At 63.7% G+C, this 922746-nt stretch carries 820 protein-coding genes, 17 tRNA genes, 7 pseudogenes and 1 riboswitch (2 of these 845 cut by a window edge); of the genes and pseudogenes, 494 read left to right on the top strand and 350 right to left on the bottom strand.

The features are described 5' to 3' along the window. A protein-coding gene (locus CR152_RS01590) for a Spy/CpxP family protein refolding chaperone (protein WP_099873181.1) crosses the window boundary here: on the bottom strand, positions 1-12 show its beginning. Its footprint begins 525 nt before the window's first position; the window shows 12 of its 537 coding nt (coding positions 1-12); its start codon is at positions 10-12; its stop codon lies beyond the left edge, outside the window. A 162-nt stretch (positions 13-174) separates the two neighbouring features. On the opposite strand from CR152_RS01590, the gene CR152_RS01595 reads away from it, so the two are divergent. The 4 genes from CR152_RS01595 to CR152_RS01610 all read left to right on the top strand — a co-directional run bounded on the left by CR152_RS01595 (position 175) and on the right by CR152_RS01610 (position 2038). Then, positions 175-495 (top strand): ArsR/SmtB family transcription factor, encoded by a 321-nt coding sequence (locus tag CR152_RS01595; RefSeq protein ID WP_099873183.1) that lies wholly within the window; start codon positions 175-177, stop codon positions 493-495. Beyond that, the gene (locus CR152_RS01600; RefSeq protein ID WP_099873185.1) at positions 492-1166 is read left to right on the top strand and encodes an aquaporin; all 675 of its coding nucleotides are present in this window, start codon (positions 492-494) and stop codon (positions 1164-1166) included. Before CR152_RS01595 ends, CR152_RS01600 begins: the two co-directional genes overlap by 4 nt. 25 nt (positions 1167-1191) lie before the next feature. After that, positions 1192-1674 carry an arsenate reductase ArsC gene (locus CR152_RS01605; RefSeq protein ID WP_099873188.1) on the top strand — a complete coding sequence of 161 codons (483 nt, stop codon included), beginning with the start codon at positions 1192-1194 and terminating at the stop codon, positions 1672-1674. A 139-nt stretch (positions 1675-1813) separates the two neighbouring features. Next, positions 1814-2038: a hypothetical protein gene (locus CR152_RS01610; protein WP_099873190.1), complete on the top strand. Its 225-nt coding sequence runs from the start codon at positions 1814-1816 to the stop codon at positions 2036-2038. A 16-nt stretch (positions 2039-2054) separates the two neighbouring features. Here CR152_RS01610 and bla (CR152_RS01615) read toward each other — a convergent pair whose 3' ends face one another. Beyond that, the gene (gene bla / locus CR152_RS01615; protein WP_099873192.1) at positions 2055-2951 is read right to left on the bottom strand and encodes a class A beta-lactamase; all 897 of its coding nucleotides are present in this window, start codon (positions 2949-2951) and stop codon (positions 2055-2057) included. A 176-nt stretch (positions 2952-3127) separates the two neighbouring features. Between bla (CR152_RS01615) and CR152_RS01620 the strand changes: the two genes are divergently transcribed. Then, on the top strand, positions 3128-4207 hold the full coding sequence (locus tag CR152_RS01620; RefSeq protein ID WP_167399862.1) for a cache domain-containing protein: 1080 nt from the start codon (positions 3128-3130) through the stop codon (positions 4205-4207). Positions 4208-4226: 19 nt separating this feature from the next. Further along, a complete protein-coding gene (locus CR152_RS01625) occupies positions 4227-4796 on the top strand; it encodes a DUF8082 domain-containing protein (RefSeq protein ID WP_099873196.1) in 570 nt (189 codons plus the stop codon). On the opposite strand, the gene CR152_RS01630 is transcribed toward CR152_RS01625, so the two are convergent. After that, entirely contained in the window at positions 4793-5173 is a 381-nt protein-coding gene (locus tag CR152_RS01630; protein WP_099873198.1) for a zinc finger Ran-binding domain-containing protein, read from the bottom strand. The two genes, CR152_RS01625 and CR152_RS01630, sit on opposite strands and share 4 nt — an antisense overlap. A 119-nt stretch (positions 5174-5292) precedes the next feature. Between CR152_RS01630 and CR152_RS01635 the strand changes: the two genes are divergently transcribed. From CR152_RS01635 to CR152_RS01645, 3 genes are all read left to right on the top strand, one after another. Further along, positions 5293-6039, top strand: a complete 747-nt coding sequence (locus CR152_RS01635; protein WP_099873200.1) for a hypothetical protein — start codon at positions 5293-5295, stop codon at positions 6037-6039. Positions 6040-6167: 128 nt separating this feature from the next. Further along, complete coding sequence (locus tag CR152_RS01640) at positions 6168-7013, top strand: hypothetical protein (RefSeq protein WP_099873202.1); 846 nt, start codon at positions 6168-6170, stop codon at positions 7011-7013. A gap of 105 nt (positions 7014-7118) precedes the next feature. Next, entirely contained in the window at positions 7119-9431 is a 2313-nt protein-coding gene (locus CR152_RS01645) for a vWA domain-containing protein (RefSeq protein ID WP_157778281.1), read from the top strand. 13 nt (positions 9432-9444) lie between these two features. Here the strand turns inward: CR152_RS01645 and CR152_RS01650 are convergent, their stop codons facing one another. The 3 genes from CR152_RS01650 to CR152_RS01660 are packed head-to-tail and all read right to left on the bottom strand — an operon-like array spanning position 9445 to position 13096. Beyond that, positions 9445-10563 (bottom strand): glycosyltransferase family 4 protein, encoded by a 1119-nt coding sequence (locus CR152_RS01650; protein ID WP_099873206.1) that lies wholly within the window; start codon positions 10561-10563, stop codon positions 9445-9447. Beyond that, positions 10560-12794, bottom strand: coding sequence for a glycosyltransferase (locus tag CR152_RS01655; RefSeq protein ID WP_099873208.1), 2235 nt, complete (start codon positions 12792-12794; stop codon positions 10560-10562). The genes CR152_RS01650 and CR152_RS01655 overlap by 4 nt, the downstream gene beginning before the upstream one ends. Next, a complete protein-coding gene (locus CR152_RS01660; protein WP_099873210.1) occupies positions 12791-13096 on the bottom strand; it encodes a hypothetical protein in 306 nt (101 codons plus the stop codon). The genes CR152_RS01655 and CR152_RS01660 overlap by 4 nt, the downstream gene beginning before the upstream one ends. 124 nt (positions 13097-13220) lie before the next feature. Here CR152_RS01660 and CR152_RS01665 point away from each other — a divergent pair, with 124 nt between their 5' ends. After that, positions 13221-13808, top strand: a complete 588-nt coding sequence (locus tag CR152_RS01665; RefSeq protein ID WP_099873212.1) for a TetR/AcrR family transcriptional regulator — start codon at positions 13221-13223, stop codon at positions 13806-13808. Between the two features lie 8 nt (positions 13809-13816). Then, entirely contained in the window at positions 13817-14611 is a 795-nt protein-coding gene (map, locus tag CR152_RS01670; RefSeq protein ID WP_099873214.1) for a type I methionyl aminopeptidase, read from the top strand. Here map and CR152_RS01675 read toward each other — a convergent pair. The 3 genes from CR152_RS01675 to CR152_RS01685 form a co-directional block, all read right to left on the bottom strand. Continuing rightward, positions 14608-15129, bottom strand: a complete 522-nt coding sequence (locus CR152_RS01675; RefSeq protein WP_099873216.1) for a Clp protease N-terminal domain-containing protein — start codon at positions 15127-15129, stop codon at positions 14608-14610. The genes map and CR152_RS01675 overlap by 4 nt on opposite strands. 14 nt (positions 15130-15143) lie before the next feature. Then, entirely contained in the window at positions 15144-15401 is a 258-nt protein-coding gene (locus CR152_RS01680) for a helix-turn-helix domain-containing protein (protein WP_229413245.1), read from the bottom strand. A 118-nt stretch (positions 15402-15519) separates the two neighbouring features. Next, positions 15520-16815, bottom strand: a complete 1296-nt coding sequence (locus CR152_RS01685; RefSeq protein WP_208640052.1) for an endo-1,4-beta-xylanase — start codon at positions 16813-16815, stop codon at positions 15520-15522. A gap of 371 nt (positions 16816-17186) precedes the next feature. On the opposite strand from CR152_RS01685, the gene gbpA reads away from it, so the two are divergent. Next, a complete protein-coding gene (gene gbpA, locus CR152_RS01690) occupies positions 17187-18602 on the top strand; it encodes an N-acetylglucosamine-binding protein GbpA (protein WP_099873220.1) in 1416 nt (471 codons plus the stop codon). Between the two features lie 14 nt (positions 18603-18616). On the opposite strand, the gene CR152_RS01695 is transcribed toward gbpA, so the two are convergent. The 3 genes from CR152_RS01695 to CR152_RS01705 all read right to left on the bottom strand — a co-directional run bounded on the left by CR152_RS01695 (position 18617) and on the right by CR152_RS01705 (position 21810). Continuing rightward, positions 18617-19177, bottom strand: a complete 561-nt coding sequence (locus tag CR152_RS01695; protein ID WP_229413246.1) for a DUF2939 domain-containing protein — start codon at positions 19175-19177, stop codon at positions 18617-18619. Positions 19178-19241: 64 nt separating this feature from the next. Further along, positions 19242-20477 carry a sensor histidine kinase gene (locus CR152_RS01700; RefSeq protein ID WP_099873224.1) on the bottom strand — a complete coding sequence of 412 codons (1236 nt, stop codon included), beginning with the start codon at positions 20475-20477 and terminating at the stop codon, positions 19242-19244. Beyond that, positions 20467-21810, bottom strand: a complete 1344-nt coding sequence (locus CR152_RS01705; RefSeq protein ID WP_099873226.1) for a sigma-54-dependent transcriptional regulator — start codon at positions 21808-21810, stop codon at positions 20467-20469. The genes CR152_RS01700 and CR152_RS01705 overlap by 11 nt, the downstream gene beginning before the upstream one ends. A gap of 227 nt (positions 21811-22037) precedes the next feature. Here CR152_RS01705 and CR152_RS01710 point away from each other — a divergent pair, with 227 nt between their 5' ends. The 4 genes from CR152_RS01710 to CR152_RS01725 all read left to right on the top strand — a co-directional run bounded on the left by CR152_RS01710 (position 22038) and on the right by CR152_RS01725 (position 27147). Next, positions 22038-23330 carry an efflux RND transporter periplasmic adaptor subunit gene (locus CR152_RS01710; protein ID WP_229413247.1) on the top strand — a complete coding sequence of 431 codons (1293 nt, stop codon included), beginning with the start codon at positions 22038-22040 and terminating at the stop codon, positions 23328-23330. Between the two features lie 78 nt (positions 23331-23408). After that, positions 23409-24089: an ABC transporter ATP-binding protein gene (locus CR152_RS01715; RefSeq protein ID WP_099873230.1), complete on the top strand. Its 681-nt coding sequence runs from the start codon at positions 23409-23411 to the stop codon at positions 24087-24089. A 10-nt stretch (positions 24090-24099) separates the two neighbouring features. Further along, positions 24100-26544, top strand: a complete 2445-nt coding sequence (locus CR152_RS01720; protein ID WP_099873232.1) for an FtsX-like permease family protein — start codon at positions 24100-24102, stop codon at positions 26542-26544. 105 nt (positions 26545-26649) lie between these two features. Continuing rightward, positions 26650-27147 carry a hypothetical protein gene (locus CR152_RS01725; protein ID WP_099873233.1) on the top strand — a complete coding sequence of 166 codons (498 nt, stop codon included), beginning with the start codon at positions 26650-26652 and terminating at the stop codon, positions 27145-27147. A 13-nt stretch (positions 27148-27160) separates the two neighbouring features. On the opposite strand, the gene CR152_RS01730 is transcribed toward CR152_RS01725, so the two are convergent. The 6 genes from CR152_RS01730 to CR152_RS32625 all read right to left on the bottom strand — a co-directional run bounded on the left by CR152_RS01730 (position 27161) and on the right by CR152_RS32625 (position 30559). Beyond that, positions 27161-27670 carry a GNAT family N-acetyltransferase gene (locus CR152_RS01730; protein WP_099873236.1) on the bottom strand — a complete coding sequence of 170 codons (510 nt, stop codon included), beginning with the start codon at positions 27668-27670 and terminating at the stop codon, positions 27161-27163. Positions 27671-27791: 121 nt separating this feature from the next. After that, positions 27792-28214 carry a hypothetical protein gene (locus CR152_RS01735; protein ID WP_157778282.1) on the bottom strand — a complete coding sequence of 141 codons (423 nt, stop codon included), beginning with the start codon at positions 28212-28214 and terminating at the stop codon, positions 27792-27794. 203 nt (positions 28215-28417) lie between these two features. After that, complete coding sequence (locus CR152_RS01740; protein ID WP_157778283.1) at positions 28418-28990, bottom strand: hypothetical protein; 573 nt, start codon at positions 28988-28990, stop codon at positions 28418-28420. A 133-nt stretch (positions 28991-29123) separates the two neighbouring features. After that, positions 29124-29537: a hypothetical protein gene (locus CR152_RS01745; protein WP_157778284.1), complete on the bottom strand. Its 414-nt coding sequence runs from the start codon at positions 29535-29537 to the stop codon at positions 29124-29126. Between the two features lie 2 nt (positions 29538-29539). Beyond that, complete coding sequence (locus CR152_RS32620; protein ID WP_229413249.1) at positions 29540-30316, bottom strand: PEP-CTERM sorting domain-containing protein; 777 nt, start codon at positions 30314-30316, stop codon at positions 29540-29542. A 48-nt stretch (positions 30317-30364) separates the two neighbouring features. Next, complete coding sequence (locus CR152_RS32625) at positions 30365-30559, bottom strand: hypothetical protein (RefSeq protein ID WP_157778286.1); 195 nt, start codon at positions 30557-30559, stop codon at positions 30365-30367. Positions 30560-30574: 15 nt separating this feature from the next. On the opposite strand from CR152_RS32625, the gene CR152_RS01755 reads away from it, so the two are divergent. Further along, entirely contained in the window at positions 30575-31213 is a 639-nt protein-coding gene (locus CR152_RS01755) for a DUF2238 domain-containing protein (protein ID WP_099873244.1), read from the top strand. Between the two features lie 334 nt (positions 31214-31547). Then, positions 31548-32285 (top strand): DNA-binding protein, encoded by a 738-nt coding sequence (locus CR152_RS01760; RefSeq protein WP_099873245.1) that lies wholly within the window; start codon positions 31548-31550, stop codon positions 32283-32285. A gap of 37 nt (positions 32286-32322) precedes the next feature. Here CR152_RS01760 and CR152_RS01765 read toward each other — a convergent pair whose 3' ends face one another. The 5 genes from CR152_RS01765 to CR152_RS01785 all read right to left on the bottom strand — a co-directional run bounded on the left by CR152_RS01765 (position 32323) and on the right by CR152_RS01785 (position 40355). After that, the gene (locus CR152_RS01765; RefSeq protein ID WP_099873246.1) at positions 32323-33087 is read right to left on the bottom strand and encodes an SDR family oxidoreductase; all 765 of its coding nucleotides are present in this window, start codon (positions 33085-33087) and stop codon (positions 32323-32325) included. Between the two features lie 567 nt (positions 33088-33654). Continuing rightward, on the bottom strand, positions 33655-34272 hold the full coding sequence (locus CR152_RS01770; protein WP_099873247.1) for an ATP-binding cassette domain-containing protein: 618 nt from the start codon (positions 34270-34272) through the stop codon (positions 33655-33657). Continuing rightward, on the bottom strand, positions 34259-35479 hold the full coding sequence (locus CR152_RS01775) for a DUF6136 family protein (protein WP_099873248.1): 1221 nt from the start codon (positions 35477-35479) through the stop codon (positions 34259-34261). Before CR152_RS01775 ends, CR152_RS01770 begins: the two co-directional genes overlap by 14 nt. A 155-nt stretch (positions 35480-35634) precedes the next feature. Further along, positions 35635-37605, bottom strand: coding sequence for a hypothetical protein (locus CR152_RS01780; RefSeq protein ID WP_099873249.1), 1971 nt, complete (start codon positions 37603-37605; stop codon positions 35635-35637). Beyond that, positions 37605-40355 (bottom strand): hypothetical protein, encoded by a 2751-nt coding sequence (locus CR152_RS01785; protein ID WP_157778287.1) that lies wholly within the window; start codon positions 40353-40355, stop codon positions 37605-37607. Before CR152_RS01785 ends, CR152_RS01780 begins: the two co-directional genes overlap by 1 nt. A 235-nt stretch (positions 40356-40590) precedes the next feature. Here CR152_RS01785 and CR152_RS01790 point away from each other — a divergent pair, with 235 nt between their 5' ends. Continuing rightward, entirely contained in the window at positions 40591-41943 is a 1353-nt protein-coding gene (locus tag CR152_RS01790; protein WP_099873251.1) for a tetratricopeptide repeat protein, read from the top strand. Positions 41944-42088: 145 nt separating this feature from the next. Here the strand turns inward: CR152_RS01790 and CR152_RS01795 are convergent, their stop codons facing one another. Together CR152_RS01795 and CR152_RS01800 are read right to left on the bottom strand one after the other, a co-directional pair. After that, on the bottom strand, positions 42089-42589 hold the full coding sequence (locus CR152_RS01795; RefSeq protein ID WP_099873254.1) for a hypothetical protein: 501 nt from the start codon (positions 42587-42589) through the stop codon (positions 42089-42091). Between the two features lie 297 nt (positions 42590-42886). Further along, on the bottom strand, positions 42887-44203 hold the full coding sequence (locus tag CR152_RS01800) for a carbohydrate-binding protein (RefSeq protein ID WP_208640054.1): 1317 nt from the start codon (positions 44201-44203) through the stop codon (positions 42887-42889). A 405-nt stretch (positions 44204-44608) separates the two neighbouring features. Here CR152_RS01800 and CR152_RS01805 point away from each other — a divergent pair, with 405 nt between their 5' ends. Both CR152_RS01805 and CR152_RS01810 read left to right on the top strand, forming a co-directional pair. Beyond that, complete coding sequence (locus tag CR152_RS01805; protein WP_099873256.1) at positions 44609-45490, top strand: amino acid ABC transporter substrate-binding protein; 882 nt, start codon at positions 44609-44611, stop codon at positions 45488-45490. A 182-nt stretch (positions 45491-45672) separates the two neighbouring features. Continuing rightward, on the top strand, positions 45673-46758 hold the full coding sequence (locus tag CR152_RS01810; RefSeq protein WP_099873258.1) for a type II asparaginase: 1086 nt from the start codon (positions 45673-45675) through the stop codon (positions 46756-46758). Between the two features lie 48 nt (positions 46759-46806). Here the strand turns inward: CR152_RS01810 and CR152_RS01815 are convergent, their stop codons facing one another. Further along, positions 46807-48168 carry a sigma-54-dependent transcriptional regulator gene (locus CR152_RS01815; protein WP_099873260.1) on the bottom strand — a complete coding sequence of 454 codons (1362 nt, stop codon included), beginning with the start codon at positions 48166-48168 and terminating at the stop codon, positions 46807-46809. After that, on the bottom strand, positions 48161-49918 hold the full coding sequence (locus tag CR152_RS01820) for a sensor histidine kinase (RefSeq protein ID WP_167399863.1): 1758 nt from the start codon (positions 49916-49918) through the stop codon (positions 48161-48163). Before CR152_RS01820 ends, CR152_RS01815 begins: the two co-directional genes overlap by 8 nt. Before the next feature lie 412 nt (positions 49919-50330). On the opposite strand from CR152_RS01820, the gene CR152_RS01825 reads away from it, so the two are divergent. The 7 genes from CR152_RS01825 (at position 50331) to CR152_RS01855 (ending at position 56289) form a co-directional block, all read left to right on the top strand. Continuing rightward, entirely contained in the window at positions 50331-50612 is a 282-nt protein-coding gene (locus tag CR152_RS01825; RefSeq protein ID WP_099873264.1) for a LysR family transcriptional regulator, read from the top strand. A 100-nt stretch (positions 50613-50712) separates the two neighbouring features. Continuing rightward, positions 50713-51705 (top strand): porin, encoded by a 993-nt coding sequence (locus tag CR152_RS01830; RefSeq protein WP_099873266.1) that lies wholly within the window; start codon positions 50713-50715, stop codon positions 51703-51705. 79 nt (positions 51706-51784) lie between these two features. Further along, on the top strand, positions 51785-52735 hold the full coding sequence (locus CR152_RS01835; protein ID WP_099873268.1) for a transporter substrate-binding domain-containing protein: 951 nt from the start codon (positions 51785-51787) through the stop codon (positions 52733-52735). 36 nt (positions 52736-52771) lie between these two features. Next, a complete protein-coding gene (locus tag CR152_RS01840; RefSeq protein WP_099873270.1) occupies positions 52772-53521 on the top strand; it encodes an amino acid ABC transporter permease in 750 nt (249 codons plus the stop codon). A gap of 1 nt (position 53522) precedes the next feature. Beyond that, complete coding sequence (locus CR152_RS01845; RefSeq protein WP_099873273.1) at positions 53523-54215, top strand: amino acid ABC transporter permease; 693 nt, start codon at positions 53523-53525, stop codon at positions 54213-54215. Positions 54216-54238: 23 nt separating this feature from the next. Next, positions 54239-54964: an amino acid ABC transporter ATP-binding protein gene (locus tag CR152_RS01850; RefSeq protein WP_099873275.1), complete on the top strand. Its 726-nt coding sequence runs from the start codon at positions 54239-54241 to the stop codon at positions 54962-54964. A gap of 38 nt (positions 54965-55002) precedes the next feature. Then, positions 55003-56289 (top strand): Glu/Leu/Phe/Val family dehydrogenase, encoded by a 1287-nt coding sequence (locus CR152_RS01855; RefSeq protein WP_099873277.1) that lies wholly within the window; start codon positions 55003-55005, stop codon positions 56287-56289. A 138-nt stretch (positions 56290-56427) separates the two neighbouring features. On the opposite strand, the gene CR152_RS01860 is transcribed toward CR152_RS01855, so the two are convergent. Then, on the bottom strand, positions 56428-59277 hold the full coding sequence (locus CR152_RS01860; protein ID WP_229413250.1) for a TonB-dependent receptor domain-containing protein: 2850 nt from the start codon (positions 59275-59277) through the stop codon (positions 56428-56430). Positions 59278-59680: 403 nt separating this feature from the next. On the opposite strand from CR152_RS01860, the gene tnpA (CR152_RS01865) reads away from it, so the two are divergent. Further along, the gene (tnpA, locus tag CR152_RS01865; RefSeq protein ID WP_099873279.1) at positions 59681-59962 is read left to right on the top strand and encodes an IS66 family insertion sequence element accessory protein TnpA; all 282 of its coding nucleotides are present in this window, start codon (positions 59681-59683) and stop codon (positions 59960-59962) included. Continuing rightward, a pseudogene (locus CR152_RS01870) lies at positions 59947-60513 on the top strand (Glu/Leu/Phe/Val family dehydrogenase); the annotation flags it as partial. The gene tnpA (CR152_RS01865) and the pseudogene CR152_RS01870, both read left to right, overlap by 16 nt. Positions 60514-60833: 320 nt before the next feature. Here the strand turns inward: CR152_RS01870 and CR152_RS01875 are convergent. The 3 genes from CR152_RS01875 to glmS form a co-directional block, all read right to left on the bottom strand. After that, on the bottom strand, positions 60834-61124 hold the full coding sequence (locus CR152_RS01875) for a hypothetical protein (RefSeq protein ID WP_099873283.1): 291 nt from the start codon (positions 61122-61124) through the stop codon (positions 60834-60836). Positions 61125-61179: 55 nt separating this feature from the next. Beyond that, positions 61180-61410, bottom strand: a complete 231-nt coding sequence (locus CR152_RS01880; protein WP_099873287.1) for a hypothetical protein — start codon at positions 61408-61410, stop codon at positions 61180-61182. Between the two features lie 369 nt (positions 61411-61779). Beyond that, positions 61780-63609, bottom strand: a complete 1830-nt coding sequence (gene glmS / locus CR152_RS01885) for a glutamine--fructose-6-phosphate transaminase (isomerizing) (protein WP_099873289.1) — start codon at positions 63607-63609, stop codon at positions 61780-61782. 162 nt (positions 63610-63771) lie between these two features. Here glmS and CR152_RS01890 point away from each other — a divergent pair, with 162 nt between their 5' ends. From CR152_RS01890 to CR152_RS01900, 3 genes are all read left to right on the top strand, one after another. Further along, positions 63772-64239 carry an Lrp/AsnC family transcriptional regulator gene (locus tag CR152_RS01890; RefSeq protein WP_099873292.1) on the top strand — a complete coding sequence of 156 codons (468 nt, stop codon included), beginning with the start codon at positions 63772-63774 and terminating at the stop codon, positions 64237-64239. A 107-nt stretch (positions 64240-64346) separates the two neighbouring features. Further along, complete coding sequence (locus tag CR152_RS01895) at positions 64347-65117, top strand: ABC transporter ATP-binding protein (protein WP_099873294.1); 771 nt, start codon at positions 64347-64349, stop codon at positions 65115-65117. Beyond that, the gene (locus tag CR152_RS01900; protein ID WP_099873296.1) at positions 65114-66310 is read left to right on the top strand and encodes an ABC transporter permease; all 1197 of its coding nucleotides are present in this window, start codon (positions 65114-65116) and stop codon (positions 66308-66310) included. Before CR152_RS01895 ends, CR152_RS01900 begins: the two co-directional genes overlap by 4 nt. Positions 66311-66457: 147 nt before the next feature. Here the strand turns inward: CR152_RS01900 and glmU are convergent, their stop codons facing one another. Continuing rightward, positions 66458-67834 carry a bifunctional UDP-N-acetylglucosamine diphosphorylase/glucosamine-1-phosphate N-acetyltransferase GlmU gene (gene glmU / locus CR152_RS01905; protein WP_099873298.1) on the bottom strand — a complete coding sequence of 459 codons (1377 nt, stop codon included), beginning with the start codon at positions 67832-67834 and terminating at the stop codon, positions 66458-66460. Positions 67835-67861: 27 nt separating this feature from the next. Between glmU and CR152_RS01910 the strand changes: the two genes are divergently transcribed. From CR152_RS01910 to CR152_RS01930, 5 genes are all read left to right on the top strand, one after another. After that, on the top strand, positions 67862-68752 hold the full coding sequence (locus tag CR152_RS01910; protein ID WP_099873300.1) for a DUF6279 family lipoprotein: 891 nt from the start codon (positions 67862-67864) through the stop codon (positions 68750-68752). A gap of 135 nt (positions 68753-68887) precedes the next feature. Next, entirely contained in the window at positions 68888-69532 is a 645-nt protein-coding gene (gene rsmD, locus CR152_RS01915; protein ID WP_099873302.1) for a 16S rRNA (guanine(966)-N(2))-methyltransferase RsmD, read from the top strand. Between the two features lie 120 nt (positions 69533-69652). Then, positions 69653-70150 (top strand): pantetheine-phosphate adenylyltransferase, encoded by a 498-nt coding sequence (gene coaD / locus CR152_RS01920; RefSeq protein WP_054265447.1) that lies wholly within the window; start codon positions 69653-69655, stop codon positions 70148-70150. Between the two features lie 14 nt (positions 70151-70164). Continuing rightward, the gene (locus tag CR152_RS01925) at positions 70165-70440 is read left to right on the top strand and encodes a YfhL family 4Fe-4S dicluster ferredoxin (protein ID WP_054265448.1); all 276 of its coding nucleotides are present in this window, start codon (positions 70165-70167) and stop codon (positions 70438-70440) included. A 444-nt stretch (positions 70441-70884) separates the two neighbouring features. Further along, complete coding sequence (locus CR152_RS01930; protein ID WP_099881911.1) at positions 70885-71472, top strand: chalcone isomerase family protein; 588 nt, start codon at positions 70885-70887, stop codon at positions 71470-71472. 85 nt (positions 71473-71557) lie between these two features. Here CR152_RS01930 and CR152_RS01935 read toward each other — a convergent pair whose 3' ends face one another. After that, complete coding sequence (locus CR152_RS01935) at positions 71558-71845, bottom strand: hypothetical protein (RefSeq protein WP_099881913.1); 288 nt, start codon at positions 71843-71845, stop codon at positions 71558-71560. Between the two features lie 144 nt (positions 71846-71989). Here CR152_RS01935 and CR152_RS01940 point away from each other — a divergent pair, with 144 nt between their 5' ends. Next, positions 71990-72940, top strand: a complete 951-nt coding sequence (locus tag CR152_RS01940) for a LysR family transcriptional regulator (RefSeq protein WP_099873304.1) — start codon at positions 71990-71992, stop codon at positions 72938-72940. Between the two features lie 226 nt (positions 72941-73166). Here the strand turns inward: CR152_RS01940 and CR152_RS01945 are convergent, their stop codons facing one another. After that, positions 73167-74729 (bottom strand): methyl-accepting chemotaxis protein, encoded by a 1563-nt coding sequence (locus tag CR152_RS01945; RefSeq protein WP_099873306.1) that lies wholly within the window; start codon positions 74727-74729, stop codon positions 73167-73169. A 140-nt stretch (positions 74730-74869) separates the two neighbouring features. Beyond that, positions 74870-75325, bottom strand: a complete 456-nt coding sequence (locus CR152_RS01950; protein WP_054265452.1) for an Lrp/AsnC ligand binding domain-containing protein — start codon at positions 75323-75325, stop codon at positions 74870-74872. 218 nt (positions 75326-75543) lie between these two features. Between CR152_RS01950 and putA the strand changes: the two genes are divergently transcribed. Then, on the top strand, positions 75544-79191 hold the full coding sequence (gene putA, locus CR152_RS01955) for a trifunctional transcriptional regulator/proline dehydrogenase/L-glutamate gamma-semialdehyde dehydrogenase (protein ID WP_099873308.1): 3648 nt from the start codon (positions 75544-75546) through the stop codon (positions 79189-79191). 33 nt (positions 79192-79224) lie between these two features. Continuing rightward, on the top strand, positions 79225-80340 hold the full coding sequence (ald, locus tag CR152_RS01960) for an alanine dehydrogenase (RefSeq protein ID WP_099873310.1): 1116 nt from the start codon (positions 79225-79227) through the stop codon (positions 80338-80340). Here the strand turns inward: ald and CR152_RS01965 are convergent. Continuing rightward, positions 80310-81122, bottom strand: coding sequence for a 5'-methylthioadenosine/adenosylhomocysteine nucleosidase (locus CR152_RS01965; RefSeq protein WP_099873312.1), 813 nt, complete (start codon positions 81120-81122; stop codon positions 80310-80312). The genes ald and CR152_RS01965 overlap by 31 nt on opposite strands. Positions 81123-82097: 975 nt before the next feature. Between CR152_RS01965 and CR152_RS01970 the strand changes: the two genes are divergently transcribed. The 10 genes from CR152_RS01970 to CR152_RS02015 all read left to right on the top strand — a co-directional run bounded on the left by CR152_RS01970 (position 82098) and on the right by CR152_RS02015 (position 91600). Then, on the top strand, positions 82098-83135 hold the full coding sequence (locus CR152_RS01970; protein ID WP_099873314.1) for an NAD(P)H-dependent flavin oxidoreductase: 1038 nt from the start codon (positions 82098-82100) through the stop codon (positions 83133-83135). Positions 83136-83156: 21 nt separating this feature from the next. Then, complete coding sequence (locus CR152_RS01975) at positions 83157-84788, top strand: GMC family oxidoreductase (RefSeq protein ID WP_099873316.1); 1632 nt, start codon at positions 83157-83159, stop codon at positions 84786-84788. Between the two features lie 171 nt (positions 84789-84959). Next, positions 84960-85730, top strand: coding sequence for an ABC transporter ATP-binding protein (locus CR152_RS01980; protein ID WP_099873318.1), 771 nt, complete (start codon positions 84960-84962; stop codon positions 85728-85730). Further along, positions 85730-86437 (top strand): ABC transporter ATP-binding protein, encoded by a 708-nt coding sequence (locus CR152_RS01985; protein ID WP_099873320.1) that lies wholly within the window; start codon positions 85730-85732, stop codon positions 86435-86437. The genes CR152_RS01980 and CR152_RS01985 overlap by 1 nt, the downstream gene beginning before the upstream one ends. Before the next feature lie 55 nt (positions 86438-86492). After that, the gene (locus CR152_RS01990) at positions 86493-87698 is read left to right on the top strand and encodes an ABC transporter substrate-binding protein (protein ID WP_099873322.1); all 1206 of its coding nucleotides are present in this window, start codon (positions 86493-86495) and stop codon (positions 87696-87698) included. A 190-nt stretch (positions 87699-87888) separates the two neighbouring features. Then, positions 87889-88773 carry a branched-chain amino acid ABC transporter permease gene (locus CR152_RS01995; RefSeq protein ID WP_099873324.1) on the top strand — a complete coding sequence of 295 codons (885 nt, stop codon included), beginning with the start codon at positions 87889-87891 and terminating at the stop codon, positions 88771-88773. 19 nt (positions 88774-88792) lie between these two features. Continuing rightward, positions 88793-89776 (top strand): branched-chain amino acid ABC transporter permease, encoded by a 984-nt coding sequence (locus CR152_RS02000; RefSeq protein ID WP_099873326.1) that lies wholly within the window; start codon positions 88793-88795, stop codon positions 89774-89776. A gap of 71 nt (positions 89777-89847) precedes the next feature. Then, a complete protein-coding gene (locus tag CR152_RS02005; RefSeq protein ID WP_099873328.1) occupies positions 89848-90660 on the top strand; it encodes an alpha/beta fold hydrolase in 813 nt (270 codons plus the stop codon). A gap of 79 nt (positions 90661-90739) precedes the next feature. Then, a complete protein-coding gene (locus CR152_RS02010; protein WP_099873330.1) occupies positions 90740-91156 on the top strand; it encodes a MarR family winged helix-turn-helix transcriptional regulator in 417 nt (138 codons plus the stop codon). A gap of 45 nt (positions 91157-91201) precedes the next feature. Then, complete coding sequence (locus tag CR152_RS02015; RefSeq protein WP_099873332.1) at positions 91202-91600, top strand: tautomerase family protein; 399 nt, start codon at positions 91202-91204, stop codon at positions 91598-91600. Positions 91601-91609: 9 nt separating this feature from the next. Here CR152_RS02015 and CR152_RS02020 read toward each other — a convergent pair whose 3' ends face one another. The 6 genes from CR152_RS02020 to CR152_RS02045 form a co-directional block, all read right to left on the bottom strand. Further along, a complete protein-coding gene (locus CR152_RS02020; protein WP_099873334.1) occupies positions 91610-92581 on the bottom strand; it encodes a helix-turn-helix domain-containing protein in 972 nt (323 codons plus the stop codon). A 39-nt stretch (positions 92582-92620) separates the two neighbouring features. Next, positions 92621-94105: a mannitol dehydrogenase family protein gene (locus CR152_RS02025; RefSeq protein ID WP_099873336.1), complete on the bottom strand. Its 1485-nt coding sequence runs from the start codon at positions 94103-94105 to the stop codon at positions 92621-92623. Continuing rightward, positions 94102-95148, bottom strand: a complete 1047-nt coding sequence (locus CR152_RS02030; RefSeq protein ID WP_099873338.1) for an ABC transporter ATP-binding protein — start codon at positions 95146-95148, stop codon at positions 94102-94104. The genes CR152_RS02025 and CR152_RS02030 overlap by 4 nt, the downstream gene beginning before the upstream one ends. Before the next feature lie 23 nt (positions 95149-95171). Next, complete coding sequence (locus CR152_RS02035) at positions 95172-95990, bottom strand: carbohydrate ABC transporter permease (RefSeq protein ID WP_099873340.1); 819 nt, start codon at positions 95988-95990, stop codon at positions 95172-95174. A 10-nt stretch (positions 95991-96000) separates the two neighbouring features. Then, positions 96001-96861, bottom strand: coding sequence for a carbohydrate ABC transporter permease (locus tag CR152_RS02040; RefSeq protein ID WP_099873342.1), 861 nt, complete (start codon positions 96859-96861; stop codon positions 96001-96003). Between the two features lie 77 nt (positions 96862-96938). After that, positions 96939-98249, bottom strand: coding sequence for an ABC transporter substrate-binding protein (locus tag CR152_RS02045; RefSeq protein ID WP_099873344.1), 1311 nt, complete (start codon positions 98247-98249; stop codon positions 96939-96941). A gap of 260 nt (positions 98250-98509) precedes the next feature. On the opposite strand from CR152_RS02045, the gene CR152_RS02050 reads away from it, so the two are divergent. Continuing rightward, positions 98510-99313: an L-iditol 2-dehydrogenase gene (locus CR152_RS02050; protein WP_307718558.1), complete on the top strand. Its 804-nt coding sequence runs from the start codon at positions 98510-98512 to the stop codon at positions 99311-99313. 3 nt (positions 99314-99316) lie between these two features. Here the strand turns inward: CR152_RS02050 and CR152_RS02055 are convergent, their stop codons facing one another. After that, positions 99317-100483, bottom strand: coding sequence for an iron-containing alcohol dehydrogenase (locus CR152_RS02055; protein WP_099873347.1), 1167 nt, complete (start codon positions 100481-100483; stop codon positions 99317-99319). A 143-nt stretch (positions 100484-100626) separates the two neighbouring features. On the opposite strand from CR152_RS02055, the gene CR152_RS02060 reads away from it, so the two are divergent. The 14 genes from CR152_RS02060 (at position 100627) to CR152_RS02125 (ending at position 113481) form a co-directional block, all read left to right on the top strand. After that, positions 100627-101391 carry a sulfite exporter TauE/SafE family protein gene (locus CR152_RS02060; RefSeq protein WP_099873349.1) on the top strand — a complete coding sequence of 255 codons (765 nt, stop codon included), beginning with the start codon at positions 100627-100629 and terminating at the stop codon, positions 101389-101391. Positions 101392-101578: 187 nt separating this feature from the next. Then, complete coding sequence (gene mnmG / locus CR152_RS02065) at positions 101579-103510, top strand: tRNA uridine-5-carboxymethylaminomethyl(34) synthesis enzyme MnmG (protein WP_099873351.1); 1932 nt, start codon at positions 101579-101581, stop codon at positions 103508-103510. Continuing rightward, positions 103507-104154 (top strand): 16S rRNA (guanine(527)-N(7))-methyltransferase RsmG, encoded by a 648-nt coding sequence (gene rsmG / locus CR152_RS02070; protein WP_099873353.1) that lies wholly within the window; start codon positions 103507-103509, stop codon positions 104152-104154. Before mnmG ends, rsmG begins: the two co-directional genes overlap by 4 nt. Before the next feature lie 114 nt (positions 104155-104268). Further along, positions 104269-105039: a ParA family protein gene (locus CR152_RS02075; protein WP_099873355.1), complete on the top strand. Its 771-nt coding sequence runs from the start codon at positions 104269-104271 to the stop codon at positions 105037-105039. Between the two features lie 19 nt (positions 105040-105058). Further along, positions 105059-105937, top strand: a complete 879-nt coding sequence (locus CR152_RS02080) for a ParB/RepB/Spo0J family partition protein (RefSeq protein WP_099873357.1) — start codon at positions 105059-105061, stop codon at positions 105935-105937. Positions 105938-106410: 473 nt separating this feature from the next. Then, positions 106411-106749, top strand: coding sequence for an ATP synthase subunit I (locus tag CR152_RS02085; protein WP_099873359.1), 339 nt, complete (start codon positions 106411-106413; stop codon positions 106747-106749). A gap of 1 nt (position 106750) precedes the next feature. Continuing rightward, positions 106751-107590, top strand: a complete 840-nt coding sequence (atpB, locus tag CR152_RS02090) for a F0F1 ATP synthase subunit A (RefSeq protein WP_099873361.1) — start codon at positions 106751-106753, stop codon at positions 107588-107590. A gap of 94 nt (positions 107591-107684) precedes the next feature. Continuing rightward, positions 107685-107930 (top strand): F0F1 ATP synthase subunit C, encoded by a 246-nt coding sequence (atpE, locus tag CR152_RS02095; protein ID WP_038494309.1) that lies wholly within the window; start codon positions 107685-107687, stop codon positions 107928-107930. 79 nt (positions 107931-108009) lie between these two features. Next, positions 108010-108480: a F0F1 ATP synthase subunit B gene (locus CR152_RS02100; RefSeq protein WP_099873363.1), complete on the top strand. Its 471-nt coding sequence runs from the start codon at positions 108010-108012 to the stop codon at positions 108478-108480. 2 nt (positions 108481-108482) lie between these two features. Beyond that, positions 108483-109016 carry a F0F1 ATP synthase subunit delta gene (locus CR152_RS02105; protein ID WP_099873365.1) on the top strand — a complete coding sequence of 178 codons (534 nt, stop codon included), beginning with the start codon at positions 108483-108485 and terminating at the stop codon, positions 109014-109016. 78 nt (positions 109017-109094) lie between these two features. Further along, positions 109095-110636: a F0F1 ATP synthase subunit alpha gene (gene atpA, locus CR152_RS02110; RefSeq protein ID WP_099873367.1), complete on the top strand. Its 1542-nt coding sequence runs from the start codon at positions 109095-109097 to the stop codon at positions 110634-110636. A 57-nt stretch (positions 110637-110693) separates the two neighbouring features. Continuing rightward, positions 110694-111569 carry a F0F1 ATP synthase subunit gamma gene (gene atpG / locus CR152_RS02115; RefSeq protein WP_099873369.1) on the top strand — a complete coding sequence of 292 codons (876 nt, stop codon included), beginning with the start codon at positions 110694-110696 and terminating at the stop codon, positions 111567-111569. A gap of 32 nt (positions 111570-111601) precedes the next feature. Further along, positions 111602-113002 (top strand): F0F1 ATP synthase subunit beta, encoded by a 1401-nt coding sequence (gene atpD, locus CR152_RS02120; RefSeq protein ID WP_099873371.1) that lies wholly within the window; start codon positions 111602-111604, stop codon positions 113000-113002. 56 nt (positions 113003-113058) lie between these two features. Beyond that, positions 113059-113481 (top strand): F0F1 ATP synthase subunit epsilon, encoded by a 423-nt coding sequence (locus CR152_RS02125; protein ID WP_099873373.1) that lies wholly within the window; start codon positions 113059-113061, stop codon positions 113479-113481. Between the two features lie 313 nt (positions 113482-113794). Here the strand turns inward: CR152_RS02125 and CR152_RS02130 are convergent, their stop codons facing one another. After that, entirely contained in the window at positions 113795-116050 is a 2256-nt protein-coding gene (locus CR152_RS02130) for a M9 family metallopeptidase (RefSeq protein WP_099873375.1), read from the bottom strand. 296 nt (positions 116051-116346) lie between these two features. Further along, complete coding sequence (locus CR152_RS02135; RefSeq protein ID WP_208640055.1) at positions 116347-118245, bottom strand: M6 family metalloprotease domain-containing protein; 1899 nt, start codon at positions 118243-118245, stop codon at positions 116347-116349. Between the two features lie 258 nt (positions 118246-118503). Between CR152_RS02135 and CR152_RS02140 the strand changes: the two genes are divergently transcribed. The 4 genes from CR152_RS02140 (at position 118504) to CR152_RS02155 (ending at position 122191) form a co-directional block, all read left to right on the top strand. Then, entirely contained in the window at positions 118504-119319 is an 816-nt protein-coding gene (locus tag CR152_RS02140) for a hypothetical protein (RefSeq protein ID WP_099873380.1), read from the top strand. A gap of 163 nt (positions 119320-119482) precedes the next feature. Next, positions 119483-120877 carry a serine hydrolase gene (locus tag CR152_RS02145; RefSeq protein WP_099873382.1) on the top strand — a complete coding sequence of 465 codons (1395 nt, stop codon included), beginning with the start codon at positions 119483-119485 and terminating at the stop codon, positions 120875-120877. A 61-nt stretch (positions 120878-120938) separates the two neighbouring features. Continuing rightward, the gene (locus CR152_RS02150) at positions 120939-121358 is read left to right on the top strand and encodes a CoA-binding protein (RefSeq protein ID WP_099873384.1); all 420 of its coding nucleotides are present in this window, start codon (positions 120939-120941) and stop codon (positions 121356-121358) included. Continuing rightward, positions 121355-122191, top strand: coding sequence for a PPK2 family polyphosphate kinase (locus CR152_RS02155; protein ID WP_099873386.1), 837 nt, complete (start codon positions 121355-121357; stop codon positions 122189-122191). The genes CR152_RS02150 and CR152_RS02155 overlap by 4 nt, the downstream gene beginning before the upstream one ends. Before the next feature lie 21 nt (positions 122192-122212). Here the strand turns inward: CR152_RS02155 and CR152_RS02160 are convergent, their stop codons facing one another. Next, positions 122213-123559: an HD-GYP domain-containing protein gene (locus CR152_RS02160; protein ID WP_157778288.1), complete on the bottom strand. Its 1347-nt coding sequence runs from the start codon at positions 123557-123559 to the stop codon at positions 122213-122215. 199 nt (positions 123560-123758) lie between these two features. Between CR152_RS02160 and CR152_RS02165 the strand changes: the two genes are divergently transcribed. After that, positions 123759-124346 carry a glutathione peroxidase gene (locus CR152_RS02165; RefSeq protein ID WP_099873390.1) on the top strand — a complete coding sequence of 196 codons (588 nt, stop codon included), beginning with the start codon at positions 123759-123761 and terminating at the stop codon, positions 124344-124346. Between the two features lie 35 nt (positions 124347-124381). Here CR152_RS02165 and CR152_RS02170 read toward each other — a convergent pair whose 3' ends face one another. Further along, positions 124382-124771: a rhodanese-like domain-containing protein gene (locus CR152_RS02170; RefSeq protein WP_099873393.1), complete on the bottom strand. Its 390-nt coding sequence runs from the start codon at positions 124769-124771 to the stop codon at positions 124382-124384. Between the two features lie 92 nt (positions 124772-124863). Between CR152_RS02170 and ftrA the strand changes: the two genes are divergently transcribed. Continuing rightward, positions 124864-125823 carry a transcriptional regulator FtrA gene (gene ftrA / locus CR152_RS02175; protein WP_099873396.1) on the top strand — a complete coding sequence of 320 codons (960 nt, stop codon included), beginning with the start codon at positions 124864-124866 and terminating at the stop codon, positions 125821-125823. Positions 125824-125868: 45 nt separating this feature from the next. Beyond that, a complete protein-coding gene (locus CR152_RS02180) occupies positions 125869-126207 on the top strand; it encodes a hypothetical protein (protein ID WP_099873399.1) in 339 nt (112 codons plus the stop codon). Positions 126208-126247: 40 nt separating this feature from the next. Here the strand turns inward: CR152_RS02180 and CR152_RS02185 are convergent, their stop codons facing one another. Next, a complete protein-coding gene (locus tag CR152_RS02185; RefSeq protein ID WP_099873401.1) occupies positions 126248-126886 on the bottom strand; it encodes a DUF6058 family natural product biosynthesis protein in 639 nt (212 codons plus the stop codon). A gap of 76 nt (positions 126887-126962) precedes the next feature. On the opposite strand from CR152_RS02185, the gene CR152_RS02190 reads away from it, so the two are divergent. Continuing rightward, on the top strand, positions 126963-127640 hold the full coding sequence (locus CR152_RS02190; protein WP_099873403.1) for an ArsR/SmtB family transcription factor: 678 nt from the start codon (positions 126963-126965) through the stop codon (positions 127638-127640). Here CR152_RS02190 and pabB read toward each other — a convergent pair. From pabB to CR152_RS02205, 3 genes are read right to left on the bottom strand one after another with little or no spacing between them, the layout of a single operon-like run. Further along, the gene (gene pabB, locus CR152_RS02195; RefSeq protein ID WP_099873404.1) at positions 127637-129445 is read right to left on the bottom strand and encodes an aminodeoxychorismate synthase component I; all 1809 of its coding nucleotides are present in this window, start codon (positions 129443-129445) and stop codon (positions 127637-127639) included. The genes CR152_RS02190 and pabB overlap by 4 nt on opposite strands. 14 nt (positions 129446-129459) lie before the next feature. Beyond that, entirely contained in the window at positions 129460-130038 is a 579-nt protein-coding gene (gene slmA, locus CR152_RS02200) for a nucleoid occlusion factor SlmA (RefSeq protein ID WP_099873406.1), read from the bottom strand. A 28-nt stretch (positions 130039-130066) separates the two neighbouring features. Further along, on the bottom strand, positions 130067-130795 hold the full coding sequence (locus CR152_RS02205; RefSeq protein WP_229413251.1) for an HAD-IA family hydrolase: 729 nt from the start codon (positions 130793-130795) through the stop codon (positions 130067-130069). 48 nt (positions 130796-130843) lie between these two features. Here CR152_RS02205 and CR152_RS02210 point away from each other — a divergent pair, with 48 nt between their 5' ends. Then, entirely contained in the window at positions 130844-131734 is an 891-nt protein-coding gene (locus CR152_RS02210) for a TraB/GumN family protein (RefSeq protein WP_099873408.1), read from the top strand. A 42-nt stretch (positions 131735-131776) separates the two neighbouring features. Here the strand turns inward: CR152_RS02210 and CR152_RS02215 are convergent. Further along, positions 131777-131851 (bottom strand) — tRNA-Thr (locus tag CR152_RS02215). Between the two features lie 34 nt (positions 131852-131885). Next, positions 131886-132812, bottom strand: a complete 927-nt coding sequence (gene argB, locus CR152_RS02220; protein ID WP_054265500.1) for an acetylglutamate kinase — start codon at positions 132810-132812, stop codon at positions 131886-131888. A 253-nt stretch (positions 132813-133065) separates the two neighbouring features. Here argB and CR152_RS02225 point away from each other — a divergent pair, with 253 nt between their 5' ends. Next, positions 133066-133266, top strand: coding sequence for a cysteine-rich CWC family protein (locus CR152_RS02225; RefSeq protein ID WP_099881921.1), 201 nt, complete (start codon positions 133066-133068; stop codon positions 133264-133266). Between the two features lie 77 nt (positions 133267-133343). On the opposite strand, the gene CR152_RS02230 is transcribed toward CR152_RS02225, so the two are convergent. Next, positions 133344-133922, bottom strand: a complete 579-nt coding sequence (locus tag CR152_RS02230; RefSeq protein WP_099873410.1) for a hypothetical protein — start codon at positions 133920-133922, stop codon at positions 133344-133346. A gap of 378 nt (positions 133923-134300) precedes the next feature. On the opposite strand from CR152_RS02230, the gene CR152_RS02240 reads away from it, so the two are divergent. The 3 genes from CR152_RS02240 (at position 134301) to CR152_RS02250 (ending at position 135960) form a co-directional block, all read left to right on the top strand. Beyond that, positions 134301-134735, top strand: a complete 435-nt coding sequence (locus CR152_RS02240) for a DUF29 domain-containing protein (protein ID WP_229413252.1) — start codon at positions 134301-134303, stop codon at positions 134733-134735. 176 nt (positions 134736-134911) lie between these two features. Continuing rightward, a complete protein-coding gene (locus tag CR152_RS02245) occupies positions 134912-135343 on the top strand; it encodes a DUF29 domain-containing protein (protein ID WP_099873417.1) in 432 nt (143 codons plus the stop codon). Positions 135344-135528: 185 nt separating this feature from the next. After that, positions 135529-135960, top strand: coding sequence for a DUF29 domain-containing protein (locus CR152_RS02250; protein WP_099873419.1), 432 nt, complete (start codon positions 135529-135531; stop codon positions 135958-135960). Positions 135961-136060: 100 nt separating this feature from the next. Here CR152_RS02250 and CR152_RS02255 read toward each other — a convergent pair whose 3' ends face one another. Together CR152_RS02255 and CR152_RS02260 are read right to left on the bottom strand one after the other, a co-directional pair. Further along, positions 136061-137380 (bottom strand): extracellular catalytic domain type 1 short-chain-length polyhydroxyalkanoate depolymerase, encoded by a 1320-nt coding sequence (locus CR152_RS02255; RefSeq protein ID WP_229413253.1) that lies wholly within the window; start codon positions 137378-137380, stop codon positions 136061-136063. A 22-nt stretch (positions 137381-137402) separates the two neighbouring features. Then, on the bottom strand, positions 137403-137816 hold the full coding sequence (locus tag CR152_RS02260; RefSeq protein WP_099873421.1) for a ribbon-helix-helix domain-containing protein: 414 nt from the start codon (positions 137814-137816) through the stop codon (positions 137403-137405). 142 nt (positions 137817-137958) lie between these two features. Here CR152_RS02260 and CR152_RS02265 point away from each other — a divergent pair, with 142 nt between their 5' ends. The 6 genes from CR152_RS02265 (at position 137959) to CR152_RS02290 (ending at position 141439) form a co-directional block, all read left to right on the top strand. Further along, positions 137959-138324 (top strand): VOC family protein, encoded by a 366-nt coding sequence (locus tag CR152_RS02265; RefSeq protein WP_099873423.1) that lies wholly within the window; start codon positions 137959-137961, stop codon positions 138322-138324. 19 nt (positions 138325-138343) lie between these two features. Then, positions 138344-138790, top strand: coding sequence for a thioesterase family protein (locus CR152_RS02270; RefSeq protein WP_099873424.1), 447 nt, complete (start codon positions 138344-138346; stop codon positions 138788-138790). Then, positions 138787-138993, top strand: coding sequence for a DUF1289 domain-containing protein (locus CR152_RS02275; RefSeq protein WP_099873426.1), 207 nt, complete (start codon positions 138787-138789; stop codon positions 138991-138993). The genes CR152_RS02270 and CR152_RS02275 overlap by 4 nt, the downstream gene beginning before the upstream one ends. Continuing rightward, positions 138994-139437, top strand: a complete 444-nt coding sequence (locus CR152_RS02280; protein WP_099873428.1) for a hypothetical protein — start codon at positions 138994-138996, stop codon at positions 139435-139437. It abuts the gene before it with no gap. A gap of 7 nt (positions 139438-139444) precedes the next feature. After that, positions 139445-140389: an MBL fold metallo-hydrolase gene (locus CR152_RS02285; protein ID WP_229413254.1), complete on the top strand. Its 945-nt coding sequence runs from the start codon at positions 139445-139447 to the stop codon at positions 140387-140389. Between the two features lie 96 nt (positions 140390-140485). After that, positions 140486-141439 (top strand): NAD(P)H-dependent flavin oxidoreductase, encoded by a 954-nt coding sequence (locus tag CR152_RS02290; RefSeq protein WP_099873430.1) that lies wholly within the window; start codon positions 140486-140488, stop codon positions 141437-141439. Between the two features lie 135 nt (positions 141440-141574). On the opposite strand, the gene CR152_RS02295 is transcribed toward CR152_RS02290, so the two are convergent. The 13 genes from CR152_RS02295 to CR152_RS02355 all read right to left on the bottom strand — a co-directional run bounded on the left by CR152_RS02295 (position 141575) and on the right by CR152_RS02355 (position 158191). Continuing rightward, complete coding sequence (locus CR152_RS02295) at positions 141575-143032, bottom strand: glycoside hydrolase family 19 protein (RefSeq protein WP_099873432.1); 1458 nt, start codon at positions 143030-143032, stop codon at positions 141575-141577. A gap of 93 nt (positions 143033-143125) precedes the next feature. After that, positions 143126-145510 (bottom strand): chitinase C-terminal domain-containing protein, encoded by a 2385-nt coding sequence (locus CR152_RS02300; protein ID WP_099873434.1) that lies wholly within the window; start codon positions 145508-145510, stop codon positions 143126-143128. A gap of 33 nt (positions 145511-145543) precedes the next feature. Further along, on the bottom strand, positions 145544-146569 hold the full coding sequence (locus CR152_RS02305; RefSeq protein ID WP_099873436.1) for a cupin-like domain-containing protein: 1026 nt from the start codon (positions 146567-146569) through the stop codon (positions 145544-145546). 75 nt (positions 146570-146644) lie between these two features. Further along, positions 146645-148312: a glycosyl hydrolase family 18 protein gene (locus CR152_RS02310; RefSeq protein ID WP_099873438.1), complete on the bottom strand. Its 1668-nt coding sequence runs from the start codon at positions 148310-148312 to the stop codon at positions 146645-146647. 375 nt (positions 148313-148687) lie between these two features. Next, positions 148688-149269, bottom strand: coding sequence for a hypoxanthine-guanine phosphoribosyltransferase (locus tag CR152_RS02315; protein ID WP_099873439.1), 582 nt, complete (start codon positions 149267-149269; stop codon positions 148688-148690). A gap of 160 nt (positions 149270-149429) precedes the next feature. Next, positions 149430-150707 carry a phenylacetate--CoA ligase family protein gene (locus CR152_RS02320; RefSeq protein WP_099873441.1) on the bottom strand — a complete coding sequence of 426 codons (1278 nt, stop codon included), beginning with the start codon at positions 150705-150707 and terminating at the stop codon, positions 149430-149432. Then, entirely contained in the window at positions 150704-151057 is a 354-nt protein-coding gene (locus CR152_RS02325; RefSeq protein ID WP_099873443.1) for an MmcQ/YjbR family DNA-binding protein, read from the bottom strand. The genes CR152_RS02320 and CR152_RS02325 overlap by 4 nt, the downstream gene beginning before the upstream one ends. Positions 151058-151066: 9 nt before the next feature. After that, the gene (locus CR152_RS02330) at positions 151067-151888 is read right to left on the bottom strand and encodes an ABC transporter ATP-binding protein (protein WP_099873445.1); all 822 of its coding nucleotides are present in this window, start codon (positions 151886-151888) and stop codon (positions 151067-151069) included. A 76-nt stretch (positions 151889-151964) separates the two neighbouring features. Further along, positions 151965-153257, bottom strand: a complete 1293-nt coding sequence (locus tag CR152_RS02335) for an ABC transporter substrate-binding protein (RefSeq protein ID WP_099873447.1) — start codon at positions 153255-153257, stop codon at positions 151965-151967. A gap of 42 nt (positions 153258-153299) precedes the next feature. After that, on the bottom strand, positions 153300-154358 hold the full coding sequence (locus CR152_RS02340; RefSeq protein WP_099873449.1) for a branched-chain amino acid ABC transporter permease: 1059 nt from the start codon (positions 154356-154358) through the stop codon (positions 153300-153302). Between the two features lies 1 nt (position 154359). After that, entirely contained in the window at positions 154360-155256 is an 897-nt protein-coding gene (locus CR152_RS02345; RefSeq protein WP_099873451.1) for a branched-chain amino acid ABC transporter permease, read from the bottom strand. 141 nt (positions 155257-155397) lie between these two features. Beyond that, on the bottom strand, positions 155398-156213 hold the full coding sequence (locus tag CR152_RS02350) for an ABC transporter ATP-binding protein (protein ID WP_229413255.1): 816 nt from the start codon (positions 156211-156213) through the stop codon (positions 155398-155400). A 19-nt stretch (positions 156214-156232) separates the two neighbouring features. Beyond that, a complete protein-coding gene (locus CR152_RS02355; RefSeq protein WP_370663844.1) occupies positions 156233-158191 on the bottom strand; it encodes an AMP-dependent synthetase/ligase in 1959 nt (652 codons plus the stop codon). A gap of 154 nt (positions 158192-158345) precedes the next feature. On the opposite strand from CR152_RS02355, the gene CR152_RS02360 reads away from it, so the two are divergent. The 7 genes from CR152_RS02360 to CR152_RS02390 all read left to right on the top strand — a co-directional run bounded on the left by CR152_RS02360 (position 158346) and on the right by CR152_RS02390 (position 163974). Further along, a complete protein-coding gene (locus tag CR152_RS02360) occupies positions 158346-159032 on the top strand; it encodes a Crp/Fnr family transcriptional regulator (protein ID WP_099873456.1) in 687 nt (228 codons plus the stop codon). 94 nt (positions 159033-159126) lie between these two features. After that, the gene (locus tag CR152_RS02365) at positions 159127-160935 is read left to right on the top strand and encodes an aminopeptidase P family protein (protein ID WP_229413256.1); all 1809 of its coding nucleotides are present in this window, start codon (positions 159127-159129) and stop codon (positions 160933-160935) included. After that, the gene (locus CR152_RS02370; protein WP_099873460.1) at positions 160935-161201 is read left to right on the top strand and encodes a hypothetical protein; all 267 of its coding nucleotides are present in this window, start codon (positions 160935-160937) and stop codon (positions 161199-161201) included. The genes CR152_RS02365 and CR152_RS02370 overlap by 1 nt, the downstream gene beginning before the upstream one ends. A 21-nt stretch (positions 161202-161222) precedes the next feature. Beyond that, positions 161223-161969: an MgtC/SapB family protein gene (locus tag CR152_RS02375; protein ID WP_099873462.1), complete on the top strand. Its 747-nt coding sequence runs from the start codon at positions 161223-161225 to the stop codon at positions 161967-161969. A gap of 37 nt (positions 161970-162006) precedes the next feature. After that, the gene (locus CR152_RS02380) at positions 162007-162585 is read left to right on the top strand and encodes a DUF924 family protein (protein WP_099873464.1); all 579 of its coding nucleotides are present in this window, start codon (positions 162007-162009) and stop codon (positions 162583-162585) included. Then, positions 162586-163413 (top strand): Rossmann-like and DUF2520 domain-containing protein, encoded by an 828-nt coding sequence (locus tag CR152_RS02385; RefSeq protein WP_099873466.1) that lies wholly within the window; start codon positions 162586-162588, stop codon positions 163411-163413. A 222-nt stretch (positions 163414-163635) separates the two neighbouring features. Continuing rightward, on the top strand, positions 163636-163974 hold the full coding sequence (locus tag CR152_RS02390; RefSeq protein WP_229413257.1) for a hypothetical protein: 339 nt from the start codon (positions 163636-163638) through the stop codon (positions 163972-163974). Positions 163975-163995: 21 nt separating this feature from the next. Here the strand turns inward: CR152_RS02390 and CR152_RS02395 are convergent, their stop codons facing one another. Then, a complete protein-coding gene (locus CR152_RS02395; RefSeq protein ID WP_099873469.1) occupies positions 163996-164577 on the bottom strand; it encodes a putative pterin-binding protein in 582 nt (193 codons plus the stop codon). 56 nt (positions 164578-164633) lie between these two features. Here CR152_RS02395 and CR152_RS02400 point away from each other — a divergent pair, with 56 nt between their 5' ends. Continuing rightward, entirely contained in the window at positions 164634-165227 is a 594-nt protein-coding gene (locus tag CR152_RS02400; RefSeq protein WP_099873471.1) for an alpha-ketoglutarate-dependent dioxygenase AlkB family protein, read from the top strand. A gap of 203 nt (positions 165228-165430) precedes the next feature. Then, on the top strand, positions 165431-165985 hold the full coding sequence (locus CR152_RS02405; protein WP_157778290.1) for a porin family protein: 555 nt from the start codon (positions 165431-165433) through the stop codon (positions 165983-165985). A 186-nt stretch (positions 165986-166171) separates the two neighbouring features. Here the strand turns inward: CR152_RS02405 and CR152_RS02410 are convergent, their stop codons facing one another. Then, positions 166172-166636: an REP-associated tyrosine transposase gene (locus CR152_RS02410; protein WP_157778291.1), complete on the bottom strand. Its 465-nt coding sequence runs from the start codon at positions 166634-166636 to the stop codon at positions 166172-166174. Between the two features lie 134 nt (positions 166637-166770). Further along, positions 166771-168438: an energy-dependent translational throttle protein EttA gene (gene ettA, locus CR152_RS02415; RefSeq protein WP_099873477.1), complete on the bottom strand. Its 1668-nt coding sequence runs from the start codon at positions 168436-168438 to the stop codon at positions 166771-166773. Between the two features lie 304 nt (positions 168439-168742). Between ettA and CR152_RS33985 the strand changes: the two genes are divergently transcribed. Beyond that, positions 168743-169516: a choice-of-anchor L family PEP-CTERM protein gene (locus CR152_RS33985; RefSeq protein ID WP_229413258.1), complete on the top strand. Its 774-nt coding sequence runs from the start codon at positions 168743-168745 to the stop codon at positions 169514-169516. Between the two features lie 63 nt (positions 169517-169579). Here CR152_RS33985 and rarD read toward each other — a convergent pair whose 3' ends face one another. Further along, positions 169580-170446 carry an EamA family transporter RarD gene (rarD, locus tag CR152_RS02425; protein WP_099873479.1) on the bottom strand — a complete coding sequence of 289 codons (867 nt, stop codon included), beginning with the start codon at positions 170444-170446 and terminating at the stop codon, positions 169580-169582. Positions 170447-170703: 257 nt separating this feature from the next. Between rarD and CR152_RS02430 the strand changes: the two genes are divergently transcribed. The 4 genes from CR152_RS02430 to CR152_RS02445 all read left to right on the top strand — a co-directional run bounded on the left by CR152_RS02430 (position 170704) and on the right by CR152_RS02445 (position 175536). Further along, on the top strand, positions 170704-172584 hold the full coding sequence (locus CR152_RS02430) for a potassium transporter Kup (protein ID WP_099873481.1): 1881 nt from the start codon (positions 170704-170706) through the stop codon (positions 172582-172584). A 123-nt stretch (positions 172585-172707) separates the two neighbouring features. Continuing rightward, positions 172708-173157, top strand: coding sequence for an FKBP-type peptidyl-prolyl cis-trans isomerase (locus CR152_RS02435; protein ID WP_099873483.1), 450 nt, complete (start codon positions 172708-172710; stop codon positions 173155-173157). Between the two features lie 115 nt (positions 173158-173272). Then, a complete protein-coding gene (locus tag CR152_RS02440) occupies positions 173273-174346 on the top strand; it encodes a DUF3466 family protein (RefSeq protein WP_099873485.1) in 1074 nt (357 codons plus the stop codon). A gap of 62 nt (positions 174347-174408) precedes the next feature. After that, positions 174409-175536, top strand: a complete 1128-nt coding sequence (locus tag CR152_RS02445) for an HAF repeat-containing PEP-CTERM protein (RefSeq protein WP_099873488.1) — start codon at positions 174409-174411, stop codon at positions 175534-175536. Here CR152_RS02445 and CR152_RS02450 read toward each other — a convergent pair. The 10 genes from CR152_RS02450 to CR152_RS02495 all read right to left on the bottom strand — a co-directional run bounded on the left by CR152_RS02450 (position 175511) and on the right by CR152_RS02495 (position 185834). Then, complete coding sequence (locus tag CR152_RS02450; protein WP_099873489.1) at positions 175511-175963, bottom strand: GNAT family N-acetyltransferase; 453 nt, start codon at positions 175961-175963, stop codon at positions 175511-175513. The two genes, CR152_RS02445 and CR152_RS02450, sit on opposite strands and share 26 nt — an antisense overlap. Before the next feature lie 14 nt (positions 175964-175977). After that, the gene (locus tag CR152_RS02455; protein ID WP_099873491.1) at positions 175978-176475 is read right to left on the bottom strand and encodes a DUF3291 domain-containing protein; all 498 of its coding nucleotides are present in this window, start codon (positions 176473-176475) and stop codon (positions 175978-175980) included. A gap of 21 nt (positions 176476-176496) precedes the next feature. Continuing rightward, entirely contained in the window at positions 176497-177540 is a 1044-nt protein-coding gene (locus CR152_RS02460; RefSeq protein WP_099873492.1) for a histone deacetylase family protein, read from the bottom strand. A 13-nt stretch (positions 177541-177553) separates the two neighbouring features. Continuing rightward, on the bottom strand, positions 177554-179146 hold the full coding sequence (gene gshA / locus CR152_RS02465) for a glutamate--cysteine ligase (protein ID WP_099873494.1): 1593 nt from the start codon (positions 179144-179146) through the stop codon (positions 177554-177556). Positions 179147-179321: 175 nt separating this feature from the next. Then, positions 179322-181097 (bottom strand): DUF885 domain-containing protein, encoded by a 1776-nt coding sequence (locus CR152_RS02470; protein WP_099873496.1) that lies wholly within the window; start codon positions 181095-181097, stop codon positions 179322-179324. 48 nt (positions 181098-181145) lie between these two features. Further along, positions 181146-181967 (bottom strand): peptide chain release factor N(5)-glutamine methyltransferase, encoded by an 822-nt coding sequence (gene prmC / locus CR152_RS02475; protein ID WP_099873497.1) that lies wholly within the window; start codon positions 181965-181967, stop codon positions 181146-181148. After that, on the bottom strand, positions 181967-182440 hold the full coding sequence (locus tag CR152_RS02480; RefSeq protein ID WP_099873499.1) for a disulfide bond formation protein B: 474 nt from the start codon (positions 182438-182440) through the stop codon (positions 181967-181969). The genes prmC and CR152_RS02480 overlap by 1 nt, the downstream gene beginning before the upstream one ends. A gap of 94 nt (positions 182441-182534) precedes the next feature. Next, complete coding sequence (gene prfA / locus CR152_RS02485) at positions 182535-183611, bottom strand: peptide chain release factor 1 (protein ID WP_099873501.1); 1077 nt, start codon at positions 183609-183611, stop codon at positions 182535-182537. A gap of 89 nt (positions 183612-183700) precedes the next feature. Further along, positions 183701-184975 (bottom strand): glutamyl-tRNA reductase, encoded by a 1275-nt coding sequence (gene hemA, locus CR152_RS02490; protein ID WP_099873503.1) that lies wholly within the window; start codon positions 184973-184975, stop codon positions 183701-183703. Between the two features lie 166 nt (positions 184976-185141). Further along, positions 185142-185834 (bottom strand): response regulator transcription factor, encoded by a 693-nt coding sequence (locus CR152_RS02495; protein WP_099873505.1) that lies wholly within the window; start codon positions 185832-185834, stop codon positions 185142-185144. Positions 185835-186077: 243 nt separating this feature from the next. Here CR152_RS02495 and CR152_RS02500 point away from each other — a divergent pair, with 243 nt between their 5' ends. Beyond that, complete coding sequence (locus CR152_RS02500; RefSeq protein ID WP_099873507.1) at positions 186078-186569, top strand: hypothetical protein; 492 nt, start codon at positions 186078-186080, stop codon at positions 186567-186569. 42 nt (positions 186570-186611) lie between these two features. Here CR152_RS02500 and minE read toward each other — a convergent pair whose 3' ends face one another. Genes minE through minC form a run of 3 tightly spaced genes read right to left on the bottom strand, consistent with a single transcriptional unit; the run spans position 186612 to position 188460 of the window. After that, entirely contained in the window at positions 186612-186863 is a 252-nt protein-coding gene (minE, locus tag CR152_RS02505) for a cell division topological specificity factor MinE (RefSeq protein WP_099873509.1), read from the bottom strand. 1 nt (position 186864) lies between these two features. Further along, positions 186865-187680: a septum site-determining protein MinD gene (gene minD, locus CR152_RS02510; RefSeq protein WP_099873512.1), complete on the bottom strand. Its 816-nt coding sequence runs from the start codon at positions 187678-187680 to the stop codon at positions 186865-186867. Between the two features lie 27 nt (positions 187681-187707). Further along, entirely contained in the window at positions 187708-188460 is a 753-nt protein-coding gene (gene minC / locus CR152_RS02515) for a septum site-determining protein MinC (protein ID WP_099873514.1), read from the bottom strand. 455 nt (positions 188461-188915) lie between these two features. Between minC and CR152_RS02520 the strand changes: the two genes are divergently transcribed. Genes CR152_RS02520 through CR152_RS02530 form a run of 3 tightly spaced genes read left to right on the top strand, consistent with a single transcriptional unit; the run spans position 188916 to position 194984 of the window. Beyond that, positions 188916-193184: an RHS repeat-associated core domain-containing protein gene (locus tag CR152_RS02520; RefSeq protein WP_099873516.1), complete on the top strand. Its 4269-nt coding sequence runs from the start codon at positions 188916-188918 to the stop codon at positions 193182-193184. Then, complete coding sequence (locus tag CR152_RS02525) at positions 193178-194062, top strand: hypothetical protein (RefSeq protein ID WP_099873519.1); 885 nt, start codon at positions 193178-193180, stop codon at positions 194060-194062. Before CR152_RS02520 ends, CR152_RS02525 begins: the two co-directional genes overlap by 7 nt. 43 nt (positions 194063-194105) lie before the next feature. After that, complete coding sequence (locus CR152_RS02530) at positions 194106-194984, top strand: hypothetical protein (protein WP_157778292.1); 879 nt, start codon at positions 194106-194108, stop codon at positions 194982-194984. A gap of 27 nt (positions 194985-195011) precedes the next feature. Here CR152_RS02530 and metE read toward each other — a convergent pair whose 3' ends face one another. Then, entirely contained in the window at positions 195012-197303 is a 2292-nt protein-coding gene (metE, locus tag CR152_RS02535; protein ID WP_099881929.1) for a 5-methyltetrahydropteroyltriglutamate--homocysteine S-methyltransferase, read from the bottom strand. Between the two features lie 109 nt (positions 197304-197412). On the opposite strand from metE, the gene CR152_RS02540 reads away from it, so the two are divergent. The 10 genes from CR152_RS02540 (at position 197413) to CR152_RS02585 (ending at position 205384) form a co-directional block, all read left to right on the top strand. Continuing rightward, positions 197413-198321: a LysR family transcriptional regulator gene (locus CR152_RS02540; RefSeq protein ID WP_099873523.1), complete on the top strand. Its 909-nt coding sequence runs from the start codon at positions 197413-197415 to the stop codon at positions 198319-198321. A gap of 165 nt (positions 198322-198486) precedes the next feature. Further along, on the top strand, positions 198487-198795 hold the full coding sequence (locus CR152_RS02545; protein WP_157778293.1) for a hypothetical protein: 309 nt from the start codon (positions 198487-198489) through the stop codon (positions 198793-198795). Between the two features lie 64 nt (positions 198796-198859). Further along, positions 198860-200038, top strand: coding sequence for an acetyl-CoA C-acetyltransferase (locus tag CR152_RS02550; RefSeq protein ID WP_099881931.1), 1179 nt, complete (start codon positions 198860-198862; stop codon positions 200036-200038). A gap of 150 nt (positions 200039-200188) precedes the next feature. Continuing rightward, positions 200189-200929 carry an acetoacetyl-CoA reductase gene (phbB, locus tag CR152_RS02555; protein WP_099873526.1) on the top strand — a complete coding sequence of 247 codons (741 nt, stop codon included), beginning with the start codon at positions 200189-200191 and terminating at the stop codon, positions 200927-200929. A 70-nt stretch (positions 200930-200999) separates the two neighbouring features. After that, on the top strand, positions 201000-201719 hold the full coding sequence (locus CR152_RS02560) for an AAA family ATPase (protein ID WP_099873529.1): 720 nt from the start codon (positions 201000-201002) through the stop codon (positions 201717-201719). Positions 201720-201738: 19 nt separating this feature from the next. Then, positions 201739-202731 carry a DUF1993 family protein gene (locus tag CR152_RS32630; protein ID WP_229413259.1) on the top strand — a complete coding sequence of 331 codons (993 nt, stop codon included), beginning with the start codon at positions 201739-201741 and terminating at the stop codon, positions 202729-202731. Further along, on the top strand, positions 202712-203338 hold the full coding sequence (locus tag CR152_RS02570; protein WP_157778295.1) for a hypothetical protein: 627 nt from the start codon (positions 202712-202714) through the stop codon (positions 203336-203338). Before CR152_RS32630 ends, CR152_RS02570 begins: the two co-directional genes overlap by 20 nt. A 96-nt stretch (positions 203339-203434) precedes the next feature. Next, positions 203435-204391 carry a prolyl aminopeptidase gene (gene pip / locus CR152_RS02575; protein WP_099873532.1) on the top strand — a complete coding sequence of 319 codons (957 nt, stop codon included), beginning with the start codon at positions 203435-203437 and terminating at the stop codon, positions 204389-204391. 62 nt (positions 204392-204453) lie between these two features. After that, the gene (locus tag CR152_RS02580; RefSeq protein ID WP_099873534.1) at positions 204454-204912 is read left to right on the top strand and encodes a DUF2721 domain-containing protein; all 459 of its coding nucleotides are present in this window, start codon (positions 204454-204456) and stop codon (positions 204910-204912) included. Between the two features lie 16 nt (positions 204913-204928). Then, complete coding sequence (locus CR152_RS02585; protein ID WP_099873536.1) at positions 204929-205384, top strand: hypothetical protein; 456 nt, start codon at positions 204929-204931, stop codon at positions 205382-205384. Between the two features lie 9 nt (positions 205385-205393). On the opposite strand, the gene CR152_RS02590 is transcribed toward CR152_RS02585, so the two are convergent. Beyond that, positions 205394-205849: an SRPBCC family protein gene (locus tag CR152_RS02590; protein WP_229413260.1), complete on the bottom strand. Its 456-nt coding sequence runs from the start codon at positions 205847-205849 to the stop codon at positions 205394-205396. Positions 205850-206133: 284 nt separating this feature from the next. Between CR152_RS02590 and CR152_RS02595 the strand changes: the two genes are divergently transcribed. Then, entirely contained in the window at positions 206134-208170 is a 2037-nt protein-coding gene (locus tag CR152_RS02595; RefSeq protein WP_099873540.1) for an NADPH-dependent 2,4-dienoyl-CoA reductase, read from the top strand. Positions 208171-208312: 142 nt separating this feature from the next. Here the strand turns inward: CR152_RS02595 and CR152_RS02600 are convergent, their stop codons facing one another. Together CR152_RS02600 and CR152_RS02605 are read right to left on the bottom strand one after the other, a co-directional pair. After that, positions 208313-209434 (bottom strand): beta-ketoacyl-ACP synthase III, encoded by a 1122-nt coding sequence (locus tag CR152_RS02600; RefSeq protein ID WP_099873542.1) that lies wholly within the window; start codon positions 209432-209434, stop codon positions 208313-208315. 112 nt (positions 209435-209546) lie between these two features. Continuing rightward, positions 209547-210995, bottom strand: coding sequence for a S41 family peptidase (locus tag CR152_RS02605; protein WP_099873544.1), 1449 nt, complete (start codon positions 210993-210995; stop codon positions 209547-209549). A gap of 244 nt (positions 210996-211239) precedes the next feature. Here CR152_RS02605 and CR152_RS02610 point away from each other — a divergent pair, with 244 nt between their 5' ends. Both CR152_RS02610 and CR152_RS02615 read left to right on the top strand, forming a co-directional pair. Continuing rightward, a complete protein-coding gene (locus CR152_RS02610; RefSeq protein WP_099873546.1) occupies positions 211240-213513 on the top strand; it encodes a TonB-dependent receptor plug domain-containing protein in 2274 nt (757 codons plus the stop codon). 54 nt (positions 213514-213567) lie between these two features. Beyond that, entirely contained in the window at positions 213568-215610 is a 2043-nt protein-coding gene (locus tag CR152_RS02615; protein ID WP_099873548.1) for a M13 family metallopeptidase, read from the top strand. 259 nt (positions 215611-215869) lie between these two features. Here CR152_RS02615 and CR152_RS02620 read toward each other — a convergent pair whose 3' ends face one another. After that, positions 215870-216757 (bottom strand): c-type cytochrome, encoded by an 888-nt coding sequence (locus CR152_RS02620; RefSeq protein ID WP_099873550.1) that lies wholly within the window; start codon positions 216755-216757, stop codon positions 215870-215872. Between the two features lie 197 nt (positions 216758-216954). Between CR152_RS02620 and CR152_RS02625 the strand changes: the two genes are divergently transcribed. Further along, positions 216955-217030, top strand: a tRNA-Arg gene (locus CR152_RS02625). 196 nt (positions 217031-217226) lie between these two features. On the opposite strand, the gene CR152_RS34785 is transcribed toward CR152_RS02625, so the two are convergent. The 15 genes from CR152_RS34785 to CR152_RS32635 all read right to left on the bottom strand — a co-directional run bounded on the left by CR152_RS34785 (position 217227) and on the right by CR152_RS32635 (position 222551). Further along, positions 217227-217391: a hypothetical protein gene (locus tag CR152_RS34785; protein WP_307718559.1), complete on the bottom strand. Its 165-nt coding sequence runs from the start codon at positions 217389-217391 to the stop codon at positions 217227-217229. A gap of 201 nt (positions 217392-217592) precedes the next feature. Next, positions 217593-217730, bottom strand: coding sequence for a MerR family DNA-binding transcriptional regulator (locus CR152_RS34790; RefSeq protein ID WP_307718560.1), 138 nt, complete (start codon positions 217728-217730; stop codon positions 217593-217595). A 136-nt stretch (positions 217731-217866) separates the two neighbouring features. Continuing rightward, on the bottom strand, positions 217867-218739 hold the full coding sequence (gene accD / locus CR152_RS02635) for an acetyl-CoA carboxylase, carboxyltransferase subunit beta (protein ID WP_099873552.1): 873 nt from the start codon (positions 218737-218739) through the stop codon (positions 217867-217869). A 158-nt stretch (positions 218740-218897) separates the two neighbouring features. Further along, positions 218898-219464 (bottom strand): HNH endonuclease, encoded by a 567-nt coding sequence (locus tag CR152_RS02640; protein WP_099873554.1) that lies wholly within the window; start codon positions 219462-219464, stop codon positions 218898-218900. A 204-nt stretch (positions 219465-219668) separates the two neighbouring features. Next, positions 219669-219758, bottom strand: a tRNA-OTHER gene (locus CR152_RS02645). A 7-nt stretch (positions 219759-219765) separates the two neighbouring features. After that, a tRNA-Trp gene (locus tag CR152_RS02650) sits at positions 219766-219841 on the bottom strand. Between the two features lie 42 nt (positions 219842-219883). Continuing rightward, a tRNA-His gene (locus CR152_RS02655) sits at positions 219884-219959 on the bottom strand. A gap of 127 nt (positions 219960-220086) precedes the next feature. After that, positions 220087-220827, bottom strand: coding sequence for a HEAT repeat domain-containing protein (locus CR152_RS02660; RefSeq protein WP_157778296.1), 741 nt, complete (start codon positions 220825-220827; stop codon positions 220087-220089). A 70-nt stretch (positions 220828-220897) separates the two neighbouring features. Next, positions 220898-220983 (bottom strand) — tRNA-Leu (locus tag CR152_RS02665). A gap of 163 nt (positions 220984-221146) precedes the next feature. Continuing rightward, positions 221147-221222, bottom strand: a tRNA-Arg gene (locus CR152_RS02670). Between the two features lie 5 nt (positions 221223-221227). Further along, a tRNA-His gene (locus CR152_RS02675) sits at positions 221228-221303 on the bottom strand. A gap of 120 nt (positions 221304-221423) precedes the next feature. After that, positions 221424-221514 (bottom strand) — tRNA-Asn (locus tag CR152_RS02685). Positions 221515-221553: 39 nt separating this feature from the next. Beyond that, a tRNA-Tyr gene (locus CR152_RS02690) sits at positions 221554-221638 on the bottom strand. 85 nt (positions 221639-221723) lie between these two features. Beyond that, positions 221724-221797, bottom strand: a tRNA-OTHER gene (locus tag CR152_RS02695). Between the two features lie 262 nt (positions 221798-222059). Beyond that, positions 222060-222551: a hypothetical protein gene (locus CR152_RS32635; RefSeq protein ID WP_157778297.1), complete on the bottom strand. Its 492-nt coding sequence runs from the start codon at positions 222549-222551 to the stop codon at positions 222060-222062. Positions 222552-222630: 79 nt separating this feature from the next. Here CR152_RS32635 and CR152_RS32640 point away from each other — a divergent pair, with 79 nt between their 5' ends. Next, positions 222631-222819, top strand: coding sequence for a helix-turn-helix domain-containing protein (locus CR152_RS32640; RefSeq protein WP_054265574.1), 189 nt, complete (start codon positions 222631-222633; stop codon positions 222817-222819). A gap of 31 nt (positions 222820-222850) precedes the next feature. On the opposite strand, the gene CR152_RS02710 is transcribed toward CR152_RS32640, so the two are convergent. Continuing rightward, positions 222851-224695, bottom strand: coding sequence for a pre-peptidase C-terminal domain-containing protein (locus CR152_RS02710; RefSeq protein WP_099873562.1), 1845 nt, complete (start codon positions 224693-224695; stop codon positions 222851-222853). 378 nt (positions 224696-225073) lie between these two features. Here CR152_RS02710 and CR152_RS02715 point away from each other — a divergent pair, with 378 nt between their 5' ends. The 3 genes from CR152_RS02715 (at position 225074) to prsT (CR152_RS02725) (ending at position 228849) form a co-directional block, all read left to right on the top strand. Next, the gene (locus CR152_RS02715; RefSeq protein ID WP_099873564.1) at positions 225074-225271 is read left to right on the top strand and encodes a hypothetical protein; all 198 of its coding nucleotides are present in this window, start codon (positions 225074-225076) and stop codon (positions 225269-225271) included. After that, on the top strand, positions 225265-225651 hold the full coding sequence (locus CR152_RS02720) for a PIN domain-containing protein (RefSeq protein ID WP_099873566.1): 387 nt from the start codon (positions 225265-225267) through the stop codon (positions 225649-225651). Before CR152_RS02715 ends, CR152_RS02720 begins: the two co-directional genes overlap by 7 nt. Positions 225652-226080: 429 nt before the next feature. Continuing rightward, positions 226081-228849 (top strand): XrtA/PEP-CTERM system TPR-repeat protein PrsT, encoded by a 2769-nt coding sequence (gene prsT / locus CR152_RS02725; RefSeq protein WP_099873567.1) that lies wholly within the window; start codon positions 226081-226083, stop codon positions 228847-228849. 112 nt (positions 228850-228961) lie between these two features. Here prsT (CR152_RS02725) and CR152_RS02730 read toward each other — a convergent pair. After that, positions 228962-230331 (bottom strand): IS3 family transposase gene (locus CR152_RS02730; RefSeq protein ID WP_099881933.1). Its coding sequence is split into 2 segments (ribosomal slippage): positions 228962-229810 and positions 229813-230331, totalling 1368 coding nucleotides; the frame shifts between segments, so codons are not numbered across the junction. A gap of 464 nt (positions 230332-230795) precedes the next feature. On the opposite strand from CR152_RS02730, the gene CR152_RS02735 reads away from it, so the two are divergent. The 3 genes from CR152_RS02735 (at position 230796) to CR152_RS02745 (ending at position 235097) form a co-directional block, all read left to right on the top strand. Continuing rightward, complete coding sequence (locus CR152_RS02735) at positions 230796-231374, top strand: N-acyl amino acid synthase FeeM domain-containing protein (RefSeq protein WP_229413261.1); 579 nt, start codon at positions 230796-230798, stop codon at positions 231372-231374. A gap of 108 nt (positions 231375-231482) precedes the next feature. Continuing rightward, complete coding sequence (gene prsT / locus CR152_RS02740) at positions 231483-234251, top strand: XrtA/PEP-CTERM system TPR-repeat protein PrsT (RefSeq protein ID WP_099873568.1); 2769 nt, start codon at positions 231483-231485, stop codon at positions 234249-234251. Positions 234252-234341: 90 nt separating this feature from the next. After that, on the top strand, positions 234342-235097 hold the full coding sequence (locus CR152_RS02745) for an N-acyl amino acid synthase FeeM domain-containing protein (RefSeq protein WP_229413262.1): 756 nt from the start codon (positions 234342-234344) through the stop codon (positions 235095-235097). On the opposite strand, the gene CR152_RS02750 is transcribed toward CR152_RS02745, so the two are convergent. The 8 genes from CR152_RS02750 to CR152_RS02785 form a co-directional block, all read right to left on the bottom strand. Then, positions 235084-236682 carry an FAD-binding oxidoreductase gene (locus CR152_RS02750; protein WP_099873569.1) on the bottom strand — a complete coding sequence of 533 codons (1599 nt, stop codon included), beginning with the start codon at positions 236680-236682 and terminating at the stop codon, positions 235084-235086. The two genes, CR152_RS02745 and CR152_RS02750, sit on opposite strands and share 14 nt — an antisense overlap. Positions 236683-236803: 121 nt before the next feature. Then, the gene (locus CR152_RS02755; RefSeq protein WP_099873570.1) at positions 236804-237748 is read right to left on the bottom strand and encodes an EDSAP-1 family PEP-CTERM protein; all 945 of its coding nucleotides are present in this window, start codon (positions 237746-237748) and stop codon (positions 236804-236806) included. Positions 237749-237905: 157 nt separating this feature from the next. Beyond that, positions 237906-239036, bottom strand: a complete 1131-nt coding sequence (locus CR152_RS02760; RefSeq protein ID WP_099873571.1) for a nucleotidyltransferase domain-containing protein — start codon at positions 239034-239036, stop codon at positions 237906-237908. Beyond that, positions 239036-239950, bottom strand: coding sequence for an HprK-related kinase A (locus CR152_RS02765; protein ID WP_099873572.1), 915 nt, complete (start codon positions 239948-239950; stop codon positions 239036-239038). Before CR152_RS02765 ends, CR152_RS02760 begins: the two co-directional genes overlap by 1 nt. Continuing rightward, complete coding sequence (locus tag CR152_RS02770; protein WP_157778298.1) at positions 239947-240216, bottom strand: HPr-rel-A system PqqD family peptide chaperone; 270 nt, start codon at positions 240214-240216, stop codon at positions 239947-239949. Before CR152_RS02770 ends, CR152_RS02765 begins: the two co-directional genes overlap by 4 nt. A gap of 43 nt (positions 240217-240259) precedes the next feature. Beyond that, positions 240260-240913, bottom strand: coding sequence for a hypothetical protein (locus tag CR152_RS02775; protein WP_099873574.1), 654 nt, complete (start codon positions 240911-240913; stop codon positions 240260-240262). Between the two features lie 267 nt (positions 240914-241180). Beyond that, complete coding sequence (locus CR152_RS02780; RefSeq protein ID WP_099881939.1) at positions 241181-241789, bottom strand: XrtA/PEP-CTERM system exopolysaccharide export protein; 609 nt, start codon at positions 241787-241789, stop codon at positions 241181-241183. 131 nt (positions 241790-241920) lie between these two features. Next, the gene (locus tag CR152_RS02785) at positions 241921-242721 is read right to left on the bottom strand and encodes a S1 family peptidase (protein WP_099873575.1); all 801 of its coding nucleotides are present in this window, start codon (positions 242719-242721) and stop codon (positions 241921-241923) included. A gap of 456 nt (positions 242722-243177) precedes the next feature. Here CR152_RS02785 and CR152_RS02790 point away from each other — a divergent pair, with 456 nt between their 5' ends. From CR152_RS02790 to CR152_RS02875, 18 genes are all read left to right on the top strand, one after another. Beyond that, complete coding sequence (locus CR152_RS02790; RefSeq protein ID WP_099873576.1) at positions 243178-244716, top strand: XrtA system polysaccharide chain length determinant; 1539 nt, start codon at positions 243178-243180, stop codon at positions 244714-244716. Positions 244717-244741: 25 nt separating this feature from the next. Beyond that, complete coding sequence (locus tag CR152_RS02795) at positions 244742-245650, top strand: XrtA-associated tyrosine autokinase (protein ID WP_099873577.1); 909 nt, start codon at positions 244742-244744, stop codon at positions 245648-245650. Continuing rightward, positions 245631-247190, top strand: a complete 1560-nt coding sequence (locus CR152_RS02800; RefSeq protein ID WP_099873578.1) for a TIGR03016 family PEP-CTERM system-associated outer membrane protein — start codon at positions 245631-245633, stop codon at positions 247188-247190. Before CR152_RS02795 ends, CR152_RS02800 begins: the two co-directional genes overlap by 20 nt. 16 nt (positions 247191-247206) lie before the next feature. After that, the gene (locus CR152_RS02805; protein WP_099873579.1) at positions 247207-248235 is read left to right on the top strand and encodes an XrtA/PEP-CTERM system-associated ATPase; all 1029 of its coding nucleotides are present in this window, start codon (positions 247207-247209) and stop codon (positions 248233-248235) included. Then, positions 248232-249116, top strand: a complete 885-nt coding sequence (locus CR152_RS02810) for an XrtA system polysaccharide deacetylase (protein ID WP_229413263.1) — start codon at positions 248232-248234, stop codon at positions 249114-249116. The genes CR152_RS02805 and CR152_RS02810 overlap by 4 nt, the downstream gene beginning before the upstream one ends. Further along, the gene (locus CR152_RS02815) at positions 249113-250210 is read left to right on the top strand and encodes a FemAB family XrtA/PEP-CTERM system-associated protein (protein WP_099873580.1); all 1098 of its coding nucleotides are present in this window, start codon (positions 249113-249115) and stop codon (positions 250208-250210) included. The genes CR152_RS02810 and CR152_RS02815 overlap by 4 nt, the downstream gene beginning before the upstream one ends. 2 nt (positions 250211-250212) lie before the next feature. Next, a complete protein-coding gene (locus CR152_RS02820; RefSeq protein WP_099873581.1) occupies positions 250213-251421 on the top strand; it encodes a TIGR03087 family PEP-CTERM/XrtA system glycosyltransferase in 1209 nt (402 codons plus the stop codon). After that, on the top strand, positions 251421-252968 hold the full coding sequence (gene xrtA / locus CR152_RS02825) for an exosortase A (protein ID WP_229413264.1): 1548 nt from the start codon (positions 251421-251423) through the stop codon (positions 252966-252968). Before CR152_RS02820 ends, xrtA begins: the two co-directional genes overlap by 1 nt. After that, positions 252965-254113 (top strand): TIGR03088 family PEP-CTERM/XrtA system glycosyltransferase, encoded by a 1149-nt coding sequence (locus tag CR152_RS02830; RefSeq protein WP_099873582.1) that lies wholly within the window; start codon positions 252965-252967, stop codon positions 254111-254113. Before xrtA ends, CR152_RS02830 begins: the two co-directional genes overlap by 4 nt. Further along, on the top strand, positions 254101-256005 hold the full coding sequence (locus CR152_RS02835) for an XrtA/PEP-CTERM system amidotransferase (RefSeq protein WP_099873583.1): 1905 nt from the start codon (positions 254101-254103) through the stop codon (positions 256003-256005). Before CR152_RS02830 ends, CR152_RS02835 begins: the two co-directional genes overlap by 13 nt. A 17-nt stretch (positions 256006-256022) precedes the next feature. After that, positions 256023-257237 (top strand): TIGR04063 family PEP-CTERM/XrtA system glycosyltransferase, encoded by a 1215-nt coding sequence (locus CR152_RS02840; protein ID WP_099881944.1) that lies wholly within the window; start codon positions 256023-256025, stop codon positions 257235-257237. Then, positions 257234-258403 (top strand): glycosyltransferase family 4 protein, encoded by a 1170-nt coding sequence (locus CR152_RS02845; protein ID WP_099873584.1) that lies wholly within the window; start codon positions 257234-257236, stop codon positions 258401-258403. Before CR152_RS02840 ends, CR152_RS02845 begins: the two co-directional genes overlap by 4 nt. A gap of 2 nt (positions 258404-258405) precedes the next feature. Continuing rightward, on the top strand, positions 258406-259365 hold the full coding sequence (locus CR152_RS02850; RefSeq protein ID WP_099873585.1) for a glycosyltransferase family 2 protein: 960 nt from the start codon (positions 258406-258408) through the stop codon (positions 259363-259365). Then, the gene (locus tag CR152_RS02855) at positions 259362-260468 is read left to right on the top strand and encodes a glycosyltransferase family 4 protein (protein WP_099873586.1); all 1107 of its coding nucleotides are present in this window, start codon (positions 259362-259364) and stop codon (positions 260466-260468) included. Before CR152_RS02850 ends, CR152_RS02855 begins: the two co-directional genes overlap by 4 nt. A 3-nt stretch (positions 260469-260471) precedes the next feature. Then, positions 260472-261752, top strand: a complete 1281-nt coding sequence (locus CR152_RS02860; RefSeq protein ID WP_099873587.1) for a glycosyltransferase — start codon at positions 260472-260474, stop codon at positions 261750-261752. Further along, entirely contained in the window at positions 261749-263206 is a 1458-nt protein-coding gene (locus tag CR152_RS02865; protein ID WP_099873588.1) for a lipopolysaccharide biosynthesis protein, read from the top strand. The genes CR152_RS02860 and CR152_RS02865 overlap by 4 nt, the downstream gene beginning before the upstream one ends. After that, positions 263203-264198: an acyltransferase family protein gene (locus CR152_RS02870; protein ID WP_157778299.1), complete on the top strand. Its 996-nt coding sequence runs from the start codon at positions 263203-263205 to the stop codon at positions 264196-264198. The genes CR152_RS02865 and CR152_RS02870 overlap by 4 nt, the downstream gene beginning before the upstream one ends. A 347-nt stretch (positions 264199-264545) precedes the next feature. After that, on the top strand, positions 264546-267794 hold the full coding sequence (locus CR152_RS02875) for a hypothetical protein (protein ID WP_157778300.1): 3249 nt from the start codon (positions 264546-264548) through the stop codon (positions 267792-267794). Between the two features lie 6 nt (positions 267795-267800). On the opposite strand, the gene CR152_RS02880 is transcribed toward CR152_RS02875, so the two are convergent. The 6 genes and pseudogenes from CR152_RS02880 to CR152_RS34795 all read right to left on the bottom strand — a co-directional run. Beyond that, positions 267801-269894, bottom strand: coding sequence for a GNAT family N-acetyltransferase (locus CR152_RS02880; protein WP_099873591.1), 2094 nt, complete (start codon positions 269892-269894; stop codon positions 267801-267803). Beyond that, entirely contained in the window at positions 269891-271060 is a 1170-nt protein-coding gene (locus CR152_RS02885; RefSeq protein ID WP_099873592.1) for a DegT/DnrJ/EryC1/StrS family aminotransferase, read from the bottom strand. Before CR152_RS02885 ends, CR152_RS02880 begins: the two co-directional genes overlap by 4 nt. Positions 271061-271065: 5 nt before the next feature. Continuing rightward, positions 271066-272916 carry an asparagine synthetase B family protein gene (locus CR152_RS02890; protein WP_099873593.1) on the bottom strand — a complete coding sequence of 617 codons (1851 nt, stop codon included), beginning with the start codon at positions 272914-272916 and terminating at the stop codon, positions 271066-271068. A 78-nt stretch (positions 272917-272994) separates the two neighbouring features. Next, entirely contained in the window at positions 272995-274230 is a 1236-nt protein-coding gene (locus tag CR152_RS02895; RefSeq protein WP_099873594.1) for a pyridoxal-dependent decarboxylase, exosortase A system-associated, read from the bottom strand. Next, positions 274227-275315 (bottom strand): acyl-CoA ligase (AMP-forming), exosortase A system-associated, encoded by a 1089-nt coding sequence (locus CR152_RS02900; RefSeq protein ID WP_307718561.1) that lies wholly within the window; start codon positions 275313-275315, stop codon positions 274227-274229. The genes CR152_RS02895 and CR152_RS02900 overlap by 4 nt, the downstream gene beginning before the upstream one ends. A 158-nt stretch (positions 275316-275473) precedes the next feature. After that, positions 275474-275812 (bottom strand): annotated as a pseudogene (locus tag CR152_RS34795) (AMP-binding protein); the annotation flags it as partial. Between the two features lie 246 nt (positions 275813-276058). On the opposite strand from CR152_RS34795, the gene CR152_RS02905 reads away from it, so the two are divergent. From CR152_RS02905 to CR152_RS32645, 10 genes are all read left to right on the top strand, one after another. Then, positions 276059-277387 (top strand): putative O-glycosylation ligase, exosortase A system-associated, encoded by a 1329-nt coding sequence (locus CR152_RS02905; RefSeq protein ID WP_099873595.1) that lies wholly within the window; start codon positions 276059-276061, stop codon positions 277385-277387. Then, positions 277384-278430: a polysaccharide deacetylase family protein gene (locus CR152_RS02910; protein WP_229413265.1), complete on the top strand. Its 1047-nt coding sequence runs from the start codon at positions 277384-277386 to the stop codon at positions 278428-278430. Before CR152_RS02905 ends, CR152_RS02910 begins: the two co-directional genes overlap by 4 nt. 119 nt (positions 278431-278549) lie before the next feature. Then, on the top strand, positions 278550-278795 hold the full coding sequence (locus tag CR152_RS02915; RefSeq protein ID WP_099873596.1) for an acyl carrier protein: 246 nt from the start codon (positions 278550-278552) through the stop codon (positions 278793-278795). After that, positions 278795-279670: a hydrolase 2, exosortase A system-associated gene (locus CR152_RS02920; protein ID WP_099873597.1), complete on the top strand. Its 876-nt coding sequence runs from the start codon at positions 278795-278797 to the stop codon at positions 279668-279670. The genes CR152_RS02915 and CR152_RS02920 overlap by 1 nt, the downstream gene beginning before the upstream one ends. Further along, positions 279657-280514 (top strand): hydrolase 1, exosortase A system-associated, encoded by an 858-nt coding sequence (locus CR152_RS02925; RefSeq protein WP_099873598.1) that lies wholly within the window; start codon positions 279657-279659, stop codon positions 280512-280514. The genes CR152_RS02920 and CR152_RS02925 overlap by 14 nt, the downstream gene beginning before the upstream one ends. 35 nt (positions 280515-280549) lie before the next feature. Next, on the top strand, positions 280550-281176 hold the full coding sequence (locus CR152_RS02930) for a tetratricopeptide repeat protein (RefSeq protein WP_099873599.1): 627 nt from the start codon (positions 280550-280552) through the stop codon (positions 281174-281176). Between the two features lie 54 nt (positions 281177-281230). Then, a complete protein-coding gene (locus CR152_RS02935; RefSeq protein WP_099873600.1) occupies positions 281231-282442 on the top strand; it encodes a VanZ family protein in 1212 nt (403 codons plus the stop codon). A 163-nt stretch (positions 282443-282605) separates the two neighbouring features. Continuing rightward, complete coding sequence (locus CR152_RS02940) at positions 282606-283301, top strand: tetratricopeptide repeat protein (RefSeq protein ID WP_099873601.1); 696 nt, start codon at positions 282606-282608, stop codon at positions 283299-283301. Positions 283302-283406: 105 nt separating this feature from the next. After that, entirely contained in the window at positions 283407-283787 is a 381-nt protein-coding gene (locus CR152_RS02945) for a hypothetical protein (protein ID WP_099873602.1), read from the top strand. 61 nt (positions 283788-283848) lie between these two features. Continuing rightward, positions 283849-284091, top strand: coding sequence for a hypothetical protein (locus tag CR152_RS32645; protein ID WP_157778301.1), 243 nt, complete (start codon positions 283849-283851; stop codon positions 284089-284091). Between the two features lie 119 nt (positions 284092-284210). Here CR152_RS32645 and CR152_RS02950 read toward each other — a convergent pair whose 3' ends face one another. Both CR152_RS02950 and CR152_RS32650 read right to left on the bottom strand, forming a co-directional pair. After that, entirely contained in the window at positions 284211-286100 is a 1890-nt protein-coding gene (locus tag CR152_RS02950; protein WP_157778302.1) for a KfrB domain-containing protein, read from the bottom strand. Between the two features lies 1 nt (position 286101). Beyond that, positions 286102-286695 (bottom strand): hypothetical protein, encoded by a 594-nt coding sequence (locus tag CR152_RS32650; protein ID WP_157778303.1) that lies wholly within the window; start codon positions 286693-286695, stop codon positions 286102-286104. 453 nt (positions 286696-287148) lie between these two features. Here CR152_RS32650 and CR152_RS02955 point away from each other — a divergent pair, with 453 nt between their 5' ends. Together CR152_RS02955 and CR152_RS02960 are read left to right on the top strand one after the other, a co-directional pair. Continuing rightward, complete coding sequence (locus CR152_RS02955; protein ID WP_157778304.1) at positions 287149-287409, top strand: hypothetical protein; 261 nt, start codon at positions 287149-287151, stop codon at positions 287407-287409. Positions 287410-287434: 25 nt separating this feature from the next. After that, the gene (locus CR152_RS02960) at positions 287435-287761 is read left to right on the top strand and encodes a hypothetical protein (protein WP_099873605.1); all 327 of its coding nucleotides are present in this window, start codon (positions 287435-287437) and stop codon (positions 287759-287761) included. A gap of 101 nt (positions 287762-287862) precedes the next feature. Here the strand turns inward: CR152_RS02960 and prsR are convergent, their stop codons facing one another. The 5 genes from prsR to CR152_RS02985 all read right to left on the bottom strand — a co-directional run bounded on the left by prsR (position 287863) and on the right by CR152_RS02985 (position 295278). Beyond that, positions 287863-289233: a PEP-CTERM-box response regulator transcription factor gene (prsR, locus tag CR152_RS02965; RefSeq protein ID WP_099873606.1), complete on the bottom strand. Its 1371-nt coding sequence runs from the start codon at positions 289231-289233 to the stop codon at positions 287863-287865. 16 nt (positions 289234-289249) lie between these two features. After that, the gene (gene prsK, locus CR152_RS02970; protein WP_099873607.1) at positions 289250-291325 is read right to left on the bottom strand and encodes an XrtA/PEP-CTERM system histidine kinase PrsK; all 2076 of its coding nucleotides are present in this window, start codon (positions 291323-291325) and stop codon (positions 289250-289252) included. Positions 291326-291407: 82 nt separating this feature from the next. Further along, positions 291408-292814, bottom strand: a complete 1407-nt coding sequence (locus CR152_RS02975; RefSeq protein WP_099873608.1) for a TIGR03013 family XrtA/PEP-CTERM system glycosyltransferase — start codon at positions 292812-292814, stop codon at positions 291408-291410. 67 nt (positions 292815-292881) lie between these two features. Next, complete coding sequence (locus tag CR152_RS02980; protein WP_099873609.1) at positions 292882-293943, bottom strand: SDR family oxidoreductase; 1062 nt, start codon at positions 293941-293943, stop codon at positions 292882-292884. Positions 293944-293985: 42 nt separating this feature from the next. Further along, on the bottom strand, positions 293986-295278 hold the full coding sequence (locus tag CR152_RS02985) for a nucleotide sugar dehydrogenase (RefSeq protein WP_099873610.1): 1293 nt from the start codon (positions 295276-295278) through the stop codon (positions 293986-293988). Positions 295279-295936: 658 nt separating this feature from the next. Between CR152_RS02985 and CR152_RS02990 the strand changes: the two genes are divergently transcribed. The 3 genes from CR152_RS02990 to CR152_RS03000 all read left to right on the top strand — a co-directional run bounded on the left by CR152_RS02990 (position 295937) and on the right by CR152_RS03000 (position 298795). After that, positions 295937-296974, top strand: a complete 1038-nt coding sequence (locus CR152_RS02990; RefSeq protein WP_099873611.1) for an SRPBCC family protein — start codon at positions 295937-295939, stop codon at positions 296972-296974. Beyond that, positions 296971-298146, top strand: a complete 1176-nt coding sequence (locus CR152_RS02995) for a zinc-dependent alcohol dehydrogenase (protein ID WP_099873612.1) — start codon at positions 296971-296973, stop codon at positions 298144-298146. Before CR152_RS02990 ends, CR152_RS02995 begins: the two co-directional genes overlap by 4 nt. Positions 298147-298339: 193 nt before the next feature. Beyond that, positions 298340-298795, top strand: coding sequence for a hypothetical protein (locus CR152_RS03000; protein WP_099873613.1), 456 nt, complete (start codon positions 298340-298342; stop codon positions 298793-298795). On the opposite strand, the gene CR152_RS32655 is transcribed toward CR152_RS03000, so the two are convergent. Then, entirely contained in the window at positions 298785-299033 is a 249-nt protein-coding gene (locus CR152_RS32655) for a hypothetical protein (RefSeq protein WP_157778305.1), read from the bottom strand. The two genes, CR152_RS03000 and CR152_RS32655, sit on opposite strands and share 11 nt — an antisense overlap. A gap of 391 nt (positions 299034-299424) precedes the next feature. On the opposite strand from CR152_RS32655, the gene CR152_RS03005 reads away from it, so the two are divergent. Further along, positions 299425-301449, top strand: coding sequence for a glycoside hydrolase family 9 protein (locus CR152_RS03005; protein ID WP_208640059.1), 2025 nt, complete (start codon positions 299425-299427; stop codon positions 301447-301449). Positions 301450-301582: 133 nt separating this feature from the next. On the opposite strand, the gene CR152_RS03010 is transcribed toward CR152_RS03005, so the two are convergent. Together CR152_RS03010 and CR152_RS03015 are read right to left on the bottom strand one after the other, a co-directional pair. Then, on the bottom strand, positions 301583-302074 hold the full coding sequence (locus CR152_RS03010; RefSeq protein WP_099873614.1) for a hypothetical protein: 492 nt from the start codon (positions 302072-302074) through the stop codon (positions 301583-301585). 225 nt (positions 302075-302299) lie between these two features. Next, positions 302300-302611 (bottom strand): hypothetical protein, encoded by a 312-nt coding sequence (locus CR152_RS03015; protein WP_099873615.1) that lies wholly within the window; start codon positions 302609-302611, stop codon positions 302300-302302. A gap of 119 nt (positions 302612-302730) precedes the next feature. Between CR152_RS03015 and CR152_RS03020 the strand changes: the two genes are divergently transcribed. Both CR152_RS03020 and CR152_RS03025 read left to right on the top strand, forming a co-directional pair. Beyond that, a complete protein-coding gene (locus CR152_RS03020) occupies positions 302731-303000 on the top strand; it encodes a MoaD/ThiS family protein (RefSeq protein WP_099873616.1) in 270 nt (89 codons plus the stop codon). Positions 303001-303002: 2 nt separating this feature from the next. Next, positions 303003-304091, top strand: coding sequence for a WD40/YVTN/BNR-like repeat-containing protein (locus CR152_RS03025; protein ID WP_099873617.1), 1089 nt, complete (start codon positions 303003-303005; stop codon positions 304089-304091). Here the strand turns inward: CR152_RS03025 and CR152_RS03030 are convergent. Next, the gene (locus tag CR152_RS03030) at positions 304070-304693 is read right to left on the bottom strand and encodes a TetR/AcrR family transcriptional regulator (protein WP_099873618.1); all 624 of its coding nucleotides are present in this window, start codon (positions 304691-304693) and stop codon (positions 304070-304072) included. The genes CR152_RS03025 and CR152_RS03030 overlap by 22 nt on opposite strands. Before the next feature lie 130 nt (positions 304694-304823). Between CR152_RS03030 and CR152_RS03035 the strand changes: the two genes are divergently transcribed. Next, complete coding sequence (locus CR152_RS03035; RefSeq protein WP_229413266.1) at positions 304824-305861, top strand: MBL fold metallo-hydrolase; 1038 nt, start codon at positions 304824-304826, stop codon at positions 305859-305861. A 324-nt stretch (positions 305862-306185) separates the two neighbouring features. After that, a complete protein-coding gene (locus CR152_RS03040; protein WP_099873619.1) occupies positions 306186-306539 on the top strand; it encodes an energy transducer TonB in 354 nt (117 codons plus the stop codon). Positions 306540-306604: 65 nt separating this feature from the next. On the opposite strand, the gene CR152_RS03045 is transcribed toward CR152_RS03040, so the two are convergent. Then, positions 306605-309061 carry a TonB-dependent receptor gene (locus CR152_RS03045; protein WP_099873620.1) on the bottom strand — a complete coding sequence of 819 codons (2457 nt, stop codon included), beginning with the start codon at positions 309059-309061 and terminating at the stop codon, positions 306605-306607. A 291-nt stretch (positions 309062-309352) separates the two neighbouring features. On the opposite strand from CR152_RS03045, the gene CR152_RS03050 reads away from it, so the two are divergent. The 10 genes from CR152_RS03050 to CR152_RS03095 all read left to right on the top strand — a co-directional run bounded on the left by CR152_RS03050 (position 309353) and on the right by CR152_RS03095 (position 319967). Then, complete coding sequence (locus CR152_RS03050) at positions 309353-310396, top strand: LacI family DNA-binding transcriptional regulator (protein ID WP_099873621.1); 1044 nt, start codon at positions 309353-309355, stop codon at positions 310394-310396. A 247-nt stretch (positions 310397-310643) separates the two neighbouring features. Next, entirely contained in the window at positions 310644-312989 is a 2346-nt protein-coding gene (locus CR152_RS03055) for a glycoside hydrolase family 65 protein (RefSeq protein ID WP_229413267.1), read from the top strand. Further along, the gene (gene pgmB, locus CR152_RS03060) at positions 312986-313630 is read left to right on the top strand and encodes a beta-phosphoglucomutase (RefSeq protein ID WP_099873622.1); all 645 of its coding nucleotides are present in this window, start codon (positions 312986-312988) and stop codon (positions 313628-313630) included. Before CR152_RS03055 ends, pgmB begins: the two co-directional genes overlap by 4 nt. A gap of 68 nt (positions 313631-313698) precedes the next feature. Then, entirely contained in the window at positions 313699-314910 is a 1212-nt protein-coding gene (locus CR152_RS03065) for an MFS transporter (protein WP_229413268.1), read from the top strand. A 51-nt stretch (positions 314911-314961) separates the two neighbouring features. Beyond that, positions 314962-315972, top strand: a complete 1011-nt coding sequence (locus CR152_RS03070; RefSeq protein WP_099873624.1) for a substrate-binding domain-containing protein — start codon at positions 314962-314964, stop codon at positions 315970-315972. Between the two features lie 248 nt (positions 315973-316220). Next, positions 316221-317564: a reverse transcriptase family protein gene (locus CR152_RS03075; RefSeq protein WP_099873625.1), complete on the top strand. Its 1344-nt coding sequence runs from the start codon at positions 316221-316223 to the stop codon at positions 317562-317564. Between the two features lie 77 nt (positions 317565-317641). After that, the gene (locus tag CR152_RS03080; protein ID WP_099873626.1) at positions 317642-318172 is read left to right on the top strand and encodes a hypothetical protein; all 531 of its coding nucleotides are present in this window, start codon (positions 317642-317644) and stop codon (positions 318170-318172) included. A gap of 37 nt (positions 318173-318209) precedes the next feature. Then, a complete protein-coding gene (locus CR152_RS03085) occupies positions 318210-318761 on the top strand; it encodes a hypothetical protein (RefSeq protein WP_157778306.1) in 552 nt (183 codons plus the stop codon). 17 nt (positions 318762-318778) lie between these two features. Continuing rightward, the gene (locus CR152_RS03090; RefSeq protein ID WP_099873628.1) at positions 318779-319222 is read left to right on the top strand and encodes an AAA family ATPase; all 444 of its coding nucleotides are present in this window, start codon (positions 318779-318781) and stop codon (positions 319220-319222) included. A 13-nt stretch (positions 319223-319235) separates the two neighbouring features. Continuing rightward, positions 319236-319967 (top strand): tRNA(His) guanylyltransferase Thg1 family protein, encoded by a 732-nt coding sequence (locus tag CR152_RS03095; protein WP_208640060.1) that lies wholly within the window; start codon positions 319236-319238, stop codon positions 319965-319967. Between the two features lie 41 nt (positions 319968-320008). Here CR152_RS03095 and icmF read toward each other — a convergent pair whose 3' ends face one another. The 3 genes from icmF to CR152_RS03110 form a co-directional block, all read right to left on the bottom strand. Beyond that, positions 320009-323308 carry a fused isobutyryl-CoA mutase/GTPase IcmF gene (gene icmF / locus CR152_RS03100; RefSeq protein ID WP_099873630.1) on the bottom strand — a complete coding sequence of 1100 codons (3300 nt, stop codon included), beginning with the start codon at positions 323306-323308 and terminating at the stop codon, positions 320009-320011. Between the two features lie 237 nt (positions 323309-323545). Then, complete coding sequence (locus CR152_RS03105) at positions 323546-327109, bottom strand: indolepyruvate ferredoxin oxidoreductase family protein (protein WP_099873631.1); 3564 nt, start codon at positions 327107-327109, stop codon at positions 323546-323548. 234 nt (positions 327110-327343) lie between these two features. Then, entirely contained in the window at positions 327344-328276 is a 933-nt protein-coding gene (locus tag CR152_RS03110; RefSeq protein ID WP_099873632.1) for a LysR substrate-binding domain-containing protein, read from the bottom strand. 126 nt (positions 328277-328402) lie between these two features. On the opposite strand from CR152_RS03110, the gene CR152_RS03115 reads away from it, so the two are divergent. Continuing rightward, positions 328403-329623 carry an HD-GYP domain-containing protein gene (locus CR152_RS03115; protein ID WP_099873633.1) on the top strand — a complete coding sequence of 407 codons (1221 nt, stop codon included), beginning with the start codon at positions 328403-328405 and terminating at the stop codon, positions 329621-329623. Between the two features lie 24 nt (positions 329624-329647). Here CR152_RS03115 and CR152_RS03120 read toward each other — a convergent pair whose 3' ends face one another. Continuing rightward, the gene (locus tag CR152_RS03120; protein ID WP_099881954.1) at positions 329648-330688 is read right to left on the bottom strand and encodes a GGDEF domain-containing protein; all 1041 of its coding nucleotides are present in this window, start codon (positions 330686-330688) and stop codon (positions 329648-329650) included. Between the two features lie 429 nt (positions 330689-331117). Here CR152_RS03120 and CR152_RS03125 point away from each other — a divergent pair, with 429 nt between their 5' ends. The 15 genes from CR152_RS03125 (at position 331118) to CR152_RS03195 (ending at position 344796) form a co-directional block, all read left to right on the top strand. Continuing rightward, positions 331118-331294, top strand: coding sequence for a Flp family type IVb pilin (locus CR152_RS03125; protein ID WP_099873634.1), 177 nt, complete (start codon positions 331118-331120; stop codon positions 331292-331294). Between the two features lie 92 nt (positions 331295-331386). Then, a complete protein-coding gene (locus tag CR152_RS03130; RefSeq protein ID WP_099873635.1) occupies positions 331387-331920 on the top strand; it encodes a prepilin peptidase in 534 nt (177 codons plus the stop codon). A gap of 107 nt (positions 331921-332027) precedes the next feature. Continuing rightward, complete coding sequence (locus tag CR152_RS03135) at positions 332028-333455, top strand: DUF8689 domain-containing protein (protein WP_099873636.1); 1428 nt, start codon at positions 332028-332030, stop codon at positions 333453-333455. Further along, the gene (gene cpaB, locus CR152_RS03140) at positions 333452-334342 is read left to right on the top strand and encodes a Flp pilus assembly protein CpaB (protein WP_099873637.1); all 891 of its coding nucleotides are present in this window, start codon (positions 333452-333454) and stop codon (positions 334340-334342) included. The genes CR152_RS03135 and cpaB (CR152_RS03140) overlap by 4 nt, the downstream gene beginning before the upstream one ends. A 44-nt stretch (positions 334343-334386) precedes the next feature. Further along, positions 334387-335928: a type II and III secretion system protein family protein gene (locus tag CR152_RS03145; protein WP_099873638.1), complete on the top strand. Its 1542-nt coding sequence runs from the start codon at positions 334387-334389 to the stop codon at positions 335926-335928. 9 nt (positions 335929-335937) lie between these two features. Further along, a complete protein-coding gene (locus tag CR152_RS03150) occupies positions 335938-336213 on the top strand; it encodes a hypothetical protein (protein WP_229413269.1) in 276 nt (91 codons plus the stop codon). Then, on the top strand, positions 336210-337688 hold the full coding sequence (locus CR152_RS03155) for a pilus assembly protein TadG-related protein (RefSeq protein WP_099873639.1): 1479 nt from the start codon (positions 336210-336212) through the stop codon (positions 337686-337688). The genes CR152_RS03150 and CR152_RS03155 overlap by 4 nt, the downstream gene beginning before the upstream one ends. A 14-nt stretch (positions 337689-337702) precedes the next feature. Beyond that, positions 337703-338164 (top strand): hypothetical protein, encoded by a 462-nt coding sequence (locus tag CR152_RS03160; RefSeq protein ID WP_157778307.1) that lies wholly within the window; start codon positions 337703-337705, stop codon positions 338162-338164. Between the two features lie 16 nt (positions 338165-338180). Then, positions 338181-338762, top strand: coding sequence for a TadE/TadG family type IV pilus assembly protein (locus CR152_RS03165; RefSeq protein WP_099873641.1), 582 nt, complete (start codon positions 338181-338183; stop codon positions 338760-338762). Positions 338763-338792: 30 nt separating this feature from the next. Continuing rightward, complete coding sequence (locus CR152_RS03170; RefSeq protein WP_099873642.1) at positions 338793-339968, top strand: CpaE/TadZ family protein; 1176 nt, start codon at positions 338793-338795, stop codon at positions 339966-339968. A 16-nt stretch (positions 339969-339984) separates the two neighbouring features. Continuing rightward, a complete protein-coding gene (locus CR152_RS03175; protein WP_099873643.1) occupies positions 339985-341331 on the top strand; it encodes a TadA family conjugal transfer-associated ATPase in 1347 nt (448 codons plus the stop codon). Between the two features lie 8 nt (positions 341332-341339). Further along, positions 341340-342317, top strand: coding sequence for a type II secretion system F family protein (locus tag CR152_RS03180; protein ID WP_099873644.1), 978 nt, complete (start codon positions 341340-341342; stop codon positions 342315-342317). Positions 342318-342326: 9 nt separating this feature from the next. Further along, positions 342327-343262: a type II secretion system F family protein gene (locus CR152_RS03185; protein ID WP_099873645.1), complete on the top strand. Its 936-nt coding sequence runs from the start codon at positions 342327-342329 to the stop codon at positions 343260-343262. Positions 343263-343295: 33 nt separating this feature from the next. Then, complete coding sequence (locus CR152_RS03190; RefSeq protein WP_099873646.1) at positions 343296-344390, top strand: LytR C-terminal domain-containing protein; 1095 nt, start codon at positions 343296-343298, stop codon at positions 344388-344390. Positions 344391-344484: 94 nt separating this feature from the next. Next, positions 344485-344796 (top strand): BON domain-containing protein, encoded by a 312-nt coding sequence (locus CR152_RS03195; RefSeq protein WP_099873647.1) that lies wholly within the window; start codon positions 344485-344487, stop codon positions 344794-344796. A gap of 66 nt (positions 344797-344862) precedes the next feature. Here the strand turns inward: CR152_RS03195 and CR152_RS03200 are convergent, their stop codons facing one another. The 6 genes from CR152_RS03200 to CR152_RS03225 all read right to left on the bottom strand — a co-directional run bounded on the left by CR152_RS03200 (position 344863) and on the right by CR152_RS03225 (position 349464). Then, the gene (locus CR152_RS03200) at positions 344863-345633 is read right to left on the bottom strand and encodes a GIN domain-containing protein (RefSeq protein ID WP_099873648.1); all 771 of its coding nucleotides are present in this window, start codon (positions 345631-345633) and stop codon (positions 344863-344865) included. Positions 345634-345671: 38 nt separating this feature from the next. Continuing rightward, entirely contained in the window at positions 345672-345875 is a 204-nt protein-coding gene (locus CR152_RS03205) for a hypothetical protein (RefSeq protein WP_099873649.1), read from the bottom strand. A gap of 168 nt (positions 345876-346043) precedes the next feature. Then, the gene (locus tag CR152_RS03210; RefSeq protein WP_099873650.1) at positions 346044-346631 is read right to left on the bottom strand and encodes a hypothetical protein; all 588 of its coding nucleotides are present in this window, start codon (positions 346629-346631) and stop codon (positions 346044-346046) included. 275 nt (positions 346632-346906) lie between these two features. Further along, complete coding sequence (locus tag CR152_RS03215; RefSeq protein WP_099873651.1) at positions 346907-347689, bottom strand: 3-hydroxybutyrate dehydrogenase; 783 nt, start codon at positions 347687-347689, stop codon at positions 346907-346909. Continuing rightward, positions 347673-348905, bottom strand: coding sequence for a patatin-like phospholipase family protein (locus tag CR152_RS03220; RefSeq protein ID WP_099873652.1), 1233 nt, complete (start codon positions 348903-348905; stop codon positions 347673-347675). Before CR152_RS03220 ends, CR152_RS03215 begins: the two co-directional genes overlap by 17 nt. Continuing rightward, a complete protein-coding gene (locus CR152_RS03225) occupies positions 348898-349464 on the bottom strand; it encodes a carboxymuconolactone decarboxylase family protein (protein WP_099873653.1) in 567 nt (188 codons plus the stop codon). Before CR152_RS03225 ends, CR152_RS03220 begins: the two co-directional genes overlap by 8 nt. 272 nt (positions 349465-349736) lie before the next feature. Between CR152_RS03225 and CR152_RS32660 the strand changes: the two genes are divergently transcribed. The 4 genes from CR152_RS32660 to CR152_RS03240 all read left to right on the top strand — a co-directional run bounded on the left by CR152_RS32660 (position 349737) and on the right by CR152_RS03240 (position 353072). Beyond that, complete coding sequence (locus CR152_RS32660) at positions 349737-350390, top strand: hypothetical protein (RefSeq protein WP_157778308.1); 654 nt, start codon at positions 349737-349739, stop codon at positions 350388-350390. Between the two features lie 96 nt (positions 350391-350486). Next, positions 350487-351667 (top strand): IS3 family transposase gene (locus CR152_RS03230; RefSeq protein ID WP_208640061.1). Its coding sequence is split into 2 segments (ribosomal slippage): positions 350487-350736 and positions 350736-351667, totalling 1182 coding nucleotides; the frame shifts between segments, so codons are not numbered across the junction. Next, positions 351664-352335, top strand: coding sequence for a hypothetical protein (locus CR152_RS03235; RefSeq protein WP_099873655.1), 672 nt, complete (start codon positions 351664-351666; stop codon positions 352333-352335). Before CR152_RS03230 ends, CR152_RS03235 begins: the two co-directional genes overlap by 4 nt. A gap of 8 nt (positions 352336-352343) precedes the next feature. Beyond that, positions 352344-353072, top strand: coding sequence for a PP2C family protein-serine/threonine phosphatase (locus CR152_RS03240; protein ID WP_099873656.1), 729 nt, complete (start codon positions 352344-352346; stop codon positions 353070-353072). Positions 353073-353170: 98 nt separating this feature from the next. Here the strand turns inward: CR152_RS03240 and CR152_RS03245 are convergent. The 6 genes from CR152_RS03245 to petA form a co-directional block, all read right to left on the bottom strand. Then, positions 353171-353246, bottom strand: a tRNA-Thr gene (locus tag CR152_RS03245). Positions 353247-353272: 26 nt separating this feature from the next. Beyond that, entirely contained in the window at positions 353273-353809 is a 537-nt protein-coding gene (locus tag CR152_RS03250; RefSeq protein WP_099873657.1) for a ClpXP protease specificity-enhancing factor, read from the bottom strand. Positions 353810-353913: 104 nt separating this feature from the next. Further along, positions 353914-354525 carry a glutathione S-transferase N-terminal domain-containing protein gene (locus CR152_RS03255; RefSeq protein ID WP_054265664.1) on the bottom strand — a complete coding sequence of 204 codons (612 nt, stop codon included), beginning with the start codon at positions 354523-354525 and terminating at the stop codon, positions 353914-353916. Between the two features lie 105 nt (positions 354526-354630). Next, positions 354631-355392: a cytochrome c1 gene (locus CR152_RS03260; protein WP_099873658.1), complete on the bottom strand. Its 762-nt coding sequence runs from the start codon at positions 355390-355392 to the stop codon at positions 354631-354633. A gap of 29 nt (positions 355393-355421) precedes the next feature. Further along, positions 355422-356834, bottom strand: coding sequence for a cytochrome b (locus CR152_RS03265; protein WP_099873659.1), 1413 nt, complete (start codon positions 356832-356834; stop codon positions 355422-355424). A 2-nt stretch (positions 356835-356836) separates the two neighbouring features. Beyond that, complete coding sequence (petA, locus tag CR152_RS03270; protein WP_099873660.1) at positions 356837-357445, bottom strand: ubiquinol-cytochrome c reductase iron-sulfur subunit; 609 nt, start codon at positions 357443-357445, stop codon at positions 356837-356839. A gap of 292 nt (positions 357446-357737) precedes the next feature. Between petA and mscL the strand changes: the two genes are divergently transcribed. The 4 genes from mscL to CR152_RS03290 are packed head-to-tail and all read left to right on the top strand — an operon-like array spanning position 357738 to position 360388. Further along, positions 357738-358157 carry a large conductance mechanosensitive channel protein MscL gene (mscL, locus tag CR152_RS03275; RefSeq protein WP_099873661.1) on the top strand — a complete coding sequence of 140 codons (420 nt, stop codon included), beginning with the start codon at positions 357738-357740 and terminating at the stop codon, positions 358155-358157. Positions 358158-358170: 13 nt separating this feature from the next. Continuing rightward, positions 358171-359325, top strand: a complete 1155-nt coding sequence (locus CR152_RS03280; protein ID WP_099873662.1) for a trypsin-like peptidase domain-containing protein — start codon at positions 358171-358173, stop codon at positions 359323-359325. A 32-nt stretch (positions 359326-359357) separates the two neighbouring features. After that, complete coding sequence (locus CR152_RS03285) at positions 359358-360047, top strand: DUF2461 domain-containing protein (protein WP_099873663.1); 690 nt, start codon at positions 359358-359360, stop codon at positions 360045-360047. An 11-nt stretch (positions 360048-360058) separates the two neighbouring features. Further along, positions 360059-360388, top strand: a complete 330-nt coding sequence (locus CR152_RS03290; RefSeq protein ID WP_099873664.1) for a cupin domain-containing protein — start codon at positions 360059-360061, stop codon at positions 360386-360388. A 155-nt stretch (positions 360389-360543) separates the two neighbouring features. Here the strand turns inward: CR152_RS03290 and CR152_RS03295 are convergent, their stop codons facing one another. The 5 genes from CR152_RS03295 to CR152_RS03315 all read right to left on the bottom strand — a co-directional run bounded on the left by CR152_RS03295 (position 360544) and on the right by CR152_RS03315 (position 363448). Beyond that, positions 360544-361584, bottom strand: a complete 1041-nt coding sequence (locus CR152_RS03295; protein WP_099873665.1) for an NAD(P)H-dependent glycerol-3-phosphate dehydrogenase — start codon at positions 361582-361584, stop codon at positions 360544-360546. A gap of 4 nt (positions 361585-361588) precedes the next feature. Beyond that, positions 361589-362032, bottom strand: coding sequence for an SH3 domain-containing protein (locus CR152_RS03300; protein ID WP_099873666.1), 444 nt, complete (start codon positions 362030-362032; stop codon positions 361589-361591). A 116-nt stretch (positions 362033-362148) separates the two neighbouring features. After that, entirely contained in the window at positions 362149-362622 is a 474-nt protein-coding gene (secB, locus tag CR152_RS03305) for a protein-export chaperone SecB (protein WP_099873667.1), read from the bottom strand. A 147-nt stretch (positions 362623-362769) separates the two neighbouring features. Continuing rightward, positions 362770-363033 (bottom strand): glutaredoxin 3, encoded by a 264-nt coding sequence (grxC, locus tag CR152_RS03310; RefSeq protein ID WP_099873668.1) that lies wholly within the window; start codon positions 363031-363033, stop codon positions 362770-362772. Positions 363034-363046: 13 nt separating this feature from the next. Then, positions 363047-363448, bottom strand: coding sequence for a rhodanese-like domain-containing protein (locus CR152_RS03315; protein ID WP_099873669.1), 402 nt, complete (start codon positions 363446-363448; stop codon positions 363047-363049). A gap of 149 nt (positions 363449-363597) precedes the next feature. Between CR152_RS03315 and gpmA the strand changes: the two genes are divergently transcribed. From gpmA to CR152_RS03405, 18 genes are all read left to right on the top strand, one after another. Then, positions 363598-364344, top strand: coding sequence for a 2,3-diphosphoglycerate-dependent phosphoglycerate mutase (gpmA, locus tag CR152_RS03320; RefSeq protein WP_099873670.1), 747 nt, complete (start codon positions 363598-363600; stop codon positions 364342-364344). Between the two features lie 15 nt (positions 364345-364359). Beyond that, a complete protein-coding gene (locus CR152_RS03325; RefSeq protein WP_370663801.1) occupies positions 364360-365862 on the top strand; it encodes a murein hydrolase activator EnvC family protein in 1503 nt (500 codons plus the stop codon). A 78-nt stretch (positions 365863-365940) separates the two neighbouring features. Then, positions 365941-367434, top strand: a complete 1494-nt coding sequence (locus tag CR152_RS03330; protein ID WP_370663802.1) for a S41 family peptidase — start codon at positions 365941-365943, stop codon at positions 367432-367434. Between the two features lie 25 nt (positions 367435-367459). Beyond that, positions 367460-368212, top strand: coding sequence for a HesA/MoeB/ThiF family protein (locus CR152_RS03335; RefSeq protein ID WP_099873672.1), 753 nt, complete (start codon positions 367460-367462; stop codon positions 368210-368212). A gap of 260 nt (positions 368213-368472) precedes the next feature. After that, positions 368473-370593 carry an amidohydrolase family protein gene (locus tag CR152_RS03340; protein WP_099873673.1) on the top strand — a complete coding sequence of 707 codons (2121 nt, stop codon included), beginning with the start codon at positions 368473-368475 and terminating at the stop codon, positions 370591-370593. Positions 370594-370878: 285 nt separating this feature from the next. Next, the gene (gene gspG, locus CR152_RS03345) at positions 370879-371331 is read left to right on the top strand and encodes a type II secretion system major pseudopilin GspG (RefSeq protein WP_099873674.1); all 453 of its coding nucleotides are present in this window, start codon (positions 370879-370881) and stop codon (positions 371329-371331) included. A gap of 26 nt (positions 371332-371357) precedes the next feature. After that, positions 371358-371828: a GspH/FimT family pseudopilin gene (locus CR152_RS03350; RefSeq protein ID WP_099873675.1), complete on the top strand. Its 471-nt coding sequence runs from the start codon at positions 371358-371360 to the stop codon at positions 371826-371828. A gap of 28 nt (positions 371829-371856) precedes the next feature. Continuing rightward, on the top strand, positions 371857-372234 hold the full coding sequence (gene gspI, locus CR152_RS03355; RefSeq protein WP_099873676.1) for a type II secretion system minor pseudopilin GspI: 378 nt from the start codon (positions 371857-371859) through the stop codon (positions 372232-372234). Further along, positions 372234-372914: a PulJ/GspJ family protein gene (locus CR152_RS03360; RefSeq protein ID WP_099873677.1), complete on the top strand. Its 681-nt coding sequence runs from the start codon at positions 372234-372236 to the stop codon at positions 372912-372914. The genes gspI and CR152_RS03360 overlap by 1 nt, the downstream gene beginning before the upstream one ends. Next, a complete protein-coding gene (gene gspK / locus CR152_RS03365) occupies positions 372914-373918 on the top strand; it encodes a type II secretion system minor pseudopilin GspK (RefSeq protein WP_099873678.1) in 1005 nt (334 codons plus the stop codon). The genes CR152_RS03360 and gspK overlap by 1 nt, the downstream gene beginning before the upstream one ends. Positions 373919-373936: 18 nt before the next feature. After that, a complete protein-coding gene (gspL, locus tag CR152_RS03370; RefSeq protein WP_099873679.1) occupies positions 373937-375154 on the top strand; it encodes a type II secretion system protein GspL in 1218 nt (405 codons plus the stop codon). Continuing rightward, positions 375151-375672, top strand: a complete 522-nt coding sequence (locus CR152_RS03375) for a type II secretion system protein M (RefSeq protein WP_099873680.1) — start codon at positions 375151-375153, stop codon at positions 375670-375672. Before gspL ends, CR152_RS03375 begins: the two co-directional genes overlap by 4 nt. Continuing rightward, entirely contained in the window at positions 375669-376448 is a 780-nt protein-coding gene (gene gspN / locus CR152_RS03380; RefSeq protein ID WP_099873681.1) for a type II secretion system protein N, read from the top strand. The genes CR152_RS03375 and gspN overlap by 4 nt, the downstream gene beginning before the upstream one ends. Next, a complete protein-coding gene (gene gspD / locus CR152_RS03385) occupies positions 376448-378703 on the top strand; it encodes a type II secretion system secretin GspD (RefSeq protein ID WP_099873682.1) in 2256 nt (751 codons plus the stop codon). The genes gspN and gspD overlap by 1 nt, the downstream gene beginning before the upstream one ends. A gap of 10 nt (positions 378704-378713) precedes the next feature. Beyond that, a complete protein-coding gene (gspE, locus tag CR152_RS03390; RefSeq protein WP_099873683.1) occupies positions 378714-380159 on the top strand; it encodes a type II secretion system ATPase GspE in 1446 nt (481 codons plus the stop codon). Positions 380160-380169: 10 nt separating this feature from the next. Beyond that, a complete protein-coding gene (gene gspF, locus CR152_RS03395; protein ID WP_099873684.1) occupies positions 380170-381390 on the top strand; it encodes a type II secretion system inner membrane protein GspF in 1221 nt (406 codons plus the stop codon). An 11-nt stretch (positions 381391-381401) separates the two neighbouring features. After that, a complete protein-coding gene (locus CR152_RS34620) occupies positions 381402-382016 on the top strand; it encodes a type II secretion system protein N (protein ID WP_157778309.1) in 615 nt (204 codons plus the stop codon). A 7-nt stretch (positions 382017-382023) separates the two neighbouring features. Continuing rightward, complete coding sequence (locus tag CR152_RS03405) at positions 382024-384258, top strand: patatin-like phospholipase family protein (protein ID WP_099873686.1); 2235 nt, start codon at positions 382024-382026, stop codon at positions 384256-384258. 6 nt (positions 384259-384264) lie between these two features. Here the strand turns inward: CR152_RS03405 and CR152_RS03410 are convergent, their stop codons facing one another. Next, a complete protein-coding gene (locus CR152_RS03410; RefSeq protein WP_099873687.1) occupies positions 384265-384999 on the bottom strand; it encodes a helix-turn-helix domain-containing protein in 735 nt (244 codons plus the stop codon). Positions 385000-385142: 143 nt separating this feature from the next. Here CR152_RS03410 and CR152_RS03415 point away from each other — a divergent pair, with 143 nt between their 5' ends. Both CR152_RS03415 and CR152_RS03420 read left to right on the top strand, forming a co-directional pair. Continuing rightward, a complete protein-coding gene (locus tag CR152_RS03415) occupies positions 385143-385715 on the top strand; it encodes an outer membrane beta-barrel protein (RefSeq protein WP_157778310.1) in 573 nt (190 codons plus the stop codon). Between the two features lie 220 nt (positions 385716-385935). Then, positions 385936-386421 carry a DUF695 domain-containing protein gene (locus tag CR152_RS03420; RefSeq protein WP_157778311.1) on the top strand — a complete coding sequence of 162 codons (486 nt, stop codon included), beginning with the start codon at positions 385936-385938 and terminating at the stop codon, positions 386419-386421. Between the two features lie 68 nt (positions 386422-386489). On the opposite strand, the gene CR152_RS03425 is transcribed toward CR152_RS03420, so the two are convergent. The 10 genes from CR152_RS03425 to CR152_RS03470 form a co-directional block, all read right to left on the bottom strand. Beyond that, positions 386490-386690, bottom strand: coding sequence for a hypothetical protein (locus CR152_RS03425; protein ID WP_054265693.1), 201 nt, complete (start codon positions 386688-386690; stop codon positions 386490-386492). Positions 386691-386702: 12 nt separating this feature from the next. After that, on the bottom strand, positions 386703-388043 hold the full coding sequence (gene hslU / locus CR152_RS03430; RefSeq protein WP_208640244.1) for an ATP-dependent protease ATPase subunit HslU: 1341 nt from the start codon (positions 388041-388043) through the stop codon (positions 386703-386705). Positions 388044-388066: 23 nt separating this feature from the next. Further along, positions 388067-388603 carry an ATP-dependent protease subunit HslV gene (gene hslV / locus CR152_RS03435; RefSeq protein WP_099873691.1) on the bottom strand — a complete coding sequence of 179 codons (537 nt, stop codon included), beginning with the start codon at positions 388601-388603 and terminating at the stop codon, positions 388067-388069. A 141-nt stretch (positions 388604-388744) separates the two neighbouring features. Further along, positions 388745-390076 (bottom strand): STAS domain-containing protein, encoded by a 1332-nt coding sequence (locus CR152_RS03440; RefSeq protein WP_099873692.1) that lies wholly within the window; start codon positions 390074-390076, stop codon positions 388745-388747. 293 nt (positions 390077-390369) lie between these two features. Next, entirely contained in the window at positions 390370-390822 is a 453-nt protein-coding gene (gene dksA, locus CR152_RS03445; protein WP_054265697.1) for an RNA polymerase-binding protein DksA, read from the bottom strand. 197 nt (positions 390823-391019) lie between these two features. Further along, entirely contained in the window at positions 391020-392081 is a 1062-nt protein-coding gene (locus CR152_RS03450) for a CobW family GTP-binding protein (protein WP_099873693.1), read from the bottom strand. A gap of 141 nt (positions 392082-392222) precedes the next feature. Beyond that, entirely contained in the window at positions 392223-393167 is a 945-nt protein-coding gene (locus tag CR152_RS03455; protein ID WP_099873694.1) for a tyrosine recombinase XerC, read from the bottom strand. Position 393168: 1 nt separating this feature from the next. Next, positions 393169-393831, bottom strand: coding sequence for a DUF484 family protein (locus CR152_RS03460; protein WP_099873695.1), 663 nt, complete (start codon positions 393829-393831; stop codon positions 393169-393171). A 135-nt stretch (positions 393832-393966) separates the two neighbouring features. Further along, complete coding sequence (locus CR152_RS03465) at positions 393967-395250, bottom strand: porin (protein WP_099873696.1); 1284 nt, start codon at positions 395248-395250, stop codon at positions 393967-393969. Positions 395251-395526: 276 nt separating this feature from the next. Next, positions 395527-396588: a porin gene (locus CR152_RS03470; protein ID WP_099873697.1), complete on the bottom strand. Its 1062-nt coding sequence runs from the start codon at positions 396586-396588 to the stop codon at positions 395527-395529. Positions 396589-397030: 442 nt separating this feature from the next. Between CR152_RS03470 and CR152_RS03475 the strand changes: the two genes are divergently transcribed. Then, positions 397031-398674, top strand: coding sequence for a tetratricopeptide repeat protein (locus tag CR152_RS03475; RefSeq protein ID WP_099873698.1), 1644 nt, complete (start codon positions 397031-397033; stop codon positions 398672-398674). A gap of 91 nt (positions 398675-398765) precedes the next feature. On the opposite strand, the gene dapF is transcribed toward CR152_RS03475, so the two are convergent. The 3 genes from dapF to CR152_RS03490 are packed head-to-tail and all read right to left on the bottom strand — an operon-like array spanning position 398766 to position 401371. After that, a complete protein-coding gene (gene dapF, locus CR152_RS03480; protein WP_099873699.1) occupies positions 398766-399626 on the bottom strand; it encodes a diaminopimelate epimerase in 861 nt (286 codons plus the stop codon). Between the two features lie 24 nt (positions 399627-399650). Next, positions 399651-400523 (bottom strand): LpxL/LpxP family acyltransferase, encoded by an 873-nt coding sequence (locus tag CR152_RS03485; protein ID WP_099873700.1) that lies wholly within the window; start codon positions 400521-400523, stop codon positions 399651-399653. Further along, on the bottom strand, positions 400520-401371 hold the full coding sequence (locus CR152_RS03490) for a lysophospholipid acyltransferase family protein (RefSeq protein ID WP_099873701.1): 852 nt from the start codon (positions 401369-401371) through the stop codon (positions 400520-400522). Before CR152_RS03490 ends, CR152_RS03485 begins: the two co-directional genes overlap by 4 nt. Positions 401372-401558: 187 nt before the next feature. Between CR152_RS03490 and metK the strand changes: the two genes are divergently transcribed. The 4 genes from metK (at position 401559) to metF (ending at position 405929) form a co-directional block, all read left to right on the top strand. Further along, on the top strand, positions 401559-402725 hold the full coding sequence (gene metK / locus CR152_RS03495) for a methionine adenosyltransferase (protein ID WP_099873702.1): 1167 nt from the start codon (positions 401559-401561) through the stop codon (positions 402723-402725). Positions 402726-403145: 420 nt separating this feature from the next. Further along, positions 403146-403219, top strand: a riboswitch (S-adenosyl-L-homocysteine riboswitch). Positions 403220-403245: 26 nt separating this feature from the next. Continuing rightward, on the top strand, positions 403246-404670 hold the full coding sequence (gene ahcY, locus CR152_RS03500; protein ID WP_099873703.1) for an adenosylhomocysteinase: 1425 nt from the start codon (positions 403246-403248) through the stop codon (positions 404668-404670). A gap of 85 nt (positions 404671-404755) precedes the next feature. Then, positions 404756-405109 (top strand): phage holin family protein, encoded by a 354-nt coding sequence (locus CR152_RS03505; protein WP_099873704.1) that lies wholly within the window; start codon positions 404756-404758, stop codon positions 405107-405109. Further along, positions 405096-405929: a methylenetetrahydrofolate reductase [NAD(P)H] gene (gene metF, locus CR152_RS03510; RefSeq protein ID WP_099873705.1), complete on the top strand. Its 834-nt coding sequence runs from the start codon at positions 405096-405098 to the stop codon at positions 405927-405929. Before CR152_RS03505 ends, metF begins: the two co-directional genes overlap by 14 nt. A 151-nt stretch (positions 405930-406080) precedes the next feature. Here metF and CR152_RS03515 read toward each other — a convergent pair whose 3' ends face one another. Next, entirely contained in the window at positions 406081-406722 is a 642-nt protein-coding gene (locus tag CR152_RS03515; protein WP_099873706.1) for a 5-formyltetrahydrofolate cyclo-ligase, read from the bottom strand. A gap of 36 nt (positions 406723-406758) precedes the next feature. Here CR152_RS03515 and CR152_RS03520 point away from each other — a divergent pair, with 36 nt between their 5' ends. From CR152_RS03520 to CR152_RS03550, 7 genes are all read left to right on the top strand, one after another. Further along, the gene (locus tag CR152_RS03520; RefSeq protein WP_099873707.1) at positions 406759-408702 is read left to right on the top strand and encodes a lytic transglycosylase domain-containing protein; all 1944 of its coding nucleotides are present in this window, start codon (positions 406759-406761) and stop codon (positions 408700-408702) included. Between the two features lie 37 nt (positions 408703-408739). Further along, positions 408740-409702, top strand: a complete 963-nt coding sequence (locus tag CR152_RS03525) for a complex I NDUFA9 subunit family protein (RefSeq protein WP_099873708.1) — start codon at positions 408740-408742, stop codon at positions 409700-409702. Between the two features lie 52 nt (positions 409703-409754). Further along, positions 409755-410477 carry a glutathione S-transferase family protein gene (locus CR152_RS03530; RefSeq protein WP_099873709.1) on the top strand — a complete coding sequence of 241 codons (723 nt, stop codon included), beginning with the start codon at positions 409755-409757 and terminating at the stop codon, positions 410475-410477. A 28-nt stretch (positions 410478-410505) separates the two neighbouring features. Then, positions 410506-411789 carry a multifunctional CCA addition/repair protein gene (locus CR152_RS03535; protein ID WP_099873710.1) on the top strand — a complete coding sequence of 428 codons (1284 nt, stop codon included), beginning with the start codon at positions 410506-410508 and terminating at the stop codon, positions 411787-411789. A 31-nt stretch (positions 411790-411820) separates the two neighbouring features. After that, a complete protein-coding gene (locus tag CR152_RS03540) occupies positions 411821-412804 on the top strand; it encodes a cytochrome-c peroxidase (protein WP_099873711.1) in 984 nt (327 codons plus the stop codon). Beyond that, positions 412801-414339, top strand: coding sequence for a DAHL domain-containing protein (locus CR152_RS03545; RefSeq protein WP_229413270.1), 1539 nt, complete (start codon positions 412801-412803; stop codon positions 414337-414339). Before CR152_RS03540 ends, CR152_RS03545 begins: the two co-directional genes overlap by 4 nt. A gap of 175 nt (positions 414340-414514) precedes the next feature. Continuing rightward, complete coding sequence (locus tag CR152_RS03550) at positions 414515-415177, top strand: GNAT family N-acetyltransferase (RefSeq protein WP_099873712.1); 663 nt, start codon at positions 414515-414517, stop codon at positions 415175-415177. A 471-nt stretch (positions 415178-415648) separates the two neighbouring features. On the opposite strand, the gene CR152_RS03555 is transcribed toward CR152_RS03550, so the two are convergent. The 3 genes from CR152_RS03555 to CR152_RS03565 form a co-directional block, all read right to left on the bottom strand. Next, positions 415649-415981, bottom strand: coding sequence for a PIN domain-containing protein (locus CR152_RS03555; protein WP_099873713.1), 333 nt, complete (start codon positions 415979-415981; stop codon positions 415649-415651). A gap of 99 nt (positions 415982-416080) precedes the next feature. Further along, positions 416081-416425: a hypothetical protein gene (locus CR152_RS03560; protein ID WP_099873714.1), complete on the bottom strand. Its 345-nt coding sequence runs from the start codon at positions 416423-416425 to the stop codon at positions 416081-416083. 334 nt (positions 416426-416759) lie between these two features. After that, on the bottom strand, positions 416760-417269 hold the full coding sequence (locus CR152_RS03565; protein WP_099873715.1) for an Lrp/AsnC family transcriptional regulator: 510 nt from the start codon (positions 417267-417269) through the stop codon (positions 416760-416762). Positions 417270-417394: 125 nt separating this feature from the next. Here CR152_RS03565 and hppD point away from each other — a divergent pair, with 125 nt between their 5' ends. The 3 genes from hppD (at position 417395) to CR152_RS03580 (ending at position 422628) form a co-directional block, all read left to right on the top strand. Next, entirely contained in the window at positions 417395-418516 is a 1122-nt protein-coding gene (gene hppD, locus CR152_RS03570) for a 4-hydroxyphenylpyruvate dioxygenase (RefSeq protein ID WP_099873716.1), read from the top strand. Between the two features lie 42 nt (positions 418517-418558). Then, a complete protein-coding gene (locus CR152_RS03575) occupies positions 418559-422131 on the top strand; it encodes an indolepyruvate ferredoxin oxidoreductase family protein (protein WP_099873717.1) in 3573 nt (1190 codons plus the stop codon). 95 nt (positions 422132-422226) lie between these two features. Beyond that, positions 422227-422628 carry a DUF3224 domain-containing protein gene (locus CR152_RS03580; protein WP_099873718.1) on the top strand — a complete coding sequence of 134 codons (402 nt, stop codon included), beginning with the start codon at positions 422227-422229 and terminating at the stop codon, positions 422626-422628. A 26-nt stretch (positions 422629-422654) separates the two neighbouring features. On the opposite strand, the gene CR152_RS03585 is transcribed toward CR152_RS03580, so the two are convergent. After that, positions 422655-423050 carry an MAPEG family protein gene (locus tag CR152_RS03585; RefSeq protein WP_099873719.1) on the bottom strand — a complete coding sequence of 132 codons (396 nt, stop codon included), beginning with the start codon at positions 423048-423050 and terminating at the stop codon, positions 422655-422657. Positions 423051-423211: 161 nt separating this feature from the next. Here CR152_RS03585 and CR152_RS03590 point away from each other — a divergent pair, with 161 nt between their 5' ends. Beyond that, the gene (locus tag CR152_RS03590) at positions 423212-427066 is read left to right on the top strand and encodes a M48 family metallopeptidase (protein ID WP_208640062.1); all 3855 of its coding nucleotides are present in this window, start codon (positions 423212-423214) and stop codon (positions 427064-427066) included. A gap of 104 nt (positions 427067-427170) precedes the next feature. Beyond that, on the top strand, positions 427171-428937 hold the full coding sequence (locus CR152_RS03595) for a M14 family zinc carboxypeptidase (RefSeq protein ID WP_099873720.1): 1767 nt from the start codon (positions 427171-427173) through the stop codon (positions 428935-428937). A 37-nt stretch (positions 428938-428974) separates the two neighbouring features. On the opposite strand, the gene CR152_RS03600 is transcribed toward CR152_RS03595, so the two are convergent. From CR152_RS03600 to CR152_RS03640, 9 genes are all read right to left on the bottom strand, one after another. Beyond that, entirely contained in the window at positions 428975-429229 is a 255-nt protein-coding gene (locus CR152_RS03600; protein WP_099873721.1) for a type II toxin-antitoxin system Phd/YefM family antitoxin, read from the bottom strand. Between the two features lie 310 nt (positions 429230-429539). Then, positions 429540-430442, bottom strand: coding sequence for a tRNA 2-thiocytidine(32) synthetase TtcA (ttcA, locus tag CR152_RS03605; RefSeq protein WP_099873722.1), 903 nt, complete (start codon positions 430440-430442; stop codon positions 429540-429542). Beyond that, positions 430439-430837, bottom strand: a complete 399-nt coding sequence (locus CR152_RS03610) for a dihydroneopterin aldolase (RefSeq protein WP_099873723.1) — start codon at positions 430835-430837, stop codon at positions 430439-430441. The genes ttcA and CR152_RS03610 overlap by 4 nt, the downstream gene beginning before the upstream one ends. A gap of 20 nt (positions 430838-430857) precedes the next feature. Then, positions 430858-431637 (bottom strand): SDR family oxidoreductase, encoded by a 780-nt coding sequence (locus tag CR152_RS03615; protein ID WP_099873724.1) that lies wholly within the window; start codon positions 431635-431637, stop codon positions 430858-430860. A gap of 115 nt (positions 431638-431752) precedes the next feature. After that, a complete protein-coding gene (locus CR152_RS03620) occupies positions 431753-432883 on the bottom strand; it encodes an ABC transporter ATP-binding protein (protein WP_099873725.1) in 1131 nt (376 codons plus the stop codon). A gap of 33 nt (positions 432884-432916) precedes the next feature. Further along, positions 432917-433783: a carbohydrate ABC transporter permease gene (locus CR152_RS03625; RefSeq protein ID WP_099873726.1), complete on the bottom strand. Its 867-nt coding sequence runs from the start codon at positions 433781-433783 to the stop codon at positions 432917-432919. Next, complete coding sequence (locus CR152_RS03630; RefSeq protein ID WP_229413767.1) at positions 433773-434627, bottom strand: carbohydrate ABC transporter permease; 855 nt, start codon at positions 434625-434627, stop codon at positions 433773-433775. The genes CR152_RS03625 and CR152_RS03630 overlap by 11 nt, the downstream gene beginning before the upstream one ends. A gap of 200 nt (positions 434628-434827) precedes the next feature. Next, on the bottom strand, positions 434828-436081 hold the full coding sequence (locus tag CR152_RS03635) for an ABC transporter substrate-binding protein (protein ID WP_099881964.1): 1254 nt from the start codon (positions 436079-436081) through the stop codon (positions 434828-434830). A gap of 102 nt (positions 436082-436183) precedes the next feature. Beyond that, positions 436184-437467: a maltoporin gene (locus CR152_RS03640; RefSeq protein WP_099873728.1), complete on the bottom strand. Its 1284-nt coding sequence runs from the start codon at positions 437465-437467 to the stop codon at positions 436184-436186. 436 nt (positions 437468-437903) lie between these two features. On the opposite strand from CR152_RS03640, the gene CR152_RS03645 reads away from it, so the two are divergent. From CR152_RS03645 to CR152_RS03670, 6 genes are all read left to right on the top strand, one after another. Beyond that, a complete protein-coding gene (locus tag CR152_RS03645; RefSeq protein WP_229413271.1) occupies positions 437904-439244 on the top strand; it encodes an ABC transporter substrate-binding protein in 1341 nt (446 codons plus the stop codon). Positions 439245-439251: 7 nt separating this feature from the next. After that, positions 439252-439965: a response regulator gene (locus CR152_RS03650; RefSeq protein ID WP_306625219.1), complete on the top strand. Its 714-nt coding sequence runs from the start codon at positions 439252-439254 to the stop codon at positions 439963-439965. Further along, a complete protein-coding gene (locus CR152_RS03655) occupies positions 439958-441430 on the top strand; it encodes an ATP-binding protein (protein ID WP_099873730.1) in 1473 nt (490 codons plus the stop codon). The genes CR152_RS03650 and CR152_RS03655 overlap by 8 nt, the downstream gene beginning before the upstream one ends. A gap of 52 nt (positions 441431-441482) precedes the next feature. Next, on the top strand, positions 441483-442631 hold the full coding sequence (locus CR152_RS03660) for a class I SAM-dependent methyltransferase (RefSeq protein ID WP_099873731.1): 1149 nt from the start codon (positions 441483-441485) through the stop codon (positions 442629-442631). Between the two features lie 119 nt (positions 442632-442750). Further along, positions 442751-443725 carry a J domain-containing protein gene (locus CR152_RS03665; protein ID WP_099873732.1) on the top strand — a complete coding sequence of 325 codons (975 nt, stop codon included), beginning with the start codon at positions 442751-442753 and terminating at the stop codon, positions 443723-443725. Positions 443726-443796: 71 nt separating this feature from the next. After that, a complete protein-coding gene (locus CR152_RS03670) occupies positions 443797-444192 on the top strand; it encodes a lysozyme inhibitor LprI family protein (protein WP_157778312.1) in 396 nt (131 codons plus the stop codon). 10 nt (positions 444193-444202) lie between these two features. On the opposite strand, the gene relB is transcribed toward CR152_RS03670, so the two are convergent. After that, entirely contained in the window at positions 444203-444388 is a 186-nt protein-coding gene (gene relB, locus CR152_RS03675) for a type II toxin-antitoxin system RelB family antitoxin (RefSeq protein ID WP_099873734.1), read from the bottom strand. 122 nt (positions 444389-444510) lie between these two features. Between relB and CR152_RS03680 the strand changes: the two genes are divergently transcribed. Both CR152_RS03680 and CR152_RS03685 read left to right on the top strand, forming a co-directional pair. Then, the gene (locus CR152_RS03680; protein WP_099873735.1) at positions 444511-444879 is read left to right on the top strand and encodes a UDP-N-acetylglucosamine-peptide N-acetylglucosaminyltransferase; all 369 of its coding nucleotides are present in this window, start codon (positions 444511-444513) and stop codon (positions 444877-444879) included. Next, the gene (locus CR152_RS03685; RefSeq protein ID WP_099873736.1) at positions 444869-445375 is read left to right on the top strand and encodes an HAD family hydrolase; all 507 of its coding nucleotides are present in this window, start codon (positions 444869-444871) and stop codon (positions 445373-445375) included. The genes CR152_RS03680 and CR152_RS03685 overlap by 11 nt, the downstream gene beginning before the upstream one ends. Positions 445376-445575: 200 nt before the next feature. Here CR152_RS03685 and CR152_RS03690 read toward each other — a convergent pair whose 3' ends face one another. Beyond that, positions 445576-446082 carry a chemotaxis protein CheW gene (locus CR152_RS03690; protein ID WP_099873737.1) on the bottom strand — a complete coding sequence of 169 codons (507 nt, stop codon included), beginning with the start codon at positions 446080-446082 and terminating at the stop codon, positions 445576-445578. Positions 446083-446362: 280 nt separating this feature from the next. Between CR152_RS03690 and CR152_RS03695 the strand changes: the two genes are divergently transcribed. From CR152_RS03695 to CR152_RS03790, 20 genes and pseudogenes are all read left to right on the top strand, one after another. After that, positions 446363-447952: a DUF3369 domain-containing protein gene (locus CR152_RS03695; protein WP_099873738.1), complete on the top strand. Its 1590-nt coding sequence runs from the start codon at positions 446363-446365 to the stop codon at positions 447950-447952. A gap of 163 nt (positions 447953-448115) precedes the next feature. Beyond that, positions 448116-449756 (top strand): response regulator, encoded by a 1641-nt coding sequence (locus CR152_RS03700; RefSeq protein WP_099873739.1) that lies wholly within the window; start codon positions 448116-448118, stop codon positions 449754-449756. Positions 449757-449781: 25 nt separating this feature from the next. Next, positions 449782-451338 (top strand): HDOD domain-containing protein, encoded by a 1557-nt coding sequence (locus CR152_RS03705; RefSeq protein WP_099873740.1) that lies wholly within the window; start codon positions 449782-449784, stop codon positions 451336-451338. A gap of 299 nt (positions 451339-451637) precedes the next feature. Further along, a tRNA-Tyr gene (locus CR152_RS03710) sits at positions 451638-451722 on the top strand. Positions 451723-451763: 41 nt separating this feature from the next. Further along, positions 451764-451837 (top strand) — tRNA-Gly (locus CR152_RS03715). Positions 451838-451895: 58 nt separating this feature from the next. Next, a tRNA-Thr gene (locus CR152_RS03720) sits at positions 451896-451970 on the top strand. A 93-nt stretch (positions 451971-452063) separates the two neighbouring features. Then, positions 452064-453269: an elongation factor Tu gene (tuf, locus tag CR152_RS03725; protein WP_099873741.1), complete on the top strand. Its 1206-nt coding sequence runs from the start codon at positions 452064-452066 to the stop codon at positions 453267-453269. A 108-nt stretch (positions 453270-453377) separates the two neighbouring features. Continuing rightward, positions 453378-453453: transfer RNA gene (locus tag CR152_RS03730), tRNA-Trp, on the top strand. A gap of 34 nt (positions 453454-453487) precedes the next feature. Then, on the top strand, positions 453488-453874 hold the full coding sequence (secE, locus tag CR152_RS03735; RefSeq protein ID WP_099873742.1) for a preprotein translocase subunit SecE: 387 nt from the start codon (positions 453488-453490) through the stop codon (positions 453872-453874). 1 nt (position 453875) lies between these two features. Further along, entirely contained in the window at positions 453876-454535 is a 660-nt protein-coding gene (gene nusG / locus CR152_RS03740) for a transcription termination/antitermination protein NusG (protein WP_099873743.1), read from the top strand. A 211-nt stretch (positions 454536-454746) separates the two neighbouring features. Next, entirely contained in the window at positions 454747-455178 is a 432-nt protein-coding gene (rplK, locus tag CR152_RS03745) for a 50S ribosomal protein L11 (protein WP_054265745.1), read from the top strand. Next, positions 455178-455873: a 50S ribosomal protein L1 gene (gene rplA, locus CR152_RS03750; protein WP_054265746.1), complete on the top strand. Its 696-nt coding sequence runs from the start codon at positions 455178-455180 to the stop codon at positions 455871-455873. Before rplK ends, rplA begins: the two co-directional genes overlap by 1 nt. Positions 455874-456140: 267 nt before the next feature. Next, positions 456141-456683 (top strand): 50S ribosomal protein L10, encoded by a 543-nt coding sequence (gene rplJ / locus CR152_RS03755; RefSeq protein WP_099881969.1) that lies wholly within the window; start codon positions 456141-456143, stop codon positions 456681-456683. Positions 456684-456792: 109 nt separating this feature from the next. Next, positions 456793-457167: a 50S ribosomal protein L7/L12 gene (rplL, locus tag CR152_RS03760; RefSeq protein WP_099873744.1), complete on the top strand. Its 375-nt coding sequence runs from the start codon at positions 456793-456795 to the stop codon at positions 457165-457167. A gap of 254 nt (positions 457168-457421) precedes the next feature. After that, a complete protein-coding gene (gene rpoB, locus CR152_RS03765; RefSeq protein ID WP_099873745.1) occupies positions 457422-461528 on the top strand; it encodes a DNA-directed RNA polymerase subunit beta in 4107 nt (1368 codons plus the stop codon). Between the two features lie 139 nt (positions 461529-461667). Next, on the top strand, positions 461668-465903 hold the full coding sequence (gene rpoC, locus CR152_RS03770) for a DNA-directed RNA polymerase subunit beta' (protein ID WP_099873746.1): 4236 nt from the start codon (positions 461668-461670) through the stop codon (positions 465901-465903). A 220-nt stretch (positions 465904-466123) separates the two neighbouring features. After that, the gene (gene tnpA, locus CR152_RS03775; RefSeq protein WP_099873747.1) at positions 466124-466417 is read left to right on the top strand and encodes an IS66 family insertion sequence element accessory protein TnpA; all 294 of its coding nucleotides are present in this window, start codon (positions 466124-466126) and stop codon (positions 466415-466417) included. Continuing rightward, positions 466387-466758: an IS66 family insertion sequence element accessory protein TnpB gene (tnpB, locus tag CR152_RS03780; RefSeq protein WP_208640063.1), complete on the top strand. Its 372-nt coding sequence runs from the start codon at positions 466387-466389 to the stop codon at positions 466756-466758. Before tnpA (CR152_RS03775) ends, tnpB begins: the two co-directional genes overlap by 31 nt. A gap of 55 nt (positions 466759-466813) precedes the next feature. Continuing rightward, positions 466814-468333 (top strand): annotated as a pseudogene (gene tnpC / locus CR152_RS03785) (IS66 family transposase). A 478-nt stretch (positions 468334-468811) separates the two neighbouring features. Further along, positions 468812-469648: an N-acyl homoserine lactonase family protein gene (locus CR152_RS03790; protein WP_157778313.1), complete on the top strand. Its 837-nt coding sequence runs from the start codon at positions 468812-468814 to the stop codon at positions 469646-469648. 523 nt (positions 469649-470171) lie between these two features. Here CR152_RS03790 and CR152_RS03795 read toward each other — a convergent pair. Beyond that, positions 470172-470969: a hypothetical protein gene (locus CR152_RS03795; RefSeq protein ID WP_099873750.1), complete on the bottom strand. Its 798-nt coding sequence runs from the start codon at positions 470967-470969 to the stop codon at positions 470172-470174. A gap of 417 nt (positions 470970-471386) precedes the next feature. Between CR152_RS03795 and CR152_RS03800 the strand changes: the two genes are divergently transcribed. The 5 genes from CR152_RS03800 to CR152_RS03820 all read left to right on the top strand — a co-directional run bounded on the left by CR152_RS03800 (position 471387) and on the right by CR152_RS03820 (position 476425). Beyond that, complete coding sequence (locus CR152_RS03800) at positions 471387-474170, top strand: exo-rhamnogalacturonan lyase family protein (protein WP_099873751.1); 2784 nt, start codon at positions 471387-471389, stop codon at positions 474168-474170. A gap of 123 nt (positions 474171-474293) precedes the next feature. After that, entirely contained in the window at positions 474294-474839 is a 546-nt protein-coding gene (locus tag CR152_RS03805; protein ID WP_099873752.1) for a hypothetical protein, read from the top strand. After that, positions 474836-475258: a hypothetical protein gene (locus tag CR152_RS03810; RefSeq protein ID WP_099873753.1), complete on the top strand. Its 423-nt coding sequence runs from the start codon at positions 474836-474838 to the stop codon at positions 475256-475258. Before CR152_RS03805 ends, CR152_RS03810 begins: the two co-directional genes overlap by 4 nt. A gap of 53 nt (positions 475259-475311) precedes the next feature. Continuing rightward, positions 475312-475707, top strand: a complete 396-nt coding sequence (locus CR152_RS03815) for a hypothetical protein (protein WP_099873754.1) — start codon at positions 475312-475314, stop codon at positions 475705-475707. Positions 475708-475750: 43 nt separating this feature from the next. Further along, entirely contained in the window at positions 475751-476425 is a 675-nt protein-coding gene (locus CR152_RS03820; protein ID WP_099873755.1) for an alpha/beta fold hydrolase, read from the top strand. Here the strand turns inward: CR152_RS03820 and CR152_RS03825 are convergent. From CR152_RS03825 to CR152_RS03860, 8 genes are all read right to left on the bottom strand, one after another. Next, on the bottom strand, positions 476382-476948 hold the full coding sequence (locus CR152_RS03825; protein WP_099873756.1) for a chalcone isomerase family protein: 567 nt from the start codon (positions 476946-476948) through the stop codon (positions 476382-476384). The genes CR152_RS03820 and CR152_RS03825 overlap by 44 nt on opposite strands. 2 nt (positions 476949-476950) lie before the next feature. After that, complete coding sequence (locus CR152_RS03830; RefSeq protein WP_099873757.1) at positions 476951-478135, bottom strand: alpha/beta hydrolase family protein; 1185 nt, start codon at positions 478133-478135, stop codon at positions 476951-476953. Beyond that, positions 478122-479345 carry an adenine nucleotide alpha hydrolase family protein gene (locus tag CR152_RS03835; RefSeq protein ID WP_099873758.1) on the bottom strand — a complete coding sequence of 408 codons (1224 nt, stop codon included), beginning with the start codon at positions 479343-479345 and terminating at the stop codon, positions 478122-478124. The genes CR152_RS03830 and CR152_RS03835 overlap by 14 nt, the downstream gene beginning before the upstream one ends. Before the next feature lie 64 nt (positions 479346-479409). Next, entirely contained in the window at positions 479410-480624 is a 1215-nt protein-coding gene (locus CR152_RS03840) for a hypothetical protein (RefSeq protein ID WP_157778314.1), read from the bottom strand. Positions 480625-480689: 65 nt separating this feature from the next. Beyond that, positions 480690-482408, bottom strand: coding sequence for a CocE/NonD family hydrolase (locus CR152_RS03845; protein WP_099873760.1), 1719 nt, complete (start codon positions 482406-482408; stop codon positions 480690-480692). 144 nt (positions 482409-482552) lie between these two features. Continuing rightward, entirely contained in the window at positions 482553-483716 is a 1164-nt protein-coding gene (locus CR152_RS03850) for an ABC transporter permease (protein WP_229413768.1), read from the bottom strand. Then, positions 483716-484639 (bottom strand): ABC transporter ATP-binding protein, encoded by a 924-nt coding sequence (locus tag CR152_RS03855; protein ID WP_099873761.1) that lies wholly within the window; start codon positions 484637-484639, stop codon positions 483716-483718. Before CR152_RS03855 ends, CR152_RS03850 begins: the two co-directional genes overlap by 1 nt. After that, positions 484636-485598, bottom strand: a complete 963-nt coding sequence (locus CR152_RS03860; protein WP_208640064.1) for an HlyD family secretion protein — start codon at positions 485596-485598, stop codon at positions 484636-484638. The genes CR152_RS03855 and CR152_RS03860 overlap by 4 nt, the downstream gene beginning before the upstream one ends. A 213-nt stretch (positions 485599-485811) precedes the next feature. On the opposite strand from CR152_RS03860, the gene CR152_RS03865 reads away from it, so the two are divergent. Then, on the top strand, positions 485812-486393 hold the full coding sequence (locus CR152_RS03865) for a L,D-transpeptidase family protein (protein ID WP_208640065.1): 582 nt from the start codon (positions 485812-485814) through the stop codon (positions 486391-486393). Here the strand turns inward: CR152_RS03865 and CR152_RS32665 are convergent. Beyond that, positions 486390-486560, bottom strand: coding sequence for a type 2 periplasmic-binding domain-containing protein (locus tag CR152_RS32665; protein WP_157778315.1), 171 nt, complete (start codon positions 486558-486560; stop codon positions 486390-486392). The two genes, CR152_RS03865 and CR152_RS32665, sit on opposite strands and share 4 nt — an antisense overlap. Positions 486561-486711: 151 nt before the next feature. Between CR152_RS32665 and CR152_RS33995 the strand changes: the two are divergent. Together CR152_RS33995 and CR152_RS03880 are read left to right on the top strand one after the other, a co-directional pair. After that, positions 486712-486831, top strand: a pseudogene (locus CR152_RS33995) (LysR family transcriptional regulator); the annotation flags it as partial. A gap of 108 nt (positions 486832-486939) precedes the next feature. Further along, positions 486940-487524, top strand: a complete 585-nt coding sequence (locus CR152_RS03880) for a hypothetical protein (RefSeq protein WP_099873763.1) — start codon at positions 486940-486942, stop codon at positions 487522-487524. Here CR152_RS03880 and CR152_RS03885 read toward each other — a convergent pair. From CR152_RS03885 to CR152_RS03910, 6 genes are read right to left on the bottom strand one after another with little or no spacing between them, the layout of a single operon-like run. Then, positions 487498-490590: an efflux RND transporter permease subunit gene (locus CR152_RS03885; protein WP_099873764.1), complete on the bottom strand. Its 3093-nt coding sequence runs from the start codon at positions 490588-490590 to the stop codon at positions 487498-487500. The two genes, CR152_RS03880 and CR152_RS03885, sit on opposite strands and share 27 nt — an antisense overlap. Continuing rightward, positions 490587-491672: an efflux RND transporter periplasmic adaptor subunit gene (locus CR152_RS03890; protein ID WP_099873765.1), complete on the bottom strand. Its 1086-nt coding sequence runs from the start codon at positions 491670-491672 to the stop codon at positions 490587-490589. The genes CR152_RS03885 and CR152_RS03890 overlap by 4 nt, the downstream gene beginning before the upstream one ends. Next, on the bottom strand, positions 491669-492859 hold the full coding sequence (locus tag CR152_RS03895) for an MFS transporter (protein ID WP_157778316.1): 1191 nt from the start codon (positions 492857-492859) through the stop codon (positions 491669-491671). The genes CR152_RS03890 and CR152_RS03895 overlap by 4 nt, the downstream gene beginning before the upstream one ends. Continuing rightward, the gene (locus CR152_RS33755) at positions 492856-494931 is read right to left on the bottom strand and encodes an ATP-grasp domain-containing protein (RefSeq protein WP_208640066.1); all 2076 of its coding nucleotides are present in this window, start codon (positions 494929-494931) and stop codon (positions 492856-492858) included. The genes CR152_RS03895 and CR152_RS33755 overlap by 4 nt, the downstream gene beginning before the upstream one ends. A gap of 18 nt (positions 494932-494949) precedes the next feature. Further along, positions 494950-495957 carry a pyridoxal-phosphate dependent enzyme gene (locus CR152_RS03905; RefSeq protein WP_099873767.1) on the bottom strand — a complete coding sequence of 336 codons (1008 nt, stop codon included), beginning with the start codon at positions 495955-495957 and terminating at the stop codon, positions 494950-494952. 2 nt (positions 495958-495959) lie between these two features. Beyond that, entirely contained in the window at positions 495960-496907 is a 948-nt protein-coding gene (locus tag CR152_RS03910) for a GHMP family kinase ATP-binding protein (protein ID WP_099873768.1), read from the bottom strand. Positions 496908-497044: 137 nt separating this feature from the next. Here CR152_RS03910 and CR152_RS03915 point away from each other — a divergent pair, with 137 nt between their 5' ends. Further along, complete coding sequence (locus tag CR152_RS03915; protein ID WP_099873769.1) at positions 497045-497479, top strand: Fur family transcriptional regulator; 435 nt, start codon at positions 497045-497047, stop codon at positions 497477-497479. Positions 497480-497594: 115 nt separating this feature from the next. Here the strand turns inward: CR152_RS03915 and CR152_RS03920 are convergent, their stop codons facing one another. From CR152_RS03920 to CR152_RS03930, 3 genes are read right to left on the bottom strand one after another with little or no spacing between them, the layout of a single operon-like run. Then, the gene (locus tag CR152_RS03920) at positions 497595-499058 is read right to left on the bottom strand and encodes an ABC transporter permease subunit (RefSeq protein ID WP_157778317.1); all 1464 of its coding nucleotides are present in this window, start codon (positions 499056-499058) and stop codon (positions 497595-497597) included. Beyond that, positions 499055-500440 carry an ABC transporter permease subunit gene (locus CR152_RS03925; RefSeq protein ID WP_099873771.1) on the bottom strand — a complete coding sequence of 462 codons (1386 nt, stop codon included), beginning with the start codon at positions 500438-500440 and terminating at the stop codon, positions 499055-499057. The genes CR152_RS03920 and CR152_RS03925 overlap by 4 nt, the downstream gene beginning before the upstream one ends. Next, positions 500437-501150 (bottom strand): ABC transporter ATP-binding protein, encoded by a 714-nt coding sequence (locus CR152_RS03930; protein WP_229413272.1) that lies wholly within the window; start codon positions 501148-501150, stop codon positions 500437-500439. Before CR152_RS03930 ends, CR152_RS03925 begins: the two co-directional genes overlap by 4 nt. 86 nt (positions 501151-501236) lie before the next feature. Between CR152_RS03930 and CR152_RS03935 the strand changes: the two genes are divergently transcribed. After that, positions 501237-503429, top strand: a complete 2193-nt coding sequence (locus CR152_RS03935; RefSeq protein ID WP_157778318.1) for a TonB-dependent receptor — start codon at positions 501237-501239, stop codon at positions 503427-503429. Between the two features lie 106 nt (positions 503430-503535). Next, positions 503536-503991 (top strand): tellurite resistance TerB family protein, encoded by a 456-nt coding sequence (locus CR152_RS03940; RefSeq protein ID WP_099873773.1) that lies wholly within the window; start codon positions 503536-503538, stop codon positions 503989-503991. 38 nt (positions 503992-504029) lie between these two features. On the opposite strand, the gene CR152_RS03945 is transcribed toward CR152_RS03940, so the two are convergent. From CR152_RS03945 to CR152_RS03955, 3 genes are all read right to left on the bottom strand, one after another. Next, a complete protein-coding gene (locus CR152_RS03945; RefSeq protein WP_099873774.1) occupies positions 504030-505661 on the bottom strand; it encodes a M28 family peptidase in 1632 nt (543 codons plus the stop codon). A gap of 105 nt (positions 505662-505766) precedes the next feature. Continuing rightward, the gene (locus tag CR152_RS03950; RefSeq protein WP_157778319.1) at positions 505767-507527 is read right to left on the bottom strand and encodes a M28 family peptidase; all 1761 of its coding nucleotides are present in this window, start codon (positions 507525-507527) and stop codon (positions 505767-505769) included. Positions 507528-507570: 43 nt separating this feature from the next. Next, positions 507571-508236, bottom strand: a complete 666-nt coding sequence (locus CR152_RS03955) for an energy transducer TonB (protein ID WP_099873776.1) — start codon at positions 508234-508236, stop codon at positions 507571-507573. 311 nt (positions 508237-508547) lie between these two features. Between CR152_RS03955 and CR152_RS03960 the strand changes: the two genes are divergently transcribed. From CR152_RS03960 to CR152_RS03975, 4 genes are read left to right on the top strand one after another with little or no spacing between them, the layout of a single operon-like run. After that, on the top strand, positions 508548-509204 hold the full coding sequence (locus tag CR152_RS03960; protein WP_099873777.1) for a response regulator: 657 nt from the start codon (positions 508548-508550) through the stop codon (positions 509202-509204). An 11-nt stretch (positions 509205-509215) separates the two neighbouring features. Further along, the gene (locus CR152_RS03965) at positions 509216-510205 is read left to right on the top strand and encodes a hypothetical protein (protein WP_229413273.1); all 990 of its coding nucleotides are present in this window, start codon (positions 509216-509218) and stop codon (positions 510203-510205) included. Next, a complete protein-coding gene (locus CR152_RS03970; protein ID WP_099873778.1) occupies positions 510202-511695 on the top strand; it encodes a sensor histidine kinase in 1494 nt (497 codons plus the stop codon). The genes CR152_RS03965 and CR152_RS03970 overlap by 4 nt, the downstream gene beginning before the upstream one ends. A 54-nt stretch (positions 511696-511749) precedes the next feature. Continuing rightward, positions 511750-513438: a M14 family zinc carboxypeptidase gene (locus tag CR152_RS03975; protein WP_099873779.1), complete on the top strand. Its 1689-nt coding sequence runs from the start codon at positions 511750-511752 to the stop codon at positions 513436-513438. Between the two features lie 90 nt (positions 513439-513528). Here CR152_RS03975 and CR152_RS03980 read toward each other — a convergent pair whose 3' ends face one another. The 4 genes from CR152_RS03980 to CR152_RS03995 all read right to left on the bottom strand — a co-directional run bounded on the left by CR152_RS03980 (position 513529) and on the right by CR152_RS03995 (position 517141). After that, positions 513529-513903, bottom strand: coding sequence for a hypothetical protein (locus CR152_RS03980; protein ID WP_099873780.1), 375 nt, complete (start codon positions 513901-513903; stop codon positions 513529-513531). A gap of 67 nt (positions 513904-513970) precedes the next feature. Then, positions 513971-515788, bottom strand: a complete 1818-nt coding sequence (locus CR152_RS03985) for a DUF885 domain-containing protein (protein WP_099873781.1) — start codon at positions 515786-515788, stop codon at positions 513971-513973. A gap of 299 nt (positions 515789-516087) precedes the next feature. After that, positions 516088-516420, bottom strand: a complete 333-nt coding sequence (locus tag CR152_RS03990; protein WP_099873782.1) for a DUF3817 domain-containing protein — start codon at positions 516418-516420, stop codon at positions 516088-516090. A gap of 64 nt (positions 516421-516484) precedes the next feature. Beyond that, entirely contained in the window at positions 516485-517141 is a 657-nt protein-coding gene (locus CR152_RS03995) for a helix-turn-helix transcriptional regulator (protein WP_099873783.1), read from the bottom strand. A 70-nt stretch (positions 517142-517211) separates the two neighbouring features. Between CR152_RS03995 and CR152_RS04000 the strand changes: the two genes are divergently transcribed. Together CR152_RS04000 and CR152_RS04005 are read left to right on the top strand one after the other, a co-directional pair. After that, on the top strand, positions 517212-518621 hold the full coding sequence (locus tag CR152_RS04000; protein ID WP_099873784.1) for an MFS transporter: 1410 nt from the start codon (positions 517212-517214) through the stop codon (positions 518619-518621). Positions 518622-518633: 12 nt separating this feature from the next. Next, positions 518634-518939 (top strand): tetratricopeptide repeat protein, encoded by a 306-nt coding sequence (locus CR152_RS04005; RefSeq protein ID WP_099873785.1) that lies wholly within the window; start codon positions 518634-518636, stop codon positions 518937-518939. A 3-nt stretch (positions 518940-518942) separates the two neighbouring features. Here the strand turns inward: CR152_RS04005 and CR152_RS04010 are convergent, their stop codons facing one another. The 3 genes from CR152_RS04010 to CR152_RS04020 form a co-directional block, all read right to left on the bottom strand. Continuing rightward, positions 518943-520700, bottom strand: a complete 1758-nt coding sequence (locus tag CR152_RS04010) for a DUF885 family protein (RefSeq protein ID WP_099873786.1) — start codon at positions 520698-520700, stop codon at positions 518943-518945. Beyond that, positions 520700-521833, bottom strand: coding sequence for a branched-chain amino acid ABC transporter substrate-binding protein (locus CR152_RS04015; protein ID WP_099873787.1), 1134 nt, complete (start codon positions 521831-521833; stop codon positions 520700-520702). The genes CR152_RS04010 and CR152_RS04015 overlap by 1 nt, the downstream gene beginning before the upstream one ends. 67 nt (positions 521834-521900) lie before the next feature. Further along, positions 521901-522386 (bottom strand): Lrp/AsnC family transcriptional regulator, encoded by a 486-nt coding sequence (locus CR152_RS04020; protein WP_099873788.1) that lies wholly within the window; start codon positions 522384-522386, stop codon positions 521901-521903. Positions 522387-522536: 150 nt separating this feature from the next. Between CR152_RS04020 and CR152_RS04025 the strand changes: the two genes are divergently transcribed. The 3 genes from CR152_RS04025 to CR152_RS04035 all read left to right on the top strand — a co-directional run bounded on the left by CR152_RS04025 (position 522537) and on the right by CR152_RS04035 (position 536736). Next, positions 522537-524639, top strand: coding sequence for an aminotransferase class V-fold PLP-dependent enzyme (locus CR152_RS04025; RefSeq protein WP_099873789.1), 2103 nt, complete (start codon positions 522537-522539; stop codon positions 524637-524639). Positions 524640-524923: 284 nt separating this feature from the next. After that, positions 524924-533671, top strand: a complete 8748-nt coding sequence (locus CR152_RS04030; RefSeq protein WP_307718562.1) for a glycoside hydrolase family 94 protein — start codon at positions 524924-524926, stop codon at positions 533669-533671. Between the two features lie 317 nt (positions 533672-533988). Then, positions 533989-536736 carry an Ig-like domain-containing protein gene (locus tag CR152_RS04035; protein ID WP_099873790.1) on the top strand — a complete coding sequence of 916 codons (2748 nt, stop codon included), beginning with the start codon at positions 533989-533991 and terminating at the stop codon, positions 536734-536736. 268 nt (positions 536737-537004) lie between these two features. On the opposite strand, the gene CR152_RS04040 is transcribed toward CR152_RS04035, so the two are convergent. Next, positions 537005-537583 carry a TMEM165/GDT1 family protein gene (locus CR152_RS04040; RefSeq protein ID WP_099873791.1) on the bottom strand — a complete coding sequence of 193 codons (579 nt, stop codon included), beginning with the start codon at positions 537581-537583 and terminating at the stop codon, positions 537005-537007. 159 nt (positions 537584-537742) lie between these two features. Here CR152_RS04040 and CR152_RS04045 point away from each other — a divergent pair, with 159 nt between their 5' ends. Both CR152_RS04045 and CR152_RS04050 read left to right on the top strand, forming a co-directional pair. Continuing rightward, positions 537743-539608: a M1 family metallopeptidase gene (locus CR152_RS04045; protein WP_099873792.1), complete on the top strand. Its 1866-nt coding sequence runs from the start codon at positions 537743-537745 to the stop codon at positions 539606-539608. A gap of 12 nt (positions 539609-539620) precedes the next feature. Next, positions 539621-541258 carry a serine hydrolase gene (locus CR152_RS04050; protein WP_099873793.1) on the top strand — a complete coding sequence of 546 codons (1638 nt, stop codon included), beginning with the start codon at positions 539621-539623 and terminating at the stop codon, positions 541256-541258. A 7-nt stretch (positions 541259-541265) separates the two neighbouring features. Here CR152_RS04050 and CR152_RS04055 read toward each other — a convergent pair whose 3' ends face one another. The 4 genes from CR152_RS04055 to CR152_RS04070 form a co-directional block, all read right to left on the bottom strand. After that, a complete protein-coding gene (locus tag CR152_RS04055; protein ID WP_099873794.1) occupies positions 541266-542426 on the bottom strand; it encodes a hemin-degrading factor in 1161 nt (386 codons plus the stop codon). A gap of 28 nt (positions 542427-542454) precedes the next feature. After that, the gene (locus CR152_RS04060; RefSeq protein ID WP_099873795.1) at positions 542455-544788 is read right to left on the bottom strand and encodes a TonB-dependent receptor domain-containing protein; all 2334 of its coding nucleotides are present in this window, start codon (positions 544786-544788) and stop codon (positions 542455-542457) included. Positions 544789-544936: 148 nt separating this feature from the next. Further along, a complete protein-coding gene (locus tag CR152_RS04065) occupies positions 544937-546475 on the bottom strand; it encodes a S1C family serine protease (protein ID WP_099873796.1) in 1539 nt (512 codons plus the stop codon). A 130-nt stretch (positions 546476-546605) separates the two neighbouring features. Next, a complete protein-coding gene (locus CR152_RS04070) occupies positions 546606-547403 on the bottom strand; it encodes a class I SAM-dependent methyltransferase (protein WP_099873797.1) in 798 nt (265 codons plus the stop codon). Positions 547404-547781: 378 nt separating this feature from the next. On the opposite strand from CR152_RS04070, the gene CR152_RS04075 reads away from it, so the two are divergent. The 11 genes from CR152_RS04075 to CR152_RS04125 all read left to right on the top strand — a co-directional run bounded on the left by CR152_RS04075 (position 547782) and on the right by CR152_RS04125 (position 561858). Further along, positions 547782-549419 carry a TldD/PmbA family protein gene (locus tag CR152_RS04075; protein WP_099873798.1) on the top strand — a complete coding sequence of 546 codons (1638 nt, stop codon included), beginning with the start codon at positions 547782-547784 and terminating at the stop codon, positions 549417-549419. A 15-nt stretch (positions 549420-549434) separates the two neighbouring features. After that, positions 549435-550772: a TldD/PmbA family protein gene (locus CR152_RS04080; RefSeq protein WP_099873799.1), complete on the top strand. Its 1338-nt coding sequence runs from the start codon at positions 549435-549437 to the stop codon at positions 550770-550772. Between the two features lie 144 nt (positions 550773-550916). Beyond that, complete coding sequence (locus tag CR152_RS04085; RefSeq protein WP_099873800.1) at positions 550917-552554, top strand: TldD/PmbA family protein; 1638 nt, start codon at positions 550917-550919, stop codon at positions 552552-552554. Between the two features lie 14 nt (positions 552555-552568). Next, entirely contained in the window at positions 552569-553906 is a 1338-nt protein-coding gene (locus CR152_RS04090) for a TldD/PmbA family protein (RefSeq protein ID WP_099873801.1), read from the top strand. A gap of 14 nt (positions 553907-553920) precedes the next feature. Then, positions 553921-554541, top strand: coding sequence for a DUF4159 domain-containing protein (locus CR152_RS04095; RefSeq protein ID WP_208640067.1), 621 nt, complete (start codon positions 553921-553923; stop codon positions 554539-554541). Positions 554542-554543: 2 nt separating this feature from the next. Then, positions 554544-555542 (top strand): AAA family ATPase, encoded by a 999-nt coding sequence (locus CR152_RS04100; RefSeq protein ID WP_370663803.1) that lies wholly within the window; start codon positions 554544-554546, stop codon positions 555540-555542. Between the two features lie 7 nt (positions 555543-555549). Next, positions 555550-556437 (top strand): DUF58 domain-containing protein, encoded by an 888-nt coding sequence (locus CR152_RS04105; protein WP_099873803.1) that lies wholly within the window; start codon positions 555550-555552, stop codon positions 556435-556437. Beyond that, the gene (locus CR152_RS04110) at positions 556434-557417 is read left to right on the top strand and encodes a BatA domain-containing protein (RefSeq protein ID WP_099873804.1); all 984 of its coding nucleotides are present in this window, start codon (positions 556434-556436) and stop codon (positions 557415-557417) included. The genes CR152_RS04105 and CR152_RS04110 overlap by 4 nt, the downstream gene beginning before the upstream one ends. Beyond that, the gene (locus tag CR152_RS04115; RefSeq protein ID WP_099873805.1) at positions 557401-559356 is read left to right on the top strand and encodes a DUF4175 family protein; all 1956 of its coding nucleotides are present in this window, start codon (positions 557401-557403) and stop codon (positions 559354-559356) included. The genes CR152_RS04110 and CR152_RS04115 overlap by 17 nt, the downstream gene beginning before the upstream one ends. Next, a complete protein-coding gene (locus CR152_RS04120; protein ID WP_099873806.1) occupies positions 559353-560882 on the top strand; it encodes a hypothetical protein in 1530 nt (509 codons plus the stop codon). The genes CR152_RS04115 and CR152_RS04120 overlap by 4 nt, the downstream gene beginning before the upstream one ends. A 112-nt stretch (positions 560883-560994) precedes the next feature. Next, positions 560995-561858 carry a DUF817 domain-containing protein gene (locus CR152_RS04125; RefSeq protein ID WP_099881984.1) on the top strand — a complete coding sequence of 288 codons (864 nt, stop codon included), beginning with the start codon at positions 560995-560997 and terminating at the stop codon, positions 561856-561858. A gap of 62 nt (positions 561859-561920) precedes the next feature. Here CR152_RS04125 and CR152_RS04130 read toward each other — a convergent pair whose 3' ends face one another. From CR152_RS04130 to CR152_RS04165, 8 genes are all read right to left on the bottom strand, one after another. Continuing rightward, positions 561921-564398: a TonB-dependent receptor plug domain-containing protein gene (locus CR152_RS04130; RefSeq protein ID WP_099873807.1), complete on the bottom strand. Its 2478-nt coding sequence runs from the start codon at positions 564396-564398 to the stop codon at positions 561921-561923. A gap of 231 nt (positions 564399-564629) precedes the next feature. After that, complete coding sequence (locus tag CR152_RS04135; protein ID WP_099873808.1) at positions 564630-565403, bottom strand: spermine/spermidine synthase domain-containing protein; 774 nt, start codon at positions 565401-565403, stop codon at positions 564630-564632. Positions 565404-565449: 46 nt separating this feature from the next. Beyond that, positions 565450-566766: a sensor histidine kinase gene (locus CR152_RS04140; protein ID WP_370663804.1), complete on the bottom strand. Its 1317-nt coding sequence runs from the start codon at positions 566764-566766 to the stop codon at positions 565450-565452. Between the two features lie 8 nt (positions 566767-566774). After that, complete coding sequence (locus tag CR152_RS04145) at positions 566775-568109, bottom strand: sigma-54-dependent transcriptional regulator (RefSeq protein WP_099873810.1); 1335 nt, start codon at positions 568107-568109, stop codon at positions 566775-566777. Between the two features lie 39 nt (positions 568110-568148). Further along, complete coding sequence (locus CR152_RS04150) at positions 568149-569387, bottom strand: ABC transporter permease (protein ID WP_099873811.1); 1239 nt, start codon at positions 569385-569387, stop codon at positions 568149-568151. A 10-nt stretch (positions 569388-569397) separates the two neighbouring features. Continuing rightward, positions 569398-570711: an ABC transporter permease gene (locus tag CR152_RS04155; protein WP_099873812.1), complete on the bottom strand. Its 1314-nt coding sequence runs from the start codon at positions 570709-570711 to the stop codon at positions 569398-569400. Between the two features lie 9 nt (positions 570712-570720). Next, positions 570721-571437, bottom strand: coding sequence for an ABC transporter ATP-binding protein (locus CR152_RS04160; RefSeq protein WP_099873813.1), 717 nt, complete (start codon positions 571435-571437; stop codon positions 570721-570723). A 31-nt stretch (positions 571438-571468) separates the two neighbouring features. After that, a complete protein-coding gene (locus CR152_RS04165) occupies positions 571469-572737 on the bottom strand; it encodes an efflux RND transporter periplasmic adaptor subunit (protein WP_099873814.1) in 1269 nt (422 codons plus the stop codon). 223 nt (positions 572738-572960) lie between these two features. On the opposite strand from CR152_RS04165, the gene CR152_RS04170 reads away from it, so the two are divergent. Next, complete coding sequence (locus tag CR152_RS04170) at positions 572961-574592, top strand: MutS-related protein (protein WP_099881986.1); 1632 nt, start codon at positions 572961-572963, stop codon at positions 574590-574592. Positions 574593-574650: 58 nt separating this feature from the next. On the opposite strand, the gene CR152_RS04175 is transcribed toward CR152_RS04170, so the two are convergent. Then, positions 574651-576471 (bottom strand): phosphoethanolamine transferase, encoded by a 1821-nt coding sequence (locus CR152_RS04175; RefSeq protein ID WP_099873815.1) that lies wholly within the window; start codon positions 576469-576471, stop codon positions 574651-574653. Positions 576472-576653: 182 nt separating this feature from the next. Here CR152_RS04175 and CR152_RS04180 point away from each other — a divergent pair, with 182 nt between their 5' ends. The 7 genes and pseudogenes from CR152_RS04180 (at position 576654) to CR152_RS34940 (ending at position 584991) form a co-directional block, all read left to right on the top strand. Further along, positions 576654-577397 carry a M48 family metalloprotease gene (locus CR152_RS04180; protein WP_099873816.1) on the top strand — a complete coding sequence of 248 codons (744 nt, stop codon included), beginning with the start codon at positions 576654-576656 and terminating at the stop codon, positions 577395-577397. A 478-nt stretch (positions 577398-577875) separates the two neighbouring features. Continuing rightward, positions 577876-578259 (top strand): 30S ribosomal protein S12, encoded by a 384-nt coding sequence (gene rpsL / locus CR152_RS04185; RefSeq protein WP_025603541.1) that lies wholly within the window; start codon positions 577876-577878, stop codon positions 578257-578259. A 127-nt stretch (positions 578260-578386) separates the two neighbouring features. Continuing rightward, on the top strand, positions 578387-578857 hold the full coding sequence (gene rpsG / locus CR152_RS04190; protein WP_054265804.1) for a 30S ribosomal protein S7: 471 nt from the start codon (positions 578387-578389) through the stop codon (positions 578855-578857). Positions 578858-578989: 132 nt separating this feature from the next. Continuing rightward, positions 578990-581095, top strand: a complete 2106-nt coding sequence (gene fusA / locus CR152_RS04195; protein WP_099873817.1) for an elongation factor G — start codon at positions 578990-578992, stop codon at positions 581093-581095. 89 nt (positions 581096-581184) lie between these two features. Next, complete coding sequence (gene tuf, locus CR152_RS04200) at positions 581185-582390, top strand: elongation factor Tu (RefSeq protein WP_099873741.1); 1206 nt, start codon at positions 581185-581187, stop codon at positions 582388-582390. Between the two features lie 112 nt (positions 582391-582502). Continuing rightward, positions 582503-582820 carry a 30S ribosomal protein S10 gene (gene rpsJ / locus CR152_RS04205; protein ID WP_005663509.1) on the top strand — a complete coding sequence of 106 codons (318 nt, stop codon included), beginning with the start codon at positions 582503-582505 and terminating at the stop codon, positions 582818-582820. Between the two features lie 776 nt (positions 582821-583596). Beyond that, a pseudogene (locus CR152_RS34940) lies at positions 583597-584991 on the top strand (alpha/beta hydrolase family protein). Between the two features lie 6 nt (positions 584992-584997). Here CR152_RS34940 and CR152_RS04220 read toward each other — a convergent pair. Next, positions 584998-585693 carry a PEP-CTERM sorting domain-containing protein gene (locus CR152_RS04220; protein WP_157778321.1) on the bottom strand — a complete coding sequence of 232 codons (696 nt, stop codon included), beginning with the start codon at positions 585691-585693 and terminating at the stop codon, positions 584998-585000. Between the two features lie 235 nt (positions 585694-585928). Here CR152_RS04220 and creB point away from each other — a divergent pair, with 235 nt between their 5' ends. Next, positions 585929-586612, top strand: a complete 684-nt coding sequence (gene creB, locus CR152_RS04225) for a two-component system response regulator CreB (RefSeq protein WP_099873821.1) — start codon at positions 585929-585931, stop codon at positions 586610-586612. Continuing rightward, complete coding sequence (gene creC, locus CR152_RS04230; protein WP_099873822.1) at positions 586609-588039, top strand: two-component system sensor histidine kinase CreC; 1431 nt, start codon at positions 586609-586611, stop codon at positions 588037-588039. Before creB ends, creC begins: the two co-directional genes overlap by 4 nt. A gap of 60 nt (positions 588040-588099) precedes the next feature. Here creC and CR152_RS04235 read toward each other — a convergent pair whose 3' ends face one another. Further along, positions 588100-589287 carry an IS4 family transposase gene (locus CR152_RS04235; RefSeq protein WP_099873823.1) on the bottom strand — a complete coding sequence of 396 codons (1188 nt, stop codon included), beginning with the start codon at positions 589285-589287 and terminating at the stop codon, positions 588100-588102. A gap of 418 nt (positions 589288-589705) precedes the next feature. Here CR152_RS04235 and creD point away from each other — a divergent pair, with 418 nt between their 5' ends. Further along, entirely contained in the window at positions 589706-591139 is a 1434-nt protein-coding gene (gene creD, locus CR152_RS04240; protein WP_099873824.1) for a cell envelope integrity protein CreD, read from the top strand. Positions 591140-591200: 61 nt separating this feature from the next. Here creD and CR152_RS04245 read toward each other — a convergent pair whose 3' ends face one another. The 9 genes from CR152_RS04245 to CR152_RS04285 all read right to left on the bottom strand — a co-directional run bounded on the left by CR152_RS04245 (position 591201) and on the right by CR152_RS04285 (position 602574). Then, a complete protein-coding gene (locus tag CR152_RS04245) occupies positions 591201-594089 on the bottom strand; it encodes a bifunctional diguanylate cyclase/phosphodiesterase (protein ID WP_167399865.1) in 2889 nt (962 codons plus the stop codon). A gap of 136 nt (positions 594090-594225) precedes the next feature. After that, positions 594226-595419: a TerD family protein gene (locus CR152_RS04250; protein WP_099881988.1), complete on the bottom strand. Its 1194-nt coding sequence runs from the start codon at positions 595417-595419 to the stop codon at positions 594226-594228. A 28-nt stretch (positions 595420-595447) separates the two neighbouring features. Then, entirely contained in the window at positions 595448-596362 is a 915-nt protein-coding gene (locus CR152_RS04255; protein ID WP_099873826.1) for an HpcH/HpaI aldolase/citrate lyase family protein, read from the bottom strand. Then, positions 596355-597446 (bottom strand): cysteine protease StiP family protein, encoded by a 1092-nt coding sequence (locus tag CR152_RS04260; RefSeq protein WP_099873827.1) that lies wholly within the window; start codon positions 597444-597446, stop codon positions 596355-596357. Before CR152_RS04260 ends, CR152_RS04255 begins: the two co-directional genes overlap by 8 nt. Further along, positions 597443-598210 carry an HAD family hydrolase gene (locus tag CR152_RS04265; protein ID WP_099873828.1) on the bottom strand — a complete coding sequence of 256 codons (768 nt, stop codon included), beginning with the start codon at positions 598208-598210 and terminating at the stop codon, positions 597443-597445. The genes CR152_RS04260 and CR152_RS04265 overlap by 4 nt, the downstream gene beginning before the upstream one ends. After that, positions 598191-599354 carry a phosphoribosyltransferase domain-containing protein gene (locus tag CR152_RS04270; RefSeq protein ID WP_099873829.1) on the bottom strand — a complete coding sequence of 388 codons (1164 nt, stop codon included), beginning with the start codon at positions 599352-599354 and terminating at the stop codon, positions 598191-598193. Before CR152_RS04270 ends, CR152_RS04265 begins: the two co-directional genes overlap by 20 nt. A 2-nt stretch (positions 599355-599356) precedes the next feature. Next, complete coding sequence (locus CR152_RS04275; protein WP_099873830.1) at positions 599357-600391, bottom strand: ATP-grasp domain-containing protein; 1035 nt, start codon at positions 600389-600391, stop codon at positions 599357-599359. 40 nt (positions 600392-600431) lie between these two features. After that, the gene (locus CR152_RS04280) at positions 600432-601772 is read right to left on the bottom strand and encodes a VWA domain-containing protein (protein ID WP_099873831.1); all 1341 of its coding nucleotides are present in this window, start codon (positions 601770-601772) and stop codon (positions 600432-600434) included. A gap of 226 nt (positions 601773-601998) precedes the next feature. Next, positions 601999-602574 (bottom strand): TerD family protein, encoded by a 576-nt coding sequence (locus tag CR152_RS04285; RefSeq protein ID WP_099873832.1) that lies wholly within the window; start codon positions 602572-602574, stop codon positions 601999-602001. Positions 602575-602829: 255 nt separating this feature from the next. On the opposite strand from CR152_RS04285, the gene CR152_RS04290 reads away from it, so the two are divergent. The 29 genes from CR152_RS04290 to rplQ all read left to right on the top strand — a co-directional run bounded on the left by CR152_RS04290 (position 602830) and on the right by rplQ (position 617981). Beyond that, positions 602830-603333, top strand: a complete 504-nt coding sequence (locus CR152_RS04290) for a hypothetical protein (RefSeq protein WP_099873833.1) — start codon at positions 602830-602832, stop codon at positions 603331-603333. Positions 603334-603646: 313 nt separating this feature from the next. Further along, positions 603647-604303 carry a 50S ribosomal protein L3 gene (rplC, locus tag CR152_RS04295; protein ID WP_099873834.1) on the top strand — a complete coding sequence of 219 codons (657 nt, stop codon included), beginning with the start codon at positions 603647-603649 and terminating at the stop codon, positions 604301-604303. A 2-nt stretch (positions 604304-604305) separates the two neighbouring features. Continuing rightward, the gene (gene rplD / locus CR152_RS04300; RefSeq protein WP_099873835.1) at positions 604306-604926 is read left to right on the top strand and encodes a 50S ribosomal protein L4; all 621 of its coding nucleotides are present in this window, start codon (positions 604306-604308) and stop codon (positions 604924-604926) included. Beyond that, positions 604923-605240: a 50S ribosomal protein L23 gene (gene rplW, locus CR152_RS04305; protein ID WP_054265822.1), complete on the top strand. Its 318-nt coding sequence runs from the start codon at positions 604923-604925 to the stop codon at positions 605238-605240. Before rplD ends, rplW begins: the two co-directional genes overlap by 4 nt. Next, a complete protein-coding gene (gene rplB, locus CR152_RS04310; protein WP_054265823.1) occupies positions 605240-606067 on the top strand; it encodes a 50S ribosomal protein L2 in 828 nt (275 codons plus the stop codon). The genes rplW and rplB overlap by 1 nt, the downstream gene beginning before the upstream one ends. Positions 606068-606076: 9 nt before the next feature. Then, positions 606077-606352 (top strand): 30S ribosomal protein S19, encoded by a 276-nt coding sequence (gene rpsS, locus CR152_RS04315; protein WP_054265824.1) that lies wholly within the window; start codon positions 606077-606079, stop codon positions 606350-606352. After that, positions 606349-606681, top strand: a complete 333-nt coding sequence (rplV, locus tag CR152_RS04320; RefSeq protein WP_181002795.1) for a 50S ribosomal protein L22 — start codon at positions 606349-606351, stop codon at positions 606679-606681. Before rpsS ends, rplV begins: the two co-directional genes overlap by 4 nt. A 9-nt stretch (positions 606682-606690) precedes the next feature. Then, entirely contained in the window at positions 606691-607539 is an 849-nt protein-coding gene (gene rpsC / locus CR152_RS04325) for a 30S ribosomal protein S3 (protein WP_054265826.1), read from the top strand. A gap of 2 nt (positions 607540-607541) precedes the next feature. After that, positions 607542-607961 (top strand): 50S ribosomal protein L16, encoded by a 420-nt coding sequence (gene rplP / locus CR152_RS04330; RefSeq protein WP_054265827.1) that lies wholly within the window; start codon positions 607542-607544, stop codon positions 607959-607961. 12 nt (positions 607962-607973) lie between these two features. Beyond that, entirely contained in the window at positions 607974-608165 is a 192-nt protein-coding gene (gene rpmC, locus CR152_RS04335) for a 50S ribosomal protein L29 (RefSeq protein WP_054265828.1), read from the top strand. Next, positions 608162-608434 (top strand): 30S ribosomal protein S17, encoded by a 273-nt coding sequence (gene rpsQ, locus CR152_RS04340; RefSeq protein WP_054265829.1) that lies wholly within the window; start codon positions 608162-608164, stop codon positions 608432-608434. The genes rpmC and rpsQ overlap by 4 nt, the downstream gene beginning before the upstream one ends. A gap of 332 nt (positions 608435-608766) precedes the next feature. Next, positions 608767-609135 (top strand): 50S ribosomal protein L14, encoded by a 369-nt coding sequence (rplN, locus tag CR152_RS04345; protein ID WP_008444317.1) that lies wholly within the window; start codon positions 608767-608769, stop codon positions 609133-609135. A 9-nt stretch (positions 609136-609144) separates the two neighbouring features. After that, positions 609145-609459 carry a 50S ribosomal protein L24 gene (gene rplX / locus CR152_RS04350; protein WP_099873836.1) on the top strand — a complete coding sequence of 105 codons (315 nt, stop codon included), beginning with the start codon at positions 609145-609147 and terminating at the stop codon, positions 609457-609459. A gap of 6 nt (positions 609460-609465) precedes the next feature. Further along, positions 609466-610005 carry a 50S ribosomal protein L5 gene (gene rplE / locus CR152_RS04355; RefSeq protein ID WP_054265831.1) on the top strand — a complete coding sequence of 180 codons (540 nt, stop codon included), beginning with the start codon at positions 609466-609468 and terminating at the stop codon, positions 610003-610005. A gap of 4 nt (positions 610006-610009) precedes the next feature. Next, positions 610010-610315 (top strand): 30S ribosomal protein S14, encoded by a 306-nt coding sequence (gene rpsN / locus CR152_RS04360; protein WP_054265832.1) that lies wholly within the window; start codon positions 610010-610012, stop codon positions 610313-610315. A gap of 14 nt (positions 610316-610329) precedes the next feature. Beyond that, positions 610330-610725, top strand: a complete 396-nt coding sequence (gene rpsH, locus CR152_RS04365; protein WP_054265833.1) for a 30S ribosomal protein S8 — start codon at positions 610330-610332, stop codon at positions 610723-610725. A gap of 12 nt (positions 610726-610737) precedes the next feature. Then, a complete protein-coding gene (gene rplF / locus CR152_RS04370) occupies positions 610738-611271 on the top strand; it encodes a 50S ribosomal protein L6 (RefSeq protein ID WP_099873837.1) in 534 nt (177 codons plus the stop codon). 11 nt (positions 611272-611282) lie between these two features. After that, positions 611283-611645: a 50S ribosomal protein L18 gene (gene rplR / locus CR152_RS04375; protein ID WP_054265835.1), complete on the top strand. Its 363-nt coding sequence runs from the start codon at positions 611283-611285 to the stop codon at positions 611643-611645. 12 nt (positions 611646-611657) lie between these two features. Then, the gene (rpsE, locus tag CR152_RS04380; RefSeq protein ID WP_054265836.1) at positions 611658-612176 is read left to right on the top strand and encodes a 30S ribosomal protein S5; all 519 of its coding nucleotides are present in this window, start codon (positions 611658-611660) and stop codon (positions 612174-612176) included. A gap of 10 nt (positions 612177-612186) precedes the next feature. Beyond that, positions 612187-612375 carry a 50S ribosomal protein L30 gene (gene rpmD / locus CR152_RS04385; RefSeq protein WP_054265837.1) on the top strand — a complete coding sequence of 63 codons (189 nt, stop codon included), beginning with the start codon at positions 612187-612189 and terminating at the stop codon, positions 612373-612375. 28 nt (positions 612376-612403) lie between these two features. Continuing rightward, positions 612404-612835 (top strand): 50S ribosomal protein L15, encoded by a 432-nt coding sequence (gene rplO, locus CR152_RS04390; RefSeq protein ID WP_054265838.1) that lies wholly within the window; start codon positions 612404-612406, stop codon positions 612833-612835. Between the two features lie 32 nt (positions 612836-612867). After that, a complete protein-coding gene (secY, locus tag CR152_RS04395; protein ID WP_099873838.1) occupies positions 612868-614202 on the top strand; it encodes a preprotein translocase subunit SecY in 1335 nt (444 codons plus the stop codon). A 36-nt stretch (positions 614203-614238) separates the two neighbouring features. Continuing rightward, positions 614239-614457 carry a translation initiation factor IF-1 gene (gene infA, locus CR152_RS04400; protein WP_005663428.1) on the top strand — a complete coding sequence of 73 codons (219 nt, stop codon included), beginning with the start codon at positions 614239-614241 and terminating at the stop codon, positions 614455-614457. A gap of 37 nt (positions 614458-614494) precedes the next feature. Beyond that, positions 614495-614608, top strand: a complete 114-nt coding sequence (rpmJ, locus tag CR152_RS04405) for a 50S ribosomal protein L36 (RefSeq protein WP_010394471.1) — start codon at positions 614495-614497, stop codon at positions 614606-614608. Between the two features lie 28 nt (positions 614609-614636). Beyond that, positions 614637-615002, top strand: coding sequence for a 30S ribosomal protein S13 (gene rpsM / locus CR152_RS04410; RefSeq protein ID WP_054265840.1), 366 nt, complete (start codon positions 614637-614639; stop codon positions 615000-615002). Between the two features lie 12 nt (positions 615003-615014). Further along, a complete protein-coding gene (gene rpsK, locus CR152_RS04415; protein ID WP_008444339.1) occupies positions 615015-615419 on the top strand; it encodes a 30S ribosomal protein S11 in 405 nt (134 codons plus the stop codon). A gap of 229 nt (positions 615420-615648) precedes the next feature. Then, positions 615649-616272, top strand: coding sequence for a 30S ribosomal protein S4 (gene rpsD, locus CR152_RS04420; protein WP_054265841.1), 624 nt, complete (start codon positions 615649-615651; stop codon positions 616270-616272). Positions 616273-616487: 215 nt separating this feature from the next. After that, positions 616488-617465 carry a DNA-directed RNA polymerase subunit alpha gene (locus CR152_RS04425; RefSeq protein WP_054265842.1) on the top strand — a complete coding sequence of 326 codons (978 nt, stop codon included), beginning with the start codon at positions 616488-616490 and terminating at the stop codon, positions 617463-617465. Positions 617466-617585: 120 nt separating this feature from the next. After that, the gene (rplQ, locus tag CR152_RS04430) at positions 617586-617981 is read left to right on the top strand and encodes a 50S ribosomal protein L17 (protein ID WP_099873839.1); all 396 of its coding nucleotides are present in this window, start codon (positions 617586-617588) and stop codon (positions 617979-617981) included. Between the two features lie 183 nt (positions 617982-618164). Here the strand turns inward: rplQ and CR152_RS04435 are convergent, their stop codons facing one another. The 3 genes from CR152_RS04435 to CR152_RS32670 all read right to left on the bottom strand — a co-directional run bounded on the left by CR152_RS04435 (position 618165) and on the right by CR152_RS32670 (position 619836). Next, positions 618165-618566, bottom strand: a complete 402-nt coding sequence (locus CR152_RS04435) for a hypothetical protein (protein ID WP_099873840.1) — start codon at positions 618564-618566, stop codon at positions 618165-618167. A 176-nt stretch (positions 618567-618742) separates the two neighbouring features. Next, positions 618743-619267: a hypothetical protein gene (locus CR152_RS04440; RefSeq protein WP_099873841.1), complete on the bottom strand. Its 525-nt coding sequence runs from the start codon at positions 619265-619267 to the stop codon at positions 618743-618745. 116 nt (positions 619268-619383) lie between these two features. Then, positions 619384-619836 (bottom strand): contact-dependent growth inhibition system immunity protein, encoded by a 453-nt coding sequence (locus tag CR152_RS32670; protein ID WP_157778322.1) that lies wholly within the window; start codon positions 619834-619836, stop codon positions 619384-619386. 511 nt (positions 619837-620347) lie between these two features. Here CR152_RS32670 and CR152_RS04445 point away from each other — a divergent pair. From CR152_RS04445 to CR152_RS04455, 3 genes are all read left to right on the top strand, one after another. Then, a protein-coding gene (locus tag CR152_RS04445) for an IS3 family transposase (RefSeq protein WP_208640061.1) occupies positions 620348-621528 on the top strand; the annotation gives its coding sequence in 2 pieces (ribosomal slippage) (positions 620348-620597 and positions 620597-621528; 1182 coding nt in all). Positions 621529-621653: 125 nt separating this feature from the next. After that, positions 621654-623525 carry a protein-disulfide reductase DsbD gene (gene dsbD, locus CR152_RS04450; protein ID WP_099873842.1) on the top strand — a complete coding sequence of 624 codons (1872 nt, stop codon included), beginning with the start codon at positions 621654-621656 and terminating at the stop codon, positions 623523-623525. A gap of 1029 nt (positions 623526-624554) precedes the next feature. Then, on the top strand, positions 624555-626777 hold the full coding sequence (locus CR152_RS04455; RefSeq protein ID WP_099873843.1) for a bifunctional SulP family inorganic anion transporter/carbonic anhydrase: 2223 nt from the start codon (positions 624555-624557) through the stop codon (positions 626775-626777). Positions 626778-626854: 77 nt separating this feature from the next. Here the strand turns inward: CR152_RS04455 and CR152_RS04460 are convergent, their stop codons facing one another. Both CR152_RS04460 and CR152_RS04465 read right to left on the bottom strand, forming a co-directional pair. Beyond that, entirely contained in the window at positions 626855-627514 is a 660-nt protein-coding gene (locus tag CR152_RS04460) for a hypothetical protein (RefSeq protein ID WP_099873844.1), read from the bottom strand. 246 nt (positions 627515-627760) lie between these two features. Next, positions 627761-628246 carry a Spy/CpxP family protein refolding chaperone gene (locus CR152_RS04465; protein WP_099873845.1) on the bottom strand — a complete coding sequence of 162 codons (486 nt, stop codon included), beginning with the start codon at positions 628244-628246 and terminating at the stop codon, positions 627761-627763. 174 nt (positions 628247-628420) lie between these two features. Here CR152_RS04465 and CR152_RS04470 point away from each other — a divergent pair, with 174 nt between their 5' ends. The 6 genes from CR152_RS04470 to CR152_RS04495 all read left to right on the top strand — a co-directional run bounded on the left by CR152_RS04470 (position 628421) and on the right by CR152_RS04495 (position 637939). Further along, positions 628421-629149: a response regulator gene (locus tag CR152_RS04470; RefSeq protein WP_099873846.1), complete on the top strand. Its 729-nt coding sequence runs from the start codon at positions 628421-628423 to the stop codon at positions 629147-629149. Then, entirely contained in the window at positions 629146-630510 is a 1365-nt protein-coding gene (locus CR152_RS04475) for an ATP-binding protein (protein WP_099873847.1), read from the top strand. Before CR152_RS04470 ends, CR152_RS04475 begins: the two co-directional genes overlap by 4 nt. A gap of 83 nt (positions 630511-630593) precedes the next feature. Beyond that, entirely contained in the window at positions 630594-631787 is a 1194-nt protein-coding gene (locus CR152_RS04480; RefSeq protein ID WP_099873848.1) for an efflux RND transporter periplasmic adaptor subunit, read from the top strand. Continuing rightward, entirely contained in the window at positions 631784-634876 is a 3093-nt protein-coding gene (locus CR152_RS04485; protein WP_099873849.1) for an efflux RND transporter permease subunit, read from the top strand. The genes CR152_RS04480 and CR152_RS04485 overlap by 4 nt, the downstream gene beginning before the upstream one ends. Before the next feature lie 92 nt (positions 634877-634968). Continuing rightward, positions 634969-636864 carry an FAD/NAD(P)-binding protein gene (locus tag CR152_RS04490; RefSeq protein WP_099873850.1) on the top strand — a complete coding sequence of 632 codons (1896 nt, stop codon included), beginning with the start codon at positions 634969-634971 and terminating at the stop codon, positions 636862-636864. Between the two features lie 175 nt (positions 636865-637039). Then, positions 637040-637939, top strand: a complete 900-nt coding sequence (locus CR152_RS04495) for a hypothetical protein (RefSeq protein WP_099873851.1) — start codon at positions 637040-637042, stop codon at positions 637937-637939. Positions 637940-638057: 118 nt separating this feature from the next. Here the strand turns inward: CR152_RS04495 and hemB are convergent, their stop codons facing one another. Both hemB and yihA read right to left on the bottom strand, forming a co-directional pair. Next, positions 638058-639068 carry a porphobilinogen synthase gene (gene hemB, locus CR152_RS04500; RefSeq protein ID WP_099873852.1) on the bottom strand — a complete coding sequence of 337 codons (1011 nt, stop codon included), beginning with the start codon at positions 639066-639068 and terminating at the stop codon, positions 638058-638060. A 42-nt stretch (positions 639069-639110) separates the two neighbouring features. Beyond that, the gene (gene yihA / locus CR152_RS04505; RefSeq protein ID WP_099873853.1) at positions 639111-639827 is read right to left on the bottom strand and encodes a ribosome biogenesis GTP-binding protein YihA/YsxC; all 717 of its coding nucleotides are present in this window, start codon (positions 639825-639827) and stop codon (positions 639111-639113) included. Positions 639828-640026: 199 nt separating this feature from the next. Here yihA and CR152_RS04510 point away from each other — a divergent pair, with 199 nt between their 5' ends. The 6 genes from CR152_RS04510 (at position 640027) to CR152_RS04535 (ending at position 646934) form a co-directional block, all read left to right on the top strand. After that, on the top strand, positions 640027-640704 hold the full coding sequence (locus tag CR152_RS04510; RefSeq protein WP_099873854.1) for a c-type cytochrome: 678 nt from the start codon (positions 640027-640029) through the stop codon (positions 640702-640704). A gap of 132 nt (positions 640705-640836) precedes the next feature. Next, positions 640837-642939, top strand: a complete 2103-nt coding sequence (locus tag CR152_RS04515) for a cytochrome c biogenesis protein ResB (protein WP_099873855.1) — start codon at positions 640837-640839, stop codon at positions 642937-642939. Positions 642940-642975: 36 nt separating this feature from the next. Beyond that, on the top strand, positions 642976-644154 hold the full coding sequence (ccsB, locus tag CR152_RS04520) for a c-type cytochrome biogenesis protein CcsB (RefSeq protein ID WP_099873856.1): 1179 nt from the start codon (positions 642976-642978) through the stop codon (positions 644152-644154). 87 nt (positions 644155-644241) lie between these two features. Then, positions 644242-645222: a protein-methionine-sulfoxide reductase catalytic subunit MsrP gene (msrP, locus tag CR152_RS04525; RefSeq protein ID WP_099873857.1), complete on the top strand. Its 981-nt coding sequence runs from the start codon at positions 644242-644244 to the stop codon at positions 645220-645222. A gap of 5 nt (positions 645223-645227) precedes the next feature. Continuing rightward, a complete protein-coding gene (msrQ, locus tag CR152_RS04530; protein WP_099873858.1) occupies positions 645228-645848 on the top strand; it encodes a protein-methionine-sulfoxide reductase heme-binding subunit MsrQ in 621 nt (206 codons plus the stop codon). A 42-nt stretch (positions 645849-645890) separates the two neighbouring features. Next, positions 645891-646934: an Rpn family recombination-promoting nuclease/putative transposase gene (locus CR152_RS04535; RefSeq protein ID WP_099873859.1), complete on the top strand. Its 1044-nt coding sequence runs from the start codon at positions 645891-645893 to the stop codon at positions 646932-646934. A gap of 17 nt (positions 646935-646951) precedes the next feature. Here the strand turns inward: CR152_RS04535 and lysA are convergent, their stop codons facing one another. Continuing rightward, on the bottom strand, positions 646952-648229 hold the full coding sequence (gene lysA / locus CR152_RS04540) for a diaminopimelate decarboxylase (protein ID WP_099873860.1): 1278 nt from the start codon (positions 648227-648229) through the stop codon (positions 646952-646954). Positions 648230-648232: 3 nt separating this feature from the next. Beyond that, on the bottom strand, positions 648233-648415 hold the full coding sequence (lptM, locus tag CR152_RS04545; protein WP_208640068.1) for an LPS translocon maturation chaperone LptM: 183 nt from the start codon (positions 648413-648415) through the stop codon (positions 648233-648235). 41 nt (positions 648416-648456) lie between these two features. Between lptM and cyaY the strand changes: the two genes are divergently transcribed. Beyond that, positions 648457-648783 (top strand): iron donor protein CyaY, encoded by a 327-nt coding sequence (cyaY, locus tag CR152_RS04550; protein ID WP_099873861.1) that lies wholly within the window; start codon positions 648457-648459, stop codon positions 648781-648783. Between the two features lie 21 nt (positions 648784-648804). On the opposite strand, the gene CR152_RS04555 is transcribed toward cyaY, so the two are convergent. Then, positions 648805-651156 carry a penicillin-binding protein 1A gene (locus CR152_RS04555; RefSeq protein WP_099873862.1) on the bottom strand — a complete coding sequence of 784 codons (2352 nt, stop codon included), beginning with the start codon at positions 651154-651156 and terminating at the stop codon, positions 648805-648807. A 351-nt stretch (positions 651157-651507) separates the two neighbouring features. Here CR152_RS04555 and CR152_RS04560 point away from each other — a divergent pair, with 351 nt between their 5' ends. Genes CR152_RS04560 through CR152_RS04595 form a run of 8 tightly spaced genes read left to right on the top strand, consistent with a single transcriptional unit; the run spans position 651508 to position 661738 of the window. Beyond that, positions 651508-652581 carry a pilus assembly protein PilM gene (locus CR152_RS04560; protein WP_099873863.1) on the top strand — a complete coding sequence of 358 codons (1074 nt, stop codon included), beginning with the start codon at positions 651508-651510 and terminating at the stop codon, positions 652579-652581. Beyond that, a complete protein-coding gene (locus tag CR152_RS04565; RefSeq protein WP_099873864.1) occupies positions 652581-653234 on the top strand; it encodes a PilN domain-containing protein in 654 nt (217 codons plus the stop codon). The genes CR152_RS04560 and CR152_RS04565 overlap by 1 nt, the downstream gene beginning before the upstream one ends. Before the next feature lie 18 nt (positions 653235-653252). Then, positions 653253-653930 (top strand): type IV pilus inner membrane component PilO, encoded by a 678-nt coding sequence (locus CR152_RS04570; protein ID WP_208640069.1) that lies wholly within the window; start codon positions 653253-653255, stop codon positions 653928-653930. Then, complete coding sequence (locus CR152_RS04575; RefSeq protein WP_099873866.1) at positions 653931-654473, top strand: pilus assembly protein PilP; 543 nt, start codon at positions 653931-653933, stop codon at positions 654471-654473. Continuing rightward, the gene (locus CR152_RS04580; protein ID WP_370663805.1) at positions 654470-656677 is read left to right on the top strand and encodes a type IV pilus secretin PilQ; all 2208 of its coding nucleotides are present in this window, start codon (positions 654470-654472) and stop codon (positions 656675-656677) included. Before CR152_RS04575 ends, CR152_RS04580 begins: the two co-directional genes overlap by 4 nt. Positions 656678-656706: 29 nt before the next feature. Continuing rightward, the gene (locus CR152_RS04585) at positions 656707-658914 is read left to right on the top strand and encodes an Ig-like domain-containing protein (RefSeq protein WP_099873868.1); all 2208 of its coding nucleotides are present in this window, start codon (positions 656707-656709) and stop codon (positions 658912-658914) included. 33 nt (positions 658915-658947) lie between these two features. Then, positions 658948-660588, top strand: a complete 1641-nt coding sequence (aroKB, locus tag CR152_RS04590; protein ID WP_099873869.1) for a bifunctional shikimate kinase/3-dehydroquinate synthase AroKB — start codon at positions 658948-658950, stop codon at positions 660586-660588. A 1-nt stretch (position 660589) separates the two neighbouring features. After that, entirely contained in the window at positions 660590-661738 is a 1149-nt protein-coding gene (locus CR152_RS04595) for a deoxyguanosinetriphosphate triphosphohydrolase (protein ID WP_099873870.1), read from the top strand. Here CR152_RS04595 and mutY read toward each other — a convergent pair whose 3' ends face one another. Genes mutY through mutM form a run of 3 tightly spaced genes read right to left on the bottom strand, consistent with a single transcriptional unit; the run spans position 661739 to position 665660 of the window. After that, positions 661739-662845, bottom strand: a complete 1107-nt coding sequence (gene mutY / locus CR152_RS04600) for an A/G-specific adenine glycosylase (RefSeq protein WP_099873871.1) — start codon at positions 662843-662845, stop codon at positions 661739-661741. It lies immediately after the preceding gene. Continuing rightward, on the bottom strand, positions 662842-664776 hold the full coding sequence (locus CR152_RS04605; protein ID WP_099873872.1) for a dynamin family protein: 1935 nt from the start codon (positions 664774-664776) through the stop codon (positions 662842-662844). The genes mutY and CR152_RS04605 overlap by 4 nt, the downstream gene beginning before the upstream one ends. Positions 664777-664826: 50 nt before the next feature. Further along, positions 664827-665660 (bottom strand): bifunctional DNA-formamidopyrimidine glycosylase/DNA-(apurinic or apyrimidinic site) lyase, encoded by an 834-nt coding sequence (mutM, locus tag CR152_RS04610; RefSeq protein ID WP_054265875.1) that lies wholly within the window; start codon positions 665658-665660, stop codon positions 664827-664829. Between the two features lie 99 nt (positions 665661-665759). On the opposite strand from mutM, the gene CR152_RS04615 reads away from it, so the two are divergent. From CR152_RS04615 to pth, 7 genes are all read left to right on the top strand, one after another. Beyond that, positions 665760-667601: a tetratricopeptide repeat protein gene (locus tag CR152_RS04615; protein ID WP_099873873.1), complete on the top strand. Its 1842-nt coding sequence runs from the start codon at positions 665760-665762 to the stop codon at positions 667599-667601. Positions 667602-667644: 43 nt separating this feature from the next. After that, positions 667645-668247, top strand: a complete 603-nt coding sequence (locus tag CR152_RS04620; RefSeq protein WP_307718563.1) for an outer membrane lipoprotein LolB — start codon at positions 667645-667647, stop codon at positions 668245-668247. A gap of 1 nt (position 668248) precedes the next feature. Then, positions 668249-669154: a 4-(cytidine 5'-diphospho)-2-C-methyl-D-erythritol kinase gene (gene ispE / locus CR152_RS04625; protein WP_099873874.1), complete on the top strand. Its 906-nt coding sequence runs from the start codon at positions 668249-668251 to the stop codon at positions 669152-669154. 64 nt (positions 669155-669218) lie between these two features. Further along, positions 669219-669295 (top strand) — tRNA-Gln (locus tag CR152_RS04630). A 151-nt stretch (positions 669296-669446) separates the two neighbouring features. Further along, positions 669447-670397, top strand: a complete 951-nt coding sequence (locus CR152_RS04635) for a ribose-phosphate pyrophosphokinase (RefSeq protein WP_054265879.1) — start codon at positions 669447-669449, stop codon at positions 670395-670397. Positions 670398-670598: 201 nt separating this feature from the next. After that, positions 670599-671231 carry a 50S ribosomal protein L25/general stress protein Ctc gene (locus CR152_RS04640; RefSeq protein ID WP_099873875.1) on the top strand — a complete coding sequence of 211 codons (633 nt, stop codon included), beginning with the start codon at positions 670599-670601 and terminating at the stop codon, positions 671229-671231. 113 nt (positions 671232-671344) lie between these two features. Next, on the top strand, positions 671345-671929 hold the full coding sequence (gene pth / locus CR152_RS04645; protein WP_099873876.1) for an aminoacyl-tRNA hydrolase: 585 nt from the start codon (positions 671345-671347) through the stop codon (positions 671927-671929). Positions 671930-671938: 9 nt separating this feature from the next. Here pth and CR152_RS04650 read toward each other — a convergent pair whose 3' ends face one another. Next, positions 671939-673801: a DUF3857 domain-containing transglutaminase family protein gene (locus CR152_RS04650; protein ID WP_099873877.1), complete on the bottom strand. Its 1863-nt coding sequence runs from the start codon at positions 673799-673801 to the stop codon at positions 671939-671941. A gap of 326 nt (positions 673802-674127) precedes the next feature. Here CR152_RS04650 and CR152_RS04655 point away from each other — a divergent pair, with 326 nt between their 5' ends. From CR152_RS04655 to CR152_RS04685, 7 genes are all read left to right on the top strand, one after another. Beyond that, positions 674128-674502, top strand: coding sequence for an antitoxin Xre/MbcA/ParS toxin-binding domain-containing protein (locus CR152_RS04655; RefSeq protein ID WP_307718603.1), 375 nt, complete (start codon positions 674128-674130; stop codon positions 674500-674502). A gap of 241 nt (positions 674503-674743) precedes the next feature. Further along, positions 674744-675829 (top strand): lysophospholipase, encoded by a 1086-nt coding sequence (locus CR152_RS04660; RefSeq protein WP_099873879.1) that lies wholly within the window; start codon positions 674744-674746, stop codon positions 675827-675829. Positions 675830-676067: 238 nt separating this feature from the next. Further along, on the top strand, positions 676068-676484 hold the full coding sequence (locus tag CR152_RS04665) for a type II toxin-antitoxin system RelE/ParE family toxin (protein ID WP_099881994.1): 417 nt from the start codon (positions 676068-676070) through the stop codon (positions 676482-676484). After that, complete coding sequence (locus CR152_RS04670; protein WP_229413275.1) at positions 676471-677001, top strand: helix-turn-helix domain-containing protein; 531 nt, start codon at positions 676471-676473, stop codon at positions 676999-677001. Before CR152_RS04665 ends, CR152_RS04670 begins: the two co-directional genes overlap by 14 nt. Positions 677002-677199: 198 nt before the next feature. After that, positions 677200-678291, top strand: a complete 1092-nt coding sequence (ychF, locus tag CR152_RS04675; RefSeq protein ID WP_099873880.1) for a redox-regulated ATPase YchF — start codon at positions 677200-677202, stop codon at positions 678289-678291. 276 nt (positions 678292-678567) lie between these two features. Then, entirely contained in the window at positions 678568-680244 is a 1677-nt protein-coding gene (locus CR152_RS04680; RefSeq protein WP_099873881.1) for a sensor histidine kinase, read from the top strand. Then, the gene (locus CR152_RS04685) at positions 680241-680978 is read left to right on the top strand and encodes a response regulator transcription factor (protein WP_229413276.1); all 738 of its coding nucleotides are present in this window, start codon (positions 680241-680243) and stop codon (positions 680976-680978) included. The genes CR152_RS04680 and CR152_RS04685 overlap by 4 nt, the downstream gene beginning before the upstream one ends. Here the strand turns inward: CR152_RS04685 and CR152_RS04690 are convergent. The 13 genes from CR152_RS04690 to CR152_RS04750 form a co-directional block, all read right to left on the bottom strand. After that, on the bottom strand, positions 680965-681873 hold the full coding sequence (locus CR152_RS04690) for a type II secretion system F family protein (protein WP_099873882.1): 909 nt from the start codon (positions 681871-681873) through the stop codon (positions 680965-680967). The two genes, CR152_RS04685 and CR152_RS04690, sit on opposite strands and share 14 nt — an antisense overlap. A gap of 13 nt (positions 681874-681886) precedes the next feature. Further along, positions 681887-682894 (bottom strand): type II secretion system F family protein, encoded by a 1008-nt coding sequence (locus tag CR152_RS04695; protein WP_099873883.1) that lies wholly within the window; start codon positions 682892-682894, stop codon positions 681887-681889. 9 nt (positions 682895-682903) lie between these two features. Further along, positions 682904-684250, bottom strand: coding sequence for a TadA family conjugal transfer-associated ATPase (locus tag CR152_RS04700; protein WP_099873884.1), 1347 nt, complete (start codon positions 684248-684250; stop codon positions 682904-682906). Then, positions 684237-685445, bottom strand: a complete 1209-nt coding sequence (locus CR152_RS04705; protein WP_099873885.1) for a CpaE/TadZ family protein — start codon at positions 685443-685445, stop codon at positions 684237-684239. The genes CR152_RS04700 and CR152_RS04705 overlap by 14 nt, the downstream gene beginning before the upstream one ends. Positions 685446-685466: 21 nt before the next feature. Then, positions 685467-685907 carry a TadE family protein gene (locus CR152_RS04710; RefSeq protein WP_099873886.1) on the bottom strand — a complete coding sequence of 147 codons (441 nt, stop codon included), beginning with the start codon at positions 685905-685907 and terminating at the stop codon, positions 685467-685469. After that, positions 685904-686332: a TadE/TadG family type IV pilus assembly protein gene (locus tag CR152_RS04715; protein WP_099882000.1), complete on the bottom strand. Its 429-nt coding sequence runs from the start codon at positions 686330-686332 to the stop codon at positions 685904-685906. Before CR152_RS04715 ends, CR152_RS04710 begins: the two co-directional genes overlap by 4 nt. Before the next feature lie 5 nt (positions 686333-686337). Further along, entirely contained in the window at positions 686338-687633 is a 1296-nt protein-coding gene (locus tag CR152_RS04720) for a pilus assembly protein TadG-related protein (RefSeq protein WP_099882002.1), read from the bottom strand. Positions 687634-687690: 57 nt separating this feature from the next. Next, complete coding sequence (locus CR152_RS04725) at positions 687691-687894, bottom strand: Flp family type IVb pilin (RefSeq protein WP_099873887.1); 204 nt, start codon at positions 687892-687894, stop codon at positions 687691-687693. Between the two features lie 53 nt (positions 687895-687947). Further along, on the bottom strand, positions 687948-688151 hold the full coding sequence (locus CR152_RS04730; protein WP_099873888.1) for a Flp family type IVb pilin: 204 nt from the start codon (positions 688149-688151) through the stop codon (positions 687948-687950). A gap of 115 nt (positions 688152-688266) precedes the next feature. After that, positions 688267-688539, bottom strand: coding sequence for a hypothetical protein (locus CR152_RS04735; RefSeq protein WP_099873889.1), 273 nt, complete (start codon positions 688537-688539; stop codon positions 688267-688269). A 10-nt stretch (positions 688540-688549) separates the two neighbouring features. Next, positions 688550-690058: a type II and III secretion system protein family protein gene (locus CR152_RS04740; protein ID WP_099873890.1), complete on the bottom strand. Its 1509-nt coding sequence runs from the start codon at positions 690056-690058 to the stop codon at positions 688550-688552. 21 nt (positions 690059-690079) lie between these two features. Beyond that, positions 690080-690922 (bottom strand): Flp pilus assembly protein CpaB, encoded by an 843-nt coding sequence (cpaB, locus tag CR152_RS04745; RefSeq protein ID WP_099873891.1) that lies wholly within the window; start codon positions 690920-690922, stop codon positions 690080-690082. An 18-nt stretch (positions 690923-690940) separates the two neighbouring features. Continuing rightward, a complete protein-coding gene (locus CR152_RS04750) occupies positions 690941-691525 on the bottom strand; it encodes an A24 family peptidase (RefSeq protein WP_099873892.1) in 585 nt (194 codons plus the stop codon). Between the two features lie 325 nt (positions 691526-691850). On the opposite strand from CR152_RS04750, the gene bla (CR152_RS04755) reads away from it, so the two are divergent. The 3 genes from bla (CR152_RS04755) (at position 691851) to CR152_RS04765 (ending at position 694424) form a co-directional block, all read left to right on the top strand. After that, the gene (gene bla, locus CR152_RS04755; RefSeq protein ID WP_099873893.1) at positions 691851-692741 is read left to right on the top strand and encodes a subclass B3 metallo-beta-lactamase; all 891 of its coding nucleotides are present in this window, start codon (positions 691851-691853) and stop codon (positions 692739-692741) included. Positions 692742-692751: 10 nt separating this feature from the next. Further along, positions 692752-693039: a hypothetical protein gene (locus CR152_RS04760; RefSeq protein WP_099873894.1), complete on the top strand. Its 288-nt coding sequence runs from the start codon at positions 692752-692754 to the stop codon at positions 693037-693039. Between the two features lie 182 nt (positions 693040-693221). Further along, the gene (locus CR152_RS04765; RefSeq protein ID WP_157778323.1) at positions 693222-694424 is read left to right on the top strand and encodes a CV39L family lectin; all 1203 of its coding nucleotides are present in this window, start codon (positions 693222-693224) and stop codon (positions 694422-694424) included. Between the two features lie 96 nt (positions 694425-694520). On the opposite strand, the gene CR152_RS04770 is transcribed toward CR152_RS04765, so the two are convergent. Beyond that, positions 694521-695456: a LysR family transcriptional regulator gene (locus tag CR152_RS04770; RefSeq protein ID WP_099873896.1), complete on the bottom strand. Its 936-nt coding sequence runs from the start codon at positions 695454-695456 to the stop codon at positions 694521-694523. 151 nt (positions 695457-695607) lie between these two features. Here CR152_RS04770 and gstA point away from each other — a divergent pair, with 151 nt between their 5' ends. Genes gstA through CR152_RS04800 form a run of 6 tightly spaced genes read left to right on the top strand, consistent with a single transcriptional unit; the run spans position 695608 to position 701084 of the window. After that, entirely contained in the window at positions 695608-696222 is a 615-nt protein-coding gene (gene gstA / locus CR152_RS04775; protein ID WP_099873897.1) for a glutathione transferase GstA, read from the top strand. A 38-nt stretch (positions 696223-696260) separates the two neighbouring features. Continuing rightward, on the top strand, positions 696261-697355 hold the full coding sequence (locus tag CR152_RS04780; protein WP_099873898.1) for an NAD(P)H-dependent flavin oxidoreductase: 1095 nt from the start codon (positions 696261-696263) through the stop codon (positions 697353-697355). A gap of 48 nt (positions 697356-697403) precedes the next feature. Further along, a complete protein-coding gene (locus CR152_RS04785) occupies positions 697404-698051 on the top strand; it encodes a TetR/AcrR family transcriptional regulator (RefSeq protein ID WP_099873899.1) in 648 nt (215 codons plus the stop codon). Beyond that, complete coding sequence (locus CR152_RS04790) at positions 698048-699016, top strand: HlyD family secretion protein (protein WP_099873900.1); 969 nt, start codon at positions 698048-698050, stop codon at positions 699014-699016. The genes CR152_RS04785 and CR152_RS04790 overlap by 4 nt, the downstream gene beginning before the upstream one ends. An 11-nt stretch (positions 699017-699027) precedes the next feature. Further along, positions 699028-699963 (top strand): ABC transporter ATP-binding protein, encoded by a 936-nt coding sequence (locus CR152_RS04795; protein WP_370663845.1) that lies wholly within the window; start codon positions 699028-699030, stop codon positions 699961-699963. Continuing rightward, positions 699960-701084, top strand: a complete 1125-nt coding sequence (locus CR152_RS04800) for an ABC transporter permease (protein ID WP_099873901.1) — start codon at positions 699960-699962, stop codon at positions 701082-701084. Before CR152_RS04795 ends, CR152_RS04800 begins: the two co-directional genes overlap by 4 nt. 21 nt (positions 701085-701105) lie before the next feature. On the opposite strand, the gene CR152_RS04805 is transcribed toward CR152_RS04800, so the two are convergent. Further along, positions 701106-702767, bottom strand: a complete 1662-nt coding sequence (locus CR152_RS04805) for a hypothetical protein (RefSeq protein WP_099873902.1) — start codon at positions 702765-702767, stop codon at positions 701106-701108. Positions 702768-702956: 189 nt separating this feature from the next. Between CR152_RS04805 and CR152_RS04810 the strand changes: the two genes are divergently transcribed. From CR152_RS04810 to CR152_RS04820, 3 genes are all read left to right on the top strand, one after another. After that, on the top strand, positions 702957-703106 hold the full coding sequence (locus CR152_RS04810; protein ID WP_370663806.1) for a hypothetical protein: 150 nt from the start codon (positions 702957-702959) through the stop codon (positions 703104-703106). A 38-nt stretch (positions 703107-703144) separates the two neighbouring features. Next, the gene (locus CR152_RS04815; RefSeq protein ID WP_099873903.1) at positions 703145-703996 is read left to right on the top strand and encodes an MOSC domain-containing protein; all 852 of its coding nucleotides are present in this window, start codon (positions 703145-703147) and stop codon (positions 703994-703996) included. 126 nt (positions 703997-704122) lie between these two features. After that, positions 704123-705253 carry a DUF484 family protein gene (locus tag CR152_RS04820; protein WP_099873904.1) on the top strand — a complete coding sequence of 377 codons (1131 nt, stop codon included), beginning with the start codon at positions 704123-704125 and terminating at the stop codon, positions 705251-705253. Between the two features lie 144 nt (positions 705254-705397). Here the strand turns inward: CR152_RS04820 and CR152_RS04825 are convergent, their stop codons facing one another. Then, positions 705398-707383: a monovalent cation:proton antiporter family protein gene (locus CR152_RS04825; protein ID WP_099873905.1), complete on the bottom strand. Its 1986-nt coding sequence runs from the start codon at positions 707381-707383 to the stop codon at positions 705398-705400. Positions 707384-707513: 130 nt separating this feature from the next. On the opposite strand from CR152_RS04825, the gene CR152_RS04830 reads away from it, so the two are divergent. Genes CR152_RS04830 through CR152_RS04855 form a run of 6 tightly spaced genes read left to right on the top strand, consistent with a single transcriptional unit; the run spans position 707514 to position 712537 of the window. Next, positions 707514-708512 (top strand): KpsF/GutQ family sugar-phosphate isomerase, encoded by a 999-nt coding sequence (locus CR152_RS04830; RefSeq protein WP_099873906.1) that lies wholly within the window; start codon positions 707514-707516, stop codon positions 708510-708512. Then, on the top strand, positions 708512-709066 hold the full coding sequence (locus tag CR152_RS04835; protein ID WP_099873907.1) for a KdsC family phosphatase: 555 nt from the start codon (positions 708512-708514) through the stop codon (positions 709064-709066). Before CR152_RS04830 ends, CR152_RS04835 begins: the two co-directional genes overlap by 1 nt. Before the next feature lie 21 nt (positions 709067-709087). Then, positions 709088-709711: an LPS export ABC transporter periplasmic protein LptC gene (gene lptC / locus CR152_RS04840; protein ID WP_099873908.1), complete on the top strand. Its 624-nt coding sequence runs from the start codon at positions 709088-709090 to the stop codon at positions 709709-709711. Next, a complete protein-coding gene (gene lptA, locus CR152_RS04845; protein ID WP_099873909.1) occupies positions 709708-710304 on the top strand; it encodes a lipopolysaccharide transport periplasmic protein LptA in 597 nt (198 codons plus the stop codon). Before lptC ends, lptA begins: the two co-directional genes overlap by 4 nt. Continuing rightward, on the top strand, positions 710304-711059 hold the full coding sequence (gene lptB, locus CR152_RS04850; RefSeq protein ID WP_099873910.1) for an LPS export ABC transporter ATP-binding protein: 756 nt from the start codon (positions 710304-710306) through the stop codon (positions 711057-711059). Before lptA ends, lptB begins: the two co-directional genes overlap by 1 nt. Positions 711060-711061: 2 nt before the next feature. Further along, positions 711062-712537 carry an RNA polymerase factor sigma-54 gene (locus CR152_RS04855; protein ID WP_099873911.1) on the top strand — a complete coding sequence of 492 codons (1476 nt, stop codon included), beginning with the start codon at positions 711062-711064 and terminating at the stop codon, positions 712535-712537. A 22-nt stretch (positions 712538-712559) separates the two neighbouring features. Here CR152_RS04855 and CR152_RS04860 read toward each other — a convergent pair whose 3' ends face one another. Further along, on the bottom strand, positions 712560-713900 hold the full coding sequence (locus tag CR152_RS04860; RefSeq protein ID WP_099873912.1) for a hypothetical protein: 1341 nt from the start codon (positions 713898-713900) through the stop codon (positions 712560-712562). A gap of 386 nt (positions 713901-714286) precedes the next feature. Here CR152_RS04860 and hpf point away from each other — a divergent pair, with 386 nt between their 5' ends. The 5 genes from hpf to CR152_RS04885 all read left to right on the top strand — a co-directional run bounded on the left by hpf (position 714287) and on the right by CR152_RS04885 (position 720026). After that, positions 714287-714652, top strand: a complete 366-nt coding sequence (hpf, locus tag CR152_RS04865; protein WP_099873913.1) for a ribosome hibernation-promoting factor, HPF/YfiA family — start codon at positions 714287-714289, stop codon at positions 714650-714652. Positions 714653-714750: 98 nt separating this feature from the next. Then, positions 714751-715836: an enoyl-CoA hydratase/isomerase family protein gene (locus tag CR152_RS04870; RefSeq protein WP_099873914.1), complete on the top strand. Its 1086-nt coding sequence runs from the start codon at positions 714751-714753 to the stop codon at positions 715834-715836. A gap of 86 nt (positions 715837-715922) precedes the next feature. Beyond that, entirely contained in the window at positions 715923-716300 is a 378-nt protein-coding gene (locus CR152_RS04875) for a BlaI/MecI/CopY family transcriptional regulator (protein ID WP_099882006.1), read from the top strand. 2 nt (positions 716301-716302) lie between these two features. Continuing rightward, positions 716303-717832: a M23/M56 family metallopeptidase gene (locus CR152_RS04880; RefSeq protein ID WP_099873915.1), complete on the top strand. Its 1530-nt coding sequence runs from the start codon at positions 716303-716305 to the stop codon at positions 717830-717832. Between the two features lie 88 nt (positions 717833-717920). Further along, entirely contained in the window at positions 717921-720026 is a 2106-nt protein-coding gene (locus tag CR152_RS04885) for a TonB-dependent receptor plug domain-containing protein (RefSeq protein ID WP_099873916.1), read from the top strand. A gap of 9 nt (positions 720027-720035) precedes the next feature. Here CR152_RS04885 and rapZ read toward each other — a convergent pair whose 3' ends face one another. The 5 genes from rapZ to ilvA all read right to left on the bottom strand — a co-directional run bounded on the left by rapZ (position 720036) and on the right by ilvA (position 725378). Next, positions 720036-720899 (bottom strand): RNase adapter RapZ, encoded by an 864-nt coding sequence (gene rapZ, locus CR152_RS04890; RefSeq protein ID WP_054265936.1) that lies wholly within the window; start codon positions 720897-720899, stop codon positions 720036-720038. 113 nt (positions 720900-721012) lie between these two features. Next, complete coding sequence (gene hprK / locus CR152_RS04895; protein ID WP_099873917.1) at positions 721013-721948, bottom strand: HPr(Ser) kinase/phosphatase; 936 nt, start codon at positions 721946-721948, stop codon at positions 721013-721015. A 51-nt stretch (positions 721949-721999) separates the two neighbouring features. Beyond that, the gene (locus tag CR152_RS04900) at positions 722000-722482 is read right to left on the bottom strand and encodes a PTS sugar transporter subunit IIA (protein ID WP_099873918.1); all 483 of its coding nucleotides are present in this window, start codon (positions 722480-722482) and stop codon (positions 722000-722002) included. Positions 722483-722920: 438 nt separating this feature from the next. Next, complete coding sequence (gene queF / locus CR152_RS04905) at positions 722921-723751, bottom strand: NADPH-dependent 7-cyano-7-deazaguanine reductase QueF (protein WP_099873919.1); 831 nt, start codon at positions 723749-723751, stop codon at positions 722921-722923. Between the two features lie 91 nt (positions 723752-723842). Beyond that, complete coding sequence (gene ilvA / locus CR152_RS04910) at positions 723843-725378, bottom strand: threonine ammonia-lyase, biosynthetic (RefSeq protein WP_099873920.1); 1536 nt, start codon at positions 725376-725378, stop codon at positions 723843-723845. Between the two features lie 193 nt (positions 725379-725571). Between ilvA and CR152_RS04915 the strand changes: the two genes are divergently transcribed. Then, complete coding sequence (locus CR152_RS04915) at positions 725572-726084, top strand: YqaA family protein (protein ID WP_099873921.1); 513 nt, start codon at positions 725572-725574, stop codon at positions 726082-726084. Between the two features lie 81 nt (positions 726085-726165). Then, a protein-coding gene (locus CR152_RS04920; protein WP_099882008.1) for an IS3 family transposase occupies positions 726166-727535 on the top strand; the annotation gives its coding sequence in 2 pieces (ribosomal slippage) (positions 726166-726684 and positions 726687-727535; 1368 coding nt in all). A 144-nt stretch (positions 727536-727679) separates the two neighbouring features. Here CR152_RS04920 and CR152_RS04925 read toward each other — a convergent pair. After that, complete coding sequence (locus tag CR152_RS04925) at positions 727680-729818, bottom strand: TonB-dependent receptor plug domain-containing protein (RefSeq protein ID WP_099873922.1); 2139 nt, start codon at positions 729816-729818, stop codon at positions 727680-727682. An 86-nt stretch (positions 729819-729904) separates the two neighbouring features. On the opposite strand from CR152_RS04925, the gene CR152_RS04930 reads away from it, so the two are divergent. The 7 genes from CR152_RS04930 to CR152_RS04960 all read left to right on the top strand — a co-directional run bounded on the left by CR152_RS04930 (position 729905) and on the right by CR152_RS04960 (position 739471). After that, the gene (locus tag CR152_RS04930) at positions 729905-731095 is read left to right on the top strand and encodes a sensor histidine kinase (RefSeq protein ID WP_229413277.1); all 1191 of its coding nucleotides are present in this window, start codon (positions 729905-729907) and stop codon (positions 731093-731095) included. Next, positions 731092-731871: a LytR/AlgR family response regulator transcription factor gene (locus CR152_RS04935; RefSeq protein WP_099873923.1), complete on the top strand. Its 780-nt coding sequence runs from the start codon at positions 731092-731094 to the stop codon at positions 731869-731871. Before CR152_RS04930 ends, CR152_RS04935 begins: the two co-directional genes overlap by 4 nt. Before the next feature lie 231 nt (positions 731872-732102). Then, the gene (locus CR152_RS04940; protein WP_099873924.1) at positions 732103-736131 is read left to right on the top strand and encodes a DUF3683 domain-containing protein; all 4029 of its coding nucleotides are present in this window, start codon (positions 732103-732105) and stop codon (positions 736129-736131) included. Further along, a complete protein-coding gene (locus CR152_RS04945; protein ID WP_099873925.1) occupies positions 736128-736550 on the top strand; it encodes an HIT family protein in 423 nt (140 codons plus the stop codon). Before CR152_RS04940 ends, CR152_RS04945 begins: the two co-directional genes overlap by 4 nt. Further along, a complete protein-coding gene (locus tag CR152_RS04950; protein ID WP_208640070.1) occupies positions 736547-736963 on the top strand; it encodes a gamma-butyrobetaine hydroxylase family protein in 417 nt (138 codons plus the stop codon). Before CR152_RS04945 ends, CR152_RS04950 begins: the two co-directional genes overlap by 4 nt. A 287-nt stretch (positions 736964-737250) precedes the next feature. Beyond that, a complete protein-coding gene (locus CR152_RS04955; RefSeq protein WP_157778324.1) occupies positions 737251-738159 on the top strand; it encodes a hypothetical protein in 909 nt (302 codons plus the stop codon). After that, positions 738152-739471 (top strand): hypothetical protein, encoded by a 1320-nt coding sequence (locus CR152_RS04960; RefSeq protein ID WP_157778325.1) that lies wholly within the window; start codon positions 738152-738154, stop codon positions 739469-739471. The genes CR152_RS04955 and CR152_RS04960 overlap by 8 nt, the downstream gene beginning before the upstream one ends. An 89-nt stretch (positions 739472-739560) precedes the next feature. Here CR152_RS04960 and CR152_RS04965 read toward each other — a convergent pair whose 3' ends face one another. Together CR152_RS04965 and CR152_RS04970 are read right to left on the bottom strand one after the other, a co-directional pair. Then, entirely contained in the window at positions 739561-740625 is a 1065-nt protein-coding gene (locus CR152_RS04965; RefSeq protein ID WP_099873928.1) for a hypothetical protein, read from the bottom strand. Between the two features lie 83 nt (positions 740626-740708). Beyond that, positions 740709-741470 carry a DeoR/GlpR family DNA-binding transcription regulator gene (locus CR152_RS04970; protein WP_099873929.1) on the bottom strand — a complete coding sequence of 254 codons (762 nt, stop codon included), beginning with the start codon at positions 741468-741470 and terminating at the stop codon, positions 740709-740711. Between the two features lie 146 nt (positions 741471-741616). On the opposite strand from CR152_RS04970, the gene glpD reads away from it, so the two are divergent. From glpD to CR152_RS05035, 13 genes are all read left to right on the top strand, one after another. Continuing rightward, entirely contained in the window at positions 741617-743143 is a 1527-nt protein-coding gene (glpD, locus tag CR152_RS04975) for a glycerol-3-phosphate dehydrogenase (protein ID WP_099873930.1), read from the top strand. Positions 743144-743201: 58 nt separating this feature from the next. Further along, positions 743202-744302 (top strand): ABC transporter ATP-binding protein, encoded by a 1101-nt coding sequence (locus CR152_RS04980; RefSeq protein ID WP_099882014.1) that lies wholly within the window; start codon positions 743202-743204, stop codon positions 744300-744302. A gap of 2 nt (positions 744303-744304) precedes the next feature. Then, positions 744305-745387, top strand: coding sequence for an ABC transporter ATP-binding protein (locus CR152_RS04985; protein ID WP_099873931.1), 1083 nt, complete (start codon positions 744305-744307; stop codon positions 745385-745387). A gap of 1 nt (position 745388) precedes the next feature. Then, positions 745389-746258, top strand: a complete 870-nt coding sequence (locus CR152_RS04990) for a carbohydrate ABC transporter permease (protein ID WP_099873932.1) — start codon at positions 745389-745391, stop codon at positions 746256-746258. Then, on the top strand, positions 746255-747055 hold the full coding sequence (locus CR152_RS04995) for a carbohydrate ABC transporter permease (RefSeq protein ID WP_054265957.1): 801 nt from the start codon (positions 746255-746257) through the stop codon (positions 747053-747055). The genes CR152_RS04990 and CR152_RS04995 overlap by 4 nt, the downstream gene beginning before the upstream one ends. Positions 747056-747065: 10 nt before the next feature. After that, a complete protein-coding gene (locus CR152_RS05000) occupies positions 747066-747341 on the top strand; it encodes a DUF2160 domain-containing protein (protein WP_099882016.1) in 276 nt (91 codons plus the stop codon). A gap of 61 nt (positions 747342-747402) precedes the next feature. Beyond that, complete coding sequence (locus CR152_RS05005) at positions 747403-749127, top strand: ABC transporter substrate-binding protein (RefSeq protein WP_099873933.1); 1725 nt, start codon at positions 747403-747405, stop codon at positions 749125-749127. A gap of 150 nt (positions 749128-749277) precedes the next feature. Then, positions 749278-750762 (top strand): glycerol kinase GlpK, encoded by a 1485-nt coding sequence (gene glpK / locus CR152_RS05010; protein WP_099873934.1) that lies wholly within the window; start codon positions 749278-749280, stop codon positions 750760-750762. Positions 750763-750868: 106 nt separating this feature from the next. After that, entirely contained in the window at positions 750869-751603 is a 735-nt protein-coding gene (gene ubiE, locus CR152_RS05015) for a bifunctional demethylmenaquinone methyltransferase/2-methoxy-6-polyprenyl-1,4-benzoquinol methylase UbiE (protein WP_099873935.1), read from the top strand. Between the two features lie 10 nt (positions 751604-751613). Then, complete coding sequence (locus CR152_RS05020; protein WP_099873936.1) at positions 751614-752234, top strand: Tim44 domain-containing protein; 621 nt, start codon at positions 751614-751616, stop codon at positions 752232-752234. Between the two features lie 105 nt (positions 752235-752339). Then, on the top strand, positions 752340-753017 hold the full coding sequence (locus CR152_RS05025; RefSeq protein ID WP_167399867.1) for a ubiquinone biosynthesis accessory factor UbiJ: 678 nt from the start codon (positions 752340-752342) through the stop codon (positions 753015-753017). Further along, complete coding sequence (ubiB, locus tag CR152_RS05030; protein ID WP_099873938.1) at positions 753017-754585, top strand: ubiquinone biosynthesis regulatory protein kinase UbiB; 1569 nt, start codon at positions 753017-753019, stop codon at positions 754583-754585. The genes CR152_RS05025 and ubiB overlap by 1 nt, the downstream gene beginning before the upstream one ends. Before the next feature lie 2 nt (positions 754586-754587). Further along, positions 754588-755184, top strand: a complete 597-nt coding sequence (locus CR152_RS05035; RefSeq protein ID WP_099873939.1) for a methyltransferase domain-containing protein — start codon at positions 754588-754590, stop codon at positions 755182-755184. Between the two features lie 69 nt (positions 755185-755253). On the opposite strand, the gene CR152_RS05040 is transcribed toward CR152_RS05035, so the two are convergent. Beyond that, the gene (locus CR152_RS05040) at positions 755254-756246 is read right to left on the bottom strand and encodes a foldase protein PrsA (protein ID WP_208640071.1); all 993 of its coding nucleotides are present in this window, start codon (positions 756244-756246) and stop codon (positions 755254-755256) included. A 143-nt stretch (positions 756247-756389) separates the two neighbouring features. Here CR152_RS05040 and CR152_RS05045 point away from each other — a divergent pair, with 143 nt between their 5' ends. From CR152_RS05045 to nudB, 4 genes are all read left to right on the top strand, one after another. Further along, complete coding sequence (locus CR152_RS05045; RefSeq protein ID WP_099873940.1) at positions 756390-756725, top strand: FmdB family zinc ribbon protein; 336 nt, start codon at positions 756390-756392, stop codon at positions 756723-756725. A gap of 42 nt (positions 756726-756767) precedes the next feature. Then, the gene (locus CR152_RS05050) at positions 756768-757373 is read left to right on the top strand and encodes a DUF502 domain-containing protein (protein WP_099873941.1); all 606 of its coding nucleotides are present in this window, start codon (positions 756768-756770) and stop codon (positions 757371-757373) included. A 65-nt stretch (positions 757374-757438) separates the two neighbouring features. Next, on the top strand, positions 757439-759235 hold the full coding sequence (gene aspS, locus CR152_RS05055) for an aspartate--tRNA ligase (protein ID WP_208640072.1): 1797 nt from the start codon (positions 757439-757441) through the stop codon (positions 759233-759235). Between the two features lie 68 nt (positions 759236-759303). Then, positions 759304-759762, top strand: coding sequence for a dihydroneopterin triphosphate diphosphatase (gene nudB / locus CR152_RS05060; protein ID WP_099873943.1), 459 nt, complete (start codon positions 759304-759306; stop codon positions 759760-759762). Between the two features lie 40 nt (positions 759763-759802). Here nudB and CR152_RS05065 read toward each other — a convergent pair whose 3' ends face one another. After that, positions 759803-763363 carry a calcium-binding protein gene (locus CR152_RS05065; RefSeq protein WP_157778326.1) on the bottom strand — a complete coding sequence of 1187 codons (3561 nt, stop codon included), beginning with the start codon at positions 763361-763363 and terminating at the stop codon, positions 759803-759805. Between the two features lie 259 nt (positions 763364-763622). Between CR152_RS05065 and epsC the strand changes: the two genes are divergently transcribed. Beyond that, positions 763623-764546, top strand: a complete 924-nt coding sequence (gene epsC / locus CR152_RS05070; RefSeq protein WP_099873945.1) for a serine O-acetyltransferase EpsC — start codon at positions 763623-763625, stop codon at positions 764544-764546. Here epsC and CR152_RS34945 read toward each other — a convergent pair. The 8 genes and pseudogenes from CR152_RS34945 to CR152_RS05110 form a co-directional block, all read right to left on the bottom strand. After that, a pseudogene (locus CR152_RS34945) lies at positions 764543-765278 on the bottom strand (ABC transporter ATP-binding protein). The gene epsC and the pseudogene CR152_RS34945 overlap by 4 nt on opposite strands. Then, positions 765275-766084, bottom strand: coding sequence for an ABC transporter permease (locus tag CR152_RS05080; protein ID WP_099873946.1), 810 nt, complete (start codon positions 766082-766084; stop codon positions 765275-765277). The pseudogene CR152_RS34945 and the gene CR152_RS05080 overlap by 4 nt, the downstream one beginning before the upstream one ends. Positions 766085-766087: 3 nt before the next feature. Then, a complete protein-coding gene (locus tag CR152_RS05085) occupies positions 766088-767059 on the bottom strand; it encodes an aliphatic sulfonate ABC transporter substrate-binding protein (RefSeq protein ID WP_099873947.1) in 972 nt (323 codons plus the stop codon). A gap of 21 nt (positions 767060-767080) precedes the next feature. Next, on the bottom strand, positions 767081-768466 hold the full coding sequence (locus CR152_RS05090; protein WP_099873948.1) for an LLM class flavin-dependent oxidoreductase: 1386 nt from the start codon (positions 768464-768466) through the stop codon (positions 767081-767083). A gap of 4 nt (positions 768467-768470) precedes the next feature. Continuing rightward, positions 768471-769298, bottom strand: a complete 828-nt coding sequence (locus CR152_RS05095; RefSeq protein ID WP_099873949.1) for a MetQ/NlpA family ABC transporter substrate-binding protein — start codon at positions 769296-769298, stop codon at positions 768471-768473. Positions 769299-769329: 31 nt separating this feature from the next. Further along, positions 769330-769992: a methionine ABC transporter permease gene (locus CR152_RS05100; protein ID WP_099873950.1), complete on the bottom strand. Its 663-nt coding sequence runs from the start codon at positions 769990-769992 to the stop codon at positions 769330-769332. Beyond that, positions 769985-770800, bottom strand: a complete 816-nt coding sequence (locus CR152_RS05105) for a methionine ABC transporter ATP-binding protein (protein WP_099873951.1) — start codon at positions 770798-770800, stop codon at positions 769985-769987. The genes CR152_RS05100 and CR152_RS05105 overlap by 8 nt, the downstream gene beginning before the upstream one ends. A gap of 4 nt (positions 770801-770804) precedes the next feature. After that, on the bottom strand, positions 770805-772004 hold the full coding sequence (locus CR152_RS05110; RefSeq protein WP_099873952.1) for an acyl-CoA dehydrogenase family protein: 1200 nt from the start codon (positions 772002-772004) through the stop codon (positions 770805-770807). Between the two features lie 209 nt (positions 772005-772213). On the opposite strand from CR152_RS05110, the gene ssuE reads away from it, so the two are divergent. The 5 genes from ssuE to CR152_RS05135 are packed head-to-tail and all read left to right on the top strand — an operon-like array spanning position 772214 to position 776503. Next, complete coding sequence (ssuE, locus tag CR152_RS05115) at positions 772214-772792, top strand: NADPH-dependent FMN reductase (protein ID WP_099873953.1); 579 nt, start codon at positions 772214-772216, stop codon at positions 772790-772792. A gap of 21 nt (positions 772793-772813) precedes the next feature. Further along, positions 772814-773785: a sulfonate ABC transporter substrate-binding protein gene (locus CR152_RS05120; protein ID WP_099873954.1), complete on the top strand. Its 972-nt coding sequence runs from the start codon at positions 772814-772816 to the stop codon at positions 773783-773785. Between the two features lie 16 nt (positions 773786-773801). Beyond that, complete coding sequence (gene ssuD / locus CR152_RS05125; RefSeq protein WP_099873955.1) at positions 773802-774950, top strand: FMNH2-dependent alkanesulfonate monooxygenase; 1149 nt, start codon at positions 773802-773804, stop codon at positions 774948-774950. Between the two features lie 2 nt (positions 774951-774952). Further along, a complete protein-coding gene (ssuC, locus tag CR152_RS05130; protein WP_099873956.1) occupies positions 774953-775726 on the top strand; it encodes an aliphatic sulfonate ABC transporter permease SsuC in 774 nt (257 codons plus the stop codon). Between the two features lie 18 nt (positions 775727-775744). Beyond that, positions 775745-776503: an ATP-binding cassette domain-containing protein gene (locus tag CR152_RS05135; RefSeq protein WP_099873957.1), complete on the top strand. Its 759-nt coding sequence runs from the start codon at positions 775745-775747 to the stop codon at positions 776501-776503. A 269-nt stretch (positions 776504-776772) separates the two neighbouring features. Here the strand turns inward: CR152_RS05135 and CR152_RS32675 are convergent, their stop codons facing one another. After that, a complete protein-coding gene (locus CR152_RS32675; RefSeq protein WP_157778327.1) occupies positions 776773-776979 on the bottom strand; it encodes a hypothetical protein in 207 nt (68 codons plus the stop codon). A 49-nt stretch (positions 776980-777028) separates the two neighbouring features. Between CR152_RS32675 and CR152_RS05140 the strand changes: the two genes are divergently transcribed. The 3 genes from CR152_RS05140 to CR152_RS05150 are packed head-to-tail and all read left to right on the top strand — an operon-like array spanning position 777029 to position 779402. Further along, the gene (locus CR152_RS05140) at positions 777029-777841 is read left to right on the top strand and encodes an endonuclease/exonuclease/phosphatase family protein (RefSeq protein WP_099873958.1); all 813 of its coding nucleotides are present in this window, start codon (positions 777029-777031) and stop codon (positions 777839-777841) included. 26 nt (positions 777842-777867) lie between these two features. Further along, positions 777868-779028: a cardiolipin synthase ClsB gene (clsB, locus tag CR152_RS05145; RefSeq protein ID WP_099873959.1), complete on the top strand. Its 1161-nt coding sequence runs from the start codon at positions 777868-777870 to the stop codon at positions 779026-779028. After that, on the top strand, positions 779028-779402 hold the full coding sequence (locus tag CR152_RS05150) for an RNA-binding S4 domain-containing protein (protein ID WP_099873960.1): 375 nt from the start codon (positions 779028-779030) through the stop codon (positions 779400-779402). The genes clsB and CR152_RS05150 overlap by 1 nt, the downstream gene beginning before the upstream one ends. An 87-nt stretch (positions 779403-779489) precedes the next feature. Here the strand turns inward: CR152_RS05150 and CR152_RS05155 are convergent, their stop codons facing one another. Further along, positions 779490-780134, bottom strand: coding sequence for a beta/gamma crystallin domain-containing protein (locus CR152_RS05155; RefSeq protein WP_099873961.1), 645 nt, complete (start codon positions 780132-780134; stop codon positions 779490-779492). A 598-nt stretch (positions 780135-780732) separates the two neighbouring features. Here CR152_RS05155 and CR152_RS05160 point away from each other — a divergent pair. The 8 genes from CR152_RS05160 to CR152_RS05195 all read left to right on the top strand — a co-directional run bounded on the left by CR152_RS05160 (position 780733) and on the right by CR152_RS05195 (position 789586). Next, complete coding sequence (locus CR152_RS05160) at positions 780733-781350, top strand: TetR/AcrR family transcriptional regulator (RefSeq protein ID WP_099873962.1); 618 nt, start codon at positions 780733-780735, stop codon at positions 781348-781350. Between the two features lie 100 nt (positions 781351-781450). Then, positions 781451-783241 (top strand): acyl-CoA dehydrogenase C-terminal domain-containing protein, encoded by a 1791-nt coding sequence (locus tag CR152_RS05165; protein WP_099873963.1) that lies wholly within the window; start codon positions 781451-781453, stop codon positions 783239-783241. Positions 783242-783396: 155 nt separating this feature from the next. Continuing rightward, positions 783397-785793, top strand: coding sequence for a 3-hydroxyacyl-CoA dehydrogenase/enoyl-CoA hydratase family protein (locus CR152_RS05170; RefSeq protein ID WP_099873964.1), 2397 nt, complete (start codon positions 783397-783399; stop codon positions 785791-785793). Positions 785794-785854: 61 nt separating this feature from the next. Beyond that, a complete protein-coding gene (locus tag CR152_RS05175; RefSeq protein WP_099873965.1) occupies positions 785855-786301 on the top strand; it encodes a PaaI family thioesterase in 447 nt (148 codons plus the stop codon). Positions 786302-786344: 43 nt separating this feature from the next. Then, the gene (locus CR152_RS05180; protein ID WP_099873966.1) at positions 786345-787541 is read left to right on the top strand and encodes an acetyl-CoA C-acyltransferase; all 1197 of its coding nucleotides are present in this window, start codon (positions 786345-786347) and stop codon (positions 787539-787541) included. Between the two features lie 73 nt (positions 787542-787614). Then, a complete protein-coding gene (locus tag CR152_RS05185) occupies positions 787615-788394 on the top strand; it encodes an enoyl-CoA hydratase (RefSeq protein WP_099873967.1) in 780 nt (259 codons plus the stop codon). Positions 788395-788598: 204 nt separating this feature from the next. Next, on the top strand, positions 788599-788781 hold the full coding sequence (locus CR152_RS32680; RefSeq protein ID WP_157778328.1) for a hypothetical protein: 183 nt from the start codon (positions 788599-788601) through the stop codon (positions 788779-788781). Positions 788782-789145: 364 nt separating this feature from the next. Then, positions 789146-789586: a hypothetical protein gene (locus tag CR152_RS05195; RefSeq protein WP_099873969.1), complete on the top strand. Its 441-nt coding sequence runs from the start codon at positions 789146-789148 to the stop codon at positions 789584-789586. A 63-nt stretch (positions 789587-789649) separates the two neighbouring features. Here the strand turns inward: CR152_RS05195 and CR152_RS05200 are convergent, their stop codons facing one another. From CR152_RS05200 to CR152_RS05250, 11 genes are all read right to left on the bottom strand, one after another. Then, entirely contained in the window at positions 789650-792271 is a 2622-nt protein-coding gene (locus tag CR152_RS05200; protein ID WP_099873970.1) for a hypothetical protein, read from the bottom strand. Between the two features lie 96 nt (positions 792272-792367). Beyond that, positions 792368-793309, bottom strand: a complete 942-nt coding sequence (locus CR152_RS05205) for a lipase secretion chaperone (RefSeq protein WP_099873971.1) — start codon at positions 793307-793309, stop codon at positions 792368-792370. Between the two features lie 5 nt (positions 793310-793314). Further along, positions 793315-794643 (bottom strand): sphingomyelin phosphodiesterase, encoded by a 1329-nt coding sequence (locus CR152_RS05210; protein ID WP_099873972.1) that lies wholly within the window; start codon positions 794641-794643, stop codon positions 793315-793317. 55 nt (positions 794644-794698) lie between these two features. Further along, positions 794699-796708, bottom strand: coding sequence for a neutral/alkaline ceramidase (locus tag CR152_RS05215; protein WP_099873973.1), 2010 nt, complete (start codon positions 796706-796708; stop codon positions 794699-794701). A 33-nt stretch (positions 796709-796741) separates the two neighbouring features. Further along, complete coding sequence (locus CR152_RS05220; protein ID WP_099873974.1) at positions 796742-797635, bottom strand: TorF family putative porin; 894 nt, start codon at positions 797633-797635, stop codon at positions 796742-796744. Beyond that, complete coding sequence (locus tag CR152_RS05225; RefSeq protein ID WP_099873975.1) at positions 797632-798051, bottom strand: DUF2147 domain-containing protein; 420 nt, start codon at positions 798049-798051, stop codon at positions 797632-797634. Before CR152_RS05225 ends, CR152_RS05220 begins: the two co-directional genes overlap by 4 nt. A gap of 30 nt (positions 798052-798081) precedes the next feature. Beyond that, positions 798082-799359 (bottom strand): alanine racemase, encoded by a 1278-nt coding sequence (locus CR152_RS05230; protein ID WP_099873976.1) that lies wholly within the window; start codon positions 799357-799359, stop codon positions 798082-798084. Then, positions 799356-800738, bottom strand: a complete 1383-nt coding sequence (locus CR152_RS05235) for a D-arabinono-1,4-lactone oxidase (RefSeq protein ID WP_099873977.1) — start codon at positions 800736-800738, stop codon at positions 799356-799358. The genes CR152_RS05230 and CR152_RS05235 overlap by 4 nt, the downstream gene beginning before the upstream one ends. Beyond that, the gene (locus tag CR152_RS05240; protein ID WP_157778329.1) at positions 800735-801094 is read right to left on the bottom strand and encodes a c-type cytochrome; all 360 of its coding nucleotides are present in this window, start codon (positions 801092-801094) and stop codon (positions 800735-800737) included. The genes CR152_RS05235 and CR152_RS05240 overlap by 4 nt, the downstream gene beginning before the upstream one ends. A gap of 101 nt (positions 801095-801195) precedes the next feature. Then, positions 801196-801846: a TetR/AcrR family transcriptional regulator gene (locus CR152_RS05245; RefSeq protein WP_099873979.1), complete on the bottom strand. Its 651-nt coding sequence runs from the start codon at positions 801844-801846 to the stop codon at positions 801196-801198. A gap of 133 nt (positions 801847-801979) precedes the next feature. Continuing rightward, entirely contained in the window at positions 801980-802357 is a 378-nt protein-coding gene (locus tag CR152_RS05250) for a hypothetical protein (RefSeq protein ID WP_099873980.1), read from the bottom strand. Between the two features lie 519 nt (positions 802358-802876). Here CR152_RS05250 and CR152_RS05255 point away from each other — a divergent pair. Next, entirely contained in the window at positions 802877-803782 is a 906-nt protein-coding gene (locus CR152_RS05255; protein ID WP_208640073.1) for a lipin/Ned1/Smp2 family protein, read from the top strand. A 234-nt stretch (positions 803783-804016) separates the two neighbouring features. Continuing rightward, the gene (locus CR152_RS05260) at positions 804017-804847 is read left to right on the top strand and encodes an AraC family transcriptional regulator (protein ID WP_099873981.1); all 831 of its coding nucleotides are present in this window, start codon (positions 804017-804019) and stop codon (positions 804845-804847) included. Between the two features lie 32 nt (positions 804848-804879). On the opposite strand, the gene CR152_RS05265 is transcribed toward CR152_RS05260, so the two are convergent. From CR152_RS05265 to ectB, 5 genes are all read right to left on the bottom strand, one after another. Beyond that, positions 804880-805194, bottom strand: coding sequence for a hypothetical protein (locus CR152_RS05265; protein ID WP_099873982.1), 315 nt, complete (start codon positions 805192-805194; stop codon positions 804880-804882). Further along, a complete protein-coding gene (locus CR152_RS05270; protein ID WP_099873983.1) occupies positions 805191-805829 on the bottom strand; it encodes a LysE family transporter in 639 nt (212 codons plus the stop codon). The genes CR152_RS05265 and CR152_RS05270 overlap by 4 nt, the downstream gene beginning before the upstream one ends. Before the next feature lie 82 nt (positions 805830-805911). Then, positions 805912-807255 carry a SidA/IucD/PvdA family monooxygenase gene (locus tag CR152_RS05275; RefSeq protein ID WP_099873984.1) on the bottom strand — a complete coding sequence of 448 codons (1344 nt, stop codon included), beginning with the start codon at positions 807253-807255 and terminating at the stop codon, positions 805912-805914. A 5-nt stretch (positions 807256-807260) separates the two neighbouring features. Continuing rightward, on the bottom strand, positions 807261-807773 hold the full coding sequence (locus CR152_RS05280; protein WP_099873985.1) for a GNAT family N-acetyltransferase: 513 nt from the start codon (positions 807771-807773) through the stop codon (positions 807261-807263). Next, positions 807770-809086, bottom strand: coding sequence for a diaminobutyrate--2-oxoglutarate transaminase (gene ectB, locus CR152_RS05285; RefSeq protein WP_099873986.1), 1317 nt, complete (start codon positions 809084-809086; stop codon positions 807770-807772). Before ectB ends, CR152_RS05280 begins: the two co-directional genes overlap by 4 nt. Before the next feature lie 389 nt (positions 809087-809475). Here ectB and CR152_RS05290 point away from each other — a divergent pair. After that, a pseudogene (locus CR152_RS05290) lies at positions 809476-809973 on the top strand (DinB family protein); the annotation flags it as partial. A 150-nt stretch (positions 809974-810123) separates the two neighbouring features. On the opposite strand, the gene CR152_RS05295 reads toward CR152_RS05290, so the two are convergent. The 9 genes from CR152_RS05295 to tssI form a co-directional block, all read right to left on the bottom strand. Then, complete coding sequence (locus tag CR152_RS05295; RefSeq protein WP_229413279.1) at positions 810124-810696, bottom strand: cytochrome b/b6 domain-containing protein; 573 nt, start codon at positions 810694-810696, stop codon at positions 810124-810126. Beyond that, positions 810683-810955: a PepSY domain-containing protein gene (locus CR152_RS05300; protein ID WP_099873988.1), complete on the bottom strand. Its 273-nt coding sequence runs from the start codon at positions 810953-810955 to the stop codon at positions 810683-810685. The genes CR152_RS05295 and CR152_RS05300 overlap by 14 nt, the downstream gene beginning before the upstream one ends. 24 nt (positions 810956-810979) lie before the next feature. Beyond that, entirely contained in the window at positions 810980-811663 is a 684-nt protein-coding gene (locus CR152_RS05305) for a Fe2+-dependent dioxygenase (RefSeq protein ID WP_099873989.1), read from the bottom strand. Beyond that, a complete protein-coding gene (locus CR152_RS05310; RefSeq protein WP_229413280.1) occupies positions 811657-812793 on the bottom strand; it encodes an alpha-hydroxy acid oxidase in 1137 nt (378 codons plus the stop codon). The genes CR152_RS05305 and CR152_RS05310 overlap by 7 nt, the downstream gene beginning before the upstream one ends. A 77-nt stretch (positions 812794-812870) precedes the next feature. Beyond that, positions 812871-815201, bottom strand: coding sequence for a TonB-dependent receptor (locus CR152_RS05315; RefSeq protein WP_229413281.1), 2331 nt, complete (start codon positions 815199-815201; stop codon positions 812871-812873). Between the two features lie 309 nt (positions 815202-815510). After that, entirely contained in the window at positions 815511-815987 is a 477-nt protein-coding gene (locus CR152_RS05320) for an SUKH-3 domain-containing protein (RefSeq protein ID WP_099873990.1), read from the bottom strand. A gap of 24 nt (positions 815988-816011) precedes the next feature. Beyond that, positions 816012-817217, bottom strand: coding sequence for a PAAR domain-containing protein (locus tag CR152_RS05325; protein WP_099873991.1), 1206 nt, complete (start codon positions 817215-817217; stop codon positions 816012-816014). A gap of 3 nt (positions 817218-817220) precedes the next feature. Beyond that, complete coding sequence (locus CR152_RS05330; protein ID WP_099873992.1) at positions 817221-818150, bottom strand: DcrB-related protein; 930 nt, start codon at positions 818148-818150, stop codon at positions 817221-817223. 6 nt (positions 818151-818156) lie between these two features. Then, a complete protein-coding gene (tssI, locus tag CR152_RS05335; protein WP_099873993.1) occupies positions 818157-820622 on the bottom strand; it encodes a type VI secretion system tip protein TssI/VgrG in 2466 nt (821 codons plus the stop codon). A 249-nt stretch (positions 820623-820871) separates the two neighbouring features. On the opposite strand from tssI, the gene CR152_RS05340 reads away from it, so the two are divergent. From CR152_RS05340 to CR152_RS05375, 8 genes are all read left to right on the top strand, one after another. Further along, positions 820872-825395, top strand: a complete 4524-nt coding sequence (locus CR152_RS05340; protein ID WP_099873994.1) for a DUF6861 domain-containing protein — start codon at positions 820872-820874, stop codon at positions 825393-825395. A gap of 64 nt (positions 825396-825459) precedes the next feature. Further along, positions 825460-825843 carry a VOC family protein gene (locus tag CR152_RS05345; RefSeq protein ID WP_099873995.1) on the top strand — a complete coding sequence of 128 codons (384 nt, stop codon included), beginning with the start codon at positions 825460-825462 and terminating at the stop codon, positions 825841-825843. An 83-nt stretch (positions 825844-825926) separates the two neighbouring features. Beyond that, positions 825927-826238 (top strand): hypothetical protein, encoded by a 312-nt coding sequence (locus CR152_RS05350; protein ID WP_099873996.1) that lies wholly within the window; start codon positions 825927-825929, stop codon positions 826236-826238. A 41-nt stretch (positions 826239-826279) separates the two neighbouring features. Continuing rightward, complete coding sequence (locus tag CR152_RS05355; protein WP_099873997.1) at positions 826280-826750, top strand: immunity protein RhsI2 family protein; 471 nt, start codon at positions 826280-826282, stop codon at positions 826748-826750. Positions 826751-826848: 98 nt separating this feature from the next. Continuing rightward, positions 826849-827883 carry an Rpn family recombination-promoting nuclease/putative transposase gene (locus CR152_RS05360; protein WP_099873998.1) on the top strand — a complete coding sequence of 345 codons (1035 nt, stop codon included), beginning with the start codon at positions 826849-826851 and terminating at the stop codon, positions 827881-827883. Positions 827884-828190: 307 nt separating this feature from the next. Further along, a complete protein-coding gene (locus CR152_RS05365) occupies positions 828191-829213 on the top strand; it encodes a phospholipase C/P1 nuclease family protein (RefSeq protein ID WP_099873999.1) in 1023 nt (340 codons plus the stop codon). Then, on the top strand, positions 829210-830559 hold the full coding sequence (locus tag CR152_RS05370; protein WP_099874000.1) for a peptidylprolyl isomerase: 1350 nt from the start codon (positions 829210-829212) through the stop codon (positions 830557-830559). Before CR152_RS05365 ends, CR152_RS05370 begins: the two co-directional genes overlap by 4 nt. Then, positions 830556-831104 (top strand): hypothetical protein, encoded by a 549-nt coding sequence (locus CR152_RS05375; RefSeq protein ID WP_099874001.1) that lies wholly within the window; start codon positions 830556-830558, stop codon positions 831102-831104. Before CR152_RS05370 ends, CR152_RS05375 begins: the two co-directional genes overlap by 4 nt. A gap of 3 nt (positions 831105-831107) precedes the next feature. Here the strand turns inward: CR152_RS05375 and CR152_RS05380 are convergent, their stop codons facing one another. From CR152_RS05380 to CR152_RS33765, 3 genes are all read right to left on the bottom strand, one after another. After that, complete coding sequence (locus CR152_RS05380; RefSeq protein WP_099874002.1) at positions 831108-831734, bottom strand: SAM-dependent methyltransferase; 627 nt, start codon at positions 831732-831734, stop codon at positions 831108-831110. A gap of 30 nt (positions 831735-831764) precedes the next feature. After that, positions 831765-832127 (bottom strand): amino acid permease, encoded by a 363-nt coding sequence (locus CR152_RS33760; protein WP_208640074.1) that lies wholly within the window; start codon positions 832125-832127, stop codon positions 831765-831767. 94 nt (positions 832128-832221) lie between these two features. Next, positions 832222-832533 (bottom strand): hypothetical protein, encoded by a 312-nt coding sequence (locus CR152_RS33765; protein WP_208640075.1) that lies wholly within the window; start codon positions 832531-832533, stop codon positions 832222-832224. A 278-nt stretch (positions 832534-832811) separates the two neighbouring features. Here CR152_RS33765 and CR152_RS05390 point away from each other — a divergent pair, with 278 nt between their 5' ends. Continuing rightward, positions 832812-833441, top strand: a complete 630-nt coding sequence (locus CR152_RS05390) for a GH25 family lysozyme (RefSeq protein ID WP_157778331.1) — start codon at positions 832812-832814, stop codon at positions 833439-833441. Positions 833442-833453: 12 nt separating this feature from the next. On the opposite strand, the gene CR152_RS05395 is transcribed toward CR152_RS05390, so the two are convergent. After that, entirely contained in the window at positions 833454-834602 is a 1149-nt protein-coding gene (locus tag CR152_RS05395; RefSeq protein WP_099874004.1) for an ABC transporter substrate-binding protein, read from the bottom strand. A 262-nt stretch (positions 834603-834864) separates the two neighbouring features. Between CR152_RS05395 and CR152_RS05400 the strand changes: the two genes are divergently transcribed. The 5 genes from CR152_RS05400 (at position 834865) to CR152_RS05420 (ending at position 840522) form a co-directional block, all read left to right on the top strand. Then, positions 834865-836166, top strand: a complete 1302-nt coding sequence (locus CR152_RS05400; RefSeq protein ID WP_099874005.1) for an NCS2 family permease — start codon at positions 834865-834867, stop codon at positions 836164-836166. A 148-nt stretch (positions 836167-836314) separates the two neighbouring features. Next, a complete protein-coding gene (locus CR152_RS05405; protein ID WP_099874006.1) occupies positions 836315-838357 on the top strand; it encodes a methyl-accepting chemotaxis protein in 2043 nt (680 codons plus the stop codon). Between the two features lie 41 nt (positions 838358-838398). Beyond that, positions 838399-839271 (top strand): outer envelope protein, encoded by an 873-nt coding sequence (locus tag CR152_RS05410; RefSeq protein ID WP_099882022.1) that lies wholly within the window; start codon positions 838399-838401, stop codon positions 839269-839271. A 78-nt stretch (positions 839272-839349) separates the two neighbouring features. Continuing rightward, positions 839350-839973 carry a glutathione transferase gene (gene yfcF / locus CR152_RS05415; RefSeq protein WP_099874007.1) on the top strand — a complete coding sequence of 208 codons (624 nt, stop codon included), beginning with the start codon at positions 839350-839352 and terminating at the stop codon, positions 839971-839973. A gap of 72 nt (positions 839974-840045) precedes the next feature. Beyond that, entirely contained in the window at positions 840046-840522 is a 477-nt protein-coding gene (locus tag CR152_RS05420; protein WP_157778332.1) for a hypothetical protein, read from the top strand. Here the strand turns inward: CR152_RS05420 and CR152_RS32685 are convergent. Then, positions 840519-840659, bottom strand: coding sequence for a hypothetical protein (locus tag CR152_RS32685; RefSeq protein WP_157778333.1), 141 nt, complete (start codon positions 840657-840659; stop codon positions 840519-840521). The two genes, CR152_RS05420 and CR152_RS32685, sit on opposite strands and share 4 nt — an antisense overlap. 149 nt (positions 840660-840808) lie before the next feature. On the opposite strand from CR152_RS32685, the gene CR152_RS05425 reads away from it, so the two are divergent. The 10 genes from CR152_RS05425 (at position 840809) to CR152_RS05465 (ending at position 853930) form a co-directional block, all read left to right on the top strand. Then, a complete protein-coding gene (locus CR152_RS05425; protein ID WP_099874009.1) occupies positions 840809-842056 on the top strand; it encodes an ABC transporter substrate-binding protein in 1248 nt (415 codons plus the stop codon). A gap of 3 nt (positions 842057-842059) precedes the next feature. After that, entirely contained in the window at positions 842060-842938 is an 879-nt protein-coding gene (locus CR152_RS05430) for a carbohydrate ABC transporter permease (protein WP_099874010.1), read from the top strand. Next, positions 842935-843798: a carbohydrate ABC transporter permease gene (locus CR152_RS05435; RefSeq protein WP_099874011.1), complete on the top strand. Its 864-nt coding sequence runs from the start codon at positions 842935-842937 to the stop codon at positions 843796-843798. Before CR152_RS05430 ends, CR152_RS05435 begins: the two co-directional genes overlap by 4 nt. 3 nt (positions 843799-843801) lie before the next feature. Next, positions 843802-844854 (top strand): ABC transporter ATP-binding protein, encoded by a 1053-nt coding sequence (locus CR152_RS05440; protein WP_099874012.1) that lies wholly within the window; start codon positions 843802-843804, stop codon positions 844852-844854. A gap of 107 nt (positions 844855-844961) precedes the next feature. Beyond that, a complete protein-coding gene (locus tag CR152_RS05445; protein WP_099874013.1) occupies positions 844962-845984 on the top strand; it encodes a LacI family DNA-binding transcriptional regulator in 1023 nt (340 codons plus the stop codon). Between the two features lie 387 nt (positions 845985-846371). Beyond that, positions 846372-848858: a glycoside hydrolase family 3 protein gene (locus tag CR152_RS05450; RefSeq protein ID WP_099874014.1), complete on the top strand. Its 2487-nt coding sequence runs from the start codon at positions 846372-846374 to the stop codon at positions 848856-848858. Next, a complete protein-coding gene (locus CR152_RS34625; protein WP_267876229.1) occupies positions 848855-848977 on the top strand; it encodes a hypothetical protein in 123 nt (40 codons plus the stop codon). Before CR152_RS05450 ends, CR152_RS34625 begins: the two co-directional genes overlap by 4 nt. A gap of 198 nt (positions 848978-849175) precedes the next feature. Further along, the gene (locus CR152_RS05455) at positions 849176-849937 is read left to right on the top strand and encodes a DUF4142 domain-containing protein (protein ID WP_157778334.1); all 762 of its coding nucleotides are present in this window, start codon (positions 849176-849178) and stop codon (positions 849935-849937) included. 100 nt (positions 849938-850037) lie between these two features. Beyond that, positions 850038-850988, top strand: a complete 951-nt coding sequence (locus tag CR152_RS05460) for an AEC family transporter (RefSeq protein WP_099874016.1) — start codon at positions 850038-850040, stop codon at positions 850986-850988. Positions 850989-851083: 95 nt separating this feature from the next. Next, positions 851084-853930 (top strand): sensor domain-containing diguanylate cyclase, encoded by a 2847-nt coding sequence (locus tag CR152_RS05465; RefSeq protein WP_099874017.1) that lies wholly within the window; start codon positions 851084-851086, stop codon positions 853928-853930. Here CR152_RS05465 and CR152_RS05470 read toward each other — a convergent pair. Together CR152_RS05470 and CR152_RS05475 are read right to left on the bottom strand one after the other, a co-directional pair. Beyond that, positions 853927-854538 (bottom strand): FMN-binding negative transcriptional regulator, encoded by a 612-nt coding sequence (locus CR152_RS05470; protein WP_099874018.1) that lies wholly within the window; start codon positions 854536-854538, stop codon positions 853927-853929. The genes CR152_RS05465 and CR152_RS05470 overlap by 4 nt on opposite strands. Continuing rightward, entirely contained in the window at positions 854538-855002 is a 465-nt protein-coding gene (locus CR152_RS05475; RefSeq protein ID WP_099874019.1) for an OsmC family protein, read from the bottom strand. The genes CR152_RS05470 and CR152_RS05475 overlap by 1 nt, the downstream gene beginning before the upstream one ends. Positions 855003-855098: 96 nt before the next feature. Between CR152_RS05475 and pdxR the strand changes: the two genes are divergently transcribed. The 6 genes from pdxR to CR152_RS05505 all read left to right on the top strand — a co-directional run bounded on the left by pdxR (position 855099) and on the right by CR152_RS05505 (position 861612). Next, positions 855099-856598 (top strand): MocR-like pyridoxine biosynthesis transcription factor PdxR, encoded by a 1500-nt coding sequence (gene pdxR, locus CR152_RS05480; RefSeq protein ID WP_229413282.1) that lies wholly within the window; start codon positions 855099-855101, stop codon positions 856596-856598. 14 nt (positions 856599-856612) lie between these two features. Further along, a complete protein-coding gene (locus CR152_RS05485) occupies positions 856613-857185 on the top strand; it encodes a DNA-3-methyladenine glycosylase I (RefSeq protein WP_099874020.1) in 573 nt (190 codons plus the stop codon). Continuing rightward, positions 857182-858822: an FAD-dependent 5-carboxymethylaminomethyl-2-thiouridine(34) oxidoreductase MnmC1 gene (mnmC1, locus tag CR152_RS05490; RefSeq protein ID WP_099874021.1), complete on the top strand. Its 1641-nt coding sequence runs from the start codon at positions 857182-857184 to the stop codon at positions 858820-858822. Before CR152_RS05485 ends, mnmC1 begins: the two co-directional genes overlap by 4 nt. Positions 858823-858974: 152 nt before the next feature. Next, positions 858975-859622 (top strand): sensor histidine kinase, encoded by a 648-nt coding sequence (locus CR152_RS05495; RefSeq protein WP_229413283.1) that lies wholly within the window; start codon positions 858975-858977, stop codon positions 859620-859622. Beyond that, positions 859619-861304 (top strand): tetratricopeptide repeat-containing response regulator, encoded by a 1686-nt coding sequence (locus tag CR152_RS05500; protein WP_099874023.1) that lies wholly within the window; start codon positions 859619-859621, stop codon positions 861302-861304. Before CR152_RS05495 ends, CR152_RS05500 begins: the two co-directional genes overlap by 4 nt. 92 nt (positions 861305-861396) lie before the next feature. Then, positions 861397-861612 (top strand): hypothetical protein, encoded by a 216-nt coding sequence (locus CR152_RS05505; protein ID WP_099874024.1) that lies wholly within the window; start codon positions 861397-861399, stop codon positions 861610-861612. A gap of 52 nt (positions 861613-861664) precedes the next feature. Here CR152_RS05505 and CR152_RS05510 read toward each other — a convergent pair whose 3' ends face one another. Then, complete coding sequence (locus CR152_RS05510; protein ID WP_099874025.1) at positions 861665-862327, bottom strand: PhaM family polyhydroxyalkanoate granule multifunctional regulatory protein; 663 nt, start codon at positions 862325-862327, stop codon at positions 861665-861667. A gap of 131 nt (positions 862328-862458) precedes the next feature. Here CR152_RS05510 and CR152_RS05515 point away from each other — a divergent pair, with 131 nt between their 5' ends. Further along, positions 862459-863574 (top strand): DUF3108 domain-containing protein, encoded by a 1116-nt coding sequence (locus CR152_RS05515; protein ID WP_099874026.1) that lies wholly within the window; start codon positions 862459-862461, stop codon positions 863572-863574. Between the two features lie 3 nt (positions 863575-863577). Continuing rightward, positions 863578-864333, top strand: coding sequence for a DUF3108 domain-containing protein (locus CR152_RS05520; RefSeq protein ID WP_099874027.1), 756 nt, complete (start codon positions 863578-863580; stop codon positions 864331-864333). Positions 864334-864363: 30 nt separating this feature from the next. On the opposite strand, the gene CR152_RS05525 is transcribed toward CR152_RS05520, so the two are convergent. Further along, complete coding sequence (locus tag CR152_RS05525; protein WP_099874028.1) at positions 864364-864768, bottom strand: hypothetical protein; 405 nt, start codon at positions 864766-864768, stop codon at positions 864364-864366. A gap of 209 nt (positions 864769-864977) precedes the next feature. Here CR152_RS05525 and CR152_RS05530 point away from each other — a divergent pair, with 209 nt between their 5' ends. From CR152_RS05530 to CR152_RS05540, 3 genes are read left to right on the top strand one after another with little or no spacing between them, the layout of a single operon-like run. Then, a complete protein-coding gene (locus CR152_RS05530) occupies positions 864978-866345 on the top strand; it encodes a hypothetical protein (RefSeq protein ID WP_099874029.1) in 1368 nt (455 codons plus the stop codon). Continuing rightward, complete coding sequence (locus tag CR152_RS05535; protein ID WP_229413773.1) at positions 866338-867144, top strand: hypothetical protein; 807 nt, start codon at positions 866338-866340, stop codon at positions 867142-867144. The genes CR152_RS05530 and CR152_RS05535 overlap by 8 nt, the downstream gene beginning before the upstream one ends. 9 nt (positions 867145-867153) lie before the next feature. After that, positions 867154-869979, top strand: coding sequence for an ATP-binding protein (locus tag CR152_RS05540; RefSeq protein ID WP_099874030.1), 2826 nt, complete (start codon positions 867154-867156; stop codon positions 869977-869979). Between the two features lie 185 nt (positions 869980-870164). On the opposite strand, the gene CR152_RS05545 is transcribed toward CR152_RS05540, so the two are convergent. Next, the gene (locus tag CR152_RS05545; RefSeq protein ID WP_229413284.1) at positions 870165-870671 is read right to left on the bottom strand and encodes a CcdC protein domain-containing protein; all 507 of its coding nucleotides are present in this window, start codon (positions 870669-870671) and stop codon (positions 870165-870167) included. Between the two features lie 167 nt (positions 870672-870838). On the opposite strand from CR152_RS05545, the gene CR152_RS05550 reads away from it, so the two are divergent. Together CR152_RS05550 and CR152_RS33565 are read left to right on the top strand one after the other, a co-directional pair. Further along, the gene (locus CR152_RS05550; RefSeq protein ID WP_229413285.1) at positions 870839-873286 is read left to right on the top strand and encodes a S9 family peptidase; all 2448 of its coding nucleotides are present in this window, start codon (positions 870839-870841) and stop codon (positions 873284-873286) included. Positions 873287-873392: 106 nt separating this feature from the next. Beyond that, entirely contained in the window at positions 873393-873560 is a 168-nt protein-coding gene (locus tag CR152_RS33565; RefSeq protein WP_167399868.1) for a hypothetical protein, read from the top strand. Between the two features lies 1 nt (position 873561). Here CR152_RS33565 and CR152_RS05555 read toward each other — a convergent pair whose 3' ends face one another. Continuing rightward, on the bottom strand, positions 873562-877983 hold the full coding sequence (locus CR152_RS05555) for a translocation/assembly module TamB domain-containing protein (protein ID WP_099874032.1): 4422 nt from the start codon (positions 877981-877983) through the stop codon (positions 873562-873564). Beyond that, on the bottom strand, positions 877983-879830 hold the full coding sequence (locus CR152_RS05560; RefSeq protein ID WP_307718564.1) for an autotransporter assembly complex protein TamA: 1848 nt from the start codon (positions 879828-879830) through the stop codon (positions 877983-877985). The genes CR152_RS05555 and CR152_RS05560 overlap by 1 nt, the downstream gene beginning before the upstream one ends. 142 nt (positions 879831-879972) lie before the next feature. On the opposite strand from CR152_RS05560, the gene queC reads away from it, so the two are divergent. The 7 genes from queC (at position 879973) to CR152_RS05590 (ending at position 888976) form a co-directional block, all read left to right on the top strand. Continuing rightward, on the top strand, positions 879973-880677 hold the full coding sequence (queC, locus tag CR152_RS05565; protein WP_099874034.1) for a 7-cyano-7-deazaguanine synthase QueC: 705 nt from the start codon (positions 879973-879975) through the stop codon (positions 880675-880677). Next, positions 880674-881159 (top strand): DUF805 domain-containing protein, encoded by a 486-nt coding sequence (locus CR152_RS05570; RefSeq protein ID WP_099874035.1) that lies wholly within the window; start codon positions 880674-880676, stop codon positions 881157-881159. The genes queC and CR152_RS05570 overlap by 4 nt, the downstream gene beginning before the upstream one ends. Positions 881160-881392: 233 nt before the next feature. Then, positions 881393-882598: a LodA/GoxA family CTQ-dependent oxidase gene (locus CR152_RS33770; RefSeq protein ID WP_208640076.1), complete on the top strand. Its 1206-nt coding sequence runs from the start codon at positions 881393-881395 to the stop codon at positions 882596-882598. Next, entirely contained in the window at positions 882571-883533 is a 963-nt protein-coding gene (locus tag CR152_RS33775; RefSeq protein WP_208640077.1) for a LodA/GoxA family CTQ-dependent oxidase, read from the top strand. The genes CR152_RS33770 and CR152_RS33775 overlap by 28 nt, the downstream gene beginning before the upstream one ends. Continuing rightward, on the top strand, positions 883511-884701 hold the full coding sequence (locus CR152_RS05580; RefSeq protein WP_157778336.1) for an FAD-dependent monooxygenase: 1191 nt from the start codon (positions 883511-883513) through the stop codon (positions 884699-884701). Before CR152_RS33775 ends, CR152_RS05580 begins: the two co-directional genes overlap by 23 nt. Before the next feature lie 394 nt (positions 884702-885095). Beyond that, positions 885096-885839, top strand: coding sequence for a metallophosphoesterase family protein (locus CR152_RS05585; RefSeq protein WP_099874037.1), 744 nt, complete (start codon positions 885096-885098; stop codon positions 885837-885839). Between the two features lie 86 nt (positions 885840-885925). Further along, complete coding sequence (locus tag CR152_RS05590; protein ID WP_229413286.1) at positions 885926-888976, top strand: CHASE domain-containing protein; 3051 nt, start codon at positions 885926-885928, stop codon at positions 888974-888976. On the opposite strand, the gene CR152_RS05595 is transcribed toward CR152_RS05590, so the two are convergent. Continuing rightward, the gene (locus CR152_RS05595) at positions 888963-889346 is read right to left on the bottom strand and encodes a hypothetical protein (RefSeq protein ID WP_099874038.1); all 384 of its coding nucleotides are present in this window, start codon (positions 889344-889346) and stop codon (positions 888963-888965) included. The genes CR152_RS05590 and CR152_RS05595 overlap by 14 nt on opposite strands. Before the next feature lie 248 nt (positions 889347-889594). On the opposite strand from CR152_RS05595, the gene CR152_RS05600 reads away from it, so the two are divergent. Further along, entirely contained in the window at positions 889595-889840 is a 246-nt protein-coding gene (locus CR152_RS05600) for a hypothetical protein (protein ID WP_099874039.1), read from the top strand. Positions 889841-889887: 47 nt separating this feature from the next. On the opposite strand, the gene CR152_RS05605 is transcribed toward CR152_RS05600, so the two are convergent. Then, positions 889888-890778, bottom strand: coding sequence for a choice-of-anchor A family protein (locus tag CR152_RS05605; RefSeq protein WP_229413287.1), 891 nt, complete (start codon positions 890776-890778; stop codon positions 889888-889890). Between the two features lie 364 nt (positions 890779-891142). Between CR152_RS05605 and CR152_RS05610 the strand changes: the two genes are divergently transcribed. Both CR152_RS05610 and CR152_RS05615 read left to right on the top strand, forming a co-directional pair. Beyond that, positions 891143-891643, top strand: coding sequence for a hypothetical protein (locus CR152_RS05610; protein ID WP_099874040.1), 501 nt, complete (start codon positions 891143-891145; stop codon positions 891641-891643). Between the two features lie 41 nt (positions 891644-891684). Continuing rightward, positions 891685-893646 (top strand): GAF domain-containing sensor histidine kinase, encoded by a 1962-nt coding sequence (locus CR152_RS05615; RefSeq protein WP_099874041.1) that lies wholly within the window; start codon positions 891685-891687, stop codon positions 893644-893646. A 27-nt stretch (positions 893647-893673) separates the two neighbouring features. Here the strand turns inward: CR152_RS05615 and CR152_RS05620 are convergent, their stop codons facing one another. The 4 genes from CR152_RS05620 to CR152_RS05635 all read right to left on the bottom strand — a co-directional run bounded on the left by CR152_RS05620 (position 893674) and on the right by CR152_RS05635 (position 897241). Next, positions 893674-894303, bottom strand: coding sequence for an RES family NAD+ phosphorylase (locus CR152_RS05620; RefSeq protein WP_157778337.1), 630 nt, complete (start codon positions 894301-894303; stop codon positions 893674-893676). Continuing rightward, entirely contained in the window at positions 894300-894743 is a 444-nt protein-coding gene (locus CR152_RS05625; protein ID WP_157778338.1) for a hypothetical protein, read from the bottom strand. Before CR152_RS05625 ends, CR152_RS05620 begins: the two co-directional genes overlap by 4 nt. A gap of 78 nt (positions 894744-894821) precedes the next feature. Next, positions 894822-896327: a response regulator gene (locus tag CR152_RS05630; RefSeq protein WP_099874044.1), complete on the bottom strand. Its 1506-nt coding sequence runs from the start codon at positions 896325-896327 to the stop codon at positions 894822-894824. A gap of 176 nt (positions 896328-896503) precedes the next feature. Further along, positions 896504-897241, bottom strand: a complete 738-nt coding sequence (locus tag CR152_RS05635) for a DNA-formamidopyrimidine glycosylase family protein (protein ID WP_099874045.1) — start codon at positions 897239-897241, stop codon at positions 896504-896506. A gap of 159 nt (positions 897242-897400) precedes the next feature. Between CR152_RS05635 and CR152_RS05640 the strand changes: the two genes are divergently transcribed. Next, positions 897401-897907, top strand: a complete 507-nt coding sequence (locus CR152_RS05640; RefSeq protein ID WP_099882030.1) for a DUF3016 domain-containing protein — start codon at positions 897401-897403, stop codon at positions 897905-897907. 33 nt (positions 897908-897940) lie between these two features. Here CR152_RS05640 and CR152_RS05645 read toward each other — a convergent pair whose 3' ends face one another. The 10 genes from CR152_RS05645 to mepK form a co-directional block, all read right to left on the bottom strand. After that, the gene (locus CR152_RS05645) at positions 897941-898867 is read right to left on the bottom strand and encodes a hypothetical protein (protein ID WP_099874046.1); all 927 of its coding nucleotides are present in this window, start codon (positions 898865-898867) and stop codon (positions 897941-897943) included. 26 nt (positions 898868-898893) lie between these two features. Next, positions 898894-899364, bottom strand: a complete 471-nt coding sequence (locus CR152_RS05650; RefSeq protein WP_099874047.1) for a hypothetical protein — start codon at positions 899362-899364, stop codon at positions 898894-898896. Between the two features lie 16 nt (positions 899365-899380). Then, positions 899381-899974, bottom strand: a complete 594-nt coding sequence (locus tag CR152_RS05655) for an RNA polymerase sigma factor (RefSeq protein ID WP_229413288.1) — start codon at positions 899972-899974, stop codon at positions 899381-899383. Between the two features lie 64 nt (positions 899975-900038). Beyond that, positions 900039-900482 carry a thioesterase family protein gene (locus CR152_RS05660; RefSeq protein ID WP_099874049.1) on the bottom strand — a complete coding sequence of 148 codons (444 nt, stop codon included), beginning with the start codon at positions 900480-900482 and terminating at the stop codon, positions 900039-900041. A 98-nt stretch (positions 900483-900580) separates the two neighbouring features. Further along, positions 900581-902014 carry a PQQ-dependent sugar dehydrogenase gene (locus CR152_RS05665; RefSeq protein ID WP_099874050.1) on the bottom strand — a complete coding sequence of 478 codons (1434 nt, stop codon included), beginning with the start codon at positions 902012-902014 and terminating at the stop codon, positions 900581-900583. Between the two features lie 76 nt (positions 902015-902090). Further along, positions 902091-903305: an MFS transporter gene (locus CR152_RS05670; protein WP_099874051.1), complete on the bottom strand. Its 1215-nt coding sequence runs from the start codon at positions 903303-903305 to the stop codon at positions 902091-902093. Positions 903306-903431: 126 nt separating this feature from the next. Further along, entirely contained in the window at positions 903432-905417 is a 1986-nt protein-coding gene (locus tag CR152_RS05675; RefSeq protein WP_099874052.1) for an EAL domain-containing protein, read from the bottom strand. Between the two features lie 42 nt (positions 905418-905459). Then, a complete protein-coding gene (locus CR152_RS05680; protein ID WP_099874053.1) occupies positions 905460-905792 on the bottom strand; it encodes a hypothetical protein in 333 nt (110 codons plus the stop codon). Continuing rightward, on the bottom strand, positions 905789-906607 hold the full coding sequence (locus CR152_RS05685; protein ID WP_229413289.1) for a hypothetical protein: 819 nt from the start codon (positions 906605-906607) through the stop codon (positions 905789-905791). Before CR152_RS05685 ends, CR152_RS05680 begins: the two co-directional genes overlap by 4 nt. Before the next feature lie 80 nt (positions 906608-906687). Continuing rightward, a complete protein-coding gene (mepK, locus tag CR152_RS05690) occupies positions 906688-907224 on the bottom strand; it encodes a peptidoglycan L,D-endopeptidase MepK (protein ID WP_099874055.1) in 537 nt (178 codons plus the stop codon). Positions 907225-907562: 338 nt separating this feature from the next. Here mepK and CR152_RS05695 point away from each other — a divergent pair, with 338 nt between their 5' ends. After that, complete coding sequence (locus tag CR152_RS05695; protein WP_099874056.1) at positions 907563-908351, top strand: NF038120 family PEP-CTERM protein; 789 nt, start codon at positions 907563-907565, stop codon at positions 908349-908351. Between the two features lie 19 nt (positions 908352-908370). Then, entirely contained in the window at positions 908371-911529 is a 3159-nt protein-coding gene (locus CR152_RS34800; protein ID WP_099874057.1) for a S8 family peptidase, read from the top strand. A 109-nt stretch (positions 911530-911638) separates the two neighbouring features. Here CR152_RS34800 and CR152_RS05705 read toward each other — a convergent pair whose 3' ends face one another. The 4 genes from CR152_RS05705 to CR152_RS05720 form a co-directional block, all read right to left on the bottom strand. Continuing rightward, on the bottom strand, positions 911639-912121 hold the full coding sequence (locus CR152_RS05705) for a hypothetical protein (RefSeq protein ID WP_099874058.1): 483 nt from the start codon (positions 912119-912121) through the stop codon (positions 911639-911641). 62 nt (positions 912122-912183) lie between these two features. After that, entirely contained in the window at positions 912184-912957 is a 774-nt protein-coding gene (locus CR152_RS05710) for an SDR family NAD(P)-dependent oxidoreductase (RefSeq protein ID WP_099874059.1), read from the bottom strand. An 82-nt stretch (positions 912958-913039) separates the two neighbouring features. Further along, positions 913040-913627, bottom strand: coding sequence for a TetR/AcrR family transcriptional regulator (locus CR152_RS05715; protein ID WP_229413290.1), 588 nt, complete (start codon positions 913625-913627; stop codon positions 913040-913042). Between the two features lie 60 nt (positions 913628-913687). Next, the gene (locus CR152_RS05720) at positions 913688-914614 is read right to left on the bottom strand and encodes a LysR family transcriptional regulator (protein ID WP_099874060.1); all 927 of its coding nucleotides are present in this window, start codon (positions 914612-914614) and stop codon (positions 913688-913690) included. A 117-nt stretch (positions 914615-914731) separates the two neighbouring features. Here CR152_RS05720 and CR152_RS05725 point away from each other — a divergent pair, with 117 nt between their 5' ends. The 3 genes from CR152_RS05725 (at position 914732) to CR152_RS05735 (ending at position 916826) form a co-directional block, all read left to right on the top strand. Next, positions 914732-915355: a glutathione S-transferase gene (locus CR152_RS05725; RefSeq protein WP_099874061.1), complete on the top strand. Its 624-nt coding sequence runs from the start codon at positions 914732-914734 to the stop codon at positions 915353-915355. Beyond that, entirely contained in the window at positions 915352-916185 is an 834-nt protein-coding gene (locus CR152_RS05730; protein WP_099874062.1) for a pyridoxamine 5'-phosphate oxidase family protein, read from the top strand. Before CR152_RS05725 ends, CR152_RS05730 begins: the two co-directional genes overlap by 4 nt. A gap of 239 nt (positions 916186-916424) precedes the next feature. Next, positions 916425-916826 (top strand): hypothetical protein, encoded by a 402-nt coding sequence (locus CR152_RS05735; protein WP_099874063.1) that lies wholly within the window; start codon positions 916425-916427, stop codon positions 916824-916826. A 19-nt stretch (positions 916827-916845) separates the two neighbouring features. On the opposite strand, the gene CR152_RS05740 is transcribed toward CR152_RS05735, so the two are convergent. The 3 genes from CR152_RS05740 to CR152_RS05755 form a co-directional block, all read right to left on the bottom strand. Further along, complete coding sequence (locus CR152_RS05740) at positions 916846-919797, bottom strand: TonB-dependent receptor (protein WP_208640078.1); 2952 nt, start codon at positions 919795-919797, stop codon at positions 916846-916848. A gap of 367 nt (positions 919798-920164) precedes the next feature. Further along, complete coding sequence (locus CR152_RS05750) at positions 920165-921388, bottom strand: DUF4861 domain-containing protein (protein WP_099874064.1); 1224 nt, start codon at positions 921386-921388, stop codon at positions 920165-920167. 7 nt (positions 921389-921395) lie between these two features. Further along, positions 921396-922746 carry the 3' portion of a glycoside hydrolase family 88/105 protein gene (locus tag CR152_RS05755; protein ID WP_229413291.1) on the bottom strand. Its footprint extends 56 nt past the window's final position, so the window shows 1351 of its 1407 coding nt (coding positions 57-1407); the start codon falls outside the window, past its right edge — the gene reads right to left on this strand; the stop codon is at positions 921396-921398.

Raw genomic sequence — 922746 nt, forward strand, 5'->3', positions numbered from 1 at the left:
ATGCGGATTCATGGGCTGCCTTTCGTAAGTGCAAGACCAGGGTGGGCTCGCAGGGTTCCACTGTAGGCGGCGCCCCTGTCTGCTTCGTGTGCGGCCGGTAAAGTTTTGTAAAGCGGATGCTTGTGCACATTCGACGTTTCCAATATTATGGAAACATCGAACATGGAGTCAAAGATGGAAAACAAAAACGCACTGGCGGCGCTGTCCGCGCTGGCCCAGGAATCGCGGCTGGCGGTGTTCCGGCTGCTGATCGAAGCGGGGCCGGGCGGCATGTCGCCGGGGCAGATCGGCGAGCGGCTCGGCATTGCGCCATCGTCGCTGTCGTTCCACCTTAAGGAACTGAGCCATGCCGGGCTGATCGCACCGACCCAGAGCGGGCGCTACCTGATCTACGCGGCCCATATGCCGACCATGCAGGCGCTGATTGATTTTCTCACCGAAAACTGCTGCGGCGGCAATCCCTGCGGGCCGGACAGCGGCCCCATGCTGGCATGACGCTGGCGCGCCGCCTGGTGGCGGAAGGGCTGGGCAGCGCCTTCCTGCTGGCGATCGTGGTCGGTTCGGGCATCATGGCCGAGCGCCTGGCGGGCGGCAACGTGGCGCTGGCGCTGCTGGCCAATGCCATCGCGACCGGGGCCGGGCTGGTGGCACTGATTCTCACCTTCGGCGCGGTGTCGGGCGCGCATTTCAATCCGCTGGTGAGCTTGTCGGCGGCTTGGCAAGGGCAGTTGCCGGCGGCCCAGCTCGTGCCCTACATCGCGGCGCAGCTGGCCGGCGCGCTGGCGGGCGTGATGGCCGCGCATGCGATGTTCGAGCTGCCGCTGCTGTCCGCATCGCTCCATGTGCGCACCGGTCCGTCCCAGTGGTGGAGCGAATTCGTGGCCAGTTTTGGCTTGCTGGGCGTCATTATCGGCTGTTCGCGCACCCGCCCCGGGGCCACGCCCTTCGCCGTGGCCGCCTACATCACGGCCGCTTACTGGTTCACCGCGTCGACCTCGTTCGCCAATCCGGCGGTGACCCTGGCGCGCGCGGCGAGCGACACCTTTGCCGGCATCCGGCCGTCGGACACGCCGGGCTTCATCCTCGCCCAGCTGGCAGGGGCGGGCGCGGCGACGCTGCTGTTCTGCTGGCTGTACCGGCCCGCGCCGGATACCCGTTCCGATTGACTTCATTCACTTCAAGAAAATGCCCATGAAAAACGTCCTGTTCCTCTGCACCGGCAACTCGTGCCGCTCGATACTGGCCGAAGCGACCTTCAACCATCTGGCCCCGGCCGGCTGGCATGCGGTCAGCGCCGGCAGCAAGCCGACCGGCGCGGTGCATCCGCGCTCGCTGGCCCTGCTGGCGCGCGAAGGCATTGCCAGCGAGGGCTATCACAGCAAGTCGTGGGGCACGCTGCCGGTCGTGCCCGACATCGTCATCACGGTCTGCGGCAGCGCGGCCGGGGAAACCTGTCCCGCCTATCTGGGACCGGTGCTGCGCGCGCACTGGGGCGTGGACGACCCGGCCCATGCCAGCGGCACCGACGCGCAGATCGACGCCAGCTTCATGCAGGCGTATGCCACCTTGCGCGCGCGCATCGAGGCGCTGTTTGCGCTGCCGGCGGCGACCCTGGATGGCGCGCCCGACGCCGTGAAACGCGAACTTGACCGGATCGGTACGTTGCACAAATAACCGGCAGTCGGGAACTCTACCGTAGTAACAAATTGTTACGTCTTGCCATTCAGTTAAAAAAGCTGGAGGTGCGATGGCGAACGGTGTTGCCTAATAAGTAGGCATACCCTGAAGACAAGTAAGTTAATACGGGCAGCAAATGAAATACCGGGGGAAGGAAGCACGCAAGGCCTACGGCATGTCGCGCATGGTCAAGGCGATCGACCGCGCCATCGACTCATCGTCCGATGAGGAGAAGGCACGGGCGGCGCGCTGGGCCTCGGCGTGGGGGGCGATCAGCGGGATTCACTCGCGCGGCATCCGGCTGCGCCGCACCGACCTGTTCAAGCAGCTGCCGCGCAGAAAGACGGCCTCCAACGCCTGACGCGCCGCCACGGCGGTTACACGCGCCCTAACTCCTCCATCACGATCCGCGTTGCCGCAGCCAGAATATCGCTGTTGGCCTTGGCGTCCGGCGCCGCCTGCGTGTAGTACAGCGCCAGCACCACCGGCGCGCCCTTGGGCGGGAACACGATGCCGATATCGTTGCTCGAACCATAAGCGCCAGTGCCCGTCTTGTCCGCCACCGCCCAGCCGGCCGGTACGCCCGCGCGGATGCGTGCCGCACCGGTCGTGTTGCCGCGCATCCATGCCTGCAACAGGTCGCGTTGCGCCGGCGGCAAGCCGTCATCGAGCGCCACGCGGCGCAGCAGGGTCGCCATCGCCTCCGGGGTGGTGGTGTCGCGCGGATCACCCGGGATCGCAGAGTTGAGCTCGGTTTCCCAGCGGTCCAGCCGGAACGTGGTATCGCCCACGCTGCGTGCAAACGCCGTCACGCCCGCCGGGCCGCCGATGAGTTTCATGAGCAGGTTGGCCGCCGCGTTGTCGCTGTACTGGATGGTGGCCTCGCACAGCTCGGCCACCGTCATGCCCTTGTCCAGCTCTTGCTCGGTAATCGGGGAATACGTCACCAGATCGGCCTTGGTATAGCGGATGCGCTGTTCCAGCAAGCCCGGCACGTTCCTGGCGTGCGCCAGGATGGCGGCCGAGGCGATGGCCTTGAAGGTACTGCACATCGGAAAGCGTTCGCTGGCGCGATGTCCCATCTGCCGGCCGTTGCCGGTATCGACCGCCGCCACGCCCAGACGTCCGCCAGCGGCCTTTTCCAGCGCGGCCAGGCGCGCTTGCGTGACGCCGACGGTGCCGGACGATAAAGCGCAGCCCGCAAGAAGAGGAGCGCAGGCGCCCGCGATCAGCAAGCCGCGGCGGCGTGGGGAAAAGGGGAGTGATGAGGTCATACGGGCTTTCGGTTGTGGGTGGATGGCAGAGTGTTGTAGAGCCGCCATTCTCCACGATGCCTTGTCCCATCTCAACCATTGCATTGTGGAAATATGGTCTTCTGTCGATATCCCCTCTCCGCTTGCGCACCGTGCGCAGGGCGCCGCCGGGCTGTCCACAGAAAAGGAAACTCCCGATGAAATCCGAATCGTTCCGTCTCACTATTTTTCACAAGCTGGTGATCACCTTGCTGGCGGTGTCGCTCGTTCCGCTGCTGGGCGTCTGGTACGCGGGCAGCAGCCAGGCGCGCTCCGACGCGACAGCGACCAGTTCGCAGCACCTGATGATGACCGCCAGCGGCATCGCCACCGGCATCAACGGCTGGGACGAAGCGAACGTGCGCGCGCTGCGCCAGACCGCCAAGCTCGACGACATCCGCAGCATGGAGCCGGCGCGCCAGACGCCCATCCTGCGCGCCATGGGCGAGAGCTACGAATGGGCCTTCGTGGTCTTCACGATCGAACCGACCGGCGAAAATATCGCGCGCAGCGACGACAAGCCGCTGACGCGCTTCGGCGAACGCAGCTATTTTCAGTCGGCCATGAAGGGCGACGTATCGAGCCGCCAGGTGCTGATCAGCAAGTCGACCGGCCGTCCGGCCCTGACCCTGGCCGTACCGATCCGCAATGCGATGGGCGGCACGGTCGGCGTGCTGGCGATGGCCATGAAGCTGGACGATATTTCGCGGGTCATCAAGGATACCCGCATCGGCGAGACCGGCTACGCGATCCTGCTCGACGCCGATAACAAGGTAATCGCCTCGGGCCGGCCCGACCAGGCCACCGACGCGGTGCAGGACATGAGCAATTATCCGGCCCTCAAGATCGATGGCATCGCCGAGCAGCCGACCGTGTATGCGTCGGGCGACAAGCGCGTGGTCGGCTACTCGCGCAAGTTGCCGCAGGGCTGGACCTTGCTGGTGGAACAGGACTACGCCGAAGCCTACGCCGCGCTGGAACGCATCGAAACCGGTGCGCGCGCACTGATCCTGCTGACCGCCGTGCTGGTGGTGGGCGTGGCCGCCTTCCTGGCCAAACAGTTGACGATGCCGATCAACCAGCTGATCGTCGTGGCGGAACAGTTGAGCAAGGGCGAGTTTACGGAGACTATTCCGGGCACCATGCGGGGTGATGAGATCGGCTCGCTGGCACGTGCCATCGAACGGCTGGGCATCAGCATCCAAATGGCCATCAGCCGGCTGAGCCGCAGAGCATGACGTACGCAAGGGGAATGCCATGACACACCAGGAGCTGATGCCGTTCGGCGGCATCGTGGAACAGTTGCGGCATTTCCGCGACCAGGGCCGCACCGGCACCGCGTTCATCGTCAGCGACGACAACCGCATGGCCCAGGTGCACATGAACAGCGGCAATATCGTCATGCTGCTGTGCCGAGGGCATCGCGGGGAAGCGGCGGTGGCCGCGATGCGCACCATGCTGCGCGCCAGCGTGCGCTTCGACGACAGTTATGTGGCGAAGCAGACGGGAACCGGGGCGGCCGGGATCAACCTGATGGACTTGCTCAACGATCCGGCGCCGCTGCGCGCACCGGCGCGGGTGGGGCCGCATCCGACGCGCCAGCGTCCGGCGCCGGCCGAGTTTGCGCGCGAGGATCTGCACAAGCTCGAACGCATGCTGGCCGGGCACATCGGGCCGATGGCGACCATCGTCTGCGCCGAACATGCCAGCGAGGCGAGCGACCTGCGCACGCTGGTGATGGCGCTGGCGGCCGATATTCCGGACAAGAAGCAGGCCGCCGATTTCCGGCTCGATGCCGGACGTGCCGTGGGGCTGGGGGCGGTTTAGGGTGGTGGGGAGGGTGCGGTCTTCCGACCGGCGGCCAGTCCGACCAGCAGCAGGCCGCCGGCCACCATCAGGAAAGCGCTCCCGTAGGATGGCATGGTCCAGGCAAATTTCCACCAAATGCCGCCAGCTCCGCTCACCATCAGGCCGACGTAGGCAAGTATCCTGCGCCAAAGGGGCAAGTAGGCAACGAGCTCGGTCAGGTTCACGCTGTCGGAAGAAGCGGGCGGCGCTGCTTCGGCGGCGTCGGCCTGGGCCGCGCGTTTCAGCAGAATATCTTTGCCGCGCGCCGCTGCGGCAAAGCCGCAGGCGCTACAGGTATCGCGTGCGGCGCTATTGCTGTGTCTGCAGACGTGGCATTGCCACTCGTAAGCTTGCATGGTCGGACATCCAGAAATGAATCCGAAGCAGTGTAGCATCGGCTTACTTCACATTCGGCACATACCCACCGCACAAGCGCTTGCTACGCTTGTGGTCTGACAAGTTTCCCTGGAACGCCATGATCGACCATTACGAGGCGGTGCGGCTGCCTTTCAAGCCCGCGCTGCCGTATCACATGCTCAGTGATTCCGTTCGCGCAGCGCTGTGGTTTGGCGGCGTGATCCTGCCGCTGATTTCGCTCGCGGTCGTGCACGTCGGCTATGTGGGGGGCAGCATGCCGCTACCGGGCACCATGCTGATCCACGCGTTCCTGATTACCAGCATCCCGCTCGCCAATGCGCTGCTGCTGCGCGCAATGATGAGCGAGCGGCCTTTGCTGCCGCGCCCGCTGGCATTGCTGCACGGTTTCGCAGCGACCGTCAGCATCGTCTACACCATCGTCTTCCTGCCGCTGATTCCGTTCACCATGGCCGTAATCCTGAGTTACGGCATCTTCTTGCTGCTGGTGCTCGCACCGCTGCTTTCGCTGATCGCGTTGCTGGCCGGGCGCCGCATGCTCGGCGAGATGGTGCGGGAGACCGGTAGGGCGCCGCTGCCGTCCGCGTTGCCCGGTGTGCTGCTGGCGATGGCCGTCGGTGCCGTCGTCGAGTTACCGGCCGCCGTGACGCTGATCGGCATGCGCATGGCGAACAGCAGCGTGCATGCCACCAGGGCCGACGGCGTGCGCCTGCTGCGCCACTTGGGCAACGAGAAAATGATAGCAAGCATGTGCAAACGACAGGAGACCAGCGTCACGGACCTGAGCGGCCTGTTACTAACGATAGGCAACCCGATCAAGCGGACGCAAGCGTGCCCCGTCTCGTAGGCTTGCATGGTTGGTTATCCTGTCATTGCTGCGCAGTGGCGTATTATCGGCCCACTTCACATTCAGCACATTCCCACCGCACACATGCTTGTTACGCTCGTGGTCTGTCAAGTTTCCATTGGAATGCCATGATCGATCTGTACGACTCCGCAAGCCCCGCCGTCGCGTCAGCGCCGCCCCACGCAGTGCGTTCTCATCTGCGCGCAGCGATCTGGTTCGCCGGCGTGATCCTGCCGGTCATCGCGCTCGCTGCCCTGTTCATCGGCCTGCGCTGGGAAGGCATTGTCCTGTCGCTCACCCTGACGGTCTACATCGTCTTCATTGCCAGCGTCCCGCTGGCCAATGCCTTGCTGATACACGCCGTCGATAGCGAGTGGCTCGAGCTGTCGCGTCCGCTGGCGCTGCTGCACGGATTTGCGACCGGGATCAGCGCCATCTTCGCCATCTTGTTTCTGCCGCTCACGCCGGTAGCGGTGCTGGGCCTCGTCGTCTTCGGCCTCGGCTTGCTGCTGCTCGCGCCGCTGCTGGCGCTGATCGCGACGCTGGCCGTGCGTCGCGTGCTCGCCGGCCGCCTTCTGCACAGCGGCGGCGCGGCGCTGCCCTCCGCGTGGCCTGGCGTACTGCTGGCGCTGGCCATCGTCGGCGCCATGGAACTGCCGTCCGTCGTCACGCGGGTCGGCATGCGCATGGCGTCCGACGAGGCACACGCCACCAGCACGAACGGCATACGCGTGCTGCGCTACCTCGGCAATGAAAAAATCATGCGGCGCATCTGCGCGGGAGAGGGCGGCTTCCCCCCCGACTTGACCAGCATCGTGCTGACCACGCGCGGCGCGACCAGCGCCGAGGAAGCGCGCGCCTCCTACTACCGCCTCACCGGCACCCAGTGCAGCGCCGTGCCGGCTCCCTCCGGGAGATCCGCGCACGCCAGTGATGGCGCTGGCCGGTATGCAGGACAAGAAACAGGCCGCTGATTTCCAGCTCCAGCAGCGCAATACCGGCCCACTTCACATTCAGCACATTCGCACTGCACACTCGCTTGTTACGCTCATGGTCTGTTAAGTTTCCTTTGGAACGCCATGATCGATCATCACGAGTCCGTAAGCCCCACTCCCGCGCCGCGCCAAGCAGTGCGCTTTTCCGTTCGCGCAGCGATCTGGTTCGCTGGCGTGATCCTGCCGGTGATTGCGGTTGCGGTCCTGCTCATCGGCGTGTTCTGGGCGCAGATGATCCATCTGCTCACCTTGTCCGCGCACCTGTTCCTGATTGCGAGCGTCCCGCTGGCCAACGCCCAGCTGATGATCGCCCTCAAGAGCGGGCAGCCTTCGCTGTCACGTCCACTGGCGCTGCTGCACGGCTTTGCGATCGGGATCAGCGCCTTCTTCACCGTTCTGTTCCTGCCGGTCACGCTGGGGGGCGTGGCCATGATCATCTACTTCGGCATCGGCTTGCTGCTGCTCGCACCGCTGCTGTCGCTGGTGGCGACACTGGCCGCGCGCCGCTTGCTCCGCCGCCGCCTGCTGGAGACGGGCGGCGCGCCGCTGCCTTCCGCCTGGCCCGGCGCACTGCTGGCGCTGGCCATCGTCGGCGCAATGGAACTGCCGACCGCCATCACGCGGCTCGGCATGCGCATGGCGGCCGACAAAGCACACGCCACCAGCGCGAACGGGATACGCCTGCTGCGCTACCTCGGCAACGAGGACATCATGCTGCGCCTGTGCCACGGAGATGGTAACGTCGGACTCGACCTGACCAGCAGCATGCTGATGAAGGGCCCCGGGACCAGTGCCGAAGAAGCGCGCGCCGTTTACTACCGCCTCACCGGCACCCCGTTCAGCGACGTGGCGAACCTGCGTCTGGCCAGTTCGCGCATCGATGGCACGCTCGATGCCCGAGCGGCACTCGGCTCGCTGGAATGGACCATGGTGCTTCGCAAGGAAAAATACCATTGGAAGGAAGCGCGCGCACAGGTCACGTTACAGGCCGGCGCCGTGGTCACGCGCGTCACACTGCGGGACGACAGCGGGGAGCACGAGGCGACAGTCAGCGGGGGCGCACAGGCGCGCGCGGAGCGGGAAAAAACAGGCTGGTCCAACCGTCCGCCCATCCTGGTGACCACGGCTGGCAAGGACCGCATCATGCTCGAGCTGCGTCCGGATCAGAAGGGAAGCGAGCTGACTTTGCGGATCGCGATGACCGCGCCGCTGGTGCTCAATGAAGCGCGCCTGGGCTATCTTCAGCTGCCCGCGTTCAGCGAACGCAATTTCGAGATCGCGCCGGCCTTGCGCCATGCAGTGTCTTTGGAATCGGCCAGCGCGCTGCAGGGCGCGCCCGGCATGCGTGAGGAAACCGGCGCCACGCTGCCATTCGCGGTGCGCGGCGACCTCGCCGAGCCACTGCCCGGCGTCGGCGCGGCGATCATCAGCGCATGGCGCGCGTCGGACGATGCGCAGGCATGGAGCCCCGACCCGACGGTGCAAAACGGGGCCATCGTGCAAACCATCAGCCAGAAAGCTGCCCGCATTCCGCGCCGCGTGGCGCTGGTCATCGACGGCTCGATGGCGCTGGCGGCGCAACGCGAGCAGCTGGCGCGCGCCGCGACCTCTTTCCCGGGCAACGTGGAACTGGGCGTGATCGTGGCCGGTAGCGAGGCGCCACAGGTGTTCCTGCACGATCATTCCGATTCGCTGGCCAGCGTGCGGCATCTGCAGGACATCACGTACGAAGAAGGTCACGACAACAGCGCGGCGCTGCTGATGGCGTGGGAATGGGCGGCGGCCAGCAGCGACGGCGCGGTGGTGTGGGTCCACGGGCCGCAACCCATCATGCCGCGCTCGGCGAACGCGCTGCTGCAGCACTACCGGCAGCGCCCGGACCAGGTGCGCATGTTTGCGCTGGAAGCGGTCACCGGTCCCAACGTTTTGTGGGAAAGGATGGAGGACGTCGCCGCCCTGTCACGCGTGCCGCGCATCGGATCGCTGCACGACGACCTGGTACGCCTGCTCAGTGGCTGGAAACCGGGGGCGCGGCAGATCGTGGCCGAACGCCGCGCCAGCACCGACCGGCAGCCGGCGCAGGAGCAAACCTCGCCGCACCTGACACGCCTGTGGGCGGGCGAACGCGCCGCGCTGCTGCGCGCGAAGAGCGCCCTGGCCACGCCGCAGGAAGAAGAGCAATTGCGGGGCCTTGAGCAACTGAAGATGGAGAAGACCGACACGCCGGTGCCTGGGGCGCAGCCGCGAGCGATCACCGGCCGGAAAGCGGCGCAAGCAGCCGGCATGAGCATCGTGCCCGAACCGGAAACCGTGTTGATCACGGTCGTCGCACTGGCCGTGCTGGGATGGCGCATGCGCTTCCATCTGCGCACGCCTTACCCGGCTTCGCCCGAGTGAGGCGCGAGCCTGGTCAGTTATCCAGGGCGCCGTTGAGCAGGTCCGCCACCAGGGTGGTCAGGCGGTGGCGCGCCCGCGCGGGAGCAAACGTCTGCGCATGGCCCCATGCGCCGGCCGCGAAGGTGGCAAAGCCGTCCGCCTGCCACGGCGGCGAGCGGACCAGCGCCAGCTCGTCGCCGATGGCCTGGGCCAGCGCCGCGATGTCGCCCGTCGGCACCAGGCGCGCGAACCCGCCGGCGATGGCCGGCGTGTTGGAATTGTCGTAGCAGACTACCCGGCATCCGGCCGACAGCGCTTCCACGATCGGCACGCAAAACCCTTCATGGTAGGTGGGCAGGACGAATACGTCGCCCTGCACCAGCAGGCGCTGTTTGAGTTCGTCCGGGGCGTCGCCGTGCAGGCGCAGCGTGACGCGCGGGCCGAAAACGAGCGGCCACTCAGCCGCCGCGCTGTGCACCGCATCGACCAGCACCGGATCGGAGAAGCCCAGGTTGGCCACCAGGTCGAGCGCAATCTGCGCGGTGGTGTCGGCCCGCAGGCAACGCGCAACGGCGTCCAGCAGGTCGGCCACGCCTTTCGACTGCACCAGACGGCCGATGAAGACGATGCGCACGACGCCATCGGCATGCCCCGGCTTGGCGGCGCAGGGCTGCGCCTGGCCATGCACCGCCAGCGGCAGCACGCTTGCCGGCGTGGTCACCGCCGCCGCGCGCAGCACTGCCAGGTTGCTGGCGCTGTCGCAGGCCACATGGTCGGCGAACATGACGTTTCCCATCTGCGCGAACGACTTGTCGATGGTGGCGTGATGTTCGGCGCCGACGAACTGCTTGGGCGTGATGTTATGGAACACCACCAGGCGCCGCGCATGCGCCGGCACCAGCATGATCAGGTCGAACAGCGGATAGAAAATCCCGAAATGGAAAATGACCGCATCGCTGGCCTGGAAATGCGGGTCGGGCAATATGTCGGTGACGTCGCGCACGAGACGGTGCGGCACGGCGGCATGCTCGCAGGCGTAGGCGAACAGCACCACCTCGTGGCCGGCCTCGATCAGCCAGCCGATGTTGTCGGCGATGGCGTTCGAGATGGCGTCGTTCCTGACGCAGATGCCGTGGACAACCGATATTTTCATTGACGCGCCTGTGCAAAACGGCCGACCGCGATGCCGTACAGCGGCGCGCTGTCCTGCGCCATGCGGCGCGAGATGAATTTGTCTTCAAACAGCACGCGCCCCGCACGGCCCATGGCGGCGCGCAGTTCGGGCAATGCGGCCAGCGTGCCGATGGCGCCGGCCAGCGCGGCACTGTCGCCCGGGGCTACCAGGATGCCGTTGATGCCATCACTGACCACTTCGGGCATGCCGCCGGCGGCGCAGCCGATCACCGGGCGCGCCTCGCGCATGGCTTCGACGAACACCAGGCCGAACGACTCGTAACGGCTGGGCGCCACGAACACGTCGCAATCGCGGTAGGCGGCGCGCAGGGTGGCGTCGTCGACGCGGCCTTCAAACGTCACGCGCTCGCCCCACGCGGCCAACTGGCCATTGCGGCGGCAGTGTTCCTTGTAGCTGATTGCCCCGCCCGACATGAGCAGCATATCGTCGCCGATGATGCGAAAGCGCACCCGCGGATGCTGCGCCAGCACCGGGTCGACCGCCGCGAGCAGCACGTCGATACCCTTGCGCGCTTCAAGGCGGCCGACGAACAGCACCGTGAGGCTCCCATCCGCGCGCGTGGCCGGCGCCACCGCATACGGCACGTCGGGCATCCCGAGCGGCACCAGGCGCAGGGTGGCGTCGTCGAAGCGAAAGCCGTAAGCCTGCTCGATGTCGCGCCGGATCGCGGCGCTGTTGGCGCGGACCGCCTGCGAACGCTGCATGAGTTCCTTTTCGAGCGCCAGCATGGGCGTGCCGAAGCGCGTCATCCACGCGGCATCGTCGCGCAATTCGGTGCGGCCCTGCAGCGAGAAATGCAAGGTCGTGTGCAGGCTGGTGACGAGCGGCCACTCGGCGGCCAGCAGAAAGGCCACGCCTTCGGCATCCCAGATGGGCGCTTCGACCAGGTCCAGCGGGCGCTGGCTGGCAATGCGGCGCGCTTCGGCCAGCGCGGTGGCGGACCAGTTCCAGATTTCTTGCGGGATGCTGCGCTCGATCGCTTCGCAGGTACGCGCGTACTCGCGCAGCGCGATCCGGTGCACCCACACGCCGCCCACCAGTTCAACGTGGCTGTGGGTGGCGCTTTCGGTAATCACGTACACCTGATGGCCTTCGGCGGCCAGCGCCTCGGCCAGGTCGCGGCTGAAGGTGGCGATGCCGCCACGGTGATTGGGCGGGTAGTCGCGCGACACCAGCACCAGCGTGCGAGCCTGCGCGTTGTCGACGGTGGCAAACGCCAGGAATGCGCCCTGCCAGCGCGCGCGTTTGGCGGCGTCGATGCCGCTGGCGACAGGCGCCAGGGCGTGCCGCACACCACGTCGTTGCCCCACCTCCCAGGCGCGCGCATGTTCGTCCTCGAACCCGGCGCGGCGCTCTTCGCCGGCGCTGCCGTTGGCGATCATGAATTCCAGGTGGCGCCGCTGCGACGCGGCCGTCTCGCCGTTGTGGGCGTCGATCTGGACACGCGTGGCGTACTCCAGGCCGTGCTTGAGCGAGAAGTAGATGGTGTTCTTGAGGATCGGGTAAATCGCGCGCGGCAGCCGGGCATGATCGCGCACTTCATTGGGCGCGGTCTTGTGGTGCACGTAGGCGTGCGGCAGCTGCTTGAGCAGGTAGCCGGCATCGACCAGCCGGCAGCAGACGTCGGTCTCGTCGAGGAAGTACTCGAACTCTTCGTCGAAACCGCCCACTTCCAGCAGCGCCGAACGCAGGAAGGAGGCGTTGGTCCCCTGCAGATAGGGAAATTCGCGCGAGCCGGGAAAGCACAGCTGCGGCGTGCTTTTGCGGTGGCTGATATCGACGTCGCCGAGCCGGTTGGCGGTGGCGTAGTGGTACTGGAAAGTGTAGCCGCTGCTGTCCAACACGCGCCCGCCGGCGCCGCCCACGCCCGGCTCCTGGTAGGCTGCGGCCAGTTCGGTGAGCCATTCCGGTTCGGGAATGGCGTCGTCGTCGATGAACGCCACCACGTCGCCGGCGGCCATGCAAATGCCGATATTGCGCGACACCGACAGGTTGGCGACGTCGCAGCGCGCGCTGCGGATGCGCGGCAGCCAGGATGCGATCACCTGCTCCGAATCGTCGGTGGAAGGGCCGTTGACGACGATCACCTCGAACCGGCCCGCGTAGCGCAGGCGGCACAGGCTCTCGAGCGTTTCCTGCAGCAGGGCGGCGCGGTTGAGGGTATTGATCACGATCGAAAAGGTGATCATGGGCGCTGCGCGGCCTCCAGCTGGTCCAGGCGCTCGCGCAGCGCTGCCAGATCGCGCCCGATCAGGCGCAGCGCAACCGGCGTGGACGCGACCAGGTTGTGCGGATCGCGCTCGGCCGCCAGTACGCGGGCGTTGAGCTCCGACATCGTCTTAAGCAGCATCGGCAACTGTTCCCGGGCAAGGGCATCGCGCCGCAGGTTATCGTCCGGCAGGCGCACGACGGCCACCACGGTCCGGATCAGGCGGCCCAGCAGCGGCCATCCCGCCATGCTGCGCACGGCACGTTTGATCAGCATTTTCATCGGACAGCACCTATTTTCTCTATAGCAAGACTGCCGGATTCTGGGGGGGCATTAAGTATCTGTCAATAGTGCTCAAGAGGAAAGCGGGCTTGACGGCCTCAAATAGAATCTATATTCTATTTGAATGGTCAGACTCGCAAAATACAACGCACATACATTCATCGACGGCGCCATCGGCATCGCCGCCGCCTGCGGCATCGGTTCGGTGTCGATGTCGGCGATCGCCATCCGGGCCGGCGCGCCGATCGGATCGGTGTATCACCGCTTCGATTCGCGCAGCACGCTGCTGGCGCATGCCTGGCTGACGGTGAAAGCCGATTTTCGCGAACAGGTGGCCCGGCACTGGGATGAAGACGACACGTGGATACCGGTGGCGGCGCTGCTCGACTGGTGCCGCAGCAACCCGGTGTACGCGCGCTTTTTGCTGCAGTACGAAGACTGCCCGGACCTGGGCGCGCCGCTCACGCCGGAACTGAGCGAGCTGCTCGAAGCGGAGCAGGCGCGCCTCGACGCCTGCTTCGAACGCTGCCTGCAACGCCGCGGCGCCGCAGGCGACGATGCGGCCCATACGCTGCGCTTCATGCTGATCGACGCCCCGATCGCTATCGTCAAACCCTACCTGGCCCAAAACAAGGCGATTCCCGCCACGCTCGACGCGATCCTGCGTGCCTCGCACGACGCCGTCGGCGCGCTGGCCGCCACACCTCACTGAGAAACCCCATGCGCTATTCCACCCAAACAGAACACGGCAAACCGATTCCCCTGTACGACGAAGCGGGCTTCGAAGCCATGCGCGCGGCCGGCCGCGTGGCCGCCGACACGCTCGACTTCATCGCTCCGCACGTGCGCGCCGGCGTGTCGACGGCAACGCTGGACGCCATGTGCGAAGAATTCATGCGCGCCGCCGGCAGCATTCCGGCCACCATCGATTACCACGGCTACAAGCACGCCAGCTGCATTTCGGTGAACCACGTGGTCACGCACGGTATTCCGTCGGACAAAAAGATCCTGCGCGAGGGCGACATCGTCAACATCGACGTCACGCCCAAACTCAATGGCTGGTTCGGCGACACCAGCCGCACCTTCGAAGTGGGTACGGTATCGATCCTGGCCAAGCGCCTGGTGAGTTCAGCCTACGAGGCGATGATGACGGGCGTGCGCACGGTGCGTCCGGGCGCCACCCTGGGCGACGTCGGCGCGGCGATCGAGACGTATATCAAGGCGCAGGGCTTTTCGTCGGTGCGCGATTTTTGCGGCCATGGCATCGGCCAGGTATTCCACGATACGCCGCAGGTGACGCACTACGGCCGCCCCGGCACCGGCATCGTTCTCGAACCGGGCATGATCTTCACGATCGAACCGATGGTCAACGTCGGCACCCACCAGGTGACGGTGTTGCCAGACAAATGGACGACGGTGACCAAGGACCGCAAGTGGTCGGCCCAGTTCGAGCACTCGGTGGCGGTGACGGAGAGCGGCGTCGAGATCTTTACGCTGTCGGCCGCCGAGCGCTAACGGTTCTGGTAAGCGCCGATTTCGGCTTGCGCCGCCGCGCGCAGCGCTGCCGCATCGACGCCCAGCGCCGCCAGCGAACGTGGCGCCACGCCCTGGCGCATTGCCGCCACCAGCGCCACCACGTGCGCACCCAGCAAGGGGCCGCGTTCGCCCGAACGCTGCCGCGCCAGGGTTTGCATCAGGTCCGCGCCCGACGGCGCCGCCTCGTACAGGCCCCGGCTTGGTTCGAGCGGCTCGGATGCATCGAGCGCGCTGGCCGCTGCATCGGCCGTGAGGCCAGCAAAACGCAGCGCGTCGCGGTACTGCTGGGCGATCGCCTGCGGCAGTTGCGCCGGATCGGCATGAACCTGTTCGAAGGCGCGCCGCGCCGTGCCGTCGTCCAGGTCGAGCGCGGAGAGCAGGAAATGCTCCACCGCCGGTTCGCGCTGCTGGTCGGCCAGCGCGTATTGTTCCGCCCCCTGGCACAGATGCTGAATCGTCTTCATGTCGCCCAGACGCTGGCGTATGCGTTGAAACATCGACTGCCTCCCGTTTAACTGTCTTCGTCCGTCACTGAACCGGCCAGGCGCTTGTGGGCGGCCTGTTTCGACACGCCCAGTGCCTGTGCAATGTCGCTCCACGACCAGCCCTGCTTCACCGCCGCGTTGACCGCCTTGCGTTCGAGCGCATCGGCGTAACGGCGCAGCGCCACGACCGCCGCCAGGGCTTCGGCGGGGTCGTCGGGGGAAGGCATCTGGCGCGGATCGATCATGGGAGTGAAGATAAGCCAGGCCGGCGATTCTGTCAACATATGTTGACGAATCACCTGGATAACGCGGCAGGGCCGTTAATACCACATTTTTGCGCTTGCCAAATTGGTATGCATAAAACATGGCAAGCGGCACCCGGCTGCGGGATGCCGCCTGGAATCAAGTATTGGTGCAGGCCTTGCCGGCCAAGCCATCGGCCACGCCGCGCAAGGCGGGCTTTTGCTGATAGGCGCCGTCGAACAGCAGCGGCCAGTCGGCGTGCGCGTTTTTAAACAGGTCGCTGATGAGCCAGCTGCTTGGATCGCTCACACCCCACACCGTCACGCCGCCGCGCAATTTGGCCGGTACCGTGTCCATATACGCTTTCACGACTTCGCAATAGCGCTTTTTCTGCGCCAGCGCCAGTGCCGGCGTCAATACCCGCTTGATATCGCCGGCTTGGTATGGCGGGCTGAATGGATTATTGATCGGGATATCGAGCTCGGTGATCTTGACCTTCAGATTGCGGTCCACGGCCCGTTTGAAGGCCGCTGAAATGGTGCTCACCGATGGATAATCCATATAAATATGCATCTGGAAGCCGACCCCGCTGATCGGCACCGAACGCGCCTTGAAACCGTCGAGCATCTCGGTCAGGGTTTGCAGCTTGGCGGCGTCGGCCTCGATGTTGTAATCGTTGTAGTACAGGTCGGCCTTCTTGTCGGCGGCGCGCGCATTGATGAACGCCTGTTCGATATAGTCGGTGCCCGTCTTCTGGTAAAAAATCGAATTGCGGTAGCCGCCGCCGTCGTTAATGGCTTCGTTCACCACATCCCAGCTCGCGACTTTGCCGGAGAAATGCCGGGTAATCGTTTGCACGTGCGTCTTGAGCATCGCCAGCCACGCCGCTTTGTCGCCCTGATAGTTTTTCATGAACGCCGGAACCTGATAGTCGGAGTGCCAGATCAGGGCGTGCGCGTGCAGGGTTTTGCCATTGTCCCTGGCGAACTTTAAAAAGTCGTCGGCCTGGGTGAAGTTGTAAGTATCCTGGGCTGGATGCAGATAGCTCATCTTCATGATATTACCGGCCGTGAGCTGGCTGAAATGCGTCTTGATGACCGCCTGCTGCGCCGGGCTGTTGGTGTAGCTGAAGGCTTCATTGCCGTAGGCGACCGAGACGCCGACCGGGAACTTGGCCAGCCTGCTTAATCTGCTTACGTCGGTGGCGCTGGTTTTTTCGGATGAGCCGGAGTCGAAGCCGGTCATGCTGTCGTCCGCCTCGCCAGCCAACGCAGATGGAGGCGCATCGTCGGCCTCCGGGATCGCATCGGCCGTGTCGACGGCCGCCGTGTCGACGGCCGCCGCGTCGGCGGCCAACGGTGGCGCTGGCGTGGCCGTGGGGCTGCCTGGGTCGGCGTCGCCGCCGCAGGCGGAAAGGAGCAGGCATAAACTGAACGTGGCAGTAGAAAGTCGCATCGGATCTCCAGAATGGTTTTGTGGGTTGCAACATTGAGTGCAGTGAATCATGAAAACGTTTTCATTAGCAAATAAATAACGTTTTGATTTTTGATTGTGCGGTAAACACATGCGCAAGTCAATCATTGAAACCCCGTCGCGACCACTTCACGGCCTGCGTTTGTCCGCCTCGACATCGTTATCTTTTTGCTTGCAACAGAACCTTCCATCCCGCACTGGTATTGCTCGCAGGGGTAATTTTGAAAACCAGTTGACTACCACTTTCACGGCGATCATCCTGACGCATTTTGAACTGCAAGCGAGCGCGCGATGTCGGCCGGACCGGCTGTATGCGTGCTTCCGACGTCGTCCTGCCCGAAAGGTAAATCAACATGAAAACACTCACCACCATCGCCGGCGCCTGCGCGCTGTTATGCAGCGCCAGTGCCATGGCACACGGCTACATCACCCAGCCCGAATCGCGCAATCTGCTGTGCAAGCAAGGCGGCAACAGCGCCTGCGGCGCCATTCAATGGGAACCGCAAAGTCTGGAGGCGCCATCCGGTTTTCCGGCCCAGGGACCGGCGGACGGCGTCATCGCCTCGGCCGCACTGGCGCAATTCGGCGAACTCAATGAACAGACCAGCAGCCGCTGGACCAAGCGCCCCATGCAGGCCGGCGCCAATGTCTTCAAGTGGCAGTTTACGGCCAACCACGCCACGCGCAACTGGCGCTATTACATCACCAAGTCGAACTGGAATCCGAACCAGAAGCTTACCCGCGCTTCGTTCGACCTGACCCCGTTCTGCGTGATCGACGGCGGCAACCGCCAGCCACCCGCGCAGGTCAGCCACAACTGCACGGTACCGCAGCGTACCGGCTACCAGGTGATTCTGGGCGTGTGGGAAATCGGCGATACGCCGAACAGTTTTTATAACATGGTCGATGTGCTGTTCAAGGATGGCGGAACGGTGCCGGTGCCGGAATGGACGCAGCGCGGCGCGATCTATCCGTCGGTCGACTTGGCCGCCGGCGACAGCGTGGCCACGCGCGTGTTCGACGCCGCGGGCGAAAAACCGGAACTGCAGACCAAGGTCACCATCGGCAGCGCCAGCGAAGGCTTGCGCAATAACTGGGCGCATCTGCTGGCCACCCGCATCAACGCCGAACAACCGCAGCTGCACGCGGGCCAGATGGGCCAGGACGGCAAGATCACGCCGGTGTACGGACAAAACACCGTGTATGCAAAAACGGCCAGCGCGCTGACCCGGGTGGAAGTGCAGATCAACAAGGACCAGACGCCACCGCCGGCCGACTTCAGCGTCAGCGATTTGCGCACCTCGTATGTGATCAAGGGCGGGCAACTGGCGATCAACTTCAGCGTCAGCGCGAATACCGACATGGACGTCAGCGCGTATGTGTACGACCAGGCGGGCGTGTCGAAGGGCTTTGCAACGGCGCCGCTGAACAACAACAGCGCGGCGCTGGCGCTGAACCTGAGCGCACCCAAGGCGGGCGCGCACCAGCTGGTGCTCAAGGCGGTGGTCAAGGACGGCGGCGCGGTGCTGCAGAAGACCTTCCCGCTGACGCTGACCGAAGAAGGCGGCAGCGCGGCCTACGATCATGTGTTCCCGGCGTCGCTGGCCACCTACAAGGCCGCCACCCGCGTGCTGCAGCAGAAGAACGGCAAGGTCTACACCTGCAAGCCGTTCCCGTACAGCGGCTGGTGCACGCAGTGGACCGCGGCATCGACGCATTATGAGCCGGGCGTGGGCGCCAACTGGCAGGACGCCTGGATCGCACCGTAAGCCGGCAGGCTTGCTTATCTGGTAGCGGCGGCGGGGGCGCTCATGCGCACCTCCGCCAGCTTCCACGTTGCCAGGCCGTGTCGCTCCATCACGAGCGACATGCGCCGGTCACCGGGTTTGTCGGGGTCGAGGTGCATGATGAACTGGCTCAAGCCGACGCGCTCGGACGTGTACTTCGGATCGGGCTTCTTGGCCGCATCCCCTTCTGCGCGCTGCGGGCGTGGAGTCAGCGTTCCCTGTTCCATCGCGCGCATGACGAATTCCGGCCGCACCATGGCGTCGACCATCTTGTCGGCCATCGCTATTCCCAACATCTTGCCGATTGCCGCACCGGCCTCACCGAGTCCGCTGGTGTCGTTGCGCTTGACTTCCTCGTTCATGGCGGCGCTGAGCTGCACCTTGACGCTTTCGCGCAGGCGCGGGTAGTCGACGCGCTCGTTGAAGCGCTCGGCGTTGTTCTCGCGGGCCGCCGCGCGCATCTGGTGCAGGGCGATCAGGGGGGAGTAGTACCAGTACGCTGCGCCGGCGGCGACGCAGAGCGTGGCGATACCGAGTTTGAGGTGAATTGCCTTCACGATGTCCTTCTGTAGGTTGACGGTGTGCCGATCGCACAGGGCGGATTCTACACGGCGCGCGCCGTCAAAATGTGATGATGAAGCGCGCCCCGGCGCCGACCGATTTGGCATAGCGCACGGCGCCGCCATTGCGGTGCACCAGCTGGCGCACCATGGCCAGGCCGATGCCGCCGCCTTTGCTTTTGGTGGAAAAGAAGGGTGTGAAGATATCGGCGATCACCTCGTCCGCCACGCCCGGCCCGTTGTCGCACACTTCGATCCGCAAGCGCCCGCCGCGCGCCAGCCTGGCGCTCACCGCAACGTGCGGCGCGGCGCGTTGCGCGCACGCCTGCGCCGCGTTCTGGAGCAGGTTCACCAGCGCCTGTTCCAGCTGGCCCGGATCGGCCATCAGTTCGAGCGATTCCGGTTCCACCCTGAAGTCGGCGCTGCCGCCGCGCGCCTGCCACGCCGGCGCGATCAGGGCCGACAGGCGCGCGAACATCTCCTGCACCACCACCCGCTGCGGCGCCGCTTCCGGCACGCTGGCCAAGGCCCGGTAGCCGCTGACGAAATGGGTCAGGCTGTCGGCGCGGCGGGCGATTGCGTCGAGCGCGATGGCGAGGTCGCCGGCGATATCGGGCGGCAGGCTGGCGCGCACGCCGTGCACCATGTCGCGCGCACTGTGCGAGAGCGACGCGACCGGCGTGAGCGAATTCATGATCTCGTGCGTCAGCACGTGCACCAGCTTTTGCCAGGCCTGCATGGCCTCCGCCGCCAGCTCGTTTTCCATCGGGGTCAGGGCCACCAGCCGCTGCGGCCGGCCTTCGATGCTCAATGCGCCGGCAGTCGCCAGGGCACGCTCGATGCCTTGTTCGGTGTCGACATCGATCATGCGGCGCTGGCCCGGCGCCAGGCCAGCCAGGGTACGGCGCAGGGCATCGAGGTCGGTGGCGCGGCCGGGCGCCAGCAGGCGGCGCGCGTTGGCGTTGACCGGCTCTACGGCGAGGGGCAGCTGTGCACTGTCGATACGGAACAGGGCGATGGGCGCATGTTCGACCTGCGATTCGAGCGCCAGCACGCGCGCGGCCAGTTGCGCCTGGTCGTGCGGCACGCCGACCGGTATTTCCAGCGGCGGCAGGGGCGCCACCACCGCCGACGCGGCCAGTCCGCGACGAATCAACCCCACGGCCACCAGCGCCGCCAGGGCACCGCCCGCCGTCGTCAGCGAGACAGCGCCATGCGCACCGACGCTCCACGCGGCGGCGCCGAGCAGCAGCGCCCCGGCCCAGATGGCGCGCCGTGGCGCGGCGTCAGAGGCCATGCTTGGCACGCTTGCGGTAAAGCGCGGCGCGGCTGATGCCCAGCAGGCCGGCGGCATGGGTGATGTTGCCGCGCACCTGAGCCATGGCGGCGGCCACGGCGTCGCGCTCGATGGCGTCGAGGGCCAGCATGTCGGTGCTGGCCGCGCGCGGCACCGGGGCTGGCTCGCCGCCGTGCAGGCCAAAATCGGCGAGGCCGTGGATGCCGGGCTGGCCGAGTATCACCGCGCGCTCGCAGGCGTGGCGCAACGCGCGCACATTGCCGGGCCAGGGGTGCGCGCACAGCGCGTCGAAGGCGTCCGGGGCGATGGCGGCGGGCGGCTTGCCGTACAACTGAGCGTAATGGGCCAGGTAATGTCGCAGCAATGCGGGAATATCGTCGCGCCGCTCGCGCAAGGGCGGCACGCGGATCACGATGGTATTGAGGCGGAACAGCAGGTCGGGCCGGAAGACCTGCGCGTCATACAGCCTGGCTTCATCGAGGTTGGTGGCGCTGACGATGCGCACGTCGATCGCTTGCGGGCGGTCGGCGCCGAGCGGCGTGACTTCGCGCCGTTCCAGTGCCGTCAACAGTTTCGATTGCGCGGCCAGCGGCAGGTTGCCTATCTCGTCCAAAAACAGCGTGCCGCCGGACGCCGCCTGGAAGCGGCCGGCGCGGTCGCTGCGCGCATCGGTAAACGAGCCTTTACGGTGGCCGAACAATTCACTCTCCAGCGTCGCTTCCGGCAGGCTGCCCATGTCCACGGCGAGAAACTGCCCGGCGGCGCGGCGCGAGGCCAGGTGCAGCGCGCGCGCGACCAGCTCCTTGCCCACACCATTCTCGCCCAGCACCATGACGTTGGCCTGCGTGGGCCCGACGCTGGCGATCAGTGCGCGCAACTGGCGCATCGGCAGCGATTCGCCCATCAGGGCATCGAGGGCGCCGCTGGCCGGTAATGCAGGCGCAGCGCGCCGCGCCAGCGCGCCTTCGACGATGGCGAGCAGGCGCGCGTTATCCCATGGCTTGGTCAGAAAATCGCTGGCGCCGCGCTTCATCGCCTCGACCGCCAGCGCCACATCGGCGTAGGCGGTCATGACGATGACCGCCGGTACATCCGGCAGCGCGCGCAGCTGGTCGAGCACCGCCAGGCCCTCGGCGCCGTCGGTGCGCCCGGGTGCGAAGTTAAAGTCGAGCAGCACCACGTCGGGCACGCCGCCCTCCAGGTGGCGTGCCAGCTGGCGCGGATCGGCTAGCGTGGCCACCTTGGCCGCGCAGCGACGCAGCACCAGTTGCGCCGCATAGGCGACGTCGGCGTCGTCGTCGAGGATCAGGATGCGGGCGGGAGTGTCGGCCATGGCGCGGAGGATGAAAACAGGTGCGCCGATTCTAGCAGCAGGGCACCGGCGCCACCAATCAAACCGTCCAATCGCGGCCAAGGTGTCCGGAAGCGCACACTTCGCACCGTCCGCTTTCGCACGGATGACGGGCAACGCGCCTGTGCGAACCGGCGCTTGCCCTTGGCGGGCGCATGGCACGGATGTTGCGATCCATCCCTGCATTACTTCACAGCCCGATCGTCGCCATGATTGTTCCGATAGCCCCACCAGCAGAGCGCAGCAGCGGCGCCGCCATGGATCAGCCGCTGCAGCGGCGCCGCGGCAGACGCGCCATGACCGCTGCGGCGCTCGCGCTGGCGCTGCTGGCCGGCGGCGCGGCCCTGTGGCAGCAGCTCCCGCGCGGCTTGCAGGTGGCACGGGCGGACGCGCGCATCGCCAGCGTGACGCGCGGCGTGTTCCGCGACGACGTGGCCTTGCGCGCCATCGCGGTGCCGCTGCACTCGGTGATGCTCGACGCGGTCGAATCGGGCCGCGTGGAAGAAGTCTTTGCGCGCGACGGCGCGCCTGTGAAACATGGCGAGGTGCTGTTCCGGCTGTCGAACCCGCAGCGCCGGCTGGACCTGCTGGCGCGCGAGGCGGAGCACGCGCAGCAGATTTCCAACCTGACCAACCTGCGCATCGCGCTCGAAGCGAGCCGCATGGAGCGCGAGCGGCGCGGCGCCGAGCTGGCGTTCGCCCTGACCCTGGCCGACAAGCAGCATGCGCGCAACGCAGCGCTGGCGCAGAAGGGCTTCGTGTCTTTGAGCGCGCTGGAAGACTCGGAAGACCGCGTGGCGCAGCAGCGCCGCCTGTACGAGAGCGAGAAGGCCGGCTACAGGACCGAGACGGCCACCCAGCGCGACGCCGTCAGGCAGATGGAGCAAGCCATCGGCCGGCTCGAAGCGGGCCTGCAACTGGTCAACGCCACCATCGATGCGCTGGCCGTGCGGGCCCCGGTGTCGGGCCGCCTGACCGATTTTCATTTGCAGGTCGGCGAAACCGTCAAGCCCGACCAGCACCTGGGCCGCATCGACGACGTGGACCAGTTCAAGCTGGCCGCCCAGGTCGACGAGTACTACCTGAACCGGGTGGCGGTGGGCCGCCAGGGAACGGCCACGATCAATGGCCGCGCGCATGCGCTGACGGTAAGCCGGATCTACCCGCAGATCAAGGAAGGCCGCTTTGCGCTGGAACTGGCGTTCGCCGACGGCCAGCCCAAGACCCTCAACCCCGGCCAGGGTACCGAAGCGCTGGTCACGCTCGGCGGCGCCAGCGAAGCGCTGCTGCTGCCGCATGACGCCTTCATCAACGACAGCGGCGGCGTGGCGGTGTATGTGCTGGACAAGGATGGAGAAACCGCCGAACGGCGCGCGATTCGCACGGGCCGGCGCAATAACACCCAGGTCGAGGTGCTCGATGGCCTGGCGCCGGGCGAACGGGTCATCGTCTCGTCGTATGCCGGCTACGGCAAGGCGCCACGGCTTCAGTTCCTGGAATAGATTTTTCAAGTTTGCTCACCCGGAGATGACACAATGAACCCCACATCAATCCACCCCGCACCACAACAGAAGGACGGCATGCTCAAGCTACTCAATGTCAGCAAAACGTTCCAGGGCGGCGAAGTGCGCACCACGGCACTGGACCGCATCACGCTCGATATCGATGCCGGCGAATACGTGGCCATCACCGGGCCGTCCGGGTGCGGCAAATCGACCCTGCTGTCGGTGCTGGGATTGCTCGATACGCCCGACAGCGGCGAATATTGGTTCGACGGACAGAACGTGGCCGGGTGGAGCGAAGCGCAGCTGAACCGGCTGCGGCGCGGGCGCATCGGCTTCATCTTCCAGAGCTTTAACCTGATCGAGGAATTGTCGGTGGCCGAGAATGTGGAACTGGCGCTGGAGTACATGAACGTGCCGGCCAAAGAGCGGCGCGAGCGCGTGGCGGCGATGCTCGACAAGCTGGGCGTGGCGCACCGCGCCAAACACCGCCCCTCGCAGCTGTCGGGCGGGCAGCAGCAGCGCGTGGCGATCGCGCGCGCGCTGGTGGCGAACCCCGCGATGCTGCTGGCCGATGAACCGACCGGCAACCTCGATAGCGCGCATGGCGATGACGTCATGCGCCTGCTGCGCCAGATTAACGCCGAAGGCACCACCATCATCATGGTGACGCACTCGCCGTCGCACGCGGCGCAGGCATCGCGCACCTTGCGCCTGCTCGACGGCCGCATCCTGGTCGATGCCTTGCAAGCGGCGTGAGGGAGCGATCATGAAACTTACGGATTTTCGTATCGGCTGGCGCACGCTGTTGCAGGAACCGGCGTATTCGCTGGTTGTCATCGCCGGCCTGGGCGTGGGCTTTGCGGCGGCCCTGCTGCTGTTTGGCTTCGTGCGTTTTTCATGGCAGTACAACGCCGAGGTGCCCGGCGCCGATCACGTCTACATCGTCAAGCAGCGCTACAACGTGGATCCGAAGGCGCCGTGGTTCGACCAGGCGCCGATGATGCTGCGCATGGCGGCCGCCAAGGCGCCCGGCGTGCTCGCCTCGACCGCCTACATTCCGACGCGCCCGCACATCAAGGGACTGACGACGACCATCAACGGCCAACTGCATGCGATGGACGGGCTGACGGTGATGCCGGAATTCGCCGGCATCCTCGGCTTGCAGGCAGTGCGCGGAAACCTCGAGGCCGCGCTGGAGCGGCCGGAAGGCTTTGCCATCACCGAAGCGGCGGCGATCCACCATTTCGGCACGGCCGATATCGTGGGGCGCACCATGCTGGTCGAGGGCAAGCTGCTGCGCGCCACGGCGGTGCTGCGCACGCCGGCCGCCAACACCACCATCCCGTTCGAGGTGCTGGTGGGCGTGCGTTCGGTGCTGGCCGAGGCGCACGTGCAGGAAGAGATGATGACGGGTAAATCGGGCTGGTGGGGCAAGGTGCTGGTTCGCGTCGATCCGGCGGCGTCGGTAACGGCGCTCACGGCATCGCTGCAGCAGGCCGTTGACGACGCGCCCGGGATCCAGAACGTTCCGCCGGAAACCAAACAGCGGCTGGGGCAACGGAAGGTGATGGATGTCGCGCTGTCGTCGCTGCGGGACGCCTATTTCGACCGCGACATGGGACAGACCGAGGTGATTGCGGCCGGGGAGCGCGGCAACCCGGTGGTGATTGCCGCACTGGCGGCGATGGCCGCACTGATCCTGGCGATGGCCGCCATCAATTACGTCAACCTGGCGGCGGTGCGCGTGCTGCGGCGCCAGCGCGAGGTGGCCATGCGCAAGGTGCTGGGCGCGGGCGTGCGCCAGATCGTGTTGCAGCTGCTCGCCGAATCGATGCTGGTGGCGCTGCTGGCGACGGGCCTGGGCCTGCTGCTGGCGTGGCTGGCGCTGCCCTTGTTCGCGCAGCTGGTCGACCGCAAGCTCGATGGCATGCTATCAAGCGCCAATATCGGCGCGGCGCTGGCCCTCGGCCTGGCGCTGGGCGCGCTGACGGCGGCGTATCCGGCGTGGATCGCCATGCGCGTGCGTCCCAGCCAGGTGCTGGCCGGGCGTGGCGACAGCGAGTCGGCGCGCGGCATGCAGCTGCGCCGCGTGATGACGGTGGTGCAGGTGGCCACCGCCATGGGCTTTGCCGCCATCACCCTGGCCATTGCGTGGCAAACCGTGTATGCCATGCGCGTCTCGCCCGGTTTCGATCCGGCGCCGCTGCTGATTGTCGACCTGCCGGAAACGCTGCGCGACAGCGCGCGGGTGCGCAGCTTCGTCGCGGCGCTGTCGGCCCAGCCGGGCGTGGCCGGCACCGCGATCTCGGAAGACGCGGTGGGACGCCATCAGGTGTCGTGGCTGCGCGACCTCAAACGTCCGGGCGGGATCAGCGCATCGATGGAAATGAAGTCGGTCAGCGCAGCGTTCTTCGAGCAGTACCGCATCGCGCCGCGCGCCGGGCGGCTGTTCGGCGCCGCCGTCGACAAGGAAAACGATCCGGTGCCGCTGGTGTTGAACGCGATCGCCACGCGCGATCTCGGCTTCGCCAGTCCCGAGGCCGCGCTGGGCCAGACGCTGTTGTTTACCGGCTTCGATAACAAGGTCCTTCAGAAGCGCGTGGTGGGCATCGCGCCGGAGCTGCGCTTCCAGTCGCTGCGCGAGCCGCCGCATGCGATGGCTTACGAGTTGTGGACCGCCGGGATGACGCTGAGCGTACGCGCAACGGGCTCGCTGGCGCCGGTCGAGGCAGCGGTGCGCAGTTTGTGGCCCCGGTATTTTCCCGACGCGATGATCAAGACGCACCGCGCCGATGCGATCCTGGCGCTCAATTATGCCGAGGATGCCCGGGTGGCCAAGCTGCTGGCGATTGCCACCGGCATCGCGCTGGCGATCGCGGCGTTCGGCACGTACGTGCTGTCGGCGCACACGGTGCAGCGGCGCTCGAAGGAAATCGTGCTGCGCAAGCTGCACGGGGCGCGCCGGCGGGCCATTGGCCTCCTGGTGGTGCGTGAAATCGGCACGCTGACCGCGATCGCGGCGCTGATCGCATTGCCGCTGGCGGCGGTGGCGATCAACAGTTATCTGGCGACCTATGTCGAGCATGCGCCGATCGGCTACTGGACCTTGCTGTTTGCGCTGGCGTCGACCGTGGCGGTGGCGCTGGTGGCCGTGGCGCGCCACGCGTGGCTGGCGATGCGCATGCTGCCGGCGGACGCGCTGCGGGTGTAGGGACTTAGAGCAGCTTCATGAATTGGTTGCACATGGGTCGTGCGGTAGAATCGGAACGGTCGGCCCGCACTTTTGCGGCAGCCAATGCTCATTTCAGGTATCCGCATGCAGACACTGATTCAGATCATCGAAACGTGGTGGACCGGCGCATCGCGCGGCGCGCCGGGATCGGTTTTGCGAAACGCCGTTCCGGAGCGCGTTTCGATTCCCGATTGCTCTCTGTCCGATCCGGTTCTGTTGCATCTTGTGCGGTCCTATGAAAGCCGCCAGTTCGCCATCGATCATGGTACGGAAGTGGTCCGTTTCGCCCAACAGCACAGCGAGGCCTTTCCGCTCACTATCGAGCACACGGCGGCAGGCGTCCATGTCGCTTTCCTTGGCTATCACGCCCGGCGCAGGCCGGCGAAAGCCGTTTCCGACGTGCTGCTGGAACCGAACTGCTGGGTGCGGATCATCGGGAATTATCGCGTGGCGCAAGAGTGCGGTTGGGTGTACCGCAAGGTCGTGTTCAATATCTTCCACGGGCCGGCGCTGCGGGCCAACGAACTGATGGCAAGCAAGCCGCCGGTCGCGCGCATCGATCATCAGCGCCACCTGTGGTGACGCGGTTGGCGAATCAGCCTGCGCCGACGTCGCGCAGCATGTAGACGTCGTCGTAAAACACACCGTCGACGCACAGGGCGCGCGGTTCGTGGCCGAACTGGCGAAATCCCATCGATTCATACAGCGCCAGCGCTGCCGCGTTGCCGGCGGTGAGGGTCAGCGTTACCTGGCGCAGACCATGCATGGCATCGGCGAAGGCGAGCGCGTGCGCGAGCAGCTGCCGGCCGACGCCCTTGTTGCGCCAGGCCGGCGCCACCACCATGCCACGCACGAAGCCCTTGTGGCGCAGCTTGGGCGCACTCTCGCGGCCCACGCCGACGATGCCGACGAGTTCCGCGCCATCGAAGGCGCCGAAGCGGTTGCGTCCCGAGTCCGGTGCCATGTGCGCTTCGATGGTGGACAGCGGCGTGTCGCACTCTTCCTCGTAGCTGGAGCTGAAGGCGGACGGGCATTCCTGCAGGGACGCCAGACGCAGCGACTGGAATGCGGAGGCATCGGAGGGAACAAGGCGGCGTATATGCATGAAAGGCCAGTGAACGAAGTCGGATGACGATGATAACCCAGTCCACTACGGAAGGTCCCGTCGCCGCCGCTACGCTGTTCGACAATGCCGGCGTACAGATTGGCTCCGGCTGCAACGATTATTATCGGCGTTGCGCCATCCAGGCCATGACGGCGTCACCGTCCTCGAAGACGAACGGGATACGCATAATGGCCCGTCTTTGCCGCGAAGAGTACAAGAACAAATTTGTATTACCTTGCAACGTCATCTTCCCGTAGTCCGCTATGTCGCTGCGCGCAATTGTCCGGGTTGTGAATGCGCGGCGCAGGGTGAGCGAGCGTGGCGTCAGGGTTAGCCGAAAGCGTACCGACGTTGTCATCAGCCCGATGCCGCAGCACAAGATCACAAGAACAAACAGCGAGTTGAAAACCGGCTCGCCCTGATTAAGCTCGGCGCGTTTGGCTAGCAAAGAAAAACCAAGGGCAATGCTACCAATCGTTATGAAGGCGCCGAAGACGAAATACAGCACCCGTCTGGGAAAAGGTTCACAGTAGTTCATCGCCAAGTACCGTTCGCTGAGGAGGCAGTGACGGAAAGCGGATTTGGCATCATTTTTGGAATGGGGCTGCGTTGGGGAATAGATGTTGTCATTTTATGCAATGCGGCATCGATCCGCCAACGGTAAAAGGCAATGACAAATACCATCCCGACCAGCTTATTGGCTCTCGCCACGCTGATGCGTGACGAGCACGTGGCGGCCGGCGGGACTTATTGACAGCCACCGAGCAGTTGGCGAACCTGCTGGACGAATTTCTGCGCCGCCTGCGGTCCCTGCACTGCACTTTTCATATAGCTCACACGCAGTTTGACGAAGTTGTTTTTCATGGTGGTCAGATAGGATGCCGAGGCCAGTGTGCCTTCCGGCAAGTCAATCTCGAACTCGCGCACGATGAACTGGGGGCCGCAGCCAGCGAACGTGGTGGTCCTTTCGGCTTTTCCGACGGCTTGCGTCATGCGCACCTTGCCCGTGCCTTCCCATGCTTTCAGGTCGGCGACGACTTGTTCAAAATGCTTGCGCACGACCGGTGCGTCGATATCGGCCGGCACGGAGGCCAGCCCTCCATTGTAGATATACAGCGCCCCGCGCATCCCCCTGTCACTACCGGTATATTCGATTGCCACGCCGAGTGCCTTTTGCGGAAACGCCGTGCGTCCCTGCAAGGTCATGCCGGCGATTTCAGAGGGAAACGATACACCGATCGACGGTTCATACGTGGTGGCTTGCGCCATGCTCGTGGTGGTGACGCAGCAAAGTGCGAGGGCGACTAGATAATTGCGCATGCTGGGGTTCCGGTGCGTGGGATCTGGGTTCAGACGGGGAAAGACGGGATTGTAGCCTGCCTGAACGCGGCGCTTTCTATTTGTCCGGCCAGTCCGAGGGAGCGGCGGCATGCATACTGCTGCGAACAGCATATCAGCCAGTTCCCGTACCAGCGGCATCGCTCCAGGGACGCAGCATGTCCGGCGAGGGCAGGAACGATGGCGCGGCACCGGTCAAACCGACAACCTCTATTCCGCTCAGCATACTCTGGCTTGAAAAGATGAATATGCCGGCCAGATCGTCACCGGTGCCGAAGACAACATCGCCAAGGATGTGAACGCCAGCAGGGGCGGGGGGACGGCCCCGTACCTGGAAGTCGATGCTGGAGCAGCCACATCCGCAGCGCCATGGCGTGACTTCCAGCAAGTCCAGCTGGCCGAGGTATTGCTGTGCGTCGGCGTTGCCGTTGCCTAGCATGTGGCGCACGAGTCCAACCTCGGCTTCGGTGAGGGCACGATTGGCGGCAGCCGGCGGCACGGGGCCGTGGGTGGCATGTGTGTCCGGCACACTCATCGGGCCGATACAGCCTGGCGCCGGCGGGCACAGGCACCGAGCAGCGTCAGGCCGGCGAACAGCATCGCGTAGGTCTGCGGTTCGGGGACCGGTGGCGGCGGATTGGCATCGACAGTGGCGTGGTTGGTCATCTTGAAATAGCCATCCAGGGCAATGGCGCCGCTGCGCAGCTCGCCGAGAAAATGGTCGGAGCGGGTGCCGTCCTCCACCGAGGCGGTGTAGCTGAAGACGGTGTAATCGACCACCTCGGGTGGGGTCCACACGAAAAGGCCCTGGACCGTCACGCCCGACAGCGCCTGTATCGCGCCGCCAGTGTCGTTCGCGCGCAGGGCAATATCGGCGGAAAACTCCAGCCTCGTCGATGGTGTCAGGCTGAACTTGAAGCGGTATTCGTTTTGGCCGCCGAAGGTCTGATAGCCCGGCGTTACTGCGGTGTACTGGGCCTGCGCCTGCATGAAGTCGCTACCCGTATGGGTGGAAGACGAGCCGAACGCTTCGCTGAGCGCGGTCGTGCCGATATCGCCGATGGTAAAGAAATGGGTCACCGCGCCGTTGCCGTACAGGCTGGACGAGCGGCGGATCACATTGCTCTGGTCCGCCGGGGTAATCGTGATGTAAGGCGTGATGCCGTCCGCGAGGTCGAGATCGACGAGGCGGTAGCTGAAGCCGGTAATGTCCGAGCTGGCCGACGCCAGCTGCGCCTGGGCCGGGAACGCGCACAAGGCGCTGGCGGCAAGCGCGACGTGGCACAGCCGGTGAATGGAATGCGGCATGGTAATCCTTTCGGGTCGAGCGGCCATCGCCCTCTGGACAGCCATCAGTCAAACGTCAAGCATAACAAAACGATACCACTTTCCCGAGCAGGCAGGGGCCTGCGGCAAGACATTTTCGTCTGCCGTCGGGTTGGCGATCCGCGGCGATGGTGAACAGGACATATTTTCATCAAGCAATGCTGATTCATCGCATACCATAGCGTCCCAAGCGGACTGCCGGAAACGGATCAGTTCTGGTTTCATTTTTACTTTACAGCCATGTACCCTTCCAAGCGCACGTCCACCGTCATCATGCTGCTCATCTTCGCCGTTACGTGGATCAATCCGCCATGGCCGGTGGAACAGGCGCTGCATAGTTCGCTCACGCTGGTCGGCTTTGCGCTGTTGTGGAAGTTTTCCCGGCGCGGTGGCCTGACCGACTTCGATTTCCTGCTCATCGCCGTGTTCCTGTCCGTGCACTCCATCGCCGCGCGCTGGCTGTATTCCAACGTGCCTTACGATGCGTGGGGACAGGCGCTGTTTCACATTTCCATCGACCAGTCGTTCGGATGGACCCGGAATAACTTCGACCGGCTCGTGCATTTCCTGTTCGGCCTGTGCTTCACGCCAGGAGCCATCTCGTACCTGACTTCACGGCGCGGATTGTCGGTGCGGCTGGGATTCTATATTGCCGTGTCGGCGGTGATGGTCACCAGCCTCTGGTACGAATGGTTCGAGTTCGCGGTGGCGATGATCTTGTCGTCGGAGGACGCCGAATCGTACAACGGGCAACAGGGCGATATGTGGGATGCGCACAAGGACATGCTGCTGGCCACCTTGGGCAGCCTCCTGTGGGCCTGGTCGGCGTTGCGCGCGCCATCCGGGGGGCGCGGTCCCCAGGCCGGCGTTGACCAATAAAGCGGGAAGGCTGGAAGCGTGCTTGACGCGACGAATCACGCTTTAGGTAATTCCCATCACGGCACACGTTACGGGTCCTCGTCTGCGAATCCCGGGCGTGCACCGATGCCAGTTTTTATACCTGGCGGTCATTTTTATGGCTTCATGAGCATCCTGCCCTGCTATCAGGCACAGAAAAGGTTGTTAAACGGATAGTAATTCGTCGGCCTCATCTTGAAGCAAATTTTGATAAAAGATACAGCACTAGCGAGCCGAGCAGAAGGGTGCGCGGCGGATTGTCGTCGCGGCGTATGATGTTAGCTATCCACAACGATACCCCTACTGGAGACGGCTTATGGCACGCCAGGAAGTCACATTCGACGAAGTTGCAGAGGCGGCCATCAGCCTGCGGGACGACGGCGCCCGGCTCAGCATCGACGCGGTGCGCGAGGCGCTCGGCACCGGTTCTCCCAACACCATTCACCAGCATCTGCTGGCCTGGCGCGCCAGCCAGGCCACACCGCCCGAGCCGCCCAGGGCGGATATTCCGGAGTCGGTCGCGACGGTCCTGAGCAACTGGGCGCAGCAGTTCGCGCACGAGGCCGGGGCCGGCGTGCGCGACGCGCTGGCGCAGTCCGACAGCGACATGGCGGACCTGCTCGCGGCAAGCCAGCAGCTCGAAGCCGAGCGCGACGACCTGCGCGCGCAGTTGACCGGCATGACGATCGCGCGCGACCAGGCTCTGGCGACGGTGAGTGAGCGGGATGAGGATATCCAGCGCCTGACGGTGGAGCTGCGCAACGCGCGCCTGGTTGCCACCGAGGCACTGGTGGGCAAGGCAAAAGACCAGCTGGCCATCGAAGGCAAGAATGAGCAGCTGGTGGACTTGCGCGCACAGATCGAGCGCAATGTGGCGTCGCAGGCAGCGGTATCGGATGCGCGCCTCACCGCCGAGATGGAGCTGATCGGCGCCGTGACCGCGCGCGACAATTTCGAGTCGGAGATCAAGGATCTGCGCGCGCGGCTCGATGCCTCGAACGCCGAACGCAGCGCCTTGCGGGCCGAGGCGGAAGCGCTGCGCGCGCAGCAGTAGCCGGGGCCTGCGCCGCGCTCTTCACCCGTATGGCGGTTCAGGTCCGGTTGATCGACACGCCGCCATCGGTGATCAGGCTCGATCCGGTCGTGAAACTCGATGCATCGGACGCCAGGTACAGCGCCGATTGTGCTATCTCCTGCGGCCGCGCCAGACGCTTTAATGCATACAGCCCTTCGACGAAGGCGCGCACTTCGGACGTGTTGGTGAAGGCCCGCCCCATCGGCGTATCGGTGCCGCCCGGCAGAAGCGCATTGGCGCGGATGCCCTGCGCACCATATTCGACTGCGATCACTTGCATCAGGCCGATCAGGCCGGCCTTGCTGGCCGCATAGGCGCCCATTCCCGGAAAGCCGACGGTGTGGCCGACAAAGGTCGACGTGAAAATGATCGAGCCGCCGCCGCGTTTGAGCATCGCCGGAATCTGATATTTCGCGCCGAGAAAGGCGCTGGTGAGGTTGGTGCCCAGGATAGCGTTCCAGGCCTCGGCCGACATGCCGGCAACGGGCATGCTGTCGCCTGTCGTGCCGGCGTTGTTGAAGGCGATATCAAGTCCGCCGAAGCTGCCGACGGCCACTTCCACCAGGGCGCGGGCAGTGTCCTCTTCCCTGATGTCGCCGGCGACGGCAATCGCTTCGCCGCCGCTGCGTTCGATCTCGGCAACGAGCACGTCCAGCTCGGCCTGCCGGCGCGCCGTGACCACCACTTTGGCTCCCTCGCGCGCGAACAGCCTGGCCGTCTCGTAGCCAATGCCTGAACTTGCGCCCGTCACAATCGCCACCTTGCCTGATAACTGGTTCATTTACCTATCCTTATGCTGGTTGTCTGTCGGGCTTTCAGCATAGGGGAGGCTTGATCGCCGAGCTATCCGTTTCTTGCTGCGACATGCGGCGGGCGCGGATTCATTGAACCGGGCACTCGTTCTTTTGCGGCCGCAGGCCGCCGGCGGCATGATTGCGGTACGATCGGCCCCGAGCTGCGCATGGCCGCTGTCGCCACGCCGTCGTACTTCGCCCCTGCTGGCCGGCAACGCCGCGCAAGCTCATTGCGCATTGCTGCATTCATCCGTTTTGCAGCCCGGAGCGGCGTGTACGTCCGGGAGTTCGAGCGCAAAGGCCAGCCCTTGAATGTGGGCGCGGAGGGCCAGGTGGTATTCAACACGACGCCGCATGTGGTGGCCGCGGCACTGGCCACGCCATTCACCGTGGACCGGGAGAGCAGGCGAATCAAAAGGCATGGGGCAACAACCATAAATTTGCCTATTGCACCGCTCTGTCCAAGATGTCCGGCGTCGACAAGGAACCAAAGTGCTTCAAATTCGACGGTACGGACGACTATGGCTGCGACCGAGTAGACGGCTGACGGGCTTTCAACCGTTCAATGTATCGAACTCGATGACGGTGGCGCCGATCGCGTGCGCGAATTCATGGTCGTGCGTGGATACAAGGATGACGTTGTTACCGCTGCGCGCCCGCAGCAGCTCGATCAGGACCAGGCGCGCGGCGGCGTCGAGCCCGTTCGACGGTTCATCGAACAGCATCACGCACGGCTCGCCGATCCACGCCGCGGCCAGCATCAACTTCTTCTGCGTGCCAAGCGACATATCGCCGCAGCGCGTGTCCAGATGGTTCCCCAGACCGAAACGCGCGCAGATGTCCAGCACCTCGGCGGCGAGCGTGCAGCGTTTGGCGAATGCCACGAACGCGAGCAGCTCGCGTCCGGTCATGAAGGGATAGACCGGGCACTCATCGGGCGCGTAGGCCAGGCGCGCCCTGGCGGCGATGGACGCGTCCCGCAGCGACTGCTTGTCTATCCAGACCGTGCCGCTGTCGGCTTCCACCGCACCTGCCAGCACGCCCAGCAGGGTCGACTTTCCGATGCCATTCGGGCCGCGCAGCGCAAATGCACCGCATGCGAAATGGTGGCTGACATTGCGCAGGACGCTTTTGGCGCCATATGACTTACAAACCTGTTCAAAGCGCAGCAAGGTAATCCTCCTGGTTGATCAACGCAATCGTGAACGCGCCCCACGTGCCCGCCACGATCGAACTGAGCACGACCGCATGCCGCTCATTGAACAGCTGCGGCACGCGCAGCACGCACAACAACGCGACACTCGATGCGGCGCTGGCAATGATGCTCACTGGCGAGGCTACGTGATGAACCAGCAGCGCGACGCCGGGAATCGCAAGAAAAGGCAGGGCGAGCGTTACCACAACCACGATGTCGAACATGCGCCACCACGCCCGCCGCAGAGGCAGCGCCGCGAAATAGCCGGCAGCATCAACATGCGCCATCTGCAAGCCGCGATACAGGCCGCTGATCGACAGCGCCATGAGCACCTGCGCGATGACCGCAGCCCCGACAGCGCGCCCGTCATGGTCGAATACCTTCATCAGCGCGAGTGCGGCCACCGCAATACAGCCGGCGCCCATGGCCTTGCCGATCACCTCGGAACGGCGCTGGCGGAACAGCACACCGGCCGAAATCAGGATGGCAGGATGCAGCCGGCGGCTCATCGCCACCAGCAGCGCGGCAAGCGGTGCGCCGGCACGCCCGAACGCGTCTTGCCAGCGTGGTGCCGCGCGCGGAAGGCGCATCGCCAGCAGCGCGCAGGCACCCAGCCCCACGAGCACGCACGCGCCAGCCTGAAAGGGGGTGTGGACGACGGCCGCCAGCAGCAGATTGCCCGCCGCGACCGCGATCCAGGCCAGGCGGCGCCGGTCCAGCGCGCCCAGTTGGGCTGCCAGCGCCAGCAGGCCGACAACGAGCATCAGCAGAAAGTTCGCTCCTTGCCCGTGGCCCACGCTAACCACGAGAAGCGCGCACACCAGCGGCACCAGCAGTGGGCTGTCGGCCAGCACCAGCACGATGGTATCGACCCGGCGCCGGTAGCGCTCGGTGAACGGGAGCGAGCGGGCATACGCCATGAATGCCCCGCCTGTGATCTGCTCGCGCTGCATCAGTGCCCACATGACCGCGATGGCATGGAGCACCATGAGATAGCCGAAGCGCCACGCAGCGCCATGCTCGGGCGAGAGCAGCACCAGCAGCGGCGTGGCCAGCGCATCGACATTCGAGAACAGCGACATGTTGGCCGATGCCAGGATGCCGCACAACAGCACCAGCGCCTGCCAGCGCCGCAGCAAGACGCGCGCCGTGCTGACGGCATACCAGCGCAAGCGAAAGCGCAACAGGGTGGCGGACGAGATGCTGTTCTCCAGATGGGTCGACTGGCGCCGAGTGTAGGGCAGGATGATTAGCGAAAGCTTAACAACCTCCGATCCTGGTCCTGCCCGTCACAAACCCCTGTCGCCACCTTCTCAGGTCCGCGCCATCAAGCGCACGCTCAAGGCCAGGTCAGCGAAAACATGCCTTCCCGGGCCGAGCCGATCAGCACCTCGCGCGAGCCGGGCAAATAAAGCAGCCGCCGGCTCGACGGCGGGATACCGGATCGCTCATCGAGCGTCGCAACATGGCGCCGCTCCGCATCGAGCAGCACCACTTGTCCTGCCGAGAACAGAATCCACCATCGGCCCGCATCGTCGATGACGAGATCGACCGGATGGCCCAGCGGGCGAGACGGCTTCGGTTCGATCGCAAACAGCACGGGAACCATGCGCTCGCCGTGCCAGTACTGCACGGTAGCACCGACCGCACCGACGATATTGCGTGACGCATTGCGGTACAGCGCTTCAACGCGCTCTGCCGATATGCGTCGTGGGCTTCCCCTGGCGTCGGCTTCAATGATGCCAATGCGCGTGCCGGCCCACACCCGGCCGTCAGGCCAGGCCATCAGCCGGCCGCTCGGCTGTGCCTGGCGGTCCGGCAGCGGCAAGAAGCGGGCGCTGCCTTCGTTGGGCAGGAAGTGCAGACCGGCGGAACCGCCGCCCAACGGCGTGCTGCCGGCCGCGATCCAGATGCCGCCGGGCGCTATCGCCACATCGAGCGGCGTCGCGCCTTGTTCAAGCTCCACCGCTTGCGTTCCTCCTGGCCGCAGACGCAGCAGGCCCTGCGACAACTGCACGGCAATGATCTGGTCCGGCTCGGCGTAGGCGGCGGCGCCGTACACACCAGCCGGCAGGTCGACACCAGCCCGCCACTGGCGCGCCACCTGCCAGCCGTCCGGGCTGCGTGACAGCTCCAGGAGGCCGGCAGTCGGCGAACTGAGAAGCGCAAGCGCACCCCTCGCTTTGTACTCCATCGGCAAGGCGTCGATGGGAATCTGGGGCCCGGGCGCAGGCGTCAGGGCCAGCGGCGTGCCGTCCTTCCCAAGTTGCCAGACGGCGGCGTCGGTGGCCACCAGCAGGCCGAGGCGGGCGTCATGGGCTAATGCGGTGGCGTTGCTCACACGCGGGTCGGTGGAAAGCGCCTTGAGCGGCCCGCAGCTCAAGGCATGCACGCCGGCGCCGGCGCGCGCGACGATCAGGTCCGGGCCCGATTGCACCAGCCCTGTCACCTGCTCCTTGAAGCTGGCCTTGGAGCAGTGGGGCCTGAGCCGGCCGTTCTTGTCCAGGCTCATCACGACATGGCGGCGCGAAGCGGGATTGGCCGCGGACTGGGTCACCATCACCAGAATGGTGGAGCGGCCATCGGCTGCTTTGGCGATGGCGGCAACGCCAATGGTGCCGGCGGGCGCGCCGTCGGCAAGGCGCCAGGTCCGCAGTTGCCCGCCGCACTGGCGCGCATACCAGGGCCGCTGCGCCGCGCCATCGACCTGGATGCCGGCGAGGTGAAAACAGCCATCCTTGCGGTCGGCCAGGCCTGCCGTGGCCACGACCCCGCCGCCGAGCCGCACATCCCAGGGTTGTACGCGCTCGCCATCCCAGTGCCATAGCGATGCTTCAGGCTGGCCCTCGGCGCCGTAGGAATCGCGTTGCGTGAGCTGAAAGATCACCGAGGTCCCTCGGGTGGAAGCCAGCACCAGGTCGGCCGCCAGGGTTTGCTGGCCAATTTCCGGTGGCGCGATCGGCGAGCTGCTGCGCTCGCGCGGGTCGACCAGAACCAGCCCGCCCTGGGTGCCCACCACCAGACGGCCGTCGGGCAGCGCTGCGAGTTCCTGCGCGACGGCCGAGGGCAAGCCCTGGCCGAGATCGAAGCGCATGGTGCGCACAGCGCGTTCATACCCGATCAAGCCGCCGCCGCGGCTGGCCACCCACAAGCGCCCGTCCACGACCGCCATCGCGGCGCCCGCCAGGGGCGGCTCCAGCACGCGCCGCGCCGGCGGCAAGCTGGCGGCGAACGCGTGTCCGATCGATGCGACGGCGAACAGGGCGGCGATCAGGCGCCCTGCGCTCTTGCTCTGGTGTGGGGCGCGCATCAGTAGTCCGATCCTCCCGAGGTGGTGATGACGGCATAGGGCGGCGGAACGGTCCACAGGCCGGCGGCCGGAGAGGTGGAGATGCGTTCGTTGCCGTCCAACGCGTCGCGCGTGCGGGTGCGGTAGTACAGGCGCGTGAGGTGGCCGCCGCTTTGCAGCGTGGTCCACTGCGCCGCATTCGGCGTCCAGGTGTCGGAGCATTCCGGCGACGCCGGCGTGGCGGTGTTCAGGTCGACCACGCGCCAGCCGCTGTTGATGGTCGATGCCGGCGAGAAGGCCGGATCGGTCGACGCTTCAACAATATACTTGGCATTGCAGATCGCCGCGCCGCTGACGGGGCGGGCGCTGGTGCCGGTGAAGCGGAAGCGCGGGCCGGTCCAGACCTGGAAGGTCGGTGCGGGGCCGCCCAGCTTGAGGAAATCCGTCTCGCGGTGCGAAATGCCGTCCACCACCAGATCGTCGGCGAGATCGTTATCGTTCATGTCGATCACCGCGTCGCCGCCGTTTTCGCCGGCGGGGCAGATGGCCGCATCGGAGGTAGTGTTGTCGCCGTCGATACAGGCCGATGGCAGGGCAAACACGCCGCCCTTCGCGAACCCGGCAAGCACTTTGTTGGTCGTGTGGTTGCCGTTGTGCGCGAACGCCGGCGGACCGCCCGGCAAGCCGGAGGTGGCCCATTGCTCGACCATTTCAAGTTCCAGATCGCGCAGCACGTTATAGATGCCGCGGTCGCCGCTTCCCGGCGCCCCGGACAGGCCGGCGTTCTTGAGCGCGCGCGTGAAGCGCACAAAATACTGCGGATGCCCGGACGGCCTGCACTTGCTGCGCATGCCCTCGCGCACTTGCCACAGGATCGCCGAACCGATCTGCATGTCGGCGTAGTCGATGGTCGAAAAGTCCCGGTGTTCCGGGAAATGGTCGCCCGGGATGGCGGGATTGAACGGCGTCGTTACTTCATGCAGGCGCGGCAACCTGCCAGCCTCATCGTGGCCGCGGCTGCCCTGGCAGTTGTTGCTGGCATTCACGCCGCCCAGGTTCTTGGCGACCCAGCCGGCGGTGCAGTTGGTGTTATCGAAATGGTCGGCCCAGGCGTCGGCCAGGTCGTGCAATTTGCTCATGCCCACCGGAATGGCACAAGGCGCCATGCCGCACCAGTTGCTGGGGCGGTCGTCGGTGAATCGTTGCACGGCATTGTGCGCCAGCTCGTGACTGACGACCGTGTTGTCGTGGGCAAAATTCATGTAGTTGGCGCCGGCCGTCGTGCCATCCGAATAGTTGGGACATGCCGCGTCGAAGTAGCCCTGGCAGGCGCCGAAGTCCATGCTGGACCAGGCATTGCAGCCGGCCGAGCCCGACTCGATGCGCGGGTTCCATGGGCTGGTCGGGAAGGGCGTGAAGATCCCGTGGGAGATCGACGTCTTCCAATTCATGTGGAACACGCCGAAGTAGTTCACCTGCTGGAACCTCGGATTGGCGCCGCTGGAACAGACGCCGCTCGCGCCATTGTTGATGGGCGCCTGGTTGAAGTTCGCCAGGGTGGCGCTGCTCCCGCCCAGCGTGCTCGATACCGACACGTCCTCGGCATCGAAACCGTCGCCCTGGTGGTCCACGCGCGAGACGACGCCGGCCAGCTTGAGCGTGTATTGTCCGCCGACCGCGGGATCGACCGCGAAGCTGCGCACCTGGGTCGCCCCGGTGCCGGGATCACGCCGCCACACATTGCCCACCGCGTTGACGTCGGAGACGAGCGGGCGCATCTTCAAAATGGTGCCTGTCGCGGCATCGGACCAGACCCGGAACGGCACCGGCCTGCCGAAGCTGATGCCGCGCACGACCATGCGCCATGCGTAGCGCAGGGAAACGCCGCCGGCGCTGTCGTTACCATAAGGCAGCAGTACCAGGAATGGACCGTCGAGCACGCGCTTGCCGTCGACGCTGTCGATGCCCTTGACCCTGCTCAGGGCGGCATACGCGCGCAGATCGGCGCCTTCAGGGCTTTGCGGGCGCGCGTTGGCGATCGAATAGCGGTGGATCAGCGAGCCGCGCACGCTGGTGACGGTCTGGCCTTCCCAGCGCGATGCCAGCAGCATGGTGTGCTCGATCGGCACGTCGCCTTCGACCTGCATGAAGGGATAGATAATCTCCTGGCGTTCGATGTCGGCCTTGAACTGCGAGTAGGTCAGGCCGCGCGCGATCATCAGGTTGCGCTCGACGTCGTCGGTGGGCGCGCGCTTGCCGAGGAAGGCGTCGACCATGTCCAGGGTGCGCGGGCGCGTGGCTTTTTCGTTGCCCTGGTACTCAAGGGAGAGCAGCTGGGCGACGCCGTCGAGCTGCGGGCGCGTTTGCGGCAGGCCGGCATCCGGGGCGCGGCGCAGACGCCGCATGCCGCCTTCGAAGCGCATCGCGGTCAGCAGCGGCGTGATCACTTTATCGGCGACATCGGCGGCAGAGAGCGTGGCCGCTTGTCCTGGCGGGATGCGCAGGAAAACGTGGCCCATGTCCTGGTTGGGCAAGGAGGCTTTCGCACCTTGCGGCAAGGCTCGCATATCCACCACCGGTGCGCGGCCGGGCTTGATGTCGGGGGTATCGATCGATGGGAAGGTGACTTCCGACGGGGCAGGGCCGTTGGCCAGCCGTCGCGGGTCCGGCGCCGTGGCAGCCAGGGCGGTGCAACTGCCCATCAGGAGTGCGATTGCACCGAGCAATGGGCGCAGCTGAAAGCGGCGCGGGAGCGAGCGTAGAGAGTCCATGTTGCATCCTTCCAGGGAACTAACGAACGATTGACCAAAATCAGTATAGGTACTGTATTTACAGACAATCTCACCGATTGTCACTGTGGTGAAAATGGTAAAAAAGAAGCGCGCCAGGGCAGCTGGGCGGGCAGGTTGGCAGGGGCAGTCATGGGCCTTGAGGGTATGATGTTCATTCCCCAAGATCAACATCAAGATACCGCAGCCGCCGGGTGGCGCGCCCGTGGTCCCGCCAATGACTTTTTTGAAGAACCCCATGCGACCACGCTCGACGAACATCCTGATGGCCGCCGCGGGCCTGCTCGTTTCCGCCGCGATTCAAGCCGCGCCCGGCAAAGTATGCGACGTCGACACTGGCAAGAAATACCAGGCGAGCCAGGATCATGCGCGCGCTGTCGCGTGTTATGAAATTGGTGTGGCCAACGGTATCGGCGAAGCTTTCTTGCTCCTCGGGAGCATGCGCCTGGATGGCCTGGGGGTGCCCCAGGACACGGCAAAGGCGAAGGAGCTGTTCCTGCAAGCTGCGGCGAAAGGCGTGGCGCCGGCCATGTACAACCTCGGCGTGATGCACGAGCGGGGAGTTTTGGGAGCGCCGGATATGCCGGCGGCGGCAAAATACTATCGCCAGGCCGCCGATCTCGGTATGGCCGAAGCACAGGGGAACCTCGGTCTCATGTACTTGAACGGCAACCTGGTGCCCAGCGATTACGATGAGGCTGAGCGGCTATTGAAACTGGCTGCGGCTGATGGCCAGGTCCAGGCACAGTTCAACCTGGGCTTGCTCTACATTAATGGCTTCAGGAAAGCGACTCACCTCGGCCAGGCTGCGATCTGGCTTGAGCGCGCAGCCCTGCGCGGCCATCCTGTTGCTCCGAAAGTCCTCGGTGACATGTATGCCGGCGGCCATGGCGTGACAGCGGACCGGAAGCAGGCTGCTACCTGGTTCTTCATCGCCGACCGGGCCGGCAATCCTGACGCTGTAAAATCGCTGGGCAAGCTCCCGGGCGGCTTGAGCGAAGCGGAACGCGAGGCTGCGCGCAAGGGTATGCGGGAATTCCTGGACAAGCAAAAAGTCGTCATCGCGCGCGTCGCATCGTCCTCGCCCAACGACACGACTCCCATCCGTTCGCGTTGTGCCGTGGCCGTCATCACGATGGCGCCGCCAGAGTCGAGCGGCGACGGGGCAGCCCAATTCAAGCGCTTGATGGCCCTCACCAATCAAAATACGAGCGAATTTCTTGTCGATCAACTGCGCGACTACCGCTTGCTGGTGTTGAAGATCGACGCTGCCGACGCCGCGCGCGCGGGTGAATCGATGACTACCGCGATGCGGGAAAATGACTGTTCCCAGGCGATCGAATTGACCCACGAATATGGCAAGGCGGCGGGCGGCGGCGGCTTCGTGCAATACACGCTGAACGTCTACAAGCGTCCCGCCAACGGCGCGCCACGGGGCGATATCGTCCACACCAAGGTCTACCGCACCGACATGGCCGAGGCCTTCGAAAGCCTCGATTTCAGGACCCTGGCCGGCGTGTTCGTGGAGGATCTGAAAGCAAGCCGCATCCTGGTCGAAGCTGCCAGATAAGTTCCGTGCGCGGTGGCCCCGGGCCCGAACATGTGGGGTCACAAGGCCGGATGCTAGCGGCGTGGTGCGGGCAGATGCCACCGCAATCGGGAACCCTGATTTGGCACCTAAGGTCAAATCCGTGGTGGTGCCGTGATCGTACTGCTTACCGGTTTGCTGAACTTGCCACCTGATCAGTGCCAGGGCCGAAGCGTTTCAACTCGTACTCGAGCGCCTCTAATGACGAGGCCAGCGCATCCTCATTCGCCGACCACCATCCTTGCTGCTTGCACTCGCGAAGGATACGATGCGATTGCAAAATAAATGAATCGATAAACGGCCTGGCCGCAGCTTCGCCTGTCGCCGTTTCAAAGCCGCTCCGTATTCCGTTCACGGCCCGGAACTCAAACGTCGCGGCGGATGTTTTCAGCACTTTCACCGCATAATCTCCTTCCATGAAAGGCACGGTCACGGTGCAACGATCGTTATCCGACAAGCGCAGCAGTGCCTGGGCCCACCAACCCAAGATGGTGACCACAAAATCGTCCCACCCCTCCGTCGGAAATGCAACGCCTCCGATGGTGAGGAAGAGGACCCCTGTAGCTGCCCCATTTGGCCGCGTCTTCACCGTCGATGGATCGGTAGTCAAAAAGGTGTCGCTGTTCATATTTCAGCTTGTCCTGACAGTTCTTTGTCTGACTTTATCGAGTGTGCACACGAGTGCGGTCGCTGAATAGAGCCAATAAAATTGGCCGTGTTTTTCTCGGCTAAGCTCTTGATTCTACAGGTAGCGAAGTTTTCGGCAAGTTGGTCGAGGAGGCAGCAGCCCGGTTCCAGAACCTTGCCGCGACGAGCGTGCGGCTGTCATTGCCGGAAGAGCTGTGCCCTGAAATAACAACGCCCCTGTTCGGGGCGCCGTGTGGGTGAACAGCTGGAGAGAAAATGCTTCCTCTCCAACGCTGGATTACCTGCGATAGACGCGGACGTAGTCAACCTGCATCCGGTTCGGGAATACCGTAGACCCATCCGGGCTACCGGGCCAGTTGCCGCCGACGGCCAGGTTAAACAGGAGGAAGTACGGCGCATGGAACTCCGACGTGCCGTTGATGCCCCCGGCGATATTGACTTCGTGGAACTTGTTACCGTCCACATACCAGCGGATCACCGAGGCATCCCACTCCACGGCATAGACGTGGAACTGCGAGAAGTCCACGTTGCCCGATGGGCCGCCATAATTGGCATACGCGTTGTTATGATCCGACCAGTGGATGGTGCCATGGGTAACCGCTTCGGAATTGACGTGCTCCATGATGTCAATTTCGCCGCTTGCGGGCCAGCCCACGCTGCTGATGGAGTTACCCAGCATCCAGAAAGCCGGCCACGTGCCCTTGCCGGTCGGGATCTTCATGCGCGCTTCCATCCGCCCGTACTGCCAGCTGGCCTTGTTCTGGGTGGTAATGCGGCCCGAGGTGTACTGCTTGCCCATATAGGCTTCCTTGCGCGCCTCGATCACCAGTTCGCCGCCGCTGACACGGATGTTCTCCGGACGTGCGGTGTAGTACTGCAGCTCGTTGTTGCCGCCGCCATTTCCGTTGACCTCGATGTTCCACTTCGAGGTGTCCAATGAGGTGCCGTTGAACTCGTCCGCCCAGGCCAGCGTCCAGCCGCCAGGTGGCGGAGGCGTTGTGCCGCAGCTGGCGCCGGCGATACTGATCCAGTTCAGGTTGAAGCCCGCACTGCTGACGAACGTGCCGAGGTTGTAGGTACCGGCATTCACGTTAATCGTGCGCTGCACGGTGGTCCAGTTCTGCCAGCCACCCGTTGCGGGAACCGAGGTGGTGCCCAGCGGGATCGTGCCTCCGTTGAGGTCGGCCGAAATCACGCCGCCGGCTGAAGGGGCCGCGACACGGTAGGCAATGGTATAGGCGCCGCTGCTAGGGAAGGTAATGTTGTTGTGTGCCAGCCATTCGCCGTTGGCAGTCCAGGCAACGTTATAACCTCCGCCGGCATCGTTAGTGGCTTCAATATCGACGTTGTCGGTGCGGTGCTGGTTACCTGTATTGCCGGCAGTGGTGTCGAACGCGTTGGCATAGTCTTCAGCCTGGAGCGTGCAGATGGGGGCGATGTTGGAGCTGGAACCTGCCGCACTACCTGTCTGCGCCAGGGCTGTGGGAGTTTTCCCACCATCGCCGCTGTTGCTCGCCGTGTTATCGCCACAGCCGGCCATAGTGCCGGCAGCCAATAATGATGCCAGCACGACGTTAATCGTCTTCATCTTCATGTCGAAAGTCTCCGAAGTTATCGTTGGGGTTTTACGTTCGGGCAACAACCACTTCCAAGCGGCGTTATCTGCAATAACGATGGCTATGGAAGCGTTTCCACTGCAATTGAGTATCCAGCACATTTGGCGTATTGTCAAAACCCGCACAAGTCTGATGGCACTTTCGGCCCGGTTCTGTCGGGTTTACGTCAAAGTTTCTTCGCGTTATTATGCGGTCCGCACGCCATCGACGACCACAGCAAGCGCAAGCAGCCCGGCAATGAAACGGGAGCTCCCGTTGTTCTGACTGCCGGAGCATCCTCCCCTGCCATGTGAATTTTGCATAAGCATTGTCGTTGCCACCCGTTCATGGGTATATTGCACCATGCGACGGTCGGAATTCCCGGGCCGTAAGGAAAAAACGACGTGAACACCAGACACCTGCTCTTCGCATTTGCCGCACTGCTCTCGCTCGCCCCCCATGGCGCGGCGCAGGAGTCGCCGACCTTGCGAAAAATCGCGGAAACGGGCGTCATCAGCATTGGCTTTCGCGACAAATCGATCCCGTTTTCCTATCTCGACAAGCAGCAGCGGCCGACCGGCTATTCGATCGAACTGTGCTATCGCATCGTCGACGCCATCCGCACCCGGCTCAAGGCGCCCGGCCTGGAAGTGATGCTGCGCCCGGTCACCTCCGCCAACCGCAGCGCGTTCATGGTCAACGGCATCGTCGACCTCGAATGCGGCTCGACCACCAACACGCTCGAGCGGCAAAAGGAGCTGGCGTTTTCGGTGACGACCTTCGTCGCGGCCACCAGCCTGGTAGCGAAAAAGACGGCCCACATCGATTCGCTGCAAGCGCTCAAGGGCTCGACCGTCGTGTCGACGGCCGGCACCACGGCCATCCACGCGCTGGGGGAAACCGCCCAGGCACAGGGGCTCGACCTGCACATCATTCCGGGCCGGGACCACGCCGAAGCGTTTTCGATGGTCGAGGCCGGCCGCGCGGTCGCGTTCGTGATGGACGATGTGCTTCTGCACGGGCTGGTCGCCGCCGCCAAGGACCGGAGCATCTATGCCATCGTCGCCACCGATTTGCCGGTGCAGCCGTACGGGATCGTCGTGCGCAAGAACGACCCCGAATTCAAGAAACTGGTGGACGAAGCCATCGTCGCGCTGTTCAAGTCCGGCGAAGTGCAGCAGATCTACCGCAAATGGTTCGCGCCACTGCAGCTACCGATGAGCCCGGCTCTGAAAAAGGCGATTGCCGCGCCCACCGATTCGGGCGACCCGGCCGCCTACCGGTGAAGCAGGGAATTGGCGCGGTCTACCGCGCCCCTGCGCAACGAGCCTGCCTTGCAAGGCAGGCTTCCTTCGCCCGTTATCATAGGGCTAATCCTAGAAAAGACTTTTCGCCGTCCCGCAGCAGTGAAAACGCGTCATGAAAATGGCGCCGCCTACAAAAAACCCTCGTCCCTTTAGGAGATCGCATGCTTCACAAAAATCCCGCGCAATCGATGATCGCGCTGTTCGGCCTCCTGTTCTGCATGGCCTCGGCCACGCAGGCGCAACAAGCCGCGCCCAAGCTGGCCAACGTGACCATCCTGGCCACCGGCGGCACCATCGCCGGCTCCGGCGCGACCAGCACCACCACGGTCGGCTACACCGCCGCCACGGTGGGCGTGCAAAACCTGATCAAGGCGGTGCCGGAACTGGCCAAAGTGGCCAATGTCACAGGCGAGCAGGTATTCCAGATCGCCAGCGAGAACATGACCAACGAGCACTGGCTCACGCTGGCCAAGCGCGTCAACGTGCTGCTGGCGCAGAACAACGTCGATGGCGTCGTCATCACCCATGGCACCGACACGCTGGAAGAAACGGCTTACTTCCTGAACCTGGTGGTCAAGAGCCGCAAGCCGGTGGTGCTGGTCGGCGCGATGCGGCCATCGACCGCGATCTCGGCCGACGGTCCGATCAACCTGTATAACTCGGTGATGCTGGCAGCGAGCCCGGAAGCGGTCGGCAAGGGCGTACTGGTGGCGATGAACGACCAGATCCAGTCGGGGCGCGATGTCACCAAGGTCAATACCTCGACCCTGGACAGCTTCCGCACCAGCGAACTGGGTTTGCTCGGCTACATCCAGGGCAGCAAGCCATTTTTCTATCGCCAGTCGCTGCGCAAGCACACGACCGAGAGCGAGTTCGATATCGGCACCTTGCAATCGCTGCCGCAGGTCGACATTGTGTACGGCTACGCGAACATGAATCCGCTGGCGCTCGACGCCTTCATGGCGGCCGGCGCGAAGGGCATCATCCACGCCGGCGTGGGCGATGGCAGCCTGGCCGCCAAGGTCAAGCCGGCGCTGGTTGCCGCACGCGCCAAGGGTGCGGTCATCGTGCGCGCCAGCCGCGTGGGCCAGGGCATTTTGGCGCGCAACGGCGAAGCCAATGACGACGAGCTGGACTTCGTCGCGGCCGATACGCTCAATCCGCAGAAGGCGCGCATCCTGCTGATGCTGGCGCTGACCAAGACCAGCAGCACCAAGGAAATTCAGCGGATGTTCTATACCTACTAAGTTCTGCCTGGGAGCCTGCCCTGCATGGCAGGCCCCCTACCCAGGCGGCTAGAGCGCGCCGCCCGGCGCCGGCCGGAAGTCGTCGATGACGATGCCGTGCCGGTGCAGCTTGTCGTACAAGGTCTTCTTGCCGATGCCGAGCGCATCGCAGATCGCTTGCGGACGTCCGCTGTGCTGCTTGAGCGCCTGTTCCACCAGGGTCTTTTCGACCATGTCCATCTGCTGCGCCAGCGTCATCGGGGCCGCAGCCGCATCGGCGGCGCCCAGGTGCATCCCCGGCAGTCCCAGCACGAAACGGTCGGCCGCGTTGCGCAGTTCGCGCACGTTGCCCGGCCAGTCGCCGGCCATCAGCTTGAGCATGTCCTGTCCGGCCAGGGCCGGTGCAGCGCGCCCGTAGCGCAGCGCCGCCTGCAGCGAAAAATGTTCGAACAGGATCGGAATATCCTCGCGCCGTTCGCGCAGCGGCGGCAGTTCGAGCACGGCGACGTTGAGCCGGTAATACAGGTCGCTGCGAAACTTCTGCTGCTCGCTCAGTTCCTTCAGGTCGCTCTTGGTGGCGGCGACGATCCTGAAGTCGACCGGCACGCCCTGGTTCGAGCCGAGCCGCTCGATCTTGCGCTCCTGGAGCGCGCGCAGCAGCTTGACCTGGAGCGCCATCGGCATGCTTTCAATTTCATCGAGCAGCAAGGTGCCGCCGTCGGCATGCTCGATCTTGCCCACGCGGCGCTTGCTGGCGCTGGTGAACGCGCCCGCTTCATGCCCGAAGATCTCGCTCTCGAACAGGCTTTCGGGCAGGCCGCCGCAATTGATCGCGACGAAGTTAGCCTTGCTGCGTTTGCTGTGCTCGTGCAGGCAACGCGCCACCACTTCCTTGCCGGTGCCGGTTTCGCCGAACACCAGCACGTCGGCCGGCGTATCGGCCAGGTTCAGTATCTGGCGCCGCAGTTCGCGTATCGCCGGCGAGTTGCCGAGCAAGGTCGCCTCGATCCCGCGCCGGTCCTGCAGCTGGCGCTGCAGCGTGTCCACTTCAAGGCGCAGCGCGCGTTTTTCCATGGCGCGCGACGCCACCTCGACCAGGCGCTCCATCGCGAACGGTTTCTCGATGAAATCGTAGGCGCCGCAGCGCATTGCCTCGACCGCCATCGAGACGTCGCCATGGCCGGTCACCATGATGACCGGGATGGTGGCGTCGAACGCGCACACGCGGCGCAGCAGTTCGAATCCGTCCATGCCGGGCAGGCGCACGTCGCTGATGACGATGCCGGCAAAGCCGCTGCGCAGTTGCCCTAGCGCGTCCTCGGCCGACTCGAACGGCGCCACGTGGAACCCGGCCAGCTCCAGCGTTTCGGTGACGCTGCTGCGCACGGCCAGGTCGTCTTCGACGAACACGATGGTGAAACCTTCATACATGACTTGTTTCCTCTACTAGTGGCAGGTCCAGTTCGAAGGCGGCACCGCCCGGAAGATTCGACGCGCGCAAGGTGCCGCCGAAGTCGCGCACGATGTCGGCCGAAATGGCAAGGCCGAGTCCCAGTCCCTGGCCCGGCAGCTTGGTGCTGAAAAACGGCTCGAACAGGCGCGCCATCACGGCTTGCGGAATGCCGGCGCCGCTGTCGCTGACCCGGATGTGCGCGCGTCCGCCCGCGCTCCACAGGCGGATGGCCAGGTTCTTGACCGGCGCGTCCAGCATGGCGTCGAGCGCGTTGGCGCACAGGTTGATCAGCACTTGTTCGAGCCGGTTGGCGTCGCACATGGCGCGCACCGACGGCGCCAGGTCCAGCTGCACGCAGGCGTGTTCGGTGCGGATCCGGTTCTCCAGCAGCTGCAAGGTATTGTCGACCGCCTTGGACAGGGTCAGTGGGGCCATGGCCAGGGGCGTCTTGCGCGAGAAGGATTTGAGCTGCTCGGTCAGGCGGCCCATGCGTTCAGTCAGGTCGCTGACCGAGCGCAGGTTCTTTTCCACGCGCGCCAGGTCGCCGCGCTTGAGCAGCAGCTGGGCATTGAAGGAAAGCGAGCGCAGCGCGGTGAGCGGCTGGCTGATTTCGTGCGTGATACCGGCCGACATCTGGCCGAGCAGAGCGAGTTTGCTGGCGTGCAGCAGGTCGTCCTGGGAAGCGCGCAGCACCTGTTCGGCGTGTTCGCGTTCGCCGATCTGGTGCAGCAGTTCGCGGTTCATCGCATGCAATGCGGCGGTGCGGTCGGCAACGCGCAGTTCCAATTCATCGTGCGCGCGCTGCAGCGCTTCGCGCGCCTGCAGGCGGCTCGCTATCGCGCGCCGGCGCATCGCCACGAACATCGCGAGCAAACCGAGGAACCCGGCCAACAGGCCGGCGGCCACGGCGTTTTGCCCGGCCTGCAGCTTGACCGGCGCGGCATTGGTGAGCGTGAGCAGGCGCCAGCCCTGGCGCGCCATCGGCCGGCTCTGGCTCGCGTAGCGGGTCGATGGCGCGGCCGGATTGAGCGCGCGCCACGCGACGACCGGCTTGCCCTGGTCGATGGCCTGGAGGTCGGCCTTGCGGTTGCGCCACTGGGGCGCGGACGAGAGAACGATCGTGCCGTCGGCGTCGAGCACCATGAAAAAATCGTTGTGCGACTGCGCGGCCGCCGCGACCCAAGTCGACTCGATCGGGTCGAGGCTGATCTTGACCACCACCACGCCGAGCACCTGGCCGCCTTGCAGCACTTGCTGGGCGAAATAATACTCGGGCGAGTTGCGCGCCGCCGCGCGCGAAAAATAGCGCGCAGGCCCGCCCTGCATGGCGCCGGAAAAATACGGCAGGGCTGCCAGATCCATGCCGACGCTGGTCTCCGGCTGGTACCAGTTGCTGGCCGCCCGCACCATGCCCGCCGTGTCGAGCACGAAGATGGCGAGCGAGCCGGCGCGCGCGTTCAGGCTGGTCAGGCGCTTGTTGGCGCGCTCGCGCAGGCCGGCGCCGGCCGGGTTCCTCAGCAGGGCATGGACATCATGATCGAGGGCGACGATGCCGGGCAGGTATTCATGCCGGCCCAGTTCGCTTTCGAGGGCCGCCGCGTACAGGTCGAGCTGCTGCGCCTGGACCTCGCCAAGCTGCGCATAGCCGCGCCGTTCGCTCCATGCATACACGAAGGCGACGGCGGCGCTCAGGCCGATGATCGCGGCCCATGCCGCGACTGTGCCCACGGAGCGGGAAACGGCAAATTGTCGGAACGCCTGCAATGCTCACCTCGGCGCGTGTGGTTAGTGTTGGCGCGGTCCGGCAAGGGGAGGCGACTGCGTTCTATCTTACCCCAGAACATTCTTCCGGATATCAATTTCGGCAATAGCCAACAGGGCGGGTTTCTAAATCCACACGCCGGGAAACGGGTTTGTGTGGAATACCGCACGCGCGCCGCTTATCGGCGTTTCCGGACGATTGAAAATATCCATTCCAATCAAGGCGGTGCGGCGCTTCTGGGAATATTTACATTGCTGGCATGCAAACTGCTATGCATAGGAGGTAGGGATGGAAACACATGCCGAATAATCGGCAGTGCAATGGGTGACGGTCAATCGCGCCGGCCCATAAAAAAATAAATATAAGCGGGAGACAGCAATGGACATGAAATGGGTCGAAGACTTTCTTTGCCTGGCCGATACGCGAAGCTTTTCGCGTTCCGCCAGCGAGCGGCACTCCAGCCAGCCGGCATTCAGCCGGCGCATTCGCTCGCTTGAAACCTGGCTCGGCGCCACGCTTGTGGACCGCAGCTGCAACCCTCCCTCGCTTACGCCGGCAGGCCACGTATTCCGCGGCCATGCACTCGGCATCATGCAACAGGTCCACAAGGCCAAGCATATCCTGCGACACGCTTCGGATTATCCCGGCGGCGCCATTTAGATTACTCCCCATCGCGGCAATTCACCTGTTCCATGCACGGCTTGGAATGGAGCGGTATTGCCGATCAAATATAAAAAACGTTAAATAACAGAGGAAACAAATGAATAAGATCATTATCGCCATCATGGCATCGAGCCTGGTTCCGGCGGCCGCCATGGCGCAGTCGGCAGTTACCGTGTATGGCGTGGCCGACGTCGGATTTGTGCGCGAAACGGGTGGCGCGGAGGGCAGTGTCAACACGATCAACAGCGGTGTCGGCTCCGGTTCGCGGCTGGGCTTCAAAGGCAATGAAGACCTCGGCGGCGGCGTCAACGCCTACTTCGTCCTGGAAAACGGCATGAAGATCGATACCGGCAGCGCGGCCCAGGGCGGCCTGCTGTTCGGACGCCAGGCCTACCTGGGCGTGTCCAGCAAGCTCGGTGCGGTCAGCTTCGGGCGCCAGTATTCGCCGTACTACCGCGCCATGCGCGATGTCGTCGATCCGTTCTGCGACGGTTTGGCCGGCCAGGCGGGCAACATCACGGTCTCGAACGCCCGCCTCGACAACATGGTCGGCTACGCGTCGCCGACACTGCATGGCTTTTCGGCGGAGCTGGCCGTGGGCGTCGGTGAAGTGCCGGACAATTCGGCCGCCAAGCGCGCCTACAGCACGGTGCTGTCGTATACGGCCAAGAGCCTGGCCGTCTCGCTGGGCTGGCATCAGCAGCAAAATGCGCTGGCCACCGACAGCAGCGCCAATACGCTGCTCGGCGCCAAATACAACTGGGGCGTGGCCGAGGGGCACCTGGGCTACGCGCGCAACAAGGGCCTGGGCGGGGCGCGCAGCGAAGACGCGATCGTCGGCGTGAGCGTGCCTTTCGGCGCGCACAAGGCGTACGCCTCGTATGTCCGGCATGACGACACGACCCACGCCAACCGCGACGCTTCCCAATGGGGGCTCGGCTACACCTATGCACTGTCCAAACGCACCGACGTGTACGCGGCCTATGCGCGTATCGGCAACCGTAATGGCGCCAGCTTCAAGGTCGGCAACGCCACCACGGACGGCACCGGCAACACCGGGGCCAACCTGGGCATCCGCCACACCTTCTGATCCTGTTGAGTTCCCCCCCGGCCGCCGGGCGGCCGGATTATCGCTTCGTGCTTTCTTCACCCCTTTGGAGTTATCCGACATGAATTATGCAAAATATCTCGTTGTACTGCTCAGTGCAAGCCTGTTCGGCGCCGCAGCGCAGGCGCAGGAACTGACCGGCACGCTGGCCAAGATCAAGAAAAGCGGCGTCATCACGCTGGGCGTGCGCGACGGTTCCATTCCCTTTTCCTACCTGGACGACAAGCAGCAGTACCAGGGCTATTCGATCGACCTGTGCATGAAGGTGGTCGCCGCCCTGCAAAAGCAGCCGGGCCTGGCCTCCTTGAAGGTGGCGATGAATCCGGTGACCTCGGCCAACCGCATCCCACTGATGGCCAACGGCACGATCGACCTCGAATGCGGCTCGACCACCAACAACCTGGAGCGCCAGCAGCAGGTCGCCTTCGCCCCGACCATGTTCGTGGTCGCCAACCGCCTGCTGGCCAAAAAAACGTCGAACATCCATACGCTGGCCGACATGAAGGGCAAGACGCTGGTGGCCACTGCCGGCACCTCGACCCTGAAGCAGATGACGATCCTCAACCGCGAGCAAAACCTGGGCATGAACATCGTCGTCGGCAAGGACCATCCCGAATCGTTCCTGATGGTCGAAACCGGGCGCGCCGCGGCCGAGGCAAACGACGACATCCTGCTGGCGTCGCAACGCGCCAACGCCAAGCGGCCGGACGACTACCAGATCACGGCCGACGCGCTGTCGGTCGAGCCGTACGCGATCATGCTGCGCAAGGACGACCCGGCCTTCAAGAAGGCGGTCGACGACGCCCTCATCGCCTATTACAAGTCGGGCGACGACGTGTATCGCCTGTACCAGAAGTGGTTCCTGTCGCCGATTCCGCCAAAGGGCATCAACCTGCGCTTCCCGATGCCGCCGGAGCTGATCAACGTGCTCGCCAGGCCGACCGATTCGCCCGACCCGGCCGCGTATGCGGTGGTGCCGGACGCGCAAAAAGCGGCCTCCAAAAAGCGTTAATTTTTCTGTAGCCCAGCCTGGAACAAACTAAATACTATGAACTATCACTGGAACTGGCGCATCTTCTGGGAGATTGCGCCCGATGGTGCCGGCACGTATCTCGACACCTTATTCTCGGGCTTGATGTGGACCTTGGCCACCGCGCTGACGGCCTGGATCATGGCGCTGGCGCTCGGCCTTGTGGTCGGCACCGTGCGCACCACACCGAACACATGGCTGGTACGCCTGGCCAACGGCTATATCGAACTTTTTCGCAACGTGCCGCTGCTGGTGCAGATGTTCCTGTGGTATTTCGTCGCTCCCGACGTGCTGCCGCAAGCCGTCGGCGACTGGATCAAGGCCCTGCCCAACGCGCCGTTCGTCACGGCGGTGCTGTGCCTGGGCACGTTTACCTCGGCGCGGGTGGCGGTACAGGTCTCGGCCGGCATCGCCGCTTTGCCGAGCGGGCAAAAAATGGCCGGCACCGCGCTCGGCCTGACGCTGGCGCAGACCTACCGCTACGTGCTGCTGCCGATGGCATCGCGCGTGATCCTGCCGCCGCTGACCAGCGAGTTCCTCAACATCATCAAGAACAGTTCGGTGGCGTTAACCATCGGCCTGATGGAACTGACTGCCAGCGCCCGCGCGATCCAGGAGTTTTCGTTCCAGGTATTCGAGGCCTTCAGCGCCGCGACGCTGGTCTACGTGCTGGTCAACGCCGTGGTCGTGTTCATCATGCACCGGATCGAGAAAAAAGTGGCGATTCCCGGCTTTATCGTCGCCGGCGGCGCGGCGGGGGGACACTGAGATGGCGCTCGACTTCGATTTCGACGTGATCGCCCGCTCGTGGGTCTATCTGTTCCAGACCGGGATGGTCTTCACGCTCAAGCTGACGGTGCTGGCCATGACCGGCGGGATCGTCCTCGGTACGCTGCTGGCGCTGATGCGCCTGTCCAGCATCCGCGCGGTGTCGCTGCTGGCGTCCGGCTACGTCAACCTGGTGCGCTCGATCCCCCTGGTGCTGGTGATCTTCTGGTTCTACTTCCTGGTGCCGTATATCGCCGCCTGGATCATCGGCGCCAACGAGCCGGTACAGGTGGGCGCTTTCACGTCCGCGCTGATCACTTTCATCATGTTCGAGGCGGCCTACTACTGCGAGATCATGCGCAGCGGGATCGGCTCGATCCCGCGCGGCCAGGTATGGGCGGGGCGGGCGCTGGGCATGACGTACTGGCAGACGATGAGCCACGTGGTGCTGCCGCAGGCGTTTCGCAACATGATTCCCCTGCTGCTGACGCAGACGATCGTCCTGTTCCAGGACGTGTCGCTGGTGTACGTGCTGTCGATTCCCGATTTTGTCGGCGCCGCCAGCAAGGTCGCCCAGCGCGACGGCCGCCTGGTCGAGATGTACAGCTTCGTGGCGCTGGTGTATCTGGTCCTGGGCCTGGGGCTGTCGTCCCTGGTGCGCCGCCTGCAGCAGCGCGTGGCGATCATCCGCTAGCGCTTTTCAATTGGAGAAGAAGAATGATTGAACTTAACAATATCAGCAAATGGTACGGCAAGTTCCAGGTGCTCACCGAGTGCACCACGCGGGTCGGCAAAGGCGATGTGGTGGTCATCTGCGGCCCGTCGGGTTCGGGCAAGTCGACCCTGATCAAGACCGTCAACGGCCTTGAGCCGTTCCAGAAGGGGGGCATCAGGGTGGACGGCGTGGAGGTGGGCGACCCGAAAACCAACTTGTCCAAGCTGCGCGCGCGGATCGGCATGGTGTTCCAGAATTTCGAGCTGTTCCCGCATTTGTCGATCCGGGAAAACCTGACCATCGGGCAGATCAAGGTGCTGGGGCGCAGCGCCGACGAGGCCAACGCCAAGGGCCTGAAGTACCTGGATCGGGTCGGCCTGCTGGCGCAGCAGGATAAGTTTCCGGGTCAGCTGTCGGGCGGCCAGCAGCAGCGCGTGGCCATTGCCAGGGCCTTGGCGATGGATCCGATCGCGATGCTGTTCGACGAGCCCACCTCCGCGCTCGACCCCGAAATGATCAACGAAGTGCTCGACGTGATGGTCGGCCTGGCGCAGGAGGGGATGACGATGATGGTCGTCACCCACGAAATGGGTTTCGCCAAACGGGTGGCCAACCGCATCGTCTTCATGGACCAGGGAAAGATCATCGAGGACTGCACCAAGGACGAGTTCTTCGGCACCCGGCGCTCGGACCGCGCGGCCGACTTCCTGGCCAAGATCATCCACTAAAAGACACCACCTTCAAACTACAACAACGGAGCCGCCGCATGACACGCCAGCACGACATTCCATCCTACCTCGTCCCCAAGGAAAACAACCCCTGGAGCGTTTATCTCGAACAGATCGACCGCGTGACACCGCACCTTGGCGCACTGGCGCGCTGGGTCGAGACGCTCAAGCGGCCCAAGCGCATCCTGATCGTCGACGTACCGATCGAGCGCGACGACGGCAGCATCGCCCACTTCGAGGGCTACCGCGTACAGCACAACATGTCGCGCGGCCCCGGCAAGGGCGGCGTGCGCTTCCACCAGGACGTGACGCTGTCGGAAGTGATGGCGCTGTCGGCATGGATGACGGTCAAGAACGCCGCCGTCAATGTGCCGTACGGCGGCGCCAAGGGCGGAATCCGGGTCGACCCGAGGACGCTGTCGCAGGGCGAACTGCAGCGCATGACGCGCCGCTATACCAGCGAGATCGGCATCATCATCGGACCGAACAAGGACATTCCGGCGCCGGACGTGAACACCAACGAGCAGACCATGGCGTGGATGATGGATACCTACTCGATGAACCAGGGCAGCACGGCGACCGGCGTCGTGACGGGCAAGCCGATTTCGCTGGGCGGCAGCCTGGGACGGCGCGACGCCACCGGGCGCGGCGTGTACGTCGCCGGCTGCGAGGCTGCCCTCAAGTGCGGCATGCAGATCGAGGGCGCCAGGGTCGCGGTACAGGGCTTCGGCAATGTGGGCGGGATCGCCGCCCGCCTGTTTTCGGAGGCCGGCGCGCTGGTGGTGGCGGTGCAGGACCACGGCGGCACGATCGTGCATGACGGCGGCCTGGACGTGGAAGCCTTGCTGGCGCACGTGGCGCAGACGGGCAGCGTGGTGGGCTTTGCCGGCGCCGAGGACAGCATTGCGCCGGAGCGCTTCTGGAACGTCGATTGCGACATCCTGATTCCGGCCGCGCTGGAGCAGCAGATCACCAGGGAGAACGCCGCCCAGATTCGCGCGCGCATCATCCTTGAGGGCGCCAACGGGCCGACGACGCCGGAGGCCGACGACATCCTGCGCGAGAACGGCGTGCTGGTGGTGCCGGACGTGATCGCCAACGCGGGCGGTGTCACGGTCAGCTACTTTGAATGGGTGCAGGACTTCTCGAGCTTTTTCTGGAGCGAGGAAGACATCAACGCCCGCCTGACGCGCATCATGCGCGATGCGTTCGCGGCCATCTGGCAGGTGGCGCAGGACAAGGACGTGTCGCTGAGGACGGCCGCGTTCGTCGTGGCGTGCACGCGCGTGCTGCAGGCGCGCGAGGTGCGCGGCTTGTATCCTTGATGGCCTGAGGGGACAGCCTGCGGCGGTGGCGGTCTGGATGGTGGAAATAAGGGGAACTGGCAAGCTCAGCTTGCCAAAACCGTGACGATCCAACACCTCACTGACGCGGGAAGTGCTCCAGCAGCACTTCCCTTTGTTTTAGAAGCTGACGCCGCCAGTGACGTAGAACTGACGCCCCAACGGACTCGCATAGCGCGCGTCGAATCCCGCTTGATTTCCGCCGCCCGCAGTACGAATACTGAGAGGCGGTTCTGCATCAAACACATTACGAATGCCCAGGGAAATGCCCAGGTTGGCGTATTGTTTCATCTGAATTCGCGTTTGCCAGTCAACGGTCGTAAACGCTTTGACGTCTCGTTTGAGACCGGTGAACCCGACCGGCAAGGTGCCGTCATCGTTGACCAGCTTTAACGCGTTGTCGTCCGCCGTCAACACCTGGTCGTGATAACCGGAGCGGAAATTGATCGCCAAGGTGTGGGTGTAGGTATCAAGACTAGCCCAGCTGGCCGACAGCCGCGACACAATGCGAGCGGTGACGTTGTTGTACGCATCAAACCGGCCAACGCTGCTTTCCGTGGGAGATCCAGGCACGTCGACCTCGGATTTCAACATGTAGGTGCCGTTCCACTTGAAGTCGAACTTGCCCACGCCGGTTTTCATCGAATACGAGTTGTCCCAGTCAATCCCGCGGTATCGCGCTGCCGCAAGGTTAAATGTCGGAAGAAGTGTGACCAGCTTGTTGGCGCCGATACCCTGGTCATAGACGACGGAGAAATTATTGTTGAATTTGACGGGATCTGCGAAGGGAAACTGTTCCGGAAGGGTAGTCAGCTGGTCCTTCATGTTCACCGACCACAAATCCAGACCCAGCGACAAGCTCTTGACCGGATCGAATCGAACACCAACTGCGAATTGCTCAGACGTCTCAGGCCGCAACCCACTTGGCCCGGAGAGGTTATTTCCACCATTGAGCAAGTACTGCTGCGTCGTTCCCGTACAGTACGCCGCGCGAGGATCCGGGGCTTTGACAGGGCAAGCATAAGCCCCGGAAGTATTGCCGGCCTGAACGGTCGGCGAAGCGATCGAATCCATGCTCGCCACCTTGAAGCCCGTCCCGTACGATCCCCTGAACAGCAAATTCTCGACGGGAGTGAAGCGGAAAGCGAGCTTGTAGGTCGCCTTCTTGTTGGCATTGCCCTGGTCCGCTGGAGATAGAAGCTTCCCGTCCGAGGGATCGAAGACCATGCTATTTTTCACTGCCGAATACGCATCGTAGCGGGCCGCGGCCGTCACTTCCAAGGTCTTATGCAGTGGCGTCATCCACTCGGCTGAAGCGCCCCAGTTGCTGCGCTTGGCCGCGACAGGCAGGTGATCCGCCGAGTCACCCAAAGGGGTGTCGGTAAAATTGGGCTGTTGCGCGTTCGCCCCCTGCGAGATTGGACTCGGCATGAAATTATAACGTTGCTGCGCATAGTCACCGCTGAGCGCCAACTGAGAAGTACCACCAGGTGCGTCGAACAATGCGTGGCTGAGCGTCCCGCTAATCCTGTCCAGTTTTACTTCGATCTTGTTTTCGTTGGTATGCAGAATTGCCGGCGCCAGAACAGCAGACGAACTACCCGATGGACCGAAGGGATTGAACTGACCGGAAGCGACAATGCCGTTATAGGCATTCTTGCTCAGGAAGCCGCCCACAAAATTTGATTCCTGACTATTCTCGGAGTGCGTAAACGATGCCGAGTAATCGAAGCCGTTCTTCATGCCTGAAGCGCCAAAGGCGAGATGCTTTGCCTCTGTAATATAGTCCCTGGTCCTGCCTCCGGCGTCCGTGAACCGGATATTCATCGAAGCGGATCCCACGTCGCCTGGCGACACACCAATGCTACCAAGATACGGCAACACTTCATTGGTGTAGAGAGCCCCGGTCAACGGCAGACTCAGGCGTTGAGCAGCGGGCGCATAGCGCGCCGTCTGCTTATATTTTGAGAGCACAAGCTCACCAAAAACATTCAGGTCAGGATTGAGCTTCATGTTGAAAGACGAGAAGAGACTGTCCCGCTCGGACTTCGGAACCAGCTGAACAGTCCCCGCATAGTCGAACCAGCACGACTTGTCCTCTGCCGTACCAACAAATGCGGTGTTGGGAGCGCAGGCGCCGGTTTTAAAGTAACTCGGCGAGAGTATCTTCACCGTGTTGTCCTTGAGGCTCAACGTGGCCGACGCCGGTGCGGTATTGGCCGCCAGAAGGTAAGTGGAATAGGTTTTTCCGTTTTCGGTAAAGCGCCTCAGCCCGGTTTTTGCGAAATCGCGGTCCTTCGCATTGAGTTCACGTTGAGCGTCATGAGCGTACGTGACCAGGAAGTTGTACCCATCCTTGTCGAGGTCCCCGAACCCTTTGGATATCGAGAAATTGGAGTTTCCTCCACCTTTTTTTCCTGGCCGATTCGCGCCAGCATCAAATCGGAAGTCCTGCTGGTTTTTCTTGAGAATGAAATTGATGACGCCTGCAATGGCATCGGACCCGTATAAGGTTGAAGCACCGTCAGTCAGGATTTCCACGCGCTCGACCGCGCTCATCGGAATGCTGGCAAGGTTGACGGCGCTGCCCGATCCGTAGGACGCGATCCGGCGGCCATTGAGCAATACCAGCGTATAAGCGGCTCCGATACTGTGGATCGAGGCGTTTTGAACACCGCCGCCTCCGCCGTTCACGGACTCCGATGCAGTGGTAAAGCCCTGCATCGATGAGAGCGACTGAACGAGTTCTTCAACGCTTTTAGCGCCAGTTTTTTGAATATCTGCCGCGCTCAGAAATTGAACTGGCAGCGCCCCTTCCTTGGCGATGCGTTTGATCGCCGAGCCAGTGATTTCCACTCGCTGTATTCCTGCCTCCTGAGCGTTGGCGCTCAGGGAAAATGCAGTACTGCCGCCGATCAGACCTGTCATACATAGAAGTCGTATCGCTGCACAAATCGATTTCTCTTTCACGCGTGTCTCCCCAACATTTGGTTAGTTGATTCCTGGGTTTGTCCGGCTATGTCCATCGGTATCTGGTGAACGGCATGCCGGGCTTATAGGTCTATGCAACACGCATAGACATGTCGATTCCAAGCCCTTGCTCCGCTTGTGCCAAGTAGCGTGGCGAAGTGCGTGCTCTAAGCCGACTGGAATGCGCCATATCTGATGCATGCAGAAGCCGTGGTGACGAAAATTGCTTCGGCGAATGTAGACTAACCAGTTTGACCATTTGTATCTATGCGTCTTTCGCCATGTGCAGGCGCATAACGTACATAACTTTCCGAGCCAGGAAGTAAGCGGTCTGTTTACCCACCTTCCATTGCTCATTTTCGGCATCCGGAATCGGGGTTCCATCGACTCAGGAGTCACGGACATGCACGAGCCAACGAAGCACGAACGCTGGCCAGCGCGCCTGCAGGCACAGGCCGAATCCGGGCAAACGATTCGCGCTTGGTGCTCCTTCAACGGCGTCACGGAAGCGAGCGTTCACTACTGGCGCAAACGCCTTGCCACTACCGGCGCGCCCGCGTCGCCATTCATCGCACTGCCTGATCCCACCCGGAGCGCCACCATCCTGGAAGTGGAGACGCCAGTACGCCTGGGCAGCCCGGCACACATGGAGTGGCTGGGCGCTGTCCTGGCGGTGCTGCGCTAATGTGGGGCGCGCCGCAAGGCATGGTTTACCTGGCGACGGGCCACCACGACATGCGCAAGTCGGTCAACTGCCTGGTGCACGTGGCGCAGACAGGCAGCGTGGTGGGCTTTGCCGGCGCCGAGGACCGCATTGCGCCGGAGCGCTTCTGGAGCGTCGATTGCGACATCCTGATTCCGGCCGCGCCGGAGCAGCAGATCATCAAGGATAACGCCGGCCAGATTCGCGCGCACATCATCCTTGAGGGCGCCAACGGACCGACGACGCCGGAGGCCGACGACATCCTGCGCGAGAACGGCGTGCTGGTGGTGCTGGACATGATCGCCAACGCGGGCGGTGTCACGGTCAGCTACTTTGAATGGGTGCAGGACTTCTCGAGCTTTTTCTCGAGCGAGGACGACATCAAAGCCCGCCTGACGGGCATCATGCGCGATACGTTCGCGGCCATCGGGCAGGTGGCTCAGGACAAGAACGTGTCGCTCAGAACGGCCGCGTTCGTCGTGGCGTGCACGCGCGTGCTGCAGGCGCGCGAGGTGCGCGGCTCGTATCCGTGATGAACTGAGCGGGGCAGTCTAGGTCGGCGGCGCCATGCATTTCGCATGCCGTGGCGCCGCGTGTGGTTCGTGGATGGGTTGCTCCGCAAAATGACATCTGTCCCGAACTCGAATGTGTTGTCCCGGACTCTATTGCCAAGGAACATCAAGCTGACTGAAAACAATAAAGTTAGTCGGAATCGCACGCGATAAGTCGTTGATTCTGCCGGACTCATCAAGTGATTGGCGCTGTCCAACCAACAGGCAGACACCAGAAAGCTCATGAACGAGGTCGGTGGGATAGGCTGGGACCGCTTTCGCCCGAAAGCGCACTCTAGGGTTCAATGTTGGAACACTGGTAGTTCACCGTCTTTAAACAACTCCAGTTTTCCGAACTTTGAAGTGAGCGCGTCAATGAGATGTCCAAAGAACAAGTGATATGCGCCTTTTCTGGTAGTGATGAGGCCGCCTGTGATGAGCTCACAGTCGACATCAAACTCTGGTTGCCCCGGAAGGTGAGAGTAGAAATAAAACGCTGAACCGTCACGAAAGGCCGCAATGGAAGACAAGCCACGAAGAAGGCCATCCAACTCATCTGCGTCGTTACAATTAAATAAAATTACTTGCCACATAAATTCCTAAACGACACGTTTATCGAAACACTGCTCTCGGCCGTTGTCGGCCTAGTCACTGGACCAGTTCCAACTCGACATCGCCAAGTCCAAAAGCCATTAACCACTGCGTAATTCCGCCACCGTCACTGCACTCCAGTTCGTAACCAGCAGGTTCTAAATAGATCTCCACGATGGTTGCCACGTCACCCACTCGTGGCTGTCGAAGATGACATTCATCAGCAAGTTCAGGCATCTGCACGTTGAAACCCTTCAGCCTGACTACCGCGTACTGCTTAGATTTCATTTATGATTTTCTGGTATTGAGTGGCGGCTGCGGGCCGGGTGCAGTCGATTGAATCCGCAGCCGAAGCCAGCCGGTCGCCCGTGCTCACTCTACATGAGCCTCGATGTCACTTCCAGGTGAAGATGAGATAGTTTGAGCGGCGCCCAATCAACCTTATTGTTATTCGACTGACTTTATTGTTCCCAGTCAGTGGGGTAGGCCAGCGAATTTCGGTGCTGAAGTCAGGGTGAAATAAAAAAGCCCATGTGGCCAGATCCAGGCACACATGAGCTTCTGCAAACGGCAAGTAGCCGGGAGGTACCTGTGTCAAACCTTATTGTTTTGTGTCTGACTTTATTGTTTGCCTACCCCCGGCACCAGCCAGCAGTCTTACTCCACCGTCACCGACTTGGCCAGATTACGCGGCTTGTCCACATCCGTACCCTTGGCCAGCGCGGTGTGATACGCCAGCAATTGCAGCGCCACAACGTGCAGGATCGGGGACAGCAGGCCGTAGTGTTCCGGCAGGCGGATCACATGCAGTCCATCGCCCGAAGTGATGCGCGAATCGACGTCGGCGAACACATACAGCTGGCCGCCGCGGGCCCGCACTTCCTGCATGTTCGATTTCAGTTTTTCCAGCAGCGCATCGTTCGGTGCGATCGTTACGACCGGCATTTCATCGGTCACCAGCGCCAGCGGACCATGCTTGAGTTCGCCCGCAGGATACGCTTCGGCGTGGATGTACGAAATTTCCTTGAGCTTCAAGGCACCTTCCAGAGCGATCGGATAATGCATGCCGCGGCCCAGGAACAGCGCATTGTCCTTGCGCGCAAAGTCGTCGGCCCAGGCGATGATCTGCGGTTCCAGCGCCAGCACTGCGGAAATGGCCACCGGCAGGTGACGCATTTCTTTCAGGTAGGTCGCTTCTTCTTCGTCGGAGAGGCGGCCATTGACTTGCGCCAGGGTCAAGGTCAGCAGGAACAGCGCGGCCAGCTGGGTGGTGAAGGCCTTGGTCGATGCCACGCCCACTTCCACGCCGGCGCGGGTGATGTACGACAGGGCGCATTCACGCACCATGGCGCTGGTGGCAACGTTGCAGATGGTCAGGGTGTGCACCATGCCCAGGCTGCGCGCATGCTTGAGCGCGGCCAGGGTGTCGGCCGTTTCGCCGCTTTGCGAAATCGTCACCACCAGGGTGTTCGGATGCGGCACGCTGTCGCGGTAGCGGTATTCGCTGGCGATCTCGACCTGGACCGGGACCTTGGCCACCGATTCCATCCAGTACTTGGCGGTCAGGCCCGAGTAGTAGCTGGTGCCGCAAGCCAAAATCAGCACGCGGTCGATCTGCTTGAAGACCTTGAAAGCGTTGTCGCCGAACAGTTCCGGCATGATGCCGGTGACGCCTTCGAGCGTGTCGCCGATGACGCGCGGCTGCTCGAAGATTTCTTTCTGCATGTAGTGGCGGTACGGACCCAGCTCGGCGGCGCCGGTGTGGGCGTGCACGGTCTTGACTTCGCGCTCGACCGGTTTGCCGTCGACGTCGACGATCCAGACCTTGGCCAGTTGCAGGTCGACCACGTCGCCTTCTTCCAGGTAGATGATCTGGTCGGTGGTGCCGGCCAGCGCCATGGCGTCGGAGGCGACGAAGTTCTCGCCCTGGCCGACGCCGACGATCAGCGGCGAACCCTGGCGCGCGGCAACCACGCGATGCGGCTCTTCGCGGCTGAACACGGCAATGGCGTAAGCGCCAGTCAGGCGCTTGACGGCCAGCTGGACGGTCTCGAACAGGTCGCCGCTATACATGTGGTCGACCAGGTGGGCGATGACTTCGGTATCGGTCTGGCTTTGGAACACATAACCGAGGGCGGTCAGTTCGGCGCGCAGCTCGTCGTGGTTTTCGATGATGCCGTTGTGAACCAGCGCGATGCGGGCATTCTCTTCGGTTGGCGAAAAGTGCGGGTGCGCATTGTGCGATGCCGGCGCGCCGTGCGTGGCCCAGCGGGTGTGGGCGATACCGGTGAAGCCTTGCAGGCCGGCGCCGGCGATCTGCGTTTCGAGGTCGGCCACGCGCGAGGTGCTGCGCGAACGCTGCAGCTTGCCATCGACGTGCAGCGCGACGCCGCACGAATCGTAGCCGCGGTACTCAAGCCGCTTCAAGCCCTCGACCAGGATGGGGGTGATGTTGCGTTGTGCTACTGCTCCGACGATACCGCACATGATGACCTCGATCTGAAAATTAATGAATGCGCAGATCGTAGTTGAGCTACCATGAAATATGCTTTCTAATTTGATCTCATAATGTGTGATTATTTCATCAGTCACACGGCATGAATTTATATTTCATTTATCGACCATATTCTTTGCTAATCGCTAATATCCATGAACGCCAATGATCTTGACGACGTCGACCGTCGCATTTTGAATATCCTTCAGCTTGACGCATCGCATACCAATGCGGAGCTCGCCGAGCTGGTCCACGTCTCGCCGCCGACCTGCCTGCGCCGGGTGAAATACATGACCGAGGGCGGCGTCATCGAGCGCCAGGTGGCGATCGTGGCGCCGGAAAAGGTGGGCGCGCGCCTGACCGCCATCGTCGAGATCACGCTCGATGTGCAGGCCGCCGAGCGCATGGACGAGTTCGAGCAGCATGTGGCGGCCGAAGCGGCCGTGCTGCAATGTTACCGGGTGGCCCCGGGGCCGGATTTCGTGCTCATCGTCCAGGTGGCCGACATGCCCGCCTACCACGCGCTGGCGCACCGCCTGTTTGCCACGCGCACCAATGTGCGTAACGTGAAAGCGTATTTCTCCACGTTCCGCAGCAAGTTCGAGACCCGTATCGCCGTCTGATTATTGCATTTGAGCAATCTCAACGGCGCCCCGCCGGAAACAGGTTCTACTCAAACCTGCTGCGCGTCCTGGTGGACGCCGGACGAGACGAGGCGGGAGGTGGAGCGATGAATGACATCCTGGAACACGCTGGGCCGGCGCCCAAGCCGCATGGCGACCTGGTGCGCCTGACGGGCGTGCACAAGTATTACGGCGGCGGTCTGTCCGCCGTGCATGCCCTCGATGGCATCAACCTGCAGGTGGGCATGGCGGAAATGGTGGCCATTTGCGGTCCCGCGGGCAGCGGCAAGACTACGCTGCTGAACCTGATCGGCATGCTCGAATACGCCAACGAAGGCAGCGTCGTGATCGCCAACCTGCTGATCGCGCGCCTGCCCGACCAGGCGCGCGCCGACTTGCGCAACGAAATGATGGGCTTCGTGTTCCAGGCGTTCACCCTGATTCCGGTGCTGACCGCGCGCGAAAACGTGCTGTTGCCGCTGATGTTGCGCGGCCGCCTGGAACACAAGGAGTTGCAGGCAGCCCATGCCCGCGCGGACGAGCTCCTGGGCCAGCTTGGCCTGGCGACCCACGCCAACACCTATCCGCCGCGGCTCGACGCCAGCCAGAGCCAGCGCGTGGCGATTGCGCGGGCACTGCTGGCCAAGCCGCGCCTGGTGCTGGCCGACGAGCCCACCTCGCGCCTGGACAGCGCCTGCATCCGCCTCGTGATGGATTTGTTCACCCAGCAGCAGCACGAATACGGCACCGCCTTCATCGTCTCGACCCGCGACCAGCGCCAGCTCAGCCGCGTCACACGCACGCTGCAGCTGCACGACGGGCGGCTGCACGCCGTGCTGGCCGATGCCGGCCGCGAGCCTTTCCGGGTCAAGCTATGAGCCCGTACCGCCTGGCCCTGCGCACCCTGATGCTGGGACGCACCCGCAGCGTGCTGGCGATCGTGCTGATCGGGGCCAGCCTGTGCGTGCTCGACTTATTTGCGGGCAATATCGCCAGCACCCGCGCCGGCATCGAGTACCAGGCCGTGATCGGCGAACGGATGGGCCACCTGACCGTTATTCCCGCCCCTTCCGCCGGCGAGCCACGCCTGTTCGGTCCGGAGGAAGCGGAGCGCGCGCGCTCTGTGCTGGCGCGCGTGAAGGGCATCGCGCTGGTGGTGCCGGAAATCAGCGTGGCCGGGATCGCCGCCACGGCCGAGCGCTCGGCCACATTTGGCGGGCAGGGCATGCGCATGCCCGATGAATCGGTGGTGCCGGGCCTGCAAGGCTCGCCGGGCAAGCTGCAGCCGGGCGTGAGCAATGGCATTGCCATCAGCCAGGCCAAGGCCCGTGCGCTCGCGTTGCGTGTCGGCAGCCCGCTGACGCTGACCGCGGCGGTGTCCGACGCGGCGCCCAGGCACGTCATGGCCCAGGTGGTCGATGTGTACGCGCTGCCCGGCCGCGACGACAACATCCGCTCGCTGCTGATGCCGCTGGAACTGGCGCAGGACTTGCTCAATACCGACCGCAGCGAGCGCTTCGTGGTGTTCCTGTCCGACCCGGACCAGCTGGAACAGCAGCGCACGGTGGTGATGGCCGCGCTGCGCAAGGCGGGGGTGGGCGCCGAGGTGCGCACCTGGCAGGAATTGTCGCAGGCCTACATGCGCGCGCGCAGTGCGTCCGACCTGGCGTTCGACAGCATCGCCGGCATGGTGTTCGCGGTCATTGCGGCGACCATTGCAGCCACCATGTCGATCAATGCGCTGGAACGGCGCCGGGAAGTGGCGACCTTGCGCGCGCTGGGCATGCGCAGCCATTCGGTGTTCCTGATGCTGGTCACCGAAGCGCTGGGCATTGCGGTGGCGGGCGTGGCTGTCAGCCTGGTGGCGAGCGGAGTCATTGCGTGGATCATCAACAGGGTGACTGTCCAGGAGGATACGCAGCGCGCCTTTGCGCTGCCGATGCCGGTGGAGCTCGATGTGAACCGCATGATGATGGCGGTGGTGACGGTGCTGGCGGTGGCCTTGATGGCGGCGCTGGTGCCGGCGTTCAAGGCGGCACGCGGGAATATCGCGTCGGCGCTGGCGGCGTGAGCACGCGATGCTGCGCGCGCACGTCGCACGAAGGACATAATCGCCCGCCCCGATCTCGTCTGCGCCGCGCCAGGAGGGCACACGGCGCGGCGCAGACGGTCTTAAAGCTCAGGCAGCAACGTTGCGTGATGCCTGGGCTACTTCACCTTACTTCTTGACCTTCACCGGACGTGTCCAGTTGTCGATGGTCACCTGCCTGGTGCGCGAGATGGTCAGCTTGCCGGCTGGCGCATCTTTGGACAGCGTGGTACCGGCGCCCAGGGTCGCACCCTTGCCGACGGTAACCGGCGCGATCAGCTGGCTGTCGCTGCCGATAAATGCATCATCTTCGATCACGGTGCGGAACTTGTTGGCGCCGTCGTAATTGCAGGTAATCGTTCCCGCGCCGATATTGACGCGCGAACCGACCGTGGCATCGCCCACATACGCCAGGTGGTTGGCCTTGCTGTGCGCCGCGATCTGGCTGTTCTTGATCTCGACAAAGTTACCGATGTGGACATCTTCAGCCAGCTCGGTACCCGGACGCAGGCGCGCGTACGGCCCGATGACCGACTTGGCGCCCACCACCGCATCTTCAATATGACAGAACGGTTTGATATTGGTTCCCGCCGCGATGCGCGCGTTGACCAGCACATTGTGCGCGCCCACGCTCACGCCGTCGCCCAGTTCCACGCGGCCTTCGAACACGCAGCCGACGTCGATGGTCACATCGCGTCCGCAAATCAGTTCGCCACGCACATCGATGCGGGCCGGGTCGAGCAGGGTCACGCCTTTTTCCAGCAGCGCGTTGGCAATATTGAGCTGGTGACGACGCTCCAGCTCAGCGAGCTGCACCTTGCTGTTGACGCCGGCGACTTCCCATTCGGCCGACGGGTTGGCCGACACGACCGGCACGCCATCCTCCACCGCCCGGGCCACGATATCGGTCAGGTAATACTCGCCCTGCGCATTGTTGTTCGACAGCGAACCGAGCCACTTTTTCAGGTGACGGGTCGGCGCGACCATGATGCCGCTGTTGATTTCGCAGATGGCGCGTTCGGCTTCGCTGGCATCCTTTTCTTCGACGATGCGGGTAATCGTGCCGCCTTCGCGCACGATGCGGCCCAGGCCGAACGGATTGGCCTGCACCACGGTCAGGATACCGAGCTTGTCGGTGCCGGCGGCGTCGACCAGGCGCTTGAGCGAGGCCACGGCGGTGAGCGGCACGTCGCCGTACAGGATCAGGGTCGGGACATCTTCATCGAGCTGGGGCACGGCCTGGCTGACCGCGTGACCGGTGCCGAGCTGCGGTTCTTGCAGGGCGGTATCGATGGCGGCATGGCCCGTGCTGTCCTGGCGTTTGAGCATCTCGGGCACCGCTGCGCCGCCATGCCCGTAAATAACGCATAATTTGCTCGGTGCAAGTGCCCTTGCCGTATCGATCACATGCTGCAGGAGGGGTTTGCCCGCCAGCGGGTGCAGCACTTTCGGCAGCGCAGATTGCATACGCTTTCCCATTCCAGCGGCAAGTATCACTACGTTCATAAGCGTTCGTTCAAAAAGAGTTAATAAATGAAAAAGTTTAACACGCAGGAACCATTTTCCCAGCGCTTTCGCGTTCTTTGCCTCGTGGCCATGGTGGCCGTACTGACCGCCTGCAGCGGCATCAAACTGGCCTACAACCAGGGCGACACCTTGCTGTACTGGTGGCTGGACGCCTATGTCGACCTCGATTCGGAGCAGGCGCCGGAGGTCAAGCAGGATATCAAGGAGCTGTTCAAATGGCATCGCCAGACCCAGTTGAAGGACTACATCCACATCCTCACTAATGCCCAGCGCCAACTCGCAGGCAACCTGAGCAAGGCTGACCTGGATGCCGATTACCGCGACATCATCGCGCGCACCGAATTGCTGGCGCAAAAGGCCTTGCCGGAATTGACCGACCTGGCGCTGTCGATCAAGCCGGAGCAGCTCGCTCACATTGAAAAGAAGTTCGAGAAGAACAACGAGACCTTCCGCAAGAAGTTCATCCGTGGCAGCGTCGAGGATTTGCAAGAGAAGCGTTTCAAGAAATCGATGGAACAGTTCGACCTGTGGTTCGGCGACTTCAGCAGGGATCAGGAAGCCATTCTGCGCAAGGCATCCGATGCGCGTCCGCTGAACAACCAGATCTGGCTTGACGACCGCATCCGGCGCCAGCAAAGGATCCTGACGGTGCTGCGCAAGATCGACAAGGAAAACCTGGGCAAGGAAGCCGCAGCGCCGCTGGTGCAAGGCTTGATCAAGGATATGCTGGCGCGCGGGGCGGAGAACAAGCAATTTTTCGATACCTCCACCGACGGCACGATGCAGATGATCCTGACCGCGGTGAAAATTGCCACGCCAGAGCAGAAGGCCCATGCGCAGAAACGCATGCAGGGATGGATCAGCGACTTCAACACCCTGGCTGCCGAAACCAAGTAAGCCAACCCGCCTTACCCTGGCATCCGCCCAAGCCGACACGGCCCCCGGCGGGTGCCGGTTCCCCCTTCGCCGCCCGGCAACGCATCACACCCCCCGTGATATAGTGCGCCGGATCAGCAATCCCCCCTCGTCGCCATGCAAAAGAAACCCGCCAAAGTCCCGGTGCACCGTCCGCCGCCTCCGAAACAAGTCCGCATCATCGGCGGCGCCTGGAAGCGCTCGACGCTGCCCGTGCTCGACGCGCTCGGCCTGCGGCCCACCCCGGACCGGGTGCGCGAAACGGTGTTTAACTGGATTAACCACCTGTGGGACGCCAACTGGGCCGGGGCCGACGTGCTCGACCTGTTCGCCGGCAGCGGCGCCCTCGGTTTCGAGGCAGCCAGCCGCGGCGCCCGCTCAGTGACCATGATCGACAGCCACACGCCGGTCGTGCGCCAGCTCGGCGACGTGAAGATCAAGCTCAAGGCCGACAACGTCCAGGTGGCCCGCGGCGACGCGCTGGCCGGCGCGCAAAACATGGCGCTGCGCGGCCAGCGCTTCCAGCTGGTGTTCCTCGATCCGCCCTACCAGCAAAACCTGCTCGAGCGCAGCCTGCCGCTGACCGCCGGCCTGCTCGCCGAAGACGGCCTGGTGTATGCCGAATCCGGCGCGCCGCTGCCGTTCGAACCGGAAGACGGCAGTGCCGTGCCCGACTGGCTTGCGCCGTGGGAAGCGGTGCGTAATGACAAGGCCGGCATCGTGTTCTATTACCTGCTCAAGCTGCGCAAAACGGCAGCGTAATCACGATCGGTCAGCGGTTTATTCGGTCGCGATCCTCCCCGCCGTATGGCGCCGCAGGGACCGCGCATAAATTTCAGGCATAATGCGCGTTCTATATTGGTGCATCTCTAGGGAGCCGCAATGGTTGTAGCCGTTTATCCAGGAACCTTTGACCCGCTCACGCGTGGCCATGAGGATTTGGTGCGCCGTGCGTCCGGGCTGTTCGACAGCCTGATCGTGGGCGTAGCCGACAGCAAGAACAAACGCCCGTTTTTCTCGCTGGACGAACGCCTGGAAATTGCCAACGAGGTGCTGGGCCATTATCCAAACGTGCGGGTCGAGAGTTTTTCGGGCCTGCTCAAGGATTTCGTGCGCAAGCATGACGCCCGCGTCATCGTGCGCGGCTTGCGCGCCGTGTCGGACTTCGAATACGAGTTCCAGATGGCGGGCATGAACCGCTACCTGCTGCCGGATGTCGAAACCCTGTTCCTGACACCGTCCGACCAGTATCAGTTCATCTCCGGCACCATCGTGCGCGAAATTGCGATGCTGGGCGGCGATGTCTCCAAGTTCGTGTTTCCATCGGTCGACCGCTGGCTGCAAAAGAAGATCGCCACCATGGCGCCGCCTTCCGAATAAAAAGCTGAGCAATCATGGCCTTACTGATTACCGACGACTGCATCAACTGCGACGTGTGCGAGCCCGAGTGCCCGAACGACGCCATCTACATGGGCGCCGAGATCTACGAGATCGACCCCAACAAGTGCACGGAATGCGTGGGCCACTTCGATGAACCGCAATGCCAGCAGGTGTGCCCGGTCAGTTGCATTCCCTTCAACCCGGCCTGGCGCGAAACGCCGGAACAGTTGCGCGCCAAGTACGAGCGCCTGACCGCGGGCAAGGATGCCCCGGCGTCGCCCCTCCCCTGAGCGACAGCGTCTGACGCAGCGGTGGGGCAGCAGCCCCGCCAAGCTCAATGCAGCCTTACCAAGATGTCTTATCAAGTTATAAATTCATGTGCCTTCTAAGCCACAGATTTGTTTTGAAATCATCATAAAACCTGCATAAAATGCCTCCACGGCAATTTTTTTGAGAAATACAATGGTATATTTACCTAGTCCATTAGCTCGCCTACATTAAATTTTCCTCGCAGCGCACATTCCGGCACCATCTCGACCGTACGTAAAGACTATAATACCCGCCGCGTAAATACGATGGCGCTATGGCCTTGTCCACCGTCGTGCCGGCTGCTGCGTTGAAGGAATATGCTGGCGTGCCGGTCGACTTACTTGATGCTGGCAAGCCGCAGGCCAGCATGAGCGTTTTTCATGCGGAACAAAAACAGATTAATCACTGGAGACACCATGATCGCAATGAACAGATTCACTTTCAAAGGCTTGCTGGCAGGTATTGTCCTCGCTTGCGCCTTCGGCCAGGGTGCCTCCGCGGCGGAGATCAGCGGCGTCAAGCTGGAAGACACCATCAAGGTCGCCGGCAAGGATCTCAAGCTCAATGGCTACGGGATGCGCCAGAAATTCGTGGCCAAGGTGTATGTCACCGCACTGTACCTGCCGGAAAAGAGCAAATCATTCCCTGAGATCATGAAGATGGATGGCCCGCGCCGCGTCAGCCTCGTGCTGATGCGCGACCTGACGTCGGACGATTTCGGCGACGCCTTCATGAACGGCCTGAATAACAACCTCAATAACGATGAGAAATCCAAGATCGTCTCGCAGATCAGCAAATTCGGCGAAATGTTCGGCCTGCTGCAAGGATTGAAGAAGGGCGATGTCCTGCACCTGGACTGGATCCCCGGCACCGGGACCCAATGCGAGTTCAACGGCAAGAAAATCGGTGAAGTCGTCCCCGACCTGTTGTTCTACAACGCGATCTTGCGCATCTGGATGGGCGAGCGCCCGGTTGATGCGGGCTTGAAGAATGCCTTGCTCTCGGCGAAATAAAATTCTCTGATCAATGAAAAAGCGGCGCCGGAATATTCCAGGCGCCGCTTTTTTTTGTGCAGCCGCTTGCGCGACTGGCCAACGATCAGGAACGGGCGGCCATGGCGCGCAGTTCGGCCGTCAGGCTGGCGTTGCCGGAAGAAGAATTCGTCATCCGTTGCAGCAATTTGGCGTTGCGCATGTTGCGGCGGGCGTCCAGCTGGTCCCTGCTCAGGCGCGGATTCACCACCAGCACCAGCGCGCGGAAGATGCCGATCAGCAAAGGCTTGAAGAACAGGGCGACTGCGGCGATCGCCAGCACCAGGCCGACGCTGCGCAGCAGCGGCAGCAGCGTCAAGGCGGTGTCGCCCATGGTTTGCAGCAAAATAGACATGATGTTGAAATCGCAGTAGCAGTTGTTATGTATCAACTATAGTGCAACGCAACATATAAATCCAATTCCAAAATCCCATATCAATTATATTAATGGTGAATGGATTGCGGTATGATACCTAATCGCCAACTTTTCTGAATCGCCATGAGCTTTCTGACGCTGGACCTGAACCTGCTGCGTGTGTTCGACGCGGTGATGACCGAGCAAAACCTGACGCGCGCGGCCGGCCATCTGGCCATGACGCAGCCGGCGGTATCGAACGCGATCAAGCGCTTGCGCGAGAGTCTGGGCGACGAATTGCTCATCCGCACAGCCTACGGCGTCAAGCCGACCCCGCGCGCCGAGTCGCTGTGGCCGGCCGTGCGCCAGGCCCTGGCCGGGCTGGAAGCGGCTGTTACCCCGGAAACCTTCGACGTCTCCAAGGCGCATGCGACCTTCCGCATGGCGATGGCGGACGCGACGGCGGCGTTCTGGCTGCCTTCGCTGATGCGTTCGATCGAGAGCGAAGCCCCGGGCGTGAATGTGCGCATGGTGCCGCTGACGACGCGCGAACCGCGGCCGATGCTGCTGCGCGGCGACATCGACCTGGCGGTGGGTTTTTTCCCTGGCGTGGCCGCGCAATTGTCGAGCGACACCAGTTCGCCGATCCGCCATGAGCGGCTGTACTCGGGGCATTACGTGTGCGTGATGCGCAAGAATCATCCGCTGGCCAAGGTGGAACTGGGGATGGAAAATTACTGCGCGGCGAATCACCTGCTGGTCAGTTTCTCGGGGCGCGCGCATGGATTGGTGGACGAAGCGCTGGCGCAGCTGGGCCGCGAGCGGCGCATTTTGCTGACGGTGAACCAGTTCTTCACGGCGGGGCGGGTGGTGGCCAATTCGGATCTGATAACCGTGCTGCCAAAGCACCTGATCGCCTCGACGGGGATGACCGATGCGCTGGTGTGGCGCGAGCTGCCGTTCAGTTTGCCGGCCGTGCACCTCGACATGCTCTGGCACGAACGCGACGCCCGCAGCCCCGCGCATAAATGGCTGCGCAAGCATTTGGAGGGGATGAATACGACGACCTTGAGGGGGGTGGCGAATAGCGATTGAGTAGAGTCGGCCCGTAAACCGTCATTCCCGCACAGGCGGGAATCCAAGTTCGTGCCGCAGCCAGGTAGCGGCTCGCTAAATTGGGTTCCCGCCGAGTGCCGCCTTGGCGCGGGAACGACGGTTTGGGGGTTAGCGGCGGATTTCGGGGTTAGCGACCGTTTTGTGGGATTAGCGACGGTTTTGGAGTGAGCGGCGTTTTAAGGCTTACCAAGTTCATGATCGGTACCTACTTGGCCGCCGACCGATAACCGACCCGAAACCCACCCCAATGCTTCCCATCCACATAAATCGGCACCGACAAGTCGTGCATGACTTCCCCCGTATCGCGCTTGTACGTCTGCAGCAAAAACGGCTTGGTATTCGATCCGCAGCGCGACCCGGTGCGGTCGTTGAAAATCCGCTTGGTGCGGTTGTTCACGATATCCACATCGTAATCGCCCGTGAGCGGCTGCGAGAACTTCTTGTTGTGGGTCGGGAAGTAGCCATTATTATCCACCGCCCCCGCATAGGCCAGCTGCGGCATGCTCGCCAATAACCCCTCCTGCAAGGCCGGCAGCACGCGGTCGGTAAACGCATCGAAGCGCGTATTGTGCTTGGGTGGATCGGTATTCGGAATCGGCTTGTAACGACGGTCGAACAGCGCCTCATGGGTGATCTGGCTCGCTTTGAGCGCCGCGCTGAACAACTGTCCTACCTCTGCCGCTGCCTGCTGCGCCGCCATACGGATCGCATCGTGCGATGTCGCCAGCATGGACTCCCCCATGGCCCCGGCAATCGATTCCGCCTTTTCGGCCAGCGCCATCGCCGAGCCGGTCGCGCGCGGCAACGCCGCATTGGTCGACAGCATGCTGTCGCGGATCTGCGTCAGCGCGCCGGAAATGCCGCGCGTCGTTTCCACGTGCGTGCGCGCCGCCCCCGCAATCTGCCCGATTTCCGATTCCGACACGCCTGAGGAGCGTTCGATATTGCCCAGGAAACCGTGAACCCGCTCAACATTGCCAGCCGCATCGTTCACCAACGTGGCCAGCGAGGCCATGCCGACGCTCGCCATTGCTGCCTGTTCATTAATCGCACGCACCATCATGCTGATTTCGCCGGCAGCCTCGCGGGTGCGGTGCGCCAGTTGCCGCACTTCACCAGCCACGACCGCAAACCCGCGCCCGTGTTCGCCGGCCCGCGCCGCTTCGATCGCGGCATTGAGCGCCAGCAGGTTGGTGCGTGCGGATATTTCGGTGATGACGTCGGTAAAACCGGTGATGGCTTTCGACTTTTCCTGCAGCGCGCTCATGGTGCTGGCCGCCTGCTGGGCGTCGACACGGGCGCCGCTGATACGCCTGAGTCCTTCGGCCACCTCGGCGCGCCCGGCCACGCTTTCGCTGCGCACTTCGGCGGCCACCTTGGCGGCGCGCTCGGCATTGACGGCAATCTGCTCGGTCGTGTGTGCCACGTCTTCGGCGCTGGCGACGATGCCGACCGCAGTCTGCACGTCTTTCTCGATCTTTTTCTTGACCGAATCAACAAAATACGAGGTTTCGGCGGCGCCGATCATGATGTCGTCGATCGAATGACCGACAACGGCGATAAACTGCTGGCTATGGTCGCCATCGCCGTTCTTTTGCAGAAGGAGGAAGAGTCCAAGGCTGACCACGCCCGAGATGGCAGCCGCGGGCACGGGCCCCAGCGCCGGACCGGCGGCGAGGCCGAGCAGGAAAACAGCAAGGACGCCGCCGGCGGCAGCGCCGCAGCAGCCGAGCGCGAGGCGTCCCGACTTCGATCGAAGTTGCTTCATGTGTTCCTCTGGCCGCCGCTGGCGTCCCTGGTACAGCTGAGTATCCCGGTAGTCGAGATACATAACGTACAGTATTACCAAAGGAAGCTCAACGCATTTGCAAGGCAATGTGTCCAAAGAAAAACATTTCCACCAAGTGCTTATTTGATCGGCAGTTTAGTGGTATTTTTCACTTCCTCCATGACGGCGTAGGTATGGGTTTCGCGCACGCCTTTCTGGAGCAAGGTTTTGCCGAGGAATTCGCGATACGCCGCCATGTCCTTGACCCGCGCCTTGACCAGATAGTCGAAGCCGCCGGCCACCATGTGGCATTCGAGCACCTCAGGGATGATTTGTACGCTATTCTTGAAGGCATCGAAGACTTCGGGCGTGGTGCGGTCGAGCACAACTTCGATGAAAACGAGCAAGGAAACATCGAGCAACTGGGGATTGAGCTGGGCCGTGTAGCCCATGATGTAGCCCGATTCGTGCAGTTTGCGCACCCGTTCCAGGCAAGCCGCCGGAGACAGGTTCACCCGCGCCGCGAGCTCCACGTTGCTGATCCGGCCGTCGCTTTGTAGTTCCGACAGAATTTTCTTGCTAATCTTGTCCAGCATTCGAGATCTCCGCAATAAATTTTATTTGGTGAAATTGTCTCACCAAAAACTATCTATTGCTAGTCTTCTGTAATACCAGAATTAATCCAGAAGATTTCACTCTACAATCGAATCATCTTTTCGCGCACCTCCAGCGTGGCTTGCCTTCACGGAAAAGCCGCGCCGGAGGTGCGCGGTATCGTCTTTCCGATTCGTTTAATCCTAGTAAAGAGTTCTCAATGCAAACTGCCGCTGCTTCGGCCACCCCCTTCGTTCCCTTCTCTGCGCTGCTGGCCGAAATCAAACCGGACCAGACGCCGCTGCGCGCCGCCATCACCGCCGCTTACCGGCGCGATGAAGCCGAGGCCGTCGCCTGGCTGCTGGGACAGGGCAATCAAGCCCATCCGGAAGCGCACGCGCTGGCGCACCGCCTGGTGTCTGCCGTGCGCGAAAAACGCACACGTTCGTCCGGCGTCGACGCGTTGATGCATGAATTCTCGCTGTCTTCCGAAGAAGGCGTCGCACTGATGTGTTTGGCTGAAGCACTGCTGCGCATTCCCGACAGCCAGACCGCCGACCGCCTCATTGCCGACAAGATCAGCAAGGGCGACTGGCGCAAGCACCTGGGCGAATCGCCTTCGCTGTTCGTCAACGCCGCCACCTGGGGTTTGCTCATTACCGGCAAGCTGGTCGGCACCAGCAGCGAAACCGGACTGGGTTCGGCGCTGACCAAACTGATCGGCAAAGGCGGCGAACCGCTGATCCGCAAGGGCGTGGATTTGGCGATGCGCATGCTGGGCAACCAGTTCGTGACCGGCCAGACCATCGGCGAAGCGATCAAGAACAGCCGCGAGAACGAGCAGCGCGGCTACCGCTATTCCTACGACATGCTGGGCGAAGCGGCCCTGACCGAAGCGGATGCGAAAAACTATTACGCCTCGTACGAAACGGCGATCCATGCGATCGGCAAGGCATCGAACGGGCGCGGCATCAAGGATGGTCCGGGCATTTCGGTCAAGCTGTCGGCCCTGCATCCGCGTTACAGCCGCGCACAGCACGCGCGCATGATGAGCGAACTGCTGCCGCGCGTGCGCAGCCTGGTATTGCTGGCCAAGCAGTACAACATCGGCATCAATATCGATGCGGAAGAAGCCGACCGCCTGGAAATTTCGCTCGACATGATGGAAGCGATGGCGTTCGATCCGGAACTGGCCGGTTTCGAGGGTATCGGCTTCGTGGTGCAGGCGTACCAGAAGCGCTGCCCGTTCGTGATCGATTACCTGATCGACCTGGCGCGCCGCAGCGGCCGCAAATTCATGGTGCGGCTGGTCAAAGGCGCATATTGGGATGCTGAAATCAAGCGCGCGCAAGTCGACGGCATGCCCGGTTATCCGGTCTATACGCGCAAGGTGTATACCGACGTGTCGTACCTGACCTGCGCCAAAAAACTGCTCGGCGCAAGCAGCCAGCTGTATCCGCAATTCGCGACCCATAATGCGCACAGTCTGTCCGTGATTTACACCTGGGCGCAGCAGGACGGCATCACCGACTACGAATTCCAGTGCCTGCACGGCATGGGCGAAACGCTGTACGACCAGGTCGTCGGCAAAGCCAATCTGGATAAACCATGCCGCATTTATGCGCCGGTCGGTTCGCACGAAACACTGCTCGCCTACCTGGTGCGCCGCCTGCTGGAAAACGGCGCCAATTCCTCGTTTGTGAACCAGATCGTCGATGAAAAAGTACAGATCGAATCGCTCATCGCCGATCCGTTCGAGGCATCGCGCGCGCAGGGCGGTGCGCCGCATCCCGGCATTGCCCTCCCGCTTGCCCTGTTCAATGCGGAACGCAAGAATTCGGCCGGCCTCGATCTGACGAATGAAGATGTGCTGCGCAATATCGGCACCGCACTGGCACAGCCGCGCAATTACCACGCCGCGCCATTGATCGACGGCCCCGTGGTGGCAGGCGCGCCCGCGTCGATTCGCAATCCGGCGCTGCATGCCGACGTGGTTGGCCGAGTGAGCGATGCCAGTGCGGCCGATGTGGAAACGGCGCTGCACAGCGCCAGCAACTACGCCATGGACTGGCAAACCACCGGGCCGACGGCGCGTGCAACGATGCTCTCGCGCGTAGCCGATCTGTTCGAAGAAAACTATCCGGAACTGATGGCGCTCGCCATTCGCGAAGCCGGAAAATCGCTGCCGAATGCGATTGCCGAAATCCGCGAAGCGGTCGATTTCCTGCGTTATTACGCGGCCCAGGTGCACGGCACGCAGCATGTGCTGGCGCTCGGTCCGGTCACATGTATCAGCCCATGGAATTTCCCGCTCGCGATCTTTACCGGCCAGGTGGCGGCGGCGCTTGCCGCTGGCAACGTGGTGCTGGCAAAACCGGCCGAACAAACGCCGCTGATCGCTTATCGCGCGGTGCAGCTGTTCCATGAAGCGGGTATTCCGGCAGCAGCCTTGCAATTCTTGCCGGGCCGCGGCGAAGTGGTTGGTGCCGGCCTGACCGCCGATTCGCGTGTGAAGGGCGTGATTTTTACCGGCTCCACCGAAGTGGCGCAGTTGATCAACCGCACCCTGGCGGCACGCTCGGTCAAGGAATCCTGCGATATTCCGCTGATCGCCGAAACGGGCGGCCAGAATGCGCTGATCGTCGATTCCTCAGCCTTGCCGGAACAGGTGGTGCAGGATGTGATGACGTCGGCTTTCGATAGCGCCGGACAGCGTTGCTCGGCCTTGCGCGTATTGTTCCTGCAACAGGAAATCGCCGATAAAACCATCAAGATGCTCAAGGGCGCGATGCAGGAATTGCGCGTCGGCGTGCCGGATCGCCTGGCGACCGATATCGGTCCGGTGATCGATGCGGAAGCACAGCAAAACCTGCTGCGCCATATCGAGCGCATGAAGCCGACCGCCAAGAACCATTTTGCGCTGGAATTGCCGGCGGCAGTGGCGGCGCAAGGCACCTTCGTCGCGCCAACGGTGCTCGAAATCGGCTCCTTGTCCGAGCTCAAGCACGAGGTATTCGGCCCGGTATTGCACATCATCCGTTATCGCCGCGCCGATTTGCCTAAGCTGATCGATTCGATCAATGCCACCGGTTTCGGCCTCACGCTCGGCGTGCATTCGCGCATCGACGAAACGATCGATTTCATTACCTCGCGCGCGCATGTCGGCAATATCTACGTGAACCGCAATATCGTCGGCGCCGTGGTCGGCGTGCAGCCGTTCGGCGGCGAAGGCCAATCGGGAACGGGCCCGAAAGCGGGCGGTCCGCTGTACCTCAAGCGCCTGCAGCGTGCCGCGCCGGCGCTGCTGCAGCATGAGCGCTTGGCCACGCCGGGCCTGGACGCCTTGCTGGTGTGGGCCAAAGCCCACGGCCATGGCCACGTGGTCACCCTGGCCGAAGAATACATGCGCACCACGCTCGCCGGTACCAGTCTGAGCCTTCCTGGTCCGACAGGCGAACGCAACGACTTGTCGTTTGCCCCGCGCGGCGCCATTCTGTGTGCGGCGGTAACGCCTGGCGTTTTGCTCAATCAATTGGCGGCTTGCCTGGCAACAGGAAATCAGGCGATTGTGCTGGCGCGCGCGAAGGAAGTCATTCCCGAAGGCTTGCCCCCGGAAGTGGCGGACCGCATTACCTTTGTGAGCGGGGCCGATACGGCGGACTGCCAGTTTCAAATTGCCTTGGTGGAAGCGTCGCTGGCGGCCGAATTGTGGCCGGTGCTGGCAAGCCGCCAGGGAGCGATTGTCGGCGTGATCGATACCTCGGAAGAAGGTGCGATTGCGCTGTGGCGCATGGTGGCCGAGCGCGCACTGTGCGTCAATACCACTGCGGCTGGCGGAAACGCAAGCCTGATGACTTTAGGTCTGTAATGATTCAAATATAACTACCCCTTGGAGGATGACATGATTGTAGGCGTTCCAAAAGAGATAAAGAATCACGAATACCGGGTCGGCCTGACACCGCCGAGCGTGCGCGAATTAAGCTCGCGCGGGCACCAGGTACTGGTTCAGAAAAATGCGGGCGCTGAGATCGGGTTATCCGATGAGCAGTACGTCGCCGCCGGTGCGAGCATTGTCGACGACGCGAAAGAGATTTTCGCGCGCGCCGACATGATCGTCAAAGTCAAGGAACCGCAGCCGGTCGAATGCGCGATGCTGCGCGACGGCCAGATTCTGTACACCTATCTGCACCTGGCGCCGGATCCGGACCAGACGGCGGCGCTGGTGAAATCGGGCGCCATTTGCATTGCGTACGAAACCATCACCGGCGCCGGCGGCGGTTTGCCGCTGCTCGCTCCCATGAGCGAGGTGGCGGGGCGCATGGCCATCCAGGCCGGCGCCGCCCATCTCGAAAAATCCAAAGGCGGCATGGGATTGCTGCTCGGCGGCGTACCGGGCGTGGCAGCCGGCCATGTGGTGATTATCGGGGCGGGCGTGGTGGGTACCAATGCGCTGCAAATGGCGGTGGGTACCGGCGCGCGGGTGACGGTGCTCGACAAAAGCATCGACCGCCTGCGCCAGCTCGACCTGGTATTCGGCAACCGGATTTCGACCCAGTATTCCAATGCCCAGTCGATCGAGGAAGCGGTGCTGTCGGCCGACCTGGTGATCGGCGGCGTGCTGGTGCCGGGCGCTGCGGCGCCCAAGCTGGTCACGCGCGCGATGATTTCGAAGATGAAGGCCGGCGCGGTGGTGGTCGATGTGGCGATCGACCAGGGCGGCTGTTTTGAAACTTCGCATGCGACCACGCACGCCGATCCGACCTATATCGTCGATGGCGTAGTGCATTACTGCGTGGCGAATATGCCGGGTGCGGTGGCGCGCACGTCGACCTTCGCATTGAATAACGCAACGATCGGCCATGCTGTGGCGCTGGCGGAAAAGGGCTGGAAAAAAGCCCTGGCCGACGACGCCCATCTGAAAAACGGCCTGAATGTCTGCAAAGGCAAAGTCACCTACGCGGCGATTGCCCAGGCGCTCGGTTACGACTACACCGCGGCCGACTCCCTGCTGGACTGAGGCGGACGGCTTTTCAGGTCGGCGCAGAAACGCGTGACGATATGAAAAGCATAACGGGAGGCGACTGATTTCACGAAGCGCATGAAATCGGTCGCCGCCTCTTCATTCGCGTTATCCGAAATCGTTCGGATAACCGCAAACGGAATGCCCAGCTCGAAACACACCTGGGCCACTGCCGCTCCTTCCATTTCCACCGCCAGCAAGCCTGGCAGCGACCCATTCAACTGCGCCAGGTGCGCGCGCTTGCTGATGAACTGATCGCCGCTGGCAATCAGGCCGCGGTGCACCCGTGGCCGCTCCAGGCGAAATTCGGCACGTTCCGCCTCGTCGATCACCGTGTCGAAGTCCTTATCCAGAAATTCAAGCGCGGCACTGGCGACCCGCTGGCTCATGTGCAAATCCGACTGGAAGTGCGACAAGCCGGTCAGCGGCACCTCAAAGCGGGGAAACAGGGGACTGGCATCCATGTCGTACTGGACCAGCGATTCGGCCACCACGATGTCGCCCACTTTCACGCCAGCATCCCCGGCGCCGCCAACGCCGGTGAACAGGATGTGGGTAACTCCGTACTTTTCCACAAGCGTGGTCGCGGTCATGGCAGCGGCAACCTTGCCAATCCGCGACAGGACGCACACAGCGTCGATTCCAGCGACTTGTCCTGATGCGTAGTTGCGCATGCCATGGATGAGCGTGGCGGGGCCTTGCATGGCTTCCACGAGCCCTTCCTGTTCTTCGTGCAAGGCACTAATGATGCCTAAACGTATGTTTTTGCCTGAATTCATGCTTTGCAGAACCTTTTTGGTGAACGTGCATGTGGGTAAGTCGCGAGTTTTCCACAAGGATAAACAGTTCTACGTGCACTGCAAGCTGCGGAAGACGCGCAGAAGGCCGCCAGCGTCGATTTCTGCAGACAGTCCCGGCTTGCGGTCCACCAGCGTCTCCATGCCCTTGGCGGTGCCTTCAGGAGCTTCTCAGTGCATTGACGCTGCTGCGGTTTTACCAGGATGTGCTCGTAAACGCTTGTTTTTCAAGGTTTTTTGGCTTTTGGACGATTTTGCTGTGGATGACTTCGAGGTTATGCACCGCTTTGCCGGGGTTTAGGGTTTTATATAAGTAGTATGTATACAAATTTAGTAGTGATAGTAAACGGCGGTTTTTGTGTGGATAAGTCTGGTTTTATCAACAGGATCAGTAGTTTACGTATCGAAAAAGTCGCTGGAAAAGACCTGTATCTTCGAAGGATGACTGTTGGACAAAAATTTGCCTGTGAACAAAGTCGATGGTTCTACACATCTCATCCTGTGGATATCCATCGACTTATCCACATGTGCTGCCAATCAGACGAGCCGTTCGCGGCTTTTTTTTCGTCTTCAGAAAAGTGACTGACACGCTTTTGTGGCCGATTCTTTTTTTTTGGAAACTTTCGCTTTTTGTTAAGCAAAGAAAAATTTTTTGGATTTCAGGGGTCCCGGGTTTTTGGTTTTCGTTTTTCAAAGGTCTTGATGGTTTACCTAAAAAGGTTAAATATAGATTTAGTAGTAGTTGTTAACAGGTGCGTTTTTCTGTGGATAATGGCAAAAACCCGTACGAAATCATGAACTTGCGAGAGGTATAAGTCGGTGATCAGCTCTGTATCCGGCTGGTACCAATCTGGGACAAATTTTGGCCTGTGAATAAAGTCGCGTTTATCCACAAACGGTGCCTGTGGATATCAATAGGCTTATCCACAGGTCCCTATCAACTTTGATGGAGGTGGTATGGAGCTGCATGCATTGTTTAAGTTTCCAATTTTGCAAGGCCCGATGGCTGGCGGCGCCAGCCGGGCCGAATTGGTGGCTGCGGTATCGAATTCCGGCGGCCTGGGTTGCATGGCGGGATCGTTGATGTCGCCCGCAGCCTTGCGCGATGAGGTGGGCCGGATCAGAGCGATGACCGATGAGCCGTTTTTGCTGAATTTGTTTGTTCTCCAGACACCAACACCCAGTACGGAAGAGGTGAACGCCGCCGTTGAACTGCTGCGCCCGGTTTGGGAAAGCCTCGGCTGGGATAAATTGCCGATACCATCGCGGTGGTGCCAGGATTTCGATACACAGTTCGATACCTTGATCGAACTGCGTCCGGCAGCCGCCAGTTTCACGTTCGGCATCCTGACCCCAATCCAGGTCGAGCGTCTGCACGATGCGGGGATCTACGTCATCGGCACGGTCACCACCGTGGATGAAGCATTGGCCTGGGAAAACGTGGGCGCCGACGCCGTGATTGCATCGGGAATCGAGTCGGGCGGCCATCGCGGGACTTTTCTTGGCCCGCAAGAAGACGCCACCCTGGGCGGAAAAGCACTCTGGCCCCAGGTTGCCGAGGCGGTCAAGATTCCAATGATTGCCGCCGGCGGCATCATGACGGGAGTCGATATCGCCGAAGCGCTGTCACTGGGCGCGCAGGCAGTGCAGATGGGCAGCGCGTTTCTTGTGACCGACGAATCCGGCATCCACCCCGCCTATAAACAGCGCCTGATCGAGGCGCGCGACACGCCCACCCGCCTGACCCGCGCCTTCAGCGGCCGCTACGCGCGCGGCCTGGAAAACACCTTCATGCGCAAAATGGAAAATGTTGAGAAGCAAGTTCCAGCGTATCCTGTCCAAAACGCATTGACCACGGGCATACGCGCAGCTGCTGCCGAACGCGGCGATACCGAACTGATGTCGCTCTGGGCGGGTGCCGAAATCCGCCGGGCGCGGCCGATGCCGGTAGCGAAACTGATGCAAATGCTGGTGGCCGAGATGCGCACATCCTAAAAACGAGACGAGGAGCAGCATTTGGAATCGGCAGGAGAATACGACTACATCATTGTCGGCGGCGGCACCGCCGGCTGCGTACTGGCCAACCGCCTGACCCGGCGCCGCGAGACCAACGTGCTGCTGATCGAAGCGGGCGGGCGCGACGACTATGTCTGGATCCACATTCCGGTCGGCTATCTGCACTGCATCGGCAACCCGCGCACAGACTGGCTGTACAAGACCGAACCCGATGCCGGCCTGAACGGCCGCTCGCTGATCTATCCGCGCGGCAAAGTCCTTGGCGGCAGTTCCTCGATCAACGGCATGATCTACATGCGCGGCCAGTCGCAGGATTACGATCAATGGGCCGAACTGACGGGCGACGCCGGCTGGAGCTGGGACAAGGTTTTACCGTTATTTAAGAAGAGCGAGGATTATCACGGCGGGGCCAGCGAACTGCATGGCGCCGGCGGCGAGTGGCGGGTCGAGAAGCAACGCCTGTCGTGGCAATTGCTCGACGCGTTTCGCGATGCTGCGGAACAAACCGGTATCCGTAAAATCGAGGATTTCAACGGCGGCGACAACGACGGTTGCAACTATTTCGATGTCAACCAGAAGCGAGGCATCCGCTGGAACACGGCCAAAGCCTTCCTCAAGCCGGCCGCCAAGCGCGCCAACCTGACCATCATGACGGGTTGTCATGTGGAACGTTTGATCATCGACGACACCGAGCACGGCAAGGTGTGCCGTGGAGTCGAATTCACTGGCGGCGGCACGGCGTTCACGGCAACCGCCGTCCGTGAAACTGTGCTGACCGCCGGCGCGGTCGGTTCACCGCAGATTTTGCAACTGTCGGGCATTGGGCCGGCGGCGCTGCTGCGCGATGCGGGCGTGGCGGTTCATGTCGATGCACCCGGGGTTGGGGATAACTTGCAGGATCATTTGCAGCTGCGCATGATCTACAAAGTCAGCAATGCGCGCACCCTGAACACCACGGCCGCGAGCTGGTTCGGCAAGATGAAGATCGGCATCGAATACGCGATGTTCCAGAGCGGACCGATGTCGATGGCGCCGTCGCAACTGGGCGCGTTTGCCAGGTCCGATCCGGGCCAAGCCACGCCGAACCTGCAATATCACGTGCAGCCTTTGTCGCTGGAAAAATTCGGCGATCCCTTGCATCCGTTTCCAGCGTTCACGGCAAGCGTGTGCAATCTGCGGCCGACATCGCGCGGGCATATGCGCATTGCTTCCGCCGACTCCTACGCCGCGCCGAAAATTACGCCGAATTACCTGAGTACCGAGCAAGACCGCAAAACCGCGGCGGCCGCGCTGACGCTGACGCGCAAGATTGTGGCCGCGCCGGCGCTGGCGCGCTATGCGCCGGAGGAATTCAAGCCGGGCATCGCATTCCGTACGGAGGAAGAACTGGCCGACGCAGCCAGCCAGATCGGCACGACGATTTTCCACCCGGTTGGCACTTGCAAGATGGGCAGGGCAGGGGACCCGACGGCCGTCGTCGACAGTGAATTGCGCGTGAACGGCGTGCAAAAGCTGCGCGTGGTCGACGCCTCGGTCATGCCGCTGATCATATCCGGCAATACCAACAGCCCCACCATCATGATTGCCGAACGCGCGGCGCAGCTCATCGCTGAAGCGGCCAAGGCCAAATAAGCGATCCAGGTAGACTGCAAAACTGCCGCAAAGTTGCACTTCCATGTCGCTTGCCTGATAGGCATCACAGCTTGCGGCATGGTAGTTATACTGTATTGTGACCAAAATCCATTGTGTGTATTATCGAACAAAAAAGTTTTCAAAGCGGTATGAAAATAAACCGGAGACACAATGACAGATGTCATATTGGAAACAAAGAACCTGACCAAAGAGTTCAAGGGCTTTACCGCGGTCAATGATGTCAACCTCACCGTCCAGCGGGGCCACATCCACGCGCTGATCGGTCCCAACGGCGCCGGAAAGACCACCTGCTTCAATCTGCTGACCAAATTCCTGGTGCCCACGTCGGGCCAGATCCTGTTCAACGGAAAAGATATCACCGCCGCGCACCCGGCCCAGATCGCGCGCATGGGAATCATCCGCTCGTTCCAGATTTCCGCCGTGTTCCCGCACCTGACCGTGCTGCAGAATGTGCGCATCGGCTTGCAGCGCGAGCTGGGTACCTCCTTCCATTTCTGGCGCAGCGAACGGTCGCTCTCGCTCCTGAACGAGCGCGCCATGGAGTTGCTGGCCGAAGTCGACCTGACCGAATTCGCCGATACCGTCACGGTCGACATGCCGTATGGACGCAAGCGCGCGCTTGAAATCGCCACCACCCTGGCAATGAAGCCCGAGCTGATGCTGCTCGACGAACCGACCCAGGGCATGGGCCACGAGGATGTGCACCGCGTCACCGAGCTGATCAAAAAAGTCTCGGCCGGCCGCACGATCCTGATGGTGGAACACAATATGAACGTGGTCTCCGGCATCTGCGACAAGATTACCGTGCTACAGCGCGGCGCCTTGCTGGCCGAAGGCAGTTACGCCGAAGTCTCGACCAATGCGCAGGTGATGGAAGCCTACATGGGCACGACCAGCACCGAACTCGAAGGAGCGCACTGATGACCGCGGCGCTTGAAATTTCGCATCTACAAGCCTGGTACGGCGAATCGCACATCCTCCACAACGTCAACTTGCTGGTCAACAAGGGTGAAGTCGTCACCCTGCTGGGCCGCAACGGCGCCGGGCGCACGACCACCTTGCGCGCGATCATGGGCTTGACCGGGGCGCGCACCGGGTCGATCAAGGTGAACGGGGTCGAAGCCATCGGCCTGCCGACGCACAAGATTGCCCATCTGGGCATCGGGTATTGCCCGGAAGAGCGCGGGATTTTTTCCTCGCTGTCGACCGAAGAAAACCTGATGCTGCCGCCGCAACTGGCCGGCGGCGACGCCGGCATGTCGGTGGCCGAGATCTACGAGATGTTCCCGAATTTACTGGAACGAAGACACAGCCCGGGCACGCGCCTGTCCGGCGGCGAGCAGCAGATGCTGGCAGTGGCGCGCATCTTGCGCACCGGTGCGCGCCTGTTGCTGCTCGATGAAATTTCCGAAGGCCTGGCGCCGGTGATCGTGCAAGGACTCGCGCGCATGATTACCACGCTCAAGGCCAAGGGCTACACCATCGTCATGGTGGAACAGAATTTCCGCTTCGCCGCACCGCTGGCGGACCGGTTTTACGTGGTGGAGCATGGTCAGATTGTCGAGACCTTTGCTTCGTCGGAACTGAGCGCCAAGATGCCGGTTCTCACCGAGCTGCTGGGCGTATAGCAGGATAGCGACAGCCCAATAGCAGGACCATACTTACATCCTCAATGGAGACAACATGAAACCTAACATCATTGCTTTAGCCACCAGCGCAGCATGCCTCGGATTCGCCCTGCCAGTCCAGGCCCAAGTGTCGAACGACACTATCAAGATCGGCATGCTGACCGACGTGTCCGGCGTGTACGCCGACGTTGACGGGGCCGGCGGCGCGGAAGCGGTCAAGATGGCGATCGCCGACCTCGGCGGCAATATCAACGGCAAGAAGATCGAATTCGTTTTCGCCGACCACCAGAACAAGGCCGATATCGCCGCCAGCAAGGCGCGCGAATGGTTCGACCAGCAGGGTGTCGACATGCTGATCGGCGGCACCAATTCGGGCGCCAATCTGGCCATGGCCAAGATTGCGGCCGAGAAGAAAAAAGTCTTCATTTCGATCGGCGCCGGCACGGCCCGCCTGACCAATGAAGAATGCTCGCCGTTCACCGTGCACTACGCCTACGACACGGTGGCGTTGGCACGTGGAACAGGTGGCGCGATTGTGAAGCAGGGCGGCAAGAACTGGTATTTCCTGACCGCCGATTATGCCTTCGGCCAGTCGCTTGAAAAAGATACGACCGAGGTGATCAAGGCGGCCGGCGGCACGGTCGCGGGCACGTCCAAGCACCCGCTGTCGGCGTCGGATTTCTCGTCCTTCCTGATCAAGGCGCAGGGCTCGAAGGCGCAGATTCTGGGCCTGGCCAATGCCGGCGGCGACATGATCAATGCGGTCAAGGCAGCCAACGAGTTTGGTGTTGGCAAGTCGATGAAGCTGGCTGGTTTGCTGGTGTTCATCAACGATATCCACACCTTGGGATTGAACATGACCCAAGGCATGTATCTGACCGATGGCTGGTACTGGGATCAGAGTCCTGAAAGCCGGGCCTGGTCGAAGCGCTATTTCGCCAAGATGAAGAAGTTCCCGTCGATGCTGCAAGCCGCCGATTACTCGGCCGCGACCAACTACCTGAATGCGGTCAAGGCGATCGGTACCGACGACAGCGAGAAGGTCATGGCGCAGTTGAAGAAGACCAAGATCAACGACATGTTCACCAAGGGCGGCGAGATCCGTCCGGATGGCCGCATGGTGCACGATATGTACCTGATGGAAGTGAAGAAGCAGGCGGAATCGAAGTATCCGTGGGATTACTACAAGGTCGTCGCGACGATTCCGGGCGCGCAGGCATACACGACCAAGGCGGAAACGAAGTGCGCGTTGTGGAAGTAAGTTAGGTCGCGTTCGAACACCCGCCGTCGTTCCCGCGCAGGCGGGAACCCAAGTTTGCGAGCGTCAGCACAACGCGACGAACTTGGGTTCCCGCCTGCGCGGGAACGACGGAGCAAAGGGTGTTTGTTTTTTTCGCGCGCGTTTCCTCCTCCACCGGCCCGCCCGGTCCCATTTTATGAACTGAGATGCCATGGAAATATTCGGCGTTCCCCTGCAGGCCATGGTCAGCCAGCTTTTGCTCGGCCTGGTCAACGGCTCCTTCTACGCCATGCTTTCGCTTGGCCTGGCCGTCATCTTCGGCCTGCTTAATGTCATCAACTTCTCCCACGGCGCCCTCTACATGATGGGCGCCTTCGCCGCCTACATCGGCGTGACCACATTCGGCCTGAGCTACTGGGCGATGCTGGCGCTGGCGCCCCTGCTGGTCGGCGTGTTCGGCATCATCGTCGAAAAATCGATGCTGCGCTGGCTCTACAAGCTCGACCACCTGTACGGCCTGCTGCTCACCTTCGGCATCACCTTGCTGCTCGAAGGCGTGTTCCGCTCGTTCTTCGGCAACTCCGGCCAGTCGGTCAGTGTTCCGGAACTGCTGCAGGGCCGCACCGACCTGGGCTTCATGGAACTGCCCAACTACCGCCTGTGGGTCGTGTTCGCCTCGCTCACCGTGTGCCTGCTGACCTGGTTCGTCATCGAAAAGACCAAGCTCGGCGCCTACCTGCGGGCCGGGACCGAGAATCCGAAACTGGTTGAAGCCTTCGGCATCAACGTGCCGCTGATGGTCACGCTGACCTACGGCTTCGGCGTCGCCCTGGCGGGCTTTGCCGGCGTGCTGGCGGCGCCGATCATCAACGTCACGCCACTGATGGGTTCCAACCTGATCATCGTCGTGTTCGCCGTTGTGGTGATCGGGGGCATGGGATCGATCATGGGTTCCATCATCACCGGGCTCGGCCTTGGCGTGATCGAGGGACTGACCCGCGTCTTCTATCCGGAAGGCTCGGAAGTGGTGGTGTTCGTGGTCATGGTCATCGTGCTGTTGCTCCGTCCCGCCGGTTTGTTCGGCAAAGAAAAGTAACCGAGAACTGGAGCCATTGATGAACAAGAACATCGCTTACGGCGTCGCGCTGCTGATTGCGCTGGCGGCGCCTTTTATCGGCTATCCCGTGTTCCTGATGAAGTTGCTGTGCTTCGGGCTGTTTGCCTGCGCCTTCAACTTGCTGATCGGTTACACCGGCCTGCTGTCCTTCGGCCACGCCGCGTTCTTCGGTTCGGCCGGTTACGTGACCGGGCACGCGCTGACGGCACTCGGCTTGCCGACCGAAGTCGGCATTCTGCTGGGCGTGGCTGCCAGCGCGCTGGTCGGCCTGGTGATGGGTGCGCTGGCGATTCGCCGGCAAGGCATTTACTTTTCCATGATCACGCTGGCGCTGGCGCAGATGGTGTATTTCGCGGCACTGCGCGCGCCTTTCACGCATGGCGAGGATGGCTTGCAGGGAGTTCCACGTGGGAAGCTGTTCGGCCTGATCGACCTCAGCAACGACCTGACCTTGTACTTCGTGGTGCTGGCCATTGCGGTGGCGGGCTTTGCGCTGATCGTGCGCACGGTGCACTCGCCGTTCGGCCAGGTGCTCAAGGCGATCAAGGAAAACGAGCCGCGCGCCATTTCGCTCGGCTACGACGTCGACAAGTACAAGCTGGTGGCCTTCGTGCTGTCAGCCTCGCTGGCGGGGCTGGCGGGCGCCACCAAGACGCTGGTGCTGGGCTTCGAGACGCTTACCGACGTGCACTGGGCCATGTCCGGCCTGGTGATCCTGATGACGCTCGTAGGCGGCATGGGGACGCTGTCGGGGCCGATCATTGGCGCCTTCATCATCATCACGCTGGAAAACAAGCTGGGCGATATCGGCACCTTCCTGGCGACCCACACCGGGGTCGAGTGGTTCAATACGCTGGGCGAATCGGTCGGCATGGTGACCGGGCTGATTTTCATCCTTTGCGTGCTGCTGTTCCGGCGTGGCATTGTGGGTGAAATCGGCGCTGCGCTGGCGGCCTCCGGAATTCGTAAGAAATCCGTATGATTGCTTAAAATGCACGGTGCGGGCCGGGTCGCAGACCCGGCTTTTTTTATCCAATTTTTTACGGAGGAACGATGGAACAGACACTGACCGTGAATGGCATTGCGATGCACGTCGTGACCGAAGGGGAAGGGCCGGCCTTACTCTTGCTGCATGGCTTTCCGGATACGTATGCTGTCTGGCGCTTGCAGATCGACGCACTGGCCGCCGCCGGCTATCGCGTCATCGCGCCGGACCTGCGCGGTTACGGCAAGACTGAAGCGCCCGCCAGCGAGGATGCGTACGCCATGGAAGTGCTGCGCGCCGACATGGTGGCCTTGCTCGATGCGCTCGGAGTCGAACGCGCGCTGCTGATCGGCCACGATTGGGGGTCGGTGGTCGGCTGGAACCTCTGCATGTACGCGCCAGAGCGCGTGGAACGCTTCGTGGCGCTGTCGGTAGGGCATCCGGCTGCGTACACCGACGGCGGGCCGCTGCAGCTGCTCAAAGGCTATTACGTGCTGGTATTCCAGCTGCGCGGTATCGCCGAGTCGCTCATCAAGGCGTTCGACTGGCATGCATTGCGCGGCCTGGCGAGCACGCCGCGTCAGTTCGAGGAATGGCGTAACCATCTCGACCGTCCCGGCCGTCTGACCGCCGCCCTGAACTATTACCGCGCCAATCTGAAAATGTTCAACGCGAGCACCTGGCCTACCGTAAAGATTCCAGTGCTGGGCATCTGGAGCGCGGGCGATGTTGCGCTGACTGAAGCGCAAATGCGCGGTTCCGAGAAGTATGTCGGCGATACTTTCCAGTACGAACGCGTCGAAAAAGCCGGTCACTGGCTTCAGCTCGAAGCAGCCACACAGGTCAATGCATCGATACTTAAATTTTTCACAGCAGAGTAGGCGGATGTCCAAATTGCTTCACGTGAAACAATTCCATAAACTGGTTGCATAGCGAACTATCATCGGCTACAGTGGATGCATGTTTGATCACTGCCTCTATTTCAATACGACTGCGCTGGCCCGGGTTCTGGAGCGTGAGTGGACGCGTGCGTTCAAGCCGTTCGGACTGACGCCATCGCAGGCGTTCATGCTGCGCGCGATCCTGGCGCGTCCGGGCTTGCTGCAAAGCGAACTGGCCAGGGAACTGGTGATCAGCCGCCCAACCGCCACGCGCTCGCTCGACGGTTTGCAAAAGCTGCACCTGATCGACCGCCGCGCCACCGGCGGGGATGGCCGTGAATGCGCGGTGTTTCCGGAACCCGGCGCGCTGGCCATGCATGACGATCTCAACGCGGCAAGCGGGGCCGTCACCGCCCGGCTGAAACAGCTTCTCGAACCGGAACAGTTTGCCGCCATCGTCGGTTCGCTCAAGCAGGCGCGCGCGGCAGTGGTTTGATTTTTTTTACCCAAGTAGTTGCATAGCTAACCAATGGAGACGTAAATGCCTATTATCAATGTCAAAATCAGTGCCGTGAAATCCCCCGACATGATCCGCCAGATTGCCGACCTGGTTCTCGACAATACCATCGGCATCCTGCGGAAGAAGAGGGAGCTCATTTCCATTGCCATCGATTTCGTCGACCCGGACTGCTGGATCGTCGGCGGCAAGTCCCTGAGCGAGCAACGCAAGCACAGCGTCTACGTCGACATCAAGGTCACCGACGAGACCAACACCAAGGATGAAAAGGCGGCCTACATCGCCGAGGTCTTCGCGGGCTTCGGCGCGCTGCTCGGCGAGCTGCACGAGGAGAGCTATATCTACGTCGACGACGTGCGTGCAAGCGCCTACGGCTATGGCGGCCGGACGCAGGAGTACCGCTACCAGCATCCGGCCGCATAGAAGCCGGACCTAGCCGGCGGAGTCGCCCGCCGCCACGGATGCGCCGGCAGTGCCGGCACTGCCGGCACTGCCAGCACCAAAACGCCCGCCCGCCTGGCGCCGGAACTCCTTCGGCGTTACGCCCTTGATCTGCAAGAAGCGCCGGTTGAAATTGGCCACATTCTGGAAACCGACGTCGTAACAGACATTGGTGACGTACTGGTCGGTGTTCATCAGCAGCTGGCATGCCTTGTTGACGCGCAGCCGGGTGACGAAGTCAGTGAAACTGTTTCCCGTGGTCTTGCGGAAGAAGCGCGAGAATTTGCTCAGCGACATGCCGAGCTGATCCGCCACTGCCTCGGCCGAGATCGGATCGCGGTAGTTGTCGGTGATGTAGCTCAGTACCGCGTTGACCTTGGCCAGGGTGCCCTCATCGTCATACGAGCGCATCGTCGCGCTCGACAGCAGGCGGTATTTGTTGTTGCGCGCGAGACGGCACATGAAGTTCACGAAGTGGCCGAAGCGCTCGGCGCCGCCGCTGCCGCGAATGCGCAGGAAATCCTGTTCGGCCTCGGCGCCGATGTCGAGAAACTCGATGCCGTAGATCGACCGTTCCAGCAGGGGCAGCAACTCGCGCAGTTCCGGGATCAGCCGGGAGGCCTGCTCCAGCGGCTCGTGGGCGAACTGCAGGATCATGTCGCGCAACAGCACGCCTTCTTCCGGCACGCTGCTCGATATCCAGTTATGCGGCAGGCGCGGCCCGGTCAGCACCAGGTGGCCGGGCGAGAATTCGCCGATGTAGTCGCCGACGAACAGCTTGCCGCTGGTGGATACGATCAGATGCAGCTCGTACTCGTCGTGGCAGTGCCAGCGCACGCGCGGGCTGGGATAGCCGTGCTCGATGTAGTGGACGATGCCGTCGTAGTTTTCGCGTTCGAGCTCGGGTGGCTTGGGCTGGAAGCGCTGCGGTTCCACGTGGCGCATCTGAGGCAAAATGGTCATCCTGTCGTCCCCGTCTTTTTATGGCTTACCCATGGTCGTTCACTTTGCCGTTGTCAGCAAGTGCAACAGTGCCGCGCGTGCGCCATCCCGGTACAGCCGCGCCAGCGCATCGGCGACAGCACCCACGAAGCGGGGCGCCTCGCTTAACTCGCCGAACAGCTCGCGCAGCGACAGCAGCGGGCCCGGGTCGGCCGCGCCGCGCAAGGCCAGCTCGCGCAACTGCGCGGCCAGCGGGTCGATCAAGATCAGCGGCCGGCCCTGTTCGTCGCTGCCGTTCAGGTAGCGGAACCAGCACGCCACGGTAAAGCTGAGGAAGTCGATCGGGCCGCCGCGTTCAAGCTGGTCGCGCACCGATGGCAGCACGAATTTGGGCATGCGCGCCGAACCGTCGGTACCGATGCGCAGAAGCTGGTCGCCGACGGCCGGATTGGCGAAGCGTTCGATCAAGGTGCGCTTGTAGTCGGTGAGGTCGATGCCGTCCACCGCGGGCAGCAGCGGCGTGACTTCGATGTCCATCATGGTCGAAAACAGCTGGCGGATGTCGGCGTCCGCCATCGCTTCGTGCGCGTATTCGTAGGCGAGCAACATGCCGATGTAGCACAGCGACTGGTGGCCGGCGTTGAGCAGGCGCAGCTTCATTTTTTCGTAGGGCAGCACATCGTCCGTCATGTGCGCGCCGACCAGTTCCCAGGCCGGGCGCCCGCCCGGAAAATGGTCTTCGATGACCCAGCTTTTGAATGGCTCCGCCATCACCGGCCAGGCGTCGACAAGCCCGAACTTCTGGCGCAGCAGCAGGCGGTGTTCGTCGGTCGTGGCCGGCGTGATGCGGTCGACCATGCTGTTCGGGAATGCGCAGTGCTCGGCCAGCCATGCGCTCAACGCGGGATCGCGCAGCTTTGTAAAGGCCAGCAGCATCGCGCGGGCGACGTCACCGTTGCTTTGCAGGTTATCGCAGGACATCACGGTGAACGGCGCCAGTCCACGCTCGCGGCGCCGTGCCAGCGCCTCGGCCAGATAGCCGAAGCAGCAGCGCGGCGTGTGCGGGTGGGCCAGGTCGTGCACGATGTCGGGATGGCCGGCGTCGAAGCTGCCGTCGCCCTGGTTGACGTAGTAGCCGCCTTCGGTGATCGTGAGCGACACGATGCGGGTGCCGGGATCGGCCAGCTTTTCCAGCACCGCCTGCGGATCGTCCGGCGCGTACATGAATTGCAGCAGCGAGCCGACCACGCGCGCCGAGTCGCCGTGGGCGCTGCGCTCTACCAGCGTGTACAGGCAGTCCTGGGCCAGCATGGCGTCGCGCATCGCGGCATCGTGCGCCAGCAATCCGACGCCGCAGTAACCCCACTGCGCGTGGCCGGGCAGGCGCAGCAGGTCGTCCAGATAGAGCGCCTGATGCGAGCGAAAAAAACCGCCCACGCCAATGTGCACGATGCTGGGCGCGTGCATGCCGCGGTCGTAGCCGGGACCGGGTATGTGCGGCGGCAGGTGGTCGAGCGCGGCGTTGTTCAATGCGATCGCCATCATTGCGCTCCCTGCGCGGGCGTGCCGCACGTGGAACCAAGCTTGTCGAAGTGGTGCACGAAGCCGTGCTCGAACGCCAGGTGGGTGCGTGCGCCAGGCTGCAGGGCAATGCGTTCGCTGCCGCGCGCGACCACCTGCACGTTATTCTCCAGGCGCGCGTAGACCAGCGTTTCGACGCCGAGCGATTCGACCATGTCGACCGTGGCGGGCAGGCTGTCCGGCTGCGCCGCGTCCAGCACATGAACATGCTCGGGACGGATGCCGACAAAGCCGTCGCTCGGGGTCACGCCTGCGGCCAGGCGCGGCAAGCCCGCCGCCGGTACCACGTTCATGCTCGGGGTGCCGATGAACTGCGCCACGAAGCGGTTGGCCGGGCGGTCGTACAGCGCCAGGGGCGAGCCGTGCTGCTCGATCCGGCCGTCGCGCAGCACCACCACGCGGTCGGCCAGGGTCATCGCCTCGACCTGGTCGTGCGTCACGTAGATGGTGGTGGCGCCCAGCTCGCGGTGCAGCTTGGCGATTTCGATGCGGGTCTGCACGCGCAGGGCCGCGTCCAGGTTCGACAGCGGTTCGTCGAACAGGAACACCTTGGGGTCGCGCACGATCGCGCGGCCGATGGCGACGCGCTGGCGCTGGCCGCCGGACAGCTCCTTGGGCTTGCGTTCGAGGTAATCGCCGAGATTGAGAATGGCGGCGGCCTTGTCGACCTTGGTGCGGATCGCAGTGGGCGGCACGCCGGCCAGTTTCAGCGCGAACGACATGTTCTGGAACACCGTCATATGCGGATACAGCGCGTACGACTGGAACACCATCGCCAGGTCGCGTTTGGACGAGGGCAGGGCGGTGATGTCGCGCCCGTCCAGGTGCAGGCTGCCCTTGTCGATGGGCTCCAGGCCCGCGATCAGCCGCAGCAAGGTCGACTTGCCGCAGCCCGACGGGCCGACGAAGACGACGAACTCGCCCTTTTCGATCTCCAGGTCGATGCCCTTGATGGCGTGGTGCTCGCCGAAGAATTTCTCGATGTTTTTCAGTTGGAGGTAAGCCATGATCTTGATGTCCTATGGTTGTCTTATTTGACCGCGCCGAATGTCATGCCTTGCACCAGCTGCTTCTGGCAGAACCAGCCCAGCGCCATGATCGGCGCGATCGCCATCAGGGAAGCGGCCGAGAGCTTGGCCCAGAACAGCCCCTCCGGGCTGGAGTAGGAGGCGATCAGCCAGGCCAAGGTGCCGGCATTCGAGGCGCCCAGGTTGAGCGACCAGAACGATTCGTTCCACGCCCACACCATGCACACCAGCGCGGTCGAGGCGATGCCGCCCACCGACAGCGGCAGCACGATGTAGCGGAACTCGTGGAAGACGGTGGCGCCATCCATGCGCGCCGCCTCCAGGATGTCGCGCGGCAGCTCGCGCAGGCTGGTGTAGAGCAGCCAGATCATGATCGGCAGGTTCATGAGCATGAACATGATGGTCAGGCCGACGCGGGTATCGAGCAGGCCGGCATACTGGAAGCAGACGTAGATCGGCATCAGCGCGCCCACGCCTGGCATGTAGCGCGAGCTGAGAATGAACTTGAGCAGGCCGACGGTGCCGCCGGTCGGAAAGAACGCCATCGAATACGCAGCCGGAATCGCAATCGCCAGCCCGAACGCGGTCGAGAGCACGCTGGTGATGAGCGAATTGAACGCGTAGCCGGCGTAGTGGTCGCGCGCCATCACTTCCTGGAAGCTTTGCAGGGTCGGCTCAAAGAACATCAGCGGCGGCGTGGCGATGGCCTGGGCCTCGGTCTTGAAGGCCATCAGGCCGAGCCAGAAGATCGGGAAGAACAGCAGCAGCGCGAAAAACCAGGCGGCGGCCGTGCGGGTGTGCAGTGCGAGTTTGTTGGTCATCGGTGTCTCCCTATTTCGCCAGGTTCTTGCCGATGACGCGCATCAGGAAGAAGGCCGCGATGTTCGCCAGCAGCACCGCGAACAGGGCGCCGGCCGACGCCGCGCCGATATCGTAGGACTGCAAGGCTTGCTGATAGATCATGAAGGTGATGGTGGTCGTCTCGAAGCCGGGGCCACCGCCGGTGGTGGTGAAGATCTCGGCGAACACCGACAGCAGGAAAATCATTTCGATCATCAGTACCACCGACACCGCGCGCCCCAGATGCGGGAGGTACAGGTAGCGCAGCTGCTGCAGGTAGTTGGCGCCGTCCATGCCGGCCGCCTCCAGCTGTTCCTTGTCCATCGATTGCAGCGCTGTCATGAAGATCAGGCAGGCGAATGGGAGCCACTGCCAGGACACCATCATCACGATCGACAGCAGCGGGTATTCGGACAGCCAGTCGATGGGCGTCGCGCCGAAGAAGATGCTGACGTGCGCGAACAGGCCGTAGATGGGATTGAGCAGCATGTTCTTCCACATCAGCGCGTTCACCGCCGGCATCACCAGGAATGGCGATATCAGCAGCACGCGCACGATGGCGCGGCCGGGGAAGGCGTCGTTGATCAGCAGGCCCAGCGCAATGCCCAGCACGACCGTGATTGCCATGACGGAAAACATCAGGACGAAGGTGTTTTTCAACGCCGGCAAGAAGGCGCCGTCGGTGAAGAAGAAGTGAAAGTTGGCCAGCCCGTGGAAGTCATGTTCGCCGGGGGCGAGCATGCTGTAGCGGACGAAGGAGTAGTACAGGGTGATCAACAGCGGGACGATGGAGATGATGGCGATGGCAAGCACCGCAGGGGTCAGCAAGGTCCGGGGCAGGAGTCGTGTCATAAAGTTCCCAGGTGCGACAAAGGAACGCCGCTTGCGCGCGGGCGCAGCGGCGACTGAAAACGCAAGCGTGGAATGAACTACTTGTAGTAGCCGCCCTTGCGCATTTCGCGCTCGGCCGCCTGCTGGGTGACCGCCAGTGCCTGGTCGACCGTGACCTTGCCCAGCAGGGCCGCGCTCATCTGCTGGCCCGCCGCCACGCCGATGGTCTGGAATTCCGGGATCGCGGCGTACTGCACGCCGACGTACGGCGACGGCGGCAGGGTGCTCTGGTTCGGACGGCTGGTGGCGATCGCCGTGCCCTCGGCGGCCGCGAATTTGGCGGCTTTCATGAACTCGGGCGAAGCGTAGGTCGACTTGCGGGTTCCGGTTGGCACGCTGGCCCAGCCGGCCTCCCTGGCGACCAGTTTGATGTAGTCCTTCGAGGTAGCCCAGTTGATGAACTTTTGCGCCGCCTCGGGCTGTTTCGAGCTTTTTGGGATGGCCAGCGACCAGGCCCACAGCCAGTTGGCGCCGCGCTCGGTCGTGGCAATGGGCGACTGCGCGAACGCGACCTTGTCGGCCACCTTGCTCTGTTTCGGATCGGTGACGAAGGAAGCGGCGATGGTGGCGTCGATCCAGATGCCGCACTTGCCTTCGTTGTACAGCGCCAGGATTTCATTGAAGCTGTTCGAGGACGAGCCCGGCGGACCGAAGTTCTTGAGCAGGTCGACGTAGGTGGTGACGGCGTCTTTCCACGGCTTGCTGGTGAATTGCGGTTGCCATTTCATGTCGAACAGTTGGCCGCCGAAGGAATTTGCCATGGTGGTGATCAGCGCCATGTTGTCGCCCCAGCCCGGTTTTCCGCGCAGGCAGATGCCGTATACGCCCTTGGCCGGGTCGTGGATCTTGGCGGCCACGGCGCGAATGTGGGCCCAGCTCGGGCGGTCTTCGATGCTCATGCCGGCTTTTTTGACCAGGTCGCTGCGGTACATGATCATCGAACTTTCGCCGTAGAACGGCGCGGCGTACAGCTTGCCGTTCAGCGACAAGCCATCGCGAATCGAAGGCAGCAGGTCGTCGATATCGTACGTTGCGTCCGGTTTGAGCGGCATCAGCCAGTCTTTTTTGGCCCAGATCGGCGTTTCGTACATGCCGATGGTCATCACGTCGAACTGGCCGCCCTTGGTGGCGATGTCGGTAGTCATGCGCTGGCGCAACACCCCTTCCTCCAGGGTGACCCATTTCAGTTTGATATCGGGATTGGCTTGTTCGAAGAACTTGCCCATCTTTTGCATCTCGATCATGTGGCCGTTGTTGACGGTGGCGATCACCAGATTGGTGGCTGCCAGGGATGCGCTGCTGACACAGAAGAGGGCCGTGCACAAGGCACTGCTTGCGATACGTTTCATGCTGTCGTCTCCAGATTTTTTAGTTTTATTCAATGCAAGGTTTGCACCGTGTACAGAATGTAGCATCGGGCTCCGATACTTTCTGATACTGCAACACCTAGTGTCGATACTTTTTTGCACCCAGCGCTGGCGTGCCCGACGCTGTACGGGCTGCCAATGCGGGCTGGATAAAAGTATCGACTATTGCGTACGCCGTATCAGGCCTGATGCGCGATCGTTGCTAGACTTTTCAGCACTTCCCACACCCAAGGAGATTGATAATGTCCAAGCAGCGCGCAAGCATGAACCGGCTCGCATCCAGGCATGCCTTGCTGACCGGGGCCGGCGGCGGCATCGGCCTGGCCGTGGCCGAGGCTTACCTGGCAGAGGGAGCGCGCTGCAGCGTGGTCGATCTGGCCGCCACGCCGCCGGCCGCACTGGCGCCACTGATGGCGCGCTACCCGGAACAGCTGCACTATTTTGGCGCCGACGTGCGCAACGCCGGCGCGGTGGGCGCCATGCTGGCGGCGGCGAATGAACGCTTCGGCCCCGTCGACATCCTGTTCAACAATGCGGCCGTGTTCGACATGGCGCCGTTGCTGGAGTCCGATCTGGCGATGTATGAGCGCATCTTCGACGTCAACGTCAAAGGCATGTTTCTCGTGATGCAGCAGGTGCTGCGGGCCATGGTGGATGCGGGCCGGACCGGTGCCATCATCAATCTGGCGTCCCAGGCGGGGCGGCGCGGCGAAGCGTTGGTGGCGCACTACTGCGCGAGCAAGGCGGCGGTGATCAGTTACACCCAGTCGGCCGCGCTGGCGATGGCGCCGCATGGCATCCGCGTGAACGCCATTTCGCCTGGGGTGGTCGATACGCCCATGTGGGACCACGTGGACGCCCTGTTCGCGCGTTACGAACATTTGCAGCCGGGTGAGAAGAAGAGGGCAGTCGGGCTGGCTGTGCCGCTTGGGCGCATGGGAACGCCGGGCGACCTGGCGGGCGCGGCGATTTTCCTGGCCAGCGACGAGTCGGCCTACATCACGGCGCAGACGCTCAACGTCGACGGCGGCGCCGTGATGAGCTAGCGCTCAGTAGGCCGCAGTGTAGATGCGGTGGATATCTTCGCGCGTGAGCTCGCGCGGGTTGTTGCCGAGCAGGCGAGTCTGCAGCATCGCATCGTCGGCCAGCTTGTCGATATCGGACTCGCTTACGCCAACCTGCCGTAGCGTTGTCTGGATGCCGGTGTTCGCGGCAATCTTTTCCATCGCATTGACCAGCGCATTGGCGCGTGCCTCTTCGCTGCCGCTCACGCCCGGATCGATGATCCCGGCCAGCTCGGCATAATGCGCGCTCGCATGCGACAGGTTAAAGCGCAGCACATGCGGCAGCACCAACGAGTTGGACAAACCATGTGGCACGTGAAATATGCCCCCAATTGGATAGGCGAGGGCGTGCACCGCCGCCACGGGCGCGTTGGAAAATGCCTGGCCGGCGAGGCAGGCGCCGAGCAGCATGGCCTGGCGCGCCTCCAGGTCGGCACCGTGTTCGCACGCGCGCAGCAGGTTGCGCGACAGTAGCGACAGCGCCTGGCGCGCCAGGTTATCCGACAGCGGATTCTTCTTGTGCTTGCTGGTGAAGGCTTCGATGGCATGCACTATCGCATCGATCCCAGTCGCGGCCGTCACCATGGGCGGCAGGCCCAGCGTCAATTGCGCGTCCAGGATCGCCAGGTCCGCGTACAGCTGCGGCGCGACCACGCCCATCTTGGTGGTCGCGCCGGTGGTGACGATGGCGATGTTCGTCACTTCCGATCCGGTGCCGGCCGTAGTCGGAATCTGTACCAGCGGCAGGCGCGTGCCGCGTACATTGCCGATGCCGTAGATCTGGCTGAGCGGCTGGTCGCTGCCGGCCAGCACCGCGATCAGCTTCGCTACATCCATCGAACTGCCACCACCCAGGCCGATGACGAGGTCGGCGCCGTGCTGGCGCGCCACGTCCACCGCCTGCAGTACCACCGACTCCGGCGGGTCGGCCACCACATCGGACCAGACGTGAACGGCAAGGCCCGCCTGCTCGAGCGAGCGGCACGGCGCGTCCACCAAGCCGGTGGAAAGAAAGCCCGGGTCGGTGACGATCAGCGCACGACGGGCGGAAGGGAAGTGAGCGGCGACCAGCGTACCGAGCCGGCTGCTGGCACCGGGAGCGGAAACAAGATGGGGGACGGTACTGAAACTGAACTCGGCGGACTGGGTCATTGTGCACCTGCAGGACGATGGGGGATGTCAAAAGCTTACACCATCATGGTCACCGGCAGGAAAATGGGCGAGGGAAACGTCGATCAGATTTCTTCCGTACAATATCTGACTGAGCTGTTCAGCCTACATGCCTTGGAAAATTCATGATCGATTTCGCCTTACTCGGATGCGCGGCCTTCCTCGCCGGCTTGGTAGATGCTGTTGTGGGTGGAGGCGGTTTGATCCAGCTACCTGTGCTGTTTTCGATGTTTCCACGTGAAGTCCCAGCGACCTTGCTGGGAACAAGCAAGTTAGCGGGCATCTTCGGTACCGGCGCGGCGGCTGTCAATTACGCGCGCAAGGTGAGGGTGGCGTGGAGCGCAGCCGCGCCGGCGGCGGTATCGGCCTTGCTGCTGTCATTCGCCGGCGCTTACACGGTGACCAAAGTTCCTGCCGATTTCGTCCGCACCCTGCTGCCGGTCGTGTTGGTCGCGGTGGCGGTCTACACTTTCCGCAAAAAGGATTTCGGCAGCGTCCACGCGCCGCTGCACAGCGGCTCGACCGAGCGCTGGGTTGCGGTCGGCATTGGTGCGGCGATCGGTTTCTACGATGGCTTTTTCGGTCCCGGTACCGGCAGCTTCCTGCTGTTTCTGTATGTGCGCTTTTTTGGCTTCGATTTCCTTAGCGCTTCGGCTGCCGCCAAGGTGGTCAATGTGGCGTGCAACTTGTCTGCGCTGATGTGGTTCGGCTACAGCGGTCACGTCCTGTGGCAGTTGGGCTTGCTCATGGCGGCGTGCCAGGTCGCAGGTTCCCTGGTCGGGACCAAGCTGGCGATCAAGCACGGCAGCGCATTTGTGCGCAAGCTGTTCCTGGTGGTGGTCAGCTTGCTGATCGTGAAGACGAGCTACGACGCCATCGTGAAGTGGTAGATGTTCCACGTGGAACAGCGTTGATGGCTTGACTGACGTTCCACGTGAAACAATGCACGTTCGTCAAATTCGACGTTCCACGTGAAACATTCCGTTGTGTAAAAAACGGTGATTCTGGGTGCAAAAGAGTCGAGGGTCCGAAAAGACTCTATAATCGGGCCTCATATCCCTCGCTCTACACTCCATCATGCTATTTCCAACTGAATTCGACGTCATCGTCGTCGGCGGCGGCCATGCCGGCACCGAGGCTGCGCTCGCTTCTGCCCGCATGGGCCAGAAGACTTTGCTGCTCACCCATAACATCGAAACCCTCGGCCAGATGTCCTGCAACCCGTCTATCGGCGGCATTGGCAAGGGGCACCTGGTCAAGGAAGTCGACGCCATGGGCGGCGCGATGGCGATCGCCACGGACGAATCCGGTATCCAGTTTCGTATCCTTAACTCGTCCAAGGGCCCGGCTGTACGCGCTACCCGCGCGCAAGCGGACCGCATCCTGTACAAGCAAGCCATCCGCTCGCGCCTGGAAAACCAGCCGAACCTGTGGCTGTTCCAGCAAGCGGTCGACGACCTGATGCTCGAAGGCGACCGCGTGGTCGGCGCCGTCACCCAGATCGGCATCAAGTTCCGCGCCCGCGCGGTGGTGCTGACGGCGGGCACCTTCCTCGATGGGAAGATCCACGTCGGCCTGCAAAATTACTCGGCCGGCCGCGCTGGCGATCCGCCGGCGATTTCGCTGTCGGCGCGCCTGAAGGAAATGAAGCTGCCGCAAGGGCGCCTGAAGACCGGCACGCCGCCGCGCATCGATGGCCGCAGCATCGACTTTTCGCAAATGTCCGAGCAGCCGGGCGACCTCGATCCGGTGCCGGTCTTTTCGGTCATGGGTAACACCGCGATGCACCCGCGCCAAGTGCCGTGCTGGGTTACGCACACGAATGCGCAGACGCACGACATCATCCGTGCCGGCCTGGACCGCAGCCCGATGTACACCGGCGTCATCGAAGGCGTCGGCCCGCGCTATTGCCCGTCGATCGAAGACAAGATTCATCGCTTCTCCGGCAAGGAATCGCACCAGATTTTCCTCGAGCCCGAAGGCTTGACGACCAACGAATTCTATCCAAACGGCATCTCGACCAGCCTGCCGTTCGACGTGCAAATCGCCCTGGTACGCTCGATGAAGGGCATGGAAAACGCCTTCATCCTGCGTCCGGGCTATGCCATCGAATACGATTATTTCGACCCGCGCGGCCTGAAAACCTCGCTCGAAACCAAGGCCGTACAGGGCTTGTTCTTCGCCGGCCAGATCAATGGCACCACCGGCTACGAGGAAGCGGCGGCGCAGGGCATGCTGGCCGGTATCAACGCGGCGCTGCTGACCAAGGGCAGCGAGGCCTGGGTTCCGGGCCGTTCCGAAGCCTACCTTGGCGTGCTGGTCGACGACCTCACCACCCAGGGCGTGGCCGAGCCGTACCGCATGTTCACGAGCCGCGCCGAGTTTCGCCTGAGCCTGCGTGAGGACAATGCCGACATGCGCCTGACCGAAATCGGCCGCAAACTCGGCTGCGTGGGCGACGCCCAGTGGGAGGCATTCGAGCGCAAACGCGAAGCTGTCGCCGTGGAACTGGAGCGCCTGCGCACGACGTGGGTGAACCCGCGCATCCTCGCCAGCGCCGAATCGGAACGCGTGATCGGCCAGGCCATCGAGCGCGAATACTCGCTGGCGGACCTGCTGCGCCGTCCCGGCGTGGACTACGAGAAGCTGATGGGCCTGTCCGGCGTGGACGGCCAGGTGCTGGCCGGTCCGGGTGTGGAAGACCCCGCGGTCAAGGAACAGGTCGAAATCCAGCTCAAATACGCCGGCTATATCGACCGCCAGGCCAAGGAAGTGGAGCGTCACGACCACTACGAAAACCTCAAGCTGCCGGCCGGATTCGACTACCTCGACATCACCGCGCTGTCGATCGAAGTGCGCCAGAAGCTCGACAAGCAGCGCCCTGAAACGCTGGGGCAGGCGTCGCGCATCTCGGGCGTGACGCCGGCGGCGATTTCGCTGCTGCTGGTGCATTTGAAAAAACGTGGCGCCAAAGGCTTTGCCACCCTCAACGAGGAGCTGGCAGGATGAAGTTTTTCGACCGTAACGCCATCGCGCCAGTGCTGGCCAATGGCATCAAGGAACTCAAGCTGGACCTGAATGAACAGCAGCACGGGCAACTGCTCGACTACCTGGCGCTGCTGGCCAAGTGGAACTCGGTGTACAACCTGACCTCGGTGCGCGATCCCATGCAGATGGTGACGCACCATGCGCTCGATTCGCTGGCCGCGGTATCGGCTTTCGAGGGCGCCGTCAGCGTGCTCGACGTGGGAGCAGGGGGCGGCTTGCCAGGCATCGTGCTCGCTATCGCCCGGCCCGACATGAAAGTGGCCCTGATCGACACCGTGCACAAGAAAACCGCGTTCCTCACGCAAGTGAAGGCCGAACTGGGCCTGGCCAACGTCACCGTGCACACGGCGCGCGTGGAGCAGCTGCAGGTGCCCCATAAATTTGACGTGATCACCTCGCGCGCTTTTGCCGACCTGTCCGACTTCGTCAACTGGTCGGGACACCTGTTGGCCGAGGGCGGCAAATTCATCGCCCTGAAAGGCACGGCGCCGGCGGACGAACAGGAACGGCTTCCGAGCGACTGGAAAGTGAGCGAATTGAGGGCTATCCAGGTTCCAGGGCTGCAGGCGGAGCGCCACCTGGTATTCATCGAAAAGAACCAATAAACAGTATAAATCAAATAAACGATTTATATCGTTAAAACCATATAAATCGAATAAACGGTTTATACGATTAAAACAGTATAAATCGTTTGCATCAAAACTATCATAAGAGCATACATGGCGAAAATATTTTGCGTTGCAAATCAAAAGGGCGGCGTAGGCAAGACCACCACCAGCGTTAACCTGTCAGCGGGCCTGGCCAAACTGGACCAGCGCGTGCTGCTTGTCGACCTGGACCCGCAGGGCAACGCGACCATGGGCGCCGGCATCAACAAGGCGGGCCTGAAGGCATCGACCTATGAAGTGCTGCTGGGCGAGGCCGAGGTGAGCGCGGCACGCACGCGTTCGGAAGCAGGGCGCTTCGACGTGCTGCCCTCGAACCGCGAACTGGCCGGCGCCGAAGTCGAAATGGTCGAACTGGAAAACCGCGAGCGGCGCCTGAAAGATGCGCTGGCGGCAGTCGACAAGGAATACGACTTCATCCTGATCGACTGCCCGCCGGCCCTGTCGATGCTGACCCTGAACGGCCTGTGCGCCGCGCACGGCGTGATCATCCCGATGCAGTGCGAGTACTACGCGCTGGAAGGCTTGTCGGATCTGGTCAACACCATCAAGAAGGTACACGCCAACCTGAACACCGATCTGAAGATCATCGGCCTGTTGCGCGTGATGTTCGATCCGCGCATGACCTTGTCGCAGCAAGTGTCGGCCCAGCTGGAGCAGCATTTCGGCGACAAGGTCTTCAACACCATCATCCCGCGCAACGTGCGCCTGGCCGAAGCGCCGTCGTACGGCGTGCCGGGCGTGGTGTTCGATCCGTCCTCGAAAGGGGCGCAGGCCTACATCGCCTTTGGCGCCGAGATGGTCGAACGCATCAAAACAATGTAAACGAAGGCATTCACGAATTATGGCAACCAAAAAACTCAAAGGGCTCGGTCGCGGGCTCGACGCGCTGCTGGGCGGCGATGGCGAGGGCGCCAAGCCCGACACGCCGTCCATCCTGGCGGTGCACCAGATGCAGGCCGGTAAATACCAGCCGCGCACGCGCATGGACGAAGGCGCGCTCAACGAACTGGCCGCGTCGATCAAAACCCAGGGCATCATGCAACCGGTGCTGGTGCGTCCGATCGGCCAGGACGCCCTGACCGGCGCGGTGCGCTACGAGATCATCGCCGGCGAACGCCGCTTCCGCGCGGCGCAGCTGGCCGGGCTGAACGAGATTCCGGTGCTGGTGCGCGATGTGGACGACCAGGCCGCCGCCGCGATGGCGCTGATCGAGAACATCCAGCGCGAGGATCTCAATCCGTTGGAAGAGGCGCAGGGTATTCACCGCCTGATCTCCGATTTCAATTTCACGCATGAACAGGCGGCCACGGCGGTAGGGCGCTCGCGCAGCGCGGTGTCCAATTTGCTGCGCCTGATGAATCTGGCGGCGCCCGTGCAAACCATGCTGATGGCGGGCGATGTCGACATGGGTCACGCGCGCGCGCTGCTGGCGGTCGACTCGGCCAGCCAGATCAGCCTGGCCAACCTGGTGGTGGCGAAACGCCTGTCGGTACGCGAGACGGAAAAGCTGGTCGCCAGGGAGCTGGAAGAGCAGAGCAACCCGACCAGCGCGCGCCAGAAGGAAAAATCGGGGGATATTACCCGGCTGGAAGAAGAGCTGTCCGACAAGCTGGCCACGCCGGTCTTGTTCAAGATGGGACCGAAGGGTCGCGGCCAGATGATCATCGATTTTGCCGATCTGGATATCTTGGACGGCGTACTGGCGCGTTTGCGGGCCTAAGTTACCCCAATATCGTTGTTCTGACCGCCACCCTCGTCGTTCCCGCGCAGGCGGGAACCCAAGTTTGTCGAACCGCCGGTTACGGTACGAAATTGGGTTCCCGCCTGCGCGGGAACGACGGTAGCGGACAGCCCGGACCATCGGCCATAACCTCCCAGGTAATTGCCCCCTCCCCACCACGCACCTACGATATAACTGTACCCCGCGTCAGCAGCCAGAAATCAGCCACACCGACCGCTTCCGCCACCATTATCACGCAAGACGTTTCTTCTAGTTAACTTTTAGCAAGGAGGACCAGTTCGCCCCCGTTTAGTGCAAATTGCTTAAAAATGCGTGGCTTTTGAACACATTCGCGTTCATTCACAGTGCAGCAACGTTTGACGCACGCAAGCATAAGCACTTATAATCCCGCTGATTCACATAATTCAGACACCGAAACACGGCACTTATATGGCTGGCGCAAGGAATACAACATGTTGCGCTTAGTCTCCCTGCAATTGATGGTAACAGTCGCTGCTGGCCTCATCGCCGCGCTTCTGGGGGGATGGGCTGCGATGTTGTCGGCGGTGTTCGGCGGATTGTGTTGTGTCTTGCCCAATGCCGTATTCGCGTTGCGCCTGTTCGCCAATACGAAGAAACCAGGTGGGGCCGACCCGATATCGTTTTTTATCTGGGAATTCATAAAGATTGCTTTGACGGTGGCGCTGATTGCCGCGACCTTCTCGCTGTACCGCGACTTGAATGTGTTCGCCATGATTGGCGGCTTCATCGTGGCGCTGAAAAGTTACATATTCTTAATATTTAGGCACTGACATGACGAGTCCAACACTTGAAGCCGGCGCTGCACACACGCAGACCGCATCAGAATACATCAAGCACCACCTGGGTCACTTTTCGACCAAGCATCAGGAAAATGTGGTCGATTTCTCCATTATCAATATGGACACCATGTTTTGGTCGATCGCCATGGGTATTCTTGGCTGCATGATCATGTGGATGGCGGCCCGCAAGGCCACCTCCGGCGTGCCGACCCGCTTCCAGGCGGCTGTCGAAATGGTCTTCGAGATGGTCGACAACCAGGCCAAGGGCATCGTGCACGGCGACCGCAGCTTCATCGCGCCGCTGGCACTGACCGTGTTCGTCTGGGTTGCACTGATGAATTCGCTGGACTTCTTGCCAGTCGATCTGTTCTCCGGCCTGTTCAAACTGCTGGGTATCGAACATATCTTCCCGTATCACCGCGTGGTTCCGACCGCCGACCTGAACGGCTCGCTGGGCATCGCCCTGGGCGTGTTCGCACTGATGATCTACTACAGCATCAAGATCAAGGGTTTCGGCGGCTGGATTCACGAACTGTTTTCCGCGCCATTCGGCATTGCCATGGCGCCGTTCAACCTGCTGTTGAACATCATCGAGTACGCAGCAAAAACCGTGTCGCTCGGCATGCGACTGTTCGGCAACATGTTTGCTGGCGAACTGCTGTTCCTGTTGATCGCTTTGTTGGGTGCGATGGCTACGACGTTTGGCTTTGTCGGCCACGTCATCGCCGGTTCGGTTTGGGCTATTTTCCACATCCTGATCGTGTTCCTGCAGGCGTTCATTTTCATGATGCTGACCCTGGTATACCTGGGCCAGGCGCATGAAGGTCACTGATCGGCACAGCTCGAACAGAATCGAAACATAGTAGTAGTTGGCAAAGTTTGTAATTTTTAATCTAGTTTTTAATTTACTTTTTGAAGGAACTCTCATGACTGACCTTTCTTTTGTTGCTCTGGCTTGCGGTTTGATCATCGGTCTGGGCGCTATCGGCGCTTGTATCGGTATCGCTATCATGGGCGGCAAATACCTCGAAGCTTCGGCTCGTCAGCCTGAACTGATGAACACCCTGCAAACCAAAATGTTCCTGCTGGCTGGTCTGATCGATGCAGCGTTCCTGATCGGTGTTGGTATCGCAATGCTGTTCGCATTCGCCAACCCATTCGTTCCGAAGTAATTTTCGTTCGGCACTTCGCTGGTTATGAATTGCCGAACCTTCCGGGTTCGGCATCCGTTTTTGTAAGAAGGAAAACACCGTGAACTTAAACGCAACCCTGTTTGCCCAGTTCGTGGTCTTCTTCATCCTGGCTGGTTTCACGATGAAATTCGTGTGGCCCCCACTGATGAAAGCGCTCGACGAGCGCATCCAGAGGATCTCGAACGGCCTGGCCGCAGCTGACCGCGGCAAGGAAGAAATGCAGAAAGCCCACGAGCAAGTCCAGAAAGACCTGGCCGCTGCCCGTGACGAAGGTCAAAAGCGCATCAGCGACGCCGACAAGCGCGCCGCCATGATCCTCGACGATGCCAAGAAAGCAGCTGCTGAAGAAGCGGCCCGCATCATCGCATCCGCCAAGGCAGATGCCGAGCAACAGGTTAACCGTGCACGCGAAGAACTGCGTGGCCAGGTCGCTGCCCTCGCCGTCAAAGGCGCCGAGCAGATCCTCAAGCGCGAAGTGAACGCAGCGGCCCACGCCGACCTGCTGACGCAGTTGTCGGTCGAGCTGTAATCATGGCCGAAATCGCAACCGTCGCCCGTCCTTACGCCGAAGCCCTGTACCGTGTTGCCCAGCAAGGCGACGTGGCGGCCTGGTCCGAAGTGTTGTCCGAGCTGGCCCAGCTCGGCGCTCACCACGATGTGCTGGCCTTCGCGGCCAACCCGAACGTGGTCGCCGCCGACGTTGCCGCGACCGTGGTGTCGCTGCTCAAGTCGCCGGTCACCGCGGAAGTGAACAACTTCGTTGCCATGCTGGTCGAAAACCACCGCGTGTCGCTGCTGCCGGAAATTTATGCCCAGTTCCAGGTGCTCAAGAACACGAATGCCGGTGCCGCAGACGCCAACATCACCAGCGCCTTCGAGATTGCCCAGCCGCAGGTTGCGCAACTGGTCGCGACGCTGGAAAAGAAATTTGGCCGCAAGCTCAACCCAACGGTGACAGTGGATCCTTCGCTGATCGGTGGTGTGCGCGTGGTCGTCGGTGATGAAGTGCTCGATACCTCGGTACGCGCCAAGCTGCAACAGATGCATGTTGCGCTGGCTTCGTAACCGCCGTCTCGTAGAGTCGCACAACGCGCCGGCGCAGACGCCCTTGCCTTACGCATCAAGAAACTATTAGGAGTTAGCATGCAACTTAATTCATCTGAAATCAGCGAACTGATCAAAAGCCGGATCCAAGGCCTCGAAGGTTCGGCTGATATTCGCAATCAGGGCACGGTAATCTCCGTAGCCGACGGTATCTGCCGTATCCATGGCCTGTCGGACGTGATGCAGGGCGAGATGCTGGAATTCCCGGGCAACACCTTCGGCCTGGCGATGAACCTCGAGCGCGACTCGGTCGGCGCCGTGATTCTGGGTGCTTACGAGCACATCTCCGAAGGCGACACGGTCAAGACCACCGGCCGCATCCTGGAAGTGCCGATCGGTCCTGAACTCAAGGGCCGCGTGGTTAACGCCCTGGGCCAGCCGATCGACGGCAAGGGTCCTGTCAACGCCAAGCTGACCGCACCAATCGAAAAAATCGCTCCGGGCGTGATCGCCCGTCAGTCGGTGTCGCAGCCTATGCAGACCGGCCTGAAGTCGATCGACTCGATGGTACCGATCGGCCGTGGCCAGCGCGAGCTGATCATTGGTGACCGCCAGACCGGTAAATCGGCTGTCGCGATCGATGCGATCATCAACCAGAAGGGCCAGAACATGACGTGTATCTACGTCGCGATCGGCCAGAAGGCATCGACCATCAAGAACATCGTGCGCTCGCTCGAGACGCACGGCGCGATGGAATACACCATCGTCGTCGCAGCATCGGCTTCCGAGTCGGCTGCCATGCAATACATTTCCGCGTACTCCGGTTGCGCCATGGGCGAATACTTCCGTGACCGCGGCGAAGACGCACTGATCGTCTACGATGACCTGTCCAAGCAAGCTGTTGCTTACCGTCAGATCTCGCTGCTGCTGCGCCGTCCACCAGGCCGCGAAGCCTACCCTGGCGACGTGTTCTACCTGCACAGCCGCCTGCTCGAGCGCGCAGCACGCGTGAACCCCGACTACGTCGAGAAGTTCACCAACGGCGAAGTCAAAGGCAAGACCGGTTCCCTGACCGCGCTGCCGATCATTGAAACCCAGGCTGGCGACGTTTCGGCGTTCGTTCCAACCAACGTGATTTCGATTACCGACGGCCAGATCTTCCTGGACACCTCGCTGTTCAACTCGGGTATCCGTCCTGCGATTAACGCCGGTATTTCGGTGTCGCGCGTCGGTGGCGCCGCTCAGACCAAGGTCATCAAAAACCTGTCCGGCGGTATCCGTACCGACTTGGCCCAGTACCGTGAACTGGCTGCGTTCGCGCAGTTCGCTTCGGACCTGGACGAATCGACCCGCAAGCAGCTCGACCGTGGCGCACGCGTCACCGAACTGCTCAAGCAGGCTCAGTATTCCCCACTGTCGATCTCGATGATGGCCGTGTCGCTGTTCGCAGTGAACAAAGGCTTCTTCGATGACGTCGAAGTGAAGAAAGTGCTGGCGTTCGAAGCCGGTCTGCACGGCTACATGAAGACCAAGCAAGCTGCTCTCCTGGCCAAGATCGAAGAAACCAAGCAACTGGACAAGGATGGCGAAGCCGCCATGTCCGCCGCTGTTGCTGACTTCAAGAAATCCGGCGCATATTAATTGTCTAGAGGGGCCGGCCGTACGCGGCCCCCGATAGCGCAAAAGGAGTAAGGACTCATGGCAGTAGGCAAAGAGATACGTAACAAGATCAAGAGCGTAGAGAATACGAAGAAGATCACGAAGGCGATGGAAATGGTCGCCGCGTCCAAAATGCGCAAGGCGCAGGACCGGATGCGGTCCGCCCGCCCTTACAGTGACAAGATTCGTAACATCACCTCGCATCTGGCTACGGCGAATCCGGAATACACGCATCCGTTCATGGCGCAAGGCAAGGACGTGAAAGCGAAGGCGGTTGGTTTCATCGTCATCACGACCGACAAAGGTCTGTGCGGCGGCATGAACACCAACATCCTGCGTCTGTTGACGCAGAAAACCCGCGAGCTGGAAACGGCTGGCAACAAGATTGAAGCGGTTGCCATTGGCAACAAGGGTTTGGGTTTTATGAACCGCGTTGGCGTGAAGGTCGTGTCGCATGCGATCCAGATCGGCGATACGGTCCACCTCGACAAGCTGATCGGGCCGATCAAGGTCATGCTCGATCGCTACGAGGAAGGTGAGCTCGACGCAGTCTATATCTGCTACACCAAGTTCGTAAACACGATGAAGCAAATTCCGATGGTCGAGCAGCTGCTGCCGCTGACCGCCGACAAGCTGGAAGGCGACAAGAGCAGTCACGCATGGGACTACATCTACGAGCCGGAAGCGCAGACCGTGATCGACGAACTGCTGGTGCGGTATGTGGAAGCGCTGGTGTATCAGTCAGTAGCCGAAAACCTCGCGTCCGAGCAATCGGCGCGGATGGTGGCGATGAAAGCGGCAAGCGACAACGCCGGCAGCGTCATCGGCGACCTGAAGCTGATCTATAACAAGACCCGCCAGGCTGCGATTACCAAAGAACTCTCCGAGATCGTCGCCGGTGCGGCCGCGGTCTAAACCCGAATTTAAATACTATTGAAGGAACGAACATGGCTGATGGCAAAATCGTTCAGTGTATCGGCGCTGTGGTGGACGTTGAGTTCCCACGCAATGCAATGCCGAAGGTTTTCGACGCACTGAAAATGGCAGGCTCCGAGCTGACCCTGGAAGTACAACAGCAGCTGGGCGACGGCATTGTCCGTACCATTGCATTGGGTACCTCCGACGGTCTGCGTCGCGGCATGGCAATCCAGAACACCGGCAAGCCAATCATGGTACCGGTCGGTAAAGCGACCCTGGGCCGTATTATGGACGTGCTGGGCAACCCGATCGACGAGTGCGGTCCTGTCTCGCACGAGCAAACCGCATCGATCCACCGCGTGGCTCCTGCGTACGACGAACTGTCGCCATCGCAAGACCTGCTGGAAACCGGCATCAAGGTGATCGACCTGGTGTGCCCGTTCGCCAAAGGCGGTAAAGTCGGTCTGTTCGGCGGTGCGGGTGTGGGCAAGACCGTGAACATGATGGAACTGATCAACAACATCGCAAAAGCACACTCGGGCGTGTCCGTGTTTGCCGGCGTGGGTGAGCGTACTCGCGAGGGTAACGACTTCTACCACGAGATGGCTGACGCCAAAGTGGTCGATCTGGAAAATCCAGAGAACTCCAAAGTGGCGATGGTCTACGGTCAGATGAATGAACCGCCAGGTAACCGTCTGCGCGTAGCGCTGACCGGCCTGACGATCGCTGAATCGTTCCGTGACGAAGGCAAAGACGTTCTGTTCTTCGTGGACAACATCTACCGCTTCACCCTGGCCGGTACCGAAGTATCCGCACTGCTGGGCCGTATGCCTTCCGCGGTGGGTTACCAGCCGACGCTGGCCGAAGAGATGGGCCGTCTGCAAGAGCGCATCACCTCGACCAAGACCGGTTCGATCACCTCGATCCAGGCCGTGTACGTCCCTGCGGATGATTACACCGATCCATCGCCAGCAACCACCTTTGCTCACTTGGATTCGACCGTTGCTCTGTCGCGTGACATCGCCTCGCTGGGTATCTACCCTGCGGTCGACCCGCTCGACTCGACCTCGCGCCAGCTGGACCCGCTCGTCGTCGGTCAGGAACACTACGACACCGCGCGCGCCGTTCAGGGCACCCTGCAGCGCTACAAGGAATTGCGCGACATTATCGCGATTCTGGGCATGGACGAGCTGGCACCGGAAGACAAACTGCTGGTCGCGCGTGCACGTAAGATGCAGCGTTTCCTGTCGCAGCCATTCCACGTTGCTGAAGTGTTTACCGGTTCCCCAGGCAAATACGTTTCGCTGAAAGACACGATCAAAGGCTTCAAGATGATCGCATCGGGCGAACTGGATCACCTGCCTGAGCAAGCGTTCTACATGGTTGGCACGATCGAAGAAGCAATCGAAAAAGCCAAGAAGCTCAACTAAGACAGGCCAGGGCGCCGCGCTGAACCAGCGTGGCGCCGGAACCCGATAGGACACACATGGCAAACACATTTCACGTTGACGTGGTATCGGCCGAAGCCAGCATTTTTTCGGGCGAAGCCGAGTTCGTCGCGTTGCCGGGTGAAGCAGGCGAGCTGGGGATTTATCCCAAGCACACCCCGCTGATCACGCGCATCAAGCCGGGTGCGGTACGGATCAAGGTGGCTGGCCAGGCCGAAGAAGAGTTCGTCTTCGTCGCTGGCGGCATCCTGGAAGTGCAGCCGAACGGCGTGACCGTGCTGGCAGACACCGCGATCCGCGGTGGCGACCTGGACGAAGCAAAAGCACTGGCCGCCAAAAAAGCGGCCGAAGAAGCAATGGTCAACAAAGTATCGAAGATCGACTACGCCAAGGCGCAAGCCGAAATGGCGGCGGCGATTGCCCAGTTGCAGGCAATCCAGCGCTTCCGTAACAAGCGCTAAGACGCCGGGGTCACACCCGCATCAGCAAAAAAGGCAGCTTAGGCTGCCTTTTTTACGTCTGGTGCCGTGCTCCGTCGTTCCCGCACCGAACACCGTCGTTCTCGCGCTGGCAATGGCGTGTCCTCGCACGCATGAACATGCCCTCAAGACCTCCTTGGCCGATGCTGACAAAGGTGTGTTGCAGCGCTCTTGCCGGTGCGGATCGGCACCGGGCATCCGCGGCGTCCCGGCCGTTTGACGACATCATGCAGCAAAAAAGGCAGCCGAAGCTGCCTTTTTTGCGTCCGGTGCTACTGCCCCGGCAGGTCTGTCATCAGTCGTACGTGGCGCTGATGGTCACGCCGCTATAGCTCTGTTTAGCCTTGAGCATGATGTAATACCACTGCCCGGTGACCGGCGCGCCGAAGGCGACGCTCTCGCGGTTGCCTGGCGTGGCCGATGCCGCGTCATACCAGGTTGTGGTCGGATAATGGGCACGGCCCACATACAGGTCGACGTCGCCGGTCCCGCCGCTGGTGAACAGGCGCAGGTTCTTGGCGCCGGCCGGCAACGAGATGTAGGCATAGCGCTCGGACGAGGAAGCGAAACCGCCGATCGAGCAGTTCTTGCCCAGCTGGGTGCTGTTGGCGCACGGCGGCAGGGTCACCGTCGGCAGCGGCGGCTCGCCGGCCGTGGTAGCCGTCTTGGCCCAGGCGGCAAACTCGGCGTCGTAGCGGGTGCCGATGTACGCCATGTAGTTCTGGTAGCCGTCGTAATCGCCGGCCCGGAACTTGCCCAGCACCGCATCGATGTCGTTACGGTGCTTTTCCATCATGAAGCGGGTTGCCATGTAGCCCCAGCGATACGCGCGGTCGGTGTAGTCGCCCATCTCGTAGGTATTGCCGAAAATCTGGCTCAGCTTGTAGGTGCCGGTGCGCGCCTTGTCGATCGATGGCTGGTTATTGTTGCGCAGCGACAGGTATTCGCCGATGCCTTCCACCCACCAGATGGTTGGCTTGGCCACGGAAGCGGTAAAGTCGCCCTTCATGTTGAAGCGGCCATCGAGGTAGTGCACGTATTCATGTTCCAGGTTCCACACCGCGAACGTCGGCAGCAGCCACGATGCTTCGTGCGCGATAAAGCGCGCCTGGTTAGTGCTCGACTCCGGGTTGCCTTCCAGGTACATGCCGCCGTTATTGGTCGGGATATCGTAGATAACCGACGCGTATTTACCGTAATTGGCGTAATCGTTGAAGATCACCAGTTCCAGCGAGGTGTTCTTGTCGCCAGCCACCGGCGTGCGCTTGGTAAGCAGCATGTCATGGAAGTAGCCTTCTTCTTTCTGCAAAATGGCGCAGGAAGACTGAAGTTGGGCGGTCGTCATTTCCTGGGCGCGGATGCGTAGGGTCGGGCTGCAGGTGTAGCTGACCTTGAGCACGGTGTCGGCCAGCTTTTGCTCGTAGCCGCAGGTACCGTACTGGGTGCAGTTAGCATTGTCATAGTATTTGACAGCCGAGGCAGCGGCCAGCCACAGCGCCATGTCGGCACCGGTCATGGTGCTGCTCGCCAGCATGGTTTGCACCATCGGCTTCACGGTAGCTTTTTGCGCCGGGTACTGCATGAAGCGGAACGCTTCGTTGGCGGCATCGGTCAGCATGTAGGCAGTCGGCGTGCCCAGCAGCGCCGCCTTGTTCTGCACCACGAAATTGTTCAGCGCGATCGGATAGCTGGTATCGCTTTGCAGCAGCGGCAGCGCATCCGGGCGCGAATGGGCGTAGAACAGCACCGTCAACGCCGAAGTCATGCCGCCGGCAGCGTCGTATTGCTTGAGGGTATCAACTGCATTCGGATTGCTTGGCGTATTGGTAAAGCGCTGCACCAGCTTCTTCATCGACGGCACGAAATACGCTTCGTCATGCGTGTTGGTGATCAGCTTGATGATTTCCGACGCCGTGCTGCCACCCACCGGGTTGGTCTTGTACAGCACGGTGCCTTCGACCAGGTTCTTGATCGGGGCCCGCAGCGACGCGGTAAATGCGGCCGATGGCGTGGCAATGACGCCGCTGCCGCCCAGGTAGTAACCGGCGCGCAGGTACAGCGCCAGGTTGACCAGCGCGCGGCTGCTGGCGTTGTAAGTACTCGCTTCGCGTGCGAAGCGGGTGGCGACCGCATTCAGGTTGGCGGCCGAATAGGCCTTGGCGGCTTGCGCCGGGGTCAGCGAAAACAGCGGGTAGGTGCACTCGTAATCGGGCAGGGCGACCAGGTAATCGGCCAGCGCGGCGCCGTTGTACGTGGTCAGGGTATCCATGTTCTTGCACTCGGGCGTGGCCGCGAGCAGATTCATGTTCATGCTCATGCGGCCGTTCTCGGACGCCTTCGGCATCAGGTCGGTGCGCGGCTTGACGGTCGGCGCCACGTTGAAGCGCTGCTGTTCCACCGTCGGCGGCAGCGTCTGGCGCGCATGCGGCATTTGCGCCTGGTTCAGGCGCTGGTGCGTATGGCCTTCATCGGCCTGTTTTGCATAGGTGACACTGCTGAAACAGGCGCTGACCAGCCCGGCCAGTAATACGATTTTGCGTTCTACAAACATTGTCTCGCTCCTTGTAATTATCATCGGTGATTGACGCCGCGCCGGTCAGGTTGTGTGCCGGCGCAGGCGTCATGGCGCGGGAAAGGGGTGTTCCCGCTATGCTGCAAAGCCATCAGGCGTGCTGATACTATCCCGGATGCATATAGGTAAATGCTGCTGAAAGGCTTTCAAAAACGGGTTTGTTCAATTTCCCCGCCGGCGCCGGCAATTCCAGCACAGCGGGCGGACGGGGGATGACGAAAAAGCCACACTTTTAGCCGGCGCAGCTTGCCGCGCCGGCCACAGTGAGCGCTCGCTTACTTGGTGACGGTCAGCTTGTACTTGCCTGCGCCGCTGTAGGAAGAGACGATGATGCGGTAGTAGCCGGCCGCCGCGGCGTAACTGATCGTTTCCTGCGATGCATCGCCGCTCGACTCGGCCACCTTGGCCCACACATTGTTTTCCCACTTCTCGATGCGCAGGTCGAAGTCGGTGCCGGCCGGGCCGCTCAGTACCGCGCCCAGCATGCCGCCCTTGTACTCGAACCACGGCGATGGATGGATCGCTTCGGCCTTGTCGGCCAGGGTGGCGTTGTAGACGTCCGCAGCCGGTCCGGTGGTGGCCACGCCGACATCGAACGACACGGTCTTGGCCGGGGCGCTGATATTGGACAGCGCAAAGCCCGACGCAAAGCCGTTCCACCAGAGCGAATTGGTGCCCTTGGTCGCCACCGCGTTCGGCACGCTGGCGTTGAAGGCGCGCGTGGCCACGCCGTCGAACAGGTCGCCGCCGTCGCCCTGGTTCACATTGTTTTCCGGATCGCGCTTGCCATCCGCATGTTCCATCTGGATGTACGGATGCCATTCGTCATTGTTGCTGCCGGCCGGGTCGATGTGAAACACCGCCAGTCCCTGGTCGGGCTGGTACAGGTTCTGGTCGCTCTTGTGGATCGCTTCCACATAAAACGCTTCGGCCGCGTTGGCCGGGTTGCTCCAGCGGTACAGCGAATGGCCGCCGGAAGTCTGGCTCAGGCGCCCGGTCGGCGCGCTGCGGTTGATCGCCGGATTGAGTTCGATCGCCGTATCCCACCCGGCCAGATAGCGCAGGAAGCCGACCGGCTGGGTCGGACGGAACTGGCTCTCGTGGCCCACGCCGCCGAAGCCCATCACGCAAAAGTTGGCGACCGAGCCCTGCGAGCTGCCGTCGTAGTCGTACAGGTCGGGCCAGCCCATGATCAGGTGGCCCGATTCATGCACGAAGGTGCCGATCGCCAGCTGCTTGCCCATGTCGCTGATCTGGTAGCTGCCGGTACAGGCGCCGTTGCTGCAGAACTGTTCGCCCAGCCAGCCCATGTGCGGCCACAAGCCTTTCGACCATGGGCTGTCCGCTTCGCCCGCATAGAAGAAATTCAGGCCCAGGATGTGGCCCGTGCTGTCGCGGCTGAGGGTGGAGAAATCGAAGCCTTCGCTGTTCTTGACCCAGTTCAGCGCTTCCAGGATCAGTTCCTGCGCGCGCGGGCCGACGTCCAGGCTGTTGTCGGTGTAGTAGGACTTCGGACGCGTGGCGCGGTAGTAGCGCGTGACGCTATTGCTGTAATCGAGCTTGTTGCCCGAGACGGCCAGGAAGTAGCCGCGCACCGATTGCGCATTGCCGAACCCGGTGTACGCGGCATCGTTCAGGAACGATTCGACCTGCGGCTTGGTGATGGTGCCGGGCGCGTCGGAAAAGTCGATGATCACGGTCAGGCCGCGCATCTGGCCGGTCACGGCGGCGGTGGCCGAGGCGCTCGGCGCCATCATCGCGGCGGTGCTGCGCTGCGCCGATTCCAGCGTGCGTCCGTGCATTTTCTGGTAGCGCTGCTGCGCCAGGCGCGCTTTGGCCGCCGTGCTCAGGCCCGGCTCGCGCTTGCCCGCCGCGGTGCTGAACGTGCGCAGTTTGGCATTGGTGGCCAGCACGCCGCTCGACACCAGCTTGTCGCCCGTGGCGTTCACGTGTGCGTAGCAAAAACCGCGTTTGGCATTATCATAAATGATCAGCGAACCATCTTCGGTGCGCTGCTCGGCGTAGTAATCGTTGCCGTCGAGGCGGATTTTCAGCTTTTCCCCGCCCGGTTGACGGAATTCGTAGGTATGGCCCTTGTACGGAATGGCCGCGTGGGATGTTAACGCCGCCAGCGACAGCACCATCCCGGCTGCTGCCGTAAGACTTGCACGCATCAAACTCATCTGCTTCTCCAGTGTTGTAAAAAATGCAAGTATGCATGTGCAAAAAGCGCCCGTCTTGGCCTATTTCGGCGTCATTCCGGTCGAAACCGGCGTAAACACGGCTTGGACAAACCCCACTGACGTAGCCCGCGAACTACGATATTTCCGCGCGGACAGGTTATATTTTCGGTTTAACCGCCTTTCTTCTTGTGCATTAGGATTATTAAATACACACTACTGACTTGAACCACGACCAGGGCCGTTGTCGCCATGTTGAACCGCCTGTTAAAGAAACCACCCGAGGCTGTCCCTTCGTTTACGAAGCGGCGCTTTTTCGGCACTGAGCAAAAAGCGTTTTACGGCCGCCTGCGCCGCGCCTTGCCCAAGTGCTACATTTTCCCCGATATCCCGCTGAGCAAATTGATGATCCCGAGCAATCCGGATCCCAAGATCAAGAGCAGCCACCAGCAACACCTGAGTGGACGCCGCGTCGACTACGCTGTCTTCGACGCCCGCCTGCACCTGCTGTTCGTGATCGAACTGACGGTGCCGCCGGCGCCCGGCGCCAATCCGGATATCATTCCCATCGCATCCCTGATGGCCAGCGCCGGCATCCGCCGCTTCAGCTGGCCCAAGGACAACCTGCCGTCGACCGACCAGACCCTGCGCGCGCTGGCCGACTATTCGGCCGAGAACATGGCCAAGGAAGAGGGCGGCAACGGTCCGTCCTCGCAGTTGGGTGAGCCCGAGCACACCGATGCGATTCCCGTCGTCGACACCATCATCCAGCCGCGCGCGGCCACCACCCTGACGCTCGAAGCGCTGGCCGGCATGGCCCCGCAGGGCGCCCTGAAAACCCTGTATCCGCATGTGTGGGAACGCATCTGCCTGTTCTGCACCGAACCGCGCCACCTGCACCAGTACCTGCACTCGCTGTCGATGCAGGACCGCGGCGTCAAGCGGGCCGGTTTTTCGGAAGAGGCGCTGAACGAAATCGCCCGCATCCAGGTCGCCAACGTCGGCTATCTGCAAACCCAGACGGCGCCCGAGCGGGCCAGCTGGAACGACGTGTTCACCGACCGTTAAGGCAAAAGCACCGGCGGCGCGTTGCAAAGCCGCCGGCTGTCGCGCGAATTGACCGTTTGACATTGTTAATCCGCACTTCATCGCAGCGGCGGCCCGACGCGGGCGCGCCGCCCCTATAGTCTGGTCTGCAATTGCCGATCAACCAGACTATAGGAACCCTCGCATGTTCAAGCTTTCCGCCCTTTGTTTTGCCTCCCTTGTTGCGCTGCACGCGCCCGCCGCCTTCGCGCAGGACGCCGCGCGTCCCGCCAGCGAGCAAGCGCTGGCCAGCCGCATCGACGCCGCCATCGCCCCCTACTACAAAGCCGATGCGCCGGGCGCGACCGTCATCCTCACCCAGGATGGCAAGACTGTGCTGCGCAAGGCCTACGGCATGGCCGACGTAGCCAAGGGCAAGGCCATGACGCCCGACACGGCCCTGCGGCTCGGTTCCATCACCAAGCAGTTCACCGCGGTTGCCATCCTGATGCTGGCCGATGAGGGCAAACTGGCGCTCGATGACGACATCACCAAGTTCCTGCCGGATTACCCCACGCGCGGCAAGCGCATCACCATCGAGCATTTGCTCACGCACACCTCGGGCATCGTCAGCTACACCAGCAGGGCCGGCTTCGAGCGCAACTCCACGAAAGACATGAGCGTGTCCGGCATGATCGACACCTTCAAGAACGATCCGCTCGATTTCGATCCCGGCACGCGCTTTTCCTACAATAATTCCGGCTACTTCCTGCTCGGCGCGCTGATCGAAAAAATCTCCGGCCAGAGTTACGCCACATTTATCGCCGAGCGCATCTTCACGCCGCTGGGCATGCAGCACACCGCCTACGAAGGCCACGAACGCACTCCGGGTCCGCGCGCGGCCGGACACACCAAGGGCTGGTTCGGCGTCGGCGCGTCCAAGCCGCTGAGCATGTCGCAGCCGTACGCGGCCGGCGCGCTGGTCTCGACCGTGGACGACCTGGCGCGCTGGGATGCTGCCATTAGCGCCGGCAAGCTGCTCAAGCCGGCCACCTGGCAAAAGGCGCACACCAGCGCCGTGCTGGCCGACGGCAAGCCGACCAACTATGGCTACGGCTGGCAGATCGGCAAGCTGCGCGGCGTGCCGATGGTGGCGCATGACGGCGGCATCAATGGCTTTTCCACCTCCGCGTTGCGGCTGCCGCAGCAGAAAGTGTATGTCGCGGTGCTGAGCAATTCCGATGCACCCACGGTCCAGCCCGACATGGTGGCCAGCCAGGCGGCTGCCATCGCCATCGGCAATCCCTTCCCCGACTTCAAGGCAGTGAAAATCGACAACGCCTTGCTGGACGCCTATGCCGGCACCTACCGTATCGACGCAAACGCCACCCGCGGCTTCAAGCGCGATGGTGACAAGCTGGTCATGCAACGCACCAACCGCGCCCCGGTCATCCTGACGCCGTACGCGAACGACGGTTTCTTCATGCCCGCTTCGCTGACCACCTTCGTGTTTGCGCGCAACGACAAGGGCGAGGTGAGCCATGTGGTTGTCCACAGCCAGGGTTCGGAGATGATCAACCAGCGCGTCGGCGCGCCCTAACGTACGCGGCGGGGCTTGGTAAATCTGCTACGCTGGCTTGACACTTAACTTGGCGAGCGCAATGAGATCCATCCCCGATATCCTGAAAGACAGCAAGACAATCGCCGTGGTCGGCCTGTCGAACCGGCCCGAGCGTGCCAGCCACGCCGTGGCCGCTTACCTGCAACAGCAGGGCTACCGCATCCTCGGCGTCAATCCCGCCTATGCCGGCCAGCAAATCCTGGGCCAGCCGGTCTACGCCACCCTGGCGCAGGCCGCCGCCGCCCTGGATGGCCCGATCGATATCGTCGACTGCTTCCGCACCGCCGACGCCATGGTCCCGCTCGCGCGCGAAGCCATCGACATCGGCGCGCGCTGCCTGTGGATGCAGCTCGGCGTGGTCAACCAGGAAGCGGCCGACCTGGCCGCCGCGGCCGGGCTCGACGTGGTGATGGACCGCTGCATGAAAATCGAACATGCGCACAGCGGCGGCAAGGCATGAAGGCGCGCACCCGTTTCCGCGCGCCGGCGGACTTGAAGCTGCGCGAGGAGGATGCCGGCGCCACGCCGCTGCGCGAGAACGGCGGCAAGCATCCCAAATCGAAGGACCAGATCAAGGCGCACGAGCGCGCACTGACCGCTGCGCTGACCGCGAAGATTGCGCTGCACCAGCAGATGCTGTTCTCGCAGCGCCAGCAAAAAGTGCTTCTGGTACTGCAGGGCATGGATACCTCGGGCAAGGATGGCACGGTGCGCGCGCTGTTCAGCAGCATCAACCCCATGGGTTTGAATGCAACCCAGTTCAAGGCGCCCAGCCTGCACGAGGCGGCGCACGACTTCTTGTGGCGCATTCATCCGCACGTGCCGGGCGCCGGCGAAATCGCCATCTTCAACCGCAGCCATTACGAAGACGTGCTGGTCACCCGCGTGCACAAGCTGATCGACGAGAAGGAATGCAAGCGCCGCTACGCCCACATCGCCGATTTCGAACGCATGCTGGCTGAAACCGGCACGGTGATCGTCAAGGTGTTCCTGCATATCTCGAAGGATGAGCAACGCGCGCGCTTGCAGGCGCGCCTGGACGATCCGGAAAAGCAATGGAAGTTTGACGTCAACGACATCGCCCAGCGCAAGCGCTGGGATGAGTATCACGATGCCTACGAAAGGGCGATCGGCGCCACCGATGCCGACCACGCTCCCTGGTACATCATTCCCGCCAATTCCAAGACCCACCGCAACCTGCTGATTGCCAACCTGCTGCTGGAAGTGATGGAGGACCTGAACCTCGCCTTTCCCAAACCCGATGCGCGCCTGTCGAAGCTGAAGATCGAGTAGCCTGGAGGCGGGCGGCGAAGCTCAGGCCGCCCGAGCTTGCGGCTGCGGCAGCGGCTGCACCTGCGGCGCGGCCGCCTCGGTCAGGCCGCCGTCGAGCAAGCCGATCAAGCCGGCGAGCATGTCGCGGTCGGTCGGCACGTCGGCCGTGTTCAACGCCAGATCGCGCGCGATGTCGCGCAGGCGCCAGGTGATTTCGCGCGTGGCCACGGCTTTTTCGAACTGCAGGGTGCCGTCGTCGTGATCGTGCAAGCCATGATTGTTTTTCAGATACGCATCGAGCCCGGTGCTGATGAAGGCGCGCTCGATGTTCCTGATGCGTGCCAGCGTACGTTCGATCAGGGCCCAGACGCGCGGCGAGCGCAAGGTATCTTCGCGCAGCATCTGTTGACCGGCCTGCAGGGAATCGGCAATGCGGCTCCACAGCCGCGCGATGGCCTCGTCGTCGTTCTCGTCGGGCCGGGAAGGGGCGATCGGCCGGTTGGCCGGCTGGTTGCGCAAGGCGCCCGAAATGGCCGACAGAAAATGGTGCGGATGCTCCCCCGGAATGATTTTCAAGGCCAGTTCGGCACGCTCGAGCGGATAATCCTTGTGCAGCACGCCGGCCAGCATTTCGGCCACCGACACGGCCAGCCCCGGCCCGCTGATCATCCCGCCGGCCGACTGGCGCGGATAGCCGGTGCCGTCGAGCCGTTCGTGGTGTTCCGACACCGCCCGCGCCACCGAGGCCGGATACGACTCCAGTTCCGTGATCAGCACCTGGCCGATGCGCGGATGGATCACCAGGTGCGCCCACTCGTGCGGCAGCAGGCGTTTGCCCGGCTTCAGGTAGGCCGGGTCGATGTACAGTTCCCCAACATCGTGCAACAGGCCGGCCAGGGCCGCCGCCATCTGGTCGTCGTTCGACAGTTGCAACTTTTTCGCCATGCCGATCGACAGCAGGCTGACGGTGACGCTGTGTTCGAGCGCGCGCGGATTCTCGCGGTCGGTCAGGGTGATCATCATGCGCATGGCGTGGCCGAAGTGCATGTTCGCCAGCAGCGTCTGCGGCGAAATACCGCGCCCGGCGTTGCGCCCCAGGATACGGTTGATCGGGACGCTGGTGTCGAGAATGCGCTTGGCCGTTTCGAGGATCAGGCGGTTGTCGGCGCCGCCCTCGGCGCTCAGCGACGATTCCAGGGCCTTTTTGAGCTTGTGCCCGCCCAAGGTGTCCTGCTGGGCGCGCGTCAGCCTGGCGCCCTTGGCCACCAGCTTCATGCCGCGTACATCGACAATGTCTTCGCTGGCGGCGACGTCCATCACCTCGGTGAGCTTCATCAATTTGTTCAGGTAGTGCTGGTTGACGCTGGTGCTCAGGCTGGCGCGGTGCATGGGGTTCTCCGTAACGGTGCACATATGATAGCAAGTATTGCCGCACAGCATTACATTGAGTATCAAATATTTGCTGCTTTATTTGGCAAACTGGCAGCTTTGGCCATACCTGCGTCCCTGCCGATGCTCCCGGCCGCGCGGACGGGCGGTGTCGAATTGGCATAGAATGAATGCCCATTCCCACTGCACGGAAACGACAATGTTCAAGATCTCGGCACTTCTCCTGTCCAGCCTGTCCGCTGTTGTATTGATGAGCGATCCGGCGCAGGCCCAGACGCCTGCGGCAGCGCCGGCGCCGGCCGCGAGTTGCCCGGCCTTGCTCAAACATAGCTTCAAGCGCCTGCAGGACGAGGCTCCGCAGGACCTGTGCCAGTACGCCGGCAAGGTCGTACTCGTCGTCAACACCGCCAGCTACTGCGGCTACACCACCCAGTACGAGGGCCTGGAAAAGCTGTACGCCAAATACGGCAGCAAGGGCCTGGTGGTGCTGGGCTTCCCGTCGAACGACTTCGGCAAGCAGGAGCCGGGCAACGCCAAGGAAATCGCCGATTTCTGCTACAACACCTACGGGGTCAAGTTCCCCATGTTCGCCAAGACCTCGGTGACGGGCGCGGCCGCCAACCCACTGCACGCGGGCTTGATCAAGGCCACCGGCAAGGAGCCGAAATGGAACTTCACCAAGTACCTGATCGACCGCAACGGCAAGGTCATCGAACACTATCCAAGCAAGGTCACGCCGGAAGACAAGCAGCTCGTCAGCAAGATCGAGCAGGCTCTGGGCAGCTGATCGGCTCACTGCAGGTGGCGGCGTACTTCTGACCGTCAGGCGCTCAGGGCGAAACCTTCGTCGAGCCAGCCCGCGATCCCGCCCGTCATGATCTTGACCGGGCGTCCCAGCCGCGCGAGACGGATCGCAGCCCGCGCGGCGCCGTTGCAATGCGGTCCGGCGCAGTAGACGACAAAGACCGTCGCGTCGGGATACCGGGCGATGGTCGATCCGATGATCTTGCGATGCGCCAGATCGAGCGCGCCCGGAACGTGGCCGCTGCCGTATTTGTCGCTGCCGCGCACATCGAGCAGCACGAAATCCGCTCTGCCGGCGGTCAGCGCCTCGTGTACATCCCAGCAATCGGTTTCGAACGCGAACTGCGCTTCAAAGTGCGCCAGCGCGGCGGGGGAAGAGGCGGGGGCGATATCGGTAACAGCGGACATGAGGACTCCTTGTTGTGAACGAGCGACCATTATCGGCGGCCGTTGGCGTCCTGCTAAGTGGCGCAAAAGCCATTCTGCGTTAAGATTGCGCCATGAAAAAGCATCTTGTCGTCGCCCTGGCCTATGACGGCCTGTGCACCTTCGAATTCGGCTGCACGGTCGAAGTGTTCGCGCTCGAGCGTCCGGAACTGGAGGTGGACTGGTACGAATTCGCGGTGTGCGCGGCCGAACCGGGGCCGATCCGCGCCGCCGGGGGCATCGTCATCAGCGCGCCCTACGCGCCGCAACTGCTGGAGCGGGCCGATACCATCGTCATCCCCGGCTGGCGCGATCCCGACGAAGCGCCGCCGGCCGCCTTGCTGGCGCTGCTGCGCGCCGCCCATGCGCGCGGCGCGCGTTTGTGTTCGATCTGTTCGGGCGTGTTCGTGCTGGCCGCGGCCGGCCTGCTCGACGGCTTGCGCGCCACCACGCACTGGCGCTATGCCGACCGCCTGGCACGCCGCTATCCCGCCATCGAGGTGCTGCCGGACGACCTGTATGCCGATGCCGGCCAGATCATCACCTCGGCCGGATCGGCGGCCGGCATCGACATGCTGCTCTATCTCGTGCGGCGCGATCACGGCGCCCGGGTCGGCAATCTGGTGGCCCAGCGCCTGGTGGTCGCCCCGCACCGCGAAGGCGGGCAGGCGCAGTATCTGCCGCGGCCCATGGCGCATGACGAGAAAGGACGCCTGACGCGCCTGATGGATTGGGTGCGCGTGCATCCGGCCGAGCCGCATACGGTGGCCAGCATGGCGCTGCGCGCGGCCATGAGCGAGCGTACCTTGCAGCGCCAGTTCCACGACGCCACCGGTTTCGGCGCGCACGAATGGTTGATCCGCGAACGCATCGCGATCGTCAAGGACTTGCTCGAAAACCCCGCATTGCCGCTGGCGCAGGTGGCCGAGCGCGCCGGTTTTGCCTCGGAAGCGTCGCTGCGGCATCATTTCCGCCGCCTGGCCGCCACCACGCCGGGCGCGTACCGGCGCCAGTTCGCGCGTGTCGCAGCCTGAACGGCCGCGCTATCAATGGCGGATGCGGAACCAACATCGCCGACCATGATCAAAAAGGTTAGACTGGCCGGCTGGCGGCTGTTTGCGGAAATCTTTAAGGAGAATGCAATGTGTGCGAGAGACTTTTTTATTGAAGAACAAGGCATGCGGGCAGAAGATATTGATGTTTCCTGGCTTGGGAAAGGCAGCAAGCCACCGGCTGGGTTCGCTACGCAGGAAACCGGGGAACCGGCATTCGCGGACCAGTTCGGCAAAGCTGAGACGTTGCGCCAGTTCATCCTCGGTCACCTTCCGCGCATCCTCGTCATCGGCATGGTTCTGGTAGCGACGGCAGCCGCAATGGCGTCCGGCGACAGCGGCATTCCCGCGCCTTGCCGGCTCTGATCCATAGCGGTCACCGGCCACGCCGCTTATAACCCATCGCTTATAACTGGTAATTCTTGCGCACCTCGTCAATCAGTAAATGCCGCGAGCTGCGCTCTTTTTCATGGGGCGCAAACTGGCCGCTGGCGGTGTCGAGCAGGTCGACAGCCAGAGTCAGGCATATCCGGTCGCGTGTCGACAGCGCCTGCTCAACGGGCTTGCCGATGATGTCGCGGATGATCAGCGTCGCCAGTTCCTTCGAGGCGATTTCCTCCGGCAACCCGGTTTTGGTGCATATCCCATAGGTGCCCTCGAGGAAGTGGCGCCACTCTTCGCGCAGGTGTTCGTCCAGGCCCGCGCCGAGCTTGGGGTTGTCGGTGCACAAGCCGGCCGCCTTCAACTGCGTCAGCCGGGCGCGGTAGCGCTCGGCGAACACGCGGAAGGCGGCGGCGTCGCCGTGCAGCGATTGCAGCAGCCCGATCCACGAAGCGTAGCCTCTGGCATAGTAGGCCATCTCCTTGTGCTCCTCGTGCTGGCCAAAAAAGGAGTCGCAGCTCACGTCCAGGCGCAGCCGGTAGGATGCGCGCGGCATCATCGAGCGCCGCTGCAGCGCCGCCAGCTCTTCCGCATCGATGCCGGACACCGCCAGCAGCTGTTGCTCCGTGAAGAAGCAATCGCTCAGGTATCGGATCAGTTCCATGGCCCCCTCTTTCGTTAGTCGATACGGCTAACTATACAAGCTTGTGCGGCCTGCACGGTTCGGCTACCATCGAACCATGAAAGACGGACCCAACATTATCGGCATTGCCGCCCTGATCGGCGATCACGCGCGCGCGGAAGTATTGACCGCCCTCATGTCGGGCATGGCCCTCACTGCCACCGAACTGGCCGACATCGCCGGCGTCACCAAGCAGACGATCAGCGCCCACCTCGCCAAGCTGGTCGATGCCGGCCTGCTCGCGGTGGAAGCGCAGGGCCGCCACCGCTATTTCCGCCTGGCCGACGACGACGTTGCGCAGCTGCTCGAATCGCTGATGAACGTCGCCTTTCGCACCGGCGCGGTGCGGCTGCGTTCCAGCCCCCGCGAGCCGGCCTTGCGCAAGGCGCGCGTGTGCTACGACCATCTGGCCGGCGAACTCGGTGTGCTGGTGTATGAGCGCCTGCTGGCGCATGGCGCTTTCATTCCCGATGCGGATGGCCTGCGCCTGACCGGCGCCGGCAGCGCCATGATCAAAGCAATCGGCGTCGACACGGCGGCGGCGGCCGGCACGCGGCGCGCCTTTTGCCGCACCTGTCTCGACTGGAGCGAGCGCCGCCACCACCTGGCCGGCGCGCTGGGCGACGCACTGCTGGCGCGCTTCGAGGAAATCGGCTGGGCCAAACGCTCGCTCGATTCGCGCGTGGTTGCGTTCAGCGACGCCGGCGAACAGGATTTGCGCCTCTGGCTGGCTTAGGCCAGCACCGCCATCATCGGTCCGCGCAGCGCATTGCAAACCATCAGGCCGGTGGCGCGCTCCAGCATCGCGCGCGTGACGATGCCTTCTTCCGCATCCCACCGGGCGTCGGCCAGCACCAGCGCGCGCATGATCCCGGGCAGCAGGCCGCACGCCAGGGCGGGAGTGCGCCAGCGCCCGTCGACCTGCACGAACACATTGCTGCGGCCTCCCTCGGTCAGTTCGCCGCGCTCGTTGAAGAACAGCATATCGAAAGCGCCTTGCGCCTCGGCCGCGCGCCAGGCGGCGTCGTAGCGCGTGCGCACGCTGGTTTTGTGGCGCAGGAACAGATCGTCGGCGCGCATCGCGTCCTCCGCCAGCAGCACGCGCACCGGCTGCGCCAGCGCGGCCAGTGCGCCGCTTTGCACGCTGAACGCGCCGGACGGGCCGAGCGCGAGCCGCATGCGCGAGGCCACCCCGGGCGCCAGCGCGGCGCAGGCGGCGTCCAGCGCCGCGTGGGCATCGGCTTGGTCGAACGGGAAGCCGAAGTAGCGCGCCGACCGCGCCATGCGCGCCAGGTGCAGCGCGCGGTGGCGGCAGCCATCGTCGCGCGTGGCGTGCAGGGTTTCGAAGACCTCGATCTCATTTTGCAGGCCGGTCAGGAAGCGCGCCTTGAGCTGGCACTCGGCATATTCGTCGGCGGCGTCGCTGTCGTACACGATGCCGGCGCCCACGCCCATCTCGCCGCGCCGCGTGCCGCCGTGCTGCGCCTGCAGCGTCAGGGTGCGGATCGGCACCGACAGGCAAAAGTCGCCGATCGCGTCAGGCGTGGAAGCTGGATCGAACCAGCCGATGGCGCCCGTGTAGACGCCGCGCGCGGCCGGTTCGAGCTCGCGGATGATTTCCATCGCGCGCCGCTTGGGTGCGCCGGTGATCGAGCCGCACGGGTACAGCGCGGCGAAGATGTCGGCCAAGGTAGCGTCCGGGCGCAGGCGGGCGCGCACGGTGGACGTCATCTGCAGCACGCTGGCAAAGCGCTGCACGTCGAACAGCGCCGGCACCTCGACGCTGCCGGTGACGGCGATGCGTCCGAGGTCGTTGCGCAGCAGGTCGACGATCATCAGGTTTTCGGCGCGGTTCTTGACGTCGGCCGCCAGCGCGCTGGCGCGGCGCGCATTCCCGGCCTCGTCGTCGCTGGCGGGGGCGGTGCCTTTCATGGGGCGCGCGACCAGCTCACCGCCTTGGTGGCGCACGAACAGTTCGGGCGAGAGCGACAGCACGGCGCCGCCGTCGGGCAGGGCGATCAGGGCGCCGTAGGGCACCGGCTGGCGCGCGCGCAGGCGGGCATACAGCGCGTGGGGCGAGCCGAAGGCGTCGAAGTGCAGGCGGTAGGTGTAGTTGACCTGGTAGGTGTCGCCGGCGGCGATGTAGTCGTGGATGCGCTTCAAGGCGTCGCTGAACGCGGCTTGGTCGACGTTGGCGCGCACGTTGCCGATACCGGCCGGGCCATCCTGCGCCGGCGCGTGCGCGGCCAGCCAGGCCGTCACCTCGTCGAATGACAAGCGGGTGCAGGTGTCGAACAGCAGCAGCTGCGCCAGCGGACCGGTGGCATGGTGCGTGCCGATGCCGAGCAGGTGCCCGCCCAGTTCATAACTGAGCACCGCCACCGCATGCAGGCCGCGTCCGAGCGCCGCCTGCAACTGCGCCAGCAAGTCCGGCCATGTGCCGGCGTCGTCGCAGCGCAAGGCACCCGCATGGCCCGTGTACAGGCGCGAACCGCCGCCGGTGGCGTCGTCGAGCAGGGCAAAGCAGTCCACGGGGTTCATCGGTGTACGCGCGGTCAGGCCGCCAGCAACAAGGAAAGCTGGAGGGCCGTGCCCTCGGTCGGGTTGTGGCGGAAGCCGCTCTTGGCGTAGCGGTGCCAGCGTCCGACCACGTAGCTCACCAGCAGGCTGGCGCGGGCGGCGACGTCGGCTTCCTGGCCGTGTCCCTGGGTGACGGCCAGGCGCAGCGACTGCTTGCACGCCAGTTCGATCTTGTCGTAGAACTGGTTCATGCGCAGCTGCAGGCGCTCATCTTCGTTGACCAGGGCGTCGCCGATCAGCACGCGCGTCATGCCGGGATTGTTGGCCGCGAAGCCGAGCAGCATCTGCAGCACGGCGTGCGCCTGGTCGACGCCGCCCTGTTCGTTTTCGGCGATCTGGTTAATCAGGCCGAAGACGCTCGATTCGATGAATTCGATCAAACCTTCGAACATTTGCGCCTTGCTGGCGAAGTGGCGGTACAGCGCCGCTTCGGATACGTCCAGCCGTGCTGCCAGTGCCGCCGTGGTGATTTTCTCGCCTTTGGGCTGCTCCAGCATGGTGGCCAGAGCCTGGAGGATTTGCAGCTTGCGCTGGCCCGGCTTGGTGCTTGCCATGTGTTCTCGATGAGGTGGGTTGACGATGTCAGCGCAGTCGATTCATGCATCTCGGCAACTGAAGCACGGATTTTACTTTGACATCGACATAAGCGGGGCGTTTTAACTTTTTTGGCAACGGCGCAACACCGATCGGATCGGCCATGCGCAGGTACTGGGTGACCCAGGCGGTGCGCATTCCCACCTGTTTGGCGGTGCGCAGGTTGGCCAGGGTGTCTTCGACCAGGATGCAGCGCTGCGCGGCAACGCCGTGCTTGCGCAGCAGGCGGCGCAGCATCAGCTTGGACGGCTTGGGCCGCAGCTGGCCGTGCACGTGCATGTTTTCGATGGCGATGTGGTGACTGAAGTGGCGCCGCAATCCCAGATGGCGCATCACGTCGGTCGAATAGCGGGTCGGCGCGTTGGTCAGCAGGATTTTTTGTCCCGGCAAGCGCTTGAGCAGGCGCGCCAGCCCGCGTTCGTAGCGGATCATGTCTTCCAGCCGCTCGATGTGGTGGGTTTCGTGCAGGAAGTCGGCGGCGCTGACCTGGTGGTGCTTGATCATCCCGAGCAGGGTGGCGCCGTAGCGTTGCCAGTAGTCGAGGCGGGCGGCGTTGACCACGTCCGCGCTGGCGGGCGTAACGCCGTCGCCCAGCACGCGCGCGATGAACACGTTCATGTTGGCGGTGATGGTGGGGAAAATCGCGTGCGAGGCGTTATGCAGGGTATTGTCGAGATCGAACAACCAGAGCGGGGCGGAGCGGGTAAGATTGGACACAGGGGACCTGATTAAAAACGCAATAACGAACCAACAAGGAAATAAGGCATGAGACGTCCGATTATAGTGGTGTTCCTCAGTTTGCTGATGCTGGCCCTGCCGGCGGCATGGGGCGCCGAGCGCGGCGCGCTGTTCAAGATCAGTGGCAGCGGCCATACGATGCATTTGTTCGGCACCATGCATGTGGGCTTGCCGGAGTTCTATCCGTTGGAGCCGCGCATTGCCACCGCCGTGAAGGATGCCTCGGCGCTGGCGCTGGAAGTGGACCTGCTGCAGGACCCGGCCAAGCTGGGTGCGGCGATGCAGGCGCACGCCTTGCTCGCGCCCGGCAAGCCGGGCTTCCAGGATCGCTCGCCAGCCTTTCGCAAGCGCGTGGAACAGGCCTTGAAAAAGGCGAAGATCGATCCGGCCGCGGTGGCGCGCTTCAAGCCGTGGCTGGTGGCGACCACCCTGACCCTGGCCGAGTACGCGGCTGAGGGTTACCAGGCCGAGCTGGCGGTCGACATCAAGCTGGCGCAGATGGCGCGCGCGAGCAAGGTGCCGGTAATCGAGCTCGAATCGATCAGTGCCCAGTTCGCGATGTTCGACCGCTTGGGCGCGGAGGAGCAGTGGAAGTTCCTGGAAGAGAGCGTGGACATGATGGAGTCCGGCAAGCAGCGCGCCGAAATGCGCCAGATCGTCGACGCCTGGGGCTCGGCGGACAAGGCCGGGCTCGATGCGGTGGCGGCCAAGGTCGAGAGCGACACCAGCGTATCCGGCAAATTCATGCAGAAAATTCTGTTGGACGAACGCAACGGCCCGCTGGCGGACAAGCTGGCCGCTTTGCTGGTCAAACAGGACAAGAGCGTGGCGGCGATCGGGGTATTGCATCTGATCGGTAAGAACAGCGTACCGGCATTGCTGCGCGCGCGCGGGCTGAAGGTCGAGCGGGTGTACTGATCTGGATAGTGCAGAGCTTGGGGGAGGGTGCCGCGGGAGGAATGGTGCCCTTTACGTGGATTGAACACGTGGCCTCTCCCTTACCAAGGGAGTGCTCTACCACTGAGCTAAAAGGGCGGTACTGTTGGCGGCTGATGCCGCCATAAAAATTTTAGTGCGACCGGATCATAGTGCCAAAAGCCTGTTCGGTCAAGACTTCGAGCAGCAAAGAGTGCTCAATTCGTCCGTCGATGATGTGAACCGTGTTCACGCCCGACTTGGCCGCATCGAGTGCCGATGAAATTTTAGGCAGCATGCCGCCCGAAATGGTGCCGTCGGCGAACATTTCGTCGATCTCGCGCGCCGACAGATCGGTCACGAGGTTGCCTTTTTTATCTTGCACGCCGGCGATGTTGGTCATCATGATCAGCTTTTCGGCTTTCAGGATTTCCGCGATCTTGCCTGCGACGACATCGGCATTGATGTTGTAGGCCTGGCCATCCTGTCCGAAGCCGATCGGCGAAATGATCGGAATGAAGGCGTCGTCCTGCAGCGCCTTGACCACGGCCGGGTTGATGGCATCGATTTCGCCGACAAAACCGATGTCGAGGAACTCGCCCGGGTTTTCCTTGTCGGGCATGGCCATTTTGCGTGCGCGGATCAGGCCGCCATCTTTGCCGGTCAGGCCGACAGCCTGGCCGCCGTAGTGGTTAATCAGCATCACGATATCTTGCTGGACTTCGCCGCCGAGCACCCATTCGACCACTTCCATGGTTTCTTCGTCGGTGATGCGCATGCCTTGCACGAAGCTGCCTTGCTTGCCGATTTTTTTCAGGGCGTTGTCGATTTGCGGACCGCCGCCGTGCACCACGACCGGGTTCATGCCGACCAGCTTGAGCAGGATGACGTCGCGCGCGAAGCCGTGCTTGAGGCGTTCGTCGGTCATCGCATTGCCGCCGTATTTGATGACAATGGTCTTGCCATGGAAATTGCGGATATACGGGAGTGCCTCGGCCAGGATCTGCGCCTTGATCTGCGGGGAAACCGCGGTCAGGTCGTCTTGATGGTCGGTCTTCAGTTTGGGCAAAGGAGCGGTCATGGCGGGTCCGAAAATGAAATTTTGCGAGATTTTACAGGCAACAGGGAGAAGCTTGTGGGCATTATAGGGCTATCTTGTTGTATTTTCATTTTTGATCCGTTAGGCTGAGCTTAAATGAATCTCCTCCGCGCTCCAGCTCCGTTTCGCGGCGCCCGAAGCAGCGCACCAATTGATCAGGAAACATGCCCATGAATGGCATCGCCCGCACGTGTCTTCTCCCATTGTGGCTGACCTCGCCGGAAAGCGGCGCGCCATGAGTACCTGCAGCCGCTGTGGGGCGCAGTTCGGCTGCGCCATGGCCGACGGCACAGCGGGGCCGTGCTGGTGCACGGAACTGCCGCCGGCGGTGGCGGTGCCGGTCGAGGGCGGCGCGGCTGCTTGCTGGTGTCCGGCGTGCCTGAAGGCGCATATCGAGGCGCAGCGAGCCAGTTTGGCCGAGCCGGCGCGTGAATGAGCTGGCTGCACTACCGGGAGATCAGGCTGGAACGCGGCGCAATCGTAGTTTCTCCGGATGTTTACCCCAAGGGGCGGTTAATCGCCTTCCTGGGGCGCTGAAGGCCTGGAAGCGGGTTCTCCGAACGCCGGTTTGAGTGTTGGGTTGGCACCAAGGCCGACTGCTTTCTCCGTGGTGGCCGTTAGTTTTGCCAGTCCTACATAGCCGGTTAGAATCGACCCGACAATTGCCACCAAGGCCAGACTGGAGACAAATGCCGTTCCGATATCCTTCATCCAACCTCCGATCGTTTTCTTTTCGTCCAGTTGCGTCTGGATTTCTTTCAAGGCTGACTGTACCCGTGCATCCAGCGTGGCAAATTTTCCTGACAACTCCGACTGGCAAACCTCAAAAGAGAGCTCAGCCAGCCTGTCTTTCAAGGCCTCTTTGATGTAGCGCGCGGCAATGCGGTTGCCATGCTGCCTCAAGTGTGTAATGTTCACATCCAGCATTTGTACCTGAACGAACGCCTCTTCTTCAGCCGCACAAGGCTGGCGCAGGTGAAAAGCATGGAACTGCTCGCGCCATTCAATCTTGCTGCGCTTATAGTCGGCGTAAGCTAATGCGCCAGATACGTCATCCACACCGGAAACCAGGGTTGAAAACACGTGGCCCATGTGCTACTCGCTTGCCATTGCTATCGCGGCGGCGGTCGCAGCTTTTTTAACGTCTTCCGGTGAAAACTCCACAGCGTCAATGATTTGCTGGGTCCGCGCGGAAAAGGGCGGCCTCGGAGCAACCCTCAGAGATAGGCGTTCCTCAAGACGTTGAACATCTTCTTCAGTGAACGTTGTTCTAAATATGAACATGGCAAACTCTCCTTGCGGTCAAATTAATTAATCTCCCCCGGCGGCTGAGCAGGGACCTATGCACAAAGCTACAAGGATAGACCTCACTGGCGTGTTCAAGTTCCCTGCTCGCGCCGGCGCACGATTGAGACGCGTCGAAGTCAGGTCGGTATGCATGCTTAATATGAGGGCAGTCACAAGGAGTTGATGATGGCTAGTCTGTACGACATGGACGTGCTTGCCTGGTCGATCGAACAGGCGGCGCTGTTGCGCGAACGCCGGTGGTTCGCGCTCGATATTGAGAACCTTGCCGAGGAGATCGAGGAAGTGGGCAATAACGTGCGGCGCGAACTGGGCAGCCGGATGGCCGTGCTGATTGCCCACCTGCTCAAGTGGCAGCTTCAGCCGCAATTGCGCAGCAAAAGCTGGCGCGCAACGATCGATGTGCAGCGCGAGAGCATTGCAATAAAGCTCGCTAAAGTGCCGAGCCTGAAGCACACGCTGGCTGATGACGCGTGGTTTGTAGAGATTTGGAACGACGCGCTGGTCATTGCCTTCAATGACACCGGGCTGCACCAGTTCCCGCGGACGCCTGTATGGACCACCGCGCAAGTGTTGGACTCGACGTTTTTCCCCGCATAGGGAACGCTCACGTTCGCCCTTTAGCTCGGCTCGCCGCCAAAAAGCGAACTTGCCGCTGTCCGCAATCTGCGTCGCGTGGCGAAGTTTCTCAGTGGCACTGGTGCACGGTGGAGGTCGGTCGAATGGAGAATCGATATATATATGCTTGAAATTGTGGCAGTAAAAAGGTGCTGACGATGGCGAATCTGTACGACGAGGATGTGCTTGCCTGGTCGATCAAACAGGCGGCGCTGTTGCGCGAACGCCGCTGGTCCGCGCTCGATATTGAGAACCTTGCCGAGGAGATCGAGGACGTGGGCAACAGCGTGCGGCGCGAACTCGGCAGCCGGATGGCCGTGCTGATTGCTCACCTGCTCAAGTGGCAGTTCCAGCCGCAATTGCGCAGTAAAAGCTGGCTCAAAACGATGCAGGTGCAGCGCGCCTCGATCGCCCGTAAGCTCGGCAAGGTCCCCAGTCTCAAGAGCGCACTTACCGATAATGACGGGCGGCAAGAGGTCTGGGACGACGCGCTGGTACTTGCCCTCAAGGAGACCGGGCTGCATGAGTTTCCGGACACGCCAATATGGACCAGTGCGCAGATACTGGACCCGGCATTTCTTCCTCGGTAGTGGCTGGCTCATGCCGCCCCTTCAACCGGGTTCAACGTCGATAAAAGACATCGCCGCCGGCGTTTTGCCGGCACATCATCGTCATTCGCGCCACGATCTTGCCGCCGCGCAGGCATTTTCAGTCGTGCCGGGCTCGCTTGGGCTTACCATACGGAGACCGGGTTGGCTTTGAACAGGAGCGGTCAATGGCAGATTTGTACGACACCGACGTGGTGGCCTGGGCATACCAACAGGCTGCCTTATTGCGCGCGCGGCAGTGGTCGGCGCTCGACTTTGACAATATCGCCGAAGAGATCGAAGGCGTGGCCAAGGCTGAAAAGCGCGAGCTGGGGCGGCGCATGTCGGCCTTGTTTGCGCAATTGCTGGAATGGAAGCTGCATCCTGAGCGGCGCGACAGTGGATTGCTAAGGAGTATCGGCGACCAGCGCGTCAGTATCGGGCGCGTCTTGCGCAAGATGCCCAGTTTGCAATCGGCCTTGATCGACATCGAATGGCTCGACGATGCCTGGAAGGATGCTCTGGGCATTGCCGGCGGAAACATGGAACTGGACGGACTTCCGCGAAGGTGCCCGTGGACGCTTGTCCAAGTGCTGGCTGAGCATTTTTTGCCGGATTAGCGCTTCCAGATTGAATTTGCCTCATCAATCAAGCGCGGCGCTGCACCGTTGACCAGGCCAGGAGCGCGGTCGACGGGAATGTCACCCGTCGACGGCAGCCTTAGCGCTTGGTCTGGAAAAAACGCATCATTTCCCGGCTGGCATCCGGACCCTTGCCATCGGTATAGCTGCCGCGCGCGCTGCCACCGGACCAGGCATGGCCGGCCCCGTGGATCAGCCACTGTTCCGCCTGCGGGGTCCCGTCGGCGCGCTGGTGCACGGTGCGCGTGTAGGCGTGCCCGTCCGGCACGCGGCCCGGCTCGGTGACGAAACCTTTCGACTCGTGATGCGCGCCGCGCTTGATCAGCTCGTCGCCATTGACCGGATGCACGGTCGTATCCTTGTCGCCATGGAACACGATGATGGGAATCGACTTGCCGCTGGCCTTTTGCGGTCCGAAATTGCCCTTCATCGCCGCCAGCGCCGACGGCAGATCGTGGGCCGACGCGAACGGCAGCCCCGAATGCACACCCACGGCCGCATACAGTTCCGGATACAAGGTGCCCATGATGGTTGCCATCGCGCCGCCGGCCGACAGCCCGGCGACATACACCTGGCTCTTGTCGACGGCATGGTTGTGCATCACCGCCTCGGTAATGCCGGCAATAATCGATGGTTCACCCTGGCCGCGTTGCTGGTCGACCGCATTGAACCAGTTCCAGCAGCGCGAGGAATTGGCTTGCATCGATTGCGCCGGATACACGACCAGGCACTGCATTTCTTCGGCCAGCGCGTTCATCTGCGTGCCCGTGGCGAAGTCGTCCGGGTCTTGGGTGCACCCGTGCAACATGACCACCAGCGGCATCGGCTGCCCGTTGTAGCTGCTCGGCTCGTACAACTTGTAAGTCCGGGTGCCGGCCGCATTCGTGAAGCTGCCATCCGTAAATTTGCCAGGAAGCGCCTCCGCCGGGGTCGACGACATGCCGCCGTGCATGCCGGGCAGGTCGAAATGCGGCATCTTGAACGCGGTATGGCCGCTCGTTCCCGCACGGTCGAGCTTGGCCAGCAGGTCGGGCATCAGGTTGTTGAATGCCGCGGTTGCTTCCTGCACCGCATTTTTGACGTATTGCTCCTGCGTGGGCGCGGCTGCGTCCTGCGGCTGGGACCCTGCTTGCGATCCCGCTTGCGCTTGGGTTGGCGGGACCGGCGGTACCACGCTGTCGCGCCCGGCCGTTCTGGCGTGCGCCGGCGGCGTGTTCAGGTCGCGCATCGTGGCGGCGCCTTCGCGCGCTGCCGCTGCCTGCTGGGCAGCCGCGGCTTTGTGGGGCGTCAGGACCTTGAGGGCCTCATGAATGGCGCTGGTAGCGGCCTTCGGTCCCTGGCCCATCAGGGTCTTGGTTGCGGCCCGCATATTCGCGAACAGTTTCTCATTGAGTTTCATTGGCTTTCCTTATATAAGCGCATCAAAGGATGCGGCCCGCCAGTGCTGTCTTGATCACGCTGCTCGCATGCAGGGCGCCAAGCACAAAGATGGATTCGATGGTTGCCAGCGCCAGTTCCACCGACACGTCGCTGGCAATGCTGGCCATGCCCAGTACCTGGATCTGCAGCCGTTCCCCCGCTTCCAGCGCCGCTTCGAGGTCGGCGCGGGAATAGTGATGCATTCCCAACACCAGGCTCTTGCGCGCCACCGTTTGCCGTACCACCTCGGCATGGGTGTTCAACTGGTTCCGGATCGCTGTGCGTATCAGGTCGGTCCGGTTCGAATAAAAGCCTTCACTGACCAACAGGTCGATCTGGCCCAGATCGATCAAGCCCAGATTGATGGTGATTTTTTCCGATTCAGCGGGTTTGAGTTTCAGGTCCCGGGCATTCATACGTCTCCATATCATCTGTGTGGCATCCGTATGCCATCTGTATGGATGGTAGTCTACCCCTCTGAGGTCCTCCGTCAAGCGCGATTCGTCTGAATGCGATAATGGCGTTTTTATGTATCAATCCCGTCACAGCGGAGGAACGATGGCAAGTATCACAGGAATCGACCATGTGCAGGTAGCCATGCCGGTCGGCGGCGAAGCGCAGGCGCGCGCCTTTTACAGTGGCGTGCTGGGCCTGGCCGAAGTGCCCAAGCCGGCCCATCTGGCCGTGCGCGGCGGAGCCTGGTTCCAGTGCGGCGCCGCCCAGCTGCACCTGGGGGCCGACAGCGCCTTCCAGAGCGCCAGAAAAGCGCATCCAGCCCTCATCGTCGACGGTTTCGATGAGTTCGTCGGTGCGTTGGCTGACGTTGGCGTCCAGGTCCAGCTGGAAGAGATGGTCGCCGGCTTGCGGCGCGCCACCGTGAACGATCCCTTCGGGAACAAGGTCGAGCTCATCGAGCAACGTTAAAAGAAGGCATAATCCGAGCATGAGTCCCGACCTGCAACCCGGCTACCGCTTCGAGTGGAGCTACACCGTCCCGGCGCGCGCCACCGTGCCGCAGCTGTACCACGACACCGATTTCTGCCGCGACATGCCCGACGTGCTCGCCACCGGCTACATGGTCGGCATGATGGAACTGGCCTGCGTGCACGGCATCATGCCGTTCACGGACTGGCCGCGCGAGCAAAGCGTGGGCACCATGGTGCATTTTTCGCATTTCGCGCCGACCCCGCCCGGCATGACGCTGGTAATCAAAGGCGAAGTGCTCGAAGTGGCGGGTCGGCGCGTGCTGTTCCGCGTCGAGGCCTGGGACGGTGTCGACCGCATCTGCGAAGGCACCCACGAGCGTCACGTGATCGATCCGGCCCGCTTCAATGCCAGGGTGGCCGCCAAGGTTGCCACCGGCGCCGGGACCGGGGGCGGAGCCGCATGAATCCCGAACTGCAGACGCCGGTGCCGTCCCCCTGCATCAGCCTGTGTGAAATGGCGCCCGATACCGCATCCGGTAAGGGCCTGTGCCGCGGCTGCCTGCGCACCCTCGATGAAATCGTCGCCTGGGGCAATGCCCCGGACGAGTACAAACGCGCGGTCTGGGCCGAGATCCGCCGCCGCGAAGCCGAACTGGACTTTGACTAAATGAACTTCTATACGCCGCAGCAAGCGGTCACCGGTCCCGCCTACGGGACCGGCTTCAAGGCCTTCGCCACCGTCGTCACCCTGGTGCTGCTGCTGTACGGTGCCAGCGTGGCGTGGCGCTTTCCGGTGATGTCGTTCGGCCTCGGCGTCAAGGCGTTGCTGCTGGGCGCCGGCCTGATGCTGGGCGTGAGCTATTACTGGTTCCTGCGCGCCACCACCACCATCGACGCCACCGGCATCCGCCAGACCTGGCTGTACGACAAGCAAGTCGAATGGCGCGATGTGCGCGGCGCCAAGATGATCGGCATCCCCTACGCTTCCTGGCTGTTCCCGCCGCGCATGGTTGTGCGAACCGGCAATTCCTTCACCACCTTCAATGGCGGCTCGCAAGCCGTCCTGATCGAGTTCGCCAAGATCTCGCTCGCGTTCCAGATGAAAAAATGAGTTACCCATGAGTGCAATGTTAAATCCCGACCCGGCGCGGCTGCCGGCGTCGATGCAGGTGTTCGAGCGCGGCTGGTTGTCTTCCAATAATGTGCTGTTTACCGGTTCCGGCGAAACCACCCTGATCGACAGCGGCTACAAAACCCACGTGCCGCAGACGCTGGCGCTGGTCGGCCACGCGCTTGGCGAACGGCCCCTGGGGCGCGTCATCAATACCCACCTGCATTCGGACCACTGCGGCGGCAATGCGGCGCTGAAGGCGCGCTACGGCTGCCGCATCGGCATTCCGGTGGCCGAGGCCGCCAACGTTGCCGCCTGGGACGAGGACGCGCTCAGCTTCAAGGCCACCGGCCAGCAGTGCGACCGGTTCGGGGGCGATTTCACCGTCTCGCCCGGCGACGAGCTGGAACTGGGCGGCAAGCTGTGGCAAGCGCTGGGCGCGCCCGGCCACCATCCGCATTCGCTGATCTTCTTTTGCCCCAGCGAAGGCATCGTGATTTCGGCCGACGCCTTGTGGCGCAACGGTTTCGGCGTGATCTTTCCCGAGCTCGACGGCGAATCAGGTTTTCTGGAAGCGCGCGCCACGCTCGACCTGATCGGCAGCCTCGACGCGCGGCTCGTCATTCCCGGCCACGGCGCCATGTTCACCGACGTCCAGCCGGCACTGAAAAGGGCGTTTACCCGCCTGAACTTCCTCGAAGCCGATCCGCTGCGCAATTCCGAAAACGCGGTCAAGGTCATCCTCAAGTTCCTGCTGCTCGAACGCCAGCGCATCAGCCTGGCTCAAGTGGCGGCCATGTTCGCCGCCATCCCCGTGCTCGAAGGTGCGCGTGGGCGGCATCTGCAGCGTTTCGAGACATCCTCGCAGATGGCCGACTGGGCCGTGCAATCGCTGGTGCGGGCCGGGGCGGCCAAGCGCGACGGCGAGGATCTGGTCAACAGCGACTTGTAAACACGCCGCAGCCGATTTTCAAGCACGATCGTTCTTTTTTCGCACTATAATGCTTGGGAATTGCTTCCATCCACTTTTTTCGATTGCGAGACCGACATGGCATTGCCCGCCGCGCTGCAAAACCTCACCCTTCCCGTCATTGGATCGCCGATGTTCATCGCCAGCGGGCCCGCGCTGGTGGCGGCGCAGTGCAAGGCGGGAATCGTCGGTTCCTTCCCCGCGCTCAATGCCCGTCCGGCCGAGCTGCTCGACACCTGGCTGACCGACCTCAAGAAAGAGTTGTCCGATTACCAAGCCGCCAATCCTGGCGCCAAGGTCGGGCCGATCGCCGTCAACCAGATCGTGCACCAGTCCAACGACCGTCTGGAACACGATGTGGCGATGTGCGTCAAGCATCAGGTACCGATCATCATTTCCTCGCTGCGCGCGCCGCCGAAAGAAATGCTGGATGCAATCCACAGCTACGGCGGCATCGTGATGCACGATGTGGTGTCGATCCGGCATGCCGAAAAGGCGCTGGAAGCCGGTGTCGACGGGCTGATTCTGGTGGCTGCCGGCGCTGGCGGGCATGCAGGTCCCTTGTCGCCGTTCGCGCTGGTGGGCGAGGTGCGTAAATTCTTCCATGGCCCGGTGGCTTTGTCGGGATCGATTGCCACGGGCGACGCCATTCTGGCGGCGCAGGCGATGGGCGCCGATTTTGCGTATATCGGCTCGCGCTGGCTGGCGACGAAGGAATCGAATGTAACGGATGAGTACCGCGACGCGATCGTGGAATCGGCGGCGGCGGATATTATTTACACCAACTTGTTCACCGGCGTGCACGGCAACTACCTGAAAAAATCGATTATCAATGCCGGACTCGATCCGGATGCCTTGCCGGAGTCGGACAAATCGAAGATGAGTTTCGGTTCGGGCAGCGCCAAGGCGTGGCGCGATATCTGGGGCGCGGGGCAGGGCGTGGGGATGATGAATGATGTGCCGACGGTGGCTGAGATGGTGGCGCGGTTGAAGCAGGAATACGATGCCGCGCGCGCGCGTTTGGCGCTTTAAATCGCAGAGCCGGCGCCCACAAAAATAACGATATTCTAAATTCCGTCGTTCCCGCGCAGGCGGGAACCCAAGTCTCGTTGATCCGCCATGAGCATCGGCACGCACTTGGGTTCCCGCCTGCGCGGGAACGACGTATCACTGAAGTTTGACCTTCCAGTTATCCTGCACGCACTTCACATAATTGTCCGCAATCAGCGCGCTGTAGGGCGTCTGATAACTCACCAGCTGACACTGGTTCTGCCCACCCTCATTCCAGTTCTTCTCCCAGTAAATGCTGTACGACGCCGAACTTGACGGCCCGAAGCGCTGCATCGTGGCGCACGATAACTGCTCCGTACCCACATTCCAGCCCAGTTCGCCCGCAAACTGCTTGTAGTAGTTGATGCGGTTCTGCGCCGCCGCCTTTTCCGTCCCCTGGCCGCACTCGGCGTTGATGATCATGATCGTCGTGGCGAAATTGTTCCCAGCCCCCGCCGCGCGGTCGGCCGCATTCGGTACCCACGTTCCATCGATCACATGCAGCATCGATGGCTTGGGCGGCTGCGGATAGACGAAGAAAAACGTCGCCGATGCCAGGTTGAGCCACGTCGACGCCACCCGGTCCGGATCGCGCAGCAGTACCGATTGGTCGCCCTTGAACATGATCTGCGAGAACGGCCCGTAGTTGTAGTTGTACGACAGCTGCTTGGCTCCGCGTCCGAAATACTTCTTGAAGCTGCCGTCCGCATTTTTCCCACAGGTCCAGACCGAATTGAACACGGGATCGGCGCACTCGGCGTTGTAGCCGCAGCCGGCGCCGGTTTCATCGCAGCCCAGCTCGCGCAGGTACTTCAAGCCCTGGCGCCACTCGGGAATCGTGCTGCTCGCGTTGTGCTCGCCCGTTTCTTGCGCGAAGTGCGCGAACATGGTGGACAGTACATGTCGGCAGATGCCGTCGGCATCGCGCCCGTCGCTGTAGTCGTCGCACAAGGCTGGAAACTTGGCCACCGCCTGCAGGAAACGCTGGTAGGTATAGCTCGGCTCGCGCACCGCGAAGAAATGATCCCACTTGGTTGCCGGCAGCAGGCGTTCGACACGCTTCACGTTGATCGGATTGGCGCTGCGTCCCGGCACCACCTGCTCGACACCGGCGTTGTCCAGCGTGCGGATCGATGCTTTGATGCTGCGGAAGAACGCATTGTCGGTCAGCTGCGCTTCGCGCGTCTCGGCCTGCGCCTTCGTCGGAACGCCACCCGGTGTCGGGGTAGGAGTTGGCGTAGGAGTCGGTGTAGGTGTCGGCGTAGGTGTCGGAGTCGGAGTCGGCGTCGGCGTCGGCGTCCCCGCACTCAATTCCCACGGCCCCCACTGTTCCGCTCCCGGCACATTACCTTGCGTCCACCATTTGGCCTTGTACACCTTGCCCTGATGACTCGCGCACATTCCCACGGTGAACACCGCGCTGGCGCTCCACACCGGACAGGTGGCGCTTGCCTTGACCATCGAACGCGTCGCGCTTTCCGACCCTGTGGATTCGCCGCCACCGCTGCTGCCGCCACACCCGGCCAGCATTCCCGCCAGCAGTCCTGCTGCCAGCATCGATAATTGTTGTTTCATATTCTTATTCCAGAAAAAGGATAAAAGGCAGAAAAAACCCGGCAACGCGCGCTGGCGTTCCCGGGTCCTTTGCCTTGAAAGATCAGGCGATGCTTACGGCAGCGCGACCGGCAGTTCCGGATACTCGTCGGCCAGCGCATAGCGCTTGCCGCCGACCGTGATCACGTATGCCGATGGTCCCGAAATCGGCAGCTGATAGTTGAGCGTCAGCGACACCGATGCGCCCGGCGCCAGCGCTTGCCATGCCGGAATCGTGAACTGCGCGCGGTTGAAGTTCGCCTTGAAGCCGCCGATATTGTTCGGCCCGTTGTACCCGGCCGCAATCACTTTCAGTCCATACCCCGACTGGTCGCTCATATTGGCCGGTGCCGCCACCGGATACGAGAACTCCACCACGCTGCCGCCCGGAATGGTGGTGGCCGACTTGTTGGTCACCGTCATCACCGGGTTGATCGGGAAGTTGCTGTCGCCCATCTTCCAGCCACCCAGCTCGATGCTCACCTTGGCGCTGCTGGCAGGCATGGCGGTCTCGGCGCGCTTGTTGCCGTACGGCCCCGCCGCCTTGAAGGTGTTGAAGGTGTTGGTGGTCAGGGTGTTGCCCATGACGTACTGGCCCTTGCCGCCGTTCTTGCTGGCATCCCACGCGTAATCGCCCGCCATCTCCCAGATCATGATGCCGCCGACGTTGTTGTCGACGATGTAGCGTGCCTTGGCATCCATCGATTGCGCCGTCTCGGTCGAGAGGAACACTTTCGTGGTCGGATTCCACAGCCACGGCGCCGCCATGGTCGCGCTGTAGTTCGGCTGGTAGGTGCCGCGCAGCGTCTTGTCGGTCACCTTGTAGGCGTCCAGGTAATCCGGCAGGATCGCTTTTTCCAGGTTCAGTGCGTGCCACAGCGGATTGCCGCCGCCGGGGATCGGCTTGCCGTTGACATCGAGGTCGTGCCACAGGTTGTCGATGCCGACCGCGCCTTCGCCGCAGGTTTTGACGCCGGCGCAGGTCACGGTCGAGCTGACCAGGGCGGTGGTGCCCCACAGGCCGTTGGTGCCGCCGTTCACGTTCTTCCAGCCACGCGTGTAGTACGGCACGCCCAGGTTGATGCGCCCGGCTTGCAGCGCGCCGCGGTAGTAGCGGTAGGACCAGTCGACGTTCAGGTAGCCGATGTTGGCGAACTGGTAGGCGTTGCCGGCGCGCAGTTCGGCGTCGTTGCCGTCATCGAACAGGGGCGCGTTGGGACCGACGTACTGGTTCCAGCCGCCGTGCAGGTCGTAGCTCATCAGGCTGGCATAGTCGAGATACTTCAGGCCCGACAGGTTTTCTTCGCCGCGCAGAACCCAAGCCGAAGCGGAGCCGGCGATGGTCAGCAGGTAGTACTTCTTGTCGGCCACCGCTGCCGTGTCGAGCTTGGTACGCACGCGTTCCAGCAGCACGTTGTAGCTCTTCATCAGCCCGGCGAGGCGTGGTTTCGACATGCCGAAATCGAGCGGGTTGCCGGCCTCGTTGTTGGTGGTCGGGTGCTCGTAGTCGATGTCGATGCCGTCGAAGAAACGGTACTGGCGCAGGAACGCCACCATCGAGTCGGCCAGGGTGTCGATGCCGGCGCTGTTGAGCGAGCCGTCGGCGTTGGTGGTGGCCGTGTAGAAGCCGCCGCTGCCCGCCCAGCCGCCAACCGACAGCATGATCTTCACGCCGTGATGCTTGCGCTTGTATTGCGCCAGCAGGTTGAAGTGGCCTTTGTAAGGTAGGGACGGGTCCATCGCGGCGGCCGGGTTGTCGGGCCAGGTCAGGCCGGTGTCCGGATTGGTCGGCCCGCTGCCGAGCAGCAGCTTGGACGTGGCGGGGTCGACCGCGGCGAAGGCGTAGTTCACATGGGTGATCTTGTCCCACGGGATGTTGTTGACAAGGTAGGAAGGTGTGCCATCCTTGCCCGTGCGCCAACTGGTGAAGTAGCCGACGATGCGCCGGTTCAGCCCGTGCGCGAGCACTTCGCGGCCATTGGCGTCGTACACGCCGCAGTACGGCACGTTCGTGACCTTGGAGGTCAGGCCGTCAGGGCGGCAGGCGACCGGGGTTGGCGTCGGTGTCGGTGTTGGCGTCGGAGTCGGAGTCGGAGTCGGAGTCGGAGTCGGAGTCGGAGTAGGCGTCGGTGTTGGTGTCGGCGTCGGCGTTGGAGTCGGAGTCGGCGTTGGTGTTGGGGTAGGCGTCGGTGTCGTCGACAGCGCCCACGGTCCCCATTCCTCGGCGCCGGGCACGTTGTTCTGTGTCCACCACTTCGCCGTGTAAGTTTTACCCAGGTGGCTGACGCAGGCGCCAGCCGTGTACACCTGGGTGGCGGACCATGCGCTGCACACCACCACTTGGGCCAGCTGGCGCTTCGATTCGTTGCCCTGGCCTTGAGCGGCGTCAGGACCGCTGGCGCCTCCGCAGGCTACCAGGGCGCTGCCGAGAAGGGCGCCCATCAAACGATTGATAGTCATTCTTATTATCTCCGTTATTCATTGTGTTCCCCCTCAGAAATCGTGATTGGGGGGATAGTTACTGTAGAAGTCGTTCGGCCATCGGAAATTGGTCGCCGACAGCGTCACCGAAATATCGAGCCCTTCCACGTAGTGCCACCAGCCGACCGGCAGGAACAGGATCTCGCCCGGTTCCAGCACGCATTCGAGGACCTGCACCTCGGCCATGGCGGGAAAGCGCGCCAGGTCGATATTGCGGGCGTCCACCTCGGTGAAGCAGTGCCGGTGGTTGTAAACCCTTGGCGTGTCGCACGGCGCCATCAGCTTGATCTTCTTGCGTCCGATGATCTGGGCCATGAAGTTATTGGTCAGGTCGTGGTGGAACGGGGTGACCGTGCCAGCCGGGCCGAACCAGAAGAAGCCGCGCCGCGCAGGATCGTCGGTCAGGTACTCGGGCAGGGTGCCTACGTCGTCGAACAATTCCTTCAACGCTTCGCGGTTGAGCGAATCGTTGTTGGCGGTCATGTAGAAGTCATTGGTGCGCCCGCTGGTGCGGACCATTTCCACATACTCGCCGAAAGGCATCTTGCGCTTGTGGGCAATGCTGTTGAGCTCATATTGCGGATCGGCTTCGCGTCCGAACTGCACCTCGACCACGCGCTCGCCGAAGCGCTGCGCAAAATACTCGAGATTCCATTTCTGGCGTGCCGGGAAATGCTCCAGCATGCCGGTGATGATCACCGGCCTGTTGGTGCGGTAATACTCTTGCACGAAGTCCTCGCCGGAGAGCCGCTCTCGTCGTTCAATCCCCTCGTCGTACAGCTGGTTCAATTGCGACTGGATGGCCAGCACCCAGTCGCGCTTGTTGACCCGATTGGCCAGCCTGCGCGCAGCCTGCAGATACGGGCTGCGCAGTGCCGCGTCGATTTCGGTCCGGGCATGCGCCGGGGACACGTTCGATTTGACCAGGATGGAGGCAATCGCCTCGGGCGAGGTGCCCAGCATCAGGTTTTCGCCGATCCAGCGGCGCCAGTCGTCGTTGACCTGCATGGTCGGCTGTACGTTCGATTGAATTTTCAAGAGGTTTCTCCAGGAGGTTGCGGGCATGGAGATACCGGCCGCCGTTGATGGCAGCCGGCACCTCCGCTTAGCCGCTTAGCGGCCCTTCCATACTGCGCTGGTCAGGGCACCGTTGGCATCGCCGTCGAGTTCCCAGGAGAACGCGCCACGCAGGCCCTGATCGCGCACATATTGCATCTTCACGCCGATGGTGGCCGGATCGTCATAGCTCCACCATTCGCTGTTGGTCGTCAGCAGGTACAACTGCTTGGTCACAGGATGAGTCCAGCGGGTGCCGGCCTTGTTCACGAGAACCTTGTAGTCGTCGATGCCGGCTTCGTACTGACCGGCTGCCGGACCGGTCGCTGCCTGGTACAAACCGTCGCCGCGCGGGCCGGGGCTCACGCCTTTCCAGCCACGGCCGTAGAACGGCACGCCCAGCAGGATTTTGTTTTTCGGCATGCCGGCTGCGATCAGCGTCTTGATCGCGTCGTCGGTGTTGTACTTGGTCAGATTGCCGGTCGCCGGGTCAGCGGGATCGCGGTACAGCGGCGCGTGGAAATTGGTGGTGTTTTCCCATCCGCCGTGGAAGTCGTACGTCATCACGTTGACCCAGTCCATGTATTGACTATACAGCGCAGGTTCAGTCTGGGCAATCTTCTCGCCGCCGGCGCCGATGGCGGCCGTCAGTGGATAGCGTTTGCCGTCGATCTTGCCTTGCGCGTCGAGCTGGGCCCGGAACTCGGCCATCAGCAAGGTAAAGTTGCGCTTGTCGTTGACCGTGTCGACCGTGTTGTACGACTGGCCGCCACCGCCCGGGTATTCCCAGTCGATATCGATACCGTCGAACACGCCCTTGGCCGCGCCCGGACCGCCGCGTCCATCCTGCACCGGCAAGTCACCCGCGATGAATTGCTTGATGCACGACCTGGCCAGCTGCTTGCGCAGCGCGTCGGTCTTGGCAGCGGCCGAGAAGTAGCGCGACCAGCTCCAGCCGCCCAGCGAAATGAATACTTTCAGGTTCGGATGGGCCTGTTTCAGCAATTTGAGCTGGGCGAAGTTGCCGGTCAGCTTGGCATCCCATGGGATGACCTTGCCGTCGACGGTGCGCGCAGGGGAACGCTGGTAATCGGCGTAGGCGTCGCCACCGGTGCCGGCGTCGGCTGGCGGCGGCGTGGTGTTGCCGGTTTCAGCCTTGGTCACCATGTCGCACTCGTAGCCGCCGTTTTTGGCATACACGTTGCCGAAGGCGTAGTTGATGAAGGTGAGCTGGTCGGCCACGCTGGTCGGCACGCCGTTCACTGGTGTCTTGGTGGTATGGATGTCGGCCACTTCGTAGCTGCGGCCGTACACGCCCCACTGCGCGAAGTAGGAACCGATTTCACGTCCGCCGACCGGGGTTGGTGTTGGCGTCGGTGGCGTTGGTGTCGGCGGCGTTGGCGTTGGCGGGGTCGGCGTCGGGGTCGGCGGGGTTGGCGTCGGCGTTGGGGTATCGGTCGTCAGTTCCCATGGGCCCCACTGTTCGGTGCCCGGGATATTGTTTTGCGTCCACCACTTGGCTTTGTACACCTTGCCTTGGTAGACCGCGCAATTACCGACGGTGTAGATCGTGGCTGCATTCCAGTCGGCGCAGGCGACGACGGCAGCTGCCGTTTTGGTCATGCTGCCCTGAATGTCGGATTTATCGCCGCCGCTACCGCCGCATGCGGCGAGCATGCCGCCCATGAGGGCGATCAGCAGGCCGCTCTTTGTGTTGTATTCCATGTTGTCTCCTTGGTCGATGTGGTGTCCGTTTTACGATCAGTTGCAATCGGAACTACGCCGATCAATCGGAAAAACGGTGAGCCAGAGTGAGCCTCGGAGAATTGGTAGTCAAGTGGTTTTATGCGGTTAACTAAAATGAAATACCAGTTAGATTTGCGAAATAATGTCTCATCTAAGCAAGGTATGCCTTTATCGAGCATGCATATACGGGAAACGAATTGTTAAATGGTGAGGCGGAGAAAGGCGGGATATCAGAGAGATATCAAATTGTACACGATGCTGGTAGTACCGCTTTAGTACCCGTTTGGATTGGTATTAACGGCGCCGCGAGCGGTCGCGGCGCTTTTCTGGTGAGCGTCACGGTTTTGTGGAAAATCACCGAGGCTTGAGGTCTTCCGGACGTATTGCCCACAGCCCAGGCAAGTTGCGCCAGTACCCATACACATCCATGCCAAAACCGACCACAAACTTGTCGGGAATGGAGAGGCCGACGATATCGGCTTTGATGGGTTTGCTGCGTTTCAGGGCCTTGTCGGCGAACACGGTGATGACGACCTCGGCCGCGCCCATGTCGAGCAGGCGCTGCTTTACCTGGGCCAGGGTTTCGCCCTCGTCGAGGATATCGTCGAGCACGATGATGATGCGTCCGGCAACGCTCGGTCGCGGGATAACTTTCCACACGACATTGCCGCCCTGATCGTCGTCGCCGTAGCGGCTGACGTGGATATAGTCGAATTCGAGGGGGAAGCGCAATTGCGGGAGGAGGCTGCCGGTAAACACCACCGCGCCGCCCATCACGCCGAGCACGAGGGGGAAGGCGGCGTTGTCGGGCTGGTCGAAGCGGCTGTTGAGCTTGTCGGCGACCTGGCGCACGGCGGCTTGTACGGCGGCGGCGTCGAAGATTTCCTCCGCATTGTCGAGAAGGGCGCGGGCACGGGCGGTATGAAATTCTTGCATGGCGATAGGCTCAAAAAGGACACCAGGCAATTATCCTGCAAAGTGCACTGCACAATGAGTCTAGTTGGATTTGTGCCACAGGAGGGGGGCCCGTATGCCTGCCCTAATCGTCGTTCCCCCGTTACCTCGTCGTTCCCGCGCCAAGGCGGCGCCACCAGCCTTAACTGTAATCCCGCAAATCCTCAATCACCTTCCCGTCATCAGCCAAGGTCCCGGGCGACTCGAACCTGACTTCCCCGCGCAGCTTGGTCACCTCGCGAATCGACTCCACAATCGCGGCCGCCTGCTGCGCGTCCGGCGCCGTGGCCACCTCGCAGTGCAAAGTCATCACATCATTGGCCATCCTGCCGGTCACCACCATCCGCGCCTTCAAGATTCCCGGGTGCCGCCGCACGATATTGTTCACCTGCGACGGATGCACGAACATCGCGCGCACCTTGGTGGTCTGGTCGGCCCGTCCCAGCCAGCCGCGAATCCGGCTGTTGGTGCGCCCGCAGCGCGACGGCTCCGCGTCCACCAGCAGCGCCGACATATCTCCCGTCGCAAAGCGGATCAGCGGATAGTCCGTATTAAACAAGGTCACCACGATCTCGCCGATATCGCCAGGCGTCACCGGTTCTCCGCTCCCTGGCCGCACGATCTCGAGCACCACATCCTCATCGAGCACCATGCCGGGATTGAGCACGCCGCCGGTGGCCGTCTCATACGCCATGCTGCCGATATCGGCCGACGCATACGTCTGGAACACATGCGGCACGCCATTCTCGCGAAACCACGTACGCAAGGATTCCGGCAGCGCCTCCGCGCCCATCAGCGCGCGCTGCATGCTGCTGATATCGGCCCCCATCTCGCGCGCTTTTTCGATGATGATGCGCAGGAACGACGGCGTGCCCACGTACGTGTCCGGACGCAGGTCGGCAATCGCCTGCACCTGCATCTCGGTCTGGCCGGCGCCGGCCGGAATCACCGCGCAGCCGATGCGCGCCGCGCCGCCTTCCACCATGAAGGCGGCGGGCGTGAAATGATACGAAAAGCAGTTCTGCAGCAGTCCGCCCGCGCGCACGCCGGCCGCGTACATCGGCCGCGCAAAGCGCCACCAGTCCTCGCCGCGCCCTTCCGGGTCGAAGATTGGCCCTGGCGACACGTACACCCGCGACAGCCCGCCCACCGGCGTTACAGCCAGCCCGCCGAACGGCATCGACGCCTTCTGCAGCGCCTTCAGATCGGCCTTGCGCGTGATCGGCAGCGATGCCAGCGCGGCGCGGCTGTTGATGGCCGCGCCGTCCACGCCCTCCAGGATGCGCGCCCAGCCCGGCGCGCTGCGGGCGCGCTCGATCAGTTGCGGCAGGCGCGCCATCAGATCGCGCTCGCGCTCCTGCGGGTCGCGCGTCTCCAGTGCGTCGAGCGTGTCGAGGATATTGGCGGTGTCCACCTTCATGCTTGTTCTCCGATCTGGCGTTGCAGCTTGCGGGTCAGTTTGGCGAAAATCAGTTCGTAGGCGCGCTGCAGCAGCGCCGCCGCTTCCGCGTCGCTGAGCGCCTTCGCGTTCTCCACATACACCCACTTCGCCCGTGCCAGGTAAGGGGCGGGAATGATGCCGGGGCGGTCGGTCAGTTCCAGGAAGCGCTCGTCGTCCACCTTGAAGCAGATACCCGTGGCCGGCACGGCGTGGTCCGACATCGCAAACATCTTCTCGCCCACCGAATACACCGCCCGCGTTTCCCACTTCAGGTCTTCGGTCGCGCCGGGGAAGGTGCGGCACAGCGCTTTTGCGGTTTCAAAATCCATCGTGATCTCTCAGGCCAGCCAGCGTTTGCGGCGGCGGTAAAATTTCATGTCTCGAAAACTCTTGCGCTCCGCGCCAGCCACGCCAAGGTAGAACTCCTTGACGTCTTCATTGCTGGCCAGTTCCTTGGCCTCGCCTTCCATCACCACACGCCCGTTCTCGAGGATGTAGCCGAAGTCGGCGTAGCGCAGCGCCACCGTGGTGTTTTGCTCGGCCAGCAGGAACGACACGCCTTCCTTCTGGTTCAGGTCCTTGACGATGTCGAAGATCTCTTCGACGATCTGCGGCGCGATGCCCATCGACGGTTCGTCGAGCAGGATCATCGACGGCTTGGCCATCAGCGCGCGCCCGATGGCGCACATCTGCTGCTCGCCGCCCGAGGTGTAGCCTGCCTGGCTGGAACGCCGCTCTTTCAGGCGCGGAAAATACGCGTACACCGCTTCCAGCGCCGCTTTTAGTTCAGCGCGCGAGATGTTGCGCGTGTAGGCGCCGGTCAGCAGGTTTTCTTCGATGGTCAGGTGGCCGAAACAGTGGCGCCCTTCCATCACCTGCGACAGGCCGCGCTTGACCAGCTCATTCGGGGTCAGATGGTCGACCCGTTCACCCTTGAACTGCACCTCGCCCTTGGTCACGTCGCCACGCTCGCCGCGCAGCAGGGTCGAAATGGTTTTCAGGGTGGTCGATTTGCCCGCCCCGTTGGCGCCCAGCAGGGCCACGATCTTGCCTTTCGGGACCTGCAGCGAGACGCCTTTCAAAACCAGGATCACGTGGTCGTAAATGACTTCGATGTTATTGACCGACAGGTAAGGCTGGCTGGCAGTGATGGTGGTCATAGGCTCTTCGCGCGATGTAAAAATCCCCCACGCCGCTGTTCTGGCGCGGGGGCAAGGGAACGATTACTTCATATGCTTACTTCATGCAGCTTGGCGTGATCTTCTTCTCGGCCGCGTAGGCGTTCGACGAATCCTCGACCAGCTTGCGCGTGAGGGCCTTGTCTCCCACCACCCAGTTCGGCGTGATGGCGATCCACTTCTTGCCATCCCACTGCTGGACCTTGACCGCGCCCGACCCTTCGTGGTCGTCGCAGCTGGTTTTCACGGTCGGGAACATGCCGAAGGCACCCAGCGCTTTCTGGCGTGCTTCATCCACGTTCAGGTTTTCCAGGCCCCAGCGCATCTGCTCGCCGGTCATGATTTTGCCCTTGCCGAATTTGTCCTGCGCCACGCGGATCGCTTCGACCCACAGGATGCCGGCGGTCAGGCCGCGCATGTGATACACCGAACCGATACGCGCCTGGTCGGCCAGGTTGCCCTTGCCGGATGCGTAGACCTTCTTGCGGATCTCGTCGATCAGCGGATAGTTACCCGGCGTGTTGAAGGTCATCGAGGTATAGCCCTTGGCCGCATCGCCCGACGGGATCGTGTCTTCTTCGGAACCGGCCCACCACACGCCCAGCATTTTCTCGCGCGGGAAGCCGTTACGCTGCGCGGTCTTGATCGCGACCGAATTCATCACGCCCCAGCCCCACAGGATCACGTGGTCCGGCTTGGCCTGGCGGATCTGCAGCCACTGCGACTGCTGCTCGCTGCCCGGCGGCGCCACCGCGATCTTGATCAATTCGAAGCCGTACTGCTTGGCCTGCGCTTCCAGCACCGGCAGCGGTTCCTTGCCGAAGGCCGAGTCGTGGTACAGGTGGACGATCTTTTTGCCTTTCAGTTTGTCGTAGCCGCCGTTTTTGTCGGCCAGGTACTTGATCATCGCCGCCGCCTGGTTCCAGTAGCTGGTAATAAGCGGGAACACGTAGGGGAAGACCTTGCCGTTGGCCGCGTCCGAGCGGCCGTAGCCGAGGGTCGTCATCGGGATCTTGTCCTGCACCAGGCGATCGAGCACGCCGTAGGCGATCCCGGTCGACAGCGGTTCGACCATGCTGGCCCCGCCGTTCTTGGTTTTCAGCCGTTCGTAGCACTCGATGCCGCGCGACGGGTTGTATTCGGTCTCGCATTCTTCCCACTGGATCTTGACGCCATTGACGCCGCCGTTGGCGTTGATCAGGTTGAAGTAATCGATCGCACCGCCGTAAAAGCCCGAACCGCCGGCCGCATACGGACCGACGCGGTAGGACGGCAGCGCGATGAACTGGTCGGCCGCCTGCACCTGGTTGAATGCGCCGATCAGGGTGGCGCACAGCATGATGCTCTTCATCTTATGTTTTACGTGATTCATTGTCGTCTCCGGAAGAATGCGTTAGTGCGGGAACGGCCAAAGCCGCAGTTTTTCTTTACCTACTTGCCACAGGCGCGCTAGGCCATGCGGCTCCACGATCAGAAAAAAGATAATCAGCGCGCCGAACACCATCAGTTCCAGGTTCGACGCCACCGAGGTTGGCAGCGACAGGCTGTGCGCCAGAATATTCAAAAAGACCGGCAGCAGCACGATGAAGGCCGCGCCGAGGAAGGAACCGAGCACCGAGCCGACCCCGCCGATGATGATCATGAACAGGATGCGGAACGACAGATCGAGGTTGTACGCCTCCGGTTCGACCGTGCCCAGATAGGCGTAGGCGTACAGCGCGCCGGCTACGCCGCAGTAGAACGAGCTGACCGCGAAGGCCAGCAGCTTGGTTCGCATCGGGCGAAAGCCGATGACTTCGGCCGCCACGTCCATGTCGCGCACCGCCATCCACGAGCGGCCCACGTTCGAGCGGATCATGTTCTTGGCCAGCAGCGCCATGAGCGCCACGATCGCCAGCACCAGCACGTACTTGCTGGCCGGCGTATCGAACTGGTAGCCGAAGATGACGATCTTCTGCGCCGTGATCACGCCCGAGCTGCTGTAGTTGGTCAGGTAGGGGATCTTGGTCAGGCACCAGACCACGAAGAACTGCGTGGCCAGGGTCGACGCGGCCAGGTAAAAGCCGCGGATGCGCAGCGACGGCAGGCCGAAGGCGATGCCCACCATGGCCGCGCACAGGCCGCCCAGCACGAAGGCGAGCAGCATCGGAATGCCGGGCAGGCGCGCGATGAAGTTAAACGACGCGAACGCGCCCACCGCCATGAAGGCGGCGGTGCCGAGCGAGAGCTGGCCGCAATAGCCGGTGAGGATGTTCAGGCCGAGCGCTGCCAGCGAAAAGATCAGGAACGGAATCAGGATCGCCGACAGCATGTAGGGCGAGGCGAACACCGGCACGATGGCGAGCGCCAGCAGCAGCAGGCCGCCCAGGGCGATGCGGTCCTGGCGGATCGGGAAGATCTGCCCGTCCGACTCGTAGGTGGTCTTGAATTGTCCGGCTTCGCGGTAAAACATATCAGATTCTCCGGATGATTTTTTCGCCGAACAGGCCTTCCGGCCGCACCAGCAGGAACAGCAGGGCCAGCACGTACGGGAACCAGCCTTCGATGCCGCCGCCGACCATCGGGCCGATATAGACCTCGGCCAGTTTTTCGGATGCGCCGATGATCAGGCCACCGACGATGGCCCCCGGGACCGAAGTAAAGCCGCCCAGGATCAGCACCGGCAGCGCCTTCAAGGCGATGAAGGTCAGCGCGAACTGCACGCCGTTGCGCGCGCCCCACAAGAGGCCCGCCACCAGCGCGACCAGCCCGGCCACGGCCCACACCACGGCCCAGATCTGCTGCAGCGGGATGCCGACGGCAAGTGCGGCCTGATGATCGTCGGCGACGGCGCGCAGGGCGCGGCCCACTTTGGTTTTCGAGAACAGCAGCGCGAGCGCGGTGACCAGCACCGCGCAGATGCCGGCGGCGGTCACGTCGAACTGGGAGACGATGATGTTGTAGTTATCGAGCAGGAAGGGGATCGGCACATCGTCGATCGGCAGGTCCAGCTTGTGCACCTGCGAGCCCCACAGCAGCTGGGCCAGGCCTTCGATGAAGAACGCCAGGCCGATGGTGGCCATGAAGAGGGTGATTTCGGGCTGGTTGACCAGCGGGCGCAGGACGATCCGTTCGATGGCCAGGCCGAGCGCGATCATCACCACGATGGTGAGCGGGATCGCGAGCCAGATCGAGACGCCGAATTTGTCGATGATGCCGACGCAGGTGAGGGCGGCGAAAAATACCATTGCGCCCTGCGCGAAGTTGAATACCCCGGAGGCTTTGTAGATCAGCACGAAACCGATCGCCACCAGCGCGTACATGACGCCGGAGAGCAGGCCGCCGATCAGGACTTCAAAGAAAAAATTCATGGTGTACCCTTAACGCTGACTCCGTCGTTCCCGCAAAGGCCCTCTTGGCCATCGACCTTAAAGCCGTCGTTCCCGCCGAGTGCCGCCTTGGCGCGGGAACGACGGTGTAGGATGGCGAACGTTGTAGTGCTGCGAGCGGCTTCAATGCGCCACCCCCAAATACGCGTTAATCACATTCTGATTACTGCGCACTTCATCCGGCGTCCCATCCCCGATCTTCTTGCCGTAATCGAGCACCACCACCCGGTCCGAAATATCCATCACCACACCCATGTCATGCTCGATCAGCACGATGGTGGTCCCGAACTGGTCGTTCACGTCGAGTATGAAGCGGCACATGTCCTGCTTCTCTTCCACGTTCATCCCGGCCATCGGTTCATCGAGCAGCAAAATATCCGGCTCCGCCGCCAGCGCCCGGCCCAGCTCCACGCGCTTTTGCAGCCCGTACGGCAGGCGCCCCACCGGCGTCTTGCGGATCGCCTGGATCTCCAGGAAATCGATGATCTCTTCCGCCTTTTCGCGGTGCGCCATTTCCTCGCGCCGCGCCGGGCCCCAGTACAGGGCCTGCATCAGGAAATTCGACTTCATCTTCAGGTTCCGGCCCGTCATGATGTTATCCAGTACCGTCATCCCCTTGAACAGCGCGATGTTCTGGAAGGTGCGCGCAATGCCCGCCTTGGCCGCGCTGTAGCAGTCCATGTTCTTGCGGTGCTCCCCGCGCAGCACGATCTCGCCCTGCTGCGGGCGGTACACGCCATTGATCACGTTGAGCATCGAACTTTTTCCCGCGCCATTGGGCCCGATGATCGCGCGGATCTCATGCTGCCGGACGTTGAAGGAGATATCGGTCAGCGCCTTGACCCCGCCGAACGACAGCGAGATGTTGTTCAGGTCAAGGATCACCGGTCCGATCTTGCGCGTCGATCCGCTCGCCGTTGGTTCATTAAGTTCATTCATGTTCATCGCAACGCGCTCCTCACGCAGCCTTTTCCATGGCGGGATAGGTGGTGGCCCCGCAGATGCGCAAATCGGCGCTCACCACCCCCACACGGCCATCTTCAAACTTGACCTGGGTACTGATGAACTGACTGGCCTTGTCGGTGTACAGCGCGTCAATCAGTACCGCGTATTTGTCGGCGATGAACTTGCGCCGCACCTTGCGCGTGCGCGTCAGCTCATCGTCGTCCGGATCGAGCTCCTTGTGCAAAATCAGGAAGCGGTGGATCTGGGTCGCCCCCATCAGCGCTTCGCCGGCCAGGTCGGCATTGACCTTTTCCACGCAGTCGCGTATCAGGTCGTAGGTGGTGCCGTGCGCGGCCAGGTCGGTGTAGCCGGCGTAGGCGATGTTGCGCCGCTCGGCCCAGTTGCCGACCGCTTCCATGTCGATATTGATGAAGGCGCATACCTGCTTGCGCGCGTTGCCGAAGGCGACCGCCTCCTTGATAAACGGGAAAAACTTGAGCTTGTTCTCGATGTAGTTGGGCGCAAAGATCGCGCCGCAGTCCATCTTGCCCACGTCGGCGGCGCGGTCGATGATCTTCAAGTGGCCTTCGCTGTCGAACATGCCGGCGTCGCCCGTGTGGAAGTAGCCGTCGGCGTCGATCACTTCGGCGGTCGCGTCCTCGCGCTTGAAGTAGCCCGCCATCGTCGCCGCCGACTTGACCAGCACCTCGCCGCTGGCGGCAATGCGCACCTCGACGCCGGGCGCGGGCAGGCCGACGCTGTCGAACTTGATGTTCCCGTCCGGCTGCAGGCACACGTAGGCGCAGGTTTCGGTGGAGCCGTACAGCTGCTTGAGATTGACGCCGATCGAGCGGTAGAAGCGGAACAGGTCCGGCCCGATCGCCGCGCCGGCGGTGTAGGCCACGCGCACGCGCGACAGTCCAAGCACATTCTTGAGCGGACCGTAGACCAGCAGGTGGCCGAGCGCATACGCCGCGCGATCAAGCGCCGGCACCGGTTTACCGTCCAGGATGTCGGCGCCGCAGCGTTTGGCCACGTCCATAAAGTGGTGGAACATATTGCGCTTGAGGGTGCTCGCGTCTTCCATCCGGATCATCACGGTGGTGAGCATGTTCTCGAACACGCGCGGCGGCGCGAAATAATAGGTCGGGCCGATCTCGCGCAGGTCGGTCAGCACGGTGTCGCCCGACTCGGGGCAGTTGACCGTGAAACCGGCCACCATCGCCTGCGCCAGCGAGAACAGGCAGTCGCCCACCCACGCCATCGGCAGGTAGGACAGGATGTCTTCGCGGTCGGTCAGCTTGTCGAAGCCGACCCCGCCCACGCCGGCCGCCATCAGCGCGGCATGCGACTGGCATACGCCTTTCGGCTTGCCGGTGGTGCCGGAGGTGTACAGGATGATCGCGATGTCGCTGCCGCCGCCGGCGGCAACCGCCGCGTCGAACGCACCGGGGTGGGCCTGGTCCCATGCGCGGCCCAGTGCCTGCAGCGCCGCGAAGGAATTCAGGCCGGCCTGTTTGTAGTGGCGCATGCCGCGTTCGTCGTCGAAGGCGATGTGGCGCACCTGCGGGCACAGGGCCTGCAGTTCGAGCAGCTTGTCGACCTGCTCCTGGTCTTCGACGATGGCAAAGCCGATGTCGGCGTCGTTCAATACGTAGGCCATGTCGGCGGCCGGCGCGTCCTGGTACAGCGGCACCGGCACGCCGCCCAGGCATTGCGCGGCCAGCATGGCCCAGTACAGGCGCGGGCGGTTGTCGCCGATGATGGCCAGGTTCATCCCGCGCGCAAAACCGAGCGACGCCAGGCCGCAGGCCAGGGCGCGCACCTCGGCGTTCACCTCCAGCCAGCTCCAGGTCTGCCAGATGCCCAGGTGCTTTTCGCGGAAGGCGGGGCGCTGCGGGCGCGCCTGGCCGTGCGCCAGCAGGCGCCGCGGGAAAGTCTGCAATTGCGAGCCATCGGATGTATTCACCAGCGTCCCCTTTTGTTTGTCCGGCCCCCCTCCCGCGACGGCAAATGCGGGGTGGCGCGCTTTTTGTGTGATGATATTAGCTCGCGTTGGGCGAGCAGGTTGTCTTTTGGATGACAATTCACCCTCTAATTCGCGACTTTCGATGCTGCGACGCACAATGACAAACCAGACACAGACATTAATTGAACACTTGCGCTCGACCATATGGGCCCGTACCCTCACGAGCGCCGAGATGATCCGGGTGGAAGCCGACTGTTTCGAGCAGTTCGTGCCCAAGGGCGGCTTCGTATGCCGCAAGGGTGAGGCGCTGGACAACTGGGTCGGGATTATCGATGGCCTGGTCAAGATCAACAATTTTTCACCATCCGGTAAAAACGTGACCTTCGCCGGCGTGCCGACCGGCGGCTGGTTCGGCGAAGGCTCGCTGCTCAAGGACCAGACCCGCAAATACGATGTGATGGCGCTGCGCGACACGCGCGTGGCCCGCATGCCGCGCGACACCTTCGAGTGGCTGCTCGAAGTGAGCCTGCCGTTCACGCGTTTTTTGCTGATGCAGCTCAACGAACGGCTGGGCCAGTTCATCGGCCTGGTCGAAAACGACCGCATGCTCGACATCGATACCCGCGTGGCGCGCTGCCTGGCCGCGATGTTCAACTCGCACCTGTATCCGGGACTGGAGAAACTGGTGCAGATTTCGCAGGAAGAAATCGGCTACCTGTCGGGCGCCTCGCGCCAGCGCGCCAACCAGGCCTTGCAACTGCTGGAGAAGGAAGGGTTGCTGCGGCTCGATTACGGCGGCATCCGGGTGCTCGACCTGGAAGGCCTGCGCCACTTCCAGGCATGAAGCCCGCTTGTCCACCTGCGCACGCGTGTCGCCACGGCCGGGCGCGATAGAGGTATCATAAGACACAATGACACGACCCGATTCAACGCTGCCCATGCCCACATCCACCGCGCGCGATGAGCGCCTCGCGCAGCTGCGCGCCGCCATGCGGCGCGCGCAGGTCCACGCCTGCATCATCCCCTCGTCCGACCCGCACCTGTCCGAATACCTGCCCGGCCGCTGGCAGGGCCGCGAATGGCTGACCGGTTTCACCGGCTCGGTCGGCACCTTCATCGCCACGGGCGACTTTGCCGGCTGCTGGACCGATGCCCGCTACTGGACCCAGGCCGAGACCGAACTGGCCGGCAGCAGCGTGCAACTGATGAAAATCCCGTCCGGCGCCAGCCTGCTGCACATCGACTGGCTGGCCGCCAACCTGGGGCCGGGCCAGACGGTGGCGGTCGACGCGCGCGTGCTCGGCCTGTCCACCGCGCGTCTGCTGGCGGATGCCTTGAGCGCGCGCGGCATCAATCTGCGCACCGACATCGACTTGCTCGACTCAGTCTGGAGCGAACGCCCCACGCTGCCGCCGCCGCCAGTGTTCGAGCACGCCGCGCCGTTCGCCTCCACCAGCCGCGCCGACAAGCTGGCCGCCACGCGCGCCGCCATGGCCAGACTGGGCGCCGAGCGCCACTTCATTTCCACCCTCGACGATATCGCCTGGCTGTTCAACCTGCGCGGCGCCGACGTGAGCTACAACCCGGTATTCCTGGCGCACGCGCTGATAGCGCCCGATGGCGCGACCCTGTTCGTGGCCGAAGCCAAGATTCCGGCCGAACTGCGCGCGCGCCTGCTGCTTGACGGCGTCACCCTGGCGCCCTATGCCGACGCCGCTGGCGCCCTGGCCGCCTTGCCTCCCGGCGCGGGGCTGCTCGTCGACCCGCGCCGCATCACGGCCGGCATGCGCGACGCCATCGCACCGGGCGTGAAGGTGATCGAGGCGGTCAACCCGACCACCTTCGCCAAATCGAAAAAATCCGCCGCGGACGCCGCCCACGTGCGCACCACCATGGAGCACGATGGCGCGGCCCTGTGCGAATTTTTCGCCTGGCTGGAGGCCGAACTGGCCAATCCGGCGCGCGCGCCGCTCACCGAGGTGGCCATCGACCGCCACATCACGGCCGCGCGGGCACGCCGGCCCGGGTTTGTCAGCCCCAGTTTCGGCACCATCGCCGGCTTTAACGCCAACGGCGCCGTCATCCACTATCGCGCCAGCGAGGCGGCGCACGCCGTCATCGAAGGCGACGGACTGCTGCTGATCGACTCCGGCGGCCAGTACCTGGGCGGCACCACCGACATCACGCGCGTGGTGCCGGTGGGTGCCACCAGCGAAGCGCAGCGCAGCGATTTTACGCTGGTGCTCAAGGGCGTGATCGCACTGTCGTCGGCGCGCTTCCCGCGTGGGACCCGCTCGCCGATGCTCGATGCGCTGGCGCGCGCCCCGATCTGGGCCGCCGGCATCGACTACGGCCACGGCACCGGCCACGGCGTCGGCTTTTTCCTGAACGTGCACGAGGGACCGCAGTCGATTTCGGCAAGCGCCATGCCGGAGCCGCACACCGCCATGGAAGAAGGCATGATCACGTCGGTCGAACCGGGCATCTACCGGCCCGGCCGCTGGGGCATCCGCATCGAAAACCTGGTCCTGAACGTGGCGCTTGATGCCACCGAATTCGGCGACTGGCTGCGCTTCGAAACCCTGACCCTGTGCCCGATCGATACGCGCTGCCTGCACCTGCCGCTGCTGCGCGCCGACGAAATCGCCTGGATCAACGACTACCACGCCACCGTGCGCGCGCGCCTGGCGCCGCATGTGAGCGGCGCGGCCGCCGCCTGGCTCGAACAACGCACACAGGAGCTCTGATGTCGACCGCACGATCAACCCGGGCCAGCGCCGCCGTCGACCGCCTCAAGGTCCGCAGCGGGAATGCCGGCTATTCGATGGCCCGCACCGGCGACGGCCTGTTCTTCCTGTCGGAAGCGCCGGGCGAGCCGCCGCTGTGCGCTCCGCTCGACCTCGACGACTTCGTCGCCTTTGTCAACAAGCTCGGACCGCAGGTAGCGCGGCGCGTCAGCAAGCTCGATATCGCCTTCGAAAAGCAGCTGGTGAAAAAGAAGCCGGCCCCCTAGCGTCACCTTGAAGGAAACCGCATGTCGTTCACGGAGCTCATGTCGGCCTACTGGTCGCAACCCGAAATCGCCACCAATGGGCTGATTCTCCTCAATCTGCTGGGCGCGCTCATACTCGGGCTGCTGGTTGGCTACGAACGCTCGTACCACGGGCGCGCGGCCGGCATGCGCACCTATGGCCTGGTGTGCATGGCCTCGGCCGCGCTGACCATCGTCGGCGGCTATCCCGGCTTCTGGTTCGGCGGCCATGGCGCTTCGCTGCTGGCCGCGGTCGACCCCACCCGCGTCATCCAGGGCATCGTCACCGGCATCGGTTTCCTGGGCGCGGGCGTCATCATGCGCGAAGGCTTCAACATCAGCGGCCTGACCACGGCCGCCTCGATCTGGACCTCGTCGGTGATCGGCATCCTGGTCGGCGTCGGGTTTTACCTGGCCGCGATGGGACTGGCCTTCTTTTCGGCGATGATCATGATCTACCTGTCCAAGGTCGAAGCCTGGCTGCCCTCGCGCCACGCGGTGGCGGTGATGATGCGCTTCAAGCACGACTTCGTGCCGCGCGAGGATGCGCTGCGCCGCATCGCGCTGGCGCGCGGCTATGCGATTGCCGGCGGTTCGCTCACCATCGGCAGCGAGAACAACATGCAGGAATGGCGCTTCGTGGCGCTGGCGCTGTCCAAGAAAAGCGGTGCGCCGCTGTCCGACCTGGCGGCCGAACTGGCGCAGTTCAACGGCATCGACAGTTTCCAGATCTCCCACGCCCGCAATTAGCCCAAGCTGCAAATCAAGCTGAACGCAAGGAGCTGCCATGACGGCACAAGACATACTCGATTTCTGGTTCCTGCCCGCCGGCGCCGAAGGGCACGGCAAGGCGCGCGAGGTCTGGTTCCGCAAGAGCGACGCGTTCGATGCCGAGGTGGCCGAGCGCTTCGGCCCCCTGCTCGAACACGCGGTCGCCGGCGGCTTGCGCGAGTGGGACGCCGAAGGAGCCCAGGGCACGCTGGCGCGCATCGTGCTGCTCGACCAGCTCACGCGCAATGCCTGGCGCGGCCAGCCTGCCTCGTTTTCCGGCGACGCGCTGGCGCTGGCCGCGGCGCTGCGGCTGGTCGACAGCGGCGCCGATAAAACGCTTACGCCGCTGCAGCGCTGGTTCGTCTACATGCCGTTCGAGCACGCCGAGGACGCGCGCATGCAGGAGCGCGCGGTCGATCTCTTTTCCGACCTGGCGCAGTACGGCGAGGCATTCGAGGGCGCGCTCGATTATGCGCACCGCCATCGCGGCGTGATCGCGCGTTTCGGCCGCTTCCCGCACCGCAATGCGATCCTGGGGCGCGCCTCCACGCCTGAAGAAATCGATTACCTCAAGCAGCCGGGGTCGGGCTTCTAGGTGGCGCGCACGCTTAACATCATCGGCGCCGGCCATGTGGGGCGGGTGCTGGGGCGCCTGTTGGGCGCGAGCGGCAGCTTTGCCGTGCAGGATGTGCTGACGCGCTCGCACGCCAGTGCGCTCGATGCCGTCGGGTTCATGGGCGCCGGGCGCGCGGCGGCCGGCCTGGCATCCATGCGGCCGGCCGACGCGTGGATGCTGGCTGTCGGCGACGACCAGATCGGCGCCGTGTGCGCGCAACTGGCTGGAGCGCAGGCGCTCACGGGCGCCATCGTGTTTCACTGCAGCGGCGCCAAGTCCTCGGCCGAACTGGCGGCGGCCAGCGCGGCCGGCGCGCTGGTGGCGAGCGTGCATCCGATCCGCAGCTTTGCCGATCCGGCGCTGGTGGCGCAGCACTTCGACGGCACCTTTTGCGGGACCGAGGGCGACGCCGGCGCACTGGCCGTGCTCACGCCGGCGCTGGCGGCGATCGGTGCGCAGCCGGTAGCCATCGATGCGCAAGCGAAAACGGTGTACCACGCGGCCTCGGTGTTCGCATCGAATTATCTGGTGACGGTGCTCGACGCCGCGCTGCGCGCCTACCAGGCGGCGGGCGTGCCGGAACCGGTGGCGCGCGCCATGGCGCAGCCGCTGGCCTCGGAAAGCATGGCCAATGTGTTCCGCCTGGGCGCGGCGGCGGCGCTGAGCGGGCCGATTGCGCGCGGCGACATGGAGACGGTGGCGCGCCAGCAGGCCGCGCTGGCCGCGTGGGACGGGCCGAGCGGAGCGCTGTATGCGGCCCTGGTGGCGCCGACCCAGGATCTGGCGCGGCGCAAAACGCCCATTTAGGCGGCTGCCGGCGATGCAACGTCAGGCGCGCCTGCCGCTTATGCAACGGGGCTGATGCATTAATGCGAAAAGATGCAACCATGCATCGACAAACGCAAAAAATCGCAATAAGCTAGACCGTTACGGTGATGTTGCGGAAGACTTGCCAAAACGGCAGGCATTCCCATGCCCCTGCTTACGTCGACGAGGGAGACCAGCATGCTATTTTTGAAAAGTACGTCTGTGACAAAGGCGCCCGGCATTTATGAAGTCGATATCGCCGCCAAGCCCCCCGGCAAGACCTTCGGCGTCTTCCTCGCCACCGACCCCGACAATCCACCGAGTGCCATCCTCGCCGGCCTCGCCGAGCTGGGCTTCCAGAACACCCATAGCGAGGCCTACACCCACAAGGACCGCGGCAAGGTGCTCGACCTGCACTTCCAGAAAGACGGCACCGATATCTTCAAGGGCTGGAAAACCGAAGAGTGCGAGGCCAATCTGAAAGACATCGATACCTTGTTCGGCAACGTCGGCATCACCGTCACGCCGCGCGTGATGTCGCTGGCCGAAGCCTACGCCTGAGCGATTGCCGCCGGGGCGGCCTCATTGCGTGACCTCGATGTGATACAGGGCCCACGGGCAGGCGCCGAAGCGTTCAGCCACGGGCCTTGCGGCCATGTCGGGAAAACGATCCGCATCGTACACGGCCCACAAGGGCCCCAGTCCGCCCAGCGCCATCGGCTTGCCGTCGAGATGGGTGGCAACGATGAAGCGCTGCGCGCGCGCCTGCGCCACCGGCAGCGCGACCGCATAGCCGTCCACGGCGCGCAGCACCAGCTTGCCGTCGTCGCGCAGACGGGTGCCGCTGGCCGCCACCGCGTCGAGCAGCAGCGGGCCGCGCAGCGCATGCGCCTTGGCGTCGTATTCCAGGGTAGGATTGATGCTGACCGCCGGCAGGGCCAGCAGCGCGCCGAAATCGAGGCTGAACGCCTTGTCGAAGCTGATCTTTTGCTTGTGCATCATCTGGTCGAGCACGGGGTCGAACGGGCCGCGGTTGGTGCGCGCCAGCTCGCCGGTCAGGGTCAGCAGGGCTGGTCCCGGTGCCCGTCGGGCGGGCGTGCCGGCTGCGAAGGCGGGGAGGGTGGCCGCGCTTACGGCGGCGCCCAGGAAGTGGCGTTTTTTCATGCGAAAATACCTCGTCTATCGTGTCATCCTGCCATCATATCGCCAAGCCGCCCGCCATGGACCTGTTTCAACAAAGTCAGTTAACCCCCTTTCCGCTCGACGATGGCACGGTATCGGTCCTGCCCCAGCTGCCTTTTCATCTGAGTAACGCGGAGGTGCTCGCGCGCCTCGTTGCCGAGACCGGCTGGCGCGCCCAATCGATCATCTTGTGGGGAAAGCAGCATCCGCAGCCGCGCCTGACCGCCTGGCACGGCGAGGCAGCCTACACGTATTCCGGCCTGCGCCTCGAAGCGCTGCCGTTTACGCCGCTGCAGCTGGCCCTCAAGGAGGCGGTCGAGGCCGCCTGCGGCCAGCGCTTCAACAGCGTGCTGCTCAATTACTATCGAAACGAGCGCGACAGCATGGGCATGCACAGCGATGACGAAGCCGAGCTCGGCCCCGAGCCGGTGATCGCCTCGCTTAGTTTCGGCGCCGAAAGAACCTTCATTTTGCGCCACAAACAGTCCAAACAGACACTTAAGCTAGTCTTAAAAGACGGTACTTTACTAGTGATGTCAGGCAATACACAAAAGCACTGGCTGCACGGAATTAACAAGTCGACCCGGACTATCGGTCCGCGCGTGAACCTAACTTTCCGCTTCATCTTTTAATCTTCGCCTAAGTTCGCTCAACTGGAAAATGCATATAGCTGAACGCACAGTCAGTTATTTCAACGGCAGGCTATTTTTCACGTTACATTTCCTTACAAGTCTTACGGAATGCCCCTTCATGCGCTCATTCGGTGATGCTATCTTGGTTACCTCGCAATTCATTGGGAATTGCGGAACAGACTGTTTCACACAAAGGATTCCGCATGAAAAAGCTCATTTTTGCATTGATCGCTGGCGCCACCGCGATGACCGCTGCCCAGGCGCAAAGCCCGGTTCCTTACGTTGGTGTGGGCGTGGCATCGTCCGATCACAGCTACAAAATTAGCGGTAGCGACGACGGCGACGGCTACAAGCCATCGCTGAAAGTGTTCGGCGGCCTCGATATCACCCCGATGTGGGGCGTGGAAGCCGGTTACACCGACCTGACCAAGGCCGATTTCAACTACAAGATCGGCAATGACACCCGCAGCGGCACAACCGACGGCAAGCGCGCCTACATCGCCGGCAAGGCCACCATGCCCGTCAACGAGATGTTTTCGGTCTACGGCAAGCTCGGCGCTGGTTATACCAAGGTGGAAGGCAGTTCGCCTAACCTGCGCTACAAGGAAAGCGAGACAGGCGTGTACGGAGCCGTTGGCGGCCAGTACAACCTGAGCAAGCAGGTCGCCCTGACGCTGGAATATGAGCGCTATGGCAAGAGCAAGGACTTCGGTGCCAAGGCAGACGCCATCACCGTTGGTGCTCGTTACAGCTTCTGATCGGGCGTCCGAGGCTTTGCGCGCTGCGCGAAGCCCGGGCCGCAGTTGACAGAAGGGCAGACCGGAACAGGCACGGCGCCTTCCAGTGTGTGCAGCAAGCGCCCCCTCCGCTTGCTGTATCCACCGGGAGGCGCTTTGTCTTTTCGGGGCCGCGTTTGCGCCCCATCTCCTCCTTGGTACGTTCCCTCAGTACGCCACCATACCGGCCGCGATAAAGCGGTGCACCGACGACCATTGCCACTCCTGCGGCGCGCCGCACAGGCCGTGACGCAAGGGATTGTGGTGGATATAGTCGACCAGGCCGGCATAGTCGTCGCTGCCGACGGGATGCTGCTGGTAGTGCGGTTCCCAGATGATCTCGGTGCCCCGCGTCGCGCGCGCCTTGCTCAGGGATTTGGAAAACGCAATCTTGACGGCGCGCCAGCGGGCGGCACAATCCTCGTCGCCCGGCGGCAAGGTCCAGATGGCGTGGGCATGGTCGGGCAGGGCAACCCAGGCATCGACATGAAACGGCTTGCGGCTGCGCGCCTGGCGGATGGCCTCGCCGAAGGCGGCGATATGGTCGGTCAGCAGGGTGCTGCCGCGCTCGGACAAGCGGACCGTGAAGAAGTAACTGTGCCCGGCGACCCGGTTGGCGCGATAGTCATTCATCTGTCCAGTGTGCCGGGCATGGCGTGCTTGTAGGTCGATTAACGCAAAAGTGAGGGACTTCTGAAACGAGCTGTGCTGCAAAAAGGCATTGCGCCATCGCGCGCCGTGCCGCATGGCGCGCGATGGGATGGGTCTTACACCGTCAGCGGCTTGTAGCGGATCCGCTTCGGCTTGGCGCCTTCTTCGCCCAGGCGTTTCTTCTTGTCGGCTTCGTATTCCTGATAGTTACCGTCGAAGAAAGTGACTTGCGAGTTGCCTTCGAACGCCAGGATGTGGGTCGCGATGCGGTCCAGGAACCAGCGATCGTGGGAAATGACCATGACGCTGCCGGCAAATTCGAGCAGGGCATCTTCCAGCGCGCGCAGGGTTTCGACGTCCAGATCGTTCGACGGTTCATCGAGCAGCAGGACGTTGCCGCCTTGCAGCAACGTCTTGGCCAGATGCAGACGGCCGCGTTCCCCGCCCGACAGGTTGCCGACGATCTTTTGCTGATCCGAGCCCTTGAAGTTGAAGCGGCCCAGGTAAGCGCGCGACGGCATGTCGAAACGGCCCACGGTGAGCGTATCGGCGCCGCCGGCCACGTCGTCGAACACGGTCTTGGTATTGGCCAGGTCGTCGCGGTTCTGGTCGACGATGGACACGCGCGCGGTCTGGCCGATGGCAACTTCGCCGCTGTCGGGCTGCTCTTTGCCGGTGATCATCTTGAACAGGGTCGACTTGCCGGCGCCGTTCGGGCCGATGATGCCGACGATGGCGCCCGGCGGCACGATGAACGACAGGTTCTCGATCAGCAGGCGGTCGCCGAACGATTTCGACACGTTCTTGAATTCGATCACGTCATTGCCCAGGCGCTCGGCCACGGGAATGAAGATCTCGGACGTTTCGTTGCGCTTCTGGTATTCGTGCTCGGACAGCTCGTTAAAGCGCGCCAGGCGGGCCTTGCTCTTGGCCTGGCGGCCTTTGGGATTCTGGCGCACCCATTCGAGTTCCTTGGCCATGGTTTTCTGGCGCGAAGACTCGGTCGCTTCTTCCTGCTTGAGGCGGTTGCTCTTTTGCTCCAGCCACGAGCTGTAGTTGCCTTTCCACGGAATGCCGTGGCCGCGGTCGAGTTCGAGAATCCATTCGGCGGCGTTGTCGAGGAAGTAGCGATCGTGGGTGATGCCGACCACGGTGCCCGGGAAGCGCAGCAGGAATTGTTCGAGCCAGTCGACCGATTCGGCATCCAGGTGATTGGTTGGTTCGTCGAGCAGCAGCATGTCGGGTTTCGACAGCAGCAGGCGGCACAGTGCCACGCGGCGCTTTTCACCACCGGACAGGATGCCGATCTTGGCGTCCCACGGCGGCAGGCGCAGCGCGTCGGCGGCCATTTCCAGCTGCAGGTTCAGGTTGCCGCCGTCGGAGGTCGAGATGATCGCTTCCAGGCGCGCCTGTTCGGTCGCCAGCGCATCGAAGTCGGCGTCTTCGTCGGCGTAGGCCGCGTACACCGCTTCCAGCTTGGCTTGCGCCTCGAATACTTCGCCCAGGCCCGATTCGACCACCTGGCGCACGGTCTGCTCGGGATCGAGCACAGGTTCCTGCGGCAGGTAGCCGATGTTCAGGCCCGGCATCGGCACGGCTTCGCCCTGGATGTCGGTATCGATGCCCGCCATGATTTTCAGCAAGGTCGACTTGCCGGAGCCGTTCAGGCCCAGCACGCCGATCTTGGCGCCGGGGAAGAACGACAAGGAAATATCCTTGAGGATCTGGCGTTTGGGCGGGACGATTTTGCCCACGCGATTCATGGTATAGACGTAATTGGCCATTGAGTTTCTTGAAATGGGGACGGAAGGTCAACAGGATACAATAAGTCGCCTCCGGATTGGCCCTTTCCTGTGCCGCTCCCGCTGGCGCGCGCTGCGATCGCCATCCAATTGATGCATGCTGCAAGTATTCTTGCTGCCAAGTGTCGGAATTCTTTACACTTGCAAACGTGGCACGGCGCAATGTTTCTTCAAGTCATTGATTTGGCGCATCTTTTATTTCAGGTATGGAAATTGCTTAATTTTTCATCGGGCACCGCGCTCACAGAAAAACAGAATTCCAACTCTTACCTGAAAAGAACAAACAATGAAATTCAACTTGATCCGCAGCGTGATGTCGGCCGCCGCACTTCTTCTGGCCACCAGCTCGGCACACGCACTGGTCGTGACCAATACCACCAACGCAAGCACCCTGGCCAACGCCCTGGGCGGCACCGGCGTCACCATCACCAACGCCACCCTGGCCAGCGCCACCTCGGCCGCCAGCGGCACCTTCACCGACGGCGGCAACATCGGTTTCGGCCAGGGCGTCCTGCTGACCACCGGCCGCACCGCTTGCGCGGTCGGCGGCAATAACGGCGGCAGCTGCTCCGGCGACGGCACCACCACCTCGCTGAAATTCAATTTCACCAGCACCACCGGCAATGTGTTCTTCAACTATGTCTTCGCTTCCGAGGAATACAACGAATTCGTCGGCACCGAGTACAACGACCTGTTCGAACTCAAGCTCAACGGCAAGAACATCGCCCTGGTTCCTGGCGCGAACGGCGTCGTGTCGATCAATAACGTGAACAACAATATCAATGCCGGTTACTACCGCGACAATGCCAAACAGACCGTCGACACCGGCTACGATGGCCTGACCACCGTCATGACCGCCAAAGCCTTCGGCCTGGTTGGCGTGAACACCTTCGAATTCCTGATCCAGGACCGCGGCGATGCGAACCTCGATTCCGGCGTCTTCATCCAGGGCGGCACCTTCGCCGGCGACCCGGTCGGCGTGCCTGAACCAGGCAGCCTGGCCCTGCTGGGTCTGGGCCTGGCCGGTCTGGCCGTCGCCAAGCGCAAAAAAGCGGCGTAAGCGCGTCGCTGGAATGAAAAATAGCGGCCTAGGCCGCTATTTTTTTGTCCTGCCGCCGCCTGCTTATTTGCGCTTGAGCAGTCCCTCCGCCGCATACAGGGCCAGCGCGCTCCAGATGATCGCAAAGCCGATCATGCGCTCCTGCGTGAAGGCTTCGTGGAACAGGAAGATACCCAGGCTGAGCTGGATGGTCGGCCCGATGTATTGCAGCAATCCCAGCACCGACAGCGGAATCTTGCGCGCACCGCTGGCGAACAGCAGCAGCGGAATGGCCGTGATCGGCCCGGACGCGATCAGCAGCCAGCGCGTGCCGTTCGACGGGCTGTTCAAAAACGCGTTGTCGCCCGTCATGGTCAGCCAGATCACGAAGCCCAGCGCGAACGGGAACAGCAGCATGGTTTCAAACGACAAGCCTTCCAGCGCGCCCAGCGACGCCGTCTTGCGCAGCAAGCCGTAGCCGCCGAAGGACGCCGCCAGCAGCAGGGCGATCCAGGGCATGCGTCCGGCCTGCCAGGTCAGCCACAGCACGCCGCAGGTGGCCAGCGCGATCGCCGCCCACTGGACGATGCGCAGCCTTTCCTTGAGCACCAGGTAGCCCAGCATCACGTTAAACAGGGGATTGATGAAGTAGCCCAGGCTCGCTTCGATCACATGGCCGCTGTTGACGGCCCAGATGTAGAGCAGCCAGTTAAAGCTGAGCAGCAGCGCGCTCAGGGCGAAACTGGCGACCACGCGCGGCTGCTGCCTGAGCGCCCCCAGCCATTTCCACTGCTGGCGGATGGTCAGCACGATCACCAGGAACAGGAGCGACCAGAGCACGCGGTGGCCCATGATCTGGGCCGGCGGCACTTCCTTGAGGGCATGGAAATACAAGGGAAACAGACCCCAGCACAGGAAGGCCAGGGCGGCGGACAGGATGCCGGTACGCATGAGTGACAATCAAAGATTCATTAGATAAACATTATCTCGCAGTTAGGCGAAGCTTGCCGGGGACCGCCCATTCGCCGGTGATGCCAATTTGCCATTGGGAACGCACTTATCCGCCCACTGCGTTTATCATGGCATCTTCGTCGGCAAGGGACATTCTTGCTGTAACCAAGGGTATTAATTATGCAACGAATTGTGCTTGCTTTTTCTATGGTCATCTTCTATTGTGCAATGCACCAAAACAAGAATATGGTGCAATCTTGACAGCGCAACAAAACAAGAGCAGCCTGGCGGCCCTGACCCTGGCTGCCGTCGGTATCGTCTACGGCGATATCGGTACCAGTCCCCTGTACACCCTCAAAGCCGTGTTCCACGAGGACCACGGCCTGGCCCTGACCACCCCCAATCTGCTCGGCATTATTTCCCTGATCTTCTGGGGGCTGACCCTGATCGTCTCGCTCAAGTATGTCGCGCTGATCCTGCGCGCCGACAACCGCGGCGAGGGCGGCATCATGGCGCTGATGGCGCTGGCGCTGAACTCGGTGACCAAGGCGTCCAAATGGTATTTTCCGCTGATGGTGCTGGGCGTGTTCGGCGCCACCATGTTCTATGGCGACAGCGTGATTACCCCCGCCATTTCGGTACTGGGTGCGATCGAAGGCCTTGAGGTCGCCATTCCCGGCATTCCCAACTGGGTGGTGCTGCTCATTACCGCCATCGTGCTGGTGGCCCTGTATTCGGTGCAGCGGCGCGGCACGGCCGGCATCGGGCGCTGGTTCGGGCCGGTCATGCTGGTCTGGTTCGCCGCCCTGGCGGCCATGGGCGTGGCCAACATCATCGAGGCGCCCCAGATCCTGGCCGCCCTTAATCCCCTGCACGCTTTCCGCTTCATGCTGGAAAACAAGTACACGGCCTTCATCGCGCTCGGCGCGGTGGTGCTCTCGCTGACCGGCGCCGAGGCGCTGTATGCCGACATGGGCCACTTCGGCAAGAAACCGATCCGCGCCGCCTGGTTCCTGATCGCCTTTCCGGCGCTGGCGCTGAACTACATGGGCCAGGGCGCGCTGCTGATCATGCATCCCGAGCACGTGAGCAACCCCTTCTACAACCAGCTCGGCAGCTGGAGCATCTACCCGCTGGTGCTGCTCTCGACCATGGCCGCCGTGATCGCCTCGCAAGCCACCATTTCCGGCACCTTCTCGATGACCAAGCAAGCCATCGCGCTGGGCCTGATGCCGCGCATGCGCGTGCTGCACACCTCGGAAAGCGAAATCGGCCAGATCTACATCCCGGCCGTGAACTGGCTGCAGCTGGTGGTTGTCTTGATCGGCGTGCTCATTTTCCAGTCGTCCGACGACATGGCCGGCGCCTACGGCATCGCGGTCACCGCCACCATGCTGTGCACCACCATCCTGACCTTTTTCGTGACGCGCTACCGCTGGCATCTGCCGCTGGTGCTGTGCTTCGGCGCGACCGGCTTTTTCATCGTCATGGACATCATGCTGTTCTCGTCGAGCACGCTGAAACTGTTCCATGGCGGCTGGTTCCCGCTGCTGCTGGGCGCGATCCTGTTTACCGGCATGATGACCTGGAAGCGCGGGCGCCATCTGGTGTTCGAGAACCTGCAGTCGCATGCCATTCCGCTCGAAGAGTTCCTGCAGTCGCTGTTCGTGGCACCGCCGACCCGCGTCTACGGTACCGCGATTTTCCTGCGCGGCGAAAGCGACGGCGTGCCGCACGCGCTGCTGCACAACCTGTCGCACAACAAGGTGCTGCACGAGCGCGTGGTGTTCCTGACCGTGCACATGCTGGAAGAACCGTGGGTGCCGACGGCCGAGCAGGCCAAGGTCACCGCGCTGGGACACAATTGCTTCCAGATCAATGTGTTCTACGGCTTCAAGGATGAACCGGATATTCCCAAGGTGCTGGCCCAGTGCGAGGAGCACGGCCTGCCGTTCGAGATGATGGAAACGTCCTTCTTCATCGCGCGCCAGACCGTCATTTCGGCCCCGGGCGGCGGCATGGCGCCATGGCGCGAGCACCTGTTCGTGGCCATGTCGCGCAATGCCCGCGGCGCCGCCGACTACTATCAGATTCCTCCCAACCGGGTGATCGAACTGGGGACCCAGGTCGAAATCTGATTTTCGTCGACAGGATACAAGTCGATACATAAACCCCACACTTTTGATGCGAGACGAATAGTGCGGCGATGGGCAACTGCTGCTAAACTTTGGCAACTTTTTCCGTCACCGCCCAAGGATTTCATGAAACTCAAGCTTACTCTCGCCGCCGCCCTGGTTGCCACTTTCGCCCTGACCGCTTGCGGCAGTTCCGACGACAGCCCGGTCCAGGTGCCGCCGATCACGGTCGTCACCAGCCCGACCGCCCTGACCACCAAGGATACGGTCGTCGGTACCGGCGCCGAAGCCGTGGTCGGCAAGAAAATCAGCGTTAACTACAGCGGTTATCTCTACGATTCGAGCAAGCCCGACAATAAAGGCGCGAACTTCGAAACTTCCAAGGCGCCGGTGGAGTTTCCGCTGGCCACGGGCAGCTTGATCGAAGGCTGGGTCCAGGGCATTCCTGGCATGAAAGTGGGCGGCAAGCGCACCCTGTCGATTCCATCGAGCCTGGCTTACGGCGCGAGCGGCAGGGGCACCATTCCACCGAATACCGGCCTGGTGTTCGACATCGAACTGGTCGCCGTCAAGTAAGTGTGGCGCACGCCCCGCCGATGCTGACCGCATCGGCGCGCGACTGATGCGCCTCAAATAAAGCGCGCAAAGTCGGCAGATCCTTGATCCTTTCACAGCCTGAAAGGATCAAGCCATGTCTCCTCGTATTTTCCTGTTTGCCCTCGTGCTCGCGCCGCTGACCAGCGTTGCCGCGTCGCGTTATGCGGTCACGCCGCTACCCCTCAATACCAATCCTCTCGGCATCAACAATGCCGGCCAGATCGTCGGCGACCGCCCCGGCGACGGCGGCCAGCGTGGCTTCCTCTGGTCGGGCGGCACCCTGACCGAGATCGGCACCTTCGGCGGCCCCGCCAGCTCGGCCGCGGCCATCAACCGGCTCGGCCAGGCCACCGGCCACGCCAGCCTGCCGGGCGGGCAGGCGCGCGCTTTCCGCCATGCGGGCGCCACGCTGGCCGAACTGGCCATCCCCGGCAGCACCGACAGCCTGGGGACCGCCATCAACGATGCCGGGCAAGTGGCGGGGCAGTACCTGACCACCACGCCGGCCTACCGGGCTTTCCTGAACAGCGGCGGCGCCAGCACCGACCTGGGCACCCTGGGCGGCGGCTTCGCCTACGCGGCCGGCATCAACAATGCCGGCCACGTGGTCGGCGTGTCGGCGCTGGACGATAGCTCGCCCTATCTGGCGCACGCCTTCCTGTACGCGAACGGCAAGATGAGCGACCTCGGCACCCTGGGCGGCAGCTACAGCGCCGCCGCCGACATCAACGATGCCGGCACCGTGGTCGGCAATGCCTGGGTGCAGGGCCGCGAGCATGCCTTCATTTACGCCAACGGCAAGATGACCGACCTGGGCACGCTGGGCGGGCGGCGCAGCTACGCCAATGCGGTCAACCTGGGCGGCCAGGTGGTGGGCCGCTCGGACAGCCCCGGCGACGCCGACTCGCTCGCCTTTTTGTACGAGGGTGCCGCACTGATCGACCTGAACACGCTGATCGATCCGGCACTTGGCTACACCGTGCACAACGCCACCGGCATCAACGGCAGCGGCCAGATCGCCGCCTATGGCTGCCGCAACGGCGGCAGCGAGTGCGGCGGCCTGCTGCTGCACCCGAGTGCCGCGCCCGAACCGGGCACCTGGGCCATGCTGCTGGCCGGCCTGGGACTGGTCGGCTGGTGCCGCCTGCGCAGCGCCCGCATGACCTAACACAGGGCGCGCGGCGGCCGTGCGCGCACGATGGCAGCTGGTCCATCTTCGAGGATTTTGCCATGTCCACTTCCCATCCTGCCTTTGCCCTCGCGCTGCTGCTGTCGGCCGGCGCCGCAGCGGCCGCCCCTGCCGCGGTGCCTACCGCCGTGCCTACCGCCGTGCCTGCCGCTGTTCGCTCCTACACCGTGACCGTCTTGCCGGACGCAATGAGCCCCGCCGGCATCAACAATGCCGGCCAGATCGTCGGCACCCGCAATGGGCAGGCACATCTGTGGTCGGCCGGCGGCGGCATCGACCTGGGTACCCTGGGTGGCGCCACCAGCACCGGCACGGCGCTCAACCGCTTCGGCGAAGTGACCGGCGGCGCGCTCACCGCCAGCGGCGACGAACACGCCTTCGTCTACAGCAAGGGTGTGATGACCGACCTGGGTACCATCGGCGGCGGCACGATGACGCGCGGCACGGCGATCAACGAGCGGGGCCAGGTCGCGGGCAATTTTTATGCGCCAGCCACCGGCTGGGGCGCGTTTGTGGGGGAAGGCGGACAGCTGCGCGACATCGGCAACCTCGGCGGCGCCAGCATCTGGGCCACCGGCATCAACAACGCCGGCCGCGTGGTGGGCAGTTCGCTGGGGCAGGGCGAGTTCCATCCTCCGCAGACCGCGTTTGTGTACGAGAACGGCGCCATGAGCGCGCTCAACTATTCGGCTTCGGGCAGCAGCAGCGCCAACGCCGTCAACCAGGCTGGCCAGATCACCGGCACCGACTGGCATGGGCCCGAAAGCGCCTACCTGCACACGAACGGCATGACGCAGGTGCTGGGAAGCATGTATGGCCTGGCCGCCTGGGGCACCGGGCTCAACAACCGGGGCGAGGTGGTCGGCAATCTGGGCGGCGCGCTGCAAGTGCCTTTCTTTGCGTTTATCTATGCCGATGGTCACATGAGCGACCTGAACACGCTGATCGATCCGGCGCTCGGCTGGACCGTGCAGAGCGCCGCCGGCATCAACGACCTGGGCCAGATTGCCGCCTACGGCTGCCACGCCGGCGAGGGTTGCGGCGGCCTGCTGCTGGCGCTGACCAGCCCCGTGCCCGAGCCGCAGGCCCATGCCATGCTGCTGGCGGGCCTGGCGTTGCTGGGCCTGGCGTGGCGGCGCGGCCTCAGCGCAGCATGTCGATGTGCATGATGCCGTCTTCGTCGTAGGGCTCACTCACCGTCGCGAAGCCGAAGCTGGCGTAGAACGGTTCGAGGTGCTGCTGGGCGCCGATGCGGATGCGCTGGCCCGGATACTGGCGTTCGGCGCAGGCGATGCCCTCGGCCATCAGCGCGCGTCCACTGCCGCCGCTGCGCGCGCCTTTGGTGGTAAGCACGCGCCCGAGCGACATTTCATCGAACTTCACGCCGGGGGCGATGCAGCGCAAATACGCCGCCAGCACGCGCGCGCCGTCGACCGTGTGCCAGCCGAGCAGGTGGTGCGCGCCCTGGTCGTAGCCGTCGAGGTCCGGATACAGGCAAGCCTGCTCCAGGATGAACACATCCTGGCGGCTGGCCATCACCGCGTACAGATCGGCGCCGGAGAGCTCGTCGAAATGGCGCCATTCCCAATTGATCATCGTATTCCCTTCATTCACAGTGCGGGGCAGGCGTCGCCGGACGGCGGCGCCGGTGCGTGTTCGGGCGCGTCGGGCGCGGCGAAGGCGCGGCTAAAGGTAAAGGCGCGCGCAGTGGGACCGTGCGCGCGCAAATGCGCCAGGCTGGCGATGGCATCGTCCATCGTGGGACGCTGCCCGCGCGGCACCCACCACAGCACCATATAGGCCTCGCGCATGCGCTCGAACCACTCCTTGCGCCGCTTCATGATCTCCACGTGCGCGGTTTTGTACACGTAGTGGTTCAGCGCCGCCACGTCGTCCCAGACCGACATGTTGACGATCTCGTTTTCGCCGAGAGGACTGAGGGCGGTCGCGTTGCCGTCCTCGGTCTGCAGGCGCCATACGAAGCCGGGCGACTGGTCGGCGAGCGCATTGATGCGGTCGAGATTGGCGACGAAATCGGCCATCACGGGCGAATCGATCGGACCTTTCATCAGGGCGATATTGAGTTGGGCCAGCTGGTAACGCGACATGGGCTCTTTCGTTGTGCAGGGTCAGTTAGCGGTTTCAAAACCTTCTAATACATTCACCACATTGATGCCGATTTCGTTGACCGCATACCCGCCCTCGAACACAAACGCGGTCGGCAGGCCGGTGTGCGCAATGCGTTCGCCGATGCGCAGGAAATCGCTGCTTTGCAGCGCGAACGACGACAGCGGGTCGCCCGCGAACGTATCGACGCCGAGCGACACCACCAGCGCGTCCGGCGCGAAGCTGGCCAGCTTGATGCAGGCCGACTCCAGCGCCAGGAACCACTGCGCCGGGGTCGATCCGGGCGCCAGCGGCAGATTCATGTTGTAGCCCTTGCCCTCGCCGTCGCCGGTTTCGCTGGCGTGACCGAGGTAGAACGGATACTCGCCGCGCGGATCGGCATGCAGCGAGATGAACAGCACATCGTTGCGGCCATAAAAAATGCTCTGGGTGCCATTGCCGTGGTGGTAATCGATATCGAGGATCGCGACTTTCCTGGCGCCGTCGTCGAGCAGGTGCTGGGCCGCCAGCGCGGCATTGTTCAGGAAGCAGTAGCCGCCGAAAAAATCGGCGCCCGCGTGGTGCCCGGGAGGGCGGGTCAGCGCGAAGGTACCGCGCTCGCCCAGGCGCAGCGCATGCGCGGCGTTGACCGCGCAGTCGGCCCCGGTCTTGGCCGCGATCCAGGTGCCGGCGGTGAGCGGCGTGCCGCTGTCCATCGAATAGAGGCCCATGCGCGCGGCAAAATTATCGGGCTCGATATCGGTGCGCATGCCGCGGATCGGCCACACCGACGGAAACGCATCCTTGTCGGCGTTCGCTTCGTCGAGCGCCACCCACTCGCTCCAGGCATTGCGCAAAAAATGCAGGTAGCGCGGCGTGTGGATGCGTTCGAGCGAAACCAGCGACACGCCGTGCGGCGTGACCACCTTGCCCAGGCCGCGCCGCTCGAATTCGGCCAGCACCATGTCGACCCGCTCCGGCTTTTCGAAGCACGGCACCAGGGCGCCACGGAACATTTCGTGGCGCCCGCGGTGCTGGGCATGGTGCTCGTTATAAAAGGTCAGCACGCTGGGGTCAGCCTCAGTCGCCGCACAATGTGCTGCTGTTGTAGGCGGCCACAAACGCGTCGAAGCTGCCGGTCTGGGTCTGTTCGATGATGGCCTGTTCGGCCAGCGAGGTGGCCGCCATTTCGTCGAACAGCGCCGCTTCGGCCGGCATCAAGGGACTGTCGCGGAACGCCGCCGCGTGCAGCTCGCTCTGGCGCAAACCGAAAGCGGCCGAGGAGCCCAGCGCGCGCACTTCGTCGAGCACGCGCGCCGACGGCGTGAGCGCCGGATTGGCGATCTTGGCGCGCTGCGCGGCCAGCGAGGCCGCATGCACGCCATCCTCGTTATGCTGGCTGTCGAGCAGCGCCGCGACCGGGGCGATGCGCTCGATCAGTTCATTGGCCCAGGCGGACAGCGCGATCTCTTCGCCGTGGCGCGTCAGGGTCAGGCCGGGACGGCGCCCTTCCTTCACGGTGCGCGCGAAATTGCGGGCGTGGACCTGGCTTTCCATCTGGTTGATCAGCGGGCTCTCGTCGAGGGCGCAAAACAGCAGGAAGGCATCCATGAAGCGCCCCGTTTCGACGCTGATGCCGATCGCCTCGAACGGGTCGACATCGAGGCAGCGCACTTCGATGTACTGCACGCCGCGCTTGCACAGCGCCTGCACCGGACGCTCGCCGGTGCGGATCACGCGTTTCGGCCGGATCGTCGAATAGTATTCGTTCTCGATCTGCAGCACATTGGTCGACAGCTGGATCCACTGGCCATCGCGCCTGGTGCCGAGCGCCTCGTACGGCTTGTACGGACGGTTCACCGCGTCCATCAGGCTGGTGACGTAGCTCTCGAGCGAGTTCTCGTGCGGCGTGAGGCCCGATTGCGCATCGTTCTGGTAACCGAGGTCGCTCATGCGCAGGCTGGTCGCATACGGCAGGTACAGGGTGTCGCCGGACAGCGTTTCCAGCTGGTGCTGGCGTCCGCGCAGGAAGCCCGTGGACAGCGCCGGGGAGGCGCCGAACAGGTACATCAGCAGCCAGCTGTAGCGGCGGAAGTTGCGGATCAGGGCGATGTAGCTTTCGGACTGGAAGTCGCGCAGCGCGCTGCGCCGTTCTTCGGGGATGCCTTCGCTGTTCGAAAACAGCTGGAACATCTGCTCCGGCAGCGAGTAGTTGTAGTGGATCCCGGCGATGCACTGCATCGCTTTTCCGTAGCGCAGCGCCAGGCCGCGCCGGTACACGTGCTTGAGCATGCCGATGTTCGACTTGCCGTACCAGGCGATGTCGATGTCGGCTTCCTCGGGCAGCTCGCACGGCATCGATTCGCTCCACAGCATTTCGTCGCCCAGCTTGGTGTAGGCGTAGCGGTGGATGGCGTCGAGCTTGTGCAGGGTGGTGCCGATGTCGTGTTCCGCCGGCGTGATGAATTCGAGCAGGGCTTCGGCGTAGTCGGTGGTGATCTGCGGGTGGGTCAGCGCGGCGCCCAGCGCTTCCGGGTGCGGCGTGCGCGCCAGGCGCCCGGCGCGGTCCACGCGCAGGGTCTCGCGCTCGATGCCGCGCAGCCCCTGGCCCAGCAGGGCGCGGTGTTCATCATCGTCGAGCAGGGCCAGGCGGCGGGTCAGTTGGTTCGACACGGTGAATCCTTTCTTGTACTGCCAAATAGGTAAGTGCTGCGAGATTAACCGAAATCCGGCGAGCGCGCCTGCGGCTCCACTTTGAGGCACCAATTCTGCTGGGATGGGGCGTAATTTTTACGACAAGGCTTATTTTATATGCAATGCCAGGGCGGCGGGGGGACGCATCACGCGCTTACGAAGCCGGCTTTTTGGCCGCCGCGATCCATGCGTCGACCTGCTGTTCGAGCAGGGCCAGGGTCAGTGGCCCGTTATCGAGTACCACGCTGTGAAAGCGCCGGATGTCGAATTTGTCGCCCAGCGCCGCCTGTGCCTTGTCGCGCAGGGCGCGGATTTTCAGCTGTCCGACCTTGTATCCGAGCGCCTGTCCGGGCCATGCGATGTAGCGGTCCACTTCGAGCTCATTGTCGGAAGGCGCGTTGGCGGTATTGGCGTTCATGTAGTCGATCGCCTGCTGGCGCGTCCAGCCCTGGGTGTGGATGCCGGTATCGACCACCAGCCGCACCGCGCGGAACATGTCGGCGTTCAGGTGGCCGAAGGCCGAAAACGCATCCTTGAAAAAGCCCATCTCCTGGCCGAGCGACTCCGCGTACAGGGCCCAGCCTTCGCCGTAGGCGGCGTGCCAGCCGTGGCGGCGAAAGGCCGGCAGGTCGGCGATGTCGGCGGCGCGCGCCACCTGCAGGTGGTGGCCCGGCAGCGCTTCGTGCAGTGCCAGCGTTTCCATCTCCCACATGGGGCGCGTTTCCAGCAGCGAGGTGTTGACCACGAAGGCCGCCGGACGCTCGGCGTTGCCGGCCTCGTACCAGGCCGCGCCCTGTTTCTCGGTGCCCGGGCCGGAAGCTGCCTTGACCTGCACCTCCTGCGCGGGCACGGCCGCGAACAGCTTGGGCATGGCCGCGCTGGCGCGCGTGATGATGCGCCGGTAGCGCGCCAGCAGCGGGTCGGCGCTGGTGTAGAACAGGCGCGGATCGGTCTTGGCGAACACGATGAACCGGGCGAAGCCGCCGCTAAAGCCCGTGCGCGCGATCGCCGCCGTCATGTCGGCGCGCAGGCGCGCCACTTCCCTCAGGCCCAGCGCGTGGATCTCGGCCGGGGCCATGTCGATGGTGGTCTGGCGCGTCACCGCCAGCAGGTAATAATCGAGGCCGGACGGCAGCGCGCTGGCCGCGATCGACTCGCGCGCCACCGGCAGGTATTCGGTGCGGATGAACTCTTCGAGCTCCTGCAACGCCGGCGCCACGCGGGTGCGCAGCGCGGCGGGGCCGGCCAGCGCGAGGGCGTCGCGCACCGGCTTGTCGATGGTGGCCGGGATCTGGCGAAACGGCAGGCCCAGGGCGCCGTCGACCGCGTTCTCGCGCAATTGCTTGAGGATGGCCGGCACGGCGCGCACCGACACTTTGGGCGCGACCCAGCCGGTACGCATACCTTCGCGCAGCTGTTCGATCAGGCCCGAGACGTGGGCCGGCACCGCGTCCAGGCGCGCCAGGTAGTTGCGGTAGTCGGTCTCGGTGGCGAACGGCATCTGCGCGGCCAGTTGCGCCAGGTTGATGTGGATGCCGGCGTAATAACTGATCGGCTGCGCCTGGAACGGGTACAGCGCGGCCGCCTTGACCGCCTGCTCCTTCTCCCACACGAACAGGTCGTAGGACAGCTGCTGCTGGCCGGTGAGTTTGTCGCGTTCGATCTGCCTGGCCTGGTCGAGCATCCTGCGCTGGTGCGCATTGGCGGCCCGGCTGGCGGCCAGGGTGGTGTCGCTCAGGGTCGCGTCGTAGCGGTAGTCGCCCAGGGCGGTGGCGTATTCGGGCTGGTTTTGCAGGCGCCACTGCCAGTCGCTGTCGAACAGGGCGCGCGCCTGCTGGTCGGGCGTGATGCGCTCGGGCGTGACGGCCGGTCCCGCGCCCGCGGCCAGCGGGGCGAGCATCAGGACACAGATGGCGATCAGTTTGCGCATCTGGTCATTTTAGCAAAGCCGCTGTTGCGTACGCGGCACCGCAGAAACTTACGCGGCGCGCCGTCCACCGGTGACGCGCTCGATGCCGGCCAGGTCGCGCCAGCTCTGCACCTCGGAGTAGCGGCCATCGGCCAGCAGGGCGCGCACCTGGGCCGCCTGGTCGTAGCCGTGCTCCATCAGCAGCCAGCCCTGGGGCGGCAGATGGCGCGGCGCGCCGGCCACGATGGTGCGCAGGGCCGACAGGCCGTCGGCATGGTCGGTCAGCGCGCCCACCGGCTCGAAGCGCAGGTCGCCCTGGACCAGGTGCGCGTCGCCGTCGGCGATGTAGGGGGGATTGGAGACGATCAGGTCGAACGCTTCGGCCTCAATGGCCGCGAACCAGTCGCTTTGCACGAAGCGCACGGCGGCGCGGTTGGCAAGCGCGTTGGCGCGCGCCACGTCGAGGGCGGCGGCGCTGACGTCGAGGGCGGTGACGCCGGCGTCGGGCCGGGTGTGGGCCACGGCCACCGCGATGGCGCCGCTGCCGGTGCCCATGTCGAGCATGCGGGCGCGCACCGGCAGGCGTTCAAGCGCCAGTTCGACCAGCAGTTCGGTGTCGGGACGGGGAATGAGCACCGCCGCGTTGACGGCAAAATCGAGGCCGTAGAATTCGCGCCGGCCGACGATGTAGGCAATCGGCTCGCCTTGCATGCGCCGTTCGACCAGCGCGCTCAAGGCGGCCGCCTCCGCTGCGGTGAGTACCCGTTCCGACTGGGTGATCATGCCGATGCGCGTGATGTCCAGCGCATGGCAGGCCAGGATGCGGTTTTCCAGCGGGTCGAGCGGCAGCAGTGCCTGCAGCGCGCCGACCGTGGCGCCGGCGGCGACCATCAGCGTGCGCTGCGGCGCGCCAGCACGACCAGCAGCGAGACGCTGATGATGGCGAACCACAGTGTCGACCATTGCGGAATGGTCAGGCCGAGCAGCTTGTCGACCGCATCTTCGCACAGGCCGTCGGCTTCGAAAATCCAGGGCAGGTAAATCGCGGTCGGGACCTGGTTGAGCATGGTCTGCATCGGATCGATGCCGCACGAGCGGCCCGGATGGGCCAGTACCCACAGCTGCTTGCCGGCGAAGAACAGGCCGGTCAGCGAACCGGCCAGGCCGACGAAGCTCCACAGCTTGAACTGCTTGGCCGATGCCGCTGCCAGGCAGATCAGCCCACAGAAGAAGAAGGCGTAGCGCTGGATCACGCACAGCGGGCATGGCAGCATGTCCTTGTAGTGCTGCAGGTACAGCGCCGCGCCAATCAGGGCGAAGCAGATGGCGGAGAGTGACATCAGGATCGTGCGGTTATTTGGCATCGGATAAGTCCTAGAAGTGTTTTTATTGGCGTCTTTTGAAATGCAGCGCGGGTACGCCGCATGCGCAGTCTACAACGGACAGCTTACCAACTGCTTAATCGCCCAGGGCCGCCAGCAATTCGGCCTGGTGTTCGGCGGCCAGCGCGTTGGTCAGTTCGGTCAGTTCCCCATCCATGATGAAGTCGAGTTTATACAAGGTCAGGTTGATGCGGTGGTCGGTCATGCGGCCCTGCGGGAAGTTATAGGTGCGAATCCGCTCGCTGCGGTCGCCCGAGCCGATCAGGCTTTTGCGGGTGGCCGCTTCCTTCGACTGCTGCTCGCGCAGCTGCACGTCCTTGATGCGCGCGGCCAGCACCTTCAGCGCCGAGGCCTTGTTCTTGTGCTGGCTGCGGTCGTCCTGGCATTCGACCACGATCCCGGTCGGCAGGTGGGTGATGCGCACCGCCGAATCGGTCTTGTTGATGTGCTGCCCGCCGGCGCCCGAGGCGCGGTAGGTGTCGATGCGCAGGTCGGCCGGGTTGATGTTGACGTCTTCGACTTCGTCCGCTTCGGGCATCACCGCCACGGTGCAGGCCGAGGTATGGATGCGGCCCTGCGTTTCGGTGGCCGGCACGCGCTGCACGCGGTGGCCGCCCGACTCGAACTTGAGCTTGGAGTAGGCGCCGCTGCCGATCAGGCGCACGATCACTTCGCGGTAGCCGCCCAGGTCCGAAACCGATTCCGACACCGTCTCGACTTGCCAGCGATTGCGCTCGGCGAAGCGGACGTACATGCGCAGCAGGTCGCCGGCGAACAGGGCCGACTCGTCGCCGCCGGTGCCGGCGCGAATTTCAAGGAAGATGTTGCGCTCGTCGTTGACGTCTTTCGGCAGCAGCATCTTCTGCAGGTCCATTTCCAGCTGCGCCACGCGACCCTTGGCGCCTTCGATTTCTTCCTGCGCGAAGTCCTTCATGTCCGGGTCCGACAGCATGTCCTGCGCTTCGGCGATATCGTTCTGGGCGCTTTGGTACTCCTTGTACAGCGCCACCAGCGGACCGATTTCGGCGTGCTCGCGCGTCATCTTGCGGTAGGCGTCCATGTTCGAGGTCGCGCCTTCGCTCATGAGCAATTCGTCAAGTTCGACAAGACGGTTGGCCAGTTGATCCAGCTTGGCCAGCATCGATGGTTTCATAGGGTGCCCGGTAAATGGTAAGGAACGGCAGGGGACGGCGGGAGCCGCGGCCGCGGGATCGCGGCGCGGCGGAGCAACAAGCCGGGACGCTAACGGCGGCCGCGGAACAATTGCGGCAGCAAGGTCGCGAGGCGGGCGCGCTCGTCGCCCTGGGCGCGGTGCAGCGCCTGCTGCGGGCCGTGCAGGAACTTGGCGGTCAGGCCCTTGGACAGGGCGTCGAGCACGGCGTCGACATCGTCGCCGCGCGCCAGCATTTTCTTGGCGCGTTCGAGTTCGAACAGGCGCATCGCTTCGCTGTTTTCCTGCAGGTCCTGGATGACCGGCACCATGGCGCGGTCGTCGATCCAGTGCATGAACGACTTCACGCGCGTTTCGATGATGGCCTCGGCCTGGGCCACGGCGGCCTGGCGGCTCTCTAACCCGGTCTGGACCACCTGTCCGAGGTCGTCGACGGTGTACAGGAACACGTCGTCGAGGCGGCCGACTTCGGCCTCGATATCGCGCGGCACGGCCAGGTCGACCATGAACATCGGCTTATGGCGGCGCGCCTTGATCGCGCGTTCGACCAGGCCCAGGCCAATCAACGGCAGCGAGGAGGCGGTACACGAAATGACGATGTCGAACTGCGCCAGCTGGTCGGGCAGCGCGGCCAGGCGGATTGCCTTGCCGTTGAAGCGGTGCGCGAGCGTTTCGCCGCGCTCCATGGTGCGGTTGGCGATGGTGATGTTTTTCGGGTTCTGGGCCGCGAAGTGGGTGGCGCACAGCTCGATCATTTCGCCGGCGCCGATGAACAGCACGTTCTGGTCGGAGATCTTGTCGAAGATGCGCTGCGACAGGCGCACCGCGGCCGCCGCCATCGACACGCTGTGGGCGCCGATTTCGGTGGTGGTGCGCACTTCCTTGGCCACCGAGAAGCTGCGCTGGAACAGCTGGTGCAGATAGGTGCCCAGGCCGCCGGCTTCGTCGGCCAGGCGCATCGCGTCTTTCATCTGGCCGAGGATCTGCGGCTCGCCCAGCACCATGGAGTCGAGCCCCGAGGCGACCCGGAATGCATGACGCACGGCGGCATCGTGCGGCAGCATGTACAGGTGCGGCCGCAGTTCGGCGAAGTTGAGCTTGTGGTAATCGGCCAGGAAGTGGGCGCTCGCATCGAGCGGATTGGCGACATCGCTGGCGGCGTACATCTCGGTGCGGTTGCAGGTCGAGAGAATCGCCGCTTCGTCGCCGCCACGGGCATCGATGCGGGCAAACCAGCCGCGCGCCGCCTGCACCGCCTGGCCGAGCTGGTCAGGCGCGAGCGCCAGCTGCTCGCGAAGCGAGACCGGTGCGGTGGTGTGGTTGAGGCCGACGGCGAGCAGTTGCATGGCTTTACAGTGTACGGAGTTATACCGCCATTATACCGTGATGCGTCAATGGCTTACCGAAAGGAGGGGTTTTTGGTACGGGAGGGCAATGCCGGTGGCCGCTGTGCAGCTATGTCGGGCGGCCGATGTTGCGCCGCCCGCGCCGCTGAGGCGCGGGGGCGACGATCTAACTGGCGCCCAGCTTTTCCAGCCGGTATCCATAGCTGTACACCGGCACCAGCCGGAATCCGTTCTCCGGCCGCAACTGCAATTTGTTTCTTACACGCGACACATGGGTATCCATGGTGCGCGACGGCACCGCCGTTTCGCGGATCCACACCGCCTCGTGAATATAAGCGCGCGACAGCGGACGGCCGATATTCCGAAAAAACAACAGCGCCAGGTAGAATTCCTTGTGGGTGACCTCGATCACGTTCCCGTCCATGAGCAGGCGCCCCGGCCGGGTTTCGAAAATGTAGGGTCCGAACTGCAGTTGTTCCGCCCCGTTCTGGGCCGGATAGGCGCGCCGCAGCAGGGCCTGCACGCGCGCCACCAGTTCGCCCCGGCGCAGCGGCTTGACCATGTAATCGTCGGCCCCGGCGGTGATGCCGGCCACGATATCGTCCTCGGCCGAGCTGCTGGTGAGGAACATCATCGGCGTGGTGCCCGGCAGCTTTTCCTTGGCCCGGCGTAACACTTCGGTGCCGCTCATGTCGGCGACCTGCCAGTCGAGAACGAGCATGTCGAAGCTGTCCTTGCGTAGCTGTCCCAGCAAATCCTTCCCACTGTCAAACGACTGACAGACGTGTCCAGCGGAGGTAAGAACCTGACAGATCAGGTCCGCCTGGCTGCGGTCATTGTCTAGGACGGCAATTCTCATGGTGGCATGTGTCGTACGTAAAAACGTGTTGTCGGTGTCGTTCTACTATTGCTACTGAATAGTTACTCTGAATATAACAGACTTTTCCAAAGCAACACTAAAGTGAAACACATTAATTTACACGAGGCAACGAACTGAACTGTCGTGCCATGCCCCCATCTGATAACACGGTACACTGGAAAAACGCCTAATTCAATCGACATTTTGAGTCTTGAAAGAAATTTACATACCGAAAGGAGAACCATGAACGTCGACTTGACACTGATCCCGGACAATCCGGAAGCGATTTTGCAAGTGCGCGAGCAATGCCGCCGCATGGTGCGCAACCGCGCCGCCGTCTCGGCCGGCGTGGCGGCGCTGCCGGTGCCGGGGCTGGACGTGATGTCCGACCTGTCGATGCTGACCGGCCTGGTCAATGACGTCAACGCGGCATTCGGCCTGAGCGCCGAGCAGGTCGAGCACCTGCAGCCGGCCTACAAGCGCATCGTCTACGGGGCGGCCGCGGGGGTGGGCGGGATGATGGTGGGTAAATTGATCACGCGCCAGCTGGCGGTGCAATTGCTCAAGCGTACCGGGCTGAGGGTGTTCGCCAAGTCGGCCGCGCGCTTCGTGCCGCTGGCCGGACAGGTCGCGTCGGCGGCGATCGGGTTTACCGTGTTCCGCAAGCTCGGCTACGATCATGTGGAAGCCTGCACCACGGTGGCGCAGCAATTGCTGGCGGCGCGGACCGCCTAGCGTTGCGTGGTGCCCGCTCCCGCCGGGGCGGGAGCGATGGCCTTAACTATCGGGCAGCACCACGTTTACTTCAAGCACTTCCAGGTTGCCCTGGCGGTCCAGCGACAGTTTGATGTCGTCCGGGTTGACGCGGGTGTACTTCGAGATCACTTCAAGCAGTTCGCGGTGCAGCGCCGGCAGAAAATCGGGGCCGGTGCGGTGGCCGCGCTCGCGCGCGATGATGATCTGCAGGCGCTCCTTGGCCGCCGTGGCGCTCTTCGGCTTGGAGGGGAACAGGAATGAAAGCAGGGCCATGTCACTTCACTCCGAAGATGCGCTGGAATATGCCTGGTTTTTCATAGGTGGTAAAGCGCAGCGGCAAGTCTTCGCCGAGGAAGCGCGACACCACGTCCTCGTATGCCTCGGCCACGTCGGTGCCCTTGAAATGAATCGCCGGATTGCCCTGGTTCGATGCGTGCAGCACCGATTCGGACTCGGGAATGATACCGATCAGCGGAATGCGCAGGATTTCCTGCACGTCCTGGTACGACAGCATTTCGTCGTTCTCGACCCGCTTGGGCGAGTAGCGCGTGATTAACAGGTGTTCCTTGACCGGCTCGGCGCCCGTCTGGGCGCGGCGCGACTTGGCCTGGATGATGCCGAGGATGCGGTCCGAATCGCGCACCGACGACACTTCCGGATTGGTCACGATGACCGCTTCGTCGGCGAACGTGAGCGCCATCAGCGCGCCATGTTCGATGCCGGCGGGCGAATCGCAGACGATGTACTCGAAGCCCATGTTGATCAGGTCGTGCAGCACGCGTTCGACGCCTTCTTCCGACAAGGCATCCTTGTCGCGCGTCTGCGAGGCCGGCAGGATGAACAGGTTGTCGCAATGCTTGTCCTTGATCAGCGCCTGGTTGAGCGAAGCTTCGCCATTGATGACGTTGATCAGGTCGTACACGACGCGGCGCTCGCAACCCATGATCAGGTCGAGATTACGCAGGCCGACGTCGAAGTCGAGCACGGCGGTTTTGTGGCCACGCGTGGCCAGGCCGGTGGAAAAGCTGGCGCTGGAGGTCGTCTTGCCGACGCCACCCTTGCCGGAAGTCACAACAATAATTCGTGCCACAGGGGGTCCTTTTTTCGTATCTGGTATTTAAACGCGGGAGGCCGGGCTGATCGACAGTATATCGATTCGGTCGCCGATCAAGCGGATTTGGGTCGGCTGGCGCGCCAGCTGGGGAGCAAAGCCTTCTTCGAAGGTGCGGTAGACGCCGGCGATCGAGACCAGCTCGGGCTGCATCGCCATGGCGAAGATGCGCGCATCCGCATTGCCCGAGGCACCGGCCAGCGCGCGCCCGAACAGCGAGGCGTAGATATGGATGCTGCCGTCGGCGATGATTTCGGCGCCGTTGTTGACCACCGCCGTGACGATCAGGTCGCAGCCGCGCGCATACACGCGCTGGCCGGCCCGCACCGGGGTATCGATGATCATGGTGCCGGGCGTGACGATGGCGGTCGCCGGCGCTTGCGCCGCCGCGGCGGGCGCGGGCGCCACTGCCGCTTCGGCGCGCTCCTTGTCGCCGCTGGCGCCGTCGTCGAGCGAGAGGCCGCGCGCGCGGATCGCGTCGTGCATGGCCGCCGGGGCGCCGCGCACCGCCACCGCGTTCAGGTGATATTTCTTGAGCAGCGACACCATCTTGTCCCAATCGATGCGCGGCGCGTTCTCGGCCAGGGCGCTGATATCGATCACGGCGAATTCGTCTTCGAAGAAATCGGCCGTGCCGCCCGTCATCTGCTTGAGTGCCGCGTCGATCGCCAGCGGGTCGGCCGAATACAGAATCGTGGAGATCGCCACCACGGTGGAAATCTTGATTTCAATAGGCAGTTGGGACGGGCTTTTGAGCATAGACGAGTCGTGAGGGATGGGCGGATCACCGCCCAAAGTGGCGCAGGCTCGTGCATTCTACTGTGAAAATTGCGGTTAGGGGAGGGTTGCCACTTATGTTCCGCGTGGCAACTTCAAACCGGTTTTTGCGGTGTACAGCGAGCACTTTTGTTCAATAAGGATATCCCGGCCGACGGTGCTGTACCGCCTCTCAGGACGACTAGTCCGTCATTGCCCGGCTCCGTTTCGCATGTGCCCGCGCGGGCAGCGGGATACGGCCGGCAGCGATGTAACAGGCTGACGAACATTGATTATATGTAAATTTACTATTATATAATTGCAATGTTTGCGGTGCTTGTGCACCCGGGATGCGCTTGTCGCGCCAGCCCGGAGGTCCAGGCACCAGACTCCGGTGTGCGCAAGCGGCCGGACCGGACATTGTCGTGCCTGCTCTTATCTCCCATATCGAGGAAAGCATGTTTGAAGCTGCCCGCATCACCGATCCCATCTCCCATACCAATGCGCTGACCGGCTTCCTGATCGGTGCGCTCATCGGCATTGCCCTGATCGCCGCAGTGGCGTTCGCCACCTTCACCTGCGGTTTCGGCGTCGCGCTGATCGCCGGCCTGGCCGCCGGTTTTGGCGCGTCGGGTATCCTCAGTCTAGGCGAGGCGATCGGGAAAATGAGTACGACCGTGACGGGAACGCTGGTGACCGGCTCCCTCAACGTCTGGACCAATGGCCTGGCGGCGACCTACGCCAAAGTCAGTACAGCGGCGTGCAGCATGCACAACCCGGTGCAACTGGTGGCCGAAGGCTCTGGCAACGTGTACATCAACGGTTTGCCGGCCGCGCGCAAGGACGACGCCATCACCTGCGGCGCCAAGATTTCCGGCGGTTCCTCGAATGTCTTCATCGGCGGCGGCAGGGAACCCTATCTCCCCGTGGCCGACGAAATACCGCCCGGGCTGCGCACCGCGGTCGACTGGGCCTTCACCGCCGCCGGCGCGGTGGGCGGCATCGGCAAGCTGCTGTGCAAGGCGGGCGGGGGGCTGACGCGCGCGGTACTGCCTTGCGCGGCCCGCTTCCTGGCCGGCTTCGCCGCAGGCGAAGCGCTCAGCCGCTACGTCATCGCGCCCGTGGTCGGACGCGCCATCGGGGGCTTGCTGGGCGAGCCGGTCGACGTCACCACCGGCCGCAAACTGCTGCTGGCGCAAGAGGAAACCGACTTTGTCCTGCCCGGCCAGATTCCCCTGACCGGCGCGCGTTTTTATGGCAGCAACCTGGAGCGCGTCGGGGACTTGGGGCGCGGCTGGGTACTGCCGTGGGAAGTATGGCTGCAGGCGCGTGACGGCAAGGTCTGGTACAGCGACGGCCAGGGCCGCGAAACCGGTTTTCCCATGATGCAGCCCGGTCATGCGGAGTTCAGCGAGAGCGAGCAGTGCTTTTTGACGCGCAGCGCCGACGGCCGCTTCATCATGTACGACGTGAACGACGTGTATTACGACTTCGGCCAGCTCGACGTAACGGGCGGCGAACTGGCCCCGCTGCTGCGCATCGAAGACCGTAGCGGCCAATGGCAGCACTATGCCCGCGACGCGGCGCAGCGCTTGCTGTCGATCGAAACCAGTGACGGCCAGATGGTGCGGCTGGCGTACGGCGCGCAGTCCGGACGCCTGGAAGGCATCGAGCGCGTGCGCGGCGGCGCGCCGGCCTGGCTGGTGCGCTACGGTTACGACAGCCTCGGTCAGCTGATCAGCGTGCATGACGCCAACGGCAATCTGGCGCGCCAGTTCAGCTATGCCGACGGCCTGATGACGAGCCACACCAGCGCGCTCGGTTTCGTGAGCCAGTACCGCTGGGAGATCATCGACGGTGCGCCGCGCGTTGTCGAATGCGGCAACAGCGAAGGCGAACGCACCCGTTTCGCGTACGACCCGGCGGGCCGCCAGACCCGGGCCACCGACGAACTGGGGCGCAGCGCCCACTGGATCTACGACGCCCATTTCCAGGTCGTGCAATGCACCGACCTCGATGGCGGCGTCTACCGCATCAGTTACACCGACGCGGGATCGCCGGCCACGCTCGATCTGCCCGGCGAGCGCAAGGTCGTGTTTGAATACGATGCCATGGGCCGCCTCGTCGGCGAAACCGATCCGCTCGGCCGGCGCACCACCACCGGCTACGATGGCCACAGCATGCGCGTGACCCAGCTTGCCTTCGCCGATGGCCAGCGCTGGCAGGCGGAGTACGACTTTTCAGGGCGCCTGCTGCGCACCACGGATGTGCTTGGACGCGAGGAACGCTACGAATACGACGAGACCGGCGTGAGCCCGCTGCCCATTGTGCACGTGGACGCCCGTGGCGGGCGCCAGCAGATGCGCTGGGACGAGCGCGGCCAGTTGCTCGCGTACACCGACTGCTCCGGCAAAACCACGCACTACACGTACGACAACAACGGCGAACTTGAATCGTTCACCGACGCACTGGGCCAGGTCACGCGCTACGAGAACCTGCCGACAGGCGAGCCGGCCCGCATCCTGCTGGCCGACGGCAGTGTCGAGGAATATGTGTACGACGCCGAAGGGTTGGTGACGTTCGCGCGCCGCAATGCGACCCAGACCCGGCACTGGAAGCGCAACGCGCGTGGCCAGGTCATCGAGGCGGTGGACCCGGCCGGACACATCTCGCACTACCGCTACGATGTTCGCGGACGCCCGGTGGAACTGGCGACAGCCCCCGACACCCGCTATCTGTTCAGCTACGACGCGGGCGACCGCCTTGAGCGCGAGGTACGCCCGGACGGGGTCGAGCGGCACCGCCATTACGATCCCGCCGGCGAGATCATCGCACTCGACGAACACGGTGCGCCCACGCCGGGGCAAGCCGGGCGCGCCCTGCGCACCACGCTGTTCACGCGGGACAAGATGGGCCGGCTGCTGGTCAAGCAAACCGCTACCGCCATCAGCCGTTACGAGTGGAGCGCAGGCGACCTTCTGACCGGGACCGCGCGCATGCCGACCGAGGCCGGCGCCGCGCTGGGCGTCACCGAAAGCGCACTGCGCTTCGGCTACGATGCCGCCGGGCGCCTGATCGCGGAGGAGGGTGCCGAAGGCCGGGTCGACTATGAACTCGACGAACTCGACAACATCACGGGCCTGCGCCTGCCGCATGACCACCGTATCGATACGCTCAGCTATGGCTCCGGCCACGTGCACCAGATCCGCATGGGCGAGCGCGTCATCAGCGACTTCGAGCGCGACGACCTGCACCGCGAAGTCGCCCACACGCAGGGCGCCCTCATGCAAAAACTCGGCTACGACAAACTGGGGCGGCGCCTGTGGCAGGCTTCCGCCCGCAAGACGGAGGCACATGGCGCCGGGCTCGGTCTTTTGTGGCGTAATTACCGCTACGACCCGATCGGCGAGCTGGGAGAGCAGCGCGATAATATCCGCGGCGCCATCCAGTATCAGTACGATCTGGCGGGCCGCATGCTCAAGCAGAACCGGGTCGCGCAGCAGCGCCTCGAAACCTTCGCCTGGGATGCGGCGGGCAACCTGCTGGACGACGTGGCGCGCAAGAGCGGCGGCAGGATAGAAGGCAACCGCCTCAAGGCATGGCAGGATCTGCGCTTCGACTACGATCCGTGGGGCAATCTGCTTACCAAACGCAAGGGCGCAAACCAAGTCCAACATTTTTCGTTCGATGCGGACGACCGTTTGATCAAGGTGAGTACGCAGGACGCGTGGGGGACGGCGGAAACGCTCTTCGATTATGATCCTCTTGGGCGGCGCATCGCCAAGACCGAATTGCGCGGCACGAAGGGAGCAATCCCTGCGGAGGGACGGCGGCGCTTCGTCTGGCAAGGCTTGCGCATGGTGCAGGAAATTCGCGATGGCGCCCTCAGCTGCTATATCTACAGCCCGGATGAAGGTTTCACGCCGCTGGCGCGCGTGGATACGGCCATCGGCCAGGGCGTGGCCCTGGCGGCTGCAGGCAGCGAGCAGCCGCGTTCGCGCATTTACCACTTCCACACCGATCTGGTTGGTGCGCCGCTGGAGGTCACGGACGAAAGTGGGGAGATGGCCTGGACGGCCAGCTATACGGCATGGGGCAAGGCCGACATCGGCGACGAAACAGCCATGGCGTCGAGGATCGAGCAGCCGTTACGCTATCCGGGGCAGTATGCCGACCAGAGCACGGGGCTGCATTACAACACCTTCCGGTTTTACGATCCGGATATCGGGCGCTACATCAGCCCCGATCCGATCGGACTGGAAGGCGGCACCAATCTGTTTGCGTACGTGCCCAACCCGACCGGCTGGGCCGACCCGCTCGGCTGGGACTGGAATTATCATTTAACGGACAGCTCGGGAAAAGTGTATTACCACGGCCGCGCGAGCGACAAGCAGACCATGGCAGATGTGGCGCGACGTCATGGCAATAACAAAGGCAAGGATGGCTTTCGCTTCGGAAAGGGCGATACCATGACCCGGATTACCGCGCCGGGCACGCCGAAGCTGACTGCCCAGGGGATCGAGGGGATCGCCATCGATAAAACGGGAGTCATCGGCCGCAGGAAAAAGAATGGGAATCGCGTACGGGGCAATGCAATTGCCGGGGTCGACCCTAAAAAGAAAAGCGCTCCTGCAAAAATCAAGGCGGGCAAAGCCTTTTTGAACGGGCGGGTACCGAGTCAAATGGGGCAAGTTTCGGGCACACCATTAAAGGGAACAAAATGTTGAACAAACCGGTTGACAAGAAAGCGCTCAAATTATTGGCGCAATATGACAGCGTATCGCAATCGTATGCCCGTTTAAAACGTCCATTGGAGCCGGACGAACAGCAATGGATCGATATACGCGGCGTCACTTCAGACGAGGAATTTGCTTACATGAAAGAGCATGGATTGGCATTCGACCCGGTGGACATGAAACATGACGAGGCGGTTCGGAAGTGCTTTGAGTATGCGAAGCAGTGCAAGAAATCGCACGTGACCGATCTTTTCCTGGCAAGTTTCACGGCCGAGCGCCTTGATTTCCGGGCCGCTCTCGCGCCATTTGCGATGATGCAGACGATGCCTGACCACGGCTTTACGAAATACTCTGCTCCGGGTTTTTGCGCCGTATGCTCCGCCGCTCCTGTCTATAAGGACATGGATACCACCGACTGGAACGTGGATCGCTACAAATATGGATCGATCGGGCTGCTGAAGGTGCCTTATGTCATCCAGTTCCACCTGGCCCAGCATCTGGAGCTTGCTCGGCAAAAGCCGACGGCGGACGACTTCCATATTTTTAATGCCATTCTCGATACCTTACGCTCGGTGGATGCGAAGACCAAACCCAAGGATCTTCATAAAGAGCTGAAAAAAATCGAGGGTTTCAAGGCCACCAACGATCAGTGCAGGGTGTTGGTGGAAGCGCTGGGCATCGCGGGCATCCTGGAGACGCAGGAACACAAGGGTTACCTCACGCACTACACCAATCCTGGGCTGGCGCCGTCGAAATCGCACAGCTCCGACTGGGCCTACCCCGTCGATTTCTGGACCGGCGCCGATGGCGTCAACAAGAAGGCGCTCGAATTCTGGTTTGGGGCCTATCCCGAAATCCGGCTTGACTGACGGAGCCACGCGAACTCCGCATGCATCCTGCGAAGGAAAAATCGTGAATGCTCCGGTTGACAAGAAAGCGCTTAAATTATTGGCGCAATACAACAGCATATCGCAAGCGTATGCTCGTTTGAAACGTCCATTGAAGCCTTACGAACAAAGATGGATCGATCTGCGCGGCTTTACCACCGACGAGGAATTTGCTTACCTGAAAGAGCAAGGATTGGCATTCGATCCGGTCGACATGAAACATGATGAGGCGGTTCAAAAATGCTTTGAGTATGTGAAGCAGTGCAAGAAGTCGCACGTGACAGATCTTTTCCTGTCGAGTTTCACCTCGGAGCGTCTTGATTGTCGAAGCGGTTTCGCGCCATTTGCGATCATGCAGACGATGCCTGATCACGGCTTCACAACATCCTCCGCCCCCGGCTATTGCGCCATTTGTTCGGCCGCTGCTGTCTATGCCAACATGGATGCGACCGACTGGAACGTGAATCGCTACAAACATGGTTCAATTTGGCTGTTGAAAGTGCCGTATGTCATCCAGTTCCACCTGGCCCAGCATCTGCAGCTTGCTCGACAAAAGCCGACGGCGGATGACTTCCGCATTTTTAACGCCATTCTCGATACCTTACGGTCGGTGGAGCCGAAGACCAAACCCAAGGATCTTCATAAAGAACTGAAAAAAATCGAGGGTTTCAAGGCCTCCAACGATCAGTGCAGGGTATTGGTGGAAGCGTTGGGCATCGCGGGCATCCTGGAGACGGACGAACACAAGGGTTACCTCACGCACTTCACCAATCCCGGTCTGGCGCCGTCGAAATCGCACAGCTCCGACTGGGCCTACCCCGTCGATTTCTGGACCGGTGCCGATGGCGTCAACAACAAGGCGCTCGCATTCTGGTTCGGCGCCTATCCCGACATCCGGCTCTGATCGGCGGCGCCGTCCGCAAGCGCCGGATCAGGCGCGCATGCGTTTCGCCGCCGCCACCATGTTCGTCAGCGCCGCCTCGGTCTCCGCCCAGCCGCGCGTTTTCAGGCCGCAATCGGGATTGACCCACAGGTTAGCCGCCGGGATCACCTGCGCCGCTTTCCTGAGCAGGCGCTCGATCGCGTCCGTGTCCGGCACCTTGGGCGAATGGATGTCGTACACGCCCGGCCCGATCTCGTTCGGATAGCGATACTCGCCGAAGCCGTCGAGCAGCGCCATGTCCGAGCGGCTGGTTTCGATCGTGATCACGTCGGCATCGAGCGCGGCGATCTGCGGCAGGATGTCGTTGAACTCGGCGTAGCACATATGCGTGTGGATCTGGGTCGCATCCTGCGCCGCGCTGGCCGTGATGCGGAACGCGCGCGTGGCCCACGTCAGGTAATCGTCCCAGCGCGCGCGTCGCAGCGGCAAGCCTTCGCGCAGGGCCGGTTCGTCGATCTGGATGATGCCGATCCCGGCCGCCTGCAGGTCGGCCACCTCGTCGCGCATGGCCAGCGCGATCTGCAGCGCGGTCAACGCGCGCGGCTGGTCGTCGCGCACGAACGACCATTGCAGGATCGTGACCGGCCCGGTGAGCATGCCCTTGACCGGCCGCGCCGACAAGCCCTGCGCATGCACGGTCCACTCCACCGTCATCGGGCGCGCGCGCGCCACGTCGCCATACAGCACCGGCGGCTTGACGCAGCGCGAGCCGTACGACTGCACCCAGCCATGCTGCGTAAAGGCAAAGCCGTCGAGCTGCTCGCCGAAATACTCGACCATGTCGTTGCGCTCGGCTTCGCCATGCACCAGCACGTCGAGCCCGATTGCTTCCTGGCGCGCCACCGCATGCGCGATTTCGGCGCGCATCGCGCTCTGATACTGGGCCAGCGGCAGGGCGCCGCGGCGGAAGGCGGCGCGCGCGGCGCGAATCGCCGCCGTCTGCGGGAACGAGCCGATGGTCGTGGTCGGATAGGCCGGCAGCCGGAAACGCGCGCGCTGCAGCGCCTGGCGCGTGGCAAACGGTGCGCCGCGCCGGTCGGCGCCGCGTGGCAAGGCCTGGACCCGGGCCGCCACGGCGTCGCTGTGCACGCGGGTGCTGCGGGCGCGGCTGGCAATGGCCGCGCGCGACGCGGCCAGCTGCGGCGCGCCGGCCCCGCTCAGGGCCGCTTTCAGGGTCGCCAGTTCGTCGAGTTTTTCGGTGGCGAACGCCAGCCACGAGCGCACGTCGGGGTCGAGCGCGCTTTCATCGGCCAGGCTCAGGGGCACGTGCAGCAGCGAGCACGAGGGCGCCAGCCAGAGTTCGCCGCGGCGTTCCAGCAGCGGCGCCAGCACGTCGATGGCGGCGTCGAGGTCGGTGCGCCAGATATTGCGTCCGTCGACGATGCCGACCGACAGCACCTTGGGCAGGGCCAGCCAGTCGCACACGCTGGTCAGTTCATGCGCCGCGCGCACGCCGTCCACGTGCAGGCCGGCCACCGGCAGGCGGCAGGCCAGGCCCAGGTTTTCTTCGAGCGGCGAAAAATAGGTCGCCAGCATGATGGAAGCGCCCGACTGCGCCAGCAGCCAGTAGGCGATCTCGAAGGCGTTGCGCCATTCCTGCGGCAAGTCCAGGCCAAGGATGGGTTCATCGACCTGCACCCATTCCACGCCCTGAGCCTTGAGACGTATCAACAAGGCGGTGTAGACCGGGAGCAGCTTTTCGAGCAGGCTCAAACGGTCGAAGCCGCTTTGACGCGCGCTGCCCAGCCACAGGAAGGTGAGCGGGCCGATCAGGCTGACCTTGACCCGGTGCCCGAGCGCCTGGGCTTCGGCCACTTCCGCCTGCAGGCGTTCGGCGGCCAGGGTGAAGGCGGTGTCGGGGCCGAATTCCGGCACCAGATAGTGGTAGTTCGTGTCGAACCACTTGGTCATGTCGAGCGCGTGGCCGCCGTGCTGGTCCTTGTGCTGGCCGCCGCAGCAATCGCTGCGCTCGCCGCGCGCCATGGCGAAGGTGCGCGTCAGGGGCGAGGCCGCGTCGTCGAAACCGAAGCGTGCCGGTTCGCATCCGAACAGCTGGATGTGGCTGGCCACCTGGTCGTAAAAGGCGAAGTCGCCCACCGTCACCAGATCGAGCCCGGCCGCGGCCTGCAGGGCCCAGTGGCGTGCGCGCAGGGCGGCGCCGGCCGCTTCCAGTTCCGCCTCGCCGCTGGCGCCGCTCCAGAAGGCTTCGAGGGCGGTCTTCAATTCGCGGCGCGCGCCGATGCGGGGGAAGCCGAGCACGTGTGTCTGTAGCGTTTTCATCATGTCATCGAGATTTCATTGTTCGTGTGTAAAGTTTGCGGCAAAGTGTCATATAATCAAAACGAAACCTTTTGCAGTTCCGCATGAAAAATTTTCATAGAACGAGACCATGCTAGAACTCCGACACCTGCGCACGCTCACGGCGCTGCGCTCTTCCGGCAGTCTGGTGCGTGCTGCACAGCTGCTGAACCTGACCCAGTCGGCCCTGTCGCACCAGATCAAGCTGATGGAAGAGCGCTACGGCGCGCCCCTGTTCGAGCGTAAGTCGCTGCCGATCGCGTTTACCGCCACCGGCATGCGCCTGCTCGCGCTGGCCGACCAGGTGCTGCCCGAGGTGGAGCAGGCCGAGCGCGACGTGGCGCGCCTGTCGCAGGGCGACAAGGGCCAGCTGCGCGTGGCGCTCGAATGCCACACCTGCTTCGACTGGCTGATGCCGGTCATGGATGCGTTCCGCCAGCGCTGGCCCGACGTCGAGATCGACCTGGTGTCGGGCTTTCACAGCGAACCGGTCGACCTGCTGCGCAGCGGCCTGGCCGACTTGGTGATCGGCTCGGCGGGCGGTCCCGACTACACCGTGTTTCCCCTGTTCCGCTTCGAAATTCTGGTGGTGCTGGCCCAGAAGCACCGCCTGGCCACCCAGCGCCGCCTGGAAGCGGCTGATTTTGAAGGCGAAACCCTGATCACCTATCCGGTGCCGGAAGAGCGCATCGACCTGATCCGCGAAGTCCTGCGCCCGGCCAATGTGCGCTTCGAGCGCCGCACGGCCGAGCTGACCGTGGCCATCCTGCAGCTCGTCGCCAGCCGGCGCGGCCTGGCCGCGCTGCCCAACTGGGCCATCAAGAACTACGTCGACTACGATTACGTGCTCGCGCGCCCGGTGGGCGAGTTCGGCCTGTGGAGCGACCTGTTCGTTTCGGTGCCGCCAGCCCTGGCCGCCAAGGCCTACGTGAGCGATTTCGTGGGCGTGATCCGCGAGCAGTGCGCACGCACGCTCGACGGCATCACCTTGCTTAGCTGATATCCGGCTGGGGTAATTTGCGGCCGCAGGGCAATCCCCGATTGTTTTCGGTGAATAAGCTGATAAGATTGATTTTGCTCAAACTCGAACGGAATCTGGAAACTAAGATGGAGGACTTTGTCATGCCCAGCGCTGTCAAAGACCGTCCATCCGAAAAGGGAAACCATGTTTTCAAGTTCTGACCTGTTGTTCCGCTCCATGCGGGAACTGTTCGACACCCAAGCGGGCATGTATCAGCGCAGCGTCCACGCAGCCATGGACGCCGGCGTGTCCGCGGCGGAAGTGAATGTCGATTCGATAAGAACCCTGCTCGCCACGGCCACCGTCGCAACCCGGCAGTGGCAATGTGCGGGCGGCGCCAGCAACTGGCTGACCCCGGTTCCGCGCGATGCATGGCAGTTTGCAATTTTCGGTCGGCCCCAGTTGGCCGCGCCGCCGGCCGGAGCTCAGCCGGGAACGGCGACCGGCACCTAGTGCCAGGCCGCTCACTTGAAACCTATTGGCCACCGCGCCAGAACACAGTACATCGGAGATTCACATGGAAGACGTCGTAATCGTGGCCGCTGGCCGTACCGCAGTCGGTAAATTTGGCGGCGCGCTCGCGAAAATTCCCGCCGCCGAACTGGGCGCCCACGTCATCAAGCACCTGCTGGCCCAGATCGACCTCGATCCGGCCAAAGTCAACGAGGTCATCCTCGGCCAGGTGCTGACCGCCGGTGCTGGCCAGGGCCCGGCCCGCCAGGCCGTGATCAAGGCTGGCTTGCCGAACATGGTGCCCGCTTTTACCGTCGGTAAAGTCTGCGGCAGCGGCCTGAAGGCCACCCATCTCGCGGCCCAGGCCATCAAGTGCGGCGACGCCGACATCGTCATCGCCGGCGGCCAGGAAAACATGAGCGCCTCGCCGCACGTGCTCAACGGCTCGCGCGACGGTTTCCGCATGGGCGACGCCAAGCTGGTCGACACCATGATCGTGGACGGCCTGTGGGACGCTTTCAACCAGTACCACATGGGCGTGACCGCCGAAAACGTCGCCAAGAAATACGACGTCTCGCGCGCCGAGCAGGACGAATTCGCGCTGCAGTCGCAGCTCAAGGCCGAAGCCGCGCAAAAGGCTGGCAAGTTCAAGGATGAAATCATTCCTTTTGAAATTGTGTCCAAGAAGGGCACCGTCGTGTTCGACACCGACGAGTATCCGAAGCACGGCACCACGCTCGAATCGCTGGCCAGCCTGCGCCCCGCTTTCGACAAAGCTGGTACCGTAACGGCGGGCAATGCCTCGGGCCTGAACGATGGCGCCGCCGCCGTCATCATGATGTCCGCTTCCAAGGCCAAGGAATTGGGCCTGAAGCCGCTGGCGCGCATCAAGGCGTATTCCTCGGCCGGGCTGGACCCGACCATCATGGGCATGGGCCCTGTCTCGGCGACCAAGCTGTGCCTGCAAAAGGCCGGCTGGACCCACGAAGACGTGGACCTGATGGAAATTAACGAAGCCTTCGCCGCGCAAGCGGTGGCCGTCAACAAGGAAATGGGCTGGGATACCAGCAAGATCAACGTCAACGGCGGCGCAATTGCACTGGGGCACCCGATTGGTGCGTCGGGCTGCCGCGTGCTGGTGACCTTGCTGCACGAAATGGTCCGGCGCGACGCCAAGCGCGGGCTGGCCAGCCTGTGCATCGGCGGCGGCATGGGCGTTGCTTTGGCAGTAGAACGCGACTGAGCACCCTTGCGCGCAAGCGCAATGGGGTGAAACGGCGCGACAATGAGCGTTACTGAGCACCGCTGAGTGGCGCTCAAGCGGAGCAAGGGCGGGTCCAATCCGCCCCCGCGATTTGGTTGGAGTTGGAGTACAAAAACAGGAGAAGACAAAATGGCTAGAGTTGCATTAGTGACCGGCGGTATGGGCGGTTTGGGCGAGGCGGTCTGTTTCAAGCTGGCCGCTCTCGGGTATCGGGTCGTCACCACGTATTCCCCTGGTAACAAGAAGGTCGCGGAATGGCTGGCGACCACCAAGGACATGGGCTACGACTTCAAGGCCTATGAGTGCGACGTGGCCGACTACGATTCGGCCCAGGCCTGCGTGTCCAAAATCCAGGATGAGGTCGGCCTGATCGACGTGCTGGTCAACAACGCCGGCATCACGCGCGACATGACGTTCAAGAAAATGGACAAGCCGAACTGGGACGCCGTCATGGCCACCAACCTCGACTCCGTCTTCAACATGACCAAACCGGTGTGCGATGGCATGGTCGAGCGCGGCTGGGGCCGCATCATCAACATCTCGTCGGTCAACGGCCAGAAGGGCGCCTTCGGCCAGACCAACTACTCGGCCGCCAAGGCCGGCATGCACGGCTTCACCAAGGCGCTGGCGCTGGAAGTGGCGCGCAAGGGCGTGACCGTCAACACCATTTCGCCGGGCTACATCGGCACCAAGATGGTCATGGAAATTCCGAAAGAAGTGCTCGACACCAAGATCATTCCGCAAATTCCGATGGCGCGCCTGGGCAAGCCGGAAGAAGTCGCCGGTCTGGTTGCCTACCTGTCGTCGGACGAAGCCGCTTTTGTTACGGGCGCCAATATCGCCATTAACGGCGGCCAGCACATGTCCTGATCGCAGTACGCAGTCGCAGGAACCGAAAAGCACTGCCTGCGGGTGGTGCTTTTTTTCACCAAGGATCATCATGGCCTTCAGCGCCAAACCCTATTTACGCGAAATCTCGATCACCGATGATGCCGGGATCGATTTCGACAGTTACCCCTTCAATATCCCCGCCGTGCGCGACATGGGCGTGATCGAGCCGCACGCCGACGTTACCTTTTTCGTCGGCGAAAACGGCGCCGGCAAGTCGACGGTCCTCGAAGCGATCGCCGTGGCGATCGGCCTGTCCGGCGAAGGCGGCAGCCGCAGCGTCTCGCGCGGGCAGCAGAAGGTGTCGCCCCTGCACGATTGCCTGAAACTGGTGAAAGGCTTCCGCAAGCCGGCGTGGTCCTACTTCCTGCGCGCCGAAAGCCTGTTCAACGTCTTTACCTATCTCGACGAGCTCCCTCCCGGCGGAGGGCCATCGAAGCATCTGCGCTCGCACGGCGAAGCCTTCATTGACGTGATGCTGGAGTTTTCCGCCGGCGGCCTGTACCTGCTCGACGAGCCCGAGGCGGCGCTGTCGCCCAATCGCCAGCTGGCCGCGCTGTCGGCCATCGACCAGCTGGTCAAGCAGGACTGCCAGTTCATCATCGCCACCCATTCGCCGATCCTGCTGTCGTACCCGAACGCGAAAATCCTGCAGTTCGACGGCAGCGGCATCACCGAAGTGGCGTACGAAGACACCGAACATTTCGCCGTCACGCGCGATTTTCTCAACCACTATCCACGGCGCCTGCAGCAGCTGCTCGCCGATGACTGACCACAGGAACACGATCAACTTGAATACCACCTCCACGCTCACCTTCAGGCTGGCGACCGACGCGGACATCGCCGCCATGTCGGCCATCCGCCTGGCCGTTACCGAGAACCGCCTGCGCGATCCGGGCCGCGTCACCGTCGCCATGTACCGCGATTACCTGGGGCGCCTGGGCCGCACCTGGGTGTGCGAGGACGATGGCGTCATCGCCGGTTTTGCCAGCGCCGACCGCGAACAAGGGTCGATCTGGGCGCTGTTCATCGACCCCGCGCGCGAAGGGCAGGGCATCGGCAAGCGCCTGCTGGCGCTGGCGGTGGACGATCTGTTCGAGCACGGGCACGCGCAGATCGTGCTCTCTACCGGCGCCGACACCCGCGCCGACATCTTTTACGAATCGCAGGGTTGGGAGCGCGGCAAGATGAAAGACGATATCGAAGTGCAGTATTCGCTGCAGCGCGCACGCGAGGTGCAATCCATGAACGACAATCTGTACGAGGCCAGCGTGCCCGTGTTCCGGCGCTACCTGCGCCATCTGCGCGCCATGCTGGTGCTGGCCGAGGCGCATCCGGATGCGGACGCACTGCTGGGCGCGCGCCTGGCGCCGGGCATGCTGACCCTGGCCGTGCAGGCCGAGGTGGCGGCCAATTTCGCCGTGCGCGCCTGCGCCCCGCTGGCCGGCAGCGTCCTGTCGCAGACTGGCGCCTTTCCCGCCAGCGCACTGCGCGACAGCGGTACATTCGCGCCGACCTACGACGGCCTGCGCCAGCGCATCGACTTCGTGCTCGGCTTCCTGAACGCGCTCACGCCGGCGCAGTTCGAGGGCGCCGCCAGCCGCGTCGTCAGCGACCGCGCCGGCGAAGCCCTGGTCACCTTGCCGGGCCAGGCATTCCTGCTGCAGTACGCGCTGCCGAACTTCTTTTTCCACATGACTGCGGCCTACGCCATCCTGCGCCAGGGCGGGGTCGCGGTCGGCAAGGCCGATTTCGACGGCTTTCATGTCTACTCCAATGCCTGATCGTTCGCCCGCGTCCCGGCTCGAAGGCATCGGCATCGCTCCCGCGAGGGCGGCCGCCATCGCCGCCGATGTGGCGCAGGGCGACGCCAGCTCGCTGCTGCACGAACTGCTGCTGCGCGCTCTGTGGAGCAGCGTCATCGACGAAGCCGCGCCGGACGCACTGCAGCGCCATGGAGGCGCCGTCGGCAGGCTGCTGGCCAGCGGCGTGGACCCGCACGATCTGCTGGACGTCGTGCGCGAGGCGCAGGTCGACACCATCTACAACGTGGCGCAGCTGATCGACTGGCCCGACGAGGGGCTGGAATTGGGCGAATCGCTCGATGTCCGGCTGTCGGCCAGCCTGGCGCACGGTGGCGGCGCGCCGCAGCCGCTGCCCGAGCTGCATGCTTGCCTGATGGAGCGCGACCCCACCGGGCGATCCGGCGCGCCGCGCTCTCCCGAGCAGCGCCAGTTCGGCATGCTCGACGCGGACATCCGGCGCCAGATCACGGCGCTGACCGGCGAGCGCAAGTTCTCGGCCGCCGCCGTCCTGTGGAAACAGCACGTGGGGGGCGAACTGAAAACCGCGCTGGCGGCGGTACAGTCGCTGGCCGGACAGACGCGATAGGCGCGACAGGCACGCTCGCCGCGCCGGCTGCGTCAAGCCCGGCGGCAGCGGCGCGCCAGTGCGCTACAATCGGATGTCAACTACAAGAGGACTCCCATGCCCGCCATTCCGACCTGCCTGTTCCCGCCGATCCAGCCGACCCGGCACGGCATGCTGCAAGTCGATGCGCTGCACACCATCTACTGGGAGGAAGTCGGCAATCCGAAAGGCATACCCGTGCTGTTCCTGCATGGCGGCCCGGGCGCCGGCCTGTCGCCGCAGCACCGGCGCTTTTTCGATCCGCAGCAGTACCGCATCATCCTGTTCGACCAGCGCGGCGCCGGCAAATCGACCCCGCTGGGCGAGTGGCGCGAGAACACGACCCAATTGCTGATCGGGGATATCGAAACGCTGCGCGAGCAGTTCGGCGTGGACAAGTGGCTGGTGTTCGGCGGCTCGTGGGGCTCGACCCTGGCGCTGGCCTACGGCCAAGCCCATCCCGAGCGCTGCCTCGGCTTCATCCTGCGCGGGATTTTCCTGTGCACCGCCGCCGAAGTCGACTGGTTCCTGCACGGCGTGCGCTGGTTCTACCCCGAGCTCTACGAAGAATTCGTGGCCCCGATTCCCGAGGCCGAGCGGGCCGACCTGCTCACGGCCTACACCACGCGCATGCTGTGCGACGATCCGGCCGTGTACTGGCCGGCGGCGCGCGCCTGGAGCCGCTTCGAGGGGCGCCGCGTGTTCCTGCTGCCGCAGCCGGAAGATACCGCCTCCGACACGCTCGACCTGGGCGTGGGCCGGCTCGAATCGCACTACATGGCCAACCAGGGTTTCCTGCGCGAGGACCAGCTGGTGCAGGACGTGGGCCGCATCGCGCACCTGCCGTGCGTGATCGTGCAGGGCCGCTACGACGTCATTTGCCCGCCGCTGTCGGCCTACCGCCTGCACCAGGCCTGGCCGGGCGCGCGCCTGCGCATGGTGGCCGACGCCGGCCATGGCGCGCTGGAAGCGGGCATCGCCAAAGCGCTGGTGGGCGCCACCGAGCAGTTCAAGCGCAGCGGACGCTTCGATTAGGACGGCGGGGGTGGCCCTGCTACACTAGCGGCTGTACACGCATTATCAACTTACAGCGCCCTATGAATATCCAGCTCACCGATATCGGCCACGTCATCCAGCTGGCCATTGCGCCGGTGTTCCTGCTTACCGGCGTGTGCACCAACCTGATGGTGCTGACCAACCGCCTGGCGCGCATCATCGACCGCTCGCGCGTGCTGGAAGACCGGCTCGACATCGCCTACCACGACGCCTACATGGACGAACTCGAGGTCCTGTACCGGCGCTGGCACCTGGTTAACTACGCCATCGCCCTGAGTACCGCCTGCGGCCTGCTGATTTGCCTGGTCATTGCGCTGCTGTTCCTGGGCGATACCACCAACGTCGCGCTGGACCAGTACATCGCCGGCCTGTTCGTGATCGGAATGCTGTGCCTGATCGGCAGCTTTGTGTACCTGCTGCGCGAAATTTTTGTCGCCTCCAAGACGCTGCGTTCGCGCCGTCACGTGCGTCCGCGCGGTTCGCCGCCGGCCGCCAACTAACAGATTGAGTTTTCTTATGCACGATTACCAACGTCCTCCCACCCTGTACCGCTACGCGCCGCGCGCCGAACTGGAAGCCGCGCTGACCCTGGGGCAGTTCCGCCTGGTCCCGGCCAACAACTGCCTGACCCTGTCGTTCTCGCAAGCGTGGGACAAAGCCCTGTTCGAAATCTTCTCGCCGGCCGACTGCTGCCTGGTGATCCACAACACCGAGGAATTCGGCGAACGCCTGCACCGCGCCGTGCAGCGCACCCTGCCAAGTTGGGCCGGAATCGACGGCGCCGTCGAATACGGGGCGCGCGCAGCCTTGGGCGCCGCTTTCACCAAGAGCAGCGCCGAAGCGGAAGAACGTGAGTGGCAGTTCGCCTGGCGCGCCATGGCGCCGCAAATGAGTCTCAATCCCGTGACGGTCAAGATCGGCAGCATCGAAACCTTCGCCGAACTGCGCGAGCCGCAAAGCTATCAGGCTTAGTTGTCAGGCTTAGTTGCCAGGCTTGTCGCCGCGATCGAGCCGTGCCAGCACGGCCTTCATCATGCGCTCGATGTCGGAGCGGATGATGTTCGCCCCCAGCATGCCGGGCACGTAGAATTTGGGTACCAGCCTGCCGCTGTAAACGATGCGCGTGCCGCCCGTCTCGGGCACCGGAACGAGCTCCCAGCGGCACTCGTAGACGCGCATGTCGCCGGTGATCAGGCTGATGTCGATGGACGTCATCGCTTCCTCGGTCGCCTGCACGATCAGGTGGATGTCGCGCCTTATGAACAGGAAGCTGGCCACCCCGAACTGCTCGATGATGGCCTTGTTGCCGGTGCGCGAGAGGACCTTGGACGTTTTCAGGTCCGGCACGAACTCGGACATGCGGTCGTAATTGGTCAGCACCTTCCACACGGCCGCCGGCGCGGCGCGCACCTCGCCGCTGGACGCGACCTCGAACATGTGCTGGTCCGCCCTATCGACGCGCTTGACCGTCACTTCCAGCCTGGATTGGGCCAGGGCGGGTGTGGAGCAGGCAAGAAAGCAACAAAATAGGATTCGCGGAAACATAAGGCTAGCCTACGGGAAAGCGGCGACCCTGACAAGGGAGGCACGCTCAAGCGTGCGCGAGGTGGCGGCCGGCGCCGGGCCGAAGATTAGAACCCTGCATCTACAGAACTAGGTTGTAATGTCGTCTTGATATGCAGTCCCGACGTTCCGTCTTCACGCCCCCATCCATCACAATCATGACAATCCAAGCCTACCCGCACCTGCTCGCGCCCCTGGACCTGGGCTTCACCACCTTGCGCAACCGCGTCATCATGGGTTCGATGCACACCGGGCTCGAAGACCGCTTCTACAACTACGGCAAGCTGGCCGCCTTTTACCGTGAGCGGGCCAAAGGCGGCGTGGGGCTGATCGTCACCGGCGGCATCTCGCCCAACCGCCAGGGCTGGCTGCTGCCGTTCGGCGGCACCCTCAATTTCGCCGGCGATGTGTATAACCACCGGCGCGTGACGACCGCGGTGCACGAGGAGGGCGGCAAGATCCTGATGCAGATCCTGCACTCGGGACGCTACGGTTATCAGCCGCTGGTGGTGTCGGCATCGAACGTGAAGTCGCCGATCTCGCCGTTCAAGCCGCGCGCGCTGACGGAAAGCGGGATCGAAGCGACCATCCGCGACTACGCGCGCTGCGCCAGGCTGGCCAAGCGCGCCGGCTACGACGGCATCGAAGTGATGGGCAGCGAAGGCTACCTGCTCAACCAGTTCCTGTGCGCGCGCACCAACCTGCGCCAGGACCGCTGGGGCGGCAGCATCGAGAACCGCATGCGCCTGCCCGTAGAGATCATCAAGCGCATTCGCAAGACCGTGGGCGAGGACTTCATCATCATGTACCGCCACTCGCTGCTCGACCTGGTCGAAGGCGGCAACACCTGGGACGACGTGATCAAGGTCGCGCATGCCTTAGAGGCCGCCGGCGTCACGATCCTCAACACCGGCTACGGCTGGCACGAGGCGCGCGTGCCGACCATCGTCACCTCGGTGCCGCGCGCGGCCTTTGCCAGCGTGGCCGGACGCCTGCGGCGTGAAGTGAAGATTCCCGTGGTGGCCTCGAACCGCATCAACATGCCGTTCGAAGCGGACGACATCATCGCCCGCGGCGACGCCGACATGGTGTCGATGGCGCGCCCGTTCCTGGCCGACGCCCAGTTCGTCATCAAGGCGGCCAGCGGGCGCGCGGACGAAATCAACACCTGCATCGGCTGCAACCAGGCCTGCCTCGATCACACCTTCGCCAACAAGCGCGCCAGCTGCCTGGTCAACCCGCGCGCCTGCCATGAAACGGAACTGGTGTACGCCAGAACGGCCAGGCCGCGCAAGGTGGCGGTGGTGGGGGCGGGTCCGGCCGGGCTGTCGGCAGCGACCGTGGCGGCCGAGTGCGGGCACGCGGTGACCTTGTTCGATTCGAGCGACACGGTGGGCGGGCAGTTCAAGATCGCCATGCAAATCCCGGGCAAGGAAGAATTCGCCGAAACCATCCGCTATTTTTCGCGCAAGCTGGAGCTGACCGGCGTGACGGTGCGGCTCGGCGAGCGGGTCACGCGCGAGGCGCTGCTGGCGGGCGGCTTCGATGACGTGATCGTCGCCACCGGCATCAAGGTGCGCATGCCGCCGATCGAGGGCATCAAGCATCCCAAGGTGCTGTCGTACATCGACGTGCTGCAGAAAAAAGCGCCGGTGGGAAAACGCGTGGCCATCATTGGCGCGGGCGGGATTGGTTTCGACGTGGGCGAGTACCTGCTGCACAACCCGGCGCACCCGCTGCCGCTGCCGGTGGCCGAGTGGGCTGGCGAGTGGGGCGTGGACCTGGCAGCGACCACCAGCGGCGGGCTGGTGGCGCCGCACGCGGCCGAACCGGTGCGCCAGTTGTTCCTGATGCAGCGCAAGGCGTCCAAGCTGGGTGCGGGGTTGGGCAAGACGTCCGGCTGGGTGCACCGCGCGACCCTGAGCCGCAATGGGGTGGTGATGCTGGCCGGGGTGACGTACAACAAGATTGACGACCATGGCCTGCATATCACGGTCGGTGGGGAAGAGCGCTTGATCGCGGTCGACAACGTGATCATCTGCGCGGGGCAGGACAGCTTGACGGAGCTGATGCCGGAAGAGGGCGCGGCGGGTGGTGGGCCGGTGTTCCACAAGATCGGCGGCGCCGCGTTGGCGGCCGAGTTGGACGCCAAGCGGGCTATCAGGGAAGGCGCGGAACTGGCGGCGCGTCTTTAAAGACAACGTGCACTCAAAACCGTCGTTCCCGCGCAGGCGGGAACCCAAGTCCTTCGAGCTGCCTGTGACTACGCTACGAACTTGGGTTCCCGCCTGCGCGGGAACGACGGAGCTAAGGTTAGCGGGTAACGCTTAGCAGTTACTACTTCTTGCGCACCACCACGCACCCAATCGAATACCCCGCGCCGAACGAGCAAATCACGCCGTGCGAGCCGCTTGGCATGTCGTCCTGGTACTTGTGGAAGGCGATGATCGAACCCGCCGACGAGGTATTGGCATACGTGTCCAGAATGACCGGCGCTTCCTGCGGTTCGGCGTCGCGCCCGAGCAGCATGCGCGTGATCAGCAAATTCATGTTCAGATTCGCCTGGTGCAGCCAGTAGCGCGATACCTGCGCCACTTCCAGCCCCGCATTGGTGACCGTCTCGCGGATCATCTCGGCCGCCATCGGACAGACTTCCTTGAACACCTTGCGGCCCTGCTGGCGGAACAGCTTGTCCGGCATGCCCACGCCCGATTCGTCGAAGCGGTTCATGAAGCCGAAGTTATTGCGGATGTTGTTCGAGAATTTGGTCTTGAGCTTCGATTCGAGGATCTCGAACTGGTGCGCGCTGGTCGCCGTTTCGGCCGCTTCGATCACGATCGCCGTGCAGGCGTCCCCGAAAATGAAGTGGCTGTCGCGGTCGCGGAAGTTCAAATGGCCGCTGGTGATTTCCGGATTGAGCACCAGCACCGCGCGCGCCTGCCCGCTCTGCACCGCCGCCAGCGCCGTCTGGATCCCGAAGGTGGCCGAGGAACAGGCCACGTTCATGTCGAAGCCGAAGCCGTCGATGCCCAGCGCTTCCTGCACCTCGACCGCCATGGCCGGGTAGGCGCGCTGCATGTTGCTGCAGGCGACCAGCACCATGTCGATGTCGGCCGCCGTGCGTCCGGCCCGGTCCAGCGCCTGGCGCGCCGCGGCCACGCAGATTTCAGCCTGCAGCGAAATTTCCTCGTCGGCGCGTTCCGGAATGCGCGCCGTCATGTGCGCCGGGTCCAGAATGCCGGATTTTTCCATCACATAGCGCGATTTGATGCCGGAAGCTTTTTCGATAAAGGCGGCGCTCGATCCTTCGATCGCCGTCAGTTCGCCCGCCGCGATCGCATCGGCGTGTTCGGCGTTATACAGTTCGGCGTAAGCGTTGAAGGCGACGACCAGCTCTTCGTTGGAGATCGAATGGGGCGGCGTGAACAGACCCGTGCCGCTGATGACGACTTGTTTCATGGTAAAGCTTTCAAATAAGGTAAGCCGGGCATAACCCGGCACGTGCCGCTGATTCTACACAATGGACTTCATGGTGGCGAGAAAAGCGCGGGGCCACCCCGGTGGAGAGCGCCTATTTCCGCTTTTTCGCGGGCGCCGGCGCGGCTGGCGCCTCGGCGGCCGGGTCCTTGGCGGGCTTGGCCAGTTGCACCGGCAAGCCTTTCAGGTGATTGAGCGCCTGCGCCAGCTGGAAGTCGTCGGCGCTGCCGTATTCGAGCGGCTTGCGCTTGCGCTCGATCGCCAGCAGGCGGCGCTGGGCGTCGAGCTGCTCGCGCGTGCTGGCCGCGCTTTCCTTGTCGCGGTCGTTCGACAAGTGCTTTTCCAGGTCGGCCTCGCGCATGCGAAACCCGTTCAAGCCATCGCCATCGGCGTTTTCGTCGACCAAAAAGTCGGGAATGATGCCGCGCGCCTGGATCGAGCGCCCGTGCGGGGTGTAATAGCGCGCCGTGGTCAGCTTGACCGCGGTATCGCCGCCGAGCGGCTTGATGGTCTGGACCGAGCCCTTGCCGAAAGTCTGGCTGCCGAGAATCACCGCGCGCTTGTAATCCTGGAGTGCGCCGGCCACGATTTCGGAGGCCGAGGCCGAGCCGGTGTTGACCAGCACCACCATCGGCACCGTCTTGAGCGCCGCCGGCAGCCTGGCCAGCACGTCGCCGTCGCCCTGCAGGGTGTAATACTCGGGTTTGCCGAGGTAGCTCTGGCGCGAATTGGCCAGCTGGCCGTTGGTCGAGACGATCTCTACGCCGCGCGGCAAAAACGCGGCCGACACGCCGATGGCGCCTTGCAGCAGGCCGCCCGGATCGTTGCGCAAGTCCAGCACCAGGCCCTTGAGGGCCGGATCCTGCTGGTACAGCGCGCTGAGGCGGGCCGCCATGTCGTCCACGGTCGGTTTCTGGAATTGCGAAATGCGCAGCCAGGCGTAGCCCGGCTCGACAATCTTGCCCTTGACGCTTTTCTGGATGATTTCCTGGCGCGTGATCGTCATCACCAGCGGCAGCGCCACGTCCTTGCGCAGCAGGGTCAGGGTGACCTTGGTGAGCGGCTCGCCGCGCATTTTCTTGATCGCTTCGTCGATGCCCAAGTTCTGGATGGCCTCGTTGTTGATGCGCGTGATCAGGTCGCCCGCCTTGATGCCGGCGCGCCAGGCCGGCGAATCCTCGATCGGGGCCACGATCTTGATGTAGCCTTCCTCGCTCTGGGCAATTTCGATGCCCAGGCCGACGAACTTGCCCTGGGTGCCTTCGCGCAGGTCGCGGTAGGCTTTCTTGTCGAGGTAGGCGGAATGGGGATCGAGCGAAGCCACCATGCCGGTCAGGGCATCGGTCAGCAATTTCTTGTCGGGCACCGCTTCGACATAATCGGTTTTGATCAGATCGTAGGCGTCGGACAACTGGCGCAGTTCTTCGAGCGGCATGCCTTGTTCGACCGGCTTTTGCGCCAGCGCCGAAAATTGCATGGAAAAGGCCACGCCGGCCAGGGCGCCCAGGCCGACCAGCCCGGAATTTTTGAGGGTAGAACCCATGGTGTCACCTACGATGCCAGGAAAAATGCGCCATTTCAGCTGATGAGCTGGCACGAATCCAGTATAAACCCGATTGCGCGGCCCGCAGCGAAATTGTGCATGTGCGCTTTGTGTATCGAAAAGTAAAAAAACCGGGCCCGGCGGTTCCCCCGGGAAGGCAAGGGCTAGAATGCCAGCATCGCGAGCCCGATGATGCGCCACCCACTTGCCGTCCAGCCAGCCTGATTCACCCACTGAACCCCCGATGAGCAAACTGATTCCCTTCGCCTGCGCCGCCCTGATCGCCAGTATCGCCCCGTCCCTCCACGCCCAGGACGCGCCCGCCGGGCCGGTGACAGCCGTGCCGGCGGAGGAAGCTGCCGCGGTGCCTGCCGCCGTGCCCACCGCGGTGCCCGCACCCAGGTCCAAGGGCGAGCCCAAGGCTGCAGCGGGCGTGACGGCGGTCACCATCAGCGGCAGCCGCGCCGGCGACACCGAATCGCGCCGCCTCTCGACCGCCGCCAAGATGGTGTTCGGTCGCGAGGAACTGGACCGCAACGGCGACAGCAGCGTCGGCGAAATCCTCAAGCGCCTGCCCGGCGTGACCATGGGCGGGCCGCCGGGACGGGGCGGCGGCGGGGTGCGCATGCGCGGCCTGGGCAGCGGCTACACCCAGATGCTGGTCAACGGCGAGCGCCCGCCGGCCGGGTTTTCGCTCGAATCGCTCTCGCCGGACCAGGTCGAACGCATCGAAGTCATGCGCGGCCCGGTGGCCGAACACAGCACCCAGGCCATCGCCGGTACCATCAACGTGGTGTTGCGCGAGGGTTACCAGCAGAAAGATATCCAGCTCAAGCTGTCCGACAGCATCGAAGATGGCCGCCACGGACCGAACGTGTCGCTCACCATGCCCGGCAAGGTGGGCGCGCTGACCTGGCTGATGAGCGGCTCGATGGGCGCCAACCGCCAGCACGACGAGAGCGTCTCCACCTATCAGGATAGCGATCCGGCCGGCGTGATGCTGAAAGACCAGCAGGTCGACGCCCACAGCAACCGAAGCTCGCGCTCCGTGCACCTGACGCCGCGCCTGTCGTATAAATTCGACAATGGCGACACGCTCAATTTCCAGCCCTTCTTGATGCATAACCGCAGCGAAGGCGACAGCGGCAGCCGGCTGACCCAGCGCATCGGCCCGCCGCAGCGCGAATACGCGCTGGCGCTGTCCGACTCGACCTCCTCCATGACCATGCTGCGCGGCTTGGGCAACTGGCTGCACCGGATGGAAGCCGGCGCCAAGCTCGACGTCAAGTTCGGCTTCGGCGGCGGGCGCAGCGAAAGCACCTCGCTGCGCAAGCAGTACGGCGACAACGGCGTGCTCAAGGATTACTTCAACGACGTCGACACCTCGCGCAGCCACAGTCTCAACAGCGGCGGCAAATACAGCACGCCGCTGGCCAAGGGCCACCTGCTGGCCGCCGGCTGGGACCTGGAAGGCGGACACCGTGAGCAAAGCACGGTGGCGCTGGTCAACGGCCGCGCCCAGTTCGCGGAATCGGGATCGAGCATGGCGGCCGACACGCGCCGCGTGGCCGGCTACGTGCAGGACGAGTGGGATATCACGCCGCAATGGTCGGCCTACCTGGGCCTGCGCTGGGAAGGCATCCGCACCAGCGCCACCAACCAGGGGCGCGACGTGCGCAACAACAGCAGCGTGTGGAGCCCGGTACTGCATACCGTGTGGCGCATTCCCGGCTTTGAAAAGGACCAGATCCGCGCCAGCCTGACGCAGAGCTACCGCGCACCCCAGCTGAACGACCTGATCGCCGTGCCGACCTATTCGCAGCTCAACAGCGCAACCCGGCCCGACCGCACCGGCAATCCGAACCTCAAACCCGAGCTGGCGCAAGGGATCGACCTGGCCTACGAGCACTACCTGGGCAAGAGCGGCATCCTCAGCGCCAGCGGCTTCGTGCGCAAGATCGATAACCTGATGCGGCGCGAACTGACCTTGCGCGACACGCCGGATGGCCCGCGCTGGCTGTCGAGCCCGTCGAACATCGGCAGCGCGCGCACCAGCGGCATCGAGCTGGAAGCGAAGTTCCAGCTGGCCGAGCTGGTGGCCAACGCCCCGACTATCGACCTGCGCTCGAACTACAGCCGTTTCTGGTCGAGCGTGGATGGCATTCCCGGCCCCGACAACCGGCTCGACCAGCAAGCCAAACAAACCGCCAACGTCGGCCTCGACTGGCGGCTAAAGGACGTGCCGCTGACCCTGGGCGGCAGCTACAACTGGACCCCGGCGATCCGGGTGCGCACCAGTGCCGATGAAATCGCCACCACCGGCGTGAAGCGCCAGTTCGACGTGTACGGCTTGTGGAAGTTCAGCGCCGGCACCCAGCTGCGCCTGTCGGCCAACAACCTGATGCGCGACGACTACCTGGCCGGCCGCAGCGTGACCAAGGAGGGCATTGCCCAGCTGTCGGACACGGCCAGCCGCACGTACACCACCTGGACCATTCGTCTGGAAATGAAGTTATAGTGATCGATGCCATGGCCACAAGCCATTTTTTCCCCGCCCCATAAGGACACCCCTGTGAAACGATATCTTCTGAGCACCCTGACCCTGAGCCTGGCGGCCGCTTTTGCCAGCGCTGCCGAACCGGTCCAACCGCCCGCGCCCCTTTCCGGCATCGATGTGCAGTACATCGACAGCAGCGTGCGGCCGCAGGACGATTTTTTCAGCTACCTCAATGGCCTGTGGCTCAAAAATACCGAGATCCCGTCCGACAAGTCGAGCTGGGGCACCTTTGCCAAGCTGCGCGACGACACCCTGCCGCAGCTGCGCGTCCTGATCGAAGCGGCCCAGAACGAGAAGAACAAGAAGGCCGGCAGCGAGACGCAGAAAATCGGCGACCTGTACGCCAGCTACATGAACGAAGCCAGGCTTGAAAAGCTCGGTTACAAGCCGCTGGCCGGCGAACTGCAGCGCATTCGCGCGCTGCGTGAAAAGAAAGCCATTCCGGCCCTGATCGCGCATCTGTCGAAGATCGGCGTCAGTGTGCCATACGGCATCTATGTGGGCCAGGACAGCCGCGAATCGACGCGCTACGCCACCTACATCAGCCAGAGCGGCCTGGGCTTGCCCGACCGCGATTACTACCTGAAAAAAGACGACGCCAAGCTGGCCGACGTGCGCGCCAAGTACGAGCGCCATATCGAGAAGACCTTGGGCATGGCCGGCCACAAGGATGCGGCCGGCGCGGCCAAGGCCATCCTGGCGCTGGAAACCGCGCTGGCTGAAGTGCAGTGGAGCAAGGTCGAGCTGCGCGATCCGGTCAAGCGCTACAACAAGGTCGAGATCGCCAAGCTGGGCGAGCTGACCCCGGGCTACGACTGGAAGGGCGCACTGGGCGCCGCCAACGTGGCGGGCAAGGTCGACTACGTCATCGTCGGCCAGCCGAGCTACCTGAGCGGATTCAACCAGGTGCTGGAAAAGACCGACCTGGCGACCTGGAAATCGTATTTCGAATGGCAACTGTTGAACGGTTATTCGGAATACCTGTCGAAAGAATTCGTCGACGCCGATTTTGCCTTCTTTGAAACCGTGCTCAAGGGCGTGCCGGAAAACGAACCGCGCTGGAAGAACGGCGTCTCCACCGTCAATGGCGTGCTGGGCGAAGCGGTGGGCAAGGAATACGTCGCCAAGCATTTCCCCGCCGAGCGCAAGGCGCGCATGGAAGAGCTGGTGCAGAACCTGCTGGTTGCCTACAAGCAGAGCATCGACACGCTCGACTGGATGGGTCCGGAAACCAAGAAGGAAGCCCAGGCCAAGCTGGCCAAGTTCCGCCCGAAGATCGGTTACCCGAGCAAATGGCGCGACTATTCGGCGCTGACGGTCAAGCAGGACGACCTGGTCGGCAACATGATGCGCGCACGCACGTTTGCCTACAACCGCAGCATCAACAAGCTGGGCAAGCCGATCGACCGCGAAGAGTGGGGTATGACGCCGCAGACAGTGAACGCTTACTACAGCTCGACGATGAACGAAATCGTGTTCCCGGCGTCGATCCTGCAGCCGCCGTTCTTCGACATGCGCGCCGACGATGCCGTGAACTACGGCGCCATCGGTGCGGTGATCGGACACGAGATCAGCCATGGCTTCGACGACAAGGGCAGCCAGTCCGACGGCGACGGCAATCTGCGCGAATGGTGGACCAAGGAAGACCGCGCCAAGTTCCAGGCCAAGGCCGACATGCTGGTCAAGCAGTACAGCGGCTACAGCCCGCTGAAGGGCTACAACGTCAACGGCGAGCTGACCCTGGGCGAGAACATCGGCGACAACTCGGGCGTGGCGATTGCGTACAAGGCGTACAAGCTGTCGCTGGGCGGCAAGCCTGCGCCGGTGATCGACGGCCTGACGGGCGACCAGCGCTTCTTCATGGGCTTCGGGCAGGTATGGCGCATGAAGATGCGTGAAGCGCAGCAGATCGTGCAGGTGAAGACCGATCCGCACTCGCCGGGCCAGTTCCGCGCGAACGGGACCATGATGAACCAGCCGGCCTTTTACGAAGCGTTCGGCGTGAAGGAAGGCGACAAGATGTACCTGCCGCCGAAAGAGCGCGTCACGATCTGGTAATCGGGTGAATTGACACGACAAGGGCCACGTAAGTGGCCCTTTTTTGTGCCTGCGGTATTGGGAACGGGGATTTGCCGGGCGCCATGCTCGCGGCAGTTATATGTGTGGGAGCGCTCACTGGCGCCGCTCCTGCCCCTGGCGCTAACGCATGTGTTCCTGTCAAGTTCGCAACAACCGCCTGCGCCAGCCTCCCTCGGCTATTTCTCCAGACGAAAAAAAACCGCCCTGAAAAGTGCGGTTTAGCGGGCGTTCTGAACGCTTACTTGGATGCGGTAACCATGAAATCAACCGCTGCCTTGACTTCGTCATCCGATGCCGAGGAACCGCCTTTCGGAGGCATCATGCCAGCCTTGCCGGTATAACCCTTGATCGCGTGCTCGTACAGCATTGGTGCGCCTTGCGCGATGCGTGCGGTCCATGCTGCCTTGTCGCCGACTTTCGGCGCACCGGCGATACCTGCGCCGTGGCAAGCGATGCATGCGGAGTTGTAGACGGTCTTGCCTGTGTCAGCGGCCAGCTTTGGCGCTTCGGCCGGCGCTGCTGCTGCAGCCGGGGCCGCTGCGGGAGCTGCCACCGGTGCTGCTGCTTCGGCTGGCGCTGCTGCTTCCGCCGCTGCCGGAGCTGGCGCTGCTGCGGGAGCAGGAGCGGCTGGTTCCTTGAACTTGGCGCCGGACTGGTTTGCCATGTGCACGACTGCGCGCGCTACTTCGACATCGTCCAAGTCAGGATTGCCGCCGCGGGCAGGCATGCCGCGGATACCGACGATGGCGTGCTTGACCAGCGTATCGTAGCCCTGAGCAATACGGGTAGCCCAGCCGCCGGCATCGCCGACCTTCGGTGCGCCACCGATGCCCGCGCCGTGGCAGGCCACGCAGTTGGCGGTGTACACGGCGTCGCCGGCGAGGAAAATCTTCGGCGCGTTGGCATCCTTGAGGGTGTAGCCATCATCGGCCACCGGACGCAGACGCGCGGCGATCGCTTCGGCCTTCTGGCTGTCGGTGCCGGCGCCGGTGGTTTTCGTCGTCGTTACGAACGTTACCAGCAGAATGATGCCGATGACAGTGACGAGGAAGAAGCCGACCACCGCAGCGACGAGCTGCTTGGGTGTCCGGATCGCGGATTCGTGTTCGTTGTGTGCGTCGCTCATGATGTCCTTAGTACAATTTTCAAAAAGCTGCCGGCCGGTCGTGTTCGCATGGAGGAACTTGCAAATACTCGCCAAACCCGCGATTATAGACTCAAAGCACCTCTTATGGAACGCAAATTCCCTGTAACGCGACACTTTCCATGGACGCGGGTACAGAAAAAACGGTATCCTTCGCGTTACGTTCGACATTCCTCAGCGCGGCTGTAGCTCAGTGGATAGAGTATTGGCCTCCGAAGCCAAGGGTCGTGGGTTCGATCCCCGCCAGCCGCACCAGATTTCTTCAAGAATTTCAATAACTTAGCTTTTGCGGTAGCAAGCGATATCGCGCTTTTTTGCTTCCTCAAAACGACGATGCTGGCGGCTCATGGCATCTCAAACTGGTTTCCTTCGCCTTCAACTGTCGACATGCTTGCCGAGGTCATTCCTTATCTGGAAAAAAGTACTGTCCCGCGCGTGAGGGGCGATACCGTTACCGGGGCGCTTGCAACTTGGCGGCGGACTGCCTGATAAAGGCGAGCATGTCCGCATCGATCCAGCTGCCGGCCAGCAGCGCCGGCTCGCTGTCGAGCGCCAGACGCATTTTGGCCAACGTTGCGGGGTTGTCGCCGCGCCCTGCCTGAACAAGGCGAACCATTCGCGCGTCAGCGCCTGCACCGCTGGGTCGCCGGGTGCGGCGCCGGTTTGCATCTGCTGGTGCACCGCGGCGATCAGGGTGATCCACTGCTTGCCGTGCTTGCCCCCGTGCTCGCGTATCCGGCGCAGCTCGTCTGCTGTCGTACGCGCCCATCAGTTCGAGGGTGGACAACCAGTTCGCCAGATCCGGTTCGGCACCGAGCTACTGCTGCAAAAGCTGTCCGCGCAGCGCGCTCGCCGACGGCTTGAGCAGGCAGATATGGTCGTAATGATGCAGTGCGCGCACCGTCACGCCAGCCCGGCTGGCGAGCTCGCCGACCTTCAATAGTTCCAGCTGCAATTTCTCGTTCTACGCAAGGGCAACGGCGTGGCCACAAGTAAAGTCCAGAACCGCATGATTAACACTCCATTTTGAGTTAGGTGCTCAGGCACAGCAACCTTGTGCAATGGAAATTGTACGCGACGGCGCGCGGCGCTCAAGCCACGGCATCCTTGGGAAGTTTCAGCAGCAGCGCCAGCAGCGAGGCCAGTTCGGTCCGCATCTGCCTGCGGTCCACAATCATGTCGACCGCGCCGCGTTCGAGCAGGAATTCGGGACGCTGATAACCATCGGGCAAGGTCACGCCCAGCGTACTTTTGATCACCCTGGCGCCGGTGAAGGCAATCAGGGCCTTCGGTTCGGCGATCACCGTGTCGCCGAGGAAGCAGAACGAGGCTGACACGCCGCCCGAGGTCGGATCGGTCAGCACGGAAATGAAGGGCAGCTTCTTTTCCGCCAGCCGGGCCAGCATGGCAGTGGTCTTGGCCATTTGCAGCAGGGACATCAATCCTTCCTGCATGCGTGCCCCGCCGCTGGCAGTAAAGCAAATGAACGGCACCTGCTGGTCGATGGCTGCCTGCGCCCCGCGCACGAAACGCTCGCCGACCACCGACCCCATCGAACCGCCCATGAAGTCGAATTCGAAGCAGGCCACCACCACCGGCACCGACAGGATCGCGCCGCCCATGACCACCATGGCGTCGGTTTCCCCGGTCGCCTCGGTGGCGGCGCGCAGGCGTTCGGTGTAGCGCTTGCTTTCCTTGAATTTCAGGCTGTCGACCGGCAGCACTTCCTGGCCGATCTCGTAGCGCCCGCCGGCGTCCAACAAGGCGTCGAGCCGGGCGCGGGCCCGGATGCGCAGATGGTGATCGCACTTGGGACACACCTGCAGGCTCGCTTCCAGCGCGGCGCGGTACAGGGGCGCCTTGCACGAAGGACATTGAATCCACAATCCGGACGGAATCGACTGGCGCAGAGCGCCGCCGTCGCGCCGGATGCGTGGCGGCAGCAGCTTGTCGAGCCAGCTCATGTGGTGGCACTGCGTGGAGTTGGTGGGGCAGGATGAAACAATGAAAGCGGGGGCATGTGCGATCCTTTCTGATCGATAGTCATGCCCGCATGCTAAAGCCTCACCTTGCGTCAGGCTCAAGTGAAAGCGACGGCCGGCGGGCCGCCGTCATCCTTTTCTCATGCCAGCAGGCGCGAGTGCTTCGGCAGTTTGGCCGACAGATAATCATGCTGGTCCGCCAACACATTCCTGCCGCTCAAAATGAAGTGCTCGAAACGGCATGGCACATACGGCACGTACAGCAGCGGATGGAAGTCGTGCACCATAGTGGCGCCTTTGGCCTGGTTGCACGGCTTACACGCGGTGACGCAGTTTGTCCAGCTATCCTTGCCGCCGTGGGTGCGCGCCAGCACGTGGTCGCGCGACAGGTGCTGGCGGGCGAAGACGTTGCCGCAATAAGCGCAGGTATGGCGGTCGCGCGCGAACAGCAGGTGGTTATCGTCGCCCAGCGGCAGCGCCACGCGCAGTTTTTTGGTCATGCGCTCGCTGCCCGAAATGGAAATGATCGGCTTGACCGTCATCGTCGAGAGCACGCCCGCATTCGACACGCCGCCGCGAAACAAGAATTCACGGTCGCCCAGTTCCCACGCTACCTTGCCGACGGCGTAGTAGTGGATCGCTTCCTGGGCGGAGATCCATCCGAATGGATTTCCTGCGATGTCGAGTGCTAAGATTTGCGGAGTCATATTTTCACTTTTACTGATGCCTGTTTGAATGGAATAGTAGAAAAGACCGGCGCTTGGGCGCTGGCCGGAGAATGAAAATCTGGACAGGTATTAACGTGATAATACGCCTTGCAGGCAAAGCAGCAAGCACGAAAAAAAGGCGCAGCGCACCGCGCATTCCGGGGCGCCGTGAGGGACGCCCGAGCGATATCGCTTGCGCTGCATTGGAGTGGGGTGCCGGATTCGAACCGGCGAACAACAGCTTTGCAGCGTGCCCTTGGGCGCTGCGCCCTTAGACCGCTCGGGCAACCCCACGTAAAAATGGCATCCCAGGAAGGAGTCGAACCTTCAGCCTTCGGTTTTGGAGACCGCTGCGCTGCCAATTGCGCCACTGAGATAGTGCCTGGATGATTGCGGCAGACAGCGCGCAATCGAAGAAATGGGGTGACGTACCGGATTTGAACCGGCGGCCCTTGGAATCACAATCCAATGCTCTGCCAACTGAGCTAACGTCACCATTGAAACCTTATAAAAACTATTACTTTTTGCTGCCGCCGCAAGCGGCGATGGCGTCGTCAAGGCGGTTATGCCAGTACGAATCGCTGCCCTCGTCACGGCTGACCGCATTCCTGATCGCGGTTAGCTACGCCAGCAGTAGCGGATGTGCCATCATTTGGGCCGCTTCCAGTTCGAAGACCATGCAGTCTTCATCGAGGCGTTCGAGCAAAACCGCGATCACGCGTTCATCCTTGCGCGACGCCAGCCCGGCCAGGGCTTCGCCGCTGACGCTGTCGTTGCTGTCGCCATGGTTTTGCCACAGGCGCTCGCGGATCTCGGCAGTATCGGCTTCGTGCATGGAGCCGAGCGCAAAGGTGGCCCAGTCGCGCGTATCGTCGTCAGGGTCGGTCGCCAGCATCAGCAGCGCCTTGACCGAGGCATCCTCGTGATATCGTGCCAGGGCCGCTGCCACCTGAAAGCGAATATCCGCATCGGCGTGCGTGGCGAATGCGAGCAGCGCCGGCAGTGCCGATGGATGCGGACGGTGACAGAAGCCGGAAATGGCCGCCGTTACCACGTTCGTTACCGGGTCTTTTAAACCGGTAAGCAACAAGGCCTGGGTTTCCTCCACGGCGTACTCGTCGCTTTGGGTACCCCGGACTTTTGAATAGCGCTCGCGCCTGAGCTGCGAAGCGATATACATCGCCAGCGCGCGTTTGTGCGCGTTTTTGCTGGCCGCAAACCGCCGCGCCATCGCCAAGTTATCGGGTGAACCAAGCATCTGTAGCGCGCGGATGGCTTTCCAGCCCGTTTCGCTTTCCCACGCCTGGAGCGCGCTCGCGGCCAGGCTTTTCAATGAAGCTTGTTTTACAACGGTCTTTTTCATGCATGCCGATCCGGTTGATTGAATGCGGCCCAGTATAGGCGCGCTCAATACCGCGGCGAACATGGGTGATTGGTGCGCTCGGAGGGCGTCGAACCCCCAATGCCTTGCGGCGCCAGATCCTAAGTCTGGTGTGTCTGCCATTTTCACCACGAGCGCGGTGCGGGTCCCGGTTGCCTGCCGGGGTAGTGCGCGTCAAACTTTCGGAGCGCACCACGGCTTGCGCGTGCCGGGCTGATATCCGGAACCCGCACACGGACTTCGCCACGAACCCTATCCGGGAACTATGGGAATGCCGCATGCGGGCGACACGTGCCTTGAATGGACCCACCTGCAGGGATCGAACCTGCGACCTCGACGTTCGTAGCGTCGCGCTCTTCCATCTGAGCTAAGGTGAGAATAGTGGGGTGACGTACCGGATTCGAACCGGCGGCCCTTGGAATCACAATCCAAAGCTCTGCCAACTGAGCTAACGTCACCATTGAAAAAGAACCGCGCGGTCATACGCGGCAAACTGGCAGTGGATGCAGGAGTCGAACCTGCGACAACTTGAGTCAAAGTCAAGTGCTCTACCAGCTGAGCTAATCCACAATTGAATCTGGCTCCCCAAGCAGGACTCGAACCTGCATAACCCTGTCGGGCCTACAACGCATTAACAGTGCGTCCGCTTACCAGTTAGCGTATCGGGGAAAAAGGAATACGCGCCGCCTGAAAGCGGCGCATGAATGATGGTGGGTGACCAGGGATTCGAACCCCGTATGTCGGAGACGGCGGATTTACAGTCCGCTGCAGTCGCCAATGCTGCTCGTCACCCAAGGCTTGATCTGCCATTCCACAAAGCCTCTCGGCGTGAATCGCCCCTGGCAGGGCCATGCGCTGTCTGAAAGCGCTTTGTGGAATGGCGCGGGATGGAAGATTCGAACTTCCGGCCTCAACCCGTCAAGGTTGCGCTCTGCGATTGAGCTATTCCCGCGCCGTTCCACCCGCACTGGTATCGCACGTGAGGGTGCGATACCGATACAGGCGGAACCGTTTAATACCTGTCCAAATTGTGAAAGAACCTGCGTCTGGTCCGGGTTGTCCGGGGACGGCCTCAAACTGAAAGGGCTTGACTGCGTGTTGCGGTACTGCGGTTAAACCTCTGGCCAAAACAAAAAGGGCCCGGAGTCCTTGCGGAACATCCGAGCCCTTGAGCTTGACCTGCCGGTCAGCCGGGGAGGGGTGAGCCTCCGCGGCTAGGGGTTGCCCCCTCGGATGTTGTTTGTATGTTCCCAATTCGCGCCACAAAATGCGGGCCACTGGTGATGTTGGTGGGAATACGGCGCTGGCAAAGAACGGCGTGCATCAAGCGCGGCGGCGAGGGTACGGTAACCCTTGAGCCCGGCGGCGCCGGCGCCTTGCAGGGCGGCCAGAACAGCAACTTGCAACGACGCCAACAGACTGCTGGCAAGCAGCGACAGGCCGCGCGCTGCGCGCTGCGTCGTCATCTGTTGTTGCGTCGTTGTTTTCACGGTAAATCCCTGTGGTCGTTGCTGCGGTTGGTGCTCTTGCTGAGCCAGTGAATGCATTCTGACATGCACAAAATCGGAAAGCAAGCAAATATCGAAAATAATTTGCATCTGATGCAAATAAATGGCGCTGCTTGGGTTTTTTTGCAACAGATGAAAACGGGGTGAGCGGCAAAAGAGTATGATGGCGCCTGTCGTAGTGAGGTACGGCGAACCCATGCAAACACTAAAACCATCCCCCCTATCCACGCCCCTCCAGGGGCCACAGCGCAAAGCCGTCCTGCGGGTCCAGGTTTTGATGGCTGAACACGACATCCGTTTCGTCACAGAGCTGTGGAAACGCCTGACGGCCATGGGCGTGGAGATTTCGCACTCCCAGCTCACGCGCGTGGTCAACAACAGCACCAAGTCCCTGAGCATCGATTTGCTCGAGGGACTGGCCAGCCTGTTCGACTGTCCGGTGTCGGCGCTGTTCAAGGACGGCTAGGGCGATTGCCGCTGCCGTCCTTGCCTTTGGCTTACGGCGCGTAGGTCGCCTTGACGCTCAGCGTGTTGTAGGCCGAGTAGGCATACACGCCCACGTAGTAGCGGCCTGCAGCTGGTGCATTGATGGAGCAGTTTTCAACGCTGCTCGGCCCGTCCGACTTGCAGTTGTAGCTGGCCGTGGTCGGGGTGCCGCCCAGTTTGACGAACATGTCGGCGTCGCCATTGCCGCCGTTGAGGGCGAACGCGACCTGGGTTTTACCCGCCGGAACATCAATCGTGTAGTACTGCCAGCTGCCTGCGGCCGCGCCCTGGCCGGTCAGGGCCACGCCGTTGCCCAGCACCGGATAGCCGCCGCCCGCGCCCGCCAGCGTCCCCTTCATCGCGTAGTGTCCCAGCGACGAGTAGTTCGAGAAACCGTTGGCCGGGGTGCCTTCGGCGCCGCCGCGCACCACCAGGCGGTAGCTGCCAGCCGGCAGCGACAGATTGGTGAACTGGGCCGAACGGTTGACGCCCAGGTTGCTGCGCGACACCACCGCGCCCGCCGCGTTGAGGATGCTGGCGTCGACATCGAGCATGCGCAGGTATTCGAGCGGGTCGATGCGCAGGTTCAGGGTGGTGGTGCCGGTGGTGGTGAAGGTGAAGGTATCGGTATCGGTGTTGCGTTCGATCTGGCCGAAGTTGCGGGTCGGATCGATGGCGCCGCCCGTGCCCAAGGTCAGCGCGCGCGTGGTCGGGATATCGTCGGCCATGTACGGCACCGCCTCGTCCACGGTCATGATGCGCAGGTCATCCTCGAAATTGCTGGCCGTCGTGTACTCGCCGCGGCTCCACGTGAACAGCTGGTTGGCCCAGCCGCCGCCCATCCAGTAGTTGCCCATGATCGGCCCCCACTGGTAGGCGGCGATGCCCTCGAAATACTCGCCGCCGTTGCCGCCGCGGTCGTGGTTCATGCCCATCTGGTGCCCGACTTCGTGGGCGCCGGTCATGCCGATGCCGTAGCCATAGTCGAACCCGGACGATGGATTGCGGTACAGCGTGCCGGCGGCGGTGGTGCCGAAGGAGCGCAGCGGCGCGAACGAGCGGCCATCCTGGTTGATGAAGTTGATGATGCCGGTGCGCAGCAGGTTGGTGGTGCGCGCGGCGTCGTACACGGCGCGGCTGGTGGTCACGTTCAGGTTGAGCATCGAATACTGGTCGGCGATCGATTGCCAGGCGCGGTACATGTTTTCCTTGGTCACGCCGTTCAGGGGCGTGCTGCCGTTCATCACCGCCGTGATGTTGAGGTAAAACACATAAGGGCTGCCCGGTTTGCTCTGCAGCTGGGTCACGTCTTCATTCTGGTACGGGCCGATGTGGCGCGCCTGGCGCAGCGCCATCGGGCTGTAGACCGGATGCGAGACCGCCATCGCCAGCATGGCCGCGCTGCGCTTGTCGCGGAACTCCGGATCGAAGTCGGGCACGATCTTGGTGATCGGCACTTCCGTCAGCCAGACCTTGCCGGCGCTGTCGGTGGTGTATTCGTAGGCCTTGCGCGTGTCGTACTTGAGCAGGTAGCCGTACACGGCCTTCTTGTTCCCTTTGAGCACGAACACCGAATCGGGCGTGTCGACCGCGGTACCGCTGATCGATACCACGCCATTTTTCTTGGCGTAGTCGCGGATATGGGCGGCCACGGTGTTGCCGCGCATCGATTGCACTTGCATGCTGCGGCCGTTGGCGTGTTGCGCGGCAAAGCCGCTCAGCACCGCGTCGACGCTGCCGATCTCCATGCCGGGCGCGGGGCGTTCCCCTTGGGCGCTGGCGAGTTCGGTTTGGGCGGTGGCGCCGGCAGCGAAGGCTGCGGCCATGAGCAGGAACAGGGTTTGCTTGGATTTCATTCAGTCTCCGGATTCATCGTTTTTTATCGATCTTTGCTTCCCGCCCAGGCAGACGGTGAAGTTGTCGGCGAGCTATCAATTCCGACGGCAGAACGTTACCATATGAGCAAGAGTATGTATGTATCCAATCGGCACATTTTCTTCGTGGCCGAGCGTGCTGCCTTTCACTCTTCGCGGCCAAATCTTCTTGATGTAAATACTTGAATTTCCGCCTATTCCGGCATAAATGGGCGTTTACATCCGAGCTTATTCGGTGGATGGGGTGAATTTCCGTGTGTTTCCATGCGAAAAGGGTAGTCTTGTTCCCTTGGGTGTCTGCTGACGACTGACAAACGATGATATACACTACTTAACATTGAACAACTTTCGAGGCGCAACATGGGCCGCAATCCGAACGACGTCGCGGTAACCCATGTTCCAGGTGTCATTGCCGATGAAACAGGCAGGGGCGTGCGCGCAGCGACCGCGGTTGCCGAGCGGCCCCAGGCACCGCAACCGAGCGCTTTCGGCATCTGGAAAAAGCGCATTCCCGAAGATGGCGTGAGCTACCAGCACAGGTTGCGCGACGAATGGTAAAAGCGCTGTTCGATACCAACATCCTGATCGACTATCTGAACGGCATCCCGGAAGCGGAACTGGCCTGCGATCACTATGTCGACAAGGCCATCAGCGTGGTGACGTGGATGGAAATCATGGAAAACGTCGACGAGGACGAGGACGAGCGCCTGCTGGTCGAAGCCTTCCTGGGCCAGTTCGAGCTGGTGCCGATCGACCACCGGGTGGCACTGGAAGCGTCGCGCGTGCGCGAGGCGCATGCCATGCGCCTGCCGGATGCCGTGATCCTGGCCACCGCCAACCTGTCCGGGCGCGTGCTGATCACGCGCGACACCCGCGATTTCGTGCCCGGCGACACAGTCCTGGTACCCTACACCCTCGCTCCCGGCGACGACGCCTAGGGTGTGTCTGACTGATCGGCGCAAAGAGGCTCCATTTCGCTACCGTTGTAGCGTCGTTCCCGCGCAGGCGGGAACCCAATTTCGCGCCATAGCCACGGGCGGCTCGACTAACTTGGGTTCCCGCCTGCGCGGGAAGTCGTTTCTGGCAGTGCCAGGAACGACGGGAGAATTGCGGTTTTCTCTTCGATTCAGTCAGACACACCCTAGGCGCACCCGTCCGGCCTTGCGCTGCGCGAGCCCCCGGCAGCAGCGTCCGGCCCCCCCCCGCTTCGGGCACCCCTCGGGGCGCCACGGCGGCCGCCGGCGGGGCGCTATTCTTCTCGTTCTCCCGAGAAATCGATATAGAATATTAGAACGTCCCAGACCGGCCAGCAGGCCGGCGCACGGTCACTCAGCCAAACATTTCACGTTGCACACGATAGGGAAGTCATGTCAGTTACCAGAACCAAGACGCACGCCGGCGCCGCCGTGGTGTCCGCACTATTACTGCTGGGCGCCGTCGGCGGTTGCGGCAAGACCGAAACGTCGGCGTCGCTGGTGGCCGACGCCAAACAGTTCATCCAGAAGGGTGACAGCAAGGCGGCCGTGATCCAGCTGAAAAATGCGCTGGTGAAAAACCCGGCGGACGCCGACGCGCGCCTGACCCTGGGCCTGTTGTATATCGACACAGGCGACGCCGTCTCGGCCGAAAAAGAATTGCGCAAGGCGCTGGAGCTGGGCGTGCCCAAGGACAAGGTCGTCCCCGCCCTGTCGACTGCCCTGATGCAGCAGCAGCAATACCAGAAAGTGCTCGACCTGACCGCCGACGCCGGCAGCGACGCCGACATGCTGGCCCTGCGCGCCGACGCTAACGCCGGCCTCGGCCGTGCCGACCAGGCCAGGGATTTATACGCCCAGGCCCTGGTAGCGAAACCGGGCCATGTGGCCGCGCTGATCGGTTCGGCCCGGCAAGCCCTGGCGCGCAAGGATCTCGACGAAGCCAACCGCCTGGCCGACGAGGTCGTCGCCAGCAACCCGAACGACGCGACCGCCTGGATGTTCAAGGGCGACATGCTGCGCGCCCAGGCCAAGGCTGCACCGGCCCTGGCCGCCTACGACCAGGTCTTGAAGCTCAAGCCGAACCACCGCTCGGCCCACGTCGAGCGCGCCTTCGTCGAAATCGCGGAAGGCAAGTTCGACGCCGCCCGGGCCGACCTCGAAGCGGCCCGCAAGCTCACCCCCAACGCGCTGATGGTGGCCTACGCCCAGGCGCTGCTCGACTTCACTCAGGGCAAGCACGCGGCCGCCAAGGATGCGCTGCAAAAAATCCTGCGCGTGGCGCCCGAACACATGCCGAGCGTGCTGATGGCCGGCGCGGTCGAGCATGCGCTCGGCTCGATGCCGCAAGCCGAACAGCATCTGCGCAAATACCTGGCCGCCATGCCCGAGCACCGCTACGCGCGCAAGCTGATGGTGAGCACCCTGCTGAAAATGGGCCAGACCACCGAAGCGCTGACCCAGCTCACGCCGATGCTCGAGTCCGGAAAGGATGACGTGCAATTGCTGGCGCTGGCCGGCGAGGCCTACATGCAGGCGCGCGACTACGGCAAGGCCACCGCCTATTTCGAGCAGGCCAGCACGCTGGCGCCGAACGCGGCCGGGCTGCGCACCTCGCTGGCGCTGGGCAAGCTGGCCACCGGCGACGATGCGCGCGCCGTGAGCGAACTCGAACAGTCGACCAAGCTCGACGCCAAGTCGCCCAAGGCGGCGGTGCTGCTGGTGATGACCGAACTGCGCATGAAGCGCTTCGACAAGGCGCTGGCCGCGGCCAAGGCGCTCGAAGCGACCCAGCCGGCCGACCCGATGGTGCACAACCTCAAGGGTGGCGTGTACCTGGGCATGAACGACATGGTCAACGCCCGTGCCAGCTTCGACAAGGCACTCTCGCTCAAGGCCGACTATTTCCCGGCCGCCGCCAACCTGGCGCAACTGGCCCTGCGCGAGAAAAAGCCCGACCTGGCGAAACAGCAGCTGGTCAGTTTCCTGGAAAAGGACAAGAAGAATGTCGAAGCCTATTACGCCCTGACCAAGCTGGCCCTGGCGCAAGGGCGCAACGATGAAGCGAACCAGTGGCTGGAAAAAGCCAGCAGCGAAAATCCGGAAGCGATCGGCCCGGCCCGCACCCTGGGTGCGCACTACCTGGCGATCGGCCAGAAGCAAAAGGCGCTGACCCTGGCGCGCAAGTTCCAGGTCGCCAATCCGAAAAACCTCGATTTGCTCGACCTGCTGGGCCAGGCGCAGATCGCCAATGACGACCTGCCGGGCGCGCTCGATACCTACGGCAAGCTGGCCGGCGCCGCACCGAAATCGGCGATGGCGCATTTCCGCCTGGCGACCGTGCACGCGCAGATGAAGAACCTGAACGCCACCGCCGAGGACTTGAAAAAGGCGCTGGCGCTGCAGCCCGACTTTGTCGATGCCCAGGTGGCCCAGGCCGAGCTGGCCGCGCGCGCCGGCAAGGTCGACGATGCGCTGGCGATTGCGCGCCAGATGCAGAAACAGCGTCCGAAGGAAGCGCTCGGCTACCAGCTGGAAGGCAATCTGACGATGGGGCAGGGCAAGGCGGCGCAAGCGGTAGCCTCGTTCGAGAAAGCGTTCGCGCTGGCGCCGTCGAGCGCCAACCTGATCAAGCTGCACGCGGCCATGCGCCAGTCCGGCAAAGGCAAGGAAGCCGATGCGCGCCTGGCCAAGGCGGTGGCCGAGCACCCGAACGACGTGGCGCTGGCCCTGTATGTGGCCGAGAACGACCTGTCCAACAAGCGCTACAAGGCAGCCATTGCCGGGCTTGAAGGGGTGCTCAAGGAGGCGCCGGCGAATGTCGCGGCGCTGAACAACCTGGCCTGGGCTTACCAGCAGGAAAAAGATCCGCGCGCGCTGAAAACCGCCGAAAAGGCGTTCGAGCTGGGCGGCAGCAGCGCGGCCGTGACCGATACCCTGGGCTGGATGCTGGTCGAGCAGGGCGACGCCAAGCGCGGCTTGATCCTGCTGCAAAAGGCGGTCGCGCTGGCGCCGGAAGCGGCCGACATCCGCTACCACCTGGCGGCCGGACTGGCGAAAACGGGCGACAAGGCGGGTGCCAAACGCGAACTGGAGCGGGTATTGGCCAGCAAGAACTTCTCGCAGATGGAGGAGGCCAAGGCGCTGGCCAAGACACTGTAAGGGGTTACGGCGCGGCTCGCAGTCCTCCAGGAGCACCTGTGGGCCACACCTTCAAAACCGTCATTCCCGCCTGTGAAGTGACCCAAGAAAGTTGGACGGTGTTTTGATTAAATCAAAGCGAATGCTGGGTTCGGTATTGCACCGGGCTCAGTCCGTTCAGCTTCATCTTGATACGGCAGTGATTATAGTAGTCAATGTACTCGGCCAGACCTTTTTTCAACTCGTCGACGCTACTAAATTTGTTCAGGTGGTAATACTCCGTCTTCAGCACTGCGAAGAAGCTCTCCATGGCTGCGTTGTCGAGGCAGTTGCCTTTGCGAGACATGCTCTGCACGATGCCTTTCTGCGCCAGCATGTGCTGGTAGGCCGGCATGCGATACTGCCATCCCTGATCTGAATGGACGATCGGTTTATCGTCGGCACGCAACTTCCGGAAGGCTTTTTTGAGCATGCCTGTCACCAGTCCGAGTACCGGACGCGTGTCCATTTCATACGCTACAATTTCCCCGTTGAACAGGTCCATCACGGGTGATAGATACACTTTCTGACCAGCGACTTTCATCTCGGTGACGTCGGTTGCCCACTTCTGATTCACCCCCTCTGCGTTGAAATCGCGCAGCAAGATGTTCGGCGCAGTCTTGCCCACTTCCCCCTTGTACGACTTGTATTTCTTGATGCGTACCAGCGATGTCAGCTTCATTGCCTGCATGCAGCGCTGGACGGTATTGGCGCATGCGCGATGGCCTGCCTTGCGCAGCACGTCAGCGATACGCCGATAGCCCATACGCCCCTTGTGTGCCTGATAGGTCGTCTCGATACCCTGCTTCAAGTGCGCATGCTTGTCGCCGTCTTGCGCAACCTTCTTTTGATAGTAAAACGTACTACGTTTCAGACCGGTAAGCGCAAGCAACTGCGCAATGGGAAATTGCAGCCTTAACTCGTGGACTATGTGCGCTTTTTGCGCATTGCCGCAGCCTGTTCGGCCGCTTGAGCTAAGGCTCTCCGCTTTTTTAGAACGGCGACCTCCATCCGTAACTGGTTCAGTTCCACCAGCAACTCTTCACGGCTACGTGTGGCATCACTATGCACGCTGGCAGGTGCAACTTGCTTGGGTAAATCAGCCATGCGCTTGGGTCTTCCTCTGGGTTTGCGGATCAGTGGCACTATACCGCCATCACGAAAATCGCGCTCCCAAACCCCGACGTAGCCCTGCGCGCGAATATTGAACCTGGCCGCCGTTTCCACATACGATAATTTGTTCGCCCACATGTACCGCAAAACCTCAAGCTTCTCATCGGCGCTGTACTGAACAGACTTCCTCGGTTCAAGGCCAGCTTTGCCGTGATAGCGGTGGAACAGTACCCAACGGCGTACTTGGCCGTAGCTAACGTTGTTGATGCGGCCTACTTCCTTATAGCCCATCAAGCCACGTACATATTGCTTAGCGATTTTTAGCTTGAATGCCGTCGTATGCTTCGTCATCGACTTCCCCCAAAAAGTAGAAACGGTGTCCAACTTTTTTGGGTCAGTTCACTGCGCGGGAATGACGGTTTTTGTTGTTTTGGCGGAAGGAAAAGCTGGTGGGAAGTTTCACTTCAGCATCACTCAAAACGACCACCACGATCGCCGCATGGCTGTTGCATATTTGCGAAGAAAAAGTTTAATTGTCTCCCTGCATGTTGCCGACGATGTTAGGATAGCTGAGTTAGCAATATGTTACTGAATTCGCAGCTTGGACAATATCTTCGGGATCATAGTCGATGGATCAGTTTCCCAATATGGTTGAAACAACTCGTTTCAATTTTCCCGCGCCCGATGCTGGCAACCTGGGTAGTCATTGCGTTTTTGTCGAAGATTATTCTGATAACATCTCCGAAATGACGATCAATACAAGAAGCTTCGGGATCCGCGTTGCCGATACCGAAGAAGGGCGTAACCGCGCTAGCATGCTCATCAATAAGATGTATGCCTGGCGCGGTTATGCCGGTACTCATCGGCTTGAGGATAATCCCAACCAGATCACCCTGTCGGCCTTCGACCAGGGCGAAGTCATCGGCACAGTCACACTCGGCGTCGACTCCCCGGTCGGCATCCTGGCCGACGAGGTCTTCAAGGACCATATCGACGCCTTCCGCGCGCGCGGCGCCAAGGTGTGCGAGATCAGCAAACTGGCGTTCGACCCCACCGTACGCTCCAAGTTCGCGCTCGGCTCGCTGTTTCATATCCTGTACATCTATGCGCACCATATTTACCAGTGCACGGATGCATTTATCGAGATCAATCCGCGCCACCGGCGCTATTATGAGCACATGCTCGGTTTTCGCACCCAGAGCGGGGTGAGGATCAATCCGCGCGTTGACGCACCTGCCCATTTGCTCTGGCTCAGCCTCGATTTCATGGGCGCCGAGATCGAGCGCCTCGGAGGGGTGCACGACGATGCGGGTACCGAACGCTCGCTCTACCCGTATTTTTTCTCGAAGCGCGAGGAAGCCGGCATCGCCGACCGCCTGCTGTCGATCGGCTAGACGCCGGTCCAGCGAAACGGCGCCGGCTCACCGGCATGCCTGCGGCGCTTCATTCACGCAATCGGCGGGAAGCGTGACCACGCCACCGCCTGTAACAACAGGATCGTCATGTCAACGCAAGCGCATTCCCTGGCCGCCGCCGCCCTCGCCACCGCCATTATGCTCGGTGCATTAAGCGGGTGCGGCAAAACCGAAACGCCGGCAGCCCTGCTGGCCGAGGCCAAACAGTTCCAGCAGAAGGGCGACCACGTGTCGGCCCTGATCCAGCTCAAAAACGCGGTCGCCCAAAATCCCAGCGACCCCGAGGCGCGCCTGACGCTGGGCGAAACCTATAACAAGCTGGGCGACGCCGTCTCGGCCGAAAAGGAAGTGCGCAAGGCCATGGAGCTGGGGATGGCGCCGCAACGCACCTTGCCCGAGCTGCTGCTTGCGCAACTGCTCCAGGGACAATTCCAGAAAGTCATCGACGCCACTGCCGACAACGCCTATACGGCCGACGTCAAGGTGGTCAGCCAGCGCGGCGCCGCGTTCTACCAGCTCGGCAAGCGGGCCGAGGCGGCCGAAGCGTTCGAGCGCGCCCTCAAGCTCGATCCCGGCTACCCGGTCGCGCTGATGGGCCTGGCTAACATTGCCATGGCCAACGAAGACAAGGCCGGCGCCGCCCGCTATGTCGAACTGGCCGTGACGAAAAACCCCAAGGATATCCAGAGCTGGCTGTTCAAGGGCGACTTCGAGCGCGCCCAGGGCAATCCGGCAGCCGCCCTGGCCGCCTACGACCAGGTGCTGGCGCTCGACCCCAACAGCGCTTCGGGCCACCTGCAGAAGGCTTACCTGTTCATCGCCGAACGGCGCTATGACGAGGCGGCCGTGTCGCTGGCCGCCGCCAAGAAAAATGCGCCGAAGAACCTGATGGTCAGCTACGCCAGCGCCATGCTCGCCTTCACCCAGGGCAAGCACGCGGCCGCGCTCGACTCGCTGCAGCAAGTGCTGCGCGTGGCGCCCGACCACATGCCCTCGGTATTGCTGGCCGGCGCCGTGCAGTTCACCCTCAAATCGCTGCCGCAGGCCGAGCAGCATCTGAAAAAATACCACGAAGCCCATCCCGAGAGCGACTACGCGCGCAAGCTGCTGGCCTCGACCCGCATCGCCGCCGGCGACCCCAAGGGCGCCATCGCGGTACTGGCGCCGGTCGTGGGCGCCTCCCAGGATGCCCAGCTGCTGGCCATTGCCGGCAAGGCGTATACGGATCACCGCGAGTTCGGCAAGGCCACCGAGCTGCTCGAGCGCGCCAGCGCGCTCGACCCGAAAAAGGCGCAGCTGCGCACCGCCCTGGGCTTGAGCAAGCTCGAACAGGGCGAGGAAGCGCGCGCCCTGAGCGAACTGGAACTGGCCAGCACCCTCGACCAGACCACCAGCCACGCCGGCACCACCCTGGCCATGACGGCGCTGCGCCTGAACCAGTTCGACAAGGCCCTGGCCGCGCTGGCGCCGCTCGAAGCGCGCACCCCGGGCGACCCGATGATCCAGAACCTCAAGGGATTGGCGCTGCTGGGCAAGAAAGACCTGGCCGCGGCCCGCGCCGCCTTTGAAAAGGCGCTCGCCCTGCATCCCGATTTCTTTCCGGCGGTCGACAACCTGGCGCGCATGGACATGCAGGCCAAGAACCTGGACGCCACGCGCCAGCGCTACGAAGCCTTTGTGGCCAAGTATCCCAATAACGTCGAGGCGCTCACCGCGCTCGGCGCCATGGCGGTGGCCCAGCGCCGCCTGGCCGAAGCCGGCACCCTGCTCGAACGGGCCAACGCGGTCGACCCGGCCGCGGTCGGGCCGGCCATCGTGCTGGCCGGCCACTACGTGCGCATGGGCGCCGCCGACAAAGCCTTGATCCTGATGCGCAAGCTGCTGGTGGCCAATCCCGACAACCCGGCCGTGCTCGACCAGCTCGGCCAGCTGCAGGTCGCCACCGGCGACAATGGCAGCGCCATGGAAACCTTCACCAAGCTGACGGTGGCCGCGCCGCAGTCGGCCGAAGCCCATTTCCGCCTCGGCTCGGCCCACGCCGCCATGAACAACCTGCCCTCGGCCAGCGCCTCGCTCAAGCGCGCCCTGGTGCTGCAGCCCGATTATCTCGACGCCCAGCTGGCGCTGGCCAGCGCCCACCTGCGCCAGCAACAGTTCAACGATGCCCTGGGCGTGGCGCGCGCCATGCAGAAGCAGCATCCCAAACTGCCGGTCGGTTATGTGGCCGAGGCCGACGTGCTCTTGGTGCAGAACAAACCTGGCGCCGCCATCCCCTTGTACGATAAAGCGTTTTCTTTGGGCAACAATGCTGAGCTCTTGATCAAGCTGTACGAAGCGCTTCGCATCGGCGGCAAGGCCAAGGAAGCTGATGCACGGGTGCAACAATGGCGCGCCGCCCACCCGGATGACGTCAAGGTGCCGGGTTACCTTGGAGAGCAGTATATTTCCAATAAAAAATATCAATTAGCAATAACGGAATTTGAAGCCATACTGAAGAAGTCGCCTGGCTATCCGAGCGCCCTGAACAATCTGGCGGTGGCCTATGAACTGGCGGGCGATGCGCGCGCCCTGCCGACCGCCGAGCTGGCCTTCAAGGCGCTGCCCGGCAGCGCGGCGGTGATGGATACCCTGGGCTGGCTGCTGGTGCAGAAGGGCGACCTGGCGCGCGGCCTGCCGTTGCTGCGCGACGCCAGCGCCCGGTTGCCGGGCGTACCCGAGATCCGCCTGCATCTGGCCAAGGCATTGATCCAGGCCAAGGAGAAGGAGGCGGCACGCAAGGAACTTGAAGTGTTGTTAGAGAAGCACAAGCAATTTCCGCAACTGGAGGAGGCGCGGGGCTTGCTGAAACAATTATAAAGCGGGCACGACGGCGAGTCGCAGCCCACCGGGCGCCTTTTTCGGCGGCACCATGTGCCGGGCCGGCGCCGCGCCACAGGGAGTTTTCACATGAATGCAGGGCACGATGCAGTGGAAGCGATGGGCCAGGAGCAGACCCGTCTTGAGTCGTCTTACCTGGTGCGGGGCGAGGAGGAGGATCACGGCCGGCTGATCGGCAGCTTCACCGACAACGACCGTACCTTCGGGATCCGCCTGGCCGATACCGACCAGGGGCGCAATTCGGCCAGCCTGTTGATCAGTAAAATGTACGCCACGCGCGGCTACAACGTGGCGCGCATGGAACGCGACCCCAACCGCATCACCCTGTCGGCCTCCGACAAGGGTAGCCTGATCGGCACCGTGACCTTGGGGCTCGATTCCGAGCGCGGCATCCTGGCCGACGAGATTTTCCGCGACCATGTCGACGCCTTCCGCGCGCGCGGCGCGCGCCTGTGCGAAATCACCAAGCTGGCGTTCGATCCCCAGGTCAAATCCAAGGCGGCGCTGGCGGCCCTGTTCCACACCCTGTTCATCTACGCGCGCTACATTCACGGCCGCACCGACGTGCTGATCGAAGTCAATCCGCGCCACCGGCGCTTTTACCAGACCATGCTCGGCTTCGAGGACCAGGCCGAGCTGCGCCACAATACGCGGGTCGATGCGCCCGCCTACCTGATGTGGCTCAGCGTCGAGCACATGGCGCAGCAGATCGCGCTCCTGGGCGGCAGCGGCAGCAATCCGGGCACCGAACGCTCGCTGTATCCGTATTTTTTCTCGCCGCGCGAGGAAGAGGGCATCGCCAACCGCCTGATCAAGATCGGCTAGGCGGCGGCTTGGGACTTGGCGCGGCCGGCTGGGCATCGTAGCGCCCCGGCGCGATGATGCCGTCCGGATCGAGCCGGGTCTTGAGCGAATGGATGAGGGCCCAGTAGTGCGGGTCGCGCCGCACGATGGCGGCCATCATGTCGGCGCGCGCCCGGTACACTTCCAGCCCCATCGCGTGGATCTTGTCGAGCATGCGGTCGGCGCAGAAGTGGGCGCGCTTGACCCCTTCCAGGTTGCTGCGGTCGAACAGCAGGTTGATCACCGCCACCAGCGAGGTCGGGGTTTCGATATTGATGGTGATGTACAGGGTGTCGTGATAATGGCGCGCCGCCGTCTTTTTCATTTCATCGATGAACTTGGCCACGAAGGCCCCGTCCAGCGGCAGCGCCGGATTAATGAACAGCAAACCGCAGTTCGACTGGTCGAGCTGGGCCGCGTTCAGGTCGGTGCGCCCGAATTTCCACAGTAAATTATCGATCGCCGCGTCGGTCGGCACCCCCAGCGCCAGCGTGTGCAGGGGGCGGATGGCCGCGATCGCGGCGGCATTCGCGCGCGCCACCGGAATGAAGCGCAGCTTGTGCGCCACCGCATAGGCGGTGTCGAGCAGCTGGTGGGTGATCGGGCGCACCCGCGCCAGGCCCTTCATGCGTTTGCGGATCTCGGCCAGGTTGGCCTTGACCTGGGCGCGGGTCCCCGTGATGGCCCCCAGGCTGGCCCATTCGCCCGGGGCGATCAAGTCCATCACGCTTTCCGCTTCGCCAAAGGCGCGCTCGGGCGTGTACGCGCATTCCTCTTCGAGATAGCGGGTCACCCCGTACGCCAGGGTGGCGTGGGTGCGCGCGCGGTTGGCGATGTGGGTGACCGATTCGATCAAGCCTTCGCGCTTGCAATTGGCCAGTTCGTCGATAAAGGCCGGCAAATCCTCTTCGCGCCGCAGCGACAGCGACAGCGCCACCTGCCTGGGACGCTTGGGCACGAGGCGAAAGCAGGCGCTGACGACGATGCCGAAATTACTCTGGAAGAAAAGCCCGTCGAGTATCGGCCCCAGCCCGTAAGGATTGCTGGTGCCCAGCGGCGAGCGCTTCAGGCGCCGGAACCCGGTGCGCAGCAGCTTGCCGTTGCCGCATACCACGGCCAGTCCGAACAGGTCTTCCTTGCGCGGCCCGAAATAGCCGACCCCGCGGTCGAGCGCATTGCCGATGATGCTGGTGGCGCGCGCCGAACCGGTGACGTTGAAGGTCAGGTTCGGATGGTGTTCTTCGAGGAAGTCGTACAGCGCGCCCTGCGTGACGCCCGGACCGATCACGGCCACCGGCAGCACCCGGCCGTTGCGCTTGTCGACCGTCATCCGGATCGAGTTGAGCGCGCCGAGGTCGACCAGCAGGCTGCCGGCCATGGTCGGCGACTTGCCGCCGTAACCGAAATTGAGGCCCGTCGAGAACGGATACAGGGGCGTGCCGTTCTCGCGCGCCGCCCGCACCAGCTTGATCACGTCGCGCACGCAGGCCGGGCGCACCTGGCCGCGCACATCGGTCGCGCGGCCGGTGATGTTATTGCTCGGGTGGTCGCTCTGGGTGTAGGCCATGGTTCTATTATCGCTTAAAAGCGAGCGCGCAAAGGCAAACGACCCGGGCGCTCGAGGCGCCCGGGTCGTTCATCGACACACTGCGCGCACCGGCCTGGCCAGCCCGGCGCGCGCATCGGTCTTACTTGGCAGCCTTGCGGCGCGAAGCGGCGCCCAGGGCCAGCAGGCCCAGGCCGATCAGGACCATGCTGCCTGGTTCAGGCACGGCACGCACTTCCGAAGCGATCGAGTTCGATGCCTGGTTGATGGTCAGCTTGTAGGTACGGCCGCCGGTCAGGGTCACCAGATTCGACAGGATCGTGCCCGAGCTTTCCTTGATCGAGTTTTGCGAAATGTCGCTCGAGGTCACGCCGTCGTTGATCTCGGCCGGGCTCCAATTCATGATCGTGGTCGATACATTGCCGATCACTTCCTGCAGCGACAGCGTCCAGCTGATCGTGCCCAGCGAGGAACCGCTCACGCCATTGATCGCATTGACGAACGCGGCCAGATAGGCGTTGTAGCCGAGCGCGAATTTCGCTTGCAGTGTATTGCCGGCCGTGAAGGTGGTCACCGCGGTCGCCGAGTTGGCGATGGTCGCGTTCGCGCTGCCGGCGTTACCTGGCGACATCACGGACGAATCGGCACGGGTCAGGCCGTTGGCGCCCGTCACGCCCAGCGCGGTGCCGGCGATGTACATGTCACCCATGGCGTAGTTGCCGTTCGGTGCAGGAATGTGGGCCGTGAAGTTGTTTTCCATGCCGCCCGGGTAGTTACCTGCTGGCATAGCAGCGCAGGAAGGACCCGCGCAACGGTTCTTGACGTCGACCGTGCCACCGATGGTGGTGCTGAAAATGTTGCCCAAGCCGGCGCCGGTACCTTGCGCATTGTTGAAGTTCGAGTTTGCGGTGCCGGTGCGGTTTTCGTTCTGGATCACGATGCCGTTGGTCACTGGCGCGTTGTTCGCGTTCAGGATGATCAGGCCGGTGATGGCCAAGTCGGCCATACCCATGGTCGCTGCCGATGCTGGGGCGGCGACGAACGCTGCGGAGACGGCGGCTGCAGCGAGGTATTTTGTCAGTTTCATATGTGGTTCTCCCGGATTATGTTTGTTGATCCTACGTGCCTCTATGTAAGCAGGACTCGTGCCAGAAGTAAACGTTTGTTTTAAATCAAAGAGTTAGCTAGTAATTTATGGGTAAAGCATGAGGGGGTGTAAGGAAAACCGACATGTCGCGTTCGCATTAATCTTTACTAGGAGAAATAAAAGCTTTGTGAAACAGATGTCTTGTTAATAATATCGGCGGCATGCGCAGCCAGTTTCCGCGGATATACAGCAAAAAGCGCGCGCCGGCGCTCCAGCGGTCGGCGCAGCTGGGGTGGTTCGGCAGCAGGGCGCGCAGGAACAGGCTGTCCATCAGGGCCAGCAGCGGCGCGCCCGGTCCCGCCGGCCGCGCGGCGGCCAGGGCCGATGCCGGGACCGGCGTGTGCAGCATGCGCGCGCAGTAGCGCAGGGCATAGAACAGCGGGCGGCCCAGTTCCAGTTCGGCGGCGCGCGCCGGCAGCGCTTCCCAGAAGCCGGGCGTGGCGCCCAGGCTGGTCAGCAGGCGGTGCAGGTCGAGCAGGTCGCGCAGGCCGTGGTCGAATTCGCCGTCGTAGAACAGGTGCACGGCGCTGTGCAGCACCATGTCGGCCGGGGCCAGTACATGCACGTGCGCCTGGCCGGGGGCGGCTTTTCCTTGCGGCGCCAGGGCCACGGCGGCGGCGCGCAGCCTGGCCGGGTCGGGCCGCAGGCGCGCCGTTTCCGGCAGGATCGCGTGGTGCACATCGATTACGCTGGCGCGCCGCGCATGCTTCATCGGCGGCAATTCGTGCATCCAGGTGCGGTAATAGCGCTGGTCGTAGGCGTCCTGCGCCACCGTGGTCCAGCCGTGCAGCATCAGCGCCGCTTCCACCTGGGCCAGCTGGTCCTTCGGCACCAGGATGTCGATGTCGGAAAACAGTCGTCCGCGCGCCGCCGGCAGGCGCGCCATGGCGTAGGCGCCACCCTTGAGCAGGATCAGCGGCACGCCGGTGGCGGCCAGCGCCGCGCCGATCTGCGCCACTTCGAAGCGCACCGCGTTCGCGTGGCGTTCGGCATGCACCCCGGCCCAGTCGAGGTGGCGCCTGGCCTGGGCGGGAATCGCGCCGGCCACGCCGTGCTCGTCCAGCAAGCCGTGCAGGCTCGCTTCCAGGCGCGCGCTGGCGGCCTGGCGCAGCAGCAAATCCCATTCGGCCAGCGTCAGGGCGGCGCCGCGCGCGGGCTGGCGCAGCAGTTGCAGCAGCAGCGGGACGGCGCTCCGGGGAACTTCGCTGGGTGGCCGTTCGGATGGCATCACGGCGTGCCCGCGAGCTGCTCGAACACGGCCACCGCCTCGTCCAGCGCACTGTAGGTGAAATCGATGCAGCGCGACTGCTCCACCAGGGCGCCCAGGGTGGCGAAGCCGCGCGCACCCAGCACGCTGTAGTTAAAGCCGTTTTCGGCCACGCGCATGAAGGAACGCGCGTTTGGTACGTCCAGCAGCGTGGTGGCCGCGCCCGCCGCATATTTCGGAAACACGATCCAGCCCGGGCGCGCCAGTTCGGCGGCGCGCGCGATGCTGTCGGCCGGCGCCTTCAGGTGCGCCACCGTGCCCTTGGTGGTGTCGGGCACGGGGCGGCTGATGACGGCGTCCGGCTGGTAGCGCCGCATCACCTCGATCGAGGCGTTTTTCAGGCTGATCGGGCGCGGCAGCGGTGCCAGCAAGCCATCTTCGGGCCGCACCAGCGCCAGTTCGTCCGACAGCAGGCGCCAGCCGCGGCTGACCAGGGCGGCGCACAGGGTGCTCTTGCCCGAGCCGGGCGGGGCCGGCAGGATGGCGGCGCGTCCATGCTTTTCGACCACGGCCGCGTGCAAGATCAGGTAGCCATGGGCGCGGCTCGACACGCACCAGTTCATGCCCCACTCGAACATGGGAAACGCTTGCGCGGCCGGCAGCGGCAGGAAGGGCACCATGCCGTCGTAGACGAAGCGCGCCAGCGGCTTGTACCAGCGCCGCAGCGTTGGCGGCGGCGCGACGTCGACGTGGAAATCGGCAAAGCCATTGTTTTCCAGCAGGGGATAGTCGCCGTACAGCAGGTGCAAGCCATCGGCCACGCTGGCAAACGGGCTGTGCACGCGGGTCACGAAGGCGCCGGTCTGCAGGTCGATGCTGCCGTCGCGCAGGCGGCGGCCCAGTTCGGCGCGGCTGAGCGCGCTCAGGGTCGTCATGGATGCGCGGCGATCAGGGAAATGCCCGCCAGCTGCTCGAGCAATGCCAGGAGCTCGGGTTCGGCCTCATCTCCGGCATCGAGGGCCAGGCGCAGGGCGCCCAGGTCGGCCGCACCGCCCTTCACGGCCAGCAGCACTGCCAGCGCGTCGGCGTCGAGCAGGTGGGTGTCGCCGCTGAGGTCGTTAAACAGGACCGCTTCCTGGTCCCAGCTGTGGTACCGCAGGGATTGGCCGGGAAGGACGTGCCAGGAAAGAGCGTGCGGCATGAGGTCGGAAAGGCGGGCGCGCAAGGCGCCATCGCCGTGCAGGCTACTGATGGAAGGTGGTTTTCAGGTAAGCGACGATGTCGTCGCCATACCATTTGATGCCGGCCGTCGGTGCGTAATAGCCCAGCTTGCCGCCACCGGTGGCCTGGTATTCGCGCCAGATGTTGCGCAACTGCGTTTCGGTCAGCACGGTCGAGCGCTTGGTCTGGATGTTCAGGTAGGCGGCGACCACATGGCTGGCCACATTGTGCGGATCGAGGTCTTCGCTCTTGAAGGGACCCTTGCCGCTGTTGCCGCCGTTTCTCTTGCCATTGGTCTTGAGCACGTCGACCAGGGCCAGTTCGCCCAGCGCCGCCTGGCCGGGATTGACCGGGAAGATATCCTTGAAGTGGCGCGTGGAGGTCGGCGTCGATGGCCAGCCCGCCGGATTGTTGGCGTAAAAACCAGGCGAATTGCCGCCGCAGGTCAGGGGATTGTCGGGCCGGTGGCTCGATTGCAGGCCGTTCGAGAGCGAGCCGGACGGGGAAGCGCACGTGGTGGCGGCCATGCCGGGCTGGCTGGCCAAGGTCATCAGGACCCCGGACACGCCCACGCCGGTACGCGTGAAGCGGCGCCGCGCGTTGCCCGACGCTGACAAGCCCGCTTGCGGCTGGGCTGGTTCGCCGCTGGGGCGGTCCTGTTGCTGATTGATAGTCACGTCAGTTCCCTCGAATTGAAAGGCATCGTCAGGCGATGCCCAGTCAGGCGTGCACGATACGGAGCAATCTATGCAATTTTCGTACCAATGACGCATAGCGCCATAAAAATCTGATCTAGATCAAAGGCTTGGCGGCGGGGTGTGCTAGTGGTCCGGCAATTAAGCGGCCCAGCCTGTAAAAAAACCCGACATCCTGTCTTTTGCGCAAGTATTCCACGACTTGGGTCCGTTGTCGACCAGCTTTGGAAGAAGGGCGTGGAAGCGCGTTTAAAAGAAGATTTCCGGAATCACCAGCACGTCGCCCGGCCGCATGTAGATATTCGCCGAAATATCGCCCTGCTTGATCAGGTCGTTCAAGCGCACGGCCAGCTTTTCCGACTTGCCGTCGACCTTGCGGATGACGATGGCTTTGTTGCCCGAGGCAAACTCCGTAACGCCGCCGACCGCGATCAGCACATCCATCAGCGACATGTCGCGCCGGTAAGCAAGTGCTTGCGGACGGGCCGCCTGGCCGATCACGCGGATCTGCTCGCTGTAATTGCCGACGAAACTGGTCACGATCACCGTCACCACCGGTTGCTGGATATACTTTTCCAGCGCTTTTTCGATATCGCGCGCCAGGGTGGTCGAGGTTTTGCCGCTGGCCTGCAAGTCTTCCACCAGCGGGGTGGTGATCTTGCCGTCCGGACGCACCGGCACCGAGGTCGATACTTCCGGATTACGCCACACCACGATGTTGACGCTGTCGCCGGGGCCGATCAGGTATTCATGGGCGGTGGCCGGCATCGGATCGGGTACCACGGTCGAGACCGGGGAAGCGCAGCCGCCCAGCAACAGGGCGGACAAAGCCAGTGCGCTGCCGCCGAGCCATTTCATCGTTTGCGATTTGAACGTGTTCACCTGATTTTCCTTTATGCGGACGGCGCCGGTATTGAAGTACTGTAATGCAATTTTAATTACAACAGTTTCTATTTTAGCATGAAGTTTTTCAAGCGAAAGGACAGCCGCTATTTTTGTCCTGGCGGTGTTGTTTGTTGTAACAGGGCGCGTACATGGCTGACCGGGATCGCATAGCTGATCCCGCTCGGGTTGGTGATCGCGTTTTCCTTCAAGCCCTTGACGAACACCATATTGAGCACCGCCAGCACATGGCCAGTCTCGGGATCGTAGACCGGGCTGCCACTGTTGCCGGGATAGGCCGTGCCGTCGAGCTGGTAGATGGGGGAGGGAGCGCGCGCCAGTTGCGCGATCGCCCGCGCATCGAGCTTGCGCGAACTGACCGAGGGCATTACCAGCGGGGTGATGGCCGACAGCATGGCGCGGTGGGTCACAGGATGCAGACCGAGGACCATGCCGAGCGGAAAACCGGTAAACGCCAGCGCCTGGCCTTCCTCGATCCCCGTGCCGTCGCCCAGGCGCAGGGCCGGCATGGGCGCTCCCGCCAGGCGCAAATGGGCCAGGTCGTGCAGGCGGTCGAGCGCGGCCAGCTTGGCCGGCCGGAAATCGACCTTGTCGCCGCGCGCGATGACGATGCCGAGCGTTTCATTGCGCTCGCTGTCGAGCGTGTCGGGAATGCCGTGCGCATTGGTGACCACGCTCAGGCCGTCGCCGGTGACGAAACCGGTGGCCACGAACACGATCGCCGGACTGCGCGTGGGCTGGTAAGTGCCGATGCCGACCACGGAGGGCTTGACCGACTGGATCACTTGGCCGAAGCTGGCGGCCCCGGCTGGAACATTCAGCAGCAGGGACCAGACGGTCGCCGCCGCCAGGGTCTTGCAGAAGTGCAAAAGGGGGGAAGTAGCCATGCGCCGACAGTACCCGATTGGCGAGCACGCAACAACTAGTTTCATTCACGCAAAGCACTCAACCATGGTGACTTCGCCACTGTTGTAATTTCAGCTTTGCGGGCACGTTTTTCCTCCTTTTTTACGGGGCGATGTGCGAAACTCTTTGCGAGGGGCAACAGGGTTAGTCGACTTGTCATGGAATACACGAGTGGTGCCGTAAACAATTGTTGAATGTATACTTTCGTTAGCGAATTTACTATCAGCAAGCATCGGATTTCCTGTATCATATGATTATTAATCAATGCCTTGGAGCAATTCATTGGTAAGCTCCCTGAGCTGCCGCAACGAATTGCTTTTTGTGCATCCGACAACACATTGGCTGGCGCTTTGCGGCACCGGGCGCGCCGCGTCCGTGTGCAGAGCTGCCGGCCTGGGCCACCCTTGCGGGCCGCCCTTCATGGCGAGATTGACGAGATGGCAGAACTGCAGGCCCTACTGACGAACTTCCTGAAAGCGATCTGGAAATACCGCTGGTATGCGGTCGTCATTTCCTGGATCGTAGCCCTGGTCGGCTGGGCAGTCGTGTACCGTCTCCCCAACGAATACCAGGCGTCGGCGCGCGTGTACGTCGACACCCAGAGCATCCTGCAGCCGCTGCTGGCGGGCATGACCAGCGTGCCGAACGTGGACCAGCAGGTGGCCTTCATGCGCCGCACCCTGATCAGCCGTCCCAACGTCGAGCGCGTCATGCGCATGGTCGACCTCGACATCAAGGCTTCCACCCCCAAGGAAAACGAAAAGCTGGTCGACGACCTGATGGCGCAGATCAGCATCGGCGGCACCGAGCGCGACGACATCTACACGATCTCGTACAAGAATTCCAATCCCAAGCTGGGCAAGGATATCGTGCAGTCGCTGCTGACGATTTTCGTGGAAGGCAGTTTCGGCGGCAAGAAGCAGGATTCCGAAAAAGCCGTGCAGTTCATCGACGACCAGATCAAGAATTACGAAGAAAAACTGGTCCAGGCCGAAAACGCGCTCAAGGAATTCAAGATCAAGCACCTGGGCATGCTGCCGCGCGGCGGCGGCGCCGACTTCACCGCCAACATGACCCAGATCGAAGACTTGCTCAACCAGGCGCGCCTGGAACTGACCGAAGCCGAGCAGGCGCGCAACGCCATCAAGCGCCAGATCGCCGGCGAGGAACCGGCACCGCTGACCGCTCCCGAAGCATCAAGCGTCGCCAACCCCGAACTCGACGCCCGCATCGCCGCCCTCAACAAGAACCTGGACAGCCTGCGCATGCAGTACACCGATGCCCATCCGGACATCGTGTCGGCGCGCCGCCTGATCGCCCAGCTGGAAGCGCGCAAGCTCGAAGAAGCCAAGCGCAACAAGCGCAACAACGATCCCGGCGCCAACTACAGCCCCATGCTGCAGCAAATGAACGTGGCCCTGTCGGTGGAAGAAGCGCGGGTCGCCTCGCTCAAGGCCCGCGTGGCCGAATACGGATCGCGCGCGGCGCGCCTGCGCTCGCAGAGCACCAACGCGCCCGAAGTCGAGGCCCAGCTGGCGCAGCTCAACCGCGATTACCTGATCAACAAGGAGAACTACGAAAAGCTGGTCGGACGGCGCGAAGCGGCCAAGCTGTCGGGCGACTTGAGTTCGGCCACCGACATGCTGACCTTCCGCGTGATCGACCCGCCGACCGTGCCGTCGACCCCGTCGGGACCGAACCGCCACCGCCTGTTCTCGTTCGTGTTCGCCGCCGCGCTGCTGGCCGGCCTGGGCGTGGCCCTCCTGATGAGCCAATTGCGCCCGACCTTCATGAGCCAGGGCACCCTGCGCGACGTCACCGGCATTCCTATCCTGGGCAGCATCAGCATGAACTGGACCAACGAACAGAAGGTCATGCGCACCAAGCGCCTGTACGCCTTCGGCGCGGCGGTGGTCGTCCTGTTCGGCGCCTACGGCGGCGTGATGGCTGCCCTGTTTGTACGACCGCTGCTCTGATGCGGCCTTCACTGGAGAGAACAGCGTGAGCATTATCGAAAAAGCGGCCAGCCGCATCGACAACAAGAAGGGCGAGGCGCAGGGTGCGTTGGCCGGCACCGCGCGCCATGCCGACAGCCTGCCGCCAGCGCCGCCGGCCGCCGTGGCGGAAGCTGTAACTGCGACTGCGACTGCGCCGGCAGCCGCGCCGCTGCACGCGCCGCGCCGCACCGCCAACCACGTCGAACTCGATCTGGAACGCATGCATGGCATCGGCCTGGTGACGGCCGCCGGCGGGCGCACCACTTTGGTAGAGGACTTCCGCATCATCAAGCGGCCCTTGCTCAAGCGCGCTTTCGCGGCGCGCGCGCCCGGCGAAAAACCGGGCAACCTGATCATGGTCACCAGTTCCCTGCCGGGTGAAGGCAAGACCTTCTGCTCGATCAACCTGGCCATGAGCATCGCCATGGAACTGGACCACACGGTGCTGCTGATCGACGCCGACGTGGCCCGTCCCTCGGTGCTGCGCACGCTCGGCTTGCCGGCCCACCGCGGCCTGATGGACCTTCTGCTCGACGATAAGCTCGATATGTCGGACGTCATGCTGCGCACGAACGTCAACACCCTGAGCATCCTGCCGGCGGGCAGCAACAACCCGCGCGCCACCGAACTGCTGGCCAGCCAGGCCATGAGCACCTTCGTCTACGAAATCGCCAACCGCTACCCCGACCGTATCGTCATTTTCGATTCGCCGCCGCTGCTGCTCACCAGCGAAGCACATGTACTGGCCAGCCACATGGGCCAGATCGCGCTGGTGGTCGAAGCCGAGGGCACGACCCAGCACGCGGTCAAGGAATCGCTGCGCCAGCTGGAAGGCTGCAGCAATGTGAATCTGATCTACAACAAGACGCGCGAATTCCCCGGTACCGAGACGTATGACTACCACTATGGCTAAGCGTGGGTCCGGACGGCGCCGCGCCGCGGTCGTTCCCGTGGCGCTGGCGGCCCTGCTGGCCGCGCCGTCAGGGCGCGCCGCCTGGAAGTTCACGCCCACGCTCGACCTGCGCGAGACGGTCACCGACAACGTGGCGCTGACCCGCGCGGACCAGGCCAAAAGCCGCTTCGTGACCGAGCTCACGCCCGGTTTCACCTTGCTGGGCAAAGGCCCGCGCCTGAAACTGTCGGCCAACTACCAGCTGCACTACTACGCCTTCGACGACGACGATGTGGAAGGCGTGCGCCACGCCCAGTCGCAATTGCGCACGGCGGCCAGGGCCACCGTCATCGACGACCTGCTGTTTGTCGACGCCGACGGCGCCATCGGCCAGCAAGCCGTATCGGCCTTCGGCCCGCAGGTCAACAGCAACGGCTACGCCACGGCCAACCGCGCCAACGTCAAGACCTGGCGCATCAGCCCTTACATGCTGCACCGCTTCGGCAGTACGGCCACGGCGGCGGTGCGCTACACCCACGATTCGGTCGACGCCGGGCGCATCGGCTTTGGCGACAGCACCAGCGACGTGCTGATGATGAACCTGAACAGCGGGCGCACCTTCCGCCGCGTCGGCTGGGGCGTGCAGTACAGCCAGCAGCGCGTGGACGACAGCATTGCGCCCAAGTCGAACGTCAAGATGGTCAGCGCGAATGGGCGCTACCGCCTCGGCCAGGAGTTCAACCTCACCGCCAGCGCCGGCTACGACGAATACGATTACCAGGCCGGCGGCGAGCCGACCAAGGGCCGCTTCTGGCAGGGCGGCATCGAATGGACGCCGACCTCGCGCACCAGCCTCGTGGCCGGCGCCGGCAAACGCTATTACGGCAATACTTACAACCTGCAGGCGCTGCACCGCAGCCGCCGCTCGGTCTGGAGCATCAACTACAGCGATTCGGTGACCACCACCCGTTCGCAGTTGCTGCTGCCAGCTACCATCGACACCGCCTCGATGCTGGACCGCCTGTTCACCGCGCAGATTCCCGACCCGGTGGCGCGCGCGCAGGCGGTGGACGCTTACATCCGCGCCACCGGCTTGCCGGTCGCGCTGGCCGACAGCATCAACTACTTCAGCAACCGCTACATCCTGCAGAAGCAGTTCCAGGCCTCGGTCGCGCTCAACACGGCGCGCACCACGCTGATCCTGAGCGCGTTCGATAACCGGCGCGAAGGGCTGTCGCTGATCCAGACCGACAGCCTGCTCACCGGTCCGGCCAGCGCGCGCATCAACGACGACACCACCCAGCGCGGCGGCAGCGCACTGTGGAACATGCGCCTGACCTCGCGCAGCGGGATCAACGCTTCGTGGACCACCTCGCGCACGCAGTCGCATGCCACCGGCTTGTCGAGTAAGAATGCAGCCTTGCGACTGGCCGTGACGCGCCAGTTTGCGCCCAAAGTGCGGGGCGCCTTCGAGGCGCGCCGCGTGTCCGGTACCACGACCGACCAGGTCGCGTCGTACCGCGAGAACGCCTTGTCGGCGTCTCTGTCCTTACAGTTCTAGCGGAATCGAGTCAGCGATGTATGAAACTTATTATGGGCTGAGCGACAAGCCCTTCCGGCTGCGGCCGGACCCCCATTTTTTCTTTGCCAGCAAAGGCCACAAGCGCGCCATGGCGTACCTCGAGTACGGCCTGTCGCATGGCGAAGGTTTTATCGTCATCACCGGTGAAGTCGGTGCCGGCAAGACCACGCTGGTGCGCAACCTGTTCAAGCAAATGCCGTCCGAGCAGATCGTCGCCGCCCACATCGTCAACACCCATCTCGATGCCGACGACACCCTGCGCACGGTAGTCGCCGCTTTTGGGCTGCCGTACGAAAACGCCAGCAAGACCGCGCTGCTCGAGCGCCTCGAACAGTTCCTGCTCGCCTGCGACCAGGAAGGCAAGCGCGCCTTGCTGGTGGTCGACGAAGCGCAGAACCTGACCCCGCGCGCGGTCGAGGAACTGCGCATGCTGTCGAACTTCCAGACCGACGACAAGTCCTTGCTGCAAACCTTTTTGCTGGGCCAGCCGGAGTTCCGCACCATCCTGCACAGCGCCGGCATGCAGCAGCTGCGCCAGCGCATCACGGCCAGCTATCACCTCGGCCCCATGGATGGCCCGGAAACCCAGGCCTACGTCGAACACCGCCTGCATACGGTCGGCTGGACGGATGATCCCTCGTTCTCCCCCGGTGCGCACGCGGCCATCTACGACTACAGCGGCGGCATTCCGAGGAAGACCAACGCCCTGTGCGACCGCCTGCTGCTGATGGGCTACCTGGAAGAGATGCACTCCTTCACCGAAGCCGATGTGAATGAAGTGGTGCGCGACATCCGCCAGGAATACGAACTGCCGCCCGAAGCGCTGCGCGAGCAGGCTGCCGCCGCCCTGCGCGGCGTGGCCTCGATCGGCACGCTGGATAACCCGGGCTACCTCGACGAGCGCATTCTCAAGATGGAAAAGTCGATGGCATCGGTGCTGTCGATCCTCAAAAAAGTCGTCAGCACCCTGCCGGCGCTCTCCCACCACGCGCCGGATCACCACACCACGGACCACCACGAATGAACGACCGCCTGCATCCAGCCGCCATGCCGCGCGCGCTCGGCCAACCGATCCGCAATGCGATGACGATCGACGTCGAGGATTACTTCCAGGTGTCGGCGTTCGCGCCCATCATCGCGCGCGAGTCCTGGCCAGCGCGCGAATGCCGGGTTGAAGCGAACATCGAACGCATCCTGGCGATCCTGGCCGACGGCGGCGTGCATGCCACCTTTTTCACGCTGGGCTGGATCGCCGAACGCTATCCCGACATGGTGCGCCGCATCGTCGCCGGCGGCCACGAACTGGCCAGCCACGGCTACGGCCACCTGCGCGCCTCCGACCAGACCCGCGCCGAATTCGCCGACGACGTCGGGCGCAGCAAGGCCCTGCTGGAAGACATTGGGGCCCAAGCAGTGCTCGGCTACCGCGCGCCGAGTTTTTCGATCGGCACCGCCAACCTGTGGGCGCTCGACGTGCTGCACGACGCCGGCTACCGCTACAGCTCCAGCATCTATCCGATCCAGCACGACCACTACGGCATGCCGGACGCGCCGCGCTTCGCGTTTTACCCGAACGGGCCCGATGGCTTGTTGGAGGTCCCAATCACCACCGCCATGCTGGGCCAGCGCAAGCTGCCGGCCGGCGGGGGCGGTTACTTTCGCCTGCTGCCTTACAGCCTGTCGCGCTGGATGATGCGGCGCGTGAACAGCGACGACGGCCAGCCGGCGATCTTTTACTTCCACCCGTGGGAGCTCGATCCCGGCCAGCCGCGTCCCGAAGGCGCCAGCCTGAAAACCCGTTTCCGCCATTACGTCAACCTGCAACGCATGGAAGGGCGCATCAAGCTGCTCACGCGCGATTTTGCCTGGGACCGCATGGACCGCATATTCTTAGGGACTAAATGAGTTCGATTACCGACGCTGTGCAGGACCGCCCGACCACCAGCAGCGGCGCTGGCGCCACCGTGCATCTGTTGCGCGCCGGCGACGCGCGCGACATGGCGCGCTGGGATGCATTCGTGGCCGCCTGTCCGGAAGCGACGTTTTTCCACCGCGCCGGCTGGCAAACCATCATCGACCGCGTGTACGGCCACAAGACCTGGTTCTACTACGTGGAACAGGATGGCCAGATCGTCGGCGTGCTGCCGCTGGCCGAGATCAAGAGCCGCCTGTTCGGCCATTCTCTCGGCTCCCTGCCGTTCTGCGTGCTGGGCGGCGTGGCCGCCACGTCGGATGCAGCCCGTCCGCTGCTCGACGCCGCCGCCGACAAGCTGGCCGCTTCGCTCAAGGTCGGCCATCTGGAATACCGCAACCTGCTGCCGGCGCACGCGGGCGACCCGGCCTGGCACCAGAAGGAACTGTACGTCACCTTCCGCAAGGCGATTACCGCCGACGACGACGAGAACATGAACGCCATCCCGCGCAAGCAGCGCGCCATGGTACGCAAGGGGATCAAGTGCGGCCTCACCGCCGAGATCGACCAGGGCGTGGACCGCTTCTTCATCGCCTACGCCACCAGCGTGCACCGTCTCGGCACGCCGGTGTTCCCGAAAAAGTACTTCGCGGTGATCAAGGAAGTCTTCGGCGAGGAATGCGAAATCCGCATCATCGTCAAGGATGGCGCGATCGTGGCCGGGGTGCTGAGCTTTTACTTCCGCGACGAAGTGCTGCCCTACTACGGCGGCGGCATGCCGGCCGCGCGCGAATTCGCCGGCAACGACTTCATGTACTGGAACCTGATGCAGGCCGCCGCCGCGCGCGGCGCGCGCATCTTCGACTTCGGCCGCAGCAAACTCGGTACCGGCGCCTTTGACTTCAAGAAGAACTGGGGCTTTTCGCCCACGCCGCTGGCCTACGAATACCGCCTGTACGAGTCGACCGAACTGCCCGACAACAACCCGCTCAATCCCAAGTACCAGCTGTTCATCAAGCTGTGGAAAAAGATGCCGCTGGCGCTGGCCAATGTCCTGGGCCCGCACATCGTCAAGAGCCTGGGCTGAGCGTGGACGACCTGCTGCTGCTGATCCACCGGATTCCCTACCCGCCCAACAAGGGCGACAAGATCCGCTCGTATCATCTGCTCAAGCACCTGGCGCGCCACTACAAGGTGCACCTGGCGACGTTTGTCGACGACGCCGACGACTGGCAGCACCTGCCGCGCGTGCAGGCCCTGTGCGCGTCGAGCCACTTCGCCCGCCTGGATCCGACCATGGCGCGCGTGCGCAGCCTGGGCGCGCTGCTGGCCAACCGCTCGCTCTCGCTCGACTACTACCGCGACAAGGGTTTGCGCGACTGGGTCGCCAGCACCATGGCGGCCAACAAGATCGATCGCATCCTGGTGTTTTCCTCGCCCATGGCGCAGTATGCCGAGCCGTATCCGCAGGCGCGCCGCGTGGTCGACTTTTGCGACGTCGATTCGGACAAATGGCGCCAGTACGCCGCGCAGAAATCCTGGCCCATGAGCATGCTGTACGCGCACGAAGCGCGCCAGCTGCTGCGCTACGAGCGCAAGGTGGCGCTTGACAGCGCGGCCGCGCTGTTCGTCTCGGCGCCGGAGGCGGCGCTGTTTCGCCAGCTGGCGCCCGAAAGCGCCGAGCGCACCGGCTTTTTCAATAACGGCGTCGATACCGACTACTTCACGCCGCACGCCGACTACCCGAATCCCTTCATCGCCGGCCAGCAGGCGCTGGTGTTTTGCGGCGCCATGGATTACTGGCCGAACGTGGACGCGGTGACCTGGTTCGCGCGCGAGATTTTCCCGGCCGTGCTGGCGCGCCATCCGGCGGCGCAATTCGTCATCGTCGGCGCGCGTCCTTCCCCCGACGTGCTGCAACTGGCCGCGCTGCCCGGCGTCACCGTCACCGGCACCGTGCCCGATGTGCGCCCGTACGTCGCGCATGCGGCCCTGTGCGTGGCGCCGCTGCGCATCGCGCGCGGCATCCAGAACAAGGTGCTCGAAGCTCTCTCGATGGCCAAAACGGTGGTGGTGTCGCCCCAGGCGCTCGAAGGCATCGCCGCCGAGCCGGGACGCGACCTGCTGCTTGCCGCGGACGCGCCGCAGTTCGTTGCCGCCATCGGCCAGGCGCTGGATGCGCCACGCGCCGACATGGGCCGCGCAGCGCGCCACGCCGTCGAAACCCAGTATGGCTGGTCCAGCAACCTGGCGCCGGTTGTCTCCCTGTTAGAACAGATGTCCGTCGAAAGCGCATAGTGGAACAAGGCATTACCCTCAACCCGGCGCGCCCGGCCCAGTCTTATTTGCTGCAGTCGCTCCTGATCGGCGCCGTGCTGCTGTTTCCCTTCCTCGCCTACTTCGAGACGGCGGCGTCGATCGTCAACATCTGGGACAGTTCCGGCACCTTTGCGCACGGCTATGTGATCCTGCCGATCAGCCTCTGGCTGATCTGGGGCCGGCGCGATGCGCTGCGCGCCATGCCGGTGCAGCCATGGTGGCCCGCGCTTGTCCTGCTGGCCGGCTGCGGCGCCGCCTGGCTGCTCGGCGAAATGGGCGAAGTGCAGATCGTGCGCCACTACGCCTTTGTGGCCATGCTGCCTTTGAGCGCGCTGGCGATCCTCGGTATGCCGATCGCGCGCAGCCTGGCCTTTCCGCTGGCGTTCATGCTGTTCGCGGTACCCTTCGGCGATGTGTTCATCGAACCGCTGATCGGCATGACCGCCAACTTCACGGTCGACGCCCTGATCGCCACCGGCATTCCAGTTTTCCGCGAAGGGAACAACTTCAGTATCCCGACCGGCAACTGGTCGGTGGTGGAGGCGTGCAGCGGCGTGCGCTACCTGATTTCCTCGGTGACGCTCGGCTGCCTGTACGCCTACCTGACCTACCGCACCACCTGGCGCCGCGCGCTGTTCATCGTCGCCTCGATCATCGTGCCGATCTTCGCCAACGGCGCGCGCGCCTATCTGATCGTGATGATCGGTCACCTGAGCGGCATGACCCTGGCGGTCGGCTTCGATCATCTGATTTACGGCTGGGTGTTCTTCGGCTTCGTGATGTTCCTGCTGTTCTGGATCGGCGCCATCTGGCGCGAAGATACCGCGCCCGCCGCCGATGCGGCCGCAGCGCCGGCCGTGCCGGACGCGCCGCCGGCGCCGCTGAACAAGCTGCTGCCGGCCGCGCTGGCGGTCATCGCCTGCGTCGGCATCTGGCCCGCCTATAACCACTACCTGGAAAAGACCGAGCCGGCGCCGGCGCCCGTGGTGCTGACCGAAGTGGCTACCCGTGCGCCGCGCGGCCCCGCCTTTGTCGACTGGACTCCGGCCTTCCCGACAGCGAGCGCCGAACTGCAGCAGTTCCATGCGCAGGATGGCGTCGGTGTCGGCGTCAAGCTGCTGTACTACCGCAAGCCGCCCAAAGGCACCAAGCTCATTACCACCACCAACCGCCTGTCGCCGGTTGAAGATCCCGTCTGGCGCACCATCACCACCGTCGTGCGCGACGAAGCGATCGGCGAGCGCGGCCTGCGCCTGCGCGAGAGCAGCATGTCCGGCCCGAAGGGCAAGATGCTGGTGTGGCACTGGTACTGGATCGACGGCAGCACCACCAGCAGCGACTACGTCGGCAAGCTGCTGCAGATCCGCCAGAAGCTGCTGCATGCCAGCGACGACGGCGCCGCCGTGATGATTTTCGCGCCGTACGACGAGAATCCGGAGCCGGCGCGGGTAGCGATGCGCGCCTTCCTCAAAGGCGACCTGGCCGCCATCGAGGCCGCGCTGGCCGCCAACACGAGGGCCAGATGACCGATATCCCCCTCGTCGTCCACCTGATCTACCGGCTCGATTTCGGCGGCCTGGAGACCTTGCTCGTCGAGCGCATCAACCGCATGCCGGCCGCGCACTACCGCCATGCGGTGGTGTGCCTGACCGACTACACCGCGTTCGCCGACAAGATCACCAAGCCCGGCGTGGAGCTGTTCGCCCTGAACAAGCAGCCCGGCTTGTCGCCCGGTACCCACGCGGCGCTGTGGAAGCTGCTGCGCCGCCTGCGCCCGACCATCCTGCACACTTACAATCTGTCGGCGGTCGAATACGCGCCGGCCGCCATGCTGGCCGGGGTCCCGGTGCGCATCAACGGCCTGCACGGACGCGACGCCGGCGACCCGCAAGGGCGCAACCGCAAGCACAACATGCTGCGCCGCCTGATGCTGCCGTTCTACGACTGCTGCTACGCCAATTCGGCCGACATGCTGGCCTGGAACCGCACCGTGATCGGCGTGGCCGAGAACAAGAGCCGCCTGCTGGCCAACGGCATCGACGCCGACAAATTCAACCCGCAAGGCGGCGCGGTGCGCCAGTTCGGACCGGAGACGATTGTCATCGGCACCGTCGGCCGCATCCAGGACGTGAAGGACCATGCGACGCTCCTGCGCGCCTTTGTGCTGCTGCACGCGCGCCTGCCGCAGGTGCGCCTGGCGATTGTGGGCGGCGGCCCGCTGCTGGCGGCCCTGCAGGCCCAGGCCGCACAGGCTGGCGTGGCCGATGCGGTCTGGCTGCCCGGCGCGCGCACCGACGTTGCCGACATTTTGCGCGGCTTCGATATGTTTGCGCTGTCGTCGATTGCCGAAGGCACGCCCGGTTCGGCGCTGGAGGCGATGGCAAGCGGCCTGCCGGTGGTCGGCACCCGCGTCGGCGGGGTGCCGGAAGTGATTGCCGATGGCGTGACGGGCGCGCTGGTGCCGCCGTCCGACCCGGTTGCCATGGCCGATGCGCTGGAGCGCTACGTGATGGACGCCGCACTGCGGCTGGAACACGGCACGGCCGGCCGCGCGCGGGTCGAGCGTCACTACAACATGGCGGCCATGGTGGCCGCTTACGAATCTTTGTACGACGCCTTGTGCGAACATAAAAAACAATTCAGGAAGAGTGCGAAATCATGTGTGGAATAGTCGGCATTTTTGATACGCGCGGTGCGCGCGAGATCGACCCGGCGCTGGTCAAGCGCATGAACGAAACCCAGCACCATCGCGGCCCGGATGAAGGCGACGTGTACACCGAGCCGGGCGTCGGCTTCGGCCACCGGCGCCTGTCGGTGATCGACATCCTGAGCGGCCAGCAGCCGATGTTCAATGCCGAAGGCAATGTCGGCGTGGTCTTCAACGGCGAAATCTACAATTACCCCGAGCTGACCGAGGAACTGCAAAAGCTCGGCTACGTGTTCCGCACCAAGAGCGACACCGAAACCATCGTGCACGCCTGGTCGGCCTGGGGCGAGGACTGCGTGCAGCACTTTCGCGGCATGTTCGCCATCGCCGTGTGGGACCGCGTCAAGCAGACCATGTTCATGGCGCGCGACCGCCTCGGCGTCAAACCGTTTTACTACGCCGTGCTGCCGGACGGGATGTTCATCTTCGGCTCCGAGCTCAAGTCGCTGCGTGCCCACCCGGACCTGCCGCGCGCGATCGACCCGCGCGCCGTGGAAGACTATTTCGCCTACGGCTACGTGCCGGAACCGAAAACCATCTACAGCAGCGCTTTCAAGCTATCGCCCGGTTTTTGCCTGACCGTGAAAATCGGCCAGCCGATCCCGCAGCCGCGCCAGTTCTGGGACGTGCCGTTCAAGCTGCACGGTGCCATGACCCAGAGCGACGCCGAGGGCGAGTTGGTGGTGCGCCTGCGCGAAGCGGTCAAGATCCGCCTCAAGGCCGAAGTGCCGCTGGGCGCGTTTTTGTCGGGTGGCGTCGATTCGAGCGCCATCGTGGCCATGATGGCCGGCCTGATGAAGGACCCGGTCAACACCTGCTCGATTGCGTTCAACGACAAGGCATTCGACGAGTCGGAGTACGCGGAACAGGTGGCGCGCCAGTACAAGACGCACCACCATACCGAAACGGTCGACACCGACGACTACGCGCTGCTCGACACCCTGGCCGACCTGTACGACGAGCCGTATGCCGACAGCTCCGCCATTCCGACCTACCGCGTGTGCCAATTGGCGCGCAAACGCGTGACGGTGGCGCTGTCGGGCGACGGCGGCGACGAAAACCTGGCCGGCTACCGCCGCTACCGCTACGCCATGGCCGAGGACAGCGTGCGTTCGCGCCTGCCGACCGGCCTGCGCAAGCTGGTTTTCGGCCCGCTCGGAAAATACTATCCCAAGGCCGACTGGGCGCCGCGCATGTTCCGCGCCAAGACCACCTTCGAGGCGCTCTCGCGCGATCTGGTCGAGGGTTACTTCCATGGTGTGTCGATCATGTCCGACGCCATGCGCGCGCAGTTGTTCACCCCAGCCTTCCAAAAACAGTTGCAGGGCTACCGCGCAATCGACGTGATGCAGGGCCACGCCGCCAAATCGCCAACCGACGATCCGCTGTCGATGATCCAGTACCTCGACATGAAAACCTACCTGCCGGGCGACATTCTCACCAAGGTCGACCGCGCCAGCATGGCGCATGCGCTCGAAGTGCGCGTGCCGCTGCTGGACCATAAGCTGGTGGAGTGGATTTCGGGCCTGCCGCCGGAAATGAAGCTGCGCGGCAGCGAAGGCAAGTACATCTTCAAGAAAAGCCTGGAGCAGTACCTGCCCAACGATATTTTGTACCGCAAGAAGATGGGCTTCGCGGTGCCGCTGGCGGGGTGGTTCCGCGGCCCGCTGCGCCAGCGCGTGCGCGATTCGCTGCTTGGCGAAACGCTCAAGGATACCGGCATCTTCAACATCGATTACCTGACCGAGATGGTCGAGCAGCACGAGTCTGGCCGGCGCGATTACAGCGCTCCGATCTGGACCCTGCTGATGTTTGAAGCCTTCCTGCGCAAAGAGCTGCTGGGAGCGGGAGCATGACGGTGGCGGGCGAGCCGTTGCGCATTCTGCACGTGCTGGACCACTCCATTCCGCTCCACAGCGGCTACACCTTCCGCACGCGCGCGATCCTGAACGAACAGCGCGCGCTGGGATGGGACACCTTTCACGTCACCAGCCCCAAACAGGGGATGACCCAGGCCGCCTTCGAACACGTCGACGGCCTCGATTTCTTCCGCACGGCTGCGGCGGGCGGCCCGCTATCGCGCCTGCCGGTGTTCAACCAGGTCGCCGTCATCGACGTGCTGGAAGACCGCCTGCTCAACGTCGCGCGCGAGGTCAAGCCCGACGTGCTGCACGCGCATTCGCCGGCGCTCAATGCCGTCGCCGCCCTGCGCGTGGGGCGCCGCCTCGGCATTCCGGTGGTGTATGAAATCCGCGCCTTCTGGGAAGACGCCGCCGTCGATCACGGCACCAGCCGCGAATGGGGCCTGCGCTACCGCATGACGCGCGCGCTGGAAACCTACGCGCTCAAACGTGTCGACGCCGCCACCACCATCTGCGAAGGCTTGCGCGCCGAGATCGTCGGGCGCGGCATCCCGGCCGAAAAAATCACCGTGATTCCGAACGCAGTCGACGTGGCCGACTTCAGCGTCGACGGCGCGCGCGACGAGTCGCTGGCCTTGCGCCTGCACCTCGACGGCAAGTCGGTACTCGGCTTCATCGGCTCGTTCTACGCCTACGAAGGCCTGGACGTGCTGCTGCGCGCGCTGCCGGCCATGCTGGCGGCGAACCCCGACATCCGCGTGCTGCTGGTCGGCGGTGGACCGCAGGACGCGGCGCTCAAGGCGCTGGCCAAGCAACTGGGTGTGGCCGATCAGGTGGTGTTCACCGGCCGTGTGCCGCACGACCAGGTGCAGCGCTATTACAACCTGGTCGACGTGCTGGTGTATCCGCGCCTGAAGATGCGCCTGACGGACCTGGTCACGCCGCTCAAACCGCTCGAAGCGATGGCCCAGGGCCGCTTGCTGGCCGCATCCGACGTGGGCGGCCACCGCGAACTGATCGACGACGGCCAGACCGGCATCCTGTTCGCCGCCGGCGACCCGGCCGCGCTGGCGCACAAGGTGCTGGCCCTCCTGGGCGCGCCGGAGCGCTGGGCTGCGCTGCGCGCCAATGGCCGCGCCTTCGTGGAGCGCGAACGCACCTGGACCGCCAGCGTGGCGCGCTACAAGGCGGTGTATGGCTCGCTCAAGCGCGCCGGCGACGAATGAAAATCCTGACCTTCACGACCCTGTTTCCAAACCTGGTCAGGCCGAACAACGCCATTTTCGTCGAGACGCGCCTGCGCCACCTGGTCGCCAGCGGCCAGGTGGAGGCGCGCGTGGTCGCGCCGGTGCCCTGGTTTCCGTTCACGGACAAGCGGTTCGGCCAGTACGGCGACTTTGCACGCGTTCCCGCCAGTGAAGAGCGCTTCGGCCTGCCGGTGCTGCACCCGCGCTATCCTGTGATCCCGAAGGTCGGCATGAACTTCGCGCCGGCGCTGCTGGCGAATGCGGCAAAAGCCACGGTGGGCCGCATGCTCGATGAAGGCTACGACTTCGACCTGATCGACGCCCACTATTTTTATCCCGATGGCGTGGCTGCGGTCAAGCTGGGCAAGCATTTCAACAAGCCGGTGGTGATCACCGCGCGCGGCTCGGACATCAGCCTGATTCCGAATTTCGCCAAACCGCGCAAGATGATCCAGTGGGCCGCCGCCAACGCCGCCGCCGTCATCACCGTGTGCGACGCGCTCAAGACGGAGCTGGTGCAGCTGGGGGCCGACCCGGCCACCATCACGCCGCTGCGCAACGGCGTCGACCTGCAGCGCTTCCATCAGGGCGACCGCGCCGGCTTGCGCCGCGAAATCGGGCTCGATGGCTTTACCCTGCTGTCGGTCGGCCACCTGGTTGAACTGAAGGGCCACGACCTGGCCATCGGTGCGCTGCCGCTGCTCCCCGGCGTGACCTTGCTCATCGCCGGCAGCGGCGTCGAACTGCCACGCCTGCAGGCGCTGGCGCGCGAATTGAAGGTGGAGGAGCGCGTGCGCTTCCTGGGCGCAGTGCCGCAGCCCGAACTGCCGCGCTACTACGGCGCGGCCGACGCGCTGGTGCTGGCGTCGAGCCGCGAAGGCTGGGCCAATGTGCTGCTCGAATCGATGGCTTGCGGGACACCCGTGGTGGCCAGCCGCGTGTGGGGCACACCGGAAGTGGTGGCCGCGCCGGCAGCCGGTGTGCTGATGCGGGAGCGCAGCCGCCAGGGCGTGGCCGATGCCGTGCAGGCACTGCGCGCCGACTACCCCGCGCATGACGACACGCGCCGCTACGCCGAGCAGTTCAGCTGGGACAGCACCACCGCGGGCCAGCTGCGCCTCTTTAACGCGATTGTGCGGAAATAGCCATGCCTCACGCATCCACGCCGCTGGTGTCGGTCGTCATCCCCTGCTACAACGCGCAGCGCTACATCGGCGCGACCATCGCCTCGGTGCTGGCGCAAAAGGATGTGGAGCTGGAGATCATCGTGGTTGACGACGGCTCGCGCGACGGCTCGGTGGCACGGGTGCGCACGGGTTTTCCGGCGGTGCGCATCATCGAACAGGCCAACGCCGGTGTGGCCGCCGCGCGCAATGCCGGCATCGCCGCCGCGCGCGGCGAGTGGATTGCCTTTATCGACGCCGACGACATCTGGCTGACCGGTAAGCTGGCGGCCCAGCTGGCGCAGATCGCGGCGCTGCCCGATTGCCGCATGAGCTACACCGCCTGGAAGGTGTGGCCGAGCGACGTGCCGCAGCCGCCGCCCGACTACCTGGCGCGCCTGCAGGACGAGGCGATGGATAGCGCGCGCTGGGCCGGCGCGACCGGCTGGATTTATCCGCAGCTGCTGCTCGACTGCGTGGTGTGGACCTCCACGGTGCTGATGCAGCGCACGCTCCTGGCGGAATTGAACGGCTTCGATACCACCTTGCGCCTCGGCGAAGACTACGACCTGTGGCTGCGCGCCTCGCGTGTGACGCCGATTGACCGCGTGGCGCGGCCTTACGCCCTGTACCGCATTCACCCGGCCAGCATCACCAAGGCCACGCCCGCCGAAAATTACCGTGCGCGCGTGATCGGCCAGGCGCTGGGGCGCTGGGGCCTGGCCTCGCCCGACGGGCGCATCGGCGACGCGCAAGCGGTGCGGCGCATGCTTGCCAAAAGCTGGAGCGACTTCGCCGGCGCCCACCTGCAAGCGCGCAACCTGGGCCAGGCGCGGCGCGCCGGCTGGACCGCGCTGCGCACCGACCCCACCCACGTCCCGGCGTGGAAGGTGCTGGTCAAGACTGGCCTCAAGGCGCTGTCGCCATCAAAGGAAAAATCATGAGCCTCAACATTGGACTGGTAGCACGCTGCCTCAATACGGAACATATTCGCGGCATGGGCAAGTACGTGTACGAGCTGCTGAGCCACTCGAAGAACCATCCCGAGATGCACTGGCGCCTGTTCGGCGACGACGACCGCCATGGCATGGTCACGCCCCCCGGCGCCAACCTGGAAACCGACGTGTTCACCTTCCGCGGCGACCGTTTCCGCGCATGGGAGCAGGTCGGCCTGCCGCTGCGCCTGCGCAAACTCGATATCGACCTGCTGCACGCGACCGAAGGTGCCTTGTCGCTGTGGCAGCCAAAACCCACGGTGGTGACCTTGCACGATACGCTGGCCTGGGAAGAACGCCCCGACACGCTCGGCGCGCGCCTGTACTGGGACCACACGATTCCGGCGGCCCTGAAAAAGTGCGCGCACGTTATCACCATCAGCGAATGCTCGCGCACCGACATCCTGGCGCGCTGGCCGTGGCTGGAACCGAAGCTGACGGTGATTCCGCACGGGATCGACGAAGCCTACTTCACCAACGAGCAGAGTGCGATGCATCCTGAACTGGCACGCCAGATCGGCAGCGCGCCCTACGCGGTCTACCTGGGCGGGCCGATGAAGCGCAAGCGCCCCGAGTGGGCGATGGAAGTGATCGCCGCCAGCCGCCAGAAGGACCTGAAACTGGTCATCTGCGGTTTTGGGGCCGCCGCCCGCCGCACCGCCGTGGCCGAACTGCCGCCGCATCTGCAGGGCCGTGTGCTGTTCGCCGAATTTTTGTCCGACGCCGAACTGCGCGCCCTGTACCGGGGCGCCCAGGCGGTGCTGTACCCGACCCTGTACGAAGGCTTCGGCTTTCCCGCGCTGGAAGCGCAGGCGGCCGGCGTGCCGGTTATCTTCAGCGCGCTGGGCAGCCTCAAGGAATTGATTGGGCCGCTGGCCATGGTGGTGCCGCCGCACGACCTTGACGCCTGGGTGTCGGCGCTGGAGCGTGCCGGCAGCCTGGGCGAGCAGCGCGCGACTATGGTCGCCGCCGCCGCCGAGTGGGTGCGCAAGTTCGCCTGGTCCGAGAGTTTCGCCAGCCACCTGGCCGTGTACCGCAAAGTGCGTGGCTGAACGATGAGGAAAGTGCTGGTCATCGCCTATTTGTATCCGCCGATTTTCAATTCGGGGACGCGCCGCAGCCTGGAGTTCGTCAACCACTTGCCGGACCATGGCTGGACGCCAACCGTGCTGACGGTCGACAGCCCGGACCCGAAGGATTGCGATGCGTCGCTTTTGGACGAAGTGCGCCCCGGTACCCGCATCGAGCGCGCGCCCTTGTGGACCCGCCACATGGCGCCCAGGATCGCGGCGAAATTCGCCAGTGTGATCGACCCGCAACGACTGGCCGGCGCCATCGAATGGCGCGTGCGCCGTTTCTGGAACGTGCCGGACGAATGCGCCAGCTGGATTCCCATGGCGGTCGAACACGCCGTGCGGCTTCATGCGGCGGAACCCTTCGATGCCATTTACGCCACCGGCTGGCCGTGGTCGTCATTTCTGGTTGCCGAAAAGCTTAGCCGGCGCATCGGCGTGCCGTTCGTGATCGATTATCGCGACCTGTGGAAGCCGGCCGAAGTGGAGTGGGACAAGACCACCTGGCTGCAGCGGCGCCTGAACCCCGGCCTGGAGCGGCGCGTGCTGCGCGCGGCGTCCGGCGTGATCGCCACCACCGAATCGTTCCTTGGCCTGCTGCCGCAGGAGCTGCTGCCTAAGAACCGCTTTTTTATTACCAACGGCTTCGATGAAGACGACTTCCCGGCCGCCGCGCCGGCGCCTGCCGACGATCAGGTACGCATCGTCTACACCGGCGTATGGCGGCCCGGCTACGGCCCGGACGACCTGTACGCGGCGGTACGGCTGCTCAAGGAGCGTGGACTGTCATCGCTGGCGCGCCTGAACATCGTGGTGGCCGGCTACGCGCCGGGCCCCGCGCGCGAGTACGGCATCGACGACATCGTCGAGGAACGCGGGCGCGTGCAGCACGCCGAAGCGACCGCGCTGATGTCGGGCGCCAGTGTGCTGTACCTGCCGGTCTCGAAAGGCGTCTACGAGCATGCCAGCATGCCCGGCAAGCTGTTCGAATACCTGGGCAGCGGACGGCCGATCCTGGCGTCGGCGCAGCCGGTCAGCGAGGTGGCCAAGACGCTCACCCAGGTCGGCGGCGCATGCCGTGCCGACCCGGGCGACGTGGAGGCGCTGGCGGACATTTTGGCCCGCCTGTGCGAGAGCGGCCCTGCGTCGATCTTTTCGCCGCGCATTCCCAGCGAGCTGGCCATGTACACGCGCGCTAACCTCACTGGCAAACTGGCGCTCGCCCTCGACGCGATCGTGCAGCATCCACGGAGCGCCGCATGAGTACCGTGCGGCGCGCGATGGCGTTTTCGTTCCTGGAGAGTTATCTCGGCATCGCCCTGAACCTGGTTTCCTTCGTGCTGCTGGCGCGCCTGCTCACGCCCAAGCAGGTCGGCCTGTTCTCGGTCGCGCTGGCGATCATCAGCGTGACCCAGGTGATCCGCGATTTCGGTCTCGTGAATTTTTTGATCCAGAAGAAGGAGCTGACGAGCGACTACATCGCCAGCGCCTGGGGCCTGGCCCTGATCCTCGGCACCAGCCTGTTTTTGCTCATTCAACTGTGTGCGCCGCTGATCGGCGCCTTCTATCATGAAGAGAGCCTCACCACCATCGCCCGCATCGTGGCGCTCAACTTCCTGATCCTGCCCTTCAATTCGGTGTGCCTGGCCTTGCTGCGCAGGGAACTCAATTTCAAGACGGTGATGCGGATTAACCTGTCGGGCGCCGTGCTCTCGACCATCGCCACCTTGCTGATGGCGTGGCAGGGCGCAGGCGCGTATGCGCTCGCCTTTGGCGCCGTGTTGAACAACGCAATCATCGCTGCCGGCATCTGGCATGTGGGCGCGGCCGCGCGCCTGCTGCGTCCCGCGCTGACCAAGTGGCGCGAGATCATGAAGTTCGGCGGGCCGCTGACGGTCGCCAACGTGATCACCTCGATCACGATGGATATCAACGATCTGGCGGTCGGCAAGATCATGGGCTTTTCGGCCGTGGCCATTGCCAGCCGCGCGCAGGGCTTGATGAACCTGTTCCACCGCGACTTCATGGGCGCGGTGCGCAATGTGGCGTATCCGGCGTTCTCGAAAGCGGTGCGCAACGGCGACGCGCTCGAAGAAAAATACGTCGCCAGCGTCACCAACGTGACCGCCATCGCCTGGACCTTTTACGGCTTTGCGGCGCTGTTCCCGCTCGAAGTGCTGCGCCTGATGTTCGGGCCGCAGTGGGACCAGTCGGCGCCGCTCGTGCCGTTTTTCTGCCTGGCCGGCGCCGCCAGCGCCATGATCAACCTGACGCCGACGGTGCTGCTGGCCGCCGGCCACTCGAAACTGGTGGCCACGGCCGAACTGGTGATCCAGCCGGTCAAGGCCATCGCCCTGTGCCTGGTGGTCTTCTATTACCGCAACCTGCAGTATTTCGCGATCGGCTTCATGGTCATGGCCGTGGTCAGCGTGCCGTACTGGTATGCGCTCAAGCAGCGCCGCCTGCCGACCGACTTTGGTGCGCTGCTGCGCAATGTGGGCATGAACCTGACGCTCGCCGTCCTCAGTCTCGCACCGGCGCTGGCGCTGACCGTCTGGCTGCGTCCCGCCGGCCAGGCGCTCGGACACGCGGCCTTCTTTGCCTGCGCCGGTGCCACCTGCGTGGCATGGCCGCTGCTGCTGTGGGCCTTTCGCCACCCGCTGTACCGCGAGTTTCTCGCCATCGTCCAGGCGCGCCGCGCGCAGGCCGCCGCATGAACGCGCAGCCTGCTCACCCGGCCTACGTGCCCGCGCTGGACGGCTGGCGCGGCATGGCCATCGGCCTGCTGCTGGTCGGGCACTTCATGCCGCTGCCGGGGATTAACCTGGGGCGGGTCGGCGTGAGCCTGTTTTTCGTGCTGTCCGGGATGCTGATGGCGCGCCTGTTGTTTATCGACAAGGTGGCAATCGGCCATTTTTACCGGCGCCGTATCTCGCGCATTATTCCGGCTCACCTGGCGTTTATTATTCTCACCTCGCTCGCATGGCTGGCGCTCGGCTTGCCGATCACGTTGTCAGAGATATTACCACCGTTGTTTTTCTTTAATAATTACGTATTAAGCAGCGCGGTCCAATTCGGCCATATCTGGTCCTTGTCGGTGGAAGAACACAGTTATATCGCCCTGTCGCTGGTGGCGATTGCGGTGCGCGCCTGGCGCCGCGCGCCATTGGTGATTCTCCTGGCGCTGGCGGCGGCATGCGCGGCGATGATTATCTGGTACCAGCGCGTTTATCCGCCCGGACCGGAACTGTATGCGCACATGCTGCATACCGAAACGGCGGCCTATGGCATTGTGCTGTCGGCATTCTTTTGCGTGCTGTTTCACCGGCGCGGCGTTCCGCGCACGAATGGCGTGATGGTTCCCCTGCTGCTCGGCGGCGGCGTGGTACTGCACTGGTGGTCGGTGCCGCCCGCGATTGCCCAGGTCGTTGGGGTGGCCGCGTTCGCGCTGGCGGTCAACCTGCTGCCGCGCGCGGCCGCGCCGTTGCAGGCGCTGTTTTCGCTGCGCCCCCTGCGCCAACTGGGCTTGTGGTCGTTTTCGCTGTACCTTTGGCAGCAGCCGTTTTATGCGGCTTGCCTGAAAAAAGCACTGCCGCTGCCGCTCGCGCTGGCGGGCGCGGCGGCGCTCGGGATCGCCTCCTACTACCTGATCGAGGGCCCCGCGCGCCGCTACCTGAACGCGCGCTGGTCGCCCGCCCGCGCCGCGTAATATTAAAATTCTATAAATACCGGCAGCCCCTGTTAATATGCCGCCGGTTCGCCAGATAATGTCGGACCGCTTATCAAGTTAATCCGCCGGTAATATTGAGCAGAGTTTCATTGTTATTCCCTCGCGGCAATGTAATATTCATTGCCATTCAATCATCCCAAGAAAATTTATATTGATATTTGGCGTTTTGTTTGTGAACGGTCATTTCGCGTTCAACAAATATGCAGGTAGAATGTCGTTTCCATGCCGCAACAAACGATATCATCGCCGCGCTATTGGGGTTGTTTAAAAAACGAGCGACGCCGCGTTAATAGCTATTTTTTCATTGTTATTACGAAGAAACCATTATGACCGATCTGCAACGCCGTATTTTTCTCCGACGCTCAACAATGCTGGTCGCTTCCGGCGCGCTTACCGCTTGCGGTGGCGGCGGGGGCGGCGGCAATGGCGCCGCGGCTGCGCCCACCTCGACCGCCGCCAGCGGCGTGCAGACGCCGTCGTCCGGCCCGTTCGACCCCGGTACCCCGGCCACGCCGGAACCTGGCGCGCCGATTCCGAATGCGCGCTTTAGCGTCATCAGCACCACCGGCCAGGCGTCCGTGCCGTTCTGCCTGGGCTTTGCCTTTCGCCGCGGCGACCTGCCGGCGAGCCGCTCGATCGGGTCGGACAAGGGCGCCTTGCAGATCAACGTCAAGAACCTGTGGCCGGACGGTTCGGTCAAGTTTGCGCTGCTGTCGGGCCAGGCCAGCCTGCCCACGGCGGCCGGCACCACCATCAACCTCGGCGTAGTCACTTCCAGCGCGGGCGACGCCGCGATCGACACGGCACGCCTGCGCAACAGCGGCGCGGTCGCTGAAGTGGGCTGCGGCGCGTTCGGCACCGCCACCTGGCAGGGCGCCGACTGGGACAGCCCGTTCAAGGTCTGGGTCAGCGGTCCGCTGATGTCGTCCTGGATCTACCGCAAGCCGGTCGGCAGCGACCCGCACCTGGTGGCCTGGCTGGAAGTGCGCATGTGGGCCAACGGCGCGCTCGAAGTGCTGCCGTGGATCGAGAACGGCTACCTGCGCGTGGCCGCGCCATCGAACAAGGCCGCCACTTACACCTTCTCGCTCAATGGCAGTGCGCGCATGTCGGCCGCCATCGACCTCAAACACCACCAGCGCACCCCGCTGATCAGCGGTGCCGCCCTGTCTTACTGGGCCGGCGCCGATCCTGGCGTGGTACCGCGCCAGGACGCGGCCTACCTGCAGGCGACCGAACTGGTACCGTCGTACCAGGCGCGCCTCACCGCCGAATCGACCGCTGTCAAGGCGCTGGTATCGAGCTACACGCCGCTCCAGGCGGGCAATTTCATCTACGACGGCGACAGCATGGCGTCGTCCGGTTACCAGGACCCGATCGGACTCTTGCCGCAGCACGACGTGCTGTTCCTGGTGGCCGACGTGCCGGCCACTTACGCGGCCGTGGTGCGCAATGGTTTTTCGGCCGGACGGTATGGCTTGCACTACCGCGACGAGAGCACCAACCGCCCGCTGCGCTTCTCCAGCTACCCGACCCTCAACATCCGCAGCGGCCATGGCTTCAAGGATACCGGCGGCTCCACCAACGCCCAGTACACCCCGGTGGCCACCGGCGGCAATCCGCCGAGCTGGGATGTGGCGCACAGCCCCTCGGTCGGTTTTGCCGCCTACCTGGTCACGGGCCGTTTCTACTTCATGGAACAGGTGCAGTTCGCCGCCACCGCCAACTACCTTGGCAATGGCGACAACGCCGCCCTGCGCACCGGCAGCAAGGGCCTGGTGCAGACCGCCGTCGCCGCCTGGCAGACCCGCAGCTGCGCGTGGGACTGGCGAGCGCGCGTGCAGGCCCTGTGCGTCACGCCCGACGACGACAGCGCCCTGCGCGCCGAATTCATCGCCTCGGTCGAAGCCAATATCGAGCACTTCCACGGGCGCTACGTGGCCCAGCCGAACAACCCGTTCGGCTGGATCAAGCCGGGCGAAGGCTACGACGGCACCATCCGCGTGGCCTCGCCGTGGCAGCAGGACTTCGTCACCGCGGCCTTCGGCTATTCGGTTTCGCTGGGTCTGCCGATTTCGCCAGCCGCCAGCACCAAGCTGGGTGCCTTCTTTGCCTGGAAGGCGCGCAGCGCCATCGGCCGGCTCGGTACCAAGGACGGCTTCTGGTACGTCAACGCGGTACCGTACACGGTGGTCATTTCGCCGGTCGCCAAGCCCGATTACGATACCGGCGCCGGCCCCTGGTACAGCTCCGAGGCCGAGGTATACAGCGCAACCTATGCCAAGCCGCCAGTCTGGCTGGGCAAGGTCGAAGGCACCCTGGCCGGCGAATACATGCCGGGCGAGCGCGCCTTGTGGGGCAACCTGGTGCCGGCGATTGCCTACGCGGTGCGCCACGGCGTGCCGGGCGCGCGCGAAGCCTACGAGCGCATGACGCGCGCCACCAACTGGGGCACCTTGCGCGCCGCGTTCGACACCAAGCCGGTATGGGGCGTAAAACCGGCGCATTACACGCCGGTCCAGCCGCTGCCGGTGCCGAGCACGCCGCAGGCGGGCGATCCGATCTGGTTCTCCGGCAAGGCGCTGGGCGAGTGGATCGAAATCGCCGGCACCGCGGGCGCGGGCGGGGCGGCCGCGCATGCCTACAGCGGCATCGCCTTCAACGAACGCACCAACGAGATTCTGATCGCCGGCGCCGGCGGCCACCTCGACTCGGCCGACAACCGGGTGGTGTCGCTGCGCCTGACCGACAATGCGCCGGTGTGGCAGCTGCGCCATGGTCAGTCCTCGGCCACCGCGATCGACGTGGCTTACTACGCCGACGGCAAACCGACCTCGCGCCACCTGTACAGCACCGTGCATTTCGTGCCGCAGCTGAACCGCCTGATGATGTTCGGGGTGCGCGGCGCTTACGGCAATGCGCACTTCTTCAACAAGGTCGATGGTTTCGACCTGGAGACCAATAGCTGGGACCCCGCCGGTACCTGGGCCGACGCGCCGGCCGGCCACCTTGGCGCGGTATCGATCCGCGCCACGGGCGACACCTGGACCACGGGCCTGGCGCGCTTTTCGGCCGCCACCCGCACCTGGAGCCAGCCGATCACGCAGCGCACCAGCGACACCATCCGCTGGCCGATCGCGCACGACTCGCTGCGCAACCAGCTGTTTTCGCTGAACTGGGCCGATGGCATGGGCTACGGCGCGCTGGGCGTGTTCGCGTCGCGCGTGCCGGTCGACGGTTCGGCGCAGATCTCGGTGAGCTTCAATCCGAGTGCGGCGCTGGAGAGCTTCAAGGCCGACAAGCCGACCTACGCCGGCATGGACTACGACCCGGCCAACGACCGCTTCCTGTTCTACTGCGGCCAGGGCGGGGGCGCGGGACGCATCTACGTGATCAAGCCGAATGGGGGCAATACCTGGGATATGAGCATGTTCGAGCTGGCCGGTACCACCATGCCGCCCGCGACCACGTCGGCCGGGGTGCATAACCGCTTCCGCTACGTACCGGCGCTGCGCGGTTTCATGCTGATGCCGAACGGGAAGTCGAATATCTTCTTCATCCGCACCTCGGCATAAGGACTGTCAGATCAGCCGGTCGGCCACGCCCCGCGCGGCGCGGCCGGCCGCTTCGCGCGCCAGTCCCGTGAGTCCGCGCAGCGATTTGGGGTTGTACGCCACCAAACCCCAGCGCTCGCGCCGGTGGCTCATCCACGTCTTCTTGTAGGCGTCGTCGCCGCTCAGGTAATCGACTTCGTTCACCTTGTCCTTGTCAATCGCGTGCTCCATCAGCATGGCCGTGATCAGGGTTCCCGGCGAATAGCCCTTGAAGCGCTCGTCGTAGGCCAGCTTGTAGATTTCGGCGCGGCCGTGCGAGACGATCCACAGTTGCGCGGCCACCGGCTCGCCACCCAGCCACGCCAGGCCAAGGCGCAGGAATCCCTTGGCCGCGTAGGCCTGCATCAGGCCGGGCGTGAACGCCGGGAAGGGTTCGGGCTTTTTCCAGCTGGCCGCATACACCTTCTCGTACGCGGCAATCGCCACCGGCAGCTCCTTGGTGTTGGTGACGATCTCCAGGGTGCCGCCGTCGCCGGCGAACTTCTTGCGCATCCGGCGGATGGTGTTTTGCAGCGGTCCGCTGCGCGCCGCCAGATAGGTCGGCCAGTCGAAGCTCACCGGCTGGTACCAGTTCCCGAAAGTGAAATACTCGAACGCGATCCAGCCCTTGATCCGCATCGCGCCCAGCAAGGTCTGGTACGAGTGCGAGGCCGTGTCCATCGGCGCCAGGGTCAGCGACGCCAGGCCGGGAAACTCGGTCTGAATGGCCGACAGCACCGCCACCATCTCGCGCGACTTGAGGCCCGGTTCGAGCACCGGCTCGTACAGGCTCGTATAAAAATTCGACAGCGAATTGAGTTGCCAGCTGCCGCCGGCTTTTTCGGCGCGCAGCGGCAGCACCGCCATCAGCTGCTGGCCGTGGCGCAGCACGTAGAAGCGCAGGCCGGGATTTTTCGGATACACCGTTTCGACCAGGTTGCGGTACCACGCCAGGCCGCAGGCCACGTTGTGCTTTTCGGCCTTGGTCATGAAGGTCTGCACATCGGCGGGGAGGGCGTCGGGATGGTCGAACGCCTCCACCAGCAGACCGTCGGGGCTCTGCGGATTGCTGCGCCACGCGCGCAGCGAGACCGTCAGCGCTTCGGCCACGTTCCAGCGGTACAGCGTGCGGTGCTGGATCCAGCGCTGGGCGGTGGCCCATTCGAGCTGGTTCTGGTCGGCGTCGGTATAGAACTCGATGCTGCCGCCCGGATCGGCCGCGAAGGCGTGTTCGATCACGTCGCGCAGCAGCAGGCGCCCGGGCGAATAGTCGGCGAAGCTCTCGTCGTAGCTGGTCTTGAGGATCACGTACACGCCGTTCTGGCGCAGGATCAGGCGCGAGGCCGCCAGCGTGTCGCCGAACCACAGTTCGGAGACGAAGGCGTGGCCATCCAACGCGGCGCGCTGCATCAGGTCGCGGTAGAACTGGTGCTGGGCCGGGGTGGAGCCGACCGCCGTGCCGTTGCGGCCCTTCCAGCCGGCACCCTCCAGCACGGCGTAGCGGTCGACGGCCGCGATGATGTCGCCAGTCTCGCCGATGTGCACGCGGCGCTGCTCGATGCCGTTGTCGACCAGGCGCTTGTCGCGCTTTTTGATATTGCTTTGCAGTTGCTTGGAGCGCGACGACCAGTAGCCGGCGAAGCTGCCCGCCAGGTCGATCTTCATCGTCAGCGCGTGATTGAGCAAATGGCGGCGCGGCGCGGCGCCCGACAGCACGGCGCCCACGGCCGGGTCGTTGCACAGCAGGTCGAGCTGGATCGCCATGCCGGGCAGGCTGGCGAGCAGCGATGGCAATAGCGCGCCATCGGCCACCAGGGTGGCGGCGATCTGCGCCTGCGGCGGCAGGAAGCTGGCCCACACCAGCGGATTGCGCCGTTTGAGCACGCACATCGCCTCGATCACGCCGTCGCGCCGGTACACGCACAGGTGCTCGCCGCCGTCGCCGAAGTGCTGCAGCAGGCCGTCGATGAACAGGGTGGTGAGGAGAGGATGGTCGCCGAACAGGCGCCGGTTCAACAGGTCCCAGGCCGCGCCGTGCGCGCCGAGGGAGCGCTGCAGCGGCACGCTGGTCCAGCCGCTCATGCCAGCGCTTTCGCGACCAGCGCCGTCATCCAGGCCATCTGCTGCGAGGTCAAGCCCTGGTGGCAGGGCAGGTGCAGCAGGTGCAGGCGGTAATTGCGCGCCACCGTGCAGCTCGATACCGCCATGTCGTCCCAGCGGAAGATCGGCATGCCGGCCTGCTTCAACTGATAGAACACCGGGTCCGGTTCGGCGATCGTGATCGGAAACATGTACGGCGCGCAGTCGTCCGGCAGGTCGTGCATGAGGGCCTGGCCACCGCGCGCGCCGGCCACCGCCTCCAACCACTGGCGGTAATGCTGGCGGCGCCGTTCGATCAGGGGCGCGAGCAGCGTGCGCCGCATGACCCAGCGCGACAGGGCCAGGCTGTTCTTGTTTTCCATGGCGCGCTCGTACAGGGGCGACGGCTGGTCGTGGCGCTCGACGATGTCCTGGCCGCGCAGCGCCGGGTCGCGCGGTACCGCCTCGGTGGCGTCGACGCGCGCGGCGCGGTTGCGCGACCACGCCGAGGTGAAAGCCTTCGCCTCGCGCAGCAGGCCGGGACGGGCCGGTGGCGTGATCGGAAACAGCGCCGGGTTGGCCCACAACACGCCGCCATCCTCGCAGCCGAAAAATTTGTACGGGCTGGCCATCAGCACGTGGTCGGCATTCGCTTGCGCGCCCTGGGCGCGCTTGGCCGCCACCTGCCAGGCGTGCGAGCAGTCTTCGATGAACATCAGGCCGTGGTGGCGGCACACGGCCATCACGGCCGCCAGCAGCGCGGGCGGCTGTTCGAAGCCGAAGTAGTGCGGCAGGACCAGCGCCTTGATGCCGTGGTCGCGCGGCGCCAGCAGGGCGCGAATGCTGTCCACGCGCGGCGTCAGGTCGCTGTCGACTTCATAGAACAGGACCGTGCCGCCCAGCGCCAGCGCCGGGTCGATCATGGTGCGGCAATGGTAGGACGGGGCCAATAGCGCCGTACCCGGGCCGATGCCGGCCGCCAGGTAGGCCGCGTGCATGGCGTAACGGCCGCGCGCGAAGTGGCGCACGGCGGTGCCGTCGATCAGGGCTGGAGCGACCGTGCCGCTCCCGCCGAAACTCAGGTCGGCCAAGCGCAGGCTGGGGAACAGGGGAGCGCGCGGACGGGGGAATTCACATGCAACGGCGTCGAAACGCTGGTATTCGGGCATCGGTATCAGCTTTGCGGTGCGGAGCGTTGCTTGTACCACTGCTCCATCATCATCAGGACCCACACCATGGTGCCGTGGTAGCCGGCGTGCTCGTTGAGGTGCTGGCCGACCAGCGCATCGATGAACTCCGGACGCACGATCTGGCGCCCCTTGAGGTCCGAGAGGCTGTCGAGCGCGAGCTGCTGCAGCGGCTTGTGCTTTTGCAGCCACACGCCGAACGGCAGGCCGAAGCCGTGCTTTTGCTTGGTGATGATTTCGTCGGGCAGGAAGCCGCGCAGCGCTTCCTTGAAGAAGTAGCGCAGCTGGGTGCCGTTCAATTTCTGCTTGGCTGTCAGGCGCGCCGAGAACGCGACCATCTGGTCGGACAGGAAAGGAAAGGCCGCTTCCATCGCCGCCAGCTCGCAGGCCTTGATCACTTTCGGCAGGTCGTTGTCGGCCAGCGTCACTTTCAGGTCGAGCGCCAGCATGCGGTTGATCAGGCTCGACGCATCGTTCTGGGCGTAGGTATGCGACAGGCTGGCCAGCGGCGCGCCGACATCCGCACTGGCGAGAAACGCGCCAGTGAACACCTGCGACGGGCCGAAGCGGCCCAGCAGATTGTAGGTTTCCAGGCGCGCCGGCATCGGCAGCGAAGCTTGTTCGATGTAGCTGCGCGCCTTGCGAATCAGCTTCAGATGCTCGCCGGCCGGGAAGTTGAATACGGCCGGTTCCAGCAGCGCCTTGCGCAGCAGGCCGGGCACCTTGTCGTACAGGGCGAACACGTGCTGCTTGGAGTAGCGCTCGTTGCCGCCGAAAAGTTCGTCGCCGCCGTCGCCGCCCAGCATGCGGGTGACGCCGTCGGCCCGCGCCAGGCGCGCGCAGTAAAACGCCGGCACCGCCGAGGCGTTGCCGAAGGGCTGGTCGAACACGGCGCCGATGCGCGGAATGGCGGCCACCACGTCATCGGGCGTGACGTAGTATTCATGGTGGCTGGTGCCGAAGTGCTTCGACGCCAGGCGCGCGTACGACATTTCATCGTAGCCTTCGGCCTCGAAGCCGATCGAATAGGTGTTGACCGGCTTGTCGTCAAGCTCGCGCATGATGCCGGCGATGGTGGAGCTGTCGGTACCGCCGCTGAGGAAGGCGCCATAGGGCTGCTTGCCGGCGGCGTCGCGCACGCTGCTGCGCAGCAGTTCGCGGAACTGCTGCTTGAGGTCCTCGAACGAGTGCTGCGGCTGTTCGTCGAACACCATGCGCCAGTACGCGCGCTTGTCGACGCGGCCCTGCCTGAAGCGCAGGCATTCGCCCGGCAGCAGGCGTTCCTGGCCGCGGTACACGGTGCCCGGCGCCGGAACCATGTGGAAGTAGACGTAGTTGTACAAGCCTTGCGGGTCGATCGCTCCGGGCGTTTTCGGATGGCGGATCAGCGCATCCGACGAGGTGGCGAATACCAGTGCCTCGCCCACCGTCTGGTAGCTCAGCTGGTGGGTGCCCATGCGGTCGATCGCCAGCAGGGCGTCACCCTTGGCGTCGTCGAGAATGGCGAGCGCAAAGGCGCCGCGCAGTTTTACGCAGACCGCATCCGGGTCGCGCCGCCACAGGCGGGCCACGCGCTCGGCCAGGCCGGCGGCCTGTCCCTGCGCATCGGCGCCGTCGTCGAGTTCCGGTTCGCCCCACACGGCCACCACCAGGCCATCGCCTTGCCAGGCATGGCTGCTGGCGGCGCGTGCGGCCACCGCCACCGCGCTGCGCGAGGCTTGCAGGGTGCTGATGTCGGTCTTGTCGAAGGCCGCCAGCGGGACCGCCATGGCCTCGATCAGGACCTGGTTGTCAGCGGAACTGGCGCCGTGGCCGATCCATCCACATAGCCCGCTCACTGCGGCTTCCCGGAAAATTCAGTCATTGCACTCCTCGCGCTTGCGTTGGTTTTATTTTGTTGGTTGCGGATTATGGCATCAGACCAGCACTTCCAGCGCCACGGGATGGCTCAGGAAGGCGACCGGGCTGGCGGACAGGCCGTAGGCGCCGGACTGGAACACGACCACCAGGTCGCCGACTTCGGCTTTGGCCAGCGACATCTGGTCGGCCAGCAGGTCGAGCGGGGTGCACAGCGGGCCGACCACGGACACGGTTTCGCGTTCGTCGGCGTTCATGCGGTTGCCGATGGCGACCGGGTAGTTCTTGCGGATCACCTGGCCGAAATTGCCCGATGCCGCCAGATGGTGGTGCAGGCCGCCGTCGGTGACCAGGTAGACCTGCCCGCGCGACTCCTTGCGCTCGATCACGCGGCTGACGTAAATGCCCGCTTCGGCCACCAGGTAGCGTCCCAGTTCGATCACGATCTCGGTGTCGGGCAGGTCGCGCCGCACGTCGGGCAGGATGCGCTTGAGGTTTTCGCCCACGGCGGCCAGGTCGAGCCGTTCTTCGCCGGGGAAGTAGGGAATGCCGAAGCCGCCGCCGATGTTCAACGTGCGCAGGGGACCGGGCCAGTGCGCGGCCAGGCGGATCGCCAGCGCGAAGGTTTTTTCGTGCGCGTCCTGGATCGATGCCGCCTTCAGGTTTTGCGAGCCGCTGTAGATATGGAAGCCCTGGAAGTCGAGTTCCAGTGCGCGGATGCGCTCCAGCATGGCGGGCACGCGTTCGGCGTCGACGCCGAACTGCTTCGGTCCGCCGCCCATCTTCATGCCGGACGATTTGAGTTCGAAATCGGGATTGACGCGCACCGCCACGCGCGGCTTGATGGACAGGCGCCGGCCGATGACGGCGATGCGCTCCATTTCCGCTTCCGACTCCATGTTCAGCACCACGCCGGCGGCAATCGCGCAGCTCAGGTCCGTGTCGCTTTTGCCGGGACCGGCGAAGCTGACCAGGTGCGGCGCCATCGGCGTGTCGAGCGCCACGCGCTGTTCGCCGCCGGAGGCGATGTCGATGCCGTCGACCAGGGTGGCCATGTGCTGGACCACGGCCGGCATCGGATTGGCCTTCATGGCGTAGTGCAGATGGATTTCCGGCGGCAGGTGGCGGCGCAGCAGTTCGACCCGCTCGGTCAGCTTGGCGCGGTCGTAGGCGTAGAAGGGCGTGCGTCCGACCCGTTCGGCCAGGCGCGTGAGCGGCATGCCGCCGATCTGCAGGCAATCGCCCTCGACCTCGAATTGCGCCAGCGGCGCGTGTTGGGGACGTGGGACGCTCATTGGCTTGCTTCCATAAACAACTGTTCCATTTGCACGCTCAAGAGCTTGCGGTCGATTTTACCGTTCGGGTTGCGCGGCAGGCTCTCGGGCGAGATGATCACGCGCGCCGGCAGCATGTAGGCCGGCAGGTGCGGCTTGCAGGCCGCCAGCAGGCCTTCGGGGCTCAAGGCACTGCCTTCCTTCGGATGCGCGACGACGACGATGGCCTGGCCCAAGGTGGGGTGGGCCAGGCCGATGGCGGCCGCTTCGGCCACGCCGTCGCGCGCGTAAATCACTTCCTCCACTTCCGACGGGCTGACCCGGTAGCCCGAGGTCTTGATCATTTCATCGTTGCGGCTGATGAAGTACAAGAAGCCTTCTTCATCCTTGCGCACCGTGTCGCCCGACCACACCGCCATTTCGGTCAGGGTCAGGCCGTGGTGGGTCGATACCACCGGCTTGAAACGCTCGGCGGTCTTGGCGCGGTCGTTCCAATAGCCCAGCGAGACGAGCGCGCCGCGGTGCACCAGTTCACCAGCTTCGCCGGGATCGCACTCGGTACCGTCGGCTCGCAACACCATCACTTCGGCGTTCGGAATCGCCTTGCCCATCGAATCGGGGCGGCGATCCAGCTCGGACGGCGGCAGGTAGGTGGAGCGGAAGGCTTCGGTCAGGCCGTACATCAGGAACGGCTGGGCGTTCGGCAGCGCGCGGCGCAGCGCATCCAAGGTGGGGCGCTGCATGGCGCCGCCGGAATTGGTGAGGTAGCGCAGGGTGCAGTCGGCCGGCCACGGCAGGGGCGCGATCTGGATCCACAGCGGCGGCACCGCGGCCAGGCCGGTGATGCGCTCCGCTTCCACGGCTTTGAGAATATCGCGCGCCAGCAGGTGGTTGATCAGCACCGCGGTGGCGCCGACACTGAAGGCCGTGGTCAACTGGCTCAGGCCATAGTCGAAACTGAGCGGCAGCACGGCCAGGAGGCGGTCGGCCGGGGTGTTTTCCAGGTAACTGGCCACGCTGTTGGCGCCGGCCACCATGTTGCGGTGCGAGAGCACCACGCCTTTCGGCTTGCCGGTGCTGCCCGAGGTGTACAAAATCGCCGCCATGTCGGTATCGATATTGCGCGCGGGGGGGCGGGCACGGCGGCGGCCAGGGCGGCGTCCCAGGCCAGCACGTTGATGCGTTCGAGCGCGGGCGCGTTGTCGGCATTGCCGGTGACGATGACGGTCTGCAGGTCCGGGCAGCCGCCCAGGGCGGCAGCGAGCAATTTCAGGCGGTCGGCCGAGGTGACCAGGATGCGCACATTGCAGTCGGCCAGGATGTAGGCGACCTGTTCGGGCTTGAGCAGCGGATTGACGGGCACGAACACGCCACCGGCGGCCGCGGCGCCGAACATGGCGGCCACGTTCTCGATGTTTTTTTCAAGATACACCGCAAGCCGCTCGCCACGGCCCAGGCCGAGACCGAGCACGGTTGTCGAGACTTGCTGTACGGAATCCGCAAGTGTTGCGTAATCCAGACGGCGGCTGCCATAAACGAGCGCCTCCGCTTGTGGGGTGCGGCCGGCAGAGCGGAAGATGAAGTCGTGGATCAAGTCACTCATTGAAACCTTGCGTACGGCTGAAAGCCAAAACGTTGCTGTTCGGGACGAAAAGGGGGCGACTTGCGCCAAGTACTGACGCTAGCCAAATTGTGCGGAGAACAATTTTGCTCTGCAAGCGATATTTGGAGGAAGTTCAAGTACAATCTTACCACTTGAACACTAACAATATCAATTACATATTACTTAAGCGAATCCGCCACGGCCGCTTATCCTGATACCTTAGCCTAATTCTTAACCAGATCGTCCATGAGAGACCTAGTCATTACGCTGGTTGTTTTCGGCTCGCTACCGTTTATCCTGAAGCGCCCGTATATCGGCGTGCTGATGTGGGTATGGATCAGCGTGATGAACCCGCACCGGCTCAGCTGGGGCTTTGCCTATTCCTTTCCGTTCGCCGCGATCATCGCCGGCGTGACCCTGATCGGCCTGCTGGTCACGCGCGATCCCAAGAAGCTGCCCATGACGCCGATCGTGTGCACCCTGATGGCGTTCAGTGCCTGGATGGGCATCACGACGATTTTCTCGATGTGGCCGGACGAATCGGTGGTGATGCTCAACCGCGTCTCGAAGATCATGCTGATGACCTTTGCCACCATCATGCTCATCAAGACCCAGAAACAGGTACAGCTGCTGATCTGGGTCCTGGTCGGCTCGCTCGGCTATTACGGGGTGAAGGGCGGCATCTTTACCGTGATGACGGGCGGCGGCAGCATCGTGTGGGGGCCGCAGGGCAGCTATATCGAGGGCAATAACGAAGTCGCGCTGGCCTTCATCACCATCATTCCGATCATGTTCTACCTGTATATGTCGGCGGAAAAGAAGTGGATCCGCTGGGGCATGGCGGCGTCGATCATGCTGTGTTCGTTTGCCGCGCTCGGTTCCTATTCGCGCGGGGCGCTGGTGGGTATTGCCGCGATGCTGTTTTTCCTGTGGCTGAAAAGTCCCAAGAAAGTGTTGCTGGGCGGCTTGATGGTGCTGATGGTGCCGTTCGCCATCGCCTTCATGCCCGATAAATGGTCCACCCGCATGGAGACCATTAATACCTACAAGGAAGACAGTTCGGCCATGGGACGCATCAATGCCTGGTATATGGCATACAACATGGCCAAGGACCGTCCGCTCGGCGGCGGCTTCGAGATTTATAACCGTACCGCTTTCGAGCTGTACGCGCCGGTGCCGGAGGATGTGCACGCCGCCCACAGTATTTATTTCCAGGCGCTGGGCGAGCACGGCTTTATCGGGCTCGGCATCTATTTGTTGCTGGCTTTCCTGACCTGGCGCAAGGCGTCCTGGATCGTGCGCGTATCGGCGAAAAGGGAGGACTTCAAATGGGCCGGCAACCTTGCCCGCATGATCCAGGTCAGCCTGCTCGGCTTCGGGGTGGGCGGCGCCTTCCTCAGCCTGCTGTATTACGACGTGCCCTACTATCTGATGGCGGCGGTGGTGAGTACCGGCTACATTATCGAGAAAACGCTGGCGGCCGAGGCGGCTGCCGCCAGGGTGGCCGCGCGCGATGCGGCCCGGGCCGCGCAGACCGAGGCCCACGCCCAGGCGCACAGTGCGGCCGCGCCATGACCCTGTTGACCACGAAAGAGCATTCCATGCCGCACCAGCGCACCGATCGCTTCGACCCCGCGCCTGCCGGACCGGCCTGGGCCGGCATGGCCAGCCACGCCATGCGCCACCTGGGTTTTTTGGGCAGCGCGCGCCAGCGCCTGTCGATCCTGATCTTTCACCGCGTGCTGCCGCAGCAGGATGCGATTTTTCCGGACGAGGTCGACGCGCGCCGCTTCGATGCGCAGCTGACCCAGCTGAAACAGTGCTTCAATATCATCTCGCTGGCCGAGGGCGTGCGCGGCTTGAAGGCCGGCAAGCTGCCGCCGCGCGCGGCTTGCATCACCTTTGACGATGGCTATGCCGACAATGCCGGGATCGCCCTGCCGATCCTGCAGCGGCATGGCGTGCACGCGACGTTTTTCATCGCCAGCGGCTTCCTGAACGGCGGGCGCATGTGGAACGACACGGTGATCGAGCTGATCCGCCGCGCGCCGGAGCGCATCGATTTGCGTGCGGCCGGGCAGGGCGAGTTCGTGCTCGATACGGTGGCCAGCCGGCAGGCGGCGATTTCGACCCTGCTGAACGCGCTCAAGTACCTGCCGCTCGACGAGCGCCTGCGCCAGGTGGCGGCGCTGTGTGCGCTGGTGCCGGTCGCGCTGCCGGACGACCTGATGATGACGTCCGACCAGGTGCGCGTGCTGCACCGGGCCGGCATGGACATCGGTGCGCATACGGTGAACCATCCAATCGTCGCGCGCATGGATGCGGCTGGCGCGCGCAAGGAAATTGCCGACGGCAAGGCCGCGCTGGAAGCGATCATCGGCGCGCCGGTGCGGCTGTTTGCTTACCCGAACGGCAAGCCGGGACAGGATTACCTGGCCGAGCATGTGGCCATCGTGAAGGAGCTGGGGTTCGATGCGGCGGTGTCGACCTCGTGGGGCGCGGCGCGGCCGGGCGGCGACCTGTTCCAGTTGCCCAGATTCACGCCGTGGGACCGCGGCCAGTTCCGTTTCATGCTGCGCATGATGCAAAATTTGCGGTGCAATGGCGATACGGTGTAAGGCGCGCGCGCACGCCGATGGCGCTCTGGACTGTTTATCCGGCCGCCGTGTAACATGTCGCGACCTTTCCCGCCATTGGCGCAAGCGACGCGATCAGCATTCATTTATCTAGGATTTCCATGTATCTCGAAGACATCAAAACCATCCTCACCGACGTGCTCAGCCTGGGCGATGCCGGCAAGGAACTGAACGAACAATCCGCCCTGCTGGGCAGCATCCCCGAGCTCGACTCGATGGCGGTGGTGAACCTCATGGCCGCGCTGGAAGAGCATTTCGGCATCACCATCGACGACGATGAAATCAGCGCGAGTACCTTTGAAACGCTGGGCAGCCTGAATGCGTTCGTGAAGCAAAAACTGGCCTGATGACTGTCCATCCCAAGCCGCCCGGCGCCGAGCCCTTCTTTCTCCAGACGGACTTGGGACAACGTTTCTGCCTGTTCCATCCGCCCGCCGGGCCGCGCTGCCACGGCGCGGTCCTGTACGTGCATCCTTTCGGCGACGAAATGAACAAGGCGCGCCGCATGGCCGCCCTGCAGGCGCGCGCGCTGGCGGCGCAAGGCTACGGCGTGCTGCAGCTCGACCTGTATGGCTGCGGCGACAGCAGCGGCGAATTTGCCGAGGCCCGCTGGGAAATCTGGAAAGACGACCTGGCCGCCGGCTGCGACTGGCTCTCGGCCCGCCTGTCGGCGCCGCTGACCCTGTGGGGACTGCGCCTGGGCGCCTTGCTGGCGCTGGACTATGCGCACGAGAACACGCGCCACCCGCTCGCGCAACTGGTGCTGTGGCAACCGGTGCAAAGCGGCGCCACCTTCCTGACCCAGTTTTTGCGCCTGCTCACCGCCAACGCCATGCTGGCCGATGGCGCCGACGCCAAAAAGCCCAACAAAAGCACCGGCACGGCCGCCTTGCGCGCCGCGCTGCTCGGCGGCGAGATGCTCGAAGTGGCAGGCTACGACATCGCCCCGGCGCTGGCCGCCGCCATCGACAGCCGGGACGCGGCCAAGCTCGCGCCCCTCGGTTGCCCGGTGCACTGGATTGAAACCTCGGCCGCGGCCGAGCGGCCGCTCACGCCCGCCGTGCTGCGTCTGGCCGATGGCTGGCGCGAGGCCGGGGTCGACCTGCATTTGCAGCAAGTTACCTGCACGCCGTTCTGGTCGACCCAGGAAATCGCCGAGTCGCCCGAACTGCTGGCGGCCACGTCGGCCCTGTTTCAGGGAGCGCCGCATGGACTATCGTGAAGACGTGCTCAGCTTCGACTGCGGCGGCGATGCGCTGTTCGGCATCGTCAGCGTGCCCGCGCAGATAGCCAGGCGCGCGGTGCTGATCGTGGTCGGCGGGCCGCAATACCGGGTCGGCAGCCATCGCCAGTTCACCACGCTCGCGCGCGCTCTGGCGGCGCAGGGAGTCGCCTCGCTGCGCTTCGACTACCGCGGCATGGGCGACAGCCACGGCGCCATGCGCGACTTCGAGGCGGTCGGCGAGGACCTGCGCGCCGCCGTCGACAACCTGTTCAAGGCCCTGCCCGGCGTTGAGGAAGTGGTCATCTGGGGCTTGTGCGACGGCGCCTCGGCGGCGATTTTCTACGCCGCCGACGATGCCCGCGTGACCGGGCTGGTGCTGCTCAACCCATGGGTGCGCACCAGCGGCGGCCATGCCAAGGCCACCATCAAGCATTATTACCGCGCCCGATTGTTTGACCCGGAACTGTGGAAAAAGATCCTGCGCGGCCAATTCAATGTGGCTGCCGCGGCCGGCTCGTTCGTGCGCATCGCCGGTGCCGCGTTCGGCAACGGCAAGGGCGGCGCTTCCGGCGCCTCCGCTGGCGCGCCGGCATCGCTGCCCGACCGCATGCAGGCCGGGCTGGCGCGCTTTCGCGGCAAGGTCCTGTTGATCATCAGCGGCGCCGACCTGACCGCGCAGGAATTTCTCGACACCGCCGCCGCATCCGACAAGTGGCAGGGCTTGCTGGCCGCGCCGCATGTGTCGCGCCAGACCTTGCCTGAAGCGGACCACACGTTTTCGCGCCGCGTGTGGAAAGACCAGGTGGTGAACTGGACCGGCGACTGGCTGCGCTCGTGGTAAGCGCGGCTGCCTTCATGCCAGATAAAAGGATATCGATGAAACTATTGCCTTACCTGTTAGCCGGCACCGTGCTGCTGACCTCGACCGGCGCCCAGGCGCTGAACTATTGCGGCGAACTGAAAAATCACTACGGCCCGCTCGACTACCGCAAGCGCGGCCAGGTCAACCTGGAAATCGTCGAGGGCGCCCATTTCACGCCGGAAGTCGAAGCCGGCATCAAGGGCAACACCAGCTATCTCGGCGGCGATCTCGACTACACCCTGCGCGCGATTCCCAACCATGCGCGCGCCCTGGCCACCCTGGCCATGGTCAGCTTGCGCGACAAGCAGGTGAAAGTGCCCGCGACCAAGTGGCCGGTGGAATGCTATTTCAACCGCGCGATCCGCTTCGCGCCGGATGACGCCGCCGTGCGCGCCACCTACGGCAGTTATCTGCTCTCGCTCGGCAAAACCAACGAAGCGGTGAATATGTTTACCACCGCGGTGGAACTGCAGCCGGAAGACCCGACCATCAATTACAACGCCGGGCTGGCCTACCTCAGGAAGAAAGACTACGACAAGGCTCGGCTGCACGCCAAGAAGGCCTATGAACTGGGCTTTCCTTTGCCGGGGCTCAAGAACAAGCTGGTCGCAGCGGGCAAGTGGGACGAGCCGGCGCGATGACGGGCGTGCCGCCGCAGCGCCGCCCACGACGCGGCCAGGGCTGAGGCGCACCCGATGCGCCGCCTGGTCCTGCTCTTTGTCGTCCTGATCGTCTACGGCAGCCTGTATCCGTTTGCCGGCTGGAGCGAGCCCGGCGCGCCCCTGTTCAGCTTCCTGTTTGCCGGTCACGTGCGCGTGGAAAAGGCCGACCTGGTCCAGAACGTGCTCGCCTACATGCCGTTCGGCCTGTTCATGGTGGCTTGGCTGATGCGCAGCACGCGCTTTGGCGTGGCGCTGGTGACGGCGGCCGTGGCCGGTGGCATGCTGAGCCTGGTGATGGAAGCGATCCAGCAATTCCTGCCGAGCCGGGACGCCTCGCGTATCGACCTGGTATTGAATATTGCCGGCAGCATGGCCGGCGGCGTGCTCGCATCCCTGCTGCGTGGCGAAACCCTGGCCGGCCCGCGCCTGGCCGCTTTGCGCGCGCACTGGCTGCGGCGCGGCACCTTGCCCAACCTGGGGCTGGCGGCGCTGGCGCTGTGGGCCTTGTCGCAAACCAGTCCGCTGGTGCCGACCCTCGACATGGGGCAGCTGCGCCACGGGCTGGGGCTGCTGTACCGCTCGCTGCAGCAGCCGCAGGCGATGCAGGTGGCGCAGGTGCTGACCTACGCCTGCTATCTTGCCGGCCTGGGCATGGTGGCGCGCACCGTCACGCGCGAAGGCAAGCCGGCCTTGCTGCTGTTCGGTTCGCTGGTTGCCTGCGTGCTCCTGCTCAAGATCATCATCGAAGGGCGCCAGCTGTCGCTCGAAGCCATCGCCGGCGCATTCGCCGCGTGGATGTTTTTGCTGCTGACCAGCCGCATGCGGCGTGCCGCGTGGATCGGCATCGTGCTGATCGGCGCCGGTTTCGTCATCAGCGAAATGGCGCCGGGGCCGGATGGGATGATGTATGGTTTTAACTGGATTCCGCTGGTGGGGCAGATGCGCTCGCTGTCGGGGCTGCAGAATATCCTCGACATCTTCTGGCCGTTTTTTGCGATGGCGTATCTGGCGCGCCTGGCGACGCCGATCGGGCACCGCCAGCCGGTGGTGGTGATCGGCACCGTGCTCATAGGCGCGGTGGTATTCTGGCTGGAGTGGTCGCAGCAAGGCTTGCCTGGACGCTTCGGCGATATCACGCAGGTGCTGCTGGCCTGTGCCGGATGGGTGATCCCGTGGACGTTCGCGGGGCCGGATTTTTTGGTGGAGGTGGCTGGAAAAAAGACGGCTGCACGCGGAGCATATTAATCAGTTTCACAAAGTTCCGGCTGCGATTGTCTGCGATATGTGGCCGTCAGTCGCGCACGGGAAAATAATGACAAACAAGCTATTAATCTTCCTATAATATAGCGACGGTCAGCAATATAGCTGTCCGAGTATATTTCGCTCATGGTTTTCAAGGAGTAACTGCATGCCGAATAATGAAGAAACAGAACAGCAGTATGTTAGCGATGATCTCCAGCTCGCCGGGCGCGACGCGGCCCTCGAACCGTTAAGGCTGGCGGCCGAGAGCGGTGACGCAGAGGCTCAGGTGGAATATGCGAGGACCTTGCATCAATCCTTTGACGATCCGGATGCAGCCTTTCCATGGATGGAGCGCGCCGCCGAGCAGCAAAATCCGGATGGTTTGTACGGATTGGCCCTGTATTACAACAAAGGCTGGGGCTGCGTCGCCAACCCGGAACTGTCCTTTACCACCATGCGAACCGCCGCCGAGGCTGGCAATGCATGGGCCCAATTCGACCTGGGCTTGTACTACATGAAGGGCTACGGTTGCCAGGCCGACATGGCGAAGGCGGTGGAATGGATTTCCAAAGCGGCCGAGGCCGGCCTGGCGCAGGCCCAGTACGAAATGGGTGTGCTGTATCTGAATGGCGAAGGGATGCCGCAGAATCTCGGCGAATCGCTGGCGTGGTTCATGAAGGCTGGCGAGCAAAACCATCCTGATGCGGTCTTCTATATCGGCGCGGCTTTCTACGACGGTTTGGGCGTGGAAAAAGACCCGGTCAAAGGCATGGAAATCATGCGCGATGCCGTGCAAATGGGTTCGTACATCGGACAACAGTACATTCACAAATTCGAAGAGCGTAGCTCCGCGCCTTCCTGATTTGCGCCTGCGTCAAAGGGCCGGTCTCCACTTTATCAGGCGGCCGCGCCCCATCCATATCCTGTTGGGCGCCAATACGGCCGTTTTCTGCTTTTCGCGGGCCTTATGGACTCATTAAAAAGGACGCTGGCTCGTCTGGGCGACCTGCACGATGCACGCGTACAGGCGATCGTCTGGGATATCGCGGCCGGTACGCTTGAGTTCAAGTTCGCCGATATCCACGCTAATCTGCTCGGCTTGCCGGATTATCCTGGTCTGACCCCCGCATCGATCATCCTGCGCGAGATTGGCGACGTCGCCTTCGCTATGGAGAGCTGTGCACGCGATCAATATATTTCCGAGTTTTCCGTCAGCCAGGCTGGCGGGGGGTGGCGTGCGGCAGTTTTCTTTCGCTCCAATGGAAAAATCACGGCAACATATCGGTCTGCGGATTTCCCGGATGTCAGTGTCCTTTCACTTAGCGCGTCCGTGAGCGAGGCGACATGAGCAGATTGACGATTCAGGTGGTCGGCGACGATGGCATTGAAGAGAAGGTCTTTTCAAACGCGTGCTCGATACCTATGATGATGTGGATTTTTCTGCATTGGTCGTGGATGCGTTGCATGGCGCAAGGGCGGCACTTGGTCTTGCTTCGCTTTCGCTACTGAAAGCATTTTCGCCGCGAGTCTGTCTTTTACTCTACGCGGATGGGGAGCGTTTGCGTCCAGTACTCAATTTCAGCACTGAAGCCATCCTGGCCCTCGCGGAAGCGGAATCGTCTTTCGACTTCGATCCTTACATCTATGAGTAGTGTCCGGGCTGGCTTTGAGTGACATTTAATCCGCACTGACGGGGGCGAACCTGCCCGTTCGCGAGCTCTGCAACGCCATGCGCGTGGTGGCGGTACGCGCCTGACATTTTGGACCCTCTTTAACGCTGTTGGCCGGCTGCTCGCTCGGGCGCCATGTCGCTCATCTGTGCGCGACCGTCGTGATACGCAATCAGAATCGGTTTGTCCTGGACCGGGATGCCCGGCAAGTCGCGCAACTCGTGCGCGATGAAGGCTTTCTCGCCCACCGCCTGGACCGCGTGATAACTGGTCATGGCCGTCACCGGTCCCGTGTGCTTGCTGTCGGCCGCGGCAGTCCTCACTTCGGCGCTGTCGCCGCGTTGCGCACGGGCTGCCGTGGTCGCCTGTTCAAGGCTGTGATCGACCGACCGGGCCAACGCCTTGTCGACTTGGTCCTTTACCGCCGGCAAGCCTTCGCGGACATGCAATTCGTTGAAGTCGGCCATCTTGCCCGCCGTCTTGGATTCCGGAAAGGCAATCCCGACCTGGTGCTTCTCCGCCGCCGCGGTCGCCTTCTCGACGCCGGCATGGTCCGCCATGATGTGCACAGGGACGGTCGGATGGCGCGACTTCACCGAGTCGACCACGGCGTCCATGTTGCGCACATCGAAGGCCACCACCACCGGTTTTCCGGTGGCCTGGTGAAGCGAGGCGCCGCTTGCGTAACCTTCAGCCACCAGCACATCGTTACCCGGCTTGATGTCGCCGATGATGTGCATGTTGCCAACCCTGCGGCCGCCTTTTTCAAACGTCGCGCCGCCATCCTCGCCGGGCTGGATCGTCTGCGCCGACCAGATCTTGCCATCGATGTCGCGCAGCGGAACGACCACCTTGTCGCCATCGAACTTGACGCCGTGCCCATCGATCTGCTTGCTCGCCAGATAGGCATTGCCTCCCGCCGGAGGCGTATCGGGTAGTCGCTCGAATTTCTCCATGGTCTTCGCAGCGACGTTATTGTATTGCTCGGAAAGCTCGGTGCCGCGCTGCTGCCGGGCATTCTGCGCATCGACCGCCAGCTGGCTTTGCTGCTTGCTCGACAACGCCACCCCGTCCATGCTCCAGTCTTGCTTGACGCCACTGGCGAAATTGCTGATGTGTCCGTGCGGATGGCCGTCGAGATGACCGGCATACGCGCCGTCGCGGTTGCCCGGCAATCCGCCCGCGACGGGCACGCGCTGCAAGGTGCCGTCCATGACGGGCGAATCGTTCAGCGCCAGACCGGCTGCCTGAATCTGCTTGCCGAACGCGGCCGGTGCGTCCGGTATCGGGCGCCGCTGGCTCTCGGCCGGGTCCGTAGCGGGGCCAGGTTGATTCGGCTGAGGGGGCTGAGGCGGACTGAGGGTTACTGGTTTCTCGGTAGCCTTGTCCGGCTTTACATCCTTGTATGGATGCACCGATCCGAAACGTGGCGCATCAGTAGTGGGCTCGAATCGCGGTCCGGTCTCCAGCTGCCCGTTGGCCCCGACTTGCACCCAAACCTTGCCGGGGATCGTATGGGCCGTGACATTTTCCACTTCAACCTTGCCCCCTTTGTAGTTTCCCCGCGTCACTTCCCCCAAGTCCCGCGCGACAGCATCGGTGATGATGACCGCCGACTTCTCCGCCATATCCTTATAAATCCCGGCTGAAACTTTCTTTTGGGCTATCATATCCGGATCGACGGCGTGGGCTGCTTCATGCAGAAATACTGATGCTGATGATTGAACGCCTTTGATATTGCCGGTATTATCGCTCACCATCGTGGCTTCATTGGGGTTCCAGATGATTGTGTGTGCCGGGCGGCCGTATCCGGAGTCGGGGTTATCACGTGTTGGAAACAGTACCTTGGCGTGGCTTGCGGCTGCCGCTTCCAAAACGCCAATGGCGATCGGATTTCCAGTGGACTGGAGATAAATCAGAGCGCTTTCTAGTTTTGCAACATTTTCCGGCGTGGGATTGAGTATGGTAAAACTGGATGCAGTGACCGTCATGTTATTTCGCTCCAGCTTCATCAGGTTCAGGTACGGTCTTGGGAATATCTTTTACCGGAGCGCTTTTCTCGCTGTCGCAATAATAGTTTGGCTTTGTCTGCTGAAGCGTTGCAGTAAAAGCACGCAATTCCTTTTCAAACATGGGGCTCGATAATATCGCAGTGCGGTCGTTGTATTTGCCCCGCATACCCGCATTCAGCTCTGAAGCGTTCAGAATGATTTTCCGGACTTCTCCATCTGTTCGGTGGAGATAAACGCCTACGCGCACATCCATCTGATGAGGAGCTGGGTGTTTCGCAAATTTTCCACGCTCAAGAATACTTATTAAGGTGGACAGGGAATCTGCTTCGGTTAAAATATATTCGCACGAAATGATAGGCAAATCACTTTCTTTTCTCGCGAGGTTGAAGGTCCACTGTTCAGGACCGATATAAATAACAGCCTTCGCCACGTGCCCGCGCAGAGCTGCGATGTCGTTCGAAATTCGGGATTTTTTGGGGTTGGCTGCAATTGCTTGCGGTGATGCGAGAGTTGATAATATGGCTATTGTGGCCAATGCCGATTTCAATGACGCCAGTACGGAATGGTTTTTCATTCGTCAAGTGCTCCTGTTTGTAATTTTTATACTTGGTATTATTGCCGGGGTTGATCAACTGCTTCAGGTGCGTAAAAATAAATGCGGTCGCGGTGGGTCGCGCCGTCGTCCCGGCCGAGAGATTGCATCAACCTTTTTATCCGGCAGGGGCGTCGCTCTATTTGAATCATGTCGGCTCGCGATCGGCTCAACCAAAGGATGAGCAATTGATTCAACGAGTCTGCACAATCATTGATATTTTATCATTTTAATTGTCTGTCAGTACACTGTTTGCGGGTGTGCGGATTTGCCTGGACGTGGCGTAAGCATGCGGCTCCGGGCTGGCGCACAAATGTCGCTCACCAGTTTTTCTGAGACAATCCTTGCAGCATATGTCGCTGTCCTATTGGTAAGCAACAGGAACACGTCCATATCGGCGCTTTGTGCATTCTGCTAACCAGGTTATTTTCAAACATGACATTTTCAACGGTATTTTTCTGCTTGTTGGCGGCAAGGGTCGTCTCTGACATGGCAAGCCTGCTTAGTGAGCATCCCATTTTCGATATCATCTCGGGAGCGATCGTTCTGCTCGGCGCCGCTATCTTGCTGGCTGTGGGCGTGCGCGACCCATTCGGCTACGTCGCCTTGGTGATGGCTGGGTACTGGATGGTCTGTGGCGTGATGGGATTGTTGAAGCGGAAGCGCCAAAACGCCATGCTCGCCAACGCGCGTTAAACATCGATTTGCTACAGTCTTCGCCATGACTAACAAACCTGGTACGTTTGAATGGCTCATCATCACGGCCTCAACCGTGCTGTTCCTTGGCCTCGCTTTTTACGTTTTGCGCGTATTACCGAGCGGCGAGCTCGGCGACAAGGAAAAGTGGCGCGTGCTCCAGTATGTGGAATCGGTGTACCGGGGCGATCCACCGCCCGCCGCGCCACTGTACATTCCCGTATCGTCCGACCTGACTTACGCGGCACTTGGCATGCCCACCGGTGACACAAGGTGGCCGTATGTCTGGATACTGCCGGGCGATGACGATGCCGGCGATCCGTCAAGCGGATGCCCGCCGCGATGCCGCTGACAGTGACATGCGGCCAGATCGGCAAGCCCGCCGCGGCCGTAGCGATCGGGCGCCGCATGCTGGCCTTTTTGGAAGAGAACTGCCTGCCCCGCGTGAGCGCCCTACGCGCCCGCCGCCGCCGATTTGATCGCGTGCCGGCTCATCAGGTCGTACAAGGTCGGCCGGCTGATCCCCAGCAACTCCGCGGCCCGCACGATGTTGCCATCGACCCGCGCCAGCGCCTTGACGATGGCCGCATACTCGGCTTCGTCGCGCACCTGGCGCAGGTTGATCGGCTGCTCCGGTTCGGCCGAGGCCGACAATCCCAGATCGTCCGCCGTAATCTGCGGCCCGTCGGCCATGATGATGGCGCGCTTGATGCAGTTTTCCATCTCGCGCACATTGCCCGGCCACGGGTAGCTTTCGATCACGCCGATCGCTTCCTGGCTGAAATGCAAGTTCGGCCGCGATTCCTGCGCGCAGAACTTGTTCTTGAAGTGGTGCGCCAGCAGCGCCGCGTCGCCGACCCGGTCGCGCAGCGGTGGAATGGTGACCACGATTTCCGACAGGCGGTAGTACAAATCTTCGCGGAAACGCCCGCTGGCCGACAGGGCTTTCAGATTCTGGTGCGTCGCGCACACGATGCGCACATCGACCGCGATTTCTTCATGCCCGCCGACGCGCTCGATCACGCGCTCCTGCAAAAAGCGCAGCAATTTGGCTTGCAGCGACATCGGCAGATCGCCCACCTCGTCGAGGAAGAAAGTACCGCCATGCGCCAGCTCGACCTTGCCCTTGGTCTGCTTGACCGCACCCGTGAACGCGCCTTTTTCGTAGCCGAACAGTTCGCTCTCGAGCAGATTCTCGGGAATCGCCGCGCAATTGATCGCCATGAAGCGCTGGTTGGCGCGCGGACTCAACTGGTGCAGCGCGCGCGCCAGCACTTCCTTGCCGGTGCCGCTTTCGCCCAGCACCATCACCGACGCCGACGTCGGCGCCACTTTTTCGATATTGCGGCACACGCGCTGCATGCCGGCGTCGCGGCTGATCACGCCGCTCAGCGGCGAATCGGCCTGCGACTGGCGCATGCGGCGGTTTTCCTGCTGTAGCGCGTGCAGATAGAAGGCGCGCTGCACCACCAGCCCCAGCATCTCGGGGTCGAACGGCTTCTGGTGGAAGTCGTACGCGCCCAGCCCAATCGCTTCGACCGCGTGCGCATGGTTCTGGTTCCCGGTCAGGACGATGACCTTGGTGTCCGGCGCCAGCGCCAGGATCTGGCGCAGGGTGGCCAGGCCTTCGGTGGCGCCGTCCGGATCGGGCGGCAAGCCCAGGTCCATGGTCACCACCGCCGGCTCGTGGCGGCGCACCTGGGCCAGCGCGGCGTCGCGGTCGCCCGCCACCACCACCTCGTAGGCATCGAAGCACCAGCGCAGCTGCTTTTGCAGGCCGGGGTCGTCTTCGATGATGAGCATCTTCATTTTGTTCTGGGTCACAGCGATCCTCTGGCCGTCATGCGGCTTTGTCGACAGTTTGAGTGTCCTGCTGGCATAGCGGCAGGGTGATTCTGAATGTGGTGCCTTGCGGCGGCGTGCTGCTCACCGTCAGGCTGCCGCCGAGCTCATGGATGTACTCGCGGCTCTCGAAGGCGCCGATGCCCATGCCGGCCGATTTGGTCGATTCAAACGGCTTGTACAGGCGCTCGCGGATGAATTCTTCGCTCATGCCTTCGCCGGTGTCGCGGATCTCGATGATAACCGAATCGTCCGCGCGGCTGAGCGTGATTGCCACCTGGCCCTCCTTGGGCGTGGCTTCGATCGCGTTCTGGATCAGGTGGCCCACCACCCGTTCCAGCCGCTCCCAGTCGGCCACCACGCGCAGGCGCGGCTCGGCGACCGTGAGCAACGGACGCGGCTCGAAGGCGGCCTTGTTGGCGACCGCCTGGACCAGCAGTTTTTCGATGGACAGCGGAGCAGGGCGCTCCTGCGAGGCGCTGCGGCTGAGCTTTTGCAGCATCAGGCGCATCTTTTGCACCGACAAGGTCACCGTTTCAAGCATGTCGCGCTGGAACTCCGGGTTGTCCTTGTGCTTTTCGGCATTGGGAATGAGCAAGCCCAGCTGCGACACCAGGTTCTTCAGGTCGTGCACGACAAAGGTCGACATGCGGTTGAAGGACTCGAACTGGCGCGCCAGCATCAGGGCGCTGGCCGCTTCGTGTTGGGCCAGGTAGCTGGCGGCCTGGCTGCCGGCAATCTTGAGCAGGTCGATCACTTCCCAGTTCAGGGTGATCGCGCTGCGCGGCTGCAACAGCAGCATGAAGCCGAACAGGCGGCCCTGCAGCATCAGCGGCACCACCAGCCAGCCGCGCGGAAATTTATTCAGCCACTCGGGCAGCACCAGGCCCTCGTACTTGTCGGGGTCTTTGCTGAATTCCTGCAGGTCGACCACCCACTGGCGCGATTCCAGGAAGCGGCAAAAGGCCGAGTCGTCCGGCTCGGACGGCGCGCTGTCGGGCAAATGCCAGCTGGCCACCGGTTCGCACTGGCCCGCTTCGCGCCGGATCCACAGCATGCCGCCCGAACTTTCCACCAGCTCGCCCACCGCTTGCAGGGTGCGTTCGCCCAGGTTGGGACCGGCTTCGGACAGGGTGCGGGTAAAGCGCAGCCATTCTTCGCGGTAGTCGTAGTTGTAGCTGTAGAAATGCTTGCTGATGAACACTTTCAGCCAGGAGCGGAAGGTGCCCGAGAACAAAATGCCGGCCAGCAGCACCAGCGCGCCGAACAGGAAGGCCATCTGCATCAGCGAGCCCCACTGGCCGCCGAAGTAGCGCAAATAATAACCGGCCGCGCCCATGGCCAGCAGGTACGCCGCGGAGCCGAACAGGGCGGCCGAATGGAACAGCAGGCGGCGGGAGACGGCAATGTGGGTCGACCACGATGCGCTGCGCGCCACCGAGACCGCGATCAGGGGCGCGGTCAGGGCATTGACCACGCCGCGCGCGGACCAGATCTCGGGATTGACCTGGCGCATCAGCAAGGCGTTACTGTACAGATAGAAATCGTAGACGAAGATGCCGCCGATGCCGAGGCAGGCGAACTTGATGGCCCAGCGTTCCTGCACCGGCTTGTTGCGGTACAACTGTTCGACCAGCAGCATGCCGAGCACGGCCATGCCAATGCGCGCCATCACGCCCAGGATGCCGCTTTGCTGGCCCAGCACGGCGGGAAAGAATTCGGACAAGACCTTGTCGCCCAGCACCAGCACATACAGTGCCGCGACCGCCGGCAGGGCCGGGGTGCGGCGCAGCTGGCGCCAGCTGGTGCCCTCGAAGTGGCCCAGCAGCGACAGCAGCACCACGGTCCAGGCGCCGTTGCGCGCCACTTCCAGCAGTTCGCCGGCCCAGTTCTGGGGCAGGGTGCCCCAGGCCTGGGCCGCCAGCGCGCCGCCCCACAGCACCGTCAGGGCGCAGGCGCTGGCCAGCACCGACGCATGCTGGCGGCTGCGCCAGCGCGTGAGCAGCACGGCGCCGAGCAGCGCAAACGCGAGCGCGGCAATGGAATAGCTAAAGGTAGCGATGTTGGTCAGCATTCCGGTCCCGTCGTCTTTCCGGTGTGGATCGAATTGCCGGACGAGGCCGGCGCAGCCGCCCGCCGCAAGGTGCAGGCCGCGGTCAACGCCCGTGACTGCCCATGACGACCTTGAGGGTATCGATCAGGATCAGCAGGTCGAGGAACAGGCTGTTGTTTTTCACATAATACAGATCATACTGGAGCTTTTGCACCGCGTCATCGACAGATGCGCCATAACCGTAGCGCACCTGGGCCCAGCCGGTGATGCCGGGCTTGATGCTGTGGCGTACGTTGTAGTAAGGAACCTGCTCGGTCAGCTGCTCGACGAAGTACGGCCGCTCGGGACGCGGACCGACGAAGCTCATCTCGCCCTTGAACACGTTGAGGATCTGCGGCAACTCGTCGATACGGCATTTGCGGATGAAGTTGCCCACGCGCGTGACGCGCGGATCGTTCTGGGCCGCCCACTGCGGCTTGCCGCCCTTTTCGGCGTCGTTGTACATGCTGCGGAACTTGAGCACCTTGAAGGTTTCGCCATTGGTGCCGACCCGTTCCTGCTGGTAAAAAATCGGGGCGCGGTCTTCGATGAAAATCGCCAGCGCGGTCAGGAACATCACCGGCAGGGAGACCACCAGCAAGGTGCCGCTGACCACCAGGTCGAAAGTGCGCTTGACGAAAATGCGGATGAAGCTCTGGTCGAAACCGCCGCCGAAGACCAGCCAGCTCGGCTGCAGCGAATCGACCCGGATCTGGCTCGTTTCGCGCTCGAAAAAGGTGGCGGCATCGATCACTTTCACGCCGTACAGTTTGCACTCGAGCAGTTCCTTGATCGGAAAGGCGCCGCCGCGGCGGTTTTCCACCGACACCACAATTTCCTCGACGTCATGGCGCCGCGCCAGGGTCAGCAGCGATTCGCCGCCGCGCACTTCCAGCAGGGTCGAGGCCGGCACGCGCGATTCTTCGGACGGCATGGCGATGAAGCCGGCGATTTCGTAGCGGTGGTAGACCTGGTCGCGGTTGGCCAGTTCGCGGCATTCGTTGGCCAGGGCGCCGCCGCCGACGAACAGGATGCGCGACTCGAACTTGCGCGCTTCGGATGTCTTGAGGAAAATCGTGCGCGCCACAAAGATGCCGCCGGCCCCGATCATGAACACCAGCAGCATGATGCCGCGCCCGAAATACAGGTTCGGCGCCACGTAGAACAGCAGTGTCAGAATGCAAAAGCCCATCGCGAACGAGGGCAGCAGCTTCTGGAAGAAGGGATTGCGCAAGCCTTCGGTCAGGTTGAGCTGGTACATGCCGAGCGCGCTCATGCTGAACACGATGGCGATGGCATAGGCGATCGCCGACACCAGGAAATTGTCCAGGCCCGGCGGCAGCGTGGTCTTGCCGTCTTCGTAGACGCGCAGCGCCGCGCCCGCGTACGCCGAACCGATCAGGATCAGCACCTCGACAAACAGCAGCACGAACACGACGCGCGATACATAGTGATTAGAAATCCGAAGCATTTTCCACCCCTGGACAGGAAAAGTGGCGTTGCATGGCGGGCGCGGATGGCACCCTGCCGCAACGCTTTTAGTTGTTATAAGTCAAATTCCGGATGTACCATGCCATGGCTTGCCGCATGCCCTCGCCGATCCGGTGGGTGGGGGCAAAACCGAGCAGCTTGATCGCTTTGGAAATATCGGCCTGCGAGTGGCGCACATCGCCGGCGCGGAAAGGCGCGTACTGCGGCTGATGGTCGCGCACGTGCGGAAACTGTTCTGCCAGCAATTCGCACATCATCGCGTGCAGCTGGTTCAGGCTGGTGCGCTCGTTGAGCGCGACGTTGTAGACCTGGTTGCTCGCTTCGGGGTCGTCGGCCAGGGCGGCCAGCAGATTGGCCTGCACCACATTGTCGATGTAGCAGAAGTCGCGGCTGGTTTCGCCATCGCCATTGATGAACAGCGGCTTGTTCTTGATCAGCGCGGCAATCCATTGCGGGATCACGGCGGCGTAGGCGCCATCCGGGTCCTGGCGCGGGCCGAACACATTGAAGTAGCGCAAGCCGATGGTCTGGGTGCCGTAGCAGCGTCCGAACACTTCGGCGTACAGTTCGTTGACATACTTGGTGATGGCGTAGGGCGACAGCGGGCTGCCGATCTCGTCCTCGACCTTGGGCAGGGCCGGATGGTCGCCGTAGGTCGAGCTGGAAGCGGCGTACACGAAGCGCTTGACTTTGGCGTCGCGCGCGGCCACCAGCATGTTCAGGAAACCGGTGACGTTGGTATCGTTGGTGGTGATCGGGTCTTCCATCGAGCGCGATACCGAGCCGAGCGCCGCTTCGTGCAGCACATAGTCGGCGCTGGCCACGGCCCTGGCGCAATCGGCGGGCACGCGGATATCGCCGCGGATGAAGGTGAAGTTGCTCCAGGCGGCGCTGCCGACCAGTTCGCGCACCTGGTCCAGGTTGTGCTGGTGGCCCGTGGCGAAGTTATCGAGGCCGGTGACCTTCTGGCCCAGCCGCAGCAGCGCTTCGACCAGGTTCGACCCGATGAAACCGGCCGCGCCCGTAACCAGCCAGTGGCTGCGGTGCGCGCGCAAGTGCTGTTGAACCTCGATAAATTTACCCACGGCCGACTCCAGTTTCTTATTCATGCTGCATACAAGGAAGCGCCACCGGGCGCTCCCCAGGCACCCCTACAGGCGCCAGACGGAAAAACCGGCGGCGCGCAAGGCGTCCTGGTCGAACAGCGATTTGACATCCATGAAGCAGCCGCCCTTGTTCAGTTTGGCCTGGAGGTCGGACAGCGGACGCGCCAGCAACTCCTGGTGCGAGACCGCCGCGATGATGGCGTCGGCCTGCGGCAGACGTTCCCAGCTTTCCAGTTCCACGCCGTACTCGTGCATGGCTTCGGCGGCATCGGCCACCGGATCGTGCACGTGCACCTGCACGCCGTAGGTTTGCAGTTCGGCGATGATATCGGCCACCTTGGAATTGCGCAGATCCGGGCAGTTTTCCTTGAACGTCAGGCCGATCACATTCACCTTGGCGCCCTTGACGTTGAAACCGGCCGCGATCATCGACTTGACCGTCTTTTCAGCCACGAACTTGGCCATGCCATCGTTGATGCGGCGCCCCGCCAGGATCACCTGCGGGTGGTAGCCGATCATTTCGGCCTTGTGCGTCAGGTAATACGGATCGACGCCGATGCAATGCCCGCCCACCAGGCCCGGGCGGAACGGCAGGAAGTTCCATTTGGTGCCGGCGGCCTTCAGTACTTCGAGCGTATCGATGCCAATTTTATCGAAAATGATGGCAAGTTCGTTCATCAGCGCGATATTCAAGTCGCGCTGGGTGTTCTCGATGACCTTCGCCGCTTCCGCCACTTTCACGCTCGACGCCCGATACACGCCGGCCGTGATGATCGATTCGTACAGCTTGGCCACTTCATCGAGGGTGGCGTCGTCGTCGCCCGAGACCACCTTGAGGATGGTGGTCAGGGTATGTTCCTTGTCGCCCGGATTGATGCGCTCAGGGGAAAAGCCGACGTGAAAATCCTGCTTCCACTTCAGGCCCGAATGCTGCTCGAGGATGGGAATGCACACTTCCTCGGTCGCGCCCGGGTACACGGTGGACTCGAAAATGACGATCGCGCCCTTCTTCATATGCAGGCCGACCGTTTTCGTGGCGCCGGCGAGCGGGGTGAAGTCGGGATTGTGGGCGATATCGACCGGGGTCGGCACGGCCACCACGATGTAATCGGCGCCGGCAATGGCGGCAGGATCGGCGCTGACGGTCAGGTGCTGCGCGGCGCGCAACTGTTCACTGTTCAGTTCACCCGTAGGGTCGATGAAGCGCCGATAGCTGTCGATCTTGCTGGTCGACAGATCGAAACCGATCGTCGTGCGCTTCTTGCCGAATTCGACAGCCAATGGCAGGCCGACATAACCCAGGCCAACGACGGCCACTACTTTTGCTGCTGCTTCCATCTCGGATTCCCTGTTTAAAACGTATTTTGTTATTATAGCAACTGAATTACGCCAGCATAATTTCCTTGAAAACATCGGTGCGCTGGCTCACTTCGCCTCTCGGCCACGGCAGCCTGTCCCGGGCGCCGCCCGATGTTTATATGGAGCGACTCCGGGCCGGCAAAATTGCACGCGGCACAAGTCGCCGACCAAAAATAATGATCGGAACCATATGCTTAGGAATATACACTCTTTCCTTGCGAAATAGCAAAGTTCGTTACAACTTAACTAACTTTATAAGAAATTTGTGTTGTTATTTTTATCTGTCCATGACAGGGTTGGTCATTCGCGGGAGCGGCGCGCCCGGACGCGTCCGGAGGCTGCGACCGAGGTCGCATCGGGTTCCGGAAAAGGCCGCATAAGACGGGCCTGAATCCCTATTGTAATGAGGTGCCATCGGCCTAAAAAAGTATTATTAGTAACTGTTGCGTTTTTGCCCCGACGATTTTTTTCGCATATACAGCTGCCTATTCAGCGTTCGTTTGCGCGTTCGCAAAGTGTGTTTCCAAGAATTTGAACATGACTCCCATGCGGGAACATCTGGCGCCCGGCGCGGCCTAATTTTCATGACCATCGGGCGTCGCCACCAGCGGCGCCGGCCATCCGCACAGGAGACGTCATGGAAACGAGCAGCGACACCAGCCGGCGCCAGGCGCGTCCCGGTTCTTGGCAATACCCGGGCGCCGCGCCCGGCGTGGACGACGACCAGGCCGCCGCCGATGGCGGGGAGCTGGCGCGCCTGACCGGCCCGCCGCGCGCCGCCCGCGAAGCGCGGCTCGGCATCGCGCTGGGGTGGCTCAGCATCGGCCTCGGGCTGGCCGGCCTGATGGCGCCGCGCTTCATGGCGCGCGCGGCCGGCATGCCCGACTGGCCGCATGTCATGCGCGTGGTGGGCATGCGCGAACTGGTCAGCGGCGTGGGCCTGCTGAACCGGCCCCACGACCAGCTGTGGCGCTGGTCGCGCGTGATGGGCGACGCCATGGACCTGGGCATTGTCGGCGTCGCCGCGATCCACCCTTATGCCAACCGGCGCCGGCTGGCGTCGACGGCGCTGGCGCTGGCCTCGGTCGGCGCGCTGGACCTGCGCGCCGGCAATCCGCCGCGCATCACGCCGTCCCATGGGGCGCTGACAGGGCCGCAGGGCGGGCAGCGGGTGCAGCACGCGGTCAGCATCCACCGTCCCGCCGGGGAGTGCTACCGCTTCTGGCGCGACCTCGCGCGCCTGCCGGAGTTCATGCAGCACCTCGAATCGGTCACCGTCATCGACGAGCGGCGTTCGCACTGGTGCGCCAGCGGGCCGGCCGGGCGCAAGATCGAGTGGGACGCCGACATCACCGACGACCAGCCGGGCCAGTTGCTGCGCTGGCGTTCGGTGCCCGGTGCCGATGTCGACAACGCCGGCAGTGTGCGTTTCATCCCCGCCAACGGGGGCCGCGCCACGGTGCTGCAGGTGCAGATGAGCTACCACCCGCCCGCCGGGCGCGCCGGTGCCGCGGTGGCCAGGCTGTTCGGCGAGGAACCCCTGATCCAGGTGCGCGACGACCTGCGCCGCTTCAAGCAACTGATCGAGACTGGCGAAATCCCCACCACCCGCGGCCAGCCGGCCGGCGCGCGCAGCCTCGTATCCACCCTGTTTGGCAAAGGAGCCGACCAATGAAAGCGACCTGCTGGCACGGCGTGCGCGATGTGCGCGTCGAACAGGTGCCCGACCCGGGCATCCTCAATCCGGGCGACGCGATCGTCAGAATCACGTCCACCGCCATCTGCGGCTCCGACCTGCACCTGTACAACGGCGTGGTGCCGGGCATGATGCAGGGCGACATCCTCGGTCACGAATTCATGGGCGAGATTGTCGAGATCGGCTCTAGTGTCAAGCGCCTCAAGGTGGGCGACCGCGTGGTGGTGCCGTTTCCGATCGCTTGCGGCCAGTGCTTTTTCTGCGAGCAGAAGCTGTTTTCGGTGTGCGAGAACTCCAATCCGAACGCCTGGCTGGCCGAAAAAATGTGGGGCCACACGACGGCCGGCATCTTCGGCTACTCGCATCTGACGGGCGGCTACGCCGGGGGGCAGGCCGAGTACGCGCGCGTGCCCTTTGCCGACGTGGGGCCGCTGGTCGTGCCCAGGGAACTGCCCGACGACAAGGTGCTGTTCCTGTCCGACGTGTTGCCAACCGGCTACATGGCGGCCGAGGCCTGCGACATCGTGCCCGGCGCGGTGGTGGCGGTGTGGGGCTGCGGGCCGGTCGGGCAATTCGCGATCCAGAGCGCTTACTTGCTCGGGGCCGAGCGCGTCATCGCGATCGACCATTATCCGGACCGGCTCGACATGGCGCGCACGGTCTCGCATGCCGAAACGCTCAATTTCGACGAGGTCGATATCGTCGACGCCCTGCGCGACATGACCGGCGGGCGCGGCCCGGATGCCTGCATCGATGCCGTGGGCATGGAAGCGCATGGCGCCGGCATCGGCTATGTGTACGACCGGGTCAAGCAGGCGATGCGGCTCGAATCGGACCGGCCCACGGCCTTGCGCCAGGCGCTGCTCAGTTGCCGCAACGCCGGGGTGGTGTCGGTGCCAGGCGTGTACGGCGGCTTCAGCGACAAGATCCCGTTCGGGGCGGTGATGAACCGCGCCCTGACCATCCGCACCGGGCAGTGCCATGTGCAGCGCTACATGCAACCCTTGCTCGAGCGGGTGGTCAACGGCGAGCTCGATCCGGCCTGCATCATCACGCATCACCTCGACCTGGACGAGGCGCCACAGGGTTACGCGATGTTCAAGCACAAGCAGGACCGCTGCATCAAGGTCGTCCTGCGTCCGGGTCACTGACGGCACGCTTGAGAGGGTGGCGGTGTCATGTTTGTCCACGGCCGGTATCGAATATCGCTACCGGCGAAGGCGTTTACTTTTTTGAAACCTGGGTACCTATACTGCGACCCAACCGAATTTGCAGTGCGTCAGCCAGACTGGATGACGCTGCAGAGACGGGTTGCAGTGCGTTCTTACTCAGGAGATTGGTAACATGGTCAAGGCAAAACATATTCTGGCATTGGTAGCGGTATCGAGCCTGCTGTCGGCATGCTACGTCGTTCCGATCGATCAATATCCGCCGCGCGGCAACGGCAACTACCATAACAACAACGGCGGCGGCGTGGCCATCGTGCCGGTGCCGGCCGTGCGCCCGGTTTATACGGCGCGCCTGTATCCCGCCAACGACGAGGCATCGCGCCTTGGCCGTATTTCCGGCACGATCAGCAATCCTGAACGCGGCCATGGCGAATTTTCGTTCGCTGTCGGTGGCGAGGCATTTTCCGGCGAAGCGACACGCGACCCGGGCGCGACCAAAGGCGTGGCCAACGCGTCCGGCAACCGCGGCGGCTACACGCGCTGCGATTACGTCATGACCCGCGCCGAAATGGGTTCCGGCACCTGCGTGTTTTCCAATGGCGCCCGTTTCGACATGCACATCACGCAGTAAGCGGCAGCGGGGCGGCAACCGCAGCGAGCGGCACCGCGGTTGCAGCACCAATCAGCACAGCAGTTGCAGCGCCGATCAGAACGGCAGTTGCAGTAGCAATCAGCACAGCAGTTGCAGCACCAATCAGTACGGCAGTTGCAGTAGCAATCAGCACAGCGGTTACCGCAGCACTCAGCAAAGCGGTGAAGCGCTTGGTGCTATTCCAGTTGGTCCGTTCATTGCTGCATGTCCGCCACATCGTTCATCAGCTGCGTGCAATGCGATGTTCGCGCCCGGCTGTCGCGTCGCCAGCGTCCGGATCGGACACCGCCGGCGTCGCCGTACGATGGCCGGCGTGGTGGCAACGCATTCCCCCCTCCAGCCCCGCGCGCGCCAGCAGGCTGTTTAGTGCTCCCCGCTAAACTTCGGCAACAATCCCTATCCGCATTGACGGCGCCAAAAACGCCAGCCAAAATATTTCCATAAATACAAAAATTGCGCGTCCGGGACAGGGCCGCGAACGACGAATCCCCACAGGAGACAGTCTGGCGAATGCCGCGCGCGTTTGCTTGTCCGTCTGCCGAGCTTCTTCATCTGAATGCGAGGATCGCGCGCTGTCGCGGTCCCAGGAAAACCATTAAGGAGACACGATGAACACCGGTAATACGACAAACAAACGGCGCAAATTCCTGCTGGCGACGGGCGCCCTGATCCCCATGGGCCTGATCGGATGCGGCGGCGGCTCGGCGCCATCTTCCGCGCCGGCGTCCGCCGCGGCGCCGCCACCGCCAGCGCCAGCGTCCGGGTCGCAGGCCGGGTCAAGGGCACTGGCGAAGTCCTCACCGGCGTCGACCATGACGCTGGGACCGGCCATCGTCGTGGACCAGTTCGGCTACCTGCCGGCCCACGACAAGATCGCGGTGGTGCGCAATCCGCAGACCGGGTTCGACGCGGCCGACAGCTTTGCTCCCGGCGCCGTGTACGAGGTGGTCAACGCCGTCACCAACGTGGTTGTGTTCAGTGGCACACCGGTTGCCTGGAACGGCGGCGCCACCGATGCCACGTCTGGCGACCAGGCATGGCATGTCGATTTCAGCACAGTGACCGCTCCCGGCCAGTACTTCATTCGCGACACCCAGCGCAACGTGACGTCGCCGGCCTTCAGGATCGCGGCCGACGTCTACAAACCGGTGCTGCGCGCCGCTGTGCGCTACTTCTATTACCAGCGCGCCGGCATCGCCAAGACTGCGGCGCTGGCCGGCGCCGGCTGGGCCGACGCCGCCTCGCACCTGGGGCCCTTGCAGGACAAGCAGGCGCGCCTGTTCAGCGCTCCTGGCGATTCCTCGACCGAGCGCGACGTCTCGGGCGGCTGGTACGATGCCGGCGACTACAACAAGTACACGCGCTGGCACGCCGGCTACCTGATCGACCTGCTGCATGCATTTGCCGACAACCCCGGCATCTGGGGCAAGGATTACAACATTCCCGAATCGGGGAACCAGCACCCCGATCTGCTCGACGAAATCAAGTGGGGCATGGATTGGCTGATCAAGATGCAGGAAGCGAGTGGGGCGATGCTATCGATTGCCGGCCTGGCCCATGCCAGCCCGCCGTCGGCGGCCACTGGCCGGACGCTGTACGGTCCGCCCAATACGTCCGCCACGCTGGCCGCGGCCGGCGCTTTTGCGCTGGGCGCCAAAGTGTTCGGCGCGCGTGCCGGCCTGTCCAGTTACGGTGCGGGGTTGAAGGCGCGCGCCGAGCGCGCGTGGAACTGGGCTGTCGCCAATCCCGACGTTTTGTTCAAGAACAATGACGCCGCGTACAACTCCGTGGGACTGGGTGCCGGCCAGCAAGAAACCGACGATTACGGGCGCCTTGGCCACAAGCTGGCCGCCGCCATCTATCTGTATCAACTGACCGGCAAAGCCGTCTACAACAACTTTGTCAACGCACAGTACCTGAACGCGCATTTGTTCGTGTGGTACAACTATGCCTCGCCGTTTGAAGGCGCACTCCAGCAAGCGCTGCTGCATTACGCCAGCCTGTCCAACGCAACGCCTGCCACGGCCTCTGCCATCCGCACGGCATTTGCCACCGGTATGAACGGTACCGACCACTGGACCGCGATGAGCGGCAAGACCGACCCCTACCTGGCCCATCTGCAGGTGTACACCTGGGGCAGCAACGCCATCAAGTCGCAAGAAGGCGCGATGTTTGCCGCGCTGGCCCATTACGGCCTGGGCACGCGCCCGGCAGCGGCCAACATGAACGCCGCGTCGCACTATATTCACTACCTGCACGGGGTTAATCCGCTCGGCAAGGTCTATCTGTCGAACATGGGCACGCTCGGCGCGGAGAATTCGGTCGACCAGTTTTATCACACCTGGTTCGCGCATGGTTCCGCCAAATGGGATAGCGTCAAGGAGTCGACCTTCGGCCCGCCGCCGGGGTTTCTGGTGGGCGGCCCGAATCCGAGCTACAACTGGGAAAACGGCTGTCCCGGCCTGCATCCGGGCTGCGGCACGGCGGTTCCCGCACCGCCGTTCGGGCAGCCGCCGCAAAAGTCTTATCTCGACTTCAACGATTCGTGGCCGTTGAACTCGTGGTCGGTGACGGAAAACGCGAACGGCTACCAGAGCGCGTATATCCGCTTGCTGTCACGTTTCGTGTCGTAGCCGGACCTGGCTGGCTTGCCTGGTTTTCCCTGACGCTATGGTGCTGCCGGCGCACACGTAGCGTCGGCAACGCGCTTGTTCAAGGGATCGCAGGGGAACAGCAGTTGCATCGATGGGGTAGGGCGGACGCCGCTCATTTGCTCAGCAGCACCTTGTAATAGTCGACAACGTTATTGCCTGCACCCTTGCTGATGCGCTGCGACACGTGAGTCCACGGCCAGACGTTGGTCCCCGACGTGGTCCGCATCCCCGGTAGCGTTTGCCCTCCCAGCGGAGCCATGCCCCACGTGCCGCCATGTTTGAGGCGAACCACTTCGCCGAGGTAACTGCCATACATCCGCGCCACCGCCATGACCTGCTCGTCTGACGGCCGTGGCGATTTGGCCACGTATGACGCGTGGGCGCGCGCCAGCACGGCTTCGAGCTGCACCATGCTGGCATCGGTGCCGTCGAGCTTGATGCCGAACTGGTCGCGCGCCGTCGCCACCGCTTGCGCGGCGTAGGCGGTGGCGGCGCGCTGGACCGCCGCGTCAGGCACGAAGTCGGGTTTCGCTTTGTCGGCCGCCAGTGCATTGGCGCCGAACAGCGTGGCGGAGACAAACAGAAGGGCTTTGATCGACGGCATACGAATTTTCTAAGAGGAACCAGTCGATTTTAACATCGGCCGCATGGGCCGAATTACCAACCGTCGCCCCCGCGCAGGCGGGAACGCATGCGTTCCCCCCAAGTTCGCTCCGTAGCCTACGACTGAGCGTAGGACTTGGGCCCCCGCCTGCGCGGGGGCGACGGTATCGCGGCGTATATCAAGTACCTACCTCGACAATGCTGGGCGCGATACGGCGCCGTCGGCTCAAGCCCCATCCGGCTTGCGCAGCCGGCTCAGCAACTCCTCGACACTGTCGCTCACCGGCAAGCCATGCTGACGCAGCAACTGCAGATGCAGCACCAGATTCTCCAGCACCAGCTTGGCCGACACCGCCAGCAGGGTCATCAGCCGGTCTTCGGAGCTGAAGTTTTCCATCGCGGCGGCCATCTCGCACAGGTGCGCCGCCACCAGCTCGCGCAGCTCGGCCTCGCCGAAGGGCAGGTCGGCGAAATCGATGGGGTCTTCGTGCTCGACTTCCAGCATCAGCGCGGCAAGTTCTTGAGGTTTGATCGGCATGTCCGGCTCCAGAGAGTTGACTTGCTTCATTCTAGGCCGACACGCGACAGGCGCGCCGATCCGCGATAAAATTAAACAGCTTTGATTCCCCATCGTCGTCACACCTGTGATCGGATGCCATGGCGCGTCTCATTTTCACCCAGCAGCTTGCCCGGTTTACCGCCGTGCCGCAGGTCGACACCACGGCGGCCACCTTGCGCGGCGGACTAGACACAGCCTTCGCGGCCAATCCTTTGCTGCGTGGTTATGTTCTCGACGATCAAGGCCATCTGCGCGAAAACGTCGTCGTGTTCATCGATGGGCGCCGCAGCGAAGAACGCATCCGGCTCGACGACCCTCTCACACCCGACAGTACCGTTTACATCCTGCAAGCACTTTCCGGAGGCTGACAATGCATGCGCGTGCCTATCTTTCCACCCGCAAGGGCCTGTTTGAATTACAGCGCGCCAGCGCGGGATGGGAAATCGGTCCCAGCCACTTCCTGGGCGAGCCGGTCTCGATCGCGCTGGCCGATCCGCGCGACGGCGCCCTGTACGCGGCACTCAACCTCGGCCACTTCGGCGTCAAGCTGCACCGCAAGGATGCCGGCAGCGAGGTCTGGACCGAGATTGCCGCGCCCGCCTATCCACCCAAGCCGGAATACAGCACCGATAAAATCGAGTGGAAAAACAGGCTGATCTGGTCGCTGGAAGCGGGCGGGGCCGACCAGCCCGGCGTGCTGTGGGCCGGCACCCTGCCGGGCGGCCTGTTCCGCTCAAACGACCGCGGCGCCTCGTGGGAACTGGTGCGTTCCCTGTGGGACGTGCCCCAGCGCGCCGAATGGTTCGGCGGCGGTTATGACGTGCCCGGCATTCACAGCATCTGCGTCGATCCGCGCAACAGCGACCACGTGCTGGTCGGCGTCTCTTGCGGCGGCGTCTGGCGCACGGAAGATGGCGGCGCCAGCTGGACCATCAGCGCCACCGGCATGCGCGCCGACTACATGCCGCCCGAGCTCAACGAAAATGAAGCCGTGCAAGATCCGCACCGCATCGTGCGCTCCAACGGCGACCCTGATGTGCTGTGGTGCCAGCACCATAACGGCATCTGGCGCTCCGGCGACAACGGCCACCACTGGACGGAAATTACCCGGGCGCCGCTGTCGAACTTCGGCTTTGCCGTGGCAGTCCATCCGCGCGATGGCGGCACGGCCTGGTTTGCACCGGCCGAGGCCGACCAGCGCCGCATTCCGGTCGGCGCCGCCATGGCGGTTACCCGCACCCATGACGGAGGCAACAGTTTCAAGGTAACGAACGTCGGCTTGCCGCAGCAGCATTGCTACGACCTGGTCTACCGCCACGGCCTGGCGGTGGCCGACGATGGCGCCACCTTGCTGATGGCATCCACCAGCGGCGGCGTGTGGATGTCCGACAATGCCGGCGACAGCTGGCACACGCTGTCGACCACCATGCCGCCTGTTTATGCGGCGTGTTTCGCCTGAGCGAAGTAGCTCAGGAACATGCTGACGGCGGCGTCGACCACGGCGGCGTGCAGTTCCGGCGCCAGCGGTGGCGCGCCCATGGTCACCTGCGGCCAGAACGCCATTGCCTTGACCTGACCCTGCAGCAGGGTGGCGGCAAACACCGGGTCGCACTCCTTGAGTTTGCCGTCGGCCAGGGCCGCGCGGATCCAGCGCGTGACCCCTTCTTCGCGCTCGCCCAGGCGCGCCACGATGGCGCGCGCCCGCTCCGGTGCGTGCATGCCCTCGGCAATGGCTACCCGCGCCAGGTCGAGAAAGTCGCGGTCGGCCATCGCGCGCACTTTGATGGTCATCAGTTCGGTCAACTGCGCGCGCAGGCTGGCGTCGCTGCGATAAGCCAAGTCCAGTTCGGCAGCGCTGCGCTCGAACAATTGCACCAGCGTCTCGGCGAATAAATCATCCTTGCTGGGGAAGTGGTTGTAGACCGTGCGTTTCGACACGCCGGCGTCGGCGGCGATCTTGTCCATGCTGCTCGCTTCGAAGCCGCAAGTACGGAATTGTTCGGCGGCGGCGGCCAGGATGGCCAGGCGTTTACGGTCGGTCAGGCGTTGGGGTGCGTTCATTCCAATATTTTACACCCGCCAGTTTACTTTTCCAAAGAATGAAACTACACTGTGTAGTGTACATTTTTTGATCGGACGCCGCATGCACCGACTTTTCCTCAGCCTCATCTTCATAGGGACACTCCTTACCATGGCTTCTTGCACCTTCGGCGGCAGCGCCGCGCCGCGTCACCAGTCGCCCCAGTTCAGCGAGGGCAAATTCCGCAATCCGGTTCCCATGTTCAAGCAAAGCGCCGTCGACATGGCCGGCATCTTGTGGACCTTTTTGACCGGCAAGAACAAGAACACCGTGCCGAGCGGCGTGATTCCCGTGCAAGCACTCACCCGCGCCCAGTTGCTGGCGGCGCCCGACAACACCCTGTTCCGTCTCGGCCATTCGACCCTGCTGCTCAAGCTCGACAATGCCTTTTACCTGACCGATCCGGTGTTTTCCAAGCGCGCCTCGCCGGTGCAGTGGGCTGGCCCCGCGCGCTTTCACCAGCCGCCGATCAGCATCGAGGAATTGCCGCCGCTCAAGGCCGTGATCCTTTCGCACGACCATTACGACCACCTCGACCATGCCTCGATCCTGGCGCTGGCCGCCAAGACCGAGCAGTTCATCACCCCGCTCGGCGTGGGCGACCGCCTGGTGGACTGGGGCGTCGATGCCGCCAAGGTGAGCCAGCTCGACTGGTGGCAGGAACGCAAGGTACGCAATGTGCGCCTCATCGCCACTCCGGCCCAGCACTTTTCCGGACGCGGCGTAAGCGATGGCAACTCCACCCTGTGGGCATCCTGGGTGTTCGAGCACAAGGACTTGCGCGTCTTCTTCAGTGGCGACACCGGCTATTTCGACGGTTTCAAGGCCATCGGCGAGAAATTCGGCCCCTTCGACGTGGCCATGCTGGAGACCGGCGCCTACGACAAGCAATGGCCCGACGTCCACATGCAGCCGGAAGAAACCCTGCAAGCTTTCCTCGACCTCAAGGGAAAATGGCTGATGCCAGTGCATAACGGCACCTTCGACCTCAGCCTGCACCCCTGGCACGAGCCCTTTGATCGCATCGCCGCGCTCGCCACCGCGCGTGGGGTGCCCCTGACTACCCCGGAAATGGGGCAGGCACTCGACCTCAAGACCCCGGCACCGGGCAAGGCGTGGTGGAAACGGGTCGATCCCACGCCGGGCTGAGAAGTATTTGCAACGGGCGTCGCGTTATTGTCACAAGCCAATCTCACGCACCAGCAAAGGGTTTTGCTATAAATAGGGTCATTTAAAACTGGTTTCTTTGCTCATATGCACCGACATAGGTCTTTCATAACTGTTATGCAGTTTGTGAATGCAATATGTTGGTGCGAAGCAACAAGTTATGCGAATCTGGCATATCCGCCATTGGGATAATAAATTTAGAAAATATGCTGCAGCGCCGTATATTTTGAACTGTCAGCTGGCTACGCAGCAGACGATTCGAGCGCCAGAAGCGCCGAATTTATCCATTATCCCTCTGGAGGTTTTATGTTTGCCACGACCCGTTTTGCCGCCGTACTGTCCGCGACCTTACTGTGCCTGAGCGCGACCCAGGCCATGGCTGAAGACCGCCCGGCCCGCCTCGAGGTAGCCGGCTGCGAAAAACCTGAATTCCCGACCCGCTGGCAGGATGATGGCGAAGGCGGCACCGTGACCGTCGCTTACCTGGTCGATACCGATGGCAAAGTCGTGCAGTCGAAAGTGCTTGAGTCGAGCGGCGCGGTGCGCGTCGATCGTGCATCGGTCCGCGCTGGCGCCCGCTGCAAGTTTGAACCGGGTGCAAAAGACGGCCAGGCTGCGCTGGCTTGGGCCAAGGTCAAGTATGCGTGGGTCGTCGAGTAAATGGGCCGTGGCCCCGGCGTGGACAAGCAATCTGTCCACGCCTGCCATTGCTTGAATGCCGAGTCTTAGAACCGGTACAGTATCGACGCTTCCACCGCGCGCCCGAAAATCGGCCGTGCATTGATCGGACCGCTGCTCTGTGCCCCGGTCAGGCGAGAATTGCCCTCTGTCAGCCCCAATTCATTGCCCAAATTCGTGCCCGCGAGCCGGAATTCCCAATGCGCGCCCATCGATGCCAGGATGCCGGCGTCCACCGTTTTATACGACGGCAAGTACGACAGATTGGCCTGGTCGGCCCAGCGGCTGCCCACATGCGCGTAGGTTCCATACAGCTTGAGCGAATTGTCGCCCATCGGAATCCGGTAGCTTGGCGACAGGCGGAACTGCATCTTCGGCTGGCGCTGCACCAGCTTGCCCGAAATCGCCGGATTGTCGCGGTATTTTGATTCCTGATAGTTGCCCATCAAGCTCACCTGCAGGTTTTTCACCGGCCGCACGGCCAGTTCGAACTCCACCCCATGCCCGCGCGAACCGCTCACCGAGTTCAGTACCGCGTCGGTCGTGATCTGCTGGAACGAAATGCCGGTGAAGTCCGTGTAGAACCCGTTGATGTAGGCGCTGTACATGGCGCCCACGGTCTTGAAACCGACTTCGTACTGCGTCACTTTCGGCGTCGGCACGCCCTTGCGGTCGTTCAGCGCCGCCTGGGTGCCGGCGTTGCGCATGTCGTCGAAATAGATGAAGGTGTGGCCGGTATTGGCGCGCGCAAACACGCTCATATCCTTGGACAACTTGTAGATGCCGCCCACCGTGAAGGAATTGACGCTGTCGTCGCGGCTGAGCTGCGTGTTGGTGCCGGTCGCAACCGAGGTGCCGTTGTTGTACACCGTCAGCGGATTGGCATCCGTGTCCATCGAGGTCAGGTTCGAGATCGTCGCTTTCAGGCTCTGCTTTTCGCGGCGCGCACCCACGTCCAGCTTGATCTGCTCGTTCACTTTCCATTCATTGGCGACGAACAGGGCGGTATTGTTGCCCTTGTAGGCGGCCACCGGCGCATAAAACACATTGCCGTCCACCCCGTTGCGCGACACGATGGTGCCGTTGCTCAGTTGCACATTGATCAGGCTAGCGTTGGGCGTGGCCGTCATCAGGTGGCTGTTACCCAGATACCATTCGTCATTCGACTTGTAGCGCGCCACATACGCGCCTACCGTAGTCGTATTGTTCTTGAGCAGCTCGCGGCTGATGCGAAATTCGTTGGTGAACGAGCTCAGTTTTTTCTCGACCGACCACAATCCTGCCTGCACCACTTGCTGGTTGGGATCGACCGCGCCGCCTTTCACATAGCTGATGCTGCCCGAACCGGCCGCCGCGCCCGGATTGTGGGTCGCGTTGGCATTGGCCAGGTAGGCCGCGGCCGTCAGCGGGTTGTTCCCGGTGAACATCGAAATCGTGTTCAGGTCACCGCTAAAGTAATTCGCCTTGTTCGACACATCCCAGCCGCCCAGTTTTTGCTCGTACTCGGCGCCGAACACGGTCGCGTCCATGCCGCGTCCGTCGGCCAGGTCGCGCGTGAGCGTCTTGCCGGGTGCCGCGTCGATGGTGAAGTGACGCATCTCATTGCTCATCAAGGTGCCGGTGAGCGGATCGAAGCCCGGAAACTCGGTGATCGTGCGCCCGTTGTCGCTCGAAATGAGCGGCACGCCTGTGTAAAACGCATTCTTTTCCTTGGTGGTGCGCACGTAGGCGGTCACTTCGCCTTCGTCGAGCTTGCGCGTGAGCGAGGCGGTCAGCTGCTTGCCATCGTCGGCCTTGAACTGGGGATCGCGCACGCCCTGGGTCTGGCGCGCGAAGCCGCCGATGGTGCCGTACCAGCCATCGGCGATCTTGCCGCCCACAAAACCGTCGAGCCGGCGCAATTTGCCGGTGCCGGTGGTAAAGCGCAGGGTTGCTTCCGGCGTATCTGTCCCTTTTTTCAGGATGAAGTTCATGGTCGCGCCCGGCTGGCCGACCGAGTAAATCGTGCTCGGCCCGCCGCGCAGCACTTCGACCCGCTCCACCGTGTCGTCCAGGCGAAACGCGGACGAACCCTCGAAGAACGACAGTACCGGCACCGGATACAGCGGATTGCCGTTCATCTGCACCGACACGAACGGCGAATCGCTGCCCGACGGGAAGCCGCGCACTTCGATATTCGCGCCCGACTGGCCGCCGGTCGACTCCGCGTACACGCCCGGCACGAGTTTGAGCACGTCGGCGGTGCTGCTTGGCGAGGCCGATTTGAGCTGTTCCTCGGTCGCGGTGGTGATGGAAAAACTGGTGTCGATCTTGCGCGTGCCGCGCGCCGAGGCGGTGCCGGTCACCACCACCTGCTGGATTTCGGTCGCCACCGCACCGGCGGCCGCCGCATCCAGCGCCGGCGCGGCAGCAGGCGCGGCCTGGCCGGCCGCCTGGGCCTGGTTCATCAGGGTCAGCACGGCCAGCGTGACTGAGGAAAGCAGGAAGTGCTTGTGACTGTTCATCGTTATGCTCGCTTTTTTATCGTGTGTTCTTGTTGAAATCCGTCTCCTGGACTGGCTGCACATTCGCTTTCCGAGTGCCTGCCGCATGCGTGTCCACTTTTCATTCCCCACCTTGCCGCACATCGGGCTCGTCTGCAATTTATTAGGATGGCAAGGAAAGACGAATCATTGAAACAAGAAATGATATCGATGTCAATCAAAATGTTATCGATGTCATTTGGCCTGTGGCAGGACGTAAACCTGTCATAATGCGTCGGTGTCGTTGTTTTCTTACCAAAATTGAGCGTTTCCATGGCCGCAAACAAGGCAGCAAGCAAGACTGCACCCACCGCAGCAAGCGCGATCGCAGCGCGCAAGAGCGACGCCTCCCTGACGATGGAAGACCTCGCCAGCCTGGCGGGCGTTTCCACGATCACGGTGTCGCGTGCGCTGCGCGACAGCCCGCTGGTGACGGAAAAAACGCGCGAAAAAATCCGCCGCATCGCCGACGAGCAGGGCTACCGCTTGAACATCAGCGCGCGCAACCTGCGCATGCGGCGCAGCTACTCGGTCGCCGTGGTGGTCGAAATGACGCCGGTGAAGGGCCGCCCCATGTCCGACCCGTATCCGCTCGAACTGTTGGGCGGCATCACACAGGAACTGACCACCGCCGGCTACAGCGTGGTGCTCACCTCCAAGCAGTTGATGGATACCGCCCCGGTGCAGGGCGCCGACGGCCTGATTTTGCTGGGCCAGGGCTCGCACGGCGAAGCGGTGCGCTTCCTGCAAAAAGCCAACCTGCCGCTGGTGGTGTGGGGCGCGCCGGAAAGCGGCGCCACCACCATTGTGGTCGGCAGCGACAACCGCCGCGGCGGCGCCAGCGTGGCCGAACGCTTCCTCGCGCAGGGCCGCCGCAAGCTGGTGTTCCTGGGCGATGTTGACCACGCCGAAGTGCAGGAGCGCTGCGCCGGCTTCATCGACGCGCTGGGCGGGCAGGGCACGGTGCACATCATCCGCCCCAAGGCCTTCACGTTCGAGTCGGGCTTCGACAGCATGACCGCGCTGCTCAAGAAAAAGGGCCATGCCTTCGACGGCGTGTTTGCCGCCAGCGATTTGCTGGCCATGGGCGCGATCCGCGCGCTCACCGAACACCAGTTGCGCGTGCCCGACGACGTATCGGTCATCGGCTACGACGACACGCCCGGCGCGGCCAGCTTCGTGCCGCCGCTGACCAGCGTGCACCAGTACCTGCGCGACGGCGGCGTGCTGCTCGCGAAAAAAATGCTGGCGCTGATGAACGGCGAGCAGGTCGAGTCCGAAATGCTGCCGACCACCCTGATCGCCCGCCAGACCTGAACGCCAAGTGAGCGATTTTTGACCACAAACCCCCAAGCCGTCATTCCCGCGCAGGGCTAGGCGCCCCCACGGCAATCCAAGGCACGTTCGCGTAGGGTAAATCCCTTCAACTCCGACAAAGCTTGGTTTTTGATTTTTCCACCCGAATCTAAATAAATTGACTTTCCAAACCGATTTGAAATAGACTCGGCTCAAATCCAAACCGGTTTGAAGCGACAATTTCAAAAGACAGACAAAGGACAAACCCGTGCCGCACGCAAGTATCCCCCACGCTCTCCCGACCGATCCATGGTGCCTTCGCGAGACCCATTTCGACCCTGCCACGCATTTTTTGAACGAGACCCTGTTCGCTCTCGGTAACGGCTACATCGGCCTGCGCGGCACGCCGGAAGAGGGCTACAGCGGCCCGGCCGGCACCTCGCTCGACGGTACGTACCTCAACGGCTTCTACGAGTCCGAACCGATCGTCTATCCGGAAGCCGCCTTTGCGCTGGCCAAGACCAACCAGTTCATGCTCAACGTGCCGAACGCGAAAGGCATCGAAGTCTGGCTCGGCGAAGAACGCTTCGACCCACTGCAAGGAACCCTCGACCGCTACGAGCGCGTGCTCGACTTTCGCACCGGCGTGCTGCGGCGCAGCCTGGAATGGACTTCCCCGAGCGGCAAGCGGATTTCGCTCGTCACGCGTCGCGTGGTATCGCTGGCCGACAAGCACCTGTTCGCGCTCGATGTCGAACTGACCGCCCTTAATTTCTCGGGCCAGGTGCGCGTGGTGTCCGGTATCGATGGTGCTGTGCGCAACCAGGAAGCCGGCGACGATCCGCGCATCGGCTCCGCGGTCTCCGGCCCGGCGCTGCATCTGTTGGCGGTGGAGCAGGGCGCTACGGCGTCCAGCCTCACCCAGCGCACCCACAACAGCGGCTTTACGCTGGTGAGCGCAATCGACACCGTGGCCGCGGTGGCGGGCAGCGCGAGCCGGCGGGAGCAGGCGGCCAGCCACAGTTTCACGTTCGACCTGGACGTGATGCTGCCGCAAAGCCTGACCAAGTACGGCGTCTATTTTTCTTCGCGCGACTATCCCGAGGCTGAACTGGCGGGCCTCGCCAGCGCAGCGCTAAGCAAGGCCAAAGCCGACGGCTTCGACGCCCTGTGCGCGCGCCAGGGGGCGTACCTGGCCGACTTCTGGGACCGTGCCGACGTGGAGATCGCCGGCGACGACGCGCTCCAGCAAGGCATCCGCTTCAACCAGTTCCACCTGCTGCAATCGGTCGGCCGCGACGGAAAGACCAACATCGCGGCCAAGGGCGTGACCGGCGAAGGCTACGAAGGCCACTACTTCTGGGATACGGAGATCTACATCTTCCCGTTTTTCTTGTACAGCAAACCCGAAATCGCAAAGCAGCTGCTGGCTTACCGCTACGCCGGTCTTGAGCAGGCCCGCGCGCGCGCGCGCCAGATGTCGCACGCCAAAGGCGCGCTGTACCCGTGGCGCACCATCGCCGGCGAAGAGTGCTCCGCCTACTTCCCGGCCGGCACCGCGCAGTACCACATCAACGCCGATATCGCCTACTCGATCAAGCTGTATCTGGACGCTACCGGCGACCTCGATTACATGGCGTCGGCCGGCGCCGAAATCGTGCTGGAAACCGCGCGCATCTGGATCGGCATCGGCAACTACGACCGCGCCGGGCGCTTTTGCATCAACGAAGTCACCGGTCCCGACGAATACACGGCGCTGGTCAACAACAACTACTACACCAACGCGATGGCGCAGATGCACTTGCGCTTCGCGGCGGAGATTGTCGACACCCTGCGCGGTGCGCGCCCGCACGACCTCGAACGCATCGTGCAAGCGATCGGCCTTGACGACGCCGAACCGGCAGCCTGGCGCCGCGCCGCCGGCCGCATGGCGCTGCCCTACGACGCCGCCCTCGGCATCCATGAGCAGGACGACAGCTTCCTCGGCAAAAAGCCATGGGACTTCGCCGCCACGCCGAAAGAAAACTATCCCCTGCTGCTGAACTACCACCCGCTGGTGATCTACCGCCATCAGGTGTGCAAGCAGGCCGACGTGGTGCTGGCGCTGCTGCTACTGTCCGACCAGTTCACGCAGGACGACAAAAAGCGCGACTTCGACTACTACGAAGCGGTCACCACACACGACTCCTCCCTGTCGTCCTGCATCTTCAGCATCATCGCGTCGGAAGTGGGCTACCAAGACAAGGCCTACGATTACTTCATGGAGACCGCGCGCCTGGACCTGGACGACACGCACGGGAACACCCATTACGGCGTCCACACGGCGGCCATGGCGGGCACCTGGATGGGCGTGGCCTACGGCTTTGCCGGCATGCGCGTGGCTGATGGCGCGCTGCGCTTTGCGCCCACCCTGCCGGCGCGCTGGCAGCACTACCAGTTCCAGATTCACATCCAAGGCGCGCTGCTGCAGGTGCGCATCGACGCCACCCACGCGCGCTACACACTGCTGCAGGGCGAAGCGCTCGGACTGACCCACTGCGGCGAGCGCGTAGCGCTGACCCGCGCCACGCCGTCGCTATCGATTGCGCGTCCACTTCAGGAAGAAAAAGCATGAGCAGGTTCAAGGCAGTGATTTTCGATCTCGATGGCGTCATCACCGACACCGCGCATTATCATTGCCTGGCGTGGAAACGGCTGGCCGAATCGGAAGGCGTGCATTTCGACGAAGCGTTCAACGAACAGTTAAAGGGCATCGACCGCATGGGGTCTCTGAACCTGATCCTGGCTGGTTCGTCGCGCAGCTACAGCGATGAACAAAAGCTGGCGCTGGCCGACGCCAAGAACCGCCACTACCAGGAACTGATCGCCACCATGTCCGCGGCCGACCTGCTGCCCGGCGCGGTCGATGCGCTGGCGGCGGTGCGCGCGGCCGGCCTGCGCATCGGCCTCGCCTCAGTGAGCAAGAATGCGTTCACGGTGCTCGAACGCCTCGGCATCCGCGAGCGCTTCGATTATGTGGTGGACGCGGCGCTGATCGCCAACAGCAAGCCGCATCCGGAGATCTTTTTGACGGCGGCGCGCGAACTGGGCGTGGACCCGGCGCACTGCCTTGGCGTGGAAGACGCGGTAGCCGGCGTCGCATCGATCAAGAGCGCCGGCATGTGGGCACTGGGCATCGGCAGCCCGGCGGTGCTGACGCAGGCCGACCGCGTCATCCGCGCGCTGGACCGCTTCAAGCTGGAGGAATACCAGTAAGCGCCAGCATCAGGAAGTAGCACGCCAGAATAAAAAATAATGGAGACAGTGTGAAAAACCAACGCATCATGTTAGCCCTTTTTCTGATTTACTTTGTCTTTGCGATCCTGCTCAACAGCGTCGGCACGGTCATCCTCCAGGTCATCGGCAACTACGGCGTGAGCAAATCGAGCGCCAGCATCCTGGAAGCGTTCAAGGACTTGCCCATCGCGGTCGTGTCGTTTTTGGTGGCGTCCTTCCTGCCCCGCATCGGCTACAAGAATGCCATGCTCGCGGCGCTGGCGCTGGTGACCGCGGCCAGCATCGCCATGCCGCTGATACCCGCCTTCTGGACCGCCAAGCTGCTGTTCCTGTGCGTGGGCGTGGCGTTCGCGCTGGTCAAGGTGTCGGTGTATTCGACCCTGGGCCTGATCGCGCGCGACCGCCGCCACCACGCCGGCATCATGAATACGCTCGAAGGTGTGTTCATGGTCGGCGTGTTGAGCGCCTACTGGATCTTCGGCTACTTCATCGATTCGTCCGATCCCGCCTCGCGCAGCTGGCTGCAGGTGTACTGGGTGCTGGCCGCGCTGTGCGCCTTCACCTTCGTGCTGGTGCTGTCCACCCCTTTCGACGAAGGCACGGCGCAGCTGCCCGCGGGGCGCAGCCGCTGGGACGACTTTACCGCCATGCTCAAGCTGTTTTTCAAGCCGCTGGTGTGCGTGTTCGTCATGACTGCCTTCCTGTACGTGCTGATCGAGCAAAGCGTGGGTACCTGGCTGCCGACCTTCAACAACGAAATCCTCAAGCTGCCGGCGGCGATGAGCGTGGAAGTGACCAGCATCTTTGCCGCGTGCCTGGCCATCGGGCGCCTGTCGGCAGGTTTCGTGATGCGCAAGATGAACTGGTACCCGGTGATGAATATCTGCGTCATCGGCATGGCCGCCATGGTGCTGCTGGCACTTCCGCTCACGCACGACGTGGTGGCCGACCCCAACATCACCTGGTCCAGCGCGCCGCTGGCGACCTTCCTGTTCCCGCTGATCGGCCTGTTCATGGCGCCGATCTACCCGGGCATCAATTCGGTCATGCTCAGTTCCCTGCCACCGCACCAGCACTCGTCGATGACCGGGCTGCTGGTGATTTTTTCGGCGCTGGGCGGCACCACCGGCTCCTTCATCACCGGCTACGTGTTCGGCAATTTCAGCGGCCACTTCGCGTTCTACCTGACGCTGGTGCCGATCACGCTGGTGCTCATCACCTTGTACTTCTTTAAACGGCAGGTCGATCATGTGGCCTGATGCGATTGCTATAATTACCGTCTTTACAACATCGCCCAACGAAGTCCGACCATGAATCTCAAGAGCCTGGCCCGTACGCTCGGGATTTCGAAGACCACCGTCAGCCGTGCCCTGAACGGCTACCCCGAAGTCAATGTCCACACCCGCGAGCGCGTGCTGGCCGCGGCCAAGGAAGCCGGCTACGAAGCCAATCCGATGGCGCGCAGCCTGGCGGTGGGGCGCACCAATGTCTTCGGCATCATCTATCCCCTGCTGCCGAGCGACCTGGGCGACCCCATGTTCTTGGGCGTGGTGGGCGGCATGTCGGCCGCGCTTGAGAAGAGCAAGATGAACCTGATCATCGCGCCGGTGTCGCCGAAAAACGAGCTGCCGTCGTACGAGCAGATGGTGCGCGGGCGCCGCGTCGATGGCCTGGTGGTCAGCCGCACGCTGGTCCACGACGAGCGCATCGCCTATCTGGTGAAGAAGGGTTTTCCGTTCGTGGCGCACGGCCGCACGGAACTCAAGCAGCCCTACGCATGGTTCGACTACGACAACGAGGCCGGTATCGGACTGGCGTGCGCGCACCTGATCGAACACGGCCACAGCCGCATCGCGCTGGTGAGCGCACCGCTCGAACTCAATTTCGCGTGCCAGCGCAAGAACAGCTTCATCGCCTGCATGCAGGCGGCGGGGCTCGCTGTCGATCCGCGTCATCTGGTCGACAACACGCTCGACCGCCGCACCGGTTACCAGGCCATGCAGGAGCTGCTGGCCTGCTCGCCGCGGCCGACCGCCGTCATCGTCGACAATCACCTCTCCGGCGTGGGCGCGGTGCGCGCGCTGTTAGATGCCGGTATCGAAATCGGCAAGGACATGTCGGTCATCGTCTGGGGCAGCATCGAGGACAGCCTGGTCGGATCGAACGTCACCACCATCGACCAGCCGGGCCCCAACGAAGCCGGCGCCAAGATGACCGAGATGCTTTCGGCCCTGGTGGCGGGCACGCCGCCCGCGCAATTGCAGGTTCTGTGGCAACCGGTGCTGCTGCCCGGTGCCACCGTCGGGCGCTGCATCGCTTGAAATGCCGCGCGGCAGCCGCATTGACGTTCATGCAAAATTGCCTTACTCTCTACGCGGGCGGATCCTTCAAGCCGGCGTGTTCTTGCCTCGTGCAGGGACAAGCCTCTACGGGGCTACCCCGTGGGAAATTTATTGCTGTGCAATTCACCGCATGTGCCGCAATGCGCTCACGCGCATATAAGCTCATGCATCACGAGACTGGTTGAAGGCTCTCCGCCCCCCTTAAAGCCGACAACCGCTGACAACCCATGACTCCCAAAGACGCCGTCGCCCTGGCGCTCGCCGACACCATGCTGGCGCGCGAAGCAACCCTCGCCGGCCTGATCGCCAGCGCGACGTGGGCGTTCGACCATCCCTGGCCGTGGATACCGGCGCTGTGCCAAGAAATCCACGAGCGCACCGCCGAACATTTTTACCATTTCAGCCGCGACGAACTGGCACAGATCATTTTTGACCTGGACGTGTTTCACGAGGCGTGGGAAGGGGAGGGGCCGGCGCCGCAGCTCAAACGCTACTGCCTCGACCTGCCGCTGGTCCCTCCACCGCCCCAATGGCTGGCCGCGCTCGCGCTGCCGCCGCTGCCTTCCGTGGGCGACCTGGCGCAGTGGCTGCGGCTGCGCCCCGACGAACTGGGGTGGTTCGCCGACCAGTGGCGCCGCGAGCCGATGCCGCCCGCGCAACTGGAGCACTACCACTATCGCTGGGTGCCCAAGCGCAGCGGCGGCGTGCGCCTGATCGAAATTCCCAAGCAGCGCCTGCGCGCGATGCAGGCGACCATTTTGCGCGAACTGCTCGACCGCGTGCCCGCGCATCCGGCCGCGCATGGCTTTCGGCGTGGGCATTCCTGCGTCACCCACGCGGCCCTGCACACCGGGCAGCGCGTGGTGATCCGCATGGACCTCAAGGATTTCTTCCCCAGCATTCCAGCCTCGCGCATTCATGCGCTGTTTGCGAAGCTGGGTTATTCGCAGACCGTGGCGCGGGTGCTGGCGCGCCTGTGCGTCAACCGCGTACCGGCCGGTGTGGTGCGCGCTCCCGCCGGCGACGACGCGCTCACCTGGACCCAGCGCCAGGCACTGCGCGCGCCGCACTTGCCGCAAGGTTCGCCCTGTTCGCCGGCGCTGGCCAACGCCTGCGCCTGGCGGCTCGACCTGCGCCTCGATGCCCTCGCGCAGTCGCTCGGCGCGCGCTACAGCCGCTATGCGGACGACCTGGTGTTCTCCGGCGGGCGCGAACTGGAACGCGCCATGGACCGCTTTTACGCGCAGGTGGGTGCCATCGCCATCGAAGAAGGCTTTGCCGTCAACACGCGCAAGACGCGGCTGATGCGCGCCGGGACCCGTCAACAGGTCACTGGCATCGTCGTCAACCGCCATCCGAATATCGCGCGCACCGAATTCGATCTTCTCAAAGCCACCCTGACCAACTGCGCCCGCCACGGGCCGCAGGCGCAGAATCGCGGCCAACGCCCCGATTTTTGCGCTTACCTCGCGGGCAAGGTCGCTTATGTGACGATGGTCAATCCCCAGCGCGGAGAGCGTCTGCGGCGCCTGTTCGACGCCATCGCCTGGCCGCCGGCCCACCCCGGATAACAACAGCGTGCAAAATAGTTTTCCACAATCACTTGGCCTGATTAAGATTGCCTTCTCAACTGTTCCCGGAGTACGTAGTGAAACCGACGTCCGCCAATCCCTATGCAGCGCCGAAGGCCGCCTTCATGGACGTGGCGACAAACCGATGCTGGCGCGAGGGCGACATCCTGGTCGCGTCCAGGAGGGCGCACCTGCCGCCGCGCTGCATCACGTGCAACAAGCCGGCCATCATGGATACGCCGCGCGCCTTTTCCTGGCACCATCCCGGCTGGTATGTGCTGGTTCCGATCCTGGTGTACATCCTGGCCAGCATGTTCGTCCGGAAAAGGGCGACCCTTGTGATTGGCCTGTGCGACGACCACCGCCGCAGGCGCCGCAATATGTGGCTGGCCAAGTACGGCTTTTTCGCGCTCAATATCGTGGCGCTGATCAACCTGGCCCGCAACGTCGATCCTTTGCTGGGATGGCTTGCGTGGCTGCTCATGTTGTGCGGTCTCATGCTTGCCAGTGCGGCTCAGCGTACCTTGCGTGCGGTCAGCATCACCGAGCACGAAATCCGCTTGAAAGGCTGCGGCTCCGCCTTTCTCGACTCGCTGCCCGAGCGCTGAGCCCAAATTGCCTCCTCACCGGTTCCCGGAGAATGTCGTGACACCGATCTCCACCAATCCCTACGAAGCCCCGAAAGCATCTTTCGAGCCCATGGTCGGCGCACACAACGCGCTTGAAGAAGGACCATGCTGGCGTGAGGGAGACATCCTGATCGCTTCTGTGGACGCCCATCTGCCGCCGCGCTGTGTCAAGTGCAACAAGCCGGCCAGGATGGACAGTCCGCGCGCCTATTTGTGGCACCATCCCGGCTGGTATGTCCTGATCCCGCTACTTGTGTACATGGTGGCGTGCCTTTTCGTCAGGAAAAGGGCGGTGGTTGTGCTGGGCCTGTGCGATGAGCACCGCCGTCGCCGCCACAATCTGTCCATTGCCGCGCCCGTCTTTGGCGTGCTCGGCATGATCGGCCTGCTTGGCGCGTTTGGACTACACAATCCCTGGCTGGCATTCATCGCCGGTGTGCTACTGTTCATTGGCGCCGTGCTTGCTGTTACCGGCCCCCGCGTGCTGGAGCCGGTGCGCATTACGGAACACGAAATCCACCTGAAAGGCTGCGGTCCCGCGTTTCTCGACTCGGTCCCGATGCGCTGAAATACGAAAGAAAACCATTGGAAGCCATCATCTTCGTCGGCCTGCAAGCCAGCGGCAAATCGACTTTTTACAAAAACAACTATTTCAACACGCACCTGCGGATCAGCAACGACCTGCTGAAAACCAAATACCGCGAGAAAAAGCTGCTGGAGATTTGCCTCGAAACCAGCATGCCCTTCGTGGTCGACAACACTAATCCCACCCGGGAAGTGCGTGCGAAGTACATCGATGTTCTCAAGGGCAGCAAGTTCAGGATCATCTGCGTCTACTTCCGGATCGACCTGGAGCGCTCGCTGGCCTGGAACCGTGGCCGCAGCGGCGCAGCGCTGGTTCCGGACGTTGGCATTTTCGACACGCACAAGAGAATCGACGTTCCCACCATGGCGGAGGGCTTCGACGAACTGCATTACGTCGATATCATTGACGACCAATTTATTGTAAAGGCGTGGCATGAAATTTGACGAACTCGACGCGATGATGCGCGTCTACGAGACCGCCAACGACCGCTGCGTGGAGCAAGGCGTGTACATGGTGGCGCGCATCGATGGCCGCAGCTTTACCAAACTGACCAAGGAGAAGGTCAGCTTCGAGGCGCCGTTCGACGTGCGATTCCGCGAACTGATGGCCGACACCACGCGGCACTTGATGACCTGCGGTTTCAAGGTGACATACGGTTACAGCGAAAGCGACGAAATTTCGTTGTTGTTCGACCTGGACATCAATGTTTACGGGCGAAAGGTGCGCAAGTACAACTCAATCCTGGCGGGCGAGGCGTCGGCCAAATTCAGCCTGATGCTGGGCGAGCTGGCGGCCTTCGACTGCCGGATTTGCGAGCTGCCGGACCGCAAGACCGTCGTCGATTATTTCCGTTGGCGTAATGAAGACGCGCACAGGAATGGCCTGAACGCGCATTGCTACTGGATGCTGAGGAACGAGGGCATGGCGAAAGGCGCGGCGGCGGCGCAGATCGAGGGCCGCACCATCGAGGACAAAGTGGCGCTGCTGGCCAGCCGTGGCATCGATTTCCATACGCTGCCATCGTGGCAGTTGCGCGGGACCGGGTTTTACTGGGTGGACGACGAGAAGCGCGGATACAACCCGAAAGAACAGCGTGAGGTGGTGTCGAGCAAGCGTGCGATCAAAACGGATATTTATTTGCCAGAAGGCGAGGCATACGCTCAATTGGTCCGAGGTATGCTTCCCTGATGACTTGCGTCGTTCCTGCCGACGGCAGAAACGACGCAGGCTTACATATTCCTTCTGTACTGCCCACCCACCTCGAACAACGCAGTCGTAATCTGCCCCAGCGAGCAAACCCGCACCGCTTCCATCAGCTTTTCGAACACGTTCGCATTGTCGATGGCCGCCTGCTGCAATGCAGCCAGCACCTGCGGCGCCTGCTCGGCGTTGCGGCGATGGAAGTCGTCCAGGCGCGTCAACTGCGACTGCTTTTCCTCGTCCGTCGACCGCGCCAGTTCGATCTTTTGCGGCGTGTCGTTCGCCTTCGGATTGCGGAAGGTGTTCACGCCGATGATCGGCAAGGTGCCGTCGTGCTTCTGGTGCTCGTACAGCATCGACTCTTCCTGGATCTTGCCGCGCTGGTAGCCGGTTTCCATCGCTCCGAGCACACCGCCACGTTCGGCGATGCGTTCGAACTCCTGCAGCACCGCTTCTTCCACCAGGTCGGTCAATTCCTCGATGATGAACGAACCCTGGTTCGGATTCTCGTTCTTGGCCAGGCCCCATTCGCGGTTGATGATCAGCTGGATCGCCAGCGCGCGCCGCACCGATTCGTCGGTCGGCGTGGTGATCGCCTCGTCGTACGCATTGGTGTGCAGGCTGTTGCAGTTATCGTAAATCGCAATCAGCGCCTGCAGGGTGGTGCGGATATCGTTGAAGTCGATCTCCTGCGCGTGCAGCGAGCGGCCCGAGGTCTGGATGTGGTACTTGAGCTTCTGGCTGCGGTCATTGGCGCCGTACTTGTCGCGCATGGCGACGGCCCACAGGCGGCGCGCCACGCGGCCCAGCACCGTGTATTCCGGGTCCATGCCGTTACTGAAGAAGAACGACAGGTTCGGCGCAAAATCGTCGATGTGCATGCCGCGCGCCAGGTACGCTTCCACGAACGTGAAGCCGTTCGAAAGCGTGAACGCCAGCTGCGAAATCGGGTTCGCACCCGCTTCGGCGATGTGGTAGCCCGAGATCGACACCGAGTAGAAATTGCGCACCTGGTGATGCACGAAATACTCCTGGATGTCGCCCATGACTTTGAGCGAAAACTCGGTCGAGAAGATGCAGGTGTTCTGGCCCTGGTCTTCCTTGAGAATGTCGGCCTGCACCGTGCCGCGCACGTTCTGCAGCACCCAGGCGCGGATCTTCGCCGCTTCGTCATCGGTCGGCTGGCGCTTGTTCTCGACCACGAACTTGTCGATCTGCTGGTCGATGGCGGTGTTCATGAACATCGCCAGGATCGTCGGCGCCGGGCCGTTGATCGTCATCGACACCGACGTGCTCGGGCTGCACAGGTTAAAGCCGTCGTACAGCACCTTCATGTCGTCCAGGGTGGCGATGGACACGCCCGAGTTGCCGACCTTGCCGTAAATGTCGGGGCGCAGTGCCGGGTCGGCGCCGTACAGGGTCACCGAGTCGAACGCGGTCGACAGGCGCTTGGCGTCCATGCCTTCCGAAACCAGCTTGAAGCGGCGGTTGGTGCGGAACGAATCGCCTTCGCCGGCGAACATGCGGGTCGGGTCTTCGCCTTCGCGCTTGAACGCGAACACGCCGGCCGTGAACGGGAATGAACCCGGCACGTTTTCCAGCATCAGGAAGCGCAGCACTTCGCCATGGTCTTCGTAGCGCGGCAGCGCCACCTTGCGGATCTTCGTGCCCGACAGGGTGTGCTGGATAAGGCGCGTGCGGATTTCCTTGTCGCGGATCTTGACCACATAGTCGTCGCCCGCGTACGCGGCCTGCATTTCGGGCCACATCGCCAGCAGCTTCTTGGCGGTGGCGTCGAGCGCGTTGTCGCGCTCCGTAATCAGTTCGTCGAAGTCGGCGGTCTTGGACGCCAGCGCCAGCATGCGTTTGGCTTCCGTCAGTTGCTGGCGCTCGCGTGCCAGCTTGACCTGCTTCGATGCGTTCTTGTGGTAGCCGCGCACGGTGTCGGCGATTTCGGCGAGGTAGCGCGCGCGTGCCGGCGGCACGATCACGTGCTTGCCGCTCGAATGGCGGATGTCGGTCTGCGGCAGCTTGCCCGGCGCGATGGCCAGGCCGAATTCGCCCAGTTTCGGCAGCAGGCCGTGGTACAGGGCAGTGACGCCATCGTCGTTGAAGCGCGATGCCTGGGTGCCGTAGACCGGCATTTCCTCGGGGCGTTTGCTCCACATTTCGCGGTTGCGCTGGTACTGCTTGGCGACGTCGCGCAGCGCGTCGAGCGAGCCTTTGCGGTCGAATTTGTTAATCGCGATGAAGTCGGCGAAGTCCAGCATGTCGATTTTTTCGAGCTGGGACGCAGCGCCGAATTCCGGCGTCATCACATACATCGACACGTCCACGTGCGGCACGATGGCGGCGTCGCCCTGGCCGATGCCGGACGTTTCGACGATCACCAGGTCGAAACCGGCCACCTTGCAGGCGGCGATCACGTCGGGCAGCGCCTGCGAGATTTCGGAACCGGCTTCGCGCGTGGCGAGCGAGCGCATGAATACACGAGACTGCGCGCCCGCCTGGCCGTTCCATGGATTGATCGCGTTCATGCGGATACGGTCGCCCAGCAGCGCGCCGCCCGATTTGCGGCGCGACGGGTCGATCGAGATGATGGCGATATTGATCGCGTCATTCTGGTCGAGGCGGATGCGGCGGATCAGTTCATCGGTCAGCGACGACTTGCCGGCGCCGCCGGTGCCGGTGATGCCCAGGGTCGGCACGTGCAGGCCTTCGGCCGCGTCGACGATGGCGCGGCGCAGTTCCGGCGTGGCCTTCTCGTTTTCGAGCGCGGTGATCAGCTGCGCCAGCGGGCGGTGGCGCGAGGCCACGTCGCCCTGCTGCAGGGGCGCGAGCGTGGTCGGGGAATAGGTGGACAGGTCGATGTCGCAGGTCTGGATCATCGACTGGATCATGCCGACCAAACCCATGCGCTGGCCGTCTTCGGGGCTGAAGATGCGGGTGACGCCGTAGGCATGCAGGTCCGCGATTTCGTCGGGGACGATCACGCCGCCGCCGCCGCCGAACACCTTGATGTGGGCGCCGCCGCGTTCCTTGAGCAGGTCGATCATGTATTTGAAGTATTCGACGTGGCCACCCTGGTAGCTGGAGATGGCGATGCCTTGCACGTCTTCGGCCAGCGCCGCGGTGACAACTTCGTCGACCGAGCGGTTGTGGCCCAGGTGGACTACTTCGACGCCGTTGGACTGCAGGATGCGGCGCATGATGTTGATCGATGCGTCGTGGCCGTCGAACAGCGAGGCGGCGGTGACGAAGCGGACTTTATTGGCCAGTTTCGGCTGTTCGGGGAGATTCAGTTTGGCGGCGGGAGTCAGGTCGTTCATGATGATCCTTGCGATATCGTTCTTGTAAGGTATATGACGTTTACGTAAACGTCAAGCGACGTGTCCGTAACGGGAGGAGCGGGAATAGCCGCCGTCGCTCCCGCTAGCCCCCGTCGTCCCCGCGAAGGCGGGGACCCAAGTTCGTGCCTACGCTGACACACTTGGGTTCCCGCCTGCGCGGGAACGACGGAGCTAGCGCGAGCTGGGGCGAGCGGGGGGAGCTGGCGTCAGCGACGATTAAGCCGCGTGCTTATGCGCCCCATCCCCCAGCAGCCGCGCCTTCTCCACGCGGAACTGCGCCACTGCCTTTTCCTTCACATGTCCATACCCGCGAATCTGCTCCGGCAGGTTGGCCAGTTCCACCGCGGTCGCATGATTGTCGGCATTGAGCCCGGCGATCAAACCTTCGATCATCTGGCGATACTCCACAATCAGCGCGCGTTCCATCCTGCGTTCTTCGGTGCGCCCGAAAATATCGAAGGTCCCGCCGCGCAGGCCCTTGAACTTGGCCAGCAGCGCAAACGCCTTCCACATCCACGATCCGAATTCGGCCTTCACCAGATGCCCCTTGGCGTCCTTCTTGGCGAACATCGGCGGCGCCAGGTTGAACTTGACCGAGAAATCGCCCTCGAACTGCGACTTGAGCTGCTCCACAAACCGGCCGTCGGTGTACAAACGCGCCACTTCGTATTCGTCCTTGTACGCCATCAGCTTGAAGTAGTACTTGGCCACCGCCGTCGACAGCCGGTTGCCCAGTGACTGCGCCGTTTCCGCCGCCCGTACCTTGGCCACCAGCTGCTCGTAGATCGCCGCATACGCGCCATCCTGGTACTCGGTCAGGAACTCGACGCGCTTCTTGATGACGTTTTCCAGGCTTTGCGGCATCTGCACCACGATGGCCTGGGTTGGCGTGGCGACCTTCTCCACGCGCTTGAGGTCCACGGCGGCGCGGCGGCCCCACAGGAAGCTCTTCTTGTTCGGCTCCACGCCGACGCCATTTAACTCGATGGCGCGCAGCAGCGACGCTTCGGTCAGCGGAATGCGGCCCTTCTGCCATGCGTAACCCATCATGAACAGGTTGGCGGCGATCGAGTCGCCCATCAGCGCGGTAGCTAATTTTGTCGCGTCGATGAAGTCGGCCGCATCGTTCGCAGGCGCACCCACCGATTCCATGATCAGCGCGCGCACTTCCGCGGCCGGATATTCCCAATCAGCCTGCTGCGCGAACGTGCCGGGTGGCTGCTCGTGCAGGTTGATCACGGCCATGGTGCGGCCCGGACGCATCTTGGAAATCGCATCCTGCGCGCCCGCGGTGAGCATGTCGCAGCCGAGGATCAGGTCCGCTTCGCCGGTGGCGATGCGCTGTGCGCGCAGATGCTCGGGCGAGCGCGCCACCTTCACGTGCGAGGTGACCGAGCCGTTTTTCTGCGACATGCCGGTCATGTCGAGCACCGACGCGCCCTTGCCTTCGAGGTGGGCGGCCATGCCCATCAGCGCGCCGACGGTAATCACGCCGGTGCCGCCAATGCCGTTGATCAGGATGTTGTACGGCTGGTCGATATTGGGCAGCACCGGTTCCGGCAGCGGTCCGAAGCCGTCGTCCACATTCCCCTTGGTGACGCCGGTCTTGGTTTTTTTAAGCGTGCCGCCTTCGACGGTGACGAAACTCGGGCAAAAGCCCTTCACGCACGAGTAGTCCTTGTTGCAGGACGACTGGTCGATGGTGCGCTTGCGACCGAACTCGGTTTCCTTCGGCAGGATCGAGACGCAGTTCGACTGCACACCGCAGTCGCCGCAGCCTTCGCACACGGCGTCGTTGATGACCATGCGCTTGTTCGGGTCGGGGAACTCGCCTTTTTTGCGGCGGCGGCGCTTTTCGGCCGCGCAGGTCTGGTCGTAGATCAGCACCGACACGCCTTCGACCTCGCGCAGCTCGCGCTGGACCGCGTCCATGTCCTTGCGGTCATGCAGGCTGACGATGGACGGCAGCGAGGAGCGGTCGCTGTAGCGCGACAAGTCTTCGGTCACCAGCGCGATGCGCTTGATGCCTTCGGCCGCCATCTGCTGGGCGATCATCGGCACCGAGGTCTGGCCGTCGACCGGCTGGCCGCCCGTCATCGCGACCGCGTCGTTATACAGAATCTTGTAGGTCATGTTGACCTTGGCCGCCACCGCCGCGCGGATCGCCAGGTAGCCGGAGTGGAAGTAGGTGCCGTCGCCCAGGTTCTGGAACACGTGCGGCACTTCGGAAAACGCTTGCTGGCCGATCCACGGCGCGCCTTCGCCGCCCATGTGGGTAGTCAGCTTGTTCATGCCCGGGTAGATCGCGGTGGCCATCACGTGGCAGCCGATGCCGGCCAGCGCGAAGCTGCCGTCCGGGACCTTGGTCGAGGTATTGTGCGGGCATCCGGAGCAGTAGAACGCAGGGCGGAACGGCGTGTTGATGGCCTTGCGCAGCACCGCATCCTTGGCGTCCAAAAAGGTCAGGCGCGCCTTGATCAAGTCGCAGGTACGTGCATCGGTGATCAGGCGCGAAATGCGCGAGGCGATCACGCGCGCCACCTGCGAGACCGAGAAATCGGCCTTGGAGGTGAGCAGCCATTCGCCGCGCGGCGCGACCCATTCGCCTTTTTCGTCGAACTTGCCGATCACCTTCGGGCGCACATCGTCGCGCCAGTTGTACAGCTGCTCCTTGAGCTGGTACTCGACGATCTGGCGTTTTTCCTCGACCACCAGGATTTCGTCGAGCCCCTGGGCGAATTCGCGCACGCTGTCCGGCTCCAGCGGCCATGGCATGGCGACCTTGAACAGGCGCAGGCCGACGTCGGCCGCCATTGTTTCGTCGATGCCCAGTTCTTCCAGCGCTTCGAGCACGTCGAGGTACGATTTGCCGGATGCGATGATGCCCAGCTTGGCGTTGGCGCTGTCGATGGTGGTGTGATTGAGCTTGTTCTCGCGCGCATAGGCCAGCGCCGCGTAGATTTTATAGTCCTGCATCAGCGCTTCCTGCTTGCGCGCCTGCAGGCCGAGCGGATCGGACGAGAGGCGCGTATTGAGGCCGCCTTCGGGCATGACGAAGTCCTGCGGCAGTTTCACTTGCACGCGGAACGGGTTGGCGTCGACCGAGGCGCTCGATTCGACCGTGTCGGCCAGCGCCTTGAAGGCCACCGTGCAGCCGGAAAAGCGCGACATGGCCCAGCCGTGCACGCCCAGGTCCAGGTATTCCTGCACATTGCACGGGTACAGTACCGGCACCATGCAGGCCGAGAAGATGTGGTCCGACTGGTGCGGCAGGGTCGAGGAATAGGCGCCGTGGTCGTCGCCGGCCACCAGCAGCACGCCGCCGTGCTTGCTCGTGCCGGCGTGGTTCATGTGCTTGAAGACGTCGCCGCAGCGGTCCACGCCCGGGCCCTTGCCGTACCACATGGCGAACACGCCGTCGTACTTGGCCGGGCCGATCAGGTCGACCGTCTGCGAGCCCCACACGGCGGTCGCGGCCAGGTCTTCGTTCACGCCCGGCACGAATTTCACGTGGTGCGCTTCGAGGTGGGCCTTGGCTTTCCACAGGTTTTCATCGAGGCCGCCGAGCGGCGAGCCGCGGTAGCCGGAAATGAAACCGGCCGTGTTCAGGCCGGCGGCCTGGTCGCGTTCGCGCTGCATCATCGGGAGGCGCACCAGCGCCTGGATACCGGACAGGAAAATATTGCCCGTGGTCGCCGTGTATTTGTCGTCGAGGGTGACCGTGGTCAGGCGTGAAGCGACGTCCTGCTTCGCAGGCGTCGTTGCCGTGGTATCTGGCATGGTGTGTCTCCAAAAGGGTATTCGGGATGTCGCCCCGCCAGGACGGCGCCGGGTAAGCGCCTTGGTGACAGGGTAGGTTGCCGCTTTATGCGGCTTGTTTTTGCAGCTTGATTCTACAAGACTCTCCGGTATGGATCGCCGTTGGCGTGGAGTGTATGACCTTCACGCCGGTAGGGGAAATACGGTTTGCGGATGGGGGTATAAGAAAAAGTGATAGCTCGGGGCCGCTGCGACTTATTTGAGCAGGCGCGCGCCCGGCCAGGCGCCGCCGGCACACAGTTCTTCGGTCACCTGGTGCATCAGGCGCTTGACCGCGGCGGCGGCGTTGGTCAGGGGAATATTGCGCGAGGCGCACAGGGTGACCGTGCGCGCCAGCGCCGGGCTGTGGATAGGCCGGGCCAGCATGGCGCCGCGTTCGATGTCGGCCAGCAGCGGGGCCACCGGCAGGATGGTGGCGCCCATGTCGGCCAGAATCGCCGACTTGAGGATGGCGATCGAGTTGATTTCGATTACGTTCGACAGGTGCAGGCCGGCTTCGCGCGCCACGTTTTCGATGCGCGGGCGCACCCCTTGCTGCTGGGCCGGCAGGATCAATGTGGTGGCCAGGGCGTCGGCCAGCGCCACCCGCTCGCCCGGCGGGCTGAAGGCCGAACCGGCGCGGCAGATGAAACTCAGTTCTTCCTCCACCAGCGCGCTGCTGGCGAACGCCCCCAGCTGGCCATCGTCGAACAGCACCGCCAGGTTGATCCGGCCCGACTTGAGCTGTTCGTTCAGGTTGCCGGATAACTCTTCGGTGAGCTGCAGGGTGATCTCGGGATAGGTGCGGCGCGCCGCCATCAGCAAGGGCAGGGCCAGGGCGCCAGAAATGCTGTGCGGCAACCCCAGGGTGACGCTGCCCGACGGCCTGGTGGTCGACTGGGTCACGGCCGAACGGGCGTCGCCGACCTGCTTGAGGATCGCCAGCGCATGCTCGTAAAACACCTTGCCGGCGTCGGTGGTGAGCACGCCCTGGGCCGAGCGGTGCAGCAGTTGCGCGCCGAGGTCCTCTTCCAGCTGGCGCAACTGCTGGGTCAGGGCCGGCTGGGCCACGTGCAGCACCAGCGCCGCGCGCGAGAGCGAGCCGTGATCGACAATGGCGACGTAGTAGCGCAGCTGGCGTAATTCCATGAGCGTCCGGGGCAGTGAGTGAGTTCAGTGGCTTTCGGCAAGTATAAATGCATCAAAGAAATATTGACGTTATACTGACGGTGGTTTTCGCGATTGCGCGAGATTACACCACAGACGGACAGGATCATGCTCAAGAAAGTCGATGTTTCCCAACTCAAGCCCGGCATGTACATCCATGACCTGAGCTGCGACTGGATGACGCACCCGTTCGTGCGCAATCGTTTCCTGCTGAGCAGTGACGAGGAAATCCGCAAGATCATCGAGGCCGGCATCCACGACGTGGTCATCGATGGCAGCAAGGGGCTCGACCTCGGCCATGCGCCCACGCTCGACGAGGTGCGCCAGGGCACCGAGGAGGCGCTGGTGGCCATCGCCGCGGCGCCGGTAATCGTCACCCGCACCTCCCTGGCCGAGGAACTCAAGCGCGCCGCCGTGATCCGCCACCAGGCCACCGGGCTGGTGCGCACGGTGATGCAGGATGCGCGGCTGGGCAAGGCCATCGAACTGGACAATGTGGCGCCGGTGGTGCGCAACATCACCGAATCGATCCTGCGCAATCCGGGCGCGCTGATGGGCATGCTGCGCATCAAGACCAAGGATGACTACACGTTTTTGCATTCGGTCAGCGTGTGCACCCTGCTGGTGGCGTTTTGCCGCTCGCGCGGGATGGATGCCGATACCATCCACCAGGCCGGCCTGGGCGGGCTGCTGCACGATACCGGCAAGGCGCTGGTGCCGGACCATATCTTGAACAAGCCGGGGCCGCTGACGGACGAGGAGTTTGCCATCGTCAAGCGGCATCCGCGCGACGGCTACGATATCCTGGTCAAGTCGCCCGACGTAAGCGCGATTGCGCTCGACATCACCCTGCACCACCACGAGCGGCGCGACGGCAGCGGCTATCCGGACCGGCAGGGCGAGGGTGCCATCAGCGAACTGGCGCAGATGGCCGCCATTGTCGATGTGTACGACGCCATCACGGCCGAGCGCTGTTATCACAAGGGCATGCCGGCGGCCGAAGCGCTGCGCAAGATTTTCGAGTGGAGCACGTTCCACTTTCATCCCACGTACGCGCAGGAATTCATGCGCTGCGTTGGGATTTATCCGGTGGGAACGATGGTGATGCTCGAATCGGGGCGGCTGGCGGTGGTGATCGAGCCGCACGAGACCAATCTGCTGGCGCCCAAGGTGAATGTGTTTTTCAACACCCGGCGCAATGGGTATATCAAGCCGGAAACGGTGGATTTGTCGCGCCCGGTCGGCTTCGGCGGCGGCGACAAGATCGTCCGCCCCGAATCGCCCGAGAAGTGGCAGGTCGACCCGATGCGGTTCATCAGCGTCGCTTAGCCGTCCGGCGCCCGGCCGGGCGGACTAGAAGAACTCGGCCGTATCGTTCGACGCCACCGCCTGCAGCAGCCCGCCCGACACCAGCTCGTCGTAGTGGCATGCCTGGTTGCGTCCGTGGCTCTTGGCGTAGTACAGCGCCTGGTCGGCGTGCCCGAGAATGATCACAGGCGACTCGAACGGGCTGATGCTGACGAAGCCGACGCTCACGGTCACCTGCCCCACCTGGGGGAAATCATGCGATTCGACATTCGTGCGGAAGCGGTCGATGATCTTTTGCGCATTGTCGAGCGTGGTCGAACGCAGCAGCACCACGAATTCTTCGCCGCCGAAACGGAACACCCGGTCTTGCGAGCGGAACGACGATTGCATCAGGTTGGCGATCAGGATCAGCACTTCATCGCCGTACAGGTGGCCGAATTTGTCGTTGACCAGCTTGAAATGGTCGACATCGACCACCGCCAGCCACTGCTTTTCGGCGTCCGAATGCTGGCGCCGCTCTTCCTGGCCCGGTTCCAGCGATTCTTGCTCGGCGGTGACGTGCAGCATCTTGGCCAGCTGGTCGTCGAAGGTCTTGCGGTTGAGCAGGCCCGTGAGCGAGTCGCGTTCGCTGTAGTCGAGCAGGTTCTGGAAGTTGCGGTACACGCTGACGATGCCGCCGATGACATGGATGGTGTCGGTGGTGTACGGCGTCGGATGCAGGATTTCGAGGCAGGTGTCGACCTTTTCGCCGATCCAGATCGGCAGCCACAGGGTGCGCTTGCCGTCGGCCGCGATGCTTTCGGCACTCGTTTCGTTGTTGGCGATGCACGCGGCCAGGGCCGGGAAACTGCCGATCGGCTCGCCCGGCGCATTCGCATCGACAGGCTCTTCCATGCGCGCCGCGCCACCGGCGCAGATGCTGGCGCGCACGCGCACATACTGCTCCCCGCGCACATGCATGATGGTCAGCACGCGCGTCTGCGACGCCCGTGCCAGCTCCTGAACCGCCGAGATCACCGAGATGTCGAGCATCGTGTGGTCGCGGTGGCCAGTCATGTCCACCATGTGTTTAAGAAGGGAATCCATGTCGTTCTCAGAAATGTAAATCAAACAACTACCACCTAGCGGAAGAATCGATGTCCATCGACATTGGTGCAGGTTAGTGTACCTGATCGCCCGCTGCGTTCCGTTGGCGCATCGCGTGCCCGGTCCGCAGAGCCGCAATTGTCGTGCATAAACGCTCGCGTTCACCCGATTCTACCGTTGTGCGGCGCCTTGCGGCTCACCGCACAGCAACTTTTTCGCCATCCTGTCGTATATCGACCGTTTCAATAATAACAAAATTCATACCACGGAGGAAAGTTGCGTGAGGTCAAGGCATCTCTTCGGCAACTCCCTATAGTGAACTCAATGGCGGAAAAATTGAAGAACAGCGGCAGCGTACTTCAAGGTAAGGCGGCAACGATGCCGAACCCGTGCCAGAAGTTGGCAGTCCTTAACTAACCGGAGGTCACCATGAGCACCATCACCACCGCAGTGCAAGCCTTTATCAACGATGAAGACGGCGCCACCGCCATCGAGTACGGTCTGATTGCAGCACTGATTGCAGTTGCGATCGTCTCATCGCTGAAAGATGTGCAGGCCGAGCTGAAAGTCTTGTTCCAGTCGGTTGTTGACGGCCTGAAGAGCTAAGGCGTCCCGGGCCCCACCTGAGCCGTCGTTTGCTGCACCACGCCCCCCGGAACAGGGCCCTGTTCCGGGGGGCTTTTTTATGCGAGTAGCCCATGCCTGCCTTGACGCTTTCCCAATGTATTCTGATCGCCCTGCTGCTCGCCGCTGCCGCCACCGACCTGGCGTCGCGCCGCATTCCCAACCGCCTGCTGGGCGCCGGCCTGGCCTGCGCCGCCATCCTGCATTTATGTTGCGGCAACCCGCTGGCGCTGCTGAGCACGGGCCTGGCCGGTTTCGCCACCGGCCTGCTGCTATTTCTGCCCCTGTACTGCCTGCGCGGCATGGCCGCCGGCGACGTCAAGCTGATGGCCACCGTTGGCGCCTTCACCGGTCCCGCCCTGGCCCTGGACATCGCCCTGGCCGCCTTTTGCGCCGGGGGCCTGATGGCGCTGCTGATCATCCTTGCCAGCGGGCGCCTGCGCGATACCGGCGCCAATCTGATGGCGCTGCTGCGCCCCCTGTTCCTGCGCATCGGCGGCATGCCGGCCGTGGCCGAACCGATGCCGGCCCCGAGTGTGGGAAATATGCCATACGCCGTCGCCATCGCCGGCGGCACCTTTTTCACTCTGGCGCAGCCCTGGCTTTAAGTTTCCGCACGGTCAGAGCTTGCTGTTTGTCAAATCGGCCAAGGGAGGCGTGGCTAAAATAAATTGTGCCTTTCGGAAACGCCATCTGCCTTTTTTTAGGAACCGACATGAGTTACATCGATCCGACCGGAGCGCTTGCGCCCAGCAGCCCGCGGGTGCGCGCCACTTCCACCGACCACGGCATCAGCAGTCCGCCGCCGCAGCCGCGCTGCGTACGCGACACCGGCCTCGAACTGGGGCTGGTGATCGAACTGGTGACCAAGGGCATGTACGCGATCGGCAGGATTCACCTGCCTGTCCTCACCGGCAAGCTCAAGCTGTCGATCAATGTCTTGCGCGAAGTGCTGGACGCCATGCAGGCCGACCACCTGGCCGAGGTGGCCGGGCGCGGCGACTCCGATCTCGACGTCCACTATCAGCTCACCGAGGGCGGACGTTTGCGCGCGGCCGAGTTCCTGGCGCGTTGCCGCTATGTGGGGCCGGCCCCGGTCACCCTGCAGGCTTACCGCGACCTGGCCGAACGCCAGTCGAGCCGGCACGCCCAGGTCCAGCCGATCGGCATGGCCGAGATGGCCGCCGCCTTCGCCGACGACGTGCTCGATCCCGGCGTGCGCGACCAGCTCGGCGCGGCGCTGCAGTCGCGCCGCCCGCTGCTGCTGCATGGCCCGTCCGGCAGCGGCAAGACCACCCTGGCGCGCAAGCTGGGCCAGCTGCAAAGCGGGCTGGTGGCCATTCCGCATGCCATCCTGGCCGAGGGCCACATCATCCAGTTCCACGATCCGGCCTTGCATGTGCCGGCCTCGCCCCTGCACACGCGCCACAACGAAGAACGGCGCAAGCCCGATGCGCGCTGGGTGCTGTGCCAGCGCCCGGTGGTGCAGGTCGGCGCCGAACTGGGCTACGAAATGCTCGACCTGCGCCTGGACCAGGCCAGCGGCGTGTACCGCGCGCCGCCGCATTTCATGGCCAATAACGGCATCCTCGTGATCGACGACCTGGGACGCCAGCGTATTCCGGCCGAAGAATTGCTCAACCGTTTCAGCGCCCCGCTCGACAGCGGCAGCGACCAGCTCACCATCGAGGGCGGTTGCAAGATCGCCGTGCCGTTCGACGTCACCCTGGTGCTGGCCACCAACCTGGCGCCGCAACTGCTGCTCGACGACGCTTTCCTGCGCCGCATCGGCTACAAGATCCTGGTCGGTCCGCTCTCCGAAACGGCCTACGCCACCCTGTTCCGGCGCCAGTGCCAGCGGCATGGGCTGGCCTGCGACGAGGCCGTGCTGGACTACCTGATCACGCGCCTGCACCGCGCCAGCGGACGAGCGTTGCTGGCCAGCTATCCGGCCGAGCTGCTGGGACGGGTGAACGATTTCGCCGCCTTTGCCGGCGTCACGGCGCGCGTGAGCGCGGCCGCCATCGAGCAAGCCTGGCACAGCATGTCGGTGGCGCCGCCCGCGCTGGCCACGGCCCCGGCCCATCCGCCCCTGTCTTTTTCAGCCGATAACGGCACCACCCTGTACGAGAGGATCTCATGAAAAACAAACGCGCATTGCTGACGATGGGTGTGGCGGTCCTGCTGGGGATCGGCGCCGTCATCCTGGCTTCCCTCTGGCTGCTAGGGCAGCCGGCCAACGCGGCCAGCCGCATCGTCGTCGCCACCGGCGACATCAGCCGCGGCCAGCGCATCTCGCCCGACATGCTGCGCCTGGTCGACTGGCCGACCGCAACGATCCCCAAGGATGCCTTCAAGGATAGCCTCAAGCTGAGCGACCGGGTACTCAAGACCAACGTCCTCAAGGGCGAGCCGCTGACCGAAGCGAAGCTGGCCCCGGCCGGCACCCTGGGCGGCCTGTCGGCCCTGATCAGCGAAGGCAAGCGCGCCATCACGGTGCGCGTCAACGATGTCATCGGCGTGGCCGGCTTTGCGCTGCCGGGCAATTACGTCGACATCATCGTGCACACCGAGCGCGACCCGGGCGACCAGGTCAGGCAGCACCGCAATGCGCTGCACATCTCCAAGATCGTGCTCGAACGCATCCTGGTGCTGGCCGTGGCCCAGGAAGTGAGCCGCGACGAAACCAAGCCGAAAGTGGTCAACGCCGTCACCCTCGAAGTCACGCCGGAACAGGCCGAGACGCTCGACCTGGCACGCGGCGTCGGCACCTTGTCGCTGGCGCTGCGCAACCAGGTCGATCCCGGTTCGCCGCAGACGGCCGGAGCCACCAAGGCCAGCCTGCTCGACGAGCTGGCCGCCGCCGCCGCCACGCCGGTGCCCGGGTCCGGGTCCGCTGCCAAGGCGGCGCCGGCCAAACCGCGCGCAGCCCCGCGTGCCGCCGCGCGCCCCGCGCCGGTGGTGGCGCAAGTCCGGCGCGACTGCGTCAGCGTCTTGAACGGCGTGACCACATCACAAGAATGTTTTTGATTTTCGAGCAATCACCTTACAGGATGGCCGACATGAACAGACGCATGAATCAAGGAAAACCGACCCTCACCGCCGCCGCCGCGCTCGGCGTAGTGCTGGCGCTGAGCGGCGCCAGCGCCGCCGCCGCCACCCCCAAGGAAGCGCAGCCCCAGGCCGAGCGCGCCGACAGCGGTCCGCGCTGCAGCGGCGAAGCGGCGCGTCCCGGCAATATGACGCTGCTGGTGGGCAAATCGAACCTGATGCGCCTGCCCGAACCGGTGCGCAACCGCAGCATCGGCAACGCCGCCGTGGTGCAAGCCATGCTGGTCGCGCCGGACACCCTGTACCTGCTCGGGGTCGATGTCGGCACCACCAACATGATCGTGCAAGGCAAGAGCGGCAGCTGCAGCATCGTCGACATCGTGGTCGGCATGGACCCGGCCGCGCTGCAGGCCAGCCTGGCGGCCCTGATGCCGGAAGAGAAGGATATCCGCGTGCATAGTGCCGCCGACTCGCTGGTGCTGAGCGGCACCGTGGCCGATGGCGCCGCCGTGCTGCGGGCGGTCGAACTGGCCACCGCGTTCGTCAGCCGGCCGCTGCGTTCGCTGGCGCAGCAGGGCGGCGACGCGGCCACCGGCGGCGCGGCCGCGGCCAAGGGAGGCACGGCCGGCGCCGCCAGCACGGCTCCGGCCGCGCGCGTGATCAACTTGCTGGCGGTCAGCGCGCCCCAGCAAGTGATGCTCGAAGTGAAGATCGCCGAAGTCTCGAAAAGCTTGCTCGAACGGCTGGAAGGGGGCGTCACCTGGGGCTTCGGCTCGGGCAGCTGGGCCACCACCTTGCTGGCCAATTTCATCACTGGCAATGCCCAGGGCGCGCTCGGCTCGCAGCGGCGCAGCGGCAATCGCGTCAACCTGGAAGCGCAGAAGCAGGATGGCATCGTACGCATCCTGGCCGAGCCGAACGTGATGGCCGTCAGCGGCCAGGAAGGCAGCTTCCTGGCCGGCGGCAGCATCTTTATTCCGGTGGCCCAGGACAACAACAAGATCACCCTGGAAGAGAAGGAATTCGGGGTCGGCCTGCGCTTCACCCCGACCGTGCTGGCCGGCGGACGCATCAATCTGAAGGTGGCGCCGGAAGTGTCGGAAGTCTCGCGCGAAGGCATCGGCGTGTCGGCCGCCGGTTTTTCGGGCGGCGCGGTGCTGCCCTTGATCACCAAGCGGCGCGCCAGTACCACCTTGCAGCTGTTCAATGGCCAGAGTTTCGCCATCGGCGGCCTGATCAAGAACAACCTGATTACCAACCGCAAGGGCTTGCCGCTGCTGGGCGAAGTGCCGGTGCTCGGCGCCCTGTTCCGCAGCACCGATTTCCAGGAAGACCGCACCGAGCTGGTGTTTGTCGTGACGGCCCACCTGGTCAAGCCTCTGCCCGCGAACTACACCCTGCCGACCGACAGCCTGGCGCCGCCCTCGCGCACCCAGACGATGCTCGGCTCGCGCCTGGAAGGAGAGCAAGCCACTGCCCGGACAGCCGGCGCAGCGGCGAGTGCGCCAGGCGCCACGCCGGTTACCCCCGCCTCGTCCGCCCAGCGCGGTTTTGAACTGAAATAGGAGAGCGCCATGAACACACGCATCGGTAGCAGCATGGCCAGCTTGCTGGCATTGACGGTCTGTCTGGCTGGTTGCTCGAGCACGCCGCGCTGGGACGCGCGCTTCGGCCAGGCCGTGCGCACGTCGCTGGCGGCCCAGGTGATCGATCCCTCGGCCGTGCGCAACACCCGTCCCGTGGCAGGACTGGACGGCAAGACGGCGGCCGCCGCCCAGGAGCGCTACCAGCACTCGGCCGAAGCGCCCGCCGCGCTGGCGCCGCTGGCCATCGGCGGGGGCGCAAAATGAAGCAGTTGCGCCTCGCGGCCTGCCGGCGGCGGCGCCAGCGTGGCGCTTACATGCTCGTGTTCGCCCTGCTCCTGATGCCGCTGCTCTACCTGTGCGGCATGGCGATCGACCTGTCGATGGCGTACATGCGCCGCACCGACCTGCAGGCGGCGGTGGACGCTGCCGCGCTGGCGGCGGCGCGCGCGCTCGACGGCACCGAGGCCGGCATCGCCAGCGCCGCTGTGCGCGCGGCGCAAGTTGTCAATACCAGCACCTACGCGCTGACGAACACCATGACATGGAATTCCGCCGCCCTGCGCTTTAGCGCCACGCCCGACCTGGGCGGCACCTGGCTGCCGGCCGGCGCCGTCAATGCGGCCAATGTCGCCACGATGCGCTACGCCCGTGTCGATACCAGCGCTCTGGCGGAGGAGCTGGGCCAGGTGAAAACCGTGTTCGCCCGCGCCATCCATCTCGATTTCAAGATCCTGCGGGTGGGCGCGCAGGCGGTGGCCGGGCGCAGCGCGGTCCAGATCACGCCGCTGGCCATCTGCGCCATGAACAACCAGGCCAGAACGGTGCGCGTGAACGCACCCGGCTTCGAGGAAATCGTCGAGCATGGCTTCCGGCGCGGGGTCAGCTACAACCTGCTCAATCTCAATCCGGTCGGGGTTCCCGCGCTGAACTACCAGGTCAATCCCATCGATTTTCCGCCGGCGATCGAGAACGCGGCGCACCGCAGCCTGGCCACCCTGCGCCCGATGGTGTGCAGCGGCACCGTGGCGCTGCCGTTCCTGCCCAACGGCGCCAGCATCTACGTGCGCGAAGGCTTTCCCGCCTCGCTCACGGCCGAACTCAATTCGCGCTTCGGCAGCGGCAGCGGCTCGACCTGCGACCCGGTCTCGGCCCCGGCCGATACCAACATCAAGGAATACACGGTGCCCACCTTCTGGATGCGCATGCCGGCCGCCACCCCTGGCCTGACCCAGGTTCCGGCCAGCGCCACCCAGGTCGTCGGCGCCGGCGAGCGCAAGACTATTGCCGACGTCAGCGGCGCCACGCCCGGCACCAACCCGGTCAGCTACGGTCCCTTGTGGGCCTTTGCCAAACCGCAGCGCTACGACGCGGCCACGCCGGACACCCCCGGCGCCAGGTTTCCCAAGAGTGCCTGGCCGGTCCTGTACCCGGTCGCCACCACGGAGCAGGCCGAGGCGACCAGCATCTACCCCGCCGATCCGATGGTCCCGTACCGGGGGACGGGCGCCTTCAAGGTCAATCCCAGCCCATCGAGCTACCCCAAACTGGCGGGGCGGCGCATCCTCAACATTCCGCTGCTGGCCTGCCCGGTGGGCGCGGGCGGCACGGCCACGGTGCTGGCGGTGGGCAGCTTCCTGATGACCTCGCGCGCGACCGACAGCCCGCTCGGCGTGCATGCCGAATTCGGCGGCCTGGCCACGGCCGACTCCCTGAACTCCTCGACGGTCCTGTACCGATGAAAGCGGCTTCCACCATGGCTTCCACTCTCCCGCCGCGCGCGCACGGCATGGCCGCTATCGAACTGGCCATGATCATGTCAGCCATGTATATCCTGCTGCCAATCATCTTCAGCCTGGGCCACCTGTTCTATGTGTACGCGGTGCTCAAGCAGACCGCCGGCGCCGCCGCCGCCACCCTGGCCGCGGCACCGCCGTCCGAATGGATCAGCGGCGCCGCGGCCAACAGCACGATGAAGCTGCGCACCGTCGCGCTGATCGAGAAGTCGCTCCTCGACGCCAGGGTGGCGCCCCTCACTCCGCTGCTCGAATACGACTTCGACTGCAACGGCAATCTGGTGTGCGGGGGTGAGCGCCCGGACAGCATCACGGTCTCGCTGGTGGTCGAGGTGCATAACGGCTTTCAGCCCGTGACCGCACTGGGCATCCCCAGCAGCATGACGGTCCAGACCGCCGTCACCGTTCCTTACAGCCATTGAGCGCCGGGAGTCCACCATGCACCAAGCGTTCCGTACGACCCGCCAGCGCATGCGCGGCGCCACCATGATCGAATTCGGCTACACCTTGCCGCTGTTCCTGCTCTTCACGCTCGGCATGCTCGAAATGGCGCGCGCGGTGTACCTGTGGAACATGCTCTCGAACGCGACCTACACGGCGGCGCGCGGCGCGGCCCTGGTCGACGCCACCGACGGCGCCGCGCTGGCGGCCGTGGCGCAGGCGGCATCGCTGCCGGCGCGCGGCGGCGGCATGTCGCTGGGCGCCAACGGGGCCGATGCGCGCATCGCGATCAGCCACCTGCGCAGCGATTTCGGGCTGGTCACGTCGGTACCGGCCTGCCCCTCGCAAAACATAGTCAACTGCAACGCCAATCCGAATGGCGCCAGCTGCGTGCGTTTCGTGCGCGCCCAGCTGTGCGCCCCGGGCAGCGGCGCCGCGTGCGAGCCGGCCACGTACAAACCCCTGTTCGCCGGCAAAGCGCTGGGCTGGGGATTCACCTACCCGAGCTTCGCGGCGGTCGTCCCGGCCGCGTCGCTGGGTCGCCAAGCAGGTAACACCGAAATCTGCCCCGGCCCCTGAGCCGCGTTGCCTTACCCACGAGGATGTGCCATGAAAGCTTTACTTATCACTCACGACAGCCAGCTGCAAGCCGAGATCGCCGCCCAGGGCGCCGCGCGGATGCCGCCAGTGACCCTGGTGGCCGTGCGCGCCCGTCTGCGCGACGCGCTCGAGCGCGTGCTGCCCGACAGCCCGGCGCTGGTGATCGTCGATGCCAGCGGCCTCGATGAAAGCGAGGCCGAACAGCTGGTGCGCCTGGCCAAGCTGTACCCGGCCGCCACCTTCATGCTGCTCACCCGCGACCAGCAGCAAAACCTGCTGATCCGCGCCATGCGCGCCGGCGTGCGCGAAGTGCTGCAGCTGCCGCTGGTGCACAGCGCCTTCCACGACGCCATCAACCGCATCGCCGATGCGGCCAATGCCGGCAAGCTGTGCGACGGCAAGGTGCTGGCCTTCATCTCCTGCAAGGGCGGCAGCGGCGCCACCTTCCTGTCGACCAATTTCGCCTACGCCCTGGCCAGCCTGGCGGACAAGAAAGTCATCCTGATCGACCTGCACGGCCAGTTCGGCGACGCCACCCTGTATGTGTCGGACCAGAAGCCGGCCATGACCCTGTCCGACGTGTGCAGCCAGATCGCGCGCATCGACGGCGCCTTTCTCGACTCCTGCCTGGTGCACGTCACGCCCGGCTTCGGGATCCTGGCCGCGGCCGACGATCCGTCCCACGCGGTCGACCTGAAACCGGAACAGATGGACATCATCCTGCGCGTGGCGCGCCAGCACTACGACTACGTGGTGCTCGACGTGGGACGCCAGATCGACGCCATTTCCCTGCGCGCGCTCGACAACGCCGACGCCATCTACCCGGTGCTGCAGCTGGCCCTGCCCGACCTGCGCGACGGCCGCCGCCTGCTCGACATCTTCCGCTCGCTCGGCTACGCCATCGAAAACACGCGCCTGATCGTGAACCGTTACGAAAAGGGCGGACGCCTGCGCCTGCAGGACGTGCAAGCTTCGCTCGGCGCCGAGGTCATGCACACCGTGCCCAACGATTACGTGGCAGTGACCGATTCGGTCAACCAGGGCGTGCCGGTGCTGCAACTGTCGCGCGCCAGCCCGGTGGCGCGCAGCCTGGCCGAACTGGTCGAGCTGGTCACCGCGCGGCGCGTTCCGGAAACCAAGGGCTTGCTGACCCGCCTGTTCGGGCGCGCCGAGGCCGAACAATAAACCCCAGGAGAATCCCATGACCTTACGCGAACGCCTGACGGCGACCGACGACAGCCGCAACACCCAGCCGGCCGACGCCGAGCCGGCCAACCACGCTTATCACGACCTGAAGAAGAACATGCACCAGATGGTGCTCGACCGCATCGACCTGGAGCGCCTGAAGCGCCTCACGCCGGAGCAGTTCAAGCATGAACTGGGCTTGCTGGTGCAGCACATCATCGAAGAAGAACACATCGTGCTCAACCAGCACGAGCGGCACGACCTGGTGCTCGACATCCAGCATGAAATGCTCGGCTTCGGCCCGCTCGAATCCCTGCTGTCCGATCCGAGCGTCTCGGACATCCTGGTCAACACTTTCAACCAGGTGTACGTCGAGCGGCGCGGACGGCTGGAACTGACCGACATCACCTTCCACGACAGCGCGCACCTGATGAAGATCATCGAAAAGATCGTCTCGCGGGTCGGGCGCCGGGTCGACGAATCGAGTCCGATGGTCGACGCGCGCCTGCCCGACGGCTCGCGCGTGAACGCCATCATCCCTCCGCTGGCGGTCGATGGCGCGATCCTGTCGATCCGGCGTTTTTCGGCCACCCCGCTGACGGTCGAGAACCTGCTGCGCTTCAAGAGCATGACCCCGCCCATGGTGCAGGTGCTGCAGTCGCTCGGGCACTCGAAGATCAACATCCTGATCTCGGGCGGCACCGGCAGCGGCAAGACCACCTTGCTCAACCTGCTGTCGGGCTTCATTCCGGCCAACGAGCGCATCATCACCATCGAAGACGCGGCCGAACTGCAGATGCGCCAGCCGCACGTGGTGCGCCTCGAGACGCGCCCGCCGAATATCGAAGGCAAGGGCGAGGTGACCCAGCGCGCGCTGGTGCGCAACGCGCTGCGCATGCGGCCCGACCGCATCATCCTGGGCGAGGTGCGCGGCGCCGAAGCGATGGACATGCTGCAGGCGATGAACACCGGCCACGAAGGCTCGCTGGCGACGATCCACTCGAACACCCCGCGCGACGCCCTGGCGCGCCTGGAAAACATGGTCGGCATGGCCGGCGTGACGCTCACCCCGCGCGCGGTGCGCCAGCAGATCTGCTCGGCGATCACGGTGGTGCTGCAGGTCACGCGCCTGACCGACGGCGCGCGCAAGCTGGTCAGCCTGCAGGAAATCACCGGCATGGAGGGCGACATGATCGCCATGCAGGAAATCTTTTGCTTCGAGCAGACTGGAGTCGATGCCGAAGGCAAGGTGGTCGGGCATTTCCGCGCCACCGGGGTGCGGCCGCGCTTCGCCGACCGCCTGCGACTGTTCGGCGCGCCCGTGCCCGACTCGGCTTTCGACCCCAGCCGCATCTTCGAATAGGAGCCTCCATGGACTATGTCTTTTATGGCTTTGCCGTGCTGCTGTTCGCCGCGGTCATCCTGCTGATCGAGGGCGGCTACCTGCTGTGGTCGGAAACGCGCGGCGGCGGCGCCAAGCGCATCGCGCGGCGCCTGCGCGTGATGTCGGGCGGCACCGATGTGGAGGGTGGCGCGATTTCCATCCTCAAGCGGCGCCGCTACAGCGCCAGCGATGGCCTGGATGCCCTGCTGCACCGCCTGCGCCTGGCGCACGCCATCGATCGCCTGCTGATGCAGGCGGGCGTGAACTGGATGGTGGCGCAGTTCCTGGCGGCCTCGCTGGCTTTTCTGTGCGCGGCCGCGCTGGTGGCGCATGCCTGGGACACGCCGCCGCTGGTGACCTGGGCGATGCTGCTGGCCGGCCTGGGCTTGCCGTATTTCCTGCTGCGCCGCACGCGTGCCATGCGCATGGAAAAGATCGAGCAGCAGTTGCCGGAGGCGGCCGACTTCCTGGCGCGCGCCATGCGTGCCGGGCACTCGTTTACCAATGTGCTGCAGATGGTCGGCAGCGAACTGCCCGAACCGCTCAGCGGCGAATTTCGCACCGTGCACCAGGAGATCAACTACGGCGTGCCGATGGGTGAAGCGCTGCACAGCCTGGCCGAACGGATTCCCCTGACCGACCTGCGCTACATGGTGATCGCGGTACTGATCCAGCGCGAGTCGGGCGGCAACCTGGCTGAGATCCTGGGCAATATCGGCCACATCATCCGCGAGCGCCTCAAGCTGCTCGGGCAGGTGCGGGTGCTGTCGGCCGAAGGGCGTATCTCGGCCTGGATCCTGGGCATCCTGCCGTTCGCGGTCGCCGGGATGATGTATCTGACCAATCCCGAATACATCAGCATGCTGTGGACCGACCCGAGCGGGATACGCCTGCTGTGCTATGCCGGGGCGATGATCACCATCGGGGTGCTGTGGCTGCGCAAACTGATCAACATTCGCGTCTAGGAGAAAGCCATGAGCGGCTCGCAATTATTGTTTCTGGTGATCGTGTTCGCGGTCGTCGTCGGGCTGGCCGGCCTGGCGATGGCGACCTTCTGGCCCGGCTACATGCGCCAGCGCCTGGCGCGCGTGGGCGCCACCGCCGACACCGGCGCGCGCCGCAGCGATGGCTGGGTGGAAAAGGTGGCCAAGGTGGCCCAGCCCTTCAGCAGCCTGTCGCTGCCCGAGCAGGGCTGGGAAAAATCGCCCCTGCGCACGCGCTTCATGAATGCCGGCTGGCGCGGCCCGGCCGTGGCCAGCGTGTATTTCGGCTCCAAGACCTTGCTGGCGCTGTTCCTGCCGGCCATGGTGGGGCTGTGGATCGCGCTCTCGAGCGACTTCATGAGCGGGCAACGCATCATGCTGCTGCTGCTCGGCACGGCCGCATTCGGTTACTACCTGCCCAATGCCGTGCTCGAATTCACGGCGCGCCGGCGCCAGCGCGAAATTTTCGAGTCGATTCCCGACGCGCTCGACCTGCTGACGGTGTGCGTGGAAGCGGGCCTGAGCCTGGAGCGCGCGCTGATCAAGGTGGCCGCCGAAATCCACATCAAGAGCATGGTGCTGGCCCAGGAAATGCAGCTGGTGCTGATGGAAATGCGGGCCGGCTTCAGCAAGGAAAAAGCGCTGCGCAATTTTGCCCTGCGCAGCGGCGTGGAAGACGTCGACACCCTGGTGGCGATGATGATCCAGTCCGAGCGCTTCGGCACCAGCATGGGGACCTCGCTGCGGGTGCACGCCGACACCCTGCGCACCAAGCGGCGCCAGATGGCGGAGGAGCAAGCCGCCAAAATCGGCGTGAAGCTGATGTTCCCACTAATCTTCTTCATCTTCCCGACCCTGCTGATGGTCTTGCTCGGCCCCGCCGCCATGCAGATCATGCGCACGCTCAAGTCGGTCAACGGCCAGTAACTTCTTTCTGTTTCTTTCGTACCGGAGCCCGCCATGCGAACCACCCTGTCCCGCTGTTCCCTGCTGTGCGCCGGCGCGCTGCTGCTGGCCTGCACCAATCCCGGCGGCGCGCCGGCCTTGGCCGAGGCAGCCCCGCTGCGCGCCGAGGATGCCTACTTGCTGGGGCGCGGCGAGCACCTCGCTTACCGTTACGACGCGGCGCGCGCTTCCTACGAGGCGGCGTTGGCGCGCGATCCCGGGCACGTGAAAGCGCGCAACGGCCTGGCGACCCTGTACGCCGAAAAGGGCGAGTTCGCGCGCGCCATTCGTCTGTGGCAGGCCATGACGCAGGAAGCGGCCGGCGGCGGGCAGGACAGCGCCTTCCTGTTCAGTAATCTCGGCTACGCCCACTTCCTTAACGGCGAGTTCGAGCAAGCCCTGGCCGCGCTTGAGAAGGCGTGCCTGCTCGATCCGCTCAGCGAGCGCGCCTGGCAGCATCTGGGCGAAGCGCTCGCGAAAGTCGGGCAGCACGAACGCGCCGCGCAGATGGCCATGCAGGCCAGCGCCCTGCGCACGCACGACTTCAAGAGCGATTACGCGGTCGCCGAGCGCGCCGGCGTGCGCGCCATCGACACGGCGGTCAAGGCGGACGGGCAGGCGCTGGCGCAGGAGCCGCAGTGGGACCGGACCGACGTGCGCCAGGATGGCGCCGGGGTGTTCGTGGTGCAGCGGGTGAGCGCGCGGCCGGCGCCGCTGCCTGCCGCGCCCGCGGCGGTAGCGGTAGCGGCACAGGCACAGGCAGCGCCACAAGCGCGTCCGGCCCGGGCCCTGCTGGAGATTCGCAATGGAAACGGCGTGACCGGCATGGCGCGCTCGCTGGCCGGCACGATGGAGCAGGGCGCCCTGCGCGTGGTGCGGCTGAGCAACCAGAAAGGCTTCGGCGTGCGCCAGACCCGCATCGAATACCAGCCGGAATTTCGCGAGGCCGCCGAGCGCCTGGCCGAACGCTTCGGCGCCGCCCGCGTGGTGGCCGTGGGCGACATCGGCCGCGCCGACATGCGCCTGGTGATCGGACGCGACCTGGTGCCGGCCACGGCGGCCCCGGTCGCCATCGCGGCGGGCCGCAGGCAGGGGCCGGCGGCAGGCTGATGCACCTTTGGGCGCTGGTCCGTTTGTGCCATGTCAAATCCGGTGCGCGCTCTCACGCGACAATAGGATGATCCCTTCACTACCGGAGCATCCCATGACAATCGCAGAACGCCTCACACGGACCCTGTCCGGCTTCGCCCTGCTGGCCCTGGTCGCCTGCGCGCCCACCGCGCAGCGCGAAAGCGCGGGCGAATTCATCGACGACACCGTCATCACCGGCAAGGTCAAGGCGGCCCTGGTGGCCGATCCCGAGCTCAAGGCCACGCAAATCAATGTCGAAACCTTCAAGGGCACGGTGCAGCTGAGCGGCTTTGTCAGCGCGCCCGACCACGTTCCCAAGGCGGTGGCGCTGACGCGCAAGATCGATGGCGTCAAGAGCGTGAAGAACGATATTATCGTGCGCTGAACCGGGTATAAAAAAAGCCGCTCCGGATCGACGGGCGGCTGTGTGGCGTTGCGCGTGGCGCGCGCTCTATTCCCAGGTAACGCTGCCCAGGCCGTGGGCGCTGGCGCTGCGCACCGAGGGCTTGCCATGCACCGTGGCCGAGCCCAGGCCATTGAGCGTGAGCTTGGCCGAGGTCTTGGCATACACATCGGCGCTGCCCAGCCCCGACATGTCGAGTTCGACCGCATCGGCGCGCAGCTTGCCCGCCTCCAGGCTGCCGACGCCGCCGAGATCGGCGCGCAGCACCTTGGTCTGTCCATTGGCCGCGATGCGTCCGGCGCCGCGCAGCGTCATGTCGACCCGGTCGGTGTCGCCGGCGTTGAGCGTCATGTTGCCGGCTCCGCCCAGGCGCGCGCTGACCTGCTTGTACTGGCTGTGCAGATTGATGGCGCCGGCGCCGTCGAGCCTGAGCACGATGCGCTCGCCCTTGAAGCCGCGCAGTTCGGTCGAACCGATGCCCTCCGATACGAATTCGTTCAGGTTCGGCAGGGTCAGTTCGGCGCGCAGATCGTGCGTGCGGCTTCGTCCAAAATTGATGCCGCGCTTGGCGGTACCGATCTGCAAGGTGTCGCCTTGCTGGGTTACGGTCACTTGCGAAACGTCATCCTTGTCGCCGTACAGGATCAGGGAGGGCGTTGCGCCTTGCTTCACGTTCAGATGAATGATGCCGTTGAGCGCAATCTTCACCGCGCGCGCATCGACGCTGCGCTTTTCGCTGACCTGCTCATCCGCGCTGGCCGCGCCTGCGCTGGTGGCGAGGGCGGCGGCCATGAGGGCGCTGGCAAACAATCTGTTCATGATGGATCTCCGTGGTCGTGTCGGTGAGGTGGTGCTGCTCAGCCTTTCAGCTCGGCCTTTTCGGCGGCGCTGAGGCGCTTGGCGCTGACGGTGACCACGGTCATGTTGGCATCGGCACCGGATTGCACGGCGGCCGGCGCATGGATGCGCGGGGCCGGTGCGCTGGCGGTGGCAAAGCTCGTTGCAGAGACGACGACGAGGGCGGCGACGAAGATGGCTTCCATGTTTTTTGCGATGTTCATGATTGACTCCTGTGGGTTAAGTTCGTTGGGTTGAGTGAACTATAGCCACAGGGCGGATTGTCAACACGGCCATTGCGATGAACTGCGTGTTTGGCGGGATGGAGCGTCGGTTTGGGGCCCAAAACGTGCCGCCGGTGCGCGGCGCCGGCGTCGATGCGCGCGCGGCGCTTACGGCTTGAAGCGGATTTTCATTTCCGGACGCTGCTCGATGCTGCCGATCTTCCACGAGTAGGTGCCGATCAGGCCAAAGAACGACGGGGTCGAGGTGGCATTGTGCGACAACACTTGCGCGCTGGTCGGCACCGTCACCGACAGCGTGCCGTCGAGCTTGATGCCGAGCTTGGCCATGCTGGCTTTTTCCTTCTCGTCGAGCTTGCCGGCGGCCAGGGTGACCACGCCATCCTTGTCGGTGGCCACGCGCAGCACGCCCAGCAGGTCGAGCGCCTGGCCGCGCTGGCGCTTGCCCTCGACACTGAGGTCGTAGCGCGCATTGCCCTTGTAGTCGGCCTGGCGGATATCGCGGTCGCGCTTCATCTTCGCGGCTGCGTTTTCCAGGTTTTCCTCATCCTTGGCGTCGAGCTTGCTGCCCTTGGCCAGTTGCCCGGCCGCCATCGTGTGTACGGCAGTACCGGCATAGGAATACTCGTAGCTGCCGTCCGCCTGGAAGGCGGTCTTGGCGGTAAAGCGTTCAGGGACCAGGCATCCGGTCAGCAGCAGGGCGGCGCAGGCGCACGCAGGCAAGAGGCGACGGCTCATCGGGAATCCAGGGGGAAGGTCAGAATGGCATAAGTGTAGCTCAGTCGACACAACCTTGTCAGAGTAGACAATTTTACTTACAAAATGCAACCTTGTTCAGGCTGCCGGCAAGGCCCGGGCAGCGCCCTTGAGCACCGCCGGCGCGATGATGCGATGCACCGGCGTGAGCGGCAGCATGTAGGGTTGAACGTGCGGCAGCGCCCGCCGTGTGGGCGGGCCTGTCCATCTTCATACGTAACCGCGCAAGACGCGCGGTGCCGCCATTGCCTGGCCGTTTACTGCATGAACCAGCCATGGCTGACCACGATCGATTGCCCGGTCAGCGCATTGCTCGGGAACGCCGCCAGGAACAGCGCGGTCTGCGCCACGTCGTCGACGGTGGTGAATTCGCCGTCGACGGTTTCCTTGAGCATCACGTTCTTGACCACATCGGCTTCCGACATGCCGAGCGCCTTGGCCTGTTCAGGAATCTGCTTTTCCACCAGCGGCGTGCGCACGAAGCCCGGACAGATGACGTTGGCGCGCACGCCGTGCGCCGCGCCTTCCTTGGCGACCACCTTGCACAGGCCGATCAGGCCGTGCTTGGCTGTCACGTAGGCCGATTTGAGCGGCGACGCCTCTTTCGAGTGCACCGAGCCCATGTAGATTACGCTGCCGCCGCGGCCCTGTGCGTACATCACTTTCAGGCAGGCGCGCGTGGTCAGGAAAGCGCCGTCCAGGTGGATGGCCAGCATCTTTTTCCAGTCGGCGAAGGCGAAGCTCTCGAGCGGTGCCACGATCTGGATGCCGGCATTCGAGACCAGCACATCGATGCCGCCGAAGCGCGCCGCGACCGCCGCGATGCCGGCCTCGACTTCTTCTTCGCTGGTGACGTTCATGGCCACCGCCATGCTGCGTTCGCCGGACGGGTCGAGTTCCCGGGCGGCGGTTTCGGCCGCTTTCAGGTCGAGGTCGGCGATGACGATCCTGGCGCCGCTGTCGAAGTAGACCTTGGCGATATGTTTGCCGATGCCGCTGGCGGCGCCGGTGATGACGGCAACTTTATCTTGCAGGTTCATGGGATGGTTCTTTCAAGGTGTTGGTGGCGGCACTGGCGTGCCGGGAAGTGAGGAAATCGTAAATGGCGGGGCTTTGGCCGGCCGGCGGCAAGGCCATGATCTGCGGATGCGACAGCGTCAGCGCCGCGTCATCGTAGCCCGAGCGCCAGTGTTCGTTCATGGTGCGGCGCGAAAATTCGAAGTCTTTCGACTGGCCTTCGTAGTTGGGCGAGCGGTACACCAGCTGGACGATGTTATACACCGCCTCGTCGGACGCCTCGGCCAGCAGGCGCGCCTGCGGCGTGGCGGCCAGCGCGGCCGGCATCTGGGCCAGCAATTCGTTGAAGGCGGTGCGCAGCTCGGCCATTTTGCGGAACTTGTCGGTGGCGGCGCGCGTGCGGCTGGAAAACTGCACTTCCTTCATGCGTACCGCCACCTCGGTCAAGTCGCGCGGTAACTCGCCGCTGGCGCTCCACAGGTCGACCTGCAGCACCAGGGTGTCCAGGCCCGAGTGCGCCGACAGCACCCAGTCGAGCGGGGTGTTCGAGACCAGCCCGCCATCCCAGTAATGTTCGCCATCGATCTCGACCGCGTCGAAGCCGGGCGGCAGGGCGCCGCTGGCCATGATGTGCCTGGCGGCGATGGTGTCGATCGCGTTGTCGAAGTAGGCGAAGTTACCGGTGCGTACGTTCACGGCGCCGACGCTCAGGCGCATCTCGCCGCTGTTGATGCGGTCGAAGTCGACCAGATTGTTCAGCGTACCTTCGAGCATCGAGGTGTCGTAGTAGCTGGTGGCGCCGCGGTTGGCCAGCGGCAGGTATGGCGGCGGCATGCGCGGCTTGAAGAAGCCCGGCACGCCATGCGAAAGCACGCGCCCGGCCGCCATCTGGTTGGCCCAGCCGCGCAAGGCGTCGCCGGTGAGCAGTCCGGTCCAGTAATCGCTGGTGCCGCCGTCGCCGGCGTTGCTGACCGTTTCCCAAAAGCTGCGCAGCTTGGCGACCCGGTCCTCGCGCGGGTTGCCGGCAATGATGGCGCTGTTGATCGCGCCGATCGAGATCCCCGCCACCCAGGTCGGTTCGATGCCCGCTTCGAGCAGGCGTTCATAGACGCCGGCCTGGTAGGCGCCGAGCGCGCCGCCGCCCTGCAGCAGCAGGGCGATGCTGCCGAAAGCGGTGGCGCACGGACGCGCCGTTTCGGGCGGGGCGGTGGCGCGGTTGTGTGTGGATCCGTCACGCATGTTCGGGCACCGGTACGTCGAAACCATTGAGCGTGGTCGATACCATGGAATAGAGTCCGACCAGGTAAATCAGTTCATTCGTGCCTTTCTGGCCGAAGGTGGCCAGCGCCAGGCGGTAGATCGGCTCGGGCAGCAAGCCGCCGCGGCACAGCGCGTAGGCAAGGTCGTAGGCGACGCTTTCTTCCTTGTTCAGGTCGGACGGTTTGAGGTCGGCCACCAGGGTTGCCAGGCGTTCGAGCGGCATGCCTTCGGCTTCGGCCACGGCGATGTGAGCGTACAGCTCGTAGGCGGCGTCGAAGCGGGCGCCGACCACCAGGATGGCGATCTGGCGCACGTTCTCAGGGAGCACGGCGTTGGCGGTCATCGCCAGGGTCAGGTTCCAGATCGCCTTGCCGATGGCGGGCTCGTGCAGCCACGGGTTCCACGGCCCCATCAGCGCGCCATCCTCGCGCTGTGAGACGAAGGCGTTGAAGTTCGAGGCGATGCCTTTACGCATGTCGTCGTACAGCGGCTGCTGTTCGGGCGTGAGGTCGGAAGGGGCGATGAGGGGCAGGCGCATGGGGGCTTTCTGGCGTGGTTGGCAAGGGGGAAGCCGAACCGGTCGATGCTTGGTGGGGCGCTGGCCGGCGGCAGGTGGATCGTTTCAGTTCGTTGCCAGAGAATACAGGCGCTTACTTAGGTGAAAATTGATTCGATGCATCCTGCGGTTGAAATTTCCGGCTCAAGTTTGCCTTGAGTTGAAATGGCACCATGAAATTCGCTTGACATGAGAGCTAAGCGATGGGTAATGTATTCGCTATTCGCGAATGTGAAATGGATGGGAGTAGGGATATGCTCAAGAGTCAAGATATTTTAATCTCGTTAAAGTTATGTAGTCTGCACCTCTACGTGGAACGACGAAAGCAGGACCATGCCCCGGCCCCGGCCGCGCTCTTGAGCGCATGGGCTGGATGGGAGGCAGATCCTATTGAGACTGCACAATACGAAATGCGATTCGATCCCGCTGGGCATACTCTATTGGAGTGGACGTACGCGACGCTTTCCAAGCGTGTCGGGCTCAGCGCTTCAGAATGCAATCAGGCAGTTCGACGCGCTTTATACTGCGGTCTCTTGCGTAAGCCAAGAAACGGTATCCGCCCGGTGCCGTCCAGTAAGGCCCTTAAAGAGTTTTTAGTCCACGGACTTAAATATGTCTTCCCGGGACAAGAAGGCATTTTGGCACGGGGGATTCCCACCGGTTTCGCTGCACCTGTACTCGCGTCAAAACTTATCAGCGCAGGTGAGCATATTTACGTCTGGCCTGACGCGCGCGGTAATGCAACGGGGCTTACTTTAGAACCCATCCACAAAGCAGTTCCCTTCGCAGTACGATACGATCCTATTTTATACGAACTGATTGCACTGGTCGACGCCATTCGATTTGGCAAGCTTCGAGAAGTAAAGATTGCAACGGATGAGTTAACGGGAGCATTAGGTAACATATGAATACGAATGAGCGACTCATTTGGATGTTGGAGTGCTGTGGTCTAATTTGCCCGGACACCTCAATAGGTGGAAAATCCACCATCTGAGGAGTAATACATGGCAACAAGAAAACGGAAGACATTCGATCCCAGCCTGAAGCTGGAAGTGGTTCGAATGATCAAAGAGCAGGGACAGAGCATTCAGAACGTCAGCGAGAGCATGAGCATCGGCCAGACCGCGATTCGCCGCTGGCTGACCCAGTACGGTGCTGAGCAGAGCGGCCAGCCGGGCATCGGCAAGCCACTCACTGCCGAGCAGCAGAGGATCCGGCAATTGGAGGCGGAAAATCTGCAGCTGAGACAGGATGTGACTATCTTAAAAAAGGCCTCGGCCTTCTTTGCCCGCGAAATGAAATGATGCATCAGCTCATTGTTCAACTGCAAAAGGAGGCCATTCCGGTTCAGAGCAGCTGCCGCATCCTCGACGTCAGCCGGTCCGGTTTTTACGCGTCGCAGCGCCGCTCCATCAAGCCAGTTGTCTGCAAGGAAACCGTGCACCTGAAGGCTTTGTTCATGGCAAGCCATCAGAGCTACGGCAGCCGTCGGTTGGTCACGGCCATGGCTGGCGAAGGCTTCCAAATCGGGCGCTACAAGGTGCGCAGTTTGATGCGTAAGGCGGCCTTGAAGCCCGTCTGGAAGCGAAAATTCGTTCACACGACAGACAGCAAGCACGACTTGCCTATTGCCGCCAATGTGCTCAATCGGCAGTTCAATCCAACGGCCCCAAATCTGGCATACGTCAGCGATATCACGTACATTCGCACCGGCGCAGGATGGTTGTACCTGGCCACAGTCCTGGACTTGTACGCGCGCAAGGTGGTCGGCTGGGCCATGGCACCGAGCATGCCTGCTAAGCTGGTCTGCGACGCATTGAACATGGCCATTCAACAGCGGCAACCGGCACCGGGACTCGTCGTCCATTCGGACCGAGGCAGCCAGTACGCGAGCGAGCTTTACCAGGATCTGCTGGCAGAACACGGCTTCGTTTGCAGCATGAGTCGTAAGGGAAATTGTTGGGACAACGCCGTTGCAGAGCGCTTCTTCTTGAACCTCAAGATGGAGCGTGTCTGGCAGCGCCAATATGCCAATCATGCCGAGGCCAAGGCCGACATCACCGACTACATCGTCGGCTTTTACAACTGCAAACGCATCAATTCAGCATTGGGCAATCTGTCGCCCGCCGTCTACGAACGGAAAATGGCAGTACGCGAACCTATCGTTGTGTCCGAAATAACTTGACCACAGCAGAGCAGACAGCTGAGGCCTTGGGGCCCGCTCTGTTGGAAACCTCTGCGTTCGTAGGCGGATGCGTGGTAGGGCTACTTATCACTGATGAATTTACAAAGGAACAAGTACGGGCGACCGATGATGTAGACCTTATTGTTGATGTGATGAACTATGCCGCCTATGCGAAGCTATCTGGGGAACTTCAAAAACGCGGCTTTAAGGTGTCGATACAGGATGACATTCAGTGCCGCTGGCGGCTTGGTGAATTGATCGTGGACGTAATGCCGACCGATGAGAAGATTTTGGGCTACAGTAATCGCTGGTACGCTCCGGCAATTGAGTCTGCAATTTGGTTCGAACTTCCGAGTACTCATAGAATTCGCGTAGTTAATGCGCCATATTTTGTGGCCACGAAAATTGAGGCGTTTAAAGGCCGTGGTAACAATGATTTCTTCACAAGCCGAGACATCGAAGACATCATCACTCTTGTTGATGGCAGAGAAACATTGCTAGAAGAGATTGCTGCAATTGGCGGTTGTTTTGAAAAATATGTGAGCTCATCGATACAGGAATTTCTCCGGGAAAATGACTTTGAGTATGCGGTAGACTCGGCGGTGAGAAGTGATACGGGTCGGTCAACCGTAATTTTTGATCGGTTTGAATCGCTGGCGAGGAAATAAGAAAAGGTATGACTTTTCATTGGAATTGGCGCAGTAATATTGGAATAGAACGCCACGAAAATCAAGATTGCGCAGGTATCGCGTTGGGAGAGGACTATCTGTTTGCTGTTATTGCAGATGGAGTGTTTTCAAGACCAAGAAGCGGAGATCTGGCACGAGCACTGGTTACAGTGCTGGTGGACCGAGCATTCGGCCTACGTTATCAACCCGACAGTTCCGACGTTGAGCAATGGGTTGAGGATGCATATCACCGTCTACGCGATGTACGAGCACCCAGGTCGGCAGCCTCCTTCTTGGCCGCCGTTTTTTCGCCTCAGAAGCTCCTCTTTGCGGTCCATGCAGGTGATTGCCGGGCCGGTATTCAAGACAAGGAGTCTCGGATTGAATGGAAGACCCCCGTGCACTGTCTTGCAACAGCCCTCGAGCCTTTGTCGGAGGAAGAACTCCGCATCCATGAAGCTAGAAATCAGCTCACGCGCACTTTCCGTACAAAAGGTTCTTGCGATCCACAAGTAACAGAATTGGGCGACGAATATTCACACGGTGCCGCTTTGGTTACTGACGGATTCTGGGCAGGATTGCCGACGTCGATGCAGTCAGATTTTTTTTGCATAGATTGGATGCCGGACTTGAATTTTGATGACGACGTAAGTCGACTGGCAATACGATGGGAAGAGGCGAGCCCTGCGAGGACGGGCTGCGCCGATAACTTCTACGTTAGAGTAAGAGCCGTTTAATCAACGAGCGAACCGGCCATACCAAAAGCTTGCTTTAGAAGCACATAAAAAAGGGATACATGGCTGAACATGTATCCCTTCATTTTGCTGCTCAATTCTGGTGCCGACTGCCGGTTTCGAACTGGCCACCTGATGATTACAAATCAACTGCTCTACCAAATGAGCTAAGTCGGCGAAACTTTTACAGCCCGGATTATACGCTATTTGATGCGCGTGAGCGTCGGACGGCCGCCTTTTTTAGGCGGATCGTTGTTGTCGTCCGGCGACGGCGCGGTGGCCGGCACGCCCGTCGGCGCATTCTCCGACCCCGTGTCCGGCACGCTCGAGAGCGCCGCAGCGGGCGCCTTACCGGACGCCTTGGCCAGCGACGGCACGCTCGACAGCGGACTGTCGGTCGGCTGGCCAGCCGCGTTCTCGGACGCCGTGCTGTTCACCTCGAACGCCATCCCCTGGCCGTTCTCGTTCGCGTAAATCGCCAGCACATTTTGCACCGGGACGTAAATCTCGCGCGAGACGCCGCCGAAGCGGGCATGGAACTGGATCGCTTCATTGTCCATCTTCAGGCCCGAGGTGGCGCCGAAGCTGATATTGAGCACGATTTCGCCTTTTTTGACGTATTCCATCGGCACCGTGGTAGCGGCATCGACCTTCACGGCGAGGTAGGGCGTAAAGCCGCTGTCGGTACACCACTCGTAAATGGCGCGCAGCATGTAGGGCTTGGTTGAGATGTCGGGCATGTTCTGATAATGGTGTGATACGACGTGTACACGCCAGTCTACTGCGATTCGCCCGAAGGCGTTGGGACTGGCGTGTAACGAAAGTGGCGAAGGGCAGCCGCCGATCAGCGGCGCATGACTTTCTCGGACGGGGTCAGCGCTTCGATGTAGGCCGGACGCGAGAAGATGCGCTCGGCGTACTTCATCAGCGGTGCAGCCGTCTTCGACAGTTCGATCCCGTAGTGATCCAGGCGCCACAGCAGCGGAGCGACGGCCACGTCGAGCATCGAGAACTCGTCGCCGAGCATGTACTTGTTCTTCAGGAACAGCGGCGCGAGCGTGGTCAGACGGTCGCGGATTTCCGCGCGCGCCTTGTCGTGGCTCTTGTCGTTGGCCTTGGCGCGCTCGCTCTCGAGCACGTGCACATGGACGAACAGTTCTTTCTCGAAATTGAACAGCATCAGGCGGGCGCGCGCGCGCATCAGCGGATCGGCCGGCATCAGTTGCGGATGCGGGAAGCGCTCGTCGATGTATTCGTTGATGATGTTCGATTCGTACAGGATCAGTTCGCGCTCGACCAGGATCGGTACCTGGCCGTACGGATTCATCGTCGAGATGTCTTCTGGCTTGTTGAACAGATCCACATCGCGCACTTCGAAGTCCATGCCTTTTTCAAACAGGACCAGGCGGCAGCGTTGGGAGAATGGGCACGTGGTGCCGGAGTAGAGAACCATCATTTTTATAGTTCCTTAGAAACAAAGGGGGTGAAACGACGAGCGGATCACCCCGAAATGTGCCCGCTGAGCGAGTCAGCGGGCAATGAATGAAGCGTGCAGCCTGTCTTACTTGACTTCTTTCCAGAACGATGCGCTCAGGCGCCATGCGAACAGAGCGAAGATCGACATCAGGAACAGTACCCACACACCGAGGCTCTTGCGGGTAGCTGCGGCCGGTTCGGCCATCCACTCGAGGTAGGCGACCAGGTCGGCCGTCGCTTCGTCGAACTGAAGCGAGGTCATGGTGCCGGGCGCGACTTGCTCGAAACCCTTGAACGTGTGCACGGTTTTGCTTGCATCATGCGGATCTTTTTCTTCGACCATCTTGACGGTGCGCACACCCTGCTGCTGCCACATGACGTGCGGCATCGCCACGTTCGGCACCACCATATTGTTCCACCCGGTCGGACGGGTATCGTCCTTGTAGAAGGTACGCAGGTAGGTGTACAGATAGTCGGGACCGGTGCCGGCCGAGGAAGCCTTGGCGCGGGCGATCACCGACAGATCCGGCGGTACCACGCCGAACCATTCCTTGGCGTCGGCCGGGCGCAGCGCGGTCGTCATCAGGGCGCCGACTTTCTCGCCTGTAAACAACAGGTTTTCCTTGATTTGCTCTTCGGACAGCCCCAGGTCTTTCAGGCGGTTGTAGCGCATCGAGGAAGCCGAGTGGCAGTTCAGGCAATAGTTGACGAACAGCTTGGCGCCGTTTTGCAGCGAGGTCAGGCTTGGGCGCGCCGGCGCCTTGTCCAGCTTGAAGGTGCCTTCGCTGGCTAACGCCAGGCCCGGCAGCAATGCCAGGATCGCGATCAGTTTTTTCGGAAAATTCATGTAATGTCCTTTTGCTGTGATGTCGTCGATTAGTGCGGCTGGAACGTCACACGTTTCGGCACGGGCTTGAAGGTGCCCATCGAGCTCCACCAAGGCATCAACATGAAGAAACCGAAGTACAACAGCGTGCACACTTGCGACAGTGCGGTGAACAGCGCGGTCGGCAGCTGGGTGCCGAGGTAGCCCAGGGTCACGAACGACAGGCCGAACACGATGTACACATACTTGTGCCAGTCAGGACGGTAGCGGATCGACTTGACCGGCGACTTGTCCAGCCATGGCAGGGCGGCGATGATCATCACCGACGAGCCGAACAGCACCACACCCCAGAATTTCGCATCCAGCACCTGCGGCAGCATGCCGATGATGACCAGCAGCGAGACGACGGCGATGGCGGCCTTGACCAGGAACGGCAGGCGCGTGGTGACCCAGATGAAGGCCACGTACAGGGCGATCGCACCCATCAGCACGTACATGAAGTCGGCCGTGGTGGCGCGCAGCACCGAGTAGAACGGCGTGAAGTACCAGGTCGGCGCGATGTGCGCAGGCGTTTTCAGCGAATCGGCCGGGATGAAGTTGTTGTACTCCAGGAAGTAACCGCCCATTTCCGGGGCAAAGAACACCACCGCGCTGAAGATCAGCAGGAATACCGACACGCCGAACAGGTCGTGCGCCGAGTAGTAAGGATGCGACGGGATCGAATCGAGCGGATGGCCGTCGGGACCCAGGGTTTCCTTGACTTCGATACCGTCAGGATTGTTCGAACCGACTTCGTGCAGCGCGATCAGGTGGGCAGCAACCAGGCCCAGCAGAACCAGCGGAATCGCGATCACGTGGAAGGCGAAGAAGCGGTTCAGGGTCGCATCGGAGACAACGTAGTCGCCGCGGATCCACAGCGACAGGTCGGGGCCGATGAAAGGAATCGCACCGAACAGGTTGACGATCACCTGGGCGCCCCAGTACGACATCTGGCCCCATGGCAGCAGATAGCCGAAGAAGGCTTCGGCCATCAGGCACAGGAAGATCGCAAAGCCGAACAGCCAGATCAGTTCACGTGGCTTGCGGTACGAACCGTACAGCAGGCCGCGCGTCATGTGCAGGTAGACGATGATGAAGAAGGCCGAGGCGCCGGTCGAGTGCATGTAGCGCACCAGCCAGCCCCACGGTACTTCGCGCATGATGTATTCGACCGAACCGAAGGCCAGGTTGGCGTCCGGCTTGTAGTGCATGGTCAGGAAAATACCGGTGACGATCTGCAATACCAGCACCAGCATCGCGAGCGAGCCGAAGATGTACCAGAAATTGAAGTTTTTCGGAGCGTAGTACTGCCCCCACTGGTCGTTCCACAGTTTGGACAGTGGAAAACGGTCATCGACCCAGCCCAGTGCCTTGTCGGCCACCGGCGCATTCGCCGGGAACTTGGTTTCTTTAAACGCGGCCATGATTATGCCTCGCCTTTCTCGTCTTTACCGATGATCAGCTTGTTGTCGCTCAAGTACATATGGCGCGGCACTTCGAGATTGTCCGGCGCCGGCTTGTTCTTGAACACGCGGCCGGCCAGGTCGAAGGTCGAACCGTGGCAAGGGCACAGGAAGCCGCCGGCCCAGTCGTCCGGCAGGTTAGGCTGGGCGCCTTCCGCGAACTTCGAGGTTGGCGAGCAGCCCAGGTGCGAGCAGATGCCGACCGCAACCAGGTATTCCGGCTTGATCGAACGGTGTTCGTTGCGCGCATACTCGGGCGTGAGCGCGTCCGGGGTCCGTTCCGATTTCGGATCGGCGACCACGCCGTCGGTCTTCTTCAGCGAAGCGACCATGTCGGGCGAACGCTTGAGAATCCATACGGGTTTGCCGCGCCACTCAACGGTCTTCATTTCGCCGGCAGCCATGCCGGTAATGTCTACTTCTACCGGCGCGCCAGCGGCTTTTGCCTTCTCCGACGGCTGGAATGTGCTTACCAAGGCTCCCGCCGTGGCCAAACCGACAACACCACCCGCCGCGCACGTAGCGGCGAGCATGACGCGTCGGCCCGGATCGACCTGCTTTTCGTTACTCATACCAACCCCAATCAGTCAAAATGCGAAATCTTAAAAAGCTACTTAGAGCTTCTAGCAACCTTAAATTATAAGGGAATAGGGGGGCGAGTTAAAGAAAAAATGTTGCACGTGCGCCTGTCAAGGCCGAATCATCGCCATTTTGAAACGATTCGGGCGCCCGCCGTGCGCAATTGGCCGCCCGCGCGCCTCCGGGCGGCATATCGCGCTGCGGCCGGGAACCGATGACCCGGTTTGGTTTCTAACAGCCGTGAGGTATGATCGGCATGGCTATTACACAATCTTGGGGGCAATAATGACGATGATGGGCGAGTTCCGGCAGTTCGCGATGAAGGGCAATGTGGTCGACCTGGCGGTCGGCGTGATCATTGGTGGCGCTTTCGGCAAGATTGTCGATTCCCTCGTGCAAGACATCATCATGCCGCCCATCGGCCGCCTGTTCGGCGGACTCGATTTTGCCAATTACTACCTGCCGCTGAATAACCAGGCCATGAACCTGACCCTGGTGGAAGCCAAGAAGGCCGGGGCGGTACTCGCTTACGGCAATTTCCTGACCATCCTGCTCAATTTCATTATTCTCGCCTTCATCATCTTCCAGATGATCCGCCTGATGAACAAGCTGCGCCGCGCCGAGGAACCGCCGGCGGTGGCCCCCGCCCCGACGCCGGAAGACGTGCTGCTGCTGCGCGAGATTAGGGATTCCCTGAAGAAATAAAGAGGAGGGCGCGATGCGGCGCTTCTGGTTGTTGTTCGCACAAGTGGTCACGATAGCGCTGGCCGTGTATTTCGTGGTCGCGGCCCTGCGGCCCGACTGGCTGGCGCTGCCGTTGCGCCGGGTCGAGCCGGCCAAGGTCGCCAACAACGTCTCGGTGCTGCAGGCGCCGGGCGCGCAGCCGGCCCCGGGCAGCTACCGCGAGGCGGCCGGGCGCGCCATGCCGGCCGTCGTCAACATCTTCACCAGCAAGAATCGCGGACGCGAGCATCCGCTGCTGCGCGACCCGTTCTTCCGCCGCTTTTTCGGCGACCGCCTGCCGCCCGGCGAGCAGCAATCCAGCCTCGGTTCCGGCGTGATCGTCAGTCCGGACGGCTACATCCTGACCAACAACCATGTCATCGAGGGCGCCGACCAGATCCAGGTGGTGCTGGCCGACGGGCGCAAGTCGCCAGCGCGCCTGGTCGGCAGCGACCCCGAAACCGACCTCGCGGTGATCCGCATCGATGTGCGCGACCTGCCCGCCATCGTGCTCGGCAACGATGACGCCGTGCGCGTGGGCGACGTGGTGTTGGCGATCGGCAATCCGTTCGGCGTGGGCCAGACCGTCACGCTCGGGATCGTTTCTGCGGTCGGGCGCAACAATTTGCACATCAACCAGTTCGAAAACTTCATCCAGACCGATGCGGCGATCAATTTCGGCAACTCGGGCGGGGCGCTGGTCGACACCAGCGGCAATCTGCTCGGCATCAATTCGGCCATCTACTCGCAAAGCGGCGGCTCGGTCGGCATCGGCTTCGCCATTCCCGTCACCACCGCCAAGAGCGTGATGGACGCCATCATCCGCCACGGCGCCGTGGTGCGCGGCTGGATCGGCATCGAAACCCAGGACATCACGCCCGAACTGGCCGACAGCTTCGGGCTGGCGCAGCAAAGCGGCACCATCATCGCCGGCGTCGTGCGCGACGGTCCGGCCCACCGCGCCGGTTTGCGTCCGGGCGACATCCTGCTCACCGTCGCCGGCAAACAGGCCGGCACGACCATCGACACGCTCAAGCTGATCGCGCAGCTGCCGCCCGGCGGCAAGGCTACAATGACCGTGATGCGCAATAATCGCCCGGCAACGGTCGACGTCACCGTCGGCAAGCGCCCGCGGCCGCAGCCGCAGTAATTCCGCTCTACCTCATTTTTTGGATCCACAGCATGCATTTGCGCGACCTGACGCAGTTTTTGAACGAGTTAAGCGAGAACAACAACCGTCCCTGGTTCATCATGAACAAACCGCGCTACGATATTTTGCGCGAAGAATTTTTGGCCGTCGTCACCGAACTGATCCGGGAACTGACGAAGTTCGACAAGCAGGTGGCGGCCTGCAATCCCAAGAAAGCGATGTTTCGCATCAACCGTGACATCCGCTTCGCCAACGACAAGCGTCCGTACAAAACGCGCTTTTCGGCCGGCATCACGCCCAAGGATTTGCGCCGGCCGAGTGCCGGTGGCGGATCGACCTACTATTTCCAGATCGAAGGGAGCGGCAAGCTGCAGTTTGGAGTCGGCGAATACTTGCCGCCGGCACCGCGCCTGAAAGCGATCCGTGAGCAAATTGTCAACGATGCGACAGGATTTGCCAAAGTGCTGAAGAATAAGCAACTGCGCACCACCTACGGCGACCTGCTGGACGAAGACAAGCTGCAGCGCCCACCCAAGGGGTTCGATCCGCAGCATGTGCATATCGAATACCTGAAGCTGAAAAGCTTTTTCGTCTGGACCGAGATCGACCTGAAGGTGAACGAGCCGGACCAGCTGGTGCCGGACCTGGCGCGCGGATTCAAAGATGCCTTCGCGCTGGTGACATGGTTGCGCGGCGTGGAGATGAGCAACGCGGAAGAATAAAGGGAAACGTCATGGCCTTACAACATGCCGCCTCGGGCGAGCTGATACCACTCAAGCGGGGCGACGACGACATCGCCCATTTCACTTCGGTTGCGCTGGCCAAGACCGAGAATATGGAGCTGATCCGGCTGGTGCTGCCCAAGGACCGGGATATGCCGGTGCACAAGGTGGATGGAGAGATTACCTTGCTGTGCCTGCAGGGCGAGATCGTCTGCGATGCGTACGGCAACAGCACGGTGTTGCGCCCGGGCGAAATGCTGTATTTGCTGGGTGGTGTGCCGCATGGTTTGCGGGCCAATGAAGATGCGGTGGCGCTGCTGACGATTTTGTTGAAGCCCTAAGCACCTGGATCCCTGCGCATTCCCCGTCGTTCCCGCGAAGGCGGGAACCCAATTTCGTACCGTAGTCGGCGGCTCGACAAACTTGGGTTCCCGCCTGCGCGGGAACGACGATGATGTTGGCCGAAACGACGCGCTAGCTACGGCAACGACGCAGCTTAAGCAATCTCATCCCTTGGATCCCGTGCCAGCAACTGCGCCAGCATCGCCTGCGGCGTTCCGCCATCGAACAGCACGCCCGCCACCGCATTGGTGATCGGCATATCCACCCCCAGCTTGAGCGCCAGCGCGCGTACCGCCTTCGCGCACGGCACGCCTTCGGCCACATGCCCCAGCTCCGCCACAATGGCATCGAGGGGTTTCCCCTGCGCCAGTCCCAGCCCGACCCTGCGGTTGCGCGACAGGTCGCCCGTGCACGTCAAAATCAGGTCGCCCATTCCGGTCAAGCCCATGAAGGTACCTGGCGTGCCGCCCAGCGCCGTGCCCAGGCGGGTAATTTCAGCCAGTCCGCGCGTGATCAGCGCCGCGCGGGCGTTCAAGCCCAGCCCCAGCCCATCGGCCACGCCGGTGGCAATCGCCAGCACATTCTTGACCGCGCCGCCCACTTCCACGCCGACCAGATCGTCGCAGGAATACACGCGGATATTGCCGCCATGAACGCTGGACACCACCCGCTCGCGCAGCATCTCGGAGCGCGACGCCACCGTCAGCGCGCACGGCAAGCCGCGCGCCACTTCCTGCGCGAACGAGGGACCGGACAAGGCTCCGCCCGCCACCTGGCTGCCGAGTACCTCGGCCACCACCTGATGCGGCAGCAAACCGGTATCGCCCTCGAATCCCTTGCAAAGCCAGACGATATGCGAAATTGCGTGCGCTTTAAGCTGCATCAGCAGCGGCCGCAGCCCGGCGACCGGGCAGGCGGCGATCAGCAGCGGCGCCTCCGCCTCGGGCGTGCCCAAAACATGGGCCAGCGCCGCATCGAAGTCGGCCGTGACCTTCAGGCCGGCAGGAAACGCGCAGCCGGGCAGGTAGGCGCTGTTCTCGCGGGCGCCCGCCATCGCCTCCATGGCGCCGCCATTGCGGCCCCACATCAGCACATCATGGCGCGCCGCCAGGGCGATGGCGACCGCGGTACCCCAGGCGCCGGCGCCCAGGACGGTAATTTTGCGTGGTGAAACGCTGGATTCGCTGGTCGGCATGGGGTCAAGTGCCCCACACGTCGGAAGCGCGAATATAACCGGTGATGCCGTCACGATGGCGCACCTTGATCCAGCTTGAAGTCTGCGCGTCGATCAGTTCCAGCAGCACGCCCTTGTCGGCGGTCATCAGTACGCTGGCATCGTTGTCGGCGCCGCCGCGCACTTTGGCGTTGGCGGTGCGCACCACCACATTGCGGCGCGGACTGAGCGACTTCGCTTCGGCCCAGGCCAGGTCGCCGTTCGCATCGCGCACCTTGACCCATTCGCCATAGGTCAGCACGACTTCGACCGGCATGCCGCGCGGGGCGATGAACAGCTTGCCGCCTTTCAGCGATGGCGCGTCATACAGGATCAGACTGGCCGCGCCCACGCTCTTGAAATCGAAGGCGTGCACGGGGGCCGAGGCCAGCACAAATGCGGCACTGAGGAGAAAACGGGGAATTGTCATTGCGTGGCCTTCGCCGTGAGAGTGCAGGGTGGGGCGGCCGCCAGGGGCGCGCTCGCCCGGGCAGGTCCCGCGCGCAGCGGATGCGCGCGGGCGCCTGGCCCACCCTGCGGTCGTGCTTAGTGTGCTGCGGTGTCAGCTGGAGCAGCGGCGGCTGCTTCAGCCAGCGCCTGACGACGCTGCTGGTAGAACACTTCGAAATTGATCTCTGCCAGATGCACAGGCGGGAAGCCGGCACGGGTGATCACGTCGGCGATATTGCCGCGCAGGTAAGGGTAAACGATGTTCGGGCAACCGATTCCCAGCAGGGGATCCATCTGGTCCGCAGGAATGTTGCGCGCTTCAAAGATACCAGCTTGCTTGCCTTCAACCAGGAACGCAACCTTGTCCTTGACCTTGGCGGTCACGGTGATGGTGACGGTCGACTCGTAGATGCCGTCGGCGATGGCTTCGGCGCCAACGTCAAGCGACACTTCGATCGACGGTGCTTCTTGTTCGAGGAAGATGGCTGGGGAATTCGGCTGTTCCAGCGACATGTCTTTCAGGTAGACGCGTTGGATTTGGAATACGGGTTGCAGATTTTCGTCAGACATGGAACGCTTTCGTTGAGAAATTAACAGAACGGCGACACGCCGTTCCCTCTGTGCTTAGACTTCAAACGCGACGGCAATTGTAGCAAAATCATACGACTTGAAATAGTTTTGCGCAATCAATCGCTTGCATTCGGGCTTATATGCCGTTCAAACCCCTTTTAACAAGGGATCGAGGCGTCCTTGTTGATCGAGCGCATACAAATCGTCGAAACCGCCGACGTGGGTGTTGCCCACGTAAATCTGTGGCACCGTGCGGCGTCCGGTCTTGTTCATCATGACCACTTTCTGGTCCGGGTCGAGGTCGACGCGGATCTTCTCGATGTCGGTCACGCCCTTCGCTTCAAGCAGGCGCTCGGCGCGCACGCAGTACGGGCAGGAGGCGGTATGGTAGAGCACTACATGGGCTGTCATGGTGTTTCCTTTCTCACTTAGCGGTCGGCAAGCCAGCGGCTTGCCATGCGGTCAGGCCACCATCGAGGCCGACGACGTCGGTAAAACCGGCGGCTTCGAGGATTTTGGCGGCCTTGTCGGCACGCGCGCCGGTCTGGCACACGACGACGATGGTTTTGTTTTTCGCTTTGTCGAGTTCGGCAATGCGGGACGACAAGTCTGCCAGCGGAATGTTTTTCGCGTCGCGCAAATGCCCTTTGGCAAATTCATCGGTGCCGCGAATGTCCAGCAGCACGGTCTTGCCGCGGTTCATCAACTGGGTCACCTCCAAGGTGGATGCGCGTTTCCCGCGCGGAAGCAGGGCCGGCAAGAGCAGGGCGCCGCCCGACAGCACGACGATGCTGACGATTAAAAGATGGTCAAGAATGAATTTCACGGGGTTCCAATGGTTTAGGACAATCCGCGCATTATAAAATAGAAGCCGGATCTGCTAACACTTACCCTTTACACTGTCGCTTTGCCTGCATCTTGCATTCACCATTTTCGTATCAGGTTTCCCTTTTTCCACCTTCTTGAAAATTGCTTATGTACAAAATTGTCTTCATGCGCCACGGCGAATCCACCTGGAATCTTGAGAACCGCTTCACCGGCTGGACCGATGTCGACCTGACCGAAAAAGGCGTGCGCGAGGCGCGCAGCGCGGGCCAGGTGCTCAAAGAGGCTGGCTTTACCTTCGACGTGGCCTACACCTCGGTGCTCAAGCGCGCCATCCGCACCTTGTGGCTGGCGCTGGACGATATGGACATGATGTGGCTGCCGGTCAAGAACGACTGGCGCCTCAACGAGCGTCACTACGGCGCCCTGCAGGGCCTGGACAAGGGCGAGACCGCCGCCAAGTACGGCGACGCCCAGGTGCTGGTCTGGCGCCGCAGCTACGATACCCCGCCGCCGGCGCTGGAAGCGTCCGACGAGCGCACCTCGTTCAACGATCCGCGCTACGCCGGCGTGCCGAAAGACAGCATTCCCCTGACCGAATGCCTGAAAGACACCGTGGCGCGCGTGATGCCGGTGTGGGATGAGGAAATCGCCCCGGCCATCCGCGCCGGCAAGAAAATCCTGATCTCGGCCCACGGCAACAGCCTGCGCGCCCTGATCAAAATGCTCGATGGCATCAGCGATGAAGACATCGTCGGCCTGAACATCCCCAACGGCCAGCCGCTGGTGTACGAGCTCGATGCCGACCTGAAACCGATCCGCCATTACTACCTGGGCGACCAGGACGCCATCGCCGCCGCCGTCGCGGCCGTGGCCAACCAAGGGAAGGCCAAGTAAGTTTTGTATCGTAATGTGAAGCAGTTAGCGGCCGGGGCGCTGTTGTGCGCGCTCCTGGCCGTCTTTACGTGCAGTGCCGCCGCCGCGCCTGCTCCCCGCCAAACCGAGCGCAGCAAGCAGAAAGTGCTGGCGGAGAAGACGCGCGCCGGCATCCAGCAAAAGCTGGCCGAACTCAAGCGCGAAGTGAGCAAGACCGAAAGCGAACGCGAGGACGCGGCCGACACCCTGGCCGAGTCCGAGGAAGCCATTTCCGACGCCAACCGCGTGCTGCGCGACCTCGCCAGCGAACAGAGCGAAACCAATGCCACCGTGGCCGAACTGGCCGCCTCGCAAGAACGGCTGGCCGCCACCATCGCCAGCCAGAAACAGCAATTGTCGCGTCTCTTGCGCGAGCAATACGTTGCCGGCAACGAAGACCGCATCAAGCTGCTGCTGTCGGGCGACAATCCGAACCGCATCAACCGCGATCTGCAACTGATGGCCTACGTCTCCAAGGCCCAGGCCAAGCTGCTCGGTTCGCTGCACGGCAACCTGGCCGCCGTCGCCAGCAACCGCGACAAGGCCGAAAACGCGCGCGAGGAACTCAACGAAATCGCCCAGGAAGAGCGCGAGCAGAAAGCCGTGCTGGAAAAGGAAAAGGCGCGCCGCGCCGCCTTGCTCGGTTCCCTGTCGAACCGGCTGGCCGAACAGCGCAAGGAAATCGGCGGCCTGGAGCGCGACGAACAGCGCATGGCCGGACTGGTCGACAAGCTCTCCAAACTGATCAAGGAACAGGCCGAAGCGGCCGCCGCCGAGCAGCGCCGCCAGGAAGCGCTGGCCGCCGCGCGCGCCAAGGCCGCCGAACAGGCCCGTCTGCTGGCAGAGGCCAAAAAGGCCGAACGCAAGGCTGAACGGGAACGCCAGCGCGAGCGCGAACGCGAACGCCTGGCGCGCGAAGCGGCCAAAAAGCCGCCCAAGCTCGATCCGCGCACCGGCGCCAAGATTCCGCCGGTCCCTGTTCCGGTGCCGATGGACCCGATCGACGACGACGAGCCGCCGGTAGTGGCGCAGACGCCCGAGCCGAAGCCGGAACCGGTCGCGCCGCGCAAGCCCGATATTGCGCTGGCCCCGGCCATGCCCGAAGGCGCTTTTGTCAGCCTGCGCGGCAAGCTGCGCGCGCCGGTGTCGGGCAAGCTGGCGGCCCGCTTCGGCGCCAAGCGCGGCAGCGGGCCGAGCTGGAAAGGCATGTTCATCAAGGCCGACGAAGGCAGCGAAGTGCGCGCCGTGGCGGGCGGCCGGGTGGTGTTCGCGCGCTGGATGCGCGGCTTCGGCAACCTGATCCTGGTCGACCATGGCAGCGAGTACCTTTCGATCTACGGCAACAACCAGGCCCTGCTCAAACGCGAGGGCGACGCCGTCAAGGGAGGCGACCCGATCGCCAGCGCGGGAAACACCGGCGGCAACGAAGAATCGGGGCTATACTTTGAAATCAGGCACAAGGGCGCGGCGGTCGATCCGGCGGGCTGGGTGAACTTTTAGGTCAACAAGGCCATGCGGGTCCAACGGCCCGCGTGCGCTTCGCTGCTGCTTCCGACGGTATTGAGAATGGGTGTAAGAATGAAAGTCAAAAGTATCGGCCTGATCGGCTTTGGCATGGTCGCCGGCGTCGCCGCGTCCTTCCAGTTTTCGGCCATGGCGCAAAAAACCGGCAGCGCGCCCCTGCCGCTCGACGAGCTGCGCCAGCTCACCGATGTCTTCGGCCTCATCAAAACCGATTACGTCGAGCCGGTCGAAGACCGCAAGCTGCTCTCGGAAGCGATCACCGGCATGGTGGCTTCGCTCGACCCGCATTCGGTCTACCTCGACAAAAAAGCCCTGCGCGAAATGCAGGAAAGCATGCAGGGCCGCTTCGTCGGCCTCGGCATCGAAGTGGCCATGGAAGAAGGCTACGTCAAGATCGTCACCCCGATCGAGGATTCGCCGGCATTTCGTGCCGGCATCAAGGCGGGCGACCTGATCACCCGCATCGACAGCACCCCGATCAAGGGCTTGTCGCTGGACGAAGCGATCAAGAAAATGCGCGGCGAGCCGAAAAGCAAGGTGGTGCTGACCATCGCGCGCAAGGGCGACGACATGCCGTGGATCGTGCCGCTGGTGCGCGAAGAAATCCGGGTCCAGAGCGTCAAGGGCAAGATCGTCGAGCCGGGCTACGGCTGGCTGCGCATCAGCCAGTTCCAGGAACAGACCGTGGACGACATGGTGAAAAAGGTCAACGCGCTGTACGCCCAGGACCCCAAGCTCAAGGGCCTGGTGCTGGACCTGCGCAACGACCCGGGTGGATTGCTGCCGGGCGCCATCGGCGTATCGGCCGCGTTCCTGCCGCATGACAAGGCGATTGTCTCGACCGCCGGCCAGCGCCGCGACTCGAACGAAGTGTTTTACGGCCGGCGCGAGTTCTACGCCGCCCGCAGCGGCGCCGATCCGCTGGCCAGGCTGCCTGCCGCGCTCAAGAACGTGCCGGTGATCGTGCTGGTCAACACCGGCTCGGCCTCGGCCTCCGAAATCGTGGCCGGCGCCCTGCAGGATTACAAGCGCGCCATCATCATGGGCACCCAGACCTTCGGCAAGGGCTCGGTGCAAACCCTGCGCCCGCTCACCAGGGATACCGCCGTCAAGCTCACCACCGCGCGCTACTTCACGCCGCTGGGCCGCTCGATTCAGGCCAAGGGCATCGTGCCCGACATGATGGTCGACGAAACCGCCGAGGGCGATGGCTTGAACAGCCTGCGCGTGCGCGAAGCCGACCTGGAAAAGCACCTCTCCGACGGCAGCGGCAAGGACAGCATCGATCCGGGCAAGGCGCGCCGCGACGAAATGGAAGAAGACCAGCGTGCCCAGGCTCAGGCGCGCACCCGCAAGCCGCTCGAATTCGGCAGCAAGGACGACTTCCAGCTGGCCCAGGCCCTGAACCATTTCAAGGGCTTGCCGGTCAAACTGTCGAAGGTTGAACCGGTGCTCGACAAGGAAGCCGAGAAGTCCAAGGACAAGGCCGCGGTCAAGCCGGTGCCGGACGTGAAACCGCCGGAATTGAACAAAGGCGTCAAGAAATAATGCGGCACAGCAGGATCCGTACCCGATGAACGACGACCAGCTGCTGCGCTATTCGCGCCACATCCTGCTCGACGAGATCGGCATCGAAGGCCAGCAGCGGGCGCTGGCGGCGAGCGCGCTGATTATCGGCGCCGGCGGGCTCGGTTCGCCGGCGGCGCTGTACCTGGCCTCGGCCGGCATCGGGCGCATCGTGCTGGTCGATGACGATGTGGTCGACCTGACCAACCTGCAGCGCCAGATTCTGCATACCAGCGAGCGCATCGGCCAACCCAAGGCCGAGTCCGGACGCGCTTCCCTGCTGGCGATCAATCCCGGGATCGAGGTGGTGGCGCTGCGCGAGCGGGCCGATGATGCCCGTCTGGCCGAGCTGGTGGAGCAGACGTCGGTGGTGCTCGATTGCAGCGACAACTTTGCCACCCGCCACGCCGTCAACCGCGCCTGCGTGGCGCAGCGCGTGCCGCTGGTGTCGGGCGCGGTGATCCGTTTCGACGGGCAGATCAGCGTGTTCGACCCGCGCCGCGACGATTCGCCGTGTTACAGCTGCCTGTTTCCGCAAGACCAGCGCTTCGAGGATGCCGCCTGCAGCAGCATGGGCGTGTTCGCGCCGCTGGTGGGTGTGATCGGCGCGATGCAGGCGGCCGAGGCGCTCAAGCTGGTGATGCAGGTCGGGCAATCGCTGGCCGGACGTTTGCTGCTGCTCGACGGGCGCGGCATGGAGTGGACCAGTATCGGCGTGGCGCGCAATGCGGGGTGTCCGGTGTGTGGGTGCGCCAGCTAGCGCCTCCTTCGTACCGCTAAACTAAAAACCGTCGTTCCCGCGCAGGCGGGAACCCAAGTTTGTCGAGCCGCCTGTAGCTACGGCACGAACTTGGGTTCCCGCCTGCGCGGGAACGACGGTAGGTCATCTTACGCCTCCCACAACCTCCAAAATAATCATTTATTCATTTGTCTTTATGACATTGCTCTAGACCGTACGTACCCGTGCTATTCTTGCGTCCCAGCATAATAACTAACGTTCCGTCCAGGGAGATGCATCACATGAAACGTCCGCTCGTCCTCGCTGTCGCCGCCGCCCTGAGCTGGTCGGCGCACGCCGCCACCCAGACCCTCCGCTACGAGATGCACGCCGAAAACGGCAAGCGCATCGGGGAACAGGTCGTCGAGCGTGACGACGATGGCCTCACCCGCGTACGCTTCATCTACAAGGATAACGGCCGCGGCCCCGAGCTGACCGAACAGTTCCGCCTGGGAGCCGACGGCACCATGACCGAATACACGGTCAAGGGCAACTCGACCTACGGCGCCGTGGTGGACGACCGCTTCGAGCGCAAGGGCGACAAGGCCACCTGGAAATCGACCTCGGAAAAAGGCGAAAAATCGATCGCCGGCCCGGCCATGTACGTGCCCCTGAACGGCTCGGCCGAAATGGCCTCGATCGCCATCGCCGCCCTGGCCGCCAGCCCGACCGGCAGCCTGCCGCTGCTGCCTTCCGGCACCCTGACCCAGCGCAAGCTCGACGAAGTCGACGTCACCAGCAACGGCAAGACGCGCAAGGTGCAACTGTTCGCCCAGACCGGCCTGGGCATGTCGCCCCAGTTTTACTGGGCCACCACCGACGCCAAGCCGCGCCTGTTCGCGGTCGTCATTCCCGGTTTCATGACCGCCGCCGAAGAAGGCTGGAATGGCGTCTCCAAGGTCCTGGCCGAGCGCCAGAAAGTTGCCGAGAGCAAAATGCTGACCGACCTCGCCAGCCAGCTGCAGCACAAGCTGACCGGTTTGACGGTGGTCAAGAACGCCCGCATCTTCGACAGCGAAAAAGCCACCGTGGGCGCGCCGTCCGACGTCTACGTGCTGCGCGGGCGCATCAGCGCGATCCTGCCGGCCGGTTCGCCCGTGCGCGGCGCCGTCAATGAAATCGACGCGGCCGGACGCATCATGCTGCCCGGCCTGTTCGACATGCATGGCCACGTGGGCCGCTGGGACGGCGGCCTGAACCTGGCCGCGGGCGTGACCACGGTGCGCGACATGGGCAACGATAACGGGCAATTGCAGCAAATCCTCGACGAAGTGGCCGATGGCCGCCTGCTCTCGCCGCAAGTGGTGCCGACCGGCTTCCTGGAAGGCGAAAGCCCGTTCTCCTCGAACGGCGGCTTCGTCGTCAAGGACTTGCCGGCAGCCAAAAACGCGATCGACTGGTACGCCGAGCACGGCTATCCTCAGCTGAAAATCTACAACTCCTTCCCCAAGGCGATCCTCAAGGACACCGTGGCCTACGCCCACCTGCGCGGCCTGCGCGTGTCGGGCCACGTGCCGGTCGGCCTGCGCGCGCACGAAGCGCTCGACGCCGGCTACGATGAAATCCAGCATATCAACCAGGTCATGCTCAACTTCCTGGCCACGCCGGAAACCGAAACGCGCACCCTGGAACGCTTCATCTTGCCGTCGGAAAAAGTGGTGGACCTCGATTTCGACTCGCCCAGGGTCAAGCAATTCATCGCGCGCCTGAAAGCCAAGCAGACCGTGATCGATCCGACCTTGGCCACCTTCGCCTTCCTCAAGCAGCGCGACGGCGACCTGAACGAGCCGTTCGTGGCCGTGGCCGACCACATGCCGCCGGATGTGAAGCGCGGCTTTTACGTCGGCACCATGAAGATCGCCGACGAAGCTGCCCAGAAGCGCTACGAAAAATCCTACGCCAAGATGGTCGACTTCGTCGGCCGCCTGTACAAGGCCGGCGTGCCGATCGTGGCCGGCACCGATGAAATGGCCGGCTTCACCTTGCAGGCCGAACTCGAATTGCTGGTCAAGGCCGGCCTGACCCCGGCCCAGGCGATCCAGGTCGCCACCCTGAACGGCGCGCGCTACACCCGCACCAGCGCCGAGCGCGGTTCGGTCACCCAGGGCAAGCTGGCCGACCTGGTGCTGGTCGATGGCGACCCGACCAAACAGATCGGCGACATCCGCAAGGTGGCGCTGGTCATCACGCGCGGCTACGTGGTCTATCCGCATGAAATCGACAAGGCACTCGGCATCGTGCCTTTCGTCAAGGATGCGCCGATGGTCAAGGCCCTGGCACCCGTATCGAGCAACCTGGCCGAGGGCGGCAACGATGGCGCCCTGCATCGCCTGAGCGGCAGTAGTGCCAAGCATCATCACTAATCGGCACCAGGCTTGCGCCAACCGGCACTGTCGATTCGTCCATAAGTGGAAGACGGCGCCACACTGACTTACAATCAGGTGGCGCGCCTCCACCGTCGTTACCGCCACTGGCGGGAAGCGCGGCGGCATCGCCGGGGTAACTTGAATAACGCCCCGGCAACTTAGATTCCCGCCTGCGCAAGATGACAGGAAGATGACGCAAAATAGCCCGCAGTTGAATAGCGACGGCGGGCGTTATTGGCCTTATACTCCGACTCATCGTAGAACTTACATCACTGACTGACTATGAAACTCGCTGCACACCGTTCCATCCGCCAGCGCTTCGCGCGCGGCTTTACCCTTGTTGAAATCATGGTGGTGGTGGTCATCATCGGCATTCTCGGCGCGCTGGTCGTGCCCAAGCTGATGAACCGTACCGTCCAGGCGCGCATCACCGCCGCCAAGGTCGATATCGCCAACCTGATGCAAGCCCTCAAGCTGTACAAGCTGGACAACCAGCGCTACCCGACCACCGAACAAAGCCTGCAGGCGCTGGTCGTCAAGCCGACCAACGGCCCGACCGCCAACGGCTGGAAGACCGGCGGCTACATCGAAAAACTGCCGAAGGATCCATGGGGCAACCCGTACCAGTTCCTGTCCCCTGGCGTGCAGGGTGAAATCGACGTGTTCTCGCTCGGCGCCGACGGCCTGCCCGGCGGCACCGGCGACGACAGCGATATCGGTTCCTGGGAAAACTAGGCCCGGACCGAGGCGTCTTGAAGGTCATGAAAGCAGTGCGCGCCAGCCGGGGCTTCACGCTGATCGAGGTGATGGTCGTGATGGTCATCATGGGCATCGTGCTGGGCCTGGTTTCGATCAATGCGATTCCGAGCCCGCGCCAGAATCTCGAAGATGAGGCGCGCCGCCTTGCCCTGCTGCTGCAGCTGGCGCGCGACGAGGCCATCGTGCGCAACCGGCTGGTGGCCTTCGAGGCCGATACCGAACGTTACCGCTTCCTGGTGCGCAATGAAGCGGTCTGGGAACCGGTCACGCGCGACGACCTGCTGCGCGAGCGTCCCTTCAAGGGCGCCCCGGTGCAGTTGCTGCTCGACCCGCCGGTATCGGTGGGCGGCGGTCCGGTGCGCATTACCTTCGGGCGCGAGCCGGTCGACAAACCGTTCGTGCTGACCCTGGCGATCGGCGACGACCGGGTTGCCATCCGGGCCGACGGTATCGGCCACTTCGTCGTCGAGTAACCCTGTAAAGTATTTGTTGAACCAGACCATGCGCCATCCCCACGACAACCAGTCCGGCTTTACCCTGCTCGAAGTGCTGGTGGCGCTCGTCATCATCGGCACCGCGCTGGGCGCCTCGCTGCGCGCCGTGGGCAGCCTGACCTCCAACAGCGCCGGCCTGCGCGCCGCCATGATGGCGACCTGGTCGGCCGAAAACCGGCTGGTGCAGATCCGCCTGGCCAAGGAATATCCGGCGATCGGCAAGAACAGTTACGAATGCCCGCAGGGCGATCTGAAGCTGCTGTGCCAGGAAGAAGTGCTGGCCAGCCCGAATCCGCGCCTGCGCCGGGTCGAGGTCAGCGTGTTCGACAGCGCCAATCCGGAGCGCCGCATCATCAAGCTGGTCCAACTGGTGCTCAACGAATGATGCACACCGGGCAGCGGCAACATGAGCAACGGCGGCAACAGCGTGGTTTCACCCTGATTGAACTGCTGGTGGCAATCAGCATCCTGGCCATCGTGGCGGTGCTCGGCTGGCGCGGCCTGGACAGCATCGTGCGCGCGCGCGAAACGCTCACCGCGCGCCTCGAATCGGCGCGCGGCATGCAGCTCGCCTTTGCCCAGATGCAGAGCGACTGCGAGCACCTGGCCAATCCGGCCCTGATGCTGGGCCGGCCGTACCTGCTCTCCGGGCCCGACAAACTGACCCTGGTGCGCAATGTGTACGCCGAAAACGAACCGGCGCGCCTGCAGGTGGTCGCCTACCGCATCGTCGACCGCATGCTCACCCGGCGCGAATCGAACGGCACGCGCGACCTGGTCCAGCTCGACGTGATGTGGCAGGCCGCCATCAGCAACGCCGACACCACGCCGGCCGTCACCCTGCAGTCGGGCGTGAGCGCGATGCAGATCATGAGCTGGGAAAACAATGGCTGGCGCCAGAACACCCAGCCGGTGGCGCAGGCCGTGTCCAGCGCGCCGCCGCCGGCCCCGGTGCCGGCTCCGCTCAACGCGCCCAGCCTGACGCCGACCGGGCTGCAGGTGCAGCTGCAGGTCGATAACGTGGCCGCGGTGATGAGCAAATCGTTCCTGCTGGGGGGCATGTGATGCGCAAGCCTTTTCCGCGCCGCCAGCAGGGCGTGGCCATCATCACGGCCTTGCTGCTGACCATGCTGTCGGTGACCATTGTCGCCAGCCTGTTCTGGCAGCAGCAGGTCCAGGTGCGCTCGATGGAAAACCAGCGCCTGCACCTGCAGACCAAGTGGATCCTGCGCGGCGCGCTCGACTGGGCGCGCCTTGTGCTGCGCCAGGACGGCATCGATAACCGCAACCTGACCACCCTGAACGCGGTGTGGAACACGCCGCTGGCCGAAACCCGCCTCGACCAGTACATCGAGCGCGAGCGGGTCGAGGGCGAAGTGTTCGACGCCACCCTGTCGGGCCAGATTTCGGACGCCACCGCGCGCTACAACCTGATGAACCTGTCCAACGGGCGCGTCATCGACAAGGTCCAGGTGCAGGTGTACCAGCGCCTGCTGCAAAACCTGCAGCTCGATCCGGCCCTGGCCCAGCGCACCGCGCTGGCGGTGGCCTCGGGCGCCGCGCCGGCCGCGCCCAAGGAACAGGATCCCAACCAGCCGCCGCCGCAGCCCGACCTCGATCCGAATGCGCAAGTGCCGGTCCCGGTGTCGGCCGGCACCGCGCCGGTCGGCCTGACCCAGCTCGACGACCTGCTCTCGATTCCCGGCTATACGCTGGCCACCGTGAACCGCCTGCGCGAATTCGCCATCGTGCTGCCCGAACAGACCAAGGTCAACGCCAATACCGCCCCGGCCGAAGTGCTGGCCGCCATCGTGGAAGGATATTCGGTGTCGGAAGGGGCGGCCCTGGTGACGCGCCGCAAGCAGGCCTACTTTATCGACGATGCCCGCTTCAGGGAACAGTTGTACGGCAAGGATCCGGTCAAGAACACGTATAGTTTTAAGAGCGAATATTTCCTGGTGAAGAGCCGGATACGCCTGGACCGGGCCGCGCTCGACGCGGAAGCGCTGGTCCAGCGCAAGCTGGACGATCGTGTGCAGACCACGACCGTCTGGGTACGGCAAAATTAAGAACGAAAGCGAGATGGTTTGACTACTTTATATATCCGGCATCCGGCCAGGGCGGACAGCGAAGGGGCCCTGGCCCGCTTCGCGCTGGTCGCCGACGGTGGCGCGCTGATCCAGCAGGGCGATGGCGTGCTCAAGGGCATGGGCGAATTGATCGCTTCCAGCCGGCGCGTGGTGCTGCTGCTGGCCGCGGCCGACGTCACCTTGTTGCACGTCAAGGTGCCGCCGCTGTCGGCGGCCCGCCTGCGCGCCGCGCTCCCCAACCTGGTCGAAGAACAGGTGCTGGGCGACCCCGAGGAATGCGTGCTGGTGGCCGCCCCGGCCGCGGGCGCGGATGGCTTGCGCGCCATCGCCGTGGCCCAGCGCGCCTGGCTCGAAGCGCTGGTGCGCTCGGTGCTGGCCCAGGGTGCGCGCGCGGTGGCCGCCTTTCCCGCCCAGCTATGCCTGCCGCTGGCGCCGGGCAATGCCTCGGCCGCCATCGATAGCGGCGGCATCACCATCCGCCACGGCCAATATCACGGCCTGGGGCTGGCAATCGCCGGCGAACCGGCCATGGCCTTGCAAACGGTGCGCGCGCTGGCCGGCGACACCCCGCTGACCCTGTACGTGCCGCAGGAGCAACTGGGCGAGTACCAGGCCCTGTGCGCCGAAGCCGGTCCCGCCGTCACGCTCGAAGCCGAGCACTGGGCGCACTGGATCGCCGGCTCGAAAAGCACCAGCCTGGACCTGGTTCCTGGCCTGGGCTCGGCCGGCGCCAAGGCGCGCGACTGGCAGCGCTGGAAGTGGCCGGTGCGCCTGGCCCTGCTGGCCGTGGTGGTCAACCTGGCCGGCCTCAATTACGAATGGCTGCGCCTCAAGCGCGAAGCCGACAACACGCGCCAGGCCATGGTGCAGATCTTCCGCGCCGCCTATCCGAAGGAGACGGTCATCAGTAACAACCTCGAACGCCAGATGAGCCAGAAAATCGCCCAGGCCAGGGGCGCCTCGGGCCAGGTCGGGCCCGACGAATTCACGTTCCAGGCCGCCGCCCTGGGCGAAGCGGTGCGCACCTTGGGCAAGCCGCCCGAACTGGCCGCGCTCACCTTCCGCGAGCGCACCACCACCATCAAGCTCAAGCCCGAAGGCGCCGATCCGGCCCTGGCCGGCACGCTCAAGCCGGGCTTGGCGAAGCACAAGCTCGACGTCAGCGATATCGCCGCCAACACCTTGCTGCTGCGCACCGCGGGAGCCAAGCCATGAGCGCCTTCACCGCCGTGAGCCGGCTCAAGGACCAGATGGCGCTGTACTGGATGGCGCGCACCGAGCAGGAGCGCAAATTCCTCGGCATCGGCGGCGCCCTGGCGGCGCTGCTGCTGGTGTACGCGCTGTTCCTGGCGCCCGCGCTGGAAGGCAGCGCCCGGCTGCGCGCCGAACTGCCGCAGCTCAAGCAGCAGAAGGCCCAGCTCGAAGCGCTGGCCAAGACCGCCGCCGAGCTGTCCGGCCAGACGCCGCCGCAAGTAACACCCATGTCGCGCGAGACGCTCTCGGCCAGCCTGACGGCGCGCGGCATCAAGCCCGAGTCGCTCAGCATGACCGGCGAGTACGCCAAGCTGCAGGTGTCCGGCGTCGCTTTTTCCAATCTGTTCGCCTGGCTTGAAGCGCAGCGCCTGGAAAACCGCATCAGCGTGCTGGAAGCGGCCATCACGGCCTCGACCCCGGCCGGCCAGGTCGACGCCACGGTCACCTTGCGCCAGAACACGGATGCGAGTTCGCGATGATGCGCGCCGTGCTATGGTTAGGCGCGATCGTGCTGGCCGTGGCCCTCACCGTGCTGGCGTTCGCGCCGGCCTCGTGGCTGGGCGACGTGGTCGAACGCCAGACCGGCGGACGTTTGACTCTGGGGGATGCGCAGGGTACGCTTTGGCGCGGCTCAGCCTTTATTGGCGGGGCGGCCGGGCCGGGCGGGGCGGTCACGCCGCTGCTGCCGGGGCGCTTCGCCTGGACCTTGTCGCCGCTGGCGCTGATCGGCCAGGTCGACATGACCCTGGCCAATCCGCTGGCGCTGACCCAGCCGGTGACATTGACCGGCAGCTGGTCGCAATGGCAGGTCAGTCCGTCGGCGCTGCTGCTGCCGGCGGGAGGCCTGGCCGGTCTGGGCGCGCCGCTCAACACGCTGGCGCTCACGGGCGACATGCGCCTGTCCTGGACCACCCTGGGCCTGGCGCGCGCGCCGGATGGACGCGGGGTGGCGGTGGACGGGGTGACGACCCTGGAATTGAATGACATGGGCTCGCGCATGGCGCCGATCAAGGTGCTGGGCACCTATAAGATGACCATGGATTGGCAGGGGCAGCAGGCAAACGTGAATTTGAAGACGGAACGCGGTGCCTTGTTGTTGGCGGGAAAGGGCAGCCTGAACCAGGGCCGCTTCCAGTTTTCCGGCACGGCACAGGCCGCCGATGGATATGAAGAAACGCTGGGCAATCTCCTGAATTTACTGGGCCAGCGCCGAATGGTTGACGGCAAGAAAACTATCGCCTTAGAGTTTAAATGATGAAAAAACAGTCACTGAGCACTTCCACTTCCCCGGCGTTGCGCCGCATTGCCGCCGGCGTCCTGCTGTGCTGCGCGGTCGCGGGGGCGCCAAGCCCCGCGCTGGCCGCCGCGGACGTTCCGGCCGCCCTCAATTTCGTCGGCGCCGACATCGAATCGGTCATCAAGGCGGTGGGCCATTACACCGGCATGACCTTCATTATCGATCCGCGCGTCAAGGGCACGCTGACCGTGACGTCGGAAAAGCCGGTCACCAAGGCCCAGGCCTTTGGCCTGCTGACCTCGGCGCTGCGCCTGCAGGGCTACGCGGTGGTCACCGGCGACGGTTTCGCCAAGGTGGTGCCGGAAGCGGAAGCGAAGCTGCAATCGTCGCCGACCCAGGTCGGGGTGGGCGGGTCGGGCGTCAAGGGCGACCAGATCGCCACCCAGATTTTCCATCTGAGCCACGAATCGGCGGCCAACCTGACCGCGGTGCTGCGTCCGCTCATTTCGCCGAACAATTCGATCATGGCCAACCCGGGCAATAACAGTCTGGTCATCACCGATTACGCCGACAACCTGCGCCGCCTGGCCAAGATCGTCGCCGCGCTCGACGCCCCGGTGGCGGCCGACCTCGACGTCATTCCCGTGCGCCACGCGATCGCCTCGGACCTGGCGACCATGGTCAACAAGCTGATGGAACCGAGCGCCGGCGGCGATTCGGGCCGCATTTCGGTGGTGGCCGATCCGCGCACCAACGCGGTGGTGCTGCGCGCGCCATCGCCGGCGCGCGCCAACCTGGCCAAGTCGCTGATCGCCAAGCTGGACCAGCCGACTTCGCAGGCCGGCAACGTCCACGTCGTGTACCTGAAAAACGCCGACGCCACCAAGCTGGCGCAGACCTTGCGCGCGGTGGTCTCGTCCGATTCCTCGGCCCTGGGCCAGCAGCAGCAGGGCACCACCGGCGGCAGCGTGGCCAGCGGCGGCGGCGCCTCCGGCAACAACCAGAGCGGCGGCAACAACAACCAGAACAGCGGCGCCGGCAACAGCATGGCCCAGCAGAGCCAGACCAGCGGCGGCAGCGGCGGCAGCGGGGCCGGTTTCATCCAGGCCGACGCTTCCACCAACACCCTGATCATCACCGCGCCGGACGCGGTCTACCGCAACCTGCGCGCCGTCATCGACCAGCTCGACGTGCGCCGCGCCCAGGTCTACATCGAATCCCTGATCGTCGAAGTCAGTGCCGATAACGCGGCCGAATTCGGCGTGCAGTGGCTCGGCCTGTCGGGCAACGAGGGTAGCAAGTACCGGGTCGGCGCGATCCAGCATTCGGTCGATGTAGCCCGCGATAACAACCTGCTGGCGCTGGCCAGCAAGGGAGTTGCCGCCACGCCGGGCGCCGGGCTGACCATCGGCCTGTTCAAACAGGTCGCGGGCGAACTTGGCCTCGGCGCGCTCGCCCATGCGATGCAAAACACGGGCAACGCCAACATCCTGTCGACCCCGAACATGCTCACGCTCGACAATGAACTGTCGACCATCAAGGTCGGCCAGAACGTGCCGATCATCACCGGCAGCTTCACCACCAACACCGGTGGCGCCGCCGGCGGCAACCCGTTCCAGACCATCGAACGCAAGGACGTGGGCCTCACGCTCAAGGTGCGCCCGCAGATTTCCGAAGGCGGCACCATCAAGATGGCGATTTACCACGAGACCTCGGACGTGGCAAGCAACTCGGCCTCGGGCGTGATCACCAACGTGCGCATCATCGAAAACAATGTGATCGCCGACGATGGCCAGATCATCGTGCTCGGCGGCCTGATCAAGGACGATACGAGGGACGGCGAAGATCGCGTGCGCGGCCTGGCCGACATTCCCGTGCTCGGCAACCTGTTCAAATACCGCAGCCGCAAGCGCAACAAGACCAACCTGATGGTGTTCCTGCGCCCGGTGATCGTGCGCAGCAAGGAAGACAGCAACGCCATCGCCACCGATCGCTACGACTTCATGCGCTCGGCCGGCCAGGCCACGGGCGGACCGAAGGACAGCATCGTGATGCCCGATTACGGCACCCCGGTGCTGCCGCCGCTCAGCAACGGCCAGCCGCCGCCGGGCGGCGCCATGGCGCCAGTGCCGCCGCGCCCGGTTCCAGCGCCCGCCACGCCAGCCCCGGCCCCGGGCAGCACGACCGAGCGTCCCTTGAGCGCACCGGCCACGATCAACCCGGCCGACGTGAATATGTACCGTCCGGCCAAGCCGGCACCTGCGACCAAGTGATGACAGAGCGATGAGCAATCTTTTACCTTACGCTTTCGCGCGCGACTTCGGCGTGCTGGCGCGCTCGCCCGACAACGGCGAGCATCCGATCGAAGTGTGGGTCTCGGGCGCCACCGCGCCGGCGGCGATCGCCGAAGTGTCGCGCCGTTTCGGGCGCATCGCGCTGCGCTCGATGGACCGCGCCGACCTGGAGGCGGCCATTGCCAGCGCCTACGCCGGCGCCGGCGGCGACGCCTCGCAGGTGGCCGACGAATTCGATGCCGACCTCGATCTGACCAAGCTGCTGCAGGACGTGCCGGCCATCGAAGACTTGCTCGAATCGTCCGACGACGCGCCGGTGATCCGCATGATCAACGCGCTGCTCACGCAATCGCTGCGCGAAGGCGCTTCCGACATCCACATCGAGCCGTTCGAGCAAACCTCCGTGGTGCGCTTTCGCATCGACGGCTCCCTGCGCGACGTAGTCCGTCCGCGCAAGGCCATCCACGCCTCGCTGATCTCGCGTATCAAGATCATGGCGCAGCTCGACATCGCCGAAAAGCGCTTGCCGCAGGATGGCCGCATCACCCTGCGCGTGGGCGGCAAACCGGTCGACGTGCGCGTCTCGACCCTGCCGACCGGCCATGGCGAGCGCGCTGTATTGCGTTTGCTCGACAAGGAAGCCGGCCGCCTCGACCTGTCGCACCTGGGCATGAACGCCGCCCTGCTGCCGCAGTTCGATGAACTGATCAACCAGCCGCACGGCATCGTGCTGGTCACCGGGCCGACCGGTTCCGGCAAGACCACCACGCTGTACGCGGCTTTGACGCGCCTGAACGCGTCGACCACCAACATCCTGACCGTGGAAGACCCGATCGAGTACGACCTGATCGGCGTCGGCCAGACCCAGGTCAACGCCCGCATCGACATGAGTTTTTCCAAGGCCCTGCGCGCGATCCTGCGCCAGGATCCGGACGTGATCATGATCGGCGAGATCCGCGATCTGGAAACGGCGCAGATCGCGGTCCAGGCCTCGCTCACGGGCCACCTGGTGCTGGCCACCCTGCACACCAACGATGCGGCGGCGGCGGTCACGCGTCTGCTCGACATGGGGATCGAACCGTTCCTGCTGTCGTCGTCGCTGCTGGGCGTGATGGCGCAGCGCCTGGTGCGAAAACTGTGCGAGCACTGCAAGGTGCGCGACGAGGTCGAAACGCCGCAGGGCCGCACGGTGCAGTGGAAGGCGGTCGGCTGCGACAAATGCGGCCAGACCGGCTATCACGGCCGGGTTGGCGTGTACGAGCTGCTGGAAACGAACGACAAGATCAGCGCCCAGATCCACAACCGCGCTTCCGAAGCCGAGATCCGCACCGCGGCCCAGGCCAGCGGCATGAAAACCATGCGCGAAGATGGCCAGCGCTGGCTCGACAACGGTACCACCACGCAGGCTGAATTGCTGCGCGTGACCAAGGACTAGGCCGACCACGATGCCCGCATTCCGTTATGAAGCCGTCGATGGCGACGGCGCCACCCGCAAGGGCGTGGTCAACGCCGACAGCGCCCGTTCGGCGCGCGCCGACCTGCGCCTGCAGGGCCTGACCCCGCTCACGGTCGACGCCATCGCCGCCCAGCTCGACGCCGCCGGCGTGGAGAAAAGCCGCGGCTTCGGCGAGCGTCTGTCGCAGGTCGAACTGGCGCTGTTCACGCGCCAGCTGGCCAGCTTGCTGGAGGCCGGCCTGCCGCTCGAACAGGCGTTTACCGCGCTGCTGGAACAGGCCGAGCGCCCGTATGTGCGCGACCTGGTAGCCTCGATCCGCTCGGAAGTGATGGGCGGCGCCTCGTTTTCCGACGCGCTGTCGCGCCACCCGCGCGACTTTGCCGAAATCTACCGGGCGCTGGTCGCTTCGGGCGAGCAGATCGGCCACCTGGCGCGCGTGCTCTCGCGCCTGGCCGACTACATCGAACGGCGCAACGCGCTGGTGCAGAAGGTGCGCCTGGCGTTCACCTACCCGGCCATCGTCACCGTGGTGGCGTTCGCGATCGTGATCTTCCTGCTCACCTACGTGGTGCCGCAGATCGTCTCGGTATTCGCCAACACCAAGCAAAAGCTGCCGCTGCTGACCGTCATGATGCTGGCGGTGTCGAATTTCGTGCGCGCCTACGGTATCTTCGTCGGCATCCTGCTCGTGGCGGCCTTCTGGCTGTGGCGGCGCGCGCTGCGCAATCCCGTGCTCAAGCGCCAGTGGCACACCTGGCTGCTGACGGCCCCGGTGTACGGCAAATTCGAGCGCAGCCTGAACACGGCGCGCTTCGCCAGTACCCTGGCCATTACCACCGGCTCGGGCGTGCCGATCCTGCGCGCGCTCGATACCAGCCGCGACACCTTGTCGAACGTGGCGATGAAGGAACTGGTCGAGCAGGCCAGCGCCAGCGTGCGCGAAGGCGTCAGCCTGGCGCGCGCGCTGTCGGCCCAGAAGCACTTTCCGCCGATGCTGATCCATATGATCCGCGCCGGCGAGATCACCGGCGAACTGCCCGCCATGCTGGAACGGGCCGCCAATTCGCAGCAGCAGGACCTGGAGCGGCGCACGCTGACCATCGCCGGCCTGCTCGAACCGGTGCTCATCCTGGCCATGGGCGTGGTGGTGCTGCTGATCGTGCTCGCGGTGCTGATGCCTATTATTGAAATCAATCAGCTGGTGCGGTAAAAAGGAATGTAATGAAGCGTTTGCCAATAGTTGTTAGCCTGATTGCCGTGGTCTTCCTGTCGGCCTCGATCGCGTACTGGGCCATGCAGTTCTTCCGGGGCGAGCAGCGTCCGATCGTGGCCGTGGCCAGCGCGCCCGACCCGGTGCCGGCGCCCGACGCCGCCGCCACCCTGTTCGGCGGCCAGGCCGCCACCGTGGTGGTCAGCAATTACCAGCTGACCGGCGTGGTCTCGGCCGGGCGCGACAGCGTCGCCATCCTGGTGTCCGACGGCCAGCCGCCGCGCGCGCTCAAGGTGGGCAAGGAGATCGCCCCGGGCGTGACCGTCACCTCGGTGTTCCCGCGCTATATCACCCTGTCCGAAGGCGGGGTCGAGAAACGCATCGAGCTGGCCACCGACCCCAAACCCGGTGCCGAGATGGCGCCGCCGATGCCGATGCCGCCGAGCGACAACGGCGCGCAGAACCAGAGCCAGAACCAGCAGCCGCCGCCGCCGTCCGAACCGCCCCAGGCCCCCGGCCTGAGCCCGGAACCGCCGCAGAACGCGCCGCCGTCGGCGCCGCCGCCGCAAATGCCGGCCCCGACCCGCACCATGGTCAGCCCCGGCAACCAGCCCGCAACCCAATAAGCGGCGCATGAAGCGGTTGCGCATCCTGGCCGCGGCCTGCGCCCTGGGCTGGCACGCCGGCGCGGCGCTGGCCCAGTCGGTGGCCCCGGCCACGCCTGCCGGCGTCGCGGTGCCTGCCCGTCCGAAGGTGGCGCTGGTGCTCTCGGGCGGCGGCGCGCGCGGCTTTGCCCACATCGGCGTGCTGCGCGTACTGCGCGAACTGCACGTACCGGTCGACATCGTGGTCGGCACCAGCATGGGCAGCGTGATCGGCGGTGCCTACGCGGCCGGCTCCTCGGTGTCCGACCTGGAACAGATGGCGCGCCTGACCGACTGGGACCGCGTGGTGGCCGACCGCCCGGCGCGCGAAGACCTCGAATTCCGGCGCCGCGAAGAAGACGTGCTGCTGCCGTCCCGCATCGAGTTCGGCGTGCACCGCGACGGCATGTCGCTGCCGCCGGCCGCCGCCGGCAATGCCGCGCTCGAACTTGCCCTGGCGCGCCTGCTGCCGGCCGGCACGCGCGACCGCCCCGTCAATCAACTCAGCTTGCCGTTTCGCTCGGTCGCTTCCGACCTGGTCACGGGCGAGCTGGTCGACCTGGTCGACACCCCGCTGTTTCTGACCATGCGCGCCTCGCTCGCCGTGCCGGGCGTGTTCGCGCCGGTGCGCGTGAACCAGCGCCTGGTGGTCGACGGCGGCCTGGTGCGCAACCTGCCGATCGACCTGGCGCGCAAGATGGGCGCCGACATCATCATCGCCGTCAACGTCGGCACCCCGCTGGCGCCCGAGAAAAACCTCGGCAGCGCGCTCGGTGTGGCGCAGCAGATGATCAACATCCTGACCGAACAGAACGTGCAGCGCTCGATCCGCGAACTCGGTCCGGCCGACGTGCTCATTTCGCCCGAGCTGAGCGGCACCAGTTTTCTGGATTTTCGCAATATCGACAGCGCCATCAAGGGTGGCGAACTGGCCGCGCGCGAACTGTCGCAGCGCCTGGCATCGCTGGCGCTGCCGGCCGGCGAGTACGCGCTGTTCGAAAACAACCGGCTGGCCACGCCGCCGCTGTCGGACACGGCGCTGCCGCTGGCCGAGGTCAAGGTCGAGAGCAGCGGGCGCATCAACCCGAAAATCCTGCAGGTGCAGTCCGGTCTTGCGCAGGGACAGACGCGCACGCGCGAACAGGTGCGGCGCGCCGCCAACAGCCTGTACGGACGCGGCGACCTGGAGCGGGTCGAAACCGACATCGAGGATGAGGGCGGCCAGCGCGCCGTCGCCATCCGCGCCACCGAATCGGGCTGGACCAGCAGCCGCCTGCGCGTGGGCCTGGAACTGGCCAGCGACTTCGACGACGCCAACCGCTTCGCCCTGAAGGTGATGCACGTGCGTTCGTCCATGAATCCGTGGGGCGGCGAATTGCGCACCAGCGCCCAGATCGGCGACGAGCGCGGCATCGGCATGCAGTTCCACCAGCCGCTCGGCGCCGGCTCGCCCTGGTATGTGGCGCCCGAGGCCCAGTACGGTTCGAGTTCGGTCGACCTGTTCAAGGAAGGCCGGCGCCAGAGCCGCTACGCCTTCTCGCAGCGTTCGGTGCGCTTCGTGGTGGGGCGCGAACTGGGCACCTGGGGCGACGTGCAGGGCGGCATGGTGCGCCAGCACCTGGGCGCGCGCGCCGTGATCCCCGAACAAGGGAACGGCGAGCGCGCGGCCAGCACCTATCACTACCTGCGCTACCGGGTCGACACGCTCGATTCGCTCGGCTTTCCCAGCCGCGGCTACCTGCTCGACTCCCAGCTCAGGGGCTGGGGCAGCGGGGCCGACGGCGCCGGCGCGATGGCGCAGTTTTCCCTGCTCGGCCTGGGCGCCTTCCGCACGCGCGACTGGGCCGGCCACGTGTACGGCGAATATGCGATCGCCAGCAGCGGTGACGCGCCGCTCAGCCTGGGCGGCTTCTTGCGCCTGTCCGGCTCGCTGCCGGAATCGGTCGAGGGCAACCGCATCGCCTTCGGGCGGCTGGTCATGGCGCGCCGCATCGGCGCCTTGCCCGTGACCCTGGGCGGCACCGTGCGCGCCGGTTTTTCGCTGGAAGCCGGCGGCGCCTTCGACCGCTCGCAACAGGAGGCGGCGCAGAGCGGCGCATCCTTCAAGCAAGCCGTCAGCGGCTTCCTGTCGGTCGATACGCGCTTCGGGCCGGTGTATGTGGGCGCCGGCAAGACCGTGCACGGCGCCGGCACCGCCTACCTGTTTCTCGGGCCGATCTGGTAGGCGCGGCTAAGTACGGCGCAGGGCGGTGAAGGCGCTCGACTCCCACGATTGAAAGCCGAGCAGCAGGGTGACGCCGTTGCGCTCCTCGCTGGCCAGGCGGCGGTCGGCCTGGTGCAGGCGCGCCAGTTCGGCCGCCAGCTGCTGGATTTTCACCAGCAGTTCGCGCGAACTGCCCAGCGACAGGCGCGCGGGCAGGCACATCAGCGTTTCGCCGGCGCCATCGAAACGGCCGCGGAAGTAATCCTCCACCACATGCTCACGAAAATACTGCTGCACCGGCCCGTCCGGCAGCCAGCGGAAGGTGGTCGACACGCGCATGCTGTAGCGGTTCAGGGGCTTGAGTTCGATCAGGCCGAGGCGGTCCAGTTCCACCATCAGGCCGATGCATTCCGGCTCGCTCAGTCGATAGGTTTCGATGATCTGGTCGAGCGTCCAGTTGCCCAGGCAGCAGATGGCGACCAGCAGCAGGCGCGGATTGGCCATCAGCGACTTTTCCTGGGTCGGGGTGAGCGTATCGGCCTGGGGACGGGCGTCGGCGGCGCGGCGCAGCACGTCTTCGAGCGGCACCCCGGCCGCCTTGCAGATTTGCGCCAGGCGCGACAAGGCCATATCTTTCTGGCCGAACATCCGTTTGACGCTCGACTCGCTCATGCCGATGCGCGCGGCCAGCGCCTTGTAGGTGATGCCCGCCGCGCGCAACTCCGCGCGCAACACTTGTATGACCAGCTCAGGTGAGCTCATGCGATTCCTTTGATGGCGAAATGTACAGTTATCCGATACTCAATGTACCGAATTTCAATGCTTCGCACAAGCAGATAGGACTTTTTGAGGAAAAGCAGGACACTGGCGTCATACCAGAAACGTCTACGCCCGAAAGAGAACCGATGCCGAAACCCCCCCTGCTTGCCGCCCTCCTGCTGACCGTGTTCAGCGGTGCCGCCAGCGGCGCCAGTTACGGCGACACCAGCCCGATCTATGCGGGCGGCGGGGCAGGGCGGATGCAGTTCAATGCGGACTGCGGCGGCCCTCGGCAATGCAAGGGGCAGGACAATGGCAGCGGCAAGCTGTTCGCCGGCTTCAACTTTGCACCGTTCAGCGTGTGGCAGGGTTCCGAGCTGACCAGTTCGCTTGAATTGGTGGGCTACCGCGGCGGCAAGGCGAGTCTGGGGCAGCGCGGCGCGGCCTCGTTTGGCGGCGCGGGGCTGTCGTACCGCATCAGTTCGCGCGAGACCGATGCTGTGTCGGTGCATGCAAGGGTAGGGATGACGCGGCTGTCGGGCAAGTTCGATGGCGCTTCAAGCGCATCGACTGGCGTGACGGGCGGAGTGGGGATGGCGTATGCGCTCGACAAGCATCTGTCGCTGACCGCCGACTATGATTTGCTCAGGGCCAGTTTTGGCGCCTTGGCACGCACGCATGTGCATTTATTGACGTTAGGCGCCGCCTACAAGTTCTAGGCGGCGCGCACCAAGGCGGTGCACACAAGGATGGCCTGATCGCGGGCGCCCGCCGGGGCGCCCGCTGGCGGCCCCTGGAATTCGTTCAACAATCATGAGAGGACGGCTACGCCGTCATCGCTGCGCTGTACCGTGCCGGCTTCGAGCAAGCTTGGGCGTGCATTGCGGTCAGGCCCATTTCGCTGCCCATCCAGGGCGGAATTTCCGGAGGGACTTTGCTATGGAACAAGTAACGACATATTTGCCGGTCACCTGTTTGGCGGAAACTGGCGAAAGCTGGTACCGCGGTCTCGATTCCAACCCGTCCGAGTACTTGCTGGCCAGGGTCAACCTGGCGGCAGAACGATGGGCTGCACATCCCTTACTCGATATCAGGCTCAATTTCGCCACATTATTTAACCAGCCCAACCCGGGCGGTAAGCCGGACGAGACGGAAAATAGCGAAGTGGAGATGATCGGCCAGAAAATCTATGCTTATCTCAAGGACGCCGGTCCAGCCCTGCACGTGGCGACGTTTACTACCGGAATACTCAAGGAATGGGTTTTTTACCTGGGTAATCGTCAAGCGGTCCCGGCAATCCATGAAAAAATTCAATCCGAGATCAGGTCGCACGACGTGGAATGCGCGGGGCAGTCCGATCCCGCGTGGAAGGAATTTGCGTCCATTTTGAGCAAATGCCATATCCGCAAGAACGTGCATTCATAGGGGACCGGGTAGGTGCCCGCTGGCGGCCATAGAACCGGCGGAGCAACGGCATTAAAGCGCGCGCCCGGTTAATCCGGCTCCGGTTCCAGCTTGGCCTTCTTGAGCGCGCGCTTGGCCGCCTGGCGCTCCTGCGCCGGACCCTTGGCATGCGGCCCGGCGGCGCGCAGCTTGGCTGCCACGGCCACCGGATTGCGCACCTTGGCAACCTGCTGCGTGGGCTTGACCGTGATGCGCATCTTTTGCCGCGTCGCCAGTGCCTTGTTTGCCATTGCGCGCCCTCCTTACAGCACGTAGCGCGACAAGTCTTCGTTGTCGGCCAGTTTGTCCAGACGCTCGTTCACGTAGGCGGCGTCGATCGCCACCACGCTGCCGCCGGTCTCGCTGGCGGTGAACGAGACTTCCTCGAGCAGCTTTTCCATCACCGTGTACAGGCGGCGGGCGCCGATGTTCTCGGTGCGCTCGTTAACCGAAAACGCAATCTCGGCCAGCCGCGTGATGCCGCCCGGCGCGAATTCGACCTTGACGTCTTCGGTGGCCAGCAGCGCTTCGTACTGCTTGGTCAGGCAGGCATCGGTGCTCGTCAAAATGCATTCGAAATCGGCAATCGACAGCGATTCGAGCTCGACCCGGATCGGAAAACGTCCCTGCAGCTCGGGAATCAGATCCGACGGCTTAGCCAGGTGGAACGCGCCCGATGCGATGAACAAAATATGATCGGTGCGGATCATGCCGTACTTGGTGTTGACCGTGGTACCCTCGACCAGCGGCAGCAGGTCGCGCTGTACGCCCGCGCGCGACACGTCTGCCCCGCCCATTTCGGAGCGCGAGGCGATCTTGTCGATCTCGTCCAGGAACACGATGCCGTTCTGCTCGACGTTGGCGATGGCCTTTTGCTTCAACTCGTCGTCGTTGACCAGCTTGGCCGCTTCTTCATCGATCAGGATCTTCATCGCTTCGCGGATCTTGATCTTGCGCGGCTTCTTGCGCGCCGCGCCGATGCCGGAAAACATGGACTTGATCTGCTCGGTCATTTCTTCCATGCCGGGCGGGGCCATGATTTCCATCTGCGGACCGGCCTCGGCCAGCTCCAGCTCGATTTCGCGGTCGTCCAGCTCGCCTTCGCGCAAGCGCTTGCGGAAGGTCTGGCGCGTGCCTTCGCCTTCCTTGGTTTCAAGCGGCGGCGGCGTGACGTTAAAGCCGAAGTCGCGCGCCGGCGGCACCAGGATGTCGATGATGCGGTCTTCGGCTGCGTCCTCGGCGCGCTGGCGCACCTTTTTCATTTCGCTCGCGCGCGTCTGCTTGATGCCGATGTCGATCAGGTCGCGGATGATGGTGTCGACATCGCGTCCCACGTAGCCGACCTCGGTAAACTTGGTCGCTTCGATCTTGATGAACGGCGCGTCGGCCAGCCTGGCCAGGCGCCGCGCGATCTCGGTCTTGCCCACGCCCGTGGGCCCGATCATCAGAATGTTCTTGGGCGTGATCTCGTGGCGCAGCGGCTCGGCTACCTGCTGGCGGCGCCAGCGGTTGCGCAGGGCGATGGCGACCGCGCGCTTGGCCTTGCCCTGGCCGACCACGTGCTTGTCGAGTTCCGAAACGATTTCACGGGGCGTCATATTCATGGTGCTTGGCATGGTGCTTCCCCTTAATCCAGTGTTTCGATGATGTGCGACATATTGGTGTAGATGCATAGCTGGCCGGCGATGGTCAGCGATTTTTTCACGATCTCGGCCGGCGACAAATCGGTGTTCTCTTGCAGGGCCTTGGCGGCCGACTGGGCATAGGTGCCGCCGGAACCGATGGCGCCCACGCCGTCTTCGGGTTCGAGCACGTCGCCGTTGCCCGTGATGACCAGGGTCGACTCATGGTCGGCCACCAGCAGCATGGCTTCGAGGCGGCGCAGCACGCGGTCGGTGCGCCAATCCTTGGCCAGTTCCACCGAGGCGCGCAGCAGGTTGCCCTGGTGCTTTTCGAGCTTGCCTTCGAAGCGGTCGAGCAGGGTGAAGGCGTCGGCCGTGCCGCCGGCAAAGCCGCACAGCACCTTGCCCTGGTACAGCTTGCGCACCTTGCGGGCCGTGCCCTTCATGACGATATTGCCGAGCGTGACCTGGCCATCGCCGCCGATGGCGACCTGCTTGCCGCGCCGTACGCACAGGATGGTGGTGCCGTGAAATTGTTCCATTATCGTTGCCTCTCAGTTAATGAGCCGCCGCCAGGCCAGGAGGTCACTCCCGGGCCGGGCCGGCTGCTTGCATCCCAGAAATGGGGATGCTAAACGAAATTGCAAGATAGCTGCAGGCACCCGCACTGGCGCCGGCGAGGGTCAGTACTTGTGGGGGAACAGCTTGGCCACTTCCGTGAAGCCCAGTAGTTTGAACAGTGCGGCGACCAAATGGTTCAATTCGCGCAGCTCGATTTTTTTGCCGGCCGCGATCGGGCGCAGGCGGTTGAGGAGGGCGGCGGCGGCCGAATAGTCGACCCGCGCCAGGCGCGAGCAGTCGAGCAGCACCGTCTCTTCGCTGGCCGCGGCGTAGGCATCGATGGCATCGAACAGGGCCGCGGTGCTGCCTTCGATGACCGACGGCAGCATGAAGCGTTCGGTGGCCGGCGCCGCATGCAGGATGCTGACCGCGGTGGCCACCTTCGAGGGCGGCTCGAACGAGGGCGGCGACACCTCGTAGGTGACGCAGTAATCCATCGCCGTTTCCTCGAAATCCTTTTCGCGGTCGAGCAGCTGGAACAGCGCCAGCAGCAGCAGCCACGGCGCTTCGCTGGCGTCGCGCTTGCCGATTTCGATGGTCGAGTGAACCAGCTCGGCCAGTTCGGCGGCGCCGGCCACGATCAGTTCGCGCTCGCTGGCGCGCAGGCGCTTGATGGTTTCGAGCAGCAGGGCGCAGCCGTCCGGGGTGACGGTCTGGATGCGCGCGAATTCGAGGCGCAGTACCGGGTTTTCGCCGGCGCGCTGCAGCAGCCGTTCCAGGCGCGGGGCCACTTCGCCATCGAGCACGCCGGAAAACACTTCGGTCGGCGTGACGCCGGAAAAGGTGGGCTCTTCCATGCCATGCGGCAGCAGCGGCGGCGACCACGAGGGCGGCGAGGTTTCGAACTGGCTGGCGTAATCGATGGCGATATTGTCGAAGTCGTCCTGGCGCCCGCCCACCTGGTACAGGTCGAACAGCATCCACCAGATGGTGCGGTCGTCCTTGCCCAGCTCGGCCAGGCTGTCGAGCAGCATGTGCTCGGTGACCGCCATCTGGTCGTTGGCGAACATGATGGCGATTTCTTCGATGACGGGGGCGGTCTGGGGCGACACCGGCGCGTCCGGCAAGTCTTCGTCGGCCAGCAGCTCGGTGGTGGCCAGTTCGAGCAGCGGCAGGGTATCGGCCGCGACGCCATCGGCCACGGGCGGCTTGACCTTGCGCGGACCGCTGCCCCAGGCCGGTTCCGGCGTGTTGAAGATGTCGTTCGACATGGCCGACTCGATCGCATCGATCTTGGCGGCCGTGGCGCGGGCGATTTCGCGCTGGCGCGCGCGGTCGGCGTCGGTGTCTTGCGCCAGGCGCGACGGTTCGCCGACGCGCAGGCGCGAGTCCGGTGCCGCCTTGGCGCCGGGCTGATCAGTTTTCTTCTTGTTGAAGATGGAGAAGATACCCACGTCGTTCCCTGTCTCGTTCTAAGCTGCGCACTGCGCCGACCGTACCGGGCGCCCGACCGCGGCGGGCGCCATTATTGAACCAACCGCGGCACCCGCCCGCGCCAAAGCGCACGGTAGCATGCCGACCCGCACCGCGTCACCCACCCCCATGCCGCGCGTTTCCGGCCGAACTGGACCTGCAAGCATAGTGTAGCCTATAGGCAAGCTTCGAGTCGGTTTGGCAGGAGCGGCAAAACAAAAAAGCATGCGGGGGCGAACCCGCATGCTTCTTCGGAGGTGGCGTGCAGCGATGATCAATCGCCGTACAGTTTTTGTTTCAGCTCGCGCCGCTGCTGCGCTTCGAGCGACAGGGTAGCGGTCGGGCGCGCGATCAGGCGCGGAATGCCGATCGGCTCGCCCGTCTCTTCGCACCAGCCGTAGTCGCCCCCATCGATGGCGGCGATCGACTGCTGCACCTTCTTGAGCAGCTTGCGCTCGCGGTCGCGCGTGCGCAGTTCGAGCGCATGCTCTTCTTCGATGGTGGCGCGGTCGGCCGGATCCGGCACCAGCACGGTTTCGCGCAGGTGCTCGGTGGTCTCGCCTGCGTTCTTGAGCAAGTCTTTCTCGAGCTGCTGCAGACGGGCCTTGAAAAACGCCAGCTGCGCCGGATTCATATAGTCCTTCTCGCCCATGGCCCGAATTTCGTCTTCGGAGATGAGATGGCCTTCTGTATTGACGGCGGGGGTCGATTTAGTTGTTTTAGTCATGACTACTTACCTTCGATACGACAGTGGTTTTCATTTTATCAGCTAACTCGGCCGAGGCACCGGTAAAGCGGCGGTGCCTGCGCCCGAAGCGCCTACCTTGACGGCTTGCTGAACTGCCGCCTTGTTCGTGTCTTCCCGCACCTGGATGACTTTTTACTGCCGGTGCGATAAAGCGGGCATCTTAAAACCCGGATAGTTTATACCAAACATTGTTCCAAACCGCTGACAAAGACATCTTTCGGTAAATTTTTGCCAATAAAAACCATTTTGCTGCCACGTTCCTCGTTTTCACCCCATTTTGCGCCCAGATCGCTGCCCATCATCTGGTGCACGCCCTGGAATACCACCTTGCGCTCGGCCCCCTGCATCAGCAGCACGCCCTTGTAGCGCAGCATGCGCGGACCGAAGACATTGACCAGGCTGGCCAGGAATTCGTCCAGCTTGGCCGGATCGAAGGGACGGTTGCTCTTGAAAACGAAGGCGGCGATGTCGTCGCTGTGGTGGCCGTGATGGTGATTATGCTCGTGCTCGTCCCCGTGTTCGTGGCGGCAGGCGTCGGTGTGCACGTGCTCGTGGTCATGATCGTGCCCGTGTTCTTCTTCGGCCTTGACGAAGTCCGGGTCGATCTCGAGCTTGTCGTTCAGGTTGAAACCGCGGATGTCGAGCACTTCGGCCAGCGGGGCGCGGCCGAAGTCGACCTGGCTGATCGGCGCGCGCGGGTTGATGCGCATCAGGCGCGCCTTGAGCGCATCGAGCTGGGCCGGCTCGACCAGGTCGGTCTTGGAGATCAGCAGCTTGTCGGCGAAGCCGACCTGGCGCTGGGCTTCCTCGTATTCGTCGAGCTGGGTCATGGCATGGCGCGCGTCGACCACGGTCAGCACGGCATCGAGCATGTAGTGCACGCCGACTTCCTCGTCCATGAAAAAGGTTTGCGCCACCGGGCCCGGATTGGCCAGGCCCGTCGTCTCGATGATGATGCGGTCGAAGTGCAGTTCGCCGGCTTCGCGCTTTTTGGCCAGCGCCGACAGCGCCACGATCAGGTCGCCGCGCACGGTGCAGCAGATGCAGCCATTGTTCATTTCGACGATCTGTTCGCTGCTGTCCTGCACCAGGATTTCGTTGTCGATGTTTTCCTGGCCGAATTCATTCTCGATGACGGCAATCTTCAGCCCGTGGTCTTCCTGCAGGATGCGGTTCAGGAGCGTGGTTTTGCCGGCGCCGAGGAAGCCGGTCAGGATGGTGCTGGGTATCAGGGCCATGTTTGTCATCAGTCAGTGTGGGGCCCGGACCGGGCGAATAATCGAGCGATTATGCCGGATTTCGCCATTTGCTTCCAACTACCGCCACATCGCTTGATGCGGATCATGCCGCAAGCGGCACGAAAAGGGTGTTCGGTGTGCTTATTTGGCCTTGGCGCGCGGGTGCGCCTGGTCGTACACGGCCGCCAGGTGCTGGAAGTCGAGCGCCGTGTAGACCTGGGTCGAGGTGATGCTGGCGTGGCCGAGCATGTCCTGCACGGCGCGCAGGTCGCCCGACGATTGCAGCACGTGCGAGGCGAACGAGTGGCGCAGCATGTGCGGATGCACGTGCACCGGGGTGCCGGCCGCGATCGCGTGCTGTTTCAGGCGCAGCTGCACCACGCGCGGCGAGACCCGGGTGCCGCGTTCGGACAGGAACAGGGCGCCGCTGCCGTCGGCCGGGGGCGGGCGCACCGCCAGCCAGGCCGCCAGCGCCGTGCGCGCATGGCTGCCGATCGGCACCGTGCGCATCTTGTTGCCCTTGCCGGTGACCAGCACGTCGCCCGAGGCCAGGTCGATCCAGCCGAGCGAGGCGGGTTCGCCGTGGCGGCCCTTGCTGTAGGCCACATCGAGCCCGGCCAGTTCCGCCACCCGCAAGCCGCTCGAATAGAGCAGTTCGAACATGGCGCGGTTGCACAGCTCGGCGGAAGTGAGGGTGGCGCGCCCGGGCGGTGTGCTTGAGACCAGCTGCACCGCGTCGTCCACCGCCAGTGCTTTCGGCAGCGGGCGCGGACGCTTGGGCGCGCGCACGCCGTCGGTGGGGTTGGCCGCCAGGCTCACCTGGTGCGACAGCCAGCCGAAAAAGCCGCGCCAGCTCGACAGCTTGCGCGCGATCGAGCGCGGTCCCAGTTCCTGCGCGTGCAGGATCGCCGTCAGGCGGCGGATGTCGGCCTGGCGCACCTGCTGCCAGGGCATGCCCTTGGCCAGAAGGTGCAATTGCCGCAGGTCGCGCCGGTAGGCGCTGATGGTGTGCGGCGAGAGCTGGCGCTGGGTTGCGAGCTGGGCCAGGTAGCGTTCGACCCAGTCCAGCTCGCTCGCGCTCTCCATCTCAGGCACGCAGGGCCGCCAGCGCGGCGCTGGCGGTGTCGCCGATGTGGACCAGGAAATCGGTGCCCATGCTGGCGGTGAAGCGTTCCGGATCGGGGGAACCCAAGATCAGCAGGCCGAAGGCGCTGCCGTTGCTGCGCAGCGGCAGGATCACGGTCGACTGCACCGCGGCGGCGTCGGCCAGCCAGCGCACCGCTTCGAAGTCGTGGTTGCTGCCGCAGTAGGGCGCCAGCAGGCTGTTGGCGAACAGGCGCGCATCTTCCGACACGCCGTTCACATACCAGCTGCCCGCATGCGCCGGCGCCAGCTGCCACAGGCGCAGGGTGGCCTGGGGTACGCCGAAATGGGTGGCCAGGCCCTCGACCAGGGCGCGCGGCATGTCGCTGTCGTGGCGCGTCTTGAGCAGGGCCTGGGTCCAGCCGTGGAATTTGTTGGCGATGGCGGCGTTCGCTTCGGCCAGGCGCACCAGGTCCGACATGCGCAGTTCGAGCGCCTTGTATTTATCGCGCATCACTTCCATCTGGCGTTCCTGAAGCGAGACGGCCTTGCCGGTCAGGGGGCTGGACAGCTTGACTTCGCCCAGCAGGTTGGCGTGTTCCTGGAAAAAGTGCGGATGGTCGGCCAGGTAGTCGGCGACGGCGGTGGAATCCAGTGTGGCGGTCATTGAAGTCTTTACGTGAAGTCTTGGTGCGGGTGAAAAACGTCCCGCAATTCTAACCTAAGCGACCGCTTGCGCGCGCCCATGAAAAAAGACGCCCGCAGGCGTCTTTTTTGCAGAGCTGCCAGTGCGGCGCCGTGCTTAGAAGCGGTGACGCACGCCGATCTGGATGGCGTGGCTGTCTTCGCCAGCGACTTTGGTGAAGCCGCCCGGCGAACCGGCCGCGCCCGGCGTGTACTGGCCGTCGTTCTGGTTCTTGATGTGCGACAGCACGCTGTAGATATCGGTACGGGCCGAGATGTTGTAGTCGTAACCGACCGCCACCAGGGTGGCATCGCTGTTCGATGCGGTACGGTCGTTCTGGCGCGCTGCCGAGGCCATCAGACGGCCCTGGCCCAGGCGGTAGTGCATGCCGAGCTGGTAGCTGCTGGCATCGACCTGGCTGTTGCGGGTGATGTTGTCGTTGTAGATCTTGTTCAGGGCGGCGATGTTAGCAGCCGGAACGCCAGCGGCGCGCAAGCCCGGCGCGACCGAGCCGGTGAACACGTTGAAGTAGTCGGCCAGCAGGGCCGAATTGCGGTTGACCTGGTCGTGGTAGCCGGCGAACAGCTTGAAGTCGCCCATTTTCACGGAACCGCCCACGGTGGTGGTGGTCAGGCTCTTGCGGCCTTGCAGGTCTTCACCCTGGTTGTGGCCGACGCCGAGGTCGAAGTTGCCCTTCTTGTAGGTGACCGCTGCGCCCAGGAACTTGTTGTAGCGGCCCAGGTAGCCGGAATTCTTGGTGCCGTACATCAGCGAGCCGCCCAAACCGGACGGGGTGGCGATGCGGTACTGGATCGATTTTTGCGAACGGATATCCGCGCCCAGCGCGGTAAAGCCGGCGGTGCCGCCGGTGATGCCGCCCCAGGTGCCGCCGGTGCCGGTCTCGAACGCGTCAGCCGCGGCGAACACTTCATAGCCCGGGGTGTACATGCGGCCGATCATGATGGCGCCCACTGGCGTGATCAGGCCGACCATGGCGGTGCGGTCGAACAGGGCTTTCTCGGAATTGACGGCAACGGCTGGCTGCAGGCCGGTGCGCAGGCTGGACAGGGTCGATGCCAGAGCCGGGCTCTTGAAGGCGTCCATGCCCTTGGTCAGGTAGAAACCTTGGTTCGGGGTGACCAGGCCAGGACTCTGGGTACCGGTGTCGAGTTCGACGCGCGCTTCCAGATTGAAGATGGCCTTGAAACCACCGCCGATGTCTTCGGTACCTTTGAGACCGATGCGCGAACCGTCCGCGATGCCACTGACGAGTTTGGCCGATTCACCCTTGGTTTTCATAAAACCAGCGTCGGCGATACCGTAAATGGTCACGCTGGACTGGGCCAGGACCGGGGCTGCGAAACAGGTAGCGATTACACCAGCGATTAATTTTGTTTTCATTGTGTCTCCAGGAGATTATTTTGTCTAAAAACGAACGTGCGTACTAATTCGTTTTAACCAATATGCCATCGTTTTTTAGCCTTGTACAGAAAGCCGGGACCGCACGCAAGTACTGGTTGCGAAAAAGACACAGACGAAGCAAAAACGTCAATACCGTCTTATCTGAAACACCACAGCATAACGCGGATGCGACAAGGGCGTCGATGGTTACCCATGCGCCGCCCTTTGTTTTATCTGACAGACTTATGTTCGGTACGGTTCACACCGCATCTTGTATCAGAAAGCGTGATTCACGCCCAGTGCATAGATATTCATGCTCGACGGAATGGTCGGGCCTTTCTTGTTGGACGCATCGGCATACACATAGGTGCGTGGCGACAGGCTGTACTCGTAGCCGATCGACATTTGCTTGGTCTTCTGCATGCCCTGGTTCAGCGCGCCCTGGTTCTTCTGGCCGTAACCGGCGAGAATCTTGCCCGAGCCCATCTTGTAATTGGCGCCGACCACCCACGAACGGGCTTCCTCGCTATTAAAGAAGGTGTGGCCGCGGTCTTGCTGGACGCGCGTGGCCATCAGTTTCAGTTCCGGCGTGGCCATGACATAGCCGGCGATCGACAGCAGGCGCGATTCGACCGCGTTGCGTTCGGCGGCCAGCATCAGCGAGCCGGCGGCGCCGGTGTAGGTGGCCGAGACCGAGTACGGATTGGCCGACGCTTCCGAGCCAGGACGGTATTGCGGATTGGCCAGGGTACCGCGGCCGACGATGGCTGCCGAACCCGAGCTCGATTCCTTGGTGCCGACCGTGGCATTGATCTGGAAGCCGTTGATCACGTTCGAGTTATAGAACACGGCGTTGGAGAAGCGGTTGGTCGAATTGCCCACCAGGCCCAGCGGGTCCGAGGTGTAGCCGGCGACCATCAGGTCGGTCTGGAAACCGGCAGGGCTCGGAATACCGTGGAACGGCTCGAACTGGGTGCTGGTTTCCTGGAACGCGGTCAGGCCGCGTCCGATACGCACCATACCGAAGCCGCCTTGCAGGCCGACCCGGCTCTGACCCTGGAACAGCGGACGCTGGACGCCGCCGCCGCCCTGCTCGATGGTGCCCGAATCCGGTTCATAGCGAATTTCCAGCTGGAACAGGGCTTTCAGGCCGCTGCCGAGGTCTTCGACGCCTTTGAAACCGAGGGTGTTATTAGCGCGCTTGCCGATGGCCAGCGATTGGTCGGTACGCTTGATCATGCCGGCATCAACCGTGCCGTAGATGACCACAGACGATTGGGCTTGTGCAAAGCCGGCGCTTGCGCCGAGAAGTGCCAGAGCGACCAGTGATTTTTTCATGTACACGTCCTTAAAAGTGAATCCGTCGAATCCGACAGTGCGTTGAGTTTTCAATTGTCTGAACACTCAGATTAAGAAACCTTAATTGCTTGGCCTTCTGCTAATGGCCGTCGTGGTTGATTATGAGGGGTAGAATTGGTTGAAAGCCAATGATTCCAGCAGTGTTGTTGTATTTATGAAACGTGGCACTGTATTGATACAGGCAAGTGGTCATGCATTTAAATGAAAAGCTTTCATGCGGCATTCCACATATTCTTACTAACAAGCTTTGTGCGAAATCAAGGAAGTGGCCATCAGCGTCCCCCCGCCTGCGTGCCTGACGTAGACTTTAAAACGTCGGCTGCCCCGCATCAGCCAAGCAAATGTTGTATATTGGCAACCAAACCGGTGCCATGCGGGCTCAGCGGATTGATCTCCTCCAATCAACGTGATGGCATGAACCATGGCAAACCGTGAAGAACTAGCGCTCATCCGTGGCGCGCGCGCCGGCCGCGCTCCGGCCCAGCTCGAACTGGGCACGCTCTATCTGTTCGGCAGCGCGGGCTTGCCCAAAAGCTTGCCGACGGCACTGCACTGGCTCGACCGCGCCGCCCAGCAGGGCTGCGCCACCGCCTGCCAGCTGATCGGCACCCATATTCCGTTCGATGTCGCGCTGCAGAGCCAGCGCCCGGTGGCGTGCTGGTTCGGGCAAGCCTTCGACGAGGGCAACCTGCGCGCCGGCCTGGTGCTGGCCCAGCTGATCCTGGGCGGGCATGGGGGCGAGGTGCCGGGTCCCGAGCGGCGCGAGCAAGCCTTCGCCGCGCTCGAGGCGGGCGCGGCGGGCGGGCTGGCCGAGGCCCAGTGGCTGCTGGCGCAGCACCGGCGGCTGACCGGTACCCTTGCGGAAGCGGCCGCGCCGGCCGTGGGCGCAGCGGCCGCCACCCCGATGCGGGCGGCGCCGGCGCCGCTCGCCGCCGCCCTGGCGCCGCCGCGCGCGGCCGACCCGCGCTGGCTGCAGCGCGCCGCCGACAGCGGCATGCCGCAGGCCCAGCTCTCGCAGCTCGACAATGACTGGGAAGACGGCCTGATGGACGCCTACGCCAGCCGCGCCCTGCCGCTGGCCAGGGCGCTGGCGCGGCAACTGGGCGCCAGTGCGCGCCTGGGCGGCCAGCTCAGCGCGGCCGACGTCACCCTGCTGTCGCGCTGCGCCCGGGCGCTGGCCGCCGGCGCGGTCGCGGGCGAAGGGGAGGGCGGCGCCGACGAAGCGGAAATCCGCCATTTCTTCGAACTGGCCGCGGCCGAGCACGATGCCCCCGCCCAGATGGCGGTTGGATTGTGGTGCGCGCGCATGCAGGTCGACGGCAAGCGCATCGTGGTCGGCGAAGGTTCGGCCAACTTCAAGAAGGCGATCCGCTGGCTGACCCTGGCCGGCAACCAGGGGCTGGCCGAAGCCTGGTATGCGCTCTCGCGTATCTATATCAAGCCGGAATTCTCCCAGCGCAACGTGCTCGACGCCCAGCGCTATCTGGAGCGCGCCGCCGAAATGGGATACCGCGACGCCCAGCTCGAATGCGGCAACAGCGCCTGGCGTGCGCGCCGCGAAAACGAAAGCAACGATGTGCGGGCCGTGTACTGGCTGCAAAAGGCGGCGCTGCAGGGTTGTCCCCAGGCGGCTGCGGCATTGCACAAGATTGCTCCGCGCTGCGAGGGAGCGGCCTACACCGAAACCGGAGCCTTGAGCGCGTATGGCCTGGGCAGCACGCATCCGCTGCTGGCGGCGCGCCTGGAACTGGCGGCCTTGTTCGGGCTCACGCGCGCCGAGGCGCTGCTGCTCGACGTCACGGCGGCGGATCAGGGGCATTGCCTGGTGGTCGATATTCGCGGCAGTTACGGGCGCAGCAAACGGCGCCTGGTGGTGATCGATTCGATGCACGAGCGCCATGCGCTGGACCGCATCGTGCGCCTGTTCGATGGCATCGATTGTGGTCCGGGCGGTCCGGAGGGTAATTACAGGCAGCGGCTGTACCGCCTCAAGACGCTGGTGCCGGAGTCCGAAAGCGGGCATGCGGAGCACGGTGAGGTGGAAGCCTACGAGATGGCGGCGTGAGCTGAACGGCGAGCCCGATGTCGTTGACCTGAGAGCAACGGCGGCCCCCAAGGGCAAGACCGCATGTCGCGGCGGGTGCTAACGCGGCAGGCTAGACCGTGATTTCCCCGTCAAACACCGTCACGGCCGGACCGCTGAGCATCACCGGCTGGCCATCGCCTTCCCAGGCGATCGACAATTCGCCACCGCGCGCGCTGACGCGCACGGGCGAATCGAGCAGGCCGCGCCGGATGCCGGCCACCACGGCGGCGCAGGCGCCCGTACCGCAGGCCAGCGTTTCGCCGGCGCCGCGTTCGTACACGCGCAGCCGCACATGCTGCCGGTCCACCACCTGCATGAAGCCCGCATTGACCTTGTTCGGAAAGCGCACATGCGCTTCGATCAGCGGCCCGGTCTCCTGCACGGGCGCCAGGTCGACATCGTCCACCACCTGCACCGCGTGCGGATTGCCCATTGATACTACGGACACAAACACCGTCTTGCCGCCCTGATACTTAATCGGCAGCGGCCACAAGGTATCCCGGCCCTCGGCCCAGCCGCCCAGGCCGGCCGCGTCGAACGGCACCTGGGCCGTTTCCAGTACCGGCGCGCCCATGTCGACCGTGATCGTGCCATCGGTTTCCAGGCGCGGGGTGATGATCCCCTTCATGGTTTCCACGCGGATGCTGCTCTGGCGCGTCATGCCCTTGTCGGTCACGAACTTGACGAAAGCGCGCGCGCCATTGCCGCACTGCTCGACTTCGCCGCCATCGTTATTAAAGATCCGATAACGGAAATCGCACTCCGCATTCTGTGCTTTTTCAACCACAAGAATCTGGTCGGCGCCGATCCCGAAACGGCGGTCCGCCAGGCGTTGCCACTGGGCGGGGCTGAAATCGACCTGCTGGCTGATCGCATCGATCACGATGAAATCATTGCCGGCGCCATGCATCTTGGTAAATTTGAGTTTCATATTGTCAGTATATTCCTGGCGCTATTATTTTTTCAGGTAAGGCGAGGGCTCGCCGGGCGGACGGGTCTTGAAACGCTTGTGCGTCCAGAAATACTCGGCCGGCGCCTCGCGCACCCGCTCCTCGATAAATGCATTCATGCGGCGCGCCGACTCGACCATGTCGTCGCCCGGGTAATTCTCCCAGGCCGGGTAAAACCTCACCTTCCAGCCCGTGTAATTAGGCAAGAACGTCGCCACCACCGGAATCACTTGCGCGCCGGTGGCGGCCGCGATGCGCCCGGGGGCGGTCAGGGTGGCGGCGGGAATACCGAAAAACGGCACGAATTCGGCATCCTTGTCGCCGAAATCCATATCCGGCAGCATGAAATAGGGCAAGTGCTCGCGCATGGCGCGGATGATCGGCTTGACGCCCTCCTTACGCGAAAACAATTGCACAGGGCGGAAGCGCGACCGCCCCTTGCGCAACACCTCGTCGAAAGCGGCATTTTTCTGCGGCACGTACATCGAACACAAGCTCGTTTCCAGCATCACCGCCACGCCGGCCACGTCCAGGCTCACAAAGTGCGGGCACAGCAAGATGGTCGGGCTGGCCGCGATCTGGGCCAGCGGCACGCCCGGCTCGACCTGGATCAGGCGGCGCAGGCGCGCTTCAGGCGCCCACCACAGGATGCCGCGTTCCCACACGCTGCGCGAATACGACTGGAAATGCTGGCGCGCCAGCACCACCCGTTGCGCCTCCGTCAGTTCCGGCATGCACATGCGCAGATTGGTCAGTGCGATATGGCGGCGCGTCTTGAGCACCATGAACAGCAGGCTGCCCACGCCCGTGCCGACGCGACCCAGCAGGGGCAGCGGCAACCAGTGCATCAGCCACATCAGGCCCAGCAGGAACTTCATGCGCCCACCTGGGCATCTGGCGCGGCCACGCCGCCGGGCTGCTTGTAGCGGTTATAACTCCAGAAATACTGGGCCGGGCAGCGCGCGATCAGCTGCTCCATGGCGCGGTTGATGGTCGTCGCCTGCTCGGCGGCGGTGCCGTCGAGCGACTGCTCGAAGGGCACGAAGCGCACGATGAAACCCTTGCCCCCCGGGCGCCGCTCGGCGTACACCAGGATGATCTCGGCATTGCCCATCTGTGCCAGCTTGGCCGGCAAGGTCATGCTGTAGGCCGGGCGTCCGAAAAACGGCGCCCACACGCCTTCGCCCTCCTGCGGCACCTGGTCCGGCAGCACCCCGATCGGCTCGCCGCGCTTGAGGCACTTGGCCAGGATGCGCACGCCCGACAGATTGGCCGGCGCCAGATGCAGATTGTGGCGCGCGCGGGCGCCCTCGATCAGCGGCTTGAGGGCGGCCTGCTTGGGCGGGCGGTACATCACGGTCAGCTTGGTGCGCAGCGCGATCTGCTGGGCGGTGATCTCGAAGCAGCCCAGGTGCGGCGTGAGGAACACGATGCCGCGGCCGGCGTCGAGGACCGACTGGACATAGTCCCAGTTCTCGTCGGTGGCCAGGCGCGCCACTTTGTCGGGCGGCGCGCACCACACGAAGGCCAGTTCGATGATCGACTTGCCGGACTCGGCGATGGCAGCCGACAGGTGCTGGCCGAAGCCGGCCGTGCGCAGATTGGTGCGCATCAGCTTGCGGTAGGAAGGGGAAGCGAGATACACGAACCAGCCCAGCGCGGCGCCCATGACATGCAGGACCGGCAGCGGCAACTTCGATAAGGTACGAAAAAGGGGAACTAACATGGTTTTTGACGGTCGTTCAACAAACGGCTAGTTGCTTAGCCAAAATTTCTCAAGGAGCGTAAAATACCACGTATGCAGGATCCGCCGAGTTAATAGACAACTTGCGAAGCGGAATATAAATGTCGCTAAAGCGTCGCAGGCAACCCGGTTACTGCGACTTCAATTTCAACAGTAACAGGAGCATTGCATGTCAAACGACTATCTCTTCACGTCCGAATCCGTCTCCGAAGGCCATCCAGACAAGGTTGCCGACCAGATTTCCGACGCCATCCTCGACGCCATCCTTGAGCAAGACCCGAAAGCACGCGTTGCTGCCGAGACTTTATGCAATACGGGTCTGGTGGTGCTGGCCGGTGAAATCACCACCCACGCCAACGTCGATTATATTCAGGTCGCGCGCGAAACGATCAAGCGCATCGGCTACGACAACACCGACTACGGCATCGACTACCGCGGCTGCGCCGTGATGGTCTGCTACGACAAGCAGTCGCCCGACATCGCCCAGGGCGTGGACGAAGGCGCCGGGCTCGACCTGGATCAGGGCGCCGGCGACCAGGGCCTGATGTTCGGCTACGCCTGCGACGAAACGGCCGAGCTGATGCCGGCCGCCATCCATTATGCGCACCGCCTGGTCGAGCGCCAGTCGCAGCTGCGCAAGGATGGCCGCCTGCCGTGGCTGCGTCCGGATGCCAAGTCGCAAGTCACCCTGCGCTACGTCGACGGCCGCCCGGTTGGCGTCGACACCGTGGTGCTCTCGACCCAGCACGCGCCGGAAGTGACGCACGCCCAGATCGAAGAAGCGGTGATTGAAGAAATCATCAAGAAAGTGCTGCCGGCCGAGTGGCTGCACGGCACACGCTACCTGGTCAACCCGACCGGGCGCTTCGTCATCGGCGGCCCGCAGGGCGATTGCGGCCTGACCGGCCGCAAGATCATCGTCGACACCTACGGCGGCGCCGCTCCCCACGGCGGCGGTGCGTTTTCGGGCAAGGATCCCTCCAAAGTCGACCGTTCAGCGGCCTACGCGGCGCGCTACGTGGCCAAGAACGTGGTGGCGGCCGGACTGGCGCGCCAGTGCCAGGTGCAGGTCAGCTACGCCATCGGCGTGGCCAAGCCGATCAACATCACGGTCTATACCGAAGGCACGGGCGTGATTCCCGACGAAAAAATCGCCGCCTTGGTAATGGAACACTTCGACCTGCGTCCGAAAGGCATCGTCCAGATGCTCGACCTGCTGCGTCCGATCTACCAGAAGAGTGCGGCGTATGGCCACTTCGGCCGTGAAGAGCCGGAATTCACGTGGGAGCGCACCGACAAGGTCGCGTTGCTGCGCGCCGAAGCCGGCCTGTCCTAAGGCCACATCTTGCAAACCCGCCAACAGCGCGCGGTTTGCAACCCCCAACCGGGGTCAGAGCTCTGACTTGAAAGATTTCGAGTCAGAGCTCTGACCCCGGTTTCCGTTTGGCCGAGATTTTCTTTCGCGGCAATGGAAGTCTGGCTTCAGGCGTCAACATCGCCGTCAACTCCGGTGAAACCGCAGCCGCTATCCCCTGTCTGCCACTCGCCCAAGGAACATCGTTAGCCTCAGGTAAGATTTCACAACCGGGGTCAGAGCTCTGACTCGAAACATTTCTAATTAAAGCTCTGACCCCGGTTGTAGGAAAGTCGGATGGCGCTTGTGGGAACTGGCGGGTGGGGATTTTTGCACTGCGGTGTTTTTGCCGCACGTGCGAAATTTGGCTGGCGCAACTTGGCGTTAGCGGCTAAACTTCTCTGTTCCGAGGAGCGTTGCGACGAAATTCCCATTTCGCCAGGCTCGGAAATCCACCGCAACCGCGCTCACGTTACTTTTTTCTAACTGAAAGGAGGGCGTGATGAACGCCGTACTCAAATCTTCGCAAGACTTCCACATCGCCGATATTTCCCTCGCTGCCTGGGGCAACAAGGAAATCAAGATCGCTGAAACCGAAATGCCGGGCCTGATGGCTATCCGCGAGGAATTCGCCGCGGCCCAGCCCCTCAAGGGCGCGCGCATCACCGGTTCGCTGCACATGACCATCCAGACCGCCGTGCTGATCCAGACCCTGGAAGCCCTCGGCGCCAAGGTCCGTTGGGCATCGTGCAATATCTACTCGACCCAGGACCACGCCGCCGCCGCCATCGCCGCCGCCGGCACGCCGGTGTTCGCGGTCAAGGGCGAAACCCTGGATGAATACTGGGATTACACCCACCGCATTTTCGAGTGGCCAAGCGAAGCCGGCCAGCCGGTGTACTCGAACATGATCCTCGACGATGGCGGCGATGCGACCCTGCTGCTGCACCTGGGCACGCGCGCCGAAACCGATCCGTCGGTGCTGGCCAACCCGGGTTCGGAAGAGGAAATCTGCCTGTTTAACTCGATCAAGACGCATCTGGCCAAGGATGCCACCTGGTACTCCAAGCGCCTGCCGCAAATCCTCGGCGTGACCGAGGAAACCACCACCGGCGTGCACCGCCTGTACCAGATGCACAAGGAGGGCAAGCTGGCCTTCCCGGCAATTAACGTCAACGATTCGGTCACCAAGTCGAAGTTCGACAATCTGTACGGTTGCCGCGAATCGCTGGTCGATGGCATCAAGCGCGCCACCGATGTGATGATCGCCGGCAAAGTAGCCGTCATCGCCGGCTACGGCGACGTGGGCAAGGGCTCGGCTCAGGCCATGCGCGCACTGTCGGCCCAGGTGTGGGTCACCGAAATCGATCCGATCTGCGCACTGCAGGCGGCGATGGAAGGCTACCGCGTCGTGACCATGGATTACGCCGCCGAACACGGCGACATCTTCGTCACTTGCACGGGCAACTACCATATCCTGACCGAACAGCACATGCTGGCCATGAAGGACCAGGCCATCGTCTGCAACATCGGCCACTTCGATAACGAAATCGATGTCGCATCGATCAAGAAATACGAGTGGGATAACATCAAGCCGCAGGTCGATCACATCATCTTCCCGAGCGGCAAGCGCATCATCCTGCTGGCGGAAGGCCGCCTGGTCAACCTCGGTTGCGGTACCGGTCACCCGTCGTACGTGATGAGCTCCTCGTTCGCGAACCAGACCATCGCCCAGATCGAACTGTTCGCCAACACCGACAAGTACCCGGTCGGCGTGTACGTGCTGCCCAAGCATCTGGACGAGAAAGTGGCGCGCCTGCAGCTCAAAAAGCTCAACGCGCAACTGACCGTGCTGACCGACGAGCAAGCGGCGTATATCACCGTCAGCAAGGAAGGCCCTTACAAGCCTGACCACTACCGCTATTAATCAGTGGCACCGGCGCGCGGCCCGCGCGCCGGTTTGCGTGCCTGATGTTGTCAATTTATTATTAACCGGACTTTCGCTTCCCCTTATGCGCTTACTTTTGACGTGGTTGATTAACGCAGCGGCGCTATTCGCGCTGCCATTCCTGATGAGTTCAGTTGAAGTCACGAACATGGGGACGGCCCTGGTTGCCGCGCTCGTGCTCGGACTGGTCAATACCCTGATCCGTCCGGTGCTGGTGCTGCTGACCCTGCCCGTAACCCTGCTATCCATGGGGTTGTTCATCCTCGTGATCAATGCGCTGCTGTTCTGGGCAGTCGCGAATCTGGTCGGTGGATTCCAAGTGGCAGGCTTCTGGTCGGCTTTTATTGCCGCCATCCTGTACAGCATCATTTCGTGGGCGCTGTCTACCTTACTCCTCAAAAAAGATGGCAACTCTTGACTTCAGTATCGAATTCTATCCGCCCAAGACTCCTGACGGGGCGGACAAGCTACGCGTGGCGCGCGCCAAACTGGCGCTGCTGCAACCTAAATATTTCTCGGTAACCTTCGGCGCCGGCGGCAGCACGCAACAGGGCACGCTCGACACAGTGGTCGAGATCCTCGGCGAGGGCCACGATGCCGCACCCCACCTGTCGTGCGTGGGCGCATCGCGCGAATCGATCCGCACGATTTTGAAACAGTTCCAGTCGCACGGGATCCGGCGTCTGGTGGCCTTGCGCGGCGACTTGCCGAGCGGTTACGGCGGCGCGGGCGAGCTGCGCTATGCCAGTGAGCTGATCGAGTTCATCCGGGCAGAGACCGGCGACTGGTTTCATATCGAAGTGGCGGCTTATCCCGAGGTGCATCCGCAGGCCAGGTCGCCGCAGGATGATTTGCAAAACTTCGCGCGCAAGGTGCAGGCCGGCGCGAATTCCGCGATCACCCAGTATTTTTACAACGCCGACGCGTATTTTGCGTTCATGGACCAGACCCGCAAGCTGGGAATCGATATCCCGGTGGTGGCCGGCATCATGCCGATTACCAATTACACGCAGTTGATGCGGTTTTCGGACATGTGCGGGGCGGAAATTCCGCGCTGGGTGCGCTTGAAACTGGCCAGTTTCGGGGATGACAGTGCCTCGATCAAGGCGTTCGGGCTCGATGTGGTGAGCCAGTTGTGCGAGCGTTTGCTGGCCGGCGGCGCACCGGGCTTGCATTTTTACAGCATGAACCAGGCGGTGGCGACGACGGCCTTGTGGGAGCGCTTGACTGCCGCGTGATGAGCGTGCGGGCTGCCGGTTTGACAGTCATTCGCTAGCAGTAAGACCGTCGCCCCCGCGCAGGCGGGGGGCCCAAGTTCGTGCCGTCCCGGCAAGCGCGGCTACCGCAAATGGCGGAAGCGATGGAGTTTCGGATGGTGCCAAAGTTCATTCACCCTTCGTTAATTCCCCCTTCCGTCATCACCACATCGAGCGCCACATCATGCTGCGCGCCGGCAAACACCACCTGATCCCCCGCATACGCAATCCCCACCGTGTACGGCCGCGGCAGCGCCTCCAGGGTCCGGTCGTAATACCCCCCGCCATACCCCAGCCGGTAGCGCTCGGCGGTAAACCCCAGGCACGGCACCAGCAGCACCGGCGGCCGGTCCAGCACCCGCTGCACGGCCGGCACCGCCACCCCCATCCTGTCGCTCAGCATATCCTCGCCCGGCACCCACTCCACGAACGCCAGCGCGGTATCGGGCGCCAGCACCAGCGGCAGCGCCAGCCGCACGCCCGCGCCTGCCAGTTCGGCGTAAACCGGATGCAGATCGGGTTCGCCCCGCAGCGGCCAGTACACCCCCAGCAACGAGGCCGCGCCGCCGGCCATGTGACCCTGCCACCACGCCAGCACGCGCGCCGCGATCGCCGCATCGCGCTGCGCCTTTTGCAAGGGATCGAGCGCACGCCGGGCCGCCTTCAGCATGGCACGCAGCGCCGCCTTGTCCGCCCCATGTGCGAATGCAGCATGTGAGTTCGCCGATGCTGGCAGGGCGGCATGCCCGCATGGTATTCTAGGTTCGCCGGTCATGTGTTAAATGAAGTATCCATGGAGAGTTGCATACTAATGTTTCTGCCGAAATTGTTTGCCGTCGCGATTGTCGCCGGAGCCTGCCTGATTCCCGCCTATGCCCAGGCGCCAGCGCCCCCGTACGACCCGAGTGCCGACGACGAGACCTTCCTGCTGCTGCGCGAGGCCGCGCGCCAGGACGACGCGGCCAAGGCCAACGCCTACGCCTCGCGCCTGCAGAACTATCCGATCCCGTCGTATGTCGATTATTATCGGCTCAAAACCCGGATGCGGGTCGCATCCAGCGATGAATTCCGCAATTTCCTCACCCGCTACCAGGGCCTGGCCATCGCCGACCGCCTGCGCAACGACTGGCTGCTGGAACTTGGCCGCGCGCGCGACTGGGCCAATTTCGACCAGCAACTGCCCCTGTTCGTGCTCAACGACGATACCCAGGTCAAGTGCTACGCCCTCATGTCGCGCGTGGCGCGCGGCGAAAAGGTGGCGGACGACGCCCGTGCGCTGCTGACCAATCCGCCCGGCTACGGCGACGCCTGCGGCGCCCTCATTTCCACCCTGGCCCAGTCCGGCCAGTTCGATGTCAACGACCTGCTGGCCCAGCTGCGCCTGGCCGGCGAGTTCAAGGCCACCGGCCCGGCGCGCCGCATCGGCGCGCTGCTCGGCGTGTCCGAACTGCACGCCTCGCAAGCGGTCGACCTGCCGGCGCTGGCCATGGCGCGCGGCATCGGCGCCACGCGCGCCGACCACGAAGTCTATCTGATGGCGGTGAGCCGCATGGCGCGCACCACCCAGAAGCTGGCCGTGGTCGCCCTGGAAAAGAACGCGCCCAATCTGTCGCCCCAGGAGCAAGCCATCGGCTGGGCCGGCATTGCGCACGCCGCCTCCCTCACGCTCGCTCCCGAAGCCTACGACTACTGGCGCAAGAGCGCCGGCGCGCCGCTCACGGCCGAACAGATTCAGTGGAAAACCCGCATCGCCCTGCGCCGCGCCGACTGGAAAACCGTCAAGGCCACCATCGAATCGATGCCGGCCCCGCTGCGCGCCCAACCCGGGTGGACTTACTGGCTGGGCCGCGCGCTGCAGGCCGAACACGGCGCGCACGAAGCGGCTGTCGCCCTGTACCAGCGCATCGCCGACCAGAACAGCTTCTACGGCCAGCTGGCGCTGGAAGAACTGGGCCAGCTCATTTCGATCCCACCCCCTGGTCCCGCCCTCACGCCCGAGGAAATGGCGCCCATGGCCAGCAACCCGGGCCTGCGCCGCGCGCTCAAGTTCTTCAGCCTGCGCCTGCGCCCGGAAGGCACGCGCGAGTGGAACTGGGAACTGCGCAAGTTCAGCGAACGCGAGCTGCTGGCCGCGGCCGAATTCGCGCGCATGAACCAGATTCTCGACCGCATGGTCAATACCTCGGACCGCACCCGCACCCAGTTCGACTACACCCAGCGTTTCCCGACGCCGCATAACGACATCCTGCACCCGACCGCGCAGCAGCTCGGCCTGGACCGGGCCTGGGTGTATGGCCTGATCCGCCAGGAATCGCGCTTCATCATGGATGCGCGCTCGACCGTGGGCGCCTCCGGCCTGATGCAGGTCATGCCCACCACCGGCACCTACGTGGCGCGCAAGATCGGGCTGGGCGACTACGTCAAGAACAAGCTGACCGACGTACGCACCAACATCCTGCTCGGCGCGAACTACATGAGCATGGTGCTGGGCAATGCCGACGGCTCGCAGACCCTGGCCACGGCCGCCTACAACGCCGGACCGGGACGCATGCGCAACTGGCGCGGCAAGCTCGACGAACCGATGGAAGGGGCCATCTTCGCCGAGTCGATCCCGTACATGGAAACCCGGATCTATGTGAAGAATGTGATGTCCAACGCGACCAACTATGCCGCGATGTTCGAAAACAAGCCGCAGTCGCTCAAGGCGCGCCTTGGCAAGGTTTCACCGCGCGCCCAGGGCAACGACCTGCCCTGATGCGCCGGTCGCGGCGCATCATTGAGGAGCGTGCACGATGAAAGACATGACTGTAGTGGTGTTCGGCGGTTCCGGCTTCATCGGCAGCCACCTGGTGGCGCGCCTGTCGCAGGAAGGCGCGCGCGTGATCGTGCCGACCCGGCGCGCCGAACGCGCCAGGCACCTGATCTTTTTGCCGCGCGTGGACGTGGTCGGCGCCAATGCCGGCGACGACGCCACCCTGCGCCGCCTGCTGGCCGGTGCCGACGCCGCCATCAACCTGGTGGGCGTGCTGCATTCGCGCAGCGGCCAGCCGTACGGTCCCGATTTCAAGCGCGCCCACGTCGAACTGCCGCGCCGTATCGTCGCCGCCTGCGCCGCCACGGGCGTGACGCGCTACCTGCATATGAGCGCCCTGGGCGCGGCCGCCGGCGGTCCGTCGATGTACCAGCGCTCCAAGGCCGACGGCGAAGTGGCCGCGCGCGCCGAAGCGTCGGTGGCGGCCACGATCTTCCGCCCGTCGGTGGTGTTCGGCCCGGGCGACAGCTTTCTGAACACCTTCGCGCGCATGCAGAAGTGGCTGCCGTTTATTCCGCTGGCCGGCGCCGCCAGCGACTTCCAGCCGATCTACGTGGGCGACGTGGCCGACGCTTTCGTGCATGCGCTGGGCGACCTGAAAACGCGCCACCAGGTGTATTCCCTGGGCGGGCCGCAAATCTATTCGCTGGCCGAACTGGTGCGCCTGGCCGGCCGCTACGCGGGCCACCGGCGCCCGGTGTTCGGCATTCCCGATGGCCTGGCGCGTCTTCAAGCCTTGCTGTTCGAACTGCTGCCGGGCGACCCGGTCATCAGCCGCGACAACCTCGATTCGATGAAGGTCGATAACGTGGTCGATCCGGCCATCCAGGCCACCACCGCCGCCGCCCTCGGCCTGCAACTGCGCTCGCTGGAAGCGGTGGCGCCGCGCTACCTGGCGCCGCACGAGCGCTTCGACGATTACCGCGCACGCGCGGGACGCTGACGAGGCGCTCGCGCCGGGCGCTTATTTTTTACTTTTCTCCGGGACCGTAACAATGCAAACCACAGAACTTGATCCGACCCTTTCGCAGACCCTGGACGACGCCCGCAAGGCCGGCCTGACGCTCATCATCGGCAACAAGAACTATTCGTCCTGGTCGATGCGGCCGTGGGTGGCGGCCACCGCCTTCGGCATTCCGTTCAACGAAGTGCGGGTGCTGCTCGACCAGCCCGACACCTCGGCCCGCATCGCCGAGTATTCGGGCGCCGGGCGGGTGCCGGTGCTCGTCGCCGGCGAGATGACGATCTGGGACAGCCTGTCGATCTGCGAGTATCTGGCCGAGCAGTTCCCGGAAAAGCACATGTGGCCGCGCGACGTGGCGGCGCGCGCGATGGCGCGCTCGGTCACGGCCGAAATGCACAGCGGCTTTGCCGACCTGCGCAGCGCCATGTCGATGAATATCCGCATGAGCCTTCCGGGGCGCGGCCGCACTCCGGGCGCGCAGGGCGACATCGGCCGCATCAGCGAGATCTGGGAAGAGTGCCTGTCGCGTTTCGGCCACCACCAGTTTTTGTTCGGCGACTTTTCGATCGCCGACGCGTTTTTCGCGCCGGTGGTGATGCGCTTTAAGATTTACGGCGTGGCGCTGGCGCCGGCCCTGCAAGCCTATTGCGAGCGTGTCCAGGCCCACCCGGCCGTGGCGCGCTGGGTGCGCGAAGCGCTGGCCGAAACGGAAATCGCCGCCCACCACGACGAAGAAATCCGCAGCAAGCCATAATAGCGTTTCAGTCAACACCATCCTCAGCATGAAAACTTACATCGTTGGCGGCGCCGTGCGCGACGGCCTTCTGGGCCTGCCGGTGCAGGACCGCGACTGGATCGTGGTCGGCGCCACGCCCGAGGACATGCTGGCCGAAGGCTTTCGCCCGGTCGGCAAGGACTTCCCCGTCTTCCTGCATCCCAAGACGCAGGAAGAGTATGCGCTCGCCCGCACCGAGCGCAAGACCGCGCCCGGCTACCGCGGCTTCGTGTTCCACACCTCGCCCGACGTCACGCTCGAAGAAGACCTGGTGCGGCGCGACCTGACCATCAACGCCATCGCGCGCGACGCCGACGGCGGCATCACCGATCCGTTCGGCGGCCAGCGCGACCTGGAAGCGAAAATCTTCCGCCACGTCTCCGATGCCTTTGCCGAAGACCCGGTGCGCATCCTGCGCCTGGCGCGCTTCGCGGCGCGCTTTCCCGACTTTACGGTGGCCCCCGAAACGCTGGCGCTGATGCGCAGCATGGTGGCGGCGGGCGAGGTCGATGCGCTGGTGGCCGAGCGGGTCTGGCAGGAAGTGGCGCGCGGCCTGATGGAACAGAAACCGTCGCGCATGCTGGCCGTGCTGCGCGCGTGCGGCGCGCTGGCGCGCATCATGCCGGAACTCGATGCCCTGTGGGGCGTGCCGCAGCCGCCGCTGCACCACCCCGAAATCGATACCGGCGCCCACATGATGCTGGTGATCGACTACGCGGCCGAACGCGGGTTCGATTTGCCGGTGCGTTTTGCCGCCCTGATGCACGACCTGGGCAAGGGCGCCACGCCCGCCGAGCACTGGCCGCGCCACCACGGCCACGAGCAGCTCGGCGTGGCGCTGATCGACGCCGTCTGCGCGCGCCTGAAGGTGCCAAGCGAGTGCCGCGACCTGGCCGTCATGACCGCGCGCGAGCACGGTAACGTCAGCCGCGCCCGGGAACTGCGCGCCAATACCCTGGTCACCCTGTTCGAGCGCTGCGACGCCTTCCGCAAGCCGCTGCGTTTTGAACAGATGCTGCTGGCCGCCGAATGCGATTTTCGCGGGCGCGGCCGCGAGGGCGACGATTTCCGCACCCGGCCGTATCCGCAAGGCCCGTACCTGCTCGGCGCCCTGGCCGCCGCGCGCTCGATCAACGCCGGCGAAGTGGCGCTGCGCTGCGGCGAGAACAAGCAGCAAATTGCCCACGCCGTGCATACGGCGCGCGTCTCGGCGGTCAAGGCGGCGCTGCGCCTCGGCGACGATCCCGGTCAGGCGGACGACAGCATCGGTGCGAATCCTGCTATTCTTTGATCCGATATTGGCATTGACACGGAGAAACGGGATGCTGTTCACCTTGCGCCGGTCACTGGGTCGGTCCCTTGCAGCGCTCGCCTGCTGCTGGGCAGGCGTCGCCGCGGCCCAGGCGCTTGTCAATGAGCCAATCCGTCCGCTGCCCATGAAGGCGGTGGGCGACCCCGCGCGCATCGCGCTGGGCGCGCGCCTGTTCCAGGACCTGCGTTTTTCGCGCGACAGCACGCACAGCTGCGCCACCTGCCACCAGCTGCGCCGCGGCGGCGCCGACGGCAAGGCGATTTCCACGGGCGCGGACGGCAAGCCGGCCCTGTTCAACACCCCCACTGTCTACAACAGCAGTTTCAACTTCCGCCAGACCTGGACGGGGCGCTACAGCGGCGTCGAGCAGCTGCTCGACCACGTTATCATCAAGCCCAAGGCGTTTGCCGACAGCTGGGACCTGATGGCCGAGCGCCTGGCCAAGGACGAGGCGCTGTCGGCCCAGTTCATGGAAGTCTACGGCGACGCCCTGCGCCCGGCCTACGTGCGCGACGCGCTCGACCAGTTTCTGCGCTCGCTGGTGACGCCGTCGCGCTTCGACCGCTACCTGCGCGGCGACGCCGGCGCCATCACGGCCGAGGAAGAACGCGGCTACCTGCGCTTCAAGAGCTTCGGCTGCGCGGCCTGCCACCAGGGCATCAACGTGGGCGGCAACCTGTTCCAGAAAATGGGCGCCATGCGCGAGATGCCGGGGCTGGAAACGAGCGGCGCGGACCTGGGCCGCTATCAGGACACCAAGCGCAACATCGACCGCCATGTGTTCCGCGTGCCGGGCCTGCGCAATGTCGCGCTGACGGCGCCGTACTTCCATGACGGCTCGGTCAGCACGCTCGATCAGGCGGTGGAGCTGATGTTCAAATACCAGCTGGGACGCACCGCCTCGCAGCAGGACAAGGAACTGATCGTGCGCTTCCTGCACACCCTGAGCGGCGAGAAGCTGGTGCCGGCAGTGGCACCGGGAGCGCCGCCGTGAGCGGCGCCATGAGGGGCGCCCTGGGCACCTGGCGCCGGGTCGCCGCGCTGCTGCTGCTGATCGGGCTGATGGTGGTGCTCGGCGTGCTGTTCCAACGCACCCAGGCCGTCGACATCGAAGCGCAGAACCGGGTCATGCTCAACCTGCGCGAGCTGGAAAAGCTCGATTCGGAGTGGAACGTCAACATTCTGCGCTCGCACATCGGCTTGAACACCAATTACGATCCGCTGTCGGCACCCCTGCCGCGCATGCGCGAACTGCAGCTGCGCCTGGCCGGCGCGCTGCCCATGACCGGCAATCCCAAGGCGGAGGACGCGCTTGAGCAGGTCAAGCGCGCGCTGGTGAAGAAGGAAGAACTGGTCGAGCAGTTCAAGACCCAGAACGCGATCCTGCGCAATTCGCTGATCTTTTTTCCGCCCGCGATCACCGATCTGAAGACCGAGTTGAATGGCATCGAAGGCGCGATCGTGCAGGCGCGCACGGTGCTGGCGCTCGACAGCGCCCTTAATAACCTCCTGAGCGACATCCTGCGCTACAACCTGGCGCCGTCGCCGGCGCTGGCGGCGCAGATCGAACGCACGATCGCCTCGATGCAGCCGCTGCGCGGCGATTTTTCGGACAGCGTGAGCGACACCATCGACGAACTGGGTCGCCACGCGCACGCCATCCTGCGCTACCGCCAGAAGGAAAACGAACTCGAAATGCATATCGCGAACAGCCGCACGGCCGAGGCGATGGAAAAGCTGGGCAACCTGTTCGACACCTCGTTCGACCAGGTGCTGATCGAAAAGCAGCGCTACCGGACTTATTTGTTCGCGTATTCGGGCTTGCTGCTGCTGCTGCTGATGTACGTGGCGCGGCGCCTGCTGCGCAGCTACAGCATCATCGGCGAGGTCAATCGCAGTTTGCAGGCCGCGAACGAGACGCTCGAGCATCGCGTGGCCGAGCGCACGGCGGCGCTGGAAGCGCAGACGGAACGCCTGAAGCAATTGGCCCAGCATGACAGTCTGACGGGCCTGATCAATTACGGGGAGCTCACGCGCCTGCTGGCGCACGCGCTGGTGCGGGCCGGCCGGCGCGGCGACGTGGTGGTGGCCATGTTCATCGACCTCGATGGGTTCAAGGCCGTCAACGACACCTACGGACACGCCACCGGGGACCTGGTGCTGTGCGAAGTGGCCAGGCGGGTACAGGAGAAGCTGCGCAAGGAAGATGCGCTGGCGCGCCTGGGCGGGGACGAATTCGTGATCCTGCTGGAAGAGGTCAGTGGCCGCGACGGCGCCCTGCGGGTGGCGCAGCAGACGCTCGAAGCGATCCGCTCGATCACCGACGCGGGCGGCTGCCCGGTGCGCATTTCGGCCAGTATCGGGGTGGCCAGCGCCAAGGGCAAGGAAGGCTTCATGCGCGGCGCGCCGGCGCTGCTGGCCGATGCCGACCAAGCCATGTACCAGGCCAAGCAGGGCGGCAAGAACGGGATTTCGTTCAGTCCGCAGGCGCAGTGGAATGAGGCGCCAGCGGCCGCTACGACGGCCTAGCCCTCGTCGTTCCCGCGCAGGCGGGAACCCAAGTTCGCGCTGTAGTCATGGGCTGCTCTACAAACTTGGGTTCCCGCCGAGTGCCGCCTTGGCGCGGGAACGACGGTGGTGGAATGCGCTACAATGGTCAAATTGGTGCACTGCACAATCGACGTAACGGATAACGGCCGCAATCATGTTCACAAACCCATTCAGTAGCTGGCTCAACGCCCGCAGCGGCCGCAAGTCTCGCCGTACGGTGCTGGTCAAGCAGCTCCACGAACGCGACCGCCGACGTGTGCTCAAGCATTTTCTCGCGCTCGACGACAGTGACCGCTTACTTCGCTTCGGCACCAGGCTGCCCGACGAACTGGTGGAAGCCTACGTTGCCAAGATCGACTTTTCCCGCGACACCGTCTACGGCGTCTATAACCCGGTCTTCAAGCTGGTGGCCGTCGGCCACCTGGCGTTCGGGCCCCGGGAAGCCTCGACCCACGCGTTGAGCAGCACGACCAAGGACATCGTGGCCGAATTCGGCGTGTCGGTGTCGGCGTCGGCGCGCGGGCTGGGTATTGGCTCCAAGCTGTTCGAGCGCGCCGCCATCCGCTGCCGCAACCTCGATGTCGACACCTTATATATGCACTGCCTCTCGTCCAACCAGACCATGATGCACATCGCTAAAAAGGCCGGCATGGAGATCCAGCGCGATTACGGCGAAGCCGACGCCTACCTGCGCCTGCTGCCGCCCGACCCGGCCAGCATGCTCAGGGAAGCCATCGACGAGCAGTTCGCCACCATCGACTACACCCTCAAGGCCAACACCCGCGCCGCCGTCAAATTCTTCGTGCCGAAGAAGTAAGCTCCTCTATGCTGCGGCAACAACTGAGTTACAGCGACAGCGCTGATGGCGACGGCTACCTGCACTGGGCGTGATCGACCGGTGATCGATCCCGAGCCGCTAGGTAATACCTCGACTTGCAGCTCAGAAGCCTCGCCTAAAAAGGCGATTATCTTCCGGCTTTGTGGGCATAAGTCAATGATTTTAAAGGGTATTTTATGCATAATGAATGCTATTGCCAACCTCTGCAGGAGACCCAAAATGAAACGCAAAGATGGATTTTTGAAGCGAGCGAAAAACTGGAATAGTCGGAAGAGGGGCGCCTCACCTGCTACCCTTCAAACGTCTGGCTTAGCTCGGTGAAAGACGTTTGGAGGGTAAGCAGGTGAGGCGATTACTGTCAATTCATACAGTGTTTTATTTTTAGCTGCAATCGAATTAAAGCAGTAGTTTCCGCCATTATCCATGGCATATCCCTGACTACTCGTTTTGTTATCTCGGCTTGGCCAGTTTGAGGTCCACAATGCCCTTGTCGCTCAGCTGATACGGGATGCGCATTAATGGACTGGTATACCCCATCACATCGCGCGTGACCATGTAGCGGCCATCTGATTCGGCAGTAGCGAGAACAATTGCATCAGGCAGTTTGATCTTCTTGTTTGGGCCCAGAATGCTGTTGGCCCTGATATCGATTGCTTTGTCAGTGATTTTCTGATTGATCTGGATGACCAGCAGGCCAGCGAGCTTCGCCATCGAATCAGCAAACTCCGCAATCGTTATCACTCCGCCACCAACGTCCCGTCGAAGCCCAATAGCGAACTCCATGTAGGTTGCTTATTGCGATGTCTGTGTAGTACAGGAGCTCTTTCCTTGCATCGGGCACCCCTTTGAAGAAATCGATAACAATATTTGTATCAATTAATGCTATCGCCATTCTTCTCTCAACTCTCGTTGGAACTCCACCGCGTCATCGCCAAACACGCCCTTTTCCTTGAGGCTGCCGAAGGCGCTCATGAACTTCGCCAAATCCGGCGACTGAGCGGGTTCGGCGACGGCACTTGCCTGCGCTTCGAGCTTCACGTATTGCCTCTTTTTGATTACCTTGTGGATTCGGTTGCGAGAAAAGTTGCCGGTCAGTCCACCGAGAACGACAGCTCCGCCGGTAGCCGCGTCTTTTATTGTGACGACAAGCCGTCTCTTGTCTGAAAGCACGGTAATGTCATTCACTTCGACCGACGTATCACGCAACATCTGGGGTGCAGGCGTCATGGTTTCACCCCTCAGTCGTTTCCGACGAGGTCGACCAAGCATCTTTACCGGGTTTGTCATATGCCGCCTCATTTTGGTTTGATCCTAAAACCAGTGTAGCGCACTTCTGGCCGTCATCGCCTTGCGGGATAGGGTCTGCCTGATTCGGTCAATGAGGAAAGCCAAAACTTTGACCAGCTCTGCAGGACGAACATCCCACCGTACAACATGTGTTCAAAGTCCCAATGAATTTTAGCAATGACATGATGGTTGGTGAACACCTGCCTGACACAAACATGTGTCGTCGCGGGTGAATGTCATCGGACGCAAATGACGACCTTTGCCAATGGCGGCGTTATACCAGCGGCAGCGCGGTCGTATCCTTGATCCGCTGCAGCGCGAAGCTCGACTTCACGTCGGCCACCGCCGGGTGGCTGAGCAGGGTCTGCATCATGAAGCGCGAGAAGTGATCCATGTCTTCCACGTGAACGCGCAGCAGGTAATCCATCTCCCCCGTCATCGCATAGCAGGCCACCACTTCCGGCCAGTGCTCGACCGACAGCGCGAAGTCCGCATGCGGCGAACTGGTGGCGCGGCGCGCCCCGGCCGCGTTGCTGGATGCCTCGCTGTGCTTTTCCAGCCGCACGTTCACATACGCCAGCAAACCGAGGCCGATCTGGGCCGGGTCGAGCAGCGCCACGTACTGGCGGATCACGCCCGCTTCCTCCAGCCGCTTGATGCGCCGCAGGCAGGGCGACGGCGACAGGCTGACCCGGTCGGCCACGTCCTGGTTCGACAGGCGCCCGTCCGCCTGCAGAATCGCCAGAATCTTCCGATCTGTTTTATCGAGCACAATTTTTGGCATATTTTCTCCGAAAGCCGCATTTCAACGCAATATTATTGCTCAAATCGTCGTGCGTGGGGCAGTGTTTGAAATTTAATGCTGGTGTCGCAGGACTATACTGTGCCCTACTAAAATAGGAGACTGTCATGCAATTTACGCCTTGGGAAAACCCGATGGGGACCGATGGATTCGAGTTCGTGGAGTACGCGGCGCCAGATCCGAAAGCGCTCGGCGCCCTGTTCGAGCAGATGGGCTTCACCGCCATCGCGCGCCACCGCCACAAGGATGTGACCTTGTACCGCCAGGGCGACATCAACTTCATCATCAACGCCGAAAAAGACTCGTTCGCGCAGCGCTTCGCGCGCACCCACGGCCCGTCCGTGTGCGCCATCGCGATCCGCGTCGACGACGCCGCCATGGCCTATCGCCGCGCGCTCGAACTGGGCGCCTGGGGTTTCGACAACAAGACCGGCCCGATGGAGCTGAACATCCCCGCCATCAAGGGCGTGGGCGATTCGCTCCTGTATTTCGTCGACCGCTGGCGCGGCAAGGGCGCCAACGCCGGTTCGGCGCCAGGCACCATCGGCGACATCAGCATCTATGACGTCGACTTCGTCGCCATCCCGGGCGCCATCGCCAACCCGATCGGCAACGGCCTGACCTACATCGACCACCTGACCCACAACGTGCACCGCGGCCGCATGAAGGAATGGGCCGAGTTCTACGAGAACCTGTTCAACTTCCGCGAAGTGCGCTACTTCGATATCGAAGGCAAATTGACCGGCCTGAAGTCGAAAGCCATGACTTCCCCGTGCGGCAAGATCCGTATTCCGATCAATGAATCGTCGGACGACAAATCGCAGATCGCCGAATACCTCGACCAGTACCACGGCGAAGGCATCCAGCACATCGCGCTGGGCACCGATCATATCTATACGTCGGTTCAGGGCATGCGCAACAGCGGCATCGTGTTCCAGGACACGATCGAAACCTACTATGAGCTGATCAACCGCCGCCTGCCGGGCCACGGCGAGAACCTCGAGGAACTGCGCCGCCTGCGCATCCTGATCGATGGCCACAGCAACGAGACCGAGCGCGAACTGCTGCTGCAGATTTTCACGCAGACGGTGATCGGCCCGATCTTCTTCGAGATCATCCAGCGCAAGGGCGACCAGGGTTTCGGCGAAGGCAATTTCCGCGCGCTGTTCGAGTCGATTGAACTCGACCAGATCAAGCGCGGCGTGCTGCAGGACACGACCGCGGCTTAAGCCCGGCGCAGCGACGCACAAGAACATACGGAGACAAAGACAATGAACGCACCGCTAGACCGGGCTCACCTCGACGCTGAGCCGTCGCACGAGATTTCGCTCGACGACAAATGGACGCTGGAGCGCGGCCGCGCCTTCATGACCGGCACCCAGGCGCTGATCCGCCTGCCGATGATGCAGCGCGAACGCGACCTCAAGGCCGGCCTGAACACCGCCGGCTACATCACCGGCTACCGCGGCTCGCCCGTGACCTCGGTCGACATGACCGCGGTGAAGGCCAAGAAGCACCTCGACGCCCACCACGTCAAGTTCCATCCCGGGATGAACGAAGACCTGGCCGCCACCGCGGTCTGGGGTACCCAGCAAACGAACTTGTTCAAGGACGCCAAGTACGACGGCGTGTTCTCGATGTGGTACGGCAAAGGCCCCGGTGTGGACCGCTGCGGCGACGTCTTCAAGCACGCCAACAATGCCGGCAGCGCCAAGCATGGCGGCGTGCTGGTACTGGCCGGCGACGATCACGCGGCCAAATCGTCGTCCACCGCGCACCAGTCGGACCATATCCTGAACGCCTGCGGCATTCCGGTGCTGTACCCGGCCTCGGTGCAGGAATACATCGACTACGGCCTGCACGCCTGGGCCATGAGCCGCTACACCGGCCTGTGGGTATCGATGAAGTGCGTCACCGACATCATCGAGTCCGGCGCCGTGGTCGACTTCGACCCGGACCGCGTCCAGATCGAACTGCCGACCGACTTCGTGCTGCCCGAGGGTGGCCTGAATATCCGCTGGCCCGACACCGTGCTCGATATGGAAGTGCGGATGAACAGCTTCAAGTGGTACGCCGCGCTGGCTTACGCGCGCGCCAACAAGCTCAATAAAATCATCTGGGACAGCCCGAAACCGAAGATCGGCATCATCACCGCCGGCAAATCGTATCTGGACACGCGCCAGGCGCTGGCCGATCTGGGCATCGACGAGCAGGCCGCCAGCGACATCGGCATCCGCCTGTATAAGATCGGCATGACCTGGCCGCTCGAAGCGGAAGGCGTGCACGAATTCGCCAAGGGCCTCGACGAAATCCTGGTGGTCGAAGAGAAGCGCCAGATTCTCGAATACGCGCTCAAGGAAGAACTGTACAACCTGCCGGACGGCCAGCGTCCGCGTGTGGTCGGCAAATTCGACGATACCGGCGAATGGTCGAACAAGGGCGGCACCGGCCACGGCGACTGGCTGCTGCCGGCCACCTATGAGCTCAACCCGGCCCAGATCGCGCGCGCGATCGCCAGCCGCATTTCGCACTACTGCGCCGGCCATCCGGTCGAGCAGCGCGTCAAGGAACGCATCGCCTACCTCGAAGCGAAAGAGCTGGTGCTCAAGAGCGCGGGCCTGAAACCCAATCCCGACACCGATCGCACCCCGTATTTCTGCTCCGGCTGCCCGCACAACTCGTCGACCAAGGTGCCCGAAGGCTCGCGCGCGCTGGCCGGCATCGGCTGCCACTACATGGTGCTGTGGATGGACCGCGAAACGTCGACCTTCACCCACATGGGTGCCGAAGGCGTGACCTGGGTCGGCCAGGCGCCGTTCACCAACGAGAAGCACGTCTTCACCAACCTTGGCGACGGCACCTACTTCCACTCGGGGATCCTGGCGATCCGCGCGGCGGTGGCGGCCAAGGTCAATATCACCTATAAAATCCTGTTCAACGACGCGGTGGCCATGACCGGCGGCCAGGAATTCGACGGTCCGCTCGACCCGGGCATGATCAGCCGCCAGATCGCGGCCGAAGGCGTGGGCCCGATCATCGTCGTCACCGACGAACCGGAAAAATACCCGTCCGACTACAAGTGGGCCGAAGGCGTGACCGTGCGTCACCGCAGCGAATTGATGGACGTGCAGCGCGAACTGCGCGACAAGCCGGGCGTGTCGGCCATGATCTATGACCAGACCTGTGCGTCCGAAAAGCGCCGCCGCCGCAAGCGCAACGAGTATCCGGATCCGGCCAAGCGCGCCGTCATCAACGAGGCTGTGTGCGAAGGCTGCGGCGACTGCTCGGTGCAGTCGAACTGCCTGTCGGTCGAACCGCTGGAAACGGAACTGGGCCGCAAGCGCCAGATCAACCAGTCGTCGTGCAACAAGGATTTCTCGTGCGTGACGGGCTTCTGCCCGAGTTTTGTCACGGTCGAAGGTGGTTCGCTCAAAAAGCCTAAAAAAGCCGCCACCGGCGAAGCGGCCCCGCCGCAGCTGCCGACGCCTGTGCTGAAAGGCACTGCCGCGCCGTACGGCATCCTGATCACCGGGATCGGTGGCACCGGCGTGGTCACCGTCGGCCAGATCCTGGCGATGGCGGCCCACGTCGAAGGCAAGGGCGCCATTGTGCTCGACATGAGCGGACTGGCCCAGAAGGGCGGCCCGGTGATGTCGCACGTGCGCCTGGCCGACAAGCAGGCCGATTTGCATTCGACCCGCGTGGGCACCGGCAGCGCCGACCTGGTAATCGGCTGCGACCTGATCGTCACGGCCAGCCGCGACGCCCTGTCGCGCATGGGCGAAGGCCGCACTTACGCGGCGATCAATTCGACCGGTTCCTCGACGGCGGCATTCGTCAAGAACCCGGACTGGCAGTTCCCTGGCGCGTCGTCGCAGGCCGAAATCGTCAAGGCGTGCGGCACCGAGCGCGTGGACTTTGTCGACGCCGGCCAGATCGCCACCGCGCTGATGGGCGACTCGATCGCCACCAATATGTTCATGCTCGGCTACGCGTGGCAAAAAGGCCAGGTGCCCTTGACCGAAGCGTCGATCATGACGGCCATTGAATTGAACAACGTATCGGTGGGCTTTAACAAGAGCGCCTTTACGTGGGGCCGCACGGCGGCGCACGACTTGCAGTCGCTGGTGAAGATGACCACGCCGGCCAAGGTGATCGAATTCAAGCGCACCCAAAGCCTGGACGAGATCATCAACAGGCGCGTGGAACTGCTGACCGCTTACCAGGATGCCGCCTACGCCAACCAGTACAAGACCTTCGTCGACCAGGTGCGCGCCGAGGAAGCGAAGCTGGGCAAGGGCACGCGCCTGGCCGAAGCGGTCGCGCGCTACTACTACAAGCTGATGGCGTACAAGGACGAGTATGAAGTCGCACGCCTGTACACCAACGGCGCGTTCCAGGAAAAGATCGCGGGCATGTTCGAGGGCGACATCAAGCTCAAGTTCCACCTGGCGCCGCCGCTGTTCGCCAAGCACGACTCCAAGGGCCAGCTGATCAAGCAGGAATTCGGTCCGTGGATGATGAAGGCGTTCGGCCTGATGGCCAAGATGAAGGGCCTGCGTGGCGGCGCGCTCGATATCTTCGGCTACACGGCGGAGCGCAAGATGGAGCGCGCGCTGATTACCGAGTACCGCAACACGGTCGGCGGCCTGCTGCCGAAGCTGAACGCGGAGACCCTGTCGCAAGCGGTGGCCATTGCCAGCATCCCTGAAGATATTCGCGGGTACGGGCACGTGAAGGAGCGTCACCTGAAGGCAGCCAAGGAGAAGGAAGCCGTGCTGCTGGCGGCCTTCGGCAAGCCGGCTTCACCGGACGGAGTGATCCAGATTCATCGCGTCGCGTAAGACCGGGTCGCGTAAGATGAATGGCCCGCCTTGCAGCGGGCCATTTTTTATCCGGGGTATCATGGGGGCTTCGCAATTGACGAGGCCAGACCACCATGTTCATCACCGCCAAGGGAACCTTCGAGATCACCATGCAGGCACCGCCATCGGGAGAGGGCGCGGGCCGCGTCTCGCTCGGGCGCATGCTGATCGATAAATACTACAGCGGCGATTTGATCGGCATCGGGCAGGGCGAGATGCTCTCGGCCGGCAATCCCGCCGCAGGTTCGGCAGGCTACGTGGCCATCGAACACGTGACCGGCACGCTCGATGGCATGAGCGGCAGCTTCGCGCTGCAGCACGCCGGCACCATGCATGCCGGCGCCAGCCATCTGTCGATCAGCATCGTGCCCGGGTCGGGGACCGAGGGGCTGGCCGGCATCCAGGGAAAATTCAAGCTCGATATCGTCGACAGCAAGCATTACTACGAACTTGAGTACACGATGGATCTGGTGTAAAGCCGGAGGCTGGCGACACAGGGGCCCTACGGAAGTAAAATCGCCGCCAGAATCATCCCCAGTCCCGCCAGCGACACCATCCACACAATCGAGCGCACCACCGGAATGCCGGCCGCGTACAGCGGCACGTACACCACGCGCGCGATCAGATAAGCCCAGGCGCCCCACAAGGTCAGGTCGCCCTCGCGCCCGCCCACATGCGCAATGAGCACGGCCGCCGCGAACAGCGGCAGCGTCTCGAACAGATTGGCCTGCGCCCGCTGCAGGCGCGCCGTCACGGGCCGCGGCGGCGGCGCCCCGCCGTCGCGCGGCCCCATGTTGTATTCGGTCCCGGTTTCCTTGGTCCGGAACGCCCCGGTCACCATGATCTGCACCAGCGTCAGCACCAGGGTCCATCCCAGGATCATCAATTCGGTCGTCATCGCGTGTTTCCCTGTGTACGCCGGCGGTCGCCGGCAATGTAGTCAGATTAACAAAGTAATCCGCAAGGCCGTGCACGCTTGGCGTTGCTTTTTGTGCATATATATTGCGTTTAGGTAAAACACTCCAGCGTTTGTCCCTTAAAATTGAACGTTTTGCATCTTTGCACCTTCCTCAACGCCAGGAGACCGCCATCAACGCCCCGACCAACGCCCCGTCCCCGGAACTGGCAGCCCGCCTGACCGCTCCGAGCCGCGCCTATAAAAACAGCGCGCGCATCGCGGTCGCCGGCCTGCTGCTGTTCGTGGCGCTGTACTGCGGCCTGGCCGGCTGGTTCCTGTACACCCCCTGGCAGGTATTCGTCGAAGGGGCAGGTGGCGACCTTGGCGTTTTCGCCTACATCATGGCCGCCTGTTCGCTGTTTATTGGCGTGCTGATGCTCAAGGCGATCTTCTCGGTGCGCAACTCCAAGTTCGAGGACTTGCACGAAGTGACCGCCAGTGACCAGCCGCGCCTGTTCGCCTATCTGTTCGAGCTGGCCGATGCCGCCGGCGCGCCGCGTCCGCACAAGGTATTCCTGTCGGCCAGGGTGAATGCCGCCGTGTTCTACGACCTGTCGCTGTTCAACCTGATTTTCCCGTCCAAGAAGAATCTTGAAATCGGCCTGCCGCTGGTGAACACGCTCTCGCGCGGCGAACTGCGCGCCGTGCTGGCGCACGAATTCGGCCATTTCGCGCAGCGTTCGATGGCGGTGGGGCGCTGGGTCTACGTGGCCCAGCAGATCGCCGGCCACATGGTCACGCGGCGCGACAAGTTCGACGAGTTCCTGGTCGGCGTGGGCAGGATCGATTTGCGCCTGACCATGGCGGTGGGTGTGCTGCAGGTGATCATCTGGTCGATCCGTTCGCTGATCGACAGCCTGTTCCGGGTCGTGGTGATGATGCAGCGCGCCCTGTCGCGCGAGATGGAAATGCAGGCCGACCTGGTGGCCGTGTCGCTCACCGGCAGCGACGCCCTGATCCACGCGCTGCACCGCACCCGTGGCGCGGACGACGCGTGGGAGCGTGCGCTGGCCTTCATCACCGACGAACATGCCGCCGGCCGCGCCACGCGCGACGCCTTCGCGGTACAGACCCACATGCTGCAGCGGATGAGCAACATACTCAACGACCGCACCTATGCCGACGTGCCGCCGCTGCCCGAGCAGGGCAAGGACCAGCACCGCGTGTTCAAGGCCGAACTGGCCCAGCCGTCCAAGATGTGGCTCTCGCACCCGCTCAATCACGAACGCGAAGCGAACGCCAAGCGCATTTACGTGACCGCCCCGATCGACCCGGCCAGCGCCTGGTCGATCTTCGAGCAGCCGTCCGCGCTGCGCGAGCAGATGACCCGGAGCCTGCTGGGCGAGGGCGAGTCCACGCCGATCGAACTGGAAGAGTCGCTCAAGCTGCTGGCCCGTCCGTTCAAGCGCGAACAGTACAACCGCCGCTACTGCGGCGTGTATTTCGCGCGCCCGCTGACCCGCCATGCGGAGTCGCTGGCGCAGCTGCGCGAAGGCCACTACCCGGCGGCGCCGGAAGCGTTGGCAACGCTGTACCCAACCTCGCTGACGGCCGACGTGCATCTGCTGCGCAACCTGCAGGATGAACGCGCCCAGCTCGACGCGCTGATCGCCGGCGTGCTGACGGCGCCGGGCGGGGTGGTGCGCCTGCGCGGCGAAGAATTCAGCAAGAAGCAGCTGCCGGCGGCGCTGGCGCGGGTGTGCGGAGAAATCGATGCCGTCAACGCGCGCCTTCAGCGGCACGACTGGATGTGCCGCAGCTGGCACCAGAACATGGCGCGCCAGCTCGGTGGCGGCTGGGAAGCCTATCTCGACGGCTTGCTGGCGATGGTGCATTACGCCGAACACCGCCTGGCTGACCTGAAGGATGCGCAAGGCATGCTCATTAACGCGGCGGCGGTGGTCACGGCGGTGCGCCGCGTGACCGACGAAGGCGTGTCGCGCGTGGTCGGCCAGGCCAACGAACTGCATTACGTCATAGAGCAGATCTACAAGGAAGCAGGAGCGGTGCACCTGGACGCGCGCCTGGCCGCGCGCATGGAGCTCAATACCGACTGGCGCCAGGCGCTGGGCGAATTTACCCTGCCGCTGGCCTACTCCGACAACATCAACGAATGGATGCGCGCTTCCGAGAACTGGGTCAGGAGCCTGACCAACGCGCTCGACGCGCTGCGTCTGGACGCCCTTGAAGAGCTCTTGATCACCGAAACCATGATCGCGCGCTGCTCGCGCGGGGGCGAAGCGATGTCGGTCGCGCCGGCGCCATCGAAGGCGCCGCCGTCGTACCCGGTGCTGCTGCCGGGCGCCGAACGCAAGCGCCAGCAGCAGCTTGGCTGGCGGGCGCGCTTCGAGCGTGCCGACGGCTTCGTGCCGGGCGCCGCGCGCCTGCTGGTGGCAGCGTCGATCGTGCTTGCGGTCCTGAGCGCCGGTTCCTTTACCCGCGGCGGCGTGTCGGCCTTCGGCAGCGATCCGGTCATCATCGTGTATAACGGCCTCGGTACGCCGGTGAACGTGAACATCGACGGCAAAACCGTGAGCGTACCGGCGCATATGAACCGGGAACTGACCGTGCCGGCGCTGGGCAAGCACCATGTCGAAACGCGCAGCGGCGACGGCCGGCTGATCGAAGCGTTCGATGCCGAGGCCGCGCGCGGCGGGCATCCGGTCTACAACGTGGCGTCGGCCACGGCCCTGGTGCACTGGTGGGCCAATTATGGCAAGGTCAAGCCGAGAGCGGAACAGATGCTGGGCGCGCCGCGCTGGACCGACAGCGATGTCGACTTCCGCTTTACGGCACCGCCCAAGAGTATCTCCAGCAAGGGCGATGGCGGCTATCGCAGCGTGCTTGACGGCCTGGCCGACGAAGCCCCGGAAACCCAGCTCGGAACGCTGCCCGACGAGGCGCAGAAAAAACACCTGGGCCTGATGCACGCGCGCTGGGACGCTACCACCTTGGCATACAGCGAAAGCTGGTTCACGTATGCCGCCACGTTCCCCGAATATGCGGCCGTGCTGGAGGAACGCTTGCGGCGCGAGCCGCGCGACGTGTTCCTGCGGCGCGCCGAAATGGACCTGGCCAGCGAGGCGCGCAAGCCGGTGCTGTGCGCGGAACTGGGCGCGCAAGCGGCCGCGCAGCCCGACGACGGCGATGCCGTCTATCTCGCACTGCGCTGCCGCAACGATGATCCGAACGTGAAGCGCCTGATGCTCAAGGCGCGCGCACGCTGGCCCGAGAACGTGTGGCTGGCACGCTGGTCCGCGCACGACAAGCTGCACTCGAAAGACTTCAGCGCCGCGGCCCCCGATCTCGAACAGATCGTGCGCGCCACGCCCGGCGGGACCAATTACGCGGGCCTGGACCTGGCGCGTGTACGGCGCTACCTCGCGCCGGACGCCGATCTCGGCGATCTGTTGAAAGGTTCGCGCCGCCTGCAGGAACTGGTGACGATCGAGAAAGGGCCGCTGTCCACGGACTCGCCGCTGCGCGCCTATTTCGCCCTGTCGACCGGACGCCTGAACGAGGCGCACCAGATGGCGCAAGACGATTCCACCCGCGCGGCGCACGTGCTGCGCCTGGCCGCCGCTTCCGACGGCGCCGATGCGGACATGATCAAACGCGCCATGGCGCTGCCGTTCGCGGCCGGCACCGACAGCGCCACCACCTGGGTCGGACTCGCGCTGGCGCACAAGCACGGCTACGATACCGCGCCGTTCCGTAAAACGACGCTGGCGGCGTCGGGACCATACCAGCAGCAGATGCTGGCCTTCTTCGACAGCATTGCCGCCGGCAGGGATCCGCGCGCGGCTGAACGCCTGATCGATGCCGTCCCGCCTTCGGTGCGCGCACATGCGTACAGCGCGGCGCTGGTGCTGCTCGGGCCAAAGGCGCCGGCCGAATGGCGCGTGACGGTCAAGCGCCTGCTGTTCATATCCGAGCGGCCGTACTTCAAGGCATAAGCACTGCGGCGACATTGCCGATACGGGGCGCGCAAAGCGGACTATAATTTCCGGTTCGCGCGCACCATGCGCCCCGTATTGACACCTTTGCCGGAGCTTTACCGATGATTCGTTCTGCGCTGCTGCTTGCCCTGCTGTCCGCCATTCCCTTCTCCCACGCCGCCCCCGACCTGAGCACCGTCGCCGAGCGCTCGCAGTTCCAGAAAACCGGCCGCTACGACGAAGTCATCGCGCTTTGCTCCGCGTTCCAGAAAGCGTATCCGAAGCAGGTCAGGTGCATCGAGTTCGGACGCACGCCGGAAGGGCGGCCGATGCAGGCGCTGGTGGTCACGCGCACCGGTGCATTGACGGCACAAGCTGCGGCGGCGCGCGCCATCCCCGTGGTGCTGGTCCAAGGCGGCATCCACGCCGGCGAGATCGATGGCAAGGATGCCGGCTTCCTGGCGCTGCGCGAGGTGCTGGAAAACCGCGCCGCGCCCGGTGCGCTGGACAAGCAGGTGCTGCTGTTCGTCCCGGTCTTCAACGTCGATGGCCACGAGCGCTTCAAGCAGTGGAACCGCCCCAACCAGCGCGGCCCGGTCGAAATGGGCTGGCGCACCACCGGCCAGAACTTCAACCTGAACCGCGATTACGCCAAGGCCGACTCCATCGAAATGCAGTCCATGCTGGCGCTGGTGAACGCGTGGGATCCGCTGGTCTACGTCGACCTGCACGTGACCAACGGCGCCAAGTTCGAGCACGATATTTCGATCCAGGTCGAACCGGTGCATTCGGCCGACGTGGAGTTCCGCAAGACCGGACTGGCGCTGCGCAGCGGCGTGCTGGCCGATATCGCCAAACAGGGCTCGCTGCCGCAGCCGTTCTATATGTCGTTCGCGGAGCAAGACAATCCGGCGTCGGGCTTTGCCGACGGCGTATCGGACCCGCGTTTTTCGACCGGCTACTTCCCGTTGCGTAACCGGATTGCCGTGCTGGTCGAGACCCATGCGTGGAAGGATTATCCGACCCGCGTGCGCATCACGCGCAACTCGGTGGTCTCGGTGCTCGAACAGGTGGCGCAGCATGGCAAGGCGTGGCAGACGGCGGCGCGCGACGCCGATACGCGCGCGGCGCGGCTGGGCGGCACCGAACTGCCGCTCACCTACAAGGCCACCGACAAGGTGCGCATGATCGACTTCCGTGGTTATGCGTACGCGCGCACGCAGTCGGACGTGTCGGGCGCCTTGATGACGCGTTATGACGAAACCAAACCGCAAATCTGGACCGTGCCGCTGCGCGACGAGATCCGGCCGGACGTCTTGACCACCGCGCCCAAGGCCGGATACATCGTGCCGGCGGCGCATGCTGCCATGGTGGCGCGCAAACTGGGCCAGCACGGCATCGCCTACCGCACCCTGGATGCGGCGCAGGCCAAGACGAAGGCCGATGTCGAGACCTTCCGCGCCGAGAAGGTGACGTTCGCACCGGGCTCGCTCGAATCGCACCATCGCGTGACCTTGCAGGGCGCATGGAAAGCGGAGCCGCGCGCACTGGAGAAGGGCGCATTGTTCGTCCCCGTGGCGCAGGCCAAGGCGCGCCTGGTGGTCGCCCTGTTCGAGCCGGCCGCCCCCGATTCGCTGCTGCAGTGGGGTATGTTCAACACCGCGTTCGAGCGCAAGGAATACATGGAAGACTACGTGGCCGAGGAGGTCGCGCGCGAGATGATGGCGGCCGATCCGGCGCTGGCGGCCGCATTCAAGGCCAAGGTAGACAGCGATCCGGCGTTCGCCAAGAACCCGGACGCGCGCCTGGAGTTTTTCGCGAAGCGTCATACCTCGTATGACGAGCGCCTGAACCTGTATCCGGTTCTGCGCACGGCGGTGGCGCCGTAAGGATTTCCAGACGAACGATAGGGCCTTGCAACCGGCCCTAGACCGCGGTTCGCTTCCGATGCTTCGCTTTGCCAGCACGTGCTTGCTCGATGGATTTCGCTATATGCGCAGCGTTAGCAGGCGAGCTAAGCAAGTGCACGGTTTCCAACAGGCTGGTGTAATAGTCGAAGGACATCACCACGGCATCAGGTGCATCCCTGCGTGAAATAATCGTGACATCGGCATCCTCTACAACCTGATCAATAACTGCCCTCAGGCTGTTGCGTACATCGGAAAAATGAATGATTCTCATGCAGTACTCCGTCGTCCCGTATCGTTACAGCGTACCTGCACTTCAATCCGGCGCCGCGTTTCCAGCCCCGGTATGGCTTGCCACAGGCGCGACAGCGTCGACTGGCTGGCCCGCGCAGTAACAATCGCCTTAACTTTGTCAATATGCTCATTTTTAGCTATCGTACCGGCGCTGAATGAATAGATTCGTTCGCACCCCTGTCATAGGAAGAATCGCCCAAATGAATAGAATAGTGAATAGATCATACCCCTGGCTGCGGCAGACGTAAAAAAGCCCGCATCAGCGGGCTTTTCAGTCAAAACCGCCAGCCTCACATCGGCTGCAGCGGAATCGTCCCCATGGTCGGCGTCGAACACGGCTCTTCATCGAACGCGATATCGCCCAGCGGGCTGGCCACGCCATCGGCCTTGATCTCCTTGAACCCGAACAGCTCCTGGTCCATCAGATGCGACGGCACGACGGTGGACAGCGACGAGAAGATGCTCTCGACCCGGCCCGGATATTTTTTCTCCCACTCGCGCATCAGGTTCTTGATCTGCTTGCGCTGCAGGTTCTCCTGCGAGCCGCACAGGTCGCACGGGATGATCGGGAACTGCTTGACCTCGGCGTAGCGCTCCGAATCGGCTTCCTTCACGTAGGCCATCGGGCGGATCACCATGTGCTTGCCGTCGTCGGAGACCAGCTTGGCCGGCATCGCCTTGAGCTTCCCGCCGAAGAACATATTGAGGAAGAAGGTCTCGAGGATGTCGTCGCGGTGGTGGCCCAGGGCGATCTTGTTACAGCCCAGTTCATCGGCCACCCGGTACAAAATCCCGCGCCGCAGGCGCGAGCACAGCGAGCAGGTGGTCTTCCCTTCGGGGATCAGGCGCTTGACGATGCTGTAGGTGTCCTGGTTCTCGATGTGGAACGGCACGCCCAGCTTGGTCAAATAGGCCGGCAGGATATCGGCCGGGAAGTTCGGCTGCTTCTGGTCCAGATTGACGGCGATGATCTCGAAGTGGATCGGCGCGCGTTCGCGCAAGGTCAGCAAAATATCCAGCAGCGCGTAGCTGTCCTTGCCGCCCGACAGGCACACCATCACCTTGTCGCCGTCTTCGATCATGTTGAAGTCGCCGATGGCCTGGCCGACCTGGCGGCACAGGCGCTTGTGCAGCTTCTGGTTTTCGTGGGCGACCTTGTCGTCGCTGCGCTCGATCACGGCCGCGTCGCTCATGCTTCTTCCTTGATCTGGAATACTTCCACGCCCACGCCTTCGCAGTCCGGATACACGTCCGGCTTCATGGTCGACACGCGCACCGCGCGCACGTTCGGGTGCGCGAGCATCGAGCGCACCACGTCGTCGCACAGGGTCTCCTGCAGGTGCACGTGGCCCTGGGCCATGCGGCGCGCGATGGTTTCGCGCATGAAGTCATAGTCGACCACTTCCTGCAACTGGTCGTCCTTGGGCGTGGACAGCGCCAGCGGGATGTACAGGTCGACGTTGATCAGGACGCGCTGCTCGCCCTTTTTCTCGAAGTCGTGCACGCCGATGTTGATCATCACTTCGTAATTGCGCAGGAACAGGCGGCGGCAGGCGCTCAGCTTGGGGTGGGACAGGGCGGACAGCATAGGGAGTCTTTCAGGTTGTTTTATTTGGTAAGGAACATCACGTCGCGCTCCAGCGGCATCAGGTGCTGGCCGCCGTCGACCACCAGGGTGGTGCCGGTGACGGCGCGCGCGCCCGCCAGGTAGCACACCGCGGCCACGATGTCGTCGGGCGTGCTCGATTGTCCCAGCGGCGTGGCCCGGTGGGCCTGGGCGAAACCGGCCTCGGTCTGATCGCCCGACAGCATGGTGATCCCGGGCGCCACGCCGACCACGCGCACCGTCGGCGCGAGCGCTTGCGCGAGCATGCTGGTGGCGGTGTGCAGGGCGGCCTTGGACAGGGTGTACGACAGAAAATCGGGATTGAGGTTGTACAGCTTCTGGTCGAGCAGGTTGATGACGACCGCCTGTTCGCCGGCTTGGGTGGCCGCGTGCAGGGCCTGGGCCAGCAGGATGGGCGCGGCCACGTTGGCCTGCATGTGGCGCGCCAGCAGCGCCGGCGAAAAATCGGCCGCGCTGTCGTAGTCGAATTGCGAGGCGTTGTTGACGACGCAGCCGACGGGACCAAGTTCGGCCACCGCGCGCGGAACCAGGGCGCGCACGCCGGCTTCGTCGGCCAGGTCGCATTGCAGCAGCGCGGCCCGCCGTCCGAGCGCGCGCACGGCGTCGGCCACCTCGCGCGCGTCCGCTTCCGAGCTGCGGTAGTGCAGCGCCACGTCCCAGCCGGCGCGCGCCAGGCCGAGCGCGATGGCGCGGCCGATGCGGCGTCCGGCGCCGGTCACGAGGGCGACCGGTTGACGTGGGGTGGATGCGGGTTGTTGCATAAATGAGCAGACTAATAGGCAGAAAAGCAGGCGGATTGGACGCCGTGCCGGCGCGAGCCGCTATTATCGCCTAAAGTTCGCTCAAGGTCCCCAAACGGGACCGTTTATGCTTCCTTTATGCTCCCATCCGTTGTTCCGTCGCCGGATCGAACAGAATCGCCTTGGACAGGTCGAAGGCGAGGTTGATGCGCTCACCCGGCAAGGCGTGCGCGCGCGGGTGCGTGCGGCAGGTGGCGCGCACGCCGCCCACCCAGGTAAATACCAGCGTATCGGGACCGGTTGGCTCGGTCATCTCGACCAGGCAGGTCACTTCGGTCGGCTCGTAGCCGTCGTGGGCGCTCGACTGGCGCGCGCTCAGGGCGTCGGTCACGTGCTCGGGACGGATGCCCAGAATGACTTCGCGGCCGTGCCAGGCACCGTATTCCTTGCCGCCGGCGGGCAGCGGCAGCAGGGCGATGTCGCCGTCGACATCGAGCGTGAAGGCGGTGCCGCCGTTGTGCTGCACCAGTTTGCCTTTCAAGAAATTCATCGACGGCGAGCCGATGAAACCGGCCACGTACAGGTTGTCCGGGCGGTCGTAGATCTCTTGCGGGCTGCCGTACTGCTGCACCACGCCGTCGCGCATGACGGCGATCTTGTCGCCCAGGGTCATCGCCTCGATCTGGTCGTGGGTGACGTAGACGATGGTGGTGCCCAGGCGCTGGTGCATCAGTTTGATCTCGGCGCGCATTTCCACGCGCAGCTTGGCGTCCAGGTTCGACAGCGGTTCGTCGAACAGGAACAGCGACGGGTCGCGCGCAATGGCACGCCCCATGGCCACGCGCTGGCGCTGGCCGCCCGACAGCAAGGCGGGCTTGCGGTCGAGCAGGTGGGTCATCTGCAGCGTTTCGGCCACGCGCGCCACGATCTTTTCCTGTTCCGCCTTGGGCACCTTGCGGATACCCAGTCCGAACGAGATATTCTCGCGCACCGTCATGGTCGGATACAGCGCGTACGACTGGAACACCATGGCGATGTCGCGCGACTTGGGCGGCACGTCGTTGACGACACGGTCGCCGATCAGGATCTCGCCCTCGGACACCGTTTCCAGGCCGGCGATCATGTTCAGCAAGGTCGACTTGCCGCAGCCGGAACCGCCGACCAGGATCAGGAACTGGCCATCCTCGATCTCGAGGTTAATGCCTTTTAAGATTTCAGCGCCGTTCGGGTACACCTTGCGCACATTGCGAATCGATAAACTGGCCATCGTTGTGGTTCTCCTGCCTTGAATTAGTTGAAATCAGCCCTTGACCGCGCCCGCGGTCAGCCCGCGCACGAAGTATTTGCCAGCCACCAGGTACAGCCCCAGGGTCGGCAGCGCGGCGATGATGGCGGCGGCCATGTTGACGTTGTATTCGGTGACGCCGGTCGAGGTGTTAACCAGGTTATTGAGCGCCACCGTGACCGGCTGCGCATCGGCGCCGCCGAACACCACGCCGAACAGGAAGTCGTTCCAGATCTGGGTGAACTGCCAGATGAAGCAGACCATGAAGATCGGCAGCGACAGCGGAAAGATCACGCGGCGGTAGATGGTGAAAAAGCCGGCGCCGTCGATGCGCGCCGCGTTCACCAGTTCTTCCGGCACGGTGACGTAGTAGTTACGGAAGAACAGCGTGGTAAACGCCACCCCGTAGATGATGTGCACGATGATCAGGCCGGTGGTGGTGTTGGCCAGGCCGGCCATGCCGAGCAGGCGCGCCATCGGCAGGATCACTACCTGGAACGGGATGAAGCAGCCCACCATCAGGGCCGTGAACACCACGTTCGAGCCGCGAAAGCGCCAGTGCGCCAGCACGTAGCCGTTCAGGGAGCCGATCAGGCTCGAAATGAGCACCGCCGGTATCGTCATGCTGACCGAGTTCCAGAAGTAGGGCGCCAGGCCCTCGCAGCGCACGCCGGTGCAGGCGCCGCTCCAGGCGCGCGTCCAGGCTTCGGTGGTCGGGGACAGCGGCAGGTCGAGGATGGTACCGGTGCGGATCTGCTCGAGCGACTTGAACGAGGTGGTGAGCATCACGTACAGCGGCGCCAGGTAGTACAGCGCCACGAGTGTGAGCAGCACGTAGATGAAGATCCGCCCGGGAGTGAGCTGGTTCTGGTCAGCGCCCATGGCGTGCTCCTTTGGTTTCGAGGTACATGAGTGGCACCAGTACCGCCAGCACGGTGGCCAGCATCATCATGGCCGACGCCGCGCCCAGGCCCAGCTGGCCGCGCGTGAACGAGAACTGGTACATGAAAATGGCCGGCACGTCGGACGAGGTGCCAGGTCCGCCGGCGGTCAGCGCCATGACCAGGTCGAAGCTCTTGATGGCGATGTGCGACAGCACCAGCAGCACGCTGAAGAACACCGGCCGTAGCGCGGGAATGACGATGCGCAGGTAGATCGTGGGCAGGCTGGCGCCATCGACCATGGCGGCCTTGATGATGGCGTCATCCACGCCGCGCAAACCGGCCAGGAACAGCGCCATCACAAAACCCGACGACTGCCAGACGCCGGCGATGACGACCGTGTAGATCGACATCTCGGAGTCGACCAGCCAGTCGAGGCGGGCGTTGACGAAACCCCAGTCGTGCAGCATTTTTTCCAGCCCGAGGCCGGGATTGAGAATCCACTTCCACGCCGCGCCGGTCACGATGAACGACAGCGCCATCGGGTACAGATAGATCGCGCGCAGGGCGCCCTCGGCGCGGATGCGCTGGTCGAGCAAGATCGCGATCGACAGGCCGATGGCCAGGCACAGCAAGATGAACAGGCCGCCGAAGATGCCCAGGTTGGCCGCCGCGGTCCACCAGCGATCCAGGCCGAACAGGGCGGTGTACTGGCCGAAGCCGGCGTACTCGAAGCGCGGCATCATGCGCGATTCGGTCAGCGACAGAAAGGCGGTCAGCACGATGAAGCCGTACACGAACACCAGCGACATCAGGATGGTGGGCGCCAGCACCAGGCGCGCCATCCAGGCGTCGACGCGGGCGGCCCAGCGGCCGGGAACCGCGGGGGCGCGCGTGCGCGCCTGCGGCCCCGGACTGGAAGTCAGGGAGGAAGCGGACATGAATAGATCTCCAAAAGACGGATGCAGGCCGGCGCCAATGCGGCGGGCCGGGCTGACGGGTGCGCGCGCGGCCGTGAGCCGCGCACGGGGGTGCTACGAGAGGCTTACTGCGTCTTTGCTGCCTTGGCCAGGGCTTGAACCGCTGCCTGCGGGGTCATGGTGGAGTTCATGAACTTGGCCACCACGTCCTGGATCGCGCCGGCCTTGGCCGAGTCGAGTGCCATGCCGTGCGCCAGGCTTGGCAGCAGGGCATTGCCCTTGTTGCTGGCCGCCATGTCATCCATCGACTTGGTGGCGCAGCTGTCGAACTTGGTGCGGGCGATGTTGGCGCGCGCCGGGATCGAACCCTTGTTCAGGTTGAACACTTCCTGGAATTCCGGGCTCATCACGGCCGACGCCAGGGTCAGCTGGGCTTTCTGCTCTTCCGGATTCTTGACCGTGAACATGGCCAGCGAATCGATGTTGAAGGTGAACGATTTCTCGGTGCCCGGCGCGGCGACGCACAGGAAGTCCTTGCCCGCAACCTTGCCGGCGGCGGTGAATTCGCCCTTGGCCCAGTCGCCCATGAACTGCATGCCGGCCTTGCCGTTGATGACCATGGCGGTTGCCAGGTTCCAGTCGCGCCCGGCGGCATCCTTGTCGATGTAGGTCTTGATCTTCGCCAGCGTTTCGAACGACTTGATCATGGTCGGGCCGGTCAGGCTGGCCTGGTCGAGCTTGACCAGCGACTTGTTGTAGAAGTCGGCGCCGCCGACGCCCAGCACCACCGTTTCAAAGATGGTCGTGTCCTGCCATGGCTGGCCGCCGTGGGCGATCGCCACCAGGCCGGCTTTCTTGATCTTGTCGGCCGCGGCGAAGAATTCGTCGAAGTTGGTCGGGGTCTTGGCGCCGGCCTTGGTCAATACCGCAGGGTTGATCCACAGCCAGTTGACGCGGTGCACATTGACCGGCGCAGCGACGTAATGGCCCTTGTATTTCATCACGTTGGAGATGACCGGCGGCAGCAGGCTGTCCCATTTGCCGGCCGTGGCCGCGCTGTCGATATTGGCCAGCACGCCTTCATTGCCCCATTCCTGGATCGCCGGGCCCTTGATCTGGGCCGCGGTCGGTGGGCTGCTGGCGATCACGCGCGCTTTCAGGGCGGTGGTGGCGTTCTCGCCGGCACCGCCAGCGACCGCGAAGTCTTTCCAGACCACGCCTTTCGCTTCCATCATTTTTTTCAGTTCGGCAATCGATTTGGCTTCGCCGCCGGAAGTCCAGTAGTGCAGCACTTCGACTTGCGGTGCGGCTTGCGCCACGCCGGCCAGGGTGGCCAGGCCGGCCGCGGCCAGGAAGAACTTGAGTTGTTTGATTTTCATCTGGTTCGTCTCCAACGATTTTTTGATTTGACTGCGAGTGTGACTGCGTCGATCTCGGTGCGCGGCGTCAGCCGCGCACCATTGCTGCGGGTTTTCCTGCTGTTACCACCAAGCTTCCAGGTGGACGCCGTACGACGTGCCGCTGGTCTTGTCGCCATACACCGGGCCGCCGTTGTTGAAGGCATTCACGGCGCCCTTGGCGGCGTCGTTCCATTTGCCGTAGCTGACAAAGGCGCGCAGTTCCGGACGCGAGTAGTAGTCGCGGCCCAGGCTGATGGTCGGGGCGATGGTCAGCTTGGTCAGGCGCTGGGCGGACGGGTTGGCCTTGTCTTTCAGGCGGGTCACGCCCAGCTCGGCTTGCATCTTGAAGTTTTCGGCCAGGGCGTACACAGGGCGCGCGCCGACGGTGGTCCAGGTGGCGCTACCGTTCAGGTCCGACTTGTCGCGCTGGTACAGGGCCACGAATTCCATGCTGAAGTCGCGCGTCGGCTGGATCACGATATCGTTGAACACGCGCACACGGGTCACGTCCGAATCGAGCAGGGTGCTGCCGGAAGGGCCGATACGGGCGCAGCAAGGACCATTGATGCCGGTGCCGGGGCCGACGCCGTACTGCACGCCGAAAGTGTTGCCGCCGCCGAGGATCTTGGCCTGGCGGTGGAACAGCGAGACCTGGTAGCCGTCGTGGGTCTTGACGTTGTTGTTGTCGTCCTGGGCATGGATCAGGCTGACAGCGATGTCGAGGGTGCCGTTCGGATTGACCGGCAAGCCTTCGTACACGATGTTCTGGCGCAGTGCGGAATTGGTGCTGCGCAGGGTGCGCACGCCGGTCAGCGGATCGGTGGAGTAGACGTTGTCGTCGTTGTCCTTGAACAGGGCGTAGCTGATCTTGCCTGGGCCGACAGGGTAGCCGTCGACGCCGCCGCCGGTGCCGTTCATGTTGATGTACTGCATGTCCAGCATGTGGATATCAGGACGGTAGTAGTGACGCTTACCGGCCCAGATGATGCCGCCGTTCATGAACGGCAGGTTTTTCGCTTCCACATAGGCTTTCGAGACGGCCAGTTTGGCGTCGGCGAAGTCCGAGCCGTTCTTGTAAGCGTCGACCCAGAAGGTGCCGACGAAGGTGGCGCCGTTGCTGGCCTTGGCCAGGGCGTGGGTGTAGCCGAATTCGGTGAAGCTGTCGCACTCGTTGCCGAGGCGGTAGGACATGGTGATGCCGCCCAGGCCGTAGCAGCTTTGCGAACCGCCGTTGGTGGCCGAGCCGACGCCTGCGCGCAGGTAACCGTGGAAGCCCTCGGTCTCATGGTCCCCGGCGACGGCGCCGCTGCTGGCGAAAGCGAGCAGCAATGCGGTTGCTAATGTACTCAAAGTAATGCGTTTCATTTAGTCTCCTTATTAGTATGTAAAGTAGCGGGGCGAGGTGGCGCTACCTTGATCAGCACGCTTGCGGCACTGTTACGTCGACATCCCGGCCACCTTAAAGCGTGTTCAAGCGACAACGTGGGCGACAGTAGCATCGGCTCGCAAAAAAGTGCGATTGGCGAACAATCGCCCCTTGTAACATTCCAAGTGCTTGATTTGTAAGGAAAGCGCCGATTTCGTGCTGTTGAGCTTGCAACATATCTTTACAATCGCCGCGCGCAGGAATTTACGTTCGCTCACTCTGCCGTGGCGCCGAAAACGCCGGTAAATCCGGACGGCGCCGCCTGCAACAAAACGAAACAATTCGCAAAATAACTTTGCAAATCGCTGTAGTAAAATTACATTTTTTGTGCGGTTTTTTCGTTATACACTGTCCCGCAAACAGGAGGGCGTGATAGTGGCGAAAGCGACAACGGGCAAAGTGCCCCGGGAGACAGGCGCGCGCGGCAGGCGCTTGCTGGCCGCGCTGGCGCTCGCTGTGCTGGCGCTGCCGATGCCGGCCCGGGCCGACGCCAAGGCGGATGCCAAGGCCAAGGCCGAGGCCAGGCCCGTGACCGAGTCGCTGCAGGTGCTGCACTGGTGGCAGTCGGCCAGCGAACGGCGCGCGGTCGACCTGCTGGCCGAGCGCTTGGGCCAGCAGCACGTGCAGTGGCGCGACGCCATGGTGCCCGGCGGCTCGGGCATCGGTGCCGGCATCGTCCTGCGCAGCCGCGTCCTGGCCAAGGATGCGCCGGAAGTCGCCCAGCTCAATGGTATCGTGATCCGCGACTGGGCCCGGCTCGGTTTGCTGGCCGATCTGGACCAGGTGGCCGCGCGCGGCGACTGGGAGCGCCAGTTGTTGCCCGGTATCGCAGCCCTGATCCGGCCCGGCCAGCATGTGGTGGCGGCTCCGCTCGGCATTCACCGGATCAATATCCTGTTTCACAACCGCGCCCTGTTCGCCCGTCACGGCTTGAACGCGCCGGTCACCTGGCCCGATTTCGAGCGCGCCGCCGCCGTGCTGGCGCGCGCCGGCGTGACGCCGCTGGCGCAAAGCAGCGAACCGTGGCAGGTCGCCACGCTGTTCGAGACGCTGGTGCTGGCCGAGGGCGGGGCGGCCTATTTCCGCCAGCTGTTCCAGCAGCGCGAGCCGGCCGCGTTCGCCGATCCGCGCCTGGGGCGCGCCTTGACGCGCCTGCGCGGCCTCAAGAAGTGGATGGGCGCGCCCGTGCGCGAACTGAGCTGGGCGGAGGAAGTGCGCCAGGTGGCCGACGGCAGCGCCGGCATGCTGGTCATGGGCGACTGGGCCAAGGGCGAGCTCAACGCCCTGGGATTGCACAGCGACCGCGATATCGGCTGCGGCGCCGTGCCCGGCACGGCCGCCTATCACCTGTATAACGTCGACATGCTCAGCATGCTGGCCGAGCGCCCGGCCCAGCGCGCCTCGCAGGAAACGCTGGCGGCCATGGTCATGCAGCCGGCCCTGCAGCGCGATTACAGCCGCGTCAAGGGCTCGGTCCCGGTATTGCGCGCGCCCGACCTGGCCTCCATGGATGCCTGCGCGCGCGCTTCCTGGACCCTGTTCGCCACCTCCCCGGCCGGGCAGGTGCCGAGCATGGTGCACCGCATGGCCACCGACGAAACCGCACGCGACGCCATGGTGGCCGAGCTGCACCGCTTTTTTCTTAACGAACGCGTCAGCGTCGCCGATACCCAACGCCGTCTGGGCGTGATCGGCCGCCGCCCGCAAGACAGGTAAGCTACACATAATGCGAAACATCCTCATCGTCGACGATGACCAGAAGATCAGGACCCTGCTCAAGACTTACCTGGAAAAGAACCAGTACTCGGTCACCCTGGCTCACAACGGCGCGTCCTTCTTCACCGAATTCAACCGCAGCGTGGACACCCTGTCGCTGGTCATTCTCGACGTCATGCTGCCCGACACCGACGGCTTTGCCCTGTGCCAGGCGGTGCGGCGCCGCTCGAACGTGCCGATCATCATGCTCACCGCCAGTTCCGACGAAGCCGACCGCGTGGTCGGGCTGGAACTCGGGGCCGACGACTATATTTCCAAGCCGCACAGCCCGCGCGAGTTGCTGGCGCGCATCAAGGCGATTCATCGCCGCACCGGCATGGAAGCGGCGGCGCCGCCGCGCTACCACCGTTTCGGCGGCTTTACCATCGACACCGTCGAGCGCAGCGTGGTCGACCACATCGGCACGCCGGTGCCGCTGTCGGGGCTCGATTTCCAGCTGCTCAAGTATTTCATCGATCACGCCGGCGAAATCCTCGACCGCAGCGTGCTGTGCGAAGCCACGCGCGGGCGTGACGCCGGGCCGTTCGACCGTTTCCTCGATGTGCAGATCAGTCGCCTGCGCCTGCGGTTCAACGATTGCGGCAAGCAGCCGTGGCTGATCAAGACCGTGCGCGGCGCCGGCTACGTTTTCGCCGCCAGCGTCATCAGCAGCCATGAATAAACGTCCGCGCGGCTGGGCGCGCTGCCTGCCGCAGTCGCTGCTCGGACGGCTGACCTTGCTGATGGTGGCCGGCGTGATGCTGACCCAGCTGGCCGGCAACTACATCTGGGCCAGCCAGCGCCGCGCCGAGTCCCAGGTCGAGGTCGCCAACGCCGCCCAGCAGCTCGGCCACAGTGCCGCCAGCGCGGTGCGCTTTTTCCTCAGTTTGCCGCCGAATTACCGGCCCCTGATCATCCAGCAGTTCGGCGAAATGGGCGGCACCCGCTTTTTCGTCAGCCTGAACCGCGCCGCGGTGCCGGCCGAGAGCATCGGGCCGCAGCCGCTGGCCGATATCGCGCTCGCCACCGTCCAGTCCACCCTGCACGCCGACCTGCCCAACAACCGCAATGTGCGCGTCGCTTTCGTGTGGCCCGAGCACCTGGTGGTGGCCGACGACGGCACCCGCCTGTCGGCCCTGCCGGAGAGCCGGGTGCGCCAGATCGTGCTGGCCAAGCCGGCCCCGGTGCTGCTGATGCAGGTGGAAATGGAACCGGGCCACTGGCTGTATCTGGCCACCCTGATGCCCAGTCCCTATTTTCTCGACAGCGGCAAGCTGTTTACGCGCGACCACCTGCTGCTGCACGCGCTGTCGCTACTGGCGGTGGTGATGCTGTCGATTCCCGTGGTGCGCTGGACCACGCGCCCGCTGGCGGCGCTGTCGGAAGCGGCCACCGCGTTCGGCAACGGCGAGCGCATGCCGGCCCTGCCGGAGACCGGCAGCCGCGAATTCGTCAACACCGCGCGCGCCTTCGGCGCCATGCGCGAGCGCATCGGGCGCTACATCGACGACCGCGAACGCCTGTTCGTGTCGATCTCGCACGACCTGCGCACCCCCATCATGCGCCTCAAGCTGCGCGCCGAACTGCTCGACGACGACACCTTGCGCGCCGAATTCCACGAAGATATCGACGAACTGGAAATGATGGTCAAGGGCGCGCTCCAGTGCGTCAAGGACAGCGATATCCACGAAACCCCGACCGAAATCCGGCTCGACGCCTTTTTGGCGCGCATGGTGCGCGGCGCCCAGCTGGCCGGGCACGAAGTCTCGTTCGCGCCCACCGGCCTGTCGGTGACGGCCAAGCCGCTTGCGCTCAAGCGCGCCATCGGCAACCTCTTGGAGAATGCGCTGCACTACGGCGAACGGGCCCAGATCGCGGTGCGCGCGGTTGGTTCGAGCATCCGCATCGCCGTGCGCGACCACGGTCCCGGCGTGCCGGAAGACGCCCTGGCCCAGCTGTTCGAGCCGTATGTACGCCTCGAACACGGGCGCAAGCAAAACAGCAGCGGCATGGGGCTGGGACTGGGCATCGCACGCGGCATCGCCCAGGCCCATGGCGGCCAGCTGCTGCTGCAAAACGCCGAGGGCGGCGGCTTTTGCGCCACCCTGGTGCTGCCCAACGCGTCCGGGGCCGGGGGCGCCGGCTGACGCGATTGTCGACGTAATTGTTGACCGCGGCCGTTGTCGCTACAATGCCGGGATGTCCCTTCCTGTCCCCGATAGCGACGCGCTGGCCGCGTCCCACGCCCTGCAAAACCTGATTGCCGCCGAGATCGCGCGGCACGACGGCGCAATTTCCTTTGCCCGCTTCATGGAGCTGGCGCTGTACGCGCCAGGCCTGGGCTACTACACCGGCGGCGCCGCCAAGCTGGGCGCGGCCGGCGACTTTGTCACCGCGCCCGAAATCAGTTCCCTGTTCGGGGCCGCGCTGGCGCAGGTGGCCGCGCCGCTCATGGCGCAAAGCGCGCCGGCGATCCTGGAGTTCGGCGCCGGTACCGGCAAGCTGGCGCGCGACGTGCTGACCGCGCTGGCGGCCGATGGCGTGCCGGTGGCGAGCTACGCGATCATGGAACTGTCGGGCGAACTGCGCGCGCGCCAGCAGGAAGCGCTGAAAGACTTCCCGCAGGTGCGCTGGCTGGACGACTTCCCGGCCGCGTTCGACGGCGTGGTGCTGGCCAACGAAGTGCTCGACGCCATGCCGGTGGCGCTGGTGCGCAAGGATGCGGGGCTGTGGCGCGAGCTGACGGTCACGGTGGAGGAGGGCGAGTTCGCCTGGCTGCCGCGCGTGCCCGACGCCGCGCTGGCGGCCCAGATCGCGCGCCAGATTCCCGACGCCGACCTGCTGCCGGACGGCTACCTGACCGAGGTCCATCCCGTGGCCTGCGGTTTCATAGGGTCGCTGGCGCGCATGTTGGGCACCGGCAAGGGCGCCGCCATCCTGCTCGACTACGGTTTTCCGGCGCACGAGTTCTATCTCGACCAGCGCATGGGCGGCACCCTGATGTGCCACTACCGCCACCACGCCCATCCCGAGCCGTTTTACCTGCCCGGGTTGCAGGACATCACCGCCCACGTCGACTTCACCGCCATGGCGCTGGCCGCCCAGGATGCCGGACTCGACGTGCTGGCCTACATGAACCAGGCCTCGTTCCTGCTCGGCGCCGGCATTGGCGAACTGCTGCTGCGGCACGACCCGTCCGATCCGATGCGCTACCTGCCGCAGTCCAAGGCCCTGCAAAAACTGGTTTCCCCCGCCGAAATGGGGGAACTGTTCAAGGTGCTGGTGGTGGGACGCGGCGTGGCCCTGCCCGAGGCGCTGGCGCGGGCCGACCGCAGCCACCGCCTGTAGAGCATCTGGCAACTTGCCTTGCCGCTACAATGACGATGAAGGTGTTACGCCGGGCGGGCTTGCCGGCGTGACGACATCGGCTATCATGGACGACTGCCCGCTTCCCCGACCCGACGACAATGGCCAAGATCCACACACATTATGACAACCTGAAAGTGGCGCGCCTGGCGCCGCAGGAAGTCATTCGTGCCGCCTACAAGGCATTGAGCCAGAAATACCATCCCGACAAGAATCCCGGCGACGAGAAGGCCGCGCGCATCATGGCGATCCTCAACAGCGCCTACGGCACCCTGTCCGACCCGGTGCGGCGCAAGGAGCACGACGAGTGGATCGCGGCCGAGGAATGGGAAATCGAATGGCTGGAAAGTACCCGCACCGAGGACGGCCGCGACAAGCCGCGCCATGAAGCGGCGCCGGCGTGGGATGCGGCGCCGGTCGAGGTGGTGGCGCCGTACCGGGCCGTGCGCGATCCGCGCTGGTGGTTCGGGCTGATGCTGTGTTTCGGTTTGGGTTGCGCGGCCGGCGCCTTGTTCATGGACCAGGAGCGCGCGGTACCGGTGCCGGTGGCACTGGCGTCGGCGCTGGGAACGCCGCGCACGGGGGCGTCCGCGCACGCCGGGCCGCCGGCCGACGCGCGCGTCGACAGCTGGGCGATGGCCAAGCCGCACGTGGCCGACGCCGGCCAGCGCCCGCCCGATATCCGCACGCTTGGCGTGACCGAACTGGTGGTGCCGGCGCGCGTGGCCGACTGCGAGACCGAACTGCATTCGCTGATCGCGCCCAACGGCGAGCCGTGGCCGGCGCAGTCGGGCTATGTGGACGGTTTTCCGATCGGCAACCAGGGGCCGGAAACCCAGATCAGCCTCGACAACACGCGCAACGGCTCGCCGGTGCTGGTCAAGATTTTCGATCTCGAACGGCGCTCGAACGTGCGCCATGTGTACGTGCTGGCGCGCGACACGTTCGTGGCCGACCGCCTGGCGGCCGGCAAGTACGAAGTGCGCTACCAGAATATCGACGTGGGCGGCAGCCAGGCCGAATGCGTGGGGCGGCGCAAGCAGGCCGCCGCGGCGCGTCCTCTTGATCCGGGTTGAACCGGATTTTTTTTCATCCCGGGTGCGCCCGGAGTTGCCAGGATGTTTCTTTGATGACCATGTTACGAACGATGTTGTTGCTGGCGCTGGCCGCCGGCGCCGTATCCACCGCCACCGCCGCCGCGCCGGAGGGCGCGCCGGGTACCGCGCTCGGAAAGCAGTACGAGCGCTGCATGAACAAAGCGGTCAGCAATGTTGATATGCAGGAGTGCATGTCGGCGCAGTACGCGCTGGAGGATAAGCGCCTCAATGTGGCGTACCGGGCGCTGCTGGCGCGCCAGCAAGGCGCGCGCAAAAAAGAGCTCCAGGAAGTCCAGCGGATGTGGCTGAAATACACCGAGGCGAACTGCGGGTTTTATGACGATCCCGATGGCGGCACGGCGGCGCGTCTGGCCGCCCATGAATGCGCTGTCAGCGCGCGCGCGGCACGGGCCGCCGAGCTGGAGGAACTGGCGCGCGTTCGGTGAGCGATGCCGGTCAGTCTTCCGGTTCGTACGCAAGCACGAGCGCGGCGCGAATCTGGCGCATTGCCTCGTCGTGCGGGACGCCGGGGCTCGGATCGTCAATCGATGCCTGCACCTCGGCCTTGAGCCACTCGGTATAGGTATCAGCGGCATGCGCATCTTTACTCGCAGCGGCGCGGTCGGCTGTATCGCCCTTCATGATTGGCTCCTTGCTTTGCGTGCGTTCTATCTCGAGAATTATCCGCGCATGTCAGGTGATTGCAAGCGCCACACGGGAGACCAAGTTTTTAAACGCAGTAGCGCTCCTTGTATCGCCTGACCATGAATGAGATCACCGAAGCGCGGCAGCTGGTCGATCAGGCCTGGCAGCGCATGGAGCACTGGGACAGCAACATTGCCGCCGCTCAGGCGCTGCTCGAGCAGGCCCGCGCCGGCCATCCGCATGATCCGCAAGTACTGACCTGCCTCGGCGCGCTGCTGTGCGACCGCGCGCTGTACCGCGAGGCCGAAACCGTGCTGCGCGAAGCGCTGGCGCGGGGATCGCTTGATCGCCACACCACCTTCAATCTGGCGGTGGCGGTGTTCAATACCGGCACGCGCAGACAGGCGCTGGCGCTGTTTGGGGCTGCGGCCAAACTGCAACCGTCGGCCATCACCTGGGCCGCCTACTTCGATCCGCATGGACAATAAGCCGCGCCGCCTGCTCATTTTCGATCTTGACGAGACGCTCGTGCACGCGAGCGAGGTGCCGCTCGCCCATCCCTGTGACTTTGAAGTGGCGCCCTACCTGCTCTACCAGCGTCCGTTTGCGCGCGAACTGATCGATTTTGCCGCCGAGCGCTTCGATCTGGCAGTATGGTCTTCGTCCAGTGCGGCGTACGTCGCTGCAGTGGTGGAACAGCTGTTCGCCGGCGTACCGCTGCAGTTTGCCTGGTCGGTGGAGCGCTGCGTGCAGCGCATCGATACGCGCAGCAACAGCTATGTGTACATCAAGGATTTGCGCAAGGTCCAGAAGTTCGGCTACGCGCTCGATCGCATCACCATCATCGACGACAGCCCGGAGAAAATCGCCAGGCAGCCGCGTTGTCACCTGGCCGTGGCCCCGTTCACGGGCGCGCCCGACGACGTGGCGCTCCTGGCGTTGTGGCAAGCCCTTGAGCTCGCCACAGCGCCAGGAAGTCGGTAACGCGGCGCTGACGACCGTTTAAAGATCGCACTGACAGCAATTACAGATATACCACTGGTCCGTGCGAGAAAAAACTGTTTAAAAACTAAGGCTTACAAAGTTTTTTTGCAGATGGTCCGAAGAGCAATTCAAGATAATCTCCGATATGTGCGAATGGGCGACGCTGTTTCAGTGCTAAATTTGGCGTTCTGCCCGAGCGTTCAGCTCGCCAAGGACTCAATCAGCCCCATGTCGCTCGACGACATCAGTTTGTCGATATCGACCAGAATCAGCATGCGTTCGTCGATCGTGCCCAGCCCGATCAGGTAGTCGCTGCCGAACGCGGTGCCCATTTCCGGCGCCGGCTTGACTTGCTCGGGGGTCAATGTAGTCACGTCGCTCACGCTGTCGACCACCATCCCCATCACGCGCCCGGAAATATTGAGGATGATGACCACGGTGAACTGGTCGTACACGGGCGTGCCGAGATTGAACTTGATGCGCATGTCGACCACGGGAATGATGATGCCGCGCAGGTTGATCACGCCCTTGATGAATTCGGGTGCGTTGGCAATCCGCGTCACCGCCTCATAGCCGCGGATTTCCTGTACCTTGAGGATGTCGATCCCGTATTCTTCCGAGCCGAGCGTGAACGCAAGAAACTCGTGGCCCGCGATATCCTTGCCGGATGGCCCGCCACCGGCTACAGTCGAAGAAGGAACTTGCATGGTGTCTCCCTGTCAAAGCAGCGCCGCGGCGGACGCCTGTGCTGTCAAAGAGTAGCAGATGCCGCGCCAAATGACGAGCGGTGCTGTTGCCAGCCCGCAAAATATGAATGCAGCGGTGCTCGCCTGAGACAAAACATTGTTTATAATTTGATTGGTAAAAAGCGGATGGTACCGATGTCACAGTCGCACTGTTTGCTTAAAGTTACGGTCGGGCAGGAAAGCGCTGTTTTGATTGCATCACGTATGACGCCCCGTTGGCAGGGGCACTTATGGAGCCTGTATGACCGACCCCACAGATGCATCGGACGATAACTGGCTGCTCGACGAAGACGACGAGAGCGGCGCGACCGCCAGTGCCGCGGCGATCGACCAGCGCCTGTGGCGCGTGCTGATCGTCGACGACGACGTCGACGTGCACGCCGTCACCCGGCTGGCGCTGCGCAACGTGGCCTTCAAGGGCCGCGAACTCGAACTGTTTTCCGCCTACAGCGGGGCCGAGGGCTACCGCATCCTGCGCGACACGACCGACATCGCCCTGGTGCTGCTCGACGTGGTCATGGAAACCGACGACGCCGGCCTGATCCTGGCGCGCCGCATCCGCGAGGAATTGAACAACCAGATCGTGCGCGTGGTGCTGCGCACCGGCCAGCCGGGCCAGGCGCCCGAGCAGCGCGTGATCATCGAATACGACATCAACGATTACAAGGCCAAGACCGAGCTGACCACGCAAAAGCTGTTCACCACCGTGATTTCGGCGCTGCGCGCCTACGAGAGCCTGATGATGCTCGAACGCAGCCGCATCGGCCTGGGCAAGATCCTGGCCGGCGCCACCAATCTGTACCAGATCCATTCGCTGCGCGAATTCGCCTCGGGCGTGCTCAACCAGGTCAGCGCGATCCTCGACGTCGGCGCCGACGGCGTGCTGTGCGTGATGTCGGCCGAGACCGGCGGACCGACCGTGGTGGCCGCCACCGGCAGCTATACCTCCCTGGCCGACAGCGAAGCGCTGCCGGCCGATCATCCTTTGATGCCGGCGATTGTCAAGGCGTTCCGCGAAAAGCAGAGCCAGTTCGAGCATCCGGTCAATGTGTTGTACATCCACACCCAGGAAGAGCGCCAGCTGTGCATTTCGGTCACGCCGCCGTGGCCGCTGGCGCCGATCCAGCGCGACTTGCTGGAAGTGTTTTGCCAGCGCATCGCGGCCGCTTTCGACAATCTGTACATGTTCGGCCAGCTGCGCAAGGCGCAGGAAGCGACCGTGGTGGCGCTGGCCGACCTGGCCGAGTTCCGCGACCATGGCACCGGCGGCCATGTGCGGCGCGTGCAGGACATATCGTCGCGCATCGCGCAGCGCATGAAGCAGGATGGGGTGGACGATCCGGGCCTGACCCCGCAACTGCTGGAAATGATCGGCCTGGCCAGCATCCTGCATGACGTGGGCAAGGTGTCCACGCCCGACCAGGTCTTGCTCAAGCCGGCCGCGCACACGCCCGAGGAGCGGCGCGTGATGCAGAGCCATGCCGAAATCGGCCGCTCGATCCTGGAGCGCGCCGCCAGCATGGTCGACGGAGTCAGCTACCTGACCTACGGCGCCCAGATCGCCGGTGCCCACCACGAGCATTTCGACGGCGCCGGCTATCCCGAGGGCCTGCAGGGACGCGCCATTCCGCTGGCCGCGCGCATCGTGGCGGTGGTCGACGTGTACGATGCGCTGCTGCACCGGCGCCCGTACAAGGAACCGTGGCCGTATCCCGATGTGGTGAGTTACATCGCCGAGCGCAGCGGGACCCAGTTCGACCCCGAGGTGGTGACGGCGCTGCTCGACATCATCCGGACCAGCCCGCCTGAACCGGTCGACGCCGACGATTGAAGCGGCGTGCGCGGCCCAGCCGGTGTGGCATTCCCGCATCGGCTTCGCCGTTCCGCACGGCTGAATTCAACTATTTCGTTCCTCTGCCGTAATATACTGAGACCCAGCGTGCCGACGTACGTCGCGGAACTCTGCCCGCCACAGGCTGATCGGAAAACAAGAGATGAACGAACTTGAGGGACTGACCGCGTTGATTGTCGAGCCGCATGCGGGCATGCGCGCGAGCATCCACAACATGCTGACCCTGTGCGGGCTGACCAGGATCGACCATGCGGGCAGTTCCAACGCCGCCATCAAGCACCTGGGCCTCAAAGCGTTCGACGTGGTGCTGTGCGAGTACGACCTCGACGGTGGCCAGGATGGCCAGCAATTGCTGGAAGACTTGCGCCACCATAAGCTGATGACCATGTCGACCATGTTCATCATGGTCACGGCGGAAGGCAATTACAGCAAGGTGGTCAGCGCGGCCGAACTGGCGCCCACCGATTACATCCTCAAGCCGTTTACCGCCGACCTGCTGCTCGAGCGTATCGGGCGCGCGCTCGACAAGCGCAATGTGTTCATGCCGGTCTATCAACTGATGGATTCGGGCAACCAGCGCGAGGCGATCGATGCCTGCGCCGAGGGCATGCGCCTGCACCCGCGCTACGCGGTCGATTTCCTGCGCCTGCGCGCCGAGCTGCACATGTTCCTGGGCGAGCCGGAGCTGGCCGAGCCGATCTACCAGCAACTGTTCGATGCCAAGGCGATCGCCTGGGCCCGGCTCGGCCTGGCCAAGACCCTGTTCATGCGCGAGCGCTTCGACGAAGCCAAGGAGATCCTGACCTCGCTGGTCGACAGCAACAAGAAATTCGTCGATGCCTACGACTGGCTGGCGCGCACGCATGCCGCCGTGGGCGAACTGGAGCAGTCGCAGGCGGTCCTGAGCGATGCGGTGGCGGTGTCGCCGCACGCGGTGCGGCGCTTGCGCAAGCTGGGCGAGGTGGCGCTGGAAACGGGCGACACCGAGACCGCCGAAAAAGTGCTCAAGCAAGTGGTGAGCAAGGCCAAGTATTCGACCTTCCGCGACCCGGAAGACCACGTCAAGCTGGTCCAGACCTTGGTGAAGAAGGGCGATCCGGTGCAGGCGGCGGCCGTGATCCGCGACCTCGACAAGTCGATGGGCGGGCAGAAGAATACGGCCGTGTGCAGCGCCATTTCGTCCGCCATGGTGCATGAGTACACCGGCAACGATGCGCGCCTGGAAGAGTCGCTCACGGCGGCGCTGGAAGGTTGCCGCATCACCAGCGGGCTGTCGCCCGAGGTCAAGATGGAGCTTGCCCGCAATTGTTTGCAAAACAATATGGAGCAGGGCGCGGCCGAAGTCATGAGCGATGTGATGCGCAACGCCGCCAACGGCGCCGTCATGGCCAAGGCGATGGCGGTGTTCGAGCAGGCCGGACGCACCGACCTGGCCCTGAGCGTGGCGCACGAGAGCCGCCAGGCCGTGGTCGACCTGGTGGCGGCCGGCGCGGCCAAGGCCAACGAGGGCGATTACCGCGGTTCGGTCGAGCTGATGGTCGAGGCGGTCGGCAAGCTGCCGGACAATCCGCAAGTGGTATTCAATGCCGCCGTCGCCGTGCTCAAGTGCCTGGAAAACGTCGGCTGGGACGAACGGCTGGCCCAGGATGCGCTGGGGCTGATCGACAATGTGCGCCGGCTCGACCCGGTCAATCCGAAATTGCCGGCCCTGGCCGGCCTGCATCAGCAGATCCTGACCAAATACGGCAAGGGCGTGCGCAGGAAAGCCGGCGCGCCCGCCTGAATTTCGCCACCTCCGCCCCTTATCCATGTCCAGCGCTTCTCCTCCTTCCGCTTCTCCCTCCTACGCCGATGGCGATACCCGGCGCGTGCGCGCCTCCCTGATCCACAAGGTGTGCGGCGACGAAGACATGTTTGCCCTGGGCGCCTCGGTGGCGCGCGTGGTCGAGATGGCTTCCTCCGACGACGAGGGCACGCACGACCTGGCCTACTACGTGCTGTCGGACGTGGCCCTGACCCAGCGCATCCTGCGCCTGTCGAACACGCCGACCTACCGCACCAAGTCCGGCACCACCGTGACCACGATCTCGCGCGCCATCTCGCTGCTCGGCTTCGACAATGTGCGCACCACGGCGCTGGCCATGCTGCTGGTCGACGCCCTGTCGAACAGCGCCCACGCCACCAGCGTGCGGATCGAGCTCGAAGCGGCCCTGTGCGCCAGCCTGGTGGGGCGCGAAATGGCGCGCCACAGCTTTTACCAGGGTGCCGAGGAAGCGTCGATCGGGGCCCTGTTCAAGAACCTGGGGCCGCTGCTGGTGGCTTCGCACGAGCACGACCGCTACCGCGAGATCAACGCGCTGGTCAAGGGCGGCACCCACAGCGTGGGCCAGGCCTCGCAGATGATCCTGGGGGCGAGCTACGACGCCCTGTCGCAGGCGGTGATGGCGGAGTGGAAGATTCCGGACGTCATTGTCCGCTCGCTCAGTGCGCTGCAGGCGGGGGCGCAGAAGGTGGCGATCAACCGCGGCGAGTGGATGCGCCAGGTGGCGTCGTTCGCGATGGAGGTCTCGCGCCTGCTGGGGCGCTCGGCCAGTCCGGCCGAGAGCAAGGAGTTCCAGGCGCTGCAGCTGCGCTACGGCGTGGCGCTGAACCTGACCGCCGACCAGATGAAGGAATTGTTCGAGACGGTCCAGACCGAGATGACGGCGCTGCTGCGCAGCATGAACATGGAGCCGCAGCCGCGCGACGAGGAAACGCTCGATACGGGCGGGCTGCCGAATGTGCTGCTGCTGGCCACTATGGACGCCGGCGGCGGCGCGGCGGGCGGGACTCATCCGAGCGGCAAGCCGCACAATGCGCGCGAGCTGCTGCTGGCCGGGGTGCAGGATGTGACGCAGTTGCGGGCCGCGGGCGACGCCAAGGTCAACGATGTCATCCTGGCCGTGCTGGAAACCTTGTACAAGAGCATGGGTTTCCGCTTCGCCACGGTGTGCCTGAAGGATGCGCGCAGCGGCCAGTACCGGGCACGCCTGGCGTTCGGCGAAGACCATGCGCGGCGCCAGGCCGGATTTGCCTTCCCGATGGGGGCGGCGCGCGACCTGTTTCACCTGGCCATGGAAAACGATGCCGACCTGATGATCGCGGACGCCACCAGCCCCAAGATCCGCGACCTGCTGCCGGCCTGGCACAGGGCCTTGCTGCCGGACGCCAAAAGCTTCATCGTGTTGCCGCTGGTGGTGAGCAAGGTGCAGGTGGGATTGTTCTATGCCGACCGCGCCGAGCTCGCGCCGGAGGGCGTGCCGCCCGATGAAACCTCGCTGATCAAGGCCCTGAAAGGGCAGGTGCTGCTGGCGCTGGCGCCCTGAGTCAGAGGTAGCCCCGTCATTCCCGCGCAGGCGGGAATCCAAGTTGCTCGCTCAGCTAACGGCTCCAGCCCGAACTTGGATTCCCGCCTGCGCGGGAATGACGGTTTACAGGCTAACGTCCTTACTCAAAAGTAGCATCCAAAAAAAGATTTCACATTTTTTCGTCCAGCCCTTGCACATCCCGACTTCTTCCCGTTACAATCACGCCCCGAAGCAAGACGTCAATGAGATAGCAGAAAGCACCCTGCAAATATAATTGACAGTAGATTGATCTTGCTTCATACTCTGCGGTTCCTCGCGGAGGGGTGGCCGAGTGGTTAAAGGCGACAGACTGTAAATCTGTTCTCTATGAGTACGCTGGTTCGAATCCAGCCCCCTCCACCAAGTTGTTGCAGAAGATGTTGTAGTCGGTGAAGTAGTAACTCGCGGGTGTAGCTCAATGGTAGAGCAGAAGCCTTCCAAGCTTACGACGAGGGTTCGATTCCCTTCACCCGCTCCAGTGCTTCATGCAATGCGCGATCGGTGGCAGCAAGATCGCAAAATCGTAATACATAATCGCCCTTTTAGCTCAGTGGTAGAGCACTCCCTTGGTAAGGGAGAGGCCACGTGTTCAATCCACGTAAAGGGCACCAGAATTCAGTGCTTCAGGCATTCGTAACATTCGCAGTATTCAATAGTTAGTCAGGCGCGTGCCTGGTCACACTCAAAATCGTTAGGAGTCTAAAATGGCAAAAGGTAAATTCGAACGGACCAAGCCGCACGTCAACGTCGGTACCATCGGACACGTTGATCACGGCAAGACCACCCTGACGGCAGCTATCGCAACCGTTCTGTCGAAGAAATTCGGCGGCGAAGCAAAAGCATACGACCAGATCGATGCAGCACCAGAAGAAAAAGCGCGCGGCATCACCATCAACACCGCTCACGTCGAGTACGAAACGGCTAACCGCCACTACGCTCACGTTGACTGCCCAGGCCACGCCGATTACATCAAGAACATGATCACCGGCGCGGCACAGATGGACGGCGCGATCCTGGTTTGCTCCGCAGCTGACGGCCCAATGCCACAGACCCGCGAGCACATCCTGCTGGCACGCCAGGTTGGCGTTCCTTACATCATCGTGTTCCTGAACAAGTGCGACCTGGTCGACGACGCAGAACTGCTGGAACTGGTTGAAATGGAAGTGCGTGAGCTCTTGTCGAAATACGAGTTCCCAGGCGACGACCTGCCAATCATCAAGGGTTCGGCACGTATGGCCCTCGAAGGCAACACCGGCGAAATGGGCGAAGTGGCGATCATGGCTCTGGCCGACGCACTCGACAGCTACATCCCAACGCCAGAGCGCGCAATCGACGGCGCCTTCCTGATGCCTGTGGAAGACGTGTTCTCGATCTCGGGTCGCGGCACCGTTGTGACCGGCCGTATCGAGCGCGGTGTTGTTAAAGTCGGCGAAGAAATCGAAATCGTCGGCATCTCCGACACCGTCAAGACCACTTGCACCGGCGTGGAAATGTTCCGCAAGCTGCTGGACCAGGGTCAAGCTGGCGACAACGTCGGTCTGCTGCTGCGCGGCACCAAGCGTGAAGACGTACAGCGTGGTCAGGTTCTGGCGAAGCCAAACTCGATCAAGCCGCACAATCACTTCACCGGCGAGATCTACGTACTGTCGAAAGACGAAGGCGGCCGTCACACCCCGTTCTTCAACAACTATCGTCCACAGTTCTACTTCCGTACCACGGACGTGACTGGTTCGATCGAGTTGCCAGCGGACAAAGAAATGGTTATGCCAGGCGATAACGTGTCGATCACCGTCAAGCTGATCAACCCGATCGCGATGGAAGAAGGCCTGCGTTTCGCAATCCGCGAAGGTGGCCGTACCGTTGGTGCAGGTGTTGTTGCAAAGATTCTCAGCGAAGTAGCTGGTAAGTAATTAGTTAGGGCGAGCCCGGACTCTCCGTCCGGCGCTCCGCCGCAATCAGCAATTTGCCATCAGCGGCCGGACGATGGTATAATTGCTGATTCCACTGAAGTTTTACGTAGGGACGTAGCTCAATTGGCAGAGCGTCGGTCTCCAAAACCGAAGGTTGGGGGTTCGATGCCCTCCGTCCCTGCCACCGTTCTGGTGCAGGGCACCGAAAGTAAAAACGTATGTCTAATCAATCCGTGCAAACCGTCAGCACGTCGAACGACAAGTTTAAAGTCGCGCTGGCAGTGGTTGCCGCGATTGCAGGGGTCGTCGGGTTCTTCTACCTGAAGGGCCAAAGTAAACCAGCTTGGATGTGCGGTTCCGCACTCGCGGCTGGTTTAGTTTTTGCCGTCCTGCTTTTGTGGACCTCGTCCAGTGGTCGTGAGTTCTTGAATTTCGCCAAAGAGTCGGTGCGCGAGACCAAGAAAGTCGTTTGGCCCGCTCCCAAAGAAGCTATGCAGATCACGGGTATCGTGTTTGCGTTTGTGACCGTCATGGCGCTGTTCCTGTGGGGCACGGACAAGATGCTTGAATTTTTGTTGTACGACGTGATCCTGGGTTGGAAATAACATGAGCGAAAATGTGCAAGATGATGCGGCCGGCGAACCTGCGGTCGACGCTCCGGCGGCGGATGCATTGGCGCCGGGCGTAGAAGCTCCGGCACAAGACGCTGCTGCAGCGCTGAGCGTGCCAGTTAGCAACAAGCGCTGGTACGTTGTGCATGCTTATTCTGGCATGGAAAAAAGTGTCATGCGTGCACTGACCGAGCGCGTCGAGCGCGCCGGTATGCAAGATCAGTTCGGCCGCATCCTGGTGCCGGTCGAAGAAGTTGTTGAAGTCAAGAATGGCCAGAAGTCGGTCACCGAACGTCGTTTCTTCCCGGGCTATGTGCTGGTTGAAATGGAAATGACGGACGAGACCTGGCACTTGGTCAAGAACACCAGCAAGGTCACCGGCTTTATTGGCGGTAAGTCGAACAAGCCGACGCCGATTCCCGCGCGCGAAATCGACAAGATCATGCAGCAGATGCAAGAAGGCATCGAGAAGCCGCGCCCGAAAGTGCTGTACGAAGTGGGCGAGCAAGTGCGTATCAAGGATGGTCCGTTCACCGACTTCAACGGCAACGTCGAAGAAGTCAATTACGAGAAATCCAAAGTGCGCGTCTCGGTCACCATCTTCGGTCGTGCAACGCCTGTCGAACTCGAGTTCGGCCAGGTCGAGAAAGTATAAAACGTCGTTCCCGCGCCAAGGCGGCACTCGGCGGGGATCCAAGTTTGTGCCGGTGGTAACGCATAGAAACTTGGGCTCCCGCCTTCGCGGGAGCGACGATGGTAAAACGCCTAATCGGAGCGCCGCGGTGGTTTAGCGAAATCCGGTAAGAGGAGCCCTGCCATGATTGTACCGGCGGGGCGCTACTACTCAATCCAAGATAGGAGCCATCATGGCAAAGAAAATCATTGGTTTTATCAAGCTGCAAGTGCCAGCTGGTAAAGCAAACCCATCCCCACCGATTGGCCCAGCACTGGGTCAGCGCGGCCTGAACATCATGGAATTCTGCAAGGCGTTCAACGCCCAGACCCAGGGTCAAGAGCCAGGTATGCCAATTCCAGTCGTGATCACGGCGTTCGCGGACAAGTCCTTCACTTTCGTGATGAAGACGCCTCCAGCAACCTACCTGATCAAGAAGTTCGCCGGCATCACCAAAGGTTCGCCAACGCCACATACCACCAAGGTAGGCAAGCTGACCCGCGCTCAAGCTGAAGAAATCGCTAAAATCAAACAGCCGGATCTGACCGCTGCCGACATGGATGCCGCAGTGCGCATCATCGCCGGTTCCGCTCGTTCGATCGGCATCACGGTGGAGGGTCTGTAATGGCTAAGCTGTCCAAACGCGTTAAAGCAATCAAAGCCAAGGTCGACCGTAACAAGTCCTACGGCTTCGACAATGCAGTCGCTCTGGTGAAAGAATTCGCCACCGCCAAGTTCAACGAATCGATCGACGTATCGGTTCAGCTGGGCGTGGATCCTAAGAAGTCGGATCAAGTCGTGCGCGGCTCCGTCGTTCTGCCAGCAGGCACCGGCAAGACCGTTCGCGTTGCAGTATTTGCAACCGGCGAAAAAGCCGAGCAGGCAAAAGCTGCCGGCGCCGACATCGTTGGTATGGAAGACCTGGCTGAGATGGTTAAAGCCGGCAACATGCCTTTCGATATCGTCATCGCTTCGCCAGATACCATGCGTATCGTTGGTACCCTGGGCCAGATCCTGGGACCACGCGGCCTGATGCCTAACCCGAAAGTCGGCACTGTTACTCCTGACGTCGCTACCGCCGTGAAAAACGCGAAAGCCGGCCAGGTTCAGTACCGTACCGACAAGGCAGGTATCATCCACGCAACGATCGGCCGTAAGTCGTTCGCTGACGCTGACCTGAAAGCCAACCTGGTTGCGCTGATCGATGCACTGAACAAGGCTAAGCCAGCCTCGTCGAAAGGTGTTTACCTGCGCAAGGTAGCCCTGTCGTCGACCATGGGCGCCGGCGTTCGCGTCGACCAGGGTTCCCTGGCAGCTTAAGTTTTGAAGAATTAAGTCCACGGTGCAAACCGTGGCGACTCTTTGGGATGTCCGGGCGCAAGTCCGGGCAGACAATCAAAGACCGTTGGGCTGAAGGCAGCAGGCAGGCCGGAGGTTAATAGACCACCCAACGCAGATGGTGCACCCGAGCAAGTTTTGTTAGTCCCGCTGCGTGAATTCATCCGCTCAGTTGTACTTCTAAACGTCGGACGCCGTTGTTCGAACCGATGCAAGGCATTTGCCGCGCATCATTTTAGGAGGTTGACCGTGGGTCTCAATCTGAATGACAAAAAGGCCGTCGTCGCCGAAGTTTCCGCAAAAGTAGCAACTGCGCAAACGATCGTCGTGGCCGAATATCGTGGCATCCAGGTTGGTCACTTGACGCAACTTCGTGCCAAAGCGCGTACCCAGGGTGTGTACCTGCGTGTTCTGAAGAACACGCTGGCTCGCAAATCCGTTGAAGGTACGCAGTTTGCTAACCTGGCCGACTCGATGGTCGGTCCGCTGATCTACTCGATCTCGGATGATGCCGTTGCAGCAGCTAAAGTCATCGCTGACTTTGCTAAAACCAACGACAAACTGGTTATTACCGCAGGTAACTACGCAGGTAAACAGCTGGATAAAGCAGCTGTTATCTCGTTGGCAAGCATCCCTAGCCGTGAAGTCCTCATCGCCCAGGTTCTGGGTCTGATGCTGACGCCGGTGTCGGCTTTTGCACGTGGTCTGGCTGCCCTGGCAGCGAAAAAAGGCGAAGGCGCCGCTCCTGCAGAAGAAACTGCAGCAGCAGAAGAAGCCCCAGCAGCAGCGTAATCGTTCGCGATTACCCTTGCACTTTTTTAGTCAATACCAATCTATACAACGTATTAGAGGACATCGCCGCACAGCGGCCCTGTCCTCCACAAAATAAATGGAGTTTCAAATGGCAATCAGCAAAGACGACATCCTGGCAGCAGTTGGCGAAATGTCCGTAATGGACCTGAACGACCTGGTCAAGGCATTCGAAGAAAAATTCGGCGTTTCGGCAGCTGCAGTATCGAGCGGCGGCGGCAACAATGCAGGTCCTGCAGCTGTTGTTGAAGAGCAGACCGAATTCAACCTGGTTCTGGCTGATTTCGGCGCGAACAAAGTTGGCGTCATTAAAGCAGTTCGCGAAATCACCGGCCTGGGCTTGAAAGAAGCTAAAGATCTGGTCGATGGCGCACCAAAAACGGTGAAAGAAGCGATCTCGAAAGCTGACGCTGAAGCCGGCAAGAAAAAGCTGGAAGAAGCTGGCGCGAAAGCCGAAATCAAGTAATAGCAACAAAGCCTTATTTGGCGTTCAGTTCTGCGCCGGAGTCAAAGCTTGCGGTCCTCTCCCGAAAGGGGGAGGATGCGGCTTTGGCTCTTTTGTCGTCCCTGTCGTATAAGTAACGCTTAAGCAGTACCCAGTAGTATTCGTATTATCTTCTTATCACCTGGCAAAAAGTTCGAGACTTGAGGCCTTTCTAGTGCGCGCCCGGCCCTGGAAATTCCTGAATTCTCATCCTTTCTGTCACTCACGGAGTGTCCATGCACTACTCATTTACTGAGAAGAAACGCATTCGCAAGTCATTCGCGAAGCGCGCCAACGTTCACAACGTTCCCTTCCTTCTGGCTACACAGCTCGAATCCTACGAGAATTTCTTGCAAGCGGATACCATCCCATCGACCCGCAAGAACGACGGCCTGCAGTCGGCTTTCACCTCGATTTTCCCTATCGTGTCGCACAATGGTTTTGCGCGTCTCGAATTCCTGTCGTATGTCCTGGGTGACCCGGCCTTCGACGTCAAGGAATGCCAACAGCGTGGCCTGACGTTCGCGTCGCCGCTGCGCGCCAAGGTGCGTCTGGTGATTCTGGATAAAGAATCGCCGACCAAGCCTGTGGTTAAGGAAATGAAAGAGCAAGAAGTTTACATGGGCGAATTGCCGCTCATGACGACCACCGGCTCGTTCGTCATCAACGGTACCGAGCGCGTGATCGTCTCGCAGCTGCACCGTTCGCCTGGCGTGTTCTTCGAACACGACCGCGGCAAGACCCACTCGTCGGGCAAGCTGTTGTTCTCGGCACGGATCATTCCTTACCGCGGCTCGTGGCTGGACTTCGAGTTCGATCCGAAGGACATCCTGTTCTTCCGCGTCGACCGCCGCCGCAAGATGCCTGTGACGATCCTGCTGAAGGCTATCGGGATGTCGCACGAACAGATCCTGGCGAACTTCTTCGTATTCGATAATTTCAATCTGCGCTCAGAAGGCGCCGAGATGGAATTCGTCGCCGAACGCCTGCGTGGCGAAGTCGCGCGTTTCGACATCGTGGACAAATCCGGCAAGACCCTGGTGCTGAAAGACAAGCGTATCAACGCCAAGCACGTGCGCGATATCGAAGCGGCCGGCATCAAGCACATTTCCGTGCCTGAAGACTACCTGCTCGGCCGTGTGCTGGCCAAGAACATCGTCGACTCGGACACCGGCGAAGTCATCGCGTCGGCCAATGACGAGCTGACCGAAGACGTCCTGGGCCGCCTGCGCGACGCTTCCGTGAGCGAAATCCAGACCCTGTACACGAACGACCTCGACCAGGGTGGCTACATCTCGCAAACCCTGCGTATCGACGACACCGCCGACCAGATGGCCGCGAAAGTGGCGATCTACCGCATGATGCGTCCAGGCGAGCCGCCAACCGAAGATTCGGTCGAAGCGCTGTTCAACGGCCTGTTCTACAGCCCTGAGCGCTACGACCTGTCGGCCGTCGGCCGCATGAAGTTCAACCGCCGCATCGGCCGCGATGAACTGACCGGCATGATGACCCTGTCGAACGACGACGTCCTGGCTGTGATCAAGATCCTGGTGGAACTGCGCAATGGCCGCGGCGAAGTCGACGATATCGATCACCTGGGTAACCGTCGCGTACGTTGCGTCGGCGAACTGGCGGAGAATCAATTCCGTGCCGGCCTGGTGCGCGTTGAGCGCGCCGTCAAGGAACGCCTCGGCCAGGCCGAAGCGGACAACCTGATGCCGCACGACTTGATCAACTCGAAGCCGATTTCGGCCGCGATTCGCGAGTTCTTCGGTTCGTCGCAGCTGTCGCAGTTTATGGACCAGACCAACCCGCTGTCGGAAATCACCCACAAGCGCCGCGTTTCCGCGCTCGGACCTGGTGGTCTGACCCGCGAACGTGCCGGCTTCGAAGTGCGCGACGTGCACCCGACCCACTACGGCCGCGTGTGCCCGATCGAAACGCCAGAGGGCCCGAACATTGGTCTGATCAACTCGCTGGCTCTGTTTGCCCGCCTGAACGAATACGGCTTCCTCGAGACGCCGTACCGCAAGGTCGAAAACAGCATGGTCACCGACAAGATCGACTATCTGTCCGCGATCGAAGAAGGCCGCTACATCATCGCCCAGGCGAATGCGACCATCTCGAAAGAGGGTACCTTGTCGGATGAACTGGTTTCCGCACGTGAAGCCGGCGAAACGATCCTGGTCTCGCCGGAGCGCATCCAGTACATGGACGTGGCGCCTGGCCAGATCGTCTCGGTCGCAGCTTCCCTGATTCCGTTCCTCGAACACGATGATGCGAACCGCGCATTGATGGGTGCCAACATGCAGCGCCAGGCCGTTCCTTGCCTGCGCCCTGAAAAAGCCTTCGTCGGTACTGGTATCGAACGCACCGTGGCAGTCGACTCCGGCACCACCGTGCAAGCGCTGCGTGGCGGCGTGGTTGACTACATCGATGCAGGCCGTGTCGTGATTCGCGTCAACGACGACGAAGCACTGGCGGGCGAAGTCGGCGTGGACATCTACAACCTGATCAAGTACACCCGTTCCAACCAGAACACCAACATCAACCAGCGTCCGATCGTGCAGGTTGGCGACCGTGTCGCCAAGCGCGACGTGATCGCCGATGGCGCGTCGACCGATCTGGGCGAACTGGCTCTGGGTCAGAACATGCTCGTGGCATTTATGCCATGGAACGGTCTGAACTTCGAGGATTCGATCCTGATCTCGGAAAACGTCGTCAAAGACGACCGCTACACCTCGATTCACATCGAAGAGTTGTCGGTGGTTGCACGCGATACCAAGCTGGGCGCCGAAGAAATTACGCGCGACATCTCGAACCTGGCTGAAAACCAGCTGGCTCGTCTGGATGAGTCCGGCATCGTCTACATCGGTGCTGAAGTGCAAGCAGGCGACACCCTGGTCGGTAAAGTGACGCCAAAAGGCGAAACCCAGCTGACCCCGGAAGAGAAGCTGCTGCGCGCGATTTTCGGCGAGAAAGCATCGGACGTCAAAGACACCTCGCTGCGCGTGCCTTCGGGCATGGTCGGCACCGTGATCGACGTGCAAGTGTTTACCCGTGAAGGCATCGTCCGCGACAAGCGCGCCCAGCAGATCATCGATGATGAACTCAAGCGTTTCCGCCTCGACCTGAACGACCAGATGCGTATTGTGGAAGGCGATGCCTTCCAGCGTCTGGAAAAAATGCTGATCAACAAAGTTGTCAACGGTGGCCCTAAAAAGCTGGCCAAGGGCGCGAAGATCACCAAAGAGTACCTCGACGACCTCGACAAGTACCACTGGTTCGATATCCGTCCAGCTGACGACGATGCCGCCACCGCCCTCGAAGCGATCAAGGAATCGATCGCCGAGAAGCGTCACCAGTTCGACCTGGCCTTCGAAGAGAAGCGCAAGAAGTTGACCCAGGGCGATGAGCTGCAACCTGGCGTGCAGAAGATGGTCAAAGTCTACCTGGCCGTCAAGCGCCGCCTGCAGTCGGGCGACAAGATGGCCGGCCGTCACGGTAACAAGGGTGTGGTTTCCCGTATCGTGCCAGTCGAAGACATGCCGTACATGGCGGACGGTACCCCGGCCGACATCGTGCTGAACCCGCTGGGCGTTCCGTCGCGGATGAACGTCGGTCAGATTCTCGAAACCCACTTGGGTTGGGCAGCCAAGGGCCTGGGCCTGCGCATCGGCGAAATGCTGAAAGCGCAAGCCAAGGTCCAGGAAATGCGCAAGTTCCTGAACCTGATCTACAACGAAACCGGCAAGACGGAAGACCTGGACAACTTCAGCGACGACGAGATCATGACCCTGGCGCAAAACCTGAAGAACGGCGTGCCTTTCGCGACGCCAGTGTTCGACGGTGCGCACGAGTCGGAAATCCATCGCATGCTGGACCTGGCGTATCCTGACCATATCGCGACCAAACTCGGCATGACACCGTCGAAGAACCAGGTCACGATGTACGACGGCCGCACCGGCGAATCGTTCGAGCGCAAGGTAACTGTTGGCTACATGCACGTACTGAAGCTGCACCACTTGGTCGACGACAAGATGCACGCGCGTTCGACCGGTCCTTACTCGCTGGTAACGCAGCAGCCACTGGGCGGTAAAGCCCAGTTCGGTGGCCAGCGTTTCGGTGAGATGGAAGTCTGGGCACTGGAAGCGTACGGCGCATCGTATGTGCTGCAAGAAATGCTGACCGTCAAGTCGGATGACGTGAACGGCCGTACCAAAGTGTACGAAAACCTGGTCAAAGGCGACCATGTGATCGACGCGGGTATGCCGGAATCGTTCAACGTGCTGGTGAAAGAGATTCGTTCGCTGGGTATCGATATTGACCTCGAGCGTAATTAATACCGCCACCTCGTCGTTCCCGCGCAGGCGGGAACCCATAGCACCTCTGATCTGCCGTGCTATGGACCCCCGCCTTCGCGGGGGCGACGGCGTAACGCATTGGTGGATGTAATAGAAGTTCCATCACCTGGAGTGATACATGAAAGCACTGCTCGATCTATTCAAGCAAGTTCAGCAAAACGAAACGTTCGACGCGATCAAGATTGGTCTGGCGTCGCCTGAAAAAATCCGTTCGTGGTCCTACGGCGAAGTAAAAAAGCCGGAAACCATCAACTACCGTACCTTCAAGCCAGAACGCGATGGTCTGTTCTGCGCCAAGATTTTTGGTCCTATCAAGGACTACGAGTGCCTGTGCGGCAAGTACAAGCGCCTGAAACACCGCGGCGTGATCTGCGAAAAGTGCGGCGTCGAAGTCACGCTGGCCAAGGTGCGCCGTGAGCGCATGGGCCACATCGAGCTCGCTTCGCCAACCGCGCACATCTGGTTCCTGAAGTCGCTGCCGTCGCGTCTGGGCATGGTCCTGGACATGACGCTGCGGGACATCGAACGCGTTCTGTACTTCGAAGCATACGTCGTGACCGATCCAGGCATGACCCCGCTGAAGAAGTGCCAGATCATGTCGGAAGACGACTACGCCGCCAAGTACGAAGAGTACGGCGACGACTTCACCGCCTTCATGGGCGCCGAAGGTATCCGTGAACTGCTGCGCTCGATCGACATCCACCGCGATGCCGAAGCCCTGCGCGTGGAACTGAAGGAATCGAAGTCCGAAGCGAAGATCAAGAAATACGCCAAGCGCCTCAAAGTGCTCGAGGCATTCCAGCGTTCGGGCATCAAGCCGGACTGGATGATCATGGAAGTGCTGCCAGTGCTGCCGCCGGAACTGCGTCCGCTGGTACCGCTGGACGGCGGCCGCTTTGCGACCTCCGACCTGAACGACCTGTATCGCCGCGTTATCAACCGTAATAACCGCCTGAAGCGCCTGATGGAATTGCGCGCTCCGGAAATCATTACGCGTAACGAAAAGCGCATGCTGCAAGAAGCGGTCGATTCGCTGCTGGATAACGGCCGTCGCGGTAAAGCGATGACCGGCGCCAACAAGCGTCCGCTGAAGTCGCTGGCTGAAATGATCAAGGGTAAAGGCGGCCGTTTCCGTCAGAACTTGCTGGGTAAGCGCGTCGACTATTCGGGCCGTTCGGTCATCGTGGTCGGTCCTCAGCTCAAACTGCACCAGTGCGGCTTGCCGAAACTGATGGCCTTGGAACTGTTCAAGCCATTCATTTTCAACAAGCTCGAACTGATGGGTCTGGCAACGACGATCAAGGCCGCCAAAAAGCTGGTCGAGATTCAAGAGCCGGTCGTGTGGGACATCCTGGAAGACGTGATCCGCGAACACCCGGTCATGCTCAACCGTGCGCCTACGCTGCACCGTCTGGGTATCCAGGCGTTCGAGCCGGTCCTGATTGAAGGCAAGGCCATCCAGCTGCACCCACTCGTCTGCGCGGCGTTCAACGCCGACTTCGACGGTGACCAGATGGCGGTCCATGTCCCGTTGTCGATCGAAGCGCAGATGGAAGCGCGTACGCTGATGCTGGCGTCGAACAACATCCTGTTCCCGTCGAACGGCGAACCGTCGATCGTGCCGTCCCAGGATATCGTGCTGGGTCTGTACTACGCGACGCGTGAAGCGATCAACGCCAAGAACGAAGGTATGCTGTTTACCGACGTCTCGGAAGTGATCCGCGCCTACGACAACAAGGAAGTCGAACTGACGACCCGCATCACCGTGCGTATCGTCGAGAACCCGAAGGATGCCGAGACCGGCGAATTCGTGCGCACCGTCACGCGCTACGAAACCACGGTCGGCCGCGCGATCCTGTCCGAAATCCTGCCGAAGGGCTTGCCGTTCTCCGTACTGAACCGCGCCCTGAAGAAGAAAGAGATTTCGAAGCTGATCAACACGTCGTTCCGCAAGTGCGGCCTGCGTGCCACCGTCGTGTTCGCCGACAAGCTGATGCAGTCCGGTTTCCGTCTCGCGACGCGCGCCGGTATCTCGATCTGCGTCGACGACATGCTGGTACCACCACAAAAAGTGACCCTGATTTCCGCCGCAGAGCAGGAAGTCAAGCAGATCGAGCAGCAGTACGCTTCCGGTCTGGTCACCGCGGGCGAGCGTTACAACAAGGTCGTCGACATCTGGGGCAAGACCTCGGACGAAGTCGGCAAGGCGATGATGGACCAGCTCAAAGTGGAAGACGTCGTCAAGCGCGACGGCACCAAGTCGACCCAGGAATCGTTCAACGCGATTTACATGATGGCCGACTCGGGCGCGCGCGGTTCGGCAGCCCAGATTCGCCAGTTGGCTGGTATGCGAGGCCTGATGGCCAAGCCGGATGGTTCGATTATCGAAACGCCGATTACCGCGAACTTCCGCGAAGGTCTGAACGTGTTGCAGTACTTCATTTCGACCCACGGCGCTCGTAAAGGTCTGGCCGATACGGCACTGAAAACGGCGAACTCGGGTTACCTGACCCGCCGTCTGGTCGACGTGACCCAGGATCTGGTTGTGATCGAGGACGATTGCGGCACCACCAACGGCGCGCTGATGAAGGCGATGGTCGAAGGCGGTGAAGTGATCGAGCCGCTGCGCGACCGTATCCTCGGCCGTGTCAACGTGCATGACGTCGTCAATCCTGAAACCCAGGAAACGCTGTACGAAGCCGGCACCCTGCTCGACGAAGACATGGTCGAAGAAATCGAACGCCTGTCGATCGACGAAGTCAAGGTTCGCACGCCACTTACTTGCGACACGCGCTTCGGCCTGTGCGCCAAGTGCTATGGCCGCGACCTGGGCCGCGGCATGCTGGTCAACGCCGGCGAAGCGGTTGGTGTTGTCGCTGCGCAGTCGATTGGTGAGCCGGGTACCCAGCTGACCATGCGTACGTTCCACATCGGTGGTGCGGCATCGCGTGCGGCGGTGGCCTCGTCGGTGGAAGCGAAGTCGAACGGTACCATCCGTTTCACCGCGACCATGCGTTACGTTACCAATGGCAAGGGCGCCCAGATCGTCATTTCCCGTTCCGGCGAAGTGCTGATCACGGACGACCACGGCCGTGAGCGCGAGCGTCATAAAGTGCCGTACGGCGCGACCCTGATCGTCAAGGATGGCATGGTCATCAAGGCCGGTACGGCCCTGGCAACCTGGGATCCGCTGACCCGTCCGATCATTACCGAGTACGCCGGTACCGTGCGCTTCGAGAACGTCGAAGAAGGCGTCACCGTCGCCCGTCAGGTCGATGATGTGACCGGTCTGGCAACCCTGGTGGCGATCGATGCGAAGCGTCGCGGTTCGCTGACCAAAACGCTGCGTCCGCAAGTCAAGCTGCTCAACGACGTCAACGAAGAAGTCAAGATTGCCGGTACCGAACACTCGGTGGCGATCGGCTTCCAGGTCGGCGCGCTGATCATGGTCAAGGACGGTCAATCGGTATCGGTCGGCGAAGTGCTGGCACGTATTCCGACGGAATCGCAAAAAACGCGCGACATTACCGGTGGTCTGCCACGGGTTGCCGAGCTGTTCGAAGCGCGTTCGCCGAAAGACGCCGGCATGCTGGCGGAAGTCACGGGTACGGTTGCGTTTGGTAAAGAAACCAAAGGCAAGCAGCGTCTGGAAATCACGGACATGGACGGCAACAAGCACGAGTTCCTGATCACCAAGGACAAGCAAGTGCTGGTACACGACGGCCAGGTAGTGAACAAGGGCGAGATGATCGTGGACGGCCCGGCCGATCCGCAAGACATCCTGCGTCTGCTGGGTATCGAAGCGCTGGCGCGTTACATCGTTGACGAAGTGCAGGACGTGTACCGTCTGCAGGGCGTGAAGATTAACGACAAGCACATCGAAGTGATCGTGCGCCAGATGCTGCGCCGCGTGCAGATCGTGGAAGCGGGCGATGCGAACTACATCGTCGGCGAACAGGTCGAGCGTTCGGAGCTGCTGGACGAAAACGATCGCGTGATTGCTGCTGGCAAGATCCCTGCGACGTACGAAAACGTACTGCTGGGTATTACCAAGGCATCGCTGTCGACCGATTCGTTTATCTCGGCCGCATCGTTCCAGGAAACCACCCGCGTGCTGACCGAAGCGGCGATCATGGGCAAGCGCGATTCGCTGCGCGGCCTGAAAGAGAACGTCATCGTCGGCCGCCTGATTCCTGGCGGTACCGGTCTGGCATTCCACCGCGCCAAGAAAGAGAAAGAGGCGTGGGAAGTGGAAGAGCGCAAGGCGCTGCTCGATGCTGAGAAGGCCAACATGGCTACCGAACTGCAAGCCATGGAAGACAACACGGCGGCACAGCACAGCGACGAAGCGTAATCTAGCTTAGACGCACACGAAAACGGCACCGAGGAGCAATCCCGGTGCCGTTTTTTTATGCTCATCGGCGGTTCCTTCAGGCGGGGCCCTTTCACCACAGACGATCGTAAGCGGTAAGCGTCCGGCCCCTCCACCTATGAATGTAAGCGTCCGGCCCCTCCACCTATGAATTCCTGATCGCCCAAGCCAAACTATCCGCTCATTCTTTCAGGAGGTGATAGTGTCAAATTCGGAACGTGAGAAGGTATGGGAAGAGCGCGTCGCGCAGTGGCAGGCCAGCGGCCTTTCGCAGCGGGCCTACGCAATCGAGCAAGGCTTTCCGGTACGCCAGGTTGGCTACTGGGTACGGCGTTTGACCAAGCGGGAAGCGATGCCTACACTGCTCCCGGTGCGGGTGGCACAGGCGGGTCCGGTGGCGGTTGCGATCAGCTTGCGCAACGAGCACGGTTGGACCTTGAGCTTGCCGACCGATATGCGGGCCAGTTGGCTGGCGGAATTGATGCGTGCGTTGTGATGCAGCTGTCGGCCGATACGATCTGGCTGGCGACGGCGGCGGTGGACATGCGCACGGGCATCGACGGACTCTCCCTGCACGTGCAGCAGGCGTTAGGGCGAGCGCCGTGCGACGGCACGGCCTACGTGTTTGCCAATCGCCGCCGGACGCGCATGAAGCTGGTGTGCTGGGACGGCACCGGCGTCTGGATGTGCTTGCGCCGGCTGCACCGTGGCCAGTTCGTCTGGCCGCAGGCAGACGAGGCAAGTTGGCAGATGAGTGCCGAGCAATGGCAGTGGTTGGTGGCCGGTGTGGACTGGCAGCGCTTGTCGGCCACAGCGCCGGTGCAGTGGCGCCTGTGAGGACGTAAACTGTTTCGCTTGTAACCATTATCCATGCTCGGTAAACTACCGAGCCATGGATCTGCTTAACGAACTTGCCCTCACTAACATCGACCCAGCTATGCTGGCGCAGGTGCGGGCCTTGTTCGAACAGCAGCGGACGAAGCTGGCCGAGAACGACTTTAAGATCAAGGCGCTGACGTTCGAGCTGGCCTATTACAAACGGGTCCGCTTCGGCAAGGCCAGCGAAGCGCTGGTCGGCGAACAGCGCATGCTATTTGACGAGGCAGTCGATATGGACCTCGCCGCCATCGACGAGGAACTCCACAGTCAGGCGCCGACCAAGCAAGCGCGCAAGCGTGCCGGCCGTCAGCCACTGCCGCCGGAACTGCCGCGCATCGAGCACCGCCATGAGCCGGAATCGTGCCAGTGCGGGCAATGCGGCGCAGGCCTGGTCAAGATCGGCGAGGACGTCAGCGAACAGCTGGACGTGGAACCGGCGCGCTTCTTCGTGCATCGCCATATCAGGCCGCAGTACGCCTGCAGGCCTTGCGAAACGGTGACGGCAGCGCCAATCCCGTCGGCCGTCATCGACGGCGGCCTGGCTGCAGTCGGTCTGCTGGCGTGGATCGCCGTCTGCAAGTACTTGGACCATCTGCCGCTATACCGGATCGAACAGATCGCCGCGCGCCAGGGCGTGCCGCTGGCACGCTCTACGCTGGGCGAATGGATCGGCCGCATCGGCGTGGCCCTGCAGCCGCTGGCCGACCGGCTGGCCGAACTGCTCAGGGAGCGAAGTTGCCTGCATGCTGACGAAACACCAGTACGCCAGCTTGATCCCGGCAGCGGCAAGACCAAGCACGCCTATCTGTGGGCCTACCGTTCGAACGCGCTCGACGACGGGCCGTCAGTGGTCGTGTTTGACTACCGGACGAGTCGTGCTGGCGCGCATGCGCGCGCCTTCCTGCAGGACTGGCGCGGTCACCTGATGGTCGACGACTACGCCGGCTACAAGGCAATGTTTGCCACGGGTCCGACCGAACTCGCATGCCTGGCCCACATCCGCCGCAAGTTCTTCGACGTGCACGCCGCCAGCGGCAGTCCGGTGGCTGAGGAAGCGTTGCGCCGTATCGCCCAGCTGTACGCCATCGAGCAGCAGACAAAAGGCATGACGTCGTCGCAGCGCCTCGCCTTGCGCGAGCAGCATGCCATCCCGGCCTTGGCCGAGATGCATACCTGGTTACTGACTACGCAGCGCAGCGTCGCCGCCGGCAGCGGCACTGCCAAGGCCATTGAACATGCCCTCAAACGCTGGCCAGCGCTGCAGCGCTACGCCAGTTCGGGCAGCCTGCCCATCGATAACAACCCGGTCGAGAACGCGATACGGCCGATCGCTATCGGCAAGAAGAACTGGCTGTTTGCCGGGTCGGAACGGGCCGGCGCCGCGCCGCTGCCATCCAAAGCCTGTTCGCGACCGCCAAACTGAATGGACTCGATCCTGCGCGCTGGCTAGCCGACACACTTGAAAAACTTCCAACCTGCCCGAACAGCAGGATCGACTCGCTGCTACCGTTCGCAAACTCTACACAGGCCTAAGCGCTTACGGAAGGTGGGGCCGCTGGCTGCTTACAGACGATCGCCTTACCGCTTACCTGCTTTCAAAAAACACTTACGAAACAATGCTGGAAAGGCTGGATGATCTCGAGGATCAGCTTTGGACGTTTCACGCGGTGGCCGCGCGCAAGGAAGGCTTCGCCAAGGTGGAAAAGGTGCAAATGCTTCTTCGCAGCGTTAGGGATAGCGAAAGTGAAAACGATAGAGCGTAAGCGGAATATTTACCCCACCTTCCATTCCTGATCGCAGGTAAACAAACTGGCGGCACCAACAACAGAAGGAGTCGCAACAATGCAAGGAGAATCGAACCAGCATCTAATGTGCCCACTCCCATTATGTGGCCGCAACCCCGAGCACCGCCTGCTCTGGCGCGGCCCTCCACATAATGGGAGTGGGCACATTATGTTCACAACGGCGTGCCAGTTCTGTATTATCCTTGTCAAAATTACAAAGGAGAATTATGAGACTGTGCTTCCGCCTGTTTGCCTTGACAGCGTTTTTCCTTCCGATTGCCGCTGCGGCGGCGAACACGCCGTTGCGCTTGTATGTGCTCGATTGCGGCACGCTGGCCGTGGCCGACCTGGCTGCCATTGACCCGGTGGCTGGCAAGGGCAAAAGCAAGACCCTGGCCGACGCCTGCTACCTGGTGGTCCATCCGAAAGGTACCTTGGTCTGGGACACGGGCCTGGGCGATGAGCTGGCCGCCAAGCCGGAAGGCGTGCAGGCCGCGCCCGGTTTCCATATGAGCATGAAGAAGAGCGTCGCGGCGCAATTCAAGGAGATCGGCGTGGCGCCGGACAGTGTCCGCTACCTGGGGCTGTCGCATATGCATGGTGACCATATCGGCAATGTGAGCTTGTTCCCCCATTCAACCCTGCTGATGCAGAAGGAAGAATACGCAGCCGCATTCGGCCCGCGCGCCGCCAGTTTCGGCAATGATCCATCGGCCTATCCGACGCTGGCGCGCAACCCTGTGACCAAGCTCAATGGCGACCACGATGTGTTCGGTGATGGGAGCGTACTGATTAAACGCGCGCCGGGCCACACGCCGGGCCACCAGGTATTGTTCCTGCAGCTGCCAAACACGGGCAAGGTGCTGCTGTCCGGCGATATGACGGTCTACGAGAGCCATTGGCACAGCCGCACCGTGCCGACTTTTAACTTCGACAAACCCGCGTCGCGCCGGACGATGGCGCACATGGCGCGCTTCCTCAAGGCGAATCAGGCCAAGCTGTGGATACAGCACGATTTTGAACAAAACGCGACGCTGCGGCGTGCGCCTGCTTACTACGACTGATTTCGCTCTGCCAGCGCAGGGGCGGCAAACGGACATTTGAGGCCTTTGACGAACGTGAAATGGTCCCGAACATCGTTTCGCCCCATCTGCCCCTTCGCTCTCTGAGGGGCCTAAGGACGGGCCCGCTGGACGGTCAGCGCCCATACCCATCATTGTCTGCTTCAGCTCGCGATAGCTGGTCTCGATCTGCCAACGGCTGGTGTGGCCGGCAGCGATGTCGGCGGCTGTGTAGCGTTTGCAGAGATAGCGGTTCGCGTTCGCGCCACAGTCCTTCGGCGCGGAAGAAGCGCCGAACCGACGCGTACGAGGGCAGGCCGCCCGGTGCGGTGACGAGCTTGAGCCAAGCCCAATAGGCTAGCTGGTGGCGCAGTTAGCCGCCAGTTTGTTTGCCTGCGATCAGGAATGGAAGGTGGGGTAAATATCCCGCTTACGATAGAGCTAAGTAAGCTGCCGACGCTGGCAGTGCGCCGACAGTAATTGCGCAATTACTCAAGCCAGCCGCGCGACCATTGGTGCTGCTTCCTCACAGCACGGACTTGGCCCACCCATCCCACAAGCTGCCCAATTTCCCCAAGTTGCCCGTTGCCTGCATTGCCGTGGAATCCGGCGTACCCAGCGCGTCTTCGACCGCTTGCAACCCCAGCTCTTCCGCAAGCCGGCAGGCTTGCACACCTGCGGCCAGGCGTTCTTCCTTGCGGGCGAAATCATTGAAGCGCAGGCGGTCATGTTTGCCGAAATAGGCAAACCGGATCACCGGACGCCTGGCCAGCCAGGCAATCAGCGGCCAGTCGAAGCTGGCGAAGGCTTCCTCCACGCCGGGTACGACAATATGGTCCTGCTCCCACTCGATCAGGGCGTGGAACAACTGTTCGCGCTTGTTACGCGGATACTCGGTACCGGCCTCGCAGGACGCATGGCAGTCGACCAGCAAATCGGTGAAACGCTCACCGATCACCGAGCGGATGAAGGCGCTGCCGCCATGCTGTCTGGTGTAGTAGAAAATGGCATACGATTCGGCGCAGACCTGGCGGTTGATGCTGCGAAAGCGGTCCACAAACGCGGCAACCGCCGCAAGCTTCTGAGCGCGCATGCCGGGCATGCACAGCCACGGCAGCGAGGCGATGCGCGCGCCCAGCATTCCCAGCTTGAAATAGCCTGACGCCCACAAGGTGCCGTGCGCCGCGATCAAGGCGAACATCAAGCGCTTGCCGGAATCCTGGTAGACGCGCTGATACAGCCTGACGCGCCGCTGCAGATCGTTCGCGTGGCCCGCCAGCGCATAGCCTTCGGTCCTGAATTTCTCGTACGCTGCTGCTGTCATTGTGTCCTCGCCTGCTGATAAGTTTGCCGTACTCATCTATATGCAAGCGCCATGCCACTCGCCCAACTCTCTCAAGTACCTGATTTTTAAGACATTCATGCCAGCAGCCGCGCCCCGTCTGTCAACTTCATGTACAGCAAGCAGCCGGCAGGTATCAACGATGCTTACACCAGCCCGGCGATCGCACATCGCGATGTCCCCCAAGCGAGGGATGGATTCGCCGGCACGGCACTGCACTGCGATCCCGAAGTCAGGCGGTATGCCGGGACTCACATTACCAATAAAAAATTGCTATTTTGTATACTCGTAAATACAATGATCGCTGCCTGTGTGCCCACAATGATGCTGATCCATATCATCTCGGGCCCCGATTTTCGCCGCTTGTTCCTCAAGGAACAGTATTTCAGGAGGTCCCGAATGCCATACCGATCACTCCGCCAACGCGTCCATGCGCTGTCGACCCAATCCGCCGCCATTGCCGCTGTGCTGATGCTGGCCTGTGCTCCCCAGTCTGCTGTTGCTGCGGGGCCCTTTCCCGGCGCCGCCGACCGCTATCTTCCGCTGACCTTGAACGCCGGACCGGCGGCATCGTCGGTACCGCTGCGTACCGGCATTCCCTTTCCCATCGGTACCTTGAAATCGGTCGCCAACCTGCGCCTGGACACTGGCGATGGCAGCAGGGAAGTTGATGCCCAGTTCGACGCGCTCGCCACCTGGCCGGACGGCTCGGTCAAGGTCGCCTTGTTGAACGTGGTCGCCGACGTCGGCAATGCCACCAGCTTTCGCGTCGCCTATGGCCCGGGCGTGAGTCGCAAGCCGCTGGCGCGTCCGCTGTCCGTTACCGGCGCCGCGGGCGCCGACCTCACGGTGGACACCGGCCCGCTGAAGTTCGTGCTCAACAGGCAGGGAATGATCGGCGCCCTGTGGCGCGACGCGGATGGCAACGGCCGCTTCGACAGCGATGAACACGTCATCGATGGCGGCGACCTGGTCATGCTCAATGCCTTCGATAACCGTGACTACACGGCGTCCGGTGCGCGCGATGCCGTTGTCAGCGTCGAGGAAATCGGTCCGGTGCGCGTGGTGCTGAAGGCCCAGGGATCGCTGACGGACGCCAGCGGCACGGTCCTGATGAAATACCTGGTGCGCTATTACGCCAGCCGCGGATCCGACAAGGTCGACATCGAAACCACGGTCATCGACGACCGCCTCGAACCGAACGTCGAGCTGCGCGCACCGGCCCTGGCGATCGCGGCGAAAGCGCTGCGCATGCGCTGGAACTACCGCTCTGACAGCGCCGCCGGCTACCGTTTCGGCGGCGACAATGGCAGCGTCTATGCGGGCACGGTGCGTGGCGAACACTATCTTTCGCAAGCCGGCAAGTTCACCGCAAGGACCGATGCCACAAGCGAACTGAAAAATTCCTACGAATTCGGCTACAGCGGCGTCGGTAGCGGGTCGAAGGCGCCCGGCTGGGTCGCCGTCGATACCGGCAAACGCCACATGATGCTCATGGTCCGGGACTTCTGGCAGCAGTTTCCGAATGAACTCAACATCAACGGCAACGTGATCACTGCCGCCTTGTTCCCCGAACGCTCGGTCGGCGCAGCGGCCGACCTGGCCATGCCGGCCCAGTCCGGGGACGTCTACAAGCGTCCGAACACCTTGTATTTCCACCGCCAGGGCGGCGCCAAGACCTACCAGCTGCGCCTGGCGTTCGGCGATGCCGCCGCAGCGAGCACGGTACTGGCCAGCATGAACGACAGCTACCAGCGCCACAGCATCGACCTGCTGGCCGAGCGCGCGTGGTACGCGCAATCGCGTGTCTTCGGCGAGATTGACGTCGGCTCGCCGTCCACTGCCACGACCGGCTACGACGCCAGCCTGATGCGCGATATCTACCTGCCGAGTTTTAATCATCCGCCCGAAGCCGGCAAGGTCGGTAACAGTTATGGCTGGCATGATTTCGGCGCCCGACGGCGTCCGGGTTGGACCCGCGTGGAAAACGGCGTGCGCATTCCGGGGTTTTACAACGATACGCATGTCGGCTCGAACAACTTCTTCAAACAATTCCTGCGCACGGGCGACCAGCGCTGGTTCGGCATGGCCGATATCGCGACCCGCAATTTCATGGACATCGGCGTGCATCACGGCCCGCGTTCAGGCTATTGGAACGGCCATATGGGCGGCCGGCAGCAACCGGCCGGCGAGCTCAATTCCGAAATGCACGATACTGCGGACACGGACGGCCGCAGCCTGCACTGGGGGCATGCCCACGTCAGCGGCCTGAGCGATCTGTACTTGCTCACTGGCGACAAGCGTGCACGCGACGTGCTGGAAGAAATCGCCGGGTGGTGGAAGGCGGTCACGCCGCATTTCTTCAAGCTGCCCTTCAGCGCCGGCAGCGAATACAGCCTGCCCGGCAAGGCCGGCAACTACAAGCCCGCGCTGTACCGCGAAGCGGAGCGCGATTTCGGCTGGCCGCTGTACGTGATGAACGAATACGTGCGCGTTACCGGCAACAGCGACTGCCATCGCAGCGTCTCGGCCCATCTTGCCAATTATCTGGTTCAGTGGTGGCAGACGCCCTTGTGGAACATCGGCTTCAATCCCGCGACAGGCGTTGCCTCGAACGCGGTGATCGGCCTGAACGATGCCCGCAACGGCACCGGTTACTGGACGATGAGCAAAATGGACAATCACGAAGGCTCGATCGCCACCGGCACCAATCCGTGGATGGCGGGCGCACTGATCAGCAGCGTGATCCAGTTCTACGAACAGGACAAGCAGTTCGCCGCAGTGGGCAAAGCATCGGGCGTACGTCACGACCAGCTGAAGGATATGCTGTTCCAGGGCATGAACTATGTCGTCAAGCACGGTTACGACAAGACCAACCAAGCCTTCTACTATTCCGAGATGCGGCGCGTTCCACGCAGCGGCGGCGCCGACCACGACCACCATATCGTGTACGGGCTGGCGTATCTGGACAGGCTGTACAAACAGGAGCTGGCCGCAGGGCGTATCGCCCATCCGCAGTGGTACGACACCCAGCCGCTGTGGGGCACCATGGCCACGCGTACCTACCAGCAGCTCAAGAACAAGCCGGCCGGGAAGGGCAGCCAGTCCTCGGGATTCTACGGCTATGAGATGATTTATCCGGTGGACTTCTTTCAAATCATGGGAGCCAGCGCCGTACGGTAAGCTCTCGCTAGACCGGCTTGCCTTCTCCATCAACCCAATGCTAAGGTGCGCCGTATTGTTCCAATAACACTCACAAAGTAACGGCCTACTTTTACGCGTGAAACATTCCACAGGACGCATGTCATGTATCAGCTCGCACTGCATCAGAAAGAACGCAATCTCGTCTCGGTCGATCGCAGTGGGATTGATGATCAAGCCATTCAAGGTTTTGTTCTCGGATCATCGGACGATCTGCTGCTGCTTCAATACGTCTACGACTTCAATCTTGATGGATTGATGGTGTTCAGAATCGCCGACATTACGGGCGTCGAGTGCTCCGGCACATGCAAGTTCCAACGCGAGCTGCTTGCACACGAAGGGTTGGTAGAGCAGGTGCCGTTCGATCTTCGCCTTGATCTGCGCAACTGGAAAACGCTGATTACGCAATTGTCCGCTATGTATCCGCTAATGATTCTCGAGTGCGAAACGTTGGATGATCCGGACTTCGTGATCGGCTCAGTCGACGAGATCAGGTCAATGGAAGTCGCGATGCAGTGGTTTTCGGGAACCGGTCGTTGGGACGACGAGTTGGCAACGTTGACGTTCGGCGATATCACCTCGTGTCAGGTCGAGACAAATTACACCAAATTTTATCAACGCTATTTCGAGCGCACTGCGAACTGCCCATGACCGTGTTTCGCTTTCGCCTCCTGTTGTCCCTGTATATCGTCTTCGTGCTCGGAGAATTTGTCGCCGCCTGGTTTTTCGCTGACCTTGTGCCTCCCGCGCTAGCGGCGGTAGCTGACAGCGACCCGGAGAGCTGGTTCATTTCCAATCTGCCGCTCGCCTTTACGATATTCGTCCCTCTTTCCACCGCATATCTCGCAGGACTGGTCGGCATGTTCATGCTCAAGGCCTGGGGCCGCAGCTTCTCGTTATACGTGACGCTCGCTGGACTGGCCCTCACGCCCTTTATGGGAGCGACAGTGTCGTCGTGGCTCGATAATGTATTGTTGGAAGTATGCGCCATGCTGTGGGGAGCGGTGTTGGCGCTGGCGTATTACTCGCCGGTGAGCCGCGAATTTTCCAGACCACCGGAAGCACGGTGACGCTGCGCCCGCCGACATCGTTTATTACCGTAACGCCTCACTGAATCGTCGCCATGCCCCGTTTCGCCCGCCTCGCTCACTATCTGCTGATCGCCGTCTTCCTGTACGCCGCCGTGCGCTCGGTGCAGCGCTATCTCGATGACAAATCCAGCTTTTACGTGGAACTGATGTTATTGCTATTTCTCTGCGCCGGCATTGTCGGCCTTTACCGCCGCGTTGCCTGGGGACGTTTTTTCGCCTCATGTTTCAGCGTGGCGATTGCCTTCGCCGGCCCCCTCTCGATCATCGCGCTCGATGGCCCGCTGCCCCACGCGCCAGTCCTGCACGCGCTCCTCGGCGTCTCCACCTGGCTTACCTGGGCTTACATCGTTATCACAGCCACGCTCACGCTCTTGCCCTCAGTGCTGATCGGCATACGGCGCGACTGGTTCCGGGAGGTATGGTGGTAGCCATCATGCGGTCCACTCGCCGGCATCTGCAACAAAGGCCACCATGTCCACACCAAAAAAACTGATTTTCCTTCCCGGCGCCGGCGGCAATCCTGCCTTCTGGCAGCCGGCGTCCGATTTGCTGGCGCATCCGGCATCGCGCTGCCTGCTGGGCTGGCCCGGTTTTGGCGTGGCGCCGGCCGATCCCGGTATCGAAGGAATGGACGGGCTGGTCGCGCTGGTGCTCGATCAGATCGACCGTCCCTGCGCCCTGATCGCCCAGTCGATGGGCGGCGTCGTCGCCGTCCTGGCGGCCCTGAAGCGGCCGGATCTGGTCAGCCATCTGGTGCTGGCCGTCACGTCCGGCGGTGTCGACATGGCCGACCTGCGTGCGGAGGATTGGCGCAGCGCCTTCCTTGCGGCCAACCCGACTGTGCCGCGCTGGCTGACCGATTATCGGAGCGACCTCAGCGACGCCATCAAAACGCTGCGTGCGCCCACCTTGCTGCTGTGGGGCGACGCCGATACGATCAGTCCGGTGGCGGTCGGCGTCCGCCTGCACGGCTTGCTTCCTGAAAGCAGTCTGCACGTCATCGCTGGCGGCGGCCATGATCTGGCCAATCGGCTTGCCGCCACCGTCGCGCCGCTGATCGACGCGCATCTGGTATCGGCCAACAACGGTGCGCCTGGCGTGGTCAATCGGGAATGCCCAGCAAGCGCTGCTTCAACGCAGGGTTGACGGGCGCCGATCCCAGCCACACCCGCAGTAACTGTGCGGGAAATACGTCATCTTCGATACACCCGCGCACCACGCCATTGACGGTGAAGTGCACGCCGCCGGCACGCCAGTCAAAACGCAGAACGTCGCCACGGGCGAGCGGCGTGCCGCTGCCCAGCATGGCATCGATGGCGGCAATATGCGGCTGCGCCTGGCGAAATTCGTCGGCGCTGGTGTTGGCGCGCAGGCCTGCGCGCAGCCGCTCGGCAATCAGCGCGCCGCTCAGGCCAAAAAACCGGATGCGCATGACCAGCGACTTGTCGCCAGCGGAGGCCAGAATGGATGCGGCGTCCGTTTGTTTGGCCGGCAGATGCAGTTCGGCCGCATACAGGTCGACGAACGCCTTGCTGCTCACGCCCGCGCCATTGAGCACCAGCGGCGGCGCTGGCCCATCCACGCCAGCGCATCCCGGCACCTGCGTTTGCGCCTGGACCGTGCCGCACAGCGTCCAGGCCAGGCATCCCAAAGCGACACGCATCCGCATGGTCAGGCTCCCGCCGGTTCGACTTCGCGCGCGGCCAGCGCTTCGTCGAAGAACGCTGCCGTGTCGGCCCGCACTTGCGCCGCCTGGCCGGTGCAGCAATGGTCGCCCGTGGGATGCACCAGCAGGGAATGGCGCACGCCCGGATGCAGTTCATCGAGCCGGTCGAGCAGCCACTGCTTGTCGCTGGTCTTGACCAGCGGGTCCTTGTCGCCATGGACGATGCGTACCGGGCAGCTCACTTCCCTGAGCAGGTCGATGCTGTCGATGGCGAACGCGGTGTTGTTCTCCACGTGCTGGCTGGCCACGGGGCCCAGCACCTGGAACGATTTACTCTTCAGGAAGAAGGGAATCTTCATGAAGGTGCTCGCGTTGATTGGCCCGCCCAGATCGAGCACACCCTTGATGCGCTTGTCGCTGGCGGCCAGCTTGATGGCCCAGGTGCCGCCCCAGCTGATGCCGATCACGCCCACCCGCTGGCTGTCGCAGTCATGCTGCGCGCACAGCACGTCGATGGCGGCGCTGGTGAAGTCGTTGAAGTCCTCTGGCCACACGATCTCGTCGCAGAACAGGGCCTCGCCCTGGCCCGGACCGTCGAAGCAGAACACGGCATAGCCCCGTTCCTGCAGCGCGTTTTCGGTCGTCAGGTGCTCTTCCTTGGTGTCGTCCATGCCGTGAATGATCACTACCAGCGGGAACGGCCCGCTGCCGCTTTTGGGCAGATGCAGGTTGCCCCAGCAGGTCGCGCCCTTCCACGGCACGCCAACGCGCCGGTAGGACGCGCCGTGGGCCTGCTGTTCGGCGGCGATGTAATAGTCGCGCGAGAGGCGGTAGCAATAGCGCTTCTGAACGGTCAGCCCCAGGCAGCCCCACTGGCCCATGTGGCACAGGTAGGACAGGCGCCGCAGGGCGGTGATCCGCTCGCCCTGGGTACCGCTGGCCATGATGGCCTGCAGCTTGGCCTGCTCTTCGCCGATGATCTTGATGACCGCGTCAGGCCAGTCGTTGATGGTGTTGATACTGCCCAGGAATTTGCTGATGGTCTCCTCGCCGATCAGCGAGGCGCGCCAGCGGTTCCAGAACGGCAGCATGATGTTCTTGACGCCGACAATGGCCGACAAGCCCCGTACGGCCTTGCTCGCGACCCGGTCCATCAGCGAGTAGTATTCGCTGTTCTCAATGTTCGCCATGGTTTTTCACCTTCTTGATGTCAAATTCGCTCATTTCGGATTCGCTCAGGCCGATCAGTGTGGCGCCCAGGTAAACCGCGTCGTCGTCGAGGGCCGGCTCCAGTGTCGCCACCGCGGGCGGCGCGCTGTTGCCCATGCGCCGTTCGTGCGCCTCGATGACCTGGTACAGGTCGAAGCCGAAGCGGGTGCGCATGACCTTGCGGCCCAGTTCATTCATCATGCAGTTGGTGCTGCAGGCGCCCGTATTCTTCGGCATCTCCCAGCCCGCTTCCTCCAGCATCCGGATCTGGTCGTCGAATTCCGGCTTCTTGACGAATTCATAGAAAGGGATGAGCACCGTGTCGCAGGCGCCGTTGGCCAGGATGCCGGCCGCTTCGGGGTGGGTCTCTTGCGCATGGTTCCTGAACGGCGTGACGAACTTGCGCACCAGCGCGTCCAGGCGCGGCAAGCCCTGTCCGGCCAACGCCGGTTTGCCGTTCAGGTCGAGCCGGTTCTGCCCTTCCTGGGTGCCGATGAAGCACAGGGGGATATGATGGGTTTCGCAAAAGCGCGTCGAGGCGGCGGCAATGGCGGCAAAACACGGCATGCACGCCGAACCATAGGTCATCACCGCGCGCGTGAGCTCCACGTTCGCCGACGACTTTCCGACCTTGAAGCCAGTCCGGAACAGGGTATCCATCGATGTGCGCTGCGGACGTTCGATCACCAGTGTGACGCCCAGCTTGTCGCACAGGCGCTGGGCATTGGCGATCGCCGTGGCCGACTGGTAGCCCTGGTCCAGCATCCAGGCGCATACCCGCAGGCCCCTTTCGGCCAGCTTGATGAGCATGTACGACGAATCCTTGCCGCCGCTATAGAGCACCAGCGCGTCGTAGTCCGACTCGGTGCGCCTGCGCGGCAGGCTCCCGACCAGGGTGGCCAGCACCTGCACCTTGGACGGGATCGCCACCTTGGCCAGGTTGACCATGCGGGCCAGCGCGCGCTTGCCGTCGCTGCCTGTCTTATAGATGTTGAGCAGCATGTCGAGCACCCAGGTGTTATCGGCGCTGTCGCGGTAGGTGCCGGTGGCGGCCGTGGCCGGGTCGGCGCAATAGGAACACAGCTGCGCATGCTGCGCCAGCGCTTGCGGCGCGCCGACGGTGAAACGGTCATATTCGTGGGGCATGCCGCACTGGCTGCAGAATTGCTCGCTACGGTGGTTTGACGTCATGGGGTGTTCCGCATCAATGGGGGAAGGGGCGGGGTGGGACGGGCAAAGCGCCCGGGCCGTCATCTCAGGCGGAGAAGTGCTTGCGGATCTCGTCGATAGGCAGCTTGTGGTTGCCGCACTGGAGCGCGGGCACCTTCAGGCCACACTTGCCGAACGCCTCATCGTAGGCCAGCAGGTTGTCGATGCAGGGCTCGCCGATGGTCGGCGGCAGGTCCGGCGCCACCACGCGCAGCAGGCCTTCGGCCATGCATGACCACGAGGTGCTCGATTCGCCTGTCTCGTCCTGGTCGGCGAAGTCGAAGCTGAACCTGGAGCGGTAGCCGATGCTGCTGCAATCGATCAGGCCCGCTTCGCACGGCGCGATATCCTGGCGCGCATGCACGCGCGCCCAGGCCGACTGGCGCGACCAGCAGTACGGCTGGCTGTCGTCGATCAGCACGGTGCCCGGCGCTACCCGGTCGATGTCGATGATGTTGGCGGTGCTGACGGCGCTGATCACGAAGCGCGAGCGGTAGGCCGCGCTATCGATCGGCAGCGCCCCCGCCGGCGAGGTGAACTCCACCTCGACGCCAATGCCGCAATCGGCCTGCAGCTGTTCGGCATAACGCCTGACATGGTCGGCGCGGCTCGGCGTATCGACCAGCACGATGCGTGCGGGCCGCCGGCGCTGGCGCGCAAGCAGTTGGGTGAACGAGCCGCCGATGCTGCCCACGCCGATGACGGTCATGGTGGCCCTGGCGTGATCGATGCGCAGGTCGTCCAGCGCGCGCAGATAGGTGCGCAGCACGGAAACGGCCGTCATCGAGTGGCCGGTGGTGATCTGCAGGCCCAGCTCATTGGCCTTGACCAGCAGGCGACGCCCGTACAGCGACAGCGCGCCGGTCAGCCCACCCAGGCAAATCATTTTGGCGCCGGCCCTTGCCGCAATCTCCAGCGCCGTCTCTTCGAGCACCTTGCGGCAGTGCGCGCGGGTGCGCGGGTTGATCATTTCGTCGGCGTACATGGGCAGGAACAGGATGCCCGCGTTCAGGGTCGGCGTCTTGATGATTTCGCCGAACACGGGCATCAGGATGCGCGTGAGGGCGCGCCGGTCCTGCATGGTCAGATGTTCGCTCCACGGCAGCAGGCGTGGCAAATCGGTTTCGTCGCGCGGGTGGGTCAGCAGCACCACCTGAAGCTCCTCCTTGCTGTTGCTGGTTTTTTGATAGCTGACCCAGTCATCCATCGACGAGGCGCCAATCAGGCACATGTTTTCGCGTTCCAGTTCCATCAGTTCCACAGTATTCTCCGGTCAGGCTTGACTTCAGGGCTCTCGCGGCGGGCGAGGGTGTTTTCTTGCGTGCTTTATTGCTGCCGCAGCGGCAGTACCAGCGTCGATTCCAGGCCCCGGTCGAATACAAGCCTCATGCTGAAACGTTCGCCCGGGCGCACGGCCGGCGCGTACAGCGGATCGGCCGTATCGATCACGATGCCCAGGTGATGCCCGGCCGGGATGTCGTACGCGGCTGCCGACAGCTCGATCGGATAGCGCAGGGTCTGGCCCGGCACGGCCGCATGCACGCTGCGCGAACCGTAGGTAATCAGCCTGGCGATGCCGATCGCGTCGACGTCGTACAGATACGCCACCAGTTGCGCGCGCGCCTGCGATGGCGCCACCTGCACCGTCAGGCGCGGGACGCCGCGAATCTTCAGGGGCGCGGCCAGAGCGGCGCCTTCGTAGCGCACACCGGTGCTCAGGCCGACGCTCTGCATCATCGTGACGATGGGGATATCGTTGGCGGCGCGGATGCTGGCCAACAGCGGCAGCGGGCCCGTGGTGGCGGTGGTATCGGAAAAGTTATGGACAGTGTCGGCCGCACTGCTGCTGTTGCGCACGGCCGCCAGGCTGCCCTTGTCGCCCTTGCGGCAGAAGCAGGAAAAATCGAAGCGCAGCGCGCCGCGCGGCGTCAGGTGCCACGTCTGCTCCGCCACTTCCGGCGCCGGCCAGGTGCCGAACGACTCGCGCGCGTTGGCCGGACGCACCTGCATCGACACTTGCGGCTCGGTGTCTACACCGTTGCGCACGCCCTTGAGAAAACGGTCGAACCAGCGGCGCGCTTCGTCGTACGGGTAGTTGTCTTCACCCAGCAGCGCACCGGGAAATTCGGTCAAGGCATGGATGCCTTTATTGAGCAGCAGCTTTTTCGGCCCCGTCAGGGCGCTGAACATGGCCATGCTGGAATTAGCCGTGAACATATCGTCCTGGAGGTTCTTGCTGATGAAGACCGGCGCATTGCGCTGGTTGATCTGGGCGATGAACTGGGACGGCGAGCGCGGCGCGGCCCACGCGGCCACGTCGGCGATCTGCGCGCTGGTGCTATCCGGATCGTTCAGTATCCGCACCTGCTGATCGACGAGGGGATCGCGCCGGCCGGTGGCCGCGCCCAGCAGATTGAGCACGTTCGACCAGGTGTAGTTGGCGCTGCCGTCGAGGTACATCTGGTCCATCAATTGGCCCCAGCCGGAAAACGCGACCGCCGTCTTGAAGCGCGCATCCTGCGCCAGCGCCATCATCGACAGGCCGGCGCCGTACGAAATGCCGCTCACGCCGACGTTGTGCATGTCGACGGGGGTATTGGCCTGCAGCCAGTCGAGCACACTGGAGACGTCGCGCACGTCGGCCGGCGCGGCCACGCCAACGAGCCCTTCCGAATTGTGGAAGCCGCGCGCGGTGTAGCTGACCACGATGTAGCCGCCCTTGGCCAGGCGCTGCGCCTGTCCCATGTATTCGTACTGGCCGGGCGTGGCCCAGCTGCCTACCATCACGATGCCGGGCGATACCGCGCCGCCTTGCGCCCCATTGGGCAGGAACAGGCTGGCCATCAGCCTGGTGCCATCATGGCTGGTGATGGCGATTTCCGGGACCCAGCAAGTGCCGTCGACAGGAGAAATGATCGACGGCGAACTGAATGGGGACACATACCCGGCGATCTCGCCAGCGGCCGCGGGGCGGCACAGGCTCGCGTGAGCGGCCGGGGTACAGATGGCCATGGCCACCAGGGACAGCGATATGTAACGCGACATACGGGACTCCTGACATGGTCGAAAAATACCGGCGCTGGCGCCGGCGCCGGCGTTGATGTCGGCGTGCCTTCACAACCCGGCACGTCGATTTGCTGCCACACCGGCCAGGAATACCCTGTCCCGCCGCACCTGGTCACTGGCGATTCAGTCCAGGGTTTTATGAAACAGCATCAGGCCCATGGCCATGACCACGGCGATGAACGCCATCAGGGGCCAGATGTTGGGCCACAGCTCGATCCAGCCGTTGCCCTTCAACAGAATGCCGCGCGCGAGCCGCACGAAATGGGTCAGCGGCAGCGCTTCGCCCAGCGACTGGGCCCAGTGCGGCATGCCGCGAAACGGAAAGGCAAACCCCGACAGCAGAATCGAGGGCAGGAAAAAGAAGAACGTCATCTGCATCGCCTGCAGCTGGTTGCGGGCCAGCGAAGAAAACGTGATGCCCAGCGTCAGATTGGCGCCGATGAAAATCATGATCACCACGTACAGCTGCAGCACGCTGCCCACGAACGGCACGTGGAACACGAAGCGGGCGGCGGCGATCGTCAGCGTTGCCTGGATCAGGCCGATCATGATGTAGGGCGTGATTTTCCCCGTCATGATTTCCAGCGGCAGCGTGGGCGTGGCCAGCAGGTTTTCCATGGTGCCGCGCTCGCGTTCGCGCGTCATGGCCAGGCTGGTCATCAGCACCATGGTCATGGTCAGGATCACGCCCATCAGGCCGGGCACGATGTTGTACTGGGTGATGCCCTCTTCGTTGTAGAGGCGGTGCACGCGTACCTCGAACGGCGCGGCGCCGCCGTTCAGTTTGGACAGGGCGCCGCGCAAGTCCTTCTGCAGCACGTTGTGCGACAGCTGCGTGATGGCCGCCAGCGCATTGCTGGTCGACGCCGGATCGGTGGCGTCGGCCTGGATCAGCAGGGCCGGGCGCTCGCCGCGCATCAGCTTGCGGCTGAAATCGGGAGGAATGCTGACCACGAACTGCACCTTGCCGGCGGCCAGGGCGGCATCGGCCTGCGCTTCGCCGGCGATGTTGCGGTCGATGCTGAAGTAGCGCGTCTTCTCCATGCCGGCGATGAAGCTGCGGCTAAATTCCGACTGGTTCAGGTCGATAACGGCCGTGGGCAGGTTCCTCGGGTCGACATTGATGGCGAAGCCGAACAGCAGCAGCTGCACGATCGGGATGCCGATGATCATGCCGAAGGTCAGGCGGTCGCGCCGCAGCTGGATGAATTCCTTGAGCACGATGCCGTACCAGCGCAGCAGCGAAAAGCGCACCGGCAACGCGGACGGCGGGATCATGGTCTCCATCATGCGAAATTGTCCTCGGCACGCTTCATCAGGTAGATGAAGGTATCTTCCAGCCCCGTGGCGATCTGCTCGTAGCGGAACGCCATGCGGCCATGCAGCTCGGCCAGGGTGTGCGCCAGCGTGTCGCCCTGTTCGCCGATCACGTGCAGGCTGTTACCGAAAATGATGATCTGGTGGACGCCGGGGCTGCCCCGCAACGCCTGGGCCACGCCCGCCATTGCGCCGCCATGGAGCACCCAGGTGCTCAGGTCCTGGCTGGCGATGACCTCGTCCACGGTGCCCTGCACCAACAGCTTTCCGTAAGAGAGGTAGGCCAGCTTGTGGCAGCGCTCGGCCTCGTCCATGTAGTGGGTGCTGACCAGCACCGACACGCCCTGCGCGGCCAGCAGATGGATCTCTTCCCAGAAGTCGCGCCGGGCCTGCGGATCGACGCCGGCGGTGGGCTCGTCGAGCAGCAGCAGTTCGGGCTGGTGCAGCATGCAGGCGGCCAGCGCCACGCGCTGCTTCCAGCCGCCCGACAAGGCGCCGGCCAGCTGGTGGCTGCGCGAACCGAGGTTGAGCTGCTCCAGGGTGCGTTCGACGACGGCGCGGCGCTTGGGCATGCCGTAGATGCGCGCAATGAAATCGAGGTTTTCGCGGATGGTCAGGTCTTCCCACAGCGAGAAGCGCTGGGTCATGTAGCCGATGCGGCGCTTGACCTGCGCACTGTCGCGGATGACGTCGAACCCCAGGCAGGTGCCGCTGCCCGAATCGGGCGTCAGCAGGCCGCACATCATGCGGATCGACGTGGTCTTGCCGCTGCCGTTGGGGCCGAGGAAGCCAAAAATCTCGCCGGCATGCACCTGCATGCTCAGGTCCTTGACCACGTGCTTGTCGCCAAAGTGCTTGTTCAGCTGGCGCACGTCGATAACGCAGCGGTTCATCGTGGCATTCCGATGCGAATGGGTTGGCCCGGATGCAGGGTAAAGCCGTCGCGCGCATCGACGGGCAGCGCTTCGACCAGAAACACCAGCTTGGCCTGGGAATCCTTGCTGTAGATGACGGGCGGGGTGTATTCGGCCTGCGGCGAGATATAGTTGATGCGCGCGTCGACCTCCCGGGCGCAGCCATCGCACTGCACCTTGACCGTCTGCCCGACCTTGAGCGAGGCCAGCGCCGCGGTGCTGGCGAAGAAACGCACCTTGATGGCGCCGGGCGGCAGAATCGTGATCACCTGGTTGCCGCTGGCGATCCAGTCGCCTTCCGAATACAGGGTGTCGAATACCAGTCCGGCGCGGGTGGCCACGCCGCTCTTCTGGCGCAGCTGCCAGTCGGACTGGCGCAGCTGCGCCTTGGCGACGGCGATTTCAGCTTTCTGGATGCGCAGCTGGTCGACACGTCCACCCAGCTGGGAGGCCGTGAGCTGATGTTCCAGCTCGGCGATGCGGGCACGGTCGCGCAGGTTGTTGGCCTGCGCCGTTTCTTCCTGCACCCTGGAGACGAAGCCCTTGGCGACCAGCTCGCGGCTGGTATCGAGCTGCGTGGCGGAGATTTTTTCCATCGCCACCGACTGGGCCAGCTGCGAACGGGTGACGTCGAGTTCCTCGGACCGCTTGCCCTTCATCAGATCGTCCAGGTGGGCCTGGGCCGATTGCAGACGCTCCGCGGCCATCTTGCGGGCCGACGCTTCGTTTTCATCTTCGAGCGAAAACAGGGGCATTCCAGCTTCGATGTGCTGGCCGCGCCGCACATGCAGCTTGACCAGGGCGCCGGCAAACGGCGCCACCACCCGTACGAACTCACCCTCCACGTAACCGGTGAGCTGCGCCGGTCCGGTCTCGGAACAGGAAGTGAGCGCCATGCATACCAGCAACGCGCTCGACAGGCGGCGAAGATTCATCATGGGAAGCGGAAAAATAGTAGGGTGAGGTCGATCACGGTGCAGCTCCCGGTAGGGCAGGATCACTGACTTCCTGCAAGGCATAAAATTGAGTCTATGCAATGGAGGTGGGCGCCACATTGATTATGGGCAAGGTGAGCAACTGATGAGCAGGTCGATGGGATCTCGCCCCGCGCCGGTCACCACGTCGTATTTTTGCCACGCATGCTTGAACCAGTGCAAAATAGCCAGTTCGACAACTGCCTCTCGAACGCGTCGCAGTGCGACCAGTTCACTCCCATGCGCAACTACTTCTTTTTAGCCAGCTTCTTTTTCCTTCTGCTTACCAGTTTGCCGGTGTGGGCCGCGCAGATCACCGTATTCAAAGCGAAACGCATCCTCGAGTACAAGGCCGACGGCGTGAGCCGCACCTTCAAGATCGCGCTTGGCGCCTCCCCAACCGGACGCAAGCTGCGCCAGGGCGACCGCAAGACGCCCGAGGGAAGTTACGTCATCACGCACAAAAATCCGCAGAGCCAGTTCTATCTGTCGCTGGGCATCAGTTATCCCAATCTCGATGACGCCGCGCTGGGCCGCAAAGCCGGCGTGATCTCGGCCGCGCAGTACGCGGTGATCGAGGCGGCGATCAGGCAGGGCCGCACGCCATCCCAGCACACCCCGATGGGCGGCGATGTTTTCATCCACGGCAAAGGCGCTGGCAGCGACTGGACCTGGGGCTGCATCGCCCTCGACGACAAGCAGATGCGCGTGCTGTACGACCTCGTGCGCCCGGGCGACAAGATCAGCATTCGTCCTTAGCCCTGTTTCAGCTTGTCGATGAACCAGCGGCCGGCGCGGTCCGGCGGATTGTCCGCCAGGTGGATCGCATGCATTGAAAACCCCGGCCCGGCCGTCGCGAACACGTCCAGCTGAATCGGCACCAGCACACCGCTGCCGATGTCGGCCTCGACCATGTGCAGCGGCATGTGCCCTGCCGGAAGTAGATGAAAACGGCCCCGCGCAGAGCCAGTACCTGGCGCCGGCGCAAGTGCAGAGCCATGGTCCGGCCCGCGTCATCATCGGCAAGTACGGCAATGCAAGCAGCGGGATTCGTCCGCGCGCATCGATCAACTATCGATTCACCTGCTGAAAAACCTGGCCATGGCCGGTGGCCTACTGCAAGTGGTCGCCTTTGGCGCCGGTGCATACAGCCTGGAGTCGAAAGCCGCTGGCGCGATGGATCGTCAGCTTGCCTGATCGCGGTTTTGGCCGGTAGGAGCGTCGAGGTCGGCGCTACGTTAAGATCTTGTACCGTCAGGCTCAGCCCGGCAGTTGCCATTCAAGCTTACAGAAACGGATCACCTCATGCTGCTGGAAGACCTCGATACGCACTGCCCGGTTCACGGCAATCCGCTGAATGATGGGGTTGTCATGATTTCGTATGGATTGTTCCGCTATAGCGAGGCGTTCAACAAGGCCCACCGGTATCTGTTTCCCAAATCGAAATTCATGGTGCGGGGTGGGTGTGCGGTAAACGATGAGATCATTTACCACATGCGCTACTGCAATGCATGCCGCAGAGCCCATCTCTTGTGGGCGGCGGAAAATAAGTCGAATGAAGGCTTGCCGCACCTGGCGGACGAATTTGAGCGAATTCTTCATCTGCGCTTTGGCATGGAAAATTCGGTCACCAACGTACCGCCAGACGTGCACGACTTAATGCATGCGCATAACCTGGTCGACGCACTAAAGCTCCTTCAGCGCGCCAACCCGGGTGTGGAGATCCCCGAGTTACGCGCACACATGCGTTACCTCAGTCGCGGCGCGGAACTTGAGCAGGCGATCCTGGCGATGCGCATGGGCGGCCCGCAATTGGTCTATGAGCAGCTTGCGGCGCTGGCTGAGCGCAGCGGCAAAGATGAGCTACAAGAGCGCTTCGTCGGCAATTGACCGATGGCGCCCGGCCCGCACCGGGTCATTGCGCATACGCTTCTTCTTACGGTCGAACCGGTCCAGCGCCAGATACATCACCGGCGTCACATACAGCGTAATGAGCTGCGAAAACACCAGCCCCCCGACCACCGCAAGCCCCAGCGGCTGGCGCAGCTCCGCCCCCGCACCCCATCCCAGCGCAATCGGCAGGGCACCCATCAGCGCCGCAATCGTCGTCATCATGATCGGCCGAAAGCGCAGCAGGCAGGCCTGCCGCACCGCCAGTTCCGGCGCCATGCCTTCCTCGCGCTGCAGGTGAAGCGTAAAATCGATGATCATGATCGCGTTCTTCTTCACGATCCCGATCAGCAGCAAAATGCCGACCACCGCGATCATGGTCAGCTCCATTCCGAACAGCCATAAGGTCAGCAGCGCGCCCACCGCCGCCGACGGCAGCCCGGCCAGAATGGTCAGCGGATGAATATAGCTTTCGTACAGCACCCCGAGCAACATGTAGATCACCCCGAGCGCGGCCACGATCAGCCACACCTGGCTCGATTGCGCCTCCTGGAACACCGCCGCGTCGCCGCCATAACGCGCCACGATCGACGCTGGCAGCAACATGTCCCGCCCCATGGCATCGATGGCGCCGGTCGCCGCGCCCAGCGGCACGCCCGGCGCCAGGTTGAACGACAGCGTGATCGCCTGCAGCTGTCCCTGGTGATTGACCGACAATGGCCCGAGCGTGCGCTCCACCGTCGCAAAGCTCGATACGTTCACCAGCTCACCTGCCTTGCTGCGCACGGACACATGGCCCAGCGCATCCTCGAACTGGCGCTCGGCCTGCGCCGATTCCAGGATCACCGAATAGGTGGCTGCCGTGCCGTAAATGGTCGCCACCTGGCGCTCGCCGAAGGCCGAATACAGCGCGCTGCGCAGATCGGCGACCCGCACGCCCAGCACCGCCGCCTTGTCGCGATCAATCTTCAAGGTCGCCTGCAAGCCGCCGTTGCGCGCATCGCTGGTGACGTCGCTAAAGCGCGGGTCGGCCCGCATCCGCTCCAGGAACCGGGCTGCCCATTCGTCGGGACTACCGGCGCCCACGCTTTGCAAGGCGTACTGGTAGCGGCTCTTGCTTGGCCGTCCGCCGACCTGGAAATTCTGCACCGGCTTCAGATACACGGCCACGCCGGCAATGCCGCTGGTGGCGCGTTTCAGGCTCTTGATTACATCGGCCATCGCCGCGCGCTGTTCGCGTGGTTTAAGCAGCAGGAACATGCTGCCGCTGTTGTCGCCGCTGACCGACGATGTCACATCGCGCACATTCGGATCGGCCTTGATTGCCGCCGCCACTTTCACTTGCAGTGCCAGCATGGCGGAGGATGAAATATCTTCCGATGCTTCGGTCGATACGCGGATCTGGCCCAGGTCCTCTTCCGGCAGAAGCCCCTTGGGAATGGCCACATACAGCCCCACCGTCAGCAACAGGATGGCCAGCGCAGCCAGCAGCACCACTGTGCGGTGCGCGAGCGCGCGGTCCAGCGACCTGGCATACGCCCGTTCAAGGCGCCCGAAAGGGGTACCGGTGGCTGCGACGTGATGTTCATTTTCGCGCAGCAGGCGGCTCGACAGCATCGGCACCAGCGTCAGCGACACCAGCGCCGACACCAGCACCGCCAGCGACACCACCACCGCAAACTCGTGGAAGAGCAATCCCATCACGCCCGGCATGAAGAAAATCGGCATGAATACCGCCGCCAGCGAGATCGAGATCGACACGATGGTCAGGCTCACTTCGCGCGCGCCGACGATGGTCGCATCAACCGGCGTTTTGCCCGCCTCGATATGGCGCACGATATTTTCCAGCACGACGATCGCATCGTCCACCACCAGCCCCACGGCCAGGGTGATCCCCAGCAGAGAGACATTGTTCAGGCTGTAGCCGAGCCAGTGCATCAGCAGCAGCGCGCCAAGCAGGGAAATCGGAATCGTCAGCGCCGGAATCAGCGTGGCCGCGGCACGGCGCAGGAACAGGAAGATCACCAGGATCACCAGCACGACGGTCAGCCCGAGCGTGATGTTCACGTCAATCATCGCCTCGCGCACCGATACCGAACGGTCGTTGACCATATTGATCGCCACCGACTGCGGCAGCTGCGCGCGCATGCGTTCAAGCGTTCGCTTGGCCGAGTCGACCACGGCCAGTGTATTCGCATCCGGCTGGCGGTACAGCAGCAGCACGATCGAACGCTCTCCGTTAAAGCTGCTGGCCGAACGCACCGACTGGTAGCTGTCCTCGACGTCGGCCACGTCCTCCAGCCGCACCGGCTGGCCTGCGCGCATGGCCACGATCAGCCCCGCGTAGTCGGCTGCCTTGAGCAGTTGCGCGTTGCCCTGGATGACCATCGTCTGCGCCGGCCCGTCCAGCACACCGAGCGGTGAATTGGCATTGGCCGCTTGCAGCGCGGCCGACAGTTCATCCATCGACAGGTCGCGCGCCTTCATGCGGCCCGGATGGGCGCGCACCCGCACGGCAAAGCGTTTCTGCCCGAGCACCGTCAACTGCGCCACGCCCGGAAGACCCGACAGGCCCGGCGCGATCAGGTTCTCCGCATAGTCGTTCAACTCCGACAAGTCCATCGACGGCGACGTCATCTCCATCGACAGCACCGGCGCTTCCGCCGGATTGACCTTGCGGTACGATGGCAGCTCGGTCATTTCGCGCGGCAGTGCGCGCTGCGCCCGCAGCAGCGCCGCCTGCACGTCCACCGCGGCGGCATTGATGTCGATGGCCGGGCCGAATTCCAGCGTCACCGACGTGGCGCCCAGGGTGCTGGTGGAGGTCAGCAGGGTGACGCCCGCAATCGCGGAGAACTCCTTCTCCAGCGGCAGCGCCACCGATGACGCCATCGTCTCGGGGCTGGCGCCCGGCAGATTGGCCTGCACGTTGATGACCGGCGTGTTGTAGCTCGGTAGCGCGGACACGGGAATGAAGCGGTACGCCAGCAGTCCGGCAATCACCAGGCTGACCGACAGCAGCACCACCATCACGGGGCGCTCGATGCAATATCCGGATAAGTTCATCCCTGGCCCGCCTTGATGCGCGCGTCCGGCTTCAGATTCTGCTTGCCCTCCGTGACGATGGTTTCGCTGCCCGCCAGGCCCGTGACCGCCGCACTCGATCCGAACGCATGCAGCCGCTTTACCGCCACCTGTTTCACCGTCTGGTCCGGCCCAACCACGTACACAAAGCTGCCGGTGGGGTTGGTGATCATCGCCGCCTGCGGAATCACGACCGCGCCGCGCAGGGTGCGCACGGTCACGCGCGCGTCCACGTACTGCCCCGGCCACATGCCGGCGTCGCCATTCTCGAAACTCGCCTTGACCCGGATCGCCCCGGCCGCCGGGTCGACGCTGTTGTCGATGAAGCTCAGCTTTCCTGTGCGCTTGTTGGCCTCCACCGCCACCGCGCCGCGCTGCTGCGCCGCCAGCAGTTCGCCCACATTCGATTCCGGCAGCGTGAACGCGACCGCAATCGGATCGAGCCGTGTGACGGTGGCAAGCAGGGTGCTGACCTGCACCAGGCTACCCGGATACACCGTGATCGCGCCAACCCGTCCCGCCATCGGTGCGCGGATCGTGTTGTAGCTGGCGCCCACCTGCACCGCACGTAGCGCTGCCTGGTCGGCCCGCAGCAGCGCACGCGCCGCATCGACTTCGCTGCGCAGCGTATCGACCGCGGTGATGGCGATGAACTGCTTGTCCAGAAGTTCCACGCTGCGCCGGTAGCGCTGCTCCAGGCCGGCCAGCGCCGCCTCGTCGCGCATCACTTGCGCCTGCGCGCGCTCCACGCCGGCGCGCTCTGCGCGATCATCCAGCGAAAACAGCAGCTGGCCTTCCTTGACGAACTGGCCTTCGCGAATGTGCACTTGCTTCACCGTGCTGGTGGTCTGCGCGTGTACGTCCACCACGCTGATCGGGGTCACCGTGCCGTTCGCCCGCAGTACCACCGGTACGTCGCGCACCACCGCCACCACGGTGTTGACCACCATGGCGGGCGGGGAGGGCGGCGCCGCTTGGGCGCGCGCGGGTGTGCTCCAGTAGCGCGCCGCGCTGGCCACAACGATTGCGCCGCACAGCATCGCAATCGCATGCCGCTTGTTCATGTGGCCTCCCGCGCGCGTGGCGCCAAACGAAACAGGCCGAACGCGCTCAGGAGCCCGACGGCGCAGAAAATCATCCACGGCAGTTGCGGCCATTGCCGCGCGCTTGATAACTCGACCAGCCAGCCTCCGGCCACATTCCCGATCGCGCCGCCGAGCGCCAGGCTGAGCGAACTGAAACCGAGAAAGGTCCCCATCGCCTGCGGATTGGCCATGCTGGCGATCAGGTTCTGCATCGTCGGCCGCACCAGGATGGCGCCGACCGAAAACGCCGCCACGCACACCAGAAAGGCCGCAAAAGTATGCGCCAGCGCGATGGCGCCGGCGCCGAGCGCGATGATCGTCACGCCCAGCACGAGAATCTGCTGCGTCGACAGCCAGCGCTCCGCCACCCGCAGCAGGTGGTATTGCAACAGCACCGTCAGGCCGGCGCTGAGCGCGAACATGATGCCCACGCTATCCTGATTGCCGCTCAGGCGTTCGGCCAGCAGCGGGAAGCTGATATTGATCTGCACCGCCACGAACCAGTACCCCATCATCAGGCCGGTGAACAGCAAAAAGGGCCGGTCGCGCGTGACCAGGCCGAGGCGGTGCGTCATGGCCTGCGGCGCCTCCTGGATTTCCAGCGGCGGCAGCATCCACAGGGCGATGCCGCAGTTGAGCGCAAAGCAGGCCGCAGCCGCCAGGCACACCATCTGGAAGTCCACATGCAGCAGCGCCACGCCGACCAGCGGGCCGATGGTGCTGGCAATGCCGCTGACCCAGTTACTGAGTGCGTAGTAGCGCGGCCGCGTCTCTTCCGTGGTCAGTGCCGCAATCGCCGCCTGGTAGGGCGCCTCGAACAGCGCACCGCCCAGCGCCGACACCACCATTGCCACGCACAGCATGAGGGCGTCATCGGCGAACGCCAGGCTGGCAAAGCCGGCGGCGCGCAACAGGACGCCGAGGCAGATCATCGGCCGCACGCCGAAGCGGTCGGCCAGCATGCCGCCCACCAGCGCGAGCCCCTGCTGCGTCATCTGGCGCAGCGCCAGCGCGCCTCCGACCACGGCCGCGGCCATGCCAGCATTGCTCACAAAGTGCACGCTCACCAGCGGCATCAGCATCGCAAAGCCGACCACCATCAGGAAGGTGTACGCCAGCAGCGCATTGAGCCCGCGCTTGCGAACCTGGTCGGAGAGAACGGTCATGGCGCGCGGTACAGGTAGACGGAAGTCGGATCGGCGCTGAACTGCGAGAACGGGAACGGTTCGGCGCATACCGCGGCCACGCCGTCGCCCAGGAAGCGTGGGATGATGCCGCTGCCGGTCTGCGCGTACACGATCAGCGGAATGCCGCGCCGCCGCGCCGCCATCAGGATCTCGTCGAACGACCCGTTCGACAAGGTCATGCCGGTGGCGATGATCATGTCGGCCTGCTCCAGGATCGGCAGCATGTCGCGCGCCACTTCCAGCCCGTTCTGAGTGCGCTCCATGTTGAAGTCGCACGGCAGGCAAATGCCGCCATGCTGCACGATCGCGTCGACCAGCGGATTGACCACACCGATCAGGCCCACGCGCTGGCCCGACTTGATCGACACCAGCGCGGCAATCGCATTGTCGCGCGCCACCGCACGCACCGGCGGCGCGCCGGCCGGCAGCAGCATCGCTTGCGCCAGCGCCGACTCGCGCGGCGGGCGCACCGCATTCAGGTACGCGTCGAGCGCGGCGATGCGCACCGGCAGGCGCGGATCGACCAGCAGGTCGGCCACGCTGCTGCCTGCCAGCGCCGGCGCAATTGTCGGATCGAGCGCATCGCGTTCGATGCAGCAGGCGCCAAAGGCCGCGCCCACGCGCAGCACCAGATAATAGTTGCGATAGGTTTGCTGCGTGCCCGGAAAGCGCGTGCTCTGCGAAATCCACGATGCGCCGACCACGTGCATCGTCGCCGGCGCCGGTCCGTACAGGCCGCACTGCACGTCTTCGATCAGGCCCGCCACGTTCCATGGCGCGGCCGGCTCTTTCACATCGCCGGCAAAACGCATCTCAACCCGGGAGAGTGCCTTCTCGGCATATTTGCGCGCATCCAGGCCGTCCGGATCGACGGCGACGACGTGGCCGAGGTAGCAGGCGTTGTCGATGGGCGCGGCCAATTCCTTGCCGGCCGCATTGGCGATCAGCGCACGCACGACGTGTGGCGCGTTGGCCACGCTGTCGATGCCGGTCATGGCGCTGACCCGGCCCACGCCTGCAGGGACCAGGAACTTGATGGCGGCGCTCTGCACGCCGGTCTCCTTGCGCGTGAGGTCCGGCTGCCGGCCGAGCGCAAGGTCGATCTGGGCGGACAGGAATTCAATGCCCGTAACCCGCTCGATCAGCTCCGCAATGTAGTTCCCGCCCGGGCGCGGATTGATTTCGACGATGCGCGGTCCCTTGCGCGTGATCTTCACTTCGGTGTGGCTGATGCCGTGGTCGAAGCCGACCGCCTGCAGTGCCGCCGCCACCAGCTCGCATACCGCTTCGCTCACGTCGCCGTCCAGCCGCGCCGGGAACATATGTCCGTCCTCGATAAAGTAGGGGAAGCCTGTCAGGCTCTTGTCGGTGATGCCGATGATGGTTGTCTGTCCGCCGAAGGTGCACGCTTCCACGCTCACTTCCTCGCCCTTCATGTACTCTTCCAGCAGCCAGAGCGGCTCGCGCGCCTGCTCGCGGAAGTTGGTCGGAAATGCTTCCAGCGCCGTGAAGGCGGCCTGCAGCTCCGCTTCATCCTTGACCAGCTTGACGAACGCGCTCGATGCCAGGTCCGACGGCTTGAGGATCAGCGGATAGCCGATCTCGCTGGCTGCCTCGCGCGCAGCGTCCCACGACGTCACCGCACTGAAAGCCGGATTGGGCAGCCCGGCTTTTTCCAGCGCTTCGCGCACCAGGTGCTTGCGGCGCACCATGGCCACGTTGCTGCAGAACGCCTGCGGCAGTTCCAGCGCTTGCGCCACCTGGGCCACGGTGTCGATGTAGTAGTCGCAGATGGTCACCACGCCGTCGAACTTGAGTACGCGGTGCTGTGCGCGCAGGAAGGCGATCAGCGCCGGCACGTCGTTCGTCTCGGTTGTGAGCACATTGGCGGCGTGCGCCAGCACCGGGTGGATCGGAGCATCCTGCCCGTCAAGGTAGTGGCCGCGGTTGCGCGTCACGAAGGTGTAGGTGTGGCCGGCGCCGGTGATGGTGGAGGGGAAGATGCGGCCGGTGCCGCCGACCCAGCTTTCGATCATTAACAGGTGTGCCATGGTGTGATTACTCCCTTTTCAGTTGAATGTTTCGGTGGCGGTGCGGCGGTTCCAGGCCATCACGGACCAGGGCAGCACAAGCTGCTCGTGCGAGTCGACGTGGACGGGCGCCAGCGTATGCAGTTCCAGCGCGTCGGCGTGCTGCGCGAAGACCGCGTCCACGTAGCGGTGGCCGGTATCGGGCGCGATGAACAGCACGTTGCGCTCGGGCCGCAGTTGCGCTTCACGCGCGGCGGCAAGGTAGCAGCAGCCGCTCGACAGGCCGGCGAAGATCGCGTGCCGGCGCAGCAGGGCCACCGCGCCCGCCAGACCGTAATCGAAGCCGACCCAGTGGATCTGGTCGTACAGCGCGTGCTGCACATTGCGAAAGGGGATGCCGGTGCCGATGCCGGCGATGATGATGCCCGGGTCTTCGATGTGGGCGCAGCCGAAGGTGACGCTGCCGAACGGCTGCACGCCGACCAGTTCCACCGCATTGTCGGTACAGCGCAGCGCGCGCGCCAGGCCGCCGGTGGAACAGCCCGAGCCCACGCCGCCGACAATGGTCAGGCCATCGGTGCCGAGCAGGCGTTCGATGTCGCTGGCGATCGGCTCGTAGCCGGCGTAGTGAATATCGTCGTGGTATTGCTGCATCCAGTGCACATGCGGATTGGCGGCGCGGATTTCCTGGATGCGCGCCACGCGCAGGCTCTGGTCCATCTTCAGGGTGGCCGACGGCGGCACCTGCTCCACGTTCGCCCCGAGCAGCTGCAACTGCACCATCAGCGTCTTGTCCACCGTTTTCGAGGCGATGATGTGGCACTGCATATCGAACTTGTGGCACGCCAGCGCGAGCGCGTAGGCGTAAATGCCGCTGGAGCTGTCGAGCAGCGTGTCGCCGCGCCTGACCACGCCGGCGGCCAGCAAGCGCTCGACCGCAACCAGCGTCGAATACACTTTCATCGTCTCGAAACGGGCGACGTACAGGTTGGGGCCGAGGCGTACGAAATCCGGCACCTTGATGGCGTCTGCAATGTGATCGAACATGGTCAGAATCCTGTCTGGACGAAGCGGCTTTGATAGCCAAGGCCGCGAAAAAATGACGAGAGCGCCCCCATTTGCGTGGGGCCCGGTTTGTGGATATACAGATAGCCCGCCAGGCTGCCCGTGTGTGCGACGAAGATGCCGTCGGCCCCGTAGCGCGCCTGGTTCTTGAGCAGCACGCCCAGGTTGCGCTTGGGGATGGCGTCCTGCCCCAGCACCGCGCTGACCGTGGCGCAGGCGGCGATGGCGGCCAGGTCGCCGCGCAGAAAGGCGTCGACGGCATTATCGAGATTGGCCGTGTATGGCGTGAGCCGCTCCTGGTACAGCGCGAGCAGCCGCGCGCCGGTTTTTTCGGTATCGATGCGGTTACCCTCATCGATATAGCAGGCATGGAAGGTCGGTGCGCTGCCGAAGCACTGCACCACCTGCTGGCGCCCGCTCAGGTACAGCGCGTAGGTATCCAAAAACACGCTGTCGGAACGTTCGATGGCGCGCAGGGTGGCCGATATCGATTCGCCGGGCGACTCGATGCCGAAGATCGCATCGAGGCAGCGGATGGTGGCCACGATGTCGGCCGTCGAACTGGCCATGCCTTTCCCTTCCAGCAGTTCGGAATCGTGATTCCAGGTCCCGGGCGGGAGCTGCTTGCGGTGCAGCGCCAGGTAGTGGCCGATCGCCTGTTGGCATTTGGTTTTGGTGGCGAGTGCGTTATCCGCTCCGGCGCGCTCGCCGTGGGTGAAGTGCATGCAGCTGTATTTTTTGACCGGCAGCGAGATCAGGCTGATATGCGCCGCCCCATCGGATATATACGGGCCTTGAATCAGCTCGCCCAGGGTACCGCGGCAGATCCCGCTGCTGATCGTTCCCGGCGCGCTGGCCGGGTCGGTAGGCCAGGCGAAGTCGCGCCGCGCCGCTGGTGTGGATCTGCTGTCTGCGAAGTCGATGGAAGGCACGGGATGATGGCTTTCGTTGTGGAGGTCGGGAGAGCATTACCTGACTGCTTGGCGTTAACGATAATGTATTATCATTAGCGGGGCAAGTGTTTGTTCAGCTTTATGGGATAATGGGTTTTTGCTTCAACAGCCTTGCCATGGAACGTTCTACACGCCAGCGGACAGCGATTCGTACTGTCATCGATGCGGCGGCCCGCCCGCTCACACCTCAGGAAATTCTCGCCGGGGTACGGGAGACCGTGTCCGAAATCGGCATCGCGACCATTTACCGCAACCTCAAGCTGCTGCTCGACGAGGGCACGATCCAGACCGTGAGCCTGCCGGGCGAGAATGCGCGCTACGAAATGAGCCACGCCGCGCATCATCACCATCACCACTTTCATTGCGTGCCGTGCGACCGCGTGTTCGATGTCGAAGGCTGCCCGGGCACGATGGAAAATCTCGCGCCGGCCGGGTTTGTGATCGACCGCCACGAACTGACCTTGTACGGCGTGTGCGCCGACTGCTCGGCGGAGCGCGCGAAGGCAGCGCCAGTACCAAAACGCCGGGCGCGCGCACCGAAGACGCACTAGTTACGTCGTTCCCGCGCCAAGGCGGCACTCGGCGGGAACCCAAGTCTATTCCGTAATTGCAGGCGGCTTTACGAACTTGGGTTCCCGCCTGCGCGGGAACGACGGGGGATAGCGGTTACAACCGGAACCGCCGCCCGCTCCACAGCATCAGCATCACCGCACACGCCAGCACCCACAAATACCCCACAGCCCCGCCAATACTCGCGGCCACGCCATCGAGCGGCCGGTCGGCCTGAAAGCGCGGTATCTTGTCGTGATCCGTGAAGTTCAGGCGCGCCGCGCAGCCCTGGCATGCATTGGCCGGATTGGCTGCTTCCGCCAGCGCGCGCGGCCAGAAAAACGCCCGCAGTTCGTCCGTATATTCGCCGGTCCGCTTCAGGAAGCGCTTGTGACGTTCCACGCCGCTGCCCGCGGCCTGCTGCAGCAAGGTATCGAACACCATCGCCGGCGACAGCCAGCGCAGCGCGGCCGCCCGCCCCGCCGCGGCCTCGTTCTGGTGCGCCGCAGCCGAAGCGCGCTCCTCGATTTGTCGTTCCACTGCCTGCTGCACCGCAATCTGCTTGGTCGCATACGACACCTTGTCAACCCGCTCGGCTGCCGCCGCGTACGCCGGCTCGGCGCGCGCAAACGCGGCAAACAGCGCATCGCGATTGGCCGGCGTGAAGTCGTTCGCACGCCGCAGGTCGTCGAGATAAAGCAGTGGCGACGGCGCCGGATACGCCGTGTCGATGATCAGGGCGCCGGCTGCCGGAACGAAGAACGTGAAGCCGATCCACACCGATACCAGCCGCAGATAGCTCCCCACCACCCCGATGCGGCTTGCCAACAGCGCCGTCAGCGCCACCCAGAACAAGGTGAGGCCGGCCAGCGCGGCGCCCAGTAGCAGCACGGTGCCCGCCGTCTGCATGCTCCAGCATGGCGTGCCCGCCACCAGCAGGGCCAGCACCGTCGCCACGAGCGTGAACGGTACGCACACGATGGCGGCAACGCCAAACTTGAGCATCACCAGTTGGCGGAACGACGGCAGTTGCGCCGCCATCAGCCGCAGCGCGCCGGAATCGCGTTCGGCCGCCAGGAGCGAGGCGCCGATGGCGATCAAGGCCAGCGGCAGCACATACACCAGCACGAACGACAGGTCGAAGTCGCCCAGGCTCAAAATGCGCGGGTTGATGAAGTCGAAGGCGGCAGCCGGCGGCGCCACGTAATCGAGATCCGTCTTGATATAGAACGGCAGCAGGCGTGACTGGCCGATGGCAATCCCCGCCAGCGGCGACGGCGGCTTGACCGCATACGCCGACAGGCCGTAGCGCATGTAGCCGGCGGCGTCGGACGGGTCCTGCCAGTACGGCAGCACCGTGTCGGCGGGGCGGCTGTAGCGCGCCACGTCGGCCTGCTGCTTCAGGACCTTGGCTGCCGCATGCATTTTCACCCGCTCGACCGTGGCTTGCTGCCCGTCGGCGTTGGCCTGGCCGTTGATCGCTCCCCACGCCAGCGCGGCAAACAGCAGTGCGCCGATGATCCATGTGAAGCGCGCCCTGAGCAGCATCGCCAGTTCGAGTCGAAACAGTGCGCGCGTCATGGTTGCACCCCTTTCACCGCGCGCCAGGCGGCAAGGCCGGCAAGGACGCACCATCCCGCCAGCAGCAGCAATGGCGCCGCCGCGTTGGCGAGCACGCCGCGCAAAGGCGGCGCGCTGTAGGCAAAGGCCGGCACCGATTCCCAGAACTGCTTGCCGGTCGAGGCGCTTGCGTCCTCGTGTTCCGCATGACGCATCAAATCTCCATTAAGGCGGTTGACCATCGCGCGCCGGTAGGTTTCGGCGGCTTCGATGAAATGCCGGTGCTGGTAAAAGTCGGTGCCTGCAACGGCCGCGCCGGACGCTTGCAGCGCAACGGTCGGCGTGATGGCGCCCAGCCAGCCGAAGGTGCGGTCCTGCTGCTCCACCGAGTCGTAAAAGCGTCCGAGCACGCGGTCGAACACATCATGCGATTCGCGCTCGGACTGGTCGAGCTGCGCGGCGCGCACATTGGTCACCTTGGCCTTGACCAGCGCCTGGCGCCGCGCTTCCCATTTCTCGGCGCCTTCGTACGCGGGCGACTCGTTCTCAACGCGGCTGCGCAGCTCCTGGTATGACGGCACGGGCGCGAGCACTTGCGCGGCATTGCCGGCGGCGCGCGGCAGTACCACGCACAGCACCAGCCAGAGCACCAGCATGATGGCCAGCGCCGCGCGCGCACTGGGCGCCTTGAGCGACACCGCCAGTGCGATCAGCAAAAATACCAGCAGGTACATGAAGTTCAGCAGGCTCCAGATGGCCAGCCGACTCGCGCCGTTCCAGCCTGCGTCGGGCAGCGCCTGCAGCGCGAAGGTCCCCATCGCCACCACGGGAGCGAGCGCCATGCACACCAGCGCGCCCACCATCACCGCGAAACGCGAGAGCAAAAGGCGCCCGGGCGTGGCGCCGTTACCGAAGGCCATGCGCAGGGTGCCGCGCTGGCGGTCCTGGGCAAAGCCGGCAAAACCGAGCAGGATCGCAAACATCGGCCCGAGCACTTCGAGCACCTGCGCCACCGAGGCGGCACTGCGCATGATCGGATCGGCATCCTGGTTGGGGCGGAAAATCATCTCGTTGCGCTTGTGCGCCTCCAGCCAGACCGACAGGCCGACGAAGGGTTCGATGCCTGGCGCGAGCACCAGCAGCGGCGACGACGGCTTGACCGCCCACACGCCGAAGTGCGCGGCGCTGTGCGGGTCTTTCTGGCCCTGGGCGACCCAGCGCGCGCGCTCGGATGCGGCGAAGCGCGTGCGTTCGTCGGCCATGCGCGTCGCGCCATTCATGGACGAGAAAAACACGATCAGCAGCAGCAGCGGCGCCAGGATGGCGACCCAGCGCAGGCGTGGTTCGCGCCACAGGCGCTGGGCTTCGGCGCGCAGCAGCGCCGGATGCAGCGCCCCGCTCATCGCGCCAGCTGCGTGATGTAGACCTGCTCCAGCGCCGCATGCCCGGTCGTTTGCGGATCGATTTCGCGCTCGATGCGCCCCGCGTGCAGCACACCGACGCGAGTAGCCACTTCCTTGATGCGGTACAGGTCATGGGTGGCCATCAGAATGGCGACGCCACGCTGCGCCGCCGCGCGCAGAAGGCCAGACAGCTCCGACGCAGCCAGCGGGTCCAGGCCCGAGGTGGGCTCGTCGAGCAGCAGCAGCTTGGCCTCGCGCGCCATCGCGATCGCAATGCCGACCTTCTGGCGCATGCCTTTCGAGTAGTTGCGCGCGTGGCGGTCGTGCGCGTCGGCACGCAGGCCGGACTCGCTCAAGAGCTGGCGCAAGGTGGCGTCGTCCAGCTCCTTTGACGCCAGCAGCGAGAAGTAGCGCAGGTTTTCCAGCCCGCTCAGTTCCGGATAAATCGCCACCTGTTCCGGCAGATAGGCAATCGAGCGGCGCGTGCGGGCCGCGTCGCCCGCAACCGGTTCGCCGCACACATGGATGCTGCCGCCGTCCGGCTGCAGGAAGCCGAGGATCAGATTGAGCGTCGTGGTTTTGCCGGCACCGTTGGGGGCGAGCAGCGCGTACACCTCGCCCGCCTGCAAGGTGAGCGAGAGGCCGTTCAGGGCCACGCGCTCGCCGAAACGGCGCGTGACGTTGTCCATCTGGAGGGCAGGTTTCATCATGTCCATGGGGTTGACTTAACTAAAAGATTGCGGAAGTGTCGAGGACTATACGATAATGAGAGCTTATTATCAATAGGAGTCTTGCCGTGAAATTGAGAAAGCTGCCGTGCGCACTGCTTTGCCTGTATAGCCCCTTGCTCGCGTATGCCGACGACGCACCGCCGCCAATGCAGGTGGTTGTCATCGACAGCGCCCGTGCGCCGGCCGGCAGCGACAGCACTGGTGTAGGCAGCCGCCTCGACCTGGCCCTGCGCGAGACGCCCGCCTCGGTCGAAGTGATCAACCGCGACCTGATCGAGGTGCGCGGTGCGCGCAGCCTCGATGAAGCGGTGCGCGGCGCGGTCGGCATCACCCAGGGCGGCAATGCCACCTCGCCGTCGCAAACGTCGTCGCGCGGGTTCAGCGCGGGCTTCGTCAGCTATCTGTACGACGGCAGCCGCATCGCCGTGCCGACCATGAGTGCGCGTACCCAGGACACATGGAATTTCGAGCGCATTGAAGTGCTCAAGGGACCTGCCTCGCTGATGTCGGGCGACGGCGCGATTGGCGGCGCGATCAATTTCGTCACCAAGCGGCCGGACCGCACGCTGCCCGCCAGCGAAGCGATGCTGTCGTACGGGAGCTTCAATACCTGGCGCCTCGGCGCGGGCATCAACCGGCCGCTGGGCGAGACGAGCGCAGTGCGCATCGATTACAGCCACCAGCAGTCCGATGGCTACATCGACCGCAACAAGCAGCGTTACGACAGCCTGACCTTGGCCACCACCAGCGCGCTGACGCGCGACATCACGCTCGACCTGAGCCTGGATCTGCTGTCCGATAGCGTGAAGGCGTATCAGGGCTCGCCGCTGGTGCCGCGTGCTCTGGCGACCGATCTGGTGGGCGCGGTCAGCGAAGCTCGCGGGCGCGTGATCGACCGGCGCCTGGCCTTTAAAAACTACAACGTCGACGACGCGGTCATGGAGTCCGACAGCGCCTGGGCGCGCGCCAAGCTGACCTGGAAGCTCGCTCCCGACTGGACCTTGCGCAACGAACTGTCGTACTACACGGCCGACCGCAACTGGCGCAACGCCGAGAGCTATACCTTCAGCGCGCCGCGCCAGATCGTGCGCGACCTGGTTGGCGTGACGCACGACCACCAGGTGTTCGGCAACCGGCTCGACCTGTCGTACACCGGCAATCTGGCGGGCATGAAGCACCGCTTCGCCGCCGGCGCGGAATACACCAAGACGCGCTTTGCCACCGGCCGCAGTTTTTCCAACGGCGCCGGCGCCGCCAATGCCGCGTTGACGGTCGACCTGTTCGATCCGGCCTACGGCACCTATGAATCGCTGAGCGCCAACGCCGCGCTGTACACGGGCGCCGGCAACCGCACCAATTTTTCGACCAGTATTCCAACCGTGTCGCTGTACCTTGAGGATGCGCTGTGGGTGACCGACAAGTGGACCATCGTGGCGGGCCTGCGCCAGGACCGGGTCAAGCTCGGTCGGCGCACCGCGGACCTGAATACGGGCGTGGCAACCGCGTACTCGCAGACGTACGACCCGCGCTCGCTGCGCATCGGCACTGTGTATGCGTTCGACAAGGACATCTCGGTGTACGCGCAGCACACCAGCGCCTCGGCGCCGGTCGGCTCGGGCAACCTGCTGCTGCTCAGCGCCGCGAATGCCGCCTTTGAACTGTCGAAAGGCACGCAGAGCGAAATCGGCATCAAGCAGTCGCTCTTCGGCGGCACGGTCGACACCACGCTGGCGCTGTACCGGATCGAGCTCGATAACATCCTTTCGCGCGATGCCGCGGTGCCGACCTTGACCGTCAACAGCGGCAAGCAATCCTCGCGCGGGGTGGAGCTGGCGGCGGCGTGGCGGCCAACGCGCCAGGTGAGCATCAACGGCAACCTGGCCGTGCTCGACGCCCGGTTCGACCAGCTGCTCGAAGCGGGCAAGGTGTCGCGCGCGGGGAACCTGCCGCCCAACGTCGCCAAAAAGACCGGCAACCTGTGGGTCGACTACAAGGTGGACCAGATGCCGCTCAAGCTGGGCGCCGCGCTCAATTACACGGGCGAGCGCTACACCAACAACGCCAATACGGTCCGCATGAACGCATTCACCACGGCAGACGTGTACGCGAGCTGGCGGCTCGGCACGGGCGATCTGACGCTACGTGTGCGAAATCTGGGCGACAAGCTGTATGCCGGCTGGAGCGGGGCGAACGTGAACAGCCAGGTGATTCTGGGTGCGCCGCGCAGCGCCGACCTGACCTGGCACGCGCGGTTTTGAGCGCCGCTTTGTTACGGCCGGCTTAAAGGAACGTCCGTTTGCTGTAGTGAAGCTGAAAATCAGAGTAAGATTGCCGTTCTTATCAACTTGCAAACCGGAGTACACCATGAGTTTCGACAATTTTCTGACTCGCCTGAAAACCAAAGCCGGTGAAATGAAAACGGAAGCCCTGAAATTCAAGAACAAGAATTTCATGGATGCGGCGATGGCCGGTTCGGCGCTGATCGCCATGGCGGACGGTAACATCACGTCGGACGAGAAGCAAAAAATGGTCAAGTTCATCGAGACCCACGACGCGCTGTCGGTCTTCACGACCAGCGACGTGATCAAGGCGTTCCAGGACCATGTGAGCCAACTCGAATTCGACAAGGATATCGGCGAATCGAAAGCCTACCAGGCACTGGGCAAGATGAAATCGAACGGCGAAGCGGCGCGCCTGCTGGTGCGCATGGTGATCGCCATCGCATCGGCGGACGGCAAATTCGACGACGGCGAAAAAGCGGTGGCGGTCAAGATCTGCAAGGAACTCGGCATCAACCCGTCCGAGTTCGAGCTGGCATAAGAAGATGGGGTGGGCCGCAAGCCCACCCCCTTACTGCATTACTTGGCTGAGGCGCGAACCTTGCCGAAGGCGTCGCCGGCTTTCCAGGCCGGCATCTTCGGTGCGTCCGCCACGCGGCGACCCAGGTTCAACGTGAACTGCGCCTGCTGCACCATGCCCGACAGATCCCATGTCGGATCGTATTCATCGCCTACCTGGTGGTAGCGCGCGCGGTACGAGGCCTGCTTGGCCTTGGCGCCTTCGATATCCTTCACATAGTCCTTGCCGCCTTCGATCGAGAAGGCTGGAATGCCGGCTTTCGCGAAGCTGAAATGGTCGCTGCGGAAGTAGCCGCCCGCCAGGTCCGGCTCGGGCGTACGCACCACCAGGCCCATGGCCTTGGCGGTCGCTTCGGCCATCGCGCCCAGTTCCGTGCGCTCGCTGCCCTTGGTGCCGATATCCTTGGCCGCGCCGACGAAATTGAGGCTGTCCAGATTCAGGTTGGCCGCGGTTTTATTGACTGGCCACAGCGGGTTGCTGGCGTAGGCCGCGCTGCCCAGCAGGCCCTGTTCTTCGGCTGCCACCCACAGGAACATCTGGCTGCGTTTGGCCGGCGAGCGTACCGCTTCCTGCGCCATGGCCAGCAAGCCGGCGGTGCCGGATGCATTATCGACCGCGCCGTTGTAGATGGTGTCGGCGCCTTCGCCTTGCTTGCCCAGGTGATCCCAGTGGGCGCTGTAGATCACCACTTCGTCCTTGAGTTTCGGATCGGTGCCCGGCACCACGCCGGCCACGTTGAACTGTTCGACCATGCGCACGGCCGCCTTCATCTCGCCTTTGATTTTGGCTTTCAGGGCCACCGGCTTGAAGTTCTTGTTCTCGGCGGCAGTACGCAGCGCGTCCAGATCTTCGCCGGCGGCGGCGAACAGGGTGCGCGCGGAGGCTTCGGTCATCCAGCCTTCCATGTTGGCGCCCAGTTTGCCCTGCGCCAGCTGAAAGCGTTCGCTCAGCCAGCTGTTTTGCACCACGCTCCAGCCATACGAAGCCGAAGCGTCGGTGTGAATCAGCAGCACGCCGGCAGCGCCCTGGCGCGCGGCTTCTTCAAATTTGTAGGTCCAGCGGCCGTAGTAGGTCAGGCCCTTGCCGTTGAAGCGATTCGGCTCGGCTGCCGTCGGCGCCGGGTCGTTGACCATCATGACGACGACCTTGCCCTTGACGTCCATTCCCTTGTAGTCGTCCCAGCCTTCTTCCGGCGCGGTGATGCCGTAGCCGACGAACACCAGGTCGGCGTTCATCGCGTGCGAGGCCTTGGCGTCGCCCGGCGCCCAGACCCAGTCCTTGCCGAAGGCGAGCGATTGCGCCTTGCCGCCCGCTTCCAGCGCCACGCTGCTGCTGTCCGGCGTGGCTTTCACGCCCGCGATCTTGACCGACTGGCGGAAGCTGTCGCCGTTGCCCGGCTTGAGTCCGACGGCCAGCGCCTGTGCTTCAAGGTAGGCCACGGTCAGGTCGCCGCCGCGCTGGCCGGTGCCGCGTCCTTCGAGTACATCGCTCGACAGGAACGACAGGTGGGCGCGCAGCGGCGCTTCCTTGACGGTGGGGACGGAGGCGGCGCCGGCGGCGTACGCGGGGAAAGCTGCGGCCAGGCTGGTAGCCAGGGCCGTGCTCACGAGGGAGGAAAGCATCTTTTGCATGGGTTCCTAGTGCGGTAGAGGGTGGTAAATACGGCGCCCACGGCGGGCGGAGCGAAACATTGTATGCCATTCCGCCACCCCGTTTGCAAAGGAAATCGCGCGGCGCTAGCGCAGTACCAGCATGTCGGTGGAAAGGGTGCGGCCGCGGCGTGGCGCGTGGGTGCGCTCGTGGGCAATCGCCTCGGCCGGCAGGCCCGGGATCGATTCCTGGATATGGATGCGCGCGGTGGCGCCGCCCTCCAGCTCCAGCTTGATCGGCAGGCGCCGCTGGCCCATGCCGTGCAGGGTCAGCGTCCAGTCGCCGCGGCGTTGCGTCGCCAGCACGCGCCCGCCAAGCCGCGCCGCCAGCACGCGCGCGCCTTTTACCCGCAGTTCGATGGTCGGCGCCGCGTTTTTCGAGGTTAGCGCAAACGCCACCCGGCGCCTGGCCGGCGTGTCCTCGTTTTTAAGCATCTCGATCTGCGGAAAGGCGATGCCGGTGCGCGGCGCCGCCGTGGTTGCGCGCGAGCCGGCGCCATCGAGCCAGTACGATTTCCAGGTGGTGGCGTCGGCCAGGTAGGTGATGCTGTCCGGTGGCGCTGTCGTCGGACTTGGGCGGGTGCATACGGCTGCCGCCAGCGGGACCAGGAGCGCGATGGCTGGCATCGTGCCGGTGGCCAGGATGGCGGCCCGCGCATGGCGCGACAGGGCGGCCGTCAGCGGCAGGTGCAGCGCACCGGCAGCCAGCAGCACCCCGATCAGCGGCCATGCCAGCAGGTGGGCGGCGCCGGGCTTTGCCGCGCTCAGGACGATCAGCGCTACCAGCAGGCCCGCCATGGCGGCGCTCAGCGCCAGTGGACCGGTGCGTTTCGCGCCGTACCGCAGCGTGGCCCAGCACACCAGAAGGCATAGCGCGCAGGCGACGCGCGTGATGTGCCAGACGATGCGTTCCGGGTAGTGCAGCGCGCCGGCCAGCGGCACGGTGAAGTACACGCGGTCCGGCGCGGTGATGGTTTCGAGACGATGTGCGCCGAATGTGCGCGCCAGCGACACGATGGAGTCGCCGCTGTGCTGCATGGCGGCGCTGCCTGCCGTAGCGGCGAAGCGCATGCCGGCCAGGCCGAGCGTGCGCAGTGGTGACTGGTCGGCCTCCCCGGCCGAGGCGTGCGAGGAGCCGGCCGGCGCCGCGTCCAGGCGCGCCCATGCCGCCACGGTGCGGCCGTTGCCGCCGTGGGTATCGAGCAGCGTCAATGGACCGTGTCCTTGTACTCCCTCGAAACGCAGCACCAGCCCGATTTTGCGGGCCCACGGATGCTGCTCGACAAAGGCGCGCGCGCCCAGCGAGCCAGCGTGCTCGCCATCGGCAATGAGCACGATCAGGTCATTGACCAGGGGCGCACCCTGGCGCAGGGCGCGTAGCGATTCGAGCAGGGCGGCCACCGCGCCGGCGGCGTCGGGCGCATCGGGCACGCTGTCATAGTGCGAGGCCAGCATCAGCGGATGCCCGCGCACCGGTGCACTGCCACGGATGCGCAGCACGATGTTGTGCACCACCGCGACCGTGAGACGGGCATGGCCGGCGTCATCGCGTCGGCTGCTGCTGACCGTCGCCGTCTGTACCTGCGGGTCGAGGCCGAGCGCGCGCAGCTTTTCCAGCAGATAGTCGCGTGCGCGCACATTGGCGTCGCTGGCGATAGGGCGCGGCGTCTGTGCCAAAAAACTGGCATGTACCAGTGCGCGGGTGGCCGAAAACGCCGCCGGACCGGCATCGGGCGGTGCCGCCGGCAGCGGGGCGGGCCGCAGCGCGAGCCAGGCCAGCGCCGCCGCCATCAGCAGCGCTGCGGCCAGTCCTGCGGCGCCGGCTGGAATGGCGGCGAGTCTGTTCATGTGCATGGCAGGCAGGGGCAGTTCAAACCCCTTGCCGCTTCGCTCAGTCGAGCGTCCAGACGTAGGCGATCTGCGCCCATGCCGGCTCGGCGACGCCGTTCGTCGTGGCCGGCTTGAACCTGCACATGCTCAGGGCGGCGACGGCGGCCTTGTCGAGGTCACGCGATCCGCTCGATTTATCGATGCGGGCATCGGTCACCTTGCCGTCCACGCCGACCAGCAGCGCGAGACTGACGGTACCGGTGTCGCCATTGCGGGCGGCGCGCGCCGGGTAATCCGGCTTGACGCAAGCGGAAGCGTCGGCCAGTACGGCGGATCGGGTCTGTTTGGCCGGCTGCACCCCGGCTGGCGGAATGACCTGTTCGACCTTGGGTCCCGTTTCGATCGGTGCTGGCGGCGGCACCTTGTCGATGACGGTGCCGGAGATGGCCACGTTCGGCGGCGGAGGCGGGATATCGACAAATGGCTTGGGAATCAGCATCGGCGGCACGACCTGTTCCGTCTTGAACGGCTCCGGTTCCGGCGGCGGATCAAGCGGTTTTTCGATCACCGGCGTTACCTCGATCGGCCCCGCTTCGGTGACGCTGAGCGCCGGAACCCGGTTCATATTGTGGATGAGCGCCGCGCCAACGAGGACGTGCAGCGCGGTAACGATGGCTATTTTGGTGAATTTGTTGCCGCTGCCAATGTGCTGTTGAGAGAAATGCATGGTGTGCTCCGTATTGTTGTGTTCACGAAATGGCTCGCATGGTGGAAGTCCGCACCGCTATTTCCAGTCCATGGATCAAATATATGCTATGTCCTAGCAATTGAAAAGGGTTTTTGTAGTAATTCTATTGCCGTGGCTGCTTCCATTCGGGTGAGCCGGCTGGCAAATCTTGCCCGGCGGGGCGCGGCTCGCGTCAGGGGCGGATGTGTGAAATAATCTGGTAGGCGCGGCGTTCCTGCCGTCTGGTCGCACATATTGATGCGATTCAATGGCAAGGCGGGGTAAGCCAACGCAGCCTTTACCCGTGGAGAATGAAAGTGCAGACTGAGCAAAAATCGATTCGGGTCTTGCTGGCGGACGACCATCCCATTGTGATGACCGGTTTCGCCATGTCGCTGGCCGGTGTCGGCATGGATGTGGTGGGACAGGCCAAGACGCCCGATGAAGCCGAAGAGATGTACGCCGCCCTCGATCCGGACGTGCTGGTGCTCGATATCCGCTTCGGCACCGAGCTGACGGGGCTGGACGCGGCCAAGAGCATCCTGGAGAAGTTTCCGGCTGCGCGCATCGTGTTCCTGAGCCAGTTCGACCAGGATAGCCTGATCAAGGAAACCTACCGCCTGGGGGCGCGCGCCTTCGTCACCAAGGATTGCGACCCGGCCGACCTGGCCACCGCGGTGCGCCATGCGCATGAGGGCAAGCTGTATTTCCTGCCGCAGATCGCCGAGCGCCTGGCCAATCTGTCGGTGCGCGGCGATGCGTCGCCGCAGTCGCAGCTCGACCAGCGCGGGCTGGAGATCTTCAAGCTGATGGCCGAAGGGCTGACCAATGCCGAAATCGCCGAAAAGCTCAATCTGTCGACCAAGACGATCAGCAATATCAGCCAGTCGGTCAAGGAAAAGCTGGGCGTGCACCGGCAGGCATATATCACCAAGCTGGCCGTCAAGTACGGCTTGATCGAGCCGTAGTGGGAGGTCGCGTGTTCGCAGGCTTGAGGAGATGGGTCGCGAATGCGCGCTGTCGCCCAACCGTCTTCCGCCGTCGCGGGGACGACGGTGGCAGGGTTGTACTTTCGGCGATCGCCCTTGCCATCGGCCTCACCCTGTCCGGCACCGCCGGCGCGGCCGGTGTCGTCAGCCCGGCCAGCTCCGGCAATCCCACCGGCTTTCGCTTCGAGATCGTCACCGCCGACGATTCCGGCGTCACCCGCCGCATCGCCGACGATTTGTACAAGCAGCTGGTCCCCATCTTCGGCGGCTTTCGCACCGAACTGGCCCAGCACCGGCGCATGGTGTACGTGGCCATCGGCCCGGTCGCGCTGCGCAACGTGGCCGCGCGCAAGTGCGACTGCGTCGTCATCGCCGCCTTCACGTCCAGCCAGGTCTGGCGCTCGGTCACCGAAGAGCTGCAGCCCGCGCGCGTGCTCTCCATGACGGCCATCTACGCCGAGCCGGCGCCGGTCGACCAGCTGCGCCTGATCGAACTGCTCTACAAGCGCCCCGTGCGCGTGGCCGCCATCGTCAGCAGTAACACCGGCTTTCTCAAACCGACGCTGCAAGGCATCGCTGAAATCGAACATTACGACCCCAGTGAGGATATCAACGTGGTCCTGAACCGCATCGGCAAAACCGAGGTCCTGCTGGCCATGCCCGACCGCAGCGTCTACAACACCGAGAACGTGCGCAACATCCTGCTCTCGACCTACCGCCACAACCAGGCGGTGATCGGCTTTTCGGCCGACATGGTCATGGCTGGCGCACTGGCCACCACCTATTCCACCATCGAGCAGATCAACGCCCAGGTGGCCGACGTGGCAAACGAATTCGTGGTCACGGGCGAACTGGCGCCGCCCCAGTTCCCGCGCTACTTCAGCACCGTCATCAACGAAGGCGTGGCGCGCTCGCTCGACGTGGCGGTCGACGACGCCGCCCGCAATTTCACGCGCCGTCCACCGGTGAGGCGCCAATGAATCTGCGATTCTGGCAAAGCTGGAGCATCGGAACGCGCATGGCCTTCATCACCATGCTGCCGGTGGTGTTCCTGTTCTCGTCGTTTGTGGGCTACTCCTGGTACTCGCACCGCGCCCAGGTGGCGCTCGAACTCGAAGAGCGTGGCCGCATCCTGGCCAAGGCGCTGGCCGAAACGAGCGAATACAACGTCATCTCGGGCAACCTGTCCGACCTGCGCCTGACTATCAATGGCCTGGTCCAGTCGGACAAGAGCATCCACCGCATCGAAGTGGTCGACGCCAACCAGAAAGGCGCCATCAGCGTCGTTTCGCAGAACTCCGCCATCGGCGAGGACCGTTTTTACGAGGCGCCGATCAAGAAGCAGATGATTTGGATTAACCTGTTCTCGGACAACGGCGTGCCGCACGTCTCCGGTTCGAGCGATACCAAGCCGACCACCGTGCCGACCGAAGTGGTGGGCTACGTCAGGGTGACGATGTCGCCGACGAACATGCTGCACAAGCAGGCGCGCCGCTTCCAGGTCGAGCTGGCGATGGCGGCGCTGGCGCTGGTGGTCAGCGGCGCGCTGGCCTACGTGCTGGCGCGCAGCCTGACCATTCCGCTCAAGTCCTCGATCGGCGCGCTGCGCGAGATCCGCGGCGGGAACTACCAGGTGGCGCTGCCTGTTACCACCGGCGGCGAGGTGGGCGAGCTGCAGGAATCGATCACCGAAATGTCGGTGGCGCTGGGCCGCTCGCGCCAGGACCTGGAAAACAAGGTCGCCGAACGCACCAAGGACCTGGTCGAATCGCGCAACGAAGCGCTCAAGGCCGACGCCGACAAGCGCAAGCTGATTCAAAAGGTGAACTCGATCGTCGAAGATGAGCGCAAGAGCATCGCCATCGAGATTCATGATGAACTCAATGCCTCGCTGATCGCCGCGCGCCTGGAGTCGCAAAGTATCCTGCACCTGGCCGGGAAGGTGGAGCAGGGCCCGATGATCGACGAGATCAAGCAGAAGTCGCAAGCGATCACCAAGCTCACGCTCGACCTGTACGCCAGCGGACGGCGCCTGGTGCGGCGCCTGCGTCCCGAGGTGCTCGACATGCTCGGCCTGCACGGCGCGGTGGAAGAGATGATCCGCCACTACGACGCCAGCCATCCCGAATGCCACTTCCAGTTTCACTCCGACGGCGATTTTTCGGGCCTGGAGAGCGAACTGGCCATTTCCGCCTACCGCATCGTGCAGGAAGCGCTGTCGAATGTGCTCAAGCACGCTGGCGCCACGCATGCGCAGGTGGCGATGACCTTGTCCGAGCAGGACGACACGCTACATATCGAAATCGCCGACGATGGCGCCGGCTTCAGCACCGCCAGCGCGTCATCCGGCATCGGCATCATCGGCATGCGCGAACGCGTGTACGCGCTGGGCGGCACCATCGACTTCAGTTCCGAGCCTGACAAAGGCACCGTGATCGGCATCGCCCTGCCGATCGCACAAATCGCCTGACTGCTGTGCCATATCAGCAGCGCACCGTTCCAACCTTTCATCGCACAACACATAATGTCGAACGAATTGAAAACACCCTACGAACAGGGTAACAAGAATCAGACCACGACCTGGGCTGACTGCATCGCATGGTACGAAGAGCTGGCGCGCCGCTATCCCGGCGTGCTTCACTTCAGCGTCGTCGGCACCTCCGATTGCGGCCTGCCGATCCACGCCGGCGTGGTGAGCGCCGACGGCGTGTTCGACCGCCAGCGCCTGAAAGACGAAGGGCGCCCGGTTTTCTTCAACAATAACGGCATTCATCCGGGCGAGCCGGAAGGCGTGGACGCCTGCATGGCGCTGGTGCGCGACTTCTGCACCGGGCCGGCGCGCCTGGCCGCGCTGGGCAAGACCGTATTCCTGTTCGTCCCGCTGTACAACGTCGACGGCAGCATCAACCGCGCCGATACCTCGCGCGTGAACCAGGACGGCCCCGAGCAGTTCGGCTTTCGCGGCAACAGCCGCCACCTCGACCTGAACCGCGACTTCGTCAAGTGCGACAGCCTTACCGCGCTGGTGTTCAACAAGCTGTTCACCGCCTGGGACCCGGACGTGATGGTCGACACCCACACCTCCAACGGCGCCGATTACCCGTACACGATGACCCTGATTCACACCCAGACCGACAAGCTTGGCGGCGCGCTCGGTGAATTTTTGCAGGACACCATGCTGCCGCATATGTTCGGCGAGATGGCGCGGCGCGGCTGGCCGACCTGCCCGTATGTCAATCCGGTCAAGGACAGCCCGGACCACGGCATTGCCGAATTTTTGGAAACGCCGCGCTTTTCGACCGGCTTCGCGGCGCTGCACCACACCATCGGTTTCATGCCCGAGACGCACATGCTCAAGCCCTTCGCCGACCGCTACGACTCGATGCGCGCGCTGGTCGAAACGGCGCTCGACTTCACGGTCGCGCAGGCGGCCACCATCCAGGCACTGCGCCGCGCCGCGCGCGACGAAGGAAAAGCGCGCCGCGAGTGGCCGGTGCACTGGTCCATGGATGCGGACAATCCGTCCACCTTCCTGTTCCGCGGCTATGCCGCCAAATACACGCCCAGCGTGATCGGCAATTACACGCGCCTGTCGTACGACCGCAACGAGCCGTGGGAACGCGACATCGCCTACTTCAACAGCTTCCCGGCCGATATCGTGGTGGCGACGCCGCGCGCGTACGTGGTGCCGCAAGCCTGGCGCGAAGTCATCGAGCGGCTGCAGTGGAACGGCGTGGCGATGCGGCGCATCGAGGCCGACCGCGTGGAACAGGTGCAGTGTTACCGCATTGTGTCGGTCGACTCGCGCGCGGACGCGTACGAAGGCCATATGTTCCATGACGACGTGCGGCTGGAAAAATTCACCCAGGCCGTGACCCTGCGCGCGGGCGACTGGTGGATTTCGCTCGACCAGGACATGGCGCGCTACGCGATCGAAACGCTGGAGCCGCAGGGCCATGACAGCTTCTTCCGCTGGGGCTTCTTCAACAGCGTGCTGGAGAAGAAGGAAGCGTATTCGGATTACGTGTTCGAGGACCATGCGCTGGAACTGCTGCGCGACGAGCCGGCCTTGCAGGCGAAGTTCGAGGCCTGGAAGGCGGCCAATCCGGCCTTGTTGTCGGACCAGTGCGCGGTACTCGACTTCATCTTCGCCAATTGCGCGCGCTATGTGGAGCCGGAGTGGCGGCGCTATCCGGTGCTGTCGGTGATGTAAGCATGGCGGCTATCCGGCGCTGACATGTTCAGCATAAAAAAACGGCACCAGTCTCGCGACGGTGCCGTTTTCACAGGTGCGGATAGTCGCTCAGCACACGATGCCGCCGATGCTCTTTCCGCTTTTCAGATCGAACCCGAAATTGCAGGAGTACACGCCCTGCTTGCTGCGGCTGCACCACAGGCGTTCCTGATCCTTCGTGCGCACGCGCGTGCCGGTGCCTTCGGTACACGCGTCCTTGACGTCCTTGCCCATGGCATCGAACATCTCGCGTGCGGCCTTGCCGTCGATGGAAAACATGATCTTGGTGTCGGCAGCGGTGGGATCGCCAGGGTCTCCGATGCCGCGCGAATAGGTGCGGTACGCGCCCTTCAATGTGGTGTAGCCGGAAGCGTCTTCCTGGCTGTTCGCTGGTGCCATGCTGGCGAGCGACAGGAGTACGCCGAGCAAAACGATGGTTTTCATTGCGTCTCTCCCTGGTGTCGTCCCCGACAATGAACGGATTGGTTCATCGTCGGGGACATTCATCTTCTTACTGGTTCTTTTCGATCCAGCGATTGACCTTCACTTCCAGCAGCGACAGCGGCAGGGTACCGTCTTCCAGCACGATCTCGTGGAACTTCGGCAGGCTGAACTTATCGCCCAGCGCCGCTTCCGCGCGGCGGCGCAGTTCGGTGATTTTCAGCGCGCCGATCTTGTAGCCGAGCGCCTGTCCCGGCCACACCATGTAGCGCTCCGTTTCGCTGCGCGCCATCGATTCCGGGAAACCCAGGGTATCGCGCATGTACTGGATCGACTGCTCGCGCGTCCAGCCTTTCGCGTGCATGCCGGTATCGACCACCAGCCGCACCGCGCGCAGCATTTCGTCATTGAGGTGGCCGAAATAGTCTTCCGGCTTGTCGAACAGGCCCATCTCCTTGCCCAGGGTTTCCGCATACAGCGCCCAGCCTTCGGTGTAGGCGGTGTTGCCGCTGAACTGACGGAACTTCGGCAGGTCCAGCTCCTGCAGCAGGGCGATGTGGAAGTGGTGGCCCGGCTGCCCCTCGTGCAGGAACAGGGTCACCATGCCGGTGCTGCCGTACTGTTTGGGGTCGTTCACCACCGACCAGAACACGCCAGGGCGCGAGCCATCCATGGCCGGCGCGGTGTAGTGATCCGACGCCGTCGCGCGCGACAGTTCCGGCTCCAGGCGCAGGTCGAGCGGCGCCTTCGGCATGAGCGTAAACAAGGCCGGCAGCTTGGTGCGCAGCAGCGCATCGAGCTTGCGGTACACGTCGATGACTTCCTGGTCGGTCTTGAACGGCTTGTATTTTTCCTGCTGCGATACCCACGCCGGCAGCCCCGCGGCCGGCCCGGTGTAGCCCATCTTCGGGCCCACCACGCCATACTCGCCCTGGATGCGCGCCACTTCCTTCAGGCCGATCGCATGGATCTGCTCCGGCGTCAGGCTGGTGGTGGTCTGGATCGCCACGTTCTTTTCGTACCACTCCTTCCCCTCGGGCAGGGCGCTCCAGCCGGTGCTGGTGCGCGCCGCCGGCAGGTAGTCCTTCTCGATGAAGCTGGCCAGGCGCACCAGCGCCGGCGCCAGCTTGGCGTCGATCGCCTTGCGGTAGCCGGCCGTCAGCGCCGCCTTGTCGCGGGCCGAAAAACTGGCCGGCATCTTGCGGATCGGGGTGTAGTAGATGCTCTCGTCGGCCTTGGCGCTGATCAGCTTCTGGTATTGCGGCAGCATCGACACCACCGTCGCGCGCGGCAGGGTCACGCCCACGCGCATCCCTTCGCGCATGTTGGCGATGGCCTGGTCGATCCATGCCGGCAGCTGCGTCAGGCGGTTCAGGTAAGCCTTGTAGTCCTTGACCGTTTTCAGGGGCTGGGCGCCGTCGCCGCTGGCGTAGTTGGCGATGGTGACGGGGATGCTGTCCATCTGGTTCAGCGGCAGCATCAGTTCCGGCAGGTTGGCAAACGACAGGAGGCTGTTCAACTCGAATTCGAGCACGTCGTAATTGGTTTGCGAACGCAGGTCGAGCGCGCGCCGGTCCAGTGCGTGCAGGCGGTTCAGAAAGACGTTGTAGCGCGCATTCTGGCGCGCGCGCTCCTTGGGACCAATGCTCATGCCGATCTGGTCGTCGAAGCGGTTGTCGCCGCGGTCGGTGGCGTTGACCGGGTCGAAGCGCGCCACGGCTTCGTAATACTCCAGGGCCAGCGCATCGAGCTGCTTTTTGGCCTGGGCCGACACCACGCCCGACACTTTGCCGGCCGGCGGCGCCGGCGGCGCCGCGAGCGCGGTATTGGATGCAAAGCTCAGGGCGAGCGCCGCCCACAGGGCGGTCCGGGCAAGACTTTTATGCATAATATATATCCGGTGGAAAAATGAAATCGGCCATCAGGATACGCGATTTTCAGATGGGATAACGCCATCCAAACACCCGATAGATTTGCCTTATCGCCAACGCACGCACGAATGGGAATTTGTATTGTCGCGCCGGCGCGGGCGCGCGTATGATCGACGCCAGACGACGTGCTTTCGCCGAGCCAGCAAACAGCGAGATGCTGACCGGCCCCGGCAAGCCCGGCTTGCAGCGCCTTGCGCCGAGCCCGTGGCCTCTGCCATTCAAGCCGCTCACCGATTCACGTGAGCGGCTTTTTATTTTACGGTTGCGCGGCGGGTTTCTCAGTGAGAAAGCCGCGTCGCTGGTACCAGATTTCCATCGGAATCGTCACCAGCGGCGGCACCGCGGCGAGAATGGCGAGGGTGGTGGCCCACCACGGCCAGCGCAGGCGCAGCGCGGCCAGCACCGCCACGACCACGTAGAACATGAAGGCGACGCCGTGCAGGCGCCCGAACAGCCAAACGCCCAGGTCGGTCGTCTCGGTGACGTACTTGAGGAGCATGCCGATCAAGAGGCCGGTCCAGGTCAGGCCTTCGATCAGGCAGGCGGCGGCAAACAGTTTTCCGATGCCTGTTGGTTTTTGTGTGGTCATGCCAGCTCCGCAATAGTCAGATGCGCGAAGCATAGTCAATCCGGCTGAGTCTATCAAGCAACTTCTATACAGGAGCGATCCGGTAAACACAGCGCGTGGCACCGGCCAGCACATGCTGTTCGCGCGTCACCGTCGTGCCGGGGCCGGCGATTTCGCTGAACAATTGCAGCTCGGAGCGGCAAAAGCCCTGGCAGGTGCGCGCTGCCGCGCAGATGGGGCAGTGGTCTTCGATCAGCAGCCAGCCCTGCTGGTCGGACTCGATGCGCGCCATGTAGCCTTCGCCAGTGCGGATCGCGGCCAGCTGCGCCAGGCGCTCCGGCACGGTGGCGCCGCCGCAGGCCTGCTGGTACAGCACGCGCGCCTCGCTCTCGCGCTGCGCCACCAGCTTGTCCAGCCCTTCCTCGCCGAACAGCTGCCGGATCGATCCGATCAGCTGCACCGTCATTTGCGCATGCGTATCGGGAAAACGCCGGTTGCCGGCCTCGGTCAGCACCCAGTTCTGGCGCGGCCGGCCCACGCCCGCGGCGCTCTGCTGCTGGCCTTCGATCAACCCTGCCGCGACCAGCTTTTGCACCTGCTGGCGCGCCGCTTCGGGCGTCATCTCCAGCATCTGCGCCAGCTTTGCGGTGGCACTCGGCCCATTGGACTTGATGAAAAACAGGATGCGGTCGGCCGTCTTGCCATCGGCCGAGTTATCCAACGATTTGCTTGCGTAATTCACAGCTGCGCCTTATTATCCAATCAATCTCTTGCATATTAGTCCAATCCCGAATCCCTGTCGATCACGAGCCATGTCCGCTGCCTTACCGTCCACCGCCTCCTGGGGCGAGCTGTTTTCCGGCCATAACGGCCTGCTGGCCCTGGCCCTGACCGGCGGCGTGGCGCTGCACGCGATCAACGTCCATATCGTCACCACCGTGCTGCCGTCGGTGGTGCAGGACATCGGGGGCCTGGACTGGTATGCCTGGAACACTACCTTGTTCGTGGTCGCCTCCATCATCGGCGCGGCCCTGTCGGTGCGCCTGCTGGCCGACGCCGGTCCGCGCGGCGCCTGCCTGGCGGCGCTCGGCATATTTGCGCTGGGGTCGGCCGCCTGCGCCAGTGCCACATCTATGCCATGGATGCTGGCCGGGCGCAGCGTGCAGGGCCTGGGCGGCGGCGCCCTGGCCGCACTGAGTTACTCGCTGATCCGCGTGGTCTTCCCCGCGCCCCTGTGGCCGCGCGCGGTGGCGCTGGTATCGGGCATGTGGGGCGTGGCCACCTTGTGCGGGCCGGCCGTGGGCGGCCTGTTCGCCCAGGCCGGGCACTGGCGCTGGGCCTTCTGGACCTTGCTGCCGGTGGCCTTGCTGCAGGCGCTGCTGGTCGCGCTGCGACTGCGTCCGGCCGGTGCCGCCGCATCCGCGCAGCCGGTCATTCCGGTGGCCCAGATCGCGCTGCTGGCCGCCTCCGTGCTGGCGGTGGCCGCCGGCGGTCTGTCGCGCATGCTGGCCGTGCAGGGCGCGGGCGTGGCGGCCGGGATCGCGCTCGGCGTGGCGGCCATCGCCGTCGAGCGCCGCTCATCGGTGCGCCTGCTGCCTGCCGGGACCACGGCCCTCACGTCGCCACTGGGCGCGGTGTATGCCAGCGTGGCCTTGCTCCTGGTCGGCACCACCACCGAAATCTACGTACCGTACTTTTTGCAGACACTGCACGGCTACACGCCGCTGGCGGCCGGCTACCTGACCGCGGCCATGGCGGCCGGCTGGAGCGCCAGTTCCATGCTGTCCTCGGGCCGCGAAGGCGTTGCCGCGATGACGATGCTGCGCGCCGGCCCCGTGCTGGGCGCAATCAGCCTGCTGGCCCTCGCGCTGCTGGTGCCGGCCGGCGACGCGCTCTCGCCGGCCATGCTGATGCTGTTGTACGGCCTGGCGCTGGCCGGTGCCGGTGCCGGCGTGGGACTCGGCTGGCCGCATCTGCTTACGCGCGTGCTGACCTTGGCGCCGGCGGGGGAGGGCGGCCTGGCGTCGGCGGCGATCACCACCGTGCAGTTGTACGGCATGGCGATCGGCGCGGCGGTGGCGGGACTGGTGGCCAATGCCGCCGGACTGACCGAGCCGGGAGGCAAAGCGGGCGCGCAGTCGGCGGCAATGTGGCTGTTCGCCAGCTTCGCGCTGGCGCCCGCGCTGGCGGCGCTGCTTGCGCGCGCAACCGGCAAACGATAGGAGAAAACAATCATGCGCGAACAACTGGAAAAACTGCTGGCGGCGGGGCGCGATAACGCCCTGCTGCGCTTCGGCCTGGGCAACGCCTGTCTCAAGGACGGCGACGCGGCGGCGGCCGCGCTTCACCTGCAGCAGGCCACGCAGCAAAATCCGGCTTACTCGGCGGCGTGGAAACTGCTCGGCAAGGCATGGCAGGCGCTGGACCGGCCGGACGACGCCGAGGTGGCATGGAACAAAGGACTGGAGGTCGCCGTGAAGCAGGGCGACATCCAGTCCTCGCGCGAGATGACCGTGTTCCTCAAGCGCTTGCGGCGCTGACGGCTATTTGTAGAAGCGCCAGAGCGGCTTGAAGTCGCGCGCGACCTTCTCGTTTTTCAGGCGCGCGCGTACCAGTTCGATGGGCAGCACGCCGCCTTCGAGAATGCGGTCGTGGTATTGAAGCAGCGTCATCTTGCCGCCGTCGACCAGCTCGCGTTTGAGTTCGCGCAGTTGCAGCGCCCCCACCATGTAGCCGGCCTGGTACAGCGGCGGATAATCGCCGTTGAACGAGCGCCGCACCTCGGCGCGGGCATTATCCGGCTCGTGGCCGACGCGTTTGATCAGCATCTCGACCGCCTGCTCGGGCGTGATTTTCCCCATGTGGAAGCCAAGCGAGAACAGGATGCGCGCCGCCCGGTGATTACGCCAGAACATCATCCCGATCCGGTCTTCCGGCGTGACGGCGAATTTGCGCTCGTACAGCAGCATTTCCCAGTACACGGCCCAGCCCTCCACAAAAAAGGGCGAGTCGAACAGGCGGCGCTGCGGCTGGTAGCGATCCGCCATGAACCCTTGCAGATGATGGCCTGGAATGAGCTCGTGCTGCACGGTCGCGCGCGAAAAGTGCGGGTTATTGCCACGCATGGACATGAGCTTCTGCTCGTGCGTCATGTCGGCCGTGGGGTAGGACACCAGGATCGTGTCGCCGCCCAGGAAAAATGGGCTGATCAGCTGCGCTTCGGGCGAGAGCATGTCCATGCGCCAGCTGCGGCGCGCCACTTCCGGCACCGTCACCAGCTTGTTGGCCGCCATGTAATCGATGGCTTCCTTGGCCAGGCGCCGCACCATGGCCGGCTGCTCGCCCGGCGTCACATACATGGTCTTGACCTTTTCCATGGCCGCATGCCAGTCGCTGCCAAAACCCATTTCGGCCGACGCCACGCGCAGTTCGGCCTCGCCCCAGGCCAGCTCCTTTTCGGCCAGCGCCATCAGTTCTTCCGGCGTGTACGGGATCATGTCGCGCTGCAGGGCGCTCATCAAGCCTTCGCGCCCGATCGGGTCGCCCGTCACATTGAGCAGCTTGACGGACGCCTTGCCCACCAGCCGTTCGTTCAGGCTGGCCGCGTAATCGCTCATGGCCTTGTCCAGGTCCGCGTACGGGCGCTTGACCCACCACGTGAGCTGCGGGTCGTATCCTTCGTAATACGCGTACCAGGCTTTCAGGTCCTTCGCGGTGGATGCCAGCACCTGCGCCGCGCGGTTGGCCACGCTGCGCGAGGCCATCGGCTTGGGCGCGTTGATGTCGGCGCCGGCCAGCAGTGTTTCCTGCGCCTTGCGCACCGCCACCAGCGCCCGCTGCAGCACGGCCGCACTGGCCGCGCCATCCTGCGCCTGCATCACGCGGCGCGCTTCGGCCATGTCGATCAGCGGACGCACGAACGGCGCCAGCGGCTCGGCCTCGGCGAAACGCTTGCGCTGGGCCGCCAGTTCGCGCAGCTCGAACTCGATCTGGCTGCGCATCATGACCACGTCGATGCGGTCTTCCACGCCATAGCTGTCGAACGGCAGGGCATCGAGCGCCGCGCGCCACTGCTCGAAAAACTCCTGCATCTGGCGCGCGCGGGCGGTGCCGTTGGCCACCGTGTACAGTTTGTCGAGACTGGCGTAATCGAGCTGGTAGCGCTGGATAAAAGCCGGCATGGCTTGCTGCGCAATGCCGAACTGCGCCAGCGGCGGTGTCAGCGCGGCCGGTGTCTGTGCGGTCGCCGACGCGGCGGCCGACGCGGCCAGCGCCGCCGCCAGCAGCAAGGACGCGCGCATCAGTAGGTGGCCAGCGCGGAAGGCACGCCGTTCTTGAAGGTGTAGACGGTCACGGTCGACTGCTTCATATTGCCGTTCGCATCATAAGCATACGAACCCACCACGCCCTTGTAGGTGCTGGCGCGCATGGCCGCGGCCACCACCGACGGATCGAGCGAATTGGCCGACTTCATCGACTGCGCGATGAACATGGTCTGGTCGTAGAACGACGCCGCATACACGTCCGGCGCCTGCTTGAAGCGCGCCTTGTAGCGGGCCTGGAAGGCTGGGCCGTCGGCCTGCTTGTCGAGGATCGCGCCGCCTTGGGCACACAGCACGTTTTCGCCGACCGCATCGCCACCGAGCTTGGCCATTTCGGGGCTGCACAGGGTATCGCCGCCGAGCAGCTTGGCCTTCAGGCCGAGCTGGCGCATCTGGCGCACCATCGGCGCGCCCTGGGGCGCGTAGCCGCCGAAGAAAATCGCATCGACGTTTTTCGATTTCAGCTTGGTGAGGATGGCGGCGAAGTCGGTCGCCTTGTCGGTCGTGAACTCGTGGCCCGCCACCGTGATGCCGGAGGCCTTGGCCTGCTTGACGAATTCCATGGCGATGCCCTGGCCGAAGGCGGTGCGGTCGTCGATCACGCCGATCGTCTTGAGCTTGAGCTGCTTGGCCGCATAGCCGGCCATCGACCCGCCGAGCTGGGTGTCGCTGGCGACGATGCGGAACACGCCCTTGTAGCCGTTCTGCGTCACCTTGGGGTTGGTGCCGACGGTCGACATGATCACGCCGGCGTCGTTGTAGACGCGCGAGGCGGGAATGGCCACGCCGGAGTTGTAGGGCCCGAGCACGAAACGCACACCGGCATCGACCAGCTTTTGCGCCACCGCCACGCCGGCTTTCGGATCGCCCTGGTCATCCTCGGAGTGGAGTTCGAACTTGATGGTCTTGCCCGCGATGCTGACCTTTTTGGCGTTCAGTTCTTCCACCGCGAGGCGCACGCCGTTTTCGTTGTCCTTGCCGGCAAAGGCGTTGGCGCCCGACAGCGGGCCGGTGATGCCGATCTTGACGACCTGCTCCTGCGCCAGCGCGGCCTGGGATACCAGCAGCAGGGCCGCCGCGGCGAAGGGAATACTCTTGTTGTTCGATGCCATACGATGTCTCTCCTCTGATCTGGACAGCGGCATCATCGCACGATTCTGCACAATTTTATATGCCGTTTTAGGCAGGAAGACGCTTCAAAATCAGGTCGAGCGGCAGCGCCGTGGTGTACTTGATCTGCTCCATCGAGAACGCCGACGACACGCCGGTCAGGTGCGCCGTCTTGATCAGCTTCTTGTAAAAGAGGTCGTAGCCGCCGATATCGGTGGTGACCACCTTGAGCAGGTAGTCGACGTCGCCGCTCATGCGGTGAAACTCCATCACCTCGGGCAGGGCGATGACGGCGGCGGCGAAGCGGGTCAGCCATTTTTCGTCGTGTTCCGTCGTGCGCACGCTGACGAACACGGTGACCGGCAGCCCGACCTTGTCGCGGTTGATGATGCTCACGCGGCTCTGGATATACCCCTCTTCTTCCAGCCGCTTGACGCGCTTCCAGCACGGGGTGCTGGACAGACCGACCTTCTCGCTCAGGGCCGCGATCGACAGGGTTCCGTCGGCCTGCAGGGCCGCGAGGATGGCGCAATCATACTTGTCGAGAGAACTCATTCTGCTTTCCGCTGAAATTTGGTATGAATATGCTTAATGGGTGCGAATACCAGCAAATTTTGGCATATTTTCTCACGTTTAAGACGTTAACATATCACGCAAGAATGACATCCACGTTTCACCATCCTGTTGCCACTGCCCGGACCTGCCATGCATACTGAAATTTACCTCGACGCCAACGCCACCTCGGCCGTTCATCCGGCCGCCATCGCCGCCGCCGCCCTGGCCATGCGCGACTGCTACGGGAACCCGAGCAGCAGCCACGCCACCGGCCTGAAGGCCAAAGCGATGCTCGACGGTGTGCGCGCACTGGCGCGCCGCGTGCTGGGCGCGGGGCAGGGCAAGCTGACCTTTACCAGCGGCGCCACGGAAGGCATCCAGACCGCGGTGCTGTCGGCGCTGTGCGAGATCCGCGCGCGCCGCGCCCGGGGTGAAACGACCGGCGACCTGCTGCTGTACGGCGCCACCGAACACAAGGCGGTGCCCGAAAGCCTGGCGCACTGGAACGCGCTGCTCGGCACCGGCCTGGAACTACGCGCGCTGCCGGTCGACGCCGACGGCCGCCACCGGCTCGATGTGCTGCGCGAACTGGCGCCACGCGCTGCCTTCGTGTGCACCATGGCCGCCAATAACGAAAGCGGCACCATCTCCGACCTGGCCGGCATCGAAGCGCTCTTGCGCGAGTGCGCGCCCACGGCGCTGTGGATGGTCGACAGCGTGCAGGCGCTCGGCAAGCTCACGCTGGACCTGGCCGCGACCCGCATCGATTACGCGCCGTTTTCGGGCCACAAGCTGTATGCGCCCAAGGGCATCGGCATGCTGTATGTGCGCGAGGGAGCGCCCTACACCGCGCTGATGATGGGCGGCGGGCAGGAAGCCGGGCAGCGCTCCGGCACCGAAAACATGAGCGGCATCGCCGCCCTGGGCGCGGTGCTCGCGGCGCTCGACGATGGCGCGAGCTTTCGCACCCACGCGCAACTGGTCCGGATGCGCGAACGGCTGGCCGCGGCCCTGCGCGCGGCGCTGCCTGGCATCGTCTTCAATGCGCCGTTCGAACACTCGCTGCCAACCACCCTCAATTTTTCCGTGCCTGGCCTGGCCGGCAAGGAACTGCTCGACCTGTTCGACGCCGCCGGCGTGCGCGTCAGCGCGGGGTCGGCCTGTTCGGCGGCCAAGGCCGCGCCCAGCTATGTGCTCACGGCGATGCAGCTGGCCCCGTGGCGCTGCGCCGCGGCGGTGCGCATGTCGTTCGGGCCGATGGCGGACGACGCCCTGATCGACGCCGCCTGCGAGCGCATCGCCCGCTGCGGCGCGGCCTTGCGCGCCAGTTGCCTGATCCCGTCGGCCACGCCCGCGCAGGACAGCGACGGCGTGGTTCAACTGGGTGTCGACGGCGCCTGTACCTGGCTGGTGCTCGACGCGGCCAGCCGCACCTGCGCCATCATCAATCCGCTCGCCGCGCTGGCGGTGCGCATCGCCGACCAGGTGCGCTGCCAGGGCTACCGGGTGCGCGCCGTGATCGACACGCATGGCGGCGCCGGTGACGGCCGTGCAGCCCTGGTGGCGGCGCTGGGCGGCCAGCTTGCCGGCGGCATCAGCCACGAAGCGCTGGGCTGGCCCGTGCTGGACGACGAAGCCACGCTCGATAACGGCCAGGTCGCCAGTGCCCTGATGTTCGGCACCCGCGTGCTGGCGCGCGTGGCGCACGCCAGCGGCGCCAGCTACCTGTTCGGCGAGCGCTCTGCCGCGGGCCTGGCCGCCGGCGACGTGCGCTTTGCCTTCACCGGGCCGGACGCCGTCATTCAAGAACTGGCGGAACTGGTGTCGCGCAAGACCATCGTCTGTCCGGCGTGCGAGGCGGGCAGCCTGCCTTGCACCACCCTGGTGGCTGAACGCGGCGGCGCAGCACCACCCGCCAACCCCTTGGCGATGCAGCTCGAGGCGCATGGCCTCGAGCGCTTCTTCAACGACCATCCCGATGCGCTGCTGATCGACGTGCGCGAAGCTTACGAGCACGCGGCGGCGGACGCGGACCACTGGCACGGACGCGCGGTGCAGAGCGTGCCCCTGTCGCGCCTGGCCGACCGCCTGTCGGTGTGGCTGCGCGCCGAAGAGCGCCCGCTGGTGTTCTTCTGCCGCAGCGGCGCGCGCAGCGTCAAGGCGGCGCAGTGCCTGCACCGCCTGGGCTACCGCAATGCCTGGCATGTGGCGGGCGGCGTGGCACTGGGCGCGATGTTGCCGCAGGCGGCATAAACGCGGAGGCGGGGGGCTCAGGGCGCGCAGCCCTGGAGCGCGTCTCGCGGCCATCGGCACGCGCTTTCAATAACAGCATTCATCGTTTGATGCCCTGTATCACCAGCCATGATGCAAGGTGCAATCCAAAAGTGTTCAGCTTGCTTCTGACGGACAACCTCGAAATGTTCGCTGGCGCACAGTCGTGAACATGGTATCGTTATAAGATTGCAACAGCCGTACGACCCGGTCGCAACTCGCTGTCCCGCAGCGTGTTGGCTACTCATGCCCACGCGAGGTCTCTGTTGAACCAAGAAAACACTAAATTAGCGGACACGCTCTATGCCTGGCGCAACGTCCTCGACGGCGAACGACCCGTCGACGATGAATTTCCCCTGCGCTCGGAATTGTTCAGCGCCGCCCAAATGGCGATGCACGGCAAGCATCTTGCCTCCTCCCACCAGCTCAGCGAGCGCGGCGGTCCCGACCGCCTGTTGCCGCGGCTGACCGAAAACGCGACAGTCATCACCGACACCTGCACGGAACTGACCACCGCGATCAAGGCGGGGCGACAGATTACGCCCGCATCCGAATGGCTGCTCGATAACTTCTACCTGGTCGAAGAGCAGATCCGCATCGCGCGCCGCCACCTGCCGAAGGATTACTCCAAGGAGTTGCCGCGCCTGGCCAATGAGGATGCCGACGGCAATCCGCGCGTGTACCAGATCGCGCTCGAAATCATTTCGCACGGCGATGGCAGGGTCGATCCGGAGAGCCTGTCGCGCTTCGTCGACGCCTACCAGGAAGTGGCGACGCTCAGACTCGGCGAACTGTGGGCCATTCCGATCATGCTGCGCATCGCGCTGATCGAGAACCTGCGCCGCGTGGCCGCGCGCGTGTACGACAACCGCGTCCAGCGCGACCGCGCCAACACCTGGGCCGACCAGATGGCCGAGACGGCCGAGAAAAATCCGAGCGACCTGATTTTGCTGGTGGCCGACATGGCCCGTTCCGGCCAGCCGATGAACAGCGGTTTTGTGGCCGAACTGGCGCGCCGCCTGCAGGGACAGAGCCCGGCACTGACGCTGGCGCTGCAGTGGGTGACCACGCGCCTGGCCGACGCCGGCCTGACCATCGAGCAGCAGATCCAGGCCGAAATCGGCCAGCAGGCCGCCGACCAGGTCTCGATCAGCAACAGTATCGGCAGCCTGCGCTTCCTCGGCACCATGGACTGGCAGGAGTTCGTCGAAACCATGAGCGCGGTCGAACAGACCTTGCGCCTGGACCCGGCCGGCACCTACGGCAAGATGGATTTCTCCACGCGCGACAATTATCGCCACGTGATCGAAAAGCTGGCCAAGCGCAGCGACTTCACCGAAGTGCAGGTCGCCGAAACCGCGCTCGAACTGGCGCTGGCGAACCGCTCGCTGGCGGCCGGCGGCTTGGATGAACGTACCCGCCACATCGGCTACTACCTGGTCGGCAGCGGCCAGGCGCAGCTCGAAAAGCGCCTGGCCGTGCGCAATCCGCCGCTCGAAGCGCTCAATAAAAGCGGGCGCGCCTCGCCCCTGTCGACCTACCTTGGCGGCATCGTGGTGCTCACCCTGCTGTTTACCGGCACCGCCATCATCCACGCGCGCGCCGACGGCGTCGACGACTGGATGCTGGCGCTGCTGGGCGTGTTCGCCCTGCTCGGATCGAGCCAGCTGGCGCTGGCGCTGGTCAACTTCATGGCCACCCAGCTCACGCGCCCGCACCCGCTGCCGCGCATGGACTTCAAGGAAGGCATCCCGACCGATGCGCGCAGCATGGTGGTGGTTCCGACCCTGCTGTACAGCCGCGACAACGTGGCTTCGCTGTGCGAAGCGCTGGAAGTACGCTACCTGGCCAACCGCGATCCGAACCTGCGCTTTTGCCTGCTGACCGATTTCGTCGACGCCCCCAAGCAGCACATGCCGGGCGACGAAGACCTGGTCGAGCAAGCCCGCGCCACCATCGCCGAACTCAATGAGAAATACGGCTGCGACGTCGACGAAGAGATTCTCGGCGCCGATGGCGAGCCGGCCATGTCGCGCTGCCACCTGCAACCGTTCCTTCTGCTGCACCGCCCGCGCGTGTGGAGCGCCAGCGAAAACGCCTGGATCGGGTACGAGCGCAAACGCGGCAAGCTGGCCGCGCTGAACGCATTCCTGCGCGGCGGCGCGCACGACCAGTTCTCCATGGTCGCCGGTTCCACCGACGGCCTGGCCAACGTGCGCTACGTGATCACGCTCGACACCGACACCCAGCTGCCGCGCGACGCCGCGCGCCAGTTCATCGCCACCATGGCGCATCCGCTGAACCGCCCGACGCTCGACAAGGCCGGCAAACGCGTGGTCGAAGGCTACGGCATCCTGCAGCCGCGCGTGGCCGCGGCGCTGCCGGGCGACACCGCCTCGCGCTACGAGCACCTGTGCGGCGGCGAACCGGGCATCGACCCTTACACCCGCACCGTCTCCGACGTGTATCAGGATGTGTTTTACGAAGGCTCGTTCGTCGGCAAGGGCATCTACGACGTCGATACCTTCGAGACGGTGCTCGGCCACCGCCTGCCCGACAACCAGATTCTCAGCCACGATCTGCTCGAAGGCTGCTACCTTCGCGCCGGTTTGCTGAGCGACGCCCAATTGTACGAAGAATACCCGGCGCGCTACAGCGACGACGTGAGCCGGCGCCACCGCTGGATTCGCGGCGACTGGCAGCTGGCCGGCTGGCTGCTGCCGCGCGTGCCTGGCGCGAACGGCAAGCGCGAATCGAATCCTTTGAGCGCGCTGTCGCGCTGGAAGCTGTTCGACAACCTGCGCCGCAGCCTGATCGCCACCACCTTGACCGCCCTGCTGATCTTCTGCTGGGTCCTGATGCCGACCCCGTTGTTCTGGACCCTGGGCGTGCTGGCGGTGATCTTTTTGCCGACCTTCTTCAGCGCCATGTTCGACATCATCGAAAAACCGCACGACGTCCTGTGGCGCCAGCATCTGGCGACCGCGTTCAAGAGCGCGCGCCTGATGTTCGGCCACTCCGCGCTGCAACTGGCCTTTTTGCCGTACGAAGCGCACTTCAGCCTCGACGCCATCGTGCGCGCCTCGTGGCGCATGCTGGTCACGCGCCGCCGCCTGCTGGAATGGCGTCCATCGAGCCTGAACCGCTCCAGTACCGATATGGAGAGCAACTGGAAGAGCATGTGGATCTCGCCGGTGCTGGCCGTGGCCACCGCCGTCCTGCTGGCTTACTTCCACCGCGAAGCGCTGCCGATCGCCGCGCCCGTGCTGCTGCTGTGGTTCTTCGCACCGGTCGTGGCATGGTGGATCAGCCTTCCGCAAGAACGCGCCGCGACCGAACTGTCGTCGCCGCAGACCCTGTTCCTCGAATCGCTGGCGCGCAAGACCTGGAGCTTCTTCGAGACCTACGTCACGGCGGAAGACAACTGGCTCGCGCCCGACAACATGCAGGAGCATCCGGTCAAGGTGGTTGCGCACCGCACCTCGCCGACCAATATCGGCATGGCGCTGCTGGCCAACCTGACGGCGTGGGACTTCGGTTTCATCACCACCGGACGCCTGCTCAAGCGCACCCGCGACACGCTCAACACCATGGCGCGCATGGAGCGTCACCAAGGGCACTTCTATAACTGGTACGACACGCTGACCCTGAACCCGCTGCACCCGATGTACATTTCGGCGGTCGACAGCGGCAACCTGGCCGGCCACCTGCTCACGCTGGCGCCGGGCCTGACCCAATTGGCCGACCAGCCGATCGTCGGCAAGCAGACCCTGGACGGCATCGCCATCACCTTGAACGTGGTGCAGGAACACGCGCTCGATGCCGGTCCGGCCGTCAAGGCCGCGATTGACGCCATGCGCAGCCACCTGTCGGCCGACCGCGTGCGCGAAACCGAAAGCCTGCCCGGCATGGCCGCCGAACTGGCGCGCCTGTCCAGCTGCGCCGACGCCATTCTGGCCGCCATGCATCCGGTGGGCGAACCGAACCTGCAGGGCTGGGCCGACAAGCTCGCCGAGCAGTGCCACACCGCGCGCGACGAACTGCTGCAACTGGCGCCGTGGATGCGTGCGGCCCAGGAATACGTGGTCGACACCAGCCTGACGCGCATTCCGACCCTGCGCGAACTGGCCAACTTTGCCCTCACCGGCAGTGCCAGCACCGACCTCGCCCCGAGCGAGCGCGAACGCCAGCAAACCCTGACCGACCTGGTGGCCCAGGGCAGCGCCCGCGCCGCCCAGCGCATCGCGGACATCAACCGCATGGCGTTTGAGGCGCGCGAGTTCGCGAACATGGACTTCCGCTTCATGTACAACACCACGACCAACCTGCTGGCGATCGGCTACAACGTATCCGACCGCCGCCTGGACGCGGCCTGCTACGACTTGCTGGCGTCCGAAGTGCGCCTGTGCAGTTTCGTCGGCATCGCCCAGGGCCAGTTCCCGCAAGAGCACTGGTTCGCGCTGGGCCGCCAGCTGTGCATCATCGGCAACGAGCAATTGCTGCTGTCGTGGAGCGGCTCGATGTTCGAGTACCTGATGCCGCTGCTGGTCATGCCGACCTACCAGAACACGCTGCTCGACCAGACCTATCATTCGGTCGTCAATGCGCAGATCGAGTACGGCAAGCAGCGCGACGTGCCATGGGGGATTTCCGAATCCGGCTACAACACCGTCGACGCCAGCCTCAATTACCAGTACCGCGCGTTCGGCGTGCCGGGCACGGGCCTGAAACGCGGCCTGGCCGACGACCTGGTCATCGCCCCGTACGCAACCATGATGGGTTTGATGGTGAACCCCGACGCCGCCGTCGAAAACCTGCAGCGCATGGCCGACCTGGGCTTCATGGGCAAGCATGGCTTCTACGAAGCGATCGACTACACCGCCGCACGCCTGCCGCGCGGCCAGACCTTTGCCGTGATCCGCTCCTTCATGGCGCACCACCAGGGCATGGGTTTCCTGGCCCTGAGCTATCTGCTGCACGACCGTCCGATGCAGCGCCGCTTCGAGTCCGATCCGCTGTTCCAGGCCACCTTGCTGGTGCTGCAGGAACGCGTGCCGCGCGCCGGCGCCTTCTATTCCAACACCGCCGAACTGGCCGTCATGCGCGCCCCGGCGCAGGAAGTGTCGACCTCCGCTACCCGCATCATCACCCAGACCACCACGGTGCAGCCGGAAGTCCAAATGTTGTCGAATGGCCGCTACCACGTGATGGTCACCAGCGCCGGCGGCAGCTACAGCCGCTGGAAAGACCTGGCAGTGACGCGCTGGCGCGAAGATGGCACCTCCGACAACTGGGGTAACTTCTGCTACGTGCGCGACGTCGACAGCGGCCATTTCTGGTCGACCGCCTTCCAGCCGACGCTGGTCGAACCGCAGTCGTATGAAGTCATCTTCTCGGAAGGACGCGCCGAATTCCGCCGTCATGACCGTGGTCTCGACCTGTACACCGAAATCGTGGTGTCGCCGGAAGACGACATCGAACTGCGGCGCACCCGCATCACCAACAAGTCGAACGTCAAGCGCACCATCGAATTCACCAGCTACGCCGAAGTGGTGATGGCGCCGGCGGCTGCCGACAACGCCCACCCGGCGTTCAGCAAACTGTTCGTGCAGACCGAAATCCTGCGCAACGAAAACGCGATCCTGTGCACCCGCCGTCCGCGCGCCAAGGACGAGCAGATGCCATGGATGCTGAACCTGATGACGGTGCACGATGGCGTGCTGATGGACGTTTCTTACGAAACGAGCCGCAGCGAATTCCTCGGCCGCGCCAACAGCACGGTCGCCCCGCGCGCCATGCTCGAACCGCAGCCGCTGGGCGGCAGCGAAGGGTCGGTGCTCGATCCGGTGGTCGCGATCCGCTACAAGGTGACCCTGGAACCGGACCAGATGGTGGTGCTCGACATCGTTACCGGCATGACCGAAACGCGCGAACAGGCCGTGCACCTGATCGACAAATACCAGGACCGCCATCTGGCCGACCGCGTATTCGAACTGGCATGGACGCACAGCCAGGTCGTGCTGCGCCAGCTCAACGCCACCGAATCGGACGCGCAGCTGTACAGCCGCCTGGCCAGCACGGTGATCTACCCGAATGCCTCGCTGCGCGCCGATGCCGGCATCTTGATTCGCAACCAGCGCGGCCAGTCCGGCCTGTGGGCGTACGCGATTTCGGGCGACCTGCCGATCGTGCTGATGCAGATCAAGGACCCTGCCAACATCGACCTGGCGCGCCAGATGGTGCAGGCGCATGCTTACTGGCGCCTCAAGGGCCTGGTGGTCGACCTGGTCATCTGGTACGAAGACCAGTCGGGTTACCGCCAACTGCTGCACGACCAGATCATGGGCCTGATCGCCTCCGGCATCGACGCGCAAGCGATCGACCGTCCGGGCGGCATCTTCGTGCGCCTGCTCGACCAGATCGCGCAGGAAGACCGGGTGCTGATGCAATCGGTGGCGCGTGCCATCATTTCCGACAGCCGGGGCACCCTGGCCGACCAGGTCAAGCGCGCCGTTCCGGTGGCGCCGAAACTGGCGCCGCTGGTGGTCGAAGCGCGCGGCGAGGAGTACCAGCCACGCGCCGGGATTGCTGTTGCTGCACGCGACCTGATCCTGCACAACGGACTGGGAGGCTTCAGCGCCGACGGCACCGAATACGTCATCCGCACCGATGGCCAGAACCGCACGCCGGCGCCGTGGTCCAACGTGCTGGCCAACCCGAATTTCGGCAGCGTTGTATCGGAGAGCGGCCAGGCCTACACCTGGAGCGAGAACGCGCACGAGTTCCGGCTCACGCCGTGGGCCAACGACCCGGTGTCGGACAGCAGTGGCGAGACGTTCTATATTCGCGACGAGCAGACCGGCCGCTTCTGGTCGCCGACCGCGCTGCCGGTGCGCGCGGCGGGTGAATACATCACGCGCCACGGCTTCGGCTACAGCGTGTTCGAGCACAGCGAAGAGGGCATTCACACCGAACTGTCCACTTTCGTGGCGCTCGACGCCTCGGTCAAGTACTCGGTCATCAAGATCCGCAACGACAGCACCGTGCCGCGCCGCCTGTCGGCTACCGGCTACGTGGAATGGGTGCTGGGCGACCTGCGCGCCAAGTCGGCCATGCACGTCACCACCGAGCAGGATCCGATGAGTGGCGCGATCTTCGCGCGCAACGCCTACAACACCGAGTTCACCGGCCGCGTGGGATTCTTCCACGTCGACGCGCCGCAGAAAACCTTCACCGCCGACCGCAATGAATTCATCGGCCGCAACCGCACGCTGGCCAGTCCGGCGGCGATGGGACGCGCGCGCCTGTCCGGCAAGATCGGCGCCGCGCTCGACCCGTGCGCCGCGCTGCAGGTGATGGTGGAACTGCAGCCGGGCCAGGAACGCGAACTGGTGTTCATGCTCGGTGTTGGTGGCCGCCGCAATGCGGACGCCAGCGGCCTGGTACAGAAATACAGCGGCAGCGTGGCCGCTGCGGCGTCGCTGGCGATGGTGCGCAAGCACTGGGACCACACGCTCGGCGCGATCCAGGTGCAAACGCCCGATCCGTCGCTCGACGTGATCGCCAACGGCTGGCTGATGTACCAGACCATCGCCTGCCGCCTGTGGGCGCGCAGCGGCTACTATCAGTCCGGCGGCGCTTTCGGCTTCCGCGACCAGCTGCAGGATGCGATGTCGATGATCCACACCGAGCCGCACCTGCTGCGCGAGCACCTGCTCATGTGCGCGGCCCACCAGTTCGTGGAAGGCGACGTGCAGCACTGGTGGCATCCGCCATCGGACCGCGGCGTGCGTACCCATTGTTCGGACGACTATCTGTGGCTGCCGCTGGCGGCGCACCGTTACGTCATCGGCACCGGCGACCGCAGCGTGCTGACCGAGCCGGCGCCGTTCCTCGAAGGGCGCCCGCTCAAGCAGGAAGAAGAGTCTTACTACGACATGCCCGGGCGTTCGAGCCAGACCGGCGACCTGTACGAGCACTGCGTGCGGGCGATCAAGCGCGGCCTGCGCTTCGGCGAACATGGCTTGCCGCTGATCGGTACCTGCGACTGGAACGACGGCATGGACCGGGTCGGCAACGAAGGCAAGGGCGAGAGCGTGTGGCTGGCCTTCTTCCTGTACGAAGTGCTGCAGCGATTCTCGGAAGTGGCGGTGGTGTACGGCGACCACGCGTTCGCCGAAACCTGCAAAACCGAGGCAGCCACGCTGGCGGCCAACGTGGAAGCCAATGCCTGGGACGGCCAGTGGTATCGCCGCGCGTACTTCGACGATGGCACGCCACTCGGATCGCACACCAACGACGAATGCCAGATCGATTCGATCTCGCAGAGCTGGGGCGTGATTTCGGGCGCGGCCAATCCGCAGCGCACGGCGTCGGCCATGAAGGCGGTCGACGAGCGCCTGGTGCGGCGCGACTACGGCCTGGTGCAGCTGCTCGATCCGCCGTTCGACGATGGCGTGCTTAATCCCGGCTACATCCGCGGCTACGTGCCGGGGGTGCGCGAGAACGGCGGGCAGTACACCCACGCCGCGATCTGGACCGCGATGGCGTTCGCCAAGATGGGCGACACCGAGCGCGCCTGGGAGCTGCTGCGCATGATCAATCCGGTGCAGCATGGCAGTACGCCGGAAAGCGCGGCCCTGTACAAGGTCGAGCCGTATGTGGTGGCGGCGGACGTGTACGCGGTCTCGCCGCACATCGGCCGTGGCGGCTGGAGCTGGTACACGGGTTCGTCGGGCTGGATGTATCGCCTGATCGTCGAGTCGCTGCTGGGTGTGAGCCTGGCCGGCGACAAGCTGACCATGACGCCGCACTTGCCGGCCGACTGGCCGGGCTTCAAGCTGCAGTACCGCTATCGCGAGACAATGTATGCGATTTCGGTGCAGGCCGCCGAAGCCGATGCGATGACGGTCGACGGCGTGCCGCAGCCGATGAATGTGATTCAGCTGGTCGATGACGGCCGCCCGCACAAGGTGGAATTGCGGGTGCGCCGCCAGGGGGCCGCACAGCCTTAAACCGTGCCGATTCCCGCGCAGGGCGCTCAGCCCTGCGCGGGTTTTGTCTTAAATTAGACATTTTCGTGTTTCATACAACAAATGTTTTATTTAGTTTTCCACAGGCGCGTCGCGCTGCTCCAAGGCAACAATTTCCACTCTCCCTGCTAAGTCCGCTATTCTCGCGTTGACCATCGGCAAAATACGTGTTGATTCACGTAACAAAATTCTACTTCTCTACGGATTCAATTTCCAAATGTAAATACTTTGTCACGTTTACGTCATGCATAGTTGCGAGAATTCAGTTGTTCGTCACTATCAATGTAAACGGGAATCTCATGCGCCACCTGACCACGTTCAAGCTGTTCCGTCCGCTCGCCATCGCCCTGGCGCTCTCCGCCAGCCACGCCGTCATGGCGTCCGAAGCGGACCACCAGGAGTTCGAAGCGACCCTGCATGTGCCGTATGCGACCTCGTCCCAGGCGCGCGTGTTCACCTTGGCCTTCGAGTATCCGCACGTCGAGCGCCAGCAGGAAGTGAGCTGGAAGCTGGAACTGGTCAGCCCGACGGGCCAGGTGGTCCAGCGCTGGCACGGCGTGCAACGCATGTTCCAGAAGCCGGTCGACGTCAAGGTGCGCTGGGCTGGCCGGGCCGGCTTGCCGGACGGCGTCTATAAAGTGCGCATGCAGGCCGTCTCCAATGATGCCGCCGAGCGCGGCCGTGAGCCGGATCTGTCGGAGGAATCGGTCGACCGCCTGCTGGCGGCCGGTGCGGGCGAGCTCGTCGAGCAGAGCTGGGACCTGGCGCTGGGCAAGACCACCAAGGCGGCCATGCCCACCTTCCGTGCCTTGCCGACAAACAAGACCGACAGCAAGGCCGAGAGCAAGTCAGGCGAGCTGTCCTCGGTGCAAATGGCCGCGCCCGCGCCCGGCTCCCTGCCATACACAATCTACTTCGCCAACCTGCACAGCCAGACCAACCACAGCGATGGCGGCGGGGCGCTGGGCAGCTGCAGCGGCTCGCAATCGCCGCAAAGCGCCGCCTTCGGCCCGGCCGACGCCTTCGCGTATGCCCGCAACAAGGGCCTGGACATCCTCGCCACGTCCGAGCACAACCACATGTTCGACGGTTCCGACGGCACCAACAGCTCGGCCACTCCGGCCACCGCCAAGGCGCTCTACAAATCCGGCCTGACGGCCGCCGCCGATTTCAATGCCGCCCATCCCGATTTCCTTGGCGTGTACGGCCTCGAGTGGGGCGTGATCAGCAATGGCGGTCACCTGAACATTTTCAACTCGCCGGAATTGCTGCAATGGGAGCTCAACAGCAGCGGCCAGTTGATCGGCGACACGCTCACGCCCAAGGGCGATTACAGCGGCCTGTACACATTGATGCGCCAGCGCGGCTGGGTTGGACAGTTCAACCATCCATCGTCGAGCGGGCAGTTCCTCATTAATGGCGTGCCGCTCGGCTACACGGCTGATGGCGACCAGGCCATGGTCCTTTGCGAAGTGCTCAACACCTCGGCGTTCTCGACCAACACCACCGAAACCGAAACCGGCCGCAGCACTTTCGAGGGCGCGTGCAACAAGGCGCTGGAATCCGGCTTCCACATCGCCTTTGCCACCAACCAGGATAATCACTGCGCCAACTGGGGCGCGTCCTACACCAACCGCACCGGCGTGCTCATTCCGAACGGCACCCCGCTCTCGCAAGCCAGTTTCATCGAGGCGCTCAAGGCGCGGCGCGTGTTCGCCACCATGGACAAGACCTCGCAATTGGTGCTCACGGCCAATGGCCGCGTCATGGGCGAGCGCTTCAGCAACAGCGGCCCGCTCAACCTGATCGCCAACTTTGCCAGTACCAGCGGCAAGACGGTGTCAACGGTGTCCATCGTCGAAGGCGTACCGGGGCGCAACGGCACGGTCACCCAGCTGTCCACCACGGCCAACACCATCGTCACGCCCTCCGTGGGCGAGCACTTTTACTACGCCAAGCTGACCCAGGACGACGGCAAGATCCTTTGGTCGGCGCCGATCTGGGTGACCCAGACCAATGGCGGCGGCGACACCACGGCCCCGCGCGTGACTGCCGGTCAATCGGGCAACAGCGGCAATATCAGCTTCAGCGCCAGTGCCAGCGACGACGTGGGCGTGACCCGGGTCGAATTCTACGTCGACAACCAGCTCAAGGCGACCAGCAGCGCGGCGCCGTACAGCGCCACGATCAACTCGGCGACCCTGAGCAATGGCACGCACAGCCTGGTGGCCAAGGCCTACGATGCCGCCGGCAATGTCGGCACCTCGGCCGCGGTGACCTTCAGCGTCAGCAACGCCAGCGGTGGCGACACCACGCCGCCGGCGGTCAGTGCCAGCGCGAACGGCAGCAGCGGCACCATCAGCCTGGCGGCGACGGCGAGCGACAACGGCGGCATCAACCGGGTCGAGTTCTATGTCGACAATATCCTCAAGGGTACGGATACCACCTCGCCGTATGCGCTGAGCCTGAACTCGGCGACGCTGAGCAACGGCAGCCACCAGTTGACGGCCAAGGCGTTCGATGTGGCGCTCAACAGCGCGGTATCGGCGCCGGTCAGTTTCAGCGTGAGCAATGGCAGCGTGGCGCAGCAACTGCTACTCAATAGTGGATTCGAGTCGGGCGCGAGCGCGTGGGTTGCCACCAGCGGCGTGATCACCTCGTCGGGGCAGGCGGCGCGTGGCGGCAGCTGGAAGGCCGCGCTCAACGGCGCCGGCTTCGCCAATACCGACAGCGTGTACCAGCAGGTGACGATCCCATCGACGGTGACGAGCGCCAACCTGGCGTTCTGGCTGAAAGTGGTTTCGAGCGAAACGACGACCACGAGCGCCTACGACAAGCTCAAGGTGCAGGTGCGCAGCGGCAGCAATGCCGTGCTGGCCACGCTGGCGACGTACTCCAACCTGAACAAGGGCAGCAGCTACGTGCAAAAGACGTTCGACCTGTCGGCCTACAAAGGGCAGACGGTGCGGATCTATTTTGAAGGCGTGGAAGGCTCGACGATCCCCACCGCCTTCCTCATCGACGACGTGACCCTCACGACCCAGTAACCAATCGCAACAATTTCTCAACCGGGGTCAGAGCTCTGACTCGAAACTTTTTTTGTTGTAAAAACGGCGGCCGGCGAGCGGGGTGGCAAACCCGGTTCGACGGGCGCCGTAATTACAACAAAACGTCGTCTTGATAGCAGCACGGGAACAATCGTCCTCAAAACTTGCACGATGGAAGACTGTCGCCGGCGCGCCCGGCCGCCGGTTTTGCAATGTTTCACATTAAAGCTCTGACCCCGGTTGTAGGTAAATGGAGCTGTTGCTAGGACTAAAAGCCGAAGCGGGCGCCGGCGCCGAGCAGGGTGGCGATGCCGAGCACCGCAAAAATGGCGGCGGCGATGCCGTGCACCAGTCTCAACGGCACCTTGTTGGCGATCCGTTCGCCGAAATACACCGCCGGTACGTTCGCCAGCATCATGCCGAACGTCGTGCCAGCCACCACCGCCAGCATCGCGTCGTAGCGCGCCGCCAGCGCCACCGTGGCGATCTGCGTCTTGTCGCCCATTTCTGCCAGAAAGAAGGCGATCAGGGTGGTCAGGAAAACGCCGTAACGCCCCATTCCCGGCTGGTCGTCGCCATCGAGCTTGTCCGGCACCATGGTCCACGCGGCCATCGCGAGGAAGGACACGCCCAGCACCCAGCGCATCACATTTGGTCCCAGCAGGGTGCTGATCCAGGCCCCCACCGCCGCCGCAAACGCGTGGTTGGCGATGGTCGCCACGAAGATGCCCAGCACGATCGGCACCGGCCGCCGGAACTTGGCCGCCAGCAGAAACGCCAGCAGCTGCGTCTTGTCGCCGATTTCGGCGAGGGCGACGATGCCCGTTGAGACAAGAAAGGCGTCCATACAGAGTGATTTGATGCGGAAAGCGCGGATCATAGCAGAGCCACCGGTGTAGCTACGCGCGCCAGCCGTCCGTCAATACGCGCCCGCACGCTTTCGTCCCGCCAGCGGAAGTGATATTCTGCCTGCGCCAATTCACACGCCACCGAACCCGGAAAGACCATGAAGACATCGACCCTCCTGCGCGCCGCCGCCTGCGCCCTGTTTGCCCAGTTGAGCGCCCACGCGTACGCCCTCGACCCCCTCAGCTACGCGCGCTACGACCAGGTGAAAACCAGCGCCGTGCACATTGACCTGAAGGCCGATTTCGCGAAGAAGACCTTGTCCGGCCATGCCGAATTGACGCTCAATTGGCTCGATAAGTCGGCCCGCATTCTCGATCTCGATACGCGCGCGCTGACCATCTCGAAGGTGCAGGCGCAGGGCGCCAACGGCAAGTGGGTCACCGTGCGCCACTCGCTCGACAAGTTCGATGACGAAAAAGGCCATGCCATGCACATCGACTTGGCCGCGCTGCCTGCGCAGCCGCAGAAGGTGCGCATCTATTACCGCACCTCGCCCAAGGCGACCGCGTTGCAGTGGCTCGCGCCGGTGCAGACCATGTCGGGCAAGCGTCCGTTCATGTTCAGCCAGTCCCAGACGATCGATGCGCGTTCCTGGGTGCCGCTGCAGGATACGCCTGCCGTGCGCTTCACCTACAGCGCGCGCATCGAAGCGCCCAAGGATCTGCGCGTGGTCATGAGCGCCGATAACGATCTCAATGCCACCGGCAAGGGCGGCTGGAACTTCAAGATGCCGCAGCCGATTCCATCCTACCTGCTGGCGATCGGCATCGGCGAGATCGACGTACGCGCACTCGGTGCGCGCACCAGCGTGTACGCCGAGCCAAAGCGCATCGGCGCGGCCGCCTACGAATTCGGCGATACCGAAAAGATGGTCGCCGCCGCCGAATCGCTGTACGGCCCTTATCGCTGGGGGCGTTACGACATGCTGGTGCTGCCGCCATCGTTCCCCATCGGCGGAATGGAAAACCCGCGCCTGACCTTCCTCACGCCGACTATGATCGCGGGCGACCGCAGCTTGGTCGACCTGATCGCCCACGAACTGGCGCACAGCTGGTCGGGCAACCTGGTCACCAACGCGTCTTGGAAGCACTGGTGGCTCAACGAGAGCTTCACCACCTACGTCACGACCCGCATCCTGGAGTCGCTGTACGGCCCCGAAGTGGCGGACATGAACCTGCAGCTGGAGCAGGAGGAGGCGATCGCTTCGCTGGCCACCATCCCGCTCGCCAAACAGGCCTTGCTGACCAAGGACCCGGACACCTCGTCGGCCAACTACACCGATGAAGGCCTGGCTTATCCGAAGGGCGCGTGGTTCCTGCGCACCCTGGAGCAGCGCGCCGGCCGCACGGTGTTCGATCCCTTCCTGCGCGGCTGGTTCGACCAGCATGCGTTCCAGAGCGTGACCACCGAGCAGTTCGTCGATTACCTGCGCAAGAACCTGCTGGCCCAGCATCCAACGGTGCTGAGCGAGGCCGAACTGGAAGAGTGGCTGCACGGCGCCGGCATTCCGGCCAGCGCCAAGCGCGCGGTCTCGACCCGCCTGGCCGCACTTGATGCGACCCGTGCCAGCTGGCTGTCGGGCGCCACGCCCACCGCCAAACTCGATACCAAAAAATGGAATGCCACCGAGTGGATGAAGTTCCTGAACGATATCGACAACAAGGCTAGCGCCGCCCAGCTCAAGGAACTCGACCAGGCATTCGGCCTGGCCAAGAGCACCAATAACGAGGTGGCCTTCCGCTTCTACCGCGCCGCCATCAACGCCGGTTACAGCGAGGTGCGCGCGCCGCTCGAAGCGTTCCTCATGAGCGTCGGCCGCCAGAAGTTCGTGGTGCCGCTGTACGCCGCGCTGCGTGCCAAGCCGGCCGACAAGGTCTTCGCGGAGTCGGTCTACAAGAAGGCGCGCGAGCGCTACCACCCTGCCACGCAAACCAGCGTCGACAAAAAAATGGCCGGCAAATAAAAGGACCGACACATGCTGCACATGAACCGTATCGCGGCAGCGATCCTGCTCGCATTCACCAGCTTCGCGGCCGTCGCCCAGGCACCTGCCGCCCCCGTTGCCGCCAGTGCGCCGGCACGCGCCTATGACCTGGAGGCTGACGTCACCCGCGTGATGAAGACTTTCGATGTTCCCGGCATCGCGATTGCCATCGTCAAGGATGGCAAGGTAGTCGCTGCGCGCGGCTTCGGCGTGCGCAAGCTGGGCGAGCCGGCGCCGGTCGACGGCAAGACCATCTTCGAGGTGGCGTCGAACTCCAAGGCTTTCACCGCCGCGGCGCTGGCGATGCTGGTCGACGAGGGCAAGCTGGAATGGGACGACAAGGTCACCAAGCACCTGCCCGACTTCCAGATGTACGACGCCTACGTCACCCACGAGATGACGGTGCGCGATCTGCTGGTGCACCGCAGCGGCCTGGGACTGGGGGCCGGCGACCTGCTGTGGTGGCCGACCACCAGTTTTACGACCGATGAAATCATCGCCCAGCTGCGCTACGTGCGCCCGGCGACGAGCTTTCGCAACAGCTACGCCTACGACAACCTGCTCTACATCGTGGCCGGCAAGATCATTGCGCAAAAGGCCGGCAAGCCATGGGGCGATGCGGTGCGCGATCGCATCCTCAAGCCGCTCGGCATGAATACGACCACCACCAGCCTGGCCGAGAACGCGGGCAATGCCAACGTCTCGGCGCCGCACAGCAAAATCAACGGCAAAGCCGCCGTGGTGCGTGCGCTGCCGGTGCCCAATGCTGTCGGCGCGGTGGGCATCAATACCAACGCTGAGGATATCGCGCGCTGGATGACGGTGCTGCTCGACGGCGGCGCCATCGCCGGTGCGCCAAAAGATGCGCAGGGCAAGGAAGCGCGCCTGTTCAGCGAAACGCAAAGCCGCGAGATGTGGACCGCGCAAACGCCGATGAAAATCAGCGAGCCGAAACCGACGCTGGAGGCGACCAAGCCGAATTTCTTCGCGTATGGCCTGGGCTTCCAGCTGCGCGACTACAAGGGCCGCAAGCTGGCCTTGCACGGCGGCGCGCTGCAGGGGTTTTATTCGCGCGTGGTGATGGTGCCGGAAGCGAAGCTGGGCATTGCGATTTTTACCAATGCCGAAAGCGGCGGGGCGCTCACGTCGCTGCAGTATCGCCTGCTCGATCATTATCTCGATGCGGCGCCGAGCGACTGGATCAAGCTCATTAGCGATGTGGAAACCCAGACGCGCAACAAGGATCTGGCCAAGCAGAAGAGCGCCAGCGCCACCCGGGCCGCGGCCTCGCGCCCGTCGCTGCCGATTGCGGCGTACGATGGCGAGTACAACGACGCCTGGTATGGCGCGGTGACCATCAAGCCGGTGGGCGGCAAGCGGGTGATGAGCTTTACCCGTACGCCCGACCTGACCGGGGAACTGGAGCACTTCCAGCACGATACCTTCATCGTGCGCTGGAAGGAACGCAATTTCAACGCGGACGCCTATGTGACGTTTTCGCTGAACCCGGACGGCAGCATCGAACGCATGAAGATGGCGCCGGTGTCGTCCGAGACCGATTTCAGCTACGACTTCGCGGACCTGCTCTTCACGCCCGCGAAGAAGAAGGACGCGAAGGAAGTAAAGTAGTCTGCGCTTAACCCTTCGGCAGGGCGGCGGTCAGGTCGACCCAGCTTTTCGGCTGCGGTTGGCCGCGTTCGCGCACACCGAAAAAGCTCACCACCTGTTCGCCCTCGTTGTCGTAGAACTCGACCGAGGTCACGCCGGCGCGCCGCACCACCCAGCCGCTCTTGAAGGCGGTTTCGCGCAGGTGCAGGTTGAAGGCTGGATCGAGCACGTTGTACCAGCCCGGGCTCGCCGCCGTCTTGGTGATCTTGCCGCTGAAGATCTGGATCACCGCGCCGTTGCCCAGGAATGACATGATCGGCAGCTGCTGTTTGGCCGCTTCATCGAGCAGGGTGCGGACCGCTTCGGGTTTGAGGCGCTGCACCATGCCGGCCGGCGCCAGGCGCATCGCCTGTTCGCGCGTGATCTTGAACTCGGTCAGCAGGCGGTTGAACTGGTGCACGTCGCTCATCTCGTTCCAGGCTTGCTGGAATTCCTTCACATCGACCTTGCTGTCGGCCAGTTCGGCGGCCTTGGGTGCGCGCGCCGGCACTTTCAATGCCGCGTTCTGGTCGGGATGGCGGAAGTCGGCCACCAGCTTGTCGAACACGGCCACGCCGGCGGCATCTTTCGGATAGATCTTGTGGATCGCGGCGCCGTTCTCGTCGAAGAACTGGAGGCTGCGTTTGACCACGCCGTCGGCGCCCGGCTGCGCCACCGCGAAGGCGTGCTTCCACTTCGAGAACGTGAAGCGCAGGTCGATCTCGCCACCGAGGTAGCCGCCGGCGATGTTGCGCTGGCGCGCTTCGCGTTCTTCGTCCTTCGCCGCTTCCTTCGCGTCCTTGTCGTCCTCCGGCTGCGGCTTGACCTTGGTGGCCACGCCGGTGCGTTCGATCACGCCATTTTCGTTGCGCGTCAGTGCCAGCACGGTGCCCAGGTCGAGCGCGCGGCGCATGATCTCGCGCGGGTCGTTGCCGTCGCTGCGCAGGCGGGTGACCGTGCTGCCGATGCCGGTAGCCAGCAGTTCGGCTTCCGATACGCCGAGCGTGCGCGCAGCGTCGCGGATCATCACCTTGGGCTGTTCGGTGCGCAGCGCGCTCCAGCGCTCGGACAGGGTGGCGGCGCCGGCGTGGCCCGCCAGGACAAGCAGGGCGCCGGCAATGGCCAGCGGAAGGGTGCGTAGGCGTTTCATGGAGTCTCCGGTGTGGTGAAAGAAAGGGTTAATACTGGAACGTCAGCATGGCCGCCGCATTGCGGCCGGGACGCGCCTGGCGTTCGATGTCGGCCAGCGTGGCGGCGTCAAGGCCGGCAGCGAGCGAGCGCGAGGCCGCGTAATCCCAATAGCGCTTGTCGCCCAGGTTGTAGATGCCGACATGGAGCTTGACGTGCTTGCCGATGTTCCAGTACGCGGCAAGATCGGCCACGGTGGCGCCGGCGATGCGGAAGCGCCGCGTGCTGACGTCGCCGACGGTATCCGACGCCGGCTGCTTGCCGGCAGTGGCGACGGCGCTCAGCGAGACGCCGTACGCATCGTTCGGCGCATCGTAGGCGACCGTGGCGCTGGCCTTGCGCGGCAGGGTGGAGGCCAGTTCGCCTTCCTTGCTGGTGCTGCTGTCACGCGCCTTGCCGTGCGAGACGCCGGCCGCGGCGGCGATGCTGTAGCCGGCCAGCGGCGCCGACCACGTGCCCAGTTCCGCGCGCAGCGAGGCTTCGCCGCCCCAGGTGCGCGCGCTGCCATTGTTCTGCGGCCGGTACAGGCCGCGCGTGATGGTGGGGTAATTGACCGGGTCCGGCGCTTGCGTCACGTAGTCGATGAAATTCTTGTACTCGGTGCGAAACACCGAGGCGCTGATCCGCATGCCCTTGGCAGGGCTGCTTTTCAGGCCCGCTTCGAAGGCCTGGCTGGTTTCCTTCTTCAGGTTCGGGTTGCCCAGCACGGCGTAGCCGACCCCCGATCCGGTGTAGCTGAACGAGTCGTAGGTGCCGGTGCGTTCCGCCGCCGTGGGCAGGCGCGCGCCGCGATTGAGGCGCGCATACACCGACAGGTCGGGCGCCAGGGCGACGGCCAGGTTCAGGCTAGGGGTGGCGTAGGCGTCGCTCTCGGTCTTGATTTCACCGGCCGCCGCGGGTACCGCGATCAGGTAGCCGGTCAGGTTCCTGGGTGTGAGCTTGCGGTATTCCGCGCGCAGACCCGGCGTGAGCGTGACTGCGTAGCCGCCCAGCGTGAAGCCGAATTCGCCGCGCAGGTAGGCGCTGGCCTTGTCGCTGTCCATGTCGGCCATGCGGTTTTTCACCATGATCTGGTGCGCGCCGCTGGCGATGACGGTGCGGTCTTCCAGCCACGGACGGCGCGTTTCGGACTGTTCGTAGGCGGCCCCGTAGGCCAGGCTGAGCGACTCGCCCAGCTTCAGGGAGGCGTCGGCCCCCGCGCCGACGCTCTTGTTGAAGTAGCCGGTGTCGATGTTGCGCAGGTAGGGCTGGTTGCCGGTGATGTAGCGCGCGCGGGTGCGGTCGTCGACGCTGGCGTCCTGCACGTACACGCGGCTCTCCAGCGTGTCGAACAGGCCGTGGGTGGCGCCGGTCATGCGGTGCTCCAGGCTGACGCGGGTGCGTTTGGTGCGCGAATCCTGCTGCACGCCATTCGGGTACAGGCCGCCGGTCTTGTTGACGTAGCTGCGCGCGTTGTCGCGCTCATAGCCGTCCAGGGTCAGGCCGATGCGCTGGCCCTGCATCGGGGTCCACTGGAATTTGGCCAGCAGCGCGTTCGAGTCCCAGTCGTCCGGATTGGCCGGCACGCTGCCCTTGTTTTCGGTCTCCTTGCCGCTGCGGTGCACGGCCACCGCCAGCGCATCGAGTGACCCCATCCGGGCCGCGCCGGTCAGGCTGTGCGAGCGGCTCTTGTTGGCATCGCTGTAGCCGAGCGCGTACGCCAGGTAGCTGCGCTTGTCGTCGCTCAGATAGTCGCCTGGCGACTTGGTGACAAAGGCAACGCTGCCGGCCAGGCCGGGCGTGCCCGCCGCCGCCGCGCCCGTGCCGGAGCCGATCCGCACTTCGCGGAACATGGCCGGATCGAAGTAGTCGCGCCCGATGCCGAAGGTGTTCATGGCGGTGCCGTCCGGCTTGGGCGCGGCGTCGGGCAGGGCGATGCCGTCGATGTCCAGGCTGACCCGGTTGCCTTCGACGCCGCGGATATTGAAGCCGGTGTTCCCCGCCCCATCCCACACGCTGCCGCTGCCGCTGAACGCCGCCGGCACGCTGACCAGCGGCTCGTAGCGCGCGATGGCGCTCATGTCGCCCGCGTTACGGCGCGCCAGCTCCTCGGCGCTGATGACGACCACGCTGCCTTGCAGCGCATCGTGCGTCTTCTCGCGCGCTTGCGTGACGACGATGCCGGACAACTGCTGCGGCGCGCGCGGGCTTTGCGCATGGGCCGCGCCGGTGCCGATCACGGCCAGCAGCGTGGCATTGAGGGTGGTGCCGAGAACACGGCGCAGTGGTGCGGAAGCGGGCCGGCGCGCAGAAGCGCGTGCCGCAATCGGGGTCGAAGTGATCATGGTGGTCCAGGTCGGAGAGTATCAGGCTGGCTCTCGGACCTGGCGACGCGGATGCGTCGGGAAGGAACACTTGCTGGCGGGTGTCAAATGATAACAAGAATCATTATCATTTGCAATGCATCCCGCTCAGCGGCTGTTTGACGACGATTTACTTGCGATTCCAGACATCCATCATGTCCTGGCTGCCCTGCAGGCGGATGCCGTTATCGGAGAGGATGCCTTCGGTGGCGTCGATCATGTCCTTGCGCCGTACGACGATGGTTTCGCCGCCGCGCTGGTCGAAGTGCAGCACGATCAGCTCATCCTTCGAGTCGCGCAGCAGCTGCACCATGTGGGCCAGGCTGCGCACGGGGACCTTGTTGACCGAGTAGATCACCGAGCCGAAACGGTTGGAGTAGCCGGCCACCGATTTATGCGGGAAGAAGGGCGAGCTGACCACGACCAGTTCCTGGCGCTCCGGCGTCGGCGGGTCGCCGCGGCGCGTCACCAGCGGGTTGGCCATGTAGCTGGCCGCCGCCATGTTGGTAACGTTCGAGTTGAGGAAGGCCAGGAAGTCGGTGCTGGCGCGCGAGAACACGATCGGCCCGTAGATGAAGTACGACGGGTAGCCGTTGTTCAGGTCCGGAATGAGCAGCTTGCGTCCGCCCACGGCCGGCACCCTGACGTTCATGCTCTTGCCGGCGCGGACAACCGTCAGCGGCACCGCCCCATCTTTCGTCACCTGCTGCACGCGGTACTGGAAGCGCACGCGCAGATTGGTGCCCAGCTTGACCATGCCCTGGTTGTCGATCGGCGAATCGCCGATATGGGTGATCACGTCCCATTCCTTGAGCGGATAGGCGGCGTCGTTCTGGTTGGGCCGCTGCACCACGGCGCCGGAGACGTCCTTGCCGAGCTTGAGGAACTCGCGCAGGACCGGATTTTCCAGCGTCTGCACTTCGTCGGTCAGGGATGGCTTGCCGTCGTACTTGCCGTCGGCGACGTCGCGCAGGAACAGGTCCACTTCTTCGTTGGGGATGATGTAGCCAATGTTCTGCGTGTTGGCGGCGCCGCCGAAGGCCAGGCCTACCATCTTGTCGTTGGCAATCGCCGGGCCGCCGCTGTTGCCCGGGTTGATGGCGGCATCGATCTGGATGCGCAGGCCGGTGGTGCCCATGCTGTAGTTGGCGAATTCGATGCGCGAGACGATCCCCTTGGTGATCGACAGCGAGGTGCCGCCGGTCGGGTAGCCATAGGCGAACACCTGGTCGCGCACGTCCGGCAGCACGCTGGCGCGCGACACCGGCGCGTGGGTGTCGAAGAACGATTCGTCATCGAGCTTGAGGATGGCCAGGTCGATTCCGCGCGCAACCGCCACCACCGTGGCCGATACCTTGCCGCCGGCCTGGCTGGCCTGCACCTGGACCTGGCTGGCATAGCCGACCACGTGGGCGTTGGTAAGAATGCGCTTGCCTTCGATGACCACGCCGGAGCCGGTCACCTCTTGCGGCGAGGCCTTGGTCCATGGCTTGTACGGGTCGGGACGGCGCAGCGTGGCAAACACCTTGACGACCGAGTTTTCGAGATTGGCGGGAATGGCGGCCACCGGCGCGGCCGGCGACGCGCTGCTGGTGGCGTCTTGTGCGGCATGGGCCAGCAGGCTTGCCGCGGCAAGGATGGCGGCAACGGCGATACGCGATATGTTCATTGGGTAATTTCTTGTTGGAGGAAGGAGCGACGAGCGTTAATCATACACGCGCATGGCGCGCCGCTCCAGCGTCCCGCCTGTGCGGAACAGGCAGACAAAAAACGGCCCCTTGCGGAGCCGTCATCACCTGTTAAGGCTTTACGAACTTGAGCGTCATGCGGTCGCTCTCGCCGATCGCCAGGTATTTCTCGCGATCGACATCCTTATTGGCCAGCACCGGCGGCAGGGCCCACACGCCCTTGTTGTGGTCAGCCTTGTCCTTGGGGTTGGCGTTCACTTCCGATTTGCCGGCGAGCTTGAAGCCGACGCTTTCGGCCATCTTGATCACGTACGCTTCCTGCACGTAGCCGGTATCGGCTTTCGGCTCCTTGCCGGCCGGGGCACGGTGTTCCACCACGCCGAACACGCCGCCCGATTTCAGGCTGTCGTGGACCTTCTTGAACACTTCCTTGACCTTGTCGTCGCCATTGCCCATCCAGTTGTGGAGGTTGCGGAAGGTGACCACCAGATCGGCGCTGCCCGGCTTGGCGAAGTCGTACGTGGTCGGCACTTCGAACACGCCGCGCTGGACCTTGTCGAACATGGCCGGCTTCGATTCAAGCTTCTTGGTCAGGTTGGCCGCGTACTTGCGCGCGCCTTCCTTGGCCGACGTCGGCGACTCGCCGGCGACGATCAGCTTGCCCTTGTCGCGCAGGTAGGGAGCCAGGATTTCGGTGTACCAGCCGCCGCCCGGCGACAGCTCGACCACGGTCATGGTCGGCTTGATGCCGAAAAAGGTCAGCGTTTCGTATGGATGACGGGCGGCGTCGCGCGCGACGTTGGCGGGTGTGCGCTCGGTATTGGCGATGGCTGCCTTGAGTGCGTCATCGGCGTGGGCTGCGCCGGCCATGCCAGCGGCCATCATCGTGGCCAGGATCAGTTGTTTCATGTGTTTTCGTCTCCGGTATTGGTATGTACTACGGGGAAAAGCTGCGGCAGGCAATGTGATATCGCCGACAAGCGCGATGATCGAGTATGCACGCTTGAAGGTCAAGCCGAATCTCATATGTACATACTGTCCGCCACAGCGTGCGGACACTGCTTCGGACAGTGCGGACACCGTCCGCCGGACACTCCCGGATTCCCGAATCAAGGACTTAGCCAGTGGCACAATCTTTGCGTATTCTTTTGGCCATTTTGCTGGTATGGTTCTTTCTGATTTTTTCATTCAGACCGCTGTTCGGCATGGTTCAGGTGAGCTGCAAAACAAAGCGCGTTCGCGCAGTTCGGCGGGCCGCTACCTTCGTGGTGAGTGTTAGGAGATACTATGGAACGACGTGCTTTTCTCAATATCAGCGGCCTCGCATTGGGCACGATGCTGGTGCCGGTCTTCGGCAATGCCATCGCCGCTGAAGAATTACTCAATCCCCTCGCGGCAAAGTTCAAGAAGACCCTGGCCGACGTGGCCCTTAACGCCGCCACCGGCGCCGGCGCCAGCTATTGCGACGTGCGCATCGGCCGCTACCTGAACCAGTTCATCACCACGCGCGACCTGAATGTCGAAAGCGTGACCAATACCGAATCGGCCGGCGTGGGCGTGCGTGTGCTGTGCAACGGCGCCTACGGCTTTGCCGCCACCTCCGACATGTCGCCCGATGCGGTGGCCGGCGCCGCGCGCCAGGCGGTCGCCATCGCCAAGGCCAACGCCAAGCTGCAATCCGAACCGGTGCGCCTGGCGCCCGTGAAGGGCGTGGGCGAAGTGGCGTGGGCCACCCCGATCAAGAAGGACTGGCGCACGGTCCCCATCAAGGAAAAAGCCGAGCTGCTGATCGCCGCCAACAAGGCTGGCATGGATGGCGGCGCGAGCTTCATGCAGTCGCTGATGTTCCAGGTGAACCAGCAAAAGTATTTCGCCTCGACCGATGGCTCCTACATCGACCAGGACGTGCACCGCATGTGGATGCCGGTGTTCGCCACCGCCGTCGACAAGGCCACCAACAAATTCCGCTCGCGCCAGGGCTTGTCCACGCCGGTCGGCATGGGCTACGAATACCTCGACGCGCGCTTTGATGACAAGATCAAGGCCGCCGGCGGCGTGTGCACCCTGTACAAGAATTCGTACGACCTGATCGAAGATGCGCGTGCCTGCGGGCGCCAGGCCAAGGAAAAGCTGACCGCCAAGTCGGTCGCGCCGGGCAAATACGACCTGGTGCTCTCGCCAGAGCACCTGTACCTGACCATCCACGAATCGGTGGGCCACCCGACCGAACTCGATCGCGTGCTGGGCTACGAGGCCAATTACGCCGGTACCAGCTTCGCCACCCTCGACAAGTGGGAAACGAAGAAATTCAAGTACGGCTCCGAGCGCGTGAACATCGTGGCCGACAAGGTCGAACCAGGCTCGCTGGGCGCGGTCGGCTACGACGACGAAGGCGTGCCGGGCAAGCGCTGGGACATCATCAAGGACGGCATTTTGGTGAACTACCAGGCCACCCGCGACCAGGCCCACATCATCGGCGAGAAGGAGTCGCACGGCTGCTCGTATGCCGACAGCTGGAGCAGCGTGCAGTTCCAGCGCATGCCCAACATTTCGCTGCAGCCGGGTAAAGCCAAGCTCACGCCCGACCAGATGGTCAAGGATGTCAAGAAGGGCATCTACATCGTCGGCGCGGGCTCGTTCTCGATCGACCAGCAGCGCTACAACTTCCAGTTCGGCGGCCAGTTGTTCTATGAAATCAACAACGGCAAGATCGGTGCGCCGCTCGAAGACGTGGCCTACCAGTCGAATACCCAGGAATTCTGGAACGCCTGCGGCGCCATCTGCGACGAGAGCGACTGGCGCATGGGCGGCTCCTTCTTCGACGGCAAAGGCCAGCCAAGCCAGGTCAGCACGGTGTCGCACGGGTCGAGCACGGCGCGCTTTAACGGCATCAACGTCATCAACACCGCACGCAAGATCGGCTAAGCCAGGGAACCGCATATGAAAGTTCTGACTCAAGAAGAAAGCAAGCGTATCGTCAACCGCGTCATGTCGCTGACCAAGGCGGATGAATGCACCGTCCGCGTGACGGGCGGGCGCACCGGTAACATCCGCTATGCGCGCAACAACGTCTCGACCGCGGGGCTGGTGGACGACGCCTCGCTGGTGGTGCAGGTCGCGTACGGCAAACGCCAGGGTACCGCCAGCATCAACGAATTCGACGACAAGTCGCTCGAAAAAGTCGTGCGCCGTGCCGAGGACCTGGCGCGCCTGGCGCCGGAAAACCCGGAGTTCATGCCGGCCGTCTCGAAGCAGGCGTACAAGGCGTCGGAAACGTTCAGCCGCGCCACCGCCGCCATCGATCCGGAGTTCCGCGCCCAGACCGCCGCCTACAGCATCGAGGCAAGCCGCAAGAACAAGCTGGTATGCGCCGGTTTCTTCACCGACAGCCACTCGTTCCAGACCATCGCCAATTCGAACGGCGTGTTCGGGTACCAGGAAAAGACCAACATCGATTTCACCTGCACCGTGCGCACCGAAGACGGGCGCGGGTCGGGCTGGGTCAAGCGTTCCGCCACCGACGTGGCGCGCTTCGATGCGCGCGAAGCGTCCGACGTGGCGATCGAAAAAGCCCTGCGTTCGGTCGACGCCAAGGCGCTCGAACCGGGCCGCTACACGGTCATCCTGGAGCCGGCCGCAACGTCGGACCTGATCGGCTTCATGCTCGGTGGTTTCGATGCGCGCCAGGCTGACGAGGGCCGCAGCTTTTTGTCGAAGAAGGGCGGCGGCACGCGCCTGGGCGACAAGCTGTTCGATGCGCAGGTCAATATCTGGTCGGACCCGTGGGACAAGGATGTGCCGGTCATGCCCTGGGATACGGGCAACATGCTGGCGCGCGAGCGCATGAACCTGATCAAGGATGGCAAGGTGTCGGCGCTCGACTATTCGCTGTTCTGGGCGAACAAGAAAGGCGTGCGCGCCATTGGCGCGCCGGGGAATATGATCATGGGCGGGACCAGCAAATCGACCGCGGAACTGATCGCCAGTACCAAGAAGGGCGTGCTGGTCACGCGCACCTGGTACATTCGCGAGGTGGACCCGCAGTCGGTGCTGCTGACCGGTTTGACGCGCGACGGCACGTTCTATATCGAGAATGGCAAGATCAAGTATCCGATCAAGAATTTCCGCTTCAACGAAAGCCCGGTGACGATGTTGAACAATATCGAGGCGATCGGCAAGCCGCAGGTGATCGCGGGCGACGAGGTGCCGTATTCGATGCTGATTCCGCCGATGAAGGTCAGGGATTTTAACTTTACGTCGTTGTCGGACGCGGTTTAATCCCCGTGCAGGCAAAAGAGCGCGGCATTAATCGATAGCCCGTCGTTCCCGCGCAGGCGGGAATCCATAGCACCTACGCTGAGCCGATGTGCTATGGATCCCCGCCTTCGCGGGGATGACGGAGCTTTGCAAGCAGGAGTAAAAGTGGAACGACGTACCTTCCTCAAAATCAGCAGCGGCGCTGCCGGCGCCATCATGGTGCCCGTGTTCGGTAACGCCATCGCGGCCGAAGAATTAATGAACCCGGTCGCCATCGCGTTCAAAAAGTCGCTGGCCGACGCTGCGATGAACGCCGCCACCAAGGCCGGCGCGAGCTACTGCGACGTGCGCATCGGCCGCTACCTGAACCAGTTCATCACCACGCGCGACCTGAGCGTGGAAAACATCGTCAACACCGAATCGTCCGGCGTGGGCGTGCGCGTGATCGCCAACGGCGCTTACGGCTTCGCCTCGACCAACGACATGTCGTTAGATAGCGTCGCCGCCGCCGCGCGCCAGGCGGTCGCCATCGCGCGTGCCAACAGCAAGCTGCAAAGCGAGCCGCTGCGTATGGCACCGGTCAAGGGCGTGGGCGAAGTGGCATGGACCACGCCGTTTACCCGCGACTGGCGCACAGTGCCCATCAAGGACAAGGCCGATATGCTGATCGCGGCCAACAAGGCGGGCCTGGACGCCGGCGCCAGCTTCATGACCTCGACCCTGTTCCAGGTCAATCAGCAAAAATACTTCGCCTCCACCGACGGCTCCTACATCGACCAGGACATCCACCGGCTGTGGGCGCCGCTGACCGCCACCGCCGTCGACAAGGCCAGCAACCGGTTCCGCACACGCGACAGCCTGGCCGCGCCGGCCGGCATGGGCTACGAATACTTCGACGCCCGGCCGGCGGACAAGATCAAGGCCGCCGGCGGCGTCGCCACGCTCTACACCAGGTCCTACGACATCGTGGAAGACGCGCGTGCCGCCGGCCGCCAGGCGCGCGAAAAACTGACCGCCAAGACGGTCGAACCGGGCAAGTACGACCTGGTGCTCTCGCCGGAACACCTGTTCCTGACCATCCACGAGTCGGTTGGCCATCCGACGGAACTGGACCGCGTGCTGGGCTACGAAGCCAACTACGCCGGCACCAGCTTCGCTACGCTCGATAAGTGGCAGACCAAAAAATTCAAGTTCGGCGCCGACCGGGTCAACTTCATCGCCGACAAAAACGAACCGGGTTCGCTCGGCGCGGTGGGCTACGACGATGAAGGCGTGCCGGCCAAGCGCTGGGACATCATCAAGGACGGCGTGCTGGTGAACTACCAGGCCACGCGCGACCAGGCCCACATCATCGGCGAGAAGGAGTCGCACGGCTGCTCGTATGCCGACAGCTGGAACAGCGTGCAATTCCAGCGCATGCCGAACATTTCGCTCGCCGCCGGCAAGGAGCGCTTGAGTCCCGACGAGATGATCAAGGACGTCAAGAAGGGCATCTACATCCTCGGGCGCGGCTCGTACTCGATCGACCAGCAGCGCTACAACTTCCAGTTCGGTGGCCAGCTGTACTTCGAGATCAAGAACGGCAAGATCACCGCCCCCCTGGAAGACGTGGCTTACCAGTCGAATACCCAGGAATTCTGGAACGCCTGCAGCGCCATCTGTGACCAGCGCGACTGGCGCATGGGCGGCTCGTTCTTCGACGGCAAAGGGCAGCCCAGCCAGGTCAGCGCGGTCTCGCACGGATCAAGCACCACCCGTTTCAACGGCATCAACGTCATCAACACCGCTCGCAAGATCGGCTAAGGAGAAAGCGCAGCATGAAACAGCTGAACCAGGAAGAAGCAAAACGCATCTGCGACCGCGTGCTCGGGTTTTCCAAGGCCGACGAATGCCGCGTGGTGCTCAACGGCGCCCGCACCGGCAATATCCGCTACGCGCAGAACAGCGTGTCGACGGCGGGCCTGAACGAAAACATGCAGCTGACCGTCAGCGTTGCCTTCGGCAAGCGCCAGGGTACCGCCTCGATCAATGAGTTCGACGACAAGTCGCTCGAAAAGGCCGTGCGCCGTGCCGAAGACGTGGCCCGCCTGGCGCCCGAGAATCCGGAATTCATGGCGGCGATTGGCAAGCAGGAGTACAAGGCCTCGCACGCGTTTGCCCGCGAGACCGCCGCCATCGACCCGGAGTTCCGCGCCGAAGTGGCGTCGCACAGCATCCTCGCGGGGCGCAAGAACAAGCTGGTAACGGCGGGCTTCTTTGTCGATAACACGGGTTTCGAAACCATCGCCAATTCGAACGGCGTGTTCGGCCACCACGAATTCACCAACGTCAGCTTCACCTGTACCGCGCGCACGGAAGACGGCCGCGGTTCCGGCTGGGTGACCCGCTCGGCCAACGACGTGCGCAATTTCGATGCGCGCGAAGCCTCCGCCGTGGCCATCGAAAAGGCGCTGCGCTCGGTCGACGCCAGGGCGCTGGAGCCGGGCCGTTACACGGTGATCCTGGAGCCGGCCGCCACGTCGGACCTGATCGGCCGCATGTTCGGCGCGTTCGATGCGCGCCGCGCCGACGAGGGCCGCAGCTTCCTGTCGAAGAAAGGCGGCGGTAACCGCTTCGGCGAAAAACTGTTCGACGAACAGGTCAACGTGTGGGCCGACCCGTGGAACAAGGACGTTCCGGTGCGCCCATGGGACACCGAATCGATGCTGCCGCGCGAACGCACCGACATCATCAAGAATGGCAAGATCGTCTCGCTCGACTACTCGCTGTTTTGGGCCAACAAGCAAAAGATGAAGGCGCGCGGCCGTCACGGCAACATGATCATGTCGGGCGGTAGCAAGTCGCTCGATGAGTTGATCGCCTCGACCAAAAAGGGCATCGTCGTCACCCGCACCTGGTACATCCGCGACGTCGATCCGCAATCGCTGCTGCTCACGGGTCTGACGCGCGACGGCACCTTCTACGTCGAAAATGGCAAGATCAAGCATCCGGTGAAGAACTTCCGCTTCAACGAAAGTCCGGTCTCGATGCTCAACAACCTCGATGAACTGGGCAAGCCGCAGATTCTCGGCGGCGATGGCATGAACTTCCAGATGATGATCCCGCCGATGAAGATCCGCGACTTCAACTTCACGTCGCTGTCGGACGCGGTGTAAGGCGGGGCCGGGCGATGCGCAGCTACGATTTCTACTTCACGCGCCTGATGTACGAGTCTGGCGACTGGGACGTGGACATCCGCATGCCCAGCAATGTGCTCAATTCGCTGGTGGAGTACACCACCCTGCGCGTCGACCCGGTGGAGCGCGTGATCGCGCTGTCGGATGCGAAGATGCTCGAGTCGCCCTTCTGCTACCTGGCCGGGCACAAGCTGGTGCAGTTCACGCCCGCCGAGCGCAAGAACTTCGAGCGCTACGTGCGTGGCGGCGGCTTTGTGTTTGTCGACGACTGCAACCACGACATCGACGGCTTGTTCGCCAAGTCCTTCGAGGCAGAACTGGCGCGCATCTTCGGCACGAAAGCGTTGAAAAAAATCCCCAACAATCACCCGGTGTATTCGAGCTTCTTCCAGTTCGACGGCCCGCCCAACACGGGCAACGAGCTCAATGGCTGGGGCGACGACCTGGTACACGATTACCTCAAGGCGATCGAAATCAACGGGCGCGTGCGGGTGCTGTATTCGAACAAGGACTACGGCTGCGAGTGGGACTACGACTTCCGCAACAAGCGCTGGCTGGTCGTCGACAACACCCGCTTTGCGGTTAATATCATTCAGTATGCTTTGGGAGCGTGACAGTGTCAGTAGCTTGGGAAGAGAAAGAAATCGCGGACCTGACGGCAAAGATCGGCGCGCTCAAGGCGAGCATGTCGAGCGTGATCATCGGCCAGGATAGTGTGATCGAGTCGCTGATCATCTGCCTGCTGGCCGGCGGCCACGCGCTGGTTGAGGGAGTGCCGGGCCTGGGCAAGACCTTGCTGGTCAAGTCGCTGGCGCAGGCCACCGACCTGAAATTCCAGCGCGTGCAGTTCACGCCCGACCTGATGCCGTCCGATATCATCGGCACCGAAATCCTCGAAGAAAACCAGGCCACCCGCCAGCGCGTGTTCCGCTTCCAGCCTGGTCCTGTGTTCACCCAGGTGCTGCTGGCCGACGAGATCAACCGCGCGCCGCCCAAGACCCAGTCCGCGCTGCTCGAAGCGATGCAGGAGCGTGCGGTCACCTTTGCCGGCGTTACCCACAGCCTGGAAAAGCCGTTCTTTGTGCTCGCGACCCAGAACCCGATCGAACAGGCCGGCACCTATCCGCTGCCGGAAGCGCAGCTCGACCGATTCTTGCTGCGCATCGACGTCGGCTACCCGACCGAAGATGAAGAGATGATGATGGTTTCGCGCACCACCCACGCGGGTCTTGCCGACGCACCGCAGGTGATGGATGTGGATAGTTTGCTGCGCCTGCAGAAGCTGGTGCGCGACATTGAAATCGGCGAACACCTGCTGCGCTATGCCACGCGCCTGGTGCGCGCCACGCGCCCGCAGGACACGCATGTTTCCGCCGTCACCAAGCATGTCGGCTGGGGCGCCGGTCCGCGCGCCGGGCAGGCGCTGGTGCTGGCAGCCAAGGCGCGCGCACTGATGCACAACCGGCTGGCTGTCACGCGCGACGACATCGGCGCGATGCTGTTACCGGTGCTGGCGCACCGCGTGCTGCGCAACTTCGAGGCCGAAGCCGACGGCGTGGCCATTGCCGACATCCTGCTCGCCCTGCGCGCCGAGATCAAGGCCGACAAGGATTAGCCATCGCATGCTGTCGACGTCCGCGCTGCTCGCGCACACCAATGACCTGAACCTGATCATCCGCCACGTGCTGGCGGGGCTCGGCCACGGCATCCATGCGGGCCGCGAGCGTGGTGCGGGCGTCGAATTTTCCGAATACCGCGCCTACGCGCCCGGCGACGAATGGCGCCGCGTCGACTGGAAGCTGCTCGCGCGCGCCGACCGCTACTACGTGCGCGAAGCGGAGCGCGACAGCCACGTCGCCGTCTGGCTCTGGCTCGACGCCACCGCATCGATGGCGGAACCGAGCCGCAGCGGCGTGGCGGGGCTCGACAAGCTCTGGTACGCGCGCACCATCCTGGCCTGCATCGCCGCCATCGCCCAGCGCCAGGGCGACGCCTTCGGCCTGGTCATCTGCAGCGGGGAGCGCGTGCAGTTCACACCCGCCGCGCGCGGGCCGCGCCAGATGCAACGCGTGCTGGCCCAATTGCAGCGCGCCCAAGCCGGCGGCACCCTCCCGAACAGCGAGACCCTACGGGCCAGCATGCCGTTCGTCCGCGCGCCCAGCCTGGTGTTCGCCGCCAGCGATTTTCTCGACTGGCCTTCCGGCCAAGCCGAAGCGCTGTTGCGCCTGCGCCGCATGCGCCACGACGTGCGCCTGCTTTGCCTGCAGACGCGGGCCGAATGCGACGCCAGCTTCGCGCCCGAAACCACGTACCGCGACCCCGAAAACCCCGACGGCGTTTTCCGCTTCGCGCCCGACACGGTCGGCGTGTACCGCAAGAACCGTGACGAGCACTTCGCCCGCATGCTGGCGCAGTGCCGCAGTAACGATATCCCGGCGCTGGCCGCGTGCATCGAAGAGCCGCTGCCTGCCGTGCTGCGCGCTTGGCTGCGCCAGGGCGGACACGCATGAACGCCCTCTGGTGGCTCGGACTGGGCCTGCTGGCATTGCCGGTGTTGTGGCACCGCCAGCGGCGCCAGCGCATCCGCCAGGAGCCGCTGGCCACGGCGCGCTTCCTGCCGCGCGCCGATCCGCAGCAACTGCGCGTGTGGCACTGGACCGAGCGATTGCTGCTGCTCGCACGCTGCCTGCTGCTGGTCGCCGTGATTGCATGGCTGGCCGACCTGGTGTTGCCGTGGCGCCGCGACGCGGTGCTGATACCGGCCGGTACCGACAGCGTCTGGGCCGAGCGCCAGATCAAGCAGGCCGGCTTGTACGACGCCAGCTGGATCGCGGTGCCAGGCGGCGATCCCTTCGCCTGGCTGGCGCGCCACGACCGCGAATGGCGGCCCGATGCGCGCCTGCTGGTACTAGGTAACGTGCCGATGCCCGCCATGCTGCCACGCTCGCGCCACCGGATCGAGGTGCGCAGCAGGGCGCCGTCGTTCGCAAGCACCGAACAGCGCGTCGTCGTCGTCAGCAAGCGCGCCGTTCAATGGCGCGCCATGTTCGCTGCGCTTGACGGACCGCGCCGCTACAAGGTGGACGACGCGCCGGACGGCGCGGCCGAACTGGTGGTCTGGGACGTGCCGCAAGCGCCGCCCGCAAGCCTGCGCGCACCGCTCTGGTGGGCCGGCGACGAGTCGTCTTTCCCCGAACTGAAAAAGGCCGCGCAGGCCGACGACATCCGTTATGCCGACAGCGCGCGCGGGCGAGTGTGGGCATCGAACGCATGGCCGCCGGCAGGTCCGCAGGCCGCGCGCCGCTTGTTCGAGAGCTGGCAGCGCCTGCATTACGCACCCGTGCCCTACACCATGCCGTCGCAACCGATCGCGCCGACGACCTCGGTCACGCCGCTTCAATCCAGCGGCGCCTTGCGCTACCTGCTTACGCTGATCCTGCTTGGGTTGTTTGCGGTGGAACGGATACTGGCCCATGCAAGCCGACGCTGACATCATCGACCAGTTGCAGTTCGCCGCCACGCGCCGGCGCGCGCCCCTGTGGATCGCGGCGATCCTGCCATGGGTGCTGCTGCTGTCGTTCCCCGGCATTGTGCTGTGGAGCGCGTGGGCGGTATGGGATTGCCGGCGCCTGCGCGCGCGCGTGCGGCGCGACTGGACCGGCTGGATCGATGCCACCGTGCCCGCGCTGGAAGACAGCAGCGCGCTGCTGGCAGGGGCCACGAGCGCTATTGGCCAGCTCCAGCGCCGCCGCCTGCTGGCGCGCATCGCCACTACGCTCACCGACGACGTGCTAGCGGCGATTGCCAGGGAGCGGGTGCGCTTCGATGCCCGCTGGTTCGCGTTGAGCGTGTGCGCGGCACTGGCCCTGCTCGCGTGGCGCCAGGTGCAGGCCGTGCCGCCCACGCCGCACGAAGTCAAAGCCCTGATTGCAAAGCAGACCAGCGAGATCACCGTGCGCGTGACGCCGCCCAAATACACGGGCGTGGCCGCGTCCGTTGGCGCGCCGCGCGAGCTGCATGTGCCTGAGCACAGCGTCGTCGAGTGGTGCCTGCGCGTGCCGCAACCGGTGGACACGCCCATTGAACTGAGCGACGGCCAGTCGCTCAAGATCGGCCGCGCATGCGCGCGCTGGAATGCGACGGAGTCGGTGTTCTGGCGCTGGCGCGGCGCGCGCTACAAGCTGCGCGTGATTCCCGACCAGCCGCCCGAGGTCAGCATGTCCGCACCGCGCGAGATGATTCACACGCTCGCGCGCGATGCCGCCAGCGCCACCATCACGCTGGCGGTGCGCGACGATTACCAGGTCCGGCGCGCCACCCTGCACCTGACGCTGGCGCGCGGCAGCGGCGAGAACATCCGCTTCAGCGACCGCGAACTGCCGCTGCCCGAGTCGAGCGACCCGCGCACGCGCACCTGGAACAAGCAATGGACGCTGGCGGAGCTGGGCATGGAGCCAGGGGACGAACTGTATTTCTTCGTGCGCGCGACCGACAATGCCGAGCGAGCGCACACGACCGTCTCGCCCACTTACACCCTGCGTCTGCCCGGACCGGTGGAAGAGAGCGACGAATCGTCGGCGCAGCCGATGCTGGTCAAGCCCGAGAACCTGCGCAGCCAGCGCCAGATCATCATCGACACCGAGCAGCTGCTGGCCGACCTGAAGGCGACGCCCGGCATGAACCCGGCCACCGTGCGCTCGCGCAGCGAAGCCATTGCCGACGACCAGGCCCAGTTGCGGCGCCGTTACGGCCAGTTCCTCGGCGAGGAGTCGACCCTGTTCGGCGGCGAGGACCATCACGACGAGGACGAGAAGCACGACGTGGTTGCCGAATTCGGCCACATGCACGACCAGGCCGAAAACGCGACCCTGTTCGATGAATCGACCAAGAAAATCCTGCGGCGCGCCCTGAGCGCCATGTGGGACGCTGAAAAAGCCCTGCGCGCGATCACCCCGAAAACTGCACTGCCGCCCGAACACAAGGCGCTCGACGCCATCAAACAGCTGCAGCAGGCCGACCGCATCTACCTGCACAAGACCGCCTTTGTGCCGCCCGCGCTCAAGGAAGACATCCGCATGACCGGCGACGTGGTCGGCGCCAAAAGCTACCGCCGCGAACAGGGCGCCCCGGCCGTGCCGATTCCCGGCGAGGTGCGGCGCCTGATCGAAGCGCTCGATGGCGACGGCACCTTACCGGCCCTGTGGAGCCGCGACGCGCACGCATGGATTCGCGAACGCATCGTCAACGAAGAACAGCGCCTCGAAGCGCAGCGCGCCGTGCAGGATGTGGCAGACGGCTGCGCCGCGTGCCGTCCGGTGCTGCGCGCGTGGCTGCGCGGCGCCATCACCCAGGCGCCGGTGCTGTTGCAGGCCAAGGCTGCCCCGCAAACCCCATTTACCCGCGCCCTGCGCAACGGAGTTCCCCGATGATCGCTGCCGGCCTGATTTTTTTGATGGGCATCGGCAGCGCCGCGGTGTACTTGTGGCGGCGCCAGTGGATCGACGCGCTGCTGATCGTGGTGGCCGCGGCGGCGCTGGGCGTGATCGTCGGCGACTTCCCGATGCCCGCCGGGGTGGCCGCCACGCTGACGATCGATTCCGAGGCCGAGGCCATCGACCTGAACGAGGCGGCGGCGGTGAGGCTGACCGGCGATGGCTTGAGCGCCGCGCAATGGCACGACCTGCCGGCGCGGCCGCTGTTGTGGGAGACGCCCACCAGCGAGGTATTGCACCTTGATTTCCCGCGCGAGCTGACCCTCGGGCGCATGTTCGCGCTGACCGTGCGCCGCAGCCAGGCAGCCAGCTGGCGCCTGCAACTGCTGGCCGAGAACAAGCAGGTAATCGCCGATGTCGCCGGCGACGGCGCGGCGCTGACCGTGCAGTGGCTGCCACCGGTGGCCGAGACGCTGGTACTCAGTGCGCGCATGCTCGATGGCAGCGGCAAGGTGATGGCGCACGGCCCGGTGCCGTTTTCGGTATCGGCGCCGGTGCCGCTGCAGGTGGTGGGGCGCTTCGGCGCGCCGTCGTTCGATGCGCGCGCGCTCAACGATTTGCTGGTCAACAGCCATGCCGCGCTGGACTGGCAGGTCACCCTGGGCAAGACCGTCACCCGCGGCGAAAGCCCGGCGGCGGCCCTCACGCAGCCCAATCTGCTGGTGGCCGACGCCGCGCACATCGAGCATCTGGGCGATGGCGCACGGGCAGCGTTGCTGGCCCAGGTGGCGGCGGGCATGCCGCTGGTGATCCTGGCGACGAACGCGCAGGACAAGCAGGTGTGGGCACGTGCCATACAGCTGGAACTGAAAGAGCAGGCTGATGCCCGGCCTTCCGGCACGCCGCTGGCGCTGGCGTCGGCGCCGTTCAATCCGGCGACGGCCTCGGGTCCGTGGAGCGTCGCGGACGACAGGATCTGGACGCGGGCGTGGGAAAAGGGCCGCATCGTCTGGCTCGGCGTCGCCGACTGGCACCGCTACGCGATCAGCGAGCCGCAGGCGCTCGGCCTGTGGTGGCAGGGGGTGCTCGACCGCGCCGGCATCGAGCGGCCGCAGGACGTGGCCTGGCTCGACCCGCAGGAGATGCCCCTGCCCGGCCGGCGGCTGGAAGTGTGCGCGCTCGGCGTGAAGGGCAACGTGACGTTCCCCGAACTGAAACAGACGCTCGCCTGGCAGCGCCGTCCGGACAAGGCCGACGCCTCCTGCGTGGCGGTATGGCCGCGCAAGGCTGGCTGGCTGACGATGCACACCGGCGGTGCGAAGCCGCAGGCCGGCAAGCTGTATGTGTACGACAAGGCCGACTGGCCCCTGTGGCAAAAGGCGCAGCGCCGCGAAGCCACTGCGCGTTATGCGGCGCGCACGCCCTCGCCGGCGCAAACGGGCACGGTGCCGGTGCCGGCGTGGCCGTTTGCGCTGCTGTTCGCGGCGGCGATGCTGCTGCTGTGGTGGCGCGAGCGGCGCTAGCGCCACCGGCCAGCACGGCGGCGGCTTCGGTTAAGATGCCGTTGCAAGCCTCGCAATCCCGCCTTCACGTTCGTCACCCCGGAGTTTCTTTATTCGTATGGCCGCCCATATCATGTCCCGGCTGTTTTCGTTGCGCCCAAGCGCGGCCGATGCGCATCTGCTGGCATTTCATCCCCGGCCCGGGCTTACCGGTTTGTCGCGCTTTGCCGCGGAGTTTCTCTACTTCGGCATCAAGGAGGCGCGCGCCTGCCTGTTCGCGGGGCTGTTCTTTGCAGCTGTGTTTTCGGTGCCGCGCACTGGCCTTTTGGGCGTTGCGCGCTACGACGTGCTGCTGATCGTTGCCCTCGCCATACAGAGCTGGATGATCTGGGCCAGGCTGGAGACGCGCGATGAACTCAAGGCGATCACGCTGTTTCACCTGATCGGCTTCGCCCTGGAAGTGTTCAAGACCTCCGGCAGCATCCAGTCATGGTCCTACCCGGACTTCGCGTACACGAAGCTGTTCGGCGTGCCGCTGTTTGCGGGATTCATGTATGCCGCCGTCGGCAGCTACATCATCCAGGCGTGGCGCTTGTTCGATTTGCGCGTCGAGCATCATCCGCCGCACTGGATGGGGGTGGCGATCGCGCTCCTCATCTACGTCAATTTTTTCACGCACCACTACATCGGCGACTATCGCTGGTATGTGGCGGCGTGCGCGCTCGGGCTGTATGCCAGGTCGACCGTCATCTTTCGGCCGCTCGACGTGGAGCGCCGCATGCCTTTGCTGCTGGCCTTTGTGCTGATCGGCTTTTTCATCTGGCTGGCCGAAAACATCAGTACATTTTTCGGTATCTGGAAGTACCCCAACCAGCTGGGCGCGTGGTCGATGGTGCATGTCGGGAAGTGGAGCTCGTGGTCTCTGCTCGTCGTGATGACGTTTACGATCATCGTCAATCTCAAGCACATCAAGGCGCGCATTCACGTGCCTGCATAGGCGGTGAATGAAAAAAGGCCACGCCGTCGCCGGCGTGGCCTTGTCATGCGAAGTAGAAAAGCTTAGAAAGCCCAGTCAAGCTTCGCGTACATCTGGCGACCGTTGATGCCGATCGGGCAGGTTTCCCAGCAGTGCGTGAAGCCCAGTTGCGGGAACGGTGCGGCCTTGGTCTTGTCCCACTCGGTCGGGTAGGTGTCGAACAGGTTGTTCACGCCGATCGATGCGCTGATCTTCTTGGTGAAGGCATAGCGCAGCGACATGTCGACCAGCCACTTCGCTTCCCAGGTCTGGATGTACGGGGCGGTAAAGCCCTGGCCCTGCACGGCGCCGTAGTAGTTGGCGCGGGTGTTCACGTTCCATGGGCCGGTGGTGTAGTCGGCCGCGAGCACGTGCTTCTTGCGCGGCTGGCCGCGTTCGATCAGGGTCACTTGCGCGTCGTCGAACAACTGGGCGCCGGTCAGCACGGGCGACTGCGATTTGCGGGCCTTGACTTCGGTCTTGCTGAAGCTCATCTGGCCGGACAGCACCAGGGTCGAGCCGCTCCACTTGGTGGTGTGCTCGGCCACCATGTCCAGGCCATCGGTGGTGGTGTCGATCGCGTTGGTGAAGAACTGGGCCTGGCCGACCTTGAGCGGATCGAGGATCGACTTGATCGGGCACTTGGACGCTGGCACGCAGGCGCCGGATTCCGGTGCGATATTGCTCGAGAAGACAATGCGGTCGTCGATGTCGATGCGGTACAAGTCGGCGGTCACCGAGAAGTTGGGCATCGGGCGCACGATCATGCCGATGCTGGCGCTCTTCGAGGTCTCTTCCTTGAGCGGGGAGATGCCGAAGGCACGCGTGACCGGGCTGCCTTCGCGCGCGGTCAGCGTTTCGGTCAGCACGCCGGCCGAATTGAGGTTGGTCGACACGGAGCTGTAGAACTTCTGCTGCACGCTCGGTGCGCGGAAACCGGTCGACACGCTGCCGCGCATGCCGAACTGGCGCGACGGATCGTAGCGCATGCTCAATTTGCCGGTGGTGGTGTTGCCGAAGTCAGAGTACTTTTCAAAACGCATCGCGGCGGCGACCAGCAGCTTCTCGGTGATGTTGTGTTCCGCATCGAGATACATGGCGATGTTGTGACGGCCCTGGTCAACTTCGGTGCCCGGGGTGTAGCCAGGGAAGCCTTGCGCGCCGGAGGCCGCGATGCCGCCGACCTGGTCGAAGATCTTGATGGCCGGGTTGTTGGTGCGGCCGTACTGGTACGAGACCGGGTCGCCCGCTTCGATGGCGTAGTTGTCGCTGCGGTACTCGAAGCCGGTCGCCAGCTGCACGGTGCGGTCGCCAAACTTGATCGGACCGCGGATGTCGGCGTTGAAGGTGGTCTGGTTGAATTTCAGCTTGCCGGTATCGGCTTCCAGCGGCGATTCGGCATAGATGCCGCCGCCCGGTTTCGGCTCATACCAGTAGCTGACGTTGATCGAGTTACGTTCATGGAAACCGAGTTCGCTGCGGCCGTGGTTCACGCTCACGTCGAACTTCCAGTCGTTGGCCAGCTCGCGCTTGTAGCCGACCGCGAACGACATGTCTTTTACCGTCGTCAGGATGTTCGGCAGGTAGCCGTTCGGGTAGACGGCAGGCACGGTGCGCCCGTCGCCCGGCGAGCGGAAAAAGCCCGCCGAGTCGCCGGTGCGCTTCGAGACGCCGCCGAAGGAGTAGATTTCGCTGCTGTCGTCGATCGGCAGCGCCGCATTCCACCACAGGTAGGCGTCTTTCGCCAGGCTGTCGCCGATGCGCTGGGTCACGCGCGGCGGGTCGACCCGTAAGGTGTCCGGGCCGGCGCGGTTGGTTTCGTTGCGGCGGCGGCCTTCGACCGACAGGTTCAGGTAACCGTTTTCACCCAGTTTGAAACCCTTGTTGGCGCTGCCGGAGATCAGGTCGCCGTCGCCTTCGGACGTGGTGCCGACGCTGCTGCTCAATTGCGTTTCGTTGGTCTGGGTCTTGAGGACGATGTTGATCACGCCGGCGATCGCGTCGGAGCCGTATTGGGCGGCCGCGCCATCGCGCAGCACTTCGATGTGGTGGATGGCTGACAGCGGAATGGCATTGATGTCGGTACCGGCCGAGCCGCGTCCGACGGTTTGCTGCACATTGACCAGCGCCTGCTGGTGGCGGCGCTTGCCGTTCACGAGAACCAGCAGCTGATCGGGACCGAGGCCGCGCAGGGTCGCAGGGCGGATGATGTCGGTACCATCGCTGATAAAGGTCGACGAGAAGTTGAACGACGGGTCCAGCGTTTGCAGCAGCTTGCCCAGTTCCAGCGGGCCGGCGGTCTGCATGTCCTTGATGTTGATCAGGCCGACCGGCGCGGCGGTATCGAGCGAGGTCTTGGCGGTCGAACGCGAACCGAGGATCACGACGGAAGCGGGGGTGTCCTCGCCACTGCGGGCGGCGGGGGCGGTGCCTTGCTGCGCGTAGGTGCTATTGAGCGCGAGCAGGAGGGCCGATGCGAGCAAGGTGCGTTTGAGGTGAGGGCTGCCTGGGTAATTCGTCATGTAGATGTCTCGTTTCTTTTCATTTTTCGGGAATTCACTGGACACACCCTCGTGGGGCCAGCCAATGTGAAACGATACTACCTGACGAGTTTTGAGACGCGCAACGAGTCATGACAGAGTGTTGTAAATCCGTGCAATGGCAGCAATATTGCGTGCTTCAATTCATAAAACGCTGTAATCTCGACTACGTACACCGCGCGCGCGAGTCACTTATACGCTGCCGTTATTAGCTTATTCCTGCTGGTCCTGCATCCAGCCTTTCAAACCGGCGACCCAGTTCTTGGCGGGCAGGTTCATGCTTTTCTTGATGGCGCCCGCGCGTTCGTACAAGACCGAAAAATCGATCGACGGCGCGCGCTTGAACGCCAGCACGACGATGTTCGCGTCATGCACTTCGGGCAGCCACACCACGGCGTCGAACACCAGCTCCATGTTCTGCAAATTCTTGTCGTAGTTCGAAAAGTCGCCGAACACGTTGGTGGTCATGATGCCGTCGTCGGCCAGGCAATCCATGCAGGCCTGGTAGAACTCGGGCGAGTCGAGCACGGGGCCGCGCGCTTCCTCGTCGTACAGGTCCACCTGCAGCACGTCGACCGTGCCGTGGTTGGCCGCATCGAGCACGAAATCCATCGCATCCATCTGGCGCACATTAAGGCGCGCGTCGTTCGGCGGCAGGCCGAAATGCGCGTGGCAGATGTCGATCACGTTGGGATTGAGTTCGGCCACCGTCACGCGCGCGGCCGGAAAGCGCTGGTAGCTGAATTTGGTCAGCGCCGCGCTGCCCAGGCCCAGCTGGACGATGTGCTTCGGATTGTCGAGGAAGAGCATCCACATCATCATCATCTGCACGTATTCGAGCTCGATGTTGTCCGGCTTGGCCAGGCGCATGGCGCCCTGCACCCACGAGGTGCCCAGGTGCAGGAAGCGCACGCCCTTGAATTCGGTGATGGTGGCCGGCGGGTGGCCGGGCGCGTCGAAACGGGAGGAAGCAGGGGTGTCGGACATCGCTGGCGGGGTAGAAAATGGAACCCGATCTTACCATTGCGCCCGCTTACGCCGGCAGGATCAGGGTGACCATCAGGCCGCCGCCGTCTCGGTTGCCGAGCGTGATACGCCCGCCGTGCGCTTCGGCGATTTCGCGCGCCAGCGCCAGTCCCAGGCCGGTGCCACTGCGCTTGGTCGAGTAGAACGGCACCAGCGCATTGGTCAGCACGGCGTCGTTCATGCCCTGGCCGCGGTCCATCACCTCGATGCGCAGCATGCCCGGCGCCAGGCGCACCTGCAGGGTTACGTCGGCGGCCGGCGAACCCGATTCGTGGGCGTTCTTGAGCAGGTTGAGCAAGGCCTGTTCCATCTGGGCCGGATCGAACCTGGCCGGTTCAGGCGGCAGCGTGCCGGCTACCGTCAGGCCGACCTGCGAGGCGAGCCGGCTGATGAATCCCGGCCACGGGCATTCCTCGATGCGCGGCGACGGCAGTTTGGCGAAGCGCGCGTAGCCGAGGATGAAGCTCTCCAGGTGGCGCGTGCGCTCTTCGATGGTTTCAAGGATCTGCGGCAGGCGTTCGGTCTGGCCGCGCCGCACCAGCTCCGCGCCGGAATGGGCCAGGGAGGTCAGGGGCGCGAGCGAATTATTCAGTTCGTGGCTGATGACGCGGATGACTTTTTTCCAGGTCTGCACTTCCTGGCGCCGCAGTTCGTGGGTCAGCTGGCGCAGCAGCAGCAGTTCGTGCTTGCGGCCATTGAGGCTGAAGCTGCGGCGCGCCAGGTGATACACCTCTTCATCCTCGCCCTCGCCGGCCGTGAACAGGCCGTCGCCGCCGCGCGCCAGCGCTTCCACCAGCGCGGGCGAGGCCTGGCTGAGGATCTCGGAGAGGCGATGGCCTTCGAGTTTGCGGCCGTCACCGAGCATCTGGCGCGCCGACAGGTTGGCGTACACGATCGCTCCTGTGCCACCGGCACCGTCACCGACCAGCAGCATCGCCACCGGCGTGTTCTGGACCATGGTATCGAGCAGCAGTTCGCGCTGCACCAGCGCCAGGCGCTGTTCGCGCAGCACGTTGCCGAGCGCGTTGTGGGCAGCCACCAGGTCGGCCAGTTCATCGTTCTGGGGCCAGTGCAGGCTGAACGAAAAGTCGCCATCCTTATAGCTGGTGACGGTGCCTTCAAGTGCGCGAAACAGCGAGAGGATCGGCCGGATCTGGGCGCGCATGGTAATGACCGCGATCGGCACGACGCATGCCAGCGACAGGGCGAGCACCAGTAGCGCACGCCCCGGCAGCAGGTGGTCCAGCCCGAGCGCGATGAGGATGCCTAGTGCCAGCAGGGTGCCGACCAGGGCGGTCCAGCGGGTGACCAGGGACAGGCGCATGCCCATCGCTAGCGGGCGATTCCGAGGCGTTCCATGCGCCGGTACAGCGCCTGGCGCGACAGTCCGAGGTCGGCCGCCGCCTGCGCCACCACGCCGTTGGCGCGCGCCATGGCCCCGACGATGGCGTCGCGGTCCGGCTCGACCTCGGTGCTGGCGGCAACCGTCAGCGTCACCGGTAGCCCAAGGTCGGTGGCCTTGATGATGTCGCCAGCCGCCAGCAGGCTGGCGCGCGCCATCACGTTCTTGAGTTCGCGCACATTCCCCGGCCAGGCGTGCGCCAGCAGCGCGGCCTGGGCGCAGTGGTGCAGGCTTTTGCCGCGCGCGAGAAAAGCGGCCGCCAGCGGCAAAATGTCGGCCGGGCGCGCCGCCAGCGCAGGCAGGCGCAGTTCGATCACGTTCAGGCGGTAGAACAGGTCTTCGCGGAAGGTGCCGGCGCGGATCATCGCGCCCAGGTCGGCGTTGGTGGCGCTGATGACGCGCACCTTCACCTGCCGTTCGCGGTTCGACCCGAGGCGCTCGAAGCGCCCTGTTTCGAGCACGCGCAAGAGCTTCATCTGGCCGGCCAGCGGCAGGTTGCCGATTTCATCCAAAAACAGGGTGCCGCCGTCGGCCGCCTCGAACTTGCCTTCGCGCGCGCGCGAGGCGCCGGTAAAGGCGCCCGCTTCGGCGCCGAACAGTTCGGCCTCGATCAGTTCGGACGGCAGGGCGCCGCAGTTGAGCACCACGAACGGCCCGTCCTCCACCAGCGAATTGGCCTGGATGATCTCGGCGATACGCTCCTTGCCGGTGCCGTTAGGGCCGCTGATCAATACCGGCACGTCGGCCCGCGCCACCTGGCAGGCCAGGTGCAGGATGCGTTCCATGGCCGCGTCCTGCCACACCATGCCGCGCAAATCGAAACCCTGTTCCAGGTCGCGCCGGGCGCGCCGTTCGAGCTGCACGCGCTGCTGCAAGGCGCGGTTGGCCTGTCCCAGTTCGATCAGGTTCGTCACCGTCGCAATCAGGCGGTTGTCGTTCCACGGCTTGGCCAGGTAGTCGGCCGCGCCCGACTTGACCAGGTCGACCGCCGCGTCGAGGTGGGTCCAGGCGGTCAGCAGGATCACCGGCAGGTCCGGGTGACGCTTGCGGATTTCGCGGAACAAGGCCGTGCCTTCCTCGCCCGAGGTGGTGTCGGCCGAAAAGTTCATGTCCTGGATGACCAGGTCCACGCTGGCGCGCTCCAGGATGGCCAGGCCTTCTTCGGGCGAGGCGGCGCGCAGCGCTCCGATGTCGTGCAGCGAAAACAGGACATCGAGGGCGATGGCGACGGCGGCGTTGTCGTCGATAATCAATACAGTAGGCATGGCCGCTAGCATACCATCGGAACCCAGGTGATCACGGCGTCAGGCACTGCGGGTGGCTGTGGCCGGCGAAATGGAGGCGGCGCGAAACGCCGGTCCATACACCGCGCAGATGCCCAGTGCCCAGAATACGCCCGCGCCGACCGCCAGATACGCGACTGGCAGCCTGGCCATCTCGAGCTGGCTGACCAGCAGCTGGTTCAGCGCCACCGACATCGCCACGCCGCACAGCACTCCCACGCTGGTGATCATGAAATTCTCGGTGATGAAGTAGCGCAGGATGTCGGCGCGCCGCGCCCCAAGCGCGCGGCGCACGCCGATCTGCTTGCGGCGCTGGGTGACCCACAGGCTGGCCATGCCGACGATGCCGCTGGCGGTGATGAGCAGAAGCAGTACGCTGACCCCGACCAGCATCCACGACAGCGCCATGTCGGCGCGGTAGCGCTCCTCGCGGTCATCGCTGACTGTCTGCATGGTGATGATCGCGCGGCCCCGGGTGCTGGCGCGCAGTGCCGCTTCGGCTTCCTTCATGACCCGGTCCAGCTGCCCCGCTTCGGCGCGCACCGTGTACATGACCGTGCTGAATGTCTTGCGCATCGGCACGATGAGCGCCAATTCGCCGCGTGTGCCCAGTTCCGCGCCCTGCGACTGCAGCGTCGCCACGACGCCGACCACGGTGGCGGCGTTACCGTCAGGGTTGCTGCCAAAGTAGAGTGTCTTGCCGAGCACCTGGCCAGCGCCCGGCCACAGCTTGGCGGCCAGCGCCCTGGTGACCAGCACCGATTTGGGAAACAGCGTTTCGGGAGAGGTGTTGCCGTCGATGTCGACCAGTTCTTCCGGTTTCAGGTCGCGGCCCTCGACCAGTTGCAGGCCCCAGGTATCGACCAGCGAATCGCTCGAATAGTACATCGACCCGAGCGCCGTTTCGGTGCCGGGCGTGCGCGATGCCGTCACGGTGCTGGTCCAGCCGGAGCGCGAAATCGGGGCCTGGCTGGCAAACGCCGCCGATGCCACGCCGCCGATGGCGCGCAGGGCCCGCGTTTCGGACTGCTGGCGCGCCAGCTGCTCCTGATGGCTGCCCTCGACCAGGTGGCGCATCTTGATGTGAAACACATCGCTCTCCCCGGCGATGCCGCTCGGGCGCGCCGCCACGGCCTGGCGCACATTGACGATGTGCAGTGCGTTGGTGAGGATGGCAAGGCTGATCGCCACTTGCAGTGCCACCAGGATGGCGCCGGTTTTGCTGCGCAATAGCGCAGAGAGGATGGGACGGATTTCCATATTGATTACCTTACTGCGATTTGAGTTGAATGGCCGGCGTGACCTGGCAGGCGCGCCAGGTCGGCAGCAGGCCGGCCAGGATGGCCGCGCCCAGCGACAGCACGAAGGTCGCGCCCAGCATCTGCCAGTCCATGTTGGCGACGATCCGCAATTGCTCCGATTGCATGCGGATCAAGGCGAGCGCACCGAATGCCAGCGCCAGTCCGAGCAGGCCGCCGGCCAGACCGACCACCGCGGTCTCGGTCAGGAACTGGCGGAAGATCTCCCTGCGCGAGGCGCCCAGCGCACGCCGGATGCCCACCTCGGAGGCGCGCACCGAAAATTTGGCCAGCAGCAGGCCGATGGTGTTGACCAGGCAAAGGAGCAGGAAGCCGAAAGCCAGCCAGGCGGCAAGGCGGTTGTCGTTGCCCACCACCTTGCGGTATTCGAGCCACTGCATGACGTCGAACAGCTGGTTCGGCTGCTTGCGCTTCAGGCGCCCCAGCTTGCGCTGAGCGTCGGCGTAGTTGTTCAGGTAATCCTGCAATTCGGCGCGTCCGGCGCCGGTTTTGGTCTCGAAGAAGACCTGCAGCCAGGTGCACTCCGACTTGAGGAAGCCCTGCCAGCCCGGATCGGTGCGCCCCTGGCAGCTGATGCTGCCTTCCGGGTTGGCTTCATGCCGGATCGCGGTGGCGAACGGCATCATGATCTCGTCTTCCTGGCTGAAGGCGCCGCCGCCGATCAGCTTATAGAACTTCGGCACCGGCAGCCACGGCTTGCGCACGCCGACCACCTGGAATTGCGCCTCCATCAGGCGGATGCGCTTGCCGACGGGGTTGACCGCGCCGAACAGCTTCTCGGCCAGTGCCTGGCTCAGGACCACCACATCGGCGCCGGCACGCTCGTCGGCGTCGCTCCAGGCGTGCCCGTACAGGAAGGGCACGTCCATCATCGCGAAAAAGTCGCGCGTCAGGGCCAGGCCGGTGACCGACATCACCGGCATGTCCTTGCGCTCCGGTTCGAGCGGGGCGGACACGCCGTACAGCACCGTGCGGCGCTCGCCATGCCCATCCCTGAGAAAGTTCATCGCGTCCATGTACGTCGATTGCGGATCGTCGCGGTCCTGGTCCTGCGGGTTGAAGCCTTCCAGTTGGCCATTGTCGATTTCCGGAACGAACAGGCGCTCGCTCTTGTGGGCAATGGGATTACTGGACATGACGTGCAGGATGGTCAGGGTCGATACGCTGGCCGCCACGCCGATGGCCAGGGTGAGCACCATCAGCGCGGTGAGCACCGGGTTGCGGCGCAGGCTGCGTAGGCCCAGCAGAAAATAGTACGAAAACATGGATGCTCCTTATGCGACCTGGCCGCCAAGCCGGGCCCCGGCCAGGGTGGACGGCTTGCGCACCAGGTCCGACACCTGGCCGTCGATGATGTGCACGTTGCGTTGCGAGCGCACCGCCAGCTCCGGGTCGTGGGTGACCATCAGGATGGTGGTGCCCTGGGCGTTGATCTCTTCGAGCAGTTCCATCACGCCGCGCGCCATTTGCGTGTCGAGGTTGCCGGTCGGTTCATCGGCCAGCAGCAGCTTGGGCGAGCCGGCCAGCGCGCGCGCAATCGCCACGCGCTGCTGCTGCCCGCCCGACAGTTCGGCCGGATAGTGCTTCATGCGCGAGGCCAGGCCGACCTTGGACAGCGCGTCTTCGATGCGCTCCTTGCGTTCGGCGGCGTTGAAGCCCCGGTAGCGCAGCGGCACGTCCACGTTGTCGAACAGGGACAGGTCGGGAATCAGGTTGAAACCCTGGAAGATGAAGCCCAGCTTTTCGTTGCGCAGGCGCGAACGGGCGTTGTCGTCCATGCCTTTCACATTCACGCCATCGAGCACATATTCGCCATCGCTGAATTCTTCGAGCAGGCCGGCGATGTTCAGAAAACTGGTCTTGCCGGAGCCGGAAGGGCCGGTGACGGTGACGAATTCACCCTGTTTCACGTCGATCTCGAAGCCGCGCAGGGCGTGCGTCTCGATCATGTGGGTGCGGTATACCTTGCTCAGATTGGTCATGCGCAGCATGGACGGTCCTTTCGTTGGGAATCGGTTGATATCAGTTGTTGATCGACACGCGCGCGGCGTTGGCGAAGGTGTCGGTGCCGGCGACGACGACCTTGTCGCCGGTTTTCAGGCCCGCCAGGATTTCGACGGACGTCACGCTGGTCGCGCCCAGCTTGATCGGGGTGCGCACGGCCACGCCGTCCGCAAGCACGTAGGCGAAGCGGCCCCCTTCGCTTTCGACGAAGGGGCCGCGCGGCAGCAGGATGACGTCGCGCTTTTCTTCGATCAGCAGGCGCGCGCTGACGCGCTGGCTCTGGCGCAGGCCCTTGGGTTGGGCGCCGTCGAAGCGCACCCGCGCCAGTACCTGGTTCTTGACCACTTCGGGCGAGAGGGCCGACAGCTTGCCGCTGGCAGTGACGTTGCCAAGCGCGATCTCGGCGCTCATGCCCAGGCCCATGTCGTCGACGTAGGTTTCCGGGACTTCGAGTTCGACTTCGAGGCGCGACAAGTCCACCAGCGTCATGAGCGCCGCGTTGGCCGCCACCACGCTGCGGTTCTGCACCGACAGCGTGCCGATGAAACCGTCGACCGGCGCACGCACGGAGAGTTCATCCACGCGGCGCTGGGCGTTGGCCATGGACAGGCGCTGGCGATCGAGTTCGGCCACCTTGGTTTGCAGCGCCAGGCCGACGTCGTCGCCTTCCAGCGCGGCCGCCTGGGACGCATGGCGCGCGCGGATGCCGGCCGAGTTGAGCGCGTCCTTCGCCTTCTGATAGTCGATCTTGGCGATGATGCCTTCCCGGGCCACGCTGTCGTAGCGCTCCAGGGTGCGCTGGGCCGACAGGCGGTCGATTTCGGCGGTGTCGGCTTCGCGCTGGGCCAGCAGCTTCTGTTTTTTGGCCAGGATGCGCTGGCGCGCCACTTCCGCTTCGAGCTGCTGGTAGCTCGATTGCTCGCGCTTGAGCGCGTCGGACAGGTCGGGCGATTCGAGCAGCGCCAGGACCTGGCCTTTTTTGACCGTGTCGCCGGCGGCCACCTGGAGCGTGACGGTGGCTGGCGCGGTGGCGTACAGGGTGGGACTGACGGCGGCCACCACGCGGCCGTTGACCGAGGCGTCGCGCACCAGCGTGCCGCGGGTGACTTCGGCCACGCGCAGGCGCGCTGCGCTGACCGCATGCTCGCTGGTGCGCCAGGGCGACAGCAGCAGCGCCAGGCCCCCCAGCGCGCCCAGGGCCACCACGGCGGCCACGATGCGGCGCCTGGCCTTCTGTGCGGGCGGCGCGCTGATGGTGGCGTCCTGGGAAGAGGTATCTCGGATCATGGTTGTTGTCTGAACAGTAAATGACATCATCAATGCAGGAAGCGTGCCAAGTGCCAAGTGATTGATTCATAAGGGATTCGCTTATCGATGCGAGGCTGTCCGCGCCGTCCGGACGCCGTGTATGGACAGCGCCCGGACAGTGTGGACTTGCATTTTGTCAATTTATCCACATCTGGCAGGCTGGTTGCGCGATACCCGCGCGGCCGCAGGCCAGAAAGGCAGTATGTCCGCGTTCGTATCGACCTTGTCCGCCGTGTGGACGCAAGCTGTGACCCAGTTGCGCGCGTTCCTGATCATTCCCGACAGGGAGCCGGTCGATTACGGTTTCGTGGCGGGCGACGTGGCGCAGGTGCACCGGCTGTGCGCCGATCCGGCGCGCGGCGCGCTCGATGACGCCACCTGGAAGGACCTGCTGCTCGATACCTACCGCGCGCAGTTATCGAAAGAGGTGAGCATCTTCGGCCAGCAGGTGCTGTACCAGCGCCTGCGCGCGGGGCTGGACGACGACGCGTGCGCCGCCGTGGGCGAGCGTGTGCGCGACCTGATGGGCGATCCCGAGCGCCTGGCCGCGCTGCACCGCGACTGCACCTCGCTGCGCCATGCGGACAAGGAGATCGCCACCTTGCTGTTTGAAGATACCGCGCCGCCCGCGCCCTGGTGGGTCGGCAAGACCTGGCCGCTGCCGCTGCTGCTGCTGGCGTCGATCGCGGCCGTCATCGTCACGCCGGCCGCGTGGCTGGCCACCGGCGTGGTCGCGTACATATTAATGAGCACCCAGATGCGCTACTACGAACGGGTGGAAGAGTGGGAACGCTCGATGAATGCGCTGCAGATGCTGCTGCGGGTCTCCAGCATCCTGGGCGCGCGCAAGGATGCGTTGCTGCTGCCGTTTGCCGGCCCGGCCGCGGCGGCGGGCAAGCTCAATCGCCAGCTTTCGCGCGCGCCGATGGTGGTCATGACGCCGGGCGCGCGCACCTACCTTGACTGGTTCATGCTCGACAACGTGAATCACTACTTCAAGGGCGTGCGGCTGGTGCACGGCAACCTGGACTTCCTGCGTGCGTGTTTTGTGTGGGTGGGCGAGCTGGAGGCCGATATCGCGCTGGCGCGCCATCTGCTCCAGGCGCCCGTGCTGTGCTGGGCCGAGCGCCACACGTCCCAGTCGATTGCGCTGGCGGGCACCGTGCATCCGCTGCTGCCGCAGGCGCAGGCGCTGTCGGTCAGGCTCGATGGGGGCGGCGCCTTCATCTCGGGCCAGAACGGGGTCGGCAAGAGCACCTTGCTGCGCACCGTGGGCGTGAATCTGGTGACGGCGCGCGCCTTCGGCTTTTGCTATGCCGAGAAGGCCAGCGTGCCGGACCTGCCGGTCTACACCAGCATGCAGAGCGAGGATTCGCTGTTCGGGGGCGAGAGCCTGTACATGGCCGAACTGCGGCGCGCGCAGGAGCTGCTGGCTGCGGCCGACGGAGCGCATCCCGGCATCTGCATCATCGACGAGATTTTCCGTGGCACCAATCACCTCGAATCGGTGTCGGCGGCCGCCTCGGTGCTCGATGTGCTGGCGGCCAAGGGGCTGGTAATGGTCTCGTCGCACAACCTGGTGCTGGCGTCCTTGCTGGCGCAGCGGCTATCGCCCCTGTGCGTGCGGCTGGATGCCGATGGCCGGCTGGCGCTGGAAGCGGGCGTGCTGGCGCATACCAACGGCATCGCCTTGCTGGCGCAGCGCGGCTTCGGCCCCGCCATCGAAGCGCGGGCGGGCAGGGTGTTCGACTGGCTCAATGGCTATCTGGCGCATCCGGGCGATTGCGACGGGGTGCTGGCGGGCGAGAACATGAGTGAACCGGTATCGCCTTAGCGCAGGCCTTCGATTGCCGCCTGCGCGGGATCATGTCGTCCTTGGGGGCGGTGATACGCTATTTTTCGCGCTTGAGCGGCGTGCCCTTGTCGATGATCTCGCGGCAGTCGCCTTTCCAGGTGGCGTTGTCGTAGTCGCTCCAGCCGTAGCTGTCGACGTAGCGCTTGTGCTGCTTGAATCCGGGATTGACGAAACTCCATTCCAGGCGCTCGTCGGCGTAGCGGATGTCGGCCAGGTCGAGCAGGGTGTGGAACATGTTCTCGGTCGACAGGCGCGCCTTGCCGTGGCGCTGCAGCTGCGCCACCTTGTCGGGATAGCGCGCCAGGTACTGGTCCGAATACCAGAGCAGCGCGGGCACGTGGAATTCGTACTGGGTATTGTGGCCGTGGAAGGCCAGCTTGCAGCTGTTGTCGTACAGCGTCTGGCCGTGGTCGGACACGTACAGCATGGCGCTGCGCTGCTGCGAGCCTTTCAGCTGCCCGATCACGCTGGCCAGGAACCAGTCTGTATACAGGATGGTGCTGTCGTAACTGTTATTGAGCTGGGTCTTGAGCGCGGGGTCGGTGTAGACCGGCTTGTCGATGCCGAACAGCGATGGCTGCCAGCGGTCGAACTGTTTTGGGTAGCGCTGGCTGTAGTTCCAGTGGCTGCCCAGCGAGTGCAGCACGATCAGCTTTTTCGGGGCCGGGTCGGCGATGGCGTTGCGCAGCGGCTCGAACAGGATCTCGTCGAAATTGGAGTTGTTGGTAAAGCCGCCCAGGTTGAGGAACTGGATCACATCCGCCTCTTTGGCAAAGACCGAGACGGGCGTGTCGAATTCGCCGAACGAGATCTGGTTCGACAGCCAGTAGGTCTTGAAGCCGGCTTCCTTGTAGGCGGTCAGGAAGGATTTTTCGGCGAAGCCGTCCTTGAGGCTCTTGATGGCCGGTTTGCGCGAGATCATGACCGGCACCGACAGGCGCGTGGCCGAGACGGACGTGATCACGTCGGGCAGGGTGACCAGGTTGGCTTCCTTGCCGAGCAGGGGATTGGTGTCGCGCGCGTAGCCGTTCAAGCTCCAGCGGTCGAAGCGCGACGATTCGCCGATCACCATCAGCACGATTTCCGGCTGCGTATCGGGCGCTGCCTGGCGCGCGCCGAAGGTGAAGCCGCTGTTGCGCTGTCCCAGCTCGGCCAGGTGCTTGCGTTCTTTATAGAAGTCGACGCCGCGCGCCGTGATCCCGAAAGGCCAGGATTGCGCAAACGCGCCCAGTTCGAGCGGCAGCACCGCCCAGTGGGGCAGGGGAACGGACTTCCAGCCGGTGTGCCCGGCGCCCGGGGCGGGCTTGCTGGCGCTGGCCGCCGCCGTCTTCGATGCCGCGCCTGGCGCCGCGGCGCGTGGAGCGACGCCGAATTCGTGACCGTACGCCCACACGCCGGCGCCAATGGCCAACAGGCCCAGGCTGAGCCAGCGCGAGCTGTCGTCCCAGTCGAGCTCGCGGGCGCGGCGGGCGGCCTGAAAGGTCGTGACCCACCAAGCGACGACCGCGGCCATGACGGCGAGCATCAGCCAGACTGTCTTGCCGAGAAACTCGAGCGCTTCCTTGGGACTGGTTTCGGCAATGATGCCGAGATGGTGGGTGGAAATGCTTTGCCCGTAGAAACTGAACAGGTAGATTTCGGTCGGCAGCGCCAGGAAAGCCGGGATCAGCAGCCAGTGGAACCAGGCGGGACGCTTGAACAGCGCCCACACCGCCACCCAGGCCACCGCCTCGATGCCGAGCACCTGCCACGGACGGTCGAGCCGCTTGCCCAGCAGCATGGGGAAGAAGGGGATGGCCGACAGTGCCGCGTACGTCAGCAGCAGGTAGAGTGGGGCAGGGCGCAGCAGATGTCGCATCAGGGAAACGTGGTCCAGCCAAATTGGCCATTATCCCGGGTTTTTAGTTCTCTCTGCCAAATATTCGATGCAGCAAAGTGTTGTCTCGATTGTAATTATATGTAGTTGGATGCAATTGATGATGCTTCATGCTGTTACAATGGCAACGTTTTTATACTAATAACCTGAATGAGAGTAACTTCATGACATCCACAATTCGTATTGCCGCGCTGACCATGTTCATCCTGACCTCCGGCGCCGCTTCGGCCATCGACCTCGGCGGCATGCTGGGCGCGGGCAAGGATCTGGCCAAGGCCGCCACCATCAGCGACAAGGACGTGATCGAAGGTTCGCGTCTGATGATGCGCCAGATGGACAAGGAAGAAAAAGTCGCGCCGGCCGGCAGCAAGTACGCCAAGCGTCTGGCGATGCTGACCAAGGGCCTGGAAAATGAAGATGGCCTGAAGCTGAACTTCGCGGTGTACCAGTCCAGTGAAGTCAATGCCTTCGCCACGCCGGACGGCAGCATCCGTATTTACGCGGGCTTGATGGACCTGATGAACGACGACGAACTGCGCGGCGTGATCGGCCACGAAATCGGCCACACCAAGCTGGGTCACTCGGCGTCGCAGATGAAAAAGGCGCTGTTGCTGTCGGCCGGTACCAAGGCGGCGGGCGCGAGCGGCAACCAGATCGGCGGCATGGTCGCCGCCAACGAAGAAACCATCAAGGCCTTCGGCAATGCGCAGTTCTCGCAGTCCGATGAGACCTCGTCGGATGATTATGGCTTCAAGTTCATGCAGAAGCACAAGTACGACGTGCGCGCGATGGAATCGGCATTCCGCAAGCTGGCCAAGCAGGAACAGGGCGAAGGCAGCATGATGGCGAGCCACCCGGGTTCGAACTCGCGCGCCGATCGCATGAAGGCGGCGGCTGACAAGCTGTAATAGTCGGGTTGGGGACCTCTGAATAAGCTCCGTCGTTCCTGGCACTGCCAGAAACGACTCCCCGCGCCAAGGCGGCACTCGGCGGGGACCCATGGTGCTCGCTCGGGTCGTGGCTGCGCTACGAACTTGGGTCCCCGCCTGGCGCGGGGACGACGGTGCTGAGGTTGACGGCCGCAGAGGGCACGATCGCCCATGCTGGCTATAACGCACTGTCTCACCCCCGCCACACTCTCCCGTTTCCCCAGCACCATCGCCCCACATCCGCATTGCCGAGCGTTAAACTGTTTGACTGCCTGTCCCATCGCGTCTATACTCGCGAGTTCTCGATTTTATTCTGCGCATTGTTTACGCATTCAGCGCCGCTCCTCGCAGGGCGGCTGTCGGTGCCTCTCCTGCGTAGTCCTCGTCGGGACTCCGTTTTAGTCCCCGGACACTTTGTCCGGGTTATTCATGTTGTAATTTTGTTGGATTTATAACGATGCCAACCATCAATCAACTGATTCGCAATCCACGTGTCGCTCTGACCGTGAAAAGCAAATCGCCGGCGCTGGAAAACAGCCCGCAAAAACGTGGTGTTTGCACCCGTGTGTACACGACGACTCCAAAGAAGCCAAACTCGGCTCTGCGTAAAGTCGCCAAAGTTCGCCTGACCAACGGTTTCGAAGTCATTTCGTACATCGGCGGTGAAGGCCACAACCTGCAAGAACACAGTGTCGTGCTGCTGCGCGGCGGTCGTGTTAAGGATTTGCCGGGTGTGCGTTACCACATGGTTCGCGGTGCACTGGATACCCAGGGCGTTAAAGACCGTAAGCAAGCTCGTTCGAAGTACGGTACGAAGCGCGCTAAAGCAGGCAAGAAGTAATTTTTCGCCCCGCTTTCACTAGAAGTTTAACGAGTTGAACCGACCGTAATGGTCGAGTAAGTGGATGGCTATGATGGCCGCCGCGAGTGCGCACCGCGCGCTCAACTGAAGATAGGAAGGAATTGATATGCCACGTCGTCGTGAAGTACCCAAGCGCGAAATCTTGCCAGATCCAAAGTTCGGTAACCAAGATGTCGCCAAATTCGTCAACGTACTGATGTTGTCCGGTAAAAAATCGGTCGCAGAAAACATCATCTACGGTGCATTTGAGCACATCAAGCAAAAGTCCGGCAAAGACCCGCTCGAAGTGTTTGCAACCGCGATCAACAATGCCAAGCCGATGGTCGAGGTTAAGTCCCGCCGCGTCGGTGGCGCCAACTACCAGGTGCCAGTTGAAGTTCGTCCGGTTCGTCGTATGGCGCTGTCCATGCGTTGGTTGCGCGAAGCCGCAAACAAGCGCAGCGAAAAATCCATGCCGCAACGCCTCGGTGGTGAACTGATGGAAGCCGCTGAAATGCGCGGTGGTGCTATGAAGAAGCGGGACGAAGTTCACCGCATGGCAGAAGCGAACAAAGCGTTCTCGCATTTCCGCTTCTAATCAATTGGCCACGCCCCGGTTTGCACATTTGTGTGAGCCCAGGCGCGGCCATGTATCTGTTGTTCGAGGCCGGGCTCATTTTGTTCACAAAATGCCGCTCGGTTTTGTCCATTAAAAGATTTAGGAATAATTATGGCACGCAAGACCCCCATTGAGCGCTACCGCAATATCGGTATCTCGGCTCACATCGATGCTGGCAAGACCACCACGACCGAGCGCGTCCTGTTCTACACGGGCGTGAACCACAAGATCGGCGAAGTGCATGATGGCGCGGCCACCATGGACTGGATGGAGCAAGAGCAGGAACGCGGTATCACGATTACCTCGGCTGCGACGACCTGCTTCTGGAAAGGGATGGCTAACAATTTCCCTGAGCACCACATCAACATCATCGACACCCCGGGCCACGTTGACTTCACCATTGAAGTTGAACGCTCGATGCGCGTGCTCGACGGTGCTTGCATGGTTTACTGCGCAGTGGGCGGTGTTCAGCCACAGTCGGAAACCGTATGGCGTCAGGCGAACAAGTACAAGGTGCCACGTCTTGCTTTTGTCAACAAGATGGACCGTACCGGCGCCAACTTCTTCAAGGTCTACGAGCAGATGCGCGCTCGCCTGAAGGCGAACCCGATTCCGCTGCAGATTCCTATCGGCGCCGAAGACAACTTCAAGGGCGTGGTCGATCTGGTCAAGATGAAAGCCATCTACTGGGACGACGCGTCGCAGGGCATGAAGTTCGACTACCGCGACATTCCTGCTGAGTTGCAAGAGCAGGCTGCCGAGTGGCGTCTGAAGCTCGTCGAAACCGCTGCTGAAGCGAACGACGAACTGATGAACAAGTACCTGGAAGAAGGCGACCTGACGGAAGCCGAGATCAAGGCTGCTCTGCGCCAGCGTACCATCGCGTCGGAAATCGTCCCGATGATGTGCGGCACCGCGTTCAAGAACAAGGGCGTGCAAGCCATGCTCGACGGCGTGATCGAATACCTGCCATCGCCAATCGACATCCCGCCAGTCAAGGGTATGGACGAAGATGACCAGCCGACCACGCGTAAAGCGGAAGACGACGAGAAATTCTCGGCGCTGGCATTCAAGATCATGACCGACCCGTTCGTGGGCCAGCTGATCTTCTTCCGCGTCTACTCGGGCATGATCAAGTCGGGCGACACCGTCTACAATCCGATCAAGAACAAGAAAGAGCGTCTTGGCCGTATTTTGCAGATGCACGCTAACCAGCGCGAAGAAATCAAGGAAGTCCACGCCGGCGATATCGCCGCCGCGGTCGGCCTGAAAGACGCGACCACGGGCGAAACCCTGTGCGATCCATCGTCGATCATCACGCTGGAAAAAATGGTCTTCCCTGAGCCGGTGATTCAGCAGGCAGTCGAGCCGAAAACCAAGGCTGACCAGGAAAAAATGGGCCTGGCGCTGAACCGCCTGGCACAGGAAGATCCTTCGTTCCGCGTAAAAACCGATGAAGAATCGGGCCAGACCATCATCGGTGGTATGGGCGAGTTGCACCTGGAAATTATCGTTGACCGCATGAAGCGCGAATTCGGCGTCGAAGCGACCGTCGGCAAGCCACAAGTGGCTTACCGCGAAACGATCCGCAAGGTGTGCGAAGAATCCGAAGGCAAGTTCGTCAAGCAGTCGGGCGGTCGTGGTCAGTACGGTCACGTTGTCCTGAAGATCGAGCCGCAAGAAGCCGGCAAAGGCTTTGAATTCGTCGACGCCATCAAGGGCGGCACCGTTCCACGCGAATACATCCCTGCAGTTGAAAAGGGTGTGCGCGGCACGCTGAACGCCGGCGTGATGGCCGGTTATCCAGTGGTCGACGTCAAGGTCACGCTGTTCTTCGGTTCGTACCACGATGTGGACTCGAACGAAAACGCGTTCCAGATGGCCGCTTCGATGGCATTCAAAGATGGCTGCCGTAAAGCATCGCCAGTCATCCTCGAGCCAATGATGGCCGTGGAAGTGGAAACGCCGGAAGACTACGCCGGTACCGTGATGGGCGATCTGTCGTCCCGCCGCGGTATGGTGCAGGGCATGGACGAGATCCCAGGCGGCGGCGGCAAGATCATCAAAGCCGAAGTGCCACTGTCCGAAATGTTCGGTTACTCGACCTCGCTGCGTTCCGCAACGCAAGGCCGTGCTACCTACACGATGGAATTCAAGCACTACTCGGAAGCGCCTAAGCACGTTACCGATGCAATCGTAACGGCCAAGGCCAAGTAATTTAGTTAGTTATAGTTAGTTGAGGACAGAGCACATGCGTGAAAACCGTGCTCTGTCCCACAAAAATGAAAATTTAAAGGAAATTCAAAATGGCAAAAGGTAAATTCGAACGGACCAAGCCGCACGTCAACGTGGGCACCATCGGTCACGTCGACCACGGTAAAACCACCCTGACGGCAGCTATCGCAACCGTTCTGTCGAAGAAATTCGGCGGCGAAGCAAAAGCATACGACCAGATCGATGCAGCACCAGAAGAAAAAGCGCGCGGCATCACCATCAACACCGCTCACGTCGAGTACGAAACGGCTAACCGCCACTACGCTCACGTTGACTGCCCAGGCCACGCCGATTACATCAAGAACATGATCACCGGCGCGGCACAGATGGACGGCGCGATCCTGGTTTGCTCCGCAGCTGACGGCCCAATGCCACAGACCCGCGAGCACATCCTGCTGGCACGCCAGGTTGGCGTTCCTTACATCATCGTGTTCCTGAACAAGTGCGACCTGGTCGACGACGCAGAACTGCTGGAACTGGTTGAAATGGAAGTGCGTGAGCTCTTGTCGAAATACGAGTTCCCAGGCGACGACCTGCCAATCATCAAGGGTTCGGCACGTATGGCCCTCGAAGGCAACACCGGCGAAATGGGCGAAGTGGCGATCATGGCTCTGGCCGACGCACTCGACAGCTACATCCCAACGCCCGAGCGCGCAATCGACGGCGCCTTCCTGATGCCTGTGGAAGACGTGTTCTCGATCTCGGGTCGCGGCACCGTTGTGACCGGCCGTATCGAGCGCGGTGTTGTTAAAGTCGGCGAAGAAATCGAAATCGTCGGCATCTCCGACACCGTCAAGACCACTTGCACCGGCGTGGAAATGTTCCGCAAGCTGCTGGACCAGGGTCAAGCTGGCGACAACGTCGGTCTGCTGCTGCGCGGCACCAAGCGTGAAGACGTACAGCGTGGTCAGGTTCTGGCCAAGCCAAACTCGATCAAGCCGCACAATCACTTCACCGGTGAGATCTACGTCCTGTCGAAAGACGAAGGCGGCCGTCACACCCCGTTCTTCAACAACTATCGTCCACAGTTCTACTTCCGTACCACGGACGTGACTGGTTCGATCGAGTTGCCAGCGGACAAAGAAATGGTTATGCCAGGCGATAACGTGTCGATCACCGTCAAGCTGATCAACCCGATCGCGATGGAAGAAGGCCTGCGTTTCGCAATCCGCGAAGGTGGCCGTACCGTTGGTGCAGGTGTTGTTGCGAAGATTCTCAGCGAAGTAGCTGGTAAGTAATTCGTAGTAAAGGGCAGGAAAGCAGGTATACTTGCTTTCTTGCCTGATGTGCCCAAGCAAAAAATTCATATTGCCGGTTCAACGCCGGTTCGTTCTTTTTAAGGGAATTACCATGTCCGCACCAAACCAGAAAATCCGCATTCGCCTCAAAGCGTTCGACTACAAGCTGATCGACCAGTCCGCACTGGAAATCGTCGACACCGCCAAGCGTACCGGCGCTGTTGTCAAAGGCCCAGTCCCACTGCCAACCCGCATCCAGCGTTTTGACGTCCTGCGTTCGCCGCACGTCAACAAAACCTCGCGCGACCAGTTCGAAATCCGTACGCACCAGCGTCTGATGGACATCGTGGACCCAACGGACAAGACCGTTGACGCGCTGATGAAGCTGGATCTGCCAGCTGGCGTCGACGTCGAAATCAAACTGCAATAATCATTGCAGTGTTGCCGCCGGCGCATTGATATGCGCGGGCGAGTCAGGGCCGGGCGAGTTCGCTTTTAGCGAACGGACCCGGCCCTGATGCGTTTTACGGGCCGCATGCCTGAATGGGCTCACGAGATCGGCGCCGCGAACCTCGCCATACCGCACACATTGTGGGATTTTCAGTATCCATAAAGTTACTATTGTTGTGATGCGACATGGCGGCGTCGATACTCTGGCGCCCTATCTTCCTGCCCGTGCGCCACCCATCCGCTCCCATGACCGCTTTCCTCCTCCTCTCGCTGCCGCGTTACGCGCGTGTCTTGTTCCCGTTGCTGCTGTCCCTCGGCGCCGCTCCCTGCAGGGCCGAGCCTCCCATCCTGGGCATCAAGGAGGCACTGCGCCTGCCGGCCTACCTGTCGATGACCCTGTCCCCGGACGGCAAGCACATCGCAGCGATCGCGCGCAAGGGCGAGGCCAGCAAGTTGGTGCTGATCGATACGGCGACCATGGCCCCGCGCTTTCTCGAAAGCAAAGGTTCCCCTATGACGAACCCGAGCGACGTGGATTGGGTCGACGATACCCGGCTGGCGGTCGATGCCGACAATGGCGTGGAGTTGATCGGCCTGAGCGGCAAGTACCTCACCTTCCCCGGCAGCCGCTTCATCGGCAAGATCACTCCTGACGCGGCCGGCAACACGCGAATCCTGGCCAACCGGTACCGTACTCCGGCGTACATCGCCCGCATAACGCTCAAGACGGGCGAATCGGAGGTGGTCAACTTCCATATGCCCGGCAAGCCGGTGTGGTGGGTACTCGACGACAATGGCGACGCCCGGGTGGTGAGCACCATCAGCACCGCCATCTGGTCGGACGACACCAGCATCACCCACTGGTATCGGGCGGCGCAAGACAAGCCTTGGGAAAAATTGGCCACCTTCGGCTATAGCGAAGAGCAATGGTGGCCGCAAAGCCTGTCGCGCGACCAGAAGTCGCTGGTGGTAAGGTCGCGCCAGGATCGCGACACGTTCGCCTACTTCCGTTACAGCCTGGAAACCCGCACCATCACCGACATGCTGGCCGGCCACCCGACCCAGGATATCCAAGTTCCCGACGCCGAGGAAGATGGTTCGTTCCGCGTGGTTGCCACCGCCGGCATGAAGCCGTCGCTCGAATGGTTCGATCCGGCCTGGGCGGCCATGCAGCAAAGCGTCGATGCCGCCTTGCCGGATCGCCTCAACTTTATCGAGGGTAAGCTGACCGGGAAGCTGCTGATCCATTCCATCAGCGATACCGACCCCGGCCAATGGCTCCTGCTCGATGGGCCGAGCGCGACGATGCGCAAGGTGGCATCGGCCAAGCCCGAGATCGATGTCGCGGCCATGCGGCCGGTACAGATCGTGCGCTACGCCGCGCGCGACGGCTTGAGCATTCCGGCCTATCTGACCTTGCCGGCCAAAACAGGCGCGATCAAGCCGGCGGTGATTCTGATCCACGGCGGCCCTGCCGCGCGCGACGGCTGGACCTACAATCCCGAAGTGCAGCTGCTGGCCACGCGCGGCTACACGGTCCTGCAGCCGCAGTTCCGCGGTTCTTCCGGCTTCGGCAAGGCGTTCATGCAGGCCGGCTACGGCCAATGGGGATTGGCGATGCAGGACGATATCAGCGATGGCGTGCGCTGGCTGGTCGAGCAGGGGCATGCCGATCCGCGGCGCATCTGCATCTAAGGCGCCAGCTACGGGGGCTATGCCGCCATGTGGGGCCTGGCCAAGACGCCCGAGTTATACCGCTGCGGCGCCAGCTTTGCCGGCGTCAGCGATATTGCGTACATGCTCAAGGACGATTCCGATACCAATGCCAGGGCGACCGGACGCTTGAGCATGAATATCCTGGTGGGCGGGGCAGGGCGTGACAAACAGGCGTTCGAGCAGGTGTCGCCGCTCAAGAACGCGGCGCGCATCACGGCGCCGGTGCTGCTGGCCCACGGCGAATGGGACCGGCGCGTGCCGATCGCGCACGGCCGCAAGATGCACAAGGCGCTCAAGGAGGCGAACAAGGAAGTCGAGTGGATGATCCTGGAAAAAGAGGGCCATGGCATTTACCACGAGGACAACCGCGAGAAATTCTACGGCGCCCTGTTCAAGCTGCTCGACCGCACCATCGGCCCGGGCGCCCCGCGCTGATCCCGGTCAGGCCGGCTGGCGCGTGCGGCGGCGCGCGCCCAGCATCGCCAGCGCCCCCAGTCCCAGCAAGCCGAGGCTGACCGGTTCCGGCACCGCCGCGACGGTGCTCATCGAAAACTCCTCGATATCGCCAGAAAACACCGTGGAGCGGCCCGTGAGCACGTCGTTGTAGCCGAACTGGGCCTGTTTCATCGTGTAGTCGTACAGATCGGGACGCACCGTGGTCGAAAAGGGCGTGGTCAGGCTGGCGTTGGCGCCGGCAAAAAAGTGCTGCACCGATTCGATGCCGTGATACGCGTACATGCTTTCTTCGCGCGTGGTCCAGTTCACCCCGGCAAACGCCTGGTCCGATCCCCACGCATTGCCGGCCGTGGCGCCGTTGGCGGTCTGCTGCTGGAAATGCCCGGTGCGGCGGTAGTTGCGCGTCACGCCGTCGACGGTGATGCTGGCGCTGAACAGATTCAAGCCATACAGGCCGTCGTACTGGTTCAGATAGTGGTCGTGGGTGGCGCCCGTGTCGTCGAACGTCAGCGTCATCTGGTAGCGCTTGCCGACCAGGTTGCCGGGCCCGAATTCATCCAGGGTATTCTGGTAGACGCTGCTGATCACGCCGCGCGAGGTGGTGGTGAGAATGGTCGCATGGGCACTGGAGATCCAGGCCGAGGCAACGAGGGCGAACGCGAAGAATGTTTTTGCTGACACGATATTCTTTCTTATAGTTTGGTTAAGGTGGCATATATACCAAGCAAAGAACATGCCATTGGGAAATTAGTGTTTGGTATCATCGGCTTAGGATTTTCGGTTAAGAAATCCCATGAACTTTTGTAAAATTTTCCGACAAGCGTGGCACACGGGCAGGGCGCCGCGCCCTGCCGCCGGTTGACTGGCCCGCGCCCGCCCCGGATACTGTCGCCATGACCACGATGAACGGAAGCGCATGCCTGTAACGATCCTGATTGTGGAAGATGAACTGGCGATCGCCGACAGCATCGCCTACGCCCTGCGCACGGACGGCTTCGTGCCGCGCCATGTGAGCCTGGGCGCGCAGGCGCTGGAAGCGATGCGCGGCGCCGACCCGGCCGCCCTGCCGGCGCTGGTGGTGCTCGACGTCGGCCTGCCCGACATGAACGGCTTCGAGGTGTGCCGCCAGCTGCGCCAGTTCTGCGACGCCCCGGTGATCTTCCTGACCGCGCGCAGCGACGAGATCGACCGCATCGTCGGGCTCGAAATCGGCGCCGACGACTACGTCACCAAACCGTTTTCGCCGCGCGAACTGGTGGCGCGCATCCGCGTCGTGCTGCGCCGCCTGGCGCCGCCCGCCGCCCCGCCCGCCGGGCGCTTCGACATCCGCGCGGCCCAGGCGCGCATCCTGTACCGCGGCCAGGTGCTCGAGCTGACCCGCTACGAATACCTGCTGCTCAAGGCCCTGTGCGAGCATCCCGGACACGTGCTCTCGCGCGCGCAGCTGATGGACCGGGTCTGGGCCGACGCGCCCGACACGCTCGAGCGCACCGTCGACGCCCATATCAAGTCGCTGCGCGCCAAGCTGCGCCAGGTCGACCCCGCCGACGACCCGATCCAGACCCACCGCGGGATGGGCTACAGCCTGGCGGGCGCATGAGGATCGGCCTGCGCATCCTGCTCGGCTACTTTCTGATCGTCGGGCTGGCGGCGTGGTTCTTGCTCAATGTGTTCGTGGCCCAGGTCAAGCCGGGCGTGCGCTCCACCCTCGAAGACACCCTGGTCGATACCGCCCACCTGCTGGCCGAAGTGGTGGCCGACGATGTCAAGGCCGGCAAGATCGGCGACTCGCAGATGCTCGCGCGCATCCAGAGCTTCGCCAGGCGCCATGTGGACGTCGAGATCGATGGCCTGAACAAGCGCAGCCTGAACTACCGCGTCTACATCACCGACCAGCACGGGCGCGTCACCTTCGATTCGAGCGGCAAGGATGTGGGCAAGGATTACTCGCTCTGGAACGATGTCTACCTCACCCTGCGCGGCGAATACGGCGCACGCAGCACGCGCGACGCCGGCACCGACGACACCAGCGCCGTGATGCACGTGGCTGCGCCCATCATGGACGGCGAGCGGATCATCGGCGTGCTGACCGTCGCCAAGCCGGTCTCGACCGTGCAACCGTTCGTCGAACGCAGCCAGCGCATCATTTTGCAGCGCGGCGCTGTGCTGCTGGGGCTGTCGCTGCTGATCGGCGTGGCCTTCGCCTGGTGGCTCAACCGCGCCCTGCGCACGCTGATGGTGTACATCGCCGATGTCGAGGCCGGCCGCAAGGCCACCTTGCCGGCGCTGGGCAACAACGAGATCGGCACGCTCGGGCGCGCGCTCGAAGCGATGCGCAACAAGCTCGAAGGCAAGGAATACGTGGAAGAACTGATGCACACCCTGGCGCACGAGCTCAAGAGTCCGATCGCCGCGATCCAGGGCTCGGCCGAGCTGATGCAGGAAGACATGCCGGCCGCCGAGCGCCAGCATTTTCTCGGCAATATCCTCAACCAGAACCTGCGCCAGAGGCAGCTGATCGACAAGCTGCTGGCGCTGATCCGCGTGGAAAAGCAGCAGCGCCTGAGCGCCCCGGAAACGGTGCCGCTGCGCGCACTGGCCGAGCAGGTGCGCGCGGACGTGTCGGCGCGGCTGCTGGCGCGCGGGCTGACCCTGGAAACTTTTATCGACAACCTGATCGTCAAGGGCGACCCGCTGCTGCTGCGCCAGGCGGTCGGCAACCTGCTCGACAACGCGATCGATTTTTCCCCGCCGGGCGGCGTCATCACCTTGCGGGCCGAGCAAATGGGCGATGAAACGGTCATCAGCGTGAGCGACTGCGGGGATGGCATTCCGGAGTTCGCGCGCGAGCGGCTGTTCGAGCGCTTCTACTCGCTGCCGCGTCCGGACGGCGCCAAAAGCACTGGCCTGGGCCTGCCTTTCGTGCGCGAAGTGATGGCGCTGCATGGCGGCCGGGTGACGGTCGACAACGTCCAGCCGCACGGCGTCTGCGCCAGGCTATGCCTGCCCATCGTCATAGTTTCCTAACGTGGTCAGACCTCAATAAGGAAATCTTTCTAATCGGAGGTCTGACCCTGACCCTTCCCCTCAAATGTCATATGTCTTGATCATATGTCGTAGCTGGGTGAGGGCCTGAGCAAGTTCAGGGAGAGTCATTCGCTTTTGATGCTCGTCGATCCAACGACGAGCAAGCGTAAGTATGGATACGGTTTGTGAAGCCTTCGCTAGACTGCCATATTGAATGCGAAATCCTCGGGCAAGGGCAGCCAGGCCGATTAGCCAGAACGCGAAGCTGAGTAATGCGGCGATGAGCAACAACGCCTTGAGACGTCGTGGTTTGCGTGTCTGGCTGTCGCGCAGTCCCATTCCCCATTGGGGGTTTTTCAAGTCTCGGAAGGTTTGTTCAATTTGCATCCGGCACTCGTACCACTTGACGATCTCATCGGCATTAAGGGCGGCTAACTTGGTGGACACGGCGAGCAGCCACGGCTCGCGTTGCCCCTTGGCCTGCTTTTTACTATGCGCGCTTTGTTTTTTCTCGCCGAATGCAGTTTTGTTCTGCCGACCTTTTCCATCTTTTTTTGTCAAGACCATACGACATTTGACGGGGGCACTTTTGACATGGTCAACGATGCCGAGATCCTGCGCGTGCTTGCGTGCACGGGGATACAACTGCTGACAGTCAACCCACTCCTCGCTTCCCCGCAGAAGCATCTGCTCACGATTACGCACACGGCCGATCCAGGCAAACTTCAGTTTATTGAGCATCCTAAACCAAGTGCCGCGAAAGCCAGCGTCAGTGATAATGATGGGCTCGCATCGCTCCGGAAGAATGGTTCGCAGCGTCTCCATGAATTTGCCATGAACCGCTGCCACGTTATAGGAATCGGAATCATGGATCTCTTCATAAATCACGAAGGATCGCCCTTCAAGGACGACCGTTGCACGCAGAACGTGCTGGCTGACGTCCTTCAACAGATCCGACCAGTCGACAATAATTGCCACACGGCGGTGCTCATGCAACACGCGCCTGGCCAGCGCGCGATAAATCTCCGGGCGCTCCGATTCTAGATGGCCATTGCTCAACAACCGGTCGCACTGTTTGATTCGATGGCGCAGAGCTGTTGCGCTGTCGACTTGCCTGCTCAACCGAAGCAAGGTGAGTCCGCCTCGCTGTGCAGCATCAGTTACAAGCGCTAAACAGGCTCTACGCTTAACGTGAATCGACGGGCAATCTTCATCTAAAAATTTCTGTATGATTCGCTGTGCATGCATGGTCTGTGCCTTTTCTTCGCAGTTTGGTCGCTACGAAGTAAAGGGCTAACACAGCCATGCATGCACCGTTTTTGGGATTGAAAGTTAACAGCATCCCAACTTGTTTACAAGCGAAATTTGAGGGGATGGGTCAGGGTCTGACCCTAATGCCGCTAACTTAAGCTCCGTCATTCCCGCGCCAAGGCGGCACTCGGCGGGAATCCAATTCCGTAACGCAGTCACAGGCGGCTCGACGAACTCGGATTCCCGCCTGCGCGGGAACGACGGTTTTGAAGTTTGCGGTCGGAAACCGGCTTAACTTAGCGGCATTAAGGTCTGACCCCGGTTAGGAAACTTTCATGCGGGCGACTTCACACGCAGCGCATACCCAGCGCATACACGCTCCCTACACTGGCTCCACCACCAATCGGGAGCCTTCATGCAAAAAACACTGCTGTACAAAATACTCGCCATCCTGGCGCTGACCCTTGTGATCTGCCTGCTGCTGGCAATGATCCAGGGCACCATCCACGACCGCTCCGAATTCCGCGCCGAGGCCGTGGCCAGCATCGCCGCCGATTCCGTGCGCGAACAGTCGATCATCGGTCCCGTCATGGTCATCCCGTACACCGATGAATTCGATGTGACCGTGCCCGCCACCACCGATGCCGCCAGCAAGACCGAAACGGTGCGGCGCTCGGTCAGCCGGGTGCATCTGGTGTTTCCGAACCAGTTGACGGTCGATGGCCGCTTCGATACCGATTACCGCTACCGCGGCATCCACCGGGTCCTGTATTACAGCGGCCAGCACGCGCTGTCGGGCGACTTCGACTTGCCGCTCAAGTCTTCCCTGCCGCGCACCAATTCGCTCTCGCGCATTACCGTGGGCCAGGCCAGCATCGCGGTCGGGATCGAGGATGTGCGCGGCATCCGCAATATTCCGACCATTACCTGGGGCAAGCAGCCGATCGAATTCCAGCAGGGCACCGGCAGCATCGCCCTCGGCAGCGGTTTGCATGCCGATCTGCCGCCCATGGACATGGAGCAGAGCGGACGCGTCAACTTCGCGTTCAACCTGGCCCTGGACGGCATCGAACGCCAGCATTTTTCGCCCGTCGCGCGCAATAACCAGATCACGCTGGCTTCGAAGTGGCCGCATCCGCAATTCGGCGGCCGTTTCCTGCCGTCGACCAAGGACCGCAGCATCAGCGACAATGGTTTCAAGGCCAGCTGGTCGATCTCTTCGCTGTCGACCGCCACCCAGCAGCAGTTGCGCGCCCTGCAGGAAGGCAGCGCGCCGGCCGCGAACGCCACCCCGGCCGAGCGCATCGCCGCGGCCGTCGCCGTGGGCGGCGGCACCGACCCGCGCGCCGACCGCTTCAGCGTGGCCTTCATCGAACCGGTGAATGTGTATTCGCTGGCCGGGCGCGCCACCAAGTACGGTTTGCTGTTCGTGGCGCTGACCTTTGCCGCGTTCTTCGTTTTTGAAATTCTCAAGCGCTTGCCGATTCACCCGATCCAGTACCTGCTGGTCGGGCTGGCGCTGGTGCTGTTCTTCCTGCTGCTGGTGGGCTTGTCGGAACATATCCCGTTCATCATGGCGTACCTGATCGCCAGCGCGGCCTGCATCCTGCTGCTGGGGTTTTACCTCAGTTTCGTGCTGCGCAACCGGCTGCGCGGACTGGGCTTCGGCGTGGCGCTGACCGTGCTCTACGGCGCGCTGTATGGCTTGCTCAGCTCGGAGAATAATGCGCTGGTGCTGGGCAGTATCCTGCTGTTCGCAGTGCTGGGCGCGATCATGGTCGCTACCCGCAAGGTGGACTGGTATCAGATTGGCAAGACCGGGACGGCCCCGGACGAGCTCGGGAGCTGAGGCGCGAACGCGGGGATCGGCCCAGGGGCGAACCGTCCCCGGGCTGAACTCGGCACGCCGTTCAACCCTGGCGCAGCATCCAGCGTTCGAAGGATTTGCCGATCAAGTCCGGGAACGCATCGGCCCGCACCGCTTTACTGTAATAAAAGCCCTGGGCCGCCGGGCAGCCATGGGCCATCAAAAACTCTGCCTGCTGCAGGGTTTCCACTCCTTCGGCGATCACCCCCAGGTGCAGGCTGGCAGCCATGGCGATGATGGCCGTGACCAGCGCCGTGTCATTCTGGTCCTTGCCGATGTCGCGCACGAAGGATTGGTCGATCTTGAGCGAATGCACAGGAAAGCGCTGCAGGTAGGCCAGGCTGGAATACCCTGTGCCGAAGTCGTCGATCGACAGCTGGATTCCCATGTCGCTCAACCGGGTCAGCATGGCAAGATTGTATTCGCTGCGCCGCATCAGCATGCTTTCGGTAATCTCCAGTTCGAGGGAGGTGGCGGCAATCCCCGTTTCGGTCAGGATTTGCCCGAGCAGCGAGCAAAAATTGACTTGTTCGAGTTGTCGGGGCGATAGATTGACGGCCATTTTCAACTCCGGGTGGCCCGCAGCGTGCCAGAGTTTCAATTGTCGGCACGCCTGGCGCAATACCCACTCGCCGATCGGCACGATCAGGCCGGACTCTTCGGCGTTGGCGATGAAGTCGCCGCAGGAAATCGGCTGGCTTCCCGGCGGCTGCCAGCGCAGCAGCGCTTCGGCCGAAAAAATGATGCCGCTTTTCATGTTCACCTGCGGCTGGTAATGCAGGATGAATTCGTCTTGCGCCAGCGCATGGCGCAGGCGCTGGCCGACGTCGAGGCGCTGCTGCACTGCATGGTTGAGCGCGGCAGTAAAGAATTGGAAATTGCCGCGTCCCATTTCCTTGGCATGGTACATCGCGGTATCGGCGGCGCGCATCAGGGAGTCGACGTCGAGGCCGTCATCGGGATAGACGCTGATGCCGATGCTGCCGCCCAGATGCAACTGGTTCACTTCGATGCTGAAAGGCTGCGACAGGCTGTCGAGCGCCTTGCCCGCCACCCGCGCGGCATCGCTGCTGTCATCGAGCAAGGGCACGATGAGGACGAATTCGTCGCCGCCCAGGCGGGCGACGCTGTCGCCTTCGCGCAGGCATTGCTGCAAGCGGATGGCCGCCATTTTCAACACTTGGTCGCCGATATAGTGGCCGAGCGAGTCGTTGATATTCTTAAAATAGTCGAGATCGATGAACAAGACCGCCACCCGGCGCCGGTGGCGATGGGCGAAGGCGATTGCCTGGTGCATGCGGTCCTGCAGCAGGGTGCGATTGGGCAATCCGGTCAAGGCGTCGTGCTCGGCCATGTGGTGGATGCGCTCATCGGCCTGCCTGCGTTCGGTCAGGTCGAGCACGAAGCTTACCCCCTCTTCCTGCGGCCCTTCGAACAGGGCGCTGGCCAGGAGGACCGGAATCAGCTTGCCGTCCTTGCGGATGTACTCCTTCTCATAGGGAGTGCAACGTCCGGTCGTCTTGAGTTCTTCGAGGGCATGCTCATCGGCCGCATCGTATTGTGGCGGCGTCATGTCGGTCCAGCGGATTATTCCCGCCAGCACGTCTTCCTTTGAATAACCGGAAATTTTCAGGAAGGCGTCGTTCGCTTCACTGATGTGCCCGCTCAAATCGCCGATGAAGATGCCGATGATGTTCGCATCCACCAGGCGCCGGATGCGCGCCTCCCGGTCGCGCAAGGCGTCTTCGGCTCGCTTGCGCTCGCTGATGTCGCGCGCGATCGCCGACACGCCCGCGATCATGCCCTCGGCGTTCCGGATCGGCGAGGTCGTGAGCGACACATTGATGCGGCCGCCATCCTTGCGCACCCGCACAGTTTCGAGGTGTTCGACCCGCTCGCCTCGCTGCAGGCGTTCCAGGACGGCTGGGATTTCCTCCGCCAGCTCGGCCGGGATCAGGATCGAAATCGAGCGGCCCACTACCTCGTCGGCACTGTAACCGTACATGCGTTCGGCACCGGCGTTCCAGCTGACGATGGTGCCGTCGAGCGTCTTGCCGATGATGGCGTCGTCGGACGAGGTGACGATGTCCGCCAGTAGCAGTGCGGCCTGCTCGGCCTGGCGCGTGCGCTCCAGGTCCTGCGTGCGTTGGGCGGCCAATTGCTCGAACAACATGGAATGACCGCTGATCACCAGCAGGAAGGCACCGAGCAAACCGGTGAACGCCAGTCCGCCGGCCAGCACGGCCCAGGCAATCCTCAGGTGCGGAGGAGAAAAATACGGTTCCCTGGCCCCGAGGAACACGCCCACGATCAGCGTAAATGCCAGGCAGATCGGGACCGCCACCGTCTTGCGCCGGCGCCGCCAGATGGCGTGCGGCTGCCCGCACCAGGTCAGCACCAGCGGCGTGGCGACTTGCACGCCGATGGCGTCGCCGAACCACCAGGCCCACCAGGTGAAGGCGTAACTATCCGCCGGCAACTTACCGGCGAGCACCAGCACCGTCGCGCCCACGCTGGCGCTGACGATGCAACTGAGCGGCCCGCCCAAGCCGAGAAACCGGATCACATCGCGGGAGCGGTCGAGCGCCGTCGGATAGCCGACGAAACGGCGGACCAGGTGGGCGCCGGCGATGGCCTGCAGCATGGCGCCAACGCCGATGCCGGCCGGTAGGAGCAGCGATGTCGCGATCACGGCGCTGCTGCCGGCATCGAATGCGACGCCGGCATTGGCCAGAAACGAGCCCAGCCAGATACCCGGCGCCACGCGATTGCCGCGCACCAGGATCGCGGCCAGCGCAATACCGGCTGCGGGCCAGATGGGGGCGGCATAGCCGGGCGTGAACGCCAGCAGCAAGCCGAAGCGGGCGGCAATGTAATAGACAAGGGCGAGAATGACGATCTCGCCGCTTCGGCGGACCACTTCAGTGTGCATGTTCGTGCCTGGAACCGTGAGCCTGTAAGTAAGACCCGCTGTTCGGACGAAAAGTTCTGGAGCCGGGGACGGCCGCGCCATCGGATGGCGCGGCGCTACCGGGCTGGCGGGAGCGGGCCGCCGGCGGCGCGCGGGCTCAGTTCTTCGAGCCCGTGGTCCAGCGCAGGCCGAAGCCGAAGCGCCGGTCCATCAGCTCGTGCCCGCTTTCGCGGCCTATCTGCGAGAAGTATTCGGCCAGCTTGGTCACCTGCATGCTGCCGCCGCGGTTTTCGATCATGGCAATGGCGCACATCATCTGGTTGCCGCCCTGGTCGAGCCGCACTTCGATCGGTGCCTGGTCGGGCATGTTGATGGTCGCCACGCCATCGGTGGCGGCCCAGTTGGGTGCGCCTTCGTAGATGAAGGCGAAGATCAGCGCCCGCTTCATGTCGTGGAAGTGGTCGCCGTTGATGGCCAGGTTTTCGCCTTCGGCCGAACGCCCGGTGCGGTCGTCGGCCGCCAGGCGCATGTAGGGCGGACGGTCGAAGTCGCCCCAGGCGTTGCCCAGCGCCTGTACCAGGCCCGGGCGGCCATCGGCCAGTTCGTACATGCAGCCCAGGTCGAGGTCGATGCCCTTGCCGGCGCCGCCGCTGGCGCCGCGGTTCCAGTTCAGGTTGACGTGGATGCGCCCGAAGCCCTTGCTGCCGCCGCGCTTGTCGAGCGAGACCTTGTCGCCACGCTTGTCGAGCGTGACTTTCGACAGCGACACTGGCTGTTGCTGTTGCTGCGCGGGCAGGACCGGCACGCTCGCCGGTGCCGGTGGCGTGGGCGCGGCCGCCGGCGCCGCCTCGGTGCCGCCGAAATGCTTGAGCAGGGCCGACAGGCCGCCGTTGAAGCCCTGGCCGACCGCGCCGAAGCGCCAGATGCCGTCTTTCCGGTAAATTTCGCCGACGATGACAGCTTTTTCATCCTGGAAATCGGCGCCCGACCATGGGAATTGCACGCTGTCGCCCAGCTTCAGGCTGCTGGGGCCCACCTTGCGCATGGTGCCGCCGCCGTCGATGGCGGCCACGAACACCAGCTTGGCGACCGAGGCCGGCAGCGCGTCGAGGTTCACGACGAAGCTGGCGCCACGCCCGCCCAGGGTCATGCTGATTTCATTGGCGGGGCTGGCCAGCTGGTTGTAGAACACCATGTAGCGCTCGTCCGCGAGCTTGTCGGCGCTGTCCAGGCCGAAGCAGGAGATGTCGACCACCATGCCGGCGCTGTCGATATCGAGCACCACATTGAAGGGTGCTGTCAGGCCGAGGTCGGCCAGCTTGCCTTTTTGTCCGCGCGAAAAATTTGTCACGATAGCGTCCTTTTCACTCAAATCAGGTTCAAAGTTCCCGTGGAATTGCCGAGCTCATCGGAGGGTGGTCGTGATGAGCGCCAAACACGTTCGACTGTTCGATGGTGCGTTCGGCCCAGGCGCGGTGGGTGGCCACTTCGCACATCGAATTATGCATCTTGAACACGGCCGGCGCGTCGACGTCGAGAATGGCCCTGGCCGCCGCCAGGTCGTTCGGCTTGACCCGGTAATGCTGCTCGATCGGCGCGATCTGGCTCGGGTGGATGGCGGTCTTGCCGACCATGCCGTGAGCCAGGTCCTCGGCCACTTCCTGGTCGAGCAGTTCTGGCAGGTCGAGGTGCTCGAACACGGGCGCGGTCAGCACGAAGCCGTACGGACGGAAGGTGGTGACCAGGCGCGCGATCACCGGCCCCAGGGGAGTGCGGTACAGGGTCATGGTGCGCGGACGGCGCAGGCCCAGCAGGGCCAGCAGGTCGTTGCCGCCGATGCGCAGCGCCAGGATGCGCTGGCGCACGCCGGGCCCTTCGAGCATCTTGCGAAATTGCCGCATTTCCCAGTCGTTGAACACTTCCGCCGTTTCCAGCGTGGGCATGAGCATGTGATCGGTATTGCGGATCTGCTTGAAGTAGGCGTCGAAGTTGTAGCGCGTGGCTTTCGGGACCACGAAGCCGGCCAGCTTGTCGGCGCCCGGCATGGCCAGCACGCGCGCCATCACTTCCGGATTGCGCACGCGCACGAAGCGCTCGGCCACGCCCTCGGTCCTCATATTGGCCAGCACCACGGACAGGTTGAACAGCGCCCAGCTCAGGTCGGCGTCGGCGACCGCGTCCTCGGTGCAGAAAATCAGCGAACGCACGTGCCCCATGCGCTCGCCATTGGCCACTTCCATCAAGTATTTGTGATTCGCCGGCACGTACAGCGACGCTCCCATCGACTTAACCATCCAGTGCACTCCTGATCAATGAAACGGCGTGATACGGCAACGCGCGGTCGACGATCACGGGGATATTCTTTTCCTGCGCCAGCAGGGCCAGGTGGGCCACGTCGGGCGCGCCGGCGTCGCGCAGGATCAAGAGACGCGGGCTGCGGCGCAGCAACACGCGGGTCGCTTCGCCGATGCCGGGCTTGATCATGTTGACGTCGGTAATGCCATGCTGGTCCAGCGCGGCCAGCATGTAGGCGCGCGAAACGGCGCCGGCCTGTTCGCGGTCGACCGCCTGGGCCTGCTGCGCGCCGCCAGCCGCTGCGATTTCCAGCGCGGCGGCCACCAGGCCGTCGGCGAAGCTTTGCGACTGGTCGTGCGCTTCGAACTGCTGATAGTACACGCAGCCGTGGAAGTCCCCCGGGCCGATTGAATCGTTCAGGATCGAGCGGCTGATCAGGCCGGACACGGTGGCGTTCAGTATGCTCGACGGAATCAGGTAGTCGTCGCAGGACGCGGCGCAGGCGGCGCTGCCGGCCAGGTCGGACAGCACGTACAGGCCGCCGTCAATCGCCGTGCCGCGGCGGGCGTTGAATTCATCGATGGCGGCGGACAACTCGCGCGAAATCACGCCCTTGCCGGTCCAGCCATCGATGAAGACGATCGATTCGGGCGCGTGGCCCTGCGCCAGGATGTGTTCGAGCGCGACCAGGTCGATGCCGCGGTCGCGGATGATCGAGACCGAGTAATGGGTGCTGGCGCGGCCATGGACCTTGGGCAGCAGGCTGTTGAGCACCACGCCGACCGGGGTGCCGGCGCGCGCCAGCGAGACCAGGGTCACCGGGCCGCTGCCGCGCTGGACGATCAGGCCGGCCAGGGTCAGGCAGTCGCGCGCCATGCGCGCCGTGTTGGCGGCGCATGCTTCGCGAAACACCGCCAGGTAGCGCTCGGACGGCAGCGATTCGGGCGAGAGCATTTCGCTGTAGTGGCGCTGGCCCGACTGGATCAGGAATTCCTTTTCCGGGACATCGACGAAGTCCTGCATCGCCAGCGGCTTGAGCAGGAAGCTGACGTCTTCCGAACGGTAACTGCCGGAAAAATTCATAGGGTCTCCAGGGTGAGGCCGGCGAGCTGGGTGCGGCTCGGCACGATGGCGTAGTCGCAGGCGGCCATGAAGCGCGCGTCCGATTTGCTGTCGCCCATGCCGAAGGTCAGGATATCGCCATGTTCGGCGCGCAGGCGCGCGCTCACGTGCGCCACCGCGTGCGATTTGTTCAGCGCTTTCGGCAAGATCGCCAGGTTGTTGCCGTTGCGGTGGATGAAGTAGTCGCGCGCACCATCGTCAATCCATGGTTGGACCACTTCGCGCTCGATCGGCTCCAGGTTGGCCGCGATTTTTTGCGGGTCCTTGACCACCAGATAGAACGGCGTATCAAAATCCTCGATCAGGCGCGCGCGGTTGCCGAAACCGGTGCGCTCGGCCCAGGCGTCGATCAGCCCGGCCAGGGCCAAGAGGCCGGGCAGGGCGGCTTGCATGGCGCCGCGCATGTGCTCGAGCCACTCCTGGTCGACGCTGCCGTCGGGCAGCAGGATGATCCCGCCGTAGTCGAGCACGGCATAGCTGTGGAAGTCGATTCCCACGCGCTGGAACGCGTTCAGGTTGCGCGCCGTGGTGGGGATCATCGTCATGCCATCCTGGGCAAAGGCGAGAAAGGCGCGCTGGCCGGGCGTGGTGTACGAGATCGGGCTGCCATCCTTGAGGAAGGCGGCCGCTTCGATCGGCAGGCCGCGGCCCTCGCACTTTTCCAGCGACTGGAACAGGGTGTCGTCCAGGTCGGCGAACAGGAATTTATGAAACTTCTTCAACATGGGTCTCGGTCTTAAAATGGAAAAGACGCGCTTTGAGCGTGTCTGCAAGGTCCAGCAGCGCCTGTTTTGGCGCAGTTTCGTGGCAAATGAATACGTGCTCGTATTGGCCGGGGGTGACGTTATACAGGAAATTGGCGACACCCTCCCCATAATTGTCCGGGAACGTGAGCGCGGCTGTCACGGCGCCCCAGGTCAGGATCGGCGAGCGTGTGGTCGATTGCACAACGACGTTCACGCCCAGCCGTTCCAGCGCCGCGCCGAGCAGGTAGGACGGGTGCATGAATTCGCCCGTGCCGAGCACCAGCACGCGCTCGCCCGGCTTGACATCGCCCGCCAGGCGCTCGGCCAAGCCATCCGGCAAGGTGAGGGCGCGGTGCAGGCCGTAGCGGCCGAACTCGCCGCTGGCGCCACGGTCGGCCGAGGCATCGAACAGCTGGGCCGGGGCGCTGGCGCTGGCCAGCTGGCCGGGCGTGAAGCGGTATTCGCCGCTGACCGGCGCACCCATCGTCACCGGCAGGCCGAAGCGCTCGGATAGGGCGGCGGTGGCCATGGCGCCCATGAAGTTGGTGATCGTCGCCAGGTGCACGTGGGCGATGCCGGGATTGAGCTTGCGGCAGGCGTCGGTCAGGTTGAGGAAGGTGTTGCCGGTGCTCGCTTCATCGTCGACCAGCACCAGGGCCTTGGCACTGAGGAGCAGCTCGCGCGTGTGCGCGTTCGGCGGCATGTGCAGAAACTGGCGCGGGGCGTGGCTGTGCGCTTCCTCGAATTCGATGATGGGGGCGGCGCCGACCCGGTAGCGCGAGGTGTGCAGGAACAAGCCTTCGCGCCCGGGATGGGCGGCCAGCCAGGCTTCGAATACCCCCTGGCCCAGGCCGATGGCGGTTTCGGCCATGGCGATGAAGACCACCGGGCCGGGCAGTTCGGGCACGGTGTCGGCCAGACTGGCGTGGACTTTGCGCATCATGCCAGGTGTGACCGGCCAGTGCTTGCCCAGCACCTTGCTCAGGAACAGGAAGCCGCGCTTGGCGTTGGCGCGCGCGGCAAAGCCCATCACGTCGTCCAGCGCAAACTGACTGTCGTGGATGTCGAGTTCGAGTTCGCCTGTGGGCAGGCTCAGGCGATGGCGCTCGGGTGCTTGCGGCATGCTCACACCAGGTCCACCGAAGTGAGTTCGGCCGGGGCAGTCAGTTCGGCCACGCGAATGCCGTCGCGCACCGGCGGCACGGCGACCTTGTCGAAACCGTCGGCAAAGCCGCACAGGGCGATATAGGGCAGGTTGGGGCCGGCCACGCAGGCCATGCCGATGCCGCCCGACATGCGCGGGTTGATTTCGAGCAGGTGCAGCTTGCCGTCGCCTTCGCGGAACTGGACGTTGAACACGCCGTTCAGGCCATGGATGCGGGCCAGTTCGGCGGTCGCTTCCATGATGTCGTCGCGCATGTCGATCAGTTGGCCGCGGCCGGGCTTCATCGGCTTCTTGCGCGCCACCGCGCACACCAGGCGGCCATGGTCGCCCACGCAGTCGACGCTGTATTCGACGCCATCGAGGTAGGCCATCAGCAGCATGGTGCGAAATTCGCCCAGCTCGGCCAGGCCGCGGCGCATGTCGTCGCGGCCGATGTGGTATTCGGCGCCGGCCAGCAGCAGGGCGGCGCTGCTGCGTTCCTCGTCGAGGATGGCAAAGCCCAGGCCGTACACCGAGCGCGAGGGCTTGACGCACAGCTTGGGGTAGCGCGCGCGCAGCTCGGCGTAGGCGGCGTCGAACTGGGCGACGTTGTCGAACACGCGGAACTCGGCCACCGGCGCGCCGGGCAGGTTGGTGGTGGCGTAGAAACGCGCCTTGTCGTGGATCAGTTCGAGCTGTTCCTGCGAGGCGGCGCTGAGCACGCGCGTGCCCTGGGCTTCAAAGCGCGCGTGTGCGCTGGCCAGCTCGCTCGACAGGCGGCCGGGGATGAATATGTCGATGCGGTGCTCGCGGCAAAACGCCAGGCACCAGTCGATGTAGGCGTCGTTGTCCAGGCCGGTCGGCTCGACGAAGAATTCGTGGGCGACGCGTCCGGCGACGGCGTGCGGATTGGCATTGCTGTAAATGAGATGGAAACGGCCTTCCAGATCGGCTTCGCGGATGAGGCCGATTGCCGCGTACACGGACGAGAACGTCCTGTTGAACCAGACACGCATGAGTTGCTTTCTTATTGAATCGTAATTGTTGCTAGTCGTACTAGGCGAGCAGGCGGTGTTGTTTGGCCAGTTTTATCCAGCCCGGGTATTCTGCCATGAGCAGGTCGTACAGCTCGGAATCGGAATGTTCGTCGGGCGAGCTGACCGAAAAGAAGTCGGCATTGTCGATCAGGCGCCCCGGGAGTTCATCGAGCTGTTCGAGGAAGGGGAAGTCGGTCTCGGACGACTGGAAAAATCCCTTCTTCGCCTTCTTCGATTTCCTGCCCTTGCCGATGCCCATGAATTGCCAGAAGATCGGTTCATGGCTGGCCCAGCGCAACTGCTTTTCAGTCAGCGGCTTGTCCGAGGTGGTGCCGTCGGTCACGAACATGACGAATACCGGCAAGGGCGCCGACACCGCGCTCTTGCGCTCGCCGCCCTGCGCATCGGGAAAATAAAAGCGCCGTACCGCTTCCATGGCGCGGCCGTAGCGGGTGTCGCCTTCGAGCGGATGGGCCTGGACCACGTCGCGCACATAGCTGCGCGCGTTGCCAAGGTTCATGGGGGCGGGCTGGTGCACGCCCGAGCCGAACAGGAACACGTCGATTTCGCCATCGTCGTCGAACTTGCATCCAAGGGCCAGGATGCGGTCGGCAAACTGCTGTACCAGCCCCTTGCGGTAGAGCGTGCCCATGGAGCCGGAAATGTCGAGCACCAGCGCGACCTTGGCGCGGTGGTCGGCCAGGCCCACTTTTTCGAGCGAGACAGTGGCTTGCTTGACCAGGCTGACCAGGTGGGGCGCGCTGCTTTCGATGCGTTTTTCGAGCGAGATGCGGCCCGGTTCCGCAGCCGGGCGCGGCGCCGGTGCGGGCACCGGAGCGGGGGCGGCCACGGCGCCGCCGAAGTGGGTTACCAGCGCGTCGAGGCCGCCGTTGAAGCCCTGGCCGACCGCCATGAAGCGCCACTGGCCATCCTTGCGGTACAGATTGCCCAGCATGATGGCGCGTTCCTGGGCGAAATCGGCGCCGGAAAAGGCGAAGCGCGCTTTTTCCTCGGCGTCGGCGAGCAGGCGCAGGTAGCCGCTGGTCAGTTGCGACATGGTGCCGTCGCCGTCGACGCTGGCGGTGATCGCCAGCTGGTCGACGTTGGCCGGCAGCAGGCTGGTATCGATGCGAAAGCCGAGCAGGTCGCCGGGGATGTCGATCAGTTCGGCGCCGCCGCAGGGCGTGCGCGGCTGGTTGAAGAACGTCATGTACGACTCATCGAGCAGCTTGCCGTCGGCGCCCAGGCCGAAGCAGGCGAAGTCGAGCCGCAGGCCGGCGGCGTTCAGGCCGATGTCGATGCGGCCGTTGGGGGCGATGTTGGCCAGCGGCAGACGCTGCCCGCGTGATAAGTTTTCCATGGTGTCCGCTATCAGGTAAAAGGAAGAGTTGGGTAACCGGTCACGCTATTGTGGCCGTCACCCTCAAACCGTCGTTTCTGCCAATGGCAGGAACGACGGGGGAGGGGCGGCGGCCCGGCCGCTCACGGGCCGCACTCATGCATACGCACCCCCCACACGTCACAACGCCCGCAAGGCGCCGCCCTGAAGCAGCCATCCTTGCGGGCGAGGACCGGCGGGTCGTGCTTTACGCGTTGACGCCGAACGACTTGGCCAGTGGCCCCAGGCCGCCCTTGAAGCCCTGGCCGATGGCCTTGAACTTCCATTCCGCGCCGGCGCGATACAGCTCGCCGAAGATCATCGCCGTTTCGGTCGAGCCGTCTTCCGACAGGTCGTAACGGGCCAGTTCCTTGTCGCCGTCGGCGTTCAGGCAGCGGATGTAGGCCTTGCCGACCATGCCGAAGTTCTGCTTGCGCGTTTCGGCTTCGTGAATGGTCACGCAGAACGACACCTTGTCGATCTCGGCCGGCACCGCGCTCAGGTCGATGCGCACCTGTTCGTCGTCGCCTTCGCCGGCGCCCGAGGTGTTGTCACCGGCGTGCACCACCGAACCGTCGCTCGACTTGAGGTTATTGTAGAAAATGAAGTCGGCGTCGGCGCGAACCTTGCCGTCGGCCTTGAGCATGAAGGCACTGCCGTCGAGGTCGAACGCGCTGCCGTCGGTCGCACGCGGATCCCAGCCGAGGCCGATGACGACCTTGGTCAGTCCCGGAGCTTCCTTGCTCAGGTTGACGTTGCCGCCTTTTTGCAAACTGATTGCCATGTATAACTCCTTGTAACGGGTTGAGGGACACTTCACGCCAACGCTGTGGCGCTCGATAACAAAATTACAGTGTTGCAATTTCCGGTCGTAATATACAACGTGCTTGCCAGCCTGTATATGGGCGCACTTGATTCGTAGGCAAGCCTTATATTTTTGTTTTGAGGTTTTCCGGTCACGCCGGCTGGGCGTTGCTGGACAGAAATCACCGCTGGCCATAAACTGGCGAGGTTACCTAGAAGCTTCGCCACCCTGTCCATGACCCCAGATCTTGCTATCCGCCGCTCCATCCGCAAGGTCACGCATGCCGACTTTGCCTCCTATCCCATCTGGGAATGGGCGATCGATGAAGAGGTCAACCTGGGCAATGGCGAGTCCTTCGTGCGCCCGACCAGCCTGGACGCGGTGCCGCTCGACCCGCTCGGGCATTATATTGTGGCGGCCAACACCACCCTGAGCGATGGCGTGATCCTGCCGTCCTGCGTGGAGGTGAGCATGCGCGGCAAGAAGCAGCATATCGAGCCGATGTTCGTGTTCCTGCTGGACCGGCATCTCGATTTTGCCGGGGTGGAAACCACCGCGCTGCTGAGCCGGTATACCAAGCGCGTGAATATTTATCCGGTGCGCTGGGAAATGGCCGTGCCGATGGCGGGCGAGACGCGCCTGCGCACGGGCAATGTGCGGCGCGGGCTGTGGGAGCGGATGGTGCAGTTCTGGCTGCGCTTGCGGATCGGGGCGGGCGGACAGCCGCTGGCGCGGTAGAGGTAAAAGACCGCTAGCCTGAGGGCCGTCGTTCCCGCCTGCGCGGGAATGACGGGGGGTAGCGAAACCAGCTGGCTTTACCCGCTTTCTAACGCTGTTGACCCCGTAAAACACCCCGCTTGCGTCCCTCGCGACAACCCCGCATCCGCCGCTGTACAACACATCGACATACCTCCAACTAAGTTGTTGCGTCAAGCCTTTTTGCATGCTATCCTAGCCGGCTTCGGTATGGATTCGTGTGTTTTTGAATCTGTCCTTTACTTGGTAGTTAAACAGTCAGCCCCGCCCAATCGCAGGTGGGAATGGAGAAAAAATGAGCCTAGGCCTTCTCGGTCGCAAGGTTGGAATGATGCGCATCTTTACGGATGAAGGGGACTCGATCCCTGTCACCGTTCTGGACGTGTCGAACAACCGTGTCGCACAAATCAAAACCCCTGAAACAGATGGTTACTCCGCTGTTCAGGTCGCATTCGGTCAACGTCGCGCTTCCCGCGTGAACAAAGCTGTTGCGGGTCACCACGCCAAAGCTGGCGTCGAAGCAGGTACCATGTTGCGCGAATTCCGCGTCGACGCTGGTAAAGCTGCCGAACTGAAAGCTGGCGACGTTGTTGCCGCTTCCCTGTTCGAAGTCGGTCAGAAGATCGACGTCCAAGGCGTCACGATCGGTAAGGGTTACGCCGGCGTCATCAAGCGTTACCACTTCGCTTCCGGTCGCGCAACGCACGGTAACTCGCGTTCGCACAATGTTCCAGGTTCCATCGGTATGGCGCAGGATCCAGGTCGTGTTTTCCCTGGTAAGCGCATGACCGGTCACCTCGGTGACGTGAATCGTACCGTACAGAATCTCGAAATCGCCCGTATCGATGCCGACCGTCAGCTGTTGCTGGTCAAAGGTGCCGTACCAGGTGCGAAAAATGGTCAGGTGATCGTTTCGCCAGCCATTAAATCCAAAGTTCAGAAGGGAGCTTAATTATGGAACTCAAGCTTCTGAATGAGCAAGGTCAAGCAGGTTCGAACGTCGCCGCAGCCGATACCGTTTTCGGTCGTGACTACAACGAAGCCCTGATCCACCAGATCGTCGTCGCTTACGCTGCCAACGCACGTAGCGGTAACCGCAAGCAGAAAGATCGTGAAGAAGTTCACCACACGACCAAGAAGCCATGGCGCCAAAAAGGTACCGGCCGCGCGCGTGCTGGTATGTCGTCCTCGCCACTGTGGCGCGGCGGCGGTCGGATTTTCCCGAACTCGCCTGATGAAAACTTCACCCACAAAGTGAACAAGAAGATGTACCGCGCAGGTATCTGCTCGATCTTGTCGCAACTGGCACGCGAAGAGCGTCTGGTCGTGGTTGAAGGCATGAACCTGGATGCTCCTAAGACCAAGCTGCTGTCGCAAAAGCTGCAGGGCATGGGTCTGGAATCGGTCATGATCATCACCGACAAGCTCGAAGAAAACCTGCTGCTGGCATCGCGCAACCTGCCTAACGTGCTGGTCGTCGAGCCGAAGCACGCTGATCCGATGTCGCTGGTGTTCTACAAAAAAATCGTGGTCACCAAAGCAGCACTGGCCATGATCGAGGAGATGTTCGCATGAGCGGCGTAATCAAATTTTCCGAAGAGCGCCTGATGAAGGTGCTCCAGGCGCCAGTCATTTCCGAGAAGGCCACCATGGTCGCGGAAAAGAACGAGCAGATCGTGTTCCGCGTATTGCCGGATGCGACCAAGCCTGAAATCAAGGCAGCCGTTGAACTGTTGTTCAAGGTTGAAGTGCTGTCGGTGCAGACAGCCAATCGCGAAGGTAAGCAAAAGCGTTCGGGCCGTTTCAATGGCCGTCGCAACCATACCAAGCGTGCTTTCGTGTGCCTGAAGCCTGGCCAGGAAATCAACTTCTCCGAGGAGGCTAAATAATGGCACTCGTAAAGATGAAACCAACCTCGCCAGGCCGTCGCGGCATGGTGAAGGTTGTGAACCCGGACCTGTACAAAGGTCGTCCGTTCGCAGCCCTGGTTGAAAAGAAATCGAAAACTGCCGGCCGTAACAACAACGGTCACATCACCACCCGCCACATCGGCGGTGGTCATAAGCAGCACTATCGCCTGATCGACTTCAAGCGTCAGAAGGATGGTATTCCGGCAAAGGTCGAGCGTATCGAATACGATCCAAACCGTACCGCGAACATCGCCCTGCTGTGCTATGCAGACGGTGAGCGCCAGTACATCATCGCAACCAAGGGCATGTCCGTTGGCGATTCGGTGATGAATGGTTCGGAAGCGCCTATCAAGTCGGGCAACTGCCTGCCTATCCGTAACATCCCAGTCGGCACCGTGATGCATTGCGTCGAGATGCTGCCAGGTAAAGGTGCCCAGATGGCACGTACCGCCGGCGCTGGTGTTGTTCTGATGGCGCGCGAAGGTACCTACGCTCAAGTACGTCTGCGCTCGGGTGAAGTGCGCCGCGTGCACATCGAATGCCGTGCAACGGTTGGCGAAGTCGGTAATGCCGAGCACAGCCTGCGCAAGATCGGTAAAGCTGGCGCGATGCGCTGGCGCGGTGTTCGTCCTACCGTTCGCGGTGTGGTCATGAACCCGGTCGATCACCCGCACGGTGGTGGTGAAGGTAAAACCGCAGCTGGTCGTCATCCAGTGTCGCCTTGGGGCCAACAGACGAAGGGTAAGAAGACGCGCCGTAACAAGCGTACGACTTCGATGATCGTCTCGCGCCGCGGCAAGAAATAAGGATAAGACATGACACGTTCATTGAAAAAAGGGCCGTTTATCGACGCCCACCTGGTGAAAAAAGTCGAAACCGCGCAAGCGAACAAAGACAAAAAGCCAGTGAAAACCTGGTCGCGCCGTTCGACGATCTCGCCAGACTTCATCGGCCTGACGATCGCAGTGCATAACGGCAAGCTGCACGTGCCGGTATACATCTCCGAGAACATGGTTGGTCACAAGCTCGGCGAATTCGCACTGACCCGTACGTTCAAGGGCCATGCCGCTGACAAGAAGGCGAAGAAATAATGGAAACCAAAGCTATCCTCAAAGGTGTGCGCCTGTCCGACCAAAAAGGTCGTCTGGTTGCCGATCTGATCCGTGGCAAGAAGGTTGATGCAGCACTCAACATCTTGCAGTTCAGCCCGAAAAAAGGTGCAACGATCATCAAGAAGGTTCTGGAGTCCGCCATCGCGAACGCCGAGCACAATGATGGCGCTGACATCGACGAGCTGAAGGTCGTTCAGATCTACGTTGAAAAGGGCCCGATCCTGAAGCGCTTCACTGCACGCGCTAAAGGCCGGGGTGATCGCATCTCAAAACAATCCTGTCACATCTACGTGACTGTCGGCAACTAAGGGGTCACGATGGGACAGAAGATTCATCCAACAGGCTTTCGCCTGTCAGTAACCCGTAACTGGGCATCGCGTTGGTACGCGGGCAATGGTAACTTTGCCCAAATGCTGAACGAAGATCTCAAGGCACGTGCGTTCCTGAAAAAGAAACTGAAGAACGCTTCGGTTGGCCGCATCGTCATCGAGCGTCCTGCCAAGAACGCGCGCTTCACGATCTACAGCTCGCGTCCAGGCGTGGTTATTGGTAAAAAAGGCGAAGACATCGAAGTACTGAAGTCGGCGCTGACCAAGATCATGGGCGTTCCTGTGCACGTGAACATCGAAGAAATCCGCAAGCCGGAAATCGACTCGCAGCTGATCGCCGATTCGATCTCGCAGCAGCTGGAAAAGCGGATCATGTTCCGCCGCGCCATGAAGCGCGCGATGCAAAACGCCATGCGTCTGGGTGCCCTGGGCATCAAGATCATGTCGTCGGGCCGCTTGAACGGTATCGAAATCGCACGTAAAGAGTGGTATCGCGAAGGCCGCGTGCCTCTGCACACCCTGCGCGCCGATATCGACTACGGTACCAGCGAAGCAGCAACGACCTACGGCATCATCGGCGTCAAGGTCTGGGTATACAAGGGTGACCGCGCGCCAAATGGCGATGCACCAGTCATCGATACCCCGGCCGACGAGAAGAAGAGCCGCGGTCCGCGCCGTGACGATGGCAAGCCAGCAGGCCGTCCGCGTCCAGCCGGTGCTCCAGGCCGTCCAGGTTCAACCCCAACTGGCGCTCCAGTCGTCCGTGCTCGTCCTGCAGTCGCAGTGAAGAAGCCGGAAGCGGCTGCTGCTGCACCAGCTGAGAAAGCAGGAGAATAATCATGCTGCAACCAGCACGCAGGAAGTATCGTAAAGAGCAGAAAGGCCGTAACACCGGCATTTCGCACACCCGCGGCACCGCTGTCTCGTTCGGTGAATTCGGTCTGAAGGCAGTTGCCCGCGGCCGTATCACAGCACGTCAGATCGAAGCAGCTCGTCGTGCCATGACCCGTCACATCAAGCGCGGTGGTCGTATTTGGATCCGTATTTTCCCGGACAAGCCAATTTCGAACAAACCAGCTGAAGTCCGTATGGGTAACGGTAAAGGTAACCCGGAGTACTACGTCGCTGAAATTCAGCCAGGCAAGGTACTGTACGAAATGGACGGCGTTGATGAGACGCTGGCCCGGGAAGCGTTCCGTCTGGCCGCCGCCAAACTGCCACTGGCGACGACGTTTGTCATCCGCCAAGTCGGCCAATAAAAGGAGTCGTATATGAAAGCAACAGAACTCCGCGGCAAAGACCAGGCAGCTCTCCAGAAAGAGCTGAATGATTTGTTGAAGGCACAGTTCGGCATGCGCATGCAAATCGCTACGCAACAGCTGAGCAACACTTCGCAACTCAAGAAGGTACGCCGCGACATCGCGCGTGTGAAGACTGTTATGAACTCGAAGGAAGCCAAATGACCGAAACTACTAAAGTCGCCCTGAAGCGCACCTTGGTCGGTAAAGTGGTTTCCGACAAGATGGACAAGACTGTTACCGTCCTGATCGAGCGTCACGTCAAGCACCCTTTGTACGGCAAGATCATCATGCGCTCGAACAAGTATCACGCGCATGACGAGACCAACTCGGTCAAGACCGGTGATACGGTCGAGATTCAAGAAGGTCGTCCGATCTCGAAAACGAAGGCTTGGACTGTTACTCGTGTCGTGCAAGCGGCGCAGGTTATCTAAGACTTGAAGACGGCAGGGTGGCTCAAGCGCAAGCGGGGGGCATCCTTCCAGTAATGCCAGTGGTGCCGGATGGGGGTGTTGCACATTTGTTGTGCAGCAGCCAGCTTCCGGATAAAAGTTCTTGCGGGCCCGCCAGTATTATGTGATACTAGCGGGCTTCGTTCATGTAACGCCGCATTTTTAGTCACCCCGGTGGCCGCGGCCTGCAACGAAAGTTTTTGGAAAGTCCATCACCCAATCAATCGACCCAGCAGGGGAGGTTGGCGGGACCAAGACTGACCGCAGGCCCACATTGTGGGGATTCTTCGGCTTAAGTTGGGAAAGAGAATACTATGATTCAAACTGAAAGCCGGCTCGAAGTAGCCGACAATACAGGTGCCAAAGAAGTCATGTGCATCAAGGTATTGGGCGGTTCCAAGCGCCGTTATGCTGGCATTGGCGACGTGATCAAGGTAACCGTCAAGGTTGCTGCGCCACGCGGCCGTGTCAAAAAAGGTGAAATTTATAACGCTGTGGTTGTGCGTACCGCTAAAGGTGTGCGCCGCCAAGACGGCTCCCTGGTGAAGTTCGACGGCAATGCTGCTGTTTTGCTCAACGCCAAGCTCGAGCCGATCGGTACCCGTATTTTTGGACCAGTCACGCGCGAACTGCGCACTGAAAAGTTCATGAAGATCGTGTCCCTGGCACCTGAAGTCCTGTAAGGAGTCGTAATGGATAAGATTCGTAAAAACGACGAAGTCATCGTTCTGACCGGGAAAGACAAGGGCAAACGCGGTGTTGTTCAGCAACGTATCGATGCTGAGCATGTCGTGGTTGAAGGCGTCAACGTCGCTAAAAAAGCGACCAAGCCGAACCCAATGACCGGTGTAACTGGTGGTATCGTCGACAAGACAATGCCGATTCACGTGTCCAACGTTGCATTGTTTAATGCAGCGACTGGCAAGGCAGACCGCGTGGGCTTCAAAGACGTAGACGGCAAGAAAGTCCGCGTTTTCAAGTCCTCCGGCGAAGTAGTGAAGGTTTAAGACATCATGGCCCGTCTCCAAGCATTTTATAAAGATAAGGTCGTTGCCGACCTGGTCGCCAAATTTGGCTACAAATCGGCAATGGAAGTGCCGCGCCTGACCAAGATCACCCTGAACATGGGTGTGGGTGAAGCAATCGCCGACAAGAAGGTTCTCGAGCACGCTGTCGCCGATCTGACCAAGATCGCCGGCCAGAAGCCAGTGACCACCAAGTCGCGCAAGGCAATCGCGGGTTTCAAAATCCGTGAAGGCTATCCAATCGGTACCATGGTCACCCTGCGTGGTGCCCGTATGTACGAATTCCTGGATCGCTTCATCACCGTGGCTCTGCCGCGCGTGCGTGACTTCCGTGGCGTCAATGGCCGTTCGTTCGATGGCCGTGGCAACTACAACATCGGTGTCAAGGAACAGATCATTTTCCCTGAAATCGAGTACGACAAGATTGACGCGTTGCGCGGTATGAATATCAGCATCACGACAACCGCTAAGACCGACGACGAAGCGAAAGCTCTGCTCGCCGCCTTTAAATTTCCGTTCAGAAACTGAGATCATGGCAAAACTAGCACTGATTAACCGCGAACAGAAGCGTGCAGACCTGGTGGAGAAATTCGCCCCGAAGCGTGCCGCTCTGAAAGCCATCATCGACGACCAGTCTAAGTCGGAAGAAGAGCGCTATGAAGCCCGTCTGAAGTTGCAGGCATTGCCGCGCAACTCGGCCCCGACCCGCCAGCGTAACCGCTGCGCCGTGACCGGCCGTCCACGTGGCACATTCCGTAAATTCGGTCTGGCCCGTATCAAGCTCCGTGAATTTGCCATGCGTGGTGAGATTCCGGGTATGACTAAAGCAAGCTGGTAATAGGAGAATATGCAATGAGTATGAGCGATCCTATCGCCGATATGCTGACCCGCATTCGCAACGCACAAGGTGTCCAAAAAACGACCGTGGCCATGCCATCGTCGAAAGTTAAAGTAGCGATTGCTGTCGTCCTCAAGGACGAGGGTTACATTGAAGATTTCGCCGTCACCGCAGCTGGTGGCAAGGCGGAACTGAAGATCGGTTTGAAGTATTACGTTGGCCGTCCCGTCATCGAGCGTTTAGAGCGTGTGTCCCGTCCGGGCCTGCGCGTCTACAAAGGCAAAGATGACATCCCTACCGTGATGAATGGCCTGGGTGTGGCGATCGTGTCGACCCCGCAAGGCGTCATGACGGACCGCAAAGCACGCGCCACCGGTGTCGGCGGCGAAGTTATTTGCTACGTGGCTTAAGGAGTATCGACAATGTCCCGAGTAGCTAAAATGCCGATCGCTGTCCCAGCTGGCGCCGATGTGGCGATCACTGCAGCAGCGATCACCGTCAAGGGCCCGTTGGGCACCATGACCCAGGCCCTGAACGGCCTGGTAAAAGTAGAAAACAACAATGGCACGCTGAGCTTCGACGTCGTCGACGACAGCCGTGAGTCGAACGCGATGTCCGGCACCTTGCGTGCCCTGGTCAACAATATGGTGACCGGCGTGACCAAAGGCTTCGAGAAGAAGCTGTCCCTGGTCGGCGTGGGCTACAAAGCCCAAGCCGCCGGCGACAAGCTGAACCTCTCGCTGGGTTTCTCGCACCCTGTTGTGCACTCGATGCCAGCAGGCGTGACTTGCGCCACCCCAACCCCGACCGAAATCATCATCAAGGGTATCGATCGTCAACAGGTTGGTCAGGTCGCTGCAGAAGTGCGCGCTTACCGCTCCCCTGAGCCTTACAAAGGCAAGGGCGTCCGCTATGTGGACGAAGTGGTTAAGCTTAAAGAAACCAAGAAGAAATAATAGGGCTGACCATGGACAAGAAAGAATCACGTCTGCGTCGTGGACGCCAGACCCGCATCAAGATCGCGGAACTGAAAGTAAATCGTCTGTCGGTACATCGTACCAACCAGCACATTTACGCCAACCTGATCAGCCCGGACGCGAAAATCCTGGTTTCGGCGTCCACCGCCGAAGCCGAAGTTCGCGCCGAACTGGCAGGCAAGTCCGGCAAGGGTGGCAATGCCGCCGCTGCCGCACTGATTGGCAAGCGCGTCGCCGAGAAAGCACTGAAAGCAGGGATTACCGAAGTTGCGTTCGACCGCTCCGGTTTCCGTTACCACGGCCGTGTGAAGGCGTTGGCAGAAGCCGCGCGTGAAGCCGGTCTGAAGTTCTAAGGAAGAATCGTCATGGCAAAAATGCAAGCGAAAATGCAAAGCGACAAGCCGGATGATGGCATGCGCGAAAAGATGATCGCGATCAACCGCGTGACCAAAGTGGTCAAGGGTGGTCGTATCATGGGTTTTGCAGCACTGACCGTTGTGGGCGACGGCGATGGCCGTATCGGCATGGGCAAGGGCAAATCGAAAGAAGTGCCAGTGGGCGTGCAGAAGGCAATGGAAGAAGCCCGTCGTAACCTGATCAAGGTTCCTCTGAAGAACGGTACTTTGCACCACACAGTCACCGGCCGTCACGGCGCATCGAAAGTAATGATGATGCCTGCCAAGCCTGGTACCGGCGTAATCGCGGGTGGCGCCATGCGCGCTATCTTCGAAGTAATGGGCGTAACCGATGTCGTGGCGAAATCCACGGGCTCGTCGAACCCTTACAACCTGGTCCGCGCTACCCTGGACGGTCTGTCGAAAATGAGTACTGCAAGCGACATCGCCGCCAAGCGCGGCAAGTCGGTTGAAGACATTCTGGCTTAAGGCGGACAAAATGACACAAGCTACCAAAACAGTCAAAGTTCAGTTGGTCATGGGCCTGATCGGCACGCGCGAATCGCATCGCGCTACCGTTCGCGGTCTGGGTCTGCGTCGCGTCAACTCGGTTTCCGAGCTGGAAGACACCCCTTCGGTGCGCGGCATGATCAACAAAGTTTCGTACCTCGTTAAAGTTGTTTCGTAAGCCTTCGGGCTTATGAACGGAGAAAACAATGGAATTGAATACAATTCAACCAGCTGAAGGCGCCAAGCATTACAAGCGCCGCGTAGGCCGTGGTATTGGTTCGGGCATCGGTAAAACCGCTGGCCGTGGCCACAAAGGTCAGAAGTCGCGTTCGGGCGGTTTCCACAAGGTCGGCTTCGAAGGCGGTCAGATGCCTCTGCAGCGCCGTTTGCCTAAGCGTGGTTTCAAGTCGCTCAATGCAACGTTCAAGGCTGAAGTGCGTCTGTCCGACTTGAACAACCTGGCGGTCGGCGATGTCGACATCCTGGTGCTCAAGCAAGCAGGCGTTCTGCAAGTGCTGGCGCGCGATGTGCGCGTGATCCTGTCCGGCGAGATCACCAAAGCGGTGAACCTCAAAGGCTTGAAAGTAACGGCAGGCGCGAAAGCGGCCATCGAAGCAGCTGGCGGCACGGTAGCGTAAGTTGCAGGCTAACAGCTTGATCGGAGCATAAATTGGCGACTAATTCACAACTTGGTAAAAGTGCAGCGGCCGGTTTCCCTTGGGGTCGGCTCTGGTTTTTGCTCGGCGCATTGGTCGTGTACCGTCTGGGTGCCCATGTCCCTGTTCCAGGGATCAACCCAGAGGAACTGGCAGCGACGTTTAGCAGGAATCAAGGCGGCATCCTGGGCATGTTCAACATGTTCTCGGGTGGCGCGCTGGAGCGCGCGGCAGTATTCGCACTCGGTATTACGCCGTACATTTCGGCTTCGATCATCATGCAGCTGGCCGGCCTTGCAGTTCCGGCCATCGAGGCATTGAAGAAAGAAGGCGAATCCGGGCGCCGCAAGATCACGCAGTACACGCGCTACTTCACGGTGGTGCTGGCACTGTTCCAGGCGACGGCGATTGCCGTGGCATTGGAATCGCAGCCGAATCTGGTGATCGAGCCTGGCATGGCTTTCCGGTTCGTGGCGGTGGTATCGCTGTTGACCGGTACGATGTTCCTGATGTGGCTCGGCGAGCAAATTACCGAGCGTGGTCTGGGCAACGGTATTTCGATCATCATCTTTGCCGGCATTGCCGCTGGCCTGCCGTCGGCGCTGAGTAGTCTGTTTTCGCTCGTGTCCAGTGGCGCTATCGGCAACCTGTCAGCGATCTTTATCGTGGTCCTGGTCGGATTCGTTACTTTTGGTGTTGTTTTTGTTGAACGTGGCCAGCGCAAGATCCTGGTCAACTATGCGAAGCGCCAGGTTGGCAACAAAGTCGTTGGCGGTCAAACCAGCCATCTGCCTTTGAAGCTGAACATGGCCGGCGTGATCCCGCCGATCTTCGCATCGTCGATCATCTTGTTCCCTGCCACCATCGTGGACTGGTTCACGAAAGGCAAAGACTCCAGCAGCCCAGTGATCGGCTTCCTGAAAGACTTGGCGGCATCGATGGGGCCAGGCGAGCCTATCCATGCTCTGTTGTATGCAGTGGCAATCGTATTTTTCTGTTTCTTCTATACGGCGCTGGTCTTTAACAGCAAGGAAACAGCGGATAACCTGAAGAAGAGCGGTGCTTTCGTGCCGGGGATTCGTCCCGGCGACCAGACGGCGCGCTATATCGACAAGATCCTGATGCGCTTGACACTGGCCGGTGCGGTGTACATCACTTTAGTGTGCTTGTTGCCGGAATTTATGCAAGCCCGTTGGAAAGTGCCATTCTACTTTGGCGGTACTTCCCTGTTGATTATTGTGGTTGTCACCATGGACTTCATGGCTCAAGTACAAAACTACGTCATGTCGCAGCAATATGAATCGCTGCTGCGCAAGGCAAATTTCAAGGGCGGAATTCCGACGCGCTAACCGGCGGTTACCGCGAACAAGGAGTGTACAGACCGAATGGCAAAAGACGACGTCATACAAATGCAGGGCGAGATTCTTGAGAATCTCCCTAATGCAACGTTTCGAGTAAAGCTGGAAAACGGGCACGTGGTGCTCGGACACATTTCGGGTAAAATGCGGATGAACTACATCCGCATCCTGCCCGGCGACAAAGTCACGGTGGAGTTGACGCCGTACGACTTGAGCCGGGCCCGCATCGTGTTCCGGACCAAGTAAATTTAAGTAATCAATCCGAACATAAGAGAGTGCAAATATGAAAGTTCTCGCATCAGTCAAGCGGATCTGCCGCAACTGCAAGATCATCAAGCGCAAAGGCGTCGTCCGCGTAATCTGCGTGGAACCGCGTCACAAGCAGCGTCAAGGTTAATTTAACGTTATTTATTGAGGAATAACGAATGGCACGTATTGCAGGGGTTAATATCCCCAATCATCAGCACACCGTAATCGGCCTCACGGCTATCTACGGTGTTGGCCGCCCACGCGCACAGAAGATCTGCGCACAAACGGGTGTTGCGACCAACAAAAAGGTCAAGGACCTGGACGACAGCGAACTGGAAAAACTGCGTGATGCCGTCGGCACTTTCGTAGTCGAAGGCGATCTGCGTCGTGAACTGTCCATGAACATCAAGCGTTTGATGGATCTGGGCTGCTACCGCGGTATGCGTCATCGTAAAGGTCTGCCTTGCCGCGGCCAGCGTACACGCACCAATGCCCGTACTCGCAAGGGTCCGCGCAAGGCCGCACAATCGCTTAAGAAATAATAGGACAACACCATGGCTAAGCAACAAAGCAGCGCCGCAGCAGCGCGCGTTCGCAAAAAAGTTAAAAAGAACGTCGCTGAAGGCATCGCACATGTCCACGCATCGTTCAACAACACCATCATCACGATCACCGATCGTCAGGGCAATGCCCTGTCGTGGGCGACGTCCGGCGGTGCTGGCTTCAAGGGTTCGCGTAAATCGACCCCGTTCGCAGCGCAGGTTGCGGCTGAAGCAGCAGGCAAGGTCGCTGTCGAATGCGGCGTGAAGAACCTCGAAGTACGTATCAAGGGCCCAGGTCCTGGTCGTGAATCGGCTGTTCGCGCTTTGAACAACCTGGGTATCAAGATCACCGAAATCCAGGACGTGACGCCAGTGCCGCACAACGGCTGCCGTCCACCAAAGCGTCGTCGTATCTGATACGGCCCGCTGGCGACCGGAACGTTGTTTCCGGCCGTTCGTTGTAAATTAGTCGTTGATGATCGCCGGCGCAGTCCCCGAATAGGGTATACTGCCCGGCTGTTGTCGCCTGCCGCGTTGTCGCGTGCGGGTTTATTGTCAGCCACCGTCCGACGCAGTTGTGTACGGACTAGCGCCTGGCCAGCATCACAGGATGCCGCCGGGGCGTCATTATTCTAAAGGAAACATTGTGGCACGTTATATCGGACCTAAAGCAAAACTGTCCCGCCGTGAAGGTACGGACCTGTTCCTCAAGAGCGCACGTCGTTCGCTCGATTCGAAATGCAAACTGGACGTCAAGCCAGGCCAGCACGGTGTCAAATCCGGTGCCCGCACTTCGGACTACGGTAACCAGCTGCGCGAAAAGCAAAAAGTCAAGCGTATGTACGGCGTTCTCGAGCGTCAGTTCCGCCGCTACTTCGCTGAAGCAAACCGTCGCAAGGGCAACACCGGCGAAGCGCTGCTGCGTTTGCTGGAAGCGCGTCTCGACAACGTTTGCTACCGCATGGGCTTCGGCTCGACCCGCGCCGAAGCGCGCCAGCTGGTCAGCCACAAAGCGTTCACCGTCAACGGTAACGTTGTGAACATCGCTTCGTACGCTGTCAAGACCGGCGACGTCATCGCCGTTCGCGAAAAGTCGAAAAAGCAAGTGCGTATCGTTGAAGCCCTGTCGCTGGCTGAACAAGTCGGTATGCCTAGCTGGGTTTCGGTTGACTCGAAGAAAATGGAAGGCACCTTCCGTTCGTTCCCAGAGCGTAACGAAATCGCTAACGACGTCAACGAATCGCTGATCGTCGAACTGTATTCGCGTTAATCGACCACGTTGCGGGCAGCGTAGCTGTCCGCCCAGTGGTCGTTCCCGGCCTGGGCGGCCCCCTGGCCAGGGAACCAATTGTCGGCTTCCCGCCACGCGGGGAGCCGTCCCCGCGAAGGCGGGGAGCCAAGTTTCTCGCGCAAGCGAGAATTTTCATTTCTAATGCCATCAGCCTTATCGGTGTAATGAGCCGAGGGTATTGAAAAGGACATTTCATGCAAAACAGTCTGTTGAAGCCACGTATTATCGATGTAGAAGCCCTCGGTGCCGGTCACGCCAAAGTCGTGATGGAGCCGTTCGAGCGTGGCTATGGCCATACATTGGGTAATGCGTTGCGCCGCGTACTGCTGTCGTCGATGGTTGGCTACGCGCCAACCGAAGTGACGATCGCCGGCGTTGTCCATGAGTATTCGTCGCTGGACGGCGTGCAAGAAGACGTGGTCGACCTGTTGCTGAACCTGAAGGGCGTTGTGTTCAAAGTGCACAACCGCGATTCCGTCACGCTGACCCTGAAAAAGGAAGGCGAAGGCGCGATCCTGGCTTCCGACATCGACCTGCCGCATGACGTCGAGCTGATCAATCCAGACCACGTGATTGCCCACCTGACCGCTGGCGGCAAGCTGGACATGCAGATCAAGGTCGAAAAAGGCCGTGGCTATGTGCCGGGTAACGTGCGCCGCCTGTCGGAAGACACCAACAAGACGATCGGCCGCATCATTCTGGACGCCTCGTTCTCGCCGGTGCGCCGCGTGTCGTACTTCGTTGAATCGGCTCGCGTCGAACAGCGTACCGACCTCGACAAGCTGGTGATCAACATCGAAACCAACGGCGTCATCACGCCGGAAGAAGCGATCCGTCAATCGGCGCGCGTCCTGGTCGATCAACTGAACGTGTTCGCGGCGCTGGAAGGCACCGAAGCAGCCGCTGAAGCTCCTTCGCGCGCACCGCTGGTCGATCCGATCCTGCTGCGTCCGGTCGACGACCTGGAACTGACCGTGCGTTCGGCCAACTGCCTGAAAGCAGAAAACATTTACTACATCGGCGACCTGATCCAGCGTTCGGAAAACGAACTGCTCAAGACGCCGAACCTGGGCCGCAAGTCCCTGAACGAAATCAAGGAAGTGCTGGCTTCGCGCGGCTTGACCTTGGGCATGAAGCTCGAAAACTGGCCACCAGCCGGCCTCGAGAAGTAATCGACGCGATAGCGTCGTCCCCGCGCAGGCGGGGATCAAATTTTTTTAACCAAGCTACAAACCGGCCCGCGCTGAAAGGCGATCGAAGAGCTGGATTTAAACAACTCGAAAGGAATTACCATGCGTCACCGTCACGGCCTTCGCAAGCTGAATCGTACTTCGTCCCACCGTCTGGCAATGCTGCGCAACATGACCGTTTCCCTGCTGCGTCATGAAGCCATCAAAACCACCGTGCCAAAAGCCAAGGAACTGCGCCGCGTAGTCGAGCCGATCCTGACGATGGGCAAGACCGACACGCTGGCAAACAAGCGTCTGGCATTCGCCCGCCTGCGCGACCGCGAAATGGTGTTGAAGCTGTTCGCCGAACTCGGCCCACGTTATGCAAACCGCAATGGCGGCTACCTGCGTATCCTGAAAATGGGTTTCCGCGTTGGCGACAATGCACCAATGGCTTACGTTGAACTGATGGACCGTCCAGAAGTCACCGAAGTTGAAGACGCACCAACCGCTGAGTAATCGGCGCGGTACGTAAAAAAAGCCAGGCTCAGCCTGGCTTTTTTTACGTTTGGGGCAGCCTCATCGTCCCGCTATGAAATCTCGCGCCAGCATGGCGGGAGTATCCATTATGGATCAAGGCAGCCGGCTGCGTTCTGGCCGATGAAACGCAGCAGCTCGCGTGCGGGATCCGCGCGAAAGCGGCTATCTGCATTTTCCAGGCTTTACCAAAGACAAGTGTTCCTCGAAAATCCGTGGGTCGAGCTTAAACATCGCCTTTCCATTTCGTACCAGGCCGAGACGGTTGACGAAGTATTTTCGGCCGTCGGCAAGGGTAATTACAGCCCGCACGTCCCGTTTGTCGTACTGGCTGGTTGAGGATAAGTCCCGTAATAGAAGGTTCAAAAATTCCTTTTCAGAAATCGTGTACGCACAGCCGTACTCACGGATTTGATGTTCCGGTACGCCGGTGATGATTTCAATTTCAAAGCCTGCATAGGAAACTTCCGCGACGTCACCAGCAGGTTCCTTGCCTATCGGTTTTGCAAAGGCGTGCGTCAACCAGATAAGCAACATGGCGATCAGCGTCCTAAAGATATTATTCATCGAGACTCCAAGTCAGGAAATGATGGCGAATAAAAATTATTCAAGTCAATTGTTAGCTTCATGGATTTTTTGATGAACTTTCATAACCGTGCTGACTTTGTCATAGTTGAAAAATCGGGCGTTTCAAAACATATATATTTAAAGTGTTTTCTTGAGAAGATCATTGCCGACGTTAATTATCCCTTCTGCAAGCCAGTTGGCCAGATCAATATTCTTATGGGGTTGTGGGATAAGTCGAGAGTGTTGAAAACGCCAGATATCGGTACAATGTTGTTGGTTTGGATTTCCCGCCACCATGCACGTATCTCATTCTTATCCTCTTCAGAGAGAACTCGGGAGTTGACATTAGCGGGAAATTTCCCGGCCCTGTATCCGCTAATAAGAAAGGCCGCCTCGTTGCCGACGGTTGATCCCATCTGAATCTTTGAACTGGCTCGCAGAGCGACAGACATGCATTGCTCTTGCGAATCCAATAAATCGATGAGAGCGGGAATATGCTCATCGTTAACCCAATTCACGACGGGTTCGCGAATAAAATATATCTTCTGATTTTTATTTTTCTGTAAGAAAATTAAAAAACCTGTCGGGCTTTCACGCGAAAAATCGAAGCCGGTCTCGTCAGCGCTCCAACTGTTGATTGAGCCTGCCGCAAAGAGAAATAAAAAACCTAACATCAGCGCGTATTTGGTAAGGGTTTTCATTGAGATCCATTATCTTTCTGTTCCGGTTTAGTGCAAAGGCTACCCAGTCTTGATTGGTCGATACCGGCCCTCTGTCCGTTCACGGGGACAGGCTGTCCACTGATTAGGCGCTGTGTTTAATTGCCATCAAATTCTTTGGCCGCTTGGGCAAGTGCAGGCAGCAAACACGCAGCATCTATTTCATCCAGCGTAGGAATGGAGCGCCTTGCTCTGACAAGTAAGATTTCCACTCGTCTTTTAAATTGCGGGTATTCTCCATAAAATTTTCGGTCTATCCTCAGCACATTGCATAAAAGGTCGCCTTTATAGTGCGTGCCCTCGCTATAGGGGTCTTTTGCTAGATGTGCCAATGCCAACGGTAGCAGGAACTTCGTACCTATTTCTTGACCCAAGCATAGCCCCAGATCTTCAATGTCGAATTGGCCGATCGGTTTGTGCTGAAGCCCTGCCAAGCGTCGAATCATTGGCGATGCATCGTCCGGGACAGTGCCCCAATCCCGCGGCTCAAGCTGACTCAATGATTTTCTTAAATCCACCATATAACCAGTCGCAAATGTGATAGGAGGCATAAGTTTAGTTATTATGCCATGTGATTATCCCGTGGCGTGCGGAGGTCCGCGCGCGCTTTTCCACTTGCGGTACCATGTCCGGCACGCCATCGAATTCATATCGATTGTAAGCGCTCGCCGGCGGTTAGCGGGCGATGAATTGAAGCGATGTCCCGACTCCTCCGCTCACATCCATTATTCCGCTACCCCGCGCGTAATCGAGAGTTTCCTCCGCGTACGCTGAAGCGTAGTTTTACTGTGCCAAGCTAGGAGTTATTTTCGTGCTGCAATCGATGGCCCGGCCAGCGTGCGAAACCAGATTTGGGGAAGGGCGTCCGGACCCCGGCTTGGCGCTCACATGAGCCGATGGCTGTTGGTCGACATGGAGGTGCCCACCCCAGCTCGCTGACTCCGACGCCGCGCGTCGTAATATAAGTGTTAAACACGCCCGCTTCCAATACGTCAAACTGCTGTGGTCTAATTTGCCCGGACACCTCAATAGGTGGAAAATCCACCATCTGAGGAGTAATACATGGCAACAAGAAAACGGAAGACATTCGATCCCAGCCTGAAGCTGGAAGTGGTTCGAATGATCAAAGAGCAGGGACAGAGCATTCAGAACGTCAGCGAGAGCATGAGCATCGGCCAGACCGCGATTCGCCGCTGGCTGACCCAGTACGGTGCTGAGCAGAGCGGCCAGCCGGGCATCGGCAAGCCACTCACTGCCGAGCAGCAGAGGATCCGGCAATTGGAGGCGGAAAATCTGCAGCTGAGACAGGATGTGACTATCTTAAAAAAGGCCTCGGCCTTCTTTGCCCGCGAAATGAAATGATGCATCAGCTCATTGTTCAACTGCAAAAGGAGGCCATTCCGGTTCAGAGCAGCTGCCGCATCCTCGACGTCAGCCGGTCCGGTTTTTACGCGTCGCAGCGCCGCTCCATCAAGCCAGTTGTCTGCAAGGAAACCGTGCACCTGAAGGCTTTGTTCATGGCAAGCCATCAGAGCTACGGCAGCCGTCGGTTGGTCACGGCCATGGCTGGCGAAGGCTTCCAAATCGGGCGCTACAAGGTGCGCAGTTTGATGCGTAAGGCGGCCTTGAAGCCCGTCTGGAAGCGAAAATTCGTTCACACGACAGACAGCAAGCACGACTTGCCTATTGCCGCCAATGTGCTCAATCGGCAGTTCAATCCAACGGCCCCAAATCTGGCATACGTCAGCGATATCACGTACATTCGCACCGGCGCAGGATGGTTGTACCTGGCCACAGTCCTGGACTTGTACGCGCGCAAGGTGGTCGGCTGGGCCATGGCACCGAGCATGCCTGCTAAGCTGGTCTGCGACGCATTGAACATGGCCATTCAACAGCGGCAACCGGCACCGGGACTCGTCGTCCATTCGGACCGAGGCAGCCAGTACGCGAGCGAGCTTTACCAGGATCTGCTGGCAGAACACGGCTTCGTTTGCAGCATGAGTCGTAAGGGAAATTGTTGGGACAACGCCGTTGCAGAGCGCTTCTTCTTGAACCTCAAGATGGAGCGTGTCTGGCAGCGCCAATATGCCAATCATGCCGAGGCCAAGGCCGACATCACCGACTACATCGTCGGCTTTTACAACTGCAAACGCATCAATTCAGCATTGGGCAATCTGTCGCCCGCCGTCTACGAACGGAAAATGGCAGTACGCGAACCTATCGTTGTGTCCGAAATAACTTGACCACAGCAAACGCGCCTATACGCCGGCCGGCCCTCCGGTCATCCGTTGGCCGTCATATGACCCTGCCGCAGACGAGACCTCTTCCCCCGGTGTACTATTCTGCTTCGCGTCCCGCTAAGGAAGTCATGTTTGCCTTTTTGTTGAAAGCGCCGGCTCACGCCCTCGCGCTGATCCTGCTTGCTCTCTCGTTCCTGTTCGCCAGCCCGGCGCGTGCGGAGGAGGATTACCTGGCCCCCGAGGTGGCCTTCAAGTTCTCGGCCCGCATGGTCGACCCGCAGACGATCGCCGTCACCTACCAGATCGCCGACGGCTACTACATGTACCGCGAGCGCTTCAAGTTCACCGCCGCCAACGCTACCCTCGGCACCCCGGTCATCCCGCCCGGCAAGGTCAAGTTCGACGAAACCTTCCAGAAGGAAGTCGAAACCCACCGCAAGACCATCACCATCACGATTCCCGTCCAGTCGTCCGGCATGTTCACGCTGACGGCCACCTCGCAGGGCTGCGCCGACGCCGGCCTGTGCTACGCGCCGCAGGATGCCGAGGCGCGCCTGGTGGGCGCCGCCGGCTCGTCCCCAGCGCCCGGCATGTCCAAGCCACCGATGTCCATTCCGGCCGCATCCATTCCCGTCGCCCAACCGAAGCAGGATGCCGGCAACGCCGACTTCACGCCGAAGGCGTCCACGTCGGCAGCGCAAGCCCCGGCCGCGGTCCAGCCCCCGGCCGCAACGCCCGCCACCAGCACCGGCGACGGCGCGGCGCTCCTCGGCGGCGGCAAGCTGTGGCTGATCATCCCCACCTTCATCGTCCTCGGCCTCGGCCTGTCCTTCACCCCCTGCGTACTGCCCATGGTGCCTATCCTGGCATCGATCATCGTTGGCGAGGGCGCAGGCACCACGCGCGCGCGCGGATTCATCCTGGCACTGGCCTACTCGCTCGGCATGGCCCTGGTCTACACTGCCCTCGGCGTAGCCGCCGGCCTGATGGGCGAAGGCCTGGCCGCCGAGCTGCAAAAGCCGTGGATCCTGATCGGCGTCGGCATCATGATCGTGGCCCTGTCGCTGTCCATGTTCGGCGTGTATGAGCTGCAAGTGCCATCCTTCCTGCAAAACCGCCTGGTCGACGCTTCCGGGCGCCAGTCGGCCGGTAAACTCATCGGCGTGTTCGTGATGGGCGCCATTTCCGCCCTGATCGTCGGTCCCTGCGTGGCCGCGCCGCTGGCCGGCGCGCTGACCTTCATCTTCCAGTCGCGCGATGGCGTCATCGGCGGCGTCGCGCTGTTTTCGCTGGCCATGGGCATGAGCATTCCATTGCTGCTGGTCGGCCTGTCGGCCGGCTCGCTGTTGCCACGTACCGGCGCCTGGATGAACCACGTCAAGCGCTTTTTCGGCGTCACCATGCTGGGCATGGCCCTGTGGCTGACCTCGCCCGTGCTGCCGCCGCTGCTGCAAATGCTGCTCTGGAGCGCACTGCTGCTCGGCTACGGCGTCTACATGCTGCGCCACGTGCGCCATTGGGCCGGGCTTGCGCTGGGCGTCGTATGCGCCATCCTGGGAGCGATCCAGCTGGTCGGCGTGGCCACCGGCGGGCGCGATCCGCTCGCGCCGCTGGCCCACCTGGGCGTCGGCGGCCAGCAGCATGGGCTGGCCTTCACCCGTATCAAAACCGTGGCCCAGCTCGACGCCGCGCTGGCGCAAAATGCCGGCAAGACCGCCATGCTCGATTTTTATGCCGATTGGTGCGTATCCTGCAAGGAAATGGAAAAGCTGACGTTTGTGGATGTCCGTGTCAAGCAGCAACTGGCCGGCACGCTATTGCTGCAGGTCGACGTGACGGCCAACGATGCCGACGACAAGGCGATGCTCAAGCGCTTCGGCCTGTTCGGGCCGCCGGGGATCATCTTGTTCGACAAGGGCGGCCAGGAAATTGCAGGCAGCCGCGTCATCGGCTATCAGAATGCGGACAAGTTTACGGTCTCGCTGAACAAGCTGAACTAATGTAGTGAGTCAGGTAATTCCCACACAAAACCGGGCGCTGCGCGCGCGTCCGGCATTGGCCCAATTTTTCCATGCAAACGGCTTCGGTTCGGCATTATTTAGTGCGAAATATGTGCCAATAGCATCCTCCAACTGACGAGTAGAACGATGCTTGCCGCGCCGAAGGTGCCTCTCGTCAATGCATCAAGCCAGCGTTCGACCTGGCCGCGACGCTCAGCTTGTTGTGAAGTGGACACGTACGCCGGATACACTTGAAAAGGGGCGGGGCGGGGAGCCTATGCGCATAGATAGGCGTCGCTGCTGGCGCCCGTCGAGCCGGGGCTGCCTCGCATGCCTGCCAAATACCCTCGCTGCCCCATGGACCATGGGTCCTCCTCGCGCCCTTGTGCGCTCTTGCCAGGCATCGCCATGCCCAACGCCCTATCTACTTGGATAGGCTCCAGGCCGCCGCTTGTGGCCCACGCGCATGTCAAAATGAACCGCAATGCACTGTCACGCCAGGCCGGAATACGCAGCCGTGTTCACGACGTCAGCGACTTCCCGAAGAACGGCGACGCATGCCTTGAGGTGGCGATCCTCCGCCTTCAAGCCATCGTCAAGCGCACTCGCCAGTCTTAATCCCGGCGCTGCCCGGATGACAGCCATAACGCGGTTCCATATGCCTGCCGAGATTTGCGCCACCCGTCACGGGTTAAATACGCATCCATAAAAATTATATATATCCGTTATCACGGTTTTTTATGCCGGCATTATTAACCATGCGCTCCCGGACAATATATTCATATCGCATAAAAATAGGCTTTGTGAAACGGTTCTTTCAATATAGCTATAGTTTATTGTGCATCCCTCGACCGCAATGATCGTGTTATATTTCGCCGATTGAAAAATTCTCGACAAACCGATAGGAAACATCATGTTCGAGCAAATGTTCTATTTGTAGGCATATATTAATTTTTCTTGTGGCATGGCAACTGGAGCCGGCAAGCCGGCGCGCGTCTGCTTGATAACCATTCGTAATCACGCTATCACATGAATATTCAAAATCTCAAACACGATCTGCCCGCGAGTATTGTCGTCTTTCTGGTTGCCTTGCCTTTATGCCTGGGTGTCGCCCTGGCTTCCGGCGCGCCGCTGATTTCCGGGATTATCGCCGGCATCATCGGCGGCATCGTCGTCGGAATAATCAGCAAATCGCAGACCAGCGTCAGCGGCCCGGCTGCCGGCCTCGCTGCGGTGATATTGGCGTCGATTACCAAGCTGGGATCGTTCGAGCTCCTGCTCACCTCGGTTCTTATCGCGGGATGTCTGCAATTGGCGATGGGTGTTTTTCGTGCCGGCTTTATCGCGAACTATATACCCTCTAATGTAATCAAAGGCCTGCTCGCGGCTATCGGTATTCTCCTGATACTCAAGCAGATTCCGCATGCGATCGGCTATGATAAACAGAGCGACGACGGTTTCTCGTTTATCCAGCCGAATGGGGAAAATACGTTCTCCGATATTATCCGCGCTTTCGATGTGCTCACTCCCGGGGCAGTCGTCATTGCCGTGCTGTCGGTGCTGGTTTTGTATTGCTGGGATAAAACGCCGCTGAAGAATCTCAAGTTGCTGCCCGCCTCGCTGTTTGTGGTCGTGCTGGGCGTATTACTCAATCTGGTATTCACCAACTCCATGCCGTGGCTGGCGATCGGCAAGGACCATCTGGTGCACCTGCCACCTATCGACACCAGCAACCTGGGCGCTTATCTGCACCTGCCCACCCTCGGCCATTTCACCAACGGCGATGTGTGGGTGGTCGGCATCACCATTGCGATCGTCGCTTCCCTGGAAACGCTGCTCAATATCGAAGCGGTCGACAAACTCGATCCCCATAAACGCGAAACCCCGCCGAATCGGGAACTGCTCGCGCAAGGCGTGGGCAATATTTGCGCAGGGCTGTTCGGCGCCCTTCCGGTGACGTCGGTCATCGTGCGCAGCTCGGTCAATATCCAGACCGGCAACAAGACCAAGGCGTCCGCCATCCTGCATGGCGTTTTCATGCTCGCCAGCGTCCTGGTATTAAGCCCGGTACTCAATCTGATTCCCTTGTCGGCACTGGCGGCGATCCTCATCATGACCGGATACAAGCTGGCAAAAGTGTCGCTGTTTCGTGACATGTACCAGAAAGGCTGGTCGCAATTCCTGCCGTTTGCTGTCACCGTGGTCGCTATCGTGTTCACCGACCTGCTGATGGGCGTGCTGATCGGCCTTGCGACCAGTATGTTTTATCTGGCGCGCAGCAATTTCCGCAATCCCTACTCGCTAGAGCAGTACCGTCTGCACATCGGCGAAGTCATCAAAATGGTCTTGCCGAACCAGGTGTCGTTCCTGAACAAGGCCACCATCAAAACCGCGCTATGGGAGACGCCGAACGGCTCCAAGGTGCTGATCGACGCAAGCAATGCGGACTTCATCGACCACGATGTACTGGAAACCATCCAGGACTTCCGCGATGTGGTGGCGGCCGAACGTAACATTCAGCTGAACGTGATCGGCCTGCGCGAAAAATACAGCCTGAGCGATCCGATCCAGTTCGTCACCGTGCTGGATAAGGAAACCCAGAAAAGGCTGCGTCCTGAAGAAGTGCTGCAACTGCTGCGCGATGGGAATCAGCGGTTTTTCGAGGGACGCTGTACCGAAAAGTACTACCACCATCAGGTCGGCGCCACCGCCGCCAGCCAGCACCCCATGGCCGTGGTGGTCAACTGCATCGACTCGCGAACATCCCCTGAACTGATTTTCGACGCCGGCCTGGGCGATCTGCTGACGATTCGCATTGCCGGCAACATCATCAGCCGCGAGATTATCGGCAGCCTGGAAATCGCGTCCAAGCTCGGCGCCAAACTGATTGTCGTGAAAGGGCACTCCAACTGCGGCGCGATCGGCCTGGCGATGAAGGGCGAACAGGCATACAGCATCGGCGCGATCACCGGCAAAATCGAGCTGGCCATCCGGCAGTGCCAATGTTCGGCGCACGATATCGCCGCTGGCGAGAAGACAGTGCTCGAAAAGGTCGCGCTTCAGAACGTCGAAAATTCGCTCGCTGAAATCGTCAACAGCAGCGAATACCTGCGTGGATGCCTGCAGCGGGGCGAGATCGGCCTGGTCGGCGCCTACCACGACATCTCCGTGGGAAAAGTGCAGTTCGGCGAACTCGTCACGGACGAGAAGATCGCGCGTTTCCGGCAATTGCACACGCCCGCCGCGGCCTGAGCCGTCGAGCGCGTACTCAAGTCACCGCGACGCCCGGGCCGGAGTAAACGCCTGCGGCCGCTCCGGGCCGCAGGAACTTAATTGTCCGGGAGGGTGAAGTCGTCGTGCACCGGCTTGCCGCCCAGCAGCTCGTCGAGGCGGCCGCGCAGGCTGCGCGCCATTTCGCTGCCCTTGGCCTTGAGCACCGCTTCCAGGTACTGCAGGCGCAGTGCGCGGAAGTCGTCGACGTTGTTGCACTTTTCCACCTTGAGCTGCAGCATGATGCCGCGCAGCCCGATCGTGCTCTTGATGGTCTGGTTATAGAAGTCGTACAGATGGCGAAAGCGCGTGGCGTCATCGAGCTGGCTCTCGGCCAGCGCTTGCGCGGACGGGGCGTCGGCGCTGGCAACCGCGGGCAGCGGCGCTGCGCCGTCGTCGTGCAGGTAGTCATGGTGGGCGCCCTCGGCCCCGGCCACGCGCCGCGCCACTTGGCGCGCACGCGCCGATGCCGGCAACTTGGGCGCTGCCGCCGCCGCCGGCTCTTCACCGCTGGCCAGGAAAATGTAGCCTTCTTGCAGTAATTCCTTGACGCTGTCCGCAGTCACGCCCACGCCGGCGAAATTGCGCAGCAAGTCCTCGAGCGAATGACGCCCGTCGATCATCACCAGGATCGTGCGCAAGCGCGACGACAGTTGATTCTTGCGTGTGGAAATTTCCTCTCGACCCTTGTCGGTCTTGTCGTACACCATTGTGCTCATGCTGCCCCCGGAATATGGTTTGATACCGCAGCCGGAAAATGGTTTGGAATTGCCGCGCGGATAGATTTTCTTGAGGATACACCACGTTACACTTTGCAGGAATGCCCGCACCGCTTTATTTGGTGCAGCGCGCAACAAGTGAGGTGTAAGTACAACGTTGCAACGGATAAAACCCCTCCGCGCCGGGCCGGCGGGGAGGGGCACCGGCCCCGTTCCGCGCAGGGAATGGACGGACTAAAACGCCGCTCAGGCCTGGCGTTTGTGCTTGCCGTGATGTCCGCGCCGCATGCTTTGCTCGTCAAAAACTTTCTTTTGCTCCGGCGTTAGTGTCGAATAGAAGGTGTTCAAGGCAGCCAGCCGGGTTTCCATGGCCGCGACATGCTGCTTGGCCATTTCCAGCTGCTTTTCCATGCGCTCCGGCGCCGTCAGGCTGGCCCACTGGCCGCGTTCGCCACGAGCGGGGCGCTGGCCCGGTTTGCTGGCGGCGATGAACGCCGCCCAGGCCGGTTCCTGTGCCGCAGTAAGCTTGAGCTGGTCGTGCAGGCGCGCCTGGCGCGCGGCCATGTGCGCGGCCCGGTTGCCATGGTCGCCGTGGTGACCGCGGTGGGCTTCCACGCTGGTCGCTTTCGGGTTGACGCTCTCCTGTGCGTGTACGGCAACGGCGGCGCCGCCCATGCCCAGCACGGCAAGACTGATCACGAGGCTTTTGCGGACGGTATTGAGTACGTTCATGGCGTTTCCTTTTGGATGAATGGTGCGGGGTGCATCTGCATCATGTTCCCGGCATGTTTCCAAGCCGTGTCCGCTGCCAAAGAGTTTGTATCAATATGTATCGGCGCCATGGCAATATACATGACGATACAAAACCGCTATCCGGGCCCTCGCTAAGTGGTGATAATTGCGGACATGGATACTCCTTCTACCATTCTCATCGTTGACGACGACCGCGACATCCGTTCGCTGCTGGCCGATTACCTCGAATCGAACGGCTACCGCGCCCTGGCCGCGGCCGACGGCACGGCCATGTGGAAGACGCTCGACGAAGCGCGTCCCGACCTGATCGTGCTCGACCTGAACCTGCCCGGCGACGACGGCCTGACCCTGTGCCGCAAGCTGCGCGCCACGTCGACCCTGCCGGTCATCATGCTCACCGCCCGCAACGAGCCGCTCGACCGCATCCTGGGCCTGGAAATGGGCGCCGACGATTACCTGCCCAAGCCGTTCGAGCCGCGCGAGCTGCTGGCGCGCATCCGCAGCGTGCTGCGCCGCAGCCACGCCATGCCGTCCAACGCGCCGTCCGACAATGCCCAGCAGATGCGCTTTGCCGGCTGGACCCTGGACCTGACCGCGCGCCACCTGCTCAATCCCGAGGGCATCGTCATCATGCTCTCCGGCGCCGAATTCCGCCTGCTGCGCGTGTTCCTCGAGCATCCCAACCGCGTGCTCAACCGCGACCAGCTGCTCAACCTGACCCAGGGCCGCGACGCCGATCCTTTCGACCGCTCGATCGACATCCAGATCAGCCGCCTGCGCCAGAAGCTCGGCGAGGATGCGCGCCTGCCGCAGATCATCAAGACGGTGCGCAACGGCGGCTACGTGCTGGCCGGCCAGGTGACGGTGGAGCCCGGCACGTGAAGGCCTTCTTCGGTTCGATGACCGGGCGCGTGTTCCTCACGCTGCTGCTCGGCGTCGTCATCACGGCCGTGCTGACCCAGCTGCTGGCCGAAAACGAACGCCAGCGCGTGATCGAAGCCTTCCGCGACCAGCACGCCATGGACCGCGCCGAACAACTGATCACCGCCACCGAAACCGTGCCCGCCTCGGCCCGCCTGGCCTATCTGTCGGCGGCCAACCGCCCCGGCATCCAATTGGTCGTCATCAGCGACGAGCTGCCGGTCAAGCCGGCCCCATCGCCCTTCACGGCGGCGCTGGCGGTGCGCATGGGGCCGCAGTACAAGCTGGCCACCATCGCGGCCCGGCCCGCCGCCTGCGACGTGCCGCGCATCCAGAACAGCATGTTCGGGCCGACCGAGTCGCAATGGAAGGGCGTGTGCGAGAGCATCAACGTGCGCCTGCGCGATGGCGAACTGCTGCGCTTGCTGGTGCTGCCGCCGCCGCCCTCGGTCATCGCGCACGAGACCGATTACCGCATGATCATCGGCATGTTCCTGGTCAGCATCGCCTTCCTCGCCTACCTGGTCGCGCGCATGACCACGCGTCCGCTCAAGCAGCTGGCGCAGGCCGCCAAGGACCTGGGCAACGACATCAACCATCCGCCGCTGCAACTTTCGGGCGCGAGCGAGATCCGCCAGGCCAGCGCGGCGTTCAACGCCATGCAGGCGCGCATACGCCAGTACATTTTCCAGCGCACCCAGATGCTGGCGGCCATCACCCACGACCTGCAAACGCCCTTGACACGGATGCGCCTGCGCCTCGAAAAAGTCGGCGACGGCGAACTGCGCGACCGCCTCGTGGGCGATTTGTCGGCCATGCAGGAAATGGTGCGCGAAGGCCTCGATCTGGCGCGCAGCACCGACACCACTGAAGCGATGCAGGCGCTCGACCTCGATTCGCTGCTCGACAGCGTGACTTGCGACGCCACCGACGCCGGCCAGCAGGTAGCCGTCCACGGCCACGCCGGCATGGCCCTGCTGGGACGCCCGATGGCGCTGCGGCGCTGCCTGGTCAACCTGATCGACAACGCCGTCAAGTACGGCCAGCGCGCCTTTGTCACGGTGGAGGCGGGCGCCGGCGCGGCGCGCATCCGCGTGCGCGACAATGGCCCCGGCATCGCCCCGGGCGAACTGGCGCGCGTGTTCGAGCCGTTCTACCGCGTCGAAACATCGCGTTCGCGCGAATCCGGCGGTACCGGGCTGGGCCTGACGATCGCCCGCAATATCGCCGAGCAGCACGGCGGCAGCATCGCGCTGGTCAACCATCCGGAGGGCGGCCTGGAGGTCACCCTGGTCCTGCCGGAGTATTACGCCGGCAAATAGCTGCGCCCGCCGGCACCGTCATCGCTTACCATTGAACTGAACCGATCATAAAAAGCCGCCCGCAGTGGCGACCAGGGACACGCATGAAAAAGAAGAGCATCGTCATCATCGTCGGCCTCGCCGTCCTCATCGGCGCCGGCGCATGGTATCTGGGCCGGGGCGGGGAGAGCGCCGCTCCGGGCGAGCAGCAGGCCGGGACCCCTGCCGCGGGCGAGAAGAACGGCAAGGGCGGCGCCCAGCCGCCGGCCATCGTCAACGTGGTGGCGCCGCAGCGCCAGGACGTGCCGGTGGTGCTGCAGGCCAATGCCAGCGTGACGCCGGTCAGCACGGTCGACCTGCATCCGCAAACGACCAGCACGATCCGCAAGGTGCATATCAAGGAAGGCCAGTTCGTCAAGGCCGGGGAATTGATGTTCTCGCTCGACGACCGCAGCGAGCGCGCCAATATCGACAAGGCGCGCGCCCAGATGGCGCGCGACGCCGCCACCTTCGCCGACCTGGAGCGCCAGTACAAGCGCAGCGAGGAATTGTTCGCGCAAAAATTCATCGCCCAGAGCGCCGTCGACACCCTCAAGAGCCAGCGGGACTCGGCGCGCGCGCTGGTCGGCGCCGGCCAGGCCGCGCTCCAGGCCGAGCAGGTCAACGCCAGCTACAGCGCCATCCGCGCGCCGATGGCGGGCCGGGTCGGGGCCATCAATGTGTTCCCGGGCAGCCTGGTGCAGTTGTCGACCTCGCTGACCACCATCACCCAGCTCGACCCCATCAACATCGCGTTCAGCGTGCCGGAAGCGGCGCTGGGCGAGCTGCTGGCCGCGCAAAAGAGCGGCGCGGTCACGGTCGAGGCGCTCGGCACGGCTGGCGCCAAGGCGGCCAGCGGCAAGCTCAGCTTCATCGACAATACGGTCGATCCGCTGGCCGGCTCGATCAAGGTCAAGGCCCTGTTCGACAACAAGGCCACCAGCCTGTGGCCGGGCCAGTACGTCACCGCGCGCGTGACGGTGCAGACCATCAGGAACGCGGTGGTGATCCCGCAGGCGGCCATCATCAGCAACAGCCGCGGCACCTTCGTGTACGTGGTCGATGCCGATCAAAGCGCGAAACAGGTGCCGGTGACGCGCCTGCACGCCTTCGGCGTGAACGCGGCCGTCTCGGGCTTGAACGGCGATGAAAAGGTCATCACCGAGGGCAAGCAGAATCTGCGTCCGGGAGGCAAGGTCAAGCTGGCCGAGGCCGCCAATCCGGCACGCGCCGGCAAGAGCGCGGTGGCGGCACAATGAATCTGTCCGAACTGTGTATCCGGCGCCCCGTCATGGTGGTGCTGCTTTCGCTGAGCATGATCCTGGTGGGCGTGCTGTCGTACATGGCCATTCCGGTCGCCGCGCTGCCCAGCTATAACACCCCGGTCATCAACGTCCAGGCCAACCTGTCCGGCGCCAGCCCGGAAACCATGGCCTCGTCGGTCGCGCTGCCGCTCGAAAAGCAGTTTTCGACCATCGCCGGCATCAACCTCATCACCTCCACCAGCACCCAGGGCCAGACTTCGCTGACCCTGGAATTCGACCCCAGCATCGATGTCAACGTGGCCGCCATCGACGTCCAGGCCGCGCTGCTGGGCGCCCAGCGCCAGTTGCCGCAAGAGATGACGGAACTGCCGTCCTACCGCAAGGTCAACCCGGCCGACGCGCCGGTGCTGTTCATGGCCATGACCTCGCCCTCGATGAACCTGTCGGAACTGAACGACTACGCCGAAAACCTGGTCGCCCCCAGCCTGTCGACCCTGCCCGGCGTGGCCCAGGTGACGGTCAACGGCCAGAAGCGCTTCGCGGTGCGGGTGCGCGCCAAGGCCGACCTGATGAACGCGCGCAACCTGTCGATGGACGAGCTGGCGCTGGCGCTGCGCGCCGCCAACTCGAATGCGCCGCTCGGCGTGCTTGACGGCCCGAGCCAGACCATGACCATCCAGGGCAATGCCCAGCTGATGAACGCGGCCGCGTTTTCCGACCTGATCGTGGCCACCCGCAATGGCGAGCCGGTGCGCCTGAAAGACGTGGCTTCGGTCGAAGACAGTTACCAGTCGGTGAAAGCGGCCGGCAGCTACAACGGCGAGCGCTCGATCGTGCTGCTGGTGCAGCGCCAGCCCAACGCCAACACGGTGCAGGTGGTCGACGCCGTGCGCCAGCTGCTGCCGCGCTTCCAGGCCCAGTTGCCCGCCTCGATCAAGATCACGCTGGTCAACGACCGTTCGGTGTCGATCCGCGAAGCCATCCACGACGTCAACCTGACCCTGGCCGGCACCGTGGCGCTGGTGGTGCTGGTGATCTTCCTGTTCCTGCACCGCGCCGCCGCCACTTTCATTCCGGCCGTCACCATGCCGATTTCCCTGCTGGGCGCCTTGTCGCTGCTGTACGCCTTCGGCTACAGCCTCGACAACGTGTCCCTGCTCGGCATCACCCTGGCCGTCGGCCTGGTGGTCGACGACGCCATCGTGGTGCTGGAAAACATCGTGCGCCACATCGAAATGGGCAAGAAGCCGGTCGAGGCCGCCTTGGTCGGGTCGCGCGAAATGGGCTTTACCATCGTCTCGATTTCGATTTCGCTGGTGGCCGTGTTCATCCCGATCTTCTTCATGCCGGGCGTGATCGGCCTGCTGTTCCACGAATTCGCGGTGGTGGTCGGGCTGTCGGTGCTGGTGTCGGCGCTGGTGTCGTTGACCTTGGTGCCGATGCTGGCCAGCCGCCTGCTGCCGGCCCATTCGGAGCAAGAGGGCGGCGAGAAGAGCTTTATCGGACGCCACTTCGAGGCGGGCTTTGCGCGCGTGCGCGATGGTTACGCGCGCTCGCTCGACCTGGCGCTGGCGCACCGCTTCATCGTGCTGGCGGTCGCCGTCGGCACGTTCGTTTTGACGATCATCCTGTACACCACCATTCCCAAGGGCTTTTTCCCCGAGGAAGACCTGGGCCAGCTGCGCATGACCATCGAAGCGGCCGAGGATACCTCGACCGACGCCATGCTGATCCTGCAGGAAAAAGTGGTGGCCGTGATCCGTGCCGACCCGAGCGTGCAGGATGTGACGTCCTTCACCGGCGGCGGCAACACCGGACGCGGCTTCATCGCCCTGAAACCGCGCGACCAGCGCGTGAAAATGCCGCAGGTGGTCGAGCGTTTGCGCAAGGCCACGCGCCAGGTGGCGGGCGTGTCGGTGTTCCTCTCGCCGATCCAGAACCTGCAGCTGGGCGGACGGCCCAGCAAGAGCCGCTACCAGTACACGCTGCAAAGCGTCAGTTCCGACGCGCTGGGCGACTGGGCCAACAAATACCTGGAGCGCATGCGCGCCGACCCAAGCTTCCGTGACGTCACCAGCGATTCCCAGAACCGCGGCCTGCAAGCGACCCTGAAGATCGACCGCGACAAGGCCAACGCCATGGGAGTGCAGATCGCCGACGTGCGCACCGCCCTGTACGCGGCCTTCGGCGAGCGCCAGGTCTCGACCATCTATTCGGCCGCCGCCAGCTACAACGTGATCCTGGAAGCCGAACTGGCCGACCGCCAGTCGGAAGACGCCGTGGGGCGCGTCTCGGTGCGCAGCAAGGGCGGCCAGCTGGTGCAGTTGTCGAGTTTTGCGACGGTCGAGCGCACCGTGGGGCCGACCTCGGTCAATCACCAGGGCCAGCTGCAGGCGATCACCCTGTCGTTCAACCTGGGCGCCGACGTGCCGCTGGGCGTGGCCACTGGCAAGATCGACAAGATGGGCGTGGACATGAAACTGCCGGCCTCGGTCATCACCAAATACGGCGGCGACGCGGCCGTGTTCCAGGATTCGCAGTCGAGCCAGATCATCCTGATCGTGGCCGCGCTCGGCGTCATCTACGTGCTGCTGGGCGTGCTGTACGAGAGCTTCATCCACCCGCTGACCATCCTGGCCGGCTTGCCCTCGGCCGCCGTCGGCGCGCTGCTGACCTTGCGCATCTTCGGGCTGGACCTGACCATGATCGCCATTATCGGTATTCTGATGCTGATCGGGATCGTCAAGAAAAACGCCATCATGATGATCGACTTCGCCCTGCACGCCCAGCGCAACGAGGGCTTGAGTCCGGCCGAGGCGATCCGCGAAGCCTGCATCCTGCGCCTGCGCCCGATCCTCATGACCACCCTGGCCGCGCTGATGGGCGCGCTGCCGATCGCGCTCGGCCTGGGCGCCGGCGCCGAACTGCGCCAGCCGCTCGGACTGGCCGTGGTCGGCGGCTTGCTGTTTTCGCAAGTCATCACGCTCTACATCACCCCCGTGATCTACCTGTTCCTCGACAAGTACAGCGGCAGCGGACCGATGACCGATGCCCAGCTGGCCACCCTGGAAAAGGCGCATTGATATTTCCGGGCGGGATTTAATTGACTGGAAACAACACGATCTTTCGACCGCCTGCCACCATGGAACCTGCATTTCATTGACAGGCGGCCACCATGAAACGTTACAGCGTCACCCTCATCGGCATGGGCCCGCGCGGCCTGTCCATTCTCGAACGCATCGCCGCGTTTGCGCGCGCGCACAACACGCCGCTGCAAGTCAATCTGATCGAGCCGGGCGAGTGCGGGCCCGGGGTGCACTCGCCGAACCAGCCGCAGCACCTCCTGATCAATACCGTGGCCAGCCAGGTCACCATTTTCCCCTTCCGCGAGGCGGTCGAACTGGCCCCGGTCTGCGCCACGCCCTCGCTGACCGAATGGGCGCGCGACGAAGGCTACCGCCGCTTCGGCGAGCAGTTCGTGCAGGTGGTGCCGGGGGAAGAGGGCGGCACCGCCATCACCGAGTCCGACTACCTGCCGCGCCAGCTGCTGGGGCGCTACCTGATCTGGGCCTACGACACCATCCGCGCGGCCCTGCCGCCGACGGTGACGCTGACCCACCTGCGGCACCGCGCCATCGACATGTTCCAGATGCCGGACGGCAGCTTCATGGTGGAACTCGACAGCGGCTTTTCGGTCAGCAGCGATTTTGTCTTCCTGACCACCGGCCACAGCCGCAATAACCTGACCGACGAGGAAGCCTGGTGCCACAAGTTTGCCCAGGACCACGCGCGCTACAACGGCAAGCTGGCCTTCATCCGCCACGTGTATCCGCTCGACAAGCTGGTCGGCATCGCCAGCGACGCCCGGGTCGCCATCGAAGGGCTGGGCCTGACGGCGCACGATGTGGTTTCGCAGCTGACGGTGGGCCGGGGCGGGCGCTTCGAGCCGGCCGGCAGCGGCCTGCGCTACGTCCGCTCGGGACGCGAGCCGGCGCTGATGCTGTTTTCGCGCAAATGCCTGCCGGCGGCGGCGCGCGGCGTCAACCAGAAAGGCTTGAATGGGCGCCACCAGGCGCGCTTTTTCACGCGCGACGCGGTGCGCACCCTGCGCCAGCAAGCCCAGCGCGAGCGCGGCAGCCCCCAGCTCGACTTCGACCGCGAACTGCTGCCGCTGCTGATGCAGGAAATGGGCTGCGCCTGGCGCAGCGCGCTGGGGCGTCCCGTGCCCGAGGGCGCGGCGTACGAGCTTGGCGCCGAGGAGCGCGCCGCGCTCGAGGGCATGCTGTTTCCCCTGCAGGGACGCAGTTTTGCCAACGCCGACGATTTTTCGACCTTTTTCACCTGCGTGATCGCCGACGACCTGTCGGAAGCGCGGCGCGGCAACCAGGGCAGCCCGGTCAAGGCCGCGGCCGACGTGCTGCGCGACGCCCGCACCGTGCTGCAGGACATGATCGAGCATGGCGGCCTGACCGCTTCATCGCACCGCAAGTTCCTCAGTGTGTATAACCCGGCCATCAACCGCGTCACCTTCGGCCCGCCCAGCCATCGCAACGAGCAATTGCTGGCGCTGATCGAAGCCGGCGTGCTGAGCGTGGCGGCCGGCCCCAACGCGGCCATCCGCATCGACGAAGACCTTTCCCAGTTCGCCCTGCACACGCGCTTCGCCTCCGGCGCGGCGATCCAGCACGTCGATGCGCTGATCGTGGCCCGGCTCGACGTCTTCTCGCCCGAGACCGACGAAAGTGCGCTGATCCGCAACCTGCTCAAGCGCGGCACCATCCGGCCCTTTTACAACGGCACCTTCCACCCGGGCGGGGTCGACATCGACCAGGCCAACCATCCGCTCGACAGCGCGGCGCGCCCGGTCGGCAACCTGTGGGCGCTCGGCTACCTGGTCGAAGGCCCCCATTACTATACCCACGCCCTGCCACGGCCCCGGATGCACTCGCGCCACGTGCTCGACGCCGAACGCTGCGTGCGCGAACTGTTCGGCCAGCTGGAAGAGCGCGCCAACGCGCGGCGCCCGCTGCGTCCACGGGTCCTGGCGGCCGCCGAACGCGCCACCACCTGACGGCCTTCCGCTGCCCGATTGTTGCAGCATTGATACATATAGTAACAACCATCAAGACACTCATCTTGTAAGCTGCACAAGGTGTGCTTGCCAGTGCGCAAAAACCACAAAACGTATAGACTTCGGCACCTGTGCCGCATTTCGTTGACGCCGTCCCTGGAAAGTTGTTTCTATTTTGCGTGACCATTCCCACCATTCGACCGAGAACACCGGCTACTGCGAGCATTGCGGTCAGCCCTTGCCCGGTTACGCGGTGCCCAGTTACGAGATCAAGCGCTTCAATTCGGTCGGGATCGCCGTCACGGTGCTGTTGCACGTGCTGCTGGTGCTGCTGTGGGTGTTCAAGCCCCAGGACGAGAAAAAGGCGCCGCCGCCGCCTTCTGGCGCGGACATGGTGTACGTCATGCCGGTGCCGCAGTCCAAGCCGCAGCCCAGGGAGCAGCCGAAAGTCACGCCCAAGCCGACCACCCAGGCCCGGCCCGACAAGCCGACCGTGGCCAAGGTGCGGCGCTTGCCGAACACCATTACCATCCCCAATGAAAAGCCGGCCAAGGAAGTCGATGTTCCCGAGCCGCCCAAGCCGGTGCGCCCGACCGCGGTGGCGCCCGAGACCGACATGGCGGCCGCCATCGAAGCGCGGCGGCGCGCGCGCGGGCAGACCGAGAGCGAGCCGGCCGAGGAAAGCGCGGCCGAGCGCGGCATGCGCATCGCCAAGGCGAATATCGCGGCCGCCAATGGCCGCAGCCAGGGCGACGACCGCAACGACACGGGCGGCGTGTTCGAGGTGAAGAAAAATTCGATGAGCGCCACCGTCAAGTTCCGCGGCTGGAACCCGAGCTTCAAGCGGCGCTGGCTGCAGGAAGTCACGGTCGAGCTGGGCAACGAGAAGGATATCGAGACGGCCGTGATCAAGAAGATGATCGAGATTATCCGTAAGGAAAAGACCGGCGATTTCGAGTGGGATTCGCACCGATTGCAGCGCGTGGTCAAGATGAGCGCGCGGGTGGAAGATACGGCGGAGCTGAGCGATTTCCTGTACAAGGAAATGTTCCCGGAAACGCGGCGCGGACGCTAACTCCGTCGTTCCCGCGCCAAGGCGGCACTCGGCGGGAACCCAAGTTGCTTGTGCAGCTAGGGGGACGGTACGAACTTGGGTTCCCGCCTGCGCGGGAACGACGTAGCGCGAGAAAAGCTTAAGCTTTCGCCTTGAGCAAACGCGCAATATCGAGCGCGAAATACGTCAGCACGCCATCGGCGCCGGCGCGCTTGAACGCCATCATCGCTTCCATCATCACCTTGTCATGGTCCAGCCAGCCGTTCTGCACGGCCGCCTTGATCATCGCGTACTCGCCGCTGACCTGGTAGGCAAAGGTGGGCACGCGAAACTCTTCCTTCACGCGGCGCACGATGTCCAGATACGGCATGCCCGGCTTGACCATGACCATGTCGGCGCCCTCGGCGATGTCGAGCGCCACTTCGCGCAGCGCTTCGTCGCCGTTGGCCGGGTCCATCTGGTAGGTAAACTTGTCGCTCTTGCCCAGCGAGGCCGCCGAACTGACCGCCTCGCGGAACGGACCGTAAAAGGCCGACGCGTACTTGGCCGAATACGCCATGATGCGGGTGTGGATGTAACCCTGTTCCTCGAACGCCTGGCGCAGCGCGCCGATGCGCCCGTCCATCATGTCCGACGGCGCCACCACGTCCACTCCGGCCTGCGCGTGGCACAGGGCCTGGCGGATCAGCATGGTGGTGGTTTCGTCGTTGAGCACGTAGCCGTTATCGTCGATCAGGCCATCCTGGCCGTGGCTGGTGTACGGGTCGAGCGCGATGTCGGTCAGCACGCCCAGTTCCGGAAAGCGCGCCTTCAGGGCACGCACGGCGCGCGGAATCAGGCCGTCCGGATTGATTGCTTCGATTCCGTCGGCGGTTTTCAGGGATGCATCGATCGAGGGAAACAGGGCCAGCACCGGAATGCCGAGGCTGACGCATTCCTCGGCCACCTGCAGCAGCAGGTCGACCGAGAGACGCTCGATGCCCGGCATCGCCGAGATCGGCTGGCGCTGGTTGACGCCATCGACGATGAAGACCGGATAAATCAGGTCGGACGAGGTGATCGTGTTTTCGCGCACCATGGCGCGCGAAAACGGGTCGCGCCGCATGCGGCGCATGCGCGTGGCGGGGAACTGCACTGGAATGGTGGACATCGTTGTTTTCCGAGTGAACAAAAAATCAGGTAATCAACACACTTAGTCGTCGCTGTCGACCGGATCGACCAGCGGCGTGTCGGGATCGGTCTCGATCGGCGTCAGCCCCAGCAGGTCGATGATCTTGTCGTTGGCTTCCTCGATGCCGACGCGCTTGAGCGCCGAGAACAGCTGCACCGTGAACGGGAAGCCTTCGCCATCTTCGTCGACATAGCTTTCGAGCATCATGCGCGCCTGGCGCAGGGCATTCGTCGATTCATTGCGGTTGAGCTTGTCGGCCTTGGTCAGGATGCAGTGGATCGGCTTGCCGGTCGGGGCGAACCATTCGAGCATCTGCACGTCCAGTTCGGTGAACGGACGGCGCGAATCCATGATCAGTACCAGTGCGGCGAGCTGGTCGCGGCGCTGGACGTAGTCGCCCAGCAGCTTTTGCCAGTGCAGCTTGGCCGAACCGGACACTTCGGCGTAGCCGTAGCCGGGCAAGTCGACCAGCAGCGCCTCGATTTCCTCGACGATGGTGGCATCCTTGCGGTGTTGGCCGACGTGCGCGCCACCGATCGAAAAATAATTAATGTGCTGGGTGCGGCCCGGCGTTTTGGACGCGAACGCGAGGCCTTTCTGATTTGTCAGAATGTTAATGGCGGTCGACTTCCCTGCGTTGGAACGCCCGGCGAAGGCGATTTCCGGTGCCTGCGTATTGGGCAGATCGCGCAGTTGGTTGACGGTCGTGAAGAAACGGGCTTGCCAGAGTTTGGACATGGGATGGGCAGAAAATGCAACAAGAGGGGCGATAACGCGAGAAAGCTATTGTACAATAAGGGGTTACGAATTGTTGTCACGCAAAAGCCATGGCGAGCACACAAGATCGTTTGCACTACATTAGAACCGAATTTCCGGCGCAGGTTTGAGCCGGAATTTCTCAACAAAACCAATTTTCGACTTGTCTCAGGGTGTTTGAATGAATCGTGCGTTTTTACCGGCCGCCGGAGCGGCGTTTGTGAAATCCTTGCTGGTGGCTACCTTTGCCGTATCGGGCCTCGTGTCCGCTGCCGAGCATGCACCCGCCCCAGCCAAGGCCGACGCCGCCAAAGGCGCGACCCTGTACGACAACGGCGATGCCGCGCGCGGCTTGCCCGCCTGCGTCTCCTGCCATGGTGCGGCCGGCAATTCGACCATCGCCGACAATCCCAAGCTGGCTGCCCAGTTCGACGCTTATACCCACAAGCAATTGATCGATTTCACCACGCCCAAGCGCAAGCAGGCCGTGATGACCATGTACGCCAAGATGCTGTCGGAAGACGAAAAGAAAAACATCGCAGCTTACCTCGCGGTCCAGAAACCAAAACCGGGCGCTGCCAAGAACAAGGACACTGTCCTGCTGGGCAAGCAAATCTATCGCGGCGGCATTCCTGCCACCGGCGTGGCCGCCTGCGCCAGCTGCCACGGCGCCAACGGCAACGGCATCCCGGCGCAATTCCCGCGCCTGGCTGGCCAGCACCAGACCTACACGGTTTCGCAGTTGCAAGCATTCAAGGAAGGCAAGCGCGAAAACAGCGTCCAGATGACCACCCTGGCGCAGCGCATGTCGACCAAGGAAATGGAAGCCGTCGCCGATTACATCGCCGGCTTGAAGTAAGCGGTACCGGCAGCGCGCCGCCAGGCGCGGACCTGCCAGAGAAATCAGAGGGCGGCGGCGCGCAAGCGGGCTGCCCTTTTTGTTGGTATCCTCGCGGGTTATGTCGTGCCTGCACATAGGGATCTGTAGAGAATGAGCACCACCGGAATAGTTCTGAACACGCGCCGCCCCATCCTGGACGAGGCAGTCGAGCTGGTCTCGTCGATGCGCTTTGCCATCAGCATGCTCACCATCATCGCGATTGCCTCGATGATCGGCACGGTCCTGACGCAAAACCAGCCCATGCCCAATTACGTCAACCAGTTCGGTCCGTTCTGGTTCGATGTATTCAACAAGCTCGGCCTGTACGCGGTGTATTCGGCCTGGTGGTTCCTGCTGATCCTGGTATTCCTGATCATCTCGACCTCGCTGTGCATTGTGCGCAACGCGCCGAAAATGATCAAGGACATGCGCAGCTGGCGCGAAAACGTGCGCGAAACCTCGCTGCGCAACTTCCACCACAAGGCCGAGTGGAGCGCGCCGCTCTCGCGTGCCGAGCTTGCCCGCCAGAGCGCCGCGCGCCTGGTCGACGCCGGCTACGCGGCCAAGATCGTGGAAAAGGAGAACGGCACCCTGGTCGCGGCCAAGAAGGGCGCGGCCAACAAGTTCGGCTATATCTTCGCGCACAGCTCGATCATCATCATCCTGGTCGGCGGCATGCTCGATTCGGACATTCCTATCCAGTTCCAGGAATGGTTCCTGGGCAAGAAACCCTTCGTGGGCGGCGGCCTGATTTCCCAGATTCCCGCCGAGAACCGCCTGAGCTTGAGCAACCCAACTTACCGCGGCAATACCCTCATCCCCGAAGGCCAGTCGAGCGATATCGCCATCATTGCGCGGCCGGACGGCTCGCTGCTGCAGCCGCTGCCGTTCACAATCGAGCTCAAGCGCTTCATCATCGATTTTTATTCGACCGGCATGCCCAAGCTGTTCGCCAGCGAAGTCATGATCCGCGACCACGAAACCGGCAAGACCTTTCCGGCCACGATCAAGGTCAACGAACCGCTGATCTACAAGGGCGTGGCGGTGTACCAGTCGAGCTTCGAAGATGGCGGCAGCAAGCTCAAGATGCTGGCCTACCCGATGAGCGGCACCGACAAGGCTTCCTTCGCCATGGATGGCGAAGTGAACACGTCCACGCCGCTGGCGCGCGGCGGCGAGCAATACACGGTCGAGTGGAGCGGTTTCCGCCCGTTCAACGTCGAAAACACGGCCGGCAACCAGGATGTGCGCGCGGTCACCAAGGGCCAGAGCCTGAACGAGGAGTTCGCCGCGACGCTGTCGAAGTTTTCGGGTTCGGCCGGCAAGAATGCCAATAACAAGGACTTGAAGAACGTCGGCCCGAGCGTGCAGTACAAGCTGCGCGACAAGACCGGCCAGGCGCGCGAATACCAGAACTACATGCAGCCGGTGACGGTCGACGGCGCCGAAGTGTTCCTGGCCGGCGTGCGCGCCTCGCCCAACGATCCGTTCAGCTACCTGCGCATTCCGTCCGACGAAGCGCACACGGTCAAGGAATGGATGCGCCTGCGCGCGGCGCTGGCCGATCCGGCCCTGCGCGAGCTGGCCGCCGAACGCTACGCGCGCCGCGCCATGCCGGCCACCAGCAACACCCCGGCGGCCACCTTGGCGCGCCAGCTGCAGGATTCGTCCTCGAAGAGCCTGTCCATCTTCGCCGGCGACGGCAAGCAGGGCGGTTACGTGGCGGTGTCGCGCTTCCTGGAAAAAATTCCTGCCGCCGAGCAGGAAAAGGCCGCCGATATCTTCATGAAGATTCTCAACGGCACCCTGTGGGAATTGTGGCAGGCCGCGCGCGACAAGGATGGCCTGCCCCAGATGGCCGGCGACGACACCCATGCGCGCTTCCTGCAACTGGCCACCAATGCCCTGTCCGACAGCTTCTTCTACGGCGCCCCGGTGTATCTGCAGCTCGACGAATTCGTCGAGGTCAAGGCGTCGGTGCTGCAGGTGACGCGCTCGCCGGGCAAGGCCGTGGTCTATCTCGGCTGCGTGTTCCTGGTGCTGGGCGTGTTCGCCATGTTCTACATCCGCGAGCGGCGCCTGTGGGTCTGGGTGCGCGACGGCGACGATGGCGGCCCGGCGCACGCGCTGATGGCCATGAGCACGCAACGCAAGACGCTTGATTTCGAGCATGAATTTAACGATCTGAAAGCCAAGCTGCCGCAGTTGGCGTAAGCTGTACCGACAGTGTCAGCAGTACTGGAGAACAAGATGGAAGCATCCCAAGCAGCACAAGCAGCACAAGCATCGCAATCGCAGACCTACCGGCAGGCCCCCGGCTATTTCAAGCGTCTCGACCTGTTCGACTGGGCCTTCGCCGCCGTGCTGATGGGCGCGGCCCTGTTCGCGCTGAACCGCTACGGCGCCTATATGGATATCTACGAAAAGGTGATCCTGGTGCTGACCGCGCCCACCTTTGCCGCCCTCGGCTGGCACTGGAAACCGGTACGCTGGCTCATTCCCGTGGTGGCCCTGCTGGCCTTCGCGGCCATTGGCTTGTACGGCGGCAACCTTGAGGCGGCGAACAAGAATTTCTTCCTGAAATACATGCTGTCGAGCCAGTCCGCGATCTTGTGGATGAGCGCGCTATTCCTGTTTTCCACCGTGTTCTACTGGGTCGGGCTGCTCAGCCGTTCGAACTACGGTTCCTCGGTCGGCTCCAAGCTGTGCTGGGCTGCCGTGGTGCTCGGCTGGACCGGGATGATGGTGCGCTGGTACGAGTCGTACCTGATCGGGGCCGACGTCGGCCATATTCCGGTTTCGAACCTGTATGAAGTGTTCATCCTGTTTTCGATGATCACGGCCATGTTCTATCTGTACTACGAACAACATTACGCCACGCGCCAGCTGGGCGCCTTCGTGATGCTGATCATCGGTGCCGCGGTCGGCTTCCTGCTGTGGTACGCCGGCTCGCGCGATGCCGCCGACATCCAGCCGCTGGTGCCGGCCCTGCAAAGCTGGTGGATGAAAATCCACGTGCCGGCCAACTTCATCGGCTACGGCACCTTTGCGCTGGCGGCCATGGTCGGTTCGGCTTACCTGATCAAGTCGCACGGCTACCTGGCGGACCGCCTGCCGGCGCTGGAAGTGCTGGACGACATCATGTACAAGGCGATCTCGGTCGGTTTCGCCTTCTTCACGGTCGCCACCATCCTGGGCGCCCTGTGGGCGGCCGAAGCCTGGGGCGGCTACTGGTCGTGGGATCCGAAGGAAACCTGGGCCCTGATCGTCTGGCTCAATTACGCGGCCTGGCTGCACATGCGTCTCATGACCGGCCTGCGCGGCCGCGTGGCGGCCTGGTGGGCCCTGATCGGCCTCTTGGTGACGACCTTCGCCTTCCTGGGGGTGAATATGTTCCTGTCCGGCTTGCATTCTTATGGCAAACTTTAATTGCTAAAGTGTGATGGGCTGAATACGGCAAGATGGTGTAAGGTAGGTCATCCCTAGCTGAACCATCTGATTTGCCGAAAGACGCCCATGCTGATCAAACGTAGCCCCAACGGTATCGACCTGCCGTTTTCATCCGAAATCACGCCGCAGGCGGTCTACGAATCGCGCCGCCGTTTCATCGCCCAGATGGCGGCCGGCGCCGTCGCCGGCGGTGCCTTGTGGGAAATGGCCAACCGCGAAGCGTTCGCGGCCGCCGCGCCGGCGCAAAAGCTGGTCGGCAAGCTCAATCCCGCCTACGCCGCGCTCGACAAGCAGACCCCGTTCAAGGATGCGTCGACCTACAACAACTTCTACGAATTCGGCCTCGACAAGTCCGATCCGGCCCAGAACGCGCATACGCTCAAGACGCGCCCCTGGACGGTGACGATCGAAGGCGAAGTCAAAAAGCCGATGACGCTCGACCTCGACGCGCTGCTCAAGCTGGCGCCGCTGGAAGAGCGCGTCTACCGGCTGCGCTGCGTGGAAGGCTGGTCGATGGTGATGCCGTGGGTCGGCTATTCGCTCTCCGAGCTGATCAAGAAAGTCGAGCCGACCGGCAACGCCAAATACGTCGAATTCGTCACCCTGGCCGACAAGGCGCAGATGCCGGGCGTGAGCAGCCGCGTGCTCAACTGGCCGTATGTGGAAGGCTTGCGCATTGATGAAGCGAATCATCCGCTGACCTTGCTGACCCTCGGCATGTACGGGCAGACCTTGCCGAACCAGAACGGCGCCCCGGTGCGCCTGGTGGTGCCTTGGAAATACGGCTTCAAGTCGGCCAAGTCGATCGTCAAGATCCGCTTCGTCAAGGACCAGCCGCGCACCGCGTGGAATGTGTCGGCGCCATCCGAGTACGGCTTTTATTCCAACGTCAATCCCGAGGTCGACCATCCGCGCTGGTCGCAGGCCAGCGAGCGCCGCATCGGCGAAGATGGTTTCTTCCAGAAAAAGCGCAAGACGCTGATGTTTAACGGCTATGGCGACGTGGCGTCCCTGTACAGCGGACTCGATCTGAAAAAGAACTTTTAAGCACGATGGCCTTCAATCCCGGTTCAAGGCAACTGTTTGCCATCAAGGCCGCGCTGTTCGCGCTGGCGCTGGTGCCGCTGGCGCGCATGGTGTACCTGACTGTCAGCGGGCAGCTGGTCGAGCCGCTCGAATTCATTACGCGCGGCACCGGCGACTGGGTGCTGTACATGCTGTGCATCACCCTGGCGCTCACGCCGCTGCGGCGCCTGACGGGCTGGAACTGGCTGGTCAGGCTGCGCCGCATGGCGGGGCTGTTTACTTTTTTCTACGGCTGCCTGCATTTCCTCACCTTCCTCTGGTTCGACCATTTTTTCGATCTGGCGGAAATGTTCCGGGACGTCATCAAGCGGCCCTTCATCACGGTCGGCTTCATCGCCTTCGTGCTGCTCATTCCGCTGGCCGTGACCAGCACCAACGGCATGATCAAGCGCCTCGGCGGCAAGCGCTGGCAGTGGCTGCACCGGCTCATCTACCTGATCGCGCCGCTGGCGATCCTGCATTTCTGGTGGATGAAAGCCGGCAAGAACAACTTCACCGAGCCGTTGATTTTCGGCGCCATCGTCGCGGTGTTGCTGGGGCTGCGGGTGTTGTGGAGCCGCCAGAAGGCCGCCGCCGCGCGCGCCTGAGGCAGCGCAAAGGCAGGGCAGGGGCGCTCGCTACAATGCGCCATGCCCACCCCTCACGCCCCTCACGACCTCGGATACCGTTCGCTGTTCGCCCACCCGGAACTGGTGCGCGAACTGATCACGGATTTTACTTCCTTCAAACTGCTTGATGACGTTGCGCTGTCGGCCTTCGAGCGCGTCAATCCGGCGTATGTGAGCGAACGCCTGTCGGCCCGCGAGGATGACATCGTCTGGCGCGTGCGGCTGGGCGACCAGTTTCTTTACGTGTACATCCTGCTGGAATGCCAGTCCGGCGTGGACCGCTGGATGGCCTTGCGCATGCAGACCTACATCGGTTTGCTGTACCAGGATCTGGTCAAGGGCCACGAATTATCGCCGGGCCTGCTGTTGCCGCCGGTACTGCCGCTGGTGTTCTACAACGGCTTGCCGCGCTGGAGCGCCAGCATGGAGCTGGCCGGGCTCCTCATGCAAGCGCCCGCCGAGCTGGCGGCGCTCCAGCCGTCCCAGCGCTATGTGCTGATCGACCAGCAGCGCCTCGACAGAACGGCGCTGGAAGCGAATGCCAGCTTGCTGGCGCTGCTGTTTCGGCTTGAACTTTCAGCCGGTCCCGATGTCTCAAAAAATGTCTTTGCTGCGCTGACGACATGGTTCAACGGAGCCCCCCAGGCCACCCTGCGGCGCTCGGTGCAGGTGTGGATTAACGCATTGCTGGCACGCGGAGCCAGCAAAGAGGAACTGTTCATGGTTGAGAATGTGGAGGAGGGTGCTGACATGGGAGGCAAGCTCGCAACCTGGGCCCGGGAGTTCGAGGAACTCGGCTTTCAAAAGGGGTGTGCGCAAGGTAAGGCGGAAGGGGTCGCGGAAGGGGTCGCGGAAGGCGTAGCGAAAGGTAAGGCCGAAGGGCAAGTCATCGCACTGCGCGATGCGCTCAAAAGCCTGTTGCGCATCAGGTTCGGCGACATCCCGCAACCGGCTGCGCAACGGATTGACCACGCCACGCAGGCAGAACTTGAAGGCTGGATCGAGCGCAGTATCGACTCGCCCAGCTTGCCCGCGCTGTTCGGTCAGGACGCGGCGCCCGCCTGAGCGCACCGCGTCCAGGCTTACTTGAGCATCGATTCCAGGGCGAACAGCTCGGCTGGGTCTTCGCGCCGGCGCACCAGGTGCACCGTGTCGCCGTCGACCATCACCTCGGCGGCACGGCCGCGCGTGTTGTAGTTCGACGACATCGTAAAACCGTAGGCGCCGGCCTGCATGATGGCCAGCAGGGCGCCCTGCGCCACGCTCAGTTCGCGCTCGCGCGCCAGCCAGTCGCCCGACTCGCACACGGGGCCGACCACGTCGTAGCTCACGGCCGGCTGCGTGCCCGCCTGCACTTGCTGCACATCCATCCAGGCCTGGTACAGAGCCGGGCGCATCAGGTCGTTCATGGCCGCGTCGACGATGCAAAAATTCTTTTCGGCGCCCGGTTTCAGGAACTCGACGCGGGTCAGCAGCACGCCGGTATCGCCCACGATGGCGCGGCCCGGCTCGAAAATCACCTTGATCGGAGCGCCGCCGTAGTTCGCCGCGCGCCAGGCATCGATGCGTGCGAACACGCGTCCCAGGTAGTCGCCCACCGGCACCGGCGGCGCATCGCCGGCGGCGCCGTAGTTGATGCCGATGCCGCCACCCATGTCCAGATGGTCGAGCACGATGCCTTCGGCGCCGAGCGCGTCGACCAGTTCGATCAGCTTGTCGAGCGCTTCGAGCAGGGGCGCGTCGTCCAGCAGCTGCGAGCCGATGTGGCAATCGATCCCGACCGGGGTCAGGTGCGGCAGGCCGGCGGCGGTGCGGTAGGTGGCCAGCGCATCGTCGAAGGCCACGCCGAATTTGTTCGCTTTCAGGCCGGTGGCGATGTACGGATGGGTCTTGGCATCCACGTTCGGATTCACGCGCAGCGACACGCGCGCCTGCTTGCCCATGGCGCCGGCCACCTCGTTCAAGCGGTGCAGCTCGGGAATCGATTCGACGTTAAAGCACAGGATATCGTGCGACAGCGCCAGGCGCATTTCGTCGACGGTCTTGCCGACGCCCGAAAAGATCACCTTGGCCGGATCGCCGCCGGCGGCGATCACGCGCAGCAGTTCGCCGCCGGAGACGATGTCGAAGCCGGCCCCGCGGCGCGCCAGCAGGTCGAGGATGGCCAGGTTGGAATTGGCTTTCATCGCATAGCAGACCAGCGCATCGCGCCCGGCGCAGGCGTCGGCGAAGGCGTCGAAGTTCTCCAGCAGCGCCGCTTTTGAATACACATAGGTCGGCGTGCCGAACTGTTCAGCGATGCGGGACAGGGGGGTGCGTTCGGCGTGCAGGACGCCGTCCAGGTGAAAGAAATGCGGCATGGTTTATTGGGCAGCGGGAGAAGAGGGTGGGGGCGGCGTGGTCGGCAGAGCGGCGGCTGCGTTGGCGGGTGCGGCCGGCTTGGCGGGCGGCTTGGGCAGGTACAGCGGACCGGTCTGGCCGCAGCCTGCCAGCAAGCCAAAGACCACGGCGGCGATGCCGATATTGAGCGCAGATGAAGACTTCACGATTAGAATCACGGTTTGATTGGCAGACCTTGGAGTGTAGCATGAGCGAAAAAGAATTTTTGGACCTGGCCGAAACGACCCTGAACAAGATCGAAGCGGCGATGGACCGGCTGAACGACGAGGATGTCATCGATGTCGAGTGCAAGCGCAGCGGCAACGTGCTGGAGATCGAGTTCATCGACAACGGCAGCAAGATCATCGTCAACAGCCAGGCGCCGATGCAGGAACTGTGGGTGGCGGCCAAGTCGGGCGGCTTCCACTACAAGCGCGTCGACGGCGCCTGGATCAACACGCGCGACGGCAGCGAACTGTTCGCCGCGCTGTCGGACCTGGCCAGCGCCCAGGGCGGGGCCCGCGTCACGCTCTGACCCCGGTTCCACCATGCCCGATCAGAACAGTTCGTTCTTGACCGCGTCCTTGACCTTTTCCTCGGCCGGCGTGCCGCGCGCGCCGATGTCGAGGCTCTGCACTCCCGTGCCGGGCGGATTTTCGACATAGTAATAGTCGTCGCCCGCCATCACCAGCCCCTCGGGCACCGCCCGCTCCTCGTTCGGCACGCCCTTGAGCGCCTTTTGCATGTAGCCGATCCAGATCGGCAGGGCCAGCCCGCCGCCGGTTTCCTTGTTGCCGAGGTTTTTCGGCTGGTCGTAGCCGATCCACGCGATCCCCACCAGTTTCGGGGTGTAGCCGGCGAACCAGGCATCGATCGAATCGTTGGTGGTGCCGGTCTTGCCGGAAATGTCGGTGCGCTTGAGCGACAGGGCCTTGGTGGCCGTGCCGAAGCGCACCACATCCTTGAGCATGCTGTCGACCAGGAAGGCATTGCGCGCATCGATCACCCGGTTCGCTTCGTCGCCCGACTTGTCGGGCGTCGCTTGCGACAGGATCTTGCCGCTGCTGTCGGTGACCTTCGAGATCAGGTAGGGGCTGACCCGGAAACCGCCGTTGGCGAACACGGCGTAGGCGCCGGCCAGCTGCAGCGGCGTGGTCGAGCCCGCACCAAGCGCCAGGGTCAGGTAGGGCGGGTTCTTCTCGGACTCGAAGCCGAAGCGGGTCGTGTATTCCTGGCCGTACTTGGCCCCGATCTTGTTGAGGATGCGGATCGAAATCATGTTCTTCGACTTGGTCAGCCCGCGCCGCATGGTCATCGGCCCTTCGTACTTGTTGTCGTAATTCTTCGGCTCCCACGCCTGGCCGCCGGTCTGGCCGGCGTCGAACGAGATCGGGGCGTCGTTGATGATGGTCGCCGGCGACAGGCCGCGCTCCAGCGAGGCCGAATAGATGAACGGCTTGAACGAGGAACCGGGCTGGCGCCACGCTTGCGTGACGTGGTTGAACTTGTTGCGGTTGTAGTCGAAGCCGCCCACCAGCGCGCGGATCGCGCCATCGGTGGCGTCGGCCGCCACGAAGGCCGACTGCACTTCCGGCATCTGCGTGACCGACCAGGCCGTCCCGCCATCCTGGCTGATGCGGATCACCGCGCCGCGCTTGACGCGCCGGTTGGCCGGGGCCTTGCTCGAGAGCCAGTTCTGGGCGAATGCCAGGCCGGTGCCGCTGATCTTGACTTCCTCGCCCGAGGCCGTCACGGCGGTGATGCCGGTGGGCGACGCCTGCAACACCATGGCGGCGATGATGTCGTCGCTGTCGGGGTGCTCGGCCAGTGCGTTTTCGATCGCTTCATCGGCTTCTTCCTTCGCCTGCGGGATCTCGATATACGATTCCGGACCGCGGTAAGGGTGGCGCCGCTCGTACTCCATCACGCCGCGGCGCAGGGCCAGGTAGGCCGCATCCTGGTCGGCCTTGGTGATGGTGGTAAACACGTTCAGGCCGCGCGTATAGGTTTCTTCCTTGAACTGCTCGTACACCAGCTGGCGCGCCATTTCGGCCACGTATTCGGCGTGCACGCCGAATTCGCTGCTGTCGGTCTTGATGCGCAGCGTTTCGGCCTTGGCGGTCTCGAACTGGGGCGTGGTGATGTAGCCCAGCATGTGCATGCGCTGCAGGATGTATTGCTGGCGCGTGCGCGCGCGCTTGGGGTTGACCACCGGGTTGTAGGCCGACGGCGCCTTCGGCAAGCCGGCCAGCATCGCGGCCTCGGCCACGGTGATGTCTTTCAGGTTCTTGCCGAAGTAGATCTGGGCCGCCGAAGCGAAGCCGTAGGCGCGCTGGCCCAGGTAGATCTGGTTCATGTAGACCTCGAGGATCTGGTCCTTGGTCAGGTTTTGCTCGATCTTCCAGGCCAGCAGCACTTCATACGCCTTGCGCTTGAGCGTCTGCTCGCTCGACAGGAAGAAATTGCGCGCCACCTGCTGGGTGATGGTCGAGGCGCCCTGCTTGGCGCCGCCGGTGGCGTTGTGCAAGGCCGCGCGCAGGATGCCGGTGTAGTCGACCCCGCCGTGCTGGTAAAAGCGGTCGTCTTCGATCGCCAGCACCGCCTTCTTCATGACCTCGGGAATATCCTTGATGTGCACCAGGTTGCGCCGTTCTTCGCCGAACTCGCCGATCAGCACATTATCGGCCGAAAAAATCCGCAAGGGCATCTTCGGGCGGTAGTCGGTCAGGGTGTCGAGCGGGGGCAGATTCGGGTAGGCCATGGCCAGCGCGAACACCACGACCAGCAAGCCGATCAGGGCCGTGCCGGTCAGGCTGCCGAGGACAATTAACAACAGTCGCTTGGGCGAGCGCGCGCGGGCAGGGCGCGACGGGGAAGAGGGGTTGGCGTCCGGCTTGGAAGAGCTCATGCGGGTCGAATCTTTCGCTTTATGGGTGCCCCTCATTATAATGCACCGCCACTGCCTGCGGCACATCGCCAACTACTTGCCTTTAGGAACATTTGTGACCCCCGAACAACTGTGATGACCCATAGTTCACAGAGTGTCGCATTCCAGCCCACAGGCATAAAATTTCAAAACAGAAATACCTTTACATGGGATCACGCTTATTGCTACGATTTAATGTACTGCCTTATGTATGGATGCTAAATGGCGGTTTTGTAACAAATTCCCCGCGTCGGGCACTTTCATTTTTGGTTCTGCAAGGCCCGTTTTGCAGCGTAAGCATTGATTATAGGTAGGTAAGGGAGTACGGTCTTGATGGTCAATTTAGGTTCCTTGTTCGGTCAATCCAGCCCGCCTCTGCTCGGCCTGGACATCAGCACGTCCGGCGTCCGGCTGGTTGAGCTGGTCGTGGTCGGCAAAAACGAGCTGCGTCTCGAACGCTATGCGTCCGAACCGTTCCCGCGTGGTGCGGTCGTCGACGGAAACATCGAAAATATCGAGCAGGTATCGGAGGCGGTGCGCCGCGTCTGGAAGAAAAGCGGTACCCGCGTCAAGCTGGTTGCGCTCGGCATGCCGCCGGCCTCGGTGATCACGAAAAAGATCATCCTGCCGGCCGGCATGTCCGAAGACCAGCTCGAAGTGCAGGTGGAGTCCGAAGCGAGCCAGTACATTCCTTTCGCGCTCGACGAGGTCAGCCTCGACTTCGACGTGATCGGACCGGCCGCCAATTCGGTCGACGACATCGACGTCATGCTGGCCGCCTCGCGCAAGGAAAAGGTCGAGGATCGCGTGGCGATTGCCGAAGCGGCCGGCCTGACCGCGGTGGTGATGGATATCGAATCGTATGCGGCGCGCGCCGCGCTCGAACGCGTGACGTCGCAGATGAAGGGTTCCGAAGGCCAGATCGTGGCGCTGTTCCAGATCGGCGCCCAGGTCACCCATATTTCGGTCATGCTCAACGGCGAAACCATTTACGAGCGCGAGCAACCGTTCGGCGGCAACCAGCTGACCCAGGATATCGTGCGCTCGTACGGCCTGTCGTTCGACGAAGCCGACGCCAAGAAGAAAGCGGGCGACCTGCCCGACAACTTCCAGGCCGACCTGCTCGCCCCGTTCCTCGAAAATGCCGCCCTCGAAGTGACCCGCGCGATCCAGTTCTTCTACACCTCCACGCCCTACACCCGGATCGATCAACTGTTCCTGGCCGGCGGCTGCGCGCTCATTCCCGGCTTGCTCGACATCGTGGCGAGCCGTACCAAAATTTCCAGCGCGGTGGTATCGCCTTTCAAAGGCATGTCGCTGGGCCCGTCCGTGCGCGAGCAGCAGCTGCGCACTGAGGCCCCCGCCTACCTTGTTGCCTGCGGGCTGGCCCTGCGGAGGTTTGGCTGATGATCAGAATTAACCTGCTTCCCCACCGGGAAGAAAAGCGCAAGCAAAAGAAGAGTGCCTTTGTCGCCCTGATGGCCTTGTCGGCCGTGCTCGGCGTGCTGGTCGTGTTGGCGGTCGGCGGTTACAACGAGCGCCGCATCTCGATTCAGGAGGAACGCAATGGCGTGCTGAAAGCGGCCATCGTTGAACTCGACAAGAAAATCGTCGAAATCGCCGCCCTGAAACAGGAAATCGAAGCGCTCAAGGCACGCCAGCAGGCCGTCGAAGACTTGCAGGGCGACCGCAACCAGCCGGTCTATCTGCTCGACGAACTGGTCAGGCAGACCCCGCAGGGCGTCTACCTCAAATCGTTCAAGCAGGATGGCCAGCGCGTCACCGTGGGCGGTTTCGCCCAGTCGCAGGAACGGGTTGCCGAATTGCTGCGCAATATCGCCGGCAATTCGCCATGGCTCGAGCGTCCCGACCTGACCGAGGTACGCGCGGTGCAACTGGCGCAGAGTAAAACCGGCAAGAAAGTCGTCGAGTTTTCGCTGAACCTGTACATCAAGCGTCAGCGCGAGAAGGATGAAGCGCTCAAGCCGGGCCAGAAACCGGCCGCCGGCGCCACTGCTGCCGCCCCCGGCTCACCGGTTCCCGCGACAGCGGCCCCCTAGCCAGAACGGATTGAGAGAATGAATATAGACCTGAAATCGCTGGGTGGCTCGCTCAGCTCCCAGTTCCAGAACCTGGGGGACCGCCCGCCCGGACAATGGCCGATCGCTCCGCGCATCCTGTGCGGCATCGGCGTCATTGCGGCGGTCGTCACGGCCGGCCACTTTTTCTACTGGAGCACCCAGTTCGAAGAGTACGACCAACTGGCCGCCACCGAGCTGACCCTGCAGGGCGAGTACAAGACCAAGGTCGCCCAGGCGATCAACCTCGAAGCCCTGATCGCCCAGAAGGCGCAGGTGGACCAGTATGTCGAGCGCCTGCAGAAGCAATTGCCAAGCAAGGCTGAAATGGCGGCCCTGCTGTCGGACATCAACCAGGCCGGCGTCGGCCGCGGCCTGTCGTTCGACCTGTTCAAGCCGGGCCAGGTGGTGGTGCGCGATTACTACGCCGAACTGCCGATCGATATCCGGGTGTCCGGCACTTACCATGACATTGGCGCCTTCGCCAGCGACATGGCCAACCTGCCGCGCATCGTGACGCTCAACAATATGGCGCTGACGACCAACAAGGATGGCGGTCTGGTGCTCGAAGCGGTCGCCAAGACGTTCCGCTACCTCGACCCCGAAGAAGCGAACGCGCAACGCAAGATCAAGGCCGACCGCGACAAGAAGGCCAAAGATGGCAAAGGGGCCACGTAAATGAACACCACACGTAACAGCCTCGCGCTGCTGATCTGCGCGGGCCTGCTGGCAGGCTGCGGCGACAGCGACGTCCAGGAAGTCAATGCATGGATGGACCAGACCAGGAAGGAAACCAAGGTCGACGTCCCACCGCTGACCGAACCGAAAACCTTCGTCCCGTTTGCCTACAGTACCGCCGGAGAAATCGACCCGTACGACCCGAACAAGCTGCTGGCCGAGCTGGCGCGGGCCGCCAACGGCGCCAATAATCCGCTCAAGCCGGACCCGGACCGGCGCAAAGAGCCGCTCGAAGCCTTCCCGCTCGACACCATGTCGATGGTGGGCAGCATGAAATCGAAAGGCGTCACCTATGCGCTGGTACAGATCGACAAGACCATGTACCACGTCAAGCCAGGCGACCGGGTGGGCCAGAACTTCGGCATCATCACCGGCGTGAACGATGAAGCAATCAGTATCAAGGAAACCGTCCAGGACGCCGGTGGCGAATGGATCGAACGTCCCACCAAGCTAGAGTTGCAGGAAAGTAAGGAGAAGAAATGATCGCACTGAGAATGAATGGCACCGCCCTCATGGGCGCGGTGATCCGCATGGGCGCATTACTGGCTCTGGCCCTTGGCGCCAACAACGCCATGGCGCAAGACAACGCGATCGAATCGATCACGGCCAACCAGCAGGGCTCGAATGTGGTGGTGAACGTGGCGATGAAAACCGCCCCGACCAAATTGCCGATCGGCTTTTCGATCACCAATCCGACCCGCATCGCCCTCGATTTCGGCGCCACGGTCAATGCCACCGGCAAGACGGCCCAGGACGTGAACCTGGCCGACGTGCGCGGCATTAACGTGGTCCAGGCCGGCACCCGCACGCGCCTGGTGCTAAACCTGAAGCGTCCGCTCAACTATGCCACCGCCATCGACGGCAAGTCGATCATCGTCACCATCGACGGTTCCGGCGGCGTGGCGCAAGCCGTCGACAGCGTCGGCAAGCCGGTGCTCAACGGTGCTTCCTCTTCCTCGGCGCCGCTGGCGTCGGAACAGGCCGGCAAGCGCCAGGTCCTGCGCGACCTCGACTTCCGCCGCGGCGCCAACGGCGAAGGCCGGGTCGTGGTCGACCTGCCGAACAGCCAGGTGGCCGTCGACGTGCGCCAGGTTGGCAACACGGTGGTGGTCGATTTCATGAAAACCGGCTTGCCGGAAACCCTGCGCCGCCGTCTCGACGTGACCGACTTCGGCACCCCGGTGTCGCAGATCACCACCGTGCCGCAGGGCGACAATGTGCGCATGACCGTGGAAGCGCGCGGCCTGTGGGAACAGACCGTGTACCAGAGCGACACCCAGCTGGTCATCGACGTCAAGCCGATCAAGGAAGATCCGAACAAGCTGACCCAGGGTACCCAGGGCTACCGCGGCGAGAAAATCTCGTTCAACTTCCAGAACGTGGAAGTGCGCGCCGCGCTGCAGGCGATCGCCGACATCTCGGGCCTGAACATCATCACCAGCGATTCGGTCAGCGGCAACCTGACCCTGCGCCTGAAGGAAGTGCCATGGGACCACGCGCTTGACGTCGTGCTGCAGGCCAAGGGCCTGGACATGCGCAAGAACGGTTCGGTGCTGTGGATTGCGCCGAAGGATGAACTGCTGACCAAGGAAAAGCTGGAACTCGAACAGCGCGCCCAGATCGCCGACCTCGAGCCGCTCAAATCGGAAATCTTCCAGCTCAACTACCAGAAGGCAGAATCGTTCCGCATGGTGTTCGGCCTCAATGCCGACGGTACGCCAATGCCCGACTCCGATTCGAATCGCACCCGTATCCTGTCCAAGCGCGGCAGTGCCGTGATCGAGCCGCGCACCAACCAGCTGTTCATTACCGACATCTCCTCGAAAATCGAAGACTTGCGCAAGCTGATCCAGAAGACCGACGTCGCTTCCAGGCAAGTGCTGATCGAAGCGCGCCTGGTCGAAGCCAGCGACGGCTTCAGCCGCAACCTGGGCGCCAAGATTGGCTTTACCGACCTGCGTACCCGGCGCGGAGGCGATTCCGGCTATGCGTACCGCGGCAACGAGCGCATCGCCATCGGCGGCAACATGCTCGGCGTCGGCCAGACCACCGGCCAGGCCGTGAACACGGACGATAGCTTTAACAATACCACCCTGCTGAACCTGCCGGCCGCCAATATCGGCGGCAACCCCGCTGCCACGCTGGCCGCCAGCCTGTTCTCGGCTGCCGCCAACCGCTTCCTGAACCTGGAACTGTCGGCACTGGAAGCGGACGGCAAGGGCAAGATCATTTCCAGCCCGCGCGTGGTTACGGAAGACAAAAACGTCGCCGTGATCGAGCAGGGTGTCGAACTGCCGTACGAAAAGTCGACCAGCAGCGGCGCTACCTCGATCGAGTGGAAAAAAGCCAACCTTCGCCTCGAAGTGACGCCGCAGATTACGCCGGACGGCAACGTCGTGCTGGAAGTGAACGTCAACAAGGATTCCAAGGGCGAAGAAACCCGAGCCGGCTTTGCAATCAACACCCAGCACGTGCAAACCAAGGTGATGGTCGAAAATGGCGGCACGGTCGTGCTGGGCGGTATTTACCAGCAAACCGAAAGCAGCCAGGTCCAGAAGGTACCGCTGCTGGGCGACCTGCCGGTCGTGGGCCATCTGTTCAAGAAAACCTCGCGTACCAACAACAAGACCGAACTGCTGGTCTTCATCACCCCCAAAATCGTCGCAGACCGTCTGTCGACGCGCTAACACCCGAATACATTTAATCAGGACTTAACATGCTGCCGACTTATTTACAACGCGCTTTCGCGAACCCCGCTCGCCTGCTGACCTGCGTCTCCATGGCCACGGCCCTGGCCGCATGCGGCGGCGGCGGGGGTTCCCCGGGCGGGCAAACCTCGACCACCAACCCGACCAACCCTGGCACCAACCCGGGCACCAATCCGGGCACAGTGACGCCGCCGGTGCCGGCCGAACCGAAAATAACGCTGCAACTGGTGGACGCCGCCGGCGCCCCGATCACCACCCTGTCCGGTGGCCAGACCGGACAGGTCCGGGCCACCGTGGTCGGCGCTAACGGTAGCCCCGCCGCCAACGAGGTCGTCAAATTCAAGACCGACGACAAGCTGCTCCAGTTCACCCCTGAATCGGCGACCGCGCTGACCAATGCGTCCGGCGTGGCGATCATCACCGTCAAGCCGGCCAGCGTCACCGCAGCCGGTGCGGTCAATATCGGCGCCACCGTGGTCACTGCCGGTAAGACTGCGGAAGCGGGCGTCAATCTGGAAGTGGGTGCGGCGCCGCTGACTCTGGGCGAAGTCAAATTTGTCCCGGAACAGACCGACATCCTGCCTGCCTTCGGCACGGCCGTGCTGTCTATTCCGGTTACCACTGGCGGCGTTGCTGCCACCAGCGTCTCGGGCCTGACCATTAATTCGCTGTGCACTAACGATGGCACGGCATCGCTGGTGATGGGAACGCTGTCGGAAGGAAAGCAGTCTGTCACCTATACCAACAAGGGCTGCCTGCGCGTCACCGATACCATCACCGTCTCGCTCGGCGGCAGCAACCAGACCGTTAAAATCAACGTGGGCAAGGCCAACATCGGCACCATCCAGTTCGTCGGTTCGGATCTGAACGGCAGCTCGATCGTGCTGCGCGGCTCTGGCGGCCTGGGCCGTAAGGAGTCGGCCGTCCTGACCTTCCGCGTGCTCGACCAGAACAGCATCGGCCTGCCGGGCGTGGACGTAACCTTCAAGACCACCACCAGCACCGGCGGCCTGATCGTGCAGCCCGCCAAGGCAACCTCGGATGCCCAGGGTAACGTCACCACCACCGTAGCCTCGGGCACCATTCCGACCCCGGTGCGCGTCGTTGCGCAGGCGTCGCGTAACGGCACCACCATCAATGGCCTGTCGGACAGCCTGATCATTTCGACTGGCTTACCGATCCAGCGCTCGATGTCACTCAGCTCCGACAGCTACAATATTGACGGTCTGTATTATGACAATGCGATCGCCAAAGTGACGGTCATGTTGGCCGACCAGTACGGCAATCCGATTTCGGACGACACTGCTGTCAATCTGGTCACCGAGGGCGGCGCGATTGCATCGTCGGACACAGGCGGTTGCCGAACCAAGGGCGGCGCTTGCACGGTCGACTTCAAGAGTCAGGAATTCCGTCCTAAAAATGGTCGTGTCACAATCTTCGCTTACGTTCAGGGCGTGGAGAACTTCATCGATGCGAATGGCGACGGCCAGTACAGCTGCAGCAATTTCGTTCAGGTGCAACCGGTTGACCCAGGTACGCCATACCGTCCGCTGGTCGATTACTGCACACCGGGTTCGGGTGAGTCATATACCGACCAGGGAGATCCTTTCCTTGACACGGGCAGTGCACCAACCGTCCCTGGCACGCCGAACGTGACCAACACCTTCGACGGTCAATACGATGTGGCGCGCGGCGATTTGCCGTTCCCTTACAACCATCCGGTCTACACCCCGGCAGGCAATGGCCAGTGGGGTATCAACTACATCTGGCGCCAGGCAGAAATCGTCTTCAGCGGCGACACGCCAACCTTGAAGCGTCAGATCCCCGATGCGAGCACCGGCAAGCTGCGCGACTGGACAGATGCTGACGGGAAAGAGTTTGAGGTGGTCGGCTTGTCGAACACTGATTTGTCGGCGGACTCGAAAGAAGTTCCGTGCAGTAATCAGCTGCTCTTTTTCCGCCTCTCCGATGAAAACAACAATCCGCTGCCAAGCGATACCAAGGTGGAAACGGCCAACGTCGACCGTATTACGCCGGGTCAGGTTTCGCCGGACAAGGTGAGCGCGACCAACGCGATTGGCGGCACGTTCCACAGTGTGAACATCAAGGCCGACACGACATGCGTCCGAGGTGAGTTCTCGATCCGTACCATCACGCCACGCGGCAAGGGCGTCTCCTCGCCGATGTTCAAATCGGTTCCTGCTCTCAAGAAATAATTGAAATCGGAGAATATCTTTCTGGTAGGGTTGATGGGCGCGGGCAAGACAACCATTGGCCGCATCCTTGCCAGGAAGCTAGGTAAACGCTTTGTCGATTCCGATCACGAGATCGAGGCCCGCACCGGCGCCACGATCCCGTGGATTTTCGAAATCGAAGGCGAGGCGAGTTTTCGGCGCCGTGAGGCCGAGGTCATCCGTGACCTCACGGCGCAGGACGGACTCGTCCTCGCCACCGGCGGCGGGGCCGTGCTCGACCCCGCCAGCCGTGCCTTCCTGAAACAACGTGGCCGCGTGGTTTACCTGCGCGCCAGCGTCAACAGCATCATGCTGCGCACCACCCACGACAAAAGCCGGCCGCTGCTCCAGACGGCCGACCCCCGCAAGAAACTCGAAGAATTGACGGCCCAGCGCGAGCCGCTGTACCGCGAGATTGCCGATCTGGTGATCGACACGGGCCGACCTAACGTACAATCGATGGTCCAAACAATTCTGACGCAACTGTCCGCGCTCGGCCCAGCCGCCGCGAGAACAGCGCGCGGGCCCCAAATGCACACCTTGCAACCATCGCAGCCATCGATCACCGAACAATCCCGGATTTTCCTCAACGTCGACCTGGGCGAACGCAGCTACCCGATCACCATCGGTGCCGGTCTGCTGTCCGACCCGTCGCTGCTTGAGCGGCATATCGCCGGCCGCAAGGTCGCCATTGTCACCAACACCACCGTGGCCCCGCTGTACCTCGAACGCGTGGCCGCGCCGCTGCGCGCGGCCGGGCGCGATGTGCTCGAAATCGTCCTGCCCGACGGCGAACAGTTCAAGAACTGGGACAGCCTGATGACCATCTTCGACGCCCTGCTGGCCAATAAATGCGACCGCAAGACCACCATGGTGGCGCTCGGCGGCGGCGTGATCGGCGACCTGACCGGATATGCCGCCGCCAGCTACATGCGCGGCGTGCCCTTCGTCCAGATGCCGACCACCCTGCTCTCGCAGGTCGACTCCTCGGTCGGCGGCAAGACCGGCATCAACCACCCGCTCGGCAAGAACATGATCGGGGCCTTTTACCAGCCGCGCGCCGTGCTGGCCGATACCGCCTCGCTCGACACGCTGGCCCCGCGCGAACTGTCGGCGGGCCTGGCCGAAGTGATCAAGCATGGCGCCATCATCGACGCCGAATTTTTCGACTGGATCGAAGCGAACATCGGCAAGCTGATGGCGCGCGATCAGCAGGCGCTGGCGCACGCCATCTCGCGCTCCTGCGAAATCAAGGCCGACGTGGTGCGCCAGGATGAACGCGAGGGCGGCTTGCGCGCCATCCTCAACTTCGGCCACACCTTCGGCCATGCTATTGAAGCGGGCATGGGCTACGGCGCCTGGCTGCACGGCGAAGCGGTCGGCTGCGGCATGGTCATGGCGGCCGACCTGTCGCACCGCCTCGGCCTGGTCGACGCGGCCACCGTGGCGCGCATGCGCGCACTGGTCGCCGCGGCCGGCCTGCCGACCGTCGCGCCGGATCTGGGCACCGAACGCTGGCTCGAGTTGATGGAAGTCGACAAGAAGAACGAGGGCGGCGCCATCAAGTTCATCCTGCTCAAACCTCTCGGCAGCCCGAACATCACCAGCGCTCCGCGCGAGCAATTGCTGGCCACCCTGGCTGCCTGCGTCGGCTGACATGCATCCCGAAGCCCACCTCGCCCCGTACGCCGTGCACTCGGAGACGGCGCGCGGCCGGCGCCATGCCGAAACGTCGCACGCGTCGCGCAGCCAGTTCCAGCGCGACCGCGACCGCATCATCCACTGCTCGGCCTTCCGCCGCCTCGAATACAAGACCCAGGTCTTCCTCAATCACGAGGGCGACATGTTCCGCACGCGCCTCACCCACAGCCTCGAAGTGGCGCAGGTCGGGCGTTCGATGGCGCGCAACCTGCGCCTGAACGAAGACCTGGTCGAAGCGCTCGCGCTGGCGCATGACCTGGGCCACACGCCGTTCGGCCACGTGGGCCAGGATGTGCTCAACGAATGCATGCAGGATCACGGCGGCTTCGAGCACAATCTGCAAAGCCTGCGCGTGGTCGACGAACTCGAAGAGCACTACGGCGCCTTCGATGGCCTGAACCTGATGTTCGACACGCGCGAGGGTATCCTCAAGCACTGCTCGCTGGCCAACGCCAAGCTGCTCGGTCCCGTGGCGCAGCGCTTCATCGACCGCAGCCAGCCCTCGCTGGAAGCGCAGCTGACCAACCTGGCCGACGAAATTGCGTATAACAGCCACGATATCGACGACGGCTTGCGTTCCGGCCTGATCACCATTGCGCAGCTGGAGGAAGTCGATTTCTTCGCGCGCCGCTGGCACGATGTGCAGAAGGCGTATCCGGGCCTGTCGGGCCGGCGCGCCATTTATGAAACCTTGCGCCGCCTGATCACCGTGCTGGCCGACGACCTGATCGAAACGTCCAGCGTGCTGCTGGCCGAAGCCGCGCCGGCGGACACGGACGCGGTGCGCGCCAGCGGGCCGCTGATCCGCTTTTCCGACCCGATGCGCAAGGATGCGACGGAATTGAAGCGCTTCTTGCGCGCCAACCTGTATCGCCACTTCAAGGTGAACCGGATGCGCGTGAAAGCGAGCCGCATCGTGCGCGAGCTGTTCGACGCCTTCATGGCCGAACCGGTGCTGCTGCCGCCCGATTACCAGGTCGGCTCTGGCAACGCAGTGGGACACCCCTCGCGTCAGGCCCGCAAGATCGCCGACTACATCGCCGGCATGACGGACCGCTACGCGATCCGCGAACACCGGCGCATCTTCTCGCTGGATGACTTGTAACTAGAACAGGGACGGCGCGGAAAGGTCGAGCAGCAGCTTCTTGACCGGCGCCGGCAGGGGTGCGCTGTCGATGCGCGCCAGGTCCCACCACAGATACGGCGCCGCCAATATCGCGCGCCGCGACAGCGTCACCTGGAACGGCGCGATGTGCAGCCGGTAGTGCGTGAACACGTGCACCAGCGGCAGCAGCGCCGATATCTCTTCCACCTCACCGAAGGCGCCCGCCAGCGGCGCCACCGCGTCGATGGCGAGCGCGCCGCGCACGGCATGGCCATCGGCTTCCGGCAGCGACATCAGCCCGCCCCATATGCCGCTCTGCGCGCGCTGTTCGAGCAGCACCTGGCCGCTCTCGATCACCACCAGCACGGCAGCCTGTTTCTCGGGAATGGTCTTTTTCGGTTTGCGCACCGGCAGTTCGGCGGTGCGTCCGGTGGCGTGGGCCACGCAGCGGTCCCGCAGCGGGCAGCGCGGGCAATCGGGCTTGCTGCGCGTGCACAGCGTCGCGCCCAGGTCCATCAAGCCCTGCGTATAGGACTCGATGCCCGATTCGATGCCTTCAAGCGGCAGCAGCGCTTCGGCGCGCCGCCACAAGCCATCTTCGACCGCCTTCACGCCGGGGAATTCATCGATGCCGAACACGCGTGCGAACACGCGCTTGACGTTGCCGTCCAGGATGGCGGCGCGCGTGCCGCTCGAAAAAGCCGAAATGGCGGCCGCCGTCGAACGTCCGATGCCGGGCAAATCGGCCAGCAGGGCCGGATCGCTAGGGAACACGCCGCCGTATTCCTCGACCACGCGCTTGGCGCAGGCGTGCAGGTTGCGCGCGCGCGTGTAGTAGCCAAGGCCGCTCCACTGCGCCATCACATCTTCCGATGGCGCCGCCGCCAGGTCGTGCAGGGTAGGGAAGCGCTCCAGGAAGCGCGCGTAGTAGGCCAGCACCGCGGCCACCTGCGTTTGCTGCAGCATGATCTCGGACAGCCAGATGCGGTAAGCGTCGCGCGTGTTCTGCCACGGCAGGGCGTGGCGCCCGTGCGATTTCTGCCAGTTGATGACGGCAGCGGAAAACGAAGGGTCTTCCAGCTGCCCGAACTCGGTCAGTCTTTTCACGCCGCCGCTTCGAATGCCGCCGCCGTGGTGCGCTGCATGGCTGATTCGACGTTGCCGGCCAAATCGTTCAGACGCCCCTTGACCTTCTCCAGCGCGAACTGGCTCGCCTCGAACGATTCGATCTTCGTTTCCAGGCTGTCGGTCGCATCGTGGATGCGCTGGATCGACGCCAGGCGGTGCTTGAGCTGGTCCTTGTGCTGGCGGATCTGCGCTTCGAGCGGCGACATGATCACCTTCAGCCACGCTTCGACGTCGGCGTTGGCCGCGCGGTAGCTGCGCCGCACGCGCGAGGCGATCGAGTCGAAAAAGCGCTCGATCACGGCATCGCGGCTGGTGATGAGCAAGGTGGTGGTGCCGAACTGCTTGACGTAGACCTCTTCGATGGCGTCGACTTCCTTGCGGTATTTGTCGAGCGAGAGCGTCATCGGCACCGCAAGGCTCAGGCCATGTTCGGCGGCGAATTTACGGTACATCATTTCCATCATTTCGCTGATCTCGGCGATCTTGCCGTTCGAGACCTCGAGATTGGCGCGCGCCTGGTCGAAGAAGTGCTTGACCGGGCCGCGAATGCCGGTGGTGACGAAGCGCGATGCCGCCATCGCTTCGCGCACGGCGGCGATTTCCTTGTGCACGATGTCCATGCCGAGCGTGGTGTACAGCTCCGTCGACAGGCGCGCGAACACGGCGCGCGTGCCCTGCAGCTTGAACAGGCTGCCGTCGAATTCCTTCTTCTCCACTTCGACGCGGCGCATCATGTGCGCTATCACGCCCTGGTTTTTTCCGCGCAGGCTTTTCAGTTCCTGCAGCTGCTCGACGATGTCGCGGATGCGCGCGCCGATGGTCGCCTGCTGGATGCTGACCACGGCGTTCAGGTCGTCCGAGAGCTGCTTGCGGATGATGTCCTGCTTGGCCGGAATGAGTTCGTTGAACAGGGCCGCTTCGAGCGCGCCCAGGCGGCTTTTCTCGAGCAGCGCCATGTCGCCGTTGATCTTGCCGACCAGCGCCTTTTGCGCCGACACCGGGAACACCTGGCGTGGTTCGAGCGCCAGCATGTGGGCCACGGTGGTTTGCTGGCGTTCGATCTCGGCGTCGTTTTCCGCCTCGGTCTTGAGTTCATCCCACATCGCGTCGATCTTGTTCATGACCACGATGCGCCCGGCGCCGGCGCCGATGTGCGTGCGCCAGACTTCGATGTCGCTCTTGGTCACGCCCGTTTCGGCGGCCAGGATGAACAGCACCGCGTGCGCGTTCGGAATCAGGTTCAGGGTCAGTTCCGGCTCGGTGCCGATCGCGTTCAGGCCAGGCGTGTCGAGAATGACCAGGCCCTGTTTGAGCAGCGGGTGAGGGAAGTTGATGATGGCGTGGCGCCACAGCGAAATTTCGATTTCGCCGTTGTCGTCGAGCGTGGCGGCGACGTCCGGGTCGGTCTCGTCGAACAGGCCGTAGCGCTTCGCTTCCTCGACCTTGACGTGCTTGGTCATGCTGACCTGCTTGAAGGTCTCGTGCATTTCCTCGCCGGCGTCGAGCGCGAGCGGCAGCACGGTCCAGGCGGCGGGGTCGTCGCGGTAATCGCTGGTCGACAGGTTGCTGGCGCGCGTTTCGATCGGCAGCAGGCGGATGCATGGCGGGAAGGCCGGGTCGTACATCAGCTCGGTCGGGCACATGGTGGTGCGTCCGGCCGCCGACGGCAAGATGCGCTGGCCGTAATCGGCAAAGAAAATCGCGTTGATCAGTTCGGATTTGCCGCGCGAAAATTCCGCCACGAACGCCACCGAGAGCCGGTCATCGGCCAGGCGCGCCAGCGCGCGCGCAATGCGCTGCTCCGTTGCCGCGTCGGCCAGTTCGGCCGCGTTGACCCACATCTGATACTTCTCCAGCGCCATGGCCACGTCCTGACGCCATGCGCTGTACTGCTCAAAATCTTGCACCATTATGCTCACGTTGCCCTCGCGTACAGGTTCTTGCGAATCCTGCTCGATTGTCATTTTTGACAATTTACACAATAAAAAGTCGACCGCTGTCCCTGCTTGATCTGACGAATCTCTGCCCCACAGTTGCGGCAAGGCACTCCAGCACGATCATAGACGAAATATGTCTGTTGGAAATAGCCCGATTGCCCATTTACAGCAATAAAGTCACGTAAAGTGCTGCCCCCTTGCACAATAGCCTCAGACAGGATAAGGCGGATCGCCTCGGCCAGCCTGTTGTAGCGTTCCCGGCCGATGCGCGCGGCCGGCGTTTTCGGATTGATTCCTGCCCGAAACAGGCTCTCGCAAGCGTAGATATTGCCCACGCCCACCACAATGTCGCCGGCCAGCAGCACCTGCTTGATCGGCGCCGAGCGCTTGCGCGTTTCGCGGTACAGCAATTCGCCCGAAAACCCGGCTTCCAGCGGCTCGACGCCGAGGCCGCGCAGCAGGATATGCTGGTCGAGTTCGCCATCGTCGCCGGGATGCCACAGCACGGCGCCGAAGCGGCGCGGATCGTTCATGCGCAGTACCTGGCGCCCCGCGTCGCCCTCGACCACGAGGTCGAAATGGTCGTGTTTTTTCACTTCGGTGTCCGGCGGCAGCACGCGCAGGTGGCCGGACATGCCCAGATGGATGATCAGGGTGCCATGATCGAAGGCGATGAGCAAGTATTTGCCGCGCCGTCCCGTGTGCAGAATGCGCTGTCCGGCCAGCAAATCGGACAAACCCGGCGGAAACGGCCAGCGCAGTCCCTCCCTGCGCGTCAAGACGCTATCGACGATGCGGCCATCGATATGGGGTGCGACGCCGCGGCGGGTGACTTCGACTTCGGGCAGTTCAGGCATGTCGGGTAGGAAAATTTATGTTAGTGGCGGTGCGGCCCCGTACGCAAAGCGGGCGTTGGGCGTAGAATCGGAAATAATCGCTGTCATTCTGGAACCACCTTGAAAAACGCTTTCGTCATTGTAACCCTGTCCGGACTGCTCTCGGCGTGCGCCGTGGCGCCAACGCCTCACGCTCCCGCCCTGGCCGGCAGCGCGGCCGATGCCAAGGCGGACGCCCCCGCGCCCGCCGCCACGGCCGAACCCCTGCCGCCGGCTGCCGAGGTCCTCGCCGAAGGCGAACGCGCGTCCGCGCCGGACGAGCCATCGCCGGACCTCAAGCTGCCGCACGTGGCACTGAGCAAGGAAATGCTCTACAAGCTGATGAAGGCCGAGCTGGAATTTCGCGGCGGCACCTGGCAGGGGCCGTACATGACCCTGATGGCCCTGGCCCAGCAGACGCGCGACCCGCGCCTGGCCCAGCGCGCCGCCGAAATGGCGCAGGCGGCCCAGAAGGGCAGCGAAGCGCTGGCCGCGATCCGCCTGTGGCGCGAACTGGCACCCGAATCCGACGAAGCCGGCCAGTACTACATCGCCGCGTCCGTCATGGCCGACGACTTGAGCGAGGCGGGCGTGCTGTTCGCGGCGCGCCTGCGCGATGCGGCGCCCGCCAACCGCGGCATGGCCATGTACCAGATCCAGCAACTGCTCACGCGGGCGAAGGACAAGGCCGCCGCCGGCGCGCTGCTCGAGCGCCTGCTGGCGCCGTACATCGCCATGAGCGAGGCGCGCGTGGTGCTGGCGCAGTCGGCCTACGCGCGCGGCGCCAGCGACGAAGCGCTGGCCCATGCGCAGGAAGCGCTGCGCATCAAGCCCGATTCCGAGATCGCCGTGCTGACCCTGGCCCAGGTCAGCGGCGAGCGGGACGACGTCGGTTCCTTGCTGGCCAAATTCCTCGCCGCCAATCCTGGTGCGCGCGAAGTGCGCGCGGCCCTGGCCCGCATCCTCGTCACGCAAAAGCAGTACGAGCCGGCGCGCAAGGAGTTTCTTGCCCTGCTCAAGGAGCAGCCGGACAATCCGGGCACCCTGTACGCCCTCGGCATCCTGTCGATGCAGCTGTCCGACCCGGCCGCGGCCGAAACCTACCTGGCCGGTTTCATCACGGCGCTCGACAAGAATCCGGGCGACGAGCGCGATCCGGCCAAGGTGCTGATCATGCTCTCGCAGCTGGCCGAAGAGCGCGGCGACCTTGCCGCCGCCCGCGCATGGCTGGGAAAAATTGAACCGGAAGACGCGCCGGCCTGGTTCTCGGCGCAGTTGCGCAGCGCCCAGCTGATGGGCAAGCAGGGCGACCTGGACGGCGCACGCGCCTTCCTCGACGCCCTCAAGGCCGAGGAGCCTGCCCAGCAGGTGCAAGTGGTGCTGGTGCAAAGCCAGGTGCTGCGCGACGCCGGCAAGATCGAGCAGGCGTACGCGGTGATGGAGCAGGGCGCGGCGCGCTTTCCCTCCAACCCCGATCTGCTGTACGACTTCGCGCTGCTGGCCGAAAAACTGGGCCGCGTCGACGTGATGGAAAAAAACCTGCGCCTGGTGATGGAGCAGGCGCCCGACAACCACCACGCCTACAATGCGCTGGGCTACTCGCTGGCCGAGCGCAATGTGCGCCTGGACGAAGCGCTGGCGCTGATCGACAAGGCCCTGAAAATGGCCCCGTCCGACCCCTTCATCATGGACAGCATGGGCTGGGTCCAGTACCGCCTGGGCAACCTGAACGAAGCCGAGGCACACCTGCGCCGCGCCTACGCCCTGCGCAACGATGTCGAAATCGCCGTGCACCTGGGCGAAGTGCTGTGGCACAAGGGCCAGAAATCCGACGCCCAGCAGCTGTGGCGCGAAGCGCGTGCCAAGGACCCCAAGAACGACACGCTCAAGAGCACGCTTGCGCGCCTGCAGCTCAAGCTGTGATGGGTCATAATGCCGCGCATCTCCTTTACGCTGTCGGATTGCCATGATGCCCAGAACTAAAACCCGCTTCCTTGCCCTGGCGTGCGCCGCGCTGCTGTCCGCCTGCGTCACCGCGCCGACCAACCTGTCCAAGGCCAGCGTGGCCGCCTACCGCGAAGCGATCGAGCTGAACGGCCGCCTGACCGTGAACTACCAAAAAGACGGCCAGACCGAGACCCTGACCGGCAAGTTCGCCTGGAACCAGACTCCCGCCGCGGTCAACGTCAGCCTCGCTTCGCCGCTGGGCCAGACCATCGCCACCATCAGCGTCACGCCCGATTCTGCCACCCTGGTCCAGGGCGACCGCGCCCCGCGCGTGGCGCGCGACATCGACACCCTGACCGCGCAAACGCTGGGCTGGTCGCTGCCCGTGTCGGGCTTGCGCGACTGGCTGCAAGGCTACGCCACCGGTGCCGACGGCCGGCGCTTTACCGCCTCGCCCGCCGCCAACACGGTCACCACCGCCGATGGCTGGCGCCTGACCTTCGTAAGCTGGCAAGACCCGGACGCGGCCAAGCCGGTGCCCAAGCGCATCGACGTCGCCCGGGTAGCCAGCGCCACCGTGGAAGCGATGGAAATCCGTATCGTGATCGACCCGCAAGGCTGATATGCGCGCGACTCGCCTGCACGACTGCCCGGCCCCGGCCAAGCTCAATCTTTTCCTGCACGTGAACGGACGCCGCGCCGACGGCTACCACCTGCTGCAAACCGTGTTCCAGATGGTCGACCATGGCGACGTGCTGCACTTCGACCTGCGCGCCGACGAGCGCATCGTGCGCACCACGGACGTGCCGGGCGTGCCGGAGCAGGGCGACCTGATCGTGCGCGCGCTGCTGCTGCTGCAAGCGGCCTACGCGCGCCGCCACGGCCATCCGCCGCCCGGCATCGACGTGGCTATCGACAAGCGCCTGCCGATGGGGGGCGGGCTCGGCGGCGGCTCATCGGACGCGGCCACCGCGCTGATGGTCGCCAACTCCCTGTGGGAGGCCGGCCTGACGCGCGAGGAACTGATGGCCCTGGCCCTGCCGCTGGGCGCCGACATTCCGTTTTTCATCTTCGGCCAGACCGCCTTTGCCGAAGGCGTGGGCGAGGCGCTGCAGCCGGTGCAGGCCCCCGATTGCTGGTACGTCGTCATCGAACCGGGGGTCGCGGTACCCACAGCAGCAATATTTTGCTCAGAGCATTTGACAAGGGACACGAAACCCGTCAGAATAACGGACTTTTCCAGACACACCATGAATCGCACAGATTCGACGGGGTTCGGAAGAAATGATTTGCAAGCAGTGGCAGTGAGTCTGTTCCCGCCAGTAGCACAGGCGATCGACTGGCTCTCGGCTCACGGTGATGCCAGGATGACTGGCTCTGGAGCGTGTGTGTTTTGCGCGTTTTCCAGCGAAATGGAAGCTGACACGGTACTTCAACAAGTGCCCGGCATCTGGACCGCATGGAAAGCAAAAGCGCTGATGCATCATCCTCTCAACACGGTGTTGCAAGTTAGTGCGGTTATAGAATAGAATTTGGCCTGGCGTTGTGTTTGACGATAAAATGTCAAGTGTGACGACAAGCAGTCAGTTGCGTAGGGGAATCGCCAAGCTGGTTAAGGCACTGGATTTTGATTCCAGCATACCAAGGTTCGAATCCTTGTTCCCCTGCCATTCGTTTTGCCTGGTCTGTCGATGCGAAGTCAGCGTCCAGCAGGCGGACTCGGTGGCCTCGCTCTCGCGAGTCACTTGTTAGCTTAGCGTCAGCCGGCCGGTTCTGTCCGGCGACATTCAAAGAAATCAACGCTTACCTCTTGGGACTCCCATGGCTTACGAAAACCTGATGGTTTTTACCGGCAACGCTAACCCTGCGCTGGCAGAAGGAGTCGCAAAGAATCTGGGCATCCCTCTCGGCAAAGCTGTCGTCTCCAAGTTCTCGGATGGCGAAGTCATGGTCGAAATTAACGAGAATGTCCGCGGTAAAGACGTTTTTGTCCTGCAATCGACCTGCGCACCGACCAACGACAGCCTGATGGAAATCATCCTGATGGTCGACGCTCTCAAGCGCGCATCCGCCGGCCGCATCACCGCGGCGATCCCTTATTTTGGTTATGCCCGCCAGGACCGCCGTCCGCGTTCGGCGCGCGTGGCCATCTCGGCCAAGGTCGTGGCCAACATGCTGGAAAAAGCCGGTGTCGAGCGCGTCCTGATCATGGATCTGCACGCCGACCAGATCCAGGGCTTCTTCGATATCCCGGTTGACAATATTTACGCATCCCCGATTCTGCTGGGCGACCTGCAAAAACGCAATTACGACGACCTGCTGGTCGTGTCGCCGGACGTCGGCGGCGTGGTGCGCGCACGCGCCCTGGCAAAACGCCTCGGCTGCGACCTGGCCATCATCGACAAGCGCCGCCCGAAGGCGAACGTGTCGGAAGTGATGAACATCATCGGTGAAGTTGAAGGCCGTAACTGCGTCATCATGGATGACATGGTCGACACCGCCGGCACCCTGACCAAGGCCGCCGAAGTGTTGAAAGAGCGCGGCGCCAAGAAAGTGGTGGCGTATTGCACGCACCCGGTGCTGTCGGGTCCCGCGATCGACCGCATTTCGGCATCGCCGCTGGATGAACTGGTTGTCACCGACACGATTCCCCTGTCGGCCGCCGGCCTGGCTTGCGACAAGATCCGCCAGCTGACCTGCGCACCGCTGCTCGCTGAAACGTTCAAGCGCATCAGCAAGGGCGACTCGGTGATGTCCTTGTTCATCGACTAACTCGCGACTAATCCAGTCGCCAGAAATACCCGATTCGCAGGGTGGCAAGGCGGGAACCGAGCGTTCCTGGCCCTGCCACCCTGAAGTTTATTTCAGTACCAATTTTTCCGGACACGCTAGCGTGGCCGTTTTCGAGTACCCCTGGTCGCGGGGGCGCTCACACCGCAGGGCGATCAAGCCCCGCACTTTTTGGAGTTTCACATGAAAGTTATCGCATTCAATCGCAATCTGCAGGGGTCCGGAGCGAGCCGCCGCCTGCGTATCGCTGGTCAAACCCCAGGTATCATCTACGGTGGCGCTGAAGCCCCGGTCATGATCCAACTGGACGGCAACGCTCTGTACCACGCACTGAAAAAAGAAGCGTTCCACGGTTCGATCCTGGACATGGAAATCGACGGCAAGACCCAGCCAGTGCTGCTGCGCGACTTCCAGATGCACGCATTTAAGCAATTGGTTCTGCACGCTGACTTCCAGCGCGTCGATGCCAACAGCAAGCTGCACAAGAAAATCGCCCTGCACTTCGTGAACGCCGACGTATCGCCAGCAGTCAAACTGCACGGCGCTATCGTTTCGCACGTGTTGCAAGAGTTGGAAGTGTCCTGCCTGGCAACCGATCTGCCAGAGTTCATCACCGTCGACCTGACCACCATCGACGTTGGCCACTCGATCCACGTTGCTGACCTGGTCCTGCCAAAAGGCGTGACCGCGATCACCCACGGCAAGAACCCAACCGTTGCTACCGCTGCTGTTCCAGCTGGCCACGTGTCGGCTGACGCTGCTGCTACCGCTGAAGCCGCACCTGCTGCTCCAGCTGCCAAAGGCAAAAAGAAGTAATCATTCGCGCGCCGCTGCGGCGGCGTGTTGGAGAAAAACCCGCTTGGCCTTGCGCCCAGCGGGTTTTTTATCGTCTGTTATCCTTGCACTCCATTTTGATAATTTAGAACACCATGCCCATTCGCCTGATCGTCGGCCTCGGCAACCCCGGCCCCGAGTACGAACAGACCCGCCACAACGCCGGTTTCTGGCTGGTCGACAACCTCGCCAACAGCCTGCCCGGTTGCCGCCTGCAGCGCGAAACGCGCTTTAACGCCTTCGTGGCGAAAACCTCGGTGGCCGGCCACGAAGTGTTTTTGCTCGAACCGCAAACCTATATGAACCGTTCCGGACAATCGGTAGGTGCTCTGGCGCGCTTTTACAAGATTAATCCCGACGACGTGCTGGTCGTGCACGACGAGCTCGACCTGGCGCCAGGCGCGGTCAAGATGAAGAAGGGCGGTTCCAGTGGCGGGCACAACGGCCTGAAAGACATCACGGCGGCGCTCGGCACCCAGGATTACTGGCGCTTGCGGCTCGGCATCGGCCATCCGCGCACGCTCGGCTCGCAGCAGCCGGTGGCCGACTTCGTGCTGCACCGGCCGCGCAAGGAAGAACAGATCCTGATCGAGGAAGCCATCGACAAGAGCTTGCGCATCCTGCCGCTGGCGGTCGAAGGCAAGTTCGATATCGCCACCATGCAGCTGCACACCGCTTGACGCCGCGATTCAGCCACCCTTGACGATGATCTGGCTCTTGAGGTCGCGCATCATGCGTTCGAGCAGCGGACGCAGGCGCACGTAGTCGGCCGGCGTGCAGATCATGCCGGCATGGCGGAAGCGCACGTTGCGCCGGACCAGCACCGTGTTGGCCTGGCGCGTGTAACTGGCCTGGTACGACAGGCCGGCATCGTTAAGAGACAGCGCTTTCGGCAGCGCCATGATGCGGATGCCGGGCGCGAACGCGATTGCCGTTTCGTCGGCGGCATCGATCCCGGGACAGATAAAGTCTTGCGTGCGGGTTTTTTCCTGCGCCATGCTAGCGACCGACTCGCCCAGTCCGCCCCAGAAATTGAAGCTGGTCGCCACCCCGGCCGGCCCCGGCAGGTCGGCGAAGTTGTCGCTCACGCCGGTAAACCCCATGCGGTACTCGTCGCCGGCGCCATCGAGCAGGCCGGCATCGAATGCACCATCGCCGTGCTGGCCCAAGGCTTGCAGCGTGCGCTCGACGAACAGGGCGCGTTCGGCCGGCGCCGTGTCGCGCACCGCCTGGCGGTAAGGCTCGGCCATTGCGCCGCCGGCCGTGCGCACCACCTTGAAACTGCCGCGGCCATTCTTGCCGACCTCGAAGCGCGCCAGCGTGCGGTTTGTCTCCGGCTGTACGGACGGGGTCTGCGCCAGCTTGCCTGTCTTGGCCAGCAACACTGGTTTACCGAGCGCGGCCGGCGGCAGATAGCCGGCGGTGACCGCATCCGAGGTCGAGTCCAGGTACAGCTCGAGCGCGGGAACGTAGGTGATTACGTGGTTGAAGATGCCCAGGGTGGGGGCATCGGGCAGGCGGTAGGCATTGCCGCTGTTGATCAGGGCGGCGCTGCTGTCGATGCCGCTTGCGGCCAGCAGCGCTTCGAGCAGGATCGCATGGTCCTTGCAGTCGCCGTAGCGGTTGTTCAGCACCGTGGCGGCCGCATGCGGCACCACGCCGCCGGCGCCGGTGTACACGGCCACGTAGCGGATATGGCGGCGCACCCATTCGGACAGGGCCAGCGCTTTGGCGCGCGCGGTGTCGAGACCGGCCGTCAGTTCGCGCGCCAGCGCGGCGATGGCCGGGGTAACGGCGGCTTGCGCCTGCGCGCGCGCGTGGTAGGCGCGGGCAAAGGCGGCGTAGTTGGGGAAGGTGGATACCGCCAGCCGCTTGCCGTAATCGAGATAGCTGACCGACTCCGCCTCGATGCGCCGGTTCGGCCCGCTGACGTACTGCCACTGATACACCTGGCGCCCGGATGGGCTGGTTGCCGGGACCGGCACGAAGCCGGCCGCATCCGCGTACAGCAGCATCGAGGAAGGCATGTCGTAGATCAGGTGAAACTGCTTGCTGGCGTAAAACTGGGACGAGGACAAATCCTCGAAATGCCCGGGGAACAAGGCGGTCTTGCGCTTGAGGACGTAGCGCACCGCCACCTTGTCGCCCACCGCGACGTCGGAAAACACGACGACTTTCAGGCGCGTATCCTGGAACATGGGCGCGTCGCCCGAGGCCGGCTCCTGCTGGTCCTTCACCTGTTCCGGCGGCACCGGGATGCGCCGTCCGTCCGGCTTGACGGTGTAGGCTTCGACTTCGCTGATCTCGTCGAGGCTGGTGTTGTAGCTGATGTAGTACTGGCTGTGTGCCTGCACTGCGCGCGGCAGAACGATGGTTTTGACGTTGTCGACCGTGAGGCGGTAGCTGCCGTCGGTGTCGACCACGAAGTGCTGGATGTATTTGTCGACCACCATCGAAGGATCGGTTCCGGTATCGGCGTCGGGGGCGGCGGCTGCGCTGGCGTTGGAAAGAAGGAAGAGGGCGCTCAATACTGCGGCGAGGCAAGTGTGCATGTAGGGCTCCGGACGAGGGGCATCAGCGGCCCATGTTACGCAGGCTCATGCTTCCGGATTTGACTTGCCGCAATCGCGCTCCGGTGGCGGGCATGAAGCTGGCCCGCGGCAGCCCGCATTGGCAAGTGCCGGGTGCGCGGCCAGCGTCTTTCGCGCTTGTTGCCTTCTTCATTCAACCTATACTGACGACTTAAAGGAGGCAACCATGTCCGATATAAAGGCGCCATCCGCGAAGCCAACGGCTTTGGTCCCCACCGCACAGTGAGCGGTCCGACATTGCCGTAACGCAGTCGTATCGAGGCGACCCGCAACAGCGAATCGAACTCATTCGCGGTGGCATACCGGCTGCTCGCATCGGCCAATTATCCTCACGCATGGGAATGAGCAAGGAGCAGCTCATTCATAGTCTCCGGCTTTCCCGCGCGGCCGTTAGCCGCAAGGAGAAGGAGGGGGCATTGCTGTCAAGCGATGAATCGGAACGCGTGATGGGCGTCGAGACCCTCATCGGCATGGTGCAGAGTATGGTGGAAGAGTCCGGTAACCCGGAGGGCTTTGATGCGGCGCGCTGGCTTGCCACCTGGTTAACTCAGCCGCTGCCGGCGCTAGGCGGCGCAACCCCTGCCAGTTACATGGACACGTTTGAAGGTCAAAAACTGGTCGCCGGACTGTGGTCCATGATGCAGAGCGGCGCATACGCATGACGGTGTCGCTATGGCGGATCGCAGTCGAGGCAGCAGGCTATTCAGCGAACGATCTCAGCGGAACCGGCGCCAGGATGATGGGAGGACACCCGGATGCCGCCGGTATCAGCGCAACAACGCGCAAGCGCTGGATGTACGATCCCCGGTTCTTTCCCTGATGCGCGCGCGGCTTGGTTCACCGCAAGCGCTGCTGTCAACATGCAACTTGCCGCAACAGACGTCTTGTCGCCATAATCACGGCATGCACGCACTTTCCTTCCACGCCGGCCCGCACGCGCTGGCCCACATCCGCCAGCACGGCTTGCGCGCGCGCGACATCGCGGTCGTTCCCGCCGCCGCCGGCGGCCCCAAGGGCTTGATCTTCCAGTCGCTCGACCAATGGCTGTTCGGCGACTGGTTCCCGCAAGCGCCGCGCGAGCGTGCCCTGATCGGCGCCTCGATCGGCGCCTGGCGCATGGCGGCCGCCTGCCGGGCCAATCCGGTCGCCGCGCTGGCGCGCTTGGGCGAGCTGTACTGCGGCCAGCGCTACACCGCCAAACCCTCGCCGCAGGAAATCAACGCCGTCTGCCGCAAGCTCCTGCACGAGCTGGTCGGCGGGCACGAGGCGCAAGTGACCGCTCACCCTCACCACCGCCTGCATGTGATCGCGGCGCGTGGACGGCGCGCGCTCGCAGAGCCAGCCCACCGGCGCGCCGAAGCGACCGGCTTTGCCGCCGCCGCGCTGCTCAACCTGGCCTCGCGCGCCAGCCTGGGCCGGGTGGCCGAGCGGGTCGTCGTCGGCGATGCGCGTGGCGCACCAAGCTGGATGCCGCCCGGCTTCGACAGCTTCACCACCCATTTCGCCACCCTCGACAGCGGCAACCTGGCCGACGCCCTGCTGGCCTCGGGCACCCTGCCCATGCTGATGCCGCCGGTGCGCACGATTGCCGGCGCCCCGCCCGGCGCCTACTGGGATGGCGGCCTGATCGACTATCACCTGGCGCTGCCCTACTCGAACCTGGCGCCGGGCGAAATCGTGCTGTACCCGCACTTCAGCGAGCACATCGTACCCGGCTGGCTGGACAAGGCGATGCCGTGGCGGCGCATGGCGCGCGGCGCCCAGCGCGGCTGGCTCGACAACGTGCTGCTGGTCGCGCCGACCCCGCATTTCCTCAGCACCCTGCCGCGCGGCAAGCTGCCCGACCGCAAGGATTTCACTTTCTACGGGCTCGACCACGACGCGCGCATCCGCAACTGGCAGCAGGCGATCGGGCAGGGCCAGCGCCTGCGCGACGAGTTCGCCGCGTTTGTCGACCAGCCCGACCTGTCGCGCATCCAGGCATTCTGAAGAGCAGCTTGATCCTGCGATGAGCATCGCCGTTTTCGTCTTGGAAAGGTCGGCGGCGGGCGTCGTCTTCCCTGCTGGGATCGACTTTCGGCGAAGCCTCCGAGCGTCAACGCGGCCAGTTGCGCCCGCCATGGGCGCGCGACACACGTCAGGAAGCGGCCAGGCGTATCGTCGTGCGTGAGCCAGAAACTCATACTTATTGCATTGTAATGCGTAGTACGGGATGCTACAGTTATCTATGCCAAAAAGAACCGCGCCTTCCAAAGCCGCCTCAACGGCAGCCCCTCCAGTCGCGGAGGCGCGGGTTTTCAAGACAGCTTGGTTCGCCAGAGCGGCACGCAAGCGCGGGATTACCGACCCCGAGCTGTGCAAGGCCATGAAGGAGGTCATGGAAGGCAAAGCCGACCCCTTGGGCGGCGGCGTCTGGAAGAAGAGGCTCAATGACAACATGGATCGATCCATCATCGCCGCGAAAGGCGAAAAGAACTGGATCTTCATGTTCCTGTTTATGAAAAAGGACCGTGAAAACATCGACAAGGCTGAGGAGACTCATTTCAAGAAGTTGGCGGGCAGCTATGCACTACTGACACCGGCAGCCATCACGGCATTGTTGAAATCAAGCGATTTTGTGGAGATATGCCATGAGGAATGCTAAACCGGCGACAGCCAAGCCCGCCAAGGCCGCCAACAAGCCAGCGGCAAAATCCGCGCGACCTGAAACAAGGCAGAAAGCTGACGCCTTGGCGGCGATGGCAGTAGCCGCCCCCGCGCGCCAGGCGGTGAAAGCCGCCAAAACGGGCGCTGGCATGAAGAGTGCTTCCAGCGCGCGAGCGCGGCCTCACCGTAGCGACGCGTTCGAGGCGATCCACAGCGCCGCGGCCGCGCTCCATTCGGTCGGCATTATCGACAAAAAGACGATGCGCGAATTTGACGAGAGTTGCTTTACCCCGCCATCGTTTACCGCGCGCGACGTGCTGCGCATCCGCAATAAGGAGAACCTCAGTCAGGAAGTTCTGGCGCGCTATATGGGGATAACGAAGTCGACCGTGGTCAAATGGGAGTCGGCGTACAATATTCCAAGCCCAATGGCACAGCGGTTGTTGAAAGTCATCGACGAACAAGGCATTGATGCTATTGCCGCAGCGCCAGGACGCCGCACTGGGCGTGCTTAGGCCGAAAACGCAGGAGGGCGTGCTTGACACGGCGCGACGGCCGAGCGCCGCGATTGCCGTCCTGACTGCCGCCGCGTCCGGGCATGGCACGCCCAAACCCGGTTTTTGCGGCCCCCGGTCCCGTCCAAGGTTACAATATGGGGTTTTGGGGCTTGCCTGTTTGAGCGCCCCTCGTCCATCGAACTAGAAAGTCTTCCCATGAGTCTCCAATGCGGCATCGTCGGCCTGCCTAACGTCGGCAAGTCCACCCTCTTCAACGCGCTGACCAAGGCCGGCATTCCGGCCGAAAACTATCCGTTCTGCACGATCGAGCCGAACGTCGGCGTGGTCGAAGTGCCGGACCCGCGCATGGCTGCGCTGGCTGACATCGTCAAGCCGGAACGCATGGTCAACGCCATCGTCGAATTCGTCGACATCGCCGGCCTGGTCGCTGGCGCGTCGAAGGGCGAGGGCCTGGGCAACCAGTTCCTGTCGCACATCCGCGAAACCGATGCCATCGTCAACGTCGTGCGCTGCTTCGAGGACGACAACGTGATCCACGTGGCCGGCAAGATCAGCCCGCTGGACGATATCGAAGTTATCCAGACCGAGCTGGCGCTGGCCGACATGGGCACCGTCGAAAAAGCCATCCACCGCGAGAACAAGAAAGCCCGTTCCGGCGACAAGGATGCCGCCAAGCTGGTCGCCCTGATGGAACGCATGATGCCGTTCCTGAACGATGCCAAGCCGGTGCGCGCGATGGGCCTGGATGCCGAAGAAATGCTGCTGATCAAGCCGCTGTGCCTGATCACCGCCAAGCCGGCCATGTACGTGGCTAACGTGTCCGACACGGGCTTTACCAACAACCCGCTGCTCGATCAGTTGACCGCCTACGCCAAGGGTCAGAATGCCCCGATCGTGGCCATCTGCGCCGCCATCGAGTCCGAAATCGCCGACCTCGACGATGCCGACAAGGGTGCCTTCCTGGCAGACATGGGCATGGAAGAGCCAGGTCTCGACCGCCTGATCCGCGCCGCCTACAAGCTGCTCGGCCTGCAAACTTACTTCACCGCGGGCGTGAAGGAAGTGCGCGCCTGGACCATCCACGTGGGCGATACCGCGCCGCAAGCGGCCGGCGTGATCCACACCGACTTCGAACGCGGCTTCATCCGCGCGCAAACCATTGCCTACGATGATTTTGTCGCGTACAAGGGCGAGGCCGGCGCCAAGGAAGTGGGCAAGATGCGCGCCGAAGGCAAGGAATACGTGGTCAAGGATGGCGATGTACTGAACTTCCTGTTCAACGTCTAAGCCGATTGCCGGATGTCGCCGCCTGTCGGCGCATTCCGGTGAAAAACAAAAGCCCCGTGCATCCTCGTGATGGCGGGGTTTTTTCATGCCGCAATGGTTTTCCGCACCCGAGCGCCAAGGCCCATGGCCCGATGCTGTGACGCGTGTCATGGGCGGCTGAAAGTAACAACCTACAATCAATAATCGATTGGCAACACCAACAGTAACCCCGGCCCGGCCCGGCCCGACGGCGACGGCGGCAGGCGGCACGGCTTGACTGCGAACGGAACGACAACGATGGTCATCGCGGACTCCCCCCTCGACAAGGATGCTGCCGGTACGGTGGCGCAGTGGGATGTCGCCTATAGCCAACTGGTCGCGCGCATCCGGCTGGTGCTGACCGTGTCGGCGGTCCTGGTCGCCGTCCTCGACCACGCCGGCCCCGACCGTATCAACGTCACCGCGCTGCTGGTCCTGTCCGTCTATGCGGCGCTGTGCGCGGCTGTCTACCTGTTCCCCCAATGCCAGCCGCGCTGGACCCGCGGCAAGCTGCGGCACCGGCTCGACGTGGCCGTGTCGGCGGCCGTGGTGGCCGCGGTCGGCCCGGCCGAGATTTTCCCGCTGGTCTTCCTGCTGTTCGCGATCGTGGTCGCATCGCTGCGCTACGGCCTGGCCGAAGGCGTGCGCGTCACCATCGCCACCGTCCTTCTGTACTACGTGGCGGCCATCATCACGCTGCCCGACGTGACGCCGGCGCGCCTGCTGCTGCGCGCGGTCGTGCTGCTCGCCTTCGGCCGCGTAATCGCCCAGCTGGGCGAGATGCACATTCTGGCGGCACGCCGCCAAGCACTGCTGCGCGAACTGAGCCAGGTGGCCAATCCGCGCTTCGGCATCGACCGCAGCATGACCGCCGCGCTGGAGCGGGTGCGCGCGTTTTTCACTGCCGACAGCTGCCTGCTGCTGCTGGGCGACCACGACAGCGGCGGCCACGCGCTGCGCACAGTGCGCGCACATGGCCCGACGGTGGCGCCGGCGGACCCGATCGACCCCGCCCTGGCGCGCGCCCTGCTGCCCGAGCCACCTACGCAGGTGCTGCTGTTCACGCGCGCGTGGCGCTGCTGGCGCGCCTTCGGCGGCTGCGCGCTCGGTCATGACAGTGCCTGGGCGCCGCACGACCCTGCCCGCCTGGAGGAAGTGGCCGACCTGCTGGGCACGACCTCGTTCATCAGCGCCCCCGTGAGCTTTGGGCGCGGCAAGGGCCGCATCTACGTGGCCACGCGCCTGCGCCACCTGGGCCGCGGCGATGCACTGTTCCTGGCGCGTATCGCCGAACAGGGCTTGCGCGCCATCGACCGCATCGATCTGCTGGACCGCATCGCTTCCGACGCGGCCGGCCTGGAGCGCAAGAAGATCGCGCTCGACTTGCACGACACAGCCATCCAGTCCTACATCGGCTTGCAGCTCGGCCTGGTCGCTCTGTGCCGCAAGGCCGAGCCCAGCAATCCGCTCGCCCCCGACCTCGACAAGCTGGTGACGATGGCGGCCGAGGTCATCGCGCAGCTGCGCGACGAGGCCCAGCGTGCCTGCGGCGCCGCACCCGCCGACGACGCCATCTTCCTGGCCGCGCTGCGCCGTCAGGCGGCCCGGGCGATGGCGACGTACGGCGTCGAGATCCGCATCGATGTCGGCGCCAACGTCACGCTCGGCGACCGGCTCGGCGCGGAAGTGCTGCAGATCGTGCGCGAAGGCATCAGCAACGTTTGCCGCCACACCGACGCCACAACGGCCACTGTGGCGCTGCGCTGCAGCGGCGCCATGCTGCATATCGAGATCGTCAACGCGCACAGAGGCAATGCGCCGCCGATCTTCCAGCCGCGTTCGCTCAGCGAGCGTGCCAGCGCCCTTGGTGGCGCTGCCTCCGTGCGCCAGGGCGGCGCCAACGACACCATTGTCACCGTGGAGATCCCATTATGAAAAGTGAAGCACAGGACGACTCCGGCCCGGTCAAGGTCATGCTGGTGGAAGACCACCAGACCATGCTGTGGGGGCTGCAAACCCTGGTCGACGCCGAACGCCCGCGCATGACGGTGGTGGGCACGGCGCGCACCTGCGACGAGGCGCTGGCCGGCGCCGCGCAACTGGCGCCGGACGTGATCCTGCTCGACCTCGACCTGGGCGGCGTGTCCACGGTCGAGTTCTTGCCGGAACTGCTGGCCAACGGCGTCTCGCGCGCGCTGGTGCTGACCGCCGCCCACGATCCGGACCTGCTCGACCTGGCGGTACGGCGCGGCGCGCGCGGCATCCTGCACAAGGAAGTGACGGCCGAACAAGTCATCAAGGCCATCGCCAAGATCCACCGCGGCGAACTCTGGTTCGACGCCGACACCATGGACCGCGTGTTCGGCCAGATGCTGGGCTGGCGCCGCGCGCTGCGTCCCGATCCGCCCGAGGAAAAGCACGCCGCCCTGACCGCGCGCGAACGCGCCATCGTCAGCGCTGCCGTCGAACACAGCGGCTGCGCCAACCACGAGGTGGCGCAGCGCCTGTTCATTTCCGAGCACACCCTGCGCAACCATCTCAGTTCGATCTACCGCAAGCTCGACGTCCCCAACCGGCTCGGCATGTACGTGTACGCGATCCGCCATGGCCTGGTCCAGCCCCAGCCCGGCGAGACCGGCCCGCGCCACGAGCGCCTCAATGGGCACTGAGCACCGGCATGATGGTGCGCACGATGATGATCATCGCCGGCCCCAGCACCACCATGATGATCGCCGGGAAGATGAACAGGGCCAGCGGAATGAGCATCTTGGTCGGTACCTTGGCCGCATGCTCCTCGGCCCGCACCTGGCGCTTGTGGCGCAGGTCTTCTGAAAACACCCGCAGCGATTCGCCGATGCTGGTGCCGAATTTATCCGATTGCGCCAGCATCGTGGCGAAGGTGCCGACTTCCTCGATACCGGTCCTTAGCGCCAGGTTGCGCAGCGATTGGGCGCGGCTGGCGCCGGCCCGCATCTCCAGGTTGGTCAGGTGCAGTTCCTCGGCCAGCGCGCGGCTGCTCATGCCCATTTCATCGGCCACCCGCGTCAAGGCGGCGTCCAGCCCCAGGCCCGCTTCCACGCACACCAGCATCAGGTCGGCGGCATCGGGAAAGTGCTCGAAAATCTCGCGCTTGCGCTCGCGCAGGCGCAGCCACAGCGCCACGTTCGGCAGGTAGCAGCCCGCCAGCGCCGCGATCCCCAGGTTCATCAGCACCGTCATTTCGTCCATGCCGGTGAAGGCGCGCAGCAGCAGCCAGGTAGCGCCCGCGAACACCAGCGGCAGCACCGTCTTGAGGCCGAAATAGATCAGGCGCGCGTCGTTGCGCCGGATGCCGGCATTGATGAAGCGCAGGCGCAGGGGCGAACTTTCCCAGTCGCCGGCGGGCGCCAGCACGCGCGCGAACGGGCCGACCGCCTGCGCCACGGTGGCGCTCCAGTCGGTTGCGGCGGCCGGATTGCCGATCGCGTCCAGCCGCCGGTCGAGGCGGGTGGGCACGAGCAGCAGATACAGGCCGGCGATGGCGGTGGTGACGGCCAGGCAGACCAGGGCAGCGAGCACGAACATGATGATCCCCTTTTCAGATACGGATACGAATGATGTGGCGCAGCAGCAGAATGCCGAACGCCATCGAAATGAGCATGCCGCGCACCAGGCTCTGGCCCAGCGGGTCGGTCCACAAAGGCGCCATGAATTCCGGGTTGAACACGCTCATCAGGCCACCGATGGCGAACGGCAGCAGCGACAGCAGCCAGGCCGACATGCGGCCCTCGGCCGAGAGCACGCGCACATGCCAGAACAGCTTGAGGCGCTGGCGGATCAGGCGGCTCAGGTTGGTCAGCACCTCGGTCAGGTTGCCGCCCGAATCGCGCTGGATCAGCACTGCCACCACGAAGTAGCGCAGGTCGGTGATCGGCGCGCGCACGCTCAGGTTGCCCAGCGCCTGTTCGAGCGAGACGCCGAAGTTGATCTCGTCATGCACCAGCCGGAATTCGCTGGCGATCGGCTCGGCCATTTCGTCGCCGATCATCTGCAGGCCGGCCCCGAAGGCATGGCCGGCGCGCAGGGCGCGCGCCAGCAGGTCCAGCGCGTCGGGCAATTGCTGCTCAAGTTTCGTCAGGCGGCGCCGGCGCCGGCGCAGCATATAGGCCAGCGGCAGCCAGGCCACCACGCCCCCCGCCAGCGCACCGGCCATGAAGGGCTGGTGCAGCAGTCCCGTCACCAGCAGGAAGCTGGCCGCGCCCAGCGCCACGCAGGCCAGCAGCAGTTTCGAGACGGTCCAGTTCAGGTTCGCCTGCAGCAGATAGCGGTCGAGCTGGTGGGCGCGCGGCAGGCGCAGCAACAGGCGCTGGAACAGCGGAAGCTCGCTCATCATGCGCTCGCGCAGCAGGTGCGACTGGGCCGAACTGTCGCCCGCCGCCGACAAGGCGTTGAGGCGATGTTCGATCTTCTTGGCCTGCGGTCCCTTGTAGGTCTTCCACATCAGGTACATCCCCTCGAACAGCAGGACCACCGCGATGAACACCAGCACCGACAGCAGCGGCGAAATGGGAGCGCCGCTGCCAGCGCCGTTGACTTGACTGAGCATGATGGCCTCCTACTGGTAGCGGCGGGTGCTGTCGAACATGGCGTCGGGCAGGCTCACGCCGAACGCGCGCAGGCGGTCGCTGAACTTGGGGCGCACGCCGCTGGCCTGGAAGTAGCCTTCGACGGCGCCGTCGGCGGCCACGCCGGTCTGGCGGAAGGCGAAGATTTCCTGCATGGTGATGATGTCGCCTTCCATGCCGGTGATTTCCTGGATGCTGGTGATCTTGCGGCGCCCGTCGATCAGGCGCAGGCCCTGGATCACCACCGTGATGGCCGAGGCGATCTGCTGGCGCGCCGCCTTGTGCGGCAAATTCAGGTTGGCCATGCCGATCATGTTTTCCAGGCGCGAGAGGGCGTCGCGCGGGTTGTTGGCGTGGATGGTGGTGAGCGAGCCGTCGTGGCCCGTGTTCATGGCCTGCAGCATGTCGACCGCCTCGGCACCGCGCACCTCGCCGATGATGATCCGGTCCGGGCGCATGCGCAGCGCATTGCGCACCAGCGCGCGCTGCGTGATTTCGCCCTTGCCTTCGATGTTGGCCGGGCGCGTCTCCATGCGCACCACGTGCGGCTGCTGCAGCTGCAGTTCGGCCGCGTCTTCGATGGTGACGATGCGCTCGGCCGGCGGAATGAAGCCGGACAGGATGTTGAGCAGGGTGGTCTTGCCGGCCCCGGTGCCGCCGGCGATGATCATGTTGACCTTCGACTTGCACAGCCCTTCGAGCACGGTCGCCATGTCGGGCGTGAGGCTGTGCAGGTCGTGGATCAGGTTATCCATCTTCAGCGGAATGTGGGCGAAGCGGCGGATCGACATCATCGGGCCATCCAGCGCCACCGGCGCGATCACGGCGTTCACGCGCGAGCCGTCCGGCAGGCGCGCGTCGACCATGGGGCTCGATTCGTCGATGCGGCGCCCCACCAGCGAGACGATCTTGTCGATGATGCGCAGCAGGTGCTTTTCGTCGGTGAAGCGCACCGTGCTCAGTTCCAGCCGGCCCTTGCGTTCCACGAAAATGCGGTTGTAGCTGTTGACCAGGATGTCGGAGACGGTCGGATCGGCCATCAGCAGTTCCAGCGGGCCGAAGCCGAGCATCTCGTGCTGGATGTCGCGGATCAGCGAGCGCCGTTCCGATTCGTTGATGGCCGCCTGCTCCTCGTCGAGCAGGCGTTCGGCCATCACCGCGATTTCGCCGCGCAGCATGGGACCTGGCAGCGCTTCGAGCGCGGCCAGGTCGAACTTGTCGAGCAGTTTCAGGTGGATGCGCCCCTTGATGACGTGGTAGTCGTCGCTGGCGCCGGAGGCGGCCACGCGCATGTCGGCCTGGCTGTCGATGGCATTGAGTTGTTCACGGAAGGACATGGGATTCTCCTGAGTGGCGTCCAAACAGGCGTCCGGTAAGGCGTCCGAACAGGCGCGACGGCACGCCGTCCTGCGCGGTGTGCGCGGCCTGCGGGCGCGTCATGAGCGCTTCGGCCAGAGCGGCCACGCCGTGCAGCACCGGGTTGGCGCGCGCGTTCGCCGTCAAGGGTTCGCCATGGTCGATCGCCGCGGTCACCTGCTTGTACGAGTTGGCGACCGTGTGGATCGCATACTTGCCCAGCGCCCGCTCGATCTCGGCCACGCCGATCGCCCCTTTGCGCTCGAAGCGGTTGACGATCAGTTCGATCTTGTCGGCACCGTAATCGAGCGACTTGAAAATGGCCAGCATCTTCTTGGCGTTGCGGATCGACGCCAGGCCGGCCTGCAGTACCGGATAAATGCGATAGGCGCGGTCGAGCGCCTTGATGCTCAGGGTGGTCACCGGGCGCCCGATATCGAGCACCACGTAGTCGTAGTGCCGCACCGCCAGGGCCAGTACCGCCTCCACGTGCGCCGCGCTGATTTCGACCGCCTGCGCATGGTCGTCGGGCGCGGCCAGGATGCTGAAATTGGGCGTCACCTTGACCGTGCTGGCGGCCAGGAAGGAAGCGTCCAGGCGCGCGATGGCGCGCGCCACGTCGGCCAGGGTCGATGCGGGACGGCCATCGTGCACGAACGCGAGCGCGTCGCCGAACTGCAGGTTCAGGTCGACCAGCAGCACGGAACGGGTTTGCGCCAGCTGGTATCCCAGGCTGGTGGCGAGGAAGGTGGCGCCGCTGCCGCCCTTGCAGGAGATGAAGGCGAGCACCTTGCCTTCGCTGTGCGCCTGGGCGCCGCGCAGCTTGGCGCCGATGCGCAGCAGCGCCGCCTCCAGTTCGGCCGGCGCGAGCGGCGCCGGCAGCACCTCGCGCACGCCGGAGCGCATGGCGTTGATCAGGAAGTCGGGGGTGCAGATCGCGCACAGCAGCACCACGGCGATGTGCGGATGGCCGCTGGTGAGCGCGCCGATGGCGGCCAGGCCCGCGCTGTCGGCGCAGCCGTCGACCAGCATCAGGTCGGGCTGGTCGCGCCCGGCCAGCGCCAGCAGGTCGCCGGCGCCGCCGACGGTGGGCAGCACCACGTGCGCGCCGCCCTGCAGCAGCTGCCCGATCTCGTTGATGCGTAGTTTGTCGGGCGATACGATGGCAATTTTCATGGCGAGTTCCTTGGTTCGGTTTTATTGGCAGATGAGCGCGTTATTGGGATCGCGCCGCATCATTTCGCGCGGCAGATAGGTGCTGAACGCGGGCAGCGCGCGCACCGGCATCACCGCCCCGACCACCGGCGAGAGCCAGCGGTATTGCAGGCTGGTGACGGTCACCGTCACCCCGGCGCAGCTGGCGGCGTCGCAGCCGGACGGCTCCCACGCCAGCGCCACCGCGCCGATTTCGGGCACCATCATGCGCATCTTCTGCAGTACCTGTCCCTGGTTGGCCGGGTCGGCGCACACCACCGCGTAGCGCGCGCCGGCGCGGGTCGCCTCGGTGGCAGCGTTCCAGGTGAACAGCATGCGCGCCACGTCGGTCACGCCGAGCAGGAACATGAAGAAGAGCACCAGCACGAACGCCAGTTCGATCGTCGTCGCGCCGTTGCGGGGGGCTGTTTTCCTGGTTTTCATAATGGGCTGCGCATGGTGGCGCTGATATCGTTGAAGGAAATGACCGCGAACCTGGCCCCGAACATATTGGCCATCAGCGGCCGGAATTGGTAGCCCGAGACCCGGATCGTGACGGTGTTCATCAGCGGATCGCTGCCTGCCGTCTGCCAGGTCGGCGCCGGCACGTTGGCCGCCGTCAGCGCAGGGTCGAGCAGGGTGCCGGTGCCGGCCACGTTCCCGTACAAAATCATGTTGCGCGCCTCGACGACGTGGGTGCCCGGGGTTTGCACCGACAGGTAGCGCACCGCATTGCGCACGGTCTTGGCGGTGGTGTTGTAGCGGTAGACGGCGCGTCCGAGTTCGGCGCACACGAGCGAGAGAATGAGCAGCAGCGGCAGCACGAACGCGAATTCGACCAGGGCCACGCCTTGTTGACGTTTTTTCATGGCGCTCACCTCACCAGTACCGGCACCAGCGGCCCGGCCAGGCCACCCGGCGTGCCACCCGGCGAGCAGGGCGAGGCCGCGATCCCTGCCAGGCCGCGAAACTCCAGCCTGGCCGGGTCGTTCGGGCCACTGAGTGGATGCAGCATGAACATGCACACGAAATCGATGACCTGGGACGCGCCATTGATCACCGGGACGATCACCAGGCGCCGGCTGGTGCCGTACTGGCGGTGCTCGCCGGCCGCGCCGGGCGTGGCCAGCTTGTGGAAGCTGTTCAGGCGGTTGTTGTCGTTGAAGGCGATCTGCGACCCGGTCTTGATACTGGTGCCGGTGTCGGCCAGCGAGGCGTAGGCGGCGCGCTTGGTGATGTAGTTCTGGGCGCTGGCGTGCGAGCCGGGTGCCGGCGTGCCGGCAAAGGCATTCTGCGGTACCGCATTCTTCCAGTTGGCGGCAGTGTACGAGTATCCGCTCTGGTCGGGATGGTTCAGGGCGGGGGAGTCGCTGTTCTTGTAGACCCCGAAGCGGTAGTTCCACGGCCGGTCCACGCTGGTTTGCGCGCCCGGGGTGCCGAGCGTGTCGCCCAGGCGTGTGCCGCAGTAGCCTCCTTCGGCCAGTTCGGCGGCCGTTTCGCTGGCGCTTTTGCTGCCATCGAGGTTGTACCAGCCCATTTCGCCGGCCGAGGAGGCCGCGCCGGCCTTGTCGAACACGGTCACCCATTCGCCGACCAGGAAACCGTAGTTGTTCGATGGCGTGCCGCCCACCTTGGCTTTCATCGCCACCGGGATCGGGCAGGTGCTCTGGGCGCTGCCGCGCGTGGCGACCGCGCTGGCCAGCACCGCGCGCGTGGACGGATTGGCCGTGCCGTTGCCGGCAAACGTGCCCAGCGCGTGCAGCAGCCACATTCTTATCCCGCTCTGGCGGTGCTCGCACTGCGCGTAGCGCGCGCTGGCGGGGGCGGTGGTGGGCATGTAGCTCTGGTCCCGGAAGCTGATGCCGGTGTCGGGCAACTGGCCCTTGCCGTCCCAGCTCGCCGACTGCAGGTTGACCCGGTTCAGGTTAGCCGCGGTGGTGCCGGCGCGGCGCGCCCGCGCCAGTGCGCTCGACTGGCCGTCGAGCTCCTGGGCCGCGGCCAGGGCGCAGCTGTCCATGGCCGTTTGCAGCTCGGTCTTGACGATGAACAGGCGCCCCAGGTCGAAGGCGATGGCGACAAACCCCAGCAGGAAAAACAGCAGGAAGCAGACCGTCAGAATCACCGCGCCGTGCTGGCGCTGGCGAACTGCGTATCGATTGTGCGGGATCATGGTTTTCATCCAAAAAATGACGGGCCGCGGGCAGGCCGCGGTCCGTCGGCTGGTGGGTCAGGCGCAGGCGCCGCCGGTCAGGCAGGATTCGACGCGGGCGATGAAGCCGGAGAAGCTGGTGCCGGTGAGATTGCGCAGCGCGACCACCAGGATGATCGAGACGACCGCGATGATCAGCGCGTATTCGACCACCTGGGCGCCTTCGTCGTCGCGCAGGAAGGAGCGGATGCTGCGGCTGGCGTTGTTGAGCAGGGCGTTCATGGTGTGGACCTTTCAGTTTTGTTATCGGGAAGAGTTTGTTGGTACGCCGCGCATCAGGCGCAGGCGCCGCCGGTCAGGCACGATTCGACGCGGGCGATGAAGCCGGAGAAGCTGGTGCCGGTGAGGTTACGCAGCGCCACCACCAGGATGATCGAGACGACCGCGATGATCAGTGCATACTCGACGACCTGGGCGCCTTCGTCGTCGCGGGCGAAGGATTGGACCGAGTGGTTTATCGATTTCAAAAAAGTGTTCATTTGACGTACCTTTCATGTGAGATGGAGGGACAAACATGCCCGCCCATGCGGGCGGGGTACTGCTCCGGACGGCGGCCCCATGGCCGCTGCCAGATCCTGTGGCGAGCCTGCCGGCTCACTTGGCGGCGGGGCCGCCGATGTTGATGACGTTGACCACCGGCGGCGGCGCCTTGAAGCTATCCTGGTAGCGCGTCATGGCGTCGCGCGCGGCCTGGCCGTCGATGCCGGCCACCGGGTCGGGCGTGGCGCCCGCCTGCGGGTCGATGGTCATGGCGCTGCGCGCTTCGCGCACGGCGTCGCCGAAACGCGCGTCGTAGCGGGGGGCTGCGGCGCAGCCGGCCAGCATGGCCAGCACGGGCAGCGCGGCGCGGCAAATGAGTGTGTTCATGGCGCTCTCCTTATTCGGTTTTTGCGGGGGCGGACTTGCCTTCGGTCTTGCCCATGAAAATCCGGTCGGCACGACTGGCCGGCACGTGGTGGTCGGTCGGCGCCGCCAGTTCGCTGGCCGGTTTGACCAGGCGCGGCGTGACGATGAAAATCAGCTCGGTCTGGTCTTTCTGGAACTCGGTCGAGCGAAACAGCGCGCCGAGCACCGGTATGTCGCCCAGGCCGGGAAAGCGGGACAGGGTTTCGGTCACGTTGTTGCGGATCAGGCCAGCGATGGCGAAGCTCTGGCCATCGTTCAGCTGCACCGTGGTGTCGACCCGGCGCGTGGTGATCGAGGGCAGCACCGAGGTCACGCCGCCGCTGGTGGTGAAGGGCGAGCCGGTCTGGGCCAGCTCCGACACTTCCGATACCAGCTTGAGGTTGATGCGGGCCCCGCCCAGCACCGTCGGCGAGAACTTGAGGCCGACCCCGAATTCCTTCTCTTCCAGGGTGACGGTGGAGCCGCCGCTGTCGCGCGACTGGGCCACCGGAATGAAGATCTTGCCGCCCGACAGGAAGCTGGCCGACTGGCCGCTGATGGCCATGATGTTCGGTTCGGCCAGCACCCGCACCAGGCCATCTTTTTTCTGCGCGTCGACCCCGAACAGGGTGGCGCCGCGCGCTCCCGCCGACAGCCGCGCCCCGGCGGCCGAATTGCCGCCCCTGACCGCGGCGTCGGCCACGGCGCCCAGTGCCGCGCCCGAGCCGCCGTGACTGTACTGCCCAACCACCGCCGGCGCTCCGCCCAGGATGCCCGAGATGAGGCGCGAGCTCAGGCCGTCGGCCGAGGCCACCATGCGGGCAAAATCGACGCCGAACTTGTCGAGCAGGGTCTTGCTGACTTCGGCGATCTTCACTTCCAGCATCACTTGCTGGGGCGAGCCGACGCGCAGCAGGTTGAGCACGCGCTTGCCGCCGCCGTAGGCACCGGCCACGCGCAGCGCTTCGTCGAGCTGGCCGGCGTCGCGCACCGTGCCGGTCAGCACGATGGCGTTTTCGGCACTCTTGACGACGATGCCGGTTTCCTCGGGCATCAGCTCGGCCAGCTTGGCTTGCAGGGTGGCCGGGTCGATCTCCACCACGATGTCGCGCAGGTAGCACACCCCGCTCGCATCCTGCAAAATGAGGCTGGTGGCGCCCGCTTTTTTCCCGAGCAGGAACAGGTCGGTCGGGCTGAGCAGCAGTACCTCGATCTCGGCGATGCTGCCCACGTCCGCCGCGTCGCCCGCCGCCGCCGGGGTTGCCGGGGAAGCCTGTTTGGCGTCGCGCTGGCCGCTGGCCACGATGCGGGTCACCGGCGCCGTCAGCGCAATCACCGACGACTTACCGAGCATCACCTGCGCTGCCTTTGCGACGACCACCGACTTGCAATTTTTCGGGCCGCCAGCGCCCCGCGTTGCTGCTTCTGCTGCCCAGGCAGGCGTGGCAACCATGCCTGCGGTCGCGACGGTCCATGCCGCCATGCGAATGTGCTTGTTCATGATTCAGGTCTCCGTGGCTGTTCAAAAGCAGTTCACTGCCAGCACGCCGTGCTGGATCACTTCCACACAATGGCGGCGGCTGGCGGCCGGCGCGGCCGCGCTCATGGCCGGACGCGGTTTGCGCACCGCCGCCGGGGCGGGCACGGGGGCCGGCGCTTTCTTGCCGCCGAACAGCTCGTCCTTGGTGATGCCGGCCGTTGCCACGGTCTTCTGGTCGATCTGGTTGCGCAGCACCAGCGACAGGGTGCCGACGCTGCGCGCCAGGTCGAGCTTCTCCGAGTCTTCCAGCGACAGCTCCAGGGTGACGGCGCTGACGACCTTGGGCTTGGTATCGTCGCGGCCCGCTTCCTGCGCCACCGCCAGCACCAGCACCCGTTCGAGGACCGTTTTGCTGATCTGCTTGCCCTCTTCATTGCCCGATTTTTCCTGCTGCGCATTGACCATCACGTCGACATAATTGCCGGGCAGGGCAAAGCCGGCCACGCCCACCACATCGTTGACGCGCACCGTCATGGCCCGTTTGCCCTCGGCGATGACAGCCGACAAGCCGCCCTTGGTACCCTGCGGCGCCAGCTTGCCGTCGAGCAGCGGTTCGCCGCGCAGGATGCCGACCTTGGCGATGCGGTCCTGCAGCTCGACCGCGTTCTTGAAAGCGCCCGGCGGGGTGGCGCCGGCCGGCCAGTCGAGGTTGGACAGCATTTCGGGGTTGATCTTGCTGCCGGGTTCGATGTCGACCGCCGCCACGACGACTTTGTTCAGGCTGACGCCGCCCTGGCGCGATACCCATCCGGCGGCGTAGACGGCCGCCGCCAGTCCGATGACGAGGGCGAACACGATCAGCCCGAGTGCCTTGAGGTTTTTCATGGTGATCTCTTTCCGAGGTCAGACGAGGTTGAATTGCTGGGCCACCAGATAGCTCGTGGTGCCGAGCGCGATGCTGATGCCGTAGGCGAGCTTGCCGACCGATTGCATGGCTTCCGGCTGCAGCCTCGGCGTGCCGCTGGCGACGGCGGACCACAGCATGCCGCGCATGGCGTCGCCGGTGTTGGCCAGCATCCGTCCCATCACCCGCTTGCGCAGGCCGAAGACGAGGGCGGCGATGCCGGCGGTGATCACGCAAAACAGCAGGGCGTACAGGGTTGCGTCAAAGCCGAGAAAGGCGCCGACCATGGCCATCAGCTTGACGTCGCCGGCGCCCATGGTGCCGATCGCGTACATCGGCAGCATCGCGCCGAAACCGAGCAGCATGCCGGCCGGCGCCCAGGTCCAGCCGGCGCGCCAGTCGGGCGGCACGACCGTGTTGTAGACCAGTGCGAACAGGATGCCGCCGCCGGTGATCAGGTTGGGAATGCGGAAGGTGCGGTAGTCGCACACCCCGGCGGCGGCCAGCAGGGCCAGCAGCACGCCGGTACGCGGATCGGTGACCAGCATGCCGAGCAGTTCAAAAAAGAAAGCTGTTTCGTCCATGATTACTCGCCGGTGATGTTGTCGGGTGACCCTGCAAGGCCTGGGGCCGTTTGCGTGATCGATGGAGTGAGTATATTTAGACGGGCCCGGCGGCGAATCGGCGGGATGTCCTTTTCGGGATGGGACGGCGCTCCTGATTTTTGGGCTTGCGCATGGGGCGTGCGGACCAGGCAAGGACGGGGCGGCGTAGTACGAATGTCACGCGCCGCCGTGGCCCAAGGGGTGCTGTTTAAGGAGTAACATTGCAAACTTCGCATGGCGCGAATCGGCTGGGCAGTCGGTGGCAACGGGCGCGCCGGCGCCCATTCTTCATTGGAGATAATGCATGGCAATCTTGCGCAGGCTGGCACTCGCCCTGGCGATCACGGCAACAGGGATGACGGCGGCAATGGCCGATGACGTCAAGTGCGGTCTCTGCGAGGAGTGGAACCAGCCGCAGCAGCCGTTCCAGATCGTCGGCAATACGTATTATGTCGGCCCGCGCGGCTTGTCGGCGGTGCTGGTGACCGGTGACCAGGGCCATATCCTGCTCGACGGCGCGCTGCCCCAGTCGGCGCCGCTGATCATGCGCAACATCGCGGCGCTCGGTTTTCGCATCGAGGATGTGAAGCTGATCGTCAACTCCCATGCGCACGACGACCATGCGGGCGGCATTGCGCAATTGCAGCGCGCCAGTGGCGCCACCGTGGCCGCCAGCGTACTGGCGGCGCGGGCGCTGCGCGCCGGCCTGGTCGGGCCGGACGATCCCCAGTACAAGGCCAACGGCCCGGACCGCTTTCCGAAGGTGGCGCAGGTGACCGAGGTGGCCGATGGCGGCATCCTGCGCGTGGGAGCGCTGGCTGTCACGGCCCACCTTACCCCCGGCCACACCACCGGCGGCACCACGTGGTCGTGGCAATCGTGCGAGAACGGGCGCTGCTTCAATGTGGTGTACGCCGACAGCCTGAACCCGATGTCGCAGGATGGGTTCCGCTTTCTGGGCAACGCTACCGAACCCGACCGCTCGGCATCGTTCCAGGCCAGCATCGACAAGGTGGCGGCACTCAAATGCGATGTGATGATTGCCGTGCATCCGGGGTTTTCGGACCTGCTGGAAAAGCATGCGGCGCGCACCAGCGGCAGCAACCGCTTCATCGTGCCGGGCGAGTGCCGCACGTACGCGGCCAATGCGCATCAGCGGCTGGCCAAACGCCTCAAGAGCGAAGCGTCGCAATGACGCCACTGGCGTGATCGGGCGCATCGTCTTCGTCGCGCTTCATCTGCTGCTCGTCGTCGGCCTGACCTTTGCCTGTGCCGATGGCGCCAGCGGATCGTCATGGCGGCGCGCGCTGCTGATCCTTCCCGCGCTGGCCAGTCTGGCGCCCCTGCCGTTTGCGGTGCTGGCGGACGTGAAGCGCAATGCGAAGACAGCGAGGACGCTGCTGCTCAGCGTCATGCTGTCGCTACCCGTAAGCGTCATCCTTTTGCTCCTGTTACTCGTCTTCAGGCGCCTCGGCAATGCTGGGTGGCATTGAGCAAGCGCCTGCGTCCGGCCATGACGTAGCGTGCAGTGCGCCTCAAGTGGCTCGTTGAGCTGGCACATTGGACGCCGCATCCGTGTACTTACCATGACTGAAAGCCTCGCGCCGATCGTTACGGCAAACCACATGAGGTCGATATGAAACTCTCTCAATAGCAACGAACAGAGGAGCTTGTCATGGCTAAGATTCCGGAAGCACCATTTCCCACAGCGGCAACAGCGGTTCCCGTTGCAGATAATCCAACGCATCGAGAACGCCAGCCTGATGCCCTCCATGGTAACTCGGGAGGATGGGCCGCCGACTGGTTCCCGATTCCCGGCCCAACCGTGTTCGAACACAACGAGCAACGGATCGCTGCCGTGGCGCGGGCACCGGGCATCCTCGACCTGTTCGTCATCGGTTTCGATAACCGTGTGTGGTCCACATTCTGGACCGAGGGCACCGGGTGGAACGCCGACTGGTTCCCGCTCCCGGGCGGGGCGAGGTTTGACCACAGACATCAACAGGTCACCGCGCTGTCGCGGGCGCCGGGCATCCTGGATCTGTTCGTCATCGGATACGACAACCATGTCTGGTCCACCTACTGGACCGAGGCGTCGGGGTGGAGCAGCGAGTGGTTCCGGCTTCCCGGCGCAGCTGTCTTCGATCACCAGACGCAACAGGTCGCGGCCGTCGCGCGGGCGCCGGGGATCCTGGACCTGTTCGTCGTCGGATTCGATGACCGTGTCTGGTCCACGTACTGGACTGAAGCCTCGGGGTGGAATAGCGATTGGTTCCGGCTTCCTGGCAGGGCGACCTTCAACCACAACACGCAACAGGTGGCGGCGCTGGCGCGCACTCCGGGTAATCTGGACCTGTTTATCATTGGATTCGACAACAATGTCTGGTCCACTTACTGGAGCGATGCAACAGGGTGGAGCAGCGATTGGTTCCCGCTGCCGGGCGCGACGAGGTTCGATCACGCCAGGCAGCGGGTCGCTGCCGTTGCGCGGGCGCCGGGCATCCTGGATCTGTTCGTCATCGGATTCGATAATCACGTCTGGTCCACGTACTGGACCGATGCCTCCGGATGGAGCCGCGACTGGTTCCGGCTTCCCGGTGGGACGACCTTCGATCATGGCACGCAACACGTGACGGCGCTTGCGCGGGCCCCCGGCAACCTGGATCTGTTTCTCGTCGGCTTCGACAACCGTGCCTGGTCCACCTACTGGAGCGACGCCACGGGGTGGAGCGGCGATTGGTTCCAGCTTCCGGGCGGGACGACGTTCGACCACGACAAGCAGCAGATCGCCGCGGTTGCGCGCACCGGCGGCATTCTGGATCTGTTCGCCATCGGATACGATAACCGTGTCAGGAGTACGTACTGGACGGCCGGGTGAGGCCGCGGGGGGCGGCGCTGTCGCAAGCCGGCGCCGTCCTGAGCCTGGCGTCGAATTGATCAGCGGTGATCGTGAACGACGCGATTGCCGGTCAGGTTATGCGCTGCCATCGGGCGCCGGTGCGCGGGAGCGGGCATCCAGCAGGAAATCCACAAACGCGCGTACCTTCAGGGACAAATGCCGGCCATGAGGATACATCACGGAGAACGGGCGCGAGCAGCCTCCGTGCGCGGACAATACTTCGACCAGCGACTTGTTGCGCAAATCCTCTTCGATCGTAAATCGATATGCCTGGAACAGGCCCGCGCCGCTGCGCGCCAATGTCACCCCGGCGAGTATGTCTTCGTACAAGCAATAACTGCCGGTCGCCGCCACTTCGATTAACTTTCCTTTTTCGCGAAACAGCCAGGGAATCGGGCGGCCAGTACTGGGCAACACAAAGTTAATGCAGTCGTGCTGCGCAAGCGAGGCGATTGAATCCGGCATGCCGGCCCGGGCCAGATAGCCGGGCGCGGCCACAACGACCAGCTCCGCATCTTCCAGCTTGCGGGCGACAAAGCTCGAATCGGCTGGTTCGCGCGCACGAATGGCGAGGTCATAACCTTCATCGACAAAATCGATATTGCGGTTGCTGACATGAACATCGACCCGCACTTCCGGATACAGTGCCCGAAACTGCGGCAGCAGCGGCAGCACGCGATGATGGCCGTAGGTTGTCGGCACGCTGATCCGCAGCACGCCGGAAGGCATGCTTTGCTGGCCAGTGACCGCACGTTCGGCATCGATCAGTTGGGTGAGCGCCTGCCGGCATTGCTCGAAATAGCGGCGTCCGTCGTCCGTCAAGCTCACTTGCCGCGTGGTGCGCACGAACAGCCGCGCGCCAAGCCGCGCCTCAAGCCGCGATACGGAGCGGCTTACTGCGGCGGGCGTGACGCCAACCGCATTGGCGGCGGCGGTAAAACTGCCGTATTCGGCGGCGGCGCAGAACAGCTCGATGCTGCCTACCAAAACATCCTCGAAATGGCGTCTCATTTGGCTGTTTTATTCATTACAGGATGTATCAGATGAATTGCGTGGATGTGGCTTTATCTCCGAAAAGAACATCAATAGACTACACCATATTGCAGATCACGCAATCAGCCGCTTTCGGCGCCATTGAAGCCAACCTCACCGGAGAACATCCATGAAACTCTACTATTCGCCCGGCGCCTGCTCGCTCGCGCCACATATCCTGCTGTGTGAAGCAAAACTGCCGCATACGCTCATCAAGGTCGACACCAGCACGCACCGTACTCAAGACGGGATCGATTTTTACACCATCAATCCGAAAGGCCATGTGCCGGTTCTCGAACTCGATGATGGCCAGCGACTGTCCGAGGGACCGACCATTGCGCAATTCATTGCAGACCATGCTCGCCGCGACGATTTGATGCCCGTCGCCGGATCGATGGCGCGCTATCGGGTGATGGAGTGGCAGAACTACATCACGTCCGAGCTGCACAAGTCGTTCAGTCCGCTGTTCAATCCGGCACTGGATGCAGCGGCGAAGGCAGTCTTCGCCGCAATCCTGAGCAAGAAATTCGGCTGGGTATCGGGCCAATTGCGCGGCAGGCCTTACCTGACCGGTGACAGTTTTACCGCCGCCGACGCCTACCTCTTCACGGTCGCGGGCTGGGCCAACTATGTCAAGCTCGATTTGTCGGACTTCGAGCATGTGCAGGCATTCCTCAAACGCGTTGCATCGCGCGCGGCTGTGCAGGAAGCGATGAAGGCAGAAGGTTTGCAGAGTGCGAAATGAACCAAACAGTCCGCGGGATAACATCGGGAATCTGAACCATGTGGAAAAATACTGAAGTAGCACGCCGCCTTGGCTTGGCCGCGCCGATCATCCAAGGGCCGTTCGGCGGCGGAATTTCGTCGGTCGACCTGGTCGCTGCCGTTTGCGAAAGCGGCGGCCTTGGTTCATTCGGCGTTCATCATCTTGATGCGAGCGGCATCCTCGATGTCGCAAGCCGGATTCGGGCACGCACATCGGGTCCGTTCGCATTGAATCTATGGATCCCGCTGGACGACGCCGACGAGCCGCGGATTGATGATGCGGCATTCGCGCGCAATACGGCATTGTTGCAGCCGTACTTCACGGAACTCGGGCTGCCAATACCGCAACGGCCGGAGCGATTCGCTCCGCCTTACGCCGAGCAGATCGAGGCAGTGCTTGAAGTGCGTCCGGCGGTGTTGAGCTTTGTGTTCGGGATTCCGTCGCACAGTGTGCTCGAGCGCTGCCGCGAACTTGGCATCGTGACACTTGGCGCCGCGACCACGGTCGACGAGGCGATTGCGCTGGAACAAGCCGGCGTCGACATGATCGTCGCCACCGGTTTCGAGGCGGGCGGGCACCGCGTGTCCTTTCTGCGCGGCGCGGAAGAGTCGCTATCGGGAACCTTTTCGCTCATACCGCAGGTGGTCGATGCCGTTCGCATTCCGGTGATCGCCGCGGGCGGCATCGCAGACGCGCGCGGTATCGCAGCCGCGCTGGCGCTGGGTGCCCAGGGCGTGCAGATCGGCACGGCGTTTCTCGCATGTGAAGAATCGAATGCCGACGCCATCCATCGCAAGATGCTTTTCAGCCCGGACGCGCGCTACACGGGATTGACGCGGGTGTTCAGCGGCAGGCTGGCGCGTGGCATCCGCAACCGGCTGATGAACGAATTGCAGCCGCACGCCGCGCGGATACCGCAATACCCGGTACAGAACTGGTTCACCGGAATAATGAAAAAAGCCGCCGGTGCCCAGGAGCGATCCGACCTGATGTCGCTATGGTGCGGACAGTCGGCCCCACTGCTCACGCATCGCGATGCACGCTCGCTGATGGCGGCCCTGGTGGAGGAAACGTCAGTGATCAGCAGGCGAATAGGGGGCGATTCTTCCTGAACGCGGACATGTGCTTTCTTATTACTACACAAGTGTATAATAAGTCGCATGAACCGTCCTTCCCAAAAAATCGATGCCCAGCTGATTGCCTCCGGCATGGTCTTGCTGCCCCAGACCGGCTGTGCCGGCCTGTCGGTGCGCAAACTCGTCGAACATGCCGGGGTCAACCTCGGAATGTTCCACTACCACTTCAAGAACAAGGATAATTTCCTTCGCGTGCTGCTGCAGCACATGTACGAGGAAATGTTCGCCGCCCTCACGCTCCGGGCGCAAGCGTCGCGCAGCGGTGCGCAGAATCTCGATGGCGCCCTGCGCGTGCTGGCCGGCTTCGCCTGCAAGCACCGCCACCTGCTGCTGATGCTCCTGTCGGAAGCGAGCCGCGGCGAGGCGCTACCGGTGTCGTTCCTGCGCGAGAACCTGCCGCGCCACATCACGGTGCTGGCCCAGCTGCTGCGCCAGGGCCAGGCCGAGGGTGACATCATCGACGCCCCGGCCATGCAGCTGCTGCCGTTCATGCTCGGTGCCATCGCCGGCCCCGTGCTTGCCGGTGGCGCGCTCGAACGCCTGCCCGCCGCGCCGCCCGAACTGGCGGCGCTGGCGCAGCAGGCGCTGTTGTCGGAACCGGCCATCGCCCTGCGCATCGACCTGGCCATGCGCGCCATTCTCATCGCTTCCACGGAGCCTGCGCCGCCATGAACCTGTCCCAGCTCGCGCGCGTCTGCGCCGCGGCCTTGCCGCTTACCCTGTGCGTGGCCTGCGGGCCGGCGCGCGACGATGCCTTTCCCGGCTACGCCGAAGGCGACTACGTGCGCCTGTCGGCCCCCTTGGCTGGCACATTGACCGCGGTGCACCTGCGCCGTGGCGATCAGGTCAAGGCCGGCGCGCCCGCCTACGTGCTGGAACAGGCCAGCGAAACAGCGGCGCGCCAGGAAGCGCAAAGCCGGGTAGGCCGGGCCGAGGCCCTGCTGGCCGACTTGCGCAAGGGCGCGCGCAGCGATGAAGTGGCGGCCCTGGTCGCCGCGCTGCGCGAGGCCGAAGCGGCGCTGGCGCTGTCGCAGGCGAACCTGGAACGCGAACGCAAGCTGGTGGCCGACAAATTCATCTCGCGCGCCCGGCTCGACCAGTCGACAGCGGCGCTGGCGGCCGACAGCGCCCGGGTGGAACAGGCGCGCGCGCGCCTGCGCAGCGCCGGTACCAGCGCCAGGAGCGACCAGGTCGCGGCCGCCGAAAAGGAAGTCGAGGCCGCGCGCGCCCAGCTGGCGCAGGCACAGTGGAAGGTCGACCAGAAAGCCCAGGCCACGCCGGTGGGCGGCATGGTCAGCGATGTGGCCTACCGCGCCGGCGAATGGGTGCCGGCCGGCGCGGCCATCGTTACCGTGCTGCCGCCCGCGAACATCAAGGCGCGCTTCTTCATTCCCGAAACGGAGCTGGGCAAGATCCGGATAGGGCAGGGCGCCGTCATCGCCTGCGACGGCTGCGCGCAGCCGGTGAAGGCGCGCATCACCTTCATTTCGCCCGAGGCGGAGTTCACCTCGCCGCTCATCTACAGCAAGGAAAACCGCGCCTCGCTGGTGTTCATGGTGGAAGCGACGCCCGAGCCGGGACAGGCAGTGCTGCATCCCGGCCAGCCGCTGACGGTGCGCACGGAGCCGCGGTCGTGATCTCATCCGTGATCTCGCCGCCCATCGTCATCGACGTGCAGGGCCTGACCAAATCGTATGGCGGGCGCATGGTGGTCGACCATGTGGATATCCGCGTCGAGCGTGGGCGCATCTATGGCTTCCTGGGCCCGAACGGCAGCGGCAAGACCACCACCATCCGCATGCTGTGCGGCCTGCTCACTCCCGACGAAGGCCAGGGCCGCTGCCTCGGCTACGACATCCGCACCGAGGCGCGCGAGATCAAGAAGCAGGTCGGCTACATGACGCAAAAATTCGGCCTTTACGACGACTTGAGCATCGAAGAAAACCTCGACTTCGTCGCCCGCGTCTACCAGGTCGCCGGACGCCGCGAGCGCATCGCCGACACGCTCGACCGGCTTGGCCTGGCCAGCCGCCGCGCGCAGCCGGCCGGCTCGCTCTCGGGCGGATGGAAGCAGCGGCTGGCGCTGGCGGCCTGCCTGATCCACGATCCGCAACTGCTGCTGCTCGACGAACCGACGGCCGGCGTCGACCCGTCCGCGCGGCGCGAATTCTGGGACCAGATCCACGACCTGGCCGCCGCCGGCATGACGGTGCTGGTCTCGACCCACTACATGGACGAGGCGGAGCGCTGCCACCAGCTGGCCTACATCGCCTACGGCAAGCTGCTCGCGCGCGGCAGCGTGGCCGAAGTGATCGCCGGCGCCGGGCTGCACACCTGGTCGCTCTCCGGGCCGGACCTGCAGCGCGCCGCCCACAGCCTGCGTGGCGCGCCGGGCATCCGCACCGTCGCGCCGTTCGGCATGGCCCTGCATGTGAGCGCCAACTCCGCCGACGCGTTCGCGCAGGCGCTGGCGCAGCCGGCCCTGGCAGCGCTCACGGCCACGCCGATCGAGACCAGCCTGGAAGACGTCTTCATCGCGCTGATGCAGGACGCGCAGGATAACTTTGGCGGAGCGGCGTCATGAACTGGCGGCGCATGCTGGCGGTGCTGCTCAAGGAACTGCGCCAGGTGGGGCGCGACCGCCTCACTTTCGGCATGATGGTCGGCATCCCGATCATGCAGCTGATCCTGTTCGGCTTTGCCATCAACGGCGACGTGCGGCACTTGCCGTTGGCCGTGGCCGACCTTGACCGCAGCGTTTTCTCGCGGCGCCTGGTCGCTGCGCTGGAGACGTCGCAGTACTTTCGCACCGTACGCCACGTCAAAGGCCCGGCCGAAGGCGATGCGCTGCTGGCGCGCGGCGAGGTGCAGTTCGTGCTGGTGGTGCCGGGCGACTTTTCGCGCAAGCTGGTGCGCGGCGAGCGGCCGGCGATCCTGCTGGCGGCCGACGCCACCGATCCGGCGGCCACCGGCAATGCGCTGGCGTCGGTCAACGCGATCGCGGCGCGCGCCATCGGCTCGGAGCTGCGAGGGCCGCTGGCGCGGCTGCGTCCGGGCGAGGCGCCGTACGAAATCCGCAGCCAGCGCCGCTACAACCCCGAGGGGCTGACCCGCTACAACATCGTGCCCGGGCTGATGGGCGTGATCCTGACCATGACGATGGTGATGATGACGGCGCTGGCCATGACGCGTGAGCGCGAACGCGGCACCATGGAAAACCTGCTGGCCACGCCGGTCTCCCCGCTCGAAGTCATGATCGGGAAAATCGTGCCGTATATTTTGATCGGTTACATCCAGGTGGGCGTGATTTTACTGGCATCAATGCTGGTGTTCGATGTGCCGATGGTGGGCAGTTTGCTGCTGTTATCGAGCGCGCTGGTGCTGTTCATCGCCGCCAACCTGGCGATCGGCTTCACGTTCTCGACCATCGCCCGCAACCAGATGCAGGCCATGCAGCTGACCTTCTTTTTCTTCCTGCCGTCGATGCTGCTGACCGGTTTCATGTTCCCGTTTCGGGGCATGCCGGGATGGGCGCAGGCGATCGGGGAAGTGCTGCCGCTGACGCACTTCCTGCGCATCACGCGCGGCATCATGTTGAAGGGGAACGGGCTGGCCGAAGTGCTGCCGCATGCATGGCCGATTGGGCTGGCGATGGGAGTGGCCGGCACGGTTGCCATGCTGCGGTACCGGCAGACCCTGGATTGAAGCGGCTGGCGGTTTGACGACTTAGTCAGCGCTTGCGCGCTTCTTGCGGCGGCGGCGGATCAGCGCCCCCAGGCCGATCACGCCAGCGAATGCGATGCCGGCAATCGGCAGCGGCACGAGGCTCGACTTTTTCGGCGGCGGCGTATTGGCGTCGCGCAGCGCTTCGGGAAACGGGCGCGGTCCGACCGGAACGATTTTCCAGTCGGCCTGGTTGGGCGGCGTGCGCTTCATGAATTCGCTGAACGAAAACACCGGGTTCGATCCCATCACACGGCTCGACGGCACTTGCGGAATGCGCACCAGCACCAGCGCCTCGATGTCGTGCTGCAGCTGCTTTTCGTACGCCGTCAGCTTGCGCGCCTTGCCCTTGGTGGCGCCCACCAGTTGCAGCAAGTCGTTGCCGGCCGCCTCGAACGCCACCGCCGGATACAGGCGCACCTGTTCTTCGGTCAGGTAATCGTAGATCTTGCGCCCGCTGGCCAGGCTCATGTCCTTGGCCGACAGGTAAGCGTACGCGCCCAGCGCCTTGATATTGCTGGTCGGTCCGCGCTGCGGGATGTTCCAGCCCAGGCCCTTGAACACGTCCAAGCTGATGCCGGCGCAGTTGGCCTTCGCATGCTGGTAGGTGAAGTCGTGGCGGTAGAAGTGGTTGAATACGCGCTGCACGCCGCCCTGATAGGCGGCCGCGGTGCGCGCGTTGCTCAACACCGCCACCAGCATGTACGACGGACGGTAATACTGCTGGCCGCTGTTGAGGTCCATCAGGTAGTTATCCATCGGGACGGGCGCGGCGATGATGCCTTTTTCGCTGACCGAATCGAGGTTGTAGAAGTTATTGACGATCCAGTCCGACCATTCGCCTTCGCGGCCAAGGTGGCCGGTGGCGACGGCGAAGTGGCCGCCGTAGGCTTCATCGTCGTCGCCCTGGGCGCCGTTGAGCATCATGCCGAGGACCGGTTTTTCCTGCCACTGGCGGGCCTGGCCCGGTTTGCGTTCCCACAGCAGGCGGGTCGAGAACGGGCTCGATGCGCCGCCGCCTTCCGCGCGCACATAGGTGGCGAAGGTTTCATCCTTGCCCAGCGGCTGCGGGCGCATCGTGGACTGGTCGATTGTGAAGTCCTTCGGCCAGACAGTGCGCGCCACGAACGACGACGTGCCGTCTGCTTCGCTATAGGTGCCGCGCATGCGCACTTCGCGCTTGGCGAAGAAGGCGGTGGTCTTGGGGTCCCAATACGACAGATTGCTGGCGATCTTGGGCGCCAGCGCCAGGTCGGTGACGGCATCGTCGGCGGTGCGCACGTGGGCGCCGTCGGGCAGGATGTGGGCGTCATCGAGAATGTGCGGAGCGCCCAGCCACACCAGGCCCGGAAGGGCCAGCTGGTCCTTGGTGCCGTCCGGCGCCCATTCCTTGGTGCCGCGTACGATATCGCCGCCGCGCTTGAAGCTCGATACCGGCTGCGATGCCAGCGGCACCGCCAGCACTTCGTTCTTGAAATACCATAAGCCCTGCTTGATCGTGACGCAGTCCGGGCAATTGCCATTGCTGAGCCGGAACTGCATGGCCGGCAACAGCCCGAGTCGTTCTCCGGCGAGGGCGCTTTTCAGCCCTGCCGGTTCGGTGGCCTGCGCGCCGGATGACATCAGCAGCGCGCCGGCACCGAGTAAAGAACGGGTTTTCAACATAAGTTGTCCTTGAGCGTTAATGGATAAAATCGCAAGCTTGCAAATCTACACTGGTTGCGTGACAACACCATGATTTTAACTGCTACAAGGCAAGAAAAAGGTTAGGGAAGATACACTTTCGGGTCTTTTGTTGTGGCCATGGAAATAAGTAGTCCGCTTGTATTTCATTGTCGGCAACACAAGCATGCGGTGAGCGCCAGCGCCGGCCGCATGGCGGCGCTGCTGCCCGGCTACCACCTGCCCGATATCGATGTGTTGGCGGTGTACCCAAGCCGGCGTCACATGATCGACTTCCTGGCGGCCGAACTGAGAGCAATGGCGCCATGGGACAAAAACTGAGATAGACTTGGCTATTTCTTAACTACAGCGCAAACCCGATGGCGATCCTGTCCGAACTGATTCTGTACCCGATCAAATCCTGCGCCGGCATCTCGGTGCGCGAAGCCACGCTGACCCGTTCCGGCCTGTCGGTCGACGCGGTGTACGACCGCGAATGGATGCTCATCGACGAGAACGGGCAGTTCCTCACGCAGCGCGAGCATCCGCGCATGGCGCTGATCACGCCACGCCTGTTGTCGGACACGCTGGAGTTGCGCGCGCCGGGCATGCTGCGCCTCGAAATACCGCTCGGCCTGCCCGACCCGGACCACGAAATCACACGCGACGTGACGGTCTGGGAAGATACCGTGCTGGCCTACGACTGCGACGACACCACCGCCACCTGGTTTTCGAAAGCGATCGGCACCCCGTGCCGGCTGGTGCGCTTCCACGCCACCGCCACCCGTTATTCCAGCACCAAGTGGACCGGCGGGCTGGCCGAGCCGACCCTGTTCTCGGACGGCTATCCGGTGCTGCTGGTGGGCCAGGCCTCGCTCGACGACCTGAATCAGAAAATGCAGGCGGCCGGGCGCGCGGCCCTGCCCATGAACCGCTTTCGCCCGAATATCGTCATTGACGGCATCGACGCCTTCGAGGAGGACTACGCCGACCATTTCGCGCTGGGGGCGGCGCGCCTGAAGCCTGTCAAGCCCTGCTCGCGCTGCCCGATTCCGGCGGTCGACCAGGCCACCGGCGAGCCGGGGCCCGATCCGCTCGATATCCTGCGCACCTACCGCAGCAAGGCGGTCATGGACGATAAAATCTGCTTCGGTATGAATGCGATCGTAACTGACGGTGATGGCGAGCGCCTGCAAGTGGGCCAACCGGTGACAATGACGCTGGCATTCTGAGGCCGTGGCGGCACTGTTGGCGGCGATGCTAAATGCGATCCGGGTAAAATTTTTCGTTTTCAACGCGGACCGGATCGCGTAAGGTGGCACTATTGTCGAGGTCGACAGGAAAAAGGTGGGAACCGTATGCATGATCCCGGCGCTTCGGCGCGCGATGTGGAAGCTGAAAACGAGTCCTTGCGCGCGCGCCTGGACTATCTGGTGGAGCAGGCCGAGCGCAATCACGAGATCATGTGCCGGCACCAGGCGTTCGACCTCGAGATCGTCGGTTCCGACAGCTTCCAGGCGCTGATCGGCACCATTTTCAGCAGCCTGCCGGCCATTGCCGGTCTCGATATCGTGACACTGAGCCTGGTCGACCAGGACGCCGACATCCGCACCGTGATGGACAAGCTGGGTGTGGACTTCAACGATTTCCCGCACATGATCTTTGTGGACTCGGTGGCGGCACTGGGCTTCGTGCCGTCGCGCAGCGAGGTGTTCACCGGGCCGCCCAAGCCGATGCTGGGGCCTTATCACCCGGCCGGTCACCAGCCGATGTTCCCGAACCAGCCGCCCGGCCTGCAGAGCATCGCGCTGGTGCCGCTGCTGCGCAACAAGCGCCTGATCGGCAGCCTGAATCTGGGCAGCCTGGATCCCACACGTTTTACGCCGGCCATGGCCACCGACTTCATCGAGCACATGGCGTCGATCATCGCGATCTGCCTCGAGAACGTGATCAGCAATGAGATGCTCAAGTATATCGGGCTGACCGATTCGCTGACCGGGGTGTACAACCGGCGTTACATCGACCGCCGCCTGCTCGAGGAAATCGGCCGCGCGCGGCGCCAGGCGTACCGCATTTCGTGCCTGTACATCGACATCGACCATTTCAAGCTGGTCAACGACAGCTCCGGGCACCAGGGCGGCGATGAAGTGCTGCGCGAGGTCGCTGCCCGCATCAAGGCCGAGCTACGGCTGTCGGACGCGCTGGGGCGTTTCGGCGGCGAGGAATTCGTGGTGCTGCTGATCGATGCGAATCTCGACAGCGCGACCCAGGTGGCGCAGCGCATCTTGCAGAGCATTGCCGGGACACCGTTCACGCTCTCAGGCGGGGAGCGGCTGACGGTGTCGGTGTCGATCGGGGTGGCCACGCTGGACGATTTCGAGCGCGATCACGCGATCGAAGGCGTGGCGCAGGCGCTGGTGGCGCATGCGGATACGGCGCTGTACAAGGCGAAAGAGGGTGGGCGCAATCGGGTGGTGTCGTTCGTTTAGCCGCCCCGTCGTTCCCGCGCCAAGGCGGCACTCGGCGGGAACCCAAGTACGCGGATCAGAGTAGACGTAACGCGGAGCTGCGGAACTTGGATTCCCGCCTGCGCGGGAACGACGGTAGCCTGCGCGGGAACCACATGCTAACGGCTAATGCAGCAAGCGCTCCTCCGCCCGATTCACAGCATCGGCCGACCCCCGCAGCACCACCACATCACCGACTTCCAGCTGCGTCAGCGGCGTCACATCGAGCCGCTCTTTCCCGCGCCGCACCGTGGTCACGTCGGCTCCCAGTTCGGCCAGCTCCAGCTGGTCGATGCGCTTGCCGACCGAGGCGGCATCCTCGCGCAGGGTCACCGAGTGCAGCCGCACGAATAAATGCTCCGGATCGTCGCTGACGTCGCCGCTGCCATGAAAATAGCCGCGCAGCGAGGCGTAACGCTCGTCGCGCGCGCTCTGCACCCGGTGTACCACGCGCCGCAGCGGCACGCCCATCATCACCAGCGCGTGCGAGGCGAGCATCAGGCTGCCCTCCAGCGCTTCCGGCACCACTTCCGCCGCGCCGGCTTTTTTCAGCACATCGAGATCGGTATCGTCATAGCTGCGCACGATCACCGGCAAGGTCGGCGCCAGCTCGTGCACCAGGTGCAGCACCTTGATCGCCGAGGGCGTGCTGGCATACGTGATCACCAGCGCGCTGGCGCGGTAAATACCGGCCGCCACCAGGCTTTCACGGCGCGCCGCGTCGCCGTACGACACATGCGCACCCGCCGCCTGCGCTTCCGCCACTCGTTCCGGGTCCAGGTCGAGCGCCTGGTAGGCCACTTTTTCTTCGGTCAGCAGGGTCGCCAGGGTCTGGCCGCTGCGCCCGAAGCCGGCGATGATGACGTGCTTCTGGGTCGACATGGTGCGGCTGGCGATTTGGGTGAGCTGGAGCGACTGCATCATCCACTCGTTGGACGAGACCTTCATCACGATCTGATCCGACTTGGCGATGATGAAGGGCGCCACCAGCATCGACAGCACCATCGAGGCGAGCACCAGCTGGATGATGAAGTCATCGATCAGGCGCGCGCCGGAGGTCAGGTTGAGCAGAACGAAGCCGAATTCGCCCGCCTGCGCCAGCGCCAGGCCGGTGCGTATCGACACGCCGTCGGATGCGCCGAACAGCTTGGCCAGCACCGCGATCAGCGCGAACTTGAGCGCCACCGGCAGCACCAGCAGCAACACTACCAGCCACCAGTTTTCCAGCACCAGGCCGACATTGAGCAGCATGCCGACGGTGATGAAGAACAGCCCAAGCAGCACATCGCGAAACGGCTTGATGTCTTCTTCCACCTGATGCTTGTACTGGGTCTCTGAGATCAGCATGCCGGCCACGAACGCGCCCAGGGCCAGCGACAGGCCGGCGTGCTCGGTGATCCAGGCCGCGCCCAGGGTGATGAGCAGCAGGTTGAGCATGAACAGCTCCTGCGAGCGGCGCTTGACGACGATGGCAAACCACTTGCGCATGATCTTCTGGCCGATGAACAGCAGCAGCACCAGCACGATCACCGCTTTCAGGCCGGCCCAGGCCAGCGTTTCGGCCAGTTCCTCGGGCGGCTTGCCGAGCGAGGGGATGAGAATGAGCAGCGGCACCACGGCCAGATCCTGGAACAGCAGGATGCCGATGATCTTGCGGCCATGCTGGCTTTCGAGTTCGAGCCGCTCGGTCAGCATCTTGACCACGATGGCGGTCGACGACATGGCCAGCGCGCCGCCCAGCGCAAACGCGGCCTGCCAGGTGATTTTCAGCGACGCCGGCAACTGGGTCGAAAGCAGCCACCCGAACAGCATGGTGGCGACAATCGTCAGCACCACCTGGGCCATTCCAAGGCCGAACACGATGCGCCGCATCGCCATCAGCTGCGACAGGGAGAATTCCAGACCGATCGAAAACATCAGGAACACCACCCCGAATTCGGCCAGTGTTTCGGTGGTTTTGCTGTTTTCGGCCAGGCCCAGCGCGTGCGGGCCGATCAGGATGCCGACAGCCAGGTAGCCAAGCATCGGCGGCAGGTGCATCATGCGGAACGCGACTACGCCCAGGACGGCGCTGCCTAACAGAAGGAGGGTAAGTTCTAGTCCTGAAAACATGCGGTGCCGTGTAAAGGAATGGTAAAGGCCGGGCGAAAACACGGGGTGAAGACGATTTCTGCGTCTGGCAAGTTTTTTGCTTTCGCAATTCGTTTATACTTCTGCCATGAGTGTAACCCATGAAAAAACAATGCTGAAAGCTTTTGACAAAAACCTCACGCAACGCGCCATGCAACTGGCCCGCGAGACGCTCGAAATCGAAGCGGACGCCATCCGCGCCCTGCACGCGCGCCTGGAAACCGACGACAGCGTCGGCCAGGCCGTCGGCCTGCTGATGGAATGCGGCGGGCGGGTGGTTGTCTCCGGCATGGGCAAGTCGGGCCATATCGCGCGCAAGATCGCCGCCACGCTGGCGTCGACCGGCACCCCGGCCATGTTCGTCCACCCGGGCGAAGCGGCCCACGGCGACCTTGGCATGGTCACCGCGCAGGATGCCTTCATCGCCATTTCGAACTCCGGCGAGACGGCCGAACTGATGTCGATCCTGCCGATCATCAAGCGCATGGGCGCGCCGCTGATCGCCATGACCGGCAATCCGCAATCGAGCCTGGCGCTGCTGGCAGATGTGCACCTGGACGTCTCGGTGGCCAAGGAAGCCTGTCCGCTCAACCTGGCGCCGACCGCCAGCACCACCGTCACGCTGGCGCTGGGCGACGCGCTGGCCGTGGCCCTGCTCGACGCGCACGGCTTCAAGGAAGAAGACTTCGCCCGCTCGCACCCGGGCGGCGCCCTGGGCCGGCGCCTGCTGACCCACGTGCGCGACGTCATGCGCAGCGGCGACGCGGTGCCGAAGGTGAGCGCCGATGTGTCGCTGTCGGTGGCCCTGCTCGAAATCACCCAGAAGGGCATGGGCATGACCGCCATCGTCGACGAGGCCCAGCGCCCGATCGGCGTATTTACCGACGGCGACCTGCGCCGGCTCATCGAGCGCGTGCAGGACTTCACCAGGATCACGATCCGCGACGTGATGCACGCCGATCCGCGCTGCGTCGGTCCCGACCAGCTGGCGGTGGATGCCGTCGCCATCATGGAAGAATTCCGCATCAACCAGATGCTGGTGGTCGACACCGACGGCAAGCTGGTGGGCGCCCTGCATATCCACGACCTGACCCGCGCGAAGGTGATCTGATGATCCAACCAGAAGTCAACTTTACCTACCAGCTCGACCACCTGCGCCGCGCCGCCGCCGTCAAGGTCATGATTTTCGACGTCGACGGCGTGCTGACCGACGGCAGCCTGACCTACGGCCCCGATGGCGAAGCGACCAAGACCTTCAATGTGCTCGACGGCCTGGGCATCCAGCTGCTGCAAAAGAGCGGCGTGGCCACCGCCATCATCAGCGCGCGCCAGTCGCCGATCGTGGTGCGGCGCGCGGCCGACCTGGGCATCATGCACGTCCACCAGGGCATCCACGACAAGCGCATCGCCTTTGCCAAACTGCTGGAAGCGACCGGCGTGACGGCCGCGCAGTGCGGCTACATCGGCGACGACGTGATCGACCTGCCGCTGCTGCTGCAGGTCGGCTTTGCCGTCACCGTGCCGACCGGGCACCCGGAAGTGCAGTACCGCGCCCATTACGTCACCAAGGCCGGCGGCGGGCGCGGCGCCGTGCGCGAAGTGTGCGACATGGTCATGCGCGCGCAGGGCACCTACGAGACGGCCCTGGCGCCGTACTTCGCCTGATGCAAACGACAAGGAACGACCATGCATAAGCGCACCGCACACCGCTGGCGCCTGACCGCGACCATGGTGGTCGGGACCTTCTTCGCCTTCGGCACCTTCTGGCTGGTCCAGCTGGCGCAAAACAGCGACACGTCGGTCGATCCGAACAGTTTCAAGAATGAACCCGACTACATCGTCGAACAATTCAGCTTCGTGCGCATGACGCCCGAGGGCAAGCCGCGCTACCTGGTTTCCGGCGCCAAGCTCACGCACCGCCCGATCGACGATTCCTCGGATGTCGACCTGCCGGTGCTGCAGGGCGTCGCGCCCGGCCAGCCGGTTACCACCATCACCTCGCAGCGTGCGCGCATCCGCCACGCCCAGAACCAGGCGGACCTGATCGGCAATGTCAACGTGGTGCGGCCCGAGTCGCCCACCAACCGCGGCATGCAGCTTAAAACCGAAGCGCTGACCGTATTTACCGACGAAGACCGCATGACGGCGGACCAGCCGGTCCAGGTCACGCTGGGCACCGCCACCATCACCGGGACCGGCATGGAGGCAAACAACGCGACGCGCGAGCTCAAATTCGCCAGCCGCGGGCAGATCATCTATCCACCGAAAGCGGCGCGCGCAGCGCCACCCATCACAGGTAAACCACAATGAAAAAATTTCTAGCCTTCGCCCTGCTCGGCCTGGCCGCGGTCACCGCGTCCGCCGAAAAGGCCGATGCCGCCAAACAGGCGGTGATCACTTACGACACGCTCGAAACGAATGAAGTGACCCAGGTGACGATCCTGACCGGTAACGTGGTCGTCACCAAGGGCACCCTGATCCTCAAGTCCGACCGCGCCACAATCAAGGAAACGCCGGAAGGCGATATGTTCGTGACCCTGACCGCCAACGGCGGCAAGGTCGCCACGTTCCGCCAGAAACGCGACGGTGGTCCCGACTTGTGGGTCGAAGGCCAGGCCCAGCGCATCGAATACGATGAACGCAACGACATGATGAAGCTCTTCTCGCACGCCAAGATCCGCCAGCTGGAAGGCCAGAAGCCAACCAACGAAATCGAGAGCGAATTCATTTCCTACGACAGCCGCAAGGAAGTTTTCCTGGCGCGCAATGACGCCAGCGGCACCAACAAGCCGGGCCAGGGCCAGGGCACGATGGTCATCGCACCGCGCAAGCCGCGCGCGGCACCGGCCACGCCGGCACCGGCGCCAGCGCCGGCCACCACGCCACCGGCGGGAACCCAATGATGGAACCGAAGAATTGCGGCAGCACGCTGATCGTGCGCGGGCTGCAGAAAAGCTATGGCAAGCGCCTGGTCGTGCGCGACGTGTCGCTGCAGGTCGACTGCGGCGAAGTGGTCGGCCTGCTCGGCCCCAACGGCGCTGGCAAGACCACCTCGTTCTACATGATCGTCGGCCTGGTGCCGTCGGATGCGGGTACGATCGATATCAGCGGGGTCGATATTTCGAGCCTGCCGATCCACCGCCGCGCCGCGCTCGGCCTGTCGTACCTGCCGCAGGAAGCGTCGGTGTTCCGCAAGCTGACGGTGGAAGAAAACATCCGCGCCGTGCTGGAACTGCAAAAGGTCGATGGCAAGTCGCTGACCAAGGCCCAGATCAACGAACGCCTGGACACGCTGCTGGCCGACCTGCAGATTGAAAAACTGCGCGAGAACCAGGCCATGTCGCTGTCGGGCGGCGAGCGGCGCCGGGTCGAGATCGCGCGCGCGCTGGCGACCAACCCGCGCTTCGTGCTGCTCGACGAACCGTTCGCCGGGGTCGATCCGATTGCCGTCATCGAGATCCAGCGCATCGTGCGCTTCCTCAAGCAGCGCGGCATCGGGGTTTTGATCACCGACCATAACGTGCGCGAAACGCTTGGTATTTGCGACCGCGCCTACATCATCAACCAGGGTGCGGTGCTCGCCTCCGGTCGACCCGACGACATCATCGCCGATGAATCCGTGCGCCGGGTCTACCTGGGCGAACACTTCCGGATGTAGGCATGAAACAGTCCCTTCAACTACGCACCTCCCAGCACCTCGCCCTCACGCCCCAGCTGCAGCAGTCGATCCGGCTGCTGCAGTTGTCGACCCTGGAACTGCATCAGGAACTGGAGCAGCTGTTAAGCGACAACCCGCTGCTCGAACGGCTCGACGACCCGCTCGATCATTCGGTGCGCCTGCTGGGCGATGGCGCCATCAGCAGCACCTCGACACCGACCGAAGCGGCGCCCGAGCCGGGAGCGCAGGATGCGCCGGCGCCGGCCGAAGGGGAAGGCTTCGAAGGCGGCGACGCGGACAGCCCGGCCAGTAGCAGCGACAACGATGGCGAATGGGGCGACCTCGGTCGCGCCAAGACATCCGACGACGAGGATTCGCGCCCGCAGCTCGAAGCCTCGGCCACCACCTTGCGCGAGCACCTGATGGAGCAGATGCGCGTGACCGTGCTGGAGGCGCGCGACCGCGCGCTGGTCGAACTGATCGTCGACGCCATCGACGACAACGGCTACCTGACCGAATCGCTGGAAGAAATCCAAGAGCGCATGCCGCCCGAGCTGGAGATCGAAATTGAAGAATTGCGCACCGCGCTGGCGCTGCTGCAAAGTTTCGATCCGATTGGCGTGGGCGCGCGCAATGCGTCCGAATGCCTGGCGCTGCAGATCCGGCGTATGCCGGGCGTGGCGCTGGTGACGCGCCGCATGGCGCTGACGATTGTCGAAAACCACCTGACCTGGTTCGCGCAGCGTGAATTCAACAAGCTGAAAAAGGCGCTCGACTGCGACGATGAAGACTTGCGCGAGGCGCAGACCGTGATCCGCCAGTGCAATCCGCACCCGGGCGCGGAGTTCGCGTCGGACGTGTCGGACTACGTGGTGCCGGACGTGATCGTGCGCAAGGCGAAAAACGGCTGGTCGGTGATGCTCAATAACGATGTCATGCCGCGCCTGCGCGTGAACAGCATGTACGCCGCGCTGCTCAAGCAGGGCAAGGGCGAAGGGCAGATGGGCGCGCAGCTGCAGGAAGCGAAGTGGCTGATCAAGAACATGCGCCAGCGCTTCGATACCATCTTGCGGGTGGCCGAAGCCATCGTCGAACGCCAGCGCAATTTCTTCTCGCACGGCGCGGTGGCGATGCGCCCGCTGGTGCTGCGTGAAATCGCCGACACGCTCGGCCTGCACGAGAGTACGATTTCGCGCGTGACCACGCAAAAGTACATGATGACGCCGCACGGCATGTTCGAGCTCAAATATTTTTTCGGCAGCCACGTGGCTACCGAAGCGGGCGGCGAAGCGTCATCGACGGCGATCCGCGCGCTGATCGTGCAGCTGACCAGCGCCGAAGATCCCAAGAGTCCTCTGTCGGACAGCAAGATCGCCGACATGCTGGGCGAGCAGGGCATGGTGATCGCGCGCCGCACGGTCGCCAAGTACCGCGAAGCGCTCAAGATTCCGCCGGTCGCCCTGCGCAAGTGTCTCTAGCCTGCCCGGAACTGCGCGGCGCCTAGAAAAATTCCGGGTGCTCGCGCAGCAGCACCTGCTCGTACTGGTTCACCGCCTTGAACTGTTCCAGCCCCGGCGCCATGCGCCGGCCAGCGTCCCAGCTGCGCCAGGCGCGCGCCATGTCGTAGCTCAGGAACAGCGCATCACCCATATCCTTGTAGGCCCCGGCCAGCGCCGGATTGGCGCGCAACACGCTGGCGTACAGCGGTAGCGCGGCGCGTACGTCGCCCAGCTTGGCGCGCCAATTTGCTTCAAACAGCGCCAGCATGTGCTGCTTGTGTGTGGTGAGCTTGCGCAGTTCCTGCAGCTTGGCGAGCGCCGCCTCCATCTCCGCCTTCCCCTTGGGCCGTATCGCCGCCGCGAACGCGCGCACTTGCGGATCGGCGTTGAGCAGCACCTTCTGCTCCGAGGTCGGCATTTTCATCTGTTCGCCGCTGACAAACGCCAATTCGGACATGCCGAGCATGGCGTCGAAGGCACGCTTGTCGGCGAACGCTTGCGCGATCTCGGTCTCGAAGGCTTGCCTGGCTGCCGCCGTCGGCGGCGCCGCATTCGCCTGCGCCTTGTCGAGCAGCTGATCGAGTTCGTCAGCCGCTGCCGCGCGCGGCTTGTACGGCTTGAGGTCGTAGCTGGCGGGGGCGCTTTGCCTGAGCGCGCTGACCGTGTAAGTGCGCGTCTGGCTGTGGCCGACCTGCTTGTGGTGCATCACGAAGCCGGCCGGCACGCGCTTTTCGCTGGCCAGGCGCGCCAGCACCAGCGGATGGCCGCCGAAACGGTAGCGCATCATGCGCTCGAACTTGGCCGCGTCGCCGGCGCCGATGCTGGTGCCGCCGGCCGGAATGCGCGCCAGCGGATTGCCGTCGACCGCCAGCACGGTGGCGCCGGCCTCGGTCGATTCGGACAGCTTGCGCGCCGCTGACGCGACCGACAGCTCATGTTCGTCGAAGACCGGGTCGAACGCCGGCACGTCGACCTTGGCTACGCTCAGCGCCCGGTTCAGCACCGACCGGTTCTTCAGTTCCTGGACGCGAAAGCCGGCTTCGTCGAACAGCGAGTAGTCGACATAGCGCCGATTGGCAAGGTCGATCTGGTAGCGGCGCCGGGTCGCCAGGTCGTAGATCGTCGATTCGCTCGCGCTGCTCACCGACAGATAGTGTTCGCCCAGGACCACCTTGTACTGCTTGATCTCGTCCGGCGGCGGGTTGTGGCCGTGCGACGCCACCGCGTATTTGGTGGCCACGCTCAGGTCGAAAGTGAGTGAGGCAAAGGCCGGCGCGGCGTTGCACAGGGCGCCGGCCAGGGCCAGGCGCAGCAGGGAGGAAAAGGCGGATCGCTTGAACATATCGGCATTCGGGAAAGGGGCGGGGAAGCGATTGTAGGTGAAGACCGTTGTCTTATATATATTAGTCTACGCACCTGCTACTTTCCGATCCTGCCGGTATTACGAGAATATACCGCAGAGAATATACCGGCTATTTCCCCTTGATTCCTGGCGTCTTTGTGCTTACCTTGTGCTATGCCAAATAACTGATACACTTGGTTTACACGAGAGAAAGTTGCTCGGGTACAAAAATGAAGGAGTTGAATACCATTAAACCCATTAATCGATTGGCAATTTTGCGGGCGTACAGAATCACCTCGTCCGTGCTGTCATAACGCTGTTCCTCTGCGCTGCCATGCGTACGAACGATAGTAACAAGAAGTGCCATTATCATTAGGAGTGTGTGTATGAATCTCACAATCAGTGGACATCATCTTGAAGTAACGCCAGCCATCCGTGAATACGTACAGAGCAAGCTTGAGCGCGTAAGGCGCCATTTCGATCAAGTGATCGATATTGCTGTCATCCTCACCGTCGACAATCTGACGGAAAAAGAAAAACGTCAAAAGGCCGAGATCAACCTGCGCCTGTCGGGCAAAACCGTGTATGTGGAAAGCCTGTCGCACGATCTTTACGCCGCCATCGATACCCTGATCGACAAACTGGATCGTCAGGTCATGAAGTACAAGAGCAAAGTCCAGGACCATAATCACCAGGCCATCAAGCACATGCCTGAAGAGATGCCTGAAGAAGAGACGCCGTCGGCCGCATAAGCAGGCCCCGTCCCTTTCGCCAAAGGGCGCCCGCGTGGCGCCCTTTTTGCATCCATGCGCGATAAAATAGCGCTCTTTTCCTCTTCTACCAGCCAGCCATGAGCGAATTCGTCCAGACCCGCGTTGCCAACCGTACCGGCATGATTATCCTCGACCGCCCCAAGGCCCTCAATTCGCTGTCGCTGGCGATGGTGCGCGACCTGACGGAGGTGTTGAGCGCATGGCGTAACGATCCCGCCATCGATGCCGTGGTCATTGGCAGCAGCAGCGAGAAAGCCCTGTGCGCGGGCGGCGATATCCGCTTTTTCCACGACTGCGGCCATGCCACGCCCATGGGCGGCAGCGCGCTGCTGGAAGATTTTTTCACCGAAGAATACGCGCTCAATCACCTGATTCATTTTTACCCCAAGCCGTATATCGCGCTGATGGACGGCGTGGTGATGGGCGGCGGCATGGGCATTGCCCAGGGCGGTCCCGAATGCCGCATCCGCATCGTCACCGAAAAAACCAAGATGGCCATGCCCGAGGTGAATATCGGCCTGTTCCCGGATGTGGGCGGCAGTTATTTTCTGTCGCGCGCGCCGGGGCAGCTGGGGCATTACCTGGGCTTGAGCGGCCTGACCATCGGCGCGGCCGACGCCCTGTATGTCGGGCTGGCCGATCTGTTCGTGCCTCAGGCGCACATGGGCGCGCTCCAGGAGCTGATCGAGGCCACCCCGGGCGCGCAGCTGCGCGCGGCCATCGAGGCGTTTGCGGCGCCGTTTTCCGCTGACGCGGGCGCGTCGATCCTGGCCGCGCAGCGCGATGGCATCGACCGCCATTTCGGCGCCGCTTCGGTTTCGGCCATCATGGCCTCGCTCGAAGGCGACGACGGCGAGTTCGCGCAAAAGGCGCTGGCCGCGATGCGCCAGCGCTCCCCGCTGATGATGTGCGTGACGCGCGAACTGCTGCTGCGCGGCGCCTCGCTCGATGTCGCCGATTGCCTGCGCATGGAACGCACCGTGGTGCGCCACAATTTCGAGCACGGCGAAGTGCTCGAAGGCGTGCGCGCGCTCGTCATCGACAAGGACAACGCGCCCAAGTGGAATCCGGCCAGCCTCGATCAGGTCGACGCCCCGATGGTCGAGCGCTTCTTTGCGCCGGTGTGGCCGGCAGCCGCGCATCCGCTGCGCCATCTGGATTGATGTAAGGCGCGCCGCCCGGTTGGCGCTTGACCTTATGTGACAAATGTCGCATACTTGCCCCATCAGTCACAATGTGGAGCACCGTCATGTCAGCCATTCCCTCGGTTTCAGAACTCAGCCTGCTCAAAGTCCTCTGGAAAGACCAGCCCCTGAGTGCGCGCGAACTGCACGAGCGCGCCGTCGCGGAGCTGGACTGGTCGTTTTCCTCGACCCGCAAGACGCTCGAACGCATGCTCGACAAGCAGATGTTGTCGCAGGACGCGCAGCACGGCGTGCAGGTCTACCGCGCCCAGCTCGACAAGGTGACGACCCTGGCCGCCTTTGCGCGCGACTTCGGGCGCCGCGTGATGGAAATCGATGCGCCGCTGCCCGTCAATATGTTCACCGGCAGTAAACTGGTCGACCAGCAGGAACTCGCGGAACTCGAGCAGATGCTGCAAGACTGGCCCGACGCGAAGGAGTGAGCATGTTTAACGCGATCGCCTTTCCCTTCCTTAAAGCGAGCATCACCTGCGGCATTGCGGCCGCCATCATCCTGGCCCTGCTTTCGCTCGCAACGCGCGTGTGGCCGGTGCTGGCCGGGCACCGCTCGGTGTGGCTCTGGTCGCAGGCAGCCATCGCATGCGCCTTCGTGCTGGCGCTGCTGCCGCACAGCGCCAGCTACAGCGTGCTGCCGGCCATCGAGATCGAACGTGCCGTGGCATCAGCCCCGGCGCCGCTGCAGTACGCCGGCGCCGGCGAGGCCGATGGCGCCGAGGACGACGTCGACGCCATCGAACTGCTCGCGCAAGCCTGGCTGGCGCTGTACGCGGCCGGCCTGCTGGCTGCCGGTGCGCGCTGGGTGCATGCGCAGCGCGGCCTGCGTGCCTTGCTGGCCAGCGCGCGCGCGCTCGATGCCGCGGCGCTGGCGCAGCACGCGGGATTTGGCGCCGAGCCCGTTGCTGCGCTGCTGCGGCGTGGCCTGCGCGTGTCCGAAACCGATGCCGCCATCTCGCCCATGCTGACCGGTCTCGCGCGGCCGCACCTGCTGCTGCCGCGCCATCTGCGCAGCTTCAGCGACGAGCAGCAGCGCCTGATCGTGGCTCACGAATTGACTCACTGGCAGCGCCGCGATCCCTTGTGGCTGCACGCGGGCATGCTGCTGCAAACGCTGTTCTGGTTCAATCCCCTGCTGGCGGTGCTGACCCGGCGCCTGAACTGGGCACAGGAACTGGGGTGCGACCGCGCCGTCCTGGCCGGCCGTCCCACCCAGCAGCGCAAGCAGTATGCGGCCGCCCTGGTGGCCCAGCTCAAGGTACAGCAGGAGAGCTTCTGCGCGCCTGTCGCCAGCATCGCCTTCGGCCACGGGAACGCCGCGTCGCTGCGCGCCAGGGTGAGCCTGATCCGCGAGCAGGGATTGCGCGCGCCTGGCTTGCCGGGCAAGGCTGCGGTGGCCGGCGCGCTGGTGTCGGTGCTGGGCGCGAGCCTGTTATTGCAGCCGGCGTTTGCCTGGCGCGCGCCGGAATCGACCGCGCCAGCGGCATCGACATCGGCCACCGTCGCCAGCGCGCCGCAGCAGTGGCAGATGCCGCTCGACCGCGTGCGCGTCACCAGTTTTTACGGCGCCGCGCGCAAGAACCTGGAAGGCGGCCATCACGGCATCGACTTCGCCGCCCGCACCGGCACGCCGGTATTGGCCGCGGCAAGCGGCACCGTTGTCACCTCAAGCGCGCAGTACGAGGGCGGGCCGCAGTACGGCGACGTGGTCCTGATCGAACACGCCAACGGCGTGCGTTCGCTGTACGCTCACCTGAGCGTGCGCTCGGTGCAGCCGGGCCAGGTGGTGCGCGCCGGCGACATGATTGGCCTGGCCGGCGAAACCGGCAAGGTCACCGGTCCCCACCTGCATCTGGAAGCCTTTCGTAACGGCGAGCGCATCGATCCGCAGCAGATGCTGACGTCCCTCGACGCCTACGCAACCTCCCAGGCGCTGCGCAAGCGTCCCGCCAAACCCTAACCACCCCTTCCGGTCAAGCGCGGTTCCTTGTGCGGCGCAGCAGCGCCGCGGGACCGCGCTCGTCCCTGCACACCATTCAAGGAAACCCATGCAGATCCGTCCGTATGCCTGCGCCTGCGCGCTGGCTTTATCCTCAACGGCGCTGGCCGACGATGTTCTTCCCAAAATCGAGATCGCGGGCGCCCGCTACGACCAGCGCCGCGAGGAAACCGCCGCCAGCCTGGTGGTCGGGCGCGAAGAGCTGATGCGCCACGGCGACCGTTCGCTCGGCGACGCCCTCAAGCGCGTCCCCGGCATCACCATCGGCGACGGCGGCGGCCGCACCAGCGATATCCGCCTGCGCGGCCTGGGCAACGGCTACACGCAGGTGCTGCTCAACGGCGTGGCCGCGCCGGCCGGCTTCTCGCTCGAATCGCTGGCGCCGGAACTGATCGAACGGGTCGAGATTGCGCGCGGCGCGTCGGCGGCGACGAGCATGCAGGCCATCGCCGGCAGCGTCAACATTGTGCTGCGCAAGTCGGCCACGCGCCTGCGCGCCACGGTCAAGGCAGGGGTGGACACGCAGCATGGCCGGCGCTCGCCCAGCCTGGGCGGAGAATTGAGCGGCAAGGACGATGCGTTTTCGTATTCGGTTCCGGTGAGCCTGTCGTATTCGCGCGTACCCGCCCCATCGCGCGAGGAAGAAACGGCGCCTGGCCTGCGCCGTGAAACGCGCCTGAACGAAGACAACACCACGCGCCTGGTGAGCCTGTCCCCGCGCGCCAACTGGAAGCTCGCCAACGGCGACACGCTCGGCTTGCAGGCTTTTCTGAGCAACAGCCGGCGCGCGACCGACGCATGGGCCAAGGAGACCACGCTGGTCGGCACGCCGACCCTGCATCCGCAGCGCGCGGCGGTGTTCGATATGCCGGCAACTTGGCTGCGCGCCGATCTGGAGTGGACGCGCAGCCTGGGCGAGGGTGCGCGCATCGATGCCAGAAGCGGCATTCACCGCAGCCGGCGCAAGAGCGATTTCGAGTTCGGCGACATGATCGATGGCCGCCGTGCGCCCGCGCTCAACCTGGTCACGTCCGACCTGCGCGAAGGCGGCTATCACGCGGGTGTCACCTGGACCCGGCCCATGGGCGGTGGCCACACGCTCACTGCCGGCTGGGATGGTGCGCACACCACGCGCAGCCAGACCCGCGTGGCCAGCGAGCGCGATAGCTTCGATCAGGCGTCGCTTTTGACCGATCACCGCTATCACGGCATCATCGACCGGCTTGGCGTGTTCGCGCAGGATGGCTGGGAGATCACCCCCGCGTGGTCGCTCTCGGCCGGCCTGCGCTGGGAAACGCTGCGCACCTCGGTGGCCGAAGCCGGCGTGGCGGCGGTGCGCCAGCGCAACGTGATCCCCGCGCCGGTGCTGCAGGCACTGTACAAACCGGCCGCCGGCCATCAGCTGCGCGCCGGGCTGGCCCGTACCTACAAGGCGCCCACCATGGGTAGCCTGATTCCCCGCCGCTATACGGTCGACAACAACAACAGCGCCACCAATCCGCATAGCCAGGGCAATCCCGCGCTGCGGCCCGAAAAAGCCTGGGGCGTCGATGTGGGCTACGACCGCCAGGTGGGCAAGGATGGCTTGCTGGCCGCCAGCGCCTACGTGCGCCGCATTGACGACGTAACGGTCACGCGGCTGTTTCAGGATGGCGCGGACTGGATATCGACGCCGGCCAACCAGGGCGGGGCGAGCGCGCGCGGCATTGCGCTGGAAGCGAAGCTGCCGCTGCCCGGTTTTGCGCGCGCAGCCTTCAACGGCAACGTGGCGCGCAACTGGTCGCGCATCGACAAGGTCCAGGGGCCGGACAACCGGCTGGCGGAGCAGGCGCCGCTCACGGCCAGCCTTGGCATCGATGTGCGCGCCGCGCTGACGGTGGGGGCGAGCTTCACGTATGCGCGCGGTGCGGTGACGCGCTACTCGCCCGTATGGAGCGAATCGAACGGCGGCACGCGCTTGCTCGATATGTATGCCTTGTGGGGAGCGGGCAAGCAGACGCGCTTGCGGGTCGGAGTGACCAATGTGCTGCGGCGTTCAAAGGTATCGCAATCGGACCATGGCAGCGCCGGCGCCATGCGCTCCACCAGGCGCGAGCTGACGCCAGGCGCTGCGCTGCGCATCACGTTCGAGCATGATATTGAACGGCCCAAATGAGCCGGCAGATCAGGACTGTTCGCGGTGCCTGAGCACGACCCGTTCGGTCGGGCTGAAGTAAGCGGCGAGGCGCTCGGCCATGTACACCGAGCGATGCTGCCCGCCCGTGCAGCCCAGCGCCACGGTCAGGTAGCTGCGGTTGTCGGTCTTGAACGACGGCAGCCACTTCTCGACGAAGGCGCGGATATCTTCCAGCAGCTCGGCCGCGCTGGGCTGGGCGTCGAGGAAAGCGATCACCGGCGCGTCCATGCCGGTAAGGGGTCGCAAGGTCAGGTCGTAATAGGGATTGGGCAGGGCGCGCACGTCGAACACAAAATCGGCGTCGAGCGGCACGCCCAGTTTGAAGGCAAACGATTCAAAGAAAAGCGTGAGCGGCGCGCGCTCGATCTCGACCAGTTCCTTGATCCACGCGCGCAGCTTGTTGGCCGACAGGTCGGACGTGTCGATCACGTGGCCAAGCTGCTCGATGGCGGACAGGCGCTCGCGCTCTTCGAGAATGCATTCGATCAGGGTGCGGCGCGAGGCCGGATTTTCGTCGGGGCGCAGCTGGTGCGACAGCGGATGGCTGCGCCGCGTTTCGGAAAAGCGCGCCACCAGCGAGTGCGTGTTCGAGGTCAGGAACATGACCTTGATATCGTGGCCCTGGTCTTTCAGCAAACGGATGTTGGTGGGCAGTTCGACCAGCGACTGGGCGCTGCGCGCATCGACCGCGACGGCGGCGCAGGCAGTGCCGTCCGCGATCAGCGCGTCGATCAGGCTCGGTAACAAGGCTGGCGGAAGGTTGTCGACGCAGTAGTAGCCTGCGTCTTCAAGGACGTTGAGGGCGACCGATTTGCCCGATCCGGAAATACCTGTGATGAGTACGATGCGCATAGGCCCGATGATACCCCAAGCGGGTGGGGTTTGCTTAGGCACTATGCATGATTCTCAAGAGGCAACAGAGATTTTACAACGGTCCCGGCGGCTACCTATGTATACGGCTAGGGTTAATCGCTGCTCATCGCCAGGCGCTGGCGCTCCATGAATTCTTGTAATGTGTCGATGCCGCGCAGTTGAAGAATCGTATTGCGCACCGCCGCTTCAAGCAGTACCGCGATGTTGCGGCCGGCGGCGACGGGAATCACCACTTTGCGAATCGGCAGTCCTAATACATCCTCGGTCGGAAACAAAAACGGCAGGCGCTCGACTTCTTCTTCCAGCGCGCTGCGGCGCACGAGATGGACGATCAGCTTCAAGCGCATCTTGCGCCGCACGGCCGTCTCGCCAAAGATCGCCTTGATATCCAGCAGTCCCAGGCCGCGCACTTCCAGCAGATTTTGCAGCAGCGCCGGGCAGCGTCCTTCGATCATGTTCGGGGCGATGCGCGAAAACTCCACCGCATCGTCGGCCACCAGGCCGTGGCTGCGCGAAATGAGCTCCAGTCCCAGCTCGCTCTTGCCCAGGCCCGAGTCGCCGGTAATGAGCACGCCCACGCCCAGCACGTCCATGAACACGCCATGCATGATGATGCGCTGCGCGAGCTTCTTGGACAGGTACACGCGCAGGAAGTCGATCACCTGCGCGGCCGGCAGCGGCGTGGAAAACAAGGGGATGTTCTGCTCGTCGCAGATGGCCAGAATGTCGGGCGGCGTATCGAGTCCCTGCGCGATGATCAGCGCCGGCGGCCCGCCGGCAATGAGCTCGCCGATGACGTGGCTGCGCGAGCCGGATTTAAGGCGGTGGTAATACGTCAGTTCCTGATGCCCGAATACCTGGATGCGGCCCGGGTGGATCAGGTTCAGGTGGCCGACCTGGTCGGCGGCGGAGGCGACGTCGCCCGAAATGAGGCGTTCGCCGCCGGGAAAGCCGGCGAACCAGCCCAGCTGCAGACTTTCGCGATTGTCGTCGTACAGCCGTTGGATGGTCAGCGGAGTTTGCAGCATGAACGGGTCTTCAGAAAAGTGAGGGCGCCAACGCGCCCGGCATCCTGAAGTTTAACCCAGTGCTTGCAGGCTTGGTTGCCAATTGATGATGCGCGAGTGAACCGATTTCGGGTCCGGATCGGTCGCCAGCGCTGTGCGGAAACCGTCGTCGGAAAACATCTCGGCGATCTCGGACAAAATCTCAAGGTGCTGCTGGGTCACGTGGTCGGGAATGAGCAGGAAGAACAGCAGGTTGACCGGCTGGCCGTCAGGCGACTCGAACGGAATCGGTTCGAGCAGGCGCACGAAAGCGGCCAGCGGGCTCTTGAGGCTCTTGCTGCCCTTGATGCGGCCGTGCGGCACCGCCACTCCATGGCCGAGCCCGGTCGAGCCGAGGCGCTCGCGCGCAAACAGGTTGTCCGAAACGGTCGAGCGGGCAATTCCGCAGTTGTTCTCGAAGATCAGCCCAGCTTGCTCGAAAGCGCGCTTCTTGCTGGAAACTTCGAGATCGAGCAACACGTTCTCGAGCGATAAAATTTTGCTAAGGTTTGTCATAACGCTGAGTATTGGTGCGATGCACAAGGGTGCTTGCGAGCCAGAATTATAGGCCTGTTTTCCGGCTGTGTAATCGGAATTCGTCGTCGATTCATGTCAAGTCTGCATTGACATTTCGCAAGTTGAATAGCGATTCATACAAGCCGGACGACATGCTATCGCGCCAAGTGATGGAAAATTTGAATTTCCGCCATGAAATTGAGGATTTTGCACATAAATGCTGGTCCTTAACGCAGTTTGCCATTTTTCCTGTGCTTGCTGCCCGTTTTTTCAGCGCCACATCCGTACCCGCGCCCGTTGTTTAATTATAAAGTTGGTGGCAATTGTCTGTCGCCCGAAAAGCACACTCGTTCCCTTACCGATCAAGGTATTCCCGCATGGCAATGCCGTCAAGCGCGCGCGCAGGGGGAAAGCGGGCCCCTTGCGCTGCCTCAAACGTCATTGGCGTGCCGTGCGCAGATTGGGCGGACGGCCCGAGCTGAAGTTGCTGCGCCATGGGTTGATATCGAGCCCGCCGCGGCGGGTATAGCGGGCGTACACCGCCAGCTTTTGCGGCGCGCACTGGCGCAGGATGTCGGTAAAAATGCGTTCCACACATTGTTCGTGAAATTCATTGTGCTCACGAAATCCGATCAGGTATTTCAGCAAGCCTCCCTGTTCGATCTGCGGGCCCACGTAATGAATCTGTACGCTGGCCCAGTCCGGCTGGCCGGTGACCAGGCAGTTCGATTTGAGCAGGTGCGAGACGAGCTTTTCCTCGACCGGCGCGCCGTCCGCCGCGGCCGTGAGCAGGGCGGGCGAGGGCGAGTAGTTGTCGATCTCGACGTCCAGGCGGTCCAGCAGCATGCCATCGAGTTCGCCCATTTTGACGGTGTCGAAGGCGTGCGGCTCGATCAGGGTGATGTGGACCGGCGCGCCGAAGCCGCCGGCCAGGTCTTCGCGCAGCAGGGCCAGCAAGGCGTCGCTGTTGGACAGGCGCGTCTGGTTGAAGGAATTTAAATACAGCTTGAACGATTTCGATTCGACGATGTTGGGCGAATCGGCCGGCACCGTGATCGTGGCGATCGCCACCTGGGGTTTGCCGCGCATGTTCAGCCACGAGATTTCGTAGGCGTTCCAGATATCGACGCCGAAGAAAGGCAGGGTGCCGGTGAGCTGGAGTTCATCGCGCTTGCCCTGGCGCGGGATCGGAAACAGCAGGTCCGGCGCGTATTGGGTTTGGTAGGCGGAGGTTTTGCCCAGGGGAGATAGATCGGCGGTGTTGGTCATATCGATTCAGTCAAATTCAACCACCGTCGCTCCCGCGCCAAGGCGGCACTCGGCGGGGGCGACGGCGATCAGGTCAGCGAGGGTATTGGCATCACCCCAAAAACATCTTATACACCGGATTGGCACTCTCATCCCAATGACGGTATCCGAGCGTGGTGAGGAACAGGCGGAACTCCTCCATTTCCTCGACCGGCACTTGCAGTCCCACCAGAATGCGTCCCACATCGCCGCCTTGATTGCGGTAATGGAACAGCGAGATATTCCAGTTCGGCGCCATGCTGTCGAGGAAGCGCATCAGCGCGCCCGGCCGCTCGGGGAATTCGAAACGATACAGCAGTTCGTCATGGGCCAACGCACTCTTGCCGCCGACCAAATGGCGGATGTGCAGCTTGGCCAGCTCATCGTGCGTCAGATCGAGCGTCTTGAAGTCGCTCTGCTCGAAGGTCCGCGCCAGCACGCCGGACTCGCCGCGGCTGGCGATCTGCACGCCCACGAACACGTGTGCCTGGGCCGCATCGCTGACGCGGTAGTTAAATTCGGTCACATTGCGCGGCCCGATCAGCGCGCAAAAGCGCTTGAAGCTGCCGCGCTGCTCGGGAATGGTCACCGCGAACACCGCTTCGCGCGCTTCGCCCAGCTCCGCGCGTTCGGCCACGAAACGCAGGCGGTCGAAGTTCATGTTCGCGCCGCAGGCAATCGCCACCAGCGTCTCGCCGCGCACCGGGTTCTTGCTCATCGCCGAACGCTCGATGTAGGCCTTGGCGCCGGCCACCGCCAGCGCGCCGGATGGCTCCAGGATCGAGCGCGTATCCTGGAACACGTCCTTGATCGCGGCGCAGATCGCATCGGTATCGACCAAAATGATCTCGTCCACGTACTGCTGCGCCAGGCGGAAGGTCTCTTCGCCCACCAGGCGCACCGCGGTGCCGTCGGCGAACAGGCCCACATCGGGCAGGGTCACGCGCTCGCCGGCTTTCAGGCTGCGCGCCATCGCGTCCGAATCGGTCGACTGCACGCCGATGATCTTGATGTCCGGGCGGATCTGCTTCACGTACGCCGCCACCCCGCCGATCAGGCCCCCGCCGCCAATGGCCACGAAGATCGCATGGATCGGGCCCGAATGCTGGCGCAAAATCTCCATGCCCACCGTGCCCTGGCCGGCAATGACGTCCGGATCGTCGAACGGGTGCACAAAGGCGAGCTTCTGCTCTTTTTCGAGCGTGAGCGCGAAGTTATAGGCGTCGGTGTACGAGTCGCCATGCAAAATCACTTCCACATTGGTTCCGCCGAAGGCCTTGACCGCGTCGACCTTCACGCTCGGCGTGGTGGTCGGCATGACGATCACCGCGCGGCAGCCCGTTTTGGCCGCCGACAGCGCCACGCCCTGCGCGTGATTGCCGGCCGACGCGCAGATCACGCCGCGCTTGAGCTGCGCCGGGGCCAGGTTGGCCATCTTGTTGTACGCGCCCCGCAGCTTGAAACTGAACACGCTCTGCATGTCTTCACGCTTGAAGTAAATGCGGTTCTCCATGCGCTGCGACAGGATCGGCGCGAATTCGAGCGGCGTTTCGGTGGCGACGTCATAGACGCGGGCGGTCAGGATTTTCTTGAGGTAGTCGATAGTCATAGTCTGCAAACAAAGTGATTCTGGGCCGGAAAATCCGGAACGCGATGCTGTTGACGCTGGACTGTGTTGTCGGCGGATGGCCGAGGCTTGCAGTGCGATGCGCGGTTCCGGATGGCGGGCTCGGCGTATCGTGTCGGTGCAATACTTTTTCCTCATTATAATGGACGGCTTCAGCAGTCATCAAAGTGCCTCCATGATCGAATCCGCTGTCCTCTGGCTGCTCAAATTGCTGGCCGCTCCCACGGTCGGGCTCAGCTCGGTCTTCGTGATAGCGTTCGTGTCGGCCACGCTGGTGCCGCTCGGGTCCGAGCCGGCCGTGTTCGCCGTCATCAAGGCCAATCCAGCCATGTTCTGGCCAGCCATCCTGGTGGCGACCCTGGGCAACACCCTGGGCGGGGCGCTCGACTACTTCATCGGCTACCGCGCCAAGGTCGCGTTTGCGAAAGAGCGCAAGTCGCGCTGGTTCGCCTGGCTGGCGCGCTACGGCGCCAAAACCATGCTGCTGTCGTGGGTGCCCGGGATTGGCGATCCGCTGTGCACGCTTGGCGGGTGGCTGCATTTGCCGTTCTGGCCGAGTCTCGGCTATATGGCGATCGGCAAATTCATGCGTTACCTGACCATGACCACCGCGCTGCTGTATGTGCCGGATAGCTTCTGGAAGGGGCTGGGCGCGACCTTGTCCAATTTCTGGCATATGTTTTTTTAGCGATACCCTCCGCTTCGTCATTCCCGCCTGTGAACTGACCCAAAAAAGTTGGACACCGTTTCTACTTTTTGGGGGAAGTCGATGACGAAGCATACGACGGCATTCAAGCTAAAAATCGCTAAGCAATATGTACCTGGCTTGATGGGCTATAAGGAAGTGGGCCGCGTCAACAACGTTAGCTACGGCCAAGTACGCCGTTGGGTACTGTTCCACCGCTATCACGGCAAAGCTGGCCTTGAACCGAGGAAGTCTGTTCAGTACAGCGCCGATGAGAAGCTTGAGGTCTTGCGGTACATGTGGGCGAACAAATTATCGTATGTGGAAACGGCGGCCAGGTTCAATATTCGCGCGCAGGGCTACGTCGGGGTTTGGGAGCGCGATTTTCGTGATGGCGGTATAGTGCCACTGATCCGCAAACCCAGAGGAAGACCCAAGCGCATGGCCGATTTACCCAAGCAAGTTGCACCTGCCAGCGTGCATAGTGATGCCACACGTAGCCGTGAAGAGTTGCTGGTGGAGCTGAACCAGTTACGGATGGAGGTCGCCGTTCTAAAAAAGCGGAGAGCCTTAGCTCAAGCGGCCGAACAGGCTGCGGCAATGCGCAAAAAGCGCACATAGTCCACGAGTTAAGGCTGCAATTTCCCATTGCGCAGTTGCTTGCGCTTACCGGTCTGAAACGTAGTACGTTTTACTATCAAAAGAAGGTTGCGCAAGACGGCGACAAGCATGCGCACTTGAAGCAGGGTATCGAGACGACCTATCAGGCACACAAGGGGCGTATGGGCTATCGGCGTATCGCTGACGTGCTGCGCAAGGCAGGCCATCGCGCATGCGCCAATACCGTCCAGCGCTGCATGCAGGCAATGAAGCTGACATCGCTGGTACGCATCAAGAAATACAAGTCGTACAAGGGGGAAGTGGGCAAGACTGCGCCGAACATCTTGCTGCGCGATTTCAACGCAGAGGGGGTGAATCAGAAGTGGGCAACCGACGTCACCGAGATGAAAGTCGCTGGTCAGAAAGTGTATCTATCACCCGTGATGGACCTGTTCAACGGGGAAATTGTAGCGTATGAAATGGACACGCGTCCGGTACTCGGACTGGTGACAGGCATGCTCAAAAAAGCCTTCCGGAAGTTGCGTGCCGACGATAAACCGATCGTCCATTCAGATCAGGGATGGCAGTATCGCATGCCGGCCTACCAGCACATGCTGGCGCAGAAAGGCATCGTGCAGAGCATGTCTCGCAAAGGCAACTGCCTCGACAACGCAGCCATGGAGAGCTTCTTCGCAGTGCTGAAGACGGAGTATTACCACCTGAACAAATTTAGTAGCGTCGACGAGTTGAAAAAAGGTCTGGCCGAGTACATTGACTACTATAATCACTGCCGTATCAAGATGAAGCTGAACGGACTGAGCCCGGTGCAATACCGAACCCAGCATTCGCTTTGATTTAATCAAAACACCGTCCAACTTTCTTGGGTCACTTCACTGCGCGGGAATGACGGTTTTGAAGTTTGTGGTCAGAAAAACGCTGAACCTAACGCCATCGAGTCCAGAGGCCAGTTCCTGGAGAGGTGGGAACGACGATGGTGATTAGAGGCTTGTTTCCAGCACCACCCGCACCACCGCCGCCGTCGATGCGCGCCCCGCGCGCGCGTTGCTGCCGTCAGCATCGGCATACGCGCTGCCGCTCCTGCGGTCGCGGTGCAGCGCGTTCGCCACCGACAAACGCAGCTGCGTGTGTGCCCCCGCCTTCCACACCCCAACCACATCGAGCACGCGCACCGGCCCCGTATCGCTGCGCAGGTATCTGCTCATTTGCGTCGCCCCGCCATATTGCAGATTCAGGTTCATCCCCAGCGTGTACTGCGCCCCGATGCGCGCATCGACGCCGAAATTGGCTGTGACGCGCGCCTGGTCGCCCAGCCGGTTGTCCGGCCCCGGCACCGCGTCCAGCCGCGACCAGTTGCGCGCGGCGTTGGCGCGCAGGTCCATGTCCGGCGCCGACGGCAGCACGCTGCGCAGCGGGAAGCGGGCGTCGAATTCAAGGCCTGCCACCTTCGCCTTGCCGTTGTCGAACGGCGTCGATATCCAGGCGCCATCCTCCTGGTACAGGGTTTGCACCGTCACCGCGTCGATCCGGCGCGCGTAGGCCGACACGCTGACGACCCCGTTCTTGCCGAAGTACGACTCGTAGGCCGTGTCGACACCCCACGCCAGTTCGGGCTTGAGCGCCGGGTTGCCGCGCACATCCGGATTGGTCGGCCCGTTGGCGTTGTTGACCGTGTACCGGCGCGGCACCAGGTTGCGCACCGCCGGCGCCTTGTAGGTGCGCGAGAGCGAAAAGCGCAGCTGGTCCTTGCCCTCCAGCTTCCACAGCAACTGCGTGATGGGGCTGAGCACCGACGACTTGCTGCTCACTTCCTTCAGTGCGCGCCCTTCTGTCGACGTGTGCAGCCCTTCCCAGCGCAGCCCGAGGTAAGCCTGCAGGCGTGGCGACACGGTCCACTCGTCTTGCGCGAACACCGCCAGGCGGCCGACCACCGCGCGATAGTCTTCGTCGAGCTGCGACAGGAACCGGCCGGCGGTGGTGCTGTCGTTCTGGCGCCGCGATTCGGTGCGCTGGGTGCGCCCGCCTTCCCAGCCGATGCCCATGCTGTGGCCGGGTATGAGCGGCGCCAGGTATTTGCCGCTCAAGACGGCGCTGTTGTCGACCGCGTCCGAGAGCACCTTGCGCGCCAGCGTGCCGGTACTGCCAGCGCCCCTGAACAGATAGTCCGTTTCGCGCTTGTTGTGATTGAGCCCGGCCTTGACCGTGAGCTTGCCATCGGCGCCGATCTGGCGCGCCAAGCTGATGTCGCTGCGCGCTGACACCGTATCGGACCTGGTGCGGTAATCGTTGATCGGATACTCGGTGCTCGCACCCGAGACGGTGGTTTCGACCGCATTGCCGTTGTTGGCATTGCGCGCGACGTCGATGAAGGTCTGCCAAACCAGGCTGCCGCCGTCGGGCAGGGTCCAGTTCACGCGCGGCGTCAGGTTCAGCCGCGTGTTGCGAAACGATGCCCACTCGCGCAGTTCGCGCCGCGCCAGCGGCGCATCGTCAACGTCGGCGTCATCGACCGTTTCAAGCGTCATGTAGCGGTTGTCGGTGGTTGTGCGCGTCATTTCGGCCGCCAGCGAATAGGCCAGGTCGCCGGCGCGCTCGCCCCATTGCAGCGACGCCGACGGGTCGCCGCGCCCCGCCAGCAGGCCCGCACCGAGCTTGACGTCGCGCTGATTGCGTGCGTTGCCCTTCTTGAGTATCACATTGATGGTCCCGGCGATGGCCTGCGAACCCAGTTCCGCCGTTGCGGTGCGCAAAATGTCGATCCGCTCGATCATGGCCGGGGCGATGCTGTCGATCGAAAAGCCGGCCGCCACCGGATCGCCGTTAACCAGCAGCTGGGTGTACCCCGCGCCCAGCCCGCGCATGCGAATTTCGCCGCCGGCCAGCGACACGCCGCTCTGGCGCTTGAGCACCGCCGAGAGGGACGTGTCGCCGTATTGAATAATCTCGTCGCGTCCGACCACGATGCGGGCGGCGGTGTCGTCGCGCCGCACATTGGCGCCGGCGGCGCCGCTCACCTCGACCCGCTGGATCGTGCCGGTGGCGTCCTGCGCGTGGGCGGCATGGCTAAAGGAAGACAGCAGGGCGAGCGCCTGCGCGGAAAAGACGAGAGAGGATTTCATGAACGATCAAGTGGTGGACAGGGACGCCGATTGTGTGGGCTCGCCCGCCCGCGCAGAACCGGTATGTGACGAGTCGCCGGAACTGGATGACGAAGGCCGCAGCACGGCAGAAAAATGGCGTGGCCGCGCTGGTATACTTTGCGTCGATGATCACTGCACAAAATCCGCCCCGACCAAGCAGCCTGCCCAAGGCGCTCCTGACGATCGTATTGATCTGGACGGTGCTGTGCGCAATCGGCGCCGTTGGCAACCACAGCGACGAGCTGCAACGCGGTGGCTTCAGCCGCTCCTACGCGCATATGTTCTGGCTCTGGTGGCGCGAACACCTGCTGCTGATGGCAATGAGCTTTGGCTGCTACGCCTTTTTCACCGCCCGCCCGGCGGCGCTGGGCAGCGTGCCGCGCATCCTTGCCGCCTACCTGCTGGTCGCGGCCGTGTTCACGCCGCTCGACCTGCTCAATGCCGGCATGCTCAAACTGTATGACGAGGGAACGCTGTCCGGACTCGCGCCGGTTGTCGACGCCGCACTGGCGCGCTCGCGATTCTGGCAATTCATGGCGCTGGTGTGGGTGACGTTTACGTTCGTGGCCGTGGTGGCCGTGTGCAGCTGGCGCGAAGGCCGCCGGCGCGAACAGGCCTGGATGCGCTCTCAGAGCGACAATCTGAAACTGCGTCTGGAACTGGAGCAGCAACGCTTGCTGGCGCTGCGCGGCCAGCTGGAACCGCACTTCCTCTTCAACGCCCTGAACGCCATCAGCGCGCTGGTGCGCTCGGACGACAAGCGCGTGGCGCTGGACGGCATCAACCATCTGAGTGCCTTGCTGCGCTATGCGCTGGAAGCGAGCGCGCGAGATCACGTCGGCGTGCGCGAAGAGTGCCAGTTCCTCGACGACTACCTGGCCTTGCAGCGCCTGCGCTACGGTGCGCGCCTGCAGGTCAGCGTCGAAGGCGACAGCGAGGCGGTGCTGGCCGGCGACATGCCGCCGCTGTTGCTGCAGCCGCTGATCGAAAACGCGCTGCGCCATGACCTGGACTGCCACGACCGCCCGAGCGATATCCGGGTCGCCTTTGCCGCGACCGTGGACCGCTTGTCGATCCACGTATCCAACCCCGCCGGCGAGGCCCGCTCGGCCAACCCCGGCCTTGGGCTGGGCCTGCGCCATACCCGCGCACGCCTTCAACTGGCCTACGGCGATGGCGCCGCGCTGCAAACGGGCCTGAAGGACGGCCGCTTCGTGGTCGATATCCGCATGCCGCTGCACGCGCCCGACAAATGATGCTGCGTGCGCTGATCGTCGACGACGAGGAACCGGGCCGCGTCAACCTGCGCTACGCCCTGGCCGACCACCCGCGCTGGCAGGTTGCCGGGGAGTGCGCCAGCGTGGCCGCGGCGCAGGCGGTCATCGCAACGCAGGACGTCGACGTCGTATTCCTCGATATCCAGATGCCGGGCGACTCCGGCCTGGTGCTGGCGCGCGCGCTGGCCGGCCTGGCCAACCCGCCGCTGGTCATTTTCGTCACCGCGCATAACGCCTTTGCGCTCGACGCGTTCGAGGTGCACGCCCTCGACTACCTGCTCAAACCTGTACACGACGCGCGCCTTGCCACTGCACTGGCGCGCGCCGAAGCGATGCTGGAACTGCGTCAGCGCCCCGCCTACGGCGCCGCGCTGCGCGCCTGGGTCGACGCCAGCGACGCGCCTCCCGGCACTCCTGGCCGGTACTGGCAGCAGGTGAGCGTGCGCTCGGTCGGGCGCATCGAATGCATCCGGCTGGCCGACGTCGACTGGATCGAAACCTGCGGTAATTACGTCAGCCTGCATCTGGCCACGCGCAGCGTGATGCACCGGCTGCCCCTGAGCCGCCTGCTGGCCCATCTCGATCCGGCCCGCTTCCTGCGCGTGCACCGCGGCGCAGTGGTGCGCACCAGCCAGGCCGCCAATCTGGACGTGGTGGGCGATGGCGCCTGGCGCCTGACCCTGCGCTCGGGCGCCCACCTCGCCGTCAGCGAACGCTATGTCGAGGCCCTGCGCGCGGCGATGCGCGAGTGCTGACGCGGCGGGTGATTCAGTATTTCGTTCCGAAAAGTTTCATTTCGACTGAACTTTGATCGGCGGTGGGCGACGTTAAATCCAAAAACTATTGTCATTATCTCAAATTGCCATCGATTTGTTTGCGCGCTTTCACCCTGTAGCCCTTGTAAAAGCGAAGGCTGTTCCTGCGTTGTGCAGCGCAATACGCTAGAATGAACTCCCTTAGGGTCAGTCCACATAGTCCACCAATACATGAACGCCCCCGCACAAATCCAAGCACTTCTGGCCGAAACGCCAAACGGTCACGCCGCGACCCGCCTGCGCGAAATCCCTTATAACTACACCTCGTTCTCGGACCGCGAAATCGTGATCCGTCTGCTGGGCGAGTCGTCCTGGGAGCTGCTCGACGAATTGCGCGGTTCGCGTCAAACCGGGCGTTCGGCGCGCATGCTGTACGAGGTGCTGGGCGATATCTGGGTAGTGCGGCGCAATCCGTATTTGCAGGACGACATGCTGGACAACCCGAAGCGGCGCCAGGAACTGATCGACGCGCTGCATCACCGCCTGGCCGAAGTGGACAAACGCCGCACCAGCGTCGACGCGCTTGAGGGCGATGACCCGACCGGCGAAGTCGCGCGCGCGCGCAGCGCCAACGTGGAAAAGCTGCTCAAGGCAGCGTCCAAGGCCGTCGAAGACTTCGGCAACGAATTCCGCCAGACCTGGGACCTGCGCAAGCGCACCACCAAGGTGCTGGGCCGCTACACCGAAAAGCACAATATCTGCTTCGACGGCATGAAGCGCGTCGCCCACGTCACCGACGCCACCGACTGGCGCGTCGAGTATCCGTTCGTGGTGCTCACGCCCGACACCGAAGACGAGATGGCGGGCCTGGTCAAAGGCTGCATCGAACTCGGACTGACCATCATTCCGCGTGGCGGAGGAACCGGCTATACCGGCGGCGCCATTCCGCTCACGCCCATGTCGGCCGTTATCAACACTGAAAAACTGATCACCCTGGGCGAGGTCGAAATGACCATGCTGCCCGGCGTGGACCACGAGTACGCGACCATTCATTCGGGCGCCGGCGTGGTCACCAAGCGCGTTTCCGACGCCGCCGAAAAGGCCGGCTTCGTATTCGCGGTCGACCCTACATCGGCCGAGGCCTCCTGCATCGGCGGCAATGTCGCCATGAATGCCGGCGGCAAAAAAGCCGTGTTGTGGGGCACCGCGCTCGACAACCTGGCGTCGTGGAAGATGGTCGACCCGAACGGCGACTGGCTGGAAGTGACGCGCATCGGCCACAATTTGTCGAAGATCCACGACGCGCCGACTGCCACCTTCAAGCTCGAATGGACGCACCCGAATGCGCGCGGTGAAGCAAAAGACGCGCCGTTCAAGACCGACATGCTGGTCATCGAAGGCCGGCGCTTCCGCAAGGAAGGCCTGGGCAAGGACGTCACCGACAAATTCCTGGCCGGCCTGCCGGGCATCCAGAAAGAAGGCTGCGATGGGCTGATCACGTCGGCGCGCTGGATTCTGCACAAGATGCCGAAGTACGCGCGCACCGTCTGCCTCGAATTTTTCGGCCAGGCGCGCGATGCGATTCCATCGATTGTCGAAATCAAGGATTACCTCGACGGCCTGCCTGCCAAGGGCGGCCCGGCGTTTGCGACCATCCGCCTGGCCGGTCTGGAACACCTCGATGAGCGCTATCTGCGCGCGGTCGGCTACGCCACCAAGTCGAAGCGCGGCGTGCTGCCCAAGATGGCGCTGTTCGGCGACATCGTCGGCGACGACGAGAACGCCGTGGCGCAAGCCGCTTCGGAAGTGGTGCGCATCGCGAACACCCGCGTGGGCGAAGGCTTTGTGGCCGTCAGCCCGGAAGCGCGCAAGAAATTCTGGCTCGACCGCGCCCGCACCGCGGCAATTGCGCGCCACACCAACGCCTTCAAGATCAACGAAGACGTGGTCATTCCGCTCAACCGCATGGGCGAGTATACCGACGGCATCGAGCGCATCAACATCGAGCTGTCGATCAAGAACAAGCTGCAGCTGACCGACGAACTGCGCGCGTTTTTCGCCGCCGGCAATCTGCCGGTCGGTAAAAGCGACGACGCCTCGGGCGAATCGATCGGCGACGAAGAAATGCTGGGCGACCGCGTGCAGCAAGCGACCGAACTGCTCGGCGCCGTGCACGCGCGCTGGACCTGGCTGCTGGCCCAGCTCGACCAGCCGCTGGCCGGCGCGCGCGATGCCTTGCGCGCAATCGGCATGGAGCGCCTCGACGTCGTGTTCGACGAGCGCCTGGCGCAGCAGCCCGACGCCACCCTGTTCGACGTGGTCCAGGACCGCACCGTGCGCGTTTCGTGGAAGCAGGAGATCCGCGCGCAACTGCGCCAGATCTTCAACGGCGCCGCCTACAAACTGATTCTCGACGAATCGACCGCGATCCACCAGAAGGTGCTGCGTTCGCGCGTGTTCGTGGCGCTGCACATGCACGCCGGCGACGGCAATGTGCACACCAACCTGCCGGTCAATTCCGACGACTACGCCATGCTGCAGGATGCGCACGAAGCCGTGGGCCGCATCATGAAGCTGGCGCGTTCGCTCGACGGCGTGATCTCGGGCGAGCATGGCATCGGCATCACCAAGCTCGAATTCCTGACCGAGGAAGAAATCGGCGAATTCCGCGACTACAAGCTGCGCATCGATCCGGAAGGGCGCTTCAACAAGGGCAAGCTGCTCAACCTGCCCGAATTCGGGGCCGACCTGCGCAACGCCTACACGCCGTCGTTCGGCCTGATGGGCCACGAATCGCTGATCATGCAGCAAAGCGATATCGGCGAGATCGCCAACAGCATCAAGGATTGCCTGCGCTGCGGTAAATGCAAACCGGTGTGCACCACCCACGTGCCGCGCGCGAACCTGCTGTATTCGCCGCGCGACAAGATACTGGCGACGTCCTCGCTGATCGAAGCGTTCCTGTACGAAGAGCAGACCCGCCGCGGCGTCTCGATCAAGCACTGGGAAGAATTCGAAGACGTGGCCGACCACTGCACCGTGTGCCACAAGTGCGTCACGCCATGCCCGGTCAACATCGACTTCGGCGACGTGTCGATGAACATGCGTAACCTGCTGCGCAAGATGGACAAGAAGACCTTCAGGCCGGCCAACGCGGCGGCGATGTTCTTCCTGAACGCCACCGACCCGGTGACCATCAACGCCACGCGCCAGGTCATGGCCGGCTGGGGTTTCAAGGCGCAGCGCTTCGGCCATAACGTGCTGAAAAAATTCGCCAAGAAGCAGACCAAGGCGCCGCTGCCCACGACCGGCAAGGCGCCGGTGCGCGAGCAGGTGATCCACTTCATCAACAAGAAAATGCCGGGCAACCTGCCCAAGAAGACCGCGCGTGCGCTGCTCGATATCGAAGACGACAAGATCATCCCGATCATCCGCAATCCGAAGGTGACCACGGCCGATACCGAAGCCGTGTTCTATTTCCCGGGCTGCGGATCGGAGCGATTGTTCTCGCAGGTTGGCCTGGCCACCCAGGCGATGCTGTGGGAAGTCGGCGTGCAAACCGTGCTGCCGCCGGGTTACCTGTGCTGCGGCTATCCGCAGCGCGGCGCCGGCCAGTACGACAAGGCCGACAAGATGATGACCGATAACCGCGTGCTGTTCCACCGCATGGCAAATACGCTCAACTACCTCGACATCAAGACCGTGCTGGTGTCGTGCGGCACCTGCTACGACCAGCTGGCGACCTATGAGTTCGACAAGATATTCCCGGGTTGCCGCATCATGGACATCCACGAGTACCTGCTTGAAAAAGACGTCAAGCTCGAAGGCGTCAGCGGTACGCGCTATATGTACCACGAGCCTTGCCACAATCCGATGAAGCTGCAGGATTCGGTCAAGACCGTCAATGCGCTGGTGTCGACGGTGGACAACGTGAAGATCGAAAAGAACGACCGCTGCTGCGGCGAGTCCGGTACCTTCGGCGTGTCGCGTCCCGACATCGCCACGCAGGTGCGCTTCCGCAAGGAAGGCGAAATGGAGAAGGGCGCCGACAAGCTGCGCGCCGATGGCTTCAGCGGCGACGTCAAGATCCTGACCAGCTGCCCATCGTGCCTGCAAGGCCTGTCGCGCTACAACGACGATGCCGGCACCACCGCCGACTACATCGTTGTCGAAATCGCGCGTCACAAGCTGGGTGAAAACTGGCTGCCCGAATACGTAGCCCGTGCCAACAGCGGCGGCATCGAAAGGGTACTGGTATGACGTGTGAACTGTGCGAACTGGCGGCCGAGCCGATCTGGCGCAACGACAGGCTGTCGGTCATCCTGGTCGACGACGCCGCCTATCCGGGCTTTTGCCGCGTGATCTGGAACGATCACGTCAAGGAAATGACCGACCTGGCGCCGAGTGACCGCCTGCTGCTCACCGACGCGGTGTGGCATGTGGAGCTGGCCCTGCGCGATGTGATGAAGCCCGACAAGATCAACGTCGCCAGCCTTGGCAACATGACGCCGCACCTGCACTGGCACGTCATTGCGCGCTACGCCGACGATGCGCATTTTCCGAATCCGGTGTGGACGGTGGCGGTGCGTACGACCGAAGAATCGACCCTGGCGGAGCGCCGCGCGCTGCTGCCGAAACTGGCGGCCGACATTGCGCGCCGCATGGAAAAATCAGCATGAACCCGACCGCACTGACCGTCCACCAGAAGTCCCGCGTGCTCGATATCGCCTTTGACGACGGCAGCAGCTTTTCGATTCCGTTCGAGCTGCTGCGCGTGTATTCGCCGTCGGCCGAAGTGCGCGGCCACGGCCAGGGGCAGGAAGTTCTCCAGCTGGGCAAGCGCGATGTCGGCGTCATGGCGCTCGAACCGGTGGGTAACTACGCGGTGCAGCCGACCTTCTCGGACGGCCACAACACCGGTCTGTTTTCGTGGGATTACCTGTACAAGCTCGGTAGCGAGCAAGCTGCCTTGTGGGCCGACTACATGGCACGCCTGCGCGCCGCCGGTTTCGAGGGTGACGCAGGCCGCGAACCCGGCGCCGAGCTGCCGGGCGTGCCGACGCGCCACATGGGCTGCGATAAACCGCACTAAATCCCGAAAGGCGAACGGTACCATCGGTCTCGGGTAAGCAGGCGCTCTACTGGCCGATATCTTTGTTTCTGGTGCAATGATAGCTGGCTGCGGATACGGTTTGCCAAAAATACAGGAGCAGCGTAGTGTCGTGTTAACTTTGCCGCGGAGGTAAGAACATGGCCGTTAACATCACGTTTCGGACTCAGTAGCTCGGAGGTGTTGCTGAGTTTTGCCATAGTAGCAAATTGCCATTTCTTGCTAATTCACTACATTTGGTTGAGCTTGTCGTTCTTCTGGCGCGCTATATGGAAGAAGGCGTAAAACTGGTTCCCAAGGTCTATTTGACCGATGACATGACGCTGTTGAGTGCGATGCTCCCAGGCGGCGAACGCATGAAGATCGGAACGACTACCAGAGACGTCGACGGACTCAAAACCGCAATAAAAAAATGTGCCCCGCTTGCTGCGGGGGGGGGGATGATTTACATCGAGGATCGGGCGGAGACGATCGACTACGGTGTTTTCAAGGATTCCGGAAATCCCATTGCGGTACTGGTTGATCAGATTTTGATGATCGAAAATAATTCATTCTCGGTTGTAAAGGTTTTTCAAGTTGCCGATGATTGTGTGGAAATTCGTTCGAATCAGGGCGCTTTTCATTATGTGTTCCTGAATCATCGCAAGGAAGACGCAGCGCCGCCCTTACAATTTCTCGACAAGCTGGTCCTGGCGATCGTGGCCGAGACGGAGGCCGACGTTCGTGAGGCGGCGCATGGCTATCTCACCCGCTTGTTGTTCGAAACCCTGCGAAAATCCCACGGCTGCATAATCGCCGTCACGGACCTTGCGGAGCCTCCTCGTTTCCTTGCTGAAGACGGCGTAATTTTCGACCAAGCAATCGACTTCCCCGCATTAATCAACGAATTCAAAAAAGATCCTGCTCAACAGTCAAGACTCGAAAGCAAAGGCTATTTGCTTCAGGGGATGCTTAATTCCGACGGAATCATTCTGTTCGACAGCAGGGGACGTTTGCTTGGCTATAATTGTTTTGTGAAGCTCGAGCCGGAGGCGGCAGCCGCTGCGAGGGTTGTTCAAGGAGGGGCGCGTAGACGCGCTTTTCGCAGTCTCAGTGGAAAAGTTGGAAATGGCCTGCGTGCAGCGTTCATGCAATCGCAAGACGGCTGGTCCGAATTTAAGGGGAGCGAACATGGATAATATGACGGTTTGGCAGCAAGAGAATGGAGCGCTTCCCGCGGAGGCGAAATCGCCAGTACAAATTTCGGATTACGCGTTGCAGTTGAGTAAGAAGGATAAGGCTCAACTGGTGGCGGCGTTCGAATCCCAGCACTACGAAATGGCGGTCAGTTATCTGTGGGGGAAAACCATCACCGCCTTGAAGAAAGAGCTTGCGACCGTTGGCATCCGTCTTCTGGGAGAAATGCTTGGAAAACTGGGCGTTGATGAAGACGACGATGTGGATGACATCCTGACTGTCAAGGATACGATACGCCTGGCGGAAGAATTGGGAATTGTGTCCCCCACTGATGGACTTCGGCTCAGGCATACCTACGAGCTGATAACGCATTTTTCTCAGATGGATTCTTTGGAAAGCGATGCCGAGGACATCGATGAATCGGAAGCGATATCTTCGCTAAAAGCCTGTGTGAAAGGCGTGCTGGGGCGTCCTAAAATAGAAGTTGCAAAGAAATTTGTGGATTTCCGCGAGGCTTTGGAAGGCGCGACCCTGGTCGACGACGATCCGCGGGTGGTCATGCTAAAGAGTTCTCCCTATTTTTTCTATAAGCTCACCATCAGTGTGCTTATGAGCGCGGCGAAGAAAAATGCGGGGGCAAATTTGGAGCATGCCCTTGCAAATATCAACGTGGTGGTGCCGGCTATCTGGCCCAGCCTGCGCGATACCGAAAAATGGCAAATCGGACATACATACGCTGAAGCTTATGCCGACGGAAAAACCACGGTCGTGAGCGGTTTGAAAAGTGCCCTTTTGAAGGTGAAAGGTTTCGATTTCGTCCCTGAAAATCTTCGAAGCGATGCGTTTGTAAAAGCAGCCGAGGCAATCATCAAGGCCCACGAAGGACTCAATAATTTCTATAACGAAGCGTCGCCCGTAAAAAATCTGGCGAAGCTGGGCACGACCATTCCAACGCCTGCGCTACCCGCTTGCATTAGTGCTTTGCTTTGCGTTGTATTGGGGAACTCGTACGGCGTTGCCTGGTCTGCCGAGGAGGAGGCGTCCCAGATGCTTGACCGCATGAGCCAGGAGCGTTGGTCCTATTATCTGAATAATGTTTTCCCGGGCGATATCCGGGTGATGAGCAAATTGACATCTAGCAAACCGTTGGAACGTTGGATAGATTTTGCCGAGCAGCATGGTTTTCAGGATGTAGAGTTGAAAAATGCCACGCTCAATCAGCTCATACGAGCGTCGTCCGAGAAGGACTTGGGCAAAACAGAGCGGATGGCAGTTCGATTGCTGAACGAATACTACGGTCGAACTCAGGCTTGAAACGCCATGGCGCATCCGGGTTCCGCTCGATTCCGCCGACGCTTGGTTCCGCTTCTTCCTTCGCACTGGCTGCGTAAGCGAGTGCTTGCCTATGCGGCAAGCGCCTGCGGCGACACGCCGGCCGACTGCATCGCGCCGGCGCGCGCGTAGATTGCGGCGGCCACCGGCGAATTCAGTTTGAGCACCAGGCGGCGCCGGTCCGCAGTCGCCAGGCGCTCATTCATCTGGTCGAAAATGTCCAGCGGCCCCAGTTCCTGCGCCTTGAGCTGAACGCCCAGCGCATCGACCGCCGGATACTCCGCCAGCTTGGCGAGGACGTCGTCCACATTCATGCCCGCGTGGATGACGATCAGCTGCGGCTCCAGGCGCGCCCAGGTTTCAACCGTCAGCTTGAGCTTGCGCTTGGTGTTATCGAGCAGCGCGACCTGCACGGCTTCGGTCCAGGCGACGTGGTTCATTTCCAGCGCATGTTCGAGCTGCTGTCCGTGCAAGCTGTCGGCGGCGCCCTGGGCGGCTGCGTGCGATTTGATCTGGGGCAGGGTCGGGGCGGCGGCCAGCTGATGGTCCATGCGCGCCGCATGCACTCGTTCAAACAGCACGATCAGGTTGTTCACGTCGAGGGCGCGCCCTTCCGGCGTGGAGGCAAACGCCGCGACCGCCGAACGCCATGACGCCTTATTATTCGGTTCCACCGTCAGCGTGGGAAGGCGCAGCGCGCGCGCGCCAGGAGCGCCGCTCAGCACCCCCACGGTGCCGCTGGATGACAATTTGAGGAATTCGACGAACGGACGCATGCCGCGCTGCAGGCCCACCAGGCCGACGATCTTGTTGTCGGGGTGCTGGCCGATGATGTACACGCGCTGGTCTTCGTCGGACGCGAAGGTGCCGAGCAGTTTCATGCGGTGGTTGGTCATCCCCGACCACAGTTTTTTCATCTCGGCGTAGGCATCGGCGTCTTCCTCGCCGATATATTCACGTCCCAGGGGCTGCACGCGCAGGCGTACGCGCGCGGTTTGCTCGACCAGATAGGGAGCGTACAGCTTGAAATCGCCCGCCAGCCTGCTGAATTGATTGCGCTGATAGTAATAGAAGCCGGCTGCCACGGCGCCGGCCACGATCGCGATCACGGCAAGGATCATCAGAAAAGTCGACATGCTCATTCGCTAACAAAATAGGGGGGCTTAGGGTAACACCAATCATCCCCCAAAAACCGCCCGCGGCCCAGCGTTGAAGCTCGTTATTGCGCAATTACAACATTCACCTTGGCCTCGCGCAGCACCCTGGCCAGCGCTTCGGGCGGTTTGGCGTCGGTGAACAGCACGTCGATCTGCGAGGCGTGGGCCATGCGCATCAGCGCCTGGCGTCCGAATTTGTCGTGATCGGCCACCAGCCACACCGCGCGCGACTGCTCGATGATCGCCTGCGCCACCTTGACCTCGCGCGGGTCGAAGTCGCGCAGGGTGCCATCGGGCTCGATGCTCGAAATGCCGATGATGCCGATATCGACCTTGAACTGGCGGATGAAATCGATGGTGGTTTCGCCCACGATGCCGCGGTCGCGACCGCGCACCACGCCGCCGGCCAGGATCACTTCGCACCCGGGGCTGTCGCACAGGATGGTCGCCACATTGAGGTTGTTGGTCACCACATGCAGTCCCTGGTGGTGCACAAGCGCGCGCGCCACTTCTTCGGTGGTGGTGCCGATATTGATCAACAGCGAACAGTGCGACGGCACCTGCGCCGCCACCGCGCTGGCGATGCGGCGCTTGGCGTCCACGTTGAGCACCTGGCGGTCGCTGTAGTCGATGTTCTGCACCGAGGACGGCAGGCCCACGCCGCCGTGGTAGCGCGCCAGCAGGCCCGCTTCTTCCATCAGCTTGACGTCGCGCCGCACGGTTTGCGGCGTCACTTCAAGCTGCTGCGCGAGTGCCTCCAGCGACACCGTTACCTGCTGGCGCACTGCGTCGAGAATGCGCCGCTGGCGTGGGTTGAGCGTCATCGTGGGGCTCCTGTTAAAGCGCCAAATTTATCACAAACGAAATAAAACGAAAACAAACAGATAAATTTTTGTTTCATTTTTTTCGTTTTTGTCTTATTGTTCATCTTTGTAGTGTACCCAGATTCCCCTTTTGAAGCGAGAGTGGCATGGACAAGGCGGGCAGTATCGCGTGTGATTTATTAGTGGTCGGCGGCGGCGTCAATGGCGCCGGCATCGCGCGTGACGCGGCGGGGCGCGGCATGTCCGTGGTTCTGTGCGAAAAGGACGATCTGGCTTCGCACACCTCGTCGGCGGCCACCAAGCTGATTCACGGCGGCTTGCGCTATCTGGAACAGTACGAATTCGGCCTGGTGCGCAAGGCGCTGATCGAGCGTGAAGTGCTGCTGCGCGCCGCTCCGCACATCATGTGGCCGATGCGCTTCGTCACCCCGGTCGACAAGGGCCAGCGCCCGGCCTGGATGATCCGCGCCGGCCTGTTCCTGTACGATCACCTGGCCCGGCGCGAGCTGCTGCCGGGCTCCGAAGGCATCGACCTGCGCCGCCATGCGGCCGGCGCGCCGCTCAAATCCACCTTTACGCGCGGCTTTGTGTATTCCGACGGCTGGGTCGACGATGCGCGCCTGGTGGTACTGAACGCAATCGACGCCGCCGCCAAGGGTGCGTGCGTGTTCACGCGCACCGCCTGCGAGTCGGCACGGCGCGAGGGCGAGCGCTGGGAAGCGCAACTGCGCCGCGCCGACGGGCAAGCCATCGACGTGAGCGCGCGCTGCATCGTCAACGCCGCGGGGCCATGGGCGTCGCGCTTCCTGCAGGGGACCAACCCGGGTCCGGCCGACAAATCGGTGCGCCTGATCAAAGGCAGCCATATCGTGGTGCGGCGCCTGTTCGAGCATCCCTACGCCTACATCTTCCAGCATCCGGACGGGCGCGTGGTGTTTGCCATTCCGTACGAGCAGGACTTCACCCTGATCGGCACCACCGACCTCGAATACCACGGCGACGCCGGCAAGGTCGAAATCGACCAGGCCGAAATCGACTACCTGTGCGCACTGTCGAGCCGCTACTTCACCAAGCCGATCACGCCGGCCGACGTGGTGTGGAGCTATTCCGGCGTGCGTCCTTTGCTCGACGACGAGTCCAGCGACGCGTCCGACGTCACGCGCGACTACACCTTCGAGCTCGATACGCAGGGCGCGCCGATGCTGTCCATTTTCGGCGGCAAGATCACCACCTTTCGCAAACTGGCCGAGCAAGCCGTCGACCTGATCGCGCCGGTGCTGGGGAACACGCACGGCGCCTGGACGGTCAACGCCTGCCTGCCCGGGGGCGACGTGCACGGGCCGCTGCCGGACAACCGCAGCGTGCTCGAATTCGACGGTTTTGTGGCGAACCTGCAGAAGCAGTACGCGTGGCTGCCGGCCGCGCTCGTGGCACGCTACGCGCGCGCTTACGGCACCCGCATTCACCTGATCATCGAGCAGCGCACCAGCATCGGCGCCATGGGCGCCGAGATCGTACCCGGCCTGTACGAAGCGGAAGCGGCTTACTGGATCGATCATGAATGGGCCACCACGGCGACCGACATGCTGTGGCGCCGTTCCAAACTAGGCTTGCATTTGCCAGCCGATGCGGGCATTGCAGTCGATGCCTGGATCACAGAATTTCGCAAGTAGAAAAAGCAAATCCCGCCACAGGGATGCAGCAGTAAGACAGGAAAAAACAGGAGACATGATGCAGCTGGCATTGGAAAACGTGAGCACGAAGTATGGGGCGCAGGATCACCTGTACCCGATGTCGCTCGAACTGGTACCCGGTACCATCAACGTCCTGCTGGGCACCACGCAGGCCGGCAAGACGTCGCTGATGCGGGTCATGGCGGGTCTCGACCGGCCCACGCACGGCAAGGTGATCGCCGGCGGCAAGGATGTGACAGGCCTGCCGGTACGCCAGCGCGACCTGGCGATGGTGTACCAGCAGTTCATCAATTATCCATCGTTCACGGTGTTCGACAACATCGCCTCGCCGCTGCGCATCAAGCGCGTGCCCGAGGCCGAGATTCGCACCCGCGTGGAACGCATGGCCGAACGCCTGCATATTTCGGCCCACCTGAACAAACTGCCGGCGCAGCTGTCCGGCGGCCAGCAGCAGCGCACCGCGCTGGCGCGCGCGCTGATCAAGGAGTCAGCCCTGCTGCTGCTCGACGAGCCGCTGGTGAACCTCGACTACAAGCTGCGCGAAGAACTGCGCAAGGAGCTGGCCGCCCTGTTTGCGGAAGGGAAGACCACCGTCGTCTACGCCACCACCGAGCCGCTCGAAGCCTTGCAGCTGGGCGGCCACACGGTGCTGCTGCACGAAGGGCGCCTGCTGCAGCATGGACCGACGCTCGACGTTTTCAACGCGCCCAATTCGGTGCAGAGCGCGCGCACCTTCAGCGACCCGCCGATCAACCTGATCCCGGCCACCGTCGGCGCCGATGGCATGGCTCGCGTGGCGCCGGATCTGGCGATTCCCCTGAATGACGCGCAGCGCCGCCAGGCCGCCCAGCATGGCGAGGTGGTGCTGGGCCTGCGTGCCCACAGCCTGCGCCTGGCGCCCCTGCACGCCGACGATTTTCCGCTCGCCGCCCAGGTCGAACTGGCCGAAATCAGCGGGTCCGAAACCTACGTCCACTTGCAGCGCGGTCCGATCGGGCTGGTGGCGCAGCTGACCGGGGTGCATAACCTCGACCTCGGCGTGCCGTGCACCGTGTACCTGCGTCCGGACGAATTGTTCATGTTCGCACCCGGCGGCGCCTTGCTGTTCGCGCCGCCGCAGACTCAAGACGGAGTGTAAGCATGGCCCGCATCGAACTTCCCGACCTGGCGCATGCCTACAAACCTAATCCGCAGCGGCCCGAGGACTACGCCCTGCGCCCGATGAACCTGACCTGGGACGATGGCGGCGCCTATGCGCTGCTCGGCCCTTCCGGCTGCGGCAAGACCACGCTGCTGAACATCATCTCAGGCCTGGTGCGCCCCTCGCACGGACGCGTGATTTTCGACGGCAAGGACGTTACCGACCTGCCGCCGGAAGCGCGCAACATCGCGCAGGTGTTCCAGTTCCCGGTCATCTACGACACCATGACGGTGTTCGACAACCTCGCTTTCCCGCTGCGTAACCGCGGCTGGAAAGAAGCCGAGGTACGCAAGCGGGTCGAACATATCGCCGCCATGCTGGAACTCTCAAGCGACTTGAAACACCGTGCCAGCGGCCTGGCGGTCGACGCCAAGCAAAAGATCTCGCTGGGCCGGGGCCTGGTGCGGCCGGACGTGGCGGCGGTGCTGTTCGACGAACCGCTGACCGTGATCGACCCGCACCTCAAGTGGCTGCTGCGCCGCAAGCTCAAGGAAATCCATCACGAACTCAAACTCTCGCTGATCTACGTCACCCACGACCAGGTCGAAGCGCTGACCTTCGCCGACAAGGTGGTCGTGATGACCCAGGGCGAAGTGGTGCAGACTGGCAGCGCGCAGGAGCTGTTCGAGGAACCGGCGCACACCTTCGTGGGCTACTTCATCGGCAACCCCGGCATGAACCTGCTGGCCTGCCCGGTGCGCGACGGCCGCGTTTACCCTGGCGCGGATGGTATCGCGCTGCCGCCAGCGGCGCAAGCCGCGCTGGCAGGCAGCGCCGGCATCACCATCGGCATCCGTCCGGAGTTCGTCGAGTGCGCCCCCGCGCAGGGCGTCGACACCGTGGCCGCCACGGTGGCCAGCGTGCGCAATATGGGCACGCACTTCATGGCCGAATTTACGGTAGGTGCGCATACCGTCACCGCCAAGCTGCGCAGCGCTCCGGCGCGCGCCGGGCAGGCAGTGTGGCTGCGCTTTCCGCCTGAGCGCACTCTTTACTACGTCAACGACAAGCGGGTGGCCTGACATGAAAACCTATAACAACCGCGCCTGGCTGCTGATTCTCCCGGTGATCATCTGTGTGGCCTTTTCGGCCGTGCTGCCGCTGATGACGATCGTGAACTACTCGGTCCAGGATATCCTCAGCCCCACCAACAGCGTTTTTGTGGGCACCGAATGGTTCAAGATGATCATGCGCGACAGCGAACTGCATGGCGCGCTGGTGCGCCAGCTGGGCTTTTCGATGGCCGTGCTGCTGATCCAGCTTCCGCTCGGCATCCTGATCGCGCTGACCATGCCGGCCAGTGGCTGGCGCGCCTCCCTTGCGCTGGTGCTGATCGCGCTGCCGCTGCTCATTCCCTGGAACGTGGTCGGCACCATCTGGCAGATCTTCGGCCGTGACGACATCGGCCTGATGGGCAATACCATCAACCGCATGGGCATCAGCTACAACTACACCGGCAGCGTGGTCGACGCCTGGGTCACCGTGCTGGTGATGGATGTGTGGCACTGGACGCCGCTGGTGGTGCTGCTGGCGTACGCCGGCCTGCGCTCGATTCCCGACGCCTACTACCAGGCGGCGCGCATCGACGGCGCCTCGCGCTTTGCGGTGTTCCGCTACATCGAGTTGCCGAAGATGCGCAATGTGCTGATGATCGGCGTGCTGCTGCGCTTCATGGACAGCTTCATGATCTACACCGAGCCGTTCGTACTGACCGGCGGTGGGCCTGGCAACGCCACCACCTTCCTGTCGCAGTACCTGACGCAGAAAGCCGTGGGCCAGTTCGACCTCGGTCCGGCTGCTGCTTTTTCGCTCATCTATTTCCTCATCATCCTGCTGTTCTGCTTTGTGCTGTATAGCTGGATGCAACGCCTCGGTACGGGAGAGTCCAAATGAAGCGCCTGTCCTCACCGCTGCTGGTGTTCTATCTGGTACTGGCGATGCTGCCGATCTACTGGATGTTGAACATGTCGTTCAAGACGAACGAAGAAATTACAGGCGCGCTCACGCTCTTCCCGCGCGAGTTCACGCTGGCGAACTACCGCACCATCTTCACCGATCCGTCGTGGTACAGCGGCTACATCAACTCGATGATCTACGTGATGATGAACATGGTGATGTCGGTATCGGTGGCGCTGCCGGCCGCGTATGCGTTCTCGCGCTACTCCTTCATCGGCGACAAGCACCTGTTTTTCTGGCTGCTGACCAACCGCATGACGCCACCGGCGGTGTTCCTGCTGCCGTTCTTCCAGCTCTATTCGACGGTCGGCCTGATGGATACCCACCTGGCCGTGGCGCTGGTGCACATGCTGTTCAACGTGCCGCTGGCGGTGTGGATCCTGGAAGGCTTCATGTCCGGCATCCCCAAGGAGATCGACGAGACGGCGTACATCGACGGCTACAGCTTTCCGCGCTTCTTCTTCAAGATCTTCCTGCCGCTGATCAAATCGGGCGTGGGCGTGACCGCCTTCTTCTGCTTCATGTTCAGCTGGGTCGAACTGCTGCTGGCGCGCACACTGACCTCGGTCGACGCCAAGCCGATCACCGCGATCATGACGCGCACGGTGTCGGCCGGCGGCATGGACTGGGGCGTGCTGGCCGCGGCGGGCGTGCTGACCATCGTGCCGGGCGCGCTGGTCATCTGGTTCGTGCGCAATCATATTGCCAAGGGTTTTGCGATGGGGAGGGTGTGACATGGAAAACCTGTTTGCCTGGATGGCGTGGACCGCGCCGGTGGCTATTTTCTTTACCTGTATCGGCCTGATGCTGGCCGGGATGACGATCTGGCAGATCCGCTCGCCGTCGATCGAGCGGCGCGGCTTTTTGCCGATGTCGACCACGCGCGGCGACCGCCTGTTTATTGGCCTGCTCACCGCCGCATATGTTAACCTCGCGTGGGCGGGCCTGAGCGAGCTGCATCAGGGAATCGGTGCGGCGATCGGATTTGTGGTGCTGTTGATTGTGATGCGCTGGGGTTGAACCGGGCACCGGCGCATGGTGGGGTACTTTTTTAACGATGTACATAAAAAAAGGCGGAGACATGAAATTGAAAATGACATTGATGGCGGCTGCATTGCTGGCCACGGCGAGCGCTTGGGCCGAGACCAAGGATGCCGAAAAATGGATTGGCCAGGAATTCCAGCCGTCCACGCTGTCGAAACAGCAGCAGCTCGAGGAAATGAAGTGGTTCATCGACGCTGCCGCCAAGTTGAAGGCCAAGGGCATCAAGGAAATCAGCGTGGTCTCCGAAACCATCGATACCCACGTCTACGAATCGAAGGTGCTGGCCAAGGCCTTCGAGGAAATCACCGGCATCAAGGTCAAGCACGACATCATCCAGGAAGGCGATGTGGTCGAGAAGCTGCAAACCTCCATGCAGTCCGGTAAAAGCATTTACGACGGCTGGGTGTCCGACTCTGACCTGATCGGCACGCACTACCGCTATGGCGCCATCGTGCCGCTGTCGGACTACATGGCGGGCGAGGGCAAGGCCTTTACCAATCCGGGCCTGGACCTGAAAGACTTCATTGGCGCGAGTTTTACCACCGCGCCGGACGGCAAGCTGTATCAGCTGCCCGACCAGCAATTCGCCAACCTGTACTGGTTCCGCGCCGACTGGTTCGCGCGCAAGGACCTCAAGGACAAGTTCAAGGCCAAGTATGGCTATGAGCTGGGCGTGCCGCAGAACTGGTCTGCGTATGAAGACATCGCCGAGTTCTTCACCAACGACGTGAAGAACATCGATGGCAAGAAGGTGTTCGGCCATATGGATTACGGCAAGAAGGACCCGTCGCTCGGCTGGCGTTTCACCGATGCCTGGCTGTCGATGGCTGGTGCCGCCGACAAGGGCATTCCGAACGGCCTGCCGGTCGACGAGTGGGGCATCCGCGTGGCTGCCGACAAGTGCACGCCGGTCGGTGCGTCGGTCTCGCGCGGCGGGGCGACCAATTCGCCGGCGTCGGTGTTCGCGCTGACCAAGTACGTCGACTGGATGAAGAAGTACGCACCGCCGCAGGCGGGCGGCATGACGTTCTCGGAATCGGGCCCGGTGCCGGCGCAGGGTGAAGTGGCGCAGCAGATTTTCTGGTACACGGCGTTCACCGCGTCGATGATGAAACCGGGCCTGCCGGTGGTGCAGGCGGACGGCAAGCCGAAATGGCGCATGGCGCCGTCGCCGCACGGCCCGTACTGGAAAGAGGGCATGCAGAACGGTTACCAGGACGTCGGTTCGTGGACCTTCTTCAAGTCGACCCCGCCGGACCGCCGCGCCGCAGCCTGGCTGTATGCGCAGTTCGTCACGTCGAAGACGGTGTCGCTCAAGAAGTCGATCACGGGGCTGACCTTTATTCGCGAGTCGGATATCAAACACGATTACTTTACCAAGAACGCGGATAAATACGGCGGCTTGATCGAGTTTTACCGCAGCCCGGCGCGGGTGGCGTGGAGCCCGACCGGCAACAACGTGGCGGATTATCCGAAGATGGCGCAGCTGTGGTGGAAGAACGTGGCCACGGCGGTGAGCGGCGAGAAGACCCCGCAGGCCGCGATGGATAACCTGGCCGAGGAAATGGATTCCGTGATGTCGCGTTTGCAGCGGGCGGGGATGCAGAACTGCGCGCCGAAGTTGAATCCAAAGGTCGATCCGGCCACGTATTTGACCGACAAGGCCGCGCCGTGGAAGAAGCTGGCCAACGAGAAGCCGAAGGGGGAGACGATTGCGTATGACGTCTTGCTCAAGGCGTGGAAGGAAGGGCGGGCACGCTAGGCCTCCACCGCGTCGTCCCCGCGCAGGCGGGGACCCAAGTTCGTCGCTCAGTTGCTAAGGCACGAACTTGGATCACCGCGGGGGCGCCGAGCCCTGCGCGGGGATGACGTGGTATCTCTCGTTTTACCTATCTCATCATCGCGACCCAGCATGACCAAATTCATTCTCGCCATCGACCAGGGCACCACCAGTTCACGCGCGATCCTGTTCGACCGCGCCGGTCACATTCACGGCGCGGCGCAGCAGGAATTCCGCCAGTTCTTCCCCCAGCCCGGCTGGGTCGAACACGACGCCAACGAAATCTGGCAGTCGCAGCGCGCCGTCATCGACGAGGTCCTGCGCAGCAACGGCGTGCCGGCCAGCGACATCGCCGCCATCGGCATCGCCAACCAGCGCGAAACCACCGTGCTGTGGGACCGCGCCACCGGGGAACCGGTTGCCCCCGCCATCGTCTGGCAGGACCGCCGCAGCACGCCCTGCTGCGAAGAGCTGCGCGCCGACGGCCACGAAGACCTGTTCCAGCAAAAAACCGGGCTGGTTCTCGACGCCTATTTTTCCGGCCCCAAACTCAAATGGCTGCTTGACAACGTCCCCGGCGCGCGTGCTCGCGCCGAGCGCGGCGAGCTGGCCTTCGGCACCGTCGACAGCTGGCTCATCTTTAAAATGAGCGGCAAGCACCTGACCGACCCAAGCAATGCCGCGCGCACCCTGATGTTCAACATCCACACCGCGCGCTGGGACGATGAGCTGCTGGCCCTGCTCGACATTTCCCCTGGCCTGTTGCCGGAGGTAGTCGCCAGCAGCGGCGTGGCCGCCCACACCGACGCCCGCCTGTTCGGCGTGGCCGTGCCGATTGCCGGTATCGCCGGCGACCAGCAAGCCGCCACCTTCGGCCAGGCTTGCCACAGCCCCGGTATGGCCAAGAATACCTACGGCACCGGCTGCTTCATGCTGATGCACACCGGCCAAACGGCGACGATTTCGCAGAACAAGCTGATCAGCACGATCGGCTGGACCCTGCCAAAAGGTACCGATTACCTGCTCGAAGGCAGCGTCTTCATGGCCGGCGCCGCCATTCAATGGCTGCGCGACGGCTTGGGCATCATCAAGAGCGCGGCCGAGGTCGAAGAACTCGCGCTCGCCGTGCCGGACAATGGCGGGGTGCTGTTCGTGCCGGCGTTCGCCGGCCTGGGCGCGCCGCACTGGGATGCCTACGCGCGCGGTACCATGGTCGGCATGACGCGCGGCACCAACAAATCCCACATCGCGCGTGCCACGCTCGAGAGCATCGCCCTGCAAAGCGCCGACGTGCTCGACGCCATGCAGGCCGACGCCGCCATGCCGCTGACCCAGCTGCGGGTCGACGGCGGCGCCGCCCGCAACAACCTGCTGATGCAGTTCCAGGCCGATATTCTCGGCGTGCCGGTGGTGCGCCCGGTGGTGACAGAAACCACCGCCCTGGGCGCGGCCTTCCTGGCCGGGCTGGCGGTGGGTTTCTGGGCCTCGCAGGAGGAAATCGCGGCCCAGTGGCAGATGGAACGGCGCTTCGAGCCCGCCATGGCGAAGGATGAGCGTGCGCAGCGCATGGGCGAATGGCGACGCGCGGTGGAGCGCTCGCGCGCCTGGAGCCAGTAGGGCGTCGGGGATCGCTCGCGCCGCTCACGGCTGCATCGCGCGTCGCGTAGCGTGCCGCTGCCGTGGGTCGCTTGTATAATGCACGCAGACAAACGGCGGCCCTACTATGACAAACAGCACACATTTCGGTTACAAAACGGTCTCCGAGGACGACAAGGTCCACGAAGTGGCCAAGGTGTTCCATTCGGTCGCATCCAAGTACGACGTGATGAACGACCTGATGTCGGGCGGCCTGCACCGGCTGTGGAAGACCTTCACCATCGCCAACGCGGGCGTGCGCCCCGGCTTCAAGGTGCTCGACATCGCCGGCGGCACGGGCGACCTGGCCAAGGCTTTCGCCAAGCAGGCCGGCAAGACCGGCGAAGTCTGGCTCACCGACATCAACGAATCGATGCTGCGCGTCGGCCGCGACCGCCTGCTCAACAAGGGCCTGATCACGCCGACCCTGCTGTGCGACGCCGAAAAGCTGCCGTTCCCCGACAATTATTTCGACCGCGTCAGCGTGGCCTTCGGCCTGCGCAACATGACCCACAAGGACCAGGCGCTGGCGGAAATGCGGCGCGTCCTGAAACCCGGCGGCAAGCTGCTGGTGCTCGAATTCTCCAAGGTCGCCACGCCCCTGCAAAAGCCCTACGACGTGTATTCGTTCTCGGTACTGCCGTGGCTGGGCCAGAAAATCGCCGGCGACGCCGAAAGCTACCGCTACCTGGCCGAGTCGATCCGCATGCATCCGGACCAGGAAACCCTCAAGACGATGATGGAAACGGCGGGCCTGGAGCGGGTCCAGTATTTCAATTTGACTGCCGGCGTGGCGGCATTGCACACCGGTATCAAGTTCTAGGAAACGTACGATGAAAAAATTTGTTGCAAGCATGATTTTCGCCATGTCGGCACTGTCCGGCACGGCGCTTCCCGGCGCGGCCATGGCGCAGCAGGCCCCGGCAGCCGCTCCCGCCGCCGCCACATCGGAATACCCGCCCCAGGTTCTCATCGGCGGCGCGGTCATGCTGTTCGGCCTGGCAGGTTTCTTTGGCTTTCGCATCATCCGGCGCCGCGACGCGGCGGCCAAACCCGCGCCTGTCGCGGTCAGCGCCAAACCCGCCTTTCCGCCCGGTTTCGACAACACCGCCTTCCTGCGCCAGGCCAAGGCCACCTTCATCCGCATGCAAAAGACCTGGGACAAGGCCGACGCCAGCGACCTGCGCCAGTTCACCACGCCGCAGGTATTCGCCGAACTGCAGCCGCAAATGCAGGCGCCCGGCGCCAGCGTCACCGAGGTGGTCTCGATCGAGTCCGAACTGCTGGGCGTCGAAACCGTGGGCGACAGCTTCCTGGCCACGGTCCGCTTCAGCGGCCAGATCCGCACCGCGCCGGGTGCCGCTCCCGAGCCGCTGGCCGAGGTATGGAATATGTCCAGGCCGCTCAAAGGCGGCGGCGACTGGAAGCTGGCGGGCATCGGGCAGCTTTCCTGATTATTCTTTCTCAAAGTAACAGTGCTGCCGGAAAAGTGCCCGGCAAACTGGTAAGATCAAAACCGCCCGCTGTCCTGGGCGGTTTTGTTCTTTAAGCGTGCCCACATGTCACCACCGAACTCGTTTACTCCCCAATCCGCGCTGATGGCGCCCGCCATCGCCGCAATCAATCACTTGCTGGCGCAGGAAGCGTGGGCCAGGGATGCACTGGCGTTGCACAGCGGTAAAGTGGCCTGCATCGATGCCAGCGGCATGGCGCTGCGCCTGCTTGTCACGCGCGACGGCATGGTCGAGGCCAGCCCGGCCGGCACGCCGGAGGAGGGCGCCAGCGTCACCATCCGCGTCAAGCTGGCCGACCTGCCGCTGATCGCCCAGAACCGCGAGCGGGCCTTTTCCTACGTCAAGATCGAAGGCGATGCCGAGTTCGCCAACACGATTTCGCAACTGAGCAAGGGTTTGCGCTGGGAAGCCGAGCACGACCTCGAACGCCTGATTGGCCCGATTGCCGCCACCCGCCTGGTGGGCGGCGCCAGAAGCGTGTTCGACGGCGTGCGCGCCGCCCACGGCAAGGTGGCGGAAAACCTGGCCGAATTCTTCCTCGAAGAGCAGCCCCTGCTGGTGCGTCCGGCCACGGTCGACGATTTCGGCGCCGAAGTGAGCCGCCTGCGCGACGATGTCGAGCGCACCGCCAAGCGTCTCGCCCGGCTCGAACAAAAGCTGGCGCCCACGGGTGCCGCACCGGACGCGCTAAATGCTGCCGGGCAACAAAAACTGGATCTTTAATGGTATTGAAATTCCTGCGCCTGCTTAAAATTCTCCGGGTCGCGGTCAAGTACGGCCTCGACGAAATCGCCATCTCCGGCCTGAAAGTGCCGCGCACGGCCAAGCTGATCGACAATGTGATCTTCTGGCGCGATATCTCGGCCCCGCGCGGCGTGCGCCTGCGCATGGCGCTGGAAGAACTGGGCCCGATCTTCGTCAAGTTCGGCCAGGTACTCTCGACCCGGCGCGACCTGATGCCGTTCGACATCGCCGACGAGCTGACCCATCTGCAGGACCGGGTGCCGCCGTTCAGTTCCGAACTGGCGATTGCCCAGATCACACGCTCGCTGCGCGCCCACCCGGACGAACTGTTCGCCAGTTTCGACCGTACCCCGGTCGCGTCGGCATCGATCGCCCAGGTGCACTTCGCAATCTTGAAGGATGGCAAGGAAGTCGCCGTCAAGGTGCTGCGTCCCGGCATGAAAAAGTCGATCGATGAAGACGTGGCGCTGATGCATATCGCCGCCGAGTGGATCGGGCGCATCTGGGCCGACAGCAAGCGCCTGAAACCGAAGGAAGTCGTCGCCGAGTTCGACAAATACCTGCATGACGAACTCGACCTGATGCGCGAGGCCGCCAACGCCAGCCAGCTGCGCCGCAATTTCGCCGGCTCCAACCTGCTGATGGTGCCCGAGATGTACTGGGATTACTGCGCCAGCAGCGTGATCGTCATGGAACGCATGCACGGCATTCCGGTCTCGCAGATCGACCGCCTGGCGGCCGAGGGCGTGGACTTGAAAAAACTCTCCAGCGACGGCGTCGAGATTTTCTTCACCCAGGTGTTCCGCGATGGCTTTTTCCATGCGGATATGCACCCGGGGAATATTTTGGTCTCGGTGGCGCCGGAAACCTTCGGCCGCTACATTGCGCTCGACTTCGGCATCGTCGGCACCCTGAACGACTTCGACAAGGATTACCTGTCGCAAAACTTCCTGGCCTTCTTCCGGCGCGACTACAAGCGCGTGGCCGAAGCCCACATCGAATCGGGCTGGGCCCCGCGCGAAACCCGGGTCGACGAGCTCGAATCGGCCGTGCGCGCCTGCTGCGAACCGATCTTCGACCGCCCGCTCAAGGATATTTCCTTCGGCCAGATCCTGCTGCGCCTGTTCCAGACCTCGCGCCGCTTCAACGTCGAAGTCCAGCCGCAACTGGTGCTGCTGCAAAAAACCCTGCTCAATATCGAAGGCCTGGGGCGCCAGCTCGATCCCGACCTGGACCTGTGGAAAACCGCCAAGCCTTATCTGGAGCGCTGGATGGGCGAACAGGTCGGTGTGCGCGGCATGGTCGAGCGCCTCAAGGCCGAGGCGCCGCGCTACACCCACATCATTCCGCAACTGCCGCGCCTGGTTCACCGGGCGCTGCTGCAGGCGGCCGAGCCGGCTACCATCAACCATGACTTGCTCAAGATCCTGGTGATCGAGCAGCAGCGCACCAACCGCCTGATCTCGGTCGCGCTGGCCTGCGCCGCGCTGGTCGTGAGCGGGGCGGTGGCGCTGCTGGCCTACGGACGCTGGTCGCACCTGATCTGACCATGCCCGACTTCGCCAGCCGCGATCCGCAGTCGCCCGCCTTCTGGGACGAGCGCTTCGAGCGCGGTTTCACGCCCTGGGACCGGGGCGGGGTGCCGGCGGCGCTGCGCGATTTCGTCGGCCGCGCAGCTCGCCCGCTGCGCACCCTCATTCCCGGCTGCGGCGCCGCCTACGAACTGGCCTATCTATCGGATGCCGGGTGGGACGCCACCGCCATCGATTTTTCGCCGGCCGCCGTGGCCGCTGCCAGGGCGGCGGTGGGGCCGTGGAGCGAGCGCGTGCGCGAGGCGGACTTTTTTGCGTTTGCGCCGGACCAGCCGGTCGAATTGATGTACGAACGTGCTTTCCTGTGCGCCTTGCCGCGCGCCATGTGGCCGCAAGTGGCCGCGCGCTGGGCCGACCTGCTGGCGCCCGGAGCGCTGCTGGCGGGATTTTTCTTCTTCGACGATGTGCTCAAGGGGCCGCCGTTCGGAATCGGTCGGGCCGAACTCGATGCCTTGCTCACGCCGGCATTTCGCTGCGTGGAAGATGCTGCCGTGGAGGATTCGATTGCCGTGTTTGCCGGCAAGGAGCGCTGGATGGTGTGGCAGCGCAGGTGAGCCGTTCCCGCTGGGGGAACGGCGTGATGCACGCCGCGGCGTAGTCGCCGCGACGCCGGCCGGAGCCGCTTACTTCGATGCTGCCGGGGTGGCGGCCGCTGGCGCTGCCGCCGGTGCAGGTGCTGCGCCGTGGTCGTGGCCATCGTGGGCCGCTGGTGCGGCCGGTGCCGCTGCGCCCGTTGCCGCTGGCGCTGGCGCCGGGGTGGTGTACACAATCTTGGCGTCAGCTTTCAGCTTGTCCAGATACGCCTTCATGTTGGTGCGCTGAACCTGCTGCTTGAGCTGATCCTTGAGCTGTTCCAGCGGCGGCGGGGTGATCGGACGCGAATCTTCCAGCATGATCACGTGGTAGCCGAACTGCGACTTGACTGGCTCTTCGGTGAACTTGCCTTTTTCCAGCTTGGCCACGGCCGCGCCGAACTCGGGCACCATGCTGGCCGGGTTGAACCAGCCCAGATCGCCGCCGTTGACTTTCGAGCCGGGATCGTTCGATTTTTCCTTGGCCAGGCTGGCGAACGCCTTGGCATCCTTTTTCAGCTTGACGATGATGCTTTTCGCTTCGGCTTCTTCCTTGACCAGGATATGGCGCGCCTTGAATTCGGTACCGCCGGCCGTGCCGACCATCTTGTCGTATTCAGCCTTGACCATCTCGTCGGTCACCGGATTGGCCTTGATCCAGTCCTGGATGAAGGCGTTGGCCGTCATCGACTGCTTGATCAGCTCCAGCTGGCGCTTGACGTCGTCGGTCTTGTCCAGGCCCTTCTTGGTGCCTTCGTTGGCCACCAGGGTCTGCATGGCCAGGTTGTCGACGATGGCCTTGCGCAGCTCAGGGGTGTCCGGCTGGCCCTGGGCGGTGCGCTCCTTGACCATCATGTCGACCGTGGCGGTCGAGATCGCGGTTCCGTTGACGGTGGCTGCGACGCCATCTTTGGCGGCAGGAGCCGAGGTGGAGGTCGCACCGGACTTCGCAGGCGCTGCGTTGGCCGTATCTTTTGGGCCGCAGGCGGCCAATGCCAGCGCCGAGGCAGCGCCGATGAACAGAACACGAGACTTTATCAACATCGTTCAATTTCCTTTTTCAAGTTAGCCCGGCGCATGCCGCGCAGCAGGCACGCATCTTACCATCCTCGCGGCTGGCCATTTATGCTTGTGACTTTGAAAAAAGCTTATAATTCAGGGTTTTGACGATTTTTGCGGAGTATTCAATGCCGATTTACGCCTACCGCTGCGATGAATGCGGTTTTGCCAAGGATGTATTGCAGAAGATCTCCGACCCTGTGTTGACGGTCTGCGTGTCCTGCGGCAAGCCTTCTTTCAAGAAGCAATTAACCGCCGCCGGCTTCCAGCTTAAGGGAACCGGCTGGTACGCCACCGATTTCCGGGGCGGAGCCGCGCCATCGACGGGTACCGCCAGCGGTCCGGCCGAGGGCGGCGCAGCCGCGCCCGCAGCCCCGTCTACTGCGGCAAGCCCGGCCGCCGAGTCGTCCGCGCCCGCGGCGCCAGCCAAGCCGTCGGCCACGCCGGGCAGCGGCACGCCCTGAGCCAAGGGACGCTGTGGCGTCCCGCCAATTACCGAGAGCCGAATGCGTAAATATTTCATTACCGGATTACTGGTCCTGGTCCCGCTGGCGATCACCCTGTGGGTCCTGAACCTGGTCATCAGCACCATGGACCAGTCGCTGCTGCTGGTGCCCGAGCGCTGGCAGCCGCATACCCTGTTCGGGCGCGAAATTCCGGGCCTGGGCACGATCCTGACCATCGCCATCGTGTTCCTGACCGGCCTGCTGGCCAACAACCTGGTTGGCAACTATCTGGTGCGCCTGTGGGAACGCCTGCTGCACCGCATTCCCGTGGTCAGCTCGCTCTACGGCAGCGTCAAGCAGGTATCGGACACCTTGTTTTCCTCGTCCGGCAACGCCTTTCGCAAGGCCGTGCTGCTGCCGTATCCGCACGCGGAGTGCTGGACCATCGGCTTCCTGACGGGTGTGCCGGGCGGCGACGTCAAGAACCACCTGGTGGGCGACTTCGTCAGCGTGTACGTGCCGACCACGCCCAACCCCACCTCGGGCTTTTTCCTGATGATGGAACGCAGCAAGGTCATCGAACTCGACATGAGCGTCGACGCGGCCCTCAAATACATCGTCTCGATGGGCGTCGTCGCCCCCGAGCATTTGCCAACCAAAGAGTAAGAGTGCGGCGCTTCGTTTCCGCGCCCGTTGAATAACCAACCTAGACTGAAAACAATATGTCCTCCATGCGTACAAACTACTGCGGCCTTGTCACTGAAGAATTGCTGGGCCAAACCGTCAGCCTGTGCGGCTGGGTACACCGCCGCCGCGACCACGGCTCGCTGATTTTCATCGACCTGCGCGACCGTGAAGGTCTGGTGCAGGTGGTCTGCAATCCGGAGCAGGCGGAGATGTTCAAGGTCGCCGAAGCGGTGCGTAACGAATACTGCCTGCGCGTGACCGGTGTGGTCACCGCGCGTATCGGCAACACGGTCAACAACAACCTCAAGTCGGGCAAGATCGAAATCGTCGCCAGCGCCGTTGATGTGCTCAACGCCTCGGTGCCGGTACCGTTCCAGCTGGACGACGACAATCTGTCGGAAACGACCCGCCTGACCCACCGCGTGCTCGACCTGCGCCGTCCGCAGATGCAGAACAACCTGCGCCTGCGCTACAAGGTGACGATGGAAGTGCGCAAGTACCTGGACAACCTCGGCTTCATCGATATCGAAACGCCGATGCTGACCAAGTCGACCCCGGAAGGCGCGCGCGACTACCTGGTGCCGTCGCGTGTCAACGCGGGCAACTTCTTCGCGCTGCCGCAGTCGCCGCAGCTGTTCAAGCAGCTGCTGATGGTCGCCAACTTCGACCGTTACTACCAGATCACCAAGTGCTTCCGCGACGAAGACTTGCGCGCCGACCGCCAGCCTGAATTCACCCAGATCGACTGCGAAACCTCGTTCCTGACCGAACAGGAAATCCGCGACCTGTTCGAGGACATGATCCGCATCGTCTTCAAGAACACGCTCGACATCGACCTGCCGAACCCGTTCCCGGTGATGGACTTCGCCACCGCGATGGGCATGTACGGTTCGGACAAGCCGGACATGCGCGTCAAGCTGGAATTCACCGACCTGACCGACGACGTCAAGGATGTCGAATTCAAGGTCTTCGCCGCGCCCGCCAACATGGTGGGCGGGCGCATCGTGGGCCTGCGCGTGCCGCAGGGCGCCAGCATGCCGCGTTCCGAAATCGACGCTTACGACCAGTTCGTGCGCATCTACGGCGCCAAGGGCCTCGCCTACATCAAGGTCAATGAAAAAGCCAAGGGCCGTGAAGGCCTGCAGTCGCCAATCGTCAAATCGCTGCACGATACCGCGCTGGCCGCGATCCTCGAAAAAACCGGCGCCCAGGACGGCGACCTGATTTTCTTCGGTGCCGACAAGGCGAAAGTCGTCAACGACGCCATCGGCGCGCTGCGCGTGAAGATCGGCCACTCGGACTTCGGCAAGAAGGCTGGCCTGTTCGACGACGTCTGGAAGCCGCTGTGGGTTGTCGACTTCCCGATGTTCGACTACGACGAGGAATCGGACCGCTGGACCGCGACCCACCATCCGTTCACCGCGCCGAAAGACGGCCATGAAGACATGCTGGAGACCAACCCTGGCGCGTGTATCGCCAAGGCCTACGACATGGTCTTGAACGGCTGGGAACTGGGTGGCGGTTCGATCCGTATCCACCGCGAAGAAGTGCAGAGCAAGGTATTCCGCGCACTGAAGATCGATGCCGAAGAAGCCCAGCTCAAGTTCGGCTTCCTGCTCGACGCGCTGCAATACGGCGCGCCGCCGCATGGTGGCCTGGCTTTCGGCCTGGACCGCATCGTGACGATGATGACCGGTTCGGACTCGATCCGCGACGTGATCGCCTTCCCGAAAACCCAGCGCGCCCAGTGCCTGCTGACCAACGCACCGTCCGAAGTCGACGAGAAGCAACTGCGCGAACTGCACATCCGCTTGCGCAACGCCGAACCGAAGATCGTTTAAACTGAAAAGCACGGTTCGCCGTGCTTTTTTTTCGTCCGCGGCCTTGGCCCGATCCTGATCAATGATTCATGCCCGCTAAAATTCCGGAATCCGTCCTCGTCGTCATTCACACGCCCGCGCTGGAGGTGCTGCTCATCGAGCGCGCCGACAAGCCGGGATTCTGGCAGTCGGTCACCGGCTCGCTCGATGCGCCCGATGAACCGCTGCTCGACACCGCCGCGCGTGAACTGTTCGAGGAAACCGGCATCGTGGCCGATGGCGACGCCATTGCGCTGCGCGACTGGCAGCTGTCGAATATCTATGAAATCTATCCGGTCTGGCGCCACCGCTACGCGCCTGGCGTGACCCACAACACCGAACATGTGTTCAGCGTGTGCGTACCGCGCGACACGCCCATTGTGTTGAGCGCGCGCGAGCACCTGCGGCACGTCTGGCTGCCTCACGTGGAGGCGGCCGACCGCTGCTTTTCATCGTCCAACGCGGAGGCGATACTGCAACTTCCGCGCAGGTTGAACCGGCCCGACTGACCGGCGGGCGGGGCGCCAGCCAGTTCGTGCGCCCGCCTGGTTACAGCAGCGGTGGCGTGGCAACCCCCATCAGATCCACATTTATCTCGGGCGCGGCCATGCTGCCCCACGGCGCGGCGGCCGGTGCCGGCGTGCTGTCGGCCACCAGCTCCGCATTGATCCTTGCCAGATCCCAGCTGATGCCATCGGCGAAGGTGATCTGCTGCAGTGGATTGGAGGGATTCGGCGTCGCTGTTTCAGACAGGAAGCTGTAGACCGTCAACTGGTCGCTGCCGCCGGCGATCTTGATCAGCAAGGTGGTGCCTGACTTGCTTAATTGCAGATCGCTACCGGCGATGCCAATGTCCAATTGCAGCGTATTCAACTTGCCTTCCGGGCTAGGCTTGGCGCTCAACAAGGTATCCTGGCCATCACCCCTGCCGAACAAATAGGTATCGTTGCCGTTGCCGCCGATGATACGGTCGTCGCCGGCGCCGCCGCGAATAATGTCGTCCCCGCCCTTGCCATCGATGGCATCGTTCCCGGCCAGGCCGCTGATCACGTCGGCCTTCACGGTGCCGTCGATCCGGTCGTTGGCAGCGCTGCCCGCGAACAGCTTCGCTTCGATGGCCGCCAGGTTCCAGGTGGCGCCGTCGGCAAAGCGGATCTGCTGCAGCGGGTTATAGGTGTTCGCGGTGTTATCTTCGTGCAGGAAATATTGCACGGACAGCGAGTCGGCCGAGCCGTCGATCTTCACCGTCAAGATTCCGTTGCCGCTCTCCAGGCTGATGTCGCCAGGCAGGATGCCGGCTTTCAATTGCAGGGTGTCGACCTTGCCGGTGGCCCAGTCGTTGACCGCACCGACCAGGTCCGCGCCATCGCCGCGCCCGAACAGGTAGGTGTCGCTGCCTTCGCCGCCGGTGACGGTGTCGTCGCCGGCGCCGCCGTCGAGCGTGTCGTCGCCACCCTTGCCGCTCAGATTGTCCGCCCCGGCAAGCCCGGTGATGGTATCGGCAGCGAACGTGCCGCTGATTTCTTCAGCGCCATTGGTGCCGGCAAGCAGCAGGCTTTGGATGGTCGCCGTGTTCCATACCGTGCCATCGGCGAAACGAATTTCCTGCACGGGATTGGTGCCGCTGGCCGGGTTGTCCTGGCTGAGGTAGCCCTCGGCGCGGACCTGGTCGGCGCCTCCGTTGAGCTTGACGACCAGCGCGCTGTAGGAAGTTGCCAGGGTAATGTCGGCTGGCGCAATACCAGCCTTGAATTGCAGCACATCGATCTTGCCGGCGACGTCATTGTAAGTGGGCATGAGCGTATCGATGCCATCGCCACGCCCGTACACGTAGGTGTCGCTGCCGCCTCCGCCATTGATTGTGTCGTTGCCGAGGCCGCCATCAATGGTGTCGTTGCCTGCGTTGCCAGACAGATTATCTGCCCCGGCCAGGCCGAACATGGTGTTCGCGTTGACGGTGCCGGACACCCGGTCCGCACCCGCGCTGCCGCCGTACAGCTGCGCCTCGATCTGGGCCACGTTCCAGGCGGTGCCGTCGGCAAAACGGATTTGCTGAAGCGGATGGAGTTCGGTCGCGGTACTGTTGTTGGGCATGAATTGTTCGACGGTGACTTGATCGGTCCCGCCCTTGATCTTGACCACCAGGCCGCTGTAAGGCGATGCTTCGAGCAGCACATCGCCAGCGCTCACGCCAGGCTTGAGCTGCAGGGTATCGATGCCGCTGCCATGAATGTGGGTGATCCTGTCCTGGCCATCGCCTTTACCGAACAGGAAGGTATCGGCGCCTTCGCCGCCGTCGAGGACGTCGTTGCCGCTGCCGCCATCAAGGGTATCGTTGCCGCCGAGGCCATTGAGCTTGTCAGCCCCGCCTGCTCCGCTGAGCACGTCATTGCCGCTGGTGCCGCTGATGGTGTCGTTGCCTTCGGTGGGCGTGGTCAGTTTGGCGAGAATGGTGGCGGCATCCCATGCGGTGCCGTCGGCGAAGCGGATTTGCTGCAGCGGGTTGAGGGGGTTGTTAATGCTGTCGTAGGCCAGGAATTGACCAACCGTGATCTTGTCGGTCGTACCCTTGATGCCGACCACCAGCGTGCTTAGCATGCGGCTCAGGACAATGTCGCCTGGAGCAACACCGGCCTTCAGCTGCAAGGTATTGATCGTGCCTGGCGCATCGTCGCTGGCTGCGCGGAGATCATCCTGGCCATCGCCTCTGCCGAACAGATAGATATCGTTGCCTCTGCCGCCATGAATGGTGTCATTGCCGGCGCCGCCATCGAGGGTATCGTCGCCGCCCTTGCCGTCGAGCCAGTCGTTGCCGCCTTGTCCCGTGATCAGTTCGCCCTTGACCGTGCCCTCGAGACGGTCGGCGTCCTTGCTGCCCGCGTACAAGGCGGCCTGGATGGCCGCCAGGTTCCAAATCGTGCCCTCGGCAAACCTGAACTCTTGCACCGGATTGTAGGCTGAAGCGGGGTCATCCTGGAACAGGAAGCCGCCGATCGTCACCTGATCGGCCGTGTCCCTGATCTTGACGATCAAGCCGCCGTAGCCTGAGGGGCCGGGAGTGACGATCACGTCCGCCGGCAGAACGCCCTCCTTGAACTGCAGCGTACCCAGGCGGCCCGGCGCATTGGTCATGCCCATCGAAATGGTGTCCTGGCCGTCGCCTTTACCAAACATGTACACATTCTTGCCGAAGCCACCCGTGAGGATGTCGGTGCCGGCGCCGCCGTCGAGCGTATTATCGCCGTCCCCGCCATCGAGCTCGTCGTTGCCGATTCCGCCCAGCAGCAGATCGTGGTCGAGGCCGCCGTTCAGATAGTCATCGCCGTCGCCACCGTCAAGCGTATCGGCGCCTTGCGCGCCGTCAAGCAGGTCGTCGTTCGCGCCGCCAACGAGCTTGTCGTTGCCGTCATCGCCCGCCAGCTTGTCGTTGCCTGCGCCGCCGAGCAACTGGTCGTTGCCCAGCCCGCCGATGAGGGTGTCGGCATCGGCGCCGCCATCGATGGTATCGTTGCCGGCGCGGCCGTCGAGCAGGTCGCTGCCCCCCAGGCCGGTCATGGCATCACCCAGGTAGGTGCCGCCGCGCACGTCGGCGCCGTCGGTACCGGCGTATAGCTTGGCCTGGATCTCGGCCAGGTTCCACGTAGTGCCATCGGAGAAAATGATTTGTTGCAGTGGATTGGCGCTGTTGGTGGTGCTGGTTCCGTACAGGAAGCCGTCCGCCCGGAACTGGTCGCCGGTGCCGATGATATTGATGAGCAAGGACGTGCCAATCATGTCAAAGGCGAGGTCGGACGGCAGCACGCCTTCCTTCAGGCGCAGCGTGTTCACCTCGGTTTGCGGACGGACATCGATCATGTACGCGATGTCGCGCCCGTCGCCACGGCCGAACAGGTAGACATCGTCGCCCAGGCCGCCGTTGAGGAAGTCGTTGCCGGCGCCGCCATCAAGGATGTCGTTGCCGGCGAGACCGAATAACTGATCGTTGCCGGACAGGCCGTTCAGTACGTCATCGGCAGCGCCGCCGTTCAGCGTGTCGTTGCCGGCGGTGCCGCTGACTGGGGTGGTGAGGTTGGTGATTACAGTATTCGTCGCGATAGTGTTGAGGGGCATGGCTCTCTTTCTGGCGGTGGGGAGATCAATTATTCGGTGCGGGCTTAGTTTGCAAACATCGACGCGCAAATTGCCGTCTAACCAATGTTGTGTTCATAAAGAAATAATAACATACGAGCAATCATGTCAAACTTCAAATTTGAGAAAAATAATTAAGAGCAACAACGTCTGATTTTTCACTGCACCGCGCAAGAAAAACACATATGCAAGCGCGAAATGATTCGTTCCGTTTGCGGCGCGCCTGCGCTAGGCTCGGCGCATGAAAAACGACATCCCCGAACCGGCCGGCGCCCGCGCGCCGCATTGGAACCTTGGTCCCGTGATCGAGGAACTGCGCGTCTCGCGCGAAGCCACGCATAACATCCGCCACCACGGGCGGGTGCGCGAGCTGCCCTCGCGCGAGGCGCTCACCGTGATCGTGAATGGTCTGTCGGCGGCGCTGTTCCCGACTCATTACGGGCGCCCCAACCTGACCGACGAGAGCATCGATTATTTCGTCGGCGACACCCTCACCACGACCGTGAACCGGCTGGTCGAGCAGGTGCGCCGCGGCCTGCTGTTTTCGGCGCAGCCGGACGACGCCAGCGAGGAAGCACTGGTGCAGAAAGCGGGGGCCATCACACGCGACTTTGCCGCCGGCCTGCCTGGCATCCGCGCGCTGCTGGTGTCGGATGTGCAGGCCGCACTGGCGGGCGACCCGGCCGCCACCTCGGTGGCCGAAATCATGCTGTGCTACCCGGGCACCATCGCCATCCTGTACCACCGCTTCGCGCACCGGCTGCACCAGCTGGGCGTACCGTTCCTGGCGCGGCTGGTGTCGGACATCGGCCACTCGCTGACCGGGATCGACATCCATCCGGGGGCGCGCATCGGGGGCAGCTTCTTTATCGATCACGGCACCGGCGTGGTCATCGGCGAAACCGCCATCATCGGCCAGCGCGTGCGCCTGTACCAGGCCGTGACCTTGGGCGCCAAGCGCTTCCCGGCCGAAGAAAACGGCACCCTGATCAAGGGCGTGGCGCGCCATCCGATCGTGGAGGACGATGTGGTGATCTACGCGGGAGCGACCATCCTGGGACGGATCACCATCGGCGCCGGGTCTACCATCGGCGGCAATGTGTGGCTGACCGACAGCGTGGCGCCGGGCAGCACGGTGTCGCAGGCGCAGATGCGCAGCGACTAGATCGCGTGCGCTGCTTCCAGGCGGCGCAGGATGGCCGCCTTGATCGCCGCCTGCGCGCTGTCGCCACGCAGGCGCGGGCGTGCCAGCGGCACAGCGAATTCGGCCGCCACCGGGCCGGCGGCGCTATCGAGCAGCACCACGCGGTCGCTCAGGTACAGCGCCTCATCAATGTCGTGCGTGACCAGCAGCAGCGTGAGTGCATGTTCGCGCGCCACGCGTGTCAACAGGTCTTGCAGCTTCATGCGCGTAAAGGCGTCGACCGCCGAAAACGGTTCGTCGAGCAGCAGCACGCGCGGACGCGTAAACAGGCCGCGCGCAATCGCCACGCGCTGCGCCTGCCCGCCCGAGAGCTGCTTGGGCAGCGCAGCGGCGTAGCCATCGAGCCCCACTTCCTCCAGCAGGCGCTCCACCGCGGCGGCGTTGCGCGCGGCCGGGCCCCTGGCCGAAGGCGATGTTCTGGCCCACCGTCAGCCAGGGGAACAGGCGCGGCTCCTGGAAGATGACACCGATATCGCGGCTCACGCCTGTCTGTGCCACGCCATCGAGCAGCACCTCGCGGCGAAACTCGCGGTCCAGCCCAGCGGCGATGGAGAGCAGGGTGCTCTTGCCGCATCCGCTGGCGCCGATCAGGCTGACGATTTCGCCCGCGTGCAGCTGCAAGTGAGTGTCGCGCAGCACCTGGCGCGTGCCGTGGCGCTTGTCGGCGATGTGCGCCTCGAACAGAGGCGTCATGCCGGGCCTCGGTCGACATGGTTGTCGCGCCAGGCCAGCAGCCGGTTCTCAAGCAGCTGCATCATACAGTCGCTGGCTTTGCCCAGCACCGCCAGCAGCACGATGGCAGCGAGCACGATATCGGCGCGGCTGGTTTCGCGCCCGTCCGAGAGCAGGTAGCCGAGGCCTTTGCTGGCCGCGATCAGTTCGGCCGCCACCATGAACATCCACGCCAGGCTGAGGCCATTGCGCAGGCCCGTCGTCAAGGAAGGCAGGGCGGCCGGCAGCAGTACCCGGCGCGCCAGCGCGACACGGCTTAACCGGTACAGGCGCGCCACTTCGACCAGCTTGCGGTCGACGCCGCGAATGCCGGAAACGACGCCCATGTACACCGGGAAGAAGGCGCCGATCGCGATCAGCACCAGCTTGGGCAGCTCGTCGATGCCGAACCACAGCAGCAGCAAGGGCACCCAGGCCAGCGAGGGAATCGCGCGCAGCGCCTGGAAGCTGGGGTCGAGCAGCGCTTCGGTGCGCCGGTTCAGCGCCACCGCCGCTCCCAGAATCACGGCGAGGCTGGCGCCGGCCGCGAAGCCGGTCAGTACGCGGGCGGTGCTGCTGGCCACGTGCGCCGCCAGCCCGTTCTGCGCCAGGTAGACAAGGGTGCGCAGGATATCGCTTGGCGCCGGCAGCAGGTTGGGCGGAATGACGCCGCTGCGCGCGCCCGCCTCGGCGGCCACCAGCACGGCGCCCGGTACCACGAGGCCGAGCGGCATGCGCAGGGCAAGGCTGCGCGCTGGCGCCGGCAGGTCGAGTGAACGGGCGGTCATGGTTTATTCGCGCGCGATGAGCGCTTGCGCAAAGCGCGTGTCGACCAGTTCCGCGATCACCTTGTCGAGGTCCGTACCCGACTTGACCAGCGCTTCGTCGCGCAGGATCGGTGCCGCCAGTTGCAGCGCCTTGAGGTGTTCCGCCGATGGCTGCGGGTTGCTGAAATCGCTGCGCAGCTTGATGATCTGCAACAGCGCCACCGGCAGCGATACCTTGGCTTCTTCCGCGAGTATCTTCGCGGCCTCGTTCTGATTGGCGCCGATCCATTTGCGGGCGCGCTCGTAGGTCTTGATCACGCGCGCCGTCTCCGCCGGGCGCGCGGCCAGGAAATCGTCGCGCACGTTCAGGAAGCCGTAGGTGTTGAAAGCCACGTTGCGGTAGATCAGGCGCGAGCCGCCTTCCAGTTCGCTCGCCGCCATGTGCGGATCGAGTCCGGCCCAGGCATCGATCCGGCCCTGTTCCAGCGTCGCGCGCCCATCCGCGTGCTGCAGGCCGACGTGTTCGATGTCGCTGCGCTTCAGGCCCGCCGTCTTGAGCGCGCGCAGCAGGAACAGGTAGGGATCGGTGCCTTTGGTGGCGGCGATCCTTTTGCCTTTCAGGTCGGCCAGGGTGCGGATCGGCGAGTCCTTGCGCACCACCAGTGCGGTCCACTCAGGGCGCGAGAAAATGTAGGGCGCGCGGATCGGATTGCCGTTGGCCTTGGCCAGCAGGGCGGCCAGGCCCGCGCTGGAACCAATGTCGATGCTGTTGGCGTTCAGGTATTCGAGCGCGCGGTTGCTGCCGGCGCTGTGCACCCATTTGATGGCGGTGCCGTCGGCCTTGAATTCTTCTTCCAGCCAGCCGAAGCGCCGCAATACCAGGCTGGTTGGCGAGTAGTAGGCGTAATCGAGGCGCAGTTCGCGCCGCGGCGCCGCGCTGGCCACGCCGGGGAGGACCGACAGGGCGGCCAGTTGCAGGAGATTGCGGCGTTTCATGGGGTCCTTGGGTTGTGGGGGTCAGGCTGCCGACTGCAGCAGCGGAGCGATACGGACCTGGCGGCCGTGGTGGCCGTCCGGCAGGCGCGAACTCTTGCCGGTCAGTTGATGGCGCAGGGTTCCGCCGACGCTGTCATTGCGGTAGCGGCCGCGCCGCTGCAGCTCCGGCACGATCAGCTCGACGACATCGCGCATGGTTTCGTGGGCGATGGCAAAGGCCAGGTTGAAGCCATCGACGCCGGTCTGTTCCATCCATGTTTCCAGCTGATCGGCCACCTCGGACGGCGAGCCGACCAGGATCGGGCCGCGCCCCCCAAGGCCGATGAAGCGCGCCGCTTCGCGCACCGTCCAGGTGCGCGACGGATCGGCCGCGCTGAGCGAGGCGAGGGCGGAGCGCCCGGCTTCCGTCTCGATGTAGTCGATGGTGGCGTCGAGCGGGATGCGGCTGAAGTCCACGCCGGTCCAGCCGGACAGCAGGGCCAGGGCGGCGTCGATGTTGATGTGGCGCTGGTAGTGCTCGTACTTGGCGTGCGCTTCTTCCGATGTGGGCGCGGTGACGATCAGTGCCTGCGCGTAGACCAGCAGGGCGTCGCCATCGCGCCCGGCCGCGCGCACGGCGGCGCGGGTATCGTCCACGTAGCGCTTGACCACGTTGACGCTCGGGCCGCTGACAAACGTCGCTTCGGCGTGGCGCGCCGCGAATGCCATGCCGCGTGGCGAGGCGCCGGCCTGGTACAGGAAAGGCGTGCGCTGCGGCGACGGTTCGCACAGGTGAATGCCGGGCACCTTGTAGTAACGGCCTTCATGGTTGATCGGATGGACCTTGCCGGGGTCGGCATACACGCCGCGCGCCTTGTCGCGCACGACGGCATCGTTTTCCCAGCTTTTCTCCCACAGCTTGTAGACCACGTCGAGGTATTCGTCGGCCAGGTTGTAGCGCTCGTCGTGGGCGAGCTGTTTTTGCAGGCCCAGGTTGCGCGCCGCGCTGTCGAGGTAACCGGTAACGATGTTCCAGCCGATGCGTCCCTTCGTCAGATGATCGAGCGTGGAGATGCGCCGCGCAAAGGTGTACGGGTGCTCGTAGGTCAGGGCGGCGGTGACGCCAATGCCCAGGTGGCGCGTGGCGTTGGCGATCAGCGGCACCAGTGCCAGCGGATCGTTCAGCGGCGCCTGCACTGCATGGCGCAGGGCGGCGTCCGCGCTGCGCTCATACACGTCGTACACGCCCAGCACATCGGCCAGGAAAATGGCGTCGAACCGGCCCGCTTCGAGCAGTTGCGCCAGTTCGATCCAGTAGTCGGCGTCAAGATAGCGGTGGCTGTTGTCGCGCGGGTGGGTCCACAACCCGGGGGATTGATGGCCCACGGTGTTCAGCTGGAACGCGTTGAAACGGATCGGTTTGGCCATGATGCTATTTGGCTGCCGCTTGCAGGGCCAGTTGGTAGTCGGTTTTGGCGTAGCCGGCGAAATGCTTGTTGGTGACCGCCAGGAACTCGGGCGAGCGGTAGGCCGCCGCGATATCTTTCGTAAACTGCTTCTGTTTGTCGGCAGTGCGTACCGCCACCAGGTTGATGTAGTTGGGCGAGATCTTCTCGGTGACCAGGGCTTCGGTCAGTTTCAGCCCCGACGCCAGCGCGTAGTTCCCGTTGACGAAGGAGTAGTCGGTGTCCTGCAGCGAACGCGGAAGCTGGGCCGCTTCCAGCGGCACCAGTTTGATCTTCTTCTGGAAGCTGGCGATGTCCTTTTCGGATGCACGCACCGGGTCGAATTTCTCGCGCAGCTTGATCCAGCCCAATTGGTCGAGCAGCACCAGCGCGCGCGCCTGATTGGTCGGGTCGTTCGGCAGCGCCACGGTGCTGCCGTCCTTCACTTCGGTCAGCGATTTGTGCTTTTTGCTGTAAATGGCGATCGGCGCGGTCGGAATCGTCACCAGGTCGGTCAGCGCCAGTTTGTGCTCGGTCGCGAACTTGTTCAAGTAGACGATATGCTGGAACACGTTGGCGTCGAGCGAGCCTTCGGCCAGCGCGAAGTTGGGCTGGATGTAGTCGTTGAATTCGATGACCTTGACCTTGTAGCCCTGTTTTTCGAGGATCGGCTTGATCCCCAGCTTGATCTGGTCGGCGTACGGGCCGGCGCTGGTGCCGATGACGATTTCTTTCGGGTCCTTGGCAGCGCTGGCGGAAGTGGCAATGGCCAGGCCGGCGATTGCAGCGAGAATGGTGCGGCGTGCGATAAACATGGTGTCCTCTGAATGAAGTGAATGTGATTTCTTAGCGCTGGTCGATGCGGCGCGCGATGCGCGTGCCGGTGAACTGGATGGTCTGCACCAGCACCACCAGAATGGCGACGGTGACGAGCATGATGTCGGTCTGGAAGCGGTAATAGCCGTAGCGGATGGCCAGGTCGCCGATGCCGCCGCCGCCCACCACGCCGGCTACCGCCGAATACGACAAAAAGCTGATCGACAGCACCGTCAACGCCAGCACCAGGCCGGAACGTGCTTCCACCAGCAGCACGCGGGTAACGATCTGGAACTCGGAGGCGCCCATGGCGTGGGCCGCTTCGATCACGCCGCGCGGCACGTCGCGCAGGTTCTGTTCGACGAGGCGCGCAAAGTAAGGAATGGCCGCGAACGAGAGCGGCACGGCGGCTGCCAGCGGCCCGATCGAGGTGCCGGCGATCAGGCGCGTGAAAGGCACCAGCGCCACCAGCAAAATGATGAAGGGGAAGGAACGCACGGTATTGACGATCCAGCCGAGGACCAGCGCAAGCGGGCGGTTTTGCAGCGACTGGCCGTCGGCCACCAGAAACAGCACGATGCCGAGCGGGCCGCCCAGCACCACGGCGGACGTCAGGCCGATCGCCAGCATGGTCATGGTCTGGCCGAGCGCCACCCACAGTTCGGGCAGCAGGGTGACGAGATTTTCAAACATGTTCAACTCCTTTCCATGCGGTGGCGGCGAAACCTTCGCTGCCGTAGTAGGCCAGCTCGCGGCCCAGCGCGGTGATGCGCGCGCTGCTGGTATCGGCCAGCGCGAACTGTTCGGCCAGGGCGCCGTCTTCGATGACCGCGACCCGGTTGCAGATGGCGCCCAGCACCGACAGCTCGTGGCTGACGATGACGATGGTCACGCCCAGGCGCAGGTTGATGTCGCGCAGGGTGTCGAGCAGGGAGCGCGTGGTTTCGGCGTCCAGCGCGGATGTCGGTTCGTCGCACAGGAGCACGTCGGGCCGGCTGGCCAGCGCGCGGGCGATGGCTGCGCGCTGTTTCTGGCCGCCGGATAGCTGGGCCGGATAGTTTTCGGCCTTGTCGGCCAGGCCGACCAGCTCCAGGCATTCGAGCACGCGCGCGGCCAGGCGCGGCGCGTTCAGGGTGCCGTGGATGCGCAGTGGGAAAGCGACATTCTCGTACACGGTGGCGTTCTGCAGCAGGTTGAACTGCTGGAAAATCATGCCGATGTTCTGGCGCGCGTCGCGCAGTTCTCGCTTGCCGAGGGTGGTCAGTTCGCGTCCGGCCACGGTGATGGTGCCGCGGTCGGGACGCTCGAGCAGATTAATCAGGCGCAGCAGGGTCGATTTGCCGGCGCCGCTTTTGCCGATCAGGCCAAATACGTCGCCCTTGTCGACCGTGAGGCTGACATTCCTGACGGCGTCGAACTGGCCGCCGCGCGGCAGGGCGAAGGATTTGCTGGCGCCGTCGATGCGGATCAGCGGCTCGCTATGGGTGGTGTGAGCGCTCATGGTGTCAGGAGTAGGCGGTCGGTTCGGGAACGCTGCCATCGAGGACGTAGCGTCCGAGGTCGCGCAGCTTGTAGTCGATCGGGTCGTGCAGGGTGTGCACGCGCACGTTGCGCCAGAAGCGGTCGTAGCCGAATTTGGCAGAGGTGGCGCGCGCGCCCGTCAGCTCGAACATCTGGCTGCTGATTTCGATACCGGCGCGGTGCGACAAGGCTTTCGCTTCGGCTACCGCCACCGCCACTTCGCCGCGTTCGCGCGCCGTCAACAGGGCGCCTTTGTTGAAGGCGCGGTCAAGCTCGTGGGCCGCATGGTCGGCCAGCACCTGGGCGGGACGCAGCAGCAGCCACAGTTCGCCGTAGCGGTGCTGGATGAACGGATCGTCGCTGGCGGCATCCACGCCGGACGCGAACCAGGGGCGCGACTGCTCGCGCGTGTAGGCGCGGGCGGCGTCGAAGGCGCCACTGGCGATGCCCAGGTACAGATTGGCCATGATCAGCTGCGCCACCTGCGAGCGCAGGGTAGCTTGCGCGGTTGGCGCCTGGCCGGGCGCCTGCAGCACGTATCGGGCCGGCAGGGGCACCTGGTCGAAGTGAACGTTGCCGCTGTCGGTCTGTTTCTGGCCGAAGGCGTCCCAGTCGGCCTGCACGCGCACCCCTGGCTGCGCGGTCGGCACCACGCCGATCAGCGCTTCGCCGGCGGCGGCGTCCCAGGCCGATACGGTCAGCCAGTCGGAACCGACCGAGCCCGATGAAAAGCTTTTGACGCCATTGAGGGTGAAGCCGTCGGCGCCGCGCAGTGCCGTGGTGCGCTGGTCGAGCGGATTCAATGCGTTACCCCAGAACAGACCCTGTTCGACAGTGGCGGTGAGCAGGTGGCGCTGCTGCTGCGCGCTGCCGTACAGGCGAATACCGGCCAGTTGCAGGTGATGGAAGCCGAAGACATGCGCCAGTGCGCTGTCGGCGCGCGCCAGGATGCGGATCGCCTGGTACACCACCGGCCATGAGGCGCCCTGGCCACCGAATTCGGCGGGAATCGACAGCGTCAGCAAGCCCGATTCGCGGATCCATTCGCGCTCCTGGGCCGCATGGCCGCCATCCCGGTCGCGCTGCACCGCGGTGTGGGCAAGGCGCTCGGCGAGGGCGGTGGCAACGGCCAGCGGATCGCCGGGCTGGATATCGGGTACGGGGCGGAGCAGGGTGGCTGACATGATGGAACAAGCCTTGAAGGACAGTCGAGGAGGCCAGTATTGCACCGCACATGGCGCGCCGTGAACGAAGATATCCGCCCTTCCTTATGCGTAAAACGATGGAACGAAAAGCGCATATCGAAGCGTGAAAGCATTCGTTTCGATTTGCCGTCGTGCGCCGTAGCCTGTGTCCATTCCATTGTTGAACCTCACACCGGATCGGAAAAATCATGAGCGTACTTTTGCTGGGCGGGAGCCCGTCGGTATCGTCGAGCGGCGCCAGGCTGCTGCAGCACGTGGGCGACAAGCTCGCCCTGCACGGCCACCGCTGCAACACCCTGCAGGTGCGCGACCTGCCGGCGCACGCGCTGCTGCATGCGAATTTCGACGACCCGGCCATCGTGCGGGCCACGGCGCTGCTGCTCGATGCCGACGCCATCGTCATCGCCACGCCTGTCTACAAGGCGTCGTACACAGGCATCCTGAAAGCCTTCCTCGACCTGCTGCCGCAGGATGGCCTGGACGGCAAGCTGGTGCTGCCGCTTGCCACCGGTGGCAGCCAGGCGCACATGCTGGTGCTCGATTACGCGCTGCGGCCGGTACTGGCGTCGCTCTCGGCGCGCTTCATCCTGCCCGGGATTTACGCCACGTCCGACCAGTTGCGCTGGAGTGCCGCCACCGGCCTGACGCTCGATGCACCGATTGCCGCCCGCGTGGCGCGCGGCGTCGAGCAGCTCTCGTCCGAGCTGTTCGCGCTGCCGCAGCGCCGCCCGCACTCGCAGCACACCCTGCATTCCCTCGCAGCCTGACCTTTACAGAAAGACCGCACCATGACTTCGCATCTGGACAAACGCAGCGCGCGCCGCCGCACCCTGGGAATGATGTTCGCCGCCGCCGTTGCGGGCGCCTTGCCCGGTGCGGCCATGGCGCAGGGCGCCAAGGTGGTGCGCATCGGTTATCAGAAATACGGCACGCTGACGCTCCTTAAAGGGCGCGGCACACTCGAAAAACGGCTGGCGGCCAAGGGCGTGACGGTCAAGTGGACCGAATTTCCGGCCGGCCCGGTGCTGCTGGAAGGGCTCAATGTCGGCAGCATCGACTTCGGCACCGTGGGCGAGGCGCCGCCGATCTTTGCGCAGGCTGCCGGGGCCAATCTGGTCTACGTGGGCAACGAGCCGCCGTCCCCAAGCTCCGAAGCGATCGTCGTGCCCAAGGGATCGGCGATCCGCACGGTGGCCGATTTGAAGGGCAAGAAGATCGCCCTCAACAAAGGCTCGAACGTGCACTACCTGCTGGTGCGGGCACTGGAAAAGGCCGGCATCGATTACAAGGACGTGCAGACCGTGTTCCTGCCGCCGGCCGATGCGCGCGCCTCGTTCGAGCGCGGCGCCGTCGATGCGTGGGTGATCTGGGACCCGTTCCTGGCCGCGGCCGAAAAGCAGCTCGGCGCACGCGTGCTGGCCGATGGCAAGGGCCTGGTGTCGAACCACCAGTTCTATCTGGCGGCGCGTCCGTATGCCGAGGCGCAGCCGGAGATTATCCGCATCGTCATCGAGGAACTGGCCAAGGTCGATGAGTGGGGGCGCCGGAACATCAAGGAAGTCACCGCCATCCTGGCGGCGCAGACGGGGCTCGAAAGCAGCATCGTGGAACTGGCGGCGCAGCGCTATTCGTATGGCGTCAAGGCAGTGACGCCGGAAGTCATTGGCGAGCAGCAGAAGATCGCCGATGTCTTCGCCAGTCTCAAACTGATTCCGAAACCGATTGTCGTCAAGGACGCGCAGCTGGCGTTCAAGCTTTAAATTCAGGAGTATTTCCATGTCGTTGAATGTGTTCTGGTTTATCCCCACCCATAGCGATAGCCGCTATCTTGGTACCAGCAAGGGTGCGCGCAGTGTCGATGCCGACTATCTGCGCCAGGTCGCCGTTGCAGCCGATACCCTCGGCTACGACGGTGTCCTTCTGCCAACCGGGCGTTCCTGCGAGGACGCCTGGGTGGTGGCCTCGTCGCTCATGGCCGTCACGCAGAAGCTCAAGTTCCTGGTGGCGATCCGTCCCGGCCTGTCGACGCCAGGGCTGGCGGTGCGCATGGCGTCCACGTTCGACCGCCTGTCGAACGGGCGCCTTTTGATCAATGTGGTGACGGGAGGCGACCAGGGCGAGCTGGAAGCGGATGGCTTGTTTGCGGATCACAGCAAACGTTACGAAATTTCGGATGAATTCTTCCGCATCTGGCGCGCCACCATGGCGGGCGAGGGCGGCGCGGCGGGTTACGACTTCGAGGGCAAGCACTTGCAGGTCAAGGGCGCTAAGACCTTGTATCCGCCGGTGCAAAAACCGTATCCGCCGCTGTACTTCGGCGGCTCGTCCGAGCCGGCGCACGAACTGGCGGCCGAGCAGATGGACGTGTACCTGACCTGGGGCGAGCCGCCGGCCGCGGTGGCCGAGAAGCTGGCCGATATCCGCGCGCGCGCCGCCAAACACGGACGCACATTGCGCTTCGGGATTCGCCTGCACGTGATCGTGCGCGAAACGAATGAGGCGGCGTGGCGCGCGGCCGACGAATTAATCAGCCATTTGGATGACGAGATTATCGCCAAGGCGCAGGCGGCCTTCGCCAAGATGGATTCGGTGGGCCAGCGCCGCATGGCAGCCCTGCACGGCGGCCGGCGCGACCAGCTCGAAGTGTCGCCCAACCTGTGGGCCGGCGTGGGCCTGGTGCGCGGCGGCGCCGGCACCGCGCTGGTGGGCGACGCCGAAACGGTGGCCGCGCGCATGCAGGAATATGCGGACCTGGGCATCGAGACCTTCATCCTGTCCGGCTATCCGCACCTGGAAGAATCGTACCGCTTCGCCGAACTGGTGTTTCCGCTGCTGGGCAAGGGCAAGCAAGCCGGCGAGCAGTCGATCACCGGGCCGTTCGGCGAGATGATGGCCAGCGATATCTTGCCGAAGAAGGCGGCCTGACCATGGCCGGCGCTGGCGTGCCTCGGCCATCGGCACTGGCACCATGGGCGTTGCCGGTTGGCCTGATCCTGGCCTGGCAGATTGCGGCGCAGGCGGGCTGGCTGTCGAGCCGCATCCTGCCGGAGCCGTGGGCCGTGGCAAAGGCGTTCTGGACCCTGGCCGTGTCGGGCGAGCTGTGGCAGCACTTGCGCACCAGCCTGTGGCGCGCGGTGAACGGCTTTGCCATCGGCGCCGGGCTGGGTTTGCTGTTGGGGTTGCTGAACGGCAGCGTCAGGCGCGCGGAAACCTTGCTCGACACCACCTTGCAAATGATCCGCAACATTCCGGCGCTGGCCCTGATTCCGCTGGTGATCCTGTGGTTTGGCATCGACGAAACCGCAAAGGTGTTCCTGCTGGCGATCGGCGTGTTTTTTCCGGTATATCTGAATACGTTTCACGGCATCCGCTCGGCCGACCAGGGGCTGATCGAGATGGCGCGCAGTTATGGCTTGTCCGGCTGGCCGCTGTACCGCGATGTGATCCTGCCGGCGGCGCTGCCGTCGATCCTGGTGGGTGTGCGTTTTTCGCTGGGGCTGGTATGGGTGCTGCTGATCGTGGCCGAAACCATTTCCGCCCAGGCCGGCATCGGCTACATGACCATGAATGCGCGGGAGTTCCTGCAAACCGATGTCGTGCTGGTTGGCATTTTGCTGTATGCCCTGCTGGGCAAGGCCGCCGATCTGTTGTCGCGCGGGATGGAAAAGCACTTCTTGCGCTGGAATCCGGCGTACCGCTAATCAAGCTCGGGAAACAGCATGCAAATCAATCGTATCGAAGAACGTACCGTTGGGGCGGCCGCCGCGCTGGGGCAGCATGGGGTGGGCGTGTCGCTGCGCGGCGTGACGAAAAGCTATGCCGGACGTGAAGTGCTGGGTGGAGTCGACCTGGAACTGGCGCCCGGCGAGTTCGTGGCCGTGATCGGACGCAGTGGTTGCGGCAAGAGCACCTTGCTGCGCACCATCGCGCAACTCGAGTCCTTGGATGCCGGCCAGATCCGCATCGGCGACGGCTTGCGCGATCCGGAGGTGCGCATCATGTTCCAGGAAGCGCGCCTGTTGCCGTGGAAGAGCGTGCTGGAAAACGTGGCGCTGGGGTTGCCGGGTTCGCGCGAGCGCGCCGCGGCAGCGCTGGAAACGGTCGGCCTGGCGGGGCGGGCAGGCGACTGGCCGACCGAACTGTCCGGCGGGCAGCGCCAGCGCGTGGCCCTGGCGCGGGCGCTGGTGCACGAGCCGCAACTGTTGCTGCTCGACGAGCCGCTGGGCGCGCTCGATGCGCTGACCCGCATCGAGATGCAGCAACTGATCGAATCGCTATGGCTGGCGCGCGGCTTTACCGCCGTGCTGGTCACGCACGATGTGCAGGAAGCGCTGGCCCTGGCCGACCGCGTGCTGCTGGTTGAGGACGGTCGCATCAGCCAGGATTTGCACGTGGACTTGCCGCGTTCGGGCAGGCGCGGTAGCGCTCCCTTTGCCGCGCTGGAACAGAGCGTGCTGGCAAGGGTATTGCACAAGTGAACGAGGTTCGGCGTTGCGGCAGATTACTCGCCTGATACGGGGCAGTGCCTACGGAAAGCGTGACCCACGGGCATTGAGCACGGTAGCGGACATTCTTCGGTGCCGGACGGCTCCAGAATCACCCGCCGCACGTGGCCGGCCAGAAGCACGTCCTGCGCGGACGCGTGCGACATGGTGCCCAGGACGATAAGGGCAAGTGCTCTGAAAAGGCGCATTGCGGGCTTTCTGCGGTTGAAATTGCGATAATACCAACCATATCATCTTATTAATCACAAAACCCGTTTTTTTGAAGCCTTCAGAAAACGCCTTTTCTTGTTTGTTGCCATCGCTGAAGCGGGTAGTCCTTGGACAGCTGCCGAAAGCACGGATGTGCCGCCCGCCACGGTCACGCGGCCTGCCGGCGCCGGTGCGCGCTGCCCGATCACCTGGGGTTTTTCATCGCCGCAAATCCGCTCTGAACGGGCAGAAGTGCGCACGATAGAGTTCCTTCTGAAGAACATTCACTGAAGGGGTTAGAATGTTCCCATGAAGATTCGTGTCGCTACCTATAATATCCACAAAGGCGTGTCCTCCATCCGGAGCACACCACGCGTGCTGGCCCTGAAAAAGGCCATTGCCCAATTCGACGCCGACGTCGTGTTCCTGCAGGAAGTGCAGGGCAAGCACGACCGCAACTCGGCGAAGTTCGGCGACGAGAGCCGCGGACACCGGCACTGGCCCGAGCGCGCCCAGCACGAGTATTTCGCGGGCGACTCGCATCATTCCGCCTACGGCATGAACGCGGTGTACGATCACGGTCACCACGGCAATGCCTTGCTGTCGGCGTATCCCATCGGCGGCACGCATAATCATGACGTGTCGGACCATGCATACGAGCAGCGCGGCATCCTGCACTGCATCCTCGATACGCCCAAATGCCAGGTGCATTGCTACGTGGTCCACCTGGGCCTGTTCGAATCGGGACGCGGACGCCAGACGCAGGCGCTCATCGACTGCGTGAAGGCATCGGCGCCGAATGGCGAGCCTGTCATCATCGCGGGCGACTTCAACGACTGGCGCAACAACCTCAGCGACAAGCTGCGCAATGAGCTCGGTGTGGTTGAAGTCTTCGACGAACTGGGTGCGCGTTCGCGCCTGGGCGATCTGGTGCGCAGCTTTTCGGGACGCGAGAAAACGGTCACGCCGGCGCGCACCTTCCCCGCCGCGCTGCCGTTCTTCCGCCTCGACCGCATTTACGTGCGCGGCTTCAAGGTGGACGGGGCCGAGGTCCTGCATGGTGCGTTATGGGCCAAATTATCGGACCACGCCCCGATCGTGGCCAACCTCAAGCTGGCCTGAGGCTTTGCAACCAAACATGAAGCACTATGCGCCCGGTCCATTACACCGCCCACAACGATATCGCCCTGCTTGAAACCGGACTGGAATTTTTCCCTGCGCTGATCGCGGCCATTGATGGTGCGCAGTACGATATCTATTTCGAAACTTATATCTTTGCGGACGACGCCACCGGCCGCTCCGTGGCCGACGCCCTGTGCCGCGCCGGCCAGCGCGGCGTCAAGGTGCGCGTAGTCACCGACTGGTGGGGCACCGGACACGCGCAGTCGACCCGCCTGGGCATCGCGTTCGCGGCCGCCAACGTGCGCTTTCGCGCCTTCAACGCCTGGTTCAAACGCGGCGTGACCCGCACCCACCGCAAGATTGTCGTGGTCGACCGCGCCGTGGCGTTTGTCGGCGGCATCAACGTCAACGATGACTGGTACTGCGATTACGACCCGGGCAAACGCTTGCCGGCGCCGCGCTGGGACTTCGCGGTGCAGGTGCGCGGCCCGCTGGTGGCGGCCATCCATCATGAAATGCAGACCCAGTGGGCGCGCGTGGGCCACCTGGGGCTGATGAAACGGATCGGTCTGTTCCGCGAAATGCGCAAGGACCAGTCGCTCGAAGGCGACAAGCCGATGCAGGCCGCGTTCGTGGTGCGCGACAGCTTGCGCAACCGCCACACGATCCAGCGCGCCTACCTGCACGCGATCGGCCATGCCAAGAAGAGCGTGCTGCTGGTCAATCCGTACTTTGCCCCCGGACACAAATTCCGCAAGGCGCTGGCGATTGCCGCCGAGCGCGGGGTCGAGGTGAAGCTGCTGATCGGGGTGGGCGAAATCAAGCTGCAAGACATGGTGGCGCGCTCGTTCTACCCGAAACTGCTCGACAGCGGGGTCGAGGTCTACGAATACCGCAAGACCCAGCTGCACGCCAAGGTGGCCGTGGTCGACGACGACTGGTCGACGGTCGGGTCGAGCAATTGCGATGGCTTGTCGCTGTTTTTGAACCAGGAAGCCAATGTGGTCGTCAAGGACGAGGAATTCGCCCGCACCATGCGCGAACACATCCGGCGCGGCATTGCCGACGGCGTTATGATTTGCCGGGAAGATTTTGAACACGTGGGATGGGTACGGCGCAGCGGTTACGAGGTGGCGTATTTCTTCTATAAAATGGCGATGCGGATTTTCGCTATAGGATATGCCTGATGGACAATGTACGAATAGACAAATGGTTATGGGCGGCGCGCTTTTTCAAGACGCGTTCGCTGGCGACGGATGCGGTCGATACGGGCAAGGTGCGCCTCGACGGCGAGCGCATCAAGCCGGCGCGCACGGTCAAGCTGGACGACAAGCTGACCATCGACAACGGCGCCGAGACGTGGGAAGTGCGCGTGATGGGCATTTCCGACGTGCGCGGCGGCGCCCCGGTGGCGCGCACCTTGTACGAGGAGACCGAAGAGAGCGTGAGCAAGCGTGAAAACGACCTGGAAGCGCGCAAGCTGTACCGCGAGCCGGGAACCACCATCAAGGGGCGCCCGACCAAGCGCGACCGGCGGGCGATCAGCAAGGCCGGCGAGTAGCCAGCCTTGCCGCTGCCGGGAACGGTATCCGACGCATGCGTTCCCGTCATCCCGGGGCGCGGCCTTACGGCCGACGCGGGGTTTGCGCTATTTCCAGGTAAATTTAAAGACGTTTTCTTCCTGCGTATAGCTCAGGCTGGCCGACTCGTATTCCGGGATGTTCTTTGCATGAGGCTTGCCGTCCTTCCAATAGAAGTGAAGCGAGCCGTTCGGGTCTTCATATTCGCCGTTCGGTTTCCTGACGAAGATTGCCGTGACGAGGGGCTTGGTATCGATATCGGTCTCTTTCAGCGTGGCGAATGCGCGCGCGATATTCGGATCGGCTCCTTCTTCCGGTTCGGGATTCGGCTGGATGACCGAGCCGAATCCTGCGCTTTGAAGCGTCATGCTGCGGCCTTGGCCGGTGCTGTCGCTGAACTCGAATAACAGGGCGTGGTGCCCGGCTTTATTGAGCACGATAAATGCGCTCATGCCCCCGATATCGATATTGCCCGTGTCGGCAATCAGCTCTTTCGATGGATTCCCGTAATTCGCACGATAGAACGCTACGACCTTGCATGCGGAGCCGATTTTCACTGAATTCAATTTGTCATTGAGGGGGCGGTAGCTGCGATAAATATCGACTTGTGCGCCAAGCGTGGACAGATAAGCCTTGCCGTCAAAATTCCGGCCTTCGTAGAAAATAACCTCGTCGTGGCCGGGAGAAGTGAGCGTAGTTTCTGTCAATGACATAGTTTATCCTTGATAAAATAATTTCATTTGCCCTGTTTATTCACCATGCGCTTTAGGGTCGACGCGCGGGTGCGGCGGCGTGATGTCCTTGTCCATTGCAACATTGTCAACAACATACCGCCTCGATCCGTCGGCTGGAAGTGTCACTGATGACATCCCCCAAGTTCGACAAATATTGCTTTGTGTGCAATATTACGCTTAATTCAATAGTGAATAACCCCCACAATGATGAGCTATCGCTGCCTGGCGCAGCTGTGCTTTGAACGTCGTCGCGGGTGCCTGTCGACTACGCCGCTGGCCAGGGCAATCCTGCTAGCCTCGGGTCTGACCGGTTCCACAAGATTTTTGCCACCGAGTTGCATGAAGTGCACGGACGCACAAAAAACGGCATGGCGCCTTGCCCGCCTCGACGGCCCGTAGCATACGCAAAGCCCCGGAAATTCCTGGTATTGCTGCACCGCAGCAATAGACTCCCACCTCTAAGTTCCCGTTTGACATTTGCCTTGTAGTGGATAATAGTACGAGCGTTCGGATTTCATTCAACGGGTCGCATTTTCAACTACCATCGGGACCATCTATTAACACTTCAGTCAAATTCATGCGCAAGGGCGAGCTCACGCGGGCAGCCATTCTGGACGTCGCGCTCGACCTCGCCAGCCGCGACGGTCTCGAAGGGCTGACGATTGGTTTACTCGCGGACAAAATGAACATGAGCAAGTCCGGCGTGTTCGCGCACTTCGGTTCGCGCGAAGACTTGCAGATGGAAGTGCTCAAGCTCTACCACCACCGTTTCGAGCAGGAAGTGTTTTTCCCGAGCGTCAAGGAACCTCGCGGCCTGTCGCGCCTCAAAGCCATGTATGCCCGCTGGATCAAGCGCGTCAGCGTCGAGATCGCCTCCGGCTGTATCTATATTAGTGGCGCCGTCGAATACGACGACCGTCCGGGCCCGATCCGCGAAGAACTGGTGTCGATGGTGCGTGCGTGGCAGGGAGCACTGCTAAGATGTGTGGAGCAAACCATCGAGTGCGGCGACCTCAAGGCAGATACCGACGCCAACCAGATGGTCTACGAGATGTATGGCTTGATCCTGGCGTTGCACCACGATGCGCGGTTCCTGCGTCGGCCGGGCAGCGTCGATCGCGCGCGCAGCGGCTTTGAGCGCCTGATCATGAATTACCAGAATCCGTCCAAGAATCAACCGAATCAAGCGCAGTAAGCGAATCGGGCGCAGTAACTGAATCAATCGAGTCAACACCTTGCCGGGTCCAGCACGTCGCTGGCCTGGTCACCAACCATACGTTCGTCAGGAGAAAATCATGGGTCAATACGTCGCGCCAATTCGGGATATGCAGTTCGTGCTGCACGAGTTCCTCAATGTATCCGACGAATTGAAGCAGTTGCCTAAATTCGAAGATGTCGACGCCGACATCATCAACCAGGTGCTGGAAGAGGGTGCCAAGTTCACGCAGGACGTGCTGTTCCCGCTGAACCACTCGGGCGACCGCGAAGGTTGCCACTATGATGCGGCGACCAAGTCGGTGACCACGCCAAAAGGCTTCAAGGAAGCCTACAAGCAGTATGTCGAAGGCGGCTGGGCTGCGCTCGCGTGTGACCCGGAATACGGCGGCCAGGGCTTGCCGGTCGTGCTGAACAACTCGTTCTACGAAATGCTCAACTCCTCCAACCAGGCATGGTCGATGTACCCTGGCCTGTCGCACGGCGCCTACGAGTGCCTGCTGGAGCACGGTACCGACGAACAGAAAAAAACCTACCTGCCGAAACTGGTCTCGGGCGAATGGACCGGCACCATGTGCCTGACCGAATCGCACTGCGGCACCGACCTGGGCATGCTGCGTTCCAAAGCGCTGCCGCAGGACGACGGTTCGTGGCTGATCACCGGCTCGAAGATCTTCATCTCGGCCGGCGAACATGACGTCGCCGAAAACATCCTGCACCTGGTGCTGGCACGCGTGCCGGACGCACCGGAAGGCTCCAAAGGCATTTCGCTGTTCCTGGTGCCAAAATTCCTGCCGAACGCGGACGGCACCCTGGGCGAGCGCAATCCGATTTTCTGCGGCGCGATCGAAGAAAAAATGGGCATCCACGGTAACTCGACCTGCCAGATGAACCTGGACGGCGCCCGCGGCTGGATCATCGGCCAGCCGAACAAGGGCCTCAACGCCATGTTCGTGTTCATGAACGCCGCCCGCCTGGGCGTGGGCATGCAGTCGCTGGGCCTGACCGAAGTGGCGTACCAGAACGCGCTGGTGTATGCGAAAGACCGCATCCAGATGCGCAGCCTGTCGGGCGTGAAAGCGCCTGAAAAGCAAGCCGACCCGATCATCGTGCACGCCGACGTGCGCCGCATGCTGCTTACCGCCAAGGCCTACGCCGAAGGCGCGCGCGCATTCACTTCGTACGCCGCGCTGCAGATCGACCGCGAACTGCACCACCCTGACGAAGAAGTGCGCAAGGACGCGGCCGACGAAGTCGCGCTGCTCACGCCAATCATCAAGGCCTTCATCACCGACAACGGCTGGATCGCGACCTCGGAAGCGATGCAGGTCTACGGCGGCCACGGCTACATCTCCGAGTGGGGCATGGAGCAGTACGTGCGCGACGCGCGTATCAACCTGATTTACGAAGGCACCAACACGATCCAGTCGCTCGACCTGCTGGGCCGCAAAGTGTTGATGGACAACGGCGCCAAGCTGCGCAAGTTCGGCGAGAAGATCAAGAACTTCGTCGAAGAAAACGGCACCGACGAAGCGCTGTCGGAGTTCATCACGCCGCTGGGCGACCTGGGTGACAAGGTCACCAAGCTGACCATGGAAATCGGCATGAAGGCGTTCCAGAATCCGGATGAAGTGGGCGCGGCGGCGGTTCCTTACCTGCGCGTTGTCGGTCACCTGATCTACAGCTACTTCTTCGCGCAGATGGCGAAGATCGCGCTGGCCAAGCAAGACTCGGGCGATAACTTCTACAAAGCCAAACTGGCGACCGCGCGCTTCTACTTCGCCCGTCTGCAGCCTGAAACGGCAATGCTGATCCGCCAGGCGCGTTCCGGCTCGGCCAACCTGATGGCGCTTGACGCCGACTTGTTCTAATACGCCAAGTGCTCCCCGCACTCCCGTCGCCCCCGCGCAGGCGGGGGCCCAAGTTCGTACCGTATCGACGAACTTGGGTCCCCGCCTTCGCGGGGACGACGGCTCAAGCGGCAGCGGGGATACGCAATCAGTAATCTGGAAAACAAAGGAAAGCCATGACCAATTTCATCATTAAAAAAGTCGCCGTGCTCGGCGCTGGCGTGATGGGTGCGCAGATCGCTGCCCACTGCGTCAACGCCAAGGTACCGGTCGTCCTGTTCGATCTGCCTGCAAAAGAAGGCAACAAGAACGGCATCGTCCAGCGCGCCATCGACAACCTGAAAAAACTCAGCCCTGCGCCACTCGGCAACAAGGACGACGCAGCCCTGATCGAAATCGCCAACTACGAAGACAACCTCGAGCTGCTGGCCGGCTGCGACCTGATCATCGAAGCGATCGCCGAGCGCATGGACTGGAAGCACGACCTGTACAAGAAGGTCGCTCCGCACATCGCGCCAAACGCGATCTTCGCCTCGAACACCTCGGGCCTGTCGATCACCACGCTGTCCGACGGCTTCGACGCCGAACTGAAAGCACGCTTCTGCGGCGTTCACTTCTTCAACCCGCCGCGCTACATGCACCTGGTCGAAATCATTCCGACCGAGTCGACCAAGCCTGAAATCGTCGACCAGCTCGAAGGCTTCCTGACCACCACCCTGGGCAAGGGCGTCGTGCGCGCCAAGGACACCCCGAACTTCATCGCCAACCGCGTCGGTATCTTCGGCATGCTGGCGATCATCCACGAAGCCGAACAATTCGGCCTGACCGTGGACGTGGTCGACGACCTGACCGGCGCCAAGCTCGGTCGCGCCAAGTCGGGTACCTTCCGTACCGCCGACGTGGTCGGCCTGGACACGATGGGCCATGTGATCAAGACCATGCAGGACAACCTGGCCGACGATCCATTCTTCGCCGTCTACAAAACCCCCGACGTGCTGGCCAAGCTGGTCGCCGCGGGTGCGCTCGGCCAGAAAGCCGGCGCCGGTTTCTACAAAAAGGTCGGCAAGGACATCCAGCGTCTCGACTTCGCTACCGGTGACTACGTCGCCGGCGGCGGCAAGGCAGCCGACATCGTGGCCCGCATCCTGAAAGAAAAGGATCCGGTCAAGAAGATGAAAGCGCTGCGCGAATCGACCAACCCGCAAGGCCAGTTCCTGTGGGCGATCTTCCGCGACGCCTTCCACTACATCGCCGTGCATCTGGGTTCGATCGCCGACAACGCGCGCGACGTCGACTTCGCCATGCGCTGGGGCTTCGGCTGGAACGTCGGTCCTTTCGAGACATGGCAGGCGTCGGGCTGGACCCAGATCGCCAACTGGGTCAAGGAAGACATCGACGCCGGCAAGGCACTGTGCGCGGCTCCATTGCCGGCATGGGTCTTCGAAGGCCAGGTTGCGGAGAAGGGCGTGCACACCGCTGAAGGTTCGTTCTCGGCGTCCAAGAACGCCTACGTGCCGCGTTCCACGCTGGCCGTGTACGAGCGCCAGCCGTTCCGCGCACCGGTGCTGGGCGCCGGCGCTGCCGACGGCAAGACCGCCGGCGTGACCTTCCACGAAGACGACTCGGTGCGCATCTGGCACCAGAACGACGACGTGCTGATCATCTCGCTCAAGACCAAGATGCACGTCATCGGCGAAGGCGTGATCAACGGCCTGAAAATGGCGCAAGCCGAAGCCGAGAAAAACTTCAAGGGCCTGGTCATCTGGAATACCGACGCAGCCGAAGGCGGTGCCTTCTCGGCCGGCGCCGACCTGCAATCGGCACTGCCATTATTCATGCAAGGCGGCGCCAAGGCCATGGAGCCAGGTATCGCGCTGCTGCAGGATACCTTCATGGCGATGAAGTATTCGAACGTACCGGTCATCGCCGCGGTGGCGGGCCTGGCGCTGGGCGGCGGCTGCGAAATGGCGCTGCACGCATCGAAGCGCGTGGCTTCGATCGAATCGTACATCGGCCTCGTTGAAGTGGGCGTTGGCCTGATTCCCGCCGGCGGCGGCCTGAAGGAAGCGGCTGCTCGCGCTTCGAATGAAGCCAAGGGTTCGGACATCCTGCATTTCCTGAAAACGGGCTTCACCAATGCCGCTACCGCCAACGTGTCGAAATCGGCGCTGGAAGCGAAAGCGATGGGCTACCTTAAAGAGGACGACGTCATCGTCTTCAACCCGTACGAACTGCTGCACGTGGCGAAAGTCGAAGCGCGCGCGATGTTCGACGCCGGCTACCGTCCTCCGATGAAGAAGACGATCACCGCGACGGGCCGCTACGGCTGGGCGACCATCCGTGCGCAACTGGTCAACATGCGCGACGGCGGCTTCATCTCCGCCCACGACTACAAGCTGGGCGACATGATCGCCGAGATCGTGACCGGCGGCGACATCGACCAGGGCAGCCAGTTGAGCGAGCAGTGGTTCCTCGACATGGAGCGCAAGGCATTCCTCGAACTGCTGAATCATCCGAAATCCCAGGAACGGATCATGGGCATGATGCAAACCGGTAAACCGGTACGCAACTGATCGACCGGCAATGTCGATCCTGACCCTGGCGTTCAAATTTCTACTGCGAGTGAGGCCAAGCATGGTGTATGACCGTATCAAGCAGCAAATGATGGACACGCTGCCGTTTGTGCGGCTGCTGGGAATCCGGATCGACGCAATCGGCAATGGCACCTCCGAGGTGTCGATGCCGGCCGACCCGAAACTGAACAATCACCTCGGCACGCAGCACGCCGGGGCGCTGTTCACCCTGGCCGAAACGGCTTCCGGCGCGGCCATGGCCGGCGCGTTCGCCGACCTGATTCTGGGTCTGCGTCCGGTGGCCAAGGAGTCGCGTATCCAGTACCAGAAAGTGGCCAAGGGCGCGACGCGCGCCAGCGGCCGCGTTCCGGGCGATATCGCGGCGCTCAAGGCTGCCTTGAGCACGGACGGCAAGGTGGCGTTCCCGGTGGAAGTCGACGTATTCGACGAACACGGCACGCTGGCGGCGCAGGTGCAGGTCGACTGGTATTTGTCCGAAAAACGGTGAATCAGCATCCCATTTCGAACCACAGAATTTTTGAGAGAACACTATGAGCAAACAACTTCAAGACGCATACATCGTCTCCGCTACCCGCACCCCGATCGGCAAGGCGCCGCGCGGCATGTTCAAGTCCATGCGCCCGGACGACCTGCTGGTGCGCGCGATCCAGTCCGCGATGGCGCAAGCGCCCGGCCTCGATCCTGCGCTGATCAACGACGCCATCATCGGCTGCTCGTTCCCGGAAGCCGAACAAGGTTTTAACATCGCCCGCATGTCGGTGCTGCTGGCCGGCCTGCCGAAAACCGTCGGCGGCGTCACCGTCAACCGTTACTGCGCATCCGGCATCACCGCCATCGCCATGGCCGCCGACCGCATCCGCGTCGGCGAAGCCGATGTGATGATCGCTGGCGGCGTCGAATCGATGTCGATGGTACCGATGATGGGCCACCACCCATCGATGAACATGAATATGTTCACCGACGAAAACGTCGGCATGGCATACGGCATGGGCCTGACCGCGGAAAACGTGGCCAAGCAGTGGAAAGTGACGCGCGAGCAGCAGGATGCATTCTCGGTCGAGTCGCACCGCCGCGCCATCGCCGCGCAGCAGGCTGGTTTCTTCAAGGACGAGACCACCCCGGTCGAAATCATCACCCGCACGCCTAACCTGGCAACCGGCCAGGTCGACATCAAGACCCGCACGGTCGATACCGATGAAGGCGCACGCGCCGATTCGACCATCGAATCGCTCGGCAAACTGAAGCCGGTCTTCGCGGCCAAAGGCACCGTCACCGCGGCCAACAGCTCGCAGATGTCCGACGGCGCCGGCGCGCTGCTGATCGTCAGCGAAAAAATCCTGCGCGAGCATAACCTGACCCCGCTGGCGAAGTTCTCCTCGTTCGCGGTGCGCGGCGTGCCGCCTGAAATCATGGGCATCGGCCCGAAAGTGGCGATTCCAGCGGCATGCGCCGCCGCCGGCATCACCCAGGACCAGCTGGACTGGATCGAACTGAACGAAGCGTTCGCCGCACAGGCGCTGGCGGTCATGGGCGACCTGGGTCTGGACCCGTCCAAGGTCAACCCGATGGGTGGCGCGATTGCGCTGGGCCATCCGCTGGGCGCGACCGGTGCGATCCGCGCCGCGACCGTGATCCACGCGCTGCGCCGCAATAACCTCAAGTACGGCATGGTCACGATGTGCGTCGGTACCGGCATGGGCGCGGCAGGCATTTTCGAACGCGTATAAGCGTCGGTTAAAATAATGTCATCAAGGGCGCTGCGGTTTAACCTCGGCGCCCTTTTCACTTTTTGGAGAATACATGGATATTTTGACGAGCAAGGCCGACGGCATCCTGACGATCGAATTTAACCGCATCGAACGCAAGAACGCGATCACCGGCGTGATGTACCAGGCCATGGCCGATGCCCTGGTCGACGCCGAGAGCGACGACGCGGTGCGCGCCATTCTCATCGCCGGCAAACCCGAGATTTTCACTGCCGGGAACGACCTGGACGACTTCATGAAGAACTCCAAACCGGTCGAAGGCGTGCCGCCCGAAATGCGCCCGGTATTCCAGTTCATGCGCGCTCTCTCCGGCAGCAGCAAGCCGGTGGTGGCGGCGGTGTCCGGCGCGGCGGTCGGCATCGGCACCACGCTGCTGATGCACTGCGACCTGGTCTACGCGGCCGACAATGCGAAGTTCTCGATGCCGTTCTCGCAGCTGGGACTGTGCCCTGAATTCGCATCGAGCCTGCTGCTGCCGCAATTGGCGGGGTTCCCACGCGCGGCCGAAAAGCTGTTGCTCGGCGAAGCGTTCCTGGCGCAGGAAGCCTACGACATGGGCCTGGTATCGAAGGTGCTGCCGCTGGAAGAACTGCGTCCGTACGCGCAGCGCCAGGCGGCCAAGCTGGTGGCGCTGCCAGCGGCCTCGATCCGCGCAACCAAGTCGCTGATGAAGCGCTCGCGCACTGCGGCCATCAACGAGACCATGGGCGCCGAAAACGCCTTGTTCGGCGCGATGCTGCTGGCGCCTGAAGCGAAGGAAGCGTTCACCGCGTTTTTCGAAAAGCGCAAGCCGGATTTTTCCAAGTTTGCCTGAACCGGAAGCGGCGCACAGCGTGCCGACACGTAAAGGCCGGATCCGGCCGATGATCAGGAGTTGGTCGATCTGGGTTCCAGCGACCAACTGGTGTGCCCAGCGAGCGCGTCGGCCCACAGTGCGATCAGGCTCGATAGCAAGGTACCGCCTATCATGCAAACTCCGGCTGATTTTATGCTAAAGTCGCCGTATTGGAGAAGCATCATGAGCCACATCTTGCTCAACGAACAATCACTGCAATCTGAATCGCACGATTTAGAGCAGGATAAGTACCGCCGACAGGAACAGTCGCGTTGGCTCGTCACTGCTGGGCATCGCTCGCTTGAACAAAATTCCTTTATCCCCCAAGAAGTTGTAGAACGGTCAACATACACTTTTAAGGGATGACTGAGCGCGAGCAGGTTGCAGTCACTCCAGCGTTAGTCGAGCTTGTTCTCGCAGCTGTCCAAAATAAAGGTGTGCTTGTAGGCGGGCAGGCCTTGTCGGTCTGGTTAGATGTATTCGGCCTTCGTTCCTACGCGACTTGCGCCCCAATAAGTATCGATGCGGACTTTCTTGGTGATCGCGACCTGGTCGAAGCAATCCATCAGAAGATACCCGGAAGCACAGCGAAACTCCAACTAAGGTCGGCGATTTCCAGGCTAATTGGCGTTGTCGAAATACCGATTACACCTGACAAGTTCATGTCAATTGACGTCATTGAAAAGTCCCGCCGCTGAGTGTCCGGCACGTCTTTGAGCGCGCGATCGAGATGCGCCAAGACAGCGGTCAAACCTATCTCGTCCTCCATCCGGTAGATCTGCTCACCAGCCGGGCTTATAATTTACGTACGTTCGAAAAGAAACAGACGGAGAATGGTGTAGAGCAGTTGCGGCTGTCATTGCAAGTTGTCAATGCTTACTTAACGTCCGCGCTAAGTGACCCCAGCAACCTACGGGCGGTACTGCGTATTATTGAGGAAATAGTTCGGCTGGCGAAGGGGCCCTGCGGGGCGGCAGCCAAGGCTTACGGAATCGATTTTCTAACGGCAATGCCGCTTGATCTCGTCGATAGCGCTGGATTCCAACGTACGCGCCGTGGCCAAATAGCGCTAGAGCTGGCTAAAGTGAAATGCCCCGGTTACTTAGTCGAAACCACACTTGCACAGGTCCCTGACGTTGATGAGTGCACAGGTTCTGACGAGTCCTTGTAAGGTGAACCAGGGCTAATTACCGCCTTCCAAGTTCGCCTGAGGCGCAAGCGGCGGTGTGGTAATTCAGGCGAGGAGTTCCTCCCGGTCTTGCGCAGCCCCGTCGTCCCGCCAGTCGCGTGCGAGAACGGTGGCGACCTCGTAATCGTCGTGCTCCCGATGGCGATACATGTCGATACCAACCGCATTTGCCAACACCTGGCAGAAGGCGTGAAATTCGCGTACCAGCGATTCCGGCGCCGATGCCGGATAGACCTCGAACATGACCAGCCGGTCGCGTTCATCGATTGCCACCAACTGGCGCGCCAATACCCTTCCGGCGGCGTCGCGCGCATAGATGACCTGTTTGTTTGCATCGAGCAGGCAGGCCACCGCGGAATAGTCGAAGTACCCGCCCAGCCCGAGGCAACTGCCCACGTAGGTTCCAAGCATCAGGGTTTCGAGAGGATCCGTTTCGATCGCCAGACGGATGCCGTGCGTGCCTTCGCCTGTAGGTGCCGGCGCTTTCCCGCACCACAGGTCGGCGTTGATGCGTGGATGGCGCGCGAACCACGCGCGGTTGAGCGGATGGTCGAGATAGGCGTGCGTGCGACCCTGGCCGTGCTCCAGCAGGAAGCGCCGTAGTCCCTTGCGATTGTCATCCACGCCAGCGAGCAGGCGCACGGCATGGCTTGCCGCGCTCGATTGCCCGCGCAGATTGAAAGGCATGTCGATGCTGCGCCAGATATGCCATTCGAGCGCCGCCAACAAGACAGTCGGCAATCGCGCCAGACTCACCCGGCAGTGACGCGCGATCTGCTTGTCGGTGAGTGTGATTTCCCCTTCAATATGGTCGCGCAGGCGGCGCGGTACGGGGCTATTCAGGCCGACTTCGATGCAAAGCCGGTAAAGCGTGCGGCACGCTTCATAGGGCTCGGCATGGTCCCAGTTGGTGGTGAACCACGCGGCATGCGATGTCTCCGACAGGAACTGGCGCCGCCGTTCGTATCGCAGGCATCCCAACAGCCGCGCGGTGCGCATCAACCGTATCGGCGACGTCGAAAAAAGCCGCAGCGTAAAAGCCGGCCAGCATTGGGTAAGACTGAACAGGCCGTATCGGATCAAGCGGGCGTCATTGTCGCGACGGCAGGCGCGTTCGACCATCAGCCAGGTCTGCTCGCCGGTTGCGGCAAGCTGCCGCCAGCCCTCGACCGGCAAATTTCGCGCCATTGATGACAGCACGGCGTCGCCATCGGCCGTGGCTGAAAAGGGCGGGCGGCACAGCCGTTGCTGGAGCGGTAGCAGATACCGTACGCTCTCGCGCAAGCTGTCGACATCGTCCCAGCCGGATGCGTGGCTGCGTAACATGCGCACGTACTTTACCTGCCACGGGCCTGATAGCGCAATGAGGCCACGGTGCCACTCGGGGAAAATCGCCGCATAGGCACGCCATCGCCTGGCGTTTTTCTCTTCGTCTTCTTCATCCGATTGGATGTCTTTGAATATCGCCATCCACTGATCGGCGGCATCCGTGCCAAGCTGTTCCCAGCAAGTTTCGCGCAGCACGTGGTCGAATCCAGGCAATTTGCCGCAGTTTTCCCAGGCGATCAATTCCCAGAACTGTCCGTCCGTACCCACCGCACGGCTCATGCGGTCGATGTCCGCCATCGGAACATGCGCGCAATTCTTGTCGGTGAACAGGTAGGCACGCAGGGTGGATATCCGATTCGCATCCGTGCACCGTTCGGCGAGGAGGCAGCCGCACAAGGTGTAGGCGGCACTGACCTGATGGCTCAGATTGGAGAGCAGGGCATTCACGTAGAGGTCGAAACGCTGTTCGTCCGCGCTTGCGGCGTCGAGCTCCATCAATTGGGTGACGCTTATTGCGTCGCATGGCAGCAGGCAGGCGCGCTGCGCGAGCACTGCCCTGAGAAAGACGATCTGGCGCGTGGGTGGCAGATGCAGGGCCAGCATCGCCCACTTGTGCGCACCTGGGGCAAGCGCGCACAAACGGGCGGGAAGCACCAATTCCACGCCTTGCTGCGGGCTGCCGAGGCCCCGCCAGACATGGAGCCAGGCCAGCAGCGTGTGTGCTGGCGCCATCCGCAAGGACCATGCGAAGGCACGCCGGAATGCCTCTGGAAGCGCGGGCCACTGGGCCGCTTCGATGCCTGCGCCATGCGCGAGCAGTGCGCAAACCGTCGGTGCCTGATCCGGGCCGGGGAAATTCAATAAAGGGTGGCCGTGCGCGTCAAGGCAAGGCAGGTGCGCAAAATCATGGCGCGCGAAAAAGCCGTCAAGCAGGCGGTGGTCGGACAGCCATGCGGATATATCGAGGATTGGTACCGGCTGCTTCGGCGGCTGGTATTTGGTGCCACGAAAAGCGCGCGGATGCGCCGCGGTGGCCGGCGGTCGCGCTGCCGGCGCCACGCGCTGCGGCATCGGCAATGGGGCATGGTCGCGTGTCCGCGTCAGCGTATGCCAGAATACGCGCCAGAACGCCGGCCACACCGGCACAAGTTCGCGTGCCGCGCACAGGCTTTGCCAGTCCGCCAGCAAAGTATCGCGCTGCGGATAGAGCGCGAGTGGCAGACGTGCCAACGGGACGCAGCTCAGTAGCGTGTCGATGCCGTCATCGGCCGTGTGGCTGACCCATGCGGTCAGACCATCGCTAGCGCGCTGCAGATGAATGAGGACGGCGCAGTTCATTGGTTGACAGCCCATGGATAAATCCGGTCACGATCGGTTGATGTGCTTGGTGCCGGATGTTATCAGGCTATTCGCGCGCAAGTACACCGCCGATTCTCAATGGAAATGCTTTTGCCGCAATTGGTCGAGCCTGGCGAGATACGCTTGATCGCCCGCGTTAGGATATTGGCGCTGCAGCGCCGCCAGCTCGTCGGCGTAGGCGTTTCGCTGCGCTTGCTGTTGCTCGCTACGCCGTTCCAGTTGAGAGATATCCTGCGCCCGCTCGCGCGGGAAATGCCGCGCGAGCAAACGATCCCGCAGCTGGTCCGCCGCCTGTGCATCGCCGGCGTCGAGACGGGCCAGGCCTAGCTCGATGCGGTATTGCCCCATCGGCCCTTCCGCGGCGCGAAGGTCGTCATAAAACGCCCCGTAATGCTGGCCGCGCAAATCTTCCACACGGGCCAGGCGCGCCGCCAGCGACATTGCCGCCGCCTCGCCGGCGGCGAATTCGTTGACGGCGGCGGTAAAGCCGACCTGCGCCTTCTCGCGCCCGAACCACGCCTGCGCCTCCTCGCGTCCCATCGTTGCTTCGCGCAGCGCAGTCAAGCGTTGCAAGCGCTGCGACAGTGGCGTGTCCATGTCCTGCACCAGGCGCGCTTGTGCTTCCTTCACGGCGGGCAGGCGCTCGATGGTGCGCGATGCGAGCGCCGCCGCGCGCGAGTCCGGCCAGGCGGCGATCGCATCGCGCAGCCAGCGTTGGCAATCGTCGATCCCGAGTGCGGCGCATTGCGCCTGGCCCGAGCGCCACCAGTCTTGCAAGCGTCCTTCGCGCAGCATCTGCGGGCCATTCGCTGCGAGCGTCGCAGCTACCGCCGCGCGCCGCTCCATGCCCGACGCGCGCGGACCAGGCCTGCCTGCGGCAGCGGCTGGTGCCGCAAACGCCACCGGCGCGGCCGGAGGCGGCGTGACCGAATCGGGCGCCGGCTCCGGCCCCGCGAAACAGGCATAGACGGCCAAAACAGCCGTGGCCAATGCGGCAGCCAGGATGGCGGTGCGCATCCGGCTCAGAAGGCGAACAGGCCGGCCACCGGGAAGTGGTCCGACAAGTCATGCGCGTACCATACCTCCTCGCGCAGGCTGCGCAGGATGCGCACGTTGTTCTCCTTGCGCACCGGCTGCCGATTGTCGTTCGCCACCAGGATGTAGTCGAGGTATTCGGTGGTGCCGCCGGACACCACGCTGGTGGCGTTGACATTGACCGCCGCGTCGTACGTATAGGCGTAACCGGTGCTCGCCGGCGCCGATGCGCGCAGGATCGACTGCATGCGCGCGTAATCGTCCGGGAACTTGTACTTGTTGATATTCATGTCGCCGGCGATCAGCAGCGCGTCCGCGGCGGGAATCTTCTTGCTGTCGAGCATGGTGCGGATTTTTCCGAGGGCATCAAAACGCGCCTGGCGCGCTTCATCGCTATCGGTGGAGGGCGCATGGGTATTGCTCAGGTGGTAGGCTTTGCCATGCTTAAGGATCTGGACATAATTGGCGCCCTTGTTGGCCAGGCAGTCCGAGCCGACGCAGCGGTCGAACACGATGGTATCGTCGGCCATGATCGGCCAGCGGCTGAGCACCATGGAGCCGCCGTTGAGCAAGATGTTTGAAGGAATATCGACCAGGCGCGACTGATAGGGGAAGGCGGCGCCGACCTTGGCGAGGAAGCGCGTGCGGCAGTCATTGTCGAAGATTTCCTGCAGCGTGACCACGTCGTAGCCGGCCAGATTATCGGCGATCTCGTCCAGCCGCGCGCAAATGTTGTTGGCCACCACGGGCAATGCCCACACGTTATAGCTCAGGACCTTCAATTCGTCGGCCCCGCTGGCCGGCTCGACCGTGTTCTTGTTGTGAACCACGTAGTGGACATCGTCGTAACCGCCGGTGAACTTGGCGCGGTAGGAGGCTACCGACGCCTTTTGCGCGAACGTGGTGTCGCGCTGATGGACGTTGCGGTCGCCATACCATGGATCGTCGAAGCCGGCGCCGCGTGCGGAGTGCCACAGATTGCTCGAAACGAGCGTGCCGGTCAGCTTCTGGCGCAGCACCATGCTGCTGTCGCCACTGCTCACGGTGGTGTCGAAATAGAACGTCTTGCCATTGGTGATGCCGACATTCCGGTTCATCCACATCACACGCCGGGTTGCATAGGCGGGAATCACGTTCGCTTCGCGTCCCCAGCTGCTACCCAGCGCAAGCTGGGCGTCACCGCTTTGACTGACCTGGACCGTTACCGGGGCGGCGGTGGTGTTGGTGACATACACATATGTTTCGGCGTGCGCCGCGTTGCCAAACAGGGTGCCCAGGCACAGGCAGGATAGAACAAGACGTAAAACGTGCGGCATGCTGATCTCCGGTGGTTGAAAATGCAGGCTCGATGGGCCAAAGCGAGGCAATTCTTTAGTTGACCTGAAACGTGCGGCTGATGCCGGTCAGCGCGCGGATGCTGCCGTCCCAGCCATTCTTGTAGTTGCCGTCATGCCGGATCCGGTATTGGCCGGTGGCGGCATCGGCGGGAATGTCCCACGAAATGGCGGCCTTGGAGCTTCCCCACACCGGATCGACCCTCACCCAGCGGTAAATGGTGCTCCAGTCGCCATCGGTGGCCACGGTGCGCCAGGCGGCGCCGTCCCAGCGCTGCACTTCAAGGAAGGTGCCGTTCTGGCGCAAGTCGTTTTTCGGGTGCCCGGTCCAGAACTCGACATCGACCCGCTGGCCGCGCACGTAGCTGGCATTGGCTTGGCGTACCACGTCGCCAAAAGCCTTGAACAGCGGCGTGTTATCGAGCACCACGCCGGTCTGGAACGACAGCTGCTTGTCCGACAGGTCGCGCGTGGACGCGCTGGCATGGGCCGGCAAGCCTTGCCGCATCGCCGTGGCCAGCTCGTGGTAGCTTTGCTGGTAGGCGCCCAGTGTCCATTTGCCGAAGTGGGTGGAGGCGCCTTCGTAGTGCTGGGCGTCGTATTCCTCGGGCGTGGTGATGTAGCCGGAATACGCGTTGGCATAGCCGGCAATGACGACATGCCTGACGCTCTCGCCCAGCGCGGCCTGGACGGTCTCGCGTATGCGGCGGCCAGCCATGACGGTCAGCTCTCCGGGTGCTGCCACGATCGCCAGCTGGCCAATGCGCACGATCGACACCGGCAGCACTTCCGGCGACCAGGGCACGGGCTGCTGCACGCCTGGCGAGAGCAGCACCGGTTTGACGCCGTGGCAGTCGCGCACCCATTGCGGCGCCGGCGTGAGGATGCCGCCAAGCGCCTGGAAGAAGGGATTGCCGGCCAGGTCGCCTTCGTTGAATCCATCCAGGCCGCGGCCATCTTCCGTGCCGGCCGCGAACGCGGTGCCCAGCGCCGCCGGGCAGGTGCCGCGCGCGTGGCCGTCGGCAAAACTGGCGGCCACGCTGACGCGCGAAAAATCGATGAAGCGCTGGCGGTAGTCCAAGGTGCCGGCCAGCGGCTCGAGCGCGCCGTTGTAGATCGCCAGCGCCTTTTGCAACTGGCGCTCGCCGATGATGCGCGTGTTGTCGAATTCATTGCGCGTGGGGCCGGTCCCGTCGAGGTTCAGGTTGGGCGTCATGTCGCCCGCGTTCGACTGCGCGAAGGCCGCGACGAAATCGCCGTCCGCGTTATAGCGCACGCCTTTGAGGTCATGTTCCCAGCGCCAGGCCGCATAGCCCTTGTTGTCGGGGCTGAGCAGGCGGTTGTTGGGGGCCATCGATACGCCGTGCGTGGCGAACCAGCTGATGACGCCCACATCATCGGCGCCCTGCCTGAAGCGCAGCACCGTCATGTCGGGGTCGATCGGGCTGTTCCAGCGCGCGCGTTCGGCCAGCGGATTGCGCTGGTAGGCGGGCAGCGAGCGGTTGTTGCTGGCATCGGTCAGCTGGCCCTTGCCGATGGCGATGGAGCCCGGTTTCAAGTCGCGGTGCGCCTTGTCGATGGCGGCCACGATGCCGCTGACGATGGCGTCGAAGCTGCGTTTGTTGTAGCCGTAGGTGGTGATGTTATACAGCGCGTAGTGGGAAAAGCCACCCGACCCGGCGTGCGTATGGGTGGCCGCGAGGATCACGTTGTCGGCCCCATACAGGCTGCCGTACCTGGCCCGCAACTGCTTGAGAACCGCCTGCTGCACGCCCTGGAACACCATGCCCAGGTCGTTGTTGACGAAGATCATGCGCTTGCCGCTGGCCTGGTCGGCCACGATGAAGGCGCGCGCGCGCTGGCGCATGTGAATGCCGGCGCTCACCTGCGAGAGCGAGGCGTAGCCCATCATGCCCACTTCGGCGGCTTCGCCGGTGATGTCGGACATGCCGCGTCCAACCATAAAAGGATCGGCGCTGGCCGCGCCGCAGGTCGCCGCCAGCGCCATGGCCAGGGTCAAGCGCCGGAAAGGAATGTTCGATGCCATCGTTGTCTCCTTTGTACTGGTTGGGATTGACCGTCAAAAACGCTTGGCCAGCGACAGGATCAGCGCCGCCCGATCCACCTTCCTCGTGTTTCCTGAACTATCGGGCACCACCGCCAGTTCGCGGTTGCGCAGGATGGCGCCCGCCAGCTCCGCGCCGAAATCGAGGCCCCAGCGCGTGTGCACGATGCCCAGCTTGTAGTCCACCAGGTCGGCATCGCGGAAGTGGCGCATCTTTTGAAACCCGATATGCGCAATCAGCTTGTTCCTGCCATCGAGCTTGTGCTTGATGCCGATGTCGAGCAGCTGCGAGCCGCGCGAGTGCTTCAAGCCTCCGTCGTAGCAGGCGATCGCCTTGCCAGGGTCGCCCCCGGCCAGCACGGCCGGCAGATAGGTCGATCCGCAGATGGTGGCCGTGTTATTGCCGCGCAGCTCGTCGCTCAGGACATACAGATAGCGCGCCTCGATGGCGCCATAGGCAAATTCGAACACGCCGTAGCGGGTATCGAATTTGGTGTTGGCCACGCCGGTCGGTTCGCCCGTGGTCCAGTCGATGCCGGTCGGCGCATCGTTGACCTTCGCGCCCGGGAACCACTCCTGCGCCACGCCTACGCCGAAGTGCCAGCCGTCGGGATTGCCCCAGCGGTAGCCGAGCGCGCCGGTCACCTGCAAACCGTTTGTGTCGGGGAAGATCTCCTTGCGGACCGTGCCCAGTTGCAGATAGCCGACCACGCCCGATTCGTGCACCGCTTCCATCGTCAACTCGGCGCCGGGGCGGTTGTAGGTATCGGAGACGCCGCGGTTCTTGCGGTCGGTGAGCACCTTCGCTTCGATGTCGAGCGCGTAGCTTTGGATCGCCCGTTCATCGGCATGGGCCTGCCCGCTGTGGACGGCGCCCGCCAGCGCGGCCAGCACGACAAATTTGTTCATGGCGTCTCCCTGGATTTGCAGCCGGCCGGAATGCTGGCCACGCGGGTCATGATTTCGGTTTCGCCCAGCAGTTCGCTGCCGATGTAGGCGCGCACCAGCAGCGTGTCGTTCTTGGTGCGCACGACGCCCTTGTAGTTTTTCCTGGTACGCGGGTCGTGCACCCAGCCGTTGCGCCAGGCGTCATCCTGCCAGGAGTGCAGTTTGGCGATCATAACGCCGCACGCGTCGTCGGCCGTGCCGGCATCCTTGTCCCAGACGATGATGCCGCACAGCGCATCCTTCGGCTCGGGACAGGCCTTGAACGCGATGACCGCGGCCTTGTCGGCGCTGAGCCACAGGCCCGGTACGGTGTCCGGCGCGGCCCATGCCGGCGCCACCCATGCACATGACAGCATCATCATCGCTATTGCTCGCATCTTGTCTCCTTGGTGTTATGGTCCTTGTGCCTACGGCATGGGCGTCAGTACCGGCCATCGTTGCGTGATGCGGCCCGACTCCATCACGACGATGTCGCCGAATTGCTGGAGCACGGACTCGCTCTGGCGTGGCCGAAGGAAGATGACATCGTCCACGTGCAGTTGTTGTGCGCCGGAGCCGAGCAGGACCTGCTGGTTCGACGATGTTCCGTACAGGCCGCTGGGCGCCATGCCGGCAGGCGAGACGGGATCGGCAAGCCAGTTGCCGCCGTAAATGAACCAGGCGCGCGACTGGTTCACGTCCCACGCGCGGGCGGCGGCGCCGATCCATTCGACCCCGTTGGGCATGTCGAATCGCGCCGGCGCCTTCAGGACCGGCGTGGCGATGAACGCGGCCGGCGCCAGGTCGCCCAGCAGTTCGGTGTCGAAGTCGCCCGGCTTGACGAGGGCCGAGCCGATGGCCACTTCGTTGGCCGCGCCTTTGCCGTCATGAAGCCGGTACGTCGGCGAACCGCCGGCGTTGAGGGTCAGGCCGGCCGGCGCCGCGCCGCCATGCAGTGCCCGCGCCGCCTGCGCCGCATAGTCGCGGTAAATGCCAAGCGCGTTGGACAGGGAGCCCGCGCGTACACCCGGCAGATCGGGCAGCTTGGAGATGTGGGCGTCGTAACCCATCATGCCCGACCACTGCAGACGCGGTTCCGACTTCACGATGTCGAGCATCTGCTGCAGCGCGGCCGCACTGGCAACGCCGCCCCGATGCAATCCGACGTCGATTTCGACATTCACGCGCAACTGCAACTGGCGCTGGCGCGCCAGGTCGCGATACTGTGCCAGGCGCTGGGGACTGTCGACCAGCCATTGCAGCTGGCGCGCCGGATCGAAGCCCCCATTCTTGAAACGGTCGTAGAACTGGGCGGCGGCGGCCACCGGCAGCGGTTTGCCAAGCAGCAGATCGAGTGCCGGGCGCTGCGCGGCCAGCTGCTCCAGGTATGCCAGGTTGAACACCATCAGGCGCTGCGTGCGCATTGCCGCGATCAAGTCGTCGAGCAAGGGCAGGCAGGGCAGGGATTTGGCCACCAGGCGCAGGTCCATGCGTCCGCCGAGGTTGCGCATGACCTGGCCGGCATTGGCCAGCATGCGGTCGCGGTCGAGCACCATGGTCGGCGTGGCGATGCCGGCTGCGCGCAGTGCGCCGGCCATGTGCGCGAAGTAGGCGTCATGCGGGGCGCCATGCGCGCGCGGACGCAGCGCAAGCGCGCCGGCGCCCGCCAGGCCGGCGATGGCCATCAGCGCCGTGCGGCGCCTCATGCCGGGACCCCGAACAGCGCGCGCAAATGGGGATTGAGCATGCGCCCGTGCGGATCCATCTGCTGCCTCAGCGCCTGGAAGTCCTTCCAGCGCGGATACAGCGCGGCCAGTTCGGCGGAGCTGAAATTGTGCAGCTTGCCCCAGTGCGGACGGCCGCCATGTTTGCGAAATACCGGGCCGATTTCGGAGGTCAGGTAGTCGTAGGCTTCGCCGTGCGCCGCATGCACCGCGATCGAGCAGCTGTCGCGCTGGTAAAAGGGGCTGAGCCAGGCGTCGTCGGCTTTGACGAAGCGAAATTCAAGCGGGAAGAACACCTCGTTGCGCCGTTCAAGCGTGCGGATCACATCGCGCACGCAGGCGATACCCGCCTCGCGCGGGACGTGGCATTCGGTTTCGTTAAATCGCGTCGGCCGCACGTTCGAGAGCAGGCGAAACGAGCGGTTGGTGGCGTGTTCGGTCAGGTCCGCGTCGATCAACCTGGCCGCACTCCAGCGCCGCAATTGGGGGAACTTGCCGAGCCAGTCGCGCAGCTGGCGCAGGTCGCGCAGCATGTCTTCGTCTTGCGACGCCGGCATCTGGATGTCGCTGCCGGCGTAGGCGTCGTGCGTGATGGCGGCGGCATAGCCGGTAAACGGCAGGTAGTAGAACTCGAAGTGGCGATGGGTACGCGCCAGCTCCGGCGCCAGCTGCAGCATCTCTTCGACCGGCTTTAGCCAGACCTTGCGGCGCAGATTGTGCGCGGCCACCACGCGCATCGTGGCCCGGGTGATGATGCCAAGGCTGCCCAGCGAGACGCGCGCGGCCGCCATCTGGTCGGCGTGGCGCTCTTGCTGCCAGTCGATCACGTCGCCCTGCGGCGAGACGATGCGCATGGCGATGACGTCCGCGTGCAGCGCCGGCAGCGCGGCCCCGGTGCCGTGGGTGGCGGTGCTGATCGCACCGGCCAGCGACTGCATGTCGATGTCGGGCAAGTTGCGCAGCGCCAGGCCGGCGCCGTCGAGCTGGCGCGACACTTGCGACAGGCGGGTGCCGCCATGCAGGGTGGCGCTCATGGCCGCCTTGTCGTGGGACTGCAGGCCCGCAAGGCGGTCGAGCGACAGGATCGTTCCGCCGGTCGGCACCAGGGGCGTGAACGAATGGCCGGCGCCGACGCAGCGCACGGCGCCGCCGGACGCGCGCAGCAGCGCGGCGATGGCAGCTTCGTCGGCCGGTGCGACCAGGGCGCGGGCCGTGCACTGCGCGCTGTCGGACCAGTTTTTCCAGGTGACGGTCGATGCGCTTGCCGACGCCGGGGTGGTGCGGCCGGCCAGCAGGCCCGCAGCCGCGGCCATCGCCCCGGCTTTCAGGAACAATCTGCGGCGCCGTGACAGGGGGCTCATTGCGCGGCCCCGGCGCTCATGAAGCGGGTCAGTGCGCGCAGGTCGTCGGGCGAGCAATCGTTGCACTGGCCCCGAGCCGGCATCGCGTTGAGGCCCTCGGCGGCATGCTTGACCATCTGGTCCATGCCTTGCGCGAGACGGCGTTGCCAGTGAGGGGTGAAACCGGTGAGGGGGGCGCCGCTTGCCGCGACGGCGTGGCAGGCCATGCAGGAGCGTTCGTAGCGTTCGGCCAATTGCGGGTCGCTCGGACGTGCCGCCTGGGCCCGTTGCAGGTCGGCCGCGCCGGGCTCTCCGGTCGATGCTGAACAGCCACACAAACCCATCGCGACAACCGCCATGCCCAGTATCGTTCGCATCCGTTCACCTCGCAGCCGCATAGTTATCGGAACAACGTTCTGGATAATAACGACGTATCAAAAATAAAACAACGTTTTATTTTTCGCGGTGTTGCGGGCGTTTATTGTCGGAAACGGTGCAGGATTCCTGTCATCAATACATCGAGCAAGTCTTCAAGGTGCTGGTCGAAAGCGGCATGCTCGAACCACTGTTCCGACTCGCCGAACACGAGCCGCAGCGAGGTCATCCCGTGGATGCCTTCCCAGAAGATTTGGCCCATGGAATCGAGGCGGTCGGCGCGTACCTGGCCCGATGCGGCCAGGGCCGCGAACAGCTGGTGGCCGAAGGCATACGGGTCCTGCGCCTGGTTGCCATGTTCGATCTTGGCGCTTTCGACCGGCGCATGGGGCCGGCGTTCCAGGAACACCAGCGCGTACTGGTCGGGATGGAGCATGCCGAATTTGACATAGGCACGGCCGGCGCGCTTGATATTTTCAATCGGCGGCAATGCCGGGTCGGTGGCGGCGCGCATGGCCTTGGCCAGGTTGAGCAGGTCGCTGTCCATGGCCTGGGTAATGAGCGTGGCCTTGTCCTCGAACAGCGCGTACACCACGGTGGTGGAAAACCCAGCTTCCTCAGCAACCTTGCGTAAGGTAATCGCGCGTGCACCGCCAGCCTTGATCAGCTTTCGGACCGCCTTGATGATGTCTTTACGGCGCTGTTCGGATTCCCTCAGCTTGCGATCCTGCACGCTGCTTGTTGCCTTCACCATGTGATTCAATCCTAAATAGATGCTTGGTTCGCGGCCCGAGCCTATCAGAAATCATACGGGGATGGGCGGGAATACGATTGCCGGCTGGCGCTGCCGCCCCTCTCCCTGATGCAGCCGGGCCGCAACGGCGCCCTCACGCCGGCCAGGCGATCGTGGGGCCGTTCTGGATCGAGCGGATCAGTATCGGCGCCACGTGCTGGATCTTGTTCCAGTCCAAATAATAGCGGTCCATCGTCGCTGGCGAGGCGATATGGCGTTTCACGCCCTGGTCGATCAGGTACACCGCCGCATCGCCCTGCGCCTGCGCCAGCACGGCGCCGTGGCTGAGCGGGGTTCCCGTATCGATATTATTCAGATGCGGGTCTTGTACGATGCCGCTCCAATCGCGGAACAGGTTGTTGTAGGTCGTCGGATCGGGAATATGCCGCTTCATGCCCTGATCGATGAGGTAGATTGCCGGTGCGCCGGGCAGCTGCATGCGCAGACCGTTGAGATCTTTTCTGATAGCCATGATGTTCCCCTGATGGGTTGCGCCGCAAGCGATACGATCGATCCTTGCCAGGCGCCGCGCCGTTGCGGCAAGACGGACAGCTCTGCCGGGCAAGGCGTTGCCAGGCGCCATGCGGGCGCGAGCCGCCTGCCTGGGCGCCCGCGCCTGTCAGCGCACCTGCGCCTGTTCAGCCAGATTACAAGGCGTCAGCTCCGCAACGGTTGTGTCCGCTCAAGCGCTTGCCTGACGTAGAACGGAGGCGCTTCGCACGCCGCAGGACGCTGCCTGGCAGCGCAGGCCCGGGCCGCTTGCCGCGCTGCGCGACACCTCACTTTCCTATACGAATCGATGCGCCGCGCGCCGCTTCACCGGCCTGGCCGTACACCCTATACAACACTCGATCTTGTTTTTTGAATAAGCAAGAGGAAATGGTCCCAATGTCATTTTATAAATCGTCATATCAGCGTAATGTTGACAGTTCACAATCTAAAAATTGTGTCCACGTCATCTGATTATTCCAATCATCCATAGGAGATTTTCATGTTGAAACCTGTTGCGCGCTGTGTTGCGATTGCCTGTGCTTTTTCCGCCTTGCCTGCCGTTGCCGCTTGTCCCGATTACACCACCGCGGCCAATCCGCCGGCTTTTTCCGGCCCCGCGAAGAAAACGTTTTCAAAGTTCGGCAATACCATCCTGGCGGGTTTGTACAAGCCCTGGCATATGGCGCATGACACCATCGTCAAGGCAGGTTCGCAAGCAACAATCACGGGCAAGTTCGACTACGACGCCGTGCTGCACAAGGACCTGGAAGGCGAGCGCGTGCACGCGTATCTGTACGGGACCGGCATGTCGCAATGGCAGTACGTCGGCAATTACGTAACCGACAGCGACGGCAAGATCAACGTGCCGCTGGGCGTGCGGCCGGTGGGCGACTATGTCGTGCGCTTCGTCGTGGAAGGCGATCTGAGTTCGACGACCGGCTACCTGAGCGTGGTCGATCCGGGCCGTGACGCGGTGCTGTTCGACATCGACGGCACCCTGACCATCAATGACTTCGAAGCCTATGCCGATTATGTCGGCGTGAAGACCGCCACCCCGTATTACTACGCGCCGCAAGTGGTCAACGCTTACCGGGACAAGGGTTACCAGGTGATCTTCCTGACCGCGCGGCCGTACTGGGTCACCAAGGATGGACTGGAGTGGCTCGATATCCAGAAGGTGGGGCGCTGGCACTACCACTCCAATCCGTACGGCGACGGTCCGATTCCGCCCGATACCCAGAAATTCAAAACCGATTACGTGCGCCATTTGCGCGATGTGGTGGGCTTGAACATCGTGCGTGCGTACGGCAATGCCACCACCGATATCGCGGCCTACGCCGACGGCGGCATCGCCAAGGCGAATACCTACATCATCGGACCCAATGCCGGCGCATCGGGCACCTAGGCGATTCGCGGCGAGTACGGTTCGCACTACTCGTTTGTGGTCACGCCGACGCCGGAGGCGCGTTGCCGCCGCTGATGGAGCCCGGGCGCCAAGCGCCGGCGCGTTTTTGGAGGACCTCCTCTAATCATGTTATTAATCTTGTCGTCTTAACATAGAATAGTTTTTTAATAGCCGGCGCCGCGGCATGCCCGCGATCGCGCCGGCGATAGATGTGGATTCTGGAGCCAAAGTGTCATGCTGGTACGCGATCAAGAGATCTTCAGCGAGTTTGGAGAAGTGGTTGAATTCCAGTCCGCTCAACACCGCGATGATGTGGAGCTGTTTCGGGCGCAGATCGTGCGCAAGGTGTTTTCTCCCCATGTGCATGACGGCTATGTGATCGGGGTTGTCGAAAGGGGCGTGGAGCGGTTTCACTGGCGCGGCGCGGAGCGTTATGCGACCAGTACCGACCTGGTATTCATCAATCCCGACCAGGTGCACACCGGCGAGGCGGCCGAACGCAGTGGCGTCCTCTACCGGAATATTTTCGTGGCCACCGATGCCATGAAACAGATCGTCGGTTGCACCGTGTATTTTCCGGAGCCCGTGGTCAGCGATCCCGTGCTCGGCCAGCGCCTCAAGCTGGCGCTCGACACCCTGGCCATGGCGACCGAACCGCTGGCCTACGACAGCATCATGGAAGCGCTGATTTTCGATATCGCGGCGCGTCATGGGCGCGGTTTTCAAGACGATACGCCCGATCTGATGCACGGCTTTCCGGGCATGTCGCGCATGATCGAGTATATCGACGCCAATATCGGCAATACGCTGCGGGTCGAAGAGCTGGCCGATATCGCGAACCTGAGCCGCTTTCATTTCATCCGGCGCTTTCGCAAGATGACCGGGGTAACGCCGATCGCCTTCGTCCAGGCACGCCGCACCTCGATGGCCAAGACCCTGTTGCGCAAGGGCGGCAACCCATCGTCGATCGCACTGATCACCGGTTTCGCCGATCAAAGCCATTTGACCCGCTGGCTCAAGGCCTGTTACGGGGTGACGCCCCGGGTGTACAAGGGCAAGCGATAAGCGCCTGTCCAGTAACCCGGGGACGCCGATATTTACAGAGACATGCTCATGGACGCATCGGCATGCGCATGCACACGCTCCGGCGGCTGCGCGCGCCGCGGCGGCGCCAGGAACATCTTGCGGGCCTGTTCCAGGATGGCGCTGTCGGCGCGCGCGCTGGGTCGCCTGCGTGTCGTCGGCAGCGTCGATGGTTTCATATACGCGAGGTAAGGCTTGCCCGCGTGCCAGAATACCAGGCCGCTGCCGCCCTGCGGAATCGCGCCGACGTAATCGGTCAGGATCACCATCCGGTCGCCGATTGCGTAGACCAGGGGCGGCGTGGGGAGTTCGGGTGTGGAGGGAATCATAGGGAAATGATATTGCTGGCTGCGAATAAGATCAGGACAAGGCCCAGGAACAGGTCGATGGAGCTATTGAACCTCAGGTAAATGCGGCGGATCGCATCCTGGCCGAAGACAAAGGCGACAAACGAATACCACAGGATTTCGAAGGTGCTGCAGATGGCGATGATCGTTACCTTGTCCATCGTCGTCGACGAATGCGCCAGGAACGATGAAAAAATACTGATCATGAACGCGATCGTTTTCATGTTCGTGATATTGGTGATGAAGCCCATCTTGAAGCTTTTGAAGAAGGTGTGCGAGGGCTCGGCGGCCGGCGCGCCATCCACCGGTGCCGCCGCGGCGTTGTCGCGTTGCTGCTTCTTGCTGTGCAAGGCGCTTTTGATGAGCAGATAAGCGATATACAGCAGGTACAGCGCGCCCAGGATGCCGGCGATCTTGTTCAAGGCCGGGAACTGGTTCAACAGCAGCGCCAGGCCCAGTATCGACGAGGTCGAAAAAATCAGGCCGACGCACCAGATGCCCAGGGACGCGCCGATGCCGGCGGAAATCGAGTTGGACGCGGCGAACCGGCTCACCAGGATGAAATTGGGACCGGGACTGATCACGGCCATGATGTAGACAAGTGCGGGTGAAAACACGGTGCATCTCCCTTAGAATGGGCCGCGCGCAGGGATTGCACGCGCGCCCATATGAATCACATTGCAGGAATCGTGTTCCCGATTACGCCGCGACGGCGGCCAGGCGTTCCTCCTGCGCGGCGGCCGGGTGCGCCGGCGCGGCGGCACGCGCCGGCCGCGGCGCCAGCAGGCTGTCGGCGATGACCTTGGCGCGCAGCGACACCAGGCTGAACGAGCCTGCATCGCCCAGGCCATGCGACGACTCGCACAGGCCGTTGAGGAACAGGCGCGGTGCGGCCGGGTTTTTCAGGCGCACGCTGTAGTCCCGTTCGACGGCGACGACCCCGTTATCGTCCAGCGGAAGCTGATCGGCAACGGTAGCCAGCAGGCGCGGATACGGTTCGCCGCGCGGCGCCGCCGAAAAATCGAGGAAGCCAGTTGCCAGCACCAGTGCGTCCAGTTCCACCGACGAGGTTTCCCCGGTATTGACCTCGCGCAGCGCCATTTTCACGCCGCCGCCGTCCAGGCTGGCGGCGCTGTCGATCGCCTGGTTGGTCAGCAGGTGGAAGCGGTTTTTGCCGTGCAGCTTTTCCTCGTAAATGCGCACGTACAGCTGGTGAATCACGTCGCCATCGGCCGATGAATAGTTGGTGCCGCGCAGCTGGTTGCTCAGATGGGTTTTGGCCGCCGGCTTGAGGCCATAGAAGTAATCGATAAATTCCGGGAAGTAGACGCGGTCGCTGAACGGACTGGTGTCCTTCAGGCGGAAGCCGAAACCGCGCTGCAGCGAATAGATTTGCTTGTCCGGAAAGCGGTCCATCAAATCGAGCAGCAATTCCACCGCGCTTTGACTGGCGCCCAGCACGCCGATCTTGTCGCAGCTTGGGGGCAGGGCGGCAATGTGGCTCAGGTATTTGGTCAGGTGGAAGACGTTCTTGCCTTGCAGGGGCGCCAGCAGGTCCGGAATGTTCGATGCCCTGCCGGTGCCGACGATCACCGAACGCGCCAGCAGGCGTTCGCCGCCGTGGCAGATCACTTCCCATACCTGCTCGCCGTCGATGTCGGTCATGCTCATCGACTGGACCCGGGTATTGTATTGAACGATGGCGGCGAAACTGGCCGATACCCATTCGATATAATTGGCGAATTCCTTGCGCAGGGGATATTCCAATCCCAGGTTCAGATATTCAAGCAGGCGGTCGTTTTCTTTTAAATAATTAATAAATGTGTAGTGGCTTTTCGGATTGCGCAAGGTGACCAGGTCGCGGATCGGGTTATTCTGAATATCCGATCCGCGCAGCAGCATGTCCTTTTGCCAAACGGCGCTTTCCTGAGCTTCGATAAAACGTACATTGGCCAGTGAAGCTTCTTCTTCGAGGCAAATGGCGAGCGCCAGGTTCGACGGTCCAAAACCAATTCCCAACAGATTATAAATATGCGATGCCATGGTTTCTACTTTGCGGTGGGTACGACGTTAATCTGCTCATCCGGGGTGGTGGCCGCCGCATGCAATGGATAGTGATAGTAGTAATAGCCGCGATTGCGGATGAAACCGAACCGCTCGTACAGGGCGCAGGCGCGCAGGTTATCCACCGCGCCTTCGATGAACAGTTGCTTGGCGCCAGCCTGATGGGCGAAGTTGGCCGCCCCCTGGAGCAGGTTTTCACCGATGCCCAGGCTGCGAAACGCCTGTTTCACATACAGATCGTTGAGGATCCACAGGCGCTGCATCGTCACGCTGGAAAAGCTGGGGAACAGCTGGGTAAACCCGGCGATTTCATCCCCGACCACGGCCACGATGACCTGGGATTCGCCCAGGAACACCCGTTCGCGCAGGAAGTGCAGGGAGCCCACATAGTTCGGCTCTTCGTTATAGAACTGGCGGTAGGAATCGAACAGGGCGGCGACTTCCTCCATGTCGTCCAGCGTCGCATAGCGGATCACCGCTTCGGCTTGGGCCGTCATGCCGCTTTCTCCTCGGAATAGCGGGCAATCCCGATCACTTGCTCGAACGCGGCCGCGAGCATATCGAGCCCCTGCACCAGGACCTCGTACTCGATCGTCAGGGCGGGCAGCAGTTTGACGACCTGGCCGTGGACGCCGCAGGTTTCGACGATCAGCCCGGCGCGGAAGGCCTCTTGCGAAATGTTTGATGCCACCTCGCCGCTGCCCACGTCGATGCCGCACATGAAGCCGCGGCCGAGGAAGCGGGCTTCGGGAATGTATTCGCTGCTGCGTTCGGCAAGCGCTTTGAGCCGGCCGTGCAGATACACGATTTTCTGCTGCAGCTCGCGCTCGAAGGCGGGCGCGCTCCAGAAGGTATCGATGGCAGCCTTGGCCGTCACGAAGGCCAGGTTATTGCCCCGGAAGGTGCCGTTGTGTTCGCCCGGCTCCCACACGTCGTGATCCGGGTTGATCAGGTTCATCGAGAACGGCAAGCCGTAACCGCTCAGCGATTTCGACAGGCACACGATATCGGGCGTGACGCCCATGCCCTCGAAACTGAAAAAGCGCCCGCTACGGCCGCAGCCGGACTGGATATCGTCGATGATCAGCAAGGCGCCATGTTCGTGCGCCAGGGCTTGCAAGCGTTGCAGCCAGCGTGCGCTGACGCAGCGCAGGCCGCCTTCGCCCTGAATGGTTTCAATCAGGAAGGCGGCTGGCGCTTCGACGCCGCTGCCGGGCTGCAGCATCCGCGCGATCAGGTCGATCGAATCGACCTGCTCGCCCAGGTAGCCTTCATACGGCATGAACGTCACGCCGCCGAGCGCCACGCCGGCGCCCTGGCGCTTTTTCGGGTTGCTGGTCGCGGCGAGCGAGCCCAGGCTCATGCCGTGAAAGGCGTTGGAGAACGCGATGACGTTGCTGCGTTTGGTGACTTTGCGCGCCAGTTTCAGCGCCGCCTCGACGGCATTGGTCCCGGTCGGGCCGGTGAACTGGACCTTGTACTTCATCCCGCGGCGGTGCAGGATCTCCTCCTGGAAGGTGTAGATGAAGTCTTCCTTGGCTTCCGTATAAAAGTCCAGGCTGTGCGTGATGCCATCGTTGTCGAGATACGCCTTGAGCTTTTCCTTGAGCGGTTCGCAGTTATGGCCGTAATTGAGCGCGCCGGCGCCCGCGAAAAAGTCCACATACACCTGCTGGTCGACACTGTGGATCTTCGATCCCTTGGCGTGGCGGATTTTTACGGGAAAGTCGCGGCAGTACGAACGGACCTTCGATTCATGCACTTCGAATGTGCTGAACGCTTCATTGATTGATGCGAGATTGTTTGGCATTGGAACACGACCATCCGGTTGTTGGGGTCCGGAGAGAATATGAAATCCAATGCCTCATTTATAGAATGAGATTGCTCTTTTTGCGATTATCATGCATGTGGCATGTATTTTAATGTTTTTTATCTGCTATCTCGATTTTATATAATATTAGTAAATAACGATATATTAAATATGATGGGTTTCGCAATGCTGCAACGCAGTTTCGCCGCATGCTCTCTATTTGAATTTTTGCACGACCGGTTATATGTTCGCGCCGTCATCGCCACGCCGTTCATGGCTGCGTGCGTTACGTCGGCGCGCTCACGGCGTCGATCATTGGTCAGTCGGGCATGCCGGGGGACGTGGTATGTTTACCGGGCCGCAACGCCCCTACGTGAAAGGAGTCCATCGTGCATGAATTCGTCGTTTCCGCCTTGCGCAGGTTTCCATCCGAGCTGGCCGCGCTGTACGCGACCATTCCAAGCGCGTATGCCGCCTGGGCGCCGCCGTCCTGGGAAGGGATACCGAGCGAGAAGTTCACGGCAATCGAACAGATCTGCCATGTCCGCGACATTGAAATCGATGGTTACCAGCTGCGCCTGCGGCGCCTGCTTGAGGAAGACAATCCGCTGCTGGTATCGATCGACAGCGAGCGCGTGGCGCGCGAGCGCGGCTACCCCGACGCACCGGTGGAACAGATCTTCGAAACGTTCCGCGAGGCCCCGGAGCGGACGGCGCGGACGATCGCCGGGCTGACCGACAGCCAGTGGCAGCGGCGTGGCGTGTTCGAGGGTTACGGCCCGGTGACGGTCACGGGCCTGGTGCATTACCTGTGCAGTCACGATCAACAGCATCTGGCCGGGCTGCACTGGCTGCTGGGGAAAATGGCGTCGGAGGCTAAAGCCGCTAAGTTAAGCTCCGTCATTCCCGCGCAGGCGGGAATCCAAGCTCCGCCGCTCTGCAAAGATGCCTTGGATTCCCGCCTGCGCGGGAAAGACGGTTTTTGAGTTTGTGGTCAGATAACGGCTTAACTTAGCGGCATTAGCGTCGGAGGCTGGTTAATCGAGGTCGCCCTCGGCCGGCGGATTCTTTTTCCCCGTGATCATCGCGCCGACCAGGTTTTCGCGGTGCTGCCAGCTGGTCAGCAGCACTCCGCCCACGTGCAGGGTCACCAGCGCGACCAGCAGCCAAGCGAGCGCCGCGTGCACCCGCACCGGCCAGGCATAGCCCCACAGCAGGTCGGTGCCCAGGGCCCACCCGCTCACGGCCAGCAGGGCGACGCAGGCCAGCAGGGCCACGACCATCCAGCCGCCCAGCGGATTGTGGCCGATATGGCGCGCGGCGCGGCCTTTGGCCACCGCGCGCAGGTACTGCACGGTGGGCGCCGGCGGGCGCACGAACTGCGCAAAGCGCGCATAGCGGTTGCCGGCGAAGCCCCAGGCCAGGCGCGCCAGCACGATCGCCGCCGCGCCATAACCGAGGTATTCGTGCGCCACGCCGACCTGGTCGCTGGTCACCCACGCCGCCGCCATGGCCGCCACGAGCGACCAGTGCAGCAGGCGCACCGGCGCATCCCAGACTGTCAGCTTGCCCGGTTTCAGCGGGGGCTCGCCGCGCTTATTTTTCTTCAACGCGCGCGAACGTCACCGGGTCGAAGAAGGCTTCGATGCGCTTGCCCTGCGGGTCCTTGGCATACACTTCGTAGCAGCTCGGGGTCGCTTCCATGCGGCGCACGACCCAGCCTTCCTTGGTCAGTTTTTCGTGCAGTTCGGTGTGCGGCTTCCATTCCGATTTCGGACGCGTGGTGCATTTCACGTCACCGTGGGCCCAGGCGCCGTTGACGGCGAAGACGAGGGCGAGCGGGGCCAGTTTGGCGAAGGTCGAGGTCATGAGGTTTCCTTATCTATTTGAAAATCAGGTCGCTGCCCAACGGCGCAGCAGATTATGGTAAATCCCGGTCAGCTTGAGCAGATTGCGGTCGTCCGCCGCCAGGCCGGGCGTCAGGTTCTGGATTGTCTGGTCCAGGTCGAACAGCAAGGTGCGCTCGGCATCGTCGCCCACCAGGCTTTCTATCCAAAAAAACGAGGCGACCCGCGCCCCGCGCGTGACCGGCGTGACGCGGTGCAGGCTCGAGGCAGGGTACAGCACCATGTCGCCCGCACCCAGCTTGACGGTCTGTACGCCGAATTCGGTGTCGATTTCCAGTTCGCCGCCGTCGTACTCGTCCGGCTCGGACAGGAACAGGGTGGCGGCCAGGTCGCTGCGCAGGCTCAGGTGCGTGTTCGGAATCTGCATCACTGCGCTATCAACGTGCGTGCCATAGGTTTCGCCGACAGCGTAGCGATTAAACTTGGGCGGATAAATCTTGCGCGGCAGGGCGGCGGCGATGAACAGCGGCGTGTTGCCGAGCGTGCGCAGGATATGGTTGCCCAGGCTGATGGCCAATTCGGCACGGTCGTCGATCTGGGCATTGTTCTTGGCCGAGCGCGCCAGGGTGCCGGCCGTGGCCGCGCCATCCTGCCATTCGGCCTGGTCGAGGTAGGCGCGAAATTGCCGCACCTCGTCCTGGCTCAATACGGCGTCGAGGATGGTCAGCATGGCGCGTCCTGGCGCCGCAGCACGGCGCCGCTGCCGATTTCGCCTACCGTGGCGCAGCCGGCCAGCGCCATGCACACTTCGAGTTCCTCGCGCAGCAGCTTGACCATGTGCGCCACGCCGAGCGCGCCGGCCACGCTGAGCGCGTACATCTGCAGGCGCCCGATCAGCACGGCGTCGGCGCCGAGCGCGAGCGCCTTGAAGATATCGGTGCCGGAGCGAATGCCGCCGTCGAACAGCAGCGGGAAGCCGGGGCCGGTGGCGGCGCGGATGGCCGGCAGCACGTCCAGGCTGGCCGGCGCGCCGTCCAGGGTGCGCCCGCCATGGTTCGACACCACCACGCCGGCCACGCCGATGGCGCGCAGGGCCACGGCGTCGTCCGGGTGCAGCACACCCTTGACCAGCACCGGCAGGGTGGTCTGGCCGATCAGCCAGCGCAGGTCGTCCCAGGTCGGGGCGGTGCCCATGATGCCCTGGAAGATGCGGCTGTGCTGGGGTGCCAGCGGCGGCGTGTCGGCCGGCGCGTAGCCACGCAGGTTGGCCGCCACGCAGTCGGCCGGCATGCGAAAGCCGGCGCGCAGGGCGCGGTTGCTGGGCACCTGGATCGGAGCGTCGAGCGTGACCACGATGGCGCTGTAGCCGGCCTTGACGGCGCGCGCCAGCAAATCTTGCGTGTCGTCGCGGCGCAGCTGGAAGTACAGCTGGAACCAGCGCTGCGGACCGGCGCCGCGCGCCACGTCTTCCAGGCTGCACGACGACAAGGTGCTGCTGACCAGGCAACTGTCGACCGCATGGGCCGCGCGCGCGCTTTGCAGCTCGCCGGCGGCGTGCGCCAGGTTCTGGAACGCGACCGGCGCCAGGAACACCGGATGGGCGAACTGCTGGCCGGCGACGTTGATGCGGGTGTGGCCGGCGCTGACGTCGCGCAGCAGGCGCGGATAGATGTCCCAGCGCGCGAACGCGGCCAGGTTGGCGGCCACCGTCAGGTCGCGCCCGCTGCCGCCGGCAACGTAGTCGTAGCTGGGCGGCGCCATGAAGCGCTGGGCCAGCAATTCGTAGTCGGCGGCGCAGGCGATTTCCGCGGGGATCTTGCCAAGAGGCGGCTGGGCGCCAGGGAGAGGTGTGGTCATCATTAAATGAAAAATGCCGGGGGTTACCCGGCATTGTATCGAACTTGATTGCTAGTCAAGGGACTTGACGCGGCCCGCGCTTACAGTTCGTAGTTCAGCGCCACGCGGACCGCGCGCGCATCACCCTTGTACAGGAAGGCGCCCGAGCGGTACACGGCCGTGAAGTAGTCCTTGTTGCCGACGTTGAGCACGTTCACGCGCAGGTCCAGCTTCTTCGAGAAGCGGTAGGCGGCGAACGCGTCGAACACGGTGAACGACGGCACTGGCTGCGCGCACTGGTTGTCGGCGGTGTACAGGGCAGCCGTGTCAGGCTGGCCGCCGCAGCGCTTGCTTTCGTAGCGGGCCGCGGCGCCGAGCGAGAAGGCGTCGGTCAGCTGGTACTTGGCCTGGGCCGAGAACGATTTTTTGGCGAAGTTGGCCAGTTCGCGGCCGATGCCGGCCGCGACCGACGAACCGGTCACTTTCGAGCTCATGACGGCAGCGCCGACCTGGGCCGACAGGGCTTCGGTGATGTTGCCGGTCAGGCCGAATTCCACGCCTTGCACCTTGTTCTTGCCGGTGTTGAAGGTGCCGAGGGTGTCGTAGTTCGCACCTTCCATCACATCCTTCTTCTTGGTCTGGAACACGGCGGCGGTGGCCAGCAGCTTGTCATTGAGCAAATTCCACTTGGTGCCGAGTTCCAGGTTGATCGAGGTTTCCGGCTTGGCGCCTGCAATCTTGTTCTGGTACAGCACCGCGCCGCCGTAGCCGCTGTTGGTGCCCGAATCGGCTTCGCCGCCGTTGATGTCCTGCGAGGTCGCCGCGCTGCCGTAGACGATCAGTTTCGGCATGACCTTGAAGCTGACGCCGCCGTGGCCGTTGACCAGGGTGTCGGTGTAGCTGTAGTCGCCCGTGATCACGTTGGTGGCCGGGGTGCGGCGTGCCAGCGACAGGTCGAAGCGGTCGGCGCGGATGCCGGCAAACGCGGTCAGGCGGTCGGTCAGGTCGACCGTGTCCATCGCCGTCAGCGAGAACGTCTTGACTTGCCAGTCCTGGTTCCAGCTGTTGCGGGTGCTGCTGCGGCCGGCGAAGTTGGTCAGGTCGGCGACCGGTACGCCATTGACGTTGAAGCAGCGGGCGTTGTTCGGACCGACGGCAACGGCGCTGCGGCAATTGAACGCGCCGGTGTTGGCGACGGTGAAATTGCCCGACACGACCTGATGGTCGGTGTATTCGGCACCGAAGATGAATTCATGCTTCATGCCCATGATTTGCTTGTCCCAGCGCAGATTGCTCTGGTGGGCAAAATAGTCCACGTCCTGCCAGCCGGTGTGGCCGCCGTCGAGCGCGGCGCTGACGAACGACTGGGTGGTGTCGGCGGTGGCGCCGATATAGCGCGTGTTGCTCGACGCGCCGGTGGTGACGTAGGCATTGCCGGACTGGCCGTAACGGGTCAGGCTGGTCAGGGTCAGGGCGGGCGCCAGCTTCCAGTTCACGCGCGCGGTGATGGTGTCGACGTCCGAGCTGAGGAAGTCGTTCGACTGGGCGTACACCGGCACGTCCTTGGCCGGTACGCGGTTCGGCACGGTGCCGACCAGGAAGTGGCCCAGGTCGGGCAGCTTGTCGTCGGTACGCAGGCCGTAGTAGTCGAGCGTGACGGACAGGTCCTTATCCACTTCCCACAGGCCGGACACGGCCACGCCCTTGCGGGTGCGGCTCGACGGCGCGCGGTCAGGCACGTCTTCGTCGCCGTACAGCACGTTGGCGCGCAGGGCGAAGTTGTCGCCGAAGCCTTTGTTGAAGTCGGCGGTGACGCGCTTGTGGCTGTCGGTGCCCACGCCCACGGTGACGCGCTGGAAGTCCTTGTCCAGGGTCGCTTGCTTGGTGATCGCGTTGATCGCGCCGCCGGCGGTGCCGCGGCCGGCGAAGCTCGAATTCGGGCCCTTCGAAATTTCCAGCTGCTCGATGGCGAAGCTTTCGCGGGTGGTCATGCCCGGATCGCGCAAGCCGTCGACGAACACGTCGCTGCGCGCTTCCTGGCCGCGGATGATGTAGCGGTCGCCGAAGGCATTGCCGTTTTCGCCGGTGCCGAGGGTGATGCCTGGCTGGGCGCTGAGGATTTGTTTCAGTTCGGTCATGCCGGAATCATCGATCGCGGCCTTGGTGATCACCGAGATGGTCTGCGGCGTTTCGGCCAGCGGACGGGTGTGGCGCGAATCGCCCGAGGTTTTCGCCTTGTACGGCGCGCCGACTTCGGCGTTCGGATTCGGGTCGAGGTACTTGCCGTAGACGACTACGTCCGGCAGGACTTTGCTGTCCTTTTCCGATGGTGCGGCCGCAGCCGTCTGCGCGCTGGCGCCGAACGGCATCATCAACAAGGCACTGGAAATGCCCATGGCAATACTGGTTTTCTTCATCGTATTGAACGTCATGTCGCTCTTGCTACGAAGGCTTTTTGGCTGTTGCGATTGTTGTTGCTTCAAGATTAACTCCTCAAATAATTGTGGCAAATTATAGCGAAATCTCTCATGTGCGTAAACGTTAATCAATCTCATTTGCATTCACGGTATTTACATTTCCACTGGGAAAATGATGCGGAATGCATGAGGCCGCGACCTGGCCGGCGCGCCGGTTGTCATTGCCGAGGGGATCAAACGGAGGAGCGGGGAGGGCGCATGATGATGCGCCGGAGGGGCTGCGCAGCGTGGTCGCGCCAGCGGTCGCGGCCGGCGACCGGGGGATCAGGCGAAGGACAGGGGATTGCCGTCGTAGGCGCGGGTGGCGATGGCTTTTCCTTCGCTCAAAAAATGCGCGATCGCCTCGTCCACCGTGCGCGTTTGCAGCGCGATGAAGGGGCTGTAATAGGAAAACACCCGCCCATCCTCGCCGATGGCGACAATCGAATTGCCGCGGTTGATCTCGCCGACCGGACACAGGCGGGTGCCGACGCTGGCGCTGAAATCGTCGATATCGTCCACGTCGACCTGGCCGATGACGCGGTCCAGGTCGAAATGACAGGTGTTCTTGCCATCCTCGTATTTGCTGGAGGGATGGGTGAAGCCGAGGCCCTCGAAGCGGGTCAGGAAGGCCAGGGCGGCGGGATGGGGAACAAAGCCGGCTGCGGCCAGCCGCTCGCGCAGGGCCTCGACCGGCACGCGGCGCTCCTCGGTCCAGCCGGCGTCATGGAGGATGGCCAGGGTTTGATCGGAATAAGTCATGGGAATCGAAGGTGGCAATAAGCGTCAGTGATCGGTGATGGCATGCGCGCCCTTGGTCGTGACCATGCAGTTGGCACAACGGGGGGCGCCGCCCTTTTGCCGGTTGATAGTATACATTTCCAGGTCTTCCATCCTGGCGCCATCTTTCAGGGCCTTGTTGGCGGCCTTGAATTCCGCGCAGTTTTCCGGCACGTGGGCCTCTTCCAGGCTTGGTTTGGGCATGCGGTCGCGCAGGGTCGGGTGGATATCCTCGGTTTTCGGCAGGGGATAGCCGGAATCCTCCTGGTACACCTTGCCGGTGCGCTTGTCGACCACGGTCGACGCCTTGACCGGCTTGCGCCCGTTCTCGAAATCGGTTTTCGGCGCATTGTTAATTGCATCGACACGGGCTTCGGACAGTTCCTTGGCCAGGGCCGCGCGGTTCTGGGCCGCTTCCTTCATGCCGCCCAGCCCGCCCTTGAGGAAGCCCTGGGTATCCGACAGCGGCTTGGGAATGACCTTGTTGGCGAGCGCGGAGCCGCCCTTGGCGCCCAGCAGGCCGCCGATGACGCTGCCGCCCAGCGCCGACCACTTCTGGCCGTCCGAGCCTTCGCCGAAGATCTCGCCGCCCAGCCAGTCGCCGCCGATGCCGCCGGCGATGCCGCCAGCCAGGCCGGCCACGGCGATGAACGGACCGGCCAGCACGATGGCGCTGCCCAGCCCGACCACCAGCAAGGCCCCGTGGACCCAGCCCGGCACCAGGTCTTCGGGGAAGATGTCGTCGGTTTTCTGGGTGCCGCCGCCGATGTACACATTGTTCGAGCCGGAAGTGATCACCGCGCTGCAGACGATCGTATCGTCGACCCTCGCCGCCGGCTGGCCGTTGATGTACACGTTGCCGCTGCCGGTGGCGATCGGCAGCGGCGCCGGTGGCGCATGCTTGAAGCAGGTCGTCATGTCGAGGTGGGCGCGGGCGGCGGGACGCTTGTTGGTAAACACATTGAGGGAGCCGACGCCGGCGATGAAGCCGCATACCTCCTTGGGCGCCCAGCTCATGGTGCTCATCGCTTCGCCCAGGCCGGCGCCCATGGCGGCGGCACCGCCGACGATGGCGACCGCGGCCAGGCCGCCGGTGCCGACAATGGCCACCGCGGCGATCGCGATGGCGGCGCCCGCAAGCAAACCTGCGAGCAGCCAGCTCATGGTGGGGCTATGCCCGATCGGGTCGGTGATCCTCGCTGCTTGCGGCATCGCTCAACCGTGCCTGTTCAGTGGGCCGGGCAGCGCCGCGCCGGACAGCGCCCCGCCGGATAGCGCCGCGCCGTCGCCGCCGGCACGCGCCAGCAAGTAGGCGCGCACCTCGTCGATGCTGGCGAACGGCAGGGCCGGCGCGAGCGCCTGCAGCACCACGCCCTGAGGCAGGCAGGCCGTCAGCGGCGTGGCGCCGGCCGTCTCGGGCGGCGCCAGCAGATAGCTGCCGGCCTTGCGCCACAGGGTGCCGGAATTGGGTACCACGAACTGGGCCTGCAGGGCTTCGCCATCGGCATCGAAGAAGGTCCAGGTCTCCTGTTCGACTTCGCGCGCGTCGGTCTTGCGGCAAGCTTCGTCGCGGTCGGCGAAGACATTGAGCATGCGGCGCCGCTCGGACAGCGCGAAGATGAAGGGCGGGGTCGGTCCGGCGGCCGCGTCCGGCGCATTGGCGGCACCGGCCGCGGTCCCCGCCGCCAGCGGACGGCGCAGGCGCACGCTCGCCAGCATCCGGTCGAAGGTGGCGTTCCAGGCGTCGCCAAAGCTTGCCAGGCAGGTGGCGGCGATCATGATGGCCTGGGTGCTGCCGGGCACCGTGCCCCGCATCAGGGCGATCACCTGGCGCTGGTGCATGAAGATGCCATCCTTGCGCCAGCTATAGGCCAGGTCGATCGCCGGCCCGCCGTCGAGCAGCGTCTCCTTGCTGTGCCTGAGCTGGAACTTGGGCAGGGCGCGCCCCATTTCCTGGACCAGGCGCGAGCTGAAGTCGTCGAGCTCCTCCTCGGGCTGGGTATCGGCATGCGAGATGACCAGGCTGAACTCGCTCGCGCCCTGGTCGCTGACCGTGAACATGTGCATGGTCTTGTCCCTGAGCGCGGCGGGCAGGTCGAAACTGAGGTCGTTGGCGTGGTAGGGTTGGGTTGCTTGGTCGTCCATGTCCGCTTATTTATTCAGGTCGATGCGGCTGCTGCCGATCACGTCCACATGCACGCCCTGGATGGTAATGGTGCCATCGGCTTTCATGATGATCTTGCTGGCGCCCACTTCAAGGGTAATGTCGGTGGTGGCGGTCAGGTGGATATGCCCGGTTTCGGCCTTGCCTTCGATGTTGGTCTTGGCGGTTTGCTTGATGTGCTCCGTCTCGGCCGTCAGTTCGATGTTCTTGTTGGCGGTCTGGTGGATATGCGCCGTTTCCGAGGTCGTCTCGATGTGCTGCTTGACGGTGGTGACGTGGAAGCCGGTGCTCACCGTATTGGTCTGGGACGGACCATGGACCAGCGTGTCCTGCTTGTTCTGGACCGTGGTGACCATATCCTTCTGCGAATGGATATTGATCAGCTCCTTGCCCTTGGAATCGTGGATCACCATTTCCGAGAAGCCGCCGCCGCCCGGGGTCGAGCGGCTCTTGAAGCCCATCATGTGGGCCGCGTCCGGCAGCGCGTACGGCACCGGCTGGTCGGCATTGAACAGGCGGCCGGTACAGACCGGGCGGTCCGGGTCCCCTTCGAGGTAATCGATGATCACTTCCTGGCCGATGCGCGGAATCGAAATGGTGCCCCAGCCCTGGCCGGCCCACGGCTGCGACACGCGGATCCAGCACGAGCTGCGCTCGTCGCGGCGGCCGTAGCGGTCCCAGTGGAACTGGACCTTGATGCGGCCGAATTCGTCGGTGTGGATCTCGGTGCCTTTCGGGCCGACCACGGTGGCCGTCTGCGGTCCCGGCATCTGGGGCGGGCGGTGCGCGCGGCGCGGCCGGTACGGAATCTTGCGCCGGATCGCGCTGAAGGTATTCCGGTACACGTCGCTCATGCCGCGCTGGAAGTAGTTATTGCGCGCGTTGTACTGCACCGACAGCACCAGGAAATCGTTGTCGGTGCCGTCAGCCGCGTCGAACCAGTGGTGTTCCAGCAGCTTAAGGGTGTGGCCGGCGATCAGGCCGCGGCAATCCGAGGCGCCGTGGAAAATCTTGGCCTGCCATTCCAGCACTTCCATGCGCTGGCGCGCTTCGCGCTTGCCGTCGTCCTTGTTCTTGTACGAAAAGGCCGGATTGCCGTCGTAGATTTCCATCGACGGCACGTCGCCCTGCACCGAGACGGTCGGCTGCTCCACGTACTGCATGCTGTTGGGCGCCTTGAAGTCGAAGGTGTTCAGGGCCAGCTTGGTCGACTGCAGCATGCGCTCGGCCGTGAACGCCGTCACGCTATCCTTGTCCTGGGTGCGGTTGCCGCCGTTGAAGGTGACCTCGGCATGCTTCTTTTGCGGCGGGCAAAAGCTGCTGTTGCGCGAGTCGTCGCTGATGACCATGATGTGGCCGGACGCGCTGTGCTCGAAGTAGTAGAACAGGCCGTACTTTTCCATCAGCCGGCTGGTGAAATGCTCGTCCGTCTCATCGTACTGGACGATGTAGTTTTCCGGCTTGTAGGTCTGGCTGGTACGAACTTCGTAGGTGGCCAGGCCGCTGTAATCGCCCTTGAAAATCTTGTCGAGCACGCCGAGCACGGTCTCGTCCTGGAAGATGCGCGAGTTCACGCGCCGCTTCAGGTAAGTGAACCAGGGCACGATTTCGGCGTGATAAAAGGCAAAGCCGCCGTCCGAGTGCGTGAAACCGAAGGAATTGACGTAACCGTTGATGAAATGCTCGCTGCCATCGGCTTGCTGGACGCCGACGCTGACGTTCTTGCCCATCAGATCCTTGAGATCGATCGAGGCATTTTTCGACAGCAGGTTGAGCTGGAACACGTATTGTTCCGACAGCGAGGTCACGCCGCTCATCGATTCGATCAGCAGGGCCTTGCTGCCCTGCAGCGGCGAATAGAAACGCAGCAGGCGCGTGCCGTCGACGAAGTTGGCGGCGCCGCCACCACCGGCCGCGCCGGCACTGGCCGCGCCAGCCGGATCGGCGCTCGGCGGCGCCGCGCGCGACGGATCGATCGGCGCGGGCATGAACAGCGATTCCGGGGTGGCGAAGTCGTTGACCGCCTGGCCGGCCAGGGGGTGCTCGGCGATGACCAGTTGCGCGGGGGCCGCCACGGCCGCCGGCACCGCCTGCGTCAGTGACGACGGCGCCGATGCCAGCTTGCTGCCGGCGGCATCGGCCAGGGCTTTCGCCTGTCCGGCCACCGCTTGCGCCTGGCCGGCCACGGCCAGCGCCTTGGCTACCTCGGGACTGGCCTGGGCGGCGATGGCGACCCCACCTCCCGCCAGCGCCTCCACGCCACCGCCCGCCTGCACGGCCGCGGCCGTATCGAGTGCGGTCTTGCCGACCGCCAGGGCGGTGGGATCGGCCCCGGCCATGCCGGCCACGCTGGTGGCCAGCTTGCCGGCAGCCAGCGGGGTGGCCAGGTCGGAGGGGCTCGCGCCGGCAATACCGGCGAGGGCGGGGGATTTGTCTACAGGTTGGAATGTCATCGGGAGCTCGCGCGAACAAATCAATCACGTTGAACAGCACCAGAACCGCCGCGAACGGCAGTATGGCCACGAATGGTTTTCATGGGGCTGCGCGCGAGATGCGGCGCACATTCCCTGGTCTTGCCGGAGTCTGAAACTATGAATGCATAAAAGATTGTGTATATACTATCATAAGCAGGCTCGTCCATTTAGAGTTATTGAACCGCACTAACCTACCGCGTTGCATCGACGCCAGAAAGTTCGCCGCGTATGTCATCTCCTGATTCCCCCAACCATTTTTTCGACTTCCAGCGCGCCCTCAAGGATGTGGGGCGCGCCTACGACAGCGCCGGCGAACAGGTCCGCCACGACATCGACCAGCGCCTGCAGCGCTGGTCGCACCGGGTGGCCGAATCGGTCGACTCGCTGGGGCGCGCCGCCATGCGGGTCGATGCGGTGCGCAGCACGGTGGCGGTCGGGCTGGCCATTGACGGCGCCGAGCGCCGCTTCCACGAATTGCTCAAGACTCAGCTCGAAGGCCTCGATTTCTCGCAGATCTGGGGCGTGCTGTGGACGGTGGTCAAGGAAGTGGTGCTGTACGTCGGCGGCGGCGCGGTCCTGGGCGGCACCGTGGGCGGCGTGGCCGGGGCGTTCGCGGGCGGCGCCGGCGCGGTGCCGGGCGCGATCGGTGGCGCGGCCCTCGGGGCCCAGATCGGCGGCGAAATCCTGGTGTGGATGGGCCTGGGCAGCCTGGTGCTGTATATCGGCGAAACCATTCCCACGATGTGCGGCAAGATGGCCGAAGGCTTCGCCACCGCCTGGCATGCCGGCGAGTTGCCGGACAGCGCCAAGGGCCAGTACGCGGCCCAGCTGCGCCAGGCCAGCGAATCGTTCGCGCAGGGCAAGTTGCTGCTGGTTAAGGCGATCCTGGCCGCGATCGTGCTGTACCTGTCGCGCGGCCAGGCCAGCAAATCGCTGCTGATGAAGGAACTGGGCAGCAGCAAGCTCGGACCGGCATTCGCCGACTGGGTGGCGGCCAACCAGGCCAAGTTGATGAAGCATCCGGCGCTGCAGCCGCGCATCGCGGCAGCCGAGGGCGAAGCGGCGTCGGCGGCCAAGGCCGGCGCCGGCAAGGCCAGGCCGGCAGCCGAGCCCGTGAAGTCCGCCGAGCCGGCCAAGCCGGCGAGCAAGCCAACGCCCAAGAATGAAGGCAAGGCGCGCCGGCCTTGTCCGGCCTGCCTGCTGGTGGCCAACCCCGTCAATCCGCTTTCCGGCAGCAAGATCCTGGCCGGCGAGCTCGACCTGGACTTCGCGCTGCCGGCGGCGCTGGCGCTGGTCTGGCAGCGCAGCTACAGTTCGGCGCAGGGTCAGACTCAGACCCGGGCCGGATGGCTGGGCGCGGGGTGGAGCACGCCCATTTCCGATGCCTTGCAAGTCGGCGGCGGGCAAGTCGTTGTGCTTGACGCCTGGCAGCGCGAGGTGACGTTTTCGCTGCCGCAGGTGGGCGAGGCGATCTATTCGCTGTCCGAAAAAATCACCTTGTCCCGCACCGGCGAACGCAGCTTCGAACTGATCGACGAGGAAGGGCTGCGCCGCCAGTTCTCGATTGCGGCAACGGCAAGCGATATCGCGCGGCTGGTCGGGCTGGTCGACGCCAACGGCAACAAGCTCGGCATCGCTTACAACCAGCAGCAACTGCCCGAGCGCATCGAAGACAGCGCCGGCCGCGTCTTTTTGCTGGAGTTCGGCGAGCATCGCGGTGCGCCGCGCCTCTCCGCCATCAGCCTGCTGCCCGAGGCCGGCGAGCGGGTCGATGTGCTGGCCAGCTACGCCTACGATGCCGACGGCAACCTGGCCGAGGTGCGCAATCGCCTGGACCAGGTGACGCGCCGCTTCGCCTACCGCAACGGTTTGATGATCGAGCACGCCCAGCCGGGCGGTCTGGTGTCGCGCTATGAATACGACCACGACGGCCCGGACGCCAAGGCGGACGCCAGGGTCGTGCGCAACTGGACCAATAACGGCCTGTCGTGGGACTTCCGCTACTTGGCGCGCGAAACGGTCGTGACCGATCACCTCGGGCGCGAGCAGCGCTACCGTTTCGACGCCGATGGCGAGTTCATCGGCCATGTCGACGCGATCGGCGGCGTCACCGAGCGCCGCCTCGACGGCAACGGGCGGCTGCTCGCCATCGTCGACCCGGGCGGACGCGCCATCGGCTACCGCTACGACGGGCGCGGGCGCGTGGTGCGGGTGGAACGCGACGGCAAGGGAACCGGCATCGTCTACGATGCAAGCTTCGACAAGCCGGCCCTGATCACCGATGCGCTCGGTGCAAGCACTGCCCTGCGCTACGACGAGCGCGGCAACCTGGCCAGCGTGACCGATGCGCTCGGCCGGCGCACCTCCTACCAGTACGACGAGCATGGCTTGCCGGTCAGGGTGCTCGACCCGGCCGGCGGGGTCAAGCGGTTGGCCTACAATCGCGCCGCGCAACTGACGGCCTACACCGATTGTTCGGGCAATACCACGCGCTTGAGCTACGACGGCAATGGCAAACTGGTGCGCTCTACCGATGCCCAGGGCAATGCGACGGCGTATTCGTACGACCCGCTGGGGCGCTTGCTGGCGGTGGTGCAGGCGGACGGTTCCACCGAGCGCTACGAATACGACGTGCTTGGCCGCTTGCTGGCGCGCATCGATCCCGCCGGACATCGCACCAGTTACGTGCTCGACAGTGACGGCAAGCCGCTCAAGCGCATCGATGCGCGCGGCGGCGTGCTGGAGTACCGCTACGATGCGGCGCGGCGGATCGCGGAATTGATCAACGAAAATGGCGATGCGCACCGTTTCGTCTACGACGCGCTCGACCGCCTGTCCGAAGAGACCGGCTTCGACGCGCGCCTGACGCGCTACCGCTACGATGCCAGCGGGCTGCTGGTGGCGAAGGAAGAGCACGGCAGCGGCGCGCGCACCGAGTTCACGCGCATCGACACCAGCTATCTGCGCGATCGCGCCGGCCAGTTGGTCGACCAGATCATCTCGCGCACCACCGGCGAGGCGCAGGCGGAGCAATTGCGCTTGCGCTTCGCCTACGACGATGCCGGCAGGATGGTCCGCGCCATCAACGCCGACGCCGAGGTGGCGATGCAATACGACGCCCTGGGCCAGCTGGTGGCCGAGCAGACCCAGGCCGGCGCCGAGTCGACTGTCTTGCGGCACGCCTACGATGAACTGGGCAACCGGATCCAGACGGTGCTGCCGGACGGGCGCGTGCTCAACAACCTGTTCTATGGTTCGGGCCACCTGCACCAGATCAATATCGATGGCGAGGTGATCACCGACATCGAACGCGACCAGCTGCACCGGGCGGTCAGCCGTACGCAAGGCGCGCTGACCAGCCAGTTCCGCTACGATCCGATGGGACGGATGCTGTCGCAGGTGGCGGGGCCGATTGGCGCGGGCGAAGGGGCCGATGCGCTCATTGCGCGCAGGTACGACTACGACGAGAGCGGCAATCTGCTGGCGATCGACGACCGGCGCAACGGGCGCACGACCTACAGCTACGACGTGCTCGGGCGCATTCTGTCGGCGCTGCAGCCACTGTCCGATGAGCGCTTCGCGTTCGATCCGGCGCACAATCTGCTCGATGAGCGCAGCGCCGGCGCGGGCCGCATCGAGGGCAACCGGGTACGCGTGTTCGAGGACAAGCGCTACGACTACGACGCCCATGGCAACCTGAGCGAGAAGCTGGTGGGGCGCCATACGCGCATGCGCTTCGAATGGAATGCGGCGCATCAGCTGGTCAAGGCGGTGGTTATGCGCAACGCCGGCGCCGCGGCACCGACGGTGCAGACGGTGAAGTATGTCTACGATCCGTTCGGCCGCAGGATCGCCAAGCGCGACAGCTTTGGCGTCACCCGCTTCACCTGGGACGGCAACCGCTTGCTGTGCGAGACACGCGCCAGCCATACGCGTACCTATCTTTACGAACCGGCGTCCTTCGTTCCGCTGGCACAGTATGACAGCGTCGGCGGCACCGGGCCGCAGGAACCATCCTTGCGCGGCAGGCTCCATTATCTGCACACCGACCATCTCGGCACGCCGCGCGAATTGACCGATGCCGGCGGCAGCCTGAGCTGGTCGGGAAGTTACCGGGCGTGGGGCAACGTGCTGACCGTGAACATGGCCGCGCCGCTCGCCGATACCGTGTCCGGGGCGCTGGAGCAGCTGCAGCCGATCCGGTTTCAGGGGCAATACCACGAAGCGGAAACGGGGCTGCACTACAACCGCTTCCGCTATTACGATCCGGACATCGGCCGTTTCGTGTCGCAGGATCCGATCGGGCTGGCGGGTGGTTTCAATACCTACCAATATGCGCCCAATCCGGTAAGCTGGATCGATCCCGCGGGTTTATCGGGCACACCGATCGTGGTCATCGGCGAAGGCCAGGGAGCCGTCGACGAGGCTGCGCGCCTGCTGAAACAGCAGGGCTACGCCGCGGAAAGCATGATGTTTCCCAAAAATCAATGGCGGGGCGGTAGACTCACTCCGGGGATGGCCGCGAGCGACTTCGAAAAGACGGTGCAGTGGAATAAGGAGTGGCTGGCGGAGAAAATCCGGCAAGGATATAAAGTGGTCGATATCGGGCCGGACGGGCGGGCGACGCCGAGCCGCTTCTATTTGGCCGAACAGGAAGCCCTGGCGGAAGCGAAGGCCGCGAAAACCACCTTGAAAAAATTCGGAAACGGCGAGACCGTTGCCGAGATGCGTGCCCGGGTATGTCGTTGCTGAGGTGTCGTTGCCGAGGTGTCGTTGCTGCGATGTCGTCGTCAAGCTGATCGTTGTGAAGGATGAAATGAGAACGGATATTTTTCTGAAGGTCGCGTCGGCGCCGCTCGCCATCAAGTTTTATGTGGAAGAACTTGGTATGTTCGAGATTGCCGCGGACTATGGCATGAACGACTTTCTGCTGCGAGCGATTAACAATCCCAACGTCTGCCTGCAGATCAGCGAGCGCGCGCACAAAACCTCGGGTTCGCCGCTATTCGGCATGAGCGTGGAAAACTGCGACGCCGAGTTTCAACGCCTGCAACAGACCGTGTTCAGCAGCGGCGCCCGCCTCGTGCCCGATCATGACGGCAAGCTTGCTGTATTTGAATGGCCCGGTGGAAAAAGCTTTCTGGTTGAAGATCCTTCGCAGAACCAGTTCATGCTGTTCGAAGATCGCATCGCCACGTAGATCGACAGACCCGCGGGCGGGATGGCTGCCGCTAACCAGGAAGGCACGTTTGGCGATCGCCACGTTGAGAGAGGGAGAAGGCGATGGGCTTGGGCAGTCACTTCAACGTTTATAACACCTGCTTGCTGATTTTGCGCGATCGCGGTTTCAAGATGCATGTGCAAGGCGAGATGGATGGCGAGGGTTGTTATCCGACCGATGCGCTGTGGATTGCCGAGAAAGATGGTTTTCGCTTCATGGGAGATAATCCGATCGAGCTGCTCGGACTGGTGGCGATTTACGACGAGGTGCAGCCTGCGGCGGATCTGCCATATTGGTGGCGCAAAGAGGGTGAGGATATATGGCGACAAATAATGCGTGAAGCTTTCCCTGACCGGGACGCCGGCCCGTCATGACATCCCCCAGCCACACGACCACACAGGATGATGCCGGTGCTATGACGATCAGACCAGGCCGGGTACCGATGAAACTGGTATTCGAGCTGAAAGAAGCACTCAGGCACGATCCTAAACGCATCGAGCTGGCCCAGGCGCTGACGCTCGACGAGTCCCGGCCCGGCATGGGATTGCGCGGCCGCTTCGGTTTGTTCGCATCGCAGCAATGGTGGGATCACATCGAGCAGGGCAAGATGCCGCGCCGGCTGGTGTCGGGCGTGATCAGCCGGGTGTACATCAGCGGGCAGAATGAGACGGTGAACAATACAATCGACCTGGTGACGCCGGAAGGCGTGGTCCGGGGCGAGGCGATTTACGTGAATAGGCGCGCCGATCTCGCGCTGTTCCAGGTCGGCCATCGCGCCGATATCCTGTATGCGCTCGACGAGCTGAAGCACCAGCCGGCGCCTGACGGCGGCGTCAATTATTCCAGGGTCGCGCTGGAAGTGGCAGTCTCGCTCCATCCGGCATGACGCTGGCACATCGGAAGATGCGACGCATGTTGAAATCGTTCGCCGCGCGCGCCTGAGGCAGCGCAAAGGCAGGGCAGGGGCGCTCGCTACAATGCCCCATGCCCGCCCCTCACGACCTCGGATACCGCTCGCTGTTCGCCCACCCGGAACTGGTGCGCGAACTGATCACGGACTTTACTTCCTTCAGGCTGCTCGATGACGTTGCGCTGTCGGCCTTCGAGCGCGTCAATCCGGCGTATGTGAGCGAGCGCCTGTCGGCGCGTCAGGACGATATCGTCTGGCGCGTGCGGGTCGGCGAACAGTGTTTGTACGTGTACATCCTGCTCGAATGCCAGTCCGGCGTCGACCGCTGGATGGCGCTGCGCATGCAGACCTACATTGGCTTGCTGTACCAGGACCTGGTGAAGGGCCACCAATTGTCGCCAGGCTTGCTGTTGCCGCCGGTGCTGCCGCTGGTGTTCTACAACGGCTTGCCGCACTGGAGCGCCAGCATGGAGCTGGCCGGGCTCCTCATGCAAGCGCCCGCCGAGCTGGCGGCGTTCCAGCCATCCCAGCGCTACGTGCTGATCGACCAGCAGCGCCTGGATAGAACGGCGCTGGAAGCGAATGCCAGCTTGCTGGCGCTGCTGTTTCGGCTTGAACTTTCAGCCGGTCCCGATGTCTTACACCAAGTCCTGCCTGCCCTGGCGACGTGGTTTGCGGATGCGCCCCAGGCCAGCTTGCGGCGCTCGGTTCAGGTGTGGATCAACGCTCTGCTGGCGCGCGGAGCCAGCGAACGGGCGTTGTTGGTGGTTGACAGTGTGGAGGAGGGTGCTGACATGAAAGGTAAGCTGGACACCTGGGCCGAGGAGTTCGAGGAGCTCGGCTTTCAAAAGGGGAGCGCCGAAGGCATGGCGAAAGGTAAGGCCGAAGGTAAGGCGGAAGGTAAGGCGGAAGGTAAGGCGGAAGGGCAAGTCATTGCATTGCGCGCAGTGCTGGACAGCCTGTTACGCAACAGGTTCGGCGATTTGCCGGCTTCGGCAACGCAGCGCATCGGCCAGGCAACCCAGGCTGAGCTTGAACAGTGGTTCCGGCGCAGCCTCAACGCGGGCAGCTTGCAGGCGGTGTTCGACGACGGTGCGGCGTCCACCTAGACACCTCAATCATTATTGCCGCCGGCATGACATCCGGCTTCGTGTCGCCTGCTCCCTTCTTCTGGCGCGGGATCCGGTCCGTGTCGTCATGACCGGTGTACAGGCGCGAACAATCCATTGTCGCGCACGTGAACGCCACAGTTCACCAACAACCTGCCTTTCACCTGCCTGTCAACTGAAAAAATACGCATGAGCCTGTCCCGCCACAGTCATCGCATCGTCACATTTCATCGTTACATTTTCACATTTCTTCCTTCGCGAATCATCCACGCGGTCGTCGCATCCGTGGAGTCAACCTGGAGTAACGATGAAACCCGGACTGCTCGCCACCAGCCTCGCGCTGGCCCTGTTTGCCAGCGCACCTGCCAAGGCATGGCAACAAGAAACGCACCGCCGCATCGTGCTCGATGCGATCACCTTCATGAAGAACAACCCGTCCACCACCAACTACGCCAAACTGGCCGCCGGCGTCGCCAAGGCCGGCTACACGATGGAGCAGTTCGCCCAGGCAGTGGGCCAGGGCGCCTACGACGTCGACGACTTCGCCGACACCTACCTGTGCGGCGCCACCACCGGCAGCTGCCAGATGGCGCCGGTGTGGGGCCTGGGCTCCTCGCTGGCCAACTACACTTCGTACTGGCACTTCCAGAACCACAGCGGCGGGCGCGATGTGCACGGCAACGCCTTCGGCGGCTACAACTACGCCAAGCTGAGCAATCGCGGCGATATCGACAAGCTGGCCGCCGGCTGGCTGGTGGGCGACTATCTCGACGATGGCGCCGGCGGTCTCAAAGGCTGGTTCGGCGACAGCAGCAAGTACAACAGCTTCGGCGTGACCGAGGCCAACTACCGCTTCGGCGGCACCTCCACCAGCAAGCAGTACGCCGATTTTGAAACCATGCCGTTCCAGCCGATCGACAATCTCGGCCAGTACTGGTGGCAGCAATTCCTGGCGCGTCCGACCGCGCAGTCGCTCGGCTTCGTGCTGCACACGACCGACGTGGTCCAGCCGCACCACACCTGGGGCACCTCGGGCAATGGCCATTCGGGCTGGGAGCAGTGGGTCGGCGACTATTACGAGCGCGAGCAGTTGAACGATGCCGCGCTGGTGCGCAGCGCCCTGGCCAGCTTTACGCCGCTGGCGCCCGGCGCCACCGATATCCGCGCGCTGCTGACCCAGGGCGGCAGCTATTCCTATGCCAACGGCGGCATCGTGCTGTCCTCAACCGACCATGCCGACCGCCGCGCGGTGGCGCGCGCCATGGTGCCGCATTCGATCGCGATGGTCGTGCACGTGCTCAACCGCGCCGCCGAGCGCCTGGCGATTTGAACCCGGCACGCACCTTGCGCGCGCTGGCCGGCGCCGTCTGGCTGGCCTGCGCCTGGCCGGGCGCGGCGGCGAACGGCCAGGGTGGCCAGGGCACGGCCGCCGCGCGCATCGACGGCGCGCCGCTGCTCGCGTTCAGCGTCGAGACCAGCTGGCGCATCGCGCGCGCCGCCGACCCGGCCGCCAGGCGCGGCGCCACGCTCGACGCGCTGATCGCCAACCGCCTGCTGGCCGACGCGGCGCGCAAGCGCTTCGGCGAGGCGGTTCTGTCGACCGGCCAGCGGGTCGGCTTCGCGCGCGATGTCGCTATCGACGACCAGCTGGTGAGCACCCTGCGTACCTTGTACGGCGCGGAGATGGAGCAGGACCTGCGCAGGCTGCCCGGTGCCGGCCTGGACAGCCTGCTGCACCCGCAAGCGGTGAGCGAGGCCGCGCTCGACGGCGTATTCGGCAAGCCCGGCGTGCTGCAGCTCGATCTCAATCTCGATACCGCGCAACTGGCGCAGGCGGACAAGCTGGTGCTGCTGCGTTTCGCGCTGCCGCATGGCGGCGATGGCAGCATCACCTTGGGTGACGTGTACCGGCGCCAGAACGTGCAGGGCAGGGTCGCGCTGTTCGCGCGCGAACGCAACTTCATGCAGCGGCAAGCCAGGGTGCAGGTGGCGGCGAGGTACGTGCTGGACTGGAGCCGGCGCCGTTTCGGCACCGACGCCGTGGCCGACCTGCGCCGGGTGCTGGCCGACCAGGGCGATGTGCAAGCCATGCTGCGCCTGCACGGCATGGGCGACGACCAGCATGCCGGCAGCCGCCTGCTCGACCAGCTTGCCAGCCAGGTCAGCCCGGCCCAGGTGCGCGACTGGTACCAGCGCCACCGCGAGGACTTCGTGCGCATCGAACGGGTGCGGGCGCGCCATATCCGCCTGCCTGACGAAGCGACGGCGCGGACAGTGTCGGCCGCGCTGGCCGCAGGCGCCGATTTCGCCACTCTGGCGCGGCGCCATTCGGTCGCACCGAGCGCCGCGGCCGGCGGCGCGCTCGGCTGGGTTCGCCACGAAGGCCGCCCGGGCTGGCTGGCGCAACTGGTATTCGCCCAGGCCGAAGGCAAGGCCTCGGTGCCGGTGCGCACCCCGGCCCCACCGGATGCACAGGCGCCATGGGAAATTGTGCTGGTCGAGCAGCGCGTGCTGGGCTACCAGGAGGCCAATTCCGAATCGGTGCGCTACGTGGCCAGCCGGGCGCTGGCGCGCGAGATGGCGGCGGCGCAGCTGGCGGCGCTGCGCGCGCAATTGCTGCGCAAGGCGCGCATCGACATCACAGCGGCCGGCACGGCGTCGGCGGGGCCGGCATGAAGGCCGGCGCCCTGATCGCCGCGCTGGTGGTGGCCGCCGGCGCATCCTGGCTGGCGCGCCCGCAGGCCGCCACGGCGCCGGCCGCGCCGCTGAACGATCGTGCGGCCGTGCCGTCCGTCGCTGCCCCGCCACAGGCAGCGCGGGCCGCCCAGGCCGCGGGAGCGGGATGGTTCGGCGAGGTGCCGCGCGCCATGCCCGTGCCCGCGCCCGTGCCCGCAGCGGAAAGCATGGCCGATGCGCGCCGGCACGGCGACGCGCGCACGCCGCCACTGGCCCCGCCAACGGCGGCCGGCGCAGGCCCGACCGCCGCCCAGCTGGCCGATCCGCGGGCGTACCAGGCCTACCAGGCGGGCCAGGATGCGCGCGTCATTGCCGCCTTCGCCAACGCCGCCGAGCTTGAAGTGCCGCGCTTGCAGGCCGATGTCGAGCGCGCCCGTGCGGCCGGCATTCCGGCGGCGCAGATCGCCAGGGTGGAAGAAAAGATCCGCCGCCTGGAACAGCTGCGCCACGAGATCGTCAACCCCGCGCAACTGCCGCGCAACTGAGCTTTACGGCCGGCTGCGCACGGGCGCCGCTGCCTGGCCGGCGGCCGCGCGCTTGTGGGCATCGCAGATGGTCCAGACGTAGATGGTGCTGCCGTCGACGCGCTCGGTTTTCTCGGGCGGCCATTCGCTCCCCATGTCGAACGCATGCGAGACCACGCGCGTGCCGACTTTTAACTGGCGCCACAGTTGTGGACGCAGGTCGCGGTTGACGCTGCTGAGCAGGTACAGCGTGACGACATCCGCGTCCGACAAGTCGGTCTTGAACAGGTTGCCGGCGATGAATTGCACCTGCTGGCCAACCCCGGCCTTGCTGGCATTGTCGCGCGCCTCCCTGATGCGGGCCGGATCGAGGTCGATGCCGACGCCTTTTGCGCCGTAGCGTTTGGCGGCGGTGATGACGATGCGTCCATCGCCACTGCCGAGGTCATACAGGATGTCGCCCTTGCCAACCCTGGCGAGGACCAGCATGCGGTCGACCACGGCTTGCGGCGTCGGCACATACGGCACATCGAGCGCGGGCCGCTGGGCCGCTGCCATGGGACTCATGCCGGCCAACAGCATGAACAGCAGCATGCCGGCGGCGAACCAGGCCGCGTTCGGGAATTGCTTGTTGCATCGGAACAGGTGCATGGTGAACTCCTTGTGATTGAGGATGGAAGATCAGGGTGTCGGCGCGCTGCCGGGCCGGCGCAGCAACGGCAGCAGCAGGCAGCCGCCCAGCGACTGGTTGTAGACGTACGACAAACTGGCCCACAGCATGTAGGCGCACATCGCGCAAAACAGCAGCGGCAGCAGCGGGAACAGCGGCACCTTGAACGGCCGCGCCACATGCGGCTCGCGCACCCGCAGCACGAACAGCGATAGCCCGGCGAGCAGGAAGAACAGCCGGAACACGGGGGCGCTGAATTCGACCATGGCCTTGAAGCCGCTGCCGGTCCACGCACCGGCCAGCACCAGCAGCAGCGCCGCCGCGCACTGGATGCGCAGGGCATTGGCGGGCGTGCCGCGCCGCTCGTCCCACACCCCCAGGCGCGCCCGGCCGCGTAGATCGAGCGCGCGCCGACGATGATGGTGGCGTTGATCGAGGTCAGCGCGGCGATGGCGACGATCAGCGAAATCATCGCGGCGCCAGCGCGGCCGAGGGCGGCATGCAGCAGGTCGGCGGCGAGCGCTTCCGAGCGGCCCATGCCCGCCATGCCCAGAGCGCTCCGATCAGCGACATGAGTCCGCCCCGGGCCCAGGCGGCGAACATCCACGGGGCCGAACCGGTCATGCCGGCCACCAGGGCCGGGGCCTTGAAGATGCCGGTGCCGACGACCACGCCGACCGTGAGCGCAATGGCTTCAGCGGGGCCGATGACCGCGCGCGGCGCCGCAGCGGCCGCGGGTTTTGCAGGCTCGACGAGGGGTATGGGCGTGGTTCCGGGCATGCTGGAGGTCCGGTTGGCGGTGGCGCTCCATGTAAGAGGGCGGCGCCGGCGCTTCGTTGGGACCTTCGGTGTTGAGCTTGAGCTAGCTCAATGTTTGTGTTGTCCGCGCTCGCGCGCTCTTGACGTACAAGCTTGCGCCAGTGCCGGACATGCTAATCTGGCTGGCAGGCTCGACGCGAGAGGAAAGCATCACTTGGCCGATAGTGCCTGCCGTACCCTGGACTGTTCAAGCCATCTCACCAAGCGGGCCGCTCGCGGCCGCAGGAAGGAAACGCACCATGAGCAATACGTTCTTGAAGGGGATCGACGTCTCGCATTTCCAGGGCACGATCGACTGGGCCAAAGTCGCGCAACAGGAGGTCGTGTTTGCCTACGCCAAGGCCAGCGAAGGCAACAGCGTCAGCGATCCCTTTTTCAGCGCCAACTATGCGGCCATGCGCGCGGCCGGCATCGCGCGCGGTGCTTATCACTTCCTGCATGCGGACGCGGATGGGACGGCGCAGGCGCGCCATTTCCTGAGCCTGCTGGGGACCCCGCAGGCCGGCGACCTGCCGCCCATGCTCGACGTTGAGAAGGCCTGCGGCATGCAGGCAACGGCCATCGATCGCTGTGCGCTGGCCTGGCTGACGCAGGTGCGCGAGAGCTTGTCGTGCACGCCGCTGATCTATTCCTCGCGCGGCTTCTGGAACAGCAACCTGGCCGGCTGCGCGGCGCTGGCCGCGTATCCGCTGTGGATCGCCGAGTACACCAGCGCCGCCGCGCCGGTCTTGCCGCAAGGCGTGACCGGCTACGCGATCTGGCAGCACTCGCAAACCGGCAAGCTCGACGGCATTGCCGGCGCGGTCGACCTCGATCTTTTCAACGGCGACGCGCAGGCGCTGGCGCAACTGGCCAGGCCCGCGTCCTGAGCGGCTGAGCGCTTACAGCGGGGCGCGTACCACCGCCCCTTTTTTCCAGATCGCCATCAGGGCGCTGCTCAGGTTGATGCCTTCGTGGTCGTCTTCCGAGAACGGCTTGTTATAGGTCGCGATCGCGCCCGGCACCGGCAGGCTCAGCCTTTCCAGCGCGGCCTTGATCTTGGTGCCGTCGGTGCTGTTGGCCTGGCGGATGGCGGCGGCCAGCAGCAGGATCGAGTCGTGCCCGCCGGCCACGGCGGTAGGATTGTTCATGCGCGGGCGCTTGTATGCGGCGCGGTAGGCGCCCTCGAATTCGCGTCCCGCCGCTGAACTGGCGCCTTCGACGAAGGTTTGCGGCGAGATCGCCCCTTCGGCGTGGGCGCCAGCCACGTTGAGGAACGATTCGGTGGCGTTGGTCCACGATCCGATGATCGGCAGGTGCATCCCCAGCTTGGCGCCGGTGGCGGCAACATGGCCCTGTTCGGTGCCGATGCCGTACAGCAGCAGCACTTGCGCGCCGGCTTCCCTGGCCTTGGCCAGCTGGGCCGACATATCGGTGTCGCCGAGCTTGAAGCTGCCCACCGCGACCGCCTTGACGTCGTGCGTGAGCAGCTGCTTGACCATGTCGTCGTGCCCGCCCGTGCCGTACGGCGTGGTGTCGTGCAGCAGCGCGATTTTCTTGTAGCCCTTCTTGATCGCATAGTCGACCATCATCTGCGCCTGCAGCGTATCGGACGCCTGCACGCGGAAGGTGTAGTTGCCTTCAGGCGCGTTGGCGAAAGCCTTGGTCAGCTTGGTGCCGGCCGATGCCGGGACCACGTTGGGCAGCTTGGCCGCCTGCATCACCGGCTGGTAGGCCAGCACCACGCCCGTGTTCACGCCGCAGGAGCAGGCCACCACGCCCTTGGACAGCAGGGCTTTCATGTTTGCCGCCGCGTTTTCCGGCTTGCTTTCGTCGTTGACCTCGACCAGTTCCAGATTGCGTCCCATCACGCCGCCACGGGCATTGATCTGCGCGACCGCCAGACGCTGGCCGTCGCGCACCGCCAGACCGAGCGGCGCGGAACCGCCCGTCAGCGGCAGCATGGCGCCGATCTTGATGGTCTCGGCCGCAAACGTGGCGCTGCCGAGGCACAGCGTGACCGCTGCGAATGCGATATGGCTTAGTTTCATGCGTAGTCCTTTTCCTTCTGGTCGGTGAGAGGCAAACTGCTGATGTTAAGCAAACTGATAGGGTTTCTGGCAAGGGCGCTTTAGTTTAAGGCAAATTTGCGGTACTGCAACAGTTAACTGTTGTATTTGCGCCAGCCATATGCCGGAATAGATAGCGGTTATGCACAACTCATGCGATTCAGCGGCGAGCAGGTAGGATACGGTCGCAGACGGCACCTCGGCTGTTTCCATTCATCATGCATATTCACCAGGAGAGACCATCTTGTCGTTACTTGAAAACCATTTCAAACTCAAGGAAAACGGAACCGATGTCCGCACCGAGCTGCTGGCCGGGCTGACCACTTTCCTGACGATGGCCTACATCATTTTCGTCAACCCCTCGATCCTCGGCGACGCCGGCATGCCCAAGGATGCCGTGTTCGTCGCCACCTGCCTGGCCGCCGCCCTTGGCAGCCTGATCATGGGCTTGTACGCCAATTATCCGATCGCGCTCGCGCCCGGGATGGGCTTGAATGCCTACTTCGCCTACGTCGTGGTCAAGCAGATGGGCTTGTCGTGGGAGGTGGCGCTGGGCGCGGTCTTCATTTCCGGCTGCCTGTTTTTACTGGTGAGCCTGTTTCGCCTGCGCGAAATCATCGTCAACGGCATTCCGCATTCGATCCGGGTTGCCATCACGGTGGGGATCGGCCTGTTCCTCGGCCTGATCGCGCTGCGCAATGCCGGCATCGTGGTGGGCAACGAGGCCACCCTGCTCGGCGTGGGCGACCTGCACGCCGCGCCCGCCCTGTTGGGAATCACCGGCTTTTTCGTCATCGTCGCGCTCGACAAGCTCAAGGTCAAAGGGGCGATCCTGATCGGCATCCTGCTGGTCACCGTGCTCAGCTTTTTCTTCGCGGGTAACAAATTCATGGGCCTGGTGTCGGCCCCGCCATCGCTCGCGCCGACCCTGTTCAAGCTCGACATCATGGGTGCGCTGTCGGTCGGTATCCTCAACGTGGTGCTGGTGTTCTTCCTGGTGGAACTGTTCGACGCCACCGGCACCCTGATGGGCGTGGCCAGCCGCGCCGGGCTGCTGGTCAACGGCAAGATGGCGCGCCTGAACAAGGCCCTGATGGCCGACAGCTGCGCCATCGTGGCCGGCGCCACCCTGGGCACGTCGAGCACCACGGCCTACATCGAAAGCGCGGCCGGGGTCCAGGCCGGCGGGCGCACCGGCCTGACCGCGGTGGCGGTGGCGATCCTGTTCCTCGGCTGCCTGTTCCTCTCGCCGCTGGCGTCGGTGGTGCCGGCCTACGCCACCGCTCCGGCGCTGCTGTACGTGGCGTGCCTGATGCTGCGCGAACTGGGCGAGATCGACTGGAACGACACCACCGAGAGCGTGCCGGCCGCGATCGCCGCGCTGACGATGCCGTTTACCTATTCGATCGCGATGGGGGTGGCTTTCGGTTTCATCTCCTACGCCGTGCTCAAGCTGATGACCGGGCGCGCGCGCGAGGTCAGGGCGGCGGTGTGGGTGATCGCCGGGGCCTTCCTGTTCAAATTCATCTACCTCGGCGCCGGCTGAAAGCTTGCGTGTTTGTCCAGCTTACGACAGGCACGCAACACTTCGGGAGGGCGATAGCACGCTCCAGTACGTTTGGTCTTGACCTGACGCAAGCTAGAAAGGAATATGGTCCTACTGTGTGACTCCCCGTCACCGAAAGGACACCGCCTTGACGCTGTTACGCCACCTCTCGATCCAAAAGAAATTGATGTTGAGCATGGCAGCCTGTTTGCTGCTGTTCGTTGCGATCTCTTCCACTCTGAGCATCATCATGACCGGGCGCGGCATCCGCGAACGGGTGGTCGAGCAGGAACTGCCATCGGTGATCGGCGAGATCCGCAACGACGTGCTGCGCCAGATCGCCGTTCCGCTGGCGACCTCGCTGGCGCTGGCCAACAATAGCTACGTGCAGGCGTGGGAGGCGGAGGGTTTGCCGGACACCGGCATGGAAGCCTGGAAAGCCTACGCCGGCCAGATCAAGGCCAGGAACAAGGCCGCCACCGTGTTCTGGATTTCCGAGTCGACCGGCAAATACATGACCGACCAGGGCCTGAGCCGCACCCTGGCCAAGGCCGCCGGCACCGATCAGTGGTTCTACGGTTTCCTGGCCAGCGGCAAGCCCTACACCCTGGACCTGGACAAGGAAGTCGGGTCCAACGAATTCATGCTGTTCATTAATACCCGTGCCGAGGCCGCCGGCGGCAAGCTCGGCGTGGCCGGCCTGGGCCTGTCGGTGACCTCCCTGGCCGATACCATCCGCGCCTACCGCATCGGCCAGTCCGGCTTCGTGTCGCTGGTGCGCGCCAATGGCCTGGTGCTGGTGCACCGCGACCCGGCGCTGGCCGACGGCAAGCATTACCTCAAGGATTTGCCGGGCTACGATGAAGCGCTGAGCAAAACGCTGCTGAGCGGCGCCAAATTCACCCACGCCGAAACCGACCTCGGGGCAGCGCGGCGGATGGTGGTGTCGTCCTTCGTGGCGGACCTGAACATGTATGTGGTGGCCGAAGTGCCGGAAGCCGAAGTGCTGGGCAATGTGGCGCGCGACGCCACCGTCTCGGCCCTGGTGGCGGCGCTGATCGGCGGCGGCATCGGCCTGTTCGGGATTTTCCTGATCAGCCGCGCGATCGCCGGCCCGGTAGCGCGCGCCGCCCACATGCTGAGCGACATCGCCGGCGGCAATGGCGACCTGACCCGCCGCATGCCGGTCGAAAGCAGCGACGAGGTGGGCGAACTGGCGGCAGCCTTCAACCGCTTCGTCTCCTCGCTCAACCTGACCATCAGCCAGGTGCGCGGCAGCACCGAAACCATCGCCGCCGCATCGAGCGAAATTGCGGCCGGCAATATGGACCTGTCGGGGCGCACCGAAGCGCAGGCATCGAGCCTGGAAGAAACCGCCGCCGCCATGGAACAGATGACCTCGACCGTGAAGCAGAACGCCGAGAACGCCAGCCAGGCCAATCAGCTGGTCGTGTCGGCCTCGACCCATGCCGTCAAGGGTGGCGAAGTGGTGGGGCAGGTGGTCAGCACGATGGGATCGATTACCGACAGTTCGCGCAAGATCGTCGACATTATCGGCGTCATCGACGGCATCGCCTTCCAGACCAACATCCTGGCCCTGAACGCGGCCGTGGAAGCGGCCCGTGCCGGCGAGCAGGGACGCGGCTTTGCCGTGGTGGCCAGCGAAGTGCGCAACCTGGCGCAGCGCTCGGCCAGTGCCGCGCGCGAAATCAAGACCCTGATCGACGACTCGGTGCAGAAGGTCGACGCCGGCAGCCGCCTGGTCGACGAAGCCGGCGTGACCATGCACCAGATCGTCACCTCGGTGCAGCAGGTGGCCGACCTGATGAGCGAAATCGCCGCCGCCAGTTTCGAGCAGAGCCAGGGCATCGGCCAGATCAACCATTCGATCAGCGCCATGGATGACGCCACCCAGCAGAACGCGGCGCTGGTGGAAGAAGCGGCCGCGGCGGCCAAGTCGCTGCAGGACCAGGCCGCCAACCTGGCCAGCGTGGTCAGCGTATTCAAGCTCGACGAGAGCGCCACGCCGCCGGCCGCGCGCGCCGCACCGGCCCGGCACGTGCCCGCCACCCGCAGCGTGGCGCGCGCACCGGCGCCACGGGCGGCCGGCAAGCCGGCCAGCAAACCCGGCGGCAAGCCGGCGGGCAAAAGCGTCGCCCCGGCCGCGGGCGACGACTGGGAAGAATTCTGAATGCCGTCCATTTGTCTTCGACTTTCAACCACGGGAGCATCATGAACGCAACCATCCTGCGCGGCCTGCCCGCGGCCTGCATCCTTGCCACGGCCAGCCTGGCCGGCGGCGCCGCCCATGCGGCCGAATGGAGCGACACGGCGATCAGCTGGCGCACCGGCGAGCGCTATCGCGAACCGTTCAACCGCGAGTACGTCGGCAAGCACATTTTCGCGCTGACGCACGCCAGCGGCTACCAGTACGGCAGCAATTTCTTCAATGTCGACATGCTCATTTCCGACAGCAAGGACCCGGCATCGCTGAACCAGACCGACGGCGCCCAGGAAGCCTACGTGGTGTACCGCCACACGCTCGACATCGGCAAGCTGCGCGGCGCCCCCATCAAATTCGGTCCGGTGAGCGGGGCCGGCGTGACGCTCGGCTTCGACTGGAACGCCAAGAACGATGTCGGCTACAACTCGCGCAAGCGGATGCTGGTGGTCGGCCCGACCCTGATGTGGGATGTGCCGGGCTTTCTGTCGACCAGCATCTTGCTGCGACGCGAGAGTAATGCGCCGAGCGGCGCCTTTCCGCCCATCTCCAACGTGCGCGGGCGCTACACCTACGACCTGCATCCGATGCTGACGGCCAGCTGGGGCATCCCGCTCGGCACGCTGTGGGCCTTCGAGGGCTATGCCAACCTCATCGCATCGAAGGGCAAGAGCGAAACCGGGGCCGACACCGGCGCCGAAACCAACATCGACATGCAGATCATGTTCGACGCCGGCGCGGCCATGGGCTACAAGAAGCGCACCTTCCGCGTGGGCCTCGAATACCAGTATTGGAACAATAAATTCGGCAACACGTCGGCGACCACGGGCGGGCAGGGCTACCGCGCCAAAACGCCGATGGTGCGCGTGGCCTACCACTTCTGAGGGGTCGGCAGCAATCTTGCAACTTTTGCTATAACATGGTTGGCTCGTTGTCTTACTTTTTGCCCACCGGAGCCCATCATGCAAGAGTTGATCCTGTACGTCGATAGCCGTTTCACCAGTCCGTGGGCGATGTCGGTGTTCCAGACCCTGACCGAGAAGCAATTGCCGTTCACCTTGCACACGGTCGACCTGGAGAAGGGCGAGCAGCATCAGGCGCGCTTTCGCGACCTGGGCCTGACCGGACGCGTTCCTCTGTTGGTGCATGGCGAGCTGGTGCTGGCCGAGTCGAGCTCCATCGTCGAGTATCTGGAAGAAGCCTTTCCGCCGCCGGCCTGGCGCGCGGTGCTGCCGGCCGGGCTGGAGCAGCGCGCCCGCGCGCGCCAGGTCCTGGCCTGGCTGCGCAGCGACCTGATGGCCCTGCGCGCCGAGCGCACCACCGAAGTGGTGTTTTGCGCGCCGACGGCCACGCCGCTGACGGCGGCCGGGCAAGCCGCGGCCGAGCGCCTGATCGGCATCGCCGAGCGCCTGGTGACGGGCGAGCACCTGTTCGGCGAGTGGTGCATCGCCGACAGCGAGCTGGCGCTGGTGCTCAACCGGCTGATTTTGAACGGCGACCCGGTGCCGGAACGCCTCAAGACCTACGCCGCGGCGCAGTGGCAGCGCGACAGCGTGCGCCAGTGGGTGGCCAAGCCGCGCGGCTGACCCGGGGAACTCGGAGGCAAGGATTGCGCTGAATTCCATCGGGCTGTATATTGTTGCCGAAAGGGAGCAGCAATGGAAGAGCGACGCAAGAATCATGCAATGGCCGCGACGGTGGAGAAGGCAATCCTTCTCAAGGACACCGTATCGGTTCACCAAGCCGCAATTTACCTGGCCTCAGGCGGCGTGCCGCTCGATGTGACGGGACGCGTCCTCACGACCCCGTACCGGCGCGGCATGGTGCGCTCCGGGGTCAGCGACGAGGCCTACACCACGCTGCCGGCAACCCCGGCAGCGCCGCCCGTACGCGTGCCCGCCACTGCTCCCGCGGCCGCGCCTGCAGCTGCTCCCGCACCTGCCTCCGCCGCCGCGCCAGCACCTGTACCGCCAGCGCTTGCGCAGTCGGCCGCTCCGGCGCTGCCGCAGCCCTTGCGCGATGCCGAGGCTGTGCAGGATACGGTCACGGTGCCGCAGATGGTGCCGGGCACGCCGCCGGCTGTGCGTTCGTCCTGGCGCGACATCATCCATTCCGCCGGACCCACATTCCGCTAGCGCCCGGCCGGTTTTCCCGGCCGGCTGTTGTGAAACGTTAACAAAATAGCGGTGATTTTCACCGTCCGTACCTGATCCTGCCGCTCATCGAGCGCCGCCGCCGGTGACTGCCGCGCCATCTTTTCACGATGGTTCATACCGCATCCCGGGCGACGCCATGGCGCGCGCTGTTAACTCGTTGACACCTAAAATCGATGGGTGTTATATTCGTGTGCTTGCGATGGTAACGTTTCCAATCCGACGTTGCCCCGGCGAGCGGACACAGATCCGCACACAAGGAGACAGGATGCACAGAGCACACAAGCTGGCGCTGGCGGCAGCGCTGGCGCTTGGCTGCGCCACGGCGCACGCGGTCGGACCTCAAGCCGAACGGCCAAAAGCGGAGGTGATTCACTGGTGGACCTCGGGCGGCGAATCGGCCGCCGTCAAGACCATCGCCGACGCCTACCGCGCCGCCGGCGGGGCCTGGATCGATACTGCCGTCGCCGGCAACGAGCAGGCCCGCGCGGTGGCGGTCAACCGCATCGTCGGCGGCAATCCGCCCGCCGCCGCCCAGTTCAACGCCTCCATGCAGTTCCTCGACCTGGTCGAACAGGGCATGCTCAATCACGTCGATGACATCGCCGCGAAAGAGCGCTGGGACACGACCCTGCCGGCCCCGATCCGCGACGTCATCAAGGTCAAGGGCCATTACTACGCGGTGCCGCTGAACGTGCACATGCCGACCTGGATCTGGTATTCCAAGGCTGCCTTCAAAAAAGCCGGCATTGCCAAAGAGCCGGCCACGATGGACGAACTGTTCGCCGCGCTCGACAAGCTCAAAGCCGCCGGGTTGATTGCGCTGGCGCACGGCGGCCAGTCGTGGCAGGAGAATATCGTGTTCATGGCGGTGCTGGCCAATGTGGGCGGCAAGGACCTGTACCTGAGCGTATTTCGCGACCGCGACCCGCGCGCGATCGCGTCCGAACCGTTCAGGCAGGTGCTGCTGGCGTTCAAGCGCCTCAAATCCTATGTCGATCCGGGCTCGCCCGGGCGCAACTGGAACGACGCCACCGCGCTGCTGGTGAACGGCAAGGCCGGCGTGCAGATCATGGGCGACTGGGTCAAGGGCGAATTGAATGCCGCCAGACTCACCGCCGGCAATCAATACGGCTGCATCACCGGCTTCGGCGCGCGGGCACCGTTCCTGATCCAGGGTGACGCTTTCATCTTCCCCAAGAGCGCCAACGCCGACACCATCAAGGCCCAGAAGCTGCTGGCCGGCGTGATGGTGGCGCCGGCCACGGTGGCCGCCTTCAACCGGATCAAAGGTTCGCTGCCGGTGCGCGCCGACCTCGATGCCTCCGCGCTCGACGCCTGCGCCCAGGCCGCGCTGGCGGTGATGAAAGACCGCACGCGCCACGTCGGCAACGGCGAGGTGTACCTCACGCCCGACCAGAACGGTGCGCTGGTCGATGTGCTGACCGCGTACTGGAACACTGCCATGCCGGTCGAAAAGGCGCAGAAGAATATCGCCGCCGCCCTGAAAGGCTGACCGATGCGCATCCGCCACCCGCTGCGCCAGGTCATTCCCTTTGCCGCGCTGCTGCCGATGGCGCTGACGGTGATCGTCGGCTATCTCGGCACGGTCCTCTGGTCGCTCAGGATTTCGCTGACCAACTCGCGCAGCTTCCCGTCCGATACCTTTGTCGGCATGGCGCAGTACACGCGCCTGTTCGAGAACGAACGCTGGCTGCTGTCGCTGCATAACCTGGCGCTGTACGGCGTGCTGTTCATCGGCGCCTGTCTGGTGATCGGCTTTCTGCTGGCTGTGTTCATCGACCAGAATGTGACCGGCGAAGGCGTGCTGCGCACGATCTTTTTATATCCGTATGCGATGTCGTTCGTGGCCACGGGCCTGGTGTGGCAGTGGATGCTTACGCCCGGCAACGGCATCGAGCAGGCGGCGCACCAGTTCGGGTTTGCGGGCTTTTCGTTCGACTGGATCGTCGACCAGGACATGGTCATCTACACGGTCGTCATCGCCACCGTGTGGCAGGCGTCCGGTCTGGTGATGGCGATGATGCTGGCCGGCCTGCGCGGCATCGACGGCGAAATCTGGAAGGCCGCGCGGCTCGACGGCATTCCGACCTGGCGCGTGTACCTGTCGATCGTGCTGCCGATGATGTGGCCGACCATTGCCACCGTGCTGCTGCTGCTCTCGACCGCCGTGGTCAAGCTGTTCGACGCGGTCGTCGCCATGACCCAGGGCGGTCCCGGCACGGCCAGCGAAGTGCCGGCCAAGTTCATCATGGATCACCTGTTCGGCCGCGCCAACATCGCCCTGGCTTCGGCCGGCGCGGTGGTGCTGCTGGTGCCGGTGCTGGCCATGCTGGCGCCGTACGCCTATGCGCGCAGCCGCAAGGGGCGCGCATGAAGCGCCGTTCCTACTTCAATCCGGCGCGCATCGGCATCTACGCTTTCCTGATCAGCGCCGCGCTGTTCTTCCTGCTGCCGCTGTACGTGATGCTGGTCACCTCGGTCAAGCCGATGGAGGAAATCCGGCTCGGGAACATCTTCGCGCTGCCGCTGCAGATCACGCTCGAACCCTGGCGCGACGCCTGGAGCGGCGCCTGCACCGGCGCTTCGTGCGAAGGCATCCGCGGCGGCTTCTGGAATTCGGTGGCGATCACCGTGCCGAGCACCATTTTGCCAATCCTGATCGGTGCCCTGAACGGCTACGCGCTGTCGTTCTGGAAGCCGCGCGGCGCGTCAACGCTCTTCGGGATCCTGATGGTGGGCGCCTTCATTCCGCTGCAGGTGATGATCTATCCGCTGGTGCGGGTGCTGGCCACCTTCGGCCTGTTCGGGTCCCTGGCGGGCATCGTGCTGGTGCACATGATCTTCGCCATGCCGGTCATGACGCTGCTGTTCCGGAACTACTACGCGGCCATTCCGCACGAATTGTTCCAGGCCGCGCGCATCGACGGCGGTGGCTTCTTTCGCATCTTTATCCACGTGATGCTGCCGATGTCGCTGCCGATCATCGTGGTGGCCGCGATCATGCAGGTGACCGGCGTGTGGAACGACTACATCCTGGGACTGGTGTTCGCGGGGCGCGACAACGCGCCGATGACGGTGCAGCTCAATAACGTGATCAACACCACCACCGGCACGCGCCTGTACAACGTCAACATGGCCGCCACCATCCTCACATCGCTGGTGCCGCTGGCGATCTATTTCATTTCAGGGCGCTGGTTCGTGCGCGGAATCGCCGCCGGCGCGGTAAAAGGGTAATCAATGTCGAATGTCTGTGTCCGCAAGCTGTGCATCACCCTGGGTGGCAACGAGATTATCAAGGACCTCGACCTGGCGGTGGAGGAGGGCGAATTCCTGGTGCTGCTGGGGCCTTCCGGCTGCGGCAAATCGACCCTGTTGCACAGCATCGCCGGGCTGATCGAAGTCAGCGCCGGCACGGTGGAAATCGGCGGCGAGGACATGACCTTCGCCGACCCGAGCGAGCGCCATATCGGCATGGTGTTCCAGTCGTACGCGCTGTATCCGACCATGACGGTGGAGAAAAACATGTCCTTCGGTCTGCGCATCAACGGCACGCCCAAGGCGGAGATTGCGCGCCGCATCGCACGTGCCGCCGGGATGCTGCACCTCGAACCCCTGCTGTCGCGCAAACCGGCGCAGCTCTCGGGCGGTCAGCGCCAGCGCGTGGCGATCGGGCGCGCGCTGGTGCGCGAAGCGGGCGTGTTCCTGTTCGACGAACCGCTCTCGAACCTGGACGCCAAGCTGCGCGCCGAACTGCGGCGCGAACTCAAGCTGCTGCACCAGACGCTGCGCTCGACCATGATCTACGTGACCCACGACCAGGTCGAGGCGATGACCCTGGCCACCCGCATCGTGGTCATGCGGGCCGGTAAAATCCAGCAGATCGGCGCGCCGGCGGACGTGTACGAGCGTCCCGCGAACCTGTTCGTGGCCGGTTTTCTCGGTTCGCCATCGATGAACTTCATCGATGGCGCGATCGATGCCGACGGCTGCTTTGCCGGCAACGGCTTTCGCCTGGAAGGCGGCACCGCCGGCGCGGCGGCCGGCCTGGCGCTGGTCCTCGGGATTCGTCCCGAGCATATCCGCATCGCCGACGATGGCGCGCTCGAAGGCACGGTGGCGCTGGTCGAACCGATGGGCAACCACCAGATCGTGTGGATCGCCACCGCCGGCCAGCAGCTCTCGGCCATCGTCAACGACACGCGCGTGTTCGCGCTGGGCGAGACGGTGCGTTTCGCGGTCGACGCGGCGCGCGTGTCGCTGTTCGACAAGGCCACCGAGCAGCGCCTGTGAACGGCGCGCCGCTACTTTGTCTGGAAAGGGACGCGCCGGGCATGCATAATTCGCGGTTTGCGGTATGCTTCCGCTGTATTTACTAATCTGACCGATCAAAGGAAGTCGTGGCCAATATCAAAGACGTAGCACGCCTTGCCGGCGTAGGCCTGGGAACCGCGTCGCGCGTGGTCAGCGGCAAGGGCTCGGTCTCGCCCGCGACGCTCGAACGGGTCAAAAAAGCCATCGCGGAACTCGATTTCCGCCCGTCGCACGCGGCGCGCTCGCTGCTGTCCGGGACGTCGCAGATGATCGGCGTGTACATCCCCGTCCTCAAGGGCACCTTCTACACCCCGATCCTGCAGTCGATCGACACCGCGCTGCGCGCCGCCGGCCTGCACATGGTGGTGGCGTTCGGGGTCGGCTCGGGCGATGCGCGGCGCCAGGCCATCGAAGGCATCGATTTTTTGATGGAGCGCGGCTGCGATGGCCTGATTCTGCTGACCAATCACCTGTCGGACGAGGACATCGCCGCGCTGGGACCGAAGCAGTCGCGCGTGGTGGTGCTGAACCACTGCTTCGCCAGCATTGCCGAGCAGTGCTTCTCGGCCGACCATACCGAGGGCGGCATCGCGGCGGCGCGCGCGCTGCTGGAGCACCGGCACCGCAAGATCGCCGTGATCGCGGGGCCATCGACCTCGCCCGACAACGTCGACCGTATCGCCGGCTTCATGGGCGAGCTTGAGCGCAACGGCATCAATACCGAAAAAATGTGGGTGGCCGAGAGCGATTTTTCGCCCGAAGGCGGATGGGCCGCGGCGGCCGAGCTGGTGGCCTCGGGCCACAAGTTCACGGCGCTGTTTTGCGCCAATGACGAAATGGCGGTCGGCGCGCTGTCGTACTTCCAGGACGTGGGGCTGTCGGTGCCGGGCGACGTGTCGGTGCTCGGTTACGACGATACGCCGAGTGCGCAGTTCTCCGCGCCGCGCCTGACCTCCGTGCACATTCCATGGCGCGACGTGACCCTGAGCGGGCTCAATGCGCTGCTCAACCGCTGCTACGGCAGCGCGCATCCGGTGGAGCGCGATTTCCCGATCAGCGTGACCGTGCGCGCCTCCCTGGGCAAGCCGGCCAAGCGCCGCGCGGAGTAGGGGGCGGCGGCTGCGCCGCTTAACCTCCACGCCGCCACTACAACCACCGCCACTACCGTCGTTCCTGCCATTGGCAGAAACGACTTCCCGCGCCAAGGCGGCACTCGGCGGGAACCCAAGTTTATTGAGTCGCCGGTAGCTGCGCTACGAACTTGGGTTCCCGCCTGCGCGGGAACGACGGTGTTGGTGTGAACGACGGTGATGGTGCGAACGACGGTGATGGTGGCCGAAATGACGTGGATTTACGCAATCTTATGATTGACAAAATTTCTTCATCGTCGCACTATTGCCCTTCGGTTGGGAGCGTTTCCAACTTGTGGCAGCAGCAGATCGGACCCTGACAGCGGTTTTCACCGGCGGGGATTTTCACTTTTTCGCACTGATACCATGATCAAGAATTCCTGTCTTATCGCAGCCGTCGCGCTGCTGCACGCCAGCCACGCCGGCGCCGCTCCTCAAACCCTGACCGAGTGGCCGCGCCTACGCAGCGCCATCGCTGCCGACGCCGCGCTCGAAGCCAAGGTCGCCGGCATCGTGGCCGGCATGACCTTGGCGCAGAAGATCGGCCAGATGACCCAGCCCGAAATCAAGGCCATCACGCCGGACCAGGTGCGCGAGTTCTACATCGGCTCCGTCTTGAATGGCGGCGGCAGCTGGCCGAACGGGAACAAGTACGCCACCCCGGCCCACTGGGTTGCGCTGGCCGACAGGTTTTACGACGCATCGATGAGCACCGACATGAAAGTGAAAGTGCCGGTCATCTGGGGCATCGACGCCATGCACGGCAACAGCAATGTGTATGGCGCCACCCTGTTCCCGCACAATATCGGCCTGGGTGCGGCCCACAACAAGAAGCTCGCGCTGCAGATGGGCGAGGCGGTCGGCAAGGCGGTGCGCGCGACCGGCATCAACTGGGTGTTCGCGCCTACCTTGGCGGTCACGCGCGACGACCGCTGGGGGCGCACCTACGAGAGCTTTTCGGAAGATCCGGCGCTGGTGAACAGCTACGCCGCCGAATACGTGCGCGGCATGCAGGGCAAGTTCCGCGACGACGCCAACGTGGTCGCCACGGCCAAGCACTTCATGGGCGACGGCGGCACCGACCAGGGCAAGGACCAGGGCATCACCAAGGCCACTCCCGCACAGATGATGAACATCCACGGCGCCGGCTACTACAGCGCCCTGCAAGCCGGCGCCCAGACGGTGATGGCGTCGTTTAACAGCTGGGACGATGTCTCATCCGGCAAGGACTACGGCAAGGTCCATGGCAGCCGCGAGCTGCTGACCGATATCCTCAAGACCAAAATGGGCTTCGACGGCCTGGTGGTGAGCGACTGGGACGGCATCGGCCAGGTGAAGGGCTGCCGCAACGACAGCTGCGCGCAGGCGATCAACGCCGGCATCGACCTGGTGATGGTGCCGAACGACTGGAAAGCCTTCATCGCCAACACCATCAAGCAGGTGGAAGCGGGCGAGATTCCGATGGCGCGCATCGACGATGCCGTCACCCGCATCCTGCGCGTGAAGCTGCGCGCGGGTCTGTTCGGACAAAAGCCGTCGGCCGGCAAGTACGCCGGCAAGCCGGAAGCGCTGCAGGCGCGCGCACTGGCGCGCCAGATGGTGCGCGAATCGCTGGTGCTGCTCAAGAACGACCGCGGCACGCTGCCTCTCGCACGTGGCAAGAAGATCCTGGTGGTCGGTAAAAGCGCCGACGACCTGTCGCTGCAGACGGGCGGCTGGTCGCTGACGTGGCAGGGCACCGATAACAAGAACAGCGACTTCCCGAACGGCGAAACCATCCTGGCGGGCATCAAGGACGCCGCCGGCGCCGCCAACGTGACCTACAGCGCCACCGGCGAAGGCGTCGACGTGGCAGCGTTCGATACCGTGGTGGCGGTGATCGGCGAAACGCCGTACGCGGAGTTCGGCGGCGACATCGGCCCATCCGGCACCCTGCGCCACAGCGGCCGCCATCCGGAAGACCTGGCCGTGCTCAAAGCCGTCGCCGGCAAGGGCAAGCCGGTGGTGACGGTGCTGGTGTCGGGCCGCGCGCTGTACACGAATGACCTGATGAATTTGTCCGACAGTTTTGTCGCCGCCTGGCTGCCTGGCTCGGAAGGCAAGGGCGTGGCCGATGTGCTGTTCAAGGGCGCGCATGGTTTCAAGGGCAAGCTGTCGTTCTCGTGGCCCAAGTCGATCTGCCAGGCGACCGTGAACGTGGGCGACGCCGATTACGCGCCGCTGTTCAAGACCGGTTACGGCCTGACCTACGCCAGTAAGCAAAAGGTCGGTCAGCTCGACGCCACGTACGCCGATGGCGGCTGCGGCGTGACCAATCTGTACCCGGTATTTAACCAGTCGGACCGCGCCACCTGGCCGCTGTACGTGGTGGTGGGCGACAAGCGCAGCGCGCTCGGCGCCGATTTGAACAACGCGTTCACCCAGCCCGGCGTGAAGATCGAGACCTCGCAGGTGAACACCCAGCAGGATGCCAAGAACGTGACCTGGAGCGGCCCTGCGCGCCTCGAAGCGCACGGTGCCAGGGCGGTGGCGCTGCCGGCCTTCGCCAGCAAGGATGGCGCGCTGCAGTTCGATACGATCGTCAACAGCGCGCCGGCCGGCAAGGTATTGGTGTCGATGAACGGCGCCGCGCTCGACCTGACGACGGTATTCAAGGGGCTGGTGGGCAAGGCCAAGCAGACCGTCAGGATTCCGCTGGCCTGCTTCACGGCCAAGGGCGCCGACCTGGCCAAAGTGGAAACGCCGTTCGCGGTGGCCAGCGACGCTGCTTTCAGCGCGGCCTTTGCCAATATCGAGGTGGCCGGCGGAGCTGCGCTCGAGAAGGATGCGCTCAAGTGCGCGGACCTGAAATGAGTGCTGGCGCGTCCCTGAGTGATCGGCCGCGCCTTCCGGCCGACGTGGGCGGCACCAACGCCCGCTTCGCGCTGGAGACGGCGCCGCGCGTGTTCGATGCGGTTCAGGTGCTGTCCTGACGCCGGGATGTACCAGCGCTGATCTTGTATCGGCCAGTTCAGCACCGCCGCTTGCCGGCGGTGTTTTCATTTGGGGATGCCGTTCGTCATCGTCGACATTCGGACGACGCTGAGGTGAACTTGCGGGGCCGGCGCGCTGTCAAAAAGTGACAAGTGCTCGTGCGCGAGCTTCAATCCCAACCTCATCAGGAGATCGACATGCTCAACAAGAAACCAGTAAAACGAATGCGCGGCGCTGGCCTCGCAGCAGTGCTGTGCGCCGCGCTGGCGGTTCAGGCCCAGACGGGCGGAACGCAGCAGTCTGGCAGTCAGGGCAGCACCGGACAAAGCGGGACCGGACAGAGTGGCACGGGGCAAAGCGGAACGGCGCAGGGCGGCACCGGGCAAAGCGGCACCGGGACGACCGGCGCACAGAGTACGAGCGGTCAGAGCGCGACCCAGGGCAGCACCGCCAGCGGCACCGGTGGCGCCGCGACCGTGAGCAGCACGGACCGCAAGATTGTCACCGACCTGGCCATGGCGAATATGTCCGAAATCGAGGCGGCCCGTACCGCACAGAGCAAGAGCCAGGACGACAAAATCAAGAAGTATGCGCAGCAAATGATCGACGACCATACCAAGGCGCTGAGCGAGGTGCAGCAACTGGCGCAGACCAAGGGCATCACCTTGCCATCCACGCTGGACCGCGCGCACAAGGCCAAGGCCGACAAGCTGGCCGCGCTCTCGGGCGATGCGTTCGACCGCGCCTACATGGCGCAGGCGGGCGTGGCCGAGCACAAGAAAACCCACAGCATGCTGACGAGGGCACAGGGCCGCGCCAAGGATGCCGATATCAAGGCGCTGGTGACGCGCATGACGCCAACCGTGGACCAGCATCTGAATGCGGCACAGGAACTGCACGGCAACAAGAACAACGCCAAGGGAAGCTCGGGCACGGCCACGGAGAAATCCGGCCAGTAGCCAGCAGGCAAGGCAGGCAAATCCTGGGCGCCGGGCTGTCGATGGCGCCGGCGGGAGGGTCGCGAGCGCGAGCTGAGCGGTCACGCTACAATGACCGTTCATGCTCGCGATCCTCGCCATCACCTTCCCGTTTTTCGCATTGGTCCTGTGCGGCTACCTTGCCGTGCGGCGCCATATGCTGCCGCAACTGGCCATTCCGGGCCTGAACAGCTTTGTCCTGTATTTTGCCTTGCCGTGCCTGCTGTACCGCTTCGGCTCGACCACGCCGCTGACCCAGCTGCTCGACGCCGGGCTGTTCGGCGTCTACCTGCTGTGTGCGCTGGCGACAGTGGGCCTGGCCATGCTGGTCACGTTGCGCCGCGCCGGCTGGAACGATGGCGCCTTCGGGGCGCTGGTCGCCGCCTTTCCCAACACCGGCTTCATGGGTGTGCCGCTGCTGCTGGCACTGCTCGGGCCACGCTCGTCGGGTCCGGTGATCGTGGCGCTGGTGGTCGATCTGGTGATCACGACGTCGCTGTGCATCGCCCTGTCGCGCCTCGGGCCGGCAGGTGGGCAGAGTAGCGCGGCGGCCCTGCGCAACGCCCTGGCCGGCATGCTGCGCAACCCCATGCCGTGGTCGATCCTGCTCGGCGCGCTGGCGTCCGGCGTGGGGCTGGTATTGCCCGCGCCGCTGATGAACACCATCAGCCTGCTGGCCGACGCCGCCTCGCCCGTGGCCCTGTTCACCATCGGTGCGGTGCTGGCGCGCTCGCAGATGAACGCCAGCGGCGCCACCGCGCTGACCGATTTTGTCCCGATTGCCCTGATCAAGCTGCTGATCCACCCGCTGCTGCTGCTCGCCATCGGCCATGCCGCCATCGGCCTGGGCATTCCCATCGATCCGTCCGCCCTGACTGCGCTGGTGCTGGTCGCCTGCCTGCCCAGTGCCAGCAACGTGGCGCTGCTGACCGAGCGCTTCGGCGCCGACACGGGCAGGGTGGCGCGCATCATCCTGGTGTCGACCGCGTTGTCTTTCCTGAGCTTTTCGGCGGCCGTCTCGTTGCTGATATGAAACATTTCCGACTTCTGGTAGCCTGTTTGTGAAATAATAAAGGGCATGTCCCATCGACGGTGTGGCGGCAAATTCGGGGGTTTCGATTGCTAGAAATGTTTGCAGTGGACCAGGATCTGACGCAGCTGGAAGAGGAGCTTTCTTCCCAGTACGGCGTCGCGCGCCTGAAGCCGATGCTGGCGCTGGCCTGGCATTTGCGCCAGCGCGATCCGGCTCGCGCCCGCGCGCTGTCGGTCGACGCCGCGCCGCTGTTGATGCTGCTGCCCGAATCCGAACGCCGCCTGGAACAGGCGCGCTGCCAGCTGATCGATGGCGAAGCGGCCTGGCTGGCCGGCCATCTGGACGCCGCGCGCGCGCTGGCGGACGACGCCTGGGCCGAATTCCACCGCCAGGACAATTCCATCGGCAGCGCCGACGCGCGCTGGCTGCGCGCCTGGATCGAGGTCGATCGCGGCAATGCCGCCGCCAGCGATGCCGAACTGGTGGGCGCCGCGCATGACGTCTGGCGTGCCGGCGACCGCCTGCGCGCCGACGTGATCGACGCCGCCGCCGCCCTGTTCGCGGTGTTCCGCAATCTGCAATCGGCCAATGAGCGCTGGGGCAAGCGTTTCGACCCGGCCGAAATAGGCCTGCACCCGGCCGCCGCCGGATGGATCAACGATTATCTCGGCACCGCGGCTTTTCAGGCCAGCGACTTCGGGCGCGCCATCGGCCTGTTGATGAATACTTTCGAGGCGGCGCTGGCCACCGGCCAGGTGCGGCGCGCGATCAACGTCGCCACCAATATCGGCAATGCCTTCACCAGCCTCAATGCGCACCACGCCGCCCTCGAATGGATGCAGCGCGGGCTGGATCTGGCGCGTCCGACCGGCTGGCCGATGAGCATTGGCCTGGCGCTGATGCAGACCGCCGAAACGCTGCGCCAGCTGGGCCAGCGCGAAGCGGCGCTGGAACTGCTGCACGAAGCGCTGGCCACGCTCGCACCCATGTCCGGATCGCGCGCCTACGCCATCGCGCTCGAATACGAGGGCGACCTTGCGCTCGACGGCGGCGACTATGCGGCGGCGCTGGCAAGCTTCGCGCGCCTGGAAGCGCGCGGCGAAGCGCTGCACCAGGCCGACTTCCAGAGCGGCGCGCGGCGCGGCCAGGCGCATGCGCTGTCGCACATGAACCGCCCGCTCGAGGCGCTCGACAAGGCCGCGGCGGCGCTGGCGCTGGCGCGCGAACACGGCGACGCCTACAACCAGATCGCCGCGCTCAAGGTGCTGGCCGAGATCCACGCGCGCCACCGCTTGGCCGATCCCGCGCCGCTGGAAGCGCCCAGTCCCGCGCTGCACTACCTGAAGCAGGCCATGGCGGTGGCGGCCACCATCGACGGCTACACCGTGCCGGGCGACCTGTACGACGCGGTGGCGCGCGAGTACGCCAGCGTCGGCGACTATCCCCAGGCCTACGAGATCGCGCTGCGCGCAGGCGCCGCGCGCGACAAGACCCACAGCCAGGAGGCGACCAACCGCGCCGTCGCGATGCAGGTGCAGTACCAGACCGAGCGCGCCAAGACCGAAGGCGAGCATCACCGCCAGCTCGCCGCGGCCGAAGCCAAGCGCGCCGAGGTACTGCAGCAGACCAGCGCCACGCTCGAACATCTGTCGGCCATCGGGCAGGAGATCACCACCCATCTCGACGCCGCCGCCGTGTTCCGCGCGCTCGACCGCCACGTGCACGGCCTGCTAGACGCCACCCACTTTTCCATTTTCCTGATCGACGCGGACGGCAGCTCGCTGCGCTGCGCGTTCGGCGTGGAAGCGGGCAAGCCGCTGCCGGCCACGCGCTATTCGCTCACCGACGAACATGCCAATTCGGCGCGCTGCGTGCGCGAGCGGCGCGAGATCCTGCTCGACCTCAATGCCGGCGACGACATGCCGAACCTGATCCCGGGTACCTTGCCGACACTGAGCCTGCTGTTTGCGCCGCTGCTGATCGGCGAGCGGGTGCTGGGCGTGATGACGGTGCAGTCGCTGCAGGCCAACGCCTACCGCGAACGCGAGCGGCTGATTTTTCGCACCCTGTGCGCGTACGGCGCCATCGCCCTCGATAACGCCGGCGCCTATCTGCAGGTGGCGGCCACCCTCAAGGCCCTGAGCGCGACCCAGGCGCAGCTTCTGGACAAGAACGTCGAACTGGAACAGGCCTACAAGGCGCTGGAAGAGGTGAGCCTGACCGACCAGCTGACCGGACTGCGTAACCGCCGCTTCTTCCTGCAGCATGTCGACGCCGACGTGGTCATGAGCCTGCGCGGCTATGACGACCCGCTGCGCAACAGCGCGCCGGAACGCGAAAATGCGCCGGGCAAGGACCTGGTGTTTTTCATGGTCGACCTGGATCACTTCAAGGAAGTCAATGACCGGCATGGTCACGCCGCCGGCGACGCGGTGCTGGTGCAGATGCAGGAGCGATTGCGTGAAGTGTTCCGCGAGTCCGACTATCTGATTCGCTGGGGCGGCGAAGAATTCCTGGTGCTGGCGCGCGCGACCCATCGGGATGACGCGAAAGTGGTGGCGGAGCGCATCCGCGAGGCGGTTGCCAATCGCGACTTCGTGCTGCCCGACGGGACGACGCTGCGCAAGACCTGCTCGATCGGATTTGCGTGCTTTCCGTTCGTGCCGGAAGAGCCGCGCCTGTTGTCGTGGTCCGAAGTGGTGGAGCTGGCCGACCAGGGCCTGTACTTGGTCAAGCGCTCGGGGCGCAATGCCTGGGCCGGCATCTACAGTACGCCCGAGGCGCGGCACGACGGCGTGTTCTCGCGCCTGATTCACCATCTTGAGCAGGCGCTGGCCGACGGCGAGGCGCGGCTGGTGACCAACATCGACGAGGTGCAGGTTGCCGCAGGCGCCAAGACACGGCGCCTGGTGCTCGCTTCCGACAAAGTGACGCCGCGCTAGGCCGAGCGTCGCTGCATCGCTTGCGCCATCGGCGCATCCATGGCCGACTCGATCGTGCGCTGGTCGTTCTGCGATCGGTTCTGGCTCACCTTCCATTTGCCGTGCATGCGCTCGACCGGAATTTCGATCCCGACGATCATCGTCACCAGCCGGTCGATGAAGTCGGACGGTGCGTCCTCCAGCGACCATGGCGCCGCCTGCGCCGCTTCGTGGCGCGCGGTGAGGCGGCCGAGCAGTGCGAGTATCCACGCCGGGTCTTCGATGGCGCGCAGCGTGCCATGTGCGTGCACCACGGCGTAGTTGTAGGTCGGGACCACTTTGCCGTTGATCTTCTTGTCTTCGTACAGCGCGGGCGTGATGTAGGCCGACGGCCCCTGGAACACCACCAGCGTCTCGCCTTCATGGCGCCAGAGCGGATTGGCGCGGGCGACGTGGGCGCGCAGGATGCCGAACGGCGCGTTCTCATCGCCGGCATCGATCTCGAACGGAATGTGATTGGCGTCCAAACCGCCGTCGCCGTGCGTGATGATGGTGCCCAGCGGGTGCGCGTCGATCAGGCCGTGCAGCAGCGATGGACGGATTTCGTCGAAGGCGGAAGGTCCGTACATTAAGCACTCCCTTCGATGACCACGTCGGCCTTGATCGAGTTGGCGATGTAACACTGCGCGTGGGCGGCGTGGTGAAGGGCGTCGAGTTGGGCGGCGTCGGGGCGCGTGCCGTCGGCGAAGGTGATCGCGGGACGCAGCACGATTTTTGTCATCGCCATCTTGCCGTCCGCGTTTTGGTCCATGGTGCCGAGGGCATGGTCGCGATAGTCGTCCACCACGTGGCCGGCGCGCGCCGCCAGCGAGAGGAAGAACAGCATGTGGCAGCTCGATACCGACGCGACCAGCGCTTCTTCCGGATCGACGGCGGCCGGGTCGGACATCGGCAGCGCTACGGACAGCGGCGATGACGAGGCGGGTACGCGCAGGCCGCCATCGAACGACCACGCGTGCGCGCGGCTGTAGCGGTTGTCCAGGAAGGGCTGCGCACCGCGCTGCCAGACCAGTTGTGCTTCGAATTGCTGCATCTTGCTTGGCTCCGGAGGGTGATTGGACACGACGTGTCCATCCGCTTATCTTATGCGCCGGTTTGGCTTGCTCAAATATCCAATTCACGCGATTATATGAAGACCAATTACTGGATAGCCATGCTCGTTACCGATATCCTCGCCGCCTTGCCCCTCGCGCGCGGCACGCCCGACCCTTTGTTCCGCCAGCTCTACGCGCAGATCAAGGAAGCCATCCTGCGCGGCACGCTCAGCGCCGGCATGCAGCTGCCGCCCACGCGCGAACTGGCGCGCCTGCTCGCGGTCTCGCGCCAGACGGTCCTCAACGCCTACGACCAGCTCAGCGCCGAGGGCTATCTCCATGGCGCCGTCGGCAAGGGCACCTTCATCAGCGACCATCTGGCACAGGCCGCGCCCGGGCCGGAAGCCACGCACGCCCCGATGCGCCCCCTGTCCGCGCGCGGCGATGCCTACGCCACGGCCATGGAAAGCGTCGGCTTCCACCAGGGGAAACTGCGTCCATTCCGGGTCAGCATGCCGTCCCTCGACCTGTTTCCGTTCGATGTGTGGAGCCGGTTGGAGGGGCGGCGCTGGCGCCATCCCGACCATCACATGGGCTACAGCGACCCGGCCGGCTACGCGCCGCTGCGCGAGCTGCTGTGCGTTTACCTGCGCGCTTCGCGCGGCGTGACCTGCACGCCGGAACAGGTGATCATCACCTCCGGCTCGCAACAGGGCCTGTTTTTGCTGTCGCAACTGCTGCTCGACCCCGGCGACCAGGTATGGGTGGAGTCGCCCGGCTACCAGGGCGCCAGCGCGCCGCTGTTCGCCGCCGGCGCGAATGTGTGCACGGTGCCCGTGAACGCAGACGGCATGGATGTCGCCTACGGCATGGCACAGTATCCGGACGCAAAAATGGTGCTGGCCACGCCCTCGCACCAGCTGCCGCTCGGCGTGACCATGAGTTTGCAGCGCCGCCTGGAGCTGCTGCGCTGGGCCACCGCCAAACGCGCCTGGATCATCGAGGACGATTACGACAGCGAGTACCGCTACACCGGCCCGCCGCTGGCGTCCCTGCAAAGCCTGGACCGCGCCGGCTGCGTGCTGTACGTCGGCACCTTGTCGAAGGTACTGTTCCCCGGCCTGCGCCTCGGGTACATCGTGGCGCCGCCGGCGCTGGTCGAAGCGGTGGTGCGCGCCAAGGCCGTGATGGACCGCCACACCGCCATCGTGCCGCAGATGGTGCTGGCCGACTTCATGGCCGACGGTCATTTCGGCCGTCACATCCGGCGTACCCGCGACGCGTATGCCGAACGGCGCGCGGCGCTGCTGGCCGCGATCGAGGCGCGCATGGGCGAGCAGGTGACAGTCGGCCCGTCCGACGCCGGCCTTGATCTGGCCGTGCATTTCCGGCGCGGCCACGATGAAGCCACGGTCGTGGCGCACGCGCTGGAGCAGGGCATCGAAACGCGCGCGCTGGACTATTATGCCAACCGCATGGCCACGCCCGCGTGCGCATTCGCCCCCGGCTTGCTGCTCGGGTTTTCGTCGCTGACGACAGCGCAGATCGTGCACGGTATCGACGTGCTGGCGAAGGTGCTGAAACGCGCGCCTTGAACTATACTGACATCATGACTATTGAACGCTGCTCCTGGGCCAACCCCGCCAATCAACGCTATCTCGATTACCACGACCATGAGTGGGGCGTGCCTTGCCACGACGAGAACACGCTGTTTGAAATGCTCAATCTCGAAGGCGCGCAGGCGGGCTTGAGCTGGGAGACGATCTTGAACAAGCGCGATACCTACCGCCTCGCTTTCGACAACTGGGACGCCGAAAAAATCGCCCGCTACGATGCCGCCAAGGTGGCCGAGCTGCTGGCCAATCCCGGCATCGTGCGCAACAAGCTCAAGGTGGCCGCCGCCATCACCAACGCCCAGGCTTACCTGCGCTTGCGCGCCGAGGGCAGCACGCTCGATCAATACCTGTGGAGTTTTGTCGACGGCGAACCGATCGTCAACCACTACAGCGCTGACGAGCGCTCGCCGGCCAAGACCGAGCTGTCGGACCGCCTGTCCAAGGACCTGCTCAAACGCGGCTTCAAGTTTGTCGGCTCGACCATCGTGTACGCGTACATGCAGGGCATCGGCATGATCGACGACCATTCGGCCACCTGCTTTCGCCACGCGCAGCGGATCGCATGAACTGGCAGACCACCTGGAGCGAGCGCGCCCACTTCGTCATTTTCGATGCCGCTTATGGCGACGGCGCGGCCTTTCAAAAGACGCTGCACGCCTGGCGCAACGATCCGCAGCGGCCCGCGCGCCTGCATTACATTGCGCTGGCAAATGAAGCACTGCCCGGCTATCGGCGCATTCCGCAAATTGAAGACGCGGTGACGCTCGACCTGCTCACCGCGCCGCTCGACACTGCCCTCGAACAACTGACCGCGCGCCTGGATGCCATCTGGCTGCACGACATTGGCGACGCCGGCCCCCGCTTTGCGCACGCGCTGGGCAAACTGGCCGAACCCGGCGCGCTGCTCGACGCCGACGGCCTCACGCACACGCAGATGGCGACCCTGGCGCGCGCCGGCTTTGCCTGGGAACCCGGCGTGCAGCGCGCGGTCTATGCCAGCCGCCGTCCCCAAGCCGGGCCGGCAGCACCGCGCGCGCGCCGCGCCATCGTGATCGGTGCGGGCCTGGCCGGCGCGGCAGCCTGCGAGCGCCTGTGCGCGCGCGGCTGGCAGGTGACGCTGATCGAACGCCACGCGCAGCCGGCGCGTGAAGCGTCCGGCAACCTGGCCGGCATCACCATGCCGCTGCTTTCAAAAGACGATAATCTCATGACGCGCCTGTCGCGCGCCGCCTTCCTGTATGCGCAAGCCTACTGGGACCGCATTGGCGAGAACGGCATCGACAGCGCGCGTTGCGGCGTGCTGCAACTGGCGCGCGACGCCGCGCATGCCGACGTGCAGCGCGCCATCGCGGCAAGCCACGCCTACCCCGCCGATTTCGCCGAATGGCTGGAAGCGCCGGCCGCGGGCGAGCTGCTTGGCGCACCCGCGCCCGATGGCGCCTGGCTGTTCCGCCAGGGCGGCTGGATACGGCCCGCCAGCGCCTGCGGCGCCATGCTTACCGCCTGCGGCGAGGCGCTGGTGCGGCACTTCGGCGCCGGCACCGTGACCTTGGAAAAGCGCGGCGCCGACTGGTGCGCCATCGACGCCGCCGGCGAGGTGCTGGCGCAAGCGCCGGTGGTGGTGCTGGCCAACGGCACCGGCGCGGCCGACGTGGCGTTCGCCGCCGGCCTGCCTTTGTCCCCCGTGCGTGGCCAGGTGACCCACCTGGCCCAGGGCGCCGCGCCGGCGCTGCCCTTCGTGCTGTGCCGCGAAGCCTATCTGACGCCGGCCGTGGGCGGCATGCACAGCCTGGGCGCGAGCTACGACGACGATGCCGACCCGGCCCTGCGCCAGAGCAGCCAGGACGAGAACCTGGCAAAGATCCGCACCATGCTGGGCGATCCGGCGCTTGGACGCGACGCGCCGCTGCAGGGGAGGGTCGGCTTTCGCTGCGTGGCGCCGGACCGCATGCCGCTGGTGGGCGCCTTGCCGGACCCCGACGCGGCGGGCCGCATCGAACGCCTGCGCGACGTGCCGCGCCACGCCGGCGTGTATGGCCTGCTCGGCTACGCTTCGCGCGGCCTGACCTGGGCACCGCTGGCGGCCGAACTGCTGGCCGCGCAGCTTAACGGCGAGCCCTTGCCGCTGGAGGCCGACCTGGTCGCGGCGCTCGATCCGGCCCGTTTCCTGCTGCGCGAACGGCGCCGTGGCGAGGTAGGATAGCGAACCGGGCACGGTGTCATCCGGTTATAATTGGCATGCAGCAACTCTTTTGCAACTGATCGCCGCGCCCAGCGTGGCTGGAGCCGAGCACGATGGACGATGCGCCCGAGTCGAACGAGCTGTTTCTGTTTCTTGCGTCCACTGCGCACGATATGAAAAACTCTGTCAGCGTGCTGAGCGGCACGCTGGAGACCTTGCTTGCCAACGCCGCGCCCGGCACGGAGACGGCCTATCCGCAGATGGCGCACATGCTGTACCAGACCAAGCGCCTGAACGACAACCTGATCCAGCTGCTGGCCCTGTACAAGCAGGTCGGCAAACCCGCTTATCCCTTCGACATGCAGCCGCTGGCGATGGGCGACCTGGTGGCGCAGGTGGCGGGCGCCAGCCGCATCCTGCTCGACTCGCGCCATATCAAGCTGGAAACGAGTGCCGATCCGGACCTGGTCTGGCATGTGGACGAAGATCTGATCGTCGGCGTGCTCGGCCATGCGATCAACAATGCCATCCATTACACCAAAGACACGATCCGCCTCGTCATCGGCGTGGTCGACGGCGACCTCGAGATCCGGATCGAAGACAACGGCGCCGGCTACTCGGCCGCCATGCTGGAGGCCGGCGTATCGGCCACGCTTGGTGCCAGGGCGGGCGTGAATTTTTTGACCAACAGCACCGGCCTGGGTCTGTATTTCTCCAGCGAAGTGGCCAAGATGCACAAGCACCGCCAGCGCGCGGGCCGCCTGCGCCTGGAAAACGGCGGCACTTACGGCGGCGCCTGCTTCGTGCTGAGCCTGCCATGATCGTCGATCCCAAGCCGACCGCCAACCTGGCCACCAGCATCCAGCTGGTCGACTGGGCCGGCAAGAATTACCTGGTGGTGGACGACTTCATCGGGATCCGCCAGTTGCTGCGCGAAAGCTTGCGCAACCTGGGCGCCAAGAATATCGACCAGGCATCGAGCGGCGGCGAAGCTATCGCCATGCTGGCGCGCATCCGCTACGACGTGGTGCTGTGCGATTACAACCTGGGCGAGGGCAAGAACGGCCAGCAAGTGCTGGAAGAGGCGCGCGTACGCAATTTGCTGCTGCCGAGCAGCGTCTGGCTGATGGTGTCGGCCGAGAAGGGCATCGAATCGGTCATGGGCGCGGCCGAGCATCAGCCCGACGCCTACCTGATCAAGCCGATCACCGAGGGCGTGCTGCTGACCCGCCTGAACCGCGTGTGGCAGAAGAAACAAGTGTTCAAGCAGATCGACCAGGCTTTTGCCGAAAAGGATTACCTGCGCGCGGCCAAGATGTGCGACAGCCAGATCGTGGCCAGCAAGGTGCATGAAATGGAATTGCTGCGCATGAAGGCGCGCCTGATGCTCAAGAGCGGCGAGCCGGAAAAGGCGCGCGAAACCTACGAGCGCGTGCTGCAGGAGCGCGATTATCAATGGGCCAAGGCGGGCCTGGCCAAGATCCGCATGGCCAACGGCGAATACGAGCAGGCGCGCCAGATGTTCCAGGGCGTGATCGCCGAAAACCGCTACTACATCGACGCTTACGATCAGTTGGCGCTCACTTACCAGGGCATGGGGCAGCACGAGGAAGCCTGCGCCGTGCTCGAGCGCGCGGCCAAGCTGTCGCCCAATTCGGTGATGCGGCAGCGTTCGCTGGGGCAGGTGTCGCTCAAGCTCGGCAATGTGGCGATGGCTGAAAAAGCATTCCGCAAGTGCATTTCAATCGGCGAATATTCGGTCATGAAAACGGTCGACGCTTATCTGGGCCTGGCGCGGGTCTGCGGACTCAAGCACGACACCAAGGAAGCGATGCAATTGCTGGTGCTGGCCCAGCGCGAGTTTCCCGGCGAACAAATCCAACTCCGCAGCAAGATTACCGAGGGCATGGTCTACCACGAGAGCGGCGACTTCCAGCGCGCGCGCAAGGCCGGCGACGAGCTCGACGAGATGCTCATCGGCAGTTCCGAGCGTCCCGATACGCCCACTTGCCTGGAACTGGCGACCTTGCTGTTTTTCGTCGGGCACCGCGAGTCGCCTGTCGAGCTGCTGTGCTATGTGATCAAGAACAATCACGACAACCTGCAATTGCTCGACGACGTACAGAAAATCTTTGACCACGTCCATATGGGCGACGAGGGGCTGGCGCTGATCCGCTCGTCGAGGAAGGAAGCGAGCGACCTGATGAATCAGGGCGTGTCGTTATGGAAAACCGGCAAGCTGCCCGAGGCCGTGGCCTGGATGCGCAGCGCGCGCATGAGCTTGCCCAACAACCTGCGCATCCTGTTCAACTCGGCGCAGATCCTGATTTCGCACATGCAGCAGCTCGGCTATGACCCCGCCCTGGCGGCCGAAGCGACCGAGGTGTTGCTGCACGTGGACAAAATCCTGCCCGGGCAACAGCGCTTCGCCCAGCTCATGGAACAGCTCGCCGCACTGGCGCCGGGAGCGGGCGCTGAGGCCGATGGCGTTGACCCAGGCTGAGCCGTTTGCACGTTTGCGCTTGTCCCCACGCTTGCTGGTGATAAACTGATCACTGCGCGGAAGTTTCCGCATACAACAAGAAAGGGACGTACATGCGCGACATCGCAAATGAAGTCTATGAAAAAATGCGTGTAGGCAGCAGTGCATGGATACGGCCAGTGGCCGCCAAGGGCGATACCGTGCCCTCGTTCCAGGCTGTGCATGAGCAAGTCAAACAGATGGCGGAAGATGGTTTGATTACCATCTCGACCATCAAACGCCAGGAAGACGGCCTGATCGACGCGATCCGGATTCAGCGTCTGGCGTAGGCAACTGCTGTAACTGGGCAGCCGCTGCCGCCCCTTCGGGCGGCGTGCCCTGTCAGGCGCCGGTTTTCGGCTTGGCGCGCCGGGTTGCGGCCTTGGCCTCACTCTCCGGCTCGCCCTGGCTCGCGTTGGCCGCGTCCGCTGCCGACGGCCGCGCCGCGGACGGCGCCGCGTTCCCGGCAGCGTCTCCCGCCTTCTCCGTGCCCGCCTCGGGCGTCATTGCAGTGGTCACCGCCTGATTAAATTGTTCCTGGAGCATGTTCCACCACGCTACGGGATTGCTCATCGCGTTCGCCGGTGGCGCGTCTTTCTGCTCTTTGGCTGGCTCGGGCGCAGGCGCCTTGGCGGGGGCCGGCTGGGTGAAAAATGCCGACGCGAACGGCGCCGCCGCCAGCACCGATTTCTCATCCGCACCAGGTTGCTTGACGGCAGCCGCCAAGGTCGCGCCCATCGATTTCAGGGTGGCGATCGTACCGCGCTGCACTTCCATGGTTTGGATGGTGCCGCGCAGCATGGACACATTGATGTTGAGCCAGGCTTCGACGGCTTTCAGGTCGGCGATTTTCTTGTCCAGCTCGTCGAGCGAGACAGGCGGCATGGCCATATTGGGGAAAGACATCCCCGGCACGGCCATGCTACCCCACAAATTCTTGACGAAGTCCAGCGTGTCGGTCACGGCGCCGACACCGGGGATGTTGGGCATGGGTGGTTTCAGCATGGAAGTCTCCGTAAAGTAGAAGCTTGAGCGTAGCAGATAATTAACATCCCATCAAAGTATGTTGTGCGAGCAGCAAAGCGCGCACTGCTTGGTATCAGCGGGAAAAGCGCCAGACACGTTAAACTGTGGCCATGACGATCGCATCCTTTCTCTCCCGACGACGCCGCGCGCTGGCGATCGGCACGGCGACAGTGCTGCTGCATTATCTGGCGATCAGTTTTGTCGGTGCGCGTATCGGTCCGGCGCCGGCCACTGCGCCGGACCCGGAACCGGTCACCATCGTCGCCCAGTTGCACGCGCCGGCGCCGGTGGCAGCGCCCTTGCCGCCACCGAAGCCGACACCGAAGCCAGCTGCCGCGCGGCCGCGTGCGCCGGCCAGGAGCACGCCCGTACCGGCCGCGCCCGTCGCCGAGGTGAACAGCGAGGCCGAGGCTGGCGGCGCGGGCGATGCCGCCGATGCGGCGCCGGCGCCCGTTCAAGCGAGCGTTGCCGAGGTGGCGCCCGCCGTGGAATTGGCGCCCGAGCCGCCGCCCGTGGCAGAAGCGGCACCGGCGGAACCGGTCAAGCCGGCGCTCAAGGTCAGCCTGCCGCCATCGGCCGAGCTGAACTTCGACGTGGCGCGCACCGACCGCGACGGCGGCACCTGGTCCGGCCTGTCGACCATATCGTGGAAGCAAGCGGGCGGCGCCTACAAGCTGTCCATGGAAGCGAGCGTGAGCGTGCTGGTCGCGCGCGTGAACCTGGTGCTGCTCACCAGCGAAGGCACGGTCGGCGCGGACGGCATCGTGCCGCGCACCGCCACCGAAAAGCGGCGCGGCAAGACCCAGACGGCCACCCATTTCGGCGGGGCGGACGGCAAGATTACCTTTTCCGCCTCCGAGCGCAGCTATCCGATGGTGGCCGGGGCCCAGGACAAGGCCAGCTTCCTGCTGCAGCTGGCCGCCATCGGACGGGCCGACAGCGCCCAGCTGGCCAGCGGCGTCGAGCTGTTCGTGGGCGAGGAAAAGGATGCCAACCCGTTCGGCTTCGTGCTGGTCGGGAAGGAAGAAATCGATACCCGGATGGGGCGGATGGCGACCTGGCACGTCGCGCGGCCGCCGCGCCCGGGGGCCTATAACTCACGACTGGACATCTGGCTGGCACCGGCACACAACTGGTATCCGGTGCAGATCCGCAATACCGAGTCGAACGGCTCGGTCACGACCCAGACCATCCGCAAGATTCTCATCACCGATTCAGGAAACTAAACTATGCGACCTACACTATTGACACATCTGTTGGGCGGCGCCGTACTGGCCGGTACCTTCTCCGGCGCCAGCGTATTTGCGGGCGAACATGAGGCGCAGCTGCGTCCGGTCAACATGCCGCCATCGGCCGACCTGCACTACACGCTCAAGGCGCGCCAGAAAGGGCTGAGCCTGAGCGGCGAAGCCCAGGTGGCCTGGCGCGCGGGCGAGGGCAAGTACAGCCTCGTCACTGAAACGAAAGCCCAGATGCTCGGCAAGATCCTCGACAGCCGCAGCGAAGGCAAGATCGATAACTACGGCATCGCGCCGGATCAGTTCGTGGAGAAGCGCTACCGCAAGGAAGCCACCACGGCCACCTTCGACCGCGCCGCCAAGATCCTCAGTTTTAGCGCGGGCAAGGAAACCTATCCCTTGCTCGGCGGCGAGCAGGACCGCAGCAGCGCGCAGTGGCAACTGGCGGCGCTGGCGCGCGCCCAGCCGGACAAATTCACGCCGGGTTCGGAATGGCGCCTGTTCGTGGCCGGGCGCAAGGATGCGCAGCCGTGGTCGTTCAAGGTGGTCAAGCGCGAAAAGATCGCGACCGGGCTGGGCGAAGTCGAGGCGGTGCACCTGATCAAGGCGCCGCCGCCGGGTGCCAAGGACCAGGCCATCGACCTGTGGCTGGCGCCGGCGCACGACTGGTATCCGGTGCAATTGCGCTACAGCGATGAAGAAGGCGAGTTCATCGAGCAGACGGTCGACAAGATCAGCAAGAAATAAGCGTTGCTCCCGGGCGCTGCCGGCCCGGGTTTATTGCTGCCGTTGTTTGATCTGTGCATACGGATTGCCCACCGTTTCGCCGAACTCGGCAATCGCGCGCCGGATGCCGGCGGCGATGATCGTCTCCAGGCTTTCCGGGTCGACCGAGGCGGCGTACGACAGGGCGTCGGCCAGCCCCAGGGTACGGATGATGGTCAGCATCAAGGCGGTCGAATCGAGGTCGCGCCGGTCCCACACGCCGATCACAAACGCGCTCAGGCGCTTCCTGGCCGCATGCGGCAGGATTTCATAGGTTTGCCATTGCCTGTCGGCCAATTGCGACAGTGCTTGCATCATCATCAACTTTTCCGCCGGGTCCGGCACCCCGTGCCGGAACGAGCGCAGCAGGGAGGCGAGTTCCTTCTCCACCTGCGGAGACGGCAAATAATCGGGCAAGGCAGTAATCCTTTGCAACTCTTCTTGATCCACGCATCTCTCCTCTTAATGATGTGATATTACTTTAGTTTCAATAGTTCTTGCAATTATGAAACAAGATTGCAAACAGGGTGGGTACGTTTGGTCGGATTGCCTTGGCTTAACTGATATACTGACGCCCCCAACGGCAAGACCTTTTGCCGAGAGCAAGAAACTGGTACCGGAACACGATGATGGAAACAACGGCAGGCGTGGCTGCAGAACCACTGACTTTAGGGCAAGACGACCACGATTCCTTGCAGGCGCATTTTCACGCCGGCATTTCGGCTGACGAGATCGAGCAAGTCTTTCATTTGAAGCGGGCGCAACCGACCCTGCAAGCGTTCACCGCGCTGTTCCATGGCGGCGCCGACGGCGTGCTGATCCGCCTGCTGGTGCTGCGCGAACTGGCGGCCGATACCAGCACCACCGCGTTTTCGCGCGCCGACATCAACCAGAAGCTGTCCTACCTGATTCCCGAAAGCCTGGAAACGGTGCTCACCCGCCTGCGTTCGCACAGCCTGCTGGCCTGGGATGCCCAGGCCGCCGTCTACCGCGTCACGCCGATGGCGCGCAACGTGCTCTCGTCGCTCGACACCCTGCTCTCGATGGGCCAGGCCGACGACGACGCCGAGATGGGTTTCCTGCTCTCGCAGGTGGCCGGCGCCCAGGCCGTGGGCGGGGTCACCGTCGAACAGCTCAAGCACCTGCTGGGACGCCTGGTCGAACTGACCGAGGAATTTCGCGATGCGATCGCCTCCGGTTCCGAGTTCCGCCTGCGTACCTCGCAAGCGAAGTGGCACATGGCTTGCGACTGGGTCGAGAAGGGTTCCGAAATCCTGCGCGCGATCACCAGCGACGAACGGGCCGACTCGGCCACCCACAAGGCCGCGCAAGCCATCGGACGCGCCCAGAGCGCGCTGCTGAACATGCAGGGCATGTTCTCGCGCGCGCTGAACCAGATCGAGCGCCAGCGCGTGCACCTCGGCCAGTCCGGCCTGTCGACCACGGACGTCAAGCGCTGGCTGCTGGCGCACGACGATTTATCGAGCCTGGCGCAGGGCGCGATCGACCGCCCGGTCATGCCGCTGTTCGTCACCCCGGCCGAAATGATCGACGTGGCCGAAACCGAACTGCTGGCCGAGCGCAGCGCCAGCACGGGCCCGAGCGGCCTGCCGCAGGGCGAGGATGCCCCGCTGACGATCAACGACGGCCCGGCCATCCAGGCCGAACTCGATGACTGGCTGGCGCGCCTGGCCGACTTTGCCAACCTCGGCAACTTCCCCAGCTTCTCGGAGCACGGCCCGAAAACGGTACCGATCCAGGATTCGCTGCTGCCGGCCAGCTTTGCGGTGGCGTCGTACCGCGCCTCGATGCTGCCGCTGCTGGGCGACGCCGCCGAGGCCAGCCTGCAGGGCGCCACGGCGCAACTGGCGCGCCTGCCGATCACCTTCACGCCCACCGACGAAATGGTGCAGCTGAACGACCCGCACGTCTTTGCGATGTCGATCGCCACCCTCTCACTTGATCTGGAAAGCGGCCCGGCCGATGATAAATGACGACTCCCAAATCCTGATTGCGCGCCTGCTGACGCACCAGACCCTGCGCCGTGACGACAAACTGGTCAAGCGCGTGCTGTCCGATGAACTGTTCCGCGCCGAAGTCGACAAGCGCCTGCTCGAATCGGGCTTGAAGCTGCTCGATAACGTCTACGCCGACCACGTCACGCTGGCGCTGCACCGCGCCGTGGAGCCGAAGATTTTCGGCGCCAAGGATATCTGGCAAAACAATAACTTCGGCCTCACGCGCGACGGCGTGGCGCTGCTGGTGGTGCTGTGGGCGCAGATCATCCTGCCCAAGCGCGAGCGCCAGGAAACCCACCAGAACGCCGACGACGACCAGAACGACCTGTTCGACAAGGACAAGCCGATGCCGCGCGCGGAAGATACCTCGATCGGCATCTCGTACACCGCGCTGCTGTCGGACTTCGGCGACAAGCTCGGTAAAAAGACGCGCATGGACATGAACCTGGGCGCGCTCTCGCGCATGGGCTTCATCGAACGGCGCGGCGACGTGATCCTCGAAGGCCCCCTGCTCGACCTGCTGATGGATACCGACGTGCTCAAGGAACGCATCATCAACGGCGCCCTGGCCGACGTCTTCAAGCGCGCGCCGGTAGCGGTGGTGGTGCCCAAGCCGGCCGCCAGCGAAGCGGCCAACGAAGCCGCCAACGACGCCACCGCCATGCGCGACGCCAGCGCCATCCGCGAAGCCGAGGCGGACGCCCTTGCGCTGGCCGCCATCGAGCCCGATCCTGGCGCCGCCGAAGCTGACGCCGACGCCGATACCCCAACCTGAGGCTAGCCCATGTTCCACATTAAATCGCTCGAACTGGTCCACTGGGATTACTGGCAACGGATCAAGAACATCCCGCTCGACGCCAAGATCATCACGATCGCCGGCCAGAACGGCTCCGGCAAGACCACCTTGCTCGATGCGCTGCGCACCCTGTTCGGCCTCGATTGCTCGATGGGCCGCACCTACAAGCACTATGCGCGCCACTCGGGGCAGCAGACCGCGTGGATCCGTTCCGTGGTCGACAACAAGGCGGTGGGGCGCCAGCTGTCGAACCGGCCGTTCCGCAGTTCGGGCTTTTTCAGCGACGATGAAGTCACGCTGTTCTGCAAGATCGAAAAGAACGGCGGCGACTGGAAGCGCCAGTACCTTATGCGTCCGGGGAATATCCAGATCGAGGAAGTCAACGACGCCACCGACTGGCTCGGCGTCGAGAATTACCGCAAGCGCCTGCACAACGCCGGCCTGTCGCCGGCCATGGCCAAGGTACTGGCGCTGGAGCAGGGCGAAACCGACAAGCTGTGCGAATACGCGCCGCGCCAGCTGCTCGACCTGGTGTTCCAGGTCTTCGGCGACAAGGAAGTGCTGGACGCCTACGACGAAGCCAAGCGCCACCAGCGCGACACCGAGACGGAACTGAAGCGCTTCGAGAGCGAACTGGAAGCCTCGCGCACCAACCTGGAAGGCTTGCGCCTGCGCGTGGTCAATTACCACCAGTGGGAAGACCTGCACAAGGAACGGCGCAACCTGCTGGAAGAGGTTCTCCCGAGCCTCGAATACCATGAGGCGCGCGAAAAGGCGGCCGCGGGTAGCCGCGCGCTGCGCGACGCCCGCAAACCGATGGCGCAGGCCGACACGCAGCTGATCGAAAAGCGCAACGCGCTGGCGGCGCAGGCAAAAGCGCTGTCCGACGCGCAGCAGCAGGAAACGCTGCTGGAGCAGGAGGCGACGGTGCTGGGCAGCCGTTTGACCCAGGTCAACGCCAGGTTGAAACCGCTCGACAGCCTGCTCGAACAGAAGGAGCGCCTGCAAAAGCTGGCCGCCGATTCGGGCGCCGACATCGCCGAAGTGGCGGCCCAGCTGGACCAGAAAGAAGCCGAACTGGCACGCCAGCGCCAGTTGCGCGATGCGCTGGCCAGCCGCATCCTGACCGAAAAGTCGACCATCTCGGCCTTGCAGGGCAAGAGCGCCATGCCCGAGCCGGACGCCGTGCGCGGCATGCGCCGTGCGCTGCGCGACGACGGCATCCCGCACGCGATGCTGTCCGATATCGTCGAAGTGACCGATCCGAAGTGGCAGGGCGCCGTGGAAGGTGTGCTGGGCGGGTATGCCTCGGTGGTGCTGCTCGAACGCGCCAAGGATGCCGCGGCCGCGTACCGGCTGGCCGAGAAGGAGCGCTATCGCCACTTCATCGTCCCCGAATGCATCAAGGCACCCGCAGTAAAGGATGACAGCCTGTTGTCGGTGGTGCGTTTTTCGGCCGCCGCTCCGCCATGGCTGATCGACCAGCTGGCGCGCATCGAGCGGGTCGACTCGGTGGAGAAGGGCTTCAAGCTGCACAAGGACGCCGAGTGGATCACGCCGGACGCGTATCACCGCGAACGGCGCGGCGGCCGCTCGCTGTTCGTCGAAGTATCGCGCTACCGCTTCGGCACGGCCGGCCGCACCCAGCGCATGGAAGCGCTGCAAAAGTCCTTGCCGGCGCTGGAAGCGCAGGAAGACGCGTTCACGCTCGCCATCAGCAGGCTCGCTTATGAAGTGGGCGCGCTCAAGGCCCGCATCGCCGGGGTCGATGCGGCCAAGGAACTGGCCGCGCGCCAGGCCGAATTCGACGAAGCCTTGCGCGGCACGGTGCCGCTCAAGGCCGAGCGCCTGGAAGTCGGCGCGCGCCTGGGTGAACTGCAGGCATTGACGAAAGCGGCCACGGTGGCGCGCACGCGCGCCGACACCACATGGCAGAACGCGCGCATGTCCCTGTCGGAAGCCGAAGCCGGGCTGCGGCTCGGTCACAAGCGCCAGATCGAGCAGCGCGCCGACCACGCGCGCGCCTTGCTCGAACTGCGCCGCGCGTGGCGCCATCTGCCGCAAGGCTGGCGCCGTCCGGCGCGGCGCGCCTCGCTGGTGGCCGAACACCAGAATGCGCACCAGGTCGACCTGCGCGTCGCTTCGCTGGAACACAGTTTGGCGCGCGACGACTGGGAGCTCGACGCCACGGTCATCGACCAGCATCACCGCCTGAACGAGCAGTTGCAGGGCCGCCAGACCGAGACCGACGAGCGGCGCTACCAGAACAACCGCGCGATCGAAGCGACCGCCAATGCGCGCGGCGCGTACATCGAGCGGCTGCGCTACACCATCAAGACGTACAGCAAGAACATCAAGGAGCTGGGGGAACTGGCGGGCATCGAGGTGCATGCCGATCCGGTCAAGCTGGAGAATGAAGACGTGCAGCTGTCGCAGGCCGGCCTGCACGTGCGCTTCAAGTTCGACGGCAAGGACCAGATCGGGATGAACGACGGCGAAGCGTCAGGCGGGCAGCAGGTGATGAAGTCGCTGGTGCTGCTGATTGGTTTGCTCAAGTCGGAAGACGGGTCGGGCGGGTTTGTGTTCATCGATGAACCGTTTGCCCACCTGGATATCCGGAATATCCAGCTGGTGGGCGAGTTCCTCAAGAACACCGAGGCGCAGTATTTGATGACGACGCCGCTGACGCACAACACGGATGTGTACGACCCGTCGGAACTGACGCTCATCACCAGCAAGAAGAAGAAAGACATGCCGTGGGCGCAGCCGATTTTCGTGCTGCAGCGGCGCGTGACGCCTGCGGTGGCGGTTTGAGGGTATAGCTGCCTCCGCCGTTCCCGCCGCCACCTACGTCGTTTCAGCCACTAACCTCGTCGTTCCCGCGAAGGCGGGAACCCAAGTTTGTAGAGCAGCCCATGACTACAGCACGAACTTGGGTTCCCGCCTGCGCGGGAACGACGGAGGTGGCGGCGGGAACGGCGGTGGTGTCACAAAGACGATTATGCCGCGTTGACCGCCTTCTTCAACGCCCGGCGCCAGCGGATCAATCCCGCCGAATACGTCCCGAAATACCCCGCCGTCACTCCCAGCGCAATCAAGGTGATGAAACTGTCGGTGAACCCCGGCGTCGGCACATTGCTGCCCTGGTTCGCATAAATCTCCACCCCGATATACATCACGCGCGCGAAAAACAGCATCGCAATGACCATCCCCAGGCGTGCGTTCGGCGTGAAGTAGCAGGTATCGTTTTCAAACCTGGTCAGCCGCAGCCCCCAGATCCCGTACGCGATGCCGGCCGCCGTGCCCAGCGCCAGCCAGCCGAGCAGCACCGGCCGCGACATCACCTCCGACCCCGCCACCAGAATCATGGCCGCGAACACGCCCACCCCGGTGTAATGGCGCGAGACGATCGAGCGCTGGCGCATCATCATGGCCTTGAGGCGCTGATAGAAGCGCCACACCAGGAAAGGGGCGAGCACCAGCAGCGCGAGAGTGGTAATTGACATGGCGATTGTGATTCCGGTCCTGAAACACGCATTATAAACGCCCGCCGCACGCCGCCGATTCCACCCGCCGTGCATGGCATACGCCCCGTAAATACCGGAAAAGAGCGGATTGACAAGCCCGTCAGTAGTGCGCAAGATGGAGGATCGCCTTCACCCGAGACCCTTCCATGCGCCATCGCCTCCCTATGGTCCCGCTGACCATGTCCCTGCTCGCTGCCGCACCCAATGCGCATTCCCAGTACCAGCTGCCGCCGGCGCAGTTGCAGGCCATCGTGGATGCGCCGCGCGCCCCGGCGCTGGGCCTGTCGCCGCAGCGTAACCTGGCGATGATGGTCGATACGCCGGCCCTGCCCAGCATCGCGGAAGTGGCGCAGCCGGAACTGAAGCTGGCCGGCCTGCGCATCAATCCGCGCACCTATTCGCCGAGCCGCTTTTCCTTCGGCACGGGTCTCAAGCTGCTTGATATCGCGACCCAGAAGGAAATCAAGATCATGGGCTTGCCGCGCCAGCTGCGCCTGGCCGACAGCGCCTGGTCGCCCGACCAGCGCTACCTGGCCTTCACCCACGTCACCTACGCCGACCGCGATGGCGCGTCCGGCGTCGAACTGTGGCTGGTCGATATCAACACCCGCATCGCGCGGCGCCTGACCGCGCAGCCGCTGTCCTACCTGGACGGCTCGGGCTTTACCTGGATGCCGGACGCCAAAGGCCTGCTGCTGCACCTGAAACCCATCGGGCGCGGCAAGGCGCCGCAGTCGACCGGCGTGCCGGGCGGCCCGATTCTGCAGGACAGCCAGGTCAGCGTGGGCGCGCGCCAGCTGCGCACCTACCAGGATTTGCTGAAAAATGAAGAAGACGCGCGTCTGTTCGAGCACTATGCCAGCTCGCAGCTGGCGCTGGTCGACCTGTCGGGCAAGCTGCGCCTGATCGGCAATCCCGAATTGTTCACCAACGTGTCGGTGGCCCCCAACGGCAAGCTGCTGCTGGCCTCCGTGCTGCAGCGCCCCTTCTCGTACGTGGTGCCGGCATCGGCCTTTCCGCGCCGCGTCGACGTGCGCGATTTGAGCGGCAAGCCCGTGCACCTGGTGGTCGAGAAGCCGCTTGAAGAAGGCCTGCCACCGGGGAACGATGCCGTTTCCGCCGGCGTGCGCAAGGTCAGCTGGCGCGTCGACGCCCCGGCCACCCTGGTCTGGGCCGAAGCCCAGGATGGGGGCGATCCGGCCAAGGCGGCCGAAGTGCGCGACATCGTGTATTCGCACGCCGCGCCCTTCGCCGGCGAGCCGAAGGTGCTGGCCAGGCTCGGTTCGCGCTACGACCGCGTGGTCTGGGGCAATGGCGATGTCGCCCTGCTGGGCGAAGGCTGGTACAAGACGCGCGCCGTCAAGATCTGGCGCATCCAGCCGGAGCACGACACGGTGGCGCCCGAGCTGCTGTTCTCCTACTCGGCCGAAGACCGCTACAACAATCCCGGTTCGCCCGTGACAATGCCCGACAGCGCGGGCCGTCCGCGCCTGGTGCTGGGGGCCGATTCGACCATCCTGCTAGGTGGCAGCGGCGCCTCGAACGAAGGCGACCGTCCGTTCCTGGACCGCTTCAACCTGACCACCAAGGCCAAGGAGCGCCTGTTCCAGAGCGAGGCGCCGTATTACGAGAGCATCGTGACGGTGCTCAGCGACGATGGCACGCGCCTGCTGACCACGCGCGAGTCGCCCACCGAGCGCCCCAACTTTTATGTGCGCGACCTGAACCGCAGCGGCGCGGCGCAACTGACGGCGCTGACCAATTTCCCGCATCCGACCCCGCAGTTGAAAGACGTGCAGAAGGAGCAGATCCGCTACAAGCGCGCCGACGGCGTCGACCTGACCGCCACGCTGATGCTGCCGCCGAACTACGAAGCGAAGCGCGACGGCCCGCTGCCGCTGCTGATGTGGGCTTATCCCCAGGACTTCAAGAGCGCCAGCGCGGCCAGCCAGACTACCGGCTCGCCATTCCGTTTCAATGCGATCAGCTACTGGGGCCCGGCGCCGATGCTGGCGATGGGCTACGCGGTGCTCGATAACCCGTCGATGCCGATCGTCGGCGCCGGCGACGCTGAACCGAACGACAGCTATCTGCCGCAGCTGGTCGCCAACGCCGAAGCGGCGGTGGCCGAAGTGGTGCGGCGCGGCGTGGCCGAGCGCCACCGCATCGCCATCGGCGGGCACTCGTACGGCGCCTTCATGACCGGCAACCTGCTGGCCCACACGCGCCTGTTCAAGGCCGGCGTGGCGCGCAGCGGCGCCTATAACCGCACGCTTACCCCGTTCGGCTTCCAGTCCGAGGAGCGCGAGTTCTGGAAGGCGAAGGAGGTGTACCAGGCCATGTCGCCGTTTAATAACGCGGACAAGATCAAGGATGCGCTGCTGCTGATCCACGGCGAGCAGGATAACAATTCGGGCACCTTCCCGATGCAGAGCGAGCGCATGTTCCAGGCCATGAAGGGCCTGGGCGGTACTGCGCGCCTGGTGATGCTGCCTAACGAAAGCCACGCGTACCGCGCGCGCGAATCGATCATGCACATGCTGTTCGAGACCAATTCCTGGCTCGACAAATACGTCAAGAACGCCAAGCCGTAAAACGCGAAAGGGGCCGCATTGGCGGCCCCTCGGGGTCTTTCAAGCGTACGGCCCCGCGCCGATGCTTATGTTAATGTCATCGCTCCACCAACCAGGAGCGACCCACATGAACCCAGCAGCCATCGACTTTCACCGCGCACCGGACCCCGTGCCGGTCGATGAACCATCTCCGGAGCCGTTCGACAATCCCCACCCGCATCACCCGCCGGTCAAGCACCCGCAGGACGACGATCCGGTGCCCGACCCGAAGCCGAGCACCTTTTTCCTGCACTAGGCTAGTCGAACGCCCACGAATACAGCACGTCGAGCGCGGTGTTGGTTCCGGTCTGGAACTGCAGCGTGATGCGCGGATTGAGCTTGTAGCGCAGCTTGACCAGGCTCGATGCGGTCGTCGCCCCCTGCTCGAAACTGAGGTAGGCGCGCGACGAAATCCGCTTGCCGACCGTGACCACGGTGCTTTCCAGTCCCTTGGCCTGCGACAGGCCCAGTTCATCGACCCCCAGCGAATTGGCCAGGCGCGACTGGAAACCGCCGCCGCTGCCCGAGCCGCCCAGCAGGGCAGCGGCGGCGGCGCTGAGCAGGCCCGCCTCGTTGCCCGATGTCGCGGCCATGCCATGTCCCAGCACCAGCCAGGACAGCTTTTCGCTGTCCGGCACCGACGGCGTCGACACCAGCTTGGCCACCGGCGAGAGGGCCGAGCCGCGCACTTCGACACCGGCTTCGACGTTGGTCTCGGACAGCTGCTCGCCCTCCGGCCGGCTGCGCACGGCGAGGATGTTCAGTGCCGGATTGTCGGACGGGCCGCTGAAGGTCAGCACGCCGCGTTCGATGTCGAGGTTCTGCCCATACGCCTTGTAGGTGCCGCTGACCACGCGGATGGAGCCGTTCACGCGCGGCGGACGCCCGCCCGTGGTGCGCACCCGCAGCGCACCTGCCAGTTCGGCATCGATGCCCATGCCGCGCAGGCGGAAGGCGTTGCCCAGGTCGGCCTCCACATCCATCGTCAGCGGCATGGTCGGCTCGCCCTTGACCGCCGGCGTGCCGACCCCGGCCCGTCCCAGCACGATCACGTCGTCCGACAAGGTGGGGCGGCCTTGCGGCGCCAGTTCGATCAGCGCGCGGTCGGCCTTGAATTTGCCTTCCAGCGAAAAGCGCTTGGCGTCGCGCACCAGCGTACTCTGGCCGCTGATGACGACGGTGCGGTCGGGGCGCGACAGGATTTCGAGCTTGTCGGCCACCAGTTTCAACTGCATGGTCGCTTCGCCGCCGGCGAAGCGCACCGCGCCGTCGGCCACCATCGTGCCCTGTACGCCGTCGAAACTGAGGCGCTGCAGCAGCAGCTGGTCGCCGGCCAGTTGGGCGCGCAGCTGGCCGTTACTGAGCTTGATGCCCTGTTCGGCCCAGCGCAGCGCCAGTTTGTCGCCGTTGACGCTGCCGTTCAGGGTCGGGGTGCCGACCGTGCCGCCGCCGGTCAGCGCGAGCTTCAACGCGCCATCCAGTTCCAGCGCCGGCTGGCCGGTGAAGGGAGCCAGCCACGCGATCGAGACCATGTCGGCGTTCGCCGTCATTTTCAAGGGGCTGGCGTTGCCCAGGCGGCCGTCGATCATTTGCGCGGTGGCGTCCACGTCGGCCTGGCCGACGCGGGTGCCGTCGACCTTGGCCTGCATGCGCAGCACGCCCTTCGCCACGTCGGCGCGCAGGTCGAGCGTGCGCAGGCCCAGCACCACCGGCACTTCGGCGCCGGCGATGATGTCGCCGCTCTCGCGGAAGACGTGCACCGAGCCGTTCAGGGCTGGCGTGGCGCCGCTTGGTGCCTGCATGTCGAGCGCCCAGTCGGCGCCCAGCAACAGGTTACCGCTGATGGCGTCGCGCATGCCCGGCGAGAATTGCGCCAGGTAGGTGAGCGGCACGCCGGCCGCCACGCCCTTGCTGGTCCAGTGCGGGCCGTTTTTTTCCAGCGACTGGATGCTCACGCTGCCGTTGGGCAGCTTGATGACCGCGTTGCTCATGCTGATCTGCTGCGGCTTGGCCAGGCCGGCCACGCCGGCGCCGGGTGCGACCGCAATGCGCACAGGTACCGGCGCCTGCAGCGCGAACGCGTAGCGGCCCTTGTTCTGCAGCGCCGCCACGGTGCCGGTCCAGGCGCTGTTGGCCCAGCCGCCGCGGATGTCGCCGGTGGCGTCGAACGCTTCGCTGCGCGCGTCCAGTCGGATGACGTGAGCGCCGCGCGTGCCGCTCGTTTGCAGGTGCGCGCTGTCGATGCGGGTGTCGCCGCTGACGTATTCGGTGATGGCGATGTCGCTCACCAGAGGATCGTCGGCCCCGCGCCCGCTGCCAAGGTTGGCGCTGGCGCGCAGGGTCTTGACCTGGTGCTTGCCGAGCACTTTGAGGTTCTGGCCTTCCAGCGCGGCGCTGACGGCCGGTGCGGCCATCGTGCCCGACACGGTGCCCGAGCCTTTGAGCACGCCGCCGAAGTCGGGGCCGAGCGCGGCCAGCTGGGTCGCGTCGATACGCCAGTCAAGCTTGTCGGCGGCAGTGCCGAAACTGCCCTTGGCGGCCACGATGTTCGGTCCCACGTGCAGGTCGACGTCGGCGTTCGAGACGTGTTTGGCGTCGGCGGCGATCTTGGCATGGCCCCACAGCGGCGAATTGGCCAGGGTCGATGGCTGCAGCGCCAGATTCAGGTTGCCGCGCCAGTCCGGACCAGAGCGGCCGGTAACGTCGAACGTGCCGTTGATGCTGCCCGCCAGCGGCGAGCCGAAGGCGCCCGGATTGAAGCGCTGCGCCGTGCCGGCCGCCTTGACTTCGACCGCGCCCGCATTTGGTCCCCCCGCGAGCCATGCTTCGCCGCTGGCGTGCAGCAGGCTGTTATTGGTCTTGCGCGCCGCCGCTATCCAACCGAGGCCGGTCGCGTCGACCTCGAACGTCGTGCGCGGCGCCTTCATGGTGCCGGTGACGACGCCGTTGGCCGCCAGCGCGCCGTACAAATCGCTGCGCGCAGCCGCCAGGTCGGTGGCGTTGACGCGCCAGGTGAGCTTTTCGCCGGGTGCGCCGAACGAACCTTGCAATTGCGCCGTATTTTTTCCCAGCGCCAGCGTGGCGTCCACGCCGCTGATGTGGGCGGCGTCGGCATTGAGTTTGCCCTTGCCCGACAAAGGCTGGTCGAACAGGCGGCTTGGCCGCAGCGCGAAGTCGGCCGCCACTTTCCAGGCTGGCGCAAGAACGCCGGCGGCGTTGATGTCGGCATTGATGTCGGCCTTCGGCAAGTCGCCGAACGCGGCCGGGTTGAACTTGACGGCACTGGCGCTGACCTTGAATTCACGCTTGCCGGCCAGGTTGGCGCTGCCGGTCAGGCCCACGCTGCTGCCGCCGGCGGCCAGGCGCGCCTGCTGCACGGTCAGCACGTTGTCGGCCAGGGTGGCTTTCGCTTCCAGGCGCATGCCCGCTTCCACCAGTTTGGTGGTGAAGGTCTGGGTGGTGCCCGCGTTGGCGACCGTGATGTCGCCGGCGATGTTGGTCGACTTCATGCGGCTGTGGATGCGCTTGAGGTCAATGCCGTCGGTATGCAGCGCAAAGCCGGCCGTGCCGATACCTTTGTCGGCGGCGCTGCGCGCCACCGTGCCGCTGCCGGTGAATTTGCCGGCCTCGCCCAGGTCGATCAGCACCGCGCCGATTTCGAGCGCCGACAGGTTGCCTTTCAGTTCGCCGCGCATGGAGCGCAGCGGCAGGCGTTGCAGGTCGATCGGGCCGGTCGCGCCGGCGTTATCGATCGTGACGCTGCCGGCGATGTTGCGGTTCGCTTCGATGCGCGCGATGATCGTCAGCGACAGGTCGGCCTTGGGCAGTTCGGGATTGAAAAAGCCCGGGTCGATGTTCTTGCCATGGATGGTCATGGCGCGCAGCGGGATCGGGTCGAACGGCGCCAGCGTGAATTTGGCGTCGCCCTGGGCCTTGCCCGAGACGGCGGTGGCGTCGAGCTGGGTGGTCACCAGGTCGCCGCCCACGCGCAGCTTGATCTGCGCCGGCTGCTGTCCGGCGGGTACCACGAGCTGGGTCAGGCTGGCCGTGCCGGCCAGCTTGAACGGCTTGTTCGCGCCGATGCTGGCGTCGGCCATGGCCTTGCCCCAGGGGGTGATGGCGCTGGCCTTGCGCAGCGCCCATTGCTGCTGGTCGCCCAGCAGGTCGAAGCGCACGTCGGCGATCACCGTTTCGGCACCCGGGACGGCCGCATTGGTCAGGATGACCTTGGCAAGGCGCGCATCGTCGACTTCGAGCTTGAAGGGCGGCGCGAGTTTGACCGGCATCTTGGCCGGTTCGCCTTCGCGCAGGGTATTCATGCGCAGGGTGGCCACGTGCAGTTTGTTGATGGCCACGCCGCGGCTGAGGTACTGGAAGGGCGACCAGTCGATGTCGATGTTCTCGGCGGTGATCACCTGTTCCGGGGTGCGGTAGACGACTTTATCGAGGTGCATGGCGCCGTACAGCGAGCCTTTCACGCCGCTGACGACGATGCTGCCGCCGCTGGCGTTGGCCACGCGCTGGACCAGCATTTGCAGGGTCGTTTCGCGGCCGAGGTACCAGTAAGCGCCGCCCAGCAGGGCGCCGGTGACGGCGACGCCGATGGCGACGCGGCGCGGCCAGCGGCGCTGGCCGTGCTCGCGGGGCGGCGGGGTGGTGGGAGTGTCGGCGGTAGTCATCAGAATGTAAAGCCCAGTGAGAAGTGCAGGCGCGCTTTTTTGAGCGCTTGTCCGTATGCGATGTCGACGTTGATCGGGCCGACCGGGCTGCGCCAGCGCGCGCCTAGCCCATAGCCCGATTCCGGTTTCAGGTCCTTGAATTTGTCGGCGGCGTTGCCGGCGTCGTAGAACACGGCCACGCCCCACGGTGGCTTGAACCAGTACTGGTATTCGACGCTGCCGGTGAGCAGATAGCGCCCGCCGACGATGGCGTCGCCTTCGCGCACGCCCAGTTCCTGGTAGCCGTAGCCGCGCACCGACTGGTCGCCGCCGGCGCGGAACAGGAAGGTCGATGGCACGCCTGCCTTGTCGCGCGAGGCCAGCACGCCCGCTTCGGCGCGCACGATCAGATTGCTCGACGCGCCGAGCGGGCGGTAATTGATGAAACGCGTGCTGGCGCGCAGGAAGCGTTCGTCGGTCAGCACCGGCAGCACGGCGCCGCCGAACTGCGCGTTGAGCACATAGCCTTTGGTCGGCAGCACCAGGTTGTCGAGCGCGCGCTTGGTCCAGCTGAAGGTGAGCGGCACGCTCTGGCTGCGGCGTGTCTCCACGCCTTCGACCATGCGCCGCTCGCTCAGGTATTCGAGCGTCAGGCTGCGTTCGAGCAGCGGCGAGCCCCAGGCGCGCCGTCCGGCCACGGTGGCCACGTTGGTCACTTCGCCGCGCAGGTCGTTGCGCTCGAAACCGGCGCCGAAGCTGTCGTTGTAGCCTTTTTCGGTGGTCGGGAAATAGAAGTCGGCGCGCGCGGTCTGGCGCTTCTGTTCCGTGATGACGTTACTTTTCATGCGCAGGCCGAACACATCGAGGTCGTCGTAATTGAGCTGGGCGCGCGCGCCGGTGTTGGTCGAATAACCGAGACCGACGTCGACGTTCTTCTGCTTGTTCTCGGTCACGCGCACCAGCACCGGCAGGATCGCCGGGTTGGCCACGGGCGGGCGCGGGATGGCTTTCTGGTCGTCGGTCATGGCGTCGATGTCTTCCGACAGCGCCGCCGACATGTCGGCGCTCACTTCCACGGTGCTGAAGTAGCCGGTGTCCTGCAGGCGCGCCTGGAAGGCTTGCAGGGCCGCTTCGTTGTATTCCTGGCCGGGGCGGATGCGATTGAGGTTGCTGACGATGGTGCGCGAATAGCGCTTCAGGCCTTCGATGCGCAATTCGCCGAAGCGCGCTTCCGGGCCGCTGTCGAGGACCACCTTGAGCAGGGCGCGGCGCATGTCGGGGTCGACGATGGCGCTCGATTCAACCAGCTGGGCGCGCGGATAGCGCGCCATCATCACCTGGCGCAGCAGGTTGCGCTTGGCGCCTTCCCAGTCGGCCTGGCGGAAGCGGCGGCCCACGGGCAGGGCCCAGCGGTTGCGCAGGTCGGCCGCGTCGTACGGGGTGGAATCGACGCCGACCGGCTCGAAGCCCTTGAGCACCAGTTCCACGTCGCCCACCAGCACCGGCTGGCCCGGGTCGACCGTGATGCGCGCCACGGGTTTACCGCCGCTGGTGTCCAGGCCCGCACTTACCTTGGGCGAGTAATAGCCCTCGGTGGCGATCAGGGTCTTGGCTTGCTCGGGCGCGGCCTTGACCAGGCGCTGCAACTGGTCGAGGTCGAGGCGCGGGTTGCCCTGCCAGCGCACCAGGTCGAGATTTTCTTCGAGCAGGTCGTCGAGCGGGCCGGGTGCGTCCACCTTGACCGAATAGTCGATGCCACGCGCGGGAGCTGGCTGCACCTGTACCTGGGATTCGGGCTGCGCCTGCTCTTGTGAGAAGGCCGATGCGGCGGGAGCGGCAAGGCACACGGTCACGGCGATTTGTGCCAAAATTCGCCGCTGGCGCGGCGTCCGGGCTGTTGTTTTGTCTGGTGTTGCGGGAAACATGTCGCTCCATTCGGGAAAATGCTTTTGGCATCTTACCGGATCGGCCTGAATGATGGCGAACGTCTAATGATTTGGAAAATACACTATGCAACAAGCTGACGGCGCACTGGTTTTGTTTAGCGGCGGGCAAGACTCCGCCACCTGCCTGGCCTGGGCGCTGGAACGCTACGGGCGGGTCGAAACCATCGGTTTCGACTACGGCCAGCGCCACGCGATCGAACTGACCGTGCGCCCCACGGTGCTGGGCAAGATGCGGGCATTGAAGCCCGATTGGGATGCGCGCCTGGGGGAGGATCACATGGTCGACCTGTCCCTGATCAGCAAGATTTCGGACACCGCCATGACCAGCAACGTGGCCATCGAAATGCAGGCCAACGGGCTGCCCAATACCTTTGTACCGGGCCGCAACCTGCTGTTCATGACCGTGGCGGCTACGGTGGCTTACCGGCGCGGCTTGAATGTGCTGGTCGGCGGCATGTGCGAAACCGATTTTTCCGGCTATCCGGATTGCCGCGACGACACCATGAAGGCGCTGCAGGTCGCGCTCAACCTGGGCATGGCCACGCGCCTGAAGCTGGAAACGCCGCTGATGTGGATCGACAAGAAGCAAACCTGGCAGCTGGCGCACGAAGCCGGCGGCGACGCCCTGGTCGACCTGATCCGGGAAGACACCCACACCTGCTACCTGGGCGAGCGCGGCGCGCTGCATGCCTGGGGCTACGGTTGCGGCACCTGCCCGGCCTGCGCCCTGCGCGCGCGCGGCTACCTGCAGTACGCCGGCGCCGCATGAACGAGGCTGGGGAGCCGGCCGGGCCGGTTCATTACCAGCCGCATCTGTTCCAGGCAGCGGGCCGCATCGGCCGCGTGCGCTACATGGCGTATTCCATCGCACCGGTGGCGCTGTACCTGCTGTTCTCGTTCTGCGTGCTCTACTTCCGCACGGACCAGGTAGTCGACCTGCGTTTTCCGCTCCTGCTCCTGACCAGCGCGCTGCTGGCCGTGATTGCCTCGCGCCGGCTGCGCGACATCGGCCTGCCGTGGTGGCTGGCCGCGCTGCTGTTCGTCCCCATGGCGGGCGCGCCGGCATGGCTGCACTGGCTGGTGTTCGCCGCGCTGTCCCTCCTGCCCGGCAGCGAGCTGGCCAACCGGGACGGACCAGCACCCTGCGCCAACGATGGCCTCACGGTCGCCGCCGCTTACCTATGGATCGTACTGTTCGCGGGCGCCGCCTGGCTGATGCTGTCGCTGCGCGAGAGCCTGATGGCCATGTGAATGGCCGACAAAGGCAACAACACGATTATTCATTTTGCATGATTTATTTATTTGCAATATTGTTGTCAAAATAATTCCTCCGTAGGACATTCAGGACAGGCACAACGGGGGGCCGTTCCTACCGGCCCCGCGGCCTGCTGCCCCGCGCTTTTCTCACCGCCTGCGCTCTGGTTTTAGTCTTTCCGCTGTTGAATTTCATGGTTCGTCCATCAATCAATCAGGAGACTTCTTACATGCCATCCCCCGTCAGTTACCGTATTCACCCGTCGATCGGCGTCGGCCGCGTCGGCAACAGCCTGGACGCGTATTACCTTGCGCCCGACAGCATCGGCGGCTTGCCGATCGAAGCGAGCGCCAGCGGCGATCCGGTGTTCGAAAACAATGCGCCCAAAAGGGTGACCCAGTTCAAGGATGCGAAAGGCCGCATCAAGCGCCAGGCGGCCACCTTTGCCATCTATCAGTCCACCCCGGACGGATTGGGCGAAGTCGAGCTGGACCTGACGGGCGACCTGGTCGAATCGGTGGTGTGGTCCGTTCACGTTGCCAATAAAAAATCGGCGTGGTGGGATTTCGTGCCCTTGCTGGGCGACCTGATGTTCGGCAAGTACAACAGCTACGAAACCTGGCAGGCGCCGCCCGCCGCCTGGGATGTGGGCTCGGCCGCCTGGACCGGATACCGCAATTCGGACACCACCGGCGACGCGCGCCAGGCCCTGATCATCGATCCGGGACCACGCAGCGTGACCGGTGCGCTGGCGGCGCCGGTGGAATTTACCGCCGACACGGTTCCCGAAGGCTACACCCACGCCTCCTTCCCGCCGACGAACGTCAGCCAGGGCTTGCCGGTGAAGTCGCTCGGCGAAATCCGCACCGATTCGCGCGCCAACCTGCTGGTGCTGGGCGGCTTCGGCCACGCCGGCGGCAACGAGAGCATCACCGGTTTCGGCGGCGGCAATACCTGGAACGACGATATCGCCGACGGTCCGGTGACGGCGCTCATCACCTTCAAGGACCAGACGCAGGTCACGCTGTCGGCCTGGGTGGTGATCGGTTCCCCCAAATTCGCGCCCCAGCTGGTCAATGTGTCGACCTGGGACGATGTGGCGCTCGACTGCGCGCTCAAATACCAGGGCGCCCGGCCCGACGTGTACGACCTGGCCAGGTGGGCGGACACGAGCGGCTGGAATCCGGAGTACAAGGTCAACTACTGGGAAGACATCAAGCCGTTCCTGAACCGGATGGCGGACTACCAGTGGGTGGCGACGGTGCCGTCGATGACGGCGTTCATCAATCCACCCTTCGATCCGAGCGACGCCAGCGAAGCGGCGCGGCCGCAGCGCGAGCAGTTCCTGCGCTACTTCCGCCAGCCGCCGACCCGGCGGCCGGCTTTACCGATGGCCAGAACCAGCAATTGTTCAGCAGCGGCTTGCAGGACGTGACGGGCGTGCCGCTGGTGCCGATGAATTCGGGTTCGAATTCGGTGCGCAACAATGTGATCGACAAGTTTTCGGTGCTGACCGATACCCAGTATTTCCTGCTCAAACAGTGGGCGGCGGGCCAGTTCGAACCGAACGCGCCGGCGTTGACCATTCCCAATGTGCATCCGCTGGACCGGGCCGGGATCGGCAATTGCGTGGGCGAGCCGATGTGTCCCGGCATCGAAGTGACCTGGTCGGTGCGCAATCCGACCGTGTATGCGGCGCCGTACGAAATTCGCCACCGCCATGACGCAGCGTATTACGTCAGCAACGGCCTGTCATGGTCCGAGGACGAGACCGCGCCGATCGACTGGAGCGCGCCGACCGTGGGCGCCGGTTGCGAGCCGGGCGACCTGACCAAGCGCATGGCCATTCCGTGGCAGGCCGACTTCTTCGATTGCTCGGTCCAGTTCATCAATTTCGACAATCCGAACGAGGTCAAGAACCCGATCTCGATGATCCCCACGCCGCCCACCTACTATTCGTACTGGTGGCCGCCGCAAAGCCCGTGGAACGTCATCGCCGGCGCCTACACGGCCGAGGAGCAGAAGCTGACCGGGGTGCCGGCCGGGATGCAGGTGATGTACAGCCGCGGCGTGAACAGCTTCACGCAGATGATCACGTCGTGGAAGTACCTCGGCTTCGTGGCCAACCAGAATCCCGATCCGGTCTACGGGCGCCAGTATCCGTACTTTGCGGAGCAGGAGCGCAATCACGACCGCTTCAACCTGGCCAGCGTGGCGGTGGGCAATGTGAGCAGCTTCGTCACCGGCGACGATTCGAATTTCTATCCGGCTTGGTTCCTCAAGGATGAAGATCCCGAGCCGCAGACACGCCAGGGCGACAAACCGCGCAAGATCCTCACCTCGTCCCATGGCCGCACCAGCCGCCGCTGATACGGACGGGCCACGAGAGGCCGGGCCGCGAGAGGCCGGGCCGCGCGCCGGCGATGACGACGCCGATTTCGACGTCGTCATCCTCGGTGCCGGGCCGGCGGGCGCCGCCGCGGCGATTACCCTGCGCCGCTTTACCGGGCTGCGCGTGGCGATCGTCGAGCGGCGCCTGTTCGATCCGTTCCGTCCCGGCGAGACCGTCTCGCCGGCCTTGTTTCCACTGATCGACTACCTGGGTATCGCGCGCGCCGGGTTCGAGGAGCGCCATCTGCAATCGTATGCGCACGCGGCCGCCTGGGGTGGCGAGCAGCTGGTGGTGCGCGATTTTCTGTTCAACGGCCAGGGCAGCGGCCTGCACCTGGACCGCATGGCGTTCGACAGCATGCTGCTGGAGCAGGCCGGCAAGCTGGGTGCGGTGATCCTGCAGCCGGCCGAGCCGCTGGCGGTGACGCCCGGCGCGCGCTGGACCATCAGCGTGCGCCATGGCGAACGGCGGCGCGCGCTAAGTGCCGCTTACGTCATCGATTGCAGCGGGCGCAACAGCGTGATGGTGCGCCAGCAGCAGTGTCCGGTGCTGCAGACCGACCGCATGGTGGGGGTGTATGCCTACTACGAGGCCGGCGACGATCAGGAGCGGGTGCAGCGCACGCTGGTCGAAACGACAGCGGACGGCTGGTTTTACCTGGCGCCGCTGCCGGGGCGGCGCACGGCGGTGGCCTTCATGACCGATGCCGACACCTTGCGCACGCTGGACTTGCTCGATCCGGAGCAATGGCGGCGCCATGCGCTGGCAACCCAGCATATCGGCGCGCTGGTGCGGGAACTGCCGGCGCCGCAAGCGTTCCGCCAGTATCCGATCCACAGCCGGGTGGCGCGCTTGCCGGCCAATGCGGCGTGGACGGCGGCCGGGGATGCGGCGGCCAGCTTCGATCCGGTATCGTCGCTGGGGATCGGGCATGCGCTCAGTTCGGGCATGCATGCCGGCCGGGTGGCGCATGCGCATGTGGAGCAGGGCGGCGGGCTGGGGGAGGGCTACCGGCAATCGCTGCTCGATCACTTCCAGGCGTATGTGGCAACCAGGCGCAGCTTGTATGCGAATGAGCAGCGCTGGCCGGGGTCGGGGTTCTGGCAGCGGCGCCTGATGGACGGGCGGGAGCGCTCGGCGGCTTGAGGAATCGGGCGGCGTGTCGCAGCACGTTGCGTGTACTCCATCATCGTTCCTGTCCCCGCCATCGTGGTGCCGGTGCCGGTGCCGCCCTTTGGTTCCGGCGCCACCCTCACCGTCACGGCACCCACCCCTCGTCGTCCCCGCGCAGGCGGGGACCCAAGTTCGTTGAGCCCTCGAATACGCTACAGACTTGGGTCCCCGCATGCGCGGGGACGACGGTGGGGGCAGGTGACAAATTTTCCAGCCTGCGTGGCGTGCCGATGAGCAAGGAGCGAGGGGAGCGCCTCCCGAACAGGCGGCCTCGGCAGCACATCCCACGCTATAATGAAGTTGAACACTAGTCATCAATTGTAAAATAACAATCTTAATTGCGCGCCAAGCGACGCCGTCCCCCACCATGCGCCTTGCCCTGCTGACCGACCTGCACGCCAATCGCGAAGCCCTCGATGCTTGCCTGACGCATGCGCGCGCCCAGAAAGCCGACCAGTACGCGTTTACGGGCGACTTTGTCGGCTACGGCGCCGATCCGGCCTGGGTGCTCGATACCGTGATGGAGCACGTGGCGCGCGGGGCGGTGGCGGTGCAGGGCAATCACGATTATTCGGTCACCCATGAAACGCGGCCGCAGATGCATTTCGAGGCGCGCGAAGTGATCGAGTGGACCCGCGGCCAGCTCAGCGGCGAGCAGATGGCTTTCCTGTCCGGCTTGCCGCTGACCCAGGAGTTCGAGCGCATGCTGTTCGTCCACGCCAGCGCCCACGACCCGGTCAAGTGGGAATACGTGACCGGGCTGGAACCGGCCGAGCGCAGCCTGCGCGCGGCGCGCAAGCGCATGGTGTTTTCCGGCCACGTGCACACGCCCGCGCTGTACCGGCGCGCCGACGACGGACGCATGGGCTCGCACGTGCCGGTGCCGGGCACGCGCATCGCGATCGCGCCCCAGCACCAGTACCTGGTGATTCCGGGCGCGGTGGGCCAGCCGCGCGACGGCAACAGCGCCGCCTGCTACGCGCTGTACGACGATGTCGCGCGCGAGCTGGTGTATTACCGCATTCCCTACGATAACGGCGCCGCCGCGCGCCGCGTGATCGCCGCCGGATTGCCGATTGTGTTCGCCATGCGTCTGATTGAGGGCATCTAGACAACAGTCGTATTGCAACGCAAGGTGGGCTAACGTACTATCAGTTGGTAAGTGGCCCGCCGCGGGCCCGTACCAGGATCGCTCCCATGGACAATGCCGCTCCCACCCCGGCCGTACCGTTCCCTTACCCAGGCATGCGCCGGCCCGCGTGGCTCGGCGCCGCTGCGCTGGCGGGGCTGGTGATGGCCTTGTGCCTGTGCCTGACCTGGCAGTTGTGGGAAGCGGCGCGGCGCGAAGCCAAACGCGAGCTGCGCACCGAATTCGAGACGGCCGCGCGCGCGGTGGTCAACCAGCTGGCGCTGCGCATGGCGGCCCATGTGCAGATGCTGCGCGGGGTGCAGGGATTGTTCGCCAGTTCGGATGATGTCACGCGCCAGGAGTTCACCGATTTCGTGCGCACTCAGCAAGCCAATGTCGAGTATCCCGGCATGAAAGGGATCGGCTATATTCTTGCCCTGTCCGACGCCCGGCGCGGCGCGCACCTGGCACAGGTGCGCGGCGGCGGCTTGCCCGACTACGCGATCTCGCCCCCCGGCACGCGCCCGTCCTACGCGCCGCTGATGTACCTCGAACCATTTACCGGTGCCCGCCTGCGCCCGCTCGGCCACGACATGTTTTCCGAGGAGCCGCTGCGCCTGATGCTGGAACAGGCGCGCGACAGCGGCCAGCCGGTCATGTCCGGCAAGGCCACCGTGGCGCGCGAACGCGGGCGGGGCGCTTCCGATGGCGTGCTCATTGCCCTGCCGGTATATATCGGCCGCAAGGCGCCGGACAGCGTCGAGCAGCGGCGCGACCTGCTGCGCGGCTGGGTGTATGCGCCCTTCGTCATGGAAGATCTGATGACGCATGTGGGCGGCGCGCGCGCCGGCGCGCTGGCGCTGGAAATCTACGACGGCAATCGCGCCACGCCGCAGGCGCGCATGGCCGCCGGCGCCGTGCCCTATTTCGGCGCCGCGCCCGCGCTGCGCACCGAACAGCGCCTCGGCATCGCGGGACGGCGCTGGACCCTGGTCATCAGCGCTGGCGCCGGCTTCGGCGCGGCGCAGCAGGACCAGGCGCCGCAACTGGTGCTCACGCTCGGCCTGGCGGTGACGGCGCTGCTCTCCCTGCTGACCTGGATGCTGGCGCGCAGCAGCGCCCTGGCCGGCCGCGCGCTGCGCAAGTCGCAGCTGCTGACGAACCAACTGACCGCGGGCCAGCGGCGCCTGGCCGCGCTGGCCGAGTCGGCACAGCGCTCCGACGCCATGATGCGCAGCATCCTCGACTCGACCTTCGACGCGATTTTGGTCGACAACGGCGACCGCCGCATCCTGGCCTCGAACCAGCGCTTCCGGGCGCTGTGGGGCGTGCCCGACGAGCTCGACCTGACGGCCGACGACGCGGCCTTGGTCGCACACCTGCTGACCCAGCTGGTGCATGCGGGGCCGCTGCTGTACAGCCGCTCGCTGCGGCTGGAGGAGCACGAGGAGCACCGCGAGCTGCTGCGCCTGAAGGATGGGCGCTTCATCGAGCAGTTCACGCGCCCGGTGCGGCTGGGCCACGAAGGTGCCCGCCTGTGGTCGTTTCGCGACATCACCGAGCGCAAGCAGGTCGAACAGCGCGAGCGCGCGCACCGCCACGTGCTCGAACTGCTGGCGCACGGCGCCCCGCTGCAAGCCGTGCTGGGCGCGGTGGTGCTGGGGGTGGAGTCGACCAATAACGGCATGCTGTGCGCGATCCTGCTGCTCGACGATGAAGGGCGCTTCCTGTACACCGGCGCCGCGCCCAGCCTGCCGTGCTTTTTCAATGCCGCCGTCGATGGCTTGCCGGCCGCTCCGGGTTACGGATCGTGCGGCAGCGCGGCCGCCAGCGGCCAGCGCGTCATCGTCGAGAACATCCAGACCCACCCCGACTGGGCGGCCTACCGCGAGATTGCCGCGCGCGCGCAACTGGCGTCGAGCTGGTCGGAACCGATCCGCGGCGCGTCCGGGCGCGTGCTGGGCACCTTCGCGATCTATCACCACACACCGCATTATCCGAGCGCGGCCCATGTGGTGCTGATCGAGCAGGCGGCCCAGCTGGCCGGCATCGCGCTGGAACAGGCCCAGGCCGCGCAAGCGCTGCGCGTGGGCGAGGAGCGCTTTCGCAGCCTGTACGACCACGCCCCGGTGGCGCTGTGGGAGCAGGACTGGTCGGCCGCGCGCGAGGCGGTGGGGCGACTGCAGGCCTGCGGCGTGGACGACCTGGGCGCGTGGCTGCGCGAGCGTCCCGAAGAAACGCAGCGCCTGGCGTCGCTGGTGCGCATCACCGACGTCAACGGCGCTGCGCTGGTGCACGTGGGCGCCTGCGCCAAGGAGCCGGGCACGCTGGGCCTGGCGCAGAACTTCGGCAGCCTGGGCGCCGGCGCATTCATCGACGCGCTGGTGGCGCTGACCGGTGGCGCCCTGTTCCACGAATGCGAGAGCAGTTTCCTGCGAATCGATGGCGTGGCGCGCCAGCACGAACTGACCTTGCTGGTCATGCCGGGACACGCGCAATCGCTCGACTTCGTGATTGCCTCGACGGTCGACATCACCGAGCGCAAACGCATCGACGACGAACTGCAGGCGCTGGCCAGCACCGATTTCCTGACCGGGCTGCCGAACCGGCGCGTGTTCATGGCGCGCCTGGACGACCAGTTCGCGCGGCTGCAGCGCAGCGTGGACGAATGCGCATCGGTGCTGATGCTCGACATCGACCATTTCAAGCGCGTCAACGACGTGTTCGGCCACGCGGTGGGCGACGCGGTGCTGCGCCATATGGCGGCCCTGATGCGGTCGGGCCAGCGCAAGATCGATACCCTGGGCCGGGTCGGCGGGGAGGAATTCGCGGTGCTGCTGCCGGGGACGACCGGCCCGGCGGCGCAGCAGTATGCGGAGCGCCTGCGCCAGAGCGTCGCCGACAGCCCGCTCGATGGCGATGGCCGCGAGATTGCGATCACGGTCAGCATCGGCATCGCTACCATCGAGGCCGGCGATGCGGGCCCGGATGCGGCCCTGATCCGGGCCGACAAGGCGCTGTACCAGGCCAAGGCCGGTGGGCGCAACCGGGTTTGCGACCACGCCGGCGCGTCCGCGCCAAACAGCGTGGACGCGATGGCCGCTTTTACGAAGGCTTGACTGCGTCAATGCCGGCGCGCGGCTTGCGCGCGCGGCTGGCCAGATACCAGATGATGGCCAGCGGGATGGCCAGCGGCAGCAGCAGCGGCGACACCATCACGGCGAGCACGAGGGCGCCGAGCGCCAGGCCCCCAACGGCCAGCACGCCCAGGCCGGCGAAGACCAGCGCCAGGACCATGCCCACGAACAGCATCACGATGCCCGCGATCAGCAGGCCGCCGCCGGCGAACAGCATGCCCACCAGGGCGGCGGCGGGGCCGTTGAACTCATCGCCGTCGATGTTGACCGACATGCCGGACGGGCCCACCATGGCCTCCCAGGCGACCATGATGAACAGGAACAGGAGCAGCAGGGGAGCGTATTTTTTCATGACAGTGGCCTCGGTTGGGGATAGGTGTTTGCTTGGTACGCTTGCACTGTAGCGAGGCTGCTGGCGCGGCGCCATGCGCATGCGACAGACTGCATTTTTGACGGGGTGGGCGGTGCTGCAGGCGGTATCGCCAGCGCTGGCGCGCGCGCCGCCGCGGGTGCATGTCCGACTTACCCAAAACGCAATTTTCTACCTTGAAATTCCCACTTCATTGCCTATACTGAATACTCTGTCGCATGGAGAAGCATATGGACTTTGTACACTATTCAGGGGACCGGTGGGCGGTGGTGGCGGGCGGCTTCGTGGCGCGCCAGTTGCGCATCCTGCTCGCCGGCGGCGGTCCCAAAGGGCCGCCGTCGGCGCCCCCGGCCATTCCACCGATTATCATCACCCCGTTCAACTACGGCACGCCGGCACCGGCCATCGATCCGCGTATCCCTCCGCCCGGTCCGCCGCTGCAGCCGCCCGCGCCGCCGCGCCAGCGGTTCGCATAAAAAAAGCCCACCGAAACAGGTGGGCTTTGTCATGTGGCTCCGTCGGACTAGCGGGTGCGCCGGCGCGCCAGGGCGAGCATCAGCAGGCCCGCGAGCAGCAGGGCGCCGGTGGCCGGCTCCGGTACCGGATTCAGCTTGCCGTCGAACGCTTGCAGATGCAGTTCGCCGTACTGGTCGAGCGACTTGACGAACACGCCGCCCTCGATGTTCTGGTTATTGGTCAGCCGGGCCGATGGCGCCAGGATGGCGCCGCCGAACAGGGCGTTGGTGGTGATGCTGGTGGCATTCCGAAAATTCCAGATCAGCTTGCTGCCGAGGGATTGTGCGGAGCCACCCAGGAAGTTGGCGCCAATTGTCGCAGTCTCATCACTCGCGTTCAGGATCACGGTGGTGGCGTCGCCCAGGTTGAATTCGAATTCGCTCGCCTTGAACACGCCGGCGTCGATCAGGTTGAACACCGCCACACCGCTGGCGTTGGCCACGGCGTTGAAGGTGGCCTTGCCATAGCCGTTGAAGGTGACGGTGCTGCCGGTGCCGCTCATCTGGCTCAGGCTGGCCGAGAGCGCGCCCAGCGCGGCCGCGAAATCGGTCGAGTGCGCCGCATCGGCGTTGGTCTGCATGGTGCCGTCGAGCGAGGGCAGGCGTCCGCCATTGGTGTTGCTGCCGCTCAGGCTGCCGCCGACCCAGGCTGCACCGTTGAGGTTGCTGTTGTGGACATTGCCGTAGATCACGCCGCTGCCGGCATTGATGGCCGCGCCGCTCAGGTTGCCCCCGATGACGGCGCCGAGGGCATTGACCTGCACCCTGTTGGCGTTGCCCATGACGGTCAGGCCGGCGTACTTCGACGCCGGCGTGTCGTTCGCGTGCTGCGCATAGTCGCCACCGGTGGCCGTGCCGCCCACCCAGGTGCGGCCATCGACGTGCGATTGCGAATGCATGTCGGTCAGGACCACGGCGTTGAATTCGCAAGATTTGCTGGGTGCTGAGCGGCGTGGCCGCCGCTTGCGTGGAAAACACGGCGGCGGCGATGGCGGTAGCGGCGAAGCGAAGGTGGCGGGAGATCATGGGATACCTGTGAACGGCGAAGAGGGATGTTGCAGCGCAATATATACGCGCGGCAATATTACCTTTTTTTCAACTGGCAGGCGATCCCGTAATTAGAGGGAGTGCTCTAATCGCTACTTGTGGTGCCTTTCGCGCTTGCGTCGTCCCCTGGCGCTGCGCGGGGCCGACGCTGTGGAATGCGTCGAATTCGACTATCATTCTCCTCTCGGGCAAAGCCCGCTACACCAATGCGACCTCATGACAGAAGAATTTCCCGACGACAGCCCCCACGACGACGACGCGCCCGTCCAGGAACCGCGCCTGTGGAAAGGCAATGGCTGGACCGCGCGCGTGATCAAGAACGAGGATGACGAAGGCTGGGCCGTGGCCATGATCAAGGATGGCGAGCCGGAACCGGCCCTGGTCGGCCCGTGGACCATGGGACGCGATAAAAAGAATCCCAAGCCGCTCGACACCAACGCTTTCAACACCCTGGTCAAGACCGCCGCCGAAGTGCTGCGCCGCCACGAACAGCAATTGCACGCCATGCTGCACAAAAGCACCGTGGTCTCGCACGAAGGCGCCGAAATCAAGGTCACGCTCGATATCGTGCCCGACGACGAGCATCCTTACGCGCTGCTGGCCGCCATCGATGAAGATGGCGAACGGATCGCCCAGGTGCGCATTCCGGCCAACTTCAAATTAACCCCCGCCAGCGCCACAGCCTGGGTCGAAAACGACTTTCGCAACCCTTCCTGACCTGCTAGTATTTCCCTGATGCACTTCTAAAGGGAAATGCGATGGAGAGCCGTCTCGACCGTCTGGAAGCCGTCCAGGCCATGTTGCTGGGCATCGGACAGATCTCGACGGGGTGCGCCGACATCGCCGACTTCGTGGGCGCGGTGCACCGCGCGCTGGGCCGCATCATGTATGCGGCCAATTTTTATGTGGCGCTGAGCGACCGCGAGGAGAACACGGTGCGCTTCGTGTACTACGTCGACGAACGCGACCCCACGCCCGATCCCCAGGAAAAGCTGCGCCTGGCCTCGCCCGAGCAATCGCCCACCGCCTGGGTGATGATGAACCGGCGCAGGCTGGTCATGACGGGCGCCGAGAGCGCCGCGCATGAGGTCGATGGACATACCTGGGGCCGCGGCACGCGCGCCGAGCAGTGGATGGGCTGCCCGCTGCTCGACCATCAGCACCAGGCGCTGGGCGCCATCGTGCTGCAAAGTTACAGTCCGCAACACAGGTACAGCGATGAAGACCAGGCGCTGTTTTCGCTGATCGCCAACCACGTCTCGAATGCGCTGCAAGGCATGCAGAGCATGGACCGGCTCGAACGCGCGGTGCACGAACGCACCGCGCTGCTGGCGCACGAAGTGGCCGAACGGCGCCGCGCCGAAGCGGTCCAGCACGCGCTGTACGAGATCGCCAACCTGTCGGCCTCGGCGGTCGATGCGGAGATGTTGTCGGGTAATCTGCACCACATCATCAGCGAACTGATCGTCGCCGAAAACTTCCTGATCGCGCTGTACCACCCGGACACGCACGAGTTCAGCATCCCGTATTTTGTCGACCAGAAGCATGCCGAGGCGCCGGTCAAGCGTTTCGCTTACGGCGTGGGGATGAGTTCCTACATTTTGGACAGCAAGCAGGCTTGCCTGCACGACGCGGCCAGCTATGCGCGCCTGGTGGCCGAGCGCAGCATGGGCCAGCCGTTGGGCAGCGTCGAGATTGCCAGCTGGATGGGCGCGCCGATGCTGGTGCACGACCGGCCGTACGGGGTGATCATCGTGCAGAGCTACGACCCGGCCATCGTCTACACCGAGGCCGACCTGGAACTGCTGGCCTTCATGGCCAGCCACGTGGCGGTGGCGATCGCGCGCATGCAGGCCGACCGCGCGGTGCGCTTGGCCAAGGAGCGCCTGGAGCAGCAGAATGGCGCCCTGAACACGGCGCTGACGGCGCTGCGCGATGCGCAGAGCGAACTGGTGCGTCAGGAAAAGCTGGCCTCCCTGGGACGGCTGGTGGCGGGCGTGGCGCACGAGATCAATACGCCGCTGGGGATTTGCGTGACCGCCACCAGCCATCTGGTGCAGGAATTGAAACTGACGCGCGAGGAAATGGCGGCCGGCGAGATGACGGAGGATAGCCTGGAGCAGTTTTTCGACATCCTTGAGCAGTCGCTGCGCATCATGACCACCAACACGCAGCGCGCGGCGGCGCTGGTGCGCAGCTTCAAGCAGGTGGCGGTGGACCAGTCGTCGGAAGACATTCGCAGCTTTGAGATGAAGGCCTACCTGGCCGAAGTGCTGCTGTCGCTGCAGCCGCGCCTGAAGGGGCAGCGGGTGTTGGTCGAAGTCGACTGCCCGGAGGATATTGTGCTCGATAGTTTTCCGGGCGCCGTGTCGCAGATCGTGACCAATCTGGTGATGAATTCGCTGGTGCACGGCTACACGCGCGAGCAGGCGGGGCTGATCCGGATCGAGGTGCGGCTCGACGGCGGGCAGGTGTGGTTCGATTACAGCGATGACGGCGCCGGCATGGACCAGGAAACGCTGGCGAAGCTGTTCGATCCGTTCTTCACGACGCGGCGCGGGCAGGGCGGCAGCGGGCTGGGGGCGCACATCGTGTACAACCTGGTGACGGGGCTGCTGGGCGGCTCGGTGAAGGTCGATAGCGCGCCGGGTGAAGGCTTGCATTACCGGCTGCGGTTTCCGCAGAGCCGCAAGCAGGCTGGCGCGGGAGCGGCGGCTTAGCCATCTGTCGGAACGTTGCTGGCCGGGTCAGTGCCTTGGTGTGGATGCTCGGCCACTGGGCAGAATGGCGACATTAAACTTGCTGAGCAGCGCGCTAAATGCCGGATGATTTTTCAATGGCATGACCGTAGACGATCGCTGCAGGCAGGACCTTTCAAACAAGGCAACTGCACGGCCGGTGTTCATTTGCCGACTGACATAGATGATCCCGTCTACATCTGGAAGTTGGTCATGCAACGAGGCGCTAACAAGCATGGAATCCGCATAATCGTCGGACGAGCACAGGTCGTTGTTAAGCCAGAGGGCTTTGAGATATGAGCCAGTGAGATTCACCAATCCAAGGAGCGGCTTTTTCGGGCGCTGGAAGCCAACAATGTGCCTTGCGGCGATATTTTTCTCGTCGATGAACCACGCGCCACTCGAAAATTGCCCGTTTTGATGCAAGATGGTTTCTGCGAAAGCGACGTCCAGCATAAGCGCGGCATAGGTCGTCCCGAACGCCTGGGCAGGATCGTCAAAGCGGTACGCCTTGCTCTTTCCCCAGTATGGTTCGGTTGCCGGGAAACGGCTCAGCCGCACAAGCCGGTTCACGTGGAGGGGCAAGATGTGCAAGATACCCGCTGCGGCAGCAGCCTTGAAGTCCCATCTGGAGCTCAAGTGCGTGCCCAGCTGGCAGCGAGACGCACTACATCGTCAAGGTCGCCATCGGCAACGGCATCTGCAACGATTCTACCGCCCAATGCCCCGTGCTGACGCAGGAAAAACAGCAGTTTGCTCGATGGGTCGACATCGCCCAGCGTGCGGTTGATACGAGCCAGCTTGCTGCGTTCGAGCTTGAGTGCCTCGAGCGCGTACCAGTGCTTGCCCTTGGCCCATACGGCAAATATTTCCCCGCGTTTGCGTGCGGCATGCACTGCCGGGCTGTTGATGTTCCAGGCGTCTGCCACTGCGTTGGCGTCGACCAGGACGCCCTCCTGAATCCATTTCGCCAACACAGCTTCACCGCGCGCGAGCGCACGCATTGTTGCTTCTTCGTTGGCACGCCTGACCGCATCGGCTGCTGGCGTGCCCGGCTGGGGGTGGATTGCTGCTGACATCAATGTCCCTCGACTGTGAGTGGTTTCAGTCTACGTTGGACATGCAAACGGCACAATCGTTCCGAATCAATTACCCGATCAATCTGGCCAGCGCCGGTTGATATCGACCGCAGCGTCGATATTGGCGATCAGCAGCTCCACAAACACCGGATCGAGGTGCTGGCCCGATACCTCGCGCAAGTGCGCCACCACCTCATCCAACGGCCAGGCTTCCTTGTAGCAGCGCTTGTGGCTGAGCGCATCGAACACGTCGGCCACCGCCACGATGCGCGCGTACACATGAATGTCCGGCCCCATCAAGCCCTGCGGATACCCGCTGCCATCGAATTTTTCGTGATGCTGATGGGCGATCACTGCCGCCGCCTTCAAAATCGGCCGCGACGACCCATCCAGGATCGACAGCCCCACGGTCGGGTGCTGCTTCATGATTTCCCATTCCTCGGGCGTGAGCTTGCCGGGCTTGAGCAGCACCGCGTCCGGCGTGGCGATCTTGCCGATGTCGTGCATGGGCGCGGCGTGCATCAGCACCGCCGTTTCATCTTCCGGCATCCCGGACGCCTGCGCCAGCATATGGCACACCTGCGACATGCGCCGCACGTGGTTGCCCGCTTCGTTCGAACGCGATTCGACCACGTCGCCCAGGCGCATGATCAGCTCGGCCTGGGTATCGGTGATCTCTTGCGTGAGCAGGATATTGTCGAAGGCAATCGCCACACCTGAGCAGAACACTTCGAGCAGCTGCGCATCGATGTCGGCGATTTCCTCCACGCCCTTGAGCACCAGCAAGGACGCCTTGCCGCTGCTGTTGGGAAAGTAGCCGACGTAAGTATCGCCATGCAGGCGCGAGATGCGGTTGCTGTGCGCGTCGTCGAGCTGGGCCATCAGTTCCGGGCCGAGCATGGCGTCCCCGATGTCGCCGATCTGGGCCAGGATTTCGTATTCGCTCGTGCCGGTGATGACGCTGGCGCCGGACAGGCGCAGCAGCATGCTTTTTTCCAACCGCAAGAGGGCCACGACCTGCTGCAGCAAGCCGCTGGCGAAGTCTTTCAGATTGCGCTGCTGGAAAATGTGCGATGACGCCGCGATCACCCGCTCCAACCCTTCGCGGTAATTGGCTTGCAGCAGGCGCGCATCCTCGACCTTCATGATGTCGCGGTAGGCGCGCAGGGCGGCGAAGGTGGTGGTGAACAGTTTGGTGCGGTCGAGCTCGGTCTTTTCCTTGTAATCGTTGATGTCGTAATTGACGATCACGCGCTCTTCCGGCGCCTGGCCCGGCTGGCCGGTGCGCAGCACGATGCGGGTGAAGTGGTTGCCCAGGTCTTCGCGCATCCAGCGCGCCACTTCCAGGCCACTGTCGTCGTGCTCCATCACCACGTCGAGAAACACCAGCGCGATATCGCTCTCACGCGCCAGCACTTCCTTGGCCTCTAGGCCGGTGTAGGCATGCAGAAACGTCAGGGCGCGCCCGTCGAGTCGGAAGCGGCTCAGGGTCAGCTTGGTGATGTCGTGAATGTCCGGCTCATCGTCGACCAGCAAAACTTTCCATGGAGCGAGTTTGGGCGTGGCGGATGACAAAAATGACATGAACAAGTTCCGATACCGGTACGTTGCAAGGCAAGCGCATCGGCAGCCAACAAACTGCCGGTGACGCCCGGAGGAGTCCGTTCGATTGTAGACCCACTACCCCCTATTAACAACATGCAATACAAAACCCGTCATGCTTGCACCCGGATTTGGTCAGCGCTGTTGCAAGCGCGCCATTAGCCGTAGCGTTTTTGGCATTTCTCGCAATAAAATGCGCGCCGTTTGGTGAGTCCCAGATGTCCTTTTGAAAAGGGAATATCGCAGCGCGGACAGATGGTCTTGCGGTGCGCCAGCCAATGCTGTTTGAGCACGAACTGCTTTTTCCATTCGAGGAAATCGAAACTGTATTGACGTGCCTGCTCCACCAGGGCGCGCAGCTTGGGCGCCGGCAGCGCGCCGATGGTCGAGAGCGGATGCAGGCGGATGCGGAACAGCACTTCGTTCTTGATGATATTGCCCACGCCGGCGAAGATGGTCTGGTCGAGCAGGGCATCGCAGGCCAGCATGTCGGGCGCGGCGCGCAGCTTCTTGCGCGCCTTGGCCGCGTCCCAGGTGGGCGACATGATGTCGGCGTCCCAGTCGTAGCTGGCGTCGAGGTCGGGTTCGATATGCTTGACGGAACAGGCGTAGAAATTCAGTTCGCTGCCATCGGTAAATTCGAGCGCCATGCGCGGCGGCTTGTCCTTGCGCTCGTCGATGCGGTAGCTGCCGAACAGCATGAAGTGAATGCGCAGCACCGTGTGCGGCAATTCGATGATGAAATGCTTGCCCCAACTGCGCAGCGAGACGATTTTCTGCCCCTCCAGGCTGGGCAGGTCGACAGTCTTGGTGTTGCCAGTGGCACGGGCAATTTCCTTGCCGACGAAACGCGTGGTTTCTTCGCGCAGGATGACGAGCGATGGTCCTTCGGGCACGGTGATCTCCTTTTTTTCCGATTCTGGATTGAAAGCGGGAAAGGCGGTGTGCGGCGACTAACATTTCGATACAAACCGTGACAAATCGTGACCCGACGCCGTTGTCAAAAGCGCGTATATTCAATAGGAAGAAGCGCTGTGCGCATTGAAAGGATGGACATGAAAAACGGATGGATCAAGTTATTGCAAGCGGGCGCGCTGGCTGCGGTGATGGCCCTGCCGGCCAGCGCCGCAACCGCCGTGGCGACGGTGACGTATGCCGAGCCGGACCGCTTTACCGACGTGCCGTTCACGCCATGGGAACGCGAGCGCGTGCTCAAGCAGCTCACGGCCCACTTCGACAAGCTGGCGGCCAGTTTGCCGCCCGGGCAGGAACTCAAGGTGGAGGTGCTCGACCTTGACCTGGCTGGCCAGACCAAGCCGAATTTTCGCGGTGGCCAGGATTTGCGGGTGATGAACGGCGGCGCCGACTGGCCGCATATTCATCTGCGCTACAGCATCAGCGAGGGTGGCAAGGTGCTCAAGTCGGGCGAGGAAAAGCTGAGCAATATGCAGTATCTGCACCGGATGAATTCGTACGGCAACAACGAGCTGCTGCGCTACGAGAAGCAGATGCTCGATGACTGGTTCAAGCAGACCGTGGCGGCGCGCCAGGCGACGCGCTAGGCGACGCGCTAGCCGTCTGGTCCGTCCGGCGCTTCAGCGGTTGCCGGCCGCCGCCTTGGCGCGCTCGGCCATCACATCCCTGACCGTGTAATCGGTCGGCACGGCAAACAGCGCCGCCGCCGGTTCCTCGCGCTTGATGTTGGTCAGGCGGTAGATCCGCTCGCCGCTACGCGGGTCGGTGTGCTTGCTGTACACGGTCACCTTCAGGTCCGGCGCATACCAGCTTTCGTGCGACACCACGATGGCATTGCGGTTGCCGACTTCGCCGGCGGGAATCTCGTAGGTGCGCAGCTTGCCGTCCGCCTTGATGCCGTCGATGTCCTTGCTGCCCAGCTCGCGCGTGCTGGCCTTGGAAGCCCAGCGCATGTCGCCGAAGGCCCCCGCCATGGCCGGGCCGAGGCGCGCACCGGCCATGCTGTCGGCGATCTGGATGCGCACCTTTTCCTGGAACTGCTTGCGCGCTTCGCCATCGCCCCGTTCGACGCCTTTGACGATGACGTCCTCGGCGTCCGCGCGGCGCTCGGGCAGCTTGCCGTCGGCGCGCAGTTGCGCCATCCGGGCCTGGGCGGCGGCGCGCGCAGCTGCGCTCGGGTCGGCCACCCGGGTCGCGCTTTTCTGGCGCGGGTTGAGGATGTAGGTGACCCCTTCGGCCGGCTCGTACAGGGTAATGGTGCGCACGTCGCCGCTCGCATCGCGGATTTCCTGGCGCGTGCGGCCGGCGCTGTCGCGGTAATTCATGGTGTTGCTGGTGCGGCTGATCTCGTTGCCGTCGGCCAGGCGCTGCATCTGTTCCGATACCGCTTCGGCGCTGTAGGGCGCGTTCTTGACGGCCTTGCCGTGCATCGGCATCAGCGGACCGGTAAAGCGCAAGGGATCGGGCGGGGTGCTGACGGCGGCCTGCGCCGCGGGGAGCAGCGCGCTGCCGAGCAGAACGGCGAACAGGAGTGGGGTGGTGTGCATGATGGTCCTTTCCGGGTTGAATGGGATTACTGTGAACTCAGGCGCAGGGCCAGCGGCGCGCCGTCGGCGCCCACCAGCATTTCGGCGCGCACCGAGTCGCCCGCCGTGTCCGGGCTGACCGGCACGCCGAGCGAGGCCAGTTCGGTGCGTGGCAAGGTCGTTTCGAGCATGCGCGGATGGGGTTCCTGCTCGATCCGCTCTTGCGATGCGAGGGCGATGAAGGCGAGGCCGTCGTCAAGCTGCAGCAGCGGCGCGTCGCCGGCGGCGCCGGGCAGGGGCGCGCGCACGATCAGCACGGCGAGCATCGCCGCCGCTGCGCTGCCCAGGCTGCCCGCCAGGCCCCATTGCGCCGGGGACAGGCGCTGATACCAGCGCTTGCGCGCAAACTGCGTGGCAAAGGCGGCCATCAGCGCCTGCTCCACGCGCTCAGGCGTGCTGCAATCGGCGGTAGCGCTGCGCAAGGCGGCGAGGGCGGGATCGATGGGGTCGTGGTTCATGGCGCTCTTTCAGCAATCAGTCGTGCAAGGCGGGACGGTAGGCCGCCAGCCGTTTGGCCAGCGCGGCGCGCCCGCGCGAGAGGCGCGAACGCACGGTGCCGATATCGATCTGGCAGATCTCGGCAATCTCCAGGTAGGACATGTCGTGCAGCTCGTAGAGGATGACGGCGTCGCGGTAGTGGGGCGCCAGCAGGCTTAGTGCGCGCCGCACCTGCTCGGCCAGTTCGTTGTCGAGCAGGCGCGCCAGCGGTTCGCCTTCCTCGCTGCCGGGCTCGAATGCGCTGTCGTCATCGTCGCCGGGATCGGGCAGGCTGGCCAAACGCAGGCGCGGCTGCTCGTGCTTGAGGATCAGATTGCGCGCCACGCCGAACAAAAAGTGCAGCAGCAGCCCGCGCAGCGGGTCGTAGCGCACGCTCCCGGTCAGCAAACCCATGAACACTTCCTGGACGATATCGGCCGCCGTGTCGCCCGAGCCGGTGCGCAGCAGGGCGAAGCGGTACAGGGGCGCCTGATGGCGCTGGTACAGCGTCTGGAATGCCGCGCCCACGCCATCGCGCAGCTGGTGCAGCAGGTCGGTATCAAGCGGTGTGGGTGGGGGCGGCATCGTCATGGTGGTCTCGTCCCTGTATTGCCGCCCGGGGACGAATAAGTTCCAACTATTTTTTGGCGATGACTCAGTCGATCCAGTTCACGCGCGGGAATTTGGCGCGGAAATCGTCCGGCATCGTCACCACTTGCGTGGTTTTGTAGTTGAAGAAGACGAAACCGGACTTGGCCATGGCGATCTGTTTCTTGTCGCGCGGACGGCTCACGCGGAAGATCAGGTCGCCGCCATATTTATTGAAATCCATCACGCCGACCTCGAACAGCAGCTGGTCGCGCGCATGCGCTTCGGCGCGGTAGGTGGTGGCCATGTCGGTGACGATGATGCCGGTGCCGTCGCGCTCGGTTTCGGCGATGCCGAATTCGTACAGGAAGCGCGCACGCGCTTCGGAAATCATCGAAATCATCGAGTCGTTGCCGAGGTGGTTGGCGCCGTTGATGTCGGTTACGCGCACGGTCAGCGGGGTGGTGTAGCAGTACTGCTCTTCCGGAAATTCAAGGATCAGGCGGGCCATAAGGGTACCGGTTCGTGAAAGGCGGGGCGAACGCCGATTCTAGCGCGTCACGCTCCGCCCGACCGATTTGTTACCGCACCGGCTACCGTGCGGTCTTGTCAGGACGTACCCGCGCGCACGATCCGGTAGACCTTGCCGGTGGCGGCGATCATGTACAGCTCGCCGTTGCCATCCTGGCCGAACGATTGCACGGCGTCGATGTCGGGAATGGCCCAGCTGGCCGGTTCGGTGACACCGTTGTCCTTGTACAGGAAGCTCTTGAGGTAGCCGCCGCAATAGTCGGAATAGAAGTAGCGCCCGGCCAGTTCCGCAATCGCCTTGCCGCGGTAGACGTAACCGCCCGTGATCGAGCAGCCGTTGATCTTGTTGGGGCCGTGCTCGTACTCGAATGCGGGCAGGGTCAGCCCGGACTTGTCGCAGATGGCCGCGTTGTAGCACAGCGACGCTTCCATGATGTTCCAGCCGTAGTTCAGGCCGCCCTGGGAAATGCCGGCGATGTCGACTTCCTCGCGCTTGCCCTGGCCGACGTCGGCGATGTACAGGCGGTCGGCGTCGAAGGCGTAGCGCCATGGATTGCGCAGGCCGGAGGCCCAGATCTCGGCGCGGCGCCCGGCCTGTCCGGCGAAGGGATTGGTCGGAGGAATGACGTACGGCTGCGCGCCCCGCGAATTGGCCACGTCCAGGCGCAGCATTTTGCCGAGCAACACGTTGAGGTTTTGGGCATTGCCGTTCGGGTCGCCCGCGCCGCCGCCGTCGCCCGTGGCCAGGTACAGGAAGCCGTCCGGGCCGAAGCTGACCAGGCCGCCGTAGTGGTTGGTGGCGCCGGGGTGGGGGATGCGGATGATTTCCAGTACCGCGGTCGGTTCGGCCAGGTTGCGGTTGGCGGAGGACACGCTGTGCCGCTCGACCACGATGTTGTTGCCGGCGTCGGTGTAGTAGATGAAGAACCAGCCGTTGCTGGCGTACTGGGGATGGAAGGCCATCGACAGCAGGCCGCCTTCGCCAGTGGCGGCGACCCGGTTGCGGATGTCGAGGAAGGGCGTGCCCAGCAGTGCGCCATCCTGCATGACGAGGATGCGGCCGCTGCGTTCCACGATGAACTGGCGCGCGTCGCCGCTGGGGGCGGTGAGGAATACGGCGCCGCTCACGCTGGCCACTTCGCGCACGCCGAGCGCCAGGGTGCTGCTGCCGTAGCTGACGTTGACGATGGCGGTGCCGCCATCGGCCACAGTGGCGCTTTGGACCGGCGCGGCGGCGCTCCAGCTCAGGTTGCCGCTCAGGATGCTGTCGGCGGTGACGGTATAGCTGCCGGCCTTCAGTCCGGTCAGGGTTTGCCCCGCGCTGATGGTTTTTGCGTAGGATGCCGGGCCGCTGATGCGCACGGCCGCGGGCAGGCCGGCGGGCAGGTTGGCCAGGTTGACGGTCAGGGCACCGTTGCCGGCTGGCGGCTTGTCGTCGTCCGAGCCGCCGCAGGCGGACAGCAGAAGCATGGCGAGCGCGGCCAGGATGGTCCGCAGGTGGCGTGTGAGCATGTCATCCTCCGCAGTGTCTTGAGCGATTGACAATACTGGCCGTGCCGGTACCGGTCTGTGCGCCATCGCACGCCGTTCAGCGGGCAGTGGCGGCGGCCGGGGAGCTGCTGCGCACGGCTAGCAGATAGAACAGGAGCGAGGCCAGCGAACAGCCCAGCAGCAGCGAAAACAGCAGCGCCGGCGAGGAGTTGAACTGGAGCAGGGCGGCGATGGCGATGGGGCCGGCGGCGCGCGCGATCAGCGCCGGTCCGGCCAGGGCGCCGGAAATGGCGCCATAGTTGCGCGCGCCGAACAGGATCTGCGGCAAGGTGCCGCGCACGATGGTCAGAATGCCGATGGACAGGCCGTACAGCACGCAGAACAGTGCCACCGCGACCTGGTGCTGGCCCCAGAACAGCACGGCCAGCAAGGCGCCGGGCAAGACCGCGAAGCAGAAGGTGCCGCTCGCCTGCGGGCGCGCGTGGCGGGCCATGCGCATTTCGCCGAGCCGGCCGGCCACTTGCATCGGCCCGATCAGCGCGGCCATCCACACCACGCTGGACAAGGCGTGGCCATAGGATTGCAGGATGGGAATCAGGTGCGCCGACAGCGCCGAGAAGATGAAACTGTTGGCCGAAAACGCAAAGGCGAGCTTCCAGAAGGCGGGATGGCGCAGCGCCTGGCGCAGGCTGAAATCGGCACCGGCCGCGGCTTGCTTGTGCATCTGGGCGGCTTCGGGCGGCGTACTGAGCAACAAGTGCAGCGGCATGCACAGCAGCAGCTGGACCAGCCCGTAGGCCAGGTAGGTCGTGCGCCAGCCAGCGATGCCGTTCAGGTGCACCGTCAGGGGCCAGAACACGGTGCTGGCGAAGCCGCCGAACAGGGTGAGGGTGGAGATCGCCCCGCGCGCGCGCATGCCGAACTGGCGGTTGAGGGTGGCGAAGGCGGCGTCGTACAGCACGGCCGGCATGGCGGCGCCGAGCACGGTCCAGGCCAGGTAGTACGCAGTGGCGCCCCGGGCCTGGCTCAGCATGATGAAGCCGAGGCCGCACAGCAGCGAGCCGCCGGCCATGACCAGGCGCCCGCCATGGCGGTCGATCAGGATGCCGGACGGGGTGGCGGTGATGCCGGCCACCAGCAGGCACCAGGAAAAAGCGCCGAACACGGCGGCGCGCGGCAAGGCCAGCTCGCGCGCGATATCGTGGGCCACGACGGCGAAGGCGTAGTACAGCGTGCCCCAGGACAGGATCTGGGTGACGGCGAGAATGGCGATGGTGGCGATGGTGGCGACGGGGCGGGGAGGGCGGTCCATGGGGTGGCTTGCTTGCGCGTGGTTGGCGCAAGGGCGCACCCGACGATTGTACGAGTATCCGAAAAATATTGCTGACGGTCATGTTCCGCCGCGAAGGGGGCGCGGGCCGGCGCGAACGGGGCCGATTCAGGCGCTCAGCATTATCCGCGCGTGCAGCAGCGTCTCGAACTCGTCGGGCGGCAGCGGTCCGCCGAACAGGAAACCCTGGCCGTAATCGCAGCCGGCCCGGCGCAGGATCTGGTATTGCTGTTCGGTTTCCACGCCTTCGGCAATGACTTTCAGCCCCAGCTTGTGCGCCATGACGATGATGGCCTCGCACAGCGCCACGTTGGCCGCGTCGTGCTCCAGATTGTAGACGAAGGATTTGTCGATCTTGAGGTAGTCCAGGTTGAACTTGCGCAGGTAGGACAGCGAGGAATAGCCGGTGCCGAAATCGTCGAGCGAAATCTTGATGCCGGCCTGCTGGAAGGCCAGCAACTGCTTCATCACCGCGCTGTTGGACGCCAGCAGCAGCCCCTCGGTGATCTCCAGGCCCACTTCGGGCGGGCCGGCGCTGCCGTTGAGATCGAACGAGTTGTCGGTCAGCCAGTGGCGGCAGTTTTCGCCGTTGGTGTGATAGAACTGGGCCGGCGACACATTGATGTTGACCGTCAGCTGCTTGTCGAAACTGCGCCAGCGGCGCGCGTGCGCCAGCGCCTTGCGAAACACCCAGTTGCCGATCGTGACGATCTGGCCGGTGTGCTCGGCGATGGGGATGAAGTCGACCGGACTGACCGCCCCGCGCGCCGGATGCTGCCAGCGCACCAGCGCCTCGGCCTTGCGGATGCGCCCGTCATTCATGTCGACGATAGGCTGGAAATAGACCTCGAGCTGCTCTTCGTCTATGGCCCGGCGCAGCTCGTTGCTGATCGCCATGCGCGCCTGCGCCGCCTCCTGCATGCTGGGCGTGAAATAGGTGAAGCGGTTGCGGCCATTGTCCTTGGACTGGTACATGGCCTGGTCGGCGTTGCGCAGCAGCTCGCCCGCCGACTGCGCGTCGCGCGGGTACATGGTGATGCCGATGCTGGCCGAAATATACGCCAGTTCATTTCCGAGCAGGAAAGGCTTGGCCAGGTCGTTGCGGATTTTCTGGGCCACGTTGGTGACCGTGTCGACATTGTGCAGTTCGCTCAGGGTGATGGTGAACTCGTCGCCGCCCAGGCGCGCCACGGTATCGCTCTCGCGCACATAGGTTTGCAGGCGCTGGCCGACCTGCTTGAGCAGCATGTCGCCCACCTGGTGGCCGAGCGTGTCGTTGATTTCCTTGAAGTGGTCGAGGTCGATGAACAGCAGGGCCAGCGGCAGCCCGCTGCGGTGGGCTTTTTTGATGTCCATTTCCAGCCGGTCCTGGAACACATTGCGGTTGGGCAGTCCGGTCAGGCGGTCGATGTTCACTTCACGCAGCGCCTGTTCGATCAACTGGCGGTCGCGCACCTCGGTCGAGAGCGAATAGGCTTGCTGCTGCAACGATGCAATCGTGCGCTGGAGCATGTGCACATTGGCCGCCGGATCGTAGCTTTCGGCCGGCAGCACGTGGGTGTGCAGGGTGCACACTTCGTCGAACATGGGCGCGTCGGCGGCCGACGGAAAGGCGTTGAGCGGATAGGCGCACAGCAGCTCGAAATCGAACTGGCGCTGCAGGTTGTTGAAAAAGCGCTCGACCCGGATGGCGGCGTCGTGCTTGCCCACGGCATTGAGCGAGCAGTGCGAGGTGGCGCACAGGATCGCCACCATTTCGCCGAACACGCACACGCGGCCGCGATGCGGCTCGCTGGCCTTGCGGATGACGTTGCCGATGGCGGTGCGGAAGCGCCCCTCGTCGGGCAAGCCATTTTCCATGAACATGGGCAGCATGTGATCGGCGTGCAAGGCCAGGTAGCTGCCGTTGGCGCTGCGGCCCTGCGCGTCGACCAGCCCGCGCGCGAGCAGGTTCTCGTGCAGCATGTCGAGATGGCCGCTGGTGGCAATGGCAATGCCCTTGTCGCCACGCTCGAGGGCGTCGCCGATGTAGTCGGCCAGGCCCTTGATGAGAAAGACGTCGTCCTCGTAAAACTGGACCAGATGATCGTTCATGCGATCCCCGCGAAGGGGTGATGGAACCAGTTAGACGACGTCTTAGCGGATAGGTTCCCCCGCCGGGCCAGAAATATGGCTGCGCCGGCGCATTTTTCGTACCACGCCCTGGGCGTCGAGCAGCACGACGATTTCCTCGAAGCCGGCGCCGGGCACGGCCAGCTGGTACAGCCAGGCTTCATACCCGCTGTCGAAGCGGACCTTGTGCGTGGGGCCCAGGCTGGCCAGCAGGCTGGCGCGGGTCGATTCGCCAGGGCGGATGACGCTGCCCACCTGCGCCGCGCTCACCTGCGTGCCCGGCGGCGGCGCCGGCGTACTGGCGCAGGCGCCCAGCAGCAGCGCCAGCAAGGGGAAGCAATGCCTCGCCGGGATCATGGTGTGGCCCCCGGCGCATCGTCCATGTAGTCGAATTCGACGATGCTGTCATCGGGCCAGCCGGGGTCGAAAATCGGGGCGTAGTAGCTGCGCTCGAGCAGCACCTGGCAATCGCAAAAGCGCAAGTCGGAGGCAGCCAACCGGCCGCCGGCGTACAGCATGCTGAAGGGCAGCACCTCGCTACGCGCGCCGTGGCGCACGGTCACGCCAAACACGGGCCGATCGGTGAAGAACAGGTAGTTGCCGTCGGCGCTGTTGCACACCTGGTCGGCGCTGCTCAGGGCGTCCGACAGCCAGCCGAAGATGGGCGAGCTGTTCGACACCAGGCCCGCGTCGATGCCGACCCGGCATTCAAGCCGCAGGTCGCCCAGCCGGCGCGTGCCGGGCGCCAGGCCCGGGCTGTGGATGGCGGCGCGCCAGGTCAGGCTGTCGCCGCGCCGGTTGGCCACCACGGCGGCGTCTTCGCGCACGGCCTGTTCGTTATGCGGCAATACGAAACTGTGGTCCGCATCGAGCGCGAGCGGCACGCTGACGCGCTCGCCCGCGATGCGCAGCGCCACTCCGGCCATGTCGGTGGTGGGCAGGCGCGGCAGCAGGCGGAAACGCAGGCTGGCGGCGGGCGCGAGCGCATGGTCGCGCTCGAAACGGGCTAGCCCGGCCAGCATCTTGCGGTAGGACTTGTCGACCGGATCGCGCACGTAGGGAACGATCACGGTCTGGATCGGCGCGGGCACAGGGACCGGGACCGCGCGCGCGGGCAGGCAGGCCATGGCAAGGATGGCAACAACAATGCGGGACAATGATGGCAGGGACATAAGTCCGGCCGGCGGCGCCACTGTGGCGCCGCGTCCGCCGGGGCGGCGCGCGCAGGCTGCGGCGCCGTCCGGCCGGGAGCTTACCAGCGGCGCAGGCGGCCGGTATCGAGGTGGACGAATTGCGAGTCCGGGTAGTAGCCGACGCCGCCGCCGCGCGCGTTGAGCGCCGCCTTGTGCACATGCGACAGGCTCTTGCCCGGCATGCGGATATCGATGGCCTTGCCTTCGAGGTGCATGCTGTGGCGCGCCACGCCATCGCTGGCCGCGGCCAGTTTCAGGTTGGTTTCGGGGGAGCGGTAACCGGAAATGACGTGCAGGACCGGATCGCTGCCGAGCTGGGTGCTGACCCGGTTGAGCAGCACCAGCAGTTGCGGGTCGATTTCGGCCACGGTGTTGCTGCGGTGGTCGCGCAACAGCTTGTTGATGTCGGTGAGCGACTCGGACAGGAACTGGCCCTCGGCCCAGAATACGCTGCGCAGGCTTTCGCCCGTGTGGGTGTTATACAGGCGCAAAGTGCGTTCGCCTGATGCAGCCTTGGCGCTACGGGCCATGGCGGGAAGACTCAGTGCCGATGCCAGTACAACCGAACTCTTCAGAAAGGAGCGGCGTGGGTTCATGATCGATCCTTACGCTTATACACGAAGGTCCATCATACACACCCTCGGCGCCGCGCGCACGCAATTACGCTCGAAAACGGAAAAAGAGTCAAGCGGAGCTAACACAAACAATGTTGGCAAATGTGGTGAAATTGTCACGGACCAATTTGATACCTTTTCATAGAGGAAACGAAACAAGCTATGGTGAAACCCGTAAAAATATGAACAATTTACGTTGAGAATATTGCTACAACAATTATTTCCTTTGCTATAGTCTTTTGCACTTTTAAGAAAAGTAGCAAGCAGGCACCTCGACCTGTACGCCCATTGATCGAAATAATTCAAACATAAGGCAAGAGATGAATCGCACAGTCACCCCGCTGGGTACCCCACGGCGCGCCACCCGCGCACTCCAAACGATCGCTGCAGCAGCCGCACTGATGTGCGCGCTGCCGGCCATGGCCGGTCCTATCACCTTCGAATCGGTCCAGCCGAACGCCCTGGTCAACGGCGAATCCGTCAGCGAGGGCGGCTACGAAATGCTGGTTCTCGGCAGCGCGATTGCCGATGAGCTGAGCCTGACCGGTCCGTTCGCCGCGATCGCCAACAGCAACGATCCGGATACCTGTTTCTCGATCGGCTGCCCGGCGGGCGCCAGCGGAAATTTCCTTGCGGTTATCAACGATGGCGGCGTGAAATTTACGCGTTCCGGCCACCAGTTCCAGGTCGGCGGCCTGAGCCTGGCATTCCTGCCACCGGTTAGCGTTCCTGACGGCAACTATGGCTTGCTGCAATTCTCCGGCATCCGTGCCGACGGCACCGTGGTGTCGAGCACCTCGGAATTCCCTGGCCAGAACGCCGGCGGCAGCTTCACCTTCGGCTCGGCCCTGATCGACCAGAAATTCCGCAATGAAGTGCTGACCAGCCTGACCGTCAACGCCTGCCTGTTCGACGGCAACGGCGGCTGCTTCAATTCGCTGGCCAATCCGGCCAACGGCCAGGCCCAGTTCGCGCTGGACGACATCAGCTTCAACGCCGTGCCGGAACCGGGATCGTTCCTGCTGGTGGGCCTGGGTATCGGCGCCATCACCCTGACGCGCCGCCGCAAGGCTGGCGGCACCACCCCATCGACCCCGGTTACCCTCTAAGCGCGCAAGGAATTCCACTATGACACTCCGCCCCGTTTCCCTTGCCGTCATGCTGATGCTGGCTGGCCTCGCCACCACCACCTCCGCTGACGAAGTACGCCGTTCCTACATCGTGCAACTGGTCGACAAGCCGGTCGCCACCTACACCGGCCAGGTCGCCGGCTTCGCCGCCACCAAGCCGGCCGAAGGCCAGCGCCTGGACGTCGACGCGACCGATGTGCAGAACTACATCACCTATCTCGAAACCAAGAAATCCAAAGTCCTCAGCGGCGTCAACGCTGCCCAGGTCACCCACAAGTTCAACGTCGTCTTCAACGGCTTTTCGGCCCTGCTGACCGACGCCGAAGTGCGCGCCCTGAAAAAAGATGCGGGCGTGGCCAACATCACGGCCGACTCCATCATGCAGATGGACACCAACTACACCCCGACCTTCCTCGGCCTGGATAAAACCGGCGGCCTGTGGGAACAGGTTGGCGGCAAGGTGGCCGCGGGCGAGAACATCGTCATCGGCATCGTCGACAGCGGCGTGTGGCCGGAAAATGCCTCGTTCGCCGACAAGGTCGACGCCAATGGCGTGCCGAGCCACTCGGGCACCACCCTGGCCTACGGCGCGCCGCCGTCGACCTGGAAAGGCTCGTGCGACACCGGCGAAGGCTTCGCCCTGACCAATTGCAACAACAAGCTGATCGGCGCGCGCTACTTCAAGTCGCCAACCCAGGCCCTGCACTGGACCGAATTTAACTCCCCGCGCGACTCGGTCGCCGGCGCCGAAGGCCATGGCGGCCACGGTACCCATACCTCGACCACCGCCGGCGGCAATGCCAACACCCCGATCGTCAACGGCGGCCTGACCCTCGGCCTGGCCAGCGGCATCGCGCCGCGCGCCCGCATCGCCTCGTACAAGGTGTGCTGGACCGACGCCACCTCCGGCAAGAACGGCTGCGCCACGGCCAACAGCGTGGCCGCGATCGAGCAAGCCGTCAAAGACGGCGTGAACGTGATCAACTTCTCGATCGGCCCGAACGCCGGCGGCGGCGCTTTCAACGAAGCGACCGAAGTGGCCTTCCTCGGCGCAGCCAGCGCTGGCGTGTTCGTGGCAGCCTCGGGCGGCAATTCCGGCCCTGGCGTGGCGACGCCTGCCCCGGTATCGCACATCAGCCCATGGCTGACCACGGTCGGCAACTCGACCCACAACCGCCTGTTCGTCGGTACCGCCACCCTGGGTAACGGCACCAAGCTGACCGGTTCGTCGAGCAATGCCTCGACCGGCACGGCACCGCTGATCCTGTCGCGCGACGCCGGCCTGGCCGGTGTCGATCCGGCCCTGCCGAAACTGCTGCAGTGCTTCGGCGCGGCCGACGGCGAGCAGCCGCTGATCGATCCGGCCAAGGTGGCCGGCAAGATCCTGGTCTGCGACCGCGGCGCCAACGTGCTGGTCAACAAGAGCCAGAATGCCAAGGATGCGGGCGCTGTCGGCGCGATCATCGCCAACGTCGTCGTGACCAACAACACCATCATCAACCAGTCGCACGCGCTGTCGACCGTGCACCTGCCGGTCGCTGAAGGCACCACGCTGAAAAGCTACATCGTCGCCAATCCGACCAGTGCCGTTGCTTCGCTGGGCGACCTGAAAGGCGTGGTCAATCCGAACGTGGCGGCACCGGTGATGAGCGGCAGCTCCTCGCGCGGACCGAACGTGGCCAACGCCAACATCCTGAAACCGGACGTCACCGCACCGGGCAGCGACGTGCTGGCCGGCGTCACCGCCGACCTGACCCGCGCGCAGCGCGATGCGATTGCCGCCGGCAACCCGTCGACCATGTCCGACTGGGCCTTCTACTCGGGTACCTCGATGGCCAGCCCGCACGTGGCCGGCCTGGCCGCGCTGCTCAAGCAGCTGCACCCGACCTGGTCGCCAGCGGCGATCAAATCGGCGCTGATGACCAGCGCCGGCAGCACCCAGCCGGACGGCGTGACCGCGGGCGTGAAGTGGGATACCACCGCCAAAGCCACCGGCACCTTGCCATGGGGCCAGGGAGCCGGCCACGTGACGCCGAACGGCGCCGCCAATCCGGGCCTGGTGTACGACGCCAGCGAGATCGACTACGCACGCTTCCTGTGCGGCCTGAACGCCGGCGTGTACAGCGCCGCGACGTGCCAGGCGATCGGCACCATCCAGCCGTACAACCTGAACCTGGCGTCGCTGACCGCCAGTAACGTGCTGGGCAGCCTGACCCTGAGCCGTACCGTGACCAACGTCGGCACCACCGCCGCGACCTACAACGCCACGGCTAACCTGCCTGGCTACAAGGTCGAAGTGCAACCGCCGACGCTGACCATCGGCGCCGGCCAGAAAGCCAGCTTCAAGGTCAAGGTCACCCGCATCGATGCCCCGGTCGATACCTGGACCTACGGCAGCCTGGTCTGGTCTGACGGCGTGACCAATGTGCGCAGCCCGCTGACGGTGCGTGGTTCGGCCCTGGCGGCAGCAGCTTCCGTGTCGAGCGAATTTGCCACCGGCAGCAAGCTGATCACCATCGGCACCGGCTTCACCGGCGCCATGACGTCGGTCAAATCGGGCCTGCTGCCTGCGGTCGTGGAAACGCGCACCATCGGCGAATCGGGCACCGACGCCGATATCTACCAGGCAGCTTGCCTGGCCGGCGGTGGTCCTGGCGTGAACGTGCACACGGTCAACGTGCCAGCATCGACCATGGCAGCGCGCTTCTCGCTGTTCAACGACGACACCAGCGGCGGCGCAGCATCCGACCTGGACCTGATCGTGGTTGGCCCGAACGGCGCCATTACCTCGAGCGGCAACGGCGGCTCGAACGAGCGCGTGCAACTGGTTTCGCCAGCAGCGGGCGCCTACAAGGTGTGCGTCATCGGCTACGAGCCAGCCGGCGGCGAAGCCGAGTACAAGCTGTCGTCGTGGGTCCTGCCAGCAGGCGCCACCAACGGCAACTTCAAGGCACTGGTACCGGCGTATTCGTACGTCGGCGGCACCGGCACGGTCAGCATGAGCTGGTCGGGCCTGGCGGCCAACCAGCGTCACCTGGGCGCACTGCGCTATGTGGTGGCAGGTGTTACCCAGGGCATGACGATGGTTGAAGTCAACACCGACGATCCGCTGCCACAGTTCGACGCTCCGCGTCGCGCCGCGCCAATGGCGAAGTAAGCTTGGCAAGAGCAGGCGCGCCGCCCGGCGCCCCTGTGAAAAAAGGCTGCGGCATTCTTGCCCGCAGCCTTTTTTTATGGAGCGGCGCCGCTTGAAGCGGCGCTACCGGTCAGCGCGCGTCGACCCCGCCCAGGCTGCGCGGTTGCAGCACGCATTTGCCGGCGCTGCAGGTCGCGCCCGGGTCCTGTTCGACCGAGCAGGTCGACATCATGCCGCTGTTCTCGTTCATTTTCTTTTCCGCAGCGGCCTGTTCGGCCGCCAGCCGCGCCAGCAGCTCACCGTTGCCGCGCTTGGTCGACCATGGGAGGAAACCGGCCGGTCCGCCGCAGGCTTTGCTGCCGACCGGCAGGGTCCGGCATTGGCTTGCGTTGTCGCAGGCAGCGTCGCCGATCTCGGCCGTGATACGCGCGCCGAGCGAGCTGGCTGCATCGCTGGCGGCGGCCGGCGCCTGCTTGGCCGGCGCGGCCGATGCCGGTGCCGCCGGGCTTGCCGCGGCGGACGTGTTGGAAGGTCCGCCGCAGGCGGTGCCGGAGGCGATCAGCGCGGCAGCGAAGCACAGGCGCAGGAAGGAGGAGGGGATATGTTTTTTCATGCCCCATCATCCCGGATCGATGCGCCCTTGGCAAGCGTGGCGCGCTTCGCTGCTGCTTGCCGTCAGTTGCGTCCCGCCATCACCCCGCCATCCACATCCCACACCGCGCCGGTGACCCAGGCCGCCTCGTTCGACAGCAGGAAGGCCACCGTGTGGGCGATATCCTGCGCGGTGCCGATGCGTCCGATCGGATGGAAGCCGTTAAAGCCCTGCAGCGCGGCCGCCACCTGGTCCTTGGGAATGAAGCCTTCGTACACCGGCGTATCGACCACGGCCGGCGAGACGGCGTTGACGCGGATTTGATGCGGTGCCAGTTCCATCGCCAGGTGCTGGGTCAGCGCGTGGATGCCGGCCTTGGCCATCGAGTAGGCCGACGACGGCGTGGCGGCGACCGCCTGGCGCGCCCACATCGAGCCGATGTTGACGATGGCGCCCGGCGCGCCGCGCGCCACCATGGACGCCACCACCGACTGGGTCAGGAAGAAAATGCCGCGGTTGATCGCCTGGTACTGGTCGTAGTCTGCCGCGCTGTGCTCGAGGAATGGCTTGGGGAAGAAGATGCCGGCGGCGTTGAGGATCAGGTTGATGTGCGGATGGTCGGCGGCCAGTTGCTGGCGCAGGCGCGCCAGGTCGGCCTCGTTGCCGATGTCGCCGGCCAGGGTGTGCACGCGGCCGGGGGCGTCGAGCTCGTCGGCGGCGCGCGCGTTCTTGGCGGCGTCGCGTCCGAGCAGCACCACCGCGCCGCCGCCGCGCACCACCAGACGGGCCGAGGCCAGGCCCATGCCGCTGTTGCCGCCGATGGCGAGAAGAGTTTGTCCTGCAAATGCGGTGTTCATGAGATACCTTTCTATACCAACTGGTTGGTAGGTTTATGTTGCCAAAAAAATGCCGGCCAATGCCGGCAACGGTGATGCCGGTTCAGGCCAGCATGTTCGATACGTAGGTGGTGCCGGCGAGGGCCGGGCTGTGGTCGCTGCCGAAGCCGCGCCCGACCATCATCGCCCCTTCCAGCGCGCTGAGCAGCCCGTAGGCTTGCGCCTCGGCACTACCGCGCACGCGCAGCAAGCCGGCGCGTTCGCCCTCCAGGATGGTCTTGCTCAGCCAGTCCAGGTTCATCTGGAAAAAATCGCGTACTTCAAGCGCGACCTCGGGCGACATGGCCGCCGCTTCCGCGCCCAGGATGCCGCACACGCACAGGCGCCGGTCCTGCTGGTAAGTGGCCGCGAACAGCTCGCCGTAGCGGGCCAGTCGCGCGGGCGCGTCCTCGCCGGTCTCGTCGATGGCGCGCAGCAGGGTGGCGAAACGGTCGCCATAGCGCTGCACGATGGTGTGCACCAGATCGGCCTTGGTGCGGAAATGGTGATAGATGCTGGGCTTCCTGATGTCGATTTCGCGCGCGATGTCCTCGTACGAAAAGCCGTTATAGCCGTACTGCTGGATCAGCCGCTGGGCCGCGTCGACCACTTGCTCGGCCGAGGCCGACAATGTCGAAAATCGTTTTACCATCTTGCCTCCGCTTGACTACCAACTGGTAGGTTTGCATCATGCCCAAGCTTGGATGCGGCGTCAAGCGCTTTTGGCGGGGGAGGCCGGCTGCAGCACCGGCAGGGCGGCCAGATGGGTCGCCAGGAAATCGATGCAGGCGCGCAAACGCGGCGCCATGTGGCGCGCGCTCGGCACCAGCAGCTGCACCGGCAGTGGCGCCGGTTCGCTCTCTGGCAGCAGGCGCACCAGGGTGCCGGCCGCGAGCTGTTCGGCCACCTGGTACGACAAGGGACGGCCGATGCCGTGCCCGGCCTGCACCGCCAGCAGCATGGTATCGATTTCGTTGACGATCAGGCGCGGCGCCAGCCGCACCGCGAAGTCGCGTCCATCGGCGCGCCCGGCCTCCAGGAAACGCCATTCGGTCGCCGCGCGCTGCTCGGAAAAGATGATGTCGTGCGCGTCGAGTTCGCGCGGGCTGGACGGCGTGCCGCGCCGCGCCAGGTAGGCCGGGCTGGCCACCAGCATGCGCCGTACCTGGCCCACCTGGCGCGCCATCATGCCGGTATCGGGCAGGGGACCGATGCGCACCGCCAGGTCGAGCCCGTGTTCGATCATGTCCAGGTTGCGGTCGTTGAACACCAGCTCGACCTGCAGGGCCGGATGCAGGTCGAGAAAATCGATCATTGCCGGGGCCACATGGCGGCGCCCGAACACGGCCGGCACGGTGATGCGCAGGCGTCCGCGCAGAGGAGCGTTGTCGTCCTCGCGCACGGCGTCGTCGTAGTCGGCCAGCACGCGGCGCGCCATCTCGGCCAGTCGCAGGCCAGCTTCGGTGGCGGCCAGGCGGCGCGTGGTGCGCTCGACCAGACGCGCGCCGACCCGTTCTTCCAGCGCGGCCAGCGCGCGCGTGACGGCGGGAGCCGAGCGGCGCAGGCGCCGTGCCGCGCCGCTCAGGCTGCCCGCGTCGAGGATCGCCACGAAAATCTGCAATTCGTCAAACCGGTCCATGCATTCTTCCACAAATTGAAATAATAATTTTCAATTTATCACTATTCTCGTTAAAGCGTGCAAGGGATAGCATGTGTTTCCTGTTCCTTTCCTGATCACTTTTTGAAGCGAGACGCCATGCAAACCACTTCCCTGATCCTCCACGGCCTGACGGTGTCGGGCCATGTGCACCGTGTCGAGCTGCTGCTGCGCATGCTCGATCTGCCGTTTACGTTCGTGCCGGCGCCGGCCGAAGTGCGCGACAGCACCGCTTTCCGCGCGCTCAATCCGCTCGGACAGATCCCGGTGCTGCAAGATGGCGAGCTGGTCATCAACGACAGCAATGCGATCCTGGTCTACCTGGCCAAACGTTATGCGCCCGGCAGCGACTGGCTGCCCGAGGACGCGGCCGGCGCGGCCGCCGTGCAGCGCTGGCTGTCGATCGCGGCCGGCGAGCTGGCCTTCGGCCCGGCCAAGGCGCGCGCCAACGCGCTGTGGAATGTTCCGGCCGACCTGGTCCAGACCAGCGCCGTGGCGCAGCGCCTGCTGGCCTTCATGGACCAGCATTTGACAGGGCACAGCTTCCTGGCGGCCGGGCATGCCACCTTGGCCGACCTGGCCTGCTACAGCTACGTGGCGCACGCGCCGGAAGGCGGCATTTCGCTGGCGCCGTATCCCGCGCTGCGCGCCTGGCTGGCGCGGATTGAAGCCTTGCCGGGGTTTGTGCCGCTGCCCGACTCGCCTTTGCCGGCCGCCGCATGAACACGCCGTTCCACGAAGGCGAGCTCAGGGCGCAGGCGCTCGCTGGCGTGAGCAGTTCCGGCAACGGCATCCGCGCGTTCATGCCGGACCAGCACCGTGATTTTTTTGCGGCGCTGCCGTTCGTGCTGATGGGCACAATCGACGCGGATGGCCGTCCGCGCGCCCGCGTGCTAAGTGGCAAGCCGGGGTTTATCGACAGTCCCGATCCGGCCACCCTGCGCATTGCCGTGGACGACAGCGGCATGCAGGCCGGGCAGGTGCTCGGCCTGCTGGGGCTCGACTTCGCTACGCGCCGGCGCAATCGCGTCAATGGCGTGGTGCGCAGCGCGGGCGGGGGCGCATTGCTGATCGATGTGCGCGAAAGTTTCGGCAACTGCCCGCAGCACATCGTGCTGCGCGACGTGCATGCGGTAGCGGCTGTGCCGGCGGTGGTGCGCGAGTTCGACGGGTTGGGCGAATGCGCCATGATCGCGCGCGCCGAGACCTTCTTCATTGCCACCAGCGGCGGCGCGCACGGGGTCGATATCTCGCACCGTGGCGGGCCGATGGGTTTTGTGCGGATCGAAGGCGACACCTTGATCGTCCCCGATTTCGGCGGCAACCGGTTCTTCAACACCCTGGGCAATTTGCTGCTCGACCCGCGCGCGGCACTGCTGTTCATCGATGACGCCAGCGGCGCCGTGCTCGAACTCGAAGGCCGGGTGGAGATTGTGTGGGAAGACGGTCCCGCCGCGCCGGGGCAGGGGGGCGGGCGGCACTGGCGCTTCACGACCGAGCGCGGCCGCATCACGCACGGCGCCCTTGCGCTGCGCTGGACGCGGCGGCAATAATTTCCTAACCGGCGTCAGACCCGAATGGCGTTAATTGAACCCTTATCTAACCACAAACCTCAAAACCGTCATTTTCGCCTGCACGAGAAGTCATTTCTGCCAATGGCAGGAATGACGGAGCTTAAGTTAGCGGCATTAGAGTCAGACTTCGGTTAGGAAAGATACCCGCAAACGTTTCTTAATCGGGGTCAGCGCAGCGATCGCGGCCACGGCAGCCCGATCCACCTATACTGTCGAGCATGGAAAACAATCACCTCGTACTGCGCGAAATCATCGATCTTTTCGTCGAACCGTCGCGCAAGGCGCGCTATGTCTATTTATGGGAAAAACCGAAGCGCCGCTCCCAGCTGCTCGATGAATTGCTGCATGATGCCGGCTACTTGCGGCACGACCGCAGGCGGGAGCTCGATCCGCCCCTGTCCGATCCCGACCAGTTGCTGGCGCTGATGCGCAAGAAGGGCGCCGGCAAGACCTGCCACGCCTTCGGTCGCTCGGAGTTCGATGGACAGGAAACCGACTTGTGCGCAGCGCTGGCCGAGGTGGCCGGGCGCATGTGCGAAGTGGTCCTGTATTCACGCGAGGCGAAAGTCGCGTTCGTGGAAGAGCACGACGGGCATCAATTCATCCTCTCGGTGAAGTGACGCCCGCCGCCATGCCGGATCAGAACTTGTAACGCAGCCCGGCCAGCACTTCGCGTCCGGTCACGTTGTTGACCACCACGCTGTTGCGGGCGCGGCTGGCGAACTGGTCGTTCTCCTCGTTGGTCAGGTTCACGCCTTCCAGGGTCAGCTCCAGCTTGTCGTTGACCTTGTACGATACCGACACGTCGACGTTGAAGGTCTTGTTCTTGCCCTCGACATCGTTGTTGTTCTGGCCCGGCACGCGCGTGACGAAACCGGCACGCTGCGAGGTCGATACGCGTGCGCTCAACTTGCCGTCATCGTAGTACAGGGTGGCATTCCACGATTTGGGCGACAGGTTGAGCAAGTCGTCGGTGACGGTCTGGTTGCTGTTCGGCGAGACTACATACTCCATCTTCGACTTGACGTAGGTGTAGTTCAGCAAGCTGCCGAAATTGCGGCCCCAGCCCGGCAGGAAGGTGAACGGTTGCTGGTAGTTCAGTTCCAGCCCGCGCAGCTTGCCGCCTTCGGTATTGATCGGCGCGGTGAACTGGAAGATTTCATCGCCCGTCATGTTAGTTGGCAACAGCGACAGCGGCAAGCCCGTATCCTTGAACTTCACATCGTTGCGGATGCTCTGGATGTAGGTGGCGATGTTCTTCTGGAACAGGCCCAGGCCGATAAAGGCGTTCTTGTCGAAGTACCACTCGAAGCTGGTGTCGAAGGCCTTGGCGCGGAAGGGTTTCAGCATCGGGTTGCCGCTGGTGATCGACAGAGTGCCGGTGGTGGCAACGCTGCCGCCTGGCGTCAAATTGGCCAGCTGCGGCCGCGACATCACCTTGGCGGCCGCGCCGCGCACGATGAAATTCTTGGTGATATTGGCGGCGATGTTGAACGATGGCAGCACGTCGTGGTAGTCGTTGTCGACCGTGACGGCGGTGCCGTTGCCGACGGCCTGATAGCCGGTCGAACTCTGCTGCGTCTCGACATAGCGCACGCCCAGGTTGCCGCGCAGCGGAATGCCGCCCAGCTCGCTGGTGAATTCGCCCATCAGGAACAGGCCGTTGTCTTCCTCGCTGACAGAGCGGTTGTTGCCGCGCGCATTGGCGTTGCTGATCGACGACAGGGTGAAGTCGCCAGGGCCGCCGGCCGGACCGCTCTTGATGCAGTTGCAGTAGATGTCGTAGGCCTGGGCGATGGCATTCAGGTTGGGCAGGACCCAGGCGGTGGGTGTGCCGGCCGGCATGCCGAGACCCTTGCCGAAACCGTTGATCTGGGTCGTCAGGCTGGCCGCCGACGCGCCCGCCGGCGGGGCGAAGATGGTGTCGCCCTGGTTCACGCGGCGGAATTCGTAGGAATCGAATTCGAACTTTTTATAGTCGGCGCCGGCTTTCAGGGTGAACTTGTCGGGCACCACGTCCCAGGTGAGGTCGATGTGGCCGACGTCGTTGCGGTTGTTGGCGCCTTGCGGACGCATGCGGATTTCGCTCGGGCTGGTATTGGCGATGCTCGATGGCTGGGCGCCACTGGCCACCTGCGGCACGCCGACGATCCCGAGCGCGCCGCCCGGCTGGCTGACGTTGAACGGGTAATTGATGCTCGGCAGGCGGTCGTTGCCGCGGAAGTCGATGCTGTAGCCATTGACGTTGAGTGCGTCGAGCGTGGTGGTGGTCTGGATCGGATTGCGGAACTTGGAGGTCGCGCGGCCGACCCGGGCGTTCAGGCGCATGGTCTGGTTCAGGTCGTGCTCGAACGTCAGGGTCGGCTGGGTGAACGTGGTGTTGAGCTCGTCGTAGCGCGATTCGGCGCGGATGTCGACCCCGTTGTAGGTGCCGTGCAGCAGCGCGCCGTTGGGCGCGTAGGCGGCGTCGATGACGCTGGTCTGGGGCTTGCCGCCCTGGGTGCCGCCGCGGCTGAACGAGGTCGCTTGCAGATAGTCTTCCTGGCGCGTGGCATCGAGCTTGGAGTACAGCATGTCGAGCGTCAGGCGCGTACCGGCGACCGGACGCCACTGGACCGAGGCGGTCAGGCCGAGGCGGTCCTGGTCGTGCGTCAGGCGGCCGTAGCGTGGAATGCGCGGGGCGAAGTTGCCGGCGCTGCTGGCGGCATTGTAGGCGGCCACGGCGCCCGGGCTGTTCGGCAGGCGCGCCACGCCCTGGGCTGCCGGGCCGCAGGTGGTGGCGGTCGAGTTGGCCGGGTTGGCGGCCATGCCCATCGGCGCGCACCAGCCGCCCGAGGAGGGGCCGTTATCCCAGCGCACGGTGCTGAATCCTTCTTCATACACCTGGCGCTTGGAGTAGGCGCCCGAGACCAGCACGCCGAGCTTGCGGTCGGCGAAGGTATTCGAGACCAGGAAGGCGACGCGCGGATCGGTTTTTTCGGACAGGTCGTTGTAGCGGCCCTTGAGCATGACCGTGGCGTTGAAACCCTTCAGGTCGAACGGGCGCATGGTTTGCAGGTCGACCGTGGCGCCGAGCGAGCCTTCGTCGACGTCGGCCGAGGAGCTCTTGCGCACCGTGAGGGAGCTGAACAGCTCGGCGGCGAAGACGTTGAAATCGAAGCCGCGCGAGCGGTTGGCGCCGCCCGAGCTGTCGGTGCCGCCGGTGGTGGCCAGTCCCTCTACGCCGTTGATGCGCACGCGCGTGAAATCCTGGCCCAGGCCGCGCACGGTGATGTTGCGGCCTTCGCCGGCGTCGCGGTCGATGACCACGCCGGGGACGCGCTGCAGGGACTCGGCCAGGTTAGTGTCCGGAAACTTGCCCATGTCTTCGGACTTGATGACATCGACGATGCCGAAGTCTTCTTTTTTCTTGTTGAGGGCGCTCTCGAGCGAGGCGCGCAAGCCCGTCACGACGACGGTCTGGGCTTGCTCGGCGGGAACGGCGCTGGTCTGGGCGTAGGCCCCGCTGATCGCCATGGCTGTGACGGATGTGCTGCCCACGAGGCGCACGGCGAATTTGCCGAGCGCGCGGGTCTGGTCGGTGATGCGCATGCTGCTGTCTCCTATCATTATTAGAATACAGCCGGATGCCGCGCGGTCTTAATGCCGCTGATCCAACAACCGGCCGGGTTACCGCCGCGCCGCTTGGTCGATATCGTTGACGTGTGCCGTATGCCACAACACTCAAAACCGTCTTTCCCGCGCAGGCGGGAATCCAAGTTCTCGTTGCTAAGCGAAGATGCCTTGGATTCCCGCCTGCGCGGGAATGACGGAGGTAACGTCAACGCATCTCCCAACCCCCGTGGCGCCTGGCTTTGTACTGCCAGTTAATTAAGCGGTTGACCAATTCTAGGCTGGTTTATAAATTTGCACAATTGGTCAGACCAGAATCTTGTTATGGTCCGACCGCTTTGTGGTTTTATGGCGTGGCGGCCACGTTCACAGTGACCGGATTGCCGGCGCGCGCCGCTGCCGCGACCAGGTACCGTTCCCAGTCCTGGCCCGTGAGGATCTCGCCGGAACGGCTCCACGCCGCGCCCGCGTAATAGCGCAAGGGCTGGCCCGAGGCGACAGGCGCCACCACCAGGTGATTGAGCGGGTCTTCGGTAAACCGGGTGGCCGACGGCAGGACAATGGCGGTGCCCATGGCGCCATTGCTGGCCTGCTCGACCCACTGCATCAGAATGCCGGGCGCCTTGTTGCCGACCTTGATGGTCGGATTCTGGCCCTTGTCGGTCGGGGTCTTGTTCAGGCCCACGGCGATGTCGATGCCCGGCTTGCCGGCGAAGGTGAAGGTGCTGTCGATGCGGTCCAGATAGTGCCCGGCGTCGACCGTGAAGCGCTTGACCTCGGACACGGCGGTGCCGCCCGCGTCCCAGCTGTCGTAGCTTAGCTCGAAGATGGCGCGCACCGGACCGTTGGCCAGCACTTTCCAGCCGCTGAAGTTCCTGCTGGTGAACAGCACGGTGCCATCCCACACCCCGGTGCCGCCCGCGCCGCGCGTCTTGCCGACGTTGTACATGTCCATGCCTTCGCCCTCATCCTTGTGATAATGGTCGTGGCCCTTGTTGTACCAGCGGTCGACGACCGGATACGGCACGCGCTTGAACCAGATATCGAGCCCGCTGGTGACCAGCACCTCCTTGGCGCCGGGGCTGGACGCCGGCGCGCCCAGGGCCGGACCGTAGGTGCGGTGCGCCAGCTTGTCGTTTTCCCAGGCGAAGTCGTCCAGCCGCTCCGGCACGAAGCGGGCGAAGGCTTTCACCGGAAACGGCGGCGCCACCGTGTCGATTTTCTCGACCGTGAAGATGGCGCGCTTTTCGCCGGCCGCGAAGCTGTGCTGGAAAATCAGCTCGCCGTAAGCGATGCCGACGTTTTTCGGGTCCTTGGCCAGCGGCGCGATATTGGTCACCTGGTAGGGCAAGACGCGGCCGGCCGCATCCTTGACGGCAATGCGCTGGATCAGCGCGCCGGGCAGGGCGCGGTTGATCTCGCTCCACGGCAGGACGATGGTTTCCGACGGCCGTTCGATGTCGAGCTCATGGCTGACGGTGATGGTCGCCGCCGGCCCGGCCTGCGCCAGCGGGGACGTCGCCGCGGCGGCCAGGGCAAGGAAAGTAAGCGAGGCAAGTGATCTGGTCATGGCGCTCTCAGTGATGTTCGCGGTAGTTGGTCTGGCCGGCACCCTTGGGCATGTAGTGATAGGTGCGCACCTTGTGCTGGACTTCGACGTTCGGGTTGTTGATCAGCTTGATCATCTCGGCGCCGGCCAGCAGGGTCGGACCGTAGCCGTGCAGCGCGAACGGGCTGGTTGGGCGGTTGTAGTAATACACCTGGTCGCTGGCGAAGGTGGTGCCGACGCAAGTGCCGTCCACCTGGCCCTTGTCGTTGATGCGGGTCGACAAGCCGGCCCAGCCGGCCTGGGCGATGGAGCCGTAGGTCGTCGGGCTGATCCAGCCCTGGTTGATGGCGTGCGCGAACACGTAGACGAACATCGCGCTGGCCGAGGTTTCGAGGTAGGAATCGTTACGGTCGAGCATCTGGTGCCACAGGCCGCTGCCGGACTGGCGCTCGCCGATGCTTTTCAGGGTCGTGCGCAACTGCGCCAGCACCTGCGGATAACCGGGATGGTCCTTCGGCAGCACGTCGAGCAGGTCGGACATGCTCATCACCGCCCAGCCGTTGGCGCGCGCCCAGTAGAAATTCGGCGCATCCGGGTTGTTGGCGTTCCAGCCGTGGGTGTACAGGTTCTGCTGCTTGTTGAACAGGTAGCCGCTCATCTGCAGCACGTTCTTGACGGCGTCGTCGAAATGGGCGCGCTTGCCGGTCATGCGCCCCAGTTCGGCCAGGGCCGGCACCGACATGTACAGATCGTCGGCCCACAGCGAGACCGCTTGCGGGCGCTCGCGCGCCATGGTGCCGTCCGGCAGGCGAAACTGCTTGTTGACCACCCAGTCGCTGCAGGTGGCGATGATGTGCGACAGGTCCGGGCCGATTTTCAGGGCGCGGGCGCGCATCATGGCGGCGCACATGGAGCCGGCGTCGTCGAGCGCGCGCGGGTCGAGGAAGCGCGAAAAGCTGTTGCCGCGTTCGAGCTTGAATTCTTTTTCCTGGGCGCGGAAGTAGGGCAGTTTGTCGGCGAAGAAGTTGAAGTGGCGCGCGGTCAGGTCGGTGAAGCGCTTGTCGCCGGTCACTTCCTGGGCCTTGACCATGCCGGCGTGGACCACGCCCATTTCGTAGACCATGATGCCCATGTCCGAATGGCTCGCTTCGGTGATGGCGGTGGCGACCGGTTTCTTGAAGTCGAGGATGGGCGCGCCGGTTTTTTTGTCGACCACGCGGGTCGGCGTGGCCGTTTCCATGAAGCCGCGGATACGGTGCAGGGACGCAGTGATCTCGGCCACGGTGGGCTTCTTGTACGGGACCGGGTAGGTGCCTTCGCCCGGGTCGCTCAGGTTCTTGTTGTCCGGATTGCGGTACGGGCCTTCGGCTTGCGCCTGG

Source organism: Massilia violaceinigra, assembly GCF_002752675.1.
GTDB lineage: Bacteria > Pseudomonadota > Gammaproteobacteria > Burkholderiales > Burkholderiaceae_D > Telluria_A > Telluria_A violaceinigra.

Bases quoted from the DNA above. Each gene is read 5' to 3' on its own strand.
- CR152_RS01595 (WP_099873183.1), top strand. From the start codon at position 175: ATGGAAAACAAAAACGCACTGGCGGCGCTGTCCGCGCTGGCCCAGGAA.
- CR152_RS01600 (WP_099873185.1), top strand. From the start codon at position 492: ATGACGCTGGCGCGCCGCCTGGTGGCGGAAGGGCTGGGCAGCGCCTTC.
- CR152_RS01605 (WP_099873188.1), top strand. From the start codon at position 1,192: ATGAAAAACGTCCTGTTCCTCTGCACCGGCAACTCGTGCCGCTCGATA.
- CR152_RS01610 (WP_099873190.1), top strand. From the start codon at position 1,814: ATGAAATACCGGGGGAAGGAAGCACGCAAGGCCTACGGCATGTCGCGC.
- bla (WP_099873192.1), bottom strand. From the start codon at position 2,951: ATGACCTCATCACTCCCCTTTTCCCCACGCCGCCGCGGCTTGCTGATC.
- CR152_RS01620 (WP_167399862.1), top strand. From the start codon at position 3,128: ATGAAATCCGAATCGTTCCGTCTCACTATTTTTCACAAGCTGGTGATC.
- CR152_RS01625 (WP_099873196.1), top strand. From the start codon at position 4,227: ATGACACACCAGGAGCTGATGCCGTTCGGCGGCATCGTGGAACAGTTG.
- CR152_RS01630 (WP_099873198.1), bottom strand. From the start codon at position 5,173: ATGCAAGCTTACGAGTGGCAATGCCACGTCTGCAGACACAGCAATAGC.
- CR152_RS01635 (WP_099873200.1), top strand. From the start codon at position 5,293: ATGATCGACCATTACGAGGCGGTGCGGCTGCCTTTCAAGCCCGCGCTG.
- CR152_RS01640 (WP_099873202.1), top strand. From the start codon at position 6,168: ATGATCGATCTGTACGACTCCGCAAGCCCCGCCGTCGCGTCAGCGCCG.
- CR152_RS01645 (WP_157778281.1), top strand. From the start codon at position 7,119: ATGATCGATCATCACGAGTCCGTAAGCCCCACTCCCGCGCCGCGCCAA.
- CR152_RS01650 (WP_099873206.1), bottom strand. From the start codon at position 10,563: ATGAAAATATCGGTTGTCCACGGCATCTGCGTCAGGAACGACGCCATC.
- CR152_RS01655 (WP_099873208.1), bottom strand. From the start codon at position 12,794: ATGATCACCTTTTCGATCGTGATCAATACCCTCAACCGCGCCGCCCTG.
- CR152_RS01660 (WP_099873210.1), bottom strand. From the start codon at position 13,096: ATGAAAATGCTGATCAAACGTGCCGTGCGCAGCATGGCGGGATGGCCG.
- CR152_RS01665 (WP_099873212.1), top strand. From the start codon at position 13,221: ATGGTCAGACTCGCAAAATACAACGCACATACATTCATCGACGGCGCC.
- map (WP_099873214.1), top strand. From the start codon at position 13,817: ATGCGCTATTCCACCCAAACAGAACACGGCAAACCGATTCCCCTGTAC.
- CR152_RS01675 (WP_099873216.1), bottom strand. From the start codon at position 15,129: ATGTTTCAACGCATACGCCAGCGTCTGGGCGACATGAAGACGATTCAG.
- CR152_RS01680 (WP_229413245.1), bottom strand. From the start codon at position 15,401: ATGTTGACAGAATCGCCGGCCTGGCTTATCTTCACTCCCATGATCGAT.
- CR152_RS01685 (WP_208640052.1), bottom strand. From the start codon at position 16,815: ATGCGACTTTCTACTGCCACGTTCAGTTTATGCCTGCTCCTTTCCGCC.
- gbpA (WP_099873220.1), top strand. From the start codon at position 17,187: ATGAAAACACTCACCACCATCGCCGGCGCCTGCGCGCTGTTATGCAGC.
- CR152_RS01700 (WP_099873224.1), bottom strand. From the start codon at position 20,477: ATGGCCTCTGACGCCGCGCCACGGCGCGCCATCTGGGCCGGGGCGCTG.
- CR152_RS01705 (WP_099873226.1), bottom strand. From the start codon at position 21,810: ATGGCCGACACTCCCGCCCGCATCCTGATCCTCGACGACGACGCCGAC.
- CR152_RS01710 (WP_229413247.1), top strand. From the start codon at position 22,038: ATGATTGTTCCGATAGCCCCACCAGCAGAGCGCAGCAGCGGCGCCGCC.
- CR152_RS01715 (WP_099873230.1), top strand. From the start codon at position 23,409: ATGCTCAAGCTACTCAATGTCAGCAAAACGTTCCAGGGCGGCGAAGTG.
- CR152_RS01720 (WP_099873232.1), top strand. From the start codon at position 24,100: ATGAAACTTACGGATTTTCGTATCGGCTGGCGCACGCTGTTGCAGGAA.
- CR152_RS01725 (WP_099873233.1), top strand. From the start codon at position 26,650: ATGCAGACACTGATTCAGATCATCGAAACGTGGTGGACCGGCGCATCG.
- CR152_RS01730 (WP_099873236.1), bottom strand. From the start codon at position 27,670: ATGCATATACGCCGCCTTGTTCCCTCCGATGCCTCCGCATTCCAGTCG.
- CR152_RS01740 (WP_157778283.1), bottom strand. From the start codon at position 28,990: ATGCGCAATTATCTAGTCGCCCTCGCACTTTGCTGCGTCACCACCACG.
- CR152_RS32620 (WP_229413249.1), bottom strand. From the start codon at position 30,316: ATGCCGCATTCCATTCACCGGCTGTGCCACGTCGCGCTTGCCGCCAGC.
- CR152_RS32625 (WP_157778286.1), bottom strand. From the start codon at position 30,559: ATGAAACCAGAACTGATCCGTTTCCGGCAGTCCGCTTGGGACGCTATG.
- CR152_RS01755 (WP_099873244.1), top strand. From the start codon at position 30,575: ATGTACCCTTCCAAGCGCACGTCCACCGTCATCATGCTGCTCATCTTC.
- CR152_RS01760 (WP_099873245.1), top strand. From the start codon at position 31,548: ATGGCACGCCAGGAAGTCACATTCGACGAAGTTGCAGAGGCGGCCATC.
- CR152_RS01765 (WP_099873246.1), bottom strand. From the start codon at position 33,087: ATGAACCAGTTATCAGGCAAGGTGGCGATTGTGACGGGCGCAAGTTCA.
- CR152_RS01780 (WP_099873249.1), bottom strand. From the start codon at position 37,605: ATGCGCGCCCCACACCAGAGCAAGAGCGCAGGGCGCCTGATCGCCGCC.
- CR152_RS01785 (WP_157778287.1), bottom strand. From the start codon at position 40,355: ATGGACTCTCTACGCTCGCTCCCGCGCCGCTTTCAGCTGCGCCCATTG.
- CR152_RS01790 (WP_099873251.1), top strand. From the start codon at position 40,591: ATGACTTTTTTGAAGAACCCCATGCGACCACGCTCGACGAACATCCTG.
- CR152_RS01795 (WP_099873254.1), bottom strand. From the start codon at position 42,589: ATGAACAGCGACACCTTTTTGACTACCGATCCATCGACGGTGAAGACG.
- CR152_RS01800 (WP_208640054.1), bottom strand. From the start codon at position 44,203: ATGAAGATGAAGACGATTAACGTCGTGCTGGCATCATTATTGGCTGCC.
- CR152_RS01810 (WP_099873258.1), top strand. From the start codon at position 45,673: ATGCTTCACAAAAATCCCGCGCAATCGATGATCGCGCTGTTCGGCCTC.
- CR152_RS01815 (WP_099873260.1), bottom strand. From the start codon at position 48,168: ATGTATGAAGGTTTCACCATCGTGTTCGTCGAAGACGACCTGGCCGTG.
- CR152_RS01825 (WP_099873264.1), top strand. From the start codon at position 50,331: ATGGACATGAAATGGGTCGAAGACTTTCTTTGCCTGGCCGATACGCGA.
- CR152_RS01830 (WP_099873266.1), top strand. From the start codon at position 50,713: ATGAATAAGATCATTATCGCCATCATGGCATCGAGCCTGGTTCCGGCG.
- CR152_RS01835 (WP_099873268.1), top strand. From the start codon at position 51,785: ATGAATTATGCAAAATATCTCGTTGTACTGCTCAGTGCAAGCCTGTTC.
- CR152_RS01840 (WP_099873270.1), top strand. From the start codon at position 52,772: ATGAACTATCACTGGAACTGGCGCATCTTCTGGGAGATTGCGCCCGAT.
- CR152_RS01845 (WP_099873273.1), top strand. From the start codon at position 53,523: ATGGCGCTCGACTTCGATTTCGACGTGATCGCCCGCTCGTGGGTCTAT.
- CR152_RS01850 (WP_099873275.1), top strand. From the start codon at position 54,239: ATGATTGAACTTAACAATATCAGCAAATGGTACGGCAAGTTCCAGGTG.
- CR152_RS01855 (WP_099873277.1), top strand. From the start codon at position 55,003: ATGACACGCCAGCACGACATTCCATCCTACCTCGTCCCCAAGGAAAAC.
- tnpA (WP_099873279.1), top strand. From the start codon at position 59,681: ATGCACGAGCCAACGAAGCACGAACGCTGGCCAGCGCGCCTGCAGGCA.
- CR152_RS01875 (WP_099873283.1), bottom strand. From the start codon at position 61,124: ATGTGGCAAGTAATTTTATTTAATTGTAACGACGCAGATGAGTTGGAT.
- CR152_RS01880 (WP_099873287.1), bottom strand. From the start codon at position 61,410: ATGAAATCTAAGCAGTACGCGGTAGTCAGGCTGAAGGGTTTCAACGTG.
- glmS (WP_099873289.1), bottom strand. From the start codon at position 63,609: ATGTGCGGTATCGTCGGAGCAGTAGCACAACGCAACATCACCCCCATC.
- CR152_RS01890 (WP_099873292.1), top strand. From the start codon at position 63,772: ATGAACGCCAATGATCTTGACGACGTCGACCGTCGCATTTTGAATATC.
- CR152_RS01895 (WP_099873294.1), top strand. From the start codon at position 64,347: ATGAATGACATCCTGGAACACGCTGGGCCGGCGCCCAAGCCGCATGGC.
- CR152_RS01900 (WP_099873296.1), top strand. From the start codon at position 65,114: ATGAGCCCGTACCGCCTGGCCCTGCGCACCCTGATGCTGGGACGCACC.
- glmU (WP_099873298.1), bottom strand. From the start codon at position 67,834: ATGAACGTAGTGATACTTGCCGCTGGAATGGGAAAGCGTATGCAATCT.
- CR152_RS01910 (WP_099873300.1), top strand. From the start codon at position 67,862: ATGAAAAAGTTTAACACGCAGGAACCATTTTCCCAGCGCTTTCGCGTT.
- rsmD (WP_099873302.1), top strand. From the start codon at position 68,888: ATGCAAAAGAAACCCGCCAAAGTCCCGGTGCACCGTCCGCCGCCTCCG.
- coaD (WP_054265447.1), top strand. From the start codon at position 69,653: ATGGTTGTAGCCGTTTATCCAGGAACCTTTGACCCGCTCACGCGTGGC.
- CR152_RS01925 (WP_054265448.1), top strand. From the start codon at position 70,165: ATGGCCTTACTGATTACCGACGACTGCATCAACTGCGACGTGTGCGAG.
- CR152_RS01930 (WP_099881911.1), top strand. From the start codon at position 70,885: ATGAACAGATTCACTTTCAAAGGCTTGCTGGCAGGTATTGTCCTCGCT.
- CR152_RS01935 (WP_099881913.1), bottom strand. From the start codon at position 71,845: ATGTCTATTTTGCTGCAAACCATGGGCGACACCGCCTTGACGCTGCTG.
- CR152_RS01940 (WP_099873304.1), top strand. From the start codon at position 71,990: ATGAGCTTTCTGACGCTGGACCTGAACCTGCTGCGTGTGTTCGACGCG.
- CR152_RS01945 (WP_099873306.1), bottom strand. From the start codon at position 74,729: ATGAAGCAACTTCGATCGAAGTCGGGACGCCTCGCGCTCGGCTGCTGC.
- CR152_RS01950 (WP_054265452.1), bottom strand. From the start codon at position 75,325: ATGCTGGACAAGATTAGCAAGAAAATTCTGTCGGAACTACAAAGCGAC.
- putA (WP_099873308.1), top strand. From the start codon at position 75,544: ATGCAAACTGCCGCTGCTTCGGCCACCCCCTTCGTTCCCTTCTCTGCG.
- ald (WP_099873310.1), top strand. From the start codon at position 79,225: ATGATTGTAGGCGTTCCAAAAGAGATAAAGAATCACGAATACCGGGTC.
- CR152_RS01965 (WP_099873312.1), bottom strand. From the start codon at position 81,122: ATGAATTCAGGCAAAAACATACGTTTAGGCATCATTAGTGCCTTGCAC.
- CR152_RS01970 (WP_099873314.1), top strand. From the start codon at position 82,098: ATGGAGCTGCATGCATTGTTTAAGTTTCCAATTTTGCAAGGCCCGATG.
- CR152_RS01980 (WP_099873318.1), top strand. From the start codon at position 84,960: ATGACAGATGTCATATTGGAAACAAAGAACCTGACCAAAGAGTTCAAG.
- CR152_RS01985 (WP_099873320.1), top strand. From the start codon at position 85,730: ATGACCGCGGCGCTTGAAATTTCGCATCTACAAGCCTGGTACGGCGAA.
- CR152_RS01990 (WP_099873322.1), top strand. From the start codon at position 86,493: ATGAAACCTAACATCATTGCTTTAGCCACCAGCGCAGCATGCCTCGGA.
- CR152_RS01995 (WP_099873324.1), top strand. From the start codon at position 87,889: ATGGAAATATTCGGCGTTCCCCTGCAGGCCATGGTCAGCCAGCTTTTG.
- CR152_RS02000 (WP_099873326.1), top strand. From the start codon at position 88,793: ATGAACAAGAACATCGCTTACGGCGTCGCGCTGCTGATTGCGCTGGCG.
- CR152_RS02005 (WP_099873328.1), top strand. From the start codon at position 89,848: ATGGAACAGACACTGACCGTGAATGGCATTGCGATGCACGTCGTGACC.
- CR152_RS02010 (WP_099873330.1), top strand. From the start codon at position 90,740: ATGTTTGATCACTGCCTCTATTTCAATACGACTGCGCTGGCCCGGGTT.
- CR152_RS02015 (WP_099873332.1), top strand. From the start codon at position 91,202: ATGCCTATTATCAATGTCAAAATCAGTGCCGTGAAATCCCCCGACATG.
- CR152_RS02020 (WP_099873334.1), bottom strand. From the start codon at position 92,581: ATGACCATTTTGCCTCAGATGCGCCACGTGGAACCGCAGCGCTTCCAG.
- CR152_RS02025 (WP_099873336.1), bottom strand. From the start codon at position 94,105: ATGATGGCGATCGCATTGAACAACGCCGCGCTCGACCACCTGCCGCCG.
- CR152_RS02030 (WP_099873338.1), bottom strand. From the start codon at position 95,148: ATGGCTTACCTCCAACTGAAAAACATCGAGAAATTCTTCGGCGAGCAC.
- CR152_RS02035 (WP_099873340.1), bottom strand. From the start codon at position 95,990: ATGACCAACAAACTCGCACTGCACACCCGCACGGCCGCCGCCTGGTTT.
- CR152_RS02040 (WP_099873342.1), bottom strand. From the start codon at position 96,861: ATGACACGACTCCTGCCCCGGACCTTGCTGACCCCTGCGGTGCTTGCC.
- CR152_RS02045 (WP_099873344.1), bottom strand. From the start codon at position 98,249: ATGAAACGTATCGCAAGCAGTGCCTTGTGCACGGCCCTCTTCTGTGTC.
- CR152_RS02050 (WP_307718558.1), top strand. From the start codon at position 98,510: ATGTCCAAGCAGCGCGCAAGCATGAACCGGCTCGCATCCAGGCATGCC.
- CR152_RS02055 (WP_099873347.1), bottom strand. From the start codon at position 100,483: ATGACCCAGTCCGCCGAGTTCAGTTTCAGTACCGTCCCCCATCTTGTT.
- CR152_RS02060 (WP_099873349.1), top strand. From the start codon at position 100,627: ATGATCGATTTCGCCTTACTCGGATGCGCGGCCTTCCTCGCCGGCTTG.
- mnmG (WP_099873351.1), top strand. From the start codon at position 101,579: ATGCTATTTCCAACTGAATTCGACGTCATCGTCGTCGGCGGCGGCCAT.
- rsmG (WP_099873353.1), top strand. From the start codon at position 103,507: ATGAAGTTTTTCGACCGTAACGCCATCGCGCCAGTGCTGGCCAATGGC.
- CR152_RS02075 (WP_099873355.1), top strand. From the start codon at position 104,269: ATGGCGAAAATATTTTGCGTTGCAAATCAAAAGGGCGGCGTAGGCAAG.
- CR152_RS02080 (WP_099873357.1), top strand. From the start codon at position 105,059: ATGGCAACCAAAAAACTCAAAGGGCTCGGTCGCGGGCTCGACGCGCTG.
- CR152_RS02085 (WP_099873359.1), top strand. From the start codon at position 106,411: ATGTTGCGCTTAGTCTCCCTGCAATTGATGGTAACAGTCGCTGCTGGC.
- atpB (WP_099873361.1), top strand. From the start codon at position 106,751: ATGACGAGTCCAACACTTGAAGCCGGCGCTGCACACACGCAGACCGCA.
- atpE (WP_038494309.1), top strand. From the start codon at position 107,685: ATGACTGACCTTTCTTTTGTTGCTCTGGCTTGCGGTTTGATCATCGGT.
- CR152_RS02105 (WP_099873365.1), top strand. From the start codon at position 108,483: ATGGCCGAAATCGCAACCGTCGCCCGTCCTTACGCCGAAGCCCTGTAC.
- atpA (WP_099873367.1), top strand. From the start codon at position 109,095: ATGCAACTTAATTCATCTGAAATCAGCGAACTGATCAAAAGCCGGATC.
- atpG (WP_099873369.1), top strand. From the start codon at position 110,694: ATGGCAGTAGGCAAAGAGATACGTAACAAGATCAAGAGCGTAGAGAAT.
- atpD (WP_099873371.1), top strand. From the start codon at position 111,602: ATGGCTGATGGCAAAATCGTTCAGTGTATCGGCGCTGTGGTGGACGTT.
- CR152_RS02125 (WP_099873373.1), top strand. From the start codon at position 113,059: ATGGCAAACACATTTCACGTTGACGTGGTATCGGCCGAAGCCAGCATT.
- CR152_RS02130 (WP_099873375.1), bottom strand. From the start codon at position 116,050: ATGTTTGTAGAACGCAAAATCGTATTACTGGCCGGGCTGGTCAGCGCC.
- CR152_RS02135 (WP_208640055.1), bottom strand. From the start codon at position 118,245: ATGCGTGCAAGTCTTACGGCAGCAGCCGGGATGGTGCTGTCGCTGGCG.
- CR152_RS02140 (WP_099873380.1), top strand. From the start codon at position 118,504: ATGTTGAACCGCCTGTTAAAGAAACCACCCGAGGCTGTCCCTTCGTTT.
- CR152_RS02145 (WP_099873382.1), top strand. From the start codon at position 119,483: ATGTTCAAGCTTTCCGCCCTTTGTTTTGCCTCCCTTGTTGCGCTGCAC.
- CR152_RS02150 (WP_099873384.1), top strand. From the start codon at position 120,939: ATGAGATCCATCCCCGATATCCTGAAAGACAGCAAGACAATCGCCGTG.
- CR152_RS02155 (WP_099873386.1), top strand. From the start codon at position 121,355: ATGAAGGCGCGCACCCGTTTCCGCGCGCCGGCGGACTTGAAGCTGCGC.
- CR152_RS02160 (WP_157778288.1), bottom strand. From the start codon at position 123,559: ATGCACCGCGCCAGCCTGAGCACCAGCGTCAACCAGCACTACCTGAAC.
- CR152_RS02165 (WP_099873390.1), top strand. From the start codon at position 123,759: ATGTTCAAGATCTCGGCACTTCTCCTGTCCAGCCTGTCCGCTGTTGTA.
- CR152_RS02170 (WP_099873393.1), bottom strand. From the start codon at position 124,771: ATGTCCGCTGTTACCGATATCGCCCCCGCCTCTTCCCCCGCCGCGCTG.
- ftrA (WP_099873396.1), top strand. From the start codon at position 124,864: ATGAAAAAGCATCTTGTCGTCGCCCTGGCCTATGACGGCCTGTGCACC.
- CR152_RS02180 (WP_099873399.1), top strand. From the start codon at position 125,869: ATGATCAAAAAGGTTAGACTGGCCGGCTGGCGGCTGTTTGCGGAAATC.
- CR152_RS02185 (WP_099873401.1), bottom strand. From the start codon at position 126,886: ATGGAACTGATCCGATACCTGAGCGATTGCTTCTTCACGGAGCAACAG.
- CR152_RS02190 (WP_099873403.1), top strand. From the start codon at position 126,963: ATGAAAGACGGACCCAACATTATCGGCATTGCCGCCCTGATCGGCGAT.
- pabB (WP_099873404.1), bottom strand. From the start codon at position 129,445: ATGAACCCCGTGGACTGCTTTGCCCTGCTCGACGACGCCACCGGCGGC.
- slmA (WP_099873406.1), bottom strand. From the start codon at position 130,038: ATGGCAAGCACCAAGCCGGGCCAGCGCAAGCTGCAAATCCTCCAGGCT.
- CR152_RS02210 (WP_099873408.1), top strand. From the start codon at position 130,844: ATGAGACGTCCGATTATAGTGGTGTTCCTCAGTTTGCTGATGCTGGCC.
- argB (WP_054265500.1), bottom strand. From the start codon at position 132,812: ATGACCGCTCCTTTGCCCAAACTGAAGACCGACCATCAAGACGACCTG.
- CR152_RS02225 (WP_099881921.1), top strand. From the start codon at position 133,066: ATGAGTACCTGCAGCCGCTGTGGGGCGCAGTTCGGCTGCGCCATGGCC.
- CR152_RS02230 (WP_099873410.1), bottom strand. From the start codon at position 133,922: ATGGGCCACGTGTTTTCAACCCTGGTTTCCGGTGTGGATGACGTATCT.
- CR152_RS02240 (WP_229413252.1), top strand. From the start codon at position 134,301: ATGATGGCTAGTCTGTACGACATGGACGTGCTTGCCTGGTCGATCGAA.
- CR152_RS02245 (WP_099873417.1), top strand. From the start codon at position 134,912: ATGGCGAATCTGTACGACGAGGATGTGCTTGCCTGGTCGATCAAACAG.
- CR152_RS02250 (WP_099873419.1), top strand. From the start codon at position 135,529: ATGGCAGATTTGTACGACACCGACGTGGTGGCCTGGGCATACCAACAG.
- CR152_RS02255 (WP_229413253.1), bottom strand. From the start codon at position 137,380: ATGAAACTCAATGAGAAACTGTTCGCGAATATGCGGGCCGCAACCAAG.
- CR152_RS02260 (WP_099873421.1), bottom strand. From the start codon at position 137,816: ATGAATGCCCGGGACCTGAAACTCAAACCCGCTGAATCGGAAAAAATC.
- CR152_RS02265 (WP_099873423.1), top strand. From the start codon at position 137,959: ATGGCAAGTATCACAGGAATCGACCATGTGCAGGTAGCCATGCCGGTC.
- CR152_RS02270 (WP_099873424.1), top strand. From the start codon at position 138,344: ATGAGTCCCGACCTGCAACCCGGCTACCGCTTCGAGTGGAGCTACACC.
- CR152_RS02275 (WP_099873426.1), top strand. From the start codon at position 138,787: ATGAATCCCGAACTGCAGACGCCGGTGCCGTCCCCCTGCATCAGCCTG.
- CR152_RS02280 (WP_099873428.1), top strand. From the start codon at position 138,994: ATGAACTTCTATACGCCGCAGCAAGCGGTCACCGGTCCCGCCTACGGG.
- CR152_RS02285 (WP_229413254.1), top strand. From the start codon at position 139,445: ATGAGTGCAATGTTAAATCCCGACCCGGCGCGGCTGCCGGCGTCGATG.
- CR152_RS02290 (WP_099873430.1), top strand. From the start codon at position 140,486: ATGGCATTGCCCGCCGCGCTGCAAAACCTCACCCTTCCCGTCATTGGA.
- CR152_RS02295 (WP_099873432.1), bottom strand. From the start codon at position 143,032: ATGAAACAACAATTATCGATGCTGGCAGCAGGACTGCTGGCGGGAATG.
- CR152_RS02300 (WP_099873434.1), bottom strand. From the start codon at position 145,510: ATGACTATCAATCGTTTGATGGGCGCCCTTCTCGGCAGCGCCCTGGTA.
- CR152_RS02310 (WP_099873438.1), bottom strand. From the start codon at position 148,312: ATGGAATACAACACAAAGAGCGGCCTGCTGATCGCCCTCATGGGCGGC.
- CR152_RS02315 (WP_099873439.1), bottom strand. From the start codon at position 149,269: ATGCAAGAATTTCATACCGCCCGTGCCCGCGCCCTTCTCGACAATGCG.
- CR152_RS02320 (WP_099873441.1), bottom strand. From the start codon at position 150,707: ATGAAGGTGGACACCGCCAATATCCTCGACACGCTCGACGCACTGGAG.
- CR152_RS02325 (WP_099873443.1), bottom strand. From the start codon at position 151,057: ATGGATTTTGAAACCGCAAAAGCGCTGTGCCGCACCTTCCCCGGCGCG.
- CR152_RS02330 (WP_099873445.1), bottom strand. From the start codon at position 151,888: ATGACCACCATCACTGCCAGCCAGCCTTACCTGTCGGTCAATAACATC.
- CR152_RS02335 (WP_099873447.1), bottom strand. From the start codon at position 153,257: ATGAAGAGCATCATGCTGTGCGCCACCCTGATCGGCGCATTCAACCAG.
- CR152_RS02340 (WP_099873449.1), bottom strand. From the start codon at position 154,358: ATGTTTTACCGCGAAGCCGGACAATTCAAGACCACCTACGAGTCGGAC.
- CR152_RS02345 (WP_099873451.1), bottom strand. From the start codon at position 155,256: ATGAATTTTTTCTTTGAAGTCCTGATCGGCGGCCTGCTCTCCGGCGTC.
- CR152_RS02350 (WP_229413255.1), bottom strand. From the start codon at position 156,213: ATGAATGAACTTAATGAACCAACGGCGAGCGGATCGACGCGCAAGATC.
- CR152_RS02360 (WP_099873456.1), top strand. From the start codon at position 158,346: ATGACAAACCAGACACAGACATTAATTGAACACTTGCGCTCGACCATA.
- CR152_RS02365 (WP_229413256.1), top strand. From the start codon at position 159,127: ATGCCCACATCCACCGCGCGCGATGAGCGCCTCGCGCAGCTGCGCGCC.
- CR152_RS02370 (WP_099873460.1), top strand. From the start codon at position 160,935: ATGTCGACCGCACGATCAACCCGGGCCAGCGCCGCCGTCGACCGCCTC.
- CR152_RS02375 (WP_099873462.1), top strand. From the start codon at position 161,223: ATGTCGTTCACGGAGCTCATGTCGGCCTACTGGTCGCAACCCGAAATC.
- CR152_RS02380 (WP_099873464.1), top strand. From the start codon at position 162,007: ATGACGGCACAAGACATACTCGATTTCTGGTTCCTGCCCGCCGGCGCC.
- CR152_RS02395 (WP_099873469.1), bottom strand. From the start codon at position 164,577: ATGAAAAAACGCCACTTCCTGGGCGCCGCCGTAAGCGCGGCCACCCTC.
- CR152_RS02400 (WP_099873471.1), top strand. From the start codon at position 164,634: ATGGACCTGTTTCAACAAAGTCAGTTAACCCCCTTTCCGCTCGACGAT.
- CR152_RS02405 (WP_157778290.1), top strand. From the start codon at position 165,431: ATGAAAAAGCTCATTTTTGCATTGATCGCTGGCGCCACCGCGATGACC.
- CR152_RS02410 (WP_157778291.1), bottom strand. From the start codon at position 166,636: ATGAATGACTATCGCGCCAACCGGGTCGCCGGGCACAGTTACTTCTTC.
- ettA (WP_099873477.1), bottom strand. From the start codon at position 168,438: ATGGCCAATTACGTCTATACCATGAATCGCGTGGGCAAAATCGTCCCG.
- CR152_RS33985 (WP_229413258.1), top strand. From the start codon at position 168,743: ATGAAATTCAACTTGATCCGCAGCGTGATGTCGGCCGCCGCACTTCTT.
- rarD (WP_099873479.1), bottom strand. From the start codon at position 170,446: ATGCGTACCGGCATCCTGTCCGCCGCCCTGGCCTTCCTGTGCTGGGGT.
- CR152_RS02435 (WP_099873483.1), top strand. From the start codon at position 172,708: ATGAAACTCAAGCTTACTCTCGCCGCCGCCCTGGTTGCCACTTTCGCC.
- CR152_RS02440 (WP_099873485.1), top strand. From the start codon at position 173,273: ATGTCTCCTCGTATTTTCCTGTTTGCCCTCGTGCTCGCGCCGCTGACC.
- CR152_RS02445 (WP_099873488.1), top strand. From the start codon at position 174,409: ATGTCCACTTCCCATCCTGCCTTTGCCCTCGCGCTGCTGCTGTCGGCC.
- CR152_RS02450 (WP_099873489.1), bottom strand. From the start codon at position 175,963: ATGATCAATTGGGAATGGCGCCATTTCGACGAGCTCTCCGGCGCCGAT.
- CR152_RS02455 (WP_099873491.1), bottom strand. From the start codon at position 176,475: ATGTCGCGTTACCAGCTGGCCCAACTCAATATCGCCCTGATGAAAGGT.
- CR152_RS02470 (WP_099873496.1), bottom strand. From the start codon at position 181,097: ATGCGCAAACTGATCGCCATCTGTGTCCTGATGCTCGCCCCGCTGGCC.
- prmC (WP_099873497.1), bottom strand. From the start codon at position 181,967: ATGGTCGCCGCCGGCGCCACGGTCGGCGCGCTGCAGGCACTGCTGCCG.
- CR152_RS02480 (WP_099873499.1), bottom strand. From the start codon at position 182,440: ATGCCAAATAACCGCACGATCCTGATGTCACTCTCCGCCATCTGCTTC.
- prfA (WP_099873501.1), bottom strand. From the start codon at position 183,611: ATGAAACCATCGATGCTGGCCAAGCTGGATCAACTGGCCAACCGTCTT.
- hemA (WP_099873503.1), bottom strand. From the start codon at position 184,975: ATGCAACTGCTCGCCGTCGGCCTCAACCACACCACCGCACCGGTCTCG.
- CR152_RS02495 (WP_099873505.1), bottom strand. From the start codon at position 185,834: ATGAGAATTGCCGTCCTAGACAATGACCGCAGCCAGGCGGACCTGATC.
- CR152_RS02500 (WP_099873507.1), top strand. From the start codon at position 186,078: ATGAACGTCGACTTGACACTGATCCCGGACAATCCGGAAGCGATTTTG.
- minE (WP_099873509.1), bottom strand. From the start codon at position 186,863: ATGGCCCTGCTTTCATTCCTGTTCCCCTCCAAGCCGAAGAGCGCCACG.
- minC (WP_099873514.1), bottom strand. From the start codon at position 188,460: ATGCTCAAAAGCCCGTCCCAACTGCCTATTGAAATCAAGATTTCCACC.
- CR152_RS02520 (WP_099873516.1), top strand. From the start codon at position 188,916: ATGTTTGAAGCTGCCCGCATCACCGATCCCATCTCCCATACCAATGCG.
- CR152_RS02525 (WP_099873519.1), top strand. From the start codon at position 193,178: ATGTTGAACAAACCGGTTGACAAGAAAGCGCTCAAATTATTGGCGCAA.
- metE (WP_099881929.1), bottom strand. From the start codon at position 197,303: ATGAAAACGCTACAGACACACGTGCTCGGCTTCCCCCGCATCGGCGCG.
- CR152_RS02540 (WP_099873523.1), top strand. From the start codon at position 197,413: ATGCTAGAACTCCGACACCTGCGCACGCTCACGGCGCTGCGCTCTTCC.
- CR152_RS02545 (WP_157778293.1), top strand. From the start codon at position 198,487: ATGTTTTCAAGTTCTGACCTGTTGTTCCGCTCCATGCGGGAACTGTTC.
- CR152_RS02550 (WP_099881931.1), top strand. From the start codon at position 198,860: ATGGAAGACGTCGTAATCGTGGCCGCTGGCCGTACCGCAGTCGGTAAA.
- phbB (WP_099873526.1), top strand. From the start codon at position 200,189: ATGGCTAGAGTTGCATTAGTGACCGGCGGTATGGGCGGTTTGGGCGAG.
- CR152_RS02560 (WP_099873529.1), top strand. From the start codon at position 201,000: ATGGCCTTCAGCGCCAAACCCTATTTACGCGAAATCTCGATCACCGAT.
- CR152_RS02570 (WP_157778295.1), top strand. From the start codon at position 202,712: ATGTCTACTCCAATGCCTGATCGTTCGCCCGCGTCCCGGCTCGAAGGC.
- pip (WP_099873532.1), top strand. From the start codon at position 203,435: ATGCCCGCCATTCCGACCTGCCTGTTCCCGCCGATCCAGCCGACCCGG.
- CR152_RS02580 (WP_099873534.1), top strand. From the start codon at position 204,454: ATGAATATCCAGCTCACCGATATCGGCCACGTCATCCAGCTGGCCATT.
- CR152_RS02585 (WP_099873536.1), top strand. From the start codon at position 204,929: ATGCACGATTACCAACGTCCTCCCACCCTGTACCGCTACGCGCCGCGC.
- CR152_RS02590 (WP_229413260.1), bottom strand. From the start codon at position 205,849: ATGTTCGAGGTCGCGTCCAGCGGCGAGGTGCGCGCCGCGCCGGCGGCC.
- CR152_RS02595 (WP_099873540.1), top strand. From the start codon at position 206,134: ATGACAATCCAAGCCTACCCGCACCTGCTCGCGCCCCTGGACCTGGGC.
- CR152_RS02600 (WP_099873542.1), bottom strand. From the start codon at position 209,434: ATGAAACAAGTCGTCATCAGCGGCACGGGTCTGTTCACGCCGCCCCAT.
- CR152_RS02605 (WP_099873544.1), bottom strand. From the start codon at position 210,995: ATGGGTTCTACCCTCAAAAATTCCGGGCTGGTCGGCCTGGGCGCCCTG.
- CR152_RS02610 (WP_099873546.1), top strand. From the start codon at position 211,240: ATGAGCAAACTGATTCCCTTCGCCTGCGCCGCCCTGATCGCCAGTATC.
- CR152_RS02620 (WP_099873550.1), bottom strand. From the start codon at position 216,757: ATGAGCGACGCACACAACGAACACGAATCCGCGATCCGGACACCCAAG.
- CR152_RS34785 (WP_307718559.1), bottom strand. From the start codon at position 217,391: ATGGTTCGCCTTGTTCAGGCAGGGCGCGGCGACAACCCCGCAACGTTG.
- accD (WP_099873552.1), bottom strand. From the start codon at position 218,739: ATGAGCTGGCTCGACAAGCTGCTGCCGCCACGCATCCGGCGCGACGGC.
- CR152_RS02640 (WP_099873554.1), bottom strand. From the start codon at position 219,464: ATGACTCCGCAAATCTTAGCACTCGACATCGCAGGAAATCCATTCGGA.
- CR152_RS02660 (WP_157778296.1), bottom strand. From the start codon at position 220,827: ATGAAAAAGACCGTTGTAAAACAAGCTTCATTGAAAAGCCTGGCCGCG.
- CR152_RS32635 (WP_157778297.1), bottom strand. From the start codon at position 222,551: ATGGGTTCGCCGTACCTCACTACGACAGGCGCCATCATACTCTTTTGC.
- CR152_RS32640 (WP_054265574.1), top strand. From the start codon at position 222,631: ATGGCTGAACACGACATCCGTTTCGTCACAGAGCTGTGGAAACGCCTG.
- CR152_RS02710 (WP_099873562.1), bottom strand. From the start codon at position 224,695: ATGAAATCCAAGCAAACCCTGTTCCTGCTCATGGCCGCAGCCTTCGCT.
- CR152_RS02715 (WP_099873564.1), top strand. From the start codon at position 225,074: ATGGGCCGCAATCCGAACGACGTCGCGGTAACCCATGTTCCAGGTGTC.
- CR152_RS02720 (WP_099873566.1), top strand. From the start codon at position 225,265: ATGGTAAAAGCGCTGTTCGATACCAACATCCTGATCGACTATCTGAAC.
- prsT (WP_099873567.1), top strand. From the start codon at position 226,081: ATGTCAGTTACCAGAACCAAGACGCACGCCGGCGCCGCCGTGGTGTCC.
- CR152_RS02735 (WP_229413261.1), top strand. From the start codon at position 230,796: ATGCTCATCAATAAGATGTATGCCTGGCGCGGTTATGCCGGTACTCAT.
- prsT (WP_099873568.1), top strand. From the start codon at position 231,483: ATGTCAACGCAAGCGCATTCCCTGGCCGCCGCCGCCCTCGCCACCGCC.
- CR152_RS02745 (WP_229413262.1), top strand. From the start codon at position 234,342: ATGAATGCAGGGCACGATGCAGTGGAAGCGATGGGCCAGGAGCAGACC.
- CR152_RS02750 (WP_099873569.1), bottom strand. From the start codon at position 236,682: ATGGCCTACACCCAGAGCGACCACCCGAGCAATAACATCACCGGCCGC.
- CR152_RS02755 (WP_099873570.1), bottom strand. From the start codon at position 237,748: ATGAAACTGACAAAATACCTCGCTGCAGCCGCCGTCTCCGCAGCGTTC.
- CR152_RS02760 (WP_099873571.1), bottom strand. From the start codon at position 239,036: ATGCCATCCGAACGGCCACCCAGCGAAGTTCCCCGGAGCGCCGTCCCG.
- CR152_RS02765 (WP_099873572.1), bottom strand. From the start codon at position 239,950: ATGACGACCCTGAGCGCGCTCAGCCGCGCCGAACTGGGCCGCCGCCTG.
- CR152_RS02770 (WP_157778298.1), bottom strand. From the start codon at position 240,216: ATGCCGCACGCTCTTTCCTGGCACGTCCTTCCCGGCCAATCCCTGCGG.
- CR152_RS02780 (WP_099881939.1), bottom strand. From the start codon at position 241,789: ATGAAATGGCTCGGCGGCAGCGCACTGGCTTTGTCCGCCCTGTTGCTG.
- CR152_RS02785 (WP_099873575.1), bottom strand. From the start codon at position 242,721: ATGGCTACTTCCCCCCTTTTGCACTTCTGCAAGACCCTGGCGGCGGCG.
- CR152_RS02790 (WP_099873576.1), top strand. From the start codon at position 243,178: ATGGCAGAACTGCAGGCCCTACTGACGAACTTCCTGAAAGCGATCTGG.
- CR152_RS02800 (WP_099873578.1), top strand. From the start codon at position 245,631: ATGACTACCACTATGGCTAAGCGTGGGTCCGGACGGCGCCGCGCCGCG.
- CR152_RS02805 (WP_099873579.1), top strand. From the start codon at position 247,207: ATGTATGAAACTTATTATGGGCTGAGCGACAAGCCCTTCCGGCTGCGG.
- CR152_RS02810 (WP_229413263.1), top strand. From the start codon at position 248,232: ATGAACGACCGCCTGCATCCAGCCGCCATGCCGCGCGCGCTCGGCCAA.
- CR152_RS02815 (WP_099873580.1), top strand. From the start codon at position 249,113: ATGAGTTCGATTACCGACGCTGTGCAGGACCGCCCGACCACCAGCAGC.
- CR152_RS02830 (WP_099873582.1), top strand. From the start codon at position 252,965: ATGACCGATATCCCCCTCGTCGTCCACCTGATCTACCGGCTCGATTTC.
- CR152_RS02835 (WP_099873583.1), top strand. From the start codon at position 254,101: ATGTGTGGAATAGTCGGCATTTTTGATACGCGCGGTGCGCGCGAGATC.
- CR152_RS02845 (WP_099873584.1), top strand. From the start codon at position 257,234: ATGAAAATCCTGACCTTCACGACCCTGTTTCCAAACCTGGTCAGGCCG.
- CR152_RS02850 (WP_099873585.1), top strand. From the start codon at position 258,406: ATGCCTCACGCATCCACGCCGCTGGTGTCGGTCGTCATCCCCTGCTAC.
- CR152_RS02855 (WP_099873586.1), top strand. From the start codon at position 259,362: ATGAGCCTCAACATTGGACTGGTAGCACGCTGCCTCAATACGGAACAT.
- CR152_RS02860 (WP_099873587.1), top strand. From the start codon at position 260,472: ATGAGGAAAGTGCTGGTCATCGCCTATTTGTATCCGCCGATTTTCAAT.
- CR152_RS02865 (WP_099873588.1), top strand. From the start codon at position 261,749: ATGAGTACCGTGCGGCGCGCGATGGCGTTTTCGTTCCTGGAGAGTTAT.
- CR152_RS02870 (WP_157778299.1), top strand. From the start codon at position 263,203: ATGAACGCGCAGCCTGCTCACCCGGCCTACGTGCCCGCGCTGGACGGC.
- CR152_RS02875 (WP_157778300.1), top strand. From the start codon at position 264,546: ATGACCGATCTGCAACGCCGTATTTTTCTCCGACGCTCAACAATGCTG.
- CR152_RS02880 (WP_099873591.1), bottom strand. From the start codon at position 269,894: ATGAGCGGCTGGACCAGCGTGCCGCTGCAGCGCTCCCTCGGCGCGCAC.
- CR152_RS02885 (WP_099873592.1), bottom strand. From the start codon at position 271,060: ATGCCCGAATACCAGCGTTTCGACGCCGTTGCATGTGAATTCCCCCGT.
- CR152_RS02895 (WP_099873594.1), bottom strand. From the start codon at position 274,230: ATGAGCGTCCCACGTCCCCAACACGCGCCGCTGGCGCAATTCGAGGTC.
- CR152_RS02900 (WP_307718561.1), bottom strand. From the start codon at position 275,315: ATGGCGGCGATTTTGTACACCTCGGGCAGCACCGGCAAGCCGAAAGGC.
- CR152_RS02905 (WP_099873595.1), top strand. From the start codon at position 276,059: ATGAGAGACCTAGTCATTACGCTGGTTGTTTTCGGCTCGCTACCGTTT.
- CR152_RS02910 (WP_229413265.1), top strand. From the start codon at position 277,384: ATGACCCTGTTGACCACGAAAGAGCATTCCATGCCGCACCAGCGCACC.
- CR152_RS02915 (WP_099873596.1), top strand. From the start codon at position 278,550: ATGTATCTCGAAGACATCAAAACCATCCTCACCGACGTGCTCAGCCTG.
- CR152_RS02920 (WP_099873597.1), top strand. From the start codon at position 278,795: ATGACTGTCCATCCCAAGCCGCCCGGCGCCGAGCCCTTCTTTCTCCAG.
- CR152_RS02925 (WP_099873598.1), top strand. From the start codon at position 279,657: ATGGACTATCGTGAAGACGTGCTCAGCTTCGACTGCGGCGGCGATGCG.
- CR152_RS02930 (WP_099873599.1), top strand. From the start codon at position 280,550: ATGAAACTATTGCCTTACCTGTTAGCCGGCACCGTGCTGCTGACCTCG.
- CR152_RS02935 (WP_099873600.1), top strand. From the start codon at position 281,231: ATGCGCCGCCTGGTCCTGCTCTTTGTCGTCCTGATCGTCTACGGCAGC.
- CR152_RS02940 (WP_099873601.1), top strand. From the start codon at position 282,606: ATGCCGAATAATGAAGAAACAGAACAGCAGTATGTTAGCGATGATCTC.
- CR152_RS02945 (WP_099873602.1), top strand. From the start codon at position 283,407: ATGGACTCATTAAAAAGGACGCTGGCTCGTCTGGGCGACCTGCACGAT.
- CR152_RS02950 (WP_157778302.1), bottom strand. From the start codon at position 286,100: ATGACGGTCACTGCATCCAGTTTTACCATACTCAATCCCACGCCGGAA.
- CR152_RS32650 (WP_157778303.1), bottom strand. From the start codon at position 286,695: ATGAAAAACCATTCCGTACTGGCGTCATTGAAATCGGCATTGGCCACA.
- CR152_RS02955 (WP_157778304.1), top strand. From the start codon at position 287,149: ATGACATTTTCAACGGTATTTTTCTGCTTGTTGGCGGCAAGGGTCGTC.
- CR152_RS02960 (WP_099873605.1), top strand. From the start codon at position 287,435: ATGACTAACAAACCTGGTACGTTTGAATGGCTCATCATCACGGCCTCA.
- prsK (WP_099873607.1), bottom strand. From the start codon at position 291,325: ATGCTGACCAACATCGCTACCTTTAGCTATTCCATTGCCGCGCTCGCG.
- CR152_RS02975 (WP_099873608.1), bottom strand. From the start codon at position 292,814: ATGCTTCGGATTTCTAATCACTATGTATCGCGCGTCGTGTTCGTGCTG.
- CR152_RS02980 (WP_099873609.1), bottom strand. From the start codon at position 293,943: ATGAATAAGAAACTGGAGTCGGCCGTGGGTAAATTTATCGAGGTTCAA.
- CR152_RS02985 (WP_099873610.1), bottom strand. From the start codon at position 295,278: ATGGAAGCAGCAGCAAAAGTAGTGGCCGTCGTTGGCCTGGGTTATGTC.
- CR152_RS02990 (WP_099873611.1), top strand. From the start codon at position 295,937: ATGGAAACGAGCAGCGACACCAGCCGGCGCCAGGCGCGTCCCGGTTCT.
- CR152_RS02995 (WP_099873612.1), top strand. From the start codon at position 296,971: ATGAAAGCGACCTGCTGGCACGGCGTGCGCGATGTGCGCGTCGAACAG.
- CR152_RS03000 (WP_099873613.1), top strand. From the start codon at position 298,340: ATGGTCAAGGCAAAACATATTCTGGCATTGGTAGCGGTATCGAGCCTG.
- CR152_RS32655 (WP_157778305.1), bottom strand. From the start codon at position 299,033: ATGTGGCGGACATGCAGCAATGAACGGACCAACTGGAATAGCACCAAG.
- CR152_RS03005 (WP_208640059.1), top strand. From the start codon at position 299,425: ATGAACACCGGTAATACGACAAACAAACGGCGCAAATTCCTGCTGGCG.
- CR152_RS03010 (WP_099873614.1), bottom strand. From the start codon at position 302,074: ATGCCGTCGATCAAAGCCCTTCTGTTTGTCTCCGCCACGCTGTTCGGC.
- CR152_RS03015 (WP_099873615.1), bottom strand. From the start codon at position 302,611: ATGCCGATCAAACCTCAAGAACTTGCCGCGCTGATGCTGGAAGTCGAG.
- CR152_RS03020 (WP_099873616.1), top strand. From the start codon at position 302,731: ATGGCGCGTCTCATTTTCACCCAGCAGCTTGCCCGGTTTACCGCCGTG.
- CR152_RS03025 (WP_099873617.1), top strand. From the start codon at position 303,003: ATGCATGCGCGTGCCTATCTTTCCACCCGCAAGGGCCTGTTTGAATTA.
- CR152_RS03030 (WP_099873618.1), bottom strand. From the start codon at position 304,693: ATGAACGCACCCCAACGCCTGACCGACCGTAAACGCCTGGCCATCCTG.
- CR152_RS03035 (WP_229413266.1), top strand. From the start codon at position 304,824: ATGGCTTCTTGCACCTTCGGCGGCAGCGCCGCGCCGCGTCACCAGTCG.
- CR152_RS03040 (WP_099873619.1), top strand. From the start codon at position 306,186: ATGTTTGCCACGACCCGTTTTGCCGCCGTACTGTCCGCGACCTTACTG.
- CR152_RS03045 (WP_099873620.1), bottom strand. From the start codon at position 309,061: ATGAACAGTCACAAGCACTTCCTGCTTTCCTCAGTCACGCTGGCCGTG.
- CR152_RS03050 (WP_099873621.1), top strand. From the start codon at position 309,353: ATGGCCGCAAACAAGGCAGCAAGCAAGACTGCACCCACCGCAGCAAGC.
- pgmB (WP_099873622.1), top strand. From the start codon at position 312,986: ATGAGCAGGTTCAAGGCAGTGATTTTCGATCTCGATGGCGTCATCACC.
- CR152_RS03065 (WP_229413268.1), top strand. From the start codon at position 313,699: ATGTTAGCCCTTTTTCTGATTTACTTTGTCTTTGCGATCCTGCTCAAC.
- CR152_RS03070 (WP_099873624.1), top strand. From the start codon at position 314,962: ATGAATCTCAAGAGCCTGGCCCGTACGCTCGGGATTTCGAAGACCACC.
- CR152_RS03075 (WP_099873625.1), top strand. From the start codon at position 316,221: ATGACTCCCAAAGACGCCGTCGCCCTGGCGCTCGCCGACACCATGCTG.
- CR152_RS03095 (WP_208640060.1), top strand. From the start codon at position 319,236: ATGATGCGCGTCTACGAGACCGCCAACGACCGCTGCGTGGAGCAAGGC.
- icmF (WP_099873630.1), bottom strand. From the start codon at position 323,308: ATGAACGACCTGACTCCCGCCGCCAAACTGAATCTCCCCGAACAGCCG.
- CR152_RS03105 (WP_099873631.1), bottom strand. From the start codon at position 327,109: ATGCCAGATACCACGGCAACGACGCCTGCGAAGCAGGACGTCGCTTCA.
- CR152_RS03110 (WP_099873632.1), bottom strand. From the start codon at position 328,276: ATGGAATTACGCCAGCTGCGCTACTACGTCGCCATTGTCGATCACGGC.
- CR152_RS03115 (WP_099873633.1), top strand. From the start codon at position 328,403: ATGCTCAAGAAAGTCGATGTTTCCCAACTCAAGCCCGGCATGTACATC.
- CR152_RS03120 (WP_099881954.1), bottom strand. From the start codon at position 330,688: ATGGATTCCCTTCTTAAACACATGGTGGACATGACTGGCCACCGCGAC.
- CR152_RS03125 (WP_099873634.1), top strand. From the start codon at position 331,118: ATGAGCACCATCACCACCGCAGTGCAAGCCTTTATCAACGATGAAGAC.
- CR152_RS03130 (WP_099873635.1), top strand. From the start codon at position 331,387: ATGCCTGCCTTGACGCTTTCCCAATGTATTCTGATCGCCCTGCTGCTC.
- CR152_RS03135 (WP_099873636.1), top strand. From the start codon at position 332,028: ATGAGTTACATCGATCCGACCGGAGCGCTTGCGCCCAGCAGCCCGCGG.
- cpaB (WP_099873637.1), top strand. From the start codon at position 333,452: ATGAAAAACAAACGCGCATTGCTGACGATGGGTGTGGCGGTCCTGCTG.
- CR152_RS03145 (WP_099873638.1), top strand. From the start codon at position 334,387: ATGAATCAAGGAAAACCGACCCTCACCGCCGCCGCCGCGCTCGGCGTA.
- CR152_RS03150 (WP_229413269.1), top strand. From the start codon at position 335,938: ATGAACACACGCATCGGTAGCAGCATGGCCAGCTTGCTGGCATTGACG.
- CR152_RS03155 (WP_099873639.1), top strand. From the start codon at position 336,210: ATGAAGCAGTTGCGCCTCGCGGCCTGCCGGCGGCGGCGCCAGCGTGGC.
- CR152_RS03160 (WP_157778307.1), top strand. From the start codon at position 337,703: ATGGCTTCCACTCTCCCGCCGCGCGCGCACGGCATGGCCGCTATCGAA.
- CR152_RS03165 (WP_099873641.1), top strand. From the start codon at position 338,181: ATGCACCAAGCGTTCCGTACGACCCGCCAGCGCATGCGCGGCGCCACC.
- CR152_RS03170 (WP_099873642.1), top strand. From the start codon at position 338,793: ATGAAAGCTTTACTTATCACTCACGACAGCCAGCTGCAAGCCGAGATC.
- CR152_RS03175 (WP_099873643.1), top strand. From the start codon at position 339,985: ATGACCTTACGCGAACGCCTGACGGCGACCGACGACAGCCGCAACACC.
- CR152_RS03180 (WP_099873644.1), top strand. From the start codon at position 341,340: ATGGACTATGTCTTTTATGGCTTTGCCGTGCTGCTGTTCGCCGCGGTC.
- CR152_RS03185 (WP_099873645.1), top strand. From the start codon at position 342,327: ATGAGCGGCTCGCAATTATTGTTTCTGGTGATCGTGTTCGCGGTCGTC.
- CR152_RS03190 (WP_099873646.1), top strand. From the start codon at position 343,296: ATGCGAACCACCCTGTCCCGCTGTTCCCTGCTGTGCGCCGGCGCGCTG.
- CR152_RS03195 (WP_099873647.1), top strand. From the start codon at position 344,485: ATGACAATCGCAGAACGCCTCACACGGACCCTGTCCGGCTTCGCCCTG.
- CR152_RS03200 (WP_099873648.1), bottom strand. From the start codon at position 345,633: ATGAACAGATTGTTTGCCAGCGCCCTCATGGCCGCCGCCCTCGCCACC.
- CR152_RS03205 (WP_099873649.1), bottom strand. From the start codon at position 345,875: ATGAACATCGCAAAAAACATGGAAGCCATCTTCGTCGCCGCCCTCGTC.
- CR152_RS03210 (WP_099873650.1), bottom strand. From the start codon at position 346,631: ATGAGCCGTCGCCTCTTGCCTGCGTGCGCCTGCGCCGCCCTGCTGCTG.
- CR152_RS03215 (WP_099873651.1), bottom strand. From the start codon at position 347,689: ATGAACCTGCAAGATAAAGTTGCCGTCATCACCGGCGCCGCCAGCGGC.
- CR152_RS03220 (WP_099873652.1), bottom strand. From the start codon at position 348,905: ATGCGTGACGGATCCACACACAACCGCGCCACCGCCCCGCCCGAAACG.
- CR152_RS03225 (WP_099873653.1), bottom strand. From the start codon at position 349,464: ATGCGCCTGCCCCTCATCGCCCCTTCCGACCTCACGCCCGAACAGCAG.
- CR152_RS32660 (WP_157778308.1), top strand. From the start codon at position 349,737: ATGCTCAAGAGTCAAGATATTTTAATCTCGTTAAAGTTATGTAGTCTG.
- CR152_RS03240 (WP_099873656.1), top strand. From the start codon at position 352,344: ATGACTTTTCATTGGAATTGGCGCAGTAATATTGGAATAGAACGCCAC.
- CR152_RS03250 (WP_099873657.1), bottom strand. From the start codon at position 353,809: ATGCCCGACATCTCAACCAAGCCCTACATGCTGCGCGCCATTTACGAG.
- CR152_RS03255 (WP_054265664.1), bottom strand. From the start codon at position 354,525: ATGATGGTTCTCTACTCCGGCACCACGTGCCCATTCTCCCAACGCTGC.
- CR152_RS03260 (WP_099873658.1), bottom strand. From the start codon at position 355,392: ATGAATTTTCCGAAAAAACTGATCGCGATCCTGGCATTGCTGCCGGGC.
- CR152_RS03265 (WP_099873659.1), bottom strand. From the start codon at position 356,834: ATGGCCGCGTTTAAAGAAACCAAGTTCCCGGCGAATGCGCCGGTGGCC.
- petA (WP_099873660.1), bottom strand. From the start codon at position 357,445: ATGAGTAACGAAAAGCAGGTCGATCCGGGCCGACGCGTCATGCTCGCC.
- mscL (WP_099873661.1), top strand. From the start codon at position 357,738: ATGACGATGATGGGCGAGTTCCGGCAGTTCGCGATGAAGGGCAATGTG.
- CR152_RS03280 (WP_099873662.1), top strand. From the start codon at position 358,171: ATGCGGCGCTTCTGGTTGTTGTTCGCACAAGTGGTCACGATAGCGCTG.
- CR152_RS03285 (WP_099873663.1), top strand. From the start codon at position 359,358: ATGCATTTGCGCGACCTGACGCAGTTTTTGAACGAGTTAAGCGAGAAC.
- CR152_RS03290 (WP_099873664.1), top strand. From the start codon at position 360,059: ATGGCCTTACAACATGCCGCCTCGGGCGAGCTGATACCACTCAAGCGG.
- CR152_RS03295 (WP_099873665.1), bottom strand. From the start codon at position 361,584: ATGCCGACCAGCGAATCCAGCGTTTCACCACGCAAAATTACCGTCCTG.
- CR152_RS03300 (WP_099873666.1), bottom strand. From the start codon at position 362,032: ATGACAATTCCCCGTTTTCTCCTCAGTGCCGCATTTGTGCTGGCCTCG.
- secB (WP_099873667.1), bottom strand. From the start codon at position 362,622: ATGTCTGACGAAAATCTGCAACCCGTATTCCAAATCCAACGCGTCTAC.
- grxC (WP_099873668.1), bottom strand. From the start codon at position 363,033: ATGACAGCCCATGTAGTGCTCTACCATACCGCCTCCTGCCCGTACTGC.
- gpmA (WP_099873670.1), top strand. From the start codon at position 363,598: ATGTACAAAATTGTCTTCATGCGCCACGGCGAATCCACCTGGAATCTT.
- CR152_RS03330 (WP_370663802.1), top strand. From the start codon at position 365,941: ATGAAAGTCAAAAGTATCGGCCTGATCGGCTTTGGCATGGTCGCCGGC.
- CR152_RS03335 (WP_099873672.1), top strand. From the start codon at position 367,460: ATGAACGACGACCAGCTGCTGCGCTATTCGCGCCACATCCTGCTCGAC.
- CR152_RS03340 (WP_099873673.1), top strand. From the start codon at position 368,473: ATGAAACGTCCGCTCGTCCTCGCTGTCGCCGCCGCCCTGAGCTGGTCG.
- gspG (WP_099873674.1), top strand. From the start codon at position 370,879: ATGAAACTCGCTGCACACCGTTCCATCCGCCAGCGCTTCGCGCGCGGC.
- CR152_RS03350 (WP_099873675.1), top strand. From the start codon at position 371,358: ATGAAAGCAGTGCGCGCCAGCCGGGGCTTCACGCTGATCGAGGTGATG.
- gspI (WP_099873676.1), top strand. From the start codon at position 371,857: ATGCGCCATCCCCACGACAACCAGTCCGGCTTTACCCTGCTCGAAGTG.
- CR152_RS03360 (WP_099873677.1), top strand. From the start codon at position 372,234: ATGCACACCGGGCAGCGGCAACATGAGCAACGGCGGCAACAGCGTGGT.
- gspK (WP_099873678.1), top strand. From the start codon at position 372,914: ATGCGCAAGCCTTTTCCGCGCCGCCAGCAGGGCGTGGCCATCATCACG.
- CR152_RS03375 (WP_099873680.1), top strand. From the start codon at position 375,151: ATGAGCGCCTTCACCGCCGTGAGCCGGCTCAAGGACCAGATGGCGCTG.
- gspN (WP_099873681.1), top strand. From the start codon at position 375,669: ATGATGCGCGCCGTGCTATGGTTAGGCGCGATCGTGCTGGCCGTGGCC.
- gspD (WP_099873682.1), top strand. From the start codon at position 376,448: ATGAAAAAACAGTCACTGAGCACTTCCACTTCCCCGGCGTTGCGCCGC.
- gspE (WP_099873683.1), top strand. From the start codon at position 378,714: ATGAGCAATCTTTTACCTTACGCTTTCGCGCGCGACTTCGGCGTGCTG.
- gspF (WP_099873684.1), top strand. From the start codon at position 380,170: ATGCCCGCATTCCGTTATGAAGCCGTCGATGGCGACGGCGCCACCCGC.
- CR152_RS34620 (WP_157778309.1), top strand. From the start codon at position 381,402: ATGAAGCGTTTGCCAATAGTTGTTAGCCTGATTGCCGTGGTCTTCCTG.
- CR152_RS03405 (WP_099873686.1), top strand. From the start codon at position 382,024: ATGAAGCGGTTGCGCATCCTGGCCGCGGCCTGCGCCCTGGGCTGGCAC.
- CR152_RS03410 (WP_099873687.1), bottom strand. From the start codon at position 384,999: ATGAGCTCACCTGAGCTGGTCATACAAGTGTTGCGCGCGGAGTTGCGC.
- CR152_RS03415 (WP_157778310.1), top strand. From the start codon at position 385,143: ATGCCGAAACCCCCCCTGCTTGCCGCCCTCCTGCTGACCGTGTTCAGC.
- CR152_RS03420 (WP_157778311.1), top strand. From the start codon at position 385,936: ATGGAACAAGTAACGACATATTTGCCGGTCACCTGTTTGGCGGAAACT.
- CR152_RS03425 (WP_054265693.1), bottom strand. From the start codon at position 386,690: ATGGCAAACAAGGCACTGGCGACGCGGCAAAAGATGCGCATCACGGTC.
- hslU (WP_208640244.1), bottom strand. From the start codon at position 388,043: ATGAATATGACGCCCCGTGAAATCGTTTCGGAACTCGACAAGCACGTG.
- hslV (WP_099873691.1), bottom strand. From the start codon at position 388,603: ATGGAACAATTTCACGGCACCACCATCCTGTGCGTACGGCGCGGCAAG.
- dksA (WP_054265697.1), bottom strand. From the start codon at position 390,822: ATGACTAAAACAACTAAATCGACCCCCGCCGTCAATACAGAAGGCCAT.
- CR152_RS03450 (WP_099873693.1), bottom strand. From the start codon at position 392,081: ATGGCCCTGATACCCAGCACCATCCTGACCGGCTTCCTCGGCGCCGGC.
- CR152_RS03455 (WP_099873694.1), bottom strand. From the start codon at position 393,167: ATGGAGAGCGCGAGCGAGCTGGACTGGGTCGAACGCTACCTGGCCCAG.
- CR152_RS03460 (WP_099873695.1), bottom strand. From the start codon at position 393,831: ATGACCGCCACACTGGATTCCACCGCCGTCGCCGACTACCTGGCCGAC.
- CR152_RS03465 (WP_099873696.1), bottom strand. From the start codon at position 395,250: ATGAAAACAAAATTAATCGCTGGTGTAATCGCTACCTGTTTCGCAGCC.
- CR152_RS03470 (WP_099873697.1), bottom strand. From the start codon at position 396,588: ATGAAAAAATCACTGGTCGCTCTGGCACTTCTCGGCGCAAGCGCCGGC.
- CR152_RS03475 (WP_099873698.1), top strand. From the start codon at position 397,031: ATGGCAAACCGTGAAGAACTAGCGCTCATCCGTGGCGCGCGCGCCGGC.
- dapF (WP_099873699.1), bottom strand. From the start codon at position 399,626: ATGAAACTCAAATTTACCAAGATGCATGGCGCCGGCAATGATTTCATC.
- CR152_RS03485 (WP_099873700.1), bottom strand. From the start codon at position 400,523: ATGAAGTTCCTGCTGGGCCTGATGTGGCTGATGCACTGGTTGCCGCTG.
- CR152_RS03490 (WP_099873701.1), bottom strand. From the start codon at position 401,371: ATGTTAGTTCCCCTTTTTCGTACCTTATCGAAGTTGCCGCTGCCGGTC.
- metK (WP_099873702.1), top strand. From the start codon at position 401,559: ATGTCAAACGACTATCTCTTCACGTCCGAATCCGTCTCCGAAGGCCAT.
- ahcY (WP_099873703.1), top strand. From the start codon at position 403,246: ATGAACGCCGTACTCAAATCTTCGCAAGACTTCCACATCGCCGATATT.
- CR152_RS03505 (WP_099873704.1), top strand. From the start codon at position 404,756: ATGCGCTTACTTTTGACGTGGTTGATTAACGCAGCGGCGCTATTCGCG.
- metF (WP_099873705.1), top strand. From the start codon at position 405,096: ATGGCAACTCTTGACTTCAGTATCGAATTCTATCCGCCCAAGACTCCT.
- CR152_RS03515 (WP_099873706.1), bottom strand. From the start codon at position 406,722: ATGACCGGCGAACCTAGAATACCATGCGGGCATGCCGCCCTGCCAGCA.
- CR152_RS03520 (WP_099873707.1), top strand. From the start codon at position 406,759: ATGTTTCTGCCGAAATTGTTTGCCGTCGCGATTGTCGCCGGAGCCTGC.
- CR152_RS03525 (WP_099873708.1), top strand. From the start codon at position 408,740: ATGAAAGACATGACTGTAGTGGTGTTCGGCGGTTCCGGCTTCATCGGC.
- CR152_RS03530 (WP_099873709.1), top strand. From the start codon at position 409,755: ATGCAAACCACAGAACTTGATCCGACCCTTTCGCAGACCCTGGACGAC.
- CR152_RS03535 (WP_099873710.1), top strand. From the start codon at position 410,506: ATGAAAACTTACATCGTTGGCGGCGCCGTGCGCGACGGCCTTCTGGGC.
- CR152_RS03540 (WP_099873711.1), top strand. From the start codon at position 411,821: ATGCTGTTCACCTTGCGCCGGTCACTGGGTCGGTCCCTTGCAGCGCTC.
- CR152_RS03550 (WP_099873712.1), top strand. From the start codon at position 414,515: ATGTTCACAAACCCATTCAGTAGCTGGCTCAACGCCCGCAGCGGCCGC.
- CR152_RS03555 (WP_099873713.1), bottom strand. From the start codon at position 415,981: ATGGAGTTCGCTATTGGGCTTCGACGGGACGTTGGTGGCGGAGTGATA.
- CR152_RS03560 (WP_099873714.1), bottom strand. From the start codon at position 416,425: ATGACGCCTGCACCCCAGATGTTGCGTGATACGTCGGTCGAAGTGAAT.
- CR152_RS03565 (WP_099873715.1), bottom strand. From the start codon at position 417,269: ATGCCAAAAATTGTGCTCGATAAAACAGATCGGAAGATTCTGGCGATT.
- hppD (WP_099873716.1), top strand. From the start codon at position 417,395: ATGCAATTTACGCCTTGGGAAAACCCGATGGGGACCGATGGATTCGAG.
- CR152_RS03575 (WP_099873717.1), top strand. From the start codon at position 418,559: ATGAACGCACCGCTAGACCGGGCTCACCTCGACGCTGAGCCGTCGCAC.
- CR152_RS03580 (WP_099873718.1), top strand. From the start codon at position 422,227: ATGTTCATCACCGCCAAGGGAACCTTCGAGATCACCATGCAGGCACCG.
- CR152_RS03585 (WP_099873719.1), bottom strand. From the start codon at position 423,050: ATGACGACCGAATTGATGATCCTGGGATGGACCCTGGTGCTGACGCTG.
- CR152_RS03595 (WP_099873720.1), top strand. From the start codon at position 427,171: ATGATTCGTTCTGCGCTGCTGCTTGCCCTGCTGTCCGCCATTCCCTTC.
- CR152_RS03600 (WP_099873721.1), bottom strand. From the start codon at position 429,229: ATGAGAATCATTCATTTTTCCGATGTACGCAACAGCCTGAGGGCAGTT.
- ttcA (WP_099873722.1), bottom strand. From the start codon at position 430,442: ATGAGCGACGCGGCCGTGATCGAGCGCAGCGACGACAAGGTCGCCCAC.
- CR152_RS03610 (WP_099873723.1), bottom strand. From the start codon at position 430,837: ATGCTGTCCGCCCTGTCCCACCCCAAGCTGAGCGCCTGCCGCCGCCTG.
- CR152_RS03615 (WP_099873724.1), bottom strand. From the start codon at position 431,637: ATGCAACAACCCGCATCCACCCCACGTCAACCGGTCGCCCTCGTGACC.
- CR152_RS03620 (WP_099873725.1), bottom strand. From the start codon at position 432,883: ATGGCCAGTTTATCGATTCGCAATGTGCGCAAGGTGTACCCGAACGGC.
- CR152_RS03625 (WP_099873726.1), bottom strand. From the start codon at position 433,783: ATGGGCGCTGACCAGAACCAGCTCACTCCCGGGCGGATCTTCATCTAC.
- CR152_RS03630 (WP_229413767.1), bottom strand. From the start codon at position 434,627: ATGGCGCGCCTGGTGCTGGCGCCCACCATCCTGATGTCGCTGGTGTTC.
- CR152_RS03635 (WP_099881964.1), bottom strand. From the start codon at position 436,081: ATGAAAATCAAACAACTCAAGTTCTTCCTGGCCGCGGCCGGCCTGGCC.
- CR152_RS03640 (WP_099873728.1), bottom strand. From the start codon at position 437,467: ATGAAACGCATTACTTTGAGTACATTAGCAACCGCATTGCTGCTCGCT.
- CR152_RS03655 (WP_099873730.1), top strand. From the start codon at position 439,958: ATGAATAAACGTCCGCGCGGCTGGGCGCGCTGCCTGCCGCAGTCGCTG.
- CR152_RS03660 (WP_099873731.1), top strand. From the start codon at position 441,483: ATGTCCCTTCCTGTCCCCGATAGCGACGCGCTGGCCGCGTCCCACGCC.
- CR152_RS03665 (WP_099873732.1), top strand. From the start codon at position 442,751: ATGGCCAAGATCCACACACATTATGACAACCTGAAAGTGGCGCGCCTG.
- CR152_RS03670 (WP_157778312.1), top strand. From the start codon at position 443,797: ATGTTGTTGCTGGCGCTGGCCGCCGGCGCCGTATCCACCGCCACCGCC.
- relB (WP_099873734.1), bottom strand. From the start codon at position 444,388: ATGAAGGGCGATACAGCCGACCGCGCCGCTGCGAGTAAAGATGCGCAT.
- CR152_RS03680 (WP_099873735.1), top strand. From the start codon at position 444,511: ATGAATGAGATCACCGAAGCGCGGCAGCTGGTCGATCAGGCCTGGCAG.
- CR152_RS03685 (WP_099873736.1), top strand. From the start codon at position 444,869: ATGGACAATAAGCCGCGCCGCCTGCTCATTTTCGATCTTGACGAGACG.
- CR152_RS03690 (WP_099873737.1), bottom strand. From the start codon at position 446,082: ATGCAAGTTCCTTCTTCGACTGTAGCCGGTGGCGGGCCATCCGGCAAG.
- CR152_RS03695 (WP_099873738.1), top strand. From the start codon at position 446,363: ATGACCGACCCCACAGATGCATCGGACGATAACTGGCTGCTCGACGAA.
- CR152_RS03700 (WP_099873739.1), top strand. From the start codon at position 448,116: ATGAACGAACTTGAGGGACTGACCGCGTTGATTGTCGAGCCGCATGCG.
- CR152_RS03705 (WP_099873740.1), top strand. From the start codon at position 449,782: ATGTCCAGCGCTTCTCCTCCTTCCGCTTCTCCCTCCTACGCCGATGGC.
- tuf (WP_099873741.1), top strand. From the start codon at position 452,064: ATGGCAAAAGGTAAATTCGAACGGACCAAGCCGCACGTCAACGTCGGT.
- secE (WP_099873742.1), top strand. From the start codon at position 453,488: ATGTCTAATCAATCCGTGCAAACCGTCAGCACGTCGAACGACAAGTTT.
- nusG (WP_099873743.1), top strand. From the start codon at position 453,876: ATGAGCGAAAATGTGCAAGATGATGCGGCCGGCGAACCTGCGGTCGAC.
- rplK (WP_054265745.1), top strand. From the start codon at position 454,747: ATGGCAAAGAAAATCATTGGTTTTATCAAGCTGCAAGTGCCAGCTGGT.
- rplA (WP_054265746.1), top strand. From the start codon at position 455,178: ATGGCTAAGCTGTCCAAACGCGTTAAAGCAATCAAAGCCAAGGTCGAC.
- rplL (WP_099873744.1), top strand. From the start codon at position 456,793: ATGGCAATCAGCAAAGACGACATCCTGGCAGCAGTTGGCGAAATGTCC.
- rpoB (WP_099873745.1), top strand. From the start codon at position 457,422: ATGCACTACTCATTTACTGAGAAGAAACGCATTCGCAAGTCATTCGCG.
- rpoC (WP_099873746.1), top strand. From the start codon at position 461,668: ATGAAAGCACTGCTCGATCTATTCAAGCAAGTTCAGCAAAACGAAACG.
- CR152_RS03790 (WP_157778313.1), top strand. From the start codon at position 468,812: ATGAGACTGTGCTTCCGCCTGTTTGCCTTGACAGCGTTTTTCCTTCCG.
- CR152_RS03795 (WP_099873750.1), bottom strand. From the start codon at position 470,969: ATGACAGCAGCAGCGTACGAGAAATTCAGGACCGAAGGCTATGCGCTG.
- CR152_RS03800 (WP_099873751.1), top strand. From the start codon at position 471,387: ATGCCATACCGATCACTCCGCCAACGCGTCCATGCGCTGTCGACCCAA.
- CR152_RS03805 (WP_099873752.1), top strand. From the start codon at position 474,294: ATGTATCAGCTCGCACTGCATCAGAAAGAACGCAATCTCGTCTCGGTC.
- CR152_RS03810 (WP_099873753.1), top strand. From the start codon at position 474,836: ATGACCGTGTTTCGCTTTCGCCTCCTGTTGTCCCTGTATATCGTCTTC.
- CR152_RS03815 (WP_099873754.1), top strand. From the start codon at position 475,312: ATGCCCCGTTTCGCCCGCCTCGCTCACTATCTGCTGATCGCCGTCTTC.
- CR152_RS03820 (WP_099873755.1), top strand. From the start codon at position 475,751: ATGTCCACACCAAAAAAACTGATTTTCCTTCCCGGCGCCGGCGGCAAT.
- CR152_RS03825 (WP_099873756.1), bottom strand. From the start codon at position 476,948: ATGCGGATGCGTGTCGCTTTGGGATGCCTGGCCTGGACGCTGTGCGGC.
- CR152_RS03830 (WP_099873757.1), bottom strand. From the start codon at position 478,135: ATGGCGAACATTGAGAACAGCGAATACTACTCGCTGATGGACCGGGTC.
- CR152_RS03835 (WP_099873758.1), bottom strand. From the start codon at position 479,345: ATGACGTCAAACCACCGTAGCGAGCAATTCTGCAGCCAGTGCGGCATG.
- CR152_RS03845 (WP_099873760.1), bottom strand. From the start codon at position 482,408: ATGTCGCGTTACATATCGCTGTCCCTGGTGGCCATGGCCATCTGTACC.
- CR152_RS03850 (WP_229413768.1), bottom strand. From the start codon at position 483,716: ATGGAGACCATGATCCCGCCGTCCGCGTTGCCGGTGCGCTTTTCGCTG.
- CR152_RS03855 (WP_099873761.1), bottom strand. From the start codon at position 484,639: ATGAACCGCTGCGTTATCGACGTGCGCCAGCTGAACAAGCACTTTGGC.
- CR152_RS03860 (WP_208640064.1), bottom strand. From the start codon at position 485,598: ATGATGAATCTTCGCCGCCTGTCGAGCGCGTTGCTGGTATGCATGGCG.
- CR152_RS32665 (WP_157778315.1), bottom strand. From the start codon at position 486,560: ATGCCGCTGCACATGGTCGAGGCCGACATCGGCAGCGGTGTGCTGGTG.
- CR152_RS03880 (WP_099873763.1), top strand. From the start codon at position 486,940: ATGCTGCTGGAAGACCTCGATACGCACTGCCCGGTTCACGGCAATCCG.
- CR152_RS03885 (WP_099873764.1), bottom strand. From the start codon at position 490,590: ATGAACTTATCCGGATATTGCATCGAGCGCCCCGTGATGGTGGTGCTG.
- CR152_RS03890 (WP_099873765.1), bottom strand. From the start codon at position 491,672: ATGAACAAGCGGCATGCGATTGCGATGCTGTGCGGCGCAATCGTTGTG.
- CR152_RS03895 (WP_157778316.1), bottom strand. From the start codon at position 492,859: ATGACCGTTCTCTCCGACCAGGTTCGCAAGCGCGGGCTCAATGCGCTG.
- CR152_RS33755 (WP_208640066.1), bottom strand. From the start codon at position 494,931: ATGGCACACCTGTTAATGATCGAAAGCTGGGTCGGCGGCACCGGCCGC.
- CR152_RS03905 (WP_099873767.1), bottom strand. From the start codon at position 495,957: ATGTTCGATCACATTGCAGACGCCATCAAGGTGCCGGATTTCGTACGC.
- CR152_RS03915 (WP_099873769.1), top strand. From the start codon at position 497,045: ATGGAACGTTCTACACGCCAGCGGACAGCGATTCGTACTGTCATCGAT.
- CR152_RS03920 (WP_157778317.1), bottom strand. From the start codon at position 499,058: ATGACGCGCGCACTGTTTCGACTCGAACTGGCGATGCTGCTCAGGGCG.
- CR152_RS03925 (WP_099873771.1), bottom strand. From the start codon at position 500,440: ATGAGCGGGGCGCTGCATCCGGCGCTGCTGCGCGCCGAAGCCCAGCGC.
- CR152_RS03930 (WP_229413272.1), bottom strand. From the start codon at position 501,150: ATGATGAAACCTGCCCTCCAGATGGACAACGTCACGCGCCGTTTCGGC.
- CR152_RS03940 (WP_099873773.1), top strand. From the start codon at position 503,536: ATGAGTTTCGACAATTTTCTGACTCGCCTGAAAACCAAAGCCGGTGAA.
- CR152_RS03945 (WP_099873774.1), bottom strand. From the start codon at position 505,661: ATGCAAAAGATGCTTTCCTCCCTCGTGAGCACGGCCCTGGCTACCAGC.
- CR152_RS03950 (WP_157778319.1), bottom strand. From the start codon at position 507,527: ATGAACAGACTCGCCGCCATTCCAGCCGGCGCCGCAGGACTGGCCGCA.
- CR152_RS03955 (WP_099873776.1), bottom strand. From the start codon at position 508,236: ATGCATTTCTCTCAACAGCACATTGGCAGCGGCAACAAATTCACCAAA.
- CR152_RS03960 (WP_099873777.1), top strand. From the start codon at position 508,548: ATGAAAGTGCAGACTGAGCAAAAATCGATTCGGGTCTTGCTGGCGGAC.
- CR152_RS03970 (WP_099873778.1), top strand. From the start codon at position 510,202: ATGAATCTGCGATTCTGGCAAAGCTGGAGCATCGGAACGCGCATGGCC.
- CR152_RS03975 (WP_099873779.1), top strand. From the start codon at position 511,750: ATGTCGAACGAATTGAAAACACCCTACGAACAGGGTAACAAGAATCAG.
- CR152_RS03980 (WP_099873780.1), bottom strand. From the start codon at position 513,903: ATGAAAACCATCGTTTTGCTCGGCGTACTCCTGTCGCTCGCCAGCATG.
- CR152_RS03985 (WP_099873781.1), bottom strand. From the start codon at position 515,788: ATGCATAAAAGTCTTGCCCGGACCGCCCTGTGGGCGGCGCTCGCCCTG.
- CR152_RS03990 (WP_099873782.1), bottom strand. From the start codon at position 516,420: ATGACCACACAAAAACCAACAGGCATCGGAAAACTGTTTGCCGCCGCC.
- CR152_RS04000 (WP_099873784.1), top strand. From the start codon at position 517,212: ATGTCCGCTGCCTTACCGTCCACCGCCTCCTGGGGCGAGCTGTTTTCC.
- CR152_RS04005 (WP_099873785.1), top strand. From the start codon at position 518,634: ATGCGCGAACAACTGGAAAAACTGCTGGCGGCGGGGCGCGATAACGCC.
- CR152_RS04010 (WP_099873786.1), bottom strand. From the start codon at position 520,700: ATGCGCGCGTCCTTGCTGCTGGCGGCGGCGCTGGCCGCGTCGGCCGCC.
- CR152_RS04015 (WP_099873787.1), bottom strand. From the start codon at position 521,833: ATGGCATCGAACAACAAGAGTATTCCCTTCGCCGCGGCGGCCCTGCTG.
- CR152_RS04020 (WP_099873788.1), bottom strand. From the start codon at position 522,386: ATGAGTTCTCTCGACAAGTATGATTGCGCCATCCTCGCGGCCCTGCAG.
- CR152_RS04025 (WP_099873789.1), top strand. From the start codon at position 522,537: ATGCATACTGAAATTTACCTCGACGCCAACGCCACCTCGGCCGTTCAT.
- CR152_RS04035 (WP_099873790.1), top strand. From the start codon at position 533,989: ATGCGCCACCTGACCACGTTCAAGCTGTTCCGTCCGCTCGCCATCGCC.
- CR152_RS04040 (WP_099873791.1), bottom strand. From the start codon at position 537,583: ATGGACGCCTTTCTTGTCTCAACGGGCATCGTCGCCCTCGCCGAAATC.
- CR152_RS04045 (WP_099873792.1), top strand. From the start codon at position 537,743: ATGAAGACATCGACCCTCCTGCGCGCCGCCGCCTGCGCCCTGTTTGCC.
- CR152_RS04050 (WP_099873793.1), top strand. From the start codon at position 539,621: ATGCTGCACATGAACCGTATCGCGGCAGCGATCCTGCTCGCATTCACC.
- CR152_RS04055 (WP_099873794.1), bottom strand. From the start codon at position 542,426: ATGAAACGCCTACGCACCCTTCCGCTGGCCATTGCCGGCGCCCTGCTT.
- CR152_RS04060 (WP_099873795.1), bottom strand. From the start codon at position 544,788: ATGATCACTTCGACCCCGATTGCGGCACGCGCTTCTGCGCGCCGGCCC.
- CR152_RS04065 (WP_099873796.1), bottom strand. From the start codon at position 546,475: ATGAACATATCGCGTATCGCCGTTGCCGCCATCCTTGCCGCGGCAAGC.
- CR152_RS04070 (WP_099873797.1), bottom strand. From the start codon at position 547,403: ATGAAACAACTGATCCTGGCCACGATGATGGCCGCTGGCATGGCCGGC.
- CR152_RS04075 (WP_099873798.1), top strand. From the start codon at position 547,782: ATGGAACGACGTGCTTTTCTCAATATCAGCGGCCTCGCATTGGGCACG.
- CR152_RS04080 (WP_099873799.1), top strand. From the start codon at position 549,435: ATGAAAGTTCTGACTCAAGAAGAAAGCAAGCGTATCGTCAACCGCGTC.
- CR152_RS04090 (WP_099873801.1), top strand. From the start codon at position 552,569: ATGAAACAGCTGAACCAGGAAGAAGCAAAACGCATCTGCGACCGCGTG.
- CR152_RS04095 (WP_208640067.1), top strand. From the start codon at position 553,921: ATGCGCAGCTACGATTTCTACTTCACGCGCCTGATGTACGAGTCTGGC.
- CR152_RS04105 (WP_099873803.1), top strand. From the start codon at position 555,550: ATGCTGTCGACGTCCGCGCTGCTCGCGCACACCAATGACCTGAACCTG.
- CR152_RS04110 (WP_099873804.1), top strand. From the start codon at position 556,434: ATGAACGCCCTCTGGTGGCTCGGACTGGGCCTGCTGGCATTGCCGGTG.
- CR152_RS04115 (WP_099873805.1), top strand. From the start codon at position 557,401: ATGCAAGCCGACGCTGACATCATCGACCAGTTGCAGTTCGCCGCCACG.
- CR152_RS04120 (WP_099873806.1), top strand. From the start codon at position 559,353: ATGATCGCTGCCGGCCTGATTTTTTTGATGGGCATCGGCAGCGCCGCG.
- CR152_RS04125 (WP_099881984.1), top strand. From the start codon at position 560,995: ATGTCCCGGCTGTTTTCGTTGCGCCCAAGCGCGGCCGATGCGCATCTG.
- CR152_RS04130 (WP_099873807.1), bottom strand. From the start codon at position 564,398: ATGACGAATTACCCAGGCAGCCCTCACCTCAAACGCACCTTGCTCGCA.
- CR152_RS04135 (WP_099873808.1), bottom strand. From the start codon at position 565,403: ATGTCCGACACCCCTGCTTCCTCCCGTTTCGACGCGCCCGGCCACCCG.
- CR152_RS04140 (WP_370663804.1), bottom strand. From the start codon at position 566,766: ATGCGCCTGTCCCTGGTCACCCGCTGGACCGCCCTGGTCGGCACCCTG.
- CR152_RS04145 (WP_099873810.1), bottom strand. From the start codon at position 568,109: ATGCCTACTGTATTGATTATCGACGACAACGCCGCCGTCGCCATCGCC.
- CR152_RS04150 (WP_099873811.1), bottom strand. From the start codon at position 569,387: ATGGAAATCCGTCCCATCCTCTCTGCGCTATTGCGCAGCAAAACCGGC.
- CR152_RS04155 (WP_099873812.1), bottom strand. From the start codon at position 570,711: ATGTTTTCGTACTATTTTCTGCTGGGCCTACGCAGCCTGCGCCGCAAC.
- CR152_RS04160 (WP_099873813.1), bottom strand. From the start codon at position 571,437: ATGCTGCGCATGACCAATCTGAGCAAGGTATACCGCACCCACATGATC.
- CR152_RS04165 (WP_099873814.1), bottom strand. From the start codon at position 572,737: ATGATCCGAGATACCTCTTCCCAGGACGCCACCATCAGCGCGCCGCCC.
- CR152_RS04170 (WP_099881986.1), top strand. From the start codon at position 572,961: ATGTCCGCGTTCGTATCGACCTTGTCCGCCGTGTGGACGCAAGCTGTG.
- CR152_RS04175 (WP_099873815.1), bottom strand. From the start codon at position 576,471: ATGCGACATCTGCTGCGCCCTGCCCCACTCTACCTGCTGCTGACGTAC.
- CR152_RS04180 (WP_099873816.1), top strand. From the start codon at position 576,654: ATGACATCCACAATTCGTATTGCCGCGCTGACCATGTTCATCCTGACC.
- rpsL (WP_025603541.1), top strand. From the start codon at position 577,876: ATGCCAACCATCAATCAACTGATTCGCAATCCACGTGTCGCTCTGACC.
- rpsG (WP_054265804.1), top strand. From the start codon at position 578,387: ATGCCACGTCGTCGTGAAGTACCCAAGCGCGAAATCTTGCCAGATCCA.
- fusA (WP_099873817.1), top strand. From the start codon at position 578,990: ATGGCACGCAAGACCCCCATTGAGCGCTACCGCAATATCGGTATCTCG.
- tuf (WP_099873741.1), top strand. From the start codon at position 581,185: ATGGCAAAAGGTAAATTCGAACGGACCAAGCCGCACGTCAACGTGGGC.
- rpsJ (WP_005663509.1), top strand. From the start codon at position 582,503: ATGTCCGCACCAAACCAGAAAATCCGCATTCGCCTCAAAGCGTTCGAC.
- creB (WP_099873821.1), top strand. From the start codon at position 585,929: ATGCCTGTAACGATCCTGATTGTGGAAGATGAACTGGCGATCGCCGAC.
- creC (WP_099873822.1), top strand. From the start codon at position 586,609: ATGAGGATCGGCCTGCGCATCCTGCTCGGCTACTTTCTGATCGTCGGG.
- CR152_RS04235 (WP_099873823.1), bottom strand. From the start codon at position 589,287: ATGCATGCACAGCGAATCATACAGAAATTTTTAGATGAAGATTGCCCG.
- creD (WP_099873824.1), top strand. From the start codon at position 589,706: ATGCAAAAAACACTGCTGTACAAAATACTCGCCATCCTGGCGCTGACC.
- CR152_RS04245 (WP_167399865.1), bottom strand. From the start codon at position 594,089: ATGCACACTGAAGTGGTCCGCCGAAGCGGCGAGATCGTCATTCTCGCC.
- CR152_RS04255 (WP_099873826.1), bottom strand. From the start codon at position 596,362: ATGGTTAAGTCGATGGGAGCGTCGCTGTACGTGCCGGCGAATCACAAA.
- CR152_RS04260 (WP_099873827.1), bottom strand. From the start codon at position 597,446: ATGAATTTTTCCGGCAGTTACCGTTCGGAAGACGTCAGCTTCCTGCTC.
- CR152_RS04265 (WP_099873828.1), bottom strand. From the start codon at position 598,210: ATGTTGAAGAAGTTTCATAAATTCCTGTTCGCCGACCTGGACGACACC.
- CR152_RS04270 (WP_099873829.1), bottom strand. From the start codon at position 599,354: ATGCCGCAAGCACCCGAGCGCCATCGCCTGAGCCTGCCCACAGGCGAA.
- CR152_RS04275 (WP_099873830.1), bottom strand. From the start codon at position 600,391: ATGCGTGTCTGGTTCAACAGGACGTTCTCGTCCGTGTACGCGGCAATC.
- CR152_RS04280 (WP_099873831.1), bottom strand. From the start codon at position 601,772: ATGGAAAACTTATCACGCGGGCAGCGTCTGCCGCTGGCCAACATCGCC.
- CR152_RS04285 (WP_099873832.1), bottom strand. From the start codon at position 602,574: ATGGCAATCAGTTTGCAAAAAGGCGGCAACGTCAACCTGAGCAAGGAA.
- CR152_RS04290 (WP_099873833.1), top strand. From the start codon at position 602,830: ATGACCCCAGATCTTGCTATCCGCCGCTCCATCCGCAAGGTCACGCAT.
- rplC (WP_099873834.1), top strand. From the start codon at position 603,647: ATGAGCCTAGGCCTTCTCGGTCGCAAGGTTGGAATGATGCGCATCTTT.
- rplD (WP_099873835.1), top strand. From the start codon at position 604,306: ATGGAACTCAAGCTTCTGAATGAGCAAGGTCAAGCAGGTTCGAACGTC.
- rplW (WP_054265822.1), top strand. From the start codon at position 604,923: ATGAGCGGCGTAATCAAATTTTCCGAAGAGCGCCTGATGAAGGTGCTC.
- rplB (WP_054265823.1), top strand. From the start codon at position 605,240: ATGGCACTCGTAAAGATGAAACCAACCTCGCCAGGCCGTCGCGGCATG.
- rpsS (WP_054265824.1), top strand. From the start codon at position 606,077: ATGACACGTTCATTGAAAAAAGGGCCGTTTATCGACGCCCACCTGGTG.
- rpsC (WP_054265826.1), top strand. From the start codon at position 606,691: ATGGGACAGAAGATTCATCCAACAGGCTTTCGCCTGTCAGTAACCCGT.
- rplP (WP_054265827.1), top strand. From the start codon at position 607,542: ATGCTGCAACCAGCACGCAGGAAGTATCGTAAAGAGCAGAAAGGCCGT.
- rpmC (WP_054265828.1), top strand. From the start codon at position 607,974: ATGAAAGCAACAGAACTCCGCGGCAAAGACCAGGCAGCTCTCCAGAAA.
- rpsQ (WP_054265829.1), top strand. From the start codon at position 608,162: ATGACCGAAACTACTAAAGTCGCCCTGAAGCGCACCTTGGTCGGTAAA.
- rplN (WP_008444317.1), top strand. From the start codon at position 608,767: ATGATTCAAACTGAAAGCCGGCTCGAAGTAGCCGACAATACAGGTGCC.
- rplX (WP_099873836.1), top strand. From the start codon at position 609,145: ATGGATAAGATTCGTAAAAACGACGAAGTCATCGTTCTGACCGGGAAA.
- rplE (WP_054265831.1), top strand. From the start codon at position 609,466: ATGGCCCGTCTCCAAGCATTTTATAAAGATAAGGTCGTTGCCGACCTG.
- rpsN (WP_054265832.1), top strand. From the start codon at position 610,010: ATGGCAAAACTAGCACTGATTAACCGCGAACAGAAGCGTGCAGACCTG.
- rpsH (WP_054265833.1), top strand. From the start codon at position 610,330: ATGAGTATGAGCGATCCTATCGCCGATATGCTGACCCGCATTCGCAAC.
- rplF (WP_099873837.1), top strand. From the start codon at position 610,738: ATGTCCCGAGTAGCTAAAATGCCGATCGCTGTCCCAGCTGGCGCCGAT.
- rplR (WP_054265835.1), top strand. From the start codon at position 611,283: ATGGACAAGAAAGAATCACGTCTGCGTCGTGGACGCCAGACCCGCATC.
- rpsE (WP_054265836.1), top strand. From the start codon at position 611,658: ATGGCAAAAATGCAAGCGAAAATGCAAAGCGACAAGCCGGATGATGGC.
- rpmD (WP_054265837.1), top strand. From the start codon at position 612,187: ATGACACAAGCTACCAAAACAGTCAAAGTTCAGTTGGTCATGGGCCTG.
- rplO (WP_054265838.1), top strand. From the start codon at position 612,404: ATGGAATTGAATACAATTCAACCAGCTGAAGGCGCCAAGCATTACAAG.
- infA (WP_005663428.1), top strand. From the start codon at position 614,239: ATGGCAAAAGACGACGTCATACAAATGCAGGGCGAGATTCTTGAGAAT.
- rpmJ (WP_010394471.1), top strand. From the start codon at position 614,495: ATGAAAGTTCTCGCATCAGTCAAGCGGATCTGCCGCAACTGCAAGATC.
- rpsM (WP_054265840.1), top strand. From the start codon at position 614,637: ATGGCACGTATTGCAGGGGTTAATATCCCCAATCATCAGCACACCGTA.
- rpsK (WP_008444339.1), top strand. From the start codon at position 615,015: ATGGCTAAGCAACAAAGCAGCGCCGCAGCAGCGCGCGTTCGCAAAAAA.
- CR152_RS04425 (WP_054265842.1), top strand. From the start codon at position 616,488: ATGCAAAACAGTCTGTTGAAGCCACGTATTATCGATGTAGAAGCCCTC.
- rplQ (WP_099873839.1), top strand. From the start codon at position 617,586: ATGCGTCACCGTCACGGCCTTCGCAAGCTGAATCGTACTTCGTCCCAC.
- CR152_RS04435 (WP_099873840.1), bottom strand. From the start codon at position 618,566: ATGAATAATATCTTTAGGACGCTGATCGCCATGTTGCTTATCTGGTTG.
- CR152_RS04440 (WP_099873841.1), bottom strand. From the start codon at position 619,267: ATGAAAACCCTTACCAAATACGCGCTGATGTTAGGTTTTTTATTTCTC.
- CR152_RS32670 (WP_157778322.1), bottom strand. From the start codon at position 619,836: ATGCCTCCTATCACATTTGCGACTGGTTATATGGTGGATTTAAGAAAA.
- dsbD (WP_099873842.1), top strand. From the start codon at position 621,654: ATGTTTGCCTTTTTGTTGAAAGCGCCGGCTCACGCCCTCGCGCTGATC.
- CR152_RS04455 (WP_099873843.1), top strand. From the start codon at position 624,555: ATGAATATTCAAAATCTCAAACACGATCTGCCCGCGAGTATTGTCGTC.
- CR152_RS04460 (WP_099873844.1), bottom strand. From the start codon at position 627,514: ATGAGCACAATGGTGTACGACAAGACCGACAAGGGTCGAGAGGAAATT.
- CR152_RS04465 (WP_099873845.1), bottom strand. From the start codon at position 628,246: ATGAACGTACTCAATACCGTCCGCAAAAGCCTCGTGATCAGTCTTGCC.
- CR152_RS04470 (WP_099873846.1), top strand. From the start codon at position 628,421: ATGGATACTCCTTCTACCATTCTCATCGTTGACGACGACCGCGACATC.
- CR152_RS04480 (WP_099873848.1), top strand. From the start codon at position 630,594: ATGAAAAAGAAGAGCATCGTCATCATCGTCGGCCTCGCCGTCCTCATC.
- CR152_RS04485 (WP_099873849.1), top strand. From the start codon at position 631,784: ATGAATCTGTCCGAACTGTGTATCCGGCGCCCCGTCATGGTGGTGCTG.
- CR152_RS04490 (WP_099873850.1), top strand. From the start codon at position 634,969: ATGAAACGTTACAGCGTCACCCTCATCGGCATGGGCCCGCGCGGCCTG.
- hemB (WP_099873852.1), bottom strand. From the start codon at position 639,068: ATGTCCACCATTCCAGTGCAGTTCCCCGCCACGCGCATGCGCCGCATG.
- yihA (WP_099873853.1), bottom strand. From the start codon at position 639,827: ATGTCCAAACTCTGGCAAGCCCGTTTCTTCACGACCGTCAACCAACTG.
- CR152_RS04510 (WP_099873854.1), top strand. From the start codon at position 640,027: ATGAATCGTGCGTTTTTACCGGCCGCCGGAGCGGCGTTTGTGAAATCC.
- CR152_RS04515 (WP_099873855.1), top strand. From the start codon at position 640,837: ATGAGCACCACCGGAATAGTTCTGAACACGCGCCGCCCCATCCTGGAC.
- ccsB (WP_099873856.1), top strand. From the start codon at position 642,976: ATGGAAGCATCCCAAGCAGCACAAGCAGCACAAGCATCGCAATCGCAG.
- msrP (WP_099873857.1), top strand. From the start codon at position 644,242: ATGCTGATCAAACGTAGCCCCAACGGTATCGACCTGCCGTTTTCATCC.
- msrQ (WP_099873858.1), top strand. From the start codon at position 645,228: ATGGCCTTCAATCCCGGTTCAAGGCAACTGTTTGCCATCAAGGCCGCG.
- CR152_RS04535 (WP_099873859.1), top strand. From the start codon at position 645,891: ATGCCCACCCCTCACGCCCCTCACGACCTCGGATACCGTTCGCTGTTC.
- lysA (WP_099873860.1), bottom strand. From the start codon at position 648,229: ATGCCGCATTTCTTTCACCTGGACGGCGTCCTGCACGCCGAACGCACC.
- cyaY (WP_099873861.1), top strand. From the start codon at position 648,457: ATGAGCGAAAAAGAATTTTTGGACCTGGCCGAAACGACCCTGAACAAG.
- CR152_RS04555 (WP_099873862.1), bottom strand. From the start codon at position 651,156: ATGAGCTCTTCCAAGCCGGACGCCAACCCCTCTTCCCCGTCGCGCCCT.
- CR152_RS04560 (WP_099873863.1), top strand. From the start codon at position 651,508: ATGGTCAATTTAGGTTCCTTGTTCGGTCAATCCAGCCCGCCTCTGCTC.
- CR152_RS04565 (WP_099873864.1), top strand. From the start codon at position 652,581: ATGATCAGAATTAACCTGCTTCCCCACCGGGAAGAAAAGCGCAAGCAA.
- CR152_RS04570 (WP_208640069.1), top strand. From the start codon at position 653,253: ATGAATATAGACCTGAAATCGCTGGGTGGCTCGCTCAGCTCCCAGTTC.
- CR152_RS04575 (WP_099873866.1), top strand. From the start codon at position 653,931: ATGAACACCACACGTAACAGCCTCGCGCTGCTGATCTGCGCGGGCCTG.
- CR152_RS04580 (WP_370663805.1), top strand. From the start codon at position 654,470: ATGATCGCACTGAGAATGAATGGCACCGCCCTCATGGGCGCGGTGATC.
- CR152_RS04585 (WP_099873868.1), top strand. From the start codon at position 656,707: ATGCTGCCGACTTATTTACAACGCGCTTTCGCGAACCCCGCTCGCCTG.
- aroKB (WP_099873869.1), top strand. From the start codon at position 658,948: ATGGGCGCGGGCAAGACAACCATTGGCCGCATCCTTGCCAGGAAGCTA.
- CR152_RS04595 (WP_099873870.1), top strand. From the start codon at position 660,590: ATGCATCCCGAAGCCCACCTCGCCCCGTACGCCGTGCACTCGGAGACG.
- CR152_RS04605 (WP_099873872.1), bottom strand. From the start codon at position 664,776: ATGGTGCAAGATTTTGAGCAGTACAGCGCATGGCGTCAGGACGTGGCC.
- mutM (WP_054265875.1), bottom strand. From the start codon at position 665,660: ATGCCTGAACTGCCCGAAGTCGAAGTCACCCGCCGCGGCGTCGCACCC.
- CR152_RS04620 (WP_307718563.1), top strand. From the start codon at position 667,645: ATGATGCCCAGAACTAAAACCCGCTTCCTTGCCCTGGCGTGCGCCGCG.
- ispE (WP_099873874.1), top strand. From the start codon at position 668,249: ATGCGCGCGACTCGCCTGCACGACTGCCCGGCCCCGGCCAAGCTCAAT.
- CR152_RS04635 (WP_054265879.1), top strand. From the start codon at position 669,447: ATGGCTTACGAAAACCTGATGGTTTTTACCGGCAACGCTAACCCTGCG.
- CR152_RS04640 (WP_099873875.1), top strand. From the start codon at position 670,599: ATGAAAGTTATCGCATTCAATCGCAATCTGCAGGGGTCCGGAGCGAGC.
- pth (WP_099873876.1), top strand. From the start codon at position 671,345: ATGCCCATTCGCCTGATCGTCGGCCTCGGCAACCCCGGCCCCGAGTAC.
- CR152_RS04650 (WP_099873877.1), bottom strand. From the start codon at position 673,801: ATGCACACTTGCCTCGCCGCAGTATTGAGCGCCCTCTTCCTTCTTTCC.
- CR152_RS04660 (WP_099873879.1), top strand. From the start codon at position 674,744: ATGCACGCACTTTCCTTCCACGCCGGCCCGCACGCGCTGGCCCACATC.
- CR152_RS04665 (WP_099881994.1), top strand. From the start codon at position 676,068: ATGCCAAAAAGAACCGCGCCTTCCAAAGCCGCCTCAACGGCAGCCCCT.
- CR152_RS04670 (WP_229413275.1), top strand. From the start codon at position 676,471: ATGAGGAATGCTAAACCGGCGACAGCCAAGCCCGCCAAGGCCGCCAAC.
- ychF (WP_099873880.1), top strand. From the start codon at position 677,200: ATGAGTCTCCAATGCGGCATCGTCGGCCTGCCTAACGTCGGCAAGTCC.
- CR152_RS04680 (WP_099873881.1), top strand. From the start codon at position 678,568: ATGGTCATCGCGGACTCCCCCCTCGACAAGGATGCTGCCGGTACGGTG.
- CR152_RS04685 (WP_229413276.1), top strand. From the start codon at position 680,241: ATGAAAAGTGAAGCACAGGACGACTCCGGCCCGGTCAAGGTCATGCTG.
- CR152_RS04690 (WP_099873882.1), bottom strand. From the start codon at position 681,873: ATGTTCGTGCTCGCTGCCCTGGTCTGCCTGGCCGTCACCACCGCCATC.
- CR152_RS04695 (WP_099873883.1), bottom strand. From the start codon at position 682,894: ATGCTCAGTCAAGTCAACGGCGCTGGCAGCGGCGCTCCCATTTCGCCG.
- CR152_RS04700 (WP_099873884.1), bottom strand. From the start codon at position 684,250: ATGTCCTTCCGTGAACAACTCAATGCCATCGACAGCCAGGCCGACATG.
- CR152_RS04705 (WP_099873885.1), bottom strand. From the start codon at position 685,445: ATGAAAATTGCCATCGTATCGCCCGACAAACTACGCATCAACGAGATC.
- CR152_RS04710 (WP_099873886.1), bottom strand. From the start codon at position 685,907: ATGAAAACCAGGAAAACAGCCCCCCGCAACGGCGCGACGACGATCGAA.
- CR152_RS04715 (WP_099882000.1), bottom strand. From the start codon at position 686,332: ATGAAAAAACGTCAACAAGGCGTGGCCCTGGTCGAATTCGCGTTCGTG.
- CR152_RS04720 (WP_099882002.1), bottom strand. From the start codon at position 687,633: ATGATCCCGCACAATCGATACGCAGTTCGCCAGCGCCAGCACGGCGCG.
- CR152_RS04725 (WP_099873887.1), bottom strand. From the start codon at position 687,894: ATGAACGCCCTGCTCAACAACGCCAGCCGCAGCATCCGCTCCTTCCTG.
- CR152_RS04730 (WP_099873888.1), bottom strand. From the start codon at position 688,151: ATGAACACTTTTTTGAAATCGATAAACCACTCGGTCCAATCCTTCGCC.
- CR152_RS04735 (WP_099873889.1), bottom strand. From the start codon at position 688,539: ATGAACACACTCATTTGCCGCGCCGCGCTGCCCGTGCTGGCCATGCTG.
- CR152_RS04740 (WP_099873890.1), bottom strand. From the start codon at position 690,058: ATGAACAAGCACATTCGCATGGCGGCATGGACCGTCGCGACCGCAGGC.
- cpaB (WP_099873891.1), bottom strand. From the start codon at position 690,922: ATGAAAAACCTCAAGGCACTCGGGCTGATCGTGTTCGCCCTCGTCATC.
- CR152_RS04750 (WP_099873892.1), bottom strand. From the start codon at position 691,525: ATGGACGAAACAGCTTTCTTTTTTGAACTGCTCGGCATGCTGGTCACC.
- bla (WP_099873893.1), top strand. From the start codon at position 691,851: ATGGCAATCTTGCGCAGGCTGGCACTCGCCCTGGCGATCACGGCAACA.
- CR152_RS04765 (WP_157778323.1), top strand. From the start codon at position 693,222: ATGGCTAAGATTCCGGAAGCACCATTTCCCACAGCGGCAACAGCGGTT.
- CR152_RS04770 (WP_099873896.1), bottom strand. From the start codon at position 695,456: ATGAGACGCCATTTCGAGGATGTTTTGGTAGGCAGCATCGAGCTGTTC.
- gstA (WP_099873897.1), top strand. From the start codon at position 695,608: ATGAAACTCTACTATTCGCCCGGCGCCTGCTCGCTCGCGCCACATATC.
- CR152_RS04780 (WP_099873898.1), top strand. From the start codon at position 696,261: ATGTGGAAAAATACTGAAGTAGCACGCCGCCTTGGCTTGGCCGCGCCG.
- CR152_RS04785 (WP_099873899.1), top strand. From the start codon at position 697,404: ATGAACCGTCCTTCCCAAAAAATCGATGCCCAGCTGATTGCCTCCGGC.
- CR152_RS04790 (WP_099873900.1), top strand. From the start codon at position 698,048: ATGAACCTGTCCCAGCTCGCGCGCGTCTGCGCCGCGGCCTTGCCGCTT.
- CR152_RS04800 (WP_099873901.1), top strand. From the start codon at position 699,960: ATGAACTGGCGGCGCATGCTGGCGGTGCTGCTCAAGGAACTGCGCCAG.
- CR152_RS04805 (WP_099873902.1), bottom strand. From the start codon at position 702,767: ATGTTGAAAACCCGTTCTTTACTCGGTGCCGGCGCGCTGCTGATGTCA.
- CR152_RS04815 (WP_099873903.1), top strand. From the start codon at position 703,145: ATGGCGATCCTGTCCGAACTGATTCTGTACCCGATCAAATCCTGCGCC.
- CR152_RS04820 (WP_099873904.1), top strand. From the start codon at position 704,123: ATGCATGATCCCGGCGCTTCGGCGCGCGATGTGGAAGCTGAAAACGAG.
- CR152_RS04825 (WP_099873905.1), bottom strand. From the start codon at position 707,383: ATGTTTTCAGGACTAGAACTTACCCTCCTTCTGTTAGGCAGCGCCGTC.
- CR152_RS04830 (WP_099873906.1), top strand. From the start codon at position 707,514: ATGCTGAAAGCTTTTGACAAAAACCTCACGCAACGCGCCATGCAACTG.
- CR152_RS04835 (WP_099873907.1), top strand. From the start codon at position 708,512: ATGATCCAACCAGAAGTCAACTTTACCTACCAGCTCGACCACCTGCGC.
- lptC (WP_099873908.1), top strand. From the start codon at position 709,088: ATGCATAAGCGCACCGCACACCGCTGGCGCCTGACCGCGACCATGGTG.
- lptA (WP_099873909.1), top strand. From the start codon at position 709,708: ATGAAAAAATTTCTAGCCTTCGCCCTGCTCGGCCTGGCCGCGGTCACC.
- lptB (WP_099873910.1), top strand. From the start codon at position 710,304: ATGGAACCGAAGAATTGCGGCAGCACGCTGATCGTGCGCGGGCTGCAG.
- CR152_RS04855 (WP_099873911.1), top strand. From the start codon at position 711,062: ATGAAACAGTCCCTTCAACTACGCACCTCCCAGCACCTCGCCCTCACG.
- CR152_RS04860 (WP_099873912.1), bottom strand. From the start codon at position 713,900: ATGTTCAAGCGATCCGCCTTTTCCTCCCTGCTGCGCCTGGCCCTGGCC.
- hpf (WP_099873913.1), top strand. From the start codon at position 714,287: ATGAATCTCACAATCAGTGGACATCATCTTGAAGTAACGCCAGCCATC.
- CR152_RS04870 (WP_099873914.1), top strand. From the start codon at position 714,751: ATGAGCGAATTCGTCCAGACCCGCGTTGCCAACCGTACCGGCATGATT.
- CR152_RS04875 (WP_099882006.1), top strand. From the start codon at position 715,923: ATGTCAGCCATTCCCTCGGTTTCAGAACTCAGCCTGCTCAAAGTCCTC.
- CR152_RS04880 (WP_099873915.1), top strand. From the start codon at position 716,303: ATGTTTAACGCGATCGCCTTTCCCTTCCTTAAAGCGAGCATCACCTGC.
- CR152_RS04885 (WP_099873916.1), top strand. From the start codon at position 717,921: ATGCAGATCCGTCCGTATGCCTGCGCCTGCGCGCTGGCTTTATCCTCA.
- rapZ (WP_054265936.1), bottom strand. From the start codon at position 720,899: ATGCGCATCGTACTCATCACAGGTATTTCCGGATCGGGCAAATCGGTC.
- hprK (WP_099873917.1), bottom strand. From the start codon at position 721,948: ATGCTGCAAACTCCGCTGACCATCCAACGGCTGTACGACGACAATCGC.
- CR152_RS04900 (WP_099873918.1), bottom strand. From the start codon at position 722,482: ATGACAAACCTTAGCAAAATTTTATCGCTCGAGAACGTGTTGCTCGAT.
- queF (WP_099873919.1), bottom strand. From the start codon at position 723,751: ATGACCAACACCGCCGATCTATCTCCCCTGGGCAAAACCTCCGCCTAC.
- ilvA (WP_099873920.1), bottom strand. From the start codon at position 725,378: ATGACTATCGACTACCTCAAGAAAATCCTGACCGCCCGCGTCTATGAC.
- CR152_RS04915 (WP_099873921.1), top strand. From the start codon at position 725,572: ATGATCGAATCCGCTGTCCTCTGGCTGCTCAAATTGCTGGCCGCTCCC.
- CR152_RS04925 (WP_099873922.1), bottom strand. From the start codon at position 729,818: ATGAAATCCTCTCTCGTCTTTTCCGCGCAGGCGCTCGCCCTGCTGTCT.
- CR152_RS04930 (WP_229413277.1), top strand. From the start codon at position 729,905: ATGACGAAGGCCGCAGCACGGCAGAAAAATGGCGTGGCCGCGCTGGTA.
- CR152_RS04935 (WP_099873923.1), top strand. From the start codon at position 731,092: ATGATGCTGCGTGCGCTGATCGTCGACGACGAGGAACCGGGCCGCGTC.
- CR152_RS04940 (WP_099873924.1), top strand. From the start codon at position 732,103: ATGAACGCCCCCGCACAAATCCAAGCACTTCTGGCCGAAACGCCAAAC.
- CR152_RS04945 (WP_099873925.1), top strand. From the start codon at position 736,128: ATGACGTGTGAACTGTGCGAACTGGCGGCCGAGCCGATCTGGCGCAAC.
- CR152_RS04950 (WP_208640070.1), top strand. From the start codon at position 736,547: ATGAACCCGACCGCACTGACCGTCCACCAGAAGTCCCGCGTGCTCGAT.
- CR152_RS04955 (WP_157778324.1), top strand. From the start codon at position 737,251: ATGGAAGAAGGCGTAAAACTGGTTCCCAAGGTCTATTTGACCGATGAC.
- CR152_RS04960 (WP_157778325.1), top strand. From the start codon at position 738,152: ATGGATAATATGACGGTTTGGCAGCAAGAGAATGGAGCGCTTCCCGCG.
- CR152_RS04965 (WP_099873928.1), bottom strand. From the start codon at position 740,625: ATGTCGACTTTTCTGATGATCCTTGCCGTGATCGCGATCGTGGCCGGC.
- CR152_RS04970 (WP_099873929.1), bottom strand. From the start codon at position 741,470: ATGACGCTCAACCCACGCCAGCGGCGCATTCTCGACGCAGTGCGCCAG.
- glpD (WP_099873930.1), top strand. From the start codon at position 741,617: ATGGACAAGGCGGGCAGTATCGCGTGTGATTTATTAGTGGTCGGCGGC.
- CR152_RS04980 (WP_099882014.1), top strand. From the start codon at position 743,202: ATGCAGCTGGCATTGGAAAACGTGAGCACGAAGTATGGGGCGCAGGAT.
- CR152_RS04985 (WP_099873931.1), top strand. From the start codon at position 744,305: ATGGCCCGCATCGAACTTCCCGACCTGGCGCATGCCTACAAACCTAAT.
- CR152_RS04990 (WP_099873932.1), top strand. From the start codon at position 745,389: ATGAAAACCTATAACAACCGCGCCTGGCTGCTGATTCTCCCGGTGATC.
- CR152_RS04995 (WP_054265957.1), top strand. From the start codon at position 746,255: ATGAAGCGCCTGTCCTCACCGCTGCTGGTGTTCTATCTGGTACTGGCG.
- CR152_RS05005 (WP_099873933.1), top strand. From the start codon at position 747,403: ATGAAATTGAAAATGACATTGATGGCGGCTGCATTGCTGGCCACGGCG.
- glpK (WP_099873934.1), top strand. From the start codon at position 749,278: ATGACCAAATTCATTCTCGCCATCGACCAGGGCACCACCAGTTCACGC.
- ubiE (WP_099873935.1), top strand. From the start codon at position 750,869: ATGACAAACAGCACACATTTCGGTTACAAAACGGTCTCCGAGGACGAC.
- CR152_RS05020 (WP_099873936.1), top strand. From the start codon at position 751,614: ATGAAAAAATTTGTTGCAAGCATGATTTTCGCCATGTCGGCACTGTCC.
- CR152_RS05025 (WP_167399867.1), top strand. From the start codon at position 752,340: ATGTCACCACCGAACTCGTTTACTCCCCAATCCGCGCTGATGGCGCCC.
- ubiB (WP_099873938.1), top strand. From the start codon at position 753,017: ATGGTATTGAAATTCCTGCGCCTGCTTAAAATTCTCCGGGTCGCGGTC.
- CR152_RS05035 (WP_099873939.1), top strand. From the start codon at position 754,588: ATGCCCGACTTCGCCAGCCGCGATCCGCAGTCGCCCGCCTTCTGGGAC.
- CR152_RS05040 (WP_208640071.1), bottom strand. From the start codon at position 756,246: ATGTTGATAAAGTCTCGTGTTCTGTTCATCGGCGCTGCCTCGGCGCTG.
- CR152_RS05045 (WP_099873940.1), top strand. From the start codon at position 756,390: ATGCCGATTTACGCCTACCGCTGCGATGAATGCGGTTTTGCCAAGGAT.
- CR152_RS05050 (WP_099873941.1), top strand. From the start codon at position 756,768: ATGCGTAAATATTTCATTACCGGATTACTGGTCCTGGTCCCGCTGGCG.
- aspS (WP_208640072.1), top strand. From the start codon at position 757,439: ATGCGTACAAACTACTGCGGCCTTGTCACTGAAGAATTGCTGGGCCAA.
- nudB (WP_099873943.1), top strand. From the start codon at position 759,304: ATGCCCGCTAAAATTCCGGAATCCGTCCTCGTCGTCATTCACACGCCC.
- CR152_RS05065 (WP_157778326.1), bottom strand. From the start codon at position 763,363: ATGCCCCTCAACACTATCGCGACGAATACTGTAATCACCAACCTCACC.
- epsC (WP_099873945.1), top strand. From the start codon at position 763,623: ATGAAAAACGACATCCCCGAACCGGCCGGCGCCCGCGCGCCGCATTGG.
- CR152_RS05080 (WP_099873946.1), bottom strand. From the start codon at position 766,084: ATGACCGCCCGTTCACTCGACCTGCCGGCGCCAGCGCGCAGCCTTGCC.
- CR152_RS05085 (WP_099873947.1), bottom strand. From the start codon at position 767,059: ATGAAACGCCGCAATCTCCTGCAACTGGCCGCCCTGTCGGTCCTCCCC.
- CR152_RS05090 (WP_099873948.1), bottom strand. From the start codon at position 768,466: ATGGCCAAACCGATCCGTTTCAACGCGTTCCAGCTGAACACCGTGGGC.
- CR152_RS05095 (WP_099873949.1), bottom strand. From the start codon at position 769,298: ATGTTTATCGCACGCCGCACCATTCTCGCTGCAATCGCCGGCCTGGCC.
- CR152_RS05100 (WP_099873950.1), bottom strand. From the start codon at position 769,992: ATGTTTGAAAATCTCGTCACCCTGCTGCCCGAACTGTGGGTGGCGCTC.
- CR152_RS05105 (WP_099873951.1), bottom strand. From the start codon at position 770,800: ATGAGCGCTCACACCACCCATAGCGAGCCGCTGATCCGCATCGACGGC.
- CR152_RS05110 (WP_099873952.1), bottom strand. From the start codon at position 772,004: ATGTCAGCCACCCTGCTCCGCCCCGTACCCGATATCCAGCCCGGCGAT.
- ssuE (WP_099873953.1), top strand. From the start codon at position 772,214: ATGAGCGTACTTTTGCTGGGCGGGAGCCCGTCGGTATCGTCGAGCGGC.
- CR152_RS05120 (WP_099873954.1), top strand. From the start codon at position 772,814: ATGACTTCGCATCTGGACAAACGCAGCGCGCGCCGCCGCACCCTGGGA.
- ssuD (WP_099873955.1), top strand. From the start codon at position 773,802: ATGTCGTTGAATGTGTTCTGGTTTATCCCCACCCATAGCGATAGCCGC.
- ssuC (WP_099873956.1), top strand. From the start codon at position 774,953: ATGGCCGGCGCTGGCGTGCCTCGGCCATCGGCACTGGCACCATGGGCG.
- CR152_RS05135 (WP_099873957.1), top strand. From the start codon at position 775,745: ATGCAAATCAATCGTATCGAAGAACGTACCGTTGGGGCGGCCGCCGCG.
- CR152_RS05140 (WP_099873958.1), top strand. From the start codon at position 777,029: ATGAAGATTCGTGTCGCTACCTATAATATCCACAAAGGCGTGTCCTCC.
- clsB (WP_099873959.1), top strand. From the start codon at position 777,868: ATGCGCCCGGTCCATTACACCGCCCACAACGATATCGCCCTGCTTGAA.
- CR152_RS05150 (WP_099873960.1), top strand. From the start codon at position 779,028: ATGGACAATGTACGAATAGACAAATGGTTATGGGCGGCGCGCTTTTTC.
- CR152_RS05155 (WP_099873961.1), bottom strand. From the start codon at position 780,134: ATGTCATTGACAGAAACTACGCTCACTTCTCCCGGCCACGACGAGGTT.
- CR152_RS05160 (WP_099873962.1), top strand. From the start codon at position 780,733: ATGCGCAAGGGCGAGCTCACGCGGGCAGCCATTCTGGACGTCGCGCTC.
- CR152_RS05165 (WP_099873963.1), top strand. From the start codon at position 781,451: ATGGGTCAATACGTCGCGCCAATTCGGGATATGCAGTTCGTGCTGCAC.
- CR152_RS05170 (WP_099873964.1), top strand. From the start codon at position 783,397: ATGACCAATTTCATCATTAAAAAAGTCGCCGTGCTCGGCGCTGGCGTG.
- CR152_RS05175 (WP_099873965.1), top strand. From the start codon at position 785,855: ATGGTGTATGACCGTATCAAGCAGCAAATGATGGACACGCTGCCGTTT.
- CR152_RS05180 (WP_099873966.1), top strand. From the start codon at position 786,345: ATGAGCAAACAACTTCAAGACGCATACATCGTCTCCGCTACCCGCACC.
- CR152_RS05185 (WP_099873967.1), top strand. From the start codon at position 787,615: ATGGATATTTTGACGAGCAAGGCCGACGGCATCCTGACGATCGAATTT.
- CR152_RS32680 (WP_157778328.1), top strand. From the start codon at position 788,599: ATGAGCCACATCTTGCTCAACGAACAATCACTGCAATCTGAATCGCAC.
- CR152_RS05195 (WP_099873969.1), top strand. From the start codon at position 789,146: ATGCGCCAAGACAGCGGTCAAACCTATCTCGTCCTCCATCCGGTAGAT.
- CR152_RS05200 (WP_099873970.1), bottom strand. From the start codon at position 792,271: ATGAACTGCGCCGTCCTCATTCATCTGCAGCGCGCTAGCGATGGTCTG.
- CR152_RS05205 (WP_099873971.1), bottom strand. From the start codon at position 793,309: ATGCGCACCGCCATCCTGGCTGCCGCATTGGCCACGGCTGTTTTGGCC.
- CR152_RS05210 (WP_099873972.1), bottom strand. From the start codon at position 794,643: ATGCCGCACGTTTTACGTCTTGTTCTATCCTGCCTGTGCCTGGGCACC.
- CR152_RS05215 (WP_099873973.1), bottom strand. From the start codon at position 796,708: ATGGCATCGAACATTCCTTTCCGGCGCTTGACCCTGGCCATGGCGCTG.
- CR152_RS05220 (WP_099873974.1), bottom strand. From the start codon at position 797,635: ATGAACAAATTTGTCGTGCTGGCCGCGCTGGCGGGCGCCGTCCACAGC.
- CR152_RS05225 (WP_099873975.1), bottom strand. From the start codon at position 798,051: ATGCGAGCAATAGCGATGATGATGCTGTCATGTGCATGGGTGGCGCCG.
- CR152_RS05230 (WP_099873976.1), bottom strand. From the start codon at position 799,359: ATGAGGCGCCGCACGGCGCTGATGGCCATCGCCGGCCTGGCGGGCGCC.
- CR152_RS05235 (WP_099873977.1), bottom strand. From the start codon at position 800,738: ATGAGCCCCCTGTCACGGCGCCGCAGATTGTTCCTGAAAGCCGGGGCG.
- CR152_RS05240 (WP_157778329.1), bottom strand. From the start codon at position 801,094: ATGCGAACGATACTGGGCATGGCGGTTGTCGCGATGGGTTTGTGTGGC.
- CR152_RS05245 (WP_099873979.1), bottom strand. From the start codon at position 801,846: ATGGTGAAGGCAACAAGCAGCGTGCAGGATCGCAAGCTGAGGGAATCC.
- CR152_RS05250 (WP_099873980.1), bottom strand. From the start codon at position 802,357: ATGGCTATCAGAAAAGATCTCAACGGTCTGCGCATGCAGCTGCCCGGC.
- CR152_RS05255 (WP_208640073.1), top strand. From the start codon at position 802,877: ATGTTGAAACCTGTTGCGCGCTGTGTTGCGATTGCCTGTGCTTTTTCC.
- CR152_RS05260 (WP_099873981.1), top strand. From the start codon at position 804,017: ATGCTGGTACGCGATCAAGAGATCTTCAGCGAGTTTGGAGAAGTGGTT.
- CR152_RS05265 (WP_099873982.1), bottom strand. From the start codon at position 805,194: ATGATTCCCTCCACACCCGAACTCCCCACGCCGCCCCTGGTCTACGCA.
- CR152_RS05275 (WP_099873984.1), bottom strand. From the start codon at position 807,255: ATGGCATCGCATATTTATAATCTGTTGGGAATTGGTTTTGGACCGTCG.
- CR152_RS05280 (WP_099873985.1), bottom strand. From the start codon at position 807,773: ATGACGGCCCAAGCCGAAGCGGTGATCCGCTATGCGACGCTGGACGAC.
- ectB (WP_099873986.1), bottom strand. From the start codon at position 809,086: ATGCCAAACAATCTCGCATCAATCAATGAAGCGTTCAGCACATTCGAA.
- CR152_RS05300 (WP_099873988.1), bottom strand. From the start codon at position 810,955: ATGACCTCGACCTTCGCCAAACTGGCCCCGCTCGCCCTCGTCTTCGCC.
- CR152_RS05305 (WP_099873989.1), bottom strand. From the start codon at position 811,663: ATGCTGACCATCCTCGACGCCGTATTGAGCCAGGACGAGGTGCGGCAA.
- CR152_RS05310 (WP_229413280.1), bottom strand. From the start codon at position 812,793: ATGATGACCACACCTCTCCCTGGCGCCCAGCCGCCTCTTGGCAAGATC.
- CR152_RS05315 (WP_229413281.1), bottom strand. From the start codon at position 815,201: ATGACGTTCAATACGATGAAGAAAACCAGTATTGCCATGGGCATTTCC.
- CR152_RS05320 (WP_099873990.1), bottom strand. From the start codon at position 815,987: ATGACTTATTCCGATCAAACCCTGGCCATCCTCCATGACGCCGGCTGG.
- CR152_RS05325 (WP_099873991.1), bottom strand. From the start codon at position 817,217: ATGCCGCAAGCAGCGAGGATCACCGACCCGATCGGGCATAGCCCCACC.
- CR152_RS05330 (WP_099873992.1), bottom strand. From the start codon at position 818,150: ATGGACGACCAAGCAACCCAACCCTACCACGCCAACGACCTCAGTTTC.
- tssI (WP_099873993.1), bottom strand. From the start codon at position 820,622: ATGACATTCCAACCTGTAGACAAATCCCCCGCCCTCGCCGGTATTGCC.
- CR152_RS05340 (WP_099873994.1), top strand. From the start codon at position 820,872: ATGTCATCTCCTGATTCCCCCAACCATTTTTTCGACTTCCAGCGCGCC.
- CR152_RS05345 (WP_099873995.1), top strand. From the start codon at position 825,460: ATGAGAACGGATATTTTTCTGAAGGTCGCGTCGGCGCCGCTCGCCATC.
- CR152_RS05350 (WP_099873996.1), top strand. From the start codon at position 825,927: ATGGGCTTGGGCAGTCACTTCAACGTTTATAACACCTGCTTGCTGATT.
- CR152_RS05355 (WP_099873997.1), top strand. From the start codon at position 826,280: ATGACGATCAGACCAGGCCGGGTACCGATGAAACTGGTATTCGAGCTG.
- CR152_RS05360 (WP_099873998.1), top strand. From the start codon at position 826,849: ATGCCCGCCCCTCACGACCTCGGATACCGCTCGCTGTTCGCCCACCCG.
- CR152_RS05365 (WP_099873999.1), top strand. From the start codon at position 828,191: ATGAAACCCGGACTGCTCGCCACCAGCCTCGCGCTGGCCCTGTTTGCC.
- CR152_RS05375 (WP_099874001.1), top strand. From the start codon at position 830,556: ATGAAGGCCGGCGCCCTGATCGCCGCGCTGGTGGTGGCCGCCGGCGCA.
- CR152_RS05380 (WP_099874002.1), bottom strand. From the start codon at position 831,734: ATGCACCTGTTCCGATGCAACAAGCAATTCCCGAACGCGGCCTGGTTC.
- CR152_RS33765 (WP_208640075.1), bottom strand. From the start codon at position 832,533: ATGCCCGGAACCACGCCCATACCCCTCGTCGAGCCTGCAAAACCCGCG.
- CR152_RS05390 (WP_157778331.1), top strand. From the start codon at position 832,812: ATGAGCAATACGTTCTTGAAGGGGATCGACGTCTCGCATTTCCAGGGC.
- CR152_RS05395 (WP_099874004.1), bottom strand. From the start codon at position 834,602: ATGAAACTAAGCCATATCGCATTCGCAGCGGTCACGCTGTGCCTCGGC.
- CR152_RS05410 (WP_099882022.1), top strand. From the start codon at position 838,399: ATGAACGCAACCATCCTGCGCGGCCTGCCCGCGGCCTGCATCCTTGCC.
- yfcF (WP_099874007.1), top strand. From the start codon at position 839,350: ATGCAAGAGTTGATCCTGTACGTCGATAGCCGTTTCACCAGTCCGTGG.
- CR152_RS05420 (WP_157778332.1), top strand. From the start codon at position 840,046: ATGGAAGAGCGACGCAAGAATCATGCAATGGCCGCGACGGTGGAGAAG.
- CR152_RS32685 (WP_157778333.1), bottom strand. From the start codon at position 840,659: ATGAACCATCGTGAAAAGATGGCGCGGCAGTCACCGGCGGCGGCGCTC.
- CR152_RS05425 (WP_099874009.1), top strand. From the start codon at position 840,809: ATGCACAGAGCACACAAGCTGGCGCTGGCGGCAGCGCTGGCGCTTGGC.
- CR152_RS05430 (WP_099874010.1), top strand. From the start codon at position 842,060: ATGCGCATCCGCCACCCGCTGCGCCAGGTCATTCCCTTTGCCGCGCTG.
- CR152_RS05435 (WP_099874011.1), top strand. From the start codon at position 842,935: ATGAAGCGCCGTTCCTACTTCAATCCGGCGCGCATCGGCATCTACGCT.
- CR152_RS05440 (WP_099874012.1), top strand. From the start codon at position 843,802: ATGTCGAATGTCTGTGTCCGCAAGCTGTGCATCACCCTGGGTGGCAAC.
- CR152_RS05450 (WP_099874014.1), top strand. From the start codon at position 846,372: ATGATCAAGAATTCCTGTCTTATCGCAGCCGTCGCGCTGCTGCACGCC.
- CR152_RS34625 (WP_267876229.1), top strand. From the start codon at position 848,855: ATGAGTGCTGGCGCGTCCCTGAGTGATCGGCCGCGCCTTCCGGCCGAC.
- CR152_RS05455 (WP_157778334.1), top strand. From the start codon at position 849,176: ATGCTCAACAAGAAACCAGTAAAACGAATGCGCGGCGCTGGCCTCGCA.
- CR152_RS05460 (WP_099874016.1), top strand. From the start codon at position 850,038: ATGCTCGCGATCCTCGCCATCACCTTCCCGTTTTTCGCATTGGTCCTG.
- CR152_RS05465 (WP_099874017.1), top strand. From the start codon at position 851,084: ATGTTTGCAGTGGACCAGGATCTGACGCAGCTGGAAGAGGAGCTTTCT.
- CR152_RS05470 (WP_099874018.1), bottom strand. From the start codon at position 854,538: ATGTACGGACCTTCCGCCTTCGACGAAATCCGTCCATCGCTGCTGCAC.
- CR152_RS05475 (WP_099874019.1), bottom strand. From the start codon at position 855,002: ATGCAGCAATTCGAAGCACAACTGGTCTGGCAGCGCGGTGCGCAGCCC.
- pdxR (WP_229413282.1), top strand. From the start codon at position 855,099: ATGAAGACCAATTACTGGATAGCCATGCTCGTTACCGATATCCTCGCC.
- CR152_RS05485 (WP_099874020.1), top strand. From the start codon at position 856,613: ATGACTATTGAACGCTGCTCCTGGGCCAACCCCGCCAATCAACGCTAT.
- mnmC1 (WP_099874021.1), top strand. From the start codon at position 857,182: ATGAACTGGCAGACCACCTGGAGCGAGCGCGCCCACTTCGTCATTTTC.
- CR152_RS05495 (WP_229413283.1), top strand. From the start codon at position 858,975: ATGAAAAACTCTGTCAGCGTGCTGAGCGGCACGCTGGAGACCTTGCTT.
- CR152_RS05500 (WP_099874023.1), top strand. From the start codon at position 859,619: ATGATCGTCGATCCCAAGCCGACCGCCAACCTGGCCACCAGCATCCAG.
- CR152_RS05505 (WP_099874024.1), top strand. From the start codon at position 861,397: ATGCGCGACATCGCAAATGAAGTCTATGAAAAAATGCGTGTAGGCAGC.
- CR152_RS05510 (WP_099874025.1), bottom strand. From the start codon at position 862,327: ATGCTGAAACCACCCATGCCCAACATCCCCGGTGTCGGCGCCGTGACC.
- CR152_RS05515 (WP_099874026.1), top strand. From the start codon at position 862,459: ATGACGATCGCATCCTTTCTCTCCCGACGACGCCGCGCGCTGGCGATC.
- CR152_RS05520 (WP_099874027.1), top strand. From the start codon at position 863,578: ATGCGACCTACACTATTGACACATCTGTTGGGCGGCGCCGTACTGGCC.
- CR152_RS05530 (WP_099874029.1), top strand. From the start codon at position 864,978: ATGATGGAAACAACGGCAGGCGTGGCTGCAGAACCACTGACTTTAGGG.
- CR152_RS05540 (WP_099874030.1), top strand. From the start codon at position 867,154: ATGTTCCACATTAAATCGCTCGAACTGGTCCACTGGGATTACTGGCAA.
- CR152_RS05545 (WP_229413284.1), bottom strand. From the start codon at position 870,671: ATGTCAATTACCACTCTCGCGCTGCTGGTGCTCGCCCCTTTCCTGGTG.
- CR152_RS05550 (WP_229413285.1), top strand. From the start codon at position 870,839: ATGCGCCATCGCCTCCCTATGGTCCCGCTGACCATGTCCCTGCTCGCT.
- CR152_RS33565 (WP_167399868.1), top strand. From the start codon at position 873,393: ATGAACCCAGCAGCCATCGACTTTCACCGCGCACCGGACCCCGTGCCG.
- CR152_RS05555 (WP_099874032.1), bottom strand. From the start codon at position 877,983: ATGACTACCGCCGACACTCCCACCACCCCGCCGCCCCGCGAGCACGGC.
- queC (WP_099874034.1), top strand. From the start codon at position 879,973: ATGCAACAAGCTGACGGCGCACTGGTTTTGTTTAGCGGCGGGCAAGAC.
- CR152_RS05570 (WP_099874035.1), top strand. From the start codon at position 880,674: ATGAACGAGGCTGGGGAGCCGGCCGGGCCGGTTCATTACCAGCCGCAT.
- CR152_RS33770 (WP_208640076.1), top strand. From the start codon at position 881,393: ATGCCATCCCCCGTCAGTTACCGTATTCACCCGTCGATCGGCGTCGGC.
- CR152_RS05580 (WP_157778336.1), top strand. From the start codon at position 883,511: ATGGCCGCACCAGCCGCCGCTGATACGGACGGGCCACGAGAGGCCGGG.
- CR152_RS05585 (WP_099874037.1), top strand. From the start codon at position 885,096: ATGCGCCTTGCCCTGCTGACCGACCTGCACGCCAATCGCGAAGCCCTC.
- CR152_RS05590 (WP_229413286.1), top strand. From the start codon at position 885,926: ATGGACAATGCCGCTCCCACCCCGGCCGTACCGTTCCCTTACCCAGGC.
- CR152_RS05595 (WP_099874038.1), bottom strand. From the start codon at position 889,346: ATGAAAAAATACGCTCCCCTGCTGCTCCTGTTCCTGTTCATCATGGTC.
- CR152_RS05600 (WP_099874039.1), top strand. From the start codon at position 889,595: ATGGACTTTGTACACTATTCAGGGGACCGGTGGGCGGTGGTGGCGGGC.
- CR152_RS05605 (WP_229413287.1), bottom strand. From the start codon at position 890,778: ATGCATTCGCAATCGCACGTCGATGGCCGCACCTGGGTGGGCGGCACG.
- CR152_RS05610 (WP_099874040.1), top strand. From the start codon at position 891,143: ATGACAGAAGAATTTCCCGACGACAGCCCCCACGACGACGACGCGCCC.
- CR152_RS05615 (WP_099874041.1), top strand. From the start codon at position 891,685: ATGGAGAGCCGTCTCGACCGTCTGGAAGCCGTCCAGGCCATGTTGCTG.
- CR152_RS05625 (WP_157778338.1), bottom strand. From the start codon at position 894,743: ATGTCAGCAGCAATCCACCCCCAGCCGGGCACGCCAGCAGCCGATGCG.
- CR152_RS05630 (WP_099874044.1), bottom strand. From the start codon at position 896,327: ATGTCATTTTTGTCATCCGCCACGCCCAAACTCGCTCCATGGAAAGTT.
- CR152_RS05640 (WP_099882030.1), top strand. From the start codon at position 897,401: ATGAAAAACGGATGGATCAAGTTATTGCAAGCGGGCGCGCTGGCTGCG.
- CR152_RS05645 (WP_099874046.1), bottom strand. From the start codon at position 898,867: ATGCACACCACCCCACTCCTGTTCGCCGTTCTGCTCGGCAGCGCGCTG.
- CR152_RS05650 (WP_099874047.1), bottom strand. From the start codon at position 899,364: ATGAACCACGACCCCATCGATCCCGCCCTCGCCGCCTTGCGCAGCGCT.
- CR152_RS05655 (WP_229413288.1), bottom strand. From the start codon at position 899,974: ATGACGATGCCGCCCCCACCCACACCGCTTGATACCGACCTGCTGCAC.
- CR152_RS05660 (WP_099874049.1), bottom strand. From the start codon at position 900,482: ATGGCCCGCCTGATCCTTGAATTTCCGGAAGAGCAGTACTGCTACACC.
- CR152_RS05665 (WP_099874050.1), bottom strand. From the start codon at position 902,014: ATGCTCACACGCCACCTGCGGACCATCCTGGCCGCGCTCGCCATGCTT.
- CR152_RS05670 (WP_099874051.1), bottom strand. From the start codon at position 903,305: ATGGACCGCCCTCCCCGCCCCGTCGCCACCATCGCCACCATCGCCATT.
- CR152_RS05675 (WP_099874052.1), bottom strand. From the start codon at position 905,417: ATGAACGATCATCTGGTCCAGTTTTACGAGGACGACGTCTTTCTCATC.
- CR152_RS05680 (WP_099874053.1), bottom strand. From the start codon at position 905,792: ATGATCCCGGCGAGGCATTGCTTCCCCTTGCTGGCGCTGCTGCTGGGC.
- CR152_RS05685 (WP_229413289.1), bottom strand. From the start codon at position 906,607: ATGTCCCTGCCATCATTGTCCCGCATTGTTGTTGCCATCCTTGCCATG.
- mepK (WP_099874055.1), bottom strand. From the start codon at position 907,224: ATGAACCCACGCCGCTCCTTTCTGAAGAGTTCGGTTGTACTGGCATCG.
- CR152_RS05695 (WP_099874056.1), top strand. From the start codon at position 907,563: ATGAATCGCACAGTCACCCCGCTGGGTACCCCACGGCGCGCCACCCGC.
- CR152_RS34800 (WP_099874057.1), top strand. From the start codon at position 908,371: ATGACACTCCGCCCCGTTTCCCTTGCCGTCATGCTGATGCTGGCTGGC.
- CR152_RS05705 (WP_099874058.1), bottom strand. From the start codon at position 912,121: ATGAAAAAACATATCCCCTCCTCCTTCCTGCGCCTGTGCTTCGCTGCC.
- CR152_RS05710 (WP_099874059.1), bottom strand. From the start codon at position 912,957: ATGAACACCGCATTTGCAGGACAAACTCTTCTCGCCATCGGCGGCAAC.
- CR152_RS05715 (WP_229413290.1), bottom strand. From the start codon at position 913,627: ATGGTAAAACGATTTTCGACATTGTCGGCCTCGGCCGAGCAAGTGGTC.
- CR152_RS05720 (WP_099874060.1), bottom strand. From the start codon at position 914,614: ATGGACCGGTTTGACGAATTGCAGATTTTCGTGGCGATCCTCGACGCG.
- CR152_RS05725 (WP_099874061.1), top strand. From the start codon at position 914,732: ATGCAAACCACTTCCCTGATCCTCCACGGCCTGACGGTGTCGGGCCAT.
- CR152_RS05730 (WP_099874062.1), top strand. From the start codon at position 915,352: ATGAACACGCCGTTCCACGAAGGCGAGCTCAGGGCGCAGGCGCTCGCT.
- CR152_RS05735 (WP_099874063.1), top strand. From the start codon at position 916,425: ATGGAAAACAATCACCTCGTACTGCGCGAAATCATCGATCTTTTCGTC.
- CR152_RS05740 (WP_208640078.1), bottom strand. From the start codon at position 919,797: ATGCGCATCACCGACCAGACCCGCGCGCTCGGCAAATTCGCCGTGCGC.
- CR152_RS05750 (WP_099874064.1), bottom strand. From the start codon at position 921,388: ATGACCAGATCACTTGCCTCGCTTACTTTCCTTGCCCTGGCCGCCGCG.